We start from the raw sequence: 922746 nt of genomic DNA on the forward strand, positions 1-922746 counted from the left end.
TCCAGGCTGTGCGCGGTGACCACATGCGGGATGCCGTGCAGCAGCTTGGCCAGATGGCCTGCGCCGTTCGCGTACCACGTGTGCGAGTGCACGACATCGGCGCCGCCGGCATCCTGCGCCATCTGCAGATCGACCCCGAGCGTCGTCAAAGAGCCGTTGGCCCCGGCAAGCTCGGCCGGCACCCGATAGGCGACCGTATCCGCCTCGTGACGGGGCTCCCCGAAGCAGCGCACGATCACCTGAGTATCGGTTCGCAGCGCACGGACGAGCTCGGTGGCGTGCACCCCGGCACCGCCGTAGATGTCGGGCGGGTATTCACGGGTGAGAAGGTCGACGCGCATGACGTGAACGCTAGTACACCACCCGGGTTGCCTCTACTCTGGTGGCATGGCAGGCAAGAAGATCTTCGGCATTGTTCTCGCGGGTGGCGAAGGCAAGCGCCTGATGCCCCTCACGGCAGACCGGGCGAAGCCTGCCGTGCCGTTCGGTGGGCAGTACCGGCTCATCGATTTCGCCCTGTCGAACCTCATCAACTCACAGCTGCGCCAGATCGTCGTTCTCACCCAGTACAAGTCGCACAGCCTCGACCGCCACGTGTCGCAGACCTGGCGGCTCGACGGGATGCTGAATTCCTATATCGCCTCCGTCCCCGCCCAGCAGCGGCTCGGCAAGCGCTGGTTCAGCGGTTCGGCCGACGCCATTCTGCAGAGCCTCAACCTCCTGCGCGACGAGAAGCCCGACATCGTCGTGGTCGTGGGCGCCGATCACGTGTATCGCATGGACTTCGGTCAGATGATCGAGGCCCACATCGCCTCCGGCGCCCCCGCGACCGTGGCCGCCATCCGCCAGCCGATCGGCCTCGCCGACCAGTTCGGCGTGATCGAGGTCGACGCCCAGCGCCCCGATCACATCGGCGCCTTCCGCGAGAAGCCCTCCGACCCGATCGGCTTGCCCGATTCACCGAACGAGGTGCTCGCCTCGATGGGCAACTACGTCTTCGACGCCGACGCGCTCATCGACGCGGTCGTTCGTGACGCCGACCGGCCCGACTCCAACCACGACATGGGCGGCGACATCATCCCCGACTTCGTCGCCCGCGGCGAGGCCGGCGTCTACGACTTCAATCGCAACGACGTTCCGGGTTCCACCGACCGCGACCGCTACTACTGGCGGGACGTGGGCACCATCGACTCGTTCTTCGAAGCCCACCAAGACCTGATCGCCGCCCTCCCCGTGTTCAACCTGTACAACAGCGAATGGCCCATTTTCAGCCAGCAGCTGAACTCGCCGCCCGCGAAGATCGTGCGTGACGGACGCGGGGCGCTCGGCACGACGATCGACTCGATCATCTCGCTCGGCTCGGTGATCTCCGGAGCCCATTTGGAACGCAGCGTGCTCGGACCGTGGAGCAAGGTCGACTCCGGTGCCAAAGTCGTCGACTCCGTCGTTTTCGAGCGGGCCGTGATCGAACCGAATGCGTTCGTCGGCCGGGCCATCCTCGACAAGGATGTGGTGGTCGCCGAGGGTGCGAGCATCGGCCTCGACCACGATCGCGATCGGGCACGCGGGTTCACCGTGACCGACTCCGGCCTCACCGTCGTCGGCAAGGGAGTGCACGTCGTTCCATGAGCAGTCCTCTCCCCCGCATCCACAACAGAACATCCGCCCGCTTCCTCGTCGTGCTCGACGCCGATTCCACCCTCATCCATGACGAGGTCATCGAATTGCTCGCCGAGGAGGCCGGTGCGCGCACCGAGGTCGCCGACATCACCGAACGGGCCATGCGCGGCGAACTCGACTTCGAGCAGAGTCTGCGCGAACGGGTCAGTACGCTCGCAGGCCTGTCATCCGAGGTCTTCACACGGGTGGGCGAACGCATCCGGGTCACCGACGGTGTTCCCGAGCTCATCGCCGGAGTTCACGCCGCGGGCGGGCTGGTCGGGGTCGTCTCCGGCGGTTTCCACGAAACCCTCGACCCGCTCGGCCGCCGTCTCGGTCTCGATCATTGGCGGGCCAACCGCCTCGAAGTCGTCGACGGCATCCTGACCGGCGGCCTCGCCGGGCCCATCGTCGACGCCGATGCCAAGGCCGCCGCCCTCACCGAGTGGGCAGCCGCCGCGGATATCCTATTGCGCGGCACGATCGCGATCGGCGACGGCGCCAACGACCTGCGCATGATGGCGGTCGCCGGCCTTGCCGTGGCCTTCAACGCCAAACCGCGGGTGCGCGCCGAAGCGGACATCGTGGTGGACCGTCAAGACCTGAGCCAGATCCTGCCTCTCCTCGGCCTTCGCGGTTGAGACCGCAGACGGGTCAGTGGCCCATTCCGAGGCCGCCGTCGACGGGGATGACCGCACCGGAGATGTAGCCGGCGTCGTCGCCGGCGATCCACGCGACGACCTTGGCCACCTCACCGGCCGTGGCGAAACGCCCGGCCGGGATATTGCGCTTGTACTCGGCCTGCTGCGTCTCCGGCAGCGCCGCCGTCATATCGGTTTCGATGAACCCGGGGGCTACGACGTTCGCTGTGATGCCGCGCGCGCCGAGCTCGCGCGTAATCGAGCGCGCCATTCCCACCAGACCGGCCTTGGACGCGGCGTAGTTGACCTGACCGCCGGAGCCGTAGAGACCCACGACACTGGAGATCAGCACGATGCGCCCGAAGCGGGCCTTGAGCATGCCCTTCGAGGCCCGTTTGACCACGCGGAATGAACCGCCGAGGTTGGTGTCGACGACGGTGTCGAAGTCTTCGTCACTCATCCGGAGCAGCAGCGTGTCGCGCGTGATGCCGGCATTGGCGACGACGACCTCGACCGGACCGAGCTTCTGCTCGATCTCCGCGAATGCCGCATCGACAGCCGCGCTGTCGGTCACATCCGCACGAACAGTCAGCGCACCCTCGGGACCTTCGCCGGAACGCGCCGTCACGGCGACGCGGTGCCCTTGCGCCAGGAACTCTTCCGCGATCGCGTATCCGATCCCGCGGTTTCCGCCCGTTATGAGCACGGTGCGTGGCGTTGTCATCCGGTTTCCCTCCAGCCGTCGGGGCCCTGTGCCCGTCGAACGATCGCGTCCCAGTTTATGGGCACCGCCCACCACGCTCGGATGGACGTAGTCTTGAGACAACGCACATGAGACACCAGCAACCCTCGATCACCACTCTCCCGCTCTCGCCCGACGAGGAGAGGCACCACCGTATGGTCAAATACATGGTGGCGATGAGCATTCGCGTGGTGTGCGTGATCGCGATCGTGTTCGTCCCCGGCTGGTGGGTGCTCATCCCGGCCGCCGGCGCCGTGTTCCTGCCGTACTTCGCCGTGGTCGTCGCGAACGTCTCGACGGACCCGCGCAGAGGTGACGTTCAGCGTCCGGGCAATATCCTTCCGATGACGCCTCCGCCGCCCGCGGGGCCGCGCGACGAGACGAAAGGGAACGACGAGTGATCGGGTTCTCAGAGCCGGAGCCGTTGATATGCTCACGCGCCGGCTGCGGAAGCACCTCGGCGTGGCGTGTCGAATGGCGCAACCCCAAGATTCATTCGGCCGACCGGGTGAAGGTCTGGCTCGCCTGCGACGAACACGTCGATTTCCTGCGTGAGTACCTCTCGGCTCGCGACTTCCCCGTGCGCGTGGTGGCCGTGACCGAGGCTCCCGCCTCCGAACCGATACCGGATGCGAGGCGCAGCGCGTGAGCACGACTGCCGGTTGGCGTTTCGCCTTCTCCCGACGCTGGCTGGGCTACCTGGCCTTCGCGATCGCCTTCGCGATCGCCTGCGCCGGCCTGTCGGCCTGGCAACTCGCCCGGAGCAAGGAAGCGGCCGCCGCGAACGCCCTGATCTCGGCGAACTTCTACTCGCATCCCGCCCCGCTCACCTCCGAGCTTCCGACGCTCGGCTCGTTCAAGGCCGACCAGGAGTGGCGACGCGTCACAGTGACGGGAACGTATGAGCGCGATCGCGAGATGCTCGTGCGCAATCGTCCGTTCAACGGCAGTCCCGGCTTCGAGGTGCTCACGCCGTTGCGCACGGCGAACGGCTCACTGTTCCTCGTCGACCGCGGATGGGTTCCCACCGGGAACACCACAGACGCACCCGACTCGGTACCGTCGGCGCCAGCGGGCACAGTTACGGTCGTCGCCCGGCTGAAGCCCAGCGAACCGGCCATCGCGGGCCGCTCGGCGACGGGCAACCAGATCGGCACCATCCAGCTCTCCGTCGTCCAGCAGCACCTCGGGAATGTCGACCTCTACACCGGCGCCTACGGGCTGCTCGACTCTCAGAAGCCTTCGCCGGCCACAGCGCCGGCCCCAACCGTCACCGACCCTCCGACCCAGGATGAAGGACTGCACTGGTCGTACATGATCCAGTGGATCATCTTCGCTCTGATCGGCTTCTTCGGCCTCGGCTACGCGCTGCGAACCGAGTATCGCAAGCTCAACGAAGACGACCCGGAGGAGCGCGCCCGCGCCGCGGAACGGGCCCGGAGGCGTGCACTCAAGCGCACCGACGCCGACGTGGAAGACGACCTGCTCGACGCCACACATTAGGCGTCGGCCATCGGGCCGGCGCCCAGCCCTGAGGCGGGCGACGGCTCGCTACGCCAGCGAGATCAGGTCGAGATAGTCCTTGTTCCAGTGATCTTCCACACCGTCGGGCAGGATGAGCACCCGCTCCGGGTTCAGCGCCTCAACAGCCCCCTCGTCGTGGCTGACGAGGACCACGGCACCCTCGTAGTGCGCGAGCGCATCGAGGATCTCCTCCCGGCTCGCCGGGTCGAGGTTGTTCGTCGGCTCATCGAGCAGCAGCACATTCGCGCCGGACACCACGATCATCGCCAGAGCGAGGCGCGTCTTCTCGCCGCCGGAGAGCACCCCGGCCGGCTTGTGCGAGTCGTCGCCCGTGAACAGGAAGGAGCCGAGCACCCGTCGGGCCTCGGTCTCAGTGAGATTCGGCGACGACGACACCATGTTCTGCAGCACAGAGGCCTCGACGTCGATCGTCTCGTGCTCCTGGGCGTAGTAGCCGATGCGCAGGCCGTGCCCGGGCTCGATCTGCCCGGTGTCGGGTTTGTCGACGCCCGCGAGCATCCGGAGCAGGGTGGTCTTGCCCGCGCCGTTCAGGCCGAGCACCACGACTTTGGAACCGCGATCGATCGCGAGGTCGACCGCCGTGAAGATCTCCAGCGAACCGTAGCTCTTCGAGAGGTCGCTCGCCTGCAACGGCGTGCGACCGCACGGGGCCGGGGTCGGGAAGCGCAGCTTCGCCACCCGATCGACGGCGCGCACCTCTTCGAGACCGGAGAGCATCTTCTCAGCACGAGCAACCATCTGGTGGGCGGCCGCGGCCTTCGACGCCTTCGCCCCGAAGCGGGCCGCCTGCAATTGCAGCACGCCCGCCTTCTTCTCGACGTTGGCGCGCTCCTTCTTGCGGCGCTCCTCGTCGGCCGCACGCTGGCGCTGGTAGTTCTTCCAGCCCATGTTGTAGATGTCGATCTGCTGGCGGTTCGCGTCGAGGTAGAAGACACGGTTGACGGTCTCGCCGACGAGCTCGACATCGTGCGAGATCACGATGAACCCGCCCGAATAGTTCTTGAGGAAGTCGCGCAACCAGACGACGGAGTCGGCGTCGAGGTGGTTCGTCGGCTCGTCGAGGATGAGGGTCTGCGCATCCGAGAACAGAATGCGGGCGAGCTCGATCCGGCGACGCTGACCACCGGAGAGGGTCTTCAGCTGCTGGTCGAGGATGCGATCGGGCAGGTTGAGGTTGCTCGCGATGGACGCGGCCTCCGCTTCGGCGGAGTACCCGCCGAGCGTGTGGAACCGCTCCTCCAGCCGCCCATACGTCTTCATCGCCTCGGCGGAGACCGCCTCGTCGGGGCTTGCCATGTCGAGAGTGGCCTGGTGCATGCCGATCACGATCGACCCCAGGCCCCGGGCATCGAGGATGCGCGTGCGGGCCAGATCGTCGAGGTTGCCGGAGCGCGGGTCCTGCGGCAGATAGCCGATCTCGTCGCTGCGCTCGACCTTGCCGCCCGAGGGCTGCAGATCGCCGGCGAGGACCTTCGTGAGAGTGGTCTTGCCGGCGCCATTGCGTCCGACGAGACCGATCTTGTCCCCGGCGGCGACACGGAAGGTGACACCCTCCATCAGAAGGCGGGCGCCGACTCTGAGCTCAAGGTCTTGCACGGTGAGCACAGGCGTCATCCAATTCGTTCGTCGTGGGGGAAGATCTCAGTATATTTGATCGGCACCGACCTCGGCACCAGCGACGAGGGGTCGCAACGCGCCGTCCGACCCGAAAGCCAGGCGGCGTGTTGCGACCCCTCGTCGGGTGAAGCTAGATCGCGAAGCCGAGGGCCCGCATCATGTCGCGGCCGTCATCGGTGATCCGCTCGGGACCCCACGGCGGCATCCACACCCAGTTGATGCGGAAGGCCTCGACGATGCCGTCGAGCGATTCGGCGGTCTGCTCCTCGAGCACGTCGGTGAGCGGGCAGCCGGCAGAGGTCAACGTCATCGAGATGATGAGTGCGTTGTTCTCGTCGTCCCAGGCCAGGTCGTAGATCAGCCCGAGGTCGACGACGTTGATCCCGAGCTCGGGATCCATCACGTTCTTCAGCGCCTCTTCGACCTGGTCGAAGAGGGCCGGCGCTAGTGTCGCTGGCATAGTGGCAGCTTACGCTTCGGTCAGCTCGGCGGCATCGGCCTTGGCCGGCTCCGGCGCGTCCACGAAGCGGTCGTAGCCTTCTTCTTCGAGACGCTCGGCGAGCTCCGGACCGCCCTGTTCGGCGACACGGCCGGCAACGAAGACGTGCACGAAGTCCGGCTTGATGTAGCGGAGGATGCGCGTGTAGTGGGTGATGAGCAGGATCCCGAGGCCCGTGTTCGCCTTCGCACGGTTGACGCCCTCCGAGACGACCTTGAGCGCGTCGACGTCGAGACCGGAGTCGGTCTCGTCGAGCACCGCGAACTTCGGCTTCAGCAGCTCGAGCTGAAGGATCTCGTTGCGCTTCTTCTCGCCGCCCGAGAAACCTTCGTTGACGTTGCGCTCGGCGAACGACTTGTCCATGCGGAGCTTGTCCATCGACTCGCGCACATCTTTGACCCAGGAACGGATCGACGGAGCTTCTCCCTCGATCGCGGTCTTAGCGGTGCGCAGGAAGTTCGTGTTCGTGACACCGGGGATCTCGACCGGGTACTGCATCGCCAGGAAGAGACCGGCGCGGGCGCGGGCGTCGACGGTCATGGCGAGCACGTCCTCCCCGTCGAGCGTGATCGTTCCGCCGGTGACGGTGTACTTGGGGTGGCCGGCGATCGTGTAGGCCAGGGTCGACTTGCCCGAACCGTTCGGGCCCATGATCGCGTGGATCTCGCCTTCCCGGATGGTGAGGTCGACGCCGTTGAGGATGGGCTTCACGCCCTGCTCCGTCTCGACGGTCACATGGAGGTCGCGGATCTCAAGAACTGACATGACTCTAAATCTCTTTCATTGCGGTCGGGTCGATGTAGACGTCTCCGTCGATCAACTCGACCTGGAAGACGGGGACCGGCTCGTACGCCGGCAGGTTGACGGGCTTGCCCGTGAGGAGCGAGAACTGCGAGCCGTGCGCCCAGCACTCGAGGGTGTCCCCCTCGACGAAGCCCTCGGAGAGCGATATCTCGCCGTGCGTGCACGTGTCGCCGATGGCGTGGATGTCACCGGCGGCGTCTTTCACGAGCGCGATCGGTACACCGTCGACGACGACGCGGGAGGCCTGGTCGATCACGAGCTCGTCGGCCGTGCAGACTCTGCTCGCCGCCATCAGACGGCCACCGCGACGGCGTCCAGCTCCGCCTCGATGGCAGCCTGGAGCCGCTCCTGCAGAGCCGGGGAGCCGATCTGCTGCACGATTTCGGAGAGGAATCCGCGCACGACGAGGCGCCGGGCCTCGTCTTCGGTGATCCCGCGCGACTGCAGGTAGAAGAGCTGCTCGTCGTCGAACCGGCCCGTCGCGCTGGCGTGGCCGGCACCGACGATGTCGCCGGTCTCGATCTCGAGGTTCGGAACCGAATCGGCGCGCGCGCCATCGGTGAGAACGAGGTTGCGGTTCTGCTCGTACGTGTCGGTTCCGACGGCTCCCGGCCCGATCAGCACATCGCCGATCCACACCGTGCGCGCTCCGGCGCCCTGCAGGGCCCCCTTGTATGTCACCCGGCTGCGGGTCTCGGCAGCCTCGTGGAACACGTAGACCTGCTGCTCCAGGTGCTGACCGGCATCGGCGAAGTAGGCACCGAGCAGTTCGGCGTCGGATCGCGTGCCGGCCAGGCGGACCGCCGGGTTGAGCCGCACCACGCCGCCGCCGAGCGTGACGGCGACATGCTTGAGCTTCGCGTCCCGGCCGATCGTGGCGAAGTGCGTTGCAGCATGCAGCGCGTCGTCGTCCCACTCCTGCACCGTCACGAGCGTGAGCTGCGAGGCATCACCCAGGACGATCTCGACGTTCTCGGTGAGGTGCGCGGCGCCTGTGTTCTGCAGGATCAGGGTGGCATGGCTGTTCGGGGCCGTCTCGATCACGGTGTGTGCGCCGCGGGCCGTCGCGCCCAGAACGGATCGGGTGAGTGTTGCCTCTTTGGTGTCGTCTCCGGTTATGGAGATCAGGAGGGCCTTCTCGAAGGCCGACCAGGCGTTGGCGCTCGCGCGGTCCTCCGGCTTGCCGGCGGACCCGATGCGGGGATCGTCCCGATCGACCCAGGATGCGCTGATCCCCGCGGCCTCGGTGAGGTCGAACGCGTACGGCGAGCCGTCGAGGTCACCGGAGATGAGCTCGGCGAGCCGCCCGACCGGAGTGTACTTCCAGTCGACCTCGCGGCCGGTGACGGCCGGGAAGTCGGACACCGTGGTGGATTTGAACCGGTCAGACCGCGTCTGAACGGGCACAGCGCTACGCAGGTGCCGCGGGGTTTCGGTTTCGATGGTCTTCGTCGGAGTGCTGGCGGAGGTCATTGAGCCGACATGTCCTTTCGGCGAGAGGTGGTGAGGGCGGTCATCCGACGGAGCCCTCCATTCCCATCTCGATGAGCTTGTTGAGTTCGAGTGCGTACTCCATCGGGAGCTCGCGGGCGATCGGCTCGATGAAGCCGCGCACGATCATGGCCATCGCTTCGTCTTCGGGAAGGCCCCGCGACATGAGGTAGAAGAGCTGCTCCTCGCTGACCCGAGAGACGGTCGCCTCGTGGCCGAGCTGCACATCGTCGACACGGATGTCGATGGCCGGGTAGGTGTCCGACCGGGAGATCGAGTCGACGAGCAGTGCATCGCAGCGCACGGTGTTCGCGGCGTGGTGCGCGGTGGCGTCCACCCGCACCTCACCCCGGTATCCGGCCCGGCCGCCACCGCGGGCGATCGACTTGGAGACGATCGACGACTGTGTGTACGGCGCCATGTGGATCATCTTGGCGCCGGCATCCTGGTGCTGGCCGGGGCCGGCGAAGGCCACGGAGAGGGTTTCGCCCTTAGCGTGCTCCCCCATCAGGTAGATCGATGGGTACTTCATCGTCACCTTGGAGCCGATGTTGCCGTCGATCCACTCCATCGTCGCGCCCTCGGCGGCCGTGGCGCGCTTGGTCACCAGGTTGTAGACGTTGTTCGACCAGTTCTGGATCGTCGTGTAGCGAACACGGGCGTTCTTCTTCACGATGATCTCGACCACGGCGGAGTGCAGCGAGTCCGATTTGTAGATCGGGGCCGTGCATCCCTCGATGTAGTGCACGTAGCTGCCCTCGTCGGCGATGATCAGCGTGCGCTCGAACTGGCCCATGTTCTCGGTGTTGATGCGGAAATAGGCCTGCAGCGGGATCTCGACGTGCACGCCCGGAGGCACATAGACGAATGAGCCGCCCGACCAGACAGCCGTGTTGAGCGCCGCGAACTTGTTGTCGCCGCTCGGGATGACCGTGCCGAAGTACTCCTCGAAGAATTCGGGGTGCTCGCGCAGCGCCGTGTCGGTGTCCATGAAGATCACGCCCTGAGCCTCGAGCTCCTCGTTGATCTGGTGGTAGACGACCTCGGACTCGTACTGCGCGGCGACGCCGGAGACCAGACGCTGACGCTCGGCCTCGGGGATTCCGAGCTTCTCGTATGTGTTCTTGATGTCGTCGGGCAGGTCTTCCCAGGTCTGGGCTTGCTTCTCGGTCGACCGCACGAAGTACTTGATGTTGTCGAAGTCGATCTCCGACAGGTCGGCCCCCCAGGCGGGCATCGGCTTGCGCTCGAAGAGTTGGAGTGCCTTGAGCCGGCGCTGGAGCATCCACTCCGGCTCGTTTTTGAGGTCGGAGATGTCGGTCACCACCTCCGGCGAGATTCCGCGACGCGCGGAGGCACCCGCGGCGTCGGAATCCGCCCAGCCGAACTCATACTGCCCAAGGCTGTTGAGTTCGGGGCGGTCAATCAGGACGTCTGACATATTCAACCTCGTTTCCTACCACTCGTAACCGGCTATCATTCCGGCTCATTCCCCGCCCCGGGGCGACAGGCGTCGTCCGGTTGAGGGTGCGATTGTGCGGGTGGCTGGTGTGCGTACCTAGAATGCCCGGGAACATGGGCCACGGTGCCCCGGCTGCACCTCAGATGAGGTGCAGACGCACGCGTTCAACGCGTGCTTCTCGAACTCCCATATTGTACAGGCTGGCGGCCGCCTCACGGCGAAGTGTCACGGAATTGACAGGGGCGCGGCGACCCGTCGGTCACTTCGCGAATGCGTCGGCCGGCTGACGGGGTGAGACCGTGACGGTGGGGAACAGCGTCGGGTTCACGTCGAGCAGCACCCGCAGCACGCCGACCCAGACGAGCGCCGCGCCCAGCAGGTGAACGGCCACCAGCCATTCCGGCAGGCCGATCAGGGACTGCACGAGCCCGACAGCGGCCTGCAGCAGCACGACGACGATGAACGCGACGGTACGCCGGCGCGAGAGCACGGCGCCGGGCACCCGGCGCAGCACGACCAGGAGCACCACCGCGAGCACCAGGGTCGCGGTGCCCAGGATGCCGTGCACGATGGTGATCCCTGTCCAGTTGAATGCCATCCGCGGCACATCGGCCGAATCGCCGGAATGCGGGCCTGACCCCGAGACGAGCGTTCCCACGAGGATGAGCAGCAGTGTGCACGCCACGAGCGCGAAGCTCAGGATGCGGGCCACTCGCGGGATCGCCGTGTCGCTCGACTCGCCGACGTGCGCGCGATGCCAGGTCAGGGCGACGGTCGTCAGCAGGGCGATCGCCATCATGAAGTGGAACGCGACGATGTACGGGTTGAGCTCGGTGAGCACGGTGACGCCGCCCGCGATCGCGTTGGCGACCACCAGCCAGAACTGCGACCAGGCGAGGCGCGTCATGGTGCGGTTGCGTGGACTCTGCAATCGGGCGGCGACGATCACCCAGCCGACGGCCACGCAGAGCACTCCGGTCATCATCCGGTTGGTGAACTCGATGATCGCGTGCACGCCGAGTGCCGCGGTCGGGGTCAGTGACCCCGTCTCGCAGGCGGGCCAGGTCGGGCAGCCCAGACCGGATCCGGTCACCCGCACGACTCCCCCGCTGAACACGATGATGATGCTCACGATCAGGGCGGCCGTCGTCGCCCAGCGCAACGAGCGGGGACTCAGGGTGTAGCGGTCGGCGAGAAGGGAGAACGGGGTTCGAGGCACGCTCAATGTTAACCGAGACGATCGTGGGTGGATGCCGGGAGCGTCAAGACCCGAGCGAGAAGCGACTCCCCACGGAATTCGATCTCGCGGACCCCCGACGGCGCGAAGCCCACCGACTCGGCGAGTCGTTCGCTCGCCGTATTGCCCAGAAGATGCTCCCACCGCAATCGGGTGTAGCCCATCCCCGTCTCGGCCATCGAGTGGTCCACGACGCGAGTGAGCGCTTCGCGCATGTAGCCTCGCCCCCGCGCCTCAGGCGCGAGCCAGCTGCCGAGCGACGCCGAGCCGGGGGCCTCGTCTTTGCGCACCTCGACGACGCCGAGCAGAGGCGCATCGTCGGCGCGGAGCGCCCACACGGTGAACTGGCCGCTCGCTTCGCCGTGCGGCACATAGCTGCGGACGAAGAACTCGGCATCCGCGTGGGTGTACGGGATCGGCACAGGGATCCAGCGGAGGATCTCGGCGTCCTGACAGGCGTCGTAGACGGCGTCGATGTCGGATTCGCGCGGAGCATCGAGCAGCAGTCGTGCCGTGCGCAGCGTCGCCGTCATCGCGGGCGGACTAGAACGGAAGAAGCGGGTCGATCGCGACAGCCAGGAAGATCAGGGTGAGATAGGCGATCGACCCGTGGAATACCCGCATCGGCGAGACGGCCGCGTGCCGGATCGCGAGGTTGTAGAGGCGGTGCGATTCGTAGAGGAACCAGCCGCCGGCCACCAGGGAGACCGCCGTGTAGACCACACCCATGTGGGCGACCGGGATGAGCAGCAGCGAGCAGGCGACCATCGCCCAGGCGTACAGGATCACCTGCAGCCCGACGACCGCGCGGCCGCGCACGACGGCCAGCATCGGCACTCCCGCTTCTTTGTAGTCGGAGCGGTACTTCATCGAGAGCGGCCAGTAGTGCGGCGGCGTCCAGAGGAAGATCACGCCGAACAGGATGAACGGCGCCCAGTCGAGCGAGCCGGTGACGGCGGCCCAGCCGATCAGCACCGGCATGCATCCGGCCACCCCGCCCCAGACGATGTTCTGCGGAGTGCGCCGCTTCAGGATCAGAGTGTAGAAGACGACGTAGAGCAGGATCGCGACGAGCGAGAGCCCGGCGGCCAACCAGTTGGCGAAGAACCCGAGCACCAGGATGGACGCCGCTCCCAGCGCCCAGGCGAAGACGAGCGCCTCGCGATCGGACAGCTCGCCGGTGACGAGCGGGCGCTTGCTCGTCCGCTTCATCACACGATCGATGTCGCGGTCGAAGTAGCAGTTGAACGCTCCGGCGGAGCCCGCACTCATGTAGCCGCCGATAACAGTGGCGAGAACGAGCCAGAGGTTCGGGATGCCGTGCGCAGCCAGGATCATCGTCGGAACCGTCGTCACCAGCAGCAGCTCGACCACGCGAGGCTTGGTGAGCGAGACATACGCCTTCAGCTTGCGACGGACGCCGATGCGGCCCGATTCGACACGGCTCTCTACAGCGACGTCCATTGCTCCTCTAACTGCTCGGCGATCCCCGACGATTCTACGATACTGTGCCCGCGCGCCTGGTCTGCGAGGTACTTCGACAACCGACCGGGGGAACACTCCACGTTTCGTGCGTGTTACCTATACTTGGAGGTGCTCGCCAGCCGAAGGCCGCCTCCGTCCTCCCGTTCACGAACGGGACGCGAACGGATCCTGCCGCGGTGCCGATGACGTCCACGGCGCGCACTACCTCAACCGGTGCGGGACCTCACAGGGCCCTCACCATCTCGACGAAGGGTCAGTTTTCACGTGGCAGCTCTGCAATGGGATCCCATTGACAACAAGGCAGTAGACACCGCTCGCGTTCTCGCAGCCGATGCAGTGGAGAAGGTGGGCAACGGTCACCCCGGAACGGCCATGAGCCTTGCCCCCGCGGCCTACCTCCTGTTCCAGAAGGTGATGCGACGCGATCCTCACGACCAGCACTGGCTGGGGCGTGACCGCTTCATCCTCTCGGCGGGCCACAGCTCGCTGACCCAGTACATCCAGCTCTACTTCGGCGGCTACGGCCTCGAGCTCGACGACCTCAAGGCGCTCCGCACCTGGGGCTCGCTCACGCCCGGGCACCCCGAGTACGGCCACACCGACGGCGTGGAGATCACGACCGGTCCTCTCGGCCAGGGCATCTCCTCGGCCGTCGGCTTCGCCTACGCGAGCCGGTTCGAGCGCGGGCTGTTCGACCCGGAGGCCGACGCGGGCACCAGCCCGTTCGATCACTTCGTCTACGTGATCGCCGGCGACGGCGACCTGCAGGAGGGCGTGAGCAGCGAAGCCTCCTCGCTCGCCGGTCACCAGCAGCTCGGCAACCTCATCGCGATCTACGACAGCAACCAGATCTCGATCGAGGACGACACCAACATCGCCTTCACCGAAGACGTCAAGGCGCGCTACGAGGCGTACCACTGGCACGTCCAGGTCGTCGACTGGAAGAAGACCGGCGTCTACGAAGAAGACGTGCAGGCGCTCAACGACGCCATCGTCGCCGCCCAGGGTGTCACCGACAAGCCGTCGCTGATCATCCTGAAGACCATCATCGGCTGGCCGGCACCGAAGAAGCAGAACACGGGCAAGATCCACGGCTCCGCCCTCGGCGCCGACGAGCTGCGCTCCGTCAAAGAGATCCTCGGCTTCGACCCGGAGCAGACCTTCCAGGTCGACCCCGAGGTCATCGAGCACACCCGCAAGGCCGTCGAGCGTGGCGCCGAACAGCGCGCCGCGTGGACGACCGCCTTCGACGCCTGGGCCGCTGCCAACCCGGAGCGCAAGCAGCTCCTCGACCGCCTCGCCACCGGGGAGCTCCCGGATGGCGTCGAGGCCGCCCTCCCAGTGTTCGAGGCCGGAAAGGACGTCTCGACCCGCGCCGCCAGCGGCAAGGTGCTGAACGCTCTCGGCCCGGTCATCCCGGAGCTGTGGGGCGGCTCGGCCGACCTCGCCGAGTCGAACAACACGACGATCGAGGGTGCGGCATCCTTCGTGCCCACCGAGCACTCGACCCACGAGTGGACCGGAAACCCGTACGGGCGCGTGCTGCACTTCGGCATCCGCGAACACGCGATGGCCGCCATCCTCAACGGCATCGTGCTGCACGGGCCGACCCGCCCGTTCGGCGGCACGTTCCTGATCTTCAGCGATTACATGCGCCCCGCGGTCCGTCTGGCGGCGCTCATGAAGGTTCCATCGATCTTCGTCTGGACGCACGATTCGGTCGCCCTCGGCGAAGACGGACCGACGCACCAGCCGATCGAGCAGCTTTCGACCCTCCGCGCCATCCCGCACCTCGATGTGGTGCGCCCGGGCGATGCCAATGAGGTCGCCTACGCCTGGAAGAACATCCTCGAGCGCCGCGAAGGACCGGCCGGCATCGCGCTGACCCGTCAGAACCTCCCCGTCTTCGAGCGCGGCGACGGCGAGGCGACGGGCGAGACCTTCGCCTCCGCGAAGAACGTCGTCAAGGGCGCGTATGTGCTTGCCGAGGCGCCGGGCGGCACCCCGGATGTGCTGCTCATCGCCACCGGCTCCGAAGTGCAGCTCGCGGTGGAAGCCCGCGAGGCACTGAAGGCCGACGGCATCAACGCGCGCGTCATCTCGGCTCCGAGCCTCGAATGGTTCGAAGAGCAGAGCGACGAGTACAAGGAGTCGGTGCTCCCGTCCTCCGTCAAGGCCCGTGTCTCCATCGAGGCCGGCCTCGACCTCAGCTGGCGCAAGTACGTGGGCGACCACGGCCGCAGCGTGTCGATCGAGCACTTCGGTGCCTCGGCCGACTACAAGACGCTGTTCCGCGAGTTCGGGATGACCACCGAGCACACCGTCGCCGCCGCCAAGGAATCGCTCGCGTCGCTCTGAGCGAAGCCCCGCGAACACAGTTTTCGAAGTACGAGGAGATAAGAAGAAAATGACAGACTCCACCCCCACCGCCCAGTTGTCCGCCGCAGGCGTCAGCATCTGGCTCGACGACCTGTCGCGCGAACGCATCCAGTCCGGCGGGCTCCAGAAGCTCATCGCCGAGAAGAACGTCGTCGGCGTCACCACGAACCCGACGATCTTCGCCAACGCACTCAGCAACGGCGAGGTCTACGACGAGCAGGTCAAGCAGCTCGCCGCCGCCGGCACGAACGTCAGCGACGCGGTCTTCGAGATCACGACCGACGACGTCGCGGCTGCCAGCGACATCTTCCACGGCGTCTACGAGCAGAGCAACGGTGTCGACGGACGCGTCTCCATCGAGGTCGAGCCCGGCCTCGCGCACGACGCCGCCGGCACCATCGAGCAGGCCAAGAAGCTCGCCGCGAAGGTCGACAAGCCCAATGTGCTGATCAAGATCCCCGCGACCGTCGAAGGCCTCGAGGCCATCACCGAGACGATCGCGGCCGGCATCAGCGTCAACGTCACCCTGATCTTCAGCCTCGACCGGTACCGCGGCGTCATCGACGCCTACCTCACCGGCCTCGAGAAGGCTCAGGCGGCGGGCATCGACCTGTCCGGCATCCAGTCGGTCGCCTCGTTCTTCGTGTCGCGTGTCGACACCGAGATCGACAAGCGTCTCACCGCCATCGGCACTGACGAGGCGCTCGCGCTCAAGAGCAAGGCCGGCGTCGCCAACGCTCAGCTCGCCTACCAGGTGTACGAGGAGCAGTTCGCCTCCGATCGCGCCAAGGCCCTCGTCGCCGCCGGCGCGAACGAGCAGCGCCCGCTCTGGGCCTCCACGGGTGTCAAAGACCCGAACCTGCCCGACACGCTGTACGTGACCGAGCTCGTCGCCCCGAACACCGTGAACACGATGCCCGAGAAGACCCTCGACGCGACGTTCGACCACGGCGTGATCACCGGCGACACCGTCACCGGCTCCTACGGTGCTGCGGCCGATGTGCTCGGCGCCATCGACGCGCTCGGCATCTCGTACGACGAGGTCACCGCCCTGCTCGAGAAGGAAGGCGTCGAGAAGTTCATCGTCTCCTGGAACGAACTGCTCGAGACGGTCACGACCGCTCTGGAGGCCGCGAAGTGAGTTTCAAGATCCATGTGACCGGCGCGGCCGAAACAGCCGTCAAGGCTGTCGTGCCGCAGCTGGTCGCCGATCTCGTCGCCTCCGGCATCACAGCGCAGGAACCTGCGCTGTGGGGCCCGGACGCCGAAGCCGAGGCGACGAAGCGCCTCGGCTGGACCGAAGCGGTCGCCATCTCGCGCCCGCTGGTGCCAGAGATCGTCGCCCTCCGCGACGAGCTCCGCGCCCGTGGCATCGACCACATCGTGCTCGGCGGCATGGGCGGCTCGTCCCTCGCTCCCGAGGTGATCACCCGCACTGCCGGCGTCAACCTCACCGTGCTCGACTCCACCGAGCCGGGCCAGGTGCTCGCCGCGCTGAACGACCGACTGGCCGCCACGGCCGTCGTGATCTCCAGCAAGTCGGGTTCGACCCTCGAAACGGACAGCCAGCGCCGCATCTACGAGAAGTCGTTCCGCGACGCCGGGATCGACCCGGCCGAGCGGATCGTCGTCGTCACCGACCCGGGATCCCCGCTCGACGCCTCGGCACGCGAAGCGGGCTATCACGTGTTCAACGCCGACCCGAACGTGGGCGGCCGCTACTCGGCGCTCACGGCCTTCGGCCTCGTGCCGTCCGGCCTTGCCGGAGTCGACCTCGACGAGCTGCTGCGTGAAGCCGAGACGATCTCCCTCGAGTTGGCCATCGACGATCCCACCAACCCCGGGCTCATCCTGGGAGCGGCGATCGCCGGAACCAACCCGCTCAAAGACAAGCTCGGCATCATCGCCGACGGCACGCACATCGTCGGCTTCGCCGACTGGGCAGAGCAGCTGATCGCCGAATCCACCGGCAAGCAAGGCACCGGGCTGCTCCCTGTCGTCCTCGACCCGCTCTCTCCCGAGCTCACCGAGAACCTCGAAGATCTGCAGATCGTCCGATTGGTCGACAACGCGGAGACACACCACCTGTTCCCGAACAACCGCCACGAGGGTGAGATCCTCGTCTCCGGCAGCCTCGGTGCGCAGCTCATGGTGTGGGAGTACGCTACCGCTGTCGCCGGCCGGCTTCTCGGCATCAACCCGTTCGACCAGCCCGATGTGGAGGCAGCCAAGGTCGCCGCCCGCGCGCTGCTCGACGACCGGCCCGAGCCCGCGACGCCGGCGTTCATCGCCGACGGCATCGAGGTTCGGACAACCGGCGACTTCCTGGGCACGGCGTCCACCCTCGACGCCGCCGTCGGTGCGCTGCTCGCGCAGCTCGGACCGGACGGCTACGTCTCGATCCAGGCTTACGTCGACCGTGTCGCGCTTCCGCAGCTTGCGGGCATCCGAGACCTGCTCGCCGCCAAGGCCAAGCGTCCCGTCACGTTCGGCTGGGGTCCTCGCTTCCTGCACTCGACCGGCCAGTTCCACAAGGGTGGCCCCGCCGTCGGCGTGTTCCTGCAGATCACGGCGAATGCGACCGACGACCTGGCGATCCCCGAGCGTCCGTTCACCTTCGGACAGCTCATCCAGGCCCAGGCCGCGGGCGACGCAAGCGTGCTCGGACAGCACGGCCGTCCCGTTCTGACCCTCAATCTGACGGACCCCGAGGCCGACCTCGTCGCGCTGTTCGAGGCCGTCAACTAGTCGCGACCGCCCGCATCCAAGGAGCTTCATGTCCCCGGTGGAAATCACCCCGGAGTTCAACCCCCTGCGGTTGTCCTCCGATCGCCGCCTCAACCGGATCGCCGGTCCGAGCAGCCTGATCATCTTCGGCGTGACAGGCGACCTGTCACGCAAGAAGCTGATGCCGGCCGTGTACGACCTCGCCAATCGCGGCCTGCTCCCGCCCGGCTTCTCGCTGGTCGGCTTCGCACGCCGCGACTGGGAGGACCAGGATTTCGAGAAGGTCGTCTACGACGCCGTCAAGCAGTACGCCCGCACCCCGTTCCAGGATGAGGTCTGGCAGCAACTCGCCCAGGGCATCAGGTTCGTTCCGGGCGAGTTCGACGACGACGACGCATTCCAGCGTCTCAAAGCGACCGTCGAGTCGCTCGACAAGGAACGTGGAACGATGGGCAACCACGCGTTCTACCTCTCGATCCCGCCGAAGGCGTTCCCGCTCGTCACCGAGCAATTGCGCCGCTCCGGTCTCGCCGAACAGAACGACGGCGGCGGTTGGCGCCGCGTCGTCATCGAGAAGCCGTTCGGCAGCGACCTCAAGACGGCCCGCGAGCTCAACGCCGTCGTCGAATCGGTCTTCCCGGCCGACTCGGTGTTCCGGATCGACCACTACCTCGGCAAAGAGACGGTGCAGAACATCCTGGCGCTGCGGTTCGCGAACGAACTGTACGAACCGATCTGGAACGCCAACTATGTCGACCACGTGCAGATCACGATGGCAGAAGACATCGGCGTCGGCGGTCGGGCCGGATACTACGACGGCATCGGGGCGGCGCGCGACGTCATCCAGAACCACCTCCTGCAACTTCTGGCGCTGACCGCGATGGAGGAGCCGATCTCGTTCGACGCCGCCGACCTGCGGGCCGAGAAGGAGAAGGTCCTCGCCGCCGTGCGGCTGCCGAAGGACCTCGCCACGGCCACCGCGCGCGGTCAATACTCAAGCGGATGGCAGGGCGGGGAAAAGGTCGTCGGCTTCCTGGACGAAGACGGGATGAACCCCGAGTCGACTACGGAAACCTACGCGGCCATCAAGCTCGACATCGGCACCCGCCGGTGGGCGGGAGTGCCGTTCTACCTTCGGGCCGGCAAGCGGCTCGGTCGCCGCGTCACCGAGATCGCCGTGGTCTTCAAGCGCGCCCCGCAGCAGCTCTTCGCCGAGAGTCAGACGTCAGCGCTCGGCCAGAACGCGCTCGTCATCCGCGTGCAGCCCGACGAAGGGGTGACGATCCGCTTCGGTTCGAAGGTTCCCGGCGCCGGCATGCAGGTACGCGATGTGAGCATGGACTTCGGCTATGGGCACGCCTTCACCGAGGCGAGCCCGGAGGCGTACGAGCGCCTCATCCTGGATGTGCTGCTCGGTGACCCGCCGCTGTTCCCCCGTCATGAGGAGGTCGAGCTCTCCTGGAAGATCCTCGACCCGATCGAAGAGTTCTGGACGACCCAGGGTCAGCCAGAACAGTACCGTCCCGGCACGTGGGGTCCGAGTTCAGCCGATGAGCTGCTCGCACGCGACGGCCGCGTTTGGAGGCGTCCATGATCGTCGATCTGCCCGACACGACAACGAGCAAGGTCTCGAAGGCCCTGGTCAAGATCCGCGAGGAGGGCGGCGCCGTCGCCCTCGGGCGTGTGCTGACCCTGGTCATCGCCACGAATCTCGGTCAGGAGGAGGAGGCCATCGAGGCCGCCAACGACGCCTCGCGCGAGCATCCCATGCGCGTGATCGTCGTCTCCACCGAGGAGGAACGCTCCACCACGAACGGTGACGGCCGACTCGACGCTCAGATCCGCGTCGGCGGCGACGCCGGCGCAAGCGAGGTCATCGTGCTGCGCGCCTACGGCGAGACCGCCAGCGACGAGGAGGGGCTCGTCACGGGACTGCTGCTCCCCGACGCTCCGGTCGTCGTCTGGTGGCCGGGCATCGCCCCCGAGGTCGTCTCCCGATCGCCGCTCGGCCGCATCGCGACGCGCCGCATCACCGACGCGTCGGCTCAGCCCGATCCTCAGGCAGCGCTCCAGCATCTCTCGAAGACGTACGCCCCCGGCGACACCGACTTCGCCTGGACCAGGCTCACCCTGTGGCGGGCGCAGCTCGCCGCCGTTCTCGACCAGCCGCCGTACGAGCCGATCGAGAACGTGGAGGTCGCGGGTGCGGCCGACTCGCCCTCGACGGTGCTTCTCGCCGCTTGGCTCTCGCTGCAGCTGCAGGTTCCGGTCCAGCACGACCTGACGTCGCGCGCCACCGGCTCCAGCGGCATCCACGGGGTCCGGATGGGGCGGGCATCGGGAGTGATCGAACTCGAAAGAGAGATCCCCAACATCGCGCGCCTCTCGCAGCCCAACCAGCCCACGCACGATCTGTCGCTCCCGCGGCGGAGCCTGCGCGACTGCCTCGCCGAGGAACTGCGCCGGTTGGACCCCGACGACCTGTACGGTGAGGTGATCACCAAAGGGCTCGACCAGCTCGAGGCCGCCGACACGGGAGTGGGCAGCAAGGGATGACGAACGAACGGCGGGTGCTCGTTCACCCCGACAAACAAGCCCTCACCGGTTCGGTCGCGGCGCGCTTCCTGACTAAGACCGTCGACATCCTCGACGACCTCGGTGAAGCGAACATCGTATTGACCGGCGGTACGGTTGGCATCGCCGTGCTGGAGGCTGTGAACGCCTCCACCGCGCGCGATAGCGTCGACTGGACCAAGGTGCATTTCTGGTGGGGCGACGAACGATTCGTCCCCAAGGCGAGTGAAGACCGGAACGATCTCCTGGCCTTCCGGGCACTGATCGATCACATCGCTGTTCCGCCAGAGAACGTTCACGCGTTCCCCGCGTCCGACGAGATCGAGAGCATCGACGAGGCCGCCGCCGTCTACGCGGCTGAGCTCGAGGCTTTCGCCCCCGACGGGGCGAAGCAGCCCCGGTTCGACATCACCTTCCTCGGCGTCGGACCGGATGGCCACATCGCCTCGCTATTCCCCGACCGCGCGGGCATCCGCGAGGCGGAGGCGACGGTCATCGCGGTGCGCGACTCGCCGAAGCCTCCGCTGGAGCGCCTCAGCCTCACCCGGCCGGTGCTGAACTCCTCCGACCGCATCTGGCTGGTCCTCGCCGGCGCCGACAAGGCGTCCGCGCTCGGCCTGGCGCTGGCCGGCGCGAGCTACACCGAGGTTCCGGTGGCCGGGGCGAAAGGTCGCAAGCGCACCGTGTTCTTCGTCGACAAGGACGCCGCGGCCGAGGTTCCCGAGAACCTCATCGCCCCCAGTTACTGATCGTGAACGAGAAGAGGGGCCCGGATGCGAATCCGGGCCCCTCTTCGTGGTTTGGTTGACGACTCGTCAGACCGACGAAACCGCTAGCTCGTGGCAGTCAGCTTGCCACGACGGGCACGCAACTGATTGAGCGCATCTTCGAGAAGCTGCTCGGCTTCTTCCTCCGTGCGACGCTCCTTCACGTAGGCGAGGTGTGTCTTGTACGGTTCGAGCTTCGCCACCGACGGCGGGTTCTCCTTGTCACGGCCGGCGGGAAGACCCGACGACGGCGAGTCGATGACCTCGGGGATCTCCTCGTCGGGCAGGTTCGCCGCGAAGTGGCGAACAGTCTCGTTGCCGAGGGCGTCCCAATAGGAGACTGTGATGCGTTCCGCGTGGAAACCGCGATCCTGCTCCCCCATCGGTCCGGCGCCGACGCGCGAACCCCGAATTGCACTTCCTCCGGATGCCATTTTGCTCCTCGCTGTGTTGACGCTGTTGTGCGGCGCGGGGCGCTTACGCGCCCGAATCGAACTTGGTGATCAGGCCCAGGACCACGATGCAGATGATCCAGATCAGTCCGAGGATCACCGTGATGCGGTTGAGGTTGCGCTCGGCCACACCGGAGGCACCGAGGTTCGAGGTGACACCGCCGCCGAACATGTCGGACAAACCACCACCGCGCCCCTTGTGCAGGAGGATGAGCAGCGTCAGCAGGAGGCTGGTGATGCCCAGCAGCACCTGCAGGACGACCTGGAGAATTTGCACGAGAAACCTTTCGGAACGCGACCGGACTCTGTGCCCGGGAAGACCAACGACCAGTATAACCGCAGGCGGCTTGCGAGAGCCGCCTGCGTTCGGGTGAGCCTAGAGCCCGACGTGCTTCTGGTAGCGGACGATGCTCGCGAACTCCGCAACGTCGAGGCTCGCGCCGCCGACGAGTGCGCCGTCGACGTTCGGCTCGCGCATGAAGCTGGCGATGTTCCCCGATTTGACCGAGCCACCGTAAAGTATGCGCGTCTTGGCAGCGACATCCTCGCCCAACACCTCGACCAGAACGGCCCGAAGAGCGGCGGCGACCTGCTCGGCCTGCTCGGGCGTCGCCGCCTGGCCGGAGCCGATGGCCCAGACCGGCTCATACGCCACCACGATGTCGGCAGCGGACTTCACACCCACGAGTGCCGCCCGCAGCTGTGCCACCGGCACGGCGCTGGCGCCGTGGGTCTCCAGGTCTTCCGCCGTTTCACCGACGCAGATGATCGGGGACAGGTTGTGCGCCAGAGCGGCCGCGACCTTGCCGGCGACCTGCTCGTCGGTCTCGTTGTGCAGCGTGCGCCGCTCCGAGTGTCCGATGATCACATACCGGCATTCCAGCTGCGCCAGGAAGCTCGCCGAGATCTCGCCGGTGAACGCACCGGACTCGTGTTCGGAGACGTCCTGGCCGCCGAACGCGAGCGGCAGCTTGTCCGCCGAGACCAGGGTCTGCACGCTCCGGAGGTCGGTGAACGGCGGGAACACCGAGACCTCGACAGCCGAGAAGTCGTGCGAGGCGTCTTTAAGGCTCCACGCGAGCTTCTGCACGAACGCGATCGCCTGCAGGTGATCGAGGTTCATCTTCCAGTTGCCGGCGATGAGCGGCGTACGCCGCACGCTCGAGCTCACTGCTGCCATCCGAGGACCTCCAGTCCCGGCAGGTGCTTGCCCTCGAGGAACTCGAGGCTCGCACCGCCACCCGTAGAAATGTGACCGAATTGGTCGTCGCGGAAGCCGAGCGCGCGCACGGCCGCCGCGGAGTCGCCCCCGCCGACGACGCCGAGGCCGTCGACCTCGGTCAGCGCCTGCGCGACCGCTTTCGTGCCGGCCGCGAACGGCGCGAGCTCGAACACACCCATCGGACCGTTCCAGAAGACCGTTCGGGCTCCGCGCACATATTCGGCGAAGAGTTGGCTCGTCGCCGGACCGATGTCGAGACCGAGGCCGCTCGAGCCCCAATCGGTGTCTTCGATGCCGTCGATCGGGCGCACGACGTGCTCCGCATCCGCCCCGAACTTCGAAGCGACCACGACGTCGCGCGGGAGGACGATCTCGACCCCGAGCTCCTTCGCCTGGGCGAGGTAGCCCTTGACGATATCGATCTGGTCGGCCTCGAGCAGACTGGAGCCGACCTTGTGACCGAGGGCCGCGAGGAACGTGAACAGCATCCCGCCGCCGATGAGCAGCGAGTCGACCCGCGGGAGCAGGTGACCGATGACGCCCAGCTTGTCGGAGACCTTCGAACCGCCGAGGACGACCGCGTACGGGCGCTCGGGGTTCTCGGTCAGCCGGTCAAGCACATCCAGCTCGGTGGCGATGAGCTGACCGGCGGCGCTCGGAAGCGCCTTGGCCAGCTCGTAGACACTGGCCTGCTTGCGGTGCACGACGCCGAACCCATCGGAGACGAAGGCGTCGCCGAACGCGGCCAATTTGGCCGCGAAGGCTGCACGCTCATCGGCGTCTTTGCTGGTCTCCCCCGGGTTGAACCGGAGGTTCTCCAGCAGCACGACGTCGCCGTCGGCGAGGCCTGACACGGCCTCTTCGGCGCCGCCGCCCACGGTGTCACGGGCGAAGGTCACCGGCTTGCCCAGCAGCTCGCAGAGCCGCTGAGCGACCGGGGCCAGGCTGTACTTGGCATCGGGCGCGCCCTCGGGGCGGCCGAGATGGGAGATGACGACCACCTTCGCGCCCTGGTTGATCAGAGCGTTCAGAGTGGGAATCGACGCTCGCACACGGCCATCGTCCGTGATCTGACCATCCTTGAGGGGGACGTTCAGATCGCAGCGGACGATGACGCGCTTGCCGGCGAGCGAACCGAGTGAATCAAGGGTGCGAAGCGTCACGTCGGTTCCCGGTACTAGAGGCGGTCGGCGACGTACTCGGTCAGGTCGACCAGACGGTTGGAGTAACCCCACTCGTTGTCGTACCACGACGCGACCTTGACCTGCGTGCCGATGACCTTCGTGAGACCGGCGTCGAAGATCGACGAGTGCGGGTCGCTGACGATGTCGGTCGAGACGATCGGGTCTTCGGTGTACTTGAGGATGCCCTTGAGGGGACCCTCGGCCGCGGCCTTGTACGCCGCGTTGACCTCGGCGACCGTGACAGGCTTCGACACCTCGACCGTGAGGTCGGTGATCGAACCGGTGATGACCGGGACGCGCAGCGCGTAGCCATCGAGCTTGCCGACAAGCTCCGGGATGACGAGGCCGAGAGCCTTGGCGGCACCGGTCGACGTCGGGATGATGTTCGCGGCGGCCGCACGGGCACGACGGAGGTCGCTGTGCGGGCCGTCCTGCAGGTTCTGGTCGGCGGTGTACGCGTGGACCGTGGTCATGAGACCGCGCTCGATGCCGAAGTTGTCGAGCAGCACCTTGGCAAGCGGGGCGAGGCAGTTAGTCGTGCAGGAAGCGTTTGAGAGGATGTCGCTCACCGCGCTGTCGTAGGTCTCCTCGTTGACGCCGAGGACGATCGTCGCGACGTCATCGCCGGTGGCCGGAGCCGACACGATGACCTTCTTGGCACCGCCGGCGAGGTGCTTGCGCGCATCCTCGGACTTGGTGAACCGTCCGGTGGACTCGATGACGATGTCGACACCCAGCTCGCCCCAGGGCAGGTTGGCCGGGTCGCGCTCTTCGAGAACCTTGATCGGCTTGCCGTTGACGATGATGTTGTCGCCGTCGAGCTCGACGGTGGCATCCAGACGACCGGTGATCGAGTCGTACTTGAGAAGGTGCGCGAGCGCCTTGTTGTCGGTGAGGTCGTTCACGGCGACGATCTCGAGGTCGCTGCCCTTGGCGAGCGCGGCGCGGAAGAAGTTCCGACCAATGCGACCGAACCCGTTGATTCCGATCTTTACGGACACAGATGTCTCCTGTTACTGACGAGGCGCCGACGGCGCACATTTCTTTGGGGATGCATTTTGTTGGGAAGGACCGGACGGCGGTGTCCCGGGAGGTTCCCCTTCCGGGACACCTCTTCCGCTACGACAGTAGCAGCAGCCCCGCGGTCTTTTCGCGCGCCCTGGTGAAGCGCTCCTGAATGTCACCCCAGTTGGTGATGTTCCAGAACGCCTTCACATAATCGGCTTTCACGTTCACGTAGTCGAGGTAGAACGCGTGTTCCCACATGTCGAGCAGCAGCAGCGGAACGGTGGCCGCGGCGAGGTTGCCCTGGTGGTCGTACAGCTGCTCGATGATGAGTTTCTGGCCGAGCGAATCCCAGGCCAGGATCGACCAGCCGGAGCCCTGGATGCCGAGGGCCGAGGCCGTGAAGTGGGCGCGGAACTTGTCGAACGAACCGAAGAACTCGTCGATCGCAGCGGCGAGCTCACCGGTCGGCTTGTCGCCGCCGTCCGGAGACAGGTTGTTCCAGAACACGGTGTGGTTCACGTGGCCGGCGAGGTTGAACGCGAGGTCTTTCTGCAGCTTGTTGACATACGTCAGGTCGTCGGCGTCGCGAGCCTCGGCCAGCTTGACGAGGGCGGTGTTCGCACCGTCGACATACGCCTTGTGGTGCTTGTCGTGGTGCAGCTCCATGATCCGACCGCTGATGTTCGGCTCGAGTGCCGAGTAATCGTAGGGAAGGTCTGCGAGCGTGTAGTCAGCCATTACTCATCTCCAATGTGGTTCCCGGCGCGAGCGGTTCGAACCGGGTTCGAGCGACTTGTCCAGTCTAGTAAAGGCAACCGTCGGCGGCACCGGATGTTCCCATCGGCGTCACAGAGCGGCTCAGACCTCGTCGAGGTCGGCGGGGAGGTTCGCGTCGGTGCCCGGGATCCCCAGGTCGACGGCCTTCTTGTCGGCCATGGCGAGGAGCCGACGGATGCGACCGGCCACCGCATCTTTCGTCATCGGCGGGTCGGCGTGGTGGCCGAGCTCGTCGAGACTGGAGTCGCGGAAGTTCAGCCGGAGTTCACCCGCATAGCGCAGATGCTTCGGCACATCGTCGGCGAGGATCTCGAGAGCCCGCTCCACCCGGGCGCACGCGGCGACCGCCGCCTGCGCCGAACGCCGCAGGTTGGCGTCGTCGAAGTTGACCAGACGGTTGGCGGTCGCCCGCACTTCACGGCGCTGCCGAAGCTGCTCCCAGTTCTCGACCGTCTTCTTCGCGCCCATGTGCACGAGCATCGAGCTGATCGCATCGCCGTCGCGGATGACCACACGGTGCACTCCCCGAACCTCGCGTGCCTTCGCGGCGACGCCGAGACGTCCGGCCGCGCCGACCAGCGCCATCGCCGACTCGTTGCCCGGGCAGGTGATCTCGAGGGCGGCCGACCGGCCCGGATCGGTCAGCGAACCGTGGGCGAGGAACGCGCCGCGCCAGACGGCGGCGAGCTCGTCACGGGAACCGGTGGTCAAACGGTTCGGCAGTCCGCGGATGGGGCGTCGACGGGCATCGAGCAGACCGGTCTGCCGGGCGAGGGTCTCCCCGCCTTCGAGAACCCGCACGAGGTACTGACTCGTCCGCCGCAGGCCGGACGCCGAGATCACGGAGACGTCGCTGCGGACTCCGTACAGCTCGGCGAGGTCTTTGCGCACGCGTCGGGCGAGCTCCGGGGTGTCGAGTTCACTCTCCACCGCGATCCGGCCGCTGATCAGGTGCAGACCGCCGGAGAAACGGAGGATTGTCGCAAGCTCGGCGGCCCGGACAGTGGTCTTGCTGACCTCGACCTTCGTGAGTTCGTCTTTGACGTCGGCGGTGAGAGCCAATCGGGTTCCTTTTCTGTCGTCGGCCGGGGTGGGGCCGGATTCATGCGGCCGGCGTCATTCACGGCCGAGATCGCGGTGTTTGATGTTCACCGCGACCCCTGGGATGTCCTTCAATCGCGTAGCGAGCTCTTCCGCAATCGCTACCGAGCGGTGTTTTCCCCCCGTGCAGCCTACCGCGATCGTGGCATGCCGCTTGTTCTCGCGCTGGTAGCCGGCGAGCACCGGGCGCAGCGCGCCCATGTACGATTCGATGAAATCGAGGGCGCCGGGCTGCTCGAGCACGTAGTCGCGCACGACCTCGTCGAGACCGGTGAACGGCCGCAGCTCGGGGTTCCAGAACGGGTTGGGCAGGAAGCGCGCGTCGGTCACCAGGTCGGCATCTGGCGGCAGGCCGTATTTGAAGCCGAAGCTCATTACGGTGACCTGCACGCCGGCCGTGTTCTCGGCTGCGAAGGTCTCAGTGATGTTCATTGCCAGCTGATGGATGTTCAGGTCGGAGGTGTCCACGATGATGTCGCTGGCCTCACGGATCTCTCGCAGCCGCGACCGTTCGGCGACGATGCCGTCGAGGATCGTGCCGTCGCCCTGCAGCGGGTGCGGTCGACGCACGGCCTCGAAACGTCGGACGAGCACCGCATCCGTCGCCTCCAGGAACAGCACACGCACTTTCGTGCCCTCGCGCAGGCTCTGAACCATGTCGCGGAGATCGGTGAAGAGGTTGCGACCGCGCACGTCGACCACCGCAGCGATGCGGGGAAGGGTCGACCCCGCGCGGCCCGCGAGCTCGATGAGCGGTCGGAGCATCTGCGGCGGAAGGTTGTCGACGACATACCAGTCGAGGTCTTCGAGCGCGTTGGCGACGGTCGAGCGGCCGGCGCCCGACATTCCGGTGACGATCAGCACTTCCTGCTGCTCGTTGTCGGTGGTCATTGGTGGCGCTCCTCCGGTCGGTTCGGTCCCCCAAGCCTAGCGACTGGTGAGCCGCTCGTGGACGGCCGAAGCAAGAGTCGCTCCGACACCGCGCACCTCCGCGATCTGTTCGGGGCTCGCCTTCCTGAGCTGGGCGACCGAACCGAAATGCTTCAGCAGTTCTTTCACCTTCGCCGGCCCGAGCCCGGGGATCTCGCCCAGGACCGATCCGATGTCCCGCTTGCGCCGGGCCCGCTGATAGGTGATCGCGAACCGATGCGCCTCATCCCGGATGCGCTGGATCAGGAAGAGCGCATCGCTGTTGCGCGGCAGGATCACCGGGAAGTCGGAGTCGGGAAGCCAGATCTCTTCGAGACGCTTCGCAATGCCGGCGAGCTGGATGCCCTGAACCCCGGACTCCTCGAGCGCCCGCCGGGCGGCGGCGACCTGCGGCTGACCGCCGTCGACGATGAGCAGATTCGGTGGGTAGGAGAACTTCTTGCGGCGCTTCTCCGCCGCGGCCGCCAGTTCGGCCTCGACATCGATCGTCGGGTCGTCACCAGCCACGTCTGCGGTCGTCTCGTCGTCTACGCCCCCGTCCGGCGTCGCGGATTCGACCGGCAGCTCCTCCCCCTCGGAATCCAGCTCGGGGTTCTTGAGGTAGGCCAGTCGGCGCGTGATCACCTGGTAGATCGACTCCGTGTCGTCGGTGGAGTCGGGGATGCTGAACCGGCGGTACTGGTCTTTGCGGGGCAACCCGTCTTCGAAGACGACCATCGAGGCCACGATGTTCGTGCCACTGAGGTGGGAGACGTCGTAGCATTCCATGCGCAACGGGGCGTCGGACATTTCGAGCGCATCCTGGATGTCGGAGAGGGCCTTGGACCGCGCCACGAAGTCGGAGCTGCGGCGCGTCTTGTAGAGCACCAGGGCGTTCTTCGCGTTCATCTCCACGGTCTGGGCGAGCGCGGCCTTGTCGCCCCGCTGGGCGACGCGCATGGCGACGCGCCCGCTGAGACCGGATCTCGGGCCGGAGGAGTCGCCGATCTCCTGCCGCCGCGCGGTGAGCCACTGCTCGAGTTCGGCGACGTCGTCGGGCAACTCGGGAACGAGGATCTCGCGCGGCGGCGCATCCGTGCCTTCATAGGCGTTCTGGATCACCGTCTCGACGAGGTCCCCGAGCTCCACATCGAGTTCCTTGTCGACCACCCAGCTGCGCACTCCGCGGATGCGGCCGCCGCGCACGATGAACTGCTGGACCGCGGCGGCGAGTTCGTCGTGGGCGATGCCGAACACATCGGCGTCGACACTGTCCGAGAGCACGACGGCGCTCTTGCCCATCGCCGCTTCGAGCGCCTGAACGGCGTCACGGTGTCGGGCGGCCGCCTCGTAGTCCTGGGTGCTCGCCGCCTCCTTCATCCGCTCGGTGAGGGCACGGATGTGCTTGGTGTCGTTGCCCGCCATGAACGAGACGAAATCTTCGGCCAGTTCGCGGTGGTCTTCCGGGCTGATCCGGCCGACGCATGGCGCCGCGCACTTGCCGATGTCGCCGAGCAGGCAGGGCCGCCCGGTGAGCTCGGCGCGGCGATAGACCCCGTCTGAGCAGCTGCGCATCGGGAACGCCTTGAGCATCAGGTCGACCGTGTCGCGAATCGCCCAGACCTTCGTGTACGGGCCGAAATAGCGCGCATCCTTCGCGCCGCGATTGCGGGTGACCATGACCCGCGGGATGCGGTCTCCGAGGGTGACCGCGAGGTACGGGTAGGACTTGTCGTCCCGAAACTGCACGTTGAAGGGCGGGTTGAACTCTTTGATCCAGGTGTACTCCAGCTGGAGCGCCTCGAACTCGCTGGCCACGACCGTCCACTCCACGGAGGCGGCCGTCGTCACCATGCGCCGGGTGCGCTCGTGGAGGCTGCGCAGCGGCTGGAAGTAGTTGCTCAGCCGGGCACGGAGGTTCTTGGCCTTGCCCACGTAGAGCACGCGACTGTTCGCGTCGCGGAAACGGTACACACCCGGTTGGGTCGGGATCTCGCCCGCCTTCGGGCGATAGCTGACGGTATCGGGCACGCCGGTCTCCTAAGCGGCGCCTCGGGCACCCTCGGCGCCCTGCAGGATCTCCTTGAGGAAGAAGCCGGTGTGGCTGCCCTCGACCTCGGCCACCTGCTCGGGCGTGCCCGTGGCGATCACCTGACCGCCGCCGGCTCCACCCTCGGGACCCATGTCGATGATCCAGTCGGCGGATTTGATCACGTCGAGGTTGTGTTCGATGACGATCACCGTGTTGCCCTTGTCGAGCAGGCCGTTCAGCACCAGGAGGAGTTTGCGCACGTCTTCGAAGTGCAGACCGGTGGTCGGCTCGTCGAGCACGTAGATGCTGCGGCCATTGGAACGGCGCTGCAGCTCCGTCGCGAGCTTGACCCGCTGCGCCTCACCACCGGAGAGCGTCGTGGCGCTCTGTCCGAGCCGCACGTAACCGAGTCCGACCTCGACGAGGGTCTTCAGGTAGCGATGGATCGCCGTGATCGGCTCGAAGAACTCGGCGGCTTCGCTGATCGGCATGTCGAGGACCTCTGCGATGTTCTTGCCCTTGTAGTGCACGGCGAGGGTGTCGCGGTTGTAGCGCGCCCCCCCGCAGACCTCGCAGGCCACGTAGACGTCGGGCAGGAAGTTCATCTCGATCTTGATGGTGCCGTCACCCGAGCAGGCCTCGCAGCGGCCGCCCTTGACGTTGAAGCTGAACCGGCCGGGCAGATACCCCCGTGACTTCGCCTCGATCGTCTCGGAGAAGAGCGTGCGGATGCGGTCGAAGACGCCCGTGTACGTGGCTGGGTTCGAGCGCGGCGTGCGCCCGATGGGGGCCTGATCGACGTGCACGACCTTGTCGAGGTTGTCGAGACCGGAGACCACCTTGTGCTTGCCCGGCAGTTTGCGGGCGCCGTTCAATCTGTTGGCCAGCACCCGGTAGAGGATGTCGTTGACCAGCGACGACTTGCCCGAGCCGCTCACCCCGGTGACAGCGACGAAGGTTCCGAGCGGGAAATCGACCGTGACCTTCTTGAGGTTGTTCGCCTCCGCTCCGACGACCGAGAGCATGCGCTTCTTGTCGATCTTGCGCCGCTTGACCGGAACCGGGATCTCTCTGCGGCCAGCCAGGTAGTCCCCTGTGAGGGAGCGCGTATTCGAGAGCAGGTCGTCATACGACCCGGAGTGCACGACGTGGCCGCCGTTCACGCCGGCGCCGGGGCCGATGTCCACGATCCAGTCCGCCGTGCGGATCGTGTCTTCGTCGTGCTCGACGACGATCAGGGTGTTCCCCAGATCGCGGAGGGCGATGAGGGTGTCGATGAGGCGACGGTTGTCGCGCTGGTGCAGCCCGATGCTCGGCTCGTCGAGCACGTAGAGCACGCCTGTGAGACCGGAGCCGATCTGCGTCGCGAGCCGGATGCGCTGGGCCTCGCCGCCCGAAAGCGATGCCGCCGCCCGGGACAGATTGAGGTAGTTGAGCCCCACCTGGATGAGGAAGTCGAGTCGCACCTTGATCTCGCGCAGCACCTGCGCGGCGATCTTCTCTTCCCGCGGGGTCAAATGCAGCTTCTCCATGAAGCCGCGGGCGTCGCTGAGGCTCAGCTCGGCGGCGTCGGCGATGCTCGCCCCGTGCACGAGCACGGCGAGCACCTCGGGCTTCAGCCGCTTGCCGCCGCACACCTGGCACGGCACCTCGCGGAGGTACTCTGCCCAGCGCGCACGCTGGGTGTCGGTCTCGGCCTGGAGGTACTGTCGCTCGATGTAGGGCACGACACCCTCGAACCCCGATGTATAGCTCATCTCGCGGCCGTAGCGGTTCTTCCACTTGACCTTGACTTCGAAGTTGTCGCCGCGCATGACCGCGGTCTTGACATCGTCGCTCAGCTTGCGCCACGGCGTGGTCAGCGAGAACCCGAGATCGCGGGCGAGCCCGTCGAGCAGCTTCTCGTAGTACTGGAAGAGGCCCTTGCCCTGTGTGGTCCAAGGGATGATGACGCCTTCGGCGATGCTCAGATCGTCGTCGCCGAGCAGCAGATCTTCGTCGACCGACATGCGCGTTCCGAGGCCGGAGCATTCCGGGCAGGCGCCGAACGGGGCGTTGAACGAGAAGGTGCGGGGCTCGATCTCGGTGAGCTGGATCGGGTGGTTGTTCGGGCAGGAGAGCTTCTCGCTGAACGAGCGCCACGCTTCGGGCCCCTCGGCGTCGACGAAGTTCACCTGAACGAGGCCGTCGGTGAGGCGCAGCGCCGTCTCGAGGGAATCGGTGAGGCGGCTGAGGATGTCTGGACCGGCCACGAGACGGTCGACGACGACGGAGATGTCGTGCTTGTACTGCTTCTTCAGTGTGGGCGGATCGCTCAACTGGACCGGCTCGCCATCGACGAGTGCCCGGGAGTAACCGCTCGCCGCGAGCTCTTTGAAGAGGTCGACGAACTCGCCCTTCTTCTGCGAGACGACGGGGCTGAGGATCTGGTAGCGCCGACCCGACTCGAGCTCCATGAGCTGGTCGGCGATCTGCTGCACCGTCTGGCGCTGGATCGTCTCACCGCAGACGGGGCAGTGGGGAACACCGATGCGCGCCCAGAGCAGGCGCATGTAGTCGTAGATCTCGGTGATCGTCCCCACAGTCGAGCGCGGGTTGCGGTTCGTGGACTTCTGGTCGATCGAGACCGCGGGGCTGAGACCCTCGATGAAGTCGACATCTGGCCGGTCGACCTGACCGAGGAATTGGCGCGCGTAGGCCGACAGCGACTCGACATAGCGGCGCTGACCCTCGGCGAAGATCGTGTCGAATGCGAGCGACGACTTGCCCGAACCCGAGAGACCGGTGAAGACCACCAGGGAATCGCGCGGGATCTCGAGGTCGACATTGTGCAGATTGTGCACGCGGGCACCACGCACGCTGAGATGGGACCCGGTCACCTTGCTCACACTCACTGGATGATTCCGCTCACTCGACCAATTCTCCGCTCTTCCGTGCCGATGCCGGGCCGTGTTCGCCCACCGCGCATCGAAGGTATGTTCGATTGTAGCGTGCTCCCCCGACACCCGGATGCTGACAGCTCTGCCCGGCACGCGCCGAGTCTATGCCGCACCACCGACAGAGCGCTGTCAGTTCCGGGGCCCACTCAGGAGCGGCCCCGCGAGCAGCGCGACGACGCCCGCAATGGCGAGGCCTCCCACCACGGCGAGCCAGGCGAATCCCGCCGACGCGGTCGTCGCGAGCGCGAGGGCACCGACGGCGACGAGCTGCACGGGGATCTGGATCAGGAGGAACCGACGCGTGCTCGGCCACAGAGCGGCCGGCTGAAGACGCGCGCCGGGCGCGACCACGAGCATCCAGGAGGCCAGCAGGTGAAGAGCGTGCGCGCCCGCGATCAGGGTGTATGTCCGCCAATCCGTGAGGGCTTGACCGTGCAGCAGCGAGGCGAGAACGAGGACGCCGATCAGGAACCAGGCCGTCATCCAGCGAGGAACCACGACTGCCGCGAGGGCGAGCGCGAGAGACACTACGAGCCAGAGCTCGGAACCGGCCAAGGCGGCGCAGAGCGCGATCGCGACGACCGCGAAGAGCGCACGGAGCGACCAGGCCGGCACCGTGAACCCCAGCTGTGGCTTCGCCGCCTCGACCTCCCTGTTCACCGCCTCCCCGCTCACCCCAACCGCATCCCCGTTCACCTCATCCTCCTGGGCCGGCTCAGCTCGCGCAGACGCGCCTCGCGCCGCTCGCCGCCTGCGTCCTGCCAGGCGAGCAGGTCGATGCCCGCGGCGGCCAGGCGGCGGAACCGCAGCTTGCGCTCGAGCTCGACCACCCGCAGCGCAAGCAGATCGCGCCCCGGCAGATCGCCGGTGTGGAGCGTCGGGAGCACATCGACGGCGATCACCCGATGCCCGGCCGCTCGCCAAACGAGGGCCAGCCGCAGCGACTGCTCGTCGAGAAAGGTCGAGAGCACGAACACGAGGGCGCCCGGCACCACGATCGGGGGGCGAACCCGTTCGGTCGCCGCTCCGCTCGGTCCTGTCACGGCCACCGAACGGAGCACGCGTTGAAGGTGCCGGGTGCCCCCGCGCGGCTGGATGCCCCGGGTCGCGTTGGCCAGGTCGTCGAAGCCGACCCTGTCGCCGGCAGCCGCATACGCGGAGGCGAGCGAGGCGACCGCCTCGCGGGCGAGATCCTGAGACCCGACGCCCGGCCCAGGATGCAGCGCCGGCCATTCCGAGACACGACCGGTCACATCGTCGCGGCTGTCCATGACGAAGTGGACGGCCGCATCCGAGGTGGCCATGGTTCGACGCACGTAGAGCTCTCCCGGAAGTTGCGCCCGCCGCGCCGTCGCCTTCCAATCGATGCGGCGAAGCCGGTCGCCGGGCGCGAAACGATCGACGTCCCGGAACTCACCGCCATCGCCGGGCCGCCCCGATGCATGCGGGCCCGTGAGACCGATGAGTCGAGCGGGGAGCGGAAGGCTGCGGACCGGGATCGCGCGCGGCGGGATCACCCGGTCGGCCGTCGTCGGCGGCGTCGCCTCACTGACCGATGACGCATCGATACCGATCACACGGGCGCCGGCACCCACGAACCGCTGCGGGCCGGTGCGGACGACAGGCACGTGCGAGACGATCCGCTGGGCCGCACGGGCCGAGACCACCACCTCGACCGGCTCACGGCCGGGGATCTCCAGCCGTAGTTCCACCGCGTCGGGCCGCGCATCGCTTCCGATGCTCACCGTCGTCTGCACCCGGCGCCCCGGCACGGCCTCGGCCGAGGCCCCGACGACGATGCTCATCTGTTCCGGCGGCCGTCGGTCCCAGGCGACTGCCGCCGCAACGAGCAACGGCGCCCCAACCAGAGCGAGGTCCACCCGCGCCGTCACGAACCCGACGACGAGACACAGCAGCCCGACGACGACGGCGGCCACGACGGCCGGGCTCAGGCTCCAGCGGGCACGGAAGCGGCGCAGGCGGCCGCCGTCCGCCCGCGCGCCGTCGCTCTCTCCGACGGGAACCGCCGCCGAGGTCTCAGGGATGCTACCGGTGCCGGTCACGCCGGAGCGCCTTCCTCCGCGCTCGCCGTCGCTCGGTCGTCCCGTCCGACGACGGGCGGCCCGGGAACCGAGCCGACGACCTCCTGGACCACCTGCGCGGCCTGCACCCCGCTCGTCCAGGCCTGCACGGTGAGCGACAGACGGTGCGCGAGCACCGGCGTCGCCACCGCCTTGATGTCGTCGGGGATCACGAAATCCCGGCCGGCCATCACTGCACGCGCCCGTGCGACGAGGAGCAGTCCCTGCGAGCCTCGCGGTGACGCACCCACCTCGACCGCGCGATGCCGCCGGGTCGCCGCGGCGAGGGCGACGCAATAGGCGGCGATGTCCGCATCGACGTCCACCCCTTCGACTCCCTCCTGCATGGCGCGCACGGTGAAGGCGTCGATCACCGGTTCGACGGTCGCGCGCTCCTGACGACGGCGCACCCGGGCGAGGAGCACCTCACTCTCGCCCTGCGCATCCGGGTAGCCGACGGCGAGCCGCACCATGAACCGGTCGAGCTGCGCCTCCGGGAGCGCGTACGTCCCCTCGTACTCGATCGGGTTGGAGGTCGCGACGACGTGGAACGGTCGAGGGAGCGGAAAGCTCTGGCCCTCCACGGTGACCTGCCCCTCAGCCATCGCTTCCAGCAGCGCGGACTGCGTCTTCGGCGAGGTGCGATTGATCTCGTCGGCGAGGAACAACCCGGTGAAGACCGGGCCCGGCCGGAACGCGAACTCCCCCGACGACGGCACGTAGACGAACGACCCGGTGATGTCGGCCGGGAGAAGGTCGGGCGTGCACTGCAACCGCCGGAAATCGAGGCCGATCGCCGAGGCGATGCTGCGCGCGGCGAGCGTCTTGCCCAGACCGGGCACATCTTCGAACAACACGTGGCCGCCGGCCAGGATCGTGGCGAGGGCGAGTTCCAGGGCCGGACGCATGCCGACGACGACGGTCGAGACGCGGTCGAGGATCTCGGCACTCAGCCGGGCGATCTCGGGCAGGGCAAGCGGCGCGACGGCCTCGGTCGGACGGTCAGCGGACATCGTGGTTCTCCTCGGTTTCGTTCCTGGGCGTGCCGGCTGGCGCGGCTGGGTCCGGTGCCGCTGCCCGGTCCGGTGCTGCTGCCCGGTCCGGTGCTGCTGCCCGGTCCGGTACTCGGGCTGGGTCCGGTGCTTGGGCTGCCACTGACTCTGTGTGACGCGACGGCGTCCGCCGAAGGAAGGCACGCACCCTCCGCGACGGTCGCCTGAGCGCTGTCTCTTCGACGGGCGCCAGAGCACCGGGCGGAGCATCCGCAAGCCGGTCCAGCGTCGCCAGCACGGCCTCGAAGGTCGCGAGGCGGGGCGATTCGGCCGTTCCTCGACGGATCACCTGCAGCACATCCTGCCCGAGCACCCGCTCGACCGCCGGCCGGTCGGCCGGGTCGTCCAGGTCGAGCCCGTGCAGGGCGAGAACCTGGCCGGTCAGCGTGCGCAATCGGCGCACCGCCTCCGGTGCGACACCTCCGCCGCGGGTGTGCAGCGACCAGCCGAGCTGGACGATCTCGCGGCGGGCCCCGTCACGCGGTTGGACCACATCCGGCGCCCAATCGACCCGGGCCTGGTCGGCGACCAATGCCAATGCGGAGGTGAAGGCTGCCACCGCGGCCCCGATTCCGATGGCGTGCGGCACATCCACCCCGAAGAACCAGCAGGCGGCACCCACTGCGGTCCCGAGCACGACGCACCCCAGCACGCGACGGCGTCGGAAACCTGTCACCGTGGCGTGCGGGCGCTCGGTCCGGTCGGGTCTCGATGCCTGTCGCATCAGCGGGGACCACCCTCCGCCGGAGCGGACCAGGATGCGCGAAGCGTCTCGAGCGATGCCCTCGCCACCTCGACATCGTCCAAGGTCACCTCCTTCGCGCCGAAGCGCACGCGCAGGTAGAGATCGAGCAGGGCGTGAGCGGCCGGCCCGTCGGCTCCCACCCGGACGAGGATGCGCGCCGTGAACTCCCCCGGCGTCTCGGCCGCCAGTCGGTGCACCCCCGACTCCTCCGCCGCCTCCTGAAGCCCCAACCAGGCCTGCTCGATCGCATCCCGGGGCTCGCGTGGCTCGGCCAGCGTGTCGAGGGCACGGTCGAGCCCGCGCCGCAGCGGTGGTGCGGCGGGCTCCGCTGGGGCGTCCGGCTCTACCACCTCGAGCGACTCGATCCGGAGTTCCTCGATGTCGCGTTCCCCCCGGCGCCGGCGCCGCCGGATCAGCTGCCACAGCAGGAGGGCGGCGATGGCAAGAACCAGAACCGCCAGCAGACCGACGATCCAGGCGAGGTCGAAACGGCCGAGCTGATGCTGGGCTCCGGGAACCGGGCCGGCTGAGAACGGTGGCGGCGTGAACACCGCGGTGGGCGCCGGTTGAGCTGGCGCGTTCAGGTTCCAGGCGAACGGTCCGAACACGGGAGCACCCTGCACCGCGATGGCGGCGGCCGCGACGAGCAGCAGCCCGGAGCAGACGACAAGCGTGCGGTGCCGCTTCATCGCGCCGCCGTCGTCCCGCTCATCCTGCCACCGTAGCGTGCGCTGGTCCGGCCCGCGCGCGCCGACCCGGCGGCGCCGGCCGGCTCAGCCCAGGTGGCCGGCCTTCTCCATCTGCCGCAGATCGCGTTTGAGGTCGCCGAGCTCGTCACGCAGGCGTGCGGCGAGCTCGAACTTCAGCTCGCCGGCCGCCTGCAGCATCTGCTCGTTGAGGTCGGCGATGAGCGACTCCAGTTCGGCGCCGCCCTGCGCCGCGATGCCGCCCTTCCGAAGGTTCGGCGTCGGGCTCTTCTTGCGGGCCTCGCGACCGGCGAGCATCTGGGCGGTGTCGGCCCCCTCACGGGCGAGCACATCTGTGATGTCGGCGATGCGCTTGCGCAGCGGGGTCGGGTCGATACCGTTGACGCGGTTGTACTCCACCTGCTTCTCGCGGCGGCGGTCGGTCTCCTCGATGGCGCGCTTCATCGAATCCGTGAGCACATCGGCATACATGTGCACTTGGCCCGAGACGTTGCGCGCTGCACGGCCGATGGTCTGGATGAGCGAGGTCGACGACCTCAGGAAACCTTCTTTATCGGCGTCGAGGATGGCGACGAGCGACACCTCGGGCAGGTCGAGACCCTCGCGCAGCAGGTTGATGCCGACGAGCACGTCGTAGACGCCCGCGCGCAGCTCGGTGAGCAGTTCGACGCGCCGCAGGGTGTCCACATCCGAGTGCAGGTAGCGGACTTTCACCCCGGCCTCCGCGAGGAAGTCGGTCAGTTCCTCCGCCATCTTCTTGGTGAGCGTCGTCACCAGGATGCGCTCGTCACGTTCGACGCGCTGACGGATCTCTTCGAGCAGGTCGTCGATCTGCCCCTTCGTCGGCTTCACGACGATCTCCGGGTCGATGAGGCCGGTCGGGCGGATGATCTGCTCGACGATCCCGTCGGCGATGCCCATCTCGTATTTGCCGGGGGTGGCCGAGAGGTACACCGTCTGGCCGACGCGGTCTTTGAATTCGTTCCATTTGAGCGGGCGGTTGTCGAGCGCGCTCGGCAGCCGGAAGCCGTGCTCGACCAGCGTGCGCTTGCGCGACGAGTCGCCTTCGTACATGGCGCCGATCTGCGGCACCGTCACATGCGACTCGTCGATGACCACAAGGAAGTCGTCGGGGAAATAGTCGAGCAGGCAGTTCGGCGCCTCGCCCGGATTGCGACCGTCGATGTGGCGCGAGTAGTTCTCGATGCCTGAGCAGAAGCCGATCTGCTCCATCATCTCGATGTCGAAGCTGGTGCGCATGCGGAGTCGCTGCGCCTCCAATAGCTTGCCCTCTCGCTCGAGCTCGACGAGCCGGTCGTGCAGTTCGGTCTGAATGGTGCCGATGGCGCGCTGCATCGTCGCCGGGCTCGCGGCGTAATGGGTGGCAGGGAAGACCGAGACCGCATCCAAACGCTCGATGATCTCGCCGGTGAGCGGGTGCAGAGCATAGAGCGCCTCGATCTCGTCACCGAAAAGCTCGACGCGGATGGCGTGTTCCTCGTACATCGGGATGATCTCGATCGTGTCGCCGCGCACCCGGAACTTGCCGCGCGAGAAGTCGACGTCGTTGCGCTCGTACTGCATGCCGACGAACCGGCGGATCAACGCATCCCGACCGACATTCTCGCCCACCTGCAGCGCGACCATGGCCTCCAGATACTCCTCGGCGGCGCCGAGACCGTAGATGCACGAGACGGTCGAGACGACGATCACGTCGCGACGGCTCAGCAACGAGTTGGTGGTGGAGTGGCGCAGCCGCTCGACCTCGGAGTTGATCGAGGAGTCTTTCTCGATGAAGGTGTCGGTCTGCGGAACGTAGGCCTCGGGCTGGTAGTAGTCGTAGTACGAGACGAAGTACTCCACCGCATTGTTCGGCATCAATTCGCGGAACTCGTTCGCCAGCTGGGCGGCGAGGGTCTTGTTATGGGCGAGCACCAGTGTCGGGCGCTGCACCTGTTCGATGAGCCAGGCGGTCGTCGCCGACTTGCCGGTGCCGGTGGCGCCGAGCAGCACGACATCCGTCTCGCCCGCGTTGATGCGGCCGGCGAGCTCGGCGATGGCCTGCGGCTGGTCGCCGCTCGGCTGGTATTCGCTGACGACCTCGAAGGGACGGACGGCGCGCGTGGGTTGCATGTCTCAAGTCTAGGCAGCACCGCCGACACCAGACCCGGTGTGCGCTGTGGGCGCAACGGTGTCAGCCTCGCAGGCGCTCCCACAGCAGATCCGCCTGCGCAACGGTCTGTTCGAGGGTGCCGTCGGTGTCGATCACGACATCCGCCACCGCGAGACGCTCCTCATCCGACGCCTGCGAGCGGATGCGACGCTCTGCCTCCCCGCGCTCCATCCCGCGCAGACTCACCAGACGCTCGACGCGGGTGTCGGCCGAGGCGTGGGCGACCACGATGAGGTCGAACGGATACTCATTGGCCGATTCGACGAGCAGGGGGATGTCGTACACCACGATCGCATCCGGGTTCGCCGCGGCGGCTTCCTCGAAACGCGCTGTCGAAGCGCTGAGCACGGCCGGATGGGTGATGGCGTTGAGGCGCAGGCGCGACGATTCATCGGCGAAGACGATCGCGCCGAGCGCGGGACGATCGAGGCGGCCGTCGGCCAGGAGCACACCCGGCCCGAACGCATCGACGATCTCGGCGAGAGCCGGCGTTCCGGGCTCGACGACCTCTCGCGCGATGCGGTCGGCGTCTACGACGAGCGCGCCCCGTTCGGCAAGTCGGCGGGCGATGGTCGATTTTCCGGAGGCGATCCCACCGGTGAGTCCGATCAGCTGCACGCCCCCATGCTAGCGGGACGACACGACGGGCTAACGACGGAACGGCCGACCCCGAAGGGCCGGCCGTTCCGCAGAACCGCTTAGGAGTTCGAGCTGAGCTTCTCGCGAAGCGCGGCGAGCGACTCGTCGTCGGCGAGGGTGCCACCGACCGAGGTCTCGCTGGCGAAGGACGAGCCGCCGGTGGACGACGAAGTGGTGCTCTCCGTCGCGGCCTCTTCGAGACCCTTGGCGACCTGCTTCTTGTGCGCCTCCCAGCGAGCCTGGGCTGCAGCGTAGTCCTGCTCCCACTTCTCGCGCTGAGCGTCGAAGCCTTCCTTCCACTCGTTCGTCTCCGAGTCGAAGCCCTCAGGGTACTTGTAGTTGCCCTGGTCGTCGTACTCGGTGAGCATGCCGTAGAGCGCCGGGTCGAACTCGGTGCCCTCGGGGTCGACGCCCTCGTTCGCCTGCTTCAGCGAGAGGGAGATGCGGCGACGCTCAAGGTCGATGTCGATGACCTTGACGAACACCTCGTCACCCACCGACACGACCTGCTCGGCGAGCTCGACGTGCTTGCCGGACAGCTCCGAGATGTGCACGAGGCCCTCGATGCCATCGGCGACGCGGACGAAAGCACCGAACGGAACCAGCTTGGTGACCTTGCCCGGTGCGACCTGACCGATCGCGTGCGTGCGTGCGAAGACCTGCCACGGGTCTTCCTGGGTGGCCTTGAGCGACAGGGAGACGCGCTCGCGGTCCAGGTCGACCTCGAGGATCTCGACGGTGACTTCCTGACCCACCTCGACGACCTCGGAGGCGTGCTCGATGTGCTTCCAGGAGAGCTCGGAGACGTGGACGAGACCGTCGACGCCGCCGAGGTCGACGAACGCACCGAAGTTGACGATCGACGAAACGACACCCTTGCGGACCTGACCCTTGTGCAGGTTGTTCAGGAATGTGGTGCGGCTCTCGGACTGGGTCTGCTCGAGCAGCGCGCGACGCGAAAGCACAACGTTGTTGCGGTTCTTGTCGAGCTCGAGGATCTTGGCCTCGATCTCCTGGCCGAGGTACGGCGTGAGGTCGCGCACGCGGCGGAGCTCGATGAGCGATGCCGGGAGGAAGCCACGGAGGCCGATGTCGACGATGAGGCCACCCTTGACGACCTCGATGACCGTACCGGTGACGACACCGTCGGCATCCTTGATCTTCTCGACGTCGCCCCATGCGCGCTCGTACTGCGCACGCTTCTTGGACAGGATGAGGCGACCTTCTTTGTCCTCCTTCTGGAGAACGAGCGCCTCGACGGTGTCGCCGACCTCGACGACCTCGCTGGGGTCGACATCGTGCTTGATGGAAAGCTCGCGGGAGGGGATGACACCCTCGGTCTTGTAGCCGACGTCGAGGAGGACCTCGTCGCGGTCGATCTTGACGACGGTACCTTCGATGAGGTCACCGTCGTTGAAGAACTTCAGCGTCTTTTCGACCGCGGCAAGGAAGTCTTCAGCAGATCCGATGTCGTTGATGGCGACCTGCTTGGGTGCCTTGTCGGTCGTTGCGGTTGTCATGTAGTGAGTGCTCCGTTATGGACATGATTCGGGCCGGTCGCGTGGTCGTGCTGTGTTGTTTTCCGCGAACGGCAAGCGGATAGAGTCGTCACAAATGTGACAGTCCAGTCTAGCTGCGTTTCGAGGCCGCAGGCAACCCGCGTTTGGAGACGATGTCGCGCAGGGCCGGCTCGAGCTCGGCATGCTCGAAACCGTACCCGGCGTTCAGCAGTCGCTCCGGAACCACCCAGCGACTCTTGAGCACCAGCTCGGTCTCGGTGCGGATGACCGCCGACCCGGTTTCGAGCATCCAGCGGAACGCAGGAAGCCCTGCCGGCACCCCGAGAACCCGGCGGAGCGCTGCCATGAACGTCCGGTTGTCCACGGGGTTCGGCGATGAGACATTGACGGCGCCGTCGATCTCCGGATGCTCGCGCAGGAAGTCGATAGCGCCGAGCACATCCCGGAGGTGCACCCAGCTGAACCTCTGCCTGCCGCCGCGTGCCCCAGCCTCGTGGAACGTCCCCGCGTTGCGGCGAGCCGTCGTGGCGAACCAGCGACCGTCCCGCTGCGCACCGCCCAGACCGAACCGCGCAAGCGCGATCAGCGGAAGGAGGGCGCTGCCGTCGCCGAGCACGATGGCCATCCGCAACGCCACCCTCCGGGTGGAGGGCAGCTCGTGCTCGAAGAACGCGCGCTCCCACGCGGTGGCGACGCTGACCGAGAACCCCGTCCCGATCTCGCCGGCCGACTCGGTCATCGCGCGGTCCTCCGCGTGCCGGTAGATGGTCGCGGTCGATGCGTTCACCCAGAGACGCGGCGGCACGGTGCTCGCCGCGATCGCGGCGCCGACCTCCCGCGTCGTGTCCAGCCGGGAGCGGAAGATCTCGGCGCGGTTTGCGTCGGTGTACCGGCAGTTCACGCTCCGGCCGGCGAGATTGACCACCAGATCGGCGCCATCGACGAGGCGGGTGATCGCGGCCGAGTCACCCCAGGATGCATCCGGTCCGGTGCGCCCGATCAGCGACACGGTCGCACCGCGCTCCCGGAACGTCGAGCTCAGGTACGCGCCGATGAAACCGCTCGCTCCGGCGATGACGATGCGTTCGCCCATCCGGCGCCCTCCTCTGTCGTGATCGTGTAGCGGAACCCACCCGCGTACTCGTAGCCGCCCGACCCGCGGCGCGACGACCGCGTCGAACACGCCCCGGCCGCCGCCGCGGCACCCTCCGGGATTCCCTCGAAGTAGGCGCGCGGCCGGGGGTGCAGCTGATCGAGCTGCTCCCCCAGCACCACGCGATAGGGCGACGGAGCGTTCAGTCGAGCAGCGCAGACCTGAGGGTGTCGAGACCGACACCGCCGATGTCGAGCGCCTTCTTGTGGAACGCCTTGATATCGAAGTCGGCGCCCTCGCGCCGGGCGTACTCGTCGCGCAGCTGCTCCCAGATGCGCTGCCCGATCTTGTACGACGGGGCCTGCCCCGGCCAGCCGAGGTAGCGGTTCACCTCGAACCGCACGAAACCGTCGTTCATGTTGACGTTCTCGCGGAGGAACTGGAACGCGTACTCGCCGGTCCACGGTCCGGTGCCGTCGGGAAGCTGCTTCTCCAGATGCACGCCGATGTCGAGCACGACGCGGGCAGCACGCATGCGCTGGCCGTCGAGCATCCCAAGCCTGTCGGCCGGATCGTCGAGGTAACCCAGCTGCTCCATCAGACGTTCGGCGTAGAGCGCCCAGCCCTCGGCATGACCCGAGGTGCCGGCGATACGCCGCCACGAGTTCAACTGCGCCTTGTTGTAGGTGGCCTGCGCGATCTGCAGGTGGTGACCCGGGACGCCCTCGTGGTAGACCGTGGTCAGCTCACGCCAGGTGTCGAACTCGGTGACGCCCTCGGGCACGCTCCACCACATGCGGCCGGCGCGAGCGAAGTCGTCACTCGGACCGGTGTAGTAGATACCACCCTCCTGGGTGGGGGCGATCATGCACTCCAGCCGGCGGATCTGTTCCGGGATGTCGAAGTGCGACGTGCCCAGCTCTTCGATGGCGCGGTCGCTCGTCTCCTGCATCCAATGCTTCAGCGCGTCGGTGCCGTGCAGCTTACGGGTGGAGTCGCCGTCGAGGAACGCGATCGCCTCATGCACCGAAGCGCCCGGCTTGATCTCCCGAGCGACCGACTCCTGCTCGGCCACCATGCGGGCGAGTTCTTCGATGCCCCATTCGTAGGTTTCGTCGAGGTCGACCGTGGCGCCGAGGAAGCTGCGCGAGGCGAGCGAGTAGAGCTCGCGGCCGACCGCATCCTTCTCGGGCGCGTGCGGCCCCAGCTCGTTCTGCAGGAACCCGGCCAGCTTGGCGTAGGCGGCGGCCGACTCTTTCGCCCCCGAAGCGAGATCGGCTGCGAGCGAAGCGGGAAGGTCGGCGTCACCGGCCTTGGCGTCCGCGGTGAACTCGAAGAAGAACCCGGACTCGGCAACCTGCTTGTTCGCCTGGGTCAGCACCTCCCGCACCTGACGGATGGCCGGGACGTTTCCGGCGGCGATGCCGCTGCGGAGGGTCTCGATGTAGCCGTCCATCGCGGCAGGCAGATTGTGCAGCCGCTTGGCGATGTTCGACCAGTCCTCCTCCGTGTCCGTCGGCACGAGGTCGAAGATGTCACGCAGCTCCTGCGCCGGCGAGGCGATCACGTTGAGGTCGCGCTGGTTGAACCCGGCCTCGTGCTTCTCGACCGTCAGCTGGAGGTCGCGCGCCAGATCCATCTTGGTGACCCGGTCGATGTCGTCAACCGGCTCCGCCGCTTCGATCGCGACCAGGGCCTCCTTGACCTTGCCGATGGCCTGCTCGGCGCCCGCCGGGGAGTAGTCGGCGTATTCGCCTTCGCGGCCCGGACGCCCCAGCCAGACGTGGAACTCGGGGTACAGCTCTAGTTGCGTGTCCACCCACTCTTCAGCGATCGTGTCGATCGGAGTAGGCGTCCGCTGTTCTGCGTTAGTCATACTTCGACCCTATTCGCCTGACGCGCGCACAACCACCCGCCCTTCCGAGAGCGATCCCGGCCGGGATCGAGACGAGCGACAGGACGACGCCGCAGAGCACCCCGATCCAGTCCGCACCCGGAAGCAGGAGCGAGGCGACCAGGATCAACGGCCCGACCGCGGCGAACAGGGCGATGCAGCAGAAGAGCGGAACCCGCCCGACCGGACCCGGCTGGACCGAACTCACCGCCTCGGCACCACCATCGTCGCCCCTGGAGCGATGCTAGTGGAGACCGGCCGCCGGATCAGTGCGCGGCGGCGTCCCAGTTGGGGCCGCGGCCCACCTGGACCTCGAGGGGGACGGCGAGCGTGGCGGCGTGCGACATGCGGTCTCTGACGATGGCCTCGAGGGCGTCCCCCTCGCCGGTGGCCACCTCGAAGATCAACTCATCGTGCACCTGGAGGAGCATCCGCGACTCGAGACTCCCGTCGATCATGTCGCCCGCGATGCCGAGCATCGCGATCTTCATGATGTCGGCGGCCGACCCCTGGATCGGCGCATTCAGCGCGGCCCGCTCGGCGTTGTCGCGCAGCACCCGGTTCGTGCTGGTGAGATCGGCGAACGGCCGACGGCGACCGAAGATGGTCTCGGTGTAGCCGTCGACGCGCGCCTGCTCGACGACGCCACGCAGGTAGTCGCGAACGCCGCCGAAGCGCGCGAAGTAGTCGCTCATGAGCTGTTTGGCTTCGGACGTCTCGATGCGAAGCTGCTTCGACAGCCCGAACGGGCTGAGACCGTAGGCGAGGCCGTACGACATGGCCTTCACCTTGGTGCGCATCGCCGGAGTGACCTCAGACGGGTCGACGCCGAAGATGCGCGCGCCGACGAAGCGGTGCAGGTCTTCGCCCGCGTTGAACGCCTCGATCAGCCCCGGGTCTTCGGAGAGGTGCGCCATGATCCGCATCTCGATCTGCGAGTAGTCGGCAGTGAGCAGGGTCTCGAACTCGGCGCCGCTGCGGATCGCGGAGCGGATCTCCCGCCCCTCCTCGGTGCGCACCGGGATGTTCTGCAGGTTCGGGTCGTTCGACGAGATTCGGCCGGTGCTCGTTCCCGTCTGGTCGTAGGTGGTGTGGATGCGGCCGTCCGACTCGACCGAGCGCTCGAGCGTCTCCACGATCTGCTTCAGCTTCGTCGCATCGCGGTGCTGCAGCAGCAGACCGAGGAACGGATGCGGGCTCTTCTCCTGCAGATCGGCGAGCGAGGCGGCGTCCGTCGAGAACCCGGTCTTCGTGGCACGGGTCTTCGGCATCTGCAGCTCCTCGAAGAGCACCTGCTGCAGCTGCTTCGGCGACCCCAGGTTCACCTCGTGGCCGATCTCAGCGTAGGCACGCGCCGCGTAGTCGTTCGCCTTGTCGGTGAGTTCGCCGCGCAGGCGCGCCAGCACCTCGCTGTCGACGCTGACGCCCGCGAGCTCCATCTCGGCGAGCACCGCGACCAGCGGCAGCTCGATGTCGTCGAGCACCGTGCGGGTCCCCTCGTCGAGCGCGAGCATCTGGCCCTCGGCGACCCGACGCACATACCAGGCCTCGGTGGCCGGGCTCACCGCATCCATCAACGGAACGAGCTGGTTCGGGTCGGAGACCGGGAGAGTCTCCCCCAGCACCTCGTAGACCTGCTCGGCGAGTGACTGCGGGGCGCCGCCCGGGCGCACCAGCCACGAGGCGATGCGGGTATCGAAGGCGAGACCGTCGACGACGAGCCCGGCACGGCTCAGCGCCTTGAACTGCGGCTTGGCGTGGAAGAAGTACTTGGGTGCGCTGCTGGCGAGCCACTCCTCGAGAGCCTGGTAGTCCATTCGGCCCGCGGCCCAGGGCACGTAGACCGTGTCGTCGTGCGCCGCGAGCCCGAAACCGGTGATGCCTGCCGGGCCGAGCTCCACTTGCACTCCGACGGCGCCGTCGCCGGCGGAGGCTTTGTCCAGCCAATTGCCGAGCTCTTCATCGACCATCGTGCGCACGGGCGGGATGCTCACCGCGCCCGTCTCGAGCGCCTCGCTGAAGCTGCCCGACCCGTCGAGCATCCCCTCTTCTGCGGAGGTCTTGAGCAGGCGGTCGAGCAGCGTCTTGAACTGCAGCCGCGCGAAGATGTCGCGCACAGCGCCCTCGTTGAGCGGCCGGCGCTCCAGATCGCCTGGACCGACCGGCAGCTCGACATCGGTCAGAAGTCTGTTGAGCCGCCGGTTGCGGAGCGCATTCTCTTTCTGGTCTCGCAGATTCTGCCCGACGACGCCTTTGATCTCGTCGGCGTGGGCGAGGATCTCGTCGACCGTGCCGTACTGCTGGACCCACTTGACGGCGGTCTTCTCGCCCACCTTGTCGATGCCGATCAGGTTGTCGCTGGTCTCGCCGACCAGAGCCGCGATCTCCGGATATTGATGCGGTTCGATCCCGTAGCGCTCGCGCACGGCAGCTGGGTCGTAGACCTTCAGCTCAGAGACACCGCGCACATTCGGGTAGAGCAGCGTGACGTCGTCGTTGACGAGCTGGATGGTGTCGCGGTCGCCCGAGACGACGAGAACACGGAACCCTTGAGCGGCACCCTGCGAAGCGAGGGTGGCGAGGATGTCGTCGGCCTCGAAATCTTCCTTCGTGACCGTCGTGATGTTCATCGCGTGCAGGGCCTCTTCGAGCAGCGGGATCTGCCCGACGAATTCGGGCGGCGTCTCGCCGCGCGTGCCCTTGTACTCCGGATACTCCCGCGTGCGGAACGAGTAGCGCGAGATGTCGAAAGCGACCGCGATGTGCGTCGGCTTCTGCTGGGACAGCAGGTTGATGAGCATCGCGATGAAGCCGTGGATCGCGTTCGTGTGCTGCCCGTCGCGGGTCACGAAGCTGTCTACCGGCAGGGCGTAGAACGCCCGGAATGCCAGCGAATGGCCGTCGACGATCAGGAGGGTAGGCTTTTCGGAGTCTGACACCAGGACAGCCTACAAGGCGCCTGTGACAGCCGAATCGTTCCCGTCGACGAAGGAAAGACCGCCATGACCGAGGATGCGCTCGCGTATGTCAACCGCCGAGGACTCGGCCGGCTCGCCGAGAAGATGGGGATCGAGATGCTCGAGTTCACCCTCGAGCGAGCCGTGGCCCGGATGCCCGTCGAAGGCAACACGCAGCCGGCCGATCTCCTGCACGGCGGCGCGTACGTGGTGCTCGGCGAGTCCCTCGGATCGATGTCGGCCAATCTCCACGCGGGGGCCGACCGTCTCGCGGTCGGCATCGAGATCAATGCGACGCACACCCGCTCGGCGACGAGCGGCTATGTGACCGGTGTGTGCACGCCCATCCACCTCGGTCGCACTCTTACGACCCACGAGATCGCGATCACCGACGATCAGGGTCGACGCTGCTCGACGATCCGCATCACGAACCTCATCAAAGACCGCTGATCGCTCGGCTGCCCTGCGCGGGCAGGCGCTATTTCTTGGCGGCGAGCTGCTCGATGATCGCCTGGGCGACATCGTGCATGGTGAGACGGCGATCCATGGAGGCTTTCTGGATCCAGCGGAAGGCCTCGGGCTCGCTCAGGCCCATCTTCTCGTTGAGGAGGCCTTTGGCCCTGTCCACGAGCTTGCGGGTCTCGAACCGCTCGACCATGTCGGAGACCTCGGCCTCCAACGCGATGATCTGGGCGTAACGGGCGAGGGCGATCTCGATCGCCGGCAGCAGATCGTTCGGCGTGAACGGCTTGACGACATACGCCAGGGCACCGGCCTCGGTGGCCCGCTCCACGAGCTCCTTCTGGCTGAACGCGGTGAGCAGGACGACCGGGGCGATGTGCCCCTTCGACAGCCGCTCGGCCGCCGAGATACCATCGAGCTGCGGCATCTTGACATCCATGATGACCAGGTCGGGACGCAGTTCCGTCGCGAGCGCGACGGCGGTCTCGCCGTCCCCGGCCTCGCCGACGACCTCGAAACCGTTGTCACGGAGGATCTCGACGATGTCGAGCCGGATCAGCGATTCGTCTTCCGCGACGACGACGCGTCGGGGGGCGGTTGGGGTAGCTTCCTGGTCAGTCACGGGTTAAAGCCTACGGTATTCTTTGGATGTTGTTGTGCGCCGGTGTGGCGGAATGGCAGACGCGGAGCACTCAAAATGCTTTGTCCGAGAGGGCGTGTGGGTTCGAGTCCCACCACCGGCACAACCTGATCCCGCTCCCGATCGCGGTGGCATTCCCCTCCCGTTCGACCGATATCGGCACCGTCCGTGCTCATCCGTCGCCGCTCTGGCGCGTCGTGCGGGACGCGACTAGTGTGCTCGGAGACCCCCATTCGGGGGTGGACCGATCAACTGAATGGTGCTGCAATGCTGCCTCGAACTGTTCCGGAAATCCCCTCCCGCGCCGTCGGCGCCCGACGGCGACTGCTCTCGGGCTCTGCCGCCGTCGTCGCACTCGTCCTCGGTCTCGGCGTCGTGGGAACCTCCGGCGCCCAGGCATGGTCACCCTCACCGCAGCACGGGGACACGACGCTGACCCCGCACACCAGCTTCGCGATGGCTCCCGACGGATCGAGCGGGGCCACGGTCGGTGGCGAGAACATCCCGAACATCGATTCGGTGAAGAAGACGATCGCCACCTACTACGGCGATCCCGGCACCGGCATCGCGAACACGACCGCTTCGCCGTACATCAGCCAGATGACCGCGATCGTCGCTGCCGAGAAGGCGAAGCTGAAGGCGGAATACGACCAGGCTCGAGGCCGTGGCGAGAAGCCGGCGATCGTCTTCGACGCCGACGACACGACTCTCATGACCTACGACATGGAAGTCGCGGACATGCACTTCACTTTCAACCCGGCCGAACAGGATGTGTGGGTGCAGGGTGAGCGCTTCCCTGCGACCCCCGGCATGGTCGGCTTGGTCAATGAGGCCGCCGCGATGGGCTACACCGTGTTCGGCATCACCGGTCGCAACGACGACCAGAAGGCGGGGACGCTCGGCAACCTCGACAAGGTGGGCTACAAGCCGTTCACCGACGCCGACTTCTACACGAAGTGGACAGGAGTCGGGGCGTCGCAGCAGCCCTCGTACATCACCTGCGCCACGACCAAATGCACGACCGTCGAGTTCAAAGCGAACACGCGCAAGCACATCGAAAGCCTCGGCTACACGATCACCCTCAATGTGGGCGACCAGTTCAGCGATCTGCAGGGCGGATACGCCGAACGCTCGCTCAAGCTGCCGAACCCCACCTACTACCTCCCGTCGCCCGACCTGCCCGGTCTCTCCGAACCGGCGCTCTCACCGCGAACCGCTTTCACGATGGCGCCCGACGGGTCGAGCGGCGCGACGGCGGGCGGGGAGGGCATCCCGAACATCGACTCGGTGAAGGCGACGATCGCCACCTACTACGGCGACCCCGGCACCGGCATCGCGAACAAGACCGACTCCCCGTACATCCGGGAGATGCGCGCCTTGGTGCTGAGGCAACTTCCGCAGATCGCCCTGACCTGCTTCGCGGAGAAGAAGTTGCACAAGAATCCAGCCATCGTGCTCGACGCGGACGACACGACCCTGATGACGTACGACATGGAGGTCGCCGACATGCACTTCACCTTCAACCCGACCGAGCAGAACGTCTGGGTGCAGGCGCAGCGCTTCCCGGCGACCCCGGCGATGACGACCCTCGTCGCCGTCGCGCAGAAGTCAGGCTGCACAATCGTCGGGCTCACCGGCCGCAACGACAACCAGAAGGCGGCGACCATCGCCAATCTCGCGAAGGTCGGCTACTCCGGGTTCACCGCGGCGAATTACTACACCAAATGGACCGGCGTCGGCACCTCGCAGCAGCCGTCTTACATCAGCTGCGCTCAAACCGCCTGCACGACGATCGAGTACAAGTCGCAGACCAGGAAGCACATCGAGTCCGCGGCCGGCGGCCACTACGACATCGTGGCGAACTTCGGCGACCAGTACAGCGATCTGATCGGCGGCGCGGCCGACCGCGCGATCAAACTTCCGAACCCCACGTACTACCTGCCGTAGCGGCGATGCGGTCACGAACCGACAGCACGCATCCGATTGTTGCGGGCGTCATGGGTGAGTTCGGCGAGACCGAGCTGCTCGAGCAACGGCGGGAGGTACATGCCGAACCTGCCGCGGTAGCCCTTGCGCAGTCCATACCAGCCGCCCACCGGATTGGCTTCGTCGCGCCCCCATGCCTCGACGGTCCCCGCGACGGCCGGCTTCTGCTCGTCGGCCGCACCGAGCGGCACCCAGTCAGCCTGCGTCCGCAACCACGCGGCGAGGTCGTCGACGGCGCTCAGACGGTAGCGGAGCCTGGTGGACCCGACCTGGCAGATCAGCGCCGGCGGGTCGGTGCCCTCGTCACGCCACATCGTGTACGCGGATGTTCCCGGAGCCGTGGTCAGCATCCACGGGTCGGACTCGGTTCCCTCGGCCATCGTCGTCTCCTTCGCCCGGTGGATGTTACGAGTATGGACCAGGAACCTGCCGGGAGCTCAGCTCCGTTCGGCGTCGAGCTCCCGGTGCTGCCGCACCAGCAGCTCGAGCGCGTCACGTGCCCGGTCGGCCTGGCCGATCGTGACCGCGATGGCGAGGCCGCGCTGCCGTTCGACCACCAGCCCCTCGCGCTTGCCGAGAACATACGCGAGCCCGCGACCGGAGAGCCGGAATCCCCACCCGCCCCAGCGGAGCGGATCGATGACCTCGGCCGACACATTCGCCACCGACTCCAGGCGCACCCGGATGATCGGGAGGCGGAATAGAGCCGAGCTGAGCCGCATCCCCCGCGCATCGATCCGCAACCGCATCCGACCGAAGAACAGGAAGACCCCGCCGATCAGCAGCAGGGCGACGGCCGCTCCCACGAGACCCGGAGTGCCCCGCACGGCGGCGACGACGAGACAGGCCACTCCGCCCGCGGCGAGCAGCGCTCCCGGGGTCGTGAACCATGCGGTGCCCGTAGTGCCGGTCCAGACGAGACGGTCTCCTGCGCGAAGGGGTGGGACGGTGGGGGCGGCTTCGTCGGCGTCCTCGTCGAGAACCGGCTCGGCTGCAGGCCGGAGGATGAGGAACACCGCGACGCCGAGCGCGACCACGGGGATGAGCATCAGCATGCGCGCGTCGAGCGTCGCCTGCTCCGGCGACGGAGCCGCCGCCGTCGCGAGAGCGGGGACGAACCACGCCAACGATGAGAGACCTGCCATGCCGGTGGCGAACGCCGCGAGGAGGCGCGCGCGGTTCGACGTGACCGAGGCGACGACGGCCGCGATACCGGCGACTGTGATCACGATCACGATCCCAACGAAGATCCAGAACGACGACCAGGTGTCGGAGTAGCCATCGGGCGTAGCGCCGCCCGACCAGTGCGAAGCCATCCGGGGTCCCAGCTGCGGCCCCACGACGATTCCAGCGACGACCAAGGCACCGAATGGCACGAGTGCCAGGAACAGGGCGATGACCTGGCACACCCGCGTCGCGATGCGGCCGTTCACGACAGTCCCCGGATGATCACGGACAGTTCCCGCGAGCTGATGCCCGCACGCGTGGCCTCGGCGACCAACGATGCCGCGGACTCGAACACGGTGCGGACTGTCGGCGCGTCACCGGCGACGACAACGGCGCCCCGGCCGCGGCGGAGGTCGATGACCCCGGCCTCACGCAGATCGTCGTAGGCGCGAAGCACCGTGTGCATGTTCACGCCGAGCGACCCCGCCAGCTCGCGCGCCGACGGCAGACGCTCGCCCAGCTGGATCTCGCCGCGTGCCACGCCGAGTCGTACCTGGGCGACGATCTGTTCCGCGAACGACGCGGACGACTCGGCTTCCAATCGAATCAACATGTTCGCATTCTATACAAACAAGTCGCACTCTCGGGTCGCACTCTCCGAGCGTCAGATACGGGCGCCGACCACCGTCGCCGCGAACCGCTGGGCGCGCTCGCCGAGACCGGCGATGCGAGCGGCAACCGCCGCCTCCACATCGAACCCCACCACGGCCGGCGACGGCTTCCGCCGCACGTTCTCGCAACAATCGAAATCGCCGCACAGCATGGTGCCGACCGTGTCGCCGTTCCTCCCGGCCTGACCCGCGCGCCTGGCCACGTAGAGGTACACGTCGTGGGTGAGCTGCACATCCTGGCACCAACCACACATCGACGCAGAATGCGACCGCATCGACGCATCGGAGGCGCGCAGCACGATGCCGACCGGACTGTCCACCGTCGGGACGACCACGAAACCGCGCTGCGGCGAGCGCGGGTCGCGCCATCCGAGGTATTCGCGCCGCGACCAGTCGACTTCGTGCAGCCCCGGCGGCATCGGCAGCTCCGCCGCCTCGGTTCGCGAACAGTTCACGAACGCGTCACGGATCTCCTGTTGCGAAAGCATCTCCATGAAAGCTCCTTACCCATCCATGCTGTCACAGCTTGACCCTGACCCCCAGGGCACGGCTTAACCTCCCGGCATGACCTCACTCACCTCTGTCACCGATGCCACCTTCCCTGATGCGGTGCTCGCCGCCCCCGGCACCACCGTCGTCGAGTTCTGGGCGCCCGGGTGCGGCCCGTGCCGCGCGCTCGGGCCGATCCTCGAACAGCTCGCCGACGAGCACGCGGACACGCTGAGCATCGTGAAGATCAACGCCGACGACAATCCTCAGGCCGCGATGACGTACCGTGCCATGGCCTTGCCGGTCATGAAGGTGTTCCAGAACGGCGAGGTCGTGAAGACCATCATCGGCGCCAAGCCGAAGCCGGCGCTGGAGCTGGCGCTCGCCGACTACCTCAGGTGAGGTCGTCGAACGCGCCCGTGACCCAACCGATGTAGCGCTCGGCCGAACGCAGGACAGCCCCGCGCGCATCGCCGAGGACCGTGTTCCCCAGGTTGCCGTAGAGCCGCTCGAACGGCCGCTCGCACAGCCGGTCGGCGACTCGGCGCACCACCGCACCCGACAGCGGGATGTCGTTCGGGTAGCTGCGCATGAAGGTGACCCATTCTCCGCTCGGCCCCGGGAAGACGGTGTCGCCGGCGAGCACCACGCCGCCGTCGCGCTCCCAGTGCACGATCGCGCTGCCCGGGAAGTGTCCCCCGACGGTGCGGAGGGTGACGCCCGGCAGGATCTGGCGCTCGCCGGACCATGTCGCCACGCTGGGGTCGTCGCGCTGCACCCAGGACCGGTCTGCTTCGGCCACGAGAACGGGTGGCCCGCCGAGCAATCTGGACCACGAGGTCTGGGCGCCGAACATGTGCGGGTGGCTGGTGGCGATCACGGCCACGCCGCCCAGCTCGCGCACCGCGGCGACCGCGACCTCGTCGACGAACCCGGTCGGGTCCCAGAGGAGGTTGCCTGCCGGCGTGCGCAGCAGCAGGCTCTGCTGGCCGATCCCCACCCTCGGCTCGGAACGCAGTGCGAACAGCTCGGGTTCCAGTTCGCTGACCGCCACGCGCTCACCGGCCTCCGCCAACGCCTGGAGCGACGTCCACCGCTGCCCGTCGTGGGGGACGTACTGCCTTTCGTCCTCGCAGATCGGGCAGACCTCAGGATGCTCGTCCGCCGCCGGATACTCGACCGCGCATGCCGCGCACAACCAATCGACCATTCCGCGACACTACTCCGGGAGTGATCGGTGCCGCCATTGCCCCCGCTCGACCACGGGAATACGCTGTGCCTGCGGTGCAGTGGTCTCTTGTTTTCGGAGAATTCCGACGAAAGGCACGAGCGATGGCGAATCAACCGGTTGTCTTCCTCCACGGTCTCTGGCTCCACGCCTCCAGCTGGGGGTCGTGGGTCGAGTTCTTCCGCAATGAAGGCTACGACCCGATCGCCCCGAATTGGCCCGGCGAACACGACACTGTCGCCGACACGCGCTCGCACCCCGACGAGGTGGCGGATGTGGGAATCGACGAGGTCACGGCGCACTTCGCGAGGATCATCGAGACGCTCCCGATTCCCCCGGTTCTCATCGGCCACTCGTTCGGCGGGCTCATCACCGAGAAACTTCTCGGGCAGGGATACGGCACCGTCGGCGTCGCCATCGACCCCGCCCAGATCAAGGGGGTCCTCCCGCTGCCGCTCGCCCAGTTGCGGTCCGGACTCCCGGCCCTCCGCAACCCGGCCAACATCAGTAGAGCGATCTCGCTCACCGAGAAGGAGTTCCGGTACGGCTTTGCGAACCAGCTCGACGACGAGGAGTCGGCTGAACTGTTCGAGAGGTGGACCATCCCCTCCACCGTGCGACCCCTGTTCCAGGCCGCGGGCGCGAACTTCTCCCTGCACTCGCAAGCGGCAGTCGACACGGCCAATGAGGATCGCGGTCCGCTGCTTCTGATTTCCGGAACGGCGGACCACACCGTGCCCGATGTCACCACTGACGCTACCCTGCGGCAGTACCGGAAGTCGAACGCGGTGACCGAGCTGATCAAATTCCACGGCCGCGGTCACTCGCTCACGATCGATCACGGGTGGCGCGATGTCGCCTCCGAGGTGCTCGCCTGGTTGGGGCGCCAGGGGCTCGATGACTGACACGGTGTTCGGGGCCCGCGGAATACCGCACGCATCTGCCGGCTTGTCCCCATCGTGAAACGCATCGGATTCCTCTCTTTCGGCCACTGGCAGGACGTGCGCGGTTCCCAGGTGCTCACGGGCGCCGACGCGCTGCTGCAGAGCGTCGAGCTGGCCGTGGCCGCCGAGGAGGTGGGGGTCGACGGCGCCTATGTTCGCGTGCACCATTTCGCGCAGCAGCTCGCCTCACCGTTCCCCCTGCTGGCGGCCATGGCGGCCCGCACCAGCCGCATCGAACTCGGCACCGGCGTGATCGACATGCGATACGAGAATCCCCTCTATGCCGCGGAATCCGCCGCGGCAGCCGACCTGATCAGCGGCGGGCGACTGCAGCTCGGCATCAGCCGCGGGTCACCCGAGACGGCGCTGCGCGGCTACGAGTCGTTCGGATACGTTCCGGCCGACGACGAGACCGATGCCGATATGGCGCGTCGTCACACCGATGTATTCCGCGCAGCCATCGCCGGAGCCGGGCTCGCCCTGTCGAACCCGCAGATGACCGGCGTCTCCCAACCGCTCGCGATCGAGCCGCGCTCCCCCGGTCTGCCTGAGCGCATCTGGTGGGGCGCCGGTTCCCGGGCCACCGCGGTGTGGACCGCCGAGCAGGGCATGAACCTGATGAGTTCGACACTGCTCACCGAAGACACGGGCGTGCCGTTCGACCAGCTGCAGGCGGAACAGATCCGGATGTTCCGGGACGCCTGGCGTGAAGCCGGTCACGACCGCGAACCGCGAGTGTCGGTAAGCCGGAGCATCGTGCCGATCATCGACGAGGAGACGAACCGCTTCTTCGGCCTGCGCGCCCAGGCGGACGCGACCGACCAGGTCGGCCATCTCGACGGCGGGCTCGCCCGCTTCGGACGCAGCTACATCGGCGCCCCCGACGTCATCGCGGCCGAACTCGCACAGGACGAAGCGGTCCAGGCCGCCGACACCGTGCTCGTCACCGTGCCCAATCAGCTCGGCGTCGACTTCAATGCTCGCATCCTGGAGTCGATCGTGCGGGATGTCAGACCCGCGCTCGGGTGATCCACGCCCCCCGATCACGGCGTAGCGGTGACCGACCGCCCCCTGCCAGACTGGTTCCGCTGCAGACCCGAATCCGTCAGCGTCCGTGTCGAGAAGGGTCTGCCATGCCGGGAACCAGGGTCACCGCCGCCGTCGCGAGCGTCATCGCGGTGATCGCCGCTTCCGGGCTGGCGACATCCGCGGCCGACGCGGTTCCGAACAGCGGGGTCGACCCCTCGCCGTCGGCGATCACGAGTCTGTGGGCGTGGGGCAACCCGATCGACCCGGCGGCGGATGCACGCGGCCTCGGTCAGCCCGAGTTCCAGCCCGCCGCTTTGGCCGCCTTCGCGCAGAGCCATGGGCTCCACTCCGTGTACCTGTCGGTGCCGTGGGCAGCGAACCAGGGCGCCTTCGCAACCTGGTTGCCCGAGGCCGTCGACGCACTGCACGCGGTGGGCGTCTCCGTCTCGGCGCTCGGCGGGGACAGCGCGTGGGCGGCGCAGCCGGGCCTCGCCGCGCAGTGGGTCACGGATGCGCTCGCCACCGCCGACTTCGACGCCGTGCAATTCGATGTCGAGCCGTGGGCCGGTGTGCCGAATCCCGACCTCGCCACGATCGTTCCGCAGTACACCGCCATGCTCGCCGCCGCCGCTGCCGTCGCCCACGGGACGCCGATCGGCGCGGACCTGCCCTGGTGGCTCGCCGCCCAGCCCGTCGGCGGGGGCACCGCGTTCGACGCGATCCTGCCCCACCTTCAGTCGGTGGCGATCGTCGCCTTCTCCGACCATGCGACCGGCGCGGACGGGATCATCGCCCTCGCTTCCCCGGCGGCCGACGCGGCGGCCGCCTCCGGCATTCCGTTCACGATCGGCGTGGAGACCGACACCCCGGCCGTCGCCGGCGGCGCGCAGTACACCTTCGGCGACGACGGAGCGGACGCGCTCGAAACGCAGACCGCCCTTGTGCGCGACGGGTTCGCAGCGACGGACGGGTACCGCGGGGTCACCGTCGAGCACCTCCTGAGCTGGCGCACGCTGCTCGGCGACTGACCCGGGCTGCCGAACGCTCGGCGGCAGCGAAGTCGGGAGTGTCGCCCGGCCCTCTCCGGCGCGAGTAGCGTAGGGGGATGTTCTCGAGCTACATCGCCATCGGCGACAGTTTCACGGAGGGGGTCGGGGACGATCTGCCGGACGGGCGGGTGCGCGGCTGGGCGGATTTCGTAGCCGTCGGTCTCGCTCTGGCGTCGCCCGAGATCGTGAGCTATGCCAATCTCGCGATCCGCGGTCGCAAGCTCGGTCCGCTCCTCACCGAGCAGTTGGAACCGGCTGTCGCCCAACACCCCCAGCTCATCAGCATCAATGGCGGCGGCAACGACATCATGCGACCGCGCGTGTCGACGGTTTCGGTGACGGAGCAGCTGATGGCGGCGGCCGACCGGGTCACCGGGGCGGGCATCCACCTCGTGATGCTGAGCGGCGCCAACCCGACGGACCATCTTCCGCTCGGCGGTCTCGTCGCGAAACGCGGCGAGGAGCTCGATTCCACCGTGCGGGCGCTCTTCCCGCGGGAGAACGCCACCTTCGTCGACAATTGGGCCGACACTGGGCTGAGAGCGCTGCGCTACTGGTCGCAGGACCGTCTGCACCTGAACGCGCTCGGCCACGCCCGCGTCGCGTCGAACGTGCTCACCGCGCTCGGCGTCGCTGTTCCCGCCGAATGGGGTGTCTCCGAGGTCGCCGCCGAACCGGCAGGCGCGTCCTCGCGACGGACGGCCGCCTATTACCGGGAGTACGTGCTCCCCTGGATCGGCCGCCGGCTCACTGGCCGTTCCTCCGGTGACGGTCGCGCGGCGAAGATCGCCACGCTCACGCCAGTCGACCCGAGCAGAGCGACACCCGTCTGACCGGCGGGCGTCGGCCGACCGGGTGTGCCGGCGTTCCGCTCAGACCGCCACGGCCTCGAGTACGCTATCGGCCCGTTCCGCGTTCCCCTCGGCCAGGCCACGATCGATGGCCTTGCGGGCGGCGAGCCAGAGCGCGACGCCGACGAGGAACACGAGGCCCTCGGTGATCGTCAATGCCCAGACGATGCCGGGAAGACCGAACCAGAGGTTGCCGAGCAACACGATCGGGATGAAGAGCACTCCCTGCGTGATCGACATCACCGTCGCCGCAAGCGCCCGTCCCGTGGCCTGGAACAGGGAGGTGATGAGGCCGGTGAGCCCGTTGCCGATCATCGCCACGAGCTGGGCGGTGAGAATGGTGGCGCCGATCGCCAGCACGGAGGGATCGGCCACGAAGGCCGAGAAGAGCTGGTCGCGAAAGAGGAACACCGCGACCGCGAAGGTCAGCCCCACGCCGCCGACCGTGATCGCCGAGGCCCGCAGCGCCGACATCAGCCGGCTCCTGTCCCCTTGCCGTAGGCGAAGGCGAGTAGCGGGAGCACGCCCAGCGTCACCCCCATCAGCAAGAACTCCGGCACCTGTGCGATACGGACGGCCACGCCCATCGCCGCCAGTGGACCGTCGCCGTAGGCCGCGGCGAGATTGTTGAGCACCAGCGATGTGACGATGAGGAACGAGGCCTGCAGTAGTTCGCCGACGCCGACGCCGAACACCGGCTTCAGCACGGACGGCGAGAGGGTGAACCACCGCGGCGCGAGGCTGATGTGCTCGCTGTTCCGGTGCAGCCAGAGGGCGAAATAGGCCACGACGCCGAGGTTGGACAGCCCCATCGCCAGCGCCGCTCCGGCCACGCCCCAGTGCAGCACCAGGATGAAGAGCACATCGAACAGCAGATTCGCCGCGGTGGAGGCGATGAGCCCGATCATGACCTGACGGGAGGCACCCTCTGCCCGCACGAGCTGTTCGAGACAGAAGGCCGCGGCGAGCACCGGGACGAAGGCGAGCATGACCGCGACGTATGCGCCCGTCGCCGACGCGGCCGCCGCATCCGCGCCGAGCAATGCCACGATCGGGTTCAGGAGGAGCAGGCCGACGCCGCCGAGCACGGCTCCGGCGACCACCGACCCCCAGACGGCGAAGGACGAGACCCGTCTGATCTCGCCGGCCTTCGTGGGATCGCTCTCGCTCGCGCCGAGAAGACGGGAGATGAGCGCGCCACCACCGACGCCGAAAACGCCTCCGACGGCCATGACGAGCCCGAGGATCGGTGTGCCGAAGGTGATGGCGGCGAGCAGCACCGTGTCGTGGAGCGAGCCGATGAACCCGGCGTTGATCACGTTGTAGACGGCCCCGACGATCATCGCGGCGGCCATCGGCACGCAGAGGTGCACGAGGGCTCGAACGATCGGCGCGGAGGAGAGGTACCAGCGGTTGGTGCCGACGGCGTCGGCCTGTGTTTCGGGTGTCGTGGTGCTCATGACTGCTCCTTTCCGGGCAGGGTGAAGCGCGCGCCGACGAACGCCGGCACGGCGAGAGAGGGGATGCGCGGCCAGGCCGCGCGCGATCCGTTACGACCGGGTGGGCTGCGGCAGTTCCGCCGTGACCTTGGTCAGGAGCGCGTGCAGTGTCGCCCGCTCCTGGTCGTCCAGCGGGGCGAGGATGGTGTCGTCGGCGTCCCGCATCGCGGATTCGAATCCGGCGATGAGGTCGGCGCCGGCGGGCGTTGCATACACACGTTTGCTGCGCTCGTTCCCCGCCTCCGTGCGACGTTCGATGAGGCCGCGGCGTTCGAGTCCCTGCAGAAGGCTCGATACGCTCGCCGCACTCGTGCGGGTCATCTGCGCGAGATCACGCTGGATGGATCCGGGGTTCTGCACGAGGAATCCGAGCGCGAACGCCTGCTCATGGCTGAGTTCGCGCGCCCGGATCCAGTCCTCGCCGACCTTCCGCTGCGCCCAGCCGATCCAGCGGACGAGTTCGAGGCTGCTCGAGAACGTCATCTCCGGTTCATTCATAATCAGAACTCTAATTGTTAGCGTTCTAACTGTCAAGCCTCGAACTGATCAGGAGCCGCTCACTCGTTGTCGCCACCCGTCGAGTCCAGCCGGATCGCACCCGGGGAACCGCTCCACGCCCACTCCGCCACCTCGGGGATGTCCTCCCCGTGTTCGCGGGTGTACTCGCGCGCCCGCAGACGCGCATCCTGCATCTCCTGACGGAAGGCACCCTGCTTCGCCGCCAGCCCGGGCACGCGATCGAGCACATCCATCACCAGGTGGTACCGGTCGAGATCATTGAGCATCACCATGTCGAAAGGCGTGGTGGTCGTGCCCTCCTCCTTGTATCCGCGCACATGCAGATTGTCGTGCCCGACGCGACGGTAGGTGAGGCGGTGGATGAGCCACGGATAGCCGTGATAGGCGAAGATCACCGGCTTGTCCGTGGTGAACAGAGCATCGTACTCACGGTCGTTCAGACCGTGCGGATGCTCGCCCTCGCTCTGCAGTCGCATCAGATCGACGACGTTCACCACGCGCACCTTCAACGATGGGATGCGGTTCCGCAGAATCGACGCGGCGGCGAGCACCTCGAGGGTCGGGACATCACCCGCGCACCCCAGCACCACATCCGGCTCTTCGCCTACCACCTCGGTGCCCGCCCAGCCGAAGATGCCGATGCCTCGCGTGCAATGCTCGATCGCTTCGGGCATGGTCAGCCAATTGGGCGCCGGCTGCTTGCCCGCCACGACCACGTTCACATAGTCGACCGAGCGCAGGCAATGATCATAGGTGGAGAGCAGCGTGTTGGCGTCGAACGGCAGGTAGACCCGCACGACATCGGCCTTCTTGTTCACCACATGGTCGATGAAGCCCGGGTCTTGATGGGAGGCGCCGTTGTGGTCCTGCCGCCACACATGCGAGCTGAGCAGGTAGTTGAGCGACGCCACCGGTCGGCGCCAAGGGATGCGGCGCGACGTCTTCAGCCACTTCGCATGCTGGTTGAACATCGAGTCCACGATGTGGATGAATGCCTCGTAGGAGGTGAGCAGCCCGTGCCGCCCGGTCAGCAGATACCCTTCGAGCCATCCCTGGCATTGGTGCTCGCTCAACATCTCCATCACCCGGCCGCTGGTGGCCAAGTGGTTGTCGTCGTCGATCGGCCAGAACTCGGCGTTCCACTGCTTGTCGGTGACCTCGAACACATCCTGCAGCCGGTTCGACGCCGTCTCGTCGGGGCCGAACAGGCGGAAGTCGGTGGGGTTGGCGACCATGACATCCCGCAGCCATCCGCCGAGCACGCGCGTCGCCTCCGCGACGGTTGCCCCCGGGGCGGGAACCTCGACGGCGTACTCACGGAAGTCGGGCAGCCGCAGGTCTCGCCTCAGCAGCCCTCCGTTGGCGACCGGGTTGGCGCTCATCCGACGCTCACCGAGCGGGGCGAGTGCGGTGATGAGCGCAATGGGAGCGCCGGACTCGTCGAAGAGTTCCTCGGGCCGATAGGACGCGAGCCAGTCCGCGAGCACGGCGGTGTGGGCTTCGGTGTCGCGGGCATCGGAGAGGGGAACCTGATGCGACCGCCAATTGTTCTCGGTGGGATGCCCGTCCACCTCCTTCGGACCGGTCCACCCTTTCGGTGTGCGCAGGATCAGCATCGGCCAGGCCGGTCGCCCCTCGAGTTCGCCCGCCGCGGCAGCCCGCTTGATGCCGTCGATCTGATCGAGGATCGTGTCGAGCGTCTCGGCCATCCGCTCGTGCACCGCCCGCGGATCCTCACCGTCGAAACCGCCCGAGACGAGGTACGGCGTGTGGCCGTAGCCGCGCATGAGGTCGAACAACTCACTCTCGGGGATGCGCGCCAACACCGTGGGGTTCGCGATCTTGTACCCGTTCAGGTGCAGGATCGGCAGCACGACGCCGTCGGTGACCGGGTTCAGGAACTTGTTCGAATGCCAGGCCGTCGCGAGCGGACCGGTCTCGGCCTCGCCATCGCCCACGACGGCGGCGACGAGCAGATCCGGATTGTCGAATGCGGCGCCGTACGCGTGGGAGAGCGCGTAGCCCAGCTCGCCGCCTTCATGGATCGACCCGGGCGTCTCCGGCGCGGCGTGGCTCGGGATGCCGCCGGGGAATGAGAACTGTCGGAAAAGCCTCCGGAGTCCGTCCTCGCTGCGATCGATCGCGCTGTAGATCTCGCTGTACGTTCCGTCGAGGTAGGAGCTTGCCACCACGCCGGGACCGCCGTGGCCCGGACCGGCCACGAAGATCGTGTTCAGGTCCCGCTCCTGGATCGCCCGGTTGAGGTGGGCATAGACGAAATTGAGGCCCGGCGTCGTTCCCCAGTGGCCGAGCAACCGAGGCTTGATGTGCTCCCGGGTGAGCGGAACGCGCAGCAACGGATTGCCGAGCAGGTAGATCTGACCGACCGAGAGATAGTTCGCGGCTCGCCACCAGGCGTCGAGACGGTCGAGTGCCTCCGGAGACAAAGTGTTCGGCATCGGAATCCTTTCCCTTGGCGCGAAGCCTACGCGGGCCTCGACTCCGGGCAACCACCCCGAGAAGAACAGTCGTCGACTCCGACCGCACGGTTCGGGTCCGTCGAGCGCTCGGAGCCCCTCGCGGGCATGCCGCACGCGCGATAGGTTGTCGCTATGTCTGCGCAGACGATCACGGTCGAGGCCGTCCGCCCCGACCTCTGGCCCCGAGTGCAGCAGGTCTTCGGCGAGAAGGGCGACCCCGCCGGATGCTGGTGCCAATGGTTCAAACTGACCGGCGCCCGGTTCCGAGAACTGACGGTCGACGAACGATCGCAATCGCTCCGCCAGAGAATCGGGCAGGATCCGGCCCCCGGCGTCCTCGCGTGGCTCGACGGCGAGCCCGCCGGGTGGGCGGCGGTCGAGCCGTTCTCCCGTTACCCGGGGCTCGCCCGCTCCCCCATCACGAAGCGCACCGCCGACGACCCGGCTGACCCCTGGGCCGTCACCTGCTTCGTGGTCCGCGCCGATGCCCGCCGCCGCGGTGTCGCCGGCGCCCTCCTCGCCGGTGCCGTGGATTTCGCCGTCCAGCACGGAGCGACGGTGATCGAGGGCTACCCCGTCGACACGGCGGTGCGGCCGTCCCTGACGGCCGCGGAGCGCTACCACGGCACCGTCAGCCTGTTCGAGGACGCCGGGTTCCGCATTGTGAGACGCCCCTCGACGATCCGGGCGATCATGCGCCTGGAGCGTGCCGAAGGAGCCCGTAGGCTCGAGGGGTGACCTCGACCCCCGAACACCCTGCGCGGCGTTCGGCGATCGGCGCGGGCACTCAGATCGCCACCGAGGTGAGCATCAACTTCGGCTCCTCCCTCGCCGGACTGCTCATCCCGATCGTCGGCTCCGTCGTCGTCGTGGCGGTGCGGCAGATCATCACCGCCGTCGTGGTGCTGCCGTTCTATCGACCCCGTCGCGCCGAACTCACCTGGCGGCGTCTGTGGCCGGCCCTCGCGCTCGGTGTGGTCCTGGCCACGATGAACCTCAGCTTCTATGAGGCCGTCGGCCGGCTCGGGCTCGGGATCGCGGCCACCATCGAGTTCCTGGGGCCGTTCGCGCTGGCGTTGGCAGGATCCCGCCGACTGCTCGATGTGCTCTGCGCGGTGGTCGTCGCCGCCGGCGTCGTGCTGCTCACGGGAACGGTGGGCGCGATCAACGGCTGGGGTGTAGTGCTGGCGCTCACAGCAGCAGCCTCCTGGGCGGCTTACATCCTGCTGACCGGCGCGTGGCACTTCGACTTCCCGGCCTCGAAGGGTTGAGCGTAGCGAGCGTCGTGGCCACGGCAATCCTTGTGCCGATCGCGCTCGTCGTCGTCGACTACAGCCGGATCGACTGGGGTGTGATCGGTCTGCTCGTCGCGGCCGGTCTGCTCTCCTCCGCCATTCCCTACAGCCTCGACACCTTCATCCTGCGCCGCATCACGCCCCGGCTGTACGCGATCATCACGAGCTTCGGGCCTGTCGTCGCCACGCTCTTCGGGGTGCTCGTGCTGCACGAGCATTTCACTCCGCTGCAATTGGCGGGGATCCTCATCGTCTGCGCGGCCGCCGGTGTCACGATCGTGACGCAGCGCGACCATCCCCGCTCCGAATTGGAGAGCACGGCCGAAACCATCCCCTGATCGCTGACAGCGGAGGTCAGGAGAGGATGTCTTTCGTGGTGAAACGGCCGATGGCGAGCGCACCGAACACGGCGATGTACCCGAGCTGCAGGAGCGCATTGCTGCCGAAGGAGTCCCACGAGATCGGCTGACGCAGCAGATCGGCGAATCCCAGCCAGTAGTGGCTGAACAGCCAGGGGTGCACGGCGTCGAGCTGAGGCAGCTGGTCGAGCACCTGCGACACCACCGAGAGCACGATCGTCGCCGCCATCGCCCCACCGGCACATCGGTGAGGGTGGAGAGGAACAGGCCGATCGCACACAATCCGAGAAGCGACACCGTGACATACGCGGCGATGCCGAGCAGACGCAGGAACGCATCGCCCACGCTCACGACGTCGCCCGAGAGCAGGGTGACCGGTCCGATCGGGAACAGGATCGCCCCGATCAGCGAACCGGCGAGAATCACGACAACCGTCGCCGCCACACAGAACACGGCGGCCCCGGCGTACTTCACCGCCAGCAGACGCACCCGGCCGGCCGGCGCGATCAGCAGATAGCGCAGGGTCCCGTGGCCCGCCTCCCCGGCCACGGTGTCCCCCGCCACAACACCGATCGTCAGCGGCAGGAACAGCGGAACGCAGACGACGAGGGCAGTGAACCCCACGAAGAGCCCGTTCGCCGTGATCTGGTCGAGGAACTGGGGCCCGCGACCCGATCGGCTCCCGCCGGTCACGCGCACGGCGACGGCGATCAGGATGGGAACCGCGGCCAGGGCGGCGAGCATCGCCCAGGTGCGCCATCGGCGGAACAGCACGGAGAGCTCGGACCACAGCAACGACCAGCCGGCCGCTCGCCGTGGCCGGATCGCGGCGGTCTCACTGCTCGACATCGAAACCTTCCCCGTAAGCTCCACGAACCGTTGCTCCAGCGTCGCACCGTGGACCGCGAACGCCCGCACCCGCACGCCGCCGGCGACGAGCGCAGCCACGATCTCCTCCGGGGCGACGGGCCCGGGTGCGGCCGACCCCGTTCCGGCCGTCGCTTCCGGCAGGGGTGCATCCATCACCCGTCCACGGTCGTCGTCGGTCCGATGCCGAGCTGCGCCAGAACGGCCGTCGCCGCCGGCGCGTCGGGAGTGTCGAGCCGGAGGCGCGGACCGCTCGCCCCGCGCAATTCGTCGAGCGATCCCTGAGCCACGAGCCGCCCCGTTCGCATGATCGCCGCGTGCGAGCAGATCTGTTCGATCTCGGCCAGCAGGTGGCTGGAGACGAACACCGTCCGTCCCTCGCCCGCCAGCGACCGCACCAGCGTGCGGACCTCCCGCGTCCCCTGCGGGTCGAGGCCGTTGGTCGGCTCATCCAGGATGATCAGGTCGCGGTCGGTGAGGAGCGCCCCCGCGATTCCGAGCCGCTGCTTCATGCCGAGCGAGTATGTTCGCACGTTCCGGCCAGCCGCGTGGGTCAATCCGACCCGGTCGAGCGCGGCCGCCACGCGCGCCCGTCGGGTCGCCGACGGCGCTGAGCGGTCCGCCGAATCGCGGCGGATCAGGTTGGCCGTGCCGGAGAGGTACGGCGCGAACGCCGGCCCTTCGACGAGCGCGCCGACGCGAGGGAGAACGGCGGCGCCCCGCTCCGGCATCGGCTGTTCCAGCAGTCGGATCTCCCCGGCCGATGCTGACACCAGCCCGAGCAGCATCCGGATCGTCGTGGTCTTGCCCGACCCGTTCGGGCCGAGGAAGCCGAACACCGACCCGCGCGGAACGTCGAGGTCGACACCGTCCACCACCGTCCGCGAACCGAACCTCTTGGTCAGGCCGCTCGTCGTGATGGCGGCGGCGGTGCCTGTCACCGAGCGGCGGCTTGCAGGGCGGAAACGGGGACGGCCCCGGCGAAGACCCGGCCATCGTCGGCCACGAACACCGAGACGAGCGATGTGCTGAACGCACGACCTCCCGATACCGCGGTGGTCAGCTGACCGTACAGCGGCGACGATGTGAGCTGCGACGGCACAGACCCGGCCGGCAGTGCGACGATGGCGTCCCAGCCGGTGCCGGTGACGGTCGGCTTCGGATGCGTCGGCGCCTTATTCTGCGACGGCCCGGCGGATGTCGGCAGCGCCTGCTCCGTCACGGTCGCGCCCTTCGGCGGAGTGAAGGAAAAGACGTCGGACGACGGTGTCGCGGTGCTGAACCGGCTGAATCCGACCTCGAAAGCGGGCGTGGTCTGCCCGCGAGCATCCACCTGGACCCGCAGCGGGATGCCGGTGTCACCGTCGACCGCGATGGAAACGGAGCCGACCAGGGTGGCGTCGGTCTTCGGCGTGAGCACGAGATCGTATGCGTCTCGTCCCGCGACCTTCACCGGGGCGCCGAGGGTGACCGAGGTGCTCGGATCCACCGCGGTCAGGAAACGCTGCGCGAGCTGCGACGGCGTCATGGCGGTGCCGGGGATCGCATCCGGGTCCTGCCCGCGGTTGTCCGGCGCTTTGAGGCTCGAGCGGTCGGGCAGTGCGATGTGCGTGACCTTCTCACCTGTCGAGGTGTACAGCCACACATCGGAGCCGTTGCGCACCACGTCGCGCTCGGCGAGCTGGTCGAGCACCTGCACCCGGAGTTTCGTCGGACCGTCGACGTAGACAGCGGCGGTGTGCGAACCGGTCAGCAGCTCGAGCGCGTTCGCGGCGCTGCTCTCGGCGCCCGAACCGGAACCCTGCCCGATCGAGGGAAGGGACGGCAGGCCGAGGTCGGAACTCTGCTCGACCGTGCCGGAGAACGCTTTCACCTCACTCGCGGCGACCAGGTTCAGTACCTCGCCCGGCGTCTTCGACGGCAGATCGGCCGCACCCGCGGCGAGCGGTGCGATGATCGCGCCTGCAGCGATCGCGACCGGCACGACGACGGCCGGCAGCCAGCGGACCCAACGGTTCTTCATGACATCGACACTACGCCGGTGTGGATGCCGAGGGACCTCGCAGATGCTGCGAACTCGGTGGGAAACCGCTCCGGTCCGAACGACGGGAAGGGCCCCGCCGAAGCGAGGGCCCTTCCCGTCGGATCCGTGATTCAGATGACGTCGCCGACCCGGTGCACGCGGATGTCGTTGGTGGTGCCGGGGATTCCGGGAGGGGACCCGGAGATGATGATGACCTTGTCGCCGTTCTCTGCGCGACCGGTCGACTTGAGCGCCTCATCCACCTGCGCGACCATCTGGTCGGTGTGAGTGACCCGCGCGACGACGAACGACTCGACGCCCCAGTTCAGCGACATGCGGCGGCGGATCGACTCTTCCGGCGTGAAAGCGAGGATGGGGATGCTGCTGCGGATGCGCGACATGCGCCGCGCCGACTCACCCGACTCGGTGAACACGCAGAGGTACTTGGCCTCAACGAAATCGGCGACCTCGACAGCGGCCAAGGTGATGGCGCCGCTCTGGGTGCGCGGACGCGTGCCGAGCGGGGCGATCCGGTCGAGCCCGTGCTCCTCGGTGGACCTGACGATGCGCGCCATGGTCTGCACGGTGATCACCGGGTACTCCCCGACACTGGTCTCTCCGCTGAGCATGACCGCATCGGCACCGTCGAGCACGGCGTTCGCCACATCCGAAGTCTCTGCGCGGGTCGGAACCGGGCTCGAGATCATGGATTCGAGCATCTGCGTCGCCACGATGACCGGCTTGGCCGCGCGGCGGGCGAGCTCGACGGCGCGCTTCTGCACGATGGGCACGGCCTCCAGCGGAAGCTCGACGCCCAGATCACCGCGGGCGACCATGATGGCGTCGAAGGCCTCGATGATCTCTTCGAGCGCCTCGACGGCCTGCGGCTTCTCGATCTTGGCGATGACGGGGACTTTGCGTCCCTCTTCCGCCATGATCTCGTGCACGCGCTCGATGTCGCTGGCGTTGCGCACGAATGAGAGGGCGATCAGGTCGGCACCGAGGTTGAGCCCCCAGCGCAGATCGGCCTCGTCCTTCTCGGAGAGGGCCGGGACGTTCACCGCGACTCCCGGCAGATTGATGCCCTTGTTGTTGGACACCGGTCCGGCCACGATGACCTTGGTGGTGACGACGGTGCCGTCGGTCTCGGTGACCTGAACGCGCACCTTGCCGTCGTCGATGAGGAGGTAGTCGCCGGGCGACACGTCCTGGGGAAGACCCTTGAAGGTGGTCGAGGAGATCTCCCTGGTACCGATGATGTCGTCGGTGGTGATCTTGAAGATGTCACCCTCGGCGAGCTCGTAGGGGCCGGCCTCGAACTTGCCGAGACGGATCTTCGGGCCCTGGAGGTCGACCATGACGGCGACAGGCTTGCCGGCGTCGTCGGCCGCCTTGCGCACATTCGCGTAGACGCCCTCGTGGACGTCATAGCTTCCGTGACTGAGATTCATTCGGGCGACGTCAACGCCCGCGTCGATGATGGCGCGGATGTTGTCGTAGCTCGAGGTCGCTGGCCCGAGGGTCGCGACGATTTTGGCCCTTCTCATACTTTTCTTCTTGCTCCGTGATTCTGCGCCCCTGACGGCGCTCGATTCGGTGATGACGTCACGCGGGGTTCCGCGCGCGCGTCCAACAGACAAAAGAGTTCATCAACTCAGACGAGGATTCCACGATCGGTGGGACGGACCGGGAACGGCAACTGTGTCTCCCCCTCAAGATACCGGTCAACGGCCGACGCCGCTGCACGGCCTTCGGCGATCGCCCAGACGATGAGCGACTGGCCGCGGCCCGCATCCCCTGCCACGAACACGCCGGGTCGGCTCGTCTGGTAGTCGCCGTCGCGCTGCACATTGCCGCGCTCGTCGAACGGGAGCTCCAGCTGGGCCGAGAGATCCTGCGACTCGGGGCCGGTGAAGCCGAGGGCCAGCAGCACGAGGTCGGCCGGGATCTCCCGCTCGGTGCCCGCCTTCGGCACGCGGCGACCGTCGAGGTACTCGGTCTCGGCGACGCGGATGGCCCGCACCTCGCCGTGCTCGTTCGCCAAGAATTCGACGGTCGAGGCGAGGAACTCGCGATGTCCGCCCTCTTCGTGGGCGCTGGAGACCTCGAACAGCGTCGGCGTGGTCGGCCACGGCTGGTGACCGGGCCGCTCGCTCGGCGGCTGCGTTCCGATGGCGAGGTTGGTGACGGAAGCCGCTCCCTGACGGTGCGCGGTCCCGATGCAGTCCGCACCCGTGTCGCCACCACCGAGGACCACGACGTGCTTGCCCTCCGCAGTGATCTGGTCGGCGATGCCGTCGCCGGCGCCCGCCTTGTTCTGCTGAACCAGGTACTCCATGGCGAAGTGCACACCGCTCAGATCGCGTCCCGGGATGGGCAGATCGCGCGGCACCATCGCACCGGTCGCGACGACGACCGCGTCGTACCGCGCGCGCAGGTCGTCCCAGGTGATGTCGGCGCCGATGTTGACGCCGGCGCGGAACCGAGTGCCCTCGGCCATCATCTGGTTCAGTCGCGCCTCGAGGTGCTTCTTCTCCATCTTGAAGTCCGGGATGCCGTAGCGCAGCAGGCCGCCGATACGGTCATCGCGCTCGTACACGGCGACGGTGTGACCGGCCCGCGTGAGCTGCTGAGCGGCGGCGAGCCCGGCCGGACCGGAGCCGACGACGGCCACCGTCTTGCCGGTGAGCCGCTCCGGCGGGTGCGGCTGCACCCAGCCGTTCTGCCAGGCCTGGTCGATGATCGACACCTCGACCTGCTTGATCGTCACAGCGGGCTGGTTGATGCTGAGCACGCAGGACGACTCGCAGGGAGCCGGGCACAGCCGCCCGGTGAACTCGGGGAAGTTGTTCGTGGCGTGCAGGCGCTCGATGGCCTGACGGCCCTCGCCTCGCCACATGAGGTCGTTCCACTCCGGGATCAGGTTGCCGAGCGGGCATCCCTGGTGGCAGAACGGGACACCGCAATCCATGCATCGGCCGGCCTGCTGCCGAAGCTGGCTCGGGTCGCCCGCCTCATAGACCTCTTTCCAGTCCATCAGGCGCACGGACACCGGGCGACGTTTGGGGAGCTCGCGCTCCGTCACCTTGAGGAAGCCCTTCGGATCAGCCACGAGTCGCTCCTTCTTCAACGAAATCCTTCAGATCAGTCAGCATCATCCGCCGGTAACCTCCAGGATTCTGTTCCACACGATGTCGCCGTCGGGGTCGAGGCCCTCGTCCACGGCGTTCTGACGGGTCTGCAGCACGGCCGCATAGTCGCGCGGCAGCACCTTGACGAATTTCGCGACCGTCTCCTCGAAGGCCGCGAGCAGCTTGGCGGCCAGCACAGAACCCGTCTCCGCCTCGTGCCGCTGAAGCAGGTCGCGCACGATCTCGACGTCTGCGCCGCCGAGCGGCAGCAGTTCGAGTTCACCGCTCGCGAGCGAATCCCGGTTGACACGATCGGTCTTGAGCTCGTAGACGTAGGCGGTTCCGCCCGACATCCCCGCGCCGAGGTTACGGCCGGTGCCGCCGAGGATCACGGCGAGCCCGCCGGTCATGTACTCGAGGGCATGGTCGCCGACCCCCTCGACCACCGCCGTGGCTCCGGAGTTGCGCACGAGGAACCGCTCGCCCACGATGCCGCGGATGAACATGCTCCCCTGCGTCGCGCCGTAGCCGATCACGTTCCCGGCGATGACGTTGCGCTCGGCCGGGAACACACTGTTCCTGTCCGGCCGGATCACGATCTCGCCACCGGAGAGCCCCTTGCCGACATAGTCGTTGGTGTCCCCTTCCAGGCGAAGGGTGATGCCGCTCGGCAGGAACGCGCCGAGCGACTGCCCGGCCGACCCGGTGAGCGAGATCTCGATCGAGCCGCTCGGCAGGCCGTTCTCGCCGTGCCGAACGGTCACCTCGTGACCGAGCATCGTTCCCACCGCGCGCTCGGTGTTGCGGATGGGGAGCGAGATCGCCACGTGCCCGCCGCTCGCGAGCACGCTCTCGCTGCGCTCGATCAGCTGGTTGTCGAAGTGCTTTTCCAGTTCGTGATCCTGCTGACGCGCATTCTTGCGGGGCGCATCCGCGGGGAAGTCGGGACCGGTCAGGATGGGCGAGAGGTCGAGGCCAGACGCCTTCCAGTGGTCGATCGCACCGTTCACGTCGAGCAGTTCGCTGTGCCCGATCGCCTCGTCGAGGCTGCGGAAGCCCAGCTCGGCCAGGTACTCGCGCACCTCCTGCGCGATGAACTCGAAGAAGTTCACGACGAACTCGGGTTTGCCCGAGAAGCGTGACCGCAGCACCGGATTCTGGGTGGCCACGCCGACCGGGCAGGTGTCGAGGTGGCAGACCCGCATCATGATGCAGCCGGAGACCACCAGCGGCGCCGTGGCGAAGCCGAACTCCTCGGCGCCGAGCAGAGCGCCGACGATCACATCCCGGCCGGTCTTCAGCTGGCCGTCGACCTGCACGACAACGCGGTCGCGCATCCCGTTGAGCATCAGCGTCTGCTGGGTCTCGGCCAGGCCGAGCTCCCAGGGTGTTCCCGCGTGCTTGAGCGAGTTGACCGGGGAGGCGCCCGTTCCGCCGTCATGGCCTGAGACGAGCACCACATCCGCCAGTGCCTTCGCGACACCTGCCGCGACGGCGCCGATGCCCGACTCGCTCACGAGCTTCACGTGAACCCGGGCGTTCGGGTTGGCGCGCTTGAGATCGAAGATGAGCTGCTTGAGGTCTTCGATCGAGTAGATGTCGTGATGCGGCGGGGGCGAGATCAGCCCGACGCCGGCGGTGGCGTGGCGGGTGCGAGCGACCCAGGGGTACACCTTCGTCGGCGGCAGCTGGCCGCCCTCACCGGGCTTCGCACCCTGGGCGAGCTTGATCTGGATGTCGTCGGCGTGCGTCAGATACATCGACGTCACACCGAAACGCCCCGAGGCGACCTGCTTGATGGCGCTGCGACGCTCCGGGTCGAGCAGCCGGTCGAGGTCTTCGCCGCCCTCACCGGTGTTCGACTTGGCACCGAGGCGGTTCATGGCGATGGCCAACGTCTCGTGAGCCTCTTTGGAGATCGAACCGTAGCTCATCGCACCGGTGGAGAACCGCTTGACGATGCTCTCGACCGACTCGACGTCGTCGAGTGGGACCGCCGGGCGCACACCCGACTGCAGCTTGAACATGCCACGCAGCGTCATGAGCGACTCCGCCTGGTTGTCCACCAGATCGGTGTACTCCTTGAAGATGTCATAGCGGCGCGTGCGGGTGGAGTGCTGCAGCCGGAAGACCGTCTCCGGGTTGAAGAGGTGCGGGGCGCCGTCACGACGCCACTGGTACTCGCCGCCGGTCTGGAGCCGCTCATGGGCGAGCACGGCGCTCTCGGCCGGATAGGCGCTGACGTGCCTCGCCAGGTTCTCGGCCGCGAGCACCTCGATGCCGACCCCGCCGAGCTTGCTCGTCGTGCCGGTGAAGTACTGGTCGACGAGCGCCTGGCTGAGGCCGACCGCCTCGAACGCCTGGGCGCCCGCATAGGACGACACCGTCGAGATGCCCATCTTGGACATGATCTTGAGAACGCCCTTGCCGAGCGCCTTGATCACGTTCTTCACGGCCTTCTCCGGCGAGATGCCGGTGATGAGTCCGCTGCGCACGAGGTCCTCGCAGGTCTCCATCGCCAGATACGGGTTGATCGCCGAGGCGCCGTACCCGATCAGCAGGGCGACGTGGTGCACCTCGCGCACATCGCCGGCCTCGACGATGATGCCGACCTTCATCCGGTTCTCGGCCCGGATGAGGTGGTGGTGCACGGCCGCGAGCATGAGCAGCGACGGGATGGGCGCCAGATCTTTGTTCGAGTCCCGATCACTCAGCACGAGGAACTGGGCGCCGGCTTCGATCGCCTCGTCGACCTCGTCGCACATCTCCGCGAGACGGCGCTCCATCGCATCGGTGCCCGCATCGAACCGGTACAGACCCTTGACCGTGGTGGTGAGCCGGCTGCCCGGGGTCGGGTCGATGTGCTGGATCTTGGCCAACTCATCGTTGTCGATCACCGGGAAGTCGAGCACAACCTGTCGGGCGTGCTCTGGGCCGGACGAGAGCAGGTTGCGCTCCGGGCCGAGACCCAGCTTCAGCGAGGTGACGACCTCTTCGCGGATCGAGTCGAGCGGCGGGTTCGTCACCTGGGCGAACTGCTGCGTGAAGTAGTCGAACAGCAGCCGCGGTCGATCGGAGAGCACCGCCACCGGTGTGTCGGAACCCATGGCCCCGAGCGGTTCCGCACCCGTGGTCGCCATGGGCTTGAGCAGGATGCGCACCTCCTCCTCGGTGTAGCCGAACGTGCGCTGACGCCGGGTGATCGACGCCGGAGTGTGCACGATGTGTTCGCGCTCGGGGAGGTCTTTGAGGTTGATGCGGCCCTCATCCAGCCACTGACCGAAAGGCTCGCTCGCGGCGAGCTCCGCTTTGATCTCGTCGTCTTCGATCAGACGGCCGGCCACGGTGTCGACCAGGAACATCCGACCCGGGCGCAGCCGGCCCTTGCGCACGACTCGGCTCGGCTCGATGTCGAGCACGCCGATCTCGCTCGCGAGAACGACGAGACCGTCGTTCGTGACCACGTAGCGACCGGGGCGCAGACCGTTGCGGTCCAGCGTGGCGCCGACGACCGAACCGTCGGTGAAGACGATCGCGGCCGGGCCGTCCCACGGCTCCATGAGCATCGAGTGGTACTCGTAGAAGTCACGGCGAACCGGGTCGATCTCGGTCTGGTTCTCCCAGGCCTCCGGCACCATCATCATCACCGCGTGCGGCAGCGACCGGCCCGACAGGGAGAGCAGCTCGACGACCTCGTCGAACGAGGCGGAGTCGCTGGCCCCCGGTGTGACGATCGGCAGTACCGGGCCCAGGTCGCCGAGCAGCTCGCTCTCGAGCTGGGACTGGCGGGCGCGCATCCAGTTGCGGTTGCCCTGCACGGTGTTGATCTCGCCGTTGTGAGCGATCATGCGGAAGGGCTGCGCGAGCGGCCACGACGGGAAGGTGTTCGTGGAGTAGCGCGAGTGCACGAGTGCGAGCTTGGAGGCGAAGCGCTGGTCGGAGAGGTCCGGGTAGAACGGCTCCAGCTGGAGCGTGGTGACCATACCCTTGTAGACCATCGTGCGGCTGGAGAGCGACGTGAAGTAGACGTCGAGCTCGCGCTCTACGCGCTTGCGCAAGAAGAAGGTCTGGCGGTCGAGCAGGATGCCGCCCACCGGCTCGCCCTTCTCGCCTGTGCGGGTGCTCGACACGAACAGCTGTTCGATTGCCGGCATCGCCCCCCGGGCGAGCGTGCCGATCTCGTCGGCACGCACCGGCACGTCACGCCAGCCGAGCACCATGAGCTCCTGCTCCAGCGCGATCGCCTCGATCGCGGCCTTGACGGCAGCGCGCTCCCCCGGCTCGAGCGGGAGGAACGCATTGCCGACCGCGTAGCGGCCGGCCGCGGGAAGATCGAGACCCGACACGGCGCGCAGGAACGCATCCGGAACCTGGGTGATGATGCCCGCCCCGTCGCCGGTGCCCGCGTCGGAGCCGACCGCACCGCGGTGCTCCAGATTGCGGAGCGCGTTCAGCGCGGCATCGATGATGTCGTGCCCGGCGGTTCCCCTCAGGGTCGCCACCATTGCGAGGCCGCAGGCGTCCTTCTCGAAGGCCGGGTCGTAGAGACCCTGCTTCACGGGCGTGGTGCTGAAGCGGGAGTGGGGATGCGTAAGCGCCATCTTTCGACCGTCCTCACGTTGAAACGGATTGCGGGGGACGCCATCGGCCCGGTGCTGGGGAAGGGGTTCCGCCGCTCACCGCGGGCTGAGTGCGGCCCGGGGAGACGGTACGGTCGGGGTGGGTGCGGGTGTCCTCGACAGGTGGTGTTCGAGCCGACTCAGCTTGTGGCTTTGGCTGCGTTCGACCCGGTCGGTTCGTCGGCATCCTCGCCACGAGCCTCGTCATCCGAGTCGGTGTCGTCAGAGTCTACCTCAGCATCAGCCAGGTCTTCGTCATCTTCCGGGCGCACCCACTGACGGCCGGGAACGTACACGCTCGGCTCGAGACCGGGGTGCCGCCGTGTCTGCACGATGAAGAGCACGATGCCGAGCACGACCGCCGCGAACGCGGCCCACACATTGCTCGGGATGCCGAGGAACGAGAACTCGCTCGGGTCGATGCGGATCGACTCCAGGTAGGAGCGGCCGAGGCCGTACCAGATGAGGTAGACGGCGAACGTCTTGCCCCAGCGGAGGCTGAACTTGCGCTCGAGCCAGAGGATGACGACGATGCCGATGACGTTCCAGATGATCTCGTAGAGGAACAGCGGCTGGAACAGTGTGTCGGCAGGAAGGCCCACCGGGATCGCCTTGTTGGCCGAGTCGATCTGCAGGCCCCACGGCAGGTTCGTGGGAAGGCCGAAGAGCTCCTGGTTGAAGTAGTTGCCGAGCCGGCCGATCGCTTGGGCGAAGAGCAGGGCGGGGGCGAGGGTGTCCGCGAACGACCAGAAACGGATGCCCGACCAGCGGCAGCCGATGTACGCACCGATCGCGCCGCCGATCAGTGAGCCGAAGATGGCGTTTCCGCCGTCCCAGATGGCGAACACGTTCCACAGGTCGGCACCCGAGTAGAAGTAGTCGGCCGGGTGTGTGAACACGTGGTAGAGCCGCGCTCCGACGATGCCGAGCGGCACGGCCCAGAGGATGATGTCGAGGACGACACCGGGCTCCCCGCCGCGCTTGCTGAGCCGCCGCGACGTCCAGATGGCCGCGACGATGATGCCCACCAGGATGATGAGGGCGTACGTGGTGATCCGGTAAGGCCAGAACGGCAACGTGATCTGTTGCCACTCCGGTCCGGGGCTGGGAATGCTCGCGTACCAGCTGCTCATCGTCGCAAACACCCGATGACTCACCTTTCAAGTTGGGGAAGCCGCGCGAAACTCGGCGCGCGGCCACCATAGTCTATTTCGCTTTCGCGGTTCCCTGAGCCAGCTCGGCCGCGACCTGGGCGACGCGCTCGACGCCGCCGTCGGCGAGGGCCTTCACGAGGGCGGAGCCGACGATCGCGCCGTCGGCGTAGCCGAGGATCTCGGCCACCTGATCAGCCGTGGAGATGCCGACGCCGACGCAGGCGCTCTCCGCGCCCGCCTCGCGCAGACGCGCCACGAGGGAGCGAGCGGCGGCGTCGACGTCGCTCCGCGCCCCGGTGATGCCCATCGTCGAGACGGCGTAGACGAACCCACGGCTCGCCTCGACGACCTGGCGCAGACGCGCTTCGGTCGACGACGGAGCCGCCAGGAACACCCGGTCGAGGCCGGAGCGCTCGGAGGCCGCCAGCCAGGCCGCACCCTCGTCGGGGATGAGGTCGGGCGTGATCAGCCCGGCTCCCCCTGCCGCGACGAGATCGTCGGCGAAACGGTCGACCCCGTACTGCAGCACAGGGTTCCAGTACGTCATCACGAGCACCGGGACGTCCACACTCGCCGTGATCTCTCGCACGGCAGTGAAGCCGTCGCGGAGCCGGAAACCGTTGGACAGCGCCCGCTGGGTGGCGGCCTGGATGACCGTTCCGTCCATCACGGGATCGGAGTACGGCAAACCGAGTTCGATGACGTCGACGCCGTTCTGCGCGATGGCGATCGCGGCGTCGATGCTGGTCTGCAGGTCGGGGAATCCCGCCGGCAGGTAGCCGATGAAGGCGCCGTCCGCCTCGATGTTGCGCCGCGCGATGGTGGCGGCCACCCGGCTCCCGCTGGATGTGCCGCTCACGACTGCATCGCTCCTTCGTCGATCAGGTTGAAGTACCGACCCGCGGTCTCCATGTCTTTGTCGCCACGACCGCTCAGGTTGACCAGGATCAGGGCGTCCGGCCCGAGCTCCGCACCCAGTTTGAGGGCGCCGGCCAGGGCGTGCGACGACTCGATGGCGGGAATGATGCCCTCGGTGCGGCTGAGTAGGCGGAGCGCATCCATCGCCTCGGCGTCGGAGATCGGCTCGTACTGCGCACGACCGATGCTCGCCAGCCAGGCGTGCTCGGGGCCGACGCCCGGATAGTCGAGCCCGGCCGAGATCGAGTGCGACTCGATGGTCTGGCCGTCCTCATCCTGCAGAAGCATGCTGCGGGCACCGTGGAGGACACCGGGGCGACCCTTGGTGATGGTGGCGGCATGGCGCGGGGTCTCCGCGCCCTCGCCGCCGGCCTCGTAGCCGATCAGACGCACGTCTTCGTCGTCGAGGAAGGCGTGGAAGATGCCCATGGCATTCGAGCCGCCGCCGACGCAGGCGACCACCGCATCGGGGAGCCGCCCGGTGAGGTCGAGGACCTGCTGGCGCGCCTCCTCGCCGATGATCTTCTGCAGGTCGCGCACCATCGCGGGGAACGGATGCGGTCCGGCGACCGTTCCGAAGATGTAGTTGGTGTTCGCGACGTTGGTGACCCAGTCGCGCATCGCGTCGTTGATGGCGTCTTTGAGGGTGCGTGAGCCTGTCTTGACCGCGACCACTTCGGCGCCGAGTAACCGCATCCGCGCCACGTTGAGAGCCTGGCGTTCGGTGTCGACCTCACCCATGTAGATGGTGCACTCGAGCCCGAACAACGCCGCTGCGGTGGCGGTGGCCACGCCGTGCTGGCCGGCGCCGGTCTCCGCGATCACGCGGGTCTTGCCGATGCGCTTGGTCAGGATGGCCTGCCCGAGCACATTGTTGATCTTGTGCGAGCCGGTGTGGTTGAGGTCTTCGCGTTTGAGGATGATGCGCGCGCCGCCGGCATGGGCAGCGAAACGCGGCACCTCGGTGATCAGCGACGGACGACCGGTGTATGTGCGGTTCAGCTCGTCGAGCTCGGCGATGTAGGCCGGGTCGACCTTGGCGGCTTCCCAGGCGACCGAGAGCTCGTCCAGGGCGGCGACCAGCGACTCAGGAACGAACCGGCCACCGAACTCGCCGAAATACGGCCCGGTCTGGGCGCGGAGGGACGGGTCGGGAGGAACGGACATCAGACCACCAGGAATTCTTCGAGCGTGGCGAGGGGGTCGCTCGTGACGAGGGCCTCGCCCACGAGAACGACGTCGGCGCCGGCCGCCCGATAGTGCGCGACATCGGCGGCGGTCTTCACGGCCGACTCCGCCACGCGGATGACGCCGGAGGGAATGCTGTCGGCGAGGGTGCCGAACAGGTCCCGATCCAGCTCGAATGTGGAGAGGTTGCGGGCGTTCACGCCCACGAGGCCGGCGCCCGTGTCGAGGGCACGGCCGAGCTCGTCGGCGGTGTGCGCCTCCACCAGGGCGGTCATGCCGAGGGAGGTGATGAGCTCGTGCAGCGACACCAGCGTCTTCTGGTCGAGGGCGGCGACGATCAGCAGCACGAGGTCGGCACCGGCGGCGCGGGCTTCGAACACTTGATACGGGTCGGCGATGAACTCCTTGCGGAGCACCGGGATCGACACAGCGGCGCGCACCGACTCCAGGTCGGCGAGCGAGCCACGGAATCGACGCTCCTCGGTGAGCACACTGATCGCACTGGCCCCGCCGGTCTCGTACGAGACGGCGAGGGCGGCCGGATCGGCGATCTCGGCGAGTGCACCACGCGAGGGGCTCGCGCGCTTCACCTCGGCGATGATCTTGACCCGTTCGGCCGGCGCGAGAGCGGTCAGAGCGTCGAGTGCGGGCGCGCGATCGACCGCAGCGGCCTCAACTGCGGCGAGCGGTCGCTCGGCTCTCCGCCGCTCAGCGTCTTCCAGAGCGCCGGCGACGAGGTCGGCGAGCACGCGTCAGTGGCCCTTCGGCTGGTACTTGGCCCCGCCGACGCCGTAGCCGGCCCGCTTCATGATCCAGCCGACGATGAGACCGACGATGGCGAGCCCGGTGGCCGCCCACACCACGATCGGGGCGTCGTAGAAAAACGCGACCGTGCCGATGGTGAAAGCGACCAGCATGATGATGACGGCCGTCCACGCCGCCGGCGAGTGACCGTGGCCTGGCTCGACTGACTCGGTGCTCATGGGACTCCTGCTCGTGAGGTGCACAGCGGCTGCGGCCGGCACGGTGGTTCGGTGGGCTTCGAATCAAGTCTAGCGAGTGCGCCGTGCCGCTCGTGCCGCGACGCCGGCGCCGGTCAGCGGGTCGGGTCTTCTCCACGGCTGAGGTCGTCCCAGCTGTCGATGGCCGAGTCCCGGTCGAGGGTCGCTGGCTCGGCGGGGGCGACGCCGTGTTCGGCGGCCTCCGCTGCGGCACGCGCCTCGGCGTCGTCGGTGGCTTCGACGGCGGTGTCCGCATCGAACAGCTCGTTCACGCCTGTGCCGTTCGCATCTTCGAGGCGGGTCTGGTACCGCCGCGACGGGCCGGGCCAGAGTCGCGACGTGACGATGACGGCCGCGCTCGCAAGCACGAGTGCGATCCCGCCGGCGACGGCGAATGCGGGCCAGATGTCGGTGTGGATGCTGATCACGAGCGCCGCGACGGACTTCGACCCCGCGACGCCGGTGGCCGTCGTGATCGCCGCCGAGCTCGCTCCCACGGCGTCGCCGATAGCGCTGAACGACGAGATCAGCACGCTGACCCCGAGCAGAAGGCCGAGCAGCGACAGCACGATCCGGAACACCGGGCCGGCGATGGCCAGCGCGGCCGCCAGCGCCAGGCCGGCCAGCGACAGCGCCGTGAGCGCGGGGGCGGCCGCGGAACCCTGCACGGTGATCGAACTGGCGTGATCGGCCACCGCGGTCAATTGCGCGGAGAACCAGGTCTGCGTCGAGGAGAGCAGCGTCAGACCGCTGCCGACGAGCAGGATCAGCAGCGTCACATACTTCGCCCGGCGGGACACACGCCGTTCCGGCTGCGCCTCGTCTTCGTTCTCAGTCGCGTCCGTCACCGCGCACCCGTCTCATCGCATTGGCGACTGCGACCGCACGCAGGGGCGCCGCCGCCTTGTTCTGCGACTCCTGGAACTCGCTCTCCGGCACCGAGTCGGCCACGAGGCCGCCACCGGCCTGCACCCGTGCCACGCCATCCATGATGGTGGCGGTGCGGATGGCGATCGCGAGATCCGCATCCCCAGCGAAGTCGAAGTAGCCGATCACGCCTCCGTACACGCCGCGCTGGGCGGGCTCGAGTTCGTCGATGATCTCCAACGCCCGGGGCTTCGGGGCACCCGAGAGAGTGCCGGCCGGGAAGGTGGCACGGAAGACGTCGATCGCCGACGCCGTCGGAAGCAGGTCGCCCTCCACCGACGAGACGATGTGCATGATGTGGCTGAACCGCTCGACGCGCATGAACTCGGTGACCTCGACGGACCCGGCCTCGCACACCTTCAGCAGGTCGTTGCGGGCCAGATCGACGAGCATCAGGTGCTCGGCGCGCTCCTTCTCATCCCCGAGCAGGCTGGTCTCGAGCTCGAGATCCTCCTCCGGCGACGACCCGCGCGGCTTCGAGCCCGCGATCGGATGCGTGAACGCGCGGCCGTGCTGAACTTTCACCAGCGCCTCGGGGGACGATCCGACGATCGAGTACTCGCCTCCGTCCGGTCTCTCCAGCGCGAGCAGGTACATGTAGGGGCTCGGGTTCAGGCTGCGGAGGACGCGGTAGACATCGAGCGGATGCGCGGAGCACTCCAGCTCGAACCGCTGGGAGATGACGACCTGGAAGATGTCGCCGTCGACGATCCGCTCTTTGGCCGTGACGACCGCCGCCAGGAAGTCCTCTTTACGGGTTCGCGAGGTCGGCTCGGCGGGCGTGTCGAGATCGACTTCGGCGAGCCAGGCCTCCGACGGCCGCGCGAGTCCCTCTTGCATGGCGTCGAGCCGGCTCTGGGCGGCGGCCCAGAGCGCGTCCTCGTCGTCCACGCCATCGTTGAGCACATTCGCGATGAGCTTGACCGTGCCGAAACGGTGGTCGATCACCACGAGGTCGGCGCAGAAGGCGAGGGCCTGTCCGGGAACGTCGAAATCGGCCGGCGGTTGGTGCGGCAATCGTTCGATCTGGCGGATGGCCTCCCAGCCGATGAACCCGACGAGCCCGCCCGTCAGCGGCGGCAGGCCCTCGATCCGCGGTGTCTGCCAGCGGGCGTACAGCGCCGCGAGCGCCTCCAGCGGTGGCAGCTCCCCTGCGGCGCCGATCGCGCGCTCGGCCGGGATGCCGTAGTCGAGCCAGCGCACCGCATCCCCCACCTGGGTGAGCACGCCGAACGACGAGACACCGACGAATGAGAAGCGCGACCAAATGCCGCCCTGCTCCGCCGACTCCAGCAAGAATGTGCCGGGGCGACCGGCCGCGAGCTTGCGGTAGATGCCGACCGGCGTCTCGCCGTCGGCGAAGAGCTCGCGCACGACAGGGACGACACGGTGGTCGGACAGGAGCGCGCGGAAACCGTCTCGGCCGGTGGAACCGGCGACGGTGGCGGTGATCACGGGGCCTCCGAATCGGGTGTTTCGCCGACGGTCGGCGAGAGCTGGTCGGCGTCGAAGCAGGTGCGGGTTCCGGTGTGACAGGCGGCGCCGATCTGCTCGACGGTCACCAGCAGCGTATCGCCGTCGCAGTCGAGGGCGGCGCCCTTGACGTATTGGGCGTGGCCGGAGGTGTCGCCCTTGCGCCAATACTCCTGACGCGACCGCGACCAGAAGGTCACTCGCCCTTCGGTGAGCGTTCGGCGCAGCGCCTCCGCATCCATCCAGCCGAGCATGAGCACCTCGCGGGTGTCCCATTGCTGGATGATCGCCGGCACCAGACCGTCCGAGTTGAAGCGGGTGCGTTCGAGGATGGCGGGATCAAGCACCGCGCCGTCTTTCGTCATGATCTGACCTCCAGGCCCGCCTGAGCGAGCTCCTTCTTGACATCGCCGATGGTCATCTCGCCCGAATGGAAAACGCTCGCGGCCAGCACCGCGTCGGCGCCGGCCTCGATGGCCGGAACGAAGTCGGTGACTTTGCCCGCACCGCCGGAGGCGATCACGGGAACCGAGCTGATCGCGCGCATGAGCCGGATGAGCTCGGTGTCGAACCCCTCTTTGGTCCCGTCGGCGTCGATCGAGTTCACCAGCAGTTCGCCGGCCCCCAGCCGGATCGCCTCAGCGGCCCAGTCGAGAGCATCGATGGTGGTCTCGGTGCGTCCGCCGTGGGTCGTGACGACGAAACCGGATGCGGTGGTCGCCGACCGCTTCACGTCGAGCGACAACACGAGCACCTGCGCGCCGAAGCGGTCCGCGATCTCGGCGACGAGGGCGGGCCGCGCGATCGCGGCGGAGTTGACGCCGACCTTGTCCGCGCCACTGGCGAGCAGGCGCGCCACGTCGTCCGTGCTGCGCACGCCCCCACCGACGGTGAGCGGGATGAAGACCTGTTCGGCGGTGGCGCGCACCACGTCGTAGGTGGTGGCGCGGTTGTCGACCGTCGCCGTCACATCCAAAAAGGTGAGCTCATCGGCGCCCTGCTCGTAGTACGACCGGGCCAGTTCGACCGGGTCGCCCGCGTCGCGCAGGTTCTGGAAGTTCACACCCTTGACCACGCGGCCGTCAGCCACGTCCAGACACGGGATGACCCTGACCGCGACGCTCATCAGATGCGCGCCGCGTGGATCGACGTGACCAGGATCGCTCGAGCACCGAGCTCGTACAGCGCGTCCATGATGTGGTTGGTCTGATCGCGCTGGATCATCACCCGCACAGCGACCCAGCCGGGCTCGCCCAGTGGCGAGACGGTCGGCGATTCGACGCCCGGGGTGAGGGCGACGGCCGCGTCGAGCAGGGCCACGGGCAGGTTGTAGTCGATGAGGACGTACTGGCGTGCGACCATCACCCCCTGCAAACGACGCAGTAGCGTGTCGACGCCCGGCGCCGGCGCGGCGGAGGCGATGAGCACGGCCTCCGACTCCAGAATGACCGGGCCGAAGATATCCAGGCCCTGCTTGCGCAGGGTGGTGCCAGTCTCGACGACGTCGGCCACGGCATCCGCGACCCCGAGCCGCACCGCCGACTCGACCGCGCCGTCGAGCTTGACCAGGGTCGAGTCGATGCCGTGCTCGGCGAGGAACCCGCCCACGAGACCCGGATAGCTCGTGGCGACACGTTTGCCGTGGAGCTCGGTCAGTTCAGAGAATGTGCCGGTCGGCCCGGCGAAGCGGAAGGTGGATGCCGCGAAGTCGAGTGAGGCGATCTCGCCCGCCGACGAGCCGGAGTCGAGCAGCAGGTCGCGGCCGGTGATGCCGACGTCGAGCGCACCCGACCCCACATAGGTGGCGATGTCGCGGGGACGCAGGTAGAAGAACTCGACGCCGTTGCGCGGATCGGAGACGATCAGCTCTTTCGGGTCGCGTCGGCCGTGGTAACCGGCCTCGGACAGCATCTGCGCCGCTGTCTCGGAGAGGGAACCCTTGTTGGGGACGGCGATTTTCAGCATGGGATGGTCTTTCGTGTACGTCGGAGGATCAGGACGGGATCGGCATCGCGCGGACGCCCGTCACAGATGTCGGTACACGTCGGCCGGGGTGAGGCCTTTGGCCAGCAGGAGCACCTGGAGGTGGTAGAGCAGCTGCGAGATCTCCTCTGCCGTCTCCGTGTCGGACTGGTACTCGGCAGCCATCCAGACCTCGGCGGCCTCCTCTACGATCTTCTTTCCGATGGCGTGCACGCCCGCATCCAGCTCGCGCACCGTTCCGGAACCCTCCGGGCGGGTGGCGGCCTTCTCGCTGAGCTCGGCGAAGAGGTCGTCGAAGGTTTTCACCCCTCCAGCCTACTGACTCCGGCACCCCTCCGTGCGCACGTGCCGGGGCGACGGGCTCAGTGCCGGTGGGCGGAGGCGCTCTCGCGCAAGAGGGCGATCTGCGCGGCGGGGTCGTCGGCGCGGAAGACGGCGGACCCGGCGACGAAGGTGTCCGCGCCGTTCTCCGCCGCGATGACGATCGTCTCCTCGGTGACGCCACCGTCGACCTGGAGCCAGACATCCACACCGGCGGCATCCACGGCGGCGCGCAACTGCGCCAGCTTGGGCATCGTCTCGGCCCGGAACGACTGGCCGCCGAACCCGGGCTCGACCGTCATCACGAGAACCTGATCGAACTCCGCGAGCAGCTCCAGATAGTCGTCGGCCGGGGTTCCGGGCTTGAGGGCGATCCCGGCGCGCGCCCCAAGGGCGCGAAGACGCCGCGCGAGACGCACGGGGTCGGCTGCGGCCTCGGCGTGGAAGGTGACCGAATACGCCCCCAACTCGGCATAGCCGAGCGCCCAGTGATCCGGGTCGTCGATCATCAGGTGCACGTCGAGCGGGATCGCCGACACGGCCTGGATGCGCTCCACCATCTGCGGGCCGAAGGTGAGGTTCGGCACGAAATGGTTGTCCATCACGTCGACGTGCACGAGGTCGGCCGACGCGATGCGGCCGAGGTCGCGCTCCATGTTGACGAAGTCGGCGGCGAGAATGCTGGGGTTGATCCGTGCGGGCATGGCCCCAGCCTACTTTTTGGTCAGCAGGGCGATGAACATCCCGTCGGTTCCATGGCGGTGCGGCCAGAGCTGCACCTGCGTGGGATCCCCGGCCAGGTCGAGACGCTCGACGGCGAGACCCTGCACGACCTCCGCGGTCGCCAGCGGGGCGAGCGCATCACGATGGCGCTCCAGCGCATCCGCGACGATCCCCCGCGTCTCGGCGATATGCGGCGAGCAGGTGACATAGGCGAGCACGCCGCCGGGCTTCAGCGCGGCGATCGCGGCATCGAGAAGCTGCGCCTGCAGCACGGTGAGCTCCGCCACATCCCGCGGGGTTTTGCGCCAGCGGGCTTCGGGACGCCGCCGCAGGGCACCGAGTCCGGTGCACGGAGCGTCGAGCAGGATGCGGTCGAAGCACTCCGGATCGGTGTCGCCGACGGTCGTGCCGTCGCGCTCCCACACCTCCACGGCTTCGGGCAGACCGGCGAGCGCGCGGCGCACGAGGTCGGCCCGCGCCGGGATCACCTCGTTCGCGATCAGCGTCGCTCCCCCGCCCAACGCCTCAGCACCCAACAGGGCCGACTTGCCACCGGGCCCGGCGCAGAGGTCGAGCCAGACCTCGCCCGCGGTGACAGGACGCGCCCGGCTCAGCGCGAGAGCCGCCAGCTGCGACCCTTCGTCCTGCACGCGAACCCGGCCGTCGTTCGCCTCGACGAGCCGCTGCGGGTCTCCCCCACCGCCGGTGAAACCGACCGGTGAGAACCGATCGGGAGTCGAGCCTTCCGGTGCTTCAGCCAGACCGGGCAGGGCGATGAGATTGACCTTCGGGGCCTGGTTGTCGGCCGCCAGCAGCTCGTCGAGCTCGGCCTCGCGGCCCTCCGCCGCCAGCGCCCGGCGGAACGCCCGAACGATCCAGGTCGGGTGGGAGGTGAGGGCGGAGAGTTCCTCGTCGCGGTTCTTCGCATCCGCGAGCACGCGCAGCCGCCACTCCTCGGCGCTGTGCCGCCCGATCTCGCGCAGGACGCCGTTCGTGAACCCGGTAGCCGAGCGCGACCCCACCGAACGGGCGAGCGCCACCGACTCGTTGACCGCCGCGTGGGCGGCGACCCGGGTCGAGAGAAGCTGGTGCGTGCCGAGCCGCAGCACATCCAGGATCGGTGGGTCGATGCGGTCGGTGCCACGGCCGGCGGCGACGGCGATCACGCGATCGTAGTATCCCTGCATCCGCAGCGTGCCGTAGGTGAGCTCGGTGGCGAGACCGGCGTCGGCCGAGGAGAGCCCGGCCCGCGCGATGCGTGTGGGCAGCAGTAGGTTCGCGTACGCGTCCGATTCCCGCACAGCGGCGATCACCTCGAAGGCGACCCGCCTGGCCGGCTGGACATGCGCCGGATTCTCCTTCATGAGAGCACCACCCCTTCATCGGCGACGCCGCGCCACCAATCGGCGGCCGGCATCGCGCGCTTGCCGGCCGGTTGCACCGTTACGAGTTCGAGTGGATCGGTCGCCGTTCCGACGAGTACGCGCTTCTCGCGCAGGACCACCTCGCCCGGTGGGATGGGCTCGCCCGCCGCCGGGCGCGCGGCATGGATCTTCAGGCGGTCGTCCCCGACGAGGGCGAACGCCCCCGGTTCCGGCGTCACACCGCGCAGGCGGGCGAAGACGGCAGCCGCACTCCGCGAGAAGTCCAGATGCGCATCCGCCAGCGCGAGCTTGGGGGCGAGCGTCGGCTCCCCTGTCTGCGGCACCGCGACCGCCGTTCCCACGGCGAGGGCATCCACCGTGTCGGCCAGCAGCACAGCACCGGAGACCGAGAGCGCTTCGAGGAGATCGCCCGCCGTCTCCGTAGCGCCGATCGGTCGGCGCAGCTCGGCGAATACTGCGCCGGCGTCCAACTCGGGAACGAGCTGGAACACGGCGGCCCCGGTCTCCGCGTCACCGGCGATCACGGCGTGCTGAACGGGCGCGGCCCCTCGCCAACGCGGAAGCAGCGAGAAATGCAGGTTCACCCAGCCGAGCCTCGGCGTCGAGAGCAGCGGTTCACGCACCAGACCGCCATAGGCGACGATCGCACCCAACTGCACCTCGAGTTCAGCGATCCGCTGCGTCACCGCGTCGTCGAGGCGATTCGCCTTGATAGTCTCGATGCCGAGTTCGGCCGCCGCCGAGGCGACCGGCGAGGGTGTGACGATCCGCTTGCGGCCGAGCTCCGCATCCCGGCGGGTGATCACGGCGACCACCTCGTGCCGGGTGGCGAGCTCGCGCAGAGCGGGAACGGCGACCGCGGGGGTGCCGGCGAAGACGAGGCGCATGAAGGTTCTTTCGGTTCTGAGGTGCTGGGACTGATTTTATCCGCCGAGGCATCCGGCACACAGCTCGCCTCTGCCTGAGGCGTTCGCGCGGTTCGGCACGAACACCGTCGCGGCGTCAGAGGATCTCGGGGTCGTCGAAGCGCACCCGGAGCGTCGGCGCCGGCCGGAAGCCGGTCTTGCCCGCCGGCGCGCGCCGGCGTTTCGTCGCGTTCCGCACGGCGGCGGCACGCACCGCGGTCGCGACCTCCTGGCCGCGGGAGTACTCGAACCGCAGGATGGTGCGAACCTGACCTTCGCCCACCGGCGCCGGGCCGAGCACATCGATCAGGAGCGCCGGATCAACCGCCGCCGCCGCCTCGCCGACCACCTCGGCCGCACCCGAGAGCGAGGCGAGGCGCACCGCCGGAGGAAACCGCAACTCCCGTCGCCCGGCCAGCTCGCCGCGGGCGAACTCGACGAACCGCCCGGTTGCGAAGTCACGGGCGAGCGCACCGGTCACCCCGACCAGGAGGGTGGGAGCGCCCGGTGCCGCCAACGCGGCCGCGTTAGACCACCAGCGCAGGCAGTCCTCGGCCACCCGCAGGGTCTCGCGAGCGAGCATCCGCTCCCCGTCGAGCAGCAGCACGGCCCGATAGCCGCCGGCAGCGATCGGCTCGGCGCCGCGGGTCGCCACGACGATCGCGGGCGCGGCCTCCACCCGCTGCACCGGATGCTCACCGTCGGCCACGATCACCCGAACCCCTGGAAACGCCCGGCCCAGCTCCTCCGCCGTGCGCCCCGACCCCACCGTGATCATGCGGAACTTCGTGTGCTCGCAGTGCTCGCACCGCCAGTCGGTCGCGAGCGCACCGCACCACCCGCACGACGGCGTCGCACCGGCGCGCGTCTGGCCGAGCGGCCCCTCGCAGCGGTTGCAGCGGGCCGCCTGACCGCAGCTCGCGCAGGCGAGCACTGGAGCGTATCCCGGGCGCGCCACCTGGATCAGCACGGGGCCGGGCGTGGTCCCGCCCTCACCGAGGAGCGCCGACCGCGCCGCTTGCCACGCCGTCGAAGGGATGCGCGCTGCCCGCGCCGCACTCTCGGCCGCCGGCTGATTGGCCGTGAGCACGACCTTCGGGAGCACCGCCCGGTCGGGCGCCACATCGTGCATCCAACCGATGTCGACGAGGCGCTGGACCTCGACGCTTCTGGTCAGCCCGGCGAAGACGAGGGCGCAGCCCTGCAGCTCCTGCCGCACGAGCGCCGCATCCCGGGTGTGCACATACGGGCTGAGCGGCTCGGCGTACAGCGGGTCTCCGTCGCTCCACACCGCGATCATCCCGAGCCGCTCGGCCGGCGCGTAAACCGCCGACCGGTTGCCGATGACGATGCGGGCACCGCTCAACGCGGCGAGGAAGGCCCGGTAACGATCCGGGTTCGACTGCGCCGCATCGATGCGGACCACCGCTTCGGCCGGCGCGATCGCGGCGAGGGCGACCGCGAGCTGATCGAGGTCGCGATAGTCGGGCACGGCGACGATGGCCGATTCTCCGCGAGCCCAGCATCCGGTCGCCAGCGTCGCCAAAGTGACGGCCCACTCCCCCACCCATGTTCCATCGGGCAGCTCGGCCAGCCGAGGGATCGCCCGCACCGCCAAGCGGCCACCGTCGGCCACCAACTGTTCCAGGCGTCGCTCCCCGTAGCCGCGCACGGACGGTTCGGCGATCGTCGCCGGGCTCGGCGGAGCCTCCCCCTGCCGGCGAGCCAGGCCTTCTCCACCCGCACTTGGCGCCCCGGCACCGCAAGACGAAGGATGTCGTTCGCGGTGCCGGCGCAGCGGTCGGCGACACGACGGGCGAGCGCCCACACCTCCGGTGCGAGCACGGGAACCGGGGAGACGACGGCCTCGAGCGGACTCAGCTTCCCGTCGAACGCTCCGCCGGCGCCATCGCCCTCGCCGCTTGCCACGATCTCCACGAGGTAGCCGTCGGCGATCCGCCCGGCACTGCGCAACGGCACCTTGACGCGCACGCCGGGCCGGGCGAGCTCGGCGAGGTCATCCGGAACCAGGTAGTCGAAGAAATGATCGAGCTGCGGGAGCGCCGAATCAATGACGATGCGGGCGACCCGGCCGGCCGCCGCCATCGCTACAGCCTCGCGGCCGACCGCAGGTCGTCGACGCGGTCGAGGCGCTCCCACGTGAAGTCGGGGAGTTCACGGCCGAAGTGGCCGTAGGTCGCGGTCGTGGCGTAGATGGGGCGCAACAGGTCGAGCGACTGGATGAGCGCGGCCGGTCGCAGATCGAACACCTCGCGGATGGCCGCGATGATCCGCTCGTCCGGAACGTGCCCCGTGCCGAACGTCTCGACGTAGAGGCCCACGGGCGCCGCCTTGCCGATGGCGTAGGCGATCTGCACCTCGAGACGGTCGGCGAACCCGGCGGCGACGGCGTTCTTCGCCACCCAGCGCATCGCGTACGCGGCAGACCTGTCGACCTTCGACGGGTCCTTGCCCGAGAAGGCCCCACCGCCGTGGCGGCTGGCGCCACCGTAGGTGTCGACGATGATCTTGCGGCCGGTGAGACCGGCATCGCCCTTCGGCCCGCCGATCTCGAACCGTCCGGTCGGGTTGATGAGCGTGCGGACGTGGGAGGACTCCAGCCCGGCGGCGTGGAGGACAGGCGCGATGACCTCCTCGATCACCTCGGCCTGGAGGGTCTCATTGGAGACGCTAGGCGCGTGCTGCGTGGAGAGCACGACGGTCTCCACCGACTTCGGAACGGAGCCCTCGTATCCGATCGTCACCTGGGTCTTGCCGTCGGGACGGAGGTAGTCGAGCGTACCGTCTTTGCGCACGGCTGCCAGACGCTCGGCCAGCCGGTGCGCCAACCAGATCGGCAGCGGCATCAGCTGCGGCGTCTCCGTGGTGGCGTAGCCGAACATGATCCCTTGGTCGCCCGCGCCCTGACGGTCGAAATCATCCGAACTCTGCTCGGACCGGGTCTCCAGCGCATTGTCCACGCCCTGCGCGATATCGGGCGACTGCGCGCCGATGGAGACCGAGACACCGCATTGGGTGCCGTCGAAGCTCACCTCGGACGAGTTGTAGCCGATGTCCACGATCTTCTCGCGGACGAGCGCCGGGATCTCGACGTAGCCCTTCGTCGTCACCTCACCCGCCACGTGCACGAGCCCGGTGGTGACGAGTGTCTCGACGGCGACGCGGCTGTGCGGGTCGACCGTGAGCAGCGCATCCAGGATGCTGTCGGAGATCTGGTCGCAGATTTTGTCGGGATGGCCTTCGGTGACGGACTCGGACGTGAAGAGGCGCAGATCGGCCATGGTTCTCCTCAGCGGGCGCGCGGCCCGTGGTTCGTTAGACGATGACGTCGAGAATACGATCGGCCACCGACAGCTTGCTTCCCGAGGCCTCCATCACTATATCTCCGCCCCGTCGGAGCACGACGACCTCGTTACTGTCCGTTGCGAAGCCCTGGGTCCACCCCACCTGGTTCAGCACGAGGAAATCGCATCCCTTGCTCGCGAGCTTGGTACGACCCAGCTCGATGAGCGACGACGGGTCTGGCTCGGTCTCCGCCGCGAACCCCACGATGACCTGCCCCTCGTGCGCGCCGGACGACAGACCGGCGAGGATGTCGGGGTTGGCCACGAGTTCGAGAGTGAAGCGCTCCCCCGACTCCGTCTTCTTGATCTTCGACTCGCGCACCTCGACCGGCCGGTAGTCGGCGACGGCCGCGGTCATCACGACGATGTCGGCGCCGACGGCCGCCTCGGTGACGGCGTTCTGCAGGTCGAGGGCGGTCTGCACAGAGACGACGTCGACGCCCTCGGGGGCCTCTACCTCGAGGTGCGCCGCGACGAGCGTCACCTGTGCGCCCCGCGCGCGGGCCGCCTGGGCGAGCGCGACACCCTGGCGGCCACTCGACCGGTTGCCGAGAAAGCGCACCGGGTCGAGCGGCTCCCGGGTGCCGCCGGCTGTGACGACCACCCGCTTGCCGGCGAGATCGTCGCCGCCCCGCGGACGGCGTGCCGCCTCGTTGGCCCGCCGACGCTCCGACAGCACGACCACATCGGCCACGGCGTCGGCGATCACCCCGTCTTTCGCGGTCGGCGTGGCGACCGGCGTAGCCCGCGGATGCTCGCCGACCGCTGCCAGCGCCTCGCGCACGATCGTCGCGGGCTCTTCCATACGTCCAGGGCCGGAGTCTTTGCCGGTGAGCTGACCGCTCGCCGGACCGACGACCGTGACGCCCCGGCCGCGCAGGGTGGCGATGTTCGCGACGGTCGCCGCGTTCCCCCACATCTCGGTGTGCATCGCCGGCGCGATCACGAGCGGGGCCGTGCTGGCCAGCACGGTGTTGCCGAGTAGGTCGTCGGCGAGACCGGCCGCCAATTTGGCGATCGTGTTCGCGGTCGCGGGGGCGATCACGATGAGGTCGGCGGACTGGCCGAGCGCGACATGCCGTACCTCGGCGACGCCCTCATAGAGATCGGTCGCCACGGGGTTACGGCTGATCGCCTCCAGAGTGGGCCGCCCGACGAAACGCAGGGCGGCCTCCGTGGCGACGACATGAACCGTGTGGCCTTCGAGCACGAGCGAGCGGATCACGCCGACCGCCTTGTATGCAGCGATGCCGCCGGTCACTCCGACGACAATGGTCAATCGTGCGCTCACGGCGGCATCCCCTCGAAAGCCGGTCCCCTGCCGGACGCGGCGACTGCTCGTTCTCGTTGCTGGTGCGGAGGCTGTTACTCGACGATCGGCTTGATGATGAGCTTGTCCTCGTTGATCTCGTGCAGCGCCACGGAGAGCGGCTTGTCGTCGACCGAGGAGTCGACGAGCGGTCCGACGTTGTCGAACAGGCTTCCCTCGTGGAGGTCGGCGTAGTAGTCGTTGATCTGCCGGGCGCGCTTGGAGGCGAAGATCACCAGGGCGTACTTGGACTCGACCTTCGCGAGAACGTCGTCGATGGGCGGGTCGATGATGCCTTTGTTGCTGAGTGCCATGGTTGTAGTGCTCCTTGCCGGATCGGCTCAATGATGGTCATCGCGGTGACGACTGCGCCTTCGAGAAGACGCGGGACGACGGTTTACGGGCGCGACGGCGCCGCGCGGATCTTCATCAAGTCTACGACCTCGCGCGCGGCCTCGGCCACGTCGGTGTTCACGACGCGGTGATCGAACTCGTCCTGGGCGGCCAATTCGACCTTCGCTGTCTCCAGCCGGCGCTGCTGCTCGGCCGGTTCCTCGGTGCCTCGGCCGATGAGTCGGCGCACCAGCTCCTCCCAGGTGGGCGGCAGCAGGAAGATGAGACGGGCCTCGGGCATCGCTGCGCGGACGCTCCGCGCGCCCTGCAGGTCGATCTCGAGCAGAACACTTTTGCCCGCTTCGAGCGCTCGCTCGATCGGGGCGCGCGGCGTGCCGTAGCGATAGGCGTTGTGCACTGTGGCGTACTCGAGCATTTCGCCATCGGCGATCATCCGGTCGAACTCGGCGTCGTCGACGAAGTAGTAGTTGACGCCGTCGACCTCGCCGGGGCGGGGAGCGCGGGTGGTCGCCGAGACCGACAGCAGAACATCCGGATAGTTCTCGCGGATGTGGGTCGAGACGGTTCCCTTGCCGACCGCGGTCGGGCCGGCAAGCACGACGAGCTGGTTCTTCTGCTTCCCGCTGCGCGACTCGCGCTCGATCAGGAACTCCCGCAGCCGCAGCCGCTGGTGGCGGCCGAGACCCCCGAGTCGTTTCGCCGGCGAGATCGCCAGCCGCCCGAGGGCGTCCTGCATCTTCGTCGTCCCGATGGCGGGAACGCTCAACAGGAACTCGGTGACGCGCAAGCGTCCTTCGACGCCGTCAGGTTCGGCCGTCGCCCGGTCGAGCACTGTCAGCGGTGAGACTTCGTGGGAGGCGATCGACGCTTTCACAGCGGCGCGGGCACGCCGGGCCGCGACAGCCGCCTGGGACGCGGCGGCGCGGTCGACCTCCGGCGGGGCCGGGCGCGCTGAACCGGCCTCAGACATCGACGCTCCGAACCTCGGCCGCTCGAACCTCGATCGCGGCGGCGAGACCGTTCGGTCCCGCCGTCAGCAGCCCGCGCGACTCGCTCACGACGACACCGCCGGCCAGCGAACCGAACAGTCGCGCGACATCTCCGACCGCGGCGCCCTGGTGTCCGAACCCGGGAGCCAGCACCGGGGCGGCGTTCCGGGTCGGCACGCCGGTGGTGTCGATTCCGAAAGCCGGAAGGTCGAGCGTGGCGCCCAGCACCAGGCCGATCGACCCGAACGCGTGTGCCGGCTGCGCCTGGTTGAAAGAACTCACGTCTTCGATGATCGCACGCGCGACGGTCTCGCCGGCACGGGGGCCGTCGGCGACCCGGGCCTGCTGCATCGTCCGTGCCTCCGGATTCGAGGTCGCCGCCAGCACGAACAGACCCTTTCCGGCGTGCTCGGCGAGCCGCATGGGCTCATCGAGGGATCCGGCACCGAGGAAGGCGGAGATCGTCATGGCATCGACTTCGAGCGGCGCACCGGGGGTGAGCCAGGCTTCGGCGTACGCCGTGACGCTCGTTCCGATATCGCCGCGTTTCGCATCCGCGATCACCAGCAGGCCCGCCTCCCGGGCCGCGGCGAGCACGTCCTCCAGCGCGGCATACCCGGCGGAGCCGTACCGCTCGAAGAAGGCGATCTGTGGTTTGACGATCCCAGCGCGCCCCACTGCCGCGGCGACGACCACCAGGCCGAACTCGCGCACACCGGAGGCCGAATCCGGCAGGCCCCAGCTCTCCAGCAGGTGCGCGTGCGGGTCGATCCCGACACAGAGCCGCCCCTGGTGTTCGAAGACCGAGGCCAGCCGATCGCCGAATGCAGCGGGAGCGGCGTTCATGCGCGGGCGGCCCGATCGAGCGCGTACTGCTGCAGCGACCTCACGTCGAAGCCCTCACGGATCGCGTCGATAGAGGCGACGGCCGCACTCAGCTCGGCGATGGTCGTGAAGAGGGGCTTGTCCCCTGCGACCGCCGCCGCGCGGATCTCGTAGCCGTCCGCGCGCGCCGACCGGCCGCTCGGCGTGTTGATCACGACGTCGACCTCGTTCCGGTTGATCAGATCGACGATCGACGGCGCCTCGCTCTCGGTCTCGCTGAACTTGCGGACGACGCTTGCCGTGATCCCGTTGCGGTTGAGCACCTCGGCGGTTCCCTCGGTCGCAAGGATCGAGAAGCCCAGCTGCTGCAGGCGCAGCACAGGAAGCACGATCGAGCGCTTGTCGCGGTCGGAGACCGAGACGAACGCCGTGCCGCCGAGCGGCATGCCGCCGTACGCGGCGGCCTGGCTCTTGGCGAACGCCCGCGGGAAGTCCTTGTCGATGCCCATGACCTCACCGGTCGACCGCATCTCCGGGCCGAGAACCGAGTCGACGACCGTTCCCTCCTTGGTGCGGAACCGTTTGAACGGCAACACGGCCTCCTTCACGGCGACCGGAGAATCCATCGGGATGACCGAGCCGTCCTGGGCCGGGAGGAGCCCCGACTCGATCAGATCGGCGATCGACTCGCCCACCATGATGCGCGAAGCGGCTTTCGCCAGGGGGATGCCCAGGGCCTTCGAGACGAACGGAACCGTGCGCGACGCCCGCGGGTTCGCCTCGAGCACGTAGAGCACGCCCGCGCCGATGGCGAACTGCACATTGAGCAGTCCGCGCACGCCGACGCCTTCGGCGATCTTGAGTGTCGCGTCCCGCACCCGGTCGATCTCGCGTCGCCCGAGTGTGATCGGGGGCAGTGTGCAACTCGAGTCGCCGGAGTGGATTCCGGCCTCCTCGATGTGCTCCATCACACCGCCGATGTAGAGCTGCTCGCCGTCGTAGAGGGCGTCGACGTCGATCTCGATCGCGTCGTCGAGGAAGCGGTCGACGAGCAGCGGATGCGACTGCCCGACGATGCCCTGACCGGCCACGCGCTCGAAGTAGTCGGCGAGCGAGGGGCTGTCGTAGACGATCTCCATGCCGCGACCGCCGAGCACATAGCTGGGGCGCACCAGCACCGGGTACCCGATCTGCTCGGCCACCTGAACGGCGCCCGGGTAGTCGTGCGCGGTGCCGTTGCGCGGGGCGAGCAACCCGGCGTTCTCGAGGATCTCCGCGAACAGGCCGCGCTCCTCCGCCAGGTCGATCGCCTCGGGCGTGGTGCCGAGGATGGGGACGCCCGCCGCCTCCAGGCCCTTCGCGAGGCCGAGCGCGGTCTGTCCGCCGAGCTGAACGACGACGCCGACGAGCTCGCCGCTCTGACTCTCGGCGTGGATGACCTCCAGCACGTCTTCGAGGGTGAGCGGTTCGAAGTAGAGCCGGTCGCTCGTGTCGTAGTCGGTCGAGACCGTCTCGGGGTTGCAGTTGATCATGATCGTCTCGAACCCGGCGTCGTGCAGCGCGAACGAGGCGTGCACACAGGAGTAGTCGAACTCGACGCCCTGCCCGATGCGGTTCGGACCGGAGCCCAGGATGACGACCTTGCGCCGGTCGCTCGGCCGCACCTCGGTCTCGAGGTCGTAGCTCGAGTAGTGGTACGGCGTGAGGGCGGGGAACTCGCCCGCGCAGGTGTCGACCGTCTTGTAGACCGGGCGGACGTCCAGGATGTGCCGGATCTCGCGCACATCGTTCTCTCCGAAGCCGCGCAGCTGGCCGATCTGCGCATCCGAGAAGCCGTGGTCCTTGGCGTAGCGCAGCGTGTCGGTGTCGAGGGTCTCGGCGTTCCTGATCTGCTCGGCGACCTCGTTGATGAGCACGATCTGGTCGATGAACCAGGGGTCGATCTTGGTCGCCTCGAACACCTGCTCGGACGTCGCGCCGAGGCGCAGGGCCTGCTGCACGTCGACGATTCGGCCGTCGGTGGGGATGCGGATCGATGCCAGCAGCGCCTCGACGGTGGCCGCGGACTCATCGGGATTCACCGGGCTCCAGTGGAAGGACGAGCCGCGCTTCTCCAGCGACCGCAGAGCTTTCTGCAGGGCGCTCGAGAAGCTGCGGCCGATCGCCATCGCCTCGCCGACCGACTTCATGGTGGTGGTGAGGGTCGGGTCGGCGGCCGGGAACTTCTCGAACGCGAACCTCGGCACCTTGACGACCACGTAGTCGAGCGTCGGCTCGAAGCTCGCCGGCGTGACCTTCGTGATGTCGTTGGGGATCTCGTCGAGCCGGTAGCCGATGGCCAGTTTCGCCGCGATCTTCGCGATCGGGAAGCCGGTGGCCTTCGACGCGAGGGCGGAGGAGCGCGAGACGCGCGGGTTCATCTCGATCACGATGATGCGGCCGTCGGCCGGGTCGACGGCGAACTGGATGTTGCAGCCGCCGGTGTCCACGCCGACGGCGCGGATGATGTCGATGCCGATGTCGCGCAGCTTCTGGTACTCGCGGTCGGTCAGCGTGAGTGCCGGGGCGACCGTGATCGAGTCGCCGGTGTGCACTCCGACCGGGTCGACGTTCTCGATCGAGCAGACGACCACCGTGTTGTCGGCGGTGTCGCGCATGAGCTCGAGCTCGTACTCCTTCCAGCCGAGGATGGACTCCTCCAGGAGCACCTCGCTGGTCGGGCTCTGGTGGATGCCGTCCCCGACGATCCGGCGCAGCTCGGTCTCCGTGTAGGCGAAACCGGAGCCCAGTCCGCCCATCGTGAAGGACGGGCGCACCACGAGCGGGTAGCCGAGGTCTTCGGCGAAGCCGACGGCCTCCTCGACGGTGTGCGCGATGTGCGAGCGCGCGACCTCGGCGCCGGCCTCGATCACCAGCTCCTTGAAGATCTGACGGTCCTCGCCCTTCTGGATCGCCTCGAACTTGGCTCCGATCAGCTCGACGCCGTACTTCTCGAGGATGCCGTGCTCGTGCAGCTCGATGGCCGCGTTGAGCGCGGTCTGACCGCCCAGGGTCGGCAGGATCGCATCCGGCTTCTCCTTGGCGATGATCGTCTCGATGACCTGCCAGGTGATCGGCTCGACGTAGGTGGCGTCGGCGAAGTCGGGGTCGGTCATGATCGTGGCCGGGTTCGAGTTCACCAGGATGACGCGGACGCCCTCCTCACGCAGCACGCGGCAGGCCTGCGTGCCCGAGTAGTCGAACTCACACGCCTGACCGATGACGATCGGCCCGGAGCCGATGACCAGGACGGACTTGATGTCGTCTCTCTTCGGCATGCTTACTCGCCTTCCTTCTGCGCGGAGGTGGTCTCGGTTCCCTGCTCGGTGATCATGGCGAGGAACCGGTCGAAGAGGTAGTTGGCGTCGTGCGGGCCGGCCGCCGCCTCGGGGTGGTACTGCACGCTGAACGCGTTGAGGTCGAGGCAGTTGAGCCCCTCCACCACGTTGTCGTTGAGGCTGAAGTGGCTGACCTCGACCCGACCGAAGCCGGCCGGGGAGTCGAAGGTGCCCTCGATCGGCGCCTCGACCGCGAACCCGTGGTTCTGCGCCGTGATCTCGACGCGGCCGGTGCGCTTGTCGAGCACCGGCTGGTTGATCCCGCGGTGCCCGAACGGAAGCTTGTACGTGCCGAGGCCGAGCGCCCGGCCGAGCAGCTGGTTGCCGAAGCAGATCCCGAAATACGGGATGCCGGCGCGCAGCACCTCCTGCAGCAGCTCGACATGCTTGTCCGACGCCCCCGGGTCGCCCGGCCCGTTCGAGAAGAACAGCGCGGACGGTTCGAGCTCGAGGACATCCCGCGCGGTCACCATCTGCGGCAGCACGTGCACGTCGAGGCCTCGCGCGGCGAGGTTGTTCAGGGTGGACGTCTTCACGCCGAGGTCGAGCACGGCGACCGAACCGACCTTCTCGCCGACGGCGGGAACCGTGAACGGCTCCGGCGTCGAGACCTCGGCCGAGAGGTTGCGGCCCGCCATCCCCGTGGCGCTGCGCACCTGCTCGAGCTGCTCGCCGTCGCTGAGGGCGAAGTCCTGACCCGAGAAGATGCCCGAGCGCATGGCACCGGCCGCACGGATGTGGCGGGTGACGGCCCGGGTGTCGATCCCACTGATGCCGACGATGCCCTGGGCGACAAGGTCGTCGTCGAGGCTGCGCTGCGCGCGGAAGTTCGACACGACGCGCGACGGTTCGCGCACCACGTAGCCGGCCACCCAGATCTGACGCGACTCCATGTCTTCGTCGTTCATTCCCGTGTTGCCGATGTGCGGAGCCGTCATGAGCACGATCTGGCCGGCGTACGACGGGTCGGTCAGCGTCTCCTGGTACCCGGTCATGCCGGTGGAGAACACCGCCTCGCCGAACGTCGTGCCGACGGCGCCGTACGCCCGCCCCACATAGCGGGTTCCATCTTCGAGGACGAGGACTGCCGGTTCTGAACCTGCCACGTCACACCTCACTTTCCGTCGTATGTCCCGCCCGAGATCCGGTGGGAAGCAGTTTGTCGACCGCGTCGAGCAGAGCGGCCCGGTCGGCCGGGTCGATGACCCGGAGATAGCTGTCGGCGGCCGCGGCTCCGCTCGTCGTCCAGGAGAGCCGGAGGAGCCCGTCCTTCTCGACGACGCGGTCGATCGTGACCCGTGCCGAACCGATCCCGCTGAGCGCGGCGGCTTCGATGAAGACCGGGGACTCTCCGGTGATGGCGATCGTCACACCGGTCGACTCGACCGTGACCCGGGCACGACCGCGGAACCTGAGCCCGGGGAGGGCCAGCCGTTCCAGCGATTCGCCCCCGCGGGTGGTCGCCACGTAGAAGGTGTCGGTCTCCGCGAGCACGGTACCGCCCTCCGGACGCTGGTACCCGGCGCCGGCGCCGCTGTCACGCCGGGTTCGTCGGCGCCAGCCCCAGAGCATGAGCAGGAATGCGATCACCAGAACCGCCACGACGACGACGGTGGGCACGAGCTTATCCACGGGTGGCCTCCTCGGCTCGGGGTGCGGACTCCACGGCGGCGTACGCCCGTGCGCGGGCGGCCACCTCCTCGACGGCGACGACCTCGCCGTCGAGCACCGTCGCGTATCCGTGATGGAAGGTCGCGACGACCCGGCCGGGCAGGGTCATCGCGAGATAGGGCGAGTTGACGCCCTTGCCGGCGAGGTCACCGGTGGTGAACTCGCGCGAGGCGGTCGGGTCGTAGAGCGTCAACTCCGCTGCCGCCCCCGTTTCGAGGGCGTGGCCGTGACCCGAGATCCGGCCGATCCGCGCCGGAGTGTGCGAGAGCACACGGGCGACATCGGACCAGTCGAGCATCCCGGTCTCGACGACCGAGGCGTGCACGACCGAGAGCGCGGATTCGAGCCCGACCATGCCGAAGGCGGCGGCATCCCATTCGCATTCCTTCGACTCCAGGGGATGCGGCGCATGGTCGGTCGCGACGATGTCGATCGTGCCGTCGGCGAGTCCTTCGCGAAGGGCGGTGACGTCGTCGCGGCTGCGCAGCGGCGGGTTGACCTTGAAGCGGGCGTCGTAGCCGCGGGCCAGCTCCTCGGTGAGGATGAGGTGGTGCGGGGTGACCTCGGCGGTCACGTCGATGCCGCGCGCTTTCGCCCAGCGGATCACGTCGACCGACCCGGCGGTGGAGACGTGGCACACGTGCAGCCGCGACCCGACATGCTCGGCGAGCAGCACATCGCGGGCGATGATCGACTCCTCGGCGACCGCCGGCCAGCCGGCCAGCCCGAGTTCGCCGGAGAGCTCGCCCTCGTTCATCTGGGCGCCGACGGTGAGCCGCGGCTCCTGCGCATGCTGAGCGATGACGCCGTCGAACGCCTTCACGTATTCGAGTGCGCGCCGCATGAGCAGCGGGTCGGAGACGCATTTGCCGTCGTCCGAGAAGACGCGTACCCGGGCCCGGGAGTCGGCCATCGCACCCAGCTCGGCGAGCCGCTCACCCTCGAGGCCGACGGTGACCGCCCCGATCGGGCGCACGGTGGCGTATCCGGCTGCGTCGCCCAGCGAGAGCACCTGCTCGACGACGCCGGCCGTGTCCGCCACCGGCGAGGTGTTGGCCATTGCGAACACCGAGGTGAATCCACCCGCAGCGGCCGCACGCGTTCCGGTCAGGACCGTCTCGCTCTGCTCATAGCCGGGCTCGCGCAGGTGGGTGTGCAGGTCGATGAGGCCCGGCAGCGCGAGCAGGCCGTCCGCATCGACCACTGTCGCCCCCGCGGACGACAGCGCCGTTCCGGTCTCGACGATCCGGCCGTTCCGCACCAGCAGGTCGCTCGTGCGACCGTCCACGAGCGTCGCGCCCGTGATCAGAAAACTCTCTGTCACCATGTCCCGTCGTCCTCCCGATCTCCACCGGACAGCAGGAGGTACAGGGCGGCCATCCGCACAGACACCCCGTTCGCTACCTGTTCTCTGACGGTCGATCGGGGTGAATCCGCCGCCGCCGCCGAAATCTCCAGGCCCCGGTTCATCGGCCCGGGGTGCATGACAATGCTACCGGTGCCGAGGCGGGCCAGCCGGTCATCGTCCAACCCCCAACGCCGCGAGTACTCGCGCGAATTGGGGAAGAACGCCGCGTTCATCCGCTCCGCCTGGATGCGCAGCATCATCACCACGTCGGGCCCGGCGTCGATCGCCGCGTCGAGGTCGTAGCCGACGTTCGCCGGCCACCCGCTCAGCACCACCGGCAGCAGGGTGGGCGGAGCGACGAGCGTCACGGCCGCCCCCAGCGTCTTCAGCAGCCAGACGTTGGAGCGCGCAACCCGGGAGTGCAGGATGTCCCCCACGATCGTCACCGTCACACCGTCGAGGTCGCGCCCCCGGGAGGCGGCGCCGTGGAGCCGCCTCCGCATGGTGAACGCGTCGAGGAGGGCCTGGGTCGGATGTTCGTGCGTCCCGTCCCCCGCGTTGATGATCCCCGCGTCGATCCACCCGCTCGCGGCGAGCGTCTGCGGCGCGCCCGATGCGCTGTGCCGCACGACGACCGCGTCGGCACCCATCGCGGCGAGGGTCTGCGCGGTGTCTTTGAGACTCTCGCCTTTCGACACGCTCGACCCTTTGGCGCTGAAATTGATCACATCGGCCGAGAGACGTTTCGCCGCCGCCTCGAACGAGATCCTGGTGCGTGTCGAATCCTCGAAGAACAGGTTCACGACGGTCTTGCCGCGCAGCGTCGGGAGCTTCTTGACCTCGCGCTCCTGCACATCGGCCATGTCTTCCGCCACGTCGAGCAGGCGGATCGCTTCGTCGCGGCCCAGGGTGCGGGTGGAGAGCAGGTGCCTCATGCGCCGGTCTCCTCGATCGTGACGGACTCGTCACCATCGATCTCGCTGAGCCGCACGTTGATGCGCTCGGAGGCGGCGCTCGGCAGGTTCTTCCCCACGAAGTCCGCGCGAATCGGCAGCTCGCGGTGCCCGCGGTCGACGAGCACGGCGAGCCGGACCGCGCGGGGGCGACCCAGGTCGCCCAGCGCGTCCAGTGCCGCGCGGATGGTGCGGCCCGAGTAGAGCACATCGTCGACCAGCACGACGGTCTTGCCGTCGATCCGGCCCGGAACAGATGTCGGAGCCGGCGTGCGCGTGAGATTCCGGGAGAGGTCGTCCCGGTACATCGTCACATCGAGAGCGCCGACGATATCGCCCGCGCCCGGCTCGATCCTGTCGATGATCTCAGCGATCCGCCGCGCGAGAAAGACGCCGCGGGTCGGGATTCCCAGAATCACGAGATCGTTCGTTCCCCGGTTGGACTCAAGGATCTCGTGGGAGATCCGAGTCAACGCCCGGGAGATGTCAGCCTGTTGCAGCACAGTTCGCGCCGTCATGCCGACTCCCTTCTCCGCCTCACAGGACGGTGGTTAAAGGTTGTCTACCGGGGTCGAGCATAGCAGTGCGGCGGGTCACCGATCAGTGCGCGGCGAGGAAGGTCTTGAACTCGTTCGCCTTCGTGATGTCGCCGGAGAACTGTTTGCCGTTCACCAGCACGGTCGGTGTCTGCTCGATCTTCTTGAGCGTCGAGCCCTCCACATCCACGGGACCGCTCAGCGCGCGCGCCGTGTTGCGTTGCGCCCAGGCCTGGTACGGCCCGCTCTTCGCCAGGCAGCCGGCGATGTCTGCGATGCCGAGATCCGTCGCCCGCTTCGCGAGCTCCTCATCGGTGAGTCCGCTCGACCCCTCCTCTGGCTGGTCCTTGAACAGGGCCTGGAAGTACTCCACCATGCGGTCGGGATCGTTCACCCCGACACAGGTGAGCGCGGCGACCGCGCGCGTCGAATAGCCGGTCCCGTTCGAGTTCGGGTCGAGGAAGGTGAGCGGGTGGATGCGCAGTGTGATCGAGCCATCGGAAACGGCCGAGGCGATCGTCGCCCCGTTCGTCTTCTCGAACTGCCCGCAGAACGGGCACATCGGGTCGACCCACACATCGACGCGTTTATCGCCGGTGCCGGCCTGGAGGTAGCCCTTGTCGAAGTTGACGGCACCCTCGGTTCCGCTCGGTGGTTTCGCCGTGGATGTCGGCACCGACGACGAGCCGCCGACGATCGAGCAGGCGGCCACTCCGACGAGGAGCGCGGCGGCGAGGAGTGCCGCGCCGAGGGCGCGGAGGCCGCGGCGACGGGAAAGGACGGTGGGGGTCATCGTTCTGCGTTCCGTTCGTTCGGGCACCGGCGGCCGGCGCCGGCCCTAGGCCGTTCTGTTCTGCGCAATCTTGGCGAGGAGGCCGTTCACGAAGCCGGCGGAATCGTCGGTGGAGAGCACAGTCGCCGCCTCGACGGCTTCGGAGATGGCGACGCCGTCAGGGACCTCGTCGTTGAACAGCACCTCCCAGACGCCGATGCGCAGGATCGCACGATCCACGGCGGGCATCCGGGCCAGGGTCCACCCCTGGGAATAGGTCTCGATCTGCTCATCGATCTCGTCGAGGTTGTCGATCACCCCGTCGACGATCTCGCGGGCGTACAGCCAGGAGGTCTCGCGCTGCGGCTCATTGGCCGCCCGCTCCGCCTCGGTCGCGAGGGCCTGATTCAGGGGCACCTGCCGGATATCGGCACCGTAGAGCACGTCCAGCGCGCGTTTACGGGCTTTGGTTCGGGCACTCATGCTTGTTCGTTACTCGCTGACCGACGGGGGTCAGTCGTTGACACGGCCGAGGTAGTCCCCGGTTCGCGTGTCGACCTTGACCTTGGTGCCCGTCTCGAGGAACAGCGGAACCTGGATCTGGTAGCCGGTCTCCACGGTCGCCGGCTTGGTGCCGCCGGTCGACCGGTCGCCCTGCAGACCAGGCTCGGTGTACGTGATCTCGAGAACGACCGACGCGGGGAGCTCGACGTAGAGCGGCTCGCCATCGTTGAGCGCGATGGTGACGTTCTGATTCTCGAGCATGAAATTCGACGCGTCGCCCACGACGACACCGGTGACGGTGATCTGGTCGTAATCGCCGGTGTCCATGAAGACGAAGCTCTCGCCGTCCTGGTACAGGTACTGGTAGTCGCGTCGGTCGACGTTCGAGGTCTCGATCTTCGATCCCGCGTTGAAGGTACGGTCGACCGTCTTGCCGCTGGTCACGTTCTTCAGCTTGGTGCGAACGAAGGCACCGCCCTTGCCCGGCTTCACGTGCTGGAACTCGATCACGGTCCAGAGCTGGCCGTCCATGTTGAGGACGATGCCGTTCTTGATGTCAGCGGTTGTAGCCATACGAGAGTTCCGTTCGAGTAGAAGAAGAAGCGGGTGGATGCACGCCCGGGGCGGACCACGGTGGCTGCACCCGGCAAGACGGGGCGGCAGCCTCAAGAGATTCTAGTTGGCGCGCTGCGATTCAGCGAATGACTGACGGATTTCGGAGGATGTACGCCAGCGCGAGCCGGTACCCCTCGAACCCGAGACCGGCGATCACACCGGTGGCGACAGCGGTGATCACACTGGTGTGGCGGAACTCCTCGCGGGCGTGAGGATTCGAGAGGTGGACCTCGATCACGGTGCCGCCGGCCTTCGTCACGAGAGCCACCGCATCCCGGAGCGCGAACGAGTAGTGCGTCCACGCGCCGGCGTTCAGTATGACGGGCGCACCGCTGTCGGCCGACTCGTGCAGCCAGCGCAGGAGTTCGGCCTCATCGTCGGTCTGGCGCAGGTCGATCGCCGTCTCCGCCGCGTCGGATTGCAGCAGCTCACGGAGTTCGGCGAGTGTGCCCGAGCCGTAGACATCCGGCTCCCGGGTGCCGAGCCGACCGAGGTTGGGACCGTTCAGGACGAGGACGCTGCTCATGACGCCCTAGCCTAGCGGTGGCGCGGCCCAGCAGGGCGCGGCCCAGCAGGGCGCGGCCCGGCAGGGCGCGGCCCAGCGGGGTGCTCAGCCCAGCGCCGCCTCGCCGTCGACGAGGGGGCGCACGCGCACGGCCGACCAGGCGCCGTCGATCGCGATGTTGCTGATCGCCCGCCAGCCGAACGCGCCGGCCTCGCGCATGATCGTGTCGCGGTTGACGTCGGCTCGTCCACCCTTCGGGTAGAGGTACCAGACCGCACGCGCACGACTGAGCACCGGGAGTTCGTCAGCGAACCGTTCGAGCAGTTCGGCCCGGGAGTGCACGAACGCCAGCGCGACCGCGCCGTCACCGAGGGCCGTCTGCGATGCCCCGTCCGGCAGCACACCGATCAGGGCGCGCTCCTGCGCCGTTCCGCCCAGGATGCTCACCGCGTCTCCCGGCTTCACCTGAAGCTTCTGGGCGATGGTCTTGATTCCGGCGGTCACGGCTACTCGCCGATCTCCTGGTACGCGGCGAACAGCAGGCTCTGGTCCGGCCCCGCGAGCACGGTGGGGCGCGCCAGGGCGTCGAGGACGATGAACCGCAGCAGACTGCCACGGGCCTTCTTATCCCGCTGCATCGTGGCGAAGAGCGTCTGCCACCGCCCGAGCGGATACGTCGTCGGCAGCGTCAACGACTCGAGGATGCGGCGGTGCCGGTCGACCACGTCGTCCGACAGCCGGCCGCTCAGCCGGGCGAGCTCGGCCGCGAACATCATGCCGACCGCGACGGCCGCGCCGTGCCGCCACTGGTAGCGCTCCGCGTGCTCGATCGCGTGGCCGAGCGTGTGCCCGTAGTTGAGGATCTCGCGGAGCCCCTGCTCGGTGAAGTCCTCCCCCACGACCCGGGCCTTGATCGCGATGGAGAGCTCGACGAGGCGCCGGAACTCCGGGGTCGTCGGGTCGGTCGCGCGGTCCACATCCCGCTCGATGATGTCGAGGATCTCCGGCTCGGCGATGAAGCCGTACTTCACCACCTCGCCGAAACCGGCCAGGATCTCGTTCTTGGGCAGCGAGGTCAGCGTGTCGAGGTCGCAGATCACGGCCGCCGGCGCATAGAACGCTCCCACCAGGTTCTTGCCTTCGGCCGTGTTGATGCCGGTCTTGCCGCCGACCGCCGCATCCACCATGCCGAGCAGGGTCGTCGGAACCTGCACGAGCCGCACCCCGCGCAGCCAGGTCGCCGCCACGAAACCGGCGACATCCGTCACGGCCCCTCCGCCGAAACCGATCACGGCATCCGACCGGGTGAAGTCTGCCTGCCCCATGACCTGCCAGCAGAACGCCGCCACCTCGACGCGTTTGGCCGCCTCCGCATCCGGGACCTCGGCGAGCAGCACCTCGTAGTGGTCGAGCAGAGACTCTCGCAATTCCGCCGCGGCGGCGCCGAGCGTCGGTGGATGCACGATGAGCACCTTGTTCACGCCGCCGCCGAGCGCGCTCGACAGATCGGTGCGCAGTCCGCGACCGACCAGCACCGGATAGGGGTCGGCACCGGCCACCACGATCTCGGTGGGCTGGTCTTGTTCGATGTCGGTCATCGTCGTCCTTCCTCGACCCACTGCGCGATCTCGTCCACGATGGTGTCGATCGGCCGGGTGGATGTGTCTGCGGTGTAGTCGGCGAGTGACGCATAGAGATCAGCGCGCCTCGCCACGAGCTCTTTCCAGGAGTCCAGATCAGTGACGAGCGGTCGCTTCGCGTTCGCGATCCGGTCGGCGATGGCTTCCGGCTGCACGGTGAGCAGGATGACGCAGGCGCCCGCGAGGTCGGTCTGTGTCTCGGGGTCGAGCACGGCTCCCCCGCCGAGCGAGACGACCCGGGGCCTTCCAGCGCCTCGGCGACCGCGATCCGTTCCAGCGAGCGGAAATGAGGCTCTCCGAAGTCGGCGAAGATTGCCGGGATCGGCCCGTGCTGCGCGACCACGACCGCATCCGTGTCGATGAACGGAAGGCGCAGGCGGCGCGCCAACCGCTTCCCGACGCGCGTCTTTCCCGCTGCCGGTGGCCCGATGAGGACGATCGTCACGTCTGCGGCGCTCTCGTTCCGAACGGTCGACCCGTCCACTTAGGCGTAGGGCGCCGACAGGCGCGTCGTCGCCAGGTTCTCGGGGATCGCCTCCAGGTAGCCGCGCAGGTTGCGCGCCGTCTCCGAGATCGAGTCACCGCCGAACTTCTCCAGCATGGCGTTCGCCAGCACGAGGGCCACCATCGCCTCGGCGACGACCCCCGCCGCCGGCACCGCACAGACGTCGGAGCGCTGGTGGTGGGCCGGAGCAGCCTCGCTCGTCGCCACGTCCACGGTGCGGAGCGCGTGCGGGATGGTCGCGATCGGCTTCATGCCGGCGCGGACCCGCAGCACCGTACCCGTGCTCATGCCGCCCTCCGTGCCCCCGGCCTTGTCGCTGGTACGGGTGATCTCCCCGCTGTCCTGCACGAGCTCGTCGTGCGCGTCGGAGCCGCGACGCGTCGTCGTCAGGAAACCGTCGCCCACCTCGACGCCCTTGATCGCCTGGATGCCCATCAGAGCGCCCGCCAGCTGGGCGTCGAGTCGCCTGTCCCAGTGCACGTGGGAGCCCAGTCCGGGCGGAAGTCCGTAGGCCAGCACCTCGACGACACCGCCGAGCGTGTCCCCGTCTTTGTGGGCGGCGTCGACCTCCGCGACCATCGCCAGGGAGGTCTCCGGGTCGAAGCAGCGCAGCGGATCGGCGTCCAGCGTCGCGAGGTCGCTCGGCAGCGGCAGCGGCGAACCTTCCGGCACGCGCACGGGTCCGACCGACAGCGTGTGACTCACCAGCGTGACGCCGAGCTGCTCGAGGAAGGAGCGGGCGACCGCGCCGAGCGCCACCCGGGCCGCCGTCTCACGGGCGCTGGCGCGCTCCAAAATCGGCCGGGCCTCGTCGAAGCCGTACTTCTGCATGCCTACGAGATCGGCATGACCGGGACGCGGGCGGGTCAGCGGGGCACCGCGACCGCCGGCGAGCTTCTCCGGATCGACCGGCTCTGCGCTCATCACGTCGATCCACTTCGGCCACTCGGTGTTGCCGATGCGCACAGCGATCGGGCTGCCCAGGCTGTAGCCGTGCCGCACCCCGCCCGAGAGCTCCAGCGCATCCTGTTCGAACTTCATGCGCGCGCCCCGGCCGTAGCCGAGTTTGCGGCGCGCGAGATCGGCACGGATGGCGTCGAGGGAGACCGGCACACCGGCCGGCAGGCCTTCGAGCAGGGCGATGAGTTCTGGACCGTGGGATTCCCCGGCCGTGAGCCAACGAAGCATGGTTCGATTCTGGCACAGCGTCGAGGGCCGCCCGCGCGCCCGCGGGCGTTGCCCGGCGCCTACTCGGTCACGCGACGGCTACTCGGTCAGCGGAGCGCCGCTCGCGTCGATCCCGATCGCCTCGAGCATCGCCGCGAGCACGGTCTCCTCGTCGTCGACCGGCTGCAACGGATCGCCCGAGACGAAGATGCGCACCTGCAGCAGTGCCTGATGGGCGAGCAGGGCGAGACCGGAGATTACCGTGCCACCGACCGCCGACCAGGCCGAGCCGAGCACGCTCGGCCACGGATCGTACGAGACGTCGAACAGCACCGCGCGACGTCGCGTCGAATCCGTGTAGAGCGCCTCCGTCGTCACCCCGCCCGGAAGCGTGCTGACGACGAGGTCAGGGATGTCGAGCGAGCGGTCGGCCTGCGCAAGCGGGCGGAGGCGGATCATCAACCCCAGCTCGTGCGCGAGCGGCTCCAGCCAGACGCTCCGCTCCAGCGAGCGGACGTAGACGTCGACACGCTCGGCGCCCAGCTCCGCCGCCGCGACCAGGGCGGATGCCGCCGTCGCCCCCCCGCCCAGGATGTGCACGAATCGCGCACTCTCCAGGCCGGCGGCCGCCAGCGCCCGCACGATCCCGGGAACGTCCGTGTTGAATCCGCGGAGGACTCCATCGTCGAACAGCACCGTATTCGCCGCGCCCGTGCGCTCCGCCACCCGGTCGACCTCGCCCAGCAGCGGTAGCACCGACTGTTTGAGCGGCATCGTCAGCGACAACCCGCGCCACTCGGGGCCGAGGCCCTCGACGAAAGCGGCCAGCGTGTCGCCGGTCACATCGGCCGCGTCGTACTCCCAGTCGAGACCGAGCGCGCGATACGCCGCCCGGTGCAACGCCGGAGACTGCGAGTGCCCGATCGGCGAGCCGAGCACCGCGAGCTTCCGCGTCATCGGCTTGGGTCTGCGCGCGGTCTTCGGCTTCGCCTTGACGGGTGCGGGCTCCGGCTCGGACGCCACGGGCGCGGATTCCACCGGCTCCGACGCCACCGGCTCCGGCGCCACAGACTCCGACACCACAGGCTCCGACACCACAGGCTCCGACGCCACTGGCTCCGGTTCGGGTTCCTCGGACTCTGCGGCGAGCTCGACCTCGGCGACGACGACTTCCTCGGCCTCCGCCTCCCGTTCCGCCTCGACGAGCGCGGCGATCCCCGCCTCAGCGGCCGCCTCCGACACCCCGTTCTCGCCGGCGTCGATCATCGACGGCACTTCGGGCGTCTCGTCGGTGTGCGGTTCGTCTCGTTCGTCAGTCATAGCCGGGGTTGTCCTTCATCCATTGCTGCCATTTTGCGACGGCGGCCTCATGCTCGGCCTCCGTCGTCGAGAAGATCGTCTCGCCGGTCTTGAGGTTCCAGGTGACGAAGAACATCCACGGTCCGACCGCCGGATGCAGCGCGGCGTCGATCGCGAGATCGCCCGGGTTCGAGATGGGGCCGACCGGGAGCCCGGGATGAACATACGTGTTGTAGGGGTTCGAGGCGTCGGCCCGTTCCGCATCCGTCGTCGTCACCGTGTGCGTGTTGCCGGTGCCGTATGCGACGGTCGCGTCCGATTGCAGGTCCCATCCCTGCGCCAGACGGTTGAGGAAGACGCGGGAGACTTTGGGATAGTCCGGGGCGAGTCCCGCCTCGCGCTGCACGATCGAGGCGAGCACCACCGTCTTCCAGCGGTCGGCCGGCGCGACCCCGGCGTCGTCGAGCGCCTGGAAGCTCCGATCGACGAGTGTCTTGATGGCGTCGTGCGCCGTCACCCCGGGAGTGAAGGTGTACGTCGCCGGGAACAGGAACCCTTCGAGCGTCTTCGCCTCCGCCGGCACGCCGTACTGCGCGGGGTTGGCCGCGGCCGCCTGCAGTTCGGCGAGCGGGATCTTCGTCGCCTCCGCGACGATCGGGAGGATGTCCTTCTCCGCAGTCCCCTCCGGGATCACCGCCGTGTTCTCGACACGCGATGACGGATCTTGCAAGGCGACCAGCGCCGCCTGAGCGCTCATCTGCTTGGCGAGCTTGAAAGCGCCCGGCTGGAACTCGACGGCCGGATGCTGCCGCAGGAGCAGGGTGTAGAACGCGGAGTAGCTCTTCGTCACCCCCGCCTTCTGCAGATTTGTCGCCACATCCGAGCCCGTGTCGCCGCTCTTGATCGAGAACAGCACCGAACCGGTGCCCTGGCCGGTGTAATCGTCGTCTTTCGGCGAGACGGCTGCGATGAGTTTCGCCACTTGCGGCTGGAAGAACGCGTACGCTCCGCCGACGAGGCCACCCATGATGGCCACGATGATGATCGTCACCCAGAGCGGCTTCAGGCTGCGCTTCTTCCTCGGCCGCTTCTCATCGGAGACGTAGTGCTGCTGACGCCAGGCCAGCGGTGAGGTCGAGGCGTCCGCGGCCTCCGCCGAGTCGTGAGCCGTCAACCCGGCGAACGCCGAGAACGGATGCTCATCCACCGGTTCCGGCGTCGCCTCGGGCGGTGCCGTCTCGTCGGACACGGTTGGTGTCGCCGTCGTCGGCAGTGAGGGCGCCTCCCCGTTTTGGTCGCTTCCGATGACCGGCTGAGCTCCCGTCTCCTCGCGCTCCCGCGCCTCCCTCGCCTCGCGTCGCGTCATCGGCGGCCGGTTCACGGCGGGGAAGACCGGTGGGGCCGGAGGGGCGACGGGTTCCGCCGGCCCGGCCGGCGGCTGCTCGGCGGAGCCGAAAACCGTGCCGAACGGGTCGAACTCGCGCTCGATATCCTCGGAGGGAGATGTTTCGCCGTGCCCAGGGAGAGATGGGTTCTGCGACAAACTAGGGTCCAATGTTCGATTCGACGGGGGTGCCCGGCGGATGACCTGAAGCGCGCTCCGCGTCGAGGGCGTGCTGCAAAATTATCGTGGCAGCCACCTGATCCACCACCGGACGCGCGCTTTTCGAGTTCTTTCCCGACGCCCGCAGTGCCGAATGCGCAGAAACCGTCGAAAGCCGTTCATCCACGAGACGCACCGGAACGCCCACCTCGGCCTCCAGAGCAGCAGCGAATCCGATCGCGTCGGCGGTCGAAGCCGTCTGCGCTCCGGAAAGCGCCAAAGGTAGTCCGACGATAATCTCGAAAACTTCGAGTTCGGTCACAATCTCGCCGATTCGCCGACGATCGGCAGCATCCTCGGAGCGGGCGACCGTCTCCACCGGCGTCGCGAGCACCCCGTGCAGGTCGGATCTGCTGACACCGATGCGCACCTTGCCGACGTCGACGCCGAGGCGGACTCCCGCTCGCACCGGTGCCCTACCCGCCGATCGCCGACGTCACCGCACTGAGCGCCGCCGGGATCGCGTCGATGTCGGCTCCGCCGCCCTGGGCGAGGTCGGCCTTTCCACCGCCGCCGCCGCCGAGAACGCCGGAGGCCGTCTTCGCGAGCGTCCCGGCGTTCACGCCGGCGTCGCGGGCTCCCTGGTTCGTGGCCACGATGACCACCGGCTTCTCGCCGACCCTCGCCGCGAGCGCGACGACGGACGGATCCGAGCCGAGTCGTTCACGCACGGTCGTCGCAAGCAGACGCAGATCGTCGGCCGAGTTGAGCGTGCCGGCGTCGGAGGCCACCAGCGTCACGGCCCCATGCCGAGCAGCACCGTCGAGCAGTGACGGAACCTTGTCGAGCACCGCACGCGCCTCGAACGCCGCGATCCGCTTCTCGGCCGTCTTGAGGCTGGCAAGGAGGTCGGCGATCTTCTCGGGGAGCTGCTCGCGCGGCGTCTTGAGACTGCCGGAGAGCTGGGAGACGATCGTGCGCTCCACAGCGAGGTCGCGGAAGGCCTCCAATCCGACCAGCGACTCCACCCGGCGGTTCGTCGAACCGACGGACGACTCGCTCACCAGGTTGATCATGCCGATCTCGGCGCTGGAGGTCACATGGGTTCCCGCGCAGAGCTCGCGCGACCACGGGCCGCCGATGTCGACCACACGCACGGTCTCGCCGTACTTCTCACCGAACAGGGCCATCGCGCCGAGCGCCTTGGCCTCGGCCAGGGGCAGCTCGCGGGTGCTCACCTCGAGGTTCTTCCGGATGGCGTTGTTGGAGATCTCCTCGATCTCGGTGCGGGTCTCGGCGGAGAGCGCCTGATTCCAGGAGAAGTCGAGGCGCAGATAGCCCGCCTTGTTGTACGACCCCGATTGGTGGGCGTTGGGGCCGAGCACCTGGCGCAGCGCCGCGTGGATGATGTGTGTTCCGGAGTGCGCCTGCCGAGCGCCGCGACGGTAGTCGCCGTCGACGAGACTGGTCGCCGGCGAGCCGACCCCGACCTCACCGTTACGCACGAGCACCTTGTGGCTGATCAGCCCTTTGACGGGCTTCTGCACGTCGAGGACCTCCAGCTCGTAGCCGGGCCCGACGATCGTTCCGGCGTCGGCATCCTGACCACCGGACTCGGCGTAGAGCGCCGTCGCGGCGAGAATGACCTCGGCGATCTGCCCCTCCGTCGCCGTCGGAACCGCGGCGCCGTCGACGATGAGACCCAGGATGCTCGACTCCGTCTGCAACTCCGTGTAGCCGGTGAAGACGGTCTCACCCAGCGCGCGGAACGCACTGTAGACCGAGAGGTCGGCGAGGGCGGTCTTCTTCGCCTTGGCATCGGCCTTGGCGCGCGTCCGCTGATCGGTCATGAGCGTGTCGAACGCTCTGCGGTCGACGCTCAGGCCGGCCTCCTCCGCCATTTCCAGCGTGAGGTCGATCGGGAAACCGTAGGTGTCGTGCAGCAGAAATGCAGTGTCGCCTGCCAGCTCCTTCTTGCCCGCCCGCTGCGTGTTCGCGACGGCGGTGTCCAGGATGCCCGTTCCCGCGACGAGCGTGCGCAGAAAGGTCTCCTCCTCCGCATACGCCAGCTGGGAGATCCGGGCGAAGTCGCTCGCGACCTCCGGATACGCCGCCTTCATCGCATCGCGCGACACCGTGAACAGTTCAGGGAAGGTGGCGTGATCCACGCCGAGCAGCTTCATCGCACGCACCGTGCGCCGCAGCAGCCGGCGCAGGATGTAGCCGCGCCCCTCGTTCGACGGCGTGACACCGTCTGACATCAGCATGAGCGCGCTGCGCACGTGGTCGGCGATCACTCGGAGGCGCACATCGTCCTCGTGGACCGCGCCGTACGTCTTCTCGGCGAGCTCGGCCGCACGGTCGAGCACCGGCCGCACTTGGTCGATCTCGTACATGTTCTCGACGCCCTGCTTGAGGAAGGCCACCCGCTCCAGACCCATGCCGGTGTCGATGTTCTTCTTCGGCAGGTCTCCGAGGATCTCGAAGTCGCCCTTGCCCGTTCCCTCACCGCGCAGATACTGCATGAACACGAGGTTCCAGATCTCCACATAGCGGTCGTCGTCGGTGGCCGGACCGCCATCGATGCCGTAGGCGGGGCCGCGGTCGAAGAAGATCTCCGAGCAGGGGCCGGCCGGGCCGGGTTGGCCCGTCGACCAGTAGTTGGTGTCCATCCCGAGCCCTTGGATGCGTTCCTCGGGCAGTCCGGCGACGCGTCGCCAGATCTCGCGGGCCTCCTCGTCGTCTTCGTAGACGGTGACCCAGAGATCTTTCGGATCGAACCCGAGACCGCCATCGGTCTCCGGTGTCGTCAGCAGATCCCAGGCGAACGTGATCGCCTGCTCCTTGAAGTAGTCGCCGAACGAGAAGTTGCCGCACATCTGAAAGAAGGTGCCGTGGCGCGGCGTCTTGCCGACCTCGTCGATGTCCAGCGTTCGGATGCACTTCTGCACGCTCGTCGCCCGCGGGAACGGCGCCGGAACGAGACCCGTGAGATAGGGCACGAACGGCACCATCCCGGCCACGGTGAACAGCAGAGTCGGGTCGTCGCTGACGAGCGAGGCGGAGGGGACGACCGTGTGCTCGCGCTTCGCGAAGAAGTCGAGCCAACGGCGGTGGATTTCAGCAGTCTGCATGGGTTCCGGTTGTTCGAGGTCGGAAGGAGGGAAAGGGTGGGGTTCAGTCGCCGTCGATGGCCGATCGCAGCTCGGCCTCACGTTGGCGGTAGCCGTCGGAGACGGCCGTGCCGAAGTCGCGGGCCTTCTTGTCGATCGTGCCGAAGAACTGTTTGCCCTGCGGAGTCTCGTTCATCTTGTGCGCCACGACGAAACCGAGTGCGACACCGACGATGAGCCAGAGAAAACTCTTCATACCCATAACTCCCTCATGGAATAGCTCCACGGATTCGCTCCGTGGATGGATGCGGGCTGCGGGCGGATCACTCTGCCTGCGCCCGCGCACCCCGGTCAGTTTAGTGCGTGCCCCCGCGCGAACGCCGTGAGCCTCCGCCCGCCCGGAACGCGGCGCGCACCGCGGCACTGAACCCGGCGAGTTTGATGAGCGGACCGCCGACGGTGGCGGCGAAGAGCGCGACGAGGGCGGACACGTTCCCGGTCACATCCGCGACGTTCTTGGTGATCACATCCACCCGGGCCAGCTGCTTATTGGTCTCCTGGAGCGTCGTGGCCGTCTCGTCGAGGATCGGCGTGATGCCGTCGCTCGCGTCCTTGATGGCCTGCCGGGTCTGGTCGAGCACGCGTCCGAACTTCACGAGCGGGATCGCGATGAATCCGACGAGCACGGCGAAGACGACCGCCGCGATCAGTCCTGCGATGTCGCCACCCGACACGTGATCACCATCCATTCTTCGAACCGGTCGGTGCCCGGCTGGTCAAGAATACAGAGAAACGGGGCCGTGACCGAAGCCACGACCCCGTTCCGGGTGTCTGTTGCGAACCCTAGCGGGCCGCGTAGTACTCGACGACGAGCTGGACTTCACACGTCACGGGAACCTCGGCGCGCTTCGGGCGACGAACGAGACGGGCGTGCAGCTTGTCGAGCTCGACGTCCAGGTAGGCCGGCGTCTTCGGAAGAACGTCGACGTGACCGCCGGCGGCGGCGACCTGGAACGGCTCGGTACCCTCGGAGCGCGCCTTGACGTGGATCAGCTGACCCGGCTTCACGCGGAACGAGGGACGGTCGACGATGTTGCCGTCGACGAGGATGTGGCGGTGCACGACCATCTGGCGCGCCTGCGCCGTGGTGCGGGCGAAGCCGGCGCGCAGCACGAGGGCGTCGAGACGCATCTCGAGCAGCTCGACCAGGTTCTCACCGGTCAGGCCCTGGGTGCGACGGGCCTCTTCGAACGCGATCTTCAGCTGCTTCTCGCGGATGCCGTACTGGGCGCGCAGACGCTGCTTCTCGCGCAGACGAACGGCGTAGTCCGAGTCGGCCTTGCGCTTGGTGCGGCCGTGCTCACCGGGAGCGTACGGACGCTTCTCGAGGTACTTGGCGGCCTTCGGGGTCAGGGCGATGCCCAGCGACCGCGACAGGCGGGTCTTGCTACGGGTACGTGACTTGGTAGACACGAGTTCCTTTCGGTTGTCTCTCTAACAGTGTGAACGCAGGCACACAGGATCGTCCTGCAAAATTAGAGGGATGGTGCCGAGGACGCCCGGCTACAGGGCCTGTCCCTTCGAGAACGTGTGTCGACGCAGCCGCACGCGAAACACATTTCTAGGCCCGCCGAGTCTAGCAGAACCTTTGCTACAGCCCGCGCACGATCCGACGCAGCTTGGCGAGGCGCGCGGAGACCTCGCGTTCGTTACCGTGCTCCGTCGGCTCGTAGTACGTGGTGTCACGCAATTCATCGGGCAGGTACTGCTGCTGCAGTACGCCGAGCGCATCGTCGTGGGGATACTTGTAGCCTTTGCCGTGTCCGAGGCGTTTCGCACCGGCGTAGTGGGCGTCGCGCAGATGCTTCGGCACGCGGCCGATGCGGCCGGCCCGCACATCGGCGATCGCCGCGTCGAGCGCCATGTACGCCGCGTTCGACTTGGGAGCGGTGGCCAGGTGGACCACGGCCTGAGCCAACGGGATTCGCCCCTCCGGCATCCCGATCAGCTGCACCGCGTCGGCTGCCGCCACCGCGACGACGAGCGCCTGCGGATCGGCCAGGCCGATGTCTTCCGAAGCGAGGATGATGATGCGGCGGGCGATGAAACGCGGGTCTTCCCCCGCCTCGATCATCCGCGCGAGGTAGTGCAGCGAGGCGTCGACATCCGACCCCCGCACCGACTTGATGAACGCGCTGATCACGTCGTAGTGCTCATCGCCGTTGCGGTCGTAGCGCAGCAGTGCGCGGTCGACCGCCTGGGCGACCAGCTCGGCCGTGATGACCGGCTTCTTCTTCGAGGTGGCCGGGGTCGACGACGCGGCGCTCACCGAGGCGGCCTCGAGCGCGGTGAGCGCGCGTCGCGCATCCCCCGACGCGAGGCGCACGATCACAGCCCGTGCTTCGGGGGCGAGCGTGTAGAGATCGGCGAGACCCCGATCGTCCGCCACCGCTCGGTCGATGACCGTGCCGAGGTCGTCGTCGCTGAGCGTCTCGAGCGTGAGCAGCAGGGAGCGGGACAGCAGCGGCGAGATCACTGAGAACGACGGGTTCTCCGTCGTCGCCGCCACGAGGATGACCCAGCCGTTCTCGACACCGGGAAGCAGTGCATCCTGTTGGGCCTTGGTGAACCGGTGGATCTCGTCGAGGAACAGCACCGTGGAGACACCGTAGAGGTCGCGCGTCGACAATGCCTCGTCCATGACCTGACGCACATCTTTGACGCCCGCCGTGACGGCGGAGAGCTCGACGAACCGACGACCGGAGGAATGGGCGATTGCCTGCGCGAGCGTGGTCTTGCCCGTTCCGGGCGGACCCCAGAGGATCACCGAGACCGAACCGGTCTCGCCGCTCTGGTCGGTAGCCAGGCTGACCAACGGGGAACCGGGCCGCAACAAATGCTTCTGCCCTGCGACTTCGTCGAGCGACTTCGGCCGCATCCGGACCGCCAGAGGGGTGGCCCCGGTGCGGAGTCCGGGTTGCGCGTCGACCATGCCTCCAGGCTAGTTGCTCCCGCCGACACCGAAATCTGGGAGCGGCGACTTTGTCGCGCACAGTCGGTTCGAATAGGGTTCATCCTGATCCCGCGGGCGGTGGCGCGCCGGATCGCACAACTCTTTGCACGACGGCGCGCCCTCGGAGGACTCACGTGGCAACAAACAAGCAGAACGACCGCGAAGCCCGGCAGGCCCGCGAACGGCTGCGTGCATACCAGGCGCGCCAGACCGTGCACGAGACGAAGGTCAAGCGCCGCGTGCGCGACAACTGGATCGCGGCCGTAGCCCTGCTCGTCGTGCTCGTGCTCGCCGTCGGCACCCAGCTGCTCTACTTCACCAAACCGAACAAGCCGAGCGCCTCCGCCTCGCCGTCGGCATCCGCCCAGACATACACGCTCCCGGCCAAGACACTCGCCGGCGACCGCACCTGGACAGGGACGCTGACCATCAACGGCATCCCGCTCGGTGTCTCGCTCGACGGCGCGAAGGCCCCGCAAGCGGTCTCGTCCACCATCGCGCTCACGCAGAAGGGCTTCTACAACGGGCTCAGCTGCCACCGCCTGACCACCTCGACCAAGCCCGTCTTCGCCGTGCTCCAATGCGGCGACCCGAAGGGCGACGGCTCCGGCGGACCTGGATACTCCTACGGGCCCATCGAGAACGCGCCGAAGGACAATGTGTACCCGGCCGGCACCATCGCGATGGCCCGCCAGGGCAACAATGCCAGCAGCCAGGGCAGCCAGTTCTTCGTCGTGTACAAGACCACCACGATCCCGGCCGACACGGCAGGCGGCTACACGGTGATCGGCACGGTGACGAGCGGGCTCGACACGCTCATCACCGACGTAGCCGACAAGGGAGTCGAAGGCGGAGGGACCGACGGCAAACCGGCGGTCACCACGAAGATCGACAGCTTCACCCTCCAGTAGCCGGTGAGACTCGCGCGGCTGCACGCCGCGCGAGTGTGCAATAGGCTAATTCGCAACTGTGGGCGGTCATCCGCTCGGAACGCATGTCAGCAAGGTGAGGCTCTTGGCTACTACTGATCAGCAACCGTGGGGTCGTGTCGATGAGACCGGCACCGTCTTCGTCCGCGAAGGCGATAGCGAGAGGGCCGTCGGCCAGTATCCAGACGGTTCTCCCGAAGAGGCGCTCGCCTATTTCGAACGCAAGTACACCGACCTGGCCGGACAGGTCGGTCTGCTGGAGCAGCGCGCCCGCCGTGCCGCACCCGCCGCCGATGTCGCGAAAGCGGTCGCCTCGCTGCGCGAGAACCTCACCGGCGCCAACGCTGTCGGTGACCTCGCCGCCCTCGCGGCACGACTCGACAAGCTCGGCGGCGCCGTCGAAGAGCTCACCGAGCAGCAGAGCGCCGAGGCGAAGGCCCTCGTCGAACAGGCCGTCGCCGAACGCACCGCCATCGTCGTCGAAGCCGAAGCCCTCGCCGCCGAAGACCCCGCACGCACGCAGTGGAAGCAGACGACATCCACGCTGGACGCTCTCTTCGCGCGGTGGCAGACCCACCAGCACGAGGGTCCGCGCATCCCCAAGAACGAGGCGAACGAGCTGTGGAAGCGATTCCGCGCGGCCCGGTCGACCATCGAGCACAACCGCAAAGCGTTCTTCGCCGACCTCGACAGCCAGCACCGCGATGTGCGCTCGCGCAAGACGGCGCTGATCGAGCAGGCGGAGTCGCTCATCCCCCGCGGCGCCGACGGTGTTCCCGAATACCGTCAGCTCCTCGACCAGTGGAAACTGGCCGGTCGCGCGGGCAAGCGCAACGACGATGCGCTCTGGGCCCGGTTCAAGGCCGCCGGCGATGCGATCTACGGCGCCAAGGCCGAGATCGATGCGCAGGAGAACGAGGAGTACAGCGCCAATCTGGAGCTGAAGGTCGCCCTGCTCGACGAGGCCGAGCCGCTGCTCAAGGCCACCGACCGAGAGTCGGCCAGAACGGCGCTGCTCTCCATCCAGCGCCGCTGGGACGAGATCGGCCGCGTTCCGCGAGACCAGGTGCGCGTCATCGAAGATCGACTGCGCAAAGTCGAGACCGCCGTCCGCAAGTTGGACGAGGAGCACTGGGAGCGCAACAACCCCGAGAAGAAGGCCCGCACCGAGGGTCTGGCCAGCCAGCTCACCGCCGCGATCGCCAAGCTCGAGCAGGAGCTCGAAGAGGCCGAGGCCGGCGGGGACAAGCGCAAGATCAAGGAAGCGCAGGAGGCTCTCGCCGCCCGCAAGGTCTGGCTCGACGCCCTCGGCTGACCCCGCATCACGCGGCTTCTGCACAGCGCAGGGTTCTCCACATCTCGCCCTCGCACCGGTGACACCGGTCGACGGCGCGGGATGCTGGGGGCATGGCTTCACTCCTCCCTCGCCTCCTCACCACCGAGACTCTTCCCGCGGCTGAGCTGTGCGCCCTGCGCCTCGACGGAGCCCTTTACCGCGTCGCTGACGCCTTCGCGACCCTCGACACCCCCGACGACGCGGAGCTCCGCGCGGCGGCCTTCCTGCTGAGCGCGCCGCGCTCCGCCGTGGCCGACCGCGGAACCGCATCATGGATTCACGGCACCCGGCCGGAGCCGCCGCTCCCCCTTCAGGTGTGCGTCACGGCGCCCCGCCGAGGGTCGACAGCCGTCGCGCTACGGCTCGACATCCGTCAGACGGCACTGTCGGCTGGCGACACCGTCCGCCTCAGCGGCGCGCGTGTGACCGCGCCGGCACGCACCGCGATCGACCTGCTGCGAACCGAACCCCACTTCACCGACTCGCTCAGCTCCGAGATCCGGGCGCTTCTCGACCGTGCCGGGGTCGGGCCCGAGAGCTGCAGGAGGAAGATCCTGCGGCACGCCCGCACCCCGGGAACCGTGCGAGCGATCGAACGGCTCGAGGCGCTGGGTCAGCCGGCACTGACGCGGTACACGTCGTAGACCGCATCGATGCGACGCACGGCGTTCAGCACACGATCGAGATGCGTGGTGTCCCCCATTTCGAAGACGAAACGGCTGAGGGCGAGCCGATCACTGGAAGTCGTCACTGTCGCCGACAGGATGTTCACGTGGTACTCCGAGAGGACCCGCGTCACATCGGAGAGCAATCCGGAACGGTCGAGCGCCTCCACCTGGATCTGCACCAGGAAGACGCTCTTCGAGCTCGGCGCCCACTCCACCTCGATCATGCGATCCGGTTCTTGCAAGAGCGATTGCACATTGCGGCAATCCGCCTGGTGCACCGACACTCCCGCACCGCGCGTCACGAAGCCGACGATCGGGTCGCCGGGAACCGGGGTACAGCATTTCGCCAATTTGACGAGGATGTCCGGTGCGCCCCGCACGAGAACACCCGAGTCGCTGTTGCGGAGCTGGCGGGAGCGGCCCTTGACCGGGATCTCCATCTCGACGGCTTCGCCCTCGGCGGCCGACTGCACCGAGGCGACGACCTTCTCGATCACCGATTGGGTCGAGACGTGCCCTTCGCCGACCGCGGCGTAGAGCGCCGACACGTCTTCGTACTTGAGCACGGACGCCACCTCGGAGAGCGCATCCTGCGACATGAGCTTCTGCAACGGCAGGTTCTGCTTGCGCATGGCCCGGGCGATCGCATCTTTGCCCTGCTCGATCGCCTCGTCGCGGCGTTCCTTGGTGAACCACTGCCGGATCTTATTGCGGGCGCGGGGGCTCTTGACGAAGTTGAGCCAGTCTTGGCTGGGGCCGGAATCGGGGTTCTTCGAGGTGAACACCTCGACGACATCGCCGGTGGTGAGGACGCTCTCGAGAGGGACGAGACGTCCATTCACCTTGGCGCCCATCGTGCGGTGCCCGACCTCGGTGTGCACGGCGTAGGCGAAGTCCACCGGGGTCGCGCCCGCCGGAAGACCGATCACGCGCCCCTTCGGGGTGAAGACGTAAACCTCTTTGGCGCCGATCTCGAAGCGGAGCGAGTCGAGGAACTCGCTCGGGTCGGCCGTCTCGGCCTGCCAATCGGAGATGTGGGCGAGCCACGCCAGGTCTGTGTCGACCAGCGCGGAACCGCCCGAGCTCTTCCCGGTGGTCTGCTCCTTGTACTTCCAGTGCGCCGCCACGCCGAACTCGGCACGCTGGTGCATCTCCTCGGTGCGGATCTGAATCTCGACCGGGCGCCCTTCCGGGCCGATCACGGTCGTGTGCAACGACTGGTAGAGGTTGAACTTCGGCGTCGCGATGTAGTCCTTGAACCGACCCGGCATCGGCGTCCACCGTGCGTGAATGGAGCCGAGCACCGCGTAGCAGTCCCGCACCGAGTTCACCAGAACCCGAATGCCCACCAGGTCGTAGATCTCGTCGAACTCACGCCCGCGCACGACCATCTTCTGGTAGATCGAGTAATACTGTTTCGGCCGTCCGACGACTTTGCCGCGGATCTTCGCGCCCTTGAGGTCGTCGTTGATCGCATCGATCACCTGTTGCACGAGGCGCTCGCGCTCCGGGGTGCGCTGACGCACCAGGCTCTCGATCTCGGCATACAGCTTGGGGTACAGCACCGCGAACGACAGGTCTTCGAGCTCCCATTTGATCGCCTGGATCCCCAGGCGATGCGCCAGCGGCGCGTAGATTTCCAGTGTCTCGGTGGCTTTGCGGGTGGCGGAGGCCGCCGGAACGAATCCCCAGGTGCGGGCATTGTGAAGCCGGTCGGCCAGCTTGATGATGAGAACTCGGATGTCTTTCGACATCGCCACGATCATCTTGCGCACCGTCTCGGCCTGGGCGCTGTCGCCGTATTTGACCTTGTCGAGCTTGGTCACACCGTCGACGAGCATGGCGATCTCGTCGCCGAACGCATCCCTCAGCTCATCGAGCTTGTAGTCGGTGTCTTCGACGGTGTCGTGCAGCAGTGCCGCCGCGATCGTCTTCGCCCCGATGCCGAGGTCGGCGAGGATCTGCGCGACAGCGACCGGATGCGTGATGTACGGCTCACCCGACCGGCGCTTCTGCCCGGAATGGGCGCGCTCGGCGACCGTGTACGCCCGCTCGATGAGCGAGAGGTCGGCCTTGGGATGGTGCAGACGCACCGTGCGGATGAGCGTGTCGACGGCTCCTGCCGGCTGAGCACGCGAGAAGATGCGCGGCACGAGACGGCGCAGGGAAGCGGTCTGCGGTGTCGAAGTATCAACCATGTGCGCGCCTCCTGCCTCCCATTATCGCGGTCCTCGGGCCACGTTCCGACCGCGGGTCACAGCGGGCACTCAGGAGACCGTTCCGGCCGAGCCGTCGTCGCGCACGACCGGCGCCCCATCCGACTGCCAGGCGTCCATTCCGCCGGCGACGTTGGCAGCCGGGTAGTCGGCTCGTCTGAGGGCGTCGGTGGCGAACCGCGAACGCCCGCCGGTGTGGCAGATCACCAGGATCTGCTCGTCGTCGGGAAGCTCCTGCAGACGCGCCCCGAGTTCGGCCAGCGGGATGTGGTGGGCGCCGGGGGCATGCCCGGCCTGCCACTCGAAGCCCTCACGGACATCGAGCAGCCAGGCCGAGCCGGCCTCGACGAGTTCGCGGGCGCGCACGGCGCTCACCTCGTCTGCGTCGAGATAAGAACCGGGCACGTCACTCCCCTACTCTGCGGCGACCGCGGCGGCTTCGGGCTTGACGGCCTTAGGGCGGATCGCGAGAACCTTCGCGTCATGCTTCTTGACGGCGGCTTCGCCCTCCCGGAACTGGGAGTACATCGGAGCGGCCAGGAAGATCGTCGAGTACGTGCCGACGACGATGCCGATGAGCAGCGCAAGCGAGATGTCGCGCAGGGTGTCCGCGCCGAGCGCGAAGGCGCCGAGGAACAGGATCGAGGCGACCGGCAGCACCGCGACGACGGCGGTGTTGATCGATCGCACCAGGGTCTGGTTCACGGCGAGGTTCACCGATTCGGCGAAGGTGCGCCGTGTGAGCTCGAACTCCTCCTTGGTGTTCTCCCGCACCTTGTCGAACACCACGACCGTGTCGTAGAGCGAGTAGCCGAGGATGGTCAGGAAGCCGATCATCGTGGCAGGCGAGACCTCGAACCCGACGAGGGCGTAGATCCCCGCCGTGATGATGAGGTCGTGGAACAACGAGATGATCGCCGAGGCCGACATCTTCCAGGTTCGGAAGTACAACGCCATCGCGATGAATGCCAGCAGCAGGAAGACGACGAGACCCTGGATGGACTGCTGGGTCACATCCGCACCCCACGAGGGCCCGACGAAGGTCGAGGCGACCTCGGTGATCGGAACGTTGTACGCCTTCGCCAGCGCGTCCGCGACCTCTTTGGTCTGCTCTTCCGAGAGCTGGTCGGTCTGCACGCGCACCGAGTTGTTGTTGACCGTCGTGACGTGCGCGACGGCATTCGGAACCACGCTGGAGAGCGCATCCTGCGCCTTCGCCTGCGAAGTGTCGTCCACCTTGGTGATCTGGAACTGCGACCCACCGCGGAACTCGATGCTGAAGTTGAATCCGCCTTTGAGAACCGGGATGAGAATCGCGACGATGATCATGACCGCCGCGATGGCGTACCAGATCTTGCGCTTGCCGACGAAGTCGAAGGAGCGTGCGCCGGTGTAGAGGTCGTTACCGAACTGCGTGAGACGACTGGCCATCAGGAGTCCTTCCCCCCGGTCTTGCTATCAGAGGACGAAGAGACAGATGCCAATTCGGCGGCCTTGCGCTCGGCGATGGTCTGGCGGCGAGCCGCTTCCTTGCCGGCGCTGGCGGCCTTGCCGACGCTCACATCGACCGGCTTGCGGAATTGCGCCGCGCCCCGATAGACAGCGCCGAGGGCCTGCGGGTCGAGACCCGACCACGGGTTCCCGCTGTTGAAGAAGCGGGTCTTGGCCAGCAGCTGCAGGGTCGGGTGCGTGAACAGCATCACCACGAGAACGTCGATGACCGTCGTCAGACCGAGGGTGAACGCGAATCCGCGAACGTTGGCGGCAGCGAGGACATAGAGCACCACGGCGGCGAGGAGGTTGGTGGCCTTCGACGCGTAGATGGTTCGCTGCGCGCGCTTCCATCCCGCTTCGACGGCGGATTCGAGACCTCTCCCGTCGCGCAACTCGTCACGTATTCGCTCGAAGTACACGATGAAGGAGTCGGCCGTGAATCCGATCGCGACGATCAAACCCGCCACACCTGCCAACGACAATCGGTAGTCGTAGTGCCACGAAAGCAACGAGATCGTCAGATAGGTGAGGGCCGCGGCGACCACGAGCGAGACGATCGTGACGAACCCGAGAAGGCGATACTGGAAAAGGGTGTAGATCGCGACGAGGATCAGGCCGATCAAACCGGCGATCAGCCCGCTCAACAACTGGGTCGAGCCGAGCGTGGCCGAGATCGTGTCTTGGCTCTGCACCTTGAACGAGAATGGGAGCGCGCCGAACTTCAACTGGTCAGCGAGCGTCTGCGCCGAGGTCTGCGTAAAATTTCCCGTGATCTGGGGTCGACCGTCGGTGATGACGGCGTTCGTCGTCGGCGCCGAGATGACCTTGCCGTCGAGCACGATGGCGAACTGGTTCTGCGCACCGGTCAGACCGTTCAGGCGGGTTGTCACGGTGGCGAACGCCTTGGTGCCCTCGTCGTTGAAGACGATGTTCACGCCCCACTGACCCGTCACGCCGCTGGAGCTCTGCACCAGGCCGCTGCTCGCATCCTTGATGTCCTGACCCTTGACCTCGACGGGCCCGAGGATGTACTTCGCCGAGCCGTTGTCTTCACAGGTGATGAGGGGCTTGTCGGCCGGCGCGACGCTGTTGTTGTTCTTCGCCGCCTCGGACGAGCAGGAGTACGCGTCGAACTGCGCCTGCAGCTCCGGTGTCACCCAGGCGAGGTCGCTGCCATTCGTCGGCTTCGTCGACGGTGTGGACTGCAGGCCCGGTGCGGGAGTCGGCGCCGGCGTTGACTTGCCGTCGGCCCCGACCACCTCGTTCGTCGGCCCGCTCGCGGCGAGAACCGCGCGGAAGTCGAGCTTGGCACTGGCCTTGATGCGGTCGAGCGTCTGCTGGTCGGGCGTGCCGGGGATCGAGACGACGATGTTCCTCGACCCCTCGGTCGAGATCTCCGACTCGGAGACGCCGGAAGCGTCGATGCGCTGGCGGATGATCGAGACGGCCTGGTCGAGCTGCTGCTGCTGAACGGTCTGACCGTTCTCGACTTGCGGCGCCAGGATGATCTGGGTGCCGCCCTGGAGGTCGAGCGCGAGCTTGGGCAGCCACGTCGCGTTGCTCCAGATGACGCCCGCCGTGAGCGTTCCGAGAAGCACGACGACGATAGCGCCGAGCCACGTCAGTGAACGCCAGGCTTTTTTGACCGGGGTCGACTTTGCCACCTAGGTACTCAGCTTTCTACGAGCGTGCCCACGTCGCATCGACGTGGGCACACAGGGGAATGGGTCAGTCGTCGCTCTTGGCGCCGGGCTTCTTGTGCGCCTCGTCGATCCGCTCACCGAACTCCGGCTCGGACAGCGGGATCGCGTGGTCTTGGTTGAGCTCGGCCACCGACGGCTCCGTCTCGTCGGCGGGCTCGTCGACCTTGGGCTCGACGACGCGGGCGAGAACCTGACGGTGCACCTTGATGATGACTCCCGGCGTGGTCTCGACGAGAGCGGTGTTGTCGTCTTCATCGACGGACAGCAGCTTGCCGTACATGCCGAAGTTGGTCATGACATCGGCGCCGGCGACCATCTTCGAGCGCGTCTCAGCCTGTTCCTTCTGGCGCTTACGGCTGTTGCGGAACATGAAGAAGATGAGCGCCGCCAGGACGACGACCATCACGATGGTTAAGGGGTCAATGGGCATGAAGTCTGCCGAACCTTCCGGTGCGATTGTGGGAATGGCCGAGAGGCCAGCTTGAATTATAAGTCATCCATCAGGGATGGTTGCTGTGAGAGCGCTTGCTGCGGGCCCGGAATCCCGAAATGCCGCCAGGCCGACGGGGTGGCCACGCGACCGCGCGGGGTTCTCGACAGCAGCCCGATACGCACCAGGAACGGCTCGACGACCGACTCTATCGTCTCGGACTCCTCCCCGACCGACACAGCCAACGTGTTCAGCCCGACCGGACCACCGTCGAAGCGTTCGAGAATGGCGTGGAGCACCGCCCGGTCGAGCCGATCGAGCCCGAGCGCATCCACGTCGTAGAGCTCCAGCGCGGCGCGTACGGCGTGGATATCGGCACGCTGCCCGTGCACCAGGGCGTAGTCGCGAACACGCCGCAGCAGCCGATTGGCGATTCGCGGCGTTCCTCGGCAGCGCCCGGCGATCTCCGCCAGCGCCTCCCGATCGACGTCGAACTCGAGCATCACGGCCGCTCGCGTGAGCACCTGGGTGAGCTCGGCCTCGTCGTAGAACTCCAGATGGGCGGTGAACCCGAACCGGTCACGCAGCGGGTTCGGCAGCAACCCCGATCTGGTCGTCGCACCCACCAGGGTGAACGGGGCGAGGTCGAGCGGGATCGAGGTCGCCCCTGCGCCCTTGCCCACCATGATGTCGATGCGGAAGTCCTCCATCGCCAGATAGAGCATCTCCTCGGCGGAGCGCGCCATGCGGTGGATCTCGTCGATGAAGAGCACCTCGCCCGGCGTCAGAGACGACAGCAGGGCAGCGAGATCGCCGGCGTGTTGGATGGCCGGGCCGCTCGACATCCGTAGCGGGCGTGCGCTCTCGTGCGCGACGATCATCGCGAGAGTCGTCTTTCCGAGTCCCGGAGGCCCTGCCAAGAGGATGTGGTCGGCGGTCCGATCCTGCATTTTAGCGGCGGTGAGCAGCAGCTGCAACTGCCCTCGCACCTTCGCCTGACCGACGAACTCGGCGAGCGAACGCGGTCGGAGTGCACCCTCGAACGCGAGCTCGGAGTCTGACTCCAGCTCGGGTGCGGTGAGATCCTCGTCGTCGGTCACGGTCATACCCGCCCGGTCTGCGTGGCCGGCCCGAGACGGGCGAGTGTGAGACGCAGCAGCGTCTGAACACTGTCGCGCAGCTTCTCATCCGTGTCGGCGATGACCTCGGCCACGGCCTCCGCCGCCACCTTCTCTTGCCAACCGAGGCCGACGAGCGCGACGAGCACGCTGTCGCCGACGGACGACGGCGACCCGCCGTTCGCCGGAGCGGCGGGGGCGCGTCGCGTGACGACGAGCTTGCCGGAGAGGGAGACGACGATGAGTTTTGCCGTCTTCGGGCCGATTCCCGAGACCTTGCGGAAGGGGGCGTCGTCGTCGGCCGCCACCGCATCTGCGATCTGGTCGGGCGAGAGCACGGCGAGGACACCGATGGCCGATTTCGGCCCCACGCCTGACACGCCGGTCAACAGGTCGAACACCTGCAACCGCTCGATGTCGGCGAAGCCGAACAGCGAGAGCGCGTCTTCGCGGACGATGAGCGAGGTCAGCACGAAGGCCTCGTCGCCCACGCGCAGGGAGAGCACATGATCGGGGGTCAGCTGCACGGAGAACCCGACACCGCCGACCTCGATCACCGCCGTTCCCCCGCTGGCGGCGAGAACCGTGCCACGGAGAGAGGAGATCACCTGGCCAGCCTACGGGGCCCCGCCGACGCCCGCCCCGAACGCTCCGCGGCGCGCCACGCGGCCTGAGCCGGCGTGAGCTCGGCACCATCGGCGCCGCCGGTCGCCGGCGGTGCGCCGCGCCAGGCGTGACAGATCGCGATCGCGAGCGCATCCGCGGCGTCGGCGGGTTTCGGCACCTCCGCGAGCCCGAGGATGCGCGCCACCATCGCCTGAACCTGCTTCTTGTCGGCGGCACCGTACCCCGTGATCGCCGCCTTCACCTCGCTCGGGGTGTGCAGGGCGACGGTGAGGCCGCGCTTGGCGGCCGCGTGGAGCGCCACACCACTCACCTGGGCGACACCCATGACGGTGTGGAGGTTGTGCTGCGCGAAGACCCGCTCAATCGCCACCACGGCCGGGCCGTGCTCATCAAGCAGGTCTTCGATTCCGGATCCGACGGCGAGAAGACGCTGTTCCAGCGGCATCGTCGGCGGCGTGCGGATGACCGTGACGGCCACCAGCGTCGCCCGCCGATCGGGGCGCACGTCGACGACCCCGACACCGCAGCGTGTGAGTCCCGGGTCGATGCCCAGAACCCGGAGCGTCATGGCGTCTCCCGCTTACTCGGCCTCGAGCTCGGCCTGCACCTCGGGGGTGAGATCGAGATTGGTGTAGACGTTCTGCACATCGTCCGAGTCTTCGAGCGCGTCGATGAGGCGGAAGACCTTGCGCGCGGTCTCGGCATCGGCTTCGACGTTGACCGTGGCGACGAACTCGACGTCGGCCGAGTCGTAATCGATGCCGGCCTCCTGCAGCGCCGTGCGCACGGCGACCAGATCGGTCGCCTCGGTGAGGACCTCGAAGCTCTCGCCCCGGTCCGTCACATCTTCGGCTCCGGCGTCGAGCACGGCCGCGAGCACGTCGTCTTCCGTGACGCCATCGGCGTGCGGTACGACGATGACACCCTTGCGGTGGAAGTTGTATGCGACGCTGCCCGGGTCGGCCATGGTGCCGCCGTTACGCGTCATCGCGGTGCGCACCTCGGCGGCCGCGCGGTTCTTGTTCTCGGTGAGGCACTCGATCAACAGGGCGACGCCGTTGGAGCCGTAACCCTCGTACATGATCGTCGAGTAGTCGATCGACTCACCGCTGAGCCCGGCACCGCGTTTGATCGCGCGATCGATGTTGTCGTTCGGGACCGAGGTCTTCTTGGCCTTCTGAACCGCGTCGACGAGCGTCGGGTTGCCCGACATGTCGGCTCCGCCCATCTTGGCGGCGACCTCGATGTTCTTGATGAGCTTCGCGAACGACTTCGCCCGACGCTGGTCGATGACGGCCTTCTTGTGCTTGGTCGTTGCCCATTTGGAATGCCCGGACACTGTGCTCCCTCACCTACGTCTAAAGATCCTGTCCATTGTAGAGCCTCGCCCCGGGCTCCCCCGCGCGTCTCCATGGGCTTCCCGCACGGATCACAGCTGCCGAGTGACGTCCAGCCCCGCTTCGGCGATGATGCGCGAGGCCGTCTCAGCCGCGCTGCTCGACGAATCGACGAGACGCTCGTCGATACCGTCGAGGAGGTCGCGCTCCACGTACCAGCGCCGCAGCTCGTCTGCGCCGAACGAGCCCGCCTTGTCACGCGAGGCGTGACGTACCACCGTCACCTCGAAGGGGATGTCGAAGTAGTAGAACCACGAATCGACGCCGTCGATCGATGCCAGGGTCGCCAGGAGCGATGTGTAACGATCGCGGCTCAGAATCCCGTCGAGCACGACGGCCGGGGATGCAGTCAGCGCGTAGCGCGCCACGAGTTCGATGAGGTCGGTATTCGCGCCGTCGTTCGTCTCGCGCGCGCCCAGCACGCCCCGGCGCAGATAGTCCTGCTCCACGAGCGCGACCCCCTCGCCGAGACGCTCCCGCAGCAGCCGCGCGACCGTCGACTTGCCCGAGCCGGCATTGCCGCGGAGCACGATCAGCTTCACGCTGAGCGCACCTTGCCGAGGAAGTACTCGTGGAACCGCATCTCCCCCGTGATCTCCGGATGGAAGGACGTGCCCACGAGGTTGCCCTGTTCCACCGCGACGACGCGCCCATCGGCCAGGTTCGCCAACGACGTCGCCTTCGGCCCGACGCTTTCCACGATCGGAGCCCGGATGAAGACGGCGTGCATCGGCGAGTCGCCGACCGCCGGCACATCCAGGTCGGTCTCGAACGAGTCGAGCTGCGAGCCGAAGGCGTTGCGGCGCACCGAGACGTCGAGCCCGCCCAGGCTCTGCTGACCGGTGATCCCGTCGAGGACGCGATCGGCGAGCATGATCAGCCCGGCACACGTTCCGTACACCGGAAGACCGTCGGCGATGGCCTGCTTCAGCGGTTCGGCGAGACCGAAGGTGCGCGACAGCTTGTCCATGACGCTCGACTCGCCACCGGGAATCACCAGGCCGCCCACGTCGGCGAGCTCGGCGGCGCGCCGCACCGGGACGACGTCCGCACCGAGCTCACGCAATACGGCGATGTGCTCGCGGACGTCGCCCTGCAGGGCGAGGACGCCGACGCGGGGGCTACCAGCCACGCTCGGAGAGGCGGTGCGGTGCGGCAAGGTCGGACACGTTGATGCCGACCATCGCCTCGCCCAGACCGCGCGACACGTCTGCGATGACCGACGGGTCGTCGTAGAACGTCGTCGCCTTCACGACCGCCGCGGCGCGCTGCGCCGGGTTGCCGGACTTGAAGATGCCCGAACCGACGAAGACACCGTCGGCGCCCAGCTGCATCATCATCGCCGCGTCGGCCGGTGTGGCGACACCGCCCGCAGTGAACAGCACGACCGGCAGCGTGCCGGTCTCGGCGACCTCGACGACGAGGTCGTACGGGGCCTGGAGCTCCTTGGCGGCGACGTAGAGCTCGTCTTTGCTCATCGAACTCAGCGCGGCGATCTCCGACTTGATCTTGCGGATGTGCTTGGTCGCCTCCGAGACGTCGCCGGTGCCGGCCTCGCCCTTCGAGCGGATCATCGCCGCGCCCTCGTTGATGCGGCGGAGTGCCTCACCGAGATTGGTGGCGCCGCAAACGAACGGCACGGTGAAGCCCCACTTGTCGATGTGGTTCACGTAGTCGGCCGGGCTCAGCACCTCGGACTCGTCGATGTAGTCCACGTCGAGGGCCTGGAGCACCTGCGCCTCGACGAAGTGGCCGATGCGGGCCTTCGCCATGACCGGGATGGAGACCTCGGCGATGATCGCCTCGATCAGGTCGGGGTCGCTCATCCGGGCGACGCCGCCCTGCGAGCGGATGTCGGCCGGAACGCGCTCGAGCGCCATCACGGCGACGGCTCCGGCATCTTCGGCGATGCGAGCCTGCTCGGGCGTCACGACGTCCATGATGACGCCGCCCTTGAGCATTTCGGCCAGTCCGCGCTTGACGCGGTTCGATCCGGTGGCGGTGCCCTGTTCCGTGTCTGTCATCGAAAGTCCTCTCGTCGGGAACAAAGATAGGTTTGACCTATGCCAAACGATAGCACTCCGGATCCGGCTCACTAGACTCGACTTCCGGGAGCGAAATGGACGAGACGAGCATCACGGGAACGACCGCGGCGGAGATCGCAGCGAGTGTGCGCGCCCTCCACGAACGCGGCGCCCTGCGTACGGGAGACGCCCTCCCCCCGGTGCGCGAGCTCGCCGCCCTTCTCAGCGTGAACCGCAACACGGCCGTCGCGGCGTACCGTCTGCTGGCGCAAGCCGGTGTTGTCGTCGCCCGAGGCCGGGCCGGCACGGTCGTCGCTGGCCACGAGGCCGTCGCTCAGGAGGGCTACACGGCCGATACCGTGCTGCGCGACATCGGCACGGGGAACCCGGACCCCCACCGCATCCCGAACCCGTCGACCGCGCTCGCCGGCGCGATCGGTCGACCTGTGCTCTACGGCGAGCCGGTCATCGACCCGGCCCTCGAGTCGCGCGCCCTCGACTGGGTGCGCGACGACCTCCCCGGGCGGGACCTCCGGATCACCGTCACCAGCGGTGCCGCGGATGCCGTCGAACGACTGCTCGCCCAATCCCTGCTCCGCGACGACGCCGTCGCCCTCGAAGACCCCTGCTTCCTCGCCAGCATCCACACCGTGCGCCTCGGGGGCTACCGCGCCGTTCCGGTGCCGGTCGATGACGAGGGGATGACGGTCGACGGAGTCCGCGCCGCCCTCGACGCGGGCGTCCGCGCGATCATCTGCACCCCGCGCGCCCAGAACCCGACCGGGGCGACGCTCTCCCCCCGACGCGCTGCCGCCTTGCGTGCCCTGCTGGCGGATCATCCGTACGTGCTCGTCATCGAGGACGACCACTACTCGATGCTCTCCCAACGGGTCTACGAGACGCTCATCGGCCCGGATCACCGGCGCTTCGCCCTGGTCCGCTCCGTGTCGAAGTTCCTCGGCCCGGATATGTGCCTCGCTGTCGCCGCGACCGATCCCGAGACGGCAGAACGCCTCGCCCTCCGCCTCAGCCCCGGCACGACCTGGGTGAGCCACCTGCTTCAGCGTCTCGTGCTCGCCCAGCTCATCGACGAGACGGCCTTGGCCGAGATCGCCGCCGCCGGGCGCCACTACGCCGAACGCAACGCCTCCTTCGCGGCCCGCCTCGCCGATCGGGGACTCCCGGCCGAGGCCCAGGACGGCCTCAACCTCTGGGTGACCCTGCCGATCGAGGCGAGGATCGTCGCCGAGCGTCTCACCCGGCGCGGTTGGCTCGCCCGAACCGGAGACGAGTTCGTTGTGGGCGAGCGGGCGGCACCGTCCCACCATCTGCGGTTGACCGTCCACGACCTCGAGGAGGAGGAGACCGCGCGTCTCCTCGACGACCTCGCGGACGCCACGCACGAAGCCTGGAACGGGGCCACCTCCGTGGGATGAGAGGATCGGAGGATGAAGATCCTGTCGATCCAGTCCGCTGTGGCCTACGGCCATGTGGGCAACTCCGCCGCCGTGTTCCCGCTCCAGCGCATCGGCGTCGAAGTCCTCCCCGTCTACACCGTGAACTTCTCCAATCACACGGGATACGGCGCCTGGCGTGGGCCGCTCATCGCTCCGGACGATGTGCGCGCCGTGATCACGGGCATCGAGGAGCGCGGGGTGCTGGGGCAGATCGACGCCGTCCTGTCCGGCTACCAGGGCAGCGAGGGCATCGGCGATGTCATCATCGACGCGGTGTCGCGGGTCAAGGCCGCCAACCCCGACGCCGTCTACGCCTGCGATCCGGTCATGGGGAACGCGGCCTCCGGCTGCTTCGTCGCACCGGCGATCCCCGAGCTGCTGCGCGAACGTGTCGTCCCCGTCGCCGACATCATCACACCCAACCAATTCGAACTCGGCTACCTCACCGGCACCTCCCCCGACACGCTGGAGTCCACGCTGGCCTCGGTCGATGCCGCTCGGGCCATGGGCCCGCGAACGGTGCTCGTGACGAGCGTCGAGCGGCCGGATCGCCCCGCCAACACGATCGAGATGCTCGCGGTCGACGACGCGGGCGCCTGGATCGTCGAGACCCCGCGACTGCCGATGAAGGCGAACGGGTCGGGCGATGTCACGGCCGCCCTGTTCACCGCTCACTACCTGCGCAGCGGTGAGGCCGAGACCGCGCTGCGCAAGACGGTGTCGAGCGTCTACGACCTTCTGGCTCGCACGCTGGAATCCGGCGAACGGGAACTGCAGCTCATCGAGTCACAGGAGTTCTACGCCGACCCGCGCGAGCAGTTCGCGGTGCGACACGTCCGCTGACCGGCAGGCCGGATGACCAGCAGGCCGGATGACCGGCAGGCCGAGCGGCGACGAAACCCCCGTCAGTCCGTCGGCCAGGCCGCCGCGAGCGAAGCGCGCACATCGCCGAGCAGCTGCGGGAGCGCCTTGGTCTTCGCGATGATCGGCAGGAAGTTCGCATCCTGGGCCCAGCGCGGCACGATGTGCTGATGCAGGTGCGCCGCGATACCGGCCCCCGCGACGGCACCCTGATTCATCCCGAGGTTGAAGCCGTCGTTGTGCGACACCTCGCGGATGACGCGCATGGCGGTCTGGGTGATCGACCCGATCTCGGCGACCTCCTCCGGCGTCGCCTCGTCGTAGAGGGCGATGTGGCGGTACGGGCACACCAGCAGGTGCCCGCTGTTGTAGGGGAACAGGTTGAGTAGCGCATAGGCGTGCTCGCCGCGGGCGACGATGAGGGCGTCCGCGTCGCTCAGGGTCGGGGCCACGCAGAACGGGCAGTCGTCCCTGTCGGGCTGCTGGCCGTTCTGGATGTAGACCATGCGGTGGGGCGTCCAGAGCCGCTGGAACTCATCGGGCACCCCGACCAGGGTGCCGGGGTCGTCGATGCGGACCGTCTCCGGCGCGTCATCGTCTCCCCCGGCCTCCTGGCCGTCGTAGTCGTGGATGCTCAGTCGAGCCATGCGGTGTCGACCTGCTCGTGCTTCTCGATCGCCCCCACGATGCGCTCGATCGCTTCGTCGATCGTCACGCCGTTGCGCTGGGTGCCGTCGCGGAACCGGAAGCTGACCGTGGCGGCCGCCGCATCCTCTTCACCCACGATCAGCTGGAACGGCACTTTGGCTTTGGTGTGCGTGCGGATCTTCTTCTGCATCCGGTCGTCGGAGTGGTCGACCTCGGCTCGCACTCCGCGGGCCTTCAGCCGCGAGATCACGTCGTCGAGGAACGTGCCGTAGGCATCGGCGACCGGGATGCCCACCACCTGCACCGGCGAGAGCCACACCGGGAACGCGCCGGCATAGTGCTCCAGCAGGATGGCGAAGAACCGTTCGATGGAGCCGAGCAGGGCACGGTGGATCATCGCCGGCTGTTTGCGGGTGCCATCGGCCGCGGTGTACTCCAGCTCGAACAGCTCCGGCTGGTTGAAGTCGAGTTGCACGGTGGAAAGCTGCCAGGTGCGGCCGATCGCATCCCTCGCCTGAACGGAGATCTTCGGGCCGTAGAACGCGGCGCCGCCGGGGTCGGCCACAAGATCGAGGCCCGACTCCACAGCGACCTGCCGCAGCGTCTCGGTGGCCTGCTCCCAGCTCTCGTCGGAGCCGACGTACTTGTCGGGATCTTTCGTCGACAGTTCGAGATAGAAGTTGTCGAGACCGTAGCCGCGCAGCGTCTCCAGCACGAACTCGAGCTGGCGCGCGACCTCGTCCTTGATCTGATCGTCGGTCACATAGATGTGGGCGTCATCCTGGGTGAGACCCCGCACACGGGTCAGGCCCGAGAGCGTTCCGCTCTTCTCATAGCGGTAGACCGTGCCGAACTCGGCAAGACGCAGCGGGAGCTCCCGGTAGCTGCGGCCGCGGGCCCGGAAGATCAGGTTGTGCATCGGGCAGTTCATGGGCTTCAGGTAGTAGTCCTGCCCCTGCCGGGTGACGTGCCCGTCGGCGTCGATCTCCTCGTCGAGGTGCATGGCCGGGAACATGCCCTCCTTGTACCAGTTGAGGTGCTGGCTGATCTCGTACAGGCGGCCCTTGGTGATGTGGGGCGTGTTCACGAGCTCGTAGTCGTTCGCGATGAGCCGCTCCCGCATGAAGTTCTCGATCTCGTTGCGGATGATGCCGCCCTTGGGGTGGAACACCGCCAGGCCCGAGCCGATCTCCTCGGGGAAACTGAACAGGTCGAGTTCGGCGCCCAGCTTGCGGTGGTCGCGTTTCGCTGCCTCCTCCATACGCAGCTGGTAGGCGCGCAGCTCATCCTTGGTCGGCCAGGCCGTGCCGTAGACGCGCTGCAACTGCTTGTTCTTCTCGTTTCCCCGCCAATATGCCGCAGCGACACGGGTGAGCGCCCAGCCGTTCCCGATCATGCGGGTGTTCGGCAGGTGCGGACCGCGGCAGAGATCCTTCCAGACCGTCTCGCCGGTCTTCGGGTCGACATTGTCGTAGATGGTCAGCTCGGCGCCGCCCACCTCGACGTTCTCGCTCTCGTCGAACGCCGGGGTGTCACCGTGGACGGCGCCGCCCTTGAGACCGATCAACTCGAGCTTGTACGGTTCGCCCGCCAGTTCGGCGCGGGCCTCGTCGTCCGTGACGACGCGGCGCACGAACCGCTGGCCGGCGCGCACGATGCGCGACATCTCCTTGTCCAGCGCCTTCAGATCTTCCGGCGTGAACGCCTCGACGACGTCGAAGTCGTAGTAGAACCCGTCGGTGATGGGCGGGCCGATCCCCAGCTTCGCCTCCGGGTTGATCGACTGCACCGCCTGAGCGAGCACATGCGCGGTGGAGTGGCGGAGGATGCTCAACCCGTCGGCCGAGTCGATGGTCACCGGCTCGACGGCATCCGTGGTCGTGACCTGCGTGGCGAGATCTTTCAGTTCGCCGTTGACGCGCATCGCGACAACGGAACGGTCGGTGAAGAGCTCGAAGCCGTCAGCCACCTTTTCCACTCCTAAAGTTCGTTGTTGAGGACGCAATCAACTTTAGTGGCGCGACGGATGCGAAAAAGACCCGAGCGTTTCCGCTCGGGTCTCGGCGGCTTCGGCGTTCGGGCGAACTCGGTCCACCCGCGCGTGATCCGCTCCCGGATGATCGACGGCATCGATGTCGAGGGACTGAACATCCCGCTGGACCGGGTCGGCGAACCCGAGGAGGTCTCGAACCTGGTGGTCTTCCTGTCCAGCGATGCGTCGAGCTGAGCGCGGCCGCGCTGCGAAAATACCATCGTAGCGCGGTTTTCGTGTTAGCGTGAGATGTCGCGCCGACGGGCATCGAGATCCGGCCTGGGCGCGCTCCGACATCACCATCGAGGGAGATACCTGATGACGAAGGACGCCAGCGCAGCGCGGGACATCCCGGTCCCCACCACTATCAGCCCGGAGGCGCAGGCGATCCTCGCCGCGACCTCTCAGGAGCCGCCGGTCCCCGGCCCGTCCAAGGACGACACCGAGGCCTGGCGCGCCATCGCGGCCATGGCTGCGACGGACGAATCGGGGACCGTCGAGGCCGTCGCGCTGGTCACGACCGCCGCCGTCCTCACCGACGTCGAAGCCGAGGTCGAAGCCCGCGACCTCAACGGCGCGACGTACTTCGTGGCGACGCCGGAGGGGCTCGACCCCGAAGACCAGCGGGTCCTCTTCTTCATCCACGGCGGCGGCTTCACCTGGGGCGGCGGCCCCACCGCCCGTCGCTCGACACAGATCCTCGCCGGCGCCTACGGAGTGAAGACCTACGGCATCGACTACCGGCAACTGCCTGACGCGCCGTTTCCAGCCGGACTGGACGACGTCATGGCCGCCTACGGCAGGATCCTCGACGAGCACGGGCCGGAGTCGGTCGCTGTCGCAGGCCAGTCGGGGGGAGCCAACCTCTCCGCGGCTCTGCTCTTGCGCGCCCGGGACGAGGGAATCCCCCTCCCGGTCGCCGTTGGCCTGATCTCCCCGCCGGCCGACCTCACCCAGGCCGGCGACACCTATGCGACGAACGCGTTCACACTGGCGCCCGGCGGACTGACGACCATGGCCGACTTCTACCGGGGCGAGTACCCGCTCGAGCACCCGTACGTCTCGCCCCTGTTCGGAGAATTCACCGCCGAGTTCCCGCCGACCATCCTCACTGCCGGCACCCGGGACTTCTTGCTCTCCGACACGGTGCGCATGCACCGCAAGCTCCTCGCCGCCGGCGTGCGCGCGGAGCTGCATGTATGGGAGGGTGCACCGCACGGCATGTTCATGGGTCGCGCTCCGGAGGATCGGGAGCAGCTCACCCAGGTGCGGCGGTTCCTCGAGGAGGCCTGGGCCGCCGCCGCGCAGACGAACGCCGTGTCGTGACCGCTCCGCACCTGATCGGCCCAGGCTCGGGAGCCGTCGCGGTCAACCGGCTGCCGATGACGTCGCTACGCCGCCCGTTCGACCTCGGGCTGGACGGCGCATGGTCGTTCCAACTGCTCCCGGCTTTCGAGCACGAGCCGGGTGAGACCTGGACACCGGTCACCGTCCCCGAGCTGTGGACGATGCGTGAGGCATCGGACGGACCGCACTACACGAACATCGTCATGCCGTTCGACGCGGTGCCGCCGAACGTGCCGGCGGTCAATCCGACGGGCGTTTACCGGAGGGCGTTCGAGCTTGACGCGCCCGGGGAGGATCGGATCGTCCTGCACGTAGGGGCCGCTGAAGGCTACCTCCGCGTCTCGATCAACGGCGAACCGGTCGGCGATAGTACCGACTCGCATCTCGCCGCCGAGTTCGACATCACGGACTTCTGCAAGCCCGGGACGAACGAGATCGAGCTGCGCATCGCGAAGTGGTCGGTCTACTCCTACCTCGAGGATCAGGACCAGTGGTGGCAGTCCGGCATCAGCCGCTCGGTCGGCTTGCATCGAGTTCCGGCGATCCGACTGCACGATGTCGTGCTCACGGCCGACTACGACCCGCAGACGTGCCGCGGCGGGCTCACGGTCGTCGCGTCGACGAGCGGCCTCGACGCCCTCTCCGGTCAGGGGTACGCCGTCCGGGTGAGTGCCCTCGGCAGGTCGATCGACCAGCCGGTCACTCCCCGATCGGTGTCGCAGACGATCCCCGGGGCATCGGCAGACCGCTCCGCGCGGCCTGCCTCCCTCATCCCCGACGGGATCACGGATCTGCTCAGCCTGTCAGCCGCCCGCGCCCCTCTGCCGCCCGAGGTCGCAGCCGGCGCATCGGCGATGGCGGCCGGCATGTACCCGGCCGACACCGCGGGCTCCGTCACGATCTCCCTCGAGGATCTCGAGGTGCAGCCCTGGTCGGCAGAGCGCCCGCACCTCGAGCCCCTGCAGGTCGAACTCCTCGACGAGACCGGATCGGTCGTCGACCGCACGGAGATGCGAGCCGGCTTCCGACGGGTCGAGATCGTCGGTCGCGACCTCCTCGTCAACGGTGGGCGCGTCTGGATCCAGGGCGTCAACCGGCACGACTTCCATCCCCGCACCGGCCGGGTGCTGACCCGCGACGACCACGTCGCCGACCTCGCTCTCCTCAAGCGGTTCAACGTGAACGCGATCCGCACATCGCACTACCCGAACGACCCCGTCTTCCTCGACTTGTGCGACGAGATCGGCTTCTACGTGGTCGACGAGGCGGACATCGAGGCCCACGCGTTCGCGAGTACGGTCTGCGACGACCCGCGCTATCTCGGCGCCTTCGTCGACCGGGTCTCACGCATGGTCCTGCGCGACCGGAATCACCCGTCGATCATCGCGTGGTCGCTCGGCAACGAGACGGGATACGGCGCCAACCATGATGCCGCCGCGGCCTGGGTCCGGCGTCACGAGCCGACCCGGCTCCTGCATTACGAGGGCGCCATCTCGCCCGACTGGCACGGCGGCCACGCGGCCACCGACATCGTCTGCCCGATGTACCCCGCATTCTCCGCACTGGAGGCCTACTCCGCGCATCCGGACGCGGACCGCCCGCTCATCCTCTGCGAGTACGCGTACTCGCAGGGCAATTCGACTGGCGGTCTGGCGGAGTACTGGCGGCTCTTCGAGACGCTCCCCGGCCTCCAGGGCGGCTTCATCTGGGAGTTCAAGGACCACGCTCTCGACCGGGACCAGGACGGTCGCTACCGCTATGGCGGGGACTTCGGTGACGAGCCCAACGACGGGCCGGTGGTGCTCAACGGTCTGGTCTTCGCCGACGGCACTCCGAAGCCCGCGCTCTTCGAGGCACGCGGTATCTTCAGCCCGATCCGCGTCGTGTCCTCCGCCGACGAGGCGACGAGGGGAACCGTTCGCGTGCGCAACCGGCAGATCTTCGCGGACCTCTCCGCCTACACCGTCGAGGCGACCGTCGAGCAGACATCCGGCCGTTCGGAGCCGCGACCCGTCACCGTCGACGCCGCGGCCGGCGAGACGGCCGCAGTGTCCGTTCCCGCCGACCTGGTCGCGCTGTTCGGGGATCCGGACGCCCTCGCCCTCACTCTCACCGTGCGGACCGCCGCCGACGCGCTGTGGGCTCCCGCGGGGACCGTCATCGCCGTTCACCAGGTGAGGAAGAGCCGGTCCGCCGCGAACACGCTGTCCACGCCGTCCGCTGCATCCGCCCATCCGCTCAGCGACAGCGGCGAGCTCCTCCACCCGCTCCTGGCGTCGACACCGCGGCTCTGCCTGTGGCGCGCTCTGACGGACAACGACGGGTCGTTCTTCCTGGATCAGCGGTTCGTCCGCACCGGCTTCTTCGCGCTGCGCCCGGAGTCCGTGACAGTCGAACGGCTCGACGACGGCGTGTCCGCCGTGCGGATCGACTACCGAACCGCCTTCGGCGACGCCGTCGTCCACTCGCGGCGGGTCACGCGGGTCGCGGCCTGCGAATTCGTCTTCGACGAGCACGTCGAACTCCCGGAGGGGACGACGGACGGCCTGCGCGTCGGGATCGAGCTTGAGCTCGACGGCGCGTTCGATGACATCGACTGGGTCGGACTCGGGCCGTGGGAGAACTACCCCGACCGGCGGGACTCCGCGCTCCTCGGTCGCTGGTCGTCGACCATCGACGACTTCGCCACGCCGTATCTGCTCCCACAGGAGAACGGCGGCCGGGGCGGCGTGGAGCAGATCCGGATCTCGGGCCCCAGCGGCGTCGTGCTGACCACGCACCCCGTCCCCGTGCAGGCGACGGTCGGGCGCCATCCGATCGCGGAGCTCGAGGCGGCCTCGCACTGGTGGCGGCTGCCGGACTCCTCCCGCACGATCCTGCAGCTCGACGTCGCTCATCGTGGCGTCGGCACCGGAACACTCGGACCCGACACCCGCCCCGAGTTCCGTCTGACGGAACGCACCCATCACTGGACCTGGCGCCTGCACATGCACGCCGACGACGAAGGACCCGCATGACCGACACCGAGCCCTCCCCCGTCATCCGATCGATCCTCCGAGGACTGAGCCTGGAGCAGAAGGTCGCGCAGCTGACGGGGATGTTCGTCACCGACCTCTTCGGCCCGCCCTCCGCCCCGGGCGAGTCTTTCGGCATCGCGACGGAACGGCTGCACACGATCCGGCCCCACGGGGTCGGCCATCTGTCGATGGCCTGGTTCCTGGGGAGCACCGCGCACGACCTCCGCTCCGGGATCGACCGCGTTCAGGCCGGTGTGCGCGAGGTGACGCCGTTCGGGATGGGCGCTCTCGTGCACAACGAAGGCATCAACGGCTTCCTGCACGACTCCGGCACGCAGTTCCCGACGGCGTGGGCGCAGGCCGCGACGTGGGATCCGGAGCTCATCTCCCGCGCGTCGACCGTCACGGCGGACCACATGCGTGAGACCGGCGTGCAGGTCCTTTTCGCACCGGTCCTGGACCTCGCCAGAGACCCGCGATGGGGGCGCGTGCATGAGACGTACGGCGAGGATCCGGAACTGGTGGCGCAGATCGCCGCGGCTTTCGTGCGGGGGGTGCACTCTTCCGACGCATCACCGCGCGTGCTCGCCGGAGGCAAGCACTTCGTCGGTTACGGCGCCTCCGAGGGCGGACTCAACCAGGCGATCACGCAGCTAGGACGTCGTGCTCTGACCGACGAGTACGCCGAGCCGTTCCGTCGGGCGATCCGTGAGGCCGGGCTCGAAGTGGTCATGGACTCGTACAACGAGATCGACGGCGTACCGTCGGTCTCCGATCCGTGGCTGCTCACCGATCTCCTGCGCGACCAGCTCGGGTTCCGCGGCATGGTCGTGAGCGACTACGACGCGATCAACATGCTCCGGACGGTCTATCACACGGCGAAAACCGAGCAGGAGGCCGCCGCGCAGTCGCTGAGCGCAGGCATGGACGTCGAGCTGCCGAGCGACACCAACTTCGTGCACCTCACTGCAGCGGTCGAGGCCGGCCGCGTGAGCGAGGAGTTCGTCGACCGGGCCGTACTGCGCGTCCTGCGCGTCAAGGAGCTGGTGGGGCTGATCCCCGGCTCCTCCGTGGCCTCCTCCTCGACCACGGCACCCGACCGCGCTGCCGGTGCGGCGATCCGTTCGGCGATCGCCGAGCGCGCCGTCGTCCTGCTGCAGAACGACGGCGTCCTCCCCCTCTCCCCCGCCTCAGGGCGCGTGCTCGTGACCGGCCCAGCCGCAGATGAGCTCCGCATCCACTTCGGTGCGTACACCTCGGTCTCGAACATGGAGATGCAGTTGGGCCACCTTGCGCTGCGCAGCGGCGACATCCCCGGTATCGACCCCGAGACGTTCAACTTCACCGACATCTTCCAAGCACGGATGCCCGGCATCGAGCCGCGGTTCGAGACGAAGACGCGCGAGCTCCATCCCGAAGCGGCGACGCTGGTCGACGCGCTCAGCGAGACGGATGCTGCCGTGACGTTCGCTCCCTGCGGCGGCTTCAGCGACGATGATCCGATCGATCCGCGACGGATCGACGAGGCGGTCGCCGACGCGGATGTCGTCATCGTCGCCGTCGGCGAACGCACCGGCTGGGTCGGCAACAACACCGCGGGCGAAGGCCAGTCGACAGCGGACCCGACGCTGCCGGGTCACCAGACCGCGCTCGTCGAAGCGATCGCCGCGACCGGAACGACGGTCGTCACAGTCGTGGTCTCCGGGCGTCCGCTCGTGATACCCCGCGTCGCCGCGGCGTCGAACGCAGTCCTGCTCGCCCCCCTCCTGGGCGAAGTCGCCGGCCGGACCATCGCCGATGCCCTCTACGGCCGGGTGAATCCGAGCGGCCACCTGCCGACCACGTTCCCGCGCTCGGCCGGTCAGATCCCGATCTACCACGGCCACCACTACGGCAGCGGCTACGATCACCCGACCGGCACGCGCCACGGCTACGGCGACCTCGCGGATCCGAGCCCGCTCTACCCGTTCGGGCACGGGCTCTCCTACTCGCGTTTCGCCATCGAGCCGAACGGCGTCCATGCCTCGATCACCGACGACCTCATCCGCATCGGCTGCACGGTGACCAACACCTCCGATCGTGAGGGCGAGACGGTCGTGCAGCTCTACGCACGCGATGAGGCGGCGAGCATCGTACGCCCCGTCCGTCAGCTGCTCGCCTTCTCCCGCGTGCGCGTCGCCCCGGGAGAGAGAATCGAACTCACCCTGGTGGCACCTGTGGAACGTCTGCACTACACGATGGCCGATGGCTCTCGTGGAATCGAGCCGGGGGAGGTCGCGCTCCTGGTGGGGTCGAGCTCCACCGACGTGCGATTCCAGACCTCCGTGACGGTCGGAGGCTGACCGATGCGCGAGCTCCCGATCACGATCACGATCGACACCGGCGCCTCGGCGAAGCCGGTGAGCCCGACGCTGTTCGGGCTGTTCCTCGAGGACATCAACTTCGCCGTGGACGGCGGCCTGAACGCGAACCTCGTCAACAACTACAGCTTCGACGGCCTCTACCTGGTGAACGGCGTCATCCCGTATCTCCCGTTGGATCTCGTGCCCGAGGAGCACCGCGAGCGTCTGGCGAGCATCCCTCCCGAGGAGCTGACGATGCCGCCGACCACGCCGGCCGGCCGCCTGGTCGACCGGCTCCGGCATTGGACGATCGCCGACGGGACCATCGACGCGTCGGACGATCGGCCGATCGATCCGGCCTCGGGTTTCGCCCGGCTCACGTCGCACGGTTCGGCCCGGCTGGAGAACCTCGGTTACCCCGGTGACCGGCCCGGAATGCCGTTCGCCGCGGACGGCGCACTGCTCTTCTCCGCGTTCGTCCGGGCGGACGACTACCGCGGCGAGATCGAGGTACAGCTCCTCGGCGCCGACGGCGTCGTCGTCGCGCGGGCCGGACTGGAGATCGTTGACGACGGCTGGAACGAGGCTGCGGTCCGGCTCGCCCCCACCGCCACGGCTCTGGGCTCGCTGCAGATCCTCCTCCACGGCACCGGCACCGTCGATCTGGACGAAGTGCGGCTCATCCCGGAATCCCATTGGGGTGACGGCGACCCGCGCTGGAGTCAGGGGGTGCTTCGGCGCGACCTCGTGGAGACCCTGGCCGCGCTCGCGCCGCGCTTCCTGCGCTTCCCCGGCGGATGCATCGTGGAAGGCTGCGGCGACGGCAGTCACTACAAATGGAAAGACACCATCGGCCCTCTCGCCTCCCGGCGCCCGGAGTACAACCTCTGGGGCCAGAAGCGCGCCGACGGCGACTACAGCCAGTCGAACCAGATCGGGTTCTACGAGTACTTCCTGCTGTGCGAAGACCTCGGGATCGCGCCGATCCCCGTCGTCTGGTCGGGCGACAGTTGCCAGACCCGCATGGACGAGCACGTCGACGCCGACAGCCCCGCGTTCGCCCAGGTGGTCCAGGACGCCCTCGACCTGGTCGAGTGGGCGACCGGCGACCCGGCCACGAGCCGCTGGGCCGCGCTGCGCGCGGAGGCGGGGCACCCGGAACCGTTCGACCTGCGTTGTGTCGGGATCGGCAACGAGAACTTCGGCCCCGCCTACCTGGAGCACTTCGCCCGGATCAAGGCGGCCCTCGATGAACACCACCCCGCCCCCGGCCTTCAGCTGATCGTCACCGGCGGTGTGCTGCCGGCCGGAGAGACCGTCGACCCGGCCTGGGCCGCGTGGGGCCACGATGCGAACATCCTCGTCGACGAGCACTTCTACAACGCCCCGTCGTGGTTCTTCGAGGCGAGCACCCGCTACGACGGCTACCCGCGCGGGGGTGCACGCGTCTTCCTGGGCGAGTACGCAGCCCACACGCCGTATGCGATGCCGGACGAGCACCGTGCGATCCCGGAGAGTCTGGCCCTCCCCGAACCGAACACCTGGCTGAGCGCGCTCTCCGAAGCGGTCTTCCTCACCGGGGTGGAGCGCAATGCCGACATCGTCGCGTTCTCGTGCTACGCCCCCTTGTTCACACTCGTCGGGCACGGCCAGTGGGAGCACGACTTGATCGATTTCAGTCCGCGACACGTACTGCCGACGGCGAACTACCTCGTGCAGCAGCTCTTCGGCACCCGCGTCGGCGAGTGGATCGCACGCGTCGACGGCTCCCTTCCCGATGATGTCTTCATCTCCGCGACATTCGGAAGCGGGGTCGCGCACGTCAAGCTGGTGAACATCGGCTCGACACCCGTGGAAGTGTCCCTGGCCATCGAGGGCGCCCCGGACGGGGACGCCGACGTGGTGCTCCTGAGCGCCCCGCTCCACGCGGTGAACCGTTTGTCGTTCGACGGCGAACCGCGCCCTGAGATCGCGCCCGTACCGTCGACCGTGACGGTCATCGGCGGGCGCGCGCCGATCCGGCTCCCTGCCGCTTCGGTCGTCGCCGTGTCCGTTAGAATCGAGGGGCCGTGAAGGCAGAGGTAGCGGCAGAGACACAGGGAGAGGGGCGGCCTGTGGCGAATCCGGTCCCACGCACGCGTGGTCCGTACGCGAAGACCGCGCGAGTGCGAGCAGGCATCATCGAGGCGGCGACGACCGTCTTCTCGGAGTTCGGGTTCCGCGGAGCCACGATGAAGGATGTCGCCGAACGTGCCGGCATCAGTCAGCGGGGTCTCGTCCATCACTTCGAGACGAAGGACGACCTCCTCCTCCAGGTGCTCGAATTCCGCGACCAGCAGACGGCCGAGCTTCTGACCGCCGAGGGCAGCCGCGGGGAGCTCGCCGGCCTGCTCTCCGTGGTGCACGACAATGCCCGCTATCCGCGGCTGATCGAGCTGCAGTCCCTGATCTCGGCCGAGGCGACCGCCGAGGAGCACCCGGCTCACCAGCACTACGCGGAGCGCTTCTCCAACTACCGCACATACATCGCACAGATCTTCGATGCGATCCGCGCGTCCGGGGACCTCGTCTCCCCCCTGCCGTCGACGTCCCTGGCTTCGATGTTCATCGGGCTCGTCGACGGCCTCCAGCTGCAGTGGCTCTACGACTCCTCCATCGATGTCGAATCGGCGGCCATCGCCTACCTCGAGACAATCTGCCCGGCGGTCGTCCACCGCCAGCTCGTGTCGATCGAACAACCGGTGGAGCCGGCGCCGACGGCGTGAGCCGCGGCGCCGGTTCCGGCGTCACGCGGTGATGTCCAGCGACTCGCCGTTGGTTCGGGCCACCTCGCCCAGCCAGAACGCGCTCGGCTTCGGCATGCGCTCGAACGTGGTCCTGTCGACCGCCACCAGGCCGAACGTCATCTGGTAGGCGTGGACCCACTCGAAGTTGTCGACGAACGTCCAGTGCAGGTAGCCCCGCACATCCAGACCGTCCTCCAGCGTCTCCGCGACGCCTCGCAACGCACCCGTGGTGTAGTCGATCCTGCGCCGATCGTCGTCGGTCGCGATCCCGTTCTCGGTGACCATCATCGGCGTGCCCCCGGTGACCTCCCACGCACGGCGGAGCGCGATGCCGAGCGCGTCGGGGCGGTAGGCCCAGCCCGTCTGCGTGAGTTCGGCACCCTCGGGAGCGCCCTCGAGCCCGTTCGGTCCGACGAGCTGACTCGTGTAGGCCTGCACGCCGACCCAGTCGTCGTCGCGCGAGGCCTCCAGGTAGGCGTCCTCCCACACGCGCTGGTAGCGCGGGAGCTCCTCCTCATGACCGGCACGTGCGACCAGGCTCTGCACGGCGACTGTCCAGCCGACCTTCGCGGTGGTGGTCGCGTGCAGGATCTCCCGCGCCCGCGCGTGCGCGCGCAGCATCGTCTGCGCTGCCGCTTCCTCGGGCTCCGGCATCGAGAACGCATTGATGCCCGCCTCGCCCGAGACCACGTCCTGGCCCGCCGCCATCTGAGCGATCACCGCTTCCGGGTCGGACGCCTGCAGCACCAGGGACATCTGGTACATGACGGCGAACATGTTCGGCTCGTTGATCGTCGCCACCCACGTGACGCCGTCGAGGATGGGAGCGACGGCGGTCACGTAGTCTGCGAAGCGGTCGACGGCCTCTGCGGAACCCCACCCGCCCGCCTTCGCGAACCACAACGGACTCGAGAAATGGTGCAGGGTGACGACGGGCTCGACGCCACGGGCGAGGCAGTACTCGATGATCGCGCGGTAGTGCGCCAGAGCGGCGGCCGAGAAGACCCCCCGCGACGGCTCGATGCGTGCCCATTCGATGCTGAAGCGGAAGGCGTTCAGGCCGAGGGACACCAGAAGGTCGACGTCCTCCTTCCAGCGGTGGTAGAAGTCGACGGTGTCACCGCTGATCTCCGTGAACGACGAACCCTTCAGGTGCTCGAGGGCCCAGAAGTCGCTGAGGGTGTTGTTGCCCTCGTTCTGATGGGCCGCAGTCGATGCGCCCCAGAGGAAGCCGTCGGGGAAACGGGTGGTGTGTGCAGTCATGCGTGTTCCTTCGCTGTGTCGATCGTCACGGTGTCGTCGGGGCCGCAGCCACCGCACGGAGGGTCAGCCGAACGGGCTCGAGCCCCTCCGACGTGAGGGTGAGGGAGATGTCTCCGACCCCGGTGGGACGGACGATCGCGAGCAGCCGCCCGTCGAACGTCCGCTGCGTCTGCTCGTGGTAGCCCGCCTCGGGATCGGGCCGGGCGCTCCCGAAACCCTGGAGCACGCCGGCGCCCTCCACCGTGGCGGTCACCTCCCGGTCATGAGCGGAGTCGAGGGTACCCGCCGCATCCCGGAGCTCGATGGTCACGAAGCTCAGATCGCTGTGATCAGCCGTGACCCGCGTCCGGTCGGCGACGACCGAGAGCGAGATCTCCTCGGCGGCAGAGCGCAGTGTGGTCCTCGCGGGCTCGCGCGCGCCGGAGTAGGCGATCGCGATGATCTCGCCGGGCTCGTACGTCGTCTCGAATGTCGCGCGGTAGCCGTGCTCGCGGCCCGCGGGCGACCGGCCGACCGAGACACCGTTCACCACGAGCTCGACCTCATCCGCGTCGGAGTACACCTCGACGATGACCGGTGAGCCCGACTCGACGTCCCAGGTCCAGCTGGATACGGAATCGGACCACGTCCACATCCCATCGTGACGGGGCTGCCCGTGGAACGCGGGGCGCTGCACCGCGATGTAGGGCTCGCTGCGCAGGCCGAACACCGTCTCCCGGTAGTACGAAGCGGGGCGCCGGTGCCCGGTGATGTCGATGTCACCGCACCACGCGAGGAGCCATGGGAAGGGAGCGCTGAGGCTGAGCTCTTCGCGCTCGAGGTAGACGGTGCGGCCGATTCCCGCCTCGCCCAGGTAGTCCCAGCCCGTCCAGGTGAAGTCGCCGATCACGTGGGCGTTGTCCTCCACGAGCCGCCAGTTCACGTCGATGTGCGTGGGGAAGGTCTCGGTGCCGACGATGACGCGGTCGGGGAAGAGCTCCCGGTCGAGTTCGTAGCGACCGTCGCCGTAATTCAGTCCGGCGACGTCGAGCACGGCGAACGATTCGGCGGTGGCCTCGCTGACCAGGGACGACGCGCTGATCTGGTTCATCATGGCGCCCGCGTTGTTCATGAAGGTGTTCACGCCGCCGCCACCGTCGCCTCCGCCGTCGGCTCCTGTCGCCGGCCCCATCATCGCCATCACCTGGGGCAGCACGGACACGAATCCGTTGATGCCGTTGGTGACGAGGCGCGTGGAGTCGAGGGCGCGGACCTTCTCGGCGAGGCGGCGCCCCCACTCCGATCCGAGCGGGGTCCCCGTCTCCGGGATCTCGTTGCCGATCGAGTAGAAGATCACGCTGGGGTGGTTGTAGTCCTTTGCGACCATCGACTCGATGTCGCGCTCCCACCACTCCGGAAACGAGAGGGAGTAGTCGTACGACGATTTGCTTTCCGTCCACATGTCGAACGCCTCGTCCATCACGATCATGCCGAGGCGGTCGCACGCATCGAGCATCGCCCTGCTGAGCGGGTTGTGCGAACTGCGGATCGCGTTGAACCCGGCCGCCTTGAGGATCTCGACGCGGCGTTCCTCCGCACGCCCGATCGTGGCCGCTCCGAGGAGTCCGTTGTCGTGGTGGATGCATGCACCGCGGAGGGTGATCGTCTCGCCGTTGATACGGAGGCCCTGCAGCGGGTCGAGCTGGATGCGACGGATGCCGAACGATGTGGCGCGCTCGTCCAGGTCGGTCTCACCGTCGCGGATCTCGACGGTCGCCGCATACAGGGATGGGCTGTCGGCGCTCCACAGTTCGGGCTCCGGAACGTACAGGCGCGTGCGCACGACGGCTCGGCCTCCCGCGCGGAGCGTTGCGGGAGACGCGCCCGTCGCCACGACGGCTCCGCCGGCGTCCCGGACGGTCGTGACCACCGAGACGGTGCGCGTGGAGATCGACGAATTGCGCACGGCGACCGCGGCCTCCACGACCGCGCGTGTCTCGTCGATGTCGGGCGTGGTCACACGTAGGCCGTCCGGTTCGACGTGCACGAGGTCGGTGACGGAGAGGTGCACATCCCGGTAGATGCCCGCACCGGTGTACCACCGCGAGTCCTGATGGGCGCGCGTCTCGACCCGGATGGTGTTCGTCTCGCCGTAGCGCACATAGTCGTCGAGGGGGACGTCGAAGGTCGCATAGCCGGACGGGCGCTGTGCGGCGAACGAGCCGTTCACATAGACCATGGCGTCCCGGTAGGCAGCCTCGAACCGGAGGCTCACGCGCTTGTCTCGATACTCGTCCGGCACGTCGAACGAGGTCGAGTACTCGAACTCGCCGCTCGGGAAGTAGCCGGAGGGTGACCCGGAGTCCGGAGTCCGGCCCAGCGAGAGCAGGGCGTCGTGCGGCAACGTGACCTGCTCGGACGGTGCGGAGGCGCCGCCGAGCTCGGAGAAAGCGCTGACGCGCGGGCGGACGCTCCAGCCTGCATTGAAGTCGTGGATGGTCACGCGGCAGCTCCTCGGAGTCGTCTGCGCAGCTCGCGACGTTCGCGCTGCAGATCGGGATCGGCCGTGGGGGCGGCGAGCAGAAGGCTCTGGGTGTATTCGTGGGCGGGAGCCGTCGTCACCTGGGCGACCGGCCCCGTCTCCACGAGTTCGCCCTTGTACATGACGGCGACCCGGTGGCTGATGTAGCGCACGACCGAGAGGTCGTGCGTGATGAAGAGGTAGGAGACCCCGGTGTCGCGCTGGATGTCGATGAGCAGATCGAGCACCATCGCCTGCGTCGACAGGTCGAGGGCGGAGACGGGCTCGTCGCAGACGATGAGCCTCGGCTCCAGCGCGAGCGCTCTCGCGATGGCGACGCGCTGGCGCTGGCCGCCGCTGAACTCCCGCGGGTAGCGCTGCGCCGCGTTCGAGGGCAGTCCGACCTGCTCGAGGAGGCGGAGCACCGTCGTGCGCGATTCGGCCGCGCTGATCCCCTGCGCGACGAGCGGCTCGGCGAGAATCTCGGAGATCGGGAGCACCGGGTTGAGGGAGGTGTACGGGTCCTGGAAGATCACCTGCAGGCTCTTGGCGAGCGGCCGGCGCTGCTTCTGCGACAGGTGCGTGATGTCCTCGCCCTGGAACGTGATCGACCCGCCGGTCGGGGCAGCCAGCCCGAGAACCGCGCGACCGAGGGTCGTCTTGCCCGAACCGGACTCCCCGACGAGACCGAGCGTCTCACCCGGTGCGATCTCGAGCGAGATCCCCCGGAGGACCTCGGGTGACGCGGAACGGAATCCGCGCCCGGGGTAGCGCAGACGCAGGTCGTCCACCGTGAGCAGTGCGGTCATTTCTTCTCCTCCCCGACGAGCGCATCGGAGTCGGGCGCGGGGTCGGTGCGCACGGTGTTCTCATCGAGGATCGACGCGATGAGCTGCTGGGTGTATTCGTGGGCGGGCTGGTGGAAGATCGTCCTGACATCTCCGGACTCGACGACGGTGCCACTGCGCATGACGACGACGCGGTCGCAGAGGTCGGCGACGACCCCGAAGTTGTGCGTCACGAGGAGGACGCCCATGCCCAGCTCGCCCTGCAGGTCGCGCAGCAGGTCGAGGATCTCGGCCTGGATGGTGACGTCCAGGGCGGTGGTCGGTTCATCCGCGATGAGGAGTTTGGGCCGGCTGGCGACGGCGCCCGCGATGAGCACCCGCTGAGCCATGCCTCCCGAGATCTGGTGCGGGTAGGAGGCGAACGTCCGCTCCGGGTCCGCGATACCGACGCGGGCGAGGAGCTGCAGGATCGTCGCCTTGGCCTCCTTGCGGGGCATGGCGGCGGTGAGCCCTTCGACGAGCTGGCTTCCGATGGTGAACGACGGATCGAGGTTCGACATGGGCTCCTGCGGGATGTACGCGATGACGCTGCCGCGCATCTTCCGCAGCGCCCGCGCGTCCTTCGAGACCAGCGACTCCCCCACGATGGTCAGGACGTCGGCGTCGATCTGCGCCTCCGGAGGGAGCAGTCCGAGGATCGAGAACGCGGTCTGCGTCTTGCCCGAGCCGGACTCGCCGACCAGGCCGACGATCTCCCCCGGCGCGACATCCAGCGAGACGCCGTCGACGACGGGTTTGAGCATGCCGTCCGTCTGCGCGTACGCCACGGAGAGGTTGCGGACCGTCAGGAGGGAGCCGGTGCTCGTGTCCATCGTGGCGGCGGCCATTGCGCGCGCGCGCGTCGCTTCCGCCTGCTCTGCCGCCGCGGCAGCTGCCGCCTTCCGCTCCGCGCGCGTCGGCCGCTCCGCGTCCGTCAGGGCGTCGCGGTAGGCGTTGCCGAGCATGATGAGCGCACTGGTGAGCAGCGCCTGCACGACCGAGGGCCAGACCAGCTGCAAGGGGTAGGTGTAGATGTTGAGGAACGCGTCGGCAGTCATGGAGCCGAAGCTCGGGGTCAGCGTCGAGCCGACGCCGAGGAAGGCCAGCCCCGCCTGGATGCCGATCGCGGCGGTCGCGAGGAAGGCGACCGAGATGATGATCGGGCCGCGGACGACGTACAGGACGTGCCGGGACAGGATGCGGCGGTTCGAGAGACCCGAGACGCGGGCCGCGTCGACATAGAGCTCGTTCTTGACGCCCACGACGAGGTTGCGCACCAGCCGGTAGGTGCTCGGCGCGAGGAAGATGCCGAAGATGAACATCGTCGCCTGGTAGGCGCCGCCGGTGATCGGCGAGAGCACGAGCACGAGCACGAGAGCCGGGAAGGTCATCAACAGGTTGAAGGTCCACGAGGTGACCGCGTCCGTCTTCTTGCCGATGTATCCCGCGAGCAGTCCGAACACGGTGCCGATGACCGTGGCGACACCGGCGCCGATCAGTCCCGAGATCACCGACACGTTGATCGAAACCAGGATGCGCGCCCAGATGTCGCGACCGTACTGGTCGGCACCGAGCAGGTAACCGGGTGTGCCCGCCGGCGCATTCACATGCTGAAGAGATGTGGCGGTCGCATCGTGCGCAGAGAGGAGCGGGGCGAAGATGCCGAGGAGCACGATGCCGACCAGCACGATCAGGGATGCCAGCCCGAGCGGCTTCCTGAGCACCCGGCGGACGACTCCGGACCGCTTTCTCTGCGGCGCGGAGACGGCCGCGATGTTGTCGATCTCTGTGGTTGTCATGCGACACGCACCTTCGGATTGAGCCAACCGCTGACCAGGTCGACGATCAGATTCACGATGACGACGAGGAGAACGCTGAACAGGGTCACGCCGAGCATCACGGGCAGGTCGCCCTGGATCGTCGCCTGGTAGGCGTAGGTGCCGAAACCGGGGAGGGCGAATATCTTCTCGATGAACAGGGCGGACCCGAACAGGCTGATGAACAGGAGGGAGAACGTGGTGAAGGCGGGCCCGGACGCATTGCGCAGGGCGTGCTTCAGGAGGATCGACATCTCGGAGACCCCTCGGCTGCGCAGGGTCCTGACGTAGTCGCGGCTGAGTTCGTCGATGAGGGAGCCGCGGATCTGCGCGGCGAGCGACGCGATGCCCGCGATGGAGAGCACCACGGAGGGAAGGATGATCGACGCGAACCACGCGGAGGGCGACTCGGCCAACGGCGTGTAGCCGACAGCGGGGACGAGCTGGAGGGTGATCGCGAAGACGTAGACGAGGATGATGCCGAGCAGGATCGCCGGGAAGATGAACGACAGTGTCGTGATGCCCTGGAGCACCACGTCGAGCGGACCGCGTTTGGCCGCGGCCGCGACGCCGAGGACGACGCTCAGCACCAGGGTGATGAGCAGCGAGACGACGACCATGGACAGGGTGACCGGGAGGCGCGCAGCGATACCGGACGCGACCGGCTCGCTCGTGAAGTACGACGTGCCCAGGTCACCGTGCAGGACGCCGATGACCCAGTTGACGTACTGCTGGATGATCGGTTGGTCCAACCCGAGCTTGTGGTCGAGTGCGGCCACCTGATCAGGGGTCGCGCCCGCGCCGAGGATGTTGTTGGCCACCGGGATGTTCGCCGCGTGGGTCAGGAAGAAGGTGATGGCCGTCACGATGAAGACGAGCACCAAGCCCGCGCCGAGTCGGCGCAGAATGTACACAATCACGATGGACTCCAGAGTGCGGCGCGGGGGTCTGGCCCCCGCGCCGCGTCGGGCGATGGCTACTTGGCCGCCGCGAGGCCGTATGGAAGAAGGTTCAGCGACGGGATGACAGCGGGCGTGTAGGTGATCCGCTTCGTCGCGACCCAGGGAGAGGTCGAGTAGAGCAACGGAGCGTTCCACGCCTGGTCGACCAGGTACTTGTTGACGGCGCCGAACGCCGCACCCTGCTGGTCCGCGGAGGCGGCGTTGGCCTTGGCGATGAGCTCGGTGAGTTCGGGCGTCGTCGATCCGTACGGGTTGAAGGCGCCGCTCAAGGCCGCGTTGATGTCCGCGGCGTCGTTGCCGGAGTAACCGTTGTACATGAAGTACATGCCGTAGGTGCCACCGTAGACCTTCGCGAAGAAGTCCTGGAACGGGACGGTGTCGTAGCTGACCTTGATCCCGATGGCGCCCAGCTCCTGGGCAATGGTGGCGTCGTAAGTTTGGGAGACGACCGTGCTGGGCATCTTGACGCTGAATCCATTCGGGTATCCAGCCTCGGCCATCAGCTTCTTGGCGCCCGCGACGTCGAAGTCGTAGGTCTTGTCGACGCTCTTGCTGTAAGCGGCGCCGAGCGGGCTGACGGTCTGCTCCGTGGGGTGGGAGCCGGCGACGAGCTTCGACGAGATGGATTTACGATCGATGGCCATGTTGATCGCCCGGCGCACCCGGACGTCTTTGAGCGCCGGTACGATCGTGCCATCTCGGTCCGCCAGCCAGAGGACGCCCACCGCCTGCGGCAACGACGTTCCCGTGCTGAACGTGCTCGACGGGAACTGGCTCACCTGGTCGATGTTCACGTTTCCGAAGTCGAGCTGGCCCGTCTTCAGCGCGTTCTGCGATGCGGTCGGATCGGCGATCACACGGATCTTGACGGTCTCGAACGGGTACGACGCCACATCCCAGTTGTCCGGATTGCGCTTGAGCGTGTAAAGCGAACCGGCGGTCGTGGTCGACTTGTCGAGGATGTAGGGGCCGGATCCGACGGGATCGAGCTTGGAGCTCTCCGCGCTCAGGGCCTTAGGCGCTCCCACCCCGCCCTGCACACCGGCGAGCTTCGAGATCAGGGACGCGTCCGCGGTCTTCAGGGTGATGACCACCGTGCTCGCGTCGGACGCCGTTACCCCGCCGATGTTGGTCAGCTGAGCCGAATACGACGGCTCCTTCATCGTTCGCTTCAGGGACGCGACGACGGCGTCCGCGTCGACGGCCTCGCCGTCGGAGAACTTCTGCCCCGTGCGGAGCTTCAACGTCAGCGTGAGCTTGTCGGAGGAGTACGACCACGACTTCGCGATGCCGGGGGTCGCTTCTCCCTTCACATTCGTCTTAAGGATCGAGTCGTACACCGAGGTGAACAGGGTCGAGTCTCCGCCTGACCAGTCACCGATGGTGAAGTTGGCCGGCGGAGCCTGGACGGCGAGGTTGAGCGTCTGCGGCGTCGCGGAGCTCGAGGGGCTGCTCGTCGCCGTGCATCCCGCCAGGAGGAGTGCGGCCGCGGCCGCGGTGGCGGCGGCTCGCAATCCGAGGGTGAACTTCATGTGGACTCCTTTGTCGATGCTGTGCTGAGGATGTGACCGGTCACGATGCGGTAGCCGTTCCGGCCGTCGGACCCTTCCCGGCGCCTTCGCATCGGCGGGATCTCGCGACACTGCATCCTAAGTCACACGCAATACCATTTTCAAATGGTATTTTCGCAGCATGCCCGAACGGGTGGTCAACGGTATGGGAGGATGACGTCGTGAGCGCACTGGGAGAGTCCGATCGACCCGTCACCGCGGGCGATGTGGCAACCCGTGCCGGCGTGTCGCGATCGACGGTCAGCAACATCCTGAACGGCAACGAAGCACGCTTCTCGGCTCGGACCCGCGAGAAGGTGCACACCGCGGCCCGCGAACTCGACTACCGCCCCTCCCTCGCAGCGCGGTCCCTGGTCAGCGGAATCAGCGACACAATCGTGATGCTGCTGCCCAACACGACCTTCGGAAGCCGCTTCCAAGACGCCGTCGACCAGGTCACGATCGACACCCAGCATCTGGGTGCGAATGTCATGGTGCGCTTCGCGGGCGCCTCGCTGGAGAGCTCCATCGCCGCCATCCACGCGCTGCGCCCTCTCGCGGTGATCGACTTCGCCGGCCTCCCCACGACTGAACGGCTCCGGCTCGAGCAGCGCGGCACCACCGTCCTTCCTCGCCGACACAGCGACGACGGACGGAACATCCCTGACGGCGGGATCGCCGAGCTCCAGGCCGGAGCGCTGCTCGAACGCGGCGACCGCACCTTGTGGTTCGCCTCCATCTCCGACAGCAGGCTCGACCCGTACGGGCCGGGCCGGTTCGACGCGCTGCGGACCTACTGCGCGCGCGTCGGGCTCGCCGAGCCCCGTCAGATCGACGTCCCGTTCGCCCTCGACGCGGCAATCGCCGCACTGACGCGTGTTCTCAAGGAGTCCCCCTCACCCGTCGGGCTCGCCTGCTACAACGACGACGTGGCGATCGCCGTCCTTGCCGCCGCGCGCGAACTGCAGGTCGATGTCCCGGCCCGGCTCGCCGTCGTCGGCGTGGACAACACGGTGATCGGCCAGCTGTGGTCGCCCCGCCTCACCAGCATCGACACGGACATCCGCGGATTGATGGATGCGCTGACCCACGAACTCCAGTCGCAGCTGGCGGAGTCGACCCCGCCGCCGGACCTCGGGACGCTACCGCACTTCACCCTCGTGCGCGGCGGGACCACCTGAGGCACGATCCCGCTCGTCGAGCCACGCGGCCATCGCCTGAATGCCACGGCGGAAGCCGCGGGTGCGCGGCTGGTTCAAGAAGCCGTGGAGCGTCTTCTCAATGACCACGTAGTCCGCGGCGACCCCGGCCGCGCGCAACTCGTCTGCGAACTGGTCGCCGGAGGCTCGCAGGCTGTCCCTGTCCGCGTCCATGACCAGCGCGTCCGGAAGGCCGGCCAGAGACTCTCCCGCCGGGAACGCGGTCGCGTACAACGTTTCGTCGCCGACATAGTTGTGCGTCATCCGCTCGTAGGAGTCGGGGGTGAACGCGATGCGGCCGGCGATTCCCGTGAGCCGCGACGACACGGACCGAGGGAGCGGGGGCAGAGCCGAGTGGAAGCCGCCGTACGCGAGCGCGAGACCCTCGACCCGGACATCCGCGTCGTCACGGAGCGCGACGGCAGCCGTCACCGCGAGATTCGCCCCAGCACTCGCCCCGCCGATCAGGACCCGCCGCTCGCCGGAGGCGACGAGGTCGCGCACAGCATCGACGACGTCGTCCCGCCCCGCGGGGAACCGGCCGCCTGAGGGTTCGAGCGACAGAGGGGCATGGGAGGCGAGCTGGCGCCAGCGCAGCAGCGGGGCCAGGCGGTAGTCGATGGTGCGGACGCGGCGCCCCGTGCCTGCGATAGCTTTCGCGACGGCGTGCGACTCCTTCTGATCGAGGCCTCCGGACATCCAGCCGCCGCCGTGGATCCACACGAAGGGCGAGGCGCCGGCACGCGGATTCTCGGGGAGGTAGTCGCGGAGGGGAATCCGGGCTCCCCGTCCAGCGAGCGTCGAGTCCGTAGTGGCGGCCAGCGTCACAGATTCATCTCCTTCACTCCTGCAAAAACAGTATCTATTTCTGTTTATCTTGGCAGAACGACGGACGGGCGCGATACAGTCGGTAACATGCCGCGTCGTCCCTACCCCAAAGGGGTTGCGAAGCGCGAGGAGATCCTCGCCACCGCCCTCGAAGTCATCGCCGCACGTGGGTTCGGCGGAGCCACGCTCCGTGAGCTCGCCGACGCGTCGAACCTGAGCATCACCGGGCTCGTGCATCACTTCGGTACGAAGGAGCACTTGCTCACCGAGGTGCTGCGGCGACGCGATGAACTCGACGCCGATGCATACGAGGACAGCGCTCCCGAGACGATCGCCTCCATGGTCGACCGGCTCACGACGCTGGTCGACCACAACGCGTCCGTTCCCGGTCTCGTCGCGCTCTACTCGAATCTCGCAGCAGACGGGACGGCCCCCGACCACCCCGCCCACGAGTACTTCAGCGAGCGCATCACCCGCAGCCAGAAGCTCGGTCGCGAGACGCTGGAGGGCCTCCAGGACGCGGGTGAGCTGCCACGGGAGGTCGACGCCGGCGACCTGGCCCTGCTCGTCACGGCGGCGGTCGATGGCCTGCAGCTGCTCTGGGAGTACGACGACAGCATCGACATGACTCGCAGCCTGAAGGCTCTCGGCACCCTCCTGGAGCTGGCGAAGGCCGGAGCGACGGCCGCGCGATAGCTAGCCGAGCTGGCGTCTGATCTCGTCGAGCGAGTCGAAGACCTCAGCGGCAGCCTCGGTGGTGTGGATGGTGTTCTCCAGCTCTCCCCGCCGGATCGAACCGTTCACGGCACGCAGCATCGGCACATAGCCGTTGCCCTCCCAGAGCGTCTCGATGGACTCCGTCGGCTCGACGTCCGGGGAGAACGGCGTATGGACGGTCGCCTTCGAGGTCGCCCAGAAGCCCGGGTCGGTCGCGATCCACCCGGCCGTCCCGCAGATCGAGGCCCCGAGATCGAGGAACTCGACCATCGAGCTCGCGCCCCGCGCGAAGCGCCCGCCCGAATAGCTCAGCGTGAAGTGCTCGCTGAGGTCGACCCCGTCATCGCGCACGACACCGTCGGCGTGGATGCGGTCCGGGACACCGAAAAGCATGTGCGCGAGTGTCACCGGGTAGATCCCCTGATCGAGGAGCGTGCTCCCCCGCATCTCCGCCTTCCAGCGACTGGAGCCATCCTGCGGGAACGGCACACCGAACGACGCGTCGATGCTCCGGACCTCGCCGATGCGCCCCTCACTCAGCAGCTCCTGCAGACGGGTGTAGAGCGGATTGAACTTCATCCACATGGCCTCCATGAGGAATCGCCCCTCGCGGGCCGCGATGGCGCCGAGTTCTCTGACCTCGGCGGCCGAGAGCCCCATGGGCTTCTCGCACAGCACATGCTTCCCCGCCATCAGCGCCGCTCTCGCGATCTCGAAGTGCGTCACATGGGGCGAGCCGATATAGACCGCGTCGAGGTCGGCGCCGAGGAGGTCGCGGTAGTCGCCGAAGCGGTGCTCGATTCCGAACTCCTCGGCGAATTCATCCGCCTTCGCCTGCTCTCGGGACGAAACCGCGACGATCTCGGCCCCGTCGACCAGCTGCAGGTCGGAGGCCATCTGACGTGAGATCGTGCCCGTCGCGACGATCCCCCAGCGCACGCCCCGCTCGGCCGCGCTCACGCGGAGAACCCCGCGCCGAGACCGAATCCGTGACGGAACAGCGGATCGATCGTGTCGAACGGCACGTCCGCACGATTCGCGAGCACCGCCTCCATCGACGACGGCAGGTCGAAGGGCAACCGCCCCGACGGCTCGGCCTCGCCGGTGAGGACCCGGGCGATGGCCTCGTCGGCCGCCCCGAAATTCACGATGGTCGAACTGGCGACGTCGACCAGGTCGGTCAGGATGGCGGGACGGTCGAGGTAGACGTCGAGGACGACCGGCACCCGCTCGGCGATCGCACGGATGCGCTCGATCGTGCCGACCGGGAAGTCCAATGAACCGGCATGGAAGAACGACTCCCACGTGGTGCCGTCCCCCCGCTGCTCCCATGGCGCCGCGATCCGTACGATGGCGACGTCCGCCGTGTCGAGGTCGGCGGCCACGAGACCGCGACGCTGCAGAGCGTCGGGAGACATCCCGTCGAGGAACACCCGCGTGCCCGGCGCGAGCGGAAGGGCGGCCGCCTCCTCACCGGCGCGCAGCAGGGTCACCGCGGCCGCCTGCGCCGCGATTCCCGCTTCGCGGGCATCCGGCGTGCCGACGAGCCGGTCGGCCTGTTCGACGTCGACCAACGGCGCATCGAACAATCCGAGACGGAACTTCTCGCGCAGCAGCCGGAGCACCGACCCGTCCAGGCGCGATTCGGGGATAGCGCCGTCGCGGACCAGCCGTACGAGCGTGCTCGCGGCCGATTCGCCGCCGAACTGGTCGACGCCGGCGTCCAGCGCCTTGATCATCCGCTCATCGAAGCTCAGGTCTTCGACGCCCCACGCCATGCCGCTGAGAATCCCCCAGTCGGTGCAGACGATCCCGTCGAATCCGAGCTGTTCGCGCAGAAGGCCTGTGATGATTCCGCGGTTGAAGCCGAACCCCACTTCTTCCCATTCGGTGCCGAGCGGCATCCCGTAATAGGGCATGATCTGCGCGACTCCTGCGTCGATGGCCGCGCGGAACGGTTCGAGGTGGAGGTCGAATCGGCCACCCGGGTAGATCTGTTCGCGGCCGTACGCGAAGTGGGGATCCTCCCCGTCCTTCTGCGGGCCCCCGCCCGGGAAGTGCTTCGCCATCACCGACACCGATTCGGCCCCCACCTCACCGTTCTGCAGCGCCTCGATGTAGGCGCCGCCCAGCCGGCTGACGATCTCGACGTCCTCACCGAAGGTGCCGCTGGCCCGCGCCCATCGCGGCTCGGTCGCCAGATCGATCTGGGGATGCAGCGCGACCCGGATCCCGACCGCCAGGTACTCGCGGCGGACCGTGTCGGCGAACCGGCGGATGAGGTCCTCGCTGCCGACGGCGCCGAAACCGAGCGACTCCGGCCACTGCGAGAAGGGACCGGCCATCAAGGCGGCGGCAGGGTTGTCGGTGAAGGCGTGGCGCGGGTCGCTCGAGATCGTGATCGGGATGCCCAGCGGCCGGGCGAGCGCTTCGCGTTGCAGGGCGTTGATCCACTCCGCGGTCTCCCGGGCCGTCGGGCCCTGGAGGATGTTGAAGTGGGTGATGTTCGCACTGAGCATCTCTCGCAACGAGGCACCGCCGAACATCCCCGGCGCGTCGGGGTCCCCCATTTCGGCCATCGGCTGGAACATCTGGCCGGCCTTGGCCTCCAGATCCATCCTGCCGAGCAGGTCGGCGGCACGTGCGTCCGCGCTCTGCGCCGGGTCGCGGTAGAGCAGGCGTTCGATCGTCATGGAGTGGTGTCCTTCGGCTCGGGGTCAGCTGGTGGCGGGTCGGTCGATGATCGGGAGGATGAGTCGGCTGGGGCCCGCGGGCCCGTGCAGCACCCTGTTGCGCGCCACGACGAACTCCGTCTCGTCCGTGATGCCGCCGCCGGTGTTGGTGTTGCGGTCGAAGCGCGGGTAATTGCTGCTCGAGACCTCCAGCCGGATGCGATGCCCCGGGAGGAAGACGTTGGACGTCACCGACAGGTCGAGCTGCACCTCGTAGACCTCGCCGGGCGTGAGGAGCTCGGGGGCATCGAGAGCCGACCGGTACCGCATGCGCAGGATGCCATCGGTGAGGTAGAGCGAGCGCCCGTCCGGGTGAACGTCCACGAGCTTCCCCGTGAAGTCGGTGTCGAACGCCGACGATGTCACGTACGCCCGGAGCGTCACCTGGCCGGTGACCTCGACGGGATCCGTGAGGACGGGAGTGGTGAAGGTGAGGACGTCCGCCCGCTGCTCCACCGCGGACTGGTCGACCGGGCCGCAGCCTCCCGTCTCACCGGACAGCAGCATCCGGCCCCCGACCGACGGAACCGGATCGGCCGGGTCGTAGAGGTACTCGCCGCACCCATCCGCGTCCGGCACCGACCTCGAAAGAGCGCCGTCGGGCGCGAGGAAGAAGTCGGTGCAGACCGTGTCGGTGAGCGGCCAGCTCTCCTCGTCGCGCCATTCGTCCACACCCATGACGAAGATCCGCACCGGAGCGTCGCCGTCGAGCGCGGCGGAGTCACCCCGGAGGTGCCGGTCGAAGAACCGCATGTGCAGCTCCTCGACGCCGCTCGCCGGCCCTGAGGCCGCGGAGCCGAAGTCGCGTCCGGGGTAGGACCCGGTCTGGCCGAGGTGATCCCACGGTCCGATCACCAGGCGCTGACCCTTCCGGGCCCCGGGGGTGCCCGCCCCCTCCTTCATCAGCCGATAGGAGTTCACGGTGTCGGTGATGTAGACGTCGAACCAGCCTCCGATGCTCAGCGCGGGGACGGTGACGGCGGCAGGATCGCCGCTCACCGCGATGCCCTTCCAGTAGTCGTCACGTCCCGTGTGCTCCATCCAGTTCGACCACCACGCGGCCTCGTCGCGCAGGCGCGGACGGTCCGACATCGGGAGGCGGTCGACGAGCGCTTCACCTTCGGCGATGACCTCGATGTACTGCTCGAGCGAGGTCAGCCGGGGCGCGACCGAGTTCAGCGTCGACCACGAGTGCACCAGGTGCCAGGACATCGCGCCGCCTTCGCCGAACCAGGGAGCGAAATAGGGGTCGGTGGATGCGAAGTGCGGTGCGATGGCCGACAGGCCCGTTGGTCCGGCGGAGGCCGTCTGCCACTGCGTGACGCCCAGATAGGACGCCCCGTACGAGCCGATGTGCCCGTCGCACCACGGCTGCGCGAGGATCCACGCCACCGTGTCCGCTCCGTCGTCGACCTCGCCGACGAACGGCTCGAACGTCTCCCCCTCCGAGCGGAACCGCCCGCGCACGTCCTGCCAGACGACGGCGTAGCCCCGCGCGATCAGGTCGGCGTGCCCCGGAAGGAGGGGCGCGTCGGGGAACATGTCCTTGCCGTACGGCAGACGGACGAGGAGCACCGGGGCCGGTGACGCGTCCGGGATCCAGACGTCAGTGGCGAGACGGACACCGTCCCGCATCGGAACCATGGCGTTGCTGATGGTCGGCTGCGACACTACTGCCTCCTAGGGGGTTCGATCGTCGTGGGGTGGATGATCAGGCGAGGTGGCGGCGGAAGAACGCCCGGAACTCGGTCGCGCGTTCGGCATCCTCCGGGCTCATGAAGTCGAACCCGCCGTGCGGGAGTCCCTCGAACACGTGCAGCTCGGCCTCGACGCCGGAACGACGCAGCTGCCGATGGAATCGCACGGTGTCGGAGAGGAGCCCGTCCCGCGTCCCCGAGATGAGGACGGTGGGAGGGAATGGCGAGAGGTCTCCGAAGATCGGGGAGAGGGAGGGATTCCGCGGGTCCTCACCTCGGGTGTAGAACTCCACCAGCGTGCGCGAGTGCTGTCCGATGATCGGGTCCAGCCCGTCGTTGGTGTGCCAGCTGTCGCCGTCGAGCGTCAGGTCGACGGCCGGGGTCCACAGGCCCAGAGCCGCCGGCATCGGGAGGCCGTCGGCCGCCGCACGCAGAAGCAGCGCCGCCGCGAGGTTCCCGCCCGCCGAGGTTCCGCTGACCGCGACGTTCGCCGCACCGGCCTCGCCGATCAGGGAGCGGTAGACGGCGACGCAGTCGTCGAGGGATGCCGGATACCGGTGGCCGGGCAACATGCGGTAGTCGACCGCCCAGGTGCGCAGACCGAGACTCGAGGCTTCCAGTGCGGCCGCAAGGCGCGTGAGCTGGCCGCCACCCTGCGTCCACCCGCCGCCGTGGATCACCAGGACGACGCGCTGGTCGTCATCGGCGAGGCCGTCCGGGGTGCCGACGAAGACGGGCACACCGTCGACGAGACGCGCGTCCACCTGCGTCCTCGTCGACGCGATGTACGTCTCGAGCAGGCCCGATGCGATCAGTTGCTCCTCCTGCGCCCGCTGACCCGCGACGACGCCTTCCCAGGCGTCGTCATCGTCGGCCCGCGGCAGGATCGTGCGCGGCACCTGGGCCGAGGCGTCGAGCGCGCGCCGGGCGCCCTCGCTGAGCGAACGCGGAACGGGGACGTCGTGCGCGGCGACCCTGAGGGCATCCGGAGCAATGTCGGCCATCTCTTCTTCTCCTGTTCGTTCTTCAGTCGAAGGTGACGACGACTTTGTCCGTCGCACCGGGTGTTCCCGCCAAGCGGATGGCGCGCTCGACGGAGTCGAACGGGACCACGTCACTGACGATCAGCGCGTACTTCTCCCAGTTGGCCTCGAGGTCGTCCGCCACCTGGAAGAACTCGTCCGCGTAGCCCATCGAGGCGACGATCGCGAGCTCCTTCGGGATGAGGGCCTCGAAGTCGACCTCGATCGTCTTGCGGTGGATGGCCACGACCCCCAGCCGCGCCCCCTGCTTCGCCGAGCGGAGGACGAACTCCACGACCGAAGGGACACCCGCTGCGTCGAGGTAGATGTCGGTGCCGGGCAGCCCCTGCACACCGAAGGCGTCGGCCCCGGAGCCGTGCAGCTGCACGAGACGCTCAGCCAGATCCTCCTCGGCCGAGTTCACGACGGCGTCCGCGCCGAGCCGCAGCGCCTTCTCGAGCCGATTCGCCTGCACGTCCACGACGACCACGTTCGCCACGCCCAGCGCCTTGAAGGCGAGCAGGGCGCCGAGCCCGACCGGACCGGCGCCGAACACCACGGCGGTGTCAGAGGCGCTGGGACGTGTGCGGTTGACGGCGCGACGCGCCACCGACATCGGCTCGACGAGCGCCGCGACGTGGAATGGGATGTGCGGCGGCAGGATGCGAAGGTTGCGGCCGACGGCGGCCTCCCGCACCAGCAGGTATTCACTGAGACCGCCCTGTGGGCCGCCCGCGCCGATGATCGCGTCGGGGACCCCCATCGGGTTGACGACGACGTGGTCGCCGACGGCGAGTCCGACGACGTCGCCGCCCACCTGCGACACCACGCCTGCCGGCTCGTGCCCGAGACGCGTCTGCACAGCACCGGGAACGATGAAACCGGCAGCGAGGCTGTGCGGGTCGGACCCGCAGAGCCCGCACGCCTTCATCGTCACCAGCACGTCCGCAGGACCGACGGCCGGTGTCTCCACGTCAAGGATGGTCAGCTCATCCGGCCCGGTGATCGTCGCCGCCCGCATCAGTGCTCGCCTCCGAACGCACGTGCGCCGCCCTCGACGGTTCCCGTCTTCGCAACGTTCCCGAGCCAGGCGAGGCTCGGCTTCGGCTGACGCTCGAACGTCTCGCGGTCGACCGCGATCAGGCCGAACGTCGGCTCCCAGTGACCCCACTCGTAGTTGTCGAGCGCCGACCAGTGCAGGTACCCAGCTACCTCCACGCCGTCATCCATCGCGGACGCCAGGGCATGAAGCGCCTGCGCCGTGTAGTCGATGCGCCGGGTGTCGTCGGCGGTGGCGATCCCGTTCTCGGTGATCAGCGCGGGAACACCCTCCGTGACCTCCCACGAGTGCCGGACGGCCATGCCCAGGGAGTCGGGGCGATAGGCCGTTCCGACCTGGGTGTTCTCCGGGCTCGGCGCGTGCGGCACCGGACCGTTCGCGTCGATCTCCTGCGTGGAGTATGCCTGCACGCCGATGAAGCCGTCGCCGCGGGCGGCCTCGAGATAGAGGTCTTCGCGCAGGTAGCGCTCCTCGACCAGCTTCGCCTGATTCTCCGGCTTCGCGGTCAGCGCCTGGTTCGCGACGGTCCAGCCGACCGCCGCATCCGTCTTCGACCGCAGGATCTCGCGGGCCGCGTGATGCGCGGCCGCGAGCCGTTGGCCGACCTCGGGGTCGGGAGCGGGGAGCACCATCTGGGTGTCGCCCTCGACCGTCGGGCTCTGCCAATCGCTCGTGCCGGCTTCCGCCAGCTTCATCATGGTGCCGATCATCGCTAGCATGTTGGGCTCGTTGATGGTGCAGATCCACGGCACGTCGCCCAGGATCGCCGCCGCCTCGCCGACGTAGCTCTGGAACCGCTCGATCGACCGGTCGTGCAGCCAGCCTCCCTCGTCCGCGAACCACTTCGGGGTGGAGAAGTGCTGGAGGGTGACGACGGGCGTCAGGCCGAGCCGCTGCGCGGTCTCGATCATCCGACGATAGTGGGCCAGCTCCGCCTTCGAGAAGTGACCGGGGATGGGTTCGATCCTGGCCCACTCGATTCCGAACCGGTACGCGTTCAGCCCGGCGTCGGCGAGGAGGCGCATGTCCTCCTCGAACCGGTGGTAGCTGTCGACGGCGTCGCCGCTGAGAGCCATGCCGGGGGTGTGCTGTTCCCGGAACCACCAGTCGCTGTTGATGTTGTTGCCCTCGATCTGGTGCGGCGCCGTCGAGGCGCCCCAGAGGAAGCCGTGGGGGAAAGTGCTGCTCATCGTTCTATCCTTCGAATCCGTTTGCTGTGTTCGCTCTGCTTAGCACGTCGTCGACCATGCCGGGAGGGACCGCTCCGCCGAGCGAGCCGAGGAAGCGCCCGAACGGCGACGAGTCGAGGATCGGGGTGTAGTCCACGTCCTCCTCCGAGCCGGCGCTGAACTGGGCGAACATCGCCGCGAACAGGTCGGCGAACGCCGCACCGGCGATCGGGTCGCGCATGATCTCGCCGAGCGAGGACTCTGCGGTCAGGCGGTACCGGATCGGCTCGGCGTCGACCTCGACTTCGACCGTGCGGCGGATGTCGCGGCTGGAGGCCGCGGCATGGAAGGCGTAGGTGCCGGGCTCGACGACACGGCGGTGCAGCTCCTCGCTCCAGAACGCCAGCTCGTCCCGCGGGATCGGCACGCTCACGTCGGCGCGCTCGCCCGATTCGAGCTCGACGTCCCCGAAGCCGACGAGCCAGCGGGGGGCGCGGGCGACGACGGATCCGTCGAGCGATGCGTAGACCTGCACCACCTCGCGACCACGGCGCTCCCCCGTGTTGCGGACCGTCACCTGCGCGACATAGTCGTCCCCGTCCGCGACGACGCTCACCGACTCGTAGTCGAAGCTCGTGTAAGAGAGGCCGTGACCGAAGGGGAACGTCACGTCGATCTCGCGGGTGTCGTACCAGCGATAGCCGACGAAGATCCCCTCGCCGTACCGCACGTGCATGCGCTCCCCCGGGAAGCTCGTGAAGGCCGGTACGTCCTGGATGCGCTCCGGCACGGTCTCGGTCAGCCGTCCGGATGGATTGACCACCCCGAACAGCACATCCGCGAGTGCACCGCCCGCGGCCTGCCCGAGCAAGGCGCCGTCGACGATTGCCGCGGGTCCTGCCGCGATCGGGGCAAGGCGGACCACGCCGCCGTGGGACAGCACGACCACGGTTCGGGGCTGCGCGGCGAGGACGGCCTCGAGCAGCGCGAGCTGATCCTCCGGCAGGTCGATGCCAGGACGGTCGGCGCCCTCCGCCTCCTGATTCTCGAACAGGCCCAGGAACACGACCGAGACGTCGCTCGCCGCTGCCTCCGCCACGGCAGCGGCACGAAGGGCCGCACGATCGGCGTCCGCGTCCGCGCTGAAGCCGGCCGCGAAGGTCACGGACGCGTCTGCGGCCAGTGCCCGGATCTCGTCGAGCGGGATGTCGACGCGGGTCGGCGTGACGTGGGAGCTTCCGCCGCCCTGGTAGCGCGGCTTGACGGCGAACTCACCGATGACGGCGATCGCGCCGGACGGCTGGAGCGGCAGGAGGCCCTGATCGTCTCGGAGCAGCACGATCGCCCGTCCCGCCACCTCGCGGGCGATCGCGTGGTGGTCGTCGGCGCTCCAGACCGTGCCGGGGCGACGCTCGGCTCGTGCCCGACGGGCGAACCGCTCGAGCCGCCCGGCGTTCCTGCGGACCGCCGACTCCTCGATGTCACCCGACTCGAGGGCGGCCACGACCCGCGCGTCGCTCGTCCCGTCGTCTCCGGGCATCTGAAGGTCGAGCCCGGCGGTGACCGCCGCGACCCGATCGGCGACCGCCCCCCAGTCCGACATGACGATGCCATCGAAGCCCCAGTCGCCGCGGAGGACGTCGGTCAGCAACCACTCGTTCTGCGAGGCAAGAATACCGCTGATGCGATTGTAGGAGCACATCACAGTCCACGGCTGCGCGTTGGTGACGATGCGCTCGAACGGCCGCAGATAGATCTCACGCAGCGCCCGGGCGTCGACGTCGGCACTCACGCGCATCCGGTCCCATTCCTGGTTGTTGACCGCGAAGTGCTTCAGGGAGGCGCCGACGCCCATGCTCTGCAGGCCCCTCACCCATCCCTCGCCGAGAACTCCCGCGACGAACGGATCCTCCGAGAAGTACTCGAAATTGCGACCGCCGCGCGGGTCGCGCTTGATGTTCACGCCGGGGCCGAGGAGGACCTGGATGTCGAGCGCCTGACACTCGCGCCCGAGCGCCTCGCCAACACGGAAGGCGGATGCCGCATCCCACGTCTGGCTCAGGGCGACCGCGGGCGGGAAGCAGGTGGAGGGGACGCTCCTACCGGACAGCGATAGCTGGTCGGAGCTCTCCTCCTGCTTGCGGATGCCGTGGGGTCCGTCCGTCATCAGCACGGCCGGGACGTCGCCCACCCGCTTCGTCGTCCAGAAGTCGGCGCCGCTGCCGAGTCGCGCTTGGTCGGCGAGGCTCAGCTCCGTCGTGTCGGGCAGGGTGTCTGTCATCGGTTTCCTTTGCAGTGTCGAGGTCGAACGGGAGGATCGGGGATCAGCGCACGCGCACCGGGAGGATCGTCACCGCGGCGAGGGCGACGAGCACGAGGGCGGCGACCCAGACCACGGCGTATCCACCGCTCAGGGCGACGACGAATCCGGCGAGTGCCGGACCGAGCGCCTGTCCGAGGTTGGTGGCGAGTCCGGCGACGCCGAGGTCTCGGCCCGCCGCCTTGGCGTCGGGGAGCACATCGATCAGGAGCGCCTGGTCGACGGGCGTGTAGATGCCGAAGGCGAGTCCAGCTACGACGGCTTGGATGAAGAGGCCGGGGACCGTCGGCGAGATCAGGGGGATCGCCATCGACGCCGCCATGAGGAGCGACGACACGAAGACGAAGCTCTTGCGCCGCCGCCAGCGGTCCGAGAGCGCTCCGGCCACCACGATCGCCAGGACCGTCGTCGGGAGGCCTGCGAGCGCGAGCAGCGGAACGAGCGTGGTCGCCTCCGCCTGGCTGAGAGCTGGCTTCACGTAACTCTGGAGCATGTAGAAGGACAGGGCACCCGAAACGCCGTACCCGAAGGTCAGCAGGATGCGCGCGATCCAGACCCAGCGGTAATCGCGGCTGCGCAAGGCGTAGGTGAATCCGAGCGCAAACGCTTTCCAGCTGAAGGGCGGGACCTGCAGCGAGACGGACGAGCGGTCCCTGACCCGGAACACGAAGATCAGCACGATAACCACGACGAGGGCGGCGAAGACGAAGTAGCTGTTGAGGCCGAGTGTGGCGAAGGCGACGCCCGCGGCCACGCTTCCCAGGATGCCGCCGACGAAGGAGCCCAGACCGCCGATACCCGAGATCGTGCCGCGACGGGCTTCGGGGATCCGGTCGGCCAGTGTGGCGCCCAAGGGGGCCTGCGCCGCGTTGAGCGCAGCCTGCGCGATCGCCCAGAGGACGACGAGCACTGCGACGGTCGGCGCGAAGCGCACACCGACCAGGAACGCCGCCCCGATCGCGACGCCGACGAGCATCCACGGAGCGCGGCGCCCCAGGCGCGAGCGTGTGCGATCGGAGAACACTCCGATCAGCGGCTGAACGATCATGGTCGCCGCGACGCCGATCGACGTGACGAGAGCGAGCGACTGGGCGCGGCTCGCGTCGAAGGTCGCCAGGATTCCGAGCAGCCGGCTCTGGTCGGCGGTCGCGGTCGCGGCTCCCGCTGCGATCGCGTCGCGCAGAGCGGTGAGCTGCTGGAGGTCGACGCCGGCGTCGCGCCCGGTGAAGAACTGCGCCATGGCCAGGAGCTGCACCTGGTTCGGCAGGAGAACCGCGGCCACGCCTCCCCAGATGGCGGTGAATGCCACGAACGTGAGCGCGTACCAGACCCCGTAGCGACGCAGAGCCCGACCTCGCAGGTACTGCTCGGACGTTCCCGGCTCGAATGGTTCCAGGACGTCGGGATCGACGGTCGTCACCGCTGAGGCGCCGCTGAGAGGCAGGTCGGTGGAGGGGGTTGTCATCGGGGCTCCAAAGGCTCTTCATCGAACGGGAGGTCCATGCGGGGAATCGTGCGTCGGCGCGGATGCTGGGACGCGTCGTTAAACAGAAACAGTATCTGTTTCTGCTTTTTGGTGCAAGCCCATCGCTTCCCCGTCACGCACCGTTGGCGCGCTCGAGCAACGGCGCGATCGACGCCGGATCGAAGGACCCTCCGCTGAACCCGCGCAAGCGGTCCAAGGGGATGGCTGCCGCCATCCGCGCGGTGTCGCCGCCGAGCGCGTCGCTGGTGTCGTCCGCCTGCTCATCACCCCGCCCCTGCCCCATGGCCGCCGCGAACAACGGCCCGGCCAGCGGATGGCTCATGACCTCGCCGAGCGTCGACTCCATCGACAGCGGAAGGCGCAGCTGGTCGCCATCGACGACGAGGACCTCGGTCAGACGCAGGTCACGACTCGACGCGCCCGCCGAGACGAGGTACCTCCCCGGCTCCACCTGCCAGCCATCGATCCTCTCGTCCCAGTAGGCGAGATCGTCTCGGCGGATCCGGATCTCCGTGTCGACGGTCTCACCGGCCTGCACGGCGACGGAACGGAAGCCCTTGAGCTCGCGTGGCGCACGGCGCATGGCCGACTCCGGCGCGGCCACGTAGAGCTGGACGACCTCACGCCCCGCCCGGTCCCCGGTGTTGGTGATCCGCACCCGCGCACGGATCCCCTCGGCATCGGTCTCGAGTGCGAGCGTGTCATACCGGAAAGTGGTGTAGCTGAGACCGTGACCGAACGGGAAGCCGATCTCGAGCTCACGGGCGTCGTACCAGCGGTAGCCGACGTAGATGCTCTCCCCGTAGAGCACACGCGAATTCTCACCCGGGAAGTTGAGGTACGAGGGCGCATCCTGGATACGCACGGGCACCGTCTCGCTCAGCCGCCCCGAGGGGTTGACCGCACCGAACAGCACGTCGGCGATCGCTCCGCCCCCGGCCTGGCCGAGCAGACCGCCGTCGAGGATCCCGGCCGCGTGCTCCGAGACCTCGGCCAGCCGGAGGACGCCGCCGTGGCTCAGCACGACGACGGTGCGCGGCTGGGCCGCCGCCACGGCGCGCAGGAGCGCGAGCTGCCGCGCCGGCAGCTCGATGTCGTCGCGGTCGAAGCCCTCGGACTCGTCGGCGTCGTCCAGCCCGAGGAAGAGCACGGCGACATCGGCCGCGCGTGCGACCGCGACCGCGTCCGCGAGCGATCGCCCCTCATCATCGCCTCTGCTCGCCGGCCAACCTTCGGCGTACTCGACGCGTCCCGGTGCAGCCGACAGCGCCCGGAGCTCGTCGAGCGGCACCTCGACGCGCGTCGCCCGAACGTGCGAGCTCCCACCACCCTGGTAGCGGGGCGTCTGCGCGAAGCGTCCGATTACGGCGATCGACGCTCCCGGCGACAGCGGCAGCACCTCGTCCCGGTTCTGCAGCAGCACGATGCTCCGCGAGGCCGCCTCCCTGGCCAACGCGTGGTGCTCATCGAAGTCCGCGGCGGCACCGGACGCACCCTCGCTGCGCTCGATCAGTCGCACGACGTTCCCGGCCGCCGCCTCGAGGGCGTCCGGGTCGAGTTCACCGCAGGCGACAGCCTCGGCGAGCGCGGCGTCCGCCTGGGCGTCCCCACCCGGCATCGTGAGATCGAGCCCCGCACGTACGGCGGCCACCCGATCGCGCACCGCGCCCCAGTCGCTCACGACGGCGCCGTCGAAACCCCACTCTCCACGCAGCACGTCGGTCAGCAGCCATCGGTTCTCCGAGGTGTAGACGCCGTTGAGCTTGTTATAGGCGCACATCACCGTCCACGGCTTCGATCCCGTGACGATCCGTTCGAATCCGCGCAGATAGATCTCGCGGAGCGCTCGCGTGTCGACCTGCGAGTCCGATCGCATGCGGTCGTGCTCGGCGTTGTTCGCGGCGAAGTGCTTCACGGACGCGCCGATCCCCTCCCCTTGGATGCCGTCGACCCACGCAGATCCGAGCACCCCCGTCAGGTGGGGGTCTTCGGAGAAGTACTCGAAGTTGCGTCCGCCTCGGGGGTCGCGTTTGATGTTGACCCCAGGCCCGAGGAGCACACCGACACCGTAGTGGCGCGCCTCTCGACCGAGCGCCGCACCGATCCGCTCAACGAGGTCGGGATCCCAGCTCTGGGAGAGGCCGGCTGCAGGGGGAAAGCAGGTCGCCGGCTCGCTCGGCGCGATGCCGAGATGGTCGTGCGCGCCCTTCTGCGCCCGGACGCCGTGTGGGCCGTCGGTGAGGACGATCCCCCTCGGGGATCCGGGGAGGCTCTTGGTCGCCCAGAAGGACGCACCGCTTGTGAGCGCGGCCTTCTCGGTGATGGTCGGGATTTCTACGGGCGGGGTGGGTGTCACGGTGTTCCTTTTCAATGGGGAGCGAGCGCGAGGCGATTAGCGGGCGCTCTTGACCTTCCAGACCACGAGCGCCCCGCCCACGAGGGTGAACGCAGCGGCGATGAGGTAGAGCAGGGTGTAATTGATGGCAACGTAGGGCGCGAAGTCCTGGATCGTCCCGCCGACCCGGCTGGTGATGAAGTAGATCGAGAACGTCGTGTTGAAGGTCACCCCGACGTTGAAGAGTAGGCGGGCGAGCCAGTTCCATGAGAAGTCCGCGTGCTGACGGGGAGAGTACAGATACTTGCGGAGCACCGCGCCGATGGCGCCTTCGGGGGCAGGAAGAGTGCGCGCGTCCGCGTCCTTCACGACGGCGACGAAGAGAAGGGTGAACACCACGCCGACTGCGCCAGGCACCAGGAACATGAGAAAGTCGTCGGCGACGAAGGCGGAAGCGATTCCCGCGCCGACGACGGGTGCGACCATCTGGACGAAGCCGACGAGGCCGGCGACCTTGCCGCGCTGCTCCTCGGGGAGCTTGTCGGCCTGGATGATGGTCAGGACGGTCAGCGCGCTCCCCCACCCGAGCTGCGCCGCTGCCCACCCGATGCCGAGCACGAGGGTCGACGGGGCCGCGGCCATGATCACCAATGCGATCGCGCCGACGACCGACCCGACGAGCAGATAGGGCCTGCGCCGTCCCATCCTCAGACGGGTGCGGTCGCTGAGAATGCCGACGATCGGGGCCGAAAGCACCGCGACCGCGGCCCCGATCCCGATGATGTAGCCGAGGTACTCCTGATGAGCGGGCTCCACTTGCTGGAGCTTGAGCGCTAGGGAGATTGCGATGGGAGCAACGAACGCGATGTACACGCCGAAGGTGGCGAGCACCATCATCCAGACGTAGAGGGGGCCGACCTGCGGCCGCACGGCGGGGGCGTGCGCAGTCTCCACTGGGATGATCCGCTCGTCCGCCGCTGCGCCGGCAGCGCGCGTCAGCGGCGTCTCGTCGATGTACCTCGTCTCATCGATATCGGGTTCACCGCCGGACGACGCGGGGGTGGTGGTCGACATGAGATCCTCCTCGATCCGTGACGGTGGTCGCCCACGCGTATCGGGTCGACGCGACGACGATAACACTAAATTCGCGCCTCAGTGGTATTTTCAGAGCCCCGAAGACGTACGCCGACCCAGGCGCCGACTTGCCCTTCGCCCCCGGGCCCCTCAGCCTGATCCCCATCCGGCAACTCGGCGACGCATCACCGCTGCCGATCAACATCGTGGCCGGTCCCGGCGCCCCACCATTCCCCAGCTCGCCGATACGGACGTGCGCCGCGTCAGCCTCGGCTCCGCCATCGCCGAGGCCATCGCCGCTGATCCCGCCGAATGGAACGGCCACTTCTCGAAAACGGACAATCTGCGTGGCGGAAAGACAGTCTTTCCGGCGGTCGACACCAGCCTCATCTCACTTCAAGGGTCTGGTTTTCAACCCTCGATAGTCACAGCTATCCCCACTATTCGGCGTGAGGCCCCAGCGTCTGTCAGCGGCGTCCTTCCGAGCTTGCTCGCTCAGTACGCGTACGTCGCGCCGAGCGCGATCACATTCCCTGCTGTGAAGTTCGCCACTGTCGCCGCGGCGAAAATCTGGTAACACTGCGATCCGGCCCAGCATCACCCGGACGCGCTCCTGATGGGGTGGTTGCTCCAAGGCGCCTGCCAATTCGAGTTCGCTTTCTCGCCTTGCCCCGTCTGCTGCTAAATGTACTGGCGATCCTCGTCACTCATCGTTGCGGAGAGTCTGCGCCAGACTGTCTCCCACCGACCAGAAGGGAAAGCGGATGTCTGCTCAGACATCTTGGGTCCCGCCAGTGTGTGACGACGACAGCCAGGTTGTGCCGACGGTGAGACAGACCACGATCAGATTGGAGATGCCCCGAACCAGAGGACGTCATTCGGCTCGCCGAGGAATCGCGACCACGCCTAGAGGACATGGGAGATGACGGGCGGGCCGTTCCGCAGCTCGCCTCAGATTCGACGGAGGTTGACTTTGAACTCCGCACCGCTTGGCTTGGGCTCGCGACTGCTCACCTGGTGGACATCTACCAGGTGGTCCGCCAGCCTGAGATCCGCGTCGGTGAGCGGAAGCTTCGTCTGACCGCCAGTAGTCGTAAGTTTGCGATATTTATCCGGCATAAGGCGCAGAATCGAAAGCAGTTCCTCTGCCGTAATCGCATCCAGCTCGAGCACAATCAGCTGCACCAAGAGGCTCGGATCAACGCCTGTACTCGCCATGACAGTAAGATTCGACGGCCCGACGGCAAGAGATCTTGCCACCGCAAAACGGGCAAGTGCGTCGAGTGCTACTCGTCCCGTTGCAGATCGAAAATCGTCTAGATGAAGGACCACGGCTTTCCTGATGCCATCCGGGAGGCTTGGGTCCTGCGCCAGAGCCGCGAAATCGTCCGTGGAAAAGCCGATCGACCGGATGTATTCCGCGAAATGCTCTGAGGCCCGAATATAGGAGCTCTTTATCGGCCAACGCATTGTGCCGAGGGACTCAAATGCTACTGCCGAATCCTCGACCAGCCCTGCGTTCAGGACTGCGCCTGCCATACCCTCGTCGTGGTCCTCCAGATGAAGCTCACCAATAGGCAGTGGCGTCACGACCCCTAGGCTGGCTGCGAGCTCTACACGCTTTTGGTAGTTCAACCGATCTGTGGTGAGCAGCGTCAGGGCGAGACTGCTCTTGTCCGGCTCATCGACCGCTTCCAGCGAGGTGATTTTATCGGCGAAGTTCAGCGTTGCTGCCAGCTGATCATCCACGTGCCCGCGCTTTTCGAGGTAGGCAGCTATGTTGCTGTAGCTTGGCGCGAGCTTCTTAGTCTGTGCGACGATCGGCCACAGTTTCTCGTTCAGATTCGTGATCTTCTTGACGCTGACACCCGAGGACCGTTCGGCGACCTTCCGCACTTCATTTGAGTCCTTGTTCGCCAGCTTGTTGAGGACAGTGGTGAAGTTCTTGTAGCTCGCGATCGTATATGTTGTCGATTCCGCATTCTCTTGTATGTCCAGGTACGTCGAGAGATTTGCCACTGCGTGATCGAATACGTTCTCATCGGCTGCGCGAAGGATGTCGAGCGCGAGATCAGTGCCGCCAGTCGCCTCCGTCAGGTTAGCCTCGGTCAATCGATAGAGAGAGTCTCTGATGACCAACGGTCTTAGAGCCTCCGACACCAAAGAGAGGGAATCGAACGTGACATCCGTTTCCTTCAGAATCGCGGCCACGGTCTCCAAGGAGTACACAGTGCGCTCGCCTGTCAGCGTCTTCATCTTCAAGTAGTTCGCCTGAATGAATTCCCTCATTGCTGGCGTCGCCACGTAGCGATTCGTGGGCGAGATCACTGAGAGGGCGGTATCGAGAAGATCGGCTCGCTCCGCCTCTGCTACGGAATCATCGGTTACCAAGAAGTCGAGAATCCCCGGCCAATTCGGCCCCAGGCGCGATACTAGAGCCGTCTGCTCGTGACCGCTCGAGAAGTAGGCGGTTCGTATTGCGGCGTCCTCTTGCGTGTCGCCGCCGATAAGCCTCATGGAGCGATCGAGTCTTACGTCGCCGCTTGCAAGTAGGTGGTCGAGCAACTGGATGTTGTAGATGCTTCGCTCAGCGAAGATCCGGTCCCCAACTTCGTCAAGCAGGGCTTCGATCTGCCGCCCGGTGCCGATCTCAGCATTGATGTCGACGGCGCCGGACTCGACTGAATGAAGGATGTAATTCCTGGCTTTCGCGGTCACCGTGTCGTCGTAATAGAGCGAGACGTAGAGGCTGAAGTTTCTGTCGATGTAGCCGGCCGCGATCAGGTCAAGTGCCAGACCGTTTCCTAGGTGTCGCCTAGCCATGGCAGAGAATGACTCAGACCCATGATCTGACTCGAGAACAAGGTCGTCTCGCTCGGCAAGGTCTTTCATTGTTGCTGTCTTCAAAAAGTCACGAAGCTCGACGTTCTCGTCGATATCGCTCTGCATCGTCTTGCCGTCGGCGACGTCCCACTCGTCAAGAGTCAGCGGATCATCCAGCTCGGTGCGCAGGTCATCCAAGGTGATCTTGACCTCGAATATGGCCTGCCCGGAGTAGTAGCTCTGGACCGTCACGTTCGAGCGATAAGTGATCGTGAGTTCGAGCGATTCGTCCTTCAGCCACGTCTTCCAGAAGTTAGATTCGCGAATTTCGGGCAGGGTGATGGCCGTTGCGAGACTCAATTTTCCCTGGTCAAGGGTCTGTCCCACAGATCGCATTAGGCGGCTCATATACTCTTCGAGTTGGTCCCCTAGCCTGTCCGCCCGGGACTCCATCAGTTCAAGCTTCCGGCTTCTTGAGCGGGCGCGGCGGATCTGCGACTCGGCTGTGGCGATCTGGAAATTCACGAGTTTCCGGAAGTCTCCCCAGACCCGGTCGAGCTGGCTCGTTCCGTCCTTCACCTTCTCGAAGTCCGTCATGCTCAGGTTTTTATAAACGATCATCGCGAACAGTGGCTGGGGGTCGAGCTCGTCAAGGTGCCCGGGAGCGAGGATTTTCTGTTCAAAGACGCCGAATTCGTTGTGGATGTTTTTGATCAGACGCATGTCGACCAGGTGCTTGGAGACCAGGTCTAGAAGTGGCTTTTGGATCTGGAAGCCGGAGGCCTTCATCTCTTTTGAAATCAGGTCGCGTGCGTTGTGGTGGCTAATGAAGGGCACGACGGGGATGACTACGTCGAAGAACTTGGTTCGGTTAGTGACAGCTAGCTGCCTGATTTCCTCATCGCTGAGCTTGACTCCATTGATCGACAGCTTCCCCAACTGTTCGAAAATGCTGTCCTTGATGGCGTAGACAAAGGTGATTCGTCTTGGATCTATCTGCTTCGAGTTGTTGAGCAACGTATTTAGCTCGCGAAGGGTCTCGAAGATATAAGGGTCGTTGAAGCGATCGAGGTCTTCGAACAAGACAACGTCATAGGGATTTGCCTCAAAAAAATAGACGAGTTCGTCAAGGTATTGGTCGAAGAAGCTGTCGGCGCTGTTGGTGAGGGTTATGGAAGCTGGTCCGGACGTTAGCTTCTCAATCCACACTCTGTTGTGGAACAAGGCTTGCAGCCCTTGTGTCATTGCGAGCACCAGGATGAAGACGCCGACGTAGATAAGAACAGTGGGCCACAAGTCATTACCGAAAATGGCTTGAACTCTCGATGTTGCTCCCGTAAGCAGGGCAATGGCGGTCAAAGCCGCGGCTAAGAGAACTGAAATCCCGAACGCCCGTCCTCTCCGAAAGCTTTCGATCCGTCGGTAGCGAGACCCGGGAACGCTCGATGGCTTCTCTCGATAGAGAAGTTGCTTGACGATTTCCTTCTGGATAGCGTTCGTAATCGCAGGGGTCGCCAACGGATCCGTCTTCGCGGATTCGTCGCGAGCTATTGTCTCTTCGCTTCCCAGTGTCGACAGCGACACACTCACCACCCGATTGCTAAGATCCTCGAGAACCTTGCTCAGAATGCTGCTCTTGCCCGAGCCGTAGCTTCCCGTCAGCGCGATATTATGCGGCCGAACGTCTTCATCCTCGACTTCTTCGTTTGCGTGCTTCGTCCTGTGCGCGGGCTTGTTGAGTTCGCCCTCGAGGTACTCGACGTAGATCTCGTGGTGCGCAGGCTCAAATACTGGTCGCAAGGAGTGAATCGAAAAGTTGGCCTGAGTTCCGTTCTCACGGTCATCAACTGCACTCTCCGGGTGAGCGTCAACCGCCCCATCTACGGCGCTTACATCGTCGGGCACAACTGGACTCCGTTCTGCGTAGCGCCGGTCGGGCGACGGCGATTAGTCAGCCTCGCGAAGGGACAAATCCATGCGGGTTTCCCTTCACACGGATTTTTGACGTCCAGCTGTGCACGGCGTTCGTTCAGCTTATCGGCGCGAGTCTGCTGTTCTCGGTAACCGAAGAGGTCTGTCGCGGCAGATACCTATCGTTCAAGAGGGACGGACGTCGACGATCGTCTTGGTTTCCTTGGTCTCAGCCATAACGAGGGGCCATCCGGCGCACGCGCGTGCTGAAAGGCCTGGGATAACCGCTGTCCGCGGTCCGGCACACCGATCGGTCGTAATTGGTCGCGCCTAGTTGCTCGCCGTTGATAGCGCACCGGTGTGGCGCTCTGGATCTCTTTGCGAGACGCTAGCTGGGTGCGGCGACGCAGTGCCATACGGCTCCTGTGCCCGCAATCGAGGATGGAGGGCCATTTGGCAACGCTCGCGTCGACCGAATTCCACCAAGGCTGTGCCGTCTGCGGCACTCATTTCCCCGTCGACATTCCTACGGAGATCGTGGCGGCCGCCCGGAGCCGCAATCTCGTTGTCTTTGCAGGCGCTGGAATAAGCACCGAAGCGCCGGGCCTCTTTCCGGAGACATTCTACGAAGAAATAGAGGCGAGGCTTCGCGACGAGCCGTCGGGCGACCCGTTCCCGACAGTGATGCAGGAGTTCGAATACGCGAATGGGCGCCGCGAGCTGATCAGGACGCTGACCGAGCGGATCGACTACATCTCAACCTTCCGTTCACTGCAGAACCGAACCACTGCCTTTCACCAGGAGCTAGCCACAATCGCGCAGCTTGATGCGATCTTCACAACTAATTGGGACGACTTCTTTGAACGCTTCGCGGGAGCTCGACCATTTGTATTGGACGAAGACTTTGCCTTCTTCGACACGCCTGGTAGACGGGTGATGAAAGTCCACGGATCGATTTCAAACTTGTCAACGATCGTCGCAACGACAAACGACTACGCGAGGCGGGAGGCGGATCTTCGGGAATCCATAATGGGCGCCAAACTTCGAGAATTCCTTTCCACGAAGACGCTCCTGTTCGTTGGCTATTCGCTGTCTGATTCGGATTTTCTGAGCGTGTACCGGTCGGTAATTGAACGGATGGGAGCCTTTCGTGCTCCCGGGTTCGTCGTAACACCGTTGGATACGGGTTCAGCGAAGGAACTCGGGCTGACCCATTTGAAGACAGACGGCGGCCACTTTCTGCACCTCCTTAAGTCTCAGCTAGAGCAGGTCGGTGAACATGTTCCTGACGAGCGACTGGAGCGTGCTGCCTGGGTGCACCCCTTGTTGATCGCTGCCCACAGCGCGTCCGAATCCATGCTTGAAGACGCGAACTCGTTTGGATGCTTCACGCAGTCTTACCAAGACGGTCTACTGGCCGCGCTAGGCAGGGTGGGGCTGCTCCGCCCTTCTGGCACTTACTCCGAGCCGCGGGCGGTCGAAGGCATTGTTCACAGCTACTCGCACTTGTTCGAGAAGGCAGTTGGACTCCGGCGCTACTTCGACGCATCCTACATTGAGGGCTATCTAATCGGAACGCGCTCGCTCCTTCTCGACGACGACGACTTCTTCAAGATCCCTATAGTTCAGACCTTTTCAAGCCCGACGTGGCGTGCTCGCACGAGAGACCCACATCTCGATGCGGATTCACCGTGGTGGATAGCAAGCCCGACGGCAACGCTCCGCGACTATCTCGCTACCGCTCGAACTCAAGAATCGGCCATCGCTTGGCTCGCCGACAACGCCATCTCGGCAGCAGGACGAGCCAGGCGAACCCCGGGACTGTCGACTCAGAACCGCGAATTGCTCGCGTCTCTTCGACCGGGACAAGTTCCGCAGCACACGGAGTTTCTTGACGGGATCTGATTCGGTCGCGAGGCGCCTTGGCCCTACACGCCTTCGGCCGACGCCCGGGTATGGAAGAGCTAGCTCCAAATATTGAGTACTGGCCGGGGCTCGCGACAATGGCCACGAGGGCTAAATTGATCGGCTCGTCGCTGGTTGATCAGGTACCAAACCGCTGCGCGCTGCCTGCACGACAGCCGCAGAGTGCGAATGCTTTAGGTCATCGGTTGGACCACAATCTATTCGTCACCCAGTTCCGCGAGCGATGCCGGCGATTCCCGGTCGTTCGCGACCCTTCCTACAAGCCAACCCGCGCGCCCGGCCACTTCCCGAGCGGTTCTGCCGCTACTCCGATGTTGGCGCAACAACTCATCAAGCAACGCAGAGAGGAGAACCGCCGACTCGGCGTAAGTCCGACGAAGGCCGTACGGTTCCATGCGACCTGCATGAACAATCTGATTGCGCATGTCGTAAAGGCGACAAAGCACCGCGGCCAGCTGAGTTCGAACAGACGCGACCTCCTGAGCATCGAGCGACGCCGCCCTTTCTCGCGCTAGCAGGCCGAGACCAGACGGTACCGACATCACATGCTCCGGCAGCGCCGCCTCGACGAGTTTTGCTGTTTGTCCGTCGCTCGCCTCCCGCAACGCGATCGCAAGGCCATCGTCGCCTGCTCGAGCGTGGCCGATGGCGAGAGCGGTGAATGTATCCCGCACGTACATGCACACCAGAACGTCGGCGGCACGGTCCGCTACGCTCGCAAGATCGCCAAAGTCTCCGGCGCCAGCGAACAGCGTTTCAAGCGTTGCCCACGCTGCGACCATCGCTGCGCGTGACGACGTTTGATCCGCGGCGGTCAGCAGGTCTAGTGCCGCCTCAAGTTCCTCTGAAGCTCGATCGAACATCTCGCCACCGCCGTCGCTGTCGAGTTCGCGCACGCCTATACCTAGCTCCGGTTCGAGCGAAAGCGCCACCGACCATGATCCGGGCGAGACCCAAGAAACCTCTGCCAGTGTGAAACGGCGCTTGCTGTGTGATGCTCGATAACGCTCGACCACGCGCCGCAAAGCGAGCTGGGCGTCGTTTATCGCCGCATACTTGTCGACCGTTTCGACCCGAATTTCCAAACCTCCCCGGTTGTCAGGCAAGGGAACACCCGGTAAGAACTCGCTGAACCGGGCTTCGAACTCCCGCTTCTGCAGTAGTGGAGGCGCGATGACATTGATCCGGTGCCGGACCGTCATTGATAGTGGTGACTCCGACCCGACCGCAGAACAATTTAGTAGGTGTCTAAGTCACTCGCCAAGACTATGCAAACGCAGCTCAAGCAGCAGGGCATCCAACAAACCGCCCGCAGGATGTCCCCCTATGTTCGGGGAACCGCTACGCCTAGCTTCTGGGGTGCCCATAGAACGATAGAGGAGCCACCTCTAACGCGTATCAGAATCAGTGCGTGGGGTCGACTGCATCTGGCTCAAGTCGCTCTGTCCGCTATCCTCAGGACTCGTGTCGGAAAGCATACTGAGCGCGCTCATTGGCGGTGGCGTAACTTTGGCGGTCGGTTTTCTGGCTGCCTTCGTCGCGATCTGGGTATATCGCGCCGGCGACAGGGCGCGTCGCGAAGAAGCAGCAACGGAACAGCGGCGGCTGACGGTGATTCGAATGCTAGACACCATTGATCGAGCTATCCGATGGAGGTCAGCGCCAAGCGTTGTTCGATTCTGGAGAAACCCAGTTGTGGACCTGACGCTGGCCCTTCCCAGATTGCTTCTTGAACTGCCTGGAAAAGATCTTCCTGTGGCTCAATGGGCGGCGGGACAAGTTCAACGCGCCGCGCTGGCGATCAGCCTCAAGGCGTTTGTGAACCGCATGATGACTATCGAGGGCAAGCTCATATCGTGGCATCGGGGAGATGTTCCTACATCGTGGTTCGTTGAACAGCTCGACGCAGAGCCATATAGCCCGAGGTTCCGGGTCCCGATGGGGATCCGTATCGCGATTTATGGAAGAGATCTCGTGCAGAACTTTGGTCTCGGTATTGCTTTGGGCGTCGGCATCTTGGGAATTCAGCGCAGGGGGAAGCCGTAAAAAAGAGGTTTGCAACAGGTTTACTGGCCGACCTCCACACTCCGAACAGAGCGCCAACGCGACGACGACGATGTCGAATCCCGCTTCCAATCGCTTTGTGGATTGCGATGTGATCTGGTGCCCCTGAAGGTGTCTGGGTTCAGGAGATCGTTGATAGATGAGTCGCGACATCGTTGATAGTGGTCGGCGGTTGACGATGAGGGATGTCGAAGGCGCGCGTGATCGTCCTGTCCGTCGTCCACCAGGGACTCACCAAGGCTGAAGCCGCCCGCAAATTCGACGTCTCCTGGCAATGGGTGCACACCCTCGTCACCCGTTACGAGACCGGCGGGTTGGACGCACTAGAACCACACAGCCGCCGCCCGCACACCTCCTCGACGGGCACCCCCGAGCACGTCCGTACGCGGATCATCGCACTACGCCAGCAACTGACCACCGACGGGCTGGACGCCGGACCGGTCACGATCGCCTGGCACCTCGAACAGGAACACCTGCCAGTCCCCTCGACCTCCACCATCCGACGCATCCTCGACGCCGCCGGGCTCATCACCCCACAACCAAAGAAACGACCCAAATCCTCCTACCGCCGATTCGAAGCCGACCAACCCAACGAAACCTGGCAGTCCGACTTCACCCACTGGCGTCTCGCCGACGGCACCGACATCGAAATCCTGAACTGGCTCGACGACCACTCCCGACTACTGCTCTCCTGCACCGCCCACCACCGAGTCACCGGCACCGACGTCATCACCACCTTCACCACCACCACCGAAGCCCACGGCTTACCCGCCTCAACCCTCACCGACAACGGACTCGTCTACACCGCCCGCTTCCGCGGCTCCCGCAACGGCTTCGAATACCTCCTCGCCGCCCTCGGCATCCAACAGAAGAACGGACACCCCTACCACCCGCAAACCCAAGGCAAGATCGAACGCTTCCACCAAACCCTCAAACGCTGGCTCACCAACCAAACCCCCGCAGCCACCATCCCCGAACTGCAAACCCAACTCGACCGGTTCCGGATCATCTACAACCAGCACCGCCCACACCGCGCTCTCGGCCGGCTCACCCCCGCCCTCGCCTACGCCGCCACGATCAAAGCCCAACCAACCCCGAACAGCCTCAGCACCCACTACCGCGTCCGCTTCGACACCGTCGACCGGTTCGGCAAACTCACCCTCCGCCGCGCCGGAAAACTCCACCACCTCGGCATCGGCCACGAACACGCCGGCAACCCCGTCCTCATCCTCGTCGACCACACCAGCGCCACCGTCACCCACCTCGACACCGGCGAGATCCTCAGCACCCACCACATCGAACCCGACAAGAAATACTGGCGCAACCAAACAAAAAAGCCCGGCCGATGGCCGGGCTCTTCCTAATATCAACGATGTCGCGACTCATCTATCAACGATGTCCCGACTCATCACACTGGTGCCCCTGAAGGTGTCTGGTTTCAGGACCTTGTGAACGCATGTCGCGGGACGTTGTGAACGATCTCGGGGGTTCGGTGGGGATGTCTCGGGACATTGTGAACGGGTGGCGGGCACTGTCGCAGGGTGAGCAAACCCGAGGTGCTGATCCAGGCTGTCGTCATTGAAGGACTCTCCTACGGGCAGGTCGCGGCCCGTTACGGCGTCTCGAAATCGTTGGTTCATCGGCTGTATCACCGCTGGTTGGATGAGGGCGATGCGGCGTTTCAGGCTCGGTCGTCTCGGCCGTTGTCGTCCCCGAACCGAACCTCACCGGGGGTGTCCGCCCGGATCCTGCAGCTGCGCGATCAGCTGACCGCGGCGGGACTGGACGCCGGGGCGGATACGATCCTCGCCCACCTCGACCGGGACGGCCACACACCCTCCCGAGCGACAATCTGGCGGATCCTCAGCCGAGCCGGCCTGGTCGTCCCGCAACCGCAGAAACGACCCCGCAGCTCCTTCCAGCGGTTCGCCGCGGAGCGCCCGAACCAGACTTGGCAATCCGACTTCACCCATTGGGCGCTGACCGACGGCCGGGACACCGAGATCATCGGTTGGCTCGACGACCACTCCCGATACCTGCTGCACCTGTCCGCCCACTACCGGGTTTCCGGGAAGACCGTCACCGACACCTTCACCGCCGCTGCCCTGCTCCACGGTTTCCCCGCCTCGACCCTGACCGATAACGGCAACGTCTACACCACCAAATACGCCGGCGGCGCGCGCGGGCGAGGAACCGCGAACGCGTTCGAAACCCTTCTCGCCCTCGAGGGCATCACCCAGAAGAACGGGCGCCCCTACAAACCCACCACCCAGGGCAAAATCGAACGGTTCTGGCAAACCCTGAAGAAGTACTTGGCCGCCCACCCCGCCGCCACCATCAGCGACCTGCAAACCGTCCTCGACGACTTCCGCGACTACTACAACCAGCAGCGCCCGCACCGAGCATTGAACCGACAAACCCCAGCATTCGCCTACGCCCTGATCCCGAAGGCCGAACCAACCACACCCGGCGACCCGAACCTCTGGCGGGCCCGCTACGACACGATCGATCCCGGCGGGAAAGTCTCACCCCGCTACGGCAACCGAATGCTGCACCTCGGAGCCGGCCGACACCACGCCAGAACCGAGATCATCATCCTCATCCACAACCACGACGCAACCATCATCAGCCTCGACGGCACCGTCCTCGGCGACTACAGAATCGACCCAAAACAGAGCTACCAACCCAAACTGAAAACGGCCGAACCCCGAAAACCGCGGGTTCAGCCGTTCACAATGTCCTGAGACATCACACTGGTGCCCCTGAAGGGACTCGAACCCCCAACCATTTCCTTAGGACGGAACTGCTCTTCCATTGAGCTACAGAGGCCGGCGCAACGAGTATACCGAGAGGCCACTTCGCGCGAGGAACGCACACCTACCGGAGACTGCGTATCAAGAGCGGGTCAACATCGGCCATCACGCGCTCGTTGAGACGTTCCGCAACCGCGTTGAGATCGTCCTCGAATAGGTCAGCGTACGTATCCAGTGTCATCGCCGCAGACTTGTGTCCAAGCATCCTTTGAAGCGCTTTGACGTTGGCGCCGGCGCTCACCGCGAGACTTGCAGCGGTGTGTTTTAGCGCATGCGGGGTCAAGTGATCCAGGTGTGCGTCGCGAAGGGCGGTGTTCCACCATGACGGCCGCCGAAACGCAGTATCCGGTCGAGGTAGGAAGCCTCCGGACGCCGAAGGAAAGACAAGCGCATCGCTCTGCCGATCAGACACACGGGCCGCTAAACGCGACGCCAAAAACTCGGGAAATGGAACTGACCGCGCCCGCCAACTCTTGGGCGCTCCGATGTGAATGTGCCCTTCCACCTCGGTCGCCGTTCGATAGATCCAAAGCCTGCGCCTTATCAGGTCGACGTCGGCTGCCGTCAGCGCCACGGCCTCTCCCCATCGAATGCCGGTGTAAGCGAGGGTAGGGATGAGGGTTTGCCGGATCTCATCTGGTGCCGCCGAGGCAAGCCGGAAAACCTGATCGTGAGTCAGGTAGCGGCGTCGCGGCGTCCAATCGTGGTGAGGCAGGTTTGACAATCCGCGTGCGGAATTAGCACTTATGCGGCCGTCCCTTACTGCGACATCAAGAATGCCGGCCAAGACGCCCACAGCTCGAACTACCACGCTCGCGGAGAGGGGCTTCCCGTCGGCGAATGTGCGCACCCGGGCCGTTGGCGCAGTTCCTTGACCGAGTTCGCGAACCCATCTCTCGACGGCAGAGGGAAGTATTGCACCGATCGGTGTGGCCGCCCACCGAGGAGCCACGTACACCCGCCATGCCGTGTCTAATGGAACAAAACTTGATGGCTTAAGGGCCTGCTGCTTGTTTGCTAGCCAGTCGACAGATAGTTCTCCGACAGAGATGCGCGCCTCGGGGGGCATTGAGGAGACAGGGCTGCGCTGAGACTGATCCACGGAGGTCATGTAGTTCCGCGCTTCGCGCCTTGTGCGAAACCCCCGCTTCTCGTGTTGCACACCCGACGCGTCTCGCCACCGCGCTCGATAGCGCCGACCGCGCGCTGATTCGTAGGCTGCAGCGCTTCCCATCTCTGACCTCGGTCTCGCTTGGGCGTCCATCGACGGTTGCGCCTTTGCAACCGTCGTCTCGCTTAGCCGGCAGCATAGAACAGCGGGACCATTTCGGAAAGTGTCCCTGCGGGCACCCGTGTGTCGAGGTTTTCGATCGACCCGTCACGTGCACCATGCTACGTTCAACGCTGTGGACGAGCCTCGATGGAGCAAGGACCGGCCTGTCGAGTCTCGCCTGCGCAGGCCCAGCGCTGAGTCAGGATTCCTGACGGATTGGTCGAGCGTTTGCGCGAGTTCAGCATTGGTGCAGTGATGACGCCGTTCGTGAACGACGTCAACAGGACCGGGGCTCGTGGAAGCCACGTCCCCGAGTGGGACGATTCTATGTCGGCCAGCCTGTGGGTGCGCACTGTCATGAACCCGGCACCGCGGGCTGGTTGAGGACGAACGAAACGGCGTGCCCGCGGGCTCTAACTATCAATCGCGGGGCTGCGACTTGGGCTGATCGAGTTGCTGCTCACGCTGCTGCTGCGCAACTCGAATGCTTTCGACACGCGCTGTCAGCCGTCCGATGCGCTCGCTTTCAGTCCCGGTGTCATATGGGGGAAGGCCAAGCTCGTATGCGTTGAGCTGCTCTTCTACGTCGTCAGCAGTCTGGCGCAAATAGAAGGCGCGCTCGCGGTACTTGAAGTAGCCAGTAAAGCCGGCCGACAACCCGACAGCGAAGCTTAGCCCAACGGCGATCCATTTGAGCGCGCCTTCGCCGGTGTTAAGGCTGGCGACCGCGGTCGTAGCGAGCGAGCCGACAATTATTGCGGACTGAAACGAGTTGTTAACTCGCCGATAGCGGTCTCCGCTCTTTCGTGTGGTGAGGATGCTCCGCTGCATTGCTCCTCTATAGGCGTATTGCCGCACCTCGACGGGGACATCCCTGCCGCTGAAATGCAGCGATTGTTGGCTATAGAGCTGCTCGAGAGCCAATTCGTGTTGCCGACGCGCAATCAACCTAGGGCCATCCGAGCTTGAACCCCACCCGGCCGTCGTACTAACTCCAATGATCGCCACTAAAGTCACGACCACCACAGGTATCCACATCCCGCTGAGGTCCACAGTGGAGGCGAAAAGGACGCTGACTGTAATCGCCGATGCCCACATCAATACGACGAGGGTGACAGCCGCCTTGATGGCACCGACGCCGATTCGCGCCCGGCGGACCCGTTCCTCCGCAGCGCTAATGTCAGCGCGGATCTCTATGAGTTCGTCTTCTATGTCGGTGTCAGTGAACGTTGGCACAGCCAGACTGTAGCAACTGCTGCCCAGTTAGCTGGGACGAGGTGTGAAGCTGCCCGTCGCGTGCCCAGGACGATCAGGAGGGCGAGAACCTCTCCTTGACTGGCTACGATCCGTGTTCACGGGGTTGGGTGAATGCAAGCAAGCCACCCGAATTGGGGGCGACGGCGTCTGGCTTACCCCAGCCCTGCCGACCCTTGACAGTGAACCTCTCGTCTAACCTCAAGAGCCTGAATCCAGACCGTCTTCAACAACAGGTGGCTTGAGGCAGGTTCCGCCAAGCTGAGCTATTGCTCAGTTGCCGCGTCGCGGGTCTTCTCGTACAGTCCCATTGCCATGAGCACATCGACCAGCGGCCCGAGGTTGCCCATCTGTAGCAAAGCCTTGATCGCGTTGTTGTGGCCGATGCCGGAAGCATAGATCGCGTCCTCGAGTTCCGCGACGATGGTCGGAGAGCTCTCGAAATCTATCTCAGTGTTTGCCATCGCTTCGCCCTGGATCTTCCGATTCTCGACCACGTGGCGAAGGATCGTCTCGGTGACAGAAACGCCATCGACTTCCTCGATACCGGTCCCCGCGAACAGGTCGTTGATCTTGTCGATGACGTCCTGCAGCAGTCCGTACTTGGTCTCTCGCGGCTGTGATGACCCGGCGGCTGTGATCCCTGCCAGCTCACCGTTCTGCCCGGCGGTGAGACCGAGGTTTAGGGAGTCGAGTTTCCGGAGACGATAGTGCGTGAGAACAATGTCATCAGTGTTGATCAGAAGCGGATCGGCGTCTTGTTTCTCGATGACGCGGCGGTAGACCCGGAGGAAGATCGCCATCTTCTCGATGTCGGTGTCGCCGTAGTCGAGGATCTGGGAGAGGAAGTCATATGCGCGCACAAACTGATTGACGGTGCCACGGAACTCTTCTAGCAGGCCCTTCTCCAGATCGTCCTCAGCCCCGACCGCTAAATTCCAACGGTCCCAGAAGACGTCCCGGGATGCCTTGATGTGCGAGTAGAGAGTGTTGTGGCTGCTCTTGTTCAGCCAGGCATCAACGACTCCGTCGACGTCATGCTGGTCGATGATGTGCATCGACTTAAGCTTGCCGAGCATGTCGTGGATGATGTTCGGATCGGACGGCCTGGTCAGCTCCGCGTCCTCGTAATAGGTCTGAAACGCCGCCAGGATCTCAGCCGGATCGTTGACGAAGTCGAGGACATACGTGTTCTCTTTGCCCGGGATCACGCGGTTCAGCCGCGACAGGGTCTGAACTGCAGTAATCCCTGAGAGCTTCTTGTCGACATACATCCCGACCAGCAGGGGCTGGTCGAATCCTGTCTGGAACTTGTTGGCGACGATCATCACTTGGAACTCGTCACCGCCGAATGCCGTCTCGAGAGCGCGTCCCTTCAGGCCGGGATTCATCGAGAATTCGGTGAATTCTGCGGCCCCGGACTCAGCGTCAACGACGGATCCGGAGAAAGCAACTAAGGCACCGAGTTCCTTCTCGAGCTTCTGCTCCTTCAGGTACTTGTCGATTGCGATCTTGTAGCGCACTGCTTCCTTGCGGGACCCGGTAACGACCATCGCTTTAGCCCGGCCACCTAGCTCGCTGCGGACGTTCGCGCGGAAGTGCTCGACGATCACGGCGACTTTCTGGGCAACATTCGTTGGATGCAACCGCACCCATCTCATCAGCTCGCTGTTGGCCTTGCCGGTGTCCACCTCGACGTCCAGGCCGCCAGCATCGGGAGTATGCGCGATCGTGAAGGCGAGGTCATACGGCAGGTAGTTCTTCAGCACGTCCAGGATGAAGCCCTCTTGGATGGCCTGCTTCATCGAGTAGAGGTCGAACGCGTGTTTCGTGCCCGTCGCGTCCTCACGGCCGAACAGCTCCACCGTCTTGCCCTTCGGGGTCGCCGTGAACGCGAGGAATGAGATTGTCCCGACGCCGACCTTGCGGGCCATCAGATCGGCCAGGACATCCTCGGCGTCGACGCCGCTGTCACCCGATGCGTTGTCTTCACTCTGATCCGTGGGTTCGGCTAGTCCTGCGGGTTCTGGCACCGGAAGGGTGCTAGCCCCGACAGTGAGAAGCTGCTTCAGCGACGCCGCCGCTTCGCCCGACTGGGACGAGTGCGCCTCATCCGCGATGACTGCGTATTTCCGTCCCGCGAGACCGGCGTTCTCCTCGATCACCGTCAGAGCGTGCGGGAACGTCTGCAGGGTCACGCCGATGATCTGCCGCTCGGCCAGGAGCGCCTCAGCGAGCTGCTTCGACTTCGAACCGTCGGTGCCCCGGGTTATCGGCTGGAACACACCCGTCGTGGTCTCCAGCTGTTCGACTGCGCGCTGCAGCTGGCCGTCGAGCACCTGCCGGTCTGAGACGACAATGACGCCGTTGAAGATCTTCTTGCCGTCGGCGTCGTGCAGCTGCGCCATTCGGTGCGCGGCCCAGGCGATCGAGTCTGTTTTGCCGGAACCGGCCGAGTGCTGGATTAGGTAGTTGTGCCCAGGGCCCTCTTCCAAGACCGCGGTTTCCAGCTTTGTGACCGCCCTCCACTGGTGGTACCGGGGGAATCGCAGCATCCGGTTGTAGGTCTTCTTCCCGTCAATTGGATCCGTCGTCTCCTCGAACCGGTAATGCAGGAACCGGCCGAGCAGATCCAGCCAGGTGTTCCGATCGAGGATCTCCTCCCAGAAATACGCCGTCGGACTGGACCCCGGGATGGCAGCGTTGCCGGCACCTTTGTTCTTGCCGCGGTTGAAAGGCAGGAAGCGAGTATTCGAGCCCTCCAGCCGGGTGGTCATATGGACTTCTTCGTTGGTAACCACGAAGTGCACCAAAGCACCCCGTCCGAACGAGAGCAACGGTTCCCCGTCGGGTTTCCGGTCCGTCGCGTACTGCTTGAGGCCAGCCGCCAAGTTTTGCGTCAGGTCGGTCTTCAACTCGATCGTCGCAACGGGGATCCCGTTCGCGAAAAGCACCAGATCTAGCCGGTTGCCGCTCTTGCCCGAGTACTCCACCTGTCGCATCACTCGCAGCCGGTTGGACGCGAATCGCTCGACAGTCTTCTGGTTGAGGGACGTCGCTGGCCGCGCCTGGAACAGCGAGAACTTCGCGTTCACCACACCTACAGATGCTTTCAGCACGTTGAGGGTGCCTCCCGCGTTCATCGGATCTGTGCCCTGAAGTTGCACGACCCGGTCGAGGATCTGCTTGCGGCCGAGCTCCTGTACAGCTTCAGAAGCGCCAGGCTTCACCAGCTTCGCGAGCTGCTCGGGCTGCGTCGCTTCGAGCCACGCGAATAGGTCATCAGGGAAAAGAGCTCGCTGCCGGTCATAACCGGTGTCGTTGGACGAATACTTCCAGCCGTGCGCTGCCAAATACTCGCAGAGCTCCGTCTCGAACGCGTCCTCGTGCTGGATGCCCACTTAAGCCGCCTCTCCGTGGTTTCGGACGTCGATCTTGCCCGTGACTGCTGCCGAGACCAGCGCCGCGCGGCGTTCCTTGGAGAGAGCGATAGCTTCTCGGGCGTCAGTGATTGCGGCGTCGATTTCACGGAAAGCGATCTGCAGACGCTCCACGGCTCCACGCTGCTCCGGAGGCGACGGAAGTGAAATCGGCAGCTTTGAGAACACGCTCCAATTTCGGTAGTCGACACTGCGCTGCCGCACGCTCCAGGCGTATGCCTGCAGGAATTCAGACAGTCCTAGGGCGCGCAAATAAAGCGCCATGAAGGCTGGATCAACACCCTTCTCTGAGACACAGACGTGGTAGACAGGCGAGCAACGCCCGTTCGAGTCTGAAACGCCGACCGCGCCGGCGAAACCATCAAGTCCATGGAAGACGATGTCCCCAACTGCGACGCCCTGATATCCCGACTCAGCTTCGGACATAGTAAAGCCCTCTTCGCGTCGATTCGAGCGCGCTGTAACCTCCCCGTCTCTGAAGGCGGTGACTACGTCAGCGCCTTGTATCGGTCGCTCCTGCTTACGAATGAAGCGTCCCAGGGAACCACTGACCGTCGGCTTGATTTCAAGCGTCTCGCTAAGCAACGACGCCGCACGCCGTTCGGCGAGCAACCCGATGAGTTCTTCCTGATCGGCGATGAACGCGTCGATCTCCGCCGTCTCCTGATCCAAGAAGTCCGCGATCTTGATCTGTTCCTCGTGGGAGGGAACTGCGATCACGATGGCACTTAGGTCGGATTGATTCAACTTGTCACGTGTGGAGCCTTTGATGTAGAGCGAATAATCGACCGCATTCAGGCTGGCCGCTAAAAATCGATGGTCGACGTCCACATTCGGCCGCAGAACATGCACGTGATTGTTCGGCCAGATTGGCTCATCGACGGCGAATGCGACGGGTGTAAGTCGGTCATAGAACGGCGCTCCGTCCTCGCCTACCAGAACAAGTGGACCCTCAACGAGCGAACGGTCAACGTACCCCTGGACGCTGTTGGCCCCCCAATATGGGATGGGACCGACCATGTGCGATCTTTCCTCCGCATTCTTCGGGATTCGAAGGTAGTCAAGGTTTCGGCTGAGGCGGCGGACTTGGACCCGCCTCCAGTCGCGATGACCTGCGTTAGTCGTCATGCTTTGACGGCCTCAAGGCGAGCACGAATCCGGCCGAGGACGGCATCAAGGTCGGCGTCGATCTCCTCGAGAGGTCGCGGGGGAACGTACTGGTAGAAGTGCCGCGTGAAGGGGATCTCGCATCCTTCCTTCGTCTTGGACTCGTCGATCCACGCGCCCGGCGCGAACAGCGCGACTTCACGGGCCAGGTACTCGTGGATGTCCTCGCCCCAGGGCACGTTCTCGGTGTCGCGGAGCGACGGATCAGCTGCCGGCTTCTTCTCCGCGTCGAGGACGACCTCGGCGATCTCGTCCTGATCTGCAAGCCCATCGATCAGCGCTGACGCTGTGGTCTTGGGCAGATCGAGGCCGACCTCGGCGAGGGCGCGGTTGAAGACCGCCGCGAACTCGGATCTGGACAACCACGGCGCAGCACCGTCCTGTGCTCCTGTAGCCGCTTCGACGCGTTCCAGGTACCGATGCGTGACCCGGTGCATCACCTCACTCAGTGCATCGAAGCCGTAGCTATCGATGACCTTCTTCGCTGCCTTCGTCTCGTAGAACTCGTTCGCGCGCTGGATGGTCGGGGCGAAGCTTTGGCGCAAGGGACGTTCGACGGTGATGGTTCGGTAATAGAACGCTTCCCGGTCAAAGATCTTCGATCGGTCATCCGGATTGAACGCCGAGTACAGCTCGACGATCTTCTTGATGTCGCTGCTGCCGAGCTCGTTGCGCTTGGACCCGAGCCCCTTGCGCATCTTTTGGAACAGCTTCGATCCGTCGATCAGCTGTACCTTGCCGGCACGTTGAGGGCTCTTCTTCGTTGAGAGCACCCAGACGTACGTTGCAATGCCCGTGTTGTAGAACATGTCCGTGGGCAGAGCGATGATCGCCTCGAGGTAGTCGCGGTCGAGCACCCACTTGCGTATGTTCGATTCGCCCGACCCGGCACCACCCGTGAACAGAGGACTGCCGTTGAGCACGATCGCGGCTCGGCCGCCGCCTTCTTCGGTGGGGCGCATCTTGGAGATCAGGTGCATCAGGAACAGCATCGAGCCGTCTGACACCCGCGGCAGACCCGGGCCAAACCGTCCGGCGAAGCCACGAAGGTTGTGTTCCTCGGTTACTGCCTTCTGCTGTTTCTTCCAGTCCACTCCAAACGGCGGGTTCGACAGGCAGTAGCTGAAGGTCTGACCCACGTGACCCGGGTTCAGAAGCGTGTCACCAAAGGTGATGGCGTCCACTGCTTGGCCCTTGACGGTCATGTCAGCCTTGCAGATCGCGTAGGACTGCGGGTTGATTTCCTGTCCAGCCAGAGTGAGAGTCGCTGAGGGGTTCGCGGAGCGGATGTGGTCTTCTGCCACGCTCAGCATGCCGCCGGTGCCTGCGGTCGGGTCGTACACGGAACGCACGATATTCGACTTCGAAAGGGTGTCTGACTCGGGCTCAAGGATGATGTCGACCATGAGCTCGATCACGTCGCGGGGTGTGAAGTGCTCACCAGCGGTCTCGTTGGACGCTTCCGCGAACTTGCGGATCAGCTCCTCGAAGATGTGCCCCATCTGCTCGTTCGGCACGGTCGCCGGCGAGAGATCCACCTGCGCGAAACGCTGCGTCACCAGGAACAGCAGGCCGTGCTCGTCGAGCTCCGCGATCCGCTCGGTGATCTTGTACTTGTCGAAGATGTCCTTGACGTTCTCAGAGAACCCGGTCACGTAGTCGTTCAGGTTTGCTGCCAGGTTCTCAGAGTCCCCGAGGGCGCTCTTCAGGTCGAACTTCGACTCGTTCCAGAACGAGTACTCGTGGGCGGCCTTGTGGCGGAGCAGCGACGCGCGCACCGGAAGACCAGCAGCAGCGGCCTCCTCAACAGCCGTGAACACGGCCTGTTTGGTCGGTGCGAGGACCGCATCGAGCCGGCGCAGCACCGTAAACGGCAGGATGATGTCTCCATACTGGTGCGCTTTGAAACTTCCGCGAAGAAGATCCGCGATCGACCAGATGAACGTGGCGTGGTTGTTGCTCAAGACCTTAAACTCCTAGCGCCGCGCACGAATTGATGCGCGGATAAGTAGAGTCTGCCGGGTCCAGGCAAGATCCGCTTGCGCCCTTTCGGGGTGGCACTCTGTTCATGGACCAACTGCTCGCCTTCCCTCGCGAGCGCTTCTCGCACCTATGCGACCCTCTACTAATCTGAGGACTATTGGGCGATGTGCGGGATAGCGGAGGCGGATGTGGGCACCGAGATCGAATTGATCAGCGACGGAGACGGGGTCGCGATCTTCGGCGATCCGACAGCCGTCGAGCGCTTCCTCTCTAGCGCCGGCTTGCCCTCGAAGGAGATCGCGCTACGCCCGTCGCTCGGCTCCGCCCTGAGCGCTGGCTCGGGCGTTGCGCAAGCAGGAGCCAGAGTCGCCGAGAACTCGGGCCGGTGGGTGAAGCTCACCGAGGAGTCGGCCAAGGCCCTCAAGCTCGGCAAGGCGATGAAAGGCTCGTCGGACGGCGTCAGTCGCGCGATAGCAACCACCAGCAAGGGCAAGGTCACGAAGATCCTTGAGTTCGTCAAGCCTGGTTCAGTCGGCTCCATGCTCACCAACCCCGCGATGCTCGCCGGCGCAGCTGGCATCATGGCGCAGCTCGCGATGCAGCAAACCATGGAGGAGATCACGCAGTACCTCGCCGTCATCGACGAGAAGGTCGACGATGTGCTGCGTGCGCAGAAGGACGCTGCGATCGCCGAAATGATCGGCGTGGGTATCGTCATTGACGACGCCATGATCAAGCGCGAGCACGTCGGCCGGGTCTCCGAAGTGACGTGGTCGAACCTGCATGGCGCCGCTCAATCCATCGCCACCACCCAGTCGTACGCGCTCCGCCAGCTCGACGCCCTCGCGGAGAAGCTGGAGAAGAAGCGCAAGGTCGGTGAGCTCATGAAGGCCTCGCAGGAGGCTGAGAAGTCCGTCGAGGAATGGCTTGCTGTCCTTGCCCGTTGCTTCCAGCTGCAAGACGGCCTGGCCATCCTCGAGCTCGACCGCGTCCTCGATTCCGCGCCCGATGACCTCGACCGGCACCGCGAGGCAATTCAAGCTGGGCGACGCAAGCGTCGCGACCTTATCGCGAGCACTACCCAGGGGCTCCTGAAACGTATGGACGCTGCCGCGGGACTCGCCAACACCAAGGTTCTGCTCCACCCGATCAAGGCTGGCGCAGTCGTGCGGTCGGGAAACGAGGTCGGCATCGACGTCGCAGATTTCAACTCTCGGCTCGGCATCCAAGAAGGCAGAGACGCCCTCGAGGCAAAGCGGTGGGGAGAAGCAGTGGGCGATGCGAGAGACGCGGTCGCGCACACTGCCTCGACAAGCGCCGCTGCAACCGCCCGTTTCAGCGCCGAAGCCTTCGCCAACGCCAAGTCCGTTGCGTCCGGCGTATCCGCGAACATCGCCGAACACCTTCCTGGGAAGCCGGACGAGGACTCTGACGACGCCGAGCGCGACTGAGTCGGCAAGGAGGGAGTCCCCACGCATGTCCCTGACCCTCGTGCCGCTCCTGCTCGACGCAGGCATCGATCCCGCGCGGACGCTCGTGATCCGTCATGCTTACGTTCGCGAGCCCGAGGACAGTGGACTGCAGGGCATCCACGCAGATTCCACCGACGCCGAGATCCTGGAGTACACGCGCACCCAGTCCGCCAACACGATGCGCTTCCCGTCGAACCCGCCGCATCTCTGGGTCGTCTTCATCCGCGAAGGTGGCGACCAAGCGCGCCTCTGGTCGGTGGTAGAGAACCGCGGCGAGATCTCGAGCGACGGCATCCTTCGGACGTTCGACCTCGTTCAGTCCGATCACATGGCAGATCTGTGGAGCCGACTCGTCATCGGGTGGAAGTCTCCCCGGACTTGGCGGATGAATGCCACCACCGCAGCCAGCTATCCGGTCATGGCAATCGCGGACGCAGAGCCGATTCCGTTCCCGGGCTTCGACCGCCTCCTCCTGAGCCATTCGCAATTGCAGGCTGTGATGCGCGAGCATCGCTACGCTTCGTGGCGCACCGCGCTGTCGTCCGTGTTTGGCATCTACCTCATCACCGACACCCGGGACGGGCGTCATTACGTCGGTAAGGCAGACGGGGTTGAGAGCATCCGGCAGCGCTGGAACGCCCATGCGACCAATGGGCATGGCGGCAACGTGGAGCTGCGCGCCCTGGACCCAGCGACCTTCCAACTCTCGTTGCTTCGTGTCTTCGACCCGGCAACGCCAACGAGGGATATCGACGCGGCGGAGAGCCACTTCAAGACCGCGCTCGACACGCGCCGCCACGGGCTGAACCGCAACTGAGTCGGCGCTCGGCCCAGGGAGACCAGGTGACCGCCATCCACTCTGACCGCGGAAACTCCGATTCTTGGTAGTGCCAACGACAATGCCGCAGTCCAACCTAGACAGCGTTCTCTCTACGACGGAGAGCCAGCGTCTGCGCTGGTCCATTTCGTCGGCACGCCGGAGCCGAACGCGTCTCCTTGCATCTGGCCAGCGCCGACATCCACGTTAGACGCCTGGAGATTACCGCGCCGGTATCCGTTCGGAAGCGAAGCGCATTTCAGGCTCAACCCCGTGCTGCCTGAGGGAATCGCGCAGAACCTTGTGACCGTCATCGACGTACTCGATGACGTCATCCAGCGCCAAGTGCCCCAAATGCCAACCTTCTAGCCTTCGTTGAATGTCGTCGAGGGCTTCGATGAAGTCCTCGACGTGGGGCGACTTCTGCGCGTCAAGCACGTACGCGACACAATGACGCGACAGATGCTGCGCGTCGCATCGCGTGGTCAGCTTCACGAGTTCAGCCCGAACCCTTCCGGTTGGCGCGGCGTGCCCCATACTTGCTGTCTCATCAGCACAATCGGCGATCGCCGACGCGATGCTTTCAATGACCTCAGCGCGCCTATTGAACTCAGACTCCGACACGCTCTCGCGTCGATCGTTCTCGCGGTCCCACCTCGCTTCGCGGCGCTCCGCGTCACGAGACCTGATTTGCATCCGAGCCACCATTACGGTCGTCACGCTGCCGGCCACCGCAATTCCAAGGGGAAGCATCAAGCTCGCGAAATAGTCCACACGATGAGAATGAGGGGAGGGCGCCCAACCCGAAAGTCCCCGTTCTGGGTTCGCTCCGGTGGAGCGGGAAACTCCAACAACTTCCCGGCGGCGGCGCGGGGCAGGTGCGAAATTCGGTATCCTCCGAAATTGACGCCGTCGCAGCGCCCATTCTCCGGAGGAGGCCATTACAGCAGACAAGTCGCTCTCGCCGCGCGCTAGCTCACAGGATTGCCCAGGCGATCCGTTACCGCTGTGTTACTGCAACATCGATCCACGACACGCAAAACCCCCGCATCCCGCGCAAACACAAGGACCTCGGGGGCTTAACACTGGCGGTACCGGTGGGATTTGAACTAGTTGGAAGTTCGAGCTTGGGCCAACGATCGAGACGTTCAGCCCACGCGAACCACCAGAGCTTCATAGATATCGACAGACCTTGTTTGCAGGTGGCCCGTAATCGCTCAACTGATCGGACGGATGGGTTCGGTTTCCCGGAAAGGAATAGGCTCGAGCCATGGTCGAGACGCCGGCGGAATCGTGCCAAGTCGGAGATAGCGATGATCCACACGATGTGGTGCGGCGACTGAACGACGCGCTCGGGGCCACTCTCGTGGCAGCTCTAGCTGGCGCCGCGTCCAGGGAGCAAGCTGCCAACTGGGCACGTGCAGACGCACCAGAGCCCATGCCAGAAGTGTGGAATCGACTCCAGCGCGCCGACGAGATTTGGAGCATGCTCGAATCTGAAGAAGGTCGCGACGTCGCACGTCGATGGTTTATCGGCGCCAACCCGCGATTTGACGGAGCGACCCCGGTGATGGCGATCAGAAATGACCGCCACACCGAGGTCCGTCGCGCGGCACAGGCATTTGTCGATGGAGACGTGGACGAGTGAGCGCGAAGCGTCTCACCCTACATAGCTCTTTGGACCTTCACCCGGGATCTCCCACAGATCGTCGTAGTTGACGGTAGCTAATCCCGCGGACTTAGCTACCGGCTCCTGTTCGAAACTTGGACTTTCAGGCGAAGCGTCGTCAGTTTCATTCGACAGTTCGGCATCGTCTTCCTTCGACAGGTTGGCATCTTCCGGGCGCGGCGGAACTGGCAGATGGATGATGACCGCACCGCGCTCGTTATCCAGCGCCAGGCGATTCCGGTAGCGACGGCCGCCTGTCCCCTTCACGTTGGGATAGCCCAGGTCGTCGAGCCGGGCCCCGAAGTCGCGCAGGCTGAGGCGATGTTCGCGCATGATCCCTTCGGCGAGGCTCCATTCTCGGTAGGAATCGTGTAGCTCCTTCGTGCCAGAGCCATTGCCATCTTCCACATCAGTGCACATCGCCTCGATAAATCGCACGGCGGTGTCCTGATTATCCATGTACTCCCCTGTCGCAGCTGCGACAGCTTGAGGCTCTCCGAGACCGTTCGCCTCGTACTCAGCCAATCCTCGGAGCATCCAGCCAAGGACAGCGTCAGTATTCGCCCGCGACTTGAGCTTGCGAAGTAAATGAGGGTCTTGCTGGTCCTCCGGGAAGACCACGTCGAACTTGCAAACGCGCGTGCGCGCCCAGAGCGCGGGATCATCCGCCGGTAGCTGTGGCGGATGATTCGTGATCAGGATCGCCATATGGGACGGCGAGAACGTGATCGAGTGGCTCTGGTACAGGTAGCGTCCGGTGATTGCGTCGCCACCCGTCAATCGCTTCATGAGTGCCGGATCAAAGCGCGCGCCTTTGTCGGTCTCCGAGAGCCATGCCACTCGCACTCCGCGTAGGTCGAGCATTGCCGGATTGGGCTTATTCGGATCTCCCTTCGTCAACTCGAAGAGAGACGACGGGGCGATGTGAGAGTACGAACCGAGCGCTGAGTGCCCAGCCTGGTAGAGGACGCCTTTTCCGTTACGCCCCTTTCCGGTGAGGATAGGAAGCGTGTGTTTGATTTGTTCGCCGATGAGACTCAAACCAAGAGTGCGCTGCAAGTAGCTGCGCACTGCCTCGTCAGGCACGCTCGACTTCAAAAACTCTTCCCACAGGTCAGAGGACGCGGCGGGATCAAATCGCGCCTTGGTGATCCGCGTGATCTTGTCGGCAGGTCGAGGCTTGTGAAGCTGGAGATGTGCAACGTCGACGACAGCCGTAGCATCCTCAGTCGCCAGCTCCCTCAGGTCAAGAGTTCCATTCGCAACGTTGAGCAAATACGGATCCGCGTCAAGTTCATCCACCGTCGCCCTGATGCCGGCAAGCGCGCTCATAAGTTCAAGCACACCTCTGATACCGGAGGCCGTTTGAGCCTGACGAAGGTCAGCAAGCAAATCCCTGTCCATCAGGGCATCGACGGAAAGCTCTCGAATCCGGCCCATGACAGCCGCCCTGGCGCGCTTGTCGTCCATGTCTCGTTCCCAGTGGGTACCAATCCATACGTACCAGCCGGCGCCTGCAACGTGCATGAGCTGATCGATTGAGTTCGCCGCGACCAGATGCGCGATTCTCGCGTGACTGCGCAGATTGTCGGCGTCTGACAGGTGCTGAATTCCCGGCGCGATTGAATCTTCCACCGAAGTATCGTCGTCGGACTCGTCCGTGTTAATGTCTTGATCAGCGCCGCCAAACGCTACAGATGCCGCCTCGCTGCTTGCCGGGCGGCGTCTGTCACTTGTAGGTTCATCGAGCAGTTCAATGTCATCCATCAGCGCACCGCCGCATTCGAAGCGGAAGCGAAGAGTGCGCGGATCGATTCATCGGTCACGCGAACAGTGCGACCGGCGATTCTGATTGTCTTGAGCTCGCCGCTCGCGATCATCCGCTGAACGGTGCGAACACCCACGTCGAGCGTCAAGGCGACATTGGGGATCGTGTGGCCGAGCCGTTCGATTGGCGGGGCATCGGCGGTGTCATGAACTGCGTGGTGGGCTGCGCTGGGCATACCTGTCTCCTTGGAAGCTAATTAGCTATCCAGGAACCAGGTCGCCTGGTCGTGTTTCCGGCCGTCTGGCGTCTGTGCACCGGGTGGTGCATGTCCTTTCCCGAGACGGACCTTCCCGCCTCTGCGCTTTAGTTTCGCGCTATTCATTTGTGTGAAAAAGAAATTAGCACGAGAAGGCAGCAATTGACGCAAACTGACCGCGCTTCCAGCCCGAGTGGATTTACGACCCCACGCTGACCCCACGAAGTCGCATGTTCGAGCCAAGTGGCGCCAGCAAAAGCAAAAAACCCCCGGTTTTCCGGGGGTTTCTCTCTGTGGGCGATACTGGGATCGAACCAGTGACCTCTTCCGTGTCAGGGAAGCGCGCTACCGCTGCGCCAATCGCCCAAACCCGCAAGCGGGTTGGAGGTGGATACGGGATTCGAACCCGTGTATACGGCTTTGCAGGCCGCTGCCTCGCCTCTCGGCCAATCCACCGCTCGGGTTCACCACCGTAATGAGAGGCCCGATCTTTCGACCGGGCCGACTCGAGCGGATGACGAGATTCGAACTCGCGACCCTAACCTTGGCAAGGTTATGCGCTACCACTGCGCCACATCCGCATTTTGTTCCGCATCGCTGCGGCACTTGAATGACTGTAGCCGATCTTTTCGTCGATCACCAAACCGGACACCGCCACCGGGAGTGTCGCCTGCCCGATGTGCGCTCGGACCGCTTCGTCGGCTAGTATCGAGTCTCGCAGCCGGGATTCCTCGGCACACCCCAGGGCGATTGGCGCAGTTGGTAGCGCGCTTCCTTCACACGGAAGAGGTCATCGGTTCGAGTCCGGTATCGCCCACCTCAAAGAAGCACGTCACCCCCACTTTTCGACTCTCTCCGATAGTGCCCCTCGCCGCATCGGGGGCAGACGTCCGCTTCACGTGGCTTCGAAACGCGTGGCCCTAGATCTTTGTGAAGCCACCGATCTCGACGGAGTCGCCAATGTTGGGATTACTCCCGAGTAGCTAAGCGATCGGCGCCTTTCCAAGCACCGCCACGAACGCACGTCTCAACGGCGACGGCGACAGGTGCGCAGCCTCCGCCAGTTCGGTTCCGGGGGTTATCGCGTTCTCACCTCGGACGCCCGTCTAGTGGTTGATTCGCCGCTCCTCGATGCCGTCAGGGGTCGTGCGGCGGAGGGCGGGGGCGGCGGGTGTGGGAAAGACGAGAGGCACGGAGGCGTCGCCGGGTGAGGGGTGGGCGAGGCGGATGCGGTACTCCGTCGCGCTCCAGTCGACGATGACGACCGGTCGCCAGGGCCAGGGTGCGTCCGGGCTGAGCGCGTCGACGGCGTCGAACGCGTCCGGCAGCGGCTCCGGCAGGCGCATCCAGCGCGGCTCGCCCAGCATCTCGATTCCGCGCATGTCGAGGACGGCCCCGGCTTCGGCGAGGTCCTGCGGTTCGCCGAGCGTCTCACCGATCAGGCTCATCGGGCTGAACGACTCCGCATCCCGTTCCGAGGCGGGCGCCAGGTAGCCCACGGGCGTGCCGTCGGTCAGACGGTGGTGGGCGATCCAGTTCGCGGGGATCATCGGAGCGCAACTCCGCCCGGCGCCATCGGCGGCTACCGCCAGCCGTAGCGGGCGACCAGCGCCGTCCGAACGGCCTCGTAGGGGCGCGCACCGAGCGCGGCGGCCTCGCGACGCATCCCGTTCTGGTGCACGCGGAAGACCCGCTCCAGGTTGACGTAGCTCGGCCGGCGCTGCGCATCCCACGGTCCGGTTCCGATCGGCAGGTATTCGCTGCGGCCCGGATGCTCTTGGCTGGTCAGCTGCACGGCGAGAACCGTTCCGTGCGGTTCACCGGCCACGACGAGCACCGGCCTGTCTTTGCCACGCCCGTCGTTCTCCTCGTAGGGAACCCAGGTCCAGACGATCTCGCCCGGGTCGGCGTCGCCGTCGGTCTCCGGTCGGTAGGCCGTCGTCACCGGGCCGAGGCGGCGTGGGTCGACTTCGATGGTGGCGTTCGGCCCGGACCGCCCGGGTTCGGTGCCCGCTCCGGACGCCGTCTCAACTGTCGGACGATCGGCCTTCCTCACCCTCGGGTTCGGCCGCAGCACGTTCGCCAGCGCGCGCAGGAGACTCATCGGGGACGTCATGGTTGGCACGATACCGGACCGGGGTGAGCCCCAAAGTCACCCGCAGCAGCCAGGCGATCGCGAGCGACACCAGGAAAGACCACGCCGCGATCCCGAATGCGGCGATGGCTTGGGCGACGAACAGGTCGAAGTTGCCGCTGTCGATCATGCCCTCGCCGGTGGCGAACAGGCCGATGAAGAGCATGCCGACGAGACTCGCGACGATGTGGATGACGCAGATGGTCATCGGCACACCGAACCGCACCCTGGCCGCGACGTCGACCATCGTGGCGCAGGCGAGGGCGGCCAGGGCGCCGAGGAGCAGGGACCACCCGGTCGTCACGACGCCGGAAGCCGGGGTGATCGCCACGAGGCCGGAGACGGCCCCGCAGAGCACGCTCGTGATGGTGGGGCGGCGTAGCATCACCCGATCGACGATCACCCAGCAGAGCGCGCCGCCCGCCGATGCGATGAGGGTGTTGATCCAGATGAGCGGGGTGAAGGCGTCGAGCGCCCCTTCCGACCCGACCGTGAGACCGAACCACCCGACCCACACCAGTGCCCCGCCGGCCGCCACGAGAGGAAGACTGTGCGTTCCGGTGGGCGCGTGACCGTGCCGGCCGCAGGCGAGGATGACGCCGGCCGCCCCGCTTCCGGCGGCGAGGCTCACCGGGAGCGCTCCCCCGAAGTCGATCGCCCGCATCCCCGCCACCGCCCAGCCGTCGGAGAGGGCGAAGACGGCGTATCCGGCGGGGAAGAGCACGAGAGGCGACCAGAGCACGACGAATACCAGCCAGGCCCGCACGGTGACCCGGGACGCGACGGCCGCCCCCAGCACAGCCACGGCGACCGCGCACAGGGCGATGAGGTAGCCGGCATGCGCCAGCGGGTACGGATCGGAGGAGGGCGCCTCAGCCTGCGCGAACAGGGAAGCCAGACCGGGGTCGGGTCGCCCGAGGAGATGCGCGATCCAGGGCGTGCCCGCCAGCAGCCCGTACCCGCCGAGGACAGCGAGCACGATCACGACAGCCGCCCCGGAGAGCACCGTTCGGAACGCGGAGGCCGCGCCCGCCCGCCCCGACATGCCGCCGTAGAACAATGCGATTCCCGGCACGATCACCATCACCAGGGTGGCGCTGATCAGCAGCAGGAGAGCGTCCACGGAGCGGCTCTGCGCCAGCGCGGCGATGACCGCGACGGCGTCGGGTCGCCACGGGAGCATCCGCCCTCCTTCGGATCGGGTCAGCAGAAATCACCTTAGCGCCCACGCGAAGCGGGGCGCCGCCCGAAGGCGACACCCCGCTCGCTGCTGTGTTCTTCGAGGTCAGACGGTCTCGAGGGCGTAGCCTTCCTCGCCGTGCACGACAGTGTCGACGCCGGCCAGTTCGTCTTCGTTCTTGATGCGGAAGCCCATCGTCTTCTGGATGATCCAGCCGATGGCGTAGGCGAGCACGAAGGAGTAGATCAGAACGCTGAAGGCACCGACCGCCTGCGCTCCGAGCTGGGTGAGGCTGCCGCCGTAGAGCAGGCTGGAGAAGCCCTTGGTGGCGTCGCCGTCGATGTGGGTCATGCCGAAGATGCCGATGTAGAGCGTTCCAAGCAGACCGCCGATGAGGTGGATGCCGACCACGTCGAGCGAGTCGTCGAAGCCGAGCTTGTACTTCAGGTCGATGGCGATGGCGCAGACGGCGCCGGCGAGCAGGCCGAGGACGATCGCCCAGAACGGCGTGAGGATGTTACAGGCCGGGGTGATCGCGACCAGACCTGCGACGGCTCCGGATGCGGCGCCGATCGATGTGGGTTTGCCATCTTTGATCTTCTCCACCACAAGCCAGCCGATGGTGGCTGCGGCCGGAGCGGCAAGCGTGTTGATCCAGGCGATGGCTGCGACGCCGTCGACGGCCGCCTCCGAACCGGCGTTGAAGCCGAACCAGCCGAACCACAGCAGCGCAGCGCCGAGGAGGGTGAGGGGAACGTTGTGCGGCTTCGACATGCCCTTCTGGAATCCGACACGTTTGCCGAGCACCAGGGCCAGCGCGAGTCCGGCGGCACCGGCGTTGATGTGAACGGCCGTGCCACCCGCGAAGTCGTTGACGTGCAGGTTGGCGGCGATCCAGCCCTCTTGCAGGTTGAAGACCCAGAACGCGACCGGGAAGTAGACGACGGTCACCCAGACACCGGCGAACACCATCCAGGCCCCGAACTTGGCCCGGTCGGCGATCGCGCCCGAGATCAGGGCAACGGTGATGATGGCGAACGTGGCCTGGAAGCCGGCGAACGCCAGCCCGCTCATATCGGGCGTCATCCCGTCTTTACCGAGCAGGCTGGAAAGGCCCCAGTCCGGCGTTCCGAGGACGTGCGGGATGGACGGGGTCCCGAACGCGAGTCCGTACCCGTAGAGCACCCAGAGCACGCCGACGAGGGCCATCGCTCCGAAACTCATCATCATCATGCTGACGACGCTCTTCGCGCGGACCATGCCGCCGTAGAAGAACGCGACGCCGGGGGTCATCAGAAGAACGAGCGCTGCGGCCACGAGAAGCCAGAGCGAGTCGATGCTCGTCTTGGCGTCGTAGCTGGCTGCCAGGTGTAGCAACATACGTATGGTCTGCCTCTCTCTGAGTGCACTTCGGTGGCCCCGGTCGGCGCGGGTCCGTGGGTGCTTCGGGGTGTCGCCAGTTTCGTCGCGGGACGTTTCGGTCGGACGATCCTCGTGTTTCACGAGTGTTACGGGTCGGCCGTGCAGGTAAACATCGTGTTTCGCGGCTCCCCGAATCCCCCGCCAAAGCGCCGGAGGAACGCCGAACGGCCCCCGTCGTGCGACGGGGGCCGTTCGGCGGCGTCGGGTTCAGGCGTCGTGCGGCGGCAGTTCCCCGGTGGTGAGGGCGATCATGCGCGAGACCGAGCGGAGGTATTTCTTGCGGTATCCGCCGCCGAGCATCTCCTCGTCGAAGACCTCGTTGAGCGGCATCCCGGTCTGCACGATCGGGATCTCGGCATCGTAGACGCGGTCGATGAAGGCCACGAGGCGCAGGGCCGCCATCTGGTCGTGCAGGATGTGCACATCCGTCAATCCGATCACCTCGACCCCGTCGAGCAGCTTGATGTACTTGGAGGGGTGCACGGTGGCCAGGTGGGCGATCAGCCCGTCGAAGTCGTCGCTGGTGACTGCGGTTCCGCGGCCGGCGAGCGCGGCGACCGTGCGGTCGTAGTCTTCGGGGTCCACGGCCACGGCGCGGCCCTCGGTGTCGCGGCGCCGGTAGTCGAGGCCATCGATGCGGACCGTCTCGAAGTAGCCGGAGAGCGCCTGGATCTCGCGAAGGAAGTCACTGGCGGCGAACCGGCCCTCGCCGAGCGCGTTCGGCGGCGTGTTCGAGGTGGCGGCGACGCGGGTTCCGGAGGCCACGAGCTCCTTCAGCATCCGGGTCATCATCATGGTGTCGCCCGGGTCGTCGAGCTCGAACTCGTCGATGCAGATCAGGGCCGAACCGCGCAGCAGGTTCACGGCTCCCGCATAGCCGAGCGCCCCGACGAGCGCGGTGTACTCGATGAACGTGCCGAAATATTTGGGCCCGGGCGCCTCGTGCCAGAGGGAGGCGAGCAGGTGGGTCTTGCCGACGCCGAAACCGCCGTCGAGGTACACGCCCGGCTTGGTCTCCGCCTTCTTGCGATTCCTGCTGAACAGCCCCGCCGGCCGCTGGGGCTCCCACGCCTTGGCGAAGGTCTTCAGGATGCCGATCGCCTCCGCCTGCGACGGGTAGTCGTGGTCGGGGCGGTACGTCTCGAATGTGGCGTTGGCGAACTGCGACGGCGGAACCAGTGAGGCCGCGATCTCGGCGCCGGAGATGTCCGGCGTGCGGTCGGTCAGACGCACGAGGGCACCCGTTCTATCGATGGTCATGAAAGCTGCACCTTTGTGTCGAAGTCTTACAGCTCCCGTTTACGCCGCGTAGCCTGGACCGTAAGTTCGCTGAGTGTCGAACGGTTCCAGCCTAAACCGACCTCGCTGACAGTTTTCCCGCCCATCCCTTGCGCACAGACCGCGCTTCCAGGAGGTTCACCCGCATGTCCATCGATGTCGACCCGTCCCCCGCCTTCGCCGAGTACGCGCATCCTGAGCGGCTCGTGAGCACCGAATGGCTTCAGGCCAACCTGGGCGAACCGGGTCTCGTCGTGGTGGAGTCCGACGAGGATGTCCTGCTGTACGAGACCGGCCACATCCCCGGCGCGGTGAAGATCGATTGGCACACCGACCTCAACGACCCGGTGCAGCGCGACTACGTGCAGGGCGAGCGGTTCGCCGAACTTCTCGGCTCGAAGGGCATCGCCCGCGACAGCACGGTCGTGATCTACGGAGACAAGAACAACTGGTGGGCCGCATACGCCCTCTGGGTGTTCACGCTGTTCGGCCACGACGATGTGCGACTGCTCGACGGCGGCCGTGACAAGTGGATCGCCGAGGGCCGCGAGCTCACCACCGCCCCGACAACACCGACGCCGGTGGAGTACCCGGTGATCGAACGCGACGACACCGTCGTCCGCGCATTCAAAGACGATGTGCTCGCCCACTTCGGCAAGCCGCTCATCGACGTGCGCTCCCCGGAGGAGTACAGCGGCGAGCGCACCGAGATCCCCGGCTACCCGACCGAGGGCGCGTTGCGTGCCGGCCACATCCCGTCGGCCGCCTCGGTGCCGTGGGCGCGCGCGGCCGCGCCGGATGCGACTTTCAAGCGGCGCCCGGAGCTCGAGTCGATCTACCTCGGCGACGCCGGGCTGAAGGAAGGCGACGACGTGATCGCCTACTGCCGCATCGGTGAGCGCTCGAGTCACACCTGGTTCGTGCTGACGCACCTGCTCGGCTTCGAGAATGTGCGCAACTACGACGGCTCCTGGACGGAGTGGGGCAGCGCGGTGCGCGTGCCGATCGCCGTCGGCAGCGAGCCGGGCGAGGTTCCCGCGAAGTAGCCTGGAGTCATGACAGACCTGGCCCCCGCACTCGCGGAGATCCGAGACGACTTCCTCGCGCTGGAGCAGCCGGACCGACTGCAGCTGCTCCTCGAGTTCTCCAACGAACTCCCCGAGCTGCCTGCCCGCTACAGCGAGCATCCGGATCTGCTCGAACGCGTGGAAGAGTGCCAGTCGCCGGTCTTCATCTTCACCGAGGTGGACGAGCAGCGGATCGTCCATCTCTTCGCGACGGCGCCCCGCGAGTCCCCGACCACCAGGGGGTTCGCCTCGATCCTGGTGCAGGGTCTCGCCGGTCTCACCGCAGACGAGGTTCTCGCCGTCCCCGACGACTACCCGCAGACGCTCGGTCTCACCCAGGCCGTCTCGCCGCTGCGCATCCGGGGCATGTCGGCCCTTCTCGGCCGCACCAAACGCCAGGTGCGCGAGAAGATCGCCGCGACGAGTTGACGCGAATTGCCGTGCGATCAGATGATCGCACGGCAATTCGTGACACGTGGATGACCTACGGCTACTTGATCGCGCCCGCGGTGAGGCCGGCGACGAAGTTGCGTTGCAGCAGCAGGAACGCGACGACCACCGGGATCGAGACCACGAGGGATGCGGCCATGATCTGGTTCCAGTAGACATTCGTCGAAGTCGAGTACTGCTGCAGGCCCACGGCGAGGGTCTGCGTCGGCCCGGTCGTCAGCACCGAGGCGAACAGCACCTCACCCCAGGAGGTCATGAAGCTGTAGATCGCCACCGCGACGATGCCTGGGCGGGCCGCCGGCAGCACGACGTTCCACAGCGCCCCCATCGGACCGTTGCCGTCGACCTTCGCCGCTTCGTCGAGTTCGCGTGGGATGCCGTCGAAGTAGCCGGCGAGCATCCAGATCGAGAACGGCAGCACGAAGGTCAGGTAGGTGAGGATCAGCCCGAACTGTGTTCCGACGAGCTGGATGCCGAGCAGCTGGTCGAGGTTCACGAAGATGAGGAACAGAGGAAGAAGGAACAGCACGCCCGGGAACATCTGTGTGGAGAGCACCGCGGTGGTGAAGACCGTGCGGCCTTTGAACCGCCAGCGCGACACCGCGTACGCCGCGAAGATTGCGATCACCAGGCTGATCAGCGTGGCCGAGGTGCACACGATGAGACTGTTCATGAAGAACGTCGCCAGCGGAACCGTGGTCCAGATGTCGATGAACGGCTGGAAGGTGATGTTCTTGGGAATCCACGAGAAGCTCGTCGTCACCTCGCCGAGCGGCTTGATCGCCGAGGTGACCATCACGTAGAGCGGCACGATCGTGAAGATCGACAGCACCACGAGAACGATCACGCGGAAGGCTTTTGCCCCGATAGTCTCACGCACGCTGGGACCTCCGATTGAGCACGAGCAGGTAGATGCCGCTGACCAACAGCAGGAACAACAGCAGGAGCACGGACATGGCCGCGCCGGAGCCGAAGTTCCAGGTCAGGAACGACGCGTTGTAGATGTGGAACGAGATGAGGTCGCCCGCCGGTGGTTGCGCGGTGCTCCCGAACAACACATATGGGGTATTGAAGTCGTTGAACGTCCATAAGAACATCACGAGGATGAGCACCGAGTTCACCGGTCTCAGCATCGGCAACGTGATGCTGCGCCACTGGCGGAACGGCTTGGCGCCGTCGACGGCGGATGCTTCGTACACATCTTCAGGCACGCTCTGCAGCCCGGCCATCAGCATCAGGAAGGCGAACGGCCACATCCGCCAGATCGCCACGATCACGACAGACCAGAAGGCGTTGCCGCCGATCAGCCAGAACGGCTTGGTGTCGCCCAGGTGCAGCTGGTCGATGAGGAAATGGTTGACCGCCCCGGTGTCCTGCTGGAGCATGAACTTCCAGGCGATGACGCCGGCGTAGATCGGCAGGGCGTAGGGAATGAGGAACAGCGTGCGGAAGATGCCGCGGCCGCGGAACTTGCGTTGCAGGGCGACGCCGGCGCACATCCCGAGCCCCCACGAGATGCTCACGACGAGAACCGTGAACCCGCAGGTGACGAGGAACGACTGGAGCAGTCCCTTGCCGACGGACTGGTTGAAATCGAGCGCGACGGCGTAGTTCCCGAACCCGAGCCAGGGGGCTTCCGCCCAGTTGGCGATGAAGAACTTGGTCAGCCCGATGAAGCTGATCCAGACGCCGGTGACCATCGGGATGAGGTGGACGATGATCTCGAAGAACACCGCGGGCGCGAGCAGGGCGAACGGCAGCCACCATCCCTTCGGGCGCGGCCGTTTCTGCTTCTTGGGAGCCGGGGTCGCGCCGGCTGTGACGGCGGGCGGCGGCGCTCCGGTCGTCGAGCGCGATGTCGTCGCTGACATTCGAATGTTTCCTTTGACGAGGGGGTCGTGGTGGCTGGCCGGCCGCCGCGCGGGCTGCGCAGCGGCCGGGTGACGGGGCCTGTCTAGCCGGCCGCCTTCACTTGATCCTGCGCGGTCTGCAACGCCGACTTGATGTCGGACGACGAGACCGTTCCACCGGTGGCGATCTTGGCGAACATGTTGTTCATCGCCTTGCCGACGGTGTTCTCGTACTGGTCTTCGGACGATACCAGCGGCAGCGGCTCGGAGCGGTTGTTGTAGATGTCGAGGAAGGTCTTGGCCTCCTCGGCGTTGGTGGTGAACGTGGCGGTCGCGCCCTGCAGCACCGGCAGGGAAGCGTAGGGCTTGCCCAGGGTGGACTGGGTCGCCTCGCTCGTCATGTACTTCACGAACTGCAGCGACGCATCCTTGTTCTTCGTGTTCTTGAAGATGGACATGTTGATGCCGGCCGGGAAGGTGGCGATGTTCGATTTCGCGTCGGCGGGGGCCGGGAAGGCCACGACACCGTACTGGTCGCTCGTCATGCCGTTCGAGGTGATCGTCGCGTCAGCGTTGTTCTGGTTGAGGATCATCGCGACCTTGCCCTGGGCGAAGTTCGCCGTGGAGATGGAGGCGTTGTCGATCTGCGCGTCGGACGGGTTGACCACCTTGTCCTTCTGCATCAGGTCGAGGTAGCGCTGGATGCCGTCGACGGATGCGGCACCCGTGAACGTCGGGTTGCCCTTCGAGTCGAACGGCGACGCGCCGCCCTGTGCACCGGTGATGAACGCGAAGTGGATGTTCTCCGTGTAGCTTCCGGCGGCGAGCGACATGCCCCAGACCTTCTTGGCCGGATCGGTCAGCTTCTGCGCGTCGGTGACGAGCTCCTCCCATGTCGTCGGCGCGGTGAGGCCGGCGTCAGAGAACATCTTCTTGTTGTAGTAGAGGCCGTATGCGAACCCGTAGAGCGGAACGGAGGTCGGGTCGGTTCCCGGCGCCCCACCGGTCTGCAGGGCGGTCTTGACGAACTTGTCCGCGCCGCCGATGGCCTTCATGTTGGCCGAATCGAACGGCAGGAACGCCTTCGTCGCCTGCAGCGACGACGCCCAGGTGTTGCCGATGTTGACCACGTCCGGACCCTGCCCGCTGGTGACAGCGGTCTGGATGCGCGTCTGCAGGTCGTTCCACCCGATCACCTCGAGCTTGACCTTGATCCCGGTCTCTTTGGTGAACTTGTCGAGTACCGGCTTGAGGACTTCCTGGTCGTTCGCCACGCTCGTTCCCTGGTTGCTGGCCCAGTACGTGATCGTGGCGCCCTTCGTCGAGCCGGTGGACCCGCTCGAACTGCATCCCGCCATCGTGACGGCGAGCGCTGCAGCGGCGACCGCCGCGAGAATCGCGCGTTTCTTGCCCATGTGACTTCCTTGTCTCTCGAGTTGCGAGGTCGCCCCCGGCGCATCTTCCGTGTTCGCCGGGCTGAGAGGTCCGGTGACGGGGGTGCATCCGTGGGTCGTTGGGAAGAGCATAACTTAACCGGTTAGGGTTGCAAGTCACTTTCCGGTATCGACTGCATCACGCTCTCGGACCGGCCTCAGACTGGTCTCGCGGACATGCAGAACACTGGCCGGCGACACGTCCGATTCCGGTTCGCGGCCGGCCAGCCTGTCGAGCAGCACGCGTGCGCTGCGGCGGCCCTGATCGTCCACGTGCCGCTCGAGCGCCGTGACCGTCGGCGTAGCGATCTGACAGATCATCGAATCGTCCCAGCTGATCAACGCCACATCCTGTCGTTCGGCGTGCCGCAGGGCGCTTGCCACGCCGAGCGCCATCACGTCATTCGACGCCACGATCGCCGTCGCCACCTCGCCGGTGCGCAGCATCGCCGCCGCGATGCGGTGCGCGGTTTCCATGGTGTAGTCGCATTCGAAGAAGGTGACCCGGATGCCGCGGGCAGCGCACTCAGACGCGATCGCCGACCGCCGGTCGAGTTCGTGCGAGAGCAGCAATGGGCCCGTCATATGCGCGATGTGCCGGTGGCCGAGTGACGCGAGGTGCTCGACGATCGTCTTCGCGTCGTTCGCCTGGTCCTCGATGCGCGAGAGACCCGTGACGCCATCGGCGTAGACACCGTGGAGCACGAACGGCATCTCGAGCTCGCCCAGCAGGCTCGGCCGGGGGTCGTCGATCGCCAGGTCGAGCACGATCACACCGTCGACGCGTCGCTCAGCGCTCCACTGGCGGTAGACCTCGAGGTCTCCCCCGCGGGTTCCGACCATGCGCAGCAGCAGGCTCTGGCTGGCACGGGAGAGGACATCCTCGATGCCGCCGAGCAGGCTCATGTAGTAGGGCTCGGCTCCCAAGAGCTCGGGGTCGCGCTTGAGCACGATGCCGATCGCGTCCGCCCGTGACAGCGACAGTGCCCGCGCGCTCGAGCTCGGATGCCAACCCAGTTCGGTCGCCAGCAGCAGCACGCGCTGACGGGTCGCCTCGCTCACCCCGGGTTGCCCGTTCAGAGCGTAGGAGACCGACGCCTTCGAGATCCCGAGCGTTTGCGCGAGCACCTGGATAGTGACCCGGGGCATGGCAACGCCTTCCACTTCGATTCTTTCAATACCATAATCCGCCAGCGACCCGCGGATGCCCGGCGGCGCCTCCGCGTCAGCCGACGGTGTCGCCGAGCCAGTCGGCGATCGCGTTGGTCCACCGCTCCTCGTCGTAGTTCCAGAGCTTTGTGTGCAGTGCGGTGGCGAAGGGCACGAGTGTGACGATATCGCTGCGCGCCCGCGCGAGTGCCCGCGATGCGGTGGAGGGCACGAACCCGTCGTCGTCGCTGTGCAGGATGAGCATCGGCAGCGCGAGGTCGGAGGCCCTCGCAACGAAGTTCATGCTGGCCAGATCGATCGGCGCTCCCAGCCCGGTGATCGGACCGCTCCACGTCGATTCGATGAGCCGCAACGCCCCCTGTGTGATCGGGTCGGGCAGCCGCAGCAGTCGCGCCTGGTATTCGAGGGTGTCGATCCAGTCGATCACCGGCGAATCGAGGATGATCCCCCGGATGAGTTCACTCGCAGACGATCGGGTGATCGTCTGCAGCACGACCGCGCCACCCATCGACCATCCCATCAGCACGATCGACCGGGCGCCGTTCTCCTGGGCGAACCGGATCGCCGCGTCGATGTCGCGCCACTCCGTGCCGCCCAGCCCGTACCGCCGGTCGGCACTCGGGGGTGCGTCGCCGTCGTTGCGGTACGACGCGAGCAGACAGGTGAAGCCTTCGCGGTGGAAGACCGGGACCGCCCGCAGCCCCTCCTGCCGGGTGGCGCCCCAGCCGTGCACCTGGATGACCCAGCGGCCGTCGTCGATGCCCTCGGCGGGGAAATGCCAGGCCGGCGCCTCCCCCAGCTCGGTCTCGATCATGACACTGTTCGCAGAGAGCCCCAGTTCCTCGGGCTCGAGGTAGTAGTAGCCGCTCAGCCGGGCCCTCGTCGTCGGACGCAACTCGCCGAAGGCGACTCTCTGGACGTCACGCGTCACCGTGCCGTCGCGCTTTTCGATCACGCCCCCGATGCGGGCGTATCCCGTGTCGTCGTCGAACCAGAGCCCGTACCGGCCGGGAACAGCGGAATCCGGTGTGTCTTTGAGCGTCACCGTGCCGGCTTCGTCGTCCACGGCCCGGATGCTCTGATTCTGCGGCCGTTTGCGCACCGGAGTGATCACGGTTCGCGCCACACGGGCCATCACGAAGCCGGCACCGGCCGCCGTGAGCAGCACGAGGCCGCCGGCGACACCGGCGGCTGTGATCAAGGATTTCGCGATCGTCGACCTCGCCATGTGAGCAGAGTAGACCCGAATCCCCGCACCCCGCCCAGGAGTTCACCAGCGGCGTGCCTTACCGTTCCGCGAACGCATTCGACCCTAGTGTTCGTTTTGTGCCGACAACATCCTCGACTCCCAGCACTCCCCCGGAGTTCGCCGCGGCGTTGCAGACGATACGCGCCGTGCAGTCGCGTCCCGAACTGGTGATCAGCGAGATTCCCGCCCCGGGCCAGCTCGCGCCGTTCGCGGTCGCCCTGGCGGCGGATGTGCGGCCCGCGCGCCACGGCGCCGATTCCGATCTGGGCACCGGCCGGTTCATCCTGCTCTACGATCCGGACGAGCCGGAGGCCTGGGGAGGTCGCTTCCGTGTCGTGTGTTTCGCCCAGGCGCCGTTGGAGACCGATATCGGCCTCGATCCGTTCCTCGCCGATGTCGCCTGGTCCTGGCTCGTGGATGCGCTCGACGCGCGCCGGGCGAGCTATACGGCCGCCAGCGGAACAGCCACCAAGATCATCTCCACCGGTTTCGGCGAGCTCGCCAAACAGGGGGACGGCTCGCAGATCGAGCTCCGCGCCTCCTGGACCCCGCTCGAGAACGATGTCACCGCCCATGTCGAAGGCTGGGGTGAGCTGCTCTGCATGCTCGCGGGGCTGCCGCCCGCCGGTGAGGGTGTGAGCCTGCTCTCCGCGAGACGGACGCCGCGTGCCTGATCACTCCGTCATCGCTACCCGGGAGGACTACCTCAGCGCCGTCGACGCGATCGCCGGCGGAACCGGTCCCGTCGCCGTCGACGCCGAGCGCGCCTCCGGTTTCCGCTACTCGCAGCGCGCCTATCTCATCCAGGTCTTCCGCCGCGGCGCGGGGACGTTCCTGTTCGATCCGCCCGCCGTCGGACGCTTCGACGAGTTGAATGCGGCGATCGCCGACGACGAGTGGGTCCTCCACGCTGCCACCCAGGATCTGACCTGCCTACGCGAAGTCGGTCTCGACCCGCACACCATCTTCGACACCGAACTCGCCGCGCGCCTGCTCGGGATGCCCCGCGTCGGCCTCGGCACCGTCGTGGAGGAACTGCTCGGCGTGCACCTCGCCAAAGAGCATTCGGCGGCGGACTGGTCGACGCGCCCCCTCCCGGAACCGTGGCTGGTCTACGCCGCCCTCGACGTCGAGCTCCTCCCCGATCTGCGCGATGCGATCGCGGGCCTGCTCGAAGAAGCCGGCAAGACCGGGTATGCCCGGCAGGAGTTCGCCGACGAGCTCGCCCGCGATCTCAAGCCGGTGCGCGCCGAACCGTGGCGCCGTCTCTCGGGGATCCACTCCATCAGAGGTCTGCGCAATCTCGCCGCCGCCCGGGAGCTCTGGCTGAGCCGCGACGAGTTCGCCCGCGAGAGCGACACCGCGCCCGGTCGGCTCATCCCGGATGCGTCGCTCACCGCCGCCGCCAAAGCGTTTCCCGAATCCAAGCGCGCGCTCGCCGCGTTACGCGAGTTCAACGGTCGGGCGAGTCGCACTGAGATCGACCGCTGGTGGGACGCCATCGAGCGCGCTCGCACCACCAAGGATCTGCCGGTGCTGCGCGGCAATGGCGACACGCTGCCGCCGCCGCGCGCCTGGGGCGATCGCAACCCCGAGGCGGATGCCCGGCTCAAGGCCGCCCGCGCGGCTCTCGGCGAGCTGTCCGAGGAGCTCGCCATTCCGGTCGAGAACCTGCTCACACCGGAGACACTGCGCCGCGTGGCCTGGGCCCCTCCCGCAGAACCCGATCCCGAGGCGATCGGATCGGCCCTCGCCGAATGGGGCGCGCGACCCTGGCAGATTGAGGCAACCACACAGCTGATCAGCCAGGCCTTTGTCGATGCCCACCAAACCGACGTCGAGCCTGACGAAGCCGATTCGTAGGAAGAGTCAAACGATTCTTCTCCCACCGGCGCCGTCTTTAGGATCGGTACGACCTGATTGTGGGAGGCATTGTGGCCGAAAGAACTGATGTCGTCTTCGTCGATGGAGTACGCACTCCATTCGGGCGAGCCGGCGAAAAAGGGCAGTACTGGAACACGCGAGCAGACGATCTGGTGGTCAAAGCCATGATCGAACTCCTCGAGCGCAATCCGAACGTGCCGAAAGACCGGATCGACGACGTCGCCATCGCCGCCACCACCCAGCAGGGCGACCAGGGTCTCACCCTCGGCCGCACGGCCGCGCTGCTCGCGGGGTTGCCGAAATCCGTTCCCGGATTCGCCATCGACCGGATGTGCGCCGGCGCCATGACGAGCGTCACCACCTTGGGCTCCGGCATCGCGTTCGGTGCATACGATCTGGCGATCGCCGGCGGCGTCGAGCACATGGGACGTCATCCGATGGGCTTCGGCGCCGACCCCAACCCGCGCTTCCTGTCGGAGCGTCTGGTCGGCGAGGACGCGCTCAACATGGGCATGACGGCCGAGCGCATCCACGACCGGTTCCCCGCGCTCACCAAAGAGCGCAGCGACCGGTACGCCATGCGCAGCCAGCAGAAGACCGCCGCGGCCTACGCCGCCGGCAAGATCCAGCCAGACCTGGTTCCGGTCGCCATCCGTTCCGAGAGCGGCTGGGGTCTCGCCACACACGATGAGGGGATGCGCCCCGAGACGAATATGGAATCACTCGCGACCCTGCGCACCCCGTTCCGCCCGCACGGCCGTGTCAGCGCCGGCAACTCGTCTCCGCTGACCGATGGCGCGACAGCGAGCATCCTCGCCTCCGCCGATGCCGTGAAGGAGTTCGGCCTGCAGCCGAAGATGCGCATGGTCAGCTTCGCGTTCGCCGGCGTCGAGCCGGAGATCATGGGTATCGGTCCGGTCCCGTCGACCGAGAAGGCCCTCCGCAAGGCCGGGCTCAGTATCGACGACATCGGGCTGTTCGAGCTCAACGAGGCCTTCGCGATCCAGGTGCTCTCGCTGCTCGACCACTTCGGCATCGACGACGAAGATCCCCGCGTCAACCAGTGGGGCGGTGCGATCGCTGTCGGCCATCCGCTCGCCGCCAGCGGCGTGCGGCTGATGATCCAGCTGGCCGCCCAGTTCGCCGAGCACCCGGAGGTGCGCTACGGCCTCACCGCGATGTGCGTCGGCCTCGGCCAGGGCGGAAGCGTCGTCTGGGAGAACCCCCACTACAGCAAGCGCGCAAGGAAGGCCTGACACGTGACCGACTACTCCAAGATCGACTTCAGCCCGCTCGTCAGCCTCTCCGACGACGAGGTCGTCACCCATTCGTTCGTGAAGGATGTTCCGCTGTCGGGCGGCAAGGTCCTCGCGCTCGTCACCCTCGACAACGGCCGCGACCACACGCGACCGAACACGATGGGTCCGGCGACGTTGCTCGAGCTGGGTGAGACCTTCGATGAGCTGACCGCCCGCGCGGGCCGTGGCGAGATCCACGCTGTCGCCGTCACCGGCAAACCGTTCATCCTCGCGGCGGGCGCCGACCTCAGCAAGGTGGGCGACATTCCCAGCAAGGAGGTGGCGAAGCTGCTCCCCCAGCTCGGTCACCACGTGCTCGGCAAGCAGGCGACGTTCGGCGTCCCGTCATTCGTCTTCACGAACGGACTCGCCCTGGGCGGCGGCGTGGAGATCGGCCTGAACGCCGACTATCGCACCATCGACCGCTCGGCGGCGGCGTTCGCCCTGCCGGAAGTGTTCCTCGGCCTCATCCCGGGCTGGGGCGGCGCCTACCTCCTCCCCAACCTGATCGGCATCGAGAACGCCCTCAAGGTGATCATCGAGAACCCGCTCAAACAGAACCGGATGCTCAAACCGCAGGACGTCTTCGATCTCGGCATCGCCGACGCCATCTTCGACTCCGCCAACTTCCTCGAAGACTCGATCAAGTGGGCCGACAGAGTCGTCTCGGGCGAGCTCGCGGTGAAGCGCCCGAACGCGCCGGGCAAGGTCGAGCGCATGGTCAAGTGGGATGCCGCGGTCGGCATCGCCCGCAAGATGCTGGAGAGCCGCATCGGCACGGTTCCGAAGTCGCCGTACGCCGCGCTCGACCTGCTCAAGGCGGCCAAGAGCGGCTCGAAGGAAGACGGCTTCGCCCGCGAAGACGACGTGCTCGGCGAGTTGATCTCGGGCGACCAGTTCCAGGCGAGCATCTACGCGTTCAACCTCGTGCAGAAGCGGGCGAAGCGCCCTGCCGGCGCGCCAGACAAGAAGCTGGCGAAGAAGGTCACCAAGGTCGGCGTGATCGGCGCCGGCTATATGGCCAGCCAGTTCGCGCTGCTCTTCGTTCGCCGGCTGCGCGTGCCCGTGATCATCACCGACCTCGACCAGGCGCACGTCGACAAGGGCGTCGCCTACATCCACGACGAGATCGGCACGCTGCAGGAGAAGGGCCGCATCTCGCCGGATGAGGGCAACCGTCTGCGCGCGCTCGTCACCGGCACCACCGACAAGGCCGATTTCGCCGATTGCGATTGGGTCATCGAGGCCGTCTTCGAGGAGCTCGCCGTCAAGCAGAACGTCTTCGAGGAGGTCGAGCAGTACCTCTCCGACGAAGCCGTGCTCGCCACGAACACCTCGTCGCTCTCGGTCGAGAAGATCGGCGCCAAGCTGAAGCATCCGGAACGTCTCGTCGGCTTCCACTTCTTCACCCCGGTCGCCGTCATGCCGCTCATCGAGGTCGTGAACACCCCGAAGACGGATGAGGCGACGCTTTCGACCGCGATGGTCACCGCGGCCGCGCTGAAGAAGAACGCGGTCATCACCGCCGACACACCCGGATTCGTGGTCAACCGCGTCCTGGCCAAGGTGCTCGGTGAGGCGATGCACGCCGTCGATGACGGCACTCCGTTCGAGGTCGTCGATGAGGGCTTCGCGCCGCTCGGCCTGCCGATGCCGCCCTCGGCTCTGCTCGACCTCGTCGGACTCAAAGTCGGCGCGCATGTGCTCGACACCCACCACGAGGCCTTCCCCGACCGCTTCTACCGCAGCGAGAACCTCCACAAGCTGGCGGAGCACGGAACGCTGCTCGAGAAGGATTCGAAGGGCAAGATCAAGGGCATCGACAAGACCGCCGCCAAAATCGTCTCGGGCGGCACGAACCCGTGGACAAAGGAGCAGATCCTTCAGCGCCTCGAAGACGGGCTCGCCGACGAGATCCATCGGATGCTCGACGACGACGTCGTGCACGCGGCTGAAGACATCGACCTGTGCATGATCCTCGGCGCCGGATTCCCGTTCCAGATGGGTGGCATCACGCCGTACCTCGACCGGGTGGGCGCGTCGCAGCGGGTCTTCGGAGACACATTCCACCACCCGCCCATCCAGGGCGTGGCGTAACCCGATTCGCGCCGACGGATGGATCGCCCTCTGTGGCCGATCCATCCGTCGTGACGGAGGTGTCGACGGCGAGTCGCCCGAAAGCGCCTGTGCCGTCAATGCGCAGGGTCGACGATCACGAGGTCGAGGTAGGCGCGCAGGGTCGCGGCCGCGTCAACGGCATCCGGCTCGTAGAGCCACTGCAACTGGATTCCCTCCCACAGCGCCACGACGCTCGCGGCAGCCGTCGTCGGGTCGACGCCTTCGCGCAGGCGGCCCAGACGGCGGAGCTCCTCGAACTCGGCTGCGTATTCGGTCTTCAGCATCGCGTACCGCTTCAAGAAGTAGTCGCGCCCGGGGTGGTCTTCTGTGGTCGCCTCCGCGGAGAGCACGCTGTAGACGGCGATCAGCCCCGGGATGCTCTCGTTGGCCTTCGCCTGGGCGACGATATGCGCCTCGAACGGCTCGTCGCCGTCGGCGCAGGGCACGTCTCCCCCGCCCAGTTCGTCGCGCTGCGCGAGCACCGCGAGCAGCAGCTCCTCTTTGGTCGGGAAATGGTGCATCAGGTTCGACTGACTCATACCGGCGGCCGCCGCGACATCCCGCAGCGAGCTCGCGTAGTAGCCGCGGGTGGCGAAGAGCCGGTACGCCTCGTCGACGATCTGTCGGCGGCGCTGGGCGGTCTTGGCGTACGGCCCACGGCGCCGGGGGCTCTCCACTGCGGTCATCGTCATCCAAATTAGGTCAGTCGGTCAATTTTCGTATAGCGTCATCGTAAGCGATCCGAGCACGACGAAGTGAAGGATATGACCGAACTCACGCGACGCAGTCTCCTCAGCCTCGGGGTCGCGGCCTCGGCCGCCGCCCTCCTGGCCGGCTGCAGCACACCCGGAACCGTCTCGGCCAACAGCCGGCCGCTCGTTCCGGCGGTCTCACGCGGCGAGAAGGTCACCCTCACCTACTGGGCCTGGCTCAAAGACCTGCAGAAGGTCGCGGATGTGTGGAACGCGTCGCATCCGGATGTGCAGGTCGAGGCCGTCTGGATCCCCGGCGGCAACTCCGGCGGCTACCAGAAGCTGTACTCCGCGCTCGCGGCCGGCGGAGGCCCGGACCTCGCCCAGGTCGAGCTGCGCACCGTGCCGGAATTCATGCTCGTGAACGGCCTGGTCGACCTCGCCCGGTATGGCGCCGACGACTACGCGCACCTGTACGACGAAACCCTGTGGGGCCAGGTGAGCTACGTGGACGGGGTCTACGGGATCCCGCAGGACTCGGGTCCACTCGCGTTCTACCATCGGCCCGATCTGCTGCAGAAGGTGGGGGCGACGGCCCCGGCCACCTGGTCGGAGTGGTCCACTGTGGGGCGCGAACTCAAGAAGGCCGGCATGTACATCGACGCCTTCAACGTCGCCGACCCGTCGTGGTTCATGGCGGTGGCCGGTCAGGCCGGCGCATCCTGGCTCACGGTCAACGGCGGGGAGTGGGTGATCGACATGACCGACGACGCCACGCTGGCCACCGCGCGCTTCTTCGACAAAGCCATCGACGACGGCATCCTGACGACCGCATACGGAGCGTTCTCGACGCCGTGGTTCTCGGCTGCCGCTGCCGGCAAGATCGCCGGGCTGGTCAGTGCCAGCTGGGGCGACGCTCTGCTGAAGGGCGTTTCCGGCGCCAAAGGCAAATGGCGGGTCGCTGCGGTGCCCCGCTGGGAGACGGGTTTCGGCTCCGGGTTCCTCGGCGGCTCGACCGCGGCCGTGCTCGCCAACAGCAAGCACCCGAAGGAGGCGCTCGAGTTCGCCGTGTGGATGACCACCAGCCACGAGGGCATCGACGCCATGATCGAGCACAGCGGCATCGGCTGGTCACCGGCCAGGGACTACATCGGCAAGACCCGCATGGAACCGTCACCCTTCTTCGGCGGACAGAACTACAACGAGGAGGTCTTCCTGCCGGCCTCGCAGCAGCAGAACCCGGACTGGTCGTGGTGGCCGCTCACGCAGCAGTCCCTCAACATCCTCGCGGACGGGTTCCGCAAGAAGGCCTTCGGGGGAACGCTCGTCGACGCCGTCGTGCAGAGCGAGAAGCTGATCATCGCCGCGTTCAAGAACAAGGGTCTGAGCATCCGGAAGGCGGGCTCGTGAAGGGCCTGCGCCGAACGTGGGCGCCCTGGGCGCTGCTCGCGCCGTTCCTCCTTCTGTTCCTGCTCACGTTCATCCTGCCGATCGTCGTCGCCATCGGCAGCAGCTTCACCGCGGTCTCCCGGCACGGCGTCTTCGGCGAGAAGGGAGTGACCACCGAGTTCGCCTGGTTCGCCAACTATGCGCAGGCGCTGTCGAACGGCAACTTCATCGCCTCCATCGGGCGGATGCTGCTCTTCGGTGTCGTGCAGGTCACGGTGATGATCGCACTGTGCACGGTGCTCGCGCTGCTGCTCGAATCGGCCTCGGCTCGCTGGCCCGGCTTCTTCCGCGCCGTGTACTTCCTGCCGTACGGCATCCCCGGAGTCGTCGCGACGATCCTCTGGTCGTTCCTGTATGTGCCGGGGCTCAGCCCGCTCATCGACATCGCCGGCGTGTTCGGAATACACCTCGACTTCCTCGGGGCCGGAACCGTGTTGTGGTCGATCGCGAACATCGTCACCTGGACCTACACGGGCTACAACATGATGATCATCATCGCGCAGCTGAAATCCATCCCGACCGAGGTGTACGAGGCGGCGAAGGTCGACGGCGCCGGCCCCTGGCGGGTGGCGAGGAGCATCCAACTGCCCCTCATCCGTCCGGCGCTCGTCCTGGCGACCGTGTTCTCGATCATCGGAACGCTGCAGTTGTTCGCCGAGCCGCAGGTGCTGCAATCCGTCTCCCCCGCGATCGACAGTGAGTACACGCCGAACCTCAGCGCGTACACGACCGCGTTCGCCTACAACGACTACAACGTCGCCGCTGCCCAGGCCGTACTGATCGCGCTCGTCGCGTTCCTCCTATCGTTCACCTTCCTTCGTTTGATGAACAGGAGATCCCGGTGAGCGCTACCACGCGGGCCGTCCGCCGGCGGCCCGGAGTGACGATCGTCGTCACCGGCGTCCTCGTCGTCGCCGCCGTCTACTTCCTGGTGCCGGTCTACTGGGTGGTGGTGGCCTCGACCAAGACCACCACCGACCTGTTCGCCACCAACGGCTTCTGGTTCGCACCCACCTTCGCCCTCTGGCACAATCTGGGCGAGGTGCTGAGCTACGACGACGGCATCTTCATGCGCTGGTTCGCGAACTCAGTGCTCTACGCGGGTGTCGGAGCACTGCTTGCGACGTACTTCGCGGCCGCCGGCGGCTACGCACTCGCCAAATACCGGTTCCGAGGCCGCAACTTCGTGTTCGGACTCGTGCTCGGCGGTGTCCTCGTTCCTGGCACCGCAACGGCGCTCCCCCTGTTCCTGCTGTTCAGTCAGCTGGGGCTCGCCAACACGTATTGGTCGGTGCTCATCCCGTCGCTCGTCTCGCCGTTCGGGCTCTTCCTCTGCCGCATCTACGCGGACGCGACCATCGACCCCGCCCTGATGGAGGCCGCCCGCATCGACGGGGCCGGCGAGCTACGCATCTTCCACACGCTCGGGCTCCGGATCATGACCCCGGCCCTGGTCACGGTGTTCCTGTTCCAGCTCGTCGGAATCTGGAACAACTATTTCCTGCCGCTGGTCATGCTCTCCGACAACTCCCTCTTTCCGATCACCCTCGGTCTGAACACCTGGCGAAGCCAGGTGGACAGGCTCCCCGAGTTCTACGAGCTCACGACCGGCGGCGTCCTGCTGTCGATCATCCCCCTCGCCATCGCGATGATCGTGCTCCAGCGGTTCTGGCGCGGCGGCCTGACCGAAGGATCCGTGAAGTAGTGCCGTTCCCGTCCCTCGCCTTCTCCCCCGCCGACACCGCGCCGGCCCGTGGCGCCCTCCGCCCGCGCGCTCCTGGCTGCATTCGGATGCCCCCGCGCTCTCCCTGAACGGGCCGTGGCGGTTCCGTCTCTCGCCCGGCGCGCCGCCGACCGAGGAGATCGCCGCCGAAGGCTTCGACGACACCTCCTGGAACACCATCCCCGTTCCCTCGCACTGGGTGCTGCAGGGCGACGGCGAGTACGGCCGGCCGATCTACACGAACGTTCAGTACCCGTTCCCCATCGACGCCCCGCACGTTCCCGACGAGAACCCGACAGGCGACTACCGCCGCACCTTCGTCGTGCCGGCGGAGTGGTCGGGGTCCGAGCGGATCGTGCTGCGCTTCGACGGCGTCGAGTCGCTGTTCAAGGTCTGGGTGAACGGGCAGGAGATCGGGTCGGCGAGCGGCAGCAGGCTCGCCCACGAGTTCGAGGTGACGGATGCGGTGCGAGCCGGCGAGAACACCATCGCCGTGCGCGTGCACCAGTGGTCTGCGGCGAGCTACCTCGAAGACCAGGACCAGTGGTGGCTGCCCGGAATCTTCCGTGACGTCACCGTGATCGCCCGCCCGCAGGGCGGCATCGAAGACGCGTGGCTCCGCACGGCCTACGCCGACGGCCTCGGCACGGTCGCGACCGAGGTCACGGCCGACGCAGGCGCCTTCCCCGTCACGCTGCGCATCCCGGAGCTCGGTGTGGAGCAGGTCTGGGCCGCCCCCGGCGACGTCACCCCGGTCTCCGCCGGCACGGTCGAGCCGTGGACGGCCGAAACCCCCCGGCTCTACACTGCGACCCTCTCGAGCGCGGCCGAGAGCATCGATTTCCGTCTCGGCTTCCGCACGGTCGAGATCCGAGGCGACCGGTTTCTCGTGAACGGGCGCCGGGTCGTGTTCCACGGGATGAACCGGCACGAGACCCACCCCGAGCGCGGCCGGGTCTTCGACGAGCAGCACGCCCGCGACGACCTCGCGCGGATGAAGCGGTTCAACGTCAATGCCATCCGGACGAGCCACTATCCGCCGCATCCGCGCCTGCTCGACCTGGCCGACGAGCTCGGTTTCTGGGTGATCGACGAATGCGATCTCGAGACCCACGGCTTCTCGGCGAACGACTGGGTCGCCAACCCGAGCGACGACCCGATCTGGCGCGACGCCTACCTCGACCGCATCCGGCGCACCGTCGAACGGGACAAGAACCACCCGAGCATCGTGATCTGGTCGCTCGGCAACGAGTCGGGAACCGGCGCGAACCTCGCCGCGATGTCAGCGTGGGTGCATGCACGCGACCCGGAGCGCCCGGTTCACTACGAAGGCGATTACGCCGGCGAGTACACCGATGTGTACTCGCGGATGTACTCCTCGATCAGCGAGACCACCGAGATCGGCACCGACGGCTCACTGGCACCACTGCTCGGCTGCACGCCCGCCCAAGGCGCCCGTCAGCGCACCAAGCCGTTCCTGCTCTGCGAGTACGCGCACGCCATGGGCAACGGCCCGGGCGCGCTCGACCAGTACGAGGCTCTCGTGCACGAGCACCCGCGCCTGCACGGCGGGTTCGTGTGGGAGTGGCGCGACCACGGCGTCCTGACCACGACACCGGACGGCGTGCCGTTCTACGCCTATGGCGGCGACTTCGACGAGGTCGTGCACGACGGCAACTTCGTGATGGACGGCATGGTCTTGAGCGATGACACGCCAACCCCGGGGCTGCACGAGTTCAAGACGGTGGCCCAGCCGATCCGGTTCCTGTTCGACATCGACTCCGTCGAGCTCGCCAATCTGCGGCACACGGCGGACGCATCCGACCTGCGATTCCTTTGGCGGATCGAGCACGATGGCGCTCCGGTGACGGCGGGCGAACTGGAGGTTTCCGCCCTCGCGGCCGGGTCGTCCATCTCCGTGCCGCTCCCCCGCATCCCGGTGGCCGATATCGGGGAGACGTGGCTGACCATCGATGCCGTGCTGCGAGACGACACGGCGTGGGCTGAGGCCGGGCATGTGGTGGCTTCCGCCCAGCTCGACCGCTCGGCGGTCACCCCCGTGATCCCCGCCCTCGCGGTGGCCCCTCAGGGTTCGGCGGAGGGCACGCTCGCCCTCGGTCCGGCGCTCTTCGAGAACGGGCGACTGGTCAGCATCGCCGGAAGACGGGTCGACGGCCCGAGGCTGGAGCTGTGGCGGGCTCCGACCGACAACGATGAAGGGGCGTCCTCCGCCGATCCGCGCGGCAGCGATGCGAGCATCGACGGCGTCTCGAGCGCCGAACTCTGGCGTGGCCAAGGCCTCGATCGTCTGACGCACCGGATCGTCGAGGCGAGCGGAGACGCATCCGGAATCCGCACGCTCACGAAGGTCTCGGCCGCGAACTCCGCGCACTCCGTGCTGGTCGACACCGCCTGGAGTCTCATCGACGGCGAGCTCGACCTGCGCGTCGAGATCCTGCCTTCGACAGGCTGGGGCACCGTCTGGCCGCGCATCGGGGTGCGATTCGAGCTGCCCGACGAGGACGGGGCGAGCATCGACGGCGCAGCCTGGTTCGGGCGGGGGCCGCTGGAGTCGTACCCCGACAGCAGGCATGCGGCGCACGTAGGGCGGTTCGAGTCGACGATCGCCGACCTCTCCGTCGACTACGCCCGCCCGCAGGAGACCGGTCACCGATCCGACACCCGAACGCTCACACTGCGCACCGCCGAAGGGGACCAGTTCAGCCTCACGTTCCTGCCCGATACCCGCGGCCGCCGACCCGGCTTCACACTGAGCCGGAACACGCCCCAACAGCTCACGGGGGCGACCCACCCGTTCGAGCTGCCGGAGAGCGACACCAGCCACCTGATCATCGATGCGGCCCAGCACGGGCTCGGCTCGCGCGCCTGCGGACCTGACGTCTCGCCCGACTCGGCGCTCCGGCCGGAAGCCCGCACCATCCGCATCCGTTTCACCATCGCCTGAGACATCGAAGCGGTCGCGCTCCCCGACACGCAGAGTGCGCAGAGTGAGAAGGCGACCGCTTCGACGTCAGACGGCCTATTTGTTGAGCGGACTCATATCGGCGTAGCGGTCGCCGACCGGAGCCGCGACCTCATCCAGTCGCGACAGCTGGTCGCCCGAGAGGGTGAGAGCGTCGGCCGCCACGTTCTGCTCCAGGTTCTCCACGCGACGGGTGCCCGGGATGGGCGCGATGCCGTCGCCCTGAGCGAGCAGCCAGGCGAGCGCCACCTGACCGGGCTTCGCCTCCACCTCCCGGGCCACGGCGTCCACCTGCTCGACGATGCGGATGTTGGCCTCCAGATTGTCACCCTCGAACCGCGGATTGAATCGACGGAAGTCGTTCTCGTCCAGCTGGTCGAGGGAGCGGATCGTCCCGGTGAGGAACCCGCGTCCGAGCGGAGAGTACGGCACGAAACCGATGCCGAGCTCGCGCACGGTCGGCAGCACCTCCGCCTCCGGATCGCGCGTCCACAGCGAGTACTCGGTCTGAACCGCGGTCACCGGATGCACGGCATTCGCCCGTCTGATCGTCGCCGGAGCGGCCTCCGACAATCCGTAGTGGCGGATCTTACCCTCCTGGATCAGCTCGGAAAGCGCGCCGACGGTGTCCTCGATCGGCGTCCCGGGGTCCATCCGGTGCTGGTAGTACAGGTCGATGTAGTCGGTGTTCAGCCGACGCAGCGAGCCTTCCACCGACAAACGCAGGTTCTCGGGCGAACCGTCGAGGCTGCGCACCGGTTGGCCGTTCTCCTCCGGCACCCGGTGGTTGATCGTGCCGAACTTCGTGGCGATGACCACCTGGTCGCGCTTGCCGGCGAACGCCTTCGCCAGGAGTTCCTCGTTGATGTACGGCCCGTAGATCTCGGCCGTATCGAAGAAGGTGACCCCGAGATCCAGCGCGCGGTGGATGGTCCTGATCGAGCCCGCGTCGTCGGTTCCGGCGCCACTGTAGAACGCGGACATGCCCATGCAGCCGAGGCCGAGCCGGGAGACCTCGAGGTTCGCGGTTCCGAGTGTTGTCGTTTTCATGCGGTTACCTTTTCCTGATAGAGACCGATCTTGTGGTCGATCGCGGCGAGACTCGCGGTCATCTCCTCAAGCCGCTGCACCACGTTCATCCGGTGGATGAGCAACAACTCGAGGCGGTCGGCGGAGGTGTCGTCGCCGCGCCGGGCGAGGGCGACGTATTCGCGCATCCGGGCGATGGGCATCGAGGTGAGACGCAGCTTCGTGAGGAAGATCACCCAGTTCACATCGGCCTGCGAATAGCGCCGGTGCGTCGACGACGCCCGATCGACCGGGGAGAACATGAGCCCCTCCCGTTCGTAATACCGCAGGGTGTGCGCGGAGAGCCCGGTGAGCCGGGCGACATCGGAGATCGCCAGCGACAGAGAATCGGTCATGGGAGCCACGATAGGACTTCGAGTGCACTCTCAGTCAAACGCGGGGCATAGTCTGAGGCGACGGAGCCACTCGGCCCCCGACGAGGGAGCCGCAATGTCCGAAACACCGTCCACCACCGCCGACCTCGCCACCGCCGACCTCACCACCGCCGACCTCACCCTCGGAGTCCTCGCGACCTCGGCGAAACCGGATGAGCGACGCCTGCCCCTGCATCCGGCCCGCCTCGACCGCATCGAGCCGGCCCTTCGGGAGCGGATCCTGCTGGAGCACGGGTACGGCGAGCGGTTCGGACTCACCGACGACCAGCTGCGTCCGCTGGTGCGCAGGATCGCCTCCCGCGCCGACATCATCGCGGCCGCCGACGTCATCCTCCTGCCGAAGCCCCAGCCGAGCGATCTCGACGAGCTGCGCGACGGACAGGTGCTCTGGGGATGGCCGCACTGCGTGCAGGACAGGGAGATCACGCAACGCGCGATCGACAAGCACCTCACCCTGATCGCCTTCGAGGCGATGAACCATTGGACGAGCAAAGGCAATTTCGCCCTCCACGTCTTCCACGCGAACAACGAGCTCGCCGGATACTGCTCGGTCATCCACGCCCTGTCGCTCGTCGGCCTCACGGGAGACTACGGGCGGCGGCTCAACGCGGTCGTGATCGGCTTCGGCGCCACGGCGCGCGGTGCGGTCACCGCGCTCAACGCTCACGGTGTGCACGATGTGCAGGTGCTCACCAACCGCGAGGTCGCCGCGGTCGGGTCGCCCATCCACTCGGTGCGAATCGTGCAGTTCGACCACGACGATACGGAGCCCTACCTCAGCCAGGTCATCACGGAGCGGGGGCGGGTCCCTCTCGCGCCCTTCCTGGCGGCGGCCGACATCGTGGTCAACTGCACCCTGCAGGATCCGAACGCCCCGCTCACCTATCTCACCGAGTCCGATCTCGGCGGGTTCGCGCCCGGAAGCCTGATCGTCGACGTCTCCTGCGACGAGGGGATGGGGTTCAGCTGGGCCCGCCCCACAACGTTCGCCGAGCCGATCTTCGAGGTCGGCGACCACGTGCGCTATTACGGAGTCGACCACAGCCCGTCGTACCTCTGGGATTCGGCGACCTGGGAGATCGGGGAAGCGCTCACTCCGTTCCTCGACGTGGTGATGGCCGGGCCGGCGGCCTGGGATGCGGATCCGACGGTGCGCCGAGCGATCGAGATCCGCGAGGGTCGCATCGTGAATCCGGCGATCCTCACCTTCCAGAACCGGGAGCCGCTCCCGCCGTACCGGGATGTCACCCCCCGCTGATAGCGTCACGGCATGGCCATCACCCAGTACTACGTCGCGTCCTCGATCGATGGTTTCATCGCCGACTCATCCGATCGCATCGACTGGCTGCTCGCATTCGGGTTCGAGGAGTTCTCCACCCACTACGACGCATTCCTGGCGGGGATCGGCGCGATCATCATGGGGGCGGCGACCTACGACTTCCTGCTGGCCGACGCGGGCACGGCCTGGCCGTACCCGGGCATCCCGACCTGGGTCGTGACACACCGCACACTCCCGGTCATCGACGGCGCCGACATCACGTTCTTCTCCGGCGACCTCGCCCAGCTCGACGGGGAGCTCCGCGACGCCGCCGGCGATCGCGATGTATGGGTCGTCGGCGGCGGTTCCATCGCCGCGCAGCTGGCCGCCGCCGGCCTGCTCGACGAACTGCACGTGACGATCATGCCGGTGCTCGTCGGCTCCGGAAAGCCGCTGCTGCCGGTCACCGAGGTGACGAAACCCCTGCGGCTCATGCGCAGCACGCCCTTCCCGAGCGGTGCCGTGGAGCACGTTTACCGCCTGCCCTGATCGGGCAGGCTACGCCTCCAGGTGCCGCTCGCTCAGCTCGTCGGCCGGCAGCGGGCGGGCGATCGGGATGCGGCTGCCGAGCACCTGGGCCACCAGGTCGCGGGCGATCTTCTGCGGCGTCAGCCCGGCCCCTTCGAGGATCTGCTCGCGGGTGGCGTGGTCGATGAACTCGTCGGGCAGCCCGAGCTCGTCGACCGCGGTATCGATGCCGGCCTCGCGCAGATCCTGACGGACCCGGGTGCCGATCCCACCCACGCGGATGCCGTCTTCGATGGTCACCACGATGCGATGGTCGGCCGCGAGGGAGAGCACGCTCGCCGGCACGGGAACCACCCAACGCGGGTCGACGACGGTCGCCCCGATGCCCTGCGCCGCGAGTCGGTCGGCGACCTTCAGGCCCAGCTCGGCCATCGGTCCCACTGTGACGATGAGGACGTCTTTGCGTTCCGACTCCCGCAGGATGTCGACACCGTCGACGGTCCGCCGCACGGCATCGATGTCGGGACCGACGGAGCCTTTCGGAAACCGGAGCACGGTGGGAGCGTCGTCGACCGCGACGGCCTCCGCCAGCTCCTCGCGAAAACGAGTGCCGTCGCGGGGAGCGGCGAGGCGGATGTTCGGGACCACCTGCAGGATCGCCAGATCCCAGATGCCGTGGTGGCTCGGCCCATCTGGACCGGTGACCCCAGCCCGATCGAGGACGAATGTGACGCCGGCCTTGTGGAGTGCCACATCCATGAGCACCTGGTCGAAGGCACGATTGATGAACGTCGCGTAGATCGCCACGACCGGATGCAGCCCGCCGAACGCGAGACCGGCCGCGCTCGTCACGGCATGCTGCTCGGCGATTCCGACATCGTGCACACGGTCGGGGAACCGCTCCGCGAACTTGTGCAGGCCGGTCGGGCGCAGCATCGCCGCGGTGATGCCCACGAGCCGAGGATTATGCTCGGCGAGGCTGAGGATCTCGTCGGCGAAGACGCCGGTCCACGACGGTTTGCTCGAGTTCGAGATCGTCTCACCGGTCTCGGGGTCGATCTGACCCACCGAGTGGAACTGGTCGGCGTCGTCTCGCAGGGCGGGTTCGTAGCCACGGCCCTTCTGGGTGATCGCGTGCACGATCACCGGCGCTCCGTAGTTCTTCGCCTGCCGCAGCGCCTCCTCCATCGCCTCGATGTCGTGGCCGTGCACCGGGCCGATGTACTTGATGTCGAGGTTGGAGTACAGGGCCTCATTGTTCGAGAATCGGCTCAGGAAGCCGTGCAGACCGCCGCGGACGCCCCGGTAGAGCGACTGACCCGGACCGCCCAGCTTGTCGAACGCGCGACGGCTCGACAGGTAGAGGTTGCGGTAGCCCGTGCGGGTTCGCACCGTGTTGAGGAAGCGAGCCATGCCGCCGATCGTCGGAGCGTAGGAGCGGCCGTTGTCGTTGACGACGATGATGAGGCGACGGGTGTTGTCGTCGCTGATGTTGTTGAGCGCCTCCCAGGTCATGCCACCGGTGAGCGCCCCGTCGCCGACCATGGCGACGACGTGGCGGTCGTTCTGGCCGGTCATCGCGAATGCACGCGAGATCCCGTCGGCCCAGGAGAGGGAGCTGGAGGCGTGCGAGCTCTCAACGATGTCGTGCACCGACTCGGAACGTTGCGGGTAGCCCGCGAGGCCGCCCCTCTGGCGCAGCATGCTGAAGTCTTGGCGACCCGTCAGCAGCTTGTGCACATACGATTGGTGTCCGGTGTCGAACACGATGGCATCGTGCGGCGAGTCGAAGACCCTGTGGATGGCGATCGTGGATTCGACGACGCCCAGGTTCGGACCGAGGTGCCCGCCGGTCTTGGACACGTTCGCCACGAGGAAGCCACGGATCTCGCCCGCGAGTTGAACGAGCTCCTTCTCGGAGAGCGCGTCGAGGTCGCGGGGACCATGGATGGTCTCGAGGATGCTCATGCTTCGAGTCTAGGCGCGCTGAAATCGGAGATGGCTCGGAATCGCTTCCGAGCCATCTCGCGATTCTTGCCTAGACGAGACTCCGCAGCACGTACTGCAGGATGCCGCCGTTGCGGTAGTAGTCCGCTTCACCCGGTGTGTCGATGCGCACCACGGCATCGAACTCGATCGTCTGCTTGCCCGCGGGCGAGTCGACGGTCGGAGCGGCGACGACGTGCACCGTCTTGGGTGTGGTGCCCTCGTTGAGCTCTTCGAGACCCGAGATCGACACTTCTTCGGTGCCGTCGAGGCCGAGCGACGCCCAGCTCTCGCCGGCGGGGAACTGCAGCGGAACGACGCCCATCCCGATCAGGTTGGAGCGGTGGATGCGCTCGAAGCTCTCCGTGATGACCGCGCGGACGCCGAGGAGGCTCGTGCCCTTCGCCGCCCAGTCCCGCGACGACCCGGAGCCATACTCCTTGCCTCCGAAGATGACCAGCGGTGTGCCCTGCGCCTGGTAGTTCTGCGACGCGTCGTAGATGAACGACTGCGGGCCGCCCTCCTGGGTGAAGTCGCGGGTGTACCCGCCCTCGACGCCGTCGAGCAGCTGGTTCTTCAGCCGGATGTTCGCGAACGTTCCGCGGATCATGACCTCGTGGTTGCCGCGGCGGGAGCCGTAGGAGTTGTAGTCCTTACGGTCGATTCCGTGCTCGTCGAGGTAGCGTCCGGCGGGGCTGTCGGCCTTGATGTTTCCGGCCGGGCTGATGTGGTCGGTGGTGACCGAGTCGCCGAGCTTGGCCAGGACGCGGGCGCCCTGGATATCGGCGACCGGGGTGGTCTCGAGGGTCATGCCCTCGAAGTACGGGGGCTTCCGCACATAGGTCGACTTCTCATCCCATTCGAAGACCGATCCGGTCGGGGTCGGCAGCGACTTCCAGCGCTCGTCGCCCTCGAACACGCTCGCGTACTCGTGCGTGAACATGCCCTCGTTGATGGAGGAGTCGATCGTGTCCTGCACTTCGCCGGCGTCGGGCCAGATGTCTTTCAGGAACACATCGTTGCCATCCTGGTCCTGGCCGAGCGCGTCGACTTCGAAGTCGAAGTTCATCGACCCGGCGAGGGCGTACGCGATGACGAGCGGCGGGCTCGCGAGGTAGTTCATCTTCACATCGGGGTTGATGCGACCCTCGAAGTTGCGGTTGCCCGAGAGCACCGCGGTCACCGCGAGGTCGTTCTGGTTCACGGCCTGCGAGATCTCGTCGATCAGCGGCCCGGAGTTGCCGATGCAGGTGGTGCAGCCGTAACCCACCGTGTAGAAGCCGAGGTCTTCGAGGTAGCCGGTGAGTCCGGCCTTCTCGTAGTAGTCGGTGACGACCTTCGATCCGGGGGCGAGGGTCGTCTTGACCCAGGGCTTGGACGTGAGGCCCTTCTTGGCCGCATTGCGGGCCAGCAGACCGGCCGCGAGCATCACCGACGGGTTCGACGTGTTCGTGCACGAGGTGATCGCCGCAATGGCGACCGCACCGTGATCGAGCGTGAACGAGTCGCCGGTCTCGGCGATCGTCACCGGGGTCGGGCTCGACGCGGTCTTGGGCGCGTGGCTGTGGTGGTGGTGGAGGTGGTGGCTGTTCGAGTCCTCCGGGCTCAGCTCACCCGGGTCGGACGCCGGGAACGACTCCGAGATGGTGAGGTCGACGAGGTCGTGGTCGATCTCGGCGTAGTCGCCGAGATCTTTCTCGAACTGGCCCTTGGCCTCGGCGAGGATGATGCGGTCCTGCGGGCGTTTCGGGCCGGCGATCGACGGCACGACCGTGCCGAGGTCGAGCTCGAGGTACTCGCTGAACGCGGGCTCCTTGCTGGCGTCGTGCCACAGCGTCTGCAGCTTGGAGTACTCCTCGACGAGCTTGATCTGCTCCTCGCTGCGGCCGGTGAGCCGCAGGTAGTCGAGGGTCACATCGTCGATCGGGAACATGGCGGCGGTCGAGCCGAACTCCGGGCTCATGTTGCCGATGGTGGCGCGGTTGGCCAGCGGGACCTCCGCGACACCGGCGCCGTAGAACTCCACGAACTTGCCGACCACGCCGTGCTTGCGCAGCATCTGGGTGATGGTGAGCACCACGTCCGTCGCCGTGACGCCGGTCGGGATGGCACCGGTGAGCTTGAAGCCGACCACCTTCGGGATGAGCATGGAGACGGGCTGGCCGAGCATGGCCGCCTCGGCCTCGATGCCACCGACGCCCCAGCCGAGCACGCCGAGACCGTTGACCATGGTGGTGTGCGAGTCGGTGCCGACGCAGGTGTCGGGGTACGCCTGCAGCGCACCACCGACCTCACGGGTCATGGTCACGCGCGCCAGGTACTCGATGTTGACCTGGTGCACGATGCCGGTTCCCGGCGGGACGACCTTGAAGTCGTCGAACGCGGTCTGGCCCCAGCGGAGGAACTGGTAGCGCTCGCCGTTGCGCTCGTACTCGATGTCGGTGTTGCGCTCCAGCGCGTTCTCCGTGCCGAAGAGGTCAGCGATGACGGAGTGGTCGATGACCATTTCGGCGGGGGCGAGCGGGTTGATCTTCTTCGGGTCGCCGCCGAGCGCCGAGACGGCCTCGCGCATGGTCGCGAGGTCGACGATGCAGGGGACGCCGGTGAAGTCCTGCATGATCACGCGGGCGGGGGTGAACTGGATCTCGGTGTCGGGGTCGGCCGCCGGATCCCAGCCACCAAGTGCCGTGATGTGGTCGGCTGTGATGTTCGCGCCGTCTTCGGTGCGAAGCAGGTTCTCCAGGAGAACCTTGAGGCTGAACGGGAGCTTCTCGTAGCCCTCGACTCTGTCGATCCGGAATACCTCGTACTCGGTCGACCCGACTTTCAGAGTGTCTTTCGCTCCGAAGCTGTCTACAGCAGACACAGTGCCCTCTCCTTCATCGGCCGGCCTGGTATTGCAAGCCTTCGTCCATCTTGGTTGTGCGCCGAAGTGTGTTTCCAGCAAGGCAAGCCTAAGTCGCCCGCTCGATTATTTATCTCGACATCAAGATAAATCTACCACGTCGGATCGGGTGGGTCGGCACTCACTCGCGATCGAAAACGAGACCCCGCCGACGGGCGAGACGGTAGAACAGTTCGATGCCGGCCGCTCCCACTGCGCCGACCGCGATGCCCCACAACAACTCCGGCGAGAACGACACGTGCATCTCGAAGAAGGCGCGAGTGGAGGGCAGCACGCACACAAGCACCATCGCCGCACTCACCCCGCCGAGCAGGCCCCACCGTGGGCCGCTGAGGGGCCGTGTGAGCACGCAGAGGATCCACAACGACACGCAGAACAGCGCGATGGTCGTCACGCTGCGTGCCTCACGCAGCGGGATCGAGCGATACAACGGCAGATAGGCCACGATGCAGGTGAGTCCGGCGATGATCCCGGTCGGCACCGAATACCGGATGATCCGCTTCAGCACACCCGGCGTGTAGATCCGTCGGTTCGGCGCCAACGCCAGGAAGAACGACGGGATGCCGATGGCCAGCGTCGACACGAGCGTCAGCTGACGCGGCAGGAACGGGAACGGCCAGAGCAGCGCGGCGCTCACCAGCGCCAGCAGGATGCCGTAGACCGTCTTCGCCAGGAAGATGTTCGACACCCGTTCCACGTTCGCGATCACGCGCCGTCCGAAGGCCAGCACATCGGGCAACCTGTCGAACCGGTTATCGAGCAGCACCAGGCGCGAGACGGCCTTCGTAGCCGCGGTGGCCGATCCCATGGCGATGCCGAGATTCGCATCCTTGATGGCCATCGCGTCGTTCACCCCGTCACCGGTCATCGCGACCGTGTGCCCCTCGGCGCGGAGGAGCCGGATGGCCGTGCGCTTCTGTTCGGGACTCACTCTTCCGAAGATGTCGGAGGTCGCGAGCGCGGTGGCGAGCGCCTCGTCGTCACCGAGGGTGGAGGCGTCGACGGCGTCGCCGCCCAGATCGAGGCTCCGCGCGATGGCCGCGACGGTGATGGGGTTGTCGCCCGACATCACGACGACCCGCACCGACTGTTCGGCGAAGTAGCCGAGCGTGGCGGCCGCCTCGGGTCGTATCGACTCACTGAGCACGATCAGGCTCGCCGGCTCGACGGCCAGCCCGGACAGCGGAACATGCGAGCCGGGCGGGAGCGGTTCGAGCGTGCGGACGAGAGCGAGGGTGCGCTGCCCGGTTGCGGCGATGATGTTCGCCCTGTCGAGCTCGACCGGGTGGTCGGTGAGCACCCGCTCGGGAGCGCCGAGCACCCACGACGATTCGACGCCGTCGACGGTCAGCACGACCCCGCTGTATTTGGTCGCCGAGCTGAACGGCACCCGCCGCACCACCCGGTAGCGGTCGGACCGGAACCGGCTCGAGAGGATGCCGGAGGTCGCGTTCCCCGTATCGTCGGCCCCGAACGCAGCCAATGCGATGTCGGCGTCGGCGACGGACACCGCCCCACCGATCGGCTCGGCGCGGTCGAAGGCGAGCTCCCCGCTGGTGAGCGTTCCCGTCTTGTCGAGGCAGAGTACGTCGACCCGCGCCAGGACCTCCACCGCGGCGAGCTCCTGCACGAGCACCTTGCGCCCCGCGAGCTGGATCGCGGCCACCCCGAACGCGAGACTCGTCAGCAGCACGAGACCTTCCGGGATCATGCCAACCACTGCCGCCACCGCGTCCAGCAGCGCACGCCGCCAGCGGGTGTCGACGAACAGCTCGTTCCAGCCGCCGTAGGCGAGCACCCGGCCGACGAGGGTGATCAGGATGACCGGGCCGAGAATCCAGGAGAGATAGACGAGGATGCGGTTGGTCGCATCCCGCAGCTCCGAATGCACGAGCGAATGCTTGCGGATCTCGCTCGTGAGCTTGCTCGCGTACGAGTCCGCTCCGACCGCCGTGACGATCGCATATCCTGTGCCGCTCACCACATGCGAGCCGGAGAGCAGCGCGGCGCCCTCGTCTTTGAACACCGGGTCGGCCTCGCCGGTCAGCATCGACTCGTCGAGCGAGAGGCCGGTGCTCTCGGCGACACGCGCATCCGCCGGAATCTGGTCGCCTGGGCGCAGGACGAGCAGATCGTCGAGCACGACTCCCTCCAGCGGGATGGTCGCCACTTCTCCGTCGCGCCGCACCCGGCTCTCGGGAGCGGCGAGCAGGGCTGCCCGGTCCAGTACCAGTTTCGCGCGCACCTCCTGAACGATCCCGATCAGCGCATTCACGATCACGACACCGTAGAAGAACCCGTCGCGCAGATCGCCCAGCACGATCACCGCGACGAAACAGACGGTGAGGATGCCGTTGAACAGCGTGAGGATGTTCTCACGCAGGATGTCGCCGATCGAGCGCGAACTCGACTGCTGCTGCGTGTTCCCCCGGCCGCTCGCGTGCCGCTGCGCAACCTCCGCGCGGGTCAGCCCCTCCCTGGTGCGCGCGTCGAGCATCGGGCTACCCCCGAGCCGGCTTCTTGTCGGTGTCGAACTGCCCCCGCACGACGAACCAGGTGATGAGCAGCAACGGCGCGTAGAGCGGAACGCCCATCAGCAGCTTGGTGATGCCGAGCGCGATCGTCGCCTGGTCGGTGTGCGCAAGATACAGCGGAACCTGAACGATGAGACGCGCCGCGAACAGCAGGAACCAGAAGAACGTGAGCGCCTGCATCACACGGAACGTGCTGCGCACGCGACGCCAGGCGAGGCCGTCGCCCATGAGATACCCGGCCGCGAGGCCGATGAGCGGCCAGCGCACCAGCATGGAGATCAGGATGGCGGCGCCGTAGGCCGCGTTCGTCCAGATGCCGAGAATGAAATTGTCTTCGCCTCGCCCGGTGATCAGGGCGAGGATGGCCGAGATCCCGACCCCGAGGAGACCGGCGATCGCCTGGGTGACCGGTGTCTTGCCGACGATGCGGACGATCGTGAATACCACGGCCACGAGAACGGAGCAGCCGATCGACAGGGGGACGTTCTGGGTGAAGGTGTACAGCACCAGGAAGACGAGACCGGGGAGGATCGTCTCGGCCAGGCCGCGCACGCCGCCGAGCGCCCCCAGCAGAGCGGCTCCGGTCGGCGTCTCGCCGTCGGCGAGCTGCCCGAGCCCGGATTTCTGCGCCGCCCGGGCGAGGGACTCGCCGATGGCCGAAGGAACCGCATCGGTCTTCTCCGCCTGGTCGTCCGGGTCTCGTTGAGGGTCCTGTGGTGCGCGGTCGGTCATGCTCACGGCCTAGAGCGACGTGTAGTTGTCGGGGCCCGTCGACGGCGCCGCCGGCATCCGGAGCGGGATGAGGTCGCGCGGCGGCATCGGAGTGTCACCGCGCACCACGACGATGCTGCGGAAAAGATCTTCGACGAGAGCCGCGGCTTCCGGCTTCACAGCGGCATCCCCGGCGATCACGCCCCGCAGGAACCAGCGCGGCCCGTCGACCCCGACGAAACGGGCGACACGGGTCTCGCCCGGCGCACCCTGAGGCGCCGCGACCGGGATCTCGGCGACGAGTTCCGGTCCGAAGACACCGTCGCGCTCCGAGGTGCGACCACCCTGACGTTCGACCTGCTCGGAGATCTGTTCGCGGATCTCGTGCCAGAGCCCGCTGGAGCGCGGAGCGGCGAACGGCTGCACCTGCAGCGTCGAGTTCGCGTAGTCGAGACCGACGGCGACGACCCGCTGGGTCTCCTCCTCGACCTCCAAACGCAGGTGAAGCCCCTCACGGGGAAGGATCTTCACCCCGCCGAGGTCGACGTAGGGGCGAACCGGGTTCGCTTCGCTCTCGTCGAGCGGCCCATCGGTCTCACGGTCTTCCGGCGCCGACTTCTCCCAGTTCTGGCGGTCGGTGCTACTGCTGTCGCTCACGCGTGTTCTCCTACCTGGGCACTACCTGCTGATTCCGCGCTGTATCCGGTGGAGCCGAATCCGGCCGACCCGCGGTGGCTCTCCGGCAAATGGTCGACGGGCACGAACCGCGCCCGGGTCACCGGCATGACGATCACTTGCGCGATCCGGTCGCCGACGGCGATATCGTACGGCATCGACGTGTCGGTGTTCAGAACCGTCACGCGGATCTCCCCGCGGTAGCCGGCATCGACCGTCCCCGGCGAGTTCACGATGGTGATGCCGTGACGGGCCGCCAATCCGCTGCGCGGAACGACGAACGCGGCGTAGCCGTCCGGCAAGGCGATCGACACGCCCGTGCCCACGGTGCGGCGCTGTCCGGGGTCGAGAGTCACGGCTTCAGTGGCACACAGATCGGCGCCGGCATCACCCGGATGCGCGTACGCGGGGATGAGGTCGGCGATGATCGGAACGTCAACAGGATCGGTCACGTGTCGAGGGTAGTGCAGAAGTCTGATCGAATAGGGACATGGACCTGTACCGTGAGCGCCTGTGGGCCGCCCCCTGGCTCTTCATCTCAACCGCCCTCGTCATCCCGGCGAGCATCCTCGTCTTCGCGCCGATCTCGATGCCTGTCGGCATCGTCGTCGCGATCGTGCTCTATCTCGCCATCGTGGGGATGTTGATCGCCTCCTCCCCCACGATCCGCGTGACGAAGAGCGAACTGATCGCCGGCCGCGCCGCCATCCCCCTGACCATGATCGGTCAGCCGACCGCGTACAAGGACGATGAGGCGAGCCTCGAACGCGGGCAGCGGCTCGACGCCCGGGCTTGGCTGCTCATCCGCGGCTGGGTCAAGCCTGTGGTGAAAGTGCCGGTGCTCGATGTGAACGACCCGGCACCGTACTGGGTGCTCTCAACAAGAAACCCGGACCGATTGGTCCGGGTTCTCGATGAGGCTCGCCTCGCGCCGCTGCCGTAGGCAGCCTGCCGTCAGGCCGCGCACTCCACGCAGATCGGTCCGAGCTTTGTCTCGTGATCGATCTGCGAGCGGTGCTTCACCAGGAAACAGTTCACGCACGTGAACTCATCCGCCTGGGGCGGCAAGACGACGACGTCGAGATCGAGGTCCGACAGGTCGGCACCAGGGAGCTCGTATCCGCCGGGGTTGTCCGCGTCTTCGACGTCGACAACCCCTGACATCTTGTCCGGAACTCGCTCCTTGAGGGCCTCGATCGACTCGGAGTCGTCTTCGGTCTTCCGCGGTGCGTCGTAATCCGTTGCCATGCCCATCCACTTCTCGTACTTAACGGCCGATTCTTCGCAATCGGCGGCCATAGTTTGCATCAATCCCCGGGGAATAGCAAACCACTCGGCGGGCTCTCGGCGATTGCTCGGTTTTCAACTTCCGGCGCGCCACGGTTATTCCCCGGAATCCAGCCCGTGACGTGGCATTCTTGGGCCGTACGTAGACAGCTGGGAAGGCATCCACCATGCAGGATTTGAAGGTCATCGGGGTCGAGAACGGTGCACTCGTCGCCGTCGGCGACGACGGTGAACGGTTCCGCATCGCCATCGACGAGGTTCTCCAGTCGAAAGTGCGCCAGTTCAGGCAGGAAACGCCGACAACGGCGGCCAAACTCTCGCCGCGGGAGGTGCAGGCGCACATCCGTTCCGGCATGTCCGCCGAAGATGTCGCCGCCGTCACGGGCTCTCCGATCGAGTACATCCTGCGCTTCGAGGGGCCGATCGTCGCCGAACGCGAGCACATCGTGGCGAGCGCGCTGAGCGTTCCGGTGCACACCTCCGTCGAAACCGATCCTCTGGGCGAGGGTGACTCGTTCGGCGCCGTCATCCGGGAACGTCTTGCCTCGCTCGGTGTCACCGGCGAGCGCTGGGCGAGCTGGAAAGACAGCGAGGCCGGCTGGATCCTCAAGCTCGAGTTCACCGCCGACCTCATCGACCACGACGCCCGCTGGGGTTATGACGTCCGCAAGCACGCGCTCGCCCCCCTGAACTCCGAGGCCACGACGCTCTCGCAGGCCGGCGAGCTGCGCGGAGCTCTCATCCCGCGCCTGCGCGCGGTGATCCCCCGCGACAGCGAGCCGGACGAATCCCGGTTCGACAGCGGAGCGTTCACCTTCGCCGAACCGCAGAGCGACCAGATCGGGCCGGACACGGCGCCGTTCCTCGAGTCGCTCGGATACGGTCGCACGGTGACCTCGGCGAACAACTCGATCGCAGTCAACGCCATCAAGCGCGCCGACGACGAGACGCCGCGCGATCTGCATCAGACCGCCGACCTGCTGGAAGCCCTGCGCCGCCGCCGAGGCGAGCGCGAAGCCGCGAACTACGAAGCCGGGCCGACCGACGACGTCGCTGGCGAGACCGCCGAGATTCCCGCCGAGACGCCGGCCGAAGCGCCGATGCGGATCGTCGAGGAACCGTTCGACATCTTCACGATCCCGTCCGACGGGGCACCGGCACCTGCTCCGGCCGAGACGGCATCCATCGCGTCGTCGTCCACCAGCACCGCGTCGCAGCAGCTGTCGGGCCCATCATCGACCGGCCCGTCGTCGACCGGTTCGCAGCCGCGTGCCGGCAAGAAGGGCCGCGCCTCGATGCCGAGCTGGGACGAGATCGTCTTCGGTGCCCGCACAGACGACGATCTGGCCTAGAACGCGCCGAATCGCAGAAGGGGCACGCGAGTCTCGTCGGCGGTGAGCGAACCGTGCTGTCCGACCATGTTCCGGCCGGTGCGCTGCAGGTCGCGGGAGTCGTAGTAAGCGACACGTTTGCGTGCCGCGACCAGCACATCCCCGATGCGCGGCAGCACCTCGGGATGCACCGAAGGACCGAACCAGCCGGCCGCCACAGCCTCTGACCGGGTCGCGATCCACGCCCGATCCCCTTCCACGGAACGCCAGCGTTCGGCGAGCTCCTGTGCGGCGCGCTCGCCCGGCGTCACGAGATGAAGCTGCAGGCACCGGGGCTCTCCGGCGATCTGTGCGACACCTTTCACGAGCTCGGGCGCCGTGTCGAACAGGATGTGCCCCGTCTCCGGAACATCGACCACCCCGTGGTCGGCGGTGAGCAGCACGCCCTGCCGCGGGCCGAGCCGCCGGGCGAACCCGGCGACGAGCGCATCGAGGGACTCCAATGCCGCTGTCCAGTCGGGAGACTCCCAGCCCTTGGCGTGGGCTATCTGATCGAGCTCGGCGACGTAGAGGTAGGTCAGGCTGGGCTCCGGTGCCGACAGGATGCGCTCGGCGGCCTCGAACCGGTCGGCCATCGTGCGCGCCGCGACGTACTCGGCGCCTCTCAGGATCGCCCTGGTGAACCCGGAATCGACGTATTTGGGCAGTCCGATGGCCCAGCTACGGATTCCCGCTGCGCTCGCGCGTTCGAACACGGTTCGCGAACGCTGCCAGGTGGCGGGGTCGAGTCGGTCGCCCCAGCCGCTCAGCTGGTTGACGAGACGATCGTTCGCCGCATCGCGCACCCGGTACCCGACGAGACCGTGCTCGCCCGGCAGAGTGCCGGTCGCGAAGGAAGCCAGGGCGGCCGCGGTCGTCGTCGGAAAGCCGGCATCGATCGTGGTCGTCTTGCCCAGCAGCGGGGCGAGGAAGCGGGCGTGGCCGGCGCGCGCCCGCAGAGCGCTGGCGCCGAGCCCGTCCACGACGATCACGACGGCCCGATCGACCCCGGGAAGGCCCAGTTCGTTCTGCGCACCGCCGAGTGCGGCCAGCGAACTTGGCAGAACTGCGGCAAGGCTCGTCCGTGTCGTGTAGGCGGCCGGTAGCATGGGGGGCATCTGGCCCAGTTTGTCATACGGCGTTCCGGTCGACGAGCGGGGCCAGCGCCGTGATCCCCCACCTTTCATTTCCAGATTGCACGAATGACTCCGACAGACGACACGCCCGCCGCGGGCACCACCGAACGCATCGAAGACGTCGACGTCACGACAGAGATGCAGGGCTCGTTCCTCGAATACGCCTACTCGGTGATCTACTCGCGCGCTCTCCCCGACGCCCGCGACGGCCTGAAGCCGGTGCAGCGACGCATCATCTACCAGATGACGGAGATGGGGCTGCGGCCAGACCGCGGACATGTGAAGTCCGCCCGTGTCACCGGCGAGGTGATGGGAAAGCTGCACCCGCACGGAGACAGCGCGATCTACGACGCGCTCGTGCGCATGGCGCAGGACTTCACCCTGCGGGTGCCGCTCATCGACGGTCACGGTAACTTCGGTTCCCTCGACGATGGCCCCGCCGCCCCGCGATACACCGAGGCGCGTCTCGCCGCCGCCGCGCTCGCGCTGGCCGAGGACCTCGACGAGGATGTCGTCGACTTCGTCCCCAACTACGACGCTCAGCTGATGCAACCGGATGTGCTCCCCGCCGCGTTCCCGAACCTGCTGGTCAACGGCGCCGCCGGCATCGCGGTCGGCATGGCCACGAACATGGCCCCCCACAACCTCATCGAGGTGGTCGGCGCCGCACGGCACCTGCTCGCGCATCCCGAGGCCACGCTCGACGACCTGATGGAGTATGTTCCCGGTCCGGACCTCCCCACCGGAGGAACCATCGTCGGTCTCGCCGGCGTGCGCGACGCCTACGCCACCGGTCGGGGCAGCTTCAAGACCCGCGCCAAGGTCACCGTGGAGTCGATCACCGCCCGCAAGAGCGGCCTCGTGGTCACCGAGCTCCCCTACCTCGTCGGCCCCGAGAAAGTCATCGAGAAGATCAAAGACGGCGTCAACGCGAAGAAGCTCTCAGGCATCTCCGACGTCACCGACCTGAGCGACCGCCAGCACGGCCTCCGCCTGGTCATCGGCATCAAGACCGGGTTCAGCCCGGATGCCGTGCTCGAGCAGCTGTACCGCCACACGCCGCTCGAAGACGGCTTCTCGATCAACAACGTCGCGCTCGTCGCGGGCGGACCCCAGACCCTGGGACTGCGCGAGCTCCTCAGCGTCTATCTCGACCATCGCATCCAGGTCGTCACCCGGCGCTCCCAGTTCCGCCTGGCGCGGCGCAAGGAGCGTCTGCACCTCGTCGAGGGCCTGCTCATCGCGATCGTCGACATCGACGAAGTCATCCAGGTCATCCGTACGAGCGACGACACCGACCAGGCCCGCACCCGCCTGATGGACGTCTTCGATCTCAGCACCCTGCAGGCCGACTACATCCTGGAGCTGCGGCTGCGCCGCCTCACCAAGTTCTCACGCCTCGAGCTCGAGAACGAGAAGGCGCAGCTCGAAGCCGAGATCGCCGAGCTCGAAACCCTGCTCGCCAGCCAGGCGCGCATCAACGCGCTCGTCTCCGACGAACTCGAACAGGTCGCCGTGAAGTTCGGCACTCCGCGCCGCACGCTGCTCACCGAGGCCCGCCCGTCGATCGCGACGGCGTCTGCCCGCGGCAAGCAGCCGGTCGTGCTCGAGGTGGCGGATGTGCCGTGCCGCGTCTTGCTTTCGACGACCGGTCGCATCCTCCGCGTCGACCAGCAGCCCGGAGGCGAGCCGGACGGCGACGGCGGACTCGACCGTATCGCCCCTCCGGCCCGGCGCAGCAAGCACGATGCGATCCTGTCGCAGCTCGACACGACGACGCGCACCGAGATCGGCGCGGTCACCAACCGTGGCCGGCTTCTGCGCTTCTCCCCCGTCGACCTGCCGGCGGCACCGGTCAACTCGATCCAGCTGGGCGCCGGTGTGAAGATCGGCGACTACCTGGCTCTGGCCGACCGCAAGGAGAAGATCCTCGCCGTCGTCTCGCTCGATTCGCCCCGCTCGATCGCGCTCGGCACCCGGCAGGGTGTCGTCAAACGCGTCACCGCCGGCGATTGGGCGAACAAGCCCGAGTTCGAGATCATCGCCCTCAAGCCCGGTGACGAGGTCGTCGGCGCGGTGCAGGGCGACGACACCGACGAGCTGGTCTTCATCGCCTCCGATTCGCAGCTGCTCCGGTTCCCGGCGTCGGCCGTGCGCCCGCAGGGGCGGCCCGCCGGCGGTATGGCGGGCATCAATGTGACGACGGATGCTCGGGTCGTGTTCTTCACGAGCATCCCTGCCGCCGAGAAAGACGAGGCTGTCGTCGTGACGATCGCGGCCGGCAGCGAGACGCTGCTCGGCGCCGACCCCGGCAGCGGAAAGGTCAGCGAGTTCACGGAGTTCCCGCCGAAGGGCCGCGCCACCGGCGGCGTGCGCTCCCACCGCTTCCTCAAGGGCGAGAACGAGGTCGTGCTCGCCTGGGCCGGTCGCGCGCCCGCGCTCGCTGTCGGCCCCGACGGAGCCGCTCGCACGCTCCCCGAACCCGGTGCCCGCCGCGACGCCTCCGGTGTCCCCCTCGACATGGTCGTCACCTCCCTCGGCCGCCGCCTCGGCTGACCCGCCTACCCGGACCAGCATCGGTGGGGCTCAGGCGATGTGACTCAGGCGTCGATGCGGGCGCGTGAGAGGTCGTCGGCGCCGGCGATGATGAACTCTTTGCGCGGGGCGACGTCGTTGCCCATCAGGAGCTCGAATACGCGAGCAGCCTGCTCCGCGTCGGGCACCCGCACCCGGCGCAGCGTGCGGTGTTTGCGATCCATCGTCGTCGTGGCCAGCTGATCCGCGTCCATCTCGCCGAGGCCCTTGTAGCGCTGGATCGGCTCCTGATACCGCTTGCCGCGCTTCTTCAGGTCGGCGAGCACAGCCTGAAGCTCCGCCTCAGAGTAGGTGTAGATCGTCTCGTTCGGCTTCGAACCGGGGTTCACCACGATCACCCGGTGCAGTGGAGGCACGGCCGCGAACACCCGGCCGTCTTCGATCATCGGGCGCATGTAGCGGAAGAACAGGGTGAGCAGCAGCGTGCGGATGTGCGCCCCATCCACGTCGGCGTCGCTCATGATGATGATCTTGCCGTAACGGGCGGTCGACAGGTCGAAGCTGCGGCCGGAACCTGCGCCGATCACCTGGATGATCGCCGCGCACTCCTGGTTCGACAGCATGTCGGAGACAGAGGCCTTCTGCACGTTGAGGATCTTGCCCCGAATGGGCAGCAGGGCCTGGTGCTCGCTGTCGCGGGCCCGGCGCGCCGTACCGAGGGCGGAGTCTCCTTCGACGATGAACAGTTCGCTGTTGCTCACATCGCTCGACCGGCAGTCGACGAGCTTGGCCGGCAGCGACGAAGTCTCCAGCGCATTCTTGCGGCGCTGCGTCTCCTTGTGGGCGCGCGCCGAGATCCGCGACTTCATCTCGGCGACGACCTTGTCGAGCAGCAACGAGGACTGCGCCTTGTCGTCGCGCTTGGGCGAGGTGAACCGCTCGTTCATCGTCTTCTGGACGACCTGCGCGACGATCGCGCGCACGGCGGGGGTTCCGAGGATCTCCTTGGTCTGCCCCTCGAACTGCGGCTCGGGCAGGCGAACGGTGAGCACAGCGGTGAGTCCGGCCATCACATCGTCTTTGTCGAGCTTGTCGTTTCCGACCTTCAGCCGACGCGCGTTCTGCTCGACCTGCGCGCGAAGGAATTTGAGCATCCCCTGGTCGAAGCCGGCCTGGTGGCTGCCGCCTTTGGGCGTCGCGATGATGTTCACGAAACTGCGCATGACCGTCTCGTAGCCGGTGCCCCAGCGCAGGGCGATGTCGACCTGGCAGTCGCGTCTGAGCTCGGTGGGCACCATCGCACCCGAATCAGAGAGCACCGGGACGGTCTCGGTGAAATGTCCTTCGCCGGTCAGCCGCCAGGTGTCGGTGATCGGGCTGTCCGGCGCGAGGAAGTCGACGAACTCCGAGATGCCGCCCGAGTACGAGAAGGTGGTCGTCTCCCCGTCGGGGCTCCGCTTGTCGTCGATCGAGATGCTGATGCCCGGAACGAGGAACGCCGTCTGGCGGGCGCGACCGATCAGGTCTTCCGCCTGGAACTCCGCGCCCTTCGTGAAGATCTGACGATCGGCCCAGTATCGGATGCGCGTGCCGGTGACACCACGCTTCACCTTGCCGACAACCCGCAGTTCGCTGCCGTTCTCGAACGGCGCGAACGGCGCATCCGGCGTCGGCTCGCCCGTGTCGGCGAAGATGCCGGGTTCGCCACGGTGGAACGACATCGCCCAGGTCTTGCCGTCGCGGTCGACCTCGACGTCGAGCCGCTCCGAGAGCGCGTTGACGACCGAGGCGCCGACGCCATGCAGACCGCCCGAGGCGGCGTACGATCCCGAGCCGAACTTGCCGCCGGCGTGCAGCTTGGTGAACACGACCTCGACGCCGCTCAGGCCGGTCTTCGGCTCGATGTCCACGGGGATGCCGCGAGCGCTGTCGCGGACCTCGACGCTGCTGTCGGCGTGCAGGATGAGCTCGATGCTGTCGCCATGGCCGGCCAGCGCCTCGTCGACGGAGTTGTCGATGATCTCCCAGAGGCAGTGCATGAGGCCGCGGGAATCGGTCGAGCCGATGTACATGCCCGGGCGCTTGCGCACCGCTTCCAGGCCCTCCAGAACCGAGAGGTGCCTGGCCGAATAATCTGAGCTCGCCACGAGCGCTCCTTGCAGAAAGTCGAGGCGCCGGGTGGGGATGCGAACGGCTGGCGCCATGCCACCCACCAGCGTAAGCACTCCGCAGGCCCGCGCCCGCCACCGACACTCTCCTGGGTGTCTGCTACGCGTTGAGCGAAATAGGGCGCAAATCAGGCAGGGTTCGGCACAGAACGTGGTTCTATAGACGTACCGAAGTTAATCCGGTTGCGATCTGGAAGGAGCATCACATGTCGACGATCACCACGGAGAACGGTGCGGTTGACGAGCTCGCATCGGGGCCGCAACTCACGGCGGCCGACCGTTGCGACAGCTGCGGAGCCCAGGCTTACATCCGCGTCGTCGTGAACAACGGCGAACTCCTGTTCTGCGCCCACCACGGCAAGAAGCACCAGGAGAAGCTGTCCGAGATCGCGCACAGCTGGCACGACGAGACCGCACGTCTCTTCGAAGACCAGCGCGCATAACGGTCTGCCAGCGCTCGTAGACGTTCATCGAACGATGGGACAGCGGTCGACGGGTGTGCGCAGGCACGCCATCGTCGACCTTGGCCGCATCGTCGCGAACGCCGAGGCTGCGGCTGATGCACCACTCACCGACTCCACCGCCGATCTCCGCGCCGACGCGTACGGCCACGGGCTTCTGCCCGTCGCTCGTGCACTGAGGGATGCGGGGGTCGGCGGTTTTCTCGTCTCCCGGTTCGAAGACGCCGCCGAGCTCGCCGATGCCGGCCTTCCGGCCGTCCTGGTCGGGTCGGCCGCGGGACCCCTACTCGGACCGACGATCTACGGGCTCGATCCCACGCAGCCCTCAGCGCCCACACTACGGCTCGTGGGCGAGGTCGTCGCCGTGAAGCGGGTCGAGGCCGACCGCGGCGTCTCATACGGGTACACCTACCGCACGGGCAAGCCGACCACACTCGCCCTGGTCGCCCTCGGCTTCGCCGATGGCATCCCGCGCGTCGCCACGAACCGCGCGCCGGTTCGGATCGGCGCCTTCACCGGACGGGTCACCGGGCGTATCGCCATGGACCAGTTCGTCGTCGACATCGACGATACGTTCGCGCGGCCGGGCGACCCCGCTGTGCTCTTCGGCGATCCGGACCGGGACGAGCCGAGCATCCACGACTGGTCTTCGGCCGTCGGCATCGCCGCACCCGTCATCGTGAGCCGCCTCGGCCGCCGCATCGAGAGGCATTACAGCGCATGACGAGCATCGACGCCATCGACGAGCCGCTCCCCCGTGCCGTCATCGACCTGGGGGCACTCCGCCGAAATATCGCGCACCTCGCCGCGCACATCGCTCCGGCCGAAGTGATGTTCGCGGTGAAGGCCGACGCGTACGGCCATGGCCTGCTCCCGGTCGCGCGGGCCGGTATCGAGGCGGGAGCGACCTCGCTCGCGGTTCTGGAGATCCCGGCCGGTCTGGTTCTGCGGAGCGCCGGCATCGAGGTGCCGCTCCTCGCCTGGTTGCACGGCACCGACACCGACTTCCGTGCCGGCATCGAGGCCGGCATCGAGCTCGGTGTCTCCGCCGATTGGCAACTCGCCGCGATCGCCGCGGCCGGCGCCGACCGCCCCGCTGTCGTGCATCTCAAAGTCGACACCGGTCTCAGCCGTAACGGCGCCACCGCCGAACAATGGCCGGCCCTCGTCGACGAGGCGCTCGCTCTGCAGCGCCGTGGCCTGCTTCGCATCCGCGCCGCTTGGTCGCACCTCGCCGACGCCTCATTGGCCGACGACGAGGCCGCCCTCGCCGAATTCCATGCGGCCGTCGCCGTCGCAGAAGCCCGCGGAGCGACCTTCGAGATCCTGCACCTTGCCGCCAGTTCGGCCGGCATCCGGATGCCCGAGGCACGCTTCGACCTTGTGCGCTTCGGGATCGCCGCCTACGGGATCTCGCCCTTCGACGATCGGTCCGGGGCCGACCTCGGCCTCACTCCAGTGATGCGGCTGGAAGCCCCGGTCACCGAGGTACACGTCGACGGCACCACGCATGCCCGGCTCGGAATCGGTTTCGCCGACGGTGTTCCCACGCTGGGGACGGCCAAGGCATCAGTGGCGCTCGGCGGCCGTCCGCGCCCCATCGTCTCCGTGGAGGCCGACACGATGCTCGTCGACGTCGGCGCCGACCGAGTGCGTCGCGGTGACACGGCGACGCTCTTCGGGCCGGGGACGGCCGGTGAGGTCAACGCGGAGCTGTGGGCCGACTGGGCCGAGACCATCGCCGACGAGCTGGTGACGTGCCTCGCTCCTCGCGTCCCCCGCGTCTACGTCGACTGAGGCGACCGGTCAAAGCCTGACGCCGAGCCGCTCAGCGATCGCACGCCGCGCATTCACGGCGTAGCCGTCTACCGTCCGCACCTCCGGCACCGCCGTCAACGGCACGGTGTCGCCGCGACGCGCCAGAGCGTCTGCCAGGATGCGATCGGCGAGCTCCGGATTCATCGGCAACAACGGACCGTGCAGATGAGTTCCGATCGAAGCGCCGACCGTGACGCCTTCGACACGCTGATCGGCGGAAGCGTCATTTCCGAACCCGCTCACCACGGCGCCGAGCGGCTCGCCGCCGTCCAGCACCGTTCGCGCGGAATGGTTCTCGAACCCGGCAACGGTTCCGTCGGCGGTGCGCACGACCGACTCGCTGACATGCCGCTCTGCCCCGAGAATCGCCCGGCTCGGGAACACTCCGGCGCCGTGGAGTCTCTCCCCCTCGGCGGTGACGAGTTCAACGCCGAGGAGCTGCCAACCGCCGGCGATCGCCAGGATCGGCACGCCCGCATCCCGCCATGCCCGAAGCGTCGGCGCGAGACGCTGAACGTCGTCGAGCACCGCACGCTGCGAAGAGAGCGGGCCGCTGCCGATGTGCACGAGATCGACCGACTCGGGCAGACTGTCACCCGGCTCGTGGCTCACGACCTCGGTCGCGATGCCACGCCAGCGTGCACGCTCCACCAGCGCCATCACATTGCCGGCGTCGCCGTTGATGCCGAGCTCGCGGGGATAGAGGTGCAGAATGCGCAGTGCCGTCATCGTTCTCCCCCTTCGAGATCGAGGAAGCCGAGCTGTTTGCGGATGAGCATCATCTGCTCATAGTTCACGATCATCGTCTTGGTGCCGCGGGACGGCTTCGGCAGCGACAGGAACGCCGCCAGGGCAGGGCGCAGCTCGGGCACGACCGAGCCGACGGGGATCCCCGCGTAACCGAAGCGGGTGGCGAACTGCCACGCCTTCGTTCCCGAGACCATGTCGACGTGCTCGATCGACGAAAAGTCGATGTCGTAGATCCACGACGGGTCCGGTGTTCCCTCATCCACGGCCACGAACACCTGCTCAGGCGCTTCGGCCAGGTAGTCGAGATTCAACTGCAGGCTCGGCGGGTTCTTCATCATGATGATCTCGATGTCCTCATCGCCGACCCGCAGCGTCTCACCGCGGCCGTAGACCGTGCGCAGCGATGACATCGCCCGGGCGACGGCCTCGCCACGGAAGCGCTCTCCGAGCAGCCTGCGCGCCATGGCGGTCGCGCCGGCCGCGTCGATCGCGTAGTGCAGGCCGCGGGCCGGAAGTGCGATCTGAACGCTCTCGCCGCCGACGGTCAGGTCGGCGGTGCGGCCGGTGAGCGCGTTCACGGTCACTGTCGGCGCCGGCAAGGCGGCGACGACAGTACGGGAGAAGTCCTCGACGTTGGCCAGACCGTTCGGCGACGCGTCGATCAGCGCCGGTGCGACGGCGAAGGTCGACACATCGCGTCCCTCGGCCACGAACTCGGCGCCGATGCCCGACAGGCTGTCGTCGTCGGCGTTCACAACGACGAACTCGGACGACGATGCTCCGATCGATCGGAGCATTCCGACGACACGGGCCGGCTCGAAGAACCGGTTCAACTGGTCGATCTGCACATTGAGCAGCAGTGAGCCGCGCGGTTTGAGGACCGTCGCCAGGTTCACGCCGTAGGCCTCGTCGACCTCGATCACGCCGACGTCTCCGCGCACATAGCCGTCGAGGGGCACCGTCGCCAGCAATGCTGACGCGATTCCCTGCGGCAGGTTGCCGCCCGACGGGTTCGTGAAGACGGTCAGGCCGTGCTCGCGCAGAATGCCGGTGAGCATGTTGGTCGTGGTCGATTTGCCGTTCGAACCGGAGACGAACACCACGCCGAGCGGAAGGCGCTCGACGGCGCGCTCCAGAAACCTCGGAGCGATCGCGAGGGCGACCCGGCCGGGAACGGCCGAGCCGCCGCCGCGAAGGCGCAGCACCCAGCGGGCGAGGCGGCCTGCGAGGACCGCCAGCCTGTAGCGCACGCGCGCGGCCTACTCGAGGTAGTCGCGCAGCGACTGCGAGCGGGACGGGTGGCGAAGCTTCGCCATCGTCTTCGACTCGATTTGGCGGATGCGCTCACGCGTCACACCGAACGTGTCACCGATCTGGTCGAGGGTCTTCGGCATGCCGTCGCCGAGCCCGAAACGCATCCGGATCACGCCGGCCTCGCGCTCCGAGAGCGAGTCGAGCAGGCTCTCCAGCTGCTTCTGCAGCATCGTGAAGCCCACCGCGTCGGCCGGGACGACCGCCTCGGTGTCCTCGATGAGGTCACCGAACTCGCTGTCGCCATCTTCGCCGAGGGGCGTGTGAAGGGAGATCGGTTCGCGGCCGTACTTCTGCACCTCGATGACCTTCTCGGGGGTCATGTCGAGCTCGCGGCTCAGCTCCTCGGGCGTGGGCTCGCGGCCCAGGTCCTGCAGCATCTGTCGCTGTACGCGGGCCAGCTTGTTGATGACCTCGACCATGTGCACGGGGATGCGGATGGTGCGCGCCTGGTCGGCCATCGCGCGAGTGATCGCCTGACGGATCCACCAGGTGGCGTAAGTCGAGAACTTGAAGCCCTTGGTGTAGTCGAACTTCTCGACCGCGCGGATGAGGCCCAGGTTGCCTTCCTGGATGAGGTCGAGGAACTGCATGCCACGACCGGTGTAGCGCTTGGCGAGCGAGACCACGAGACGGAGGTTCGCGCCGAGCAGGTGGCTCTTGGCACGCTGACCGTCGCGGGCCACCCAGCGAAGCTCGCGCTCGAGCTCCTTGGGCATGTTCGTCGCGTTCGCGAGCTTGTCCTCGGCGAAGAGTCCCGCCTCGATGCGCATCGCGAGCTCGACCTCTTCGGCCGCGTTCAGAAGCGCGACCTTGCCGATCTGCTTCAGGTAGTCCTTGACCGGGTCGGCCGTCGCACCGGTGATCGCGGTCGAGTAGACCGGGATGTCGTCGTCTTCGTCGACGGCGCGCAGCACGAGCGCGCCGGTGGGGAGCGGCTCCTCCGCTACGGCGGTCTTCTCGGTGTCGTCGTCGGACTTGGCCTCGTCCGTCTCGGTCTCGTCTGTCTCGGCGTCGTCGACGACGACATCCTCTTCTTCGGCCTCGACGGCCTCGTCTTCGCCGATCTCGTCGTCGCTCTTCTTGGCGCGGCCCTTGGGCTTTGCCGCCGCCTTCTTGACCGGCGCGGCTTTCTTCGCTGCCGGCTTGGCCTTCGCAACCGCGGTCGCGGTCGACTCCTCGGGGTCTGCGACGGCCACGGCCGTCTTGACGGTTCCTGCTGCACGGGTTGCCATGTGAACACCTTTCATACCAAGCGGAGGGCCGAGTTCTGTTGCGCCTGGGCCTGGCTCAGGTTGCGTGCGGACATTACTAAGACCCATGTCAAGTCCTGGGTCTTTCGCCGGGCATCCGAAGATGCACCGACCCCTGGATATGAACGGGTCCGATTGTCAATTATTGCACGTTTCGAGCGAGCCCCCTTACCACCGTCCCCGTGGGGACGGCCGGTTGCGCCTCGTGTCGCCTCGGCGCGTCAGCGGGCTGAACGGTGCCCGCGGATCCTCCACGCTTCCACAAGTGCAACCCAGAGCGGGGCCACTTCTATTCCCTCATCCTCCGACAACCGCCGCCGGGTGCGCCGCCGTGCGTGCACCAGGAACCCGACGCCGATCCCGACGATCAGATACTGCACCGCGAATGCCCACCGGAAGGAATCGAATGCGTAGAGGTCGGAAGCTCCACCGGCCGCGACATGCAGCGAGTTCTCGGTGTCGAGCGTGACCCCGATGAGGAACATCATCACGAAGCTGGCGAGGAATCCGCCGACGTTGACGATTCCGTTCGCCGAGCCGAGGCTCCGCAACGGGTTGAACGTGCGAGCGAAGTCGAATCCGATCAGCGAGCCGGGGCCGCCGATGCCGATGACCACGAGCAGCACGATCAGCATCCAGAACGGAGGCACGCCCGGCCACAGCAGCAGAACCGCCCAGGTCACGCCCATCAGTGCCACGATCCCGAGCACCAGGTTGCTTCGCCGCAGCGGGAAGCGAGCCGTGAGAAGTCCCAGGATCGGACCCGAGATGAGGCCCGCCGCCACGGAGACGATCAACAGCCCCGACGCCTCGGCCGCATCGACCCCCAACGCGTAGACCATGAACGGCAGACCCCACATCAGGCTGAAGACGGTGCCGGAGGACTGCGTCACGAAATGCGACCAGAACCCCAGCTGGGTTCCCGGCCGCGCCAGACTGACCCGCAGCTGCCGCATCGACTCCCCCCAGGTGGCGGGGCGCGGCCCCTCCGTCGAACCGGTCGGCCGATCCTTGATCACGAGGACGATACCGACGAGGGCGACGACCGAGAGGGATCCCGCACTCAGGAACGCCGTCGTCCAGCCGGATTGGTGGAGCAGCATCGCGAAGGGGATCGCCGAGAGCACCTGCCCGAGCTGACCGATGTTGCCGATCCACTGGGACAGCTGCGGCACGATGCGGCCGCGGAACCATGAATTGGTCAAGCGCATCAGCGAAGTGAAGACCGTTGCATCGCCGGCGCCGACGAGGATGCGCCCCAGGATGGCGATCCCGATCGTCGGCGCGAACGCGACGGTCACCTGTCCGGCGATCATGAGCGCGGTGCCCACCATCATCAGCGAACGCGACCCGACGCGATCGATCAGCACCCCCACCGGGATCTGCATGGCTGCGTAGACGACGAGCTGAACGACCGCGAGAGTCGAGAGCACGGACGCGTTGACGTGGAACCGCTCGGTGGCGGCGACCCCGGCCACACCGATGGTGGTGCGCTGTGTCACGGCGACCAGGTATGCGAAGACGCCGATCCCGTAGATCAGCCAGGATCGACGCGAATTCACCTCACCAGCGTATCGCCCCGGCCAAGCCATCCCTCGGCTCGGCCTCCGCGCCGATCAGGACGAGGTGGGCCCGGTGTCGTCGTCGCCGTGGCGCCGGAACGCCAGGAAGTTCTCCAGCTCGGCGGCGATCTCATCGGCCGAGGGGAGTTCGCCGTCCTGGTCGGTGAGCGGCGACCGGAGTTGGTTGTCCTCCATATAGCTGTCGTGGCGCTCCTCGAGCGTGCCGACCAGCCGGCCGAGCTCGGCGTTCGACGCCACCTGCTCGTCGATGTTCGCGATGAACTCGCGATCCTCCTGACGCAGACGGTCGGTCGGGAAGATGAGGCCCGTCGCGGCGCTGATGCTGTCGAGCGCGGTGATTGCGGCCGCCGGATACTCGGTGTCGGCCAGGTAGTGCGGTATGAGCAGGATGAACCCTGCGATCGGGTACGTCATCTGCTGCAGACGGAACTCCAGCAGGTGCAGGGCGTTCGCCGGCACTTGCGTGTGCGGCCGCCAGATCGACATCGACTCGATCAGCTCCGCGCGGTTGCCGCTCACCGTGACCCCGATCGGACGCGTGTGCGGCACGGGCATCGGGATGGCGTGCACCCAGGTGACCGACTTGACCTTGAGCCGGTCGATGAGCCCGAGCACCGCTTGCGTGAATCGCTCCCATTGGAAGTCGGGCTCGAAGCCGGAAAGAAGCAGGAACGGCTGGCGGAGTTCGTCGTAGGCGAGGTACAGCTTGAGCGTGGCCGGCTGGTAGTCGGTCAGGTGGTCCTGATCGAAGTAGATGATCGGCCGACGGGCCCGGTAGTCGAGCAGGATGTCGGTGTCGAAGGTCGCGACGACCTCGGTGTCGAGCGTGCCGAGCAGGTAGGTGCCGAGCTGGCTGACACCGGAACCCGCATCCGCGAAGCCGGTGAGGCCGGCAACCAGGTTCAGCCCTTCCGGGACCTCGGAGAGGGCCGGACCGAGCTCGTACAGTTCGCCTGGATCGTGCATGGTTAAACCTTAGGCCGACCCTCGCGCGGGAACGCCGGGAACCGGCTGCGAACGCACACGCCCACAGCGAACAGGCAGCGGGATGCGAGGAGAAGACTAGATTCGAAAGCATGACGGTTCCTTCCCTCTCGCTCTCGTCCGCATCCGCCCCCTCTTCCCGTGCCGACGTCGTCCTGATCGGCGCCCGCGTCTCTGACGGCCGGGCGACGCTCTTCGCCGTCGACGGTTTCGACCGGATCGCTGCGCAGCTCGAAGCGATCGGCTTCGGCGGGGGAAAGGACGAGCTCGTGCGCCTGCCGGGCGCCGACGACGGACCGTCGATCGCGGTCATCGGTGTCCCCGACGATCCCGACGCGGATGCGCTCCGCTACGCCGCGGGCAGCGGTATCCGCCAACTCGCCGGAACCGCCGCCGTCACGATCGCCTTCCCGGTTCGCGGTGACGAGAAACTGGCCGCCATACTCGAAGGGGCTGCGCTCGGCTCCTACGCATTCACGGCCTACCGAGAGGCGTCGAAAGACGGCGCGCGTACCCCGGTGGCGACCGTCGAGGTGCTCGGAGCTTCGTCCGACGATGCCGCGACCGTCTCCAGGGCGACCGCTCTCGCCGAGGCCGCAGCGCTGGTCAAAGACCTCGTGAACACGCCCCCGCTCGACCTCTACCCCGAGACCTTCGCCCGGGCGGCCCGCGAGGAGGCCGCCGGTCTGCCCGTCGAGGTCACGGTCTGGGACGAGAAAGAGCTTGCAGAACAGGGCTTCGGCGGCATCCTCGGTGTCGGCCAGGGGTCGGCCCGGCCACCGCGCCTGGTCAAGGTGAGCTACTCCCCCGCCGGAGCCGCCCGTCACCTCGCCCTGGTGGGCAAAGGCATCACCTTCGACACCGGCGGTCTCTCGCTCAAACCTCCGACCGGGATGGTCGGGATGAAATACGACATGACCGGAGCCGCGACAGTGCTCGCCGTCACTCTCGCCGCCGCCCGCCTCGCGCTTCCCGTGAGGGTCACGGCGTGGCTCTGCATCGCCGAGAACATGCCGTCGGGGTCGGCCATCCGCCCCAACGATGTGCTGCGCGTCCGTGGCGGCCGCACCGTCGAGGTCTTGAACACCGACGCCGAAGGGCGTCTCGTCATGGCCGACGGCCTCGCCGCCGCCAGCGAAGAGCACCCGGATGCGATCATCGACGTCGCGACACTCACCGGCGCCGCGATGGTGGCGCTCGGAACGCGCTACGCCGCCGTCATGGGAGACGACGACCTCGTCGCCCGTGTGCTCGACGCAGCGAAAGCCAGCGGGGAACTGCTCTGGCCGATGCCCCTTCCGGGCGAGCTGCGCGCCACGATCAACTCCGACGTCGCCGACATCGCCAACGCCAACCCGGGAAACACCGCCGGCGGGATGCTGCTCGCCGGCGTGTTCCTGCAGGAGTTCGTCGGACGCACAGGAGATGCAGAGGATGCGCCCCGCATCCCCTGGGCGCACCTCGACATCGCCGGACCGGCCAAGGGGCCGGCCGGGCCGTACGGGTTCACCGGCAAAGGGCCGACCGCCGTCACCGTGCGAGCACTGCTGCGGTTGGCCGAGGACTTTTCCCGACAGTAGTAAGGTCGTATAGGCGAGAAAATCTTGCCAATCAACGCCTGCCTCCGAGATACACATTCGAGGGCAGAGTCGTGTCACGAATCCTGATGCGCGAGGGAGTAGCTGGGTGTCTGAGCAGAACTTTGACATTGTGGTGCTCGGCGGTGGAAGCGGAGGCTACGCAGCAGCACTGCGTGCGGCCGAGCTCGGTTTCACCGTTGGCATGATCGAGAAAGACAAGGTCGGAGGCACCTGCCTGCACCGGGGATGCATCCCCACCAAGGCGCTGCTGCACGCAGCGGAGGTGGCCGACTACTCCCGCGAGTCGTCGAAGTATGGCATCGTCACCGAGTTCAAGGGCATCGACATCAACGGTGTCACGGAGTACCGCCAGGGAATCGTCGCCAAGAAGTACAAGGGACTCCAGGGCCTCGTGAAGGCCCGGAGCATCACGGTCATCGAGGGCGAGGGTCGTCTGACCTCCCCCACCACTGTGCAGGTCGGCGAAGACACCATCGTCGGCAAGAACGTCATCCTGGCGACCGGCTCATACTCTCGCTCGCTCCCCGGCCTCGAGATCGGCGGCCGTGTGATCACCAGCGAGCAGGCCCTCGAGCTCGACTTCGTTCCGAAGAAGGTTGCGGTGCTCGGCGGTGGCGTCATCGGCGTCGAGTTCGCCAGCGTCTGGAAGTCTTTCGGTGCCGACGTCACGATCATCGAGGCGCTGCCGCACCTGGTCCCCAATGAGGACGAGACGATCAGCAAGTCGCTGGAGCGGGCCTTCCGCCGCCGCGGCATCGACTACCGTCTCGGCATCCGCTTCGCCGGCGTGACCCAGAACGAGAACGGCGTCGTCGTCACGCTCGAGAACGGCGACACGGTCGACGCCGAGCTGCTGCTCGTCGCTGTCGGCCGTGGTCCGTCCACCGCCAACCTCGGTTACGAAGAGGCGGGCATCACGATGGACCGCGGCTTCGTCATCACGAACGAGCGCCTCGCCACGAGCGTCCCGGGTGTGTACGCCGTCGGCGACATCGTCCCCGGCCTGCAGCTCGCGCACCGCGGCTTCCAGCAGGGCATCTTCGTCGCGGAGGAGATCGCGGGTCTGAACCCGATCGTCGTCCCCGACATCAACATCCCAAGGTCACCTATTGCGACCCGGAGGTCGCCTCGGTCGGCCTCTCCGAGGCGAAGGCCGTCGAGCAGTACGGTGCCGACAAGGTCTCCAGCTACGACTACAGCCTTGCCGGCAACGGCAAGAGCGAGATCATCGGCACGAGCGGAACCGTCAAGGTCGTTCGCGTCGTCGACGGTCCGGTCGTCGGGGTACACATGATCGGGGCCCGCGTCGGCGAGCTCATCGGGGAAGCCCAGCTGGCGGTGAACTGGGAAGCGTACCCCGAAGACATCGCCCCGCTCATCCACGCCCACCCCACGCAGAACGAGGCTCTCGGCGAAGCCTTCCTCTACCTGGCGGGCAAGCCGCTCCACACCCTTTAGTCCGTCGATCCCCGACGCGACTGCAATAAGCTACTGAACGATCTGGTTTTGAAGGAGACAAGCTCATGAGCGAATCCGTCAGCCTCCCGGCACTCGGCGAGAGTGTCACGGAAGGCACGGTCACCCGCTGGCTGAAGAACGTTGGCGACCGTGTCGAGGTCGACGAGCCCCTGCTCGAGGTCTCGACCGACAAGGTCGACACCGAGATCCCGTCGCCCATCGCGGGCGTCGTGGAAGCGATCCTCGTGCAGGAGGACGAGACCGTCGAGGTCGGCACCGCACTCGTGACCATCGGCGACGGCTCCGGTGGCGGAGAGGCTCCGGCCGCTCCCGCCGCTGAGGCGGCCCCGGTCGTGGCTGCCCCGGCGCCTGCTGCTGAGCCTGCACCGGTTGCCGAGCCTGCACCTGTTGCCGAGCCGGTTGCCGAGCCGGCCCCCGCGGCCGTTCCTGCACCTGTTGCCGAGCCGGCCCCTGTTGCTGCGCCGGCTCCGATCGCGGCTCCCGCAGTCGTCGCCGCTCCCGTTGCCGAGCCGGCCCCCGTCGCCGCTCCGGCCGCTGTCGCCGCTCCGGCTGCTGCTCCTGCCCCGGTCGCCGCTCCGGCGACCGGCGGTGCACACGCCGGCAACGCCGGCTACGTGACTCCGATCGTTCGCAAGCTCGCGAACGAGCAGGGCATCGACCTTTCCAGCGTGACGGGCACCGGCGTCGGCGGGCGCATCCGCAAGGAGGACATCCTCTCTGCGGTCGCCCCGGCTGCCGCACCCGCCGCAGCCGCCACGGCAGCACCGGCTCCCGAGGTCTCGCCGCTGCGCGGCACGACCCAGCCGATGTCCCGCCTGCGCAAGGTCGTCGCCGAGCGCGCGGTCGTCTCGATGCAGTCCTCCGCACAGCTCACCTCCGTCGTAGAGGTGGATGTGACGAAGGTCGCCGCATTCCGTGACACGGTGAAGGCCGACTTCCTGGCCAAGACCGGCGTGAAGCTCTCCTTCCTGCCGTTCTTCGCTCTGGCCGCCGCTGAGGCGCTGAAGACGTACCCCGTCATCAACGCCACCATCGACGGCGACACGATCGTCTACCCGGACCACGAGAACATGTCGATCGCGGTCGACACCGAGCGCGGCCTGCTGACCCCGGTCGTCCGCAATGCCTCGGAGCTCGACCTCGCCGGCCTGGCCAAGGAGATCGCGGACCTCGCCGAGCGCACCCGCGACAACCGCCTCAAGCCGGACGAGCTCGCCGGTGGAACGTTCACGCTGACCAACACCGGTTCGCGAGGCGCCCTGTTCGACACCCCGGTGGTATTCCTGCCGCAGGTCGCGATCCTCGGAACGGGCATCGTCCGCAAGTCACCGGTCGTCATCACGGCTGACGGAAGCGACTCGATCGCCATCCGCTCCACGGTGTACCTCGCCCTGTCGTACGATCACCGCATCGTCGACGGAGCCGACGCCGCCCGCTTCCTCGTCGCGATCAAGAACCGCCTCGAGACCGGCGACTTCGAGGGCAATCTGGGCGTCTAGTCCGGGAAGATCTCCCTCAACCGCCAACCGGCCTCGCTCTTGATCATCAGGAGCGAGGCCGGTTCGCTTTGCACCGCGCCCGAGCCGACCTCGGTCACCGCGATGAGGGCTGCATCCCCCAGCGCTGCACGAGCGCGAGCGTCGCACCCGAGAAGTCCCGACGCTTCGACCCGGTGGTCGTCGTGTCGGCCTGTTCGAGGGGAGAGCCCACCTGCACACTCGCCGCCAGACAGCCCGCATTCGGCGGTCTCGTCGCCCAGCACCGCCGCCGCGCTTCGAGCAGGGCATCGGCGGCCGAAACCGGATCGTCGCCCCGGATCGCCGAGACCTCCCCCGACGACGGTACCGAGGCTGACGGCGGTACCGAGGCTGACGGCGGTACCGAGGCTGACGGCGACGCTGGCGCCGACGCCGCCTGCTGAGGTACGGCTTCCGACGACGCGGCTTCCGATGGTGCGGCCGTCCACGTCGTGTCCGCAGCATCCCCGGCGGACGCCCGCACCGGCGAACCTGACCTGGAATCGCCACCCGGCGGCGCCAGCGTGAGCACCGCGCCGACGACCACTGCCGGAATCACAGCCACCCCAACCAGCTTCTTGCGCGCGCGGATCTCCCGCGCCACCCGTTTCACGATCTCCCGAATCGGGCCTGCATCCGGCTGTGGGGCCACGGTAGCGGCGCCCCGCTGCGCTCTCCTCGGCGACGTTGTCGATGTCGCAGCGCTCCGCGGTACGACGTCCACCGGCACGAGGCCCTCCGACACCTCCGAGTTGTCGTGTGGAAGACTCACCGCCTCCGGCTCGGCGACCGAGGTGACCGCGTCGACTACGGTCTCCCACTCCGTGATCGTCGACCCCGAAGACTCCGAAGACCCCGAAGACTCCGAAGACCCCCAAGACCCCCAAGACCCCGACGACACTGCTGACTCCGATAACCTCGGTGGCGCCGACTCGGCCCGCGACGAAGCGAGTGCGACGCGGACCGCTCCCACCAATCGGGATCCGAGCGGGCCCTCGACGGCATGCGCCAGACATTCGGCCAGCTGCACGAACGCTCGTCGATCGTTCTGCCAGCCCTCGCGCGACAGCGGACGGGCCCCTCCGAGGGAGGTGATGGCGGGGCAGGCGTCGGCTCGGAAGACCACGGAACGCGAGGTCAGCGCGCCGTGGGTCCAGCCCCGCCCGTGCAATGCGCCGAGGCCACGGGCGACGGAGACGAGGATCGTGACCGCCTCACCGGGGCGGACTTCTCGTCGCCGGTCGAGCAGGCCGGCGAGGTCGCCGCCGGGCGCATGCTCGAAGAGAAGCGCGGGTGGCGGAGCGGAACCCCGTCGGGAGTCGCGCCGTTCGCGAAAGGTGATCACCTCGCGCAAAGCCAGCACATGCTCGCTTCGGATACCCCGCCGCGCGTCGATCTCCGCACGGGCGCGCTCCTCGCCGTGCGCCTCGGCCGAACGGAGCCGGAGCACCGCGGGCTGGAGCGAACCCTGGGGAACGACGAGTTGGCTCACTTCCCCTTCGTCGTGGTGCAGGGTTCGGAGCACCTCCCACTCTTGGGCCGCGGCCAGGGCTGCTGCTCGCCGAACCAGGCTCTGCACCGATTTCGTCATTGCTCCAGTCCATCGCGGCGGGCAGCTCCCGTGTTCGGGTCTCCCGCAGTCGGTGGACAACGCGCCGGTCATGCGAATTGTGGAGGAGCCTCGAACGCCTAGACTGTGCAGGTGGTCGACTTCGTCGTCACGGGACTAAGCGCCAATTCCGTGCCGTATACCGAGGCCCTTCAACAGCAGCGTGCTCTGCACGCCGCCGTCGTCGCAGGCCGGGCGCCCGATACTGTCATCCTTCTCGAGCATCCGTCGGTATACACCGCCGGCAAACGCACCGAGCCCGACGAAAGGCCGACCGACGGTACCCCCGTCATCGATGTCGACCGCGGCGGGAAGATCACCTGGCACGGGCCGGGGCAACTCGTGGGGTATCCGATCCTCCGGCTCCCCGAACCGATCGACGTGGTCGGCTACGTGCGGCGCCTGGAGGGCATCCTGATCGATGTCCTGGCCGAGCTCGACGTGCCCGGCGAACGGGTGCAGGGTCGCTCAGGGGTCTGGATCCGCGGTGTGCAGCGCGACGAGAAGATCGCCGCGATCGGCATCCGGGTCGCCGAAGGGGTGACGATGCACGGCTTCGCCCTCAACTGCTCCAACGGTTTCGAGGCGTACGACGCCATCGTCGCCTGCGGCATCCGGGATGCGGGGATCACCTCGATCACTCGCGTTCTGGGGCGCACGGTCACCCCGAACGACGTGGCCCCGCTCGTTCGGGCCCGCTTCGAGCTCGAGCTGGAGTCCGTCGCATGAGCGCCGCACCCGAGGGACGCCGGATGCTGCGCCTGGAGGTCCGCAACGCCGAGACCCCGATCGAGCGCAAGCCGGAGTGGATCAAGACCAGGGCCAAGATGGGTCCCGAGTTCCAGCAGCTGCAATCGCTCGTGAAGAGTGAAGACCTGCACACCGTGTGCCAGGAGGCGGGCTGCCCCAACATCTACGAATGCTGGGAGGACCGCGAGGCCACCTTCCTCATCGGCGGTTCGCAGTGCACGCGCCGCTGCGATTTCTGCCAGATCGACACCGGCAAGCCTGCGGACTACGACACCGACGAACCTCGCCGTGTCGCCGAATCGGTCACGCGGATGAACCTGCGGTATTCGACGGTGACCGGTGTTGCGCGCGACGATCTGGACGACGAGGGCTCCTGGCTCTATGCCGAGACGATCCGCGAGATCCACCGGCAGTCCCCGGGCACCGGTGTCGAGATCCTCGTTCCCGACTTCTCGGGAAACCCTGAGCATCTCGGCGAGGTGTTCTCCGCTCGACCGGAGGTCTTCGCACACAACGTCGAGACGGTGCCGCGGATCTTCAAGCGCATCCGGCCCGCCTTCCGCTACGAGCGGTCCTTGGATGTTCTCACCCAGGGGCGCGCGGCCGGCCTCATCACCAAATCGAACCTCATCCTGGGAATGGGCGAGGAACGCCACGAGGTCAGCCAGGCTCTGCGCGACCTGCTCGACGCCGGCACCGACATCATCACGATCACCCAGTACTTGCGGCCGAGCCCCCGGCATCTCCCGGTGGCCAGGTGGGTGCATCCCGACGAGTTCGTCGAGCTGAAGCTGGAGGCGGAAGATCTCGGCTTCCTCGGTGTGCTCTCGGGGCCCCTGGTGCGGTCGTCGTACCGCGCCGGCCGGCTCTGGGCTCAGTCGATGCAGGCGAAGGGGCGCGACGTGCCGGAGAATCTGCGGCACCTCGCCGATGCCTCCCTCGGCTTCGCCCAAGCCGTCTCCTGAGCGCGAACATCGTCACCAGCGGCGCGGCGGAGCCGGTATCCTGAATGCATGGCACGCAAGGAGAAGTCCACCAAGGAGCCCGGCCGTCTGAAGCAGATGTGGCAGGTCTTCCAGATGACCCGTCGCTACGACAATCGGGCCGTCGCATACATCGTCGGCGGTTTCGCGCTGCCGATCATTGTGGGCGTTCTCGTGTCGCTGTTCTTCTCCGACGGCAACGTCTTCACCATGGTGCTGTGGATCCTCGCGGGTGTGCTCGCCGGTGTTCTGGTGGCGCTCATCATCCTCGGCCGTCGTGCCGAGCGTGCCGCATACTCGCAGATCGAGGGCCAGCCGGGCGCCGTGGGCGCCGTGCTGCGCAGCTCGCTCAAGCGTAGCTGGCGCGGCTCCGAGATGCCGATCGCGGTCAACGGCAAGACGCAGGACGCGATCTACCGGGCTGTCGGCCGCGGTGGCGTCGTGCTCATCAGCGAAGGCCCCAAGTCGCGCACGCTCCGCATGATCGAGGAGGAGCGTCGCCGCGTCGCCCGCGTTCTCCCGAACGTGCCGGTGACTACGATCACGGTCGGGCCCGACGAAGATTCGATCCCGCTGCACAAGATCCCGCGCCGGCTGGCCAAGATCAAACCGACTCTCACCAAAGCCGAGGTCCTGGCGATCAGCAATCGTCTGCAGTCGCTCGAGAACCCGATGCCGATCCCGAAGGGCGTCGACCCGATGAAGGTGCGCGCCCAGCGAGCACGCTAGGCGCGGATCAGCACGGTTCCTGCGATCTTGTCGTGGAACCCGCGCTGGTCGGAATCCCAGACCAGGGCGGGAACGGCCACGGCCAGAAGCACGCTGCGCACGATCGGCCGCCACAATCCGACCCAGCCCCCACGAACCGGGACCACACGCATCCCGAACAGTCGGTGGCCGAGGCTGCCACCGATCGTGGGAATGAACACCACCTGCATGAGCACGAAGATGCCGAGGTTGGCCCAGGCGTCGTAGTGGAAGAACGCCCAGGAGAGCAGCGCTGCCAGCGCCCAGTCCACGGCGAGAGCGCCGATGCGCCTCCCGGGGCGGCCGACCGAGCCGCGTCCCTCGTCGGGAAGACCGAGGCGCTCCCCCGGGTAGCGGCTCGGGGCGACGTTTCCGGATCGGGGGCTCGGAGGATTCTGGGGCACCCGACGAGTTTACCGGGCGTGCAATACCGCCCCCGGACGAGCGACGGCGTAACATGCTGGAAACATTTGCGTCACCGCGGGGAAACTCCCTCCCCGTACCTTTGTCTTGGGCTGCAGGTGCAGTCCACCCCGTTACAAGCCATTGGGAGTCCTCCGCATGTTCCGTGATTCTTCCGAGGTGCTCAAGTTCATCAAGGACACCGACGTCAAGTTCCTTGATATCCGCTTCACCGACCTTCCCGGTGTGCAACAGCACTTCAACATCCCCGCGTCGACCGTTGATGAAGAGTTCTTCTCCGTCGGCCAGCTGTTCGACGGTTCCTCTATCCGCGGTTTCGCGTCGATCCACGAGTCGGACATGCAGTTGATCCCGGATGTGTCGACGGCCTACGTCGACCCGTTCCGTGTCGAGCGCACACTGATCATGGTGTTCGACATCTACAACCCCCGCAACGGCGAGATCTACTCGAAGGATCCCCGCCAGGTCGCCAAGAAGGCAGAGAAGTACCTCGCCTCGACCGGCATCGCCGACACGGCGTACTTCGCCCCGGAGGCCGAGTTCTACATCTTCGACGATGTCCGCTATGAGGTGAACCAGCACTCCAGCTTCTACTCGGTCGACTCCGAAGAGGGCGCCTGGAACACGGGCCGCACCGAAGAGGGCGGCAACCTCGCCAACAAGACCCCCTACAAGGGCGGCTACTTCCCGGTCAGCCCGGTCGACAAGCAGGCCGATCTGCGCGACGACATCTCGCTGAAGCTGATCGACGCCGGCCTCATCCTGGAGCGTGCGCACCACGAGGTGGGCACCGGCGGCCAGGCGGAGATCAACTACCGCTTCGACACGATGGTCCACTCGGCTGACGACATCCTCAAGTTCAAGTACATCGTCAAGAACACCGCCGAGCAGTGGGGCAAGGTCGCGACCTTCATGCCGAAGCCGCTGTTCGGCGACAACGGCTCAGGGATGCACACGCATCAGTCGCTGTGGAGCGACGGCAAGCCGCTGTTCTACGATGAGGCCGGCTACGGCGGGCTCTCCGACATCGCCCGCTGGTACATCGGTGGTCTGCTCAAGCACGCCCCGGCCGTCCTGGCGTTCACCAACCCGACGGTGAACTCGTTCCACCGCCTGGTCCCCGGTTTCGAGGCCCCGGTCAACCTGGTCTACTCGGCCGGCAACCGCTCGGCGTCGATCCGAATCCCGATCACCGGCACCAACCCGAAGGCCAAGCGCATCGAGTTCCGCGCTCCGGATGCTTCGGGCAACCCCTACCTCGCGTTCGCCGCCCAGCTCATGGCCGGGCTCGACGGCATCAAGAACCGCATCGAGCCGCACGAGCCGGTCGACAAGGACCTCTACGAGCTGCCGCCCGAGGAGGCCAAGAACATTCCGCAGGTTCCCGGCACCCTCGCCGAGGTGCTCGACGCGCTTGAGGCCGATCACGACTTCCTGCTCGCCGGTGGCGTGTTCACCCCGGAGCTCATCGAGACCTGGATCGACTACAAGCGCGAGAAGGAGATCAAGCCCCTCGCGCAGCGTCCGCACCCATTCGAGTACGAGCTGTACTTCGGCGTCTGATTCGAGCGCCCCGGTCAGCGGGGCTGTTCAGGCGTGACGGACGCCTCAGTCCGCCGAGAGTCCGCACGAGATGTGGAACGGTCCGCGTCAGCGGCCGATCCGCCTCGTGCGGACTCTTCTTCGTTCGGGCATCGCGGCCGGGCATCACAGCCGGGCATTTCGCCGTGATGACGCACGAATCGATACCCCGCCGGTTCGAACCGTTGCGAGGATGGAGGGAGTTCGCTGCGCGCTAGTCCTGAATGCTGGTATCACGCAGGAGCGCGCGGAGCCGGGCTGTCTCGGTCTCGGAAAGGCCGCCTGAGCGCAGATATCCGGCGGCATCCCCGTGGGTGTCGCCGACCCAGTCGAGCGCCGCTTCGATGGCCGTGGCCGGCGACTTGGTCGCGAGTGTCTCGAGTCGGGGCACGAGCGGAACGCCGAGGCTGGTGAGGAGGGCGGTCAGTTCGCGGCCGAGACCGTTCGCGAGATTGGTCTCGGTGAGCACGTAGTCGGCGACGACGTCGTCGCGCGCAGCGCCGGCGACGCTCAGCAGGAGTGCCGCAGCGAGCCCTGTGCGGTCCTTTCCGGCGGTGCAGTGGATCAGCACCCCCGGACGATCGGAACGCTCCGCGTCGAGCACGGCGCGGGCGACCTCCGCGAATGACGGTGCGCTGCTGGCGAGGATGGCGACGTACAGCTCTTCGAGCGTAGGGATCTGTTCGACGAGCGCGGTGATCTGGTCGGCGGTGAGGGTGGCGCCCGGCTCGGACGGCAGAAGCTGCTTGACCAGTTCGTCCATCGCTCCGCCCTGGATGGACACGCTGCGGAGCTCGACGCTCGGGGCGGCGGCGAGCGCATCCGGGGCGCGGCCCTGCTCTCCCGCCGTACGGAGGTCGATGACCGTGCCGATGCCGAGGGCAGCCAGGGCTTCTTGGCCCGACTCGGTGAGCGTCGAGAGCGCATCCGAACGGAAGACGCGACGCGAGGTGAACACAGCACCGTCAGCGAGGGGCATACCGCCGAGGTCTCGCGAGTTGTGCGTCACTTCGAGCACCGACATCAGTTCCACGGGTTCGCCTTTCTCGGATCGACCCGACGTCCGCGTGTCGATGGATTTGTTCCTCTCACACTATCGAGCCGCTCCGTCGCTGGAGGGCCGCACACGCTAGGCAGGGCCGGCGGTCAGCGTGACGCTTTCGGGTGTCATTCCTGCGCGGCTCCGCTTCCAACGCAGGGCGCGCTTTTCGATCAGATGCCAGCTGAGCGTGGCGACGCCCAGGGTCAGAATCGTCGCGACAGCGGCGAACACCGGCACCCCCAGTGCCGCGAGGCCGGCCGAGGCCAGTACCTGCTGCAGCGGGAAGGCGTAGATGTAGGTTCCGTAGGAGACGTCGTTTCGCAGGCGGAGTCCGGGGATCTTCACGAGCGCGCCCCCGGCGATGAGCAGATAGGCGAGCGGCAGAGCGGCCACGAGACGGTAGTCGGGCAGCACGGAGGCCGTGATCGTGATCGCCGCGGCGATGCCGACCAGCCACCAGCGCGCAGGAAGTCTGTCCTTCACTTGGTGGATGAGGGCTCCCGCGGCGAACATGAGGCCGAAACGCGACCCGTTGATGAGCTCGGCGTTGTCGAGGATTCCCGCCGCGGTCAGGGCGACGCCGCCCAGGCAGGCGATGAACAGTATCGGCACGGTCACGCGGAATCGGAGCAGCCGCGTCAGCCCGAGGATGAGCACGCCGAGGTAGCAGAGGAACTCCCACCACAGGGTCCAGAGCGAGCCGTTCCAGACGCCCGGATACGGAAGAACACCCTCGGGCGTGCCGCCGATGCCGGCCTCGACGATGCGCAGGCCCGCGTTCTTCAGCACGTAGAGGAGCGAGTCACCCAGGTATCCATCGGGGAAGCCCTGGCCGACGAGGAGGATCCCGAGCGGCGCCAGCACGAATGCGGTCACGACGAGACAGAAGTAGAACGCCGGCAGGATGCGCAGCACCCGGGCCCGCAGGTAGGGCCGCCAGCGGGGGTTCCGCATCCAGCTGGCGACGATGAGGAAGCCGGAGATCGCGAAGAAGCCGTCGACGCCGGCCTCACCGAGGAGTTGCACGACCGGCCACGGCGGTCGGGATGCACCGGTGAGGGGGAAGGAGTGCCAGACGATGACACTGACCGCCAGGAGCAGACGCACCACGTTGAGCGCATTGAGTCTCGGATCGAACACTCGCTGAAGCGTCATCGTCTCCCCGCCGTTCCCCCGGGCGCCGTGCGCCGCCACGCCGATGCGTCGCTAGTGAATAATACTCAGTTCTGACGTCGAGTGGTCCTCCCCGTCCGAGGGGCGTCGGATGTCGGTCATCCCGTCGGCGCCGGCCGTTCCGGCAGACCGTAGAACGCGCGCTCGAAGACCGCGCGCGCCCGGCGTGTGACCGCCAGGTAGTCCTCCTCCAGCTTGCTCGCCGACCCCGGCGGATACTCCAGAAGGCGGGCGACACCGTCGAGCTGCACCCTGTCCGACGGGAGCACATCAGCCGTTTTGTTGGTCCAGAGCGTCATCGCGGAGCGGGCCCGGGATGCGAACACCCACGCATCGCGGAGCTTCGCTGCGTCGTCCGGTTCGACGAACCTGTGGTCGGAAGCGACGGCGAGCGCTCCGAGCGTCGATGTGGTGCGCAGGGCGGGAACGGCGGCCGCGTGCTGCAATTGGATGAGTTGCACGAACCACTCGACATCGCTGAGCGAGCCGCGCCCGAGCTTCAGATGCCGCTTCGGATCAGCCCCTTGGGGCAGCCGTTCGTTCTCCACGCGTGCCTTGATCCGTTTGACCTCGCGCACGGCCTGCTCTTCGATCCGCGACGGATAGCGCACCTCGTCGGCGACGCGTTCGAAGTCCTGCAGGAGTGCCGCATCCCCGGCGACACCGCGCGCTCTCAGCAGCGCCTGCGCCTCCCAGGTGAGCGACCAGCGCTGATAGTAGGCGCGGTACGACTCGAGGGAGCGCACCGGGGTGCCGTTCTTGCCCTCCGGTCGCAGCCCGATGTCGAGGTCGAGCGGCAGACGGTTGTCGTCGGTGAGTCGGTTCAGCTCGGAGACGACCGCCAGCGCGGAGCGGTGGGCCGCCTCCTGGTCGTCGCCGTGGGAACGGAAGACGTACATGACGTCGGCGTCAGAACCGAAGCCCAGCTCCCGCCCCCCGAACCGGCCCATGCCGATGACCGCGAACTCGTATTGGTCCTGATCGGCGCGCGAGGCGCGGACCGCCTCCAGAACCCCAGCGATCACGTTCTCGGTGATCGCGGTCAGTCCCTGCGCCAGTTCATCGATCGAGGCGAAACCGAGAATGCCCGAGAACGCCAACCGCAGCACTTCGCGCCGCCGCGCCGCACGGAGGGCCGATGCCGCGTTCTCGGCCGACTCGTGCCGACCGAGGATGGCACGTGTCTCCTCTCGAAGCAGCTCGGCCGACCTCGGACGCAGATCGTCCTCCGACTCGAGCCATGCCACCGACTCCGGGATGCGCCCGAGCAACTCCCCGGCGAAACGCGAGCCGGAGAGCACGCGGGTCAGACGCTCGGCCGCGCCGGTGGAGTCGCGCAGCATGCGCAGATACCAGTGGGTGGAGCCGAGGTCCTCACTCAACCGCCGGAACGTGAGGAGACCGTAGTCGGGGTCGGCGCCGTCGGCGAACCATTGCAGCATGACCGGCAGCAGGTGCCGTTGGATGGTGGCCCGTCGCGATACGCCTCCGGTCAGCGCTGCGATGTGGGCGAGGGCTCCCCGCGGGTCCCGGAAGCCGATGGCGGCCAGGCGAGCCTCGGCCTGCGCGTTCGTGAGGCCGGCCTCACCGGTGAGGCGCGCATCCTCGTTGGAGGTCGCGGCGACCGCGCTCAGAAGCGGGCGGTAGAACAGCCGCTCGTGCAGCCCCCGCACCCTGTGCTTGATCGCGTTCCAGAGTTCGAGGAGTTGAACGGCGCCGGTCGCGAGTCCCGTCGCGCGCGCGAGCACGCGGACATCCCCCTCGTCGCGGGGCATCAGGTGCGTGCGATGGAGGTGACGCAGCTGGAGTCGGTGCTCCATGAGCCGCAGCGTGCGATAGTCGCGCGAGAAGGCAGCCGATTCCTCCCGGCCGATGTATCCCTGCGCCGCCAGCGCCGCCAGCGCCGGCAGGGTCGCCCGCTGGCGCACCCTGTCGTCGGTCTGGCCGTGCACGAGCTGCAGGAGCTGCACCGTGAACTCCACATCGCGCAGGCCACCGGGCCCGAGCTTCAGCTGATAGTGCACCTCGTCGTCGGGGATGTTGTCCGTGACCCGCTCGCGCATGCGCTGCACCGACTCCACGAAGTTCTCGCGGGAGGCGCTGCTCCACACTTTCGGCGCGAGCGCGTTCACGTAGCGCTCCCCCAGTTCTTCATCGCCGGCGAGGGGACGCGCCTTGAGCAGGGCCTGGAACTCCCAGCCCTTCGCCCAGCGGTCGTAGTAGGCGATATGCGATTCGAGGGTGCGGACGAGGGCGCCGTCTTTCCCCTCGGGGCGCAGATTCGGGTCGACCTCCCAGAGCCCGGGTTCCAGGGCCGGATCCTGGATGCCGCGCATCGTGAGCATCGCCAGACGCGTCGCGATGTCCACGGCCCGGCCCGAGGTGACACCGGCCGTATCGTCGCCCTCGGCCACGTAGATCACGTCGACGTCGCTCACGTAGTTCAGTTCGCGGGCACCGGCCTTGCCCATCCCGATGATCGCGAGCCGGGTTGCGCGAACCTCGGCTTCGGGGAAACGACCGGGCCCAGTTCCCGCCGACTGCCGTCTCGCGACGGCGAGGGATGCTTCGAGGGCGGCCGCGGCCAGATCCGAGATCGCGGCGGCGACCGCGTCGAAGCCGTCGACGGGGTCGCTCTGTTCGAGGTCGAAGCTCGCAAGCTGCACGAGGCGACGACGATAACGGAGCCGGAGTGCCGTCCACGCCGCCTCCTCGACCACATCTGCGAAACCGTCGACGGCGCCGACCGAGGCCAGCAGATCGGTTCGCAGTTCCGCCGCAGACGGGAGCCGCGTGACCGGCGCGCTGAGCGCATCCAATTGTTCCGGCTGCCGCAGGAAGAACTCGGCGATCCCATCGGAGGCACCGATCACGCGCAGAACACGGCGGGCGCTCTCCGGATCGCGCAGATACCGCGCAACCTCTTCGGGGGCGCGGCGCACCAGGGCGATCGCGCTCGCGAGCGCCGTGTCCGGGTCGGCCGCGACCGAGAACGCCGGCAGCGCCTGCTCGATGGCGATGCCCGTCTCCCGGGCGAGCTCATCGAGCTGCGCTCGAACGGAGCTCAGACCCACGAAGCCGAACCGCGCCAGCGTGGTCAGGGAGATCGTGTCGCGGGTCATCGATCAGATCGCTGCGGTCGACACCGCGACTTAGAGGATCTCGAGGTTGGTGCGCAGTTCGTAGGGAGTGACCTGCGCGCGGTACTCCTGCCACTCTTTGCGCTTGTTGAGGAGCACGTAGTTGAACACCTGCTCCCCCAGCGTCTCGGCGACCAGCTCGGAGTCTTCCATCAGCGAGATGGCGTGGTCGAGGCTCGCGGGCAGCTGGCTGTACCCGAGCGCGCGGCGCTCGGTGTCGCTCAGCGCCCAGACGTTGTTCTCGGCCTCGGGCGGCAGCTCGTACTGCTCTTCGATGCCTTTGAGTCCGGCGGCCAGCATGAGCGAGAACGCGAGGTAGGGGTTCGCTGCCGAATCGATGGCGCGGTACTCGACTCGCGAGCTCTGCCCCTTGTTCGGCTTGTAGAGCGGCACGCGCACGAGCGCAGACCGGTTGTTGTGCCCCCAGCAGACGAAACTTGGCGCCTCGTCGCCGCCCCAGAGTCGCTTGTAGGAGTTCACGAACTGGTTGGTGACCGCCGTGATCTCGGGCGCGTGGCGCAGCAGTCCGGCGATGAAGTGTCGGCCGATCTTCGACAGCTGGTACTCCGCGCCGGCCTCGAAGAACGCATTGGTGTCGCCCTCGAACAGCGACATGTGGGTGTGCATGCCCGAGCCCGGGTGCCCGGAGAGCGGCTTCGGCATGAACGTCGCGTAGACGCCCTGCTCGATCGCCACCTCTTTCACGACGGTGCGGAAGGTCATGATGTTGTCGGCCGTGGTGAGCGCATCCGCATAGCGGAGGTCGATCTCGTTCTGACCGGGGCCCGCCTCGTGGTGGCTGAACTCGACCGAGATGCCGAGGTCTTCGAGCATCCGCACCGATCGGCGACGGAAGTCGTGAGCCGTGCCGCCGGGAACATTGTCGAAGTAGCCGGCGGAGTCGACCGGCTCGGGCCCGTCTTCGCCGAACGACGACGATTTGAGCAGGTAGAACTCGATCTCGGGATGCGTGTAGAAGGTGAAGCCGCGGTCGGCCGCCTTCTCCAGCGTGCGCTTGAGGACATTGCGCGGGTCGGAGACCGACGGCAGTCCGTCCGGGGTGGTGATGTCGCAGAACATGCGCGCGGTCGGGTCGACCTCACCCCGCCACGGCAGGATCTGGAAGGTGGTCGGATCCGGCAGGGCGAGCAGATCCGATTCGTACGCACGGGTGAGGCCTTCGATGGCGGAACCGTCGAAGCCGAGCCCCTCGGTGAACGCACCCTCGACCTCGGCCGGTGCGATCGCGACCGACTTGAGCGTGCCGACCACATCGGTGAACCACAGCCTCACGAACTTGACGCCACGTTCCTCGATCGTGCGAAGAACGAAGTCGCGCTGCTTGTCCATCGTGCCCCTTTCGTCAGCCTCCCCAGACTACTGGTTTACGAGCGGATTCGATGCCGTCGACCTCTCGTTCGCCGCGCGTGTCCGGTCAGTAGACTGGGCACATGTCAGAGCAGTCACCGGCCGCGACGCCGGCCGTCCCCGCCCACACGATGCAGGGCTTGAAGCGGGTGCGCACAAGGCACTTCCAGGCCGCGAAAGACGAAGGGACCAAGTTCACCGGTCTCACCAGCTACGACCAGCTGACAGCACAGATCTTCGACGCCGCCGGAATCGACTTCCTCCTGGTGGGCGACTCGGCGGGCAACAATGTGCTCGGCTACGAGACGACACTTCCGGTGACGGTCGACGAGCTCATCCCGCTGACCCGTGCCGTGGCCGGGGCCGTCAAGCGCGCGTTCGTGGTCGCGGACATGCCATTCGGTTCGTACGAGACCGGTCCGCTGGAGGCACTGCACACGGCCGTGCGTTTCATGAAAGAGACCGGCGCGCACGCCGTGAAACTCGAGGGCGGGGTGCGCAGCGCCGAGCAGATCCGTCGCATCGTCGACGCCGGCATCCCGGTGATGGCGCACATCGGTTTCACCCCGCAGAGCGAACACGGCCTCGGCGGCCACATCATCCAGGGCCGGGGCGATGGTGCGGAGCAGCTCCTCGCCGACGCCCACGCCGTGGAAGACGCGGGCGCGTTCGCCGTCGTGATGGAGATGATCCCCGCCGAGATCGCCGGACGCGTCACGGCCGAGCTGCGCATCCCGACCATCGGCGTCGGAGCGGGGCCGGATGTGGACGGCCAACTGCTGGTCTGGACCGACTGGGCGGGCCTGACCACCGGCCGCATCCCCAAATTCGTGAAGCAGTACGCAGACCTGCGCGGCACCCTGACGGATGCGGCCGCCGCTTTCAAAGCGGATGTGCAGGGCGGAACGTTCCCGACCGCCGAGCAGAGTTTCTAGCAGAAGCGCCACAGAACGTCGGGTGACCCGACAAGCCGACCGTGAAGCCTAACGATCGTCGGCGGCGTCTTCCTCGGCCCATTTGGCACTGTTCTCGCGCAGCTTCTCGAGCGCGTGCTCGGCTTCCTCGCGGGTGTCGAACGGACCGACCCTGTCTGGAGCGGGCGAGACGAAGCCCTGCTCGACCTGGCCGGTGCGCGTGTTGTACCAGTAGCGGTGCTCCGCGTCCTGCTTGATCCCGTAGTCGTTCTCGCCGGTCATAAGCTTGATCCTATGCCCAAGGATTCCGCAGGTCATCTGATCCCCGGCCGCCTCTCGCCGATGCGGCCCGTCCCCGCGAGCATCCCGCGGCCGGAGTATGTGGGCAAGAAGGGCCCGGAGCCGTACACCGGAACCGATGTGTACTCCCCCGACGAGATCGCCCTGATCCGAGAGTCCGGCCGGATCGCGGCCGAGGCGATCGCTCTGGTCGGCGCCGCCGTTCGTCCCGGCATAACCACCGACGAGTTGGATGCGATCGGGCACGAGTTCCTGATCGCGAACGATGCGTACCCGTCGACGCTCGGGTACCGCGGCTACCCGAAGTCGCTGTGCAGCTCGGTCAACGAGGTCATCTGCCACGGCATCCCCGACGACACCGTTCTCGACGACGGTGACCTCGTCAATATCGACATCACCGCCTTCAAGAACGGCTTCCACGGCGACAGCAATCAGACGTTCATCGCCGGCACGGCGACCGAAGAGGTCGCCCAGCTCGTCGAGCGCACCCGTGGCGCACTCGACCGGGGCATCAAGGCGGTCGCCCCGGGGCGCCAGGTGAACGTGATCGGCCGCGCCATCGAATCGTATGCGAAGAGGTTCGGCTATGGCGTCGTGCGCGACTACACCGGGCACGGCGTGGGCGCTGCGTTCCACTCGGGACTGATCATCCCCCACTACGATTCGGCGCCCGTCTACGACACCGTGATGGAGGTGGGCATGGTGTTCACCATCGAGCCGATGCTCACCCTCGGCACCCACGAGTGGGACATGTGGGCCGACGACTGGACCGTCGTCACCCGCGACAAGAGCATCACCGCGCAGTTCGAGCACACGCTCGTGGTCACCGAGCGCGGCGCCGAGGTGCTGACCCTGCCGTGATCCCGGGCTCCGGCGCGGTAGATTCGTGCACATGAGTTCGAAGAACACCGCAATCGGAATCGACATCGGAGGAACCGGCATCAAGGGGGGTCTCGTCGACCTCACCACCGGCGAACTCATCAGCGACCGGATCAAGCTGCCCACGCCGGAAGGCGGCAGACCAGACGACATCGTCGATGTCACCAAGAAGATCGTCGACCAGCTCGCCTCCGAAGACCGAGAGGCGCCGGTCGGCGTCTGCTTCCCGGCGATCGTCAGCCACGGCGTCACCCTCTCGGCGGCGAACGTCTCGAAGAAGTGGATCGACCTGCACGCCGAGGATCTGTTCGAGAAGGCGCTCGGTCGCGACATCCATTTCGTCAACGATGCCGATGCGGCCGGGTACGCTGAGTCGCAGTTCGGTGCGGCGAAGGGCAAAGACGGGCTGATCATCCTGACGACGCTGGGTACGGGCATCGGCTCCGCCCTCATCTACAACGGCGTGCTCACTCCGAACGCTGAGCTCGGCCATCTGGAGATCGACGGGCACGACGCGGAATCGAAGGCTGCATACTCGGCCAAGGAGCGGGAAGACCTCAGCTGGGAGAAGTGGGCGAAGCGGCTGCAGCGCTACTACACCACGCTCGAGTTCCTGTTCACTCCGGATCTGTTCATCGTCGGCGGCGGCGTCTCGAAGAACTACCAGGACTTCCTGCCGCTGCTCGACCTCAAGACACCGATCGTCCCGGCCGTGCATCGCAACAATGCGGGGATCCTCGGGGCGGCCGCGCTCGCGACGCGGAGCTGACCGCCGCCCCCCACCGGGCGGCCTGCGGAGAGCGACGAGGAGAACGATGGCACGGGGGCAGCTGCGGGTCCTGCTCGGCGCCGCCCCCGGCGTCGGCAAGACCTACACGATGCTCGAGGAGGGCAAGCGGCTGCTCGAGCTCGGCAAGGACGTGGTCGTCGCGGTCGTGGAGACCCACGGCCGCGCCGCCACTGCGGCGATGCTGGAGGGGCTGGAGGTCGTTCCCCGGCGCAGCGTCGGCCACCGCGGCATCGAGCTGACCGAGCTCGACCTGGATGCGGTGCTCGCCCGTGCCCCGCAACTGGCGCTCGTCGACGAGCTCGCGCACACGAACGCCCCGGGTGCGGTGCACGAGAAGCGCTGGGAAGATGTCGAGGCAATGCTCGAGGCCGGCATCGACGTGATATCGACGGTCAACATCCAGCACATCGAGTCGCTGAACGACGTGGTCGAACAGATCACCGGGGTCCCGCAACGCGAGACGATCCCAGACGCCGTGCTCCGGAGCGCCGACCAGATCGAGGTCGTCGATCTCGCCCCGCAGGCCCTGCGCGACCGGCTCGCCGACGGTGTCGTGTATCCGGCGGCGCGCATCGACGCCGCGCTCTCCAACTACTTCCGTCTCGGCAATCTGACCGCACTACGCGAGCTGGCACTGCTCTGGCTGGCCGACGAGGTCGATGTCGCCCTGCAGCGCTATCGCGCCGAACACGGGATCGCCGGCCGGTGGGAGGCCCGGGAACGCGTCGTCGTGGCCCTGACCGGTGGCGCCGAAGGCGAGACGCTGCTGCGGCGCGGGGCACGCATCGCCGCCCGGTCGGCCGGCGGCGACCTCCTGGCGGTGCACGTCACCAGTCAGGACGGACTGCGCGAGCCGAACCCCGGAGCACTCGCCGCACAGCGCAGCCTCGTCGAACAGCTCGGCGGGAGCTATCACCAAGTGGTCGGGAGCGACATCCCACGCGCACTCGTCGATTTCGCCCGAGGGTCGAACGCGACACAGCTGGTGATCGGCGTCAGCCGCCGCAGCCGGCTCTCCGCGCTGCTCTCGGGGCCGGGGATCGGCTCCACGGTCATCCGGGAGTCCGCCGACATCGATGTGCACATCGTCTCGCATTCGCAGGCGGGCGGCCGGTTCTCCCTCCCGCGGTTCCGAGGCGGCCTGACGGTTCGTCGCCGGATTCTGGGCTTCGTGCTCGCTCTGGTCGGCGGGCCGCTGCTCACCTGGCTGCTCACCGCCCTGCGTTCCCCGGACTCGATGACGAGCGATGTCCTCAGCTATCAACTCCTCGTCGTGCTCGTCGCCCTGGTCGGCGGCGTCTGGCCGGCACTGTTCGCCGCTCTGCTCTCCGGGATCACGCTCGACTACTTCTTCGTGGCACCCCTCTACACGATCACGGTCAGCGAGCCGTTGCACCTTCTCGCTCTGCTGCTCTTCCTCGTGATCGCGGCGCTCGTCAGCCTCGTGGTCGACCAGGCCGCACGACGCAGCCGGGCAGCCAAACGGGCCGCGGCCGAGGCCGAGCTGCTCGCCACGGTCGCCGGCGGCGTCATCCGGGGCGAGAACGCCGTACAAGCACTCGTGACCCGCACCCGGGAGGCGTTCGGCCTGACCGGGGTGCGTCTCCTCGACGGTGACGAGGTGCTCAGCACCGACGGCGAACCGGCGGACGCCTCCCACACCCAGACGCTTCCGGTGGGCGAGCGCGGCACCCTGGAACTCTCGGGTCGCGACCTCGCCGCCGCCGACCGCCGGCTGCTCGCCGTGATCGTCAGCCAATTGGATGCGGCCCTCGAACACCGCGACCTCACCGCGACGGCCAGCGAGCTGGCGCCGCTCGCCGAGACCGACCGGGTGCGCAGCGCACTCCTGGCGGCCGTCGGTCACGATCTTCGTCGCCCGCTCGCCGCCGCGACCGCCGCCGTCACCACTCTGAGGCAGGCCGACATCCCGCTCAGTGCCGACGATCGTGAGGCACTGCTCGAGACCGCCGAGGAGAGTCTGAACGGTCTCGCCAAGCTGGTCACCAATCTGCTCGATGTGAGCCGGGTTCAGGCCGGTGTGCTCGCGGTCTCGCTCGTGCCGACCGAGATCGACGACGTCATCCCATCGGCCCTCGAAGAGCTCCACCTGGGCCCGGCCGAGGTGGAGCTCGCCCTCCCCGCCGATCTGCCCGCGGTCGACACCGATGCTGTGCTGCTCCAGCGCATCCTCGTGAACCTCCTGAGCAACGCCCTGCGGTTCAGCCCGTCCGGGTCGCGGCCGACCGTCGCCGCCAGCGAGTTCGGAGGAACGGTTCAGGTCAGGGTCATCGATCACGGGCCCGGCATCGCCGGCGAGCGCCGGGACGCCGTGTTCCTGCCCTTCCAACGGCTCAGCGACACCGACAACGACTCGGGGATCGGCTTGGGCCTGGCCCTCTCCAAAGGTTTCGCCGAAGGGATGGGCGGCACGCTCGAAGCCGAAGACACCCCGGGCGGTGGCCTGACGATGGTCGTCACGCTGCCCGTCGCCGCGGAGAGAGAGGACCCCCGGTGAAGATCCTGATCGCTGACGACGACCAGCAGATCCTGCGCGCGCTGCGCATCCTGCTGACCGCGCGGGGCTACGAGGTGATCGTCGCCCGCACCGGCGGTGAGGCGCTGAGCCAGGCGGTGGAGCACCACCCCGAACTTGTCATGGTCGACCTCGGCATGCCCGAGCTGAACGGCATCGAGGTCATCGAAGGGTTGCGCGGCTGGAGCGCGGTGCCGATCCTGGTCGTCTCGGGACGCACCGACTCCTCCGACAAGGTCGATGCGCTCGACGCCGGCGCCGACGACTACGTGACGAAACCGTTCGCCGCCGACGAGCTCCTCGCCCGCATCCGCGCCCTCACCCGGCGGCAGCCGACGACCACCGACGATGAGCCGATCGTCGCGTTCGGCGACATCTCGGTCGACCTCTCCGCCCGCCAGGTGACGCGGCGCGTCGGCGACGGTTCCGAGACCGTGCGGCTCACTCCGACCGAGTGGGCGATCCTCGAAGTTCTGGTGCGAAATCCGCGACGCCTCGTCACACGGCAAGCCCTGCTCACGCAGGTGTGGGGGCCGCAGTACACGAACGACACCGGCTATCTGCGGCTCTACCTCTCCCAGCTGCGCAAGAAGCTGGAGCCGGAGCCCTCCCACCCCCGCTACCTCCTCACCGAGCCCGGGATGGGCTACCGGTTCTCCCCCGAGCCGACGCCGGGCGAGGACTGACCGGGAGCTCCCTCCCGATCGAGCCGGTCCAGCGTCACTGCCGGGTCGAGCTCATCCGAACGCTCGACGATGAGCGACTCGGCCGAGCACTCCCAGAGCCGTTGCAGGGCGCGGACGCCGAGCACCGTGATGACGACGGCGAGACCGAGCGCGACGGAGAACGCGAGCACCCAGTAGACGAGGGAAGCCACCGAAGCCTGCATGGCGGAGCCGGGATCATTCGGCACCCAGGAGTCGCTCGGCGCCGGAACCAACCAGGGCGAGGCGAAGAACAGCCATACGCAGAACCAGTAGCCGAGGGCCACGAGGACGATCACGGTGGCGGAGAACGCGCTGGCGGTCTCGGCGATGCGCCGCAGCCGCCGCTCGTCGTCCGCCATCGACATCCGCCTCCCCAGACATACAAGGAATGGGCCGGCTGATACGCCGGGTTCTGTCCGGGTGCGTGAGCACCGTGGACGGCCATCTCTCTCGGGACGACGTTGCCGCCGCCCTCTAGCGGTCTACCCGGAAACTCGGCGAGCAGCCTCAACGTTTCCTGTCTGACCTTGCTCCGGACGAGGTTTACCGAGCCGGCCGGGTCACCCCGGTCGCTGGTGGGCTCTTACCCCACCGTTTCACCCTTACCGCGGACCGAGGTCCGTGGCGGTCTGTTCTCTGTGGCACTGTCTCGCGGGTTGCCCCGGGTGGGTGTTACCCACCGTCCTGCTCTGTGGAGCCCGGACGTTCCTCGGCGGCCCGCCGAAGCGGACCGACGCGACCGTCTTGCCGGCCCATTCGTCTTCAGCCTAGCGGGCGACGGCTGAGCGTTCGCTCCCGGATCAGAGACCCGACTCCTCGGTGCGCACCAGGATCGCGCTGCTGTCGGGGCAGAGCAGCACATCATCCGGCGCGGCACGGCGGATGACCGCGAGATCGGATTCGGTGAGCTTGACATTGCTCCCCATCGACACTCCGCGCACCAGCAATGCGGCACCAAGGCCGTAGCGTGCCCGCTGCTTCTCATACAGCTCGACGAGGTCTGCCGGAAGCGTGCCGACGATCGTGGCGCGATCAGTCGCCAGAGCTTTGCGCTGCGCGTCGACCTTCGCCAACTCGCCTCCCCGGGCCTCTTCGAGGGCGTGCACACGCGTGGCGAGCTCGGCCTGCTCGGATTCGATGGTACCGAGGAGCCCTTCGAGCTCCTCCACTCGCTCCATGACCGTCAACTCGATCTCTTCCAGGTCGTCGCGGCGCTTCGACAGGGAGGCGAGCTCGCCTTCGAGAGCCTGCACATCCTTGATCGAGGAGGTCTGCTGCAGCCGTGCCGCGTCACGCTCCATGCGCGTCTCGACGAGGTGCACATCGGATTCGACGCGCTTCAATTCGGTGCGGGCGTCCTCCAGTTCACCGGTGCGCGCGATCCAGCGGGCGCGGAGCGCGTCGATTTCGGGCTGCAGTGCGGCGAGCTCGACGGTCTGCGGCAGGTTCTTCGCCGTGTGGTCGAGCTGGGCGAGACGCGTGTCCGCGGACTGGAGGCGGATGAGTTCGATCTGGTCGGTGGGGCTGGCTTTCACGGTTCTCGGCTCTTTTCGTGATTCGTATCGGGTCGGTGAGGGAGGTTCGCTACTGCAGGATCGCGAAATCCCAGGGGTCGGTGCGCAGCTCGCTGACCTCGATGGTCACACCGGGCAGCGCGGCCCGCAGCTGGTCGGCCGCGGTGTCGAGCCAGAGCCATTCGCTCGCCCAATGCGAGACGTCGATCAGGGCCGGACCGCCACCCAGCATCGCCTGCTCGCGCGCTTCGGAAGCGGGATGGTGGCGCAGGTCGGCCGTGATGTACACGTCGGCACCGCGCACGGCCTCCGACGATAGGAGCGAGTCGCCGGCACCACCGCACAGCGCGACACGCGAGACGGGCTGATGGAAGTCGCCGGCGGCGCGCACACCGCCCGCCGTGGCGGGAAGCACCTCGGCGAGGCGCCGGGCGAGCGCGCCGAGAGTGGTGGCCTCGGCCAGGGTTCCGACGCGGCCGATCCCGGTGATACCGTCGGGCGCCGGGACGATCGGGCTGGTGTCGGTGAGCCCGAGTCGCGCGGCCAACACGGCGGACGTTCCGTCGGCGACGACGTCGGCGTTCGTGTGGGCGGCGATGAGCGCACAGTCGGCCCGGATGAGCCGGGCGAGCAGCGCGCCCTTGTAGCGGTCTTCGGCGACGCTGGTCACACCCCGCAGGAGCAGCGGATGGTGCGCGAGGAGCAGGTCCGCTCCGAGCCCGATCGCCTCGTCGACGGTGGCCGCCACCGCATCGACGGCGAGCAGGATGCGCTCGACCGGCGCGGCCGGGTCCCCGGAGAGCAGTCCGGGCGCGTCCCAGCCCTCCGCGCCCGAAAGCGGCCAGAGTCGCTCGACGTGACGGCGGACGGAATCAAGGGTGGTGGGCACGGAAACGAGCCTACGGGATACACCCCCCGTTCCCCCGCCCGGCCGAGATCCCGAGACGACCTCACTCGGTCGCGCGCTCCTGCCGGCGCACGGCCGGGATCCCGGCGAGGAGTGGGGTGAGGATGCCGAGGCCGAGCGCCACGAGCACGCCGAGGTTGCTCATCCCGAGGTCACCGTGCGGGTCGACGCCGACGAGGGGGAACAGGTACCCCTCCCACCGGAGCCAGGGCAGATCGGAGCCGACAAGGCCCAGGCCGACCACGGTGGCGATCACGAGCATCCCCAGATTGGTCCAGCGCCAATCCGGATAGACGCCGCCGCGGCGGAGCAGCGAGGGCTGGTGGAACCGCCGGGTGCGCAGCATCATCTCGGCAGCGAACAGCCCCGACCAGGCGGCGACCGGAACCGCGAGTGTGGTCGGCGGCCCTTTCAGAACGCTCTCCAGGTCGGGCGCCGCGGTTGCGAGCAGGATTCCGGCGAGCGCGATGGCGCCGCCCACCGCGACGGTGCTCCACGGTCGCTGCAACCGGGCGCCGAGGGCCTCCAGCGTGAATCCGCCCGAGTACACGGTGAGCACGAGGGCGGAGATCAGGCTCAGGCTGACCGCGAGTAGCAGCGGTATCGGGTACCACGCAGGCAGACCGAGCTGAGCGAACGCGCCGACAGGATCGGTGGCAAGCCGGTCGGCCAGGCCCGTGTTCGATGCCGCGAGGAGACCGCCGTAGGAGACGAGGGCGAAGGGCGGCAGGGCGGCACCGAATGTCGCCCACAGCATCCCCGACGCCCCTGACGATCCGGGCCGCTGATACCGGGCGACCTCGGCGCTGCTGTTCGCCCAGGCGAGGCCGAGGTAACTGAATACCAGCACGGCGCCGGTCACCACACGGGGCCAAGCGGCATCGGGGACCTCGAGCGCCGTCGACAGGTCGACCGACCGCCAGGTCGCCGCGATCATCACGACGATGAGCACAGCCGAAGCGATGGTCAGAACCAGCTGGACCCGGGCGACCAGCGAATACCCGAAGAACGCCACGGCGAGCGCGGCGCCGATCGTGACGACCAATCCGACGGTGGTCGGGAGCACGGCATCCTGGGCCCAGCCCTGCGAGGTGAAGACCGTTCCGACCGACACCCCGGCCAACCACAGCAGCACGGCCCCCCAGAAGAGTCGCGTCAGCAGGGCCAGGGCCGCGGGAACGACGTTGCCACGGAGGCCGAACGTGGCGCGGGAGACCACCATCGTCGGCTGTCCGCTCCACTTGCCGGCCAGAGTGCCGAGGCCGAGGGGCAGGAACGAGAGAGCGACGCCGACGAGGGTGGCCACGAGAATCTGTCGCAGGCTGAGGCCGAGCGTGAAGAGGGTGGCGCCGACCCCCACGCTGATGAGCGAAGAGGTGCCGGCGAACCAGAGCCAGAACATCCGGGATGCGCGCCCCACCCGGCTCTCGAGCGGCGTCGGCTCCAGGTCGGCCAGCTCCACCTCGAACACCGGAGCGGCGACGGGGTCCGCGTCGAACAGCACGCGCTCCTCGGTGGCAACCCGTGGACTCGCGAGCGGGGCGGAGGTCGAACCGGTGGGAAGACGCACATCGTCGGCGTCGTCCTCGACATCGCCATCGACGGCCGACCGTCCGTACCCGGTCGCGCCGAGGTCGTGGGCGGCGATCTGATCGGCCTGCACGATCGGCAACGGAACCGAGTCGGCAGTGGGCGCATCCGGATGGTCGACGGGGAGGGGAGGCGGCGGGACGAACGGGATCGGCTGCGAGTCGGTCGGCGCCTCCTCGGGGGCGACGTAGCCGAGCGGCTCGACCCGCTGCGGCACCGGGGTGTCGACGGGCACCGGGGTGTCGACGGGCACCGGGTCGGGCGGAACCGCGTCGGCCTCGACGGCTGTGAGCCCGGCGGCCGGGGCGACCCATGCACTGAAGGTGGGCTCCGGACCGGGATCGCGGCGTCGCAGGTCGAGGTCGTCGAAACTGATCGCCTGGGTAGGCGTCGGATCGGTGGGCGTCGGACCGGTCGGCGACGGATCGGTGAGCGCCGGATCGGTCGGCGACGGATCGGTCGGCGACGGATCGGTCGGCGACGGCTCGGTCGGCGACGGCTCGGTCGGCGACGGCTCCCGCTCCCCCGACGATGGCGCAGGAGACTGCACCGGGATCGCGGTGGTCGCCCGGGCCTCCAGCACCCGCTCCAGATGTTCGATCGCTGCGAGCGTGTCGTGCGAAGAGAGGTCCCGGTGCACGAGCGCCGCGACCTGCTCGTCCGAGAGGGAGGCCGCATCCGTCTCGCCGACGCTGCCGACGACGGTCGGGCCCGCGATGATCGGAACGGCCGCCGTCATCCTCGAAACCTGGGCCTCGATGGCGCTCGCCAGCTCGTCGTCGTCGTGGTGCTCCTGCACGGCGTCCGCCGGCGGATTCCGGCGCACCGCAGGCGTGTAGGTCGCCCGCCGTTTGCCCGGGACAGAGACGACGGACGGGTCCCTCGCGACCTCATCGCTGTCCATGACGAAAGCCTACCGAGGTCCAGGCCGCAGAACCCGTCTCCTACCTGCGATTTCTCTGCCCATCCGCCGGGTCGCGCGAGCGCCCGGGCCGCGAGAGCCGTAGCATCGTCTCGATGAGCGAGACGATTGCGACCCCCTACGAAGACCTGCTGCGCGATGTGCTCGCGAACGGCACCCACAAGTCCGATCGCACCGGCACCGGAACGCGCAGCGTGTTCGGCCGCCAGCTGCGCTTCGATCTGGCGGAGGGGTTCCCCCTCATCACCACGAAACGCGTGCACTTCAAGTCGATCGCCTACGAACTGCTCTGGTTCCTCCGCGGTGACAGCAATGTGGGCTGGCTGCGTGAAAACGGCGTGACGATCTGGGACGAGTGGGCCGACGAGAACGGCGAACTCGGCCCGGTGTACGGCGTGCAGTGGCGCTCCTGGCCCACCCCGGACGGCTCGCACATCGACCAGATCGCCCAGGTGATGGAGACGCTGCGCCGCGACCCGGATTCGCGCCGCATCATCGTCTCCGCCTGGAACGTCGCCGACATCCCGGCGATGGCGCTCGCCCCGTGCCACGCTTTCTTCCAGTTCTACGTGGCCGACGGCAAGCTCTCCTGCCAGCTCTACCAACGCAGCGCCGACATGTTCCTCGGTGTGCCGTTCAATATCGCCAGTTACGCGCTGCTGACCCTCATGGTGGCTCAGCAGGCCGGGCTGGAACCCGGTGAGTTCGTCTGGACCGGCGGCGACTGCCACATCTACGACAACCATCTCGAGCAGGTCGCCGAGCAGCTCGGTCGCCAGCCGTTTCCGGCGCCGACCCTGCGGATCCTCCGCACGCCCGAGACGATCTTCGACTACGCCTTCGACGACTTCGCGGTCGAGGACTACCAGCACCACCCCGCCATCCGCGCGGCGGTGGCGGTATGAGCCTCGCCCTGATCTGGGCGGAGGCGCAGGGCGGCGTCATCGGTGCCGGCGGCCGGATGCCCTGGCACCTGCGCGAAGACCTGGCCCACTTCCGCGAGCTCACCGGCACCGACACCGTGATCATGGGCAGGAAGACCTGGGATTCGCTGCCGGAGCGGTTCCGTCCGCTGCCCGACCGGGCGAACGTCGTCGTCACCCGGCAGTCCGATTGGTCGGCGCCGGGAGCGACCACCGCGCACACCCTCGAGGAGGCCGTCGCCGGTTCCCCGAGCGAGACCACTTGGGTGATCGGCGGCTCCGAACTGTACCGGCTCGCCCTCCCCCTGGCCGATCGCGTCGAGCGCACCCTGATCGACGAAACGGTGGCGGGCGACACCTGGGCGCCCCGCCTCGACGACGACTGGCGCGTATCCGCCACCGATCCGTTCGACGGCTGGCACACCGCCGGTACCGGGATGCGCTACCGGTTCGAGACGTACCGACGGTAGCGTCGCCCTAGGTGAGGCCTGCGATCAGGTTCACCGTGGTCGCCAGGATGACCGACCCGAAGAGGTAGGACAGCAGGGTGTGCCGCAGGACGGTGCGCCGGATGAACGTGTCGGTGATGTTGGTGTCCGAGACCTGGAACGTCATGCCGAGAGTGAACGAGAGGTAGGCGAAGTCGCTGTACTGCGGCGGCTCCTTCTGGTTGAAGTCCACCCCGCCCTCTGTGCCGCGGTAGTAGAGCCGCGCGTAGCGGAGCATGAACAGCGTGTGCACCAGACACCAGGAGAGCGCGACGCTCGCCACCGCCAGCACGGCGAGCGCCACCTGCTGCAGCCCGTGCTGCTGCCGCGCCCCCACCAGGATGACGACGATCGCGACGACACCGGCGATGCTCGCGATGATCAGCAGCAGATCGGAGACGCGCCGGCTCGGGTCTTCCCGCGTCGCGTGGCTCTTCGTCGCCGCGGCGTCGAATCCCCACACCACGATCCACACCCAGAGGATATAGACGATGCACGCGGCGGCCCATCCGGTGGCCGCCGCATACGCCCAGCCGCCGGCCAGCCCGGTGACCACCGCCACCACGATCCCGACGGCGAACGCCACCGCCATCCGCAACCCCGATCGGCCTCTGCGCCGTGCCGCCTGACTACTCACAGTGCGATGGTGTCACAGTCGTGACGCCACGTGGCTGCGACGCAGCGGTCCCGCTACGATCGGAGCGTGACTTCCGCCGCCACCTCCCCCGCTGTCCCCCTCGCCGACCTCGACACGGAGGCGCTCCGCACGGCCCGCGACGGCTTCCGCGCTGCCTACGCCGAGCTGCAGGCCGCCGGTCTGAAGCTGGATCTCACCCGGGGCAAGCCGTCGTCCGACCAGCTCGACCTCTCGAACGATCTGCTGCACCTGCCCGATGGCGAGTACCGCGACGCCGCCGGCACTGATCTGCGCAACTACGGCGGCGCCCTCGGGCTGCCGGAGCTGCGGGCCATCTTCGCCGATGCCCTCCGCGTTCCGCCGGCGCAGCTGCTCGCCCTCGGCAATGCGAGCCTCACGATCATGCACGACACGATCGTGCAGGCCCTCCTGCACGGGGTTCCGGGCGGCAACCGCCCGTGGGGCAGCGGTCCGATCAGTTTCATTGCGCCGGTCCCCGGCTACGACCGGCACTTCTCGATCGCCGAGCGCTACGGCATCCGGCTGATCCCCGTCCCCCTCACCGATGAGGGTCCGGATGTGGAGGCCGTCGCCGCCCTGCTGGCGACCGACGACAGCATCAAAGGCATGTGGTGCGTACCGGTCTACTCGAACCCGAGCGGCGCCGTCTACAGCGAAGAGGTCGTGCGCGCCCTCGTCTCCCTTCCGGCCGCAGCCGACTTCCGGCTGTTCTGGGACAATGCCTACGCCGTGCACCATCTGAGCGACGACCGGCCACAGCCGATCGACGTGCTCACGCTGGCCGCCGAGGCCGGAAACCCCGATCGCCCGCTCGTCTTCGCCTCGACATCGAAGGTCACGTTCCCGGGCGCGGGCGTCGCGTTCGTCGGCGGCTCTCCGGCCAACGTCGACTGGATCGTGCGCAATATGGCAGTGCAGAGCATCGGACCGGACAAGCTCAACCAACTGCGTCACATGCGCCTCCTGCGCGACCAGGCGGGGCTCGCCGCGCACATGGAGCGGCACCGCGCCATCCTGGAACCCAAGTTCGCTGCTGTGTCGGAGGCACTCACCCGTCGTCTCGCCCCCTATGGCGCCGGCGTCTGGACCGACCCGAAGGGCGGATACTTCGTCAGTCTCGACGTGCTCGACGGCTCCGCGAAGCGCGCCGTGCAGCTCGCGGCAGAGGCCGGGATCGCGGTCACGCCCGCCGGTGCGACCTTCCCGTACGGCGACGACCCGCGCGATGCCAACATCCGCATCGCCCCGACCTTCCCGCCGCTCGACGAGCTCCGCACCGCCCTCGACGGGCTGTGCACCGCCATCCTGCTCGCCGAGGCGGAGACTCTGCTCGCTGCCCGATGACGCTCTGGCAGGCTCGCGCCAGCGTCGAAGATGATTGGGCGGCCTACCGCGCCCTGCGTCTGGAGATGCTGGACGACACCCCGATGGCGTTCCTGGAGACCACCGGGGATGCTCTCCGCCACTCCGAGGAGCATTGGCGTTCGCGTGCGGCCAACCGGCTCCCCGGAAGCCGGCTCTTCGGAGCGGTGGACCGCGACGGGCGCTGGATCGGCACCATGGGCGGGTTCCGCTCGCAGCGCACACCCGATCCGATCCTGGTCGGTGTGTACGTCACCCCGGCCTACCGCGGGCGGGCGAACGGGGTGGCGGATGCGCTGCTCGCCCTGGTCATCGACTGGGCCCGCACCCAGAGCGACCGGCTGCTCCTCGAGGTGCACGAGCACAATGAGCCGGCCATCCGTTACTACCGCCGTCACGGATTCGAGCCGACCGGTGTCACGGTGCCGTATCCGCTCGACACGTCCGCACGGGAGCTCGAGTTCGCTCGCCCGCTCGTTCTTTGACAGCGGACGGGAACGCACCCACACTAGTTGTGTGTCTACAACCTTTTCATCGACTCCGGTCCGGCGTCGGTCCCCCGGTCTCATCCTCGCCATCTGCTGCCTGAGCCTGCTGATCGTGTCGATGGACGCGACGATCGTCAACGTCGCCCTCCCCTCGATCCGCGCCGACCTCGCCACCTCGGTCTCCGGGCTCCAATGGACGGTCGATGCGTACACGCTCGCACTGGCGAGCTTCCTCCTTCTCTCCGGCTCGACCGCCGACCGGTTCGGCCGGCGACGCGTGTTCCAGATCGGGCTCGTCGTCTTCAGTCTCGGTTCGCTGCTGTGCAGTCTCGCGCCGACCATCGAGTTCCTCGTGGCCGCCCGTGTCCTGCAGGGGCTCGGCGGATCGATGCTCAACCCGGTTGCGATGTCGATCATCACCAACACCTTCACCGACCGCAGACAGCGCGCTCGGGCGGTCGGCGTCTGGGGTGCCGTCGTCGGCGTCTCGATGGCGTTCGGACCCCTCGTCGGAGGGACTCTCACCGAAAGCGTCGGCTGGCGGGCGGTGTTCTGGGTGAACATCCCCGTCGGGGCATCGCCGCGATCGTGCTGACGGCGGTGTTCGTGCCAGAATCCCGTGCCGCCCGGTCCCGACGATTCGATCCCCTCGGGCAGGCCCTCGTCATCATCGCGCTGGTCGCGCTCGTCTACGCATTGATCGAGGCACCGCAATCAGGGTGGGGTTCCCCGTTCATCCTCGGCCTCTTCGCCCTCGTCGTCGTCGCCGTCGGCGTTCTCATCTGGCACGAACGGCGCACGGCCGTGCCGTTCATCGATCTGCGATTCTTCCGCAGCGTCCCGTTCAGCTCCGCCACGATCACGGCCGTACTCGGCTTCGCCTCCTATGGCGCCTTCCTCTTCGTCAACGCGCTCTACCTCCAAGACGTGCGCGGGCTCTCCGCTTTGCAGACCGGCATCTACATGCTCCCGCTGGCGCTGGCCACCCTCGTATGCTCGCTGCTCTCCGGCAGGCTCGTGGGGCGCTTCGGCACGCGGCCCTCCCTCGTCATCAGCGGCATCATGCTCGCCGCGAGCGGCCTGACCATGACCGTGCTCACCGTGCACACCCCGGATGCAGTGCTCGTCGTCTCGTACATCCTCTTCGGCCTCGGTTTCGGCATGATCAACGCCCCGATCACCACCACAGCCGTCTCCGGCATGCCGCTGTCGCAATCGGGCGTCGCCGCCGGTCTGGCCTCCACCAGTCGACAGGTCGGTGTCTCCCTCGGGGTGGCGCTCGCCGGAACGGTGACCGGCGTGGGCGCGGCGAACGCGATCGGTTCCTCGTTCGCAGTCGCGACGCATCCGCTCTGGTGGGTCGTCGTTGCGGCTGGGCTCGCGATCGTAGCGATCGGCTTCGTCTCGACGAGCCCCTGGGCGCACCGCACGGTCGAGACCGTCCACCACCTGCTCGATGAGAGGACACCCACCGGGGCGACGGCGAAGGTCACCCCATGACGACGGGCCGACTGACGACGGGCCGAATGACGACGGGCCGAATGACGACGGAGGCCGACGAGGTCTGGGCGCTGATGACGACGCTGGTTCATGAGAGCCGCGTCGATTGGCGGCGCGCGGTCGGGGCGGAACTCGGCATCCCGTTCAGCCGCGTCAAAGTGTTGCGACTGCTGAAAGACGGGCCGCTCACGCAGAAGGCACTGGCGGAGGCGGCCCTCACCGATGCTCCGGCGGCGACGGTCGCGGTCAACGAACTCGTGCGCCGCGGGCTCGTGGTGCGCAGCGCACACCCCGATGACGGCCGCGTCCGCCTGGTGTCGCTCACCGAAGCGGGCGAGGCGATGCTCGCTCGAGCGCAGTCCATCCGCAAGCCGGCGCCGCCGGGGGTGCGCGCGCTCGGCGACACCGACCTCGCCCTCCTGCGCGGGTTGCTGGAACGGGTGGCGGCGGCGCCCGAACCGCCCGACTGAGCCCGCCGGCGACGGAGCCGCGCCCTCAGACGAGAGGTGTACCGCGGGATCCGCGAACGCGTTTCACCTTCTCGCGCAGGAAGATCATCGGCAGGAAGAAGGAGCACAGCGCGGTCACAAGCCACACCACGATGGTCGCCAACACCCAGGTCTGCCAACCCGAGATGTTCAGCCCGCCGGTGAAGAGCGTAGCGACGAGCAGCGCGAGGAACGTCGAGACGAGACCGATGCCGCCGAGGAAAGCCGGCGCGTTGCGCGCCGCCAGCTTCGCGATGAACGGGGAGAGCACGCTCTGCAGGATCGCGAACAGCACGATCGACACCAGCGCACCTCCCCAACTCAGCTGGAACGTGGGGAGCAGCCAGGCGGCCACGAGCAGACCGAGAGCGGCCGAGACGAGGAAGATCGCCGCTCGGATCAGAAAACGCACCATGATCGTGAACCCTTTTCTGCGGTCGTCAGCGCACCCGGCGGAAGCCGAGCAGGAAATCGATCAGCAGGCGGGCGCCGAAACCGGTCGCCCCCTTCGATCGCCAGGAGTCGTCGGCCGCGGACTGCATGGTGCCGGCGATGTCGATGTGCGCCCAGGGCAGTCCGGCGACGAACTCGTTGAGGAACAGCGCTGCGGTCGTCGCCCCGGCGTACGGGCCGCCCAGGTTCGAGAGGTCGGCCACGTCGGAGTCGAGCTGCTTGCGGTACTTCTTCTCGAGCGGAAGCTGCCAGAGCTGTTCGTCGGTGGCCGCCGAGGCGGCCTTCGCCTGCTCCACGAGAGCCTGGTCGTTGCCGAACAGGGCAGCGGTCGCCGGGCCGAGAGAGACCAGCGCGGCGCCGGTCAGCGTGGCGATGTCGACGATCGCGTCCGGCTGCTCCTCGACGGCGAGAGCGAGGCCGTCCATCATGACGAGGCGGCCCTCGGCATCCGTGTTCTTCACTTCCACGGTCGTTCCACCCCGCGCGGTGAGCACATCGCCGAGCTTGTAGGCCGAACCCGACGGCATATTGTCGGTGCACATCAGGAATGCCGTGACCGCCGTCGTGCTGGAGAGGTCGCGCAGCGCGGTGAGGGCCGCGAAGACGGCGGCCGCTCCGCCCATGTCCATCTTCATCGCCAGGTGCATCGGGTCAGACGGTTTGAGGCTGATGCCGCCCGAGTCGTACATGATGCCTTTGCCGACCAGCGCGACGTGCCCGGTCGGTTCGCCGTTCGGCGTGTAGCCGATCTTGATCATCCGCGGTTCCTCGGCGCTGCCCGCGTTCACGCCCAGCAGTCCGCCGCAGCCGAGATCGATCAGCTGCTGCTTGTCGAAGACCTCGACATCGAGTCCAAAGGTCTCGGCGAGGGAGAGCGCGAGATCGGCGAAATCGGTCGCGGTCAGATATCCGGGCGGAGTGTTCGCCAGATCGCGGGCGAGGTTCGCCGACCGGGCCGCGACGACACCGCGGGGAATTCCAGCCGTGACACCCGAGGTCTCCGCACCTTCCACCCGCAGTTCCACCGCGGTCAGCGCCGTGACCTTCGGTTCGGATTTGAGCTCGCTGTACCGGTATCGCGCCAGCAGCGTTCCTTCGGCGACAACCTGGCCGACCGACTCCGGGGCGACCGCCCCGACCACGCTGAGGCTCAACCCGATGCGCGCGTGCGAAGACGCCGCGCGGGCGAACGTGGCCGCGATGTCGCGCACCGTATCGGCGGTCAGCTCACCCGCCGCACCCGCACCGACGGCGAACACCACAGGACCGTCCACCGTCGCAATCAGCAGGCTCTGTCCGGGTTTGCCCTCGAACCCTGCGCGCGCGAGCGCCGCGCGGTCGAGGCCGAGCGCGGCATCCACTTCACCGTCGGTCGTGACCGCGAAGCCGATCGCGTCGAGATCTGGAGAGAACGCCGTCACTGCGTCGAAATCGATCACGCGTTCCGGGAGGAGCGAGGGGGCCGGCGTGAAGTCCGCCGGGATCAATCGAGAGGAGAGGGATGCCATTGGTCAGTCCTTGTCAGCGGTTGCGATGGTCGTCAGAGTGTCGCCCTCGGCGACGAAAGGTTCATCGATGTCGTCCGGATCGGACGGTTCGAGCTGTTCGGGAAGGTCTCCGTCGCGGTGACCGGGCATGCGGCCGGCGGGGATGATCGCGAGCAGCGAGACGGCGGCCAGGGCGAGCAGCGAGATGTTGAGTGCACGCAGCCGCGCATCCTCGTTCACAGCGACGGCAGCGTCGATCTGCCGTTGGGTCGCATCCGTCGTCGTCGAGAGCACACCCTTGAGGTGGTCGTTCGTCACGAAGTTGGGGCTGTCGAGGTTCACCTGTGAGACGAGCGCCGGCGGCAGCTCCGGATGGTCGGCGATGCTACTGGCGATGAGCCCGCCGAGCACGCCCACCGCGAAGACGCTCGCCACGGCGATGCCGACGCTCCCCGAGAGGTTGTGTACGAGTCCGCGCCAGGCTCCGACGTCTCCGGCGAGCTTCTTGGGGGCGGCGGAGAGCAGCGTGTTGAACACCAGCGCCACGATCGACCCCTGACCCAGGCCGAGGACGATGAGGCCGACCACGACGACGAACTGCTCCCACTCGTTTCGCACGCTGAACGCGAGGATGATCAGGCCGACCGCCACGACGATGAAGCCGAACCGCGCCAGCACCCGCGGCGGGAACCGCTTGTAGAGGCTGGCGACGAATGTGCTCGCCACGAAGATCGAGAGCGTGTACGGGATGACGGCGATCGAGGTCTCGAAGCTCGTGCGCCCCTGCACCACCTGGATGTAGAGCGGAATGAGGAAGTTGGCCGCCGTGCCCACGAAGAGCATCGTTCCCATGCAGATGGTCACTGCGCGCTCCGAGCCGGTGGCGAGCACACGCAGGTCGAAGATTCGCGACTTCTTCTGCGCCTGCCTCCGCCGGATCCAGACGAAGAACAGCTGACCCACGACGAGGCCGAGGATCACCAGCACAGGCGCGGGCGAGAGCCCCAGAATGGAGAACGGCGCACCGTCGGTCGCGAGCACCAGTCCCCACGGCTCGAGCCCGCTGAAGCCGAAACTGAGCAGGATGATCGAGACGGCCGCCAGCACGGCGCCCGTCCAGTCGATGACGAGGTCGCGTTGCGGGGCGATCGATTTGAACCGGAAGCTCAGGAGCAGGTTTATGGCCGCGAGCGCGACGATCAGCCAGAACGACCAGCGCCAGCCGATCGTCGAAGCGAACGACCCGGCGATGAGTAGGGCCAGGACGCCCGCTGCCGGGATCGCAGCGGCGAGGAGTCCGATCGCCCGTGCCTGCTGTTGTCCGTGGTAGTTCGTGGCGATGAACACCGTCAGCGCCGGAGCGATGAGGGCGATGACCGCGCCGGAGGCCGCCTGGGCGATGAACAGCATCGTCGCCGAGGTGCTGAGCGCCACGGCCGCCATCGAGAGACCGTGGATCACGACCGCGATCTGGAACACGCGACGGGTGCCGAACCGGGCTCCCAACTTGGCGCCGAGCAGGATGAACGCGGCCATTGCGAAGGTGCCGGCCGTGATCGCGGTGCCCACCGAGGTCGCCGGGGTGTCGAGATCGGAGGTGATGCCGGCCATCGACACCGTGAGGGTGTTGACGGCGAACGACGCCTGGATCTGGGTGAGGACGACGACGATCAGCGGCAGCCACGACGTCTTGGCGGTGAGTTCAGTGACAGCGGTCGATTGCGAGCTCATAGCCCAGCCCCTCTCGACGCGGATCACCGTGGGATGGCCCGCGCCCTGTTCTGTTGTTCCCCGGCTGGGGTGATTCTCATTCTGGTGGCTCCCAGCCGATCTGTCATTGCCTGTATTCAGTATGTAGTCCGGTCACGTCGGCAGACACTCCGCACGCACCGGCGATCAGGCCTCCCCGAAGCCGCTCTCCACCAACTCGGCGAGGGCGTCGACCGCCTCGGCGCCCCCCGCGTCCTCTGACGCGATCTCCGCCGTCTTTCCAGCGGTGAGCCCGAGCGACATGATGCCGAGCAGACTCTTCGCGTCTTTGCCGTTCACGGTCACCTTCACACCGAACGTGTTCGCCAATTTCACGAAGTCGGCCGCCGGCCTGGCGTGCAATCCGTCCTTATTGCGCAGCACGACCTCGCGCACGTACCGTCCGGCATCCGCCGGCGCGCTCGCGACCGGCGCCGGCACGGCGGCCGGCAGATCGGCCCAGGCCTCGCGTGCGCGCTCTGCCGCCGCGACCACCGCGGCCAGCTCCGCGCCACCCTCGGCCTCGACCGCGGCGGCGACGCCCGCCTCCACGAACGGAACGTCGACGACGGCGACCCTCGTCCGCTCGTCGTCGGCCAGCGTGTCCAATACAGTTTCCGCGATCAGCAGTGCCGAGCCGAGATCACTGATGACGAGCACGCCGGCCCCCGACTCCGCTTCGCCGACTGCGGCGCTCACCCTGGTGAAACTCGTCCCGATGCCGTCGTCATCGGTTCCTCCGGCTGCGACCAGCCGCACCGACGGCGCCATCTGCCCGGCCAGGGCGACGACGCCGTCGGCGAGCTGCCGACTGTGCGAGACGAAGACGATGCCGACCCGCTCAGTCATCGGCCGCCGCCTCCGCCGCGGCACGAAGGATCAGGGCTGTGGACTGCGCTCCCGGATCCCGGTGTCCGACCGCCCGCTCTCCCAGGTAGCTCGCGCGACCCTTGTGCGCCACAAGCGGTTCGGTCGCCACCGCGCCGGCTTCGGCCGCATCAGCCGCCTCGCGCAGCACCTCGATCGGGTCCGCCCCCGCCTCCAGCGCGGCGGCCGCGGCGTCGACGGCCGGCGTCCAGGCATCGATCATCGTCTTGTCGCCGACGGCGGCCTTGCCCCGCGACACGATCCCGTCGCGGGCGGCGGTGAGCATCGCCACGACCGTCGCCGCGTCGAGCTCGGCCGCGTCCCCGACCGGCTCAGCCGCCTTGAGGAAGGCTGTGCCGTAGAGCGGTCCGGATGCGCCGCCCACTGTCGAGATCAGCGTCATCGCCACCGATCGGAGCGCGGCGTTCGGTGTCGCATCCACGGGGAGCCCACCGAGGGCGTCGACCACGGCCCGGAGACCACGGTCCATGTTCTCGCCGTGGTCTCCGTCGCCGATCTCGCGGTCGAGGGTGTTGAGATCGTGCTTGTTGCGGGCGACGACATCCGCCGCCGCCGCCATCCAGGCCGTGACCCAAGTCGTGTTCAGCGTCATCCGCCGTCCTCCCGTTGTTCGATGTTCCCGGGGCTACCGGGTGTTCAGAGACCCCACCGCAGTGCGGCGGTGTGAACGGGCGCGTCCCAGAGGGCCGTGAGCTCGTCATCCAGTTTCAGCACGGAGATCGACGCGCCCTGCATCTCCAGCGAGGTCACCAGGCTGCCGACCAGCGACCGGCCGAGGATGATGCCGCGCTCATCGAGAATCTCCGCCGCGCGCCGGAACACGATGTAGAGCTCCGACAGCGGCGTGCCTCCCATGCCGTTGACGAAGAGCAGCACGGTGTCCCCCGAGGCGAAGGGCAGATCGTCGAGGATCGCGGCCATCAATCGGTCGACAAGCTGGTCGACCGGTTCCAGTTTGATCCGCTCACGACCCGGTTCGCCGTGGATGCCCACACCGAACTCGACCTCGTCGTCGCCGATGTCGAATCCCGGCTCACCGGCGTGCGGCACGGTTCCGGCAGTGAGCGCCAGACCCATCGAACGCACATTGGCGTTGACCTTCTCCGCCACCGCGGTCACCGCATCGAGGTCATCGCCGCGATCGGCCGCCGCGCCCGCGATCTTCTCCACCAGCACCGTTCCCGCCACCCCGCGCCGACCGGCCGTGTAGAGCGAATCCTGCACGGCGACGTCGTCATTCGTCACGACGGAGCGCACGCTGATGCCCTCGGCTGCCACGAGATCGGCGGCCGTCTCGAAATTCAGCACGTCGCCGGTGTAGTTCTTCACGATGTGCAGCACGCCCGCGCCGCCATCGGCGGCCTTGGTGGCCTCGACGATCGGCATCGGCGTCGGCGAGGTGAACACCGGCCCGGGAACGGCGGCGTCGAGCATCCCCCGACCGACGAAACCGGCATGCAGGGGTTCGTGACCGCTGCCACCTCCGCTGACGAGGCCGACTTTGCCCGGCACCGGACCATCGGCCCGCGACACGAAATCAGGATCATGCGACACCGTGACGATGTCGGCATGAGCTCGGGCGAACCCGTCGAGAGACTCGCTCACGACGTCTGTGACGCCGTTGATGAGCTTCTTCATCGAAACCCTTCCTTTCACTTCTGTCAGTGCGTCGCCGCCACCCACTCATCGAGCTTCGCGGCCGCAGCCCCGGAGTCGATCGCCTGGGCGGCGACCGCCATTGTCGAACGGAACCGATCCAGGATGGCTTCCTGAACCCTCGACGGGTCGGACGCGAGCTCGTATGCCACGAGTCCGGCCGCCGCGTTGAGTAACACGATGTCGCGCACGGGACCTTCTTCGCCCGCCAGCACGGCACGCACGACGCTCGCGTTGTACGCGGCGTCCTTTCCGAGCAGATCGTCCATCTTCGCGCGCGGGATGCCGAGGTCGCGCGGATCGATGTCGTGCTCGGTGACCAGCCCGCGGGAGACCTCCCAGACGTGGCTGTGACCGGTGGTGGAGAGCTCGTCGAGCCCATCGTCACCCCGGAAGACGAGAGCGGTCGCGCCCCGCGTTTGGAAGACGCCGACGAACAGCGGCACCCGGTCGAGCGTCGCCACGCCGACGGCCGAGGCCTCCGGGCGCGCGGGGTTGCAGAGCGGTCCGAGGTAGTTGAAGACGGTCGGAACGCCGAGCTGGGCGCGCACCGGGGCGGCGTTGGCGAATCCCGGGTGGAACGCCGAGGCGAACGCGAAGGTGATCCCGGCCCGCTGAAGCACCTCCGCCACCTTCTCGGGTGGAAGGGCGAGGTCGATGCCGAGCTCGGCCAAGACATCCGAGGAGCCCGACGAGGAGCTCGCGGCGCGATTGCCGTGCTTGATCACGGGTACGCCCGTGGCCGCCGCGACGATGGATGCGGTGGTCGAGATGTTCACGGTGCCGAACCGGTCCCCCCCGGTTCCGACGATGTCGAGCGCCATCGGGTCCACGGGCAGGGGAACAGCGTGGTCGAGGATCGCGTCGCGGAAACCGACGATCTCGTCCACCGTCTCGCCCTTGGCGCGCAGGGCGATGAGGAACGCCGCGAGCTGAGCCTGGGTGGCCTCTCCGGTCATGACCTGGTCCATCGCCCATGCCGCGTCGGCGACACTCAGATCCTCCCGCTCCAGCAATGCGGTGAGAATCGACGACCAGGACTGCATTTCCGACATAGTGCGATCCTACTGAGCCCGCGCGCTCGCTGCGTTCCGACGGGGTAAAAGTCGCGACTAAGGGCAGCCTTACCCGACAAATACCGCATTCCGGCCTGTCGGATGAGAAAACCACGGCTTCTTTTCAGCCATAATGGTTACCGTGACGAGCACCTCAATATCTCCTACGGCGAGTGCGCCTTCCATCAACCGGCCCAATGTGGTGGCCGTCGGCACCATTGTCTGGCTGGGCAGTGAGGTCATGTTCTTCGCGGGTCTCTTCGCGATCTACTTCACCCTCCGCTCCACGTCCCCCGGACTCTGGGCAGCGGAGACCGCGCACTTGAACGTTCCGTACTCCCTCACGAACACGATCATCCTTGTGTCGAGTTCGTTCACCTGCCAGGCCGGCGTCTTCGCGGCGGAGCGGCTCCAGCCGCGCGCCACGGGCTGGAGCCCGCGCAAATGGGGAATGGTCGAGTGGTTCACACTCACATACGCGCTCGGCGCGATCTTCGTCTCCGGCCAGATCCTCGAGTACGCCACGCTCGTCTCCGAGGGCATCTCGCTGAGCTCCAACGCCTACGGTTCGGCGTTCTACCTCACCACCGGATTCCACGGTCTCCACGTCACGGGCGGCCTCATCGCCTTCCTTCTCGTCATCGGTCGAGCCTTCGCTGTGAAGACCTTCGGCCATAAAGAGGCGACGAGCGCGATCGTCGTCTCGTACTACTGGCACTTCGTCGACGTCGTCTGGATCGGGCTCTTCCTGGTCATCTACGTTCTCAAATAGGAATCAGGAGCAGACCTCACTACCATGCGCGCGAATACACGCACCACGACGAAGTCCCCCCGCAAGGGCGGACGTCGTCACCCTCTCGCCACGGTCGCTCTGATCGCGATCGGCCTCGGCCTCACCGGCGGCGCCTACGCGGCGTTCAACACGTCGACCGCCTCGGCCGAACCGCAGTCCGCCGCGTCGACGCAAGAATCCGTCGACCAGGGCAAGAAGCTCTTCCAGTCGAACTGCGCCACCTGCCACGGCCTCCAGGCCGCCGGAACGACGAACGGGCCGAGCCTGATCGGCGTCGGCGCCGCCGCGGTCGACTTCCAGGTCGGCACCGGCCGTATGCCGATGGCCATGCAGGGCCCGCAGGCCCCGGAGAAGCCCGTCCAGTTCACAGACGCGCAGATCAAGGCCCTCGCCGACTACGTCGCCTCGCTGGCCCCCGGCCCCTCGATCCCCGAACAGAAGTGGCTGAACGGCGACGGCAACGCCGCAACGGGCGGCGAACTCTTCCGCGTCAACTGCGCCATGTGCCACAACGTCGCCGGCGCCGGTGGCGCGCTGACCGAAGGCAAGTACGCTCCCTCGCTCAACGGTGTCAGCGCCGCACACATCTATGAGGCCATGATCACCGGCCCGCAGAACATGCCGGTGTTCAACGACATGAACATCTCGCCGCAAGGCAAGGCAGACATCATCACGTACCTCAAGTACATCCAGAACAACCCGTCGCCGGGTGGTTTCGAGCTCGGATCGCTCGGCCCGGTGGCCGAGGGTCTGTTCCTGTGGATCTTCGGTCTCGGTGCCATCGTCGCGCTGACCGTGTGGATCACGGCGAAATCGAACTAGACGGTACTTGAGACATGGCACAGCGTATGAAGGAGAACAATGGCACAGGACGATAACAGCGGTCACGAGCTGACCACTGCCAGCTCGTCAGCCGTCGACGTCCACCGGACAGGCGATCCGGGAACGGCGGTGATCATCCGCGACACGGTCGAGAACCCCGGGTTCCCGCCGCACCGTCCGCGGGTCACCGACCTCGACCCGAAGAAAGAGCGCCGGGCCGAGCGAACGGTCTACACGCTGTTCTACCTCTCGATCGTCGGAAGCGTCTGGGCCGTCGCCGCCTACATGGCGTTCCCCATCAACGACAACGACCCCGGTTCGGTCCGCCTGAACAACCTGTTCATCGGTCTCGGCATCGCCCTGGCGCTGCTCGCCATCGGCATCGGCGCCGTGCACTGGGGCAAGGCACTCATGCACGAGAAGGAGGGCGTCGACCTCCGCCACCCCGTGCGTGGTTCGGAGAGCTCCACCGAGCGCGCCGTCGAGATCTTCCGGCAGGCCGACGAAGAGTCGGGCTTCAGCCGTCGCACTCTGGTTCGGAACAGCCTCATCGGCGCACTGATCGCGTTCCCGCTGCCCGCCGTCGTCCTGTTCCGCGGCCTCGCGCCCGAGAACGCCGACCCGGTCGTCCTGCTGTCGCACACCATGTGGGCGAAGGGCACCCGGCTCACCCGTGACCCGTCCGGCACGCCGATCAAGGCGTCCGACGTCACCCTGGGATCCGCGTTCCACGTGATTCCGGAGGGGCTCAACGAGAAGGAAGACCGTCTCGAGGAGAAAGCGAAGGCCGCCGTTCTGCTCATGCGCCTCAAGCCGGAAGACCTCCACGTCTCCAAGGGCCGCGAGAACTGGAACTACGACGGCATCGTCGCCTATTCCAAGATCTGCACGCACGTCGGATGCCCGGTGGCGCTCTACGAACAGCAGACCCACCACCTCCTGTGCCCGTGCCACCAGTCGCAGTTCGACATCACGCACGAGGCCGAGGTCATCTTCGGTCCTGCAAAGCGTCCGCTGCCGCAGCTGCCGATCACCGTGGATGCCGAAGGCTACCTCGTCGCGCGCAGCGACTTCACCGAGCCTGTCGGCCCGAGCTTCTGGGAGCGTCATTGAGTACCACAACCGCCGCGCCTCCCGCGGCACCCGCCGAGGTCAAGAAGGGCGGCTTCACCGCCGCCGCCGCGAACTATATCGAAGACCGCACGAGCATCTCGGGCGCCGTCAAGGAGTTCGGTCGCAAGATCTTCCCCGACCACTGGTCGTTCCTGCTCGGTGAGGTCGCGCTCTACAGCTTCATCGTCATCCTGCTCACGGGAACGTTCCTGACGTTCTTCTTCCAGGCATCGATGGCCGAGGTCGTTTACCACGGCTCCTACGTCCCCCTCAAGGGCGTGGAGATGTCGGCGGCCATGTCGAGCACGCTCAACATCTCGTTCGAGATCCGCGGCGGTCTGCTCATGCGGCAGATCCACCACTGGGCGGCGCTGCTCTTCGTCGCGGCCATCGGCCTGCACATGCTGCGCATCTTCTTCACCGGCGCCTTCCGCAAGCCGCGCGAGCTGAACTGGGTGATCGGCTTCGTGCTGTTCATTCTGGCGATGGCCGAAGGCTTCACGGGATACTCCCTCCCGGACGACCTGCTCTCGGGCAACGGCCTCCGCATCATCGACGGCATGGTCAAGGGCATCCCGGTGATCGGAACGTGGACCTCGTTCCTGATCTTCGGCGGCGAGTTCCCGGGAACGGCGATCGTCGGGCGTCTCTACACCCTGCACATCCTGTTGCTACCGGCGCTGGTGCTCGCCTTCATCGCACTACACCTGATGTTCGTGGTGATCCACAAGCACACGCAGTACGCCGCCCCGGGCCGCACCCAGGCCAACGTCGTCGGCTACCCGGTCCTGCCGGTGTACGCCGCGAAGGCCGGTGGCTTTTTCTTCATCGTGTTCGGTGTCCTCGCGCTCATCGCGTCGCTGTTCACCATCAACCCGATCTGGAACTATGGTCCGTACGACCCCTCACCGGTCTCCGCCGGCACACAACCCGACTGGTACATCGGCTTCGCCGACGGCGCTCTGCGTCTGATCCCGCCGGGCTGGGAGTTCGTCTGGCTCGACCGCACCTGGTCGTTCAACATCATCGTTCCACTCGTCGTGCTCGGTGCGTTCATCGTCACGGTGATGTTCTACCCCTTCATCGAGGGTTGGATCACCGGCGACAAGCGCGAGCACCACATCCTGGACCGTCCGCGCAATGCGGCCACACGCACCGCGATCGGTGCGGCGGGGGTCACGTTCTACGCCGGTCTCTGGTCGGCGGCGAGCTCGGACATCATCGCCACGCACTTCAAGCTGACGATGGAGGGTGTGATCCACTCCATCCAGGCGATCGTCATCATCGGGCCGTTCATCGCGTACTTCCTCACCAAGCGCATCTGTATCGCGCTGCAGAAGAAGGACCGCAGCATCGCCTTGCACGGCTACGAGTCCGGCCGCATCGTGAAGCTCCCGGGTGGCGAGTTCATCGAGGTGCATGAGCAGCTCGACGAGTACGAGCGCTGGCGACTGGTGAGTTTCGACACCTATGAACCGCTGATGCTCCGTCCGAACAGCAAGGGCAAGATCACCTTCGGCAACCGCTTGCGGGCGGGGATCTCTCGCTGGTTCTTCGAAGACCGCATCCTGCCCCCGACCAAGGGCGAACTCGAATCCGGCCACGGCCACCACTGATCGAGCAGCCGCTGCGAAAGCGCCGGTACGCATCTGCGTGCCGGCGCTTTGGCGTGAAAGGACCAGGATGACCGTCCCACCTCCCCCGAGCGCCGAGCCCGACACCCTTGCCTCGTGGCTTCGCTGCCCGGTGTGCGCCGAGCCGCTCGAAGCCGTGGAGCGTCTCGCCCTGGGGTGCACCACAGGGCACCGCTTCGACGTCAACAAGCGGGGCTATGTCACCCTCCTGCCGGGTGGCACGAAGTTCATCGGAGATAGCACGGCGATGCTCGACGCTCGCGACACCGTGCTGGAGGGGGGCGTGTTCGCCCCCGTTGCCGCGGCTATCGCCTCCGCCGCACGAGGACAGCGCATCGTCGATGCCGGCGCCGGAACCGGCTACTACCTCCGCGCGACGATGGGCGCGCATCTCGGATCCCGCGGACTCGCCCTCGACCTCTCCCCCGCCGCTGTCGCCCGCGCCGTCCGATCCTCGCCCTCGATCGTCGGCGTCGTCGCCGACACCTGGCGACCCCTCCCCGTGCGCACCGGATGCTGCGACACGGTGCTCGACGTGTTCGCTCCCCGAAACCTCCCCGAGTTCCACCGCATTCTGCGCCGCGACGGACGTCTGGTCGTCGTGGTCCCTCGGCCCGACCATCTCATCGAGCTGAGGGCCGACGGTGGCATGCTCGACGTCCCGGCCGACAAGGCGGAAGACGTGATCGTGTCTGCACAGCCTCTGTTCAGCCTTCTGGAGCGAGAACACCTCACACACCAGCTCTGGCTTGATACGGCAATTCGGAGCGCCCTGGTGGCGATGGGGCCCTCCGCGCATCACGCGATGGACACCTCGGTTTCGGCTACGAGCGCCACCGTCTCGGTCGACGTGCTGGTCTTCCAAGCCGCGGCCGCCTAGCAGCAGGGAACGAAGAAGAGCGCCACCCCCCGAAGCGGGGAGTGGCGCTCTTCTTCGTTGCGGTGCCTCAGCGGGCGAAGTATCCGCGGTAGTACTCGTAGGTCCAGCCGACCAGGCAGATCAGGGCGAAGGCCACGCCGATGAAGCAGAGCCAGAACCCCACCGCGAGGCCGACCATCACCAGACCAGCGGCGAAGGCCAGCGAGACCGGCCACCAGCTCCACGGGCTGAAGTGACCGAGTTCGGGATCGCCGTCGTCGATGTTGGCGTCGAGGCGGTCCTCCGGGAGCTCACCGCCCTGCGAGGCGTGCGAGCGGCCGACATAGAAGGCGATGAATCCGGCGAGGATCGCGCTCAGCGTGAGCGCGACCGTTCCGACCCATTCCACCTTCATGTGCATCGGGTCGAGCAGGCTCCACAGAGTGTAGACCGCAGCCGACAGGAGGAAGAAGATCGCGAGGATCCAGAAGAGGATGGCGTTTGCTCTCATGGGCTACTTCACCTTGTCGTCTGCGAGGTCGAGAACGGGGCTGTCCGGGGCGTCCTTGCCGCCGCCGACGCCGATGGGGATACCGGCTTCGGGGTGGTTCAGGTCGAACGCGGGCGACTCGCTACGGATGCGCGGGATCGACGTGAAGTTGTGGCGCGGCGGCGGGCAGCTGGTCGCCCACTCGAGCGAACGGCCGTAGCCCCAGGGGTCGTTGACCGTGACCTTGGGAGCGTTGCGCGCCGTCAGGTACACGTTCACGAAGAACGGGATCATCGAGATCGCCAGGATTGCGGCGCCGACAGAGGAGAGCTGATTCATCCAGGTGAAACCGTCGCTCGGCAGATAGGTGGCGTACCGACGGGGCATGCCGACGACGCCGAGCCAGTGCTGCACGAGGAACGTGGTGTGGAAGCCGATGAACAGCAGCCAGAAGTGCCACTTGCCCAGCCTGTCGTTCAGCATCTTGCCCGTCCACTTGGGCCACCAGAAGTAGAAGCCGGCGAACATCGCGAACACGACGGTGCCGAAGACGACGTAGTGGAAGTGGGCGACGACGAAGTACGTGTCGGAGACGTGGAAGTCGAGCGGCGGCGAGGCGAGGATCACTCCGGTGAGGCCACCGAAGGTGAACGTGATGAGGAAGCCGATCGACCACAGCATCGGCGATTCGAAGGTGAGCGAACCGCGCCACATCGTGCCGATCCAGTTGAAGATCTTCACGCCGGTCGGAACCGCGATGAGCATGGTCATCAGCGAGAACCAGGGCAGCAGCACCGAGCCGGTCACGTACATGTGGTGCGCCCACACCGTGACGGAGAGGGCCGCGATCGAGATCGTCGCGTAGATGAGGGTCTTGTACCCGAAGATCGGCTTGCGGCTGAAGACCGGGAAGATCTCCGAGACGATTCCGAAGAACGGGAGCGCGATGATGTAGACCTCGGGGTGGCCGAAGAACCAGAACAGGTGCTGCCACAGCAGCGCTCCGCCGTTCGCCGCGTCGTAGATGTGCGCGTCGAACACACGGTCGGCAGCGAGGCCGAACAGCGCGGCCGCCAGCACCGGGAACGCCATCAGCACGAGGATCGAGGTGACGAGCGCGTTCCAGGTGAAGATCGGCATGCGGAACATGGTCATACCGGGCGCACGCATCGTGATGATCGTGGTGATGAAGTTGACCGCACCGAGGATGGTTCCGAAACCGGAGAGGGCCAGTCCCACCACCCAGAGGTTGCCTCCGATACCGGGTGAGAACGTCGTACTCGAGAGCGGCGCGTAGGCGAACCAACCGAACGAGGCGGCACCCTGCGGGGTGAGGAAGCCGGCGACGGCGATGAGGCTACCGAACGAGTAGAACCAGTAGGCCAACGCGTTCAACCGGGGGAACGCCACATCGGGTGCACCGATCTGCAGCGGCATCAGCACGTTCACGAAGCCGGCGAACAGTGGCGTCGCGAACATCAGCAGCATGATCGTGCCGTGCATGGTGAACAGCTGGTTGTACTGCTCTTTCGTCTGGACGACCTCCAGACCCGGCTCGAAGAGCTGGGCGCGGATGATGAGTGCCATCACGCCGCCGATGAGGAAGTAGATGAACGACGTGATCAGGTACATGTACCCGATCGTCTTGTGGTCGGTCGACGTGATGTAGTTCACGAGGATGTTGCCCTTGCGCTCCACAGTGCTCGAGCCGAGCGGCGCTGCCGCCTGAGGCGCGGGCGCGGTGGTCGCCGCGGGAGCCGGTGCTGTCGTCGTCATTCGTGGATGCCCTACTCGTTACCCTTGGGAGCGCCCGTGCCGGGCAGGTTGGTGTTGCGGTCGTACTCGGAGCCGAGCTGGCCCTCGTACCCCTGGTCGCGCAGGCTCTTGATGTGGGCCTCGTATTCCGCCTGCGGCACGATCTTCAGATTGAAGAGCATGGCCGAGTGATACTCGCCGCAGAGCTCGGCGCACTTGCCGACGAAGGTGCCGGTGCGGCCCGTCGTCTCGAAGTACATCTTGTTGGTCTGGCCCGGGATGATGTCTTTCTTGTAGAGCATCGCGGGAACCCAGAACGAGTGGATCACATCTCGGGAGTCGAGCAGAATGGTGATCTTCTTGTTCTCCGGCAGATACAGGGTGGGGATCTCCCCCTCTTGAACCGCACCGGGCGTCGCGCTCGAGTCGTCCGGCTGAACCTGGATGCCCGGGTCGTACACATCGTCGTTCGTGTAGTTGAAGTCCCACGCCCACTGCTTCGCGTAGACCTGGATGGTGAGGTCGGGATGCGCGTACGGCTTCTCGATCGCATCCTGGTCACGGGCGGTGAAGGCGAAGAATCCGAGAACCAGGATGAGCGGCACGATCGTGTAGAAGATCTCGATCGGCATGTTGTAGCGCATCTGCACAGGGAGTCCGGTCTGACCCTTGCGGCGGCGGTACACGATCACCGCGAAGATGATCAGGCCCCAGACGATCACGCCGACGATCAGAAGCACCAGCCAGCTGGTGACCCAGAGGCCGCTGACCCGCTCCGTGTGGTTGGTGACGGGCTCTTTGCCTTCGACGAAGCCGGGCAGGAATCCGTTCAGCTGGGCCTGCGTGCAGCCCGCAAGGACGATTGCGAGTGTCGCTGCGATCGGGATAGCAGCCCATCGGAGACGGCGATTGTGACGCACCGGTGACCTTTCAGAGACTCATGGACAGTTCACATTCAACTGTATTTGACCGTTACCACCCTACTCCGCCGCACGCGCCGGAACGAACCAGAAAGGGCCGCCCAATCGGGCGGCCCTTTCTGTATTTCTGTGCTACAGCGCGGGTCGGCTCAGTGGAACGAGTCCCCACAGGCGCAGCTTCCGCCCGCGTTGGGGTTGTCGATGGTGAACCCCTGCTTCTGGATGGTGTCTTCGAAGTCGATCGAGGCGCCGTCGAGGTACGGAACGCTCATCTTGTCGACGATCACCTCGACGCCGTCGAAATCGACCGTCGCATCGCCGTCGAGCATGCGCTCGTCGAAGTACAGCTGGTAGATCAGGCCGGAGCATCCACCGGGCTGGACGGCGACGCGCAGACGCAGGTCGTCGCGGCCCTCCTGCTCGAGCAGGGTGCGGACCTTGGTGGCGGCGGTGTCGGTGAGCCCGACGCCGTGCGCCTTCGAGGCGGTCAGTGTTGTGTCGGTCATGGCACTCCTCACACAGGTGCGGTTGGGTCGATCAAGAAAATCTGGGTCGATTCTACGTTGGAAAACCGGGAACGACCCGAGTTCATTCCTGGCGGCTCATTCCGATCGTCGATCGAGGCGAGCCAGCAGCAGGGCCTCCGCCAGGATCGCCCGCTTGAAAACACCGAGGTGGAGCGATTCGTTGGGGCTGTGCGCGCGGGTGTCGGGGTCTTCGACCCCGGTCACCAGGATCTGTGCGTCGGGGAACTCGCGCACGAGGTCGGCGATGAACGGGATGGACCCGCCGACGCCGGTCTCGACCGCGTCTTTGCCCCACGCATCCGTCATCGCCCGCTTGGCCTCGGAGGCCGCCCAGCCGTCGGTGTCGACGAGGAAGGCGTCCCCGGTGTCGACGTCGTCGATCTCGAGGTGCGCGCCGAACGGCGCATTGGCGCGAAGGTGCCGTTCGAGCGCTTTGTAAGCGTCGGACGCGGCCTGCCCAGGGGCGACCCGCGCGCTGATGCGCACGGCAACGCTCGGCAGCAGAGTGTTGGAGGCGTTGGCGACGCTGGGTGCGTCGATGCCCGTGACGGTCACCGTCGGCTTCGACCACATCCGCGACAGGATGGGTCCGGTGCCGATCGAGGTCACACCGTCGAGCAGAGCGGCCTCCTCCCGGAATTGCTCCTCCGAACGCACGGGCGGCTCGGCGGCATCGGTGCGCTCCGTCAAACCGTCGACGGCGACCGAGCCGTCCTCGTCGTGCAGGGTGGCAAGCAGTCTGACCATGGCGAGCATCGCATCCGGGGCCGCGCCACCGAACATCCCGGAGTGCGAAGCGTGCGCGAGGGTTGAGACGGTGAGCTTGAAGGTCACGTTCCCGCGCAGCGAGACGGTGAGGGCCGGCGTGTCGATATCGACGTTGTCCGAGTCGGCGACGACGATCACATCGGCTTTCAGCTCGGCCTTGTTCTGGTCGAGGAAGTTCGCGAACGAGCGGGAGCCGAACTCCTCCTCCCCCTCGATGAAGACGGCGAGCCCCAGATCGAAGTCCGGTCCGAGCGCGCCGACCAGCGCGCGCACGCTCGCGACATGCGCCATCACACCCGCCTTGTCGTCGGCCGCACCGCGCCCGTAGAGGCGGTCACCGCGCACGGTCGGCTCGAACGGCCGGGTCTGCCAGTCCTCATCCTTGCCCGGGGGCTGCACATCGTGGTGCGCGTAGAGGAGCACGGTCGGCCGACCGTTCCGCGCGGCTCGCGTGGCGAGAACCGCCGGCTGCCCGAGCTCGGCCCCACCGCCGATCGGGGCCTGCCGGATGCTGACGCTCTCGAACGCACCGGTCGCCTCGAGCAGACCGGCGACCGCGGCGGCGCTGGCCGCGACCTGCGCCGGATCGAAGGCAGACCACGACACCGAAGGGAGACGGACGAGCGCCCCCAGATCCGCGATCGCGGACGGCAGACCCTGCTCGACCCCGGCGCGGATGCGCGCCTCGGCTTCTGCGGATTCGGTGGGGGACGCAAGTTGATGGTTCGTCATGACGGTAATCTTAAGTGGACCCCCCGATCGAAGGCTTAACGTTGGCAAAACGAGACAACCCGGACACCAGTGACGCGGCAGACCACGTCATTGAGACCGCAGAAGAGACCGCCGAGCGGCTGGCGCAGGGCAAGGGCGCCCCGACGCCGACCCGTCGCGAGCAGGAAGCCGCTCGAAAGCGGCCTCTGGTGCCCACCGATCGCAAGGAGGCCGCACGCCAGGCGCGTGCGAAGACCACCGAGGCCAGGGAGAAGGCGCGCGTCGGCATGGCCGCCGGCGACGACCGCTACCTCACGGCCCGTGACAAGGGCCCACAGCGGCGTTATGTGCGCGACTACGTCGACGCGCGGTTCAACATCGGCGAGTTCCTCATCCCCGTGATGCTGCTGGTGATCGTGCTCTCATTCCTGCCCGGATACTTCCAGGTGTACGGGCTGCTCGCGCTGTGGGGGTTCTTCCTCGTCGCGGTGATCGACTGCTTCATCCTCGGCTTCCTCGTGCGCCGCAAGCTCGGCGCGAAGTTCGGCGTCTCGAAGGTGGAACGCGGCGTGCGCTGGTACGCGGCGATGCGCGCCCTGCAGTTGCGCGTCATCCGTCTGCCGAAGCCGCAGGTCAAGCGCGGCCAGTTCCCCAGCTGACGTGACGATCGTCGCAGCAGCGGACGGCTCCGCACTCGGCAACCCCGGTCCCGCCGGATGGGCGTGGTACGTGGATGACGCCACCTGGGCGGCCGGTGGCTGGCCGCACGGCACCAACAATCAGGGCGAGCTCATGGCGGTGGTCGACCTGCTCGAATCGACCGCCCACGTCGACGACGATCTCCGCATCCTCTGCGATAGCCAGTACGTCATCAACGCGGTCACCAAATGGATGCCCGGGTGGAAGCGCAAAGGCTGGCGCAAGGCCGACGGCTCCCCCGTTCTCAACCGGGAGCTGCTCGAACGCCTCGATCGCGCCACCCAGGGGCGCCGATACACCTTCGAGTGGGTCAAAGGGCACGCCGGCCACGACCTCAACGAGGCGGCGGATGTGCGAGCCCGAGCCGTGGCCACCGCTTACCAGAACGACGCCCCGATCCCGATCGGCCCGGGCTGGCCAGGCGCGATCCGTGCCGACGCGAACGGGGAGGTCATCGAGGGCCCCCATGCCGGCGCCCCCACACAGTCCGACGTGACCTCGGTGCCGGCTGCGACCGCGGTCGAGCTCGACCTTTTCGGCGACGACCTGCTCGCCGACGAATCCGACGCCGAGATCGTGACCCGCCTGGAACGCGAGCTCCAAGAGGTGGCCGTGCGAGCGGACTCCTCACGGGTCGCCGCGATTCTGCACCCGGCCTTCGAGGAGATCGGCCGCTCGGGCCGGCTCTGGGGGCGTGATGCGACGCTGCAGGCGCTGGCGGCCGAAGAAGACCCGTCTCCGGTCACTTTCGAGGTGCTGGGCGTCGACCGTGTCGCCGGAGACACCATTCTCCTGACGACCCGCACGACGGATGCCCGTGGCAGCGCCCTCCGCAGCTCGCTGTGGCTGCGCACGGACGGGCGCTGGCGCATCCGGTTCCACCAGGGGACACCCGAGGCCGAATAGGCCGGCTCCCCGCCCTGGCCTCAGCGGTTCGCGAGCCCGCGGTTGATCTGTCGCGCCCAGAGCGGGCCGAGGTAGAGGAATGCGGTGTAGCCCTGCACCAGAGTGGCTCCCGCGTCGAGGCGTGCCCGCACATCCGCCGCCGTCTCGACCCCGCCGACCGAGATCACACACAGCTCGGCGGGCACCTGCGAACGGATCAGCCGCAGCACCTCCAGCGAACGAGCGGCGAGCGGCGCACCCGAGAGCCCGCCGGCTCCGGCCGTCTCGACGACGGCCGAATCGGTTCGCAGCCCCTCGCGGGAGATCGTGGTGTTCGTCGCGATGATGCCGGCCAGGCCGATCCGCACCACCAGCTCGGCGATCTTCTGCACCTGGTCGTCGGTGAGGTCGGGCGCGATCTTCACCAGCAGTGGGGTACCGCCGGCGACACCCTTCACCGCCTCCAGCAGCGGCGCGAGCAGATCGAGCTCTTGCAGACCGCGGAGACCCGGCGTGTTCGGCGAGCTCACGTTGACCACCAGATAGTCGGCAACGGGGGCGAGAGCGCGCGCGCTGTCGAGGTAGTCGGCCGTCGCATCCTCGACCGCGACGACACGGCTCTTGCCGATGTTAATGCCCAGCACCGGTCGAACCCGTTTGGCCGCTGTCGTGGCGAGACGCGACGCCGCAGCGTTCGCACCGTGGTTGTTGAATCCCATCCGGTTGATGACGGCACGATCCGGGATCAGACGGAACAGCCGGGGCTTCTCGTTGCCCGGCTGAGCCTGAGCGGTGAGCGTGCCGACCTCGACGTGGCCGAAGCCGAGTTGGCCGAGACCGATGACGCCCTCGCCGTCTTTGTCGAAACCGGCCGCGACACCGAACGGTGAATCGAAGCGGAGACCGAGCGCGTCGACCGCCAGCGAGGGATCGGGCCGGGTGAAACGGCGGACGAGGCGACCGAAGCCGAGGGCCGGGAGCGCCCGGATGACGAGGAACGCCAGGTGGTGTGCGCGCTCAGGGTCGAGCTTCGAGAGGACGAGGGTGAAGAGTGTGCGATACATGCCTGTAGAAGATTACCGGCCCGCGCTCGACTCCGGTGTCACGCCTCCGCGTCGACCGGCGTGCTGTGGTGCTCGATGCGCAATTGACGAATGGCGTCGTCGAAGTCATCGAGCGAGCTGAAGGCCTGGTAGACACTCGCGAAACGCAGGTAGGCCACCTCGTCGAGCTCGCGCAGCGGCGGCAGGATGGCGAGGCCGATGTCGTTCGCCTCGATCTGCGAAGCGCCGGTGGAGCGGATGGTCTCTTCCACCTTCTGCGCAAGCACTGCCAGATCGGAGTCAGTGACCGGCCGGCCCTGGCACGCCTTGCGCACGCCGAGCACGATCTTCTCCCGGCTGAACGGCTCCGCGACCCCGCTGCGCTTGATCACGCTGAGGCTGGCGGTCTCCGTCGTGCTGAACCGGCGGCCGCACTCCGGGCACTGCCGGCGACGGCGGATGGAGAGGCCGTCATCACTGGTGCGCGAGTCGATGACACGGGAATCCGGGTGGCGGCAAAAGGGGCAGAACATGGTGCTCCCAGTCTATGCGAGGCGGACGAAGGCCGGTTCGACGCCGGTCAGCGCGGAAAACGCGCTGTGACCGCCTCGCCGTGCGCGGGAAGATCCTCGGCCGTCGACAGCGCGACGATCCGGTCGGCGGCCTCGCCGAGAGCGGCGCGGTCATAGCGAATGACCTGCTGCGGACGCAGGAACGAGTAGGCGCCGAGCCCGGAGGAGAACCGCGCCTGACCGCCGGTGGGGAGCACGTGGTTGGAGCCGGCGAGGTAGTCGCCGAGACTCACCGGGGAGTCGGGCCCGAGGAAGATGGCTCCGGCGTTCTCGATCGCGGCCAGCACGGCGTCGTCGTCGCGGGTCTGGATCTCGAGGTGCTCGGGACCGTAGGCGTTGCTGAACGCAGCGGCGGCTGTGAGATCGTCGACCAGCACGATCGCCGACTGCGGGCCAGAGAGGGCTGTGCGGACGCGCTCCGCGTGCTTGGTGTTCGCGGCGACGGTGGCCAGCTCGGCGGCGACCCGATCGGCGAACTCCGCACTGTCGGTGACCAGCAGCGATGCGGCGGCCTCGTCGTGCTCGGCCTGGCTCACCAGGTCGGCGGCGACGAACCGGGCATCGGCCGTCGCATCCGCGATGACGAGGATCTCGGTGGTCCCCGCTTCCGCATCGATCCCGACCAGACCCCGCACGACCCGCTTGGCCGCAGCCACGTAGATGTTGCCAGGACCGGTGATGACCTGCACGGGTTCGAGATCGAGGTCGGGGACGCCCCACGCGAGCGCACCGATGGCTCCGGCGCCGCCCATGGCATAGACCTCGTCGATGCCGAGCAGACCGGCCGCTCCGAGGATCGTCGGGTGCACCGCTCCGCCGAACTCGCGCTGCGGCGGGCTGACGAGGGCGATGGACGCCACGCCGGCCACCTGTGCCGGCACGACGCTCATCACGACGCTCGAGGGGTAGACGGCTTTGCCGCCTGGAACGTAGAGACCGGCACGCTCGACCGGTTGCCAGCGCTGCACGATCGTCGCCCCGGGCCCGATGACCGTCTCGGCCGGCGCCGGCACCTGCGCGGCCGTCGCCTGACGAACGCGCGCGATGACCGATTCGAGCGCTTCTCGCACGTCGGCAGGAAGCGCGAGCACTGCGGCGTCGATATCGGCCTGCGGCACGCGAACCGACTCGGGGACGACGCCGTCGAACTTCTCCGACTGTTCCGCGAGCGCGGCAGCACCCCGCTCCTTCACTTCGTCGATGAGCTGGGCGGCGACGACCATCGCCGTCGATACGTCGACGACGGGCCGCGGGAGCGAGCGGGCGAAGGCGGCGCGTGTAGGCTGGATTCCGCGGAGATCTGTGGTCTGCATCATGACCAGACCAGCCTATCCGCAACGGGAATAGGCGGGAGCCAGACAAGCTTGATGCATGCGTATGAATGAAGCAGCCCTGCCCCAGGACGCTCGGCCGATCGACAGCGTCGAGCCCGACGTGACCCCGGACCTCGCCGCCTTCCGTCACGCCTTCCGCCGTCACGCGGCCGGCGTCGCCATCATCACGGCACAGCAGCCCGACGGCAGCCCGGTCGGCTTCACGGCCACCTCCCTCGCCTCGCTCGCGGCCGTCCCGCCGCTCGCGACCTTCAACATCGCCCGCTCCGCCTCCAGCTGGCCGGCCATCGCCGAAACCGATCGCGTCGTCATCCACATGCTCGGAGTGCGCAACCGCGCGGTGGCAGAGAAGCTCGCCGGCGACAACGCTCTCCGCTTCGACGGAGACCACTGGTACCGCGGCCCCCACGGTCTCCCTGTCATCAAAGACGTGACCAGCTGGATGGTCGGCCGGATCGTCGAGCGCATCCCCGTGCACAACAACGCGGTCGTCGTGGTGCAGATCGAAGACGGCGCCGTCGGCGAGGATGACGAGGCGCTGCTGTACCACGAGCGCCGCTACCTCACCCCCGGCACCCTCGCCTGAGAGCCGCGGCACACCCGAACCGCGCGAACACGGTCACGGGAAGCGGCCTCAGGCGAGACAATTGGGGCCGAGGAGGCCCTTCAGCTCGCCGAAAAGGTCGGCGCTGACCGTGACCGGTTTGGGAACCTCGAAGACTCGGGCGACCTGACCCTTCACCAGGCGCAACCGCACCTCGTTCTCCCCCGCGTGCCGAGCGAGAACCTCGCTCAGTGTGGTGATCGTGTCTGTCGTCGCCCGCTGATCGGGCATCGTGATCAGGAGCGGGCCGCTGCCCATCGCCTGGCCGAGATCGGGGGTCGTCAGGCTGAACGCGTGCAGGTTCATCCCGTCGTCGCGCATACTGACCCGGCCGCGCACCACGACGATGGAGTCGCCCTGCAGCGACTGCGAATACTCCTGGTAGCCCTTGCCCATGAACATGACGGTGATCTCACCGCCGAAATCCTCGACGGTGATCATGCCGTACTGATTGCCCGAAGCCTTCGCCACGCGGTGCTGCACGCTCGTCACCAGACCGGCGATCGTCACCGTCTCGCCGTCCTGAACAGTATCGGAAGAGATCAGATCGGCGATCGACGTGCTCTGCAGCTTGGCCAGCGGCAGCTCGAGCCCCGCCAGCGGATGGTCGGAGACGTACAGGCCGAGCATCTCGCGCTCGAAGGCGAGCTTGTCCCGTTTCGCCCACTCCGGCCTGTCCGGGATGTGGTGCTGGGTGGAACTCTGCTCGTCTTCGCCCCAGAGACTGTCGAAGTCGAAACCCACATCGCCGTTCGCCTCGTTGCGCTTGATCTTGACCGCCGACTCGACCGCATCCTCGTGCACCTCGACGAGGGAACGCCGGGTCGCACCCAGCGAGTCGAACGCGCCCGCCTTGATGAGCGACTCCACCGTGCGCTTGTTGGCGGCGTGGATGGGCACCTTGCCGAGGAAATCGTGGAAGGAGTCGAAGCGGCCCTTCTCCTCGCGGGCGGCACGGATGCCGTCGACCACGTTCGACCCGACGTTGCGCACGGCGCCGAGGCCGAAACGGATGTCGGTGCCGACGGCGGCGAAGAAGCCGATCGACTCGTTGACGTCGGGCGGCAGCACCTTGATGCCCATTCGCCGGCACTCGTTGAGATAGAGCGCCATCTTGTCTTTGGAGTCGCCGACGCTGGTCAGCAGACCGGCCATGTACTCGGCGGGATAGTGCGCCTTCAGATATGCGGTCCAATACGAGATGACGCCGTAGGCCGCCGAGTGCGCCTTATTGAAGGCGTAGTCGGAGAACGGGAGCAGGATCTCCCACAGCTTGTTGACCGCATCCATCGAGTAGCCGTTGTCTTGCATGCCCTGGGCGAAGCCGGCGAACTGCTTGTCCAGCTCGGACTTCTTCTTCTTGCCCATGGCCCGGCGCAGAATGTCTGCCTGACCGAGCGAGAACCCGGCGACCTTCTGCGCGATCGCCATCACCTGCTCCTGGTAGATGATCAGACCGTAACTCGTAGAGAGGATCTCGGCCAGCGGTTCGGCGAGCTCCGGATGGATCGGAGTGATCTCCTGGAGCCCGTTCTTGCGCAGGGCGTAGTTGGTGTGCGAGTTCGCCCCCATCGGGCCCGGACGGTAGAGCGCGATAAGGGCCGAGATGTCTTCGAAGTTGTCCGGCTTCATCAGCCGGAGCAGCGAGCGCATCGGGCCGCCGTCGAGCTGGAACACCCCGAGGGTGTCTCCGCGGGAGAGCAGATCGTATGCCGGGCGGTCGTCGAGCGCGAGGTCTTCGAGCACGAGCTTCTCGCCGCGGTTGGCCTCGATGTTGTCGAGCGCGTCATTGATGATCGTGAGGTTGCGCAACCCCAGGAAGTCCATCTTGATCAGCCCGAGCGACTCACAGGCCGGGTAGTCGAATTGCGTGACGATCTGGCCGTCCTGCTCGCGCTTCATGATCGGGATGATGTCGATCAGCGGGTCGGACGACATGATCACGCCGGCCGCGTGCACCCCCCACTGGCGTTTCAGGTTCTCGAGGCCGAGGGCGGTGTCGAACACCGTCTTCGCCTCCGGGTCCGTCTCCACGACAGCCCGGATGTCCACTGCTTCTTTGTAGCGTGGGTGATTCCTGTCGAAGATCCCGGTGAGGGGGATGTCTTTGCCCATGACGGGCGGCGGCATCGCCTTGGTGAGCTTGTCGCCCATACCGAACGGGAATCCGAGCACGCGAGACGAGTCTTTGAGCGCCTGTTTGGCCTTGATCGTGCCATAGGTCACGATCTGGGCGACGCGCTCCTCGCCGTATTTCTCGGTGACGTACTTGATGACCTCACCGCGACGGCGATCGTCGAAGTCGACATCGAAGTCGGGCATGGAGACGCGGTCGGGGTTGAGGAAACGCTCGAAGATCAGGCCATGCTGGAGCGGGTCGAGGTCGGTGATGCGCATGGCGTACGCCGCCATCGAGCCCGCACCGGAGCCGCGACCCGGGCCGACACGGATGCCATTGCGTTTCGACCAGTTGATGAAGTCGGCGACCACGAGGAAGTAGCCGGGGAACCCCATCTGCGAGATGACGCCGATCTCATAGTCGGCCTGCTTGCGCACCTCATCGGTGATCCCGCTCGGGTAGCGCTCGCCGAGGCCCTTCTCGACCTCCTTGATGAACCAGCTCTGCTCCGTCTCTTCGACGGGAACGGGGAACCGGGGCATGTAGTTGGCCTGGGTGTCGAATTTCACATCGCAGCGCTCGGCGATCTCGAGCGTGTTGTCGCATGCCTCGGGATGGTCGCGGAACAGGCCGCGCATCTCCTCGGCCGACTTGAGGTAGAACTCGTCGGCGTCGAACTTGAAGCGGTTGGGATCATCGAGGGTCGAGCCCGACTGCACGCAGAGCAGGGCCGCGTGGCTCTTCGCGTCTTCAGCATGGGTGTAGTGCAGGTCGTTCGTGGCGACGAGCGGCAGGTCGAGCTCCTTCGCCAACCGGATGAGGTCGGCCATGATCCGGCGCTCGATGCCGAGCCCGTGGTCCATGATCTCGGCGTAGAAGTTCTCTTTTCCGAAGATGTCGCGGAACTCGGCGGCCGCCTTCTTCGCCTCCTCGTACTGGCCGAGACGGAGGCGTGTCTGCACCTCGCCGGACGGGCATCCGGTGGTCGCGATGATGCCCTTCGAGAAGCGGTTGAGGAGGTCCCTGTCCATGCGGGGCTTGAAGTAGTAGCCCTCGGTCGAGGCGTACGACGACATACGGAACAGATTGTGCATGCCCTCGGTGGTGCTCGCGAACATCGTCATGTGGGTGTACGCACCGGAACCGGACACATCGTCGCCGCCGCCGTCGCCCCAGCGCACGCGCGTTCGGTCGGTGCGGTGCGTTCCCGGTGTCAGGTAGGCCTCGGTGCCGATGATCGGTTTGATCCCGGCCTCGGTGGCCGTGCGCCAGAAGTCGAACGCGCCGAACATATTGCCGTGGTCGGTGACGGCGACGGCGGGCATACCCTGCTCGACGGCGGCGTCGACCAGCGGTTTGATACGCGCGGCGCCATCGAGCATCGAGTACTCGCTGTGGACGTGAAGGTGAACGAACGAGTCGCCGCTTGAGGCCAAGCTAGAGCTCCTTGGGGGCTGAGGTGTGTCTTAAGACTACGACGGGCCTACGACGCGCGCAGCACATCCAGAGCGTGTTGGAGGTCGTTCGGATACCCGGTCGTGAACGTGACCCACTCCCCCGTCGACGGATGCTCGAAGGCGAGCTGCACGGCGTGCAGCCACTGCCGTGTGAGGCCGAGACGCGCGGAGAGGGTCGGGTCGGCACCGTACATGGAATCGCCGACGCAGGGGTGCCGCTGGGCGGCCATGTGGACCCGGATCTGGTGGGTGCGTCCCGTCTCGAGGTGGATCTCCAGCAGGCTGGCCGCGGGGAACGCCTCGATGGTCTCATAGTGCGTGACCGAGGGTTTGCCGTCGGCGATGACGGCGAACTTCCAATCGCTCCTCGGGTGACGCCCGATGGGGGCGTCGATCGTTCCGACGAGGGGGTCCGGGTGGCCTTGGACGACCGCGTGGTAGATCTTCTCGACGGTGCGGTCGTGGAAGGCGCGCTTGAGCACCGTGTACGCGCGCTCCGATTTGGCCACGACCATCAGCCCGCTCGTCCCGGCATCGAGACGGTGCACGATGCCGGCTCGTTCCGCCGCGCCCGAGGTCGAGATCCGGAACCCGGCCGCGGCGAGGGCGCCGAGCACCGTCGGTCCCTCCCAGCCGACCGCCGGATGCGCGGCGACGCCGACCGGTTTGTCGATCACCACGATGTCGTCGTCGTCGTGCACGATCGTCAGCTCGGGCACGGCGATCGGCACGATCGTGACTTCGGTCTTCGGCTGCCAGCTCAGCTCGAGCAACCCGCCGGCGCTCATCCGGTCAGATTTGCCGACGACACGGCCATCGACCGTCACACCGCCGGATTCGACGATCTCAGCAGCGAAAGTGCGCGAGAAGCCGAGGAGTTTGGCGAGACCGGCGTCGACGCGAGAGCCTTCGAGACCATCGGGGATGGGGAGACTGCGGGATTCCATCCTCAAACGCCGGGCTTCTCGTCCGTTCCGGTCTCCGCCGGCTCAGCGTCGGAGGTTTCGGCGCTGAGGGAAGCAGCATCGGGGGACGCGGCATCCGGGGTCGCGGCATCCGGGGTTTCGGCATCCGGGGTCTCGGCATCCGGGGTCTCGGCATCGGCGGCGGCGGCCGTCTCGGCGTCCGTCTCGGCGTCCGTCTCCTCCTCGGCCTCGTCCTCCGTGACCCGACGGCCGTCGAGACCGATCCCGCGGATCGTGAGGATCAGGAAGAGCACCATGCTCGACACGATCGCGACATCCGCGAGGTTGAAGATGGCCGGCAAGAGCGGAATCTGCAGGAAGTCGACCACGTGTCCGACACCGAAGCCCGGCTCCCGGAACATCCGGTCGGTCAGGTTGCCGAGCAAGCCGCCGAGCAGGAGCCCGAACAGGATCGCCCAAGCCATTGAACGGATGCGGGGGGCGTACCAGATGACGAAGCCGAGAACTCCGACGCCCACGATCGAGAAGATCCAGGTGGATCCGCTGCCGATCGAGAACGCGGCGCCGGAGTTCTTGACGAAGTGGAACTGCAGAAGCTGTCCGAGGACCTGGACCTGCTGCCCCTCGTAGAGGTTCTGCACGACCAGGACTTTGGCGAGCTGGTCGACCAGGTAGACGAAGAGCGCGACGATGGCCAGGATGACCAGCGCGCGGACACTGACCTTCGTGCGCGAGGAGCTAGGCTCCAAAGCCCTGGAACGTCGGAGGCTGCGGCGTCTGGTTCTGGCCGGTCGACGTGTCGCCGGTGGCGGAGATCGGAGCGGGGACCGACGGAATCGCCGACACCGGGGCCGAGGAGGTGGGAACGCTGCCGGTTCCGAGCGGACCGCCGGCCGACGAGGCGCTCACCGGAGCGCTGGTCTGCGGCGCCACGGCAGACGTCGCGGGACCGCCGGAGGCGGCCACGGAGGCCGTGTCGAGCTCGCGCAGCTGACCTTCGATGTAGCCCTTCAGCTTCTCGCGGTACTCGCGCTCGAACGAACGGAGGCCGTCGATACGGTTCTCGAGCTGCGAACGCTCCTGGTCGAGTGCCGTGATCTGCGCACGCTGCTTCGACTCCGCCTCGGCGACGATGCGCGCCGCGGTCGCGTGACCTTCGGCGATCAGAGCGTCGCGCTTCTCGACGCCCTCTTTCACATGCTCCTCGTGCAGACGGCGAGCCAGCTGCAGCAGGTTGTTGGTGCTGTTGGGGTCGTTCTCGGGCGCGACGTAGGCCGGTGCCGCGGCGACCGCGGCAGCGGCGACAGGCGCGGCGGCGAGGCGCTCCTTGAGCTCCTCGTTCTCCTGACGCAGGCTCGCGAGCTCGGCGGAGTCACCAGCAGCCGGCGCCGCGGCGACGGGGGCGCCGGTGGACTGTCCGCCACTGCGCTGAAGCTCCGCGATGCGGGAATCGCTCGCGACGAGGCGCTGCTTGAGCTCCTCGTTCTCCTGGTTGAGTCGACGCAGCTCCACGACCACCTCGTCGAGGAAGTCGTCGACCTCGTCCTGGTCGTAGCCTTCACGGAACTTCGTCGGTTGGAACCGCTTGTTGACTACATCTTCCGGAGTCAGCGCCATGGCAAGCCACCTTAGATCTTGAGATACGAACAATGAGTGCGTTCATCCAACGCTAGCAAAGAGCGCCCGGGCTGCGCACGGTGCCGCACTCACGTGCATTGGCTCGTCAACCTTACATCCCGGTCGTTCGTCTGCTGCGCCGCGACTCTCAGCTAAAGCGCAGAGAGCACGTACATGCCGATGATCACGATGAGCATCGTCAGGCTCCAACCGAAATCGATCGCGATCGGTCCCATCGAAAGCGGGGGGATGATCCTGCGGAAGAACGTGATCGGCGGGTCGGTGACCACGTAGACCGCCTCAGCAAGGACCAGCCCGAATCCACGCGGCCGCCAGGAGCGGCTGAACGTGCGAACCAGATCGAGCACGAAACGCGCCCACATCACGAAAAAGTAGAGGAGCAGGATGTAGTACGCGATACTCGCGACGATCGAGACGACAGACACGGGGTTAAGTATGGGGGAAAGCGCACCGTCCCCTTGACCGGGACGGTGCGCTCACCGGAGTCTCTGGGTCAGCCCTGAGCGAAGAACGAGGCGTCGACGTCCGCATCCTGACCGCCGTGCTCACCGGAGACGACGACGTGCGACGGGGACAGCAGGAAGACCTTGGGGGTCACCCGCTCGATCTTCCCGTAGAGCCCCTGCGACAGTCCGCTGGCGAAGTCGATGAGGCGACGCGCGTCGCCTTCGCTCATCTGCGAGAGATTGATGATGACGGGGATGCCCTCGCGGAACGACTCGGCGATCGCCTGGGCGTCGCGGTACTGGCGGGGGTGGACCGTGAGAATCTCGTTCATTTCCTGTACCGAAGCATTCCGTGCGGAGCTGGACTTGCGCAGCGGGGTCACCGGGGCGCGTCCGGCCACGGGGGCGACCGGAGTGGGGTGGGGAACCGGGGCGACGGGAGCGGGAGCCTGACGCGGCTGAGCCTGCGGCTGCTGCGGGCTCTGCTGCTCGTCGTACTCGAGTTCTTCGTCGGCGAGGCCGAGGTAGACCATCGTCTTCTTCAGCGGGTTGGACATTCGAATCCTCCGTGTAGACCTGTGCGCCGACGCTTTCGCACGCACTACGAACTTTCTCTTCGAGATTAACCGTGCGGCGGCCGATTCCCGGTAATGGCGGTGCCAATGCGAAGGTGTGTCGCTCCTTCGGCGATGGCGGCGGCGTAGTCCTGCGACATGCCGGCGGAGATCATGTCGGCCGACGGGGCCAGGGTCGTCACCCGTGCGCTGGCCTCGCGCACACGCTCGAATGCCCTCCGCGGCTCCTCGCCGAGTGGGGCGACCGCCATCACGCCGAGCAGGTGCAGCCCCGGAGTGTCCAGGATGCGCTCGACCAGCGGTTCCAGATCCCGGTCGGAGACGCCACCGCGTGCCGTGTCGTCGGTGAGGTTCAATTGCACGAAGCAGTCGAGGTCGCCGTCGTCGGAGCGCAACGCTTCGACGAGCGAGCTGCGGTCGACCGAGTGGATGACGTCGGCATAGCCGCGCACCTGTCTGGCCTTCTTGCTCTGCAACTGTCCGACGAAATGCCACCGCAGGTCGAGGTCGTGGAGTTCCTCGGCCTTCGACTGGGCCTCCTGGTGACGATTCTCCCCGACGTCGTGCACGCCGAGCTCGGCGAGCTCGCGCACGAGCGAGGCGGGGTGGAACTTGGTCACCACGATCGTGGTGATCTCCTCCGGTGCGCGCCCGGCTGCCCGGGCGGCATCCGCGATGCCGGCCCGGACGGCCGCGAGCCGCTCGTCCAGTGGACTACTTGAGGAAGTCGGGGATGTCGAGGTCGTCATTCTCGTCGTCGAAGGCCGGGTCTTTGGGGGCGGTCTCGGTCACGGGGCTTTCGGCGCTCGACCACGCGTCGGTCGACGGAGACGGGATGTCTTCCGCGTCGAGGGCGGCGGTACTGGCCAGAGCCGCACCCTCCTCGCTGCCGGCCTCGACGAAGGTCGAGCGGCGGGTGTCGAGCGCCTGCTTGGCCGAGTTGGGCTCTCCGCCGTCGAACCCCGCGGCGATCACGGTGACGCGCACCTCGTCGCCGAGGGTGTCGTCGATGACGGCACCGAAGATGATGTTCGCCTCGGGATGCACGGCCTCCTGCACGAGGCGGGCCGCGTCGTTGATCTCGAAGATCCCGAGGTTGGAGCCGCCCTGAATCGACAGCAGCACACCGTGAGCACCGTCGATGCTCGCTTCCAGCAGTGGCGAGGCCACGGCCAGCTCGGCCGCCTTGATCGCACGGTCGGCGCCTCGGGACGATCCAATGCCCATGAGCGCGCTTCCGGCGCCCTGCATGACCGATTTGACGTCGGCGAAGTCGAGGTTGATGAGCCCGGGCGTGGTGATGAGGTCGGTGATTCCCTGCACACCGGCGAGCAGCACCTGGTCTGCGGTCGAGAACGCCTCGAGCATGCTGATGCCGCGGTCGCTGATCTCCAGGAGCCGGTCGTTCGGCACCACGATGAGGGTGTCGACTTCTTCCTTCAGACGCTGGACACCGGCGTCGGCCTGTTCGGAACGTCGCTTGCCCTCGAAGCCGAACGGCTTCGTGACGACACCGATGGTGAGGGCACCGATCGACTTCGCGATGCGGGCGACCACCGGGGCGCCACCGGTTCCGGTGCCGCCGCCTTCACCGGCCGTGACGAAGACCATGTCGGCGCCCGCGAGGGCTTCCTCGATCTCTTCAGCGTGGTCTTCGGCGGCGCGTCGGCCGACTTCCGGGTCGGCTCCTGCTCCGAGCCCACGAGTGATCTCGCGGCCCACATCGAGTTTGACGTCGGCGTCGCTCATCAGGAGCGCTTGCGCATCCGTATTGATGGCGATGAACTCGACGCCGCGAAGCCCGAGCTCGATCATCCGGTTGACGGCGTTCACGCCGCCACCGCCAATGCCGACGACCTTGATCACGGCGAGGTAGTTCTGGTTTGATGTCACGTCCGGCCTCCGCTGGGAACCTTCAACCTCAAGTCGAGGCTTAAAGTTATGCTCAGTATGCAATTCCTGATTCGACGTTAGGTGCGGCATGCCCGCCCTGCCGTCAGGAACAAGGCGTGTCGGAAAAGTCCGTGTCGAACCGGGCCCCGACGAGCCTCATCCTGTGGTCACGCTGTGCGGAGATGAGACGTCGTACAGCCTGGCTCCGGCAGCGCTCGTGAGGAGCGCGGCCAGGTCGGCGGCCTTGAGGTCGGAGTCGTCTGCGCTCCCCCAGACCACCTTCGCACCGTTCCCGCGCAACGTGAAGGCCACATCGTCCTTCGTCGCAGCCGTGATCGTGTCGACCTGCGCGAGCAAGGAGGCCGGAAGCGCATCCAGGACGCTCGCCGCAGCAGCGAAACCCGACTTCGCGTCAGACTCCTGCGCGGCCCCGGAAGCCTGGATCAGCGGGTATTCGCCCGGACGCGCCGCCGTGGTAGCGATCGTCACCTTCGCCGCGTCGACCAATGCGAACTTTCCGCCGACCGCAATAACCCCGATCGGCTGTCGCTCCACGATGCGCACGACGATGGTGTTCGGCGGATGGCTCTCGACGCTGTAGCTGCGGATGAGCGGGAACGCCGAAAGGTCGGAGCGGATCGCTGCCGGGTCGACGAGCGGCAGCGGTCTGCCCAGCTGATCATCGAGCGCCTTCTTCACCGCTGCGACATCGATGCGCGACGTTCCGGTCACCTCGATCGTGCGCAGAGCGAGAAGCGGGGAGAACGCCGTGAGCACGACACCCAGCACGAGCACCACGAGCACGCCGGCGCTGGTCAGCCACACCATCCGGCGCCGACGGGAGCGCTTGGTGAAGCGCCGGACCTCGCCGCGCTCCACCTTCGAACGCTCCTTGCGCGCCTCACGAAGCGACCGGCTGATCTCCCGGTTCGTCGGGAGCCCGGCGTAGACCTCCTCGAAACGGGCGTCGCCGGCCGTCGGAGCGGTCGACGAGGATCCGGCCCGGGTTGTGCGACCTGGCCGTGCCGGTTTGTCAGGCTTCGGCGCCTTCGCGGTCGGTGTCGCGGTCGGCATCCCGACGGGCATCGATCCGCGCTCGAGCGGGATCGGCTCGGTCAGGTGCTCATCGACCGGCTCGGGCCGCCCCCGCTCCGACCGATCGGCGGGAGGCACCGCAGCGGGCGGCCGCGCGGGTGGCAGCGTCGGCGCGGGTGGCCGATCGAACCCCTGGGGACGCTTCATACCGGAGGGCGGCGTCAGCCGCGCACGCGGCGGAGCGATTCGAGGAGCTGGGGAACGATGCGGTAGACGTCCCCGCAGCCGAGAGTGATCACGAAGTCGCCGTCACGGGCGATCTCGGCCGTGTGATCGGCCGCGGACTGCCAATCGGCGATGAAAGCCACCCGGTCCGGATGCTCGAACCGGTCGGCGACCAGGGCACCGGTCACACCGGGCTCCGGGTCTTCCCGGGCGCCGTAGACGTCGAGAACGACGGTCTCGTCGGCGTACTTCTCGAGGGTCTCGGCGAACTCTTTCGCGAAGAGGCGCGTGCGACTGTAGAGATGCGGCTGGTGCACCGCGATGATGCGGCCCGTTCCCACCACGGTGCGCGCCGCCGCCAGGGCGGCGGCGACCTCGGTAGGGTGGTGCGCGTAGTCGTCGTAGACGCTCACGCCACCGACGATGCCGTGCAACTCGAACCGGCGCTCCGTTCCGCCGAACTCGGCGATGGCGGCCAACGACGCCGCCGGATCGAATCCGAGCCCGGTGAGAACGGCGAACGCGCCCGCCGCGTTGATGGCGTTGTGCCGGCCGGGGATGCGCAATTGCGCCTGGTAGTCGGCACCCCGATAGCGCACGGCGAAGGCGACGGGACCCTCGGTGACGATCGAGTGCACGCGCACCTCCGCGTCCTCGGCCTCACCGAAGGTGATGATGCGCTTCTGGGGGGCCTCTTCGCGCAGCTTTCCGGTGACGTGCGTCGCCCCGGCATCGTCGGAGGAGACGACGACGAACTCGCTCGACTCACGGGCGAAGGTGACGAACGCCTTCTCGAACGCTTCCAGCGAGCCGTAGTGGTCGAGATGGTCGGGGTCGACATTGGTGATCAACGCCACCGCGGTGTCGTAGAGCAGGAATGAGCCGTCCGATTCATCGGCCTCCACGACGAAGAGCTCGCCGCTACCGGCCTGGGAACTCGTGCCGAGGGATTCGATCACCCCGCCGTTGACGAAACTCGGGTCCTCCCCGAGACCGAGCAGGCCGGTGACCACCATTCCAGTCGACGTCGTCTTGCCGTGTGCGCCCGCTACCGACACGAGACGTTTGCCGCTGATCAGCCAGGCCAGTGCCTGCGAGCGATGCAGCACAGGCAGCCCCTTCTGCAGCGCGAGCTGGTACTCGGGGTTGTCCTGCCACAGCGCACCGGTGACGACGAGCGTGTCGGCGTCGCCCACATTGGCCGCGTCGTGGCCGATCGCGATCGTCGCCCCCAGCTCGCGCAGGGCCTGCACGTTCGAGGATTCGCGCACATCCGAACCGGTGACCGTGTGGCCGGCCGCGAGGAACAACCGGGCGATGCCGCTCATGCCCGAACCGCCGATGCCGACGAAGTGCACGGCACCCAGGTCGTCGGGCAGAGTCAGGGTGGGGTCGGGTTTGATCACGAGTACTGCTTTCCTTGTCGGGTGAACGGCACCATCAAGTATGACGGTACGCGCCCTAGAGCGAGCTTCGGATGAGCGACACCATCCGGTCCGAACCGTCGCGCACGCCGACGCTCGCGGCCCGCTCCCCCATGCCGGCGACCCGGTCGCTGTCGGCCAGCAGGGGCAGGAGCTCGCCGTCGACCCAGCCGGGCAGGAATCTGGCATCGTCGATCAGGATGCCCCCGCCCGCGTTGACGACTCCGGCCGCGTTGAACCGCTGCTCGCCGTTGCCGACGGGGAAGGGCACGTAAACGGCAGGCACGCCGAGAGCAGCGAACTCGCAGACCGTCGCGGCCCCCGCACGAGCGACGGCGAAGTCGGTGACGGCGAATGCCAGATCCATCCGGTCGCAGTAGTCCAGCAACCGGTAGTGCTCGATCCCCGGGTCGGTCAGCTCGCCGCGGCCGCCCTGGATGTGCAGCACCTGGTAACCGGCCGCGGTGAGCTCGGTCGCCCGGTCCGCGATCGTGCGGTTGAGCCGCCGCGCACCGAGGGAGCCGCCGGTGACGAGCAGGGTGGGCCGGTCGTCCACCAGGTCGAAGAGGGCGAGTGCCTCGGGTCGGGATGCCACCCGATCGAGCTGCTCGATCTCGACCCGCAGTGGCATGCCGACGAAACGGGCGTGCGGGAGGTTGGTGTCGGGGAAAGCCACCCCGACATGGGGCGTGTAGCGCGCGCCCAAACGGTTCGCGAGCCCGGGCTTGGCGTTCGCCTCGTGCAGAACGAGCGGTACTCCGGCCTTGCGGGCCGCCGAATACGCCGGCGCCGACGCGTAGCCGCCGAAGCCGACCACCGCATCGATCCCCCGCTCCTCCAGGAGCGAGCGCACCGTCGCGATGGATCGGCGGTAGTCGCCGGGGAATCGCAGCGCCGCTCTGTTCGGCCTGCGCGGGAACGGCAGCTTCGGGATCGTGGCGAGTTCGTAACCGCGGTCCGGCACCAGCCGGGCCTCCAGCCCCTCCTTCGTTCCGAGCACGAGAACCTCGGCCTGCGGGTCGTCGCGGCGGAGCCGATCGGCGACAGCGAGCAGGGGGTTCACATGGCCGGCGGTTCCCCCGCCGGCGAGAAGGTACCGCGTCATGCGTCGGAGCCGATGCGGGAGTCAGCCGAGCTGCGGCGAGCGGCGACCGAGGGTACGGAGTTCTCCTCGCGCGCAGCTCTGCCGGTCTCCCGGGCGAAGGACAGTACGATTCCGATTGCGACCATGGAACTGATCATCGCAGTTCCTCCTGCAGAGATCAGTGGGAGCGGCACCCCGAGCACCGGGATCACCCCCAGCACGACCGCGATGTTCACGAACGCCTGGCCGATCAGCCACACCATGATGGCGGCCGTGGTGACGCGGGCGAACGGATCGTTGGAGGCGTGGATGATGCGCAGGAAGACGATCGCGAGCAGCACGAAGAGGATGAGGACGACGACGGCGCCGATGAGCCCGAGTTCTTCGCCGATGATCGCGAAGATGAAGTCGGTGTCGGCGGCCGGCAGCCAGGACCATTTCGAGTGCGAGTTGCCGAGACCGACACCCCAGACGCCCCCGGAGGCGAGCGCGTAGAAGCCGTTGTCGATCTGCCAGTTCACATCCGGGTTGGTGGCGCTCGTGCCGCCGAACAGCGCGGCGATGCGGCCGATCCGGCTCTTGCTCGAGAGGGCGACGAGAATGGCGAGCACAGCGACCATGCCGGAGCCCACCGCGAGATGGCGCAGTCTGACACCGGCGAAGAACAGGGCGCCGAGCACGATCGCGGCCATGATCACGGTCGTGCCGAGGTCGCCGCCGAGCACCACCAACAGGATGGCGCCGCCCGCGATCGGCACGACCGGGACGACGACATGCTTCCAGCGATCGAGCATGTCTTTCTTGCGCGCCAGGACGACGCCGAGCCAGACCACGAGCGCGACCTTGATGGCTTCGGACGGCTGGAGCGTGAGGGAACCGACCTTCAACCAGTTGCGGTTGCCGCCGATCTCCATGCCGAGCGGCGTGATGAGCACGAGCACCTGGAGGAAGCAGGCGGCCGCGAGGAAGACCCAGATGGTCTTCTTCCAGAACCGGGTCGGGAGGCGCGAGACCACGAACATCAACGGCAGTCCGATCAGCGCATACGCGCCCTGCGACCAGAACCGCGAGAAGAAGCTGTCGGTGTCGTTGTGGGACTCGACCGACGACGACGACAGCACCATCACGAGCCCGAACACCACCATGAACAGCGTGATGCCGAGCAGCAGAAAATAGTTGGCCGATTCGGCCTGCATGGCTTTGCCGAGCGAGATGCGCGAGGTGAACCCGCCGAGCCGGGAGGAGACCTTAGCCGTCTCCGGGGCGCGAGGCGGACTGGTCATCCGCCTCACCTCCAAAGAACTCGTTGACGGCCGCCTGGAAGAGGCGGCCTCGCTCTGCGTAGTCGGCGAACTGGTCCATCGACGCCGCCGCCGGTGCGAGGAGAACGGTGTCTCCCGTCTGAGCGACCTCGCCGGCCAATCGCACCGCCGTCGGCATGACATCTTCAGTTTCGTCGGCGTCGACCTCGTACACGGGCAGGTCGGGGGCGTGTCGTGCGAATGCGGAGCGCAGCGCCTCCCTATCGACCCCGATCAGGACGACCGCGCGCAGCCGTGCGGCATGCCTTTTCACGATCTCGTCGATCTCGACGCCTTTGAGCAGACCACCGGCGACCCAGACGACCGAGTCGTACGCGCGCAGCGAGGCGTCCGCCGCGTGGGGGTTCGTGGCTTTGGAGTCATCGACCCAGCTCACACCCGCCTCGATCCGGACCAGCTCGATACGGTGAGCGTCGAGACGGAAGGCGGTCAGCACATCCCGGATCACACCGGGCTCGACGCCATAGGAACGCGCGAGCGCGGCGGCGGCCAAAATGTTCGCCACCACATGCGGCGCGGCGAGACCGGCCTCGCGGAGTTCATCGATCGTGGTCAGCTCGATCGCGCTGGTGAAGCGGTCTTCGAGGAAGGCGCGGTCGCAGAGGATGCCGTCGACGATCCCGAAGTCGCTCGGCCCCGGCACATCGAGACCGAAGCCGATCGCCCGGGCGCCCTCCAGCACCTCGGCCTCCTGCACCATGTGCTCGGTTGCCGGGTCGGCCCGGTTGTAGACGCAGGCCACCTGGGTCCCGGTGTAAACCTTGGCCTTCGCCGCCCGGTAGGCGTCGAGCGAGCCGTGCCAGTCCAGATGGTCGTCGGCGATGTTGAGACAGGCGGCCGAATACGGCGAGAGCTCGCCTCCGGCGTTGCGGTTCACCCAGTGCAACTGGTAGCTCGACAACTCGACGACGAGCACGTCGAAGCCGTGCGGATCGCGGACGGCGTCGAGCACCGGGATCCCGATGTTGCCGCAGGGCGCCGCCCGGTAGCCGCCCGCGACGAGCATCGTCGCGGTGAGCTGCACGGTCGTGGTCTTGCCGTTCGTCCCGGTCACCGCGATCCAGTCGGCCGGCGTTCCCACCTTGTCGCGCAGACGCCAGGCGAGCTCGATGTCACCCCAGACGGCGGTGCCGCGCTCCTGCGCCCAGGTGAGCAGGGGATGATCGTGGTGGAAGCCGGGCGAGACGACCACCAGCTGCGGATCGAAGGCCGTCAGGCGGTCCGGTGGGGTATCCAGTTCGGGCTGTTCGAGAAGCTGCGCGCCGATCACGGCCAGCAGCATCGCCCGCTCCTCGTCGGCTTTCGCCGTGACGACGAGCACCTCGGCGCCGAGCTCCACCAGAGTGTCTGCGACCGAGAACCCGGTCACGCCGAGGCCGTACACCGCGACGCGGAGGCCGCGCCAATCCGAATGCCAGCTCGTGAGGCCGGCGAGGCGGTCGGCGGGCTCGGTCATGTCGAGAGCCATTCGAGGTAGAAGCTGCCGACACCGGCGGCGACGAGCAGACCGCCGACGATCCAGAATCGCACGACGACCGTGACCTCCGCCCAGCCCTTCAACTCGAAGTGATGGTGGATCGGACTCATCAGGAAGATGCGTTTCCCTCTGGTGAGCTTGAAGTACGCGCGCTGCACGATGACCGAGCCGGTCTCGATGACGAACAGGCCACCGATGAGCAGCAGCAGCAGTTCGGTGTGGCTCAGGATGGCGAGCGCGGCGAGGGCGCCGCCCAAGGCCAGCGAGCCCGTGTCGCCGAGGAAGATCTGCGCCGGGGAGGTGTTCCACCAGAGGAAGCCGACCACCGCTCCGACGATGGCCGTCGCCACGATCGCCAGGTCGAACGGGTCGCGCACCGCGTAGCACTTTGCGATGTTCGCCGGGTCGATCTTGTCGCTGGTGCAGGACTGGATCGACTGCCAGAACCCGATGATGATGTACGCGCCGATGGCGAGGATCGACGCGCCCGAGGCGAGCCCGTCGAGGCCGTCCGTCACGTTCACACCGTTCGACGCGGCCGCGACGATGAAGTTGATCCAGATCAGGTACAGGCCGTATCCGACGATGACGCCGATCGCACCGAACTTCGTGATCGACATGAAGTCGATGGGCAGATCCCGAATGAGCGACACGCTCATCGAGGCCGGTGTCGCCCCGTTCCCATTGGGGAAGTTGATCGCGAGAAAGGCCCAGATGGTCGCCACGATCACCTGTCCCGCCACTTTCGCCCAGCCGGTGAGGCCGAGACTGCGCTGGTTGCGGGTCTTCAGGAAGTCGTCTACGAAGCCGACGAGGCCGAGTCCGACCATGAGGAACAGCACGAGCAGCGCCGACACCGACGTCTCGTCGCCGGTGAGCAGCAGGGCGACGAAGTAGCCGAACAGGGTCCCGAGGATGATGATGATGCCGCCCATGGTGGCGGTCCCGCGCTTGGAATGGTGGCTCTGCGGGCCGTCGTCGCGGATGAACTGTCCCCACTGCAGCTTCTTGAACAGCCGGATGAAGACGGGGGTGAGGAACAGCGTGAACGCCATCGACAGTGCACCGGATGTCAGCAGAGCCCTCACGAGAACAATTCTCCCAGTCGGTCGCCGAGGAAACGGAGCCCGGCGGAATTCGACGATTTCACCAGCACGGTGTCCCCCGATTCCAGTGCGGTTGCGAGGTGATCGTATGCGGCGTCCGCCGTCTCGAAATACAGCGATTCACCGTCCCATGATCCCTCGTTGATGGTCGAGATGTGCATTCGGCGGGCCGCTGGACCCACCACGATGAGCTGGTCGATGCCCAGCCGCACGGCGAGCAGGCCGATACGATCGTGCTCCTCCCCCGAGAACTCGCCGAGTTCGCTCATCTCGCCGAGCACCGCCACCGTGCGCCCGTCCGGCTCCGCGATCTGCGCGAGCGTCTTGAGCGCCGCCGCCATCGAGTCAGGGCTCGCATTGTATGCGTCGTTCACGACGGTCACGCCGTTCGCGCCGCCCAAGACCTCCATGCGCCAGCGTTCGGCACGCTGCACCGTCTGCAGGGCCGCCACGATGCTGTCGATGTCGACGCCGAGCGTGTGCGCGGCGGCGGCCGCCGCCAAAGCGTTCATCACATGGTGCTCGCCGAGCACGCGGAAGTGCACCGGGCGGGTCTCGCCATTCGGCAGGTGCAGGTCGAACGCGGTTCCCGCCGCGCTCGAGACGACCCCGGTGGCGCGCACGTCGGCGCGATCGTCCAAGCCGAGCCAGAGCACCCGGGCCGCCGTCTTGTCGGCCATCGACGCGACGCGCGGATCGTCGAGGTTCAGGATGGCGACATCCGTCTCGAGCAGATCGCTCACCATCTCGGTCTTCGCTGCGAGTGTCGCCTCGATGCCGCCGAACTCGCCGGCGTGGGCCAGCCCCACCTTGAGCACGATGCCGATGTCCGGGCGCGCCATGCGCACGAGCCGGGCGATTTCGCCGATTCCGCTCGCGCCCATCTCGGCCACGAGGAACTCCGTCTCACGGGTGACCTCGAGCATGGTGACGGGCGCACCGACCTCGTTGTTGAACGAGGCGCGTGGCGCGATCGTCGGGCCGACCTCTTCCAGGATCGCGCGCAGCAGGTTCTTGGTGGTCGTCTTGCCGTTCGAACCGGTGACGCCCACGATCTTCAGCAGGCCGTCGGCGCGCACTCGGGAGATGACCTCGGTGGCCAACGCCCCGAGAGCGACGACAGTGTCGGTCACGACGAGCTGAGCGACGCCCTGCGCGCTCTCCGGAACGGGGTGATCGACGACGAGCAGCGCGGCGCCGTTTGCGACCGCCTGCGGAACGAAGAGGTGACCGTCGGTGACCTCGCCCGGTTTGGCGAAGAAGATCGTGCCGGGCACGACCTCGCGGGAGTCGGTGGTCGAGAGACCGTCCACGATCGTCTCCGGCGTCGCACCGGAGTCGCCGTCGAGAAGCAGCTCGCCGCCGGTCGCCTCGGCGATCTCGGCCAGGGTGAGTGCGATCATCAGAGCCACCCGGCCTCTCGCAGGGCGAGCTTGGCGTCGTCGCGGGCGGAGTACGGGATGCGCTCGCCGGCGACCTCTTGGTAGTCCTCGTGGCCGGGGCCTGCGTAGAGCACGATGTCGCCCGGGCCTGCGAGGGACAGCGCTTTACGGAAAGCGGCGCGCGGATCGGCGACCTCGTAGAGCTCCAGGTCGGGCACGGCGCCACGCGCTCCCTCGAGCAGGGTGGCCCGGATGGCGGCCGGGTCTTCCCAACGGGGGTGGAAGTCGGTGATGACGACCGCATCCGACCCGCGGGCAGCGATGGCGCCCATATCGGTGCGCTTCGTCGTGTCCCGGTCGCCGTCGGCGCCGAACACCATGACGATCTTGCCGTCGGTGACCTTGCGCAGCGCGCCCAGGGTCGACAGGAACGCGTCGGGACTGTGGCCGTAGTCGATGAAGACCACCGGACCGTCTTCGCCGGAGATGCGCTCGGCGCGACCCGGGATGAACGCGTCGATGCCGCCGTCGCGGTCGAGCGCCGCGCCGATGGCATCGAGGTCGTAGCCGGATTCGACCAACATGACGATGGCCAGGGCGGCGTTGGACGCCATGTAGGCACCGAGAAGCGGGACGCTCGTCGAGAGCCGGCGGCCGTCCGGCCCTTCGAGCACGAACCCCGTCTTGTCGACGGTCTCCTCCGTCACCGTCATCACCCATTCGGCGTCGGCGCCGGCCGAGGTCGAGAGGGTGGCGATCGGGATGCGGGACTGTTCCACCAGCGACCGTCCCCAATCGGAGTCGACCGTGATCACCCCGCGGTGGGCGCGATCGGGCTGGAATAGCTCCAGCTTGGCCGCGAAGTAGTCGTCCATCGCGGCGTAGTCGTCGAGGTGGTCGTGGCTGAGGTTCGTGAAGCCGACGACGTCGAAGACGATGCCGTCGACGCGGTGCCGACTGAGCGCCTGCGCCGACACCTCGATCGCGACGGCACGCACGGCCTCTTCGCGCATCCGGGCGAGGAGCGCATGCAGCTCGCTGGCCTCCGGGGTGGTCAGCTTGCTCGTGATGGCCATATCGCCGATGCGACGCTCGGCGGTGGAACTGAGCCCAGAGACGACGCCCAGCTGGCCGAGGATGGCGTTCAGCAGGTACACGACGCTGGTCTTGCCGTTGGTGCCGGTGACGCCGAAGAGCGTCGCGGTGTTCTCGTCGGTGCGGTAGATCCAGGCGGCGACCGCTCCCAGTGCGGCGCGCGCATCCGGGGTGACGATGACCGGCAGCTCGGCGTCGCCGACGAGCGCCGCGCCCTCCTCATCGGTCAGGATCGCGACCGCTCCGGCCTCCGCGGCCTTCGCGGCGAAGCTCGCGCCGTGGGCATTGCGCCCGGGCACGCCGACGTAGAGGTCGCCCGGTTCGACGGCCGTCGTCGCCAGGGCGACACCGGTCACCTCGACGGCATCGAGATCGCCACGGCTGTCCAGCCCGAACTCCGCCACCAGCTGTGCGAGCGGTCGGGCGACGGGATGCTCGGGGCGCAGAGAAGAAGGCGCCGGTCCTGTCACGGGGCTCACTTTCAGTAGAACGGCGGGTAGTCGGCCGGGCTGGTCGTCGACGGCTTCACCCGGAAGGTCTTCAGCACCTGGCTCATGATCGTGTGGAACAGCGGAGCGGCGGCTGCCGACGAAGTAATGGTAGTCGGGTATCCGAGGTTGACCGAAACGACGTACTGCGGATCGTCGACCGGAGCCACACCCATCACGGAGACGTAGTACGAGGGCAGGTAGCCGCCTTTGCCGTCCGGTTGCTGGGCGGTACCGGTCTTGGCCGCGATGCGGTAACCGGGGATCTGGAGCTGTTTGGAGAGTTCACCGTCGGTGACGACGCTCTCCATCATTCCGAGCGTCGTGTTGGCGGCGGCGGCCGACACGACCTGCGTCGACTTCGGCTTGGGTACATCGGTGACTTTGCCGTCGGCCTGCTTGCAGCCCTCCACCAGCGTGAGCGGAACTCGCACGCCGTTGTTCGCCAGCGCCTGGTAGGCACTCACCATCTGCACCTGGGTGGCCGAAACGCCCTGCCCGAACATCGTGGCGTACTTGGTCTGGTCGTCCCAGTCGCTGACCGGGTGGAGGATGCCGGAGGACTGTCCGGGGAAATCGATCCCGGTGTCTTCGCCGATGCCGAACTTCTTCAGGAAGTCGTAGCGGGTGTTGTCGTTGAGACGCTGGCCGAGGATCGACATGCCGGTGTTCGAGGATTGCATGAGCACGCCGGTGAGAGTCAGCCGTTCGGGGTCGTGATACCCCGAATCGTGCAGGTCCGCGCCATTGCCGGATTTGAAGGTGTAGGGCGCAAGGACCTGCGTGGTCGGCGTCGCCTTTCCCTGGTCGATCAGCATGCTCGCCGTGAGCGCTTTGAAGGTCGAGCCGGGCTCGTACGGGGTGCTGAACGGAAGGAGTCCACGGTACTCCGGCGCCGTGGCATCGATGTTGTTCGGATCGAGCGGCGGCCACTGCGCGATCGCCTTGATCTTGCCCGTCTTGGCCTCCGCGACGGTCACGAAGCCGAACTTGGCTCCGACCGCTGCTGTCTGCTGGGCGAGTGTCTGCTCGGCGAACCATTGCAGATCGCTGTCGATCGTCAGTTTCAGCGTTCCACCGTCTTTCGCCGGTTTCTGCACGACCGTGCTGCCGGGGATGGCGACGCCGTCGGCGCCGCGCTGGTAGGTCTCGCTGCCGTTCTCGCCCGCGAGGCAGGCGTTCCCGCTGTCCTCCAGACCGGCTTGCGGCTCCCCCGCGCCCGAGACGAATCCGAGCAGCGGACCGGCGACGGCCCCATTCGGATAGGTGCGCGCGGCGACTTTCTGGAAGGTGAGCCACGGGTAGGGAAGACCGTCGAGCTTGTCGAAGGTCCCGACATCCATGCCGGTCTTGACGACGGCGTACTTCGACTTCGGGTTCTCTTTGAGGGCGTTGTCGATGATGGCGACGATCGCGGCGCCGCCCTGCCCGGTGATTGCGCCGATCTTGTCGGCCGCCTTGATCATCCCCGCCCTGCCGCCGGCCATCGCGTCCGACGGTGAGAGGTTCGCTGTGTAGCGGAACACCGTGTCGGCGAGAACAGTGCCATTGGCGTCCACGATGCTTCCGCGAACACCGGTGAGCGTCGTCTCGACCTCTTTGGCGTTCACCGACTCCTTCTGCAACTGAGCCGCGTGCACCACCTGGATGTCGACCAGCTTGCCGCCGAGGATCCCCACCGTCGCGGCCACCGCCACCATCGTCACCGCCGTGCGGCGGCGCATCGTCTTTCTCGTGATCACGATCGAGTTCGTCCCGTCGTCAGCGCGTCACCGGAGTGGGCAACGCTCCCTCCAACGGTACGGTCGGCGGCGGCGTCGCCTTGGTCGGCACGCTCGTGCTGCCCGAATTCCCAGCTTGACCCGTCGTGGCCGCCGCCCCGGTCTTCCCGTTCGTGCCGGCCTGGACGGCGAGCGGAACACCCGCCAGCAGCGAGTTCGGCACGAGGTTGCCCTGACCGCCGGTGACCGTACCCGCCGATCCGCTCGCCGGGATCGGGGCGCCGAGGACGGCCCCGTCGGAAAGACGGAGGTAAACGGGATTGCTGTTGTTCACCATGCCGAGGGAGTTGGCATTCGCCGCGAGATTCTGCGGCGAGGCGATGCGGTTGAGATCCTCCGAGGCCGCCTGGTACGAGCGCTGAAGCTCCGTCTGCTTGTTCTGCAGCGAGTTGATCTGATAGGCCCCCTGCGACAGGGCGATGCTCAGCAGGAGCTGTGCGACGACGATCCCCAGCAGCGTGCCGATGGCGATGATCGCGTACACCGCACGCGGCCGCGCCCGACGCTGCACCCGGGTGGAGACGACCTCGAGATGACTCGGACGCTCCTCCTCGGCGGGCCGGGGCGCGGTTCGGCCCACCCAGCCGACCGCCGGACGCTTCTCAGCGAGATTCGTGCTCACGAGGCCCTCCTCACTCGCTCGGCCGCGCGCAGACGCACCGGCGTCGCCCGCGGGTTCGCCGCCTTCTCGTCGTCGTTCGCCAGTTCGGCGCCACGGATCAACAGCTTCAGCTCCGGGCGGTGCTCCGGCAGCTCCACCGGGAGTCCGGGCGGCGCGCTCGAGACCGACCGGGCCTGAAGTTCGCGCTTGACGATGCGGTCCTCCAGCGATTGGTAGGCCTCGACGACGATGCGGCCACCGACCGCGAGAGCGTCGATGGCCGCCGGAATCGCTCGTTCGAGCACCGACAGTTCTTGATTCACTTCGATTCGCAGCGCCTGGAACACTCGCTTGGCGGGATGCCCCTGCCGCTGCACGGCGACCGGGGTGGCCTTGGTGATCACATCGACGAGTTCGGCCGAACGGACGAACGGACGGGTATCCCTCGCCTCCACGATCTTCTGCGCGTAGCGCGCCGCGAGCTTTTCCTCGCCGTAGTCGCGGAAGATCTTCCGCAGCTCCGCCTCGCTGTACTCGGCGAGGATGGTGGCGGCTGTGAGGTCGCTCGTCGCGTCCATCCGCATGTCGAGCGGGGCATCCTTCGAGTAGGAGAAGCCTCGTTCCACCCGGTCGAGCTGCAGCGACGAGACGCCGAGGTCGAACAGCACACCCTGGATCTCGGTGTAGCCGAGGCCCTGCACCGCTTCCAGGATTCCGTCGTACACGGTGTGCACCAGGTGCACTCTGTTGCCGAAGGGGGCGAGCCTGCCACCGGCGATGGCCAGCGCATCCGGATCCCGGTCGAGACCGATCAGGGTGATCTGAGGGAACCGCTCGAGGAGACCGGCAGCGTGCCCGCCCATACCGAGTGTCGCGTCGACCACGACGGCCCCCGGCGCCTGGAGTGCCGGGCCGAGCAGTTCGATGCAGCGTTCGAGGAGCACCGGGGTGTGGATCTTGTCATCGGTCATGATGCGACGGGATCGGGCTCCTGATTCCTGATCCCCATCCATTCCGACCTGGCACCGGGGAAGTGTGTCAGGGCGGCGAATGGCTGGGAGTCGGGCGCCAGGTGCTAGAAGAGTCCCGGAATCACCTCCTCGGTGGTGTTGGCGAATGTTGCTTCCTGCTCGGCCAGGTAGGTCTCCCAGGCCTGTGCGTCCCAGATCTCGGCGCGGCTTCCTGCACCGATCACGACCAGGTCGCGATCGAGTCCCGCGTAGGTGCGGAGCGTCTGCGGCACCGTGACGCGGTGCTGCTTGTCCGGAACCTCCGAACTCGCCCCGGAGAGGAACACGCGCAGATAGTCACGGGCTTGCTTGCTGGTCACCGGCGCCTGGCGGATCTTTTCGTGCAGCGATTCGAACTCACGCTGACTGAAGACATAGACGCAGTGCTCTTGGCCGCGGGTCAGAACGATGCCGGAGGCGAGCTCATCCCGGAATTTGGCCGGCAGGATGATGCGCCCCTTCTCGTCGAGCTTGGGGGCATAGGTACCGAGGAACATCGGTGACTCCCCCCACTCTTCCGGCCAAGGTTGCGGTGTGGCTCCACTTTACTCCACAACCATCCACGATTGCACTCATTTGCATTGTTTTAACGCGAATGGGTGACAAAAGGCCCCGAAAAATCAAGGCTTTTCGGGGTGGAGGAAAGTGGATCAGGATGGCAGCAAGAGGGCACAAAAAAAGGGCCGATCCGAAGATCGACCCGAGAAACCCGCTCCGGTGGAGCGGAAGGGAGTACTAGCCCTGCCCGTCTTGGCGCTTGTCCCAGCGGTCATTGAGCTTGTGCATGAACCCGGCCTGGGCCGGCTTCGAAGCGGAGGCCGGAGCCCCCTGCTGCGGCTCATCCGGAGCGCCACCCGCGCGCTTGCCCGGTGCGATGGCCAGCAGCACACCGAGGAACATCACGATGAAACCGACGACGCCGACGATCGTGCTGACGACGGCGATGGGCAGGAAGACACCGGTGATGAGAACGCCGATGCCGACGACGGCGATCAGGATGCCGAGAACGACCGAGCGGTACGGGGTCTTACCCCGTCGGGCTCCGACCGTAGCGACGAAATCTGCGTCGTTCTGATAGAGACTGCGCTCCATCTCTTCGAGGAGGCGCTGCTCGTGTTCCGAAAGCGGCATCCGTTTCCCCCTCTTTCTCGGGTTCAAGGCCTTATGAAGCTGATTCTAGTCCCGCCGCGATGGCTAGGCTAGGCGTGTGTCAGAAAGCATTCGGTTCGTCGACCTGATCCAGACCAGAATCGATGGATTCCTCGATGCACGCTCCTCCATTCTCGTCTCCATCGCCGACGAACTCGCCCCGATCCAGGCTTACTCCCGGGATTTTCTCAGCGGCGGCAAGCGATTCCGTGCACTGTTCTGCTTCTGGGGCTGGCAGGCGGTGCGCTCCTCCGGCTCCGCCCCCGAAGACGCCGGGGTCTCACCGGGCGGCGCCCTCGACGCCGTCGTGTCTGTGGCGAGCGCCCTCGAGGTGTTCCACGCGGCCGCGCTCGTGCACGACGACATCATCGACAACTCCGACACCCGTCGAGGAGCCCCCTCTGCCCACCGCCGCTTCGAGCGGCTGCACGCCCAGAACGCCTGGCAGGGATCGGCCACGTCGTTCGGAACGGGGGCGGCGACCCTGCTCGGCGACCTCCTGCTGATCTTCAGCGACGAACTCTTCGACGAAGGACTCGGCGAACTCGTGAGCGCCGCTTCCCGGCGCGCCGCCCGCACCGAGTTCAACAGGATGCGCCTGGAGGTGACGGCCGGCCAGTACCTCGACATCTTCGAAGAGATCGGCTGGAGCAGCCAGCCCGACACCGATCAGCTCGCCCGCGCGGAGCGCGTCATCATCTACAAGTCGGCGAAATACAGCATCGAGGCGCCGCTGATCATCGGCGCCTCCCTCGCCGGGGCGACGATCGGCCAATTGGAAGCCCTGAGGGCGTTCGGTCTGCCGCTCGGGATCGCGTACCAGCTGCGCGACGACCTGCTCGGTGTCTTCGGCGACGCGGAGGTCACCGGCAAACCGAGCGGGGACGATCTGCGCGAGGGCAAACGCACGGTGCTCGTCGCCCTCGCCCGCGAGGCGCTCCCCGGCGGCGCCCGGTCGGCGTTCGACGAGCTGCTCGGCGATCCGACGCTCACCCACCAGCAGATCGAGACCCTCCAGATGACCATCCGCGACAGCGGTGCCGTCGACAAGGTCGAGGCGATCATCGCGGCGAACGTGGCCAGGGCGATCGACGCGATCGACGCCGCACCTCTGGGGTCTCAGGCGAAGGCGCAGCTCCGGGAGCTCGCGGTCACCGTCACTCGCCGCGCATCCTGAGGGGCGCAGGCCTCAATCAGGCGAGAGCTTGCGCCACCCGGCGCACCTCGGCCTTGCGTCCGGCGCGCAGCGCCTCGATCGGCGAAGCACCGAGCACATCTTCTTGGCCGATGAGCCAGTCGACGGCCTCATCATTGTCGAATCCAGCGTCGCCGAGCACGATCAGCGTGCCCCGCAGTTCGCTGAGGGGTTCGCCGTCACGGACGAACGACGCGGGAACCTTCAGAACACCGTCGACCCGCTTGGCGGCGAGGTGCTTGTCTTCGATCAGGCGGCGGACCCGGCTCACCCCGAGACCGAGGATGTCGACGAGATCGGGGATTGTCAGCCAGTCTTCGGCTGCGGCTTGCTCAGTCACACCCCTAGCCTGTCATGTCCGAGCGCCGGCCGGGAGCGGGTTCGATTGTTACGATCGTGTTAACTCAAATCACATTGGTCACAGTAGTTGACTCCTTATACGTTCTGTGCCAGCGTTGAGGCTCGCAGGTAATCGAAAGGCGGGGGTCGCATGTCCGTGCTCGACACCGAGCCGCGAGTCGCCCGGCACCGGCCTGAGCAGCCGGCGCGTCGCACAGCGCGCTCCGTGCTCGCCACGGTTCCCCTCGCCATCGCCAGCTCCATCGCGATCACCCTCTCGCTCGTCTCTCCGGCCCAGGCGACCACGCCGCCGCACCGCGACTCCGAACGCTCGAAAGACAAAGCCCCGGATGCGCTCGGAACCACGCGCGTCAACCTCACCTCCGCCCCGACCACCTCCCCCGCCCTCACGACCATCGCCGGCGCCCCGGCCCGGTACACCGTGCAAACCGGGGACACGATCAGCGGCATCGCCGGCCGATTCGGACTGTCGACCGCGAGCGTGCTCGCGTTGAACGGCCTGAGCTGGAAGAGCCTCATCTTCCCCGGCCAAGTCCTCGCTCTCACGGGCGCGACCTCCTCCGCGCCCGCCGCGCCGGCGCCCAGCACTCCCGCGCCGTCGTCCGCCAAGTACAAAGTGGTCTCCGGCGACACCATCAGCGGCATCGCCGGCCGGTTCGGCGTCCCGACCAGCGCCGTCCTCAGCGCCAACGGGCTCTCCTCCTCCAGCCTGATCTTCCCGGGTCAACTCGTGACGATCCCCGGGCTCGCCACCGCCTCCCTCGACACACCGCACGCCTCGACTCCGATCGCGGCCCCGGTCGCGCCGGCCCCCGTCCCCGTTCCTTCGACGGGCACCGTGGTCGCGCTCACCGCCGAGATGCGGGCGAACGCCGCCGTGATCATCCAGGTGGGCCGGCAGGAGGGCGTCGGCGACTTCGGGATCGTCGTAGCCCTCGCCGCGGCTGCGCAAGAGTCCGGCGTGCGCAATGTGCAGTACGGCGACCGCGACTCGCTGGGACTGTTCCAGCAACGCCCGAGCACCGGATGGGGAAGCCCCGCCCAGATCCTCGACCCGCACTACGCGGCGCGCGCCTTCTTCGGAGGCCCGAACAATCCCAATCCGGGGCGCACCCGCGGCCTGCTCGACATCCCCGGCTGGACGAAACTGAGCGTCACTCAGGCTGCGCAGGCCGTCGAGATCTCGGCATACCCGGATGCCTACGCCAAATGGGAGGCGTCCGCTCGCGTTTGGCTCGCCCAGCTCGGCTGAGCCGGCCCACCATGATCACAAGGCGATCACAGCGCCGCACTTCACGGTGTTTTGCAGGGTTCGCGCCGCTCCTGTTCTCTAAACTCGACACGTGACCACGAGCCAAACCGACCCCCTGATCGGACGTCTGATCGACGGCCGGTATCAGGTGCGCTCGCGGATCGCCCGCGGGGGCATGGCCACCGTCTACCTGGCGACCGATCTGCGCCTCGAACGCCGGGTCGCCATCAAGGTGATGCACGGCCACCTCGCCGACGACAGCACGTTCAAGAGCCGGTTCGTGCAGGAGGCCCGCTCGGCCGCGCGCCTCGCGCATCCGAACGTCGTGAACGTCTTCGACCAAGGCCAAGACTCCGATATGGCCTACCTGGTCATGGAGTACCTGCCCGGCATCACCCTGCGCGATCTGCTGAAGGACTACGGCAAGCTCACCTCCGAGCAGACGATCGACATCATGGAGGCCGTGCTGAGCGGTCTCGCCGCGGCGCACAAGGCCGGCATCGTGCACCGCGACCTCAAACCCGAGAACGTGCTGCTCGCCGACGACGGGCGCATCAAGATCGGCGACTTCGGGCTCGCCCGCGCCGCGAGCGCCAACACCGCGACCGGCCAGGCACTGCTGGGCACGATCGCCTACCTCTCCCCCGAGCTCGTGACCCGCGGCGTCGCGGATGCGCGCAGCGACATCTACGCGCTCGGCATCATGATGTTCGAGATGCTCACCGGTGAACAGCCGTTCCAGGGCGAGCAGCCGATGCAGATCGCCTACCAGCACGCGAACGACGCCGTGCCCGCGCCGAGCAGCAAGAACCCCGCCGTTCCCCCGGAACTGGACGACCTCGTGCTCTGGGCGACCGCCAAAGACCCCGACCAGCGCCCCCGCGATGCCCGGGAGATGCTCGACCGTCTCATCGAGGCGGAGAAGGCGATCCGCGGCGAGACCGGCGCACTACATCCCACGATGGTGCTCCCGCCGGCCTTCGGGCCGGGTGTGAACGAGGGCGACACCCAGATCATCAACCCCGCCATCCGTCAGCAGGTCGCCGCCAGCGCTCCGGATACCCTGACCACCCTCACCGCTACGGCAAAACGGCGGCGGACGAAGGGCTGGTGGTTATTCGCTCTCGTCCTCGTGCTCGCCGGGGTCGCCGGGGGTACCGGATGGTACTTCGGCTCCGGGCCGGGCTCGACCGTGCAGATCCCCGACCTCTCGTCGAAGACCCCCGCGGTCGCGGCCACGACGCTCACGCAGCTCGGATTCGAGACCAAACAGGGCCAGGAGTACAACACCACCATCGCCGCCGGGCTGGTGTCGAGCACCGATCCGGCCTCGGGAGCCTCGGCGAACCGAGGAAGCATCGTGACCATCCGGGTCTCCCAGGGCCCCAAACCGATCACGCTACCGGTCCTCGCCGGCATGTCGCTCGCCGACGCCAAGGCTGCGATCGTCAAGGCCGGCGCGAAGGTCGGCGATGTCGCGCAGCAATTCGATGCGAAGATCCCGGCCAACACCGTGATCTCGGCCGCGACCTCCGACGGCACCGACGTCTCCGGCGGCGGTAAGTCGTTCGAGGGACGCACGGTCGCCCTCGTCGAATCGGTCGGCGCTATCCCGAACGTCGCCGGGAAGTCCGTGGCCGACGCCACCAGCGCGCTGCAAGCGGTGCACCTGCTCGTGGCGAACGGGCCGCAGAACTACAGCGACACCGTCGAGAAAGGCGATGTCATCTCCGCGCAGCCCCAGGGCAGCGGGCCGGTGAAGCCCAACGACACCCTGCTGCTGGAGACTTCGAAGGGTCCGGAACCGGTGGCGGTACCCGACGTCGTCGGCAAGACCTGGGATGTCGCGAAGAAGGCTCTCAAAGACGCCGGGTTCGACCTCCAATACAGTGCGATCGCCGATGTGGCCCCCTCGGCCTTCGTCGTCTCCAAGATCAGCCCCGCAGCGGGCGAGATGGTCGCGAAAGGCTCCACCATCACAATCAACTTCGCGGGCTTCTGATTCGCCGAAGCCACGCGCTCAGTCCGCAACGAGAATCGCCGTGTGATCAGACGATCACACGGCGATTCTCATTCTGCCCACGATGTTGTGATCAGCGGGCGGCGAGCTCCTCGGCCACCAGGAACGCGAGCTCCAGCGACTGCATGTGGTTGAGGCGGGGGTCGCACAGCGACTCGTAGCGCGTCGCCAGCGTGGCCTCGTCGATGTGCTCGGAACCGCCCAGGCACTCCGTCACGTCGTCACCGGTGAGCTCGACGTGGATGCCGCCCGGGTGGGTTCCTGCGGCACGGTGCGCCTCGAAGAAGCCCTTGACCTCGTCCACGACGTCGTCGAACCGGCGGGTCTTGTACCCGGTCGGCGTCGTCAGCCCGTTGCCGTGCATCGGATCGGTCACCCACAGCGGGGTGGCGTCGGCCGACTTGATGGCCTCGAGCAGCGGGGGAAGCGCATCCCTGATCGTGCCCGCGCCCATGCGCGTGATGAAGGTGAGCCGACCCGGCTCGCGATTCGGGTCGAGCTTGTCGATGAGCTGCAGCATCGTCTCGGGGGTCGTGGACGGGCCGAGCTTCACGCCGATCGGGTTGCGCACCCGCGAAAGGAAATCGACATGCGCCCCGTCGAGGTCGCGCGTGCGCTCCCCGATCCATACGAAATGCGCCGAGGTGTTGTAGGGCGTGCCCGTGCGCGAGTCGATCCGCGTCATCGGCCGCTCGTAGTCCATCAGCAGACCCTCGTGGCTGGAGTAGAACTCCACGCGCTTCAGCTCGTCGAAGTCGGCGCCGGCCGCCTCCATGAACTTGATGGCGCGGTCGATCTCCTTGGCGAGACCCTCGTAGCGCTGGTTGGCCGGGTTGGCGGCGAAGCCGCGGTTCCAGCTGTGCACCTGACGCAGATCGGCGAAACCACCCTGCGTGAACGCCCGGATGAGGTTCAGCGTCGAAGCGGCGGTGTGGTAACCCTGCACCAGCCGGCGCGGGTCGGCCTGACGCGACTCCGGCGTGAAATCGAAGCCGTTCACGATGTCGCCGCGGTACGCCGGAAGCGTCACACCGCCTCGGGTCTCGGTGTCGCTGGAACGGGGCTTGGCGAACTGCCCGGCCATCCGGCCCATCTTGATCACGGGCATCGAGGCACCGTAGGTGAGGACGACCGCCATCTGCAGCACCGTCTTGACCCGGTTGCGGATCTGGTCGGCGGTCGCACCGGCGAACGTCTCGGCGCAATCGCCGCCCTGCAACAGGAAACCTCTGCCCTCTGCCGCAAGCGCGAGCCGATCGCGCAGCTGGTCGACCTCACCTGCGAACACGAGGGGCGGCAGCGAGGCGATCTCGGCCGACGCGGCGGCCGCGGCATCCGCATCAGGCCAGTGCGGCTGCTGCTTCACCTCGAGGGTGCGCCAATAGTCCAGGCCCGCGATCACAGATTCGTCAGCCTTCACGACGGGATCAGTGGTGTCTAGCACAGGACGTCCGCTCAGTTCAGGGCGCGCGATACGACTCGCACACGCCAGTGGGTATGACGGAGCGCGGGCGATCCCGCGCACCGGATATCTGAGCCTATCGTGAAAGCGAAGCCCGCTTTTCCTTCACGCTGCTGGCGTACACATCCACGTATTCCTGCTCGCCGAGGGCATGCAATGCATACATGATCTCGTCGGTCACCGAACGCAGGATGAACCGGTCGCCCTCCATCCCGTCGAAGCGGGAGAAATCGAGTGGCCGCCCGATCACGATGCCGATGCGCCCGACTTTCGGCAGCCGCGTTCCGATCGGCATGATCTTCTCGGTGTCCACCATCGCCACCGGCACGACAGGGACATCGCCCTCGAGGATCATTCGGGCGACACCCGTGCGGCCCCGGTACAGCTTGCCGTCGGGGCTGCGGGTGCCCTCCGGGTAGATTCCGAGGATCTCCCCCCGGGCGAGCACCGCGAGCCCGGTGTTCAGCGAGTCTTCGGAAGCCTTACCGCCGGACCTGTCGATGGGGATCTGGCCGGTGGCGGTCATGAACGCCTTCGTCGCCCAGCCTTTGAACCCCTTGCGGGTGAAGTAGTCGCTCTTCGCGAGGAACGAGACGTGCCGGTCGACGACCAGAGGCAGAAAAATCGAGTCGATGAACGAGAGATGGTTGCTCGCCAGGATGACCGCCCCACCGGCGGGGACGTTCTCGAGACCGATGACCCACGGCCGGAAGATGCCCTTGAGCAGAGGACCTGCGATCAGGTGCTTCATCAGCCAGTAGAACATCGGCTCAGCCTAACGCTCCGACGCGCTCAACCGCGCGAGATCCGCCGCGCCGACCACGCCGGCGTCGTTCACGAGCTCGGCGATCCTGAACTCGGGCTCCGGGTGATAGCCCCGAGCCGGAACGTTCTCCAGATACGCCAGACGGATCGGCTCCAACAGCAGATCGCCCGCCTGAGCGACACCACCGCCGAACACGAACAGCTGCGGGTCGAGAACGGCACCCAGACTTGCACACGCCTGGCCGAGCCAATCGCCCAGCTGACGCAGCGCCGCGAGAGCACCCGGATCGCCCGCCGTGATGAGATCGCTGATGTCGTGTCCACTCAACGAACCGGTGCGGGAGCGCACATCCGCCAACGCCTGGCCGATGCCGCCCGCGTCGGCCAGCTCGTTCGCCATCCGCTGCAGAGCGCGACCGGAACCGTACTGCTCGATGCAGCCGTGAGCGCCACAACCGCAGGCGAGGCCGCCGGGGACCACCCGCATGTGGCCCACCTCCGCGCCCGCGCCGAAACCACCACGGAACAGCCTGTCGTTGCTGACGATCGCGCCGCCGACGCCGGTGCCGATCGTCAGGATGACCATGTCGCTGACCAAGCGGCCGGCGCCATAACGGAACTCGGCCCATCCGGCAGCGTTCGCGTCGTTCTCGATGATGATGGGGAGGTCGACCCGCTGCTCCAGCTTGGCCCGCAACGGTTCATGCCGCCAATTGATGTTGGGCGAGTAGTACACGGTCGACTGCGCAGCATCGAAGAACCCCGCCGCGGCGACACCGGCGCCCGCGATCTCCTCCGGGCCGTTCGCCAAACGCTCGATCATCGCGACGACCGCGTTCTCGATCTCCGCAGGCTCCGCGGCATCCGTGGGAACACGATCCTCGCGGACGATGGTGCCGAGTTCGTCGACCACCGCCCCCGCGATCTTCGTACCGCCGATGTCGATCCCGATCGAGTGCACAGGCGGCAGCCTTTCTGAAGAATGAGGGAGGGGGATGCGGTGCCCGGCCAGAGAGCTCACATCCGCACCATCTAGAGTGTAGTTAACCAGTTTGGCGAAGGCCATTCCGGTCGAAAGCCCGCCCGTACCGGTACCGAGGGAGTTACCGTGAAACAGTTCGACACCCCGGCGATCGTCGCCGCAGATCCGACCGCCAATGCCACCGATCTCCTGGTGGCCCGCGTCGCCGCGACCCCGGATGCAGCCCTGTTCGCCGTCCCGAACGGCGACACCTGGGAAGACATCAGCTGCGCCGAGTTCCTGCGCCAGGTCGTCGCCCTGGCGAAAGGTCTCGTCGCCAGCGGCATCCAGCCAGGCGACAAGATCGGCCTGATGTGCAAGACCCGTTACGAGTGGTCGCTCATCGACTTCGCCACCTGGTTCGCCGGCGCGGTTCTGGTGCCGATCTACGAGACGTCGTCCCCACACCAGGTGCAGTGGAACATGACCGATTCCGGCGCGATCGCGATCATCCTCGAGACGCCGGAGATGTTCGCGCGCTTCGACGAGGTGCACGCCGACCTCCCCGACATCGGAAACGTCTGGCAATTGCACCTCGGCGACCTCGACAAATTGGCGGCCGCCGGTGTCGACGTCCCCGACGCGGAAATCGAGCGCCGCCGCACGATCGCCGAGGGCGCCGACATCGCCACGCTCATCTACACCTCCGGCTCGACGGGCAAGCCGAAGGGATGCGTTCTCACCCACTCCAACTTCGTCGAGCTCTCCCGCAACTCGGCGGAGGCCCTCAAAGAGGTCGTCCTGCAGCCGGGCGGGGCCTCCACGCTGCTCTTCATCACCACCGCTCATGTGTTCGCCCGCTTCATCGCCGTCCTGTGCGTGCACGCCGGCGTGCGCGTCGGTCACCAGGCAGACACGAAGGAGCTCCTCCCCGCCCTCGCCAGCTTCAAGCCGACCTTCCTCCTCGCGGTTCCGCGCGTGTTCGAGAAGGTCTACAACTCGGCCGAACAGAAGGCCGAAGCCGGAGGCAAGGGCAAGATCTTCCGCCGCGCCGCGAGCGTGGCCGTCGAGTACTCGAAAGCGGTCGAGGCCGGTTCAGTGCCATTCGGTCTGCGCCTGCGGTTCGCCCTGTTCGACAGGCTCGTGTTCAGCAAGCTGCGCACGGCGATGGGCGGGCGGGTGAAGTATGCGGTCTCCGGCTCGGCGCCGCTCGGCTCGCACCTCGGCCACTTCTTCCACAGTCTCGGAATCAAGATCTTGGAAGGGTACGGCCTCACCGAGACCACCGCCCCGGCCACGGTCAATCTGCCCGACCTGTTCAAGATCGGCACCGTCGGCCCCGCCCTTCCCGGCGTCTCGATCCGGTTGGCGGACGACGGCGAGATCCAGGTGAAAGGCATCAACGTCTTCGAGGAGTACTGGAAGAACCCCGAAGCCACGGCGGCGGCATTCGACGACGGCTGGTTCCGCACCGGCGACCTCGGCAGCTTCGACGACGACGGCTTCCTCAGCATCACCGGCCGCAAGAAGGAGATCATCGTCACTGCCGGTGGCAAGAACGTCTCCCCCGCAGCGCTGGAAGACCCCATCCGGTCGAACCCGCTGGTCAGTCAGGTCGTCGTCGTCGGCGACCAGAAACCCTTCATCGCCGCGCTCGTCACCCTCGACGCTGAGATGCTTCCGACCTGGCTGGCCAACAACGGCGAAGACAAGTCGATGGGTCTCGCGGAGGCCTCCGTGAACCCGGCCGTCAACGCCGAGATCCAGCGGGCCGTGGATGCGGCGAACACGAACGTCTCCCGGGCCGAGTCCATTCGCAAGTTCGTCATCCTGCCGAGCGACCTCACCGAGGCGAGCGGGCACCTCACACCCAAACTCAGCATCAAGCGCGCTGTCATCCTGAAAGACTTCGCCGACACGATCGACGGAATCTACTCCGGCGCGCCCGCCACGCAGGGCATCTCCCTAGCCCACTGACGCACACACATTTGTGCCGAATGGCGCCTCCCGTTCATGTGGAGCCGACATTCGGCACAAATGTGTCGTTGCTGGCCGCGAGCATCGCTCGGCGATGGCGACTCCACGAGGTCGCGGCGCTCGATGTCGTCCTGCCACTGCTGCGGGTCGATCCGGTGGTGGTCGCCCTCGTATTCCACCGCGAGTCTCAGCGACGGGATGCTGAGATCCGGATGAAGCCGGACTGTTCCGCCGAGCACGTCGACCGGCTCGTTGACCCGCAGATCCCGATAGCCGTTCGCCCGCAGCAGCAGCCTCAACAGCGATTCCGGGCGGGAGTCTGCGCCGAACCGGATCTCGCTGAGAGCCCATTCGCGGGCGCGGGCACCTTTCGTGCGGTGGAGACACTGCGCGGCCTCGACGAGCCCCTCGAACGTCACAATCGGCTCACGTCCGCGGGAGCCGACGAGGAAGTCCCCCGCCGCCACGAGATCCTCCCGGTCGAGCGCCCCGGCCAGCTGACACCAGACCTGAGACGGCGAGCAGATCGGAAAGCCATCGACGACCGAGGGAACCACCCGACCGAGGCTGTGCCCGATCACACCACGCCCGCGCGGTGCCGTCCTCGGCCGTTCGACGCTGACATGCACCGCGCCCCGTTCCACCGTCGACGGCATTGGCACACCGAGGAGTTCAGCGGCCGTCCGGTGTGAGAAATGTGCACCCGGTGCATCTTCAGCAGGTAGGCACCGCAGAGTTCGCGCACCGACTGCGGAGCGACCGCCGAGTGGATCGACTGGAACGGATGGTGGATGTCACGCGCCCGCAGGCGTGACGGCCTCAGGCCGTGGACCTGCGCCTCCCGAGCGTGGAAGGGTCGCATCGCGAGCGGGGCCGGCAGCGGTTCTGGCGTTCGCGTGCGCACATCGTGACACCCCGACGATCATCGTCGCCCGCATCCCACCCAAACAGTGGAAAACGCCCCGACCACTACGACCCTGTGGAAAGAACATTTGTGCCGAATGCCGGCTCTGGCGGCGTCGAAAGTGGGATTTGTGGCAAATGTCGGCCGTGCAGGAGGTCAGATGTGGTCGCGCCAGGAGTGGGCGGGAGCGTAGCCGAGGATGCGCCGCGCTTTACCGATGGAGAGCAGGGTGTCGGTGGTGCCGAGGTCACCGGTGACCGGGACGTCGGGGAAGACCTCCGCGACGAGCTCCGCGTTTGGCCGCGACATCACGGTGTCGGCCGCCGCGATGATGAACCGGTCGAAGCCGGTCGCCTCCCAGTCGAGGGCACGACGGATCGCCTGGGCGCCGTCCCGGGCGTCGATGTAGCCCCAGAGGTTCCATTTGCGCGCTCGCGCGTCGGCGTCGAACGACGGGAACTCCGCATAGTCGGCGGGCTCCATCACATTGGAGAAGCGCAGCGCCACGATCTTGAGCTGCGGATCCCACCGCACGAGCTCGATCGCCATCTGCTCTTCGAGATGCTTGACGAGCGAGTATGTGCTCTCCGGGCGGGCCGGGTACTCCTCGTCGACGGGGATGTACGGCGGCGGAGCGTCGAACGGCAGGCCGAGCACCGTCTCGCTAGATGTAGTGCCCAGGGACGTTGTTTGATTTGGCATCCGTGACATGGCGAGAACCTCCGGGCCAGAGTGGGAGTTGCTTAGACACTCACTCGAAACCTGGAGGTTCTCGTGTCTCACGGTAATGCGGCTTTGACGCCGCGGCAAAGGTTGCGTGTTGCGCGACTGATCATCGACGAGGGCTGGACCGTCGCTGCGGCGGCTGACTACTTCCGTGTTTCGTGGCCGACCGCCGCGAAATGGGCACGCCGCTACGTCGAACTCGGCCCGGAGGGGATGACAGATCGGTCCTCCCGCCCGCACGCGCATCCGAATCGGACCCCGCAGCTGCTGGTGAAGAAGATCGTGCATCTGCGGATCAAGAAACGCCTTGGTCCGGTGCAAATCGCTGGCCGGCTGGGGATGCCGGCGTCGACCGTTCACGCGGTTCTGGTGCGTTGCCGTCTCAACCGGCTCACCCATGTCGATGTGAAGACCGGGGAACCGGCCCGACGTTACGAACACGACTACCCCGGATCGCTGATCCATGTCGATGTGAAGAAGCTCGGCAACATCCCCGACGGCGGCGGGTGGCGGTTCGTCGGCCGAGCCCAGGGCGACAGGAATCGGGCGAAGACGCCGGGCAAAGACCGCAACCAGTACTACAACCCGAAGATGCGACACGCGTTCGTGCACACCGTGATCGATGACCATTCCCGCGTCGCCTACGCCGAGATCCACGACGACGAACGCGCTGAGACTGCGATCGGAGTCCTCCAACGGGCGACGTCCTGGTTCGCCGATCGTGGAGTCCGCGTCGAACGCGTCCTCTCCGACAACGGCTCCGCCTACCGCTCCCACGCCTGGCGACACGCCTGCACGGACCTCGGCATCCGCCCGAAGTTCACCCGCCCCTACCGGCCGCAAACGAACGGCAAAATCGAACGCTTCCACCGCACGATGAGCGACGGATGGGCATTCGCCCGCCACTACAACTCCGAGTCAGCCCGCCGCGCAGCCCTCCCCGCCTGGCTCCATCACTACAATCAACACCGACCCCACACCGCCACCGGAAAGCTCCCGCCCATCACCCGGCTATCGAGCAACCTACCTGGGCACTACAGCTAGACGCGTACACGATGTTCCGGATGCCCGCGCGCCGGGCCGCCTGGAAGACGTTGAACGTCACGCGGATGTTGTTGTGGAAGGTCGCGACATCGCTCAGGATGCCCGGGGCCGGAATGGCGGCGAGGTGCACGATGGCGTCGAACCCGTCGTGCTTGTCTTCCACGCCGAGGATGGCGTCGATCGTCTGCCCGTAGTCGGTCAGGTCGACCCGCACGAATCCTGGACCGCGCTCTCCCGTCGAATCCAGATTGACGACCTCGTTGCCCGCCGCCGCGAGTTCGCGCACAACCGTGCGCCCGAGCTTTCCTGATCCACCGGTGACCGCGATTCGCATGGCGTCAGTCTACGGACCCGCGCCGACAGCTGTGACCGGTCTCGTGCTGCTAGAACCAGTCGCTCTCGCGAACCTGCTTCATCGCTTCGCGGCGACTCTCCTTGTCGAGCCGGTCGAGGTAGAGCGTGCCATCGAGGTGGTCGGTCTCGTGCTGCAGCGCCTGCGCCATGACGCCGGTGCCGGAGAGCTCGATCGCGTTTCCGTCGAGGTCGGTTCCGGTCACGCGGGCGAACGGGTACCGCGCCGTCTTGAACCAGAGCCCGGGAACCGAAAGGCAGCCTTCGTCGACCAGCTCCGGCTCCCCCGACACCTCAGCGAGCACCGGGTTGAGGATGTAGCCGACATCGCCGTCGACGTTGTAGCTGAACGCGCGCAGGTTCACACCGATCTGCGGAGCGGCGACGCCGGCCCGCCCCGGGGGAAGCACGCTGTCGATCAGGTCGTCGACGAGGCCGCGCACGCCGTCGTCGATCGCCCCGACGGGTGCGGAGACGGTCTTCAGCACGGGGTCGCCGAACAGGCGGATCTGTCGTTCGGTCACAGCACTCTCCTCGGATGCTCCGCCCGGCCGGGCGGCGGTGTTTCGGGCGGCGCTCAGCCGCGGTTGGTCGGCAGACCCTCGACGACCAGTGCCGCGAGCGTGCGCGCGGACTGTTTCGTCAGGGGCTTCAAGTCTTTGTACGAGACGACGGAGCCGGCCGCCAGCTGGGGGTCGTAAGGGATTCGCACCACCTCACGCACCCGCGAACGGAAGTGCGACTCGATCTCGTCGAGCTTGACGAGGTTGGTGCCCTGGGTCGCCGTGTTCAGCGCAACGATCGCATTGCGCACCAGGTCGCCGTATCCGTTCGCCTCCAACCAGGTGAGCGTCTCGGAGGCCAGGCGCGCCTCGTCGACGCTGCCGCCGGAGACGATGACGACAGAGTCGGCCCGCTGCAGGGTGGCCCGCATCACCGAGTGCACGATTCCCGTGCCGCAATCGGTGAGCACGATCGAGTAGAACCTCGCCGTGAGGTCGGCGACGACGTTGTAGTCGTTCTCGTCGAACGCTTCGGAGAGCAGAGGGTCGGTGTCAGAGGCGAGGATGTCGAGGCGGGTCTCGTCGCGCGAGACGAGGGCCGAGAAGTCGGTGAAGCCGCCGATGCTCGGGGCCTTCTGCACCACATCCCGAACGGTCGCCCTGGTCTGTTTGGTGACGCGCTCGGAGAGGGTTCCACGGTCGGGGTTGGCGTCGATGGCCACGATGCGGTCTTCGCGCGCGTCGGCCAGCGCCATGCCGAGCAGGGTCGTGACGGTCGTCTTGCCGACGCCGCCCTTGCGGGTGAGCACCGGCACGAACCGAGTGCCGCCTTCGAACGCCTTCTGGATGCGGTGGTCGAGCTCTTTGCGCGCCCGCACCTTGGCGGAATCGCCGAGATTCACCGTGTGGAAGGTGACTCCGTAGACGAATCGCTGCCAGCCGCCTTCCGGGCCGGGCCGGGTCTTGCGGTTCACCTCGAGGAGGCGGTCGGCGGTGAGCATGGCCGCCGGCTCCGGCTGCTGCGAGTGTTCGCCGCGGAGGCGGTCGCGGCGGGACTGGCTGAAGGGGTCGGAACCGGGAAGCGGCGGGATCTCCGGCTCGTCATGCTGCTGGGTGGCCGTCGGCCCCGTGGCGAGACGGGAGGCGACGATGGCGACCGACATCGTGTTCGGCTCGGTCGGCGACGCGACGAACCCGGGGTTCACCGGCACGTCGTCGATGGCGACCGCCACTTCGTCTTCCGGCGCCTCCGGTGCGGGTGCGGGCGGCAGGTCGACGACGATGCTGAGGTTCTCGGGTACCGAGATCGTCAGATCGCTCTCCGTCGTCGCGAGATCGCCCGCCTCGCTCTTGTCCGGCTTGTCTGCCACGGAAGTCGTCTCCTTCTGCCGCTGGTGCGAGCGACTGAGACAGTTTAGCGGGCTGCGACCGGCCCACCATCGCCGCCGGGCACCAAATGCCCGCAGAGACGCGACAGGGCCGCCGAACGAATCGGCGGCCCTGCTCTCGCGTCGGCTACGCGGACGGAGTGATCACCACGAGCAGATCACCGGCGTCCACCTGCTGGGTCTTCGGGATGGCGAGGCGCTCGATCGTGCCGGCGATGGGGGCGGTGATGGCCGCCTCCATCTTCATCGCCTCGATCGAGGCGACGGACTGCCCGGCCGCGACGGTGTCTCCGACCCCCAGCTGCAGGGTCACGACACCGGAGAACGGCGCAGCCACCTGACCAGGTTTCGCCGAATCGGCCTTCTCTGCCGTCTTGGCCTCCACCACGATGCCTCGGTCGCGCACGAACACCGGCCGGAGCTGGCCGTTCAGGGTGGTCATGACGGTGCGCATGCCCTTGTCGTCGGCCTCGCCGATCGCCTCGAGCCCGATGTAGAGGCGCACGCCCTTGTCGATCTCGATCACGTGCTCCGTGCCCTGCTTGAGGCCGTACAGGTAGTCGATCGAATCCACCACGGAGAGGTCACCGAACAGTTCGCGGATCTGTTCGAAGATCCGTGTCGGGGCCGGGAAGAGCAGCCGGTTCAGAGTTGCACGCCGCTCGGCGCTCGTGCCCTCCAGCGCTTTCGCGTCGTCGCTGTTCAGATCTTCGACGCCGACCTTGACCGTCTTGCCCGCCAGCACCTTGCTGCGGAACGGTTCGGGCCAGCCGCCGGGAAGCTCGCCGAGCTCGCCGGCCATGAACCCGACGACCGAGTCCGGGATGTCGTAGTTCTGCGGGTTCTCGGCGAAGTCGAGCGGGTCGGCGTGCACGGCGGCGAGGTGCAGGGCGAGATCGCCGACCACCTTCGACGACGGTGTGACCTTGGGGATGCGGCCGAGGATCTTGTTCGCCGCGGCGTACATGTCTTCGACGAGCTCGAAATCTTCGGCGAGCCCGAGCGCCTTCGCCTGCTGGCGCAGATTGGAGAGCTGGCCGCCGGGGATCTCGTGCTTGTACACGCGTCCGGTCGGGCCGGGCAGACCGGACTCGAACGGCTTGTAGACGTGGCGGACGGCCTCCCAGTACGGCTCGAGGTCGTTGACCGCGTCCAGCGAGATGCCGGTGTCGCGCTCGGTGTGGGCGAGGGCGGCGACGAGGGCGGATGCGCTCGGCTGGCTCGTCGTGCCGGCCATCGGCGCGCTCGCCACGTCGACCGCGTCGGCGCCGGCGCGGCTCGCGGCGAGAAGCGTCGCGAGCTGGCCTCCCGGAGTGTCGTGCGTGTGCACGTGCACCGGGAGGTCGAACCGCTCGCGGAACGCCGTGACGAGTTTCTCCGCCGCCGACGGCCGCAGCAGGCCGGCCATGTCTTTGATCGCGAGGATGTGCGCGCCGGACTCCACGATCTGTTCGGCGAGGCGCAGGTAGTAGTCGAGCGTGTAGAGGTCCTCGGCCGGGTCGAGGAGGTCGCCGGTGTAGCAAACGGCCACCTCGGCCACGGCTGTTCCGGTGGCGAGCACCGACTCGATCGCGGGGCGCATCTGCGAGACATCGTTGAGCGCGTCGAAGATGCGGAAGATGTCGACGCCGGTGGCGGCGGCCTCCCGCACGAACGCGTCCGTCACGGCGGTGGGGTACGGCGTGTACCCGACCGTATTGCGGCCGCGCAGCAGCATCTGGATGTTGATGTTCGGCAAGGCCTCCCGCAGGGCGGCAAGGCGGTCCCAGGGGTCTTCGCCGAGGAAGCGGAGGGCGACATCGTATGTCGCGCCGCCCCAGGCCTCGACCGAGAGCAGTTCCGGGGTCATCCGGGCCACGTACGGCGCGACGGCGAGCAGGTCGCGCGTGCGCACCCGGGTGGCGAGCAGCGACTGGTGGGCGTCGCGGAACGTGGTCTCGGTGACGGCCAGGGCGGTCTGCTGACGCAGCGCAGCGGCGAAACCGGCCGGACCGAGCTCGAGCAGTCTCTGCCGCGAACCCGCGGGAGCCGGCGTCGAGAGGTCGAGCTTCGGCAGCTTGTCCACCGGCGCGTGCGTCTCGGGACGAGGACCGTTCGGCAGGTTGACGGTCACATCCGCCAACCAGTTGAGCATCTTGGTGCCGCGGTCTTTGGAGGCGCGGCCCTTGAACAGCTCCGGCCGCTCCTCGATGAAGGAGGTGCTGACGTTGCCGGCGATGAAGTCGGGGTCGTCGAGCACGGCCTGCAGGAACGGGATGTTGGTGGCGACGCCGCGGATGCGGAACTCGGCGAGGCCCCGGCGCGCCCGGCTCACGGCGGCCGCGAAGTCGCGGCCGCGGCAGGTCATCTTGGCCAGCATCGAGTCGAAGTGCGGGCTGATCTGCGCGCCCGGGTTGATGGTTCCGCCGTCGAGGCGGATGCCACCGCCGCCCGGCGAGCGGTAGGTGGTGATCTTGCCGGTGTCGGGGCGGAAGCCAGCGGTCGGGTCTTCGGTGGTGATGCGGCACTGGAGTGCGGCGCCGCGGATGTGGACCGTCTCCTGGCTGAGACCGAGCTCGGCGAGAGTCTCACCGGCGGCGATGCGCATCTGCGACTGCACGAGGTCGACGTCGGTGATCTCCTCGGTGACCGTGTGTTCGACCTGGATGCGCGGGTTCATCTCGATGAAGACGTGCTCGCCCGCGCGCTCCCCGGCGGTGTCGAGCAGGAACTCGACGGTTCCGGCGTTCTCGTAGCCGATCGACTTCGCGAACGCGATCGCATCGGCGTAGAGGGCCTGACGCACGTCCTCGGAGAGGTTCGGCGCCGGCGCGATCTCGATGACCTTCTGGTGGCGACGCTGCACCGAGCAGTCCCGCTCGAAGAGGTGCATCGTCGCGCCGGTCGAGTCTGCGAGTATTTGCACCTCGATGTGACGGGGCCGCAGCACGGCCTGCTCCAGGAACATCGTCGGATCGCCGAAGGCGCTGTCGGCCTCGCGCATCGCCTCTTCGAGCGCCGAGCGCAGATCGTCTTTGGTGTTGACCCGGCGCATCCCCCGGCCACCGCCACCGGCGACGGCCTTGGCGAAGATCGGGAATCCGACCTCGTCGGCCTGCGAGATGAGCAGATCGATGTCTTTCGACGGCGGAGTGGACTTCAGCACCGGCACGCCCGCGGCGATCGCGTGCTCCTTGGCGGTGACCTTGTTCCCTGCCATCTCGAGCACTCGCGACGGCGGACCGATGAAGGTGATGCCGGCCTCGCGTGCCGCCTCGGCCAGCTCCGGGTTCTCTGAGAGAAAGCCGTAGCCGGGGTAGATGGCATCGGCGCCGCACTCCAGCGCGACGCGGATGATCTCTTTCACGTCGAGGTACGCGCGCACAGGATGCCCGGGCTCGCCGATCTGATAAGCCTCGTCGGCCTTCAGACGGTGCATCGAGTTGCGGTCCTCATAGGGAAAGACGGCGACCGTCTGAGCGCCCAGTTCGTAGGCGGCCCGGAAGGCTCGGATGGCGATTTCACCACGATTGGCAACGAGGATCTTACGGAACATTGGGACCTTTCGAGCAGGGGGCCACGCCACACAGCAAACGGTTAGGTTCTCTAAGACTAGTGAAGGTAACGTAGTTGCTTGTGCACGTACTCAGCGTTAGTTCCCTCAAAGGTGGTGTCGGTAAGACCACGGTGACGCTGGGCCTGGCTTCCGCGGCGTTCGCCAAAGGTCTCCGCACTCTCGTGGTCGATCTCGACCCGCAGTCCGATGTCTCGACCGGGATGGACATTCAGGTTGCCGGCCATCTGAATGTCGCCGATGTGCTCGCCTCCCCAAGGAGAAGATCGTCCGCGCGGCGATCGCCCCCAGCGGATGGACGAAGGGCCGCACAGGCAAGATCGATGTGATGATCGGTAGTCCGTCGGCGATCAACTTCGACGGGCCGCACCCGAGCATCCGTGACATCTGGAAGCTCGAAGAAGCACTGGCGAACGTGGAGCACGATTACGAGCTCGTGCTCATCGACTGCGCTCCGTCGCTGAACGCGCTCACGCGCACGGCGTGGGCCGCGAGCGACCGCGTGGCGGTCGTGACCGAACCGGGGCTGTTCTCGGTGGCCGCCGCCGATCGCGCGCTGCGGGCCATCGAAGAGATCCGCCGCGGCCTCTCCCCCCGGCTCCAGCCGCTCGGCATCATCGTCAACCGCGCCCGCGTGCAGTCACTGGAACACCAGTTCCGCATCAAGGAGCTGCGCGACATGTTCGGTCCGCTGGTGCTCAGCCCGCAATTGCCGGAGCGCACCTCGTTGCAGCAGGCACAGGGCGCGGCCAAACCGCTGCACGTCTGGCCGGGCGAGAGCGCCCAGGAGATGGCGCACAATTTCGACATGCTGCTCGAACGGGTTCTCCGAACGGCACGCATCGGCGAATACGCCACCGCCCCGTAACCCGCGCCACGCTCGATCCGCCGCCCCCGCGCCTCTGCGCCCCGCGCCTCTGCGCCCCCGCAACCGCCCAGTGCGCACGAACTCCCCTACGAGTACGTCCAAAAGACGGCGAAAACCGTCGAGTACGCAGACAGTTCGTGTACTCGACGGTGCGGGAGCCGAGGGGTCAGGAGGCCTTGACGGCGCGGCGGGCGGCGAGCTCGTCCATCGGGTCGACGGTCTGCGTGTCGAGTTCGACGAGGGAGGACTCCACCTCACGGAGGACCTTGCCGACAGCGATACCGAACACGCCCTGACCGCGGCTGACGAGGTCGATGACCTCATCGTTCGAGGTGCAGAGGTAGACGCTCGCGCCATCGCTCATCAGCGTGGTCTGGGCGAGGTCGTTCACGCCCGCTTCGCGAAGCTGGTTCACAGCCGTGCGGATCTGCTGGAGCGAGATGCCGGTGTCGAGGAGGCGCTTGACGAGCTTGAGCACGAGGATGTCGCGGAAGCCGTAGAGACGTTGCGAACCCGAGCCGGCCGCGCCGCGCACAGTGGGTTCGACGAGACCGGTGCGTGCCCAATAGTCGAGCTGACGGTAGCTGATGCCGGCCGCGCGTGCGGCGACCGCGCCACGATAGCCGCTCGAGTCGTCCATCTCCGGCAGACCGTCGGTGAAGAGCAACCCCAGATCGTACCGGGGCGTGTCGTTGTCACGACTCAGTTCACTCATGTGTTTGCCTCTCGCCCCACAGATGGATCGCGTTCGTTCGACGACGCTTCATCAACGGTACCCACGCCGAGGGCCGCGGGCAACGACATTCGCCGTTTCGGCTCGGCGTGTCGAAAGCACGGGGCTCGATCACGACGGAAGCCGACCGAGGGCCGACCGGATGATGCTGCCGCGCACGACGTCGAGCTGCCCCGAGATCTCCCGGGCGAGCTCCGCTGTCTTCGCCCGGCTCGACACGTCATTGCGGCGCGCGATCGGAACGAGAGCGGTCTCGATCAGGCCGAGTTCGCGCTCGGCAGCAGCACGGAAACCGCGGAGATGCCGCGGCTCGATGCCGTTGCGCTGCAATTCGACGAGCGCCTTGAGGACGGCGAGGGACTCCTCGCCGAAAACCTCGGCCGGCGCGATGACAGAAGCCGTGACGGCATCGCGGAGCAGTTCGGCGCTCGCGCCGGCCTCCCGCAGCAACTCGACGCGCTTGAACCGCCGACCGCTCGGGAGCATCGACGGCCCGGATGCGCTCCCCGGCAGCGCCGGGCTGAGGCCCGCGTCGAGGTCGGTGAGGTAGGTCTTGATGACCTTCAGCGGAAGGTAGTGGTCGCGCTGCATCCCGAGGATCACGCGCAGCCGCTCGAGGTCGGCCGCAGAGAACTTGCGGTAGCCGGAGGCGGTGCGTGCCGGCGTGATCAGCCCTCGCTCTTCGAGGAAGCGCAGCTTCGACGAAGAGAGGTCGGGGAACTCGGGCGTCAGTCGCGCGAGGACCTGCCCGATGCTGAGCAGGGCGGGAGCGGCCTGGGCTCGTGCCGCTTGCCGTGCCACTAGTTCTGCGCCGGAGCGGCGAGGTCGAAGCGGGAAGCGTAGAACGTGAGGCGGAACTTGCCGATCTGCACCTCGGCGGAGTCGGCGAGCAGAGCGTTCTCGATGCGCACACCGTCGAAGTACGTTCCGTTCAGCGAGCCGAGGTCGCGCACTTCGAAGGCCGTGCCGCGCCGAAGGAACTCGGCGTGCCGGCGCGAGACCGTCACATCGTCGAGGAAGATGTCGGCGTCGGGGTGGCGCCCCGCACTGGTCACATCGGCATCGAGGAGGAACCGCGCCCCGCTGTTCGGTCCACGGCGCACGATGAGCAACGCGGAACCGGACGGCAGCGCCGCGATCGCCTCCTGTTCTTCAACCGACACTTCACCGTCGACCGGGTACATCTTCGACACGAACTCCTCGCCGAAGCGCGCTGTCGTGTCTTCGTTCCCCGCGGCTGAATAACGCAGGGGGTTGTTCTCGGCGTCATCCGCCGGCCCTCTCGGGAATGTCTCGTCAGGCACCGTCAACCTCCTTCTTCTCAAGCGTATCGGATCGGCCGGGCCGGGCGTCGGCCGGAAGTCGTATTACTCGGGCGGTTTCGCGGATGTAGACGAATCCGGCCCACCAATAGAGGAACGCACCCCAGAGAGCGAACGCCCAGCCGAGCGGGAGCGAGAAGGGTGCGAGCACGGCGAACGCCTCCCCCAGCATCAGGAGCGGGAGCGCCCAGAACAGGCAGAAGGTGGCGACCTTGCCGAGGCTGTGCACCGGGAGCGGGCCGAAGCCGTGGTTGGCGAGGATGACGCCGAGCACCGCCAGCATCACATCCCGCGCCACGATCACGGCGACGAGCCACCACGGGATGACCTCCCGCCAGGCCAGCCCGATCAGGGCCGCGAAGATGTACAACCGGTCGGCAGCCGGATCGAGCAGCTGACCGAGCCGCGACACCTGATTGAGCCGGCGGGCGAGGTAGCCGTCGAGGAAATCGGTGATGCTGGAGACGACGAGCACGAGCAGAGCGAGCGCATCCTGCCCCAGGATGACGAACACCAGGAAGGCCGGCACGAGAGCGAGACGGAAGAAGCTGAGGATGTTCGGGATCGTCAGAACCCGTGAACTGACCTCACGCGCACCGATTCCTTCCACGGTGAACGAGTCTAGTGAACCTGTGAGGTGCCTAGGATGAGCGAGTGGAGCCTTTCATCGTCTGTCTCTGGATCCTTGCGGGGATCTGCGCCGTCACCTGGGTGCTCTCACTCGTCACGGGCGAGCACTCCTGGGTGGATCGCATCTGGTCGGTCGTCCCCCTCGCCTATGTCTGGGTCTTCGCCGGTTTCGCCGGCCTGCAGGATGCGCGTCTGAACCTCATGGCCGTGCTCGTGACGCTCTGGGGCATCCGCCTCACCGTCAATTTCGCCCGCAAGGGCGGCTATGAGCGCGGCGGCGAGGACTACCGTTGGGCGGTGCTGCGGAGGCGGATGCGGCCCTGGCAGTTCCAACTGTTCAACCTCTTCTTCATCGTGATCTACCAGAACGTGCTGCTCTTCCTCATCTCCCTTCCGGCCTGGACCGCCTACCGCAATCCGACGCCGTTGAACGGTCTCGACATCCTCTGCGCCGTGGTGTTCGTCGCTTTCCTAGTCGGCGAGACCGTGGCCGACCAGCAGCAGTGGAACTTCCACGCCTGGAAGAAGGCGGAGGCGGCCGCGGGTCGCGAGCCTCAGCCGCGGTTCCTGCAGAGCGGGCTGTTCCGGTTGTCGCGGCACCCGAACTTCTTCTTCGAGCAGGCGCAGTGGTGGGTTCTGTTCCTCTTCGGCTGCGTCGCCGCGGGATCGATCCTGCAATGGACCGTGATCGGGCCACTGCTGCTCACGGGCCTGTTCATCGGCTCGACGGTGTTCACGGAGAGCATCACACTCTCCCGCTACCCGAGTACGCCGATTACCAGCGGCGCACCTCGCCCATCGTGCCGTGGCCCCCACGCCGTCGCGGGCGTGACACGGTCACGGCGTCGCAGTAGGCGCCGGCGTCGCCTTCCCCGGCTTGGGGAAGGCCGCCCGCATGTGGTCCGAGTCGAGATAGTCGGCGACGCCGATCAGGATCAGGCTGAACAAGATCTGCTCGGTGATCATCCAGAGCGGGTAGAGGCCCGGGATCGCCGCGATCACCAAGGTCACGACGGGGAAGATCTTCGCGAACAGACGAAGGCGGGAGTAGGCCCAGTAGTAGCCCTTCTGGGCGCGCCAGGCGAAATAGAACAGTGTCACGGTCATTCCGAGCACCACAGCCCCGCGCATCCACACCGCCCACGGAACGTTCGTGCCGGTGAGTTGCAGCACCACCGCCACGGCGACAGCGGCCAGGCCGAGCACGAACTCGGCGACGAGAAGCCAGGTGATCACCACGAACGACTTCCGCGTGCGGGGATCGTTCAGCGATTCCGCCGGAATCGTGTAGTCGGCATGCCGGCCGCCGGCGATCCTGTCCAGCTTGCTCAGCATCCGCTCGGTCCACGTTCGCTCCATGGTGTCCACGGTATCCCTGCGCGACTCGCGCCCGCGTCCACCTTTCGATCCATCGGAGCGCGTACCGTTGAGGCATGTCGTGCATTCGGTTCAACACTCCGGCCCAACGCCAGGCGATGCGGGAGCACGCTCCCGCCATGCTCACCGCCGAGGAGGCCGCCGCGCTCCACCCGTCGCCACCGGTGACCGAGAGCAAGATCAACCGCTTGCGCCTCCTCGCCCGGGATGCGAACCCGAAGATCCGCGAGAGTGTCGCCAGCAGCTACAACACGCCCGACGACGTCTTCCTCGACCTCGCCCGGGACGAGGATGCGGGCGTCCGCGGCTGCGTCGCGAAGAACGAGGCCGCACCGTGCGACATCCTGCGGATGCTCGCCGACGACCCCTCGGAGACCGTGCGCGGCTGGGTCGCAGTGAACTACTTCGTTCCGGAGGATGTGATGGCCAAACTCGCGACCGACCCGAGCAGGACCGTGCGCAGCCTGGTGACGTGGAAAGGTCAGCTGGCCGAAGCCGGCTGATCATGCCCGAGCTCTCGACCGCGCGGATCGACTCCTGGACCTGGGCCGTGCGGCTCTACAAGACCCGCTCGGCGGCAGCAGCGGCCTGCAAGGCGGGCCATGTCCGCGTGAACGGAGAGAAGGCGAAGCCCGCGCAGACGCTGCGGGTGGGCGACGAGGTGCGCGCCAGGGTCGGCGACACCGAGCGCATCCTCATCGCTCGACGACTCCTCGTGAAACGGGTGGGCGCCGTGGTGGCGGCCGACTGCTTCGAGGATCGCACGCCTCCCCCGCCGGAGAAGGCCGAGACGCCGTCGACGATCGTTCGCGAGCGCGGTGCCGGGCGGCCGACGAAACGCGATCGGCGCATCCTGGACGAGCTGCGGGGACGCTAGCGGCTCAGCTCTGCAGAACCGAGATCACATTGCCTGCCGGGTCGAGGAACCACGCAATATCCGGGCCGCGGTTCGCCGCGCGGCCGCGCAGGATGCCCTTGGCGTCGGTGGGCAGATTCGGGTCGTCGTAGATCGTCGTCGTGACGCCTTTGGCATTGAGGTCGTCGACGGCCTCGTCGATATCGGCGACCACCAGGTTGAGGATCGTGAAGACGGCCGGCACATGATCGTCTTTCGGATAGATGAAGACGTGGCTGCCGCCCGGCAGAGCGAGGTCGAGGTTGCCCATCGGACCGTCGGTCACCTCGAGACCGAGCGTCTCGCCATAGAAGACCTTCGCCGCCGGAATGTCGGAGACGCTGAAACCGGAGAAGACATCGAGTGGTGTGACCATGTGGCCTACTCTGCCCCTGCTGGGCGCGCCCGTCCAGTGCGCGACGCCGATCAGACGAATCGGATACTCTCCTGCAGGCGTGTGCGCAGCTCGAACGCCCGGTCGACGCTCTCCCGCCCGGCCGCGCTGGCACCGTTGCGCAGCACGTGCGGCAGCAGCGAACGGCGCACCACTAGGGAACCAGCGAGACGGCCGCGCTCGATCCGGTCGTACGGCACGGCGAGCGCGTCGTCCGGGACGACGATGATGAGTTCGGTGAACCTCACGCCGACCTGCCGGGAGAAGGTCTTGGTGTCGCGCAGCAGCTCGTGGAACGGCTGCTCGTCGCGGTCGACCGTGGGCCCGACGATGTCGCCCTTGGAGAGCTTGACCTCACCGCCCCAATCGGCCGAGCGCACGGCGAACAAGCCGGCCGGGCCCAGGACCACGTGGTCGATCTTCGCGGTTGAGCGGGGGTGCACCGAGACGTCGTTCCAGAGGGTGTAGCCGATGCCGAGGCCGGAGACGGCACGGGCCGTCGCCTCCTCGGCGAGCGCGACCGCGAGCAATAGGCGGATCTCTCGGGGAGCCGACCGCACCAGAGCCGGATCGTACGGGTCGCCGAGTTCGGTGCCCCGGCCGGCCCATTCCCGCATGAGTTTCAGGTAGCGCTCGCGCGCCTGGCCGCCGGGATGCCCGTAGCTGCGAGCCCGGACCGTCGCCCCGCGTGACTGTGAGCGCGTGGGGTGGAAGGTGGCGCTGAACCCGGTCCCGTCGGCCCCGCCCCCGGTCGTGTCGGCCGCGAACCCGCTCTCGCCGCGGTCGTAACGCGCGCGGTCCTCCGGGTCGCCGATCAGCTCCCAGGCGCGTTGCACCGCCTGGAATCGCACCGCCGTCCCCCCGGTGTCGGGATGGGTCTGGCGCAGCAGACGACGATAGGCCCGGCGCAGCTCGTCATGCGAGACGGACGCAGTGACGCCGAGCACCTCGTAAGGGCTGGGCGAGAGAGGGCTGTCGCTCATCGGCGGTGTTCGGCTTTCTCGGGTCTGGTATGTCCGGCCTCCTGACGATACCGTGAGCGGGCTGGGAGCCTGCTCACGGCGCCGGCAGAAAGGCAACATCATGGCCATCTCCGATTGGCGGATCGAGCTCATCATCATCGCCGTAACCGATGTGGACCGCGCCAAAGCGTTCTATGTCGACCAGGTCGGCTTCAACGCCGACTACGACCAGGTCGTCTCCGAGGAGCTGCGTTTCGTGCAGCTGACTCCCCCGGGGTCTGCGTGCTCAATCGCATTCGGGACCGGTTTGACCGATATGGAGCCCGGCACGCAGCGCGGTATCCAGATCGTGATCCCGAACGCGGACGACGCCTTCGCGCATCTGCGGGCGAACGGCGTGGAGGCGACTCCGGTCGACGAACAGTCCTGGGGACGATTCGTGACCTTCGCCGACCCCGACGGCAACCGCTGGTCGCTTCAGGAGCTCCCGAAGCGGGGGTGAACCGCCTTTCCTCCTCCTCGATCCTGATGCGCGGTGCCTCGTGACAGGCACCGCGCATCCGCTATATTTGCCCTATCAGTTATGAAACCGATTGGTTATGAATATGGCGACAGATCCGCTCAGTGCGGTGTTCTCGGCCCTGGCCGACCCCACACGGCGGCAGATCCTGCTCCGTCTGATGGACGGCGATGCGAACGTCTCGGCGCTCGCCGAGCCGTTCGCCGTGAGCCAGCCCGCCATCTCCAAGCACCTGAAGGTGCTCGAGACGGCCGGGCTGGTCTCGCGTTCCCGAGTGGCCACCTCCCGGCTCAGCCACCTCGAAGCCGAACCCCTGCGGGAGGCGACGGTGTGGATGGAGAAGTACCGGCATTTCTGGAACAGCAGCTTCGACAAACTCGACGCGGCCCTCGCGGCGTACCAGGCGGACGAGACACCCGCGACCGAGACAACAGAGGATAGAAGCGATGACTGACAGCCGACCCACCGGGATCGCCGACAACGGGGTCTACATCACTCGCGCCTTCGCCGCACCGCGCGAACTGGTCTGGCGCTTCTTTCTGGAGCCCACACATCTCGCGCGCTGGTTCGCGCCGACCGGATACTCCGCCCCCGCCGAACGGATCATCGTCGAACCATGGGTCGGCGGCCATTGGGACCTGACGATGGTGCAGGACGCCACCGGAACCGGCTACCCCATGCGGGGAACGATTCTCGAGCTGGATGAACCGGAACTCCTCGTGCTGGAGCTCGAAGCGGACTCGGACTTCGGCGCTCTGGAGTCGATGTTCCTGCGCATCCGGTTCCACGATCACGGCGACAGAACCCGCGTCACATTGCACCAGGGTCCATTCGACCCCGAGGCACAGCACGCCACCGAGGCGGGCTGGCTGGAATCGTTCGAGAAGCTCGACCGCTCCCTCGCCTCGTAGCCCCTCCCCACCACCTCTCAGACAGAAGGAGCCCATCATGGCCGAGAAGAGATCGGCGGGCACCACCGCCACGACCACGCCCGGAACCGCCGTCTCCGCTGACGGAACGATCATCGCCTACGAGAAGTCTGGTTCCGGTCCCGCGGTCGTGCTGGTCGACGGAGCCCTTTGCTACCGCGAGTTCGGGCCGGCGCGGTCGCTGGCGGCGACGATCGCCGACCGGTTCACCGTCTACGCCTACGACCGCCGCGGTCGCGGATCGAGCGGGGACACGGCGCCCTACGACGTCGCTCGCGAGATCGACGACCTCCGGGCCGTGATCGAGGCGGCGAGCGCGCAGACCCACGCAACCGAGATCGCCGTCTACGGGATCTCCTCCGGCGCCGGACTGGCACTGGAGGCCGCCGCCGCAGGGGTGCCGATGCGGGCGCTCATCACGTATGAGGCCCCCTACATCGCCGCCGGTTGGAAGGATCAGGACGTCGACCATCTCGCTGCCCTGCGAGCACTGCTCGCCCGCGGCAAACGGGGCGCCGCCGTCGGCTACTTCATGGTCAGAATGGTCGGTGCCCCGGCGATCGCCCCGCTTTTCATGAGGGCGATGCCCACGGTGTGGAAACAGCTGAAAGGGGCCGCGCACACCCTCCCCAACGATGTGCGGGTGATGAGCGGGTTCCGCGCTCCCACCGACCGGCTCGCCGGCATCGCCGTTCCCACCCTTGTGCTCGTCGGCGGCAAGGCGGCGCCCGCGATGCGCGAGGCGCAGGATGAAGTGGCCGCCGCCATCCCCGGCGCACGATTCGGCGTGCTGGAAGGGCAGACGCACCAGGTCGCCGATACGGTCATCGGCCCCCGGATCGTGGAGTTCGCCGGCTGAGCGGGTGCCGACACCGGACCGCGGGTTGACGGCGACCGGCTGACGCGTACAGTCGGGGCTCCACGAGCGAGAGGAGCACGGGCATGGGAATCCTGGACGACGCGAAGGAGACGGCGAAAGCCGCCGGCGAGAAGATCTCGCGGGCTGCGGAGGACACCGTCGACCGCATCAAGGACAAAGCCGACGAGGTGAAAGCCGACGTCGACGTGAAGAAGGCGGAGGCCGAACGCGACTCGGTACAGGCCCGCAACGACGCCAAGGAGAAGCTCCGCGACTGAGTCGCTCGGAGAGCGACCGGCCCGGGGCACGCAACGACGAGCCCCGGGCCGCGCCGCGCGGGCGGGACACCCCGCGCGAAGCAGGTCTCGGTCCTGTACCGTTCAACGCATGGGCAAGCTCATCTACGCCGGTACCACCGAGATCGGCTTCGAGGACCGCGTTCTCGCGCACCTGCAGATCGTCGTCGGACTCAAGCTCCGTCGCAAGGAGGGGTTCTTCTTCTCCTGGCGGGATGAGCAGAGCGTCGGCGACGGCCGCAGCGCGATCTGGGTCGACCCCTCCATTCCGCTCCTCTTCCGCTACAGCGGAGGACGGCAGCCGAAGATCAACAAAAGCTGGCTGGAAGCGCTCACCCTCTCGTCGAACAGCGCACAGGGTCTGCAGCTGACCGAGGAGATCGGCGCCCTCGGCGCCGACGAGGTGAATGCGGACACCGCTCCCGGACGCTGACGGGGGTTGCCAGACTCCGATCCGACGCCTAGCGTTCGTGCTGGAGTTCGTGGCAGGAAGCGAGGCGAGCCATGACATCGATGGCGGAATCAGCGGGATCCAGTCCCGAAGAACTCGGGGATGAGCCGACCGTCGTGCCCGCGAGCACGACGCCGGCGACACCGGAATCAGACGGCGAGCAGGTCGACACCGACCGCCCCGGCGACGTGCCGTTCGAGCAGGCGGCCGCGGAACATGAGAACCCCGCACTCGAATGAGTGCGGGGCTCGACCGAGCCGTTCCCGACTATCTGAGGTAGTCGAGTAGTTCGGGGCAACGCAGCCGCTTCAGGCTGCGGGTCTCCAGCTGGCGGACACGCTCCCGCGTGATGCCGTAGATCTCGCCGACCTCATCGAGCGTCATCGGCTTCTGACCGTCCAGACCGAACCGGAGCCGCACCACGCGGGCGTCGCGCGGCGGCAGATCCTGCAGGCGCAGCTCCAGGTCGCGATGGCGGAAGTCCACCTCCACCGCTTCGGAGGGTTCGGGGAAGTCGTCGTCCTCGATGAGGTCGCCGAGTTCCGCGCCGTCGTTCTCGCCGACGGGGACCGCGAGCGAAACCGTCTCCGAGTCGCTCATCTGCAGTTTGCGCACATCGGCCGGCGCCAGGTTGGACGCTTCGGATATCTCCTCCAGCGTCGGCGTGCGGCCGAGCTCGCCGCCCAGGTCTCGCCGGATGCGATCCAGCTTGTCGATCTTCTCCACGGTGTGAACCGGGATGCGGATCATGCGGGCCGTGTCGGCGATGCCGCGCAGGATGGATTGACGGATCCACCAGGTGGCGTAGGTCGAGAACTTGTTGCCCGTGCGGTAATCGAACTTCTCGACCGCCCGCACCAGGCCGAGGTTTCCCTCCTGGATGAGGTCCATCACCGCGAGACCGCGCCCCGCGTACCGCTTGGCGATACTGACCACCAATCGCAGATTCGCCTCGATGAACCGTTCGAATGCCCGTTTGCCGTCATCGGCGAGCGACTGGAGTTCCCGGCCCTCCCGGGGCTGAGCCCCGGCCGCTTCGCGATGCGCTCGCCCGCGAGCACCCCCACTTCGATTCGTTTGGCGAGCTCCACCTCTTCTTCCGCCGTCAACAGCCGCGTGCGGCCGATCGAGTTGAGGTAGTCGCGCACCGGATCACTCGTCACTTCGAGAACTGTCATCGTCGTTCCATCCCATCAGCTCGTCTGGTCTTACGCTGTGCCTCTGGTGCGTCGGGACTCCCGTAAGGTGAACCGTCACCAACCAGGGTAGACACGGCACACCAGCCCGCAACAAGGGGTTGACACGAACTCCCAGGGTTGCTATGCGTCGCGGACCACGAACGACGACACCAACGTCAGGCAGGCTTCTTCTTGGCGCCATTCTTGGCGCCATTCTTGGCCGACTCCTTCGCACCACCGGCGCGGCTGCGCTCGACGCTGCGCTGGAGCGCCTCCATCAGGTCGATCACCTCTCCGCCACCAGAACGCGACTCGGACTCTTCGCCGAACGTCTCGGCGGTGTCGATCGCATCCCCCTGTTCGAGCTTGGCGTCGATGAGCCTGCGGAGTTCGTCCTGGTACTCGTCGCTGAACTTCTCGGGCTCGAAGTTCCCCGCGAAACTCTCCATGAGCGCGCTCGACAGCTCGAGCTCCCGCTGCGTGATGCGGGGCGCCTCATCGAGCGAGGGGAACACCGCCTCGCGCACCTCGTCGCTCCAGAGCAGCGTCTGGAGCAGCAGCACATCTCCGCGGACGCGCAACGCGGCGAGGCGACTCTTCTGCCGCAGGGCGAAGTTGACGATCGCTGTGCGCTCGCTGTCTTCGAGAGTGCGGCGCAGGAGCACATACGCCTTGAGCGATTTCGAGTCCGGCTCCAGGTAGTAACTGCGATCGAACGTGATCGGGTCGAGTTGTTCGTTCGGCACGAACTCGACCACGTCGATCTCGCGGCTGCGTTCCGCCGGCAGCGAGGCGAGATCGTCGGCGGTGAGGATCACCGTCTTCTCGCCGCTGTCGAACGCCTTGTCGATGTGCTCGTACGGCACGATCTTGCCGCAGATCTCGCACCGCCTCTGATAGCGGATGCGCCCGCCGTCCTTGTCGTGCACCTGGTGCAGCGGCACGTCGTGGTCTTCGGTCGCGCTGTACACCTTCACCGGCACGTTGACCAGACCGAAGGTGATCGCGCCCGTCCATATGGCCCTCATGCGACCATCGTCACCGCACCGGCGCGGATAATCAACCATTGCTTGACCTTCGGGATGCGCGGCGTAGCGTTCAGTCATGGCGACATCCGACACCGACGTCGTCGAGATCGACGGTCACCGGCTCCGGCTGACCAACCTCGACAAGGTGCTGTATCCGCAGACGGGGACGACCAAGGCAGATGTGATCGGCTATTACGCCGCGGTCGCCGAGGCGATGATCCCGCATGTGCGCGACCGTCCGGCCACCCGCAAACGGTGGGTGCACGGCGTCGGAACCCCGGAACACCCCGGGGAGGTCTTCTTCCAGAAGAACCTCGGCGAGGGGACACCCGTGTGGGTGCACCGTCGGAGCGTCGAGCACAAGAACCACAGCAATGACTACCCGTTGGTCAACGACCGGTCCACACTCATCTGGCTTGCGCAGATCGCATCCCTCGAACTGCATGTTCCGCAATGGCGGATCTCTCGCACCGGCGAGCCGCGCAACCCGGACCGTCTCGTGCTCGATCTCGACCCGGGCGATGGCGCCACCCTGGCCGACTGCGCCGAGGTCGCCATGCTCGCCCGGCGCATCCTCACCGGGATGGGCCTTGACCCGCTGCCGGTGACCAGCGGGTCGAAGGGCATCCACCTCTACGCCCGGCTCGACGGATCGCAGACCAGCGAGCAGATCTCGGCTGTGGCCCACGAGTTGGCCCGTGCGCTCGAAGCGGACAACCCCGACCTGGTGGTGAGCGACATGAAGCGAGCCATCCGCGCCGGCAGAGTTTTCGTCGACTGGAGCCAGAACAGCGCCGCGAAAACCACGGTCGCACCGTATTCGCTGCGCGGGCGATTCGCTCCCACGGTCGCGGCACCACGCACCTGGCGCGAACTCGCCTCGAAAAGCCTCGCTCAGCTCGACTATCAGCAGGTGCTCGCACGGCTGAAACAGCGTGGCGACCCTCTGGAGGCCCTCTCATCCGGACACCCCGACGAGAGCGCGCAGGCCGCTGCGGAAGATCGCCTCACCGTGTACCGCAGCAAACGGGATGCGGCCAAGACACCGGAACCGGTGCCGGCAGAAACTCCGCATTCCACCAGCGGCCGCACCTTCGTGATCCAGGAGCACCACGCCCGGCGCCTGCACTGGGATTTCCGGCTGGAGCGCGACGGAGTGCTGGTCAGCTGGGCGCTGCCGAAAGGACCACCCACTGACCCCGGCACGAATCATCTGGCTGTGCACGTGGAGGACCACCCATTGGAGTACGGCGCGTTCGCGGGGGACATTCCGCACGGGGAATACGGCGCCGGGCATGTGACGATCTGGGATGCGGGCGACTACGACACAGAGAAATGGCGGGAAGGGAAGGAGGTCATCGTCACCCTGCACGGCGCCGAGGGCGGGGGCCTCGGCGGCGAACGGAGGTTCGCGCTCATCCACACCGGAGGTGAGGGGAGGGCCGATCAGAACTGGCTCATCCACTTCATGAAGCGGGAGAGCGGCGAACCCTCGAAGGGAGCAGCCGAGCCGGCGAAGCACCCGGCGGCGCCTGGCGCGGGGTTCAGAGGGAAGTCCCTCTCCCCCATGCTCGCCACACTCGGTTCGGCCGCCGATGTGCACGACGAGTCCGAGTGGGCGTTCGAGATGAAGTGGGACGGCATCCGTGCCGTCGCCGAGGTGCGTGGCGGGGCGCTTCGTGTGAGCACCCGCAACGGCAACGACGTCACCGCCGGCTATCCCGAGCTCTGCGGGATCGTCGACCTCGTCGGCGACCACGATGTGGTGCTCGACGGCGAGATCGTGACGCTCGACCCCACCGGACGGCCGGACTTCGGGCTCCTGCAGACGCGGATGGGGCTCAGCCGCCCGGCCGAGGTGGACGCGGCCGTCGCGCGGGCACCCGCACACTACCTGGTCTTCGATCTCCTCGAACTCGACGGCGAGGACCTCCGCGAACACGACTACGACACCCGCCGCACCGAACTCGCCGCCGTGCTGGCACCCCCGAAAGGGCACGCGGTGCAGGTGCCGCCGGCGTTCGACGGCGACCTGCGGCATGCGATCGACAGCAGCCGCGAGCTCGGACTCGAGGGGGTGATGGCCAAGCAGCGCGACGGAACGTACGCGGCCGGCCGGCGCTCCCGCACGTGGATCAAGATCAAACACCACCGCATGCAGGAGGTGGTGATCGCCGGGTGGCGCCCCGGGAACGGCCGACGCTCCGACGCCGTCGGCTCGTTGCTGCTCGGCGTGCCCGATGGCGAGGGTCTTCGCTACGTCGGTCGCGTGGGCACCGGGTTCACCGACCGCGCGCTGGACGACCTCAAACAGCGGCTGTCAGCGCATCCGCGGAAGACGAGCCCGCTTCGGGACGTGCCCACACTCGACGCCCGTGACGCCCACTGGGTTCGCCCCGAGCTGGTCGGCGAGGTCGAGTTCGCCGAATGGACGCCGACGCGCCGCCTGCGCCAACCGAGCTGGCGGGGCCTACGGCCCGATAAGGCCGTCTCAGACGTCAGGATCGAGTAGCGCCTGCGAGGTCGTCGCCGCTCTCCTGATACGTCCCGTGGCCGGAGATGACGAGGTCGCCGTCGAAGATCAGGACCTCGCACACCAGGCCGCCGCGCTGATTGCGGTAGTTGATGACCAGCGCGTCCAGACCGGCATAGACATCCACCACCTCGAAACGGAGGTCGGGGATGCGCCGGAGCCCTTCGCTCCAATAGGCGCGGATCTCGGTCTTGCCTCGCAGCACCCCGTCGCTACCATCGAGCAGCTGGCGGGCCGCCGGGGAGCTGAACGTCGCCTCATCGGCGAAGTGGGCGAGAACGGCGTCGAGGTCGTGAGAGTTCCAGGCGTCGACCCAGGAACGAGCGAAGGCGTGCGGATCGGTGACGGTCATGGCTTGAACCTAGCGCGGACCGACGACGCCCGGCCGGTGTTTTCCACGTGCGGGCGTCCTCGGCGCTAGGATTCCTTCGTGAGCACAACAGATTCCGCCCCCCGCACGACCGCCGACATCGACGACGAGCACGGAACGCTCGTCCGCAGCCTGAGCGCCGTGCTTCCCGGCCAGCTCGGCAAGATCATCGCGACCGTCGTCGTGCTCGTGTCGCTGGTGTTCTTCGTGTGGAGCCTCATCGCCACCTGGAGCGGAAACGCTGACAGCTTCCTGCCGCTCTTCCAGGTGTTCGTCGCCGGAACGGTCGTCTCGCTCAACGCTCTCTACGCCAACAAGACCTTCAGCTACGTCGTCACCCTGATCGGGGCGGTCCTCTGGCTCTGGGTGTCGGTCACGCCGTTCCAGCCGTTCTTCCAGGTGCTGTTCCAGGCGCTCACGGTGACGATCATGATCGCCGGCGTCGTGTTCTCGCTCGCCGCCGTCGAGCAGAGCAAGAAGCCCCGCTTCTGACCCGGGAGACCGAAGACCCCGGCACCAAGGAGCCCGTCGATACGACCCCGGCGCGCCGGCGCCACTTCGTCGACCTCTCCCCGCTGAGGGAGAGCCCAGCATTCGCCCGCCTTTGGGTGGGCGGCGCGATCTCGGGCATCGGCGGCCAGATGACCATCGTGGCCGTCGGGCTGCACATCTACGACCTCACGCATTCGACGCTCGCCGTCTCGTTCGTCGCTCTGTTCGCCCTAGTGCCGATGATCGTGTTCGGACTCTACGGCGGCGTGCTGGCGGATGCGTTCGACCGCCGGCTCGTCGCCCTCGTCACCGCAGTTCTCGCGTGGACATCGACGGCCGGCATCGCCGTCTTCGCCTGGCTCGATATCCAGGTGGTGTGGCCGCTGTACATCCTCACCACCGTGAACGCCGTGGCGAGCGTCGTGATCGGCGCCACCCGGCAGGCCATCACCCCGCGACTGCTGCCGACACGGCTGCTCCCGGCGGCCAGTGCGCTCGGCGGCATCAGCATGGGCGTCATGGTCACCGTCGGCCCGGCGCTGGCCGGTCTGCTCGTCGCGAGCGTCGGCATCAGCTGGACCTACACCATCGACGTGATCATGTTCACCGCGGCCTTCCTCGGCATCTTCACGCTTCCGCGCATCGTCCCGCACGGCGACCGACAGCGTCCGGGCCTGGAATCCGTGCTCTACGGGCTGCGCTTTCTGAAGACGGCCCCCAATCTGCGCATGACGTTCGTCCTCGACCTCATTGCCATGACGTTCGGGCAGCCGCGGGCACTGTTCCCGGCAGTCGGCGCCCTTCTCATCGGCGGCGGTCCGGTGACCGTGGGCATCCTCACCGCGGCCGGGGCGATCGGCACGCTTCTGTCGAGCGTGTTCTCCGGTCGGCTCGGACACGTGCGGTGGCAGGGTCGCGCTGTCGGTCGGGCGATCATGCTGTACGGCGCGTGCATCCTCGGTTTCGGGATCGTGCTCACCGTCGTCGCTATCGGCGGATTCGCGCGCACCTCGCAGAATTTCGCCGACGCCAATCTTCCGGCACTGATCGTGGCCGCGCTGCTGCTTGCCGGCTCGGGAGCCGCCGACAACATCAGCTCGATCTTCCGCATGACCATCCTGCAGTCGTCGGCCCCCGACGCCATGCACGGTCGGCTGCAGGGCATCTTCACGGTCGTCGTCACCGGCGGGCCGCGCCTTGGAGACCTCTACATCGGCCTACTGGCCCTCACCGGCGCGTTGTGGTTCCCGCCGCTGCTGGGCGGGTTGCTGATCGTCGTGCTGGTGGCGACGGTGGTGCGCGTGCAGCGCTCATTCCGCCGTTACGACGCACTCGACCCGACACCGTAGCGTTCGCCGGTGTGCCGGCGATCCGAAGCCCGGGTCAATCCCTCGGCGGCAGCGGCAGCGGAGCCGGCGGCCCGATGTACCGGGATGACGGACGCACGATCTTGCCGTCGGCGGCCTGCTCGAGGATGTGCGCCGTCCAGCCGACCACGCGCGCTGCGGCGAAGGTCGGCGTGAACATCTCCCGGGGGATGCCGCAGAGTTCCATGACGACCGCGGCGTAGAACTCGACGTTCGTGTGCAGCTCGCGGCCCGGCTTCAGCTCGGCGAGCAGCTCGAGAACGCGGCTCTCCACGGTTACGGCGAACTCGACACGCCCGCCGCCGATCTCCTGGGCCATGCCGCGCAGCATCCGGGACCGCGGGTCCTCGGTGCGGTAGACGGGGTGGCCGAATCCCATGATGCGCCGGCCGGAGCGCACGGCCTCGGTGACCCAGGCGTCGATACGGTCTGGAGTGGCGATCTCGTCGAGTGTGTCGAGCGCACGGCTCGGAGCACCTCCGTGGAGCGGCCCCGACAGCGAACCGAGCGCGCCGACGACAGCGGCGGCCAGGTCGGCGCCGGTCGAGGCGACCACGCGGGCCGTGAAAGTCGACGCGTTGAACCCGTGGTCGATCGCGGCGGTCATGTAGGCGCTGACCGCCCGCTCGCGCAGTGCATCCTGCTCCGTCCCGGTGACCAGGTGGAGATAGTTGGCGACGTGGCCGAGGTCGTCCCGCGGGGCGCGCGGCCGCCGTCCGTTCGCGAGGGCGTGCACGTCGGCAAGCAACACCGGGGTGATCGCGGCCACCCGGATGGCGTCAGTGATCGACTCGGCACCGGTCTCGTCGAACAGCGGCCGGATGCGGTCTTCTGCCGCCACCGCTGCGAGCGCCATTCGCACCCCGGCCAGCGCATCCGCCCCGGCCGTCAGCCGGGCGATGGCCGGCAGCAGCTCGGCGACGGCGGGCGGAATGACCCGTGCCCGCACCAGACGCTCCCGGAAGGCGCGCAGTTCGCCACGGTCGGGCAGGGCCCCGAACAGGAGAAGATGCCAGACCTCTTCGAAGCTGCGCTCGGTCGCCAGCTCGATCGCCGAGTACTGGCGGTAGTGGTAGAAGCCTTCGTGCCCTCGCACATCACCAAGCGCAGTCTCGGCGGCGACCACATTGGTCAATCCGCGGGGCACCTCGATGAGGGTGTCGTCCATCCGGTCCGTTCGCATGGGTCTAGTGTGAATGTGTACTTCCGATGCGTCAACGTTGATTTGATCAACCTGGAGCCCGATGACCGACGACCTTCCGACCCTCACCGCCGAGCAGACCGCGGAACGCCTCGGTATCAAACTCGAGACCCTCTACGCCTACGTCGCACGCGGCCGACTCTCGCGCACCAGAACGGTGACGGGCTCGGCGTTCGATCCGCTCGAGGTCGAACGGTTCGCCGCCTCGCGACGGCACCGGTCGGCCGCGGCGCCCTCGTCTGCACGAGGTCGCTCGGACGGACGCCCGCTCATGGTCATCGAGACGAACTTCGCGCTCATCGACGACGACGAGCTCTACTACCGCGGGCGCGACGCCACGCAGCTCGCGGCGACCGCCTCGTTCGAGACAGTCGCCCATTGGGCGCTCACGGGCGAGTGGGTCGAGGCGGCGCGGTTCACCGCCCGCGCGGCCGTCGTCGACGCGCGAACGGTCGCATCCCTGCTGCCCGCCGCGGCCACGAGCCGCGACCGACAGCAGGTAGCGGTGACCGTCCTGGCCGCCGCCGATCCTCTGCGCTACTCGCTGGAGGCGGAGTCGGTCGTGACCGCCACGGAGGCCCTCGTCGCCGGCATGGTCGAAGTGCTGCCCGCGGTCGGCGCCGAAGCCGGGCCCTCGATCGCGGAACGCCTGTGGTCCCGCCTGACGCCGCGAGAGAGCACCGCCGCGGCGCTCACCGCGCTCGATGCGGCGCTGGTGCTGCTGATCGACCACGACGTCGCGATCTCCACCCTCGCGGCCCGGGCGGCCGCATCGGCACGCGCCAGTCCGTTCGCCGTGGTCACGGCCGGACTCGGCGCACTGGACTCCCCCCTGCACGGCAACGCCAGTCGCGCCGCGCAAGGGATGCTCAGCCGCGTCGTGGCGGGTGAGCATCCCGAGCGTGTGATCGCGGACACCATGGCGAGCGGCCGAACCGCGATCCCCGGATTCGGCCAGCTGCTGTATCGCGGGATCGACCCACGGGCCAGACGGCTCTTCGAATTGCTGCACGAGATTCCGGACGCAGCGTCGACGGTCGAGGCCGTCGAACGCATCGACATCGTGGTCGCCGACCGCACCGGGAGCCGGCCGAACGTCGACCTCGCCCTGGCCGCGCTCACCCACGCCACCGGCATGGCCGACGACGCCGGCGAGGTCGTGTTCGCCACGGCCCGAACCGTCGGCTGGGTCGTGCACGCGCTCGACGAGTACTCGCGCGCCCCGCTGCGCCTGCGCCCGGTCGGCCGGTACACGGCCCCCTAGCCCGGCCACCTGTCGGAAGAAGCGGGCTGGCCGGCGGGAATGTCTGCCAGGACGGAGGTTTCGGCGGCGCGTCGCGGAAACGTCCTTCCCGCGGGAGCGCCGGACCCGAAACTCACACCCGTTCGAGCATACTCACATCCCGCACAGCCCCCTTATCGGCCGAGAGCGCCATCGCCGCATAGGCGCGCAGGGCGGAAGAGACGACGCGCTCCCGTCCGCGCGGCCGGAACCCGCCGTCGGCGACGAGCCGGGCCCGGCGCTCGGCGAGCACGTCCTCCGGCACGTCCAGCTGCAGAAGCCGCGTGTGGATGTCGATGGTGATCCGGTCGCCGTCCTCCACGAGCGCGATGACACCGCCGGCCGCCGCCTCCGGCGAGACGTGACCGATCGAAAGCCCCGAGGTGCCACCGGAGAACCGTCCATCGGTGATGAGGGCGCACTTGGCACCGAGCCCGCGGCCTTTGAGGAACGAAGTGGGATAGAGCATCTCCTGCATTCCGGGCCCGCCACGCGGCCCCTCGTAGCGGACGACGACCACATCCCCCTCCTTGACGCGCTTGGTCAGAATGGCGTCGCACGCCTCCTCCTGGGAGTCGACGACGACCGCCGGTCCGGTGAACGTGAGGATCGACTCGTCGACACCCGCTGTCTTCACAACACTGCCGTCCACCGCGAGGTTGCCGCGGAGGATCGCCAACCCGCCGTCTTTCGAGTACGCGTGGTCGACGTCCCGGATGCAGCCGGTGCGGGCGTCGAGGTCGAGCGAGTGCCAGCGCTCCGACTGCGAGAAGGCCGAGGACGATCTCACCCCGCCGGGGGCCGCGTGGAACAGCTCGACCGCCTCCGGGCTCGGCGAGGCCGAGCGCACATCCCAGGCCGTGAGCCACTCGGTCAGCGAATCGGCGTGCACGGCGTGAACGCCCTCGTTAAGCAGCCCGGCCCGGTGCAATGAGCCGAGGATGGCCGGCATGCCGCCGGCCCGGTGCACATCCTCCATCAGGTACGTGCCGTTGGGAGCGACCTTGCAGATGCAGGGCACGCGGCGGGAGAGGCTGTCGATATCGTCGAGTGTGTAGTCGAGCTCGGCCTCCTGGGCGGCGGCCAGCAGGTGCAGGATCGTGTTGGTCGACCCACCCATGGCGATGTCCAGCGCCATCGCGTTCTCGAACGCCGCGTGGGTGGCGATGGACCGCGGCAGCACCGAGTCGTCGTCGCCGCCGTAGTAGCGCTCCGCCAGCCGCACGATCGTCGCACCCGCATCCTCGTAGAGCGCACGCCGCGCGGTGTGCGTCGCCAGCGTCGAGCCGTTGCCCGGCAGCGACAAGCCCAGCGCCTCGGTGAGGCAGTTCATGGAGTTGGCGGTGAACATCCCCGAGCAGGAGCCGCAGGTCGGGCAGGCGGCCTCTTCGACCGAGGCGACGTCCGCATCCGACGCCGCCTCCGTGGCGGCCGTCGTCATCGCGTCGATGAGATGCAGCCGCGTGCGCACGGTTCCGTCGACCAGCACCGCGGTGCCGCCCTCCATCGGGCCACCCGAGACAAAGACGGTCGGGATGTTCAGCCGCAGAGCCGCCATCAGCATCCCCGGCGTGATCTTGTCGCAATTGGAGATGCAGACGAGCGCGTCGGCGCAGTGGGCGTTCACCATGTACTCGACCGAGTCGGCGATCAGATCCCGCGACGGCAGCGAGTACAGCATGCCGCTGTGCCCCATCGCGATCCCGTCGTCGACCGCGATCGTGTTGAACTCGCGGGCGATCGCGCCCGCGGCCTGGATCGCCTCCGACACGATCCGGCCGACCGGCTGCAGATGCGTATGGCCCGGCACGAACTCGGTGAAGCTGTTCGCGACCGCGATGATCGGCTTGCCGAAGTCTTCGCGGGCGACGCCGGCGGCGCGCAGCAGGGCGCGGGCGCCGGCCATGTTGCGGCCGTGGGTGACAGTGCGGGAACGGAGAGGAGGCATGCTCCCATCGTCCGGCCGCACGACGCCGGCGGGAAGGCGGCGTTGCTCCTAGTACTCCCAGTACTCCCAGTACTAGTGTTCAAGGATGGCGAACAGCGACGACCGACGCCGAGAGCTCGGCCTCTTCCTCCGAGCCCGACGCGAGCAATCCGTCCGCGCCGAATACGGGCTGCCACCGGTGGGGCGCACCCGCGATCGCGGGCTGCGGCGCGAGGAGATCGCCTACCTCTCGGGCGTCAGCGTCACCTGGTACACCTGGCTGGAGCAGGGACGCGACATCAGCCCGTCCCGCCACGTGCTGGACGCTCTGGCGCGCACGCTGCACCTCTCGGACACCGAGCACGCCTATCTGCTCTCGCTCGCCGGGTACACGCCCGCCGCCGGCACCGAGACCCGCACCGTGAAGGATGCGCCCTCCCACATCCAGCGCCTGCTCGACGCGCTCGACCCGAACCCGGCGTACGCGATCGCCCACGACTGGGGCATCGCCGGCTGGAACACCGCATACGCCGCCCTCTACCCCCCGGTGGCCACCACGCCGGCCACCGACCGCAATTTGCTGTGGCTGGTCTTCACCGACCCATTCGTGCGCCGGCTGCTGCCGGATTGGGAGGTGACGAGCACCCGCTTCCTCGCCGAATTCCGGGCCGAGACCGGACCGCGCCTCGGCGATCCGGACATCGCCTTCCAGATCGAGAAGCTGAAGGAGGCGAGCCCCGAGTTCCGAGAAGGCTGGGCCCGCTACGACATCCACGGGTTCGAGTCGCGCGAGCGGCTCTTCCGGGTTCCCGCCGTCGGCACGGTGCACCTCGAACACCACCAGCTGTCCCCCTCCGACCATCCGGACCTGCACATCGTGGTCTACACACCGGTTGCGGGCACCGGCGCCGACGAGCAGCTTCGCCGGCTCGCATCCCGGTCCTGATGAGCTGTCCTGTCGCGCCTCAGCCTCGTCTCGTCGCGCTTTGCCCCGTCCCGCCTCGCCTCAGCCGGACGGATGCGGCGGAGCGGGTCGGGCGGGCGCAGCGTCGAGAGCGGCGAGAGCGTCGACCGGTGCTCCGGAGGCGCGGAGGCGGAAGACCAGACCAGCGATCGCACGATCGTAGGGGGCGTCCGAACCGGTCATCACCGAACGACCGTTGGCCGCGTCGAGCAGGGCGGTGAACTCGAAGGCGAGCTGCGCTCCGTCGGTGCCGGCCGCGAGCTCCCCCCGTTCCGCGGCCTGCTTGAGGCTGTGGGCGAGGTAGTCGTGCCAGTCGTCGAGGGCTCTGGAGAGCGCATCCCGAACCGGGCCGGGCTTGGAGTCGAAATCGGTCGAGGCACCGGCGAAGAAGCACCCTCCGGGAAACACGCGGTCGCGCGAATATGCGATCCAGTTGGCGAGCAGCGCAACCACGCGATCGAGACCGCGGGCGTGCGTTCGCGCCGGCTCGACAACCGTCGCAAGGAACCGTTCGCGGGCCGTGGCGACCGTGGCGAGCTGCAGGCGCTCCTTGTTGCCGAACAGGGTGGCGATGCCGCTCTTGCTCACCGCGGCGGCTTCTGCGATCCGGCCGAGGGAGAGTTGGTCGAGCCCTTCGACCGAGGCGAGGTCGGCCGCACGGGTGAGCACGACGGTGCGGGAGGCGTCCCCGCGGCGGCGGCGACCATCCGGATTCTCCATGCCGGCTAGTTTACGCACGATCGTTCGTCTAGCATACGAACGGTCGTGCGTCTTTTCCCGCGCGATCGGATCGAACGGAGTCGCCATGCGCACCACCCTCGCCCTCGCCGGCATCCACGCCGCCGAACGCCTCTCCCCCCGACTCGCCGCCCGCCTGGCCTCCCCGCTCTTCTACCGGGTGGGACGCCCCCTCGCCGTGCGGCCGAGCGAACAGGCCCTGCACACTCAGGCGGAGACGTTCCCCCTGATGGTGCGCGGACACACGATCGTCGGATACTCCTGGGGGTCCGGCCCGCGAACCGTGCTCCTCGTGCATGGCTGGCACGCGCGGGCCGCGCAATTCGCGCCGATCGTCCGTGGGCTGCGGACGGCCGGCCTCCGGGCCGTCTCCTTCGACGCCCCCGCCAACGGTGCCTCGAAAGGGCGACGAACGGACATCCGCGACTACCTCGCCGCCATCGACGCACTGCACACCCGGTTCGGACGGTTCGACGTCGCCATCGGCCACTCGTTCGGTGCGCTCGCCGTGCTCACCGCCGTTCGCGAGGGACTGCCGGCCGACGGTGTCGTCGCGATCGCCGGCATGGCCGACGCCCGCTACCTGGTCGACAGTTTCGCTGATCGACTGCGGCTGTCCCCCGCGACGGCCGAGGCGCTCGCTGCGCGATTCGCTCATCGCGTCTTCGCCCCCGATACGAACCCGTGGCCCCGCTTCGACGCCGTGGCCGCACCGCTCCCGGCGGGAATTCCACTCCTGCTCGTGCACGATCGCGGCGACCGGGAGGTTTCGATCCGCGAATCGGAGCGCCTGCACGAGGCCCACGGCGAGCGCTCCCGGCTCGTCACGCGGGAGGGCACAGGTCACTCGCGCATCCTCGCCGACGACGACACCCTCGAAGCCGTGGTCGGCTTCGTCACAAGCATTTCGGCCGGCAGCGTATCGTGACCGCCGCCCCTACCGGCGGAGCGCCTTGCGGGCCAGCCTGCTGCCCACGAACTGCGCCGCCTGAACCAGCACCACGATCGTGATGACCGCCACCCAGGTGACCACCCAGTCGTACCGCTGATAGCCGTAGGTGATCGAGAACGCGCCGAGCCCGCCGCCGCCGATGCTCCCCGCGATCGCCGACAGGTCGACGATCGCCACGAACACGAAGGTGTACCCCAGGATGAGCGGGCCGAGCGCCTCCGGAACCAGCAGCGTCGTGATGATCCGCCACGGGCCGGCGCCCATCGCGCGCGCCGCCTCGATCACACCGGGATCGATGGTCACCAGGTTCTGCTCCACGATCCGCGACAGCCCGAACGTGGCGGCGATCGTCATCGGGAAGATCGCCGCCGATGTGCCGATGAAACTCCCGAACAGGGTCTGCGTGAGCGGCGCGAGCGCCGTCATGAAGATGATGAACGGGATGGGCCGGATGAAATTGACCAGCACATTCAGCACCGTCGACAGAACACGGTTCTCCAGGATGCCGCCACGCCGGGTCGTATAGAGCAGCACCCCGAGCGCCAGACCGAGCACACCACCGATCACGAGCGTCTCAACGACCATCCAGAGCGTCTCGCCGATCGACTGCACGTACACCGGCCAGAGGGTTCCCCAGTCGCTCATGCGGCGACCTCCTCGACGTCCGTCACCCGGCGGAGGTCGGCGATCAGTGCATCCACGCCCACGTCGTCGCCGATCAGTTCCAGCGTCAGACTGCCGAAGGACCGCCCCTGCAACGCGCTGATGCCGCCGTAGACGATCTCGAAACGCACATTGTGGCGGCCCACCGCATCCGAGAGCACCGCTCCGAGGCGACCGTCGTCGTGGATGCGCGCCGACACGATGCGCCCCGCATGCTTGCCGCGCAGACGTTCGAGGTCGTCACCGGTGGGCTGGTTCTTCAGCACCGTGCCCACGAAACGCTGAGCGGTCACCGACCTCGGGGCAGAGAACACCTCGAACACACTCCCGGTCTCGATGACCCGGCCGGCGTCGAGCACGGCCACCCGGTCGGCGATCGAGCGCACGACCTCCATCTCGTGGGTGATCACCACGATCGTGACGCCGAACTCGTTGTTCACCCGCTTGAGCAGGCGCAGAACGTCGGCGGTTGTCTCCGGATCGAGGGCGCTCGTCGACTCGTCGGCGAGCAGGATGGCCGGTCCCGTCGCCAGCGCCCGGGCGATGCCGACCCGCTGCTTCTGCCCGCCGGAGAGCTGGTCGGGGAACGCCCAGGCCTTTTCCGTGAGTCCCACGAACGCGAGAAGCTCGGCCACCCGGGCCGTGCGTTTCTCCTTCGGCCAGCCCGCAACCTTCAGCGGGTAGGCGACGTTGCCGAACACGGTGCGGGAACGGAACAGGTTGAACTGCTGGAAGATCATCCCGATCCCGGCGCGGACACCCCGCAGCTTCGCCTCCGGAAGCCGAGTGATGTCCTCGCCGTCGATCAGAATGCTGCCGCTCGATGCCTTCTCGAGCGCGTTGATCAGCCGCACCAGCGTGCTCTTCCCCGCTCCCGAGTATCCGATGATCCCGAAGATCTCGCCGCGCTCGACCGAGAGGCTGATGCCGTCGAGCGCGCTCACGGTCGTGTCACCTGTGCGGAAAGTCTTCGTGACATCCCGGAACTCGATGAGCGGGCTCATCGGGCTACTTCGACGCCTTGATCGTGGCCGCGAGGCCGTCGACGATCTTCTGAAGGTCGGCCTGCGGTCGCTCGACGATGACGGCGGTGTTCTTCGACTCCGCCAGCACCGCGTCCTGGACCGCCTTGGTGTGGTAGAGCTGAACGATCTTCAGGTAGGTCTTGTTGTCCTTGTCCGCAGCCCTGGCCACGAACGCGTTGATGTACGGCTCGGCCGTGGCACTTTTCGGGTCGTCCTGGAAGATCGCCGACTTCGGGTCGATCCCGGCGGTCAGGGCGAAATTGTTGTTGATGATCGCCCCGTCCGCCGAGGTGAGCGCGGGGGCGGTCTGCGCGGCGTCGACCGGGATGACGGAGACCCGAGACCGGTCGGCGACGATATCGGCGGGCGTCGCGAGGGTGTTCCCGCCGTCCTTCAGCGTGAGCAGCCCGGCCTTCTGGAGCACGAGCAGCGCCCGGGCCTGATTGGTGGCGTCGTTGGGGATGGCGATCGTGGCGCCCTGCGGGATCTCGGCGACCGACGTGTACTTGTCGGAGTACAGCGGGAGCGGCACGACCAGGGTCGACCCGATCGGCACCAGGTTCTGACCGGTGGAGACGTCGTAGTCGGCCAGGAACTGAAGATGCTGGAACAGGTTGAGGTCGATCTGCCCCGAGTTGAGGGCCGGGTTTGCCTGCGTGTAGTCGCCGAAGTTCACCACCCGGATGTCGATGCCCTCCTTCGCCGCGGCCTTCGTGAGCACCGCCCAATACGGCGAGGCCTTCTCGGTGGTGCCGATCGTCACGGTAGCCCGCTTCCCCGCATCAGAGGAGGCGGGGGCGCTGAGGTTCACCAGCAGGAGAACGACCGCGACGATCACCGCCACCACGGCGACCGCAATGCCGACGATCCAGCCGGTCTTCGACTTCGGCTTGTCGGGGAGCGTGGGGGTCGGTGGCGGGGAAACGGACATGGCTGTGCCTCTTTCGTGAAGGGGTAGGGGGATGCCGACGTCAGGTTTGGCGGCTCTTCGACCCTCTCCCGAACCGGGCGGCGGATCAACCCGTGTTCCGAAATGTGACGCGCGAGATACATCCCCGGATGGACGCCGGAACGGCTCGGGGATGACGCGGGCGACGGCGCCGCTTCCCTAGCCTCGGGGCATGACCGTGATCTCCTCCCCTCTGCCCACCCGCGACATCGACCGAGTGAGACCCTTCGCCACCCTCACCGTCGACCACGAGGCGATCATGCACAATGTGTGCCTGGTGCGGGCGATCGCCGGCGTTCCCGTGCTCGCCGTCGTGAAAGCCGACGGCTTCGGTCTCGGGATGACCGCGGTCGCCCGCTCGGCGCTGCGGGGCGGCGCCGTCGCCCTCGGCGTGGCGACCGTTGACGAGGCGCTGCGTCTGCGGGCGGCCGGGATCTCAGCGCGGATCCTCGCCTGGCTCGCCGATGCGCAGTGCGACCTCGACGCCGCCATCCGGCTCGGGGTCGAGCTCGGTTGCTCGACCGGGCCTCTGCTGGAGACGATCGTGGCACGGGCGCGGACGCTCGGACTCACGGCGCGGGTGCATCTCGAACTCGACACCGGGCTCAGCCGGGGCGGTGCGGATCGCGCCGACTGGGCGGGCCTGTGTCGCAGCGCTGCCGCGCACGAACACTTCGGGGCCCTCCGCGTCGTCGGGGTGTGGTCGCATCTCGCCCGGGCGAACGAGGCGCATCCATTGGCCACCGCGGGCGCCATCGAAACACTGACCGAAGCGGCGGTGACCGCCGCCTCGGCGGGGCTGACCCCCGAGGTCGTGCATCTGGCCAGCTCGGGCGCGGCGCTCGCGCATCCCGGCGCCCGGTTCTCACTGGTGCGCTGCGGCCAGGCGCTGTTCGGCGTGCAGCCGGTGGACGGCGAGCAGTACGACCTGCGACCGGTGCTGCGACTCACCTCGCGTGTCGTGCAGCTTCGGCGGGTGCCCGCCGGAACAGCCGTCTCCTACGGCGGCGGCTATCGCACCGAGGCGGAGACGACCCTCGCCCTGGTGCCCATCGGCTACGCCGACGGCATCCCACGCCTCGCGGGAGACCGAGCGGAGGTGCTGCTGCGGGGGCGGCGCTGCCGGGTGGTCGGCCGCGTCTCGATGGATCAGCTGGTGGTCGACGCCGGCCCGGTGGACAGCGAAGTCGCCGACGGCGATGAGGTCGTGGTCATCGGCGATCCGGCGCGGGGCGAGCCGGGACTCGGCGAGTGGGCGCAATGGGCGCACACCATCCCGCAGGAGATCATGACCGGGATCGGGTCGCGTGTCGAGCGCCGCCACCTCGGGGCGGCCCGCGTTGCCTGAGCGCGACACCACCGTCGTCGTGATCTACGGCGGGGCGAACACCGAGCACGAGGTCTCACTGTCGTCGGCCCGGGATGTCGTCGACACCCTGCGCGGGATCGGTTTCGTCGTGCGGCCGATCGGCATCGACCGATCGGGTGTCTGGCACGCGGCCGAGGTCGACGCGCTCGTCGCCGGCACCCCTCCTGCCGCGTCAGCGAGCGGCCGCTCCCCCCTCCCCGGCCCGCGACCGGAGCTGTGGCGGGGCGCCGACGTCGTCTTCCCGGTGCTGCACGGGCGCTACGGGGAAGACGGGACCGTTCAGGGAGCGCTGGAGCTGGCAGGCTTGCCGTATATCGGGTCGGGTGTTCTCGCGAGCGCGATCGCGATGGACAAGCGGATGACCTGGCGCGTCGTTCCGGCGGCGGGAGTGCCCATGGTCGAGACCCGGGCGGTCGACGACTTGGGCGCCGTTCCGGCCGCTGTGCGCGGGTGGTCGCTTCCGCTGTTCGTCAAACCCAACCGTGCCGGATCGAGCGTCGGTGCGACGCGGGTCGACGACCTGGGAGATCTCGCCCCAGCGGTGCGCACCGCGCTGACGCACGACCGCGTCGCCCTGATCCAGCCCGCGGTTCTGGCCGACGAGGTCAGCGTCGGCGTGTACCGCACCCCGGCCGGAGAAGCGACGGTCACCGGCGCCTCTCTCGTCGAGCTCAGCGGATCGAGCACTTTCTTCGACTACGCCGACAAGTACGGCGGCGGCACGACCACCATCCGCATCCCGGCAGACATCGACCCGTCCGTCGTTGAGCGGCTCAAGCGGTTCGCGCTCGCGGCGTTCGAAGCGATCGACGCCGAGGGCCTGGCGCGGATCGACTTCTTCGTCACCCCGTCCGGCGAGGTGCTCCTCAACGAGATCAACACCCTGCCCGGCCTGACCGCGCACTCCCATTTCCCCCGCCTCTGTGCGGCCGACGGTCTCGATTACGTCACGCTGCTCGGGATGCTCGTGGAGCGCGCGATCGCGGTCGGGCGGCGGTGAGGCCACCCGACCGCGAGAAGGGCACGCCGGTGAAAAGGCTCAGGCGTTCTGCGCGACCGCCTGGGTCTCGTTGAATCGAAGGGTGTTCCCCGACGGGTCGCGGAACGCGCAATCCTTCGGTCCCCACGGCTGCTCGATCGGCTCCTGCAGCACCTCGGCGCCTGTGGCGCGGATGTGCTCGAACGTGCGGTCGACGTCATCGGTGCTGAACACCATGATCGGAAGAACGCCTTTCGTGAGCAGCTCCTGCATGGTGTCGCCGTCGGCCTGCGACCGCCCGGCGTGCGGGTTGCTGAGCACAAATTCGACGCCCGGCTCGGCGCTGCTGCCGAGGGTGACCCAGCGGCCGCCGCCGGAGGAGACGTCGTTGAGCACGTCGAACCCGAGGGCGTCACGATAGAACGTGATCGACTCGTCGACGTCGTTGACGGTGATCTGGCAGTACTTCAATGAAATCGTCATGGGACAAGCCTAAGAAGTCGACCGGGCCGGCACTTCTCCAAAACTGCTCACTTCGCGATCGCTCGCCTTCTGCCGTCGCGGCCGGGTGCGCTGCTTCGCCTCGCACGACGGCATCGCCTCGACGGCACTGTGCTCCCGCGCCCGATACGCGCTGGGGGTCTCACCGTTCAGCTCGGTGAACCGCGAGCTGAACGATCCGAGCGAGGTACAGCCGACCGCCATACAGGCGTCGGTCACGCTCATCCCACCGCGCAGCAGCGCCATCGCCCGCTCGACCCTGCGGGTCATCAGATAGCTGTACGGCGTCTCACCGTAGGCCGCACTGAACTGGCGCGAGAAATGCGCGGCCGACATGAGCGCATGCTGCGCGATCGTGGGCACGTCGAGGGGGCGGGCGTACTCACGATCGATATAGTCGCGCGCCTGTCGCAGGCGTGTGAGCGCGGCGAGTTCTTCTGGTGACACGCGTCGAGCGTACACCGGCCCGCTCGGCTGGGCTCAGCTCGGCTCGACGAGCCGGATGAAGGTGCTCAGCTCGGCGACGCCCGCCGGGGTGACCGGCAGGTACTCGGTCAGAAGCGGAGAATGCACGAGGAAAGCAGCCCATTTCGCCCGGGAGATCGCCACATTGAGCCGGTTCTTCATGATCAGGAAGGACATGCCGCGCGGAACGTCCGCTGCGGACGACGCCGCGAGACTCACGATCGCGATCACGGCCTCCTGCCCCTGGAATCTGTCGACCGTGCCGACTCTCACCTCGGCGAGCCCGGCCGTGGCCAGCGCCTCTCGCACGGCGGCGAGTTGCGCGTTATACGGGGTGACCACGATCACGTCGGCCGGAGTGAGCGGATCGTCCACCCGCCCGGTGCTCGGATCACTCCACCGGGTGCCGAGCACCGATCCGACCAACCGCACGACCTCCTCTGCTTCCTCGGAGGAGTCGGTGGCGTTGCCGGTGTGCAAAACCGGAACCGGATGCAGTCCGGGGGCCACACCGTCGAGCATCCGCGCCGCCGCCTCGGGATGCGCGTGCAGCCGGCCCTCGTACGACAGCTGCGACACGGGGGCTGCCAGACGTGGATGCAGTCTGCGGGTCTCGGCGAGAAAGGTGCCGAACTCCGGCGGCAGCACGTCGTGCCCCTCGCTCACCCAGCCCAGCGCCGAACCATCGATGGGCTCGGGATGACTCCCCTGACTCACCTGCGGGAGTTGCTGCGGATCGCCGAGCAGCAGCAGACTGCGGGCGCTGACGCCGGCGGCGATCGTCGCGGCGAGCGAGAACTGCCCGGCCTCGTCGACGACCAGCAGGTCGAGGCTGCGCCGCGGGATGCGCGCGGGGTTGCTGAAATCCCAGGCGGTGCCACCCACCACGAAACCAGTCGACGCGTGGTCGAGCGCGAAGAGCAGCTGCCCTTCGCGTTCGATCTCGGTGAACCGATGATCGCCGCCGTCCGCCTCGGCTTTGGCCACCTTGCCGACCAGGGCCGGGTCGAGCCCCGCGCCGACGACCGCATCGAGCAGATGTTCGACGACGGTGTGCGACTGGGCTACGACGCCGACCCTCCAGTTGTGGCGTTGCACCAGGGTGGCGATCACGCGCGCGCCCAGAAAAGTCTTGCCGGTGCCGGGCGGCCCCTGCACGGCCAGGTAGGAGTCGTCGAGGTCGAGCAGGCCGGCGACGACGTCGGCGATGGGGTCTCCCCCGCTCGGCGGCGGCATGCCCGACCTGGTGCGGGGCGGAACGCGGCGGAGCACATCCGTCATCGGGTCGTGGGGCCATCCAGGCTGGGCCGCAAGGATCTCCCCCGCCCACTCGTCGATGGCCACCTTCTGCCGGCCGACCGGCAACGGCTTGGCCGGGCAGAGCGCGCTCGGCAGTGCGGCGTAGGGCAGGGTCTCCGCCGGCAGCGTCTCTTCGACCACGATCCCGCCGTCGTCGGAAACCTCGACGACCCTCACGGCTCGCGCAGACCGTGCCCCGGGCTCCATCGAACCGGGGGCGAACGGGCCGGGGAATTCGTAGAGCAGGAAAGGCCCGGTCTGCGCTCCCGGGCGGATCGAGCTGCCCGCCGCCAGTCGGCCCCGCAGCGACAGCAGGCGTCGGTCGCTGCGCTGCTTTCCCTCCCGGTACCAGTCGCGCACGACACGGGCGCTCTCCACCACGAGCACGTCACGGGTGTCCTCCCACTCCTCCACCGGCTCGACAAGCCGCGTGAAGTGCGCCTGCCAGAAGCTCTTCTGCTCCCGCCGGTGGTAGTCGATGGCGGCCGCAGCGAACGCCGCCGCTGTCTCGTCGGGGGTGCGCTCCGGGTCGAGCGGATCCCCGGCCAGCGCGAGAAGCTCTGCTCGCAGCGTGGAGGGCTCCAGTTCGACGACAGCGCTCTCCGGCACCGCCAGCCCCACCGGGATGCCGTTGCCGGCCGCGAGCGATACCAGCCAGTTCCGCAGGCGAAGAGTCGAGACGCAGTCGTAACGGTTGTAGTCGCCGATCTCGTGCAGCATCCGTTCCGCCTCGACCGCCCTGCCGAGCTGCAGAAGGTCACGGGCGTTCGCATACTCGGTGATGGAGTCGGCCGCGTTCGTCACATCACTCTCACGCAGCTCACTGCCCATGTAGAGCGGCTCGAGCTTCTTGATCGAGTACGACCGCGAGCCGACCCGCAACGCCTTGCGCACCACGGGGTAGAGATCGACGAGGACGCTCTCGCGCAGCAGCTGGTCGACATCGTCTTCGCCGATGCCGTGCCGGGCTGCGAGCGACAGCAGGTGGGTCCGCTCATAGGAGGCGTAGTGATAGATATGCATTCCCGGATGCGCGCGACGCCGCTCCCGCACGAACGCCAGAAACTCCTCGAGGGCCCGCCGCTCCGCAGCGAAATCGTGCGCCCAGAACGCGGTGAACACCGCATCGGTGTCGACCAGGCCGAACAGGTAGTCGAGCCCCCAGCGGGTGCCGGGGCCTTCGGTGTAGAGCGGGTCGCCCTCGAAGTCGAAGAAGATGTCGCCGTCATCAGGGCGGGGCAGCACGGCGAGGGCGGGCGGGTTGACGAGCGTGATCGGTGGCGGGGCTCCGGTCACGGCCGCGCGCTGCAGGCTGGCCTGCTCGCGCAGTCCGTCGAGCGTGCCCGCCCCGATGCCCGCGACGGTTCCTGTCGAGGTCGCCAACTCGTCGATGGTGCGGATGCCCGCCTCGACCAGGTGCGCACGCTGAGTAACGCGGAGCCCGGCCACGAGGAGCACATCCCGGCTCGCCTGAATCTCGGTCTCGCAGGCCACGCACTGCCCGCACACGCTGTAGCGCGCATCCCCCCAGCGCACCGCGGCGGTGTCGGCCAGATGCTCGTGCACGATGTGCAGGAGGCGCGCTCGGCGTTTGCCGTACACCGGGGCGATATCGGAGAGCCGGTGCTCGCTCACCGTGCCATCGCCGAGCAGCAGTTCGACCGTCTCATCGGTCGGAACGCCCAGCCGTTCGAGCTGCTCGGCATACGCCGCGAGCTGCAGCAGGGCGGTGACCCTCGCACTGCGGGCGAGCTTCGAATCCTGAACCCGGTAACGCCCCTCGGGGGTCCGCACGATGAAATCGGCGAACCCGATGAACGACCCGTCGAAGAAGGTCGCCTGGAAAACCAGGTCGGCGCCGCTCGCGAACGCCGCCGATGTCTGCTCGACGGCCGCGGCGAGGCTCGCCGCGTTCAGACGCTCGGGCCGCTCGATCTCCACCGCGCCCGCGCCGAACCGCTCGCGATAGCCGGTGAGGATGCGGTGCTCGTGCTCATCACCGAGGCGGGAGGTGCGCAGGTACATCGCATCGTCGACCTCCGCCGCCGCCTCGACCCGCCCGAGCTTCACGTCGAGGGTGCGCAGGAAGGCGAACTCGCAGTGGGAGGCGCTGGTGAGGTCGCTCGCGCTCGTGATGACGACGCCATCGAGCAGGAACATGCTGCCCCTCTTCTGTCGGCGGATCCGACGAGCGGGTGATCGCTCGCTGAGACGAGGCTATCGGGAGCGGACGACAGCCGGACCGACCGGCGCAACCGTGCGCCGACGCTCTGACACCATCACACCAGCACGACGATCCCGGCCACCAACGAAGCGAGCGCCAGGAGAAGTGCCACCGCCAGCAGAGTCGCGTGCACAGCTAGGAAGGCCGTCGCTTTGCCTGCCGCATCCCGGGCCCGCGGGTCCTTCGAGACGCGCGCGAAGAAGCGCGGCCAGGCCACCACGTTGAACACGGCGTTGAGGAACAGAACGATCGCGGCGAAGACAGTCATGGTGCCGCCAGCCTACGAGCACGCCGAGAGGATGCGGACTCAGCCGTTCTTCTTCGCAGCAGCGGCCGCCTTCACCGCCCGCTTCGTCTCGCGCACCTTCGCGAGCGATCCCGGATCGACGATATCGGCCACCGACCGGTACGACCCCGTCTCCCCATACGCTCCGGCCGCCTCCTGCCACCCGCGCGCCTGCAACCCGCACTGCTTGCCGAGCAGGGCCAGGAAGATCCTCGCCTTCTGCTCTCCGAAGCCGGGCAGCGCCTGCAGCCGCGCCAGGATCTCGGCGCCGTCGGGCTCGCCGCGCGTCCAGATCGCACGGGTGTCCCCACCCCACTCCGAGACGATGGCCGCGCTCAGCGACTGCACCCGGCCCGCCATCGACCCAGGAAACCGGTGCACGGCCGGTGTCTGCTTCATGACGCCGACGAGCTCGTCGGGATCGAGGGAGGCGATCGTCGCGGCATCGAGGCCGCCCAAGCGGTCCCGCAATTTGGCCGGCCCCGTGAAGGCGGTCTCCATCGGGATCTGCTGATCGAGGAGCATCCCGAGCAGCAGGGCGAACGGATCGGCCGAGAGGAGCGCGTCGGCGTCCTCGTCTCCCGTGATGTGCAGGTCGGGGCTGTGCTGGTCTGAGCTCATGCCTTCCATCGTGGCACTCCTGCGCTCTCCTGTGGGGTGGTTCCTGCGACGGCCGGCATCACGGCCGGTTCACCGAAATGCTCCGCGAGCAGACCGAGCAGTGCCTGTGCCGTCGCGCTCGGCCTCGGGCGTGCGACGGCGCTCAGCACCCAGTCGATCCCGTCGCCGACCGGAACGGTCACCGTCCCGGCAGCGGGCAGCACCGTGAGGGCCGGCATCACAGCCACCCCGAGGCGGGCCGCGACGAACCGGGGGATCTCGCCCAGATCGGACACCTCCGTCGAAACCCGTCGGTCGATTCCGCGGGCCTCGAGCGCGCGGTCGAGGGTGATGCGATTGCCGAACCCCTCCCGCGCGTCCACCCACCGTTCCGACGCAAGGTCCGCCAGCATCACCATCGGCCGCGAGGCGAGCGGATGAGAATCCGGCAGCACGGCGACGAAGGGTGAGACCGCGAGCCGCTGGTAGAGCAGGTCGGGCAGCCGCCCCGGCAGCCCCATGAAGGCGACGTCGATCCGGCCCAGGCGCACATCCTTCGCCAACCCGGTCGAGCCGCTCGGCGACGGCCCCAATCTCAGGTCGACCAGCGGATGCCGGGTGTGGAACTCGCCCATGATCCCGGGCAGGTCGATGGTGGTCAGATTGGTGAAGACGCCGACGCTCAGCTGGCCGCGAAGACCGCCGGTCGTGTCGGCGAGCGCCCGCATCCGCTCGGCCGCTTCGAGGGTGTCCCTGGCGGCGTCGAGCATCTGACGGCCGAGCGGAGTGAGGCCGACCCGGTGGGGGTCGCGCTCGAAGAGGGCACCCCCGAGCTCGCGCTCCAGCGACCGGATGCCGGCGGAGACCGTCGATTGCGCCGCGAAGACGCGCTGCGCGGCGCGCGTGAAGTTGAGCTCGTCGGCGACGGCGACGAAGTACTCGAGTTGCCGGGTGTCCATGTGGCTATCGTATAACCCGATAGCAGTTATCATTGATATCCGTTGGACTCGATCACGATCCGGATGCACCATGGAGACATGACGAGCACGCTCCCCACCCCCACGATCCGCCCATCTCGAGCCCGGCTGCGCCACGGCGCTGGATTCTGGGTGGTCGCCGCCGCCTTCCTCGCGGTGATGGCGTTCTCCACCCTCCCCACACCGCTGTACTCGCTCTACCAGCAGCGCGACGGGTTCCCGACCTGGGTGGTCACCGTGGTCTTCGCCGCCTACGCGGTCGGAGTGATCGCGAGCCTGTTCCTGATCGGCCACATCAGCGACTGGGCCGGCCGGCGCCGGATGATCCTGGTGGCGATCGTGCTCGAACTCCTCGCGGCCGTCCTGTTCCTCCTCTGGAACGATGTCAGCGGTCTGCTCGTCGCCCGGGTCATCTCCGGCATCGGCGTCGGTGCGCTCACGGCGAGCGCCACAGCGCACCTGAGTGAGCTCCGCTCCGTCGCGCGACCCGACGAAAGCCCGCGCCTGGCGGGAACGGTCTCCACCGTCGTCAACACCGGCGGATTGGCACTCGGCCCGCTCATCGCCGGCGCACTCGCGCAGTTCCTCCCCTCTCCGCTCGTCATCCCTTACGCGGTCTTCCTCGTCGTGCTCGCGCTGGCCGCCATCGCGGTGGCCCTCGTGCCCGAGACGGTCGAGCGGGCGGAGGAGCGGCCACCGTACCGGCCCCAGCGCATCTCGCTCCCGGCCGGCGCACGCAGCACCTTCTCCGCCGCTGCGGTCGCGGCGTTCGCCGGCTTCGCGGTATTCGGCCTGTTCACCTCGCTCGCCCCGAGCGTCCTCGCGGGCACCCTCCACGAATCGTCGCGGCTGCTCGCGGGCGTCGTGCCCTTCTCGGTGTTCGCCTCCTCCGCCGTCTCGCAGATCGTCTTCGCCCGTGTCTCCGCCCGCGCACAACTTCTCGTGGGGCTGATCCTCGTCGTGGTCGGACTCGTCGGACTCGCCGTCGGTGTGCTCACGGCCGCCCTCGCACCGTTCATTCTGAGCGGCATCCTCGCCGGAGCGGGCGTCGGACTCCTGTTCCGCTCCGCGATCGGCGTCGCGGCATCGCTCGCAGCCCCGGAACGCCGTGGCGAGGTGCTCGCGGCCATCTTCCTCGTGGCGTACATCGGCCTCGCGCTCCCGGTGCTCCTGGTGGGGGTCGCGCTGATCTTCTGGCCGGTCGTCCCGGTTCTCGTGGTCTTCGTGATCGTGGTCGGGGCGCTCAGCCTCGTGGCGGGCATCCGGATGCTCGGCCGCATCGCCCCCTGACCCCTCCGCGAGCCGCATTTGCGACAAATGTCACCTCACGAGCGCCCCGAGGCGACATTCGGCGCAGATGTTCGCCGGGGCCCGCGTGACGCAGGGTGCTAGTCGCGGGCGGCGACCAATTGGATGCGCAGCGAATCGACGCGGGTGGCGATCACGTCGTCTGCCGCCCAACGGCGCGCCAGGCGCGCGAGCACCGCATCCAGCTCCTCTCGGCTGAGACCGTCGGCCAACTCCAATCGCACGACGAGCTCCTCGCCCGCCAGACGAGCGTCCGGGTCGCCATCGACCAGCGCCACGCGGTGCACCCCGAGCTCCGATCCGATCGAGGCGACGAACGCGGCGACGACGTCGGGGTCTCGGTGGCTCGGCAGCCACGGCTGACCTTGGGCGACCGCCCAGAGCGCAGGACGCCGCAACACGAACTCGGTCGCCGAGGTGGGGTCGAGCACGACCAGCTCCGTCTGCTCGCTCACGGCGGCGAGAGCCACCCGCGAGCCCGCGACGGGTATCGGGCGCGCCTCCGGGTTCCAGGCCTGCATGGCGATCACCGAGGAGAACGCCGGCAGCACGGTGCGACCGTCGGGCCCGGCGACCGTGACCAGGGAGAGCTCCTGTGTCTTGTCGATCAGGTGACCGCGCTCGTCTGTATCGCTCTCCCGAGCTCGGCCACGAGCGGAACGAGAAGCCGCGAGCGCCGCACCTCGTCCACGACCGCCTCCGCGCCGCACTCGCCCGCCCGAAACGCGGCGAGCACCCCGAGCAACGCGAGCGGGGCCGTTCCGTCGTCGTCGCCGAACGATGTCTCCTCGAACCGACGACCGGCCCACGGCTGCCCCGCCGAGTCGGCGAGCTGCGCCGCGAAACCGCTCAGACGCGCCGCCCCTTCGGCGCTCGGGCGCGCCTCGCCGGGCAGGCCGGTGCCGTTGCGGTCGCCCGCGTGCTCGTCGCCCGCGCCGCCGTCACCGTTCGTGTCAGTCTCCGGCGACATCCAGCGCCTCGGGCAAGGTGAAAGCCCCCGCATACAGCGCCTTGCCCACGATGGCGCCCTCCAATCCGAGCGGAACCAGCTCTCGCAGGGCGGCGATGTCGTCGAGGTTCGAGATCCCGCCCGACGCCACGACCGGGCGGGCCGTGCGATCCATCACATCGCGCAGAAGGTCGAGGTTGGGGCCGCGCAGGGTGCCGTCTTTCGTGACATCCGTCACGACGTAACGCGCGCATCCCGCGTCCTCGAGACGGGCGAGCACCTGCCAGAGGTCGCCGCCGTCCTGCGTCCAGCCGCGCGCGGCGAGGGTCGTGCCCCGCACGTCGAGGCCCACCGCGATCGATTCGCCGTACTGGCCGATCACATTCGCCGCCCACTCCGGATTCTCCAGCGCCGCCGTGCCCAAATTGATGCGCTTGGCGCCGATCGCGAGCGCCGACTCCAGCGACTCGTCGTCCCGGATGCCGCCGGAAAGCTCCACATTCACTCCGCGCACCTGCTTGATGACCTTCTTCAGCAGAGCGTGGTTGTTCCCGCGCCCGAACGCGGCATCGAGATCCACCAGGTGGATCCACTCCGCGCCCTGATCGGCCCAATCCGCCGCCGCCGCCACCGGGTCGCCGTAGTTCGTCTCCGAACCGGCCTCGCCCTGTGTCAGCCGCACGGCCTTGCCGTCGGCCACGTCGACTGCCGGCAGCAGGACGAGCCGCGGGGTGTTGTTGAATTCACTCATGTTCTTCCTCGGATAGACGCTCATGGTGCCGCCAGCGGCACAAGCCAGAAGCCTAGCGACTCCGCACGGTCAGAGCGTGCCGATCCAGTTGCGGAGCAACCGGATGCCCGCCGCTCCCGACTTCTCGGGGTGGAACTGGGTCGCACTGAGCGGGCCGTTCTCCACGGCAGCGATGAACCGCCCGCCGTGCTGCGCCCAGGTGATCTGCGGCTGCGGGAACGGAGGCACGACGTCGAGCGTCCACTCCTGGGCGCCGTAGGAGTGCACGAAGTAGAAACGCTCGTCGCGGATACCGTCGAACAGCACCGAATCGGGGGCCGGTTCGACGGTGTTCCAGCCCATGTGCGGAAGGACATCGGCGTGCAGACGGTCGACCTGGCCCGGCCACTCCCCCAGGCCTTCGGTGTCCACGCCTCGCTCAACGCCGCGGTCGAACAGCACCTGCATGCCCACGCAGATGCCGAGCACGGGGCGCCCGCCGGCGAGCCGGCGGTCGATCAGCTCGTCACCCCGCGAGGCCCGAAGCGCGTCGATCACGGCACTGAACGCCCCGACACCGGGAACGACGAGACCGTCGGCCTCGCGGGCGCGCACGCGATCGCCGGTCAGTTCGACGTCGGCGCCGGCGGCTTCGAGCGCTTTGACGGCTGAGTGGACGTTGCCGCTCCCGTAGTCGTAGACGACGACACCGGGTCGGCTCACAGCGCACCCTTCGTCGACGGGATGCCGCTGATCAGCGGGTCGAGCGCCTTCGCCTGACGGAACGCCCGCGCGAACGCCTTGAACTCCGCCTCCGCGATGTGGTGCGGGTCGCGGCCCCCGATCACGGTGACGTGCGTGGTGAGGGCTGCGTTGAACGAGATCGCCTCAAACACATGCCGCACCATCGATCCGGTGAAGTGGCCGCCGATCAGGTGGAACTCGAATCCGGCCGGTTCTCCGCTGTGCACGAGGTACGGGCGGCCCGAGATGTCGACAACAGCCTGCACGAGAGCCTCGTCCAGCGGCACGAGGGCGTCGCCGTAGCGGGAGATGCCGCGTTTGTCGCCGAGAGCCTGCTTGATGGCCTGCCCCAAGACGATGCCGATGTCTTCCACTGTGTGGTGCATATCGATGTGGGTGTCGCCGGTCGCCCGCACCCTCAGATCGGTGAGCGAGTGTTTCGCGAAAGCCGTCAGCAGGTGGTCGTAGAAGGGCACCGAGGTCTCGATGTCCGACTCCCCCGTCCCGTCGAGATCGAGGCTCAATTCGATGCTCGACTCGCTGGTCTCCCGCTGAAGTGTGGCCGTTCGCTTGGTCATGACTGCGAGCCTACCGGGAGCGTCGCAGCGCCAGCGGTCACCGCCGAGCCCGCCGAGGCCGGCCGACCGAGCGCGGCGAGGGCGTCGAGGAACGCCGTCGTCTCCGCCTCGGTCCCTGCGGTGACCCGGAGGTGCCCGGAGATGCCGACCACCCGGATGAGGATGCCCTGCGCGAGCAGCGCCTCGAAGGTGGCCCGCGGGTCGTCGACACCGCCGAAGAGCACGAAGTTGCTTCCGCTGCGATACGGACGGTAGCCGAGGCGACTCAGCTCCCTCACGAGTCGGTCGCGCTGGTCACGGATCTCGCCCACCATGGCGAGCATCTCGTCCGAGTGGGCGAGCGCCGCGTTCGCCGCCGCCTGGGTGAGCGCGGAGAGGTGGTAGGGAAGGCGGACCAGGCGGAGTGCATCCACCGCCGCCGGGTCGGCAGCGAGATAGCCCACGCGCGCGCCGGCGAAAGCGAACGCCTTGCTCATGGTGCGCGACACCAGCAGCCGGGGACGTCCCGGCAAGAGTGTCAGCGCCGAAGGGTGACCGTCGGGCATGAATTCGGCGTAGGCCTCGTCGACCACAACGATGCCGCGTGCCGCGTCGTACGCGGCTTCGATCGTCTCGATCGACAATGGCGTCCCGGTCGGGTTGTTGGGCGCGCACAGGATGACGATGTCGGGGTCGTGCCGGCGGATCTCGGCCACCGCCGTCCGCGGAGTCAGCTCGTAGTCGGCGTCACGCTCACCCGAGATCCAGGCTGTGCCGGTTCCCGCCGCGAGCAGCGGGTACATCGAGTATGTGGGGTCGAATCCGAGCAGGCTGCGACCGGGGCCACCGAAAGCCTGCAGAATCTGCTGGATCACTTCGTTCGAGCCGTTGGCCGCCCAGAGGTTCTCAGCGTTCAATCCGTGCCCGAGGTACTTCGAGAGACTCTCGCGCAGCTCGGTGAATTCGCGATCCGGGTAGCGGTTCACGGTCGTGATCGCCGCCGCCACGCGGGCGACGATGTCGGCCGCGACATCGGCCGGCACCGGATGCGTGTTCTCGTTCACGTTCAATGCGACGGGAACAACTTTCTGCGGAGCGCCGTAGGGCGTTTTACCCCGCAGATCGTCACGGATCGGCAGATCAGAGAGGGAGGTCACCGTTCAATCGTAGTTCCCCAGAACCGATCGTGACGTCGCCGAGGAAGAGGACGATCAACGCCGTCACGCGGCGCCGTCGCTCGCTATCGCCGCCGCCGCGACAGGCTGTGCGGATCAGTGCTCGTACTGCGCCGGGATAGCGATGCGCTGCCCCGGTGAGACGACGGCGGTGTCGAGCTGGTTCAGCGAGACGATGTCGGCGATCACGTCGCGCGGGTCGGCACTCGGCGCGACCTTCTCCGCGATGCTCCAGAGCGACTGCCCAGAGGAGACCGTCACATAGTGGAACTGCACGTGCGCCTGTTCTCCGGAGGCGGCGGCTCCCCCGCCGTTGAGCGCGAACACGAGCGCGCCGATCACGAGAGGCACCGCGGCGAGCGACGTGAAGACCACGCGCCCACGGCGCGTGAGGTGCAGGCGCGTGGTGGCGCCCTCGGGAACGGTGAAGCCCGACGGTGACATGGTTACCGTTGCTGTGCTCATGTTCTTGACCTCCTAAGATTCCGCATCCGCTGCTTGGCCGGCAGGGCGGATGCGAAGCTGTGTTCCGAATATATCTTCGAATGTTCGAAACCACAACCATGCGATTCGGGAGAAAACATCGAAGACATTCGAGACACGCTCGAACATATGTTTGTTTTACCCCTGCATCGTGGATACAGTTTCGATTGTCTGGAGTTCACCCAACCAGGCACCACCGACATTCGCACCACGCCGGATGCGCCAGGCGGGTCACGAAGGGACGACAGTGTCGAACGACAACCAGACAGCGCGGGAGCGCGGCGGCACGCGACGACGCAAGAACCTCAGCGAGAAGCAGCTCGCCATCCTCGAGATGATCAGTCGTTCCGTCAGCCAGCGCGGCTATCCGCCGAGCATGCGCGAGATCGGTGACGCCGTCGGCCTCTCCTCGCTTTCCAGCGTCACGCACCAGCTCAACCAGCTGGAGCTGAGCGGCTACCTGCGGCGCGACCCGAACCGTCCGCGCGCCCTCGAGATCCTCATCGACGTTCCGTCCACCTCGGCCACCCCCGACTACGAGAGCCAGATCCCGGTCGGCGACGCCGCGATGGTTCCGCTCGTCGGCCGTATCGCCGCCGGCATCCCGATCACCGCCGAGCAGCAGGTCGACGAGGTCTTCCCGCTGCCGCGGCAGCTCGTCGGCAACGGTGAGCTCTTCATGCTCAAGGTCGTGGGCGAGTCGATGATCGATGCGGCTATCTGCGACGGCGACTGGGTGGTCATCCGCTCGCAGAACACCGCCGAGAACGGCGACATCGTCGCGGCGATGCTCGACGAGGAGGCCACCGTCAAGGTGTTCCGTCAGCGCGACGGTCACACCTGGCTACTGCCGCGCAACTCGAACTTCGAGCCGATCCTCGGCGACTTCGCCGAGGTGCTCGGCAAGGTGGTCGCCGTTCTCCGCGCGGTCTGATCCTTCCCTCGACACATTTGTGCCGAATGTCACCTCGTCGTGCGTCAGAGGCGACATTCGGCACAAATGTTCGCCCTCTGGGGGTGGCTAGGCCCAGCCGAGTTCGTGGAGGCGCGCGTCGTCCAGCCCGAAGTAGTGGCCGATCTCGTGCACCAGCGTCACCCGCACCCGCGCCCGCAATTCATCGAGGGTCGCGCTGTGCTCGGCGAGGTTGTTCTTGTAGAGCGTGATGCGGTCGGGCAGTTCACCGAAACCGTAGTAGCCGCGTTTGGTCAGCGGATGCCCGCTGTAGAGCCCGTACAGGCGCGGTCGCGCGCCGGCCGGCTGATCTTCCAACAGGATGGCCACATTCTCCAACGGCTCCACCATGTCGCGCGGCAGACCGTCGTAGACGTCGTTCACCATCGCCTCGAAGTCCCCATCCGAAATCTCGACCATGAGCCCATCCTCCCCTGCCGCCATGGTTTTCGCGCGCCACCGCATCCATCTCACGGCTCCGTCGGAGATCCGGCCGCTTTCGCCCCGGATCTCCGACGGTACTGGGAATGCAGGGCTCGTCAGGCCGTCACGCCGGCTTTGGCCCGAACCGCCCGGGTCGCCTCGATGATGTTGCGCAGCGACGCGACCGTCTCGTCGTACCCGCGGGTCTTGAGCCCGCAGTCCGGGTTCACCCACAGCTGCCGGCCCGGGATGGCGCTCAAGGCCGTCTCGAGCAGCTCCGTCACCTCGGCGACGCTCGGCACGCGCGGCGAGTGGATGTCGTAAACGCCCGGACCGATGCCGTGCTCGAATCCGGAGGTCTGGATGTCGTGCACGACTTCCATCCGCGAACGGGCCGCCTCGATGCTCGTCACGTCGGCGTCGAGATTGCGGATCGCGTCGATCACCACGCCGAACTCCGAATAGCAGAGGTGCGTGTGGATCTGCGTCTCGTCGCGCACGCCGGCGGTGGAGAGCCGGAATGAGCCGACCGACCAGTCCAGGTATTCGGCGTGGTCGGCCTTCTTGAGCGGCAGCAGCTCGCGCAGCGCCGGCTCGTCCACCTGCACGATTCGGATGCCCGCGGCCTCCAGGTCGGCGATCTCGTCGCGCAATGCGAGCGCCACCTGGCGAGCCGTGTCGCCGAGCGGCTGGTCGTCGCGCACGAACGACCAGGCGAGAATGGTGACCGGCCCGGTCAGCATGCCCTTGACCGGCTTCGCGGTGAGGCTCTGCGTGAAGCTCGACCAGTCAACCGTGATCGGCGCCGGCCGCGACACATCGCCCCAGAGGATCGACGGACGCGTGCATCGGCTGCCATACGACTGCACCCATCCGTTCTGCGTCACCGCGAATCCGTCGAGGTTCTCGGCGAAGTACTGCACCATATCGTTGCGCTCGGGCTCGCCGTGCACGATGACGTCGATTCCGATCTCCTCCTGGAGGTCGACGACGCGTTTGATCTCCGCCTGCATCCGTGCGAGGTACTCGGCTTCGCTCAGCAGCCCTTTCGCAAGCTGTGCCCGGGCTCGGCGGATGTCGCTCGTCTGCGGGAACGATCCGATGGTGGTGGTGGGCAGGAAGGGCAGCCCGAGCGCCGCGTCCTGCGCCGCCAGCCGGTCGGTGTAGTCGCCGCGCGAGAAGTCCTGCGCGGTGAGGGCGGCGGTCCGGGCGCGCACCGCCGCATCCCGTACTCCAGGCGCTGCGGCCCGATCGGCGAGTGCCGCGGATGCGTCGCTCAGCTCTCCCTGAATGGCCTCGTGTCCGTCGACGAGGCCGCGCGCGAGCGTCGCCACCTGCGTGACCTTCTGGTCGGCGAATGCGAGCCAGCCCTTGAGCTGATCGGCGAGGGCGGGCTCATCGTCCACATCGTGCGGAACGTGCAGCAGCGACGTCGATGTGGAGACCGCCACCTCCGGGCTCAGTGCCAACAGCTCGGTGAGCCGGCCGAAGGCGGCCTCCAGGTCGCCTCGCCAGATGTTGTGACCGTCGATCACTCCGCCGACCACGGTCTTGCCGGCGAGGGCGGATGCAGTCGCCGGGTCGAGCCCGGTCGGCACGCTTCCGCGCACGAGGTCGAGCGAGAGCGCTTCGATCGGCGTGGCCGCGAGCACGGGAAGCGCATCGCCGAGGCTTCCGTACGGTGCGGCGACGAACAGTGCCGGCCGACTCGCGACCGCGCCGAGCACGGCATAGGCCGTGGCGACCGCCGAGAGCAGCGCCGAGCGTTCCTCGTCGATGCTCTCGCTGACGAGGGCCGGCTCGTCGAGCTGCACCCAGGGGGCGCCGGCCGCCGCGAGGCGGGTCAGTAGCTCGGCATACACCGGCAGCAGGTCGTCGAGGCGCGAGAGCGGGTGGAAGCCCTCCGGCGCCTCATCGCTGGCCTTGCTGAGTGCGAGGAAGGTCACGGGGCCGACGATCACCGGTCGCGTGACGAATCCGGCCGCCTTGGCCTCCTCGAACTCGCGCACGATGCGGTCCGAAGCGAGCCGGAACGTGGTCTCCGGTCCGATCTCCGGCACGAGGTAGTGGTAGTTCGAGTCGAACCACTTCGTCATCTCCAGCGGTGCGTTCTCGCCCTCGCCGCGAGCGATCGTGAAGTAGCCCGCGAGGTCCACCACGCCGGCGGCGTCGACCCGTGAAGCGAAGCGGGAGGGGACGGCCCCGACCGTCACCGCGGCGTCGAGCATCTGGTCGTAGTAGCTGAAGCTCTCCGGGATCGACGCGTCGTCACGCCCCAAGCCGAGCGCCGCAAGGCGTTCCCGGGTGGCGGAGCGCAGCTCGGCGGCCGTTGACTCGAGCTCGTCGGCCGTCGTCGTTCCCGCCCAGAAGCTCTCGACCGCCTTCTTGAGCTCCCGGCGACGCCCGATGCGCGGGTAGCCGATGATCGTGCCCGTCGGGAAGGCGGTGCGGGGTGTCGTGTCGGTCATGCTGGTTCCCTTTCGGTGGTGCTTCCGGCGGGCAGGAGCCCGATGCGGTCGAGGACGGCCAGGACGGCCGCGTGCTGGTTGAAGGTGTAGAGGTGGATCCCGGGGGCGCCGCCGTCGAGCAGCCGGGCGGCGAAATCAGCGGCCCACGCGATGCCGATCTCACGCTGCCCCTCCTCGGTCGGTTCGATCTCCAACTGGATCGCGAGCTCGCTCGGCAGATCCTCGCCACTCAGCTCGAGCATCCGCCTCAGTCGCGCCGAGCTGGTGACGGGCATGATGCCGGGGAGGATCGGGAACAGCACCCCGGCCTCCTTGGCCTTCTGCGCAAAGGTGAGGTAGTCCTCCGGGTGGAAGAACAGTTGGGTGATGCCGAGGTTGGCACCGGCCGCCTGTTTGGCGAGCAGCGTGTCGATGTCCTGGCTCGTCGAGCGGGAGCTGGGGTGCCCATTGGGGAAGGCGGCGACGGCGATCTGCACGCGTTCGCGTCCCCGGTCCACTTCGCGCGCGGTGGGCAACCCGGGCACGGGTCGCTCCTGGTAGGGCACGCGCTCGGCCTGCACCCGGTGGATGAGCTGCACCAATTCGCCCGCACTGCGGAGGTCGCCCAATCCGCTCTCGCCCGGCGCCGCATCCGCGGGCGGGTCGCCGCGCACCGCGAGGAAGCGACGTACACCCGCATCGAGGAATTCACGGATCAGCTGATTGGCTTCCGCATGCGAGGAGCCGACGCAGGTGAGATGCGCCATCGGGCTCACCGCGGTGTGTTCGAGGATGTAACGCAGCACGTCGAGCGACGAGGCGCGGGAGGAGCCGTTGGCGCCGAAGGTCACCGAGATGAACTCGGGATGCGCGGCCGCGAGCCGGTCGATCGTCGCCGGCAGCGCCACGGCGGAGGCCGCACTGCGCGGCGGATACAGCTCGAAAGAGAACCGCGATGCGGTACAGCTCATGGCGTCCTCGGTGGTGGGTTCGACGGTTGCTGCCGGCTCGGCCGCGTCCGTCCCGTCAGGGTCAGAACCCCGCTCGGCGGGGTGTTCGCGGGCGGGTGCCGGGCTCGGCTGTCGCACCACCGAGCGGGTCGTCCGCATCGGTTGACTCGAAATCTAGCAATGTCCGGCCAGGGAGGAAACCCGTGTGTCGTCGTGTGACGGCCGAACACCGCGAGCCGGCGGCCTCGATGGCCACCGGCTCGCTGCGGTAGGGGTGGGTTCTAGACGGTCGGCGTCACCGCGAACGCTTCGAACACCGACTCGTACTCGGGCTGGATGCGCGCGGTGACCCGGGTGCCGTCTTCGACGTACTCGGTCGAGAGAACGCGGCCACGCTCGTGCAGGGCCGAGATCAGATCGCCCCGGTCGTACGGCACGACGAGTTCGATCTCGATGGAGGTGTCGGGCAGCAGGCGTGCGATGGCGCCGAGCACCTCGTCGATCCCTTCGCCCGTGCGCGCCGAGGCGAAGATCGCGCCCGGTTCGAGACCGCGCAGAACGAGACGCTCATCCGGCCCGACCAGGTCGGCCTTGTTGAACACCACGATCTCCGGGAGGTCGCGGGCGCCCACCTCTCCGATCACGTCGCGAACCGTCGCGAGCTGACTGGCCGGGTCGGGGTGCGAACCGTCCACGACGTGGACGATCACATCCGAGTCGGCCACCTCTTCGAGTGTGGAACGGAAAGCCTCCACCAGCTGGTGCGGCAGATTGCGCACGAAGCCGACCGTGTCGGCCAGCGTGTAGAGCCGACCGTCCGCCGTCACCGATTTGCGTACGGTGGAGTCGAGGGTCGCGAACAGCGCGTTCTCGACGAGCACGCCCGCCTTGGTGATGCGGTTGAGCAGACTCGACTTGCCGGCATTGGTGTACCCGGCGATCGCCACCGACGGAACCGAGTTGCGCCGACGGTTGGCACGTTTCGCTTCCCGTGCCGGCTTGAACCCGATGATCTGTTTGCGCAGCTTCGCCATCCGGGTGTGGATGCGGCGGCGGTCGAGCTCGATCTTCGTCTCGCCCGGACCGCGGGACCCCATCCCGGCCCCCGCGCCGCCGACCTGGCCACCGGCCTGCCGCGACATCGAGTCACCCCAGCCGCGCAGGCGCGGCAACAGGTATTCGAGCTGCGCGAGCTCCACCTGCGCCTTGCCTTCCCGGCTCTTGGCGTGCTGGCTGAAGATGTCGAGGATGACCGCGGTGCGGTCGATGACTTTCACCCGCACCACGTCTTCGAGGGCACGCCGCTGGCTCGGAGCCAGCTCAGTGTCGGCGATCACAGTGTCGGCCCCGAGTGCGGCGACGACACCCGCGAGCTCCTGCGCCTTGCCTTTGCCGAGGTAGGTGCTGGCATCCGGATGCGGTCGGCGCTGCAAGAGCCCGTCCAGCACGACGGCGCCCGCGGTCTCCGCCAGGGCGGCGAGCTCGCGCATGGAGTTCTCGGCGTCCTGCAGGGTGCCCTGCGAGTAGATGCCGATCAGCACCACGTTCTCGAGCCGCAGCTGCCGGTACTCGACCTCGGTGACGTCTTCCAGTTCGGTGGACAGCCCGGCGACGCGGCGGAGCGCGGCGCGCTCCTCGCGGTCGAATTGTTCGCCGTCGTGGCCGGTGTCCTCGGTTCCGGTCGATTGCAGCGCCTGAGCGCCCCGACCGAAGAGGGACATGCCGGCGTGGGTGTCTGCATTGGCGAGGACCCGGGCGACGACATCGGTGTCATCGGTCGGCGTCGGCGCTTCGCTGAAGTTTTCGTTCATTCGTGTGTCCTGCATCTGGCCAATATCGTATCCGAGTTGGCCCTCGTTCGTTCGTGTCCTGTACGGTCCTGTTATGGCCAGCGGAGATCACTACTTTTCCTCGGCGCCCGAGAGCGAACTGAAGCTCCGGCCGATTACCGTCCGCCTAGCCGGACAGACCTACGATCTGACGACGGCGAACGGCATCTTCAGCCCCGAGCGCATCGATACGGGTACGCGAGTGCTCCTCGACCATGTCCCCGCTGCACCGCCCGGCGGCCATCTTCTCGACCTCGGCTGCGGCTGGGGGCCTCTGGCTCTCACACTTGCTCTCGAATCCCCTCACGCGACCGTTTGGGCCGTCGATGTCAACACCCGAGCGCTGGATGTGGTGCGCAGAAACGCGCAGAAGCTCGGTCTCACTAATGTAAACACATCCGTGCCCGATGATGTTCCCGATGATGTGTCTTTTACGACGATCTGGTCGAACCCGCCGATCCGCGTCGGCAAGAACGAGCTGCACAATCTGCTCGAGAAGTGGTTGCCGCGACTGGAGCCGGGCTCCGACGCGTGGCTGGTCGTGCAGCGGAACCTCGGCTCCGACTCGCTCCATCGCTGGATCCAGGCCACATTCCCCGAGCTGAGCACCTCGCGCGCCGCCACATCGAAGGGCTATCGCGTTCTGCGCTCCCGACGCCACGGGGACTGAGCCCGGCACGAAACCGCAACGTGCCTGTTCGTCGGTCCGGTTCGTCGGTCCGGTTCGTCGGATCAGCTGCTCGGGCCTGTGCCTCGGGCCTGTGCCTCAGCTCAGAGCCTCGACTCAGAGCCACGGGTCAGAGCCACGGATCAGAGCCGAGGGCTAAGCCAGTTCGAGGGTTCCGGTGTAGACCAGTTCCGCCGGCCCCGACAGGGCGACATGTTCGCCGTCTTCGGTGGGGAACATGCGCACGCCCAGCGTTCCGCCGGGAACGTCGACCCGCCACTGGTTGGGAGCGCCGGCGCCCGCCCAGTACCGCACGGCGAGGGCCGCCGCGGCCGTGCCGGTTCCGCAGGAGAGCGTCTCGCCGCTTCCCCGTTCGTGCACGCGCATCCGGATTCGGCCGACGCCGTCTTTCACGAGCGGCTCGTGCGGCACGACGAACTCCACGTTCGCCCCGTCGGCGGGCGCCGGCTCGAGGTGCGGGATGTAGGTGAGGTCGGCCGCCTCCAGCTCGGCCTCGTCGGCCACCGCGACCACGACATGCGGGTTCCCCACGTCGATGCCGAGGCCCGGGCGCGCGACCGGGAGTTCTTTGGCGCGCACCAACGGCTCTCCGCCGTCGAGCGTCCACCGGCCGAGATCCACCTGGAAGCCGGTCAGATTCCGCTGCACGTCTCGAACACCGCTGCGGGTGCCGATGGCGAGAGTGTCACCGTCGGCGAGCTCGACGAGCCCCGACTCGATCAGGAACCGCACATAGACCCGGATGCCGTTCCCGCACATCTCAGCCACCGAACCGTCGGCATTGGAGTAGTCCATGAACCACTCGGCGGCGTCGTCTTCGGCCAGGGCTTCGACACCCTCCGGCAGGTGTTTCGATCGCACCGCGCGGATGATGCCGTCTGCCCCGATGCCGAAGTGCCGGTCGCAGATCTCGGCGATCTGGCTCGGCGTCAGGTCGATGAGACCGTCCGGGTCGGCGAACAGCACGAAGTCGTTGCCGGTGCCGTGTCCTTTGGTGAAGTGGAGCGTTGTCGCCATGCTCACAGCCTATCGAGCGCGGCGACGGTCAGGTTCGGGTCGTCGTACGCGAGCCAGTGGATGCCGGGGTACCGCTTGAACCAGCTCACCTGCCGTCTCGCATAGCGTCGGGTGAGCTGCTGCGTCTTGGCGATCGCCTCTGCCCGGTCGACCTCGCCGCGGAGCTCCGCGAGCGCCTGCGCATACCCGATGGCGCGGCTCGCCGTCACCCCGCGCTCCAACCCGCGCGGGATCAGGGCGGAGACCTCGTCGAGCAGGCCGTCGGCCCACATCCGCTCGACCCGGGCGTCGAGCCGCGCCGTCAATTCGTCCCGGGGTGCGGTGAGGCCGAGGACCGTCGTCGGCCGCCACGGCACCGGGGTCTCGGGGAGGGATGCGCTCACCGGCTCCCCCGTCAATGCGACGACCTCGAGGGCGCGCACGAGGCGCCGTCCGTTGCTCGGTCCGATCGACGCGGCCGCCGCCGGGTCGATGGCGAGCAGACGCCGGTGGAGCAATCCGGGCCCGCGTTCGGTGAGCTCGGTTTCGAGCGACTGCCGGAGCGCCGCGTCCGTTCCCGGGAACCGGAAGTCGAAGATCACACTCGAGACGTAGAGTCCGGAACCACCGACGAGGATCGGAACGGCCCCGCGCGCCAGGATCTCTTCCACGGTGCGACGCGCGGCCGGCTGGTAGCGCGCCACCGTGGCCTCGTCGGTCACATCGAGCACGTCGAACAGGTGGTGCGGGATACCCCGCCACTCGGCCTGCGGCAGTTTGGCGGTGCCGACGTCCATTCCACGGTAGAGCTGCATGGCGTCGGCGTTGACGACCTCGGCGGGTCGGCCGGCGGCGCGCAGCCCCTCGGCGAGGTTCAGTGACAGCTCGGTCTTGCCGGTGCCGGTGGGCCCGACGATCGCGACGATCGCGCCGTCGGGTCCGGAGGTGTCGCGCCCGGCGCCGTCGAGCTCGGTCAGCGTTCGCCGTCCGTCGGGTCGTAGATCGGCATGGTTCCGACGCCGGGCGAGGTGAGCGGCTCGGCTGCCCGCAGCGTGGGGAGGCCGAGCGACACACGGCCGAGCGCGGATGCTGTGCCCCCGGCAAGCGCCGGCACAGCACAGGACGCCGCCTCGGCGCGGTCCCAGGCCTCGCCGGCACGGGTGCGCCGGATGGCGAGTGGAGCCCCGTCGGGCGAGTCGGCGATGAGGTGGAACGGCGCCGCCTGTGTGACGGTCACCGTCACCACATCGCCCGGTCGGGGTGTCTCCGAACCGGCCGGCACCTCGAAGTGCACGAGCCGGCTGTCGTGGGCGCGCCCGCTCAGCCGGTGCGTGTCGGCGTCTTTGCGGCCTTCCCCGTTTGCGACGAGGAGCTCGACCCGGCGACCGATCACCGTGCGGTTCTCTTCGAGGGAGATGTGCTCCTGCAGAGCGATGAGTCGCTCGTATCGGTCTTGAACGATCTCTTTGGGAACCTGGTCGGCCATCGTGGCGGCCGGTGTTCCCGGGCGGATCGAGTATTGGAACGTGAACGCTGACGCGAAGCGCGCTGCCTCGACCACACGCAACGTCTCTTGGAAGTCTTCCTCGGTCTCGCCGGGGAAGCCGACGATGATGTCGGTGCTGATCGCCGCATCCGGCATCTTGGCGCGCACCCGGTCGAGGATGCCGAGAAATTTCTCTGAGCGGTACGACCGCCGCATCGATTTGAGGATGCGGTCTGACCCGGATTGCAGCGGCATGTGCAGTTGCGGCATCACAGAGGGCGTCTCGGCCATCGCGTCGATGACATCGTCGGTGAATGCAGCGGGGTGGGGACTGGTGAACCGGATGCGCTCCAGCCCGTCGATCTCGCCGGCCGCCCGCAGCAGTTTGCTGAAGGCCTGCCGGTCGCCGAATTCGACGCCGTAGGAGTTGACGTTCTGACCGAGCAGGGTGACCTCGATGGCCCCGTCGTCGACGAGGGCTTGGATCTCGGCGAGGATCTCTCCCGGCCGGCGGTCTTTCTCTTTGCCGCGCAGCGAAGGGACGATGCAGAACGTGCAGGTGTTGTTGCAGCCGACCGAGATCGACACCCATCCGCTGTAGCTCGAATCACGCTTGGTGGGCAGAGTCGAGGGGAACGTCTCGAGCGATTCGAGGATCTCGATCTCGGCGGCGTCGTTGTGGCGCGCCCGCTCCAGCAGGCTGGGCAGCGATCCCATGTTGTGCGTGCCGAAGACGACGTCGACCCAGGGGGCTTTCTCGAGGATGACGTTCTTGTCTTTCTGCGCCAGGCAGCCGCCGACCGCGATCTGCATGCCCTCATGCCGCTTCTTGACCGAGGCGAGGTGGCCGAGGTTGCCGTAGAGCTTGTTGTCGGCATTCTCGCGAACCGCGCAGGTGTTGATCACGACGATGTCGGCCTCGTCACCGTTCGCCGGGATGTAGCCGGCCGCTTCGAGCGACCCACTCAGTCTTTCCGAGTCGTGCACGTTCATCTGGCACCCGTAGGTGCGGACCTCGTACGTGCGCGCCCGGCCGTTCGAGTCGACCGCCGCGGACGACGGCACGATGACGCTGCGCTCTTCCGTGATGCTCATAGTTCGTCTAGTTTACGTTCGACCGACTGAGGGTTCGAATCTACTCGAACCGCACCCCGCGCTTGCCCCGCGTGGCGAACGCCGCATCCATCGCCTGACGGACCACGGTCGAGCTGTATCCCTTGCGGGCGAGGAAGCCGTGCAGCCGCCGCCGCGCCGTCTCGTCGTCGTAGGTCGCGAGCTGCCCCACTCGCTTCACGGCGAGTTCGGTCGCGCGTTCGAGTTCGTCGTCGGCCGCGATTTCGTCGAGGGCGTCCTCGATGATCTCGGGCGAGATGTGCCGCCGCTTCAGTTCCTGCTCGATCGCCGAGCGGCCGAGGCCTTTGCGAGTGTGCTGGGTGTAGACCAGGGTCACCGCGAGAGCCGCATCGTCGAGGAGCCCGACGCTCTCGAGGCGGTTCAGCTCGGCTTCGGCGACGTCGACATCGATCTCACGCTTGGCGAGCACCTGAGCGAGTTCCCAGCGCGACATCCCCCGCCGCGCGAGCTGGTGCAGGGAGACGTTCGCCGCACGCTTTCCTGTGCGCTCCTCGACCGCACCCGTCGCCGCGGTCGAGTCGAACGCACGCGACCACACGCCCGAGCTCCGTCGCCCTCCGGCGTTCCCCGGGGCTCCTTCGGTTGCCGCGATGCCATCGGCCTCTGACTCATCCGATGGGGAGACACCGGTGGCCCGGCCTTCGGCTTCCGGCAGACCAGCCGCACCGGGCGCGCCAGTCGCATCGGCTGCACGAGGCAGTCGCCGCCCCGAGGGGTGGTCTCGCATACCGCCGCCGTGCGTCTCTGCTGGGGCTTCCCCGGCCGAGCCGAACGCCGCTCGCGATGCGGAACTCGAACCCGCGCGGCGCGCATCGCGGAGATAGGTGACGGGAGCGAGATGCTCTTCGTTCTCGGACGCCGGTGGAAAACTCACCACGAGCTGCTCCTCTGCCTTCGGTCGAACGGGTTGTGGATCGAGCGGCCTCCGGGCCGGTGCCAGCACCGGCCGGCACCCGCGCTACGCGCCCTTGCGAGCCTGCAGCTTCTCCTCGAGGGAGTCGACGTTGTCGGCCGGCGCCGCCACCGCATTCGGGTCTTCGTGAATGCCGAGCTTCACCAGGATCTTGTTCTCGATCTCCGCGGCGATGTCGGGGTTGGAGATGAGGAAGTTGCGCGAGTTCTCTTTGCCCTGGCCGAGCTGATCACCCTCGTAGGTGTACCAGGCGCCGGACTTCTTGACGATCGCGTGCTCGACACCGAAATCGATCAGGCTCCCCTCGCGGGAGATGCCGACACCGTAGAGGATGTCGAACTCCGCCTGCTTGAACGGAGGCGCCATCTTGTTCTTGACCACCTTGACGCGCGTGCGGTTTCCCACAGCCTCCGTGCCGTCTTTCAGGGTCTCGATTCGCCGGATGTCCAGTCGCACCGAAGCGTAGAACTTCAGCGCCTTTCCACCCGCGGTGGTCTCGGGACTTCCGAAGAAGACACCGATCTTCTCACGCAGCTGGTTGATGAAGATCATGGTGGTGTTCGTCTGGCTGAGACCACCGGTGAGCTTGCGGAGCGCCTGCGACATGAGGCGAGCCTGGAGGCCGACGTGGGAGTCGCCCATCTCGCCCTCGATCTCGGCACGGGGCACGAGCGCGGCGACGGAGTCGATGACGATGAGATCGATGGAGCCGCTTCGCACGAGCATGTCGGCGATCTCGAGCGCCTGCTCCCCTGTGTCGGGCTGCGAAACGAGGAGGGCGTCGATGTCGACGCCGAGCTTGCGAGCGTACTCCGGGTCGAGCGCGTGCTCGGCGTCGATGAAGGCGGCGATGCCGCCCGCGCGCTGAGCGTTGGCGATCGCGTGAAGGGTCAGCGTGGTCTTACCCGACGACTCCGGCCCGTAGATCTCGACGATGCGCCCCCGCGGGAGCCCGCCGATGCCGAGCGCGACATCCAGCGCGATCGACCCGGTGGGGACGACCTCGACAGGAGCGCGCTCATCGCTGCCCAGTCGCATGACCGAGCCCTTGCCAAACTGGCGGTCGATCTGCGCAAGGGCAGTCTCGAGGGCCTTCTCACGATCGGCGGCTGATGGCATTGCGTTTCTCCTTCTTCGGCTTCGCTAACGAGATCGACTGTACGCGGGAGCACTGACACTCGACGCGGGCCGGCGGCCTTCTGTGGACAACCCGTTTTCGATTGCCGCTGTGGAGGAGCCTAGCAACATCCGAACATATCTTCGAGTGTTCGGAGGCGGCGTGTCGCGACTCTCAGCGCTTCGGTGCCGGCTTGCCGGCACCGTGCCAATGCGCCTGCGGAACACCGGTCTCGCGACACAACGCGAACCAGACCTCGCGCGGCGGGATGCCGGCCTCGATGGCCTGCGCAGCGGTGCGGCCGCCGAGCTCGCCGAGCACCAGATCGATGGTCAGCGCCTGACCGTACACCGAGCCGAACTCGTCGACGATCGCACGCTGGAACTCACTCAACTTCATGGAACAACCCTAAGACGCGGCGGCACAACGAAGAACGCCCCGGGCGACCGGGGCGTTCTTCGGAATCTGAATCAACGGGAAACGAGATCCGCGTCCATTGCGGCGACGAACTCGTCTGGGATCGTGTCGGGGATGATCGGCTCGATGCCCTCGAGCACCGCGAGCCGGTCGCCGACCTCGCGCATGATGACCGAGATGGGCGTGTCGAGCGCATCCGCGACCGATGCGAGAATCTCGGACGACGCTTCCTTCTGACCGCGCTCCACCTCGCTGAGGTAGCCGAGAGCGACGCTCGCCTTGCTCGCGACCTGCCGGAGCGTACGGCCTTTCTGCAGGCGGAAGTCCCTGAGCACGTCGCCGATTTCCTGACGTACAAGAATCATTGGAGCCTCCTTCTTCTACCCTGCCGACGTATCGGACCTTCAATTGTGGATGCCAACACTACACGCATCCTTTGACGCAACGATAACGAGAACGACTGGGCTTTTCTTGTGAATGCACGATCTGTAACAGAGCGGAAACAGGCTGTATTCCCGCCTGTCACACCGCATCCCGTCTCATCCGATGCCGAGCTCCATGGCGAGCTCGGCGAGCACCCGGTCCACGACCTGCCGCCGGATCTGCGCCCTGTCCCCGTCGAGGGCGAGTTCGACGACCCGGGTTCCCGACTCCAGCGAGAGCCCGATGAAGACGGTTCCGACCGAGCGACCGCCCTGCGGATCCGGCCCGGCGACGCCCGTCGTCGACAGACCGATATCGGCCGGGCGACCCGAAACCGCGAGACGCTCGCGCACGCCGTCGGCGAGCTGGCGGGCGACGTCGGGGTGCACGGGACCCTCGCGTTCGAGCAATTCCTCGTCGACGCCGAGCAGCGAATGCTTGAGCGCGGTGGCGTAGACGACCGCGCCGCCCAGCACGACCGCCGACGCACCCGGAACGCTCGTGAGCTCCGCGATGAGTTCGCCACCGGTCAGCGACTCGGCCGCCGCGATCGTGAGCCCGCGTTCGGTCAGCCGACCGATCAGACGGGCCGCGAGGTCAGGCGACGACACGTTTCGCCCTGTGGCCCTTCCAGGCCTGCCAGAGGTAGTCGGCCCCGGTGACGACCGTGAGGACGACGGCGAGTGTCATGACGATGCCGTTCAGCCAGAACACCCAGTCGCCGAACACCGTCCAGAGCGGGAAGAGCGCCAGGCTGATCGCGACCGACTGCACGATGGTCTTGAGCTTTCCGCCACGCGACGCCGCGATCACGCCCTGACGGATCACCACGAACCGGTAGACGGTGATCCCGATCTCACGGACCAGGATCACGATCGTCACCCACCAGGGCAGCTCGGCGAGGATCGACAGGCCCACCAGAGCACCGCCGGTGAGCACCTTGTCTGCGATCGGGTCGAGGAGTTTGCCGAGCTCGGTCACGAGGTTGTTGCGACGGGCGATGGCGCCGTCTACCCCATCGGTCGCGATGGCGATGACGAAGAGCACGGCCGCCGCCCAGCGCAGCCAGCCGTCGTTCCCCGCGTCCGCCAGCAGCATCCAGACGAAAAGCGGGGCGAGCAGGATGCGCACCACCGTGATCACATTGGGGAGGTTCCAGTTGCTCGCTGCGGGAGGGGGGCCTCCCACCGGCGCGGCCGGCGGCGGGGTCTCGGGCACCGACATGCGGTTCACTCCCTGTCGGTCAGCTGCCAGGCGTCTTCGTTCGAGTCGCCCTCCACCTCAGGATAGCCCTCGGTCATACGCGCCACCGGGTCGCCGGCGTACTGGTCGGCGGCATACTGTTCGGCGGCATTCCGGTCACCGGCCGGGTGGATGTCACCGGCCCTCGCCGGCGCCGCCGCCGACGGGGTGTCGTCCCCGCCTCGGATCCTCGCCAGAACTGCGGGAAGCTGCTCGACGGTGGCGAGCACATCCCGGGCCTTCGATCCTTCCGACGGCCCGACGATCTCGCGCGACTCCAGGAGGTCCATGAGTCGGCCCGCTTTGGCGAAGCCGACCCTCAGTTTCCGCTGCAGCATCGAGGTCGAACCGAACTGGGTCGAGACGACGAGCTCGGCGGCCGCGAGCAGCAGTTCCAGGTCGTCGCCGATGTCGGCGTCGATCTGCTTGCGCTCGGCAGCGACCGCGACATCTTGGCGATACTCCGGCCGAGCCTGGCGGGTGACATGGTCGACGACCTTCTGGATCTCGGTCTCGTTAACCCAGGCGCCCTGCACGCGAACCGATTTGGAGGCGCCCATCGGGAGGAACAGGGCATCGCCCTGGCCGATGAGCTTGTCGGCGCCCGGCTGGTCGAGGATGACCCGCGAGTCGGTGACGCTGGTGACGGCGAAGGCGAGCCGCGATGGGACGTTCGCCTTGATGAGACCGGTGACGACATCGACGGATGGACGCTGGGTGGCGAGCACGAGGTGGATCCCCGACGCACGGGCCAGCTGGGTGATGCGCACGATCGAGTCTTCGACGTCGCGCGGGGCCACCATCATCAGATCGGCGAGCTCGTCCACGACGACGAGGAGATAGGGGTACGGCTTGAGCTTGCGCTCGCTGCCCGCGGGAAGCACGATCTCGTTGTTCATGACGGCCTTGTTGAAGTCGTCGATGTGCCGGAACCCGAAACTGGCCAGGTCGTCGTAGCGCATGTCCATCTCTTTCACGACCCACTGCAGCGCCTCCGCCGCTTTCTTCGGGTTCGTGATGATGGGGGTGATCAGGTGCGGGACTCCGGCGTAGATGGTGAGCTCGACGCGTTTCGGGTCGATGAGCACCATGCGCACATCCGCCGGCTTGGCCCGCATGAGCAGGCTGGTGATCATCGAGTTCACAAAACTCGACTTGCCCGAACCGGTGGAGCCGGCCACCAGGAGGTGGGGCATCTTGGCCAGGTTCGCCACCACGAAACCGCCGCCGACATCTTTGCCGACGCCGATGGTCATGGGATGCGTGCTCTTCGTCGCGGCGGAGGAGCGCAGCACATCGCCGAGCGAGACGATCTCACGGTCGGAGTTCGGGATCTCGATGCCGATGGCGCTCTTCCCCGGGATGGGCGAGAGGATGCGCACTTCGTTGCTGGCGACGGCGTAGGAGAGGTTCTTGCTGAGTGCCGTCACGCGCTCCACCTTCACACCCGGGCCGAGCTCGATCTCGTACTGGGTCACGGTCGGCCCCCGCGAGTAGCCGGTGACACGGGCGTCGACGCCGAACTGCGTGAGAACCTCGGTGATCGATCCGACGATCTCTTCGTTGGCGGCCGAGCGCGCCTTGGGCGGGGTGCCAGCCGAGAGCATCGTGGCCGCCGGCAACCGATAGGGCGCTGTCGGCTGGTCGGGCTCGGCGGAGAGGGCCGCCGTCTCGTCGAAGTCTTCCGCGTCGAGCGCGAAACCGGGAAGCACATCCGGCTTGCCCGGCACGCCGTCCGCCTGCAGACCGGTCGGGTGAGCGCCACCGAGGGCGACCTCGCCGGTGAACCGTTTGACCGCCTCCTCGGCGAGCGCGAGCTCCCCGAGAACCTCCGTGTTGTAGTGGTCGCTCGCCGGGTCGGGCTCGATCGGCGAAGCGAACTCGCCCTTTCCGGTGCCGGGCGTGCCGAACACCTCGGTGAGCCCGTCGGCGATGACCGGGGAGTCGTAGGCGGGATCCTCCTCGCGCTGCGACTTGTTGCGCCGCCACCACGGCAGATTCGTCTCGGCGTCGCCCGCTTCGTCGTCGATGCCGTCGAGTTCAACCTGCTGGGTCTTCGCCTCTTTCGCCGCCTGACGCTCCTCCTCGCTGGGCAGCTGCGCGCCGAAGAGATAGGCGTACAGCTCTCGGGCGCGCGCGCCGACCTTGTTCGGGGGTGTCTTGGTGATGATGAACAGGCTGAGCACGAGCAGCACGATGATGACCGCGCCGGCGCCGTACGGCGTGATGACCGCCGACAGCGGGGCGGCGAGCAGCCACCCGAGAACGCCGCCGGCCTCGGCGAGCTTCGGCATACCATCGCTGGGCGAAGGATGCCCGCTGAACAGGTGGCAGAGGCCCGAGATGGTGAGCAGCAGGATGGCCAGGCCGATCCCGATCCTGGTGTTGTCGTGCACGGAGCTCGGATGACGGAAGAGCCAGGCGGCGAAAAGCACCATGATCACCGGAAGGGCGAAAGCCACCCGCCCGAACAGCCCCCCGAACGTCCACGCGTCCAAGGTGCGAGCGACCTCGTCGTTGATGAGGAACCATTCGACGATCGCGCCGGCGACCGCCAGCAGAACGAGGAAGAACGGGAAGCCGTCGCGGCGCTCCTCTTTGGCGAACTTCTCGGGCCCGAGGGCACGGAAGGCCGCGCCGGTGAGGTGCGCAAGGCCCATCCAGGCACGCGTGAACGGATTCGGTCCCCCGCCGGCCGCCGGATAGGCGACCGTCTTCTGCGTGGTCGTCTTCGCAGCCGGCTTGCGGGCGGTCGAAGCGCCGCGGCCGGACGTGTTCCGGGCGCGCGATGTCGACTTGGTGCTCGTAGCCATGCGATAAAGGTACTTCTCGCCCCCGTCATCCTGCGGTTACCGCGCTGAGTTGCGCGAAATCGCCGCCGGGCGGGTCTAGTGCACCGTGCGGACCATCGTGTCGGAATCCTCGCCCGACTCGACCGTGACAAAGCCCTCGCTGACGTAGAGCCGCTGAGCGAAGTTGGCCCGCTCGACGCTGAGACTCAGCCGAGCGTGTCCGGCCGCACCGGCCTGGACCGCGACCGCCTGCAGCAATGCCCGGCCGACGCCCTGCGCACGCCACTGCGGGTTGACACCGAGCGTCAGCTCGGGCACACCGACCGCCACGAATCCGTAGCCGGGCTCATTGGCCGGGAAGAGCCGACCCCAGCACGCACCGATCGGAACGCCATGGGCGTCTTCGGCTACGGAGCCGAAATCGCCGGGCCGCTTCCAGCCGGCGATGTAGCGGAGAACCTTCGGGTCTTCGAGCACCGCCACTCGCGGCCTCGCACGCGCCACGCTCCAATTGCTCGCCTCGACGAGCATGTCGCCGAGGAAGCGTGCGTCCGCGCCCGCGGCCGGACGGATGCGAAACGAAGTCATACGGGCACGTTACCCGCTGGAGCGTTTCCGGCGCGTTTCGCTTCGGGTCAGTACCGGATGGCGTCGATCACTCTCACCCGGATGGCCACGAGCGCGGGAAGCAGCCCGGCCAGGGCACCGACGGCGGTGGCGGAGGCGAGACCCAGTATCGCTGCGCCGGCGGGGAACGGCGGGAAGTCGGTGACCATGCCCTGCCCGATCAGGTTCTCCACGAGGGGGCTCTTCACGATGAGGATGGCGATCGCCACACCGACGGCCCCCGCGACGACCGTCGCGACGACGCTCTCCATCATCACGGAGAAGAACACCCGACCGGCCGTTGCACCGAAACTGCGGCGGATGCCGATCTCCCGGATGCGCTGGCGCACCGTGACGAGCGCGATGTTGACGAGCCCGAGCGCACCGAGCAGCAGGATCAGCCCGGCCACTCCACCCACCATGAGCGTGATCGGCAGGAAGGGGTCGCCGTTCGAATACGCGGCGTAGTCCTGCCGATTGACGCTCACCTGCACGCCGTCGCCGAGCGAGGCGGCGAGATCCGATTCGATGCGTTTCGACAGCTGAGCTGCGTTGTGGGGCGGCACCCAGGCCTCGTACTGAGGCGGCTGCGGGAGTAGCCCGCCGCATCCTGCCCGGGCGTGGTCGCCGTGGCCAGGGTGGCGGCCTCGCTCGCGAGCAGGTAGGCGCGCGGCTCGGTCTCCCACTCCGCGGTGCGTGCGACGCCGATCACGACCCCGGTCTGCGGGTGCTCCCCCAGCAGCTGCGCCGTCGGATGCGTGGCGAGGTCGGGCGAACCCAATCGGTTCCAGAAGACCGTGTTGACCACCAATGCGGGGGCGAGCCGTTCCCGGTCCGTGCGGTCGAACCAGGTGCCGGCGTCGAGGGTGACACGGTGCATCGTGGCGTACGGCTGATCGACGATCGTCACCTGAAGCGGAACCGCCCCGTCGCGGAACTGCACCGTGGCGCCGGCATTGATCACCGAGCTCGCGTAACGGATGGAGTAGCGGTCGAGCACCTCCCGCCAGGCCGTGTCGATTCCGGCGCCCGTGCCCGAGCCGTCGGGGGCCGAGCCGTCGGGGGCCGTTGCGTTCACCGAGAGCAGGGCGGGGCGGCCGCCGTTGCGCTCGTTGGACTCCGTGATCGCCTGGCCCGCGACACCGCCCAGTCCGACCACCGTCGTCAGAGCGCAGACGGCGACGGCGACGCCGATCAGGGAGAGCAGAACGCGCAGCCGGTGGATGCGCACCTCCTGCCACGCCTCGATGACAGCGCCCCAGACGCTGGTGAGGAACCCGATCATGCGATTCCCGACTGTGGCGCCGGGACCTGCTCCGAGTGCAGGGCGCCGTCGAGGTCGCTGCGGGGAGAAAGCACCCCGTGGTCGAGCAGATAGTGCGTGGAGGAGAGGGCGGCGATGGCCGGATCGTGGGTGATCGTGACGAGCGCCGCATCCGTTGCCCGGGCAACCTCGTCGAGCAGTCCCATCACCGAGGTGCCGGTCTCCACGTCGAGGGCGCCGGTCGGTTCGTCGGCGAGGATCAGCCGCGGCCCGCGCACCAGGGCCCGGGCGATCGCGACGCGCTGCTGCTCCCCGCCGGAGAGTTTCTCCGGCATGGCCGTGAGGCGATGCCCGAGCCCCACCCGGTCGAGCATGTCGGCGGCGATCGACGATCGGCGCCAGAATCGGCGGCCGGTGGCGTAGAGCAGCGGTGTCATCACGTTCTCGTGGGCCGTTCGCCCCGCCAACAGATTGAACTGCTGGAAGATGAAGCCGATATCGCGGCCCCGCATCCGATCCCGCTCCCCCGACGACAGGGTCGACAGCGGCCGGTCATCGAAGAACACCTCGCCGCTGGTGGGGGCATCGAGCAGCCCGAGCAGGTTGAGCAGGGTCGATTTGCCCGAACCGGAGCGTCCGACGATGGAGACCCGGTCTTTCTGCTCCACCGTCAGCTCGACACCGTCGAGGATGGTGAGCGGCGCCGCATCGGGGATCTGCACAGTCCGCGTCACACGGTCGAGGCGCAGCAGCGTCATCCGGAGATCCCCGCGCAGACTATGCCGCCGGCCTGCTCCTGGCAGTTCTCTCCGCCTGCCGCGGCGGCCGGTGCCCCCGGCACGAATTGGCGGATCAGGTCTCCCTCTGCGAGGCCGGCCGTGATCTCCACGTTCGCCCCGTCGGTGAGGCCGAGCTTCACGTCCTTTTTCTCGGCCTTGCCGTCTTTCGACTGCACCCAGACCACGCCGGTCTGCGCTGTACCCTTCACGGCCGTGGTGGGCACCACGATCACGTTCTCTGCTTTGCCTCCCGCGATCGTGATCTCGGCGGCCAGGCCCGAGAAGACTTTGACCTCAGCCGGTACGGCGCACCGCACGGTCGTGCCGCTGGTGCCTCCGCCGGACGCACCGTCGCTGGAAGCGGCCGGCGCGTCACCGGTGCCAGCGCCGGGCAACGGCGTGGTGATGCTCAGCCCCGTGCAGGTGAAGGGTGCGGGGCCGCCCGTGATGGCGATCTGCGCATCCGTCGGCCGGTTCAGCAGGCGGTACTGCTGCTCGGGGCTCAGCGAGCCGCTCGCCGAGAAGCTGGGCGGTGCGATCTGTCCGGCGGTGTCGCCGATCGCGACGGCCTGACCGTGGATGACCGTGAGCGAACTGACGACACCGGCGATCGGCGCCTCCACGGCCACGAAGGTGACCTCGGGCTTGCGCTCGGTGACCGTGACCGAGCCGTCGGGAGCCGTGGTCTGAATCGGATCGCGCGGCGTCTCCACCCGGATGTCGTAGAGCGTGTCGCCCGCTGCGACCCCCTGCCCCACTTTCACCTGCACCTCGTCGATGGTGCCGACAGCGGTGGAACGCACCGGCACCGCAGGGTCGGCGGACACGGTTCCCTTGATCGTCACATCGTTTGTGATGGTGCCGAGCGCGGCCGGCACCATCGGCTCGGTGATCTCACCGGTCGGCGCGGCCGGATCAGCGCGGGTCGACGAGTCAGGGAAGAACGCGAGCTTGACCAGTGCGGCCGCCACCACCGCGACGAGCACCATCCTGATGATCGGGAAAACCCAGCGTCGTGCTATCCCCATTACTCCCCCTCGACGAAACGGGGCGGCACAGCCGCCGCCCCCGCTTGGAAACCCGGTGTGCGGCCGGGTCAGGCCTCGATCACCAGCGGCACGATCATCGGGCGGCGACGGTAGCTGGTGTTCACCCAGCGGCCGACCGTGCGACGCACCACCTGCGAGAGCGCGTGCGAGTCGCGCACCCCGTTGTGGGCCGCATCGGCGAGTGCCGAAGCGATCTTCGGCTTGACGGCGTCGAAGATCGCGTCGTCTTCGGCGAAGCCTCGAGCGTGGATCTCCGGGCCTGTGACGATGCGCCCGGTCGCGGCCTCCACCACGACGATGATCGAGATGAAACCCTCCTCGCCGAGGATGCGGCGGTCCTTGAGGTCGGCATCCGTGATCTCGCCAACGCTGGAGCCGTCGACGTAGACGAAGCCGAGGTCGAGCTGGCCGACGACCCGGGCGACACCGTCGCGCAGGTCGATGACGCTGCCGTCCTCCGCGAGGATGGTGTTCTCCTCGGGCACACCGGTGTCCATCGCGAGCTTGGCGTTGGCCACCAAGTGACGGTACTCGCCGTGCACCGGCATCACGTTCTTCGGCTTCAGGATGTTGTAGCAGTAGAGCAGCTCGCCGGCGGCGGCGTGGCCGGAGACGTGCACCTTGGCGTTGCCCTTGTGCACAACGTTGGCGCCGAGCTTGGTGAGGCCATCGATCACGCGGTAGACCGCGTTCTCGTTGCCCGGGATGAGGCTTGACGCGAGGATGACGGTGTCGCCCGGCCCGACCTCGATCTGGTGGTCGAGGTTGGCCATGCGCGCGAGGACCGCCATCGGCTCGCCCTGCGAACCGGTCGACATGTAGACGATCTTGTCGTCGGGGAGGTCGGCGGCCTTCTTGTAGTCGATCAGCACGCCGTCCGGCACCTTCAGGTAGCCGAGATCGGCGGCGATTCCCATATTGCGCACCATCGAGCGACCGAGGAGGGCCACGCGGCGCCCGTTGGCGGCTGCTGCGTCGAGCACCTGCTGCACGCGGTGCACGTGGCTGGAGAAGCTCGCCACGATCACACGGCGCGGCGCGCGAGCGATCACGTTGTCGAGCACGGGGCCGATCGAACGTTCCAGGGGAGTGAAACCGGGAACATCGGCGTTGGTGGAGTCGGCCAGGAACAGGTCAACGCCCTTCTCACCGAGACGGGCGAACGCGCGCAGGTCGGTGATGCGGTTGTCGAGCGGCAGCTGGTCCATCTTGAAGTCGCCCGTGTGGAGCACGACGCCGGCGGGCGTGCTGATGGCCACGGCCAGCGCATCCGGAATCGAGTGGTTGACGGCGACGAACTCGAGGTCGAACGGGCCGAGCTGCTCCGTCTGACCTTCCTTCACCGTGAGACTGTACGGCTGGATGCGGTGCTCCTTGAGCTTCGCCTCCACCAGCGCGAGCGTCAGCCCGGAGCCGATGAGGGGGATGTCCGCCCGCAGCTTGAGCAGATAGGGCACGGCGCCGATGTGGTCCTCGTGACCGTGGGTGAGCACGACGCCGACGATGTCGTCCAGGCGGTCGCGCACCGGGGCGAAGTCGGGGAGGATCAGATCGACGCCCGGCTGGTTCTCTTCCGGGAAGAGCACGCCGCAGTCGACGATGAGGATCTTGCCCTCGTACTCGAAGACAGTCATGTTGCGGCCGATCTCCCCGAGACCTCCGGTGGGGATGATCCGCAGCGTGCCCTCGGCGAGCGCGGGCGGAGCGGAGACGAGATTGGGCATATGCCCTCCTTGCGCATTGCGGACGCCGAAGCGTCCCTTGTGGTGCGGACCGCGCAGTGGCGCGGCCCCTAGCGTGTGGTTCCGGCGATCTTCGGCAGCGCGCCACCGGCGGCGGCATTGCGATCGGGCCGGAAGTTGGAGAAGTCGACGCCCGGGATGTTCTTGACCAGGTCGAGCTCGTCTTCGATCTGCGCGGCCTCCCACTCCTCCGGACCGACGAGCGGCAAGCGCACGCGCGGGCTGGAGATGCGGCCGAGGCCGTGCAGGATGTACTTGGCCGCGACGGTGCCGGGCACATGGGTCATCACGGCCCGTACCAGCGGTTCGAGCTGCTGGTGCGCGATCGTCGCCGTCGTGAGGTCGCCGGCGTTGACCGCGTCGACGATCTGCCGATAGGGCCGGGCCGCGATGTTGGCCGTCACCCCGATGAGCCCGGATGCGCCGATCGCCAGATGCGGCAGCACATTGGCATCGTCGCCCGAGAAGTAGAGCAGGTCGGTCTGGTTGAGCACGCGGCTGACCTCGCTGAAGTCGCCCTTCGCATCTTTGATCGCCAGCACATTGGGGTGCTTGGCGATGCGCAGGATCGTCTCGTACGTGATGGGAACGCCGGTGCGGCCCGGGATGTCGTAGAGGATCACCGGCAGATCGGTCGAGTCGGCGATCATCCGGAAATGGGTGAGGATGCCGGCCTGGGTCGGCTTGTTGTAGTACGGCGTGACGATCATCACGCCGTCGGCGCCGGCCTTCTCGCTCTGCTGGTACAGCTGGATGGCGTGGGCGGTCTCGTTCGACCCGCCACCGGTGATGATCTTGGCACGACCGGCGGCGACATCTTTGCCGACCTCCACGAGGCGCAGCTTCTCCTGGTCGGTCAACGTCGAGGTCTCCCCCGTCGTGCCCGTGACGACGATACCGTCGGCCCCCGCCGTGATGACGTCATCGATGTGCTTCTCCACGCCGGCCCAGTCGACTTCGCCATCGGCGGTGAACGGGGTGACCAGTGCCACGAGGACCTGGCCGAACGGATTCGAGGAGTTCGACATGCCACCAGGCTAGCGGGTCGGGCTCGTAACCTTCAGTCATAGTCGGCCCGGAAGCACCCACGGCGCGTAGTCTCGCCGCATCATGAATGGCTTGACGGCGGTCGCAGTACTGCTCGGGCTCCTCGTCGTCGCGACGGCGGTCGGGCTGCTCTGGCGTGCGCGCACCGGCCGAGTGCACCGCAAGACCGGCGGCGGGCGCGTCGCCGCCGCCGATGTCGGCCTGCCCGCCTTCGGCGTCGACGCGACGCTGCTGCAGTTCTCTACGGAATTCTGCGCTCCGTGCCGGGCCACGGCCCGCGTGCTGGGAGAGATCAGCTCCGAGCGGGTGGGCGTCGACCACGCGGAGATCGACCTGACCGACCGGCCCGACCTCGCCAAGCGCTTCGGCATCCTGCAGACCCCCACCACGTTCGTGCTCGACGCGAGCGGCACGATCCGCGCCAGAATCGGCGGCGCCGCGCGCGCCGACGAGGTGCGCGCCACCCTCGACGACCTCTTCGGGAGCCCCCGTGTCACCCCAGCCTGACCCCACCGGAATCGACCCGCGCTCCCCCGCTTCGGCGCGGGGATCACCGCCGTGCTCCTCCTGATCGACCTCTACCTCGGCCTCGTCGGCGCGACCGTGGCGGCCTTCGTGCTCCTGCTGGCGATCGCGCTGCTGTTCGCGTGGGGAGCGTTCGCCGGCATTCAGCGGCATCCCTACGGGCTGCTGTTCCGCACAGTGATCCGGCCGAGGCTCGCGCCGCCGACCGAACGAGAAGACCCTGCGCCTCCCACCTTCGCCCAGGGCGTCGGGCTCGTCGTCACCGGTCTCGGTCTGGTGCTGCACCTGGTCGGCGTCCCCTACGTGCTCCCGATCGCCGCAGCCCTGGCTTTCGTGGCGGCCTTCCTCAACTCCGTCTTCGGCTACTGCCTCGGCTGCCAGATCTACCTGCTGCTGGTCCGCGCCGGGATCGTCCGCCGCGGCCACGGAACCGAAGCCGCCTGACGGCCTTCCCGGGAATCCCCCGTGGGCGCCTGACACCCCGCGGAGGTCGCCAGTAGGCTGGACAACCGTCGGCGATCCGGTCGGCATCGACACAACGGGAGGCCGTCATGGCAGTCACGAGCGAAGCGACAACCGTCTGGAACGGCGACCTGAAATCGGGGAACGGAACGGTCACCCTCGACTCCTCGCACACCGCAGAGTTCCCGGTCACCTGGGCGGCCCGCTCCGAGGGCGCCGCGGGCGTCACCACCCCGGAAGAGCTGCTCGGCGCCGCGCACGCCGCCTGCTTCTCGATGGCGTTCTCGAACATCCTCAGCGGCTTCGGCACCACCCCGGAGAGCATCCAGGTAACCGCCGCCGTCACGTTCGACCCGGCCCAGGGCATCACGGGTAGCCACCTGCTCGTCAGCGCCCGCGTCCCCGGGCTCGCGGCGGACGACTTCCAGCGCCTGGCCGAGGAAGCCAAGTCGACCTGCCCGGTCTCGCGTGCGCTGGTCGGGATCCCGATCACCATCGAAGCCAACCTGGCCTAGAGCATGCGGGTGCTCATCGCCGGCGCCTCCGGCATGATCGGCACCGAGCTCAGCGCCCAGCTGACCGCGGCAGGGCACGAGGTGTGGCGGCTGGTGCGCCGCAGGCCCACCACCGACAGCGAGTTCAACTGGGCGCCGGCCGCCCGCATGGTGGACTTCACCCTGATGGAGCGGGTGGATGCGGTGGTGAACCTCGCCGGCGCCTCGCTCAGCCGGCTCCCCTGGACCAAAGCGTACGAGCGGCAGATCCTGTCGTCGCGGTTGGAGGCCACGCACACCCTCACCGACGCGATGCGGATGGCCGGCCGTGCTCCGGCGGTGTTCGTCAGCGGCTCGGCCGTCGGCTATTACGGAGACCGCCCCGGTCAGAAGCTCACCGAGAACGCCATCAAGGGCACAGGGTTCCTCTCCGATGTCGTGGCCGCCTGGGAGACGGCGGCGCATCTGGCGCCCGAGAAGACCCGGGTGATCACCGCCCGGACCGGTGTCGTCATCGGGCGCGGCGGCGCCATGAAACCGCTGCTGCCGTTGGCGCGGCTCGGTCTGGCCGGGCCGATCGGCACCGGCGGCCAGCACTGGCCGTGGGTGAGCCTGCACGATGAGGCTGCCGCGATCGTCCATCTGCTCGGCGCATCCACCCTCTCGGGACCGGTCAACATCACCGGGCCGACCCCCGCCACTGCCGACCAGCTGCTGAGGGCGCTGGCTACCGCCGCACATCGGCCATACGGTTTTCCGCTGCCCGAGAAGGTGGTGACACTCGCGCTACGCGAAGCCGGACATGAACTGCTGCTGTCGAGCCAGAAGGTCATCCCCGAGAAGCTGCTGGCGGACGGTTTCACCTTCCGCGACGCCACGGTGCAGGATGCGATGAACCGCCTGCTCCGCGCCGTCTAAGCCTTCCGCCGCCCGAACATTCGTGCCAGATGTCTGCTTTTCCATCGCTTGGAGTCGACATTCGGCACGAATGTTCCGTCGGGCGGCGGCGGCGCGGGGCGAGTCAGGCGCGGGCGTGCCGGGTGGCGCGGTAGAGCCGGATCGACTCGCGCAGGGCGGAGCGGGCCCGACGACGGTCGCCGGAGGCGTCGTAGGCGAGCCCCAACCGGAACCACGCACGCCAGCTCTCCGGCGCGGCCTCGACCTCGGCCTTGAACTGCGGGAACTCCGCGTCCGCCGCATCCCTGAGGGGACGCCCACTCACGCGGGTGGGCAGGTCTTCGACCGGGAGCCCTCCTTCGGCGGCGAGAATCTTCACGAGCTTCTCGGTGCGCGCCCCGAACAGCAGCTCCCGTCCGATCGCCCAGGCCGCGATCAGCGGGAGCACCAGCAAGGCCACGCCCATCGCGATCGCGACCCCGACACCCGTGGCCATCAGCATGACCGCACGCTGCACCACGAGCACCAGGTAAAGGGCCAGAATGACCGCCATCACGAGGGCGGCGATGCGATTCCTCACGCGTTCTCGCGAACGGTGGGGCGCGGCGGCTCGCCGTTCGGCTCGGCGATGCCGAGATCGACGAGCTTGTCGAGGCCGACGACGACACCGGTGGCAGACGCGGCAGCCCGCACCGCGAGGAGGATCCCTGCTTCGTACGATTCCGAGCCGATCGTGTCGTGACGGATGGTGAGGGTCTCGCCCGCGCCGCCGAAGACGACCTGCTGCTGGGCGACGACCCCGCGCATCCGCAGGCTGTGGATCGGGACGCTCGCCACCTGCTGGCCGCGGGCCCGTTGGTCGGAGTGCGGCGCGTCGACCGGACCGCGCTGGGCCCGGGCGGCGCCGATCAGTTCTGCGGTGCGCACGGCCGTTCCCGACGGGGAGTCGACCTTGCCCTGACCGTGCGCCTCGATGATCTCGATCGAATCGAAGAACCGAGCCGCCACCGTGGCGAAGGCCGTGCCGAGGGCGGAACCGAGCGAGAAGTTGGGGATGACGACCGCACCGAGTCCGTCGTGCTCCGCGACCCGTCGCTCGAGGTCCAGGATGCGGTCGGCCGACCAGCCGGAGGTGCCCACCAGCACGTTCAACCCGTTGTCGACGGCGAACGCCACGATTCCGGGGCTCACCGCCGGGAGCGTCATGTCGACGAGCACATCGGCGCCCAGCATCTCCTCGAGCGGCGACCGTGAGCCCAACCGGGCGACGAGCTCGAGGTCGTCGGCCTGCTCGATGAGCCGGACGGCGACGGAGCCCAGCTTTCCGGTCGCACCAGCGACGGCAACGCGAATAGTCACCCGACCAATCTACCTGCCGCCGCGCTGTCGACCTGCGGCGCGTCGGTCCCGAACGAATACGCTGGGTGCATGGTGTCATTTGCCGATGTCGCGGTCACTGACGCGTCAGCCCACCGGATGCTGGCGGAGTACTTCACCGAACGTGCCGTCACGTTTCCGGCGAGTCAGGGCGCCTACCGCACGACCTTCCCCGACCCGCTCCAGTTCGTGCCGCCGGCCGGTGTCTTCCTGCTCGCCGTCGACGAGGACGGCACAGAAGCCGGATGCGGCGGCATCCGCGAACTGAGCCTTCCGCTGGCCGAGCGCGATCCTTCCACAGTGGCCGTGCGCTACGAGATCAAACACCTCTGGGTGCGGCCGTCGCACCGCGGCCGCGGGCTCGGCCGCGCGATCCTGAGCGAATTGGAGCACCGGGCGAGAGGGTTCGGTGCGACGGAGCTCGTCCTCGACACCAATGCGAGCCTGGAGGCGGCCGGCGGCCTCTACCGCAGCCACGGCTACAGTGACATCCAGCCGTACAACGACAACCCCAACGCGACGAACTGGTTCGGCAAGGCGCTCTGAACTGCGGGCGGCCACGCGATTGCGAGGCCGCGCAGGTCAGACCGGCTGCAACTCCGGGAGACCGGTGCGCAGCTCGACCGGCAGGTGACCCAAGTCGTTGTGCACGACGAGCACCGGCGGTTTCGCGGAACGCACCCGGATGATGGTCAGCCCGCAATTGGCCTGGTTCAGCCCCAACCAGCGCCACTCCGGAGCATCGAAGACGTGCCGCACGAACCAGCCGATCACGAAGTTGTGGGTGACGAGCAGGTCGTGCCGGTCAGCGCGCGCCGGCGTGAGGAATTCGCTCACGGCATCCTCCATCTGCGCACGGCCGGCCTCGATCTCCGCGTCGGTGACGGCGCCGAAGAACGACTCGAACGATTTGGGCATATCCGGCGTCGGTCCCGACGGGATGCAGTCGAACAGCAGGCTCGACGGCTCCGGAGTGAGAGCCGGCATCCGCTCGGACATGATGGCCGCCGTCTCGGCCGCCCGGTTGAGGGGCGAGTGGTACATCCCCGTGAACGGGATGCCCCCGAGACGCTCGGCGATCAGCTGCGCCTGCCGCTTGCCTCGGGGGGAAAGCGGACCATCGGGGAGCCCGTGCTCGGCGTCCTGCTGCTCGCCGTGTCGAACGAGATAGAGGTAATGGGGCACCAGGATGACCTTTCGGGTGAAACGGGAAGAGAGAGGTGGTCAGCGCGCGAGGGCGGCGAACATGTCGTCGGTCACGCTGCCGACCGCGGAGACGGAGAACGGCCGTGCGGCGAGATCTCCGGCCAGCGCCTTCACATCGTCGACGGTGACGAGGTGCAGGCGTCTGAGGCTCTCGTCGAGGTCCGCGAACTCGCCCATGCTGATCTCGGCGCGGCCGAGCCGGGACATCCGGGTGTCGGAGTCCTCGAGGGCGAGGGCGGCGCCCCCGGAGAGTTGACCGACGGCACGGCGCAGTTCGTCCGCGGTGACGCCGCCGTCGGCGAGACGGTCCAGCTCACCGAGCATGAGCTCGGCGACCTGGGTGGCCTTGGCGGGAGCGCATCCCGCGTAGAGACCGAACACACCGGCATCCGAGTAGGAGCCGGAGAAGGAGTAGACGGAGTACGCCAGGCCCCGGCGCTCCCGGATCTCCTGGAACAACCGGCTCGACATCCCCCCGCCGAGGATCGAGTTCAGCACGCTCATCGTCACCCGGCGCTCATCGGTGGCAACGATGCCGGGAACTCCGATCAGCAGGTTGGCCTGCTCGATCGGGCGCTCCACGGCGACCACCGCGGCGCCGCGGACGATCTCGGCAGGGCGGGTCGCGCGCCGGGCGACCGGTGAGGCGGCCGTGTCCAGGTCCCAGCCGGCACCGCGGAGCGCCCGCTCGACGCCGGAGACGAGGAGGTCGTGATCGACCGCGCCGGCCGCCGTGACGACGAGGTCCTGCGGACGGTAGTTGGCGCGATAGTGCTCCCACACGGCGTCGCGTTTCGCGTCACGGATGGTCTGCGGGCTGCCGCCGATCGGCCGGCCGAGAGGATGCGCGCCGAGCACCGCCGAGAAGAATCGCTCGTTCGCCACATCTCCCGGGTCGTCCTCGGCCATGGACAACTCCTCCAGGATGACGCCGCGCTCGTTCTCGAACTCGGTCGGATCCAGCAGCGAGGAAGCCAGCATGTCGGCGATCACCTCGACCGCCATCGGAAGGTCGCGATCTTGCACCTTGGCGTAGTAGCAGGTGTACTCCTTGGCGGTCATCGCATTGTGCTCGCCGCCGACGGAGTCGAACGAGATGGCGATGTCGAGAGCCGTGCGAGTGTTCGTGCCTTTGAAGAGCAGATGCTCCAGGAAGTGCGTCGACCCGAAGCTCGCGGGAACCGCGGCGCGCTCACCCGAAGCCGGAACCGCATCCGACTCGTCGCGGGACCCGACGGCCACCCAGTAGCCGAGAGTCGCGCTACGGGCTCCTGGGACCTGTTCGCTGAGGATGCGCACCCCGCTCGGTAAGACGGTGCGTCTGACCAGTGCCTCGCCGGATGCGGCGAAAGAAAGGTCGGCCAGGCCAAGGGGAAGGTCGACTGCGCTGTTCATCCCCACCACCCTACGCCAGCGGTCGAAGAAACCTCGTGAGGGAAATGAGGACAAACAGACTGGTCTGTCTACCTATATACTGTTCTCTACGAGAGGCGCCGGACCATTCCCCCAATCGGCCCGGCGCCCACCCGCGAGGAGATGGACCCGACCATCTCCCCTGAAAGAAGGAGTCGTGCCGGATGGCCGTTAGTGCCCGAGCGACCATCCGGCCGCCCGCTCCGTCGAAGGTCAAAATCCTCGCAACCGCGGACGAGCTGTTCTACCTGGAAGGCATCCACACCGTCGGCGTCGACCGCATCATCGCGGGCGCCCGGGTGACGAAAGCAACTTTCTACAAGCACTACCGCTCCAAAGACCTCCTGATCATCGCCTACGTCGAAGGCCGCGACAAGCAGCTCCGCGACTGGTTCGAGCAGCAGGAGAAGACCACCCGCGACCCGCGCGCCATCGCCCGCGCCCTCGTCGACCAGATCAACGTCGAAGCCATCCGTCCTGGCTTCCGTGGCGACCCGTTCATCAACGCCGCCGCCCAGTTCGCCGACGAGAGCCACCCGGTGCGCGTGGCGGTCACCGCACACCGCGACTGGTACGCCCACCGCATCGAAGACCTGTTCCGCGAGATCGGCCACCCGCACCCCGGCGATGCCGCCGATGACCTCATCCTGGCCCGCGACGGCGCGCTCGCCGGCGGATACGTCGGCGACCCGGTCGCCGCCGGGGCCGCGCTGCACCGCTCACTGGAACGCATTCTCTCGGAGGCATGAACCCGGGTCGCGTCGGATGATCCGCCGTCACCCCGTCGGATCGTCCGTCGTGACGGAAGAGCAGGCCCGCCCGCCGGGGAGGTCGAGACCGCCTGGGGCTACTCGGAGACGCGGTCGAGCTCGAGCATCTGGGCGCGCGTGAGGCGGATGCCGGCGGCGAGCATCAGGGCGTCTACCTGTTCTGGGCGGCTGGCGCTCGCGACCGGGGCGACGACACTGCGCTTGGCGAGGAGCCAGGCGAGGGCCACGCTCGCCGGCGTGGACTGGTGCACGGCGGCTACACGATCGAGCGCGGCGAGAACGCGCTGACCCCGACGGTTGACGTAGGCCGCGGCACGGATGCTGCGGGCGTCGGCATTGAGGTCGTCTTTCGTGCGGTACTTCCCCGTGAGGAAGCCGTTGGCCAGCGCGTAGTACGGCATGACGGCGAGCCCCTGGGCCGAGGCGACGATGCGCAGGGCGCTCTCGAACTCCGTGCGGTGCATCAGGTTGTACTGGGTCTGCACGGCGACGAACTGCGGCAGACCGCTCGACGAGAGGATGCGCGCCTCGATCAGGCGGTCGGCGCTGAAGTTCGAGGCGGCCAGGTAGCGGACCTTGCCGCTCTCGATGAGCCATTCAACGGTGGCGAGGCTGTCTTCGAGCGGCACCTCCGGGTCGTCGTCGTGGAAGTAGAGGAGGTCGATGTGGTCGGTCTGCAGCCGCTCCAGCGAAGCCTCCACCGCGCGCACGATGCTCACCGAGCCGAGGCCGGGGTTCTCGTGGTGACGGCCGACTTTGGTGGCGACGACCATCGTGTCGCGGTTGCCGCGCTCGCGCATCCATTTGCCGATGAGCACTTCGCTCCGGCCCCCGACATAGCTGTCGGCAGTATCGATGAAGTTGCCGCCCAGGTGTGCGAAGCGGTCGAGGATGCGCAGCGAAGTGTCGCCATCGGCCGTCCAGCCGAAGACGCTCGCGCCCAGGGAGAGAGGGTAGACCGCGAGGTCGCTCTGACCGATGCGACGGGGTGCGATGATGCCGAGCGGGCGGGTGCGCTCCAGGTCGGATTCGAGTTCGGGCAGCCCGTCGACGCCGATCGATTCGGTCAGGACTTCTTCAGGGGTGTCGGACACCGGCACCGCCGGAGCGGAACGACGCGACGCGACCTCGCGCAAGCGGAGCGGAAGCAGTTGTGGCATATGCCCCTCCCCCTACTCCCGACTGGGTCGAATCGATTCGAGGACCCCGGCTCCTCGACCTGTACTTGCAGCGTACGGCATACCACAGACAGGGTTGCGTCGATCCGGGTGAACTGCTAAAGAAAGCTTGGTCACAGTTTGATCACAGTCCGCGGCGGGCAGGGTGTCAGCGGGCAGCCTCTGCGCGACGCAGCACGGAGCGGGCATGCGCGATGACCGGACCGTCCACCATTCGCCCATGCAGACGGAAGACCCCGCCCGCCTCCGCGGCCGCGGCCAGCAGGTCGCCGGCGTCGGCCACTTCCCGCTCCGTCGGCCGGTACGCCGCCCGGATCGTCGGTACCTGCCCGGGATGGATGCACGCGGTCGCAGCGAACCCGACCGCCGCCGCATCTTCGGCCTCGGCAGCCAACCCGGCAAGATCGTCGATGGCGAGGTGCACGGTGTCGACCGCGGCGACCCCGGCCGCGCCAGCCGCGAGCAGCACGGTGGAGCGGGCGTGCACAGCCACGTCACGGTAGCCTCCGTCGGCGCGCCTGCTGGCGGTGCCGCCGAGCGACGCGACCAGATCTTCGGCGCCCCACATCACGGCGACGACACCATCGGCGGCCGCCAGCTGCGGAGCGGCGAGAACGCCCGCCGCCGTCTCGCACAGAGCGATCACATCCAGACCGCGCAGGTCTCGCAGATCGTCCGGCCGTTCGGCCTTGGGGAGCATCACCGTGCGGTACGGCGTGGCGGCGAGCGCCGCAAGGTCGGCGGAATGGTCGTCACCGCCGGCGACGTTCACACGAACGATGACGCGCTCCGGGTCGAGCAGGCCCGACTCCGCCGTGGAGACGATGGCCTCCCGGGCGAACGGTCGGCGGGCGGGGTCCACCGCGTCTTCGAGGTCGAGGATCACCGCATCCGCCCGTTCCTGCGCCTTCGCGAACCGGTCTGGCCGGTCGGCGGGACAGAACAGCAGCGCCGGGCCCCAGGCGAAGGCGGTCATCGCGGCACCGCTGCGTGCGCATCCCGGCACCACACCATCACCTGGCGCGTCGCGGTGGCGACGATCTCGCCATCCTGGTTGCGGCCGGTGTGCACGAGCGTGACGATCCCCTGACCGGGGCGCGAAGCCGACAGCCGCTTTCCGGTCACGACGGTCTCCGAGTAGAGCGTGTCGCCGTGGCGGAGCGGATGCGGGAAGACGACCTCGCTGAAGCCCAGGTTCGCGACGATGGTGCCCTGCGTCAGCTGCGTGACCGAGGCCCCGACGATCGTTGCCAGGGTGAACATCGAGTTCACCAGCCGCTCCCCGAACGGCTGCCCCGCCGACCACGCGGCGTCGAGGTGCAATGCCTGCGTGTTCATCGTCAGGGTGGTGAACAACACATTGTCCGCCTCGGTGACGGTGCGGCCCGGCCGATGCAGGTAACGGGTGTCGAGCTCGAACTCCTCGAAGTAGAGCCCGCGCTGCTCGATCTCTTTCACGGCGCGCTCCCGTCCAGCCGAACGGTCAAGGGTGCACCCGTCGCGGCGACGACTTCGTCGACGGTCACCCCGGGCGCGACCTCCCGCAGAACGAGCGACCCCTCCCCCGTGTCGGTTCGGAGCACATCGATCACGGCGAGGTCGGTGACGATGCGGTCGACGCATCCGGTGCCGGTGAGCGGGAGCGAGCACTCGCGCACGATCTTGGGATGCCCCTCCCTGTCGACGTGCTCCATCATGACGATCAGACGCTTCGCGCCGAAGACCAGATCCATCGCGCCGCCCATCCCCTTGACCATCTTTCCGGGGATCATCCAGTTGGCGAGGTCACCTCGTTCTGACACCTCCATCGCGCCGAGCACGGCGACATCGACGTGGCCTCCGCGCACCATGCCGAACGAGAGCGCCGAATCGAAGAAGGCGGCCCCCCGGTTCACGGTCACGGTCTCCTTTCCCGCGTTGATGAGGTCGGGGTCGACAGCCTCGTCGTCGGGGTACGGGCCGACGCCGAGGATGCCGTTCTCCGAGTGCAGGATCACTTCGACATCGGCGGGGATGTAGTTCGGGATGAGGGTCGGCATGCCGATCCCCAGGTTCACGTATTGGCCGTTCTCGAGTTCCCTCGCCACTCGGGCCGCGAGCTCGGTGCGCGTGAGGCTCATCGGTGCTCCCCCTCACGGATGCGCACCGTTCGGCGCTCGATCCGCTTCTCGACGTCGGGGGTGTGCACGACGCGCTGCACGAAGATTCCCGGAGTGTGCACCTCGGCCGGGTCGAGGTCGCCCGGCTCGACGAGCTCCTCGACCTCGGCGATGGTGATGCCGCCGGCCATCGCCGCGAGCGGGTTGAAGTTCATCGCCGCCGCGTGGAAGACGAGGTTGCCGTAGCGGTCGCCCTTCGCCGCGTGCACCAGCGCGAACGCCGGGGTCAGGGCGTGTTCGAGCACGTAGTCCGCCCCCTCGAAGCGCCGCACCTCCTTCGGATCGGATGCGACGGCGACCGAGCCGTCCGGCGCATACCGTCGGGGAAGGCCGCCTTCGGCGATCTGGGTTCCGACGCCCGCCGGCGTGTAGAACGCCGGGATGCCGGCGCCGCCCGCCCGCAGCTTCTCGGCGAGCGTGCCCTGCGGAGTGAGCTCCACCTCCAGCTCGCCCGAGAGGAACTGCCGCGCGAACTCTTTGTTCTCGCCGACGTACGAACTGATCATCTTGCGGATGCGCCGGTCGCCGAGCAGGATGCCGAGCCCCCAATCGTCGACGCCGCAGTTGTTGCTCACCACTTCGAGCTGGTCCGTCCCCTTGTCGTGCAGCGCCCGGATGAGCTCGCTCGGGATGCCGCACAACCCGAATCCGCCGACCGCGAGCGACGCCCCGTTCGGGATGTCGGCGACCGCCTCCTCAGCGCTCTCCACCACCTTGTCGATCATCGTCTTCTCCGATCCTCGCGGTCCGACACTGTCGAGTACGCGAAAAGTATCCTGAATCCCGCCCGGTCACCAGACTTTTCGTGGACTCGGCTGCTGTGGCCCGGGCGGAGGGGGTTGGGTCAGTCGTCGAAGCCGAGAGCGCGCGAGATGATCATGAGCTGCACCTCGGTGGTGCCCTCGCCGATCTCGAGGATCTTCGAGTCGCGGTAGTGCCGCGCCACCGGGTTCTCGTTGAGGAACCCGTAGCCACCGAAGACCTGACTCGCATCACGGGCGTTGTCCATCGCCGCCTCGCTACCGACGAGCTTGGCGATCGACGCCTCCAGCTTGAACGGTCGACCCGCCATCAGCTTGAAGCAGGCGTCGTAGTAGGCGAGGCGGGCAGAATGCACGCGGGCCTGCATCCGGGCGATCTTGAACGCGATGTACTGGTTGGAGCCGATGGCGCGGCCGAAGACGTTGCGGCTCTTGGCATACCGCACCGCCTCATCGAGGCAGCCCTGGGCGGCGCCGGTGCAGAGGGCCGCGAAAGCGACGCGCCCCTCGTCGAGCGTCTGCAAGAAATTCGCGTATCCGCGGCCCCGCTCGCCGAGCAGGTTCGCCTCCGGCACGTGCACATCGGTGAGGGTGAGCGGATGCGTGTCGGAGGTGTGCCAGCCGACCTTGTCGTAGGCCGGCCCCTGCACGAAGCCCGGCGTCGGAACCGGCACGAGGATGGCGGAGAGCTCCTTCTTGATCGACCCGTCAATTCGAGTCGACTCCCCCGTGACCGCCGTGATGGTGACCAGCCGGGTGATCTCGCTGCCGGAGTTGGTGATGAACTGCTTGGTGCCGTTGATCACCCACTCGCCGTCGCGCAGTTCGGCGGTCGTCTTCGTACCGGCGGCGTCGGAGCCCGCATCCGCCTCGGTGAGGCCGAATCCGGCGAGCGCCTCACCACTGGTGAGCATCGGGAGCCACTGGCGCTTCTGCGCCTCGGTGCCGTTGCGGAACACCGGCATCACGCCGAGACCGACGCCGGCCTCCAGGGTGACGCCGATGCTCTGGTCGACTCGGCCGAGCTGCTCCACGGCGAGGCACAGTGACAGGTAATCCTTGCCCTGTCCGCCGTACTCGACAGGGAAGGGCAGGCCGAAGAGGCCCATCTCACCCATCTGAGCGATGATCTCGTAGGGAAGGCTGCGACGGGTGTCGTAGTCGTACGCGGCGGGGGCCACCACGGTGTCGGCGAAGTCGCGCACCTGCTCGCGCAGGCGGCGATGCTCCTCTGTGAGCTCGAAGCCGTACGTCTCGCCGCTCGCGGCGTCGGTGCGCGTCAGTTCCATTGTCATGGGCTTCCTATCTGGGGGACGGGGTCGATCGTGTCGGCCCGGGGGTGGGGCGTTCCGCGCGGGTGGGCGGAACGTCGTTCGTTTCGGGTGCGGTGGCAGCGGCGGCAGCGGCAGCGGCAGCGGCAGCGGCAGCGGTGGCAGCGTCGGCCGTCGCCGGGTCGACATCGATCGTCGCCACGAGCTGGTCGAGCCGCACCACCTCACCTTGCGTGACCCGCACCCGCACGATTCCGGCGACGGGTGCGACGATCCGGTGCTCCATCTTCATCGCCTCGACGGCGAGAACGGTGTCACCGGCGGCCACGGCGTCGCCGCTGCGCACCGCCACCGCGACGACGGTTCCCGGCATCGGCGACCGCAGCTCGGGGTCGGTCACGCCGGAGGCGCGGGCGAGCCCGGCGAGCTCCCGAGCGAGGCGGTCCGGACGGTCGAGGATACGCAGCTCGCGCACCGCCCCGTCGTCGCCGAGCCATACAGCGCCGCCGAGCCACACGGCGCCGCCGTCGCGGGCGAACGCCAGCCGGCGGGTGACCCCGTCGAGAGTGAGGATCGCGGTGGCGGGCTCGCCCGGGCTGCGCGGCGCGACGATCGAGATCCCCGCGGGGACGGCCGCTGCATCGCCGACCGCGACCTGCGCGGTCGCGGCGGCCAGCGCATCCGCGTCTCCCGAAACCCGCACGGTGGCGGCTCCGAGGTCGTAGGCCACCGGCCGGTTGTCGCCGACACGCCAACCGGACGGCTCCGACCAGAGCGGCCCCACTGTGCTCGGCGGTTCGGCGAGACGGTCGTGGTGGGCGACGAGCGCCGCGGCGGCCAGCTCGGCCGGTTCCGGCGCACGGGGAGTGCCGCCGGAGAACCGGCGGTCGATCAGGGTCGTGTCAAGGCGCCCGTCCCGCACGGCCGGGTCGGCGAGCAGTCCACGCAACCAGCTCACGTTCGTGACAGCACCGAGGATCACCGTGTCGGCGAGCGCCGCGTCGAGGCGGTCGAGTGCGGCCTCACGATCGACGCCCCAGGCGATCACCTTCGACAGCATCGGATCGTATTCGGTCACGATCGGCGCGCCGGCGATGAGGCCGCTGTCCACCCGCACGCCCGGGCCTTCGGGCTCCCGCAGAGCGAGCACCGTGCCGTCGCTGGGCAGGAAGCCGCGCTCCGGATTCTCGGCGTATACCCGGGCCTCGATGGCGTGCCCGGTGAGCCTGATCTCCTGCTGCGCGAACGCCAGAGGTTCACCCGCCGCGATCCGCAGCTGCCACTCGACCAGGTCGAGGCCGGTCACCAATTCGGTCACCGGATGCTCGACCTGCAGTCGCGTGTTCATCTCCATGAAGAAGAACTCGCCGGGCGCCGAGTCGGAGACGAGGAACTCGACTGTGCCCGCACCGACATAGTCGACGCTCGCCGCGACCGCGCAGGCCGCCCGGCCGATGCTCGCCCGCGTCGCTTCGTCGAGCAGCGGCGACGGCGCCTCCTCGACCACCTTCTGGTGGCGGCGTTGCAGCGAGCACTCCCGTTCCCCCAGGTGCACGATGTTCCCGTGCCGGTCGGCGAGCACCTGCACCTCGATGTGGCGTGGCGTGTCCACGAGGCGTTCCAGGAACAGCGTGTCGTCGCCGAACGAGGCGGCGGCAACCCGGCGGGCAGCGCGAAGCGCGTCGGCGAGCTCGGTGGGCTCATACACCGACTGCATCCCTTTGCCGCCGCCGCCGGCCGAGGGCTTGACAAGAACGGGGTAGCCGATCGCCGCGGCGGCCTCGATGAGGCGTTCGTCGTCGAGCCCCGGCTCGGCGATGCCCGGGATGGTCGGGACCCCGTGCGCCTCGACCTCCCGTTTCGCCGCGATCTTGTCGCCCATCACATCGAGCGCACGCACCCCTGGCCCGATGAAGACGACTCCGGCGCCCTCGCAGGCCCGGGCGAACGCGGCGTTCTCCGAGAGGAAGCCGTAGCCGGGATGCACGGCCTGCGCCCCTGTCGCCACGGCGGCCCGCACGATTGCGTTCACGTCGAGATAGCTTTCACGGGCGGAGGCCGGGCCGAGGCGCACCGCCACATCGGCGAGCGCGAGGTGCGGCGCATCCCGGTCGGCGTCGCTGTAGACGGCGACCGACCGGATGCCGAGACGACGCAGCGTGCGGATTACCCGGCAGGCGATCTCCCCCCGGTTCGCCACCAGAACGGTGTCGAACGGCCGGCCGGCAGAGGTGGATGTGTCGGACACGGCTCTCACATCCTGAACAGCCCGAAGGCCGTCTCGGGGAGGGGCGTGCGAGAACACACGTCGAGGGCGAGGCCGAGAACGGTGCGCGTGTCGGCGGGGTCGATCACACCGTCGTCCCAGAGCCGCGCTGTGGAGTAGTACGGGCTGCCCTGATGCTCGTACTGCTCGACGATGGGTGCCGTGAACGCGGCCTCCGCCTCAGCGGGCCATTCCTCGCCGCGGGCATCCAGCTGCTCCCGCTTCACCGTGGCGAGCACCGACGACGCCTGGGCGCCCCCCATGACCGAGATGCGGGCGGCCGGCCACATCCAGAGAAAGCGCGGCGAGTACGCCCGGCCGCACATCGAGTAGTTGCCGGCACCGAAGGATCCGCCGATCACGATCGTGAGCTTCGGCACCCGGGTCGTCGCGACCGCGGTGACCATCTTGGCGCCGTGCTTGGCGATGCCCCCGGCTTCCGCGTCGCGGCCGACCATGAAACCCGAGATGTTCTGCAGGAACAGCAGCGGGATGCCACGCTGATCGCAGAGCTCGATGAAATGCGCCCCTTTGAGGGCCGATTCGCTGAACAGCACGCCGTTGTTGGCGACGATGCCGACCGGGTGCCCGTGGATGCGCGCGAAACCGGTGACCAGTGTCGTCCCGTACTCCGGCTTGAACTCCTGGAACCCGCTACCGTCGACGATCCGTGCGATCACCTCGCGAACGTCGTAAGGCGCCTGCACATCCGTCGGCACGACGCCGTAGAGCTCCGCCGGGTCGACGGCGGGCTCGCGCGTCGCGAGCACTTCCCATGCGGGTTCCGCCGGCTCCGGCAGGGTGGCGACGATGTCGCGCACGATCTGGAGGGCGTGGGTGTCGTTCTCGGCCAGGTGGTCGACGACACCGGACGTGCGTGCGTGCAGCTCGCCGCCTCCGAGTTCCTCCGCCGTGACCACCTCGCCGATGGCGGCTTTCACCAGCGGGGGTCCGCCGAGGAAGATCGTGCCCTGACCGCGCACGATCACCGTCTCGTCGCTCATCGCGGGAACGTAGGCGCCACCGGCCGTGCACGAGCCGAGGACGGCGGCGAGCTGCGGGATCTTCGCGGCCGACAGTCTCGCCTGGTTGTAAAAGATGCGGCCGAAGTGGTCTCGGTCGGGGAACACGTCGTCCTGCATCGGAAGGTAGGCGCCGCCCGAGTCGACCAGATAGATGCACGGGAGCCGGTTCTCCCAGGCGATTTCCTGGGCGCGCAGATGCTTCTTGACCGTCATCGGATAGTAGGTGCCGCCTTTGACTGTCGCATCGTTCGAGATGACGAGCACGTGCCGACCATGCACGAGGCCGATACCGGCGATCAGGCCCGCGGCCGGGCTCTCGTCGTCGTACATCCCGGTGGCGGCGAGCGGGGCGATCTCCAGGAACGGGCTTCCCTCGTCGAGCAGCGCGTCGATGCGTTCGCGCGGCAGCAGTTTGCCCCGCGCGAGATGACGCTGACGCGAGCGCTCGGGGCCGCCCGTCGCCGCGACGGCCAAGCGTCTGCGCAGTTCGGCCACGAGGGCGCGCTGGGCCTCCTCGTTCTGCTCGAACAGCGGATCGACCGCTCTTCTCTCGCTGATCAGCGTTGGCATCGTTCGTCTCCGTCGACAGTCAGTTAGTGGTTGCTAACTCGATTTTAGGTTAGTGTTCATTAACCGAAATGTCCAGCATCCGGAGAAGACGATGAGCGACCTCGCCGAGAACAGGCCGACCCAGCGCAGTCAGGCCAAGGCCGACCGCCGGGCGGCCCTGCTCGAAGCCGCGGCGGCCCTGTTCGCCGAGCGAGGCTTCAACGGCGTCTCGATCGAAGACCTCGGCGCTGCCGCCGGCGTCAGCGGTCCCGCGGTGTACCGCCACTTCCCGAGCAAGCAGGCGATGCTCGCCGCGCTTCTCGTCGGCGTCAGCGAGCACCTGCTCGAGGGTGGGACCGAGGTCGCCTCCGCCGCCGACGGTCCGGCCGGCGCCCTGCGCGCCCTCATCGCCTTCCATGTGGACTTCGCTCTGACCGAGCCCGATACCATCCGCGTGCAGGATCGGGATCTCGACTCGCTCTCCGAGGCCGAACGCCGCGAGGTGCGCCGGCTGCAACGCCGCTACATCGAGCTCTGGATGGAAGTGCTCGCCACCCTGCATCCCTCCCTGTCGACCGGCGAACGACGGATGCGCGTGCAGGCCGCCTTCGGTCTCATCAACTCCACTCCGCACAGCGCCCGTGTCGGCGGGACGAGCATCGACACGTCCGCGGCGCGACCGGTGCTGGAACGGATGGCGTGGGCCGGGCTCAACGCCCACTGACCCGGCACCGAACCCGGAAACATCGGCCCCTCCGACGCGTCACCGGCATGCGTTACAGTCGCAGGAAGCATCCGGCAGCACGAACGAAGGAGTGGTGTGGGCGATGACGCACCCCGCCTCAGGCGGCATCATCGGATTCTGAGGGCCATCGGCATCGTCGTGTGCGTGTTCCTCGTGCTCGTCGTCATCGCGGGCGGGGTCGGTGTGTGGACGGTGATGCGCTCCTTCCCGCAGACCTCCGGGACCATCGACATCGCCGGCCTCGACCAGCCGGTCACGGTCACCCGCGACGAGGCGGGCATCCCCCAGATCGAGGCGTCGACCGCCGACGACCTGTTCCGCGCCCAAGGTTTCGTTCACGCCCAGGACAGGTTCTGGGAGATGGACTTCCGCCGTCATGTCACAGCGGGCCGTCTCTCCGAACTCTTCGGCGCGAGCCAGGTTCCGACCGACACCTTCATCCGTACCCTCGGCTGGCGGGAGGTCGCCGAGCAGGAGGTCAAGGCCCTCGACAAGACCTCGCTCCGCTACTACCAGGACTACGCCGACGGCGTGAACGCCTACCTCGCGACCCACAAGGGTGCGGAGCTCTCGTTGGAGTACGCCGTGCTGGGAATCCAGAACCCCGGCTACTCCCCCGAACCGTGGACCCCGGCCGACTCGGTCGCGTGGCTCAAGGCCATGGCATGGGATCTTCGATCGAACCTCGAAGACGAGATCGACCGGGCGTTGCTGTCCACGAAACTCACGGCCGCGCAGATCGCCGAACTGCATCCCGCCTACCCCTACTCCGAGCATCCCACCATCACGGCCGCCGGCGGCGGCTCGACCGGCACGACCACCCCGGATGCCGTCTCCGCGGCCACCGAGCCGGCCTCCGCCACGGCTTCCGACTCCGCGGCCGAGCCGGCGGGCGACCCCCGCTACACGGCTGCGCTCACCCAGCTGGCCTCGTCGCTCGACGGCCTGCCCACCCTCATCGGCCCGGCCGGCAGCGACATCGGCTCGAACTCCTGGGTCGTCTCGGGCGCGCTGACCGCAAGCGGAAAGCCCCTCCTGGCCAACGACCCGCACCTCGGGGCCACCATGCCATCGGTCTGGTACCAGGTCGGATTGCACTGCCGAGTGGTCGGGCCCGATTGCCCGTTCGACGTGGCCGGTTTCAGCTTCTCCGGCCTGCCCGGCGTGGTCATCGGCCACAACAACCGCGTCGCCTGGGGGTTCACCAACCTCGGGCCCGACGTGGCCGACCTCTACGAGGAGAAGGTCACCGGGAACACCTACGAATACGACGGCAAACAGCTGCCGCTCACCCTGCGCACAGAGACGATCACGGTCGCCGGCGGAAAACCGGTGCACCTCACCGTGCGTTCCACGCGCCACGGTCCGATCATCACCGACCTGAGCGATGGGTACGCCACCATCGCGAAAGACCAGGCCGGCAAGCTGGGCGTGCCCGCGCAGCAGTACCAGCTCTCTCTGCAGTGGACGGCTCTCACCCCCGGTCCGACGGCCGGGGCCATTTTCGCCCTCGACACAGCGCAGAATTGGCAGCAGTTCCGCGCGGCGGCCCAGAACTTCCAAGTCCCCTCGCAGAACCTCGTCTATGCGGATGTGGACGGCAACATCGGATACCAGGCCCCCGGCCTCATTCCCGTCCGGGCCTCCGGCGACGGAACGATGCCGGTTCCGGGCTGGACGAGCTCCTTCGGCTGGACCGGCTACATTCCGTTCGACGACCTCCCATCGACGTACAACCCGCCGAGCGGATACATCGTGACGGCCAACAACGCCGCCGTCGGGCCCACGTTCCCCGATCTGATCACAAAAGACTGGGACTACGGTTTCAGGGCCAACGAGATCGAATTGCGGCTGAAGGCCCTCATCGACGCCGGCACGAAGATCACGGCCGGCGACTTCTCCGCCATCCAGGCCGACAAGTACAACGCCAACGCCGCCTCGCTCGCCCCGCTGCTCGTCACGATCGGGGGCAAAGAAGACGAGAACTCCGGCGCATACAAGGCCGCCCGACTCCTCGCCGGCTGGAACTATCACGACGACGCGAACAGCGCGGCCGCCGCCTTCTTCAATGTCTTCTGGCGCACCTTGCTCGCCGACGCGTTCGGCCGGAAACTACCGGCCTCGGCGCCGCCGACCGGGGGCGACCGCTGGTTCCAGGTGGTGCAGACCCTGTCGAAAGACGAATACTCCCCCTGGTGGACCGACAAGAAGCTCGACCTCAACGACCGTGATCAGATGTTCGCCTACGCCGCCGACCAGGCCTGGAAAGAGGCGGGCACGCTCATGGGTGGTGACGCGAATAAGTGGCGGTGGGACAGCATCCACACCCTCACCCTCACGAACGCGAGTTTCGGCGTCTCGGGTATCGGGCCGATCGAATGGTTGTTCAATCGCGGTCCGTACCCGGTCGGCGGCGGGTCCAGCGTCGTGGATGCGATCGGCTGGGATGCGTCGGTCGGCTATCAGGTGGACTGGCTGCCCTCGATGCGTCAGGTGATCGACCTCAGCGACTTCGACAAGAGCACCTGGGTCAACCTGACCGGCGCATCCGGTCACGCTTTCAACGCCAACTACACGGACCAGACGCCGCTCTGGCAGCAGAACAAGACGCGCCCGTGGCCGTTCAGCGCGAAAGTCGTCACGGCAGCGGCGCAGCAGACGCTCACCCTGCGCCCCACCGGTTAGCCGGGCCCGCGCCGCCGAGACGACAGCGGCGCCACCGCCGCCGCTCTTCGGCAGCGCAGACGATCTCAGCGGCCGGAAGGCCAGTGGCGCTCGGGGCTGCCGACGTACAGCTGCTGCGGGCGACCGATCTTGGTGAGCGTGTCGGTGTTCATCTCGCGCCAGTGCGCGATCCAGCCGGGAAGCCGGCCGATGGCGAACAGCACCGTGAACATGCGCGTCGGGAAACCCATCGCCTTGTAGATGACACCGGTGTAGAAATCCACGTTCGGGTACAGCTTGCGGTCGATGAAGTACTGGTCGGCCAGAGCGACCTCTTCGAGCTCTTTGGCGATGTCGAGCAGCGGGTCGTGCACGCCGAGGGCGGCGAGCACCTCGTCGGCGCTCTCTTTCACGAGGCGGGCGCGGGGGTCGAAGTTCTTGTAGACGCGGTGCCCGAAGCCCATCAGCTTCACGCCCTCTTCTTTGTTCTTCACGCGCTCGACGAACTTCTGCACGCTCTCGCCGGAGTCGCGGATGCCCGCGAGCATGTCGAGCACAGCCTCGTTGGCTCCGCCGTGCAGCGGACCGTAGAGGGCGTTGATGCCGGCCGAGACCGAGGCGAATAGGTTGGCCTGCGTGGAGCCGACGAGCCGCACAGTCGAGGTCGAAGCGTTCTGCTCGTGGTCTTCGTGCAGGATGAGCAGCCGCTCCAGGGCCTTCGACAGCACCGGGTTCACTTCGTACGGCTCGGCCATCGTGCCGAAGTTGAGACGCAGGAAGTTGTCGACGAAGCTCAGCGAATTGTCCGGATACAGGAACGCCTGCCCGAGGCTCTTCTTGTGCGCATAGGCCGCGATCACGGGCAGTTTGGCCAGCAGCCGGATCGTCGACAACTCGATCTGCTCGGGATCGTGCACGCTCAGCGAGTCCTGGTAGAAGGTCGACAGTGCCGAGACGGCACTCGAGAGCACCGACATGGGGTGCGCGTCGTGCGGCAGAGCACTGAAGAAGCGACGGAGGTCTTCATGCAGCAGCGTGTGGCGACGGATGCGCTCGTCGAAGTCGGCGAGTTCGGTCGGCGTCGGCAGGTTGCCGTAGATGAGCAGCCAGGCCACCTCGAGGAAGGTGGAGTTCTGGGCAACCTCTTCGATCGGGTAGCCGCGGTAACGCAGGATGCCCGCATCGCCGTCGATGTAGGTGATGGCCGACTTGGTGGCCGCCGTGTTGACGAATCCATAGTCGAGGCTGGTGAAGCCCGTCTGCCTGGTGAGCGTCGAGAAGTCGATGCTCGACGCCCCTGTGGCGCTCGGCAGAACAGGGAATTCGGCAGAACCACCCGGGTAGTTCAGGGTGGCTTTCTGGGCCTCTCCCTGTGCCTTCTCGGTGCCGGGTCCGCTCACAACGCCTCCTGGGTAGTGGGGTGATCGCGCGCCGATTGTGGCAGCGCTGCAAAAAGTCGTGCGGCTACAGCCTAACGAACGCTCCGAGCAACTGTCGCATCCCGCAAAAGGGCCGGGCGACTCTTAGAGGGTGTCTCCAAAGTTGCGCAACCGATCGGCCGCGACTGCGATCCGTTCGTCGGTCGCGGTCAGCGAAAGACGCACATGCTGCGGGTTGTCGTCGCCGTAGAAGACGCCGGGACCGGCCAGAATGCCGAGGTCCGCGAGCCGGCCGATGCTCTCCCAGGCGTCACGACCTTCCGTCGCCCACAGGTAGAGGCCGGCCTCGCTGTCGTCGACCCGGAATCCTGCGGCTTCGATCGCAGGTTTGAGCACGCCGCGCCGCGCCCGGTAGCGCTCCCGTTGCTCCGCGACATGCCCGTCGTCGCCGAGTGCGACGACCATCGCGGCCTGCAGCGGCCCCGGCACCATGAGACCGGCATGTTTGCGCACCGTCAGCAGACGGCCGATCACGGTGCGGCATCCGGCCACGAACGCCGCCCGATATCCGGCGAGGTTCGACTGTTTGCTCAGCGAGTAGACCGCGATGATGTTCCGCCGATCGTCGCCGATCACCCGGGGGTCGAGCACGCTCGGGATGCGCTCGGCATCCCAGGGTGCCTCCCAACCGAGCTCGGCGTAGCACTCGTCGCTGGCGACGACGGCACCGAGCTCCCGGGCCCGCTCGACCGCCGCGCGAAGCGCGGAGACGTCGAGGACCCGCCCATTGGGGTTGCCCGGGCTGTTCAGCCAGACGAGTCGCGTGTTCGCCGGCCAGTCGGCCGGGTCGTCACTCGCGACGGCCTCGGCGCCGGCGAGGGCCGCACCGATGGCGTAGGTGGGGTATGCGGCACGCGGATGCACGACGGCATCGCCCTCGCCGAGACCGAGCATGAACGGCAGGAACGCCACGAGCTCTTTCGAACCGATGGTGGGGAGCACGTTGTCGACGGTGAGTCCCGGCACGCCACGGCGGCGGTCGAACCACTCGACGATCGCCTCGCGCAGGGCGGGCGTGCCGACGGTCTGCGGATAGGCGTGAGCATCCGTGGCCGCGGCCAGCGCTTCACGGATGAGGGCGGGCGTCGAATCCACCGGCGAACCGATGGAGAGGTCGACGACGCCGTCAGGGTGGGCACGCGCACGCGCCGCGTAGGGCGCCATCAGGTCCCACGGGTATTCCGGGAGGTCTCCGAGTGCCATCGGCTCAGTGGACCTGGGGAGGGAGCGCAGCGATCACGGGGTGGTCTTTGGCGATCACGCCGACCTTCGCCGCACCACCAGGCGACCCCACATCATCGAAGAACTCCACATTCGCCCGATAATAATCCGCCCACTTCTCCGGAAGATCATCCTCGTAATAGATCGCCTCCACCGGACACACCGGCTCACACGCCCCACAATCCACACACTCATCCGGATGAATGTACAGCGACCGCTCCCCCTCATAAATGCAATCAACCGGACACTCATCAATACACGCCCGATCCTTCACATCCACACACGGAAGCGCGATCACATAGGTCACGGTGCAGGGTTTCCCTTCGGAGTATTTGCCCTCTAGCTTAGGCCGTCTCCGCCGGGTGAACCGGACCGCGGGAGCGGCTCAGATCGGGCCACGCCATCACCACCGCCGCGATGAGAATCGGCCCGACCACCCAGATCTGACCCGGCAGATCGTTGAGGATGAACACCGACCCGCCCGCGCTCTGCTGAGAGAACAGCACGATAACGCCGATCGTGCCGACGGCCGCGATCAGGGCAGGGATGCGGCTTCGCGCGAGCAGGCGCAGCCCGGCCAGCACCGCGGCGAACGCCACGAGGGCCGCCACGAGACCCCAGGGGATCACCAACCCCCCGATCCGCCAGCTCGACTGGTGTGCGATGGTGCCGACGGCGCCGACAACGACGCCGACAACGAACAACAGCAGTGAGTTCACGATCCGGCTGAGCATCCTCCGATGCTAACCGACCGGTCCCGGTCCGCACCTGGACAGCGGCCGGGAGCACAGCTAGAGTCATTTCGGTAAGGTTAGCCTTACCAACCTCTCCCCCCACTCGCACCCGAAAGACGCCTGTGCTCGCCAACTATCTGATCGGCCTCCGCGAAGGCATCGAAGCGTCCCTCGTCGTCGGCATCCTGGTCGCCTACATCGTCAAGATCGGACGGACCGACGTCCTGCGCAAGCTCTGGCTCGGTGTGGGGGCCGCGGTCGTGATCCCGCTCGGGGTCGGCGCCCTCCTCACCTGGGGTCCGTACGGCTTGAACTTCCAAGCGCAGGAGATCATCGGCGGCGGGCTCTCGCTGGTGGCCGTCGGCTTCGTCACCTGGATGATCTTCTGGATGGGTAAGACCGCTCGCACGATGAAGAACACGCTGCACAGCCGCCTCGACTCGGCACTGGTCGGCGCCGGCTGGGGGGTCGTGGTGCTGGCGATGCTGAGCGTCGGGCGCGAAGGGCTCGAGACCGCACTGTTCGTCTGGGCCACGGTCGCCTCGGTCGGCGGCAGCTGGGAACCGGCGGTCGGCGCACTGCTGGGCATCCTCACCGCCGTGGTGCTGGGCTTCCTGCTGTACCGCGGCTTCGTCAAGATCAACCTCGGTAAGTTCTTCACCTGGACGGGCGCGTTCCTCATCCTCGTCGCCGGCGGCGTCCTCGCCTACGGGATCGGCGACCTGCAGGAGGCCGGCGTCCTGCCCGGCGCCGGCGTGCACGCATACAACATCAGCGGGATCATCCCCGCCTCCAGCTGGTACGGAACCGTGCTGCAGGGGATCGTGAACTTCAATCCCTCGCCAACCTGGCTGCAAGTGGCCGGCTGGGTCGTCTACATCGCCGTCGTCTCGCTCTTCTATCTCCGCCAGCACCGTTCCGGCTCGCGCGGGCACGCCCGCACGACCGACGAACCCGCGGCCGCGACGGAAACGCCCGCCACTGCGGTCGCTCCTGCCACCACGGCGACACCGGCGCACCGGCCCGTCGCCAACTGAGCCCTCACTCCCGCCGAAAGAAAGCACAGCCATGTCTAGAACCCGTTCCCTCGGCGCCCTCGCCGGCGCCGTGACCGTCGCTCTCGCGCTCAGCGGATGCGTCCCCAACAATGCCGCCGCCGACGGCGAGGCGCTCTCGGTCACTCTGAACGACGAGAAGTGCACCGTGTCGGCGGACACCACGCCGAGCGGGGCGGTCACCTTCCAGGTGACCAACACGGGGTCCGACGTCAATGAGTTCGAAGTCCTCGCCGAAGACAAGCTTCGGATCGCCGGCGAGAAGGAGAACATCGGCCCGGGCACCACCGTCAACTACGTCGTGCAGCTGCCCGAGGGCTCGTACTACACCGCGTGCAAGAAGGGCATGGTCGGAAGCCCGACATCCCTCATGCCGTTCACCGTGACGAAGGGCAAGGCGGCGACCTCCAACGCGAGCGAGAGCAAGCAGGTGTCGCAGGCGGTCACCAACTACATCTCGTACATCAAAGACCAGAGCGGCCAGCTGCTCGCAGCGACCCAGGCGTTCGCGAAGGTCTATGAGGCCGGCGACGATACGGCCGCCCGCGCGCAGTACCCGGCCGCCCGCGCCTTCTACGAGCGCATCGAGCCGACGGCCGAGCAGTTCGGCGACATCGACCCCGCCCTCGACCTGCGCGAGGCCGACCTCGAGAGCGGTCAGACCTGGACGGGCTGGCACCGCATCGAGAAGGACCTCTGGGCGCCCGCCGGCTTCACCCCCTCGGATGCCGCCGGCCGCACGCAGCTCGGCGACCGGCTCGTCGCCGACACCCAACGGCTCTACGATCTCGTATACGCGAAGAACTTCACCCTCACCATCGACCAGATCTCCAACGGCGCGATCGGCCTGATGGAGGAGGTCTCGCGGAGCAAGATCACCGGCGAGGAGGAGACCTTCTCGCACACCGACCTCTGGGACTTCCAGGCCAACGTCGAGGGCGCGAACGTCGCATACGGTATCGTGCGCGACATCGCCGACGGTAAGAGCGAGAACGGCAAGCAGATCGTGAAGAAGCTCGACACCGAGTTCGCCGCCATCCAGAAGCTGCTCGATGGCTATACGTCGGGCACCGGGTTCGTCAGCTACACCGAGCTGTCCACCGCACAGGTGAAACAGCTCTCCGACGAGGTGAACGCCCTGAGCGAGCCGCTCAGCCAGCTCACGTCCATCATCGTCAAATAGGCTCCCCGAGTGACAACGGACACGCCTGAACCCGTCGAGCCCGGGCTCTCCCGTCGGGGGCTGCTCGGCCTGGCCGGGGCCACTGTCGGGGCCGGCATCGTCGGGCTCGGAGCAGGAATCGCGGTCGACCGCACCGTGCTCGGCGCTTCCACGGCGGCGACCGATACCTACCCGTTCTACGGAGCCCACCAATCGGGCATCACCACCGCCGCCCAGGACAGGCTGCACTTCGCCGCCTTCGACGTCGCACCCGACCTCGACCGCGCCGGACTCATCGAGCTTCTCCAGGATTGGACTGTTGCGGCGGCCCGCATGTCCCAGGGGCGCCCCGCCGGCAAATACGGCCCCGCGAGCGGCCCACTGGACGCTCCCCCGGACGACACGGGTGAAGCCCTCGACCTTCCGCCGGGCGGCCTCACCCTCACCTTCGGGTTCGGCCCCAGCCTGTTCACCACTGCGGACGGACACGACCGGTTCCGCATCGCCGACCGCCGGCCGGAGGCACTCGTCGACCTCCCTCGCTTCGCCGGGGACGCCCTGCTCGACTCGTTCGTCGGCGGGGATCTGTGCGTGCAGGCCTGCAGCGACGACCCCCAGGTAGCCGTGCACGCCATCCGCAACCTCTCGCGCATCGCCTTCGGTCGAGCCTCCATCCGCTGGTCGCAGCTCGGGTTCGGGCGCACCTCCTCCACGACCCGCGGTCAAACGACTCCGCGCAATCTGTTCGGCTTCAAAGACGGCACCGCCAATGTGAAGGCCGAGGACACTCATGTCGTCGATGACCAGATCTGGGTGTCGGGCGCCGACGGCTCAGAATGGATGGCCGGCGGCTCCTATCTGGTCGCCCGCAAGATCCGCATGGTCATCGAGACCTGGGACCGTCAGCAGCTCGGCGAGCAGGAACGCATCATCGGACGGGACAAAGGCGAGGGCGCCCCCCTGTCGGGCGGAACCGAGTTCACCGAGCCGAACTTCCTCGCCGTCGCACCGGCCGGAGGCACGAAGATCGATCCGGATTCGCATGTGCGGCTCGCGCACCCCAGTACCAACGCGGGCGCACAACTGCTGCGCCGGGGATATAACTTCGTCGACGGCAACGACGAGCTCGGCCGCCTCAACGCCGGCCTGTTCTTCATCGCGTTCCAGCGGGATCCGCGCAAGCAGTTCATCCCGATCCAGCAGCAGCTGTCCCGCAACGACGCGATGAACGAGTATGTTCAGCACGTCGGTTCGGCCGTGTTCGCCGTTCCCCCGGGCACCCGCGAAGGCTCATACATCGGCGCCGGGCTGTTCGCCTGAGCTCGGCCTCGCGCGCCTGGCAGGTCTCGTCGGCGTCGCAGGCCGGTGCCGGCCGGATACGCTCGACAGCGTGAACGATGATGAGCTCTACCGGGCCGTGCGCGAACGCTTCGACGAGCGGGCATCCGACTATGACGACAGCGCCATGCACCGTGGCCTCGCCGTCGCCGTCGCCGACTTCGTCGACCTCGCCGGCGTCGAAGCTGTGCTGGATGTGGCGACCGGCACCGGACTCGTCTTGCGTACGCTGGAGTCCCGCGCCTCGGCCGAGGGTCTTCGCCTCACCGGAATCGACATCTCCCCCGGGATGCTCGCCGTGGCCCGGCTCGCGCTCCCCAGCGCGGTGCTCGTCGAGGCTCCGGCCGATCGCCTCCCGCTCGACGACGACACCATCGACCTGATCACCTGTGTCACGGGCCTGCATCTCTTCCCGCATCCGCAGGCCGCGTTCGCCGAATGGGTGCGAGTGCTCCGACCGGGAGGGCGGGTGGTCACCGCCACCTTCCAGGAGTCGGATCCTCGCCAGCACGGCGGCGATCAGCGACCGGCCGCACCCGCACTCCCCCGCAACCACGACGCGTTCCGCACCCCGGAGGCACTGGACTCCGTCGCACGGCCCGCCGGCCTCACTCTGCGCCGCCACGAGACGTGGACCCACGGGCAGGAGGCCATCCTCGTCGCCGAGCTCACGCTGTGACACGCTGACACGCAAAAGCCCGGCCGCACGGTGGCGGCCGGGCTTCACCCGGTCACGACCGGGACGCGCGATCAGGCGTTCTGGTCCTGCTTCTTCAGGCGCGAGGTGGCACGGGCGCGCGCATTGGAGTCGAGCTCCACCTTGCGGATGCGCACGGCCTCGGGGGTGACCTCGACGCACTCGTCTTCGCGGGCGAACTCCAGGCACTCCTCGAGAGTCAACTGACGCGACGGCGTCATCGACTCGAAGTTGTCGGCCGTCGACTGACGCATGTTCGTCAGCTTCTTCTCTTTGGTGATGTTCACATCCATGTCGTCGGCGCGCGAGTTCTCGCCGATGACCATGCCCTCGTAAACCTCTTCGGTCGGGTTCACGAAGAACGTCATGCGCTCCTGCAGGGCGATGATGGCGAACGGCGTGACGACGCCCGAGCGGTCGGCGACGATGGAGCCGTTGCTACGGGTGATGATCTGGCCGGCCCAGTCGTCGTAGCCGTGCGAGATCGCGTTCGCAATGCCGGTTCCCCTCGTGGTGGTCAGGAACTCGGTGCGGAAGCCGATCAGGCCGCGCGACGGGACGATGAACTCCATTCGGACCCAACCCGTGCCGTGGTTGGCCATGTTCTCCATGCGGCCCTTACGGGCGGCCAGCAGCTGGGTGATCGCGCCGAGGTACTCCTCGGGGGCGTCGATCGTGAGGTGCTCGAACGGCTCCTGCAGTTTGCCGTCGACGCGCTTGGTGACCACCTGCGGCTTGCCGACGGTCAACTCGTAGCCTTCGCGACGCATCTGCTCGACGAGGATGGCGAGCGCGAGCTCGCCGCGACCCTGCACCTCCCAGGCGTCCGGGCGGCCGATGTCGAGAACGCGCAGCGAGACGTTGCCCACGAGTTCGCGGTCGAGGCGGTCCTTCACCATGCGGGCGGTGAGCTTGTGGCCCTTCACTTTGCCGACGAGCGGCGAGGTGTTGGTTCCGATCGTCATCGAGATCGCGGGCTCGTCGACGTGGATGGCCGGCAGCGCGCGGATGTCTTCAGGGTCGGCGAGGGTGTCGCCGATCATGATGTCGGCAAAACCGGCGACGGCGACGATATCGCCCGGGCCCGCGCTCTCGGCCGGGTAGCGGTCGAGCGCCTTGGTGATCATGAGCTCGGTGACGCGCACATTGTGAACATCGCCGTCATGGCGAACCCAGGCGACGGTCTGACCCTTCTTCAGGGTGCCGTTGAAGATGCGCAGCAGCGCGAGACGGCCGAGGAACGGCGATGCGTCGAGGTTGGTGACGTGGGCCTGCAGCGGCGCTTCCGGGTCGAACGACGGGGCAGGGATGTGCTCGAGGATCGCCTCGAACAGCGGCTCCAGGTCGTCGTTGTCGGGCAGATCGCCGTTGGCGGGCTGGTTGTGGCTCGCGGCGCCGTTGCGGCCGGAGGCGTACACGACGGGCACGTCGAGGATCTTGTCCAGGTCGAGGTCGGGCACATCGTCGGCGAGGTCGCTGGCCAGGCCGAGGAGCAGGTCCTGGCTCTCGCTCACGACCTCCGCGATGCGCGCGTCGCTACGGTCGGTCTTGTTGACCGCGAGGATGACGGGCAGGTTGGCTTCGAGCGCCTTGCGCAGCACGAAACGGGTCTGCGGCAGCGGGCCCTCGCTGGAGTCGACCAGCAGCACGACACCGTCGACCATCGACAGACCGCGCTCGACCTCGCCGCCGAAGTCGGCGTGGCCGGGGGTGTCGATCACGTTGATCGTGATGGGGCCGTTCGTGGCGTGCTTGCCCTTGTAGGAGATCGCCGTGTTCTTGGCGAGGATCGTGATCCCCTTCTCGCGCTCGAGCTCGTTCGAGTCCATCGCGCGCTCTTCGACGTGTTCGTGCGCTGAGAACGAGTTGGTCTGTCGGAGCATGGCGTCGACCAGAGTGGTCTTGCCGTGGTCGACGTGGGCCACGATCGCGACATTTCGCAGATCATCGCGGTGGGCGACGGCGTTCTCGGACATGCTTGATGGCTCGACTCTCGTCAGAAGATTGGTGGGAAACAGTCCATTCTATCAAGAAAGGGAGCGGCCACCGACCGGGACGGGGGACTGCCCCTCCCAGAGAAACCGCCGAGCGGTCGCAAAACGTCGTTCCCGACGCCGACTCGGGCGTGGAAGAGACGATTCGCGACCGCTCGGCGAGGTGAGGGCGGAAGACCCTGCTACTTCTCGTCGGAGCCGGCCGACAGGATCTGCGCACGCAGCTCCCGACGTTCACGCTGCACGACCGGGTCCGGCAGAGGCACCGCCGCAATGAGCCGCTGAGTGTACGGATCCTGCGGGTTGCGGAGGATCTCGTCACGGGTGCCGACCTCGGCGAGACGACCGTGGTGCATCACCGCGATCCGGTCGGCGAGGATGTCGATGACCGCCAGGTCGTGCGTGATGAACAAGCAGGCGAACTTGAACTCCTCCTGCAGGGCCTTGATCAACTCCAGCACGCGGGCCTGAACCGACACGTCGAGCGCCGAAGTGGGCTCGTCGGCGATGAGCAGATCCGGGTGCAGCGACAGCGCCCGGGCGATGCCGACGCGCTGCTTCTGCCCGCCCGACAGCTCGTGCGGGTAGCGGCTGTAGTAGGAGTGCGGCAGTTCGACCGCCGAGAGCAGCGCCTTCACCTCGCGCTCCAGCCCACGACCGGACGCCTTCTTGGCGAGCAGGAGCGGCTCGCCGATCGACTGGCCGATCGTCATGCGCGGGTTCAGAGACGATGCCGGATCCTGGAAGACGATCCCCGCGTTCTTGTGCACCTGGCGCACGAGGTGCCGAGTCGGCTTCGAGAGATCGGTGCCGACCACATTGAGCGTGCCGTCGGTGATCGGCAGCAGGCCGATCGCTGCGCGGCCGAGTGTGGTCTTGCCCGAGCCGGACTCGCCGACCAACCCCATGACCTCGCCCTTGTGCACGGTCAGATCGACGCCGTCGATGGCCCGGAACGCTTTGACGCGTCCGTGTCCCGGGTACTCGATGACGACATCCTTGAACTCGAGCACGGCGGGGCGCGAGTCCAGCTCGCGCGCCACGTCTTTAGCCGCTTCGAGCGCGTCCTCGTTCACTTCGATCTGCTCGCGCAGGTCTTCGGAGACCTCGACGTCGGCGCCGCTGGCCGCGATGAGCGCCGCGGTGACGTCGATCACCTCGTCGCCCGAGCCGGTGCCGAGGTGCGGAACCGCATCCAGCAGAGCCTTCGTGTACGGGTGCTGCGGGTTGGTGAAGATGTCGAGCGTGGGACCCTGCTCGACGATCTCACCCTGACGCATCACCGCGACATGATCGGCGAGGTCGGCGACGACACCCATGTCGTGGGTGATCAGCAGCACCGCGCTGTCCAGCTTGTCGCTGAGGTTGCGGATGAGGTCGAGGATCTCGGCCTGCACGGTCACGTCGAGCGCGGTCGTCGGCTCGTCCGCGATGAGCAGCCCCGGGTCGCAGGCGATCGACTGCGCGATCATTGCACGCTGCCGCTGCCCGCCCGAGAGCTGGTGCGGGTAGGAGTTGAACGCCTTCTCCGGGTCCGGCATCTCGACCATGGCGAGCAGGTCGATCGCCCGGCCGCGCGCCTCGTGCGGCGAAATGCCGTAGTGGATGCGCAGGGTCTCCACGATCTGGAAGCCCACCGTCAGCACCGGGTTCAGGGCCGTCATCGGCTCCTGGAAGATCACGGCGACGTCCTTGCCGCGGATGCCGCGCATCTGCGGTTTGGACAGCCCACGCAGTTCGCGCCCGTTGAGCTTGATGCTTCCGCTCACCCGGCTGTTCCCGGGCAGGAGGTCGAGCACCGACATCGAGCTGACGCTCTTTCCGGAACCGGACTCGCCGACGAGCGCCATCACCTCACCGCGCTTGATGCGGTAGGTCAGGTCACGCACGGCGGGCACCCAGTAGCCGTCGACAGCGAAGTCGACGTTCAGTCCCTCGACTTCGAGGACGGGCAGGTTTTCGGTCACTGTAGCCATCAGCTGGCAACCCTTTCCCGGCTCCGGAGAGCCGCAGGTGACACAAGCGAGTTGGGGGCGGCGATCGGACCTGACACGATGGTGTCATGGCAGAACCCGGCACCCGAGTCGTTTTCGTTTCCACGTTCAATCGAGCGCTGGCCGTCGTCGTCTGGCTGCTGGACGCCTTCGCTCTGATGAGCTATGCGATGCTGCACGCCGGACTGCCTCAGCCGCTGGTGCTGCTCCCGGTCGCGCTGGTCGCACTGGCGGCCTGGACCGCGCTGTGGCGTCCCCGGCTCGTGGTCGATGATGAGGGGACGGAGCTGCGCAACGTCTTCCGCACCGTGTTCGTGCCCTGGGCGGCGCTCATCCAGGTGGACACCCGCCATTCCCTGATGCTCTACACACCGGGTCACAAGTACAGCGCGTGGGTCGCGCCCGCCCCCGGCCGCACCGCGGCCTCGCGGGCCGCTCGCGCCGAGCGACGCGGACGAGTGGGCCCGGCGCCGACCCGAGACGACGGAACCGTGCGCCCCGGCGACCTGCTGGGCACCGACTCGGGACAGGCGGCCTACCTGGTGCGCGACCGGTGGAGCGAGCTGCGCGACAGCGGCCGTATCGAGGCCGGCGTGGCCGATTCGACGCCCGTGCGCATCCGGATTCACCTCTGGCTGAGCGCTGCTCTGCTCGTGCTGCTGGTGGCCAGCAGCTTCGTGTTGTTCGGCTGACCGCACCGCGACGGGAACGGTCACGAGCCGGCCGCTCGCGGGGTGGCCGCCGAATCGTCGGCAGGCTCGTGCGGCTCCGGCACCGGCTGCTCCTTGGTGTGCCGCAGGCTGAACCGCTGCTGTCGCGGGTCGAACGCTTCGCGCAGGCCGTCGCCGATGAAGTTGACGCAGAGCGCGAGAAGCACGATGAAGACAGCGGGCCACCAGAACAGCCAGGGCCTCGTGGTGAACGCACTCTGGTTGGAGCTGATCAGCAGGCCGAGCGAGGAGTCCGGCGACTTGATACCGAAGCCGAGGTAGCTGATCGCGGTCTCGAGCAGGATGGCCGAAGCGATCAGCAGCGTCGAGCTCACGATGATGACACCGATGGCGTTCGGCAGGATGTGCCGGAAGATGATGCGCGCGTCCGAGGCACCGGCCACGCGGGCCGCTTCCACGAACTCACGCTCGCGCAGAGCGAGGAACTCTGAGCGCACCAGACGGGCGATCACCATCCACGACACGAGGCCGAGCAGGAGTGCGAGCACGAAGGCGTTGAGACCGTTGGCCGACTGACCGACGATCGCGCCGACCACGAGCACGGGGATCACGATGAAGATGTCCGTGATGCGCATCAGGACGGCATCGATCCAACCGCGGAAGTAGCCGGCGAGGGCTCCCACCACGACACCGAGCACCGTGGCGAACAGCCCGATGACGACCATCACGAGCACGGAGTTCTGGATCCCGCGCATCGTGAGCGCGAAGTAGTCCTTGCCGATCCTGTCCTGACCGAACGGGTGCTCCCCCAGGCTGAACGGCCACAACGTGAGCGTCGGAGCGCCCTGGTTGAGCTGCGGGTTCAGCTGCCGGTAAGAGTAGTGCCACCAGCCGGGGATCGGTCCGAGACCGATCGCCGAAATGGCGAAGATCAGGATGAGGAGGTAGACGATGATCGCCGCGACCGCCACCTTGTTCTTCATGAACCGGCGGAAGATGATGCGGCCCTGGCTCTCGCCGCGGGTCTCCTCCGGCGTGTCCGCAGTCTCGAGCTCCGGGCCGAGGTTCGGCTCCGGCAGGTTGCCCTGGATCGTGCTCATCGAGCCACCTCCTTCTTCATGGTCGGAATAGCCGTCGTCGCCCGAGTCATCGCACACGCACCCTGGGGTCGAGCGCCGAATAGGTGAGGTCGGCGAGGAAGTTGAACACGATCGCCGTGATTGCGATCACAAGGAAGTACCCCATGACCGGGTTCACGTCGGTGCGGAAAAGGCCCGTGATGAACAACTGGCCCATGCCGCTGATGCCGAACACATTCTCCGTGATCACCGCGCCACCGAGCAGCGCGCCGATGTCCGTCGCGACCAGCGTCGTGATCGGGATGAGCATGTTGCGGAACGCGTGCCGCACGATCACCGTGCGCTCGGGCAGACCCTTCGCACGCGCGGTGCGCACGTAGTCCTGGTTGAGCACCTCGAGCATCCCCGACCGCGCGTAGCGGGTGTACCCCGCGAAGCTGATCGCCAGCAGGCTGAGCGTTGGCAGCAGCAGGTGCGTGAACGAGTCGAGGCTGGTGATCCACACATCGCCGTCGAGACCGGGGGTCTGCGAGCCGACCGTGGCGATCGGGCGACCGTTCGTGAGGTCGAGATAGGCCGGCCACGACCGCATCAACCGGTCGAGCACGATGACGCCGGAGCCGAAGAACGCGGTGAGCGCGCCGATGCGCACCATGAGGCCCCGGTCGTATCCGCCGACGAAGAAGCCGATCAGGCCGCCGACGACGATGGACGCGATCGCGAGGATGATCAGCGTGGCGATCGAGGAGACGTTGAGCAGACCCTGCAGCGCGAAGTAGCAGACGATCGCGATGGCCACGTTGATTCCCGCCGTGATCCACGCCTTGCGGTTGTGCATGCCCGCGAGCAGCGCGACGACCGCGAGGCCGATCGCGGCGCTGAAGACGATCACGACCACGGGGCCGAGCGACGGCTTGAGGAACCAATCGGTCGCCGACATGTAATAGAGGATGCCCGCGGTCAGGATTCCAGCGATCAGGAAGGTGATCCCGCGCTTCGCCCAGGTGCCGCCGGTGATGAGCTGCACGAAAAGCCCGACGAGCACCGCTATCACCACGAGCGCGATCGGCCCGATTATCGGATCGGCGAGGAAGTTGTTGTACCCGATCGCCACGAAGCTCTTCAGCAGCACGGCGATGAGGAAGGCCGGCAGCGAGAAGAGGAAGAAGCTCACCAGCGTGATCGAGTAGTCGAAACCCGAGTAGGCGCGCAGCGCCGTGACGATGCCGAGGGCCACACCGAGGATGACCGCGAGCACGAACGCGAGCACCACGAGTTGCAGCGTGGCCGACATGGCCTGCGGGAGCAGTTGGGCGACCGACTGGTTCTGGAACGTGGTGCCGAGGTCGCAGCCGCCGCCGATCGGGACGATGCACCGGGCGACGCCGCCGAGCCACAGCAGCCAGCGGACGGGAGAAGGCAGATCCAGGTGCTGAGCCTGCACGCGCGCGTCGATGAGCGCCTGCTTGTTCGGCGATGAACTGCCTTGAAGGTCTTGGAGGGGGTTCCCCGAGCCGGCGGTCAGGACATACATGATGAACGACGCGGCGACGAGGATCAGAATGGAGACGCCGATACGTCTCGCAATAAAACTCACCATAGAAAACGAGCACCTCAGGCTAGAGAGGGCGGTCGCTGCTATGGTCTCCGGCACCCGGATGAGGCGCGAACGGGAGAACAGAGCGTCGGCGAGTAATCACCGAACGGCCGCCCAAGGACGGGGCGCCGGATCCAGGATCCGACGCCCCGAGTGATTGAGTGATTCTAGCTCGTCTGGGGAAACGAAGTAGTGGTTACTTCGTCCAGTCCCAGACGTTCCAGAAGATGCCGTTCTGGCCACCGAAGTAGCCGATGTTCTTCACCTTGCTGGTGTTGGCGAACAGACCCGGCAGCTGGAACAGCGGCAGACCGTATGCCTGCTGGAACGCGATCTTGTCGAGCTGGAACTTGATGTTCTGCAGGTCGGTCGTGTCCAGAGTGGTCTGCGACTTCACCGCGAGGTCACTGGCCTCTTGGTTGTTGAAGTTGTTGTAGTTGCTGCCGTTACCGATCTGGAAGAGCTGCGGGAGCTGCGCGTTGCCGGCGCCCGGGTTCGCCCAACCGAACAGCGAGGCGTCGTAGTCGCCACCGGCGAGGAGCGAGCTCCACTGCGGCGAGCCACCGTCGACGACCTTGATGCCGGCCTTCGCCGCCGAGGACTGGATGGCCTGGAAGGAGTCGACACGGTTCGGGTTCTGCGAGTTGTACAGGATCTTCACCGTCGGGGTCTTGCCCGCGAGGAGCTGCTTCGCCTTCTCGATGTCGACCTTGTCGTACGCGGAGGAGCCGTTCTGCTTGACCGACTCGTCGTAGCCGTCCTGACCGGGCAAGAAGATCTGCGAGTCGAGGACCTTGGCACTCGAGTTGATCGGGGTGACGATCGCGTTCAGGATGTCCTGGCGCGGCACGGTCAGCAGGAACGCCTGACGCACGGTCGGGTCGGTGAACACCGGCGACTTGAAGTTCAGGTCGAGGTGGTCGTATGCGACCTGGCTGCCCTGTTCGAGGTCGACACCGGAAGCACTCTTGAGCGCCTTGACCGTGTCGGCGGAGGCCTGCGGCTGGATCGCGTCGACCTCGCCGTTCTGCAGAGCCGTCACCTGGGCGTTCGCGTCAGCGATGAAGCGTACGACGAGCTTGCCGAACTTGACGGCGTGCTTGCCCTTGTACTCGGGGTTGGGCACCAACGTCATCGACTGCTTCGGCGTCCAGGCCGAGACCACCAGGGGGCCGCCGGAGACGTAGAGCTTCTTGTCCTTCGGGAGCGAGGTGGTGTCGAAGCCCGTGTTGACGAGCTTCGCCGCCTTCTCGAGCGTGGCGTTCGGAGCGGCCGGGTTCGCCGTGTCGCCCTTCGGCGTGTCGAGGAAGGCCTTGGTCAGATCCTTGGTGGTCGAGCCGATCTCGGCCGCGACGACGTGCGCCGGGAGCTGGATCGGGCTCATGATCTCCCAGTCCACGTACGGCTGGTCGTAGGTGATCGTCATGCTCTTGTTGTCGCTGCTGACGGTCGGCAGACCAGTCGCGAAGACGCAACCGCTGGCGGTCGAGAAGTACTGCGTTCCCTTGGTGACGTCACCCTTGGCGTCGGTCGTCGAGGAGTCGTAGTAGCACGAGAGCTGAGCCCAGCCGAGCAGGAGGTCGTCGGCCGTCATCGGGGTGCCGTCTGACCACTTGGCGTCGGGGTTCAACGTGTACTCGACCTTGAGCGGGTTGTCGCTGAGCTTCTTGTAGCTGCCGAGGTCGGAGTTGTGGATGACCTTGTAACTCTGGTCGAGCGTGTAGAAGGTCGGCTGCGTCATGTAGTTGAGCATGCCGTTCATGTCGAGGTTGCCCTGAGGCGTGTTGTAGTTGAACGACGTAACTTCGTTCACCTGCGCGACCGTGATGGTCTTTCCCCCACTGCTGGCCTCGCTCGACGGACCGGATGTCGTGCACCCGGCCAGGACGAGCCCGGCTGCTGCGGCGACGGCGATGGCCCCGATGAGGGGGCGCAGTCGCGATCTGCTTGTCTTCAATGTTCCTCCTGTGCGAAGTGTGCGTCAGCGCCGGCGTGCGAGCGCGCCAGGGCCACCGCTGGATAAGAATGACTGTAGGTAGCGCCCGCGTTGAATGCAAAACGGCATCGGAAAACGTTACACAGTGGTAACTCAGTTGGCGAAAAATTGCACGATGCACACAAAAGCGGTGGATTTCAGCCGCAGGATGCAACGAAACGATCGGAACCTCGGGTTTGCGGCACCGTCCACCTTTACCCCACCCTGATGCCCGGGACTGGCAGGATGCCGTTATGAGCCGTGAAACCCCCTGGTCCGCCGAGGTGCCCGTCCCCCGCGCCGAACGGCCGAGACTGTGGTGGGAGGTGGCGATCGTGCTCGGGCTGTCGCTCGGCTCCTCCGCGATCTATTCCATCGTCGACATCGTCGCTCTCGTGACCTCGAAGAAGGCGCTCGCCGACCAGACGGCGAGCGTCAACCCCTCGCAGAGCACCCGCGAGTGGCTCGACTTCACCTACCAGTTCCTCGGCATCTTCTTCCAGCTGTTCGCCGTGGCGCTGGTGATCTTCCTGCTCTGGCAGACCCAGCGCAGCGGCTTCCGTCGGATCGGACTCGACGCGACCCGCCCGGGGAGAGACCTGTCCGGCGGCGTCCTGCTCTTTCTGACCATCGGTATCCCCGGGATCCTGCTCTACGTGCTCGGCCGCGTGCTCGGGGTGACCGTGCAGGTGCAGGCCTCACCGCTAGACACGTATTGGTGGACCATCCCGATCCTCGTGTTCTCGGCGCTGCGAGCCGGGCTGCAGGAGGAGGTCATCGTCGTCGGCTACCTCTTCACCCGGCTGCGACAGCTCGGCTGGGGCCGGTGGACCATCATCCTGGCCGCGGCCGTGCTCAGGGGCAGCTACCACCTGTATCAGGGGTTCGGGCCGTTCGTGGGCAATGTGATCATGGGTGTGGTCTTCGGCTGGTGCTACACCCGTTGGGGGCGTGTGATGCCGCTCGTGATCGCGCACACCGTCATCGACATCGTGTCGTTCGTCGGGTATCCGCTCGCCGTGGCGTGGTGGCCGCAGTTCTTCGGGTGACAAGCGCGCCGCGCGCCTCGTTCCTTCTCGATCTGTGCTCATTCGAGCAGTGCTCATTCGAGCAGATCGAGAAGGAACGAGGCGCTACGCGAAAGCCTCCGGAGGCGGGCAGGCACAGAAGAGGTTCCGGTCGCCCCAGGCCTGGTCGATGCGGCGCACCGGAGGCCAGTACTTCGCCCGCACCAGGCTCGGAACGGGATAGACGGCCCGCTCGCGGGAGTAGGAGTGCGCCCACTCCCCCACGATGACCGTCTCGGCCGTGTGCGGCGCATTGCGCAGCGGATTGTCGTCGGCCGGCCAATCGCCGGCGGCGACCGCGTCGGCCTCGGCCTTGATGGAGACCATCGCCGTGACGAACCGGTCGAGCTCGCCCAGGTCTTCGCTCTCGGTCGGCTCCACCATCAGGGTTCCTGCCACCGGGAAACTCATCGTCGGCGCGTGGAAGCCGTAGTCGATCAGACGTTTCGCGACATCATCGACGGTCACCCCCGTTTGTTCGGTGAGCGGGCGCACGTCGAGGATGCACTCGTGGGCGACGAGACCGTTGTCGCCGGCATAGAGCACCGGGAAGTGGTCGCGGAGCCGTGCGGCGACATAGTTGGCCGCGAGCACGGCGGCCCCCGTCGCCTCCTTGAGGCCATCGGCGCCCATCATCCGCACGTACGCCCAGCTGATCGGGAGGATGCTCGGGCTGCCGTACGGCGCGGCCGAGACAGGACCCCCGCCATGGTCGACCCGACCGCCGCCGGCCAGCGGGTGGTCGGCACGCTGCGCGAGCGGGTGTCCCGGCAGGAACGGCGCGAGGTGCGCCTTCGCCGCCACCGGCCCGACCCCGGGCCCGCCGCCGCCGTGCGGGATGCAGAAGGTCTTGTGCAGGTTGAGGTGACTGACGTCTCCCCCGAAGTCGCCGAATCGCGCGTAGCCCAGCAGGGCGTTGAGGTTGGCGCCGTCCACATAGACCTGGCCGCCGGCGTCGTGCACGGCCTGGGTGATGGCCACGACCTCGTGCTCGTACACGCCGTGAGTGGACGGATAGGTGATCATCAATGCGGCGAGAGTGTCGGCATGCTCGCCCACCTTGGCACGCAGATCGTCAAGGTCGACGTTGCCGAGCTCGTCGCAGGCGACGACGACGACCGACAGGCCCGCGAGGACGGCCGAGGCCGCGTTGGTGCCGTGCGCGCTTTGCGGAATGAGGCAGACTGTGCGCTGGAGGTCGCCACGTGAGCGGTGGTAGCCCCGGATCGCGAGAAGACCCGCGAGCTCGCCCTGGCTCCCCGCGTTGGGTTGCAGCGAGACCGTGTCGTAGCCGGTGACGTCGGCGAGCCAGCTCTCCAGCTGGTCGATGAGTTCGAGCGTGCCCTGCACATCCTCGATGGGGGCGAACGGGTGAAGCGCGGCGAACTCGGGCCAGGTCACGGCCTCCATCTCGCTCGCCGCGTTGAGCTTCATGGTGCAGGAGCCGAGCGGGATCATGCCCCGGTCGAGCGCGTAGTCCTTGTCGGCGAGGTACTTGAGGTAGCGCATCATCGCGGTCTCGGAGTGGTGCGTGTTGAACACCGGATGCGTGAGGAACGCGCTGGTGCGAGCGAGCCCGGCGTCGTACCCCCGGAGGCCGTGCAGCAGGATCAGCTCGACACCGCCTCCACCCCCGCGACCGAGGTTGATCCCCGCCTGGTGCTCCAGCTCGATCGGGTCGCCCGCATCGGGCTGGAAGACGGCCAGCAGGTCGGCGAACAGCGGGGAGCCGTCGAACGCGTCGCTCGCCGACTCCTCGTCGAAACTGAGGCGCACGGTCGTCGCATCGACGCGGTGAAGCAGGATGCCGCGTCCGTGCGCGCGTGCGACACTCGCCGCCGCATCGCCGACGGCCACCTCGAGGGTGTCGAAGTAGGAGGTCGAGGTGACGCGCACGCCCTTCGACCGGAGGAATCGGGAGGCGAGCACGGTCTGGCCGTGCACACGCTGAGCGATCGACTTGAGCCCCTGCGGGCCGTGGTAGACGGCGTACATGCCGGCCATGACCGCAAGCAGCACCTGGGCGGTGCAGATGTTCGATGTGGCCTTCTCGCGGCGGATGTGCTGCTCGCGCGTCTGCAGGGTGAGACGGTAGGCGGGCTTGCCCACCGCATCCTGCGAGACGCCGACGAGGCGGCCGGGGAGTTGGCGTTCCAGGCCGGAGCGCACAGCCATGTACCCGGCGTGCGGCCCTCCGAAACCCATCGGCACGCCGAAGCGCTGGCTCGTGCCGACGGCGACATCGGCGCCGAGCTCACCCGGGGAGGTGAGCAGCGTGAGCGCGAGGAGGTCGGCTGCGGCCACGACGACGGCCCCACCGGCCTTCGCGGCGCCGATCACCGGGCTCGGGTTCCACACACGGCCGGAGGCGCCCGGATACTGCACGAACAGGCCGAACGCATCGCCGAGCTCGGGAGCATCGGGTGACAGGGCGGCCAGGTCGAGCACCACGAGGTCGATGCCGACCGCATCCGCCCGATGCCGCAGCAGAGCGAGCGTCTGCGGGAAGGTGTCGCTGTCAACGATGAACCTCGAGGTTTTGACCTTGGATGCGCGGCGCGCCAGCAGCATCCCCTCGACGACCGCGGTGCCTTCGTCGAGCATCGATGCATTGGCCGTGTCGAGGCCGGTCAGATCGGCCACCATGGTCTGGAAGTTGATCAACGCCTCCAGACGCCCCTGGGAGATCTCGGGCTGATACGGGGTGTAGGCCGTGTACCAGCTCGGGTTCTCGAGCACATTGCGCTTGATCACGGACGGCGTGATCGTGCCGTAGTAGCCGAGACCGATCATCGAGCGGTTGACCGTGTTGTGCCCGGCGATCGCGCGCAGCTCGCGGAGCGCAGCCCGCTCACCGACCGCAGCGGGAAGGGAGGAAACGCGGTCGTCGTCCACCCGGATGGAGGCGGGCACCGCGGCGGTCACGAGCGATTCGAGCGAGTCGTAGCCGACGGCGGACAGCATCGAGGTCTGCGCGCCGGCATCGGTGCCGATGTGGCGCGACGGGAAAAAGTCAGTCATGTCGGGGAGGTCGCCTCACTCGCCCACGAGGGCGGAGTACTCGTCGTAACTGAGCAGGATGGGCAGCTCTGTGAAGGTCAGCTTCACGAGCCAGCCTTCGCCGAACGGGTCGCTGTTGACGAGTTCCGGGGCGTCGACGACGGCGGAGTTGATCGCGGTGACCGTGCCGTTCACGGGGGCGAACAGTTCACCGACCGATTTCGTCGACTCGATCTCGCCGACGACCTTGCCCTCGGCGAGCTCGCTGCCCACCTCGGGAAGCTCCACGAAGACGACATCGCCCAGCTTCTCGGCCGCGTACGCGGTGATCCCGACGGTGACTGTGTCGCCCTCCACGAGGATCCACTCGTGCTCGGCAGTGTATCGGAGGGTCGTGGGCTCGGCCATGGCTAGCCGTCCTTTCTCGAAGAGGTTGGCTTTCGGCTGTAGAAGGGGAGTGAGGTGACGGTGAAACCGAGGCGTGTGCCGCGGATGTCGACCTGCAGTTCGGTGCCGGGGCGGGCAGACCGGGGCGCGACATACGCCATCGCGATCGGGACCCCGATGGTGGGCGAGAGCGCGCCGGAGGTGACGACGCCGACCGGTTCGTCGGCCGCAGCCGCGTTTTCGGCGAACACGGCATAGCCCGCGCGGGCGGCCCGCTTGCCGTGCCCCATCAGCCCGACGAGCACGGGTGCTTCAGCGTCGGGGCCGACCTCGCTCGCGTTCCGGCCGACGAAATCGGTCTCTTTCGCGAGATTGACGACGCGGCCGAGGCCCGCCTGCGCCGGGTACGTCTGGAGGCTGAGCTCGTGGCCGTAGAGCGGCATCCCCGCCTCGAGGCGGAGCGTGTCGCGGCTGGCCAGCCCCGCCGGCACCAGGCCGCGCCCGGCGCCGGCCTCGAGGAGCGCATCCCACAGGCCGGGTGCGTCGTCGGGGGCGAGATAGAGCTCGAAGCCGTCCTCCCCGGTGTACCCGGTGCGGGCGACGAGAACCGGATGCGACTCGAACAGCGCAGGAAGCGACCAGTAGTACCCCAGCGACCCGAGCCGCTCGGCGAAGTCGTCGCCATCGTTGGCGCCCCCCTCGACCGCGAAGCCGGGGGTGGCCGACAGGATCGCCAGAGCGGCCGGCCCCTGAACGGCGACGAGCGCGATGTCGTCGCTCTCGTCGAACACCTCGGTGTCGAACGGCGCCGTGCGGTCGCGGAGCTCCTCGACGACCCGGTGGCGGTTCGCCGCGTTGGCCACGACCATGTAGCGGTCGTCGCCGGTTCGGTAGACGACGAGGTCGTCCACGATCCCGCCGGAGCGGGAGAGCAGCAGGCTGTACTTCGCCTGGTCGTTCGCGATGGCCGAGAGCCGGCCGGCGAGCGCGTAATCGAGCGCCTGGCCGGCCTCCGGGCCGATCACGAGGATCTCGGCCATGTGCGAGAGGTCGAACAGGCCGGCCGCGGTGCGCACCGCGTGATGCTCGGCCAGGTCGCTCGAGTAGCGCACCGGCATCTGCCAGCCGGCGAAGTCCGTGAAGGAGGCGCCGGCAGCCAGGTGCGCGTCGTGCAGGGGCGAGAGGCGGTCCGAGTCGTGCGAGGTCATGAGTTCTCCGGTTCTGCCGGCCGTCGCCGGGAGTTGGGCACGCCGAAAGGCTGCGTGAGAACTCCCCCTCTGTCATCCGGCCTGAGAGTTTCACCGCGCGTGCGCGGCTTTCACCTTGGGCGAGGGCGTGATGGTGTCGCGCTCCTGCTTTTCAGAGTGGCCAGTTCGATGCGGTACGCGTACCTGAGAGATTGTCGGGGAGGATTGCTCCTTCGGTGCCGGGCGTGCGCTTCCGCGCTCCGGCTCTCCCGCATCGACCTCGATGGCCCAGTATTCAGTTGCACTCGCTGGTTCGCGCGTGCGCGAACGGTCCTCAGCATATCCGACGGTTACCCTCGGAGCATGAGCACGTTGGACCCCGCCGAGTTCCGACGGCGCAAAGGGGGACCGAAACGAGGAGATCCGGGCGTTCTGACGCTCGCGCTCGTCGCCGGCGCGCTCGAATTCGTCGCGGCCGCCGTCCTCGGCTACGGCGTCGCCTGGCTGCTCGACGGCTTCCGCATCGTGCAGCTCAACAGTGTCTTCGCCTCCTGGGAGTCCACCATGCCTGCCACCAGCGCCGTGCTGCCGGTCGGGGTTCTCGCCGGCGCGCTGTTCGCCGTCGCCTACCACCGCGGTGCCCGTGTCTTCGCCGGCGACGGCCGCGCCGGGCTGGTGAGCGCGGCGACGATCGCCACGGTCGGCGCCTCGGCCGGCATCGCGCTCGGCTGCGCGCTCTGGACCGCGCCGCTCACCGTCGGAGTCGCCACCGATCCGGTGCAGGGCGCCGATCTTCCGTGGGGCCCGTGGGAGTGGGTCTGGTATTCGGCGGAGTTCTGGCTTCCCGTGCTCGCCGGGGTCGTCGCGCTGGGTGCGGTGCTCCTCAGCATCCGGACGGCGGTCGAGCGGCGGTCGAGGGATGCGCTCGTCGGGGCGCTTCTGGTCTCGGGGGTGCGCGTGACCGGGGTCGTGACCGCCGCCGACGCTGGCGATCGTTCGACCGGAGCGTATCGACGTGTTCCCGTCACCATCTCGTTCGTCGACCGGAGCGGCGCGAAGCGGTGGGTGACCCGGCAGGGGACGTTTCCGGCGGCACGGGTCCCCCGGGTCGGTGCGGCCGTCACAGTGCTCTACGACCCGGATGCGCCAGACGACAGGGCGCGTCTGTTCGTGGCGTTCGGACCGGGCGGAGCGGTCGCCGACTTCACCCACCACGGTGACTGACTGCACTCGGTTGAGGTTCGGGTGCAAATGACACTAAGATGGCATTCACTCACTTAGAGTCACACTGACTCTTACCAGGACGGAGCCGGCGATGACGTCGAGCGAACACACGGAAGACAGGCGACACGCGCACGTCAGCGCGATGCTCGCCGTCTCGACCGTGATCTTCGCGCTGCGCAAAGATGCAGAGACCGGTGACCTGGCGAGCGTGTGGTTGCCCCTGGTGCGGCGCATCCGGGAACCACACCAGGGCTGCTGGGCCCTCCCCGGCGGGCCCCTGCACCTGGACGAAGACCTCGCCTACGCCGCCGGACGCACCCTTCACGACACGACAGGACTCATCCCCCGATACCTGGAACAGCTCTACGCGTTCGGCGATGCCACCCGCTCGGGCGCGCAAGGCGTCGCGGAGCGGGTCGTCTCGATCGTGTACTGGGCGCTGGTGCGCAGCGAGGAAGCCGAGCGCGCCTCCGTGGGCGAGAACGTGCGCTGGTTCGCCGCCGACGACCTCCCCCCGCTGGCCTTCGACCACAACCTCATCGTGGAGTACGCGCTCTGGCGCTTGCGGACGAAGATGGAGTACAGCCGCATCGCCCACGCATTCCTCGGCGAGACGTTCACCCTCGCCCAGCTCCGCGAAGTGCACGAGGCCGTGCTCGGCCGCCCGCTCGACCCGGCGAACTTCCGCCGCGGTATCGAAGCCTCCGGCGCCGTCGTCGCCACCGACAGCTATCTCACCGGCACGCCCCATCGGCCGCCGAGACTCTACCGCTACAACGACTCGATCGACCTCGCCGATCAGGGCCCCCTCCCCCGCCAGCAGCACCCGTTCGACAGACAAGAGAGAACCAGGAAATGACCATCACCGCCTCGGTCGACACCACCATCCAGCTCATCGCGCGCGGTGAGCTCGAGGGCGAATCGTGCAGTCCTGACCTCGTCGAGGGGCCCTGGCTGTTCGACCGCGAAGAACCGTCGTACGGGCCCGGCGCTTCCATGGCCGATCCGATCCCGGCAGACACCCCCCGCCAGGGCGAGCTCCCCGAGGAGTACCGCACGGCGTCCACAGAGGAGCTGCACGACCGCATCCTCGCCGCCAAAGCGACTCTCGGCGACCGCGTCGTGACCCTCGGCCACTTCTACCAGCGCGACGAGGTCGTGCAGTATGCAGACTTCGTGGGCGATTCGTTCCAGCTGGCGAACGCCGCGAAGGCCAAGCCGGAGGCCGAGGCGATCGTTTTCTGCGGGGTGCACTTCATGGCCGAGACCGCCGACATCATCTCGCGCCCCGAGCAGGCCGTCATCCTCCCCAACCTGGCGGCCGGATGCTCGATGGCCGATATGGCCGACATCGACTCGGTCACCGAGTGCTGGGAGCAGCTCGAAGAGCTGTACGGCACCGAGCCGGATGCCGATGGCCGCGTACCGGTGATCCCCGTGACGTACATGAACTCGTCGGCGGCGCTCAAGGGCTTCTGCGGCGAGCACGGCGGCATCGTCTGCACCTCGTCGAACGCGGAGACCGTGCTCACATGGGCGTTCGAGCGCGGGCAGCGCGTACTGTTCTTCCCCGACCAGCACCTCGGCCGCAACACGGCCAAGGCGATGGGGGTCCCGGTCGAGCAGATGCCGCTCTGGAACCCGCGCAAGGCGTTCGGCGGAAACGACGCCGAGACGATCATGGATGCGCGGGTCATCCTCTGGCACGGGTTCTGCTCGGTGCACAAGCGCTTCACGGTCGGTCAGATCGAGCAGGCGCGCGAGCAATACCCCGATGTGCGGGTCATCGTGCACCCCGAGTGCCCGATGCCGGTCGTCGACGCGGCAGACGAGTACGGCTCGACCGACTACATCGTCAAGGCGATCCAGGCCGCCCCCACCGGCTCCACCTTCGCCATCGGCACGGAGATCAACCTCGTGCAGCGGCTCGCTGCCGAATATCCGCAGCACACCATCTTCTGCCTCGACTCGGTGGTCTGCCCGTGCTCGACGATGTACCGCATCCACCCCGGTTACCTCGCCTGGGTGCTGGAAGGCCTGGTGCGCGGCGAAGTGCTGAACCGCATCACCGTCGGCGCCGACGTCGCCGAGCCCGCCCGCGTGGCCCTCGAGCGGATGCTCGCCGCGCGACCCGACACCACGATGGCGGCCTGACATGGCCCGCGTGGTGGTGGTCGGCAGCGGTGTCGCCGGGCTGATCGCCGCGCTGGAGGCGAGCCGCCGCCACGAGGTGATCGTCGTGACGAAATCCGAGCTGTCGGAGAGCAACACCGCTTACGCGCAGGGCGGGATCGCTGCGGCCGTATTCGCCGACGACAGCGTCGAGTCGCACATCGCCGACACCCTTCGCGCGGGAGCCGGGCTGAACGTGAGGGAGGCCGTCGAGGCGCTCTGCGCGGAAGGGCCGGACCGCATCCGCGACCTCATCGCGTTCGGGGTCGCGTTCGACCAGGCGGGCGACCAGCTCGCGCGCGGGCTGGAGGCGGCGCACTCGAGTGCTCGGGTGCTGCACGCGGGCGGAGATGCCACGGGCGCGGAGATCGAACGCGCACTGGTCCGCGCGGTGCGCGCCTCTGCAGCCGAGCTCGTCGAAAACGCCTTCCTGACCGACCTCCTGGTGGACGGCGGCGTGGTGCGCGGCATCGAGGTGCTCCGCGCCGACGGCCGTGTCGTGGAGATCGCCGCCGACGCGGTGATCCTCGCCAGTGGCGGTGCGGGTCAGCTGTACTCGCACACGACCAACCCGCGGGTGACCACAGGCGACGGCGTCGCCGCCGCCTGGCGTGCCGGCGCGGCCCTGGCCGATCTGGAGTTTTACCAGTTCCATCCGACGGCGCTGGCGATCCCGGGCTCTTTCCTGGTCTCGGAGGCCGTGCGGGGCGAGGGCGCCGTGCTGCGCAATGCCGCGGGCGAGCGGTTCATGCTCGACGTGCACCCCGATGCCGAGCTCGCACCGCGCGACGTCGTCGCCCGCGGGATCGCGGTGGAGATGGCCGCCCAGGGCGGAGCCCCGGTGCTGCTCGACGCGACCGCGCTCGGCGCGGAGTTCCTCGCCCGGCGGTTCCCGACCATCGATGCCGCCTGCCGGGCGGCGGGGCTCGACTGGGCACGCACGCCCGTTCCGGTGACGCCCGCCGCGCACTACTGGATGGGCGGGGTCGCCACCGACACGAGAGGCCGCAGCACACTGCCCGGCCTCTACGCCGTGGGCGAGGTTGCCTGCACCGGCGCGCACGGCGCAAACCGGCTCGCCTCCAATTCGCTGCTGGAAGGCATCGTGTTTGCGCATCGCGCCGCGGCCGACCTTACCGGCGGCGTCGCGGCGGCCGACGAGTGGGGCTTCCCCGAATGGCTCGCGGAAACCGATGCCGACGACGCTGCGCACTCCGTGCCGCAGCGTGCCGACGCGACCCCGGTCGAGCGGGCCGCCCTCCGCGACCTGCTGTGGGATGCGGCCGGCGTGCACCGCACACACCAGGCGCTCGAGACGGCCGCCTCGACACTGGCCGGCTGGCGTGCCGCCGGCGGCGAACATCCCTCGCAGACCCAGCGCGAGGACGCCAACCTCCTCGACCTCGCTCGGCTGGTCGTCTCCGCCGCTCTGGAGCGGGAGGAGTCGCGCGGGGCGCACTTCCGCTCCGATTTCCCCCTGACCTCCGACCGACCGCGCCATTCGCTGCGGGCACGCACCCACGCGAGAACCGAGGTAACCGTTCCATGCTGACTACCCAGATCATCGACACCGTGGTGCGCGCCGCCCTCGTCGAGGACGCGCCCTGGGGCGACCTCACTTCGACGCTGCTCATTCCCGAAGCGGCATCCGCGACGGCGCGCCTGAACGCGCGAGAACCCGGCACGTTCTCGGGGGCGCGGTCTTCACCGCCGCCATGACCCTGACCGACCCCGCCATCCGGGTCGAACTCGCCCTGGCCGACGGCGACCGCTTCGAGGCCGGCGACACCCTCGCCACCGTGAGCGGCCCGGCCCGAGCAGTGCTGCAGGCCGAGCGGGTAGGGCTGAACCTCGTGCAGCGGATGAGCGGCATCGCCACGTCGACCGCATCGTATGTGGCCGAGGTGGCCCACACCTCCGCCAGAATCGTCGACACCCGCAAGACGACCCCCGGCCTACGTGCGTTCGAACGGCACGCCGTGCGTTCCGGCGGCGGCCACAACCACCGCTTCTCGCTCTCCGACGCCGTGATGGCCAAAGACAACCACCTGGCTGTGCTCACCGCCCAATCCGGACTCTCGGTGACGGATGCGCTGCTCGCTGTGCGCGCACAGCTCTCGCACACCACGCATCTGGAGGTCGAGGTGGACCGCATCGACCAGATCGCTGCGGTGCTCGCCGCCGGCGTCGACACGATAATGCTCGACAACTTCACGCTGGACGAGCTCCGCGAAGGCGTGGCGGTCATCGGCGGTCGGGCGATCGTCGAGGCCAGCGGCAATGTGAACCTCTCCACGGTGCGGCAGATCGCCGAGACCGGGGTCGATGTGATTTCGGTGGGGGCGCTCACCCACAGCGTCCGCTCCCTCGATCTCGGGCTCGACGTCGTGGTCGCATCGGAGCCCACCGCTTCCGAGCCCGCCGCTTCCGTGCCCGCCGGGGCGGTTCCGGCCGCACCGTGATCTACCTCGATGCGGCGGCGACCTCGGCGGTGCGCCGCGAAGTCCTCGAAGCGATGTGGCCCTACCTGACCGGCGACTTCGGCAACCCGTCGAGCCACCACACCGTCGGCGAGTCCGCAGCCAGGGCGCTCGCCGGGGCGCGCGCGGCCGTGGCCCAGTGGCTGGGGTGCCGCCCCGGCGAGGTCACCTTCACCTCCGGCGGAACCGAGGCCGACAATCTGGCGATCAAGGGCATCGCGCTCGCCGCACCGCGCGGGCGGCACCTGGTCACCACGCCGATCGAGCACGAGGCCGTTCTGGCCTCGGTCGACTATCTGGTGCGACAGCACGGCTTCGAGGTGACGTTCGTTCCGGTCGACGCCGCCGGTCTCGTCTCCCCCGACGTCTTCGCGGCGGCGCTGCGCCCGGACACGACGCTCGCCAGCGTGATGCTGGCCAACAACGAGGTCGGCACAGTACAGCCGATCGCCGCACTTGCGGCACTCGCGCACACGCACGGCATCCCGTTCCACACCGACGCCGTGCAGGCCGCCGGCTGGCTCGACCTCGACGTCGGAGCCCTCGGGGTCGATGCCCTCTCGGTCTCCGGCCACAAGATCGGTGCACCCAAGGGCATCGGTGCGCTGTTCGTGCGCGGGCGCATCCCCGTGGAGCCGGTGCTGCACGGCGGTGGACAGGAACGTGGCCGGCGCTCCGGCACCGAGAATGTCGCCGGCGCCGTGGCGCTGGCGACGGCGGCCCGGCTGTCCACCGGGGCGCGGCCCGCCGTCGCCGCGGCGGCCTCCAGGGCACGGGACGCTTTCGTGGCGGCAGTGCTGGCCGAGATCCCGGATGCGCGCCTCACCGGGCATCCATCGGAACGTCTGCCCGCCACCGCCTCGTTCGTCTTCCCGGGCACGAATGGCGAGACAGTGCTGCTCGAGCTGGAGCGACGCGGCGTCGTCTCGTCCAGCGGCTCGGCCTGCGCAGCCGGAAGCGAGGACGCCTCCCATGTGCTGCTCGCCCTCGGCTACTCCGATGACGTGGCCCGCACGGCGGTGCGCTTCTCCTGGGGCGCCGACGTCTCGGCCGCCGACCTCGCCGCGGTGGCGCCCGCGGTCGGCGATGCGGTGCGCGAGGTGGCCGGTCTCGGCGACCGGCGCGGCTGAGGCGATCGGCGCCGAGACGCGCCGCGCCATGCGAATGCATGCATTACGCGGAGAGTGAACTCGGCCAGCGTTAACCCGTTCGAAACCTCCGCTGTCAGTACCGCTGGATACGCTGGAGCGCGTGACTGAGAACACCTCACCCGCGCCCGACGCGCTCGCCGACCCCGCCACCGCCGACCCCGTCGTCGCCGGTTCCGCCGCCGACGCACCCCTCGCGGCGACCGACGTCACAACCGCGGCACCCGACCACACCCGACGCAACAATCGGGTGATCTGGCTGCTGCTCTCGGCCACCTTCGTCGTCATCCTCAACGAGACGATCATGTCCGTCGCCATCCCGCGCCTGATGGACGACCTCGCGATCGACGCGGTCGCGGCGCAGTGGCTCTCCACGGCGTTCATGCTCACGATGGCCGTGGTCATCCCGATCACCGGTTTCCTGCTGCAGCGGTTCAGTACGCGGTCGATCTTCATCGCAGCGATGAGCCTGTTCTCGCTCGGCACCCTCAGCGCGGCGCTCGCCCCCGGATTCGGAGTGCTCGTCGTCGCCCGCGTCATCCAGGCCTCGGGAACCGCGATCATGCTGCCGCTCCTGATGACCACGCTGATGACCCTCGTGCCGGCGAACAAACGTGGGCGAACGATGGGCAACGTCTCCATCGTCATCTCGGTGGCGCCGGCCATCGGGCCGACGATCTCCGGCGTCATCCTCAACTTCCTCGACTGGCGCTGGATGTTCCTCATCGTGCTGCCGATCGCCGTCGTCATGCTCCTGATCGGCATCAAGTACGTCGAGAACGTGACCGAGCCGGAGAAGGTCAAGATCGACGTCTTCTCGGTCATCCTCTCCGCCTTCGGATTCGGCGGGCTGCTCTACGGGCTCAGCCAGGCCGGCGAGGCATCGACTGCGGGCGCCGTCACGACGGCGACGATGTGGGTCTCGATCGGCGTCGGCGCGCTCTCGCTCGCCGGGTTCATCCTGCGACAGCTTCGGCTGCAGCGTCAGAACCGGGCGCTGCTCGACCTGCGCACGTTCCGCTCACCCATCTTCACGGTGGCGATCGCGCTCATGGTGATCAGCACGGCGGCCATGTTCGGCATGATCATCATCCTCCCGCTCTACCTGCAGCACGTCCTCGGGCTCGACACGCTCGCGACCGGGCTCCTCCTGCTTCCCGGCGGGGTCGTGATGGGTGTGCTCGCGCCGTTCGTCGGCCGGCTCTACGACCGTTACGGACCGGCGCCGCTCGTGGTGCCCGGGTCGATCCTGGTGAGCCTGGTGCTCTGGTCGCTCACACTGATCACCGAGCACACCTCGCCGTTGCTGATCCTCGCCGCCCACATCGTGTTCAGCATCGGGTTGTCCCTCATGTTCACGCCGCTGTTCACGGCCGGGCTCGGCTCGGTCGTCCCCCACCTGTACTCCCACGCGAGCGCGATCGTCGGCACCGTGCAGCAGGTGGCCGGTGCGGCCGGTACCGCCCTGCTCATCGCCGTCATGTCGGCGCGGACCACGGCATTTGCGAGCGCCGGAGAACCGATCCACATGGCGACGGCGGGCGGCGTGCGGCTGGCGTTCCTGGTCGCCGCGATCATCTCTCTGTTCGCAGTGGTCGGTTCCTTCTTCATCCGCAAACCGGCGGATGCCCCGGAGGGTATGCCCGTCCACTGAGTCGGGCACGTTGCGGGCGCCGACCGGCGCCCGCAACGAAACGCTCAGGCGCCGATGTAGGCGGCGAGATGCTGACCGGTGAGGGTGGACCGATCGGCGACAAGATCGGCCGGGGTGCCCTCGAAGACCACCCGGCCACCGTCGTGACCGGCACCCGGCCCGATGTCCACGATCCAGTCCGCGTGCGCCATCACGGCCTGATGGTGCTCGATCACGATCACCGATTTGCCGGAGTCGACGAGGCGGTCCAGCAGACCGAGCAATTGCTCGACGTCCGCGAGGTGCAGCCCGGTGGTCGGCTCGTCGAGCACATAGACGCCGCCCTCCTCGGCCATGTGCGTCGCCAGCTTCAGCCGCTGACGTTCACCCCCGGAGAGCGTGGTGAGCGGCTGCCCGATCGTGAGATAGCCGAGCCCCACATCGGCGAGCCGCTGAAGGATGGCGTGCGCGGCCGGAAGGCGAGCCTCGCCGCCGCCGAAGAACTCCTCGGCGGCGGCCACCGACAAGCCGAGCACCTCGCTGATGTCTTTGCCGCCGAGATGATAATCGAGCACGGATGCGTCGAACCGTTTGCCCTCGCACACCTCGCAGACGGTCGACACACTCGCCATCACGCCGAGGTCGGTGAAGATCACACCGGCGCCGTTGCAATTCGGGCAAGCCCCTTCGGAGTTGGCGCTGAAAAGGGCGGGCTTGACGCCGTTCGCCTTCGCGAACGCCTTGCGGATCGGCTCCAGCAGGCCGGTGTAGGTCGCCGGGTTGCTTCGACGCGACCCGCGGATCGCCCCCTGATCCACCGTGACGACGCCGTCACGACCGGACACCGAGCCGTGGATGAGTGAGCTCTTGCCCGAACCGGCGACACCGGTGATCACGACGAGCGACCCGAGCGGGATGTCCACATCCACGTCTTTGAGGTTGTGCTCGGTCGCCCCACGGATCTCGAGCGAGCCGACGCCCTCGCGCACTGTGTCTTTGAACCCGGCCCGGTCGTCCAGGTGCCGCCCGGTGAGGGTGCCGCTGGAGCGCAGCTGGTCGACGGTCCCCTCGAACACCACCTGGCCTCCGTCGGCCCCGGCCCGCGGCCCCAGGTCGACGACGTGGTCGGCGATGGTGATCGCCTCCGGCTTGTGCTCGACAACCAGCACCGTGTTGCCCTTGTCGCGCAGCTGCAACAGAAGCTCATTCATCCGCTGGATGTCGTGCGGGTGCAGCCCGATGGTCGGCTCGTCGAAGACGTAGGTGATGTCGGTCAGCGAGGAGCCGAGATGCCGGATCATCTTGGTTCGCTGCGCCTCCCCGCCGGAGAGGGTGCCTGACGGCCGGTCGAGCGAGAGGTAACCGAGCCCGATGTCCACGAACGAGTCGAGGAGGCTGCGCAGGGTCGCCAGCAGCGGCGCCACCGACGGTTCATCGAGGCCGCGCACCCACTGCGCGAGATCGCTGATCTGCATGCTGCAGGCGTCGGCGATGCTGATCCCGGCGATCTTCGAGGCCCTCGCACCCGCACTGAGACGGGTTCCACCGCACTCGGGGCAGGGAGCGAAGGCGACGGCCCTTTCGACAAAAGCGCGCAGATGCGATTGCAGGGCATCCACGTCTTTGGAGAGGATCGACTTCTGCACGCGCGGCACGAGGCCTTCGTAGGTGATGTTGATGCCGTTGATCTTCACCTTCACCGGGTCGCGGTAGAGGAAATCGTGCAGCTCGGTCTTCGTGTAGTCGCGGATCGGCTTGTCCGGGTCGAAGAAGCCCGACTCGCTGAACATCCGCACCGACCAGCCGTCGGCGGTGTATCCGGGCACGGTGATCGCCCCGCCGGTGAGCGACTTGCTCTCGTCGTAGATCTGGGCGAGGTCGATGTCACTGACCGACCCCATCCCTTCGCAGCGCGGACACATGCCGCCGGTCTGACTGAAGGTGCGCTTCTCGGCCTTCTTGCCGTCGATCGAGATCGCACCGCTGCCCGAAACGGAGGGCACGTTGAAGGAGTAGGCCTGCGGCGACCCGTTGCTCGGCTCCCCGAGCCGGCTGAACAGGATGCGCAGCATCGCATTCGCATCGGTCACCGTGCCGACGGTGGAGCGCGAGTTGGCGCCCATCCTCTCCTGGTCGACGAGGATGGCCGTGGTCAGCCCTTCCAGCACGTCCACATCGGGCCGGGCGAGCGAAGGCATGAAACCCTGCACGAATGCGCTGTAGGTCTCATTGATCATCCGCTGCGACTCGGCAGCGATCGTGCCGAAGACGAGCGAGCTCTTGCCCGAGCCGGAGACACCGGTGAACACCGTGAGCCGACGTTTCGGGATGTCGACGCTGACCTCTTTGAGGTTGTTCTCGCGCGCGCCGCGCACGCGGATCAGGTCGTGACGGTCGGCGGCGTGGTCCCGTGACGACGGCGTGCCCGGGCTCGTGGTCGTGCTCACTCTGTCTCCTGTCTCCTGACGAATCGGCGGGACGGGTCGCGTCGGCGACCGTTGCCCCGTCGGTCACTCTAACGGCGACCCCTGTCGGTGCGAAGCGGAAGCGACGGCCGATCGCAGCTGTCACCGCGTCACCGCCCGGCGATACGATCGGGTCATGGCTCCCGCAGAACCCTCTGCCGCAGAATCCTCGGCCGCAGAATCCTCGGCCGCAGATTCCCCTGCCGCGGAATCCCAGGCCGCTGTGACCCGCATCGTGGTGCAGGATGCGGTGCTCGCGCATCCGGTGACCGTGGCCCGCATCGAAACCCGCCGCATCACCCTGCAGCCGGGTGCGCCCGCCGGTCTGCACGTGCACAGCGGGCCGGTGGTCGGCAGCATCGAGACCGGATCGGTGACCTACCAGCTGGAGGGGCAGGAGGAACGGGTGCTGCGCGCGGGGGACGTGTTCTTCGAGCCCGAAGGCGAGCGTGTCGCCCGCTTCGATGCGGGTGCGGACGGCGTCACCTTTCTCGGAGTGTTCCCGCTTGCGGCCGGGCAGGATGCCGCCATCGAATTCCCGGACAGGTGAAGACGGTCATGTTCGTCGTCAAACGCGTCTACGACCCGGCTTCGGCCGGCGACGGCTACCGTGTGCTCGTCGACCGGCTCTGGCCGCGCGGGGTCAGCAAGGAACGCGCCGGGCTGGACGAGTGGCTGAAGGAGGTCGCGCCGTCGCCCGGGCTGCGGCGCTGGTTCGGGCACGAGGCCGCGAACTTCGCGGAGTTCACCGCTCGCTACGATTTCGAGCTCGCCGAGAATCCCGCGGTCGACCGGCTGCGAGCGCTCGGACGGGAGCATCCGACGGTCACGCTGCTGATCGGCGCGCGCGACCCGGTGATCAATCACGGCGTCGTGCTCGCCGCATTCCTCGCCCGCTAAGGCAGGTCTCCGAGCAACGGCTGCGCTCCGGGCGCCGCGAAGCCGGCCTCGCCCGGAAAACGGCCGGACCCATCCGACCACACCAGCTGCACGGCCTCGGCCTCGCCGTAGAGCTCGCGCACCGCAGTCAATCCGTCGACCGAGACCGCATCGATGACGACGACGGTCACGGGAAGGAGGTCGGCGACGCGCATGCCGGGGAGGAAGTCGGCACCATCGCGCACCCGCTGCCCGACCGCGTTCAGCACAGCCACTGCCGACAGCGCCGGCAGCCCGGTGACGACCACCTCGGGATGCCCGAGCGCGGTCAGCCCGACGGTGTAGCCGAGCCCTGCCCTTCCGCTGGCGGCATCGGGTTCCGCCGTTCGGACCGCCCAGCCCGAACGCTCGATCGTGGCGTGCAGCTCCGCAAGGAGCTGCACGCGCCGGTCACGACTCTCGTGGGACATGATTGCCCAGAGTAGTCGCGACCGGCGCTGTTCAGCTGTTACGTTCAGCCGGCGAGTGCCAGGGCGGGCTCGGGCACGGCCAGGTAGCGGGCGTAGGCGCCGATGGTGAGGAAGGTGGGAAATTCCTCGCCGAGGGAGACCTCGCGCAGCACCTCGGCCGCGTCGTCGAACCGGTCCTCGGGGGCCTCCCGAAGCCGGGCGACCTCGGTATCGATCAGCTGCGACACCAGCGCCACGTCGACCAGGGTGCCCTCTTCGGTGACGATCCGGTTCTCGATCCACTGTCGAAGCAGTGATCGGGAGATCTCGGCGGTCGCGGCGTCCTCCATCAGATTGTCGATGGCGGCCGCGCCGATCCCGCGCAGCCACGACTCGATGTAACGCAGAGCAACCGAAACGCTCTCTCGCACGCCGCCGATGGTGACGATCCCCCCGGCGGTGGAGATGTCGAGCAGGTCGCCCGCCGTCACGTGAACGTCGTCGCGCAGCCGGTCGACCTGGTTGGGCCTCTCCCCCAGCACCGCATCGAACTCGGCCAGCGCGGTCGGGATCAGATCGGGATGCGCGACCCAGGTTCCGTCGAATCCCTCGCCCGCCTCTCGGCGTTTGTCGTCGGCGACCTTCGCCAGCGCACGCTCGGTGGCCAGCGCATCCCGGCGGTTGGGGATGAACGCGCTCATGCCGCCGATCGCGTGCGCGCCCCGCTTGTGGCAGGTCGCGACGAGGAGTTCGGTGTACGCCCGCATGAACGGGACGGTCATCGTGATGCGGTCCCGGTCGGGGAACGCGAACCGACGGCCCCGGGTCAGGAAGGTCTTGATGATCGAGAAGATGTAGTCCCAGCGGCCGGCGTTCAGGCCGGCGCAGTGGTCGCGCAGCTCATAGAGGATCTCCTCCATCTCGAACGCGGCCTGCACGGTCTCGATCAGCACGGTCGCCCGCACCGTGCCGACGGGCATACCGATGCGCTGCTGCGCGAACACGAAGATGTCGTTCCAGAGACGGGCCTCCTCGTGGCCCTCCAGCTTGGGGAGGTAGAAGTATGGTCCGCGGCCGGCGGCGACCAACGCCTCGGCGTTGTGCCAGAAGTACAGCCCGAAGTCGACAAGGGATGCGCTGGCCGGAGAAGTGCGACCGGCGCGGTCGGTGAAGGTGAGGTTCTTCTCCACGAGGTGCCAGCCGCGCGGCCTCATCACGATCGTCGGGGTCTGCTCGGCCGGTGTCGTGACCCGATACTCCTTGCCCTCCGCGCTCGTGAACGCGCTGCGCCCGCGCACCGCGTCGGCGAGCGAGACCTGGCCGCCGACGATGTTCGGCCAGGTGGGGCTCGTGGCATCTTCGAGGTCGGCCAGCCAGACCTTGGCACCCGAGTTGAGCGCGTTGATGGCCATCTTGGGATCGGTGGGGCCGGTGATCTCGACGCGACGGTCGTGCAGGCCGGGGCCGGCACCGGCGACCCGCCAGCTCGGGTCTTCGCGGATCGCCGCCGTGCTGCTGAGGAACCGAGGGTCGCGGCCGTTGGCCGAGTCGATGCGTTTCCGCCGCCGCTCCAGCAGGATCTCCTGCCGGCGGGAGGCGAAGCATTGGTGCAGGTGGTCGAGGAAGGCGAGCGCTGCGGGGGTGAGGATCTCGTCGAAACGTTCGCCGTCGGATCCGGTGATCTCGATCATGGTCGTGTCTGCTTTCGTGTCGGTGGTGACGGTCAGAACTGGTGTTCTTCGGTGGAGCCGACCAGGGCGAGCGTTGCGCTGTCGGGGTTGAGCGCGGTCGCGATGCGGTCGAAGTAGCCGGTGCCGACCTCCCGCTGGTGGCGGGTGGCGGTGTAGCCGTCTCGCTCGGAGGCGAATTCCGCCTCCTGCAGGTCGACGTATGCGCTCATCTGGCGAGCGGCGTAGTCCTGGGCGAGGGTGAACATGGAGTGGTTCAGGGCGTGGAAACCCGCGAGGGTGATGAACTGGAACGCGTAGCCGTAGCTCGCGAGTTCCCGCTGGAACCGTGCGATCTGGTCGTCGTCGAGGTGCGATTTCCAGTTGAACGACGGCGAGCAGTTGTAGGCGAGCTTCTTGCCGGGGAAGTCGCGGTGGATGCGCTCGGCGAAGACCCGCGCCAGCTCCAGATCCGGCTCCGAGCTCTCCACCCAGAGCAGGTCGGCGTAGGGCGCGTAGGCCAGCCCGCGGGCGAGAACGGGGTCGATGCCGTTGCGAACCTCGTAGAACCCCTCGGCGGTGCGCTCGCCGTTCACGAACTCGCGGTCCCGCTCGTCGTGGTCGCTGGTGAGCAGGGTCGCGGCCAGCGCATCCGTGCGGGCGATCACGATCGTGGGGACTCCGGCCACATCGGCGGCGAGGCGCGCCGCATTGAGCGTGCGGATGTGCTGCCCGGTCGGCACGAGCACCTTGCCGCCCATGTGCCCGCACTTCTTCTCGCTGGCGAGCTGATCCTCCCAGTGCACGCCGGCGGCCCCGGCTTGGATCATCGAGTGCATGAGCTCGTAGGCGTTGAGGGGTCCGCCGAAGCCCGCCTCCGCATCTGCGACGATCGGCGCCATCCAATCGGATACCGCGCCCTCGGTGCCCTCGATCTGGCCGGCGCGCAGCAGGGCGTTGTTGATACGTCGCACGACGGCCGGAACTGAGTTCACGGGGTACAGGCTCTGATCGGGATAGGTCTGCCCGGCGAGGTTGGCGTCGGCCGCGACCTGCCAGCCGGAGAGGTAGATCGCCTCGAGGCCGGCCCTCACCTGCTGCACCGCCTGGTTGCCGGTCAGCGCGCCGAGGGCCGAGACCCAGCGGGCGTCCTGACCTCTCCCGTCTCGCTGGATCAGCTCCCAGAGCTGTTCGGCCCCACGTCGGGCGAGGGTCTGCTCCTCCCGCACCGGCCCCCGCAGGGCGACGACATCAGCGGCGGTGTAGTCGCGGCGGATGCCCGACCAGCGCGGGTCGGCATCCCATTCGAGCTGCAGCCTGGCGGCCGTCTGAACCGTGTCGCCGGGGCGGATCGTGGTGTCGGGGTTCATCGTTTCCTCCGAAGTCGGGAGTGCGGGTCTGTTGCACCGAGCCTGCGCCGTCCGCACATCCCCGACCTCGGATTCGTCCACAGAAGAACTGCGCTTCTTCTGTTTGCCAGAACATCCGGCGAGTGTCAGCATGGCCTGCATGACCGAGACCGTCGAAGACGACGCGAACATCGACGCCCTCACGCTCGGGCGGCGTATCCGCTCGTACCGCATCGCCCGGGGGCTCACCCTGGAGGCGCTGGCCACCGCGATCGATCGCGCACCCTCGCAGGTCTCCACGATCGAGAACGGCAACCGGGAGCCGCGCCTCGCCCTGCTGCGCACGATCGCGGCCGCGCTCGGCGTGACGGTCGACGACCTGCTCGACCCGACGCCGCCGGATGAACGCGCCGCCCTGGAGATCGCCGTCGAACGGGCCCAGCGCGGTCCGGTCTTCGCCGCGCTCGGCATCGAGCCCACCCGAGTGTCGAAAGCCCAGAGCGACGCCAGTCTGCGGGCCATCCTGACCCTTCATCAGGAGGTGGAGCGGCTGCACCGCGAGCGTGCCGCCACCCCGGAGGAGGCACGGCGCGCGAATGCCGAGCTCCGCGCCACCATGCGCGCCCGCGACAACTATTTCGGCGAGCTGGAGGCCATCGCCGGCGAGCTGCTGACCACCGTCGGACATTCCGGAGGTCCCGTCTCCCAGCAGGTGGTCGCCGATATGGCCGACCACCTCGGCTACTCCCTGCATTACGTCGGCGATCTGCCGCACTCCACCCGCTCCGTGACCGACAAACGCAACGGTCGCATCTACCTGCCGACCGAGACGTCGGCCTCCCGCGACTCGCGGTCGCCGATCCTTCAAGCGTTCGCCTCCCACCTGCTCGGGCACGACGAGCCGCGAAATTATGCCGACTTTCTGCGTCAACGGGTCGAGACCAACTATCTGACCGCGGCCATCCTGCTGCCGGAGAGGGCTGCCGTGGCCTTTCTCGCCGAAGCGAAGAATTTCCGCCGCATCTCGATGGAGGACCTCCGGGATGCGTTCGCGGTCTCCTACGAGACGGCCGCCCACCGCTTCACCAACCTGGCGACCGCACGGCTCGGCATCCCCGTGCATTTCATGAAGGTGCACGAATCGGGAACGATCATCAAGGCGTATGAGAACGACTCGGTCGCCTTCCCTTCGGATGCCCTCGGCGCTGTCGAAGGAACCCCCGTCTGCCGGAGCTGGACGGCCCGCACGGTGTTCGATGTGGCCGACCGGTTCAGCCCGTACTACCAATACACCGACACGCCTCGCGGCACCTTCTGGTGCACATCGCGCATCGAGAAGGCCAAGGAGGGCGACTACTCGGTCAGCGTCGGGGTTCCCTTCGCCGATGTCAAATGGTTCCGCGGCCGCGAGACCACCGCCCGCGCCGTCTCGCGCTGCCCGGACGAATCGTGCTGCCGACGCGCCCCCGCCGCCCTGGCCGAACGGTGGGCGGGGCAGTCCTGGCCGAGCGCCCGCACCCCGACCAGCCTTCTCGCCGCCCTCCCGACCGGAACGTTCCCCGGCGTCGATGCGACCGAGGTCTACACCTTCTTGGAGCGCCACCAGCCGTAGGACGGTCGGGGCGCACCGAATTCTCCTGAGACGAGGGGCAGGGTGGCGCTCGGACGAAATGGATGGAATGGTAGGGATTTCGGTACGAATTCCGTCGATTTGTGCGACGACGACTTGCGAGAATGTCACAAACCAGCAGAGAGGCTTTGAGGCTCCGAACGTGGCAACAACTGTTTTCGAGAGGATGCGCCCCGCCGCGTCCGTGGTCGACCATGCCCTCGCCGGAGCCCGCCAGTCGGTGTTCTGGCTGGAGGACGCGCCCGGTGACGACTACCCCGCGCTGCACGGCGAGCTGAGCTGCGACCTCGCGGTCGTCGGCGGCGGGTACTCCGGGCTCTGGACAGCTCTGCTGGCGAAGCAGGAGAATCCGGCCGCGCGGGTCGTGCTGCTCGAAGGCCGGCGCATCGGCTGGGCCGCCTCCGGGCGCAACGGCGGGTTCTGCGAGGCCAGCCTCACCCACGGTGAGGAGAACGGGCGCAGCCGCTTCGCCGGAGAGTTCGACGAGTTGCAGCGCCTCGGCATGGCCAACCTCGACGAGATCGAGCGCACCGTGGCCGAGCTCGGTCTCGACGCCGACTTCGAACGCAACGGCGCGATCGATCTGGCCACCGAACCGCACCAGGTGGAATGGCTGCGGGAGGGGGCGAACGGCGACGACGCTGTCTTCCTCGACACCGACGCGATTCGCGCCGAGGTGAACTCCCCCACCTATCTCGCCGGGCTCCTCCGCTCGGCCGACTCGGCTCTTGTCCACCCGGCGAAACTGGCCCGGGCGCTGGCCCGCGCCTGTGCGGAGGCCGGTGTGGAGATCTTCGAGAACTCCCCTGTGGCCTCGATCGGCGACGGCACCACGCTGCGCACGCCGCACGGCACGGTGAAGGCCGAACGCACTGCGCTCGCCACGAACGTGTTCCCGTCGCTGCTCAAACGCAACCGCCTCTTCACGGTGCCCGTTTACGACTACGTGCTGATGACCGAGCCCCTCACCGATGCGCAGCTCACCTCGATCGGCTGGCAGGGCCGGCAGGGCCTCGGCGACTCCGCCAACCAGTTCCACTACTACCGGCTCTCGGCCGACAACCGCATCCTGTTCGGCGGCTACGACGCGATCTACCACTACGGCGGCCGGGTTCGCGACGAATACGAGAACCGGCCGGAGACGTTCCAGCGGCTGGCGAACCACTTCTTCACGACCTTCCCGCAGCTGGAGGGCCTGCAGTTCACCAACAAGTGGGCCGGCGCCATCGACACCTGCAGCCGGTTCTGCGCGTTCTTCGGCTCCGCCCGCGGCGGACGTGTCGCCTACGCCACCGGATACACCGGCCTGGGCGTCGCCGCGACGCATTTCGGCGCGAAGGTCATGCTCGATCTGCTGGCCGGGCGGACGACCGAGCGCACAGAACTGGCGATGGTGAAGAGCCGGCCGCTGCCCTTCCCGCCCGAGCCCGCTGCCGCCATAGGCATCAACCTCACCCGTCGCGCCCTCGACCAGGCCGACCACAACGACGGACGCCGCAACCTCTTCCTCAAGACGCTCGACGCGGTCGGGCTCGGCTTCGACTCCTGAAAGAGAACCTCCATGACACTGGCTCCCCCCACCCTCGCCCCGGCGACGGCCACCGACGGCTCGGTGACGCTGCGCGAGATCACGAAGCGGTTCGGCGACGCGACCGCCGTCTCGAACGTGAGCATCGACGTGCACTCCGGCGAGTTCCTCTCGCTGCTCGGCCCCTCCGGCTGCGGCAAGACGACACTGCTGCGCATGATCGCGGGCTTCGAGCATCCGGATGAGGGCGACATCGAGGTGGGTGGGGTGAGTGTTCTGAACGTGCCGCCGTACAAGCGCCCGGTCAACACCGTGTTCCAGTCCTACGCACTGTTCCCGCACATGACCGTCGCCGAGAACGTCGCATACGGCCTGCGTCAGAAGCGCGTGCCGCGAACCGAGATCTCCGCCCGGGTGCACGACGCCCTCGGCATGGTGCGCATGGACGGGTTCTCCGACCGCAGCCCGCAGAAACTCTCGGGCGGCCAGCAGCAGCGGGTCGCGCTCGCGCGGGCCCTCGTGAACCGTCCACGGGTCCTGCTGCTCGACGAACCCATGTCGGCCCTCGACCGCAAACTGCGCGAAGAGATGCAGATCGAGTTGAAGCTCCTGCAGCGCCAGCTCGGCATCACCTTCGTCTTCGTCACGCACGACCAGCAGGAGGCGCTGTCGATGAGCGACCGCATCGTCGTCATGCAGGGCGGCAGCATCCAGCAGGTCGGCAGTACCCAGGAGGTCTACGCGGCGCCCGCCAACGCCTTCGTCGCCGGCTTCATCGGCAAACAGAACTTCATCCAGGCGACTCCACAGGCCGACGGCTCCCTCCTTGGCGCCGACGGGCTCATCGGCTCGGCCGGTGCCCACCGGGATGCGCACCCCGGCGCGCCCGTGCGCGTCGCCGTGCGCGCGGAATCCGTCGCCGTGACCACGGAGCGCTCCTCGGCGACGGCCGTGCCCGGAACGCTCGCCGGCATCTCTTTCCTCGGCGACGTCATCCAGTACGTCGTCGTCACGGCGAGCGGACTCGAACTGCTCTCCCGTCGGCCACCGAACCAGGTGGAGCCATTGAGCACCGGCGACGCCGTCTGGTGCAGCTGGACGGATGCCGACCTGCACGTGTTCCCGGCCGAGTCCGTCGAGGCCGCCTGAGATGCGATCGGGAAGGCGCGCGGCCGACGTGGTCGCCCTCATCCCCCAGGCCGGTGCGGCGCGGATCAGCCGCCGGGCTCTGCTCAGCGGCTTCGCCATCGCCGGGGCCGGCCTCGCCCTCACGGCGTGCAGCAGGCAGACCGCATTCGGCGCCTCCGCTCGTCCCGACCGCCACCTGGAGAGTCAGCTCAACGTCTACAGCTGGGGCGACTACGACGACCCGGGCAACCTCAGCGCGTTCCAGAAGAAGACCGGTGTCACCGTTCAGCTCGACAGTTACGGCTCGAACGAGGAGATGATCGCCAAGCTCGGCGCGACACGCGGCACCAGCGGCTACGACGTCGTCGTCCCGACCGGCAACTACGTTCCGATGATGGTGGCGAACGGGCTGCTCCAGCGGCTCGACCACTCACGGCTGCACAACTTCGGCAACCTCGACCCGCTCTACACCGACCAGTCGTGGGATCGCGGCAACACGTACACGGTCTGCAAAGACTGGGGCACCACCGGCTTCGCCTACGACACCGACGCCATCAAGCGTCCGCTGCGCTCCTGGGCCGACTTCCTCGACGCGGCGCAGAACGAGGCCAGCAAGAACACCGCCGTGCTCGAAGACCCGTGGGAGGTCACGAGCATGTACTTCGGCGCGAACGGCATCGACCCGAACACCACGAAGAAGGCCGACCTCGACGCCTGCGAGAACTACCTGGTTCAGAAAATCGCGCCGCACATCAAGGCGTTCAACTCGACCGCCGTCACCAGCGGCATCCCCGAGGGGACCTTCACGCTCATCCAGGCCTTCAACGGCGACGCGCGGCAGGGGATGCTCGCCACTGACAAGATCCCCAAGAACTGGAAGTTCGTCTACCCCACGCCCACCGCCAACCTCTGGATGGACACCTGGGCGATCGCGACCGGGGCGCAGCATCCGGATTCCGCCTACGCCTTCATAGACTCGATGCTCGAACCCGCCGCCTCGTACCGCGAAGTCGATTACATCGGATACTCCACCGGCGTGAAAGGGCTCGAAGAGCGTGCGAAGAGCGAGGGCTTCGAGCTGCCCGAACTGGTCTTCCCGCCGGCGAGCGTGATCGCACGCCTCACGCCGGCCGAGCTCAATGGCGCGGCCGAACGGCTCGTCTCGATCGTCAACCGCATGATGGCGAAAGCAGGTTCGTGATGACCACCACGAAGACCGAATCCCTGCTGGCCTTGCAGGTGGGCACCACCGGACGCACCGGCCGGCCGAAACCGCCCCGGCGACGTGGACGGATCTCGGGGACGACGATCGCCGGCTTCCCGACCTGGGCATTCGTGCTGTTCTTCTTCATCATCCCGCTCTGCCTCGTGCTCTGGTACAGCTTCGGCTACAAGCCCGATCTGTTCTCCGCCCACGCGAACGATCGGCTGTCGTTCGACCGCTACGGTGAGGCCCTGGATGCGACGTTCCTCGGCACCTTCCTCAACACACTGAAGATCGGCCTGCTCGGCACGGCGATCTGCCTCGTGATCGCGGTGCCGTTCGCCTACTGGCTCGCCGTGAAACTCAACCCGAAATACCGGGCCTTGGCGCTCGCGCTCGTCCTCGTGCCGTTCTGGACCAACTTCCTGGTGCGCACGCTCGGCTGGCAGATCGTGCTCTCCCCTCAAGGGTTCCTCTCGGATGCACTGCAGAAGACCGGGCTCCTCCACGGCAATCTCGACGTGCTCTACACCCAGGCGGCCGTTCAGCTCGGGGTCGTCTACAACTACCTGCCCCTGATGATCCTGCCCCTGTACGTGGCGATGGACCGGGCCGGACAACCTCTCCGCGAAGCGAGCGCCGACCTGGGCGCGAACCGGGTGCGCACCTTCGTCCAGGTGACGCTGCCCCTCGCCGCCCCGGGGATAGCATCGGGCTGCCTGCTGGTGTTCATCCCTCTGATGGGCGACTACGTCACCGCCTCGGTGCTCGGCGGCGCCCAAGGCAACATGGTCGGCCAGCTGGTCGCGAGCCAGTTCAACACCGCCCAGAACTGGGCGCTCGGCTCAGCGATGGCGGTGCTCCTGATGCTGTTCATCGCGGCCGCCGTCGTGCTGGTGGGCGGGCTGACCCTGCTGCTGCGTTTCTTCGTGAAACGGTCCCGACGTCTCGCTCCGGCCTCAGGAGGCACCGCATGACCCTCGTCCACCGCCCGCGCCGTGACGGCGTTCGAATCGGCTTGCTCATCTGGGGCATCCTGGTCTTCGTCTTCCTCTTCCTGCCGATCATCGTGATGATCGTCTACTCGTTCAACACCGGACGCCTTCTGGCCACCTGGCAGGGCTTCGGTTTCACCGCCTATTCCAACGCCTGGGCGAACCCTGTCATCCGGGGCTCGGTGGTCACCTCCCTGCAGGCGGCGCTCGGCGCGGCGGTGCTCTCCACCGTGCTCGGCACGCTTGGCGGTCTCGCGCTCGCCCGCTCCAAGGTGAAGGCCAATTGGGTGATCTGGGCGACGCTGCTGCTTTCCATCACGCTGTTCACGCCCGAGATCGTGGACGCCGTCTCGATGCTGCCGTGGTTCGTGAGCCTCGGCACCGACTTCGGCATCGGGATGTTCAGCAATGGCCTCGTACGTCTGGTCGTCGCGCACGCGGTGCTCTCGGTCGCCGTGGTGACCTTCATCGTGCGCGCGAGGATGCAGGGGATGGACGAGGCGCTCGAAGAAGCGGCGGCCGATCTCTACGCCCCGCCGCTGAAACGGTTCTGGCAGATCACGCTGCCCGTGGCGAGCCCGGCGATCTGGGCCGGGGCGCTGATGTCGTTCACGCTCAGTCTCGACAACACGATCGTGTCGAGCTTCGTGCAGGTGCCCGGCTCCACTCCGTGGCCCGTCTACATCTTCAGTTCGCTGCGGGTGGGCCTGCGCCCGGAGATCGCGGCCGTCTCGGCCGTGATGTTCGTGCTGACCCTGGTGGCCCTGGCCGTCGTCGCCCTCGTGCTCCGACGCAGCGGCGCGAATGCCGAAGAGATGGCCAAGACGCTCGCGAGCGCGTAGGAGGAGCACCGATGACCGATCACCCCGCCGTCTTCGACGGCACGGCCCGAGTTGCAGCGAGCACCGTCGAGCTCACCCATGAACCGGTTCCGGAGGAGCAACGCGAGGCAGGGTCCCCGACCACGGGCTTGCTCGAACTCGGCACGTTCGGCGCGCTCGAGGTCGGCGTCTGGGAGATGACTCCGGGAGAGATGACCGATGTCGAGGCCGACGAGATGTTCGTGGTGATCGCCGGCCACGCCACGATCGCTTTCCTCGACACCGGCCTCACCCTTACGGTCGGGCCGGGCGATGTCGTGCGGCTCAGCGCCGGCGACCGCACCCGGTGGACCGTCACCAGCACCCTCCGCAAGATCTACCTCACCGAATAGTCCTGGACATAGCCCTGGCGTCAAGGCCGCTCAGGAGGTGAGGCGGCGGGCGAGGAGGGCAGTGTGAAGCGCGCTCAGGGTTTCGCCGTCGTCCAGGTCGACGCCCAGGAGCTGCTCGATGAGGGCGATCCTCTGGTAGAACACCGACCGGGAGAGATGGCTCGCCGTCGCAGCCCTGGTGCGATTGCCGGGGTGGCTGACATACGCGCGCAGCACATCGAGCAGATCCCCCTCGGAGGCGAGGTCGTACTCGATCAGCGGCCGCAGCATCAATTCGCTGTGCTCCTGCATCCGCGGATCGCTGCCGAGAGCGGTGACGAGGCGCAGCAGCGGACGCCGTTCCACCCGCTGCACGGTCGCACCGCGAGAACGCTGCCCCCCGGCCCGGGCGAGCAGCTCGACCGCCTCATCGATCGACGCCAGCAGGGCCGGGATGCCCGGCGCCTCCGAGCCCACCGCCACCGTTACGGCCCCCTCACCCAGGCGAGCCTCCACTGCCACCGCCCGGGCCACGGACTGCAGGCCGGCGTCGGAGAGGGAACGGCCAGCGCGGGCCGAGACCGCCAGCACCAGCGGATGCTCCGGCCTCGACGGGTGCGGCGCCGCCAACGCATCCACGCCCAGCTCGCGCGTCACGGCGAGCGCCGTCGCAGCCAGCCGACCGACGTCCTGCCGGGAGCTCACCGAGACCGCGACGCCGGTGAGAACGCGATCGGCGACCCCGAACCCCGCCGCCTCGAACCGCGCCACGAGACCGCTCTCACTGGCGAAGCGACGACCGAGCAGGGCACCGAGCAATCGGTCGTGGCTCTGTCTGGTCCATTCGTCCGCATCCCGGTCGGCCAGACGGCTGAGAGCCAGGGCCACGGCCGCCTGTTCGAGCACATTGGAACGACCGGCGGGGTGCGGCTCTCCGGGAAGCGCGATGAGCGAGCCCCAGCGCATCCCCCTCGCTTCGACCGGGCGGATCGACCAGTCGCCATCGTCGTCCCTGTGCCGCCCGCGGTGCGCGTCGCGCGACCGGTGCTCCCAATCGCGCAGTACATCGTCGCCCGCGCCGAGCGTCTCGGCGGCGAGCACCTGATGGGTGAGGTCTTCGAGCACGACCGGACTGCCGAGCACGCGGCCCGCCTGCGAGACGATGAAGTCGGCGGGGCTGCCACGCAGACTGAGCTCGGTGAAGAGCGCGTGGATCTCGTCGCGCGCCCGCAATGCGCCCATCTGGTCGGCGATGATGCGGGAGTGAACGGCTTCGGTGATGGCGATGAACCGCGCCTCGCGGTGCAGCACCACGAACGGCAGCCCTGTGCGCCGGAAAGCCTCGACGAGCGGGGGCGGCGCCTCCGGGGTGCGGGGGCCGAGTTCGAGGATGAGCCCGGCCACGTCGGCGGCGGCGAGCTGCGCGCCCAGCGCACGCAACGCCCCTTCCCCGGTAGGCCACCCGGCCCCGGTCGACAGCAGCAGCTCGCCACCCTGCACCAGGCGGGCGACGTCGGCCGTCTCGGAGACGTGCACCCAGCGCACCGGGCGGTCGAGCGCCTCCTCGCCGGACAGCACCTCAGGCAAGGCACGGGCCACATCGTCGAAGCGCAGGATCTCCCGCACAGTCGGCAGCACGGCCGCCGTCTCCGCAGCCGGACGATCTGTCTTGTCAGCGCTCAAGCCGCGACGATCTGGCATCGACTCCGCCCCTCGCTCTCTGTGATCATTGGGATGCAAGCCTACTGTTCAATCCGGGCACTTTGTCCGCTCAACCGAGGAGGATGCCGCGTGGCCCTCATCCGCCATCTGATCGACGGTCGCCAGACCGGTGAGCCCACCCGCACGGGCGCCGTCTTCAATCCGGCCACCGGCGATCACCAGCACGAGGTCGTGCTCGGCAGCGTCGCCGACGTCGAGCAGGCCATCGCCGCCGCGCGCACCGCCCTCCCGGGTTGGCGCGCCACCAGTCTGACCAAGCGCGCCGATGTGCTGTTCCGGATGCGCCACCTCCTCAAAGAACGCTCCCCCCAGCTGGCCGCAATCGTGACGAGCGAGCACGGCAAAGTCCTCTCCGACGCAGCCGGTGAGATCGGTCGCGGCCTGGAGAACGTGGAGTTCGCCTCCGGCCTCATCAACCAGCTCAAGGGCGAGTACAGCCAGCAGGTGTCGACCGGTGTCGATGTGCACAGCGTCAAACAGCCCGTCGGTGTCGTCGGCTGCATCACCCCGTTCAACTTCCCGGTGATGGTGCCCCTCTGGATGGTGGCCAGCGCTATCGCCTGCGGCAACACCGTGGTACTCAAACCGAGCGAGAAAGACCCGAGCGCCTCAGTGTTCCTCGCCGAGCTTTTCCTGGAGGCGGGCCTGCCGGCCGGCGTGCTGAACGTCGTGCACGGCGACAAGGTCGCCGTCGACACGATCCTCGACAGCCCGGATGTCGACGCCGTCAGCTTCGTCGGCTCCACCCCGATCGCCCGGGCGATCTATCAGCGCGCCAGCGCCAACGGCAAGCGCGTCCAGGCGCTCGGCGGCGCCAAGAACCACATGGTCGTGCTGGAAGACGCCGACATCGAGGCCGCGGCCGATGCCGCCGTCTCTGCCGCCTACGGGTCGGCCGGCGAGCGGTGCATGGCCGTGAGCGTGCTGGTGGCCGTCGGCGAGGTGGGCGACAGACTGGTGCCCGCGATCGAGCGCCGTCTCGACACCCTCATCATCGGTGACGGCACCGACGAGGCCTCCGAGATGGGTCCGCTGATCACCCGTGAGCACCGCGACAAGGTCGCCTCGTACGTCACGGGCGCGGCGGCCGAGGGCGCCACCGTCGTCGTCGACGGCACGCAGAAGACGTTCGACGGCGACGGCTTCTTCATCGGCGTCAGCCTGCTCGACAACGTCGGCACCGACATGCGGGTATACACCGACGAGATCTTCGGCCCGGTGCTCGCTGTCGTGCGCGTCGACACCTTCGAGGAGGCAGTCGCCCTGATCAACGCCAACCCCTACGGAAACGGTGTGGCCCTGTTCACCCGCGACGGGGGCGCCGCCCGCCAATTCGAGTTCGACATCGAGGTCGGCATGGTCGGCATCAATGTGCCGATCCCCGTGCCGATCGGCGCCTTCTCGTTCGGCGGGTGGAAGAACTCCCTGTTCGGCGATTCGCACATCTACGGCCCCGAGTCGTTCCACTTCTACACGCGCAGCAAGGTCGTGACCTCCCGCTGGCCAGATCCGGTGCACTCGAAGATCGAGCTCGCGTTCCCGGGCAACTCCTGAGCTCCCAGAGAGGCTGACGACATGACCGACACCATCGACACCGCCACAACCGCATCCGGCGCGGCCACCGCATCCGGCTCCCGCACCGGCTTCACCGACCGGGCCGGGGTCCAGCATCCGTTCGGCGACAGCGACGCCGAGACCCAGGTGCGCAGCGACGATCGCAGCCACGTCTTCCACTCGTGGAGCGCCCAGGCGCAGATCGATCCGCTGCCCATCGCCGCCGGGGAGGGGTCGACGTTCTGGGACTACCAAGGCAACGCCTACCTCGACTTCAGCTCGCAACTGGTCAACCTGAACCTCGGCCACCAGCAGCCGGACCTCGTGCGCGCCATCCAGGATCAGGCCGGCCGCCTCGCCACGATCCAGCCCTCCATGGCCAACGATGTGCGCGGCGAGCTGGCCCGCCGGATCGCCCGCGTCGCGCCGGGTACGCTCGACCGGGTGTTCTTCACCAACGGCGGTGCAGACGCGAACGAGTATGCCGTGCGCATGGCCCGCCGCGTCACCGGACGCCGCAAGGTGCTCTCGATGTACCGCTCGTATCACGGTGGAACCTCTACCGCGATCTCCCTCACGGGCGACCCGCGTCGCTGGGCGAACGAACCGAGCGACTCCTCTGTCGCGCACTTCTTCGGTCCGTACCTCTACCGGTCGGCGTTCCATTCGACGACCCCGGAAGAGGAGACCCAGCGGGCGCTGGAGCACCTCGAGAACGTGATCGTGCTCGAGGGCGCCGCCACCGTGGCGGCCATCATCATCGAGACGGTGGTCGGCACCAACGGTGTGCTCGTGCCGCCGCCCGGATACCTGGCCGGAGTGCGCGAGCTCTGCGACCGGTACGGAATCGTGTACATCGCCGACGAAGTCATGGTGGGCTTCGGCCGCCTCGGCGAATGGTTCGCGGTCGACGCCTTCGATGTGGTGCCCGACCTGATCACCTTCGCCAAAGGTGTCAACTCCGGCTATGTCCCGCTCGGCGGGGTCGTGATCTCCGACCGGATCGCGGACTTCTTCGACGATGTGTCGTTCCAGGGCGGGCTCACCTATTCCGGACATCCTCTCGCCTGCGCGGCCGGGGTCGCGACCTTCGACGTGTTCGAGCGCGACGGCATCCTGGAGCGTGTGCGCGACCTCGGCAGCCGCGTCGTGGAGCCGGAGATCACCGACTGGCTCGACAGACACCCCTCCCTCGGCGAGGTGCGCGGCCGTGGACTGTTCTGGGCCCTCGAGCTCGTGCGTGACCGTGAGACCCGCGAACCGCTCGTGCCGTTCAACGCCTCGGGCGCCGATGCCGCGCCGATGGGCGCGGTGGCTGCCGCCTGCAAGGCCGCCGGAGTCTGGCCGTTCACGCATTTCAACCGCGTGCACATCGCGCCCCCGCTGATCATCTCGGAGCCCGAGCTGCGGCGCGGGCTCGCGGCGATCGACGATGCGTTGACCGTCGCGGACGGGTTCGTCCGCTGACCGGTGCCGCCCGGCGACACGCCGGGCGGCATGCGGCGATGGCGGCGGATTCCCGCGTCGTGGAGCGGAATCCGCCGTCGTCGCCGCTCGAAAGGCGCGCGCATCCGTCACACTGGGTACATGACGGAACCAGGTGACGGCCGCGTCGCCGTCTACATCGACTTCGACAACATCGTGATCTCCCGGTACGACCAGGTGCACGGGCGCAACTCGTTCATGCGCGACCGTTCGAAGGCCTCGGGCGACGGTATGACCGCCGACCCCAAGGTCGCCGAGAAGCTCGCCCTCGCCACCGTGGACATCGGCGCCGTGATCGACTTCGCCTCCTCCTTCGGCACGCTCGTGCTGACCCGCGCCTACGCGGATTGGTCGGCCGCCGTGAACGCCGACTACCGCGGGCAGCTCGTCGGCCGTGCCGTCGACCTCGTGCAGTTGTTCCCCGCCGCCGCGTATGCCAAGAACGGCGCCGATATCCGGCTGGCCGTGGATGCGGTGGAAGACCTGTTCCGCCTGCCCGACCTCACCCATGTGGTGATCGTCGCCGGCGACTCCGACTACATCGCGCTCGCCCAGCGCTGCAAACGTCTCGGCCGCTACGTCGTCGGGATCGGCGTCGCCGGGTCGACGAGCAAATCCCTCGCCGCAGCGTGCGACGACTTCGTCACGTACGACGACCTGCCCGGCGTGACGCCGGTCGCCTCCTCCCCGTCCGGCCGGTCCGGCGGTCGCAAAGCCGCCGAGCCCGAACGTGTCGAACAACCGGAGACCGACGGATCCGCCGAACCGGAGACCGATGCCACCGAGCCGGAGACCGTTGCCACCGAGCCGGAGACCGCGCCACCGGCGACGACGCCACGAAAGCGGTCGTCACGCGCCAAATCGACCTCTGTGCAGGCTGCGCCCGAAACGGCCTCGGCCGACCCGGTCGAGATCGCACCGGAGCCCGAAGCCGACCCCGAGGCCGCTCAGGAAGAGGCCACCCGGTTGCTCCTGCGCGCGATGCAGCTCGGCCACGAGAAGGACGACACCGAGTGGCTGCACATCTCCTCGGTGAAATCGCAGATCAAGCGGATGGATCCGTCGTTCAGCGAGAAGTCGCTCGGCTTCCGCTCGTTCAGCGACTTCATCAAGTCGCGCGACACGCTCGTCGACCTCGACGACAGCACGACAGCGCTGATGCTGAAGCTCCTCCCTCAACGCGCTCCGCAGCGCGCGACGAAATCTCGCCGGGCCCAGCATCCCTGATCGCCGCATCCGCTGATCGCCGCTTGGCGTTCAATCGGAGAGGGCGTTGACTGAGCATATGGCTCTCACATGGATCGCGACGAGCTGGGGAGACCCCAGCGCTTGGATGTTCACCGAACAAGAGGTCGCCCCACCGGCGACCGGGGAGGTGACGATCCGGGTGCATGCTGCAGGCGTCAACCCCGCGGATGCGAAACATGTCGCAACACCCCGACCCGGCCTCCAGCTGCCTGCGCCGATCGGCTACGAGGTCGCCGGCGTGCTCACCGCGATCGGTCCGGACACCCGCATCGCCTCCGGTGACGGCGCGGTCGGGGATGAGGTGCTCGCCTTCCGGGTGAGCGGGGGCTACACGACCGAGCTCACCGTTCCCGCCTCCGACGTCTTCGCCAAACCGGCTGAGCTGAGTTTTGCGGAGGCGGCGAATCTGCTCCTCGCCGGCACGACGGCTTCCCAGATGCTGCACGTGGCCGGCATCGGGGCGGGCGACACCATTCTCGTGCACGGGGCGTCGGGCGCCGTGGGGGTCAGCGTGCTCCAGCAGGCGACCGTGATCGGCGCCCGGGTCGTGGGCACCGCGAGCGAGGGGCGGTTCGCGGAGGTGCGCCGGTTCGGCGGGGAGCCGATCGCATACGGCCCCGGGCTGCTCGACCGTGCCCGCGCGGAAGCGCCCCAGGGCTACGCCGCCGCCCTCGACACCGTCGGTACCGACGAGGCAATCGATGTCTCGCTGGCCCTGGTCGCCGACCGGGGACGCATCGTCACGATCGCGGCCCCCTCCCGCGCCGCTCGAGACGGCTTCACCACTGTCAACGGGGGCCAGCCGGCGAGCGTCGCCTACCGCAACGCCGCCCGCGGCGACCTGCTGCGACTCGTCGCCGACGGCCGCCTCATCGTTCCCGTGGCGCGCACGTACCCGCTGGCCGAAGCCCCGGCCGCGCTCGCCTTCCTGAGCAGCGGCCACCCCGGAGGCAAGCTGGCGCTCCTCACAGAGTGATCGGGGCCGGGACTCGCGGCGTGGGCGATGGGTCGCCGTCTGTCAGTGGTGGAAGGCTACCCGCTTCTCCCCGGGCATCGGGCCGGTGAGCCCATCGAGAAAGGCCACCTCGGTCTTCAGCGTCTCCACGAGTCCGGCCGCGAGATCGCGACTGAGCCCGTTGCGCACGACGATGCGCTGCACGGTGATCGCCGAGAGCGCCTCGGGCATCGGGTAGGCCGGCACCAGCCAGCCGCGCATCCGGAGGCGGTCCGAGAGATCGTAGAGGGTCCAATTCGCCGTGTGCCCCTCCCTCAGCTGCCAGGCGACGACAGGGATGTCCGAACCGTCGGTCCACAGGTCGAACGGTCCGAGCGCGGTGATCGCGGCTGCCAGGTAGCGGGCCACATCGCGTGAACCGCCCTGCACGGTGCGGAACCCCTCGAAGCCGAGCCGCAGGAACTGGTAGTACTGCAGCAGCACCTGGGCCCCCGGGCGCGAGAAGTTCAGGGCGAGCGTCGGCATATCGCCGCCGAGATAGCTCACCCGGAAGATCAGGTCCTCCGGCAGTTCCTTCTGCGAGCGCCAGACGATCCAGCCGAGCCCCGGGTAGACCAGGCCATATTTGTGCCCCGATGTATTGATCGACGCTACCCGCTCCACCCTGAAGTCCCACGGCAGCTCCGGCTGCAGGAACGGGGCGATCATCGCCCCCGAGGCGCCGTCGACGTGAATGGGGATGTCCAGCCCGGTCTTCGCGTGGATGGCGTCGAGCGCCGCAGCGATCTCCTGCACGGGCTCGTACATCCCCGTGTAGGTGACCCCCATGATCGCGACGACGCCGATCGTGTTCTCGTCCACGTATTGGTCGAGGGCGCTGCCGTCGAGCGTCTTGTGCTCCAGCGAGATCGGCACGAACCGCGGCTCGACCTCCCAATAGTTGCAGAACTTCTCCCAGCACACCTGCACGGCCGAGCTGAGCACGAGGTTGGGGCGGTCGGTCGGCTTGCCGGCGGCACGACGGCTGTGCTGCCAGCGACGTTTGAGCGCCAGGCCGGCGAGCATGCACGCCTCTGAGGAACCGATCGTGGAGGTGCCGATCGACCGGGCCGGTTCGGGCGCGTGCCACAGTTTGGCGAGCATCCGCCAGCACCGCGTCTCGATCGCCGCAGTCTGCGGGTACTCGTCCTTGTCGACCATGTTCTTGTCAGCCGCCTCCAGGAACAGGCGCGAGGCGTGGTCGTCCATCCAGGTTCCGACGAATGTGGCGAGGTTCAGCCGGGCGTTGCCGTCGAGCATCGCCTCGTCGTGCACGACCTGGTATGCCGTCTCGGGCAGCGACTCCCCCGCCGGGAGGGTGAAGCGCGGGAACCCCGTCGCCTCCCCCGGCCGCGTGAACACCGGGTTGAGCGCCACCGCCTCTTCCTCGGCCGATTCGTACCCCTGGTGGTCAGCGCGCATGATGCCCCTCTTTCGGTCGTCCTGCCGCCGACGCTAGACCACGGGGATCGGGATGGCCAGCATCCCTCGTGACCACTCAGACACCGCGCTGCGCTTCCGGGAAGCTGCGCATCCCCGTTTCGCCGGGCGCACCTCTCCCCGAGCGGCGGCTTTTCTCTCGCAACCGTCGCGTTCCGGGCGTCGCCCTGCCTAACTGACCTGCAATTGCTCGTGCGACGGTTCCGGACAGAGCAGATAGGCGTGCTCGTGGTCGCGCTGCGTGCCGTGCTCGTCGATCCGGTGACCGCAAAGCGGACAGAGCTGATCTTCCGGCATTCTCGGACTCTCGAGATCGTATGGGCCGATCGGGGGCGGTCCGAGAATCGGAAACAGCTTGCCGTCAAGCCACTCCGCGGCCCGGTCGGCGTCTCTGCCGATCCGGTTCTTCTCTCGTTCCATACCCCGAGAGTACGCCGGATGCGCAGGCTCGGCCCCGATCGTCGGCAACCCGGCAGCGGGCGCACAGACTGGGGCAGGGGGCGCGCATCCGGCTCGCTCTCAGACGGGTTTCGTCGCCTTGCCGTCGAGCCAGAGGGTGTCGGACTCATCGCTGTGCGTCGTGTCTGTTCCCACATGCTTGGCGGTGATCGTGGGACCCTTCTTGATCACGTGCACGAGCGCCATCGCGTGGCCTCGACCCAGATCGAAGTCTTCCTTGAGCCAGTCGACGATCGTCCCCGCCTTCGTGGCCGGGTCGTCGTATCCGCGCTCGGCGGCCAGCGCGATGAACTCGCGCGGCGTCTTGCCGGTCTTCTCCTCGATGTTGTCGAGGTAGGCCTGAAACGACATGGAGCATCCCCACTCTCTATTCAGTGTCCGTCCGACTCTACTGAAACCCGCCGACAGCCTTCTCCCTCACGTCATCTCGCGGTTGTAGAGTGCGCGACATGGACGCCCTGTCGCGAACCATCCAGGCCGCTCTCCTCTACGAAGACGGGGAGACGCTCGACAGCGTCGTCGTCGTCCCCCTCATCGGCGGTTGTCCGCCCGGGCAGATCCGCGTCGCGACGACATTCTGCGGCGCCCTCGCCTACGACATCTACGAGCTCGCCGACGACGAGGACTACTCGTCGATGCCCGCGTATCCGTACCTCGCGACCATCCCGGTCACCACCGCCGACCTCGACGACGAGTCGTAGGCGGTCGCCGGTGGAGGAAGAGCCCGGCCCCGACCTGGACGCCCTGGAACGCGCGTGGTTCCGCGAGCGCGACGGCGAGACCGGATACGCCTACGGCGACGCCCTGCTCGCCGCCGGGCGCGACCGCGAGGCCGAGGCGGTGTTCCGCGCCCTCATCGATGACGACTACCTCTCCGGCTACTACGCCCTCGGCTGGCTCGAGACCGAGCGCGGCAACCACGAACGCGGGCAGGAGCTGCTGCAGAACTACCTCGACGCCGACACTCATCCCGACGAGTTCACCGAGCATGTCGCCGGTGTGCTCGGCCACTGGCTCTGGCACTACTCCAACCGGCCGGATGCGGAGGGGCTGCTGCGTCGCGGCGCCGAGCACTTCCCTTCCGCGCGAACCGATCTCGGCCACCTGCTGCGCATCACGGATCGCGAGGCGGAGGCCGAGGCCGTGCTCCGCGGAGGCGTCGCCGTCGGAGAGGTCGACAGTTTTCTTCCGCTGGCGAAACTCCTCGATGAGAGCGGACGCACGCACGAAGCCGAGATGCTCTACCGCGAAGGGTTCGACCGCGGGGACGCCTTCGCCGCATACAACCTCCATCTCCTGCTGCTGCGCGAGAACCGTGCCGAGGAGGCGTCGGACTGGCTGTGGGCGGCAGCGCAGGGCGGCGACGAGCTGGCCATCCGCACGCTCGCCGACGACGTCCCCTGAGAGGTCGGCCGCCGCACGCTGCAGACCGACCGCAAAGAATCCCTTGTCGCGGGAGCATCCGCTATGCAAGGGTCGAACTGAGCAGGTGGGGTACCGCTCCACCCGCCAGACGAGGGGTGGGACATGTCCGAAAATCTGCCAGGCTCCGTTCTTCCGACACCCGACCAGGTCTACACCGGGCCGATGGTGCTGGATGCGAAGAAACTCGATGAGAAGCTTCCTCCGATCGAGGTGAAACGACCACCGAAACAGGCCCCGAACGTGCTGCTCGTCCTGCTCGACGACGTCGGGTTCGGAGCGTCGAGCGCCTTCGGCGGACCGGTTCCGATGCCGACCGCCGAGCGCATGGCAGGCCAGGGGCTGCGCTACAGCCGGTTCCACACCACGGCGATCTGCTCGCCCACGCGGGCCGCCATGCTGAGCGGCCGCAACCACCATCAGGTGGGGATGGGGCAGATCACCGAGACGGCCACACCGTCGCCCGGGTACCGTTCCACCCGACCCAACTCCTGTGTTCCGCTGCCCGAGATCCTTCGGCAGGCCGGCTACAACACCGCACAGTTCGGCAAATGCCACGAGGTCCCCGTGTGGGAGAGCGGCCCGACCGGCCCGTTCGACCACTGGCCGGCCTTCAGCGGGTTCGAGAAGTTCTACGGGTTCATCGGCGGCGAGACCAACCAGTGGACGCCCGCGCTCATCGACGGTGTCTCGCTGATCGAACCGCCGGACGACCCCGACTACCACCTGATGCCCGACCTGGCCGATCAGACCATCGCCTACATCAACCAGCAGAAGGACCTCACCCCGGACAAGCCGTTCTTCGTCTACTTCGCGCCGGGCGCCACACACGCCCCGCACCACGTTCCGAAGGAGTGGATCGCCAAGCACGAAGGCGAGTTCGATCAGGGCTGGGATGCGCTGCGCGAAGAGACCTTCGCCCGCCAGAAGAAGCTCGGCGTGGTACCGGAGAATGCTCAGCTCACCGAGCGCTCCGCCGGCATCCCGGCCTGGGAGGACGTGCCCGAGGAGCGCCGCCACATCCTGACGCACCAGATGGAGGTCTACGCGGCCTTCCTCGAATACGCCGACCACCACACCGGCCGGGTCATCGATGCGATCGAGGAGCTGGGCATCCTCGACGACACCCTGGTCATCTACATCATCGGCGACAACGGCGCCTCGGCCGAGGGCGGCCTCGAGGGTGCATTCATGCTCTCCACGGCGGCCAACGGCGGCGCCGAATACGAAACGGTCGAGTTCTGGAACGAGCACCTGGACGAGATCGGTGGCCCGGAGGCCTACAACCACTACGCCGTCGGCTGGGCGCACGCGATGTGCACGCCGTACCAGTGGACCAAACAGGTTGCCAGCCACTACGGCGGCACCCGCAACGGCACCATCGTGCACTGGCCGAACCGCATCGCCGCCCGCGGGGAGATCCGCAACCAGTGGCACCACGTGATCGACATCGCCCCCACCATCCTCGAACTGGCCGGGCTCGCCCAGCCGCACACCGTCAACGGCGTCACCCAGGTGCCGATGCACGGCGTCTCGATGACGTACACCTTCGACGACGCGGCCGCCGACGAACGGCACAACACGCAGTACTTCGAGATCATGGGCAACCGCGGCATCTACCACAAGGGCTGGACCGCCCAGACCCGGCACCGCACCCCGTGGGATGTGGTGGGTACCGCCCCCGACTTCTCGGACGATGTGTGGGAGCTCTACGACACCACCGTCGACTGGACCCAATCGAACAACCTCGCCACGTCGAACCCGCAGAAGCTCGCCGAGCTGCAGCAGCTGTTCCTCATCGAGGCCACGCGGTACAACGTGCTCCCGCTCGACGACCGCGCCGCCCAGCGCATGAATCCCGAGTTCGCCGGGCGCCCCACACTGGTCACCGGGAACACGCTGCGCCTGCACCCGGGAACCAAGCGGCTCAACGAGAATGTCGCCATCAATGTGAAGAACCGCTCCTGGTCGGCGACCGCCGACATCCTCGTACCGGATTCGGGTGACGTCGACGGGGCCATTCTCGCCCAGGGCGGCCGAACCGGGGGCTGGTCGTTCTTCGCCGAGGGCGGCAAGCTCGGCTTCCACTACAACTATTGCGGCCTGCTGCGCAGCACCGCCCTCTCGGAGAAGCCCATCGGCGCGGGCAAGCACCAAGTGCGGGCCGAGTTCGCCTATGCGGGCGGGGGTATCGGTCGGGGTGGCACTGTCACCCTCTTCATCGACGGCGAGGCGAGCGGCACCGCCGAGGTGGAGCGCACGCATCCGATGTACTTCTCGTTCGATGAGGGGCTGGATGTGGGGATCGACACCGGTATGCCCGCCTACGAGGGATACACCACGCCGAAGGGTGCGTTCAGCGGCACCATCCACTGGGCCCAGATCGACCTCGGGCTCGACGACCACAGCCACCTCCTCGACCCCGACGAGTGGCTCGCGGCCGCGATGCGGCACCAATAGCGAGACTCGCATCGCCGGTCGTCGTCGCTCGCCCTCTCTTCGGCTCTTCGGGTGGGGCGGCGGCGATCGGCGGACGGGTCAGACGAGGGTGCGGCGCATGACCCAGCGCTGTGCGCCGCCGGAGTGCGCCTCGGTGGCGGCGAACCGCTCGAAGCCGTGGGCCTCGAACAGCCGCACCGTGCCGACGTATCCACTGATCACGTCCACCCGATCGCCGGGGGACTCGGCCGGGTAGCCCTCGACGATCGCGGCGCCGGAGGCCCGTGCGTGCTCCACGGCACCGTCGAGCAGGTCGTGCATCAGCCCACGCTTGCGGAATCCGCCGCGCACCACGAAGCAGACGATCGACCAGGGGTCACTCTCCTCGTCGAGATGGGGGATCGTGCGCGACCGCATCAGCCGCCGGTACGTCGACTTCGGAGCCACCGAGCACCAGCCTGCAACCTGGTCGTCCAGGTAGACCAGCACGCCCGGCCCCGGCTCCGCTGCGCAGGCGGATCTCATGTACTCGATGCGCTCGGGCATGCCCAGCCCGGAGTTGCGGTACGACATGCACACGCATCCCCCGCCGCCCGACTTTCGCGGCACCATGAAGCTGGCGAAATCGTCCCAACGCCCGGTTGCGGGCAGCACTTCCACGGCCATGCGGCGAGCCTAGCTGCGTCCGCCGACACCCGGACACCGGGTCGTCCGGGCATCCCGCAGCTTGGAACCCCGCAGCCGGGAACCCCGCAGGCCGGAACCCCGCAGCCGGAACCCCGCAGACCGGAACCCCGCAGCCCGGCGGAGACCGTGGCCGGGACCGCTATCGTCGCAGCCATGGACATCCCCGCCCCCACCACGCTCGGACCCGGTCGGCTCGTGGTCGACGAGGCCGAACATCCGGTGGCCCTGCTGTGGGTCGGCCACGGAGCCGGCGGCGGTATCGAGGCGGCCGACCTCGCCGCCCTCTCCGCCGCGCTGCCTGCCCTCGGGGTCACGGTCGTGCGATACGAGCAGCCGTGGCGCGTTGCGGGCCGTCGGATCGCACCCCGCCCCGCCGCCCTCGACACCGCCTGGCTCGACGCGGCGCCGCTCGTGGGCCGGCTCGCCGGAGACCTGCCGGTGGTGGTGGGCGGGCGCAGCGCAGGCGCCCGAGTCGCCTGCCGTACCGCGGCATCCGTCGGTGCCGCGGGCGTGGTCTGCCTCGCGTTTCCCCTGCACCCGCCCGGACGCCCCGAGAAGTCGCGCCTGGACGAACTGCTCGTGCCCGAGGTTCCCGTGCTGGTGCTGCAGGGCGACCGGGACACGTTCGGCGACGCCGCCGCCGTAGCAGCCGCCATCGGCGCTCGCACGCACATCCGCGTGGTCGCCGTGCCCGGAGCCGACCACGGAATGAAACCCCTCGCCTCCGGCCCCCTCGACGCGCCGGGGATCGCCGCCCTGGTGACGACCTCGGTCGCCGGATTCGTTCACGCTCTGCTCTAGGGAAGCGCTTCGGTCAGGGAATCGCGGGCGCGCGCCCGCGCTCGCCCACGCGCCCGGAAGTGCCGGAAGCGGGCTAGTGCTCGCCCTTGATCACGAAGTACGAGCCCCGGATGGTGCCGGCCAGCTTCGACTTCTGTCGTGCGAACCTGAACGCCGACAGCTCTTCGGGAATCTCCATGCCCTCGGACAGTTTGAAGCCCACGGCGCGCTTGCCCGCATCCTCGATCGTGTACATCGCGTTGATCGACAGGCCGGACTCGTAGAACACGTAGGCCATGCGGATGCCGTCGACTTCGAACGCGGTCGCCTCCAACGGCCGCGACGCGATCACGATGTCCCGCTCCTGGGCGAGGATGCCGGTGACCCAGCCGACCGCATCCCGGGCCTCGTCGGCCGGGCTGACCGTGAACACGTGGTCGTACTTGTTCTTGAAGTAGCGCGCTTCGTTGGCGCGCAACCCGGCGAGCGCCTCGACGACCGGCGACGACTCGAGGCCGACGGTGGAGACGTTCACGAAATCGACAGCGTATGGCATGCGTCCTCCAGATCTGCGGTGGTCGTACCACGGTAGCGCCTGCCACTATTTCAGGAGAGTTCGCGCGACATGCCGCCGAATCATCCTGAACTACGGACGATTCGGCGCGCGGTCAACGATTTCTCCTGAGTTGCACAGCAGGCATCGGGCTGGAGCGGCTAGACGTTGAAACGGAACTCCACCACGTCACGTCAGAGTTAGGCATTATTAGCTTTGTGAGCAAACGAGCAGCCCTATACCTACGCCAGTCCAAATCTGACGACGAGGGCATCGAGCGGCAGACCGAGCGTACAACTGCACTTGCAACGGCGCGCGGCTGGACCGTCGCAGGGACGTTCATCGACGATGACGTGACGGCGTCGAAGCCTCGCGGCCCGAAGACCGCGTGGGGCCGGATGCTCGCGGCCTCCGATGACCTCGACGTGGTGATCGGCGTGGACCTCGATCGCGTGGTGCGCTCGACACGCGATCTGAACACGCTCATCGACCACAGTCTGTCGCTGGTGACGCTCGACGGTGAGATAGACCTGACTACCGCGGATGGGGAGTTCCGCGCGTCAATGCTGGCGGCTATCGCCCGTTTCGAGGTCCGCCGCAAGGGTGAGCGCCAGACCCGCGCCAACGCACAGCGCGCGGCAAAGGGCGGAGTGCCGAAGGGTGCGCGTTTGCGGGGGTACACAACCGATGGGGCGCTTGTCCAGGCAGAGGCCGACACGGTACAGGCGCTGTTCGATGGGTTCTCCACAGGGCTGACGCTCCGCACGCTTTCCCGTCAGCACGGCCTGACCCCGAGCACGGTGCGCACCATTCTCACGAACCCTCGCTACGCGGGTCGCCGCGTGTATAAGGGCGAGGTCGTGGGCGTGGGCGCCTGGGAGCCGATCGTGTCGGGCGAACTGTTCGACAGCGTTGCGCGACGGCTCGCCGATCCTGCTCGTAAGACCAACCGCACCGGCAGCACGGCCCGCAGGCACCTCGGCACCAGTTTGTTCCGCTGTGGCGAATGTGACGATCACCCGACGGTGCGCACAGCTGGCAGTGGGGGTCGGTACTGGTGCCAGGCATGCGGGCTGGTGCGCTCTATGACCGCCGTAGATGACTTCGTGCTACGACTGGCAGAGGCACGACTGACCCTGCCCGACGCGCTCGCGGCCCTGACTCCAGATGTCGACGTGGACCCGCTGCGCGACGAGCACGCCACGCTGACAGAGCGCAAGGCAACACTCGCGGGGCTGGTGGCGGACGGCACCATGTCGCGGGCAGACGTGAAGGATGCCGTCGAGCGTCTGAACGAGCGCTTAACCGAGATCGAGCGCCTGGTAGGAGGCGCTGACCGCCCGACTGCCCTACTAACCGAAGAGGAGCAGCGGGAGGGCCTCGCGTCGCTTAATCTCGACCGGCAGCGGGCACTCATTGACACGCTGATGACGGTGGACCTACTGCGTGCGCCCCGGGGCCGGAGGGCGTTTGACCCTGCATCTCTGGCGGTCGCCTGGCGGTCCTAGGCAGGTCGGGGGCGGGCGTCTCTCCTGTCTCCGCTGGCTCGCCGGCAGCGCCCGGCCTACCCATACACCTAGCCCAGCGTCCCAACGACGCAGGCGGTCGTTGGCGGACGTGCAGGACGCTCCCTAGCCCCGCTAGGCGGCGCGCCGAGGCAGGTCGGGCATTTGGCCACAAGGGCACGGTTTAGGCAATATATTGCACATGGCATCAGTCGTAAAGGTCACCTGTCGAGGCACCGCCATGCGTGTCCACGACCTGCGCACTGTGGCTCAGTTCCGCAACGACGAGGGCGACTGGGTACGTGTCCACGGTGAGGAGACCGTCCTGCAGGAGCCGACCGGCGACCTGCGGCTACGGCACCGGGTGAAGTGTTCCGACCCTCGATGCACGCGTGACGAGGTCTTCACGACCGCAAGGCTGTACCCTCTTCTTGACTGGGCACGCGAGCACGGCAAGGACGAAGTCCCCCTCGGCTGACGCCACCCAGACCCTCTAACTGAACAGCAGTCCTCAGGCCACTCATGCAGTAACGAGAAGTGGATGGGGACGTATCCTCGGGGTTTCTCAGCGGAACACCCCTCAGTCAGCACGCCCTGCGTGCTCGCTCCCGAGGAGCTGTTCCGTGTCTACCCCAAAACCGCTCACCCCGCATCAGGCGGTGGGCCTCGTCGCCTACAACGCACGAGTTGGTGATGTCGAAGGCGAGAAGATCGCCCGCCGCAACCTGGCTGAAGCGAAGATTGCTGAGGCTATCGAGCGTGCCCTGGCCGTCGCTCCGCCGCTCACCTCCACTCAGGTCAAGCACCTGTCCCGCCTGCTGCGCGGGGGTGCGCGATGAGCGTCCTGATCGCTGACACGTACCCCGACAAGGTGGGGCTGAGCGAGTCCGAGGCGATGCACGTGCTGCGCTCTGGTCCCCTTCCCCGATGGTTCCACCCGTGGGCCGAGCACGCTCGCGTTGCGCCTCAGACTCCACGACCGTGGGGCTACGTCCACATTCATGGTGAATGGGGCGAGCCGCCCGTGTGGGAGTTGGTCGGCTACTACTCACTGGAAGACCTCGCATGGGGCTTGCAGTCGCTCTTCGACAGAAGCCACGACTGGCACGTTCTCGATGTGGACGGCTATCTGAACGATCACGAATGCCACGGGGTGTTCTACTGGCTTCCCAGCGACCCGCAACTGCTGCGCCTGCCGCTGGGAGTGACCCGATGAGCGCGCCAGTGACGGCCGACTTCCTGGAGAGCCTGCCCAAGGGCACCGTCATTCGGGTCAGCGCGCGCGGTCATTCGTTCCAGCTGGAGGCCGAGGCCGGTGCCTTCCGCGACTTCATCCTCCGGCAAGGCTTTCTGGCATATGGGTTCGCGGGACGGAGGGCGCGCTACGGCGGCGCTCGCCTGTTCTGGTCGGCCGACATGCTCGCTCGGTGGGTGGCCGATGGGCTGTGCACGATCGAGGTCGTCCGATGAACCGCATGATGCGCGCCGCGCTAGATCTGGCGCAAGCGGGGTGGGCCGTACTGCCACTCAAGGGTAAGACGCCAACCACGGGTCACACACCGAATGGCGTCCATGGCGCCACCACCGACCCGCGCACCATCCGTCGCATGTGGGCCGACCGTGGCTGGAACATCGGCGCTCAGGTGCCCGACAGCCTGCTCGTGCTCGACATCGACCCTCGCAATGGAGGCAGCCTGCAAGAGCTGGAGCAGCGCGCCGGGGTGGAGCTACCGCCCACGCTTGAGGTCGAAAGCGGTCGTCGTGACGGTGGACGGCACCTGTATTACCTGCGTCCATTCCGGCAGCCGTACCGGGGCGACATTCCCCACGGCATCGACCTCAAGATCAACGGCTACATGGTGATGCCGCCGAGCGTGCACCCGGACACGGGCAAGCCGTACGAGTGGGTCCACCGGGAGGTCGCTCGTCTGCCGCGTCAGGCCGTCGCGCTGATGCTGCCTCGTACCCGCGCCACCCGCCGCGATCCCAACGCCGCCGACCCGGTCGCGCTGGCCACGTGGGTGCGCACTTTGCAGCCAGGTGAGCGCCACGACGGGCTCCACTGGGCCGCGCGCCGCGCGCACGAGGCCGGAGTGGACGAGCGCGGAATCGACCGACTCATTGACGCCGCCGAGGACATCGGCATGAACCCCGGTGAGGCCCGTCGCGTAGTCGAGTCGGCCCGGAAGGACGACGCATGACCCCCCGCAAGAAGTTGACACCACGGGTGCCCAAGCCGCAGCTCCTGACCGAGGCGGAGACCCAGGCGCTAACTGCGCCCCCCAAGCCCCGGTCGGTGGCGGACCTGCTCACGCAGGACTTCCCGATCCTGGACTGGATCGTGCCGGACGTCATACCGGACGGGTGCCACCTCATCGTCGCCGCTCCCAAGATCGGCAAGAGCCTGCTCACGCTCATGCTGGCCATCGCGTGCGCCACGGGCGAGCGGGCGTTCGGCGCGATCAAGGTGCGTCCACGTCCCGTGTTGCTGCTGGACCTGGAGTCGGGCGACAGACGGCTCGCGAAGCGCCTGACCGACTTCGGCATGAGCACGGTGCCCGACACGTTCGAGTTCCACACGGACGCCGAGACGGCGCTGGCCGTCATGCGGGAGTTCATGGAGAAGCACAAGGGGCAGTCGCCTCTGGTTATTCTGGACACTCTGTCCGAGGTCATGGGGCCGAAGCCCCGCGACCTCGCACCGATGCTCCACGAGAAGCGCACCCTGCAACCGATCCAGAGGCTGTGCGCCGATGACCCGGGAGCGTCCGTGCTGATCGTTCATCACAACCGCAAGGACAAGACCGGCGACAGCGTGGACTCGTCGTCGGGCACGCACGGACTCACAGGAGCCGTGGACGGCATCTTCGTGCTGGACCGCCCCGATCGGCAGCAGCCCGAGGCAACCCTTATCCGCAACAGCCGCGACATCGAGGACGCCACGTTCGGCATGACGCTGAAAGCTGTGGTGTGGACGTTCGACGGGCGCAGCGCGGGCAAGGCGCGCCAGGCAGCCGAGGATAGGCGCATCCGGGAGCAGATCGAGCGTCAGGGCAAGGTCGGCCACAAGTTGCTCGCCCTGCTGAAGGAGCACGGTCCGCTCACTCCGGCGGAGGCGTTCGAGCTGTACGACGGCGACGCCAAGATCCAAACCGTCCGCAACGCGCTGAATCGTCTTGCTTTGCGCGACCTGGCCTCCAAAGACAGCGCCGGGCGGTACAGCGCTAAATACCCCCTGAGTTGGGTGAGTTTCTTGAGTTGGGTGGCAACTCAGACAACTCAGGCAACTCGGGGGGCTATGTAGCAGCTCGCAACGCCACGCGGTCGGGCACGCGTCGGCGCACATCATCCACCACGACACGGAAGGCAATCACCCGCAATGACTGACTCCACCGACCCCACGGTCACCATTCACGTTGACGACCAAGTGCTCTTCCGCCTGCGTGAGGGTGCTCATCCCCTGGTCTACCCGGACATGATCACCCGCGTCTCGTACGAGGTCGGCGTCGACGTGCTGCACACCGGCGCGGTCTGGGCCGCTGGTTACCTGGACGATGTCGAAGTCCTGGAACTGGACGACAGCACCGTGGTCGCGATCGCTGACATCGACCCGGACTCGTTCGTGATCCCCCGGGAAGCCTCCGCGCGGGACGGTGACTCGTGAGTGCAGTTCCACGGCTGTACGGCTCTGTCATGCGCCACACGGGAAGGCACCGCCTATGAGCCCCGACGACGCCTGGGACGCCCTGAACGCTGCGCTGACGCGAACCGTGCCTCCCTGCGACGGCAAAGCGCTGTTCACCGTCGACCGACCGACACCGGCTCAGCGGGCCGCATGCGCAGCTGTCTGCGCCCGATGCCCCGCAGCCGACCTCTGCGACACCTACGCCACCACGGCCAAGGTCGAATCCGGCTTCTGGGCCGGGCACTCTTACACCTTCAAGGGACGCAAGTAGCCGTCCAGCACAACCACCGCGCCGGACGGTTTCCGGCAACCGAAGAAGGGAACATCACCATGAGCAAGTCAACCGCAGCATCCGTCGAGTCGGCCCTGCCGTCGGCGCTGAGCAGCTACAAGGACCGCGCCTCCGCCGTCAAGGACGCGCACCGTACCGCCCGGAAGGCCATCCTCGATGACCGGATGATCTCGGACCTGGCCAAGAAGGAGAAGCTGCTGGCGCTGGACAACGACACCCGGACCAAGCTCGACAACCTTCGCGCTGACCAGGAGTCGTATGTGACGGGACTCCGCGAGAAGGTGGAGCGCGAGCTGCGTGGCAATCAGCCGGCCGACGCGAACAGCGTTCTCCTGCGCCGCGACGCTTCCGACCGCGTCCGGAAAATCACAGACAAGCAAGAGGCGATGGACGCGCTGAACGACGCCCTCGCCAACGGCGACGACAGCCTGGCGCACGCCGTCGGCAACCGCGCCCGCAACGTCGGGTGGGTCGACGTGTCCGAGACGTGGCAGGCCGCCTACCCGGGCGTGGCCAACTCTGCGGCCGCGCTGGCCTACGTGGAGGCGAACACCAGCGGTGCCGCCTACAACATGGCCAACCAGATCACCTACTCCGCACCGCTCGACTGAGCACCATTCACGGCAGTACGAGGGACCCCTGGCACGCGCTGGGGGTCTCTCGCTGGGCCGACGTCCGAAGCCGCTTGCTCGAAGGGTCCCCTTCTGGCAAAACTTGCTCACATTCGAACATACGTTCGAGGATCATTGGCCACCGAAGGAGAGCATCATGGCCACCAAGAACACCGCAACCGTCCGGGCTGTCACCATCGACGGACCGAGCACCCTGGAGATCGTCAACGCGGGCATTGCCCAAGTAATCGAGGCCACCGGCATCGACGTTCAGAAGAACCGCTACAAGGCCATGGGTGCCATCGCCTTTCAGGCATTCAGCGAGGCCATCGAGAGAGACGACTTCGAGAGCCTGGTGGACCGCGCGCTCGCCAACGTGGACAGCCTCCCCAGCGGCTGGGAGATCGAGCGCCCGGTCAAGGTCGCCCCCGCCAAGACGACTGCCGCTAAGAAGGCCGCTCGATGACCACGATGATCGGCTACCTACGGGTCTCTACGGAGGAGCAGGCCAACAGCGGCCTCGGCCTGGAGGCACAGCGCGACACCATCCAGCGCTACGCCGACGCCCACGGCTGGCAAGTCGTTTGGCACGAGGATGCGGGGCTCAGCGCCAAGTCGCTCGCCCGGCCACAGCTACAGGCTGCGCTCGACCGACTCAACGTCGCCGCCAAGCGCCGGGACGTGGACGGAATCGTGGTCGCCAAGCTCGACCGCCTGAGCCGCAGCGTGGTTGACTTCGCGGGGGTGCTGGAGTTGGCCCGTGCTCGCAAGTGGGCGCTCGTGGCTATCGACCTGGGCGTGGACACCTCCAGCCCGACCGGCGAGCTGGTCGCCAACGTGATGATGTCCGTGGCCCAGTGGGAGCGCCGCGTGATCGGGGAGCGCACGTCCGCCGCCATGCAGGCAGCCAAGCGGGCGGGTCGTCACATGGGCCGAGTATCCGCCCTTCCGCAGGCCACTGTTGAGCGCCTGCTGGCCCTGCGCGCCACGCATACCCTCGCCGGCACGGCCGACGCGCTAAACGCCGAAGGCTTCACCACCGCATCCGGGGTCGCTTGGTCCGCAAACGCGGTCGGAAAGTCGTGCGCTCGCATAACGAAACGATAACGATCCGACTTTACTGAATTACTGAACTGATTCTCCTTTCTCAACTCCTTATACTCGAATCCAGGACGCAAGGTACGTCGAGTAGAGACTGGAGATTTAATTGACTGACACTGAGACACCTCCGCAGGCCGCCGAGGATCCCAGCAAGCCCGCCAAGCATCCGCGGCGCGCTGCTGGGGCCAGCTTCCCTTCGATGCCGCTGGGTGAGGCCGTGACGCTGATCAAGAAGATTGCGAGCTACGGCAACACGCATACGGACGCCGCGGTCGCCTCCTTCCTCGGTCACTCGACGTCAAACAGCGGGCCTTTCCGGTCCAAGGTCGCAGCTCTGCGCGACTATGGCCTGCTGACAGGTCGCGCCGGTGAGCTGACGGTTACCGAGTTGGCGCTCGAGCTTGTCCACCCTGGACTCGACGCTGACCCTGCCGCGTCACTCCGTGCTGCCTTCATGAACTGCAAGCTTTTCGCCACCGTGCTCGATGCTCTGCCGAAAGACACGAACCTCGGCACTGCTGGGCTGGCGAACACCGCAATGCACAACCACGGGGTCGCCTCGCAATCCAAAGACGCATTCGCTGCGTCGTTCGTGAAGGGCGGCGTGCTCGCAGGGCTGATCGAAGAGGTCGACGCCGAGCACGTGAAGATCCTTGCGGACGGGGCCACGGCGTCTGACTCTGGCGCCAATGATCACTCGGACCCTGAGGACGTGGTGCATGAGGGCACTGGCCGCCAGCAGAGCACGCCGCGCCCGCCCGCTGTGGATGCTGCGACCGCTGTAGTTAGCCATGCCTGGCCTATCGACGGAGGCTTCGTGCGCTTCACCATCGAGAGCTCGAAGACCTTGCCCGCGTCGGCCTACGGCGTGATCGGGACGGTCATCGAGGCCGGCGACAAGCTCGCGGAGATGTTGGCTGCTCCCGCAACGACGACAGGAGACACCACTGATTCCGAGTAAGGGGTGGGCGTCGTACGACGCGGCGGTGCGTTCGATTGGCGAGTTCCGCACTGGCACCCCTGCGGATTCGCTTCCGTTCCTACGTGCCCTCGGTTTCGTTGAGCCGTCCGACCCTCCCAGACTGACGACTGTCGGTACTGCGTACTTCCAGGCTGCTTTCGTTCGTGGCGATGAGCAGGCGGCATTGTCGATCCTTCGTGATGCCCTCATGCAAATGCCTCCGGTGATCGCGGTCGCGCAACTTCTCGACGGCATTGCGGGTCGCACCCGCGAGTCTGTGGATACAGTGCTGCGCAGCCAGGGATTCGGCCAGAACCTCAAAGACCGTGACCTGGGATTCTTTGTGGCCTTGCTCAACCGAGCTGGGATTCTCTCCTACGTGAAGTCGACCGGTGCCGTGAGTGTCCTCGTTCACCCCGCCCGGGAAGAAAATGTCCCCGCCAGCGTGTTCATCAGCCCCGGAACACCCTTCGGGAACAGGGTCTGGCTGCGACGCATCCTCGAAGCGGCGACTGGCGACCTGCGGTGGCTAGACAAGCACTTCACCTCGGCGGCGTTCGAAGCGATCTGGGAAGCGGTCGATGGCAACCGGGTCTCGCTCGTGCGCATTCTCTCGATCTATCTTCCCGATGTTCACGGTGGCAAGCGTGTGCGCCGAGACTTCGCCAACCTTCAATCCGAGCTGGCAGCGCGAGGTGTGAAGTTGGAGTGGCACGTGATAGACAGCACGAAGATTCGAGACACTCACGACCGCTGGGTGATCGGCGACGAGTCCGCTCGTAACGTGCCAAACGTCAACGCGATCATTTCCGGCCAGCACTCGGAACTCAATCTGAGCTCGCAGCGAGAAGAGCTCGCTCGACTGTTCGATGGGTACTGGACCGATTCGGTGCCGATCGAGAGTGTCTGGCACCCAGAAGCCGTCTAGGTGCGCTGCTACGGCCAGGGCTCAGCCTTCGAGGGAGCGACTATGGGCGGGAGCGTGTACCGCAAGTGAGTTGGCCGAAGAGCCCTGTCGTGCGGCGTCCACTCGTGCCAGATGCGCACAACACCGCCCGACGTAACTACCGAGCCGTCCGCGTCTCGGGAGGCACTGACCCCATCCACCACGAACAGATCCGTTGGCTGGTACGCGCGCGCGTGGTCGACCTCCCCCTGCGTTAGCTGCACACTGTCCAGCTCCTCTCCAACGGAGCCCTTGACCTCGACATGCCGCTCCACCCCGTTCAACTTCACGCGTAGGTCATAAGGCTTGCCGAGCTCTTCAATCTCTGTCGCGCCGATCGCCCGGTAGTGCTGAATGGCCATTTGTACTGCGTGCCGCTCAAGAGCGGAGCGCTTCTCCGCGTCCGCTAGATAGCCCTGGCCGCGACCGGCCCGAGCCGTCCTACTACGGCTGCCCGGCGCGAATGTCGCATCGACCGGTGGTAGCTCGAAGATCAGGGCGACTAGAGCAGCTGGAAACTTGGTTAGGTAGCCCTGCTGAGCGCGCAGCTCACGACCGCCATAATTTTGAAATGGCGCGTAGACCGGCTTCCCATAGGCGCGTGCGACACCATCAATGACTTCTAGGACTTCCCCTCGCCGCTCGATCAGAGCGGACCTCGTTACAGGACGCGCGAGCTCCGTGTAGTTGGTCAGCGGCATATTCCACGTCGGCCCAACCGTGGGTACCCCGCGCTCTCGTCCTCTAGTGCCGCGTGCCTGCCACGACCAGGTGATGGTCTCCAGCGGTCCTATAGCTTCGGACCACCCGAGGATGCCGGGTTCCCCGGAAGGCGTCCGGTGCCAGTGGAATACCCGGTCACCCGGCAGCACGTAGGAGGTCAGCTCGTACGACCACGACGGGTTGCCGTCGCCGGCTGCCTGTGGGGCGCGAAGGTACTCACCGAGTCCAACCGGCTCCTGGCGAATCTCCAGCCAATAGATTTCGTCTGGGTCGGCGTCCCACCAGTTGTTTATGCCCATGGGCTCGACTCTGGCAGATGCCAGCAGTTCTTAGCCTTAACGGGGCCCTTGTGGCGCAAGGCTTGCCGCAGAGAGCAGTTCACGCGTGTCTAGTCGTCGTTTGGAAGGTACCAGCCATGCTCCCGGTGCCTGGTCGTGGCGTCAGGGTTCTCGCGGGCGTACACCTCATTCGCGCGGCGGGTCATCTCTTCGTCGTAGCGAAGTAGCTCGTTGTAGAGCCTCGATGCCCGGTCGATATCGTCGCCGCTCGATACGTAACGCAGCCTTAGGGCCTCGCGCTCATCCTCTAGCTCCGTGTCGGAAAGCGGACGAAGGCTACCGAGGCCTCGTGCGACGGAGTCGAAGATGCCCATACGCGATGATATCCGTACCCAGTAGACAAGCGTCAGGGAATTCACAAAGCTACGCGAGCCGATAACTTTCGCTTCCCTGCCCGGTCAGTGTGCACTGCCGTCGAGTGGGAGAGTATTGAGGTGGCTAGCCAGCGCCGACATGTCGGGATAGATGTACGAGCGCCGATAGCCGAAACGAGTCTCCATCACCTCGCGAATCTCCCGCTTCGCCGCCGAGGAGATGCGGAAGCTAAACGTGGGCGCGAAACTTCGAGCGTTGTATTGGGGCTTGGCCGTCGGCTTGAACATTTTCGCGTAGATCGATGCGGAAGCGAGGAGGTCATTGCGCCTCCAGTACATGCTGCCTTCGATCTTGAAGTACGGTGCGAGTTTTGAGGACGTGATCGGCACGCCATCCAATATGAATGCCGCGTTCTGGGCGGATATACGCGGGTCGTACGCTGGGGGCACCCACACTCGGCGTCTGGCCCCAGTTCCCCAGTCGAAAAGTTGGCGATCAGCATTCGTCTCCATCAAGTGCCAGAAAGGATCACGGGCCGCTCCGAGGTCATCCAGGGACAGTGTGGAGTCCGGCGGTGGCTGTTTCCCCTCACGCGTGACCGGCTTTGTGGCCAGCGCGAACAAACGAGCGTCCTTGTCCTCGGTCTTCCTATCGAACTCGATAGCGAACCAAGCACCGATGTAAGGGTTCTTTGTGACGTCGATCAGCCGCGTCGGTCCACCGAAGTGCTGCAGCCTGGCAAACGTCTCGAGCGCTGAGAGGTCGTCGAATCGCCAATCGCTGCGCGCAATCTGGAGTACCTCGCGTTCGGCGGCCACCATCTGGTCTTCATCCGGATAGGGCTGCGGCTCCGCAGGTCTCGCGGTCGGCGACACCACCCCGTTCACTTCCATTAGGTGTCTGTAAAGGTGACTGTGCAGGCCCCAATCGGCGTTCCTTACTCCTCGCCATACAAGCGGGAGTTCAGGCGTCTTGGAGATCAGCTTGGTAATCGCAGCGTGCAGATCGTCGAATGACTCAATCACGCCCTCCGTCGAGCGGAAGTAACTGCCCGGCGACTCCATCGCGTCCGAATATGGACCCTGGGGCGGACTGGGCTCTTCGAAGTCTCGGGGACGGGTGAGCGCAGGCAGCTGGCCGAGTTGCCGCGCGAGGGCCGCTACAGCTTCGGCGGAAGGCAGGAGCGATCGATTGTAGACCTCGACTGCTCGGGCAATGGCGTTCGCGTTCCCAGCCATTTGCTCCTGCACCGACCTGATAGCGGGTGCGATAGTGATCGCAATTCGTTCCTGCGCGCCGCGAATGGCTTCGCTGCCCGCAAGGATCGACCTAATGGTCGCGCCGTACGGGTTACTCGCGGATGCAGTCGAGTCTGAAGGCTGGGGAGCGGATTCATCCACGTCAGGCTCGTCCGGATCGGGATCGGACGCTGTCTGCGGGAATTTGTCAGCGGGCCCCTCGTCGCGCTCGGAGTCGTCCTTGGTCACAGCTGAGGCTATCGCGGAGAATAAGGACTGCGCCAAATGCCTAACTGTGACGGAACTCCACCACGTCGCCGTCGTGCATGACGTAGTCCTTGCCTTCCATGCGGGCTTTGCCCTTGGCACGGGCTTCGTGCACGGAGCCGGTTTCGACGAGGTCGTCGAACGAGATGACTTCGGCCTTGATGAAGCCTTTCTCGAAGTCGGTGTGGATGACGCCGGCGGCCTGCGGAGCCTTCCAGCCTTTGTGGATGGTCCAGGCGCGCGACTCTTTCGGGCCGGCAGTGAGGTAGGTCTGCAGGCCGAGGGTGTCGAAGCCGATGCGGGCGAGCTGGTCGAGGCCGCTCTCGGTCTGGCCGGTGGAGGCGAGCAGTTCGGCTGCATCCTCGGGGTCGAGGTCGATGAGCTCCGACTCCAGTTTGGCGTCGAGGAAGACGGCCTGGGCGGGGGCGACCAGCGCGGCGAGCGACTCGCGCTTGGCGTCGTCGGTGAGCACAGCCTCGTCCACGTTGAACACGTAGATGAACGGCTTCGCGGTCAGCAGGCCGAGCTCGCGGATCGGGTCGAGGTCGAGGGTCGCACTGGAGAGTGGTTTGCCCTCGTTGAGGGTCTTCTGGGCGGCGAGGGCGGTTTCCAGCACGACCGGCTCCAGTTTGCGGCCCTTCACCTCCTTCTCGTAGCGGGTGATGGCCTTCTCGAGGGTCTGCAGGTCGGCGAGGATGAGCTCGGTGTTGATGGTCTCCATGTCGCCGGCTGCATCGACCTTGCCGTCGACGTGCACAACATCCGGGTCTTCGAAGCCGCGCACGACCTGGGCGATGGCGTCGGCTTCGCGGATGTTCGCGAGGAACTTGTTGCCGAGGCCTTCGCCCTCGCTCGCCCCCTTGACGATGCCGGCGATGTCGACGAACGACACCGGGGCGGGCAGGATGCGCTCGCTTCCGAAGATCTCGGCGAGCGTGTCGAGGCGCCCATCGGGCAGGTTCACGACCCCCACGTTCGGCTCGATCGTGGCGAACGGGTAGTTCGCCGCGAGCACGGTGTTCTTGGTGAGGGCGTTGAACAGGGTGGACTTGCCCACATTGGGGAGTCCGACGATTGCGATAGTGAGAGCCACGATCGACCATTCTACGGGCCGGATGCGGTGGCCGGGCCGCGAGAGGCACCCGGTCGGCACCGCGCCCGGCCTGCCCCGCTCAGCGCCCGGGGCCGTCGCTCGGCGGCGCGACGGGCTCGGTGAGCGCGAACACCGGGTTCTCGATCAGCCCGACGATGTCGCCAGTCGGCGAGCGGAAGGCGCCCAGCTTGATCCTGTCCCCCACCTCGGCCACCTCTTCGACCGGCACAGCACCGGAGGCGAGGAGCCGTTCGGATGCGGCGGCGATGTCGCGCACGCCCCAATTCGTTTGCGGCCCCGCGGCGGGGTCTGCTGCCGGGTCGAGGCCGAGCTCGGCCTCACCCCCACGGCACTGCTCGCCGCTCGGTGAACCTCACCCGTCGAGGCGTGCCCGATAGCACTCCGTGACGTACGGCATCTCGAACACGTCCGTGCCGGCGAGGGCTGGATGTTCGGCCACGAGACGCCGCAGCGACGCGATGATGGTTGCCTGGGCGTCGGGCCCCTTCGTGATGAAGTAGCTGCGGGAGCGCGCCAGATCGAGCAGCCCGTTCAGCGTCATCGGCTGCGCCCAGCGCACGTCGAACCGCTCCAGCTCCCCGAACGGCGCACCCACCACCGGCGGGATGTCGTCGCCGAGATACGCCTCCGCCGTGTGCATCAGCTCCCCGAGCGCCCTCACCCAGTCGACGGTGTCATCTCGGAAGTTCCAGACCAGTCCCAGTGTTCCGCCCGGCCGGAGCACGCGTGCGACCTCGGGCACGGCGCGGGCGGGCTCCGCCCAGTGCCAGGCCTGGGCGCAGACCACCGCGGCGACGCTCGCGTCGGCCAGCGGGATGCTCTCGGCCGAGCCGAGCCGCGCATCCACACCGGGCAGGGCGTTCTTCAGCACCCGCAGCATCTCGGGCGACGGGTCGACAGCGCTGACCGCCAGACCCCGTTCGGTCAGGGAGCGCGTGAGCTTTCCGGTGCCCGCACCCAGGTCGAGCACCGGGCCGTCCGCACGCCCCACCAGCCAGGAGACGGCGGCGGCGGGGTAGGCCGGGCGCGCGGCCTCGTAGACGTCGGCCGCCTGATCGAAGGAGCGGGCGTGCAGGTCGTGGTCGGTCCGTTCGCGCATGCGCCGATCGTACGCTTTCGGTTCCACGGCTCGCGGGCGCGCTGCCGATCCGCGTCGGTGGGCCATGCGAGCATGGTCCCGTGCCACTGGATTTCACCGCCATCGACTTCGAGACCGCGAACGGCAGCGCGGCATCCGCGTGCTCGGTCGGGCTCATCAGAGTGCGCGACGGCCGTGTCGTCGATCGCGCCGGCTGGCTCATCCAGCCTCCGCTCGGGCACGACTTCTTTCAGGAGTGGAACACGCGCATCCACGGCATCCACGCCGAAGACGTCGTCGGCGCCTCCGGGTGGGTCGAGCAGCTGCCCGATCTCATGGACTTCGCCGGGAACGACCACCTCGTCGCCCACAACGCCGGCTTCGACATGGGCGTGATCCGGGCGGCCTGCGCGGCGACGGAGGTGAGCTGCCCCGACTTCAGCTACGTCTGCAGCCTGCAGGTGGCCCGCAAGACGTACACCCTCGACTCCTACCGTCTCCCCGTGGCCGCGATGGCCGCCGGGTTCGAAGACTTCGCTCACCACGACGCCCTCGCCGACGCCGAAGCCTGCGCCGCCATCATGGTGCACGCCGCCAAACGCCACGGTGTCTCCTCGGTCGCCGAGCTCGCCGCCGCCTGCGGCTCCCGCATCGGCCGCATCGGCGCCGCACAGGCGGCCTGAGCCACGCGTCCGCAGGTCCACGCCGCGCGCGCCGAAGGTGCGCACCAGACACGTGCACGCCGTGCGTGCGCATCTGAGCTGCGCGCCGAGATCGGCCGCGTCAGCCCAGCAGTCGCGCGAGCGTCTCGCGGTTCGTGCGGTGGTCGCGTCGGAGCACGGCCGGGTCGTCGCCCGGCTGGGGAATGGTGTCCTGCTCCACGACGAGCCAGCCGTGGTAGCCGTCGGCGACCACCGCATCCAGAAAGCCGGACAGGTCGAGGTCGCCCTCACCGAACGGGACGAACGCACGGCCAGACCAGACGGCACGCATATCGCCGCGGCTCTCGATCACGGAACGAACCACCGACTGTCGGGCATCCTTCAGGTGCAGGTGGTTGACGCGATCGTGCCAGCGGGTCCAGCCGGTGAGCGGGTCGCCCCCACCGAGGAGGAGGTGGCCGCTATCGAAGGTGAGGCCGATATCCGTTCGGGCGAGCAGGTCGTCGATCTCGTCGGGCGTCTCGACGAAGGTGCAGGCGTGGTGGTGGAAGGTGGGCTCGAGCCCACGGGCGCGCACACGCCCGGCGGCGACCTCGACATTGGCGGCGAACCGCTTCCAGCGCTCCTCGCTCAACCGGTACTCGGCACCCCCGCCCGGATGCGCCCGACGCAACTCCGAGCCCCGGCAGGCGAGGGTGGGTAGGGGAAGCAGCTCGGGGGATGCCTCGGCCGCCTCGACGAACACGTCGAGGGTGCGGTCGAAGCCGGCGATCTCGTCGGCGAAGGCTTCGTCGTCGGCGAACGGCAGGTCGACCCAGCCGCCCGAGAGCTCCAGGGAGTGGCGCGCGAGCCGGGCGCGCAGTTCGTCACCCCGGCCGAGGAAGCCGAGCGGTCCCAAATCGACTCCGACGTAGCCCTCTTCGGCGAGCACCGTGCAGATCTCGTCGGGTCCGCTGAGCTCGACGCCATCCTCCGGAACGAGCTCGAACACACCGAAACTGACCGGGGCTCCGGCGATACGGATCACGACGTCCTCCAAGGATGATGAGCGGGGTGCATGACTTACACCGAATGTCCTGACAAAGCCTAGTCTCGCGCGATCGCTCGCGCACATCCCGCGTCGCTGCAATCTTGTGGCGAAGCCGAGATGCTAATGTCAGCACATATTGTCCAGCATCTCGACGGAGGAAGCGATGGTTCAGCCGGAGAAGCCGCTCCCCCAGGAGCTCTTCATGGACCTGGACCATTCCGGCCCGGTGCCGCTCTACTTCCAAGTGGCCACGCGCATCGAGAAGGCGATCGTCGACGGTGAACTGCCAGCCGGCTCCCGGCTGGAGAACGAGATCGCGCTCGGCGAGCGCCTCGGCCTCTCGCGCCCAACGGTGCGGCGCGCCATCCAGGATCTGGTGGACAAAGGGCTCCTCGTGCGACGGCGAGGCATCGGCACGCAGGTCGTGCACGGGCCGGTCACCCGCAAGGTCGAGCTGACGAGCCTCTACGACGATCTCGCCTCCACCGGTCAGCAGCCCGCGACTCTGCTATTGCTGCACGAAGTGATCCCGGCGGATGCGCGCCTGGCGGAGGTGCTCGGCGTCGAGCTGGGCGCCGACATCCTGCACCTGCGTCGCGTGCGCAGCGCCGACGAGGTTCCGGTAGCCGTTCTGGAGAACTATCTGCCGACCGATTTCACCGACATCAGCGAAGAAGACCTCACCATGCACGGTCTGTACCAGGTGATGCGCAGCCGCGGCACCACGATGAGGGTCGCCCGCCAGCGGATCGGCGCGCGTCGTGCCACTGCGGAGGAGGGCACCCTGCTGGAGATCGACGACGGCGGCCCCGTTCTCACGATGGACCGCACCGCCTACGACAATTCGGGCCGTGCGGTGGAGTTCGGTCACCACTGCTACCGCCCCGACCTCTACTCCTTCGAAATCACCCTCGTCGACAAGTAGCGCGCTCTCACACCAGCCTGCCGACGAAACATTTGTGCCGAATGTCGACTCTGGCTGAGCCAGAGCACGCATTCGGCACGAATCTCAGCACGAGCTCAGCTCGCAGTGGGGTCGTAGAAGGCGGGTCGGGGAGCGTAGCTCACCTCGACGCGGCGGCCGGTGGCCTGCGCGACAAGTCCGGCCTCGCAGACGCTGGCAGCGAGGTAGCCGTCCCAGGCGCTCGGGCCATCGATCGTTCCGCTGCGCACGGCGTTCACCCAGCGTTGCACCTCGGTGTCGTAGGCGCGGGCGAAGCGGGTCGTGTACGTGGTGTGCTCGGCCCGGGTGAAGCGCCCGTCGGCGTAACGGGAGATTCCGGCCGTGCGCCCGATCTCGGCGACGCCGCGCTCGAACACGGCGTCGGTGGTCACCTGGTAACCGAACTGGATGTTCACGCTGATCTCCACATCCGCGAGCACGCCCGACTCGGTTTCGAGAAGCACGAGTTGCGGCTCGCTGAGCCCCTCCGGCGCGAGCGAGTTGCGGCGCGGCTTGCGAACCTCGACGGCCGCGATCGGCTCGCCGACGAGCCACGGCACCACATCCATCTCGTGCACGACCGAGTCGGTGATGAGCATCGACTCGGTGTACCCGGGCGGGGTGAACGGATTGCGGTGCGCGCAGTGCAGAGCCAGCAGCTGCCCGGCCTCCCTCGAGTCGATCAGCTCTTTGAGCTGCATGTACTCCTCGTCGAATCGACGCATGAAACCCACCTGGATGCGCGGCCGGTCGGTCTTCTGCTCGGCCTCCAGAACGCGCAGCGCCGACTCGCTGCTGGGCGTCAGCGGCTTCTCGCACAGGATGTCGACTCCGGCCTCGAGCGAGGGAAGCAGCACGGCCTCGTGGAACGGCCCGGGGGCGGCGACCACGACCGCGTCGAGCGCGTCGAGCTCCAGCGCATCCTCGATGCGACTGCGCGTCGCGACACCCGGAAGGTGGGCGACGGCCGCGGCGGCGCGGGACACATCCGGTTCGACGACCGCGACGACCTGCGCGCCGATCGTGCGCTCCGTGAGGCGGCGGACGTGGTCGGCGCCCATGATGCCGGCGCCGACGACGGCGATGCGCAGGGGGTCAGTGGTCATGGTGTGCTTTCCTCCGAGGTCGGGATGGTCATTGTCTGGGCTGGGGATGCGCGGCTCAGCCGAGCAGGGGACGCTGCCGGGCCTTCTGCCGGTCGTAGTCGGCCTTGGCCGCCTGCGTTGTCGCCAGCTCCGACACTTCGGCGATCGGCACATCCCACCAGCCTTCACCGTCGGGGGCGAACAGCAGCGGGTCGCTCGTGATGTGGATGAGAGTGGGCCCGGTGGCCGCCTTGGCCTGCGCCACGGCCGCGCCGAGGTCGGCGATGGCGTTCGGAGTCTGCTCCACCCGGATCACGGAGACGCCGAGGCTCGCGGCGTTGGCCGCCAGGTCGACCGGCAGAGCCGGACCGTCGTCGAAAGCGTTGGCCGCGTCGTCGCGGTAGCGGTAACGGGTGCCGTAGCGCTGCGAGCCGACCGTCTCGCTCAGATGGCCGATGGAGGCGAACCCGTGGTTCTGGATGAGCACGACGATCACCTTGATGCCTTCGGCGACCGCGGTCACGAGTTCGGTGTGCATCATCAGGTAGGAGCCGTCGCCGACCATCACGATCACATCGCGGTCGTCAGCACCGCGCTTGGCGCCGATTCCGCCGGCGATCTCATACCCCATGCACGAGAACGCGTATTCGACGTGGTAGCCCAATTCGTCGCGCACCCGCCACAGCTTGTGCAGATCGCCGGGCAGCGAGCCGGCCGCGCACACCACGACGTCGCGCGGGTCGCTGGCGGCGTTGACCGCGCCGATGATCTCCGTCTGCGAGGGGCGTTCGAGCCGCCGGTCGATGAAACCCGCGTCGACGGTCGCATCCCAGGCCCGCTTCTCGCCCGCGATCTCGTCGCGGTACTCCTGCGGGGTGGTGAACCCGGCGAGCGCCTCGCGCAGAGCGACCAGCGCTTCGCGGGCGTCTGCGATCACCGGCAGGCTCGACCCGTGCTTGTAGGCGTCGAACGAGGCGACGTTGATGTTCACGAAGCGCACGCCTTCGCGGGCGAAAGCGGTTCGGGATGCGGTGGTGAAGTCGCTGTACCGGGTCCCGATCCCGATCACCACATCCGCCTCGGCCGCGATGCGGTTGGCGGCCGTCGTGCCGGTGGAGCCGATGCTGCCGAGCGAGAACGGGTGGTCCCAGGCGATGGCGCCGCCGCCGGCCTGGGTGGTACCCACCGGGATTCCGGTCGCCTCGGCGAACGCGGCGAGCTCGGCTGAAGCCTGCGAGTAGACGACCCCACCGCCGGCGACGATGACGGGTCGCTTGCCGGCGACGATGGCCCGCACAGCGCGGGCGAGCGCTTCCGGTTCCGGGGCGGGACGACGCAGGTGCCATTCCCGGTCGGCGAGGAACTCGAGCGGCACATCGAGCGCTTCTGCCTGAACGTCTTCGGGAAGTGAGATCGTCACGGCCCCGGTCTCGACCGGATCGGTGAGCACGCGCATCGCGCCGAGCGCGGCGGAGAAGAGCTGCTCCGGCCGGCTGACCCGGTCGAAGAACCGTGACAGCGGCTTGAACGCGTCGTTGACGGTGATGGCCGCGTCGTGCGGCAGCTCCAGCTGCTGGAGCACCGGGTCGGCCACGCGGGTCGCGAAAGTGTCGGAGGGCAGCAGCAGCACCGGCAGCCGGTTCGTGGTGGCGAGCGCGGCGCCCGTGAGCATATTGGTGGCGCCCGGGCCCACCGATGCCGCACAGGCGAAGGTGCTCAGGCGGCGGTGCATCCGGGCGAAGCCGACGGACTCGTGCACCATCGCCTGCTCGTTGCGAGCCTGGTAGTAGGGCATGAGCGCCGGATCCTGCACCGCGAACTGTTTGAGCGCCTGACCGACCCCGGCCACATTGCCGTGCCCGAAGATGCCGAAGGTGCCGGCGATGGTGCGCTCGCGGTGGCCGCCGTCCACGGTCCACTGGTGGGCCAGGAACTCGACGAGGGCCTGGCTGACGGTCATGCGCTTGGTGCCGCTCACGAGGCTGCTCCTTCGGTGGTGGTCGTGCCCGTCGGCCCGGCAGTGCTGGTGTACGGGAGACGGGGGTCGAATTCTTGACCCGCCCAGGTCTGGCGAACCCAGCCGTGCGCGGGGTCGTCACTGATCAGCCAGGCCCGATCGGCATCCGGGCCGGCCATCACGTTGAGATAGTAGAGGTCGTAGCCGGGGGCGGCCACGGCCGGGCCGTGGTAGCCGTGCGGCACGAGCGCGATGTCGCCCGAGCCGACCCTGGCGTCGATCTCGATCATGCGCTCGTCGGAGGCGTAGGTGGTGAACAGGCCGAACGGCTCGGCCTCGGGTGGCGCCTGCACGCCCCGGCTCACTGCGGACTCGAAGTAGTAGATCTCTTCCAGGCGGGTCTCCTGCCCGTCGCGGTGCTCGTCGTGCTTGTGCGGTGGATACGACGACCAGTTCTCTGCCGGGGTGATCACCTCGCAGACGATGAGCTTCACCGCGTCGAGCGCGCCCGGAACGCCGAAGTTGTGCACCTGCCGGCTGAAGCGACCCGCGCCGCGCAGCTCGACCGGCACGGCGTCGGCGGGCAGATAGGCCGCCGGTCGACGCTCGGCGGTCGGCGCTTCTGCGACCGCGATGCGGCCTCGACCCGAAACAGTCGCCGCCGTTCCGGCACCGAGGTAGAGCACATCCGTCGGGCCGTCGAACACGGCGACCCGGCCCACGAGCAGCCGGGTCGCCGCCTCCGCCTCGGGCTCCAGGTATTCGACAGTGAAGGAGCCGGCGAGGGGCACGAGCATCCGTTCGACCGGCGCCGCGGCCAGGGCGAGCGGGGTGCCGTCGAGGGCGGCCACTCTCAGGCCTGTGTGCCGCCAGCCCGGGATGCGGTCATCGACCACCGACTCCCAGCCGTCTTCGGCGAGGTCGCCCGGCCCGAAGACCCATTCGCTGCGTGCGCGCGTCATTGCTGCTCCTGCCTTCTCGCCGGCGTCGTGCGCCGGTGCTACTTGGTCTGCGGGAAGCCGAGGTTGATACCGCCGTGGCTCGGGTCGAGCCAGCGGCTGGTCACGGCCTTCTCGCGCGTGAAGAACTCGAAGCCGTGAACGCCGTACGCTTTGGCGTCGCCGAAGAGCGACTGCTTCCAGCCGCCGAACGAGTAGTAGGCGACCGGCACGGGGATCGGAACGTTGATGCCGATCATGCCCACCTGCACTTCGTTCTGGAAGCGGCGGGCTGCTCCCCCGTCGTTCGTGAAGATCGCGGTTCCGTTCCCGAACGCGCCCGAGTTGATGACCTCGACGCCGTCCTCGTAGCTGGCAACCCGCACCACCGCGAGCACCGGCCCGAAGATCTCCTCGGTGTAGACACGGGATGCGGTGGTCACGCGGTCGATCAGCGTCGGCCCCAGCCAGAAACCGTCGGCGGCGCCGTCGACCTCGATGCCGCGACCGTCGACGACGACCTCGGCGCCGTCCGCGAGGGCGATGTCGATGTAGGAGGCGACCTTGTCCCGGTGCTCACGGGTGATCAGCGGGCCCATGTCGCAACCGCGACGGCCGTCGCCGATGCGCAGGCCGCGCATCCGTTCGGTCACCTTTGCGATGAGTTCGTCGGCCACCGGCTCGACCGCAACGACCACGCTGACGGCCATGCAGCGCTCGCCGGCCGAGCCGAAGCCCGCGTTGATCGCGGCGTCGGCCACCAGGTCGAGGTCGGCATCCGGGAGCACGAGCATGTGGTTCTTCGCGCCGCCGAGAGCCTGCACGCGCTTGCCGTTGCGGGCGGCTGTCTCGTAGATGTAGCGGGCGATCGGCGTGGAGCCGACAAACGAGATGGCCTGCACCTCGGGGTGCTCCAGCAGACCGTCGACGGCCACCTTGTCGCCGTGCAGCACGGTGAAGACGCCGTCAGGAAGCCCGGCCTCGCTGAACAGCTCCGCCAGCCAGACGGCGGCCGACGGGTCTTTCTCGCTCGGCTTCAGCACGACGGTGTTGCCCGCGGCGATCGCGATCGGCAGGAACCAGAGCGGCACCATCGCCGGGAAGTTGAACGGGCTGACGATGCCGACGACGCCGAGCGGCTGCTTGAGCGAGTAGACGTCGACGCCGGTCGACACATTCTCCGAGTGCTCCCCCTTGATGAGGTGCGGGAAGCCGGTGGCGAGCTCGACGACCTCGAGGCCACGGGTGATTTCGCCCAGGGCGTCGGAGACGACCTTGCCGTGCTCGGCCGTCACGATCTCGGCCAGCTCGTCTTTGCGGGCGTTGAGCAGCTCGCGGAACGCGAAGATGATCTGCTGACGCTTGGCCATCGAGGTGTCGCGCCACCCGGGGAACGCCGCCGCCGCGCTCACGATCGCGGCGGCCACCTCGGTCTCGTCGGCCAGGCCGACGGCGGAGGTCGCGATGCCGAGAGCAGGGTCGTACACCGGCGCGAGCCGGCCGCTGACACTCGGGGTGCGCCTGCCGTCGATGTAGTGCGGGATCAGGGGAAGGTCTGCGAGGGTCATGGGAGGTTCTCCTTCGGGAGGTCGGGCGGAAACGGGTCAGTGGACGAGCGAGGCGGCGGTATCGACCGCGCCCGCGACATCCCGATCGGAGGGGTAGAGAAGGGTGCGGCCGACCACGAGGCCCATCACACCGGGCAGGTCGAGCGCGCTGCCCCACGAGTCGTAGACGGCGGCCGCGTCACCGGACGGGTCGCCGCCGAGCAGCAGGGTGGGCAGCGTGGAGGCACTCATGACAGCGGCCATGTTCGGCACGACGGGCAGCTTCAGCCAGCTGTATGCCGAGCTCGTGCCGAGGCCGGCGGCGATGGCCATCGAGGCGATCACCGCTCCGGTGCTCAGATCGTTGACGATGCGGCCGTCGACCCAGTCGCTCATGAACGGTTCGAGCATGATCGGCAGGCGGGCCGCGGCGGCGGCTGTGACGGCGGCGGCCGAGGCCTCCAGCGTCGCCGCGGAGCCCGGGTCGGCCAGGTTGATGCGCACGAGCAGCTTGGCGAAGTCGAGGCGGGCGGCGACGAGCGACTCGACATCGTAGGCCGTGAACCGATCGTCCATCTCGAAGGAGGCGCCCCGGAGGCCGCCGCGGTTCATCGAGCCGACGGCGATCCGGCCGTCGAGTCTGCCCAGGATGGCGAGGTCGTCGAGGATGTCCGGGGTGCCGAGCACACCGTCGACGCCCGGCCTCTCCAGGGCCGTAGCCAGGCGCTGCAGCAGACCGTAGCGGTCGGCCATCGCGGTGGCGTCCGAGCCGACACCGAGGGCGCCGCGCGCCGGGTGGTCCGCGGCGACGATGAACAGGCGGCCGTCACCGGCGAGCAGGTCACGCTTGGCGCGCGTTTCCAGGATCTCCGAGATCCGCTGGGGCTCCTCGGAACGGATGCGTCGCAGCCGCTGAAAGTCGGCGGCACTGATCGGGCCGTCAACGGTCGACATCGTACGCTCCGTCCAGTGCGGCCTCGACCTCGGCGGTCGTGGGCATGGCCGTCGAGCATTCCCGCCGAGTGGCGACGATGGCACCGGCCACGTTCGCGAACCGGATGACACGCTCCAGCGGCCAGCCGGCGAGGAGCCCGTGGCAGAGTGCGCCCCCGAAACCGTCGCCGGCGCCCAGACCGTTCACGACCGTGACGGGGAAGGGCTCGACCTCGACGGTCTCGGTGCGGGTCTTCGCCAACACTCCGCGCGAACCCTGCTTCACGACCGCGAGCTCGACACCGCGGTCGAGCAGAGCATCCGCCGCCCGCTGCGGGTCGGTCTCCCCGACGGCGATCTCACACTCCTCGCGGTTGCCGACCGCCACGGTGACATGCTCGAGGGCGCGACCGACCTGCTCGGTCGCGGCGGCCGGCGACTCCCAGAACATCGGGCGGTAGTCGAGGTCGAGCACTGTGAAGCGCTTGCGACCGCGTGCCTGCCACGCGGCGTGGTGCGCGGAACGGCTCGGCTCCTTCGAAAGACCGGTGACAGTCGCCCAGAAGACGCCCGCGTCGCGCACGGCGTCGAGGTCGAGGTCGGCCGGCTCGATCACCAGGTCGGGCGCGATCGGGTCGCGGTAGAAGTAGAGGGGGAAGTCGTCGGGCGGGAAGATCTCGCAGAGGGTGATGGGGGTGTTCAGCCCCGCGACCGTCGTGACGAAGCGGTTGTCGACCCCGAGCCGCGCGATCTCGGCGCTCACGTAGCGACCGAGCGGGTCGTCTCCCGTGCGCGTGACGATGGCGGCGCGGCGGCCATGCCGTGCAGCGGCGATCGTGACGTTGGTGGCGCTGCCACCGAGGTACTTGCCGAAGGTGCTGACCTCTTCGAGCCCGACACCGTCTTGCAACGGGTAGAGGTCGACGCCGACCCTGCCGATGGCGAGAACCTCGAAAGGGACCTCGCTCGTGGTGCTGGTGGTCATCGCCCGGGTGCTGCCTCTCTCGACGTGCGAACGGCCGGTTCCGGATACTCCGGGCGACCCTCGCGTCTTAATGTCCTGACATAGTTACATGCGTAGCCTATTCGCGGCGTGCCTGGCGCGCAACCACGCACTGTCGGAGGGGCCTGCCACACTCGGAGCATGGACCCCATCCTCTCGCTTCTGCTCGGACTGCTCGCCGGCCTCATCGTCGGCGCCGCGGTCGGCGCAGCCGCCATCGCCGCTGTGCTGCGCAGGCGTGCCGACTCCGGCGCACCCGTCGAAGATCCCGCGATCGTCGGGGCGAGGCACGCCGCCGAATTGGCGCAGATCCGCGCCACGGAGGCGGCCGTCCGGGCCGAGGTCGGCAGCGATCTCGCGGCCGCCCAGGCCACCGTCGACTCCCTGCGAGAGCAGGTGCTCGGCCAGCAGCAGCAGTACCGCGAGCTCGTGGAACGCCAGCGCGCCGAGGCCCAAGCGCAGTCCGAGCGGGAGCGCGCCGAGAGCAAAGTGCTGCAGGCCCTGGCCCCCGTGCGCGAGAGCCTCAGCGAGATGCAGAAGAAGGTCGTCGAGCTGGAGTCCCAGCGCAGCCAGCAGCACGGCCAGCTCACCGAACAGCTCAAATCGGCCACGGAGTCAGAGGAACGCCTGCGCAGCACCGCCGAGGCCCTCGCCTCCGCCCTGCGCTCCAACAGCACCCGCGGCGTCTGGGGCGAGACCCAGCTGCGCAGCGTCGTCGAAGCCGCCGGTCTGCTCGAACGCGTCGACTTCGACGTGCAGTCGAGCATCCACTCGGATGCGGGCGCCGGCCGCCCCGACATGATCGTGCGCCTCCCCGGCGGCAAGAGCATCGCCCTCGACGCCAAGGTGCCGTTCACCGCCTATCTGGAGGCCAGCCAGATCCCGGCGACCGCGACCGGAATCGAAGGCGCCCGGCGCGAGGCGCTGCTCAAGCAGCATGTGAAGGCTGTGCGCGACCACATCACGGCGCTCGGCAGCAAGGCCTATTGGCTGGGGCTCGAATCCTCCCCTGAGCTGGTGATCGCGTTCATCCCGAGCGAGTCACTGGTGTCATCGGCGATGGAGGCCGACCCGTCGATCATGGAGTTCGCTTTCAGCAAGCGGGTCGCGCTCGCCTCACCGGTGACCCTCTGGTCGGTGCTCAAGACCGTCGCGTTCAGCTGGCAGCAGGATGTGCTCACCCAGGAGGCCAAAGAGCTCTTCGACCTCAGTCGCACCCTCTACGCGCGACTGTCGACCACGGCCACCCACATCGAGAAGCTCGGCCGCTCTCTGGAGCGCACGGTGAAGGACTACAACGGGTTCGTCGGCTCCTTCGAGCGCCAGGTCTTCCCCGCCGCCCGCAAACTCAACGCGCTCGACGAGTCGAAGGTGATCGGCGTCATGGCCGGCATCGAAGAGTCGCCGCGCGAGCTCACCGCGTTCGAGCTCGTCAGCGAACTCGCGCCCGACCCGGTCTCCCCGAACGTAGAGCCGCTCGACCTGGAGCCGCGCGACCTTCACGGCCTCGACAAACTGGCTCTGCAGCAGCACGAGAAGCGGGACGAAGAACGCCGCACCGCCTGACCGGCGTGCGCGTGCCTGCACAGGCAGAATCGCCGGAGCGACGCCGACGATCCGTGCCGGCGGAGGAACGCCGCCCCGGGCGACGTTCCTTCCGACACGACGTCTACAGCTGGTCGGCCTCGAGCCACTTCTCGGCGAGGTGATCGGCGATCACCCGGCGGATGGTGCCGCTCTTCGAGCGCAGAACGATGCTCTCGGTGCGGATGATCGGACCTTTGCGCCGCACCCCCTCCACCAGCCCGCCGTCGGTGACCCCGGTCGCGACGAAGAAGGTGTTGTCGCCCTTGACGAGCTCATCGGCGCCGTAGATGCGGTCCATGTCGAGCCCGGCCGCGATTCCGCCGGCACGCTCGGCGTCATCCTTCGGCGCCAGCTTGCCCTGCATGAACCCGCCGATGGCTTTGATCGCGCAGGCGGTCGTGATGCCTTCGGGGCTGCCACCGATCCCCACGCACATATCGATGCGCGACTCGTATCGGGCCGCGTTGATGCCGCCGGCCACATCGCCGTCGAGCATCAGCCGGGTTCCGGCGCCGGCCGCCCGGATCTCCTCGATCAGACCTTCGTGCCGCGGACGGTCGAGCACGGCCACCCGCAACTCGCCGACGGGTTTCCCCTTGGCCTTGGCGAGCTCCCGGATGTTGTCCCCCACGGACTGCGACAGGTCGACGACCCCCGCGCCTTCAGGGCCGGTGACGATCTTCGACATGTAGAACACGCTGGAGGCGTCGAGCATGGTGCCCCGGTCAGACACAGCGATGACCGAGAGCGCGTTCTGGCGACCGGCAGCCGTCAACGACGTGCCGTCGATCGGGTCCACCGCGATATCGCAGGCCGGACCGCGCCCGTTGCCCACATGCTCACCGTTGAAGAGCATCGGCGCCCTGTCCTTCTCGCCCTCGCCGATCACCACGAGGCCATCGAAGTTGACCGTGCCGAGGAAGGCGCGCATCGCATCCACTGCCGCGCCATCGGCCGCGTTCTTGTCGCCGCGTCCGATGAACGGCGTCGCGCGAATGGCGGCGGCCTCCGTGGCCCTCACCAACTCCATCGCCAGGTTTCGATCCGGATGCAGGTACAGCGTTGCAGTGTCAGTACTGGTCATGATGGGTCCTCCCGGACGGATACGGCGACAGTGTCGATGGATGCCCCAGCGGGCGCTGCCAGTTTATCGGCGGCGCACCCCGCCCGGCAGGATGCCGCACGAATGTTCACCCGGCCGCCGCGGCAGCCACCGGTCCCAGCCGCCGGGGGCCCACACGATTCAGGCTCCAGCCGCTACAGGCCACACACCTATCGACCGAATCAACAACGGTCGAGGTCAGTACAACTAGAGCGCACCCTGCCCGGGCGTCCCCGCCGCGAGGGGTGCGAGCCGCGTGACCGCGACCGGCTCGGCGAGCAGACCCGCGAGTCGCCTGTTGAGTTCGACGACCGGCTCCCCGGCGCCATGCCGGTCGAGCAGCTCGGCGCTCTCCCACTTCTCGATCATGACGATCGTGCCGTCGGGAGCGTCGTGGATGGCGTACAGGAGGCAGCCCGGCTCCTCGTGCACCGCGGGGATGCTGGCGCGCAGGCCCTCGACGACCCGCTCGTGCTGCCCCTCGGCAGGATGGAAGTAGGCGGTGACGACGACAGGCTCGGACATGATGCTCCTCGAAGTGGCTGTGCTGATGGATCGGTCGGGAATCAGGCTACGACCGGCGCGACACCGAGACCCACTGCGGCAAGCACATTCACGCGTATGGCACCCCATCGACGCAGGCCCGGCTGCCCGCACGGTCGTCTCCCCGGTGCGGCTCGGTATGATGAGTCGCGTTCGCCCCACCGACTTCAAGGAGCCGCCATGCCCATCGCCACGCCGGATCAATACGCCGAAATGCTCGACAAGGCGAAGGCCGGTGGGTTCGCCTACCCCGCGTTCAACGTGTCTTCGTCGCAGACGATCAACGCCGTGCTCCAGGGCCTCTCCGAAGCCGGCAGCGACGGCATCATCCAGGTGACCACCGGTGGCGCCGACTACTTCGCCGGCCACACAGTGAAGAACCGCGCGGCAGGCGCCATCGCGTTCGCGAAGTTCGCCACCGAGGTCGCCAAGAACTACCCGGTCACCGTGGCCCTGCACACCGACCACTGCCCGAAGGATGCGCTGGAGGGCTTCGTGCTCCCCCTCATCGCCGCGAGCGAAGAAGAGGTCAAGGCCGGTCGCAACCCGATCTTCCAGTCGCACATGTGGGATGGCTCGGCCGTGCCCCTCGGCGAGAACCTCACCATCGCGCAGGACATGATCAAGCGCACCAAGGCGATCAACGCCATCCTCGAGGTCGAGATCGGCGTCGTCGGCGGCGAAGAAGACGGTGTCAGCCACGACATCAACGAGCACCTCTACACCACGCTGGACGACGCGATCCAGACCGTGGAAGCGCTCGGCCTCGGCGAGAACGGCCGCTACATGGCCGCCCTCACCTTCGGCAATGTGCACGGCGTCTACAAGCCGGGCAACGTGAAGCTGCGCCCCGAGCTCCTGAAGACCATCCAGGACGGTCTCGCCGCCAAATACGGTCACGGCCCGAAGCCGCTCGACCTGGTCTTCCACGGTGGGTCGGGTTCCACGGATGCGGAGATCGCCGAAGCCGTCGCCAACGGCGTCGTGAAGATGAACATCGACACCGACACCCAATACGCCTTCACCCGCACCATCGCGGACTACATGTTCAAGAACTACGACGGCGTCCTCAAAATCGACGGCGAGGTCGGAAACAAGAAGCTGTACGACCCGCGCGCCTGGGGCAAGGTCGCGGAGACCGGCATGGCCGCCCGCGTAGTCGAGGCCACCCAGCAGCTCGGCTCGGCCGGACACTCCGGCAAGTAGTGCCCGACGGCGGCCGGGGCGATCGTTCGCCCCGGCCGCCGTTCCAGTTCAGCAAGGAGGACGGCCCCCATGTCCGACAAGGACGATCAGCCCGACAAGCGCCCGCGCCCCAAGTACGGAGAGTTGGCACCGGAAGGCTGGGTGTGGCGTCCGCCGGCGGATCAGAGCCGCCTGGACACCACGCATCCGGTCCCCTCGGCGGAGCCGTCGGAACCGCGCTATGGGCAGCACTCGCCAGACGCCTCGGCGCGCCCACCCGCGCCGGCCCACCCGGACGCCCCATCGGACACCGCGGACAGTAACTCCCCCAGCGCACCACCGCACGGGCAACCGCCGCAGGCGCAGCACCCGCAGGACCAGTACCCCCAGGGACCGTATCCGGTGGGCCAATATCCGCAGGGGCCGGGCCACCCGGGTCAGCACGACCCCTTTCCGCCCGCCGGGCACTACCCACCGCCGTACGGTCCGCCGCTTCCGGTGCCGCCGGGGCGCCGGTCTTCAGCCCCCCGGTGGAATCTCGGCTGGAGCATCGCGCTGCTCACCGTCGGCTTCTTCGGCATGGCCTATTCGGTCGGTGCGCTGAACACGCTGCCGGCGGCCATCCAATTGATGCACGCCAATCAGAACCTCGGCGACTACCACGAAGCCGCCTCTGTTCCGGGTCTTCTCACCGGAGGTTCGATCGCGATCGTGGCGATCTGGGCAGTGTCGGCCGCGCTCACGATCTGGTTGCTCGTGCGTCGCACCCTGTCGTTCTACGTTCCGCTGATCGCCGGCATCGTGGCGTTGATCGTACTGGTCGTGATCGTCTCGGCGGTGCTGACAACCGATCCGGTCCTCCTCGACTTCTACAGCGGCGTCAGCGCCACCCCCACCCCCGCCCCCAGCTGAGTCGACGAAGCCGCCGGGGCCGTCGACTATTGAGCATCCGGCGCTCCGGCCGTCGTCACAGGCGCGGGCCTGTCGTCACAGGCGCGGGCCTGTCGTCACGGGCGGGCGGAGCGGGAGAAGGCGGAGACGAGACGGAGTCCGGCGTTCCGCATCGCGAGTCCTGCGCGTGTGGCCGGAACGATCAGCCGGGCCGCCCGCGCGCCCAGACGCTGCTTCGACAGCACCGCAGGGCGATGTTGCGCTTCGAACCTCGCGAACGCCGTCGTCGGGTCCGGATGCGCGGCCAGCGCATCCGCCAGCCGCGCCGCACCGACGATCGCGAGGCTGGACCCCTCCCCGAACAGCGAGACCGACGAGGCCGCGTCGCCGAGCAGGGCGACTCGGCCCGACGACCAGCGGGGGATGCGCACCTGGCTGACCGCGTCGAAGTACAGATCATCGGCGGCCCGCACCCGCTCGAGCAGTTCAGGAACGCGCCAGCCGTTCCCGGCGTACGCCTCCTCGATGAGGCGTTTGTGCTGGGCGAGGTCGCGGTAGTCGAAATCCGCGCGTTCGGGGCCGCGGAAGATGAACGCGGCGAGTGGCCTCCCACTGCCGGGATGCACGGACACCGAGCGACCGGGTGTGTTGTACATGAGCACCTCGCTCGGATCCTCGAGCGGCCCGTCGAGTTGGAGCGTGCCGACGTAGAGCCCCAGATGGCGCACGAACCCGGCCTCGGGACCGAACTCCAGCCGACGCACCGCAGAGTGCATCCCATCGCAGCCGACGACCGCGTCGAACCGGCGCTCGGTACCGTCGGCGAAGGTCACGTCCACCCCGCCGGCGTCCTGATGCAGGGCGGCGATCGACTGGTCGAACCGGATGTGCGCCTCCCGCCGCCCGGCTTCAAGGAGCACTCCGGCGAGGTCGGCACGCGGCACCTCCACCTCGCGCCCGCCCGCTGCCCTCTCGCGCGTTCGCACGTCGAGGCCGGCCACACGGCGACCGGCGGCGTTCACGATCCGCAGGTGTTCGACCTTCGTCGACACCTCCTGGAGCCGCTCCATCACGCCCATCCCCACGACGACATCGACGGCCGCGCCCCGCACGTCCACCGGATTGCCGCTGGAGCGCACGCCCTGCGAGCGTTCGACGACGGTCACGTCGAACCCGCGCCGGGCGAGCCAGTAGGCGAGGGTGGAGCCGGCGATTCCGGCGCCGGAGAGGAGGATGCTGCGTTCACGCATGGGATGCCTGCTTTCGGACGCGGCCGGACGATCCGACCGAGACACCACAATAGCTGCACTCACTGCGAATCTGCACTGAATGCCGAATTGCGCCCGATGCCGTAAGATCGTCGACATGGACTCCTCCGTCGGCCCGACCCTCCGTGATCGCAAACGCGCCCGCACCCGCGCCGCGATCGTGGCCGCGGGAACCGAGCTCTTCGCCCGTCACGGCTACGACGAGACGACCGTCGCCGACATCGCGGTGGCCGCCGACATCGGCACCCGCACCTTCTTCAGCTACTTCACCAGCAAAGAGGAACTGCTGTTCCCCGAGAACGATGCCCGCCTCCAGACCGCACTCGACGCGATCGACGCGAGAGGATCCGCCGACCGCCCCGCCGACCTGCTGCTGCGGGCCCTCGGCGACCCCCGATTGGAGAGCGGCGAGATCGTCAGCCCGCTCGCGGCCCTCCGCCTGCGTCTCATGGAGACCGTCCCCGCCGTCCGCGGGCGCGCGCTGCAGATGCAGCGGGATGCACAGCGTCAGATCGCCACGCGCCTCATCGAGGCCTTCCCCGAGCTCGACGAGGTGAACGCCGCCGCCCTCACCGGAGCCTTCATCGGGGCGGTCACCGGGGCCCTCGACGCACTGCTGGCCGACCCTGCGGCCGTCGCCCGCGGCCGGGCAGACCTCGCCCGTCGCCTCCGAGAGGCCACATCCTCCGCCCTCGCCGCCGGCGGGCCAAGCGTCACCTGACCGCCCGGCACCGCCCGAACGGCGCCCTCGGCCGAAACGTCAGCGTCAGCGTCAGCGTCAGCGTCAGCGTCAGCGTCAGCGTCAGCGTCAGGCTGAGTGCGAGTTGCGCCCGCCCAAGGCCCGGGTGTCCGTCTTGCCGCTGAGGTCTTTGCGGAGCTCCTTGGGCAGGGAGAACATGAGGTCCTCCTCGGCCGTCTTCACTTCCTGCACGTCACCGTAGCCGGCACCGCGCAGGTCGTCGAGCACTTCCTGCACGAGCACCTCGGGCACGGATGCGCCGCTCGTCACGCCGACGGTCGCCACCCCGTCGAGCCACTCCTGCTTGATCTCGCTGGCGTAGTCGACCCGGTAGGCGGCTTTGGCGCCGTACTCCAGAGCCACTTCCACGAGCCGCACCGAGTTCGACGAATTGGCAGAACCGACCACGATGACGAGGTCGGCGTCTTCCGCGACCTTCTTGATCGCCACCTGACGGTTCTGGGTGGCATAGCAGATGTCGTCGCTGGGCGGGTCCTGCAGGTGCGGGAAGCGCTCGCGCAGCCGACGGACCGTCTCCATCGTCTCGTCCACCGAGAGCGTGGTCTGCGAGAGCCAGACGACCTTCTCCGGGTCTTGGACCACGATCGAGTCGACATCGTCCGGGCTGTTCACCAGGGTGACGCGATCGGGCGCATGCCCGGCGGTTCCTTCGACCTCTTCATGCCCTTCGTGGCCGATGAGCAGGATCTCGAAGTCGTCGCGGGCGAAGCGCACCGCCTCGCGATGCACTTTGGTGACGAGCGGGCAGGTCGCGTCGATCGCCTGCAGTCCGCGATCCGCTGCAGCGTTCACGACCGCCGGCGAGACACCGTGTGCGCTGAAGACGATGTGTGCCCCCTTGGGCACTTCGTCGACCTCGTCTACGAAGATTGCGCCCTGCCGTTCGAGAGTGGAGACGACATGCACGTTGTGCACGATCTGTTTGCGCACGTAGACGGGCGCACCGTAGTGCTCCAAGGCCTTCTCGACGGCCACGACCGCTCGGTCGACCCCCGCGCAATAGCCTCGGGGCGCCGCGAGCAGAACCCGCTTGTGTCCGACGACCGGGGTATCCTTGAGCCGGCCTCGCGCGCCGGGAATCCTCGGCATCGGAAGGCTGATGGTTGCGTCGCTCACCCCTCAATCCTAGGTGAGTGCGCTGAGCAGTCGATGGGAGACGATCGTGACCGGCACCGCAGGCGCCCCCTCGATGGAGGTCGGACCGCCGACCGCCGAGGCGCCGTGGCCGGTCGCCACTCTCTCGAGCAAGATCCGGGGCTGGATCGAACGCCTCGGAACCGCCTGGGTCGAGGGTGAGATCACCCAGTGGGGGGTCTCCGGCGGCAACGTCTACGGCAAGCTGAAAGACCTCAACGAGGATGCGACGGTCAGCTTCACGATCTGGTCGTCGGTCAAGGGACGCATCCCGGCCGACCTGAAGCAGGGCGACCGCGTGGTCGCCGCCGTCAAGCCGAACTTCTGGGTCAAGGGCGGCACGCTCACGATGCAGGTGTTCGATATGCGCCACGTCGGCCTCGGCGACCTGCTCGAGCGGCTCGAACGGCTGCGCGCGCAACTCGCCGCCGAGGGGCTGTTCGCCCCGGAACGCAAGAAGCGCCTTCCCTTCCTGCCTCACTGCATCGGGCTGATCACCGGCAAAGACTCCGACGCCGAGAAGGATGTGCTGCGCAACGCTCAGCTGCGCTGGCCGCAGGTGAGCTTCCGCACCATCCATGCCGCCGTGCAGGGCGAGCGCACCGTCGCAGACGTCACCGCCGCCCTGCGCACACTCGACGCCGACCCCGAGGTGGATGTGATCATCATCGCCCGCGGCGGCGGCGACTTCCAGAACCTGCTCGGCTTCAGCGACGAAACGCTGGTGCGTGCGGCCGCCGCCTGCGTCACACCGATCGTCAGCGCGATCGGCCACGAGGCCGACCGTCCGCTGCTCGACGAGGTCGCCGATCTACGGGCCTCCACCCCCACCGATGCGGCGAAGCGCGTCGTACCCGATGTGGCCGAAGAGCTGGTGCGCGTGCAGCAGGCCCGCACCCGGCTCGGGGTGCGGCTCACGCATCTGATCGGTTCGGAGATCGACCGGATCGGGCATCTGCGCAGCCGGCCGTCGCTCGCGTCGTCCGGCTGGATCGTCGACTGGCGCGCCGAGGAACTCACCCGTTACGTCGCCCGCGGCGCCGAACTGGTGGAGCGCGCGATCGAGCGGGAGAGCAACCGCACGGCCGAGCTTCGCGGCCAACTCCGCGCACTCTCCCCGCAGGGCACGCTCGACCGCGGTTACGCCATCGTGCAGCTGCCGGGCGGCGACGTGCTGCGCTCCCCCGAAGAATCCCCCTCCGGCACCCGGCTCACGGTCACTGTGGCGGGCGGATCGCTGCGAGCCGTCGCTGACTCAGCGGGCGATCAGATCGGCAAATAGAATGAATGTCATGCCCACCACCGAGGACACGAGCCTCAGCACCGATTCCGCCGGCACGGACGCTCCCAGCACCGACTCCCTCAGCTACGAGCAGGCGCGCGACGAGCTCGTGCGTGTCGTGACCGAACTGGAGCAGGGATCGTCGACGCTTGAGCAGTCGATCGCCCTGTGGGAGCGGGGCGAGGCCCTCGCCCGCCGCTGTGAAGAGTGGCTGATCGGCGCCAAGGCGCGGCTCGACGCCGCCCGGTCCGGTGCGGCGGGAGTCTCGGACACCGAATGACACCGAGCAGCAAACCCCCGGCCGTCGTCGCCGAACTGGGCCGCCCGGAGACCCCGGAGGAGACGGCGGAGCGCAAGGCGCAGAATTCGCGCAACCACCGCAACCGGCAGACCATCAACAATCTGTTCTATTCGCTCATCGCGACCGTCGGCCTGGTGCTGGTGATCGTGCTGATCGTGCCCCGGGGCACGCCGAACAACGCCAACCCTCCGGTCGACTACAAGTCGGTCGCCGCCCAGGGGCAGGGCTCCGAGCCGGATCGCCTGCTGGTGCCCGAGCTGCCGGCGGGCTGGACCTCCAACAATGCGGAGCTGCGCACCAAGACCCCCGACAATGTCGACTCCTGGTACATCGGTCTGCTCACGCCGAAAAAGGAGTACATCGGCGTCGACCAGGGTTTCAAGGCGAACGAGAGCTGGGTCTCCGAACAGGTCAACAAATCGACCATCAAGGGCACCACGACGATCGAGGGCATCAAATGGGATGTCTACGATAATCGGCAATCGGGCACCGACAACAATGACGTCGACTACGCCCTGACCACGACGGCAGGGCAGAGTTCGATCGTGCTGTTCGGCACGGCCGACGATGCCGAGTTCCGCACCGTCGCGTCGTCGCTCGCCGAACAGATCCACCGATTGGGAGGCTCATGATGGGAATGCCGAGACCGTCACGCGTCTGGGAGGCGATGATGCGCGGGAACGAGCGCTTCGTCACCGGCGACCCGGAACATCCGCGTCAAGACGTCGAGCGCCGCGAGAACGTGGCCGGCGGGCAGTCGCCACTGGCGGCCATCTTCGGCTGCAGCGACTCCCGTCTAGCCGCCGAGATCATCTTCGATCTCGGTCTGGGCGACGCCTTCGTGGTGCGCAACGCCGGCCAGGTCATCTCGGAATCGGTGGTGGGCTCCCTCGAGTACGCCGTCGGCGTCCTCCACGTTCCGCTCATCCTCGTGCTCGGGCACGACGAGTGCGGCGCGGTGCGGGCCGCCATCGAATCGCAGGCCGAAGATGCCACGCCCCTCCCCCCGCACATCGCCCGGCTCATCCAGCCCATCGTGCCCGCCGTGCACCGTGTGACGCAGACTCCCGCCGACCAACCCGTCGACCCGGATTCGGTCGACGCGAGCGAGGTGGGCCGCGAGCACCTGCGTGACACCGTCGCCGAGCTTCTGCAGGACTCGGAGATGATCAGCTCCGCCGTCGCCGATGGTTCGTTGGCTATCGTTGGTGCCAACTACCGGCTCCAGGAGGGCCGGGTCGTGGCCGACATCGTCGTCGGATTGACCGATCCGGCCGCCCGCTAGACGCCAAGCCCCGCGCGAGGAACCCGGCGCCCGCCGGAGACTCCGACCGCACCAGAAAGGAAAACACACCGTGGTGGACACCCAGGCGGACACCGACTACCGCATCGAACACGACACGATGGGCGAGGTCCGCGTTCCCGCGGCCGCGCTCTACGGCGCGCAGACGCAGCGCGCCGTGGAGAACTTCCCCATCTCCGGTTCGGTGCTGGAGCCGACGCAGATCGCCGCTCTCGCCCGCATCAAGAAATCGGCCGCGCTGGCCAACGCCCAGCTCGGCGTGCTCGATCAGGCGATCGCCGACGCGATCGCCGACGCCGCCGACGAGGTGGTCAGCGGCGTGCACGACGACCAGTTCCCGATCGACGTCTACCAGACCGGCTCCGGAACCTCCTCCAACATGAACATGAACGAGGTCCTCGCCACACTGGCGTCGCGGCGCCTCGGTCGGCCGGTGCACCCGAACGACCACGTGAACGCCTCACAATCGTCGAACGATGTGTTCCCGACCTCGGTGCACATCGCGGTCACGGGCGCCCTCATCGACGATCTGATCCCGGCCCTGGACCATCTCGCGGTAGCCCTCGAAGAGAAGGCGGAGCTGTGGGCCACGGCGGTCAAGGCCGGTCGCACCCACCTGATGGACGCCACCCCGGTCACGCTCGGCCAGGAGTTCGGCGGTTACGCGGCGCAGATCCGCCTCGGCATCGAGCGCGTGCAGTCCGCTCTGCACCGCGTCGCGGAGGTCCCGCTCGGTGGCACCGCCGTCGGCACCGGCATCAACACCCCACTCGGCTTCCCGCAGCGGGTCATCGAGCTGCTCACGCAGGAGACCGAGCTGCCGATCACCGAGGCGCGCAACCACTTCGAGGCGCAGGCCAACCGGGATGCGCTCGTCGAGACCTCCGGCGCCCTGCGCACCATCGCGGTCAGCCTCACCAAGATCTGCAACGACCTCCGCTGGATGGGCTCCGGCCCGAACACCGGACTCGGCGAGCTGCACATCCCAGACCTGCAGCCGGGGTCGTCGATCATGCCCGGCAAGGTCAACCCGGTCATCCCGGAGGCCGTGCTGATGGTGGCTTCGCGTGTCGTCGGAAACGACGCCACGATCGCCTGGAGCGGCGCTTCGGGCATCTTCGAGCTGAACGTCGCCATTCCGGTCATGGGCACCGCTCTGCTCGAGTCGATCCGCCTGCTCACGCAGGGCACCCGGGTGCTCGCCGACAAGACCGTTCTTGGCCTCGAGGCGAACTTCGACCGCGCCCGCGCCCTCGCCGAGTCATCCCCGTCGATCGTCACACCGCTCAACCGGGTCATCGGCTACGAGGCCGCCGCCAAGGTCGCAAAGCACTCGGTCGCCCAGGGGATGACGGTGCGCGAGGCCGTCATCGACCTCGGTTTCGTGGAGCGTGGCGAGGTCACCCTCGAACAACTCGACTCCTCGCTCGATGTGCTCAGCATGACCCACCCGGGCTGATCGCCCCGCCGGTCATCGTCGAGACGCCCTCCCCGTCGGGAGGGCGTCTCGCTTTTCTCCCCCGACGGTCGCTCAGGGCTCCCGCTTCGAGCTGCGCTTCGGCACGGCGCGCACGTGCGCGCGTTCGCCCTGCCTGCCGACCAGGCTGAGGTATTCGACGGGGCCGGCGCTGGTCGAGCCGAACCAATGCGGTGTGCGAGTGTCGAACTCCGCGGCCTCACCGGGCGTCAGCCGGAGGTCATGCTCGGCGAGAACGACGCGGAGCGTGCCGTTGAGAACGTAGACCCAGTCGTACCCGTCGTGCGTGCGCAGCTGAGGTTCCTGCTCGTCGTGCCCCGTCGGCAGGACGAACTTGTAGGCCTGGATGCCTCCCGGCCGCCGGGTGAGCGGCAGGATCGTCGACCCGTCGGAGCAGGCGACCGGCCGCAGATGGATGCGAGGGTCGCCGGTCGGTGGCGCATCCACGAGCTCATCGAGCGTGACGCCGTGCACGCGGGCGAGAGGGAGCAGCTGTTCGAGGGTTGGTCGCCGTAGGCCCGATTCGAGCCGGGAGAGGGTGCTCGCCGAGATGCCGGTCTGCGCGGCGAGGTCGGCGAGGGTGACGTCCCGGCGCAGCCGGAGGCGTTTGAGTCGCGGTCCGACCGCGTCGAGGGTCGTGTTCGAGTCCGGGGTCATCCTCCGATTTTGCCATTCGGCAACGTCCCTTGCGCATCCGCGCGATGTTTGGAGACGATCGGGGAATGGAGACGGCGGACGAGATGAACATGAACGGCGCAACATTGCCGAACGACACGACGTCGCCGAGCGACGCCGACACGAGGCCGACCCCCGAGTTCGGCAAGGAGTTCTGGGAGCACCACTGGGCTCAGGGCCGAAGCTCCTCCCCCGCCGCCGGGGCAGCCGCCGCGAGCCTCCCCCACCCCTACCTCGCTCGAGAGACAGTGGCGCTGACGCCAGGGGATGCGCTCGACGCCGGATGCGGAACGGGCGCCGAAGCGCTCTGGCTGGCCGAAGCCGGTTGGCGCGTCACCGCCGCAGACATCTCCCCGACCGCTCTGGCTCAGGCGGCCGCGCGAACGGCATCCATGCCCGCAGCCGGACGGGTGAGCTGGGTCGAGGCCGATCTGACCGTCTGGGAGCCGGGGCGCCGGTTCGGTCTCGTCGTCACGAGCTACGCACACCCGGCGATGCCGGCCCTCGCCTTCTTCGCGCGCATCGCCCGCTGGGTCGATCTCGGCGGAACCCTGCTGATCGTCGCCCACCGTCAGGAGGGCGCCGCTCACGGTGTCTCGCCCGCCGGGGCCACCGTCACCCGCGCCGAGATCATCGCCGTTCTCGAGCCGCTGCGCTGGCGCATCGAGGCCGCGGTCGAGGAGACCCGGACGCTCCCCGGTCACGCGGGCGGCGCTCATCACCTGGACGATGTCGTCGTGCGCGCCACCCGGCTCGGTTGAGGCCGTTCCACCCCGGCTGGGCCGAAGCATCGCCGTTCGGCCTCAGCGGAGGTACGACACCAGCAGCACGACGAGCGAGAGGGCGAGCATCCCGAGGCAGTTCAGCCAGAACTCCTGCCTGAGGAATCGGGCGCGGATGTGCGCATACGCGGCTGCGACGAAGTAGACCACGACGCCGACGTTGGCCGCGAACGCGACCCCCGGCGTTCCGATTCCCACCAGCAGGCCGGCCGCCCCCAGCAGTTTGATGACGATCAGCGTCCACCACCACTCGCGCGGAAAGTGCACACCGTTGAGACAGTCCCGCACGAACCCCGGGGGCCGCAGCGAGAGGAGTGCGTCGGCGAGGAGTACGACGGCGAGAACGGCGGTGAGCCACCAGGGCTCGGGTATGAGGATCATGTCATTCCCCCTGAGGATGGGCCACGAAGTCGATCACCGACCGGAGCCGGTCGATCAGGAGCTGCACCTCGGCCGCGCCGCCCGCCCAGGCGAGCAGCGTTCCGAGGTAGGAGAGATAGATGGCGCTGACTCCGCTCGGGATGCGCTCGGCGGCCAGCCCCGACAGCGAGAGTTCGCGCTCGATGTCATCGCTCAGCACGCCCGCCAGCCCGTGGAAGATCACCGAGTCGTGGCTCCCGCTGACGAGGATGGCCCCGTATTCGCGTGCCAACCCCATGTTCTCTGCGAAGAGATCGAGAAACGGGAGGACGAGCAACAGGATGCGGTCGGTGACGTCGACCCCGGCCGAGTCGGCCGCGGGCGGCGCACCGGGCGGCAGCGCACCCGGATCCGGCCGCACCTGCGCGATCCAACGGTCGACGATGGCGACGAGGAGGCCCCGTTTGTCGCCGGCGGCCATGACGGTTCCGGCGCTGACCCCGGCGGCCGCGGCGATCTGGCGCACGGTGGTCGCAGCGAACCCACGATCGACGAAGAGCGTCTCGGCCACTTCGACCACTCGTTCGCGAGTGGCCCTCCCCTGCTCACTCCGAGACTGAACGCGTTCACTGAACATGTTCAGAATAGTAGCAGCTGTGATCGCCTACCGCACGCCGACGGCAGCCCAGAACCCGAGCAGCAGGAACGGCCCGAGAGGCACCTCCCGTCCCCCGGTGTGCAGCACGCCGAGGGCGACCACTCCGGCACCGAGGAACGCGACACCGGCCGCCGCCGCGATCCGTTCGGCGCCGAGTCCAGCGGAGGTCGCCGCCAGCGCGAGCATCCCCGCGAGTTTGACATCGCCCATCCCCATTCCTTCACTCGCCGCCACTACCGCGAACGTCGCGACGACGGCCGAGCACAGGACAACCTCGGCGAGCGGCGGCGAACCACGCGCGAGCGCGCGCCCGACGACGCCCGTGGCCGCGAAGACGAACCCCGGAAGCACGAGGACGTTCGGCAGACGCCGCTCCCGCAGATCGGCCACGCAGAGCGGGAGGGTGACGGCGGCGACATAGCCGCAGGCGAGCACGACGGGCGGCCCCGGCCCCCAGCGCACCACCGCGAGAAGCCCGAGCGCGAGAGCCGCACCGAGTGTCGCGCCCGTCGGCACGAGCCGCGAACCGGCCCGGCCGACGCTTCTCGCCCGACCGCCACTGGCCCGGTCGCCACTCTCGCAACCTCCTGCGACCCTGCCACCGCCTGCTGTACTCCTGCTCTTCTCCCCCATGGGTCCACGCTAGGCGCGGGCCCGACCACCACGCCGTTCTCCACAGGGTCGCTCACCGCGCACAGCGGCCTGCGCACCAGCGGTAGGAACGCCCGATCCGCATCGGGCCCCCGCGGACGCACCACGGCGCCCGATCCCGCGTTGCAAGGATCGGGCGCCGTCGCGCGCGTCTACGACAGTTCGTTGCCCTCCAGCATCTCCGTCACCAGCGCGGCGATGGCCGAACGCTCCGAGCGGGTCAGGGTGATGTGGCCGAAGAGCGAGTGGCCTTTCAGCGTCTCGATCACTGAGGCGACACCGTCGTGCCGGCCCACCCGCAGATTGTCACGCTGGGCGACATCGTGGGTGAGCACCACGCGCGAGTTCTGGCCGATGCGGCTGAGCACGGTGAGCAGCACATTGCGCTCCAGCGATTGGGCTTCGTCCACGATCACGAACGCGTCGTGCAACGAGCGGCCCCGGATGTGCGTGAGCGGCAGCACCTCGAGAATGCCGCGATCCTGCACCTCGTCGAGCACGTTCTGCGACACCAGCGCGCCGAGGGTGTCGAACACCGCCTGCCCCCACGGGTTCATCTTCTCGCCCTGGTCGCCCGGCAGGTAGCCGAGCTCCTGGCCGCCCACCGCGTAGAGCGGTCGGAAGACCATGATCCGCTTGTGCTGCTGCCGTTCGAGCACCGCCTCGAGACCCGCGCAGAGGGCCAACGCCGACTTGCCGGTTCCAGCGCGCCCGCCGAGCGACAGGATGCCGACCTCCGGGTCGAGCAGCATGTCGATGGCCAGGCGCTGCTCCGCCGAACGACCGTGCAGCCCGAAGACGTCCCGGTCGCCGCGCACGAGCTTCAGCGCGCCGTCGCTCGTGACGCGGCCGAGGGCCGAACCCCGGTCGGAGTGGATGATGAGCCCGGTGTTGACGGGCAGCTCGTCGACGAGTTCGCTGTGCATCCTCTCGTTCTCATAGAGGTCGGCCATCTCATCGGCGCCGAGGGTGATCTCATCGAGGCCCGTCCACCCGGAGTCGACCGCGAGCTCGTGCCGGTACTCCTCGGCCGCGAGACCGATGGAGGCGGCCTTGACCCGCAGCGGAAGGTCTTTGGAGACGACCGTGACCTCGAGCCCATCGTTCGCCAGGTTCTGCGCCACGGCGAGGATGCGTGAGTCGTTGTCGTTCAGCTGCAGCCCGCTCGGGAGCACCGACATATTGGAGTGGTTGAGTTCGACGCGCAGAGAACCGCCGTCGCCCACGGGGATCGGGAAGTCGAGACGCTCGTGCAGCACCCGCAACTCATCGAGGTTGCGCAGCGCTTGGCGGGCGAAGTACCCGATCTCTGGGTCGTTGCGTTTCCCTTCCAGCTCGCTGATCACCACCACCGGGATGACTACGGCGTGCTCGGCGAACCGGAAGATCGCCTTGGGGTCGGACAACAGCACGGAGGTGTCGAGCACATATGTGCGCTCCTGTTGCTCCATGTGCCGGGACGTCGATCCGGTCTGTGCCGGCTGTCGGGTTACCTGTTCGGCCACAACAACTCCCACCCCGGTCGCTCCGTGGAGCTCCCGGATTTCGCCTGCGAGTCGGCCGCTTGGGTTTCGAAACGAACTTACGTGGCCGTCTCGATCGGGCGCCGTGCCCGATACGACAGACGCTACGCCGCACGGCCGACAGTCGTCTGCGACACGCCCGCGCTCCGGATTAACCCCGTGTGAACGCTTACCGCCCGGCCGGTCTCAGGCGACCGATGCGTAGGAGGTGAATGCAGCGCGCAACATCTCCAACGTGTCGTTGTTCGTCCCCGCGTGCGCGCTGATGCGCACATTGGTGTCGCGATTCGTGGCGGTGACGCCGTGGTTGAACAGGGAGGCGCTCAGCACCGTCAGCCGTTCCTGCAGCGGTTCCAGCACGACCATTCCCGCACGCTCCGCCGCATTGCGCGACGACGCCACCGGGATGCCGAACTCGTCGGCCAGATCCAGCACATGCTCGACGTTCTCACTCACGGCTGCGTTGATCTCGGCCACGCCGACGGAGGCGACCTCCTCGAGCGCCGCGGCGAAGCGTGCCTCGGCCACGCAGTCCGGGTTGCTCACCGTGAACGCGCGGGCGCCGGATGCGGGGTCGATGACCTCGTCCCACGATTCCGGCCTATCCGTGCCGGTGAACCCGCTGAACACGGGCGTGAGGTGGTCGAGAGCGCGCGCGCTGAGAGCGAGGAAGCCCGTTCCCCAGCCCGAGCGCAGCCACTTCTGACCACCGGCGACGACGACATCGGCCACCTCGTACGGTGCGTCGACGATGCCGAACCCCTGGATCGCATCCACGATCAGCAGCCGGTCGCCGATAACCTGACGGATGCCGTCGATGTCGGCGAGGTAGCCCGTGCGCGAGTCGACCAGGCTGACGGCGACGGCCGCGGTGTTCGCGCCCACCTGATCACGGATCTGGCCGGGCGTGACGCGGCCGTGATCGGTCTCGAGCCACGTCGGAGTGATGACGTGCATCGCCTGCGCGGCCCGCACCGCCGCGAAGGTGACACTTGGGAACTCGGCCGCCGAGAGCAGCAGCTCTCCGCCGGTGAGGCCGAACATCGCGTGCATCAGACCGGTGCTCGTATTGGGCTGGAAGACGATCTGGTCCGCCGGGAATCCGGTGAGGCCGGCGACGGCGTCGCGCATCCGCTGGTCTTCTCGCCGCATCCCCTCGATGCTGCCGAATCGGCCTTTGGCCACGATCTCGTTCTGCCCGGCGGATTCGGCGACCACGGTCGCCGAGAGTGGCCCCACTCGTCCGTAGTCCAAATAGCCCGGCTCCTCGCGGAAACCGGCCGCGAACTCGTCCATCGTCGTCATCTGAGTGACCTCCTGGAACATTCTGTCAGTCCGGCGGGCGGGGATTCGCGTCGACGGTCAGAGCGCGGGACGCTGTGCCCGCGCGACCGCCAGCGAGCGGGAGACCGGCGGCAGCCAGAGCACGACGGCGACAAGCAGTGCGATGACGGTCAGGATGCCGTAGCCGACGGCGGCGAACGCCGACGCACTGAAGCGGAATTCGACGAAGCCGTCGACCCCGTCGAGCACGAGCACGACGGCCACCACGCTCACGAGCTGGCGTCCGAATGCGGAGCCGCGGCCTGCGGCGATCGCACCGAAGAGGGGAAGGGTCATCGCCGGGATCATCATGGCGCTCATCAGGAGCTCCTCCGGTCCGAGCCCGAACGGGTCGGGCACGATCAGGGCGCGCGCCGTGACCAGAACGGCGATGGCGAGCACGACGAAAGCGCCGCCGATGGCAAACCGCACCAGGACCGCCGCGTCGGGAGCCTCCCGATCGGCCGGGCTCGGACCGGTGACGATGGTCGCCGGCCCCGAGGAGACGGCCAGCGCACAGGCGAGAACGACCGCCACGAGAAAGCCCAGGTTCACCGCGTCGGAGAGTGCGGCGGAGAGCACGAACGCGAATGCGCCGGTGAGCATCCGTTGCAGCAGGATCAGGAGCAGGACGACACCGGCCAACGAGATCCCCAGCAGAAGCCAGGACCGGCCGGAACCGCCGCGAGCCCGCGCGGCGACACCGACGACGACGCACACGACCGTGACCCCGGTCACCAGCGCACCGAGGAGGGGAAGAGCGATCGCGAACGGGTACGGCGCTGCCAGACTCAGCGACCACAGCACGGGCGCCCTCGCGCTCAGCCAGAACAGCGCGGCGCCGAGCACCCCGCTCACCAGGGCGAGCCAGCAGGCCGCACGGAGCCGCATCGGCAGACCGAATGCCGCCGTTCGCGCCAATGTTCGGGTCGTGCCGAGCACGGCCGTCCTCCCTCCCTGGAAACGGGTAGGGGAACGATAGCAGAGGCTGGAGATGCCCGGCGAGACCTCAGCCGCCGTAGCGGCGCTGGCGCCGCGAGTAGTCGCGCACCGCCCGCAAGAAGTCCACTTCGCGCAGGTCGGGGCCGAGCGCTTCCACGAAATAGAACTCGCTGTGGGCGCTCTGCCACAGCATGAAGTCGCTGAGCCGCTGCTCGCCCGAGGTGCGGATCACCAGGTCGGGGTCCGGCTGGCCGCCAGTGTACAGATGCGCGCCGATCATGTCGGGGGTGAGCAAATCGGCGAGCGTCTCGAGACTGCCGCCGTCGGCGTGATGGTCGGCAACGATGCTGCGCATCGCATCCGTGATCTCTTTGCGTCCCCCGTAGCCGACCGCGAGATTGACGTGAAGACCCTTGTTGTCGGCCGTGCGCTGCTCGGCTGCGGCGAGCGCCGCGACGAGCGGCTCCGGCAGTCCGGTGGTGCTCCCGACATGCTGAACCCGCCAGTCGCGATAGCGGGAGAGGTCGTCGGCGAGCTCGGCGATGATCTCGATGAGGTCGGAGAGCTCGGCACTCTCCCGGTTGGTGAGGTTGTCGGACGAGAGAAGGTACAGCGTGACGACCGAGACACCGAGGTCGTCGCACCACTCCAGGAACTCGCGCATCTTGGCGGCGCCCGCCCGGTGTCCGTGTGCCACCGTGAGCAGACCGGCCTGTCGCGCCCACCGGCGGTTGCCGTCGATGATCATGGCCACGTGGCCCGGCACCACGTCTTTGGTGAGGCCTCGCTTGAGCCGGCGCTGGTAGAGACCGTAAAGGAGGCCGCGCCCAAGGGGGAAACTCCGTCTACTCACAGAGGTACGTTACCGCGCGCCGCCCGGACGAACTCACAGCCGCCGGACACCGCCCTTCCCGTACCCTTGCAGCATGACGCCTCGCAAGCCCCGTGAGACCGAAGACGTCGCCGAGCTGCTGCACCAGCCGGCCGACGCCCTCGGTGCCGCCGATGCGGCCGTCAAAGCCGACGAAGACCGCGGGCCGGACCTTCCCAACATCCCCCTGCTCGACGCCTCGGCCGTCACTGTCGGTGAAATCAAGCCGACCTGGCGGGGATGGATCCACGCCGGCACGTTCCCGGTGACCATCGCCGCCGGCATCGTGCTGATCACGCTCGCCGAAGGCGCGCCGGCCAAGTGGGCGTCTGCGGTGTTCATGCTCACTTCGATGCTGTTGTTCGGCAACTCGGCGCTGTACCACCGCTTCAACTGGAAACCGCGCACGAAGATCATTCTGAAGCGCATCGACCACGCGAACATCTTCTTGCTGATCGCGGGAACCTACACCCCGCTCGCCGTGCTGGCCTTGCCCTCCTCGAAGGGCATCCTGCTGCTCTCCCTGGTGTGGGGCGCCGCGCTGCTCGGCATCGGCTTCCGCGTGTTCTGGATCAACGCACCGCGCTGGCTCTACGTTCCGATCTACATCGGGATGGGTTGGGGCGCGCTCGGCTACATCGTCGATCTGCTCGAGGCGAACGTCGCGATGATGGTGCTGGTTCTCGTCGGCGGTGTGCTCTACACGATCGGCGCCGTCATCTACGGGATGAAGCGACCCAACCCGTTCCCGGGCACGTTCGGCTTCCACGAGATCTTCCACACACTGACGGTTTTGGCGTTCCTCTGCCACTGGGCCGCGACGCTGCTGATCGCGATGCACCCCGTCTACAACGGCGGTTAGGTGCGGTTCGCCGCCAGCCCGTGCCGCGGAGCAGCGACACTCAGGAACCGAACGCGGGTGTGGGTCGAACGGCGTTGACGGCCCGATCCGCGACGACCTGCGCTTCATATCCCGAATCGACGATCGTGTTCCGATCCGATTCGGGATCGATCAGAACCGTCGTCACGGCGAGACTGTCCGAGGCCTCGGTCGTCAGAAGGGCATCCACTTGCGCGGCATAGGCGGATTCTCCCGACGGTGCGCGAACGTCCATCGCCACCACGTGGTTGCTCGAGATGAAGTTGCCCGCACCCGCCGTCAGTCGGATGATGACGGGCCTCTCCCCCTTCGGCCGGATGCGCCGTGAGTCGATGGCCTCGGAGAAGTGGTTGCCGATCACCGAGTTGTTGCTACCGCTGATATGGAGAAGGCCGGCGACGTCGTCCACGCCATTGTCGACGCCCAGGAAGGGCGTCCAGGGCTCGTGATCGCGCAGGAGATGATTCGAGCCCACGAGATTCTCCGAGCTGTTCGCTGTCAGCACGACCATCCCCGGGTAGAACGAATGCAGACGGTTGTTCGTGACGCTCGAACGCGTGACGCCCTCGAGATGGACGCTGCTCGCACCGCGCGGAAAGACATTGTTCGCCGTGATCAGCAGCCCACCGTGGTTCTCCGCATAGATCGAGTGTCCCGCGAAGCCTGCGCCGATCAGATTGTCAGTGATCTTCGACGCCTGTCCCCAGCCGCGCAGCTCGATGCAGCTTCCGCATTCGGCCAGGAAGTTGTCGTGGACGGAAAGCGCGTCCGCGTTGTAGATCGTGAGAGCGTGCTCGAGGTAGATGAACCCCATACCGTTGATCCGGAACGAGTCGTTGGCGTCGGCGACATAGATCCCCGTCTTGCCGTTGATGTAGGTGTTCTCGGGCAGCATCGCCGACCCGTCCGGCTCGAAATGCAATCCGTCGATGCAGAAGTTCGAGAACTCGATCGAGCTGATCCGCGGGCTCCCGGTTCGCCCGATGTAGAAGGCAGCGCCCGTGGACTCCACCTCGCCATCGAAACGGAGATCGACGAGAATGCGGCTGCCTCCGGGCCACAGTTCGTGCAGCTCGTCCCGCTCGATGTCGGGAACGTTGAAGCGGATGCTCGATGAGGTGAAGCCGTGTCCGGAACCTTCGATTCGAAGGAAGCTGATGTCGATCACCACCTGTGTGCGGAGGTGGTAGTCACCAGGCGGAACATAGATCACAGCGCCGGGCTTTCCGCCCTCGTTCTCATCGATGGCCGTCTGCCGGCTCTTGATGTCGGCGATGATGCTGTTGATCACCCCGCCGATGTCCTCGGCCGGATCGCCGATGTTCCACTTCGTCACGTCGTAATAGTTTTCGCTCGACACGAGTCTTCCTGTTCCTGTCTTGGTTGACGCACTGAGATTCAGCCCGATGCGCTGGAGAGGCCCGCTCGAAGCTCGCCGATGTGCGGAAGGTCTGCACCCGACCGGGAGACGGTGATCGCCGCCGCCCGGGCCGCGGTGTCACCGATCGTTTGGAGGCGAGCGGCCGGTATCGGCCCACCGGCCCAGGCGGCGCCATCGAAGGCGAGGGCCCAGATGAGCGCAGCCATGAAGGAGTCGCCGGCGCCGACGGTGTCGGCGACGGGAGTTCTGACCGAGAGCACGCTGACACGCTCGTCGCCGCTCGCCAATAGGGCCCCCTCACTGCCGCGGGTCACCGCGGCCACACCGGCACCGGCGTCGACGAGGCGGTCGAGGACGTCTTCAAGAGGCACTCCCGGATACAGATGGTCAGCATCCTCGTCGCTCAGCTTCGTGAGGTGAGATGAGGAGGCCAGCTCTTCGAACGATGCGCGCGTCTCTTCCCGTTCCGCCAGAAGGGAGGGTCTGATGTTCGGATCGAAGCTGATCAGAGCGCCGAGGCGGCGGCCTCGCCCGATGGTGTCTCTCGTGACCTCGGAGCCCGGCCGCAGGAAGGCGCCGAGCGAACCGGCGTGGACGAGCGTCGGCGATCCCAGATCGTCAAGCCGAACCGGCTCCCAGGCCACGGTGAACCGGTAGCTGACCGATCCGTCCTGTGCACGGATGGCGACCGCGTTGGATGTCGGCGCATCGGTAACTGAGCTCGCCGTCACCGATACGCCGGCCGCGCCAAGATGCCGTTCGATCATTTCGCCGTCCGCATCGTCGCCGATCGCTGTGTGGAGGCGGGTGTCGACACCGAGACGTGCAAGTCCGAGCGCGACGTTCGCCGGCGATCCTCCGGGGTGGCGGCTGACTCGGTCACCGTCGACGACCTCGTCGAGCAGAGCTTCACCGATGACGAGCGCACTCCGGGTCACGAGGACGCCCCGACGTTCAGCGCCCCGACGCGATCCGGCGACCGGATCTCCAGCCGCCCGTCGCTCCAGCGCACCGGCTGCGGATCCGTGATCTCGCCGACCCACCCCCCTTCACCGTCGTTGTTTCGAAAGGCGAGTAGCTGCCACCGGCCGCTGCGGTCTTGAACGAGACGCCCCACATAGAGTCGCTCGTCCGTGATGCGGTATGCCTCCTCGATGCGGAACGGACCCGCGGGCGAGTCGGCGGGGAATGCCCAGATTCCGCCGATCGGCTCATCGGCGCGTCGGTCATGCGACAGTTCGGTGGCGAGGCTGGAGAACAACCCGACCGTCCGGCCATCGACCCGAGCGGTCTGGATCACCTCGAGGTGGCCGAAGCCGGCCCCGGGTTCCGACAGCGGCGGTTGTACCGTCCAGGACGCCAGATCAGGAGATGTGGCGTGTCCGACGACGCCGCGATTGTCCGGGTCTCCATGGTTCGCGCGCGCGGTGATGAGCATGTGCCACAGACCCCCCTCGGAGAACACCCATGGATCGCGCCACGCCTGGTCGGGCCACTGTCTCGTGTCGGCGGTCTCGTACCACCGACGGTCGGGTTCGACGACCTGACGATCCGGCTCGCGCCGCCACGTGAACAGATCGTCGGAGACGACGGAGCTGATCCGTTGGACCAGTCCGCTCTCCGAACGGCTGACCGCGGTGTAGAACATCCGCCACGAACCGCCGTCTTCGCGAACGACCGAGCCGGTCCACGTCGCGAGATCGTCGAAAGCGGGCGAGTCGTCTGGGATGACCGCGTCAGCGTGTTCAGTCCACTCCATCAGGTCTTTCGACGTGGCATGGCCGATTGTGGCACGCCAGTGTCGTCGATCCGGGTTCAGGAGGGCCCGGGACGCTTTGAGGAAGAAGAGGTGGTACTCGTCACCGTCGTCGGCGACCCAAAAATCCCAGACCCAGGAGGCAGCAAGGCGTAGCATTCGTATCCTTTCAGTCGACTCGTGGCTGGGCCACGGACCCTCGGATCACCAGAGGGCAGTCAAGCAGCGTGGGCATGTCGGCGATGAGTCGATATTCGGCCTCACCGTGCAGGAGATGCACGAGTGTCTCCACCGCCCACGCCCCCATCTCGTAGTGAGGGAGCGCGACGGTGGTCAGGCCGGGGAAGAGGTTCGCCGCGATGAGCTCCTGGTTGTCGAAACCCACGATGGACAGATCGCGAGGAACGTCGAGGCCGAGCTCTGCCGCCGCGCGATAGGCACCCATCGCCATCCGATCGTTGTAGCAGAACAGCGCGGTCGGCCGATCGCTCCGACCGAGGAGCTCGCGCGCGAGCCCATATCCCGGCAGTGTCTCGGACGGAGCGGAAAGCACCAGACCCTCGTCGAACGGGATGTCGTTGTCTGCGAGGACCTGGCGGTAGCCGGCGAAGCGCAGGCGCGTCGCCGGCACATCGTCGTCGTTGTTGAGGAATCCGATGCGTCTGTGCCCGGCCTCGACGAGATGGGTGACGGCTGCGACCGCACCCCCGACCTCGTCAGGCACCACGGCCGGGACGATCCCGGCCTTGTCCGTCGAGTCGATCAGGACGGCGGGCAGGCTTTGCAGATTGGGCGGGAGCGAGACGCTTCGGTGATACATCGTCGCGTACAGGATTGCGTCGACCTGCCGGTCGATCAGCGCTTGGATGTCCTCCCGGTGGGAGGCACCACCGCCCCCGCGCTCTGTGTTGATGATGACCAGGGTGAGATCGTGTTCACGCGCGGCGTTCTGCGCGCCGAGGATGATCCGCCCGGCGTGCGGGGTCGTTGCGATCTCTTCGCTCAGAAGACCGATCAACCCGGACCGGTTGGTCCGGAGCGCTTGAGCCATCCGATTCGGCCCATATCCGAGGGTCTTCGCCGCCTGCCGCACACGGGCACGCGTCTCCTCGGAGACCCGCGTGTGCGGCGTCTCGTTCAGCACATGCGACACGGTCGTCACCGATACGCCGGCGAGCTCCGCGACGTCACGGATCCCTGCACTCTTCACTGACACTTCTCTCTCCCCTCGAGCAGACTGCCCGTTCGCCTGAAATCCATTTGAGTCGCCGTCCTAGATATGCGGGTGGTCAACCCTTGACCGCGCCGAGCGTGAGACCGGCCACGATATGCCGTTGGAGAAGCAGGGTCAGGAGGATCACGGGAATCGAATAGACAACGGCGAGAGCGGTCATCGACCCCCAGTCGAGACCGAATTGCGTCTGGAAGTTTGCGATCACGATCGGTGTCGTCTGCGAACGGACCGCGGTGAGCAGCAGCGCGAACAAGAACTCGTTCCACGATGCCAGGAAGGCGAAGATCGCCGTCACCGCGACGCCACCCGACGTCACCGGAATCACAACCCGCCACAGCGCCCCCAGCCTGCTCGTACCATCGATCTTCGCCGCTTCCTCCAGCTCTGCCGGCACGGCTTCGAAGAAGCTCGACATCAACCAGATCGAGAGAGGAAGAGAGATCGTCGTGTGGGCGATCGCGAGAGCGAAAGACGTGTCGGAGATCCCGAGGTTCCGGAAGAGGGTGATCATCGGCACGCCGACCACGATCGGGGGAACCATCCTCGCGACGAGCGCGGCCACGATGAAGGCGCGCCCGGTACGTGTCCGGAATCGTGTCACCGCGTACGCTGCCGGAATCGCGAGGACGAGCGAGATCGCGGTGCTCAGCACGGCTGTCACGATGCTGTTGATGAAGGAGGGAATGACGCCCGACCGCGTGAGCGCCGAAACGTAGTTGTCGACCGTCCACACGCTGGGGAGGAGTTTGGGCGGAACAGCGATGGTCTCCAGCGGTGTCTTGAACGAGGTGAACAGCATGTAGAGGAAGGGGAATCCATACAGCACGACGACGGCGATCAGGATCAGCCAGAGGACGACGCGCGAACTCAGTCGCCGGGTCTCGAGGCCGTTCATCGTTCACTCTCGCTTCCGGGTCGCCAGATCGTCAAGATCGCGACGAGGGCGACCGCCAACATCGCGATCAGATAGATCGTGCCCATCGCGCTCGCCAGCCCGGGATCCCCGAACCGCACCATCGTTCGATAGATCAGCAATGACAGTGTCTCTGTGCTCTGTTGCGGGCCGCCGTTCGTCTGGATGACGATGACGTCGAACGCTCGGGCAGCGTCGATGCCTCGAACGATCAGCGCCACCGCGATCACCGGCCGCAGCAGAGGGATCACGATGCGGAACAGGATTGTCGGATAACGGGCGCCGTCGATCCTCGCCGCCTCGATCACATCACCGGGAACGTTCTGGAGCCCGGCGAAGAGCACCAGCGTGATGAAGGAGGTCGTCAGCCAGATGTCCGGGATCGCAACGGAGAAGAGCGCGATGTTCGGGTCGCTCAACCACTGAATCTGATCGCTTGAGTGGATGACTCCGACAGACGTCAGAATCTCATTGATAATCCCGAAGTTGTCGATGAGCAGGAACCGCCACAAGAGTCCCGCGACGATCGGGGCGATCATCAGGGGATAGAGGAAAATCGTCCGGAACACTCTGGAGGAGTTCCCCAGCGAGGTGAAGAGCAAGGCGACGAACAGCCCGAACACGAACTCGAACGTCACCACGATGACGGTGTAGACGAGCGTCCGCCACGCTGCGTTGCCGAAGTCGGTGCTGGTGAACGCCGAGACATAGTTGGCGAATCCGACGAACTCACGCGGACCGCCGGCGATCGGGCTGAACCGGAAGAAGCCGTCACCGACGAACTGGATGAGCGGATAGCCGATGAAGAAGGCGAGGAAGAGCCCAGCGGGGAGCATGAGCAGTGCCGCGAACCGGCGGTCGGCCGATCGGATGGTCCGCTTTCGAGGTGAGCGGAGCGGGCGACCGGTCTGGTCGCCCGCTCGCTGCTCGACTACTTGAGTAGTGATTGGACCTGCTCCTTCGCCGCGTCGAGCAATGCCTGGTTGTCAGCACCGGGCTGCAACGATTTCTGGATCATCGGCACGAGGACGGTATCCACGATCTGCTGCCACTTCGGTGTCGCCGGCCGAGGAATCGTCGCGGATGCGTCAAGGGTCTCCACAAGCGGCTTGTAGTTCTCGAAGCCCGGCTCATTCTCGTACTTCTCGAATGCGGACTTCCGCGCGACCAGTCCGAGAGACGTCTTCGCGCTCAGCTCGTTGTGCTCATACGCGAACTTCACGAAGTCGATCCCCTGCTGCTGCTTCTTGCTGGCTTTGGCCACAGCGAGGTACCATGCGCCCGGCACACCAGCGACACCGCCCGGTCCTGCGATCATCGGGGCGACTCCGACCTTGCCGTAGACGGATGCATCTTTCGGCACCTGCCGGTAGGCGTGGGCCCAGAAGCGCATCATCGCCGTCTTGCCCTGATTGAACAGGTTCTGGGAGCCTCCCCAGTCGAGCTGGGCGCCTCCGGCCGGTGCGTATTTCTGCAGCCCCGAGTAGAAGTCGAGCGCCTTCAGACTGTTCGCGTCCCCGAGGGAGACTTCGGATCCGGAACCGTTGACGACCATCGTCTTTTCGCCGGTCTGCGAGAGCGTCGCGAGAAACTCGGTCTCCACCGCCCCCTTGACGTCAGTGCCATACAAACCCGCCGACGGTTGAGTGAAGAACTCCGCCGCATCCTGGTACTGCTGCCAGGTGGTGGGGGGAACAAGGTCGTAGCCGTACTTCGACTTGAAGTTGGCCTTCTGCGTCGGATCGTCGAACAGATCTTTGCGGTAGTAGAGGATCTCCGAGTTCGTCCAGACGGGCATCCCGACGTAGCTGCCGTCGACGTTCGCCTCGGTCACGAGCGCCGGGAAGAGATCCTTCTTGACATCAGGCGTGAAGAGCTTGTCAAGCGGGGTCACGGCGTCCTTGAACGCAGGCAGCCAGATCGAGTCGAGTGCGGCCACGTCGAAAGACACCGCGCCGGAACCGAACTCGCTATTGAGACGGTTGTAGAGACCGTCATACGGAAGCTCCACGAATTCGACCGTCGTTCCGGTCTCTTTCTTGTACAGATCCGCGATCGGCTGCAGTTCTGCGTGTCCGCCGGCCTCCACGAGAACCGTCAGCGACTTATTCGAGCTGTCGTCGGCGCCTCCGCCGACTCCACAGCCGCTGAGGGTGAGGCCCGCAGCCGTGGCGATCGCCGCTGCCGCGACGAGTTTCTTGCGAAGCATCTTTACTCCGAATCGAGAGTGTGCAGGTTCAGGTGTCCCCTGAACTCTGGGGATGGTAGGGAAACGGTGCCAAAACGACTTGGCAAAACGTCTTGGCATGACTGTAAAGACCGACAAGAGTCAGTGTCAACTGCCAAAAAGAGCCAAAATACTTCGCCCCCTTGACCAGCCGACGCCGAGCCCCCTATCTTCAATCGACTTTCACCTGCCAAAGCCATTTGGCTCATGATCCGAAGCCGAAGGAGACCGTGCCATGACTCAAGACTCCCCGACGGAATCCCCCGGTGTTTCCCGCCGCACGTTCCTCGGCGCCGGCGCGGCGACCGGCGTCGTGGCCTATCTGACACTGATTGCGCCACGCGCCGAAGCGGCCCCCGCATCCCCGCCGATCCTGACGTCGGAAAGCACACCCCCGCAGCGGGTGCACCGCACGCTCCTCGGTCTGCTTTGACCTCCTCGCCCTCGCGGATCCGCCGACAGAAATGAGACGATGATGACTTCAACGATCTACGACGTGACGACCTGGACGATTCCAGGAAGCCCTGCAACGACCGCTTTCACCGACATCGGTGCGATCGTCAACAGCATCATCGCGGACATCAAGATCAATCAGCCGAGTCAGGCGTCGAAACCCGGCGCCGTGATCTACATCCCGCCGGGAGACTACTCACTCAAGACGCGCATCGTGATCGACATCAGCTATCTGCAGATCAAGGGTTCGGGTCACGGATTCACCTCGTCGAGCATCCGGTACAACGCCGGCGACACCTCATCGTGGTACGAGATCTGGCCGGGTGGGAGCAGGGTCAGAGTCGAGAACACCGACGGCAACTCGGAGGCGATCCTCATCAACCGCGGCGGGCTCCCCGGCTGAGTTCGATCGAGCTCATCGACTTCTGTCTGGATGGCGTGTCTTTCACCCCCAACCAGAACAGCTACCGCAACGGCAAAATCGGTATCCGCTCGACCTCCGCCACCGACTCGCTCCGAATCGTCGGAATGGGGCTCGTGTACCTGGAGCGAGGCATCGTCCTCACCGACGTCGACGCTCTGCAGATCACCAATGACTTCATCTGCGAATGCGGCAGCTGCATCGAACTCGTCGGGTCGGGTCAGGCGAGCATGGTGAACGACAACCTGATCGGTGCCGGACCGGCCGGCTTCTCGCTCTTCGCCGAAGACCATTTCGGGCTGATCGTGTCGGGCAACAACATCTTCCCTCGCGGCGCTAGCTCGGTTCATCTCAAGAACGCCACCAACAACACCATCACGGCGAATCGCTTGCACGCGTTCTACTCGGGAATGATCACGATGGAGGGCGCCTGCCACAACAACCTCATCTCTTCGAACCACTTCCTGCGGAACCGGGAGTCGTTCCCCGCGTTCCAGTCCGTTCCCAACCCCCAGGATGACCTCTTCGGACTGGTGCAACTCAACGGCAGCGGCAACACCGTGGTCGGCAACCATTTTTCATTCGATGTCCCCACAGAGAACATCGTCCCGTCGGGCGTCAAGCCCACGATGGTGCTGGTGAAGTCAGGCGCCAACAACTATGTCGCGACCAATCACCACATCGCCAACGTCGATGTGACCGCGGTCGTGCTCGATGGCAGCACCGTCAACACCAAGGTCCTCGATTGCGGATCCGCTGGCGAGTTCACGGCGCTTCCTGGCGCAACCTTCGGGTTCCGCCCGACACCGTAGCTCGCGTCGTCGAGCGCCGCCGCATCCGACGAAGACGCCAGGGAGACGAAAGCATCATGTCCACTCACCGTGTCACCGTTCTCAAAACACGTCTGACGATGTGTCTGGTTTCCGCTCTCGCAATCGCGGGACTCACCACCGTGCTCGCTCCTGCTGCCCCGCCTGCCACGGCGGGAGCAGCGGTCGACTATCCGGAATACCCCTACGCTGCGACGGACTACACAGAACCGTTTCGCGGACAGTTCCATTTCAGTCCGCAGAACGGCTTCATGAACGACATCAATGCTCCGCTCTACTACCGCGGCGTGTACCACATGTTCTACCAGCACAACCCTCACGGTCTTGACTGGGACACGATTCACTGGGGCCACGCCACGAGCACCGATCTCGTGCATTGGGTGCAGCATCCGATCGCTCTCGAACCCGGCGTGCACACCGGCAATCTCTGGTCGGGCTCGGGCTGGGTCGATGTGAACAACGTAACCGGACTGAAATCCGGCGACGACGATCCGATCCTGTTGTTCACGAACACGGAGGGCGTCAGCATCGCGTATTCGACCGATGGCGCGAAGACCTTCCGCATGTACAACGGCGGCACCAAAGTGGTCACCAACACGATTGAGAGCCGCGATCCGAAGGTGCAATGGGATCCGACGAACAATCGCTGGGAGATGATCACGTTCCAAGCCGGCACCGGCGCGGTCTTCTACACCTCGACCGACCTTCTCGATTGGACCTATCGGGGAACATTTGCAGCCGGCTGGTTCGTCGAATGCCCCGATCTCTACCGGTTGCCGGTCGACGGGGTCACGGGCGATCAGAAGTGGGTGCTCCAGGACGCGGGCGGCGAATACGTCATCGGCTCGCTTGATCCGGCAGGGGTCTTCGTCTCGGAGTGGACGGATCCGCAGCGCATGGAGTGGGGGATCTCCGGCGGTGCATTCGCCCCCAACACGTGGTATGCGTCGCAGACGTTCAATCAGCTTCCCGCGGATCGCGTGGTGCAGATCGGGTGGCAGCCGAGCAACAGCGGTGTGACCTGGACAGGAAACGCGTCGTTTCCCGTCGAGCTCGCGCTCAAGACCTATCCCGAGGGAATCCGATTGACGCGCAATCCCGTCAACGAGATCTCGAGCATCCGCTCCTCGACGCAATCGTGGGGACCGCGCACGATAACCGCCAGCCCTTCGAGCGATCCACTCGCGGGGGTTTCCGCAGACACCTACGAGATCGAGGCGGTCTTCGACATGACGAACGCCAGCGCATCGGAGTTCGGGTTCCGATTGCATGCACGGCCCGACGGATCGAGTGATCGCACCGTGGCGTATTCCTTGTCTGAGCAGACTCTCTACGGCCGATCCATGCCACCGATCTCGAACCGTGTCACGATCAGGATCCTGGTGGATCGAGGTCAGCTCGAGGTCTTCGGCAACGCCGGCAAGACGGTCATCAGCGACAACGTCTCCTTCGACTCGTCCTCAGACAGCCTCGGCGTGCACCTCTACTCCGTCGGGGGTTCGGTCGACCTGGTCTCGCTGAGTTTCTCGCCGATCGGCTCCATCTGGAAGCCTGCACCGGAAGGTCGCGCACCGTCGAGCGCCATCGTCTCCACGGCCCACCAGAACATGTGCGTCGATAGGGATGTCCCGTCAGGCAGGGTGCAGCTCTGGACCTGCCTGGCAAACGCTCAGCAGACCTGGACCCTCGACAGTTTCGGTCAGTTGTCGACGGCCGGGGTATGCGCAGAGCTCCCCTCAGGACAGACCGCCAACCTGACGCTCGTGAGCGCCGCGCCCTGCTCCGGGGGCGCGAATCAGAAATGGCGGCAGGGCAATTTCGGGGCGCTGATCAATCTCGCATCGGGACGATGCCTCGACATACCCTCCGCTGATTTCAGCGATGGTCGACCACTGCAGCTGTATGACTGCGTCGGAACCGCAAACCAGAGCTGGGTGGGGCCGAACTATGTTCCCGCGTCCGGCAGCATCCGTTGGAACTCCTCCCCCTCCTGCCTCGATCGCGACGTCGTCACGGGACGGGTGGAGATCTGGTCGTGCAACGGCCTTGTCAATCAGAGCTGGACGTTCAACCGCGACGGCACCCTCACCACCGGCGACTCGTGCATGCAGCTCGCCCCCGGATCCTTCGCGAACGGGAGTCTCGTCAGCGCGGCACCGTGCGTGTACAACGCGCTGAACCAGCAATGGAGCCGCGGCGCGAGTGGCAGCCTCCGCAACATCGCAGCCGGCCGGTGCATCGACCTCGATTCGGCCGATCTGACGGACGGCCGTCAATTGATCGTCTGGGACTGCCTGGGAAACCCGAACCAGACCTGGGTCGGGCCGTCGTGAGCAGGAACGGGAAGCCCGCGCTCACGGCTTCATCGGGAACTAGTGCTGCTCGGCGCCGGGGTCGTCAGACGAGGTGACGGTCTCGCCGTTCCCCGCCTGCTCGGCATCCAGCTTCTCCGCGATCTCGGCGCGATAGCGCACCCGACGGATACGGCGCACCATGTCGATCACGAGGAGCACCACCGCAACGGCCACAAGGAACGTGACCAGGAAGCCGACATAGCCCGGTGTGACGTTGTCCTCGTCCGGACCGAGCGAAGGTGACGGCGACGGCGTGGCGGCCGTGAACCAGACGGCCACGGGCAGCAGGGCGGACGCGATCACTCGGTCCCCTCGATTCCGGCGAACAGGTCGGTGTCAGGCATCTACGTTTCCACTTTCGAGTCGATGAGCCTGGTTAAGGATTCCCAGATTCGTCTCTTAGTCTTGGAGTTCAAGACTACCGTCGCCGACGGTGCACCATTTCACAGGAGTTGTCAGTGCGGCAGGAGTTGTCAGGGCGGCCAGGGCCGTCGGGTCGGGGTGCAGCATGGCAGTGACCGAAACCATCGATCGGCGTTACGGCCGAAGCCCGAACCGCAAGCGGCGCGACCGGTGGTGGCTGATCGGCGCCGCGCTGGCTTTCGTCGCCGTGTTCACCGCGTGGGTGTTCTGGGCCGGCTGGGACAATGACCAGGCCGATTTGGAGGCCACCGACACCGCGTACAACATCGTCGACGCCCACCACGTCGAGATCACCTTCACTCTGAACACGTCGACGGCCAGGCCCGTCACCTGCGCTGTGCAGGCGCTCAACGAAGACTTCGCGATCGTCGGCTGGCGGATCGTCAGCTTTCCGGCCACCGAAACCCGGGTGACCACGCACTCCGAGATGATCCGCACCACGGAGCCGAGCAACACAGGTTTGATTTCGAGCTGCTGGCTGTCCTAGGATTCTTCGATACGCCTCGACGAGTTGTCGGGGCGTCGGCTTTATCCCGACGGTCGTTCGACCGGCACACATCTGCTCGACCGGCACCGCGCCGGGAGCGCTAAGGAGTTCATCATGTCTCAGGATTCTTCGGTCAGCTTTCTGACCCAGGATGCTTACGACCGGCTGTCGGCGGAACTCGAGGAGCTCAAGGGAAACGGTCGCCTCGAGATCGCGAAACGCATCGAAGCGGCGCGGGAAGAGGGCGACCTCAAGGAGAACGGCGGCTACCACGCCGCCAAAGACGAGCAGGGCAAGATCGAGGCCCGCATCGTCCAGCTCACCCTGCTGCTGCGCAGCGCCACGGTCGCCGAGGCGCCGCAGAGCCACGGTGTCGTCGAGCCGGGCACCGTCATCACGGCGACGATCGCGGGAGACGAGAGCATCTTCCTGATCGGCAACCGCGAAATGGCGGCCGGGACCGAACTGCAGGTCTACAGCGAGCAGAGCCCGCTCGGCGCGGCGATCATCGGCCTGAAGGTCGGCGAGACCACGACGTACACCGCCCCGAACGGCAAAGAGATCACCGCGACGGTGACGAACGTCGAGACCTACACCGGCTGAGCCGACCAGACCTCGTCGTTCGGTCGTCTATTCGTAGTCGGGAACCGGGTCGTATCCGGCCGAGCGCAGCGCCTCGATCACCTGTTGACGGTGCTCGGTTCCGCGCGTCTCGACGCTGACGTCGAGCTCCACCTGGCTGAGCTGGAGTCCGTGCCCGTGCCGCGTGTGCAGCACCTCCACCACATTGGCGTTGACGCCGGCGAGGATCTCGGAGATGCGCGCGAGCTGACCGGGACGGTCCGGGAGCATGATCTTCAGCTTGAGGTAGCGGTCGGAGGCGGCCAGGCCGTGGCTGATCACCCGCTGCATGAGCAGCGGGTCGATGTTGCCGCCCGAAAGGATGGCGACGGTCGGCCCGGTGGGAGCCACTTTGCCGGAGAGGATCGCCGCGACGGCGACGGCCCCGGCCGGCTCCACGACGAGCTTCGCACGCTCCAGCAGCACCAGCAGCGCTCGAGCGATGTCGTCTTCGGTCACGGTGACGATCTCGTCCACGGCAGAACGGATGATCTCGAAGTTGAGGGTGCCGGGCTTGCTCACGGCGATTCCGTCGGCGATTGTCGCCATCGGGGTGATCTCGACGGGCTCGCCCACCTCCAGGGACGGCGGATAGGCGGCGACATTCGCGGCCTGCACGCCGATCACCCGGATCTCGCGCCCTTCTCTCGCCGCGCGCTGTTTGACGGCGCTGGCGACACCGGAGATGAGACCGCCGCCGCCGATGGGCACGATGACCGTCGCTGCATCCGGGATCTCGTCGAGGATCTCGAGGCCGAGCGTGCCCTGACCGGTGACCACATCCGGGTGGTCGAACGGCGGAATGAGGACGGCGCCGGTCTCGGCGGCGAAATCGGCTGCCGCGCGCATCGTCTCATCGACGATGCCGCCGCTCAGCACGACGTCGGCACCGTAGTCGCGCGTGGCCTGGAACTTGGGGATGGCCACACCCACCGGCATGAAGATCGTCGCCTTGATGCCGAGCTCGCGTGCGGCGAAGGCGACACCCTGCGCGTGGTTTCCAGCGGAGGCCGCGACCACGCCGTGCTCGCGCTCCTCAGCGGTGAGACGGGCGAGTCTGTTGTAGGCGCCGCGGATCTTGTAGGAGCCTGTGCGCTGCAGATTCTCGCACTTGAGGTACACGGGCGCGCCCAGCACCTCCGCCAGATAGCGGGAGCTCTCGACCGGCGTGGGCTGCGCGACGACCGACACGATCGCCCGGGCCGCCTCGATCTCGTCGAGGCTCGGGCCGGCGAAAGGTGTGCGCATCGGATCAGTCAGCGTAGCCACGGGCTCAGCCTACTCGCGCGTGTATTCCGCAAACCGAATGCACTCCGGGGGCGAGCGGACGGGAGAAGCGCCGTCACTGCCGTGCCGAATGCGCACAACGGCCGAGCCCTACGCACGGGGGCGACGAACCTCGCGCGGCACGGTCTGCCAGAGCACAGTGGTCGGCGCGGAGAACACACCGGTGGCCTTCTCGCGCCACACCCCGCTCGAAACGTAATGCACCATCACGTTGAGCACCGCCGCGAACGGCACCGCAAAGAGAGCGCCGGGGATGCCGGCCAGCAACGACCCCGCGGCCACCGCGAGCACCACGGCGAGCGGGTGCACCTTCACGGCCGTTCCCATGATGAGCGGCTGCAGTACATGCCCCTCCACCTGCTGAACGACGAGCACGACGGCGAGCATGATGATCGCCGCCACCCAGCCATTGAAGAGCAGAGCGACGAACACGGCGAGAGCGCCGGTGATCACGGCTCCGACGATCGGGATGAACGAACCGAGGAAGACGAGAACGGCGATCGGAATCACCAGCGGGAGGCCGAGGAAGAACGCGCCGAGTCCGATGCCAACCGCGTCGATCGACGCGACGAGAATCTGCACCTTCACGAAGTTGCGCAGGGTCTCCCACCCGGCCTTGCCCGCCCCATCGACCGCCGGCCGGGCGCGCCGCGGGAAGATCCGCACGATCCAGCCCCAGATGCTCCTGCCGTCGATGAGGATGAACAGGGTGCTGAACAGCGTGAGCAATAGTCCGGTGAACACGTGGCCGAGAGTCGTGCCGAACGAGAGCGCGCCGGTGATGAAGACCTGACCGTCCTGCTGGATGGAGGTCCAGAGCTGAGCCAGGCTGTCGGTGATCTGGGCGTCGGTGAGGCCGAGCGGCCCGCTGATGAGCCAGGCCCGGAAGTCGGTGAAGGCCACGACGGACTGCTTGCTGAGCTCGTCGCTCTGCCGCGCGACCTGCCAGATAGCGAGGAAGAGGAGCCCGCCGACGACGACGATCAGAGCGACCATCGCGGCGACGATGGCGAGCCAGCGCGGCCACCGGTGGCGGTGGAGCAGATCGACGAACGGAACGAGCAGGGCCGCGATGAGCACGGCGATCAGGAGCGGGATGATGATGAGCCGCAGCTGGATGACGAGGTAGACGACGACCGCGATCACGGCGCCGACCACGAGGAGCCGCCACCCCCAGGCACCGGCCAGGCGCATCCCGCGGGGCAGGGATTCGTCGATCGACTCCAGCGGCGCATCCGACCGACGGCGGCGGTTCACGAACCAGCCACGGGTGGGAGCGCGGTTGTCGTCCGCGGCGGGGGGAACGGGTGGGGTCGCATCCGTGTCTGCCATCCGGCCAGTTTAGGGCGCACCACACCGCCGCGCCCGGGCGGGAGCGACGGTGCGGCGAATGCTCAGGCGGTCGGCAGCGGGTGGGTCGTGATGATCAGCGGCGGATGCTCGATGCTCGTCGAGTACCATGACCAGCCCGCGCCCGCGGTCTGCTGCACGGAGGCGTAGGTCGGCTGACCCGGCGGCACGTTCTGCAGCACCACCGACACCGTGACGGTTCCGGTGACGGTCTTCACCCCGGCGCCGGTCACCGTTCCACTGCCGGCGTAGGCGCCGACGGAGAGCGTGACCGGCCCCGAGGCGGCGAGCGCGAACGAGATCACGTAGTTCCCGATACCGGTGATCCCGTAGGCGCCCGGCTCGAAGTGCACAGAGACGCCGGGGCCGCCGGGTGGCGTCTGATGCGCCGTGAACGACGCATACGGCGTTCCCGTCGTGTCGGTCTGCAGGATGTCGGGCGCGATCAGCGTGAGGTTGGTGCGCCCTTTGCCCACGGTGTGCGTCGGGCTGATGGTGTCGATCGGGAGGAACCACGGGAAGTGGAAGACGTCGTCCACCCGGATCTTGGTGGCGATGTCTGTGAGGGACAGGGTCTTGTCGAATGTGGAGAGGTCGATCGTCGCAGTGTTCTCGGCGGCCTCCCCCGAGGCTTCACCTAACATGAGGATTATTCTACTCCGGGTGCGCAACCCCCTCCCGGGCGCTACTCGGCGGGCGCCGCCGTGACCGGCGAACCGGTGAGCTCGATGTGCACCAGGCCGCCCGGTTCGGGCGTCTCCCGGGCTGCGTGCTGAACAGCCAGCTCGGTGCCGTCATCGAGGCGCAACCGGGTGCGACGCAAGGCCCCGAGGAAGCTCGTCGTCAGCACGGTTGCCGGGATGCCCGTCTCGGCCAGCAGCACGTCCTCCGGCCGCAGATACACCTGCACCGCGCCGTCGGGGATGCCGGAACCCACAAGGGGCACCGGACTCCCGAACACCGTCAGCTCCCCGCCGCGCAGCGTTCCGGCGACCTTATTGCTAAGACCGACGAACTCCGCGACGAAGGGCGACGACGGCCGCCGATACAGTTCCTCGGGGGTGCCGATCTGCTCGATGTCGCCCGAGCGCATCACCGCCACCCGGTCGGCGATGGCGAGCGCCTCTTCCTGATCGTGCGTGACGAAGAACGTGGTGATGCCGAGCTCGGTCTGGATGCGCCGGATCTCGTCCCGCAATTGCACCCGCACCTTCGCGTCCAGCGCCGAGAGCGGTTCGTCGAGCAGCAGCACACGCGGACGGGTGACGAGCGCACGCGCGAGGGCGACACGCTGCTGCTGGCCGCCGCTCAACTGGTGCGCGTACCGTGCGGCGTGGTGATCGAGGCCGACCAGCTCCAGCGCCTCGAGTGCCCGTCGGCGACGTTCGGCGGCCGGAGTCTTGCGCATCCGGAGCCCGAACTCGACGTTCTGCCCGGCGGTGAGATGCGGGAACAGCGAATACGACTGGAAGACCATCCCGAGGTCGCGGCGGTTGGTCGGCTCATCGGTCACATCGACACCGTCGATGAGGATGGTGCCGGCGTCGACGCGCTCCAAGCCGGCGAGGGAGCGCAAGGCCGTCGTCTTGCCACATCCGCTCGGACCGAGCAGCGCGATCAGCTCACCGGGCCGGGCGCTCAGGCTCAGGCGGTTGAGCCCGACACCGCCGCCGAAGTCGCGCACGACGTCACGGAGCTCGACGGTGGAGCCGAACCCCGCTGGCTCGGAAAGCGTCTGCGTCCGGGCGGAAGAGATCTGGGTCATGGGGGTCAGCCTTTCGCTGGGCGTCGCCGCCCGGCCGCCACCAGGCGGTCGACGATGAAGAGGAGAAGGAAAGCGAACACCAGCGCGAGCAGCGCGAAGATGACCGCCACGAACGGGTCGGACTGCGACACCAGCAGCAGCGAGGTCTGCAGGTTCACGCGACTCAGCAGCGACGCGATGGTGAACTCGCCGAGAACGACGGCCACCGACAGCACGCTCGCGGCGAGGATGCCGCGGGTCAGGTTCGGCACGAGGATGCGAAGCAGCACGCTCAGCCACCCGGCGCCGAGAGAACGCCCCGCCTCGCTGAGCGTCACGACATCCACCGCCGCGATGTTGCTCTGGATCGCCCGGTAGGCGTACGGGAGCACGGTGATGCCGTAGGCGAAGGCGAGCGTCCAGGTGCCCGAACCGAAGATGTCGGTGACCGCGGAATAGGTGGGCGCCAGACCCACCACCAGGACGATGGCCGGGATCATGATCGGCAGCAGGCAGACCACTTCGAGCAGACGGCGCAGCCTGGCGAACCGCAACTCGACGAGGATCATCGTCGGCAGCAGCACGAGCAGCACGATGAGCACGGTCACCAGCGCGAGCACTAGGGAGTTGCCGAGCCCCTGGTAGATGCGGTCATACCGGGTGGTGCCGCCGCCGAACACGAGTGCCCAGCGATCGAAGCTGTAGACGCCGGGCTTGGCGGTGCGCAGCGTGAACTCGAGCATCGAGAACAGCGGGATGAGGAAGAACAGTCCGAAGACCGTCCAGATGATCGTGCGCGCCACCGGTCCAGGGCCGAGCCTCAGCGCTCGGTCTGGGCGGCTCACCGCTGCCACCGCGCAGTGCGCGAGACGAGCGCAGAATAGCCGAGCATGACCACGATCATCACCACGAGCATCCCGAGCGACATCGAGCCGGCCAGGTTCGCCCGCCCGAGCACGGTCTCACTGATGAGCGCCTGGCGGATCTGCAGGGAGACGATGTTGTTCGCCTGCCCCACGAGCGCGGCCGCAGTGGCGTACGAGGAGAACGCGTTCGCGAACAGCAGCAGCAGGCTGCCGAGGAACGACGGCAGCAGCACCGGGATGCCGACCCGCCACCAGTAGCCGGCGCGGCTCCCGCCCAGCGTGGCGTTCGCCTCCAGCCACTGCGGCTTCAGCCCTTCCAGGGCCGGGAGGAAGGTGATCACCATGAGCGGGATCTGAAAGTAGAGGTAGGGCAGGATGAGACCGGGCACAGTGTAGAGCCACACCCCGTTCTCATAGATGTTGAGGTGGAACTGGTTGCGCAGCAGCACCGTCACCAGACCCTGCGCCCCGATCGTGGCGATGAACGCGAACGCCAGCATCACGCCGCCGAACTGGGCGAGCACGCTGCTCGCCGAGTCGACCAGCGAACGGGCGACACCACCGGCGCGCGAGCGGAGCATCGCGAAGCACAGGGCGGCGCCACCGATGGCGCCGACGACGGCGGTGACCGCGGAGAGGAAGAACGCTCCGACGAACGACCCGAAGATGGCCGGCTCGGCCAGCCCGGTGATGTTCGCCCAGGTGAAGCGGCCGTTCTCGTCGAAGAACCCGCTGCCCACAGCGATGACGGTGGGGATCGCCAGGAACACGACGACATAGAAGGCGAACGGCGTCAGGCCGAGCCCCGCGGAGAGGCCGCGACGCCGGCGGCGAGGGGCGGTCGTCGCGACCGACGGCGAATGCCGCCGGGGAAGCTCCCCGGCGGCTCCGCTGTCGATCGCCGGCGCCGCAGCGTCAGCAACAGAGTTGGTCACTAGCCGACCGCGTTGGCCCACTTGGCGTTGAGCAGGGTTCCGGCGTCGGTCGCCTGCTTGTCCGTCATCACCGCGGTCTTGTCGAGCTTTCCCGGGAACTCAGCCGTGTCGAGCGTTCCGGCCTTCTCCATGGCGTCGACGCGGGCCGGGTAGGCTCCGCCCTTCAGCCAGGCGTTCTGGGCGTCGTCGCTGTAGAGGTACTCCTCCCAGAGGCGGGCGGCCGCCGGGTGAGGCGCATCCTTGCTGATGGCCTGGTTGTAGTAGCCGACGTAAGACGTGCCCGGGAGCACGACGTACTTCCAGTCGACGCCGCCGCTCTTGATCGTGTCGCTGGTGGCGTAGCCCTTCTGGTTGAACGACCAGTCGAGCAGCACCGGGGTCTCGCCGGAGGCGATGGTGTTCGGCTTGCCGTCGGCCGCGTTCCAGTTGCCGGCCGCCTTCAGCTTCGTGAACCAGTCGATGCCGGGGGTGAGGTCGTCGAGCGTTCCGCCGTTCTGCAGATCGGCGTACGCGACGGCGCCCGCGGCGGCCGCGGCCTGCGTCGGGTTGCCGTTCAGCGCCACGGCGCCCTTGAACTCGGGCTTCAGCAGGTCGGCGAACGTCTTCGGCGGGGTCTTGATCTTGTTGGCGTCGTAGCCGACCGCCATCACGCCGTAGTAGCCGACCTTCCAGAGGCCGGTGCTCTCCTTCTCGCCGGCCGGGATGTCATCCCACCCGGTCGGCTTGTAGGCCGCGAAGTACTGGGTGTTGGCCAGTGCGACCGAACTGCCGATGTCGAAGGTGTCGGGAGCGGTGTCCTGCCCCTTCAGCTTCTTGGCGGCGTCGATCTCCTCCTGGCTGGACGCGCTGTCCTGGCTGGGGTTGATCGTAATGCCGTACTTCTTGGTGAAGCCGTCGAAGATCTGCTGGTAGTTCGCCCAGTCGCCCGGAGTGGCAATGATGTTGAGGCTGCCCTCCTTCTTCGCGGCCTTGACGAGGGCGTCCATCGAACCGAAGTCCTTCACGCTCGTTGCGGTTGCGGCGTCGACGGACGAGCCGTCGGTGGAATCTGCTGCGTTGGCGCCACCGGTGCAGGCGGCGAGCGCCAGGGCGACGACGGTGGCCGCGGCGGCCAGGCCGGCGACGCGTGCGCGCTTCTTGGTCAAGAGTTCCTCCGTAGTGGTTACCCGGATGGTCGCCTCCCGTTCGTCGGGGAGGCTTCGGATTCCCTCCGGGCCACCGGCCACGATATGGAGCCAGAGCAACCGGCTCGCAAGCCGCAGATGGACGCCGGATGAACGCCCGTCGAACCGCTGTCCGCGGCTGGCACTAGGGTCGTCAACGTGTTTGAAAAGGTCTCCCCCGCGCTCGCGCGGCGCATCGCGCTCGGCGCCCAGGGTTTCGGTCGGCCGCGCCCGGCCGTGGTCGGAACACGCCAGCTGAACGGTCTGATCGACCGGCTCAACCTGCTGCAGATCGACTCGGTCAACGTGTTCGAGCGCAGCCACTACCTGCCGGCGTTCGCCCGGCTCGGCGCCTACGACAAGACCCTGCTCGACCGGCTCACGGTAGAGGCGAAAGCACCGCACACCGAGTATTGGGCCCACGAAGCCGCTTTCGTTCGCCGCGAAGACTGGCCGCTGTTCCGCTGGCGGATGGAGGCGCAGTTGCAGCACTACACCGCCGACGCCGACGCCTGGTTCCCCAGCAACCGCACCACTGTCGACTGGCTGCGCGCCGAGCTGGCCGCCAACGGGCCGCTCACCGCGGGCGAGATCGAGCACGACGCCAACCACCGCACCGGCCCCTGGTGGGGCTGGTCCGATGTAAAGCGCGCCCTCGAGTTCCTCTTCATCTTCGGCGAGGTCGCCATCGCCGGGCGCACCCGGTTCCAGCGCCGCTACGCGCTCGTGCACGACGTGCTGCCGGCGACCGTGCTCGACACGCGCGTCGAGACCCCGGATGCGGTGCGCGAGCTGATCCGCCGATCCGCGGTCGCCCACGGCATCGGCACGGCCGCCGACCTGGGCGACTATTACCGCATCCGGCGCGCACCGGCCCTCGCTGCCATCCGGGAGCTCGAAGACGCCGGCGAGCTGCTGCCGGTGACCGTGGACGGCTGGGAGCGCGGCGGCCGGCCCGAGGCGGTCTGGCTCCACAAAGATGCACGGCTCCCCCGCCGCATCGACGCCGTCGCCCTGCTTTCCCCCTTCGACCCGGTGGTCTGGTTCCGCGAGCGCGCGCTGAGGATGTTCGATTTCCACTACCGCATCGAGATCTACACCCCGGCCGAGAAGCGCGTCTTCGGCTACTACACGCTCCCGCTGCTCGTCGACGACCGCATCGTCGGGCGCGTCGACCTGAAGAGCGACCGGCAGGCGGGAATCCTGCGCGTGCAGTCGGCGTGGAGCGAGCCGGGGGCTCCCGCCGACACCATCGAGAGACTGCGTCCACTGCTCCACGAGACCGCCGCCTGGCAGGGCCTCGGCGGTGTCGAGGTCGCCGCCCCGCACCGTGGTGACCTCGCCCCGCAGCTCGCCGCTGCCCTGCGCTGACCCCCCGAGACAGCTGCCCCGGATGTTCGCGCGCAGGCTAGAAGGTGCCGCCCATCTTCTCGAGGCGCTCGACACGCTCCGGGATGGGCGGATGGGTGCTGAAGAGGCGGCTCATCAGACTGGGCTTCAGGGGGTTGGCTATCCAGAGGTGCGCCATGGAGGAGTTCTGCTTCTGCATCGGGCGACCGTAGGCCTCCAGCTTGAGCAACGCGCTGGCCAGTGCATCTGGATGACGGGTCGTCATGGCGCCGGTCGCGTCCGCCAGGTATTCGCGCTGCCGCGAGACGGCGAGCTGCACCAGCGTCGCCACCAGTGGCGCGATGATCGCGGCGATCAGACCGAACACGATGATGATCGGGTTGCCGCCCCCACCGCCACCACCGTTGTTGTTGTTCCGACCGCCGCCCATGCCGCCGAAGAAGGCCATGCGCAGGAAGATGTCGGCGATGAAGCCGATGGCCACGGTGAGGCCGAAGACGATCATCGACAACCGGATGTCGTAGTTGCGCACATGCCCGAGTTCATGCGCCATCACGCCCTCCAGCTCGGCGTCGGTCATGATGTCGAGCAGACCGGTGGTCGCGGCGACCGACGCGTGGTCGGGGTCACGACCGGTGGCGAAGGCGTTGGGCGCCGGATCGTTCACGATGTAGACCGCCGGCATCGGCGTTCCGGTGGTGATCGAGAGGTTCTCGACCACGTTCCAGAGACGAGGATTGTCGGCCTTCTGAATCGGCACCGCACCCGACATGCTGAGCGCCTGACTGCTCGCCAGGTAGTACTGCACCCAGGCGTAGAGAACAGCTCCCACCAGCACCACGATCAGGATCGTGTAGCTGTGGTAGAGGATGCTCGCCAGCCACGCCAGGCCGCCGATGATGATCAGGAACAGCAGGATCGTGAAGACCGTATTGCGTTTGTTCCTGGCGATAGCCCTATACATCGACGCTCGCTAGAACTGAACGCGCGGGGGCTCGGCGATGGCCGCGAGGTCAGAGACCTCGAAGAAGTCGCGCTCGGAGAAGCCCAGGCGCTTGGCGAAGATGTTGTTGGGGAACACCTTGATCTTGGTGTTCAATTCGCGCACGCCGCCGTTGTAGAACCGGCGCGAGGCCTGGATTTTGTCTTCGGTGTCGACGAGGTCGGCCTGCAGACGCAGGAAGTTCTGGCTTGCCTGCAGCTGCGGGTAGGCCTCGGCCACCGCGAAGATGCTCTTCAGTGCGCTCTGCATGTGCCCCTCGGCCACGGAGGCCTCGGCCGGCCCCTGAGCGGAGAGTGTCTCGGCCCGGGCCTTCGTGACCGACTCGAACACGCCGCGCTCGTGCGCCGCGTATCCCTTCACGGTCTCGATCAGGTTCGGGATGAGGTCGGCACGCCGCTTGAGCTGCACCGTGATGTCGCTCCACGCCTCGTCGACACGCACGTTCAGCGTGACGAGGGAGTTGTAGGTGGCCCACAGGTAGATCCCGATGATCGCAACGATGACGACAACGATGATGACCGGGATGAGCCATTCCATGTTGGGATACTCCTTGGTGACGGGCACGGAAACCCGCGCGGTGAACTCATCCTAACGGCGGCTGAGGTCGCTCCCACCGCGTTCCCACCACTCTCAAAGCAACCACGGTGCCCATCGGCAGAATCACGCCGTGGACGGTGCGGGATCGCTTCGGACGCGGGAGAATGCAGGAATGAGCGAGCTGGTGGAACGCAAGCGGCGAGGGCGGCCACGCGGCGCGCGGGACACACGGGCACTCATCCTGAAGGCCGCCACCGATGAGTTCGCCGACCGGGGCTACGAAGGTGCCTCGTTGCGGGCGGTCGCCCGACGGGCGGGCGTCGATTCAGCCCTCGTGCATCACTATTTCGACGACAAGGCCGAGCTGTTCACCGCCGCGCTCGAGGCCCCGCTGCGTCCTGATCGCGCACTGGGTGTCATCCTCTCCGGCCCGCGGGAGGATGTCGGGGCGAGCATCGTGCGATTCCTGCTCGAGAGGCTGGAGTCCGAGAAGGCGCAATCCCGCATCGTCGCGATCCTGCGCACCGCGCTCGGCAGCGGACCGGGCAGCCGGATGCTGAAGGAGTTCCTCGCCCGCGAGGTGTTCCTCCAGCTGGCCGCTGCCTCCGGCGCCGCCGATGCGGAGCTGCGGGCGAACCTCGCCGCATCCCAACTGGTCGGCCTGCTTGTCACGCGCTTCGTGCTCCGGCTCGAACCGATCGCCTCCGTCGAGCCGGAAGAGCTCGCCCGCCGAGTCGGACCGGTCGTCCAGTGGCATCTTTTCGGGGATCCGGCCGCCGCCGTCTCTTGACGCGCGGCAGGTCCGGGCGAATAATTCATCACATGATGAATTCGTCGAGTGCGGTCGCCATCGAGGGCCTCCGCGTCCGGCGAGGGCGCCGGACGATCCTCGATGGGCTCGACCTCAGCATCCCGCGCGGCCAGGTCGTCGGCCTGCTCGGGCCGAGCGGCTGCGGCAAGACGACACTCCTGCGTTCGATCGTCGGCGTGCAGAAGGTGGCCGGCGGACGCGTCTCCGTGCTCGGCGAACCGGCCGGGTCCGCTGCGCTGCGCCACCGGGTCGGCTACGTGACCCAGGCGGCGAGCGTCTACGACGACCTCACGGTTCGCCAGAACCTCTCGTACTTCCGACGCGTGCTCGGAGCGGGCGCGGACGACGTGGAACGGGCGATCGCCGCCACCGATCTGGGAGACAACGCCGGTCAGCTCGTCGAGACCCTCTCGGGCGGTCAGCGCAGTCGTGTCTCACTCGCCGCCGCGCTGCTCGGCTCCCCCGACCTGCTCGTGCTGGACGAACCGACGGTCGGACTCGACCCCCTGCTGCGTGCCGACCTCTGGGACCTGTTCCACCGCCTGGCCGACGGCGGGACCAGCCTCCTGATCTCCAGCCACGTGATGGATGAGGCGAGCCGCTGCGACCGCCTCCTGCTCATGCGCGACGGCGCCGTGCTCGCCGATGCCACCCCCGACGAACTGCTCGCCCAGACCGGCGCCCCGGATGCCGAGGGCGCGTTCCTTTCGCTCATCCGCCGACACCACCGCCGGCAGGCGACCGCCGACGACGGGAACGACCGCCCGACAGGCGCGATCGCGACCACCGAAGACGGCGAGGCCGAGCGATGACGTTCACCCGCACCTTCGCCACTGCCGGCCGCGTGCTCACCCAGATCCGCCACGACCCGCGCACCATCGGCCTGCTCATCGTGGTGCCCAGCCTGCTGATCGGCCTGGTGGCGTGGATCTTCACCGACACGAACACGTTCGCGGCGATCGGGCCAGGGATGCTCGCCCTCTTCCCCTTCATCGTCATGTTCCTGGTCACCAGCATCACTACGCTGCGCGAACGCCGCACCGGCACGCTGGAACGACTGCTGTCGATGCCGCTCGGCAAAGCCGACTTCATCCTCGGCTACACGCTCGCGTTCGCCCTGCTCGCCGTCGTGCAGACCCTGGTCGCGGTCGGGTTCGCGGTGTGGGTGTGCGGCCTCGACATCAAGGGGAGCATCTGGCTGCTGATCGCCGTCGCCCTCGCCGACGCCATCCTGGGCACCACTCTCGGCCTGTTCGTCAGCGCTTTCGCCCGCACCGAGTTCCAGGTCGTGCAATTCCTCCCCGCCCTGGTCTTTCCGCAGATCCTGCTCGGCGGCATCTTCCTGCCCCGGGACCAGCTCCCGGACGCGCTGCACATCATCAGCGATTGGCTTCCGCTCTCGCATGCCATCGACGCGCTCAACGCCGTGGCGAACGACACTCACGACGCGGCCTATGTGGGCGGGGAACTGCTGATCATCGGAGCCTTCGCCGTCGGCGCGATCGTGCTCGGCTCGCTCACCCTGCCGCGCCGCACCCCCTGACGGGGATTCTCGCCTGTTCCACCACATCCGTCCGGGCTCGGGGTGAGGGCAGGGCGACGGCGGAGTGAGGCGACGCCGCGGCGTCGGCCTTCCCGAGTGCCCGACACCGGGGAGGTCGACGCCGCGATCGTTCCACCGACAGCATCCGTGGTCGGACGGATGCCGTCAGAGCTCGGCTACGGACAACCCCAGTATCCCGACGGGGTCAGCACGAGCGTGGCACCGGGGCACGGACCGCACCCCGAGTTGTCCGGAGGTGTCGACGACACCCCCGGGGCGTAGCGCGGCGCCGGGGCGGCCGGGGCCGCAGACGTCGCGTTCGATCGCACCGTTCCGCCGGTGTCGGCGGTTCGGGCGGTCTGGTATTCGGCCGCCGCCCGTGCGGCGGCGGCTTCAGCGGCCTGGGCCGCGAGGCGCTGGTGCTCGGCGGCCTCCCAGGCGGCGACCGAGTCGGTCACCGCCTTCTCGGACTCTTTCACGCTGACGACCGCGGCGGTGATGCGGTAGGCGGTGTCGCTCGCGATGCTCGCCGCCACCGTCTCGATGGCGGCCGAGAGAGCGGTGCGGCCCGCCTCGGCTGCTTTGCCCGCACTGAAGGTGAGCACTCCGCGGGCACGGACCAGCTCGGTGGTGGCCGATGTGACGGCGGCGATCCGGCGCGCATCCGCCGTGCCGACCCGCAGGGTGGCCGCGGATGCGTAGTGCGCGGTGTCGAGTCGGGTGACGGCCGCCGTGCGCGCCGCCTCCCGGGCTTCGACCGCCGAGGCGGGAACGGCTCCGCTGGTGGCGGTGACGATACCCACGGCGACGGCGAGCGCCGCGACGAGGCCGGCCGTGCGACGGACGGCGGCGTGCCGCATCCCCGTCGAGCGCGTCGGCGTGCTGGTGGGGCGGGCGGACGAAGCGGACATCGGGATCTCCCTGAAGATGAATTATTCTCAATAACTCACAGGCAATTCACAGCTAACACGGAGTGTTCCAGGGAAATGAGGAGCTGTCAAGATTCACAGCAGTAACATCCGCCACAGCGGTTTCGGCCGAAACGGCGAAAGTCCTCGGATTCCCCGGAATCACCGGGAAATCCGAGGACTTCTCACTCGACGTGGTTCTCGGACTCGACACCCGCTTTGGGGACAACCGATGGGTGCCGATCCCGACGGTTCAGCCGCCCAGCACCCGCGCGAGATACTCGTTCGCGAACAAACGGTTCGGGTCCGTCCTGTCTCGCACGGCGAGGAAATCATCGAACCGCGGATAGACGGCGCGCAACGATTCGGCATCCCGATAGTGCATCTTGCCCCAGTGCGGGCGACCGTCGTGGGCCATCATGATCGCCTCGACGGCACGGAAGTACTCGGCGGGGTCCTCCCGGTAGTACCGGTGCACGGCGATGTACCCCGTCTCGCGTCCGTAGGAGGTCGACAGCCAGTTCTCATCCGCCGCCGCGGAGCGCACCTCGACGGGGAAGGAGATGCGCCAGCCCCGCTTCTCGATGAGCCGCTTCACCTCGCCCAGCGCCTCGGGCACGGCCGCGCGGGGCAGCGCGTACTCCATCTCGCGGAACCGCACGGTTCGATTCGTCACATAGACCGACGGCGAGACATCCGTGAAATCGCGGTTGCCGGTGAGTCTCTGGGCGAGCCTGCTGAACGGCGGGATGATCCCCGGCGCCGCCGTGCCGAGCGCGCACACCCCCCGATACAGACCATTGGCGAGCAATTCGTCGTCCAGCCAGCGCCCGACGGTCGGCAGCGGCGCCCGCTCGTGCGTCATCGGCAGCCGGGTGTTCGTCTTGGTGAGCGCCGTCTCGGTGTGCGGAAACCAGTAGAACTCGAAATGGTCCGCGGAGGCCGACCGTTCGAGGTAGCCGTCGAGGGTCTCGGTGAGAGGCTCCGGACGCTCCACCGCCTGCAGCAGGTAGGCGGGGACGCACTGAATCGTCAGATCCACGATCACTCCCAGCGCACCGAGTCCGAGTCGCGCGGCCGGAAGCAGCTCGGGGTTCTCCGTCTCGCTGATCGTGAGCACCTCGCCCTCCCCGGTCACGAGCGTGAGGGCGACGATCTGGGTGGCGAGCCCGCCGAAGCCTCCCCCCGTGCCGTGCGTTCCTGTCGAGGTGGCGCCCGCGATCGTCTGCCGGTCGATGTCGCCCATGTTCTGCAGCGCGAGACCGTACGGCTTCAGCAGACGGGGCAGTTGGTGCAGATGCGTGCCTGCGGCGAGCCTGACCCGGCCGTGCTCCTCATCGACGGCGAGCACACCGGAGAGCGCACCAAGGTCGAGCTGCACTCCCGGTGCCGCCGCGATGCCGGTGAAACTGTGCCCGGCGCCCACCGCTTTGACCCGCATTCCCTGACGGGCAGCGGCCAGGATCGAGCGCTGCACCGCCTCGGGGCCGGCAGGGCGCTCCACCCGGGCCGGCCGGATCTTCTCGCTGCGCCCCCAGTTGCGCCAGACGGCTCCCGTGGCCGTCATAGGAAGACCTGACCTTCACCCCGGTAGCTGGGAGTGGATCCGACGACCGTCGCGCGGCCGCCGACCGTGTCGACGAGATGGAACTCGTTGACGTGCTCGCTCAGCTCGCCCGACTTGGTGTGACGCAGCCACACCCTGTCCCCCACCCGCATGACGCCGGCCGCCGCACCGGTGAGCGGCGTCTGCACCTCGCCCGCCATCTCCCGGTCGACCATCTTCAGCCCGGTCGGCCAGGCGACCTGCGGCATCCTGTCCTCCCCGGGAGGGCCGGATGCGATCCACCCGCCGCCGAGCAGCGTCGCCGTCTCCGGCCCCGGTCGCCGCACCACGGAGAGCGCGAACGACGCCGCCGGCGCCGGACGGAACCCCTGGTAATTGTCGAAGAGGTGCCCGCCGAACAGCCCACTGCCGGCGGCGATCTCGGTGACGGATTCGTCGGACGCGGTGAACTCGAGCGATCCGGTGCCTCCGCCGTTCACGAACTCCAGCTCGGCGACCTCGCGCACGCTCGCCACGGCCGCGCCCCGGCGTTCGATGAGCTCCGCCTTCGAATTCTTCTGCATCCAGCGCACTGTCGCCCCCCAGGCGGCGCGGCCCCGCGGCTTGTCGCCCTGGCCCGCGATCTGCGCCTCGTACCCCATCATGCCCACGAGCCGGAACCCGGGCCGGGCGACGATCGTCTCGGCCAGGGTCCGAGCTGCGGCCGGGGTGTAGACCGGCGAACGCCAGACCCCGATATGGCCGAGCACCGGACTCTGCCATGACGAGTCGAGTTCGAGGCAGAGCCGGATCGTCTCCCGGTCGGCCGGCGCCACGGCGGCGTCGATCAGGTCGAGCTGCGCCACCGAATCGACCATGAGGGTCACTCGGGCGGCGAGTTCGGGTGAGGCGGCGAGGCGACGGATGGCCGCACGGTCGGCGGTCGGGTAGCCGACCACCACATCCTCGATCGCCGGATGCCCCTCCGAGCCTTCCGCCAGCCAGATCGCCTCGGGCAGGGTGTACGCCAGCACGCCGTGGTATCCCGGCAGCGCGAGCACCGCATCCAGCACCGAACGCACCCGCACCGACTTCGACGCCACCCGGATGGGCTTGCCGGCCGCTCGCCGCAGCATGTCGTGGGTGTTGTGCCGCAGCGCCGGCAGGTGCAGTACAGCGAGCGCCGGGTCGAGTCTCGCTGTGGCGGCGGACAGCGCCGGCCAGAAAGTGTCGGGCGCTGTCCAGGTGCGCTCGGTCGCGGCGGGTTTGGTGGACAGGTCGATGGGCACTAGCGCACCGCTTTCACTCGGGCGACCGCGAGAGCACCCGCGAACGCGAACAGACCGGACATGATGAAGAGGCCGACGAACCCGCCCAGCGCCGCGACGACGCCCGCACCGATCAGCGGCGCGATGGCCTGCGGCACTGCAGTGGCGATGTTCATGATGCCAAGGTCTTTGCCCCGGCTCTCCGGGTCGGGGAGCACCTGGGTGGCGAGCGCCTGGTCGACCGAGAGGAAGCAGCCGTAGCCGAGGCCCAGCAGGCCGGCGGCGATCATCGCCACGGACAGCTCCGGCACGAACGCGAGGAGCAGCGCCGCCACGCCCTGGATGGCCGAGGAGAGGAACACGAACGCCTTGCGCCTCCCCAGCCGGTCAGAGAGGCGCCCCATCACGAGCGAGGCGATGATCACGAACACCATGTAGATGAGGATCAGCACCAGGAGGTCGTCATCGGCGTTCCTGTCGTGCAGCCCGAACTCGAGGAAGTAGAGCAGCAGGGTGGTGCCGAAGGCGTTGCCGAAGTTCACGAGCACGCGGCTGAGGAGTGTCCAGCCGAAATCCGGATGCTCGCGCGGGCTGATCCACAGGCTCTCGATGATGCCGCGCGCGGTCATCTTCTGCTTCAGCTCCTTCGGGAGCACCGCATCCGGGAGGAACAGGAACGGGAACACGAGCACCAGCAGCAGCACGGCCATCGCGGTGTACCCGAACAGGGTGCCGACGAACACATAAGTGACGAGGGAGACCCCCAGGATGATCCCGACGGCCTGCGGCGCGCTCAGCCACCCCGAGACGTAGCCGCGCTGGCCCACCGGCACCTGGTCGCTGATCGTCGCGGTGAGCGCCGCGGTCAGGATGCAGAACCCGGTGAGGGCGAGCGACCAGAACACACCGATACCGACGATGGTGGTCTGGGCGCCCAGGATGATCAGCGACACCGCGAACACCACGGCACCCGCGGCGATCCACGGCCGGCGTCGGCCGAAGCGGCTCGTGGTGCGATCGGAGAGGGCTCCGGTGAGCGGGTAGGCGACGATCGCGCACACGCCGGAGATGCCCGAGATGATGCCGAAGGCGACGACATTGTCGACCCAGTACGTCGTCTTGAGCTGGGCCTGCACCTGGTCGGGCAGCAGCTTCTGGATGGGGGCGAGTTGCGCCATCCAGATTCCGAGCCAGGCGATGGCGAAGAAGGCGATCCAGCGGGAGGTGACCCGGCGGGTCGGTTCGGCGAACACCGCCGGAGAGGTGGTTTCGGTCATCGTGTCCTCGCGTTCGGGTTGGGATGGGGGGCGAGTGGTGCACGTGCGGGTGTTGCCAGGTCCGCCACCGCGTCGGCGGCGAAGTCCATCGTCGCGGCGGCGGCCGCGTCGTCGCGGGTGACCAGCCACGCGATAGTGAGCCCGTCGGTGAGCACGACGAGCATCCGGGCGATCTCGGCGGTCGGGCCGCGCCAGACGCAGCCGGTGAGTGAGGCTGCGGCCACGAGAGCCCGCTCGGCCACCGCGAAATAGCGGTCGTACTGCCGGCGGGCGAGGGGTTCGAACCCCGGTTCGCGCAGGGCCCATTGGGTCAATTCGAACATCGCCTTCTCGCGGTCGGGGTCGGCCCGCACCGCGTCGAAGTAGTTCTGAAGGCCGCCTCGCACCGCGTCGCGGATCGTCACGCCGCCGAGCACCGGCTGGAGCGCCGGCGCCAGCGCGGTCTCCTCGCCGTCGACGACGGCGTTGATGAGCTCGACCATCAGCTCGTCGCGCGAGGCGAACGCGTAGTGGAAGCTGGCCAACGACATCCCGGCCTCGGCGACGATGCTGCGGGTGGTGGCCGCCGAGACCCCGTCGCGCGCGACGACGCGGAGCGCTGCACGCACCAGGGCGGCGCGGCGGTCGACGGCGGAGATGCGCGTCATCAGGACTCCTGCTCGGCAGACCCGTCGCGCCTCATCGCGCGAAGAGTGGGTCGATTGACCCAGTTGTTAGTATGCCGCAAATCCGGCTCGTCGGTTTGACACCGTCGAATCCGCCACCTGAAATGGGGTGGAATGCGCCGATTTTCGTCAGATGTTTCGCCACCAGTCCGGTTGAGGGGGTCGACCGGACCGCTCGTCGCCGCCCTGGCCGCCGGCGCCCTGGCCCTCATCCTCCTCGCCGCCTGCGCGGCACCCGCGAGCGCTGCAGCCCCCACGCCGGCTGCGGCCACGCTCGATGTCCCGAACAACGCCACACCCCCGCCTGCCACACCGACCGAACCGCCGCAGGCGACGACCATCGATCCTTTCCCCTCTGCCCTCGTCACGACGTTCCCGCTTCGCGCGGCGGGAACGGGAATTCCAGACGATGTCATCCAGATCTCGGCCGGCGCCGGCGGCTCGGCCGGAAGCCTCTGCCAGGCCACCGTCTCCGCCGACGGCGGCTGGAACTGCGACCTCAGCGCCCCGCCGAACGGGCCGGCGATCGTGGTGCGAGCCGTCTCCCGCGACACCGGACAGAGCGCCGACGCCCGCGTGGACGTGCTCTCGCCGCCCACCATCATCGCGCCGCCGGGCGCGTTCACCGGCGGTGGCGTGCACGGAACGGCCTACCCGAACGCCCGGGTGACCGTGACCGGCGCCAGCGGCGCCACCTGCAGTTTCCCCGCCGATTCAGGCGGCACCTGGGGCTGCGTGCTCCACGGGGCACCGCCGGGGCGGACCACGGTCACTGCCACCCAGGTGGCGCCGTTCTCGACCCTGCCCTCTGCGCCCAGCGCCCAGGTTCCCATCGTGATCGACACGACACCCCCGGCCGCTCCCACGATCACGACCCCAGCCAGCGGCAGCACGGCCGGCCTCGGGCAGACGGTCGACTTCGCCGGGGCCGGCGAGACCGGCTCGCGGGTTACCGTCTACGCAAGCGACACCCGCGGCAGTTCCGTCATCTGTTCGGCACTCGTGCAGGCAGGGGCGTGGAAATGCCCCGGCACTCTCGCCGCCGGCACGTACGCCGTCACAGCCCTTCAATCGGATGCGGCCGGCAACGTCAGCCCGCCCAGCAACACCGTGAGTCTCCGTTTCGGCACCTCGTCGCCCGCGCCAGGAACCGCTCCCGGCTCCCCCACGCCCTCGGCTCCCCCGAGAAGCCCGTCGAGCACGCCGGCCCCGGCCGCTCCGGTGCCACCCGGAACCGGCCCGACCCCCACTCCCCGAGCGCCGGGATCCCGCTGCCCATCGTTCCCGGTTGGCTGGGGACCCCGTTCACGGCAGCGACAGCGCCAGTGGTGTCCGGTGCGGCCTTCCCCGGATGGTTGAGATCGCTGCTCCTCGCCGCTGCCGCCATCCTCCTGCTTGCACTCCCCGCGCGACTGCTCGCCGGCTCCCTCGCCCGCACCCGCTCCGAGAACGGCCCCCGGCGTCGCGGCCGGTTCTTCGGCCGCAATCGAAGCGCGAGTGAACTCCGCGCGGCCGAGACCCGGCTCGCCGACGCCACGGGAACGCCGGCCGCCGCGCAGGACGCGTCGGCGGTCACCGGGCCGACAGCATCCACGGCCGGCGTCGCTGCCCGCCCCTCCTCATCTGGGAATCGCCGGCTGCTCCCCGCCGTGTTCGCCGCAGCGGCCGCCCTCGTCACCCTGTCCAGCCCCGTTCAGGATCTCGGCGCCTATCTGCGGGTGCTGCTCGCCATCGTGCTCGCCCTCGCCGCGGTCAACGGGTGCTGGGTCGCCGTCGCCCGCTGGAGCGCGACCCGCCTCGGCGCCGGTCGCATCGAGGTCGTGTTCCGACCGACGCTGCTCCTGATCGTGGCCGCCGCAGCGATCGGTTCGCGGATGCTCGGCCTCCAGCCCGCACTGCTCTTCGGCCTCGTGCTCAGCGTGGTCGTTGCAGACGGCGCAAGCCGGACCACCCGCGCCCGGATCGCCGCCGTACAGGTGACGGGACTCGCCACGGTCGGTGTGCTGGCCTGGCTGGCCGTCGGCATTCTGCCGACCCCTTCGAACTCGCTATCGGCCTTCGCCACCGAACTCGCCAACTCGCTCGCGCTCCTCGGCCTCGGCTCCGCCGCGATCATGCTCCTGCCGGTGGGTCCGCTAGCGGGCCGCGCGGTCTTCCAGCGGTCGAGGCTCGGATGGCTCGCCCTCAGCCTGGTCATCGACACTCTGCTGTTCGCGCTGCTGCTGCCCGTCGCATCCCTCGTCGGGTCCGGACAGAACACCGTCGTTCTCGTCGTCGCCGCTATCGGCTTCGCCGCCCTCAGCGTCTCGGTCTGGCTCTGGGAGCGTTACGTCGAGCCTTCCCGCTCCTGACCCGCCGCTCGCCCGCTCGGATCCCCCCACAGGCGATGTTCTGAGCGTCACGACGCTCAGAACGCGGCGACGTAGAACCAGGCACCGTCTTCGCGCACGAAACTCGACACCTCGTGCTGTTCGCCGACCCGGTCCCCTTTGTGGAACGCACGGAACTCGACGACACCATCCCGATCGAATGGTCCGCCCCGCTCGGTGCGCAGAATGTCGAGCCGGTACCAGCGCAGACCGGCATAGGGTTCCAGCAGCGCCGGCCTGGTCGACGGATGCCAGCTGCGCAGCAGATGATCGATGTCGTTGCGGGCGAACGCCGTGAACCGGGAGCGCATCAGCCGCTCCGCCGTCGGCGCCACGATCTCGCCACGGAGAATTGGGCCGCAGCAGCTGTCGAACGTCTCCCCGCTCAAACACGGGCACCGATGGGACGCTGCGGCAGAAGTCACCCCTCGAGGGTACTGCGCACCGCCGGACGGTCGCGGCCGTCCCGAACAACCGCGGCCGCCGCGGCGATGTGGCTCAGCCGACGCCGCGGGGAGCGAGAAAGACCCGGTCGCGGCTACCGTCGGGGGATCTCTGGAACCGCGGCCGGGTCAAGGACACCACACCAGATTGGGCGTCTGACAGCATTGTGCGCTCGTGTGATGGATGCGGGCTATGGGTCGGCTGAGCGTTCTCACACGGTGCCGCCCAGCATTCGCGATAGCTGCGCGGGTGTAGCGTTATCGCATGGCTGGTTTGCTCATCGGGTTCATTGTGCTGGTGGTCGTCGTCGGTGGCGTCCTCGGAGTTTCCGCGATGGTCGCGATGGCCAAGGCGCCCTACCGCGACAAGAAGTGACCCTGCGTCGGTCACGCTCAGCGCAGACCGGCGAGGAAGAGGTTCAACACCCGCCGCAGGTCGTCTCGGGAGTATCCGCTCTTGTTCGCCGCCCAGGCGAGCGAGCTGGCGAAGACGAAGAGATCGTCGGCTTTGACGTCTGTGCGCACGGCCCCGGCATCCTGAGCCCGCACCAGCAGTGCCGCGGTCGCGTCTTTCATCAGACCGCACGGCGCGGTGAGCGGTGAGTCGCAGTCGTTGACGGCTTCGGCCACCGAGTCCGGCAGCCCGTCGTAACTGCTGAGGTGCCGGGCGAGTTCGATGAGCCACTCGTTCAGGGCTTCACCGGCGTCGGGCCGCGCCAGCAGCTCTTCGGCTTTCTGGTCGAGTGCCTGGCGGCTCTCCACCAGCGCGGCCGCGAGCAGACACTCCCGGTTGGGGAAGTGCCGGTACAGCGTCCCGGCGCCGACGCCGGCCCGCTTGGCGATGTCGTCGAGCGAGGTCTGCACGCCGTGTTCGCTGAACGCTTCGCAGGCCACCTCCACAATGCGGTCGTAGTTGCGTTGCGCGTCGGCGCGCAACGGCTTCTCGGCGACGCCGATCGGCGGCGTGCTGAGCGTCTCCGTGGCCACGTGAGCATCCTTTCGCAAAGTTCACTTCATCACCGTTGACAAAGCGGAGACAGTCTCCGTATTGTTGAACACTCAAGAGGAGAGTCTCTCCGAATAGCAGTCTACGTCCTGCGAGAAACGGATGCACAGCATGACGACCACCGAACTCAGCGAACACCCGACAACACCACCCCTCCCCCCGGCGCGCCGCACCCTGCGCGGTCCGGCCCTCGGCCTGATCGTCGTCTTCATCACCCAGCTCATGCTCGTGGTCGATGCGAGCATCGTGAACGTCGCCCTCCCCGACATCCAGAAAGAACTGCACTTCTCCCCCACCGACCTCTCCTGGGTGGTCACCGCATACGCTCTCGCGTTCGGCGGCCTCATCCTGCTGAGCGGCAAGATCGGTTCGATCGTCGGCGCCCGCCTCGCCCTCATGGTCGGCGTCGCGCTCTTCATCGTCGCCTCCGCGATCGGCGGATTCGCGCCCAGCCCCGAAATCCTCGTCGCCGCCCGCGTGCTGCAGGGCATCGGCGCCGCTATCGCCGCCCCCAGCACGCTCGTGCTGCTCGTGGCGAACACCACCGAAGGCCCGAATCGCGCCCGTGCGATGTCCCTGTTCGTGCTCGCCGCCGGCAGTGGCGGCGCGATCGGCCTCATCCTCGGCGGCTTCCTCACCACCAGTTTCGGCTGGGAGTGGGTCATGTTCGTCAACGTGCCGATCGGCATCCTGATCATCGTCGGGGCCGCACTGTTCCTGCGCGAGACCGAGCGGGTGCCCGCCAAGCTCGACCTCGGCGGCGCCGCGGTCTCCACCATCGGCATGGTCGCGCTGGTCTACGGTTTCACCCGCGCGGCCAGCCACGGCTGGAACGATGTGCAGGTGATCGTCTCGTTCGCTGCGGCCGTGATCTCTCTGGTCTCCCTGGTGTTCATCGAGCGCCGGCACTCGAGCCCCGTCGTGCAACTCCACTTCTTCTCCCGGATGCGCACCGCGACCCCCCTGCTCGGTATGCTCCTCGTGCCCGCCGGAATGTTCGGGTTCTTCTACTTCGCCGCCCTCTTCACTCAGAACGTGCTCGGCTTCGACCCGCTCGGCACCGGGCTCGCCCTCCTCCCGTTCGTCGCGGCGATGCTGGTGACCAACGAGATCGCGCCGCGCGTACTGCTACCCCGGGTCGGCGAGAAGGTGATCGGCGTGCTCGGTCTCAGCGGCATGACGATCGGTCTGGTCTGGCTCGGCCAGATGAACGCCTCCAGCACATTCGTCTCCGGCATCCTCGGCCCGGCGATCGTGCTCGGTATCAGCGCCGGCCTCACCTTCGCGCCGCTCACCTCCATCGCCATGGCCCAAGCACCGAAAGGCGAGGTCAGTGCCGCCTCCAGCCTCATCCAGGGCATGCAGCAGCTCGGCGGCTCCATCGGCGTGGCCGTGCTGACCACCGTCTTCATCGCGGTGACCGCTGTCTCGGGCGAAGCCCGCGGCATCTCGACCTCGCTCCTCATCGGCGCGGCTTTCCCCGCAGCAGCCCTCGTGCTGTTCGCGATCTGGGGGCGCCGCATCCCGGCCACCACCGGCGACGCCGAAGAAAGCGAGCAAGCCCCGGTGGTCCTGCACTGACCCTGACCTGACCTCTCGCGTCACACTGCGACGCACCGGGCAGACGCCCCCTGGAATCGGCTTCCCAGGGGGCGTCTTCACGCCATCGCTACGATGGATGCTCGGGCCCCCATAGCCCAATCGGCAGAGGCAGACGACTTAAAATCGTCCAAGTGTGGGTTCGAGTCCCACTGGGGGTACTCGGCTACTTTCTTGCTATGACTGGGATCGGAGCGGTTTTCGGGGCCCCCGAACCACCAATCGCCCACAACTGAATCGCGCAGCGTCATCCAGAGCGGCCGAAACGGCGTCCAGGTCGCGGTGATGTGATTGTGGCCGTCGCCGAGCACCAACTGCTCGCGCGACCTGCCCTCACACTGCCGCGCGAGCGCTTCCGCGAGGAACTTCGGGAATGGCACCGATCGCGCCCGGTGAGACTTCGGGGTGCCGACGATCACCTCCACTCGACGACATCCTCAGCGCGCTCGGCAAACCACCGCGACCATACGCACCACTACTGGACGCCTACCGATCCAGATGGTCGGACTGGGCCTAACCCCACACACCACAACCAACGCCTGCACCAAGCGCTCGCAACGCGTTAACCTGATCCCGCGTAGGTGAAGTATCCTTACCGGCAGACCGCGAAAAGCCCCGACCGGAATACCGGTGCGGGGCTTTCTCATTCCCGGGCTCGTGCCGCGTTGAGTATCCGGTGCACCTGCATCGACGACAGGCCGACCGCGTCAGCAATGTGCGTCTTCGGCACGCCGGCGGATGCTGCGGCGATGATGAGCTCGTCTCGTTCCAGGTCGACCCGCTTCCGTGCCGCTCGCACATCCTTCAGCTTCGTCAGCCAGTCGTCAGCCACGACGGCCCCTGATCGCCGCGAGCAAAGCACTTACCGCGACGACAAGCGCGGCGATGCTGATGATGAGGGTTACTACCTCCACCGTGTTCTCCTGTTCTACCCTTGGGAGGAGCGGCCCCCAGGTAATTTGTCTACCTGGGGGCCTTTCCTGGCTAGCGTTTCCGGCGTTGATTATCGCGGTGAGGATTCCGATGATTTCCACCGGTTCTCCTCCCCCTTGGGATATCTCCCCCAACAAGAACAGTCTAACATGATGTTGCACTCAATGGTAACATAATGTTACGCTTTTTTGTCTGAGGAGACCCCACGCGTGGTTGGTTGTAGATAATCGGGAAGTGGGATTCAGTTGACCTCAACGTGAGCGGTGCCCCAGACGCGAGAGCCTATTCTTCATTGCTCTGTGGTCCCACTCAATCAGATGGATTGTCACTATCTGCGCGTTGGGGTCAGGTGGTATGACCAACCATTTCCCGCGACGCTCCGTGACCTCGAAGCCCTGGGCCTCACGTTCCAAGCGGAGGTTCTCAACCCTTTATCGGGTATTTGAACCTCTCTCCCCTATTGAGTTACTCGCTCGGTTGAACGAGCGCGTCTAAACGAACAGAAACCCTTGTCGGTTAACAGGGTTGCTCGACAAGGGACTATTTGCCCCGACTCTGCCGCCCTTCGGAGTAGCACGGCCGGGCCTCTCTTTCGAGTTCAGGCGGTGCGGCGGTGGAACGCTTCGACTTCGGAGCGGGCGAGGACCATCGACTTGCCGACTTTCTCTGCGGTGAGGCGGTGCTCGTCGATGAGCTGGAGTACCCGCTGCCGGCTGACGCCGAGGATCTCGGCGGCGTCGGTCACGCCGACGAGGTCGGGCATCGGCGTGTAGCCCTCGCGGGCGTTCCATTCGGCTTCGGTCAACACTGTGATGGTGATCGGTACGGCGTCGAACACCGGGCCTGTGATGGCGACGGCGACGCGGGTGGCTTCGACGATGGTGTTGGCGGGGACAGTCATCTGGACGTCGACGTATCCGCGCGGTGGGGTCTGGAGGCCCGGGGTAGTTGCGATACCCCGGGCCTCTGTCTAGAGTCCACGGCCAGCATCACTGTGGCGCGAGGATTCTTGGCGCAGTGGGCTGCGCACTATCCAGAGGAGGTAGACGGACTCTTCAAGCCGACTGAGGGTCGAATTTCCGCGGCAGACAACAAATAGAGCGGCCTGGGGCCGCGCGAAGGGGGTTCTGGCGCGGCCTCGTCGTGGTCGGCCCAGAATCATTTCCCGTCTGCTGGAGCTCGCACTGCAGTAAATCCGATCCAAGGCCGTCATTCGACCCGTCCGCTATCTATTGAGCACCCTCGCAGATTCTCCCCCGGTCGTGCCGCTCTTCGGAGTAGCAGGGCCGGGGCTTTTTCGTGGTTCTACGCGTTGACGAGCTGGTGTGCGCGCTGGTGGGAGACGTCAAGGATGGCACCGATGTCGCGGAGTGGCACGCCTTCCTCTGCTAGCGCCTTGGCGAGTGCGGTGGCGGTTTCGGTGGCTTCGCGTTCGAGTTGGGCGGCGGTTTCTCGGTCTCGGCGGATCGTCTCGAGTGCGGTGTGGATGTCGGTGACGGCGCCGACGGTGTCGAACTCGACATCGATGTCGAAGCTCTCTATGGGGGAGTTGGTGTTGGCGGCGATGTACTCGCGGGCCATCTCGGGCACTTCGGCGAGGCGGCGCGCTTGGGTGAGGCCGTCGAGTTCGGGGATGGCGACCATCCACCATTTGCCGTCGCGGGTGACGGAGACGGTGTATTTCTTCATTTGGTGACCTTCTGGATTGCTTTGTTGACCTGGCGAACGATGCCCGGGGAGATGATCTTGTGTCCGTCTGGGACGGTGATGCTAACGGTGCCGTTGATGTAGGTGGTGTGGCTGCCTACGGTGCGGTCAGCCACGAAGCCTGCGTCTTTGAGGCGTTTGACCAGCGTGCGGGTGGGCTCTTCACTAACCATGACTTTAGTCTAGCGAGACTAGACATTACAAGTCAAGTCGCACTAGACAGAGTTCGAACGGTAGATGCGCAGCAGCTCGCACAGCGACCGAGTGGACCGACCACCACAGCCACCGGCACCACGGAACTCGCCGAGACCGGAAGCGATACGACCGGCGCCTTCGGCTTCGGGGCGCTGTCGGCCGTGTTCCTACTGATCGGCATCGCCCTGATCGGCGTCACCCCGCGGGCACGACGCCGGAACGGCTGAGCACAACCCGGGGAGGCCAGCCCGGGCACCACATCCCACTCCGGGGCGCAAACGTGGCTGAGAGATTCCTCAGCCGTTGGAGGGATATCGCGCATTTTTCCCTTCTAGCCTGGGCGGATGCACAAACCGTCTTCGGCTCCTGTCGCCCTGCGACCCCGTCTGCGCGGGCGGCCGGAACCCGTGCGGCACGGGCGTCAGAAGTCCCGTCGACCGGCGACCGCATTGCTGAGGCTGGTGGCGGCCGTAGCAGGGGTCGCCGTCGTCAGCACCGTCGGGGTGGCGGCCTACGCCGTGGTCGACACGGTCTCGTCGATCAAACCGGGAATCCACCTGGCCGGGCATCCGGCTCAGGCGATTCCGGCGGTCGGGTCGATCAGCGGCGCTGTGAATGTGTTGCTGGCGGGAACAGACACGCGTAGCGGTCAGGGCGGCCAGTTCAGCACCGCCGACGAGCTCGCCGGAAGCTCCGGTGCGGGCAACAACGACGTCACGATGGTGCTGCACATCGCTGCCGACCACAAGAGTGCCGTCGTGGTCAGCATCCCGCGCGACCTGATGGTGAGCGTGCCGCAGTGCGGCAGCCAGCCCGCCGTCGACGACCAGATGTTCAACACGACGCTGTCCCGCGGCGGGCTCTCCTGCGTGGTGGCGACGGCCGAGCAGCTCACCGGATTGAGCATCCCGTATGCGGCCGAGATCAGCTTCGACGGTGTCGTGGCGATGTCCAATGCGGTCGGCGGTGTCTCCGTCTGCCTGGCGACGCCGGTGGTCGACCCGTATGTCGGCCTGAACCTCGCGGCCGGGCAGCAGACGCTCGTGGGCTCGGATGCACTCGCGTTCGTGCGCAGCCGGCATGGCGTCGGCGATGGGAGTGACCTGGGGCGCATCAGCAACCAGCAGCTGTTCCTCTCCGCTCTGCTGCGCAAGGTGACGAGCGCCGGGGTGCTCAGCAACCCGCTGGAGATGTATACGCTCGCCCACGCGGCCGTGACGAACATGCAGATGTCGGACACGCTCACCCAGCCCACGACGCTCGTCGCGATCGCGCTGGCGATGAAAAGCATCAGCCTGAACAACATCGTCTTCCTGCAATTCCCTTCCGACACCGACCCGAACGACACGGCGCGCGTCATCCCGGATCCTGCGTCGGCGCAGGCGCTCGTCAGCGCGCTCGCGACGGATCAGCCGCTGCACCTGACCGGCACGCTCGGCGTCGCGACCGAGACCGCGACACCGACGGCGACGGCGACGCCCGCACCGACACCGACCACGGCACCGACCACCGCGGCGACTCCCGGAGCCACCCCGACCCCCACCCCGACACCGACCGCGGTGGCGCTGCCCTCCAACATCAGCGGCCAGACGGCCGCCGAACAGACCTGCACAAAGGGCAACAACTAGCCCCGCCATCCCCCTCCCTTCGCAGAGGGAACACAAGGGATCCCGGGTCAGGATGCGGCGAGCGGCGGCAGTTCGTCGGGGGCGATCACGACCGACTGACCGGCCGGGTTGAGAACGAGGCCGTCGTGGCCGTCCTCCAGGGCGGCGCGGGCCACATTCGCCATGCCCGTCGCGTGCGCGTCGAACGGCGGCGCCCACGCCCACACCTCGGCGGGAGAGGTGAAGACGGCCGCATATGTTTCGCCGTTCTTGCCGCTGACCGTCGGAACGGTGATGCCGGTGACGGCACCCGACGCATCCGTCGCCTCCTGCGTGGCGATGAAGACGGCGGGGGCACCGCCGACGAGGTCGAGAAACTCCGTCCAGGGCAGGGAGCGGCTCACCAACGCGGATTTGAGGGCGGAGTTGAGCGAGGCATCGTCGGTGAGGTGGCGGCGGATCTCGTCGCCGTACGCGATGCAGAGATCGCTCGAGCCGGCGTCGATCGCGATGCCGTCGTACGGCGATGTGGCCGCCTGCGTCATCACAGCGGCGGCGGGCTGGGCCAGCGAGAGCACCGGCTCGCCGCGGTGATACTCCGCCAGGCGCTCGTTGTTCGTGAAGGCGAGCAGCAACGTGCGGCCCTGCTCGTCGGTGCGGTAACCGACGCCGAGCGTATCGCCGGTCTGGAAGCCGTTCTGCTGGTCGGCGACGGTCGACCCGGTCGTATCGAGCAGCAGTTCGCCGGTCGCGCACTGCCGGAGCACGTTCGCGAACGTCTGCGCGTTCCGTTCCGCCCCCCACGTTCGCAATGCGGCGAGAACGAGCTGATTCGACACCGGCCTGCTCTCGGCCCCCGCGCCGATCACGTTCGCGGCGGACGCGTCGCGCGGCGGCACATCCTTCTTCCCCCTCGAGAACAGCCCCACAAAACCCCCCACGTCGCCCCGACCGAATGCCCTGCCCTTTAGCATGCCATCGAATACCGTGAGAAGATGCCCATCCACACGCTCGCGGCCCCCGCCACGGCCGAGATCGAGGTGCGCCGCAGCCGCTTCCTGGCCGTAGCGATGCCGGTCGCCGACCGCGAGGCGGGGATGACCGAGCTGGCCGCCCTCCGCCGCGCGCACCCCGGGGCCACCCATGTGTGCTGGGCGCTGCTGGCCGGCGGGCAATCGGGCATGTCCGACGACGGCGAGCCCTCCGGCACGGCGGGGCGTCCGATCCTGGAGGTGCTGCGCCACCACGACCTCGACGGTGTCGTCGCCGCGGTGGTGCGGTACTACGGCGGTGTGAGACTGGGTGCGGGCGGGCTGGTGCGCGCCTACACGGAGGCGATCGCGACCGCCTTGCGAGACGCCACCCTCATCGAGCACGTTCCGTCGGCGCTGCTGGCCGCGGAGGCCGACTACAGCGATGCGGAACGCATCCGGCACTGGGCGGGAACACAGGGCTTCGAGGTGCTCGACGCCGACTACGGCACGACGGTGCGGCTGACGGTGCGGCTCCCCGAGACGGCCCTCGGCACGGCCCGGGATGCGCTGCAAGACCTTACCCAGGGGCGCGCCACCATCGCGCGCGCGCCCGACACCCACAGCTGAGCCTCGCATGGCGTCATGCGGCCGCAGGACCCCGTGGCAGGCGGGAGCTGCTGCAGACGCCGCAAACCGGCATCGGGGCACGCAGAAGGCCCGGCCCGACTTTCGTCGGAACCGGGCCTGTCCATGGCGGAACGGCGCGAACTACTTCGCGGCGACCTCCGCAGGCGCTTCGACCTTCTTGGCGGGAGCGCGCTTGGCCGGGGCCTTCTTCGGGGCCTCGACCGCGGGGGCAGCTTCGGCGGCCGGCGGCTTCGGGCGGGAAGCGAACTCTTCGAAGACGGCGCGCGGGTTCTGCGTCGCGGCGAGCGAGACGATGTCGCGACCGAGCCAGAAGTTGTTCCACCAGCCCCAGATCACGCGCCACTTGCGCTCCCAGCTCGGCATGGCGAGACCGTGGTATCCGCGGTGCGCGAACCAGGCGAGCAGACCCTTCATCGCGAACTTGCCCGACTGGAACACGCCGATGCCGAGGCCGAGACCGGCCACCGCGCCCATGTTCTTGTGGAAGTACTGGCGCGGCAGTTCGCCACGCAGGTCGGCGATGATGTTCTTTGCCAGCAGCTTGCCCTGACGCACCGCGTGTTGAGCGTTCGGAACGCAGAAGCCGCCGACACCGCCGCCGGTCAGATCGGGCACGGCCGAAACGTCTCCGGCGCCCCAAGCGTCCTTGACGATCTCGTCCTCGGTGCCGACGCGCAAGTCGGCGCGCACCGTAAGGCGTCCGCGCTCCTCGATCGGAAGGTCGGTGTGGCGAACGATGCCTGGGTTGGCCATGACGCCGGCGGTCCAGACGATGAGGTCGGTCTCGAAGGTCTCACCGGTGGAGAGCTCGATGACGCCGTCGACGGCGCTGGAGAGCTGCGTATCCAGGTGGATCTCCGCCCCGCGCTGGGCGAGGTTCTTGATCACCCAGTGGCTGGTCGGCAGCGACACCTCCGGCATGATGCGGCCCATCGCCTCGATGAGGTGGAAGTGGGTGTCTTCGAACCTGATCTGCGGGTAGTTCTTGATCAGCGCGCTCGCGAACGACCGCAGCTCGGCGAACACCTCGATGCCCGCGAAGCCGCCGCCCACGACCACGAAGGTGAGGAGGCGATCCCGCTCGGGACCGGCCGGCAGCGTGGCAGCCTTGTCGAAGTTGGTGAGAACGCGGTCGCGGATGGCGACGGCCTCTTCGATGGTCTTGAGGCCGATGGCCTGATCGGCGACACCCGGGATGGGGAACGTGCGCGAGACGGCGCCGGCGGTGACCACCACGACGTCGTACTCGAACTCGTACGCCTCGCCGACCGGCGGCTGGATCGTCGCGGTCTTCTTGGCGTGGTCGATGTAGGTGACCTTGGCCGTGACGACGTTCGTCTTGTTCAGGTGGCGGCGGTGGGCGACGACCGCGTGACGCGGTTCGATCGACCCCGCGGCGACCTCGGGAAGGAACGGCTGGTACGTCATGTAAGGCAGCGGGTCGACGATAGTGACCTCGGCCTCACCCTTGCGCAGCTGCTTCTCGAGCTTCCAGGCGGTGTAGAACCCGGCGTATCCTCCGCCGACGATCAGAATTTTGGGCACAGTGAACGGTCTCCTCAACACGAAAGTATGCGGTTAATCTACTCCCTACGGGCCGTTCGCCTGAAATGCCGCCACGCGCCCACGCCGCCGAGAGCGGCGAGGGCGAGAAAACCGGCTATCACACTGAACGGCAACCAGAAGGTGGTGAGGGCGTTCCAGCTCGGCCAGAGAAGCTGGTCGAACCGCACGGAACGGTCCGGCGCGAGCGCCTGCGGGGTCGCGCTGGCCCCCGCCCCGCCGCCCGGCGCCGGGGCGTTCGGAGCGGGAGTGACCGGCACGGCCGCACGGCGGTGGATGCGGATCCACTCGGTGAGGTCGCCCATCGGGTTCGCCGTGACATGCGGAACACTCGCGGTGACCGCGGCCCCCGCATTCAGGAGTCCGAAACCGTAAATCGGGCTGGGGACGGCGCCGGCGACGGGTCGCGCCGTCTTGATGATGCGCTCGATCACATCCGCCGCCTTCAGCTCGGGATGCGCGGCCCGCACCAGCGCAACGGCCCCGGAGACGAGCGGAGCCGCACCGCTGGTGCCCGCCCACTGCACGTATCCGCCGCCGGGGTTGGCGCCGACGAGTTGCTCGCTGGGCGCCGAGACGCCGATCGTGATCCCCTGGGAGGAGGCATCGAAGCTGGCCTTGCCCGATCGGTCGACCCCGGCGACGGTCAGCACGCCCGGGATCGTGGCCGGTGCCCCGACCTCGGTGGTGCCACTGCCGCGGTTTCCGGCGGCGGCGACGATCACCACATCGTGCGAGAACGCGTACTGGAACGCGTCGTCCCAGCTGACCGGCCAGTCGAGCGTGTTGCGGGTGAGCGACATATTGATCACCGTGGCGCCGTTGTCGACGGCCCAGCGAACGGCGCTCGCGATCTGGTCGTCGCTGCTGATCGACCCTGCGGAGGTGCCGAGTGCGACCGAAGCCGTGAGGATGGAGGCCTCGGGCGCCGCGCCCAATACGCCGCTGTCTGCACCGGTTCCCCGCCCCGCCAGCAGAGAAGCAACCCAGGTGCCGTGGCTCGACGAGTCTGCGTCGCCGCCGAGCGGTTTCTGGCCGTTGGCGGCGCCGACCCCGGAGACATCCGTTCCGCCGACAACCGCCCCGGCGAGGTCCGGCACACTGCCGTCGACGCCGGTGTCGATCACGGCCACCGTGACTCCGGCGCCTTTCGTGGTCTGCCAGGCCTGCGAGAACCCGTAATCGTTGAGCCAGTATTCGAGGTCACGCACCTGATCGGCGTGCGCGACACCGCCCGCCGACAACGCCAGAACGACTCCGGCGGCGATAGCGACTCCCCCACGGCCCCAGCTCTTCATCGGCCCCAGCTCTTCATCGGCCCCAGCGATTCATCTGCCCTGGCGATTCATCGGCGGGTGCGGCTCATTCGGCGCCGGCGGCGTGCTGCGCGCCGGTCGTGGGGGACGGGGTGAGGTTCTCGACGCTGTCGCCTCCCGCATCCACGCACTCGCAGATCTCCGGCGACCAGTCGGCCCTGGCGAGGGCGAGATCGCCGATCGGGTTGACTCCGGGGCCGGCCGCCAGTGCGTGCGCCCCTAAGGCGTGCAGGCATTTGACGCGCACGGGCATGCCGCCGGCCGAAATACCGGCGATCTCCTCGACCACGGCGATGCTCTCCCGGTCGGCCAGGTAGGCGGCGTGGGCGCTCGCGTACTGTTCGCGGAGCGTCGCATCCTCTTCGAGCGCGGTGTTGTACTCGTTCATGACCTGCGTCGCCTCGAGCTGCGAGAGGGCGGCCGTGGCGGCCGGGTGCGTCAGGTAGTAGAACGTGGGGAACGGGGTTCCGTCGTCGAGTCGCGGGGCTGTCGAAACGACGGTGGGACGGCCGCAGACGCAGCGCGCAGCGATGCCGACGACGTTGCGGGCGGGTCGGCCGAGCTGTGCGGAGACGACGGCGATGTCGTCGTCTGTCACCGGGTCGAAAGGTGGGGTGGTCATGTCTAGCCGCCTGGGGTCGGGGTCGGTGCGGGGGTGGTCGGTGTCGTGCCGGAGAGCTGGTCCGGTGTGGCGGTCGTGAGACCGGCGCCCATGAATGAACCGAACAGCGACTGCACCCAGTCGGTGTCGGTCTTCTGCAGTTTCGAGCTGATCGGCGTATCCCCCGCCGCCGTGGACGCGGGCGGTCGGTCGTCGATCACGAGATAGCTGACCTCGCCCGGCATCACATAGTTGAGCCTGTCCCGCGCCTGAGACCGGATGTAGCTGGGGTCGTTCCACCGCGCGCGCTGCTCTTTCAGGTCGGTGACCTGCGCCGAGAGCCGGTCGACCGCCTGCTGCTGGTCGGCGATCTGCTGACGCTGCTCTACCAGGGCGCGCAGCGTCGGCGCGAGGATCACCACGGCCATGACGAGCAACCCCATCATCACCAGCGAGAACCCCGAGAAGTGGATGCCGCGCAGCCAGCGGCCCGTCGCTGTCGGCCTGTTCGCGAGGGTGACAGGCACTCGGCGGGTGCGAGGCTTGGCCACGGGGCCTCCAGAGTGTGACGCGGGCGGAAACGGCGGGCCGGAGCCCGGTTTCATCGTAAGGCACACACCTGGGGAGCCCGGGATGCGCACGCGGCGTGCGCGACAACGATCACGATGTGCCGCACCGGGCCGACCGAGAAGAGCACCGACCCTGCCCCGCGTTGCGCCCGCGCGGGCATCCCTCATCGGTCGCAGAACGTCGTTCCCGGCCCGGTTTCGCACGCCAGATCGACGTTCTGCGACCGTTGAGCGCCGGAGCAACGGGAAGGGGCCCCCGTCTCTCGACGGGGGCCCCAGCGGTTCGACCCGGTGACTACGCGGTGACTACGCGGTGAAGCGCGGGAACGCGCTGCGACCGGCGTAGACCGCGGCCTCGCCCAGCTCTTCCTCGATGCGGAGGAGCTGGTTGTACTTGGCGACACGCTCGGAGCGGGCCGGAGCGCCGGTCTTGATCTGGCCGGCGTCGGTGGCGACGGCGAGGTCGGCGATGGTGGTGTCCTCGGTCTCGCCGGAGCGGTGGGAGAGCACGGCGGTCATGCCGTTGCGCTGGGCCAGGGAGACCGCATCCAGGGTCTCGGTCAGGGTGCCGATCTGGTTGACCTTGACGAGGATGCTGTTCGCCGCGCCGACCTCGATGCCCTGGGCGAGACGCTTCGGGTTGGTGACGAACAGGTCGTCGCCGACGAGCTGCAGCTTGCCGCCGATCTCGGCGTTCAGGTGCGCCCAACCGGCCCAGTCGTCCTCGGCCAGCGGGTCCTCGATGGAGACCAGCGGGTAGTTGGCGGCCAGTTCGGCGTAGTACGCGGACATCTCGGCCGCTGTGCGGTCCTTGCCCTCGAATGTGTAGACGCCGTTCTCGAAGAACTCGGTGGAGGCGACGTCGAGGCCGAGCGCGATGTCGGTGCCGACGGTGAAACCGGCGTTCTGGATGGCTTCGGAGATCAGGTCGAGCGCGGCACGGTTGTGCTCCAGCTCGGGGGCGAAACCGCCCTCGTCGCCGAGGCCGGTGCTCAGGCCGCGCTGCTTGAGCAGCGACTTGAGGGAGTGGTAGGTCTCGACGCCCCAGCGGAGGGCCTCGGAGAAGTTCTCCGCGCCGATCGGCAGCACCATGAATTCCTGGATGTCGACGCCGGTGTCGGCGTGCGCGCCACCATTGATGATGTTCATCATCGGCACCGGGAGGGTGTGGGCGTTCGGCCCGCCGAGGTAGCGGAACAGGGGAAGGTCGGCCGAGTCGGCGGCGGCCTTGGCGACAGCCAGGCTCACTCCGAGGATGGCGTTGGCACCGAGACGCTTCTTGTTGTCGGTTCCGTCGAGCTCGATCATGGCCGAATCGATGAGGCGCTGGTCGGCGGCCTCGAAGCCCTCGATGGCCGGGCCGATCTCGTCCAGAACGGCGTCGACGGCCTTGAGCACGCCCTTGCCCTGGTAGCGGTCCTTGTCGCCGTCGCGAAGCTCGTAGGCCTCGAACGCGCCGGTGGAGGCACCGGACGGAACGGCGGCACGGCTGACCGTGCCGTCTTCGAGAAGAACCTCGACCTCGATGGTCGGGTTTCCGCGCGAGTCGAGAATCTCGCGAGCGCCTACAGCTTCGATCTGAGCCACAACTGTCTCCTTGTGTGAATCTAGGGTTTCCGCTGGCCAGTCTACTGAGGTTCGGGATGCGCCCCGCTCTGTTCACTGTCCGGTCATCAGGCTGTCGCCCGGGTTCGCGGGGTCGGCCGGCCCGGCTAGTGCAGCGAGCCGTCGGCCTCGGTCACGGTCCAGCTCTCGAAGGTGACGGTGAGACCGGAGCGGCTGGGGGCGCAGAGGAACGGGCCCGCATGGACCACCGCATCCGGGTCGAGCGGTGCGAGACGGATGAGCGCGAACGGCTCGTCGTCGATGCGGGCACGGATGGCGACAGCGTCGCCGGAGCGGCTGGCGCGCACCGTGATGCGGCGGCCGGCCCAGTGCGGAACGGGCGCCACCGACCAGTCGGAGACGCCACGGGTGACCACGGCGCCGAGCTGCAGGAGGCCGTCGGAGAACTCCACGCCGGTCTTGATCCAGTTCTCGTCGTCGGTGCGCAGGAAGACGCCCGCCTGGTCGAAGTCGCCGCTGAAATCGCCGGTGAAGGCCACCTCGACGGCGGTTCCCGCATCGAAGGGAGCGAGCAGGGCGTGCTCGGTGTCGTGCACGAAACCGTAGGCCGTCGTGCGCCACGCATCGGTGCCCTCGACGGCCGTCACCACCACAGCGTCGCCGTGCCGTTCGACCGCGGCGGGTTCATGCGTCCAGTGGCCGGAGGCCCAATCGAGGCGGGTCATGCGAGCTCCTTGATCTCCAGCGACGTGACGTCGACGGTGTCTGCGGTCACGAAGGCGAACGCCCCGAAACCGGCGGAGGTCGCACGGTCGAGCACCGCCTTCAGGTTTTTGGCGCGCTTCTCCAGCCGCACACGGCGACCGGATGCGATCAGCTCGGTCTTCACGGCGAGCAGCCGGTCGAGCGGCACGGCGGGGTCGAAGACGAGCACCACCGAGTCGGCTGCGGCGTCGGCCGGAACCTCGATGAGGTCGACCACCCGCTCGAACCCGATGGAGAACCCGCAGGCCGGAACTTCCGTGCCCAGAAAGCGGCCGATCATTCCGTCGTAGCGCCCACCGCCGCCCACCGAGCTCCCGGAGCCCGGGTGAGCGATCTCGAAGATGGTGCCGGTGTAGTAGCCCATCCCGCGCACGAGAGTCGGGTCGAATCGCAGCGTGACCCCGCTGGGGAGCGAGTCGAGGGCGTGGGCGAGGGCCTCCAGCGCCGCGACCGCATCGGTGTCGATCCCGTCCGGCAGGATGCCAGTGATCGCCTCGACGGTCAGGGCGACACCGCCTTCGGCGAGGTGCGGCTCCAGGTTCTCCAGGATGCCGCCGAGCACCGCCGCCGCATCGGCTCCGTCCGCGCTCAGCTCCGCCACCACGCCGGCGGCGCCGATCTTGTCCAGCTTGTCGATCGAGATGAGCACTTGCGGCCAGCGCGGCTCCTCGAAACCGCAGAACTCCAGCAGGCCGTTCAGGATGCGGCGGTCGTTGATGCGGATCGTGCAGTCCTGCAGGCCCAGCGCATCCAGGGCTGCCGAGGTCGCCGTGATGAGCTCCACCTCGGCCAGCTGACCGGCCTCGCCGATGATGTCGATGTCGCACTGCACGAACTGGCGGTAGCGGCCCTTCTGGGGGCGCTCCGCCCGCCAGACCGGCGCGATCTGGATCGACCGGAACACCGGGGGGAGCTCGGCGCGGTGGGTGGCGTAGAACCGCGCGAGCGGAACCGTGAGGTCGAACCGCAGGCCGAGGTCAGTGAGGCTCAGCACGTCGCCCGAGTCGAGGGCCGCACGCAGATCGTCGGCGTCGAGGCCGCGCTTCAGAACACCGAACCCGAGCTTCTCGTTGTCCCCGCCGAGGCCGGAGTGCAGCCGGGCGACATCCTCGACGACCGGGGTCTCGATCTCGTCGAAACCGTGGGCTGTGAATGTGCGTCGGATGACCCCGAGCGCGTGCTCGCGACGCGCCTTGTCGGCCGGAAGGAAGTCGCGCATCCCGCGGGGTGGTGTGATCGGAGAAGCCATGCCCACGATTCTTCCATGTGGGGGTCACGACGTCGCACGGTCGGAGTAGCGTGAAACGCGATGAGCATCGAACCGTTCCGCATCGACGTCCCCGACAGCACCCTCGACGATCTGCGCGAGCGGCTGCGGCGCACCAGGTACACCGGCGCGCTCGGAGACGGAGCGTGGTCGGGCGGCATCGACCCGGGCATCCTTCGCGGGCTCGTCGAGGCCTGGAGGGACGACTTCGACTGGCGCATGCAGGAGGCCAGGCTGAACGACTACGACCAGTTCCTGGCGGAGGTCGACGGCCACCGCATCCACTTCGTCCGCATCGCGGCGGCGGGTTCGGCCGAGACACGGGTTCCGCTGCTCCTGCTGCACGGCTGGCCGAGCGGGTTCACCGAATACCTCGCGCTCGGCGACCGCCTGGCGAACCCGGCCGCGTTCGGATCGGATGCGCGCATCGCGTTCGACGTCGTCATCCCTTCACTGCCCGGATTCCTCTTCTCGGAACTGCCTGAAGGCCCGCTCACCCGGCCGGCGATCGCGCACGATCTGCACGCGCTGATGACGACCGTGCTCGGCTACGACCGCTACGCGGCGTTCGGGGGCGATATCGGCGGCGGAGCGGCCACCTGGCTCGGTGTCGACCACGCCGACCGGCTCATCGGTGTGCAGCTGCTGCACGCCCCCTTCCCGGCCGACACGGACTCCGTCGACGATGCCGAGCGGGCCTACCTTGCCGGCCTCGAACGCTACGACGCCGCAGACGGCGGCTACAGCGAGATCATGTGCACCCGGCCCGACACGATCGCGGCAGCGCTTGCCGACTCCCCCGCCGGCCTGCTGGCATGGATCGTGGACAAGTGGCACGACTGGGTAGACGGCGACCTGCTCACGACGATCGACCGGGATGCGCTCCTCACGCTGGCGACGCTCTACTGGGTCACCGAATCCGTCGGCTCGTCGTTCCGGCAGTACTTCGACTACGGGGCGAACCCGGCCCGGCCGCCGATCACCGCTCCGCTGGGCGTGTATCTGAGCCGCGAACCCGCGATGCGAGAGTTCCCGGTTTCGCTCGCCGAGCGGGCCGCCACCGACCTGCGCTCATTCGTGAGGGCCCCCTCGGGCGGCCACTTCCTCGGGCTGGAACGGCCAGAGGCGACGGCCGACGCGATTCGGGAGTTCTTCGGCTCGCTCGTCTGAACGGTTTCGAGGGGGATACGACGAAATCCCCGGGTCCGCCACGCCCGGCCGGTCGTAGACTTGAGCCGTTGCCACCCTGATGGCGTCACCCGGCCTCACGGCCGCGCCCTGCGCTTCGGTGGTGTCCCGCCGGACCTGGCATGAGCCGCATCCGCACCCGACCTCGGCACGGTGCTCGCTGCCAGACACGGGCCGACGGCGCGAAGCCCCGCGCCGCCGGCCACCCGTGCGCCCCGTCGCTTCCTGCGCGGTTCGCCACTCGTGGTCGCTTCCGCTGGGCTGAGAGCGACCACAGGTGGCAATCTGCGCGGGCAGGGCGAGGTCAGTGGTGGTGGTGGTGTCGGCCGATCGGGACGACGAGCGGGGTCGCGCTCACCGGGTCTGGCACGATCACGGAGTCGACGCCGAAGACATCCCGCACCAGTTCTGCCGTGACGACCGTCCCCGGATCGCCGGCGGCCACGACGGCACCCTCCCTCATCGCGATGAGGTGGTCCGCGTATCGCGCGGCGAGGTTCAGATCGTGCAGCACCATGACCACCGTGGTGCCGCGCGTCGCGTTGAGGTCGAGCAGCAGGTCGAGCACGTCGATCTGATGGCTGATGTCGAGGAAGGTCGTCGGCTCGTCCAGCAGCAGGATCCCGGTCTGCTGTGCCAGTGCCATCGCGATCCAGACGCGCTGCCGCTGCCCGCCCGAGAGCTCGTCGATGGCGCGGTCGGCCAGATCGTCGACGCCGGTCGAGGTCATCGCCTCGGCGACGGCCTCGTCGTCGGCGGGCGCCCACCGGCGGAACCAGCCCTGGTGCGGGTAGCGCCCGCGACCGACCAGGTCGGCCACCGTGATGCCGTCGGGCGCCGTCGGCGTTTGCGGCAGCAGACCGAGCCTGGTGGCCACCTCCTTCGTCGGCAGCGAGTGGATGTCGGCGCCGTCGAGCAGCACGGTTCCGGATGCGGGGGCGAGCAGGCGGGAGAGCCCCCGCAGCAGCGTCGACTTCCCGCACGCGTTCGGCCCGACGATCGCCGTGACGCGGCCGGAGGGGATGTCGAGGTCGAGACCGTCGACCACCGCCCGCCCCTCGTACGCGAGTGTCAGCGCACGGGCGGCGAGCTCATGTTCAGCGGTCATGGTCAGCCTCCCTGGCCGGTTCGGTTGGTTCTGACGAGCAGCCAGAGCAGGTACGGCGCACCGACGATACCGGTGACGACCCCGACTGGGAACGAGACACCCGGCACGGCGAACTGGGCGATGATGTCGGAGATGACGAGGACGAGCGCGCCCACCAACGCCGACGACACCAGCGCCAGCGCTCCACGGCCGACCAGCCGACGGGCGATGGGCGCGGCGACGAACGCGACGAAGACCACCGGGCCGGCAGCGGCGACGGCGACCGCGGCGAGCGCAACGGCCACGAACACCACGAGCAGTCGGGTCCGTTCCACGCGCACGCCGGTCGCGGCTGCGGCGTCGTCGCCGAGCCCGAGGGCGGCGAGCGGCCGAGCGAGCAGCAGCGCGGAGGGCACGAAGATCAGGGCACTCACCGCCAGCACTGTCAGCGCCACCGGGTCGACGTTGTTGAGACTGCCGGTGATCCAGACCAGCGCCTGCTGCACATCCGTGATCGCGGCGGTGGTGAGCACATACGACACCAGCGCCGTGCAGATCGCCGCGAACCCGATGCCGATCAGCACGAACCGGTAGCCGCTGATCCCGTCGCGCCACGCGAGCAGATAGATGATCGCCGCCGCTAGAACGGTTCCGGCGAGCACGACGCCGGACAGGGCGAGACCGGTGAGCCCGAACCAGACGAGCGCCGTGGCTCCGGTGGCGCTCGCGCTGGCGGTGATCCCGATGATGTCGGGGCTCGCCAGCGGGTTGCGCGCGATCGATTGGATGAGGGCGCCCGAGAGCCCGAGACAGCCGCCCACCAGGATGGCCGCCGTGAGCCGCGGCAGCCGCAGGTCGAGGACGACGAATTGGGTGAGGCGGTCGGCCCGGCCGATCAGGGCAGCGAGGATGTCGCCCGGTGCTACCGCGGCCGCTCCGAGACCGAGCGACAGGGCGCCGATCACCACGATGAGCACCGCGAGCACGAGCGCGACGCGCAACTCCCGCGCCGCGCGTCGGCGCCGGTCGCCGCGGACCGCCGCCGTGACGCCCGGATGCAGGCGCAGCCCGGTCACAGCGTCACCAGTTTGCGCCGGCGGACGAGCGCGATGAACACGGGTGCACCGACCACGGCGGTCACGATGCCGACCTGCAGCTCGCCGGGGGATGCGACGACCCGGCCGATCACATCGCAGACGAGCAGCAGTGTCGGAGCGAGCACTGCGGAGAACGCGAGGATCCACCGGTAGTCGCCGCCGACCACCCAGCGGGCGGCGTGCGGAACGACGAGCCCCACGAAGGCGATCGGCCCGACCGCCGCGGTCGCGGAACCGCACAACAGCACGATCGCGAGCGCGCTGAACAGTCGGGAGAGGCCGACCCTCTGGCCGAGACCACGGGCCACATCGTCGCCGAGAGCGAGACCGTTGAGCACCCGGCCGAGGGCCAGCGCCAGCACGGTTCCCACGACGATGGTGGGAAGCACCTGCGCGACGATGTCGAAACCCCGGCCCGCCAGCGAGCCGACCTGCCAGAACCGTAGCGCGTCCAGCGAGACCTGGCTCGTGAGCAGCACGGCTGTGATCAGCGAGCCGAGCGCGGCCGAGACGGCGGCCCCTGCGAGCGCGAGCTTCACCGGCGTCGCGCCCTCCCGGCCCCGCGAGGCGACGAGGTAGACGACGACGGAGGCGAGCGCCGCCCCGGCGAAAGCGAACCAGAGATACCCCGTGAGCGAGGTGATCCCGAAGAAGCTGATCGCCACGACCACGGCAAGCGAGGCGCCGAAGTTGACGCCCAGGATGCCCGGGTCGGCCAAGGGGTTGCGCGACAGTCCCTGCATCACCGTGCCCGCGAGTCCCAGTGCCAGACCGGCGAGCAGACCGAGCAGGGTGCGGGGCAACCGGCTGTCGACGACGACCAGCGAGTCGTCGTCACGACGGTCGTAGTGCAGCAGCGCGTGCAGCACTGCGCTCGGCTCGATGTACCGGGCTCCGAGCATGAGACTCAGCACGACGGCGACGACGAGCGCAAGCACCGCGACGACGATCCCGATGAGCAGACGCCGACGACGCCGACGCACGGCGGAAACGATGTTCCGCGGCGCGCCGGCGCTCGTGTCGGTCGTGCTCGTCGTCATCCGCGGATTACTTGACCTTCTCGGCTGCGGCGGCGAGCTGGGGAACGTAGGAGTCGAGCATCCACGGGATGGACAGCACGCTCGGCGCACTCGACGCCATCACGAAAGACTCGCCGGCGATGGGCGCGAACCGGCCGTCGGCCACAGTCGGCATCGCCGCGACGAGCGGGGTCGACGTGAATGCGTCGACCGCGGCCTGGTCGGCGAAGTACCCCACAAGCAGGTCGGCGTCGATCTTGCTGAGGTTCTCGTTGCTGAGACTGTAGAAGTAGCTACCGGCCTTCGGATCGCTGTCGAGGGCTTTCGTGCTCGAGGCATCCTTCATCCCGAGCTGGTTGAGCAGTTGAACCCGGGGGTCATTGCTGCGGAAGATGTTGATCTTGCCGGGCTCGTTGGCCGAGATGTAGACGAAGGTCTTGCCTTTCAGCACCGGGTACTTGGCGGCGAGCGCGGCGACCTTGTCGTCGACCTGGGTCTTCAGCTTCGCGGCCTCGGCGGACTTGCCGAGCGCCTTGCCCACGATCGTGAGCTGATCCTGCCAGCTCGTCGCCCACGGGTCCTTCGGATACGCCACGACCGGCGCGATCTTGCTCAATGTGTCGTAGTCCTTCTGCGAGAGGCCGGAGTACGGGGCGAGGATGACATCGGGCTTGGCCTGCACGAACTGCTCGAACGGCACCTCGCTGGTGTCGGTGCCGCTCAGCAGCTCGGGAGTCTTCCCTCCCAGCTTCTTGATCTGTTCGGCATCCCACGGGAGCACACCGTCGGCGTTGCCGCCGTAAGTGTTCTTCGGCATTGCGACCGGCACCATGCCGAGCGCGAGCACTGCGTCCTGCGCGCCCCAGCCCCAGGTCGCGATCCGGGTCGGCGTCTTGTCGATCGTCACCGAGCCGAGCGCGCTAGTGATGGTAACCGGGAACGCGCCGGAGTCGCTGCTCGCCGTGGTGTCGGTGGCGGGCGCGGCGGTGCTGCATCCGGTGAGCGCCAGCGCCGTCGAGGCGACGATGGCGGATGCGATCAGGGCGATGCGCGACCGGCGGCGACGGCCGCGGGCGACGAACTCGAACATGACTCTCCTTTGGGAGGATGGACAAGGGAAACCGGATTTGGCTTAGGCAAGCCTAACCTAAGCCGCGATGGCTGCCGGGTTCCCTTTCCGACTTCACAGACGATGGCGCCCGACCGCAGCGCCCCTCAGACCTCCGGGGCGACCACGCCGATGATGCCGGCGTCGGCGGCGCCGGCCTCGTGCTCGCGGATCTCCCCCTGAAGATCGCGGAGGGTCGACCGCAGCGCCCGCTCGGCATCCAGGCCGTTCGCCTTCGCCGAAGCAACGATCGCCAGCAGCAGCGGGCCCAGTTCATCCTCCGACTCCACCTGAACGCCCCCGGCATCGCCGAGGTCGAGCAGCCCCACCTTCTGCGCCCGGCCGAGCAGCTTGTCCGCGAGCGCCAGCGAAGGCATCGCCTGCGGGATGCCGTCCAACACACTCGTGCGCGACGGCTTCTCGCGCTTCTTCAGATCGTCCCAGAACTCCACGACATCGTCGGCGGTCTCGGCCTTGCGATCACCGAAGACGTGCGGATGACGGCCGACCATCTTGGCGGTCATCCGTGCGGCCACCTCCTGGATGTCGAAATCCTCGCCGGGCGTGTTCGCCGCGATGTCGGCGTGGAAAAGCACCTGATAGAGCACGTCGCCGAGCTCCTCGATCAGGTCGTCGCGGTTTCCGGTCTCGATCGCCTCCACCAGCTCATAGGTCTCCTCGACGAGGTACTGCACGAGTGATTCGTGCGTCTGGTCGGCATCCCACGGGCAGCCGCCCGGGCCGCGCAGCCGCGCCATCACGGCCACCAGTTCGTCGAGCTTCGTCGGCTGCTCGCCGACCGGCGCAGATGAGAAACTCAAATCGGTCATCGGTCATCGGTCCTCTCCTGATTCGTGTCCATCCTCTCACCGCCGGTCGCCGCCGGTAGCCTGGCCCCATGGCAACTCGGATCGCCCGCCTCACCGTCTCCGTCGAGGATCTGCCCCGCGCCCTCGCCCTCTACCGCGATGCGCTCGGGCTGCACGAACTCTCCACGATCGACGGACTCGCCATGCTCACCACCGATCGGGATGCGCCGCCCGGCACCGCAACGGAAGTGCTGCTGCATCAGCGCACCCCCACGCCGGGCGACGCCGGTGTCGCCGCCAGCTTCGCCGTGACCGACGTCGACGCCGCGACCATCGCCGCCGTCGCCGCAGGCGCCGCCGTCGTCGACGAACCGGCCGACCAGGTGTGGGGCGAACGGCAGTCGGTGCTGCGCGACACCGACGGCCACATCCTCTGCCTCGTTTCGCCCCTCCGATAAGCTGGGGTCTTGGTGTGCCGGGAAGTCTGGTCGGCGGTGACGTTTCGACGTCGCCTCTGCAAGCGAACTACGCCGGCCACGGTGTGAGATAGGCGAGACCGTCATGAGCATCATCCGATCCGAGCGCACCGCCGCCGGCCTTCTCCTGGGAGCCGCCGCCCTCGGCCTGCTGCTCGCGAACACCGCGATCGGGCCGGCCCTGCTCGACCTGCAGCACAGCTACATCGGTTTCGGCTCCACCCGGCTGAGCGTCGGCCACTGGATCAGCGACGGCCTGCTGGCCATCTTCTTCTTCATCGTGGCGGTCGAGCTCAAGCACGAGCTGGTCGCGGGTGAGTTGAACAGCTTCCAGAAGGCCATCCACCCGGCCATCGCGGCCGTCGGTGGCGTCGTCGTGCCGGTGCTGATCTACCTGGCGTTCACTGCCGGAACCCCGCTCGCCGACGGGTGGCCCATCCCCACGGCGACCGACATCGCCTTCGCACTCGGCGTACTCGCCGTGTTCGGCCGGGGACTCCCCAACCGGCTTCGGGTCTTCCTGCTGGCGCTCGCGGTGCTCGACGACCTCATCGCCATCCTCATCATCGCCGTCTTCTTCACCACCGACCCCAACCTGGGTGAACTCGGGCTGGCGGTCGTCACCCTCGCCGCCTTCGGTATTCTGAGCCGCTTCCTGCGGGGCCGGATGCGCTTCCCCATCGGGGTGCTGATGCTGCTGCTCGCCGTGCTCACCTGGTGGCTCGTCTGGGATTCCGGCGTGCACGCGACGATCGCGGGTGTCGCCCTCGGCCTGGTGATGGCCCGGCGCCCTGCAGGCAAAGTCACCCATGTGCTCGAGCCGTGGTCGAACGGGCTGATCCTGCCGCTGTTCGCGTTCTCGGCCGCCCTGGTCGTCATTCCTCAGGTCTCGCCCGCGCAGCTTCAGCCGGCCTTCTGGGGGATCCTCGTCGCGCTGCCGGTGGGCAAAATCGTCGGCATCACTCTCGGGGGCTGGCTGGGCTCGTTCACCAAGCCGAAGGCCGAGCGCGGCCGAATCCCGATCACCGGTCTGCTCACCATCGGCGCGCTCGGCGGCATCGGGTTCACTGTCTCACTGCTGATGAACGAGCTGGCCTTCGCGGGGAACGACCTCGTGCGCAGCGAGGGGACCCTCGCGGTGCTGCTCGGGTCGGCGATCTCGATCGTGGCCGCCGGGATCAGCGTCAGCGCGCTGGCGCGACGCTACCGTCGGCAGCACCCGCACCCTTCCTAGGAAGAATCGCACAACACCTCGATGGATCGTCCGCCAGGACCGACTCCTCTTCGGTGTGGGTTCACACTTCCGGCGGCGGAGGGAGCGGGAGGCGGTCTCAGGCGGTGGTCTGCTCCTCCGCGGTTTCGGGAACGGGGAAGAGCGCGCCGAGCAGCGAACCGACCCAGGCGATCAGGTCGGCGTCGCTGGGGGCCTCGCCGTTCACCCGCGGCAACGGTACCGTGATCACCTTCGGAGCCGCGTGGTACTTGGCGCCGGGGTACATCCTCTGCAGTCGAACCTGCAGCGAGTCCGGGAGCAGGGCCGGCGCGAGACGCAGATTGGAACCCATCGCGACGACCTCACCGAGACCGGCCCGCTGCGCGGCGAGACGCAGCCGCGAGACGGCGATGAGGTTCTGCACGGCAATGGGCGGTTCGCCGTAGCGGTCGGTGAGTTCGTCGAGCACCAGGCCGATCTGGCCGGCTTTGGCCGCGGGCGAACTCGCCGCGGAGAGCTTCTGGTAAGCCTCCAGACGCAGGCGCTCGCTGTCCACATACTCTTCGGGGATGTGCGCATCCACCGGAAGCTCAAGCCGCAATTCGGTCTGCCCCTCCGCCACCTCGCCGCGGAAGGTACTCACCGCCTCGCCGATCATCCGCAGGTAGAGATCGAACCCGACGCCGGCGATGTGGCCGGACTGTTCGCCGCCCAACAGGTTGCCCGCGCCCCGGATCTCCAGGTCTTTCAGCGCCACCTGCATCCCGCTGCCGAGGTCGTTGTTGGCAGCGATCGTGGAGAGGCGGTCGTGTGCCGTCTCGCTCAGCGGCTTGTCCTCATCCCAGAGGAAGTACGCGTACGCGCGTTCGCGTCCGCGACCGACCCGGCCCCGCAGCTGGTGCAGCTGGCTGAGGCCGTATTTGTCGGCGCGGTCGATGATGATCGTGTTCGCGTTGGCGATGTCGAGTCCGGTCTCGATGATGGTGGTCGAGACGAGCACATCGAACTTGCGCTCCCAGAAGTCGACGACGACCTGTTCGAGCGCCCGCTCCCCCATCTTGCCGTGGGCGACAGCGATGCGCGCCTCCGGAACGAGTTCGGCCAGTTTGGCCGCGGCACTCGTGATGCTCCCCACCCGGTTGTGCACGAAGAACACCTGCCCTTCGCGCAGCAGCTCACGCCGGATCGCCGCACCGACCTGCTTGTCGGAATACGGCCCGACGAAGGTGAGGATCGGGTGCCGCTCCTCGGGCGGCGTGGCGAGCGTCGACATCTCCCGGATGCCGGTCACGGCCATCTCCAGCGTGCGCGGGATGGGGGTGGCGCTCATCGCGAGGATATCCACATTGGTCTTCAGCTTCTTCAGCGAATCCTTGTGCTCGACGCCGAATCGCTGCTCTTCATCGATGATCACGAGACCGAGGTCTTTGAGCACGATGCCATCGGCGAGGAGCCGGTGCGTGCCGATCACCACGTCCACGGTCCCGTCGGCCATTCCGCGGATCGTCTCCTTGGCCTCTTTGTCGGACTGGAACCGGCTGAGCGCGCGCAGATGCACCGGGAATCCGGCGAAACGCTCCTGGAAGGTCTCGAAGTGCTGTTTGACGAGCAGCGTGGTGGGCACGAGCATGACGACCTGTTTGCCGTCTTGCACGGCCTTGAAGGCGGCACGCACGGCGATCTCCGTCTTTCCGAACCCCACGTCTCCCGAGACGAGGCGGTCCATCGGGATGGGCCGTTCCATATCGGCCTTCACCTCGTCGATGGTCTGCAACTGGTCGGGCGTCTCGGCGAACGGGAACGCTTCCTCCAGTTCGCGTTGCCAGGGGGTGTCGGGGCCGAACGCGTGGCCTTTGCTGGCCATCCGCGCCGAGTACAGCTTCACGAGCTCCACCGCGATGTCGCGCACAGCCTTGCGCGCGCGACCTTTCGCCGCCGACCAATCGCTGCCGCCCATCTTGCTGAGCGCCGGGGCCTCTCCCCCGACATACCGGGTGAGGAGGTCGAGCTGGTCGGTGGGCACGTAGAGCTTGTCGCCCGGGTATCCGCGCTTCGAGGGCGCGTACTCCAGGGCGAGGTATTCGCGTTTCGATTTGACCGCATTGCGTCCGCCGCTGGAGACCTCGCGCTGGGTGAGCTCCACGAACTTGCCGATGCCGTGGGTCTGATGCACCACGAAGTCGCCCGGTTTCAACGCGAGCGGGTCGACGACATTCTTCCGTCGGGTGGCGAGCTTCTTCACCTGCCGGGAGTCGTAGCCGACGGTGCGACCGTAGAACTCGCTCTCGCTGAGCAGTGCGAGTCTGGCCTCGCCCAGTTCGAAGCCGTGCTCCACGGTCGCCTTCAGCAGGTAGGCGACGCCGGGCTCCGGGTCTTCAGGGAACGCCTCCACCAGCCGGGCGGGCAGTTCCGCTTCGGCGAGGACATCGGCCGCGCGCTCGACGAGACCAGCCCCTTCAGCGACGATCGCCACCCGCCAGCCGTCGCGCAGGCGCGCGCCGACATGCTCGATCGCACCGGTGACGTTGCCTTGGAAGCTCGGGACCGCCTCCGCCGCGATGCGGATCTGCAGGTGCTCCTCGAGCTCGCGCTCCTCGGGGAGCACATCGTCGAGCTGGAAGCCGCTCATCGTCCACCAGGGATGGTCGGGAGCCTTCTGCCCCGGCGCGCTGAACGTGACCGAGTCGCGCAGCTGCTGCAGCGTGAGGAAGTCGCCGGCCGCGAGATCGATCGGAGCGGCCGCACCGACGGTGGCCGCGCTCCAGGCTGCGGAGAGGAACTCACGGTTCGTCTCGGCGAGGCTCACCGCGCGGCTGGCGACCCGCTCCGGCGAGAGCACGGCGACCGCCGCACCCTCCGGGAGGTAGTGCGTGACCGGAACGAGCCTGTCGACCAAGGCGGGGGCGAGCGACTCCATCCCCTCGACCGGGATGCCCTCGCCGATCTTGGCGAGCATCCCCGACAGGCTCGGGAATTCGTGCTCCATCTCGCGCGCCCGCTGCCGCACCGACTCGCTGAGCAGCAGTTCGCGGCTCGGCGGCAGCGTGACCGACGGGATGGGCTCGGGCATCGAACGCTGGTCGGCCACCGAGAACGCGCGGATCTGATCGACTTCGTCGCCGAAGAAGTCGACACGGTACGGGTGTTCCGCAGTCGGGGGGAACACGTCGAGGATGCCGCCGCGCACGGCGAACTCGCCCCGGCGGGTCACCATGTCGACCCGCGAGTACGCGAGGTCGACGAGTTGCACGGCGAGACCGGCCAAGTCGAAGCCCCTCGCGCCTGCCACGAGCTCGACGACGGCGTAGTCGGTGAGGTTGTCGGCCAGTGGCTGCAGGGCCGCGCGCACGGAGGCGACGACGACGATCGGTGTCGTCCGGTCGCCCGCACCCCAATCGGCGAGTCGGCGCAATGCGAGCAGGCGACGACCGACGATCTCCGCGCTCGGGCTCAATCGCTCGTGCGGCAGCGTCTCCCAGGCGGGGAACTCGATGATCTCCGCCCCCGGCAGAACAGCGCCGAGCGCCCCCCGGATCGACTCGGACTCCCGCCCGGTGGCCGTGATCAGGAACAGCGCGGGCGAGGCCCCGGCCGCGGCCCGCCGCTGCACGAGCCCGGCCAGCAGCGGAGCCCGCAACCCGTCGGTCAGAGAGAAGTCGGCGTTTCGCGTCGCGGACGCCAGGGCGTCATCGAACGTGGAGGCGCGTGAAAGCGCTGCGATCAAGCCCTGCAGTATCACTCGGCCAAGTCTACGGCGCACGGCCGACAGCCTCGCGCCTGCCTGGCGGGGATGGCTCCGGCGGGGGCTCCGGGCCCGCTACGCCCAGCCGTCCAGCGCGTGCATGAAGCCCTGGTGGTCGTCCCGGTGCACGGTGTGACCTGCGCCGGCGACCACGCGCACGGCGAACCCGGCGCCTCTCAGTCGCTCGGCGAGCCGGGGGCGGACCAACTGCGATCTGCCGGCCAGCACAACGAGAGAGGGCACCTGCATGGTCGCCGGGGCACGCAACGACCCGGGCGCCACCAGCACCGGAACGACGCCGTGGTCGAAGGCGCGCAGCGTCTCCAGCTCGATCGCAACGTCGACCGGATCCCAGCGGGGGTTGCGTTTCGCGATCCGCACGGCCGTCGCGCGGCTCAGCGAACGGAAGAAGGCGGGCGCCAGTTTGGCCTGCCACCAGGGCACCGACGGCCCGAAGGCCGGATCGACGTACACGGCCCGGGCGGGGCGAAGCTCTTCGACCGCCAGGCTAACGGCGAGGCCGCCGAGCGAATGCCCGACGATGAGCTCCGGATGCGCAGGGACCGTATCCACGACATCTTGCGCCAGCAGTTCGGCCGTATAGGAGTGCGCCCGCGGGCTGCGGCCGTGCCCTCGCAGGTCGACGGCGGTCACGTGGTACCCCAGCTCGGCGAGCGCCGGACCGACGCGACGCCAGTTCCGGGAGTCGGACATCGCGCCGTGCACCAGCACCGCGCGCCGGTCTCCGGTGCCCCACTCACGGGTGAAGAGTTCCATTCGGCAACGATACGGCGGCCGGCTGCGTGTTCGGTCGGCTTTCGCCGTGCGTGCTGAGAACGACGCCTGTGCGCTCCCCGAGAAGGTGAGGAGACGGCAGGATGCGCCGGCGCTGCTTCTGTCGCGCCGGCGCACGCTTCCGCTACGCTCTGGCTGGGGGTCGGCTTCCGAGGGCTCCACGTGCACACCGCACACGAGAACGAGGAGCATCGATGGCGAACGTCCCCCCGCCCGAGAACAACCCGCCGCAGCCGCTCTTCGCGCCGCCGCCGCAGTACGGACAGCCCCACTACGGACAGCCGCCGCAGTTCGGGGAGTACGGCCAGCAATCGCAGTACGGACAGCCGATCCCGCCCGGCTTCGCGCCGTACCCGCCGGAGGCAACTCCGAAGAAAACACTTGGACTTGTGGCGATGATCATCGCGATCGCTGTGCTGATCCTCGCCGCGCTCGCGTCGATCGTCATCGGCACCGCCGTCGGACCCATTGCCAACCGCAGCGGCAACAGCTTCTCGTTCAACACGGCCACGCTCACGCCCGAGCAAGCGCGAGCGTTCGGGGCGACCGGCATCCTGATCGTCGCCCAGATCGCGCTCGGAAGCGTCGCCGGGATCGCCGCGATCGTCCTCGGCATCATCGCCGCGGCCAAGAAGCGCGGCCGATCCTTCGGCGTCGTGGCGATCATCGTCGCCGTGGTCGCGCCGATCGTCGCGTTCATCGTCTACATCGTCAGCATCGCAGCCACGCTCGCGCCGGCCTAGCGCCGAAACCGCGAAGCGGCCCTGACCAGACTTTGCTCCCAATCCGTTTCACTGTCCCGCTCGGCCTGCGGGAGGGGATTCGTCGCTCGCGACTCTGGATCGTCTCCTCGGGCGACTCGAGTCGTTCCACGCCGGCGATTCGATCAACGCCCCCGGTCAGTACACCGAGTAACCGGTCAGCGGGCGGTGTGGAAGCGCAATTGCGCCGCTGTGAGGCCGTCGCCGGCGATCTGCTCCACCGCATCCGCCGCATCCGAGACGAGGATGGGCAGGGTCTTGCGCTCGGCGGCCGAGAAACCTTTGAGCACATGGTCGGCCGCAGCCTGCGAACCGGGCGGGCGGCCGACGCCGACCCGGACCCGGGTGAACTCGCCGCTGCCGACGGCCGCGATCACATCGCGCACCCCGTTGTGACCGCCGTGGCCGCCGCCGAACTTGAGTTTGAGCGTGTCGAACGGGATGTCGAGCTCGTCCTGCACGACGATCAGCCGCGAGGGGTCGAGCGAGTAGAACCGGAGGAGCTGGGCCACCGGACCGCCGGATACGTTCATGAACGTGTTCGGCTTGGCCAGGACGAACCGTGGACCGCCGGGCGTCAGACGCCCCTCCGCGACGGTCGAGTTGGTCTTGTGGGTCTTGAAGGTGAGGCGGCCGCGCGAGGCGAGCTCATCCAGCACCATCTGCCCCACATTGTGACGCGTGGCGGCGTAGTCGGGCCCGGGGTTGCCGAGCCCGACTACGAGCCAGGGCCCCTCCGCAGACAGGGAAGAGTCCATCGAGCCGTTACTCGGCTGCCTGAGCCTCGGCGGGCGCCTCGGTGGCGGACTCTTCGTCGTCGGCGCGCGCGGCGGCCGGCACGAGGACGTTGAGGATCAGCAGGTCTTCGTCCTCGGCGAGGGCGGCACCCTTGGGCAGGGTGAAGTCCTTGGCGTGGTACTGCTTGCCCTCTTCGGCGCCGGTGACGTCGAGCACGATGTTCTCGGGGATGTGGGTGGCCTCGACCTCAAGGCGGAGCGTGTTGACCTCGAGCACCGCGATGGTGCCCGGGTACGGCTCGCCCTGAACGTGAACGGGAACCTCGACGGAGACCTTCTCGCCGGTCTTGATGACGATGAGGTCGAGGTGCTCGATGATCTGGAGGACCGGGTCCTTCTGCACATCCTTGACCAGGGTCAGCTGAGCTTTGCCGGCGATGTCGAGGTCGAGGACCGCGTTCGCCTTGCGCAGCAGCAGGCCGACCTGGTGGGCCGGCAGTGTGACATGCACGGGCTCGGTGCCGTGACCGTAGATGACGGCGGGGATCTTGCCGGCCGCGCGGATCTTGCGCGCCGCACCCTTGCCGAAGCTGTCGCGGACCTCCGCGACGACCTTGTTGGACTCGTCAGCCATGTGTATCTCCTAGCCGGCAGGGCCGGCGCTCAGGCGAGCGGTGCTCGCAGTGTCTGTTTGTGTGTCGACTCGAACGCATCGTTCTGATGAAAGACGGGTGAGGAAAGACTGCGAAGCCCTGCTCCACTGCGTCGATAACGGATGTCCCGCGGAGTACCGCGCGCATCCCTCGCCGAAGTTCAAGGAGTAAGTCTACCGGATGCGCGGCGCCGCCCCGGCCAGGGTCGGGGAAGCCCGCGCGACGGTCAGCCGAGAAGTCTGCGGGCGCTCGCGGCGACGGTGGCCGGATCGGCGTCGACCGCGACCCGCACCCCCGGCTCATCCGCGCTGAGCGACTCGAGGGCGGCGAGCTGGGATTCCAGCAGAGCGGCCGGCATGAAATGGTCTTTGCGTTCCGCCAGGCGCTGCGCCAACAGTTCGCGGTCGCCGTCGAGCTCGACGAACACGGCCGTCGGCGCCTGGGCGAGGATGGCCGCTCGGTAGGCCCGTTTGAGCGCCGAGCATGCCACGACGAGCCCGGTCGGCCCCGCATCCGCGAGCGCGAGGCCGACGGCGGCCAGCCAGGGCCGACGATCCTCGTCGTCGAGCGGGATGCCCGCCGCCATCTTCGCCACATTGGCGGCCGGATGCAGCGCATCGCCGTCGATGAACGGCGTGCCGAGCTCGGCGGCGAGCAGCGCGCCGACGGTGCTCTTCCCCGATCCGGAGACGCCCATGACGACGATGAGGGGGTGAGGCATGGGAGGTACTCCATTCGCGGGTGCCGGCTCAGACAATGATGCGCCCCGTCAGAGCCTCGGTCGCGAGGTTCATCGGATTCGACATCCGGCGTGCGACGGTGTGGAGCTCCAGGAGCATCCTGTCGAGCACCGCATCCGTCAGCTCGGACAGCAGCACCGAGGCGCCGAGCGCCAGCGGGACCTCCCCGCTGGCCTGCGGCGGGACGACGATCGCGAACCCCGCCAGCCCGGGGTACACCCCACCGCGATCGAGACTGTACCCGCGCTCCCTCGTCGCGGCGAGGGCGCTCTGCAGCTCCGCCAGCGTCGTCGCCGACCGCTCGGTGAACGCCGGGCGGGTGCTGTCGTCACGAAACCGCCGAGCGATCTGTTCCGGAGGGAACTCGGCGAGCAGAGCGGTCCCGACCGCCGTGATCGACGCCGGATAGCGCGCGCCGATGCCGGCCGCAAGCCGGAACGGCGCCCGGCCGATATGGTTCGCCAGATAGAGAACATGCACGCCGTCCCCATCGAGTACGGCCAGCTGGCAGCGTTCCTGGCGCAGAACCTCGGAATCCGCGCACGCCCGGTAGAACTCGAGCACGGGATCGAAGGCACGCAGATACGCCCCTCCCAATTCCAGCACGCGGCGGCCGAGCACATAGCCGGCTTCCGTTCGACGGAGCAGACCCCCCTCCTCGAGGGCCGCGCACACGGTGAGGGTCGACGACTTGGCGGCACCCAGCTCGCGGGCGATCTCGCTCAGTGAGAGCGCATCCCCCTGAGCGTCGCCGAGAAGGTCGAGCACGCGCACAGCGCGTGCGACCGCCGGCGCTTTCCCTGTCGAATCGGCCATCCTGCTCCTCGCTGTCTGCACTTTGTCGCCCGGGGGCTCGTCAGTAGAACTCGACGGTGTCGACGCGGTTGCGCAGGGCGCGACCGTCGAGCAGCCGTGTCGCGTTGTCGGCGAACAATTCGGCGATACGTCGATCCTCGCCGGCGTTCAGCGCGGCGGTGTGCGGGCTGATGAGCACATTCGGGTGATCCCAGAGCGGGCTGTCCGCCGGCAACGGCTCGACCGCGGTGACGTCGAGCGCGGCGAATCCGACTCGGCCGTCATCGAGGGCGCGCAGCAGCGACTCCTCGTCGATGACGCTTCCGCGGCCAACGTTGACCAAGATCGTGCCGGGCCGCAACGCGGAGAAGAACGCTTCATCGAGCAGGTTCGCGGTCGAGGCCGTGCCCGGCAGCGCGACGACCACCGCATCCACTCGCGCCGCCGCCTCGATGAGGCCATCGGGCCGGACGATCTCGTCGACATCCCCGACCGGACGCTCGTGTCGCGAGGTGCCGATCACCTGAGTGCCGAATGCGGCGAGCAGCCGGGCCACCTCGGCCCCGATCCCGCCGAGGCCCAGCACGAGAACAGTCTGCTCGCCGAGCTGCGCCATCGACCAGCGGCCGCTCCACTCGTGGTCGCGCTGCTGCCTCGTCAGGCGCGGCAGCGTCTTCGCGCCGGCGAGCAGACCGAAGAGAGCGAATTCGGCCAGTGGCCCGCCGTGCACGCCGGCGGAGGTGGTGAACAGCACCCGATCGAGCTCCTCCTGCGACAGAGCGGCCGCCCGGATGCCACCGCCTCCGCCTGCCGCCATCGTCTGCACCCACCGCAGCCGCGGGTTGGCGCGAACCGTGCGGGCGAGCGCGGCCGGGTCGACATCCGGGATGCCGTAGAGTGCGTCGGCCGTGTCAAGCATCCTCTCGAACCGGCGCTGCTGCTCCGGCGTGCGACGGAACTCCGGGTCACCGGAGTGGTCGGCCGGATGCCGCATGGGCGGGAGCAGACTCGAGTCGCGCACCAGCTCGATGCGTGGTTCCGTGCGCTCGATCAGCGCAGCGAGTTCGTCGCTGAGGGGTGTCGCCACCACGACACGAAGCGGGGTCGTCGTCACCGTTCTCCTGAGGTTGAAGGATCGAAGGATCGAAAGACGCCGGTGACGTCCATCGACCCAGCCTAGCCATCATTCATCCCGCTGAACAGCGTTCTCTCCACTGATCGCCCGCATCGTCACGACCGACCCGCCACCCCCGAAATCCATGGCACGCTCGGCGGAGGCTACGCTGGTAGTCGTCTGCTCGACTCACGCACACCCACAAACCAGCCGCGACCACGCCGCCGCCCACAACGCCGGCCGACGTGACCGGCCTGCGGGTCGAGGCCGCACCCGGCGACAGGACCCACGCAGGTGAACCAGCCCCCTGTCGTCCCCCACAATTTCCCCGACGGACGCCCGTCCGTCGAACCAGCCCCATGAAGGAGCGTTCTGTGTCGAACGAAGCTGCAGCCAATATCGGTGTCGTCGGTCTGGCGGTGATGGGGTCGAACCTCGCCCGCAACCTCGCCTCGCGCGAGGGCAACACCGTCGCCGTCTACAACCGCACGTACGCGCGCACGGAGGAACTCATCACCGAGCATCCCGAGGCCGGCTTCGTGGCGAGCGAGACCATCGACGAGTTCGTGGCGTCGCTGGCGAAACCGCGCACCGCGATCATCATGGTCCAGGCCGGCGCCGGTACGGATGCGGTGATCGAGCAGCTCACCGAGCGGTTCGAGCCGGGCGACATCATCGTCGACGGCGGCAACGCCAACTTCCACGACACCATCGAGCGCGAGAAGCGCATCTCGCCGAGCGGCATCCACTTCGTCGGCGCCGGCATCTCCGGCGGCGAGGAGGGTGCCCTCAAAGGCCCGTCGATCATGCCCGGCGGCTCGGTGGAGTCGTACAAGACGCTTGGCCCCATCCTCTCCTCGATCGCCGCGGTCGCCGAGGGCGAGCCCTGCGTCACCCACGTCGGAACGGACGGTGCCGGCCACTTCGTCAAGATGATCCACAACGGCATCGAGTACGCCGACATGCAGCTCATCGCCGAGGCCTACGACCTGCTGCGCACGGTCGGCGGGCTGGAGCCGGCCGCCATCGCCGACGTCTTCGGCGAATGGAACAAGGGATACCTCGAGTCGTACCTGATCGAGATCACCGCCGAGGTTCTCCGCCAGGTCGATGCCGAGACGGGCAAGCCGTTCGTCGACATCGTGCTGGACCAAGCCGGCAGCAAAGGCACCGGGGTCTGGACCGTGCAGAACGCCCTCGACCTGGGCATCCCGGTCGGCGGGATCGCCGAGGCCGTGTTCGCCCGGGCCGTCTCATCGAAGCCGGCGCAGCGTGCAGCCGTACAGAACGTCGTCACCTCGCGCCCTGAGGTGCAGTCCGTCAACCCGTCGTTCGCCGACGACGTCTCCAAGGCGCTCTACGCGTCGAAGGTCGTCGCATATGCGCAGGGCTTCGACGCGATCATCGCCGGCGCCGAGAAGTACGGCTGGCAGATCAACAAAGACAAGATCGCCAAGATCTGGCGCGGCGGCTGCATCATCCGCGCCCAGTTCCTCAACCGCATCGCCGACGCCTACGACGAGAACCCGGACATCGCCACGTTGCTCGAGGCGCCGTACTTCGCCCAGGCCGTCGCCGAAGGCGAGGCCGCTTGGCGTCGCGTCGTGGCGACCGCCGCCCTCTCCGGGGTGCCGATCCCCGGCTTCGGCGCCGCCCTCAGCTACTACGATTCGCTCGCGGTGAAGCGCCTGCCCGCCGCCCTCGTGCAGGGCCAGCGCGACTTCTTCGGAGCCCACACCTACAAGCGCGTCGACAAGGACGGCACCTTCCACACCCTCTGGTCCGCCGACCGCACCGAGATCGAGACCGACCCCTCCACCCACTAGTCGAGCTCCCCCATCCACCTGTCGAGTCCGCACAGAATCAGCCGACGCGCCGTGTCCGGCCTGATTCTTTGCGGACTCGACAGATGGAGGCGAGAGGGGAAGAGACCGGCGGCGGGTTGCGAGGGCGGGCGGCAGGGCAGAGACTCGAGAGCGTGACGTCAGACGACCATCCCGAACTCGCCGGGTACGAGCCGATGCAGTCTCCCCTGCACGGGCCGCGGCGCATGATCGCGATGCGCGTGGTCGTCGTGCTCGGCCTCGTGGCGCTGATCCTGCCCGGCGTTCTCGTCACCGTCAGCATCGCGGCCACCACCGCCGGGAACACCTGCGCTGTGTACGTCGCCCACTACGCACCGAACGCGAACTCGTCGTCGGCGACCTTCGACCTCTTCGGTCCGGCCGGGCCCGGGTGGCAGTGCTACGCCCTCAACACCGAAGGCGACAGCACCTTCGTCGCACCCCTCGGCCTCATCCCCTCGACCCCTCATCGCCTCTGAACGCCGTTGAGGGGCGGCACACGCATCGAAATCCGGCTCGGATCGATGTGTGTGCCGCCCCTCAACAGGGTTCAGGCAGGTGGGTTCAGGCAGATGGGTTCAGGCGGCGCCGTCGAACATCGACGTGACGGAGCCGTCGGTGAAGACCTGTTGGATCGCGCTGGCCAGCAGCGGCGCGATCGGCAGGATCGTGAGCTTCTCGAACTGCTTGTGCTCCGGCAGCGGGAGCGTGTCGGTGACGACCACCGAGTCGATGGAGTCGCTCTGCAACAGCTCGACCGCAGGGTCGCTGAACACCGCGTGCGTCGCGGCGACGACGACACCGATCGCACCGTTGGCCTTGAGCGCCTCAGCGGCCTTCACGATGGTGCGACCCGTGTCGATGAGATCGTCGACGAGCAGGCAGACACGGCCCTTGACCTCTCCGACGATCTCATGGACCGAAACCTGGTTGGGCACCAGCGGGTCGCGGCGTTTGTGGATGATCGCCAGCGGCACGCCGAGCTTGTCGCTCCAGTTGTCGGCGACGCGCACACGGCCCATGTCCGGCGAGACGACGGTGAGTGTCGACGGGTCGAGCTCCTTGCGCATGTGCTCGAGCAGCACCGGCATGGCGAAGAGGTGGTCGACGGGTCCGTCGAAGAAACCCTGGATCTGCGCGGCGTGCAGGTCGATCGACATGATGCGGTCGGCGCCGGCTGCCTTGAAGAGATCGGCGACCAGGCGGGCCGAGATCGGCTCGCGGCCACGGCCCTTCTTGTCTTGCCGGGCATACGGATAGAACGGGGCGACGACGGTGATGCGTTTCGCGGAGGCGCGCTTCAGCGCATCCACCATGATCAGCTGTTCCATCAGCCACTCGTTGATCGGCGAGGTGTGCGACTGGATGACGAACGCATCCGAGCCGCGCACGCTCTCATCGAACCGAGCGTAGATCTCGCCGTTCGCAAACGTGCGCGAATCGGTCGGCACGAGCTCGCTGCCGAGGTGCTCGGCGATCTGCTCGGCGAGGGCGGGATGTGCACGCCCCGAAATCAGAACTAGGCGTTTCTGTCCGGTGGTGGTGATCCCTGACACTTACTCTCCGCTCTCTTCCGCAGCTTTGGCGGCGTCGGTGCCCGGTCGCTTCTGCGCGACCCAACCTTCGATGTTGCGTTGTGGAGCCACCGTGAGGGCGAGCGCTCCCGCCGGGACGTCCTTGCGGACGACGGTTCCGGCTCCGGTGTACGCTCCGTCACCCATCCTAACGGGCGCGACGAACACGGTGTTCGTGCTGGCCCGCACATGCGACCCGATCTCGGTGCGGTGTTTGTTCACCCCGTCGTAGTTGGCGGTGATCACCCCGGCCCCGAGGTTCGTCTTCTCGCCCACCGTCGCATCACCCACGTAGTTGAAATGCGCGAGCTTCGTGCCGGCTCCGATCGTGGCGTTCTTCGTCTCGACGAACGTTCCGATCTTTCCGTCGGCGCCCAGGACCGTTCCCGGGCGCAGGTAGGCGAATGGGCCGACCGTGGCGCCGGCCCCGATGACCGCGAGGGTCGCATCCGTGCGTTTCACGGTTGCGCCCGCACCGATCTCGCAGTCGACCAGCGTCGTGTCCGGGCCGATCTCGGCGCCGGACTCGACCACGGTCGCCCCGCGGATCTGCGTGCCGGGCAGCAGGGTGACATCCGGGGCGAGCTTCGCCTTCACGTCGATCCAGGTGGTGGCCGGGTCTTGCACCGTCACGCCGGCGAGCTGCCAGGTGCGCACGAGCAAGGCGTTGAGCCTGGCCGCCGCGTCGCTCAGCTGGGCGCGGTCGTTGATGCCCTCGACGAGCCACGACTCCGCAACGGGCAGGGCATCGACGTCGAAGCCCGCCGTCCGCAGCAATCCGATCACATCGGTGAGGTATTTCTCGCCCTGCGCGTTGTCGGTGGTGAGGGCGGCGAGCTGATCGCGCAATTGAGCCAGCCCGAAGAGGTAGATTCCCGCGTTGATCTCGCCGATGGCGCGCTCGGCTTCGTTCGCATCTTTGTGCTCCACGATGCGATCGAGGTGGCCGGCATCCGTGCGCACGATGCGCCCGTAGCCGGCGGCGTCGGCGGGAAAGGAGGAGAGGATGGTGGCCGCGGCCGAGCCCGACCGGTGTGTCGCGATGAGGCCGCGCAGCGTCTCGGCGTCGAGCAACGGAACATCGCCGTTGACCACCAGCACATCCCCGCTGAAGTCGGCGGGCAGCGCGGCGACGGCGAGCTCGACGGCACGGCCGGTGCCAGGGACCTCATCCTGATCGACGATCACGCTCTCGGGAAGGTCGGCCGAGATGACCTCGACAAGCTTGTCGCGCTCGAACCGCACCACCGAGATCACGTGCGCCGCGTCCAGCTCCTCCACGGTCGCGAGCACATGGCCGACGATCGGCACGCCGGCGAGAGGGTGCAAGAGCTTCGGAGTGGCGGACTTCATCCGGGTTCCCTGGCCGGCCGCGAGGACGACGATGGCGAGGTTCTTGTCGGTCATGTCTCTCCTGGGGTTGACGACTCTTCCGCTCCGCCTCCAGGACTCGAACCTAGACCTAACAGCTCCAAAGGCTGTCGTGCTGCCATTACACCAAGGCGGACCGCGCCGGAGAACAGCCGGCGCACACACCCAGTTTGCCAGACCATCGGTCACCCGCCCGACGAAATAGCATGGGAAGATGCCTGACGCACACGACGAGGTCGACCGCATCGTTGACTCCTGGCTGCGCGAACGCCCCGACCTGGACTTCTCGCCGCTGCAAGTGCTCTCCCGCGTGGCCCGGCTCGCGCGCCACCTCGACCGCGCCCGCCGCACGGCCTTCGACCGCTCCGACCTCGAGTCGTGGGAGTTCGACGTGCTCGCCGCTCTCCGCCGCGCCGGTGCGCCCTACCAGCTGAGCCCGAAGGCCCTGCTCCAGCAGACGCTGGTCTCCAGCGGAACGATGACCAATCGCATCGACCGTCTCGTCTCCCGCGGCCTCGTGCACCGGCGCACCGACCCCAACGACGGCCGCGGCATCCTCGTGCAGATGACCCCGCAGGGGCTCAGCCGGGTGGATGCCGCGATCACCCGCCTGGTCGATGCCGAATCCGACCTCCTCTCCTCGCTCTCCCCCACCGACCAGGAACGTCTCGCGGTGCTGCTGCGCAAACTCAGCCTCGACTTCGATGAGGAGTCGTAGGAGTTCCCCGCAGAGACTCCGCAAAGAGCGCTCACAGGTGCCCGTTATCCGGCTCACATAAAATCGGCCGTGATGAGACTCTCCCGCCTGAAACGCCTGCCGTCCCGGGTCAAACGCGCAGCACGGTTCGAAATCCACGCGTACTGGCGCCGTCGGCCCCTCGTCGTCGGATCGGTTCTCTACGAATCGTTCTCCGGCAACGGGATGCTCGACAATCCCGAGGCGATCTTCCGCGAGCTCCTCGCCGCCCCGGATCTCTCCCACCTCACCCACATCTGGGCGTTGTCAGATCTGCACCAGTACCGCGCCGCGGTCGAGGAATTCGCGAACGACCCTCGGGTGACGTTCGTGCGGTACGGCTCGGCCGCGTACTACCGGGCACTCGCGACCAGTCAGTACCTCGTGAACAACGCGACGTTCCCTCCCGACTTCGGCAAACGCCCCGGACAGGTCTATCTGAACACCTGGCACGGAACACCGCTGAAGCGAATGGGCTACGACATCGACGACGGCGCTCTCGCCACGGCGAACATCGTGCGCAACTTCGTGGCCGCCGACTATCTGCTCGCCGCGAATGCGTTCATGGCCGATCAGATGTACGAGAGCGCGTACAAGCTCACCGGGATCTATCGGGGCACCATCGTTGAAGAGGGCTACCCGCGCATCGACCGGCAGTTCCTCGACGACGCGGGGCGTGCAGCCGCCCTGGAGCGTCTGCACCGCGCCGGCGTCCCGCTCGGCGACCGCAAGGTGATCCTCTACGCGCCCACCTGGAAGGGCGCCTCGTTCGGTCGCCCCACCGACGACCTCGACGAGATCCTCGAGCACATCGCCACGATCGAGGCGCACATCGACACGAGCCGGTACGTGGTGCTGCTGAAGACGCACCAGATCGTCCACTCCCTCGCCAAGCACCGCCCGGAGCTGAAGCGGATGCTGGTGCCGAACGAGATCCCGACGAATATCGTGCTCGGGGTCACCGACACACTGATCACGGACTACTCGAGCATCTTCTTCGACTTCCTGCAGACCGGGCGTCCCATCCTGTTCTTCACGCCGGATCTCGCCGACTACGTCGGCACGCGCGGCCTCTACTTCGAGCCGGAGGAGTGGCCGGGGCCGGCGCATGCTTCGGCGCGCGAGATCGGCGAGGAGCTCGCCCGTATCGCCGCCGACGGCGACAGGGTGCCCGCGGCCTGGGGCGAACGCTACGTGGCGATGCAACGACGCTTCACCCCCCACGAAGACGGGGATGCCGCCGCGCGCGTGGTCGACATCGTCTTCCGCGGGGTGCGGGAGGGCTACCGGACCCGCACCGACCTCGCCGACGACGGACGGGCCTCGATCCTGCTCTACCTCGGCGGGATGCGCCCCAACGGCATCACGACGTCGGCCCTCAACCTGCTCAACAACATCGACCACACGCGCTACGACGTGTCGGCGTTCTTCGCCCAGAGCCGCTCGCAGGCCACGATCGCCAAGCAGCAGCAGGTCCATCCCGCTGTGCGCCAGTTCCCGCGGGTCGGCGGCATGAACGGCGCCAAAGTCCGGCAGCTCGCGCGGCACCTCCACTATCGGCGTGGCCGGATCGCCGACCACGGCGTCGTTCCCTCGCAGAACAAGTTGTGGGACGACGAGTGGAACCGTTGCTTCGGCGACAGCCGGTTCGACTACGTGGTCGACTTCTCCGGGTACGGACCGTTCTGGGCCGCCCTGTTGCTGCACTCCCCACCCGCGGAGCGATCGATCTGGCTGCACAACGATCTCGCGGCCGACGCGCACCGCGAGGTGGGTGGCGAAAAGCGGATGCTGCACAGCCTCACGCAGCTGTTCAGCCTGTACCCGCAGTTCGACCACCTGGTCTCCGTCTCTCCCACGCTCGCCGAGATCAACCGGGAAGCGCTCGCCGAGTACGCCGAACCCGGCACGTTCGTCGCCGCACTGAACACGGTCGACGCCGATCACATCCTCGAGAACGCGAAGGCGGATCTGCACAAGATCACCTTCGACGAGGAGACCGGAACGGTTCCCGACTGGGCCGAAGCCCTGCTCGCCGACGACGACGTCACCACCTTCGTCAACGTCGGTCGGCTCTCCCCCGAGAAGAACCAGTCCCGGCTGGTGCGCGCCTTCGCCGAGGTGCACGCCGTGCACCCCGCTACGCGTTTGGTGATCGTCGGTTCCGGCCCCTTGGAGGGCGACCTGTTGAAGCTGATCGCCTCGCTGAACCTCGAGGGCTCAGTTTTCCTCACGGGCATGCAGCGGAATCCGCATGCGATCATGGCCCGCGCAGACTGCTTCGTGCTCTCAAGCGACTACGAGGGTCAGCCGATGGTCATCCTCGAGGCGCTCGTGCTCGGCCTCCCGATCGTCACCGTGGAGTTCGCCTCCGCCAAGAACGCGCTCCCCGCCGGATCCGGCCTGGTCGTTCCGCAGAGCGACCGCGGAGTGGCCGACGGCCTGGAGGCGTTCCTCCGCGGCGACGTACCGGCCAGCGCCTTCGATTACGCCGCCTACAACCGCAAAGCCACCTCCCAGTTCTACCTCGCCATCGGAGCCTCCTCCTCCTGACCCCTCCTGATCCGCCCGCGCTCGCCCGGCAAGAACCGTGCGGGGAAGTCGGGGAGGTGGGTCACGCGCGGGCGAGCAGGGAGCGTGTCGGCACACCCGAAGGCAACTCGCCGTACTGCGCACCGCGGTCGGGGCCGAGGCGCGTGACGGCGAACGCCTCCCCGACGGCCGACGGAGCGTGGCGCAACAGCAGCGAGGCCTGTAGGGCGACGGCCAGCGCGGCGACGAGCGAGCGCACGGTCGCCTGAGCATCCGCCGGCTCGAGGGCGGGCAGCTCCCGCAGTCGGGCGCGCACACGATCGTGGTGGGCGTCGAACAGGGGATGGATGCCGCGGGCCGCCTCGAGCTCCAGGTCGAAGGCCTCGGCGCTGGCGGGTTCGCGGGTGAGCGCCCGCAGCACGTCGAGCGCGATCACCGTGCCCGAACCCTCCCAGACGGCCATCACCGGCTGTTCGCGGTAGCGGCGGGCGAGCGGGAACGCCTCGGTGTAGCCGTTCCCTCCGAGACATTCCATCGCCTCGTAGGCGTGGCCCGGCCCTCGTTTGCACACCCAATACTTGGTGACAGCCGTCGCCAGCCGGCGGAACGCACGATCGCTGTCGGGGGCGTCGTCGTCGTGCGCGCGGGCGAGGCGCAGCGCAACGGCGGTCGCAGCCTCCGATTCGAGAGAGAGGTCGGCGAGCACGGCCTCCATGGCCGGCTGGTCGACGAGAAGCTTTCCGAACGCCCGGCGGTGCCGAACGTGCCAGGCGGCCTCGGCGACGCACTGCCGCATCCCGGCGGCGCTGCCGAAAATGCAGTCGAGCCGGGTGCGATTCACCATTTCGAGGATGGTGCGCACACCCCGTCCCTCCTCGCCGAGGAGGTGCCCGGTCGTGCCGTCGAACTCGACTTCACTCGACGCATTCGACCGGTTGCCGAGTTTGTCTTTGAGTCGCTGCAGGAGGAAGACGTTGCGCGTCCCGTCTTCCAGCACGCGGGGAACCAGGAAGCAGCTCAGGCCCGCATCCGCCTGCGCGAGAACCAGGAAGCCGTCTGACATGGGCGCGGAGCAGAACCATTTGTGCCCGGTGAGGGAGTATCGGCCGTCGCCCAGCGCCACCGCGCGGGTGGTGTTGGCCCGCACATCCGAGCCGCCCTGTTTCTCGGTCATTGCCATGCCGAAGAGCGCGGATGTCTTGCCCGCGGCCAGGCGACCGTCGTATTCACGACTCATCAGACGTGGCAGCCACTCGGCGGCGAGCTGCGGGGACGCCGCCAACGCGGGCACCGCCGCGTGGGTCATCGACACGGGGCAGGCGTGCCCCGGCTCGACCTGGGCGAACAGCATGAACGTCGCGGCCCGAGCGGCATTCGCCCCGGCTCGCGGATGCGCCCACGCCGAGGTGTGCGCACCGGCCGCAACGGCCTCGGCGATCACGCGGTGATACGACGGATCGTAGTCGACCTCGTCCACCCGATCACCCCAGCGGTCGAACGCACGCAGCACGGGCTCGTTCACGCTGGCCCGCACGGCATCCTCCTGGAACCGGGCGCTCCCCACCAGCCGACCGACCTCGCCGAGCTCCGTCAGTGCCCAGGCCGCGCTGCGTTCGACGGCCTCGACCAGCGGGATGTTTGCGGCGAACTCGTCGACGTCGACCCTCGGCGGCGGCTGATTGGTGACCTCGTGGGTGGGCATGCACTCATCCTCCGGCCGCCCGGAACGATCGGCAACCTCTGTCGGGCTTTTCCGACGGCGCGCCGCCGGTTCGCGCGGGGCGGGATGATTCCGTGGTCAGCCGATCAGTTCGGTGAGCTCGAACCAGCGGAGTTCGAGGTCTTCGGCCTCGCGCTCCACCGTGCCGATCGCCTCGGTCTTCGCCGCCAAGCCCAGGTAGTCGGATTGGTCGTGTTCGGCGAGCGCCGTCTTCGAGGCGTCGATCTGGCTCTGCAGCTTGCCGAGCCGTCGCTCCAGGGAGGCGAGCTCCTTCTGGGCGGAGCGCAGTTCGGCGCTGCCCAGCCGGGGCGCGGCCGGGGCGGCGGCGGAACCTGCGGCCGACGTCACTGCAGCGGGGGTCGATTCCTGCAGGACTCGCAGCCGCAGGTACTCATCCACTCCGCCGGGAAGGTGGCGCAGCTTGCCGTCGAGGATCGCATACTGCTGGTCGGTCACCCGCTCCAGGAAGTAGCGGTCGTGGGAGACCACGAGCAGGGTGCCGGGCCAGGAGTCGAGCAGGTCTTCGATCGCCGCGAGCATATCGGTGTCGAGGTCGTTCGTCGGCTCGTCCAGGATGAGCACATTCGGCTGGTCGAGCAGGATCAGCAAGAGCTGCAGGCGGCGTTTCTGGCCGCCGGAGAGGTCTTTGACCGGTGTGGAGAGCTGGGCGGAGGTGAACCCGAGCTGCTCCAGCAGCTGACCCGGCGTGAGCTCCTGTGCTTTCGAACCGGATCCGATCGTGTAGCTCGTGCGCAGATTCGAGATGACGGTGCGCACAGGCGAGGTCAGGTGGTCTTCGAGTTCGTCGAGTCGCTGGGTGAGGGTGGCGACTTTCACCGTCTTGCCCCGTTTGACACGACCGGACGTCGGATGCACGGTGCCGCCGACGAGTCCGAGCAGCGTCGACTTCCCGGCGCCGTTCACCCCGAGGATGCCGGTGCGCTCCCCGGGGGCGATGCGCCACTCCACGTCGCGCAGCACGGTCTTGTCGTCGTAGCTGACGGAGGCGTCCAGGAGGTCGACCACATCTTTGCCGAGGCGCGACACCGCCAGCGACTGCAGCGACACCGTGTCGCGGATCTCCGGCACATCCTCGATGAGCTGGTTCGCCGCGTCGATGCGGAACTTGGGTTTCGTGCTGCGCGCGGGCGCTCCGCGGCGAAGCCAGGCGAGCTCTTTGCGGGCGAGGTTCTGCCGTTTCGCTTCCATCGTCGCGCTCATCCTGTCCCGCTCGACGCGCTGCAGGATGTACGCCGCATAGCCACCCTCGAACGGCTCGACGATGCGGTCGTGCACCTCCCAGGTGGCGGTGGAGATCTCGTCGAGGAACCACCGGTCGTGGGTGACGACGAGCAGTCCACCGGAGTTCGCCGACCAGCGCTGCTTCAGATGCGCGGCGAGCCAGGTGATCGCTTCGACGTCCAAATGGTTGGTCGGCTCATCGAGGGCGAGGATGTCCCATTCGCCGACGAGCAGGGCGGCCAGCGCGACCCGGCGGCGCTGCCCGCCGCTGAGAGGTGCGAGCGGCGCATCCCAGGGGATGTCAGCGAGGAGCCCGCGGATCACGTCGCGGGTGCGCGCATCCCCGGCCCACTCGTATTCGGGGGCGTCTCCCACGACGGCCTCGGCGACCGTCTGCGCCTCGTCGAGAGTGTCGGCCTGGTCGAGCACGCCCATGCGGACGCCTTTACGCGCGGTGACACGCCCCGAGTCGGGCTGACGGCGACCGGCCAGCATGGCGAGCAGGCTCGACTTGCCGTCGCCGTTGCGTCCGACGATGCCGACGCGGTCGCCCTCGTTCACTCCCAGAGTCACCGAATCGAAGACGACTTTCGTCGGGTACTCGAGATGCAGGGCTTCCGCCCCCAATAGATGTGCCATGGGAACAAGGCTATAGAGAAGACCTGGGCGCTTCGTACGCCCCACGGCGGCGAGCGGCGGCCGGGACCGCCGGCCTCGCCCCTCGGACGGGTGATGCCGCCCCGCGCAGTGATGTGCAAGGATTTATTGGATCGGTCTGCGTTCGATCCCGACGCGGCGCACGCCCGATCGGGATGGGGTTGGTGACGTGAGCGAGCGAGCTGCTGTGCCGTCGACGACCCCGCTTTTCGGGCGCGACGCCGCCCGCGAGACTCTTCTGCTGGTGGCCCGACGGGCCCTCGGCCAGGGCGGCGCCGTGCTGGTCAGCGGCGAAGCCGGTCTGGGCAAGACCGCGCTGCTCGCGGATTCGTCCGACCGGCTCGAAGGGTGGACGGTTCTGCGGGTCCACGCCGACTCGTTCGAATCCGATCTGAGCTATTCGACGGTGGACCGCCTGGTGCGCGGGCTGAACGCGCACGGCGGCACGCGGATCCGCACCCCCGACCCGACGGACGAGCCGATAACCATCGGCCGGCTGCTCCTCGATGCGATCGACGGGCTCGCCTCCCCGGTCTGCGTGATCGTCGACGACGCACAGTGGGTGGACGAGGCGTCTGCCCGCGCCCTGCGGTTCGTCGTGCGCCGGCTCAGCGACCAGGCGTTCCTGTTCGTCGCCGCCACACGTCCGCTCCCGAACAGTGTCGTCTCCCTCTTCGAGGATGTGGCGTCGAGCACGGCCAACCATGCCCGCATCGACCTCGCCCCGCTCACGGTGGCGGACACGCAGGAGCTCGGGCAGTTCATCCTCGGTCATGCCATCTCACGGCGCACCGCCACGCGACTCACTGAGGCGACGCAGGGGTCCCCTTTGCTGCTCGGTGTGCTGCTCGGTCAGCTGCGCGAGACGTTCGCCTCGGCTCTGCACCCTGCAGGGTGGGACCTCCCTGTCGCGGCGATCACGCCGCTGTCGACCGCTCTCACTTCGGCCCTCGAGGGCACGGATGCGTCGGTGCGCGAAGCCGCGGTTATCGTCGCCGTGCTGCGAGACCCCCTCCCCCTCCCGGTGTTCGGAACCGTCGCCGCCCGCCTGCACACCCGGGTCGACATCCCGGGCGCCGTCTCGCGGGGGCTGGTGCGTTCGAGCGAGAGCGACGGAGTCGTGTGGGTGGAACCGGCTCACGCCATCCTGGCCGACGCCCTCACCGGCGAACTCCCTCTGCAGCGCCGAGTCGAGATCCACCGTGTCGCCGCGGAGGTACTCACCGGGCACCGCGCGCTGCGGCACCGGGTGGAGGCCGCCGACACCGCCGACCCCACACTCGTCGCCGAGCTTCTCGCCGCGAGCAGGCTGGCCGCCGACCGGGGCCAGGCCGACCAAGCGATGAGCTACGCGCGGTCGGCCGTGCACCTCGCCGCCGCGGGTGCCGAACACGAGCGCGCCCTGCTCGAGATCGGCCTGCTCGCCATGCGCAGCCGGATGCACGAGCGCATCTTCGACCTCGCGCCCGCCATCGAGGCCCTCCCCGCGTCCACCGTGCGGGATGCGGTGCTCCTGGAGCTTCGGACCCTCACCGGCGATGTACCCGGCGCCCTCACCCTCGCGCTCGCCTTGGAGGCGACGCCGGCCACCACACCGGACGAGCGGGCGATCAGCGCCCACGTGTCCGAGGCCATCCCGAAGGTGCTGATGGCCATGCGCGACTTCGGCGCGGTGGTCGAGCACCTCGACATCGGGCGTCGCCGCATCGCAGAAGCGCCCGCCGACCCGGCCGAGGTCGCCGACCCGGCGCTGCGTTGGCTGGCCCAACCGCGCGACGACCTCATCCGTCTGCTCGGTTGGACGCTGATCGCGGCGGCGCACACCCGCCGCAGCGACCTCGTCGGCTCGCTGGTGGGCGAACTCGACGAGCTCCTCGACGGAGTGGCGTCGCCCGCAGCCGTCGACGCGCTCGTCGACCGCGCGCGCGTTTTCGTGATCGCAGGCGACATCGACCGCGCCCGCACCGACCTCGCCCGCGCCAACGCCCTGCTGCGCCAGTTCCCATCGAGCTGGACCGCCGGCTTCGCCCGCACCATCTACTCCCACGTGCTGTTCCTGGTCGGCGAGTGGGACGAGTCGGTCACCCTGGCTGACGCCGCTGTGGCGCTCGCCCTCGACGAGACCGACCTCTCGGCCTGGCCGATCGCACTCACCGTCTCCACCCTCGTGCGCGCCGGCCGCGGCGAGAGCGATGCCGTCGACGAGCGGCTCGCCTCAGCCTCACGCGCCCGCACGAGCATCGCCGGATCGTACGACGGCGACATCCCGCATCTGTCCCGGGCCGAGGTCGCCCGCGCCCTCGGCCGGCCGGAGGCGCAACTCGACGCCACCCGGGAGGCGGAGGCCGCCGCCACCGGCGCCTCAACGCTGGGCTGGCTCAGCTATCGGGTCGACGCCCTGGCCTCGCTCGGACGCGCCGCCGAAGCCCGTGCGGCCTATGAGCAGTGCGCGGACGTGAGACGGCCGTGGCGCCCCTACTACGGATCCCTCGGTTGGCTGGAGGGGCGAGTGCGCGAGGCCGAAGGCGACCTCACCGGCGCCTCGGCCGCCTACCTCGCCTCGATCGACGATCCGGCATCCTCGCGCTTCCCCATCCCGCACGCCGTCGCGTCGCTCGACGCAGGCCGGCTGCTCGCCGCGCGCGGCCAACGCGACGCGGCGCGCACGCTGCTGGAGAGCGCGTCGACGATCTTCCGTCGGGTCGGGGCCGCCGGCTACCTGGCACGCAGCACCCGTCTGCTCGACGGTCTGGCCGACGACGAACGCCAGCACGCCGAGGTCGCCGAACACCACGACCCGTTCGCGCCGCTCACCACCCGGGAACGGCAGGTGGCGCACGCCCTCGCTGCGGGGATGACGAACAAAGAGATCGCCGAACGCCTCTATGTGTCGGTGACCACCGTCAACTTCCACGTGCGCAACATCCTCGCCAAGCTGGAACTCACCTCGCGCCGCGATCTGCGCAAACTGACCAGCGTCGCGCGGGGACTCCACGCTGGAAGTCCCCGCCGCGGCGATGCCACACGGCCGGCTGAACGCCCGGGCCGAGCCGAGGGCGAGCGCCTGCGCGAACGGTGAACCCGTCAATTTTTGACGGTTTTCGTCCCACGATTGTGAGGCCGCGTTCACCCCTCGCTACCGTGGAATCACACCCCGGGATGCCCGAACCCCGGAGAGTATGGAAACGCTTCACAATCGACGAATCGTCTCAACACCCGACATTCTCTCTTCAGGGCATCCCCGGGTAGTAATCCGTGGCTCACCGCCAGAGTTCGGCGATCTCCGCAGCACGTGCACGACCCTGGTCGTAGCCGCCGAGAGCGGCCTGCCGACGCGTGGACGGATCCAACGCATTGGCGTCGAAGACGTCCCCGGCGCCACCGTCGGGGAAGACGGTCTCGACCGTGCTCCCCCCGGCCCGGAGCTCACCGACCTGAGTGGCGAGATCCATGCCCCACTCCAACGGATACCGCGTGCGGCCACTGAACGGCGACAGCACCAGCACCCGGTCGTAGCCGGCCGCCAAGTCGGCGTTCTCATTGCGTCGATAGCCGCCGTTCATGTAGCGGGACTCGCCGAGGGGGTATGGCGTCATCGCCGAGGTGCTCGCCGCGACGGCGTCCACCAACTCGACGCCGCTGTGGCGATCGAACACGACGGGATCTCCGGTGTAGGCATCGACGGCCACGATCAGCACGCGCCGCTCCGGCCAGCGATGGCTGGACAACCGGGCGGCGACGGTCTCCCGCCAGCGTGCCGAGCCGGAGCCGTCGGACTCGTCCGCCGCGAGCGCGGCCGCGCCCATCCTTCGGCGCATATCAGAGGCATCCGTCGAGGAGCCGATGATGTCGTTCGACCAGTCAAGATAGCTGGACCCAGAGAGGATCGGAGCCGGTCCGCTCCCCGCCCTGGGCCCTCCGGCCGGTGGCCTGGGCGCGTCGGCGACGATGGCGGCGTAGAGATCGGCCGTCGGTGTCCCGCTGGTGATCTGGGCGGCCACGGTCGACCCGGATGAGGTGCCGATGATGACATCGGCCTCGGTCAGATCGACGCCGGCCTCGGCGGCACCGGCGATGAAGCCGATCGCCCACGCGTTTCCGGCGGCCCCGCCGCCGGCGACGACCAGCGCGCGCCCGACTGGAGCGGAAGACGCAGATGGCGTGGAGAAAGAAGAAGGAAGTGAAGTGTTCATGGGAGTCGCCTTTCGCGAAATGCCTGGTGGGCGCTCCCCGGTGCGACTACCTCAGTCGCTGGATCGTGGACAGTGCGGGAGCACCCGGAACGGATACTGCGTTCATGGGTCTCACCTCCTGTCGACGGAAAACGATCACCGAAATGATCGCACACCCGTGACAGCGTGTGCAAACAGCCGCGGGTCAGTCGCCGATGATGCGGGCGCCGTGCACGGGCCCCGTGGCACGCACGGCGGTCAGCCGTGCTGCACTCAAGGCGATCTGCAGGTCGAGGGCGCCGTCGAGGTCGGGGGTGAGGAACGCCACCGTCGGCCCGGAACCGGAGACGATCCCAGCGAGTGCGCCGTTCATCTCGCCCAGCTCCAGCACCTCGCCGATCTCGGGCGCCAGGTGGATGGCCGGCGCCTGCAGATCGTTCGCCAACGACTCGGCCAGCATGTGCGGGTCGCCCGCGCGCAGCGCCTGAAGCACGGCCGTGTCCACGCTGGGTTTGCGCTGTGCCGGCGCGATGTCGTGCGAGTGCCGCTCACGGTGCCGGTCGAGCTCGCTGTAGACCGTCGGGGTGCTCAACTGACTGTCGGGCAACGCGAGAACCCAGTGGAACTGCCCGGTCGCGAGAGCCGGGCTCAGCCGGTCGCCCCGGCCGGTTCCGATCGCCGTTCCGCCCACCAATGCGAACGGCACATCCGCCCCCAGCCGCGCCGCGAGCGCGTGCAGATCGTCTTTGGTCGCCTCGGTGCCCCAGAGCGCGTCGCAGGCGACCAGCGTCGCCGCCGCATCCGCCGAGCCGCCGCCCATCCCGCCGCCGATCGGCACATGCTTCTCGATCTCGAGCCGCACACCGCCCCGGTACCCGGTCTTGCGGGCGAGCATCCGTGCCGCCTTGATGGCCAGGTTCGTGCCGTCGGTCGCGAGCCCCGAGGTGTCGATCGAGCCGCTGAAGCTCACCGAGAAGTCGTCGGCCGGATACGCGCGCACGTCTTCGGAGAGCGACACCGCCTGATAGGCGGTGGCCACATCGTGGTAGCCGTCGCCCATGACAGCACCCACGCGCATGAACACGTTGATCTTGCCCGGTGCTCTGACGTGCACCACGGGAGCGGCCGACGAGGTCATGCCTCCAACCTACAGGGGGTTGCCACCCCCATCCCTCCACACCCCTCACGCCCACGCTTCTCGCCCTCCGTCGAGGGGAGGCAGAAGCGGGTCTCGAGGCCAGAAATCGGCGTGTTCGCCGCCGGGCGACGATCGGGATGAGATCAGGGAGATATCAGGAAGACGAGGGGATGCGGGCGAGGGCGATGAAGTCGGCGACGCTGAGCTGTTCGCCACGAAGGGTGGGCGCGAGACCGGCCGCCTCGAGTGCAGCCGAGGCGCGAGCCGAATCCCCGAAGACACCGGACAGCGCCTGGCGCAGCATCTTGCGGCGCTGCTGGAAGGCCGCATCCACGAGCGCGAAGGTGCGCCGGCGCAGCTGCTCATCGCCGGGCTCCTCGGCATGCCGTTCGAACGCCACAAGCACCGAGTCGACATTCGGCACCGGCCAGAACACCTGTCGACTCACCGTGCCCGCCGTTCGCCACGAGCCGTACCAGGCGGCCTTCACGCTCGGCGAACCGTACACCTTCGACCCGGGCTCGGCAGCGACGCGGAAACCGACCTCGGCCTGCACCATCACCACACCCGAGCGGATGCTGTCGAAATGTTCCAGGAAGTGCAGCAGCACCGGCACCGAGACATTGTACGGCAGGTTCGCGACCAAACGGGTCGGCGACGCCGGCAACTCGGTGACGGCGAGGGCGTCGTCACGGATCACGGTGAGCCGGTCGACCACAGCCGGCGCGAGCTGTGCCACGGTCGTCGGCAGTTGGGCTGCCAGACGACGGTCGATCTCGACAGCGACCACAGTGGCGTCGGCTTCGAGCAGGCCGAGCGTCAGCGACCCGAGACCGGGACCGACCTCGACCACCACATCCCCTGCCTGCACACCGGCGACGCGAACGATGCGGCGCACTGTGTTGCCGTCGATGACGAAGTTCTGCCCCAGCTTCTTCGTGGGCGTCACCCCGAGCAGCTCGGCGAGGTCACGGATTTCTGCCGGCCCGAGCAGGCGAACGTCGCTCATGCGAGGTTCCCGACCGGCGCGGCGGGCGGGGCGGCCACCGGCTCCGCATCCCAGCGACCGTAGACCAGCTCCGTGTTCGAAGAGACCTGCGCGGCGAGTGTGGAGGCATCCGTGCCGAGAACGTCGGCCATCGCCCGCAGCGTGTATGGAATGAGGTAGGGCGCGTTCGGTCGCCCGCGGAACGGGGTGGGGGTGAGGAACGGCGCATCCGTCTCGACCAGCAGCAACGAGCGCGGCGCCACCACCAGCGCCTCCCGCAGATTCGCCGCGTTCTTGAACGTCACGTTGCCGGCGAACGACATGAACCAGCCGTTGTCGGTGCAGATCCGGGCCAGCTCCGCGTCGCCCGAGAAGCAGTGGAACACGGTGCGTTCCGGGGCACCCACCCGCTTGAGGGTGGCGATCACGTCGGCGTGCGCATCCCGGTCGTGGATCTGCAGTGCCAGGTCGTTCTCCTTGGCGATCGCGATGTGCGCCTCGAACGAGCGGAACTGTGCGACGCGACGCGGTCCCTCCTCGGTGCGGAAGAAATCGAGCCCGGTCTCACCGACGGCCCGCACCCGCGGCCGACCGGCGAGCTCGGCGATCGCCGCGAGGCCGTCGTCCAATTCTCCACGCTCGGCGTAGTCGGGGGCGTCGTTCGGATGGATTGCCACCGCGGCGAGCATCCGGGGTTCGATCGCGGCCATCTCGGCCGACCAGCGTGAGGTCTCGACATCGTTGCCCACCTGCACCACACCGCGCACGCCGACGCTGGAGGCGCGGTCGAGCTGCTCGCGATAGTCGAGTGGGTCGTCACCGTCGGAGATCTCGAGATGGGTGTGGTTGTCGTAGACCGGAACGACGAGCGCCTCCGGCAGCGGCGGATACGCCAGGTCGCGCCCATCGGTGACGTGACGCTGGCGGATGAACGCCGGGTCGGTCATGCTCCCGGCACCGCGTCCGCGTCGATCCGCGGGAACAGAGCGTCGAGCCCGTTCACCGTCGTCCCTGAGGGGAGCTGCCCCCACTGTCCGGCCGAACGGATGCGCTGCTCATCGAGCGCGCCCAGCTCGTCCTCAGCGCCGAGCGCCACCCACAGCTTGAGCGTCGCCTCCGGGATCACCGGCGAGAGCAGCACCGCGAGCGCGCGCAGCCCTTCCGCGGCGGTGTAGAGCACCGTGCTGAGACGTTCGCGCTGGGCTTCATCCTTCGCGAGCGCCCACGGCTCCTGAGCGGTGATGTACCCGTTCAGCTCGTCGACCACGGTCCAGATGGCCGTGAGCGCCTCGTGGATAGCCAGTCTCTCCATCGCCTCATCGGCTTTGGCGGCCGCGTCGGCCACCGTCTGCTGCACAGCGAAGTCGGCCTCCAGCGAGGTCGCGGGCTGCGGAACGACGCCCTCGAAGTAGCGGGAGACCATCGCGATCACCCGCGAGGCGAGATTGCCGAACCCGTTGGCGAGCTCCGATTGGTAGCGTGCGGCGAGATCCTCCCAGCTGAAGGAGCCGTCCTGCCCGAAGTTGATGGCGCGCATGAAGTAGTAGCGGAACGCGTCCGAGCCGAACGTGTCGGTGATCTGCGTCGGCGCGATGCCGGTGAGCTTCGACTTGGACATCTTCTCGCCGCCGACCAGCAGCCAGCCGTGGCCGAACACCCGGTGCGGAACATCGACGCCGGCGGCCATCAGCATGGCCGGCCAGATCACCGCGTGGAACCGGAGGATGTCTTTGCCGACGATGTGCGTGGCGGGCCAGCGGCGCGCGAAGTTCTCGTCGTCCTGCCCGTAGCCGACGGCTGTGACGTAGTTGAGGAGCGCGTCGAACCAGACATAGACGACGTGGGACTCATCCCACGGCACCTTGATTCCCCAGTCGAAGCTCGACCGCGAGATCGACAGATCGCTGAGCCCCTGGCGCACGAACGAGACGACCTCGTTGCGCGCCGACTCCGGCTGAACGAACTCGGGACGCTCCTCGTAGAGCGCCAACAGCGAGTCGGCGAATTGGCTCATGCGGAAGAAGTAGTTCTTCTCCTGCAACAGCTCCAGCGGCTTCGAGTGGATGGCGCAGACCTTCTGCCCCTCATACTCCCCGGTGCCGTCGACGATCTCGCTCTGCGGTTTGAATTCCTCGCAGCCGACGCAGTAGAGGGCCTCGTACTCGCCGGCATAGATGTAGCCCTCGTCGTAGAGGTGCTGCAGGAAGCGCTGCACGTTCTTCTCGTGGCGCTCATCGGTGGTGCGGATGAAGTCATCGTTGGCGATGTCGATGGTCTTCAGCAGCGGCAGCCACTCATTGGTGACCAGCCGATCTGCCCACTCCTTCGGCGTCGTGCCGTTCGCGGTGGCGGTGCGCAGGATCTTCTGGCCGTGCTCGTCGGTGCCGGTGAGCAGCCACGTGTCGTCACCCGCCTGGCGGTGCCAGCGCGCCAGCACATCGGCGGCCACCTCCGTGTAGGCGTGCCCGATGTGCGGGACATCGTTCACGTAGAAAATCGGCGTGGTGATGTAGAACGAAGAGCCGTCGGACATGCTGACTATCCTACGGGCGCGCGGCGGCACGGTTCGGCGTGTTACTACTGGCGGCGGGCGAGCGCCGCCTGGTAAAGGTCGCGGCGTCCGAGGCCGGTCGCCTCGGCGACCTCGGTGGCGGCGTCCTTCAGACGGCCACCGGCCCCGATCAGGGCGAGAACCTGCGCGACACCTGTCTCCAGATCGACAGTCTGCTCCGGAGCCCCCTCGACCACCACCGCGATCTCACCGCGCACGCCGTCGGCCGCCCACGCGGCGAGGGCGGATGCGGTGCCCCGTTTGACCTCCTCGAACATCTTGGTCAGTTCCCGGCACACCACGACGCGGCGGTCCTCCCCGAGGGTGGCGGCGATGTCGGCGAGGGCGTCGGCGAGCCGGTTCGGGACTCGAAGAAGACCATCGTGCGACGTTCGGTTGCCAGGGCGCGGAGGGCGCTCATCCGTTCGCCGTGTTTGCGGGGCAGGAAGCCCTCGAACGTGAACCGGTCGGTGGGCAGGCCGGAGACGGCGAGCGCGGTGATCACCGCGCTCGGTCCGGGCAGGGCGGTGACGACCACGCCGGCGGCCGCGGCGGCCTCCACGAGGTGGAACCCGGGGTCGGAGACCGTCGGCATGCCGGCGTCGCTCAGAAGCACCACATCCTGGTCGCGGGCGAGCTCGACGAGGTCGGCGGCGCGCTCACGTTCGTTGTGGTCGTGCAGCGCGATCAACCGCGGCCGGTTCTCGATGCCGAGGCCGGCGAGCAAGCGCTGGGTGACGCGGGTGTCCTCCGCGGCGACCACCGCCGCGGAGCCGAGCACCTCGATCAGGCGCAGCGACGCGTCTTTGAGGTTGCCGATCGGTGTGGCGGCCAGGATGATCATGCCTCCAGTCTCTCAGGCCGCACCGGACTCGCACGGTGCGGTCTGCGCGCACCGAGGTTCGGGCCTCTAACATGAGCGGGTGACTTCGACTCCCGCGCCCGGCTTCGATCAGCTGATCGCCGAGCCGACCGGCAGCCGCCTCGATGAGTGGTGGGCGCGCCGCCTGCGCACCCCCCGACGGCTGACACTCTGGTACTGGGGGGCTCCGCTCGCCGTCACGCTGCTGGCGGCGGTGCTGCGACTCTGGAACCTCGGATACCCGCACGCGCTCGTCTTCGACGAGACCTTCTATGTGAAGGACGCGTACTCCCTCATGCACCTCGGATACGAGGGAAGTTGGCCAGACAAGGCCGACGAGCTGTTCAACGCCGGGAAGACGGACATCTTCACCTCCGACCCATCGTTCGTCGCGCATCCCCCGCTCGGCAAATGGATGATCTCGCTCGGCCTTGCGGTGTTCGGCGCCGGCAACGCCGTCGGGTGGCGCATCAGCACGGCGATCGTCGGCATCCTCGCCGTGCTCGTCGTGTTCCTGATCGCCCGCAAGCTGTTCAGGTCGACCATCCTCGCCACGATCGCGGGCGTGCTGATGGCGATCGACGGCCACGCGATCGTGATGAGCCGGGTCGCTCTGCTCGACAATTCGGTGATGTTCATCGCCCTGCTGGCGTTCTGGTGCATCCTGTACGACCGGGAGTGGCATGCGAGGCGGCTGGCGACCTGGGTGGCCGACCGGCGGGCACGCGGGCAGGATCCTGCCTGGGGTCCCGCCCTGTGGTGGCGACCCTGGCTGATCGCGGCCGGAGTGCTGGCCGGGCTGTGCGCCGGCGTCAAATGGAGCGGCTTCTACTTCCTCGCGTTCTTCGCGGTGTACACGATCGTGGTGGATGCGGTGGCGCGCCGCCGGGTCGGGTTGCCGTTCTTCCTCAGCGGCGCCATCCTGAAACAGGGGCCGGCCACCTTCCTGCTGATGGTGCCGATCGCGCTTGTCAGCTATGTGGCCACCTGGACGGGCTGGATCGTCACCAGCGGCGGCTACTACCGGCACTGGGCCCAGGCCACCCATATGGCGTGGACCGGCGGTCTCAGCTGGGTGCCGCTGTGGGTGCAGAACCTCTGGCACTACCAGGCCGAGATGTACAACTACAGCATCAACCTGCACGTCTCGCATCCCTACCAGGCGAACCCGCTCACCTGGCTGTTCATGATCCGGCCGACGAGCATGTACTACGAGAGTTCGACGCTCGGCCAGCACGGGTGCACGGTGAGCGCGTGCTCATCGGCGATCACCTCCCTCGGCAACCCGCTCATCTGGTGGGGCGCGGCCGCGGCGCTGTTCTACCTGGTGTACCGCGTCATCCGGTACCGGGAATGGCAGGTGGGGCTCATCCTCACCGGGCTCGCCGCCGGCTACCTGCCCTGGCTGCTGTACATCAACCGGACCATCTTCGAGTTCTACGCGATCGCCTTCGAGCCGTACCTGATCCTGGGGCTGACCTTCGTGATCGGGTTGATCCTCGGCCGCCGCACCGACCCCCGTTGGCGACGCGTGCGCGGCATCCGCACGGTCGGCATCTACCTCGCCTTCGTCGCAGTGGTGAGCGCGTTCTTCTGGCCGATCTGGACCGCGCAGCAGGTTCCGTTCTGGTTCTGGCAGATCCATATGTGGCTGCCCAGCTGGGTCTGACGAGCGCCGGCGCATCCGCGCGCCCCTCGGCGCACACCACGAGCGCCAGAATAGGGGGGATGAACAGCACAGCCGCCGCCCCTCGCACCGCACTCCCCTGGCTTCCGGGGGTGGCCGTCGCCGGGGCGGCGGCGCTGGCCGCATGGGGCGCGCATTGGCTGCTGCCCGCCGTTCCGCTGCTGACCGCGGCGGTCGTGCTCGGGATCATCGTCGGCCAGCTGCCGTTCGCACGACCGGCCGTCGGCGGGGTTCTGCGGTCGGGGCTGTCGACCGCGGCGAAGCGTCTGATGCGGCTGGGCGTCGTGCTCCTCGGCCTGAAGCTCAGCCTCAGCGACATCGCAGGACTCGGCTGGGTCGGCATCCTCAGCACCGTTCTCATCGTCGTGCTGACCTTCGGGGGAACCTTCTGGCTGGGCCGGCTGCTTCGCCTTCCGGGCCATCAGCCACTGCTCGTGGCGACCGGTTTCTCCATCTGCGGCGCCTCGGCGATCGGAGCGATGAGCGGTGTCGTGAAGTCGAAGGACGAGGAGACGGCCACCCCCGTCGCGCTCGTCACCCTGTGCGGAACGCTCGCCATCTTCGTGCTGCCGACTCTGTGGCACCCGCTCGGCCTGACGGCCGTGCAATTCGGTCACTGGGTGGGCGCGGGCGTGCACGATGTGGGACAGGTCGTCGCCACCGCGCAGATCGCCGGATCGGCAGCGCTCGCCGTCGCGGTCGTCGTCAAGCTGACCCGGGTGCTCATGCTCGCCCCGATCGTTGCGGTCGCCTCGGTGGTGGAACGCCGTCGCCACGTCGAGGCCGACCCGGCCGCGAAGCGTCCGCCGATCGTTCCGCTGTTCGTCGCCGGTTTTCTCGTGGCCGTTCTGGTCCGTTCGTTCCTCCCCTTGCCGTCAGCCGTGATCGACGGAGCGGACACGGTGCAGACGGTGCTGTTGGCCATGGCGCTCTTCGGGCTCGGCACGGCCGTGCGGCTGCGCACCCTGGTGACCACTGGCTGGCGTGCCCTCGCCGTTGGCCTGCTCTCCTGGGTGCTCATCGCCGCCCTGGCTCTCGGCGCGGTGCGGTTGTCGAGCTGACCGCTCGGCCTGCCGACGCTAGTGCGAGTCGACGAGTTTGAGGCCGACGACGCAACCGACGAGCCCCACGATCAGCAGCACCTTCACCAGCGAGAACCCTTCGCCGCCGAACACCATAGCGACGAGCACGGTGAGGGCTGCGCCGATGCCCACCCAGACGGCGTAGGCGGTTCCGGTCGAGATCCCCCGCATGGCGAACGCCAGTCCTGCCATCGACGCTACGAGGGCGACACCGAAGACCACGGTCGGCCAGAGCTTTGTGAACCCCGCCGACCGGCCGAGCGCGGTCGCCCAAACTGCTTCGAGGACACCGGATGCGACGAGCACGATCCACGACACCATGACAGACTCCTTGGCCAGTCTTGTCGCTCACCGGGTACTGATCCGTCGTCCGGAGGCGCCCCATCCCGAAACGCCCTAGTACAACTGTACCAGACTCGTTCGAACACCCGCGCGCCAACTGCGCTATTCGTCTGTAGCCGCGTCAGATGCGACCAACTCACGTTGGATGAACGGCGAACGAAAGACAGACCCGTCCCGTGGGGGAAGCATTTGTCGAAGGATCTCTGTCATATCGATGGGTTGCGTTGGCGGGAGCTCGATCGCGGCAGGGCCGATCCCGGATGCGGTCATCGGGTAGCCGCCTCGGTGGGAGTGGGGGCCGGGGCGGCGGGCGTCGTCGGAATCGGTGTCGGCAACCCGGGCTGTTCATAGGCGCTCAGCGGAGTTGTCGACAGGAACGGGAGCGCGGCGCCACGGGCCTCGTTTGCATCCACCTGCCCATCGCTGCCCAGCGGTGCCTCCCGAAGCGGGAAGACGTTCCATACGTACTCATTGCCGGCCTTCGCGAACGGAATGTTGAGACTATCCGGGCCCGAGTTGTAGTCGGAGTCGACGCCGGTCGATGTGCGACCGACCGTCACGAGCGGCTTTCCGTTCTGGTCGAACAGCTGCACGTGCTGCAACGGGCGTCCGTCAGCGTCGTACCCGAAGATATTCGTGACCGGGTCGCCATCAAGGGAGAGGCCCACCGGCACTGGCATGGAATCTGCCTGAGCGTAGTATCCGGAGTTCGTGAACACACTCAGCACGCCGGCCGTAAGGAACGGCGTCGCGATCACGGCGAGCACCGACATGAGGAGGCGCACGGCCTTCAACCATGGTTGCGGCAGCCATCGACCGCGGCCCCATTGGATGCTTATGAGAGCCGTGACGACAAGCACCGCCCACCCGACGAGCTGCGTCGGGAGTAGCCGCGACTGGCCCGTCAGCAGCAGCCACCCGACGACGTAGACTGCCCACCCTCGAAACATCCACCACGCAGGGCGGAGCGAGACGAGCAGATCGACCAGCCACGAACCGAACCGGGTCGATCGCGCGATTCGACTCGCCTCACCGATGGTGCGATCGGCCGATCTAGCGAATCGCGCCCGGAGAGATAGGGCTGCGGTGTCGCTGATTCGGTCAGGAAGTCCCGCGGAGGCGCGTAGTTCCAACGCGTACTGCGCAGGGTCGGAGCCGACCAGAGCGCCTCCATTGTCTTCGGCTTGCTCCAGAAGGTCTGCTTCGAGACCGTCGGTGAGGTCATCAACGTCCTCGGCAGGCAGGTCGGCAAGATTGGCGCGCACGGCGCTCGCGAACGTCGCGACCTCGTCTCGAAGGCTACTGGTGTGCATCATCGTTCTCCGATCGCGCGAACCTGGGTAGTGCGTTGCTGGTGGTCGTCGAGTAGCTCAGTCATCGCAGCCGAGAATGTCGCCCAAGTGTCTCGTTGCTGGGCAAGCATCTTCTGCCCTTCCGGACTAATCGCGTAGTACTTGCGGTTCGGGCCTCCGTCGGAGGGTGCCATATAGCTGGATACGGCCCCTGCCGTGTACAGCCGGCGAAGCGTCCCGTAGACGGAAGCATCCCCCACCTCCCCCAGGCCGGCCTCGCGCAGGCGCCGCACTATGTCGTACCCGTAGCCGTCATCGTGCTGCACCACAGCCAGGACCGCCACATCGAGCACCCCCTTCAGCAACTGTGTCGTATCCATACCAACCTCCACTGTCTCGCGTCACACGGTACCACGCTTTACGCGGTACCACGTAAAGCGTTGCTGTTCCACACCTTCGACGTGGCCGGCGCGAACGGGGTCTCACTCACGGCCGATCAGCTCAGCACGGCCTCCTCTGTCTGCGCGGTTGCGGGATGTTACGCACCGCGGACGGGCGGAGCCCCCGGCTCCGGTAGCGTGATCGCATGGCTGATCGCGAATATGGCTTCCGCACGCGTGCGATTCACGCGGGCAACATCCCCGATCCGGTGACCGGCGCCCGCGCCCTGCCGATCTACCAGACGAGCGCGTTCGTGTTCGATGACACGGCGGATGCGGCGGCACGGTTCGCTCTACAGAAGTACGGCAACATCTACTCGCGACTGGCCAACCCCACCGTCGCCTCGTTCGAGGAACGCATCGCGAGCCTCGAAGGCGGACTGGGCGCTGTCGCGACGGCCAGCGGCCTGAGCGCCCAGTACATCACCTTCGCATCGCTCGCGGGCGCCGGCGACCACATCGTCGCCTCGGCGAACCTCTACGGCGGCTCGATCACCCAGCTGGACGTGACCCTGCGCCGTTTCGGCGTCGAGACCACCTTCGTCCAGAGCGCCGACGCTGCCGACTACGCGGCCGCGATCACCGACAAGACCAAGCTGATCTTCGCCGAGACGATCGCCAACCCCTCGGGCGAAATCGCCGACATCGAGGCGCTGGCCGAGGTCGCCCACGCCGCCGGCATCCCGCTCATCATCGACTCGACGATCGCCACCCCCTACCTGAACCGTCCGATCGAGTGGGGAGCCGATGTCGTGATCCACTCGGCCACCAAGTTCCTCGGCGGCCACGGCACCACGCTCGGCGGTGTCGTCGTGGAGAGCGGGCGGTTCGACTGGCACAGCGAGAAGTTCCCGCTGTTCGGCCAGCCGGTTCCCTCGTATGGCGGATTGCAGTGGTCCGGCAACTTCGGCGAGTATGCGTTCCTCACCCGGCTGCGAGCTGAGCAGCTCCGCGACATCGGCCCGACGCTCGCGCCGCATTCCGCTTTCCTCCTGGCGCAGGGCGTCGAAACGCTCCCCTACCGCATCCAGGCGCATGTCGACAATGCCCGCACGGTCGCCGAATGGCTGGATGCCGATCCGCGCATCGAGTCCGTCTTCTGGGCCGGGCTGCCCGCGCACCCGCACCATGACCGTGCGCAAAAGTATCTGCCGAACGGCGCCGGAAGTGTCTTCAGTTTCGTCGTGAAGGGCGGCCGTGCCGTTGGCCAGACGTTCATCGAATCGGTGAACCTGGCAAGCCATCTCGCGAATATCGGGGATGCGAAGACCCTCGTGATCCACCCCGCCTCGACCACCCACGCCCAGCTCACGGAGCAGCAGCTCCTCGACGCCGGCGTTCTTCCGGGCGTCGTTCGCATCAGCGTCGGCATCGAAGACGTCGACGACATCATCTACGATCTCGATCAGGCCCTGACCGCCGCGGTGAAGGAGACGAACGCATGACGATCTCGGATGCGACGACCGCCGGCACCCCGCACGCCGCGGGGGCCGCTCCCGGCGACCTCACGGACGTGCGGCTCGCGAACGGGTTGAGCTGCGCTCTGCCGTCGGATTCCCCTCTCGCGAAGCTCCTCAGGTCGCAGCGCACCTGGATCGGCCCGGATGCGAAGGAGCGCCTGAGGATCCTGCGGGCCGCGAAGTCGGTGGCGATCGTCGGCGCTTCGCCGAACCCCGCCCGGTCGAGCTACTTCGTCGGAACGTACCTGCAGCAGTCGAGCGACTACCGCGTGTACTTCGTGAACCCGAACGCCGACACCATCTTGGGCGAGAAGGCCTACCCCGACCTCGCCTCCCTGCCCGAGGTTCCCGACATCGTCGACGTGTTCCGCAAGGGAAGCGACATCCCGAGCGTGATCGACGAGGTCGTCGCTGTCGGTGCGCCGACCATCTGGGTGCAGCTCGGCATCTGGAACCAGGAGGCCGCCGAGTACGGCGAGTCGAAAGGTCTCACCGTGGTCATGGATCGCTGCATCAAGATCGAGCATGCACGCTTCCATGGCGGCCTGCACCTGCTCGGATTCGACACCGGCCAGATCACCGCGCGCAAGACGATCCGCTGACGCTCACGGCCGCGGGCCATGCTCACGAGCCGCCGGTGACACCTCACCGGTAACACGCTGACGGCGACGTGCTGACCGTGACGCCTGTCGGTCACGCACCGCCGGTGATCACCTCGATCGGCACCCGCACTCCCGGAGCCCGGGAGAGACGGGCGTCGGCGGTGACGAGTGGCACCTGCGCAGCCTCGGCCAGCGCGACGAAGGCAGCGTCGAATGCGGTGAGGTTCTCTCCGTGCTCCCACAGACGGTCGGCGACGACCGGGAACGGCCAGCTGTCGATCGGCAGGCTCTGCAACCCGGCGAACGCCAACGATGCCTCCGCGTGCGACAGTGCGCCGGCCAGACGCAGACGGCGAAGAACGTTGGCGACCTCGTAGTGCAGGAGCGCGGGCGCCAGCAGCGAGCATCCGCTCAGCCGCTCGGCGACCGCCTCTCCCCGCGGGCCACCATCGATCAGCAGGTCGACGATCGAACTCGAGTCGACGACGACCGACTCGCGGGCTTCACCCTTCATTGCGCGCAGCATCGAGTTCGGAGAGGATGGCGCCGACCGGCACGGGCGGATAGTGTGCCGCGCGCTGACGGATCTCGGCGAGCGCTTCGTCGACCGAGGGCTTACGGGCGAGCGACGTGAGTTCACCCACGAGAAACTCCTGCAGCGAGCGGCCGGAGCGAGCGGCGCGGGCGGCGAGGATGTCGCGGATCTCGTCGGGAACCGAACGAATCGTGATGGAAACTGTCATGCATGCAGTTTAGCAGCAACAGATGCATTGTGACTCCTTTTCTCGACGCGGTGATCGCGTTGAGAACCAGCCTCGACCACTGGGCGATACAGAGACAACAGGAATCGTGGTCTGTGGAGAGCCGCTTGATCCGCTCCCCTGGGGAGGAGCCGGAGATCACCCCCGCGCGACGACGTGGAACACGTGCCAATGCTTGGGGCCCTCGAACGACATCCCCCGCCGATCGTCCTCGACGAGCTGCAGCACCTCGAGGCCGGCCAGCATTCCTTCGACGCCGGCCCGGTCATGGAAGTTCATATTGGGCCGGCCGAACCACTCGTCGTGCGGACCGAAGAACTCGCCCGCGAACACGGCCCCCGGCCGCAGCGCATCCCGGATGTCGGCCCACAGATAGGGGAATCCGTCCGGCTCGCAGAACGGCAGCGCGAACCCCGCGTACACGAGGTCGCTCGCGGGAAGCTCGCCGAGCGCCTCGAAGGGCACCTGCCGGATCTCGACGTTCGACAGCGCCGACTCCCCCACCTCTGCGCGCACCCGTTCCACGACCCCGGGATCGGCATCGACGGCCAGCACATGCCAGCCGAGCCCGGCCAGGTGGCGTGTCTCGACGCCATCACCGCAGCCGAGGTCGATCGCACGGCCGGGCGACTCTCCCTGCCATGCGTCAAGACCGGCCGTGAAAGTGGGCCGGAGCCCGCGGCCTCCCTGGGCTGAATAGAAGCCGGACCAGTCGAACGCCATGAGCACTCCCGTCGAGACATCGTCGTTCGCCTCGAGCGTACGCGCGGGAACGACCCGGTGTCGCCCGCTCTCGCTAAAATCGGGCGAGTGGACACATTGCCCCACGCCCCCAGGATCGCGGTCCTCGGCCCCGTTCTGGTCGAAGACCGTTCCGGCGCGCTCGCCGAACCGGCCGGGGCGCTCGGCAAAGGGCTGATCGTCGCCCTCGTCCTCGCCCGCGGCACCCTCTCGGTGCAGTCCCTCGTCTCCGACCTGTGGCATGACACACCTCCCAGGCAAGAACGCGCAGCCCTGCAGACCCTCGTCTCCCGGGTGCGCACCGCAAGCGCCGACGGCATCCTCGAGTCGACGCCGAGCGGATACGCCCTCGCGATCGATCCCCGGCTCACCGATCTCGGACTGGCCAGAATGCACCTCGAGCGCGCCCGGGAGGCGGATGCCGCCGCCGATCCGGAGCAGGCCGCCGCCGAAGCGGGGCTCGGTCTCGACCTGTGGCGGGGCGAACCCGGGGTGGAGCTGGGGCCCTCCCCGCTCGCCGACGAGCTCGGCCGCACGGCGGCCACCCTGCGCGACGAGCTCACCGTGTTGCGTGCCCGATCCCGGCGTCTTCTCGGCGACCCGGCCGGTGCCCTGCACGATCTGGAGTCCCTGCTGATCGCTTCCCCGCTCGACGAGACACTCCACCTCGAGCGTCTGCGTGCGCTCGACGATGCGGGGCGTCGCAACGACGCCCTCCGCGCTTTCGGGGAGCTCAAAGCCGCGATGCTCGACCAGCTGGGCAGTCGGCCCGGCCCCGCGCTCGTCGCGTTCAATGCCTCCCTGCTCGTGGACGACGAATCCGCGACCGCCGCACCGGTCACGACGCGCTACGGGCTCCGCACGACACCGAATGCGCTGATCGGTCGCGAGTACGACCTCGACGCGCTCGAAGACCTCATCGCGACATCGCGTCTGACCACGGTGCTGGGGGCCGGCGGTCTCGGCAAGACGCGACTGGCGCAGGAGCTCGCGCACCGCGCCCAGCACACGCCGGTCGTGGCATTCGTCGAGTTGGCGAGCGTTCGCTCGGCCGACGACATCACGCTCGCCTTCGCCTCGACGCTCGGCATCCGGGAGGCGCGCGCGGTGCGTCTCGGCGACCCGGGGGCGGGCCTGGACCTGCGCTCCCGCATCCTCGCACTGCTCGCCGAACGCGAGACACTCCTCATCGTCGACAATTGCGAGCACATCGTGGATGCGGCCGCCACCTGGATAGCGGACATCCTCGAATCCACCACCACCGTGCGCGTGCTGGCGACGAGCCGCTCGCCGCTGGCGATCGGCGCAGAACGCGTCTACGCTCTCGACTCTCTCGCGAGCGGAACGTCGGCCGGCGACGAGGCGGGGCCCGCCGTCGCCCTTTTCGAGGAGCGCGCTCGCGCCGGCCGGCCGGCGGTCGTCCTTCCGCCCGAGGTCGTCGCCCGGCTCTGCGACCGGCTCGACGGCCTCCCCCTCGCGATCGAACTCGCCGCAGCACGAACCCGCTCGATGTCGGTCGAGGAGATCGAGCGACGCCTGGAGAACCGGTTCGTCCTGCTCACCGGAGGCGAGCGCACCGCCCCTGAACGCCATCGCACTCTGCTGGCGGTCATCGAGTGGAGCTGGAACCTGCTCGGCGAGACCGAACAGACCCTGTTGCGTCGCCTTTCCTGCTTTCCCGACGGCTTCAGCGCGCAGGCGGCCGAAGCCGTCGCCGGTGACAGCGCGGCGACGGTCCTCGACGATCTCGAAGCCCTGGTCAACCAATCGCTCGTGACCGTCTCCGAAGACAAGACCACCGGCATCCTGCGCTACCGGATGCTCGAGACCGTTCGCGAGTTCGGGGCCATCGCCCTCGACGAGGCCGGCGAGCACGACGTCGTTCAGGAAGGCATGAATCGCTGGGGCGTGCGGTTCTGCCGGGAGACGCTCGCGCTGATGCACGGACCGACGCAGGTGCACAATTTCAACCTGGTGACCGCCGAGCAAGACAACCTCGTCGCCGTTCTGAGGGCGGCCATCGAACGGCGGCACCATCGGGTGATCGCCGCCACCTTCTCTGCACTCGCCTACTACTGGTCATTGCGCAGCGCCCACTCGGAAGTCGTCGCATTCGGCGCGGTCGTGATGGAGGCGCTCACCGGCTGGGAGCCGGAGGATGACGACATCGACGACGCGGCGGCGGTCTACGGCGTGATCGGCGGAACCTTCCTCTATGCCGACATGCGAACGGGTGTGCGAGCGATCTCCCGGCTGCGGCGCATCAAGCGACTGCGGCCGCTGCGGGATCCGCGACTCGAATCGATCACCGACCTCGTTCAGACAGCCGGCCGCGAACGCGAGGGAATGGCGATGATCGCCCGGTTCCAGCGGTCGACCGACACCGACGTCGCCGCGCTCGGAAACCTGATCATGGCCCAGTTCCAGGAGAACGCGGGCGACCTCGAGGGTGCACTGCACTCGGCCGGCACGGCCTACGAGAAGTCGCTGCTGGCCGAGGACACCTGGAGCACAGCGTCGGCCGCGCAATCGATCGCCCAGATCCACAGCCAGCTCGCCCACCCGGAGTCGGCGATCGAATGGGCGCAGCGGGCGCGCGAAGGCCTGACGAAACTGCAGGCGTTGGGCGACCTCCGCCAGCTCGACTGGATCGTTGCCATCAACTCGATCTCGGCCGGCGACCTCACCGCCGGTCGGGATCTCCTCGAACGCTATCTGCAAGACGACGTCGCCCCCTCGGGGTTCGAATACGTGGACTATTTCGGCATCGGGCACGCCGGCCTCGCCGAGATCGCGCTGGCCGAAGGGAACCTCGCGGAGGGTCTCGGCCACTACCGCGACGCCATCGGCCTCTACGAGAGCAACAGCGCACTGACCAACCCGTGGCTCACCATCCTGTCGGCGGCGAGTCTCGCGGCTCATCTGCGGGTCGAGGCCGAGGGTTCCTCCCCGGTCGACACGGCCCAGATCGACGCGGCGGCGCGACTGCTGCGCACGCGCATCCTCGTCAACCATCGGCTGCAAGCCGCCTACGTCGACAAACCCGTTCTGGGCTCCGGCCTGTTGGGCGTTTCCGCGTGGATGCTCACCCCTCGCGTGGCCGAGGCGCGAGCGGGCGGCGAGGGTCAGCGCGACGAATGGGTGAGATCGGGGCTCGAGCTGTACGCCATCGCCGACCGGGTGAACGCCCGCCAAGATCAGCGGAGCCTGAACCGGGCCCGCTTGGCTGAGGAGATCCGCGGCGCATGGGGTGAGACCGTGCTCGACGAACCGTTCGCCGCGGTCGCCGACCTCGATCGCAACACGGGCGCCCTGCGCGCGCTCGACCTGCTGCACTCGCTGCGCTTCTAGTCGCATCCCGCGCGCTGCACGCTGCTAGTCGCATCCCGCGCACTGCACGCTGCTAGTCGCATCCCGCGCACTGCACGCTGCTAGTCGCATCCCGCGCACTGCCCCGTCCCCGCACCCGCCCCGCCCCTGTTTTCAGGAGCAGTCGACCGTCCTTGACCGGATGCTCCTGAAAACCGGAGCAGCCGGTCAGGGACGCGAAGATAGCCCTGAAAACAGGAGCAAAACAGGAGCAAAACACGAGCACAACACGAGCAAAACAGGAGCAAAACACGAGCACAACACGAGCAAAACAGGAGCAAGGCGTGCTGCGCCCGGTGTCCGGGATGCGCTCAGAGTGCGGCAGCGTACCGGGCGAGGTATTGGCCGGAGGTGATCTCCTCGTGTTTGAGCGAAATGGCCTCGATGATCGGCCAGACGTCCCCATCGGGAAGGTCCGGAATCGTCACCCGGTGCCGCCCGGCCGCCGTGGTGGCGATCAGGGTGGCGAGGCCCGCACGGCGCTGGAAGTAGCTGCGGCGGATGGTCCAGCCGATGATGCCGTCGGTCGCCAGCACGGCGCGGCGACGGTTGAGGGAACCGCTCTGGGCGATCAGCCAACCGGGAAGGAGAGCGTGCCCGAGGCCTCGCCAGCGGTCCGCGGCGAGCAGAGCGGAGGCCGGCACGATCACCGCGAACACCCACCAGATCGAGGGCGCGACCAGCCCGGCGAGTTGCAGCACGAGGGCAGCCAGCGCGAGCAGCCCCGCGAATGATGCCGCCCGCGTGTACCGCCGGCGGCGCGCCCGCCTCCCGTGCTCGATGAGCGGCAGATCGAGGGGCAGGCGGGAGCCGAGCACCTCCGCCGCGATCCGCACGGCCTCTTCACGGGGTCCGGGAGGGGCCAGCAGGGCGACACCGCCCCGCTGTCGCCCGAGGCCGGTCATGATCGCGTGGGCCGATGCGGCCCCCGCCACGCGCAATGAGAGGGGTTCGGAGAGCTGAGCGCCGCGAAGCCGTGTCTCGTCGAGCGTGATCTGTCGGGCGCGCAGCACGCCGTGGCTGATGTGCAGGGTGGTCGGCCCCGCCCGGCGGATCGAGAATCCGCCGTAGCTGAGTGCATAGCGAACCATCGCGACGACGGAGGCGACGACGATCAGTCCGGCGGCGCCCCAGAGTGCAGTCGTGAGCAGCGGCAGGTGGCTGATCCAGCCGATCCCCTGCCGCACGATCGCCAGCCGGGTGAGGATGCCGCCCTCGAAGAAGTTCAGCTGCAGCGCGGCCATCGCCACGATCAGGATCGAGGCGACACCGCTGAGGGTGAGCGGCGCGTAGCGCACCCAGCGCGGCTCCCAGCGGCTGAGATTCGTGGGCTCCTCCGCGTGTTCGCCTTCCGCCGGCGGGGCGAGTCGGAGCAGTTCGTCGCGCAACGCGGGCACGTCGCGCAGTGCGAGCGCGTTGAACTCCAGCTCTTCCTGGCCGTGCGACGCCCCGGTGCCGACCTTGACGATCGCGAGCCCGAAGATCCGGTGCAGGATGGTCGAATCGACGTCCACGCTGCGGATGCGGTCGCGCGGCGCCGAGCGCGTGCGCCGGTTGAGCACGCCCCGGCGCACCTGCACATGCGTGGGCGTGATGCGGTAGGTGGTCGTGAAGAAGCGCAGGATGCCGAAGACGATGCCCAGCCCGGAGAGCACATACGCCCACCACGGTTCCCCGCCGGCAGCACCGGCGACGAGCGCGAGGAGCAGCACCGGCAGATACCGGATGAGCTCCCGCAGCGGGTGCACCAGCAGCATCAGCGGGTTGAGCCGCCGCCACGGCTCGTCCGACGGGTCGGGGTCTGCGTCCGCGGGCGGCTCAGGCGCAGTGGCGTCGGGCTCGGACGCGCCGCTCACGTTGCATCCCCTTCACTGTGCTGGGCCACCTCGGCCAGCATCGCCACCACCTCGGCGGCCACGGCATCGTCGAGCGCGTGGATCGTGAGTGCCCCCGCGCTCGATGCCGTGGTTATCGTGACAGAGGTGAGACCCATCAGACGGTGCAGGAACCCGCGACGGGAGTCGACGGTCTGCAGCCGGACGATCGGGGCGACGCGCGTCTCCTGGGTGAACCATCCGGAGCGCACGAAGATCGCGTCGTCCGTGATCTCCCAGCGATGCACACGGTAACGCCACCGCGGCATCACCGTCACATGGATCGCCGCGGCGATCACCGTCAGGCCGAGGCCCGCGAGGTGCAGCGGCTGCGTCCACTCATCGGCCAGCAGCATCCAGAGCAGTTGCAGGCCGGTGAAGACCGCCCAGCCGACCGCCGCGTTCCACGCCCAGAACGTGATCGCCCGCTCGCTCGGGCGCCCGCTCGGCTCTTTGACCAGCGCGGCGATGCTTCCGACGACGATGCTCATGGGAGTTCCTTCCGGGGTTCGGGGGTGGGATGCGGCGGCCGGCCGGCCGTCAGGCCTTGCGCATGTAGGCGCGCACCGTGAGCGGGGCGAAGACCGCGACGATCACGGCGGCGCCGAGGAGGGCGAGCCAGCCGTCGGCGCCGAAGGAGCCGGTGTTGGCGAGGTCCCGCACGGCGGTGACAAGGTGCGACACCGGGTTGATGTTCGCGAACCATTCGAGCGGCGCCGGCATCGTCTTCGGGTTCACGAAGGCGTTCGAGAGGAACGTCAGCGGGAAGAGCACGAGGAAGGAGATTCCCTGCACTGAGCTCGCCGTGCGGGCGACGACGCCGAAGAAGGCGAAGATCCAGCTGATGGCCCACGAGCAGGCGATCACGAGAAGGCCGGCGAGCACGACGAAGCCGATGCCGCCGCCGGGCCGGTAGCCCATGATGTAGCCCATCACGAAGGTGAGTGTTGTGGCGATTGTGTATCGCACCGTGTCTGCCAGCAGGGCACCGGCGAGAGGCGAGATGCGGGCGATCGGCAGCGACTTGAACCGATCGAACACCCCCTTGTCCATGTCTTCGCGCAGCTGCACTCCCGTGACCACGGAGGTGGTGAGCACCGTCTGAACCAGGATCCCCGGGATGATCGTCGGCAGATAGTTGACGATGTTCCCGGCGATCGCGCCACCGAAGATGTAGGTGAACATCAGCGTGAAGATGATCGGCTGCAGCGTGACATCCATGAGCTGCTCCGGCGTGCGTTTGATCTTCAGCAGGCCGCGGTAGGCCATCGTGAACGAGTTCGCCACAGACTGGCCGATGCTCACATGGTTCTTGAGTTTCCGCTCGGCGGGCGGGGTGATGGTGATCGCGCTCATGCGCTGACCCTTTCTGCTTCGGTGGCGTCCTCATCGGAGCCGGTGTTGTCCTCTTCGACGCCGTGACCGGTGAGGGTGAGGAACACCTCGTCGAGCGTCGGCTTCTGCACAGACATCTCGGTGAGCCGGATGCCGGCTTCGCGGAAGGTCACGAACAGGTCGGTGACGGTGTCGGGGTTGCGCATGGGGGCGGTGATCCGCGAGCCCTCGGGCGAGACGACCGCCTCGACACCGAGCACGGTGGCGATGGCGCGTCGCGCATCCTCCATATCGGCCGGGTCGGCCAAGCGCAGCTGCAGCGACGACTCCCCGACCGAGGCCTTCAGCTCGTCGGCCGTTCCCTCGGCCACGACACGACCGGTGTCGATGACCGCGATGCGGTCGGCGAGCTGGTCTGCCTCGTCCAGATATTGCGTGGTGAGCAGCACCGTCGACCCGGTGGAGACCAGGCGACGGATGGTTTCCCACATCTGGGCGCGCGTGCGCGGGTCGAGGCCGGTGGTCGGCTCGTCCAGGAACAGCAGCGGCGGCTGCGAGATGAGGCTCGCCGCGAGGTCGAGGCGGCGACGCATCCCGCCGGAGAACTTCTTCAGCGGGCGTTTCGCGGCTTCGGTGAGGCCGAACTCCTCGAGCAGCGCGGTGGCCTTGCGCTTCGCCTCGGCCCGGCTGAGGCCGAGCAGCCGGGAGAAGATGATGAGGTTCTCGGTGGCCGAGAGGGTCTCGTCGACCGAAGCGAACTGCGCGGTCACCCCGATGAGCTGACGCACGATCTGGGGTTCGCGACGGATGTCGTGGCCGAAGATGGTGGCCTCCCCGGCATCCGGCTTGAGCAGGGTGGCGAGCATGGAGATGGTGGTGGTCTTGCCGGCACCGTTGGGGCCGAGCACGCCGTAGACGGTTCCGGCGCGGACGCTGAGGTCGACACCGTCGACCGCACGGTTGTCGCCGAAGACCTTGACGAGCCCGTGGGCTTCGACCGCCCATTCTGCGCTGGTTGTCATGGTGGTCCTTTCTGTGGATGTTGTGTTGGTCTCATGGTGCGGCGGGCCGCTTACAGCTCGCTTACGCGACGCTTACACGCGCCTGCCACCGCTGTCAGCGTCGGCGCGCGCCCGGTGAGCCGGGCGCCGATTCTGCGCCCGCGTGGGCGAGGACCGCCTCGCGGTCGACGCCGGCGAGGGCGATCGCACGCGGAACGGTTCCGAGATCGAGGCCGAGGATCGCCGCGAGCAGATCTGTCTCCGCCGCACGGTTGCGGGTGCGGGCGGACTCACGGTGGGCTCGGGCGAGCACGTCGCGGGCCGATGTCCCCCAGCGGGGCCGGCCGATCCTGGGCATGGCCGCGAGACGTTCCTCGTCGATCGGGGCGACCCCCGCCGACGCCAGACTCGCCGCGCGTTCCGCCCGCAGGGCGGCCTCGATTCCGGCGTGGTCGAGCCCGGCCGCGTCGAGCGCACCGGCGGCGGGACTGCCGGTCTCCCTCGAAAGCGAGAGCAGCAGGTGCTCCGCCTCGACGACCGAGTCTCCCCGGTGTTGCGCTTCGGCGACGGCACGGATGATGATCTCGCGCAGGGCGCGGGACATCCCGTGGTCGTCGCGGTCACGTCGCTCAACCATTTCGTCTCCTCAATTCGATGCCGGCGCCGGCCACGCGACGGAGGTGCTTCTTGTGCACGGCCTGCCTGGTGACGCCGAGGGCGTCGGCGATCTGCGTCCAGGTCCAGCCGGCGCGCAACGCCCGCTCGACTTCGGCGTCTTCCAGCCGATCGGCGAGCTCGCGGAGCGCGACGACGGCGGCGAGGCCGTCGGCGGCGCCGCCGATCGGGGGCGGGGGCGGGGTGCTGGGAACCATGTAAGCAACTTAGGTTGCTCAATCTTCATTGTCAACTGAAGTTGCTTAATTTTGCACCCGGCTCTCAGGAAGACGATTGGAGCCGCTGCGCGAACGCACACCGAGACGCAGGAATCTTGCACGAACTCCGACGTAGGCTGGGGATGTGACTGCGTACGTCTCGGCTTTCGACCTGTTTTCGATCGGCATCGGCCCGTCGAGCTCGCACACCGTCGGACCCCTCCGAGCCGCGCGAGCGTTCGCGGACGGCCTGGCCGCCAAGACCGACCTGATGGATCGCGTCACCCGCGTGACCTGCACGCTCTACGGCTCCCTCGGCGCGACCGGGATCGGCCACGGAACACCCGACGCCATCGTCGCCGGGCTGGCCGGGCTCGACGCGGAGACATGCAGACCTGAGGAGGTGCGCGGCGCTTGGTCGGGCCTCGCCGAGGGCGCGACCCTGCTGCTCGCCGGCCGCCACGAGATCCCCCTGGCACGGAACGACATCGCTTTCGAACCGCGCACCCGATTGCCCGGGCATCCCAACGCCCTCACCCTCCGAGCCTGGGGCACAGCCCCCGATGGCATAACGGATGCGCTCCCCCTTCTCGAAGAGACCTACTACTCGATCGGCGGCGGCTTCATCCGACGCGACGGCGAAGAGGCCGCGCTCGCGGCCCGCGCGACGCATCCGCTGCCCTACGATTCTTCGGAAGAACTGCTGCGGCTGTGCGACGAACACGGCATTCCGATCTGCGAGGTGGCGCGCCGCAATGAGGCGGCGCTCCACGGCGAGGCGGCGACCCGTGAACGTCTCGACCTGATCTGGTCGGCGATGGCCGAGTGCGTCGCGAAGGGCCTGGCCGGAGACGGAACACTGCCGGGCGGGCTCGGTGTGCGCCGTCGCGCGGCGGCACTGCGAGCGCACCTGGAGGCAGCAGACCGCATCCCGGCCCGTGACACATCCATCGAATGGCTCCACGCCTTCGCCCTCGCGGTCAACGAGGAGAACGCCTCCGGCGGTCGGGTGGTGACCGCTCCGACGAACGGTGCGGCCGGCATCATCCCAGCCGTCGCCCACTACTACCTGCGGTTCGTTCCGGAGGCCTCGGCCGAGGGGATCCGGCAGTACCTTCTGACGGCCACCGCCATCGGCTCGCTGTTCAAGGCGAACGCTTCGATCTCGGGCGCGGAGGGCGGCTGCCAGGCCGAGGTCGGGTCTGCCTGCGCGATGGCCGCCGGAGCCCTCTGCGCCGTGCTCGGCGGCACCCCGCGCCAGGTGGAGAACGCCGCGGAGATCGCGATGGAGCACCACCTCGGGCTCACCTGCGATCCTGTCGGCGGCCTGGTGCAGATCCCGTGCATCGAGCGCAACGCGATCGCCTCCTCCACCGCGGTCTCAGCCGCCCGGCTCGCCCTGCACGGCGACGGAAGCCACCTCGTCTCACTCGACGCCGTGATCGAGACGATGCGCCAGACCGGGCTCGACATGTCCACCAAGTACAAAGAGACCAGCGAAGGCGGCCTCGCGGTGAACGTCATCGAGTGCTGACCGGGATGCGTCGCCCCAAACACGAGGAACACGGCCGCGACGAACACGGCCGCTCGGGTTACGCCGCGTTTCGGCGCGCGTAGGCGAACACCTGCCCCGTGATTAGCGTGGAGTCGTGACCAGCGCATCCGACACCTCGACCAGTGTGACCGACCACGATGCGGCCCTGACCGGAGCCGGCCTCGACCGACCCCTGGTCTCCACACAATGGCTCGCCGATCATCTGGGCGCCGACGGACTCGTCGTGCTCGACGCGACGGTCGTTCAGACGAGCCGCGCCGACGGACGCACCACCCCGTTGAGCGGACTCGACCAGTTCCTCGTCGACGGCCATGTCCCCGGCGCCGTGTTCGCGGATCTGCTCGATGTGTTCAGCGACCCGTCCGGCCCCTATCCCTTCACTCGGCCGCAGATCGCCGCATTCGAAGCCGCGGCGGCCTCGGTCGGTGTCGATAATCACACGACGGTCGTCGTCTACGACGCGGCGGTCGGAACGTGGGCGGCCCGAGTCTGGTGGTTGTTCCGAGCTTTCGGCTACGACCGCGTCGCCGTGCTCGACGGCGGACTGACCAAATGGAAGGCGGACGGACGCCCGCTGGAGGTGGGTCACGTCGAGCCACGCCCGGTCTCCGGTTTCCTGGCGGTCGAGAGACCCGAATTCTGGGCGGACAAAGAACTGGTCTCCGCCGTCGTCACCGGCGAACAGCAGGCCACTCTCGTCTGCGCCGTGCCCCCGAAAGAGTTCACCGGCGAGGCCGGGCAGCGCGCTCGGCTCGGCCACATCCCGGGCAGCCTCAGTGCCCCCGCCGGCCGGCTCGTCTCTCGCGAGACGAACGCATTCCTCCCGCCAGACCGCCTCCGCGAGACGTTCGCCGAGGTCCTCGCCTCCGACGACCCCATCGTCACGTACTGCGCCGGCGGGATCGCCGCCGCCGCCGACGCGCTGGCGCTCGCCCTTCTCGGCCGCGCCGATGTCGCGCTCTACGACGGCTCACTCAACGAGTGGTCGGCCGATGCGGATGCCCCACTGGTACCTCAGAGCTGACGTCTTCCCTTCTGCCGGGAGCGGCGACCGGAGCGCTCGGCGACGCGTCTTGTCTGAATCTTGGCTGGATACTTTCGATGCAAGCATACGGATCGGTTCGGAGCGTGCCTAAGCTCACATCATGACCCTCACGGACATCCCCCTCACAACGATCGACGGCGCCGCCACCTCCCTCGCCGCCTACGACGGCAAGGTCATCCTCGTCGTCAACGTCGCCTCCCGCTGCGGCCTGGCCCCGCAATACGAAAAGCTGGAGAAGCTCCAGGAGACGTATGGCGAACGCGGCTTCACCGTCATCGGGTTCCCGAGCAACCAGTTCTTGCAGGAGCTGAGCTCGACCGACGCCATCAAGGAGTACTGCTCCACGACCTGGGGCGTCACGTTCCCGATGATGGACAAGATCAAGGTCAACGGCAAATCGCAGCATCCTCTCTACACCGAGCTGACGAAGACCCCGGATGCCTCAGGCAAGGCCGGCAAGGTCAAGTGGAACTTCGAGAAGTTCGTGATCACTCCGAACGGCGAGGTGCACCGCTTCCGCCCGACCGTGGAGCCGGACGCACCGGAGATCGTTGGACTGATCGAGGAGTCGCTGCCCGTTCAGTGACGGCCCGGGGTCCGATGGCGGCCGGGAGAGACCTCGGCACGCCCGGCTCTCCTGGTCGGCTCGGTCGGCCCGGTCAGCCCGGCGATCCCGGTCGTCAGCCGCGGCGGAACCACCGCCCGGCGACGCGCTCGGTGACCCGCCAGTTCCCCGTCTGAGCCAGTATTCTCACGCGTTCGGCCACGTGCAGGCCGACCACGAGCGCCTGGTCGACGCTGTCGGCCGTGAATCGCACGGTGAGCCGGGCCTCCCCTGAAACCACGTCGACACTCGACGCTTCGACGACGGTCAGTTCCGCCGCGGCAGCCGCAGCGGCGGGGAGCACCTCCGGCGGGGCTACACCCGGGCGCAGGGATCCGACAGCGACGATCACACGAAACGAGGGCACCATCCGAGCGTACGCGAGCGCCGTGTCGCGCTTTTGCGCAATCCAGGCGTACTCTCGTGACCGTTGGTGACGATGGAACGCACCCGACACGGGGACGCCTCTGGTCGACGTCGGGTGACGGAAACGAACGGATGGGGTGGGATGGCGATGGCGATGGAGCACGCGTACGAGCGATCGGAGTACGACACGATGGACGAAAACGATCTGACCGCGTTCGAACTCGATGAACTCGCCGCACTGCTGGAGTCGCGTCGTGCCGACGACCGGGCGGAGTCGCAACGGCTTGCCGAATCGCTCGGCCTCGTGCTTTCGGCGAAGTCCGACGGGACCGCCGACGACGAGCACGACCCGGAGGGGCCGACCCTGTCGTACGAGTGGTCACGCCTCCAGGCTCTGCGCGGGGATGCGGCCGCCGATATCTCCGCGGTGGATGCCGCCCTCGATCGTATCGACGCCGGGACGTTCGGCGTGTGCTCGCTGTGCGGGCGGCCGATCGGTCTCGACCGGCTGCGGGCTCGCCCGACCGCCGAGCTCTGCATCGCCTGCGCCCTGACCGTCGACGGCTGAGGCTTCGACGACGGACGGAACCTCAGCGGGCGTGGGAGGCCCGGTAGACGGCTTCGGTGCGGGAGGCAGCGCCCACCTTCTTCAGAATGCTCGACACGTGCACGCTCGCGGTCTTGGCGCTGATGTAGAGCTTCTCCCCGATCTGCTTGTTGCTGAGGCCCTGCTCGATGAGTGCGAGCACCTGGGCCTCGCGGTCGGTGAGTGCGCTTCCCGGCGCCCGTGACGGAGCATGCCGTACGAGGGCGGCATTGCCGTCGAGCTCGTCGACGGCATGCTCGATCAGCCCGAACCCGAGTACGTGGGCACGTTCACGGCTTTCCGCCGCTGCCGTTTCGGCGCGGCCACGGTCCCCCGCGAGAACCAACGCCTCGGCCAGGCGGAGCAATGCGTAGGGGCGCAGATGGGCGGGGGCCAGGGGCGAGCAGGCCGCATCGACGGCCTCCTGCCAGGCGCGCACCAATTCGGCCGTATCGCGCGCTCCGGCCGAATCCCGCACTCCGGCAGACGACTCGCCCGATACACCCTCGGGCTCGTCGCCCGCGGCCACGCCGGGCCCGATCGACTCCAACTCCGCCTCGATCAGGGGAGCCCAGACGGGATATGTCGGCCAGGCGGTCAGCCCGGCGAGGATGGCGCGAAGGGCGCCGGCCTCTGCGGCGATGGAGACCGGCGCATCCGTGGCGGCCGACCCCGGGGCGATCGACCGATTGTCGGCCGGAGTGGTGCCGCTTCTTCTCCTGTCGGCCAGAACGGCGAGGGTACGCGCAGCCACCGCCAGCAGCGGCAGGTCGTAGGCGGGGATCGAGCGCCACGATGGCGAGGTGATCACGCCGGCTTCGCTCCAGGCGCGTTCGGGGTCGCCGCGCGCGATCGAGAGTTCGGCGGCCACCCGGGCGAAGCCGAGGCGGGACTGCATCTCGATCTCGGCCTGAACCAGCATCGCGGGGCGCCAGCGCCGTGCCAGCTCCTCGGCACGGTCGATCTCGCCGCGCCAGAGGGTGAGCCAGAGTTTCATGCGCTGCAGGTGCACGCGGAACAGCGGCGGCGGATCGAGCGCAAGAGCGGGATCGAGCAGGCGTTCGGCGCGATCCAACTCGCCGAGTGCGAACAGCGGCTCCACCGTGTTGGACGACAGCATCACTCCGGAGGTTCGTTCGACCCCGTGGGCGCGGGCCTGCGCGGCTCCCGCCTCGGCGATCGCGACCGCATCGCGGTAGCGGCCGAGCACGTTCATGGCGTCGGAGGCGTTGACCGAGTTGCGCAGGAGGGCGCCCGCCTCGCCTCCGGCGAGCTCGCGAGCCCGGTCGAGATCGGCGACCCCCTCCTCGATGTCGCCGCGATCGATGGAGGCGATGCCTCGCACGGTTCGCGCGATCGAGGCCCGCGCCGGGTCGGCGGCGCCCGCTTCGTCGATCGCGAGCGTGGACATCTCGATGGCCTCGTCGTACCGCGCCTCCAGCATCAGCCTGCCCGCCACCTCCGCGAGAAGCTGAGGTCGGAGCGCGTCACCCGGCTCGGGCAGCGCCAGCGCCTCCTGCAACAGCTCGACGGAGCCCGGCCGGCTGAGGTTCGCGAGATACTGCGCCTTGTCGCGAAGCAGCCGGGCCCGTCGCGCGGGCGGGAGCCCACCCGCGTCGGCCAGCGCAACATTCACCAGGGCGAGTGCGCGTTCGTTGTCGCCCGCGTTGCGCAGAGCGGATGCCGTGCTCGAGAGCAGCTCGGTGTGGCTGCGCCCCGCGATCGCTTCGGCGTCGTGCACCTGATCCCAGAGTTCGAGCGCGCGATCGCCCATTTCGGCCGCCGTGCGATAGGCGTAAGAGACCCGTGCCTCTTCCATCGCCTCCAGCGTGGCGGTGAAGGCTCGCCGCAGATCGTGCGCCGCCATCCAGTGGGAGGAGATCTGGCTCGCCGACCGCTCGCGCCGATCGCCCGGCTCGTGATTCTCCTGCTCCTGTTCCAGCGCCAGCGCGTAGCGCGTGTGGAAGCGGGTGCGCTCCCCCGGCAGCAGGTCGGCGTGGATCGCCTCGCGCACCAACGCATGGCGGAACGTGTATTCCGTGCTGTCGGCGCTGAGCACATTGGCCACGACGGCCTCACGGGCGGCCTCATCCAGTTCGTCGGCTGTTCCCTCGAAGACGGTCGCGAGCAAGGCGTGGTCGACGCACACTCCCCCGGCCGAAATCAGCCGGAGCAGGCGCTGCGCGGCTTCGCTGAGCCGTTCGTAGCGGGCGAGAAGCAGCTCGCGCAGTGTCTCTGGCAGGTCTTCTCCGGTGCCCAGATCGTCGATACCCACCAGCTCTTCGACGAAGAACGGCACCCCCTCGCTCAGGCGATACACCCGGTCGACGGTGTCGGCATCCGGCGTGCAGCCGAGGATGCGCTCGACCTGAACAGCCACCTGGTCACGGGCCAGCCGCGCAAGCTCCCACCGGGTGACCCGGCGCGTGCGATCGAGCTCGGGAAGGTAGGAGCGCAGCGGATGCCCGCGAAGCACCTCGTCGCTGCGATAGCTCAACACGAGCAGCACGCGGCCGGCGGCCAGCATTCTCACCACGAACCGGATCAGTTCGAGCGTGGCCGTGTCGGCCCAGTGCAGATCTTCGATCACGATCACGAGCGGCCGCACCGTCGAGACGTTCTCCAGCAGCACGGTCACCAGCTCGTAGAGACGGTCGGCGCCCGTTCGCGCCGGCATCCCTTCGGCGGCGCTCAGCTCGGGCAGCAGCACGGAGAGCGCTCCGGCCCCGGGACCGGCCGCCGCGATCACCTCGTCGCGGCCGAGCGTGTCGATCAACTGACGCAGCACGCCGGTGAACGGCGCGTACGGCGCCCCGCCTGTGCCCAGATCCACGCTCCGGCCCGAGACCACGATCGCCGAGCGCACCGCTTCGGCACGGAACTCGTCGAGCAGCCGGGTCTTGCCGATACCCGCCTCGCCGCCGATGACGGCCGCCCGCGGCTGCCCCGCGGCGACCGCCTCGAGCTCTTCGCGCAGCGCCGCGAGATCGGACTCCCGCCCGATCATCGCAGGGCTCGACGCCGGTGATCGCATAGCCTCATCGTGCCACGATCCGCCGACATCCCGGCCCGGTCCGGCGGCTCTGTCCGCCGTCGGCGGAATCGGCCTCAGCACCCGGCCGGTTGCAGCTCCCGGGAGGCCTCGGGCGACTGCTCGCGCTCCTCGGCGGGCCGCTCTCCGGTCGGCACCGATTCCGCCGCGTGGGCCGCCGCCGCGCGCACCCGTGCGTCACGAGCCACCGCTGCGCGGGCCGCCGCCCGAGCAGCGAGCCGTGCTGCATCGCGGTCCAGATTCTCCTCGCGGATCCTCCGCGCCCGCTCGATCTCCGTGGCGCGCCGGTCCGCCTCCGCCGACGTGATCCGGCCGATCGCGAATTCCTCTGACAACAACATTCTCGTCCCCGTCCGCTTCTTCTTCCGTTCCTCCACACTCGTCGCTAAGGCACCCCCGACACATCGGGAAGATGCCCTATCTTCGGGCGGCGGAAAGCAGAACTCCGGGTGCCTTCTATCAGGAACTGACGCCTCAGAAGCGCCGCAGAGTCCCCTATTCAGGACTCACCGGCCGCCACCCGCCGACGACGCCTGAATAAAGGTGGCTGCTATCGAGTGACCGCTCGGCGCTGGCCGGCTCCCTTCCGCCTCCCGGGATCGGTCGAAGGCGCGGGGTCTACCGATCCGCCGGAAGCGGGGCGGCCCTGCCTGAGCGCCGGGGCGGCCGGATGTTCTCCCCGGCGGCCGGGGACAGCCGCAGCGCCTCGATCACCGACCCGAGCGCCACCAGGGCGATGAGCACGAACGCCACCCGGTACGCCCCGGCCACATCGTCCTGCCCGATCAGAGAGGCCAGCGGAGCCCCGAAACGGAGGGCGATGGCACCGACAGCGACGCCCAACCCGGCGGCGATCTGCTGCACGGTGGAGGCGAGCGTGTTCGCGCCGGTCATCTCGGCCGAAGGGATGTCGGCGAACGCGATCGTGTTGTACGCCGTGAACCCGGTGGAGCGGGTCATCCCACTCACCACGAGCAGCGCCACGATCAGGGCGATGGGCGTGAGCGGCGCGATGAACGCCGCGAGAAGCATGGTGACGACTGCTCCGATGGTGGAGCCGATGAGAACCCGCCGGAAACCCCAGCGGGTGAGCATCGGCGTCGTCGCCGGCTTGATGACGAGGTTGCCGACGAACAGCGCGAGGACGACCGCGCCCGCCTGCACCGGCGACCAGCCGAGCGCATCCTGGAAGAACAGCGGCAGCAGGAACGGCACCGCCGAGATGGTCAGCCGGAACAGCGAGCCGCCCGCGTGCGTCACCCGGAATGTCTCGACCCGGAACGCACGCAGATCGAGCAGCGGATGCGCGGTGCGGCCGAAGTGCCAGAGGGCCGCAGCGGTGAGCACCGCGCCTGCCACCCCGGAGACGATCGTGGCCGCCAGGGGCGCCGACGGGGCGGCGAGCAGAGCGCCGAAGACGACGATGCCGCCCACACCGGTGAAGGTGAGCACGAATCCGACCCAATCGAGCGGTGCACGCGTGCGTTCGATATCGGTCGGGGTGAGCCGCAGCGCGGCCACGAACGCGACGACGCCGAGCGGGATGTTCAGCAGGAAGATCCAGTGCCAGCTGGCGTAGGTCACGAGCAGTCCGCCGATGAGGGGGGCGACGATGGGGGCGGCGAGAGCCGGCCAGGTGAGCCAGGCGATGGCTCGCACGAGGCCGCTCTTGTCGGTCACCCGCAGCACGGCCAGGCGCCCCACCGGCACCATCATGGCGCCACCGGCCCCCTGCAGGATGCGCATCGCGGTCAATTGGGCGAGGTCGCCGCTGGCCGCGCACAGGGCCGACGCGACAGTGAACACCACGATCGCGCCGGCGAAGACCGTGCGCGCGCCGAGCCGCTGGGTCAGCCAGCCCGAGATCGGGATGAGGACGGCGAGCGTCACCAGATAGGCCGTGATCGCCACCCCGACCGTCGCCGAGTCGATCCCGTAGTCGCGACCGATGGTCGGCGCCGCCGTGGCGAGGATCGTGCCGTCGAGGTTCTCCATGAAGAACGTGCCGGCCACGAGCAGGGTCAGCGCGAGATGTCGCCGCTCGCTCCCCGACCCCACCGATCGCTCGCTCACGCCGGGCTCAGGAAGCCGTCGACGACGAGCGCACGCACCATCGGCAGCAGTTCGGCAGCGAGCGCCGTCTCGTCCACCTCGAGCAGCTGCGCGAGCGCAGCGACGATGGCTCCGACGGTCAGCTCGCCGTCGCAGGCGCCGACCAGGGCGATCAGCGCCGCATCCCCCTGGATCGTGCGGCCGAATCCACCGCCCTGCCTCAGCAGCATCGCAGTGGGTCCATCGTCTCCCGGCCAGGAGTGCCGCTCCTCGGTCACGTCGCCGGCGACGACGAACCGGGTGGCGGTGAGCCGGGCATCGTCGACCTCAACCTGCCAGTCGTGCGCCCGCAGACTGTCACCGATGTTCACGCCGAGACCCGACTCGTTCGCCCCGAGGCTGCCATGCAGTCGCTCCAACCGCCGCAGCGTGGGAGCGCCGGATGCGGGGCGCCGCAACAGCACGTAGCCGAATCCGACCGAGTCGACACCGCGCTGGTCGAAGTCGGTGAGCCACGCGTCGTAGAGACGGTCGAACTCGGCCGTGCCGGCGCGCGTGCCGCCATCGCGGATCCACGTCTCGGCGTAGCGTGCGGCGTCTTCGACGTCGCGTTCGACGATCCACGCGTCGAGGGCGGTCGTGGTCGAGTCGAGCCAGTCGGCCACTCGGTCGAACGCATCCGGCACCGAGTGACGGCGGTACTCCCAATTCGCGAGGAGCTGGGCGACACCACCGGAGGTCAGATGCTCGCCCGCCCCGCGTATGACCGCCTCCACCAGTGCGTCCCCCACAAGCCCGCCGTCCCGGTACTCGTACTCCGGAACGCCGTCGCCCCGCGGGGTGATGACGAACGGCGGATTGGAGACGATGTGGTCGAACCGTTCCCCCGCGACCGGCTCGAACAGACTGCCGAGCCGGAACTCGATGGAGTCGATCCCGTTGAGTTCGGCGTTGAGCGCGGCGAGACGCAGGGCGCGGGCGGAGATGTCTGTGGCGACGACCCGGCTCGCGTGGCGGGCGGCGTGCATCGCCTGGATGCCGCATCCCGTTCCGAGGTCGAGCGCCCGCTCCACCGGTGCCTGAAGCATGAGACCACTGAGCGTCATGGAGGCCCCGCCGACGCCGAGCACGTGGTCCACCGGGAGCGCCCCGCCGAGCGCGAGCTCGCCGAGGTCGGAGACGATCCACCACTCGGCGGCACCGAGCGCGTCCACGAAACTGTAGGGTCGCAGGTCGACGGCGGGCTCGACCGTGCTTCCGGCCGCACGAACCAGCGCGAGTTCTTCCGCCCCGACGGTGCCGAGTGTCGGCAGCGCCCGCCCGAGATCCTCGGCCTCCACGGCCCGACCGAGCACGAACAGCTCGGCGAGGGTCGCCAGTGGCGTCGCAGCAGACCGCGCCCGCTGCGCCGCAAGCGCACGCAGGGCCGGGATGCGCTGCCCCCGATGCAGCGCCTCGGCCCCAACGGTGCCCCACAGAGCGGTGAGGGCGGGAACGGTGAACCCCGCGGCACGCAGATCGGCGCGGAGGGCGGTGAGGAGAGAAGAGGTCACCGACCCATTCAAACGCACCCGCGCCGCGTTCGAACCGCACACATCCGTCGGTCGGGGCAGAATGGGGCGATGATCCGCAGGAACGCGATCGTCGAGGGACGTGTGCAGGGTGTCGGCTTCCGCTGGGGCGCCCAGGACGCCGCTCACCGGCTCGGGGTGGCCGGGTTCGCCCGCAACCTGCCCGACGGAACGGTCGAAGTGGAGGTCGAGGGCGAACCCGACCGGGTCGAACGGATGCTCGCCTGGCTGCGGCACGGTCCGCCCGGTTCCCAGGTCGACCGGGTGATCGTGACTGAACGGCCGCCGGTCGGCGATGCCGGATTCCGCATCCGCGCGACAGAATAGGGGCATGACTCGTGCAACGCTGCTCACCATCACCGCCCCGGCCGTCGGGGCCGCCGACGCCGCCCCATCCGGCTCGCTCGGGTTCGCCGCGGCCGACCCGGATGCGCCCCAGGTTCTGCTGACGGATCTCGGCCTCACCCGAGGCGACGGCGTCTTCGAGACGATCAGCGTCGTCGACGCACATCCGCAGGCCCTCGAACCGCATCTGCTGAGGCTGGCGCATTCAGCCGCTCTGCTCGACCTCGCCGAGCCCGACCTCGCGGTGTGGCGCCTCGCCGTCCTCTCCGGAATCGAGGCGTTCCACCTCGAGCACGGTCACAACCGCGAACTCTACGCGAAACTCATCCTCACCCGGGGAGCGGAGGGCACCGGACAGCCGAGCGGGTGGGTGTACGTGGCCGATGCGGAAGACTTCGGCCCCGCCCGCCGCGGCATCCGGGTCGTCACGCTCGACCGCGGCTACCGCCACGACGTCGCCGAGACTTCGCCCTGGCTTCTGGCCGGCGCGAAGACCCTCTCCTACGCAACGAACCGGGCCGCGCTGCGCGAGGCCGCCCGGCGGGGCGCCGACGACGTGGTGTTCGTCAGCTCCGACGGTTTCGCCCTCGAAGGGCCGACCTCGAATGTGATCGTGCTCGACGGGCATACCGTGCGAACGCCCCAGACCGATCAGGGCATCCTCGCGGGCACCACCCAGGCGAGCGTCTTCGAGTTCTTCGAACAGCAGGGCTTCCGAACGTCGTACGAGCGCATCCCCGCCGACGCGTTGACACGCGCCGACGCCCTCTGGCTGGTGTCGAGCGTGCGCCAGGCCGCGCCCGTGACCCACCTCGACGGCCAGGAGTTCCCGGTGGATGCGCCCCTGAGCGATGCGCTCAACGAGTTCCTCCTCTCGCGCACAAGCTGATCCCGGCCGGTGGGACACTGCTTCCAGCCCGCCGCGCGCGCATCGTAGGCTGGACCAATCGACAGAGAGAGGCCACCGGTCACGACGCGCAAGGGAGGCACGATCAGGATGGACGACGTGCCCACCAGCATCGAGTTACTGCGGCAGCACGCCCGAGACGAACTCTCCGCGATCATCGAGTTCCGTTGCCGCGCCGGCGAAGATCCGTGGCACTTCATTCCCGACCTGCCGAGCGTCGACGAGCAGGTCGTCATCGGGCTGCGCCTGGCGGCGATCGATCAATTCGACCTCGCGGACGAGCAGGCGCGGGCGCACCACCCCGCGGCCGGCCGCGAAACCTTCGAACGCTTCGAGTACGGCGTACTTCGCCGGATCGCCCTGGAGCACCCCGAATTGAGCGAGGCCGTCTGGGGCCTGCTCGATCGCGTCGACCGCATCTGAGTATCTGAGCACGCGGTTCAGGCCGTGCGGTCCCGAGCGCCCGGCGTCAGCGAGCGCCCGGCGTCAGCGAGCGCCCGGCGTCAGCGAGCGCCGAAATGCATTTGTAGGATCTGAGCATATTCAATTTCACATGTCACTCCCTTAGGCTGAATCTGTTCGATCGTTCTTCCGGGGGGGAAATCGTCATGACAGGTCCAGCGGTGCACGATTCAACGGCCCGTCCCGGCGCTCCGGGCGCACGTTGCGCTCCGGTGAGGCCACGACGCTCCCCTACCGTCCGACCCCTCCGATCGCGATGATCACCGACGATCCTGGTGCCGGCGAACCGTCCGGCATCCATAGAATCGCTGCGGCTCGCACAGCGAAGGCCGTCGAGCTGCGCGGCGCGCACACCGAGGTGACGGCCGCCGTCGCCGCGGTATCAGCGTCGACCTGGCGCGGCGCCTCACAGCTCGCGTTCGAGGCGGCGATGCACGCGATCGTGCCCGATCTCCTCCTTCTCGCCTCCGGTCTGGAGGCGCAGGCGATCGCTCTGCACGGCTACGCCACCCGGGTTGACCAGATCAAGAATCGGCAGGCCACTCTCGAAGCGCAGCGACGCACCGCTCGGGCCGCCCTCGCCGGATTGCAGATGATGTTGCAGACCCTGCAGCTCTCTTCCCGATATGAGCTGCCCCCGGTCTCATCGGCGCGGGCCGAGGAGCACCACGCCGGCCTCGCACGACAGCGAGCGAATCTGACCGAGCAGATCGCCGACGAGACCGCTCGACTCGCGCGCATCGACGCGGAGTGGCGCCTCCTGGTGGGTTGGCGCCGCCAGGCCGACTCCGCCTGCCAGACCGCCCTCTCCGGCAACGACATTCTCGGCGCCCTTGCGCCGCTGACCGGCACGGTGCTGCAGTCGTCAACACCCGTCAGCCTCCTGACCATGCTCTCCGGGCTCAGTGCCAGCGACCTCTGGATCCTGCTCCAGGAGCGTCCCGAGCTGGCCAACAAACTCGCCGCGAGCGACCCCGCCTCGATCGCGGGGTGGTGGGCAGCCATGAACGGCCCCACGCCCGGCGTGCCCTCCGACGCTCAGAACGCGCTCATCACGCTGATCCCCTCCGTGATCGGCAACCTCGACGGCGTCGCCTACTACGCCCGCGACCGTGCGAACACCCTCGTCCTCGACCGAGCCCTCGCCGAGGCGGCCGGCAACCCGAACACCGACCCCGTCATCCTCGAGACGCTCCGCGCCCTCAAAACCGCTCTCGGCCCGGGGATGCGCGACACTCCGCCCCGTCAGTTCGTCGCCTTCTCTCTCGACCCCGATCCGAAGGCCGCGATCACGCGCGGCGACCTCGACACGGCGACGAACGTCACCTATCTCGTGCCCGGAATGGGCACGAACGTCGCCGGAAACATCGGAACCTACGTCGATGCTGCCAATGCGCTCAGGCGTGAACAGATGGGTGTGACGAATGACCCGGACCCTTCACGATTCGCGGTCATCGCATGGCTGGACTACTCAGCACCGAGCGCACGCGACGTGGTGAGCGTGTCGCGCGATGATCTGGCGCAGGTTGGAGCCGAGCGGCTCGCGGATGCGCTGAATGGCCTTCGGGCAGCGCGCACGATGAGCGGACGAGACCTCGACGTCTCGGTCGTCGCACACTCCTACGGCACGAATGTGGCCGCCCTGGCCCTGACACGCGCTCGCGCTGACCACCTCGTCCTCCTCGGTTCAGCAGGCGTCTCCACCACGATTCCGAATGCGCGATCCCTCAATGTGCCCTCAGGCGAGCTCTTCGCCAGCCAAGGCGCTCACGACGGGTGGGCAGGCATCGGGCAAGTACTCAGTGGTCGCCAGGACCCAACCGCCCCGGCCTTCGGTGCACACGGCTTCAGCTCCGAAGAGGGCGAAGACGAAAACGGCAGGCCGCTTCACGGCATCACCCAGCACGGGCCGTTCGCTCCGCGGGACGAGCCGAATAGCTACAGCTACCTGGATAGCGACACGAACTCGCTGCACAACACCGCGCGAGCAACGACCGGTCTGGGCGCGAACCTCCCCATAGCGGGCACACCCTCAGAACGCGCGGCGCGGCAACTCGTCGACCGCGCCAACGATCTGGCCAGAAAAGGACTGCCATGAAAGACAAATGGATAGGGCGCCGCATTGCGGTGGCGACGTCGGTTATCGCTGTCATGGTCCTCTGCGGATGCGGGACTGTGCAGTGGCCCCCCAACACCGAAACAAGATTATCGAAGGAGGCAATGACGATGACGCCAGAAGAAGTCAAACAAGAGGTGCGGGCACTGTACCTCGCATCGAGAGATCTCATCGGAGGTGACTGGATCGAAGACACCGACACATGGGACTGGTGCCGGCTGCCGAACGGCACGGGCGGCGCTCACTACACTCTGGGATCGTTCCGGACAGGTCAGCCGCTCCCCATTCCACCCGACGAACTGGCCGAGAAAGCCCGAGACCTCTGGGCGAAACACGGTCACACCGTCACGGTCGAGCACGATTTCACACTGACCCCGCACCGCTACATCCTTTCCGATCCGCCCTGGCTCACCGGAACCGGGCCGGACAGGCGCCTGGTGCGACTCAGCATCGGAGAGAATCTCGCCAACTTCATCGCCGACAGCCGCTGCATCCCCGGCGACTCGTATGAGATCGGCCAGGCCCACTAGCCGCGTCGGCGATCAGCGCGCGCTCAGCTCAGCCGGATCGGTCGAAGGCAGGCGGCAGACGAAGTCGCTGCACAGGTAAGCGGTGGGGCGGGCATCCCGGGTCGTGCGCGCGGTGAACAGGGTGAAACCGGCCTCGGCGAAAGCACGCGCGGCCGGTTCGGTGGCGATCGCGGTGAGATGCGAGGGGCGGCGCCGAACGGCGGCGAGCATCCCCGCCGGGTCGAGGGGGCGTCACCCGAACAGTGCGAATCGCCCGGCGGCAACACCACGACGAGTTGCTCAGGAACCGCTGCCAGCTCAGACACGAGCTCCAATGCGGCCCCGAACGCGCTCGGCGACCGAACGGCCTGGGCGGCGACCACCCGCATCGCCTCGCGGGCGGCCCGCTCGAACCGACGTTCCGCCGTCAGCAGATACAGGGTGTGGGCGGCGGATGCGGCGGCCGACAAGCCCGACGGATACGCACCCTCCGACGGGTCCACTCGGATGCCCATCCCGCTGCTCTGCAGCACCGGGTCGCCACCGCCCGGAACCTCGAACGGGCAGTCGGCCTCCCCGGCAGCGCCCAGGCAGAGGTCGATCAGATCGCGGGCCGACACGGCGAAGCGTGGTTCACCGGTGGCGAGTGCCAGGTCGAGCAGCCCGCCGGCAAAGCCGCCGTAGTCCTCGAGACTGGCGCTCGCGCCGGAAACCCGACCGTCGAGCGACATCCGCACCAGTGTTCCGTCACCCCGGACATGGTGCGAAAGGAGCGTGACCGCGGCCGTCCGCGCCGCCGACAACCACTCTGGCCGGTCGAACGCGAACCCGGCCCGGGCCAGGGCGCCGATCGCGAAACCGTTCCAGCCGGTGAGCACTTTGCCGTCGACGGGCGGCGGTGTCAGGTGCGTCCGCGCAGACGGATCGGCACGGTAGAAGGCGCCCTCCACGCGGGCACCGTCGACGACGCTCTCCGAATCCTGCGCCGACGCGAAACCGCCGGCCGGGCGACGCAGAACGTCCAGAAGAAACCGAACGATCCCGTCGGCGGCCGTCCGCGCCCACTCGGTCTCCTCCCCCGCGGTGACACCGCGCTGCCAGGCGCGCGCATACTCACGCAGCAGCAGGGCGTTGTCGTACAGCATCCGCTCATAGTGGGGCTCACTCCAGTCGCGACGGGTCGCGTAGCGGAAGAACCCGCCGTCGACCGGGTCGCGCAACGGGGAGGCGGCCATCCGTTCGAGGCTTCGGGCGGCCAACTCGCCGCCGTCCTCACGCGCGAGCAGGAAACCGAGAACGGGCGCCACCGGGAACTTGGGTTCGGTGCCGAAACCGCCGAAAACCGGATCTTCAGCGCGGACGAGCAGCGAGACGGCCTCGGCGAGGGCGCGCTCATCGGGCAGCTCGGAGACAGCGGTAGCGGCACCGGCTGCCTCGCTCAAAGCCTCGACGACCCGAGCGGCGTTCTCCTCCACTTCTGCTCGGCGTGTGAGCCACGCATCCGAAACGGCGTCGAGAACCTGCCGGAACGAGGCGTGACCGGCCATCGGGGCGCTCGGAAAATAGGTTCCCGCGAAGAAGGCCCTTCCGCTCGGCGTGGCGAAGACGGTGAGCGGCCAACCAAGATTTCCGGTGAAAGCGCTGGCGGCGGAGAGATAGCCGGCGTCGACCTCCGGATGCTCCTCCCGATCCACCTTGACCGCCACGAATTGCGCATTCAGCTCGGCCGCGAGCACCGGATCGGCGAAACTCTCGCGCGCCATCACGTGGCACCAGTGGCAGGTGGCATAGCCGATGGAGATCAGCAGCGGCACATCCCGGCGCTGCGCCTCGGCGAACGCCTCTGCGCCCCATGGGAACCAATCGACCGGGTTGTCGGCGTGCGAGCGCAGATACGGGCTGATCGCGTCTGCGAGCCGGTTCGCCATGCGGTCAGCCTACGGCGTCGGCGTGCGGGATCGGCCGCGGCGACCGCGTGCGGGATCGGCCGCGGCGGCCGGGTGCGGGATCGGCCGCGGCGGCCGGGTGCGGGATCGGCCGCGGCGGCCGGGTTCGGGCGCGTGCTGCGCGTTCGCTGGCAGCCGGGCCCCCGCGTCCCGGTCACGAGTAGAATGGAGGCAGTGTCCCAGACCCCGGCGCTTGATCTCAAGCGGTGTGGGAGTCGACATGAACACGAACCCGGGGGCAGCGGAACTCGTTCCGGCCTCCACTCCTCCGATCGGCGAGCGGGCGAAGCCGACCCACGTCGACGAATTCGTGGAGCTGGCGGCGATCATCCGCGACTCCGGCCTGCTGCGACGACGCTACGGCTACTACTGGACGAAACTGATCGCCGTTCCGGTGATCACGATCGCCTCGATCGGGCTGTTCCTGCTGCTCGGCGACAGCTGGTGGCAGCTGGTCACCGCCGCTCTGTTCGCCTTCGTGTTCACCCAGATCGCCTTCCTCGGACACGACGCCGCCCACCGACAGATCTTCCGCTCGGGGCGCTGGAACGACTGGATCAGCCTCGTGGTCGGCAATCTGTTCGTGGGGATGAGCTACGGCTGGTGGCAGCACAAACACACCCGTCACCACGCCAACCCGAACAAGGAGGGCAGCGACCCCGACATCGACCTCCCGGTCGTGGCGTTCACGCCGGCCCAGGCCACCGCCGAGCGGGCGCCCCTCCTGCGCTGGGTGATCGGGCATCAGGGGTGGTTCTTCTTCCCGATCCTCCTGCTGGAAGGTCTGTCGTTGCACGCATCGAGCGTTCGCCGGGTCTTCTCCCGGAGGCCGATGCAGCGGCGCCCGGTGGAGATCGCCTTTCTCGCCGTGCGCATCCTGGGCTACCTCGCCCTGGTGCTCGTCGTGCTCCCACCCGGGAAGGCGGCCGCGTTCCTCGCGGTGCAGCTCGGACTCTTCGGCGTCTACATGGGCATGTCGTTCGCACCGAACCACAAGGGGATGCCGCTGGTTCCGCACGACCTGAAGCTCAGCTTTCTACGTCGCCAGGTGCTGATGAGCCGCAACATCCGTGGGAATCTGCTGCTCGACTTCCTGATGGGCGGTCTGAACTACCAGATCGAGCACCACCTCTTCCCGTCGATGCCGCGACCCCACCTGCGGAAAGCCGCACCGACCATCCGGGCGTTCTGCGACGAGAAAGGTGTGCACTACACCGAGACGACCCTCATCGAGTCGTACGCGATCGTGACGCGCTACATCAACCGGGTCGGACTCGGGAGAAGGATCCCTTCGCCTGCCCCTTGGTCGAGTTGCGCGCCACCCCCGGCGCTCTCATCGCCACGGGCCCACATGAGGACTCCACCTGAGCCGCTCGACCTGAGCCGCTCGACCTGAGTCGCTCGACAGCTCGACAACAGAAAAGGACGACACCACCATGGCCGCCATCATCATCATTCTCGTTGTGTGGGCGGCGCTCGCCGTCGTGGGATTCGCCTTCAAGGGGCTGCTCTGGCTGGCGATCATCGCCGTCATCCTCTTCGTCGGAACGCTCGCTTTCGCCATCGCTCGTCGCTCGAACAACCGCAAGGCCTGAGCGGCCCCGATCAGGCCGAGGCGCGCTCGCCGACGATGCCGTCGAATGTGTCGTCGGCGCGGCCGACCCCGCCTTCTGCGCGGTGCAGGTTCCGCGGCCGCCGCAGCCCCAGATGCTCCCGCAGCGTCGACCCCTCGTAGTCGGTGCGGAAAAGCCCCCGGCGTTGCAGCTCGGGCACCACGAGCGACGTGAACGCGTCGAACGGGGCGCTGAGAAACGGTGTCAGCACGTTGAAACCGTCGACACCACCGGCACCGAACCACTCCTCCAGATGATCGGCGACCTCCTGCGTGCTGCCGACTACCGCCGCGACGGGAACGGCGTGCGTCGCCAGCAGATGGCGGTAGGTCACGGCGGAATCGCCGCCGACCAGGCGACCGGTTCGGGCCGCCACCGTCTCGAGCAGACGCTGCCCGCCCTCCGTGAACCGGCGTGAGACGCGCAGCGGAACCTCGTCGTCGAGTCCGACGCCCCCCAGCGGCACGCCGACGGCACCCGACAACGACCGGATGCTGCGGTTGGTCGGAAAGTCCGGCGACCGCGACAGCTCCGACCCGTCGTCCAGAGGGAGCAGGCGCAGCAACTCGTCGAAGATCGCGCGCGCCTCAGCCGTCGTCTCGGCGACGACCGGGAGCAGCGGCGTGACGACCTTCGGAGCGCCGTCCCGGCCGAGCAGACGGGTCTGTCGGATGAGCTCGGTGCGGAACGCCACCGCCTCGGCGAGGGTCGGCCAGGCCACGAGGGCGAGATCCGCCTGCTCCCGCGCGAGCTGCCGCGAGCGCGTCGACGTGCCGGCGTGCATGATCGGAAGGTGCCCCTGCACCGGGCGGGGGGCGTTCAGCGGACCGGTGACACGCACGTGCTCGCCCACCGCATCCGTTCGATGCAAGCGGTCGGGGTCGATGAGCCTGCCGCCTCGGCGGTCGCGCACGAAGGCGTCATCCTCCCAGCTGTCCCAGAGCCGGCGCAGCGCCTGGACGAACTCCGCCGCCTGGTCGTAGCGGGGTTCTGTCCCGTCCCGCACATCGCGGCCGTGGTTGCCGGCCGCCCGCGGGTCGGCACCGGTGACCACATTGAGCCCGGCTCGTCCCGCGCTCAGCCGGTCGATCGACGCCGTCTGCCGCGCCAGCGAGTACAGGTCGAAGAAGGAGGTGTTCGCCGTGGCGATCAGCCCGATGCGTTTGGTGACCCCCGCAAGGTATGCGATCGAACTCACCGGGTCGAGACGCGCGAGGAGGTCGGGGTCGCGGAACTCCAAGTCCGGCCCGGTCGCCAGCCATTCGCCGAAGAAGAGGTAGTCGAATTTGGCTGCCTCCGCCGCCCGGGCGGTTCGCCGCAACAGGCCCACATCCCGCAGCGGATCGTTGTGGGCACCCGGGTAACGCCAGCCGGACGGGTAGGCGCCGAGCCCGCGGAAGACCGCGCCGAGGATCAGGTGGTCAGACATCCGTCAGCCGCCGGATCGCTCGGTGCGGGGACTCATCGACCCAGGTATTTGGCGATCGAGTCGGCCTCGGCCACATTGCTGCGGATCAGCGGCAGCGAGCGAGTGACGGCGAGGTCGATGCGTTCCTGCAGGTCGAGGCTGCTGACCGCCCCATCGGTGAACTCGGCGTCGTTGGCGTACACGCCGATCGGAAGGGTGAGTGCTTGAAAGAACCCGAACAGCGGCCGGAACTGGTGCTCGATGATGAGCGCGTGCCGGTCCGACCCGCCTGTAGCGGCGAGCAGTACGGGCTTGTCGACGAGCGCGTACTGGCCGACGAAGTCGAAGAGATGCTTGAAAAGTCCGGTGAAAGAGGCACGGTAGACCGGGCTCGCCACGATGAGGAGGTCGGCGTTCTCGATGCGCTGCAGTTCGTCTTCGACCGACGCGGGCAGCTGGTCGCGGCGCAGCGCGCCCGCGAAGTCGGGACCGATCTCGTTCACGGCGACAAGGTGCGCCTCGACGGTGAGTTCGCGCGCGAATGACGCGAGAATCTCCTTGACGAGCGCCGTCGTCTTCGACGGGGTGTGAAGGCTGCCGGAGACGGCGACGACACGCAATGGCCGGGTGGTGGAAAGCTGGGGCATGGCACGACGCTAGGCCCGCCCACCCCCGGATGCCAGGTCGTGCGTCACACGGCGTAAACCTCGGGCGTCATCGGACGTCATCTGCGGCGGTGAACGTCTCCACCGTCGGCACGAGCGCGTCGCCGAGCACCTCGGGAACACCGGGCTGGAAATCTCCCGACAGGTACAGGCGCACGCCGCGCGACGCGTGCTCCGCATCCCGGATCTCGGTGCGATCCCGCAGCGACATCGCGAACCACGAATCCCCCAGGAGGGCACGCGAGAAGGCGAGAGCCTCGGTCTCCGTCGGTGACACCTCCGCCTCGTGTCGGTCGACCGCGCTCACCCGGGTGGCGATCACGGTGATCGGCTGCCCCTCGGAGGCGGCGATGCAGATGCAGGAGACGAGGCAGAGCACCCCCTCGCGCACCGGCGACAGGATGCCCACCGTCTCGGTCTGCTGGGGTCCGTCTTCGTCGGAGGCCGCATCGATGAGTCGGAGCATTCCGTCGCGCACCCGAAGAAGCCGGTCGCCATGCTCCGCCGTCAACTGCCGGGCGAGAGCGTCGATCTGTTCACGCGAAGCCATGCATCGACGCTACCCGATTGATCGCCGCGGGCACTGAATCCATCGCCGCCGGCAATTGGAATGCGGCCTCGACAGCGATTATCTTGGATGAATGGTTGCAAACGCAAATATCCCCACGCTGAAGCTCAACAACGGCACCAGCATCCCGCAGCTCGGCTTCGGCGTCTTCAGGGTCGACCCGGCCGAGACAACGCACATCGTCACCGACGCGCTCGAGGTCGGCTACCGTCACCTCGACACCGCGGCGATCTACGGCAATGAGACCGGCGTCGGCGAAGCGATCGCCGCATCCGGCATCGCGCGCGAGGAGCTCTTCGTCACCACCAAGCTCTGGAACGACCGACAGACGGATGCGCAGGCCGCGTTCGACGAGTCGCTCGGCAAGCTGGGGCTCGACTACGTCGACCTCTACCTGATCCATTGGCCCACCCCCGAGAAGGACACCTTCGTCGAGGCGTGGAAAGAGCTCGAGAAGATCGCCGCAACCGGCCGCGCCAAGGCGATCGGCGTCTCCAACTTCCTCGTGCCGCATCTGGAGAAGCTGCTGGCCGAAACGGATGTGGTGCCGGCGGTCAACCAGATCGAACTGCATCCCGCGCACCAGCAGCCGGCGGTGACCGCGTTCTCCCGCGAGCACGGCATCCAGATCGAAGCCTGGGGTCCGCTCGGCCAGGGCAAGTACCCGCTGTTCGACGCGCCCGAGGTGGCCGCGCCCGCCGAAGCACACGGCAAGACGCCGGCGCAGGTCGTCATCCGCTGGCACCTGCAGAGCGGCAACATCGTGTTCCCGAAGTCGAACCGTCGGGAGCGCATGGCCGAGAACTTCGACGTCTTCGACTTCGAGCTGACGGCCGCCGAGATGGCGACGATCACCGCCATGGAGCGCGAGGGTCGCGTCAGCTCCCACCCCAACGAGGTCAACTGACCGTCCCCGCCGAGGGGCGGCAGCTGCAGCGGAAATCACCCGATTCGGCTGCTTTCGCCGCCCTTCGCCAGAGGAATGGGCCAGGTCGGACGGTTAGGCTGGGCGCGTGCGTATTGTGTCGATCACCGGCAAGGTCATCTACATCGTCGGCGTTTACGCGCTGCTGCTGATCCTGAACGTCTTCCTCTTCCAGCGACTCGTGAACAGCACGATCGACGTCGTGATCGTGGCGATCCTCAATGTCGCCTACATCGTGATCGGCGTGCGCACCTTCCGCGGCGCGGACGAGAACCGCGAAGATCCGCGGGTGTGGTGGCGGGCGACCGCTCGCCCGGCTGCCGGTTTCTGGATCGGTTCCGGCCTCGTCGTCGCCGCTGGGATCGCCCTGCTCGGCGCCCTCGCCTCCAAACCGGACGACGCATTCGTTCCCGCGGTGGCCTGCCTCGTCTACGCGGCGTTCGGAGCGTTCTACCTGCACTCCTCGTATCGGCTGCGCATCCTCGACGTTGCGCCGTGAGCCGGCGGCCGTGAACGGGACACGCTGAGGCCGGTCACATCCCGTCGTAGCGCGCGACCAGCTCACGCTTCAGGACTTTGCCGCTCGGGCCGAGGGGCAACGCCTCCAGAATCTCGATGCGGCGCGGGAACTTGTAGGCCGCGACATGCTCCTTCACGAACGCCACGAGGTCGGTGCCTTCCGCGCTGGCGCCGGGCATCAGCGTGACGACCGCCATGACCTCCTGGCCGTGAGTCTCGTCGCTCACCCCGAAGACCGCGCACATGGCCACCGCCGGATGGGTGGACAACACCTCCTCCACTTCGCGCGGGTAGACGTTGTAGCCGTTGCGCACGATCATGTCCTTCTTGCGGTCGACGATGGTGATGTAATCGTCATCGCTCTTGGTGCCGAGATCGCCGGTGCGGAACCAGCCGTCGACCACGGCTTCGGCGTTCGCCTTCGGCAGGTTGAGATAGCCCTTCATGAGGTTGTGTCCGCGCACCACGATCTCGCCGAGTTCGCCGCGGGAGAGCAACTCGACCCGGTCGTCGATCTCGGCGTCGGCGATCTCCACATCCACGCCCCAGATCGGTGTGCCGACGGTGCCGACGCGGGTGGGCAGGCCGCGGTGGTTGAACGAGGCCACCGGCGAGGTCTCGGTGAGCCCGTACCCTTCGTGCACGTCGATGCCGTACACCTCCTTCATCCGCTCGATGACGGCGACCGGGATCGCCGCCCCGCCCGACATGCCGTACCGCAGCGGGGGACGCTCCGGGTTGCCTTTGGCCGCCTCCAGGAGCGCGATGTACATGGTGGGCACGCCGGTCATCACCGTGCACCGGTTGGCGTTCATCAATGCGAGCGCCGTCGCGCCGTCGAACTTGGGCACGAGCACCACGGTGGCTCCGGCCCGGAAGCCCATATTCATGACGCAGGTCTGGCCGAAGGTGTGGAACAGCGGCAGGCAGCCGAGGATACGATCGCTCGGCTCCAGGTCGAGCGTTCCGGCCAGCAGCACGTTGACCTGCTCGACGAGCGAGAAGTGACACCCTTCCGCCCCCTTCGGTTTGCCTGTCGTACCGCTCGTGTAGAGGATCGTCGCCGTGTCGAACGGGTCCCGCGGAACGTAGGTGTCGATGGGATGCGCGCTCGCGGCCTCGTCCTCCAACCGGGCGAACGGCAGAGCCCCCTTCTGCTCGTCGGGCACCAGCACCGACAGCGTCTCCACCCCGGCCATTGTCGCCCCCTTCGCGCCCTCGCCGAGCAGTGGTGCGGCGCAGATCAGCAGCTTCGCGCCGCTGTCGCGCAGCACGTAGTCGATCTCTTCGGCCTTCAACAGGGCATGCACCGGCACGACGACCGCCCGAGGGCGAGCACGGCGTAGTAGGCGCGCGGGAAGTCGGGGACGTTGGGCAGCAGCAGAGCCACCGCATCCCCTTCGCCGATGCCGCGGGACCGCAGAGCGCCGGCATAGCCCCGGGTCTGCTTCCACAGCTCGCCGTAGGTGATCTGCGCGTCGCCGAAGATCAGCGCGACATTGTCGGGCATCCGGTGCGCGGTCTCGGCGAGAATACTCGCGACCGACATCGTGGCGTAACCGTGACTCATGATGGTCTCCCTGTCTTCATCGACAAAAGAACCTGTCGCAGGCGCGAATCCTGTTCGGGTTGTCTGCAACCTACGGCACCGCCGGTCACGGGGCAATCATCCGGTTCGGGCGGTCGGCCCGCCCCCGGCGAATCAGCAGCCCGCGCTCAGCCGGGGAGGCGGGGAGGCGGGGAAGAGCTACAGTCGCCGCGACGTCGTAGGATGGAAGGCTCATGTCTTCCGCCCTCTCCCCCGCCGTCCTCCACTTCCCGCCCGAATTGCCGGTCAGCCAGAAGCGAGAGGAGATCGGGCGCGCCATCCGGGAGAATCAGGTCGTGATCGTGGCGGGTGAGACCGGCTCGGGCAAGACCACGCAGCTACCGAAGATCTGCCTGGAGATCGGGCGCGAGAGCATCGGCCACACGCAGCCGCGTCGTCTGGCCGCGCGCACTATCGCCGAACGCATCGCCGAGGAGCTCGGCGAGGAGGTCGGCGGCCTGGTCGGCTACCAAGTGCGGTTCACCGACCGGGTCGGAGCCGGAACCCGCATCAAGCTCATGACCGACGGCATCCTGTTGAACGAGATGCACCGCGACCGGATGCTGCGCAAATACGACACGATCATCATCGACGAGGCGCACGAGCGCAGCCTCAACATCGACTTCCTGCTCGGCTATCTTCGGCAGCTGCTGCCGAAGCGGCCCGACCTCAAGGTGATCATCACCTCCGCGACGATCGACCCGCAGAGTTTCGCGGCCCACTTCGCCGACACCGACGGTCGCCCGGCGCCGATCGTCGAAGTGTCCGGCCGCACCTTCCCCGTGGAAGTGCGCTACCGACCGCTGGTCGCCGAGGCGCTCGAAGACGACGAGGATGCGGATCCGATCCCCTCGGCCGACCGTGACTATCTGCAGGGCATCACCGAAGCCATCGACGAGCTCGGCCGCGAGGCCGCCGGTGATGTGCTCGTGTTCCTCTCCGGCGAGAACGAGATCCGGGATGCGGCCGACGCGATCATCGGCCGCAACCTTCCGCACACCGAGGTGCTCCCCCTCTACGGCCGGCTGTCGAGCGCTGAGCAGCACCGCGTGTTCCAGCCGTCGACGATGCCCGGCGTGCGCCGCCGTATCATCCTCGCGACGAATGTGGCCGAGACGAGTCTCACGGTTCCCGGCATCAAGTACGTGGTGGATGCCGGCACCGCGCGCATCTCCCGGTACAGCGTGCGCGCCAAAGTCCAGCGGCTCCCGATCGAGGCGATCTCGCAGGCCAGCGCCAACCAGCGGTCCGGTCGCTCCGGCCGCACCAGCGACGGCATCGCGATCCGACTGTACTCGAAGGAGGATTTCGAGAAGCGGCCCGAGTTCACCGAACCCGAGATTCTGCGCACCAACCTGGCCGCGGTCATCCTGCAGATGATCTCTCTCGGGCTCGGCGACATCGCCGCGTTCCCGTTCCTCACCCCTCCCGATTCGCGCGGCATCAAAGACGGTCTCGACCTTCTGAGCGAACTCGGCGCTGTCACCCGGAACAAAGACGGCGACAACGCACTCACCAAAGTCGGCCGCAATCTCGCCCTGCTCCCCATCGACCCGCGGTTCGCCCGGATGGTCGTCGAATCGAAGCAGCACAGCACTTCGCGCGAGGTGATGGCCATCGTCGCCGGCCTCACCATCCAGGACCCACGTGAACGTCCGGTCGAGAAGCGCGGCACCGCGGATGCGATGCACGCCCGCTTCGCCGACCCCACCAGCGACTTCCTCACACTGCTCAACCTGTGGAACTATCTGGAGGAGAAGCAGAGGGAGCTCTCGTCGAGCGCGTTCCGGCGCCTCTGCAAGGCGGAGTTCCTCAACTTCCTGCGCGTGCGCGAATGGCAGGACGTCTACCGCCAGCTGCGCCAGCTCGCCAAACCGCTCGGCCTGACCATCGGCGAACCCTCGGTCAACCCCGACGGCATCCATCGCTCACTGCTCGCCGGGCTGCTCTCCCATCTCGGCCTCAAGGATGCGATGGCCTCGGGCAACAAGGCCGGCTCCGGTCGCGGGCCGGGCCCGGCATCCGCCCGTGCCGGTCGCAGCGCCGAATACCTGGGCGCACGCCAGACGCGATTCGTGATCTTCCCCGGCTCGACACTGGCCAAGAAGCAGCCGAACGCCCTGATGAGCGCCGAGCTCGTCGAGACGAGCCGCCTGTTCGCGCGGATGAACGCCGCCGTCGACCCCGCCTGGGCCGAGCCCATCGCCGGCGACCTCTGCAAGCGCTCCTTCAGCGAGCCGCACTGGGAGAAAACCCAGGGCGCGGTCGTCGCCTACGAACGCGTCACGCTCTACGGGGTGCCGATCATCCCGCGCCGCCGGGTGCAATACTCCCGGGTCGACCGGGAACTGTCGCGCGAGCTGTTCATCCGACACGCGCTGGTCGACGGGGAGTGGGATTCCAAGCAGGCGTTCGACCGCGCCAACACGAAGCTCCGCGCCGAGCTGCGCGAGCTGGAGGAGCGCACCCGTCGTCGCGACATCCTGAACGACGACGAGGCGGTCTTCGACTTCTACGATCGGCGCATCCCGGCCGACGTCACCTCCACGCGAAGCTTCGAAGGCTGGTGGCGCAAGGCCAAGAACGAGACCCCGGACCTGCTCACCATGACGCAGGAGGCTTTGCTCGCCGACGACTCGACGGTGGTCGACGACGAGTCGTTCCCGCCGCTGTGGCGGCAGGGCGACCAGCAGCTCACACTGAGCTACCGATTCGAACCGGGCGCCGACGACGACGGCGTTACAGTGCAGGTGCCGTTGCCGCTGCTGGCCGGGCTGCTCCCCGACGGCTTCGACTGGCAGGTTCCGGGTCTGAGGCAGGAGCTCGTCACCGCGATGATCAAGTCGCTGCCCAAAGCCATCCGGCGCCTCGTCGTGCCCGCCGGCGATTGGGCGAGACGTCTGCTCGGCGAGCTGAACGACACAGCGGGAATGCGATCCCACACCGGTGAGCGCCCAGCCGCCTCGCTCGCGGAGACACTCGCCGCCACCATCAGCCGGCTCACCGGTTCGCGGGTGAGTGCCGATGACTTCGACCTCGACCGCATCCCGACCCATCTGCGACCGACGTTCCAGGTGATCGGCGAGCGCGGGCGCCCGGTCGCGAGCGGGAAAGACCTCGCCGAACTGCAGGAACGGTTGCGCAGCCGCGCTCGGGATTCCGTGGCCAAGGTGGCCGAAGCCCGCACGCCGAACGCGATCGAACGCTCGGGGCTCACGAGCTGGGACTTCGACGAGCTCCCCCGTTACCTCGATACCGAGCAGAAGGGGCCGGGCGGCTCCACCAATGTCATCCGCGCATATCCGTCGCTCGTCGACGACGGCACGAGTGTGAGCATCCGGCTCATGAGCACGCCGGCCGACCAGGCGCGCGCGCTGCCCGCCGGTGTTCGCCGGCTCCTGCTCGCCTCCGTGCCCTCACCGGTCGCCTATGTGCAGCAGCATCTGACATCGACCGAGAAACTGACCCTGGCCGCAAGCCCGTACCCGACCACGAAAGCACTGTTCGACGACTGCCTGCTCGCCGTGATCGACAGTGTGCTCTACCGCATGAAGCCGGACGGTCAGCTGTTCATGCGGGCCGAGTTCGAGGCGGTGCGCGATCGTGTCTCGGGGATCGTGATGGATTCGATGTTCGAGACGGTCGCGCTCGTCTCGCGGATCCTCACCGCGGCCCGCACCGCGGAGAAGGCCATCGGCGGGGCAACCAGCATCGTCTTCCTCGCCGCCCTCGGCGACGCGAAAGCGCAACTCGCCGGGCTGGTGTACCCCGGATTCGTCTCGGCGACCGGGCTGGAGCGGCTCGTGCACCTCCCCCGTTACCTCACCGGGATCACCCAGCGCATCGCCGCTCTCCCGGTGAACCCCGGTCGCGACCGGGCGTGGCAGACGCAGGTGGAGACGGCAGTGGCCCTCTACACGGAAGCGGGCGGGCGCATCCCACTGCCGGCCGACGCCCCCGAGTCGATCGTGCACGCCCGGTGGATGCTCGAAGAGTTTCGGGTGAGCCTTTTCGCGCAGACCCTCGGCACCGCCGAGACCGTATCCGTGCAGCGCATCCGCAAAGTCCTCGCCGGCTGACCCCGCCCTCCCACAAACTCTCACCGCCGACTACGCAGGAAGTCGCCGAAAATCCGTCGAGTCCACAGACAATTCGTGGACTCGACGGTTTGCTGGGGGGGGGGGGAGAGAGAGATCTGTCCCTCTCCGGGCTCAGGTCGTGGAGCGGTTCCGTCGGCTGAGAGCGTCGACGGTGACCGCGGCGAGCAGCACCAGTGCCGTCACCATCAGCTGCGTGGCCGCCGACAGGTTGAGCAGACCCATGCCGTTGTAGATCGTGGCGACGATCAGACCACCGAGCAGGGCGTGGACGATCTTGCCGCGACCGCCGAAGAGGCTCGTGCCGCCGATCACCGCCGCGGCCACCGCGAGCAGCACGTACTGGCCGCCGTCGACGTTGCTGGAGATCGAGCCGAGCCTGGCCGCGTAGAAGATGCCCGCGGCGCCGGCGGTGAGGCTAGCCAAGGCGAATGCGATCAATCGGATGCGCGACAGGTTGATGCCGGCTCGACGGGCGGCCTCCGCGTTGCCGCCGATCGCGTAGACATACCGCCCGAACCGGGTCTGCGCGAGCAGGAAGCTCCAGCCGGCGACGATGGCCAGCACGATCGGAACAGCCCACGGCACGCCCTCCCCTGCGCTGCAGGCCAGCACGAGGGCGATCCCCGCCGCGGCGATCAACGCGATCTTCACGATCCTGAGGCCGACCGGCTGGGTGACGAGCCCTCCCGCACGGCGTTGCCGATCGCCCACCAGCGCGAAGACTGCGTAGGCCGCCACGACCAGCGCGAGCACCACCCAGGCGAGAACGGTGTTCATGTACCCGTAGGCGATGGCGTTGATCACCGCATTGCTGACCGACATGGTGCCGCCGCTGCTCGGACCCGCCAGACCGTTGATGACGAAGATCAGCAGACCCTGCAGGCCGAGCAGCCCGGCCAGCGTGACGATGAACGACGGGATGCGGAGCCGTGTGATGAGGAACCCCCACACCGCGCCGATGATCGTGGCGACAGCGAGCCCGAGGAGCACACCCACATACCAGGGCAGGTTGTAAGGCGGCCCGGTGATCCACACCGTGAAGACGGCACCGATGGCGCCGGTGAAGCCCAGCGCCAGGTCGATCTCGCCGAGGAGCAGCACGAACACTTCCGCGACGCCGAACAGTACGAACACCGAGGCCTGCACCATCAGATTGATGATGTTGTTCGGCGACAGGAAGACTGAGTTGTTCAGCTGGAAGATGATGATGATGACGATCAACCCGCCGACGACCGGCAGCACCCCGCTCTCGCCGGAGCGGATGCGTGCGATCCAGGCCCGGAAGTAGCCGCCCAGGGTGGCGGCGGGGCGACCGGGCACATCGGCGACGGGCGGGGTCGCCGGTTCCGTTGAAGTGGACATCAGTACTCCCGACCGTTGCTGTTCGAGACGGTTCCCGTGGTGATCAGCTCGACGGCCGTGTTCACGGTCAACTCGCCGACCGGGGCGGTCCGGGCGAGCGTGCCGAGATACATGACGGCGATCCTGTCGGCCACCTCGAACACGTCATTGAGGTTGTGGGATACGAGCAGCACGGCGATGCCGTTGGTGCTGAGGCGTTTGATCAGATCCAGCACCATCGAGGTCTGCGAGACACCGAGCGCGGCGGTCGGTTCGTCCATGATGACCAGCTTCGCGTCCCACATCACGGCTCGGGCGACGGCGACGGCCTGCCGTTGGCCGCCGGAGAGCGACGACACCAATTGGCGGATCGAGCTGACCGTGGTGACGGAGAGCTCGCTCAGTGTCTGCTTCGCCTTGGTCTCCATGACGGATTCGTTCAGCAGGAGGCCGTCGTGCAGCATCTCGCGCCCGAGGAACATGTTCTGAACGATGTCCAGGTTGTCGCACAGGGCGAGATCCTGGTAGACAGTCTCGATCCCGAGCGCGGAGGCGTCGCGCGGTCCACCCATGTGCACAGGCCGACCGTTCCACAGCATCTCCCCGCCGTCGATCGTATGGATCCCCGCGATGGATTTGATCAGGGTCGATTTGCCGGCGCCGTTGTCACCGACGAGCGCCGTGACCTTACCGGCGGGCAGATCGAGATCGATGCCTTTCAGCGCCTGAACGGGACCGAAATGCTTGCTGATCCCTCGCAGGCTCAGCAAGGGCGTCTCGTCGTCGAGCAGAGCCCGCCCGGCCGGTGTCCCGGCCGGGCGGGCATCCGCTAGCTCCTCGCTCACGAGGTCGGGATTCCGGCAGCCTTGCACGCCGCCGCGAACGACGAGGTGCACAGTTGAGCGGCGGTCACGAACTTGTCGGCGATGACCGTAGAGTTCATGTTGCTCGTCGTCACCCATTCCGGCTTCAGCAGCACGGACGGCACGGCGACTTTGCTGACGGTGTCCATGGTCGACCCGTTGACCAGGCCGGCTGGGGGCGTCACGTCCGCCCGCAGGTACATCGCGAGCGCTGCCGCTGCCTGAGCCTCGAGATAGATCGGCTTGTAGGCGGTGCCGCATTGGTACCCGGACAGGATGTTCTGCAGCCCCACCAGCGTCGCGTCCTGACCGGTGATCGGGAACGCCTTCTCCTTGATGCCGTGGTTCTTCAGGTACGTGATGATCGGGGCGGCGTTCTCATCGTTCGGAACGAGTGCGGCATTGGCGTTCGGGTGAGCGGTGTACGCCTGGGCGAACTCGGTCGCCGCTGTGGGCGGGTCCCAGGTTCCGGCCGGTTCAGCGACCTTGGTCCAGCCCGAGCTGTAGAGCGGGTTGAGCACCGAGTCGTAGCCCTGCGCGAAGAGTGTCGCGTTGTTGTCGGTCGGGTCACCCTTCATCTCGATGACTGCCGGCTTGCTCACATTCCAGTCCTTCGTGCAGGTCACGAGCCCGTTGCCGATCAGCTCGCCGACCTTCACATTGTCGAAGCTGACGTAGTAGGCGCGGGTGCCTCCGAGCGTCAACCGGTCGTAGTCGATGACCTTCACGCTGTGCTGCTTGGCATACTCCTCGATCTTCGCGCCGACACCGGCGTCGAGCGGGTCGACGACGAGCACCTTGGAGCCGGCGGTGATCGCGGATTGGGCGTCCGTGAGCTGAGTGGCATCACTGCCTTGCGCGTTCTGGACGGTGAACTGGCTCGACGTCAGGCCGGCAGCCGTGAACGCCTCCTTCAGATACGGGGCGTCGAACTCCGTGTAGCGCGCCGAGGAAACCGTGTCCGGCAGGATGACCGTCACATTGCCCGTTCCCTTCGAGGCGAGCGGCTTGAGCGCCGCCATGCTCGAGAAGTCGCGCTTGAACGATGTCGCCGATGTGGCGGCGAGCGCCGCCTCCGTGGTGGACGGACTCGATGACGAACCGGACGACGACCCGGAGCTGGCGCATCCGGCCAGCACCACGGCCGTACTCACCAGGACGGCGGCGACGCCCACTGTTTTCTTGATCTGCATGGAATGCTCCTCACGATCGCTGTAGCCGCAGCACATCGGGCGGGAGCCCGGCACGTCGACACCCGGGGTGTCTTCGTCAGCTGAAACTAAATCGAGCCTAAGAATCGCGGCATGAACGAGCCGTAAATAATCGGCCGCCGGCATCAACAAAACATCAACGCCGAACGGCCGGAGACGGTTCAATACGCGGCGAACCGATACCCGGCGCGCGGCTCGGTCAGGATGAGCGTCGGCTGTCCCCCGACCTCCAGTTTGGAGCGGAGTCGCCGCACGTAGACACGAAGATACTCGGTCTCGGTTTCGTACCCCGGCCCCCAGACCTGCCGCAGCAGGAACGCGTGCGAGAGCAGCATCCCGGGCTGAAGCGCGAGCTCGCGCAACAGGGCGAACTCGGTCGGAGTCAGGTGGATCGCGACTCCCTCGCGGCTGACCTGTTGCTTGCTCAGATCCACCACCAACCCGCTGATCTGGAGCACCGGAGGGGTGTCCTCCGGTGCGGCGGCCGGCCGGGATCGCCTCAGTGTCGCGGTGATCCGGGCGAGCAGTTCGTCGATGCCGAACGGCTTCGTCATGTAGTCGTCCGCCCCGACGTTCAGGGCGGCGACCTTGTCGCGCTCTCCGCCGCGCGCCGAGATGACGATGATACCGATGCTCGAGTGGCCCCGGATCTGCTGGCACAGCTCGATGCCGTCGGCGGCGGGCAGCATCAGGTCCAGGAGCACGATGTCCGGACGCTCGGTCTCGAGCAGGCGCAGCACCCGCGATCCGTCGGAGGAGACGACGGTGTCGAAGCCCCGAACGGTGAGGTTCGCCCGGATCAGGTCGACGATGTTGGGGTCGTCCTCGACCATCAGCACCTTGGTCCGCGCGGTGTCGTCACCCATCGTCCGGCTCTGTCATCAAGACGGGCGATTCCACGGGAAGCCGGATCACGGAACGTGTTCCGGGTTCCATCGGATGCTGTCGGAGCGTCCCGTGGTGCGCATCCACGATGCCGCGCGTGATCGACAGACCGAGGCCGGCGCCGGCGGTGCGGTCGCGCCACGAATGCGCCGACGTCGGGCCGGCGCCCTCGTTCCTCGGCGGCATGCCGACGCCGTTGTCGACGACCTCGATGACCACATCGTCGGCCCCCTCAGCCCGGACCTCGACGCGCACGGCCGTGCCCGGCGGGTTGTGCCGGACCGCGTTGTCCATGAGGTTCATCATCACCTGTTCGAGCCGGTCGTGGTCGGCCCAGACGACAGGGACATCGTCTGCACAGCTGACCTCGATCGCCGCGGCGGCTTGTGGTGACAGACACGCCAGGGCCGCGTCGACCACCAGGGACAGGTCGACCCAATCGGGTCGCAAGCGCAGCATGCCCGATTCGATCATCGAGAAGTCGAGCAGATCGTCCACGAGCCGGCCCAGCCGTGCCGACTCACCGCTGATCCTGCTGAGGAACCGACGCTCGGAGTCGTGATCCCACGTCACGTCGGTCTGCATCAAGCTGGACGCCGAGCCGTGGATCGCCGTGAGCGGTGTGCGCAACTCGTGGGAGAGACGGGCGAGGAACTGGCTCTGCATCTCTTGCGAGCGGCGGAGCGCAGCCATCTCGCGGCGCGCCAGCTCGATGTGCTCCCGCTCCTGGGCGAGCAGGATCGAATGCCCGGCATCCTCGAGCAGCACCCGATCTTCGGCGCCGACGAGACGGGTGGACCACTCCGCGGCGAGCACGGTGGCCTCAGAGACCCGAACGAGCAGTCGGCTTCCGCCGTCGGCCAGGGACGAGACGTGCGCATGTCCTCGATCGTCGAGCAGGCTGAGACCCGACTCGACGGCCGACGCGAGCCGATCCGAGGGCGCGCTACCGAGGGAACCGGCGAACGCCCGGCAGGACACACCCTCGTCGTCGGCGTGCCCGTAGAGGCCGACCTCGTCGGCACCCACCGCCTCCCGCAGAGCGCTCAGCGCCGTGCTGATCCTGTCGGTGAGCGAGTCCGCCCCCGCCAGCGTTTGGAGAATCGCGCGGATCGTCTCCAATATCTTGTTCCGCGCGGTCAGCTCTGCCAGCAGCCGTTCCCGTTCGAGCGCCGTCGCCGCATACCCGGCGTAGAGGTTGACCAGATCGAGCTCTTCGCTGTCTGGCGACCCGATGTCCGGGCGGTAGATGTTGATCACCCCGCGCAGGTCGCCGCCGCTGGAGAAGGGGATGGCCCACCAGCTCGCGATCCCGGACTCGCGGAGCAGCGGTGCGAAGGGCGCCAGCGCTTCACTCGCCGTCACATCCGCGACGACGACGACGACATTGTCGGCGACAGCCGACGACGGCGGCGGCGGCGGCCCATTCGTGGTGGCGTTCAGCGGAACGCGGCGCCACGTCTCGTCCAGCGCCCGCGACAGACCGACCGAACCGACACAGCTCAGCGTGGGCCCGTCGAGCACGTGCAGGCTGAGCTGCTGGGTTCCCAGCGCCGCGCCGAGGGTCGAGAGGATGAGAGTGAGCCCCGCAGACGGCCCGGCCGAGCTGAGACGGCCGGCCGCGGTGAGCTGGTCGGCCAGGCCGTGCAACCGGCTCAGCTGGCGGCGCGGGGCGGAGGATGCGTCGTGCCCCGCCATGAGAGCGAGCAGCTCGTCCGGATGCGACCAGGCCGGATCGACCTGCGCCACGACCCGACCGTGTCGCAGCACGATCACCCGACCGGTGAGCCGGAAGAGCTGGTCGACGTCGTGCGAGATCAGCAGGATCGTGGTGCCGTCGTCGCGGAGCCGAAGGATCAGCTGTTCGACGTGGGCGGAATCGGCGCGACTCAGGACCGCGGTGGGCTCGTCGAGAAGCAATAGCCGCGGAGGCGGTGAGACGGATCTCGCCACGGCGAGGAGCTGACGTTCCGCCGCGGTGAGCGTTCCCACCATTCGGGTCGAGTCGGCGATCGGAATGCCGAGGTCGTCGAGGACCGCCCGCGCCCGGGCGTGGAGCCTCGACTCGGACATGAGCAGCCGACGTCGCTCTTTGCCGAGCATGAGGTTGGTCGCGACATCGAGGTTGTCCGACAGCGCCAGATGCTGCCACACGACGCCGATCGTGCCGAGGGTGCGCGCCGACGGGTGGGCTGCCGGGTGCTCACCGTCGAGCCAGATCTCGCCCCGCGTCGCGCTGAGGTCGCCGCAGATGCACCGCAGCAGCGTCGACTTGCCGGCCCCGTTGTCGCCGGCGATGCCGACGATCTCACCGGGATAGACGTCCAAGTCGACATCACGGAGAGCCGCCAATGGGCCGTAGTTGACCGCCAATCCACGTGCTCGAAGAACGGCCGACCCCGACCGTGCTTCCCTGACCGCGTGCGCCGCCATAGTGGTCATTATCACTCGCTCGCCTGCGTTATCGGCGACGGGCGGCTCTCAGCCGGCTGTTTAGAGCACCTTCGAGAGGAAGGCCTGCGTTCGCTGGTGCTGCGGATTGGCGAGCACTTCGCGGGGGTCGCCGGATTCGACGACCACGCCGCCGTCCATGAAGACGAGCTCGTCGGCGACCTCGCGGGCGAACCCCATCTCGTGCGTGACGACGATCATGGTCATCCCGGATGCGGCGAGACCCTTCATCACGTCGAGGACCTCGCCGACGAGCTCGGGGTCGAGGGCGGAGGTGGGCTCGTCGAACAGCATCAGCTTCGGGTCCATCGCCAGTGCCCTCGCAATCGCGACGCGCTGCTGCTGTCCGCCCGACAGGTGCGCCGGGTAGTGGTCGCCCTTCTCGCCGAGACCGACCCGGGTGAGCAGCTCCTTCGCGCGAGCAACAGCTTGCGCCTTCGGCACGCCTTTGACCCGCATCGGCGCTTCGACGATGTTCTCCAGTGCTGTCATATGCGGGAACAGGTTGAAGCGTTGGAACACCATCCCGATCTCGCGGCGCTGGCGGGAGGCCTCCTTGGGCTTGAGCTCGTAGAGCTTGTCGCCCTGCTGGCGGTAGCCCACGAGCTGACCGTCGACGGAGAGCCGGCCGGCGTCCACCCGTTCGAGGTGGTTGATGCAGCGCAGGAACGTGGATTTGCCCGAGCCGCTGGGGCCGACGATGCAGAGCACCGCCCCCGGTTGCACCGACAGGGAGATGCTCTTCAGCACCTCGTTGGAGCCGAAGCTCTTGGAAACGCCTTCGGCCAGCACCATCGGGGTCGTCGTCGTGTCGCTCATCATTTGCCTCCGCTGAGCCTGTCGGGGCCGGCTTCGCCGGCGGTGCCGTCGACGGCCGCCACCGCGCCGGTCAGCGCGTCGTCGCGCCGTTCGGGTCGGCGCGCGTTGACTCCGCGCGAGAAACGTTTCTCCAGGAAGTACTGTCCGACCATCAGGATCGAGGTGAACAGCAGATACCAGATGGATGCCACGATCAGCAGCGCCACAGGGGTGTACGTCACTGCCGAGATCCCGCGTGCCACACCATAGAGGTCGGAGGTGAGCGGGATGGCGGCCACCAGCGACGTGGTCTTCAGCATCGAGATCACCTCGTTGCCGGTCGGCGGGATGATCACCCGCATGGCCTGCGGGATGACGATGCGCACCATCGTGTGTCCCCACGACATGCCGAGAGCCGTCGCCGCCTCTTCTTGACCGCCGTCGACCGAGAGCAGGCCGGCCCGCACGATCTCCGCCATGTACGCGGCCTCGTTCAGCGCCAGGCCGATGATGGCGATGATGAACGCGTTCTGCATGAAACCGAGGTCGAACGACACACCCCAGTCCGTCCACGGGACCCCGAGGAAGATCTTCGGGTAGATCAGCGAGAACAGACCCCAGAAGACGAGTTGCACGTACACCGGCGTGCCCCGGAAGATCCAGAGGTAGAGCCAGGCGACTGCTTTGACCACCGGGTTCGGCGAGAGCCGCATGACCGCCAGGCAGAGGCCGAGGATCACGCCGATGACCATCGCGTACACGGTGAGCTGCAGGGTGACGAGCGCCGCCGCGCTGATCCGCTGATCGAAGAGGTATTTGCCGACGTACGGCCAGTTGTAGTCCTTGCGCTGCGAGGCGTCCACGATGAACCAGACGAGCAGCAGGACCAATACCACGGCGAAGACGATCCGCCACGGGTGTCGGAGCTTGATCGCTTTGATCGGCTCCGAGGGCGGGGCGCCGGCCGGCGACGGGGTCGACCCCATCGCCGGCCGGCTCTGGTTGCCCAGAGACATCGGGATCAGCCCTTCGAGGCGGCGTTGATGTCGATCGTCTTCACGGCACCGTCGTCGACGCCCCACTTCTTGAGGATCGTGCCGTACGTTCCGTCGTCGACGAGAGCCTGCAGGGTCTTCTGGATGACCGGTGTGAGGGCTGACCCCTTGGCGAGAGCGATGCCGTATGGGGCGACTTCGAAGGCCTTTCCGGCCGACTGGAGCTTGCCGTTCGACTTCGAGATCGCGTACAGAGTCACCGGCGAGTCGGCGCTGAGCGCGTCGGCCTTGCCGAGGATCACCGCGTTGGTCGCATCCTGCTGGGCGTCGTAGCGCTGGATCTGGATGGCGGCCTTGCCGGCATCCGTGCACGCCTTCGATTTGGCCGGAACCTCGTCGGTGTCTTCGGTCGTCGTGGCCTGTACGGCCACTTTGAGACCGCAGGCATTGTTCGGGTCGACCGTCTTGCCCTTCGGCGCAGCCCACTGGATCCCCGCGGTGTAGTAGTTCACGAAGTCGACCTGCTTCTCGCGTTCGACGGTGTCGGTGAACGAGGAGACGCCGATGTCGTCCTTGCCGCCGGTGATACTCGGGATGATGTTGTCGAACGTCGAGATCTGATACGAGATCTTCAGCCCGAGCTTCGCGCCGATGGCATTGGTGAGGTCGACGTCCCAACCGGCGGGGTTGCCGTTGTCGTCTTTGTACTCGTTGGGCGGATAGGTGTCGTCCATGCCGACGGTGAGCACGCCGGCGGACGCGATGTCCTTGGGCAGTGATGCGGCGAGGGCGGCGTCTTTCGTCACGGTTCCGGCGCTCGACTTTGAGCTGCCGCCGGAGGGCGTGGAGTTGTCGACACAGCCGGCGAGCGCCAGGGCGGCCACGGCCATCAGCGCGGCCGCCGGGGCCACGTATCGGATGCGCTTCATGAGGATTTCCTTCTTCCGGGTGCAGGGGGATGCAGGAACGCAGTGAGTGGAGCATACCCCAGACCGGCCCGGGACCATTCACACGGATTCGCGCGTCCCACGCTCTTTTTCGCCAAGATTTCCGTCTTGTTTCGCAGAAAAATGCATGGATTTCGTTGTCGACAGCGAACTTCGCCACTCGGTGCAGCGGCACTCCGGGCCCGGCTATCGTCGAAGGGTGACCGAGACACCGACCGACTTCGCCGCGAATGCGACCGTGCTCGTGACGAGCCCCGCCGATCCGCTGGCCGCTCCGCTCGTGGAAGAACTCTCCCGCGAGTACGACGAACGCTACGGGCTCAACGACGGCATCCCGTCATCGGTGGAGCTCTCCCGATACCCGGCGGAGCTGTTCTCGGCGGAGCACGGCGGCACATTCATCCTGCTTCTCGCCGACGGCGAGCCCGTGGCGGGTGGCGCGTTCAAACGCGAAGACGACGACACGGTGGAGGTCAAACGAGTGTGGACCCATTCCGGCTATCGACGCCGTGGCCTCGCCCGTCGGGTGATGGCCGAGCTCGAGGCGGAAGCCCGGCGGCGCGGTGTGCGCGCTGTCGTGCTCACCACCGGGGCGCGGCAGCCGGAAGCGGTCGCCCTGTACCTCTCGCTCGGCTATCGGCCGCAGTTCGATCTCGACGCCGATTGGGAGGCGATCTCCTACCTCGCGTTCGAGAAGGCCCTGTAGGCGCGCAGGAGGAGCCGCTCAGAACCTCAATGCAGCGAGGGCCGCCGGCACGAGTTCCGCGGCGGCCAGGTTCGGCAATTCGTCGATGCCTCGGAAGAGGGGGCCGGTTTCCGCGCCGCTCGGGACGGCGCCCGAGGCGCGGAGCAGTTCCGCCGCGTGCAGCGCCTCGATGGCGAGCACCTCACCCGTGAGCGCGAGGGAGCGCCGCAGCAGCCGGAGCGCGAGCGGGGCGAGCGAGGCATGGTCCTCCACGCCCGAAAGCGTGGTGATCCCGAGGGTGGCCGGTGCCGCGAGCTGGCGCAGCTCGGCGACGGCAGACGCCGCCGCGTAGAGCAGCAGCCCCGGCACCCGGGTGGTTCCAGCAGCACGCGCAGGCGCGAGAGACAGCGAGTGGGCCGCACTGCGGCGCTCGGAGGCGGACGCGACATGAGCGAGCACCAGGCGAAGATTCTCGAACGCGAGTGCGAGCGGGAGCGCCTGGAAGTTGCCGCCGGAGACCATCCGGCCCGAGGCGATGTCCACCACAGGGTTCTCACTGCGGGCGCCGAGCTCCCGCTCCAGTTCCCGCACTGTGCGTTCGACGCACTCGCGCAGCGCACCGTGCACCTGCGGCACCGTGCGGAACGAGAGCGGATCCTGCACGGTCACCGCACGGTCGGGGCGCTCGAGCGCGCTGCCGGCCAGAGCCGAACGGATGGCGTCGGCCGAGACGAGCTGCCCGTCGCCCCCGCCCGCACGCGCGACCGTGTCACTGAACGCGCTCAGGTTGCCGGCCGGGCCGGCCGCACCGACCGCCTCCAGCGACAGGGCGACCGCACGATCGGCCGCGTCGGCCAGACCTGCTGCCTCGGCCACGGCCAGAGACCCGACTCCGACGCTGTAAGCGTTCGAGCTGAGGACGGCCAGACCCTCGTGCGGAGCGAGCTCCACAGCCTCCAGCCCCGCCGCGGCCAGCGCTTCGCCGCCCGGCACGATGGCGCCGGAGGCGTCGAATGCACGCCCGGCTCCGGTCACGACCGCCGCGACCTCGGCGAGGTGGGTCAGATCGGCGGCACCCACCGAACCGCGCTCGGGGATCACCGGATGCACCCCGGCGTCGAGGAGGGCGGCATACGCCTGCGCCAATGCCGGCCGCACGCCGGAACCACCCCTCGTGAAGCCGATCAGCCGCACCGCGATCACCGCTCGGGCCTCGCGACGCGTCAACGCATCGCCGACGCCCCCGCGATGGTTCGCGATGGTTCGACGCTGGAACTCGGCCAGCTCGGCCGGCTCTACCGCCGCATCCCGACCGGCGCCGAGACGGCGATTCAGACCGTAGACCGGCTCCCCCGCCTCGATGGCACGCTCGACGACCGCCCGCGAGGCCGCAAGCAGGTTCACCGTCTCGGATGCGAGCACGACGGAGGCTCCATCGGCCAGCGCGACCACATCCGCCACGCTCGGCGATGCCGGTCCGAGGACGACAGGCATCAGAACGCCAGCAGGTTCTGCCGCAGCCCGCCCCCGCCGAAACCGGTGCGGATCAGTCCGCGCCGACGCAGCGCCGGCACGAGCGCATCGAGTGTGCGGTGCACATGGGCGGGATGCACCTGCCCCGTGAACAGGAATCCGTCTCCCCCGACCGCCGCACCCAGCTCACCCAGATGCTCGGCGATCTCGTCGGCGGTGCCGACGATCGCGAGCCCGTCTTTGCGGGCTCGCACCTGCAGGATCTCACGCAGCGTTGAACCCGCAGGTGCGGACTTCACGAAGTTCTCCAGGGTGCCCTGATTGCTGTTCGTAGTGAGCTCGGGCAGTGGCGCATCCAGGTCGAACGTCTTGAAGTCGACTCCGGTGAGATACGAGATGGACTGCAGCTGCTCGTCGATCGCCGCCTGTGTGAGCTCGGCGCGGGCCTCGCGCACGCTCGCGGTCTCCTCAGCGTTCGCCGTGACCACCGGATTCACCACGAAGAGCACCTTGACACTGTTCGGGTCGCGGCCGTGCGCGAAAGCCACTTCGCGGATGGAGTCTCGGTATTCGCGCATCCGGTCGGGCGTCGAGGCCAGCGCCAGGATGACATCCGAGTTCTTGCCGGCGAAGTCGCGGCCACGACCGGACGCCCCCGCCTGCACCATCACCGGTTCGTCGGCGGCCGGAACGGTGTTGAGCGGACCGCGTACGGTGAAGAACCGGCCGTCGTGGTCGATCGTGCGCACCTTGGTGAAGTCGGCGTAGACGCCGCGTTCGGTGTCCTCGAGCACCGCATCCTGATCCCAACTGCGCCAGAGCTTGCGGACGACCTCCACCCACTCCTCGGCGCGGTCATAGCGCAGATCGTGCTCGATCTGCTTGTCGAGACCGTAATTCTGGGCTGCAAGGTCGGAGCCGCTCGTCACCACATTGAACCCGAGCCGGCCGTGCGCGAAATGCTGCAGTGTGGTGAGCAGCCGCGCCGCGGTGAACGGCTCGTAGAAACTGGCGCTGAGGGTCGGCACGATCCCCAGCTCGCTCGTGGCGCCGAGCAGATACGGCACCAGCGGCAGCGGGTCGTGCTTGGGAACGAACCGCGCCGCCGCCAGATTCACTTCGGCGCTGCCGCCATAGGTGTCAGGAACGGCGACGCCGTCTTCGATGATGAACAGGTCGAACCCGCTCGCCTCGAAGAGCCGCGCCGCATCCTGGTACACCTGCGGCTGCTTCCAGTCGTAGCCGATGCCGAAGCTGGGGTCCCCCCAACCCTGAACACCGAACCCGGCGCCGAGGAACCACCCGAAATGAAGAAGTGAAGACATGAGCGCTTTCTCTCAGACCCCGAGCCCGGCGGCGTTCAGCCACTCGGCGTCGAAGGCCTTGGTCAGATAGTTGATGCCGCCGTCCGGGGCGATCGCGACGACCACGGAGCCCGCGGGCGCATCGCGCGCCGTGCGCAGGGCGACGGCCACCGCCAGACCCGAGGACGGCCCGAGGAGCAGCGCCTCCTCGGCGGCGAGCCGACGGACGGTCGCGTAGACCTCTCGGTCGTCGACGGTGTGCACAGCATCCACGACCGCGTGGTCGAAGGTCTCCGGCCAGAAGTCCCGCGACCAGGCCGTGCCGACCCCGTCGACGAGAATGCGGCCGGACGGTCCACCTCCGTAGGTGGAACCGACCGGGTTCGCGCCGATCACGCGCACCTCGCCCGCACTGACATCCTTCAGAAAACGCCCGGCGCCGCTCACCGTGCCGCCGGTGCCGATCGAGGCGACGAAATGGGTGACCTGCGCGGCGGTCTGCCGCCAGATCTCCGGACCGGTGCCCTGATAGTGCGCATCCGGGTTGGCGGTGTTGGCGAACTGAGACGAACGCCAGGCGCCCGGGATCTCCGCGGCGATGCGATCGGCCACCGCGCGCGGGTTCGCCGGGTCGCTCGGGGCGGCCTCCCAATCGGCGACGACCAGCCGGGCGCCGTAGGCGGCGAGGATTTTGCGCTTCTCATCGGAGATGTCGGTGCTGTGCACGATCACCACCGGATGCCCGGTCAACCGGCCGATCAGAGCGAGACCGATGCCGGTGTTGCCGGAGGTCGCCTCGACGATCGTGCCGCCCGGCGCCAACGCACCGGAGCCCTCGGCTGTGCGGATCATGTTGAGCGCGATTCGGTCCTTCGACGAACCGCCGGGATTGCGCCCCTCCAGCTTCACCAGCACGCGCGAGCCGAGCCCGCGCGTCACCGACCGCAGCTCGACCACCGGCGTGTTGCCCACGAGGCCGGCCACCGAGTCGTACACCTCATCCGAGGCGGCCGCCGCACTCAGCGGGCCGGGGCCCAGCACATCCACATCGCTCATGAACCGACGATATGTCGCCGCTCCCTGCCCCGCTCGCCTATTGCCCTCTATTACGCTCGCGGATCTCCCCCCGCACCGATCCCGGAGGCGACGGGGCGGGACGGGTCGTTCGACCAGGCGGACCAGGAGCCGGGGTAGAGCGAGGCGGCGAACCCTGCCACGTCGAGGGCGAGCGCTTCGTGCGCCGCGGTGACGCCAGAGCCGCAGTAGACGCCGACCGGCGCATCCGGCGTCACACCGAGCGCGGCGAAGCGGGCGGCGAGAACCGGTGCGGGAAGCATCCGCCCCGCGTTGTCGAGGTTCTCGGCGGTCGGTGCGCTCACAGCGCCCGGGATGTGGCCCGCCCGCGGATCCATCGGCTCGACGTCGCCGCGGTACCGCTCGGCGGCGCGGGCATCGAGCAGCACACCCTCTGCAGCCAGCGCTGCAGCGGCATCCGCGTCGAGAGTCGGAAGCGCACCGAAACGCAGCGTGACGGAACCGGGTCGTGGCGTCACGACACCCGACTCCACGGGCCCCCCGGCCGCGCGCCAGGCGGAGAGTCCCCCATCGAGAACACGGACCGTGGGGAAACCGGCGTAGCGCAGCAGCCACCAGGCACGGGCGGCCGACTGTCCGAAGAGATCGTCGGCGACCACGACATCGTCGCCGTCGTCGACCCCCCACCGGCGCGCCGCCTCCTGGAAGGCGGCGAGGTCGGGGAGCGGATGACGGCCGTCGGCCGGCTCCCCGTGGCCGGCCAGCTCGGTATCGAGATCCACGTATGCCGCACCGGGAATGTGCCCGCGCTCGTACTCCTGCCGGCCGGGAGGGCCGCCCAGTTTCCAGCGCACGTCCAGAACACGAATAGGGTCTCCGGCGGCCAGCGCACGCGCGAGCTCACCGGCTTCGATCAACGGTTTCACCCCACCATCATGCCCGACCCCGCTGGAGGCAGAAACGACGAGGCCCCGCTCCTCCCTGGGATCAGACGGGGAGGGGCGGGGCCGCGATCGGATCGCTCAGTGGCCGCTGGAGGCTTTCGCGTTCGACTCGTAGGAGGTGTTCGTCGATTCGAAGAAGTTCACGAGCTCCAGGGTGTCGTTGGCGGTCGCCATCCACTTGGCCGGGTTCGCCACCTTGTACTCGGCTTCGAAGCCGAGCTCCTCCAGGCGACGGTCGGCCAGGTACTTGACGTACTGGTTGATGTAGTTCGCGTTGAGTCCGAGGATGCCGCCGGGCAGTAGATCCCGGTTGTACTGCTCCTCCATCTCGACCGCGTCGAGGATCATCTGACGGATCTCGGCCGCGAACTCGGGCGTCTGCAGGTCGGGGTTCTCTTCCAGCACCGTCAGGATGAGGTTGATGCCGAATTTGAGGTGCAGCGACTCGTCTCGCACCACCCAGTCGATCAGCGAGCCGAAGTTGCGCAGCAGGTTGCGCTGACGGAACGACAGCGCGACCATGAAGCCCGAATAGAACCAGATCCCCTCGAGGATGACGTTGTACGCCACCAGGTTGCGGATGAAGTCCTGCTTGCCCTCGGTGGTGGTGATGTCGAGGGTCTGCTCGGTCATCCGCTTGATGAAGCGGATCTCGAACTCCTCCTTCTTCGCCATCGAGGGGACGTCGACGTGGGAGTTGTAGGCCTGCTCGCGGTCGATCGGGAACGTCTCGAGGACGTACTCGAACGACATGCAGTGGTTGGCCTCCTCCCACATCTGCTTCGCGAGGTAGAGGTGCGCCTCGGCCGCCTGCAGGTAGGGGTAGACGCCGAACGCGAGAGCCTTGTTCACCAGGAGCTCGTTCGGGTTGAAGTAGCTCATCAGGAAGGTGATGGCGTGGCGTTCCTCGTCCGTCATCTTCTTGAAGTCGGCGATGTCCTCGCCGAGCTGGATCTCATTGGGGAACCACGTGTTCGCTACGGCCTGGTCGTACAGGTCCATCGCCCACTTGTATTTGACCGGCTTCAGCAGCAGGCCCTCTTCGATTCCCGTTCCCAGAATCCCCATCGTGTTTCTCTTCTCCTCAAATTCTCGCGGCGACGTCAGACGGCTTCTGCTACTGGCAGGACTCGCACTGCAGATCGTCCATCGGGTCGACGGGCACGTAGTATTCCTCGATCTTGGTGTTCATTACTTCTCACCACCCGTCGAGAGTCCGCCGAAGCCGAAGCCACGGCGGGCAGGGGCTGCGGGGCGGGGGCAGGGGCTGCGGTCTCGGCCGCCGGAGCGCTGCCGGCGCCGACCGACGCGAATCCCTTGCGGGCGGAACCGATCTCTTCGGCCTTGTTCACCTTGACGGTCGACTGCTCGGCCTGGTGACGCGGCTTCATGTGCAGGTAGTAGGTGGTCTTGACGCCACGCTCCCACGCCGCGAAGTAGATGTCCATCATGTCGCCGATGTCCCGGGTCTCCAGGTACATGTTGCGGCTGATCGCCTGGTCGATCCACTTCTGGGCACGAGCGGCCACCTCGAGGAACGCATACGGCGAGAGCTGGAAGCTGGTCTTGTACGTGGCCTTGATCGCATCCGGGATCTCGGCGATGCCCTGGATGTCGCCCTGCGAGCGCAGGATCGACTCACGGGTGGTCTCCCAGATGCCCTCGTCGCGCAGAGCGGCCACCAGGTTGCGGTTGACCTCGAGGAACTTGCCCGAGGAGGTGGAGCGGCTGAAGATCTGCGAGAACTGGGGGTCGAAACCGGGCGTGGTGCCCGCGACGAGACCGATGGATGCGGTGGGCGCGATCGCCATGAGCGTCGCGTTGCGCATGCCTCCCTTGACCTTTGCGCGCAGCGCATCCCAGTCGAGCCGGGTGGTGCGGTTGACCTTGATGGCGACGCCACGATCCTGCTCGGTGAGCGCGATCGAGTCGAACGGCACGAGGCCCTGTGACCAGCGCGAGCCCTCGAAGTTCTTGTACGCGCCGCGCTCCTTGGCCAGGTCGGCGCTCTCGTCGATCGCCGCGTAGGAGACGTGCTCCATGATCTCGTCGATCAGGTCGTAGGCCTCTTCGCTCTCGTAGCTGAAGCCCAGCTTCTCGACGATGTCGGTGAAGCCCATCACGCCGAGGCCGATGGCCCGGTTCTGCTGGTTCGAGAAGTCGGCCTCGTCGACGCTCGAGATCGTGATGTCGATCAGGTTGTCGAGCTGGCGGACCGCACTGCGGGCGCTCTCCTCGATGCGGGCCCAGTCCATCGCGCCGTCGACCAGGTGGCGCGACAGGTTGATCGAGGCCAGGTTGCAGACCGACACGTTGTCGCGGTCCTGCGGAAGCGTGATCTCGGTGCAGAGGTTGGAGAGGTGGATGGTGCCGGTGTTGTTGTTCAGGGCACGGTTGTTGATCGTGTCCTTCCAGGTCAGCCACGGGTGGCTGGTGGTCTGGAGGCTCATCAGGATGTCTTTGAACTGCGAGCGAGCGCTGATCTTCTTGAACATGTGGAGACGACCGGCCTCGGCTTCGGCCACGTAGAAGGCGTAGCGCTCCGAGAACGCCTGGCCGTAGAGCTCGTTGAGGTCGGCGACCTCCAGCGGGTCGAACAGGTACCAGTCCTGGTCGTTCTGCACGCGCTTCATGAACTCGTCGCTGATCCACACCGCGGTGTTGGCCGTTCGGGTGCGGCGGTACGGGTCGCCCGAGTTCTGACGCAGGTCGAGGAACTCCGGGAAGTCCATGTGCCAGTTCTCCATGTAGAAGCAGAGGGCGCCGAACTTCTTGCCGCCGCGGCTGACCGCGCGCAGCACCGAGTCGATGGTGTGCATGAACGGGATCGGGCCCGTCGAGGTGGTGTTGTTGGAGCGGATGGGCGAGCCCTGCGCACGCAGCTTGGTGACCGAGAGGCCGATGCCGCCGGTGCCCTTCGTGAGCCACATGACGTCGCGGACGCTCTTGGCGATGTGCTCGATGTCGTCCTGCATCTCCATGACGAAGCAGTTGGAGAGCTGAGGGTATGCGGTACCGGCGTTCACGAGGGTCGATCCCGCGGCGAGGTACTCGAGCTTCGACATCTTGTCGTAGAACTCGAGCGCGTGGAGGGTGGGGTCGGCTTCGTTGAGCGAAAGGCCCATCGCGATGCGCATCCAGAAGTACTGCGGCACTTCGAGCGTCTCGCCGTTGCGGGCTTTGATGCCGTAGCGGTTGTTGAGGGTGACGACGCCGATGTACTTGAGCAGTTCATCCCGCGAGGGGTCGAGGTGGCCCGCAAGGCGGTCGAGGTCGAAGAGGTTCGTGAACCGCGGGTCGAGCAGCTGCTCGGCGACACCGCGCTCGATGTAGCCGCGGAAGTGACCGGTGTGCAGCGAGACGAGCTCGTCTTGCGAGGCGTAGTCGCCGAGGACGCGCTTGTAGATGGTCTTGAGCAGCAGGCGGGCGGCAACGGTGTCGAACGCCGGGTCGTCTTTCACGTTCTGCAGTGCGACCTGGATGACCGCCTCGTCGAGCTGCTGGGTGGTGATGCCGTCGAACAGCGTCAGCTCCAGCTCGCTCGCGATCTGGGTGACCCAGGTGATGTTCTCGTCGAGACCTTCGGCGGCGTTCTCGATCGCCAGGTTGATCTTGTTCGCATCGTACGGCTCCCGCTCGCCGTTCCGCTTGACAACAGTGATTGCCACTTTCTCTCCCTCTCTTGCGTGCCGTTCTGCGTGAACGGCGATGCCTGGCGTCCGGTGTGCGGACGACGGGGCCGCCGACCTGCGCGTCCCCACTTAAACCCCTTGTCACGGCCGAAATCAGGGGATCGAGCCCTCACTGCTTTTCGGCGTGTGACCACTATATAGCGGGGGTTCGACATTTATCGAACCCAACATCTAGTGGGCGTGTCATCCACAGATGTGCATAACTTGTCCACTTATCCACAGGCACTCCGCTCCTTCCCGGAACGTCGCCGGCCGATAGACTTGGCTCCTTGTGAGTACCTATTCGAGCCTTCTGAAGACACCGGGCGTCGGGCGCATCATCGCCGCCCAGCTCACCGCTCGATTCCCGTTCGGGATGCTCTCGCTCGCCTTCCTGCTGCACATCGAACGGGTGCACCACTCCTATGCCGCCGCCGGCCTCGTGCTCGGCGCCATGAGCATCGGCCAGGCCATCGCCGGACCGATGACCAGCCGGCTGATGGGCGTGCTCGGGATGCGCACCGTCCTCTGGACGACCCTCGGTCTGTGCACCATCGCGGTCGCCGCCATCGGCGTGTTCGTCATGCCCATCCCGCTGACCATGGCGGTCGCGTTCTTCGCCGGCCTGAGCATGCCGCCCATCCAGCCCGCCGTGCGCACCATCTATCCCAAGATGGTGAACTCTCGCCAGCTCACGCCACTGTTCTCCCTGGACGCCTCGGCGCAAGAGATCATCTGGATCGCCGGACCGGTGGCCATCACCTTCGTCTCCACGCAGATCGGCACAGTGGAAGGCATCCTGATGTCGGTGGCGATCATGCTGCTCGGCGGGCTCTGGTTCATCTCGTCGCCCGAGGTCGGCCGGGTGCGCATCCCGCGCAGCAAACGCCGCCTCGGCGCCGTGCTCGGCCGGCCACCGGTGCTGCTCGCCACGGTCGTCGGGTTCCTGCTCGTCGGCTCCTGCGCCGCGATCGAGGCGGGCGTCGTCGCCAACTTCGGCGAAGGGTCGCCATTCGCCGGGATCGTCCTGGCCATCTGGTCACTCGGCTCGCTCGTCGGCGGTCTCGCCTTCGGCCATGTGCCCATCGGCCCGTGGGCGACGGCCCGGCGCATGCTCATCGTCTTCATCGGCGTCGCGATCTCCACCCTGATGCTCGGCTCGTGGTGGGGGCTGTCGCTCACTCTCATCATCGCCGGACTCGGCATCGCGCCCGCCCTCGCCGTGCTCTTCGCCATCGTCTCGGCCAGCGTGAAGTTCAGCGATACGGCCGAGGCGTACGGCTGGGTCGGCACCGGGCAGCTCATCGGCGCAGCCCTCGGCTCCGCCCTCGCCGGTTTTCTGATCGACAGCACCGGGCCGGTCGGAGCCTTCTGGGTCGCCGGCGTGTTCGCCCTCATCGGTTTCATCGTGCCGGCGCTCGCCCACCGCATCCACCCCGACCTCCGCGGCCGCGACGCCTCCCCCATCCCCGACACCGAGCCCGTCCCCGTCCAGCCCTCCTGACCGCGCCCTCCGTCTTCCTCCATTGCGGGCCGGCATTGCGGGCCGCCATTGCGGGCGGCAAAGCCATCGACCTCGGAGTCTTCGGCTGCTTTTACGCCGCTCAACGGAGTGTCAGGGCCACCGCGTGCCGGGTCAGCGGAGGGGACGCAGGGCCTCCGCGAGGGTGTGGAGTTCGGTGAGCTGGGCTGCCAGCACATGCTCGTGCTGTTCCGTCGGGGTGAAAGCGCCGTCGTCACCGATCTGACGGGCGACGTAGGCGATCTCGACATTGGCCATGGTCGGCACGAGGCCGAGGGCGACGACGGTCGGGCGCAGCGCGACGACACCGCGCGTTCCACCGGAGATGCCGCCGTAGCTCACGGTGCCGAGCGGCTTGCGTCGCCACTCCGCGCTCAGGTAGTCCAGGGCGTTCTTCACCGACGGCGCATAGCTGTAGTTGTACTCGGGGTGACGAAGAGGAAGGCGTCGGCCGCATCCACCCGCGCGCTCCAGTCGACCGTGTGCTGGTGCGTGTACCGGCGCAGGCGCGGATGGTTGGGCTCGTCCATGAAGGGCAGGGCGATCTCGGCGAGATCGGCCAGGTCGATGTCGAACCCCCCGTCAGCCCGGGCGACCGACGCCACCCATTGAGCGACCGGCAGACCGACCCGGCCGGGCCGCACGCTCCCGATCAGAATCATCAGAGTGGGCATGGGTGTCCTTTCCGGTCGCGCGCGCGACCGCGGTTCTGCCCCTCGCGCGGAGCGCGCGAGGGCGGGGATGCGCTCACCAACGGTCGTGCACCGCCGCGCGGAAGTAGCGGTCGTAGAGCTCTCGCACGCCCGCACCGAACGCCGGGTCGGCGACGGCGGCGAGCGCCTCGGCCGTGCCGGCCGCCGCATTCGCTTCGGCCTGCCGCTGCGAGCGGGCACCCGGGATGACGCTGCTCACGCCGGGCAGCCCGGCCACCCAGGCGAGCGCAGCCTGGGCGGGGGTGAGGCCGTCGGGCACGAGGGAGGCGAACTCGCGGGCGGCGGCCACGCCGGCCTGGAAGTCGACACCGGAGAAGGTCTCCCCCACGTCGAAAGCCTCGCCGTGTCGGTTGAAGCTGCGGTGGTCGTCGGCGGCGAACATGGTCTCCGCCGTGTATCGGCCGCTCAACAGACCGGAGGCGAGCGGGACGCGTGCGATGATGCCGACCCCGGCGCGCTCTGCGGCCGGGAGCACCCGGTCGAGGGGTTTGAGCCGGAAAGCGTTGAGGATGATCTGAACCGTGGCGGTGCCGGGCCGGATGATGGCCGCGAGCGCCTCTTCGCACGTCTCGACGCTCACGCCGTAGGCCGCGATTGCGCCGTCGGCGACGAGAGTGTCGAGGGCGTCGTAGACAGCGTCGCTGGAGAGAACGGATGTGGGCGGGCAGTGCAGCTGCACGAGGTCGAGCCGTTCGACGCCGAGGGTGCGGCGGGAGCGGTCGGTCCAGCCACGGAACTTCGCGAGCGTGAAGTTCGCGGGATCCTGAGCCTCACGCCGGCCCATCTTCGTGGCGACCGTCACCCCGGCGTCGGGCCGAGAAGCGAGGAACCGCCCAATGATCTCTTCGCTGCGACCGTCGCCGTACACATCGGCCGTGTCGAAGAAGGTGACTCCGGCGTCGGCCGCCGCTTCGAGCACGGCAAGCGCATCCGCTTCGCTCACATCACCCCAGTCGGCGCCGAGCTGCCACGTGCCGAGTCCGATGACCGAGACCTCGCGGCCCGTCCTGCCGAGTGTGCGCTTGTCCATGCCCTCAGCGTAGTTGTGCGACCGGTTCGAGATGCGGTGCCGGCGCCGCCGTGCGACCGCTGACCCGCGAGCACGCCTGGACTCACGCCCCGGAGTCGACCCCGTCGCGGATCGCGACCCCGCCGACCGCTGCGGCGACGACCCGCGCGAGGCGCTTACGGATGATGTGGTCGTTCGCCTCCACGCGGTGCATCGTCACCGAGCGCAGCGCCTCGACGACCGCGAGACTCCCCGGGGCGATGAACGCGTCAAGACTCCCGTACACCACCTCGACCGGCACGGTGACGCGGGCGAGATCGCTCACGACGGTCTGCCGTTCGATGCAATTCTCGAGTGATTTGACGAACGGATCCCAGTTCTTCGCGGTGATCTCGAAGACCCCCTTGATCGGAAGCAGGCGCGCGAGCACCCCCGCGTTGAAGATCGTGAACTCCTTGTTGGTGCGCAGGAACTCGTACGCCCGCAGGTACGCGCTCACCCGGCTGCGCACCCGGCGATCCCCGATCTCGGCCGGCGTGCCATAGACCGGCGGACCCACCAGCACGAGCCGGGTCAACCGGCCCGGATGGTCGGCCGCGTAGCGCGCGACGATCAGACTGCCGAGCGAGTGGCCGACGAGCACGAACGGTTGGTGGAGCCGCAACGCGCGGAGCGTGGCCCGGAGTGCGGCCACATGCTCCTCCATCGTGTACTCGGAGTCCGCGGGCGCCGGTGAGCGGCCGAACCCGAGGATGTCGATCGAGATCACCCGGTGCGTGGGCTCCAGCAGTGGAACCAGGTTCTGAAAGGTGACCGATGAGGAGGCGATGCCGTGCACGAGAACGACGACCGGCCCGTCGCCGACATCTCCGGCGATGTGCAGCCGGGGCGCGCGCCGGCCAACGAGCGTGCGAACCGCATCCCTCACCCAGGCCATGCGCCCATTATCGTCGGCGATCGGGCGTCGCCCGGCGACGGCGCTGCGCTGCGGGTGCGCTGCCCGAACCGATTCCTGCCGAAACGCCCAGACACACCCTAGGCTGGACGGGTGATTGAGCAGACCCCGCTCCTGACCGTCGACCTGCTGGAGCGCATCCGCTCCCGGGCGGCCGGCTACGACGCCGAGAACGCGTTCTTCGCCGAAGACTTCGACGAGTTGCGGGAGCTCGGGTATCTGAAGGCGCTCGTCCCGGTGGAGTTCGGCGGGCTGGGTTACGGGCTGGAGCGGGTCGCCCGCGAACAGGTGCTGCTGGCGGGCGCCGCTCCGGCCACCGCGCTGGCGGTCAATATGCACCTGGTGTGGACCGGGGTCGCCAAGGTGTTGCACGACCGTGGGGACGATTCGCTCGACTTCGTGCTGCGCGAGGCGGGCGCCGGAGAGGTGTTCGCGTTCGGCCTGAGCGAGGCCGGGAACGACCTCGTGCTCTTCGGCTCGACCACCGAGGCGCACCCCGAGGCCGACGGCTCCTACCGCTACTACGGCACCAAGATCTTCACCTCCCTCTCCCCCGGATGGACGAGGCTCGGCACCATGGGCCTCGACACCACGAGCGACGACGCCCCCAAGATCGTCTACGGCTTCATCGATCGCGACGGCGGCGGCTTCGAGATCCGCGACGACTGGGACACGATCGGGATGCGGGCCAGCCAGAGCAACACGACCGTGCTCGACGGAGCGCGTTCCCCCGCCGACCGCGTCGTGCGGCGCCTGGATCCCGGCCCCAACCCGGACTCTCTCGTGTTCGCCATCTTCGCGAACTTCGAGATCCTGCTCGCCGCCGTGTACACCGGCATCGGCGCCCGGGCACTCGACCTGGCGGTCGCCTCCGCCCACCGACGCACCAGCCTCAAGAACGATGGCCGCAGCTACGCCAGCGACCCGGACATCCGGTGGCGGGTGGCCGACGCGGCGATCGCGCAGGATGCGCTGCTGCCCCAGCTCGACGCTCTCGCCCACGATGTGGATGCTCTGACCGACCATGGGGCCCTGTGGTTCCCGAAACTGGTGGGGTTGAAGGTGCGGGCGACGGAGACCGCGCGGCAGGTCGTGGACCAGGCGATCCGGGTGTCGGGCGGGTCCAGCTATTTCGCCGGCAGCGAGCTCGGGCGACTGTACCGGGATGTGCTCGCCGGCATCTTCCACCCCTCCGACGACGAGTCGGCCCATTCCACGGTCGCGGCCGCGTGGCTGGGCACCCCGGAACAGGACCGGTGATGAAAGAGGTGACGAACCCGGTCTCCGCTTCACCGGCGATCACCCCCGCGCAGTTCGTCGAACGGATGGAACGCGGCGCTGCGAGCGCCGCGGCCGCCGGTCTCGACGGGCTGCTGATCGCACCCGGCCCCGATCTCGCCTACTTCGCCGACTACCTGCCGATCGCCACGACCGAGCGCATCACTCTGCTCGTGATCCCAGCGGTCGGCGAACCCACGATGGTCGTGCCGCTCCTGGAGCACGACAGCGCGACCGCCACCCGGGCCGCGGGAGCCTTCGGTATCGTCGACTGGGCCGACGGCACCGACGAGTACGTTCCCACCGCGGCCCTGCTCGAACGCTCCGGCCGTTACGCGATCTCCGACGCGGCCTGGGCGATGCACCTGCTCGCACTGCAACAGAAGCTGCCGGAGGCCCGCTTCGAATCGATCTCGCGCGCGCTGCCGATGCTGCGCGCGGTGAAGGGCGACGACGAGATCGACCGGCTCGCCGCGGCCGGCGCCGCGGCTGACGCCACCTTCGAAGACATCCTCTCCGTGCGGTTCGCCGGTCGCCGGGAGACAGAGGTCGCTGCCGATCTCGCCCGGCTGCTGCGAGAACACGGTCACTCCCAGGTGGATTTCACGGTGGTGGGCAGCGGCCCGAACGGCGCGAACCCTCATCACGAGGCCGGCGAACGCACCATCGAGGACGGCGACATGGTCGTGCTCGACTTCGGCGGCATCATGGACGGCTACGGCTCCGACACCACCCGCACGGTGCACGTCGGCGACCCCACCGACGAGGAGCACGACGTGTTCGAGGCGGTCAAGCGCGCACAGCAGACCGCATTCGACGCCGTCGCCGTCGGTGTCGCCTGTCAGGAGGTCGACCGGGCCGCGCGGGCTGTGATCGCCGACGCCGGATACGGTGAGTTCTTCATTCACCGTGTCGGCCACGGTATCGGTATGACGACGCACGAACCGCCCTACATGGTGGAGGGCGAGGAGCAGCCCATCCTGCCCGGGATGTGCTTCTCGATCGAGCCGGGCATCTACCTCCCCGGCCGGTTCGGCGTTCGCATCGAAGACATCGTCGTCGCGACCGAGCACGGCGCGCAGCGCCTCAACAACACCAGCCGCGAGCTGCACATCGTGCGGTGATGACGAAGCGACAAGCGCTCTCCCCGGCCGATCAGGAGCGGCTCCGTGCGCTGCGACGGATGAAGACTCTCGCCCTCGCCCTGCTGATCGGCATGGCGGTGGTGTTCGCGGTGTCGTTCGCGCTGCAGGGGCGGTATCCCTGGCTGGGCTACGTGCGCGCCGCGAGCGAAGGCGGCATGGTGGGCGCCCTGGCAGACTGGTTCGCCGTGACGGCCCTGTTCCGCTATCCGTTGGGGCTGCGGATCCCGCACACGGCGATCATCCCGAACCGCAAAGACGAGATCGGCGTGAGTCTCGGCGAGTTCGTGGAGACGAACTTCCTCTCGGATGAGGTCGTATCCGGTCGGCTCGCTTCGATCGACATCGCCGGTGCCCTGGGCGGCTGGGTCGCCCGCCCCGAGAATGCCCGGCGTGTGGTGGCCGAGGCGGCGACGGCCGTGCGCGGTCTCGCCTCGCTCCTCGACGACGATGCCATGCGCGATGCGATCGAGGCGGTCGCGCGCACGCATCTGATCGAACCGGATTGGGGGCCGCCGCTCGGCCGACTGGGGGCGAAGGTGCTGGAGTCGGGGGGCCACCACGACGCCGTCGACCTGCTGATCGACCGGCTCGACGATTGGGTGGCGGCAAACCCCGATGCGTTCGGCGCCCTCGTCTCCGGGCGTCTCCCCTCCTGGGTCCCTTCGTTCGTCGACCGGATGGTGGACGATCGGGTGTACACCGAGGCGCGCCGCTTTCTGGGCGAGGTGCGACAGGATCCCGACCACAAGCTGCGCCGCACGCTCGACGGCTACCTCGCCGAACTCGCCGAGCGGCTGCAGCACGACCCGGTCACGATCGCCAAGCTGGAGGCGGCTAAAGGCCGGGCCTTCGACGACCCGCGGATGCGCGAGCTCGCGGCCTCCGCCTGGGAGGCCACCCGCGCGGCGGTCATCGCGGCGCTCACCGATCCGCAGAGCGAATTGCGCCGACGCGCCGAGGCGGCCCTCGCCGACGCGGCGGCCCGCCTGGCAGCCGACCCGGCCCTGCGCGACCGGGTGAACCGCTGGCTGACCGAGGCGGCGGCCCACCTCGTCACCACCTACCGTCACGATCTCGCGAGTGTCATCAGCGACACCGTGACCGGGTGGGATGCGCGGGAGACCACCGAGAAGATCGAATTGCAGATCGGCAAAGACCTGCAGTTCATCCGGATCAACGGAACCGTGGTGGGTGCGCTCGCCGGACTCGCCCTCTTCACTGTCGCGAGTGCCCTGCTTCCTTAGCCCTCACCCGGGAGACGGCCGAACGGCTCGTCGCCGCGGCACGACCGATCGCCCCCGAAAGTTCCTGAACCTCTTCGCAGCCGCCGACGTCACTGTTCGGCGCGGCGGAGCACCCGACGCCGCACGATCGGCAGGGCGATGAGCCGCCAGCCGAGCAGGAAGACACCGAGCACGATCGCGGCCACCACGATGAAACTCGGCTCGACGCCCTGACCGACGGAGACGCGCAACAGCATCCCGACCGCCACGGTCATCAGCCAGACCGGGATGCCGGGCCACAGGATGACGAGCGGCCGCCGCCACGCCGCCGTCACCAGCCAGCCGAGCAGCAGCCCGAGAAGGAACGGCCAGAGAGTGGTGACGATCCCGGACACGCTGGTGGCCTCGCTGTGGCTGCGACGACCCACGAGCACGAAGACGAGCACGAGCACGACGTCGATCACGAACGCCACCGCCGCGGTCCTCCAGCTTTTCACGCTCCGATGCTACGGTGCCTCAGCCGTGCGTTGCCTGGCAGCGACAGCGTCGGAACGGCACGCACGGGGTCGGGTGCGCGACGCCGCCCGGGGGACTGCCGCCCGCCCACCCGCGCTCAGTAGACTGACGAAACGCCCGAACGAGTCCAGGAGTCTTCCGTGCCGAACTTCGACTTCCTCGCCCAGCCGTCGCTTCCACGGCCCGATGTGACCCTCCCCGATGCGGTGCGCATCGCCGGCGAACAGTTCGGTCTGCACGGCGAGCTGAAAGAGCTGGGCAGCCAGCAGGATCGCAACTTCCTCGTCGACACCGGTCGGGAGCGTTTCGTGCTCAAACTCGCGAACCCCGTCTTCTCGGTGGACGAGCTGCACGCCCAGAACGCGGCGCTCGCGGCTCTCAGCGGGTCAGGCGTGCGCATCCCCGAGGTCGTCCCCGCGCTCGACGGCAGCGACCTCGTGACGGTCACTGTGCGCGGCCAATCACTGCACACCCGCGTGCTCCGCTACCTCGACGGAGAGCCGCTGACCGGGGTCGCTCGGCCGACGCCGGAGCAGCTCGCAACGCTCGGTTCGCTGGCCGGACGCGTCGCGGCCGGCCTCGCCGCCCTCGACCATCCTGGTCTGGCCCGCACGACCCAGTGGGATGCGCGCATCGCCGGCGAGGTCGTCGCCCTCCTCATCGACCACGTGGCCAACCCGGCCAAACGGAGGGCGCTTCGCGAGGCGACGGATGCGGCGCTCACCCGGCTCGACCCACTGCGTCCACGTCTGCGCGTGCAGGCCGTGCACGGAGACGTGACCGACGACAACATCGTGCTCGGTCGCCCGGCCGACGGAACCGACCCGGCCGAAGCCCCCGGTGTCATCGACTTCGGCGACGTCGCCAGTGGCTGGCTGGTGGGCGAGCTCGCCGCCACCGTCGCCTCCGCGCTGCACCATGTTCCCGAGGAACCGCTCGCCGTGCTGGAGACGATCGCCGCTTTCGCCGCTGAGGCACCCCTCGATGACGCCGACCTCGCCGCCCTCTGGCCGCTCGTCGTGCTGCGCGGCGCAGTGCTGGTCGTGAGCGGCGAACAGCAGGTGATGATCGACACCGACAACGCTTACGCCGACCAGAACCGCGACCACGAATGGCTGGCCTTCGACCTCGCCCGCCGGCTCGACGCCGACGAGTTGGAGACATTCATCCGGTGGCGGCTTGCCGCAACCGACTCAGCGGAGAGCAGCGTTCCGGCCGGCCGGGTGGTTCCGCTCGACTCCACCGCCGCGAACCTCGTCGACCTCTCCGCGACGAGCCACTCCCTCGACGGCGGCGCCTGGCTCGACCCCTCGGCCGAACGACGGGCGCTGGCTTCCGAGGCCGCCGCATCCGGGCACGCCCTCACCCGGTTCGGCGAACACCGCCTCACTCGCTCGACGATCGACCGTCGAACCGCCTCCCCCACCCTCGCTCTGGCCGTCTCGCTTGCCGTGCCCGACGGCACGGCCGTGCTCGCGCCGTTCGCGGGCGACCTCGACGAGGTCGCCGGATCGTGGCGGTTGCGCGGCCCGGAGGCCGACCTCTGGCTCGACGGGCTTGAGCGGCCGGCGAGCGCCGCCACGGTCGCCGCCGGTGACCGGCTCGGCCGCGCGACGGTGCTCACCGTTCAACTCTCCCGCCTGCGCGGGTTCCGCCCGCCCGCCTTCGTCACCCCGCAGTTCCCCGCCGCCGTGTGGCGCGAGATCAGCCCCGACCCGTCCATACTCTTCGGGTTGCCCCTCGCCGCGGCCGAGGCCGACTCCGCGGCCGTCCTCGACCGCCGCGACGAAACCTTCGCCCGGGTGCAGGAGCACTACTTCACGCAGCCGCCCCTCATCGAACGCGGCTGGCGGCACCACCTCGTCGACACGCAGGGCCAGACCTACATCGACATGGTCAACAATGTGACGGCCGTCGGGCACGCGCATCCGCGGCTCGTCGCTGCGGTGCGCGACCAGTGGGCCCTGCTCAACACCAACTCGCGCTTCCACTACGAGGAGCTCGCCCGGTTCACCGAACGCCTTGCCGGAATCGCGCCCGCCCCGCTCGACACCGTCTTCCTCGTCAACAGCGGAAGCGAGGCCGTCGACCTCGCTCTGCGACTGGCGCAGACCCACACCGCGCGTCGAACGATCCTCGCTGTGACCGAGGCGTACCACGGCTGGACCCTCGGCGCGGATGCGGTCTCGTCCTCGATCGGCGACAACCCGCGCGCCCGTGAGACACGCCCCGACTGGGTGCGGTTGATCGCCTCGCCGCACACCTTCCGCGGGCGCCACCGCGGCGCCGGCTCCGCGGCCGCCTACCTGGCCGATCTGGATGCGGACCTCGCCGACCTCGACGACGCTGGCACCGGTATCGCCGGGTTCATCGCCGAGCCGGTGTTCGGCAACGCCGGCGGGGTCATGCTCCCCGACGGCTACCTGCGCGGCGTCTACGAGCGCATCCGTGCCCGCGGCGGCGTGTGCATCGCCGACGAGGTGCAGGTGGGCTACGGCCGTCTCGGCCGCTACTTCTGGGGCTCGGAGCAGCAGGGGGTCGTGCCCGACATCATCACCGTCGCGAAGGCGATGGGCAACGGCCATCCGCTCGGGGCCGTGCTCACGACCCGGGCCATCGCCGACTCGTTCGCCGCCGAGGGCAGCTTCTTCTCCTCGGCCGGCGGCAGCCCGGTGAGCGCGCGGGTCGGGCTCACCGTGCTCGACATCATGCGCGACGAACGGTTGCAGCAGAACGCCGAGGAGGTGGGCGGGCACCTGGCCGACCGGCTGCGCGAACTGGGCTCGCGGCATCCGCTGATCGGTGCCGTGCACGGGCTCGGGCTCTACCTGGGCGTCGAACTCGTCCGCGACCGCACCACGCTGGAGCCCGCCACCGCCGAGGCGGCACTGATCTGCGAACGGATGCTCGCCGAAGGCAGCGTCGTGCAGCCGACCGGCGATCACAAGAACGTGCTCAAGATCAAGCCACCCCTGTGTCTCACGCGCGAAAGCGCCGACCGTTTCGCTGACGCCCTCGACCTGGTTCTGGCGACCCTGTAACGCCCCGCCCGCCCCGCCGACGTCTGCGGCGAATGTCAGATTCGGTGGCCAGAGATGCGGGAGCGGTCAGACGCGCTGGTGCAGGGTGCTGCGCGCGGCTTCGGCGATGGCGGCCGACACCGCCGCCAGCGTGGACGACGCGACCGACCATTGCTGCCAATACAGAGGAACGTCGAGCACGGCTCTCTCTTCGAGCACGATCAGTCGGCCGTCGGCGATCAGCGGCGTCGCCTGCAGATCGGGAAGCATCCCCCACCCGAGTCCGAGCTCGGCGGCGCGCACGAACTCCGTCGAGGCGGGCACGACGTGGCGAGGCGGATGCGCGGCGACCCCACGCGCGGTGAGGTAGCGCTCCTGCAGCGCATCCTTCCGGTCGAAGACGAGCATCGGCGCCCGTGCGAGTGCCTCCGCGGTCGGCCCCTGCGGCAGCCAGCGCTCCCGGAAGGCCGGGCTGGCGGAAGGCAGGTACCGCATCGATCCCAGGCGGCTCACGACGCATCCGGGCACCGGCTCGGGATCGGAGGTGACGGCCGCCATCGCCGTGCCGTCGCGGAGCCGGTCGAGCGTGTGGTCCTGGTCGTCGAGCGTGATCTCGAAGCTCACCTCGGGCAGCGTCGCCAACGCAGGGAGCGCCCACGTGGCCAGCGAGTCCGCGTTGATCACCAGCGGGATCGTCGTTCGGCCCGCCGCGCTGCCGCCCAGTTCCGTCGCCGCCTCCGACTCGAGAAGAGCGACCTGCCGGGCGAGGCGGAGCAGGATGCGGCCCGCCTCCGTCGGTTCGATCGGCTTCGTGCGCAGCACCAGCACCCGCCCGGCCTGCTGCTCCAGCGCTTTCATCCGCTGGCTCACCGCAGACGGTGTGATGCGGAGCGCCTCCGCGGCACGTTCGAAGCTGCCACGGTCGATCACGGCCGCCAGGGTGCGAAGCGGTTCGCCGGCGATGTCCATCATGAGCGATTCTAATGCTGCATCAGAAACCTGAGCTTCACTGAATCCACTTCTCTGCCTAGAGTCGATCGGGTGACCCCCGCCCTCGTGTTGACGACCCTGCTCACGGGGCTGGGCGCCGGCGCCTCCCTCATCGTGGCCATCGGCGCGCAGAACGCGTACGTGCTCCGTCAGGGGTTGCGACGCGAGCATGTGCTGCCGATCGTGCTGATCTGCATCGCGAGCGATGCCGTGCTGATCCTCGCCGGTGTCGCCGGCATCGGCGCCGTCATCAGAGCGGCGCCCGTCGCCCTCGAAGTGGCCCGCTGGGCCGGCTTCGCGTTCCTCCTCTTCTATGCCCTGTTCGCCGCGCGGCGGGCGCTGCGCCCGGAGCACCTCCGGGCGGCCGCTGGAGCCGGCGCGACGTCGCTGCTCACGGCGGTCGGCACCGTCGCGGCACTCACCTGGTTGAACCCCCACGTGTATCTCGACACCGTGCTGCTGCTCGGTTCGCTCTCGGCCTCCCACGGCGACCCGGGACGCTGGGTGTTCGGCGCGGGCGCGGTGATCGCCAGCATCCTCTGGTTCAGTCTGCTCGGGTTCGGTGCCCGCTACCTCGCACCGGTGTTCGCCCGCCCGGCGGCCTGGCGCATCCTGGATGGTGCGATCGCCGTGCTCATGATCGTTCTCGCTGTGCTGCTCGTCGTCTGATCCTCGGCGTGCCGCCGCCCGGGCTCCCTCCGCCGCTCGTTCGTCGAGCGCGTCGCGGAGGGCACCTCGTCGGCACTCCTGCGGAGTAGCGTGGGCTTCGGCGGAAGGAGTGCCCGATGGTCGGTTCCGACAGAGGAAGAGACACCGTCGATGCGAGCCGGCCGACGAAGAACGCATACCGGCGCTGGTATGCGACGCTGCATCCGTCGCTGCAGCTGATCGGCCTGCAGCTCTGGCTCCCCCTCTTCTTCATCGTCATGTTCTGCGCCTGCTACGTCGCGGCCTTCCACGCCCCCACACCCCACGACGTGCCCGTCGGCGTCGTCGCAACCACGGCGGAGGCCCAGCAGCGCATCGACACTGCGCTCGGCGGTTCTGTGAAGTTCATCGACTATCCGACCGTGGACGCGGCGAAACAGGCTGTCATCCACGGCGCCGTGGCCGGAGCGTACGACCACACCACCCAGACGATCATCATCGCGAGCGCACACCAGTTCCAGGCGGCGAGCCTGGTGAAGTCGTTGCTCGTGCCCGTGCTCACCCGAACCGAGGGCGCCCCGACGATCACCGACCTCGTTCCGCTTCCCCCCTGGGATTCGTTCGGAATGACCTCCATGTACCTGATGCTCGCCTGGTGCATCGGCGGCTACATGACCGCGATGTTCATCGGGCTGATGGGCGCACCGCTGCGGCATCGCACCCGGATGGCCGTGATCGTCGGACTCGGGTTCGTGATCGCACTCGTCACCAACATCCTCGTCGGGCCGGTCATCGGCGCGATCCACGGGCACTTCTGGCCGCTGGTGCTCATGGCTTGGGGCTGGATCGTGGCGATCGGCCTCGCCGTCAACGGTCTGAGCTACTTCTTCGGACGGTTCGTGGCGCTGCCGGCGATGGTCATCTTCGTCTTCCTCTCGGTGCCGTCATCGGGCGCGGCGTACCCGCCGTGGCTGATGCCGGAGCCGTTCGCGTGGCTCAACAACGTCGTCGTGGGCAGCGGGATCACCGAGATGCTCAAACGCACGCTCTACGGGGTCGGCCCCGGCTCCAGCCGCGGGCTGGTCATGATGGCCTGCTATGCCGCCATCGGCCTGCTGCTCATGTTCGTCGGCAAACCGTATTGGCAGGCGTTGCGAGTGCGCCGTGTGCTGCGAGGGAAGACCACGATGTTCTCGGATGCGCAGCAGGCGAACCGCGAATTCCTCGCCCGAGAGCGTGACCACATCCTCGCCCGGCACGGTCTCGAGTCCACGGAGACCGGCACGATCTCCTCCATCGACCTCGCCACGGTCAGCGCCCAGGACGAGGCACGACGCAGCTTCGAGGACGAACGCGACTCGAGTTCGGTGCTCTTCGGCGACGACGGCTCGTTCGCCCCGCCCGACCGCGACGACGACCCGCCGCACACCGACCGCCGAGAAGCCTGACGCTACCGGTTCCGTGCGAGGGCCAGCTCGGCCTGGATCTCGCGGATCGTCGTGGCGAGCACGCCCGAAGCGAGCAGCCCCGACCCCAGCGGCCCGGCGGCATCCTCCCCCAGCAGGGGCAAGCGCGCCAGGGCCGTGCGCACAGCGGGCGTCAAATGCTCCAGCTGCCAGCGGACCTCGTCTGCGCGGGCGGTCTCCTGTCCAGGTGCTGCCAACGCGGCGGCTTTTGCCGCATATGCGGCCGCCCCCAGTGCATGCGCGCCCATATGCGCGACCCCGGAGGCTTGACCGGCCGCTCGCGCGGCCGCCACCGCGGCGGGCGCCGTCGCCGAGTGCGCCGCACGGCCCGCGACGAATCGCCGGCGGATCTCCCCCGCCGCGTCGAGCTCGCCACGCCCGAACGCCCTCGCACGCTCGATGCCGTCCCGCGCACGGTCGTCGTCCGGCGCGCCGGCCTCGAACAGGGGAAGCACCCGCTCGGCACAGTCCGCCGCCCACGACGCGACGACACGACGATCGGTTTCACTGAGCGCCTGCGGAGATCCCATGCCCCCACTCTCGCACGCGTGGGAACGGGAATCGAGACACGGGAACGTGCTCTAGAACGTCTGAAATGGTGGACCTGGGCGGATTCGAATCACATGAGCGGAAGCGCGTCGAGCGGCTGGAAGCGGTGTGGGAACTGGCGAAGCGGGATCTCGCGTCATCTGCTTCCGTAGCCGATTCGGGGCTTGATGAGGCGATGACGGAACCAAAGAGACGGACTCGAACGCCTCTGGCGGAGAAACAGACGCCATTCAAACGGCACGCGACAACGGCGAGAGCGTCATGTCGATCGCGCGGCGGTTCACGAGTTCGTGTCCGCTGTCGAAGACCAACACGACCGTCTCCGGCAATCGGCCGCGGGTGTCGAACCCGAGCCGAAGCTGCCCGGCTGGGCTGTTGTCATCGAGGTCCTCGATCCAGGTCGCCCAGGTCGCAGCCTGGATCGCGTCCTCGGCATCGACACCGTGCTTGAGCGCCGAGGGGTGGACTCTCACGCCGAGGCCAGTGCCTCGCGAATTACCTCGGAGCGGGACGTGCCTTCGCGCTCCGCCCGCGCATCAAGAGCACTGATCTCGTCCGCCGTGAGACGCAACGCGATGACCTGCGACGGCTCAGCACCACGGCCAGGACGCCCGCGACCCCGCTTCTTCAACGTCGCCACGTCGTAGCCAGCCTCCGCTTCGACTGCCCAGGCTGCGATCTGCTCCTCGGTGACAGGCGTGCCGTTGATCGTCTCGCGCTCACTCATACCATTAATGTTATACAAAAATAAGGCCGGTGGCCAGATGCCACCCCAGTCAGATAGTCGCACAGCCATCTGCGATCTCGGTGGCGAGTTCCAGATCACGGGCGGTGGCAGGGTCGCGTGGATGAACTGTGACAGCTCTCGACGGTCACCTCCGAGGCACTATGCCCGACTAAGCCAGGCCGCTGCATCTGCGATGTGCCTGATCGCGAGGCCCTCCAAGGACAACTCTCCGTCACCACCTCGGATCTCAAGGCCGGTCAAACCCACATCGAGACATTCCTCGAGTTGCTCCGCGAACCGCGCGACCTCTATGTGAACTCGACCGATGAAGTCCGCCGTGAACTAAACCAGGCGATATTCAACAACCTATACATCGCCCAGGACGACGTCATCGGAGACGAAGTCAAGCAACCCCTGCGGGAACTCCTGGCCGCACAGCGCGGCTGGAAGGCCTTCAACGCAGGTCAGTCACTCGCCGTGGCATCCACACGTGCGAACGCCGAACGAGCCCGACACGAGGGGCCACAACAAGAAAAGACCGCCAACAACGGCGGTCCTTTCGGATCAGAACGTGGTGGGCTTACTGACGCTATCCTCACCGGCATCTACGACGATGGTGATTCTAGTAAGCCTCTTATGGTGGAGCTAAGGAGATTCGAACTCCTGACCTCTTCGATGCGAACGAAGCGCGCTACCAACTGCGCCATAGCCCCTTGAACTGCTTAGAAACGATATCACCCCCTCGGGGTCGATCACGAATCGGGTCAGCTGGCGGCGCGTCGGCGGCGCAGCACCGCATCCAAGTCGATCGCACCGTCGCCGACGCCGTCGACGACGCCCATCGAGGCGTAGCGACTGGGGGCGGTGGCGACCGGCGCAGCGGGACGCGACGGCGCCACGACAGCCGCCGGCCGCAGCGGGGCGACGGCGGGGACGAGCTCGGCGGCTTTGCGGTCGATCTCCGCCCGCGCGGCCGCCCGGCGCAGCTCGGTCACGGCGTCGATGGAGGCCATCGCGCCGGCGGCGACGGTTCCGCGGGAGAGGTGCAGCGGCTTGGGGAGCGGCTGCGGAGTCCACGGCTGCCGCTGGGGTCGGCGCTGCTCCGGCGTCTCGGGCACGGCGTGGTCCGCATGGTCGTACAGCTCGGAGGTGCGCGGTGCGGCTGCCTGCTGGTGCGCGGCCGGTTCGGCGCGCTGCGGGCGGGCGAGACGGGCGAGCATCCCGACCGAAGCCACCCCGACGACGCCCGTGAGAGCGACGAACGCCCAGGCGCCGGTCGCGACGGCCACGACGACGCCGACGACCGCGATCACGAAAACGACCGACGAGAAGGCACGGGAACGGCGCAGCCGGCGGCGGCGTGCGGTAGAGAGCGCGGGAACGCCGGTGGCTGCGGCGAGTGCGCGTGCGCGCTGCGCGGCGGCCGCACGCGAGGCGCGCTCCAGGGAGATGGCGGCCTGGGCGGCCCGCTCGGCCTCCTCGGCCGCGCGTCGTTCCTCCTCGGCGATCGCCTGTTCGCGCCGGGCGCGGGCCTCAGCGGTCGCACGCGTGTGGGCCAGTGTCATCTGCTCGGAGCGTTTGAGGATGCGCTGCTGCTCGGCCACCGTGCGGGCGTTCGCCTCGAGGCGCACCGCATCCGGCAGCTCGCTCGTCTCGGCGAGGATGCGCATCGTCTGCTGCAGTCGCACGGCATTGCGCTCGGTGGCGAGATACTCGCGCCGACGCGCCCACACCGGGATCAGATACGCCAACCAGAGGGCAGCCGCGATCGCGAAGACCACCCCGCCACCCATCGCGTCGCCGTTCATGTCTCTACGGTAGGGGGCGGCGTGCTTCCAGCGTCGTCAGCCGTGCGGGTGTGTCACCGAACGCTCAGCGATCTCTCGCGATCGGGATGGGGTTGGCTGCGGCGGCTTTGTCCTCCGCGGTGACCATGGCCGCATCGGCCGGTGCCTGCCCGTCGAGCCAGCGACGCAGCACCCCCTGGGTCAGCTCCTCCGAGACCAGACCGAAACAGAAGTGGTCGCGCCAGTCGCCGTTGATGTGGATGTAGCGGCGACGCAGACCCTCATAACGGAAGCCCAGTTTCTCGACCACCCGCAGGCTCGGGCCGTTCTCGGGGCGGATGCAGATCTCGATGCGGTGCAGACCCAGCTGGTAGAAGCAATAGTCGGTCGCCAACGCCACCGCCGTCGGTGTGATGTTGCGCCCGGCGAACTTCTCGGAAACCCAATAGCCGATGGTCGCCGACGACAACGAGCCGTAGGTGATCGACGAGACGTTCAGCTGACCGGCCAGCTCGCCGTCGTACTCGACGATGAATGGCAGACCGTGACCGGCACGCGCGTTCGTCAGCAGCGACCGGATGCTCGACCGGGTGTCGAACGACATCGGCGCATAGGGGCTCGTGGCCTCCCACTGCCGCAGCCAGCTGCGATTGTCGAGCAGCGAATGTTCGAGGGGGCGTGCATCCCTCAGCCGGATGGGACGCAACCCCACCCTGCCCTCGCTCAAAGTCGGAACGACGATCGCCACAGACCTTCCCTTTCGTTCCCGTGGGCGCTAATTCTCGCCCGCGGCGAGCGAATCGGACGGCGTGGCCGTCATCTCTTCGACGATCTCGTGCGCCGCGGGCGTGTCCTCGAGTCCGGAGGCGAACTCACGGAGCCAGGGCCGCAGGTCGGGCCCGAGGTCGGCACGATCCACCGCGAGCTGCACGATGGCTTTGATGTAGTCGAGCCGGTCGCCGGTGTCGTAGCGGCGGCCGCGGAACACGACGCCGTACACGCCGCCTGCGAGCTCTTCGTCGGCGGCGAGAGTCTGCAGCGCATCCGTCAGCTGGATCTCGCCGCCCTTGCCGGGCTCGGTGCGCTCCAGAACGTCGAACACCTCGGGACGCAGAACGTATCGGCCGATGATGGCCAGGTTGGAGGGCGCGCTCTCACGGTCCGGCTTCTCGACGAGACCGGTGATGCGCACCACGTCTTCTTCATCGGTGGACTCCACCGCGGCGGCACCGTATAGGTGGATCGAGTCGGGGTCGACCTCCAGCAGGGCGACAACCGTGGCGTTCCTCTGCGCCTGCACCTCGAGCATGCGGCTGAGCAGTGGGTCGCGGGCGTCGATGATGTCGTCGCCGAGCAGCACGGCGAACGGCTGGTCGCCGACGTGCATGCGGGCACGCAGCACGGCGTGGCCGAGACCCTTCGGGTCGCCCTGCCGCACATAGTGCATATCGGCGAGGTCGGTGGAGTAGTTCACCTTCTCGAGCCGGTCGGTGTCACCCTTCTTCGCCAGGGAGGCCTCCAGCTCGGTGGCCCTGTCGAAATGGTTCTCCAGCGCGTTCTTGTTGCGGCCCGTCACCATCAGAACGTCGTGCAGGCCCGCATCCACCGCCTCTTCCACCACGTACTGGATGGCGGGCTTGTCGACGACCGGGAGCATCTCTTTCGGCATCGCCTTGGTGGCCGGCAGGAAGCGAGTTCCCAGTCCGGCCGCGGGGATGACTGCCTTCGTTACTTGCTGAGCCATGTTCCACAGGTTATCGGCATAACGGATGCGTCCCGCCGCAATCTCCTAGGATTGCGTTATGGATTCGGACACTGCCGCCCATCGCAAGCGCGCTCTGCGCGCCGAACTCCGCGAACGACGACAGAACCTCACCGCCCCCGAGCGGGCGACCGCGACAGCGGGGCTGACCCGCAACCTCGTCGACCTCGCCACCGACCTTTCCGCGCGCTCCCTCTCGTGCTACCTGTCGACGCCGACCGAGCCCGACACCCGCCCCTTCCTCAACTGGGCGCACGAACATGGCCTGCGCGTGCTGCTCCCCATCTCCCGCGAAGACGGCCTGCTGGACTGGACCACCGGCGACGGCGAAAGCGAGACGGAAGGCCTGTTCGGCTTCCCGGAGGCGGTCGGCGACCTGCTCGGACCGATCGCCATCAACGACGTCGACCTCATCATCGTGCCCGCCGCAGCGGTCGACAGCACCGGAATGCGGATGGGTTGGGGGCGCGGCTATTTCGACAAGACCCTCGGCAGCATGGAAAAATGTCCCCCGGTGTACGCCGTTCTGTTCGACGGCGAACTCGTGGACGAGGTGCCGCGCGAGCGGCACGATCAACCGGTGGATGGCGCGGTCACCCCGACCAGGATCGTCCAGTTCACGTGACGTGCGCCCGCAGCGCCGCCCGACATCCCGAACCCTCCGGAGCCTGACACATGCCCACCTATTCCTACTCGTGCCGCGACTGCGGAACGGCCTTCGACACCCAGCAGGCATTCACGGATGACGCCCTCACCGTGTGCCCGACCTGCGGCGGCTCGCTCCGCAAGGTGTTCGGCGCCGTCGGGGTGACGTTCAACGGCTCCGGCTTCTACCGCACCGACTCGCGGGGAACCAAGTCCAGCTCGACCGCGCCGTCCGGCGGGTCGGGGTCCGGGTCGTCCGGTTCCGGTTCCAGTTCGTCGGGCGGCAGCTCGTCGGGCTCCGGCTCATCGGGCTCCGGCTCATCGGGCTCCGGCTCATCTGGCTCGAGCGGATCGTCCGCATCCGGTTCGTCTTCACCCAGCACCACCTCGTCAAGCCCGTCCTGACCGACGAAAGGAAAGCTGTCATGATCAAGGGATTCAAGGAGTTCATCCTCCGAGGCAACGTCATCGACCTCGCTGTCGCGGTTGTCATCGGCGCCGCGTTCACCGCCGTCGTCAACGCGATCGTCAACGGGGTCTTCAACCCGCTGATCAGCGCGATCTTCCAGGCTGACAGCCTGGACACGTCACTGGTCGTCACGATCGGCAAAGCGCAGATCACCTTCGGTGCCGTTCTCGGAGCGGTGATCCAGTTCCTCATCGTCGCCGTGGTGGTCTACTTCGTGTTCGTCTACCCGATCAACATCGCCAAGGAGCGTGCCCAGCGGCTGCGCGACAAGGGCGTCGTCGAACCGGATGCCCCGGTCACCGACATCGATCTCCTCACCGAGATCCGCGACCTGCTCCGCAGCCAGCAGGAGCCTCCCGTCGCCTCCGGCAAGCACGCCGAATAGTTCCAGCAAGCACGCCGAATAGCTCCGGCAAGCACGCCGAGTAGCTCCGCAGGTCCGCCCGCGCCCGATCGTGCTCAGCGGTCACCAGTGAGGCGGAACGTCCTGGCGGAGGCGGTCGTCGTTACTGTCGCCGGGGCGGTCACCCCAGGCGGCGTCGGTGTCCTCGGCGGCGCGCGTCGGCGCATCCGCTCGGCCCGCCGGGCGCGCTTGCGGCGTCGGGTCGCTTCCCGGCACGGCGGGCAGTTGCGCACGGCGACGCTTGCGGCCAGACTCTTCCTTCACTCCCCCAGCCTAATTCGTCGCCTGCGCACCGCACTGCCGCGCGACGAAGCATTCGGGGCATTCGGGGCGGAATACGCGACGCGCGCACGCGCAGCGTGTCAGGAAGCGGCGGGGATGACGGGCAGCGTGATCGGGGCCGTCTCGGTGTTCTCCGCGGCGGCGCCGATGAGGCGGGCGATGCGAGCGGCCACCGCGTCCGGGTCGGCGAAGAGTTCGAAGCTGTGCACGCGCAGGTAGTGCCAGCCGAGGCGGCGGAGCACATCCGGCCGCAGGCGCAGCGACTCGCGCAGGCTCCCCTGATTCACGTCATCGTCGGTCTCCACGGCCACCGCACGGCCGGCGTGGGAGGCGACGAGGGCGAGCTTGCCGCGGTACCCGAGCTGCACGTCGAGGCCGCGGCGCACGAGACGCTTGGCGAGGTCGAGCAGCATGGGTTCGGCGTCGAGGCTGAGGTATTGGGGAACGGAGGCCTGGATCTGGTCGGCTTCGGCGAGCACCTGAGCGAGAGCGGCGATACCGTGCCGCATCCGGGAGTCGTCGATGTCGTCGGGTTTGAAGCAGGAGACAATGTCCATGGAGCGGCGCGCGCGGGTCATACCGACGGCGAGGAGGCGTTCGCCCCCCGGTTCTGCGAGGGCGCCGAAGTTCGAGAGCAGGCGGCCGTGCGGGGTGCGGCCGTAACCGATCGAGAAGATGACACGGTCGCGGCTCTGGGCGACGGACTGTTCCAGGGTGACCACTGTGAACGGCTCAGCGCGGTCTTTCAGGATGAAGTCGGCGAGCTCGGTTCGTTTGGCGAACGCGGCGAGAACGGCCTGGTTGACGCGCACCGCGTGGCGTTCGCTCGCGGTGATGACCATGAGGGATTCGCGGGGCCGAGCCGCGGCGTGTTCCAGCACGAGTTCGACGACCTTGGAGACCTCGGCATCCGTGCTCTCCACAGCGCCGGTGTCGGAGTCGGGCATCCCCTGACCGCCGGTGACGTAGTTGAGAGTGAGGCTGCCGTGTCCGAGGTAGGTTCCCGCCCAGGGCAGGGAATCGATCTTGCCGCCGTAGAACCGACGGTTGACGAGGTCGGCGAGATCTTCTCCGCCGGCCCGGTAGCTGCGGGTGAGCGTGTACACGGGGAGCAGTTCCGAGAGCTGGGCGAGCGCGGAGTCGGCATGGGCCGCATCCACGTCGCCGCTGTCGATGATCTTGCTGTATTCATGCACGCCGATGTCGAACGCCGACGGGGTCTGCGTGACCGGGTCGCCGAACGCGACGATCTGGCGGGCGCGGCGGATGACCGACACGTTCTCGGCGAGGCTGGAGGCACCGGCGTCGACGAGGAAGACCGCGTCGAACACGAGATCGGTGCTGATCGCCGGAACCTCATACGGTGAGACGAGCCAGACGGGGGCGAGCGGGCGGGCCAGGTGCGGTGCGGCGGCGTTGAGGGTCTCAGCGGTGGGCTGGTCGCTCTTGAGCAGTCGTTTGAGCGCGGCGGCCTCGTCTGGCCAGTCGACGATGCCGATCTTCCAGGTCTCGGCCAGCATCCAGGCCAGCTGCTGACCGGTCGCGGAGGCGTGCGCCTCGTCCACGAGTCGGAAGTCGGCTTCGAGCCGGTCGAGCACCCCCGTGTTGGCGCTGAGCAGGGCGCGGTCGGAAGCCAGGAGGGTCTCCAGCACCGACTGCCACCAGGCGAGTTCGAGTTCAGCGCTCACCTGGGTCTCGGGCACGTGACGCTGCGAGAGATCGGCGAGCAGCGGGTCGAGTTTGCGCTCACGCAGTGAGGCGAGCAGGGCGGTGCGCTCCTGCAGGTTGGCGAGCACCTCAGACTCCGCGGCGAGCCCCGCGATCTGCCGGGTCAGTTCGTCGACCGGGAGCATCGAGAGCGAGTTGGCCGCCCCGGTGCGCCGCAGCGGGATGTCGAGGCGCGCGAGATCTTCGGCCACCCGCTGGTAGGCCACCTGCACATCGGCGATGCCGACGGGCACCTCGGGCACCACGCCCGCGGCCGCGAACCGCTGCCAGAGGATGCGCTGCTGCTGGATGCGCCGCAGGCTCTCATTGAGGTCGGTGACGTGCACGCCGGGGCGAACGTATTCGAGCGCGAGCTTGCGCAGGCGTCGGCGGTTGGCGCCGGACATGGTCGGAGACTCGCGACGGGTGGAGGTGGCCGCGATGAGTTCGGCCAGCGAGCGGTCGTAGACCGCCGGCTGGAACTTGTCGAGGGTCTCCCGCACGTCGAGCAGCAGCCGCAGGTAGACGCCAAGCTCGGCGATGGATTCGAACGGCCGCATCTTCGTCTGGCCGATGAGGGTCTTCGCCCGCTCGATCAACCGGGGCAGTTCGGCGCGGTTGAGTTTCTTGGCCAGGTCGTGGGCTGCGTTGCCTTCCGCCGTGGTGGCGAAGGAGGCGCCGTACCAGGGCGAATCGTTCGGGCCGTACCGGAACTCGCCGAGGCGGGCCGAGCGGATGAGCGCTTCGGCTGCGGCGGTGCGGTCACGGGCGAGCAGCTGGATGGCCTCGCGGTCGAGTCGGGCGGTCGTGGCCGGCGGGGTCGGCAGCAGGGAGAGCCGGGAGAGCTCGCCGAGCGCTTCCAGCACGGAGACGCCCAGCACAGGGTCGCGGCGGGTCAGGGCGGCTCGATAGTCGAGGAGGACCTTGCGCAGCCGTACGAGCGCGTCATCGACGTCGGTGACGCGTGGCTGGGCGGCCTTCTCGTTGCGCCCGATCGATTGGATGACGTCGCGGCGCAGGGTGCGCGGCGTCACCGCGAGACCGGGCAGACCCACCTGGGTGAGCCGATGGGTGATGTCGTCGAGGCTGGAACGGCGCGGGCTGACCACGAGCACACGCTTGTGCTGCGAGACGAGCGCGCCGATGGCGTTGACGATGGTCTGGGTTCCGCCGGTGCCGGGCAGGGTTTTGACGACCACCGAGTTGCCGGCAGCGATCTGGGCGACCACGTTCTCCTGCTCCTCGTCCGCGTCGAGCAGCAGGCTGTCCGTGGCGGGAGGCCGGTCGTCCTGACGCGCGGCGGCGACCGGGTTGAAGGCGCTCTCGACGCTGCGGCGGGCGGAGGGGTTGCCTGCCAACGCATCCAGCACCACGGTGTCGAGGTCGTCCGCTTCAGCGCGCATGGCCGCGGCCACATCGGCGAACGACGACGCGACCAGTCGCGGCTGCACGTTGAACCAGGCGAGGTGCGAGGTGAGGCCTCGCAGGCGGTCGATCACAGGCTGCGGTTTGAAGACACCGTTGGTGAGCGCGAGCGCAACGAACGCGTCCGCATCGAGGGTGATCTTGAACTGCTCGGCCAACGCCCGCGCTAGCTCGGGGTTGAGGAACGGTTTGCCTTTGAGCTTCAGCTCGAAGTCGCGGCCGTAGCGGCGGATCGCCAGCGGGCGCAACAGGATGGGGGCGGTGAACTCCTCGCCGCCGTGCCGCCACTGCGCGAGGCCGATGGCCAGGTGCACTGATTCGATGCCGCGCACCGAACGCAACTCGATGCCTTTCGCCGTGATGGCGGTGGCGGCGGCGCGCGCGGTTCGGAGCGCCAACTCGTCGCGGATCAGGCTGGAGAGCAGAGTGCTCTGCCCGGTGATGAACTGGGGCAGACCGCCCGGATGCGTCGAGCTCAGCTCGATGCGGGAGCGGGGGCTGTCTTCGAAGTGCAGCAGGGGGGATGCGCCACCGAGCCCTGCGATCTCGTCGCGCCATCGCCGCCAAACGGGGTCGGCGATGTTGCCTGCGACAAGCCCGGGATCCCCCAGACTCAGAGCGTGCGGTGACGTCGTGTTCTGGGGGTTCAGGGCGTCGTCGTCCGGAATGTCCGACGTCATGTCGTCATCCTCGTGTTTCCTGTCGAGTCGCCACACACGGCCACCCTACGGGCAGATGCGGGCAAAACCCCGGCAATCCGGGCGAGTTTCGCGTGAAATCCGTGTTCATGGCTCGGAGGGCGGGGGGAGCAGCCCGGTGCCGCGGAGCGCTTTGCTCAGGTTGAGTCGTTGACCCGCCCGGAGCGGCATGTCATTCAGCGGGTTGAGAAACTCGACATCGTCCATGCTGATGCCGAATCGATCGGCGATCGCACTGACGGCATCACCCGCGGCGACGAGATAGGTGGCGGGGGCGCCCGATTCCTGTGTGACCGTTCCTGTCGCACCCGTGCGGGGGCCGGCGTCGGCGACGTGGAGACCGGGGCGGGTGTCGGGCACCGTCCAGGTGATCGGTGCGGTGGCGAGCGGGGTGAGCACGCAGCCGTCGCCGTCGACCGCGGCGCCGGTCCTGGGGTTGAGGGCGGGGACGGAGAGAACGAGGGTTCGGAAGATGCTCGGATCGCCGTTCCACTCGCCGATCGGAAGACCCCGGAGATCGCCGAGGGACGAAATGTCACCGAGCGAGGCGGTGTGCGTGTCTGCGAGACAGGGCGTTCCGATCGCCCACGGGCTGAGGCCGAGTTGCAGTTCCCCCGGTTCGGTGGAGTGGAATCCACTCAAGGAGACGTGGAAGCCCCCCGGGTCGGCGGTGATGGTCGCCGACCCGACGGTCGAACCGTCCGGGGTGGCGAACGCTCCGGTGCCGATCACGCCGATGAGGACGACGTTCGGCAGCGGGGTGGAGGTCGGGGTCGGCGAGGTCGCGGGCGGTGTGCGGGCTCCCGCTGCCGGCGCCGAAACCGCGCATCCCGAGAGTGCGAGCGCCACGATGGCGAGCAGGGCGACGGCGACCGGTCTCACAGGCCGGGGCGGCGGGGTGCGGCTCTCGGTCACGTCGTCGTGCCCGGGCCGGGCTCGTCGAAACCGACGAACATCGTCGTGTGCAACACGAGGATGTGCTGTTGCGCGATCTGCACGGCGCGCACCGGATCATGTCGCCGAAGGGCCTCGACGATGTCGGAATGGTCGCGATTGGCGTCGTGCAGGTAGTCGATGGGGTACGGGATGAAGTAGCGGTAAAGACGGTAAAGCACGTCGGTGTAGTGCGGGATCGCCCAGTCGAGGCCGGATGCACTGGCCAGGCCGAGGTGGAATCTCTCGTCGGCGGCGTGATACTCCGTCCAGTTCTGCGCGGCGGCCGCGGCGGCCACGTGTTCGTCGAGTGCGGCGATCTGCTCAGGTGTCGCGGCGAGCGCCGCCTGATGCACGAGCGCCGATTCGAGCAGAGTCCTCAGCTCGATCAGCCGGTGTACCTCGACGGCGTCGGCCCGGTAGGCCTCGACGGCATTGTCCTCGGTCGCCGGGGCCCGCTCGGCGACGAAGGTACCGCCGGCGCGTCCGCGTCGGCGCTCGACGACTCCGTCGTCGGCGAGCGAGCGCAGGGCACGTCGCGCTGTGATCTCGCTCACGTCGAGAGCCGCGGCGATCTCGGCGTCGGAGGGGAGCTGCTCCCCCGCGCTGAGCATCCCGTGATCGATCGCAAGCACGATTCGGGCTCGAACGGTGTCGGCCGCTGAGAGCCGGGTGATCCCGGCCAGGACCGGCGCGCTCAGCGGGGCGGCAGAAGGCCCGGCGGAGTTGTCCAGTTCATCGGCGACGGAGCTCACGGTGACCACTTTAGACTCCCGCGCTGCGTCGTCTGCGGATGCGGGCTAGACAAATTCGATCATTATGATCTATTTTATTCCCAGCCTCACCGCAAAGGAGCATCCGTGGCCAGAAACCTCAGCATCGCCGCCGTTCAGGCGGCGCCTCGCCCGATCGGCGCCGACCTCGCCGGTTTCGCAGAAGACGCCGCCCGAGTCGCCGCCGACACCGGCGCACAGCTCCTCGTCTACCCCGAACTGCACCTGTTCGGCTGGGAGGGGCTCACTGACGATGAAGGACGCAACGCTCTGCTGAACGAGTCGGCTATCGCCATCACAGACCCGTTCGTCGCCGCGCTCGGTTCCCTCGCCCGGAGCCTCGGCCGCTGGCTCATCCCCGGCTCGATCTGCGAGCGCGGAGCGGGCGGAGAGCTCTACAACACCGCGCTCGTGTTCGCACCGGACGGATCTCTCGCGGCGAGCTACCGCAAGGTCTTCCCGTGGCGCCCCTCCGAGCCGTACGACCCCGGCGACCGCTTCGTCGTCTTCGACATCGACGGGGTCGGCCGGCTCGGTCTCTCAATCTGCTACGACGCCTGGTTTCCCGAAGTCACCCGGCAGCTCGCCTGGCAGGGCGCCGAGGCCGTGATCAACATCGTCAAGACCACGACCCCGGACCGCGAACAGGAGGTCGTGCTCGCCCAAGCCAACTCGATCGTCAACCAGACCTTCACGGTCAGTGTGAACAGCGCCGGGCCGGTCGGGCGCGGCCGCAGTCTGATCGTCGACCCCGAGGGCGCCGTTCGTGCCGTCTCGCCCGATGCAGGTGCGACCGTTCTGACAGACACGATCGATCTCGCCGCCGTCGAGCGCGTCCGCGAGAACGGCACGGCCGGCTACAACCGCATGTGGAGCCAGTTCCGGCCGGGCGACGCACCGATCGAACTCCCCCTCTACGACGGCCGCATCGATCCGTCGACCTGGCAGCCCCGCATCCCCTCCCCCCTCACGACCCCCACCGATTAGGAGACGACAATGGCTGTCGCACCCACCTTGAAGCGCACCCTGACTCTGCGATCCCTCGTGCTGTTCGGGCTCGCATACATGACCCCACTCATCGTTCTCGGCATTTTCGGCGTCGTCGCCGAGACGACGGGCGGAGCGAGCGCATCCGCCTATCTGGTCGCCCTGATCGCGATGCTCTTCACCGCGTCGAGCTACGGACGGATGGCGGCCGCCTACCCGGTCGCCGGATCGGCATACACCTACGTGCGGCGCACGATCGACTCACGGGTCGGCTTCCTGGTGGGCTGGGCTGTGCTGCTCGACTACCTCTTCCTCCCGATGGTGATCTGGCTGATCGGCGCCGCTTACCTCGAAGCACAGTTCCCGGGCGTTCCCGGCTGGGTCTGGATCATCGGGTTCATCCTGGTCACGACGCTGCTCAACGTGCTCGGGATCAAGGTGGCCGACCGCACGAACTACGTGCTCATGGCTTTCCAGGTGCTCGTGATCATCGTGTTCGTCGGGCTCTCCATCGGATCGATCGTGGCCGAGCAGGGAGCGAGCGGGCTGATCAGTGCGAGCCCGTTCGCGAACCCGACGGCGACATTCTCCGGCGTCACCGCCGGAGCGGCCATCGCGGCATACTCCTTCCTCGGGTTCGACGCGGTGACGACGTTCACCGAGGAGACGATCGAGCCGCGCAAGACCGTGCCGCGCGCCATCCTGCTGATCGCTCTGATCGGCGGCGTGATCTTCGTGCTGGTCTCGTACACGACCCAGCTGGTGCATCCGGGCGGCCACTTCACCGACTCGTCGTCGGCGGCGTTCGATATCGCGCTCAAGATCGGCGGAAACGTCTTCGGGGCCATCTTCATCGCCGGCCTCGTGATCGCCCAATTCGCTTCCGGCCTCGCCGCGCAGGCGTCGGCCTCCCGGCTGCTGTTCGCGATGGGCCGCGACGGCGCTCTGCCGCGCGCGGTGTTCGGCCGCATCAGCGAGAGGTTCCGCTCGCCGGTGATCAACATCGTGCTGATCGGCGTGGTGGGACTCGTCGCACTGTTCCTCAACGTCGCCACTTCCACCTCGTTCATCAACTTCGGCGCGTTCGTGGCTTTCACGATGGTCAACGTGTCGGTGATCGTCTACTACTTCCGCCGCCGCCGGGAAGGCACCCGACTGAACCCGGTGATCTATCTCGTGCTCCCGGTCATCGCCGCGGTGATCACGAGCTACCTCCTCACGCAGCTCGACATCAACGCCATCGTGCTCGGGCTCAGCTGGCTCGCGGTCGGTGTGATCGTGCTCGCATTCGTCACCAAGGGCTTCCGCAAGCTCCCGCCCGAGCTCGACTACTCGGAGGCCGAACCCGTCGAAGGTTCCCCTTCGCTCGTGCAAGAGTAGGGCCGTGCTTCTCAGCCTCGCTCAGATCGCCTCCGGCACCGACATCCCGCACAACCTGAACCTCGTGCGGGATGCGGTCCGGGGCGCGGCCGACACCGGCTCCGACCTCGTGCTGCTTCCCGAGTACGCGATGTACGAGAAGAAGATGGTGGACGCCACCTTCGCCTCGGCCGCCGAGCCGCTCGATGGGCCGTTCGGCTCGGCCGTCGCCGACCTCGCGGCCCGGCACGGCATCGCCGTGGTCGTCGGCATGGTCGAGTCGAACCCGGCGGAGCAGCGGCCCTTCAACACACTCGCCGCCTTCGGCGCAGACGGCTCGCTGCTCGCCGCGTATCGCAAGATCCACCTCTTCGATTCGTACGGATTCACCGAATCCGCCTGGATAGCGCCGGCGCCGCACGCCGAGGCCGTCACATTCGAGACGGGCGGGGCGCGGGTCGGTCTGATGACCTGTTACGACCTCCGCTTCCCCGAGCTCGGCCGCCGGCTGGCCGAGGAGGGCGCCGACCTCGTCGCCCTCTGCTCCTCCTGGGTGCCCGGCGAGCACAAAGTCGACCAGTGGCGCACCCTCACCCGGGCCCGGGCGATCGAGAACGGGTACACCGTCGCCTCCGTGTCCCAGACCCCACCCGTCTCGATCGGCCGCAGCCTGGTGAGCGGGCCGGCGGGGGAGGTTCTCCTGGAGCTCGGCGACGGTCCGCAACTCGGGTCGGTGAGGATCGACCCCGACGCGACCCGGATCGCCCGGGAACGTGACCCGATGCTCGCCAACCGGCGTTTCCGGGTCAGCCCCGACGAGCGCCACGCCTGATCTTCAGCGCGGACGCAGCGGCGACTCTCTGGCGAGTTCGACGACGATGCGTTTGTCGTCGCCGGGGGCGCCGGCGTCGTACCAGAGCCGGGTCTGCTGACCGTTTTCGACCGGAGCGGAGATGTGGATGGTCATCATCCGCTGCACCCAGCGCTGCACGCCCTGCAGATCGGTGAAGCCGAAGGTCACCGTCGTGAGAATGCGGTCGCTCTCCCGAAACCGGGTGTACCCTTTGTCGGTGACCGTCGCCGTCGTGGCCTGCCCGGTTCGCATCGTCGCTACAGCGGTCGCCTCGCGGAGCCGACGCGTGGCGGCGGCCGCGACGCCGAGGATCAGACAGATCAGCCCGAGCCCGAACGCGATCAGGGCGACCAGCTCCAGAACCGATGCGTTCTCCGCGTTCCGCGGAACGATGAAGACTCCGGCACCGATGCCGAGCAGTCCCGCCGCATGGCCGTACATGACCCCGATGTCGCTCCGCTTCATGACGATCGCAACCCACGCGATCGACGAGATGACGAGGAGGAGCATGCCGAGCGGGATCGCGACGATGGTCGCCACCCCAGGCCCGTCGGGAACATCGATCGATGCTCCGGCCCCGCCCCAGCCGTACCCGGTGAGGAACCCTCCGACCAGGATGAGGCCCAGCGTCACCAGCACGCGCAGGGTGGACGGGCGACGGGAGGCGCGCTCCCGGCGGACGATGCTCGGGTCGACGATGCTCATCCCCTCATTGAAGGGCCCGAGCAGGGCGCCGCGCAACCATTGGGCGTTCACCGAGGAGCGCCAGGCCGAGGACACCGCACAGGAGGTAGACCCCGGCCTGGCCGTTGAGGATCGCGACGACGTCGAACCGCTCGGCGAGCAGACCCGCCACGAGCAGCCCGGCGCCCTGGGCCGCGCCGCCGACCGTCGTCACACTCGCAATGACGCGACCGAGCGCATCCGGCGGGGTGACGCGCTGCACGATCGTGATCGTGCCGCTCATCGTGGCGACGGCAGGAACACCGACAGCGACGAACAGGCCGGCGTACACCCAGACGGCGGTGGTGACACCGGACAGGTTCCAGGTGACGAGCGAGATCGCGCCGAAGACCAGATACCCCCAACCCACCAGGGTGCGCGGTGCGAACCGGCGCAACAGCATGCCGGAGAGCACGCCGCCGACGACCCCGCCGATCGCCTGCACTCCACGAAGCAATCCGACCTCGGTGTCGCCCGCTCCCAGGCGTTGCACGACGTAGACGATGAAGAGCACGAGGAAGATCCCCTGCGCGAACTGCGACAGCACGGTGATCACGGCGACGGCGCCGAGCGGGCGGATACGTCGGATCGTCGACATACCGTCGAGCCATTGGCGGAAGAACCGCGGAGACGTCCGCGACCGGGCGGCGAGCTCCACTCCTTCTTCTCTTCCCCCCACGACGCCGGGGCGGCTCGACGCCACCAGCACAGCGCTCACGAGGTAGCTCGCGGCATCCACGATCACCACACCGGGCAGGCCGACGAGGGCGAAGACGAGACCGCCGAGCGGCGAGCCGATGAGCCGGGCGAGGTTGTCGGCCACGGCCATCAGAGCGTTTCCGGTGCCCAGCTGCTCCGGGCCGACCAGACGCGGCACCAGAGCTTGCTTCGCCGGGTTCACGACGGCACCGAGGCAGGCTTCGACCGCGGCGACGACGTAGACGATCCACAGGCGATCGGCGGAGGCGAAGAGCAGCGGAAGCAGCAGCATCCCCTGCAGCAGGTTGGCGACGATCATCGTGCGCCGCAGATCCCAGCGGTCGACGAGCACGCCCAGGAAACTGCCGAGGACGAGCATCGGGATGAGCTCGGCCAGGAACACGGTCGAGGCGCCGAGTGCAGAACCGGTCACTGAGAACGCGAACAGCGGAAGCGCGATCATGAGCAGCCAGTCGCCCGTGTCGGAGACGAAGCTGCTCGCCCACACCAGGGCGAAGTCGCGCCGGAGCAGCGGCGAGCGCAGGCGTCCGGGTGCCGGCAGGGTGTCGGTCATCGCGACGTGGTGTCCGGATGGCGGTAGGCGTTGAGGTGAAGGGCGACAATGTCACTGCCTTCCGGAACCTCGGAACGGGTGAGCGCGATGTACGGCCGGATGAGGGCGTCGAGCCGGGCGTCGAGGTCGCTGAGTTCGGCGGGCGTCATTCGGAGGGCGTACCCCGAGAGGGTCATCGCCTCGCGCCACGGCTCGGTCTGCCCGTCTCGCTGGGCGACCGCCCGCCGAGTGAGCGCGGCTTCGTCGTCGATCTGCTTCTGCACGAGCATCCGCTCAGCCGAGTCGACGCCGAGGGTGAGCGCGGGATCGTCCGTGCGCCCGAACTGGAGCCCGGTCGCCGTGGAGCGCCACGGCCGTTCCCGCCCGTCGACCGGGTCCACCGATTCCACCAAGCCGAATCGCGCGAGTGATCGCAGATGGTAGCTGCAGTTGGAGGCGGTCGAGCCGACGACTTCCGCGCATTGGCTCGCCGTCTGCGCCCCGAACGCCATGAGGTGGTTCAGCAGCGCGAGGCGCAGGGGATGCGCGAGCGCGCGCAGTGCACGGGCGTCAGTGACCTGGCGACGATCCTCAACCCGACCAACTATGAAAGACATGTTTCACATCCTGCCTCTCCCCTCCCCTTTCGTCAACCACCACCACCGTCCTCCGACCCCGTTGAGGTGCGGCGCCGGGCGAGGGGAATGCGCGGGAGACGCGCGCGTTGTTGTAGAACGTTAACGAAAAGACACTGGAGACTGATGTCGATCCCCACCTCCGCCGGCGTCGGATTCCGATCCGAACGCGGCCCCATCCTGATCGCCCTGATGCTGACCACCGGCCTCGTCGCGATCGATTCGACGATCCTCGCCACCGCCGTGCCGTCGATCGTCGACGACCTGGGCGGGTTCGCCCAATTCCCCTGGCTGTTCTCGATCTACCTCCTCGCACAGGCCGCGTCGGTGCCGGTGTACGCGAAACTCTCCGACACGATCGGCCGCAAACCGATCGTGCTCATCGGCATCGGACTGTTCCTGGTGGGGTCGGTCCTCTGCGGTTTCGCGTGGAGCATGCCGGCGTTGATCGCCTTCCGCGCGGTGCAGGGTCTCGGCGCCGGCGCGGTGCAGCCGATGGCCGTGACCATCGCGGGCGACATCTACTCGGTGGCCGAGCGGGCCAAGGTGCAGGGCTACCTCGCCAGCGTCTGGGCCATCTCCTCGGTCGTGGGACCGACCCTGGGCGGCGTGTTCTCGCAGTTCACGTCGTGGCGGTGGATCTTCTTCGTCAACGTTCCGCTCTGCGTGCTGGCGGGCTGGATGCTCATCCGCACGTTCCACGAGTCGATCGAACGACGCAAACACCGCATCGACTACGCGGGCGCCATTCTGCTCACCCTCGGCATGAGCCTGCTGATCCTCGCCGTGCTCGAGGGCGGCCAGGCCTGGGCATGGGATTCCATGTGGAGCATCGGCGCGTTCGCCCTCGGCGGGCTGCTGCTCGTCGCGTTCGTCTTCGTGGAACGCACAGCGGCTGAACCAGTGCTCCCCCTCTGGATGTTCTCTCGGCGTCTGCTGGTGAGCACGACCCTCATCTCTCTCGGCGTCGGCGCGATCCTGATCGGCCTGACCTCGTACGTTCCGACCTACCTGGAGGGCACGATCAAGGTCACCCCGCTGGTCTCGGGGTTGGCGGTGGCCGCGCTCACCGTCGGCTGGCCGGTCTCCGCATCCCTCTCCGGGCGGTTCTACCTGCGCATCGGCTTCCGCAACACCGCCCTCCTCGGCACCTCGATCGCTATCCTCGGCGCCGTGGCGCTCGTGCTGACCTCCTCACATCCGAGCGTCGCGTTCGTGGCGATCAGTTGCTTCATCGTGGGGCTGGGGCTCGGCCTCATCGCCACGCCGACGCTCATCGCGGCGCAATCGAGCGTCGCCTGGAACGAGCGCGGGGTCGTGACCGGCACGAATATGTTCGCCCGGTCGATCGGCAGCTCCGTCGGCGTAGCGATCTTCGGCGCGATCGCCAACTCGATCATCGGCCAGTCGGCCGACGGCGTGCACGATCCGGGCACCGTTCAGGGCGCCTCCAGCGCCGTCTTCCTCGCCGTCGCCGTGGTCGCCGTGCTCACGATCGGGGCCGGCTTCGCCATGCCCCGCGCCCGCGTCGAGGATGTGGAACTCAGCCGGCCGACAGCTGCCCCGGCCGACTGACGTGCCGGGGTCAGCCTCCGCTTCCTGTGAGAACGGCAAGGAAAACGGGCGGAAATGAGCCGAAAAGATCTGGTGACGCTCAGGATCCCCCACCTAGGCTGAACGGCGGACTGCGCTTTCCGCCTCGCCCGACGCGGCCCGACTCCCGAGATCGGGGCGAGTGGAGCGTATGCAGAACGAGATCGGCGCACCCGGCGCCCAGCGAGCCCGACACCGCGCGGAAGGTCCTTCCCGCCCCCGCCCCCGTCTCACGGCGAGCTCATTCGAACGAAAACCCTCGACCGCCCGCAAAAGCGCTCTGACCGCATCCACCGCCGCGATCGCCCTCGTGGGCAGCGTGCTGTTCGCGCTCCCGGCCGAAGCCGCGACGACGACCGAACCCCTCGACTATGTGACCGCCGCCGCCGCGGGGCACCAGCAGTTGCAGGGCCTCACCGTGTCGGCATTCGTCGCGGCCGCCGCCACAGACCGAGACGACCCCGTCGCCGCCGCGCTCGCCGGGGTGATCGCCACCCAGGGCGGTCCGGCCGGAGAGCAGGCAGCGTCCGCCGTCACTGCGGCCCTGTCCACCTCCGGGCCCCGCCAGAAGATCGTCGCCACCGCGCTCACCTATCTGGGCGACCCGTACGTGCTCGGTGGCTCCACCCACAGCGGCATCGACTGTTCCGGACTCGTGATGGTCTCGTACGCTCAAGTGGGCATCACGCTCGGGCACCTCGTGCATTTGCAGGACGACGCCGGCGTTCGCATCAGCGAGGCTCAGGCGAAGCCCGGCGATCTCGTGGTGTTCGACGACGAAGAACACATCGCCATCTATCTCGGCGGCGGCGTGCTCATCCAGGCCCCCGATGTGGGTCGCCCGGTCGAGATCACGACGGTCTGGCAGGGAGTGCCGCACCACTTCACGCGCATCCTGCCCTGAGACGCTATTCGCAGCCGATGCCGTCCCCGTCACGGTCGAGACCGTAGATGTCACTGCCGATCACCCGAACCGGCCCGCGGACGTAGGCGGGCCCGTTTCCGCTGCCGCCCGCGCAGTCCACATCGCTCGCGACCGGCACGCACGCCCCGGAGTAGTTGGGGTCGCATCCGGATGCCGCTGCGGGCGGCGCCGGCGGAGGAGGTGGCGGGGCCTGACGTGTCCCGACCGTCGTCACCTGATCGACGGGAGGCGTCGTCACCGCCTCCGACACGAGTTCGCGCGCGGTCTCGACCCCGTCGGTGTATGTCACCCGGAACGTCTTCGTCGTCACACCGTTCACCCCGGGGGTGCTCACCGAACTCACGCCCGCGTCCGTCGCAGGGTCGTTGACGCTCCTCGCCTGGAACGGGATGGCCGCAGCCTCGGTTTCGGTCCTGACCTCGACGACGGGGGTCGGCGTCGGGCTGGCCGCCGGCACCGAGGCCAACGGCGAGCCGGGCACGACCTGGGCCACCGCCAGGCGACGTCTCCCGGTGGAACCTCAGGCGTCTCAAAGGATTCTCCCCCTACGATCGTCTGAGTACTGTCAAACCGTCGATGGGATGAAGCCGAATGGCAACAGGTAGGGGTGCCTCCGGGCCCGGCAAACGCGACCGCCGAGAGGAAGCCCGCGAGCACGCGCGCCAGATGCGCGAGGAGGCAGCCAAGAAGGCCAAGCGTCGCAAATTCGTGGTGCAGGGATCCGTCATCGTGGCGGTGCTGGCCGTCGTCGCGATCGTCGGCGTGTTCATCTTCAACGGTGTGACAGCCAGCAACAATGTGGCGAACCCGAAGAACATGCTCAGCGGGGGCATCCTGCTGAACTCCGCCGACCAGGCGGTGCTCACCCCGGCGATCGCCAAGGGTGCGGCCGCGACGCCGACGACGCAGAAACTCGACGGCAAGACCGCGCACATCACGATCTACGTCGATTACCAGTGCCCGATCTGCGACCAGTTCGAGACGGCCAACGCCGCCCAGATGAAGCAGTGGATGGCCGACGGCCAGGCCACCCTCGAGATCCACCCGGTGGCCATCCTCGACAGCGCGAACAACAAGAAGTACTCCACCCGTTCCGCGGCCGCGGCGGCCTGTGTGGCCAACTACGACCCGAACAAGTACTTCGACATCAACAGCGCGTTTTTCGCGAACCAGCCCGACGAGACGACAGGAACAGGACTCACCAACGCGGAGATCCTGAAGCTGTTCAAGAACGCGGGGGTCAGTTCGTCGGCGATCACGAAATGCGTGAACGATCAGGACTTCGCGGCTTTCATCACCAATCAGACCAACACCGTGGTCAAAGACCCTAAACTCGCCAACCCGAGCTCAGGCGGCTTCGGCACGCCGACGGTCTTCGTCAACGGCCAGCGCTACGCGGGGAGCGTGAGCGACGCCACCCAGTTCGCCACCTTCGTCGGCACTGCGGTTCAGGAAGCGGGCACCGGCTCCACGTCGACCCCCAGCCCGACACCCAGCAAGTAGCGAGCGAGCGAGCAGTTCCGTCGAAGGCGGCCGGTCTTGTGCCGGCCGCCTTCTGCGTGCGCCCGGCGGGGTGTAGCGTGCGCTGCAGATCAGGTGACGAACGGAGCCGACCATGACCGAGCGCATCCCGGACGATGGCGTGGACGACGACCGGATCGGCGACGCCGACGCCGGGGACACGGCCGGTTGGGTGGACCCGGCCGACGGCGATGTCGACTACGCCCTCAACGACCCGATCGCCGAGGCCGACTTCGCCGACGACCTTGTGACCACCGACGCCGTCGCAGGCGAGACGGTCTGGCCTGACGACGAAGACGGCCCGCTCGACGACGGGTCAGACGACGGGTCCGACGACGGGTCCAACCACGAGTCCGACGAAGCCCGCCCGGTGCTCGACGAGCACGGGCGCGGCGAACGCGGCGACATCTAGACCAGCGGTCTACGGCGTCGAGCCGGCGCCGACGAGCGCGTTCTCGATCGCCGTCGCGAGCACCTGCTGGCCGTCGGCCGTCGGATGTACATCGTCTCCCTGCATCAGACTCGGCTGGCCGAAGAGCGGCTGGCCGATTTCGAGGTTGCGCCCCTGCACGCCCGCGACGGCGGACACCGTATCCGCGTCGATGGTCAGGAGCTGAGGCGGAACGCTCTTGTCGTTCCAGACCGGGCTGACGGCGATGATCTCGGCGTTCGGCAGGTCGGCACGCAGGCGGTCGACGGTCGCCGTGGTGGCTGTCGTGATGGCCGAATCGGCCACACCCAGGTCATTGCTGCTGCCCGAGAGCAGCACGATCGCGGGGTGCAGTTTCGCCGCTGCTGTCACCTGGTCGTCAAAAGTGTCGCCATTGTCGCCGACGGTCACGAAACCCGAGCCGTCGCTGGCCAGATTCGTGAGACGCCAGCCGTTCTCCTCCGCGAGCAGCGCCGGCCAGGCCTGACTCGGCTCCAGCCCGTGCCCTTCCATGATCGAGTCCCCGATCGCGACGACGACGGGACCGTTGGCGGCGGCGACCGTCGTGCGCTCCACGATGGTGGGATGCGCGGAAGCGGCGGAGACCGCGCCGGCCGCGACCGAGACCACGATGATCGCGGCACCGGCGACGACGGCACCGACCTTGAGGTTGCGGAAGAACGTCACGCCGGTAGGCTACGACGCGACTCTATGCGCCGGCTATGACCCGCCCCAGAACATCCCACGACCCCGACACGGGGCGCAGACGGTACGCTACTGGCCTGACGGCGACGAGACGTGGATCGACGTCACCCTTCGCTGCCGCGGCCGGCCAGGAACTCGTCGAGCTCGGCCAGGGTGGGGTACGACGCCTGCGCGCCCTCGCCTGTCGCGGCGTACGCGCCGACGGCTGCGGCGAACCGGGCGGCGACGGCCAGCGTGTCTCCGGCGGCGAGGCGCACAGCGAGGGCACCCATGAACGCGTCACCGCATCCTGTTGTGTCGACGGCCCGCACCCGAAACGCCTCGACCGCCGTGAACACGCCCTCGTCGAAGACCGAGCTCCCCGCCGAGCCGCGCGTCACAACGGCGCGCGTGATGCCGTGCTCGGCCAACGCTCGCACGACTGCCGCCGGCTCTGTGGTCTCGACGTCGACGCCGAGCAGCTGCGAAGCCTCGTGCTCGTTGAGCAGCAGCACGTCGGTGGCCGCGAGCAGCTCCGGCGGAACGGTCGCGAACGGCGAGAGGTTCAGCAGCACAGCGGCGCCGGCATCGTTCGCCCGGCGAGCCGCCGCTGTCACGACGGCGAGATCGATCTCGAGGCACAGCCCGAGCACGGCGCGTTCGTCGAAAGCATCGCTGGCAGCGACCTCGGCCACGGTGAGCACATCGTTGGCGCCCGGGCTGATCACGATGGTGTTCTCTCCGGCGGCGCTCACGGTGATCATGGCCGTTCCGGTCGCCACCCCTGGAACGCGGTTCAGGCGGGAGGTGTCGACACCGGCAGCATCGAGCGACCGGCTCAGCAGTTCCCCGTTCGCGTCGTCGCCGACCGCGCCGACCATCGCCACCCGCCCGCCGAGCAGCGCGGCGGACGCCGCCTGATTCGCCCCTTTCCCGCCCGGCAGAGTGGAGAGTGCCGATCCCCGAACGGTCTCCCCGGCTGGGGGAACCGTTCGGTCCGCACAACGAGGTCGGCATTGAGCGAGCCGACGATGATGATTCCGTCCCGTGTCATGGAACCCATCTTCTCAGGCTCGGGCCTCCGCCGTGGTCGGCCTCGGGATGAGGAAGGAGATCGCCAGCGCGACGATCGTGATCGCGGCGCCCAGCAGCATCCCGCTGCTGTAGCCCGTGGTCGACGAGCTACCGGCCGGCGAGAGGGTGATCTGCAGAGCCGGGAGGACGGCGAAGCTGAGACCGGCGCCCAGGTTGAAGGCGCCGGCGTTCAGGCCGGGCAGGAATCCGGGGTTGTCGGCCGGCGACAGCACGATGCCGAGGCCGTTCAACATGATGTTGACGATGCCGGCATAGGTGATGCCGATGAGCACGGTCGCCACGATCAGCACCGGAAGCGAGTGCACGCCGACGAACGCCATGATGAGGGTGGCCACAATGGTGCCGATCAGCCCCACCCGCAAGACCGTGCGGTAGCCGAGCGTCGGAGCGAGCCGGCCCGAGAACGGTCCGACGATCCAGCCCACGATCGCGTACGGGGTCAGGAAGGCCAGCGACGCCAGATCGGGCTCCATCCCGAAGCCGGCAGTGCCGTTCTGCGCGAGCGAGGTGACGAGGCCGTTGACGACCGCGAACACACCCGTCATCGTGAGCAGCGTGGTCAGCAGGAGCGCCCAGGTGCTGCGCTGCCGCAGATACTTCGGCGGAACCAGGGGTTCGGAGATGCGCTTCTCGAGCAGCCAGAACACGACGAAGGCGGCCAGCGAGACCAGGATGCCGAGCACCACCAGCGTCCAGTTGGCGGCCGCCAGCTTGCCGGCCTCGTTCAGAGCGGTCAGCAGAGCGCCGATCGAGACGACGAGCGGCAGGACACCCCACCAGTCCATCCGGGTTCCCGCGGAGGGCTTCGATTCGACTCCCCAGACCAGCACGAGGACGACGGCGACCGCCGAAACCGCGGCAATCACCCAGAAGACCGAGCGGAAGCCGAACGCCGTGGCGAGCCAGCCGCCGGCGATCGCGTCGATGCCGGCGATACCACCGTTCACGGCGGTGAGCAGCCCCATCGCGGCGCCGTACTTCTTCGGGTCGGAGATCTCAGCGCGCAGCATGAGCAGACACACGGGGACGACCGGGCCGGAGACGCCCTGGATGGCCCGGCCGATGTAGAGCATCGGCAGGTTGAGCGCGAGCGCCGACACGATGCTGCCGACGATCATGACGATGAGCATCACGGCGAGGATGCGCTTGCGCCCGACGATATCGCTGAGGCGCGGCAGGAAGAGGGAGAACAGGGCGGCGAGGGTGAAGAACATCGTCTGCGAAAGGCCGACGGAGGCGTCGTCGGTGTGCAGTTCGCGCGCGATCGTGACCAGCACCGGACTGAGCATGCTGGCGTTGAGCTGGAAGGCGACACAGGCCGCCAGGAGGGCGGCGGTCAGCGCGCCCAGACGAACCTTGGACCCGGGGGCGGTGACGACGCTCATGCGGCGACCTCGCCGATGCGCTCGAGTGCGTCGACGATGAGCGCCCAGAACCGCTCGTGGTCGAGCTCGGTGGCTGCCCAGGTCGTGCAGTCGTCGGGGGCGGGCGCGCGGAAATCGGCGACGGTCATGCCGAGGGTCACGGTGCCGGTGAGCTCGATGTCGATCGGCACCTTGACAGTGCGCACGACGCTCGGATCGATCACATACGCCACGGCGCACGGGTCGTGAACGGGCGGCGAGTCGAACCCCTGAGCCTCCTTGTATGTCTGCCCGAAGAACTCGAGGAGCTCCCCCACGAACCGGGCGGGAGCGGTGCCGACCTCGGCGATCCGCCGCGCCACCTCGGGCGTCGCGAGAGCCTGGTGGGTGAGATCGAGTCCGACCATCACCACCGGCCAGCTCTCGTTGAAGACGATGTGCGCCGCCTCCGGATCGATCTTGATGTTGAACTCGGCCACGGCGCTCCAGTTGCCGACGTGGTAGCCGCCTCCCATGAGCACGACCTCTTTCACACGCTCCGCGATGCGCGGCTCTTTGCGCACAGCGAGGGCGATGTTGGTGAGGCCGCCGGTCGGGACGAGCGTGACGGTGCCGGGCTCATGCGCCATGATCGTCTCGATGATGAGGTCGACCGCGTGCCGTCCATCGACAGTGAGCGTCGGATCGGGCAGCACGGGGCCGTCCATGCCGGACTCGCCGTGGATGTCCGGGGCGGTCTCGATGCTCCGCACCAGCGGACGCGTGGCGCCGGCGGCGATCGGAATCCCGGTCATCCCGGCGATCTGCGCGACCGCGAGCGCATTGCGGGTGACTTTCGGCAGGGTCTGATTGCCGACGACGGTCGTGACCGCCAGCAGTTCGATATCGGGGTTGCCGTGCGCCAACAGCATGGCGATGGCGTCGTCGTGCCCCGGATCGCAGTCCAGGATGATCTTCTTGCCCATGAGGCTCCACTTCGTCGGGGGCGGCCTCCCGAAGGGGCCGGAGAGAGTTAAGCGCTTAATGCATATCACGTCAAGCGCTTGACGTGAAATCGGGAGGCGCATCCGGCCCGCTAGCATCGACTCATGAACCGCAGCCCCCGCGTCACCGCCGCCATGGTGGCCGAGCGGGCCGGCCTTTCCGTCGCCACGGTCTCCCTGGTGCTCAACAGCAAGACCGACGGGCGCGTCTCCGCTGCCAACATCGCCCGCGTGCAGACGGCCGTCGCCGAGCTCGGCTACGTCGTCGACCAGGGCGCCAGCGCCCTCGCCCGCGGCCGGAGCGATCTCGTCATCCTCATCGCACCCGACCTCTCCAATCCGTTCTTCGGATCGGTCATCCGCGGCATCAAAGCAGAGCTCGGGTCTCGCTTCCAGCTGGTCCTCTCGGTGACCGAGAGCGGCGTCCAGCCCTCGGCGGGCGATCTGCGGAGGTTCGCCGGTCTGCGTCCGGCCGGGCTCCTCGTCGACGCTCCCTCCGACGCGTTCCTCGCCGATCTCAGCGGAGACGAACCTCTCGTGCTGCTCGACGCCCCCGGCCTCGAAGAGTCGGTGGCCGCCGTCAACTACGACATGCACCAGGCCATCGCCGACCTCGTCGACCATCTGGCCGAACGCGGCCACCGCACGATCGCCTACCTGGACAGCACCACCGGAACCACGACCTTCCATCTGCGTCGCCGCCGCGTTCTCGACCGCGCCGCCACCCACGGCATGACCGTGGTGACACCGGGCGCCGCCCGTAGCATCATCGATATGCAGGCCGCGGCATATGCCTTCCGGGATGCGTGGCCCCTGCTGGAATCGAGCGGCGTCACAGCGGTCGTCTGCGCGACAGACACCCACGCGTACGGCGTTCTGGAGGCAGCGCGGACCCTCGGTCTCGCGGTGCCGCACTCGCTGGCGGTCACCGGCTTCGACGACCTGCCATACTCCCGTGTCACGTCGCCGGCCCTGACCACCGTGCGCCTGCCGGGTGAGCCCCTCGGACACGCCGCCGCGAAACGGCTCGTGCGAATGATCGACGAGACCGAACCGGCAGAGGGGCAACCGAACCTGGTCGCGACCTTCGTCGCACGGGAGTCGACCGGCGCAATCGGATGATGCTGGCCGGTCAGACGCCCGAGGTTCTCAGTCGTCGGTCCGCTCGACCGACGCCGCGACAGCGGTGACGCTGCGCTGCAGAAAGGCCACGATCGCCGTGGCCGGCATCTCGGTCTCGAGCGCGCCCTCCACGAGCGCCTCTTCGGCGAACGCGACCCACGACCGCAGGGCGATCCGCAGCAGCGGCGAGTCGGGCATCCCCAGCTCGAGGAAGACCGCGATCAGCCGTTCCGCCTGCACCGCGCGCGCCTGATCGACGACTTCGCGCACTTCGGGCGCACCGCTGGCGACGCCTCGGACGAGCGAATAGAAGGTTCCCCGATGCTCGCGCACGAACAGCACGATCCTGGTCAGGGTGTCACGAAGGCGGTCGAGCGGCGCCAGATAGGCGATGGGTTCCGTGGCCCGCAGCATGCTGTCTCGTGCCGTTCGAACGACCTCCCGGTGGAGCCCGTTCTTCGACCCGAAATAGTGGAACAGCAGCGCGCGCGAGACGCCGGCCCGCTCCGAAAGTCCTTCGATCGTGAGAGTGTCCAGCGGATGGTCGACCAGCGTGGCGACGCCGAGCGACACCAGCTGGGCGCGACGGTCTTCGGGGGTGAGCCGAGTGCGCCGCTCCGTGTGCATGGTGCGAGCCTATCCGCGCATCCACCCGGCATTCTATTGACATCTCGTCAATAGCGATTATGCTCCTCGTGCGGGAAGAACCACCCCCATACGGGGGTGCTCTCGCGAACGAACCCACGATCAAGGAGGATCTGTGAAGTTCCGAACCCTCACCGGCACCCACACCGGGCGCATCGTTCTCGCCGCCGTTCCCGTGGCCGTCGTGTCGAGCCTCCTGATGGCGGGCGTCGCCAACGGGGCGGTGCCCGTCTCGTTCGCCGTTTCGGGCAGCCAGTTCCAGATCAGCGCCTCCCAGCTCGATGGCACGGGCTTCTCTCAATACGCGGGCGTCGCACCGGACACCGCGGGCAAGCAGCATCAGGTCGCCATCGCGAACATCGCTTCGGCAAACCTCTCCGACCTCTGCCAATCCGTGACCACCGACACCCCACTCGGTAAAGTGGGTCTGCTCATCACTGCCGGCGGCGGCGGAAAGCCGGCCTCCGCCACCGACCTCCAGATCGGGATGACCGACCTCAAGGGCGACTCGACCTTCGGTCACATCCGTATCGGGGTCGACGCCTCCACGGTGAACACCAAAGAGAAGGGCTCGGCCGGCGACTTCGCACAAGACGCCGACACGGTCACGATCACGGGCCTGCAGCAGACCGCCTGGAGCACGCAAGCCTCGGTCTTCACCCTCACCGGCATGCATGTGCAATTGACCGACGGTTCCAAGGGGTGCTTCTAGACCATGGGCGCGACCCAGACACGCCGGCAGGCGTTCGCGGCCTGGAGCCGGCGACGACCGTTCGTCGGCGGACTGCTCACGGCGCTCGCGGGGGTGGAGATGTTCTTCTCCGGCCAGCTCGACATCGGCAACATCCACGTTCAGCTCGGCATCGAGGGCCTCCAGGCCACGATCATCCCGGTGCTACTGGTCGTGCTCGGAATCCAGGCGATCGCAATGCCGACGCACCACATCTTCTACGGTGTGATCGCTCTCGTCATCGCGGTCTATTCGCTCGTCGGCGTGAACCTCGGCGGGTTCCTCGTGGGGATGCTGCTGGGCGCGGTGGGCGGCATCCTCACTGTGGCCTGGCTGCCGAAGAATCGGGAAGCGGCCGACTCAGCGGCCGGCTCCGCGACGACCGGCGAACCTGTCGAGACCTCCGTTCCCGCTTCGCTCCCCCGGCGGCGATCCTGAACGGCGCCGAACGCGGCCGCCGTCGGGCGACGGCGACGATCACCGCCCTCCTCCTCGTGGCGCTGAGCGGACTCGGCGCCACCCCGGCGCGCGCGCCGACCGGCCTGTGCATCCCGATCCTGATGCCGTGCGGGTCGACTCCGCCGAAGCCGACCCCGCCGCCCGCACCGAGCCCAGCGGCCCCCACACCACCCAAGCCCGGCTCCCCTGCGCGCCCGACCCCCGGTGGCGGCACGACGAATCCGACACCCGGCCCGACCACCGCCCCCGCGCCCGCCGCACCGGATCGTCCCGCCCCCACTTTCACCCTGCCGGCGGCGCAGCTCACGGGCTCGTCGATCTCGTTCTCCGGCCTGCAGTCGGTGAGCCTCGTCACGGTGCCCCTGGCGGACGGGTCGACAGCGCCGGTGCTCAAGCTCGCGGCCGACGAGATCACCATCGACGACTTCCACCTCACCGTTCGCAAGTCGACCGGCCCGATGCTCGTCACAGACTCCGGGCGCATGGAGCTCCACGGCCACGTCCAGGTCTATGTCGACTCGGTCACCGCCACCCTGCTCAACGGAAGCCCTCTCACGCTGGGCGCGTCAACACCACCGCCGGACGGCCTCCTCCCGCCGGCTCTGCTGCGGGTCGATCTCGGGCTCGTCGGCGTCACTGCGGACTCGATCTCGCTGATCCCCTCGCATCAGCAGTTGAAGTAGCGCCCCATCACAGTCCCGAGCGCATCCGTTCGGCGCCCCGGCGTGTGCGCTCGATGATCGCGGTGCGCTGGTGCCGCAGCCGGACGGCCACAGCGCGACGCTCGGCGCGCGCGAACGCGCCTCCGCGGCGATCCTGGATGAGCGCCGCCACACGCGCGGTGGCCTGCGACAGCAGCGGGATGGTGTGAATCGTCATGAGCACACCCTGCACGGGCTCCCACCCGCTCCGCCCGCCGATTGGAGATTCCCGTCAATCCACGGGGCCGGGGCGTCGGCCGCTTGGGATGATGGGTGCCATGAGCGTGACGATCGATGTGACCGGCGTGACCCCGGAGCACTACCTATTCGCGCCATCCCCGCTGGCCGAGCTCAGCGCAGCGGTGCACCTGCTCGTGGAGCCGGCACACCATCCCGGGCAGAACGGCTGGGTGACGTCGGTCACCGAGTCGGTCGAACCGCAACTCATCGACCGGTTGCTCGACGCCGACTTCCTCTGGCGCACCTCCCGCGCCGATATGCTCCTTCCGGCCCACCCCGCCGCGACGCTCGCCGAAGAACTGGACGCGATCGACCGGCTCGACGACGAGACCTGGGTGTCGGCCGCCCTGATCACCAGCAGTTGCGGCACCGTTCCGGTGCACCGCGGGCTCGGCTCGCCGCTGACCGACCCGGCCGCCAGAGACCTTGCCCGCGACCGCGCGCGCTCCCGCGGGCCGCGGCAGACCGGGTTCGTCGATTTCGTGCTCGGCGACCCGCCCCGGGCACGCTCACTGGTCCGCCGGCTCCTCGAGGACTGCGACCGGGCGTTCTTCGCCGAGGCCTGGGCATCCGTGGTCACCCGACTCACGGCCGATGCCCGTGTCAAACGAGACATCCTGGCGACGTCCGGCCTCGAGCGCACGCTCTCGGCAATGTCCTCCGCCGTCACGCTGAGCCCCGTCGGTTCCCGCATCGTGGTCGACAAACTCCTCGACAACAGCACGACGGCGACGGGTGACGGTGTCACATTCCTGCCGAGTGCGTTCGGCAGCCCGCACCTGCTCGTCGTGCACGCACCCGGCTGGCGGCCGGTCATCCAGTACCCGGTCACCGGTGACGGCTCCCCACACCGGTGATCTCGCTGGACGACCTGCAGAAGCGCCTGCACGCCCTCGACAACCCGGTGCGACTCCGGCTCGCCCGGAGCCTCATCCGCGGCCCGCACACGACGAGCGATCTGGCCGAAGCCTGGGGGCTGAGCGCGCCCGACGTCTCGCACCACCTCTCCGTGCTCAAGGCAGCGGGCATCGTCGCGACGAACCGCCGCGGCCGCTACGTGGTCTACCGCCTCGACCTGCCCACCGTCGCCGGCCTCGGCCGCGACCTGATCGCCTCCCTGCTGCGCTGAGACAGTCGTTTGAATGGAGCGCGTGACGGTGGATTTTGGGCAGTTTCCGCGCGGCTAGGACGACGGTTGGCATCCGCCGTTCGACGCGGTACGTCTCCAGGCGCTGCTCGGCGGCCGGGCAGGGGTGAGCGATGACCCGGGCATCCCGGTCGCTCTCTGGTGACGGCTCGCCGTCAGCCGTTCGGGAGCAGCACGGTGCGCTGTCCGGCGTCCGAGACGTCGGCCCATACCCGTTCCACCTCGGCCAGCGGCACCGGACGGGCGTCTACCACGAACGCTCCCGCGGTGATTGCGCGGACGAGTTCCGGCAGTTCGGCCAGAAAGTCGCGCGCTGCGACCGAACCCTGCCCGCTGCCCACGATCTGGAGACGGGCGGCCCGGAGCGCGGCCGAGGGAATGGCGGCGGCCGGCCCAGCCACTGAACCGACCTCGATCCAGCTGAGCGGCTTGCCGCGATCGGCCCGGCCGGTGATGACGGACACCATTGCCGCAGCGGTGGGGGCTCCCCAGAGGTAGTCGATGACCACATCGACGTCTGCCGCCGCCCGGCCGAGGTTCTCGGCCACCGCATCCGGGTCGCCGTCGAGCTGCACCGTCGCCGTGGCACCGAGCGCGGGAAGCGCCGCGAGCCGGGCGGCGTTTCGACCGGCCGCCACGATCTGCGCGGCGCCGAGCGCTTTCGCCACGTGCAGCGCCATCCGTCCGGCGTTTCCTGTGGCGCCCAGCACGAGCACACTCTGCCCTGCCTGGAAGGAGATGCGCCGACGCAACGCCACCCATGACGACATGGCCGGGTTCATCGCGGCGGCGACGGCGACCGGGTCACTGCCCTCCGGCAGCACGATGCTTCGACGCGGATCGATGAGCGTCTGCTCCGCCATGGCGCCGAGGGTGGTGTCCGGGAGGATGAAGTACCGCAGCAGGCCGTCGGCCCCGCGGCCGACCCCGTCGATACCGGGAACAAGCGGAAGCTCGTCGGTGCTGGTGTAGTGGGAGCCGTCGGCTTGCGAGCGCACGCGCGGGTGCAGACCGGCCGCGATCACGTCGACGAGCAATTCGCCTGCGCCGGCCTCGGGGGTGGGAAATTCTTGGTATCGCGGCGCGGAATCGAACGACGTGACGACGGCTGCGTACATGACGAGCTCCTCAATTAGTTTGTAATACGCACTAAAGTAGTGCGTAATACAAACAGAATCAACGAGGCTGAACGAATGGTGAACACCGCATCCGACACCCCAACGCCAAAGCGCGACGCGATGATCGACGCCCTGGTGCAGACCTCGTATCGCACGATGGCCGCACTGACCCGGGTGGGCGCTGAGTTCGACCTGTCCCTCACCCAGCTGCGACTTCTCGGCATCCTGCAGGACCGCCGGCTGAGGATGACCGAACTCGCCGACTACCTCGGGCTGGACAAGTCGACCATGACCGGTCTCGTCACCCGCGCCGAGAAGCGGGGGCTGCTCGTGCGCTTTCCCCATCCGACGGACGGCCGTGCGGTCGCCATCGGCATGACTCCCGAAGGCCTACGCCTCGGGGAGAAGGTTTACAGCCGCCTCGCCGAGGCACTGTCGCCGTCGGTCGATGCGCTCACGCGCGCCGACCGACGGCGACTGCAGACCCTGCTGGAACGCATGCTCGGCCAGCCCTGAGCCGCGCGGCGCATCCTCACCCTTTGACCGCGCCCGCAGCCATCCCCGCCACCAGGTTGCGCTGCACGATCAGGAAGAAGATCACCACCGGGAGGGCGAACAGGACCGAGGCTGCGATCAGTCCGCCGTAGTCGGTGCCCGAGTTGGTGCTGAATGAGACGAGCCAGATGGGCAGCGTGTACCGGCCCTGGTCCTTCATCATCACGTAGGCGACGATGTAGTCGTTCCACGCCGTGATGAACGCGAACACGCTGGTTGCGATCATCCCGGGCACGAGCAGCGGGAACAGGATACTGCGGAGGATGCGCACGGTTCCCGCACCGTCGATCATGGCCGCCTCCTCCACCTCTTTCGGGATCATCACGAAGAAGCCGCGCAGCGTCCAGATCGTGAACGGCAGCACCGACGCGGTGTAAGCCAGCCCGAGCCCGACGAAGCTGTCGAGCATGTTCAGGCTCTTCATCGCCAGGAAGAGCGGGATGAGGAGTGCAGCGCTCGGGATCATCTGCACCGCGAGCATGCAGACCAGGATCGCCCGGCGCCCGCGGAACCGGAATCGGGAGACCGCCGCGGCCGCCAGGAAGCCGAGACCGATCGACAGCACGACGACCCCGAGCACTACGACGACGCTGTTGGCGAGCGAAACCAGGAACCCCGGTTTGGTCAGCGCTGTGACGAAGTTGTCGAGCGAGGCGGGGATCGGCAGGAAGGCCGGGGTCGAGTTCATGATCGAGCCGCCGGGTTTGAAGGACGTGTTCAGCATCCAATAGATCGGAAAGATCCAGACGACGATGAACACGACGACGATGATCCGGGCGGCCGTCGACGAGCCGCGCCGCCTACGACGGGAGCCGGTGTCGGACGCGCTCACAGGTCATCCCCCGATCGCACGAGGCGTCTCATGTAGAAGGTGGTGAGGATCATCAGGATGACCGTCGTCACCACAGCGATCGCGGCCCCCTGACCGAACGCGTTGCTGCTGAACGCCTTCTGGAACGCCCAGACGCCGAGCGTGGTCGTGCCGCCGTCGGGGCCGCCCGAGGTGAGAATCCAGATCTGGTTGAAGACGTTGAAATCCCAGATGATCGACAGGATGGCGACGAGTTGCAGCACCGGTGCGAGAACCGGGAGGGTGACGAGCCGGTACCGCTGCCAGGCCGACGCGCCGTCCAGCATGGCAGCCTCGTAGTATTCGGCGGGGATCTGCGACCGGCCCGCGTAGATCGTCAGCGCGACGAACGGCACGGCCTGCCAGACCACCAGCATCCCGATCAGGAGGAAGGCCTGGAACTGGTCTTGAACCCAGCTGTGCGAGGTGAGATCGCCGAAGACCCTCAGCTGAGTGAGCAGCCAGTTCACCACGCCGTACAACGGCTGGAACAGCCACTGCCACAACAGGGTCGACGCGACGGTCGGCAGCGCCCACGCCAAGATGAGCACAAGGCCCAACGCCGTGCGCAGGCCTTTCCCGATCTGCATCATCAGCTCGGCCAGCAGCAGGCCGATCGCCAGCGTCGCGACGACGAGTGCCACCGTGAACGCCACGGTGCGGGCGAACACCGGCACGAAGCTCGCGTCGGTGAAGATCGCGACGTAGTTCTCGACGCCGTTCCACTGCGCGATCCCGGTGAACAGCGCCTGCAGCCCGTAGTCCTGGAACGACAGGAGGACGAGCCAGACCAGCGGGTAGCCGAGCACGAGAAGCAGTACAACGCCGGCGGGAAGGAAGAGAACCAAAGGGAGGGGCACCCGGCGACGACGCCGGCGGGGAACCGCAGGGGTCGTCGCCGGCCGGCGGTGCGCCAGCGCGGGGGATGCGCTCATCGCACGATCACTTCGTCGCGTTCAGCGCGTCGTTCAGGTGCGCATCCATGGCGGAGGCGGCATCCTTCACCGATTTGTTCCCCGAGGCGATGGCGCCGAAGAAGTCGCCGATGGACGCGTCGGACTCGATGGTCGCCCACCCTGGCACGGCCGGAGTGGGGACGCTCCGCTTCCCCGCCTCGAAGAACGTCTTCTGCTCTGGGGTCGCCGACCCGATCGCTTTGTCGACGAGCTGGGTCGAGATCGGCTCCCAGCCGTCGCGCCCGACCATGTTCTTCAGCTGCACGGTGTCGCTCGTGACGGTCTTCAGGTAGCGCAGGGCGAGGTCGCGATTCGGGCTCTTGGCCGCGATGCCCATCACCGAGCCGCCGAGGAAGACCGGCTGGTTCGCGCCCGGCTTGTTCTGGCTGGGCAGCGGGAACGTACCGATCTCGATCGACGGGTTCGCTTTGCGGATGATGGCCAGATGCGCCGTCGTGGTGAGGATGGTCGCCGCTTTCCCGCTCGCGAAGATCGAGTCCTGGTCGGGCGCATCGGTCGAGACCGAGCGGGAGGCGACGGTCGAGTAGGCGTTCTGGAACGCCTTCCACTGCTCCAACCCTTTCTGGGAGGCCGGCGAAGACAGCTCGGCGGTGGACTTCCCTCCCGAGGTGGAGGCGAGACCGCCGCCGGCATCCCAAACGAACTGAAGTGCGCCGTACCAGTACTTTCCGGGGAAGTAGAAGGCGCTGAAATCGGGCGCATTGTTCGCCGCCTTGACCTTGTCGAGGCCGGCGATGAGCTCGTCGTACGTCGTCGGAGCATCGGTGACGCCGGCGGCGGACCAGAGCGCCTTGTTGTAGGCCACGGCCCGGTTGCCGGCGTAGAGGGGCGCGGCGTAGAGCTTGCCGTCGAACGTGGCCGGGCCGGCAAGCCCGGGAAGCCAGTTCTGCCCGCGGGTGAGGGAGGCCTTGTCTCCGCTCACGTCGGCGAGGGCACCGTTCGCGGTGAAGAGCGGAGCATCCGTGTTGCCGATCTCGACGAGGTCGGGCGGATTGCTCTGGGAGAGCGCGGTGCTCAGTTTCGTGTTGATGTTCGCCCACTGCTGCACTTCTACTTTGACCTTGGCTCCCGTCTCCTTCTCGAAGCGAGCCGTGATGTCGTCGGTGGTGCCGGAACTGAGGCCGCCGGTCATGTACCAGACCGTGAGGGTCTTCTTGCCGTCCGCCGGCGTCGAGGGGCCTGAGCAGGCGACGAGGGCGAGGGTCGCGGCGGCGGCGATGACGCCGGCGAGGACACGTTTTGTCTTCATGTGGTGTTTCCTGTTCTGTTCTTCGAGTGTTCCGGAGTGGGTTGCGCTACCGGGTGAGGGGGATCTCGTGCCCCTGTTGGGCTGATTCGTAGATGGCGGCGAGGATGCGCGTGAGCTCCAGGCCGTGTTCGGCCGTCGCCTCCGGTGCGGCCTCGCCTCGGGCGGCAGCGACGAAGTGCGCGACCTCGTTCGCGAACGCGGTGTCGAGGTCGAACGTCGTCGATTCGAGTTGCGGGTGCACGTGCAGAACGGTGTCGTTCTGCTCAGTGATGAGGGTCAGCTCGGGTTCGAGCTCGGCGCCCCCGCGGTCGCCGTAGAGGCGGACCGAGGTCTCGTCACGCCCGTGAAGCGAGTACGAGGTGTCGACGAACAGCGCGGCGCCGTTCGCGAACCGCACGTGGGCGCCGGCATAGTCTTCGACGGTGGTGGCCGGCGGATTCGCCGTGGCGGCCCGGTAGCGCGATGGACGATCGATGTTGTGCCGGGCGCCCAGCCTCGAGAACGTCGACCCGCTGACCGTCACTGCGCGTGGCGCGCCCATCAGCCACCAGCAGAGGTCGATCAGGTGCACGCCGAGATCGATGAGCGGACCGCCTCCCGAGACCGACCTGTCGGAGAACCATCCTCCGGGGTTGCCGGCAGCGCGCAGGAGGCTCGCCTTCGCCAGGTAGATCTCGCCAAGGTCGCCCGCGTCGATGAACCGTTTGAGCAGGAGTGCGTTTGGCGAGAAACGGCGCACATATCCGACCTGCAGCACCTTTCCGCTCTCGCGACTCGCGGCGACGAGAGCCTCGGCGTCGGCGACGGTGATGGCCATCGGCTTCTCGACGAGAACATGCTTGCCCGCGGCCAGGGCGGCGAGGGCGATCGGCGCGTGCTGGTCGTTGGGAACGCAGACGCTGACCGCATCGATGTCGGGGTCGGCGAGCAGTTCGGCGGCCGTGCCGCAGCTGTGCTCGACCCCGAAGCGCGTTCGCGCCGCCTCCGCGCGGTCGCGATCGAGGTCGCAGACGGCGACGACCTCCGCGTCGGCACAGCGCTGGTAGGCCTTCAGGTGCTCCGTCGCGATCGTGCCGAGGCCGATGACGCCGATTCTCGTGATGGCGGCCACGGCTCAGCTCCCTTCCCAGATGCGACGCACGTTCTCGAGGCCGACCGTGTTCGCGGTGCGGCATTCTTCGAGCCCCTCGAACTCGATCGACATCCGGCCGTCGTAGTCAGCGGCCCGGACGATGCCGAGCAGGCGTTCGAGGTCGAGATCGCCGTGGCCGGCGATCGTGCCGAGCAGGTAGTGCCCGCCCCGCGTCTCCAGCCACGCCCCACCGGGACGATTGCGTCTGATGTGGAAGTCCTTCACATGCACGATGGAGGCCGCGCCGATCAACTCGGCGACCGCCTTCTCCGGAGCCTCGCCCACGCAGAGCGTGTTGCCGAGATCGAGTGTGAGGCCGAAGTTCGGCCGGTCGACGCGGGCGATCAGGCTCCGGATGCGGTCGCTGCCGTTCAGAAAGTAGCCGTGGTTCTCGACAGTGCTGACCATGCCGAGCGTCTCCGCGTGATCGGCGACCGCCCGGCATGCCGGAACGATGGCGTCGAACACGCGCTCGTACTCGCGCTGGTCGCTCTCGCGCCACGCCCACGGAGTGACGTCGTGGCGGAAGAGGGGCACACCCAGTGCGTGCGCCGTGTCCAGGTGTCGCCGGAGACGGTCGATTTCTGCGTCCGGGTCGTCGAGGAGGTTCCCACCGACGAGATAGTTGGCGAGTTCGACTCCGCGTTCCGCCGCGTGGTTCGCGATCTCCTGCACGCGTGTCGTGTCGTTGAGCAGGGACTCATCGGGAAGGGCGAGCTCGAGATGGTCGGCGCCGGCGGCGGCCGCCTGGTCGATGACATCTCTGAGTGTCATCTCCCCGCTCTCGAGATGGGAGGCGAAGTTGTAGGAGCTGAGTCCTAGACGCATCGGTTCGTGTTCCTTTCAGGCGTCGGGGTGGGGCGGTGGATGCTCGAGCAGGCGGTCCCACGGTGTGGGATAGCCGTCGATGCCATAGAGGGACGACGACTGAGCGTCGAACGCGGTGCCGAGAGCCCCGAGCACGGTCGCGTCGAGGGGCAGGCGGCTGGGGATGATCGGCGGCAGCTCCGGGATCATCAGCAGACGGTGGACCGCCGCGCGGAGCGGACCGAGGAAGAGCTCCCCCGCGCGCGACATCCCGCCGCCGATGACCACGACGGTCGGGTCGACGGTGAGCAGGATCGCCGCGATCCGTTCGGCGATCTGGTCGCAGAATTCGGAGATCTCCGAGCTCGCGACGTCGTCGCCCTGCTCTGCCCGAGAGAACAGTTCGGCGCTCGTGGGGGCCGAGCGCCAGATCAGCTGACCACGTTCCGAGTTGGCGGCCCACTTCATCCCACGCAGGCTGCCCAGTTCGCCGGCGAGCCGATGCGCACCCTGTCGGATCGCGCCTTCGATGACGAGGGCGAGCGAGACGCGGTTGCCGATCTGCAGGTAGACGAGGTCGCTGACGCCGCGGCCGGCCCCGAGTTTGTGTTCGGCCAACGCGGCGAGTTTGATGTCGTTCTCGAGCATGACCGGGCACCCCAGTTCCGCGCTCAGCCGCGCCGCGGCCGGATGACCGACCCAGTCGGGAATGGCCAGGCTGGCGGAGACGCCCTCGGCGCCGATGATTCCCGGAACCGCGACGCAGACCGAGCGGAGACGTTCGGTGGGGACACCTCCGGCGACGCAGACCGCCTCGACGCGCTCGACCACTCCCCGAAGTTGCGATACGACCGATCCGCCGAGGTCGACCGGACCGTCGAAACGCCCGACCTGCCGTCCGCTCAGGTCGGCGACGATCACCCGGATCCCGTGCGGCCCGACGTCTACCCCGGCCACATGCGCTGCTGCCCCGATGAACTCGAATTCGCGAGCCGGACGCCCCGAGCCGATGTTGCGGGGGTCGATCTGTTCGACCACGGATTCCGCGACCAGCTCGGCGAGCACCGCTCCGACGGTCGGGCGGGAGAGCCCGGTGCCGAGCGAGATCGCGCCGACCGTTCGCGGTCCCGGTGCGCTGCTCAGGAAGCGCAGACAGAGGACTTTGTTCGCGGCACGCTCGACCGCCGCCCCTGTCTGTGTACCGATTCGCACGACTTTCCTCCGCTTGTATCTCAAATACTCTTTCTTAAATACCTCTAGCAAACAATAAAGAGTGTTACAGACCACAAGAGATCGGTCAAGGCTTCCCTCGGGCGATAACGGAAGATGGCCGATCGTCGGCAGCCGGGGCCGCCGCGAGATCGCTCGGGAAATGCAAAAAAAGGGCCACCCCGTCATCACGACGGAATGGCCCTGCCGATGCCCGAAGACACCGGACGCGCTCAGCTGAGCAGGTCTTCGACCGAGCGCCCGGCGAAGTTCGGGATGCACAGACCGGTGAGGACCAGTGGCTGCCAGCGGAGCGCCTCCGGCATCCACTCCGTGCCGAAGACGACCGCGGCCGCCGCGCCTGCCAGAGCCGGAAGAGCGGCTGCGTTGCGCGGCTGCGCGAGCGCACCGAGCAACAGCTCGTCCGCCGTCGAAGCCGAGGCGATGTGCGCGAGCAGGAAGCCGAGTGTCTCCGGCGCGGCGATCGGATAGCTGTAGATCCAGTCACCGACCTCAACGCTGAGGCGACGTGCCCGGTCGAGCGCACCCCGCGACTCCGCAGCGACCGCCAGAGAGGTCTCGGCGACCCGTCGACTCCAGCTTCCGGCCGGCAGGCTGTCGACGGCACGCGCGACCGCATCGGCCGGTGCAGCGCCGTCGAGGAGCGCGATGAAGAGCACCGCCGTGGCCCGCGCGCACCACAGACCGTCCTGCGAGTGGGTGATCTGGGCATCCGCGACCGCGGCGTCGACGGCGGATGCCGCGTCGACGGCATACTCCCCCACGGCGGCCAGAGCACGGACCATGGCGATGTCGTCGAAGTAGTGCGGATTGTCTTGGCCCGACTGCGGTGGCCGCAGACCGTTCCGCAGGTTGGTCAGGGCGATTCGCGTGCCGATCCGCGACCGGATGGGCGGGTCGAGTTGCGCGAGCTCCGTCCACGCCTCGGTCCGCGCCTCCGACTGCCCGGAACGACGGAACGCACGATGCTGCAGCGCCGAGAACGTGAACCACTCGAGACCGTCGCCGGGCCCCGGGTGCAGCGCAGCGGGCGGCGTCGCATGCGCGAACGGACGCGGCACCACGGTGGTGCGGGTCTCGTCGGCGATGCCGAGCAGGATGCGCAAACGGTTGACCCGCTTCGGCGGAAGCGAGTAGATGCGGAAGTCCGCGTTCACGGCGGAGGCGGCCTCCCCCGCGGCGAGGCCCCGGGCGAGCAGCTCGGTCACGGTCGTCGGTTCGGTGCGGGTCATCGGTCGGTGCTTTCGATCAGGCGGACGAGGTCGTCGGCCGCGTCGAGGGGGTGGATGCCGGCGACCGAGCGGATGCAGGAGCCTTCGACGGGTCGTAGGCCCGCCAGCCAGTCGGCGGGGAACGATTCGGCCCCCGAGATCGCGCCGGCGATGCAGCCGGCGATGGCCGCCGTGGTGTCGGCATCCCGGCCCATGTTCACCGCGAACAGCATCGACTCGGCGAAGGAGCCTTTGCCCTGGAGCACCGCCGCCATCGCCAGGCCAACCGCCTCCGGGGCGAGATCCGCCCAGAAGTAGTCGACGACGGCGAGACGATCGTGGAGGGCGACGGCGAGTTCGTCGGCGCCGAGGCCGAGCTCGACAAGGGCCCGGGCGTCGCGCAGATTGCGCGCCGTCCACGAGTCTTCGGGGATGGCGTCGAGACCTGCCGCGAAGCAGGCGCCGGCGTCGGCGCCGGTCATCGCTGTGGTGACGGCGACAGCGACAGCGATGCCCGCGAGAATGCCTTCGCCGGCGTGACTGACCACGCCGTCTTCGGTGGCCAGGCGCGTGGCCAGCGCCACGTCGCCGTTCGCCACGATGCCGAGCGGGGCGACGCGCATGGCGAGGCCATCGCTCCACGAGTGGATGTGGTCACCCGTCAGGGGTGGGCGGATGCCGCGGCGGAGGTTGTCGATGGCCGCCATCTCGCTGAACCCGCCCCCTTTGAAGTCGTCGGCCTGGGGCAGCACATCGTCGATCCAGGTCTGCGCGAAGTCTTCCCGGGTCGCCCCGATGCCGACGCGGTGCACCGTCTTCGCCGTGAGCAGGGCGTATTCGGTGTCGTCGCTTCCGGCGGGCTCCGCTTCGAGGTAGCCCTCCACGCGTCCGTAGCGTTCCTGGATCTGGGTGGCGGAGAGCCCTTCGACGGGGCGGCCGACGGCGTCGCCGATGGCGAGGCCGGCGATCGAGCCGCGGGCCCGATCTCGGAGGGTGGGGGCGGGGGTGTCAGGCATGAATGAGGCCCTTCTCGGTGCGGTCGGTGCGGTCGGTTCGGTCGAATCGGGTGGGGAGGTGGACGCGGGCTGCGGAGTGGGACACTCCCGGCCTCACGAGCGGCGGGCGAGCGCGGAGGTGCGGGCGGCGAGATCGTCTATCGCGACACCGTTCATTCCCGGCAGACTCGTCGCGATTCGGTTGCGCAGCGGCGCCGTCCAACGGTCCGGGACACCTGCGCGGCCGCGGAGCGCTCCGATCACCGAGCCGACGGTGGCGCCGGCCGAGTCGGTGTCCCAGCCGGGCAGCACGGCGGCCGGGGCCGCGACATCGAAATCTCCGCCGCTCTTGGCGAGCGCGTAGGCGATCACAGCGGCGTTGTTGACCGTGTGCACCCAGTGCAGGTCGCCGAACTCGCGGTGGAGGTCGTCCAGTTCTTCCTCGAGCGTCAGCCCGGCCCGTCCGATCGCGGCGCCGTGCCGCACGGCACGGGCCAGGTCGCTGCCGTCGGGCACGACCGACAGGGCGGCGTCGAGCACCTCGTCGACCGTGTCGCAGACGAGCGCAGCCGAGGTCAGCGCCGCCGCCCACAGCTCACCCCAGACACCGTTGCCGGTGTGGCTGAGGCGAGCGTCGACCCAGGCCATCCTGGCCGCCTCGCGGAGGTCGCCCGGGTTGACCCAGCCGTAGACATCGCCCCGGATGAGCGCCCCGATCCACTCCCGGAACGGGTTGCGGATGCTCGCGCACACGTCGGGCTCGTTGCCGTCGAGGAGGTTGCGGTAGGCGATGCGCTCCGCCGTGAACACGCGACCGGCGGGCAGGCTGGTCAGCCACAGCTGGGCGACGTCGTCGGTGGTGAACCCTCGGCCCTTCGTCTCCACGAGCAGCAGACCCAGGATCGGGTAGTTGAGGTCGTCGTCCTCCGGCATCCCGTCGATGTTCTCGACGAGAGAGGTCGGCGCCGACGCCTTGTTCCACGGCCAGGCCTCAGCGACCTCCGGCGCGAGCCCCTGGGCGGTGAAGTAGTCGGTGAGCGGCCAGCGTCCGGTGGAGCGGAGGATGGCCTCGATACCCTCGCGAGGGGTCTTCTCCACGGGCTTGCCGAGCAGACAGGCCGCTGCGCGCCCGAGCCAGGCAGCATGGATGCGATCGTCCAGGTCGGCGCCGGGTCTCGGCAATTCGACCGGCTCGGGCAGCAGGCGTTGCACGTCTTCCCAGGTGGAAGAGGACGCGGGTGCTCCCGGAAGCGCGTCGAGGCGGTCGAGCAACGTCCGCGCAAGCGCGCGCAGTTCCTCCGGGGCTCGCTCAGGGGATGCCCCGCCGCGCGGCGGGACGGTCGTCCCTCCGGCCGCCGCCCACTCGGCGGCGATGGCCGTGACGTCGCGCCCTTCCGCACGGGACTGCACCAGCTCGTGCGGAACCAGATCCTCCGGCTGCGCCCAGGTGAGCCTCATCCGCGCGCCCCCGTCGCCGCGCCGAGCCCCTCGATGAGCGCGATGTCGAGCCGTGCCCGGTCGACGTCGGCCTGCAGGATCTCTTCCGCGACATCGGCGAGACGGTCCGCGTACACCCCGAAATCGATCCGACTCGCCTCGGCGATCACGTCGAGCCACTCGGTCGCCACCGCATCCCAGCCGCCGAGGCCGCCGGCCAGGGAGCCGACCATGCTCGCGATGGAATCCGAGTCGCGGCCGTAGTTCACGGCCGCCAGGATGGACGCGCGCAGATCGCCGTCATAGGCGACGAGCAGTCCGAGCGCGATCGGCAGCTCCTCGATCGACTTGGTCCGCGATGGGAGTCGCGCATCCATATTGGGCTCGCGATAGGCGTCGCCGACCGTGTCGAACGGGCGGATCGCCTCCCGGAGCGCGGCCCCGATCTCGTCGTCGGTCGCCGTTTCGGGCAGGGCCCGGGCTGCGGTGACCACCGCTTCCACCGCCGCTTTCGACCCGTCGTGCGCATAGCGCAGCGCGGCGTCGATCACCGAGGAGACGGTGGCGCCCGGCGCCACCGACTCGGCCACGGCGGCCGCGAAGATGCCGGCCGCCTCCCGCCCGTAGCTCGCCTGGTGCGCACCGGCGATGTCGATCGCCTCGGTGTACGCACGGCGCGGATTGCCGGCGTTCACGATGCCGACCGGCGCCATGTACATCGCAGCACCGCAGTTGATCACATTGCCGACACCGGCCTCCCGGGGGTCCGCGTGACCGTACTGCAGGCGCATGACGAGCCACTTCTCGGCGAGGAACACCCGCTGGAGCAGGATCGACTCCCGCTCCAGCTCGGGAACCCAGCGCACCTCGGTCTGCAGGAGCGGAACGAGCGTCTCGGCGATCGCGAAGGCATCCAGATGGTCGCGGTGCTTCGCATACACCTGGATGAGGGCCTGGGTCATCAGGGTGTCATCCGTGATGTGCCCATCGCCCTTGTGGTACGGGCTCACCGGTCGGGCGGTCTGCCAGTCGGCGTGGTACGGCGGCACGATGCCCGTGATCCGACCGCCGTAGCGCTCCTTGATCGCCTCGGCGCTGAACCCTTCGGCCGCACCACCGAGGGCGTCCCCGATGGCCGATCCGGCCAGTACCGCTGCTGTGCGTTCGCGCAGCCAGTTCATGTCACTCACTTTCGTCGTCCCGCTCGGCCGTGCGCTGCTACTGGTTGATCCCGGTCCAGCCGTCGACGAGCTGCTTGCCCAGCTGGTCGGAGGTGATCTGCCCGGCCAGGAACTGCTGGTAACCCGGGGTGGCGATCGTCGTCTTCCAGTTGTTGTACTTCGTCAGGCTGTTGAAGGCGGGGTTCACCAGGTTCTTGCCCGAGGCCAGGATCTGCGGCCAACCGTTCTTGTCGGCGGTCAGCTTCGAGAGCGCGGCGAGACCCGAGGCGGTCGGCGGAACCTGTCCGTCGGCGAGGTTGATCTTGGCGAGGTTGTCGCCCTTCATGTAGAAGTTCACGAACTCCGCGGCTGCCTTGACGTTCTTCGACTTGGCGTTCACCGACAGGGTGATGGGGGCGGCGAGTTGCGAGGCGCTCGTGCTTCCTTCGAGCGCCGGGAGCACCATCCAGTCGAAGCCGGCCGGAACCTCGGACTCGATGTTCGCGATCTGGTACGAGCCGGCGACGGTCATCGCTGCCTTGCCGCCGTAGAAGGTGGCCAGCACATCCGAGCTGGACTGCGTCACTCCGGTCGGGTCGACGTATCCGCCTTTGATGAGGGCCTCGACGCGCTCGGGAACCTGCTTCTCGGCATCGCCGAACACGGCTTTCGCGTCGCTCCCCTCACCGGTGAAGTACTTCGCGCCGAAACCGGTGCCGAGGTAGGCGAACACGGAGGTCGGGCTCTTCAGACCCCAGGTCAGACCGTGCACACCGTCTTTGGTCGTCTGCTGCGCGAGCTTCTCGAAGGTGTCCCAGGTCATGGTGTCGCCCGTGGGGATCGTCACGCCGTCCTGCTCGAGGAGCTTCTTGTTCGCGAACACCACGTAGGTCTGCACCTCGGTCGGTGTCGCGATGAGCTTGCCGCCGACGGTGAGCGACTTCTTGGCGCCTGCGTCGATGTCGCTCACGGTCTCGGCCGGGAGAAGCTTGCTCAGATCGGCCAGGTAGCCGGCGAACGGCAGGATGTCGCTGGGTGCGTCGTTCTGGATGATGTCGGGGGCGACACCGCCGGAGAACTGCGTGGTGAGCTTGTCCTGCAGGTTGTCGGCCGGAGCCTGCACGAGGTTCACGTGCACGTTCGGGTTGGCCGTGTTCCAGTCGGCGACGATGGATTTCGTCGCCGCGATCGCGGCCGGCTGGTTGTTGAAGTACTGGTAGGTGAGCGTGGTCGTGCCGCCCTCGCTCGGCGAGCTGGACGGGCTGGAGCACGCGCTCAGGGAGAGCAGGGCGACGGCCGCGGCAGTGGCGGTGATCGTGTGGCGAAGCTTCATCACTTCGGTCCTTTCGGTTCGGGTCGGTGCTGTGGAGTAGTAGTGCGGGTAATGCGAGTACTGCGGGTGGTGCGTGCAGTGCGGGCGGTGCGTGCGGGGCGTCAGCCTTTGACGGCCCCGGCGAGGAGTCCTCCTGTCAGGCGACGCTGGAGGATGGCGAAGAAGATCACGCTCGGGATGCTCGCGATGAGCGCCCCGGCGGCGAGGGGCCCGATCTCGGAGAGGCCCTCGCCGTTCGAGAAGGTGCTGAGCGCCACCGACAGGGTGAAGTTGTCCGGCGATTGCAGCAGCACGAGGGCGAAGAAGAACTCGTTGTATGCGGCGACGAAGGTGAAGATCGCGGTCGCGACGAGCCCGGGGCGCAGCAGCGGGAACACGATGCGTGTCATCACCTGCAGCTTCGTCGCGCCGTCCGTCGCCCCGGCCTCTTCGACGTCGACGGGGATCGCGGCCACGTAGCCCTGCAACATCCAGAGCGAGAACGGGAGCGTGTAGACGACGTAGACGAGGATCAGGCCGCCGAGCGAGTCGATCAGTCCGATCGTCCGCAGAATGAAGAACAGGGGAAGGATGAACAGAGCAACCGGCACGATCTGGCTCACCAGGATCCAGCCCGCGCCCATCGCCCGGATCTTGCCCCGATAGCGGGCGAGCACGTAGGCGCCCGGCACCGAGATCACGACGACGACGACCGTCGTCACGACCGAGACGAAGATGCTGTTCCACGCCGCCCGCACGAGCCCTTGCGCGTCGAACGCTGCGGTGAAGTTGTCGAGGGTCGGCCGCAGGGGCACCAGGTTGACGGTGAGCGAGTTCAGTTCGCTCGGCGACTTGAACGCGGTCGAGATCAACCACAGGAAGGGGAAGCCGAGGAACAGCAGGAACCCGGCAAGGGCAATGTACTGCAGAGTGCGGATGACGGTCCGTCGGGTTTTCACGCGTCCGCCCCCTTCCTGAAGCGGCGGAACAGGAAGAGCGAGAGCACCAGCAGCAGGAAGATCACGATGACATCGGTCATCGCGGCCGCCATCCCGGTGTTGCCGTTGCGGAACGCCTCGATGTAGACGAACAGCATCGGCAGCAGGGTTTTGCCGCCCGGCCCGCCAGCGGTCATCACGTAGATGATGCCGAACGAGTTGAAGTTCCAGATGAAGCTCAGCGACACGATCGAGACGATGATCGGTCGCAGGGCGGGCAGCGTCACATGGATGAACCGCGACCATGCTCCGGCCCCGTCGACCCGCGCCGCCTCGAGCAGCTCGCCGGGCACCTGCTGCAGACCGGCCAGGTAGCTGATCGTGTTCTGCGGCATGCCGGCCCAGACCCCGACGAGGATCACCGCGGGCAGCGCGAGCGAGAAATCGCCCAGCCAGTTGACCCGAGGTCCGCCGAGGCTGGTGATGAACCAGTCGAGCGGACCGTTCGTCGGCGAGTAGATCATCTGCCACATGATCGCGACGACGACCGGGGGCATCGCCCAGGGGATGATCGCCAGCAGTCTCGCGATGCCCCGGAACCGCAGATCCGTGTTCAGCAGGAGCGCGAGTGCGAGCCCGCCCAGGAACTGCAGCAGCGTCACCGACACCGACCAGATGGCCCCGATGCCGAACGCGTTCCAGAACGCGCCGTTCTTCAGCAGCCGCACGAAGTTGTCCACGCCCACGAAGTCGGGCGCGCTCTGACTGATCAGCTGCGAGTTGGTGAACGCCAACGACACCCCGATCAGCAGCGGCACGACGCTCAGCACGATGACGGGGATGAGCGCGGGGAACGCCAGCGCCACCGCCTCGTTGCGCTGACGCGTCGCAAGCGCCGACCGCGTGCCGGCGCGGTTCGAGGCCTTCGGCGTCTTCTCGCCGGGCTGGAGCTCACGGACGGCCGTCACGAGCGCATCCCGATGACCGGCGACGACACGGTTGACTCGCGAACGATCAGTTCGGGGACCACCTCGATCGAGCGCGGCTCACAGGCCGGGTCATCGAACCGGTCGAGGAGCAGCCGGGCGGCCAGACGTCCGCGCTCACCCGATTGCAGCGAGACGCTCGTCAGCCGCGGGTTGTAGACCGAGGCGATCTCGGTGTCGTCGATACCGGTGATGGCGATGTCCTCCGGCACCCGCAGACCCCGGCCGATCGCGGCGCTGATCGTCCCGACACCGATGAGGTCGTTGCCCGCGACGACAGCGTCGAGCGGCGTCTCCGTCGCCGCCAGCCGCTCGAAGAGCTCGACCGCCGCAGCGCGCCCCGCCGACACGGTGAAGTCGTCGGCAGCCACCTGCAGGTCCGGGTGCACGTCGACGCCGAGTCGGGTCATCGCGTCGACGAACCCCCGACGCCGCGCGGCACCGGGGTTGGTGTCGAGCGGGCCGTTGATGAAGGCGATGCGGCGCCGTCCGATGGCGACGAGATGCTCCACGGCGTAGCCGACCGCGACAGAGGAGTCGATGCGCACGCTGTCGATGTCGACGTTCCGGTGCAGTGAGCCGATCACGACGACCGGCACCACCGCATCCACGATGGCGCGCCGCAGATTCGGCGTCACACGGATCGGCGAGATGATGAGACCGTCGCCCACGCCGACGTTGAGACTGTGCACGAGTTCGGTCGTCTGCTCGGGGTCACGGCCGGTCGCGACGATGCTCAGCCGGGGCCCGTGGCTGCCGAATTCGCGTTCGATGGAGCGCAGCATCTCGACGTAGTTCGGGTTGCCGATGTCGTCCACCGCGAAGACGACCTGGCGTGTGCCGCCGAGCCGCAGCGAGCGCGCGGTCGCGTCGGGCAGGTAGCCGAGGCTCTTCGCCGCCTTCTTGACCTTGCGGACCATCTCGACGCTCGCCGAGTTCCCGGTGAGGGCGCGGGAGGCGGAGGCCAGCGAGACGCCCGCCGTCTGGGCGACTTGGTGGAGCGTCGGCTTGGCTGACGCGCTTCGGGTCATGGGTCCTTCTCCTCGTCGAGAAAGGGTGGAAACGTATCCAGTTTTGGAAACGTTTCCAAATTCGGGTGTTTGAGGGCGGGAGTACGTTAGTTGCAACCGGGCGGGATGTCAACGGCGAGCGGAAGACGCCCTCGGTGACTCAGCGTCCCGAGATCGGAAGACCCGCCGCCAACGCGCGGAAGGCCGCGACGGCGAGCTCTGCCGGTGCCGCCGGCCCGACCGGCGGGTCGTCCGTCAGCGCCCAAACCTCCAGCGCAATTCGGATGGCCGCCGTCGCCGCCGCGGCGACCAGTGCAGTCGTCGCCGGTGCCGCATCCGGCTCGGCCCGCTCCCCCACTACGACGCGCAGCAGATCCTCGGACTCGCCGTTGACCCGGAACCAGACGCCGCGGAGCGCCGAATCGGTCTGGGCCGCACGGAGCAGACCCCGGATCAGGAGCAGCCCGCCGGCCCCGGACTCGTCTACAACGAGAAGGGAGCCGTGGATCGCGGCTGAGATCGCGTCGACCGGAGCGGCGTCGGGGTCGGCGGCGGCCAGCAGAGCGCGCCAGCCCTCTGCACCCACCGACAGCAGCGGCGCGACCGCATCCTCCTTGCTGCGGAAATACCGGTAGAAGGTGCGCAGCGCAACACCGGCGCGCTGGGCGATGGCTTCGGTCGTGACCGCATCCGGGCCGAGCTCGGTGAACAGCTCGGCGGCGGCCTGCGCGATGTCGAGTTGCGTTGCCGCCTTGCGGCGCTCCGTGAGCGTGCGGGCCTTTGTCTCCATCGCTGAGAATCGTACGCCCTGAGCCTCGCGGATGCGCGAATCGACACAATGGCATTCTGTGCCACTAAGGCGTAGTGTGTAGACCAGATTCCCGATTGGAAAGGTCGAACACCCATGAACCGCTATGAAGGACGCCGTGTGCTCGTCACCGGCGGCGGATCCGGCATCGGACAGGCCACCGTGCTGCGCATGCTCGCCGAAGGCGGCACCGTCGTCGCCGCCGACGTGAGCGAAGCCGGCCTCGCCGACACCGTCACCAAGGCCGGCGACGCCACCGGGCGCCTCAGCACCGTCACCATGAACATCGCCGACGAGACCTCGGTTCGCGAAGGCGTCGCCTCCGCGGTCGCCACCCTGGGCGGCCTCGACTCCCTCGTCAACGCCGCCGGGATCCTGCGCTCCTCGCACACCCATGAGACCACGCTCGACCAGTTCGAGCAGGTGATCCGCGTCAACCTCGTCGGCACTTTCCTCGTGATCCGCGAGGCGATCCCCGCGCTTCTCGAAGGCAACGGTGCCGCTGTCGTCAACTTCAGCTCCACCTCCGCCACGTTCGCCCACCCGTACATGGCCGCCTATGCCGCCAGTAAGGGCGGAGTGCAGTCGATGACCCACGCCCTCGCCACCGAGTACGCCAAACAGGGCATCCGTTTCACGGCCGTGCAGCCCGGCTCCATCTCCTCGGGTATGACCGACGGCTCCGGCCAGAGCAAGCAGAGCGTCGGCCCCGGCCTCCCCGCCGACGCCGATATGTCCCTCTTCATGAAGCTTGCCCCGGCCATCGGCCAGGGCTTCGCGGGCCCGGAAGCGGTCGCCTCCGTGGTCGCCATGCTCGCCAGCGACGACGGCGCCTTCATCACCGGCACCGAGGTGCGCATCGACGGCGGCACCCACTTCTAGAACACACTCCGACGCGCCCGGCGATTCGCGTCGCCGGGCGCGCCCGCATCCCCTCTTCGGGCGAGCGGACGTCAGCGCAGGTACTCGGAGCGGAACCGGATGAGCGGCCGCGCGAGCGGGCTCGACGCGGTGCCCATCGCCACGACCTCGCCGACCACGAGCGTGTGCGTGGCTGCCTCCACCGTGTTGGCCGTGCGCAGCTCGAACCAGGCGAGCGCGCCGTCGATCAGCGCCGGACCATCCGGGTCACGGCGGAAATGCGGAATCTGGCCGAGCAGGCCGACCAACGGGCTGCCCTGCTCGCCGAGCGCATCCGCGACCGCGCCCTGGTCGGCGGCGAGCACGCTCAATCCCCACCTCCCGGCCTCAGCCACTGTTTCGGCCATTCGCGACAGCGAATAGAGACTCACGAGCAGGGTGGGCGGATCGTACGAGACCGACAGGTAGTCGGTGACGGTCACAGCGTTGTCCCAAACCCCGTGGTGCGCGGTGACCACCGCGACCCCCTTCGCCGCGTTGGCGCCGAGGGCCGAGTAGAGCCGGCGATCCTCCTCGGTGGGGCCGGCTCCGGGGATCACCCGCTGCGTTCGCCGCGAAGCATCCGCTTGCATGCTGCCACCCTATGCCGCCCCGGTCAGCCGGGCATGCGCCGCGTGCGAGCCGACACAACGACGGCCACGCCTCCCAGTATCACGAGCAGTGCCAGCCCCACCCACGGCGCCGGTCTGCTTCCGGTATCGGCGAGTCCACCCCCGGATGCGGGCGCCGCATTCGCCGCCGCGGTCACGGTCACATCGGCCCAGACCGAACCGGAGTCGGCGCCGCGCAACTCCAACCGGTGCGCCCCGACGGCGAGCTGCGCCGGAACGGTGATCTGGGTGCGGAAGGATCCGTCTGCTGCCGCGGTGACCGTCGCCAGCAGAACCGGGTCGGAGTGCATCCAGATCTCGACCGTCTCCCCGGCCGTGAATCCGCCGCCGGCCACCGCGACCGTCGCGCCGGCCGGGAACGTCGACGAGCCGAGCACCGGATGCGGCGGCTCTGTGACGGTGTCGCCGGCCGCGCTGGTCGCCGTCACCGTGCCGAAGCCGGGCTTGTCCCCGGTGACCGCGACGCTGAGCCGCGCGCCGCGATCGACGCCGGCGACGATGTACTGCGACGCCGTCGCCCCGCCGATCGGCACACCGTCTCGGAGCCACTGGAAGGTCAGCGCGACCGGTGCCGGCGACCAGGCGGCAACGGTCGCCGTGAGGACGGCGCCGACCGTGGCCCGACCGGAGACGGTCGGCGTCTGCGTTCCGAGCACTCCTCCGTTCACGAGGGCGGTGGGCAGGCTCGTGGTCGTGACGTCGTCATAGCCGGGCCGCGATCCCGTGACGCCCACCGTGATGGTGCCGCCCGCATCCGCGGCCGTCAGCAGGTAGGTCGGCATCGTCGCACCCGCAATCGGAGTGCCGTTGCGCGCCCAATGGTAGGCCAGCGCGACGGGGGACGGACCCCAGGCCCCCGGCACCGCCAGCAGCATCCCGCCGACGACCGCCGGGCCCAGGATGACCGGCACGTCTGCGGTCAGCGACCCGCCCGTGACGATGCCGGTCGGCGGACTCGCGACGGTCACCGTGGTGAAGCCGGCCTTCGACCCGGTCACGGAAACCGTGATCGCCGCCCCCGCGTCATCACCCGTCACGACGTAACTCGCCGCTGTCGCGCCTGCGATGTCCACGCCGTTCCGCGCCCATTGGTAGGAGAACACTGTCGATGGAGTCCAGACCCCCGGCGAGGCCGTGAGGGTGTGGCCGACGTTCGGCAGACCGGAGATGGTCGGCACGGCCGAGATCAGGGTTCCTCCGGTGACCAGCGCCGTCGGAGCGCTGACGCCGGAGGTCGCAGCGTACAGGGTCGTCGTCGCGGTCACGACCACCGTGATCCGAGAACCGGCATCGTCGCCGACGAGAACGTAGCTCGCCGCCGTCGCATCCGGGATCGGAACGCCGTCACGGCTCCACTGCCGCAGCAGGACGAGCCCGGTCGACGGCGACCAGGTTCCGTCGGTCGCGGTGAGTGTCTGACCCACCTCGGCGGTTCCCGCGATCACGGGTGCCGCGATCGAGGTCAGCACACCGGGGGTGACGGATGCGGTCGGTGCGCTCGTGACGGTCGCGCTCGCATAGGAGGTCTTCTTCCCGGTCACGGCGACGGTGAGGCTCGTCCCGAGGTCGGCGGCCACGAGCGTGTAACCGGCACCGGTTCCAGCGGAGCCCGCGATCGCGACGCCGTCCCGCTTCCATTGGTAGCTGAAGGTGACCGGTGCCGGGCCCCACGTGCCGGGAACCGCCGTGAGAGTCGACCCGAAGGCGGCGGTCCCCGTGATCGTCGGTACGGCTGTGGTGAGGCTGGACTGCACGGTCGCCGTGGCCGCGCTCACGGTCGTCACCGGGTTGTAGCCGGGTTTCGTTCCCGTGACGCGGACCGTGAGCTTCGCTCCGAGATCCGCCGCCACGATCGTGTAGGTCTGACCGGTCGCGCCGCCGATCGCCGTGCTCCCCCGGTACCACTGATAGCCCAGATCGACCGGCGCCGGCAGCCAGTCGCCCGCAGCCGCCGTCAGCGTCTCGCCGACACCGGCGACGCCGGAGATGGTCGGCGTCGGCGTCGCCGTGAGCCAGCGGCCCAGCGTGACGTTGCGACCGGTGAGCGCCTGGCCCGCGGTGAGCGTGATCCTGTCGGCGTCCTTCATCGCGGCAGCCGCCGTGTACCACTGCGTGCCGTAGGCGCTGCCGCTCGGCGGGTCGAACCGCAGCCCGTACTGGCCGGCAGCGAGCTGTCCCACCGAGTATGCGCCCGACCCGTCCGTCACCGTCGTGGCGACGGTCGCCGCCAGGGTGAAGGAGTAGACGGTGACCGTCGCGCCGGCGACGACAGCACCATCGTCGGCGCCGGTCAGCGTTCCGGCGATCGAGCCGGCGCGGGAGAGCCGGGCATCGGTCGGGTTGGCGGCGACCCCCGAGGTGATGGAGACCGTCAACGCTCCCGCTTGCGTCGCACTGCTGCTCCACCACGTCGCGAGATACGGCGCCCCGGACGAGGGGACGAACTGCAGCTTGTACGAACCGGTGCCGAGCCCGGGCACGCGATACCGCCCGAGCGAATCCGTCACGGTCGAGCCGACCGCGGTGTCCACCCCGCCGACGCTCCGGAATGCGTTGACCGTCACCCCGCCCAGCCCGACCGTCGGCGCATCCGAGCCGGTCACGGTTCCGAAGAGCCAGACACCGGTGCCCAGCGTCGCGTCGACGCCGGACCGGGCGTCACCCGAGCCGAGCGTGATCGCGCTGGACATGCCCAGCGACGGCGCATCCGACCACCACTGGGAGGTCAGGCCGCTGCCGGCCGGACCCTGGAACTGCACCGTGTACGCACCGGGGTCGAGCTGGGTGAACGTGTAGTGGCCCGCCGAATCCGTCTGCACCGACGACACGAACCCGCCGGCCGGCGCGGCGTGGAACAGCGCGACCATCGAGTCGACCAGCGGGCCCGAGGGGCCCGTCAGCGTGCCGGAGAGCGTTGCGGCCGCCAGCAGGGTGACATCCTGTCCGGTGAGATCCTGCCCGGTCGACACGACGACCCCGTCGACCCGGGTCCTCGAGGCGAAGGGCGCGCCCGAATCGAATGTCAACGAGTACGTGCCGGCGGCGAGATCGGGGAGGGTGTACGCACCCGAGCCGTCCGTCGTGCCGCTGATCGTACATCCCGCGCTCTGACACCAGCCGTACATCACACCGGAGACGGGGCTGCCGTCGCCCGCCCGGACGACGCCCGAGATCGAGGCAGACCTGGCCAGCACCGCGTCGATGCCGGAAGTGTCGGCTCCCGCGGCGACCATGACCGCCGTGCCGCCGCCGAACCCGAGCACGTCGTTCCAGGTCTCTTTGAGAAATCCGGACGAGGCGAATGCCACCTGGTAGCTCCCGGCCGGCAGGGCGGTCACCCGGTAGCGACCGTCGGCATCCGTCTCGAACCAGCCGAAGAAGCGGCTCTCGTCGAAGCTCTCGATGCGCACGACGTTCACGCCCACGATCGGGGCGCCGTCGGCATCGGTCACCCGGCCGCTGATCGAGCCGCCTGTCGCCAGGGCGACGTTCTTCACGACGGACCCACCGGCGGCGAGCGTGAACCGGCTGGTCGTGGTGGGGATGTACGAGCCGGCCGGATCAGGCGTGAACGACACGGTGTATCGATCGGCGTCGAGCCCGCTGAACGAGTACGTGCCATCGGTCGCGGTCGCCACATCGTCAGAGCACTGCCCGGAGGACTGGGCGCAGACATCGACGACGACACCGGCGATCGGGAGCCCGGTGCTCGCATCCGTCACAGTTCCGCCGATCGTTGCGGTTCCGGCGGCGAGGGCCGCCGGTGCCACGAACTGGCCTGTCACGACGAGCACGATGGCCGCTGCGAGCAGACCTCCCCCACGCACGAAGCCCCGACGGCGGCCAGAGCTCGGGCGGGCGGAGTGCGGGCGGGCAGAACGGAGTCGCATCATCAACGGGGTCACATCCTTGCAGGCAGAGTGGGCACGACAAGCATTTCCGAGCGCGCGCGGCTCCGCACTGAGTAAGAATTACCCGGCGCCGTCACGACGCCCACAATGAGGGGATGCGAGACCGGCCCCCGCAATGAGAGACTGATCTGCCGCGTCGGTCTCGCCCGAGCCGAACCCCGCGCCGCGCTCTTCAGGTGGTGACCCGTGCTGGAATGGCCGATCATCGTCGACGAGTCCATTCGTGACCGACTCGTCGACCGTGTCACGTCTCGGCGCGCCCGGGTGCAGCTGGTGTGCGGGCCGAGCGGCATCGGCAAATCGACGCTCACGGCGTCCGTCGCCGCCCGGCTCGAGGCGACCGGCCACACCATCCTCCCCATCGTCGGAATGCCGGAGCTCCGAGATGTTCCGCTCGGTGCGATGGCTCCCCTGCTTGCACACACCGACGCACCCGTCACCGAGTCGGCGGCCGACCGGCTGCAACGCCTGTTCGCCCTGGTCGCCTCCGCCGGAGCCAAGCAGGTTCTCGTGGTCGACGACGGTCCACTCCTCGACGACATCACGGCCTCGACGATCTTCCAGCTGGTGCGGGTGTACGGGGTCAGCTGCGTCATGACGGCGCGCACCGAGCATCCCCTCACCGGCCCGCTGCACCGGTTGCACGACGAGGGATTCGTCGAGACCACCGAGCTCGACGGGCTCCGCGTTCCGGTGGCCAGGCGACTCGTGCAGATCGCGCTCGAGGATGCGGTCGAACCGCAGAGCCTGCGCTCCATCGTCGAGCGCGCCGGTGGCAATCCGCTCTTCCTGCGCGAACTCGTGCTCGCCGTCGCCCGCAGCGGAACGGTCACGCGCGGCCGGGTCGGACTCATTGTGGACGCCACGACGCTGCCCGAACGCCTGCGCGACACCATTGCGCAACGTTTCCGGGGGCTGGCCGCCGAGGAGCGCACGGTCGCCGAGCTGATCGCCGTCGCCGAACCGTTCCCGCCGCGGCTCCTGACCGAATCCGGTCTCGTCGAACAGCTCGACCGGGCCGGCCTGATCGCCCGCGCCGCCGACGGCGAGCTGTTCCTCGCCCACCCGCTGTTCGCGGAAACGCTCATCGAGCTCATGACCGACCAGCAGCGGGATGACCGCCGGATCGACGCGGCCCGCCGGTTGCTGCTCAGCGACCGGGCCGACCACCGCTTTCAGGCACTGTGCCTGCTTGCCGAGACCACCGCGCCGCCGCCGCCGGCCGAGCTCGCCTGGGCCGCCTCGTACGCGCACACGGTCGACGACCACGCGCTCGCCCTGCGGCTCACCGCCCGCTCCCTCGACCGCGCCGCAGCACTCGGCGAGCCGCCCCTGTTCGAGGCGCTTCTCGTTCGCGCGGACGCGCTCGCCGTCTCGGGCCTCCCCGAAGACGCCGACGCCGCATTCGTCGAGGCGGAGCGGGCCGCCCAGACCGACGATGACCGGGCGAACGCCGCCACCCGGCACGGATTCCATCTCGCCGTACAGCGGCAACGCCCAAGGGACGCCGTCGCAATGGGGGCCGCCGCCATCTCGTCGATGGCCGAGTCACCCGCGCGTGCGTACCTCGCCGCCAACCTGGCCAAGTGGCGGCTCATGGCCGGCGAGCCGCCCGAGGCCGACCCGGATCCGACCGGCCAGCCCGACGCGATTTCGGCCGAGCCGGCCGACCCGGTGACCACCTTCAACGCCGATCTGTACCGCATGATCGCGGCGGCGGTCGCGGGCGACATCGTTACCGCCCGTGCCGCGATCACGGCCGGCCGACCCCACGCGGAGGCGGCCCGCTCGGTCATCCGTCACGGCGTCGAGCTTCTCGACTTCGCCGACTTCTTCGTCGTGGCGTTGCAGAACGGTGTCGACGACGCGATCGAGCTCGCGAGGCGCAAACGCGGCGAGTTCTTCGAAGAGTCCGTCGGGATGTGGAACTACGGAATCGCGCTGTTCACCCTGCACAGCGGTGCAACGGCCGAAGCGCTGGAGTTCGCGACGGCGGCCGAGGAGCAGCTGACCTGGCGCGACTTCCTCGGCGCCCGAGGTGCGGCCACCGCCCTGCGCGCGACAGCGGCCGCCCAGCTCGGCGACCGGGGACGCGCGGTCGATATCCTCGCCACCATCGACGCGGACGCCCGCGCCTACGTCGTCACCGAGCTGCAGGTCGCCGAAGCGGAGGCGTGGCTGCACATCCGCTCCGGCGACGAGGCTGCGGCCGTCGCCGTGCTCAGTGCGGCCGTCGACCACGGCATCGACTCCCGCTACTTCGCTTTCGCCGCACTTAGTGCATCCGTCGCCGTACAGCTGGGGCGAGCGGATGCGGTGCTCGACCGGCTGCGCCGCATCGGCGCCCTGGCCGACGGCGCCCTCGTCGCAGCTCTCGTCGCCCACGCCGAAGCGTCTGCGGTCGGTGAAGCCACCCCACTGCTCGACGCGGCAGACCAGCTCTCGCGTGTCGGGCTGCGGGCCGCGGCCGCCGCCGCCGCCCGTCAGGCGGCCAGAGCCGCCGGCCAGACCGGCGACCACGCTCTCGCCCGCCGGGCCTCGCTGCGGGCGAGCGCACTCGGTTCCGGACTGAGCGGATGGGCACCCCGTGACCCCGACCCCGCCGAGAGCGCCCTCTCCGATCGCGAGTGGGCGATCGCCTCGGCCGCGGCCGGACGGGAGCGCAGCAAGGAGATCGCCGCCCGTCTCGGCCTCTCCGCCCGCACTGTGGACAACCACCTGGCGAACATCTACCGCAAGCTCGGCGCCTCAGGCCGCGACGACCTCCGCCGCGAACTGGAGGCGATGGGCGGCCTGACCGGGCAGACGACGTCACGTTCTGACGATTCGTCCCGACCCTGAGCGCACCCTCGAGAATTCAGAGCCGTGGGCGTGCGGACTCAGCAGGAGCATAGGTCGTTGCTAGCCGGCGCCCGGTCCCCCGGGTCGACACTTGTGCGATGAGGGTGCTCCAGACGATGCGTCACAGCGTCGGAACGTTGTTCCGGGCGCGTCTCGACGTTCCCGTCACGGCGCCGGTCATCGAAACGCCCCGACTGCTCCTCCGCCCCTACTGCATGACGGATGCGCGTTCCTGGCTGCGCATCGAGAAGGACCCGACGATCGCCTCGAGTCTGCACTGGCCGCACCGGGATGCGCACCAGGCGCTCGAACATCTGCGGGACCGCACCCACCACACCACCGTTGCCCACGTCGACGACTTCCTCGTCTTGGCGATGGAACTCGATGGCGCCGTGATCGGCGACGTCTCCATGCACCTCCGCGACGCAGCCCCCGACACCCGGGGCGTCGAGGCCGGCTGGCTCCAACTCGCCGACTACCGGGGCCGCGGCTACGCCACCGAAGCCGTCGCCGCCCTCCTCGAGTTCGCCTTCGACACCGTTCACGCCCACTGGGTTTCCGCCGTCATCGACAAGCAGAACCTGCGTTCGAGGTCGCTGGCACAACGCCTCGGCTTCCACGCCGAAGCGGAGTCGGCCGGCCAGGTCACCTTTCTGCGCACCGACCCGGTGGTATCGGCGGGCTCGCATTCGAGCGCCGCCGGGCACACCGTCGCGCGTTCCTCTGGGCGCAGCGTGGGACGGACCTGACGCACTGAGGCCGCGCCGCGCGAATCACTTGCACGACCTCCGTCTTACGACGGAATGAATCGCGCGGCCAGCGCCGCGGCCGCGCCGTCGACGTCGCCACGAACCTCCACGTCGGCGACGACCGGCTGCACCAATCCGACCTGTTTGAGCACCCCATCGACCAGCTTTGTCTGATCCCGACCTCGCACGACCAGCTTCTCCACCCGAGGCCGCAGCAAGCCGCCTTCGACCTGGAGCCGTGGTCGCCCCTTGTATCGCTTCGCATCGATCACCCAGACCCCGAACGGCCCGACGCCGCTCATACTCCCGCCGCGCCGACGACCCGGCACCACTCCACCCGTCAGACACAGCGAAACCACCGCGCCGTGTGCGCCGGCGCTCTCTCACGACGTGGGGACATGGCCCGACGGTACTGCGAATGCGTCGCGCACCGCGTACCCGCATTGTGGGGGGGTGGCGGCGGATCATAGCCGCGACGCGTTCCCATTGTGTGTTCACGCCATGTCATGTCAGACGGTTCATGTCGGATCCGTCGATCCGGGGGCGAGCGTCATACGCTATGACGCGTGGGGAGGACGATCCGAGATCGGGTGCCGCTTCGACCGCGGTGGGCCGCGGACGCTGCGTTCGTCGACGAGTCTCAGCGCGCCGCCAGGGCGGAGACGTCATGACGCACCAGCTCACCCGCGACCAGGCCCGACTCATCGCGGTGCAGGCACAACTCCTGGACGCGCGCCGCCCCGACGATGTCGTCGGGATCGCTGAGCAGCTCGGGGCCATCAAGATCGACCCGACGGCCACGATCGCGCCGGCGGAGCACACCATCCTGTGGTCGCGGATCGGCTCGACGTACGACAGGGGGCAGCTGCCGAAGGCCGTCGAGTCGGACCGGCTGCTGTTCGAGTTCGACGGAGCTTTCCGTCCCGTGAGCCTGCTGCCGTTGATGTTGCCGGCTATGCGGCGCTGGCCGCGCAGGGAAAGCAGCAGGCAGTGGCTGGAGGCGAACGACCGTTTCCGAATCGAGGTCCTTGCGCGGCTACGGGCCGAAGGGCCGCTCCTGGCCAGCGAGATCCCCGACACCGCCGACGTGGCCCGGCCGCCGGATGGCTGGTCGGGGCCCAACCAGGTCGCGCACATGCTCGACTTCCTCCAGCGCCAAGGGAAGGTCGCCATCGTCGGGCGCGATGGACGCCATCGTCGGTGGGATCTGGCCGAGCGCGTGTATCCGCACGATCTGCCAGAGTACGAGGCCGACGAGGCAGAACGGTTGCTGAACGAGCGAAGGCTCCAGGCGGCCGGTATCGCTAAACAGCGATCACCGTGGACTCCGGTCGGGGATGCTGGCGAGCCGGCGACCGTCGAAGGGATGCGGCAGAAGTATCGCGTCGACCCCCAGGCGCTCACCGCGCTCGAGAACGATGAGGGCGGCCGGGTCGCATTCCTCAGCCCGTATGACGGGATGCTCTTCGATCGTCCCCGACTGCGCGAACTCTTCGAGTTCGAGTATGTGCTCGAACAGTTCAAGCCGAAGCCGCAACGGACGTTCGGGTACTTCGCCCATCCGATCCTGATGGGCGACCGATTCATGGGCATGCTCGACGCCGAGGTCGACAGCGAGCGCGAAGAACTGACGGTCACCGCGGTTCACGAGTTCGTGCCCTTCGACGAGGTCGAGCACGACATCGTCAACGCGGAGATCGCGGACCTCGGCCGGTGGCTGGGCGTCGACGTGCCCGAGTGGTGAAACTGAGGGATGCGGGGCAAAGCCACCGTGCTGCTCGGCGTGGCCCGCGGCCTCCTCGTGGCCGCTCAACTGCCGGAACACGAATGACGCGTAAGGGTTAGCGGCCCTGACGCTTCTTGAACGGCTTCGGCTGCCCCTTCACGGCCGGCGCGCGACCCTTGCCTTTCGAGGCTTTGGCTTTGCCGCCGGCGGGACTGACGGGTTTCTCCACAGGGGGTGCCGCGGCGATCTCCTCCCGTGCCGTGGCCAGAAAGAGCACCCCGGCCTCGGTCAGCTGGGTCCTCGCGCTGTTTCGGACGAAGAGCGGTGACCCCACCTCATCTTCGAGCTTCGCAATCGACGAGTAGAGCGCGGAGAGAGAGATGCCGAGTCCCTGGGCTGCACGCGGAAAATGCAACTCCTCGGCGACGGCGACGAACCGAACAAGCAGGGTGATGTTCACAGACGCCCTTCTTCGATCATGAGCTGGGCTGTCCGAGGCTCGGCGAATAATCGAGCGGTGAGCGACAGCCCCGCAAAGGCTTCAGCCTACCGTGATGCCCTCACCCCTGGGCGTCCTCGACCGCTACATCATCGACATCAGGAGCACGCCCGCGACCATCCCAGAGACCTCGCCGATCGCGAGCATCCTGCGACGACGTCGGCCTGGCTGAACGGGAGTACCTGCGTCTGCCCTCGACATCGCGACCAGGAGCCAGGCGCTGTACGCGAGGAATCCGGCGACGAACGCCACCACGATCGCGATCAGCGAGACGCCATGGTGGGCGTGCGCGACCCCTGGCTGTGGTGTCCTCATGCTCAGCGAGTGAGCGACGAGCGCCGCCATCGTCACGCCGCCGAGGGCGCGATGGAGACTCATCGGCGAGACGCGTCCCGCCCGCCGGTGCAGCGCGAACGCGGCCGAAGCCAGCGACAGCGCGATAGCGATCATGCCGACGCCGGGCGCGACCGACGCCAGCACGCAGCCGAGCATGGCGAGCACCATCAGCGCCGCGGCCGACCACACCCGCCAGGGGCGCGCCGAGCCGAGCAGGCAGCATGCCGACAGCGTGGAGGCGCCGAGTGCGCCGATGTCGAACGCCATCTCCGAGCCTCCCTCGTCTTCAGCGCGCGGGGTGGTTCAGCTGCCGCACTGGCAGTCGGCGCCGCACGACGCAGCAGTGGATGCGGGGCACGCCGATGCCGACCGCGGAACGTCCAGAGTGGGGTTGCGGTCGAAGAAGCCGTACGGCTTCAGAGAGAAGCCCGCGTAGTCGACCGGCATGATCGGCCAGTCCTCCAGCCGAGGGAAGTGCGTCAGCCCGAAGGTGTGCCACACGACGATGTCCTCCCCGTCGATCGGGCGGTCCTGCGCGATGTACGCCGGCAGCCCGGCGCCGCCAGGGTGCAGGTTGACCGCGTAGCCGGCTGCCCACAGCTCCGACGGCTCGTACTTCGTCACCCACAAGTGGTGAGCGGCGAAGCCGGCGCGTTTGCGCTGGTGCGCCCCCTCCGCACTGAACAGTGCCGGTCCGGACTCCGGGTGCAGCACGTAGCTGGTGGGACGCCCGACCCGGTTGGTGCGCGAGGCACTGCTGATGCTCCAGACGCGGCCGACCCGACCGTCGGCGTCGCGCACCGCTCCGGATTCGGTCCCGAGCCTGGTGATCGTGCGGCCGATGGCGCTCCCCCACGGATTCGCCTCCGAGATGGGCACGCGGGTGACGTCGATCTCGTCCACCGCGTTCTCGACGCCGTCGACGGTCATGTCGAGGCGCGCACAGAACATGTGCTGGTGCACAGGCGCGCCGAGACCCGGCGCGAGCGGGGTGGAGTACGGGTCGTCTCCGCCGTCGTGGGCGCCGGTGAAGACGACCCCGGTGGCTTTGGCCTCCACCTCGAAGGTCCCGTCCAGGTAGAAGTAGAAGTAGAACCCGTAGTCGTAGTTTCCGACCGTCGTGAAGAACGACACGACCAGTCGGCGCTGGCGGCGCGCCTCCGAGGTGTGGGTGAACTCGTCGGTGTGCTTCCAGAGAATCCCGTAGTCCTCCTCGTGGATGCAGATCGCGTTGGCGATCGTGCGCGGACGGCCGAAGTCGTCGGCCACCACGGCATCGAGGTAGAAGATCTCGCCCAGGCAGTCGCAGCCAAGCTCGAGGGAGTTCGCGAGTCGGCCGAACTGGTACTCGCCGGCGTCGTAGTAGTTCTGCCAACCGTGGATCGGTGTGGGGTCGGCGTAGTTGACGACCATCTCCGAGATGGATGCCCTGTACAGGATCGGCCGGCGTTCCTGCTGGTAGCTGAATGCCACGTCGTGAAGCGTCACTCCCTCACGGCCATTGAAGCCGACGCGCAGGTCCCAGTTCTCCCAGCGCAGCACGCCGTCGTCGTATGTGAAGCTGACGCCCTCCGGCTGGGTGATGGAGATGGGCTTCAATGATGTGCGCAGCGGGCCGGTGATCTCCGGGTCGAGGTAGTCGCCTGACTCCATCGGAACAGTGTCGACCGGCGTCTCGACCAGGCGGATCACCGAGCGCGAGAGCGTGTCGACGTGAGCGACCACGCCGTCGATCGGGTGCGCCCACGGGAGGTCGGCCTCGTCGGCCTGGTAGAAGGCGAGCACACGGAACATCCTGCGACCCTCCTCGTCGTCGTAGTCGAAGTGGCCGGCGGTGAGAGGGCAGGTGCGCACCTTCGTGATGTCGTGGATGCCGCGCGTGGCGAGCGCCGCAACCCAGCCTGCGTCGGCCTTGACGATCTCGTCGACGAGCGCGAACTCCTCATCGAGCACCGGGGCGGTTCCCTCGGTCACCCGGTCCAGTTCTCGGGCACTGACGACGACGCCGTCCGTCACGTCCGTGACGACCTGCGTGACCGCGCCGGAGGAGAAGTCGAGCAGCAGCGCCTCCACGTGGCGGTGCAGCCTGGCGGCACGCTCGGGATCGAGCACGTCGCGCTTGTGGGGCTCGTGCAGCAACACGTAGGTGAACCGCGTGTGCTCGGTGACCAGGCCGGCCGCGGTGAGGACCTCGCGGGCACGGTCGATCTCGGCGCCCGTGAGCGCGGCGAGCGGGTGGATGGTCGTCGTGGTGGGAATCGTCAGGGACATTCCAGAACTCCTTTGTCGGTACTCCCGATTATTATTGACTTTAGCGTCAAAATCACGAGGGTGGAAGAGCGAAAACGAAATCGTCGGGCAAGATGGGGAGCGTGCCGAAGATCGTCGACCACGACCAGCGCCGCCGCGACATCGTCGAGGCCTACTTGCGCGTGCTTGCGCGTTCCGGGGTCGCCGGCACGCACGGACGGTCGGTCGCGGCCGAGCTCGGGGTCGTGCCCGGCACCCTCTGGCACTACTTCGACTCCGTCGAACAGATCGCGGAGGCCGCAGCCAGGCGGGGGGTCGAGCGTACGCTCGCGCGCATCCAGGAGCGATCGGGCGAGCTGCGCGGGCTCGCCGCGCTCCTCGCGATCGCCGAGGAGATCCTCCCCACCACCGATGTCACCCGCGAGGAGGCGCGGGTCGTCGTCGCCTTCTGGGGTCAGGTGCTGCCAGACGCCGACACCCGCTCAGCATTCGGCCGGCCGCGGGAGTTCACCGACCGCACCCGAACCGCGCTGGCCGAGGCCGTGACCGACGGTGATCTCGTCTCCGGAACCCCACTCGAGCCACTGGTGCGCCTGCTCGACTCCGTCTACGCCGGAGAACAGGTCATCTGGGCGGCCGAGTCCGTCGACGACGATCCCAGCCAAGCCAGGCGGTCCTTCGCCACCGCGGTCGCCCCGTGGCTCGCCGACACGGCCTCCCCCGCTGCGTCCACCCTTCGCACCTGGACCAGCTGAGCGGGTCCGAGCACGTCGCACGTGGTGCGGGTGGCGCTCAGGACGCCGCCCGCACGACGTCCACCACGGTCTGTGCGAGCGCCACGGCGGCATCCCGCAGCGCTTTCTCCGCCACCGGCCCGACGCATGCCGCGGCGAACTCCGGCTGGTGGTTGGTCGCGGGCAGGCTGCCGACGCCGACATACGGGTGGATGGCCGGGACGATCTGCGAGACATTGCCCATATCGGTCGACGCCCGGTTCATCGTCCCGGTGCCAGAGGTGTCGAACACCCTCCCCAGCGCGGTGGCGTTCGCGCGGTAGTGGCCGAGCGCCCGCTCGTCGGTGCGGAACTCGGAGTACCGTTTGCTCTCCGGCGTGTTGGTGAGCGTGGTCCCCGAGGCGAGCGCGCCCGCTTCGAAGCAGCGGTTCACCCTCTGCTCGATGTGCTCCAGTTCCGCCAGGGTCTCGGCGCGCACGTACCAGCGGCCCTCCGTGCGGTTCGGAATGGCGTTGGGCGCCTGGCCGCCGACGGTCTGGATGCCGTGGACGCGCGCCGAGTGCGGCAGCTGCTGGCGCAGGAGGCCGATGGCGACCTGCGCCACGACGAACGCGTCGTTGGCGTTGACGCCCTGCTCCGGGTACGCGCCGGCGTGGGCCGCTTTGCCGTCGTACTGCACGTGCGAGTGTGCAACGGCGAATGGCCGCGCCTCCGCGACGTCCACCGGCCCCGGATGCGCCATGACGGCCAGGTCGAGGCCGGCGAAGGCTCCGCGGTCGAGCAGCTCGATCTTTCCGCCACCGCCCTCTTCGGCCGGGGTGCCGTACACCTCAACCGTGATACCGAGCTCGTCGGCGAGCGGCGCGAGCGCGGCGGCGACGCCGACGGCGATGGCGGCGATGAGGTTGTGACCGCAGGCGTGACCGAGCCCGGGGAGCGCGTCGTACTCGGCGCAGATTCCGATGCGCACCGCACCGGTGCCAGCCGTCGCGAGGAACGCGGTCTCCAGCCCGAGATAGGCGGGCGTCACCGCGAAACCACGGGATTCGAGCTCATCGCAGAGTCGGGCGCTGGCGCGGTGCTCGTTCCAGGCGGTCTCCGGGTCGGCGTGAAGCGCCTCGGAGAGGGCGATCAAGCGCGGCAGCTCCGCGTCGACCTGCTCGCGCACGCGCCGCTTCAGCGCCGCCTCACTCATCGCCCCGCACACCGTAGCTCGGCGCCCCGGCAGGGGTGAGCCCGCGTGCCACGTACGCGTCGCGCTGCGGCAGCCAAGTCTCGACGAGGATCTCGTCCAGCAGCTCGACGGGATGGTCGGCCCAGTCGACGCGGAGGTCGGTGACCCGCCAGCCGGCGTCGCGCACGACCGCGACGCCGGCCGAGCGGACGGGCCCCTCCTCGCCTCCGGCGGCGACGGCGGCCTTCAATGCGGACAGCAGTCTCACCTCCAGGTCGCCATCCGCCGCCTCGAACGCGTCCACCATGAGCTGCGGGAGGTCTGCCCTGGCGAGCAGGTTGCCCGCCGCGACGGCGTGCGCCGACTGCGCGTGGCCGTGCTCGCCGAGCACATGCGACCCCGAGTGGATGGCGGAGCGGCCTGCGCGGTCGATCACCAACAGCTGCCGGTAGTCGATGTCCGGCGTGGAGTCCACGACCCACGCAAGCACCTCCGCCACCGGCCGTCCGTCGCGCAACCCGGCGAGGAGCTGCGGACCGAGCCGGGGATCGGTGACGTTCTGCGAGTGCGCCCCGCCGATACCCTCCGCGAGGTTGACGCAGCGCGCGGCGACTGCCGGCGATGAGGAGCAGATGGCAGAGCCGATGGCGCCGGTGTCGTCGACGGCGAGGATGGAGAAGGTCATCGTCGCCCCTCCCCCGCCGCGTCCGTGCTGATGACAGCTGTCGCGTCGATCTCCACCAGCCACTCCGGCCGGGCGAGCGCCGAGACGACGATGCCTGTGGAGACGGGGAAGACGCCTTTCAGCCAGCGGCCGACGACGCGGTAGACCGTCTCGCGATACCGCGGGTCGACGAGGTAGATCACGACCTTGACGATGTCCTCGACGTTCGAACCCGCCTCCTCCAGCAGCATCGCGATGTTCGCCATCGCCTTCTCAGCCTGCGCCTCCACGTCGCCGATGCCGACGGACTCACGGGTCTCCAGGTCCTGGCCGATCTGGCCGCGCAGGTAGACGACCCCGTTCGCGACGACGGCCTGGCAGAGATCGTTGTCGAGGTTCTGCTCCGGGTATGTCTCTTTGGTGTTGAACGGCCGGATCCTGGTGTGCGTCGGCATCAGACAACTGCTCCTTCTGCCGCGAGCGCGGCCTGCTGGTCGTACGCGAGATAGCCCCGCTGAATCTGGATCTGGTCGGCGATGTGGCCGGCGTCGTGCCAGACACCCCAGATGAAGCTGGAGCCGCGGCGCGACTGCCAGGGCAGGCCGAGGAAGTAGACGCCAGGCTCGGTTGAGACGCCGCGCTGGTGCACCGGCCTGCCGTTCTCGTCGAACGCATCCACCTGCAGCCAGCTGTAGTCGGTGCGGAAGCCCGTCGCCCACACGATCGTGGTGATCCCGGCCGCCTGGAGGTCGAGTTCGAGGATCGGGTCGGTCAGGCTCGCCGGATCGGCGCCCACCAGGCGCGCCTCAGGCTCCTCGGGGAGGTCGAGGCCGTTGCGGGCGACGTAGGCGTCCGCCTCGTCGAGGAGGGCGAAGAGGTTGTCGTCGCCAGCGGCGACGTTGCGGGCGACGTCTGGTGCGAACCGCATCCGCCCGTCGCTGTACGCGGTGGTCCGGCCGACCAGGGTGATCCCGCCGGCGGCGAGCTCGCGGAAGTCGACCGTGTGGCCGCCGTCCGCACCGCTCACGGCGATGGTGACATGCTCGGCACCCTGGGGAGGGGTCGACAGGTCCCACTTGCCGAGCACACCGAGCCACCAGACGAAGTCGCGGCCCCGGTAACGACGCGGCGGCCGGTCGTGCGGGCCGACCGACAGGTAGACCTCGCGGCCCGAGCGGCGCAGCTCGTCGGCGATCTGCACGCCGGACGAGCCGGCGCCGACGACCAGCACGCCACCCTGCGGCAATTGCGCAGGATTGCGGTAGTCACTGGAGTGCAGCTGGGTGGGCCACGAGCCGTCTGGGATGACCGCGGGGATGACGGGGACTTGGAACGGCCCGGTGGCCGCGACGACGTAGCGCGCCTGGAACGCACCGTCTGAGGTTTCGACGGTGAACCCCGGCCGGTCGGCGTTTCGGACGACGCGGGTGACCTCCACACCGGTGCGGATGGGCGCGTCGATGAGTTTCGTGTACGCGACGAAGTAGTCGGCGACGTCGTCTTTCGGTGCGAACTCGTCGGCGCCGACCGTCTCGAACTCCAGCTTGGGGAAGCGGTCGTGCCACGCCGGGCCGTTGGCGACGAGCGAATCCCAGCGCCCTGTTCGCCAGCCTTCGGCGATCCGGCCCTTCTCGAGGACGAGGTGCGGGATGCCGCGGTCGGTCAGATGATCGCTCATCGCCACACCGGCCTGGCCACCGCCGACGACGACGACCTCGATCTCCTGGATCTCCTGGCTCGACATGCTGATCTCCTTCGCTGATCGTTGAGCGGTCCAGCCATTGTCAGCAGGAGCGGTCGAATCTGTAAAACAATGAGAATCGCCGAATTGGATCAATAGAAGTGATGCCTTGTGCGCGGGTCGCGCGCGTCGATTAACTACCTCGCCAAAGAGTTTTCGACCCGGATGCTCACACCACATCGCTTCAATTGATGCAGTTCAGCGGTTTTCGGCGCTCGTTTCGATGTGCCACTCGTGCGTACTCTTCCGGCATGACGATCGAAACAACCGCCCGCGTCGACGGCAGGGCACTCATCGACGGCGACAGGGTCCACGCGGCCTCCGGCGACACCTTCGTCACGATCAACCCGGCGACGGGCTCCGCCATCGCAGACATCGCCCAGGGCGGCAGCGCCGACATCGACAGAGCGGTCGCAGCGGCGCGCGCCGCATACGAGAGCGGATCGTGGAGCGCCCTCGGAGCCGCAGAGCGCGGTCTCGTCCTCCGACGTCTCGCCGATCTCATCGAGCGCGACGCCGATGAGCTCGCACTGCTCGAATCGCTCGACATGGGCAAGCCGCTCTCACAGACCAGCGCGGTCGACGTACCGGGAACCGCTGCGACGTTCCGCTGGTACGGCGAGCTGGCCGACAAGCTGACCGACGAGGTCCCCGCCACTCCCCCCGGCTCCACAGCGATCGTCAGCAGGGTCGCACTCGGCGTCGTCGCAGCGATCGTGCCGTGGAACTACCCCCTCGACATCGCCGCCTGGAAGCTCGCCCCGGCATTGGTGGCGGGCAATAGCGTGGTGCTGAAGCCCGCCGAGACCACGAGCCTCAGCGCCCTCCGCCTCGGCGAACTCGCCCTGGAGGCCGGCCTGCCGGCCGGCGTGCTCAACGTCGTCCCCGGGCCAGGCGCCGTGATCGGGCGCGCCCTCGGACTGCACCCGCACGTGGACGCCCTCACCTTCACGGGATCGACGGCCGTCGCCAAGAGGTTGATGACGTACGCCGGCGAGTCGAACCTGAAGCGGCTCAGCCTGGAGGCCGGCGGCAAGAGCTCCAACCTGATCTTCGCCGACGCGGAGGATCTGTCGCGTGCGGCGGAACAGGCAGCATTCGGCGCGTTCTACAACCAGGGCGAGGTCTGCTCGGCCAACTCCCGTATCTTCGTCGAACGCCCCGTCTACGACGAGTTCGTCGGCCTCCTCACCACAGCCGCGCAGGCGTACCGTTCCGGCGACCCGCTCGACCCGGCCAGCGGCAACGGCGCACTCGTCTCCGAGTCGCACGCCGACACCGTCGCCGAAGCGATCGCCGCTGCGGCGCGCGATGGCGAGCTGATCGGCGGCGAACGGATCCAGCGCGGTGGATCGTCCGCGTTCATCGACCCGGCCATCGTCACAGGCCTGCCATTGTCGCATCCGTTGCACCGCGACGAGATCTTCGGACCGCTCGTCGTCGTGCAGGCGTTCGATGACGAGGGCGACGCCGTGCACGCCGCGAACGCGACGGACTACGGCCTCGCCGCCTCGGTCTGGACCTCCAGCCTGTCCCGCGCGCACAGAGTGTCCGAGCGGCTGGTCGCCGGTACGGTCTCGGTGAACACCGTGGATGCGCTCGGCTCCACCACCCCGTTCGGCGGGTTCAAGCAGTCCGGCTTCGGCCGCGACCTCTCCCGCCACGCCATCGACAACTATGTCGGCCTCAAGACCACGTGGTTCCAGCACGACTAGGAGTTCCACGATGACCGGGCAGTTGCACGGCGCATCCACCCCCAACTGCGTAAAACCCGGCAATCCCCGAGAATGAAGGACGAAGGAGTCCCACCGATGAGTTCACCAGCCAGGAACGACGCGAAGCTCGAGACCTCGAACCTCCGAGCCCAGCACTTCCATAAGACACTCGGCCGTCTCGACATCGTGTTCCTGTCGATCAGTGCGATCATCGCCATCGACACCGTCGCGCAGATCGCGGCGGGGGGCGGCGCCGAGGCGTTCACCTGGACCGTGATCATCGGCATCACGTTCCTGTTCCCGTACGCGCTCGTCATCGCCGAACTCGGCAGCACCTTCCACGACGAGGGCGGCCCCTTCGTCTGGGTGCGGCTCGCGTTCGGCAAGCTGACGGCGGCGATCGCGACCCTGTTCTACTGGATCACGAACCCGCTCTGGATGGGCGGATCGCTGGTGTTCATCTCCGCCGCCACCTGGAGCGCGTACATCGCACCGCTGCCGGAAGGAAGCGCAGGCGACATCGCGTTCAAATTGATCTTCATCTGGCTGGCCATCGGCACCGCGATCATCGGCCTCAAGTACGGCAAGCACATCGTGGCCGCAGGCGCGATCGTGAAGGTCGCCCTCCTGGTGATCTTCGTCGTCACGGTGGTCGTCTATGCGTTCCAGAACGGCATCCACGGTTATGCCGCCGGCGACTTCTCCCCGACACTGGGCGGATTCCTCGCGGTCACGCCGGTCATCCTGTTCGCGGTCGTCGGCTTCGAGGCGCCCAACGGCGCCGCCGAGGAGATGCGCGACCCGCAGCGCGATGTGCCGAAAGCGATCGCCACCTCCGGCATCATCTCGATCCTCTGCTATCTCGTCCCGATCTTCGCCATCCTGGCGGTGCTGCCCGCCAGCAAGGTGCAGGGCGCGAGCGGCTTCTTGGAGGCGTTCAAGGAGGTCTTCTCCGTCTACGGTCTGGCCTCCGGTCCTGTCATGTTGATCGCGGGCCTGCTGTTCGTGTTCGTCGTGCTGACGCAGGCCAGCGCGTGGATGATCGCCTCCGACCGCGTGCAGGCGGCGGCAGGCGCCGATGGGGCGTTCTTCCGCTATTTCGGCGTCTTCTCGAAGCGGTTCGGCACCCCGGTGCGCATGAATCTCCTCTCCGGCATCGTCGCCACGGTGTTCTGCATCGCGGCGACCATGCTGCTCAAGGGCAGCACGGCGGCCGTGTTCACCGTCGTGCTCACGGTCGCCATCTCGACACTGCTGCTGTCCTATCTGGTGATTTTCCCGTCGATCGTTCGCCTGCGCCGCAGATACCCGGACGTCGAGCGGCCGTTCCGCGTCCCCGGAGGCCGTGCCGGGCTGTGGATCGCCGTGGTGATCATCTACGCCTGGGTCGTCCTCGGCTCGTGGGTCGCGGTCTTCCCCGGCACCCTGGAGTCGGTGTTCGGACTGAAGTACGACTTCATCGACACCTGGGGCGTCGACCGGCCGACCTTCGAGGGCTTCACCGTCGGCACCCTGATCGTCATCGTCGTCATGGCGCTGGTCGGCTACTACTGGCAGCGGGCACGCGACCGCCGTGCGGAGCCTGCAACGGAAGCGCTGCTGGAGCCGGTCAGAGACTGACGCGGTCGCTCCGACACCACCGCGAACGGAGGAGATCCACGGCGCGCGCCGGGATCTCCTCCGTCGTCGGGTGCTGCGTCAGCGTGCGGCTTGGCTGACCGCTATCAGCTCCGCCGCCCGCTCCGCCACCATCATCACCGTGATGACCGGGTTCACGGAGGTCAGCGTCGGGAAAACGGATGCGTCAGCGATGCGCAGACCGCGGACTCCGCGCACACGCAGTTCGGGGTCGACCACGGCGCCCTCGTCGTCCGAAGCGCCCATCCGGCACGTGCCGCTCACGTGGTAGACGGTCTGGTGGATGTCGCGCTGCACGGCCGACAGCTCCTCGTCGCTCTGCACCTCCGGCCCGGGAAAGACTTCGCGCACCAGGTGGTGCCGCATCGGCTCCTCCTCGGCGATACGTCGCGCCAGGCGTACGCCGGCGACGAGCATGCGCTCGTCGTGACCGGACGCGTCGGTGAAGTAGCGGTAGTCGATGACAGGAGGCTCGTCCGGGTCGGCGGAGGCGATGGTGACGCGACCGCGGCTGTGCGGCTTCGCGACGTTCGGGGCGATCGCCACGATCGTCTCCGGAAACACGACCCCGCGCGCCCGCGGGTGGTCGACGACCGGATCGACGGGGAAGTGCATGAGCACATCCGGCCTGGCAGGGTCCCCGTCGACACCGACCATCGCCCCGGCGTCCCAGCCGGAGGCCGAGACGGCGGGCGGCGCCGACACGGCCTCCCACACCACGAGGCCTTCGGCATGATCCTGGAGGTTCTCCCCCACCCCGGCGAGCTCGTGCACCTGTTCGACGCCGGCAGCGGCGAGCACCGAAGACGGCCCGATTCCTGAGTGCAGCAGCAGCCGCGGGGTGTCGATCGCCCCGCAGGCCATCACGATCTCCCGGCGGGCTCGCACCTCGTGCGTCGCGCCATCGGCGTCGCGGAAGCGCACGGACACCGCGCGGCCGTCCTCGACGACAACCCGCTCAGCGCGGGCTCCCGTGATCACGTCCAACGACTCCCGTGCATCCATCATGTCGTGGAGGTAGTGGATCGAGCTCGACCCGCGCACATTGGTCTGCGGGTCGTAACCGACCTCGAAGAAGCCTGCGCCCCGCGCCAATGTGTCGGTGCGTCCGTCGTTCCACCGCTCCTGCACGGGGAGGCCGAGCGCCGTGGCCGCAGCGGCGACGACATCGGCGACGAACGGGTTCCTGTCCGCCTCGCCCACCGGGTGGATCGGGATTCGCAGCCGATCGAAGAACGGATGGAAGCTCGCCGGGCCCCATCCGGCGGCGCCGGCCTGCACCCACTCGTCCAGATCGGAGGCCGGCGGGCGCCAGGCGATCATGGTGTTGGCCGTCGAGCAGCCGCCGAGGATGCGCATCCTGGACTGGCGGATGTGGGAGTTGCCGCGCTCCTGCGGCACGCTCGGATAGTCGAGGTCGTACTCGCTTCCGATCATCTCCTCCCAGCGCCGGATCTCCCGGGCGCGGCCCTCGCCGCGATCGCTCGGCCCCCACTCCAGGAGGCAGACCGTGACGTCGGGGTTCTCGGAGAGGCGCGCGGCGACGATGCCGCCCGCAGTGCCGCCGCCGACCACGACATAGTCGTACTCGGCGGCGGCGGGCTGTGCTGGGTTGTCGGTCATTCTGCTCCTGCGGTTCCGATGGTGGAGACGGGGGTGGCGGCCGGAGCCTGGATGGTCGGCACGGGCGGCTTCGACGGCGCCCACTTCATGAGCGCATAGTAGAGCGGGCAGATCACAGCCAGACCGACGATCCAGGAGATGTCGACGCCGCCGAGGGCGGTGGCGACCGGGCCGGTGTAGAAGGCCGTGCTGAGGAACGGCAGCTGCACGAGGATGCCGAGCACGTAGCAGAGCACAGCATTGCGATTGATGCGCCCATAGATGCCGCCATCCTGACGGAACAGCGATGCGATGTCGTACTTGCCGTGCTTGACCGCGTAGTAGTCGACCAGGTTGACCGCTGTCCACGGGATCAGCACGCACAGCAGCAGGATCATCAAGTTGGACAGGTTCACCAGGAAGTTGGCCGAGAACGCGAACCCGAGCACGAGCGCGATCAGGAAGAGGATGACCGCGATGGCACCGCGAGAGAAGGCCCGCGGAATCCACTTCGGGAACAGGGTCTGCCCGATCGTGATGATCGCGAGACTTCCGCAATAGAGATTCATGCCGTTGCTGACGCTGATGCCGACGCCGAAGACGAGCAGCGCCAGTCCGGCGATCCCCGGGATGAGAGCGCTCAGCCCCGTGGCGACATCGTCCTTCGGGAAGGCGGCTCCCACGATCGAGCCGAGCACCATCGGGATGACGGAGCCGAGGACGCAGCCCGCGAATGTCGCCCAGAACGCGGCGCGCACGCCCGTGTCCTTGGGCATGTACCTGGTGTAGTCCGAAACGTACGGCGCGTATGCGATCTGCCAGAGCGCAGCGACCGAGATGGTGCCCATGATCCCGGTGGCGGTCACCGAGCCGTAATTCAGTGCGCCGGCCGGCAGCGTTCCCGCCGCGAAGATGTAGACGAAGACCAGCGCGATGGTGAGGCCGGCAACGATGCTCATGACGGTGCCGAAGACGTGCAGGAGGCGGTAGCCGAAGACCGCGCCGAAGACGCTGATCAGGCCGACGAGCACTGTCGACCAGAAGGAGCCGAGGTGGGTCAGCGAGTCGAGCGCCTGGCCTCCCAGGATCACATTGGAGGCGAAGAACGCCACGTACATCCCGACCACGATCACCACGACGAGGAGGCTGCCGTACGAGCCGAACTGCGCTCTCGTCTGCAGCATCTGGGGCACGCCGATCTGCGGCCCCTGCGCCGCGTGCAGCGCCATCACGACACCGCCGACGAGGTTGCCGACGACGAGCGCGACGATAGCGGCCCAGATCGGGAGGCCGTACACGGCTGTCGCGAGCAGTCCGGTCGCGATCGACAGCATCATGATGTTGCCGCCGAACCAGATCGTGAACAGGTTGCGTGCCTTGCCGTGCCGTTCGTCCTCGGGAATGTAGTCGATGGTGCGGGTCTCGACGCCGAGGGCGTCGCTGTGGACCTCAGTGCTCATGGGCGTGCTCCTCGTCAGTGGCTTGGCATAGAGCTTCTGCTGCTTTTTCGCATCAATCAACTAAGGTTGCCTGAACCACTGCATCACTTCGGCAGATACAGGGCCGGGGGAAACAGAGCGGAAACATCGTCGTAACCGGAGGTCGCGGATGAGCAAGAAGCCTGACGTCACGCTGGCGCAGCTGCGGTACTTCATCGAGGCGGCTACGCATCTCTCGATGACCCGCGCCGCAGAGGAGCTCTTCGTCGCCCAGTCGGCCGTCTCATCGGCCATCGCGCAGCTGGAGCATCAGGTCGGAGCGCAGCTGTTCATCCGCCAACGCTCCCGCGGCCTGACACTCACGCCGTCCGGGCAGCAGTTCCTCGGCGACGCACGCGCCCTCCTGCTCAATCTGGAGGAGGCGCTCGACACCGCGCGCGGCATCGACAACCAGGTGCGAGGAACCATCCGCATCGGCTGCTTCGTCACGCTCGCGCCCTTCATCCTCCCCGCGATCGTCAGCAGGGTGCGGTCGGAGCATCCCTACCTCGACATCGAGGTGGACGAGCTCGACACAGACGGCGCGCGGGCGGCACTGCGCAGCGGCAGGGTGGAGCTGCTGATCGGCTACGACTTCGGCTTCGGCAACGACATCCGCACCGCCGTGCTGTCCGACGCTCCCCCGCACGTCATCCTGCCAGCCGGCCATCCGCTGGCCGCCTCCCCGCAGGTGTTCCTGCGCGAACTCTCGCGAGAGCCGATGATCCTGCTCGACCTCCCGCACAGCCGCGAGTACTTCCTCGGCATTCTGGCCGGAGCAGGGCTGCAGCCCGAGATCAGGCACCGTTCGCTCAACTACGAGACGGTGCGGGCGTTCGTCGCGCACGGCCACGGCTTCTCGATTCTCAACCAGCGACCCACGCACGACCTCAGCTACGACGGCGAACGCGTGGCGGCGCTGCCGATCGGAGACAGCGTTCCGGCGCTGCCCGTCGTCCTCGCGGCGATGCGCTCGGTGCGCCCGACGGCGCGGGCGCGCGCCGTCGGCGAGATCGCGGCGCAGGTCGTGGCGCAGACCCTCAACCCGCAGCCGTCGTGAGCCTGAACGGTCGTCAGAGATGACAGCTGGGTTTCGCGAGCATTTCGCATCTGACGTGATGATGAAGTGATCCAAGCAAAACTATTTGCGTGATCAGGGTCGCGGAGCAGAGACTGGTCGCAAACGCGAAGGGACGCCGATGACGAGTCTGCACATCACGAACGCCCGGCTCTATCGGGGCGACGGGAACTGGCTCGACGGCGGCGTGCTCGTCCGCGACGGCGTCATCGTCGCCGTCGGTCCTGACGACGTGGTGGCCGCGCAGCGCGACGGCGACACCGAGGTGCGCGACGCAGGCGGCTCCTCGCTCCTCCCCGGGTTCCACGACACCCACGTCCACCCGCCGATGGCGGGAGGCTCGCTCCTCGGAATCGACCTCATGCCCGTGCACGACGCCGATGAGTACGCACGGATCATCGCCGACTACGCGGCCGCACACCCCGAGCTCGACACCATCGTCGGCGTCGGCTGGTACGGCGATGTCTTCCCCGGTGGCTTCCCGACGCGCGCCATCCTCGACGCCATCGTCCCCGACCGGCCGGTGGTCCTCACCAGCCATGACGGCCACGGCGTCTGGGCCAACACGCGAGCGCTGGAGGCCGCAGGCGTCGCGCCAGACATCGCCGACCCGCTCGGCGGCCACTTCCTCCGCGACGGGCACGGCGACCTCACCGGGGTCCTGCTGGACACGGCGATGCAGTCACTGGATGCGATCATCCCGTCACCGGCGCCCGGCTTCCTCGAGCAGGCCATCCTGGCCGCACAGCACCGCCTCCACTCCGTCGGGGTGACCACCTGGCACGACGCAGCGGTCGGCACGAGCGAACTCGGGCCCGACTCGCTCGACGCATACCTCGGCCTGGCCGCGCAGGGAGCGCTCACCGCACGGGTGGTCCTCTGCCAGTGGTGGGATCGCGACCGTGGCCTCGAACAGCTCGCCGACCTGGAGGCACGGCGCACGAGCGTCGCGCACACCCGTGGTCTGGTGGCCGGCACCGTCAAGATCATGCAAGACGGAATGATCGAGAACCACACGGCGGCGTTGCTCGACGACTACACCGACGAGCCCGGCCTGCGTGGAGACTCGTTCATACCGCCCGGCGAGCTCGCCACGATCGTCGCCGAACTCGACGCGCGCGGCTTCGACGTTCACTTGCACGCCGTAGGAGACCGGGCTGTGCGGGAGTGCCTCGACGCGATCGAGCATGCCAGAGCGAGCAACGGGCCGACCGGAGGCCGTCATCAGCTCGCTCACCTCGACGTGGTCGACGCCGCCGACGTCGGCCGGTTCGCTGAGCTCGACGTCACGGTGAACGCGCAGCTGCTCTGGGCGCGCACGGACACAGAGATCGTCGAACGCAAACTGCCGATGATGGGTGACGAACGCGCCGCGCGGCACTTCCCGTTCGGCACGCTTCACGCCAGCGGCGCCCGCATCGTCGCGGGCAGCGACTGGCCGGTCTCCGACCCCAATCCGCTGTGGGCGGTGCACACCGGCACCACCCGGCTGGCGCCATCCACGGATCCGCACGCGACCGGGCTCGCGCTGAGCCAGCCCTTGCTGGCCGGTGAGTCGCTTCCCTTGGGCACAGCGCTCGACGCGTACACCGGCACTGCGGCGTGGATCGGCCGTCTGGAGACGACCACCGGGCGGCTCGAGCCCGGCCTCGCAGCCGACCTCGTCCTCCTCGACCGCGACATCTCCGACGGGCGCGCCCTCGACACCGCCGGTGTTGTCGAGACCTTCGTCGAGGGCCGCTCGGTCTACCGCGCCTGACAGGCGCGGTAGACCGCCGCTGCACTGCCGCCGCTGCACTGCCGCCGCCGCACTGCCGGCGCGGCTCTGGCGGCGCGGCTCAGGCGGCCTTCGTGGCCACGAAGGCGTGCAGGCCTTCCGGCGAGATCGCGAAGCGCACCCGCTGACCGGCGACCAGTGCGTCCGCCTCCTGCGAGAGCATCGTGACGGGGACCCGGAGCTCGCCCACGGCGATCTCCGCCCGGGCGAACGGACCGAAGAAGTCGATCGCGCTCAGCACGCCGCTGGCGGTTCCCGCGCTGGTCGCCGCCTCGTCGCGGACGATGCGCACGCGCTCGGCCATGACGAGCACATCCACCCGGTCTCCCTCATGCAGGTCGTCCTGCGCGGTCGACAGCGACAGACCGCCGACCTCCACCATCGAGGAGGGGCCGGAGCCGTGCACCACGCCCGCCCCGAGCAGCTGGCCGCCGAGGAACTGCGCCACGAACCGGTTGCCCGGCGCGCGGTACATCGACTCGGGGCTGTCGTTCTGCTGCACGACACCGCGGTCGAGCATCATCACCTGGTCGCCGAGGTCCATCGCCTCCTCCTGGTCGTGCGTGACCATGATGGTGGTAAGGCCGGTCTCCTGGTGGATGCGCTTCAGTTCGCGCTGCATCTCGCCGCGGATCTTCTTGTCCAGGGCACTCAGGGGCTCATCCAGCAGGAGCAGATCGGGGCTGGTGACCAGCGCGCGAGCGAGGGCGACGCGCTGCTGCTGACCGCCGGAGAGCTGGGCGGGCGAACGTCCGCCGAAGTCGCCGAGGCCGACCAGTCCGAGCATCTCTTCCGCCTTCTTCTTCGCGGCCGCGCGCGGCGTGCGACGGGCGCGCAGCCCGTACATCACGTTCGACAGCACGCTCAGGTGCGGGAACAGCGCGTAGTTCTGGAAGACGAAGCCGATGTTGCGCTTCTCGACCGAGAGCCGGGTGATGTCGCGCGAGCCGACGCGGATGGCGCCGGCGTCCGGCTCCTCCAGACCGGCGACGATGCGCAGCAGGGTGGATTTGCCGGATCCGGAGGATCCGAGCATGCAGCAGAACTGCCCGTCGCCGACGGTGAGATCCAGCGGTTCGAGGACTCGCGTTCCATTGAAGGTCTTGGAGACGCGCGAGACGGTGAGCTCGGCCATCAGTTTCCTTTGTTCGTAGAGGTCGTGAAGAGCTTGGCGGCGTTGCCGGAGAGCCAGTTGAGCACGACGACCAGCAGCACGGTGCTGAGGATGATGATCGTCGCGAGCGCATCCACGTCGGGGGTCACGCCGAGACGGACCATCGAGTAGATCTGCACGGGGAGGGTGGAGACACCGATCGGGGCGAGGAAGAGCTGGATCGCGAAGTTGTTGAAGGTGATCACGAACGCCAGCAGTCCACCCGCGATGATCGACGGACCGATCAGCGGGACAGTGACGGTCATGAACGTGCGCAGAGGACCAGCGCCCAGCGAGTGAGCGGCTTCCGCGTAGTTCGGGTTCAGGTCGCGCAGCCGCCCGGAGACGATCAGCACGACGAAGGGCAGCGACGTCACGATCGACGCCAGGATCAGCCCGAGCGTGCTCGACCCCAGCCCGAGCCAGCCGAAGACGACGACGAAGCCGGCCGCGAGGATCAGCGCCGGCACCGTGAGCAGCGCCAGGAGGAGGCTGTTGATCGGCAGCGCGATGAACGTTTTCGCCCGCCCCATCCCGAGCGCCAGCAGCGTGCCGACGATCACCGCGAAGATGGTCGCCTGCGTCGCCAGGTTGAGGCTGGTGAGCAGAGATTCGACGAGGGCCTGGTCTTGGGCGAGGTTGGCGTACCAGTCGAACGTGAAGTGGAACGGGAACGTGCCGTAGCGGGACTGGTTGAGGCTCAGGGCGATCATGGCCAGAAGCGGCAGCGCCAGGATGACGAGCACCACATACAGCCAGATCTTCATCGCCCTGGGCAGGACGGCGTTCTTCATCGGAGCACCCCTTCTGTCTGCACCGCGTTGCCCGCCGCGACAGTGGTCTCGGCCCCGGCGATCCGCTCGGCTTTGGGCCGACCGGATTTCGAGACGCCGGATTTCGAGACGCCTGTTTTCGAGACGCCTGTTTTCGAGACGCCGGAGAGCGCGTTGCGAGACCAGGCGAGCAGCCCGGTCACGCCGCCGACGACCGCGAGCGACGCCACCAGCAGCACGAGCGACATCGCCACCGCGAACTGCTGGTGCACTCCGGCAGACAGCTGCGCCGAGATCGTGTTGCCGAGCATCTGCCCGTTGGGTCCGCCGAGGATCGCCGGCTCGGCGAACGCGCCGACGGTCTGCACGAACGTCAGCGCGAAGTTCACGCCGATCATCGCCGTCGACAGCGGCCAGATCACCCGGGTGAAGACGAATCCCTTCGAGGCGCCCAGTGTGCGGGAGGCTTCGAGAACCGACCCGTTGATCTGCTCGGATGCCGAGTACATCACCAGAATGGCGGTGGGGATGGACTCCTGCACCAGCATCAGGATGTTCGCCGCCGGGGTGTACATGATCGATGCCTGCGGGTCGGCGACGCCGATCGCCGACAGCAGCGACATCACCGGACCGCCGGCCTGGATCAGGCTGACGAACCCGTAGATCAGCAGCAGCTGCGACGTGATGTACGGGATGATCACGAACCCCAGGATCAGGGGCTTCGCCTTCGGTCCGGTGTAGCGGGCCAGCGCCCACGCGGCCGGCCATGCCAGCGCGACGCTGACCACGGTCACGCAGAACGCGATCACCAGCGTGCGGCCGAGCAGCGACATGTACACCGGGCTGGCGAACATCTGCGCGAAATTCTCGAAGGTGAAACTCCCTGAGCCGTTCGTGAACCCGATGATCACCAGAGCGATCAGTGGCAGCAGCGCGAACAGGACGAGGAGGATGCCGCCGGGCGTGAGCAGAAAGCCCGTGCCCAGGGCCCCTCTGGCCCGCCGCCGGGGACGGCGGGCCAGGGAGAGAGGGGCTGTGGTCATCATCAGCCGGCTTTCACCTGGGTCCAGGCGTCGACCCAGGACTGGAGCCGGTCGGCGGGCTCTGGCAGCTGCAGCGCCAGGCTCGAGATCTTGTCGGGGTTCGCCTGCAGGCGGTCCAGAGTTGCCGGTTCGAGGGCATCGACCACGGCCTTGTTGGCCGGCGCCGGCGACGAGTCAGCCGGCGTGTTCGCCCACTTCGTGAGGAAGTCCGAGCTGGTCATGTAGTTCAGCCACTTGTATGCCAGATCGAGATGCTGCGTCTTTGCCGCGATCGCCCAGTTGTCGATCCAGCCGACCGCGCCCTCTTTGGCGATCTCGTAGGTGAAGTTCGTCGTGCCGGTCGCCTTGCCGGCGATCAGGCCGCCGATGCCGTCGGAGTTGGCGACGCCCGCGACGATCGACCCGCTGCTGATGCCCTTGGCCAGGTCGTCTGTCGAGGAGTACAGCAGCTTCGCGTTGTCTTTCAGCTTCTGCATCGCCGGCGTGACCTTCGCCATGTCGGGATTCTGCGGATCCTCACCGAGGTAGAGGGCCGTGAGCGGCACGAGCACGGTGGCGTCGTCGATGAGAGCGATCTTGCCCTTGTATTTCGGGTCCCAGAGCACGCTGAGCGAGTCGGGCGTCGGAGTCACCACGCTCTTGTCGAAGAACAGCCCGGTGCTGCCCCAGGTCCACGGGATCCCGTACAGCTTGCCGTCCTCGCGGATCTCGCTGCGGCCGGAGAACTCGGGGTACAGATCTTTGTAGTTCGTCAGCTTGGAGGTGTCGAGCTGGTGGAAGATGCCCTGGTCGATGCCCTGTCCGATGTACTGGATGTTCGGCAGCGCGACATCGACGGCGCCGTTCGCCTTGTTCACCAACTGCAGTTCGTTCGACTCCGAGTCGATGTACTGGAATTTGAGGGTGGCGCCCGTCTTCTTCTTGAAGTCGGTCGCGACCCAGGGCAGGTCAGCGCCGTAGCCCTTCCAGATGGCGACGGTCAGAGTGTTGCTGTCGCTGCCGGCTGCGCTCGGCGAGAGCGAGCACGAGGTGAGGGCGATGGCCGCGGCCACCGCTGCGCCGACGGCGATGGTCCCCCGTCGTCTGTTGGAGCGGCGCCGTTGCCCTGTGATGCTGCGTGAGTTGTTCACGTCGTATTCTCCTTTATCTGTGGTGCTGATGATCCACTCTTGGCGGTGGGGTCAGAGGATGCCCGCTGTGGCCTCCTCCAGGTATGTGCGCGCCGCGATGAGCTGCCCGACCGGGTCGGACGCCACGTCGAGCTCGAGCAGGATGCCGCCCTGGTAGCCGATCTCGGCGAGGGTGGTGGCGAAGGCCGCCCAGTCGACGATGCCCTGGCCTGCGGCGCGGAAGTACGGGCGGTGGCGATCGAAGATGTCGCCGTCGACCAGTGCCTTCTCGCGGAACGCTCCCGCCGCATCCTTCCAGTGCGCGATGACGACGCGCTCGCGGTGGCGTGAGACGAGCTGCACGGGGTCTCCCCCGCCGAGCACGATGTGTCCGGTGTCCGGGCAGAACGCCACGAGGAAGGGGTCGGTGAGAAGCAGGAACAGGTCCACGTCCCGCGGGGTCCAGAACACTGAGTGGCTCTCGGTGTGCAGCGCGAGGGTCACGCCGTGGCGGGCCGTGATCGCACCGACCTCGTTGGCGATGTCGGCGATCGGGACGGCGGTGGCGAGATCCACCGGCGCGAGGTTGTCGCCCTGAGCGTTGTTGCGCCGCATCGGCAGGCCGGCGACCAGGAAGGACGCCCCGATCTCCGCCAGGAATGCCGACTCGGTCTCGGCCGCGGAGAGGATGGCCGCACGGGTGGCGGGGTCGGTGACATCTGCTGAGTGCTCGATGTCGGCGAAGTACGCGCTGACGACTGAGAGTCCGCGCGAGGCGACTTCGGCGGCGAACGCCGGTGCGGAGCCGTATGCGGCGATGGCGGTCAGTCGGTCGGCCGGTGCGAACGTCATCTCGAATTCCGCGATCCCCGCCTCCTGAAGAGCGTCGAGAATCGTGTCCCAGACGCGTCGGGGCTCGGCGGCCGCGAGAGCCTGCAACTCCTCCCGGGTGCCCGCACCGAAGAATCCGGGGTCGAAGAAGGTGATCAGGTCGACGCCGAATGGGCGGGTCGTGACGGGGGCGGTGGTGATGCTCATGCGTTCGCGGTCTCCTTGGCGGTCGCGGAGGTCCAGGTCTCGGTGGAGGGGGCTGGACGCTCGCAGGTGGTGGTGAGGGTGTGGACGCCGTCTGTGCCGTTCGCGATCGCGTCCAGCACTTCCAGCACGTGCAGGGCGAAGCCGGCACTGGTGCGGAACGGCTCGCCGTTCAGCGCGCCGGCCAGGTCGGCGACGCCGGGACCACGCAGCGGCAGCAGCTCGTCGAGCACGCCCTCTGTGAAGCCGCCGATCACAGGCGGGAGCGGACGCCAACCGTCTTCGCCGTGCAGGTGAACCGTCACGGCGTCGTCGTAGTTGTTGGGGTCCGGCACACTGAGGGTGCCTTTCGAGCCGTACAGCTCGATGAACGGCAGCTTGTGGTCCCACACGTCGAAGCTCGCGAGCACGGTGCCGATGGCGCCAGATGCGAAATTGAGCGTTGCCGAGGCGTGCGTGGGAATCGTCACGTCGATGGACTCGACCCGCCTGTCCGGGGTCGACACCGGCCGCACGGGGCTGCCGATCCTGGCGCTGGCGTAGACGCTCGCGAGCGGCCCGAGCAGGTTGACCAGCGCCGCGATGTAGTAGGGACCCATGTCGAGCGCTGGGCCGCCTCCCGCTTGGAACAGGAAGGTGGGGTCCGGGTGCCAGAGCTCGGCCTTGCTGTGCGTGACGAACGCGCTGGCGCCGATGACCTCGCCGATCAGACCGTCGTCCACAGCGGCGCGGGCGGTCTGCCCGGCCGAGCCGAGGAAGGTGTCCGGGGCGGAGCCGAACAATACCCCGCGCTCGCGGGCTTCGGCGACCAACGGGGCCGCGGTCGCGAACGACGCCGTGAGCGGCTTCTCTGTGAAGACGTGCTTGCCGGTGGCCAGGAGCGCCCGGGTGACGCTCTCGTGCGCGAGCGGCGGGGTCAGATTGACCAGGATGTCCGCCGCTCCGTCGGCGGCGAGCGCCTCGACCGAGTCGAACACCCGCACGCCGTATCGCTCTCCCGCGGCGCGGGCGAGCTCTGCGCTCAGGTCGGTGCACCCGACGATCTCCAGGCCGTCGAAGCGTTCCAGACCGCGGAAGTACGCGCCAGATATGTTGCCGCAGCCGACGATGCCGACCCCGACCTGATTTGAGTTGCGAGTCACCGGTCGCCCCTTCTTCATTGAAGCTGAAAGCCGGACCCGAGATCCGGGATCGGCTGTTGAAGGGGACAGTATCAATTATGCGCGGTGATAGCAAAACAATTATGCGGATTGATAGCAAAACTTTTTTCGATCCCGTAGGATCGGCCTCGGGCACGAAGGGGCAGACCGTCATATGGACCATCAGGACATGAGGCAGCGCAACGCTGCGAACACGCTCGGGATCCTCTACGGCTCCAGCCCGGCCACGATGGCCGACCTGCAGAGCCAGTCCGGGCTGTCCAGGCGAACCATCGAGGTCATCCTCGACGACCTCATGCAGAGCGGCTGGGTGACGGAGGTGCATTCGACGACCTCCACCACACGTCCGGTCGGCCGACCCGCACGAAGCTATGCGTTCCGTTACGACGCAGCCTGCGTCGTCGCCCTACAGCTGGAGGCCGGGCAGATCCATGCGACGGTCGCCGATCTGGCGACCAACATCCTCGGCGACCTGCGCGTCCCGTTGCCGATCAAGACCTCGCGCGCGGAGCGTCTCTCCCTCCTCGACGACAGTGTCACCAGTCTCCTCGACACGGCGGGGGTCGACCGGTCGGCCGTCGTGGCCGTGACCGTCTCCACGCCCGGGATCGTGCGCGACGACGGGATGGTCGACCTCCCGATGACCATGCCGGAGTGGACCGGCTTCTCCCTCAGCGACGCCGTCGGCGAACTGTTCGACTGCCCGGTGCGCGTCGAGAACGATGCGAAGATCGCCGCCCTCGGCGAGAAATGGTCACGCGACGGCGAGGTGCAGGACTTCGCGTACATCTTCTCCGACAGCGAGCGCATCGGCATCGGCCTCGTGCTCGGCAACGAGCTCTATCGCGGCCGCGACGGCGCCGCCGGCGAGATCAGCTGGGCCCGTGACCTCGGCCTCCACGACCTGGTCAGCCCTCTCCTCGTCGACCTCGCCGACGAGCTCGCCCCCGGCCACGCGGCCACCCTGGAACTCGTCACGGCCGCACGCGCCGGAGAACCCCACGCACTCGAGGAGGTCAGCCGTCTCGCCAGGGCGCTCAGCACCGGAATCACCCTGATCGCCTGGCTCCTCGCCCCGACGGAGATCATCTTCGGCGGCTCACTCGGCACCATCCAAGACCTGCTGATCCCCGCCCTCGAAGAGGAGCTCGCGAAGAACGACCGCCCTCTGGAAGCCCGCCTCCGCGGCTCCCAGTACGGCGACGCCAGCGTCCTCACCGGTTGCCTCCGCATGTGCATCGAATCGCTGAGCGACCAGCTGTTCACGCCCGCCGGCCTGACAGAGATCGGCCCGGCGCGGATTGCGGCTGGTGGGGAACTGGAGCTGGCTCGCGCGGTGCGCTGATGGGGAGGCTGCCCGGCCCGCAGATGCGCCCTGGCGCGTTGGGCGCAAGGGCGGAGGGGCGCAAGGGCGCAAGGGGCGCAGCGGCGGCCTCATCGTCGGCGGCCTCGGGTTCGCCGGTGAGGGTTGGGGGTCCGTGCGGATCGTAGTTCCGCTACGCCGAACCTGACACCAGTCCGGGCCGGTCGAACGTTCACGGGCTGACGCGGGCTCTGCGTCCCTCGAAGCCGACGATGTCACCGAGTTGCAGCTGCCGCCCGCGGCGGCGGTCGACCTCACCGTTCACGGTCACGTAGCCGTTGATGATGGCCTCTTTCACGTCTCCACCGGAGTCGAGCAGCCCAGCGAACTTCAGGAACTGCCCGAGGCGAATGCCCTCACCACCGACCGGCACGTCAACGATCGGTTCCGGTTTCGTCATTCCCGAATGGTAACCCACCAGCGACCGGCCGCAGAGTCGGTCACCCACCCACGAGCCGGATCAGCCACGATGCAGGAGACGCCGACCGTAGTCCGAGTACGATCCGGTGAAAACGCGCTTCGTGCATCAAGGGAGAGAACGCGATGAGACCACTTCGCTACGCCATCAATGTCACTCTCGACGGCTGCTGCCATCACGAGGCAGGGCTTGCCCCCGACGAGGAGTCGATGCGCTATTGGACCGCCGAGGTGGAGCGAGCCGATGCTCTGCTTTTCGGTCGGGTGACCTACGAGATGATGGAGTCGGCGTGGCGCCGGCCGGCCACGGGTACGTGGCCCGAGTGGATGGACGAGTGGCAGATCCCGTTCGCCGAGGCCATCGACGGCGCGGAGAAGCACATCGTGTCGAGCACGCTGAGCGGGGTCGACTGGAACGCCGAACTGCTTCGGGGCGACCTGCGGCAAGCGGTCGAGCGGCTCAAGCAGGAGCCGGGTGACGGTCTTTTCGTCGGTGGCGTGACGCTTCCCCGAGCGTTGGCGGATCTGGGACTGATCGACGAATACGTGTTCGTTGTTCACCCTGTTCTTGCCGGACACGGGCCGACGTTGCTCGCGGGTCTTCGGGAGCGCATCCAGCTCGAGCTGGTGGACCGGCAGGAGTTCCGGTCGGGGGTGACCGCGCTGCGGTTCCGGCCGGCTCCGGCCTGCTCCGGCCGGGTCCCGCCAAGTGGGTAACGGCGTGACGTGATTGCTCCTGACGGTCCCGGCAGGGCGGGGCGGCTCAGCATTTGCAATCGTTCTGTCGGCGGGCGAATCTCGCGTGCACGAGGATGATGGACCCATGCCCGCCACTCACCGTCCCGGCCTTCGGGTCGACTCGGGACTCACGATCCCCGAGTCTGAGCTGTCTTGGCGATTCTCGCGGTCATCCGGCCCCGGCGGCCAGAGTGTGAACACTGCCGACTCCCGGGTTGAACTCGTGTGGGATGTGGCAGGCTCAGCCGTTCTCACACCGTTTCAGCGGGAGCGACTCCTCGATCGTCTGGGCAGCCGCCTGGTCGACGGAGCGCTGACGATCGCAGCATCCGAGCACCGCGCCCAATTGCGCAATCGGGAAGCCGCCCGCCTCCGGCTGGCCGATATCGTGGCCGACGCCCTCCTGCCCCCGGCCCCACCGCGGAAACCGACGAAACCGAGCCGCGGCGCCAAGCAACGCCGCTTGGAGGCGAAGAAGCGACGCACCGACGTCAAGCGACTGCGCCGCCCTCCTCACGATTGACCGTTGACGCGCCCGGGCCGGAAACCGCTTCGACCCGAGCGGACTACGCCTGGGGGCGCCAACGGGCAATTCGAGGGAAGTGGGGCGGACGTTCGCGTTTCGAGTCGTGGCTGAGTCTCAACGAACAGGAGGCCGCCGATTCCGGTGACGTTCCTATTCCCCGAGGCCGTTCCGAAACCCGTCGCGCCAGCTCGCGTAGGTGGGGCTCCACCCGAGCGCAGCCTTCGCCTTCGCATTTGACGAGCCGCGCGCTGTCGTCATCCACTGCACCCCGAAATCGCCGATCAGCGGACGGGCCGCCCACGCTGGTATACGCATCGGCTTCCTCCCACCTGCGGCGCTGGCGAGCTCCGGTAGCCACTCGGCGACCGCGGCAGGATCGTCGTCGACGATGTTGTACAGACCAGATGCCCCTCGCGTTGCGGCCGCGACCGTCGCCGATGCTGCGTCGTCGATGTGGCAGAACGACCAGACCCCGCCACCACCGCCGACGATGGGCATCCGACCTTTGCGAACGAGCTCGAGCATCTCCCCGCCCGTGCCGAGGGACTGCGCGGGGCCGTACAACGGCCCGTAGCGGAGGACGAGTCCTCCGGCTGCCAAGGTCACTGTCTCGGTGTGGGCGATCGCGGCGAGGGTCTGGCGTGATGCCGCGGCAGGGTTCGGGTCGAGTGGATCCAGCTCCGATTTCACCTGGGCTCCGGCGTGCTCATTCGTCCACCCGGTGAAGCTTTGCACGATGTAGCGGGTTGTCCCGGCCTGCTGCCCAGCGTCCAGCAGCGCATCGGTGGCACGCGTCCGCAACTCATTTGTGACCGCGAACGATGTGTCGATCTTCTTGAGGTTCATTCCGCCTGCAAGCGCGGTGAGCTCATGAACGATGACGTCCGGCTGGGCATTGAGCACTGCTCGACGGATGGAGTCCACATCCCGGCCATCCATGACGACGCCGTGACCTCCCGCAGCAGTGATCAGGCGCGCTCCTTCGAGCGAACGAGACGTGCCGGTCACCTCGTGACCTGCAGCGGCGAAGAGGGGGACGAGCCGGGACCCGACGGCTCCCGTTGCGCCTGCGATGAATACCTTCATGATGGTGCTCCTATCTGTCACCCCCTTCGACGGGCGACCCTGCCTGTGTGTGACAGACTGCGAACATGGATCTCGCCGTCGAAGCGGCTGCGCTTCGTCCTCTCATGTTCTCGATCGCGTATCGGATGCTCGGCAGCGTCACCGACGCCGAGGACATCGTGCAGGCGGGAATGCTGCGGCTGCACGAGCGGACTCGTGCCGGCGAGGTCATCCAACGACCGGACGCCTTCGCTTCGACGGTGGCGACGCGCCTTTCGATCGACGTGCTTCGCTCCGCTCGTCGCACCCGCGAATTGTACGTCGGCCCATGGCTGCCCGAGCCTCTACTCATCGACGACGACGACCCGGCCCGACGCATCGAGCACGACGAGACAGTAACCGTGGGCGTGCTCAGGATGCTCGAACGGCTCGGCCCGATCGAGCGGGCTGTGTTCGTTCTGCACGAGTCGCTGGGCCTGGACTACGCCGAAATCTCGGAGATCGTGGGACGCTCCCCGTCCGCGTGCCGCCAGATCCTGCATCGCGCGCGCGTTCGGGTCGCCGCAGACAGTGTCCGGTTCGACGTTGATCGCGCTCGCGCCGCACATCTCGCCGGTGACTTCCTCCAGGCTCTGCGCGAGGGTGACGTCGACGGTGTCGTGCGCGTTCTCGCGCACGACGTGGTGCTGACCGCCGATGGCGGCGGAAAGGCGCCCGCCATCCAGCGCCCGATGGCGGGCGACGTGGCGGTTGCCCGGTTCCTCGTCGGCCTCATGCGACGCGGCATGAAACTCGGTGTCACGATCGAGTCGGTCTTCGCCAACGGAGAGCACGCACTACGGTTCCGCGGTGCAAACAATGCGACCCTGGCAGTGCTCACACTCCACTTCCAGGACGGCTCGATCCGTGCCCTGTCGAATCAGTTGAACCCTGACAAGCTCCGCCACCTCGGGCGGATCGGCGACCTCTTCGCGCTCTTGCACGGCGTGGACGACGTTGACGGCGGGCGCTGACGGCGACCATCTGTTCAGGCGACTCCTGACCACGGATGCTTCATCCCGCTGAACTTCTGGAAGAAGCAGTGCCTGGACGATTTCGCTCGCGCGACCCGCAACCTTGCCTCGCGGCGCTCGGGCTGTGCATGGCCGATCGTGACAGCGCACAGAAGGCGCTGAAAGACAAACAACTTCGAAATCGCGGCGACGAAACCCGGGTGCGTGACACCCCTGCGGCAGGGAAGCCGCCCGCCAGTGGCGTATGCCTCACATCGCGCACTGGAGGGACTCGAACCCCCAACCCTTTCCTTAGGACGGAACTGCTCTTCCATTGAGCTACAGAGGCTGACCTGTCGAGTCTAGCGAAACGTGGCGGTGCAAAAGCTGTCGAAAGGGTGGTGTCGGCCCTGTGGAACGCACATTTGGCAGCTCGCGGGCGGGCAAACAGACAGGCAAGCACGCAAGCACGCGAAGAGGCACGCAGACAGCCAGACCCACGGGTCCAGGCCCACGGGTCCAGACCCACGGGTCCAGACCCTCGGATCAGGCGGCGGGCTCCAGGTAGTCGTGCCATTCGGGCTGGGCTGACTCGACGCCGCGGACGACCCAGGAGGCGTCGTAGGGCACGCGGGGGGTGAAGGCGAGCGACCAGCCCATCTCGCCGGGGGTTCTGTCGCTTTTGATGTTGTTGCAGCGCAGGCAGCAGGCGACCAGGTTCTCCCAGCTGTCGGCGCCGCCGCGGGAGCGGGGCTGGATGTGGTCGATCGTGGTTGCGGATTTGCCGCAGTAGGCGCAGCGGTGCGCATCCCGGCGCAGCACGCCGCGGCGGCTCACCGGCACGGTGCGGCCGCGGGGCAGGCGCACATAGCGGGTGAGCAGGATGACGGATGGTCGCTCGAAGCTGTCGGAGATGCCCCAGACGGGGTGGTCCTGGTCGATGGCCACGACGGTTGCCTTCTGGTTCATGACGAGCACGAGGGCGCGCTTGAAAGAGACGACGGCCAGGGGCTCGTACCCGGCGTTGAGGACCAGTGTTCTCATCTCAGACCTTCCTGCGGTCCGGATGCGGACGGCGTGCGGCGGCAAAGAAAAAGGGCACTGTCCGTGTGGACAGCGCCCTGCGAGGAGGAGGCATGGTGGCGGCAGGCCACGAAATGGTGGCGGCAGGCCAAGAAGTCTTGGTGACGAGGGGCGAAATGGCCGCGATCGGTCACGGTGGCCTGCGCCACGCTCATGACCTTCCGCTCTACCATCGGCTCTCCCGGATCTCTCACGGTGTCAGGGGAACAGAGTAACCCAGAAACGGCGCCCCACATATTCGTGGCGCGCCGTTCCGGTGCTGTGTGGGGCGGTGTTCACGAAAAGTTCGCAGAACGGGGCACCCCGCAAGGTCAGATGCCGAGTCGGACGATGTAGTAGTCGCTGGTCCAGATCGGGCGGATGGAGATGCTGCGGCCGGTGTCGGGCGCATCCATGATGTTGCCGTTGCCGGCGTAGAAGCCGTCGTGGCCGGGCATGATCACCACATCGCCGGGAACGGCGTCCTGAATCGAGATGCGGGTGCCGCGAGCGGCCTGGCCCGAAACCGAGTGCGGCAAAGAGATGCCGAACTGGGCGTAGACGAACATGATGTAGCCCGAGCAGTCGAAACCGGCCGGGGTGGACCCGCCGAAGACGTACGGCGTGCCGATGTACTGCTGGGCGACCGAGAACACCTGCGAGAGGCTGAACTTCGGGTAAGGCGGGTTGGCCAGGAAGTCGGTGACCGACGGGCCGGAGTAGCTGCTCGCGTAGCTGGCCAGCGAGACGGCAGCGCGCTGGCGGGCGGCCTCGGCGGCCTTCTGGGTGGCGAGCTGCTCCTCGGTGGTCGCGCTCGACGTGTCGCGGGCGACGGATGCGGCGGCCACGGTCTGCGGAACCTCGACGCTCTGCGACTGCGCCTTCTTCATGCCGTCGATGGCGGACGCCTTGAACTGCGCCCCGTCGGCTCCCTGCGGGTTGAAGGCGTAGGCCGGGATCGCCATCGTGGCGATGAGGCCGGCGGCCAACGTCATGACGGCGACGTTGATGACGCCGCCCTTGATCTTCTTCTTGGCGGCCGGTTTCGCCGGCTTCGCGGCGGGCGATGCGGCGGCGGGCTCGACAGTGCGAGCAGAGTTCGAGACGGGGGCGACCCGCTCGGCACGCAGAGAGCGGCGGGAGACAAGGTCGGAGGTGGAGCCTGTGGTGGAACGATTCGGGTTGGTTGAGGGGTCCTCTTCAGAACCGGGCGTACCTAATTGGGCCAAGGTGTAAACCTCCTGCGCTCCAACAGCACTAGGTAGCTGTCCCGTCCCGGTTGCTTATAGCTTCGGCTTCGCGAATCAAGAGACAGTGGGTGGGGGTGGAGCGTCTTGACCCGGGTCCTGTGGCCGGCTTCTGGCCCGTCGGACTCGTAAGAGACTACGGGAGCCCATCCGGTTTGTCACATCCTTTTCGGGGATTTTTAACAAATCGGTAACGGAAGTCACACGGTGACGAAGATGTGAACGGCGAGTTCGTTCGGCAGTTCCAGGCCGGTCTCATAGCCGTCGATCTGCACGGCGACATACGATCCGGCGGAGGCGAAAGTGCCGGTCGAGCCAGGAAAAACGCCCGCCTGCTTGAGCTGGAGGAGCAGCTCGGGGTCGACCTGGGCGGGTTCGCCGAGACGGCGGATCTTGGCCGTCACCCCGGAATCCTGACCTTCAACCACATCTACAAGGTTGACGAGGCCTTCCGTGCTCGGTGTCGCGTCGACCTCGCCCAATTCGCCGAGGCCCGGGATGGGGTTGCCGTACGGCGACTCGGTGGGGTGGCCGAGCATGGTGAGGAGCTTGCGCTCCACCTGCTCGCTCATCACGTGCTCCCAGCGGCAGGCCTCTTCGTGCACGTACTCCCATTCGAGCTCGATCACGTCGCTGAGCAGACGCTCGGCGAGCCGGTGCTTGCGCATGACGTGCACGGCCTTGCGGCGCCCATCGTCGGTGAGTTCGAGGTGCCGGTCGCCCGAGACGACGACGAGACCGTCGCGCTCCATGCGGCCGACCGTCTGCGAGACCGTGGGCCCGGAGTGCCCGAGCCGTTCGGAGATTCGCGCGCGCAGCGGGATGATGTTGTCTTCTTCGAGCTCGAGAATGGTGCGAAGGTACATCTCGGTCGTGTCGATCAGATCGGTCATGAACCCCTCCACTTACTGACGCGCGGTACGACAGTAGAGCCTACTTGGTGCCGGTGACAGTCCCGCGCAGCCCCGCGAAGACGGCACCGCCGCTGTTCGACAGCCAATAGACTTCGACTATGCCGGATGTGACGATTCCCAGTGACTTGCTGCCCGCCGACGGACGTTTCGGATGCGGCCCGTCCAAGGTCCGCCCCGAACAGCTCGCCTACCTTGCGGGCGCCGGGGCCGAACTGCTCGGCACCTCCCATCGTCAGGCGCCGGTCAAGAACCTCGTCGGGCGGGTGCGCGAGGGGCTGAGCGAGCTGTTCCGCCTGCCGGACGGCTATGAGGTCGTCATCGGCAACGGCGGCTCGACCGCGTTCTGGGATGCTGCCGCCTTCTCGATCATCGAGAAGCGCAGCGAGAACCTGGTGTTCGGCGAGTTCGGCGGCAAGTTCGCCGCCGCGGCGAAGGCGCCGTGGCTGGAGGCGCCGCATGTGATCGACGCAGCGGCCGGGTCGCGCAGCGAAGCCGAGGTGCTGGAAGGCGTCGACGTCTACGCCTGGCCCCACAACGAGACCTCGACCGGCGTGATGGCTCCGGTGCGCCGTGTGCACGGCGATGACGGTGCTCTCACGGTCATCGACGCGACGAGCGCCGCCGGCGGTGTCGACATCGATGCGAGCGAGTCGGACATCTACTACTTCGCCCCGCAGAAGAACTTCGCCTCGGACGGCGGCCTGTGGCTCGCGCTGTTCTCTCCGGCCGCCATCGAGCGGGTGGAGCGGATCGCAGCGAGCGGCCGGTACATCCCCGAGTTCCTGAGCGTGAAGAACGCGATCGACAATTCGCGTCTCAACCAGACGCTGAACACGCCGGCGGTCGCCACGCTCGTGCTGCTCGAGAACCAGATCCAGTGGATGAACGGCAACGGCGGTCTCGCCTGGGCCGCGGCCCGCACGGCCGAGTCGTCGAACGCGCTCTACAGCTGGGCTGAGAGCGTCGACTACGCGACACCGTTCGTCGCGAACCCGGAGCACCGTTCGCAGGTGGTCGTGACCATCGACTTCGACGAGCGCATCGACGCGGCCGCCGTGGCGAAGACGCTCCGCGCCAACGGCGTGGTCGACACAGAGCCGTACCGCAAGCTCGGCCGCAACCAGCTGCGCATCGCGACATTCACCGCCATCGAGCCGGATGATGTGCGCAAGCTCATCGGCTGCATCGAGTTCGTCGTCGGGCAGCAGGGCTGACCGGAGGCCACGATGCGACTCTGGCTGCGCGACAGCGAGCGACGGCCCGACCCGGTTCCCGTGAAGACGGATGACCGGCGGGCCGTGCTCGTCGGGCTAGCGCTGTGGCTGGTCGCCCTCGTCGTGGTGCTCGTCTTCAACCGCGCGCTCATCGGCGCCGGCGACGGCTGGTGGTTCTGGACCGTCATCGTCGGTCTCGTGCTCGGCCTCGTCGGGCTCGTCTATCTCACCGTCAAACGGCGCTAGGCCGGCCGACACCGCGCTGGCATCGTCGAGTGCCGCCGCTTCCTCGGCCGGAAGGTCGAGGTCGAGGTCGAGGTCGGCGTCGGCGTCGGCCTCGTCGTCGTACGAGCCGTCGGCGCTGTCGATGTCGATGCCGTCGATGTCGTCGGGGTGCAGATCGTGCACATCCCGGTCGTCATCATCGTCATCGTCATCGTCGTCGTCGACGTCGTCATCGTCATCGTCGTCGAAGTCCGACTCGTCGTCGTCGAGATCGTCGTCGTCGGATTCATCGGACTCGTCGTCGCTCTCGGACTCGTCGCCCTCCGCTGCAGCCGCAGCGTGCTGCGCCTCTTGCGACGCCTGATAATCGGCGAGACGCTCCGACCACGGCACCCAATCGGGCGCGAGCAGGGAGCGGTCACCGGGCATCAGCTCGGCTTCGAGAACCGACGGGGCCGACTCGTCGTCGATCCGGGAGATCGTCACAGTCCAGTGCCAGCCCGGATACCCCGGGAGCGTGCACGCGAACAGCAGCGACAGCACATGCTCGCCCTCCACGAAGTGGCCGACGGGGTCGCCGACGGTCGCCGCCGGCGTGATCTCGAGCAGCGCCTCACGCGCCAGAGGCACCGAGGCGAGCAGCACGCTGTCGGGAACGGCCGGCGTCACCGGGGTCACCAGCGACTCCGCCTCGGCGGTTGCGGCGCTCGGGTCGGACGGTGTCTGCTCGACCGTCTCGTCGTCAGGCATCCAGGTCGTCCGCGACCCGACGCAGCACGGCGGCGATCTTGGCGCCGTGCGCCTTGTCGGGGTATTTGCCGCGCTTGAGGTTGGCCCCCATGCCGTCGAGCAGCTTGACGAGGTCTTCGATGATGATCGCCATGTCGTCGGCCGACTTGCGGCTGAGCTTCACCAGGCTCGGCGGCGCGTCGAGCACGCGCACCGAGAGCGCCTGGGCTCCGCGCTTGCCGTCGGCGATGCCGAACTCCAGGCGGGTGCCCGCCTTGACCACCGTTCCGGCGGGAAGTGCCGAGGCGTGCAGGAAGACTTCCTGGCCGTCATCGGAACTGATGAAGCCGAAACCCTTCTCGTCGTCGTAGAACTTGACCTTGCCGGTTGGCATGGGAACCTCATTTCACATGGGGATCGTATGACCAACCTCAATTATCCTTGATTTCGTGACCCAACAGACCCCACCGGCGACAAGCCGCCTCCAGCGCACGCTCTCCTACATCATCGCCGCGCTCGTCGTGGTCTCCCTTTTGTGCATCGCCGCGATCCTGATCGGCACCGCGGTCGGCGGTTTCGCGCAGCAAGGTTCGGGTCAGGGGGTGTGGCCGACGGTCTTCCTGCTCCCCCTGATCGCGCTCCCTGCCGCGTTCGTCTTGCTGATCGTGCTGCTGTTCGTCGCCGGAAGTCAGCGCAGCAAGGCGGCGAAGGCAGCCAAAGCCGCGGCGGCCATCGACACCAAAGGCAAGCGCTGACGGACGGCGACCGGACGAGGCGCTGACGAGCCCCCGATGACGAACACGCTCGCGCTGGCCGCGCGTCTGCGCGAGCTTCCCGACGACGCCCTCGCGGAGGTTCTCGCTTCGCGCGTGTTCCGCCGAACGGGCGTCACCGACTTCTTCGATCTCGCCGACGCGCTGCTCGACCGCGAATCGCTGCAGCGGGCGCTTTCCGCGCTCGACCGGCCGAGGCTGGCCGTGCTGGTGACGCTCGGCCGCGCATCCGGTTCAGGTGCGGTCGCGGTGGATCCCGCTTCTGTGGCTGCCGCCCTGGCCGACGCGCCGGCCACCGCCGGGCCCACCCCCGAGGTCGCGCGCGCGGCCCTGAGCTCGCTCGAAGATCTTCTGCTCGTGCATCCCGAGGGCACGACGTTCGCCGCCTACGAGGCCGTGCGCGAGCAGCTCGCCTCGTGGCCGGCCCTTGGGCTGCCTGCCCCGGATGCGCTGGTCGCCACCCCCGCACCGCCCGCGCTGGCCCCGGTGCCCGACACCGAGCGGCGGTTCACCGACCGCCTGGCCGGGGAGCGCGCCTTCGAAGCGGTCGCCTCCGTGTCGGAGCTGCTGGCCGAGCTCACCCGGGAGGGCGCCCGCGAGCTGCAGAAGGGCGGTCTCGCCCTTCCGGCGAGCAAACGCATCGCGGGTGCGCTCGCGGTGGATGTGGCCGTGGTTCCCACCGTGCTCTCGGTGGCGCACCGCGCCGGCCTGATCGCCCTTGATGACGGTCTCTGGCTGCCAACCGATGCGGCCGCCGCCTGGCAGCACGAGCCGACGGCGCAGCGCTGGCGCGATCTGGCGCGGTCGTGGCAAGATGCGCTGCCCGACGATCTGCGCAGCATCCTCGCCTCACGGTCGCGTGCGGTCTGGGGCGACAGTCTGCGCGACCATGTGGCGTGGCTGTACCCTGCCGGCCGTGAGGCGGCGCAGGAGCGCGTCACGGCGTACACGCGCGACGCGGAGTGGCTGGGCATCACCGCCGGTCACGCCCCCAGCACGGCCGGCACCGCCCTCGTCGAGCACGGGCCAGACGCCGCTGCCACGGTGATCGGCGCCCAGTTCCCGGCGGAGGTCGACCGGGTCTACCTGCAGCACGACCTCACCGTGGTCTCCCCCGGCCCGCTCGAACCGGCGATCGACGCCCGCCTGCGGGGGCTCGCCGATGTGGAGAGCCGCGCTCTGGCGGCCACGTTCCGGGTCTCGGCGGCGAGCCTCAACCGGGCGATCGCCGCGGGCGAGACGGCTGAGAGCATCCGGAAGTTCCTGTCCGGGATCTCGCTCACCGGTGTTCCGCAGCCGCTCGACTACCTCATCAGCGACGCTGCCGCGCGGTACGGCCGGGTGCGGGTGAGCGAGACCGGCGATGCGGAGTCGCGCACCCGCGCCGCGATCGTCTCCGACGACCTCGAGCTGTTGACGACCATTGAGGTCGACCAGACCCTCGGCCCGCTCGCGCTCACCCGGGTGGCACCGGAACGGCTGGAGAGCCGGTTCGCGCGCGACGTGGTGTTCTGGGCGCTCAGCGACGCCCGCTACCCGGTGGCGGCTGAGGATGCGGCGGGCACCGTGGTCAGCCTGCGCCGGCACCGTGTCGCCCGGGCGACCTCACCGCGGGCGGGCAGCCCGCTCACCGAGCTGATCGCCCGGCTGCGCGAGGCGGAGGTGACCGAAGACGGAACCACGCAGGAGCAGTGGCTTGCCCGCCAGCTCGACCTCGCCATCCGGGCGAAGCAGACGCTGATCGTGCAGGTGGCGATGCCCGACGGCCGGTTGGTGGAATACCTCCTGGAGCCGACCGGTGTCGGCGGTGGCCGGCTGCGCGGCCGCGACCGGGCGGCCGACATCGAACGCACCCTGCCGCTGTCGAGCGTTCAGGGTATCCGGCCCGCCGAGGAATGACTCAGAGCGCCCCGCCGGCCAGTTGCGCCACCAACGCGTCCCGGAACCGGTCGGGGTGCTCCAGATGCGCCGAGTGCCCGCAGTTCTCGAAGACGAGCTCGGTGTAGGCGCCGCCGTTCTCGGTGTACCGGTCGAGCACGGCGCGCGTCTGCGAGACCATCGGCTGCGGGGGTGCGACCTCCTCGCCGGGCCAGTCGGGGATGATCCCTGCCTGGCCGAGCTGGTTGAGGTCGAAGAAGGAGCCGTCGGCGACGATCGCGTCTTGCGCTCCGCGCACCCACAGGATGGGCGGCTTGCTCGGCAGGTCGACGATGTCTGAGGTGTTGAACACCGTCGGCGCCATCGTGTTGAGCACACCGCGACCGCCCGGGGCGAAACCGGGCCAATGCTCGCTCGCGCCCGCATCCCCGGGGTAGTTGTCGGGGCCGGTGGCCGTGGTGAGCATCGACTCGACCCAGATGTCTTCGAACTCGGAATGGAACCCGGGGGCCACATAGCTCGAGCGATACACCGCCCGAGGCGAGGTGGGCGCGTCCTCCGAACGGTCGCCGGCGGCCAGCCGCGCCACGAAGTCGGGGTTCGCTCCTCCGCCGCCCGTTCCGGAGGCGTCCGCGTTGAGCAGCCGACCGTCGGCGGCCGTTCCGCCGAAACCGAACGGCGAGACCGGGGAGACGAGAGTGAGGGTCGACACGAGCTCGGGCCGGTCGCGCAGCAGCTGCATCGCGACACCGCCGCCCATGCTCCACCCCACGAGGTGCACGGCGCCGAGGGCGAGCCCGTCGATCACCGAGATCACATCGTCGGAGAAGTCGCGCACCCCGCGCGTCGCATCGACGGGCAGTGTCTGGCTGCCGCCGAACCCGCGGAGGTCCACCGCCAGCGCTCGCACCTCGGGCGGCAAAGACAGCATGAGCGGTTGCCAGAACAGCGATGACGACACGTTGCCGTGCACGAACAAGACAGTGGCGGCCGCGGAGGCGGAGGGACGCTCCAGCACGGCGGCGGAGTAGCGCGGGGTCGTCACGGTGGTGGCGGCGATTCCGGGAAGAAGGGTGTCTGTCATCGGGTGTCCTCTGCGAAGTGGCGGGTCAGAACAGTGCGAAGCGGCGGGTCAGGAAGGTGCGAAGTGGCGGGTCAGAACGGGGAGCAACTGGGTGACGCCGGCTGGTGACATCACGATCGTGTAGTGATTGACATCCGTGGCCTTCTGCGTGCGCAGAGACGGCATCCGTTCGGCCCACGCGGCGACGGTCGCGGGTGTGTAGAGCCCCTCGGGCTGGTCGAGCAGGCCGCGCGGCGCGCGCACGAAGTCGATCGGCAGACTCAGCGCGCTCAAGGCCGCGGCATACCCGCGGAACCGTCGAGTTCGAGCACATTGGCGGCCACAGCCTCCGACGCGGCACTCGGGTGCAGCTCGGGCTCCTCGCCGGTGAGGTCGTAGTCGACGTAGTCGGCGACGGCTTCGTTCCAGTACGGGCCGAGACCGGGGTGGCGCCGCCAGAACTGCGCATAGTCGTCGCGACTGGCGAAACACATCCCGAGCCGTTCGATGGCCGGGCCGAGCGCGGCCGCGGCCGCCTCCTCCGGCGGGATGCCGGGCGGCGGGGGAAGCGGCAGGCCTCCATCGACGAGCACCAGCGAGGCGACCCGATCCGGATGCCGTTCGGCGAACCGCACACCGACGAAGCCGCCCATCGAATGCCCGGCCACGACCGCGCGGTCGACCTCGAGGCCGTCGAGCAGCCGGGCCAGATCGTCGGCGTGATCGATCAGGCCGAACGGACCGGGCAGGGTGTTGCTGCGACCGCGGCCGCGGAGATCCGGGGCGATGACACGGGTTCCGGGAAGGGCGTCGGCCACCAGCGACCAGGAGCGGTGATTCGCCGTGATGCCGTGGACGGCGAGCAGCGGCAGCCCCCGCGCATCCCGGTGCCACACGCCGCCGGCGAGCGGGCCGCCGCGCACGGGAACGGCGAACGTCGAGAACTCGGTCGGCAGACTCATCGCGCGCTCCATCCGCCGTCCATGGTGTAGCTCGCGCCGGTGACCATACCCGAGCGGTCCCCCGCCAGCCAGAGCGCGAGGCTCGCCACCTCCACCGGCTCGACGAGACGTTTGACGGCCGACTCGGTGAGCATCACCTTCGCCACGACCTCGTCGTCGGGGATGCCGTGCAGCCGCGCCTGGTCGGCGATCTGCCGCTCGACCAGCGGGGTGCGCACATAGCCGGGGTCGATGCAGTTGGAGGTGACACCGTGCTCTCCGCCCTCCAACGCGGCCACCTTGGAGAGCCCCTCCAGACCGTGCTTCGCTGCGACGTAGGCCGACTTGTACGGGGAAGCTCGCAACCCGTGCACGCTCGAGATGTTGAGGATGCGGCCGTGGCCACGCGCGTACATCCCCGGAAGCGCGGCCCGGATGAGCAGGAACGGCGCCTCCAGCATCACCCGCAGCAGCAGCGAGAACCGCTCCGGTTCGAACTCCTCGATCGGCCGGACATGCTGCAATCCGGCGCAATTGACGAGAACGTCGGTGTCGAGTTCGAGGGCATCGAGCGCCCGGACGTCAGAAAGATCAACCGCCCAGGCTTCGCCGCCCAGCCGGTCGGCCACCGACGCGGCCTCATCGCCGTTCAGATCGGCGATCGTCACCCGGGCCCCGGCTGCGGCGAACGCCTCCACGCAGGCCAGGCCGATGCCGCTCGCTCCGCCGGTGACGACGGCCCGGCGGCCGGTGAGATCGATCGGATCGTTCGCTTGCGTCATCGCGCCCTCGTCTCTGCGCGAACGGCTCCGCGCATCCTCGCTGGCACCATTCTGCGCAGCGGGCGGGGTGCGGCGCCAGAGGCAAAGCGCGAACCGGGCCACGGGACCGGGAGGGCGCCGGTGCGGGGCGTAGACTCAACGGTTATGTCCGATGGCCCCCTGATCGTCCAGAGCGACCGCACCGTGCTCCTCGAGGTCGCGCATCCGGCGGCCGAGGATGCACGGCACGACCTCGCCGTGTTCGCCGAACTCGAACGCGCCCCCGAACACATCCACACTTACCGCATCACGCGCCTCGGCCTGTGGAATGCGCGAGCCGCCGGGCACACCGCCGCCGACATGCTCGCGACGCTGGAACGCTACTCGAAGTTCCCGATCCCGCAGACCGTCTCCGTGGACATGACCGAGACCGTCGCGCGCTACGGCCGGCTGCTGATCGAACGCGACGACGAGGGAACCCTGCTGCTGCGCTCGGCCGACCTCGCCGTGCTCACCGAAGTGGCCGGCGCCAAACGCATCTCGCCGCTGCTCCTCGAACGCCGCGACGACACCGCCTTCGTCGTCGAGGCGTGGGCGCGCGGCCAGCTCAAGCAGGAGCTGGTGAAGCTGGGCTGGCCCGCGGAAGACCTGGCCGGCTACACGCCCGGCACACCGCATCCGATCGACCTCGTCGAAGACACCTGGAAGCTGCGCGACTACCAGAACAAGGCGGTGAGCAACTTCTTCGAAGGCGGCTCCGGCGTGGTGGTGCTGCCCTGCGGCGCCGGCAAGACCCTGGTCGGTGCCGGCGCGATGGCCACCGCCAAGACGACCACGCTCATCCTGGTGACCAACACGGTCTCGGCGCGACAGTGGCGCGACGAGCTGCTGAAGCGCACGACGCTCACCCGCGAAGAGATCGGCGAATACTCCGGGCAGGTCAAAGAGGTCAAACCGGTGACGATCGCCACCTACCAGATCCTCACCGCCAAACGGAAAGGCGAGTACGCGCACCTCGCCCTGCTCGACGCGATGGACTGGGGTCTTGTGGTCTACGACGAGGTGCATCTGCTCCCGGCTCCGGTGTTCAAACTCACCGCCGACCTGCAGGCGCGCCGGCGGCTCGGACTCACGGCGACGCTGGTTCGCGAAGACGGCCGCGAAGGCGATGTGTTCAGCCTCATCGGACCCAAACGCTTCGACGCCCCCTGGAAAGAGATCGAAGCCCAAGGCTTCATCTCTCCCGCATCCTGCTATGAGGTGCGCATCGACCTCCCCCAATCGGAACGGCTCTCCTACGCGGCGGCGGCCGACGACGAACGGTACCGGCTGGCGGCGACGGCGCCGGCGAAACTGGATGTGGTGCGCCGGCTCGTCGATCGCCACGCCGGCGAGCGCATCCTGGTCATCGGGCAGTACCTCGACCAGATCGACGAACTGGCCGACGCCCTCGACGCTCCCGCCCTCACCGGTGCGACCCCGGTCGACGAACGAGAACGGCTCTACCAGGAGTTCCGCGAAGGCACGACGCCGGTGCTCGTGGTGAGCAAGGTGGCGAATTTCTCGGTGGATCTGCCGGAGGCGACGGTCGCCATCCAGGTTTCGGGGTCCTATGGCTCCCGTCAGGAGGAGGCGCAACGTCTCGGTCGACTGCTGCGCCCCAAAGAGTCGGGACTCTCGGCCAACTTCTACACCCTCGTCTCGCGCGACACGGTCGACCAGGATTTCGCACAGAACCGCCAACGGTTCCTGGCCGAGCAGGGGTACAGCTACACCATCCTCGACGCGCACTCCCTCGCCGCCTGACCGCACTCCAGCAGCGGCAGCGGCAGTCGCACCAGCAGCGGCACCAGCAGCGGCAGCGGCAGCGGCACCAGCGAGAACATCTGGCACAAATCTTGACTGTGGGCCCGAATGACCGCGGCCGGGCGGGTCAGGCGCGGGTGTAGCGCAGCAGCAGGGTATCGCCGGAGAGCAGCGTGTGCGCCAGGCGAAGGCCGACGGGGACGATCGGCGAGGCGCCCGCCGAGATGCGGGAGGCGACTCCGGCTTCCAAGCGTGGGCTCACGGTGAGGCAGAGCTCGTCGAGCGTTCCAGCCGCGATCAGGTCGCCGAACAGGTGCGGCCCGCCCTCGCAGTGGATGCGGCCGAGCCCGCGCTCCCCGAGCACCCGCACCAGCGCATCCGCCTCCACTCGGTCGCGCCCGCAGATAGCGACGTCGGCGACGTCGGCCAGTGCCTCCCGCGCCTGGGGCCGTGACCGCTCCGTGGTGAGAATGATCGGACGATTGGGTGCGTCTGCGAAGATCGGGCTCGCCGGGTCGAGGTCGAGGCCGGCCGAGACGATCGCGAACACCGGATGCGGGCTCATCCCGTTCTCAGTGCGCCACCGCTCCGAGGCGGCGTCGACCCGCATCGCGCTATACCCTTCGGCGCGCACCGTTCCGGCGCCCACCACCACTACGTCGCAGAGTCGACGCAAGATCGCGAAGACGCGTTTGTCGGCGTCATCGGAGAGCCCGCCCGAGAGGCCCTGGTGGGTGGCGGCGCCGTCGACGCTCGTCACGAAGTTCACGCGCAGCCACGGGCGGCGTTCGGCCCCGGCCGTGTAGAGCTCGGCGATCTGCGCATCGCCGAGGCCGTCGACCGCCGGCAGTGGGAAAAGTCGGGTGATGCCCGGCTCAGACATTCACGTCTCCCATGTTGTGCTTGAGAAAGGCGGGTTCCCGCAGTCCGAGCAGTGCCTCTGTCATGCGGGTGGCGGCCACGGAGGCGGCGACATCGTGCATCCGGATGATGCGGGCTCCGTTCACGATCGACACCACGGCCGCCGCGATCGACCCTTCGAGCCGGTGGGAGCGGTCGGCGTTCAGGGTCTCGCCGATGAAGTCCTTGTTCGAGACGGCCGCGAGCGTCGGATAGCCGAGGTCGGCGATCTCGCTCAGCCGCCGTGTCAGTTCGAGCGTCTGCAGAGTGTTCTTGTTGAGGTCGTGCCCGGGGTCGACGACGATGCGCTCCTCGGGCACTCCGGCGGACAGGGCGCGTTCGACACGCTCCGCCAGGAAGGCGGCGATCTCTCCTGCAACGTCGTCGAAGTGCGGCCTCGGATAGAACGTGCGCGGTGTCGCCAAGCTGTGGGTGATCACCAGCGTGGCCTCGCTGTCGGCGACCACCGGCAGCAGCCCCGGGTCGCTGAGGCCGGTCGTATCGTTGATGACAGTGGCTCCGGCTTCGATGGCGCGGCGAGCGACCGCGGCGTGGAACGTGTCAACCGAGATCACCACATCCGAGCCGGCGCGCAACTCGGCGATCACCGGGACGACGCGCTCAGCCTCCTCCTCCACGGGGATCGGCTCGCCGGGCGCGAACGGCGCACCGCCGATGTCGACCCAATCCGCGCCGGCTGCGACCGCCTCGAACGAGGCGGCGACCGCGCGGTCGAGCGCGAAGGTGCGCCCCTGGTCGAAGAACGAATCTGGCGTTCGGTTGACGACAGCCATCACCGCGACTCGGCGGGAGAAGTCGAATGTGCGGGCGCCGATGGTGCGCACCGGGATGCGCAGGGGCGGCAGATACATTCCCGCCGCGTGCATTCCGGTCTCACCAGTTCCGGTCTCGCGCATTCCGGTCTCGCGCATTCCGGTCTCGCGCATTCCTCTCTCGTCAGAGGGCAGCAAGGTCGACGCTCTCGTCGCTCAATCGGTCGCGGTCCACTCGCACACCTTCCCGGATCAGGCGCTGCACGCCCTCGTTCACATCCCACACGTTCACGTTCATGCCCGCCACCACGCGGTCGTGCCGCAGCCAGAAGGCGATGAACTCACCCGCATCCCTGTCGCCGCGGTAGACGATCTCGGCGTCGGCCGCGAGCGGCGCATAGCCTGAATACTCCATGCCCAGATCGTATTGGTCGGAGTAGAAGTACGGGATCGCATCGTAGCTCGCGCGTTCGCCCAGGATAGCGGCGGCCGCCACCTCGCCGCCGACGATCGCGTTCGCCCAATGCTCGTTGCGCAGGTGGCGGCCAAGGGCGGGCAGGTAGGGGTCGGCCACGTCGCCGACGGCGTAGACGTCTTCGGCGCTCGCCCGCATCCCGTGATCGACGAGGATGCCGTCGCCGAGCGTCAGCCCGCTGCGTTCGCCGACCTCCACAGCCGGCACTGCGCCTACGCCGACCACCACGATGTCGGCCGGCAGCCGTTCCCCCGAGCCGGTGACGACCTCGCGCGGCCCGTCGTCGCCTCCACCGATCGCCACGACAGTCTCCGATACGCGGAAGGCGACCCCGTTGGCCACGTGCAACCGCTCGAACATCCCGCCGAGTTCGGCGCCGATCGCCGACGTAAGGGGAACCGCCGACCGGCTGATCACGGTGACATCGTTGCCGTAGCCGCGCGCGGCGGCGGCGGCCTCCAGACCGATCCACCCCGAGCCGACGACGACGACCCGGCGCCCACCGACCGCGAGGGCCGCCCGCAGCCATTCGCTCTCCTCCAGGGTGCGCAAGGTGAAGACGGCGCCGTGGCCTGCGCCCGGAACGTCGAGCCGGCGCGCCCGGGCGCCCGTGGCGAGCACGAGGGCGTCGAAGGTGAGTCGCCCGCCCCCGGTGAGGAACAGTTCGTGCGCGGAGGCGTCGAAGGAGCCCGCTTCGGTCTCGGGCAGCAGCTCGACGGCGTTCTGCGCGTACCAATCGTCGGGATGCACGAGTGTCGCCGAGCGGTCGGCCTCGCCTTTCAGGAGCTCCTTCGAGAGCGGCGGCCGAATGTAGGGCGCGTGGGCCTCGGCGCCGAGCAACAGGATGCGCCCGTCGAAGCCGCGCGTGCGGAGCTCGGTGGCGGTCGTGGCACCGGCGAGTCCGGCTCCGGCGATGACGACGGTGGGCTGGGTCATGGCGTCCTCCTGTGTGAGCGGTGAGCGGTGAGCCGCGCGCAGTGCGCGGCGCATCCACTGATCTCAGCATCCACTCATCTCACGGGGCCCGCCAGACCCCCACACCATCTGCACACCGACGTCTCACAGGCAGGAATCAGCTAACGCGCAGATAATGGGATCATGAACGCCGGACCTCGCATTCTCATCGTCGACGACGAGCCCAACATCCGCGACCTCCTCACCACCAGCCTGCGCTTCGCCGGGTTCGCCGTGCGCGCTGTCGGCAATGGTGCCCAGGCCATCTCCGCGGTCCTCGAAGAGGAGCCAGACCTCATCATCCTCGACGTGATGCTGCCCGACATGAACGGGTTCGGCGTCACGAAGCGCCTCCGTGGCGCGGGTTACACCGCGCCCATCCTGTTCCTCACCGCCAAAGACGACACCGAAGACAAGATCACCGGTCTCACCGTCGGCGGCGACGACTACGTCACCAAACCGTTCAGCCTCGACGAGATCGTCGCCCGCATCAAAGCCATCCTTCGCCGCACGATGCAGGCCGACGAAGACGCGGTCATCCGCGCCGGCGAGCTGACCATGGACCAAGACACCCACGAGGTGTTCGTCGGCGACACCGCCATCGAGCTCTCCCCCACCGAGTTCAAGCTGCTGCGGTACCTGATGCTGAACCCCAACCGGGTGCTGTCGAAGGCGCAGATCCTCGACCATGTGTGGGAGTACGACTTCAACGGCGACGCCGGCATCGTCGAGTCCTACATCTCCTACCTGCGCCGCAAGGTGGATACGCACTCCAGCGAGCCGCTCATCCAGACCAAGCGCGGCTTCGGGTACATGCTCAAGGCGGCCAAGGCGTAAGCCCAGGTATCGTCCGTAAACTGGCGGCCTGATGCACGCACGCCTCCTCGACCGCTGGAACGCGATCTCCCTGCGCACGAAGATCACCGGGGTGACCGTGCTGATGCTGACGCTCGGGCTGCTGGTCACCGGTATCGGCACGATGACCATGCTGAAGCCGGTGCTGCTCTACCAGCTCGACGCGCAGCTGGTGGCCGCCTCGCAGCCGAACAACCTCAACGCCAACCTGTTCTCGTCGAGCTCGGGCGACGACAAGATCGCTTCCGACGGCAGCGCCTCCAGCTTCTTCACCGCGCTCTACGACTCCGACGGCAAACTCATCCGGTCGAACTGGGGAAACATGCCGGAGGCCAGACGGCCCGACATCCCCAAGACCCTCAGCCTGATCAAGGGCAAAGAACTCAGCCAGGCGGCCTACAATCTGCCGAGCGTCGACGGCCACACTCTTTACCGCGCCCTCGCCCAGACGGTCACCCTCACCACCTCGCCGGGAGCACTGGGCACTGCGGTCGTGGCCACGTCCACTGGGCAGATCGACACCGTGATGGCGAGCTTCCTCGCGATCTTCCTCGGATTCGGCGTGATCGTGGTGATCGTCGGCGCGGGACTCACCCGCATGCTCGTGACGACGACGTTCGCCCCACTGCGCGGCGTCGAGGAGACCGCTGCGGCCATCGCCGACGGCGACTTCAGCCAGCGTCTCGGCGGCGCCACACCCAACACCGAGGTCGGCCGGCTCAACCGCTCCCTCAACACGATGCTCAATCGAATCGACCGCGCCTTCAACGACCGAGCGAAGACCATCGAGCAGATGCGCCGCTTCGTCGGCGACGCCAGCCACGAACTGCGCACACCGCTCGTCTCAGTGCGCGGCTACGCCGAGCTGTACCGGATGGGCGCCCTGCAGACCCCGGAAGACGTGGCGCAGGCCATGGACCGCATCGAGAAGGAGGCCATCCGCATGGGCGGCCTCGTCGAAGACCTCCTCGAACTGGCCCGGCTCGACGAGACGAAACCGCTCGACCTCCGGCCCGTCGACCTCGTGCCGATCGCGCGCGACGCGGCGATGGATGCGATGGCCGGCTCCCCCGGACGCGTCGTGACGGTGCTCACCCCCGACCCCATCCTCGGCCCCCTCCGCCCCAGGGTCGACCCCGGGGAGCCCGGCGTCGACACCGTGCCGTTGCTGATCCCGGACACACCGGGCAAGGTCTCCAATGCCACCGGTCCGATCGCGTTCGCCGGGGCGACCCTGGCCCGGCTTCGCCGGCGGCCCCGTCGTGTCGGCGGCCCCCTGCCAGCGATCGAGTCGACCGAGCAGGTGATCCTGCCGCCGCATCCCATCGCCGAGCCGGCGATCGTGCTCGCGGAGGAGAACAAGATCCGCCAGGTGGTCACCAACCTGATGGGCAATGCGCTGCGCTTCACGGCGAACGACAGCCCGCTCGAGATCATGGTGCAGGTGAACCATCAGACCGATCGGGCCGTGCTCGAAGTGCGCGACCACGGCGAGGGCATCCCGCCGCAGATCCGCGAGAAGATCTTCCAGCGGTTCTGGCGCGCCGACACGTCGCGCGCCCGCGAGACCGGCGGCAGCGGGCTCGGCCTCGCGATCGTCTCCTCGATCGTCGCCGCCCACAACGGCACCGTCGAGGTCGTCGAAACCGAGGGCGGCGGGGCGACCTTCCGTGTCTCGCTGCCGCTGGCGCCGACCAGCGCGCACGACACGGGCCCCACCATCGTGCCGTCCCTCACCCGCTGACGCGCATCCGCTCGGCCGCCTCGTCTCGTCTCGCCTCGTCTCGTCTCGTCGAGGTGTCACGAATCGCCGCGTGACCATCCGGTCGCACGGCGATTCGTGACACCTCGTCACGGGCGGCGACGGCAACGGAAGAGGGCGCCTCCCTTGCGGGAGACGCCCTCGTGTCGAACGGGTCGGACTTAGAAGTCCATGCCACCGGTCGGGTCGCCGGCCGGGGCCGGGTTCTTCTCCGGCTTGTCGGCGACGACGGCCTCGGTGGTGAGGAACAGGCCCGCGATCGACGCAGCATTCAGCAGCGCGGAGCGGGTGACCTTCACCGGGTCGTTGATGCCCGAGGCGAGCATGTCGACGTACTCACCGGTCGCGGCGTTGAGGCCGTGACCGACGGGGAGGTTGCGCACCTTGTCGACGACGACGCCCGGCTCGAGACCGGCATTGAGGGCGATCTGCTTGAGCGGAGCCTCGATGGCGACCTTGACGATGTTCGCACCGGTCGCCTCGTCACCGACGAGCTCGAGCTTCTCGAACGCGGTCTTGCCCGCCTGGATGAGGGCCACGCCGCCACCGGCGACGATTCCCTCTTCGACGGCGGCCTTTGCGTTGCGGACCGCGTCTTCGATGCGGTGCTTGCGCTCCTTGAGCTCGACCTCGGTGGCGGCGCCGGCCTTGATGACCGCGACACCGCCGGCGAGCTTCGCCAGACGCTCCTGCAGCTTCTCACGGTCGTAGTCGCTGTCGGTGTTGTCGATCTCGTTGCGGATCTGGGCGACGCGACCCGCGATCTGCTCGGGGTCACCGCTGCCCTCGACGATGGTGGTCTCGTCCTTGGTGATGACGACCTTGCGGGCGGTGCCCAGCAGGTCGAGAGTCACGTTCTCGAGCTTGAGGCCGACCTCTTCGGAGATGACCTGGCCACCGGTGAGGATGGCGATGTCCTGCAGCTGCGCCTTGCGGCGGTCGCCGAAGCCGGGGGCCTTGACGGCGACCGACTTGAAGATGCCGCGGATCTTGTTGACGATCAGCGTGGCCAGGGCCTCGCCGTCGACATCCTCGGCGATGATCAGGAGCTGCTTGTTGGCCTGGATCACCTTGTCGACGATCGGCAGCAGATCCTTGATGTTCGAGATCTTCTGGTTCGCGATGAGCACGTAGGGGTCTTCGAAGACCGCTTCCTGGCGCTCGGGGTCGGTCACGAAGTACTGCGACAGGTAGCCCTTGTCGAAGCGCATGCCCTCGGTGAGCTCGAGCTCGGTGCCGAAGGTGTTCGACTCCTCGACGGTGACGACGCCCTCTTTGCCGACCTTGTCGATGGCTTCGGCGATGATGGCGCCGATCTCGGTGTCACCGGCGGAGATCGAGGCGGTCGCCGCGATCTCTTCCTTGGTCTCGACCTCTTTGGAGTTCTCGATCAGCTCGGCGATGACGGCGGCCGTCGCCTTCTCGATGCCACGCTTGAGCGTGATGGGGTCGGCACCGGCTGCGACGTTGCGGAGACCCTCCTTGACGAGGGCCTGGGCCAGAACGGTGGCGGTGGTGGTTCCGTCGCCGGCGACGTCGTCGGTCTTCTTGGCGACCTCCTTGACGAGTTCGGCGCCGATCTTCTCGTACGGGTCGTCGAGCTCGATCTCCTTGGCGATGGACACGCCGTCGTTGGTGATCGTGGGGGCGCCCCACTTCTTCTCGAGGACGACGTTGCGGCCGCGCGGGCCAAGCGTCACCTTGACGGTGTCGGCCAGGATGTTCAGGCCACGCTCGAGGCCGCGGCGCGCGTCCTCATTGAAAGCAATGATCTTTGCCATGGTTGTTTCTCGTCCCTCCCGGACGTCTGCGAAAGATGCGAATCGTTAGCACTCGATCAGATGGAGTGCTAAAGCGATTCTGGCACTCGGGGCTGCCGAGTGCAAGACGAGCGCCGCCGGTTCGCTCACAACAGAAGGAGCGCCGCCCCTCGGGGAGGGGCGGCGCTCGATTCTGGTTGGTTGCTGCGTGCTACGCCGGTCGCACCGACTCGGCTTGCGGGCCTTTCTGCCCGGTGCCGACTTCGAAGACGACCGCCTGGCCCTCCTCGAGGACCTTGTAGCCGCTCATGTCGATCGCGGAGTAGTGGACGAAGACGTCCTGTCCCCCTTCATCGACGGTGATGAAGCCGTAGCCCTTCTCAGCGTTGAACCACTTCACGGTTCCGTTCGCCATGCATTACTCCCATTGCTGTGTTTCCTCGCTCCGGCCCATCACCAGCGCGTTGAAACCAGATACTAATGCTTTCAATCCAAGTAATCACTAGTGATTTTCGCAATGGGACGCTGAACGACCCGAAAACAACGCAAGTTAAACAAGTACGAAACAAAACGGCCGACCCGCCGCGGTTTCCTGACGCCGGTCAGCCTGTGAAGTCGCTGCCGACCACGACCGTGAGATCGGCTCCGGTCGCCGCGTAATCCTGCGTCAACGCCACGGTCGCGCCCGGCAGCGACTGGGCGACGCCCAATGCCGCCGCCTGGTTCTTCGCATCCGAGTAGTAGACGATCGTCTGAGTGAGGTTGGTCGCGTCGGCGTTGGCACGGGCGCCCACCTTCCAGCCGGCGGCAGTGAGGATGTCACCCACCTTGCCCGCGAGGTTCGCAGTGCTTGTGCCGTTCAGCACGTTCACGGTGAGCGCCGGGTTGACGGTCGGAACGATCGTCGGCGTCGGGGTGGACGACACGCTCGGCGACACTGAGGCGCCGCCGATTCCGCCCTTGAACGAGATGCTCCCGTTCACCAGGGAGAGCGTGAAGACACCGAGACCGATCAGGACGACGGTCGCCAGGGCGGCCCAGCCGAACCCGATCCATCCGCGACCCTTCGCGCGGGGAGCGCGGTGCGCGCCGACGCGGCGGAGGTCGTCGGGAATCGAGTCGAACCGGTCCTTGGGGTACTTCTCTGCCATCGTGTGCGTGGTCCTCAGTCGTCGGACGCGAGGGTCCGGGTGCTCCGGGCGGCCATCCGCGCTTCGCGCAGACGCTGCAACCGCTTGACGAGCATGGGGTCGTGCTGCAGGGCGGCAGGGGAATCGATCAAGGCGCCGAGCAGCTGATAGTACCGCGCCGCCGACAGGCCGAACTCCTCACGGATCGCCTGCTCCTTGGCACCGGCGTGCCGCCACCACTGCCGTTCGAAAGCGAGGATCGCGGCGTCGCGCTCGGCCAGCACCGAACCGGTCGCGGAGGGGCGCGCCTGGTCGTCTGCCGCCGTAGCCATCCCGCCACCTCTCCTGCCGTCGCCGTGCGGGCGCGCCCGCTGTTCGCGGTTCATCCTATTTGCGCGATTCTGTGTGTTCCCCCAAGTGCTCGGCACGTCGTGCGGAAACCGGGAACAGTCCGGGGGCCGCATCCGTTTAGTCTGGAGTCTGACGAAAGGACCCGCCATGGACGAGACCGTCACCAAGAGCAATGAAGAGTGGCGCGAGGAGCTCAGCCCCGAGCAATACGCGGTCCTGCGCGAAGCCGCGACCGAACGCCCCTGGACGGGTGAGCTGCTCGACGAGAGCCGCGCCGGCCTCTACACCTGTGCGGCGTGCGGCGCCGAACTGTTCAAGTCGGGAACGAAGTTCGACTCCGGATGCGGCTGGCCGAGCTTCTACGAGTCGGTGCGCCCCGAGGCGGTCACGCTGCTCGAAGACGACAGCCTCGGCGTCATCCGCACCGAGGTGCGCTGCGCCGCCTGCGATTCGCACCTCGGCCACGTCTTCGACGACGGCTTCGGAACGCCGACCGGCGACCGGTACTGCATGAACTCGATCGCGCTCAACTTCACCGCCGGCGAGTGACCGTGAGCGCTCTGGCGGACGCGGTCGCCGCGCGCCGTTCGTACTCCCGCGTCACCGAGGCTGCGCCCAGCCACGACGAATTGCTTCCGCTGATCGCCGCGGCCGGCCGGGTTGCCGACCACAGCTCGCTGCACCCCTGGCGGGTGATCGAGTTGCGCGGATCGGCGCGGCGGCGTCTCGGTGCGGCCTTCGTGAAGGATGCTCGCGCCAGCGGCTCCGAGGCGGAAAAGCTGGCGGCCAAGCCGCTGCGCTCCTCTCTTCTGCTGGCGATCGTCGCAGTGCGAACCGCGAGCGACAAGGTTCCCGGTTGGGAGCAGGACACGGTGGCGTCCGGCGTCGCGCATCTGCTGAGCCTGCTGCTGCACGACGCCGGCTGGGGCGTGATCTGGCGCACCGGTCACCAGACCCGCTCGAAGGCGGTGCACACGATGCACGGCCTGAAGAAGAACGAGCGGCTGCTGGGCTGGCTCTACGTCGGCGGCATCCCCGACGGGTCCAAAGAGGGCCACCGCAAGGCGATCGACCCGGAACGGTACCTGACCGCGCTGGACTGACCAGCGGTCAGCGCCGCACACGGGGCGGGATGCGCAGGCTCGCCACACAGACGGCGACCAGCGCGAGCACGGTGCCCGCGACGGTCGTCCAGGCGATGGTGTGCGCGCCCGAGATGAACACATCGAGCAGGAGTGCGGTCACGAGCTGACCGGCGACCGTCGCCAGACCGAGCACCAGCACACCGGTCACGCGGACGAGCAGGGCGGCCCCGGCGATGAAGACGCAACCGATGGCACCGCCCACATAGAGCCACGGCTCCGCCGGAAGCGGCCGCGGCAGCCCGGCGACGGCCGTGTGCGCAAGGAACAGCACCAGCAGAACAGTCGTTCCCACGAGGAAGTTGATGAATGTCGCTGTCAGCGCGCTCTCGGCCACGACCCGGACCTGCCCGTTGACCGCCTGCTGCCACCCCATGCCGAGGCCGGCGAGCAGCGGGAGCAGCAGCATCCAGAACGGAACGCCGCCCGACAGCTGCGCGGACACCGCCCAGACCACCGCGATGAGCGCGAGCGAGGCGCCGAGCACCCGCGCGCCGGTCAGGGGACGCTTGCCTCCCGGCCCGACCCCGATGAGGTCGAGCACGAGGCCGCTCACGGTCTGCCCGGCGACGATCGCCACGGTGAACAGGGCGACCCCGAGCGCAGCGGCGGTGAGCCCTTGCGACAGCACGAGGAAGGCGCCGGCGGCGCCGCCGCAGACGAACCACCAGCGCAGCTCCCCGGAGCGCAGAGCACCCCGCACCCGCACGAGTCCGCGGCGCCCGGCCGGCGCCACCGCCAGCGCGACAGTGAGGATGACGAGCCCGGAACCGAACGAGATGAGGGCCGCGGCGAAACCGTCGTCGAGGCGATGGCCGAGCTCTCCGTTGATGCGCGACTGCGCAGCGACACCGGCGCCACAGATCATGGCGAGCACGATCGCCAACCACACGGGCACATGCAGCTGGGATCGTCGGTTCACTGAATCAGCCTAGGGCGTGGCGTGCACATCGCCTCTTCATGGGCGTCGTTCAGGGCGCCGGGGCTTCGCCGTCGGTCGGGGTCGGCTGGGGCAGCCACGGGATGTTCTCTTCGGGCGCCACCAGCTTCTCTTCGCTCAGGTCATAGTCGTCGTCGTGCTTCTTGTCGTTCATGTTCGTCACAGTACGCTCACGCCGGCCGAACGTCGCCGGCCGCCTTCGGCACGGGAAGCGCGCGACGATAGTGTCGGCAACGGTGGCGCGAGAGGCGCGACGCCGGAGGGAGCGCGTGTCCACGATCGCCGTCAATCTGGAGTGGCTGTTCACCGAGGCCGGAGAGGGGACGGCCGCGCGCATCCGTGCCGCCGCCGCCCACGGTGTCGGCGGCGTCGCGACCGCGGCGTCATTGGCGCAGGTGGAGCGGCTGGCCGCCGAGGCCCCGGTCGGTCGGTAGGCGCAGAGGGTTCCCCGAACCGGCGATGGCACCCTTTCGTTACGTCAGGTTGCGCAACGGATGCGTCGCGACCAGCCCGTCGCGCATCCTGGAGGGATGACCCGACAGATCCGCTTCAACGCCTTCGACATGAACTGTGTCGCCCACCAGTCCTCCGGGATGTGGCGGCACCCCGACGATCAGGCGTGGCGGTACAAGGACCTCACCTACTGGACCGAGCTGGCCAAGCTGCTGGAACGCGGAGCGTTCGACGGCATCTTCATCGCCGATGTGCTCGGCACCTACGACGTGTACGGCGGGTCGAACGAGGCCGCCATCCGTCATGGTGCGCAGGTTCCGGTGAACGACCCGGTGCTGCTCATCTCGGCGATGGCCCTCGTGACCGAGCACCTCGGCTTCGGGGTCACCGCGGGCACCGCTTACGAGCATCCCTACCCCTTCGCGCGGCGCATGTCGACGCTCGACCACCTGACGAACGGCCGCGTCGGCTGGAACGTCGTCACCGGCTATCTGCCGTCGGCGGCCCGCAATATGGGCCACGAGGATCAGCTCGAGCACGACGACCGCTACGACCAGGCCGACGAATACCTCGAGGTGCTCTACAAGCTGTGGGAGGGCTCGTGGGAAGACGACGCCGTCATCCGCGACCGTGAATCGGGCGTGTTCACCGACCCGGCCAAGGTGCACGAGATCGGCCACCGGGGCAAGCACTACACGGTGCCCGGCATCCACCTCTCCGAGCCGAGCACGCAGCGCACACCCGTGATCTACCAGGCGGGCGCCTCCAGCCGCGGCATCGCGTTCGCGGCGGAGAACGCCGAGGCGATCTTCGTCGCCGCATCCACCAAAGACGGGCTCACGGCCACGGTCGCGAAGATCCGCGACGGTCTCGAGGCGGCCGGCCGCGACCGGTACGCCGCTCGCATCTACACACTTCTCACCATCATCACCGATGAGACCAGCGAGAAAGCCCAGGCCAAGTACGAGAACTATCTGCAGTACGCCAGCCCCGAGGGCGCTCTCGTGTTCATGTCGGGCTGGATGGGCGTCGACCTCTCGCAGTACGACCTCGACGAACCGATCGGCAATGTGAAGAGCAACGCGATCCAGTCGGTGGTCGCCAACTACCAGCGCGCCAATGAGGATGGCAGCGAATGGACCGTGCGCGACATCGGCCGGCTCGGCGCCATCGGCGGGCTCGGCCCGTTCATCATCGGCTCGGGTGCTGAAATCGCCGACCAGTTGCAGGAGTGGGTCGAGGAGACCGACGTCGACGGCTTCAACCTCGCCTACGCCATCACCCCCGGCACATTCGAGGACGTGGTCGAGTTCGTCATCCCCGAGCTGCGCAAGCGCGGTGCATACCCAGACGAGTATGTCCCGGGCAGCCTGCGTCACAAGCTGCACGGCGCGGGCGACCGGCTGCCGCAGAACCACCGGGGCGCCCGCTACCGGGTGGGCGCCGCTCAGAGCACCGCGGACTGAGCGCGGAGCAAGCCGGGCCGCCGCCGCTGAACCAGGTAGGCGGTGTAGAGCACTGCGATGCTCATGCCCACGAGCAGGTTCTGTTCTATGCCGGGCAGCACACCGAGCGGTAGTGCATCCGTCAGCCCGTGCCAGCAGGCGGTGAGGATGGCCCCGCTCGCCAGCCCGAGCACGTCGAGGCGCAACACCACTACGAGCACGGCGCCGGCGGCGAGCGGTAAGAGAAGGAACAGCGCAGACAGCCACAGCGGGAGCGTGCGCGGCAGCTGGTCGACACCGATGAACGCGCTCGTCGCGACGAGCGCCACCAGGATCGACCACCAGTAGTGTCCGCGCCCCAGCGGGCTTCGACGCGGGAGCCGGAGCGCGACGACCACGGCGACCGCCGCTGCGGCGATCACGGCGGCCGCGACCGCGAGCGCCCACTGCCGGGGCGCGGCGGCGAACCCGGGCTCGCTCACCGAGACGACCAGGAGGGCCGCACCGCCCAGGAGGGCCGCGGCGCCCGCGATCACGGTCCCCGGCATCGCGAGCCAGGGTGCCTGCCGCTGCGGCGCGACCGGGATGCGGCCGGCAACCGGGCCGGGGAACAGCGCTTCGACGACGGCGATGGGCGCGCTCACGCCCCAGATCACATGCCGACCGAGGGCTCCGATCGTCCCGATGGCCCCGAGCTCGCCGATTCCGCTGCCGAGCATCCCCTGCTCGATCACGCCGAACGCGACGGCCAGCAGCAGGATCGTCGGCCATCCGCGGCCGGTGCGGCGGGCGACATCGCGGATAAGCACGGCGGCAGCGCCCGAGAAGGCGCCGTACAGCACAAGCGCTGCCAACTGCTCCCCGATCGGCGCGGCTCCGGCGAGCCGGTGGTCGCCGAGCAGGAATTCTGCCGTCACGGCCGAGAGCAGAGCAAGGGTGAGGGCGCGTCCGAACGGTCTCATACATTCCATGCTGTCGGGCGGTTCCCGCCGGCCCCTGGGGCGCCCGTCACGGATGCGGTGTGACATTCGTCATGGCGCATCCGGGTCTCATCGTGATCTATCTTGCATGCAATCTTGCGTGCAAGGTGTATCCTGGAGCCATGACCGACCCCATCCCCGCCGCCGAACTCGCCTACAGCCACACCAAGAACCTCATCCTCACCGGCGGCGCCCCCGGCGGGCAGCTGCTCAGCGAAGCACAGGTGGGAGACGAGATCGGGGTGAGCCGCACCCCGATGCACGAAGCCTTCCTCCGACTGGCGGCGGAAGGACTGCTCACCCTCTCTTCACGCAAGGGAGCCGTCGTCACACCGATGTCCCCACGCGAGGCGCAGAACGTGCTCGACCTGCGCGAGGCGATCGAGGCGGGCGCGGCCAGGCGCATCCAGGAAGCCGGTGGAGCGGACGCCGACCTCGTCGCTGCCCTGGAAGCGGCGCTGAGCACGCAGCGGGCGGCCGTCGGGTCAGGCGACGTCGAGGGCTTCGTCGAAGCCGATCAGGCGTTCCACGCCGCCATCGTCGACGCGTCGGGCAATGAGCTCGCCGGCCAGTTCTTCCGAACGCTGCGTGACCGGCAGCAACGCCTGCGCCACCAACTGTTCCGCGTGCGACCGGACACCCTGGCCGACTCGCTCGCCGACCATGAGACGCTTCTCGCGACCCTGCAGCGCGACTCGGGATACGACACCCTGCTGCATGCGCACATCGCGCGGCATCAGGGCGCACTGTGAGCGGCGACAGAGTCGGCGACTCCCACAGCCACCGCACCGGCCAGCCTCCGTGGCGGATCGTCTTCGCCGTCATGTTCTTCTGCTCCTGGTGCGGCAATCAGTTCAGTCCGCTGCTCCTGATGTACAAGGATGTGCAGCACTACTCCGAGCTGACCGTGAACATGTTCCTCGGCGTCTATGTGCTCGGACTCGCCCCGGCCCTGCTCGTGTCGGGTGCGCTCTCCGATCGGCACGGACGACGGCCGGTGATGTTCACCGGAGTCCTCACCGCCATGGCCGCCAGCGGAAGTCTCGCTCTCGGCGCGCTCGGACCGGCGCCGATCTATCTCGGCCGCCTGCTCTCCGGCGTGACGGTCGGCATCGCGATGGCCGTCGGAACGAGTTGGCTCAAAGAGCTCTCCTCACCGCGCTTCGACCCGGCCGCCGATGCCGCCGCCGGAGCGCGCCGCGCCTCACTCGCATTCACGCTCGGCTCGGCCGCCGGCGCCCTGGTCGCCGGTGGCATCGCCCAGTTCACGGCGCTCGGTGAAGAGCTACCGTTCATCGTGCACATCCTGGTGACGCTCCCCTTCGCCTGGGTGGTGCTGCGTGCGCCGGAAACGGTGACGGTAGGCGGCGAGCGCGGTCCGCTGCTGGCGCAGTTGCGCATCCCGGCTGCCGGGCACAAGCGGTTCCGACGGGTGGTGCTCGTCGCCGCCCCGTGGATCTTCGCCGCCGCGGCCCTCGCCTACGGCTATCTGCCGGTGCTGCTCGCCGACCGGACCGGCGACTGGGGCCTGGCCTACGCGACGATGCTCACCGTCATCGCGCTCGGCGTCGCCTCGCTGGTTCAGCCGATCGCCAAGCGACTCGACACCGCCTCCAGCGCCCGCGGATTGATGGCGGCACTCATCGGGATCGCCGCGGGTCTCGCGGTGCTCACCGCGGCGGTCGCCCTCTCTTCTCTCGTGCTCGGGGTTGTCGCGAGCGCCGTATTGGGGGCCGGCATGGGAGTCGCCCTCGTCTCCGGGCTCCTCGAAGTGCAGCGCATCGCGACACCCCGTGATCTGGCCGGGCTCACCGGGATGTTCTACGCGGTCGCCTACGCAGGTTTCCTCGTGCCGACCCTGCTCTCGGCCCTGACTCCGCCGCTGTCGACGATCGGCCTGTTCATCGCTCTGATCGCGTTGGCGGCCTTCTCGGGCCTCCTCCTGCTGGCCTTCTCGACGAAGCATCTGCCCCGCACAGCCGAAGCCTGACGCCCTCGATAAGCATCAGGACGCCGTCCGTCAGGACGTCGAGAGGGCGGCCCCGGCGGCGAGGCGGTTCCGCGCATCGTGACGGGATCCGGCACGTTCGCCCGCCTCGTCGGGTCGGCTGATCTCAGCCCACACGGCGTCGAGGGAGAGGCCGACGACATCCGCGATCACCGCGATGGTCGGGAAGGCGGGGGTGGCGACCCGCCCGGATTCGATCTTGCGAAGGGTCTCCGGCGAGACCCCGGCGGCCAGTGCGATGTCGAGCATCGAGCGCTCACCCCGGGCCCGGCGGAGCAGGGCACCGAGGCGCCGCCCGCGTTCGACTTCGGCAGGGGTGAGCGGCAATCTGACCATGCGTCCGATTATAGTACCGGTATGATATTACCGGTATTGTTATTGCGCCACCGAGGAGGACGCCGCATGATCGAGATTCTGACCCCCGCCGAACAGGAACGAGCACGAGCGACCGGCGCCCTCGTCGCCGACATCCTCCAGGCGTTGAAGGGTCGCAGCGCGGCCGGCACCACCCTCCTGGACATCGACCTCTGGGCACGCGAGCTGATCGCCGAAGCCGGAGCGCAGTCCTGCTACGTCGACTACGCGCCCTCCTTCGGGAGGGGGCCGTTCGGCCACTCGATCTGCACGGCCGTCAACGACGCCGTGCTCCACGGGCTGCCGAACACGCGGGCGCTCGCCGATGGCGACCTGCTGACACTCGACCTGGCCGTCTCCCTCGACGGGATCGCCGCCGACTCGGCGATCAGCTTCCTCGTGGGCGACTCGCGACCGCCCGAGAGCGTGGCGATGATCGACGCGACCGAACGCGCACTGAGCGCCGGGATCGCCGCGGCCCGGCCCGGCGCCCGCATCGGCGACATCTCCCACGCCATCGGCACCGTGCTCAGCGAGGCCGGCTATCCGATCAACACCGAGTTCGGCGGCCACGGAATCGGGTCGACGATGCACCAGGATCCGCACGTCGCCAACACGGGGCGACCCGGGCGCGGCTACCTGCTGCGCCCCGGGCTGCTCCTCGCGTTGGAGCCCTGGGTGATGGCCGACACCGCCGACCTCGTGACGGATGCGGACGGGTGGACCCTGCGCAGCGCGACCGGCTGCCGCACGGCGCACAGCGAGCACACCATCGCCATCACCGAAGACGGCGCCGACATCCTCACCCTGCCGACTTCGACGCGCGAGGGGTAGCCGCCGGAGGGGTAGCCTCGGGAGGGGTAGCCGCGGGAGGAGTAGCCGCGGGAGGTTATCCACACCCCATCGCACGACGACGTTCCGAGGGGTCGCAGAACGTCGCGATCACCGCGGTTTTCTGCGTCAGAACGACACTTTGCGCCCGCTCGGCGGCGGTGGTCGCTGCGGCGGCTAGACGCGAGCGGCCAGGAGGCGGTGCACGGCGGCGAGTGGGATGGGCACCCACGCCGGACGATGCCGCGACTCATAGGTGACCTCGTAGACGGCCTTGTCGAGCTCGAACGCGTCGAGCAGGGCCGCAGCATCGTCGGCGGATGCCCGGCCCGCTCCGTCTCCGAGCTCGTCGCCGTGCACGCTGTCGCCGGAGGCATACCCCTGCAGGAACGACTGGCGGGCGCGCGCGGCCCAGGCCACCGCATCCACCGGCGGCTCCCGGCGTGCGAGCGAACCGGCGACATAGTCGAACGACCGGAGCATGCCGGCCACGTCCCGCACCGGCAGGTCGGGCCGCGATCGCTCGGCCAGGGGTCGCAGTGGCTCCCCCTCGAAGTCGATGAACTGCCATCCGCGGCCGGGCGAGAGCAGCACCTGCCCCAGATGCAGGTCGCCGTGGATGCGCTGCAGCCGCGGCCTCGACGCCTCCGCGGCGTGCGTATAGACGGCGACGATGTCGGCGCGCGATCCGGCGATCTCTGGCACCTCGGCGCTGGCGATCGTCAGCCGCTGCAGCATCCCGTCGAGCGCCCGGGCGACGTCATCCCGGTCGGCCTCCCGCGTCGGGAGCAGCCGGCCCAGCTGGGCGTGCAGCTCCGCGGTGCCGACGCCGAGGTCGAACGCCAAGGCGCCGAAGTCGTCCCCGGTCTCGGCCGCGCGCACCGCGAGCTCCCACCCGTCCTCGGCGCCGGTGAGGAACGTCTGCACGAGCGCGAGGTCACCGGATGCGGGAGCATCGCCCGCCGAATCCGGCCAGCTCCCCGACACCCAGCCGAGCAACGACGGAGTGTGCCGGAAGGCTCCCGCGGTGAGGGCCGCGAGGGTGGAGACATCGGGGTTGGCGCCATCGTGCACGACCCGGAACACCTTGACGAGTGCGAGGTCACCGCCGTCGAGTTCGGCGACGACAGCCGAGTTCGACTGTTCACCGGTCAGGCGGCGTGACGAGCGCAGACGAACCGGGTCGCCGATGCGATGACCGCGAGCCGACGCGTCGCCGCCCCGGGTCGGCGCTCCCCCGGCGATGAGCTCCAGCAGCGACGAGACGTAGGCCTCGTCGGCCGGACCGTCGTAGAGCGAACGACCGCCGGCCTCGCCGATGAGCGCGGTCGGATCGCCGTCGCGGTGCACCCGGGCCACCACCGGTACCTGGTAGACGCGGGGCAGGCGGGGTCCGTCGTCGGCGAAGAAATGCGTGATGACCCTGGCCTGATCGCTCGCCGGCTCCGCCTCGAACGAACCGAGCAGGCGCAGACGCGGTTCGACGTTCTTCGTCGAGTACCAGCGCTGGCGTCGCATCCATGACCCGACGAGCTCGGTGAGTTCGGTCATGCCAGAACCGTACGCCTCCTTGCCGGGAACAATCAGGATGCGCCCGGGAAGACCGTCACCCGAGCTCCGGGCGCGCGTGCGGTCAGGGTTGACCGAGGCGCACGCCGCGAGCCGCCATGAACGGCAGAGGATCGATCTGCAGACCGCCCACCCGCACCTCGAAATGCAGGTGGCACCCGGTCGAGGCTCCGGTGCTGCCGATCCGGGCGATGGGCTGCCCGGCCGCGACCACCTGCCCCACGGTGACGCCGATTCCGCCGTCCATGATGTGCCCGTACGCCGTCTCCACCCCGCCCCCGTGGTCGATCAGCACGAAATTGCCGTACGAGCCGTTCCAGCCGGCCTGCAGCACGGTTCCCGCGCTCGCGGCCACGATGGTGGTGCCGCAACTCGCGCCGATGTCGTCGCCCGGGTGGAACAGGGCGGTTCCGGCCGGGCGCGATGGACGCGGGCCGAACAGATCGGTGAGCTCTCCGTGCACCGGGAGCACCCAGCCGGTCGCCGACGCCGGACCGTCCTGCAGCACGCTCCAACCCGCATCCGCCGCCTGCAACGACGGTACTGCCGCCAGAGCGCCGGCCGCGGCATCGACGTGGGCTCGTGCCTCCACGACGGCCTGGTCGCTGGCATCGACGTCGATCGCGGCGGCGGCGCCGGCAGCGTTGCTGGACTGATCGTGCAGCCGGAGGGCGCGCTCGGCGTCGGCGGATGCCTGCGCCATGGCGGCCTTCTGCGAGGCGGTCGCCCGGGAGAACCGGTCGACGGCGGTGAGCTTCTGCAACAGATTGCCGGGCGTGGAGAGCGCAGCCGCCAGAGGATCCTCGATGAGCGCCCGCGCGCCCTGCGAGCGCACGAGGGCGGTGGCGAACGCGGCCGAGGCCGCCGCCTGCTCCCGGGCGGCCGAGGCCTGCGCCGCGAGCAGCTTCGCCGCTGCGGTCGCCTGCGTCTTCTCACGCTGCACACCGCGGGCAGCGTCGGTCGCGGCGGTCAGGGTCTGCTGGGCCGCGGCGAGCCGGCTGGCGAGCTCCGTCGCCTGCGCGACCTCGGCCGCGGCCAGCGTCGAACCGTCGGAGAGAACCGGGTCGGGGGCGAGGGTCACTTCGTCGGTCGGCACGGGGTGGTGGGGTGCGGTGCGAGTCGGGGTGGGGGTCGGAGTGGGCGTCGGGGTCGGAGTGGGCGTCGGGGTCGGAGTGGGCGTCGGGGTCGGGGTAGGAGTGGGCGTCGGGGTCGGGGTAGGAGTGGGCGTCACGGTCGGCGTGGGCGTCACGGTCGAAGTGGGCGTCTCAGTGGGTGTGGGCGTCACGCATCCCGTCGCCGCGTCGCCGCAATCGTCGGCGACCGCGGCCTGCTGCGAGCCGAGGCACAACCCCGCCACCAGCAGCACGACGGCACAGACTCGCCCTCCGCGGCGCGGTCGTCCGCGTCGTGACATCGGTGCGCTGCGTGCGAACGCTGTCAACATGGTCACTCGAACCCCGGCGGATGCCGCGGGCCTGTGAACCGATGCTCTCACCGGCCGCCCCACGAAACAAGGGAATGACGCGAACCTCCTCCGCCAGTCTGATGCGGCTCCCAGCCTTCAGCCGGTACCGTGAATCCCTGTGACCGAGTCCTCCACCGCCGCGCGACCGCGCCGAGCCGCGAAGAAGTCCACGTGGAAGACGCTTCTCCGGGACATTCTGGTGATCTTCGTCGTGGCGGTCCTCGTCTCGTTTCTGATCAAGACCTTCGTGGTCCGCTCCTTCTACATCCCATCGGGTTCGATGGAGAACACCCTGCAGGTGAACGACCGCATCATCGTGAACGAGCTCGAGCCGAAGCTGTTCCCCCTGCAGCGCGGCGACGTCATCGTGTTCAAAGACCCGGGCGGCTGGCTGCCGCCGCTCGCCCCGAAGCCGACCAATCCGATCTCCTCGGCCGTGAATGCCACGCTCGACTTCGTTGGCCTCAGCGCCTCCGACAGCGACCAGCACCTCGTGAAGCGGCTCATCGGCCTGCCGGGCGACAAGGTGAGCTGCTGCAACGCCCTCGGCCAGATGAGCGTGAACGGCGTGCCACTGAAAGAGCCTTACGTTCTGCTGCCGGCCGGGGTCGAGGCCGTCTCGCACGACGACTTCTCGGTCACCGTGCCGGCCGGCGCGGTGTGGGTGATGGGCGACAACCGATACAACTCGGCCGATTCCCGCTACCACATGGACGATCCAGGAAAAGGCTTCGTGCCTCTCAACGACGTGGTCGGCCGCGCCTTCGTGCTCAGCTGGCCGGTCGACCACTGGACGCTGCTGAGCGACTACCCCGAGGTCTTCGCCGGCGTTGACGCGGCGAAGGCCGGGCACTAGCGCAAGCGCCTGTTCTCCCCGCTCCCTGCGGCGGGTCAGAGGCCGGATTTACCGAGACGCCAGTAGCCCATGAACGCCACCCGGCCACGGTCGACACCATTGCGGCCGACGAGCAGCCGCCGGATCGTCTTCACGGTGCCGGACTCGCCGGCGATCCACGCGTAGAAGCCGCTCTGCGTGTGCTCGGGCAGCTCCCACAGCACGTCAGCGTCGATGTCGACCTCGTCGAGCTGCTGCACGCGCCCCGCGGCGGCAGCGGCGATGGTGTCGGGATGCTCGGCGACCCAGTGCTCCACGGCCGGGATCAGCGCGCATCCACTGGGCCCGCCGGCCCGGTCGAGCCAGTCGACCGCGAACCCGGAAGGGAGGTCGACGTGCAGGCGGTCCCCCTCATCCGGGACCTCGATGAACGCGTGCACCCGGCGGTCCGGCGGGAGCGTCTCGAGGATGGCGGCGATGGCGGGCGCGGCCGTCTCATCGCCCACGAGCAGCAGATCGGTGGCCGAGCCCGGCCGCCAGTCGATGCCGACGGTGGAGTGCACGCTGCGCGCATCCGGGCCGACGATGATCAGCTCGTCTCCCTCGGTCGCTTTTGCCAGCCAGCGGGAGGCCGGGCCGCCGTTGGCACTCCCGTCGCCGTGCGCGACGAAGTCGACGTCGAGCAGCCGCCGCGCCGGGTCGATGCTGCGAACGGTGTAGGTGCGAATGGGGTTGCGACGCTCATCGGGCAGCGCGCGCCACCGGTCGTACCAATCCGTCTCGGCGGGGGCCGCCTCGTCGTAGCGCGCTTCGTCGTCGACGCCGAGATCGGAGAGCAGCCCGTTCTCGAGCGGGAACACGAGCTTGATGCGCTGGTCGAGCCCATCCGTGCCGAAGACGTCGAAGTCGGGCGACCGGAATGTGACCCGCACGAAGTGGGGGCTCAGGCGCCGCAGCCGGGCGACCCTCGCCCGATACGGTCGGTAAGACGGGCGATCGGTCTTGACGACGGGAGACGCGAGCAGGCTCACAGCGAGACTTTCCGAACAGGAACGGCGGACTTAGGTAAGGCTACACTAACCCGATTGAGCCGGGCTGGGATGCCGCTGGGGATGTGGCCGGGCCGATCCTCAACCTTCGGGCCCTCTACGCTGGTGCCGTGACGACACAGAATCCCGACCGGCGCCCGGCGTGCGCGAGGTGGCCGCTCTGGCGGGCGTCTCGCGACAGACCGTCTCGCGTGTCGTCAACGGGCATCCGAGCATTCGGGAGAGCACGCGGCAGCGGGTGCTGACCGCGATGGACGAGCTGCAGTTCCGGCCCAATCGGGCGGCCAGGATGCTCTCGACCGCGCGGTCGAACACGATCGGCATCCTGGCGTCGTCGTCTTCGTCACTGTTCGGTCCGGCGAGCAGCATCGATGCCGTCGAGAGCGCGGCGCGCGAAGCCGGCTCGTTCGTGGCGATAGCCCACCTGGCATCGGTCGAGACCGACGAGATCGAGGCCGCCCTCGACCACCTGATGGCGCAGGCCGTCGAAGGCATCGTCGTCGTCGCCCCACAACGCCGGGTGCTGGATGCCATGCACAGCGTGTCGATCGCGGTGCCGTCGGTGACGATGCACAGCGCCGAGGCGGCCGGCGACGAGGCCTTCGCCGACCAGATCGAGGGGGCGCGGATGGCCGCGCGGCACCTCGCCGAGCTCGGCCACACGACCGTCGCCCACCTGGCCGGGCCGTCCGATTGGGCCGAGGCGAACGCACGCCGCGACGGCTTTCTGGCAGAGGCGAGAACGCTCGGGATGCGCGTGACCGTCACGGCACCCGGCGACTGGACCAGCGCATCCGGCGCCCGCATCGGAGCAGACCTGCTTCGGGACCGCACGGTCACCGCTGTTTTCTCTTCCAACGACCAGATGGCCCTCGGGGTGCTGCATGCCCTGCGTCGTGACGGTCGCAGCGCACCGCAGGATGTGAGCGTCATCGGATTCGACGACATCCCCGAGGCCGCTTACTTCGCGCCGCCGCTGACGACGATCCGCCCAGACTTCACCGGGCTCGGGCGCACCTGCGTCGCCCGCCTGCTGGCGGCGATCGACCGGCTGCCGACCCCCGGCGCCGGGAGCGCCGTGGTGACACCCCGGCTCATCGTGCGGGAGTCGACCGGCCCCGCGCCCACACGCTGACCCCACGCTGACCCCACGATACGTACCCGTCGAGCCCACGAATTATCCGCGTACTCGGCGGTTTTCGGGAGATTTCGCGCGTACTCGGGGGCGGCGGGGGTGGGGTGGGGCGGTGGGGTGGGGCGGGGCGGGGCGGGGCGCAGGCGGGGGCGGGGGCTCGGGCGGAATTGACAGGGGCGGAGGGGGCGGGGATACTGAGGTCACGAAATGTGACCGGTCACAACTCGATGAGGAGCGCAACGATGGCGGCAGACGAGAACGCGACGCGACACCGCGAGGCCATCGGTGCCGGGCGCACCTCCCTCGGCATCGAATTCGGGTCGACGCGCATCAAGGCGTGCCTCGTCGACCTGGACGACCCCTCGTCGGTGATCGCCGTCGGCGGCCACGAATGGGAGAACGAGTTCATCGACGGCATGTGGACGTATTCGCTCGATGCCGTCTGGACCGGTCTCCGAAGCGCATACGGCGACCTGGCCGACGACGTCGAGCGTCGCCTCGGCGTGCGACCGCAGACGTTCGGCGCCATCGGCGTCTCGGCCATGATGCACGGCTACCTGCCGTTCGACGCCGACGGCGAGCTGCTCGTTCCGTTCCGCACGTGGCGCAACACGACGACCGGTCCGGCCGCCGGGCAGCTCTCTCAGCTCTTCGGCGTCAACATCCCCCTGCGCTGGTCGATCGCCCACCTGCACCAAGCGGTGCTCGACGGCGAACCGCACATCGACCGTCTGGACTTCCTCACCACGCTCGCCGGGTACGTGCATTGGCAGCTGACCGGCAGCAAGGTGCTGGGCATCGGCGACGCGTCCGGGATGTTCCCGATCGACGCCGCGGCGGGCGACTACGCGGCGGATCTGACCTCACGCTACGAGCAGCTGGCGGCCGAGAGCGTGGCGGGGCTGTCGCTGACCGCTGCGCTGCCGAAAGTGCTGAGGGCCGGACGCCCGGCCGGTGTGCTCACCACCGAGGGCGCCGCGCGCATCGATCCGACCGGGACGCTGCGAGCGGGCATCCCGTTCTGTCCTCCGGAAGGCGACGCCGGAACCGGGATGGTCGCGACCGACTCCGTCACGCCGCGCACCGGCAACGTCAGCGCCGGGACCAGCATCTTCGCAATGGTCGTCCTCGAGCGTCCACTCGCTGGCCGGCACCACGAACTCGACATCGTGACGACGCCGAGCGGCGACCCGGTGGCGATGGTCCACTGCAACAACGGCGCGAGCGAGCTCGCGGCGTGGGCGGGCGTCTTCGCCCGGTTCTCCGCCGCGAGCGGCGCGCCGATCGACCACGACGCGGTCTACGACACCCTGTTCCGCGAGGCGCTCGACGGCGAGGGCGACGCCGGCGGAGTTCTGGCATACAACACCGTCGCCGGCGAGCCGATCGCCGGGCTGACGGAGGGCCGTCCCCTTCTCGTCCGCTCGCCCGGGAGCCGTCTCACGCTCGCCAATCTGTTCCGCGCACACCTCTACGGCGCCTTCGGCACCCTGGCGCTCGGGATGCGCGTGCTCGCCGAGGAGGGCGTGACCCTCGACCGGATGTTCGCCCACGGCGGCATGTTCCGCACCGCGGGTGTCGCACAGCGGTTCCTCGCGGGTGCCCTCGACGCACCGGTCTCGGTCGCCGCGAACGCGTCGGAGGGCGGTGCCTGGGGCATCGCCGTTCTCGCGGCCTACCTTCGCTCCGCTGAGGACGGTGTCGACCTCAGCGGCTTTCTGCGCACCCGGGTGTTCGGGGGGTTCACGGTCGAGACGGTGGAACCGCATCCAGACGATGTGCGCGGGTTCGCCGCCTACCTCGAACGCTACCGGGCAGGACTGGCAGTCGAGCACGCCGCTGTTGAGGCGCTGCCGCTCGACGACCGGGCGACCGGGCTTGCATCCTCTGCCCCGGCGCCCGTCGCCGCACTCCCGGCCGTGGCCGAGTCTCCGGCGGTCCGCGCCACCCGCGAGCACGTCGCCGCGCTGCACGCCGAACTGACCCGCAACGCACTCGTGGTGTGGACCGGGGGAAACGTGTCCGGTCGCGTGCCCGGCGAGGATCTGTTCGTGATCAAGCCGAGCGGCGTCGACTACGACGACCTCGCCCCCGAAAACATGATCCTCTGCACACTCGACGGGGCGGTCGTGCCGGGCTCGCCCGGCAGCGAACGGTCGCCGTCGAGCGACACGGCAGCCCACGCGTACGTGTACCGCGCCATGCCCGAGGTGGGCGGCGTGGTGCACACCCACTCCACCTACGCGACGGCCTGGGCGGCCCGCGCCGAGCCCATCCCCTGCGTCATCACGGCGATGGCCGACGAATTCGGCGGCGAGATCCCGGTCGGGCCGTTCGCGATCATCGGGGACGACTCGATCGGCCGCGGCATCGTCGCCACGCTCTCCGGGCACCGCTCCCGCGCCGTGCTGATGCAGAACCACGGAGTGTTCACCATCGGCCGCGACGCCCGCGACGCGGTCAAGGCCGCCGTCATGGCCGAAGATGTGGCGCGCACAGTTCACATCGCCCGCCAGGGCGGCCCGCTCGTCGCCATTCCGCCGACGGCGATCGACAGCCTCTTCGATCGCTACCAGAACGTCTACGGGCAGAGCCCGGAAGGAGCAGGCCACTGATGCCAGCACTCAGCACCACTCTCGACCACTTCGAGGTCTGGTTCCTCACCGGCAGCCAGCACCTCTACGGTCCCGAGACGCTCGCGCAGGTCGCCGACCAGTCCCGCGCGATCGCCGAGCAGCTCGGCGCCTCCCCCGACGCCCCGGTGCGCGTCGTGTGGAAGCCCGTGCTGACCGATGCCGACGCCATCCGTCGCACCGCGCTCGAGGCGAACGCCGACGACTCGGTCATCGGGCTCGTCGCGTGGATGCACACCTTCAGCCCCGCGAAGATGTGGATCGGCGGGCTCCAGGCTCTGCAGAAGCCGCTGCTGCACTTCCACACCCAGGCGAACGTCGAACTCCCCTGGGCCGAGATCGACTTCGACTTCATGAACCTCAACCAGGCCGCGCACGGCGACCGGGAGTTCGGCTACATCCAGTCCCGTCTCGGTGTGCCCCGCACCACCGTCGTCGGCCATGTGAGCGACCCCCGCGTCACCGCCCGCATCGGCACCTGGATGCGCGCCGCGGCCGGCTGGGCCGCCGTGCGCACCCTCAAACTCGCCCGGTTCGGCGACAACATGCGCTTCGTCGCGGTGACCGAGGGCGACAAGACCGAGGCCGAGGCCCGGTTCGGCGTGCAGGTGAACACCTGGAGCGTCAACGAGCTCGCGGATGCTGTGGCCGCCGCATCCGACTCCGATATCGACGCCCTCGTGGCCGAATTCGAAGACCTGTACGACGTCGTGCCCGAGCTGCGCAGGGGCGGCGAGCGCCACCGCTCGCTGCGCGACGGCGCCGCCATCGAACTCGGTCTGCGTTCGTTCCTGGAGTCCGGCGGCTTCGGCGCCTTCACCACCAGCTTCGAAGACCTGGGCGCCCTCAAACAACTCCCCGGGCTCGCCGTGCAGAGGCTGATGGCCGAGGGTTACGGGTTCGGCGCCGAAGGCGATTGGAAGACCGCCGTGCTGGTGCGCGCCGCGAACGTGATGGGGGCCGGCCTTCCGGGCGGCGCCTCTCTCATGGAGGACTACACGTACGACCTCACGCCCGGCGAGGAGGTCATCCTCGGCGCCCACATGCTGGAGGTCAGCCCGAGCCTGACCACGGCGAGAGCGACGCTGGAGGTGCATCCGCTCGGCATCGGTGGCAAAGACGATCCCGTGCGGCTCGTCTTCACGGCCGACCCGGGCCCGGCCGTCGTCGTGGCTCTGTCGGATATGCGTGACCGCTTCCGTCTCGTGGCGAACGTGGTCGAAGTGGTGCCGCCCACCGCCGCGCTGCCGAAGCTTCCGGTCGGCCGCGCGGTCTGGAAGCCGACCCCCGACTTCACCACTTCGGCGACCGCGTGGCTGGAGGCCGGCGGCGCCCACCACACGGTGATGTCGACCGCTGTGGGCGTCGAGGCGTTCGAGGATTTCGCCCGCATGGCCGAGACCGAGCTGCTCATCATCGACGACACCACGACGCTCCGTGAGTTCGCCAAAGAGCTGCACTGGAACGCCGCCTACCACCGTCTGGCCCGCGGCCTCTGAACTACCCGGCTGCCGGCCACGTCATCGGCGCGGGCAGCCGGGTCTGCACCCCGCGGCGCGGTCGAACGTGCACGGCGCGGTCGAACGTGCTCAGCGCGGTCGAACCTGCTCAGCGCGGTCGAACGTGCTCAGCGCGGTAGCGCGAGGGTGACGACGGCCCAGGAGACGGGTGGAAGCGACACGGAGACGGCTCCGTCGACCATGGCCGCATCGAGAGGCCGCAGCGCGACGTGGTCCGGCTTCTCCTCCGTGTTCGCCGAGAACCGATCGCCGTCCGCCGGCGCAGAGAGGATCTCAGCCGACACGAGCGTCGCGCCGTCCGGAACGTCGACCGTCACCTGCGCCTGCGCATCCACCGACTGATTCGCGACGAACAACGCGAGCGCGCCCGTCTCCGGATCGACCGTCGCTGCGGCATCCACGAGCGGCGCACCACCGTCGGCGCCCGCGTCGACGCGCACGTCGACGACCTGCCCGACTGCGAGGGCGGCGATCCGCGCGAACGGGTAGAACGTGGTCTGACGCCAGGCCCGGCCCCCCTCCTCGCTTCGGATCGGCGCGATCACGTTCACCAGCTGGGCCTGGTTGGCGATCTTGACCCGGTCGGCGTGCCGCAGCAGCGAGTGCAGCAGAGTGCCGACCACGACAGCATCCGTGACCGAGTATTCGTCTTCGATCAGGCGTGGATGCTCGGCCCACTCGGACTCCGCGAGCGCAGCCTGGTACGCGGGATCGTTCCACCGCGTCTGGTACCAGACGTTCCACTCGTCGAGGGCCAGGTCGATGCGCTTGGCATGGCCGCCCTCCTCGCGCACCTCGTCGACGATGCGCACGACCTCCTCGATGAACGCATCGAGGCGAGTGGCGGAGGTGAGGAACTCCTGGGGGCGGCCGTCGTGCTCCTGGTAGTACGCGTGCAGCGAGAGGTAGTCGACGTGCTGGTAGGTGTGCCGGAGCACCGTGCGCTCCCACTCGCCGAAGGTTGGCATGTCCATGCCGGAGCTGCCGGCCACGACGAGTTCCAGCCGCGGGTCGACCATGCGCATGGCTTTGGCCGTCTCGGCGGCGAGCCGGCCGTACTCCTCCGCGGTCTTGTGACCGATCTGCCACGGCCCGTCCATCTCATTCCCCAGGCACCAGAGACGGATGTCGAACGGTTCCTCCGCCCCGTTCGCGCGACGCAGGTCGGAGAGCTGGGTGCCGCCCGGATGGTTCGCGTACTCCACCAGGCGGCGCGCCGCGTCGATGCCCCGGGTGCCGAGGTTGACCGCCTGCATGACCTCGACCCCGGCCCTGCGCGACCAGTCGACGAACTCGTGCAGCCCGAAGGTGTTGGGCTCGATCTCGTGCCAGGCCGCTTCGAGGCGGCGGGGCCGGTCTTCGACCGGGCCGACGGTGTCTTCCCAGTCGTAGCCGGAGACGAAGTTGCCTCCCGGGTAACGCACCACCGTCGGCCCGAGCTCACGGGTGAGGTCGAGCACGTCGCCGCGGATGCCGTCCGCATCCGCGCTCTCATGCCCCGGCTCGACGATGCCGGTGTAGACGCACCGGCCCATGTGCTCGACGAACGAGCCGAACAGGCGCCGGGGAACGTCGGAGACGACGCGGGCCGGATCGACGAGGAGACGGGCGGGGAACGGGGAGGTCATTCGAGGCCTTTCCTTCGGTGGTGCGGTCAGAAGTCGGTGTGCCCGAGATCGAGAGCGGCCACGAAGCGGATCGCGGTGGAGGCGCCCGCATCGAGTTCGAGCACGATCACCTCGTTCTCGCCCGGCGTGAGCACAGCGCCCGGCACGTACATCGTGCGTTGCGGGCCCCTGGTCCAGTATCGGCCGAGAGCGAACCCGTTCACCCACACGACGCCTTTGCCCCAGTGCGCGGTGTCGAGGAAGAGGTCGGCCGGCTCGTCGAGATGGAAGGTCCCCCGGGCGAACGCGGGACCGGCCAGCGCGGACGCGGTGAGCGCGGTCAGTGTCTCGCGCACCGGGTCGAGCGAGGTCAGGTCGATCGGCAGCACGCCCCAGCGGTTCAGCTCGGCGGCGTCGAGCCGCGCCGGGCCGATCAGACCCTTCGGCTCGCCGATGCGCGGGCCGTAGTCGACCCGACCCTGGTCTTCGACGAGCAGGGTGAGGGTTCCGCGGCTGGGTGCGAGCGTGATCGCGCGGTCGTGGTGGTCGCGATCGAGGGTTCCGATGCGTGCCCGGTTCACGAAGACGTGGGCGCGATCGCGCACCTCGGCCAGCTCGAGCACGGCCGGCTCCGGCACGTCGATCTCGGTCTGGTACAGCGCGAACCCGGTGTAGTGCCCGAGCGAGTCCATCGTGGGAAGTTCGTCGGTCCACACCCACTCGCCCAGACGATCGGCCACCGACAGCAGCGGCACGGATGCGGTGAGCGCCGCCTCGAAGACCGGTGCAGGCCCCGATACGACGGGCACCTCATCCGGAAGGTCGGTGTACCGGCCGAGCACTTCGCGGAACGCCCAGAACTTCGCCGTGGGGTTGCCGGCCTCGTCGAGCGGGGCGTCGTAGTCGTAGCTGGTGACGAGCGGCTGGTAGACGCCCTTGTCGTTGGCTCCGTTGGTGAAGCCGAAGTTGGTGCCGCCGTGGAACATGTAGAGGTTGACCGAGGCGCCGGCCGCGAGCAGCGCGTCCAGATCGGCGGCGGTCTGATCGAAGGGGGTGGTGTGGTGGTGGGCGCCCCAGTGGTCGAACCAGCCGTCCCAGAACTCCGAGCACATCAGCGGACCGGTCGGCTGGTGCTCGCGCAGGGTGGCGAGGCGTTCGCGCGATCGCGACCCGAACGAGGCGGTTTTGTGCAGCTCGGGCAGGGAGCCGTTCTCGAGCATCGCCGGTTCCGGCTGATCGACCGTGGTGAGCGGCACGACGATGCCGGACGCCCGGGTGAGGTCGGTGAGGATGCGCAGATACCCCTTGTCGTCGCCGTAGGCGCCGTACTCGTTCTCGATCTGCACGAGGATCACCGGACCGCCCTCGGTGATCTGCCGCGGGGCGACGACAGCGAGCACACGCTCGAGATAGCGGCTCACAGCGGCGACGAACTTCGGCTCGCTGCGGCGGATGCCGACCTCCGGGTCGGTGAAGAGCCAGGCAGGAAGGCCGCCATTGTCCCATTCGGCGCAGATGTAGGGCCCCGGGCGCACGATGGCGTACATGCCCTCGTCGGCGATCGTCTGCAGGAACCGGCCGAGGTCGAGGCCGCCCGACTGCTCCCACTCCCCCGCGCGCGGCTCGTGGGCGTTCCACGGGACGTAGGTCTCGATGGTATTGAGCCCCATCAGCCGCGCCTTGCGGATGCGGTCGGCCCAGTCGTCGGGATGCACCCGGAAGTAGTGGATCGCCCCCGACAGGATGCGGAACGGGCGGCCATCGAGAGCGAAGTCGTCTCCGACGATCTCGAACGTGCTCATGCGGGGAACTCCTCAAGGTGTGGTGCGGGCGCGGTGGAGCGTGGCCGGCCGGTTCGTGCCGGCCGGCCACGCTCACGCGGGTGCTACTTGCCGGTGACGGTGAACCCTTGCTGGTTCCCGTAATCGACCAGCGACTTCTGCCAGGCTTGGAGGCCGGTGTTCAGGTCGCTGCCGGCGGCGTACGACTGCCCGACCGAGTCGGCGAAGATGCTGTTCGCGTACACCTGGAACGGCAGGTACTGCCAGCCGCTCGAGACGTTCTTGGCACCGTCGACGAGCACCTCGTTGATCTTCTGCCCACCGAAGTACTCGGGGGCGGAGGCCAGGAAGTCGCTCGAGTTGAGGTCGGCCGTCGTGGAGGGGAATCCGCCGGACTCGAGGAAGACCTTGACGCTCGCCTTGCTGTTGTTCAGCCACTTCACGAAGCCGGCCGCCAGTGCCGGGTTCTTGCTCTGCTTCAGCACGACCTGGGCGCCACCACCGTTCTCGGCGTTGGCTGCGGTGCCGTCGTAGGTCGGCATCGGCGCGACGCGCCAGTCGCCGGAGGCGTCTTTCACCGAGGACTCCAGAACGCCGGGCATCCAGGCGCCCGTCACCAGGCTGGCGATCGTGCCGTTGCCGAGCGCCTTGAACCAGTCGTCGCTCCAGCCGGGGATGCTCGAGAGCAGCTTGCCCTCGACCAGCTGGTTCCAGCTGGCGGTCCACTTCTTGGTGCCCTGGTCCTGCAGGTCGATCGAGACCTTCGAACCGCTGGCCGAGAACGGGCGTCCGCCGGCCTGCCAGATCATGCTGGTGGCGAAGCCGGGGTCACCGGTGTCGCTGGTGATGTACTTGGTGGGGTCGGCCGCGTGCAGCTTCTTCGCGTCGGCGATGTACTCGTCCCAGGTGGTCGGCACGGTGAGCCCGTACTGGTCGAACACCTTCTTGTTGTAGAACAGGGCCATGGGGCCGGAGTCCTGGGGCAGACCGTAGAGCCCGCCATCGACGTTGACCGAGCCCCACGGTCCGGCGCTGTAGTCGGATTTGAGGGAGTCGAAGCCGTACGCCTTCAGATCGACGAGGGCCTTGCCGAGCGCGAACTGCGGGATGGCGTAGTACTCGACCTGGGCGACGTCCGGTGCGCCCGAGCCGGCCTTGATCGAGTTCTGCAGTTTGGTGTACTCGGTGGTGTTGGTGCCGGCGTTCACCAGGTTCACCTTCACCTTCGGGTACTCCTTTTCGAAGGCGGCGACCTGGGCCTCGGCCGACGGGGTCCACGACCAGTAGGTGATCGTTCCGCCCTTTTTGAGCGCCTCGTCGATATCGGAGGCGCTGCCTGATGCGCTGCCGCCGCCGCTGGAGCAGGCGACGAGCGAGGCGCCGAGCACCGCGGTCGCGGCGATCGTCGTGGCGATCCGCCGCAACGCGCCCCTGGATGTGCTGTTCATGGTGTTCCTTTCACTTCTTCGGGATGAGGATGGGCAGGACGCCCGGGTGGAAAGCTTCGGTCACTGCTTGACGCTTCCGGCGCTCAGGCCGGACTGCCAGTAGCGCTGCAGGAAGAGGAAGGCGATGACGATCGGAACGATCGTCAGGAGGGAGCCGGTGATCACGAGGTTGTAGATCGGCTGGGCGCCGACGCCGATGGCCTGCGCGCTCCACTGGCCGAGGCCGACGGTGAGCGGGTACCACTGCGGGTCGCTCAGCATGATCAGCGGGAGGAAGTAGTTGTTCCAGGTGGCGACGATCGCGAAGAGCAGCACAGTGACGATGCCGGGGGTGAGGAGCCGCAGCGAGATCGTGAAGAACGTGCGGAACTCGCTGGCGCCGTCCATCCGCGCCGCTTCGAGCAGTTCGGTCGGAACGGCGTCGACCGTATACGTCCAGATCAGGTACAGGCCGAACGGGCTGATGAGCGAGGGCAGGATCACCGCCCAGGGCGTGTTGGTGAGCCCCACCTGGCTGAAGAGCAGAAAGGTGGGAACGGCGAGGGCCGTTCCCGGAACGGCGACGGCGCCGAGGATGACCGCGAAGACCGCGCGCTTGCCCGGGAACTTGTATTTCGCCAGCCCGTAGCCCGCGATGGTGGCGAGCAGGGTGGCCCCGCCCGCGCCGACCACCACATAGAGCAGCGTGTTGCCGAACCACTGGACGAAGATGCCGTTGCGGTAGGTGAGCGTGTCGCCGATGTTCTTGAAGAGCGAGAACCCGTCGCCGAACCAGAGCCCGAACGACGAGAACAGGCTCGGCTGGTCTTTGGTGGCGTTGATGATCAGCCAGGCGAGCGGGATCAGCGAGTACACCACGAAGATGATCATCACGATGGTGAGCACGACCGACTTGCGCTTGCGGGGGTCGTGCCCGGCGCGGCGGATGGCCGGACGGCTCGTCGATCGGCGCTTTTCGGCCGTGGGGGCGATGGTCGCCATCAGCGGTTCTCCTGTCTGGTGCCGCGCAGCTGCACGATGTAGGCGATGACCGCGGTGATCACACCCATCACGATCGCCACGGTGGCCGCGTAGTTGAACTGCTGGCCGGCGAACGAGAGGTTGTAGGCGTACATGTTGGGGGTGAAGAAGCTGCTGATCGCGTTGGGTGCGAGCGGCTTGAGCAGATTGGGTTCGTTAAAGAGCTGGAAGCTGCCGATGATCGAGAAGATCGTGGCGATCACGATGGCGCCGCGCAGGGCCGGGATCTTGATGCTGAACACCGTGCGGAAAGCGCCGGCGCCGTCGATCTCGGCCGCCTCGTAGAGCTCACCGGGGATCGTGCGGAGCGCGGCGTAGAAGATGAGCATGTTGTAGCCCATGAACTCCCAGGTGACGATGTTGCCGATCGAGCTGAGGATCCAGTCCGGGCTGAACGGCGCGAGGTGGGTGCCCAACAGGCTGTTGACGCTCGCGGTGAGGCCGAATTGGTCGCCGTAGATGAACCCCCAGATCAGGGCGGCCACCACTCCGGGAACCGCGTACGGCAGGAAGATCGCGATGCGGAAGAACGCCGCACCGTGCAGCCGTGCGCTGTCGAGGGCGAGCGCCGCGACCAGTGAGAGGACGAGCATGATCGGAACCTGCACCACGAGGAACACCGTCACTCGGAGGAAGCCGTTCCAGAACTTCGGGTCGGTGAGCACCTGCACGTAGTTCTGCAGCCCGGCGAACACCGTGCCGCCGATGAGCTGCTCGCGGAAGAAGCTGAGGTAGAGGGCGTAGCCGACCGGAACGATGATCATGGCCACGAAGACGATCATGAACGGGGCGACGAACGCCCATCCCCGCCAGTCGCGCCGCGTTCGCCGGCGCCGGGCACCCGGGAGCGCCGCTTGTCGAACAGACGTCGTTGTCATTGCTTCTTCCTTGTCGAACCGACAGATGTTCACGTCAACATCGTTTCGGGTACCATAGCATGTTGACGTCAACATGACGCAAGTCGGGCTGACGATCTGCCACAGTGGAGAGCAGACGCACCCCAAGAAGTCGAGCCGACTCGACGGAGAGAGAACCAACGGATGACCGAGCGGACGACCGAGCAGACGCCGGTCCGCGTCGCGCGCCGAAGGCGGGGTCCGTCGCTGGGCGATGTCGCACAGCACGCCGGTGTCTCCACCCAGACCGTCTCCCGGGTCGCCAACGGCCTCACGAACGTGGAGGCGGCGACCCGCGATCGCGTCCTCGCGTCGATGCAGGCGCTCGGCTACCGCCCGAACAAGGCGGCTCGGGCCCTGCGCCTGGGCCGGTTCCGCAGCATCGGCGTGATGATGTTCACCCTCTCCTCCTACGGCAATATGCGCACACTCGACGCCATCGCGGCGGCGGCGGCCGGCGCCGGATACTCGATCACCCTGGTGCCGGTGGAGCACAACACCCAGCAGGACGTGAATGAAGCATTCACCCGGCTCCTCGACCAGGCCGTCGACGGGATCGTCATCCTCATCGAGGCGCACATCGTGGAGGAGGCGGATGTGGAACTGCCGCCCGGGCTCCCGGTGGTCGTCATCGACTCCACGCCTCGCAGCGACTATCCGCTGTTCGACACCGACCAGGGGCAGGGCGCTCGCCTCGCCACCCGCCACCTGCTCGAACTCGGGCACGAGACGGTCTGGCATCTCGCAGGGCCCGTGGCCTCGTTCTCGGCGAACCGACGCGAGGAGTCGTGGCGGAACACCCTCGACGAGGCCGGCCGCGTCGTGCCGCCGGTGCTGCGGGGCGACTGGTCCACCGCATCCGGGTACGAGCTCGGGCGCGAGATCGCCGCCCGAGACGACATCACGGCCGTGTTCGCGAGCAACGACCAGATGGCGCTCGGCGTTCTGCGGGCGCTGCACGAGGCCGGCCGGGAGATCCCCCGCGACGTCAGCGTCGTCGGCTTCGACGACATGGCCGAGTCCGACTCGTTCTGGCCGCCGCTGACCACGGTGCACCAGGACTTCGACGTCGTCGGCCGTCTCAGTCTCGAGACGCTCATCCGCGAGATCGAGTCGGGCTCGGGCGAGCCGACGATGACAGTCGTGCCGACACGCCTCGTGACCCGCAGCAGCACCGGACCCGCACCCCGCTGAGAAGGGCCGCCACTTCGCGGCGACGGCCCTCCCGACAGTCGGCAGAGGCTACTGGATGCCCTCCTTCTTCAGCTGCCACTGCTGGTTCGCGCCCCCGGCCGCGGTGCGCTGCTGAGCGGCGGCGCCGTCGGCGGTCGACGATCCGACGATCTCGAGAACCTTGCCGCTGTTCGCGTTCGTGAGCGTCCAGTATCCGCCGCTGGTCGTGGCCACCCAGTTCTGGGTGGCGTTGCCCGTCGGGCCCCACTGACCGGCCTGAACGCCGTCCGCCGTCTGCGCCCCGGGGATCTCGAGCAGCTTCCCGCTGTTGTCGTTCAGCAATTGCACACCCCCGGTGATCGGATGCACGTTCCAGATCTGCGTCGCATTGCCGGTGTCTCCCCACTGACCGGCCAGGGCACCGTCGGTGAGGGCGGCAGAGGCGATCTCCAGGTATTTCCCGCTCGCGCGGTTCACGATCCGGAACTGCGGATCGAGCGGGGTGGCCGCCTGAAACACCTGCAGCTGATCGAGTTCCGCGTAGGACGTGCCCTTCGTGAACGCGATCGTGTTGGCCCCGGCCGCGAGGGTCACGGTCTTCTGCGCCCACCCGAAGCGGCCCCAGTTCACCGTGGCCGGATAGCCGATCGTCGAAGCCGTGCCGCCGTTGACGGACACGTTGTGCGTGCTCGTCCCGCCCGTTCCGTTGTCGTAGCGCACGTTGAGCGTGTACGAACCAGCGCTGGGAACGCGAACCGTGAAGGTGACGGAGCTGGTGGCGTTGTTGATGTTGCCGACCTTGCTGCCGTTGGCCGCATTGACGTCCGTCACCAGCGACGTGTCCGAGGTGCGCGCAGCCTTCTCGGCCTCGTACTGCTGAGCGTCGAGCGGGATCGAGCCGACCCTGACGTCATTGTAGGTGGTGGTGAGGTTCTCGACGTTCGTCGCCTGGTAGAGCGTGCGGCCGTCGACGCTGGTGTCGAAGCTCTGCGCGAAGCCGGAGAAGGTTCCACCCTCGCTGTCCGTGGAGTCGTAGGTCACCGCCATCGGCAGGCGCTCCCACGGACCGGCGCCGAGGTTGTAGTTGACGTAGTAGTCCTGTCCTCCGCTGATGTTCCCGGCGGCGTCGAGACCCCACTTGGATGCGACGACGACCATGCCTTTCGGACCGCCGGTCGGAACCCACTTCACGAACGGCGACGAACCGATCCCCCGCCCGTTCGCGAGGGTGATGGGCGTGCCGATGCTGCTCGCCGGCGACCAGTCGAGGCCGTCGGGCGAGATCTTGAAGTAGACGGGGGCCGTGTTCGTGGTCTGGCTCGGCCGGTTGACCACCTCGAAGGTGGCGAGGTAGCGGCCGTCGGGCAGTTTCGTGACCGTGATCATCCCTGGCCGGTCGCTGCTGTTCGTGGGCGCCGAGACGTTGACCTCAGCGCCCCAGGTCAGACCGCCATCGGTCGAGCGGCGGTACGACACGGCCTGCAGCACGCCGGCGGCCTTCTGCCGCTCGTCGGAGAAGTAGGCAGCCAGTCCCCCGTTCCCGTCGACGGCGAGCGAGGGCTCCCACACGGTGGTCGTCGTCGAGGTGGGCGTCGGGTCGTAGGTGGCGGGCCCGCCGGTGTCGATCGTGCTGAGATACGACCAGGTGGCGCCGTGATCGGCGCTCTTGTACACCACGAGCCGGCTGCTCGAGCGGTCGGCGGGCATGATCATGCCGGAGAGGAGGATCGTGCCCGCGGGGAGATTCCCCACCTGCTGCGGCAGCTCGTAGAGGAACGGCTGCGCCGTTCGTGTCAGCGTCGGGAAGTCGGTGCTCGGAACGATGTCGGTCAGATGCGTCCAGCTGGTTCCGTCGTCGGTGCTGCGGTAGATCGGGTACACCTGTTTGCCGCCCACCAGCACCAATTGGTCGTAAGTGACGAGCTGGGTGCCGTTGGCGGAGCCGCTGGCTTTCAGCACGATGTTCTTCGCGTACGTCGTCCCCGCCGCGCGGCCGCCTTCCGGGTTGAAGGACGTTCCCGCCGCCGGCGAGTACACGAGCGAACCGTTCCCTGTCGTCACGGCCTCAGCGCCGGAGGCGACGATCGCCTGCGAGACGAACGCGACGGCCACAGCCGTCACGATGGTGGCGGCGACTCTTCGCCGACGCAAGGAACGCCGGTCCCCCGCGGTCCTCGTTGATCCGAACATGGATGTCCTCCGATCTTTCGATGGACGCCGCGGGGTTCCGCGCCGTCACGCTGTGGGGGTGAGCAGCACCTCCGACCACGAGACCGCCGGCAGCTGGATGCGCAGCGTGCCACCCTCTCGGGTCACCGTCGTGTTCTCCTGCAGGCCGACCCGCTCCGGATCGGACAGGGTGTTCGCCGCGTGGATGTCGGGGTCGCTCAGGGTGCGAGCCGTCACCGTGTACTCCCGGCCCGAAGCGACGACACCACCGATGTCGACGGTCAGCTCCGCCGTCTCTCCGATCGACCGGTTGACGGCGAACAGGGCGATCGCGCCCGTCAGCTCATCGTGGCTGGCCACGGCGTCGACCAGCGGGACGTCGCCGAACGCGTCGGTCGGGTACGTGCCGCTGGTCACGGCCACGTCGAGGGCGACCCCGGTCGCGTGCCGGGCCGTCTCCGCGAACGGGAAGAATGTCGTCTGGCGCCAGGCCGCACCGCCCGGCTCGGTCATGATCGGCGCGATCACATTGACCAGCTGAGCGAGGGAGGCGCTGGTCACCCGGTCGGCGTGCTTCAGCAGCGTGATGAGCAGGCTGCCGAACACCACCGCATCCGCGACGGAGTACTGGTCTTCGAGCAGCCGCGGCGCCACCGGCCAGTTGTCGACGCCCTCGATCTTGTCGACGTTCTCGAACCGCGTGTTGTACCAGATGTTCCACTCGTCGAACGAGATCTCGATGGTCTTGTCGCTGCCCCGCACGGCCTTCACATGGTCGGCGGTGGCGACGACGCTGCGGATGAAACGGTCCATGTCGATCCCGGAGGCGAGGAAGGCTCCCAGATCGCCCTTGTCTTCGTAGTACGCGTGGCAGGAGATGTAGTCCACCGCGTCGTACGCGTGGGTGAGCACGACGCGCTCCCACTCGGCGAACGTCGGCATCGACGAACTGGACGATCCGCAGACCACCAGCTCGAGGTCGGGGTCGAAGGCTTTCATCGCCCGCGCGGTCTGCGCAGCCAGTTTGCCGTAGTCGTCGGCCGACCGGTGACCGAGCTGCCACGGCCCGTCCATCTCGTTGCCGAGACACCAGATGCGCACGTCGAACGGCTCACTGCGCCCATTCGCGGCGCGACGGTCCGAGAGGGTCGTCCCGCCGGCCAGGTTGGCGTACTCGAGGAGGTCCAGGGCCTCGGGAGTCCCGCGCGTGCCGAGGTTGACCGCGAGCATCAATTCGCTGTCCACCGCGTCGAGCCAGTTCTGGAACTCGTGCAGACCGATCTCGTTCGTCTCGGTCGAATGCCAGGCCAGATCGAGGCGGCGGGGGCGCTCCGAGCGCGGGCCGACGCTGTCTTCCCACTTGAACCCGGAGACGAAGTTGCCGCCAGGGTAGCGAATGGCCGTGACGCCGAGCTCCTTCACGAGCTCGATCACGTCGGTGCGGAACCCGTCGGCGTTCGCGAGCGGATGCCCGGGTTCGTAAATGCCGTCGTAGACGGCCCGGCCCAGGTGTTCGATGAACGACCCGAACAGGCGCGGGTTGATCGCGCCGATCGTGGCGGCCGGGTTGACGGTGAGATGTGCGGTGTTCATACGTTTTTCCGTTGGTTGGCGGCGGACGGTCGGCGGGAAGACAGGGCGTGCTCCCGGTAGCGGGCGGCGACCGGGTTCTCGACCCGGAGCAGGCCGTTGTCGCTCTCCACCAGGTCGTAGAGGCCCATGGTGAGGAGGTGGTCGTGACGCGGGTTGTCGGTGTGACGCCAGGTCCACTCGTACATGTCGAACAGCGGCCACCAGGTGTAACCGACGATGGGGACGCCGTCGGCGCGCATCCGCTCGATGAGCACGACGGAGGCGTCGAGCCAGTCGATGCGCTCGGCGGCGGAGCCGGTCACACAGGTTTCGGTGAGCATGACCGGTGCGCCGTAACGGTCGGCGTAGGTCTGCAGGGCGTCGCGCAGCCCCTCGGCGCCGCGGTCGACGGACGGGCGAGGGTCGGCGAACCCGCCCGAATGGTGAACCCCGGCCTCGAAGAGCTCGGTCGAGTGGCGCGGGTAGTAGTTGACGCCCATCACATCCGGCTGCACGGCGTTCCGGCGGAACCACTCCAGGTCGTCGTCCCCCACCCCGGTGCGTCGCAGCGAGGCGACGAGCGGGTGCCCGTCGCCGACCCGGCCGGTGACCAGGTCTTCGACGAGGTGCACCTGATGGGTCAGCCGCTCTGCCTCGGCGGCGTGCTCGGGCGCGTCGACGGCGCCGACGAACTTCATCGCAGCGTCGACATGCACGAACGAGGCCTGCGGCAGCAGTGCGGCGATGGCGCGTTGCGAGCGCACGAACCCCTTCGCCAGGTTCGTCGCGATGGTCGTGAACCCCTGCGCTCCCGTCAGGTAGGGCGGCCAGTAGCCGTACTCGCCCGAGAAGAGCGCGTGGATCACGGGCTCGTTCACCGGTGTGTAGTCGGTCGCGACCTCGCCGAACCGTTCGGCGAAGCGGGCCGCGTACTCCTCGACATGCTGCGGATAGTCGGGATGCGCGAACTGCCCGTCGAGCCAGGTGGGCGTTCCGTAGTGCAGGAGGTCGACGATCGGCTTCAGCCCAGCATCGTGCATGCTCGCAACCGCCCGATCCACCCACGACCAGTCCCAGTGGCCGCGCTCGGGCGTCACCCGGTACCAGGGCACACCCCAGCGGAGCAGGTCGGCGCCGACGGAGGCCCCGAGACGGAAATCGGCGTCGAACTGCTCGTAGTGGTCGGTGAGCTCGTACTCGTCGATCGGGCGCTCGCCCTCGCGAGCCTGGGGCACGAAAGTGTCTTCGATACCCAGCGCGAAGTGCAGACGGCCATCTTCGAACCAGCGGGCGGGGGTCTCGGTCATCGTCGTCATTTCAGTCCGGTGGTGGCGACGCTCTCGATGAAGCGGCGCTGCATGATGAGGAACATGATCGCCAGCGGCAGCACGGCGATCAGCGAGCCGGCCATCATGGTGCCGTAGGGGATGATCCCGCTCGGCCCGGTGAGCAGCGTGAGCCCCGAGGTGATCGTGCCCATATCGGGGCTCGTCGTGAACACGAGGGGCCACAGCAGGTCGTTCCAGTTGTTCACGAAGGTGAAGATCGCCAGAGTGAGGAGCGCGGGCAGGGCGTTCGGCAGAACGACACTGCGGAAGACCCGGAATTCGCTCGCGCCGTCGATGCGGGCCGCATTGTCGAGGTCACGGGGCAGCGCCACGAAGAACTGGCGCAGGAAGAAGATCCCGAAGGCGTCCGCCGCGCGCGGGATGATCAGCCCGGCGAATGTGTTCACCCACCCGAGGTTCCCCACGAGCTGGTAGATCGGGATCAGAGTGGCCTGGAACGGGATCATCAGGCTGGCGACGATCACGATGAGCAGCACCTTGTTACCGCGGAAGTCGAGCCGCGCCAGCGCGTAGGCCGCGAGCGAGTCGAAGACCAGCGCACAGATCGTGACACCGCCGGCGAAGAGGAAGCTGTTGAGGAACAGCCGCGCGAACGGCAGATCGTTGAAGATCTTGACGAAGTTGTCGAGCGTCCAGGCGCCGGGCGCCAGCGTCGGCGGGTAGGCATTGATCTCGGCGGCGGGTTTGAACGCGGTGAACACGATCACGATCACCGGCAGCAGCACGATCAGGGCGAGCACCAGCACCGCGGCGAACAGCAGCCAGCGGGAGGCTCGGCTGCCGAGCTGCGGGCGGCGGCGGCCTGCCGTGGCGACCGGGGCGGAGGGAACGGTGGTGGTCATCAGCTCAGGTCTTTCTCACGACGGCCGAAGAAGCGGAATTGGACGAGGCTGAGGATGAGCGTCGCCAGCAGCAGCACATAGGAGAGGGCCGAGGCGAGACCGAGGTCGAGCTTCTTGAAGCCCTCCTGGTAGATCTCCATCACGACGGTCTGCGTCGAGCGGTACGGCCCACCGCCGGTCATCACGTAAATCTGATCGAACGCCTGCAGCGCTGCGATCATCGCGAAGATCACGACGAACGCCAGGGTGTTGCTCAGCTGTGGCAGTGTCACGTGCAGGAAGCGCTTCCAGGCTCCCGCCCCGTCGAGCCGCGCCGCCTCGTAGAGGCTGACCGGGATCTCCTGCAGTCCGGCAATGAAGATCACCATGTAGAAGCCGAAGCTCTTCCAGACGGCGACGAGCACGACCGTCGGCATCGCGAGCACCGGATCCTGCAGCACATTGCCGAGCTGGATGCCGACCGAGCGCAGCCAGTAGTTGAGCAGTCCCACCTGCGGGTCGAGAAGATACGACCAGGCGAAAGCGGCGACCGCGAGCGAGACGATGAACGGGATGAACAGGGCCGTGCGGAAGAATCCCCGGGCGGCCAAGCGCGGATTATTGAGCAGCAGAGCGAGCGCCAGGGCACCCACCAAGGCCGTCGGGGTGAACAGCACCGCGTAGAGCGCGGTCGTGCCCAGCGTGCCGAGGATGCGCGGGTCGGTGAAGATCTGCACGTAGTTGTCGAGACCCACCCACTCTTCCGGGCCGAAGCCGCTGCTGTTCGTGAACGACAGCCGCAGCGCCGAGAGCATCGGCCAGGCCACGAACGCGGTGAGGATCACCAGCGCCGGGAGCAGGAAGAACAGGGCGATCCTCGCCGAGCCTCGGCGGGTGCGGATCGGTCCGCGCCCGCCGAGCGGGGCGGGTGGCCGATAGGCCTTCCGCGGGGGTCTCAGAGCAGTCGTCATCGCATGTCTTTCGGGGGTGTGGTGGCCGCCCTCGGTGAGGGGGCGGCCACCGGTTCGGTTCGGTGTTACTTGCCGTCCAGCGCCTGCTGGACCTGGCCTGAGGCGGTCTTCAGCAACGCGGACGCGTCGCCTCCGGCCAGCGATTTCTGCGTCGCCTCATCGACGGCCGACAGCACGTCGACGCTGTTCGCGACGCCGGGGAGCAGCGGCCGAGCCGTGCCGGAGATCGCGGTGAGCGCGGCGACGACCGGGTTCTCCGCGACGGCGGACGCCGGGATGTCGGTGCGCAGGGGCGGCCAGCCGGAGCCGAGCGACCACTTCGTGGCGACCTCTTTGGTGAAGAAGTACGTGAAGAACTTCTCCGCCGCGGCCTTCTTGGCCGAGTCGGCCTGGGCGGTGACCGCGGCACTGATTCCGATGGCCGAGGCGGCCTGGCCCTTCGGGCCGGCGGGGATGCCGGCGATGCCGTAGTCGATCTTGTTCTCGGTCGCGACGCCGGCCATCCAGGGCCCACCGATCTCCATCGCTGCCTTACCCGAGCTGAACAGTTTGTCGGAGCCGACGCCGTCGAGCCCGGTGGGCGAAATGTGGCCGTTGATGACCGCATCCGACCAGAACTTCAGGGTCTGCGCGTTCTCGGTCGAGTCGAGCGCCGACGTGCCGTTTTTCACCAGCTCGCCGCCATTGCCGTAGAACAGGCTGGCCCAGACACCGTTGCCGACCGTGGCGTGGTCTGGCAGGGCGAGACCGTACTGCTCGGGCGTGCCGTCGCCGTTCTCGTCGATCGTCAGCTTCTTCGCGTCGGCGACCCACTCGTCCCAGGTCTTCGGGAACTCGGTGATCCCGGCCTTGGCGAACAGGCCCTTGTTGTAGATCACCGAGAGGGGGACGAAGCCGGTCGGGACACCGTAGTAGGAGCCGTCGACCTTCTCCATCTCGACCGCGCGCGGATTCAGCGAGGCCTGTTTCGTGGCGTCGCTCGCGTAGAAGTCGTCCAGCTTGGCGAATGCGCCCTTGGCGGCGTAGACGGGGAGGTTCTCGGCCGGGAGAGCGACGATGTCGGGCCCCTTCTTGGCGGAGAGGGCCGGGAGCAGTGTGTCGCCGATGACCGCCCAGGTCTTGGTGGTGGTCTTGATCGTGATCTGCTTCTGCGACTTGTTGAAGTCGTCGACGATCGTGTCGAGCACCTTGCCGTCGGCCTCGGTGTAGCCGTGCCAGAACGTGAGATCGATGTGGTCGGAGGAGGAGCTGCCTCCTGAGGCCGAGCAGCCGGTCAATGCGGCGGCCGCGCCGGCGACGACCGCGAGGGTCGCTATGAGCTTCTTCATTGAATGCCTCTCTGGGGGATCGACGCCGACGTCGATCTATACGGGTTTCCAACGTTGTAATTCCAACGTTGTACATGATTATAAGAACAAGCCGATCCCACTGTCAACGACCGTTACGGACGTGTGATCAACGCGGGCGCCGGCGTGGATTCGCGCGCGATCAGGGTGAACGGCACATCCAGGCTGCGTGGCGGCCCGACCGTGTGGTCGCGGTCGCCGATCCGCTCGATCAGGGCGGTCAGGGCCTTCTCGGCGATGTCGGCGCGACCCGGATCGATCGTGCTCAGGCTCGGCATCGCGAATTGACTCTCGACGAGATTGTCGAAGCCCATGACCGCGACATCTTCGGGGATGCGCACATTCTCCTGATTGAGCACGCGCAACGCTCCCAGAGCGAGCTCGTCGTTCAGGGCGAAGATCGCGTCGAAGCGCACGCCGCGCTCCCGCAGCTCGAGCGTCGCCGCCGCTCCGTCGGTGCGGTGCCAGCCCTGCCGGAAAACGACGAGCTCGGGCGAAAACGGGATGCCGTTCTGCTCGAGTGCATTGCGATACCCGGCCAGCCGAAGCGCGGCCGACCCGACGGACTCGTTCTCGTGCGCTCCGAGTACGGCGATCGACCGCCGACCCGAACGGATCAGGTACTCGGTGGCCGCGAAGGCACCGTTGACGTTCTGCATGGCGACGTGATCGGTCGGCCCGTCGAAGACCCGCTCGCCGAGCAGGACCAGCGGATAGTTCACGTCGAGGAAGTGCGCGTCGTCCGTCGACATGCCGAGCGGCGAGAACAGCAGCCCATCGAGCATGGACAACCGCGGCCCCCGCAACAGTTCGAGCTCGGCCTCGCGGTCGCCGCCGGTCTGCTCGATGAGCACCACGTAATCGCGGCGGCGGGCCGCCTCGAGCACCGCATCCGCGAGCTCGGCGAAATAGCTGAAGCTGAGCTCAGGAACGGCCAGCCCGATGACCCCGGTACGGCCGGCGCGCAGATTGCGGGCGGCGAGATTCGGCTGATATCCCAGCTCTTCGATCGCAGCGAGTACCCGGGCGCGGGTCGAATCCTTGACGAACTCGTAGCCGTTGACGACGTTGGAAACCGTCTTGACCGAGACGCCCGACAACTCGGCAACGTCGCGCAGAGTCGCCGACATCGGGATCTCCCTTCCGTTGCAGTCATCCTAGGGTGTGATCCAACTCGCCGCCCTGCGTGCACCGTGCATTCAGATTGTGCTGGTGGGATGGCCAGTATGAGCACGCAGGCGCAGGCTACGCGAATCGCGGAGTACCCCCGGCCCAGCCATTTCCTCGTCCACCTGAGCGACACCCACCTCATCACCGGCGACGGCCTGCTCTACGATGCCGTCGACGCCGAGGCGCACCTGCGCGAGATCTTCGCCGAGTTCGAGGCGGCCGGCGCACGACCGGAGGCGATCGTGCTGACGGGCGACCTGGCCGACAAAGGCGACCCGGAGGCGTACGCGAAGCTGCGCGCGATCGTCGAGCCGGCCGCGGCCCGGATGGGCGCCCGAGTGATCTGGGTCATGGGCAACCACGACGACCGGGCGGCTTTCCGCACCGAGCTCCTCGGCCTCGCCCCATCGGAGGAACCCATCGACCAGGTGCACGACATCAATGGTCTGCGCATCATCGCCCTCGATTCGACGGTTCCGGGGGCACATCACGGCGTCGTCACCGACGCCCAACTCGACTGGCTCGCCGAAGAGCTCTCCACTCCGGCACCGCACGGCACGATCCTCGCCATGCACCACCCGCCGGTACCGAGCGTGCTCGACCTCGCCGTGTCGGTGGAGTTGCGAGACCAATGGGCGCTCAGCGAAGTGCTCGAAGGGTCGGATGTGCGCAGCATCATCGCGGGACACCTGCACTATTCGACCAATGCGACTTTCGCCGGCATTCCGGTCTCGGTCGCCTCGGCCACCTGCTACACACAAGACCTCAACGTGCCGGTCGGCGGCACGCGCGGCCGCGACGGGGCGCAGGCGTTCAACCTCGTGCACGTCTACGGCTCGACAGTGCTGCACTCGGTCGTCCCCATCGGGCAGTACCCGACGGTGAGCTACGTGACCGGTGAGCAGTCCGCCGCCCTGCTGAACGAGGCGGGCATCGTCATCCCGCCCGCCGACGTCCGTGCGACGCCGGCGGAGGAACCGCTCACCGTTCCGTCGTTGACGCCCGCAGGCTGACCCGAGCGGGCATCCCGACTCGACGCCCGACGGCCATGCGCGGTCAGCGCTCCCAGGGGGCGCGGATCGGGAAGTAGCGCTCCAAGAAGTCGACGACGATCGACGCCCGCTCCTCGGCGGACACTTCCGGGAAGCTGCCGTCGTTCAGGCAGAACAAGTCGTGCTCCCGGTCTTTGAGCATCCCGGGGAGCGATGCGAGGGCGGAGCGGGCGGTCGTATCGACGTACCGCACATCCGCGTTGAACTGCTGCACGGCCCGACCGGTCATCAACGCGTAGTAGTGGTACAGCGAGTTGGTGACAGAGATGTCGGTGCTCGACCGGAACTGGCTGCGCTGGGTACGTGCGAAATCGTCCGGGAACTCGCGCTCAAGCTCCAACAGCACGCTCTTGCGAAGCGGTGCGGCGGCGTGCTCCAGATGCCGGGTGATGACGCGGTCGAAACGCTCCCAGAGCAGCCGCCGGTTGACGCGGGCAGAGTTCTCGAAGCCACTGCGGTCGGGGTTGCTCTCGCCCAGACCGATGCGGGTCTGCGCCTCGATGAACTTGGTGACCCCGCCCGGCGAGAAGAACATGCCCGGCTGCACCGGACGGCCGAAGAACATGTCGTCGTTGGAATACAGGAAGTGCTCGCTGAGCCCGTCGATGTGCTGAAGCTGGCTCTCCACGGCCTGGGAATTGTGTGTGGGCAGCGCCTCGGGATCGGTGAAGAACTCGTCGCTGCGCACGACCTGCACCGACGGGTGCTCGGCGAGCCAGGCCGGGCGCGGCGAGTCGGTGACGATGAAGATCTTGCGCACCCACGGCGCGAACAGGTAGACGGAGCGGAGCGCGTACTTGAGCTCGTCGATCTGGCGGAACCGGGCCTCGGAGTCGTCACCCTCGCCGACCACGTAGCTGCGCATCCGTTTGGCCCGCGCCCGCTGGAACTCGACGTCGGAGCCGTCGACCCACGAGAAGACGATGTCGATGTCGAACAGCACATCGGAGGCGTGGGCGTCGAACATGCCGCGCAGGGTGTTCCAGGTGCGGCCGTAGAGGTCGACCGTGCTTCGCACATCTTCGCTGCGCGGCAGCAGCCGCCGGGTGAGCGAGTTCTCCACCGGGCAGTCGATGAACTCGTCGCCGAACCGCCACAGCTGCAGCTCGACCCCCGTGGAGGCGCCGTAGCTGAGGCCGCCGACCGGTTCGATGCGCGGGCGGTAGAGGCGGAAGATGCGCGCCTTGCGCTTGGTGGAGAGCATCCCCGCGTTGACGAGAACAGGGCGGCCCTTGCCGTCGATCGTGCGCGAGTAGAGCGGCTCGTCTTCGCAGGCGTTCGCCAGCGCATCCGTGAGCCGGTGCTTCAGGCTCTGATCCACCGCGATCACCGGACGTTCGTCGTTGCCGCGCACCAGCAGGAACTCGATGCCCGCGGCCGTCAGCACATCGCCCACGAACAGCAGATCCTCGACGAGCGCCTGGTGCGGGGTGAGGGTGGTGTTGACGAGACGGGCAACGCCCTTGCGAACGACGACATCGGGTCGACGGTGCGTGTTCGGCCACGATCGGGGAACAGCGCCTTCGCCGTGCGCGGGCCCGAACTCCCCATCGGGTTCGGTGGCGGGCTCGAGCGAGATGTTGTGCGTTGCGGCGCTGCCTGTCGTCATGGTCCCCTGTCGTCGTGCGCTGAAGGCGACCACGAGGGGCCACCCCAAGAAGAGTACGTCAGCGGGCTGCGGAAACGCCCCGGTTCCGGCCGGATCGGCCCGGGCTCCTCAGCGCGCGCCGAAGGTGTCGTCGAGAGCCGCGGCCAGATCGTCGATCAGGTCGCGAGCGTCCTCCAGCCCCACCGAGAAGCGCAGATGCCCGAATGTGCGGAACTCCTCCGGATAGAACGCCACCCGCGGTCCCGACGAGTCGACGTGCACGATGAGCGACTCGTCGTGCCCGAGCGAGACGGCGCTGGTGATCACCCGCAGCCGGGAGACGAACCGGTTCTGCGCATCTTTGTCGCCCGCGACGGCGAACGCCATCATGCCGCCGAACCCGCCGTCGAGCAATCGCACAGCCAGCTCATGCTGCGGATGCGAGACGAGTCCCGGATACGCGACGAACGCCACCCGCGGGTCCCGTTCCAGGAACTCCGCGACAGCCAGCGCAGACTCGCTGTGCTGCCGGATGCGCAACGGCAGCGTGACCGACCCCCGCATCACCAGCCAGGCGTTGAACGGGCTGATCACGCCGCCCGCATCGACCATCGCGTCGAGTTTGAGCCGACGGATGAGGGCGGCCGAGCCGATGACGGCGCCACTGATCGCATCTCCGTGGCCGTTGATGTACTTCGTCAGCGAATGCACGACGAGGTCGGCGCCGTGCTCGAGCGGACGGAACAGGGGCGGCGGGGTGAACGTGTTGTCGATCGAGACGAGGGCGCCCGCCTCGTGGGCGATCGCGGCGACGGCATCGACATCGGTGACGCGCGTGGTGGGGTTGGCCACGGTCTCGATGTGCACGAGCCGGGTCTCCGGCCGCACTGCCCTCCGCACCGCGGCGAGATCGGAGGTGTCGACGAACGTCGCGGTGATTCCGAACTTCTCGGGCAGCAGCTCGCTGAACAGCCGGAAGGTCGCCTCGTAAGCGATGTCGGCGACCACGACGTGGTCCCCCGGGTTCAGCAGAGTGAAGAACACGGCGTGCAGGGCGGCGACACCGGAGGCGAGGGCGACCGCGTCCTCGCCCCGCTCCAGCACCGCCAGCTTGCGTTCGAGCCCGTGCTGGTTGACCCCGCCGTTCCGGGTGTAGAGCGGCACATCGGTGCCCGACCAGCTCAAGGTGGACGGGTCGTCGGGGAGCGCATACGAGTTCGCCATGACGATCGGCGTGCGCAATGCGCGAGTTCCGGGGTCGACGGCGTTGCCCGCGTGCACCGCTTGACTCGCGAAACCGAGCTCGGCCGGCGCGTGCTTGTCGGGACGGGGGCGGGATGCGGTGGCCATGGGGCCACCATACGACCGCGGATGGTCGGTCGTCCCCCGTGTTACGCGCCGGTCGAACCGTTGCTCCGAGGCGCGCTCAGGGCAGCTGGGCGAGCCACCAATCCGCGTGCTCCTCCAGCATCGCCCGCGTCGGCGGGCTTCCCACGGCCGCGGCCGGGGCGAGCACGCTCGTGAGCATGCGGAAGCCGTGCACCGTCACCTCGACGTCGAGATCGGCCGAGAGAAGGAGGCGACCTGCCCCCTCGTCCCGCTCCGACGCCGGGAGGGCTGCATAGGCGTTCAGGAACGACCGGACGACGAGGAAAGGCGACGTCGCCTTCTCGTCGCCGAACAGTCCGGGGGACGCGCAGGCGCGCGGCCGGGGCTGCGCGCTGCTTGTGTTGCTGGTGTTGCTGGGGCGGGTGGTCGTGTGCGGCCGGGTGTCCGCGAGCGTGCGAGAGTTCAAGATGTCGTTCCTTCGGGTGGGCGACTGTGCCGGGTAAGCGAAGTCTCTTTCACTCGAGAGACTGGTCGCCGGCCGGACTATGACGCGGCTCTCCGACTCATTTCCGTCGACTTCTCCCTCCAGTTCGGGGGTCTGGGACCGGCGGGGCCGGATTGTTTCACTTTTCGACGCCCCGGTTCGCCCCAGCGCCGCCGGGGGAGGAAAGTTGTCGCATGAGTGGCATCCAAGCGCGACCTCTCGCCGACCTGCGCGAACGCAGGACCAGCATCAAATGGCACCGGTTCCCCGCCGATGTGCTGCCGATGTCGGTGGCCGAGATGGACTTCGAGATCGCGCCCGCCATCGCCCAGACGGCCATCGACCACCTGCTTCGCTCCGACACCGGCTACCTGGACTCCCCCGGGCCGCTCGCCGCCGCCTTCGCCGACTTCGCCGGGCACGCCTGGGGCTGGGCGGTCGACGAATCCCGTGTGCACCTCGCCACGGATGTGACGGTCGGTGTCCTCGAGACGCTGCGGCTGGCCCTCCCCCGCGACGGTGGACGCGTGGTGCTCACCCCGCCGGTCTACGCACCCTTCTACGAGATGGTCGGCGAAGCCCACGCCGAGACGGTGGAGGTTCCCCTCCGCGAAGAGACCGGCTGGTCGCTCGACCTGCCCGCGCTCGAGACGGCGTTCGCCTCGGGCGTCGACGCCATCCTGCTCTGCAACCCCCACAATCCGACGGGTCGCTCGCACAGCCTGGCCAGCCTGCGCGAGCTCGCGCGGCTCGCCGCCCGCTACGACGTGCTCGTGGTGAGCGACGAAGTGCACGCCCCGCTCGCGCATCCCGGTTCCCCGTTCACCCCCTTCGCCGTCGCGTGTACCGGGGCGGGGGTCAGATCGGTCACCGTGACCTCCGCCAGCAAAGGCTGGAACCTCGCCGCCCTCAAATGCGCGGTCGCCGTCGCCAACGATGCAGACAGCGCCGCACTGCTGACCCGCTTTCCCGAGGAGCTCGCGGCACGCACCAGCATCATCGGCCTGCACGCCAACATCGCTGCGTTCTCGTCGCAGGCGTGGCTGGCCGAGACCATCGACCGGATCACGGCGAACTACCGTCTGCTGGCCGACGAGCTCGCCACCCACCTTCCCGAAGTGCGTGCCGTGCAACCGGATGCGGGCTACCTGGTCTGGCTCGACCTCCGTGCCCTGGAGCTGGGCGACGACCCGGCGGCCGAACTGCTCGACCGGGCGAGGGTCGCCCTCAACTCCGGCCCGACATTCGGGCCGGGCGGCCGCGGATTCGCACGAATGAACATCGCCTGCGACCCCGCCACCATCAGCGAAGCCGTGCGCCGCATCGCAGCCGCAGCGCGACGCCCTGCGGCCGCCACGCGCATCGCCACCCCCGCCTGACACCCACCCCACACCCACCCCACCCGGCGAACATTTGCGCCACATGCCGCCTCTGAGCGTGCCACTGTTCGCATCTGCGCCACATGTTTGGCGAAGGGTTGGGGAGGTGGCGGTCAGGTGGCGGTCAGGCGGCGGCGGCGAGGCCGCGAGTGAGGTCGGCGATGAGGTCGCGTGCGCTTTCCAGACCGATGGAGAGCCGGATGAGGCCGGGGGTGATGCCCGCCTCGAGGCGCTCCTCCTCGCTGAGCTTCGCGTGGATGGTGCTTCCGAGGTGGATCGCGAGGGTGCGCACATCCCCGATATGCGTCATCGGGCTCACCAGCTCGAGCGCGTCGATGAACCGACGCGCGGCATCCCGCCCTCCGGCGAGATCGATCGTGACCACTGCGCCGGCCCCCTGCGGCAGGTAGCGTCGTGCCCTCTCGTGGTACGGGTCGGAGGCGAGGCCCGGGTAGGCCACCGCGGCGACCTGCGGTTGCTCGGCCAGCCATTCGGCGATCCGCTGCGAGTTCGCCACGTGCCTCTCCATCCGCAGCGACAGGGTCTCGATCCCGTGCAGCAGCAGGAAGGTGCTGGTCGGTGGAACGGTGGGACCGTATTCGAGAACCGTGACCGTGCGCAGGTAGGCGAGATAGGCCCCCTCGCCGAACCTGTCGACGAAGGAGGGGACACCGGGGCGCGGCGACTCCACCAGGTGAGGGAAGCGCTCCGCCTGCGCGGCCCAGTCGAACCGGCCGCCGTCGATCACCGCGCCACCGATCACGGATCCGTGCCCGGCGAGCCACTTCGAGGTCGAGTGGATGACGATGTCGGCGCCCCACTCGATCGGCCGGCAGAGGTACGGAGTGGCCACGGTGCTGTCGACGACGAGCGGGACCCCGGCCGCATGCGCGATCCGGGCGAGCCGTTCCAGGTCGACGACCTGGTTCAGCGGGTTCGGGATGGTCTCGGTGTAGATCGCGCGCGTACGCTCGGTGATCCGGGCGGCCCAGTGCGCGTCGTCCGCCTCATCCGGAACGTATTCGACCTCCAACCCTTGCCGGCGCAGCGCCCCGCGGAACATCTCACGGGTGCCCTCGTAGAGCGACGAGGTGGCGAGGATGTGGTCGCCCGCCCGGGCGAGAGCGAACAGTGCGGCGGCGATCGCGGCCTGCCCGCTCGCCACCACGATGCCGTCCACGCCGCCCTCGAGGTCGGCCAGGCGCCGCCCGGCGACCGCGTTCGTGGGGTTGTCGTTGCGGGAGTACGCGCGGCCGGAGGTGCGGCCGGCGAACCGGTCCTCGCCGTCGTCGAAGCCGTCGAAGACATAGCCTGCGGTCTGGTAGACGGGGGTGATCCGCGCCCGGGTCTGGGTGTCGATCACTGCGCCGGCGTGGATCTGCCGCGTCTCGAAATCCCGGCCACCGGTCTCGCTGTCACTCATGACCCAACAGTACAAACCCCACCCCTCACGCCCACATCCCTTCGCAACACTTCGACGCACACACCCCGTCCCCCGCCTGGCGCCGTGGATGGGTACGCTCGCCGTATGCGTATCGCCATTCTGGGCACGGGGCCATGACCTCGGCACTGGGGTCACGACTGGTGCGGGCCGGCCACGAGGTCGTCATCGGGTCCCGGGACCCCGACCGCGCGCAGCGACGGAGCGAGACCATCGGCGCATCCGGGGCGACCGACTACCGCAGCGCCGCCGGGGCGGAGGCGGTCATCCTCGCCCTGCACGACACGTCCGCACTGGAGATCGTCGCGTCCCTCGCGGATGCGCTGGCCGGCTCGATCCTGATCGACATCACCAATCCGCTCGACGCCCCGGGATTCGAGAGCCGGTACGCCGGCGGCGCCTCCCTCGCGGAGCGGATCGCGGCGGTGGTACCCACGGCGACCGTGGTGAAGGCGTTCAACTCCGTCTACGCCGAATGGCTCGCCGAAGATCGGGTCGATCCGGTTCAGGTGTTGATCGCCTCCGATGACGCCCCGGCCAAGGCGGTCGTCGCGGCGCTCATCGAACAGATCGGCTGCGAGCCGGTCGATGTCGGTCCATTGCGCGTGGCACGCCACCTCGAGAACCTGGCCGGCTTCGAGGTGGACCTCGTCGACCGCGGTTTCGCCCCCTTCGTCGCATTCCGCCTCCAAACGCCCTGACCCCGTGCGCCCCGACCTCCGTTGACGGACGGAGGCGGGCGGCGGCGGGCGCGGGTAGGGGTCAGGAGGAGCGGAGGGAGAGTTCCGGGGGCGGGGTGACGGCCGGGTCTTCGTCGAGCCAACAGGAGACCAGGCGGCCCGGCTCGTGACCGGCGGCGGTCGGCGGGAGCAGGCTCGGCGATTCGACGCGGCACCGGTCCATCGCATACGGACAGCGCGGGTGGTACGCACATCCCGTCGGCAGGTTGACGAGATCGGGGGGCGACCCCGGGATGCCGGTCATCTCGCGCCGGGGCCCGTGCAGGGGCGGGAACGAATTCAGCAGCCCCCGCGTATACGGATGCCGCGGCTCGCGGTAGAGCTGGGCCGCCGGCCCCTGCTCCACGATGTCCCCCGCGTACATGATCGCGATGCGGTCGGCGATCTCGATCAGCAGCGACACATCGTGCGTGATGAAGATCACCGAGAACCCGAGTCGCTCCCGCAGTTCGACGATCTGCTCCACGATCTGGCGCTGCATGACGACGTCGAGCGCGGTCGTCGGCTCGTCCATGATGAGCACTCGCGGCTCGAGCGCGAGCGCCATGGCGATCATTACGCGCTGGCGCATCCCCCCGGAAAGTTGGTGCGGGTAGGAGCGGAGCCGGTCTGAGGCGATCCCGACCATCGAGAGCAGTTCGCGCGCCCGGTCGTCCCGTTCCCGCTTCGTCGACTCCGGCCGGTGCGCCGCGATCGCGTCCGTGATCTGCCTGCCGATGCGGTACACCGGGTTGAGCGAGTTCATCGCGCCCTGGAACACGATGGCCGTGTCCTGCCAGCGGCTTGCGCGCAGATCCTCTTCTTCTTGTCGGAGGATGTCGACGGCGGTGCCCGACTCGTCGTAGTAGAGCACCTCGCCGCTGCTGATGAGGCCGGGCGGCGGCAGCAGCCTCGTCGCCCCGTAGACGAGCGTCGACTTGCCGCAGCCCGACTCGCCGGCGAGCCCGAGCACCTCCCCTTCGCGCAGCGTGAGGCTCACGTTGCGGAGCGCGTGCACCCGCTGATCGCCGTATCCGTAGTCCACGGAGAGGTTGCGGATCTCGAGGATGGGTTTCGCCCCGTCGTCCGTCGTGGAAGCCGGGATGCGGCTCTGCTCTGCTGACAGCGTCATCTCGTTGCCTCCTGGTTGGGCTGTGCTGCGCCGATGGGCCCGCTCGGTGCGTCGCGGGTCATGGCGGTGAATCCGATGCGGGGCACGATGCCCTTCTTGCGCATCGCGCGCGCGCTGAGACCGGCGAGCCGCAACCGCGGGTTGACGAACTCGTCGATGCCGAAGTTGATCAGGGTGAGCGCCATCCCGAGAAGGGCGATGAGCAGGCCGGCCGGAACGAACCACCACCAGGCGCCCCGGGCGAGCGCCTGGTTCGACTGTGCCCAGTAGAGCACCGTGCCCCAGCTCCAGTCGCTCAGCGAGGTGACACCGATGAAGGCGAGCGTCGTCTGGGTCAGCACCGCGAACGTGACCGTGCTGATGAAGCTCGACGCGATGATCGCGGTGAGGTTCGGCATCGTCTCGAACCACACGATCCGCCAGGTCGACTCGCCGTTCGCGCGCGCCGCCTCCACGAAGTCCCGGCCGCGCAGCGAGAGTGTCTGGGCACGCAGGATGCGCGCACCCCAGGCCCAGCCGGTGAAGGCCAGGACCGCCGCGACCAGCAGGGCGCCCGCATCCGGCACGGCACCGGTGACGATGATGATCAGGGGCAGCGCCGGGATGACGAGGAAGATGTTCGCGATCGCGGAGAGGATCTCATCGGCGACGCCGCCGAGGAACCCGGAGCTGACCCCCACCAGCACCGCGAGCACCGTGGCGAGGATGCCGGCGAGCACGCCGACGACCATCACATTCCGGGTGCCCACCAGCAGCTGGGACAGGATGTCGCGGCCGAGTTGGTCGGTCCCCATCCAGTGCGCCGCGGTGGGCGGTTGAAGCAGCGCCGTCGTGATCTTGTTCGGATCGTACGGCGCCACCAGCGGGCCGATGATGGCGAACAGCACGAAGATGGCGATGATGATCAGCCCGGTCAGCGCCTTGCCGTTGCTGATCGGTTTCAGTCGCCGGCGCAGTTTCGTGCCCGAGCCGGGGGCGATGTGCGCCGTGGGGTCGACACTCGTGTCGGCCGCGGTGACAGGGACGTTCGACATCTCAGGACTCCTGTCGGGTTCGGGGGTCGAGGAACACATAGACGGCATCGGCCAGGATGTTGGCTACGAGCACCGAGATCGTGATGACGAGGAAGATCCCCTGCATGAGCGGGTAGTCCTTCGCGCCGATGGCCTGGAACAGGGAGTATCCGATGCCGGGGTAGGAGAACACGAGCTCCATGACCAGGGTGCCGGAGACGACGAACCCGAGCGAGAGGGCGAAGCCAGAGACCTGAGGGAGCACCGCGTTGCGGGCGGCGTAGCCGAACATCACCGTTCGCTCTTTGAGGCCTTTCGCCTGCGCCACGGTCACGTAGTCCTCGCTCGTCACCGTCACCATCATGTTGCGCATCCCGAGGATCCAGCCGGCGACCGACGAGAGCACGATCGTGATCGCCGGCAGCGCGGCGTGCTGGATCACGGAGCCGATGAATTCGAAGTCCCAGCCGGGAACGAGCCCGCCATCGTATCCGCCGCCGGCCGGGAAGATCTGCCAGGTGACCGCGAACAGCGCGATGGCCATCAGCCCGAGCCAGAAGTAGGGGACCGACGAGAAGAAGGTCGTGACCGGCAGCACGCCGTCGAGCCAGGTGCCGCGCCGCCAGCCGATGTAGGTGCCGATCAGGGTGCCGAGCAGCACTGAGAGGATCGTCGAGATCCCGACGAGCCCGATGGTCCACGGCAGGGCCTGGCCGATCACGTCGGCGACGGGGGTCGGGAAGTAGGCGAACGACAGCCCCAGATTGCCGTGCAGGATCTCGCCCCAGTACTGCCAGTACTGGTCCCACAGCGAGGTCTTGTGGTCGAGACCGAAGAGCACATAGAGGGAGTGGATCGCGTTCGTGCTGAGCTGGCCCTGGAACTTGTTGATCAGCGCCTGCACCGGGTCGCCGGGGATCACGCGCGGGATCAGGAAGTTGAGCGTCACCGCGGCCCAGGCCGTGATGAGGTAGAAGATGATGCGGCGGATGAAGAACCTCACAGCGCGGCCTCCTTCACGGGCTCGACGGGGGCGGCGGCCGTGCCGAGGTCGGGCAGCGGTGTGCCGGCCGGGACCGTGTCCATCCCACCGGGGACGGCGGCGGCGTACCCCCAGCACGCCACCTCGCGGCCGGGCGCGATCGTCAGCAGCGGCGGTTGCGTGCGGCACAGCTCGGTGGCGAAGGGGCAGCGCGGACTGAACCGGCAGCCTTCGGGCGGGCGGAGCATGCTCGGCGGCTCGCCGGCCGCCTGTCCGCGGTCGAGCTGAGCCAGGTTGTCCGGGTCTGGCGCCGACCGAACGAGGAGCTGCGAGTACGGATGCGCCGGCCGCTGGGTCACCGACTCGCTGTCGCCGGATTCGACGATGCGGCCGGCATACATGACGAAGGTGCGATCGGCGAAGTAGCGGGCCGAGGCGATGTCGTGGGTGATGTACAGGATGGCGATCCCGAAGTTGTCGCGCAGATCTTTCAGCAGGTTCAGCACGCCGACCCGGATGGACACGTCGAGCATCGAGATCGGCTCATCCGCGAGGAGCACTTCAGGTTCCGCCGCCAACGCCCGGGCGATGACGACCCGCTGACGCTGGCCGCCGGAGAGTTCGTGCGGGTACTTGTCGAGGTACCGCTCGGGGTTCAGCTGCACCCGTTCCAGCAGGGTTCGCAGGCGCTGTTCGAGCGCATCCCCGCGCAGAGCACCGTGATGGATGCGCACGGCCCGGGTGAGCACATACCGGATGGTGTGCACCGGGTTGAGCGACGCGAACGGGTCTTGGAAGATCATCTGCGCGCGTCGGGCGTAGGCGCGGAAGGCGCGCCCCCGCTTGGCGGTCACCACACGGCCGTGCAGGCGGATCTCGCCCGCGGTCTGCGTGTACAGCCGGGCGAACAGCCGCGCGACGGTCGACTTTCCCGAGCCGGATTCGCCCACGAGGGCGACGACCTGCCCCGACCGGAGCGGGATGCTCACGTCGTCGACGGCGTGCACGACGCCGGACCGGCCGATCCCGCGCACCGGGAAGTGTTTGGTGAGGTTCACCGCCTCGAGCACGGTCTCGCCGGGCGTGCTTTCGTTGCTCATCGAATACCTGCTTCATCGACGGGATGCGCGGCGGCGTCCCGGTTGTCGTGTGTGAGTGGGAGCATCCCGGTTCCCCGGCGGATGAACCGACGGGGAACCGGGAGCGCGGATCGATCCCTATTTGGTCGCTTTGAGGCGGGACAGGATGAGCGCCACATTGGCGACGGTCGGCTGCGGGTTCGCGTACGCATCCCCGTCAGACGGCCAGCCGCTGTAGTACTTCGTCGAGTACTCGGCGCCGGCCGGTCGGGCGTCGAGCGCGAGCGCCGGCACATCGGACACGAACATCGTCTGGATCTTGTCGAGCGCGGTCGCACGGCCGGCGTCGTCCGTGGCGTCGGTGTACGCCTTGAACGCCGCGGCGGCGGCCGGGTCGTCATAGCGTCCGTAGTTCCACACGGCGGTTTGACCGATCGGCACGTTGTAGGCCGGGTCGAACATGTTGGAGTACGTCTCCCACGGCGTGAATCCCGCGTTCGTCCAGTGCAACGCGGCCTGGAAGTCGCCGGTGTTCACGTTCGCAGTCCACGCATCCGCCGTCGGCGTCTCCACCTTGGCGTCGATGCCGATCGACTTCGCAGCGTCGGCGATGAGCTGCTGACCCGTGTTGTAGTCGCTCCACCCCGAGGGGTCCTGAACGGTGAACGAGACCTGCTTGCCGTCTTTGCCGATCAGGTTGGCGCCCTGATAGGTGTAGCCGGCGTCGGTCAGTGTCTTCTTGGCGGCGGTGACGTCGACGGTGAAGTTCTGGCCCTTCAGGTCGGCGGCGATGAACGACTCACCGGCGGGGGTGGGGATGCCCGAGACATTCTTGAGCTCGGGGAAGATCCCGGACTCGGCCACGGCGCTCTCCTTGGCACGGTCGACGACGAGGTTCAGCGCCTTGCGAACGGCCACGTCGTTGAACGGCGCCGTCTTCGTGTTCACGAACAGGGCGTCGATGCCGAGACCCGCGGGGAAGAACACGTGGTTGTGGGTCGTGTCCTTGCTCAGGTAGACGTTCTTGTAGTCGGCGATGAACGTCCAGCCCCACTGGGCCGCACCCGTCGCCAGCGCGGTGGTCAGCGTGTCGTTGCCACTGTACGAGGTGTACCGCAGCTCGGGCACGGCCAGCTTGCCGCCCCAGTAGTCGGGGTTCGCATCGAGCGTCACGGCCTGGTTGGTCCAGGTCTTGAGCACGTACGGTCCGGTGCCGACCGGCTTCTGGTTGAGGTCCTTCGTCGGGTCTTTGATGTCTTTCCAGATGTGCTCCGGAACGATGAAGAGCTGGAGCACCTTGATCTGGTTGACGAACTGGCCGGTCGTGAAGTCGACGGTCACGGTGTCACCGCTCGTGCTGATGTCGCCGTACGGCAGGCCTTCGGCGTTGAGCGCGGCATTGGTCTTCCGCAGATTGAGCGAGTATGCAATGTCCGCGGCCGTGAAGTCTTTGCCGTCCGACCATTTGACGCCGCTGCGCGCGGTGATCGTGAGCTTGGTGAAGTCCGCGTTCCACGTCCACGACTTGGCGAGCCACGGGATCGCCTTGTTGGCCGGGCGGGTGTCGTTCACCTGCGCCAGCGGTTCGTAGATCGCGAATGCATAGCCGAGCGACCGGGAAGCCGAGGTGTTGAGGAACGGGTTCGAGTTGTTCGACTGCGGACCGTTTGGCATGCCGATGGTGAGCGGATGCGACCCGCCGGAGCTGCTCCCCGAGTTGCTGCAGCCGGAGAGCGTGAGCCCCACGGCGACGACCGCGGCAGCGACCGCGATCAGTCCTTTTCTCTTTCGCATTGTTCTATGCCTCCTTGCATGGATGGTGATGAGGATGTGTGGTGCTCAGTCGTCGTCGGCGGTCGGACCGCCGATGATGACGCGTGTGGCGAGTCGGTGATCACGACTCGATCGGGCGGCGTGGAGCCGGTACCCGGTGCTGGGCGTCGTCCAGTGGTGACGGTCGACGTTCCAGGTCTGGAAAGCGCGCTCGGGGAGCACGATCTCGACCGTCGCGCTCGCGCCCGCCGGCACGTCGACGGTGGCGAAACCGGCCAGCCAGCGCAGCGGACGCTCCGCATCCGGTCGTTCGGGCTCGAGGTAGAGCTGCACGACCTCGCGGGCGTCACGGTCGGCTTCATTCGCGACGGTGACGCGCACCGTGACGGTGCCGTCCTCATCCGGCTCGTCCGCTTCGACGGTGTCGTAACGCCAGCGGCCGTAACCGAGGCCGTAGCCGAACTCGCGGGCAGGCGTGCGCCCGAGGCGATCCCAGGCGCGGTGGCCGACGTCGACACCTTCTGCGTAGTCGATGTACCCGTCGATCGGGATGCCGTTCGGCACGGGAACGTCAGCCTCGGCGGCCGGAAGCGTCCAGGGCAGGCGCCCCGCCGGCTCCGTCGTGCCGAGGAGCACATCGGCGAGCGAGGTGCCGGCTTCCTGCCCCGGCAGCCACCACCAGAGGACGGCAGGCACCTCGTCGAGCCACGGCAGCAGCACGGGGGCTCCCGCATTGACGACGACGACGGTGCGCGGGTTGGCTTCGGCCACGCGTCTCACCAGCTCGTTCTGCCGGCCGGGGAGGGCGAGCGTCGGCCGGTCCCAACCCTCCGACTCCGTCTCGGGGTTCGTGCCGACGACGACGACCGCGACGTCGGCCGCGCGCGCGGCTTCGACGGCCTCGGCGATCTCGGCGTCGGTGCCCGCCTCCGGGGCGAGGTGACGCAGATGGATCCGGGCGAACCGCCCGAACGCGGCCGCGTCGACGACCTGCGCCGTGGCATCGATCTCGGCCGAGCGGCGGGAGCCGCCGGGAACGCGCACCGCGACCGCCGGCGGATTCGCGTACGAAGAGTCGAGCACGACTTCCGCGCCCACCTTCGCGGCCGAGGTGGATACCACCGTGCCGTCGACCGCGACCGTGTGCGCGCCGACAGGGGCGATCTCGAGCAGGTGCTCACCGGATCGGCGCAGCGCGACGCGGGTGCGGAACCGCACGGTCGTCGCGGCGGCGGGCAGCCCGGTCGTCCACAGCGAGCCGGAGGCCGAGGGAAGCAGCCGGGACTCCAGCACTGCACCGGAGGCATCGAGGATGTCCGCTACGACACCACGCTCCCCCGACGGCGCGCTGAGGTCGTCGTCGTCGACCACCGGCGCGTTGACCAGTGTCGACCCACCGCGGTGCAGGGTGATCAGGGCATTCGGCAGCGCCTCGCACAGCGCCTCGAACGGGTCGGCGAGCAGGGGCGCGTCGACGTGGGCGCTGCCCCCGCCCTGCACGAAGGGGTGCACGGCATTGGCGCCGATGAGGGCGACGCTCCCCAGCGCATCCCCGTCGAGCGGGAGGATCGCCTCGTTGCGCAGCACGACCGTCGACCGAGCGGCCGCCTCGCGCAGCAGCGCGCGCACCGGCGCCGAGTCGGGGGAAGCGACCTCAGCGGCCGCGCGGCGGAACTCGGATTCGCCGGGGAGCGGCGTGAAAGCCTCGCCGAGCGCGCCGACCCGGCTCGCCAGCAGCAGCAGCCGCGCGACCTTGTCGTCGATCACTCCGACGGGCACCTCGCCCCGCCGCACGGCGTCGTCGAGGTGCTGTTCCCACGGCCCGCCGGGACCCGGCATCACCAAGTCGAGACCGGCGACGGCCGACTCCACCGTGCTCGTGGTCGCGAGCCAGTCGCTGACGACGACGCCGTCGTAGCGCCATTCGTCTTTGAGGATGTCGGTGAGCAGCGCCGTGTTCGCCGTGGCCGACGACTCCTCGCCGAGGGCGCTGAGGCCGTTGTACGCCGCCATGATCGACCAGACCCCGGTCTCACGGACGACCGCCTCGAACGGCGCGAGGTAGACCTCGCGCAGCGTGCGCTCGTCGATCCGGGAGAGGTAGTCGGTGCGGTCGGTCTCGGTCTCATTTCCGACGAAGTGCTTCACGCAGGCACCGATGCCCTCGGCCTGGATGGCGGCGACGAACGGAACGGCCATCCGCGCCGTGAGCCACGGATCCTCGGACAGGCACTCGAAATGCCTGCCACCGACCGGGCTGCGCTGCAGGTTGACGACCGGGGCGAGGATCACATCGACTCCGCGACGGCGCGCCTCGTCGGCCATGAGCGTTCCGAGGCGGCCGAGCAGATCGGCGTCCCAGCTCGCCGCGGTCGCACTCGGCGCGGGGAGCTGGGCGGAGGGGGTGGGATCGTCGTCCATGCCGCGCACGCCGATCGGTCCGTCGGAGACCGTCACCGTCCGCAGCCCGATGCGCGGAAGGGCGCGCAAGGTCCAGGTGCCGGCGCCGGTGAGCAGCCCGATCTTCTCGGTCAGGCTCAGCTCGGCAACGCGGGAAATCGGCCCGTTCACGTCGTCATCGGTGCGGATCGCCGGGTTGAGGCTCACGTCGCGGTTCTCCGTTCGGGCTCGTCTTCGAGTGGTCGGGAGTTATCGTTGCACACTTACTAACAAGTCAGCAAGTAAATAGAATGCCGATGTCCCTCGCCGCGCCGCGGCGACCATCCCCGAGGAGCCCCGTGTCGAAAGCACCCGAGAAGACGACCGGGCGAACGACCCCCGCCCCGCAGCGGAGCGCTGCCGCCGACCGCGTCGCCAAGCCGCAAGCGCGCACCCTCGAACGCCGGAAAGCCGTGCTCGAGGCGGCGCTTGCGGTCTTCGGCGCCCACGGCTACAACAAGGGCGCCCTCGCTGAGATCGCCGACCAAGCGGGAATGACCCATGCCGGCGTGCTGCACCACTTCGGCACCAAAGAGGGCCTCCTGGTCGCCGTGCTCCGCCACCGCGACGGCGAAGCGGTCGCCGGCGTCGCCGGGCGTGCGCAAATCGAGGGCCCGGCATTCCTCGGCCACCTCGTCGACACCGCCGAGGAGAACCTGAAGCATCGCGGCGTCGTGCAGACCTACGCCGTGCTCTCGGCCGAGTCGGTGACCGAAGGGCATCCCGCCCAGGAGTACTTCCGCGGGCGCCTGGCCGGCCTCCGCCTGAAAGTGGAGGGCGTCATGCGCGACGTCGTCGGCCCCGACGCCGATCCGAAGGCCGTCCGCGATGGCGCCAACGCGGTCATCGCCGTCATGGACGGCCTGCAGGTGCAGTGGCTGCTCGACCCGAATGCCGTCGACATGCCCGCAACCGTGCAGACGGTGCTCGACGAGATCATCGACCGACTCAGCACCGGCACGCCCGCCCCGAGCGCGCGTCGACGCGCGGACCGGATGCGCAGACCGGTTCCCGCCGACGGAAAGGAATAACCTATAATCATTTGCAGGATTAGGACAGGAGTCTCATGACGGGAAACGACCAGCCGACCACGCTCCCCGAGCAGCGATTCGTGAGCGAAGACGAGACACCGGTGACGAGCCGGCACACGATCTCGTTCGGCGCAGGATCCGTCGACTACACGGCCAGCGCCGGTCAGGTCGTCGTACGAGCCGACGACGACCGACCGCTGACCACGATGTTCTACGTGGCCTACATCGCCGACCGGTCCGACAACGCCCCCCGCCGCCCGCTGACCTTCCTGTTCAACGGGGGCCCCGGTTCGGCGAGTCTCTGGCTCAACATCGGCGGGTTCGGGCCAAAACGCGCTCCCACAGCGACACCGTCCGCCACGCCGCCCGCACCATACGCGGTCGGCGACAATCCGCACTCCTTGCTGGAGCACAGCGACCTCGTCTTCCTCGACGCGCCGGGAACCGGATACTCCCGGCTCTTCCCCGGGGTCGACCCCGGGCTCGTCTGGGGCGTCGATCAGGACATCGATGCCTTCGCCGGGGAATCACGCGCTACCTGACGCTGACGAACAACTGGAACGCGCCGCGGTTCCTGTTCGGCGAGTCGTACGGCACGACCCGCGCGGCCGGCCTCGTGCACGCACTGCAGAATCGCGGCATCGACTTCAACGGCGTCGTGATGCTCTCCACCGTGCTCAACTGGGCCGAGAACAACCTCGGCCTCGATCAGGGTTACATCAACATGCTCCCGTCATTCGCGGCGACGGCGCACTACCACGGTCGCGGGCGCACCGGCGCGGACACCCTCGCCGAGGTCATCGCCCAGGCGAAAGACTTCGCGGGCGGCGACTACGCGCACGCGCTGCAGCGCGGCGACCTCATCGACGCCGCGGCCGAGCGCACCGTCGCCGAACGGCTCTCCACCCTCATCGGTCTCGACACCGCGCTCCTGCTGAAGAACAAGCTGCGGATCGACATGGAGCAGTACCGTTACGCCCTCCTCGCCGAAGAGGGACGGGTCGTCGGCCGGTTCGACACCCGGTTCCTGGCGGAGCACCAATTCGTGATCGGAACCGGATCGCACGACCCCGCGACCGATGACGCGGCGACCGCCGGCGTGAACAGCGCCCACCTCTCCACGTTCCGCGAACACGTCGCGGGCGACCTGGGCTACGAAAGCGGGTTGCACTACCGGCACCTCCACAACATGGAGATCTCCCGGGCCTGGGACTGGCACCACAAGGCCCCGGGAATCGACGCCCCGCTTCCGGCGCCCAACGTCGCGCTCGACCTCTCGGCGGCCGTGCGGCGCAACCCCCACCTGAAGGTGGCGTTCCTCGGCGGGGTGTACGACCTGGCCACGCCGTTCGCCTCGGCAGAGCACGACGTCTCGCACCTGTACCTCGCACCTGCCCTGCGCGAGAACATCCGGTTCCGGTTCTACGAGTCCGGCCATATGACGTTCGTCGACGAAGAGATCGTGAAGCGGATGAAGATCGATCTCGCCGCCTTCTACGCGGACTCGACCCACTCCTGACGCCGGAGCGTCTCCCGGGCGAGTTCGGCGAGCGCGAGGGCCTGGTCTGCCAGCACCGCGTCGTCGAACACCGCCCGGGAATGGTGGTTCGGCGCCACCGCGTCCGGATCGAGATGCGGCGGCGTCGCCCGGAGGAAGACGAACGCCCCCGGCACACGCTCCAGCACGAAGGCGAAATCCTCCGACCCCATCACCGGGGCCGCCGAACGACGAACCCGCTCGGGCCCGAACATCCGTTCCAGCACATCCAGCGCGAGCAGGGCGGCCGCGTCGTCGTTCACGGTCGGCGGGCACAGCGTGTCGACGGTCACCGCCGCGCGGCATCCGTGGGCCTCGGCGATCGCGCTGAGCAGAACCGGGAGGCGCCGGGCGACCCTCTCCTGGTTCGCCCGGGAGAGCACCCGGATCGACGCGCCGAGCCGAGCCTCGTCCGGGATGATATTGCGAGCCTGGCCGCCGGCGTGCACCTGGGTCACGCTCACAACCACCGGGTCGAACACGTCGAACTCACGCGTCGCGAATGTCTGCAGAGCAGCGATCATCTCAGCGACGACAGGAACCGGATCGGTGGCCAGATGCGGCGCCGATGCGTGTCCGCCGGACCCGGTCACGGTGACGCTCGCCTCCAGCGCGCCCGCCATGAGGGTGCCCGGACGGGTCGAGAAGACGCCGTACTCCCCCGGCACGACGTGGATGCCGTACGCAGCGATCGGGGGACGGCCGAGGATGTCGAGCAGGCCCTCCTCGATCATCGTCTTGGCACCGTCTCCCACTTCCTCAGCAGGCTGGAACATGAACACGACATCGCCAGCGAGCGAGTCCCGCCCGGCACTCAGGAGTGTCGCCGCGCCGACGAGGGCGGCGACGTGCAGATCATGGCCGCAGGCGTGCATCCGATCGCCCTGTGCCGCGTAGTCGAGACCCGTCTCCTCGACCAGCGGGAGCGCATCCATGTCGGCGCGAAGGAGCACGGCCGGCCCGGGGCGGCCCCCGCGGAGCACCGCGACGATCGAGCTGAGACCGCGGCCGAGCGTGATCTCCAGGCCGAGCGGCCGAAGGGCGGTGAGGATGCGCGCCTGCGTCCGGGGCAGCTGGGAACCCGTCTCGGGGTCGGCATGGATCTCGCGCCGCAGCGCCACGAGCCCGGGCAGGATCGTCTCGGCTGTCACGGTGTCGGTCCGGCCGCTCATCGGCGCACCACCCCCTCGGCGAGGCCCGAAAGAAGGCGGTCGGTTCCGGCGTTCTCGATGCGCGGGATCGCATCCACGAGGGTGCGGGTGTACGGATGCGACGGGTTGCGCACGATCTCGTCCGACTCGCCGATCTCGACGATCTTGCCACGACTCATCACCGCCGTGGTGTCGGCGATGTAGCGCACCGCGGCAAGGTTGTGGGTGATGAAGAGCATCGAAAGTTCCAGTTCGCGCTGCAGGTCGCGAATGAGGTTGAGCACCGCGCCCTGCACGCTGGCATCGAGCGCCGAGGTGATCTCGTCCGCCACGATGAGCCGCGGACGCACGGCGAGACAGCGCGCGATCGCGACGCGCTGGCGCATCCCGCCGGAGAGCTGAGCCGGGTACTGGTCGATGGTCGACGCTTTCAGCCGCACGAGCTCGAGGAGTTCGCGCACCGACGCCTGCCGTTCGCGCCGATCCAGCGCCCGATGGGTGAGCAGCGCCTCCTCCACCGTCTCGCCGACGGTCATCCGCGGGTTGAGCGACGAGTACGGGTCCTGGAAGATCATCTGCACTTGCCCGGCCCGCCTGCGTCGGTCGCGGGCCCGCTGCTGCAGCACGTCGGTGCCGTCGAGGCGGATCGAGCCGGAGTCGACCGGCTGCAGACCCGCGATCGCGCGCGCGACCGTCGACTTGCCGGAGCCCGACTCGCCGACCAGCCCGAGCGTCGTACCGTCCGGGACGGAGAACGAGACGCCGTCGACGGCGTTGAACGCCGCCTGCCCCCGGCCGAATGTGACCACCAGGTCGTCGACGTGGAGATGTGCCATCAGCCTCTCGTCCCTTCCAGCAGTTCCGCCTCGGCGAACACCTCGTCCTGGGGATGCCAGCAGGCGAGCCGGCCGCCGTTGCCGTGTTCGATCAGCGGCGGCGTCTGAGTACGGCAGAGGTCGGTGGCGAAGGAGCACCGGGCGGCGAAACCGCAGCCGATGACCGGGGCGGAGAGGTCCGGCGGCTCCCCCGGGATCGTCGCGAGCGGGGCCGTGCGGTCGGTCTGCAGATCCGGCAGCGAGGCCGCCAGTGCGCGGGTGTACGGATGGGCGAGACGCTCCGGCTCCGCGAGCATCCGCACGTCGAGATCTTCCACGATGCGTCCCGCGTACATGACGAGGATGCGCTGACAGAGTTCGGCGAGAACCGCGATGTCGTGCGAGACCACGATCGCCGCGGCCCCGGTCTGCTCGCACTCCCGGCGAAGCAGGGCGAGCACGCGCTTCTGCACGGTGACGTCGAGCGCGGTCGTCGGTTCGTCGGCGATGATCAGCGCCGGCTTGCCGATCTGGGACATCGCGATCAGCGCGCGTTGACGCATCCCTCCCGAGTACTCGTGCGGGAACTGCTGTGCGCGCCGTTCCGGGTCGGGGATGCTGACATCGGCTAGCGCCTGTACGGCGCGCTCCCCCGCCTCGGCACGGCGCAGCTTCTCGTGCACGCGGGGGCCTTCCGCAACCTGCGCCCCGACGCGCATCGCCGGGTTGAGGGCGGTCAGCGAGTCCTGGAAGACGACGCCGATGGAGCGCGCCAGCTTCTGCCGTGCGGCACCCGCACTGAGTGAGCTCAGCTCGACGCCGTCCAGGCGCAGCGCCCGGGAGCGCACGACGGCGCCGGGCGCCGAGAGCTGGGCGACGGCCATCATGGTGACGCTCTTGCCGCTTCCGGATTCACCGACGACCCCGACGATCTCGCCCGACCGCACGCTGAAGGTGACGTCCTGCACGGGACGGATCCAACCGTTCTCGCCCGGGAACGAGACCGTCAGCCCGTCGACCTGGAGCACGACCTCCGACTCGGGTGCGGGAGCGGTCCCCTCGACCTGCGGGGCCTCGCCGAGTGCGCGGACCGAGACGGTGCGCGACCCGTGGTTGCGCAGGTGGGCAGCGAGAGCCTCGCCGAGCATCCCGAATGTGACACCGGCGAGCACCACCGCGACGGCCGGACCGACGACGGCGATCGGTGAGCTGTAGACCTGCTCGAAGGCTTCGCTGAGCATCCGACCCCAGTCGTATTGCGGCGGCTGGACGCCGACGCCGAGGAAGCTGAGGCTCGAGAGGGCGAGGAGGCCGCCGCCGATCGAGAGCGTCACGTTCACGATCACGGGTTCCGCGATGTTGGGCAGGATGTAGCGGCGGAACTGCCGCCCGCGGGAGACGCCGAGCAGGCGCGCAGCCGCCAAGTACTCCGAGCCGCCGACCCGCGACGACAGGGTCTGCGCGAGCCGCGCGAACGACGGTGTCATGGTCAGCGCCAGCGCGACGACAGCCGTCGTCGACCCTGCGCCGAGCAGGATGACCGTGAGCATGGCGACGAGCAGCACCGGGAAGGCGAGCCAGGTGTTGATGACGCTGCCGAACCAGCGCTGCGTTCGCGGGCCGAACACCGCCGGCAATGCGCCGAGCGTGAGCCCGGCAGCGGCGCCGAGCGCCGTGGCGAGGAGCGCCATCCCGAGCGACAGCCGCGTGGCGACGAGGGTGCGCAGCAGAACGTCGCGGCCGAGACTGTCGGTCCCGAGCGGATGCGCGGCGCTCGAACCCTGCAGAATGCCGCCGGGGTCGGGCGTCGACGCCGCGTCCCCCCACAGGATCGGCGCGACGATCGCGAGCAGCACGAGCACAGCCAGCAGAACGAGGGAGATGATCGCCATCGGCGACCGGAAGAACGTGCGTGAGCGTTTCATGCGGTGTCCAGGAGGGTTGTCCGGCGGTCGAGGAAGGAGAGCACGACGTCCACGATCAGGTTGATGACGAGGATCACGGCCGCGTAGACCAGAGCGAGACCCTGAACGATGCCATAGTCCTTCGAGACGATCGCCTGCACGAAGGCCGTCCCGAGGCCCGGCCAGTTGAAGACCTGCTCCACGAGAACACTGCTGGCGACCATCGTCGCCAGCAGTGTTCCGCCGAGCGTGAGGGTCGCCGTCAACATGTTCGGGAGGGCGTGCCGCATATTGACCATCCAATTCGGGATCCGCTTCGACCGAGCGGTGCGGATGTAGTCCTCTTTCAGCACGCCGAGCGCCTCCACCCGGGCGATGCGCGAGAGCGAGGCCGCGGAGACGAGCGAGAGTGCGAGGACGGGCAGCACATAGGATGCCGGGGTGCTGCGGCCGGCGACGGGGAAGAGCTGCGCGGTGATGGCGAATACGACGACGAGCGCGACGGCGAGCACGTACTCGGGGATCGCCGCGATCAGGCCGGTGATACCGGTGAAGGCCACCTCTGCACCCCGTCGGCGACCGCCCCGCGTCAGCAGCGCGATGCCGAGTCCGACCGGGACGGCGATCACCAGCACTACCACGAAGGAAAGCCCGGCGAGTTCGAGCGTCGCCGGCAGGCGGTTCTGCACGAGCTCCGTGACCGAACGTCCGGTGATCAGCGAGACGCCGAGATCGCCGTGGAAGATCCCCGTGAGGTAGTTCCAGAACTGCACGATCAGCGGGTCGTTGAGGCCCAACTGTTCGCGCCGCGCCTGCACGACGCTCTCGGCAGCTGTGGCGCCGAGAGCGCTCCGCACCGGATCGCCGCCGGAGAGCCGGAGCACGAGGAAGGCCGCCGTGACGATGACGAACATCGCGACGACCATCCGCCAGGCCCGCCGGAGGAAGAAGACGATCCACCGGTTGCCCCGGCGGCTCCGCGTGGGAGCCGCCGGGCCGGAGTCCGTCGGGACTGTGGTCGTGACCGTCATTCCACTACTTTGTCAGGCGCAGCGTGGTCGGAGCGATCACGGTCTTCGACAGGCCGAAGGTGAGGCCCTTGCCGTAGAGCGTGGTCGTCGACGACGAGATCGGCAGCACTTCGAGGTTGCTGAACAGCGAGTTCTGCGCCTGCTCCCACGTGCCGCAGCTCGCGTCGCCCGCGATGGTCTGCGCCTTCGCCGCGAGGTCGAAGTACTGCTGGTTCGTGTTGTACGTCCAGTTGCCGCCGTTCGGGGGGAACTCGCCCGACAGGATCCCCTGCCAGTCGCTCGGCAGGCTCGTGTAGATCGGAGCCCACACGAGGTCCCAGTCTCCGCCCTGGAAGATCACATCGGTGTAGCTGCCCGACGGCGCCGGCTGGGCATCGATGCCCGCCTTGGCGAGCTCCTGCTGCAGGAGTTCGATGGCGGCGGTCGTCGACTGGCCTTCCTTTGCCGGATAAAGGATCTTCAGCGAGAGCTTCTTGCCGTCCTTCTCGCGGATCCCGTCCGATCCGGCCTTCCAGCCCGCGGCATCGAGCGCGGTGGCCGCCGCCTTCAGGTCGAATCCGGGGATGGAGGCGCTGCTGTCCATCGCGGTGCAGGCCGACCCGAAGTCGGAGATCAGGGTGTTCAGCACCTTGCCGCGCCCAGCCGAAGACACTTCGCCCACCGATTTGCGGTCGATCGCCTGGGCGATGGCCTCTCGCACTGCGAGGTCGTGTCCGGGGCGGCCCTCCGCCTGATTGAAGAAGAGCAGACCGGGGCGCAGCGGCACATCGAGCGTCGTGTAGTCGCCCGCCTTGAGCCGGTCGCGCTCGGTGCCGGCGACGGCGCCGTACTGGAGCTCGCCTGACTGCAGCATGTTCGCCTGGGTCGACGCACTCGTGACCACCTGCATGTCGACCGTCTGGGGCAGACCCTTCGTCGTGCTGGTCACACCGCCCGGGCCCCAGGTGTAATCCTTGCGCAGGGTGAACGAGTAGGTCTGGCCCGGCGAGGAGGAGTCGAGAACGTACGGCCCGGTGCCGAATGCCTTGGTGTCGAGCGACGACGGATCGGCCAGCCCGGAGGCGCAGACGATCGGCAGCGCCCCGATAGTGCTCACCAGGAAGCTCTGGGGCTTGTCGGTTGTGAAGGTGACCGTGCGGGCGGCATCGTCAGCGGCGACGGTCATGCCGGATGCCGGGAAGTAGACGCCCTTGTACGGCGAGCCCGTCTTCTCGTCGGCGGCGTAGGCGAACGTCGCCTTGACATCGTCGGCCGTGAGCGGTTTGCCGTCTGAGCACAGCACGCCCTGTTTGAGCGTGAACGTCACGCTGGTCGGCGTCTCGGTCCACTTCTCGGCGATGAGACCCTCGGCGTCTTTGCCCGGAGGGAAGCTCACCAGCGACTCGTAGGTGAATGCCGCCACCTCTTCGCCGGCTTGGGTCGCGTTCGTGATCGGGTTGATCTTGCCCGGATCCGCGCTGATGGCGTAGGACAGCGTCCCCCCGGTGCTGCCACCTCCGCCCGTTCCCGAACAGCCGACTAGCGTGAGAGCGATGGCTGCCGCCCCCGCAACGACAGCGCCAATGCTCCGTTTCATGGTGTTCCTCTCTTGGTGCTCTTTCGGGTTCCGCACAACAATGGTGTTAATTGATTATTATGAATACGTGTTATAAGGCAATGACTGTTGTGTAACAACTGTGTTTCGAGTCAGGCGAGCGAGGCCGCGCCCATCACCGACTTCGTCTCGAAGAACTCGGCGAGTCCCGCTGCCCCGCACTCGCGGCCGACACCGGACTGCTTATAGCCGCCGAAAGGCGCGCCGACATCGAGGCCGGCTCCATTGATCCCGACCGTACCGGTGCGCAACCGCAGCGCCACGTCGAGCGCGCGCCGTGCATCCGCCGACCAGACGCCACCGGAGAGCCCGTAGTCACTGTCGTTCGCCAGCGCGACGGCCTCGTCGAGCGAGTCGTACGCGGTCACCGCCAGCACCGGCCCGAACACTTCCTCACGGAACAGCCTCATCGACGGCGTGACGCCGCCGAAGATCGTCGGCCTCACGTACGCGCCACCGGCGAGCCCCGAAGGGGCGTCCAGACCGCCGGCCAACAGCTCTGCGCCGTCATCGATCGCCGCGGCGATGTGGTCGCGCACCCGCTGCAGCTGGGTCTGCGAGGCCAGAGGCCCGATCGCCGTCCCCTCCACCCCAGGGTCCCCCGGCTGCCAGTCCGCGCTGGCGGCGACGGCCGCCCGCGTCCACTCGTCGAGCATCGACGCCGGCACGAGCACCCGCGTCAGCGCCGCGCACGTCTGGCCGGAATTGGCGAAGCACGATCGCAGCACACCGGCCACCGAATCCGCGACGGAGGCATCGTCGAGCACGATCGCCGCCGACTTCCCGCCGAGCTCCAGGGCGACCCGCGTGATGTTCGCCGCAGCGACCACGGCGATCCGTTCCCCGACGGCCCGCGACCCGGTGAACGTCACGAGGTCGACACCGGGATGCGCGGCGAGCGGCTCCCCCACTCCGGCCCCGTCGCCGAACACGACGTTCACGACTCCGGGGGGAGCTCCCGCGTCGTGCAGGATCCGGGCGAGGGCGGCCGCGTTGAGCGGCGCGATCTCGCTCGGCTTGAGCACGACGGTGCAGCCGGCGAGCAACGCGCCGCCGACCTTGAGGACGATCTGGTGCAGAGGGAAGTTCCAGGGCGTGATCGCGACCACGACACCGGCCGGCTCGGAGACGACGAGCGAGTTCGACACGGCGGTCGCATGCTCATGATCGCGCGCGGCGGCGGCGAGAGCGGCCAGGTCGGCGAGCGCGACGCCGACCTGGGCGGCCCGCGCGAATCCGATCGGCGCCCCCATCTCGGCGGAGAGGAGACCGGCGAGGCGGTCCCGTTCCCGTTCGATGCCGGCAGCCATCCTTTCGATCAGGGCGATCCGTTCGGCCAGGGGCGTCGCCGCCCATCCGGGGAACGCCCGCCGCGCGGCCTCGACGGCTCGGTCCGCATCGCGGGCGTCGCCGGCGACGACAGCGCCCACCAGGGAACCGTCGGCGGGATTGTCCACCTCGATCAGCGGGCGACCGAGTGCACTCTCCCAGACCCCGTCGATGTAGTGCGCCGTCGGCTTCGTCACGATCGGCTGCCCTCCGCGACCAGGTGGGCGTCGGGCGCGAGCGGCTGGGGGCGCGGGATCCCCTCGTGGATCAGGTGCCACGGCGAGGGGAACTCGCCCACCGGCACCTCGATGAGGATCGGCTCGTTCGCCGCGACCGCATCCGAGACGACGCCGGCCAGCTGTGCCGGATCGAAGGCTCGGGCGGAGGCGATGCCGAACGCCGACGCCAATTGGCCATAGTCGGGGTTCGTGAGATCGCTGGCGAAGTACCGTGCGTCATAGCGGTTCTTCTGAATCCGCCGCACATTGCCGAAGAATCCATCGTGGAAGACGATCGTCACAAGCCCCAGGCCGTAACGCTTGGCCGTCGAGAGCTCTTGCATGGTCCAGGAGAACCCGCCGTCGCCCGACACCGACACGACCGCCCGATCGGGATCCGCCGCCTTCACCCCGAGCGCTGTAGCGAAGCCGTAGCCGAGGGTGCCCTGGTAGCCGGGGCCGACGTAGGTGCGCGGCTGGTACGCCGGATAGCACGCGCTGGCGGCGTACCCGACCTGGGTGAACTCGCTGACGAAGACGCCGTTGTCCGGCAGCGCACCGCGGATGGCGGCGAGGTACTCCCGCTGCGGGGCGATGTCTTGGAACTGCGCCTCGAGCCAGGCCCGTACGCCTGCGAATTCCGCCTCGCGCGACGACCGCGACGGTCGCCCGAGCTGGGCCGCGATCGCGGCGAGCCCGGCGGCGGAGTCGGCATGGATGCGCAGTTCGGCCGGTCGCGGATCTCCGAGGTCGGCCTCCTCGGCGTTCAGCAGGATGACGCGTGCGTTCCCGGTGTTCATCGCCGTGCCGACCGTCGACACGAATCGGGTCCCGACGGCGAGAACGAGGTCGGCCTGCTCCCGGAACGCCCGGAGGGCGAGGCCGTCGAAGGCGAGGCGGTGGCGGGCATCGAGGGCACCCCGACCGTTCTCGCTCATGAGCACGGGAGCCTCCAGCGCTTCGGCGAGTTCGCGCAGGGCCGCCGTGGCGTTCCCGGCGATCGCGCCGCCGCCGACGTAGATCATCGGTCGCTTCGCCGCGGCGAGCAGCGCCACTGCGGCATCCACATCCGATGCGGCCGGCAGGATGGGGGACGGGAGCACCCGGTCGGCGACGACGGCATTCGTCGGCGCCGCGAGCACATCGGGCGGAACCTCCAGCGCCACTGGCCGGGGGCGACCGCTGCGGAGCTGCACGAACGCTTCGCGCACCAGACCGGGGATCTCGTCGGCCGAGCGGGCGATCCCGTTCCACTTGGTGAGCCGCTCCAGGTGCCCGCTCTGATCGGGGATCTCGTGCAGGGCGCCGAGCCCGCGGCCGATGGCCGCCGAGTCGATCTGGCCGGCGAGCAGCAGCACCGGGGAGTTGGCCGAGTACGCGGTGGCGAGTCCGGAGAGAGCGTTGAGCACTCCCGGGCCGGGTACGACCATCGCCACCCCGACGTCGCCGGTGCTCCGGGCGTACCCATCGGCCATGTAGGTCGTCGCCTGCTCGTTGCGGGCGCAGGTGAACGCGAGACGGTCGGAGCGCGCGTAGAGCGCATCCGCTGCCGCGTCGAGCTGGACGCCCGGGATACCGAAGATCTGCGTGACCCCCTGGCTGGCAAGGGACTCCGCGAGGATGTCTCCGCCGGTCGGCTGTGTCATGGGATTCCTCTCCTGAGCTCCGTCGCTCGATTCACTGTATTGGTTACAATGAATTATGGCAAATCTCGCCCCGCCGTCAATTCGGCGGTCGAATCGGGGGTCGGGCTCCCTAGGATGTGAAGGCGTGGCGCAGACCAACCGCCCAGACATATCGGAGAACGCATGACATTCGCAGAGGGCTCGAAGACGCGGACGACCCCGTCGTTCGGGCGGGTGCGCGGCGCGAACTCGGTGGCCGACACCGTCGTCGACGAGATCGAAGCGATCATCCTGCGCGACAAACTCCCCGCAGGACACCGGATCGGCACCAAACAGGAACTGGCCGAACAGTTCGGCATCGCGCCGGCCACCCTGGGCGAGGCTCTTCGCGTGCTGCGCGGTCGCGGCGTGATCGAAGCCCGACCCGGTCCGGGCGGCGGGGTCTTCGTCGCCAACCAGTCCCCGCTCATCCGTCTGGCGCACAGCGTGCTCCAGCTTCGCGAACGCGGCGCGACCGTCAACGAGGTCGTCGCGGTGCTCGACGCCCTCGATGAGGCCGTCGTGCGCGATGCGGCCCTGCACCGCACCGACCAGGACCTCCGCGACCTCGACGCGCTGATGGAAGAGCTCTCCGCCGTCTGGCACGACCCGGTCGAGGGCCTGCACTGCAATTGGAAGCTCCACCGCCGGATCGCAGAGATCTCCCCCAACGCCGTTCTGCGCACGTTCTACCTCAACCTGGTCGACTACATCGAAGGGGATGCCGAGGAGCGCGACTCCGGCACCCTCGCCGTGCCGGGGTTCCAGCCGGACTCCGACGAACGGTTGCGCATCCACCACGACCTCGTCGAAGCGATTCGCTCTCGCGACCCCGAGTTGCAGCGCATGGCGATCGTGCGCCACCGCACCCTCGGCCGCTAGCCGAACCGCCGCCGCTCAGAGGTGGTCCAGTGCCAGAGCGGCGAGAGCGGCGGCATGATCGGCGAGGATGCCGTCATCGAACACTGCGCGCGGGGAATGGTTCATCTCGGCGTCGGCCGGAGCGATCTGCGCGGGCGTCGCCCCAAGGAAGACGAAGGCCCCGGGAACCTCACGCAACACGAACGAGAAGTCCTCCGACGCCATCATGGGCGACGCCGCCGGCTCGACACGCTCCACCCCGAACTGGCGGCGCAGCACGGCGAGCGAGCGATCGGCCGACGCGGCATCATTCACCGTGACCGGGTAGACCGCCTCGAAATCGACGCGGGCCGCGCATCCGTGTGCCGCGGCGATGCGCCCGGCCAGCACCGGGAGCTCCGACTGGAGCACCTCGACTGAGCGGTCGGAGAGAGTGCGTACGGTCGCCGCCAGCCGTGCCGACTCCGGGATCACGTTCAACACCTCGCTCGCGGCCAGCTTCGTGACCGTCAGCACCACCGGGTCGAAAACGTCGAAGCGACGAGTGACGAAGGCCTGCAAAGCCAGCACGATCTCCGCGAGCACCGGAACAGGGTCGAGCGCGTCGTGCGGCTTCGACCCGTGCCCACCCCGGCCGATCACCTCGATTCTCAGCACGTTCGCACCCGCCATGAGCGCACCGGGCCGGGTCGAGAACACGCCGGGCGCACCCGGCATCACATGGATGCCGTAGGCGGCCGAAACCGGGACACCGGCCGCCTCGAGAACGCCCTCCGCGAGCATCGACAGAGCGCCACCGCCGGACTCCTCCCCCGGCTGGAACATGAAGACCACCGAACCCGCGATCGTCTCGCGCCGCGCGGCGAGAAGCCGGGCGGCCCCGAGGAGTCCCGCGACGTGGAGGTCGTGACCGCAGGCGTGCATCGCCCCGTTCGTCGACGCGTACGGCAGTCTCGTCGCCTCGGTGAGGGGAAGAGCATCCATATCGGCTCGCAGGAGCACCGCCGGGCCGGGGTGGGCGCCGTGCAGCACGGCGACGACCGAACTCGACGCGCGCCCGAGGATGATCTCGAGGCCGAGACCGTCGAGCTCCTTCAGGATCGCCGCCTGGGTGCGCGGAAGGTCGAGCCCGACCTCGGGCTCCGCATGCAGGGCCCGCCGCACTCGCACGAGGTCCGCCAGCAGAAGCGCCGCATCCTCCTTCAGCGTCATCGGGTCTCCGTTCCGGCCGTCGGCCACCGGGATGCGAGACGATGGCCGCCCCCGGTCCATTCGGCGACGACTCTCCCGTCGATGTACACCAGTTCTGCGCGAGACGAGATCTCGAACGGGTCGCCCGACCAGAGCACGAGGTCGGCGTCGAGGCCCGCTGCGATGGCGCCGATCCGGCCGTCGAGACCGATGATCCGGGCCGCCTGCGAAGTGACCGCGGCGAGCGCCGTCGACCAGGGAAGGCCGGACCGAACGGCAGTCGCGGCCTGGAGCCGCAGCTGCCCGATGGGGAACACCGGATGGTCGGTGGTGAGGGCGACCCGCACGCCGGCACGATCCAGTGCCACGACCGTGGCCGGGCCCGCGTTCCGGACCTCCACTTTCGAGCGCGTCGTCAGCATCGGCCCGAAGATCACGGGGATGTCCCGTTCGGCGAGCAGGGGCGCCACCCGGTCGGCCTCGGTACCGTGGTTGATCACCAGCCGCAGCCCGAACTCGTCGGCGAGCCGGATGGCCGTCGCGATATCGTCGTGCCGGTGGGCGTGCTGATCCCAGAGCAGTTCTCCCCTGAGCGCGGCACCGAGCGCCTCCAGGGTGAGGTCGATCCGCTTCTCCGGCTCGGTCGAGCCGGCATAGTGCCGGGCGTCGAGGAGCGCCTGGCGGATGACGAACGCGACGCCCATCCGGGTGCTCGGCAACTGCTTCCGCTCCCCGTAGACCTGTTTCGGGTTCTCGCCGAGCGCCGACTTCACCCCGACCGCCGGTGAGATCACCTGCTGGTCGACGGTCGATCCTCCCCAGGTCTTCAGCGCTGCGCTCACGCCGCCGATCGGATTTCCCGACCCCGGTTTGACGACTGTCGCCGTCACGCCGCCTGTGACCGCATCCTCGAAGCCGATGTCATCGATGGTGATCGCATCGAGCGCCCGGATGCCTGCCATGTTCGGTCCGGAGAGCTCGCTGCCGTCCGCCCCCGCCCAGCCGTTCGCCTCTTCGTGCACGCCGACGTGGCTGTGCGCGTCGATGAGACCCGGTGTCACCCAGCAGCCGCCGGCGTCGACGATCGTCGCCCCAGCGGGCGGCTCGATCCTGTCCCCGACCGCGAGGATGCGTGGGCCGTCGAGCAGTACCGTCCCGCCGTCGAACGTGGCGCCGAGACCGGTGAACACCCGCCCTCCCCTCACTGCGACGATCGTCATGTCGAGCTTCCTTCCCGGTCGGTGGTCTTGGTCGCTTCTCTCATTCGTTCCCCAGTCCTGTCATTCAGATGTCGAGGACGAGCCGCGACTCGATGGAGCGGGAGACGCAGATCATCATCGTCTCGTTCTCCTCCCGCTCCTCCGGGCTCAGGATGGAGTCGCGATGGTCCGCCGCGCCGTCAACGATCGTCGTCTCGCAGGTGCCGCAGACGCCCTCCCGGCACGAGTTCGGCACGCTGATGCCGGCGCGTTCGAGCGTGTCGAGGATGCTGCATCCCGGTTCCACGGTGACGGTGAGGCCGGAGCGGCGCGCATCCACCTCGAACGCATCCGTCGATACGGGTGCGGCGAGCGGTTTTGCGTGGAACCGCTCGACCCGGAGTGTGCGTGCCGGCCAGTCTGTGGCCACATCCTCCATCGCGTCGAGCAGCCGCGCCGGCCCGCAGGCGAAGACGGCGGTGCCCGGTGCGAGCGTGCCGAGCTCAGTGCGCAGATCGGCTCGCCGCCCTTCGTCGGCCGCGAACACATCGACCCGGGGATGCGCGAGAAGGGGGTCGTTCACGTACGCCATCGTCTCGCGCGACCGCCCGAGGTAGAGCAGCCGCCACGGTAGGCCGCTCGCCCGCACGGCCCGCACCATCGGCAGGATCGGGGTGATCCCGACGCCTCCGGCGACGAAGACGGTCTCCTGCCCGGGCTGGAACGAGAACGTGTCGATCGGGTCGGACACCTCGACGAGGTCGCCGGGACGGACGGTGCCATGCACCTCGCGAGAGCCGCCGCGACCGTTGTCCTCCCGAAGTACGGCGATGCGCCATCCGACGCGATCGGCCGGGTCTGAGCACAACGAGTATTGGCGTTCGATTCCGCTGGGCAATCGCAGGTCGATATGGGATCCGGGCGCCCACGCCGGGAGGGTCGCGCCGGCCGGGTCGGTCAGTCTCAGCGACAGGATCCCCTCCGCCTCGCGGCGCAGTTCTTCGACGCGGAGGTGGCGCCGCCCGCCGTTGGTCGGACGCGTCATCGCCATCCTCTCTCGAATCCCGACACCACTGTCGATCAATTCGCAACAATGGTTATAATCATTTATAGATTTTAGAAGCGGTGATCTGACACTGTCAAACGCCGCAAGACGAAAGGACTCCCGATGACGATCCGCCTGCGCAACCTCTCCGCGACCCCCGCCTACAAGCCGGGCAAAGCCGCCCCCACCGACGCACCGGATGCGCACACGGTCTTCAAGCTCTCCTCCAACGAGAACCCCTACCCGCCGCTGCCCTCGGTGGTGCGCGCACTCGAAGAACAGCTCGACTCGGTCAACCGGTACCCGGAGACCGCGGCGAGCGCCCTCACCCGGCTTCTCTGCGAAAGGTTCGACGTGGAGCCTGAGAACGTCGTCTTCGGCAGCGGCTCCGTGGAGATCATCTCCCAACTCATGCGCGCGACCGCAGGTGCGGGAGACGAGATCGTCTTCGCCTGGCGATCCTTCGAGGCCTATCCGATGCTGGCGGTCGCCGCCGGCGCCACACCGGTGGCGGTGCCGCTGACACCGACGCACGAGCACGACTTCGCCGCGATGCTGGCGGCGATCACCCCGCGCACACGACTGATCCTGGTGTGCAACCCCAACAACCCCACCGGCACGACGATCTCGGCCGACGCACTGGAAGACTTCCTCGCGAAGGTCCCGGCCGAGATCGTCGTCGTCGTCGACGAGGCCTACCTGCAGTTCAACCGCCGACCCGACACTGCGATCGGCGTCGACGCGATGCGCCGGCACGACAACGTCGTCGTCGCACACACCTTCTCGAAGGCCTACGGTCTTGCCGGACTCCGTGTCGGCTACGCGCTCGCCCCCGAAACGGTGGCGACAGCGCTGCGTCAGGTCGCCCTCCCCTTCGGCGTGACCTCGCTGGCGCAGGCCGCCGCCGTCGCATCCCTACACGCGGAAACCGAGCTCGACATCCGTGTCGACGAGCTCGTCGCCGAGCGCGATCGAGTCGGCGCCGCTCTGGCCGAGCAGGGCTGGGAGCTCCCCGCCTCCGGCGGCAACTTCCTCTGGTTCCCCCTCGGCGACGACACGACGACCGCGGCGGACGTCTTCGAAGAGCACGGCCTGCTGGTGCGACCGTTCGCCGGCGACGGCCTGCGTGTCACGATCGCGGAACGCGAGGCCAACGATCGGATCATCGCGGCCGGTGCCGCCCTGCGGAGCAGCCTTCTGCAGCAGACCGCCGTCGCCGAGCTCGAACTCTCCTGACGGACGGCGGGCCCTCCGCACCTCCCTCGGTTGTCAACCGCGTCCGAACCCGGCGTCCGACTATGCTTCACGCAGACGAAGAACACGATGCGGATGGCGACCTTCGAGGCGGGCGGGAGCCCCGGTGCCATCGAGGGGGAATCATGGGTCATTGGGGAGACGTGAGGCGAGCCGGCACATCGGCCGGCGCCCCGAGCAAGCGCCGGATCCTGCCGGCCGCCGTCCTCACCGTCGCAGTCGCTGCAGCCCTGGCCGGGTGCTCACTGTTCGCCGGAAGCACCGACCCGACGCCCACCCCGAAGCACACCGAACACGCCACCTCGACCCCCTCATCGACACCGCTCGCCGGGAGCACCGGCGACGTCGTCGCCTCCGCGAGCCCGACGCCGCCGCCCGTTCCCCCGACGCTGACGGCGGTGCCGAAGGGAACCGTCGTCGCCCAGGGAGACGTCGCCTCACCCAAGGGCAGCATCCACTTCCACTACCGGATGGTCGCGAATGGGGACAATACGTACTCGGCCGAGTACTCGTCGTTCACATCGACGGTCCCGGTGCCGATCTCCGTCACCCTCATCGACATCCCGCCGAGCGTGGGCGACGGGCTGACCTACCACGGCGTCGGCGACCACCTGCTCGGCGGCCCGACCACCCGGACCGCACCGGCGACATCCGCGCTCCTCTCCGTCGGCCAGCCCTCGTATCTGGGCACGCTCGTGACCTACTCGTCGGTGGCCTCCGCCGACGGCGTCCCGGTCGAACTCGGACCGAACAAGGTGCTCGCCGTGACCACGGTGCGGTGGTCCGTGCCGGTGCGCCAATCGAATGTTCACCCGGTCGACGGCGGCACACGCACCTACGCCGCGGGCACGGTCACGGCCACCACGGCAAGCGGAGCACCCAAACGCTACCTCGTCGCCTCCGGGACACCACGGCCATCGTCGCCGAACGGTTCGGAATCTCCGTTCCCGACCTGCTCTGGCTGAACTCCGATCTGCAGGTCGTCGACGCCGACCAAGCGCTGTACGCGTCGACAACGCTGAACCTCGACCCCGACAGCCTCTGAGAGGTCACGCCGACCGGAGCTTCCCGCGAGGAGGCTTCACCAGGCGACGGTCCGGCCGAGGTAGTCGAGGAACTGGAGTCCGCCCCGGTCACGCTGCGCCTCCACGGTTCCAACGAGCCTCGGGATGCTCTCGTCGATGGTGAGCGCCCCGTTCGGGCCGCCGACCCCGGTGCCTTTGACCCACCCCGGGGCGAGCAGCAGCAGCGTACGCGGGTCGTCGCGATGACGGGCCGCATAGCTGCGCATCAGCTGATTGAGTGCGGATTTGCTGGCCCGGTAGAGCTCGAAGCCTCCGCGCTCGTTGTTGCTGATGCTGCCCTGACCGGAGGACATGATCGCGATCGTCCCGGTGGGAGGCACCAGCCCCGCGAGCTCCTCGACGACACGCATCGGACTGAGCGCATTCGTCACCAGGAGGCGGATGAACTCGTCAGTGCTGACGGTCGCGACCGTCTCCTCCTCGGCATTGGTCACGCCGGCATTGACGAACAGCAGGTCGAACCATCGGCTCGCGAGCCTGTCACGAAGGCCGGCGACCTCATCCGGAATCGTGATGTCCACCGATTCGATCTCGAGCCGGTCGGGGAAGGCGTCCCTCAGTTCGTGCAACGCGGTGCGGCCGGCCCCGCGCACGGTGGCGACGACCGTCGCTCCGCGGGCGAGATACTCCTCGGCGATCGCCAGCCCGAGACCGCGGGAGGCACCGATCAGCAGGACGGACCCGGTGGGGGTGGTGCGCGAGGTGTCGGTCACGACCTCAGCGTACGACTCCGCCCAGCGCGTTGCACGGCGGGATGCACGGCGATCAGAGCCGCCCGCCCGACCCGCGATCGCCTGACCGTTCGGCGGAAGCCCCGTTCGAACCCTAGAGTGAACGGATGATCAGCAGACGCGATGCGGCCCAGCGCCTGGACATCAGCCTCGAAATGGCGACGAGGCACGGCATCCCCTCCCGGCTCAGCGATCAGGAGTTCGACGAGCTGGCCGCGAACCCGCCGGCCTGGCTCGCTCAGTCTCGGGCGAACCGCACCGGCAAGCGGCCGGTCTGGGTGCAGCTGACCTGCGACATCTGCGGTTTCACCGAATCCGCGCGCCCCAAGAAGTGGTGGCCCGACTTCACCTACCTCAGCTGCGACGACCACCCCCAGGGCCGGCTGCCCGAACCGTTGCCCGGGCTGGCCCGCCGCGAGGTCTACGGTGTCGGCAGCCGCTTCATCGGCATCGTGGACGAGAGCCCCTCGGCCGCGGACGACACCGTCTGACGTTCGCCGACCTCGCCGAGGGTGCGCTGCATCGGGTTGTCCGACAATTGCGTGTGCACCTGGAACGCGATGGTCCCGGAGACATAGCGATCGTCGGAGTACTCGATCGGACGCTGCCGGGAGTCGTAGCTCTCCCGTCTCAGCCGCAGGAGCGGACTCGACCGGCGGATGCCGAGCGCCTGGGCGTCCTCGCCGGTCGCGGCGACGGCATCCAGCGTGTTGTCGGCGTAGCTGGTCAGCACGCCGAAGCGTTCGAAGAGCGTCTGCACGACCGACGGCTCGCGCGGCGACAACGTCTGGATGATCGGGATCATCCAGGTGGCGTATGTCGTCCGTTCGAGCATCACGCGCCGGTCGTTCAGGGTGCGCACGCGGACGACGCGCAGCACCGGGTCGCCGTCGTCCAGTTCCAGTCGGCGCCGGTCGGCGACCGTCGCCGGCGACGTCGCGCTCGAGAGCACCTGCCCACCGGGTGTCATCCCGCGGTTCCGGGCCCACTGTGCGAACGAGCGCAGCTGCTCGAAGTCCTGCCCTTGCCGTGACGCCTGCACGACCCAGGATGCCCCCTGGCGTGAAGCCACAGCGCCCCGGGTGCGGAGCAGGGCGAGGGCCCGCCTGACAGTTCCCCGGGCAACGCCGTACGTTTCGGCGAGCAGGTTCTCTGAGGGCAGCGAACTGCCGGCCCGGAATTCGCCCTGGAGGATGCGGGCGCCCAGATCTTCGGCGATCTCGCGATAGTACGACGGCATTCGGTCATCCAGGGGTCGGGTGCCGCACCCGGCACAGTGCACAAAGGCGGGAGTGGTGTTCGGTGCGATTCTTTCACCGATCTGCCACTCTGCGGGGTGAACCGGGGTCACCAGGTCGTTGCGCGCCACCGTGCCCGGGCACGCATGTGCATCCACTTGTACACGTGCGGTGCGCGGAAAGCGCCAGGCCGGGCGCGAACGCGGCCGGGCCGCCGTGCTCGCTGCGCCAAGCGGACCGTTCCGCTTCGGACAGCGTTCACCGACGATTCCGGCCGGCGCAGGGAACGGGATGCGTGCGACCGCTTGGGTTGTGAACCGTGACCACAGTGCGCAGAATGACGATGCTGGCGACCGCGGCGGCTGTTGCCGGGCTCGTCGGGATGCTTCTCACCGGACCCGCCGCGACGGCGGCGACGCCGAGCGGGACATTGACGTTGACCACGGTGAACCCCGCACCGGGCGCCGCACTGACCTTCTCGTACGCGACCGATCGACCCAACACGAAGAATTGGGTGGCGATCTACAACGACCCCGCCACCGGGCCGACCGACGAGAAGACGCACGGCGCCTCGACCGATTGGGCTTACGTCGACGCGACGACGGCGAGCGGATCCGGGACGGTCACGATCCCCAGCACCGCACTGACCCCCGGCCACGACCTGGTCGCCTACTTCCTCTACTCCGATGGCTACACCTGGCTGGCGCAACCGGTGACCTTCCGGGTCGGCTATGCCACGACCGGAAGCCTGCAGCTGACGACCGCCGCTCCACGTGTCGGCGGTGACCTGACCTTCACCTACGCGACCGGGAAGGCCAACCCGGCCGGAAAAGACTGGATCGCCCTCTACGACGACACCAAGAATGCCCCCGTCAACCAGACCTACCCGGGCCGGGCATCGACGGCGTGGTCGTATGTCACCGGCACCTCCGGGTCGGTCACCATTCCGGCCGGCACCCTCACCGCCGGTCACGACGTCATCGCGTTCCTGCTCGACAACGACGGCTACGCCTGGCTGGCCGAGCCCCTCACATTCCGGCTGGCGACGGCGAGCACCGGTCCGACGGCGGACGGGACGCTGAAACTCCTCACCACGGATCCCGTCGCCGGGCAGCCTCTTCAGTTCTCGTTCACGACGAGCACCCCGAATGCGAAGAACTGGATCGGGATCTACGACGACCCGTCCACCATCCCGACGGGCGGTCAATCGCACGGCGGCTCCACCACCTGGGCCTACGTGCCGAACGCCACCTCCGGCACCGTGACCATTCCGGCCGGAGGTCTGACCGGCGGTCACACCGTGGGCGCCGTCCTCCTCTACAACGACGGCTACGTGAACCTCGCGCCGTCCCTCACCTTCGCGCTCACGGCGCAGCCCCCGCTCACCGGCTCCCCGAACCCGACGACCGACCACTTCGTCACCGACGACGTCGTCGAACCGGCGACCCGACCCGCCGCGGCCGTCGCCCTCTCGGTCGGCGGCCTCTGGTTCGGCGTCGCCGGGGCCGACGCCGCAGCCGCAACCTTCGCGAAACAGAGCGGACCGGACTGGATCTCGGTCTCCGCGTCCGGCGCGATCACCGGAACGGCGCCGTCGAGCATCCCGGCGCATCCCCCGCTCGTGACCATCACGGCGACCGAGGCCACCGGGGTCACCGGTACGCTCACGGTCGAACTGCCGGTCGCCGAACCCGGCGCGCCGCCGGTCGTGCACGCAGCGACCCTCGACCTCTGGGATGGCGGAACCCACGTCGACGATTCGCTGGAGAAGACCGTGCGCTCCATCCTCACCAACCGATTCGACCTCCTCGGCCTGCAGCACACGGGTGGCGCCCGGGCCGCGGCCGTCGCCCAGCGGCTGGGCTGGAACGCGGTCGAGTCCGCGACCGGACTCGCCATCGTCGCGCCGTTCCGGTTGACCCCGCTCGCCGACCCCGCTGGTGCCCCGATGACCGCCGCGACGGCGAACGTGGGCGGAACGGAGGTGACCGTCTGGAACACGGCACTCGATGCGGGTGGCCCCGACCCGGCGGCCGTCTGCACGGCCGGCGCATCCGCCGCCGTCGACGCAGAGAAGAGCACGCAACGCTACGCCGAGGCCCGCGCGATCGCGGATGCGGCCCGAGCTCTCCGCTCCGCCTCGCCGAAGGCTCGGCTGCTGCTCATCGGCGCCCTGAACTCGCCCTCCGTCCTCGACTGGACGGGCGCGGGCGGAAACACCGACTGCGGCGCCGGCCGGGTCGACTGGCCGGTGACTGCGGCGATCCGGGATGCGGGACTCAGTGACGCGTACCGGGCCGCCCGTCCCGACATCCAGAAGAACCCGGGGGCGACGGCGGGCATCCTCACCCCGGCGGTGCCGGCGCCGGCGGTCAGCGCCGCGGTCGCGCATCCCGCCATCCTGGATCGGCTCGACTACATCCACTTCGCCGGGCCGCTCACCGTACAGAACGCGAACACGGTCGTCGACGGCTTTCCGGCGGCCGCGCCCGCCTCCGCCGCCAATCGCTGGCCGTCGGACCGCGCGGCCGTCGAAGCGACACTCCTGCTCGCCGCTCCCCCCAGTGGCGGTAGCGGCGGCAACGGCGGCAACGGAGCGAACCCCGGACCCTCCGACCCCCACAACGGCGGAGCGGCCTCCGGCCCCGAGGCGCTCGCCTGGACCGGCAGCGCCCTCTGGCTGACCGCCGGAGCGTTCGCCCTCGCCGCCCTGATCGTCGGCACCCTCCTTCTCATCTCCCGTCGTCGGAGGATCGCCGCCGTCACCCCCATCGCCGCACTCGCAGAGGAAGCAGACGAATGAGCACATCCAAGCCGGAGCACCACGCACCCGAGGTGACCCTCGACGCGGCACCGCCACTCGACCAGGGCGCCGGATATCGCAGCTCGATCCCCCGCGGCGTCAGCCGCCGCACCCTCCTGCTGGGCGGGGCCGCGGCGATCATGGCCGGTGTTGCCGTCGGCACGGCCGGCCGCGGGGCACTCCCGGCCGTCGCCGCCGCGAAAGCCTCGGGGACGTACAAGGACGTCAAACACGTCGTCGTCCTGATGCAGGAGAACCGTTCGTTCGACCACTACTACGGCACGCTCCCTGGGGTGCGCGGCTTCGCCGACCGGCAGATCCTGGAGTATCCGGGCGGCGGCGACATCTTCCACCAGCCCGACCCCTCCCGCGCAGACGGCCACGCGATGCTGCCGTTCCGTCTGGACTCGACCAAATACAACTCGCAGAACGCCGGCGGGCTCGACCACAGCTGGGGCGGCGGCCACACGGCGTGGAACAACGGCGCGTGGAACCGGTGGGTCAACGCCAAAGGGCAGCAGACGATGGGCTACTTCACCCGCGACGACATCCCCTACCAGCACGCCCTGGCGAGCGCGTTCACCGTCTGCGACGACTATCACTGCTCGCTGAACGGCCCGACGACCCCGAACCGCCTCTATCAGTGGTCGGGCATGGTCAACCCGGCCGGGGGTCTCGGCGGCCCCGCCATCGACAACCCCGCCGACTACAACCCGGTCTATCGCTGGGGAACGTATGGCGAGCGCCTCCAAGGGGCCGGGGTGACCTGGAAGACCTACGCGAACGACGAGGTCGGCGACAGCGGAAGCCATCCGTATGTGGGCGATTACGGCGACAACCCCCTCTGGCTGTTCCAGCAGTACCACGACGCACTCACCTCGGCCGACCCCGCCCAGCGATCCCTCGCGGCCAACGGCGGCCTGCACGACGGGTGGAAGCCGGACTCCGGCCTCGGGCTGGATGTGACCCACCTGTTATCGCAGTTCGGCCAGGATTGCGCGACGAACTCCCTCCCCACCGTCTCCTACGTCGTCGCGCCCTACGGGTGGAGCGAGCACCCGTCGGCGAGCCCCGACTACGGCGCCCACTACACGAACGCCGTCGTGCAGGCCCTGTTCAGCAATCCCGACACCTGGGCGTCGACCGTCCTGCTCCTCAACTACGACGAGAACGACGGATACTTCGACCACGTGCTCCCGCCGTTCCCCGAGGCGGGGACCGCCGACGAGTACGTGAACGGGCTCCCGATCGGGTTCGGATCCCGGGTGCCGCTCACGGTCGTCTCGCCCTGGTCGCGCGGCGGCTGGGTCAACTCCCAGACCTCCGACCACACCTCGATCATCCGGTTCCTGGAGGTGATCACCGGCGTCACCGAGCCCAATATCTCGGATTGGCGGCGCACCGTCTCCGGCGACCTGGTCAGCTGCTTCGACTTCGCGAACCCCGACTTCAGCATCCCGGGCAGCGATATCGTCCCCGGGCTCCCCCAGACGCAGCAACTCGTCGCCGCGGCGGACGCCGATCGCAGCAAGCCTCCGGTCGCAGTGCCGGCCGTCGGGGCCCAGACGATGCCGGGCCAGGATGCCGGCACGATGCGACACCGCCCACTGCCCTACCGGCAGAGCGCCGATGTGACCGTCGACGACACGACGGGGCGCCTCACCCTCACCATGCGCAACCAGGGAAAGGTCGGCGTCAGCCATCAGGTGTTCCCGAACATCGTGCTGCCGTTCGTTGCGACCCCGCACACGATCGCCGCGAACGCGTCGGCCACCTGGGTGTGGGACGCCGCCCAGACGGACGGTCTCTACGATTTCAGCGTCTACGGTCCGGACCGCTTCCTGCGCCGCTTCGCCGGCACCGTGGTCCGCGGCGGCCGCGCCGACATCGCCCTCCCCCGGGTGACGGCCGAGGTCGGCGCGATCGGCTCCGCCCTGCTGCGGCTGACCCTCACCAACGACGGCGGCGCCGAAGTGCGCTTCCAGCTCAGCGGGAACGACTTCACCGACCACGCCGAGCAGGTGTACGTTCCGGCCGGCGCGACCCGCACGACGGATTGGCCGCTGAACGCCTCCGGCTACTACGACGTCGTCGTCACTGCGAACACCGGAACCGGCTTCCGTTACCGCTTCGCCGGGCGCGTCTAAGCCGACAGCCGCATGGTCGCCCCGGCGCGCGCGGCGAAGTCGGTCGCGCTCGTCGCGACCGTGCGCCGCATCACGTCGACGGCCGCGGTCGGTGCGACATCGGCGGGGCGGGCGAGGCTGATCGTCCGTTCGAGTGCCGGCCCGGCGAGCCTCACCGAGCGCAGCCCGGGGCGGTCGATGAGCACCATGGCGGGGACGATGGCGACGCCGAGCCCACGCTCCACGAACCGCAGCACCGCATCCATCTCCGCCCCCTCGAGCGCGACGTCGGGTCTGAGCCCCGCCGAGCGGAAGGCGGCATCGGTCGCGCTGCGCAGATCGTAACTCGAGCTGAACACGATCTGCGGCAGCCGGGCCACCTCCTCCAGCGTGATGGTCGCGCCGGCGGTCACCGGATGCGCGCCGGCGGACGAGATGACGACGAGCTCTTCGACGAGCAGCGGTGTGACGATGAACCGCTCGGCGGAGGTGGCGTCGGAGGTGGTGATCAGAGCGAGGTCGAGCTCGCCTCCGGCGAGTTCGTCGAGCAGCCGGCGCGACCCCTGCTCCGACAGGTGAAGTTCGATGCCCGGATGCGCGGCACGGAAGGCACTGAGCACCTCGGCGACGAGGCTGATGCAAAGCGTTGGGGTGGCCCCGAGTCGCACCCGTCCGCGTCGGAGTCCGGCGAGTTCGGCCAGCTCGCGTCGAACCGACTCCGCGTCGGCGAGCATCCGCCTGGCCAGGGGAAGCAGGGACTCCCCCGCCGTCGTCAGGGTGCTCCCCCCGCGGGCACGCTGGAACAGCTCGGCGCCGAGATCCTGCTCGAGGGCAGCGATCTGGCGGCTCAGCGACGGCTGGGCGAGGTGCAGCTTCTCGGATGCACGGGTGAAGTTCCCGAGGCGGGCCACCTCGACGAAGCTGCGCAGCTGATCGAGATTCATATCCATAGCCTACGGGCATCGTGACAACCAGAAATATGCATTGGAGTAATCGGTTGCACGAGCCTAGCGTCGAATCATGAGCACCTCAGAACGTCAGATCTCCACCACGGTCCTCGTGATCGGCACCGGCGGATCGGGCCTGCGCGCCGCCATCGAACTCGCCGAGGCGGGTGTCGATGTTCTCGCGTTGGGCAAACGCCCCAAGTCCGACGCCCACACGTCTCTCGCGGCGGGCGGCATCAACGCAGCCCTCGCGACCATGGATGCGGAGGACAGCTGGCAGCAGCATGCCGCCGACACCCTCAAAGAGAGCTACCTCCTCGCCAACCCGCACACCGTCGAGATCGTCACCTCGGGCGCCGCCCGCGGCATCGAAGACCTGGAACGCTACGGCATGCCGTTCGCCCGCGAGGAGGACGGGCGCATCTCGCAGCGCTTCTTCGGCGCCCACACCTACCGGCGCACCGCGTTCGCCGGCGATTACACGGGGCTCGAGATCCAGCGCACCCTGGTCAACCGCGCCGCCCAGCTCGACGTGCCGATCCTCGACACGGTCTACGTCACGCGCATCCTGGTCAATGACGACGGCGCGGTGTTCGGCGCCTACGGTTTCGACATCGAAGACGGCACGCGCTACCTCATCCACGCCGACGCGGTCATCCTCGCCGCCGGCGGCCACAACCGCATCTGGCGGCGCACCTCATCGCGGCGGGACGAGAACACGGGCGACTCGTTCCGACTCGCGGTCGAGGCGGGCGGGCGACTGCGCGACCCCGAACTCGTGCAGTTCCATCCCTCGGGCATCATCGAGCCCGAGAACGCGGCCGGCACGCTGATCAGCGAGGCGGCGCGCGGCGAGGGCGGCATCCTCACCAACGCCCTCGGCGAGCGCTTCATGGCACGCTACGACCCCGAACGGCTCGAACTCTCCACCCGTGACCGGGTCGCCCTCGCCTGCTACACCGAGATCAAGGAGGGCCGCGGAACCCCGAACGGCGGGGTCTGGCTCGACGTCTCCCACCTGCCGCGGCAGACGATCATGAGCCGCCTCCCCCGCGTCTACCAGACCATGCTCGAGCTGCAGATGCTCGATATCACCACCTCGCCGATCGAGATCGCGCCGACCGCCCACTACTCGATGGGCGGCGTCTGGGTGCGCCCGGACGACCACGGCACCGACGTGCCCGGCCTCTACGCCATCGGCGAGGCATCGTCCGGGCTGCACGGCGCCAACCGCCTGGGCGGAAACTCGCTCATCGAGCTGCTCGTCTTCGGGCGCATCGTCGGCCAGGCCGCGGCCGCATACTCCTCGTCTCTACTGGCGCAGAAGCGCTCGGCCGCCGCCGTCAAGACCGCCCGCGAAGAGATCGCCGATCTGCTCGCCTCCGACGGAGACGAGAACGTCCGAGCTTTGCAGCGCGCCATCCGTGACACCATGACCGAGCACGCCGGAGTGGTGCGCGACGAGGCGGGCCTCCTAGCCGGCCTCGCCGAGCTCGACACCATCGAGAAGAGGATGCACGACATCGGCATTCACCCCGACATCGCCGGCTACCAAGACCTGGCCCACGCTTTCGATCTCAGATCGGCCGCCCTCGCTGCTCGCGCCACCCTGGAGGCGGCCCTCGAGCGGCGCGAGACCCGCGGGTGCCACAACCGCAGCGACTACCCGAACCTCGACGAGTCGCTGCAGGTGAATCTGGTCTGGTCGCCGACCAGCGGGATCACCCGCGAACAACTCCCGCCGATCCCGGCCGAGATCGCCGCCCTGATGCGCGACGTCTCGGTCGCCGGCAAACTCGTCGAATAGCCGCCCTCCCCGTGCGGAGGGTATGAAGAGCCGGCCACGGGACTCGAACCCGTAACCCCCGCTTTACAAGAGCGGTGCGCTACCAATTGCGCCAGGCCGGCCAAGACGGCTGGCCGTCTCGCCTGACCATCTTAGGGGATCGCGTCAGCCCGCGGAGGGAGACGGCGACGGCGTCGAGGTCGAGGAGTACGAGTCGCCCTGCGCCTGCAGCACGAATGCTTTGAAGTCGGAGGCGCTGCGCAGCGAACCCGTGTACGACTTGCCGTTCACAAGCACCAGCGGCGCGATCGTGAGCTTCTTCACGTTGGAGTCGGGGATGGGCCCGGTGAGCGCGAGATCGCTGGCCCGGGTGACCCAGCTCTTGTACGTGCCGTCGTCGATGCACGAGCCGATGGAGGAGGTGTGGCCGGCGCCGGCGCTCGCCGCGCGAGACTTGAGCTGGGCATCGGTGAGACCGGGGCCGCCCTCCTCCGGCTGCTTGGCGAAAAGCGAGTTGTTGAACTTCCAGAAACTGTTCGGAGCGTAGTTGGCCACACAGGCGGCCGCGTTCGCCGCGCGCAGGGAGTAACGCGTTCCCGCCGAATGGCTCGTCAGCACCGCGATCGGGTGTACCTCGACCGTCACGGCGCCATCCTTGATCAGGGGCTCGAGCTGGTCCGCATTGGTGCGCTGGAAGTCACCGCACAGCGAGCACAGATAGTCGACGTAGACCCGGATCGTGACGACGCTGCCGCTCGGGTCCGGTGTCGACGGGATCGGCGACGCATCCGCCGCGAGGGGTTTCGTCTCGTGCGCCTTGAGCCCGGTGCCGATCACGATGCCGTCGCTGGCCATATTGGCCGGACCGGGCACGGAGGGCCGGATGGCGGTGACGATGATGACCGCGACAACAGCGACGATCGCGAGAACGCCGACGACGATGCCGCCCTGCAGGAAGGCTCGGTTGCGCCGGTCTTTGCGCTGCTGGGTCGTGCGCAGCTGCCTGGCCTTCTCCCGCGCCGCCGCACGTCGCTCGTTGGCGGGTCGGCTGTCTTCGGGACCGTCGGTCATGGATGTCACTTTCGGGGTATCACTCGGTTGTTCTTCGGGCGAGCGGCTCGGATCGGATGCGCGAACGCACCGCAACAGCCTATTTCGCGTTTCTGGGAATCAACCAGACGAAGCCTGAACGAGACCGGGGGGAGCGGTGGGAACCGTGGTCATGACCTCGTCGCCGATGCCATACTATGGGGTCGTGGTCGCCGTCGCCCCAGGACGACAGCACCGCTTCATCCATCACAACGGATCGTCCGGCACGTACCTGCCGGTGAAGGAGTAAGAAAGAAATGGCGTCAGTCACGTTTGACAAGGCAACCCGTCTGTACCCGGGTTCCACCCGCCCCGCGGTCGATGAGCTCAGCATCGACATCGCCGATGGCGAATTCCTCGTTCTGGTCGGCCCTTCCGGCTGCGGAAAGTCCACCTCGCTGCGTATGCTCGCCGGCCTCGAAGAGGTCAACGACGGCAACATCTTCATCGGCGAGCGCAACGTCACCGACGTTCCGCCGAAGGACCGCGACATCGCGATGGTCTTCCAGAACTACGCGCTGTACCCGCACATGACCGTCGCCGAGAACATGGGCTTCGCGCTCAAGATCGCCGGCGTCAACAAAGACGAGCGCGCCTCCCGCGTTCTCGAGGCCGCCAAGCTGCTCGACCTGGAGCCGTACCTCGGCCGCAAGCCGAAGGCCCTCTCGGGTGGTCAGCGTCAGCGCGTCGCCATGGGCCGCGCCATCGTCCGTAGCCCTCAGGTGTTCCTCATGGACGAGCCGCTGTCGAACCTCGACGCCAAGCTCCGCGTGCAGACCCGCACCCAGATCGCCTCGCTCACCCGCCGCCTCGGCGTCACCACGGTCTACGTCACCCACGACCAGACCGAGGCCCTCACCATGGGCGACCGCATCGCGGTCCTCAAAGACGGCGTGCTCCAGCAGGTCGGCACCCCGCGCGACCTCTACGCTCAGCCCAACAACGTGTTCGTCGCCGGCTTCATCGGCAGCCCGGCCATGAACCTGTTCTCGGCCGACGTCGTCGATGGCGGCGTGCAGTTCGGCACCACGGTCGTCCCGATCGAGCGCGACGTGATCGCGAACGCCGGCCCCTCGGTCACCATCGGTGTGCGTCCGGAGGACGTCGTCGTCTCCACCACCGAGGGCGCGGGCCTCAAGGTCACCGTCGACCTCGTCGAGGAGCTCGGCGCCGACGGCTACCTGTACGGCCACTCCGAGATCAACGGCAAGCGCACCGACATCGTCGGCCGCGTCGACGGTCGTATGCACCCCAACGCGGGCGACACGGTCTTCATCACCCCGAAGCCGGGCCACGTTCACGCGTTCCACGCCGAGAACGGCGAGCGCCTCGGCGGCGCGGTCGTCGACTAAGCAGTCGAGCACCCGTTCCACACAGTGCCGCAGTCCGTCACCGGACTGCGGCACTGTGCATTTACGCAGATCCGATAGGTTTTCTTCATGGCCGGCTCCCTCAACATCACCGCGGCGACCGTCGATCCCGCCCTCCTCGACCTCCCGTGGAACATCCCTCTCGACGAGTGGTCGAACGAGCACATCGCGATCCTGCCGAAGGGGATCTCGCGCCACCTCGTGCGGTTCGCGAACCTCTCCGGCTATGTCATCGCCATCAAAGAGACCACGGCCGAGATGGCCAAGCGCGAATACGACATGCTGCGCACCCTGCAGCGCCTCGACATCCCCTGCGTCGACCCGGTCGCCGTCGTCAACAACCGCACCGATGAGGATGGGACGCCGTTGAAGGCCGCCCTCGTCACCCGACACCTCAAGTTCTCCCTCCCCTACCGCGCGCTGTTCTCCCAGACGTTGCGGCCCGACACCGCGACCCGCCTCGTGGACGCGCTCGCGGTGCTACTGGTGCGCCTGCACATCGTCGGATTCTTCTGGGGCGACGTCTCGCTCTCGAACACGCTCTTCCGCCGCGACGCGGGCGCTTTCGCCGCCTACCTCGTGGATGCGGAGACCGGCCAGCTCTACGACGGCGGCCTCTCCAATGGTCAGCGCGAGAACGACCTCGAGATCGCGCGGGTGAACATCGCCGGCGAGTTGATGGACCTGGAGGCCGGCGGCCGGGTCGATGAGGAGCTCGACCCGATCAAGGTCTCCAACGGAATCGTCGCGGCCTACCGGTCACTCTGGAAGGAACTCACCAGCAGCGAGGTGTTCTCGTCGTCGGAGCGTTGGCGCATCAGCCGTCGGGTCGACCGCCTGAACGAGCTCGGTTTCGACATCGAGGAGCTCGCGATCAAGACGTCCGACGAGGGCACGACCGTGCGCATCCAGCCGAAGGTGGTGGATGCGGGCCACCACCAGCGCCGCTTGTTGCGCCTCACTGGGCTCGATACCGGCGAGAACCAGGCCCGCCGACTGTTGAACGACCTCGACTCCTACTCGGCCACCCTCGGCAAGCGCGGGCTGGACGAGGAGGCGGCCGCCCACGAGTGGCTGCTGCGGGTGTTCGAGCCGGTGGTCCGCGCGATCCCGGCCGAGCTCAAAGGCAAGCTGGAGCCTGCCGAAGTGTTCCATCAGCTTCTCGAGCACCGCTGGTTCATGTCGCAGAACGAAGACCGGGATGTTCCGCTCGCCGAGGCCCTCACCTCGTACATCAACGACATCCTGCGGCATCGCCGCGACGAGGCCACCGTGATCGAGCCACTCACCGAGACCATCGGCATCCCGATCATCACGCCCTCGACGGCCGACGACGACGACACCGACTGGCGCGCTAAAGTCTGAGCACGCGAAAGTCTGAGCACGCGAAACCGGCCGGATGCGCCCCATTCCGCGAGGATGGGGCGCATCCGGCCGGTTTCGTGGGGCTACTTCTCGGCGCGCAGTTTGGAGATCTCGTAGAGCGCGACGCTGGTGGCGATTCCCGCGTTGAGCGACTCGGTCGTCGCGGTGATCGGGATCGAGATCACCGCGTCGCAGGTGTCGGTGACGAGCCGTGAGAGGCCCTTGCCTTCGCTGCCCACGACGAGGATGACCGGACGGTCGGCGAACGACAGACCGGGAAGCGAGACGTCGCCGCCGCCGTCGAGACCGAGCACGAACACCCCGGCCTCCTTGAAGGCCTTCAGCGTCTGCGTGAGGTTGGCCGCCATCGCGACGGGGGTGCGGGCCGCGGCGCCGGCGGACGTCTTCCATGCGGAGGCCGTCATGCCGACCGAGCGACGCTGCGGGATGATCACACCCTGCCCGCCGAATGCGGCGGTCGAGCGGATGATCGCCCCGAGGTTGCGCGGGTCGGTGATGCCGTCGAGCGCGACGAACAGCGGGGTCTGACCCTTGGAGATCGTGGTCTCGAGCAGGTCGATCGGATGCGCGTACTCGTACGGCGGCACCTTGAGCGCGATCCCCTGGTGCACGGAATCCCGTCCGGCCAGGCGGTCCAGCTCCGGGCGCATCACTTCGAGGATGGGAAGGCCACGACCGGTCGCGAGCGACAGGATCTCTTTGACCCGGTCGTCCATCTCCACGCGGGCGGCGATGTAGAGCGTGCTCGCAGGGATCTTCGCCCGCAGCGCCTCCACGACCGAGTTGCGGCCGGTCACGATCTCCGCTTCGTCACCGCTCTTCGGTCGGCGCGAGGCACCGGAGCCACCGCGTCCGGCGTCGCCGCCGGCACGGTTGCGGCCGACGTACCCGTCACGCGACTGACCCTGCTTGCCTTTGCCACCGGCGGCCACGTAACGCTCGCGCGCCGCCTTGGCCTTGCCCGCGGGGTGATACGGCCGGTCTTCGGCCTTCGGGGTCGGCTTCTTGCCTTCCAGGGCCTGACGGCCCTGCCCACCCGACCCGACCTGCGGACCCTTACGACTCTTGCGCACCGCGCCGGCGCGGGGCTTTCCACCCGTGTTCTTCACTGTTCAATACTCCAATGCGACCCCGTCTGGGAGTCTTCGATGGTGATCCCCGCGCTGGTCAGTTCGTCGCGGATGCGGTCGGCGGCGCCGAAATCGCGGGCGGCCCGTGCGGCTTGCCGGTCGGCGAGGAGCCGTTCGACGAGCTTTCCGAGCGCAGTGTCGGATGCGGAGGAGCCGGATGCGCTCCACTGCGGGGAGAGCGGGTTGATGCCGAGGACTTCGGTCATCGCGAGCGCGTTCCCGCGCGCGACAGCCGCAGCCTCCAAGTCTTCCGCATCGAGTGCGGCGTTTCCTGTGCGTACGGTGTCGTGCAGCACGGCGAGCGCCTGCGGGACGGCGAGATCGTCGTCCATGGCCGCCGCGAACGCGTCGGGCACGACTTCCACGCCGCTCCCGGCGAAACGGGTGGCCGACAGCCGTCGGTCGACCCGTTCGAAGAATCCGGCGATGCGGTCGAGGGCGGCGTCGGCTTCGGTAAGCGAGCCGTCGTGGAAGTCGATCGTCGAGCGGTAGTGCGCCGACCCCAGGTAGTAGCGCACGACGAGCGGCCTCGCCGCTCCGAGGAGGTCGGCCGCGTACACCGAGTTGCCGAGCGACTTGCTCATCTTCTGACCGTTGACGTTCACCAACCCGTTGTGCACCCAATAGGTGGCGAACGGATCCCCCGCCGCGGTGGACTGGGCGAGCTCGTTCTCGTGATGGGGGAAGCGCAGGTCGAGTCCGCCGCCGTGGATGTCGAACCCGTCGCCGAGGTAGCGGCGCGCCATGGCGGAGCATTCGATGTGCCAGCCCGGTCGACCATCGCCCCAGGGCGACGGGAAGGCGGCCGATTCGGGCTCATCGCTCTTGCGCCCTTTCCAGAGGGCGAAGTCGCGCGGGTCGCGTTTGGCGCGCGGGTCTGCGTCGGCCGCGGCCTCCATATTGTCGATGCTCTGGCGGGTGAGCTCTCCGTAGGCGGGCCAGCTCTTCACATCGAAGTACACATCGCCCGTGCCATCGGCGGCCGCATAGGCATGCCCTCGCTCGATCAGCCGGGCGATCAGCTCCTGCATCTGCGGGATGCTCGCGGTGGCGCGCGGCTCGTAGGTGGGCGGTTGCACGCCCAGCGCTGTGTATGCCGCGGTGAACTCGAGTTCGAACCGGTAGGCGAGAGCCCACCACTGCTCCGAGCTCCCCTCTGCCTGGGCAGCAGCGGCGTTCACGAGGATCTTGTCGTCGATGTCTGTGACGTTGCGCACCAGCGTGACGTTGTTGCCGCGGTAGCTCAGCCAGCGTCGCAGCTGATCGTAGACGAGGGCCGAGCGCAGGTGGCCGATGTGCGGCGACGACTGCACCGTCGGTCCGCAGACGTACATTCCCACTTCGCCGTCGCGCAGCGGGATGAAGTCGCGAAGGGCACCGGCCTTCGAGTCGTAGAGTCGCACAGTCACGCTGCCTAGCCTACGGTCCGCGACTGCTGCACGACGATCGCCGTGGCGATGGCCGCGATGCCTTCGCCCCGCCCGGTGAACCCGAGCCCGTCCGTCGTCGTCGCGCTGATGGCGACCGGTGCGCCCAGGAGCCGCGTGAGCCGCGTCTCGGCCTCACCCCGCCGCGGGGCGAATGTGGGTCGGTTCCCGACGATCTGCACCGACACGTTCCCGATGCGGAACCCGGCCGCCTCCACGAGCCGGCGGGTCTCCGCGAGGAACACCTCGCCGTGGGCGCCGTCGAAGCGGGGGTCACTGGTGCCGAACACGCCACCGATGTCGCCGAGCCCGCAGGCCGAGAGCAGGGCGTCTGTGATCGCGTGCGCGACCGCATCGCCGTCGCTGTGCCCGGCGAGGCCGGACTCGCCCGGCCAGTGGAGGCCGGCGAGCCAGAGCTCGGCCGCAGGGTCGAAGCCGTGCGTGTCGGTGCCGACGCCGATCCGCGGGAGTGGGGTGGCGGATGCTCCGAGCGCGTCTTCGGCGCGGCGCAGGTCGGCGGGGGTGGTCACTTTGAACGCCAGTTCGTTGCCGGCCACGACGGAGACGGGGAGGCCGAGCGCGGTCACGAGACCGGCATCGTCGGTCTCGTCGGAGGAGGCGGCGGCGTAGGCGGCGACCAGATCCGTTCGCGGGAAGCCTTGCGGGGTCTGCACCGCGGCGAGCACCGAACGGTCGACGGTCTCGTGGATGTCACCGGCTTCGCCGACGCGTTTGATGGTGTCGCTCACCGGGAGGCCGGGAATCACACCGTGGCCCCGCGCATCCACTTCGCGCACGACGGAGTCGAAGAGCGTGCTCGGTGTCAGAGCACGGGCAGCGTCGTGCACCAGCACGACCTCCGCAGAGGCGGCCAGCTCGGCCAGGCCGTTCGCGACCGAACGCTGCCGGGAGGACCCGCCTGCGACGACGGAGACGGGAGCGCCGAACGCCGACTCCGCGAGAGCGCGGGCATCGTCGACCAGCCCTGCCGGAGCGACGACGATCAGCTGCACGGCCTCGCTCATACCGGCGACGGCATGCACAGAGCGCTCCACGAGGGTGGAGCCGCCGAGGCGCGCGAAAGCCTTCGGCACATCGGCGCCCAATCGCGTTCCGCTACCCGCGGCGACGACGATCACCGACACTCGTGGCACACCGTTTTGCGTCATGCCACGAGGGTACGGGATCAGGAGGCGAGCACCTCGTCGAGCAGGCTCGAAGCCTTCTCGTCGTCGGTCTTCTCTGCCAGGGCCAGCTCCGAGATGAGGATCTGGCGTGCCTTCGCAAGCATGCGCTTCTCACCGGCGGAGAGTCCGCGGTCTTGGTCTCGACGCCACAGGTCGCGCACGACCTCAGACACCTTGATCACATCGCCGGAGGCGAGTTTCTCGAGGTTCGCCTTGTATCGGCGGGACCAGTTGGTGGGCTCCTCGGTGAAGGGGGCGCGCAGCACCTCGAAGACGCGATCGAGACCCTCCTTGCCGATCACGTCACGAACGCCGACCAGGTCGACGTTCTCGGCGGGAACCTCGATGGTGAGATCGCCCTGAGTCACGTTGAGCTTGAGGTACAGCTTCTCTTCACCCTTGATGATTCTCTTTTTGACTTCGGTGATCGTTGCGGCCCCGTGATGTGGGTAAACGACGGTTTCGCCAACCTCGAAAAGCATAGATTGATGTCCCTTCAGCAACCTCTAGGATACCACAGCCAGATGGTGCTAAGGTTCGCTCTCACGCGCGGGGACCCTCACGCGAATACGCTAAACTCGAAGCGCATTCCGCTTCTTCTCACGGCCGGATCCGGCCGAGCGGAACGATCTGGAGGGTCATTCAGTGAAAGCTCGTGTCGTGGGGTCCGTCGTCCTTGCCCTGGCGGTCGCGTTCGGAACCGCCGGCTGCGGTTTCATCGCCCCACAGGCCACCACGAAGCACTACGACGCGAGTGACGGCGTGAGCGGCAACGTCGGCCAGATCGACGTCCGCAACGCGATGATCATCACGAATGCCAAGAACGGAACCGTCGGCAACCTCGTCGTCACTCTGGTCAACAACGACTCGAAGAGCCACCGACTGGGTATCGAGGCCGGTGGCGACCCGACCAGCACGCAGTACGTCACCGTGAAGCCCGGTCAGGTGCTCCAGCTGGGTGAGCACCCCAAATCCACCGAGAACACCGTGCTTCTCCCGAACTTCAGCGCCCTTCCCGGAAGCCTGTTCTCGGTCTACTTCCAGTACGCCGACTACACCGGGGTCAACCTGAGCGTTCCCGTGCTCGACGGTCAGCTGGCCGAGTACAAGAATCTTGTCCCGCCGGAGATCCTCCCGGCCGCCAAGTAGCCGAAAGACCCGGCTCGACGCGAAGAGGGGCGGCTCCGATCGGAGCCGCCCCTCTTCGCGTCCGCAGGCCACGATCCGGTCAGGCGTTGAACCGGTATCCGAGACCGCGCACGGTGACGAGCATCGTCGGATCGGAGGGGCTCTCCTCGATCCGTGACCGGATGCGCTTGATGTGCACATCCAGTGTCTTCGTGTCGCCGAAGTAATCGCTGCCCCACACCCGGTCGATCAGCTGACCGCGGGTGAGCACTCGTCCGGCATTGCGCAGCAGCAGTTCGAGCAGCTCGAATTCCTTCAAGGGCATGGAGATCTCGCCGCCGTTGACCGCGACCGTGTGCCGGTCGACGTCCATCCGCACCGTGCCCGCCTCCAGGATGCCGTCATCCTCGGTGTCGTCTGCCTCCACGCGGCGGCGCATCACGGCCCGGATGCGCGCCAGCAGCTCCCGCGACGAGTACGGCTTGGTCACATAGTCGTCAGCGCCGAGCTCCAACCCGACCACGATGTCCACCTCGGAATCCTTGGCGGTGAGCATGATGATCGGAATGGACGAGCGTGTGCGGATCTCCCGGCACACCTCGGTTCCGGGGACGCCGGGCAGCATCAGGTCGAGCAGCACGAGGTCGACACCGCCCTTGTCGAACTCGGCGAGCGCGGTCGGACCGTCCTCGGCAACGGTCACTTCGTAGCCTTCGCGTTTCAGCAGGTAGGCAAGCGGCTCGCTGAGGGCGGCCTCATCCTCGACGAGCAGGATGGATGTCACGTGGTTTCTCCTAACAGGGGGCGGGCGACGGTCGCGGCTTCAGGAAGCCGGATGGTGAAAGTGGAGCCGCGGCCCGGCTGAGACCAGACGCGCACCTCACCGCCGTGATTCTGCACGGCGTGCTTGACGATCGAGAGGCCGAGACCAGTGCCTCCGGTGTGGCGGGAACGGGCCTGGTCCACCCGGAAGAACCGTTCGAAGACCCGGTCGAGGTCGTCTTCGGGGATCCCCTCCCCCTGATCGGTGATCGCGATCTCGACGACACCGTCGATCAACCGCACCCCGATGCCCACGCGCGAGTCATCGGGCGAGTATTGGATGGCGTTGGAGACGAGGTTGTGCACCGCGGTGACGAGCAGCGATTCGTCGCCGATGACTTCTGCGGATTTGTCACCGCGCATCGCGAGCTCGATGTGACGGGACTCGGCAGCGACCCGGTTCTGGTCGAGGGCGGCCGTGACCACCTTGTTCGCCGAGATGCGTTCGGGGTGGCTGAGCGCATCCGCCGCCTGCAGCCGGCTGAGCTCGATGATGTCTTGCGTGATGCGGGCGAGGCGCTGCGCCTCCTCGGTGAGGCGATGAGCGAACCGCCGCACCTGATCCGGGTCGTCGGAGGCGCCGTCGAGCGCCTCGGCGAGCAGCCCGACCGCACCGATCGGCGTCTTCAGCTCGTGACTGATGTTGGCCACGAAATCCCGCCGCACGGTCTCCAGCCGGAACGACTCCGTGCGGTCCTCCGCCAGCAGCAGGATGTAGCGCGACCCGAGACGGGCGACGCGCACACTGAGGTAGATGCTCGCGTCGCCGAACGGCCCGCGGGCGAGTTCGCAGTCTTCGGTGACCGGATCTCCCGTGCGGCGCACCCGATCCACCAGCTCGACGAGGTGGGGATGCACGAGGGCGCCGTTCCAGACGAGGCCGATCGCGTGCGCCCCGGGCGAGGCCTTGATCACATTGTTCGACGGATCGATGACGACGCCGGCCGACTCCAGCGCATCCAGCACCTGATCGACACCGTCGGGCACGGTGGGGCTCACGACCTGCACGGCGTGATCGCCCCGGCGCGCGGCGATGTGCAGCAGCCAGACGAACCCGGCGCCGACCAAGAGGCCCAGTGCCAGCGACAGCAGCACCAACCAGGTGGAGTCCATGATTCCAAGAGTACGCATGGTGAACAGCCGGAATCGACGCGCGCTGCGCAGAGCCGCGCGGTTTCGCGGGTACTTTAGACAGTGTTCAGGCTGCGGGCACCAACCGTTAACCTGGCGAAGGGAACATGCTGAGCGAGGCCAAGAGGCCTCGCATCCCGCGTGCGTGCGCACGCCAGGAAGGACCAAACCCCATGCGCGAAGTATTCCAGCAGGAGCTGCGTGAAGTTCAGGATCGACTCGTCGAGATCGCCGAACTCGTCGTCATCTCCATCCAGAATGCGACGCAGGCGTTCACCAAATCCGATGTCAGCCTCGCCGAAGAGGTCATCGCCAACGACAACAAGATCGACGAGCTCACCGTGCTGCTCGACGAGTTGTCGATCCAGATCCTCGCCCGCCAGCAGCCGGTCGCCCGCGACCTGCGCATCGTGGTGAGCGCGCTGCGCATCAGCGCCTCGCTCGAGCGGATGGGTGACATGGCCGAGCACATCGCCCAGCTCGCCCGCTACCGCTTCCCCGACAAGGTCGTTCCGAAGAGCCTTCGCTCGACCTTCGCCGAGATGGGGCGCCTCGACGTGCTGATCGCCACCAAGCTGGCCGAGCTGTTGCGCACGGAGGACCTCAACCTCGCCGAAGAGATCCGCAACGAAGACGACGAAATCGACAAGCTGCACGTGAGCGTCTTCGACAAAGTGCTCGGCGAGACCTGGAAGGGCGAGGCCGTCGACACCGTCGACGCGACCCTCGCCTCGCGCTACCACGAGCGTTTCGCCGACCACGCCGTCTCCATCGCCAAAAAGGTCCAGTACCTCGGCACCGGAGACTGGGCCCCCGAACCCCTAGCTTCCTAACCCCCTCCTCCCCCTCCACAAAACAGTCGAGTCCACGGATTATCCGTGGACTCGACTGTTTTGAGCGGACTTCGTGCGCACTCGGCGGGGGTCGGGTGAGGGGTGAGGGGTGGGGGCTCGGTGGGGTGGGGTGGGGGCGGGGGCTATTTCTTGCCCTGGGCGGCGACGGCGGCGGCGCCGGCGGCTGCGGCCTCCGGGTCGAGGTAGGCCGCCGGGTCGAGCGGCTTGAAGTTCTCGTCAAGTCGGTAGACCAGCGGGATACCGGTGGGGATGTTCAGTTCGGCGATGTCGTCATCCGAGATGCCGTCGAGGTGCTTGACCAGAGCGCGCAGCGAGTTGCCGTGCGCGGTGACCAGCACGGTCTTGCCGGCCGCGAGGTCACCGGTGATGTCGGACTCCCAGAAGGGCAGCATCCGGTCGATCACGTCTTTGAGGCACTCCGTGCGCGGCAGGTCGGCGCCGAGGCCGGCGTAGCGCGGGTCGTGCGCCTGCGACCACTCGCTGTCGTCGTCGAGCACCGGCGGCGGAACGTCGAACGAGCGACGCCACAGCTGGAACTGCTCCGGGCCGTACTTCTCCAGCGTCTCGGCCTTGTCGAGCCCCTGCAGCGCGCCGTAGTGCCGCTCATTGAGCCGCCACGAACGCTTGACGTCGATCCAGAGCCGGTCGGCCACTTCGAGGGCGAGGTTCGCAGTCTGGATGGCACGGGTGAGCACCGAGGTGTACAGCACATCGGGGTGCAGGCCGGAGTCGGCGAGCAGTTCACCCGCCCGTTTCGCTTCGGCGACGCCCTGCTCGCTGAGTCGGACATCGACCCAGCCGGTGAACAGGTTCTGCTGGTTCCACACACTGTTGCCGTGGCGGAGGAGGATCAGAGTGTAAGGCGCGGACATGCTCCTAATCTATCGGGGCTCGGGCCGGGCAGGGAATTTGGCAGAATTGCCGAATGGCTTCGCGAGGCATCATCGGCTCCGTCACCCGGGGGACGACGAACACCAATCGGCTGCGCCGCGTCGACCGCTGGATCGCGACCCTGCCGGAGCTGCGCCGAACCGACGATCCGCTCGTCGTCGACCTGGGGTACGGCGCCAGCGGCGTCACCGCGTTCGAGCTGCACCGCCGCTTGGCGAAGGCACGACCGGATGCGGAGGTGCTCGGCCTCGAGATCGAGCCAGGCCGGGTGCGCACCGCGCTCGACCAGCTCGCATCCGTGCGCGCCGGCGGCACCGCGTTCGCCGCCGACGCCCGCATCGGCTTCGCGCTCGGCGGGTTCGAGGTGCCGTTGCCGAGCGGGCGCCTCGCCGCGGTCATCCGGGCGCTCAATGTGCTGCGGCAGTACGACGAGGCGCAGGTCGTTCCGTCGTGGCGGCGTCTGGTCGCCCGTCTGCAGCCCGGGGGTGTGCTGGTGGAGGGCACGTGCGACGAGATCGGCCGCGTCTCCAGCTGGGTCGATGTGGTGGCCGACGGCCCTCGCAGCCTCACGGTCTCACTGCGCCTCAGCGAGCTCGAATCCCCCTCGATCGTGGCCGAGCGGCTGCCGAAGGTTCTCATCCACCGCAATGTGCCGGGCGAGCCCGTGCACGAGCTGATGCTGGAGCTCGATCGGTTGTGGCGCATCCACGCCCCTCTTGCCGCCTACGGCCCTTCACAGCGGTGGATCGCTGTGGCTCAGGGCCTCCGCGACGCCGGCTGGCCGGTGCGCGGCGGGCGCTCGCGCTGGCGGCTCGGCGAGCTCTCCGTCGCCTGGCCGGCCGTCGCCCCCACCGACTTCAGCTGGTAGCCCCGCGAGGTCTCAGCGGCGCACGGCGCCGAGGCGCGGCAGGCGCGGCACATTGGCCTCGGCGCCGGCCTCCGGTGGAACGACGATCTCCTGAGCGGCCGACACCGCAGTGCCGTCGGCGTCGACGGAGAGGATCGCCGCCGGGTCGGTGGAGCGCTTCACGACCGCGAGCGCGATCGGACCGAGTTCGTAGTGCAATGCGCTCGAGGTGACGAGGCCGACCTCGCGGCCCTCGAGCGAGACGACGGCGCCACGCACGGGATGCGCGCCCTCCGACCCGTCCAGGTGGAGCATCACGAGGCGGCGCGGCGGATGCCCCAGGTTGTGCACCTTCGCCACGGTCTCCTGCCCGCGATAGCACCCTTTGCTGAGGTGCACGGCGGTGCGGAGCCAGTCGAGCTCGTGCGGGATCGTCTTCTCGTCCACCTCGGTGGCGAATCGGGGCCGCCAGGCCGCGATGCGGAGCGCTTCGACGGCGAGCACTCCCGCAACGGGGAACTCGCCTGCGGTGACGCGGCCGACGAGCGAAGGCAGCGCTTCCCTCGGCACGAGTCGTTCACTCCACGACCACTCCGCGCCCGGATGCTCCCCCTGCGCATATTGGTGGCCGCCCGGGGAGACCGCGTGCCAAGGGTCGTGCCAGATGAGGGGCACGCCGGCGGGCGCGGCGATCGGCAGCGCCGGGTCGCCGAGCGTTCCGATGGTGGCGAGGTCGGCGGTGCGGTCGGCGAGTTCGACCCGCAGCATGAAGCGCATCCGTTCGAGCCAGGCGAGCAGGCCGGGCGCTTCGTCCCGTTCGAGCAGGAGCCAGACCGTCTCGCCGTCGTCCACAACGCGGGCCGCGTACTCGAGACGACCGGTCACGTCGAGCAGCAGGGTCTCGGTGGACTCCCCCGGCCGCAGCCCGGTCAGACTCTGGCTGGTGAGGGAGTTGAGCCAGCTGAGCCTGTCCGGCCCGGTGACGCTGAGCACCGACCGGTCGGAGAGGTCGACGATCGCCCGCCCTTCGGCGAGCGCGCGCTGTTCCCCCAGCGGATTGCCGTAATGGGCCGGAACGTCATGGTCAGCGGATGCGAGAGCGCCGGCGAGCGCCTCGGCGCCGACGGCACCGGGCAGGGTCAGGAACGGGGAGGTCATCAATCGGCTTTCGCGAGGCGGGCGGAGGCGTGCGTGCGAAGCTCCTGGCCGAGAGCCGCGATGTCCCAGGCCCAGAGCAGGTGGTTCTCAACGAGGCCGTACAGGCGGGTGGCGGCGGTGTACTCTTTTGCTCCCGCGGTGCGGACCACCGCATCCGTCGCCAGATCGATGCGCGGGCCCGCCACCTGCCCGAGGTAGAGCTCGCTCACGCCGTCGGGGTGCACGATCGAGACGTCGAGGTCGAACGCACCGTGCGAGTTGCGCAGGGCCTCGACCGATTGGGCCGTCGTGAACGGCTGGGCGCCTGCGCCCGGCAGCATCCCAGGGCCGGTGTCGCCCTCGATCAGTTTGCGACTGAGCCGCCAGTAGCCGGTCTCGGCGGCGAGCGGCGTCTGCTTCTCGTCGAGCAGCCAGGTGAACGAGGTGTAGTTGAGGTAGGGCAGTCCGTCGTGGCTGAAGCTCACGCGCTGCCCGAACTCCTGCTGGGTGTGGTCGTCACCGACGGCGTAGTCGATCACGCCTGTGCCCTCCCAGACCCCGAGGAGCCAGGAGAGCGGCACGAGTTCGGCCGGAAGGTCGGTGGGGATCTCGATCACGGCGCTTCCGTTCTCTTGAGGAGTGCCCGCGCGAACGGCACTCGCGCTTAGCGCTGCCCTCGGAAGAGGTTGTAGACGACGACCACGGAGACCCCGGCGATGGCGAGGGAGGCCAGACCGAGGAGTCCGACGAAGAAGAGTTCGAGGGCAACCAGCATGAGTCGAGTCTAACTACTCCGTAGGCCTCAGCGCGCTGCCGCGACGAGGGCGAGGATGCCGGCGGTGACCCCCAGGATCACGAACGCACCCGAGACGCTCGCCGCCAGCCGGTTGACGAAGCCCTCTTTGCGCTGGGTGGCCAGTTGTGCGATCAGCCCGACGATGACGCAAGCGGCGAGGGCCAGCGAAATCCATGAGGCGTCTTGCGCCCGCTCCGACACTGCCGCGATCACGATCGCGAGCACCAGCGCGAGCACCCAAATGGCAGCGACACTGCCGTAGCGGGCCGCGCGGGAGAGCCCGGGACGTCGTCCGGGGCGGGTGTCGTGTCGCTCACCCCTCCATTGTGCCTCGACCGACCGGGGAATGGCGACGAATGCATTTCCGGTAGCATTGCCGAACAGCACGTTCAGGAGGCTTGAGTGGCGCAGTTGTTGATTCTCACCTCTGCGCCAGACGCGGAGGTGCTGCCGGCCCTGGCCTTGCTCAGCCATCGAACGCGTCAGATCCCCGCCGAGCCGGCCGCGCTCGTCAACGCGCCGAGCTGCGATCTGATCTTCGTGGATGCGCGTCGCGACCTGGCCAGCGCCAAATCGCTGTGCAAGATCCTCACCACCACCGGTGTCACCGTTCCTCTTCTGCTCGTCCTCACCGAGGGCGGGCTCACGGCGGTCAGCGCCGATTGGGGCGTGAACGATGTCCTGCTCGAAACGGCCGGCCCTGCCGAGGTGGATGCCCGTATCCGGCTCGCCATCGGCCGGCAGGCGCAGGAGCACTCGCAGACGAAGATCCAGGCGTCGGGGGTGACCATCGACGAGGCGAGCTACTCGGCGAAGGCCCACGGGCGACAGCTCGACCTCACGTTCAAGGAGTTCGAACTGCTGCGCTTCTTCGCCACGCATCCGTCCCGGGTGTTCACCCGCGAGCAACTGCTCAGCGAGGTCTGGGGCTACGACTACTTCGGCGGCACGCGCACCGTCGACGTGCACGTTCGCCGTCTGCGGGCCAAATTGGGCGACCTGGAGTCGCTGATCGGCACCGTCCGCAACGTCGGCTACCGCTTCAACGTGTACGAAGAGGACAATGAGCGACTCCCTGCGCCTCTCCGTCCCTGATTTCGACGATCCGTGGCAGCGTGAGGCGTTCTTCGATGTCGCCGCCGCTGCGATCGACGTGGACGGGCACGACCCTTTCAACGAACAGGCCCGTCTCGATGTGGAGTCCGGTCGTCGCTCGCCGATCATCGTCACACTCTGGCCCGGTGAATCGGCGGCGGCGCTCGTGCGCCCGGTCGGCGCGGCCATCCTGGGGCGCGGCGAACTGGACTTCGTGATCGACCCCCTGTTCCGGGGCAAAGGCTATGGCGAGCTCGCCGCCCGCGGTCTGCTCGCCACCGCCCGGGGCACCCTGACCGCGTGGTCGAACGGCGACCATCCGGCGGCGAAACTGCTCGCCGAGCGGCACGGGTTCACCCCCGTGCGCGCCCTCATCCACCTGGCGGCGACACTCGACGAGGGCATGACCCGCCCCGGCACGGATACCCTCCCCGACGGTTTCTCCCTCGGGCCGATGCGGCCCGGCGACGAGCAGGAGTGGGTCGACCTCAATGCCCGCATCTTCGACACGCATCCGGAGCAGGGTCGTCTCACCGTCGACGATCTGCACGCCCGGCAGGCCGAACCGTGGTTCGACGCCGGGGATGCGCTGCTGCTTCGCGACGCATCCGGTCGCCTCGTCGGGTACGGCTGGGTGAAGATCGAGCCGGGGGCGACCGAGGGCGCGCTCTACGTGCTCGGCGTCGACGCCGCCCTCACCGACCGTGGGCTGGGCCGGCAACTGCTGCGGGCGGCTCTCGCACGATTGGTGGAGCGAGGCTGCACCGTCGCCGGACTGTCGGTGGAAGCCGACAATGAGCCGGCCGTGCACCTGTTCCGAGCACTCGGCTTCCAGGAACAGACGATCGATGTGCAGTACCGGCGCGCGAGCGATCCGGGCGATCCGTTTATCCACAGTTAACCCGCGGCGGTACAGAGCCCGGGTCGCGGGTGCGATGATGTTGGGATGGACGGCGAGAACATCCTTTTGGACAACGGGCTGGGCGGCAGCTTCGGCGGCGACTTCGACGACGACTTCGCGCCGTTCGTCTACGAGCCCGACCCGACCCTGCCGGACGATCGGTACCTCGACCGCGAGCTCAGCTGGCTGGCGTTCAACCAGCGGGTGCTCGAACTCGCCGAAGACCCCGATCTTCCGGTGCTGGAGCGAGCCAACTTCCTCGCGATCTTCGCCACCAACCTCGACGAGTTCTTCATGGTGCGGGTCGCCGGTCTCAAACGCCGCATCCTGACCGGCCTCGCGGTGCCCACCAACGTGGGCCGGGCGCCGGTGGATGTGCTCGCCGACATCTCGGCGAAGGCCCTCGAACTGCAGACCCGCCACGCCGCCGTCTACCGCGACCAGGTGCTCCCCGCGCTCGAGGCCGCCGGAATCACGGTGGCGAGCTGGAACGAGCTCGACGAGGCCGACCGGGCGCAGATGCGCGAAGTCTTCTCGCTGCAGATCTTCCCCGTGCTCATGCCGCTCGCCGTCGACCCGGCGCATCCGTTCCCCTACATCTCGGGCCTGTCGCTCAACCTGTCGGTGCGGGTGCGCAACTCGCGCACCGGCAAAGAGCAGTTCGCCCGCCTCAAAGTGCCGCAGATGCTGCCGCGTTTCGTGCGGGTCGATCAGCGCGAGACGGTCGACCAGATGCGGTTCATTCCGTTGGAAGACCTCATCGCGAACCACCTCGGTGATCTCTTCCCCGGCATGGAGATCCTCGACCACCACGTGTTCCGAGTGACGCGCAATGAAGACGTCGAGGTCGACGAAGACGAGACAGAGAACCTCATCCAGGCCCTCGAACGAGAGCTGCTGCGGCGCCGGTTCGGCCCGCCCATCCGGCTCGAGGTCACCGACGACATGGACGATGTGACCCTCGGGCTGCTGGTGCGCGAGCTGGATGTGACCCAACAGGAGGTCTACCGGCTTCCCTCGCCGCTCGACCTCGGTGGGCTGTTCGACATCGCCAAGATCGACCGACCCGATCTGCACTACCCCAACCACGTGCCGACCACGGCGGCGCAGCTCATGCCGAGCGAACCGAACGCGAAGCCCGACATCTTCGCCGCCGTCGCTCGGCAGGACATCCTGCTGCACCACCCGTACGAGTCCTTCGCGACGAGTGTGCAGGCGTTCCTGGAGCAGGCCGCAGCCGACCCGCATGTGCTCGCCATCAAGCAGACCCTCTACCGCACCTCCGGCGACAGTCCGATCGTCGAAGCCCTGATCGACGCCGCCGAGTCGGGCAAACAGGTGCTCGCCCTGGTCGAGATCAAGGCCCGCTTCGACGAGCAGAACAATATCTCCTGGGCCCGCAAGCTCGAGAAGGCGGGCGTGCACGTCGTCTACGGGCTCGTCGGGCTCAAGACCCACTGCAAGCTCGCGCTCGTGGTGCGTCAGGAGAAGGGCGTGCTCAAGCATTACAGCCACATCGGCACAGGCAACTACAACCCCAAGACATCGCGCATCTACGAAGATCTCGGGCTGCTCACCGCCGACGACCAGGTCGGCAAAGACCTGACCCGCCTGTTCAACGAGCTCTCCGGCTACGCCATCGAGAAGAAGTTCAAGCGACTGCTCGTCGCCCCGTTGCACCTGCGCAAAGGGCTGCTCAAACGCATCCAGACCGAGACCGCTAACGCCGCGGCCGGCAAGCCGTCCGGCATCCGGATCAAACTGAACTCGATCGTCGACGAGGCGATCATCGACGCGCTCTACCGTGCCAGCGAGGCCGGCGTGCCCGTCGACCTCTGGGTGCGCGGCATCTGCGGGCTGCGGCCAGGGGAGCCGGGCCTGTCATCGAACATCCGGGTGCGGTCCATCCTCGGCCGGTACCTCGAGCACTCGCGAGTGTTCTCGTTCGTGAACGACGGCGACCCGCAGGTCTACATCGGCAGCGCTGACATGATGCACCGCAACCTCGACCGCCGCGTCGAGGCGCTGGTGCGGCTGACCGACCCCGACCACCTCACCGAGCTCGATGCGCTCTTCGATCGCGCCTTCGACGACGGCACGTCGGCCTGGATCCTCGACGAGACCGGCGAGTGGCGGCGCCACCACCTCGACGAGAACGGTCACCCCCTCGACGACCTGCAGAATAGGCTCATGCAGCAGATCAGCCACCGGCCGCGCTCGACCCGCACGGGTTCGAGGCGGTGAACTCAGCCATTTACGCCGCAGGTGCCGTCTGCTGGCGCGTCGTGGACGAGAAGATCGTCATCCTTGTGGTGCACCGCGCCAAGTACGGCGATGTCACCATTCCCAAAGGCAAGGTCGATCCGGGCGAGACGCTGCCGCAGACCGCGGTGCGCGAGATCCAGGAGGAGACCGGGCTCAGCGTCGCACTGGGGGTTCCGCTCGGTGTCTCCACCTACCCGCTCGCGAGCGGGCGCGACAAAATAGTCCACTATTGGTCCGCCGAGGTGAGCGACCGCGCGATCGCCCAATCCACATTCGTGCCGAACGGCGAGATCGCCGCCATCGAATGGGTGACGGTGAAGAAGGCCCGCGGATACCTCACCTACGAACGCGACGTCGAGATCCTGGAGACGTTCGCGAAGCTCGTCGACGAGGGTGTCACCTCCACGTTCGCCCTCATCGCCCTGCGCCACGGCAAGGCCGCGCCCCGCGGCGACTGGAACGGCAACGACGCGAGCCGCCCGCTCACCGACCGCGGCGTGAGACAGGCGACGACGGATGCGCCCACGATCGAGGCATGGAGCCCCCGCCGCATCGTCACCAGCGACGCGGTGCGCTGCGTTGCCACCGTCGCCCCGCTGGCCGCGGCGACCGGCATCAAGCCCAAACGGGAGCCCGGCATCAGCCAAGACGCCTACGAGGAGGGCCGCGCACTGGTGCGTGACATCGTCGGCAAACGGGTGCGTTCGCGCAAGACGGCCGTGCTCTGCAGCCACGGGCCGGTGCTCCCCGAGATCCTGCGCGAGATCGCGCTGGCCACCGGTACGATGCCCGGAGCCTACTTGAGCGACGCCGCCGATCTCGACACCGGCGGTTTCTCGGTCGTGCACCTCTCGACGAGCAACCCGAGTTCGGGCATCATCGCCATCGAAACGTACGAACCCGTCGCCTGAGCCCG

Annotated in this window: 834 protein-coding genes, 10 tRNA genes, 1 other RNA gene, 18 pseudogenes and 3 riboswitches (1 of these 866 running past the window's edge); of the genes and pseudogenes, 304 read left to right on the top strand and 559 right to left on the bottom strand. The window is 67.9% G+C overall.

From position 1 onward, the window contains the following. Nucleotides 1–341, bottom strand: the 5' end (the start) of a protein-coding gene (glgA, locus tag K5L49_RS03160) for a glycogen synthase (protein ID WP_223690566.1). It extends 844 nt beyond the left edge of the window; 341 of the gene's 1185 nt are visible here — the first part of the coding sequence; its start codon is at nucleotides 339–341; the stop codon falls past the left edge of the window. Between the two features lie 46 nt (nucleotides 342–387). On the opposite strand from glgA, the gene K5L49_RS03165 reads away from it, so the two are divergent. Together K5L49_RS03165 and serB are read left to right on the top strand one after the other, a co-directional pair. After that, nucleotides 388–1629: a glucose-1-phosphate adenylyltransferase gene (locus K5L49_RS03165; protein WP_223690567.1), complete on the top strand. Its 1242-nt coding sequence runs from the start codon at nucleotides 388–390 to the stop codon at nucleotides 1627–1629. Next, a complete protein-coding gene (serB, locus tag K5L49_RS03170) occupies nucleotides 1626–2300 on the top strand; it encodes a phosphoserine phosphatase SerB (protein ID WP_223690568.1) in 675 nt (224 codons plus the stop codon). The genes K5L49_RS03165 and serB overlap by 4 nt, the downstream gene beginning before the upstream one ends. 13 nt (nucleotides 2301–2313) lie before the next feature. Here serB and fabG read toward each other — a convergent pair whose 3' ends face one another. Continuing rightward, nucleotides 2314–3024 (bottom strand): 3-oxoacyl-ACP reductase FabG, encoded by a 711-nt coding sequence (fabG, locus tag K5L49_RS03175; RefSeq protein ID WP_223690569.1) that lies wholly within the window; start codon nucleotides 3022–3024, stop codon nucleotides 2314–2316. Nucleotides 3025–3131: 107 nt separating this feature from the next. Between fabG and K5L49_RS03180 the strand changes: the two genes are divergently transcribed. Genes K5L49_RS03180 through K5L49_RS03190 form a run of 3 tightly spaced genes read left to right on the top strand, consistent with a single transcriptional unit; the run spans nucleotide 3132 to nucleotide 4545 of the window. Then, nucleotides 3132–3443, top strand: a complete 312-nt coding sequence (locus K5L49_RS03180) for a DUF3099 domain-containing protein (RefSeq protein ID WP_223690570.1) — start codon at nucleotides 3132–3134, stop codon at nucleotides 3441–3443. Next, nucleotides 3440–3691, top strand: coding sequence for a hypothetical protein (locus K5L49_RS03185; protein ID WP_223690571.1), 252 nt, complete (start codon nucleotides 3440–3442; stop codon nucleotides 3689–3691). The genes K5L49_RS03180 and K5L49_RS03185 overlap by 4 nt, the downstream gene beginning before the upstream one ends. Beyond that, entirely contained in the window at nucleotides 3688–4545 is an 858-nt protein-coding gene (locus K5L49_RS03190; protein ID WP_223690572.1) for an SURF1 family cytochrome oxidase biogenesis protein, read from the top strand. The genes K5L49_RS03185 and K5L49_RS03190 overlap by 4 nt, the downstream gene beginning before the upstream one ends. Nucleotides 4546–4593: 48 nt before the next feature. Here the strand turns inward: K5L49_RS03190 and K5L49_RS03195 are convergent, their stop codons facing one another. The 9 genes from K5L49_RS03195 to K5L49_RS03235 all read right to left on the bottom strand — a co-directional run bounded on the left by K5L49_RS03195 (nucleotide 4594) and on the right by K5L49_RS03235 (nucleotide 13161). Continuing rightward, nucleotides 4594–6192, bottom strand: coding sequence for an ABC-F family ATP-binding cassette domain-containing protein (locus K5L49_RS03195; RefSeq protein ID WP_223695228.1), 1599 nt, complete (start codon nucleotides 6190–6192; stop codon nucleotides 4594–4596). Nucleotides 6193–6334: 142 nt separating this feature from the next. After that, a complete protein-coding gene (locus K5L49_RS03200; protein WP_223690573.1) occupies nucleotides 6335–6664 on the bottom strand; it encodes a metal-sulfur cluster assembly factor in 330 nt (109 codons plus the stop codon). 9 nt (nucleotides 6665–6673) lie between these two features. Beyond that, a complete protein-coding gene (gene sufC / locus K5L49_RS03205) occupies nucleotides 6674–7468 on the bottom strand; it encodes a Fe-S cluster assembly ATPase SufC (RefSeq protein ID WP_223690574.1) in 795 nt (264 codons plus the stop codon). Nucleotides 7469–7472: 4 nt separating this feature from the next. Next, nucleotides 7473–7799, bottom strand: coding sequence for a non-heme iron oxygenase ferredoxin subunit (locus tag K5L49_RS03210; RefSeq protein ID WP_223690575.1), 327 nt, complete (start codon nucleotides 7797–7799; stop codon nucleotides 7473–7475). Continuing rightward, on the bottom strand, nucleotides 7799–8980 hold the full coding sequence (gene sufD, locus K5L49_RS03215; RefSeq protein ID WP_223690576.1) for a Fe-S cluster assembly protein SufD: 1182 nt from the start codon (nucleotides 8978–8980) through the stop codon (nucleotides 7799–7801). The genes K5L49_RS03210 and sufD overlap by 1 nt, the downstream gene beginning before the upstream one ends. A 40-nt stretch (nucleotides 8981–9020) precedes the next feature. After that, nucleotides 9021–10439, bottom strand: coding sequence for a Fe-S cluster assembly protein SufB (gene sufB / locus K5L49_RS03220; protein WP_223690577.1), 1419 nt, complete (start codon nucleotides 10437–10439; stop codon nucleotides 9021–9023). Nucleotides 10440–10719: 280 nt separating this feature from the next. After that, complete coding sequence (locus tag K5L49_RS03225) at nucleotides 10720–11679, bottom strand: COX15/CtaA family protein (RefSeq protein WP_223690578.1); 960 nt, start codon at nucleotides 11677–11679, stop codon at nucleotides 10720–10722. Nucleotides 11680–11687: 8 nt separating this feature from the next. Beyond that, nucleotides 11688–12230 carry a GNAT family N-acetyltransferase gene (locus K5L49_RS03230; RefSeq protein WP_223690579.1) on the bottom strand — a complete coding sequence of 181 codons (543 nt, stop codon included), beginning with the start codon at nucleotides 12228–12230 and terminating at the stop codon, nucleotides 11688–11690. 10 nt (nucleotides 12231–12240) lie between these two features. Further along, on the bottom strand, nucleotides 12241–13161 hold the full coding sequence (locus K5L49_RS03235; protein WP_223690580.1) for a heme o synthase: 921 nt from the start codon (nucleotides 13159–13161) through the stop codon (nucleotides 12241–12243). 285 nt (nucleotides 13162–13446) lie between these two features. Between K5L49_RS03235 and tkt the strand changes: the two genes are divergently transcribed. Genes tkt through pgl form a run of 6 tightly spaced genes read left to right on the top strand, consistent with a single transcriptional unit; the run spans nucleotide 13447 to nucleotide 21611 of the window. Then, nucleotides 13447–15540 (top strand): transketolase, encoded by a 2094-nt coding sequence (gene tkt, locus K5L49_RS03240; protein WP_223690581.1) that lies wholly within the window; start codon nucleotides 13447–13449, stop codon nucleotides 15538–15540. A 49-nt stretch (nucleotides 15541–15589) separates the two neighbouring features. After that, complete coding sequence (gene tal, locus K5L49_RS03245; RefSeq protein WP_223690582.1) at nucleotides 15590–16702, top strand: transaldolase; 1113 nt, start codon at nucleotides 15590–15592, stop codon at nucleotides 16700–16702. After that, nucleotides 16699–18309: a glucose-6-phosphate isomerase gene (locus K5L49_RS03250; RefSeq protein ID WP_223690583.1), complete on the top strand. Its 1611-nt coding sequence runs from the start codon at nucleotides 16699–16701 to the stop codon at nucleotides 18307–18309. Before tal ends, K5L49_RS03250 begins: the two co-directional genes overlap by 4 nt. A 28-nt stretch (nucleotides 18310–18337) precedes the next feature. Then, nucleotides 18338–19882 (top strand): glucose-6-phosphate dehydrogenase, encoded by a 1545-nt coding sequence (gene zwf, locus K5L49_RS03255; protein ID WP_223690584.1) that lies wholly within the window; start codon nucleotides 18338–18340, stop codon nucleotides 19880–19882. Then, the gene (locus K5L49_RS03260; protein WP_223690585.1) at nucleotides 19879–20844 is read left to right on the top strand and encodes a glucose-6-phosphate dehydrogenase assembly protein OpcA; all 966 of its coding nucleotides are present in this window, start codon (nucleotides 19879–19881) and stop codon (nucleotides 20842–20844) included. Before zwf ends, K5L49_RS03260 begins: the two co-directional genes overlap by 4 nt. After that, complete coding sequence (pgl, locus tag K5L49_RS03265) at nucleotides 20841–21611, top strand: 6-phosphogluconolactonase (RefSeq protein WP_223690586.1); 771 nt, start codon at nucleotides 20841–20843, stop codon at nucleotides 21609–21611. Before K5L49_RS03260 ends, pgl begins: the two co-directional genes overlap by 4 nt. Before the next feature lie 83 nt (nucleotides 21612–21694). Here pgl and K5L49_RS03270 read toward each other — a convergent pair whose 3' ends face one another. The 22 genes from K5L49_RS03270 to polA form a co-directional block, all read right to left on the bottom strand. Beyond that, nucleotides 21695–22063 (bottom strand): RNA polymerase-binding protein RbpA, encoded by a 369-nt coding sequence (locus K5L49_RS03270; protein WP_223690587.1) that lies wholly within the window; start codon nucleotides 22061–22063, stop codon nucleotides 21695–21697. 43 nt (nucleotides 22064–22106) lie between these two features. Further along, complete coding sequence (gene secG / locus K5L49_RS03275; RefSeq protein WP_223690588.1) at nucleotides 22107–22358, bottom strand: preprotein translocase subunit SecG; 252 nt, start codon at nucleotides 22356–22358, stop codon at nucleotides 22107–22109. 99 nt (nucleotides 22359–22457) lie between these two features. Further along, complete coding sequence (gene tpiA / locus K5L49_RS03280) at nucleotides 22458–23261, bottom strand: triose-phosphate isomerase (RefSeq protein WP_223690589.1); 804 nt, start codon at nucleotides 23259–23261, stop codon at nucleotides 22458–22460. After that, nucleotides 23249–24466, bottom strand: coding sequence for a phosphoglycerate kinase (locus K5L49_RS03285; RefSeq protein ID WP_223690590.1), 1218 nt, complete (start codon nucleotides 24464–24466; stop codon nucleotides 23249–23251). The genes tpiA and K5L49_RS03285 overlap by 13 nt, the downstream gene beginning before the upstream one ends. Nucleotides 24467–24480: 14 nt before the next feature. Then, nucleotides 24481–25488: a type I glyceraldehyde-3-phosphate dehydrogenase gene (gene gap / locus K5L49_RS03290; protein WP_223690591.1), complete on the bottom strand. Its 1008-nt coding sequence runs from the start codon at nucleotides 25486–25488 to the stop codon at nucleotides 24481–24483. 118 nt (nucleotides 25489–25606) lie between these two features. Continuing rightward, nucleotides 25607–26233, bottom strand: a complete 627-nt coding sequence (locus K5L49_RS03295) for a superoxide dismutase (protein ID WP_223690592.1) — start codon at nucleotides 26231–26233, stop codon at nucleotides 25607–25609. 120 nt (nucleotides 26234–26353) lie between these two features. Beyond that, nucleotides 26354–27334 (bottom strand): DNA-binding protein WhiA, encoded by a 981-nt coding sequence (gene whiA, locus K5L49_RS03300; RefSeq protein ID WP_223690593.1) that lies wholly within the window; start codon nucleotides 27332–27334, stop codon nucleotides 26354–26356. Nucleotides 27335–27388: 54 nt separating this feature from the next. After that, nucleotides 27389–28264 carry an RNase adapter RapZ gene (rapZ, locus tag K5L49_RS03305; RefSeq protein WP_223690594.1) on the bottom strand — a complete coding sequence of 292 codons (876 nt, stop codon included), beginning with the start codon at nucleotides 28262–28264 and terminating at the stop codon, nucleotides 27389–27391. Between the two features lie 36 nt (nucleotides 28265–28300). Continuing rightward, nucleotides 28301–30313 (bottom strand): excinuclease ABC subunit UvrC, encoded by a 2013-nt coding sequence (gene uvrC, locus K5L49_RS03310; RefSeq protein WP_223690595.1) that lies wholly within the window; start codon nucleotides 30311–30313, stop codon nucleotides 28301–28303. 9 nt (nucleotides 30314–30322) lie between these two features. Then, the gene (gene uvrA / locus K5L49_RS03315) at nucleotides 30323–33193 is read right to left on the bottom strand and encodes an excinuclease ABC subunit UvrA (protein ID WP_374107670.1); all 2871 of its coding nucleotides are present in this window, start codon (nucleotides 33191–33193) and stop codon (nucleotides 30323–30325) included. A 189-nt stretch (nucleotides 33194–33382) separates the two neighbouring features. Further along, nucleotides 33383–33949, bottom strand: coding sequence for a hypothetical protein (locus K5L49_RS03320; RefSeq protein WP_223690597.1), 567 nt, complete (start codon nucleotides 33947–33949; stop codon nucleotides 33383–33385). Continuing rightward, on the bottom strand, nucleotides 33946–35316 hold the full coding sequence (locus K5L49_RS03325) for a DUF58 domain-containing protein (RefSeq protein ID WP_223690598.1): 1371 nt from the start codon (nucleotides 35314–35316) through the stop codon (nucleotides 33946–33948). Before K5L49_RS03325 ends, K5L49_RS03320 begins: the two co-directional genes overlap by 4 nt. Then, on the bottom strand, nucleotides 35313–36347 hold the full coding sequence (locus K5L49_RS03330) for an AAA family ATPase (protein ID WP_223690599.1): 1035 nt from the start codon (nucleotides 36345–36347) through the stop codon (nucleotides 35313–35315). The genes K5L49_RS03325 and K5L49_RS03330 overlap by 4 nt, the downstream gene beginning before the upstream one ends. Then, nucleotides 36337–37023, bottom strand: coding sequence for a hypothetical protein (locus K5L49_RS03335; protein WP_223690600.1), 687 nt, complete (start codon nucleotides 37021–37023; stop codon nucleotides 36337–36339). Before K5L49_RS03335 ends, K5L49_RS03330 begins: the two co-directional genes overlap by 11 nt. An 86-nt stretch (nucleotides 37024–37109) precedes the next feature. Continuing rightward, nucleotides 37110–37820, bottom strand: a complete 711-nt coding sequence (locus K5L49_RS03340; RefSeq protein ID WP_223690601.1) for a DUF4129 domain-containing protein — start codon at nucleotides 37818–37820, stop codon at nucleotides 37110–37112. Nucleotides 37821–37904: 84 nt separating this feature from the next. Next, entirely contained in the window at nucleotides 37905–39971 is a 2067-nt protein-coding gene (gene uvrB / locus K5L49_RS03345) for an excinuclease ABC subunit UvrB (protein WP_223690602.1), read from the bottom strand. A gap of 61 nt (nucleotides 39972–40032) precedes the next feature. Continuing rightward, complete coding sequence (gene coaE / locus K5L49_RS03350) at nucleotides 40033–40629, bottom strand: dephospho-CoA kinase (protein WP_223690603.1); 597 nt, start codon at nucleotides 40627–40629, stop codon at nucleotides 40033–40035. Nucleotides 40630–40709: 80 nt separating this feature from the next. Then, the gene (gene rpsA / locus K5L49_RS03355) at nucleotides 40710–42170 is read right to left on the bottom strand and encodes a 30S ribosomal protein S1 (RefSeq protein WP_223690604.1); all 1461 of its coding nucleotides are present in this window, start codon (nucleotides 42168–42170) and stop codon (nucleotides 40710–40712) included. 109 nt (nucleotides 42171–42279) lie between these two features. Next, complete coding sequence (locus K5L49_RS03360) at nucleotides 42280–43263, bottom strand: epimerase (RefSeq protein ID WP_223690605.1); 984 nt, start codon at nucleotides 43261–43263, stop codon at nucleotides 42280–42282. Nucleotides 43264–43465: 202 nt separating this feature from the next. Continuing rightward, the gene (locus tag K5L49_RS03365) at nucleotides 43466–45139 is read right to left on the bottom strand and encodes a DUF885 domain-containing protein (RefSeq protein WP_223690606.1); all 1674 of its coding nucleotides are present in this window, start codon (nucleotides 45137–45139) and stop codon (nucleotides 43466–43468) included. Then, complete coding sequence (locus K5L49_RS03370; protein ID WP_223690607.1) at nucleotides 45132–45365, bottom strand: hypothetical protein; 234 nt, start codon at nucleotides 45363–45365, stop codon at nucleotides 45132–45134. Before K5L49_RS03370 ends, K5L49_RS03365 begins: the two co-directional genes overlap by 8 nt. 58 nt (nucleotides 45366–45423) lie before the next feature. Beyond that, complete coding sequence (gene polA, locus K5L49_RS03375) at nucleotides 45424–48096, bottom strand: DNA polymerase I (RefSeq protein ID WP_223690608.1); 2673 nt, start codon at nucleotides 48094–48096, stop codon at nucleotides 45424–45426. Nucleotides 48097–48159: 63 nt separating this feature from the next. On the opposite strand from polA, the gene K5L49_RS03380 reads away from it, so the two are divergent. Next, nucleotides 48160–48564 (top strand): hotdog fold thioesterase, encoded by a 405-nt coding sequence (locus tag K5L49_RS03380; protein WP_223690609.1) that lies wholly within the window; start codon nucleotides 48160–48162, stop codon nucleotides 48562–48564. A 28-nt stretch (nucleotides 48565–48592) separates the two neighbouring features. Here the strand turns inward: K5L49_RS03380 and K5L49_RS03385 are convergent, their stop codons facing one another. Beyond that, nucleotides 48593–49198: an ANTAR domain-containing response regulator gene (locus K5L49_RS03385; protein WP_223690610.1), complete on the bottom strand. Its 606-nt coding sequence runs from the start codon at nucleotides 49196–49198 to the stop codon at nucleotides 48593–48595. A gap of 38 nt (nucleotides 49199–49236) precedes the next feature. Here K5L49_RS03385 and K5L49_RS03390 point away from each other — a divergent pair. Both K5L49_RS03390 and K5L49_RS03395 read left to right on the top strand, forming a co-directional pair. Next, nucleotides 49237–49319, top strand: a tRNA-Leu gene (locus K5L49_RS03390). Between the two features lie 164 nt (nucleotides 49320–49483). After that, entirely contained in the window at nucleotides 49484–51163 is a 1680-nt protein-coding gene (locus K5L49_RS03395) for an HAD family acid phosphatase (RefSeq protein WP_223690611.1), read from the top strand. An 11-nt stretch (nucleotides 51164–51174) separates the two neighbouring features. On the opposite strand, the gene K5L49_RS03400 is transcribed toward K5L49_RS03395, so the two are convergent. Genes K5L49_RS03400 through K5L49_RS03415 form a run of 4 tightly spaced genes read right to left on the bottom strand, consistent with a single transcriptional unit; the run spans nucleotide 51175 to nucleotide 53534 of the window. Then, entirely contained in the window at nucleotides 51175–51582 is a 408-nt protein-coding gene (locus tag K5L49_RS03400; RefSeq protein WP_223690612.1) for a DUF6855 family protein, read from the bottom strand. Nucleotides 51583–51639: 57 nt separating this feature from the next. After that, nucleotides 51640–52635, bottom strand: coding sequence for a DUF1648 domain-containing protein (locus K5L49_RS03405; protein WP_223690613.1), 996 nt, complete (start codon nucleotides 52633–52635; stop codon nucleotides 51640–51642). Next, complete coding sequence (locus tag K5L49_RS03410) at nucleotides 52632–52982, bottom strand: GntR family transcriptional regulator (protein WP_223690614.1); 351 nt, start codon at nucleotides 52980–52982, stop codon at nucleotides 52632–52634. The genes K5L49_RS03405 and K5L49_RS03410 overlap by 4 nt, the downstream gene beginning before the upstream one ends. A 51-nt stretch (nucleotides 52983–53033) precedes the next feature. Beyond that, nucleotides 53034–53534 (bottom strand): FBP domain-containing protein, encoded by a 501-nt coding sequence (locus K5L49_RS03415; RefSeq protein WP_223690615.1) that lies wholly within the window; start codon nucleotides 53532–53534, stop codon nucleotides 53034–53036. Nucleotides 53535–53604: 70 nt separating this feature from the next. Here K5L49_RS03415 and K5L49_RS03420 point away from each other — a divergent pair, with 70 nt between their 5' ends. Next, a complete protein-coding gene (locus K5L49_RS03420) occupies nucleotides 53605–53931 on the top strand; it encodes a thioredoxin family protein (protein WP_223690616.1) in 327 nt (108 codons plus the stop codon). Here the strand turns inward: K5L49_RS03420 and K5L49_RS03425 are convergent. After that, nucleotides 53924–54739, bottom strand: coding sequence for a hydrolase (locus K5L49_RS03425; RefSeq protein WP_223690617.1), 816 nt, complete (start codon nucleotides 54737–54739; stop codon nucleotides 53924–53926). The genes K5L49_RS03420 and K5L49_RS03425 overlap by 8 nt on opposite strands. A 122-nt stretch (nucleotides 54740–54861) precedes the next feature. Here K5L49_RS03425 and K5L49_RS03430 point away from each other — a divergent pair, with 122 nt between their 5' ends. The 4 genes from K5L49_RS03430 (at nucleotide 54862) to K5L49_RS03445 (ending at nucleotide 58612) form a co-directional block, all read left to right on the top strand. Continuing rightward, nucleotides 54862–55662 (top strand): alpha/beta hydrolase, encoded by an 801-nt coding sequence (locus K5L49_RS03430; RefSeq protein ID WP_223690618.1) that lies wholly within the window; start codon nucleotides 54862–54864, stop codon nucleotides 55660–55662. A gap of 54 nt (nucleotides 55663–55716) precedes the next feature. Then, on the top strand, nucleotides 55717–56730 hold the full coding sequence (locus K5L49_RS03435; RefSeq protein ID WP_223690619.1) for an LLM class flavin-dependent oxidoreductase: 1014 nt from the start codon (nucleotides 55717–55719) through the stop codon (nucleotides 56728–56730). A gap of 104 nt (nucleotides 56731–56834) precedes the next feature. Further along, the gene (locus tag K5L49_RS03440) at nucleotides 56835–57758 is read left to right on the top strand and encodes a hypothetical protein (RefSeq protein ID WP_223690620.1); all 924 of its coding nucleotides are present in this window, start codon (nucleotides 56835–56837) and stop codon (nucleotides 57756–57758) included. A 77-nt stretch (nucleotides 57759–57835) separates the two neighbouring features. Beyond that, a complete protein-coding gene (locus K5L49_RS03445; RefSeq protein WP_223690621.1) occupies nucleotides 57836–58612 on the top strand; it encodes an SGNH/GDSL hydrolase family protein in 777 nt (258 codons plus the stop codon). Nucleotides 58613–58651: 39 nt separating this feature from the next. Here the strand turns inward: K5L49_RS03445 and K5L49_RS03450 are convergent, their stop codons facing one another. The 4 genes from K5L49_RS03450 to K5L49_RS03465 all read right to left on the bottom strand — a co-directional run bounded on the left by K5L49_RS03450 (nucleotide 58652) and on the right by K5L49_RS03465 (nucleotide 63107). After that, nucleotides 58652–59104 (bottom strand): MATE family efflux transporter, encoded by a 453-nt coding sequence (locus tag K5L49_RS03450; RefSeq protein ID WP_263298807.1) that lies wholly within the window; start codon nucleotides 59102–59104, stop codon nucleotides 58652–58654. Then, on the bottom strand, nucleotides 59104–60090 hold the full coding sequence (locus K5L49_RS03455) for an MATE family efflux transporter (RefSeq protein ID WP_223690622.1): 987 nt from the start codon (nucleotides 60088–60090) through the stop codon (nucleotides 59104–59106). The genes K5L49_RS03450 and K5L49_RS03455 overlap by 1 nt, the downstream gene beginning before the upstream one ends. A 90-nt stretch (nucleotides 60091–60180) precedes the next feature. Next, nucleotides 60181–60627 carry a MarR family winged helix-turn-helix transcriptional regulator gene (locus K5L49_RS03460; protein ID WP_223690623.1) on the bottom strand — a complete coding sequence of 149 codons (447 nt, stop codon included), beginning with the start codon at nucleotides 60625–60627 and terminating at the stop codon, nucleotides 60181–60183. A 59-nt stretch (nucleotides 60628–60686) separates the two neighbouring features. Beyond that, nucleotides 60687–63107, bottom strand: coding sequence for a phosphoketolase family protein (locus tag K5L49_RS03465; protein WP_223690624.1), 2421 nt, complete (start codon nucleotides 63105–63107; stop codon nucleotides 60687–60689). Nucleotides 63108–63260: 153 nt separating this feature from the next. Between K5L49_RS03465 and K5L49_RS03470 the strand changes: the two genes are divergently transcribed. Genes K5L49_RS03470 through K5L49_RS03480 form a run of 3 tightly spaced genes read left to right on the top strand, consistent with a single transcriptional unit; the run spans nucleotide 63261 to nucleotide 64761 of the window. After that, nucleotides 63261–63866, top strand: coding sequence for a GNAT family N-acetyltransferase (locus tag K5L49_RS03470; RefSeq protein ID WP_223690625.1), 606 nt, complete (start codon nucleotides 63261–63263; stop codon nucleotides 63864–63866). Continuing rightward, nucleotides 63863–64399 carry an EamA family transporter gene (locus K5L49_RS03475; RefSeq protein ID WP_223690626.1) on the top strand — a complete coding sequence of 179 codons (537 nt, stop codon included), beginning with the start codon at nucleotides 63863–63865 and terminating at the stop codon, nucleotides 64397–64399. The genes K5L49_RS03470 and K5L49_RS03475 overlap by 4 nt, the downstream gene beginning before the upstream one ends. 14 nt (nucleotides 64400–64413) lie before the next feature. After that, nucleotides 64414–64761: an EamA family transporter gene (locus tag K5L49_RS03480; protein WP_308116507.1), complete on the top strand. Its 348-nt coding sequence runs from the start codon at nucleotides 64414–64416 to the stop codon at nucleotides 64759–64761. A gap of 16 nt (nucleotides 64762–64777) precedes the next feature. Here the strand turns inward: K5L49_RS03480 and K5L49_RS03485 are convergent. The 48 genes and pseudogenes from K5L49_RS03485 to K5L49_RS03720 all read right to left on the bottom strand — a co-directional run bounded on the left by K5L49_RS03485 (nucleotide 64778) and on the right by K5L49_RS03720 (nucleotide 116782). Beyond that, a pseudogene (locus K5L49_RS03485) lies at nucleotides 64778–65631 on the bottom strand (ABC transporter permease). After that, nucleotides 65618–66590, bottom strand: a pseudogene (locus tag K5L49_RS03490) (ABC transporter ATP-binding protein). The pseudogenes K5L49_RS03485 and K5L49_RS03490 overlap by 14 nt, the downstream one beginning before the upstream one ends. Next, the gene (locus K5L49_RS03495) at nucleotides 66587–67672 is read right to left on the bottom strand and encodes a LolA family protein (protein ID WP_223690629.1); all 1086 of its coding nucleotides are present in this window, start codon (nucleotides 67670–67672) and stop codon (nucleotides 66587–66589) included. Before K5L49_RS03495 ends, K5L49_RS03490 begins: the two are co-directional and overlap by 4 nt. 131 nt (nucleotides 67673–67803) lie before the next feature. Beyond that, nucleotides 67804–69219 carry a pyruvate kinase gene (gene pyk / locus K5L49_RS03500; RefSeq protein ID WP_223690630.1) on the bottom strand — a complete coding sequence of 472 codons (1416 nt, stop codon included), beginning with the start codon at nucleotides 69217–69219 and terminating at the stop codon, nucleotides 67804–67806. A 107-nt stretch (nucleotides 69220–69326) separates the two neighbouring features. Further along, nucleotides 69327–70784 carry a glutamate synthase subunit beta gene (locus tag K5L49_RS03505; RefSeq protein WP_223690631.1) on the bottom strand — a complete coding sequence of 486 codons (1458 nt, stop codon included), beginning with the start codon at nucleotides 70782–70784 and terminating at the stop codon, nucleotides 69327–69329. A 42-nt stretch (nucleotides 70785–70826) separates the two neighbouring features. Next, nucleotides 70827–75404 (bottom strand): glutamate synthase large subunit, encoded by a 4578-nt coding sequence (gene gltB / locus K5L49_RS03510; protein WP_223690632.1) that lies wholly within the window; start codon nucleotides 75402–75404, stop codon nucleotides 70827–70829. 158 nt (nucleotides 75405–75562) lie between these two features. Continuing rightward, complete coding sequence (lgt, locus tag K5L49_RS03515; RefSeq protein WP_223690633.1) at nucleotides 75563–76555, bottom strand: prolipoprotein diacylglyceryl transferase; 993 nt, start codon at nucleotides 76553–76555, stop codon at nucleotides 75563–75565. Nucleotides 76556–76628: 73 nt separating this feature from the next. Then, complete coding sequence (gene trpA / locus K5L49_RS03520) at nucleotides 76629–77435, bottom strand: tryptophan synthase subunit alpha (RefSeq protein ID WP_223690634.1); 807 nt, start codon at nucleotides 77433–77435, stop codon at nucleotides 76629–76631. After that, nucleotides 77432–78661 carry a tryptophan synthase subunit beta gene (trpB, locus tag K5L49_RS03525; protein ID WP_223690635.1) on the bottom strand — a complete coding sequence of 410 codons (1230 nt, stop codon included), beginning with the start codon at nucleotides 78659–78661 and terminating at the stop codon, nucleotides 77432–77434. Before trpB ends, trpA begins: the two co-directional genes overlap by 4 nt. Then, a complete protein-coding gene (trpC, locus tag K5L49_RS03530; protein ID WP_223690636.1) occupies nucleotides 78661–79431 on the bottom strand; it encodes an indole-3-glycerol phosphate synthase TrpC in 771 nt (256 codons plus the stop codon). The genes trpB and trpC overlap by 1 nt, the downstream gene beginning before the upstream one ends. 3 nt (nucleotides 79432–79434) lie before the next feature. Next, a complete protein-coding gene (locus K5L49_RS03535; protein WP_223690637.1) occupies nucleotides 79435–79665 on the bottom strand; it encodes a DUF6704 family protein in 231 nt (76 codons plus the stop codon). A gap of 113 nt (nucleotides 79666–79778) precedes the next feature. Next, the gene (locus K5L49_RS03540) at nucleotides 79779–80531 is read right to left on the bottom strand and encodes a Trp biosynthesis-associated membrane protein (protein WP_223690638.1); all 753 of its coding nucleotides are present in this window, start codon (nucleotides 80529–80531) and stop codon (nucleotides 79779–79781) included. Further along, nucleotides 80515–82062, bottom strand: a complete 1548-nt coding sequence (locus tag K5L49_RS03545; RefSeq protein ID WP_223695230.1) for an anthranilate synthase component I — start codon at nucleotides 82060–82062, stop codon at nucleotides 80515–80517. Before K5L49_RS03545 ends, K5L49_RS03540 begins: the two co-directional genes overlap by 17 nt. After that, a complete protein-coding gene (gene hisI, locus K5L49_RS03550) occupies nucleotides 82062–82448 on the bottom strand; it encodes a phosphoribosyl-AMP cyclohydrolase (RefSeq protein ID WP_223690639.1) in 387 nt (128 codons plus the stop codon). The genes K5L49_RS03545 and hisI overlap by 1 nt, the downstream gene beginning before the upstream one ends. Next, on the bottom strand, nucleotides 82445–83209 hold the full coding sequence (gene hisF, locus K5L49_RS03555; protein ID WP_223690640.1) for an imidazole glycerol phosphate synthase subunit HisF: 765 nt from the start codon (nucleotides 83207–83209) through the stop codon (nucleotides 82445–82447). Before hisF ends, hisI begins: the two co-directional genes overlap by 4 nt. Further along, nucleotides 83209–84048, bottom strand: a complete 840-nt coding sequence (gene hisG / locus K5L49_RS03560) for an ATP phosphoribosyltransferase (RefSeq protein WP_223690641.1) — start codon at nucleotides 84046–84048, stop codon at nucleotides 83209–83211. Before hisG ends, hisF begins: the two co-directional genes overlap by 1 nt. A gap of 60 nt (nucleotides 84049–84108) precedes the next feature. Then, entirely contained in the window at nucleotides 84109–84372 is a 264-nt protein-coding gene (locus K5L49_RS03565; RefSeq protein WP_223690642.1) for a phosphoribosyl-ATP diphosphatase, read from the bottom strand. Between the two features lie 56 nt (nucleotides 84373–84428). Then, nucleotides 84429–85091: a ribulose-phosphate 3-epimerase gene (gene rpe, locus K5L49_RS03570; RefSeq protein ID WP_223690643.1), complete on the bottom strand. Its 663-nt coding sequence runs from the start codon at nucleotides 85089–85091 to the stop codon at nucleotides 84429–84431. Nucleotides 85092–85100: 9 nt separating this feature from the next. Continuing rightward, nucleotides 85101–86474 carry an RsmB/NOP family class I SAM-dependent RNA methyltransferase gene (locus K5L49_RS03575; RefSeq protein ID WP_223690644.1) on the bottom strand — a complete coding sequence of 458 codons (1374 nt, stop codon included), beginning with the start codon at nucleotides 86472–86474 and terminating at the stop codon, nucleotides 85101–85103. Beyond that, nucleotides 86471–87382 carry a methionyl-tRNA formyltransferase gene (gene fmt / locus K5L49_RS03580; RefSeq protein ID WP_223690645.1) on the bottom strand — a complete coding sequence of 304 codons (912 nt, stop codon included), beginning with the start codon at nucleotides 87380–87382 and terminating at the stop codon, nucleotides 86471–86473. The genes K5L49_RS03575 and fmt overlap by 4 nt, the downstream gene beginning before the upstream one ends. A 115-nt stretch (nucleotides 87383–87497) precedes the next feature. Continuing rightward, nucleotides 87498–89506, bottom strand: a pseudogene (locus K5L49_RS03585) (primosomal protein N'). A gap of 2 nt (nucleotides 89507–89508) precedes the next feature. Further along, the gene (gene metK / locus K5L49_RS03590) at nucleotides 89509–90702 is read right to left on the bottom strand and encodes a methionine adenosyltransferase (protein ID WP_223690646.1); all 1194 of its coding nucleotides are present in this window, start codon (nucleotides 90700–90702) and stop codon (nucleotides 89509–89511) included. A gap of 34 nt (nucleotides 90703–90736) precedes the next feature. After that, on the bottom strand, nucleotides 90737–92044 hold the full coding sequence (locus K5L49_RS03595; protein ID WP_223695231.1) for a bifunctional phosphopantothenoylcysteine decarboxylase/phosphopantothenate synthase: 1308 nt from the start codon (nucleotides 92042–92044) through the stop codon (nucleotides 90737–90739). A gap of 86 nt (nucleotides 92045–92130) precedes the next feature. Further along, the gene (rpoZ, locus tag K5L49_RS03600) at nucleotides 92131–92388 is read right to left on the bottom strand and encodes a DNA-directed RNA polymerase subunit omega (protein ID WP_223690647.1); all 258 of its coding nucleotides are present in this window, start codon (nucleotides 92386–92388) and stop codon (nucleotides 92131–92133) included. Nucleotides 92389–92471: 83 nt separating this feature from the next. Beyond that, nucleotides 92472–93398: a guanylate kinase gene (gene gmk / locus K5L49_RS03605; RefSeq protein WP_223690648.1), complete on the bottom strand. Its 927-nt coding sequence runs from the start codon at nucleotides 93396–93398 to the stop codon at nucleotides 92472–92474. Next, on the bottom strand, nucleotides 93391–94263 hold the full coding sequence (gene pyrF, locus K5L49_RS03610) for an orotidine-5'-phosphate decarboxylase (protein ID WP_223690649.1): 873 nt from the start codon (nucleotides 94261–94263) through the stop codon (nucleotides 93391–93393). The genes gmk and pyrF overlap by 8 nt, the downstream gene beginning before the upstream one ends. Then, nucleotides 94260–97559, bottom strand: a complete 3300-nt coding sequence (carB, locus tag K5L49_RS03615; RefSeq protein ID WP_223690650.1) for a carbamoyl-phosphate synthase large subunit — start codon at nucleotides 97557–97559, stop codon at nucleotides 94260–94262. The genes pyrF and carB overlap by 4 nt, the downstream gene beginning before the upstream one ends. 2 nt (nucleotides 97560–97561) lie before the next feature. After that, entirely contained in the window at nucleotides 97562–98725 is a 1164-nt protein-coding gene (carA, locus tag K5L49_RS03620) for a glutamine-hydrolyzing carbamoyl-phosphate synthase small subunit (protein ID WP_223690651.1), read from the bottom strand. Between the two features lies 1 nt (nucleotide 98726). Continuing rightward, entirely contained in the window at nucleotides 98727–99251 is a 525-nt protein-coding gene (locus K5L49_RS03625) for a PH-like domain-containing protein (RefSeq protein ID WP_223690652.1), read from the bottom strand. Beyond that, nucleotides 99244–100617: a dihydroorotase gene (locus K5L49_RS03630; protein ID WP_223690653.1), complete on the bottom strand. Its 1374-nt coding sequence runs from the start codon at nucleotides 100615–100617 to the stop codon at nucleotides 99244–99246. The genes K5L49_RS03625 and K5L49_RS03630 overlap by 8 nt, the downstream gene beginning before the upstream one ends. Then, on the bottom strand, nucleotides 100611–101573 hold the full coding sequence (locus K5L49_RS03635; protein WP_223690654.1) for an aspartate carbamoyltransferase catalytic subunit: 963 nt from the start codon (nucleotides 101571–101573) through the stop codon (nucleotides 100611–100613). Before K5L49_RS03635 ends, K5L49_RS03630 begins: the two co-directional genes overlap by 7 nt. Then, nucleotides 101570–102109 carry a bifunctional pyr operon transcriptional regulator/uracil phosphoribosyltransferase PyrR gene (gene pyrR, locus K5L49_RS03640; RefSeq protein WP_223690655.1) on the bottom strand — a complete coding sequence of 180 codons (540 nt, stop codon included), beginning with the start codon at nucleotides 102107–102109 and terminating at the stop codon, nucleotides 101570–101572. The genes K5L49_RS03635 and pyrR overlap by 4 nt, the downstream gene beginning before the upstream one ends. Nucleotides 102110–102191: 82 nt before the next feature. Then, the gene (locus K5L49_RS03645) at nucleotides 102192–102920 is read right to left on the bottom strand and encodes a DsbA family protein (protein WP_223690656.1); all 729 of its coding nucleotides are present in this window, start codon (nucleotides 102918–102920) and stop codon (nucleotides 102192–102194) included. A 45-nt stretch (nucleotides 102921–102965) separates the two neighbouring features. Next, nucleotides 102966–103382, bottom strand: coding sequence for a transcription antitermination factor NusB (gene nusB, locus K5L49_RS03650; RefSeq protein WP_223690657.1), 417 nt, complete (start codon nucleotides 103380–103382; stop codon nucleotides 102966–102968). A 30-nt stretch (nucleotides 103383–103412) separates the two neighbouring features. Continuing rightward, nucleotides 103413–103976: an elongation factor P gene (gene efp / locus K5L49_RS03655; RefSeq protein WP_223690658.1), complete on the bottom strand. Its 564-nt coding sequence runs from the start codon at nucleotides 103974–103976 to the stop codon at nucleotides 103413–103415. Between the two features lie 121 nt (nucleotides 103977–104097). After that, nucleotides 104098–104544: a type II 3-dehydroquinate dehydratase gene (locus K5L49_RS03660; RefSeq protein WP_223690659.1), complete on the bottom strand. Its 447-nt coding sequence runs from the start codon at nucleotides 104542–104544 to the stop codon at nucleotides 104098–104100. Between the two features lie 84 nt (nucleotides 104545–104628). Beyond that, the gene (locus K5L49_RS03665) at nucleotides 104629–105027 is read right to left on the bottom strand and encodes a hypothetical protein (RefSeq protein ID WP_223690660.1); all 399 of its coding nucleotides are present in this window, start codon (nucleotides 105025–105027) and stop codon (nucleotides 104629–104631) included. Nucleotides 105028–105029: 2 nt separating this feature from the next. Then, on the bottom strand, nucleotides 105030–106121 hold the full coding sequence (gene aroB / locus K5L49_RS03670; protein ID WP_223690661.1) for a 3-dehydroquinate synthase: 1092 nt from the start codon (nucleotides 106119–106121) through the stop codon (nucleotides 105030–105032). Continuing rightward, nucleotides 106118–106608: pseudogene (locus tag K5L49_RS03675) on the bottom strand (shikimate kinase). Before K5L49_RS03675 ends, aroB begins: the two are co-directional and overlap by 4 nt. Before the next feature lie 39 nt (nucleotides 106609–106647). After that, nucleotides 106648–107856, bottom strand: coding sequence for a chorismate synthase (aroC, locus tag K5L49_RS03680; protein WP_223690662.1), 1209 nt, complete (start codon nucleotides 107854–107856; stop codon nucleotides 106648–106650). A 78-nt stretch (nucleotides 107857–107934) separates the two neighbouring features. After that, nucleotides 107935–109155 carry a shikimate dehydrogenase gene (locus tag K5L49_RS03685; protein WP_223690663.1) on the bottom strand — a complete coding sequence of 407 codons (1221 nt, stop codon included), beginning with the start codon at nucleotides 109153–109155 and terminating at the stop codon, nucleotides 107935–107937. Continuing rightward, nucleotides 109148–110500, bottom strand: coding sequence for an endolytic transglycosylase MltG (gene mltG / locus K5L49_RS03690; protein WP_223690664.1), 1353 nt, complete (start codon nucleotides 110498–110500; stop codon nucleotides 109148–109150). Before mltG ends, K5L49_RS03685 begins: the two co-directional genes overlap by 8 nt. A 178-nt stretch (nucleotides 110501–110678) precedes the next feature. Further along, nucleotides 110679–111146, bottom strand: coding sequence for a Holliday junction resolvase RuvX (gene ruvX, locus K5L49_RS03695; RefSeq protein ID WP_223690665.1), 468 nt, complete (start codon nucleotides 111144–111146; stop codon nucleotides 110679–110681). Nucleotides 111147–111153: 7 nt separating this feature from the next. After that, nucleotides 111154–113811 carry an alanine--tRNA ligase gene (alaS, locus tag K5L49_RS03700; protein WP_223690666.1) on the bottom strand — a complete coding sequence of 886 codons (2658 nt, stop codon included), beginning with the start codon at nucleotides 113809–113811 and terminating at the stop codon, nucleotides 111154–111156. Between the two features lie 43 nt (nucleotides 113812–113854). Then, nucleotides 113855–114046 (bottom strand): hypothetical protein, encoded by a 192-nt coding sequence (locus K5L49_RS03705; protein ID WP_223690667.1) that lies wholly within the window; start codon nucleotides 114044–114046, stop codon nucleotides 113855–113857. A 100-nt stretch (nucleotides 114047–114146) separates the two neighbouring features. Further along, nucleotides 114147–114524, bottom strand: coding sequence for a DUF948 domain-containing protein (locus tag K5L49_RS03710; RefSeq protein ID WP_223695232.1), 378 nt, complete (start codon nucleotides 114522–114524; stop codon nucleotides 114147–114149). A gap of 109 nt (nucleotides 114525–114633) precedes the next feature. Beyond that, nucleotides 114634–115263 (bottom strand): 30S ribosomal protein S4, encoded by a 630-nt coding sequence (rpsD, locus tag K5L49_RS03715; protein ID WP_223690668.1) that lies wholly within the window; start codon nucleotides 115261–115263, stop codon nucleotides 114634–114636. 178 nt (nucleotides 115264–115441) lie between these two features. After that, complete coding sequence (locus K5L49_RS03720) at nucleotides 115442–116782, bottom strand: replication-associated recombination protein A (protein ID WP_223690669.1); 1341 nt, start codon at nucleotides 116780–116782, stop codon at nucleotides 115442–115444. A 155-nt stretch (nucleotides 116783–116937) separates the two neighbouring features. Here K5L49_RS03720 and K5L49_RS03725 point away from each other — a divergent pair, with 155 nt between their 5' ends. The 3 genes from K5L49_RS03725 (at nucleotide 116938) to K5L49_RS03735 (ending at nucleotide 119712) form a co-directional block, all read left to right on the top strand. Continuing rightward, nucleotides 116938–117714 (top strand): peptidylprolyl isomerase, encoded by a 777-nt coding sequence (locus K5L49_RS03725; RefSeq protein WP_223690670.1) that lies wholly within the window; start codon nucleotides 116938–116940, stop codon nucleotides 117712–117714. 103 nt (nucleotides 117715–117817) lie between these two features. Then, nucleotides 117818–119047, top strand: a complete 1230-nt coding sequence (locus K5L49_RS03730; RefSeq protein WP_223690671.1) for a DUF349 domain-containing protein — start codon at nucleotides 117818–117820, stop codon at nucleotides 119045–119047. 92 nt (nucleotides 119048–119139) lie between these two features. Continuing rightward, entirely contained in the window at nucleotides 119140–119712 is a 573-nt protein-coding gene (locus tag K5L49_RS03735) for a type IV toxin-antitoxin system AbiEi family antitoxin (RefSeq protein ID WP_223690672.1), read from the top strand. Here the strand turns inward: K5L49_RS03735 and K5L49_RS03740 are convergent. The 12 genes from K5L49_RS03740 to pdxS form a co-directional block, all read right to left on the bottom strand. After that, nucleotides 119682–121934, bottom strand: a complete 2253-nt coding sequence (locus K5L49_RS03740; protein ID WP_223690673.1) for a RelA/SpoT family protein — start codon at nucleotides 121932–121934, stop codon at nucleotides 119682–119684. The genes K5L49_RS03735 and K5L49_RS03740 overlap by 31 nt on opposite strands. Before the next feature lie 69 nt (nucleotides 121935–122003). Beyond that, nucleotides 122004–122357, bottom strand: a complete 354-nt coding sequence (locus tag K5L49_RS03745) for a rhodanese-like domain-containing protein (RefSeq protein WP_374107671.1) — start codon at nucleotides 122355–122357, stop codon at nucleotides 122004–122006. A 9-nt stretch (nucleotides 122358–122366) separates the two neighbouring features. Next, the gene (gene secF / locus K5L49_RS03750; RefSeq protein WP_223690674.1) at nucleotides 122367–123383 is read right to left on the bottom strand and encodes a protein translocase subunit SecF; all 1017 of its coding nucleotides are present in this window, start codon (nucleotides 123381–123383) and stop codon (nucleotides 122367–122369) included. Then, on the bottom strand, nucleotides 123383–125110 hold the full coding sequence (gene secD / locus K5L49_RS03755; protein ID WP_223690675.1) for a protein translocase subunit SecD: 1728 nt from the start codon (nucleotides 125108–125110) through the stop codon (nucleotides 123383–123385). Before secD ends, secF begins: the two co-directional genes overlap by 1 nt. Before the next feature lie 64 nt (nucleotides 125111–125174). After that, nucleotides 125175–125579: a preprotein translocase subunit YajC gene (locus K5L49_RS03760; protein ID WP_223690676.1), complete on the bottom strand. Its 405-nt coding sequence runs from the start codon at nucleotides 125577–125579 to the stop codon at nucleotides 125175–125177. Nucleotides 125580–125635: 56 nt separating this feature from the next. Next, the gene (ruvB, locus tag K5L49_RS03765) at nucleotides 125636–126685 is read right to left on the bottom strand and encodes a Holliday junction branch migration DNA helicase RuvB (protein WP_223690677.1); all 1050 of its coding nucleotides are present in this window, start codon (nucleotides 126683–126685) and stop codon (nucleotides 125636–125638) included. Beyond that, entirely contained in the window at nucleotides 126682–127305 is a 624-nt protein-coding gene (ruvA, locus tag K5L49_RS03770) for a Holliday junction branch migration protein RuvA (RefSeq protein ID WP_223690678.1), read from the bottom strand. The genes ruvB and ruvA overlap by 4 nt, the downstream gene beginning before the upstream one ends. Continuing rightward, nucleotides 127302–127892 (bottom strand): crossover junction endodeoxyribonuclease RuvC, encoded by a 591-nt coding sequence (gene ruvC / locus K5L49_RS03775; protein ID WP_223690679.1) that lies wholly within the window; start codon nucleotides 127890–127892, stop codon nucleotides 127302–127304. The genes ruvA and ruvC overlap by 4 nt, the downstream gene beginning before the upstream one ends. A gap of 12 nt (nucleotides 127893–127904) precedes the next feature. Continuing rightward, complete coding sequence (locus K5L49_RS03780; protein ID WP_223690680.1) at nucleotides 127905–128663, bottom strand: YebC/PmpR family DNA-binding transcriptional regulator; 759 nt, start codon at nucleotides 128661–128663, stop codon at nucleotides 127905–127907. A 90-nt stretch (nucleotides 128664–128753) separates the two neighbouring features. After that, entirely contained in the window at nucleotides 128754–129263 is a 510-nt protein-coding gene (locus K5L49_RS03785; protein ID WP_223690681.1) for an AAA family ATPase, read from the bottom strand. Beyond that, nucleotides 129260–129853: a pyridoxal 5'-phosphate synthase glutaminase subunit PdxT gene (pdxT, locus tag K5L49_RS03790; protein ID WP_223690682.1), complete on the bottom strand. Its 594-nt coding sequence runs from the start codon at nucleotides 129851–129853 to the stop codon at nucleotides 129260–129262. Before pdxT ends, K5L49_RS03785 begins: the two co-directional genes overlap by 4 nt. After that, nucleotides 129843–130745 carry a pyridoxal 5'-phosphate synthase lyase subunit PdxS gene (gene pdxS / locus K5L49_RS03795; RefSeq protein WP_223690683.1) on the bottom strand — a complete coding sequence of 301 codons (903 nt, stop codon included), beginning with the start codon at nucleotides 130743–130745 and terminating at the stop codon, nucleotides 129843–129845. Before pdxS ends, pdxT begins: the two co-directional genes overlap by 11 nt. A 95-nt stretch (nucleotides 130746–130840) precedes the next feature. Between pdxS and K5L49_RS03800 the strand changes: the two genes are divergently transcribed. Together K5L49_RS03800 and pdxY are read left to right on the top strand one after the other, a co-directional pair. Beyond that, a complete protein-coding gene (locus K5L49_RS03800; protein ID WP_223690684.1) occupies nucleotides 130841–132181 on the top strand; it encodes an aminotransferase class I/II-fold pyridoxal phosphate-dependent enzyme in 1341 nt (446 codons plus the stop codon). 12 nt (nucleotides 132182–132193) lie between these two features. Continuing rightward, nucleotides 132194–133045 (top strand): pyridoxal kinase PdxY, encoded by an 852-nt coding sequence (pdxY, locus tag K5L49_RS03805; protein ID WP_223690685.1) that lies wholly within the window; start codon nucleotides 132194–132196, stop codon nucleotides 133043–133045. A gap of 62 nt (nucleotides 133046–133107) precedes the next feature. On the opposite strand, the gene K5L49_RS03810 is transcribed toward pdxY, so the two are convergent. Next, complete coding sequence (locus K5L49_RS03810) at nucleotides 133108–133710, bottom strand: HIT family protein (protein ID WP_223690686.1); 603 nt, start codon at nucleotides 133708–133710, stop codon at nucleotides 133108–133110. Continuing rightward, on the bottom strand, nucleotides 133698–135635 hold the full coding sequence (gene thrS / locus K5L49_RS03815; RefSeq protein ID WP_263299023.1) for a threonine--tRNA ligase: 1938 nt from the start codon (nucleotides 135633–135635) through the stop codon (nucleotides 133698–133700). Before thrS ends, K5L49_RS03810 begins: the two co-directional genes overlap by 13 nt. Nucleotides 135636–135737: 102 nt before the next feature. Here thrS and K5L49_RS03820 point away from each other — a divergent pair, with 102 nt between their 5' ends. The 6 genes from K5L49_RS03820 (at nucleotide 135738) to K5L49_RS03845 (ending at nucleotide 145214) form a co-directional block, all read left to right on the top strand. Further along, nucleotides 135738–135938, top strand: a complete 201-nt coding sequence (locus tag K5L49_RS03820) for an SDR family oxidoreductase (protein ID WP_223690688.1) — start codon at nucleotides 135738–135740, stop codon at nucleotides 135936–135938. Between the two features lie 123 nt (nucleotides 135939–136061). Further along, entirely contained in the window at nucleotides 136062–137069 is a 1008-nt protein-coding gene (locus tag K5L49_RS03825) for an alpha/beta hydrolase (RefSeq protein ID WP_223690689.1), read from the top strand. After that, entirely contained in the window at nucleotides 137066–140107 is a 3042-nt protein-coding gene (locus K5L49_RS03830) for a glycoside hydrolase family 2 TIM barrel-domain containing protein (protein ID WP_223690690.1), read from the top strand. The genes K5L49_RS03825 and K5L49_RS03830 overlap by 4 nt, the downstream gene beginning before the upstream one ends. Beyond that, on the top strand, nucleotides 140104–142449 hold the full coding sequence (locus K5L49_RS03835; RefSeq protein WP_223690691.1) for a glycoside hydrolase family 3 N-terminal domain-containing protein: 2346 nt from the start codon (nucleotides 140104–140106) through the stop codon (nucleotides 142447–142449). The genes K5L49_RS03830 and K5L49_RS03835 overlap by 4 nt, the downstream gene beginning before the upstream one ends. 3 nt (nucleotides 142450–142452) lie before the next feature. Continuing rightward, nucleotides 142453–144522 carry an alpha-L-arabinofuranosidase C-terminal domain-containing protein gene (locus K5L49_RS03840; protein WP_223690692.1) on the top strand — a complete coding sequence of 690 codons (2070 nt, stop codon included), beginning with the start codon at nucleotides 142453–142455 and terminating at the stop codon, nucleotides 144520–144522. Nucleotides 144523–144563: 41 nt separating this feature from the next. Next, nucleotides 144564–145214, top strand: a complete 651-nt coding sequence (locus K5L49_RS03845) for a TetR/AcrR family transcriptional regulator (protein WP_223690693.1) — start codon at nucleotides 144564–144566, stop codon at nucleotides 145212–145214. A gap of 21 nt (nucleotides 145215–145235) precedes the next feature. Here K5L49_RS03845 and K5L49_RS03850 read toward each other — a convergent pair whose 3' ends face one another. From K5L49_RS03850 to K5L49_RS03875, 6 genes are read right to left on the bottom strand one after another with little or no spacing between them, the layout of a single operon-like run. After that, nucleotides 145236–146498, bottom strand: coding sequence for a glycoside hydrolase family 1 protein (locus K5L49_RS03850; RefSeq protein WP_223690694.1), 1263 nt, complete (start codon nucleotides 146496–146498; stop codon nucleotides 145236–145238). A 25-nt stretch (nucleotides 146499–146523) separates the two neighbouring features. Then, nucleotides 146524–148980 (bottom strand): glycoside hydrolase family 2 TIM barrel-domain containing protein, encoded by a 2457-nt coding sequence (locus K5L49_RS03855; protein WP_223690695.1) that lies wholly within the window; start codon nucleotides 148978–148980, stop codon nucleotides 146524–146526. Continuing rightward, the gene (locus K5L49_RS03860) at nucleotides 148977–149807 is read right to left on the bottom strand and encodes an ATP-binding cassette domain-containing protein (RefSeq protein WP_223690696.1); all 831 of its coding nucleotides are present in this window, start codon (nucleotides 149805–149807) and stop codon (nucleotides 148977–148979) included. Before K5L49_RS03860 ends, K5L49_RS03855 begins: the two co-directional genes overlap by 4 nt. Next, nucleotides 149804–151624, bottom strand: a complete 1821-nt coding sequence (locus K5L49_RS03865; protein ID WP_223690697.1) for a dipeptide/oligopeptide/nickel ABC transporter permease/ATP-binding protein — start codon at nucleotides 151622–151624, stop codon at nucleotides 149804–149806. The genes K5L49_RS03860 and K5L49_RS03865 overlap by 4 nt, the downstream gene beginning before the upstream one ends. Next, nucleotides 151621–152562: an ABC transporter permease gene (locus tag K5L49_RS03870; protein ID WP_223690698.1), complete on the bottom strand. Its 942-nt coding sequence runs from the start codon at nucleotides 152560–152562 to the stop codon at nucleotides 151621–151623. The genes K5L49_RS03865 and K5L49_RS03870 overlap by 4 nt, the downstream gene beginning before the upstream one ends. A 56-nt stretch (nucleotides 152563–152618) precedes the next feature. Then, a complete protein-coding gene (locus K5L49_RS03875; RefSeq protein ID WP_223690699.1) occupies nucleotides 152619–154136 on the bottom strand; it encodes an ABC transporter substrate-binding protein in 1518 nt (505 codons plus the stop codon). 200 nt (nucleotides 154137–154336) lie between these two features. Between K5L49_RS03875 and K5L49_RS03880 the strand changes: the two genes are divergently transcribed. Continuing rightward, on the top strand, nucleotides 154337–155335 hold the full coding sequence (locus K5L49_RS03880) for a LacI family DNA-binding transcriptional regulator (RefSeq protein WP_223690700.1): 999 nt from the start codon (nucleotides 154337–154339) through the stop codon (nucleotides 155333–155335). On the opposite strand, the gene K5L49_RS03885 is transcribed toward K5L49_RS03880, so the two are convergent. Further along, nucleotides 155297–156181, bottom strand: coding sequence for an alpha/beta hydrolase (locus tag K5L49_RS03885; RefSeq protein ID WP_223690701.1), 885 nt, complete (start codon nucleotides 156179–156181; stop codon nucleotides 155297–155299). The two genes, K5L49_RS03880 and K5L49_RS03885, sit on opposite strands and share 39 nt — an antisense overlap. An 87-nt stretch (nucleotides 156182–156268) precedes the next feature. Here K5L49_RS03885 and K5L49_RS03890 point away from each other — a divergent pair, with 87 nt between their 5' ends. Then, nucleotides 156269–156877 (top strand): TetR/AcrR family transcriptional regulator, encoded by a 609-nt coding sequence (locus tag K5L49_RS03890; protein ID WP_223690702.1) that lies wholly within the window; start codon nucleotides 156269–156271, stop codon nucleotides 156875–156877. On the opposite strand, the gene K5L49_RS20375 is transcribed toward K5L49_RS03890, so the two are convergent. The 11 genes from K5L49_RS20375 to K5L49_RS03945 all read right to left on the bottom strand — a co-directional run bounded on the left by K5L49_RS20375 (nucleotide 156878) and on the right by K5L49_RS03945 (nucleotide 176521). After that, entirely contained in the window at nucleotides 156878–157858 is a 981-nt protein-coding gene (locus tag K5L49_RS20375; protein ID WP_223690703.1) for a Gfo/Idh/MocA family protein, read from the bottom strand. Beyond that, nucleotides 157855–159591 (bottom strand): glycoside hydrolase family 3 protein, encoded by a 1737-nt coding sequence (locus K5L49_RS03900; RefSeq protein WP_223690704.1) that lies wholly within the window; start codon nucleotides 159589–159591, stop codon nucleotides 157855–157857. The genes K5L49_RS20375 and K5L49_RS03900 overlap by 4 nt, the downstream gene beginning before the upstream one ends. Before the next feature lie 24 nt (nucleotides 159592–159615). After that, the gene (locus K5L49_RS03905; protein ID WP_223690705.1) at nucleotides 159616–161301 is read right to left on the bottom strand and encodes a CocE/NonD family hydrolase; all 1686 of its coding nucleotides are present in this window, start codon (nucleotides 161299–161301) and stop codon (nucleotides 159616–159618) included. 40 nt (nucleotides 161302–161341) lie between these two features. Next, nucleotides 161342–162331: an alpha/beta hydrolase fold domain-containing protein gene (locus K5L49_RS03910; protein ID WP_223690706.1), complete on the bottom strand. Its 990-nt coding sequence runs from the start codon at nucleotides 162329–162331 to the stop codon at nucleotides 161342–161344. A 22-nt stretch (nucleotides 162332–162353) separates the two neighbouring features. Next, complete coding sequence (locus tag K5L49_RS03915; protein WP_223690707.1) at nucleotides 162354–163370, bottom strand: zinc-dependent alcohol dehydrogenase; 1017 nt, start codon at nucleotides 163368–163370, stop codon at nucleotides 162354–162356. Then, nucleotides 163370–164599, bottom strand: coding sequence for a family 1 glycosylhydrolase (locus tag K5L49_RS03920; protein ID WP_223690708.1), 1230 nt, complete (start codon nucleotides 164597–164599; stop codon nucleotides 163370–163372). The genes K5L49_RS03915 and K5L49_RS03920 overlap by 1 nt, the downstream gene beginning before the upstream one ends. Nucleotides 164600–164603: 4 nt before the next feature. After that, complete coding sequence (locus K5L49_RS03925; protein ID WP_223690709.1) at nucleotides 164604–166859, bottom strand: glycoside hydrolase family 3 protein; 2256 nt, start codon at nucleotides 166857–166859, stop codon at nucleotides 164604–164606. A gap of 43 nt (nucleotides 166860–166902) precedes the next feature. Then, on the bottom strand, nucleotides 166903–168363 hold the full coding sequence (locus K5L49_RS03930) for an MFS transporter (RefSeq protein WP_223690710.1): 1461 nt from the start codon (nucleotides 168361–168363) through the stop codon (nucleotides 166903–166905). A 133-nt stretch (nucleotides 168364–168496) separates the two neighbouring features. Next, nucleotides 168497–170740: a glycoside hydrolase family 3 C-terminal domain-containing protein gene (locus K5L49_RS03935; RefSeq protein ID WP_223690711.1), complete on the bottom strand. Its 2244-nt coding sequence runs from the start codon at nucleotides 170738–170740 to the stop codon at nucleotides 168497–168499. 36 nt (nucleotides 170741–170776) lie between these two features. Further along, complete coding sequence (locus K5L49_RS03940; RefSeq protein ID WP_223690712.1) at nucleotides 170777–171793, bottom strand: MFS transporter; 1017 nt, start codon at nucleotides 171791–171793, stop codon at nucleotides 170777–170779. Nucleotides 171794–172744: 951 nt separating this feature from the next. Continuing rightward, a complete protein-coding gene (locus tag K5L49_RS03945; protein WP_223690713.1) occupies nucleotides 172745–176521 on the bottom strand; it encodes a YobI family P-loop NTPase in 3777 nt (1258 codons plus the stop codon). 459 nt (nucleotides 176522–176980) lie between these two features. On the opposite strand from K5L49_RS03945, the gene K5L49_RS03950 reads away from it, so the two are divergent. Next, nucleotides 176981–178432 (top strand): SIR2 family protein, encoded by a 1452-nt coding sequence (locus K5L49_RS03950; RefSeq protein ID WP_223690714.1) that lies wholly within the window; start codon nucleotides 176981–176983, stop codon nucleotides 178430–178432. Nucleotides 178433–178650: 218 nt separating this feature from the next. On the opposite strand, the gene K5L49_RS03955 is transcribed toward K5L49_RS03950, so the two are convergent. Next, entirely contained in the window at nucleotides 178651–179655 is a 1005-nt protein-coding gene (locus K5L49_RS03955) for a hypothetical protein (protein WP_223690715.1), read from the bottom strand. A gap of 262 nt (nucleotides 179656–179917) precedes the next feature. Between K5L49_RS03955 and K5L49_RS03960 the strand changes: the two genes are divergently transcribed. The 3 genes from K5L49_RS03960 (at nucleotide 179918) to K5L49_RS03970 (ending at nucleotide 183261) form a co-directional block, all read left to right on the top strand. Continuing rightward, nucleotides 179918–180499 carry a hypothetical protein gene (locus K5L49_RS03960; RefSeq protein WP_223690716.1) on the top strand — a complete coding sequence of 194 codons (582 nt, stop codon included), beginning with the start codon at nucleotides 179918–179920 and terminating at the stop codon, nucleotides 180497–180499. Nucleotides 180500–180702: 203 nt separating this feature from the next. Then, nucleotides 180703–181881: an IS481 family transposase gene (locus K5L49_RS03965; RefSeq protein WP_223690717.1), complete on the top strand. Its 1179-nt coding sequence runs from the start codon at nucleotides 180703–180705 to the stop codon at nucleotides 181879–181881. A gap of 177 nt (nucleotides 181882–182058) precedes the next feature. Further along, nucleotides 182059–183261: an IS481 family transposase gene (locus K5L49_RS03970; protein WP_223690718.1), complete on the top strand. Its 1203-nt coding sequence runs from the start codon at nucleotides 182059–182061 to the stop codon at nucleotides 183259–183261. 10 nt (nucleotides 183262–183271) lie between these two features. Here the strand turns inward: K5L49_RS03970 and K5L49_RS03975 are convergent. From K5L49_RS03975 to K5L49_RS04000, 6 genes are all read right to left on the bottom strand, one after another. Further along, nucleotides 183272–183346 (bottom strand) — tRNA-Arg (locus tag K5L49_RS03975). Nucleotides 183347–183394: 48 nt separating this feature from the next. Then, nucleotides 183395–184594 (bottom strand): tyrosine-type recombinase/integrase, encoded by a 1200-nt coding sequence (locus K5L49_RS03980; RefSeq protein WP_308116508.1) that lies wholly within the window; start codon nucleotides 184592–184594, stop codon nucleotides 183395–183397. Between the two features lie 429 nt (nucleotides 184595–185023). After that, on the bottom strand, nucleotides 185024–185839 hold the full coding sequence (locus K5L49_RS20380) for a DUF4231 domain-containing protein (RefSeq protein WP_223690719.1): 816 nt from the start codon (nucleotides 185837–185839) through the stop codon (nucleotides 185024–185026). 284 nt (nucleotides 185840–186123) lie between these two features. Continuing rightward, complete coding sequence (locus K5L49_RS03990; protein WP_223690720.1) at nucleotides 186124–189258, bottom strand: type I restriction endonuclease subunit R; 3135 nt, start codon at nucleotides 189256–189258, stop codon at nucleotides 186124–186126. Next, nucleotides 189259–190317 carry a restriction endonuclease subunit S gene (locus K5L49_RS03995; RefSeq protein WP_223690721.1) on the bottom strand — a complete coding sequence of 353 codons (1059 nt, stop codon included), beginning with the start codon at nucleotides 190315–190317 and terminating at the stop codon, nucleotides 189259–189261. Nucleotides 190318–190421: 104 nt separating this feature from the next. Then, nucleotides 190422–192428, bottom strand: coding sequence for a type I restriction-modification system subunit M (locus K5L49_RS04000; RefSeq protein ID WP_223690722.1), 2007 nt, complete (start codon nucleotides 192426–192428; stop codon nucleotides 190422–190424). A gap of 207 nt (nucleotides 192429–192635) precedes the next feature. On the opposite strand from K5L49_RS04000, the gene K5L49_RS04005 reads away from it, so the two are divergent. Then, a complete protein-coding gene (locus K5L49_RS04005; RefSeq protein WP_223690723.1) occupies nucleotides 192636–193898 on the top strand; it encodes a hypothetical protein in 1263 nt (420 codons plus the stop codon). A gap of 25 nt (nucleotides 193899–193923) precedes the next feature. Then, nucleotides 193924–194736: a GIY-YIG nuclease family protein gene (locus tag K5L49_RS04010; protein ID WP_223690724.1), complete on the top strand. Its 813-nt coding sequence runs from the start codon at nucleotides 193924–193926 to the stop codon at nucleotides 194734–194736. Between the two features lie 222 nt (nucleotides 194737–194958). On the opposite strand, the gene K5L49_RS04015 is transcribed toward K5L49_RS04010, so the two are convergent. After that, the gene (locus K5L49_RS04015; protein WP_223690725.1) at nucleotides 194959–195510 is read right to left on the bottom strand and encodes a hypothetical protein; all 552 of its coding nucleotides are present in this window, start codon (nucleotides 195508–195510) and stop codon (nucleotides 194959–194961) included. A 496-nt stretch (nucleotides 195511–196006) separates the two neighbouring features. Between K5L49_RS04015 and K5L49_RS04020 the strand changes: the two genes are divergently transcribed. Further along, nucleotides 196007–196384 (top strand): hypothetical protein, encoded by a 378-nt coding sequence (locus tag K5L49_RS04020; RefSeq protein WP_223690726.1) that lies wholly within the window; start codon nucleotides 196007–196009, stop codon nucleotides 196382–196384. Between the two features lie 12 nt (nucleotides 196385–196396). Here K5L49_RS04020 and K5L49_RS04025 read toward each other — a convergent pair whose 3' ends face one another. From K5L49_RS04025 to K5L49_RS04045, 5 genes are all read right to left on the bottom strand, one after another. Beyond that, nucleotides 196397–198172, bottom strand: coding sequence for a DNA primase family protein (locus K5L49_RS04025; RefSeq protein WP_223690727.1), 1776 nt, complete (start codon nucleotides 198170–198172; stop codon nucleotides 196397–196399). Next, on the bottom strand, nucleotides 198172–198408 hold the full coding sequence (locus K5L49_RS04030; protein ID WP_223690728.1) for a helix-turn-helix domain-containing protein: 237 nt from the start codon (nucleotides 198406–198408) through the stop codon (nucleotides 198172–198174). The genes K5L49_RS04025 and K5L49_RS04030 overlap by 1 nt, the downstream gene beginning before the upstream one ends. Nucleotides 198409–198723: 315 nt before the next feature. Then, nucleotides 198724–198795 (bottom strand) — tRNA-Val (locus tag K5L49_RS04035). A 16-nt stretch (nucleotides 198796–198811) separates the two neighbouring features. Then, a tRNA-Cys gene (locus K5L49_RS04040) sits at nucleotides 198812–198885 on the bottom strand. 53 nt (nucleotides 198886–198938) lie between these two features. Further along, nucleotides 198939–199010: transfer RNA gene (locus tag K5L49_RS04045), tRNA-Gly, on the bottom strand. Nucleotides 199011–199173: 163 nt separating this feature from the next. On the opposite strand from K5L49_RS04045, the gene K5L49_RS04050 reads away from it, so the two are divergent. Continuing rightward, nucleotides 199174–199246, top strand: a tRNA-Val gene (locus tag K5L49_RS04050). 289 nt (nucleotides 199247–199535) lie between these two features. Here K5L49_RS04050 and K5L49_RS04055 read toward each other — a convergent pair. The 5 genes from K5L49_RS04055 to zapE all read right to left on the bottom strand — a co-directional run bounded on the left by K5L49_RS04055 (nucleotide 199536) and on the right by zapE (nucleotide 204425). Then, nucleotides 199536–199979 (bottom strand): hypothetical protein, encoded by a 444-nt coding sequence (locus tag K5L49_RS04055; protein WP_223690729.1) that lies wholly within the window; start codon nucleotides 199977–199979, stop codon nucleotides 199536–199538. A 32-nt stretch (nucleotides 199980–200011) separates the two neighbouring features. Then, nucleotides 200012–200545: a type II toxin-antitoxin system PemK/MazF family toxin gene (locus K5L49_RS04060; RefSeq protein WP_223690730.1), complete on the bottom strand. Its 534-nt coding sequence runs from the start codon at nucleotides 200543–200545 to the stop codon at nucleotides 200012–200014. Continuing rightward, the gene (locus tag K5L49_RS04065; RefSeq protein WP_223690731.1) at nucleotides 200457–201746 is read right to left on the bottom strand and encodes an ammonium transporter; all 1290 of its coding nucleotides are present in this window, start codon (nucleotides 201744–201746) and stop codon (nucleotides 200457–200459) included. Before K5L49_RS04065 ends, K5L49_RS04060 begins: the two co-directional genes overlap by 89 nt. 102 nt (nucleotides 201747–201848) lie before the next feature. Beyond that, nucleotides 201849–203123, bottom strand: coding sequence for an ammonium transporter (locus tag K5L49_RS04070; RefSeq protein ID WP_223690732.1), 1275 nt, complete (start codon nucleotides 203121–203123; stop codon nucleotides 201849–201851). Between the two features lie 249 nt (nucleotides 203124–203372). After that, complete coding sequence (gene zapE / locus K5L49_RS04075; protein ID WP_223690733.1) at nucleotides 203373–204425, bottom strand: cell division protein ZapE; 1053 nt, start codon at nucleotides 204423–204425, stop codon at nucleotides 203373–203375. A gap of 164 nt (nucleotides 204426–204589) precedes the next feature. Between zapE and K5L49_RS04080 the strand changes: the two genes are divergently transcribed. Together K5L49_RS04080 and K5L49_RS04085 are read left to right on the top strand one after the other, a co-directional pair. Further along, a complete protein-coding gene (locus K5L49_RS04080) occupies nucleotides 204590–205489 on the top strand; it encodes a sulfurtransferase (protein WP_223690734.1) in 900 nt (299 codons plus the stop codon). A gap of 9 nt (nucleotides 205490–205498) precedes the next feature. Further along, entirely contained in the window at nucleotides 205499–205939 is a 441-nt protein-coding gene (locus tag K5L49_RS04085) for a SufE family protein (protein WP_223690735.1), read from the top strand. 61 nt (nucleotides 205940–206000) lie between these two features. Here K5L49_RS04085 and K5L49_RS04090 read toward each other — a convergent pair whose 3' ends face one another. The 5 genes from K5L49_RS04090 to K5L49_RS04110 form a co-directional block, all read right to left on the bottom strand. Next, complete coding sequence (locus K5L49_RS04090; protein WP_223690736.1) at nucleotides 206001–206840, bottom strand: carbohydrate ABC transporter permease; 840 nt, start codon at nucleotides 206838–206840, stop codon at nucleotides 206001–206003. After that, nucleotides 206833–207831 carry a carbohydrate ABC transporter permease gene (locus K5L49_RS04095; protein WP_223690737.1) on the bottom strand — a complete coding sequence of 333 codons (999 nt, stop codon included), beginning with the start codon at nucleotides 207829–207831 and terminating at the stop codon, nucleotides 206833–206835. Before K5L49_RS04095 ends, K5L49_RS04090 begins: the two co-directional genes overlap by 8 nt. A gap of 83 nt (nucleotides 207832–207914) precedes the next feature. Next, nucleotides 207915–209225: an ABC transporter substrate-binding protein gene (locus K5L49_RS04100; RefSeq protein WP_223690738.1), complete on the bottom strand. Its 1311-nt coding sequence runs from the start codon at nucleotides 209223–209225 to the stop codon at nucleotides 207915–207917. 135 nt (nucleotides 209226–209360) lie between these two features. After that, nucleotides 209361–210392: a LacI family DNA-binding transcriptional regulator gene (locus K5L49_RS04105; RefSeq protein WP_223690739.1), complete on the bottom strand. Its 1032-nt coding sequence runs from the start codon at nucleotides 210390–210392 to the stop codon at nucleotides 209361–209363. A gap of 76 nt (nucleotides 210393–210468) precedes the next feature. Continuing rightward, entirely contained in the window at nucleotides 210469–211641 is a 1173-nt protein-coding gene (locus tag K5L49_RS04110) for an alpha/beta hydrolase family protein (protein ID WP_223690740.1), read from the bottom strand. A gap of 98 nt (nucleotides 211642–211739) precedes the next feature. Here K5L49_RS04110 and K5L49_RS04115 point away from each other — a divergent pair, with 98 nt between their 5' ends. From K5L49_RS04115 to K5L49_RS04130, 4 genes are all read left to right on the top strand, one after another. Beyond that, the gene (locus K5L49_RS04115; protein ID WP_223690741.1) at nucleotides 211740–212336 is read left to right on the top strand and encodes a DUF3000 domain-containing protein; all 597 of its coding nucleotides are present in this window, start codon (nucleotides 211740–211742) and stop codon (nucleotides 212334–212336) included. Then, nucleotides 212329–213525 carry an HRDC domain-containing protein gene (locus K5L49_RS04120; protein WP_223690742.1) on the top strand — a complete coding sequence of 399 codons (1197 nt, stop codon included), beginning with the start codon at nucleotides 212329–212331 and terminating at the stop codon, nucleotides 213523–213525. The genes K5L49_RS04115 and K5L49_RS04120 overlap by 8 nt, the downstream gene beginning before the upstream one ends. Nucleotides 213526–213596: 71 nt before the next feature. After that, nucleotides 213597–214802: a thiolase family protein gene (locus K5L49_RS04125; protein WP_223690743.1), complete on the top strand. Its 1206-nt coding sequence runs from the start codon at nucleotides 213597–213599 to the stop codon at nucleotides 214800–214802. 3 nt (nucleotides 214803–214805) lie between these two features. Then, nucleotides 214806–216941 carry a 3-hydroxyacyl-CoA dehydrogenase NAD-binding domain-containing protein gene (locus K5L49_RS04130; protein WP_223690744.1) on the top strand — a complete coding sequence of 712 codons (2136 nt, stop codon included), beginning with the start codon at nucleotides 214806–214808 and terminating at the stop codon, nucleotides 216939–216941. A 95-nt stretch (nucleotides 216942–217036) separates the two neighbouring features. On the opposite strand, the gene K5L49_RS04135 is transcribed toward K5L49_RS04130, so the two are convergent. Then, entirely contained in the window at nucleotides 217037–217654 is a 618-nt protein-coding gene (locus K5L49_RS04135; protein WP_223690745.1) for a TetR/AcrR family transcriptional regulator, read from the bottom strand. A 72-nt stretch (nucleotides 217655–217726) separates the two neighbouring features. Between K5L49_RS04135 and K5L49_RS04140 the strand changes: the two genes are divergently transcribed. From K5L49_RS04140 to K5L49_RS04155, 4 genes are all read left to right on the top strand, one after another. After that, complete coding sequence (locus tag K5L49_RS04140; protein ID WP_223690746.1) at nucleotides 217727–219064, top strand: extracellular solute-binding protein; 1338 nt, start codon at nucleotides 217727–217729, stop codon at nucleotides 219062–219064. Next, the gene (locus tag K5L49_RS04145; protein WP_223690747.1) at nucleotides 219061–219948 is read left to right on the top strand and encodes a carbohydrate ABC transporter permease; all 888 of its coding nucleotides are present in this window, start codon (nucleotides 219061–219063) and stop codon (nucleotides 219946–219948) included. Before K5L49_RS04140 ends, K5L49_RS04145 begins: the two co-directional genes overlap by 4 nt. After that, entirely contained in the window at nucleotides 219945–220808 is an 864-nt protein-coding gene (locus tag K5L49_RS04150) for a carbohydrate ABC transporter permease (protein ID WP_223690748.1), read from the top strand. Before K5L49_RS04145 ends, K5L49_RS04150 begins: the two co-directional genes overlap by 4 nt. 76 nt (nucleotides 220809–220884) lie before the next feature. Next, complete coding sequence (locus tag K5L49_RS04155; RefSeq protein WP_374107701.1) at nucleotides 220885–223791, top strand: glycoside hydrolase family 2 TIM barrel-domain containing protein; 2907 nt, start codon at nucleotides 220885–220887, stop codon at nucleotides 223789–223791. Between the two features lie 75 nt (nucleotides 223792–223866). On the opposite strand, the gene K5L49_RS04160 is transcribed toward K5L49_RS04155, so the two are convergent. Together K5L49_RS04160 and K5L49_RS04165 are read right to left on the bottom strand one after the other, a co-directional pair. Then, nucleotides 223867–224859 (bottom strand): aldo/keto reductase, encoded by a 993-nt coding sequence (locus K5L49_RS04160; protein WP_223690749.1) that lies wholly within the window; start codon nucleotides 224857–224859, stop codon nucleotides 223867–223869. Next, the gene (locus K5L49_RS04165) at nucleotides 224856–225233 is read right to left on the bottom strand and encodes a MerR family transcriptional regulator (RefSeq protein WP_223690750.1); all 378 of its coding nucleotides are present in this window, start codon (nucleotides 225231–225233) and stop codon (nucleotides 224856–224858) included. The genes K5L49_RS04160 and K5L49_RS04165 overlap by 4 nt, the downstream gene beginning before the upstream one ends. Before the next feature lie 94 nt (nucleotides 225234–225327). On the opposite strand from K5L49_RS04165, the gene K5L49_RS04170 reads away from it, so the two are divergent. Both K5L49_RS04170 and K5L49_RS04175 read left to right on the top strand, forming a co-directional pair. Continuing rightward, nucleotides 225328–226530 carry a N(5)-(carboxyethyl)ornithine synthase gene (locus K5L49_RS04170; protein ID WP_223690751.1) on the top strand — a complete coding sequence of 401 codons (1203 nt, stop codon included), beginning with the start codon at nucleotides 225328–225330 and terminating at the stop codon, nucleotides 226528–226530. Between the two features lie 12 nt (nucleotides 226531–226542). Next, nucleotides 226543–227079 (top strand): dihydrofolate reductase family protein, encoded by a 537-nt coding sequence (locus tag K5L49_RS04175; RefSeq protein ID WP_223690752.1) that lies wholly within the window; start codon nucleotides 226543–226545, stop codon nucleotides 227077–227079. 9 nt (nucleotides 227080–227088) lie between these two features. Here K5L49_RS04175 and dxs read toward each other — a convergent pair whose 3' ends face one another. The 6 genes from dxs to dut all read right to left on the bottom strand — a co-directional run bounded on the left by dxs (nucleotide 227089) and on the right by dut (nucleotide 236321). Next, nucleotides 227089–229026 (bottom strand): 1-deoxy-D-xylulose-5-phosphate synthase, encoded by a 1938-nt coding sequence (gene dxs / locus K5L49_RS04180; protein WP_223690753.1) that lies wholly within the window; start codon nucleotides 229024–229026, stop codon nucleotides 227089–227091. Between the two features lie 70 nt (nucleotides 229027–229096). Then, entirely contained in the window at nucleotides 229097–231910 is a 2814-nt protein-coding gene (gene acnA, locus K5L49_RS04185) for an aconitate hydratase AcnA (protein ID WP_223690754.1), read from the bottom strand. 160 nt (nucleotides 231911–232070) lie between these two features. Then, nucleotides 232071–234446: an HAD-IC family P-type ATPase gene (locus tag K5L49_RS04190; protein ID WP_223690755.1), complete on the bottom strand. Its 2376-nt coding sequence runs from the start codon at nucleotides 234444–234446 to the stop codon at nucleotides 232071–232073. Nucleotides 234447–234450: 4 nt separating this feature from the next. Next, nucleotides 234451–235215 carry a DUF3159 domain-containing protein gene (locus tag K5L49_RS04195; protein WP_223690756.1) on the bottom strand — a complete coding sequence of 255 codons (765 nt, stop codon included), beginning with the start codon at nucleotides 235213–235215 and terminating at the stop codon, nucleotides 234451–234453. Between the two features lie 9 nt (nucleotides 235216–235224). Further along, nucleotides 235225–235851, bottom strand: a complete 627-nt coding sequence (locus K5L49_RS04200) for a DUF3710 domain-containing protein (protein ID WP_223690757.1) — start codon at nucleotides 235849–235851, stop codon at nucleotides 235225–235227. Further along, the gene (gene dut, locus K5L49_RS04205; RefSeq protein ID WP_223690758.1) at nucleotides 235848–236321 is read right to left on the bottom strand and encodes a dUTP diphosphatase; all 474 of its coding nucleotides are present in this window, start codon (nucleotides 236319–236321) and stop codon (nucleotides 235848–235850) included. The genes K5L49_RS04200 and dut overlap by 4 nt, the downstream gene beginning before the upstream one ends. A 38-nt stretch (nucleotides 236322–236359) precedes the next feature. Here dut and K5L49_RS04210 point away from each other — a divergent pair, with 38 nt between their 5' ends. Then, nucleotides 236360–236812 (top strand): DUF3093 domain-containing protein, encoded by a 453-nt coding sequence (locus tag K5L49_RS04210; protein WP_223690759.1) that lies wholly within the window; start codon nucleotides 236360–236362, stop codon nucleotides 236810–236812. Between the two features lie 11 nt (nucleotides 236813–236823). On the opposite strand, the gene K5L49_RS04215 is transcribed toward K5L49_RS04210, so the two are convergent. Next, nucleotides 236824–237117, bottom strand: a complete 294-nt coding sequence (locus K5L49_RS04215; protein WP_026307201.1) for a DUF4193 domain-containing protein — start codon at nucleotides 237115–237117, stop codon at nucleotides 236824–236826. 206 nt (nucleotides 237118–237323) lie between these two features. Here K5L49_RS04215 and sepH point away from each other — a divergent pair, with 206 nt between their 5' ends. Continuing rightward, complete coding sequence (gene sepH, locus K5L49_RS04220; protein WP_223690760.1) at nucleotides 237324–238508, top strand: septation protein SepH; 1185 nt, start codon at nucleotides 237324–237326, stop codon at nucleotides 238506–238508. On the opposite strand, the gene K5L49_RS04225 is transcribed toward sepH, so the two are convergent. Then, entirely contained in the window at nucleotides 238505–239635 is a 1131-nt protein-coding gene (locus tag K5L49_RS04225; RefSeq protein ID WP_223695235.1) for an alkaline phosphatase family protein, read from the bottom strand. The two genes, sepH and K5L49_RS04225, sit on opposite strands and share 4 nt — an antisense overlap. A 93-nt stretch (nucleotides 239636–239728) precedes the next feature. Here K5L49_RS04225 and K5L49_RS04230 point away from each other — a divergent pair, with 93 nt between their 5' ends. Beyond that, nucleotides 239729–242218 carry a DNA gyrase/topoisomerase IV subunit A gene (locus K5L49_RS04230; protein ID WP_223690761.1) on the top strand — a complete coding sequence of 830 codons (2490 nt, stop codon included), beginning with the start codon at nucleotides 239729–239731 and terminating at the stop codon, nucleotides 242216–242218. Nucleotides 242219–242262: 44 nt separating this feature from the next. On the opposite strand, the gene K5L49_RS04235 is transcribed toward K5L49_RS04230, so the two are convergent. Beyond that, nucleotides 242263–244344 (bottom strand): DNA gyrase/topoisomerase IV subunit B, encoded by a 2082-nt coding sequence (locus K5L49_RS04235; RefSeq protein WP_223690762.1) that lies wholly within the window; start codon nucleotides 244342–244344, stop codon nucleotides 242263–242265. A 227-nt stretch (nucleotides 244345–244571) separates the two neighbouring features. Here K5L49_RS04235 and K5L49_RS04240 point away from each other — a divergent pair, with 227 nt between their 5' ends. From K5L49_RS04240 to K5L49_RS04250, 3 genes are read left to right on the top strand one after another with little or no spacing between them, the layout of a single operon-like run. Beyond that, nucleotides 244572–244808, top strand: coding sequence for a DUF7455 domain-containing protein (locus tag K5L49_RS04240; protein ID WP_223690763.1), 237 nt, complete (start codon nucleotides 244572–244574; stop codon nucleotides 244806–244808). 34 nt (nucleotides 244809–244842) lie between these two features. After that, on the top strand, nucleotides 244843–245550 hold the full coding sequence (locus K5L49_RS04245) for an alanine racemase C-terminal domain-containing protein (protein WP_223690764.1): 708 nt from the start codon (nucleotides 244843–244845) through the stop codon (nucleotides 245548–245550). Beyond that, entirely contained in the window at nucleotides 245547–246623 is a 1077-nt protein-coding gene (locus K5L49_RS04250; protein ID WP_223690765.1) for an alanine racemase, read from the top strand. Before K5L49_RS04245 ends, K5L49_RS04250 begins: the two co-directional genes overlap by 4 nt. A gap of 9 nt (nucleotides 246624–246632) precedes the next feature. On the opposite strand, the gene K5L49_RS04255 is transcribed toward K5L49_RS04250, so the two are convergent. The 5 genes from K5L49_RS04255 to K5L49_RS04275 all read right to left on the bottom strand — a co-directional run bounded on the left by K5L49_RS04255 (nucleotide 246633) and on the right by K5L49_RS04275 (nucleotide 252507). Further along, entirely contained in the window at nucleotides 246633–247373 is a 741-nt protein-coding gene (locus tag K5L49_RS04255; RefSeq protein ID WP_223690766.1) for a type 1 glutamine amidotransferase, read from the bottom strand. Continuing rightward, nucleotides 247370–248644 (bottom strand): MurT ligase domain-containing protein, encoded by a 1275-nt coding sequence (locus K5L49_RS04260; protein ID WP_223690767.1) that lies wholly within the window; start codon nucleotides 248642–248644, stop codon nucleotides 247370–247372. Before K5L49_RS04260 ends, K5L49_RS04255 begins: the two co-directional genes overlap by 4 nt. A 9-nt stretch (nucleotides 248645–248653) precedes the next feature. Next, nucleotides 248654–249940 carry an RNA polymerase sigma factor gene (locus K5L49_RS04265; RefSeq protein WP_223690768.1) on the bottom strand — a complete coding sequence of 429 codons (1287 nt, stop codon included), beginning with the start codon at nucleotides 249938–249940 and terminating at the stop codon, nucleotides 248654–248656. A gap of 239 nt (nucleotides 249941–250179) precedes the next feature. After that, nucleotides 250180–251520, bottom strand: a complete 1341-nt coding sequence (locus K5L49_RS04270; protein WP_223690769.1) for an MFS transporter — start codon at nucleotides 251518–251520, stop codon at nucleotides 250180–250182. A 54-nt stretch (nucleotides 251521–251574) separates the two neighbouring features. Next, complete coding sequence (locus tag K5L49_RS04275) at nucleotides 251575–252507, bottom strand: proteasome assembly chaperone family protein (protein WP_223690770.1); 933 nt, start codon at nucleotides 252505–252507, stop codon at nucleotides 251575–251577. A 110-nt stretch (nucleotides 252508–252617) separates the two neighbouring features. Here K5L49_RS04275 and K5L49_RS04280 point away from each other — a divergent pair, with 110 nt between their 5' ends. From K5L49_RS04280 to sucB, 3 genes and pseudogenes are all read left to right on the top strand, one after another. Further along, nucleotides 252618–254105, top strand: coding sequence for a leucyl aminopeptidase (locus tag K5L49_RS04280; RefSeq protein WP_223690771.1), 1488 nt, complete (start codon nucleotides 252618–252620; stop codon nucleotides 254103–254105). 106 nt (nucleotides 254106–254211) lie between these two features. Then, nucleotides 254212–255584, top strand: a pseudogene (gene lpdA, locus K5L49_RS04285) (dihydrolipoyl dehydrogenase). 65 nt (nucleotides 255585–255649) lie between these two features. Further along, nucleotides 255650–257104: a 2-oxoglutarate dehydrogenase, E2 component, dihydrolipoamide succinyltransferase gene (gene sucB, locus K5L49_RS04290; protein ID WP_223690772.1), complete on the top strand. Its 1455-nt coding sequence runs from the start codon at nucleotides 255650–255652 to the stop codon at nucleotides 257102–257104. Nucleotides 257105–257198: 94 nt separating this feature from the next. Here the strand turns inward: sucB and K5L49_RS04295 are convergent, their stop codons facing one another. Continuing rightward, nucleotides 257199–258713 carry a hypothetical protein gene (locus tag K5L49_RS04295; RefSeq protein ID WP_223690773.1) on the bottom strand — a complete coding sequence of 505 codons (1515 nt, stop codon included), beginning with the start codon at nucleotides 258711–258713 and terminating at the stop codon, nucleotides 257199–257201. A 111-nt stretch (nucleotides 258714–258824) separates the two neighbouring features. On the opposite strand from K5L49_RS04295, the gene lipB reads away from it, so the two are divergent. The 3 genes from lipB to K5L49_RS04310 are packed head-to-tail and all read left to right on the top strand — an operon-like array spanning nucleotide 258825 to nucleotide 261193. Next, on the top strand, nucleotides 258825–259460 hold the full coding sequence (gene lipB / locus K5L49_RS04300) for a lipoyl(octanoyl) transferase LipB (protein WP_223690774.1): 636 nt from the start codon (nucleotides 258825–258827) through the stop codon (nucleotides 259458–259460). Continuing rightward, the gene (gene lipA / locus K5L49_RS04305) at nucleotides 259457–260446 is read left to right on the top strand and encodes a lipoyl synthase (RefSeq protein WP_223690775.1); all 990 of its coding nucleotides are present in this window, start codon (nucleotides 259457–259459) and stop codon (nucleotides 260444–260446) included. Before lipB ends, lipA begins: the two co-directional genes overlap by 4 nt. Before the next feature lie 48 nt (nucleotides 260447–260494). Beyond that, nucleotides 260495–261193 (top strand): DUF4191 domain-containing protein, encoded by a 699-nt coding sequence (locus tag K5L49_RS04310; protein WP_223690776.1) that lies wholly within the window; start codon nucleotides 260495–260497, stop codon nucleotides 261191–261193. Here K5L49_RS04310 and K5L49_RS04315 read toward each other — a convergent pair. Next, nucleotides 261190–261615, bottom strand: a complete 426-nt coding sequence (locus K5L49_RS04315; protein ID WP_223690777.1) for an RDD family protein — start codon at nucleotides 261613–261615, stop codon at nucleotides 261190–261192. The two genes, K5L49_RS04310 and K5L49_RS04315, sit on opposite strands and share 4 nt — an antisense overlap. 157 nt (nucleotides 261616–261772) lie before the next feature. On the opposite strand from K5L49_RS04315, the gene glnA (K5L49_RS04320) reads away from it, so the two are divergent. Continuing rightward, on the top strand, nucleotides 261773–263197 hold the full coding sequence (glnA, locus tag K5L49_RS04320) for a type I glutamate--ammonia ligase (protein ID WP_223690778.1): 1425 nt from the start codon (nucleotides 261773–261775) through the stop codon (nucleotides 263195–263197). A gap of 232 nt (nucleotides 263198–263429) precedes the next feature. On the opposite strand, the gene K5L49_RS04325 is transcribed toward glnA (K5L49_RS04320), so the two are convergent. From K5L49_RS04325 to glnA (K5L49_RS04340), 4 genes are all read right to left on the bottom strand, one after another. Next, the gene (locus tag K5L49_RS04325; RefSeq protein ID WP_223695236.1) at nucleotides 263430–264239 is read right to left on the bottom strand and encodes a tyrosine-protein phosphatase; all 810 of its coding nucleotides are present in this window, start codon (nucleotides 264237–264239) and stop codon (nucleotides 263430–263432) included. A gap of 105 nt (nucleotides 264240–264344) precedes the next feature. Then, nucleotides 264345–265397, bottom strand: coding sequence for an acyltransferase family protein (locus K5L49_RS04330; protein ID WP_223690779.1), 1053 nt, complete (start codon nucleotides 265395–265397; stop codon nucleotides 264345–264347). A gap of 131 nt (nucleotides 265398–265528) precedes the next feature. Continuing rightward, the gene (locus K5L49_RS04335) at nucleotides 265529–268552 is read right to left on the bottom strand and encodes a bifunctional [glutamine synthetase] adenylyltransferase/[glutamine synthetase]-adenylyl-L-tyrosine phosphorylase (protein WP_223690780.1); all 3024 of its coding nucleotides are present in this window, start codon (nucleotides 268550–268552) and stop codon (nucleotides 265529–265531) included. Nucleotides 268553–268582: 30 nt separating this feature from the next. Further along, nucleotides 268583–269920, bottom strand: coding sequence for a type I glutamate--ammonia ligase (gene glnA, locus K5L49_RS04340; RefSeq protein WP_223690781.1), 1338 nt, complete (start codon nucleotides 269918–269920; stop codon nucleotides 268583–268585). A gap of 101 nt (nucleotides 269921–270021) precedes the next feature. Between glnA (K5L49_RS04340) and panB the strand changes: the two genes are divergently transcribed. Next, the gene (panB, locus tag K5L49_RS04345; RefSeq protein WP_223690782.1) at nucleotides 270022–270873 is read left to right on the top strand and encodes a 3-methyl-2-oxobutanoate hydroxymethyltransferase; all 852 of its coding nucleotides are present in this window, start codon (nucleotides 270022–270024) and stop codon (nucleotides 270871–270873) included. A gap of 48 nt (nucleotides 270874–270921) precedes the next feature. On the opposite strand, the gene K5L49_RS04350 is transcribed toward panB, so the two are convergent. After that, the gene (locus K5L49_RS04350) at nucleotides 270922–271134 is read right to left on the bottom strand and encodes an SPOR domain-containing protein (protein WP_223690783.1); all 213 of its coding nucleotides are present in this window, start codon (nucleotides 271132–271134) and stop codon (nucleotides 270922–270924) included. Between the two features lie 12 nt (nucleotides 271135–271146). On the opposite strand from K5L49_RS04350, the gene map (K5L49_RS04355) reads away from it, so the two are divergent. The 4 genes from map (K5L49_RS04355) to K5L49_RS04370 are packed head-to-tail and all read left to right on the top strand — an operon-like array spanning nucleotide 271147 to nucleotide 276043. Next, on the top strand, nucleotides 271147–272013 hold the full coding sequence (map, locus tag K5L49_RS04355) for a type I methionyl aminopeptidase (RefSeq protein WP_223690784.1): 867 nt from the start codon (nucleotides 271147–271149) through the stop codon (nucleotides 272011–272013). Nucleotides 272014–272044: 31 nt separating this feature from the next. Next, on the top strand, nucleotides 272045–272800 hold the full coding sequence (ppgK, locus tag K5L49_RS04360) for a polyphosphate--glucose phosphotransferase (protein WP_223690785.1): 756 nt from the start codon (nucleotides 272045–272047) through the stop codon (nucleotides 272798–272800). Nucleotides 272801–272846: 46 nt separating this feature from the next. Further along, the gene (locus K5L49_RS04365) at nucleotides 272847–275339 is read left to right on the top strand and encodes a DUF4118 domain-containing protein (protein ID WP_223690786.1); all 2493 of its coding nucleotides are present in this window, start codon (nucleotides 272847–272849) and stop codon (nucleotides 275337–275339) included. After that, nucleotides 275336–276043, top strand: a complete 708-nt coding sequence (locus tag K5L49_RS04370; RefSeq protein WP_223690787.1) for a response regulator — start codon at nucleotides 275336–275338, stop codon at nucleotides 276041–276043. The genes K5L49_RS04365 and K5L49_RS04370 overlap by 4 nt, the downstream gene beginning before the upstream one ends. Here the strand turns inward: K5L49_RS04370 and K5L49_RS04375 are convergent. From K5L49_RS04375 to K5L49_RS04395, 5 genes are all read right to left on the bottom strand, one after another. Then, a complete protein-coding gene (locus K5L49_RS04375; protein WP_223690788.1) occupies nucleotides 276004–276423 on the bottom strand; it encodes a hypothetical protein in 420 nt (139 codons plus the stop codon). The two genes, K5L49_RS04370 and K5L49_RS04375, sit on opposite strands and share 40 nt — an antisense overlap. A 26-nt stretch (nucleotides 276424–276449) precedes the next feature. Then, an RNA gene (rnpB, locus tag K5L49_RS04380) (RNase P RNA component class A) lies at nucleotides 276450–276819 on the bottom strand. A gap of 45 nt (nucleotides 276820–276864) precedes the next feature. Beyond that, nucleotides 276865–277599: a zinc ribbon domain-containing protein gene (locus tag K5L49_RS04385; RefSeq protein ID WP_223690789.1), complete on the bottom strand. Its 735-nt coding sequence runs from the start codon at nucleotides 277597–277599 to the stop codon at nucleotides 276865–276867. Nucleotides 277600–277648: 49 nt separating this feature from the next. Then, complete coding sequence (locus K5L49_RS04390) at nucleotides 277649–278467, bottom strand: Nif3-like dinuclear metal center hexameric protein (protein ID WP_223690790.1); 819 nt, start codon at nucleotides 278465–278467, stop codon at nucleotides 277649–277651. A gap of 61 nt (nucleotides 278468–278528) precedes the next feature. After that, complete coding sequence (locus K5L49_RS04395) at nucleotides 278529–280979, bottom strand: purine-cytosine permease family protein (protein ID WP_223690791.1); 2451 nt, start codon at nucleotides 280977–280979, stop codon at nucleotides 278529–278531. A 113-nt stretch (nucleotides 280980–281092) separates the two neighbouring features. Between K5L49_RS04395 and K5L49_RS04400 the strand changes: the two genes are divergently transcribed. Together K5L49_RS04400 and K5L49_RS04405 are read left to right on the top strand one after the other, a co-directional pair. Then, nucleotides 281093–281902: a thymidylate synthase gene (locus K5L49_RS04400; RefSeq protein ID WP_223690792.1), complete on the top strand. Its 810-nt coding sequence runs from the start codon at nucleotides 281093–281095 to the stop codon at nucleotides 281900–281902. After that, complete coding sequence (locus K5L49_RS04405) at nucleotides 281899–282390, top strand: dihydrofolate reductase (protein ID WP_223690793.1); 492 nt, start codon at nucleotides 281899–281901, stop codon at nucleotides 282388–282390. Before K5L49_RS04400 ends, K5L49_RS04405 begins: the two co-directional genes overlap by 4 nt. A gap of 7 nt (nucleotides 282391–282397) precedes the next feature. Here the strand turns inward: K5L49_RS04405 and K5L49_RS04410 are convergent, their stop codons facing one another. Further along, nucleotides 282398–283045: a DUF1345 domain-containing protein gene (locus K5L49_RS04410; RefSeq protein ID WP_223690794.1), complete on the bottom strand. Its 648-nt coding sequence runs from the start codon at nucleotides 283043–283045 to the stop codon at nucleotides 282398–282400. Nucleotides 283046–283111: 66 nt separating this feature from the next. On the opposite strand from K5L49_RS04410, the gene K5L49_RS04415 reads away from it, so the two are divergent. Genes K5L49_RS04415 through K5L49_RS04430 form a run of 5 tightly spaced genes read left to right on the top strand, consistent with a single transcriptional unit; the run spans nucleotide 283112 to nucleotide 286886 of the window. Beyond that, nucleotides 283112–284410: an aminotransferase class I/II-fold pyridoxal phosphate-dependent enzyme gene (locus K5L49_RS04415; protein ID WP_223690795.1), complete on the top strand. Its 1299-nt coding sequence runs from the start codon at nucleotides 283112–283114 to the stop codon at nucleotides 284408–284410. Then, nucleotides 284407–284913 carry a GNAT family N-acetyltransferase gene (locus tag K5L49_RS04420; RefSeq protein ID WP_223690796.1) on the top strand — a complete coding sequence of 169 codons (507 nt, stop codon included), beginning with the start codon at nucleotides 284407–284409 and terminating at the stop codon, nucleotides 284911–284913. The genes K5L49_RS04415 and K5L49_RS04420 overlap by 4 nt, the downstream gene beginning before the upstream one ends. Nucleotides 284914–284944: 31 nt before the next feature. Further along, nucleotides 284945–285511: an MFS transporter gene (locus K5L49_RS19985; RefSeq protein WP_308116510.1), complete on the top strand. Its 567-nt coding sequence runs from the start codon at nucleotides 284945–284947 to the stop codon at nucleotides 285509–285511. A gap of 11 nt (nucleotides 285512–285522) precedes the next feature. Continuing rightward, nucleotides 285523–286416 carry an MFS transporter gene (locus K5L49_RS19990; protein ID WP_308116511.1) on the top strand — a complete coding sequence of 298 codons (894 nt, stop codon included), beginning with the start codon at nucleotides 285523–285525 and terminating at the stop codon, nucleotides 286414–286416. Then, complete coding sequence (locus K5L49_RS04430) at nucleotides 286413–286886, top strand: MarR family winged helix-turn-helix transcriptional regulator (protein WP_223690797.1); 474 nt, start codon at nucleotides 286413–286415, stop codon at nucleotides 286884–286886. The genes K5L49_RS19990 and K5L49_RS04430 overlap by 4 nt, the downstream gene beginning before the upstream one ends. Nucleotides 286887–286911: 25 nt before the next feature. On the opposite strand, the gene K5L49_RS04435 is transcribed toward K5L49_RS04430, so the two are convergent. The 7 genes from K5L49_RS04435 to trpD form a co-directional block, all read right to left on the bottom strand. After that, entirely contained in the window at nucleotides 286912–287319 is a 408-nt protein-coding gene (locus tag K5L49_RS04435; RefSeq protein ID WP_223690798.1) for a phage holin family protein, read from the bottom strand. A gap of 25 nt (nucleotides 287320–287344) precedes the next feature. After that, complete coding sequence (locus tag K5L49_RS04440; protein ID WP_223690799.1) at nucleotides 287345–288865, bottom strand: leucyl aminopeptidase; 1521 nt, start codon at nucleotides 288863–288865, stop codon at nucleotides 287345–287347. A 3-nt stretch (nucleotides 288866–288868) separates the two neighbouring features. After that, on the bottom strand, nucleotides 288869–290575 hold the full coding sequence (locus K5L49_RS04445; protein WP_223690800.1) for an MFS transporter: 1707 nt from the start codon (nucleotides 290573–290575) through the stop codon (nucleotides 288869–288871). A gap of 165 nt (nucleotides 290576–290740) precedes the next feature. Next, nucleotides 290741–291442: a dihydroxyacetone kinase phosphoryl donor subunit DhaM gene (gene dhaM, locus K5L49_RS04450; protein ID WP_223690801.1), complete on the bottom strand. Its 702-nt coding sequence runs from the start codon at nucleotides 291440–291442 to the stop codon at nucleotides 290741–290743. Then, complete coding sequence (gene dhaL / locus K5L49_RS04455; RefSeq protein WP_223690802.1) at nucleotides 291435–292073, bottom strand: dihydroxyacetone kinase subunit DhaL; 639 nt, start codon at nucleotides 292071–292073, stop codon at nucleotides 291435–291437. Before dhaL ends, dhaM begins: the two co-directional genes overlap by 8 nt. Before the next feature lie 44 nt (nucleotides 292074–292117). After that, the gene (gene dhaK, locus K5L49_RS04460; protein WP_223690803.1) at nucleotides 292118–293119 is read right to left on the bottom strand and encodes a dihydroxyacetone kinase subunit DhaK; all 1002 of its coding nucleotides are present in this window, start codon (nucleotides 293117–293119) and stop codon (nucleotides 292118–292120) included. A gap of 23 nt (nucleotides 293120–293142) precedes the next feature. Further along, nucleotides 293143–294192, bottom strand: a complete 1050-nt coding sequence (gene trpD, locus K5L49_RS04465) for an anthranilate phosphoribosyltransferase (RefSeq protein ID WP_223690804.1) — start codon at nucleotides 294190–294192, stop codon at nucleotides 293143–293145. Between the two features lie 133 nt (nucleotides 294193–294325). Between trpD and ctaE the strand changes: the two genes are divergently transcribed. From ctaE to K5L49_RS04490, 5 genes are all read left to right on the top strand, one after another. After that, nucleotides 294326–294964, top strand: a complete 639-nt coding sequence (gene ctaE / locus K5L49_RS04470; protein WP_223690805.1) for an aa3-type cytochrome oxidase subunit III — start codon at nucleotides 294326–294328, stop codon at nucleotides 294962–294964. 24 nt (nucleotides 294965–294988) lie between these two features. After that, the gene (gene qcrC / locus K5L49_RS04475; RefSeq protein ID WP_223690806.1) at nucleotides 294989–295807 is read left to right on the top strand and encodes a cytochrome bc1 complex diheme cytochrome c subunit; all 819 of its coding nucleotides are present in this window, start codon (nucleotides 294989–294991) and stop codon (nucleotides 295805–295807) included. A gap of 39 nt (nucleotides 295808–295846) precedes the next feature. After that, nucleotides 295847–296920, top strand: coding sequence for a cytochrome bc1 complex Rieske iron-sulfur subunit (gene qcrA, locus K5L49_RS04480; RefSeq protein WP_223690807.1), 1074 nt, complete (start codon nucleotides 295847–295849; stop codon nucleotides 296918–296920). Continuing rightward, nucleotides 296917–298536 carry a cytochrome bc1 complex cytochrome b subunit gene (gene qcrB / locus K5L49_RS04485; protein ID WP_223690808.1) on the top strand — a complete coding sequence of 540 codons (1620 nt, stop codon included), beginning with the start codon at nucleotides 296917–296919 and terminating at the stop codon, nucleotides 298534–298536. The genes qcrA and qcrB overlap by 4 nt, the downstream gene beginning before the upstream one ends. 67 nt (nucleotides 298537–298603) lie before the next feature. Beyond that, nucleotides 298604–299434, top strand: a complete 831-nt coding sequence (locus K5L49_RS04490; RefSeq protein WP_223690809.1) for a putative RNA methyltransferase — start codon at nucleotides 298604–298606, stop codon at nucleotides 299432–299434. A gap of 67 nt (nucleotides 299435–299501) precedes the next feature. Here the strand turns inward: K5L49_RS04490 and K5L49_RS04495 are convergent, their stop codons facing one another. The 5 genes from K5L49_RS04495 to K5L49_RS04515 form a co-directional block, all read right to left on the bottom strand. After that, entirely contained in the window at nucleotides 299502–299924 is a 423-nt protein-coding gene (locus K5L49_RS04495) for a cytochrome c oxidase subunit 4 (protein WP_223690810.1), read from the bottom strand. Nucleotides 299925–299927: 3 nt separating this feature from the next. Then, nucleotides 299928–301679 (bottom strand): aa3-type cytochrome oxidase subunit I, encoded by a 1752-nt coding sequence (ctaD, locus tag K5L49_RS04500; RefSeq protein ID WP_223690811.1) that lies wholly within the window; start codon nucleotides 301677–301679, stop codon nucleotides 299928–299930. Nucleotides 301680–301690: 11 nt separating this feature from the next. Beyond that, a complete protein-coding gene (ctaC, locus tag K5L49_RS04505) occupies nucleotides 301691–302578 on the bottom strand; it encodes an aa3-type cytochrome oxidase subunit II (RefSeq protein WP_223690812.1) in 888 nt (295 codons plus the stop codon). 149 nt (nucleotides 302579–302727) lie between these two features. Further along, nucleotides 302728–303084 (bottom strand): iron-sulfur cluster insertion protein ErpA, encoded by a 357-nt coding sequence (erpA, locus tag K5L49_RS04510; protein ID WP_223690813.1) that lies wholly within the window; start codon nucleotides 303082–303084, stop codon nucleotides 302728–302730. Nucleotides 303085–303180: 96 nt separating this feature from the next. Then, nucleotides 303181–304605 (bottom strand): dipeptidase, encoded by a 1425-nt coding sequence (locus K5L49_RS04515; protein ID WP_223690814.1) that lies wholly within the window; start codon nucleotides 304603–304605, stop codon nucleotides 303181–303183. A gap of 41 nt (nucleotides 304606–304646) precedes the next feature. On the opposite strand from K5L49_RS04515, the gene K5L49_RS04520 reads away from it, so the two are divergent. After that, nucleotides 304647–305243, top strand: a complete 597-nt coding sequence (locus K5L49_RS04520) for a DUF3043 domain-containing protein (protein ID WP_223690815.1) — start codon at nucleotides 304647–304649, stop codon at nucleotides 305241–305243. Between the two features lies 1 nt (nucleotide 305244). Beyond that, nucleotides 305245–306189 carry a ribonuclease HI family protein gene (locus tag K5L49_RS04525; protein ID WP_223690816.1) on the top strand — a complete coding sequence of 315 codons (945 nt, stop codon included), beginning with the start codon at nucleotides 305245–305247 and terminating at the stop codon, nucleotides 306187–306189. 20 nt (nucleotides 306190–306209) lie between these two features. Here K5L49_RS04525 and K5L49_RS04530 read toward each other — a convergent pair whose 3' ends face one another. Genes K5L49_RS04530 through hisD form a run of 3 tightly spaced genes read right to left on the bottom strand, consistent with a single transcriptional unit; the run spans nucleotide 306210 to nucleotide 309099 of the window. Continuing rightward, a complete protein-coding gene (locus K5L49_RS04530; RefSeq protein WP_223690817.1) occupies nucleotides 306210–307232 on the bottom strand; it encodes a quinone-dependent dihydroorotate dehydrogenase in 1023 nt (340 codons plus the stop codon). Between the two features lie 38 nt (nucleotides 307233–307270). Continuing rightward, nucleotides 307271–307744 (bottom strand): transcriptional regulator NrdR, encoded by a 474-nt coding sequence (gene nrdR / locus K5L49_RS04535; protein WP_223690818.1) that lies wholly within the window; start codon nucleotides 307742–307744, stop codon nucleotides 307271–307273. A 47-nt stretch (nucleotides 307745–307791) separates the two neighbouring features. Further along, nucleotides 307792–309099: a histidinol dehydrogenase gene (hisD, locus tag K5L49_RS04540; RefSeq protein WP_223690819.1), complete on the bottom strand. Its 1308-nt coding sequence runs from the start codon at nucleotides 309097–309099 to the stop codon at nucleotides 307792–307794. 61 nt (nucleotides 309100–309160) lie between these two features. On the opposite strand from hisD, the gene K5L49_RS04545 reads away from it, so the two are divergent. After that, nucleotides 309161–309703, top strand: a complete 543-nt coding sequence (locus tag K5L49_RS04545) for a flavin reductase family protein (protein WP_223695237.1) — start codon at nucleotides 309161–309163, stop codon at nucleotides 309701–309703. A 48-nt stretch (nucleotides 309704–309751) separates the two neighbouring features. On the opposite strand, the gene dnaE is transcribed toward K5L49_RS04545, so the two are convergent. The 21 genes from dnaE to K5L49_RS04650 form a co-directional block, all read right to left on the bottom strand. Further along, the gene (dnaE, locus tag K5L49_RS04550; protein ID WP_374107702.1) at nucleotides 309752–313222 is read right to left on the bottom strand and encodes a DNA polymerase III subunit alpha; all 3471 of its coding nucleotides are present in this window, start codon (nucleotides 313220–313222) and stop codon (nucleotides 309752–309754) included. Between the two features lie 101 nt (nucleotides 313223–313323). Beyond that, nucleotides 313324–314244, bottom strand: coding sequence for an RluA family pseudouridine synthase (locus tag K5L49_RS04555; RefSeq protein ID WP_223690821.1), 921 nt, complete (start codon nucleotides 314242–314244; stop codon nucleotides 313324–313326). Between the two features lie 2 nt (nucleotides 314245–314246). Next, nucleotides 314247–314972, bottom strand: a complete 726-nt coding sequence (lspA, locus tag K5L49_RS04560) for a signal peptidase II (protein WP_223690822.1) — start codon at nucleotides 314970–314972, stop codon at nucleotides 314247–314249. Then, nucleotides 314962–315840: a DivIVA domain-containing protein gene (locus K5L49_RS04565; protein WP_308116512.1), complete on the bottom strand. Its 879-nt coding sequence runs from the start codon at nucleotides 315838–315840 to the stop codon at nucleotides 314962–314964. Before K5L49_RS04565 ends, lspA begins: the two co-directional genes overlap by 11 nt. A 152-nt stretch (nucleotides 315841–315992) precedes the next feature. Then, the gene (locus K5L49_RS04570) at nucleotides 315993–316286 is read right to left on the bottom strand and encodes a YggT family protein (RefSeq protein ID WP_223690823.1); all 294 of its coding nucleotides are present in this window, start codon (nucleotides 316284–316286) and stop codon (nucleotides 315993–315995) included. Nucleotides 316287–316354: 68 nt separating this feature from the next. Beyond that, a complete protein-coding gene (locus tag K5L49_RS04575; protein ID WP_223690824.1) occupies nucleotides 316355–316864 on the bottom strand; it encodes a cell division protein SepF in 510 nt (169 codons plus the stop codon). A 65-nt stretch (nucleotides 316865–316929) separates the two neighbouring features. After that, complete coding sequence (locus tag K5L49_RS04580; RefSeq protein ID WP_223690825.1) at nucleotides 316930–317631, bottom strand: YggS family pyridoxal phosphate-dependent enzyme; 702 nt, start codon at nucleotides 317629–317631, stop codon at nucleotides 316930–316932. Next, nucleotides 317597–318775, bottom strand: coding sequence for a cell division protein FtsZ (gene ftsZ / locus K5L49_RS04585; protein ID WP_223690826.1), 1179 nt, complete (start codon nucleotides 318773–318775; stop codon nucleotides 317597–317599). Before ftsZ ends, K5L49_RS04580 begins: the two co-directional genes overlap by 35 nt. 156 nt (nucleotides 318776–318931) lie before the next feature. Continuing rightward, the gene (locus tag K5L49_RS04590; RefSeq protein ID WP_223690827.1) at nucleotides 318932–319948 is read right to left on the bottom strand and encodes an FtsQ-type POTRA domain-containing protein; all 1017 of its coding nucleotides are present in this window, start codon (nucleotides 319946–319948) and stop codon (nucleotides 318932–318934) included. An 83-nt stretch (nucleotides 319949–320031) separates the two neighbouring features. Further along, nucleotides 320032–321441 carry a UDP-N-acetylmuramate--L-alanine ligase gene (gene murC / locus K5L49_RS04595; RefSeq protein ID WP_223690828.1) on the bottom strand — a complete coding sequence of 470 codons (1410 nt, stop codon included), beginning with the start codon at nucleotides 321439–321441 and terminating at the stop codon, nucleotides 320032–320034. 55 nt (nucleotides 321442–321496) lie between these two features. Further along, nucleotides 321497–322564, bottom strand: a complete 1068-nt coding sequence (locus K5L49_RS04600; RefSeq protein ID WP_223690829.1) for a UDP-N-acetylglucosamine--N-acetylmuramyl-(pentapeptide) pyrophosphoryl-undecaprenol N-acetylglucosamine transferase — start codon at nucleotides 322562–322564, stop codon at nucleotides 321497–321499. Beyond that, a complete protein-coding gene (ftsW, locus tag K5L49_RS04605; protein ID WP_223690830.1) occupies nucleotides 322561–323826 on the bottom strand; it encodes a putative lipid II flippase FtsW in 1266 nt (421 codons plus the stop codon). The genes K5L49_RS04600 and ftsW overlap by 4 nt, the downstream gene beginning before the upstream one ends. Continuing rightward, entirely contained in the window at nucleotides 323792–325321 is a 1530-nt protein-coding gene (murD, locus tag K5L49_RS04610) for a UDP-N-acetylmuramoyl-L-alanine--D-glutamate ligase (RefSeq protein ID WP_223690831.1), read from the bottom strand. The genes ftsW and murD overlap by 35 nt, the downstream gene beginning before the upstream one ends. After that, nucleotides 325318–326430 (bottom strand): phospho-N-acetylmuramoyl-pentapeptide-transferase, encoded by a 1113-nt coding sequence (mraY, locus tag K5L49_RS04615; RefSeq protein WP_223690832.1) that lies wholly within the window; start codon nucleotides 326428–326430, stop codon nucleotides 325318–325320. The genes murD and mraY overlap by 4 nt, the downstream gene beginning before the upstream one ends. After that, nucleotides 326427–327851 carry a UDP-N-acetylmuramoyl-tripeptide--D-alanyl-D-alanine ligase gene (locus K5L49_RS04620; protein ID WP_223690833.1) on the bottom strand — a complete coding sequence of 475 codons (1425 nt, stop codon included), beginning with the start codon at nucleotides 327849–327851 and terminating at the stop codon, nucleotides 326427–326429. Before K5L49_RS04620 ends, mraY begins: the two co-directional genes overlap by 4 nt. After that, on the bottom strand, nucleotides 327851–329395 hold the full coding sequence (locus tag K5L49_RS04625) for a Mur ligase family protein (RefSeq protein ID WP_223690834.1): 1545 nt from the start codon (nucleotides 329393–329395) through the stop codon (nucleotides 327851–327853). The genes K5L49_RS04620 and K5L49_RS04625 overlap by 1 nt, the downstream gene beginning before the upstream one ends. A gap of 11 nt (nucleotides 329396–329406) precedes the next feature. Then, nucleotides 329407–331155 carry a peptidoglycan D,D-transpeptidase FtsI family protein gene (locus tag K5L49_RS04630; RefSeq protein ID WP_223690835.1) on the bottom strand — a complete coding sequence of 583 codons (1749 nt, stop codon included), beginning with the start codon at nucleotides 331153–331155 and terminating at the stop codon, nucleotides 329407–329409. A 19-nt stretch (nucleotides 331156–331174) separates the two neighbouring features. Further along, nucleotides 331175–331816, bottom strand: coding sequence for a hypothetical protein (locus tag K5L49_RS04635; protein WP_223690836.1), 642 nt, complete (start codon nucleotides 331814–331816; stop codon nucleotides 331175–331177). Beyond that, on the bottom strand, nucleotides 331813–332766 hold the full coding sequence (gene rsmH / locus K5L49_RS04640; protein ID WP_223690837.1) for a 16S rRNA (cytosine(1402)-N(4))-methyltransferase RsmH: 954 nt from the start codon (nucleotides 332764–332766) through the stop codon (nucleotides 331813–331815). Before rsmH ends, K5L49_RS04635 begins: the two co-directional genes overlap by 4 nt. Nucleotides 332767–332870: 104 nt before the next feature. Beyond that, on the bottom strand, nucleotides 332871–333302 hold the full coding sequence (gene mraZ, locus K5L49_RS04645; RefSeq protein WP_223690838.1) for a division/cell wall cluster transcriptional repressor MraZ: 432 nt from the start codon (nucleotides 333300–333302) through the stop codon (nucleotides 332871–332873). A gap of 238 nt (nucleotides 333303–333540) precedes the next feature. Next, entirely contained in the window at nucleotides 333541–333936 is a 396-nt protein-coding gene (locus K5L49_RS04650; RefSeq protein ID WP_223690839.1) for a DUF3040 domain-containing protein, read from the bottom strand. 76 nt (nucleotides 333937–334012) lie between these two features. On the opposite strand from K5L49_RS04650, the gene K5L49_RS04655 reads away from it, so the two are divergent. Then, nucleotides 334013–335131 carry a polyprenyl synthetase family protein gene (locus tag K5L49_RS04655; RefSeq protein WP_223690840.1) on the top strand — a complete coding sequence of 373 codons (1119 nt, stop codon included), beginning with the start codon at nucleotides 334013–334015 and terminating at the stop codon, nucleotides 335129–335131. Nucleotides 335132–335147: 16 nt separating this feature from the next. On the opposite strand, the gene K5L49_RS04660 is transcribed toward K5L49_RS04655, so the two are convergent. Beyond that, a complete protein-coding gene (locus K5L49_RS04660) occupies nucleotides 335148–335489 on the bottom strand; it encodes an Rv2175c family DNA-binding protein (protein WP_223690841.1) in 342 nt (113 codons plus the stop codon). A 150-nt stretch (nucleotides 335490–335639) separates the two neighbouring features. On the opposite strand from K5L49_RS04660, the gene K5L49_RS04665 reads away from it, so the two are divergent. Both K5L49_RS04665 and pknB read left to right on the top strand, forming a co-directional pair. Beyond that, nucleotides 335640–336761 carry a LysM peptidoglycan-binding domain-containing protein gene (locus K5L49_RS04665; RefSeq protein WP_223690842.1) on the top strand — a complete coding sequence of 374 codons (1122 nt, stop codon included), beginning with the start codon at nucleotides 335640–335642 and terminating at the stop codon, nucleotides 336759–336761. 91 nt (nucleotides 336762–336852) lie between these two features. Further along, entirely contained in the window at nucleotides 336853–338763 is a 1911-nt protein-coding gene (gene pknB, locus K5L49_RS04670; protein ID WP_223690843.1) for a Stk1 family PASTA domain-containing Ser/Thr kinase, read from the top strand. A gap of 91 nt (nucleotides 338764–338854) precedes the next feature. On the opposite strand, the gene K5L49_RS04675 is transcribed toward pknB, so the two are convergent. The 3 genes from K5L49_RS04675 to K5L49_RS04685 form a co-directional block, all read right to left on the bottom strand. After that, nucleotides 338855–340183, bottom strand: a complete 1329-nt coding sequence (locus K5L49_RS04675; protein ID WP_223695238.1) for a class II 3-deoxy-7-phosphoheptulonate synthase — start codon at nucleotides 340181–340183, stop codon at nucleotides 338855–338857. A gap of 136 nt (nucleotides 340184–340319) precedes the next feature. Further along, on the bottom strand, nucleotides 340320–341009 hold the full coding sequence (locus tag K5L49_RS04680; RefSeq protein WP_223690844.1) for a lysophospholipid acyltransferase family protein: 690 nt from the start codon (nucleotides 341007–341009) through the stop codon (nucleotides 340320–340322). Nucleotides 341010–341018: 9 nt separating this feature from the next. Next, nucleotides 341019–341969 (bottom strand): ROK family glucokinase, encoded by a 951-nt coding sequence (locus K5L49_RS04685; protein ID WP_223690845.1) that lies wholly within the window; start codon nucleotides 341967–341969, stop codon nucleotides 341019–341021. Between the two features lie 147 nt (nucleotides 341970–342116). On the opposite strand from K5L49_RS04685, the gene K5L49_RS04690 reads away from it, so the two are divergent. Continuing rightward, nucleotides 342117–343946 (top strand): AMP-dependent synthetase/ligase, encoded by a 1830-nt coding sequence (locus K5L49_RS04690; RefSeq protein WP_223690846.1) that lies wholly within the window; start codon nucleotides 342117–342119, stop codon nucleotides 343944–343946. Here K5L49_RS04690 and K5L49_RS04695 read toward each other — a convergent pair. After that, a complete protein-coding gene (locus tag K5L49_RS04695; protein WP_223690847.1) occupies nucleotides 343901–344503 on the bottom strand; it encodes a very short patch repair endonuclease in 603 nt (200 codons plus the stop codon). The genes K5L49_RS04690 and K5L49_RS04695 overlap by 46 nt on opposite strands. Nucleotides 344504–345006: 503 nt before the next feature. After that, nucleotides 345007–345519 (bottom strand): annotated as a pseudogene (locus K5L49_RS04700) (NAD-dependent epimerase/dehydratase family protein); the annotation flags it as partial. Nucleotides 345520–345624: 105 nt separating this feature from the next. On the opposite strand from K5L49_RS04700, the gene K5L49_RS04705 reads away from it, so the two are divergent. Next, nucleotides 345625–346620, top strand: a complete 996-nt coding sequence (locus tag K5L49_RS04705) for an IS481 family transposase (RefSeq protein WP_223690382.1) — start codon at nucleotides 345625–345627, stop codon at nucleotides 346618–346620. Here K5L49_RS04705 and K5L49_RS04710 read toward each other — a convergent pair. The 4 genes and pseudogenes from K5L49_RS04710 to K5L49_RS04725 form a co-directional block, all read right to left on the bottom strand. Further along, nucleotides 346616–346954: pseudogene (locus tag K5L49_RS04710) on the bottom strand (NAD-dependent epimerase/dehydratase family protein); the annotation flags it as partial. The gene K5L49_RS04705 and the pseudogene K5L49_RS04710 sit on opposite strands and share 5 nt — an antisense overlap. Before the next feature lie 49 nt (nucleotides 346955–347003). Continuing rightward, nucleotides 347004–347495: a peptide deformylase gene (gene def / locus K5L49_RS04715; RefSeq protein WP_223690848.1), complete on the bottom strand. Its 492-nt coding sequence runs from the start codon at nucleotides 347493–347495 to the stop codon at nucleotides 347004–347006. Between the two features lie 53 nt (nucleotides 347496–347548). Further along, complete coding sequence (locus K5L49_RS04720; RefSeq protein ID WP_223690849.1) at nucleotides 347549–348844, bottom strand: MinD/ParA family ATP-binding protein; 1296 nt, start codon at nucleotides 348842–348844, stop codon at nucleotides 347549–347551. Between the two features lie 145 nt (nucleotides 348845–348989). Further along, a complete protein-coding gene (locus K5L49_RS04725) occupies nucleotides 348990–352397 on the bottom strand; it encodes a pyruvate carboxylase (RefSeq protein WP_223690850.1) in 3408 nt (1135 codons plus the stop codon). 80 nt (nucleotides 352398–352477) lie between these two features. Here K5L49_RS04725 and K5L49_RS04730 point away from each other — a divergent pair. Further along, nucleotides 352478–353283: pseudogene (locus K5L49_RS04730) on the top strand (ParA family protein). Nucleotides 353284–353449: 166 nt separating this feature from the next. Here the strand turns inward: K5L49_RS04730 and K5L49_RS04735 are convergent. From K5L49_RS04735 to K5L49_RS04750, 4 genes are all read right to left on the bottom strand, one after another. Further along, on the bottom strand, nucleotides 353450–353998 hold the full coding sequence (locus tag K5L49_RS04735; protein WP_308116513.1) for a MerR family transcriptional regulator: 549 nt from the start codon (nucleotides 353996–353998) through the stop codon (nucleotides 353450–353452). Between the two features lie 129 nt (nucleotides 353999–354127). Then, entirely contained in the window at nucleotides 354128–354817 is a 690-nt protein-coding gene (gene ftsR, locus K5L49_RS04740) for a transcriptional regulator FtsR (protein ID WP_223690851.1), read from the bottom strand. Then, a complete protein-coding gene (locus K5L49_RS04745) occupies nucleotides 354817–355266 on the bottom strand; it encodes an FHA domain-containing protein (RefSeq protein WP_223695240.1) in 450 nt (149 codons plus the stop codon). Before K5L49_RS04745 ends, ftsR begins: the two co-directional genes overlap by 1 nt. 46 nt (nucleotides 355267–355312) lie before the next feature. Beyond that, on the bottom strand, nucleotides 355313–355948 hold the full coding sequence (locus K5L49_RS04750) for a CDP-alcohol phosphatidyltransferase family protein (protein WP_223690852.1): 636 nt from the start codon (nucleotides 355946–355948) through the stop codon (nucleotides 355313–355315). 134 nt (nucleotides 355949–356082) lie between these two features. Here K5L49_RS04750 and K5L49_RS04755 point away from each other — a divergent pair. Further along, nucleotides 356083–356652, top strand: a pseudogene (locus K5L49_RS04755) (DUF1295 domain-containing protein); the annotation flags it as partial. 153 nt (nucleotides 356653–356805) lie between these two features. Here the strand turns inward: K5L49_RS04755 and K5L49_RS04760 are convergent. Continuing rightward, nucleotides 356806–357327 (bottom strand): hypothetical protein, encoded by a 522-nt coding sequence (locus K5L49_RS04760; RefSeq protein WP_223690853.1) that lies wholly within the window; start codon nucleotides 357325–357327, stop codon nucleotides 356806–356808. Nucleotides 357328–357401: 74 nt separating this feature from the next. On the opposite strand from K5L49_RS04760, the gene K5L49_RS04765 reads away from it, so the two are divergent. Next, nucleotides 357402–357848, top strand: coding sequence for a hypothetical protein (locus K5L49_RS04765; RefSeq protein ID WP_223690854.1), 447 nt, complete (start codon nucleotides 357402–357404; stop codon nucleotides 357846–357848). A gap of 2 nt (nucleotides 357849–357850) precedes the next feature. Further along, nucleotides 357851–358222 (top strand): RNA-binding S4 domain-containing protein, encoded by a 372-nt coding sequence (locus K5L49_RS04770; RefSeq protein WP_223690855.1) that lies wholly within the window; start codon nucleotides 357851–357853, stop codon nucleotides 358220–358222. A gap of 4 nt (nucleotides 358223–358226) precedes the next feature. Here K5L49_RS04770 and K5L49_RS04775 read toward each other — a convergent pair whose 3' ends face one another. Both K5L49_RS04775 and K5L49_RS04780 read right to left on the bottom strand, forming a co-directional pair. Beyond that, nucleotides 358227–358616, bottom strand: a complete 390-nt coding sequence (locus K5L49_RS04775) for a VOC family protein (protein WP_223690856.1) — start codon at nucleotides 358614–358616, stop codon at nucleotides 358227–358229. 50 nt (nucleotides 358617–358666) lie between these two features. Then, nucleotides 358667–359617 (bottom strand): J domain-containing protein, encoded by a 951-nt coding sequence (locus K5L49_RS04780; protein ID WP_223690857.1) that lies wholly within the window; start codon nucleotides 359615–359617, stop codon nucleotides 358667–358669. A gap of 100 nt (nucleotides 359618–359717) precedes the next feature. Between K5L49_RS04780 and K5L49_RS04785 the strand changes: the two genes are divergently transcribed. From K5L49_RS04785 to K5L49_RS04815, 7 genes are all read left to right on the top strand, one after another. Continuing rightward, nucleotides 359718–360098, top strand: coding sequence for a glyoxalase superfamily protein (locus tag K5L49_RS04785; RefSeq protein ID WP_223690858.1), 381 nt, complete (start codon nucleotides 359718–359720; stop codon nucleotides 360096–360098). Between the two features lie 103 nt (nucleotides 360099–360201). Beyond that, nucleotides 360202–360570 carry an ArsR/SmtB family transcription factor gene (locus K5L49_RS04790; protein ID WP_223690859.1) on the top strand — a complete coding sequence of 123 codons (369 nt, stop codon included), beginning with the start codon at nucleotides 360202–360204 and terminating at the stop codon, nucleotides 360568–360570. Then, nucleotides 360563–361027 (top strand): SRPBCC family protein, encoded by a 465-nt coding sequence (locus K5L49_RS04795; protein ID WP_223690860.1) that lies wholly within the window; start codon nucleotides 360563–360565, stop codon nucleotides 361025–361027. Before K5L49_RS04790 ends, K5L49_RS04795 begins: the two co-directional genes overlap by 8 nt. A 37-nt stretch (nucleotides 361028–361064) precedes the next feature. After that, nucleotides 361065–361904 carry an alpha/beta fold hydrolase gene (locus tag K5L49_RS04800; protein WP_223690861.1) on the top strand — a complete coding sequence of 280 codons (840 nt, stop codon included), beginning with the start codon at nucleotides 361065–361067 and terminating at the stop codon, nucleotides 361902–361904. An 83-nt stretch (nucleotides 361905–361987) separates the two neighbouring features. Continuing rightward, nucleotides 361988–362182, top strand: a complete 195-nt coding sequence (locus tag K5L49_RS04805; protein WP_223690862.1) for a hypothetical protein — start codon at nucleotides 361988–361990, stop codon at nucleotides 362180–362182. 109 nt (nucleotides 362183–362291) lie between these two features. Continuing rightward, nucleotides 362292–362633 carry a DUF7882 family protein gene (locus K5L49_RS04810; RefSeq protein ID WP_223690863.1) on the top strand — a complete coding sequence of 114 codons (342 nt, stop codon included), beginning with the start codon at nucleotides 362292–362294 and terminating at the stop codon, nucleotides 362631–362633. Between the two features lie 71 nt (nucleotides 362634–362704). Further along, nucleotides 362705–362890, top strand: coding sequence for a hypothetical protein (locus tag K5L49_RS04815; RefSeq protein ID WP_223690864.1), 186 nt, complete (start codon nucleotides 362705–362707; stop codon nucleotides 362888–362890). 28 nt (nucleotides 362891–362918) lie between these two features. Here K5L49_RS04815 and K5L49_RS04820 read toward each other — a convergent pair whose 3' ends face one another. From K5L49_RS04820 to ku, 3 genes are all read right to left on the bottom strand, one after another. After that, the gene (locus K5L49_RS04820; RefSeq protein WP_308116574.1) at nucleotides 362919–363587 is read right to left on the bottom strand and encodes a sigma-70 family RNA polymerase sigma factor; all 669 of its coding nucleotides are present in this window, start codon (nucleotides 363585–363587) and stop codon (nucleotides 362919–362921) included. After that, nucleotides 363542–363829 carry a sigma-70 factor domain-containing protein gene (locus tag K5L49_RS04825; RefSeq protein ID WP_223690865.1) on the bottom strand — a complete coding sequence of 96 codons (288 nt, stop codon included), beginning with the start codon at nucleotides 363827–363829 and terminating at the stop codon, nucleotides 363542–363544. Before K5L49_RS04825 ends, K5L49_RS04820 begins: the two co-directional genes overlap by 46 nt. A gap of 176 nt (nucleotides 363830–364005) precedes the next feature. Next, nucleotides 364006–364857, bottom strand: coding sequence for a non-homologous end joining protein Ku (ku, locus tag K5L49_RS04830; protein WP_223690866.1), 852 nt, complete (start codon nucleotides 364855–364857; stop codon nucleotides 364006–364008). Nucleotides 364858–364933: 76 nt separating this feature from the next. Here ku and K5L49_RS04835 point away from each other — a divergent pair, with 76 nt between their 5' ends. Beyond that, the gene (locus K5L49_RS04835; RefSeq protein WP_223690867.1) at nucleotides 364934–367369 is read left to right on the top strand and encodes an ATP-dependent DNA ligase; all 2436 of its coding nucleotides are present in this window, start codon (nucleotides 364934–364936) and stop codon (nucleotides 367367–367369) included. On the opposite strand, the gene K5L49_RS04840 is transcribed toward K5L49_RS04835, so the two are convergent. Then, complete coding sequence (locus tag K5L49_RS04840) at nucleotides 367356–367742, bottom strand: nuclear transport factor 2 family protein (protein ID WP_223690868.1); 387 nt, start codon at nucleotides 367740–367742, stop codon at nucleotides 367356–367358. The two genes, K5L49_RS04835 and K5L49_RS04840, sit on opposite strands and share 14 nt — an antisense overlap. Nucleotides 367743–367820: 78 nt before the next feature. Between K5L49_RS04840 and K5L49_RS04845 the strand changes: the two genes are divergently transcribed. Further along, entirely contained in the window at nucleotides 367821–368252 is a 432-nt protein-coding gene (locus K5L49_RS04845; protein ID WP_223690869.1) for a hypothetical protein, read from the top strand. Next, nucleotides 368249–369601, top strand: a complete 1353-nt coding sequence (locus K5L49_RS04850) for an MFS transporter (protein ID WP_374107703.1) — start codon at nucleotides 368249–368251, stop codon at nucleotides 369599–369601. The genes K5L49_RS04845 and K5L49_RS04850 overlap by 4 nt, the downstream gene beginning before the upstream one ends. 34 nt (nucleotides 369602–369635) lie before the next feature. Here the strand turns inward: K5L49_RS04850 and K5L49_RS04855 are convergent, their stop codons facing one another. Then, nucleotides 369636–370802 (bottom strand): citrate/2-methylcitrate synthase, encoded by a 1167-nt coding sequence (locus K5L49_RS04855; protein ID WP_223690870.1) that lies wholly within the window; start codon nucleotides 370800–370802, stop codon nucleotides 369636–369638. Between the two features lie 61 nt (nucleotides 370803–370863). Between K5L49_RS04855 and K5L49_RS04860 the strand changes: the two genes are divergently transcribed. Continuing rightward, on the top strand, nucleotides 370864–372084 hold the full coding sequence (locus tag K5L49_RS04860) for a citrate synthase (protein WP_223690871.1): 1221 nt from the start codon (nucleotides 370864–370866) through the stop codon (nucleotides 372082–372084). Between the two features lie 112 nt (nucleotides 372085–372196). Here the strand turns inward: K5L49_RS04860 and ilvD are convergent, their stop codons facing one another. After that, nucleotides 372197–374050, bottom strand: coding sequence for a dihydroxy-acid dehydratase (gene ilvD, locus K5L49_RS04865; RefSeq protein ID WP_223690872.1), 1854 nt, complete (start codon nucleotides 374048–374050; stop codon nucleotides 372197–372199). An 85-nt stretch (nucleotides 374051–374135) separates the two neighbouring features. On the opposite strand from ilvD, the gene K5L49_RS04870 reads away from it, so the two are divergent. Beyond that, on the top strand, nucleotides 374136–374975 hold the full coding sequence (locus K5L49_RS04870) for a helix-turn-helix transcriptional regulator (protein ID WP_223690873.1): 840 nt from the start codon (nucleotides 374136–374138) through the stop codon (nucleotides 374973–374975). Between the two features lie 60 nt (nucleotides 374976–375035). Here K5L49_RS04870 and K5L49_RS04875 read toward each other — a convergent pair whose 3' ends face one another. Next, nucleotides 375036–375713, bottom strand: coding sequence for a TetR/AcrR family transcriptional regulator (locus K5L49_RS04875; RefSeq protein ID WP_223690874.1), 678 nt, complete (start codon nucleotides 375711–375713; stop codon nucleotides 375036–375038). Between the two features lie 85 nt (nucleotides 375714–375798). Between K5L49_RS04875 and K5L49_RS04880 the strand changes: the two genes are divergently transcribed. After that, complete coding sequence (locus K5L49_RS04880; RefSeq protein ID WP_223690875.1) at nucleotides 375799–376659, top strand: alpha/beta hydrolase; 861 nt, start codon at nucleotides 375799–375801, stop codon at nucleotides 376657–376659. Nucleotides 376660–376668: 9 nt separating this feature from the next. Here the strand turns inward: K5L49_RS04880 and K5L49_RS04885 are convergent, their stop codons facing one another. From K5L49_RS04885 to K5L49_RS04895, 3 genes are read right to left on the bottom strand one after another with little or no spacing between them, the layout of a single operon-like run. Beyond that, entirely contained in the window at nucleotides 376669–377328 is a 660-nt protein-coding gene (locus K5L49_RS04885) for a methionine ABC transporter permease (RefSeq protein WP_223690876.1), read from the bottom strand. Further along, nucleotides 377325–378350 carry a methionine ABC transporter ATP-binding protein gene (locus K5L49_RS04890; protein ID WP_223690877.1) on the bottom strand — a complete coding sequence of 342 codons (1026 nt, stop codon included), beginning with the start codon at nucleotides 378348–378350 and terminating at the stop codon, nucleotides 377325–377327. Before K5L49_RS04890 ends, K5L49_RS04885 begins: the two co-directional genes overlap by 4 nt. 4 nt (nucleotides 378351–378354) lie before the next feature. Further along, nucleotides 378355–379302: a MetQ/NlpA family ABC transporter substrate-binding protein gene (locus K5L49_RS04895; RefSeq protein WP_223690878.1), complete on the bottom strand. Its 948-nt coding sequence runs from the start codon at nucleotides 379300–379302 to the stop codon at nucleotides 378355–378357. 190 nt (nucleotides 379303–379492) lie between these two features. Between K5L49_RS04895 and alr the strand changes: the two genes are divergently transcribed. Next, nucleotides 379493–380668 carry an alanine racemase gene (gene alr, locus K5L49_RS04900; protein ID WP_223690879.1) on the top strand — a complete coding sequence of 392 codons (1176 nt, stop codon included), beginning with the start codon at nucleotides 379493–379495 and terminating at the stop codon, nucleotides 380666–380668. Next, nucleotides 380661–381689 carry a D-alanine--D-alanine ligase family protein gene (locus K5L49_RS04905; RefSeq protein ID WP_223690880.1) on the top strand — a complete coding sequence of 343 codons (1029 nt, stop codon included), beginning with the start codon at nucleotides 380661–380663 and terminating at the stop codon, nucleotides 381687–381689. The genes alr and K5L49_RS04905 overlap by 8 nt, the downstream gene beginning before the upstream one ends. A gap of 39 nt (nucleotides 381690–381728) precedes the next feature. On the opposite strand, the gene K5L49_RS04910 is transcribed toward K5L49_RS04905, so the two are convergent. The 6 genes from K5L49_RS04910 to K5L49_RS04935 all read right to left on the bottom strand — a co-directional run bounded on the left by K5L49_RS04910 (nucleotide 381729) and on the right by K5L49_RS04935 (nucleotide 388002). Continuing rightward, the gene (locus K5L49_RS04910; protein WP_223690881.1) at nucleotides 381729–382151 is read right to left on the bottom strand and encodes a VOC family protein; all 423 of its coding nucleotides are present in this window, start codon (nucleotides 382149–382151) and stop codon (nucleotides 381729–381731) included. Between the two features lie 9 nt (nucleotides 382152–382160). Then, the gene (locus K5L49_RS04915) at nucleotides 382161–382616 is read right to left on the bottom strand and encodes a helix-turn-helix transcriptional regulator (RefSeq protein WP_223690882.1); all 456 of its coding nucleotides are present in this window, start codon (nucleotides 382614–382616) and stop codon (nucleotides 382161–382163) included. Nucleotides 382617–382649: 33 nt separating this feature from the next. After that, entirely contained in the window at nucleotides 382650–386093 is a 3444-nt protein-coding gene (locus tag K5L49_RS04920; protein WP_223690883.1) for a TM0106 family RecB-like putative nuclease, read from the bottom strand. A 119-nt stretch (nucleotides 386094–386212) separates the two neighbouring features. Beyond that, nucleotides 386213–386425 (bottom strand): SCO4848 family membrane protein, encoded by a 213-nt coding sequence (locus K5L49_RS04925; RefSeq protein WP_223690884.1) that lies wholly within the window; start codon nucleotides 386423–386425, stop codon nucleotides 386213–386215. 39 nt (nucleotides 386426–386464) lie between these two features. Continuing rightward, on the bottom strand, nucleotides 386465–387064 hold the full coding sequence (locus K5L49_RS04930; protein ID WP_223690885.1) for an HhH-GPD-type base excision DNA repair protein: 600 nt from the start codon (nucleotides 387062–387064) through the stop codon (nucleotides 386465–386467). After that, nucleotides 387061–388002: a LysR family transcriptional regulator gene (locus K5L49_RS04935; RefSeq protein WP_223690886.1), complete on the bottom strand. Its 942-nt coding sequence runs from the start codon at nucleotides 388000–388002 to the stop codon at nucleotides 387061–387063. The genes K5L49_RS04930 and K5L49_RS04935 overlap by 4 nt, the downstream gene beginning before the upstream one ends. 78 nt (nucleotides 388003–388080) lie before the next feature. On the opposite strand from K5L49_RS04935, the gene K5L49_RS04940 reads away from it, so the two are divergent. After that, entirely contained in the window at nucleotides 388081–389310 is a 1230-nt protein-coding gene (locus K5L49_RS04940; RefSeq protein WP_223690887.1) for an MFS transporter, read from the top strand. A gap of 98 nt (nucleotides 389311–389408) precedes the next feature. Here K5L49_RS04940 and K5L49_RS04945 read toward each other — a convergent pair. The 6 genes and pseudogenes from K5L49_RS04945 to K5L49_RS04970 all read right to left on the bottom strand — a co-directional run bounded on the left by K5L49_RS04945 (nucleotide 389409) and on the right by K5L49_RS04970 (nucleotide 393948). Next, nucleotides 389409–390298: pseudogene (locus tag K5L49_RS04945) on the bottom strand (SseB family protein). Then, the gene (priA, locus tag K5L49_RS04950; RefSeq protein ID WP_223690888.1) at nucleotides 390282–391028 is read right to left on the bottom strand and encodes a bifunctional 1-(5-phosphoribosyl)-5-((5-phosphoribosylamino)methylideneamino)imidazole-4-carboxamide isomerase/phosphoribosylanthranilate isomerase PriA; all 747 of its coding nucleotides are present in this window, start codon (nucleotides 391026–391028) and stop codon (nucleotides 390282–390284) included. The pseudogene K5L49_RS04945 and the gene priA overlap by 17 nt, the downstream one beginning before the upstream one ends. A gap of 69 nt (nucleotides 391029–391097) precedes the next feature. Then, nucleotides 391098–391730 carry an imidazole glycerol phosphate synthase subunit HisH gene (hisH, locus tag K5L49_RS04955; RefSeq protein WP_223690889.1) on the bottom strand — a complete coding sequence of 211 codons (633 nt, stop codon included), beginning with the start codon at nucleotides 391728–391730 and terminating at the stop codon, nucleotides 391098–391100. After that, complete coding sequence (gene hisB, locus K5L49_RS04960; protein ID WP_223690890.1) at nucleotides 391727–392329, bottom strand: imidazoleglycerol-phosphate dehydratase HisB; 603 nt, start codon at nucleotides 392327–392329, stop codon at nucleotides 391727–391729. The genes hisH and hisB overlap by 4 nt, the downstream gene beginning before the upstream one ends. Next, nucleotides 392326–393465, bottom strand: a complete 1140-nt coding sequence (locus tag K5L49_RS04965) for a histidinol-phosphate transaminase (RefSeq protein WP_223690891.1) — start codon at nucleotides 393463–393465, stop codon at nucleotides 392326–392328. Before K5L49_RS04965 ends, hisB begins: the two co-directional genes overlap by 4 nt. A gap of 114 nt (nucleotides 393466–393579) precedes the next feature. Beyond that, a complete protein-coding gene (locus K5L49_RS04970) occupies nucleotides 393580–393948 on the bottom strand; it encodes a LysM peptidoglycan-binding domain-containing protein (RefSeq protein WP_223690892.1) in 369 nt (122 codons plus the stop codon). A gap of 235 nt (nucleotides 393949–394183) precedes the next feature. Here K5L49_RS04970 and lexA point away from each other — a divergent pair, with 235 nt between their 5' ends. Then, nucleotides 394184–394900, top strand: a complete 717-nt coding sequence (gene lexA, locus K5L49_RS04975) for a transcriptional repressor LexA (RefSeq protein ID WP_263298816.1) — start codon at nucleotides 394184–394186, stop codon at nucleotides 394898–394900. 87 nt (nucleotides 394901–394987) lie between these two features. On the opposite strand, the gene K5L49_RS04980 is transcribed toward lexA, so the two are convergent. From K5L49_RS04980 to hflX, 4 genes are all read right to left on the bottom strand, one after another. Continuing rightward, the gene (locus tag K5L49_RS04980; RefSeq protein ID WP_223690894.1) at nucleotides 394988–395338 is read right to left on the bottom strand and encodes a metallopeptidase family protein; all 351 of its coding nucleotides are present in this window, start codon (nucleotides 395336–395338) and stop codon (nucleotides 394988–394990) included. 119 nt (nucleotides 395339–395457) lie between these two features. Next, nucleotides 395458–397809: a 5-methyltetrahydropteroyltriglutamate--homocysteine S-methyltransferase gene (gene metE, locus K5L49_RS04985; RefSeq protein ID WP_223690895.1), complete on the bottom strand. Its 2352-nt coding sequence runs from the start codon at nucleotides 397807–397809 to the stop codon at nucleotides 395458–395460. Beyond that, the gene (locus tag K5L49_RS04990) at nucleotides 397806–398897 is read right to left on the bottom strand and encodes a methylenetetrahydrofolate reductase (protein WP_308116517.1); all 1092 of its coding nucleotides are present in this window, start codon (nucleotides 398895–398897) and stop codon (nucleotides 397806–397808) included. Before K5L49_RS04990 ends, metE begins: the two co-directional genes overlap by 4 nt. Nucleotides 398898–399019: 122 nt before the next feature. Beyond that, entirely contained in the window at nucleotides 399020–400549 is a 1530-nt protein-coding gene (gene hflX / locus K5L49_RS04995; RefSeq protein ID WP_223690896.1) for a GTPase HflX, read from the bottom strand. A 73-nt stretch (nucleotides 400550–400622) separates the two neighbouring features. Here hflX and K5L49_RS05000 point away from each other — a divergent pair, with 73 nt between their 5' ends. Beyond that, entirely contained in the window at nucleotides 400623–401237 is a 615-nt protein-coding gene (locus tag K5L49_RS05000; RefSeq protein WP_223690897.1) for a class I SAM-dependent methyltransferase, read from the top strand. A 153-nt stretch (nucleotides 401238–401390) separates the two neighbouring features. On the opposite strand, the gene dapF is transcribed toward K5L49_RS05000, so the two are convergent. The 17 genes from dapF to dapA form a co-directional block, all read right to left on the bottom strand. Next, the gene (dapF, locus tag K5L49_RS05005) at nucleotides 401391–402272 is read right to left on the bottom strand and encodes a diaminopimelate epimerase (RefSeq protein ID WP_223690898.1); all 882 of its coding nucleotides are present in this window, start codon (nucleotides 402270–402272) and stop codon (nucleotides 401391–401393) included. A 2-nt stretch (nucleotides 402273–402274) separates the two neighbouring features. Next, nucleotides 402275–403177: a tRNA (adenosine(37)-N6)-dimethylallyltransferase MiaA gene (gene miaA / locus K5L49_RS05010; protein WP_223695244.1), complete on the bottom strand. Its 903-nt coding sequence runs from the start codon at nucleotides 403175–403177 to the stop codon at nucleotides 402275–402277. 47 nt (nucleotides 403178–403224) lie between these two features. After that, on the bottom strand, nucleotides 403225–404832 hold the full coding sequence (miaB, locus tag K5L49_RS05015; protein WP_223690899.1) for a tRNA (N6-isopentenyl adenosine(37)-C2)-methylthiotransferase MiaB: 1608 nt from the start codon (nucleotides 404830–404832) through the stop codon (nucleotides 403225–403227). 40 nt (nucleotides 404833–404872) lie between these two features. Continuing rightward, nucleotides 404873–405409 carry a regulatory protein RecX gene (locus K5L49_RS05020; protein WP_223690900.1) on the bottom strand — a complete coding sequence of 179 codons (537 nt, stop codon included), beginning with the start codon at nucleotides 405407–405409 and terminating at the stop codon, nucleotides 404873–404875. A 420-nt stretch (nucleotides 405410–405829) separates the two neighbouring features. Further along, nucleotides 405830–406903: a recombinase RecA gene (gene recA, locus K5L49_RS05025; RefSeq protein WP_223690901.1), complete on the bottom strand. Its 1074-nt coding sequence runs from the start codon at nucleotides 406901–406903 to the stop codon at nucleotides 405830–405832. Nucleotides 406904–407075: 172 nt separating this feature from the next. Continuing rightward, on the bottom strand, nucleotides 407076–407300 hold the full coding sequence (locus tag K5L49_RS05030; protein ID WP_223690902.1) for a DUF3046 domain-containing protein: 225 nt from the start codon (nucleotides 407298–407300) through the stop codon (nucleotides 407076–407078). Between the two features lie 71 nt (nucleotides 407301–407371). Beyond that, nucleotides 407372–407683: a helix-turn-helix domain-containing protein gene (locus K5L49_RS05035; RefSeq protein ID WP_223690903.1), complete on the bottom strand. Its 312-nt coding sequence runs from the start codon at nucleotides 407681–407683 to the stop codon at nucleotides 407372–407374. Between the two features lie 174 nt (nucleotides 407684–407857). Next, on the bottom strand, nucleotides 407858–408352 hold the full coding sequence (locus K5L49_RS05040) for a CinA family protein (protein WP_223690904.1): 495 nt from the start codon (nucleotides 408350–408352) through the stop codon (nucleotides 407858–407860). After that, nucleotides 408339–408965, bottom strand: coding sequence for a CDP-diacylglycerol--glycerol-3-phosphate 3-phosphatidyltransferase (pgsA, locus tag K5L49_RS05045; protein ID WP_223690905.1), 627 nt, complete (start codon nucleotides 408963–408965; stop codon nucleotides 408339–408341). Before pgsA ends, K5L49_RS05040 begins: the two co-directional genes overlap by 14 nt. A 5-nt stretch (nucleotides 408966–408970) precedes the next feature. Next, a complete protein-coding gene (locus tag K5L49_RS05050; protein ID WP_223690906.1) occupies nucleotides 408971–411796 on the bottom strand; it encodes an FtsK/SpoIIIE family DNA translocase in 2826 nt (941 codons plus the stop codon). Nucleotides 411797–411871: 75 nt separating this feature from the next. Beyond that, complete coding sequence (locus K5L49_RS05055) at nucleotides 411872–412363, bottom strand: GNAT family N-acetyltransferase (RefSeq protein ID WP_223690907.1); 492 nt, start codon at nucleotides 412361–412363, stop codon at nucleotides 411872–411874. Nucleotides 412364–412410: 47 nt separating this feature from the next. Then, a complete protein-coding gene (locus K5L49_RS20390) occupies nucleotides 412411–412869 on the bottom strand; it encodes an ABC transporter permease (RefSeq protein WP_223690908.1) in 459 nt (152 codons plus the stop codon). Next, nucleotides 412866–413666, bottom strand: coding sequence for an ABC transporter permease (locus K5L49_RS05065; RefSeq protein ID WP_223690909.1), 801 nt, complete (start codon nucleotides 413664–413666; stop codon nucleotides 412866–412868). Before K5L49_RS05065 ends, K5L49_RS20390 begins: the two co-directional genes overlap by 4 nt. Beyond that, a complete protein-coding gene (locus K5L49_RS05070) occupies nucleotides 413663–414403 on the bottom strand; it encodes an ABC transporter ATP-binding protein (protein ID WP_223690910.1) in 741 nt (246 codons plus the stop codon). Before K5L49_RS05070 ends, K5L49_RS05065 begins: the two co-directional genes overlap by 4 nt. Continuing rightward, complete coding sequence (locus K5L49_RS05075) at nucleotides 414400–415452, bottom strand: efflux RND transporter periplasmic adaptor subunit (protein WP_223690911.1); 1053 nt, start codon at nucleotides 415450–415452, stop codon at nucleotides 414400–414402. The genes K5L49_RS05070 and K5L49_RS05075 overlap by 4 nt, the downstream gene beginning before the upstream one ends. Nucleotides 415453–415520: 68 nt before the next feature. Further along, nucleotides 415521–417197, bottom strand: a complete 1677-nt coding sequence (locus K5L49_RS05080) for a ribonuclease J (protein WP_223690912.1) — start codon at nucleotides 417195–417197, stop codon at nucleotides 415521–415523. 68 nt (nucleotides 417198–417265) lie between these two features. Next, nucleotides 417266–418243 (bottom strand): 4-hydroxy-tetrahydrodipicolinate synthase, encoded by a 978-nt coding sequence (gene dapA, locus K5L49_RS05085; protein ID WP_223690913.1) that lies wholly within the window; start codon nucleotides 418241–418243, stop codon nucleotides 417266–417268. Between the two features lie 82 nt (nucleotides 418244–418325). Here dapA and K5L49_RS05090 point away from each other — a divergent pair, with 82 nt between their 5' ends. The 4 genes and pseudogenes from K5L49_RS05090 to K5L49_RS05105 all read left to right on the top strand — a co-directional run bounded on the left by K5L49_RS05090 (nucleotide 418326) and on the right by K5L49_RS05105 (nucleotide 420661). Beyond that, nucleotides 418326–418769 carry a TlpA family protein disulfide reductase gene (locus tag K5L49_RS05090; protein WP_223690914.1) on the top strand — a complete coding sequence of 148 codons (444 nt, stop codon included), beginning with the start codon at nucleotides 418326–418328 and terminating at the stop codon, nucleotides 418767–418769. Next, nucleotides 418753–419231: pseudogene (locus tag K5L49_RS05095) on the top strand (DUF4395 domain-containing protein). The gene K5L49_RS05090 and the pseudogene K5L49_RS05095 overlap by 17 nt, the downstream one beginning before the upstream one ends. Before the next feature lie 107 nt (nucleotides 419232–419338). Then, on the top strand, nucleotides 419339–419764 hold the full coding sequence (locus K5L49_RS05100; RefSeq protein ID WP_223690915.1) for an OsmC family peroxiredoxin: 426 nt from the start codon (nucleotides 419339–419341) through the stop codon (nucleotides 419762–419764). A gap of 3 nt (nucleotides 419765–419767) precedes the next feature. Then, nucleotides 419768–420661, top strand: coding sequence for a TIGR01777 family oxidoreductase (locus K5L49_RS05105; protein WP_223690916.1), 894 nt, complete (start codon nucleotides 419768–419770; stop codon nucleotides 420659–420661). 103 nt (nucleotides 420662–420764) lie between these two features. Here the strand turns inward: K5L49_RS05105 and K5L49_RS05110 are convergent, their stop codons facing one another. Beyond that, on the bottom strand, nucleotides 420765–421220 hold the full coding sequence (locus tag K5L49_RS05110; protein ID WP_374107672.1) for a hypothetical protein: 456 nt from the start codon (nucleotides 421218–421220) through the stop codon (nucleotides 420765–420767). Then, on the bottom strand, nucleotides 421217–421999 hold the full coding sequence (gene dapB, locus K5L49_RS05115; RefSeq protein WP_223690917.1) for a 4-hydroxy-tetrahydrodipicolinate reductase: 783 nt from the start codon (nucleotides 421997–421999) through the stop codon (nucleotides 421217–421219). The genes K5L49_RS05110 and dapB overlap by 4 nt, the downstream gene beginning before the upstream one ends. Before the next feature lie 69 nt (nucleotides 422000–422068). Between dapB and K5L49_RS05120 the strand changes: the two genes are divergently transcribed. Continuing rightward, nucleotides 422069–422563 carry a GNAT family N-acetyltransferase gene (locus K5L49_RS05120; protein ID WP_223690918.1) on the top strand — a complete coding sequence of 165 codons (495 nt, stop codon included), beginning with the start codon at nucleotides 422069–422071 and terminating at the stop codon, nucleotides 422561–422563. A 36-nt stretch (nucleotides 422564–422599) separates the two neighbouring features. Here the strand turns inward: K5L49_RS05120 and K5L49_RS05125 are convergent, their stop codons facing one another. Together K5L49_RS05125 and K5L49_RS05130 are read right to left on the bottom strand one after the other, a co-directional pair. Beyond that, a complete protein-coding gene (locus tag K5L49_RS05125) occupies nucleotides 422600–423202 on the bottom strand; it encodes a histidine phosphatase family protein (RefSeq protein WP_223690919.1) in 603 nt (200 codons plus the stop codon). A gap of 39 nt (nucleotides 423203–423241) precedes the next feature. Further along, nucleotides 423242–424618: a M16 family metallopeptidase gene (locus K5L49_RS05130; protein ID WP_223690920.1), complete on the bottom strand. Its 1377-nt coding sequence runs from the start codon at nucleotides 424616–424618 to the stop codon at nucleotides 423242–423244. 182 nt (nucleotides 424619–424800) lie between these two features. Between K5L49_RS05130 and K5L49_RS05135 the strand changes: the two genes are divergently transcribed. Continuing rightward, entirely contained in the window at nucleotides 424801–425385 is a 585-nt protein-coding gene (locus tag K5L49_RS05135; RefSeq protein ID WP_223690921.1) for a TetR/AcrR family transcriptional regulator, read from the top strand. Between the two features lie 98 nt (nucleotides 425386–425483). Here the strand turns inward: K5L49_RS05135 and K5L49_RS05140 are convergent, their stop codons facing one another. The 8 genes from K5L49_RS05140 to K5L49_RS05175 form a co-directional block, all read right to left on the bottom strand. Beyond that, entirely contained in the window at nucleotides 425484–426566 is a 1083-nt protein-coding gene (locus K5L49_RS05140; RefSeq protein ID WP_223690922.1) for an aldo/keto reductase, read from the bottom strand. 166 nt (nucleotides 426567–426732) lie between these two features. Then, nucleotides 426733–427560, bottom strand: a complete 828-nt coding sequence (locus tag K5L49_RS05145; protein WP_223690923.1) for an HpcH/HpaI aldolase/citrate lyase family protein — start codon at nucleotides 427558–427560, stop codon at nucleotides 426733–426735. After that, on the bottom strand, nucleotides 427557–428042 hold the full coding sequence (locus K5L49_RS05150; RefSeq protein ID WP_223690924.1) for a MaoC family dehydratase: 486 nt from the start codon (nucleotides 428040–428042) through the stop codon (nucleotides 427557–427559). The genes K5L49_RS05145 and K5L49_RS05150 overlap by 4 nt, the downstream gene beginning before the upstream one ends. Continuing rightward, entirely contained in the window at nucleotides 428039–428704 is a 666-nt protein-coding gene (locus K5L49_RS05155) for a 3-oxoacid CoA-transferase subunit B (RefSeq protein WP_223690925.1), read from the bottom strand. The genes K5L49_RS05150 and K5L49_RS05155 overlap by 4 nt, the downstream gene beginning before the upstream one ends. Continuing rightward, entirely contained in the window at nucleotides 428701–429468 is a 768-nt protein-coding gene (locus K5L49_RS05160) for a CoA transferase subunit A (RefSeq protein WP_223690926.1), read from the bottom strand. Before K5L49_RS05160 ends, K5L49_RS05155 begins: the two co-directional genes overlap by 4 nt. A 119-nt stretch (nucleotides 429469–429587) precedes the next feature. Next, on the bottom strand, nucleotides 429588–430799 hold the full coding sequence (locus K5L49_RS05165; RefSeq protein WP_223690927.1) for an acyl-CoA dehydrogenase family protein: 1212 nt from the start codon (nucleotides 430797–430799) through the stop codon (nucleotides 429588–429590). A 7-nt stretch (nucleotides 430800–430806) separates the two neighbouring features. Continuing rightward, nucleotides 430807–433032 carry an acetyl/propionyl/methylcrotonyl-CoA carboxylase subunit alpha gene (locus tag K5L49_RS05170; protein ID WP_374107673.1) on the bottom strand — a complete coding sequence of 742 codons (2226 nt, stop codon included), beginning with the start codon at nucleotides 433030–433032 and terminating at the stop codon, nucleotides 430807–430809. Beyond that, the gene (locus K5L49_RS05175) at nucleotides 433029–434636 is read right to left on the bottom strand and encodes a carboxyl transferase domain-containing protein (RefSeq protein ID WP_223690929.1); all 1608 of its coding nucleotides are present in this window, start codon (nucleotides 434634–434636) and stop codon (nucleotides 433029–433031) included. The genes K5L49_RS05170 and K5L49_RS05175 overlap by 4 nt, the downstream gene beginning before the upstream one ends. A gap of 91 nt (nucleotides 434637–434727) precedes the next feature. Here K5L49_RS05175 and K5L49_RS05180 point away from each other — a divergent pair, with 91 nt between their 5' ends. Then, nucleotides 434728–435339 (top strand): SACE_7040 family transcriptional regulator, encoded by a 612-nt coding sequence (locus K5L49_RS05180; RefSeq protein WP_223690930.1) that lies wholly within the window; start codon nucleotides 434728–434730, stop codon nucleotides 435337–435339. A 96-nt stretch (nucleotides 435340–435435) separates the two neighbouring features. Then, nucleotides 435436–438045, top strand: a complete 2610-nt coding sequence (locus K5L49_RS05185) for a penicillin acylase family protein (protein ID WP_223690931.1) — start codon at nucleotides 435436–435438, stop codon at nucleotides 438043–438045. Between the two features lie 65 nt (nucleotides 438046–438110). Here the strand turns inward: K5L49_RS05185 and K5L49_RS05190 are convergent, their stop codons facing one another. The 4 genes from K5L49_RS05190 to K5L49_RS05205 form a co-directional block, all read right to left on the bottom strand. Next, on the bottom strand, nucleotides 438111–439424 hold the full coding sequence (locus K5L49_RS05190; RefSeq protein ID WP_223690932.1) for a citrate synthase: 1314 nt from the start codon (nucleotides 439422–439424) through the stop codon (nucleotides 438111–438113). 123 nt (nucleotides 439425–439547) lie between these two features. Continuing rightward, entirely contained in the window at nucleotides 439548–440666 is a 1119-nt protein-coding gene (gene dapC, locus K5L49_RS05195; RefSeq protein WP_223690933.1) for a succinyldiaminopimelate transaminase, read from the bottom strand. 4 nt (nucleotides 440667–440670) lie between these two features. Next, a complete protein-coding gene (gene fdxA, locus K5L49_RS05200; protein ID WP_223690934.1) occupies nucleotides 440671–440991 on the bottom strand; it encodes a ferredoxin in 321 nt (106 codons plus the stop codon). Nucleotides 440992–441028: 37 nt separating this feature from the next. Beyond that, entirely contained in the window at nucleotides 441029–441418 is a 390-nt protein-coding gene (locus K5L49_RS05205) for a hypothetical protein (RefSeq protein ID WP_223690935.1), read from the bottom strand. A 122-nt stretch (nucleotides 441419–441540) separates the two neighbouring features. Here K5L49_RS05205 and efeU point away from each other — a divergent pair, with 122 nt between their 5' ends. The 4 genes from efeU (at nucleotide 441541) to K5L49_RS05225 (ending at nucleotide 445652) form a co-directional block, all read left to right on the top strand. Further along, nucleotides 441541–442455: an iron uptake transporter permease EfeU gene (gene efeU, locus K5L49_RS05210; protein ID WP_223690936.1), complete on the top strand. Its 915-nt coding sequence runs from the start codon at nucleotides 441541–441543 to the stop codon at nucleotides 442453–442455. A gap of 31 nt (nucleotides 442456–442486) precedes the next feature. Next, the gene (gene efeO, locus K5L49_RS05215; RefSeq protein ID WP_223690937.1) at nucleotides 442487–443656 is read left to right on the top strand and encodes an iron uptake system protein EfeO; all 1170 of its coding nucleotides are present in this window, start codon (nucleotides 442487–442489) and stop codon (nucleotides 443654–443656) included. Nucleotides 443657–443665: 9 nt separating this feature from the next. Then, nucleotides 443666–444955, top strand: coding sequence for an iron uptake transporter deferrochelatase/peroxidase subunit (efeB, locus tag K5L49_RS05220; protein ID WP_223690938.1), 1290 nt, complete (start codon nucleotides 443666–443668; stop codon nucleotides 444953–444955). A 70-nt stretch (nucleotides 444956–445025) separates the two neighbouring features. After that, entirely contained in the window at nucleotides 445026–445652 is a 627-nt protein-coding gene (locus K5L49_RS05225; RefSeq protein ID WP_223690939.1) for a class I SAM-dependent methyltransferase, read from the top strand. A gap of 71 nt (nucleotides 445653–445723) precedes the next feature. Here K5L49_RS05225 and typA read toward each other — a convergent pair whose 3' ends face one another. Further along, nucleotides 445724–447646 (bottom strand): translational GTPase TypA, encoded by a 1923-nt coding sequence (gene typA, locus K5L49_RS05230; protein WP_223690940.1) that lies wholly within the window; start codon nucleotides 447644–447646, stop codon nucleotides 445724–445726. A gap of 200 nt (nucleotides 447647–447846) precedes the next feature. Next, nucleotides 447847–449640: an ABC transporter ATP-binding protein gene (locus K5L49_RS05235; RefSeq protein ID WP_223690941.1), complete on the bottom strand. Its 1794-nt coding sequence runs from the start codon at nucleotides 449638–449640 to the stop codon at nucleotides 447847–447849. An 86-nt stretch (nucleotides 449641–449726) separates the two neighbouring features. On the opposite strand from K5L49_RS05235, the gene K5L49_RS05240 reads away from it, so the two are divergent. Then, on the top strand, nucleotides 449727–450350 hold the full coding sequence (locus K5L49_RS05240; protein WP_223690942.1) for a PH domain-containing protein: 624 nt from the start codon (nucleotides 449727–449729) through the stop codon (nucleotides 450348–450350). A 20-nt stretch (nucleotides 450351–450370) separates the two neighbouring features. Here K5L49_RS05240 and K5L49_RS05245 read toward each other — a convergent pair whose 3' ends face one another. The 3 genes from K5L49_RS05245 to K5L49_RS05255 all read right to left on the bottom strand — a co-directional run bounded on the left by K5L49_RS05245 (nucleotide 450371) and on the right by K5L49_RS05255 (nucleotide 454962). After that, nucleotides 450371–451429, bottom strand: a complete 1059-nt coding sequence (locus K5L49_RS05245) for an ABC transporter permease (RefSeq protein ID WP_223690943.1) — start codon at nucleotides 451427–451429, stop codon at nucleotides 450371–450373. 46 nt (nucleotides 451430–451475) lie between these two features. Beyond that, on the bottom strand, nucleotides 451476–453008 hold the full coding sequence (locus K5L49_RS05250) for an ABC transporter permease (RefSeq protein WP_223690944.1): 1533 nt from the start codon (nucleotides 453006–453008) through the stop codon (nucleotides 451476–451478). 193 nt (nucleotides 453009–453201) lie between these two features. After that, nucleotides 453202–454962, bottom strand: coding sequence for an ABC transporter family substrate-binding protein (locus tag K5L49_RS05255; protein ID WP_223690945.1), 1761 nt, complete (start codon nucleotides 454960–454962; stop codon nucleotides 453202–453204). Nucleotides 454963–455234: 272 nt separating this feature from the next. Here K5L49_RS05255 and K5L49_RS05260 point away from each other — a divergent pair, with 272 nt between their 5' ends. Continuing rightward, nucleotides 455235–456029, top strand: coding sequence for a CPBP family intramembrane glutamic endopeptidase (locus K5L49_RS05260; protein ID WP_223690946.1), 795 nt, complete (start codon nucleotides 455235–455237; stop codon nucleotides 456027–456029). Nucleotides 456030–456113: 84 nt separating this feature from the next. Here K5L49_RS05260 and gcvP read toward each other — a convergent pair whose 3' ends face one another. The 3 genes from gcvP to gcvT are packed head-to-tail and all read right to left on the bottom strand — an operon-like array spanning nucleotide 456114 to nucleotide 460642. Next, the gene (gcvP, locus tag K5L49_RS05265; protein ID WP_223690947.1) at nucleotides 456114–459068 is read right to left on the bottom strand and encodes an aminomethyl-transferring glycine dehydrogenase; all 2955 of its coding nucleotides are present in this window, start codon (nucleotides 459066–459068) and stop codon (nucleotides 456114–456116) included. Between the two features lie 15 nt (nucleotides 459069–459083). Then, a complete protein-coding gene (gene gcvH, locus K5L49_RS05270) occupies nucleotides 459084–459455 on the bottom strand; it encodes a glycine cleavage system protein GcvH (RefSeq protein WP_223690948.1) in 372 nt (123 codons plus the stop codon). Nucleotides 459456–459457: 2 nt separating this feature from the next. Next, complete coding sequence (gcvT, locus tag K5L49_RS05275) at nucleotides 459458–460642, bottom strand: glycine cleavage system aminomethyltransferase GcvT (RefSeq protein WP_223690949.1); 1185 nt, start codon at nucleotides 460640–460642, stop codon at nucleotides 459458–459460. Nucleotides 460643–460704: 62 nt separating this feature from the next. Beyond that, nucleotides 460705–460802, bottom strand: a riboswitch (glycine riboswitch). 1 nt (nucleotide 460803) lies between these two features. After that, nucleotides 460804–460903: riboswitch (glycine riboswitch) on the bottom strand. A gap of 81 nt (nucleotides 460904–460984) precedes the next feature. Between gcvT and K5L49_RS05280 the strand changes: the two genes are divergently transcribed. From K5L49_RS05280 to K5L49_RS05310, 7 genes and pseudogenes are all read left to right on the top strand, one after another. Beyond that, on the top strand, nucleotides 460985–461845 hold the full coding sequence (locus tag K5L49_RS05280) for a DUF3592 domain-containing protein (protein ID WP_223690950.1): 861 nt from the start codon (nucleotides 460985–460987) through the stop codon (nucleotides 461843–461845). A 91-nt stretch (nucleotides 461846–461936) separates the two neighbouring features. After that, nucleotides 461937–462704, top strand: coding sequence for an NUDIX hydrolase (locus K5L49_RS05285; RefSeq protein WP_223690951.1), 768 nt, complete (start codon nucleotides 461937–461939; stop codon nucleotides 462702–462704). Next, entirely contained in the window at nucleotides 462701–463999 is a 1299-nt protein-coding gene (nadA, locus tag K5L49_RS05290) for a quinolinate synthase NadA (protein WP_223690952.1), read from the top strand. Before K5L49_RS05285 ends, nadA begins: the two co-directional genes overlap by 4 nt. 1 nt (nucleotide 464000) lies before the next feature. Next, entirely contained in the window at nucleotides 464001–465569 is a 1569-nt protein-coding gene (gene nadB / locus K5L49_RS05295; RefSeq protein WP_223690953.1) for an L-aspartate oxidase, read from the top strand. Then, nucleotides 465563–466479 (top strand): annotated as a pseudogene (gene nadC, locus K5L49_RS05300) (carboxylating nicotinate-nucleotide diphosphorylase). The gene nadB and the pseudogene nadC overlap by 7 nt, the downstream one beginning before the upstream one ends. Further along, entirely contained in the window at nucleotides 466476–467627 is a 1152-nt protein-coding gene (locus K5L49_RS05305; RefSeq protein WP_223690954.1) for a cysteine desulfurase family protein, read from the top strand. Before nadC ends, K5L49_RS05305 begins: the two are co-directional and overlap by 4 nt. A gap of 121 nt (nucleotides 467628–467748) precedes the next feature. Continuing rightward, complete coding sequence (locus K5L49_RS05310; RefSeq protein WP_374107674.1) at nucleotides 467749–469299, top strand: MDR family MFS transporter; 1551 nt, start codon at nucleotides 467749–467751, stop codon at nucleotides 469297–469299. Nucleotides 469300–469343: 44 nt separating this feature from the next. Here K5L49_RS05310 and K5L49_RS05315 read toward each other — a convergent pair whose 3' ends face one another. Continuing rightward, complete coding sequence (locus K5L49_RS05315; RefSeq protein ID WP_223690955.1) at nucleotides 469344–471725, bottom strand: ATP-binding cassette domain-containing protein; 2382 nt, start codon at nucleotides 471723–471725, stop codon at nucleotides 469344–469346. A 154-nt stretch (nucleotides 471726–471879) separates the two neighbouring features. On the opposite strand from K5L49_RS05315, the gene K5L49_RS05320 reads away from it, so the two are divergent. Next, on the top strand, nucleotides 471880–472293 hold the full coding sequence (locus K5L49_RS05320; protein WP_223690956.1) for a cupin domain-containing protein: 414 nt from the start codon (nucleotides 471880–471882) through the stop codon (nucleotides 472291–472293). An 8-nt stretch (nucleotides 472294–472301) separates the two neighbouring features. Further along, nucleotides 472302–472643: a DUF488 domain-containing protein gene (locus K5L49_RS05325; RefSeq protein ID WP_223695247.1), complete on the top strand. Its 342-nt coding sequence runs from the start codon at nucleotides 472302–472304 to the stop codon at nucleotides 472641–472643. On the opposite strand, the gene K5L49_RS05330 is transcribed toward K5L49_RS05325, so the two are convergent. From K5L49_RS05330 to aceA, 3 genes are read right to left on the bottom strand one after another with little or no spacing between them, the layout of a single operon-like run. Beyond that, the gene (locus K5L49_RS05330; RefSeq protein WP_223690957.1) at nucleotides 472640–473092 is read right to left on the bottom strand and encodes a DUF4262 domain-containing protein; all 453 of its coding nucleotides are present in this window, start codon (nucleotides 473090–473092) and stop codon (nucleotides 472640–472642) included. The genes K5L49_RS05325 and K5L49_RS05330 overlap by 4 nt on opposite strands. Before the next feature lie 44 nt (nucleotides 473093–473136). Continuing rightward, a complete protein-coding gene (gene aceB, locus K5L49_RS05335; RefSeq protein WP_223690958.1) occupies nucleotides 473137–474762 on the bottom strand; it encodes a malate synthase A in 1626 nt (541 codons plus the stop codon). 32 nt (nucleotides 474763–474794) lie between these two features. Further along, nucleotides 474795–476108 (bottom strand): isocitrate lyase, encoded by a 1314-nt coding sequence (gene aceA, locus K5L49_RS05340; RefSeq protein ID WP_223690959.1) that lies wholly within the window; start codon nucleotides 476106–476108, stop codon nucleotides 474795–474797. Nucleotides 476109–476247: 139 nt separating this feature from the next. Here aceA and K5L49_RS05345 point away from each other — a divergent pair, with 139 nt between their 5' ends. The 7 genes from K5L49_RS05345 (at nucleotide 476248) to K5L49_RS05375 (ending at nucleotide 483785) form a co-directional block, all read left to right on the top strand. Then, the gene (locus K5L49_RS05345) at nucleotides 476248–477699 is read left to right on the top strand and encodes a helix-turn-helix domain-containing protein (RefSeq protein ID WP_374107675.1); all 1452 of its coding nucleotides are present in this window, start codon (nucleotides 476248–476250) and stop codon (nucleotides 477697–477699) included. 160 nt (nucleotides 477700–477859) lie between these two features. Further along, entirely contained in the window at nucleotides 477860–479266 is a 1407-nt protein-coding gene (locus K5L49_RS05350; protein ID WP_223690961.1) for an NAD(P)/FAD-dependent oxidoreductase, read from the top strand. A 12-nt stretch (nucleotides 479267–479278) separates the two neighbouring features. Continuing rightward, nucleotides 479279–480394, top strand: coding sequence for an ABC transporter ATP-binding protein (locus K5L49_RS05355; RefSeq protein WP_223690962.1), 1116 nt, complete (start codon nucleotides 479279–479281; stop codon nucleotides 480392–480394). Nucleotide 480395: 1 nt separating this feature from the next. Further along, nucleotides 480396–481574 carry a polyamine ABC transporter substrate-binding protein gene (locus K5L49_RS05360; RefSeq protein WP_223690963.1) on the top strand — a complete coding sequence of 393 codons (1179 nt, stop codon included), beginning with the start codon at nucleotides 480396–480398 and terminating at the stop codon, nucleotides 481572–481574. Beyond that, nucleotides 481574–482554: an ABC transporter permease gene (locus K5L49_RS05365; RefSeq protein ID WP_223690964.1), complete on the top strand. Its 981-nt coding sequence runs from the start codon at nucleotides 481574–481576 to the stop codon at nucleotides 482552–482554. The genes K5L49_RS05360 and K5L49_RS05365 overlap by 1 nt, the downstream gene beginning before the upstream one ends. Continuing rightward, nucleotides 482551–483414, top strand: coding sequence for an ABC transporter permease (locus K5L49_RS05370; RefSeq protein WP_223690965.1), 864 nt, complete (start codon nucleotides 482551–482553; stop codon nucleotides 483412–483414). The genes K5L49_RS05365 and K5L49_RS05370 overlap by 4 nt, the downstream gene beginning before the upstream one ends. 11 nt (nucleotides 483415–483425) lie before the next feature. Continuing rightward, nucleotides 483426–483785 (top strand): cupin domain-containing protein, encoded by a 360-nt coding sequence (locus K5L49_RS05375; protein ID WP_223690966.1) that lies wholly within the window; start codon nucleotides 483426–483428, stop codon nucleotides 483783–483785. A gap of 30 nt (nucleotides 483786–483815) precedes the next feature. Here K5L49_RS05375 and K5L49_RS05380 read toward each other — a convergent pair whose 3' ends face one another. Next, nucleotides 483816–485447 (bottom strand): PucR family transcriptional regulator, encoded by a 1632-nt coding sequence (locus tag K5L49_RS05380; RefSeq protein WP_223690967.1) that lies wholly within the window; start codon nucleotides 485445–485447, stop codon nucleotides 483816–483818. Nucleotides 485448–485555: 108 nt separating this feature from the next. Between K5L49_RS05380 and K5L49_RS05385 the strand changes: the two genes are divergently transcribed. The 4 genes from K5L49_RS05385 to K5L49_RS05400 all read left to right on the top strand — a co-directional run bounded on the left by K5L49_RS05385 (nucleotide 485556) and on the right by K5L49_RS05400 (nucleotide 490749). Next, nucleotides 485556–487040 carry a CoA-acylating methylmalonate-semialdehyde dehydrogenase gene (locus K5L49_RS05385; RefSeq protein ID WP_223690968.1) on the top strand — a complete coding sequence of 495 codons (1485 nt, stop codon included), beginning with the start codon at nucleotides 485556–485558 and terminating at the stop codon, nucleotides 487038–487040. A 21-nt stretch (nucleotides 487041–487061) separates the two neighbouring features. Next, complete coding sequence (locus tag K5L49_RS05390; protein WP_223690969.1) at nucleotides 487062–488507, top strand: aspartate aminotransferase family protein; 1446 nt, start codon at nucleotides 487062–487064, stop codon at nucleotides 488505–488507. 120 nt (nucleotides 488508–488627) lie between these two features. Further along, nucleotides 488628–489752 (top strand): NYN domain-containing protein, encoded by a 1125-nt coding sequence (locus K5L49_RS05395; protein ID WP_223690970.1) that lies wholly within the window; start codon nucleotides 488628–488630, stop codon nucleotides 489750–489752. A gap of 58 nt (nucleotides 489753–489810) precedes the next feature. Continuing rightward, nucleotides 489811–490749: an NADP-dependent oxidoreductase gene (locus K5L49_RS05400; RefSeq protein ID WP_223690971.1), complete on the top strand. Its 939-nt coding sequence runs from the start codon at nucleotides 489811–489813 to the stop codon at nucleotides 490747–490749. A gap of 42 nt (nucleotides 490750–490791) precedes the next feature. Here K5L49_RS05400 and K5L49_RS05405 read toward each other — a convergent pair whose 3' ends face one another. From K5L49_RS05405 to K5L49_RS05415, 3 genes are all read right to left on the bottom strand, one after another. Then, nucleotides 490792–492189 carry a glutamate decarboxylase gene (locus K5L49_RS05405; RefSeq protein WP_223690972.1) on the bottom strand — a complete coding sequence of 466 codons (1398 nt, stop codon included), beginning with the start codon at nucleotides 492187–492189 and terminating at the stop codon, nucleotides 490792–490794. Between the two features lie 189 nt (nucleotides 492190–492378). Next, complete coding sequence (locus K5L49_RS05410; RefSeq protein ID WP_223690973.1) at nucleotides 492379–492627, bottom strand: hypothetical protein; 249 nt, start codon at nucleotides 492625–492627, stop codon at nucleotides 492379–492381. Between the two features lie 99 nt (nucleotides 492628–492726). Further along, entirely contained in the window at nucleotides 492727–493017 is a 291-nt protein-coding gene (locus K5L49_RS05415; RefSeq protein WP_223690974.1) for a DUF4287 domain-containing protein, read from the bottom strand. Nucleotides 493018–493115: 98 nt separating this feature from the next. On the opposite strand from K5L49_RS05415, the gene K5L49_RS05420 reads away from it, so the two are divergent. The 3 genes from K5L49_RS05420 to K5L49_RS05430 all read left to right on the top strand — a co-directional run bounded on the left by K5L49_RS05420 (nucleotide 493116) and on the right by K5L49_RS05430 (nucleotide 496548). After that, nucleotides 493116–493367: a hypothetical protein gene (locus K5L49_RS05420; RefSeq protein WP_223690975.1), complete on the top strand. Its 252-nt coding sequence runs from the start codon at nucleotides 493116–493118 to the stop codon at nucleotides 493365–493367. 10 nt (nucleotides 493368–493377) lie between these two features. After that, entirely contained in the window at nucleotides 493378–494070 is a 693-nt protein-coding gene (locus tag K5L49_RS05425) for a hypothetical protein (protein WP_223690976.1), read from the top strand. Nucleotides 494071–494193: 123 nt separating this feature from the next. Then, entirely contained in the window at nucleotides 494194–496548 is a 2355-nt protein-coding gene (locus tag K5L49_RS05430; RefSeq protein WP_308116518.1) for an arylsulfatase, read from the top strand. A 78-nt stretch (nucleotides 496549–496626) separates the two neighbouring features. Here the strand turns inward: K5L49_RS05430 and K5L49_RS05435 are convergent, their stop codons facing one another. Then, on the bottom strand, nucleotides 496627–497193 hold the full coding sequence (locus K5L49_RS05435) for a GNAT family N-acetyltransferase (protein ID WP_223690977.1): 567 nt from the start codon (nucleotides 497191–497193) through the stop codon (nucleotides 496627–496629). A gap of 174 nt (nucleotides 497194–497367) precedes the next feature. Here K5L49_RS05435 and K5L49_RS05440 point away from each other — a divergent pair, with 174 nt between their 5' ends. Next, the gene (locus K5L49_RS05440) at nucleotides 497368–498015 is read left to right on the top strand and encodes an alpha/beta hydrolase family protein (protein ID WP_223690978.1); all 648 of its coding nucleotides are present in this window, start codon (nucleotides 497368–497370) and stop codon (nucleotides 498013–498015) included. Between the two features lie 73 nt (nucleotides 498016–498088). Here the strand turns inward: K5L49_RS05440 and K5L49_RS05445 are convergent, their stop codons facing one another. Beyond that, nucleotides 498089–498550 (bottom strand): phage tail protein, encoded by a 462-nt coding sequence (locus K5L49_RS05445; RefSeq protein WP_223690979.1) that lies wholly within the window; start codon nucleotides 498548–498550, stop codon nucleotides 498089–498091. 215 nt (nucleotides 498551–498765) lie between these two features. Between K5L49_RS05445 and K5L49_RS05450 the strand changes: the two genes are divergently transcribed. The 13 genes from K5L49_RS05450 to K5L49_RS05510 all read left to right on the top strand — a co-directional run bounded on the left by K5L49_RS05450 (nucleotide 498766) and on the right by K5L49_RS05510 (nucleotide 507630). Beyond that, nucleotides 498766–500055, top strand: a complete 1290-nt coding sequence (locus K5L49_RS05450) for a recombinase family protein (RefSeq protein WP_223690980.1) — start codon at nucleotides 498766–498768, stop codon at nucleotides 500053–500055. A 620-nt stretch (nucleotides 500056–500675) separates the two neighbouring features. Beyond that, nucleotides 500676–500891 (top strand): hypothetical protein, encoded by a 216-nt coding sequence (locus tag K5L49_RS05455; RefSeq protein ID WP_223690981.1) that lies wholly within the window; start codon nucleotides 500676–500678, stop codon nucleotides 500889–500891. Next, on the top strand, nucleotides 500888–501268 hold the full coding sequence (locus tag K5L49_RS05460) for a hypothetical protein (protein ID WP_223690982.1): 381 nt from the start codon (nucleotides 500888–500890) through the stop codon (nucleotides 501266–501268). The genes K5L49_RS05455 and K5L49_RS05460 overlap by 4 nt, the downstream gene beginning before the upstream one ends. Then, nucleotides 501265–501522, top strand: coding sequence for a hypothetical protein (locus tag K5L49_RS05465; RefSeq protein WP_223690983.1), 258 nt, complete (start codon nucleotides 501265–501267; stop codon nucleotides 501520–501522). The genes K5L49_RS05460 and K5L49_RS05465 overlap by 4 nt, the downstream gene beginning before the upstream one ends. Next, a complete protein-coding gene (locus K5L49_RS05470; RefSeq protein ID WP_223690984.1) occupies nucleotides 501519–502253 on the top strand; it encodes a bifunctional DNA primase/polymerase in 735 nt (244 codons plus the stop codon). Before K5L49_RS05465 ends, K5L49_RS05470 begins: the two co-directional genes overlap by 4 nt. After that, nucleotides 502250–503356, top strand: a complete 1107-nt coding sequence (locus K5L49_RS05475) for an AAA family ATPase (RefSeq protein ID WP_223690985.1) — start codon at nucleotides 502250–502252, stop codon at nucleotides 503354–503356. The genes K5L49_RS05470 and K5L49_RS05475 overlap by 4 nt, the downstream gene beginning before the upstream one ends. A 75-nt stretch (nucleotides 503357–503431) precedes the next feature. Then, the gene (locus K5L49_RS05480) at nucleotides 503432–503716 is read left to right on the top strand and encodes a hypothetical protein (protein ID WP_223690986.1); all 285 of its coding nucleotides are present in this window, start codon (nucleotides 503432–503434) and stop codon (nucleotides 503714–503716) included. 55 nt (nucleotides 503717–503771) lie between these two features. Then, nucleotides 503772–504008, top strand: coding sequence for a WhiB family transcriptional regulator (locus K5L49_RS05485; RefSeq protein ID WP_223690987.1), 237 nt, complete (start codon nucleotides 503772–503774; stop codon nucleotides 504006–504008). A 59-nt stretch (nucleotides 504009–504067) separates the two neighbouring features. After that, nucleotides 504068–504640, top strand: a complete 573-nt coding sequence (locus tag K5L49_RS05490; RefSeq protein ID WP_223690988.1) for a hypothetical protein — start codon at nucleotides 504068–504070, stop codon at nucleotides 504638–504640. A 157-nt stretch (nucleotides 504641–504797) separates the two neighbouring features. Beyond that, a complete protein-coding gene (locus K5L49_RS05495) occupies nucleotides 504798–505106 on the top strand; it encodes a hypothetical protein (protein WP_223690989.1) in 309 nt (102 codons plus the stop codon). Further along, complete coding sequence (locus K5L49_RS05500; protein ID WP_223690990.1) at nucleotides 505103–505747, top strand: recombinase family protein; 645 nt, start codon at nucleotides 505103–505105, stop codon at nucleotides 505745–505747. The genes K5L49_RS05495 and K5L49_RS05500 overlap by 4 nt, the downstream gene beginning before the upstream one ends. A 100-nt stretch (nucleotides 505748–505847) precedes the next feature. Beyond that, a complete protein-coding gene (locus K5L49_RS05505) occupies nucleotides 505848–506702 on the top strand; it encodes a hypothetical protein (RefSeq protein WP_223690991.1) in 855 nt (284 codons plus the stop codon). Between the two features lie 25 nt (nucleotides 506703–506727). Beyond that, nucleotides 506728–507630 (top strand): hypothetical protein, encoded by a 903-nt coding sequence (locus K5L49_RS05510; protein WP_223690992.1) that lies wholly within the window; start codon nucleotides 506728–506730, stop codon nucleotides 507628–507630. Between the two features lie 8 nt (nucleotides 507631–507638). On the opposite strand, the gene K5L49_RS05515 is transcribed toward K5L49_RS05510, so the two are convergent. The 6 genes from K5L49_RS05515 to K5L49_RS05540 all read right to left on the bottom strand — a co-directional run bounded on the left by K5L49_RS05515 (nucleotide 507639) and on the right by K5L49_RS05540 (nucleotide 512742). Further along, nucleotides 507639–508670, bottom strand: a complete 1032-nt coding sequence (locus K5L49_RS05515) for a protein NO VEIN domain-containing protein (protein ID WP_223690993.1) — start codon at nucleotides 508668–508670, stop codon at nucleotides 507639–507641. An 89-nt stretch (nucleotides 508671–508759) separates the two neighbouring features. Then, nucleotides 508760–509023, bottom strand: a complete 264-nt coding sequence (locus K5L49_RS05520; RefSeq protein WP_223690994.1) for a hypothetical protein — start codon at nucleotides 509021–509023, stop codon at nucleotides 508760–508762. A gap of 84 nt (nucleotides 509024–509107) precedes the next feature. Further along, nucleotides 509108–510511, bottom strand: coding sequence for an FRG domain-containing protein (locus K5L49_RS05525; RefSeq protein WP_223690995.1), 1404 nt, complete (start codon nucleotides 510509–510511; stop codon nucleotides 509108–509110). A 40-nt stretch (nucleotides 510512–510551) separates the two neighbouring features. Next, nucleotides 510552–511622 carry a redox-regulated ATPase YchF gene (ychF, locus tag K5L49_RS05530; RefSeq protein ID WP_223690996.1) on the bottom strand — a complete coding sequence of 357 codons (1071 nt, stop codon included), beginning with the start codon at nucleotides 511620–511622 and terminating at the stop codon, nucleotides 510552–510554. A 79-nt stretch (nucleotides 511623–511701) separates the two neighbouring features. After that, nucleotides 511702–511899 (bottom strand): hypothetical protein, encoded by a 198-nt coding sequence (locus K5L49_RS05535; protein WP_223690997.1) that lies wholly within the window; start codon nucleotides 511897–511899, stop codon nucleotides 511702–511704. Nucleotides 511900–511995: 96 nt separating this feature from the next. After that, complete coding sequence (locus tag K5L49_RS05540) at nucleotides 511996–512742, bottom strand: class I SAM-dependent methyltransferase (RefSeq protein ID WP_223690998.1); 747 nt, start codon at nucleotides 512740–512742, stop codon at nucleotides 511996–511998. Nucleotides 512743–512822: 80 nt separating this feature from the next. On the opposite strand from K5L49_RS05540, the gene K5L49_RS05545 reads away from it, so the two are divergent. After that, nucleotides 512823–513404 (top strand): exonuclease domain-containing protein, encoded by a 582-nt coding sequence (locus K5L49_RS05545; RefSeq protein ID WP_223690999.1) that lies wholly within the window; start codon nucleotides 512823–512825, stop codon nucleotides 513402–513404. 100 nt (nucleotides 513405–513504) lie between these two features. On the opposite strand, the gene K5L49_RS05550 is transcribed toward K5L49_RS05545, so the two are convergent. After that, a complete protein-coding gene (locus K5L49_RS05550; RefSeq protein WP_223691000.1) occupies nucleotides 513505–514410 on the bottom strand; it encodes a sugar phosphate isomerase/epimerase family protein in 906 nt (301 codons plus the stop codon). Between the two features lie 166 nt (nucleotides 514411–514576). Between K5L49_RS05550 and K5L49_RS05555 the strand changes: the two genes are divergently transcribed. Next, on the top strand, nucleotides 514577–515338 hold the full coding sequence (locus tag K5L49_RS05555; protein ID WP_223691001.1) for a GntR family transcriptional regulator: 762 nt from the start codon (nucleotides 514577–514579) through the stop codon (nucleotides 515336–515338). 95 nt (nucleotides 515339–515433) lie between these two features. On the opposite strand, the gene K5L49_RS05560 is transcribed toward K5L49_RS05555, so the two are convergent. Genes K5L49_RS05560 through iolC form a run of 6 tightly spaced genes read right to left on the bottom strand, consistent with a single transcriptional unit; the run spans nucleotide 515434 to nucleotide 522801 of the window. Continuing rightward, nucleotides 515434–516462 (bottom strand): Gfo/Idh/MocA family protein, encoded by a 1029-nt coding sequence (locus K5L49_RS05560; protein ID WP_223691002.1) that lies wholly within the window; start codon nucleotides 516460–516462, stop codon nucleotides 515434–515436. A gap of 55 nt (nucleotides 516463–516517) precedes the next feature. Then, complete coding sequence (iolD, locus tag K5L49_RS05565) at nucleotides 516518–518401, bottom strand: 3D-(3,5/4)-trihydroxycyclohexane-1,2-dione acylhydrolase (decyclizing) (protein WP_223695249.1); 1884 nt, start codon at nucleotides 518399–518401, stop codon at nucleotides 516518–516520. Between the two features lie 14 nt (nucleotides 518402–518415). Next, the gene (gene iolB, locus K5L49_RS05570; RefSeq protein WP_223691003.1) at nucleotides 518416–519360 is read right to left on the bottom strand and encodes a 5-deoxy-glucuronate isomerase; all 945 of its coding nucleotides are present in this window, start codon (nucleotides 519358–519360) and stop codon (nucleotides 518416–518418) included. 38 nt (nucleotides 519361–519398) lie between these two features. Continuing rightward, nucleotides 519399–520904 carry a CoA-acylating methylmalonate-semialdehyde dehydrogenase gene (locus K5L49_RS05575; protein ID WP_223691004.1) on the bottom strand — a complete coding sequence of 502 codons (1506 nt, stop codon included), beginning with the start codon at nucleotides 520902–520904 and terminating at the stop codon, nucleotides 519399–519401. Nucleotides 520905–520940: 36 nt separating this feature from the next. Continuing rightward, a complete protein-coding gene (locus K5L49_RS05580; protein WP_223691005.1) occupies nucleotides 520941–521837 on the bottom strand; it encodes a Cgl0159 family (beta/alpha)8-fold protein in 897 nt (298 codons plus the stop codon). Next, a complete protein-coding gene (gene iolC / locus K5L49_RS05585; RefSeq protein WP_223691006.1) occupies nucleotides 521824–522801 on the bottom strand; it encodes a 5-dehydro-2-deoxygluconokinase in 978 nt (325 codons plus the stop codon). Before iolC ends, K5L49_RS05580 begins: the two co-directional genes overlap by 14 nt. A gap of 159 nt (nucleotides 522802–522960) precedes the next feature. On the opposite strand from iolC, the gene rmuC reads away from it, so the two are divergent. Beyond that, a complete protein-coding gene (gene rmuC / locus K5L49_RS05590) occupies nucleotides 522961–524385 on the top strand; it encodes a DNA recombination protein RmuC (protein ID WP_223691007.1) in 1425 nt (474 codons plus the stop codon). Between the two features lie 103 nt (nucleotides 524386–524488). Here rmuC and glpX read toward each other — a convergent pair whose 3' ends face one another. Both glpX and K5L49_RS05600 read right to left on the bottom strand, forming a co-directional pair. Then, nucleotides 524489–525490, bottom strand: coding sequence for a class II fructose-bisphosphatase (gene glpX, locus K5L49_RS05595; protein ID WP_223691008.1), 1002 nt, complete (start codon nucleotides 525488–525490; stop codon nucleotides 524489–524491). Between the two features lie 225 nt (nucleotides 525491–525715). After that, nucleotides 525716–526033, bottom strand: coding sequence for a putative quinol monooxygenase (locus K5L49_RS05600; RefSeq protein ID WP_223691009.1), 318 nt, complete (start codon nucleotides 526031–526033; stop codon nucleotides 525716–525718). A gap of 198 nt (nucleotides 526034–526231) precedes the next feature. Between K5L49_RS05600 and fbaA the strand changes: the two genes are divergently transcribed. Then, the gene (gene fbaA / locus K5L49_RS05605; RefSeq protein ID WP_223691010.1) at nucleotides 526232–527257 is read left to right on the top strand and encodes a class II fructose-bisphosphate aldolase; all 1026 of its coding nucleotides are present in this window, start codon (nucleotides 526232–526234) and stop codon (nucleotides 527255–527257) included. Between the two features lie 69 nt (nucleotides 527258–527326). Further along, nucleotides 527327–528148 (top strand): DUF6264 family protein, encoded by an 822-nt coding sequence (locus K5L49_RS05610; protein ID WP_223691011.1) that lies wholly within the window; start codon nucleotides 527327–527329, stop codon nucleotides 528146–528148. 95 nt (nucleotides 528149–528243) lie between these two features. Here K5L49_RS05610 and K5L49_RS05615 read toward each other — a convergent pair whose 3' ends face one another. Then, nucleotides 528244–529377, bottom strand: a complete 1134-nt coding sequence (locus K5L49_RS05615; protein WP_223691012.1) for an FAD-dependent oxidoreductase — start codon at nucleotides 529375–529377, stop codon at nucleotides 528244–528246. Nucleotides 529378–529492: 115 nt separating this feature from the next. Between K5L49_RS05615 and K5L49_RS05620 the strand changes: the two genes are divergently transcribed. Beyond that, nucleotides 529493–530116, top strand: coding sequence for a TetR/AcrR family transcriptional regulator (locus K5L49_RS05620; protein WP_223691013.1), 624 nt, complete (start codon nucleotides 529493–529495; stop codon nucleotides 530114–530116). Nucleotides 530117–530203: 87 nt separating this feature from the next. On the opposite strand, the gene K5L49_RS05625 is transcribed toward K5L49_RS05620, so the two are convergent. After that, nucleotides 530204–531244, bottom strand: a complete 1041-nt coding sequence (locus K5L49_RS05625) for a 4-hydroxy-3-methylbut-2-enyl diphosphate reductase (protein ID WP_223695250.1) — start codon at nucleotides 531242–531244, stop codon at nucleotides 530204–530206. 73 nt (nucleotides 531245–531317) lie between these two features. Here K5L49_RS05625 and xseA point away from each other — a divergent pair, with 73 nt between their 5' ends. From xseA to K5L49_RS05650, 5 genes are all read left to right on the top strand, one after another. Then, nucleotides 531318–532571, top strand: a complete 1254-nt coding sequence (gene xseA / locus K5L49_RS05630; RefSeq protein ID WP_374107676.1) for an exodeoxyribonuclease VII large subunit — start codon at nucleotides 531318–531320, stop codon at nucleotides 532569–532571. Nucleotide 532572: 1 nt separating this feature from the next. After that, a complete protein-coding gene (locus K5L49_RS05635; RefSeq protein ID WP_374107677.1) occupies nucleotides 532573–532851 on the top strand; it encodes an exodeoxyribonuclease VII small subunit in 279 nt (92 codons plus the stop codon). Then, the gene (locus tag K5L49_RS05640) at nucleotides 532848–533504 is read left to right on the top strand and encodes a DUF4245 domain-containing protein (RefSeq protein ID WP_223691015.1); all 657 of its coding nucleotides are present in this window, start codon (nucleotides 532848–532850) and stop codon (nucleotides 533502–533504) included. The genes K5L49_RS05635 and K5L49_RS05640 overlap by 4 nt, the downstream gene beginning before the upstream one ends. Then, the gene (locus K5L49_RS05645) at nucleotides 533501–534157 is read left to right on the top strand and encodes a carbonic anhydrase (protein ID WP_223691016.1); all 657 of its coding nucleotides are present in this window, start codon (nucleotides 533501–533503) and stop codon (nucleotides 534155–534157) included. Before K5L49_RS05640 ends, K5L49_RS05645 begins: the two co-directional genes overlap by 4 nt. 70 nt (nucleotides 534158–534227) lie before the next feature. Beyond that, nucleotides 534228–535634 (top strand): class II fumarate hydratase, encoded by a 1407-nt coding sequence (locus K5L49_RS05650; protein ID WP_223691017.1) that lies wholly within the window; start codon nucleotides 534228–534230, stop codon nucleotides 535632–535634. A 72-nt stretch (nucleotides 535635–535706) separates the two neighbouring features. Here K5L49_RS05650 and K5L49_RS05655 read toward each other — a convergent pair whose 3' ends face one another. After that, a complete protein-coding gene (locus K5L49_RS05655; protein ID WP_223691018.1) occupies nucleotides 535707–536309 on the bottom strand; it encodes a helix-turn-helix domain-containing protein in 603 nt (200 codons plus the stop codon). A gap of 65 nt (nucleotides 536310–536374) precedes the next feature. On the opposite strand from K5L49_RS05655, the gene K5L49_RS05660 reads away from it, so the two are divergent. Continuing rightward, nucleotides 536375–537088, top strand: coding sequence for a class I SAM-dependent methyltransferase (locus K5L49_RS05660; protein WP_223691019.1), 714 nt, complete (start codon nucleotides 536375–536377; stop codon nucleotides 537086–537088). Between the two features lie 42 nt (nucleotides 537089–537130). Here K5L49_RS05660 and K5L49_RS05665 read toward each other — a convergent pair whose 3' ends face one another. From K5L49_RS05665 to K5L49_RS05695, 7 genes are all read right to left on the bottom strand, one after another. Further along, a complete protein-coding gene (locus K5L49_RS05665; RefSeq protein WP_223691020.1) occupies nucleotides 537131–537490 on the bottom strand; it encodes a DoxX family protein in 360 nt (119 codons plus the stop codon). Nucleotide 537491: 1 nt separating this feature from the next. Next, on the bottom strand, nucleotides 537492–538040 hold the full coding sequence (locus tag K5L49_RS05670) for a TetR/AcrR family transcriptional regulator (protein WP_308116519.1): 549 nt from the start codon (nucleotides 538038–538040) through the stop codon (nucleotides 537492–537494). A gap of 93 nt (nucleotides 538041–538133) precedes the next feature. Beyond that, complete coding sequence (locus K5L49_RS05675) at nucleotides 538134–538760, bottom strand: prepilin peptidase (RefSeq protein ID WP_223691022.1); 627 nt, start codon at nucleotides 538758–538760, stop codon at nucleotides 538134–538136. A gap of 170 nt (nucleotides 538761–538930) precedes the next feature. Further along, nucleotides 538931–540229, bottom strand: a complete 1299-nt coding sequence (locus K5L49_RS05680) for a PhoH family protein (protein WP_223695252.1) — start codon at nucleotides 540227–540229, stop codon at nucleotides 538931–538933. A gap of 258 nt (nucleotides 540230–540487) precedes the next feature. Next, complete coding sequence (locus tag K5L49_RS05685; RefSeq protein ID WP_223691023.1) at nucleotides 540488–541606, bottom strand: aminotransferase class V-fold PLP-dependent enzyme; 1119 nt, start codon at nucleotides 541604–541606, stop codon at nucleotides 540488–540490. A gap of 57 nt (nucleotides 541607–541663) precedes the next feature. Continuing rightward, a complete protein-coding gene (locus tag K5L49_RS05690) occupies nucleotides 541664–542566 on the bottom strand; it encodes a hypothetical protein (RefSeq protein ID WP_223691024.1) in 903 nt (300 codons plus the stop codon). A 67-nt stretch (nucleotides 542567–542633) separates the two neighbouring features. Then, nucleotides 542634–543419 carry an isoprenyl transferase gene (locus K5L49_RS05695; RefSeq protein WP_223691025.1) on the bottom strand — a complete coding sequence of 262 codons (786 nt, stop codon included), beginning with the start codon at nucleotides 543417–543419 and terminating at the stop codon, nucleotides 542634–542636. Between the two features lie 73 nt (nucleotides 543420–543492). Between K5L49_RS05695 and trhA the strand changes: the two genes are divergently transcribed. Then, a complete protein-coding gene (gene trhA, locus K5L49_RS05700; protein WP_223691026.1) occupies nucleotides 543493–544299 on the top strand; it encodes a PAQR family membrane homeostasis protein TrhA in 807 nt (268 codons plus the stop codon). Nucleotides 544300–544339: 40 nt separating this feature from the next. On the opposite strand, the gene K5L49_RS05705 is transcribed toward trhA, so the two are convergent. The 7 genes from K5L49_RS05705 to K5L49_RS05735 all read right to left on the bottom strand — a co-directional run bounded on the left by K5L49_RS05705 (nucleotide 544340) and on the right by K5L49_RS05735 (nucleotide 551810). Next, entirely contained in the window at nucleotides 544340–545677 is a 1338-nt protein-coding gene (locus K5L49_RS05705) for a NosD domain-containing protein (protein ID WP_223691027.1), read from the bottom strand. Between the two features lie 38 nt (nucleotides 545678–545715). Beyond that, complete coding sequence (locus K5L49_RS05710) at nucleotides 545716–546636, bottom strand: carbohydrate kinase family protein (protein WP_223691028.1); 921 nt, start codon at nucleotides 546634–546636, stop codon at nucleotides 545716–545718. After that, complete coding sequence (locus K5L49_RS05715; protein WP_223691029.1) at nucleotides 546633–547613, bottom strand: glycosyl hydrolase family 32; 981 nt, start codon at nucleotides 547611–547613, stop codon at nucleotides 546633–546635. The genes K5L49_RS05710 and K5L49_RS05715 overlap by 4 nt, the downstream gene beginning before the upstream one ends. 10 nt (nucleotides 547614–547623) lie before the next feature. Next, complete coding sequence (locus tag K5L49_RS05720; protein ID WP_223691030.1) at nucleotides 547624–548670, bottom strand: LacI family DNA-binding transcriptional regulator; 1047 nt, start codon at nucleotides 548668–548670, stop codon at nucleotides 547624–547626. 73 nt (nucleotides 548671–548743) lie between these two features. Further along, a complete protein-coding gene (locus K5L49_RS05725) occupies nucleotides 548744–549583 on the bottom strand; it encodes a carbohydrate ABC transporter permease (RefSeq protein WP_223691031.1) in 840 nt (279 codons plus the stop codon). After that, a complete protein-coding gene (locus K5L49_RS05730) occupies nucleotides 549580–550473 on the bottom strand; it encodes a carbohydrate ABC transporter permease (protein ID WP_223695253.1) in 894 nt (297 codons plus the stop codon). The genes K5L49_RS05725 and K5L49_RS05730 overlap by 4 nt, the downstream gene beginning before the upstream one ends. A gap of 59 nt (nucleotides 550474–550532) precedes the next feature. After that, on the bottom strand, nucleotides 550533–551810 hold the full coding sequence (locus K5L49_RS05735) for an extracellular solute-binding protein (protein WP_223691032.1): 1278 nt from the start codon (nucleotides 551808–551810) through the stop codon (nucleotides 550533–550535). Between the two features lie 253 nt (nucleotides 551811–552063). On the opposite strand from K5L49_RS05735, the gene K5L49_RS05740 reads away from it, so the two are divergent. The 4 genes from K5L49_RS05740 to K5L49_RS05755 are packed head-to-tail and all read left to right on the top strand — an operon-like array spanning nucleotide 552064 to nucleotide 555865. Continuing rightward, on the top strand, nucleotides 552064–552261 hold the full coding sequence (locus K5L49_RS05740) for a twin-arginine translocation signal domain-containing protein (protein ID WP_223691033.1): 198 nt from the start codon (nucleotides 552064–552066) through the stop codon (nucleotides 552259–552261). 42 nt (nucleotides 552262–552303) lie between these two features. Continuing rightward, nucleotides 552304–552684, top strand: a complete 381-nt coding sequence (locus K5L49_RS05745; protein WP_223691034.1) for a hypothetical protein — start codon at nucleotides 552304–552306, stop codon at nucleotides 552682–552684. Between the two features lie 35 nt (nucleotides 552685–552719). Next, nucleotides 552720–553514 carry a NosD domain-containing protein gene (locus K5L49_RS05750; protein ID WP_223691035.1) on the top strand — a complete coding sequence of 265 codons (795 nt, stop codon included), beginning with the start codon at nucleotides 552720–552722 and terminating at the stop codon, nucleotides 553512–553514. Between the two features lie 56 nt (nucleotides 553515–553570). After that, nucleotides 553571–555865: a ricin-type beta-trefoil lectin domain protein gene (locus K5L49_RS05755; protein ID WP_223691036.1), complete on the top strand. Its 2295-nt coding sequence runs from the start codon at nucleotides 553571–553573 to the stop codon at nucleotides 555863–555865. 39 nt (nucleotides 555866–555904) lie between these two features. Here the strand turns inward: K5L49_RS05755 and K5L49_RS05760 are convergent, their stop codons facing one another. Beyond that, nucleotides 555905–556189, bottom strand: coding sequence for a hypothetical protein (locus K5L49_RS05760; protein ID WP_223691037.1), 285 nt, complete (start codon nucleotides 556187–556189; stop codon nucleotides 555905–555907). Between the two features lie 205 nt (nucleotides 556190–556394). On the opposite strand from K5L49_RS05760, the gene K5L49_RS05765 reads away from it, so the two are divergent. Together K5L49_RS05765 and greA are read left to right on the top strand one after the other, a co-directional pair. Next, nucleotides 556395–556796, top strand: a complete 402-nt coding sequence (locus K5L49_RS05765; protein WP_223691038.1) for a DUF4307 domain-containing protein — start codon at nucleotides 556395–556397, stop codon at nucleotides 556794–556796. A gap of 114 nt (nucleotides 556797–556910) precedes the next feature. Then, nucleotides 556911–557399 carry a transcription elongation factor GreA gene (gene greA, locus K5L49_RS05770; protein ID WP_223691039.1) on the top strand — a complete coding sequence of 163 codons (489 nt, stop codon included), beginning with the start codon at nucleotides 556911–556913 and terminating at the stop codon, nucleotides 557397–557399. A gap of 27 nt (nucleotides 557400–557426) precedes the next feature. On the opposite strand, the gene ilvA is transcribed toward greA, so the two are convergent. The 7 genes from ilvA to K5L49_RS05805 form a co-directional block, all read right to left on the bottom strand. Then, nucleotides 557427–558665 (bottom strand): threonine ammonia-lyase, encoded by a 1239-nt coding sequence (gene ilvA, locus K5L49_RS05775; RefSeq protein ID WP_223695254.1) that lies wholly within the window; start codon nucleotides 558663–558665, stop codon nucleotides 557427–557429. Nucleotides 558666–558794: 129 nt separating this feature from the next. Next, nucleotides 558795–560036 (bottom strand): AI-2E family transporter, encoded by a 1242-nt coding sequence (locus K5L49_RS05780; protein ID WP_223691040.1) that lies wholly within the window; start codon nucleotides 560034–560036, stop codon nucleotides 558795–558797. A 62-nt stretch (nucleotides 560037–560098) separates the two neighbouring features. Further along, nucleotides 560099–560698, bottom strand: a complete 600-nt coding sequence (locus K5L49_RS05785) for a hypothetical protein (RefSeq protein WP_223691041.1) — start codon at nucleotides 560696–560698, stop codon at nucleotides 560099–560101. A gap of 41 nt (nucleotides 560699–560739) precedes the next feature. Next, entirely contained in the window at nucleotides 560740–561819 is a 1080-nt protein-coding gene (locus tag K5L49_RS05790) for an ABC transporter ATP-binding protein (RefSeq protein ID WP_223691042.1), read from the bottom strand. A gap of 5 nt (nucleotides 561820–561824) precedes the next feature. Next, the gene (locus K5L49_RS05795) at nucleotides 561825–562643 is read right to left on the bottom strand and encodes an ABC transporter permease subunit (protein ID WP_223691043.1); all 819 of its coding nucleotides are present in this window, start codon (nucleotides 562641–562643) and stop codon (nucleotides 561825–561827) included. After that, nucleotides 562640–563620 (bottom strand): ABC transporter permease, encoded by a 981-nt coding sequence (locus K5L49_RS05800; RefSeq protein WP_223691044.1) that lies wholly within the window; start codon nucleotides 563618–563620, stop codon nucleotides 562640–562642. The genes K5L49_RS05795 and K5L49_RS05800 overlap by 4 nt, the downstream gene beginning before the upstream one ends. Continuing rightward, nucleotides 563599–564744 carry an ABC transporter substrate-binding protein gene (locus K5L49_RS05805; RefSeq protein WP_223691045.1) on the bottom strand — a complete coding sequence of 382 codons (1146 nt, stop codon included), beginning with the start codon at nucleotides 564742–564744 and terminating at the stop codon, nucleotides 563599–563601. The genes K5L49_RS05800 and K5L49_RS05805 overlap by 22 nt, the downstream gene beginning before the upstream one ends. A gap of 177 nt (nucleotides 564745–564921) precedes the next feature. Between K5L49_RS05805 and K5L49_RS05810 the strand changes: the two genes are divergently transcribed. Then, the gene (locus tag K5L49_RS05810) at nucleotides 564922–566133 is read left to right on the top strand and encodes a winged helix-turn-helix domain-containing protein (protein ID WP_223691046.1); all 1212 of its coding nucleotides are present in this window, start codon (nucleotides 564922–564924) and stop codon (nucleotides 566131–566133) included. 37 nt (nucleotides 566134–566170) lie between these two features. Here the strand turns inward: K5L49_RS05810 and K5L49_RS05815 are convergent, their stop codons facing one another. Together K5L49_RS05815 and K5L49_RS05820 are read right to left on the bottom strand one after the other, a co-directional pair. Next, nucleotides 566171–567076, bottom strand: a complete 906-nt coding sequence (locus K5L49_RS05815) for a M48 family metalloprotease (protein WP_223691047.1) — start codon at nucleotides 567074–567076, stop codon at nucleotides 566171–566173. Between the two features lie 9 nt (nucleotides 567077–567085). Then, on the bottom strand, nucleotides 567086–567652 hold the full coding sequence (locus K5L49_RS05820; RefSeq protein WP_223691048.1) for a LemA family protein: 567 nt from the start codon (nucleotides 567650–567652) through the stop codon (nucleotides 567086–567088). 172 nt (nucleotides 567653–567824) lie between these two features. Here K5L49_RS05820 and K5L49_RS05825 point away from each other — a divergent pair, with 172 nt between their 5' ends. The 3 genes from K5L49_RS05825 to K5L49_RS05835 are packed head-to-tail and all read left to right on the top strand — an operon-like array spanning nucleotide 567825 to nucleotide 570006. Beyond that, nucleotides 567825–568442: a TetR/AcrR family transcriptional regulator gene (locus tag K5L49_RS05825; protein ID WP_223691050.1), complete on the top strand. Its 618-nt coding sequence runs from the start codon at nucleotides 567825–567827 to the stop codon at nucleotides 568440–568442. 32 nt (nucleotides 568443–568474) lie between these two features. After that, the gene (locus K5L49_RS05830; RefSeq protein WP_223691052.1) at nucleotides 568475–569275 is read left to right on the top strand and encodes an ABC transporter ATP-binding protein; all 801 of its coding nucleotides are present in this window, start codon (nucleotides 568475–568477) and stop codon (nucleotides 569273–569275) included. Beyond that, nucleotides 569272–570006, top strand: coding sequence for an ABC transporter permease (locus tag K5L49_RS05835; RefSeq protein WP_223691054.1), 735 nt, complete (start codon nucleotides 569272–569274; stop codon nucleotides 570004–570006). Before K5L49_RS05830 ends, K5L49_RS05835 begins: the two co-directional genes overlap by 4 nt. A 176-nt stretch (nucleotides 570007–570182) precedes the next feature. Here K5L49_RS05835 and K5L49_RS05840 read toward each other — a convergent pair whose 3' ends face one another. From K5L49_RS05840 to K5L49_RS05860, 5 genes are all read right to left on the bottom strand, one after another. Beyond that, complete coding sequence (locus tag K5L49_RS05840) at nucleotides 570183–570917, bottom strand: hypothetical protein (protein WP_223691056.1); 735 nt, start codon at nucleotides 570915–570917, stop codon at nucleotides 570183–570185. Between the two features lie 250 nt (nucleotides 570918–571167). Continuing rightward, on the bottom strand, nucleotides 571168–572481 hold the full coding sequence (locus K5L49_RS05845) for a D-arabinono-1,4-lactone oxidase (protein ID WP_223691065.1): 1314 nt from the start codon (nucleotides 572479–572481) through the stop codon (nucleotides 571168–571170). Further along, on the bottom strand, nucleotides 572478–573749 hold the full coding sequence (locus K5L49_RS05850) for an amino acid deaminase/aldolase (protein ID WP_223691067.1): 1272 nt from the start codon (nucleotides 573747–573749) through the stop codon (nucleotides 572478–572480). Before K5L49_RS05850 ends, K5L49_RS05845 begins: the two co-directional genes overlap by 4 nt. Then, the gene (locus K5L49_RS05855) at nucleotides 573749–575005 is read right to left on the bottom strand and encodes an MFS transporter (protein WP_223691069.1); all 1257 of its coding nucleotides are present in this window, start codon (nucleotides 575003–575005) and stop codon (nucleotides 573749–573751) included. Before K5L49_RS05855 ends, K5L49_RS05850 begins: the two co-directional genes overlap by 1 nt. After that, nucleotides 575002–575652 carry a TetR/AcrR family transcriptional regulator gene (locus tag K5L49_RS05860; RefSeq protein ID WP_223691071.1) on the bottom strand — a complete coding sequence of 217 codons (651 nt, stop codon included), beginning with the start codon at nucleotides 575650–575652 and terminating at the stop codon, nucleotides 575002–575004. Before K5L49_RS05860 ends, K5L49_RS05855 begins: the two co-directional genes overlap by 4 nt. Nucleotides 575653–575823: 171 nt before the next feature. Between K5L49_RS05860 and K5L49_RS05865 the strand changes: the two genes are divergently transcribed. Together K5L49_RS05865 and K5L49_RS05870 are read left to right on the top strand one after the other, a co-directional pair. Further along, the gene (locus K5L49_RS05865; protein WP_223691073.1) at nucleotides 575824–577029 is read left to right on the top strand and encodes a hypothetical protein; all 1206 of its coding nucleotides are present in this window, start codon (nucleotides 575824–575826) and stop codon (nucleotides 577027–577029) included. After that, nucleotides 577026–578021: a hypothetical protein gene (locus K5L49_RS05870; protein ID WP_223691075.1), complete on the top strand. Its 996-nt coding sequence runs from the start codon at nucleotides 577026–577028 to the stop codon at nucleotides 578019–578021. The genes K5L49_RS05865 and K5L49_RS05870 overlap by 4 nt, the downstream gene beginning before the upstream one ends. Before the next feature lie 56 nt (nucleotides 578022–578077). On the opposite strand, the gene K5L49_RS05875 is transcribed toward K5L49_RS05870, so the two are convergent. Beyond that, nucleotides 578078–578374, bottom strand: a complete 297-nt coding sequence (locus tag K5L49_RS05875; protein WP_308116520.1) for a YchJ family protein — start codon at nucleotides 578372–578374, stop codon at nucleotides 578078–578080. A gap of 501 nt (nucleotides 578375–578875) precedes the next feature. Continuing rightward, a complete protein-coding gene (locus K5L49_RS05880) occupies nucleotides 578876–579469 on the bottom strand; it encodes a TetR/AcrR family transcriptional regulator (protein WP_223691079.1) in 594 nt (197 codons plus the stop codon). A 130-nt stretch (nucleotides 579470–579599) separates the two neighbouring features. Here K5L49_RS05880 and K5L49_RS05885 point away from each other — a divergent pair, with 130 nt between their 5' ends. Beyond that, nucleotides 579600–581069 carry an MFS transporter gene (locus tag K5L49_RS05885; protein ID WP_223691082.1) on the top strand — a complete coding sequence of 490 codons (1470 nt, stop codon included), beginning with the start codon at nucleotides 579600–579602 and terminating at the stop codon, nucleotides 581067–581069. A 105-nt stretch (nucleotides 581070–581174) separates the two neighbouring features. Next, a tRNA-Leu gene (locus K5L49_RS05890) sits at nucleotides 581175–581248 on the top strand. Between the two features lie 482 nt (nucleotides 581249–581730). On the opposite strand, the gene K5L49_RS05895 is transcribed toward K5L49_RS05890, so the two are convergent. From K5L49_RS05895 to K5L49_RS05915, 5 genes are all read right to left on the bottom strand, one after another. Further along, nucleotides 581731–581919 carry a hypothetical protein gene (locus tag K5L49_RS05895; RefSeq protein WP_223691083.1) on the bottom strand — a complete coding sequence of 63 codons (189 nt, stop codon included), beginning with the start codon at nucleotides 581917–581919 and terminating at the stop codon, nucleotides 581731–581733. Continuing rightward, on the bottom strand, nucleotides 581912–582121 hold the full coding sequence (locus K5L49_RS05900; protein ID WP_223691085.1) for a hypothetical protein: 210 nt from the start codon (nucleotides 582119–582121) through the stop codon (nucleotides 581912–581914). Before K5L49_RS05900 ends, K5L49_RS05895 begins: the two co-directional genes overlap by 8 nt. Before the next feature lie 497 nt (nucleotides 582122–582618). Further along, nucleotides 582619–582921 (bottom strand): helix-turn-helix domain-containing protein, encoded by a 303-nt coding sequence (locus K5L49_RS05905; protein WP_223691087.1) that lies wholly within the window; start codon nucleotides 582919–582921, stop codon nucleotides 582619–582621. Between the two features lie 404 nt (nucleotides 582922–583325). Continuing rightward, entirely contained in the window at nucleotides 583326–583709 is a 384-nt protein-coding gene (locus tag K5L49_RS05910) for a hypothetical protein (protein ID WP_223691089.1), read from the bottom strand. Next, the gene (locus K5L49_RS05915) at nucleotides 583706–583900 is read right to left on the bottom strand and encodes a type II toxin-antitoxin system HicA family toxin (RefSeq protein WP_223691091.1); all 195 of its coding nucleotides are present in this window, start codon (nucleotides 583898–583900) and stop codon (nucleotides 583706–583708) included. The genes K5L49_RS05910 and K5L49_RS05915 overlap by 4 nt, the downstream gene beginning before the upstream one ends. A gap of 366 nt (nucleotides 583901–584266) precedes the next feature. Here K5L49_RS05915 and K5L49_RS05920 point away from each other — a divergent pair, with 366 nt between their 5' ends. Continuing rightward, complete coding sequence (locus tag K5L49_RS05920) at nucleotides 584267–585550, top strand: LCP family protein (RefSeq protein WP_223691093.1); 1284 nt, start codon at nucleotides 584267–584269, stop codon at nucleotides 585548–585550. Nucleotides 585551–585597: 47 nt separating this feature from the next. Here K5L49_RS05920 and K5L49_RS05925 read toward each other — a convergent pair whose 3' ends face one another. Next, nucleotides 585598–586470 carry an SseB family protein gene (locus K5L49_RS05925; protein WP_223691095.1) on the bottom strand — a complete coding sequence of 291 codons (873 nt, stop codon included), beginning with the start codon at nucleotides 586468–586470 and terminating at the stop codon, nucleotides 585598–585600. Between the two features lie 54 nt (nucleotides 586471–586524). Between K5L49_RS05925 and K5L49_RS05930 the strand changes: the two genes are divergently transcribed. Next, a complete protein-coding gene (locus K5L49_RS05930; RefSeq protein WP_223691097.1) occupies nucleotides 586525–587130 on the top strand; it encodes an IMPACT family protein in 606 nt (201 codons plus the stop codon). Nucleotides 587131–587271: 141 nt separating this feature from the next. Here the strand turns inward: K5L49_RS05930 and K5L49_RS05935 are convergent, their stop codons facing one another. The 7 genes from K5L49_RS05935 to hisS form a co-directional block, all read right to left on the bottom strand. Beyond that, complete coding sequence (locus K5L49_RS05935; RefSeq protein WP_223691098.1) at nucleotides 587272–588696, bottom strand: NAD(P)/FAD-dependent oxidoreductase; 1425 nt, start codon at nucleotides 588694–588696, stop codon at nucleotides 587272–587274. A gap of 38 nt (nucleotides 588697–588734) precedes the next feature. After that, nucleotides 588735–590012: a S8 family serine peptidase gene (locus K5L49_RS05940; protein WP_223691100.1), complete on the bottom strand. Its 1278-nt coding sequence runs from the start codon at nucleotides 590010–590012 to the stop codon at nucleotides 588735–588737. Between the two features lie 64 nt (nucleotides 590013–590076). Beyond that, entirely contained in the window at nucleotides 590077–590652 is a 576-nt protein-coding gene (locus K5L49_RS05945) for a DUF501 domain-containing protein (RefSeq protein ID WP_223691102.1), read from the bottom strand. A 2-nt stretch (nucleotides 590653–590654) separates the two neighbouring features. Further along, nucleotides 590655–591182 carry an FtsB family cell division protein gene (locus K5L49_RS05950; protein ID WP_223691110.1) on the bottom strand — a complete coding sequence of 176 codons (528 nt, stop codon included), beginning with the start codon at nucleotides 591180–591182 and terminating at the stop codon, nucleotides 590655–590657. A gap of 324 nt (nucleotides 591183–591506) precedes the next feature. Continuing rightward, nucleotides 591507–592787, bottom strand: a complete 1281-nt coding sequence (gene eno / locus K5L49_RS05955; RefSeq protein WP_223691112.1) for a phosphopyruvate hydratase — start codon at nucleotides 592785–592787, stop codon at nucleotides 591507–591509. Between the two features lie 125 nt (nucleotides 592788–592912). Continuing rightward, the gene (locus K5L49_RS05960) at nucleotides 592913–593491 is read right to left on the bottom strand and encodes a DUF1349 domain-containing protein (RefSeq protein ID WP_223691113.1); all 579 of its coding nucleotides are present in this window, start codon (nucleotides 593489–593491) and stop codon (nucleotides 592913–592915) included. After that, nucleotides 593488–594780, bottom strand: coding sequence for a histidine--tRNA ligase (hisS, locus tag K5L49_RS05965; protein ID WP_223691115.1), 1293 nt, complete (start codon nucleotides 594778–594780; stop codon nucleotides 593488–593490). The genes K5L49_RS05960 and hisS overlap by 4 nt, the downstream gene beginning before the upstream one ends. A gap of 60 nt (nucleotides 594781–594840) precedes the next feature. On the opposite strand from hisS, the gene K5L49_RS05970 reads away from it, so the two are divergent. Beyond that, on the top strand, nucleotides 594841–595968 hold the full coding sequence (locus K5L49_RS05970; protein WP_223691117.1) for an epoxide hydrolase family protein: 1128 nt from the start codon (nucleotides 594841–594843) through the stop codon (nucleotides 595966–595968). Nucleotides 595969–596290: 322 nt separating this feature from the next. Here the strand turns inward: K5L49_RS05970 and K5L49_RS05975 are convergent, their stop codons facing one another. The 5 genes from K5L49_RS05975 to K5L49_RS05995 all read right to left on the bottom strand — a co-directional run bounded on the left by K5L49_RS05975 (nucleotide 596291) and on the right by K5L49_RS05995 (nucleotide 601127). After that, nucleotides 596291–597094, bottom strand: coding sequence for an ABC transporter ATP-binding protein (locus K5L49_RS05975; RefSeq protein ID WP_223691119.1), 804 nt, complete (start codon nucleotides 597092–597094; stop codon nucleotides 596291–596293). Between the two features lie 2 nt (nucleotides 597095–597096). Beyond that, nucleotides 597097–598149 (bottom strand): FecCD family ABC transporter permease, encoded by a 1053-nt coding sequence (locus K5L49_RS05980; RefSeq protein ID WP_223691121.1) that lies wholly within the window; start codon nucleotides 598147–598149, stop codon nucleotides 597097–597099. Further along, nucleotides 598146–599210, bottom strand: a complete 1065-nt coding sequence (locus tag K5L49_RS05985) for a FecCD family ABC transporter permease (protein ID WP_223691123.1) — start codon at nucleotides 599208–599210, stop codon at nucleotides 598146–598148. Before K5L49_RS05985 ends, K5L49_RS05980 begins: the two co-directional genes overlap by 4 nt. A 7-nt stretch (nucleotides 599211–599217) precedes the next feature. Beyond that, complete coding sequence (locus tag K5L49_RS05990) at nucleotides 599218–600279, bottom strand: iron-siderophore ABC transporter substrate-binding protein (RefSeq protein WP_223691125.1); 1062 nt, start codon at nucleotides 600277–600279, stop codon at nucleotides 599218–599220. A 125-nt stretch (nucleotides 600280–600404) separates the two neighbouring features. After that, nucleotides 600405–601127, bottom strand: a complete 723-nt coding sequence (locus K5L49_RS05995) for a MazG family protein (protein ID WP_223691127.1) — start codon at nucleotides 601125–601127, stop codon at nucleotides 600405–600407. A 68-nt stretch (nucleotides 601128–601195) separates the two neighbouring features. Here K5L49_RS05995 and K5L49_RS06000 point away from each other — a divergent pair, with 68 nt between their 5' ends. Together K5L49_RS06000 and nhaA are read left to right on the top strand one after the other, a co-directional pair. Next, entirely contained in the window at nucleotides 601196–601564 is a 369-nt protein-coding gene (locus tag K5L49_RS06000; RefSeq protein ID WP_223691129.1) for a VOC family protein, read from the top strand. A 103-nt stretch (nucleotides 601565–601667) separates the two neighbouring features. Further along, nucleotides 601668–602816 (top strand): Na+/H+ antiporter NhaA, encoded by a 1149-nt coding sequence (nhaA, locus tag K5L49_RS06005; RefSeq protein WP_223691131.1) that lies wholly within the window; start codon nucleotides 601668–601670, stop codon nucleotides 602814–602816. 97 nt (nucleotides 602817–602913) lie between these two features. Here the strand turns inward: nhaA and mfd are convergent, their stop codons facing one another. Further along, nucleotides 602914–606534, bottom strand: coding sequence for a transcription-repair coupling factor (mfd, locus tag K5L49_RS06010; protein WP_223691133.1), 3621 nt, complete (start codon nucleotides 606532–606534; stop codon nucleotides 602914–602916). A gap of 78 nt (nucleotides 606535–606612) precedes the next feature. Next, complete coding sequence (locus K5L49_RS06015; protein ID WP_223691135.1) at nucleotides 606613–607314, bottom strand: alpha/beta fold hydrolase; 702 nt, start codon at nucleotides 607312–607314, stop codon at nucleotides 606613–606615. Between the two features lie 212 nt (nucleotides 607315–607526). Here K5L49_RS06015 and K5L49_RS06020 point away from each other — a divergent pair, with 212 nt between their 5' ends. Next, the gene (locus tag K5L49_RS06020) at nucleotides 607527–608075 is read left to right on the top strand and encodes a hypothetical protein (RefSeq protein WP_223691137.1); all 549 of its coding nucleotides are present in this window, start codon (nucleotides 607527–607529) and stop codon (nucleotides 608073–608075) included. 176 nt (nucleotides 608076–608251) lie between these two features. Here the strand turns inward: K5L49_RS06020 and pth are convergent, their stop codons facing one another. The 5 genes from pth to K5L49_RS06045 form a co-directional block, all read right to left on the bottom strand. Continuing rightward, entirely contained in the window at nucleotides 608252–608851 is a 600-nt protein-coding gene (pth, locus tag K5L49_RS06025; RefSeq protein WP_223691145.1) for an aminoacyl-tRNA hydrolase, read from the bottom strand. 7 nt (nucleotides 608852–608858) lie between these two features. After that, on the bottom strand, nucleotides 608859–609464 hold the full coding sequence (locus K5L49_RS06030; protein ID WP_223691147.1) for a 50S ribosomal protein L25/general stress protein Ctc: 606 nt from the start codon (nucleotides 609462–609464) through the stop codon (nucleotides 608859–608861). A 245-nt stretch (nucleotides 609465–609709) separates the two neighbouring features. After that, the gene (locus tag K5L49_RS06035) at nucleotides 609710–610204 is read right to left on the bottom strand and encodes a gluconokinase (protein ID WP_223691149.1); all 495 of its coding nucleotides are present in this window, start codon (nucleotides 610202–610204) and stop codon (nucleotides 609710–609712) included. A gap of 28 nt (nucleotides 610205–610232) precedes the next feature. Then, nucleotides 610233–611039, bottom strand: a complete 807-nt coding sequence (locus K5L49_RS06040; RefSeq protein ID WP_223691151.1) for an IclR family transcriptional regulator — start codon at nucleotides 611037–611039, stop codon at nucleotides 610233–610235. Nucleotides 611040–611079: 40 nt separating this feature from the next. Further along, complete coding sequence (locus tag K5L49_RS06045) at nucleotides 611080–612132, bottom strand: D-2-hydroxyacid dehydrogenase (protein WP_223691153.1); 1053 nt, start codon at nucleotides 612130–612132, stop codon at nucleotides 611080–611082. Nucleotides 612133–612491: 359 nt separating this feature from the next. Between K5L49_RS06045 and gndA the strand changes: the two genes are divergently transcribed. Both gndA and K5L49_RS06055 read left to right on the top strand, forming a co-directional pair. Beyond that, nucleotides 612492–613958 carry an NADP-dependent phosphogluconate dehydrogenase gene (gene gndA, locus K5L49_RS06050; RefSeq protein ID WP_223691155.1) on the top strand — a complete coding sequence of 489 codons (1467 nt, stop codon included), beginning with the start codon at nucleotides 612492–612494 and terminating at the stop codon, nucleotides 613956–613958. Between the two features lie 152 nt (nucleotides 613959–614110). Beyond that, nucleotides 614111–614455 carry a hypothetical protein gene (locus tag K5L49_RS06055; protein ID WP_223691157.1) on the top strand — a complete coding sequence of 115 codons (345 nt, stop codon included), beginning with the start codon at nucleotides 614111–614113 and terminating at the stop codon, nucleotides 614453–614455. Between the two features lie 99 nt (nucleotides 614456–614554). Here the strand turns inward: K5L49_RS06055 and K5L49_RS06060 are convergent, their stop codons facing one another. The 3 genes from K5L49_RS06060 to K5L49_RS06070 all read right to left on the bottom strand — a co-directional run bounded on the left by K5L49_RS06060 (nucleotide 614555) and on the right by K5L49_RS06070 (nucleotide 617057). Then, nucleotides 614555–615532 carry a ribose-phosphate diphosphokinase gene (locus K5L49_RS06060; protein WP_223691159.1) on the bottom strand — a complete coding sequence of 326 codons (978 nt, stop codon included), beginning with the start codon at nucleotides 615530–615532 and terminating at the stop codon, nucleotides 614555–614557. Next, entirely contained in the window at nucleotides 615533–616957 is a 1425-nt protein-coding gene (gene glmU, locus K5L49_RS06065; RefSeq protein WP_223691161.1) for a bifunctional UDP-N-acetylglucosamine diphosphorylase/glucosamine-1-phosphate N-acetyltransferase GlmU, read from the bottom strand. Nucleotides 616958–616985: 28 nt separating this feature from the next. After that, a tRNA-Gln gene (locus K5L49_RS06070) sits at nucleotides 616986–617057 on the bottom strand. Between the two features lie 78 nt (nucleotides 617058–617135). Here K5L49_RS06070 and K5L49_RS06075 point away from each other — a divergent pair. Next, nucleotides 617136–617639 (top strand): MarR family winged helix-turn-helix transcriptional regulator, encoded by a 504-nt coding sequence (locus tag K5L49_RS06075; protein WP_223691162.1) that lies wholly within the window; start codon nucleotides 617136–617138, stop codon nucleotides 617637–617639. A gap of 72 nt (nucleotides 617640–617711) precedes the next feature. Beyond that, nucleotides 617712–620210 carry a glycosyltransferase gene (locus K5L49_RS06080; RefSeq protein WP_223691163.1) on the top strand — a complete coding sequence of 833 codons (2499 nt, stop codon included), beginning with the start codon at nucleotides 617712–617714 and terminating at the stop codon, nucleotides 620208–620210. Nucleotides 620211–620271: 61 nt separating this feature from the next. On the opposite strand, the gene K5L49_RS06085 is transcribed toward K5L49_RS06080, so the two are convergent. Next, complete coding sequence (locus tag K5L49_RS06085; RefSeq protein WP_223691164.1) at nucleotides 620272–621891, bottom strand: acyl-CoA dehydrogenase family protein; 1620 nt, start codon at nucleotides 621889–621891, stop codon at nucleotides 620272–620274. A 96-nt stretch (nucleotides 621892–621987) separates the two neighbouring features. Then, the gene (locus tag K5L49_RS06090) at nucleotides 621988–623790 is read right to left on the bottom strand and encodes an ABC-F family ATP-binding cassette domain-containing protein (protein WP_223691165.1); all 1803 of its coding nucleotides are present in this window, start codon (nucleotides 623788–623790) and stop codon (nucleotides 621988–621990) included. Between the two features lie 187 nt (nucleotides 623791–623977). Here K5L49_RS06090 and K5L49_RS06095 point away from each other — a divergent pair, with 187 nt between their 5' ends. Continuing rightward, on the top strand, nucleotides 623978–626887 hold the full coding sequence (locus K5L49_RS06095) for a helix-turn-helix transcriptional regulator (RefSeq protein WP_223691166.1): 2910 nt from the start codon (nucleotides 623978–623980) through the stop codon (nucleotides 626885–626887). A gap of 181 nt (nucleotides 626888–627068) precedes the next feature. Here the strand turns inward: K5L49_RS06095 and K5L49_RS06100 are convergent, their stop codons facing one another. The 6 genes and pseudogenes from K5L49_RS06100 to rsmI form a co-directional block, all read right to left on the bottom strand. Then, nucleotides 627069–628001, bottom strand: coding sequence for a patatin-like phospholipase family protein (locus tag K5L49_RS06100; RefSeq protein WP_223691167.1), 933 nt, complete (start codon nucleotides 627999–628001; stop codon nucleotides 627069–627071). 184 nt (nucleotides 628002–628185) lie between these two features. Then, nucleotides 628186–629118 (bottom strand): 4-(cytidine 5'-diphospho)-2-C-methyl-D-erythritol kinase, encoded by a 933-nt coding sequence (locus tag K5L49_RS06105; RefSeq protein ID WP_223691169.1) that lies wholly within the window; start codon nucleotides 629116–629118, stop codon nucleotides 628186–628188. 154 nt (nucleotides 629119–629272) lie between these two features. Continuing rightward, nucleotides 629273–630127, bottom strand: a complete 855-nt coding sequence (gene rsmA / locus K5L49_RS06110) for a 16S rRNA (adenine(1518)-N(6)/adenine(1519)-N(6))-dimethyltransferase RsmA (RefSeq protein ID WP_223691171.1) — start codon at nucleotides 630125–630127, stop codon at nucleotides 629273–629275. Next, nucleotides 630124–631053 carry a TatD family hydrolase gene (locus tag K5L49_RS06115; protein WP_223691173.1) on the bottom strand — a complete coding sequence of 310 codons (930 nt, stop codon included), beginning with the start codon at nucleotides 631051–631053 and terminating at the stop codon, nucleotides 630124–630126. The genes rsmA and K5L49_RS06115 overlap by 4 nt, the downstream gene beginning before the upstream one ends. Next, a complete protein-coding gene (metG, locus tag K5L49_RS06120) occupies nucleotides 631050–632639 on the bottom strand; it encodes a methionine--tRNA ligase (RefSeq protein ID WP_223691175.1) in 1590 nt (529 codons plus the stop codon). Before metG ends, K5L49_RS06115 begins: the two co-directional genes overlap by 4 nt. 44 nt (nucleotides 632640–632683) lie before the next feature. Next, nucleotides 632684–633501 (bottom strand): annotated as a pseudogene (gene rsmI / locus K5L49_RS06125) (16S rRNA (cytidine(1402)-2'-O)-methyltransferase). A 79-nt stretch (nucleotides 633502–633580) separates the two neighbouring features. On the opposite strand from rsmI, the gene K5L49_RS06130 reads away from it, so the two are divergent. Both K5L49_RS06130 and K5L49_RS06135 read left to right on the top strand, forming a co-directional pair. Continuing rightward, nucleotides 633581–635188: a dolichyl-phosphate-mannose--protein mannosyltransferase gene (locus tag K5L49_RS06130; RefSeq protein ID WP_223691181.1), complete on the top strand. Its 1608-nt coding sequence runs from the start codon at nucleotides 633581–633583 to the stop codon at nucleotides 635186–635188. 59 nt (nucleotides 635189–635247) lie between these two features. Next, the gene (locus tag K5L49_RS06135; protein ID WP_223691183.1) at nucleotides 635248–636267 is read left to right on the top strand and encodes a YeiH family protein; all 1020 of its coding nucleotides are present in this window, start codon (nucleotides 635248–635250) and stop codon (nucleotides 636265–636267) included. 18 nt (nucleotides 636268–636285) lie between these two features. Here the strand turns inward: K5L49_RS06135 and K5L49_RS06140 are convergent, their stop codons facing one another. From K5L49_RS06140 to K5L49_RS06150, 3 genes are all read right to left on the bottom strand, one after another. After that, nucleotides 636286–636606 (bottom strand): DMT family transporter, encoded by a 321-nt coding sequence (locus K5L49_RS06140; protein WP_223695255.1) that lies wholly within the window; start codon nucleotides 636604–636606, stop codon nucleotides 636286–636288. A gap of 12 nt (nucleotides 636607–636618) precedes the next feature. Further along, a riboswitch (guanidine-III (ykkC-III) riboswitch) is annotated at nucleotides 636619–636688 on the bottom strand. A 208-nt stretch (nucleotides 636689–636896) separates the two neighbouring features. Continuing rightward, nucleotides 636897–637946 (bottom strand): hypothetical protein, encoded by a 1050-nt coding sequence (locus K5L49_RS06145; RefSeq protein ID WP_223691185.1) that lies wholly within the window; start codon nucleotides 637944–637946, stop codon nucleotides 636897–636899. Further along, the gene (locus K5L49_RS06150; protein ID WP_223691187.1) at nucleotides 637943–638302 is read right to left on the bottom strand and encodes a PadR family transcriptional regulator; all 360 of its coding nucleotides are present in this window, start codon (nucleotides 638300–638302) and stop codon (nucleotides 637943–637945) included. Before K5L49_RS06150 ends, K5L49_RS06145 begins: the two co-directional genes overlap by 4 nt. A 206-nt stretch (nucleotides 638303–638508) precedes the next feature. Here K5L49_RS06150 and K5L49_RS06155 point away from each other — a divergent pair, with 206 nt between their 5' ends. Together K5L49_RS06155 and K5L49_RS06160 are read left to right on the top strand one after the other, a co-directional pair. Then, the gene (locus tag K5L49_RS06155) at nucleotides 638509–639807 is read left to right on the top strand and encodes an O-acetylhomoserine aminocarboxypropyltransferase/cysteine synthase family protein (protein ID WP_223691189.1); all 1299 of its coding nucleotides are present in this window, start codon (nucleotides 638509–638511) and stop codon (nucleotides 639805–639807) included. Next, complete coding sequence (locus K5L49_RS06160; protein ID WP_223691191.1) at nucleotides 639804–640424, top strand: CoA-binding protein; 621 nt, start codon at nucleotides 639804–639806, stop codon at nucleotides 640422–640424. Before K5L49_RS06155 ends, K5L49_RS06160 begins: the two co-directional genes overlap by 4 nt. A gap of 91 nt (nucleotides 640425–640515) precedes the next feature. Here the strand turns inward: K5L49_RS06160 and K5L49_RS06165 are convergent, their stop codons facing one another. The 3 genes from K5L49_RS06165 to K5L49_RS06175 form a co-directional block, all read right to left on the bottom strand. Next, on the bottom strand, nucleotides 640516–640938 hold the full coding sequence (locus K5L49_RS06165) for a type II toxin-antitoxin system VapC family toxin (RefSeq protein WP_223691192.1): 423 nt from the start codon (nucleotides 640936–640938) through the stop codon (nucleotides 640516–640518). Beyond that, nucleotides 640928–641167: a FitA-like ribbon-helix-helix domain-containing protein gene (locus K5L49_RS06170; RefSeq protein ID WP_223691194.1), complete on the bottom strand. Its 240-nt coding sequence runs from the start codon at nucleotides 641165–641167 to the stop codon at nucleotides 640928–640930. Before K5L49_RS06170 ends, K5L49_RS06165 begins: the two co-directional genes overlap by 11 nt. A gap of 156 nt (nucleotides 641168–641323) precedes the next feature. After that, the gene (locus K5L49_RS06175) at nucleotides 641324–641908 is read right to left on the bottom strand and encodes a class I SAM-dependent methyltransferase (RefSeq protein WP_223691196.1); all 585 of its coding nucleotides are present in this window, start codon (nucleotides 641906–641908) and stop codon (nucleotides 641324–641326) included. An 87-nt stretch (nucleotides 641909–641995) separates the two neighbouring features. Here K5L49_RS06175 and K5L49_RS06180 point away from each other — a divergent pair, with 87 nt between their 5' ends. Next, nucleotides 641996–645277, top strand: coding sequence for an AfsR/SARP family transcriptional regulator (locus K5L49_RS06180; protein WP_223691200.1), 3282 nt, complete (start codon nucleotides 641996–641998; stop codon nucleotides 645275–645277). 329 nt (nucleotides 645278–645606) lie between these two features. On the opposite strand, the gene K5L49_RS06185 is transcribed toward K5L49_RS06180, so the two are convergent. The 6 genes from K5L49_RS06185 to K5L49_RS06210 all read right to left on the bottom strand — a co-directional run bounded on the left by K5L49_RS06185 (nucleotide 645607) and on the right by K5L49_RS06210 (nucleotide 650377). Beyond that, on the bottom strand, nucleotides 645607–647151 hold the full coding sequence (locus K5L49_RS06185; protein ID WP_223691206.1) for a PH domain-containing protein: 1545 nt from the start codon (nucleotides 647149–647151) through the stop codon (nucleotides 645607–645609). Continuing rightward, nucleotides 647148–647660 (bottom strand): PH domain-containing protein, encoded by a 513-nt coding sequence (locus K5L49_RS06190; protein WP_223691213.1) that lies wholly within the window; start codon nucleotides 647658–647660, stop codon nucleotides 647148–647150. Before K5L49_RS06190 ends, K5L49_RS06185 begins: the two co-directional genes overlap by 4 nt. A gap of 49 nt (nucleotides 647661–647709) precedes the next feature. Continuing rightward, nucleotides 647710–648525: an ABC transporter permease gene (locus K5L49_RS06195; RefSeq protein ID WP_223691215.1), complete on the bottom strand. Its 816-nt coding sequence runs from the start codon at nucleotides 648523–648525 to the stop codon at nucleotides 647710–647712. Next, nucleotides 648522–649526 carry an ATP-binding cassette domain-containing protein gene (locus K5L49_RS06200; RefSeq protein WP_223691217.1) on the bottom strand — a complete coding sequence of 335 codons (1005 nt, stop codon included), beginning with the start codon at nucleotides 649524–649526 and terminating at the stop codon, nucleotides 648522–648524. The genes K5L49_RS06195 and K5L49_RS06200 overlap by 4 nt, the downstream gene beginning before the upstream one ends. A 94-nt stretch (nucleotides 649527–649620) precedes the next feature. Continuing rightward, nucleotides 649621–650142: a Clp protease N-terminal domain-containing protein gene (locus K5L49_RS06205; RefSeq protein ID WP_223691219.1), complete on the bottom strand. Its 522-nt coding sequence runs from the start codon at nucleotides 650140–650142 to the stop codon at nucleotides 649621–649623. Continuing rightward, complete coding sequence (locus K5L49_RS06210; protein ID WP_223691221.1) at nucleotides 650135–650377, bottom strand: helix-turn-helix domain-containing protein; 243 nt, start codon at nucleotides 650375–650377, stop codon at nucleotides 650135–650137. The genes K5L49_RS06205 and K5L49_RS06210 overlap by 8 nt, the downstream gene beginning before the upstream one ends. A 145-nt stretch (nucleotides 650378–650522) precedes the next feature. On the opposite strand from K5L49_RS06210, the gene K5L49_RS06215 reads away from it, so the two are divergent. The 3 genes from K5L49_RS06215 to K5L49_RS06225 all read left to right on the top strand — a co-directional run bounded on the left by K5L49_RS06215 (nucleotide 650523) and on the right by K5L49_RS06225 (nucleotide 653563). Next, nucleotides 650523–651911, top strand: a complete 1389-nt coding sequence (locus tag K5L49_RS06215; RefSeq protein WP_223691223.1) for an L-serine ammonia-lyase — start codon at nucleotides 650523–650525, stop codon at nucleotides 651909–651911. 115 nt (nucleotides 651912–652026) lie between these two features. Continuing rightward, nucleotides 652027–652956, top strand: coding sequence for a sulfurtransferase (locus K5L49_RS06220; protein ID WP_223691225.1), 930 nt, complete (start codon nucleotides 652027–652029; stop codon nucleotides 652954–652956). A gap of 121 nt (nucleotides 652957–653077) precedes the next feature. Next, nucleotides 653078–653563 (top strand): glutathione peroxidase, encoded by a 486-nt coding sequence (locus K5L49_RS06225; RefSeq protein ID WP_223691227.1) that lies wholly within the window; start codon nucleotides 653078–653080, stop codon nucleotides 653561–653563. A gap of 94 nt (nucleotides 653564–653657) precedes the next feature. Here the strand turns inward: K5L49_RS06225 and K5L49_RS06230 are convergent, their stop codons facing one another. Beyond that, nucleotides 653658–653951, bottom strand: coding sequence for a hypothetical protein (locus K5L49_RS06230; RefSeq protein WP_263298824.1), 294 nt, complete (start codon nucleotides 653949–653951; stop codon nucleotides 653658–653660). A 111-nt stretch (nucleotides 653952–654062) separates the two neighbouring features. Between K5L49_RS06230 and K5L49_RS06235 the strand changes: the two genes are divergently transcribed. Next, a complete protein-coding gene (locus tag K5L49_RS06235; RefSeq protein WP_223691231.1) occupies nucleotides 654063–654515 on the top strand; it encodes a TraR/DksA family transcriptional regulator in 453 nt (150 codons plus the stop codon). Nucleotides 654516–654537: 22 nt separating this feature from the next. Here the strand turns inward: K5L49_RS06235 and K5L49_RS20395 are convergent, their stop codons facing one another. From K5L49_RS20395 to K5L49_RS06260, 4 genes are all read right to left on the bottom strand, one after another. After that, nucleotides 654538–657567, bottom strand: a complete 3030-nt coding sequence (locus K5L49_RS20395) for a helix-turn-helix transcriptional regulator (protein WP_308116521.1) — start codon at nucleotides 657565–657567, stop codon at nucleotides 654538–654540. A gap of 74 nt (nucleotides 657568–657641) precedes the next feature. Beyond that, nucleotides 657642–657920, bottom strand: a complete 279-nt coding sequence (locus K5L49_RS06250) for a hypothetical protein (protein ID WP_223691233.1) — start codon at nucleotides 657918–657920, stop codon at nucleotides 657642–657644. Between the two features lie 283 nt (nucleotides 657921–658203). After that, the gene (locus K5L49_RS06255) at nucleotides 658204–659658 is read right to left on the bottom strand and encodes an MFS transporter (RefSeq protein WP_223691235.1); all 1455 of its coding nucleotides are present in this window, start codon (nucleotides 659656–659658) and stop codon (nucleotides 658204–658206) included. Next, on the bottom strand, nucleotides 659655–661190 hold the full coding sequence (locus K5L49_RS06260) for a DUF7059 domain-containing protein (protein ID WP_223691237.1): 1536 nt from the start codon (nucleotides 661188–661190) through the stop codon (nucleotides 659655–659657). The genes K5L49_RS06255 and K5L49_RS06260 overlap by 4 nt, the downstream gene beginning before the upstream one ends. Nucleotides 661191–661259: 69 nt before the next feature. On the opposite strand from K5L49_RS06260, the gene K5L49_RS06265 reads away from it, so the two are divergent. From K5L49_RS06265 to K5L49_RS06285, 5 genes are all read left to right on the top strand, one after another. Continuing rightward, nucleotides 661260–661535, top strand: coding sequence for an acylphosphatase (locus K5L49_RS06265; RefSeq protein ID WP_223691238.1), 276 nt, complete (start codon nucleotides 661260–661262; stop codon nucleotides 661533–661535). 4 nt (nucleotides 661536–661539) lie between these two features. After that, nucleotides 661540–662442 carry an aminodeoxychorismate lyase gene (locus tag K5L49_RS06270; RefSeq protein ID WP_223691240.1) on the top strand — a complete coding sequence of 301 codons (903 nt, stop codon included), beginning with the start codon at nucleotides 661540–661542 and terminating at the stop codon, nucleotides 662440–662442. 108 nt (nucleotides 662443–662550) lie between these two features. Beyond that, nucleotides 662551–662883 carry a hypothetical protein gene (locus tag K5L49_RS06275; RefSeq protein ID WP_223691242.1) on the top strand — a complete coding sequence of 111 codons (333 nt, stop codon included), beginning with the start codon at nucleotides 662551–662553 and terminating at the stop codon, nucleotides 662881–662883. Nucleotides 662884–663124: 241 nt separating this feature from the next. Beyond that, complete coding sequence (locus K5L49_RS06280; RefSeq protein WP_223691244.1) at nucleotides 663125–665020, top strand: alpha/beta hydrolase; 1896 nt, start codon at nucleotides 663125–663127, stop codon at nucleotides 665018–665020. A 128-nt stretch (nucleotides 665021–665148) separates the two neighbouring features. Further along, on the top strand, nucleotides 665149–665568 hold the full coding sequence (locus K5L49_RS06285) for a hypothetical protein (RefSeq protein WP_223691246.1): 420 nt from the start codon (nucleotides 665149–665151) through the stop codon (nucleotides 665566–665568). A 23-nt stretch (nucleotides 665569–665591) separates the two neighbouring features. Here the strand turns inward: K5L49_RS06285 and K5L49_RS06290 are convergent, their stop codons facing one another. Then, nucleotides 665592–667475 carry a DUF255 domain-containing protein gene (locus K5L49_RS06290; RefSeq protein ID WP_308116522.1) on the bottom strand — a complete coding sequence of 628 codons (1884 nt, stop codon included), beginning with the start codon at nucleotides 667473–667475 and terminating at the stop codon, nucleotides 665592–665594. A gap of 238 nt (nucleotides 667476–667713) precedes the next feature. Between K5L49_RS06290 and K5L49_RS06295 the strand changes: the two are divergent. Together K5L49_RS06295 and K5L49_RS06300 are read left to right on the top strand one after the other, a co-directional pair. Continuing rightward, nucleotides 667714–668861 (top strand): annotated as a pseudogene (locus tag K5L49_RS06295) (fatty acid desaturase family protein). Nucleotides 668862–668929: 68 nt separating this feature from the next. Next, nucleotides 668930–669088 (top strand): hypothetical protein, encoded by a 159-nt coding sequence (locus K5L49_RS06300; RefSeq protein ID WP_223691248.1) that lies wholly within the window; start codon nucleotides 668930–668932, stop codon nucleotides 669086–669088. A 10-nt stretch (nucleotides 669089–669098) separates the two neighbouring features. Here the strand turns inward: K5L49_RS06300 and K5L49_RS06305 are convergent, their stop codons facing one another. From K5L49_RS06305 to K5L49_RS06315, 3 genes are all read right to left on the bottom strand, one after another. Further along, the gene (locus K5L49_RS06305) at nucleotides 669099–670535 is read right to left on the bottom strand and encodes an NtaA/DmoA family FMN-dependent monooxygenase (RefSeq protein ID WP_223691250.1); all 1437 of its coding nucleotides are present in this window, start codon (nucleotides 670533–670535) and stop codon (nucleotides 669099–669101) included. A gap of 32 nt (nucleotides 670536–670567) precedes the next feature. Then, nucleotides 670568–671161: an FMN reductase gene (gene msuE, locus K5L49_RS06310; RefSeq protein WP_223691252.1), complete on the bottom strand. Its 594-nt coding sequence runs from the start codon at nucleotides 671159–671161 to the stop codon at nucleotides 670568–670570. A 67-nt stretch (nucleotides 671162–671228) separates the two neighbouring features. Beyond that, nucleotides 671229–671729 (bottom strand): hypothetical protein, encoded by a 501-nt coding sequence (locus K5L49_RS06315; protein WP_223691254.1) that lies wholly within the window; start codon nucleotides 671727–671729, stop codon nucleotides 671229–671231. 91 nt (nucleotides 671730–671820) lie between these two features. Here K5L49_RS06315 and K5L49_RS06320 point away from each other — a divergent pair, with 91 nt between their 5' ends. Next, nucleotides 671821–672654: an aldo/keto reductase gene (locus K5L49_RS06320; protein WP_223691255.1), complete on the top strand. Its 834-nt coding sequence runs from the start codon at nucleotides 671821–671823 to the stop codon at nucleotides 672652–672654. 106 nt (nucleotides 672655–672760) lie between these two features. After that, on the top strand, nucleotides 672761–673171 hold the full coding sequence (locus K5L49_RS06325; RefSeq protein WP_223691257.1) for a hypothetical protein: 411 nt from the start codon (nucleotides 672761–672763) through the stop codon (nucleotides 673169–673171). A gap of 34 nt (nucleotides 673172–673205) precedes the next feature. On the opposite strand, the pseudogene K5L49_RS06330 reads toward K5L49_RS06325, so the two are convergent. Continuing rightward, nucleotides 673206–674761, bottom strand: a pseudogene (locus tag K5L49_RS06330) (long-chain-fatty-acid--CoA ligase). A gap of 212 nt (nucleotides 674762–674973) precedes the next feature. Between K5L49_RS06330 and hrpA the strand changes: the two are divergent. Then, entirely contained in the window at nucleotides 674974–678858 is a 3885-nt protein-coding gene (gene hrpA, locus K5L49_RS06335) for an ATP-dependent RNA helicase HrpA (RefSeq protein ID WP_223691259.1), read from the top strand. A 132-nt stretch (nucleotides 678859–678990) separates the two neighbouring features. Here the strand turns inward: hrpA and K5L49_RS06340 are convergent, their stop codons facing one another. From K5L49_RS06340 to K5L49_RS06375, 8 genes are all read right to left on the bottom strand, one after another. Next, a complete protein-coding gene (locus K5L49_RS06340; RefSeq protein WP_223691261.1) occupies nucleotides 678991–680241 on the bottom strand; it encodes a sugar ABC transporter permease in 1251 nt (416 codons plus the stop codon). Continuing rightward, on the bottom strand, nucleotides 680241–681065 hold the full coding sequence (locus K5L49_RS06345; protein WP_223691263.1) for an ATP-binding cassette domain-containing protein: 825 nt from the start codon (nucleotides 681063–681065) through the stop codon (nucleotides 680241–680243). Before K5L49_RS06345 ends, K5L49_RS06340 begins: the two co-directional genes overlap by 1 nt. Continuing rightward, on the bottom strand, nucleotides 681062–682276 hold the full coding sequence (locus K5L49_RS06350) for a sugar ABC transporter substrate-binding protein (protein ID WP_223691265.1): 1215 nt from the start codon (nucleotides 682274–682276) through the stop codon (nucleotides 681062–681064). Before K5L49_RS06350 ends, K5L49_RS06345 begins: the two co-directional genes overlap by 4 nt. Nucleotides 682277–682455: 179 nt before the next feature. Continuing rightward, the gene (locus K5L49_RS06355; protein ID WP_223691270.1) at nucleotides 682456–683160 is read right to left on the bottom strand and encodes a response regulator transcription factor; all 705 of its coding nucleotides are present in this window, start codon (nucleotides 683158–683160) and stop codon (nucleotides 682456–682458) included. Continuing rightward, a complete protein-coding gene (locus K5L49_RS06360; RefSeq protein ID WP_308116523.1) occupies nucleotides 683153–685621 on the bottom strand; it encodes an ATP-binding cassette domain-containing protein in 2469 nt (822 codons plus the stop codon). The genes K5L49_RS06355 and K5L49_RS06360 overlap by 8 nt, the downstream gene beginning before the upstream one ends. Nucleotides 685622–685672: 51 nt before the next feature. Continuing rightward, nucleotides 685673–686449: an amino acid ABC transporter ATP-binding protein gene (locus K5L49_RS06365; RefSeq protein WP_308116524.1), complete on the bottom strand. Its 777-nt coding sequence runs from the start codon at nucleotides 686447–686449 to the stop codon at nucleotides 685673–685675. Then, the gene (locus K5L49_RS06370) at nucleotides 686449–687444 is read right to left on the bottom strand and encodes an amino acid ABC transporter permease (RefSeq protein ID WP_223691272.1); all 996 of its coding nucleotides are present in this window, start codon (nucleotides 687442–687444) and stop codon (nucleotides 686449–686451) included. Before K5L49_RS06370 ends, K5L49_RS06365 begins: the two co-directional genes overlap by 1 nt. A 5-nt stretch (nucleotides 687445–687449) precedes the next feature. After that, nucleotides 687450–688352, bottom strand: coding sequence for an ABC transporter substrate-binding protein (locus K5L49_RS06375; RefSeq protein WP_223691273.1), 903 nt, complete (start codon nucleotides 688350–688352; stop codon nucleotides 687450–687452). 217 nt (nucleotides 688353–688569) lie between these two features. Between K5L49_RS06375 and K5L49_RS06380 the strand changes: the two genes are divergently transcribed. Then, nucleotides 688570–689076, top strand: coding sequence for a GNAT family N-acetyltransferase (locus K5L49_RS06380; protein WP_223691274.1), 507 nt, complete (start codon nucleotides 688570–688572; stop codon nucleotides 689074–689076). Nucleotides 689077–689094: 18 nt separating this feature from the next. Here the strand turns inward: K5L49_RS06380 and K5L49_RS06385 are convergent, their stop codons facing one another. The 6 genes from K5L49_RS06385 to K5L49_RS06410 form a co-directional block, all read right to left on the bottom strand. Next, complete coding sequence (locus K5L49_RS06385) at nucleotides 689095–690549, bottom strand: aromatic amino acid lyase (RefSeq protein ID WP_223691276.1); 1455 nt, start codon at nucleotides 690547–690549, stop codon at nucleotides 689095–689097. Next, a complete protein-coding gene (locus K5L49_RS06390; protein WP_223691278.1) occupies nucleotides 690549–691853 on the bottom strand; it encodes an NtaA/DmoA family FMN-dependent monooxygenase in 1305 nt (434 codons plus the stop codon). The genes K5L49_RS06385 and K5L49_RS06390 overlap by 1 nt, the downstream gene beginning before the upstream one ends. A 12-nt stretch (nucleotides 691854–691865) precedes the next feature. Next, nucleotides 691866–692888 carry a PLP-dependent cysteine synthase family protein gene (locus K5L49_RS06395; protein ID WP_223691280.1) on the bottom strand — a complete coding sequence of 341 codons (1023 nt, stop codon included), beginning with the start codon at nucleotides 692886–692888 and terminating at the stop codon, nucleotides 691866–691868. 50 nt (nucleotides 692889–692938) lie between these two features. After that, the gene (locus K5L49_RS06400; protein ID WP_223691284.1) at nucleotides 692939–693793 is read right to left on the bottom strand and encodes a sulfurtransferase; all 855 of its coding nucleotides are present in this window, start codon (nucleotides 693791–693793) and stop codon (nucleotides 692939–692941) included. A gap of 96 nt (nucleotides 693794–693889) precedes the next feature. Further along, complete coding sequence (locus K5L49_RS06405; RefSeq protein ID WP_223691286.1) at nucleotides 693890–694879, bottom strand: ribonucleotide-diphosphate reductase subunit beta; 990 nt, start codon at nucleotides 694877–694879, stop codon at nucleotides 693890–693892. 35 nt (nucleotides 694880–694914) lie between these two features. Continuing rightward, nucleotides 694915–697479, bottom strand: coding sequence for a ribonucleoside-diphosphate reductase subunit alpha (locus K5L49_RS06410; protein WP_223691288.1), 2565 nt, complete (start codon nucleotides 697477–697479; stop codon nucleotides 694915–694917). 295 nt (nucleotides 697480–697774) lie between these two features. Between K5L49_RS06410 and K5L49_RS06415 the strand changes: the two genes are divergently transcribed. Further along, complete coding sequence (locus tag K5L49_RS06415) at nucleotides 697775–698986, top strand: MFS transporter (protein ID WP_223691290.1); 1212 nt, start codon at nucleotides 697775–697777, stop codon at nucleotides 698984–698986. 132 nt (nucleotides 698987–699118) lie between these two features. Here K5L49_RS06415 and K5L49_RS20645 read toward each other — a convergent pair. The 3 genes and pseudogenes from K5L49_RS20645 to K5L49_RS06430 all read right to left on the bottom strand — a co-directional run bounded on the left by K5L49_RS20645 (nucleotide 699119) and on the right by K5L49_RS06430 (nucleotide 701663). Further along, nucleotides 699119–699867, bottom strand: a pseudogene (locus tag K5L49_RS20645) (NADPH-dependent FMN reductase). Then, nucleotides 699752–700747 (bottom strand): aldo/keto reductase, encoded by a 996-nt coding sequence (locus K5L49_RS06425; protein ID WP_223691292.1) that lies wholly within the window; start codon nucleotides 700745–700747, stop codon nucleotides 699752–699754. The pseudogene K5L49_RS20645 and the gene K5L49_RS06425 overlap by 116 nt, the downstream one beginning before the upstream one ends. Nucleotides 700748–700829: 82 nt before the next feature. After that, nucleotides 700830–701663 carry an alpha/beta fold hydrolase gene (locus K5L49_RS06430; RefSeq protein ID WP_223691294.1) on the bottom strand — a complete coding sequence of 278 codons (834 nt, stop codon included), beginning with the start codon at nucleotides 701661–701663 and terminating at the stop codon, nucleotides 700830–700832. 111 nt (nucleotides 701664–701774) lie between these two features. Between K5L49_RS06430 and K5L49_RS06435 the strand changes: the two genes are divergently transcribed. Genes K5L49_RS06435 through K5L49_RS06445 form a run of 3 tightly spaced genes read left to right on the top strand, consistent with a single transcriptional unit; the run spans nucleotide 701775 to nucleotide 705348 of the window. Continuing rightward, complete coding sequence (locus K5L49_RS06435; RefSeq protein ID WP_223691295.1) at nucleotides 701775–702941, top strand: acyl-CoA dehydrogenase family protein; 1167 nt, start codon at nucleotides 701775–701777, stop codon at nucleotides 702939–702941. After that, complete coding sequence (locus K5L49_RS06440; protein WP_374107678.1) at nucleotides 702941–704083, top strand: M24 family metallopeptidase; 1143 nt, start codon at nucleotides 702941–702943, stop codon at nucleotides 704081–704083. The genes K5L49_RS06435 and K5L49_RS06440 overlap by 1 nt, the downstream gene beginning before the upstream one ends. Continuing rightward, a complete protein-coding gene (locus tag K5L49_RS06445) occupies nucleotides 704083–705348 on the top strand; it encodes a DUF445 domain-containing protein (protein ID WP_223691296.1) in 1266 nt (421 codons plus the stop codon). The genes K5L49_RS06440 and K5L49_RS06445 overlap by 1 nt, the downstream gene beginning before the upstream one ends. A gap of 89 nt (nucleotides 705349–705437) precedes the next feature. Here the strand turns inward: K5L49_RS06445 and K5L49_RS06450 are convergent, their stop codons facing one another. Next, nucleotides 705438–705824, bottom strand: a complete 387-nt coding sequence (locus tag K5L49_RS06450; RefSeq protein WP_223691297.1) for a DUF3054 domain-containing protein — start codon at nucleotides 705822–705824, stop codon at nucleotides 705438–705440. A 159-nt stretch (nucleotides 705825–705983) separates the two neighbouring features. Between K5L49_RS06450 and K5L49_RS06455 the strand changes: the two genes are divergently transcribed. Beyond that, complete coding sequence (locus K5L49_RS06455) at nucleotides 705984–708884, top strand: aminotransferase (protein ID WP_223691299.1); 2901 nt, start codon at nucleotides 705984–705986, stop codon at nucleotides 708882–708884. Nucleotides 708885–708950: 66 nt separating this feature from the next. On the opposite strand, the gene K5L49_RS06460 is transcribed toward K5L49_RS06455, so the two are convergent. After that, the gene (locus K5L49_RS06460; RefSeq protein ID WP_223691301.1) at nucleotides 708951–709835 is read right to left on the bottom strand and encodes a LysR family transcriptional regulator ArgP; all 885 of its coding nucleotides are present in this window, start codon (nucleotides 709833–709835) and stop codon (nucleotides 708951–708953) included. 84 nt (nucleotides 709836–709919) lie between these two features. Between K5L49_RS06460 and K5L49_RS06465 the strand changes: the two genes are divergently transcribed. After that, on the top strand, nucleotides 709920–710522 hold the full coding sequence (locus K5L49_RS06465; RefSeq protein ID WP_223695258.1) for a LysE/ArgO family amino acid transporter: 603 nt from the start codon (nucleotides 709920–709922) through the stop codon (nucleotides 710520–710522). 116 nt (nucleotides 710523–710638) lie between these two features. Next, on the top strand, nucleotides 710639–711949 hold the full coding sequence (locus K5L49_RS06470; RefSeq protein ID WP_223691303.1) for an ABC transporter permease: 1311 nt from the start codon (nucleotides 710639–710641) through the stop codon (nucleotides 711947–711949). Between the two features lie 2 nt (nucleotides 711950–711951). Here K5L49_RS06470 and K5L49_RS06475 read toward each other — a convergent pair whose 3' ends face one another. The 7 genes from K5L49_RS06475 to galU all read right to left on the bottom strand — a co-directional run bounded on the left by K5L49_RS06475 (nucleotide 711952) and on the right by galU (nucleotide 716774). Then, complete coding sequence (locus K5L49_RS06475) at nucleotides 711952–712497, bottom strand: putative immunity protein (RefSeq protein ID WP_223691304.1); 546 nt, start codon at nucleotides 712495–712497, stop codon at nucleotides 711952–711954. A 249-nt stretch (nucleotides 712498–712746) separates the two neighbouring features. Next, the gene (locus K5L49_RS06480; protein ID WP_223691305.1) at nucleotides 712747–712989 is read right to left on the bottom strand and encodes a toxin; all 243 of its coding nucleotides are present in this window, start codon (nucleotides 712987–712989) and stop codon (nucleotides 712747–712749) included. Beyond that, nucleotides 712986–713243 (bottom strand): ribbon-helix-helix domain-containing protein, encoded by a 258-nt coding sequence (locus K5L49_RS06485; RefSeq protein ID WP_223691306.1) that lies wholly within the window; start codon nucleotides 713241–713243, stop codon nucleotides 712986–712988. The genes K5L49_RS06480 and K5L49_RS06485 overlap by 4 nt, the downstream gene beginning before the upstream one ends. A 637-nt stretch (nucleotides 713244–713880) precedes the next feature. Further along, nucleotides 713881–713956, bottom strand: a tRNA-Ala gene (locus K5L49_RS06490). A gap of 51 nt (nucleotides 713957–714007) precedes the next feature. Further along, nucleotides 714008–715051 (bottom strand): hypothetical protein, encoded by a 1044-nt coding sequence (locus K5L49_RS06495; protein WP_223691307.1) that lies wholly within the window; start codon nucleotides 715049–715051, stop codon nucleotides 714008–714010. Between the two features lie 64 nt (nucleotides 715052–715115). Then, the gene (locus K5L49_RS06500) at nucleotides 715116–715778 is read right to left on the bottom strand and encodes a GNAT family N-acetyltransferase (protein ID WP_223691308.1); all 663 of its coding nucleotides are present in this window, start codon (nucleotides 715776–715778) and stop codon (nucleotides 715116–715118) included. A 27-nt stretch (nucleotides 715779–715805) separates the two neighbouring features. Continuing rightward, a complete protein-coding gene (gene galU / locus K5L49_RS06505) occupies nucleotides 715806–716774 on the bottom strand; it encodes a UTP--glucose-1-phosphate uridylyltransferase GalU (RefSeq protein WP_223691309.1) in 969 nt (322 codons plus the stop codon). A gap of 58 nt (nucleotides 716775–716832) precedes the next feature. Between galU and K5L49_RS06510 the strand changes: the two genes are divergently transcribed. The 3 genes from K5L49_RS06510 to mscL are packed head-to-tail and all read left to right on the top strand — an operon-like array spanning nucleotide 716833 to nucleotide 718291. Next, nucleotides 716833–717417, top strand: a complete 585-nt coding sequence (locus tag K5L49_RS06510; RefSeq protein ID WP_223691310.1) for a 5-formyltetrahydrofolate cyclo-ligase — start codon at nucleotides 716833–716835, stop codon at nucleotides 717415–717417. A 50-nt stretch (nucleotides 717418–717467) separates the two neighbouring features. After that, nucleotides 717468–717842 (top strand): FmdB family zinc ribbon protein, encoded by a 375-nt coding sequence (locus K5L49_RS06515; protein ID WP_223691311.1) that lies wholly within the window; start codon nucleotides 717468–717470, stop codon nucleotides 717840–717842. Nucleotides 717843–717862: 20 nt separating this feature from the next. After that, nucleotides 717863–718291 carry a large conductance mechanosensitive channel protein MscL gene (gene mscL, locus K5L49_RS06520; RefSeq protein ID WP_223691313.1) on the top strand — a complete coding sequence of 143 codons (429 nt, stop codon included), beginning with the start codon at nucleotides 717863–717865 and terminating at the stop codon, nucleotides 718289–718291. Between the two features lie 81 nt (nucleotides 718292–718372). Here the strand turns inward: mscL and K5L49_RS06525 are convergent, their stop codons facing one another. The 4 genes from K5L49_RS06525 to K5L49_RS06540 all read right to left on the bottom strand — a co-directional run bounded on the left by K5L49_RS06525 (nucleotide 718373) and on the right by K5L49_RS06540 (nucleotide 724109). Then, nucleotides 718373–718573: a hypothetical protein gene (locus tag K5L49_RS06525; protein WP_223691315.1), complete on the bottom strand. Its 201-nt coding sequence runs from the start codon at nucleotides 718571–718573 to the stop codon at nucleotides 718373–718375. Between the two features lie 98 nt (nucleotides 718574–718671). Beyond that, on the bottom strand, nucleotides 718672–722403 hold the full coding sequence (locus K5L49_RS06530; RefSeq protein WP_223691316.1) for an AAA family ATPase: 3732 nt from the start codon (nucleotides 722401–722403) through the stop codon (nucleotides 718672–718674). 105 nt (nucleotides 722404–722508) lie between these two features. Continuing rightward, nucleotides 722509–723336, bottom strand: coding sequence for a LysM peptidoglycan-binding domain-containing protein (locus K5L49_RS06535; RefSeq protein ID WP_223691318.1), 828 nt, complete (start codon nucleotides 723334–723336; stop codon nucleotides 722509–722511). After that, nucleotides 723333–724109, bottom strand: coding sequence for a FadR/GntR family transcriptional regulator (locus tag K5L49_RS06540; protein WP_223691320.1), 777 nt, complete (start codon nucleotides 724107–724109; stop codon nucleotides 723333–723335). The genes K5L49_RS06535 and K5L49_RS06540 overlap by 4 nt, the downstream gene beginning before the upstream one ends. Before the next feature lie 105 nt (nucleotides 724110–724214). Between K5L49_RS06540 and K5L49_RS06545 the strand changes: the two genes are divergently transcribed. Genes K5L49_RS06545 through K5L49_RS06555 form a run of 3 tightly spaced genes read left to right on the top strand, consistent with a single transcriptional unit; the run spans nucleotide 724215 to nucleotide 727305 of the window. Further along, nucleotides 724215–725114 (top strand): carbon-nitrogen hydrolase family protein, encoded by a 900-nt coding sequence (locus tag K5L49_RS06545; RefSeq protein WP_223691321.1) that lies wholly within the window; start codon nucleotides 724215–724217, stop codon nucleotides 725112–725114. 9 nt (nucleotides 725115–725123) lie between these two features. Further along, nucleotides 725124–726494, top strand: coding sequence for an APC family permease (locus tag K5L49_RS06550; protein ID WP_223691323.1), 1371 nt, complete (start codon nucleotides 725124–725126; stop codon nucleotides 726492–726494). A 4-nt stretch (nucleotides 726495–726498) separates the two neighbouring features. Continuing rightward, nucleotides 726499–727305: a carbon-nitrogen hydrolase family protein gene (locus K5L49_RS06555; RefSeq protein WP_223691325.1), complete on the top strand. Its 807-nt coding sequence runs from the start codon at nucleotides 726499–726501 to the stop codon at nucleotides 727303–727305. 3 nt (nucleotides 727306–727308) lie between these two features. On the opposite strand, the gene K5L49_RS06560 is transcribed toward K5L49_RS06555, so the two are convergent. From K5L49_RS06560 to K5L49_RS06570, 3 genes are read right to left on the bottom strand one after another with little or no spacing between them, the layout of a single operon-like run. Further along, on the bottom strand, nucleotides 727309–728031 hold the full coding sequence (locus K5L49_RS06560; protein WP_223691327.1) for a hypothetical protein: 723 nt from the start codon (nucleotides 728029–728031) through the stop codon (nucleotides 727309–727311). A gap of 4 nt (nucleotides 728032–728035) precedes the next feature. Continuing rightward, complete coding sequence (locus K5L49_RS06565) at nucleotides 728036–729322, bottom strand: MFS transporter (protein ID WP_223691329.1); 1287 nt, start codon at nucleotides 729320–729322, stop codon at nucleotides 728036–728038. Beyond that, nucleotides 729319–729918, bottom strand: coding sequence for a helix-turn-helix domain-containing protein (locus K5L49_RS06570; RefSeq protein WP_223691330.1), 600 nt, complete (start codon nucleotides 729916–729918; stop codon nucleotides 729319–729321). Before K5L49_RS06570 ends, K5L49_RS06565 begins: the two co-directional genes overlap by 4 nt. 144 nt (nucleotides 729919–730062) lie before the next feature. On the opposite strand from K5L49_RS06570, the gene K5L49_RS06575 reads away from it, so the two are divergent. Next, nucleotides 730063–731511 carry an MDR family MFS transporter gene (locus K5L49_RS06575; RefSeq protein WP_223691331.1) on the top strand — a complete coding sequence of 483 codons (1449 nt, stop codon included), beginning with the start codon at nucleotides 730063–730065 and terminating at the stop codon, nucleotides 731509–731511. Nucleotides 731512–731680: 169 nt separating this feature from the next. Continuing rightward, nucleotides 731681–732433, top strand: coding sequence for a C40 family peptidase (locus K5L49_RS20400; protein ID WP_308116526.1), 753 nt, complete (start codon nucleotides 731681–731683; stop codon nucleotides 732431–732433). A 4-nt stretch (nucleotides 732434–732437) separates the two neighbouring features. Here K5L49_RS20400 and K5L49_RS06585 read toward each other — a convergent pair whose 3' ends face one another. Beyond that, entirely contained in the window at nucleotides 732438–732947 is a 510-nt protein-coding gene (locus tag K5L49_RS06585; protein WP_223691332.1) for a G5 domain-containing protein, read from the bottom strand. A gap of 98 nt (nucleotides 732948–733045) precedes the next feature. Between K5L49_RS06585 and K5L49_RS06590 the strand changes: the two genes are divergently transcribed. Continuing rightward, on the top strand, nucleotides 733046–733957 hold the full coding sequence (locus K5L49_RS06590) for a DsbA family protein (protein ID WP_223691333.1): 912 nt from the start codon (nucleotides 733046–733048) through the stop codon (nucleotides 733955–733957). Nucleotides 733958–734069: 112 nt separating this feature from the next. Further along, the gene (locus tag K5L49_RS06595; RefSeq protein ID WP_223691334.1) at nucleotides 734070–734387 is read left to right on the top strand and encodes a hypothetical protein; all 318 of its coding nucleotides are present in this window, start codon (nucleotides 734070–734072) and stop codon (nucleotides 734385–734387) included. 9 nt (nucleotides 734388–734396) lie between these two features. On the opposite strand, the gene K5L49_RS06600 is transcribed toward K5L49_RS06595, so the two are convergent. The 4 genes from K5L49_RS06600 to uriH all read right to left on the bottom strand — a co-directional run bounded on the left by K5L49_RS06600 (nucleotide 734397) and on the right by uriH (nucleotide 738513). Further along, nucleotides 734397–735092, bottom strand: a complete 696-nt coding sequence (locus K5L49_RS06600) for an SGNH/GDSL hydrolase family protein (RefSeq protein WP_223691335.1) — start codon at nucleotides 735090–735092, stop codon at nucleotides 734397–734399. 122 nt (nucleotides 735093–735214) lie between these two features. Next, nucleotides 735215–736033, bottom strand: coding sequence for a ribokinase (locus K5L49_RS06605; protein WP_308116575.1), 819 nt, complete (start codon nucleotides 736031–736033; stop codon nucleotides 735215–735217). Between the two features lie 123 nt (nucleotides 736034–736156). Beyond that, nucleotides 736157–737569 (bottom strand): uridine transporter UriT, encoded by a 1413-nt coding sequence (gene uriT, locus K5L49_RS06610; protein ID WP_223691336.1) that lies wholly within the window; start codon nucleotides 737567–737569, stop codon nucleotides 736157–736159. Continuing rightward, nucleotides 737566–738513 (bottom strand): uridine-preferring nucleoside hydrolase UriH, encoded by a 948-nt coding sequence (gene uriH, locus K5L49_RS06615; RefSeq protein ID WP_223691338.1) that lies wholly within the window; start codon nucleotides 738511–738513, stop codon nucleotides 737566–737568. The genes uriT and uriH overlap by 4 nt, the downstream gene beginning before the upstream one ends. Nucleotides 738514–738636: 123 nt before the next feature. Between uriH and K5L49_RS06620 the strand changes: the two genes are divergently transcribed. Continuing rightward, nucleotides 738637–739653 carry a LacI family DNA-binding transcriptional regulator gene (locus K5L49_RS06620; protein ID WP_223691339.1) on the top strand — a complete coding sequence of 339 codons (1017 nt, stop codon included), beginning with the start codon at nucleotides 738637–738639 and terminating at the stop codon, nucleotides 739651–739653. A 27-nt stretch (nucleotides 739654–739680) separates the two neighbouring features. On the opposite strand, the gene K5L49_RS06625 is transcribed toward K5L49_RS06620, so the two are convergent. Next, nucleotides 739681–740280, bottom strand: coding sequence for a TetR/AcrR family transcriptional regulator (locus K5L49_RS06625; RefSeq protein WP_223691341.1), 600 nt, complete (start codon nucleotides 740278–740280; stop codon nucleotides 739681–739683). Nucleotides 740281–740413: 133 nt separating this feature from the next. Here K5L49_RS06625 and K5L49_RS06630 point away from each other — a divergent pair, with 133 nt between their 5' ends. Genes K5L49_RS06630 through K5L49_RS06640 form a run of 3 tightly spaced genes read left to right on the top strand, consistent with a single transcriptional unit; the run spans nucleotide 740414 to nucleotide 742170 of the window. Continuing rightward, a complete protein-coding gene (locus tag K5L49_RS06630) occupies nucleotides 740414–741010 on the top strand; it encodes a DUF6230 family protein (RefSeq protein WP_223691342.1) in 597 nt (198 codons plus the stop codon). Nucleotides 741011–741013: 3 nt separating this feature from the next. After that, a complete protein-coding gene (locus K5L49_RS06635; protein ID WP_223691344.1) occupies nucleotides 741014–741466 on the top strand; it encodes a DUF6114 domain-containing protein in 453 nt (150 codons plus the stop codon). A gap of 56 nt (nucleotides 741467–741522) precedes the next feature. After that, the gene (locus K5L49_RS06640; protein ID WP_223691345.1) at nucleotides 741523–742170 is read left to right on the top strand and encodes a hypothetical protein; all 648 of its coding nucleotides are present in this window, start codon (nucleotides 741523–741525) and stop codon (nucleotides 742168–742170) included. A gap of 7 nt (nucleotides 742171–742177) precedes the next feature. On the opposite strand, the gene K5L49_RS06645 is transcribed toward K5L49_RS06640, so the two are convergent. Next, complete coding sequence (locus K5L49_RS06645) at nucleotides 742178–742366, bottom strand: hypothetical protein (RefSeq protein WP_223691347.1); 189 nt, start codon at nucleotides 742364–742366, stop codon at nucleotides 742178–742180. Nucleotides 742367–742466: 100 nt separating this feature from the next. Between K5L49_RS06645 and K5L49_RS06650 the strand changes: the two genes are divergently transcribed. Together K5L49_RS06650 and K5L49_RS06655 are read left to right on the top strand one after the other, a co-directional pair. Further along, nucleotides 742467–743285: a DUF5937 family protein gene (locus tag K5L49_RS06650; protein ID WP_223691349.1), complete on the top strand. Its 819-nt coding sequence runs from the start codon at nucleotides 742467–742469 to the stop codon at nucleotides 743283–743285. Further along, on the top strand, nucleotides 743282–743557 hold the full coding sequence (locus K5L49_RS06655) for an ArsR/SmtB family transcription factor (RefSeq protein WP_223691350.1): 276 nt from the start codon (nucleotides 743282–743284) through the stop codon (nucleotides 743555–743557). Before K5L49_RS06650 ends, K5L49_RS06655 begins: the two co-directional genes overlap by 4 nt. A gap of 173 nt (nucleotides 743558–743730) precedes the next feature. On the opposite strand, the gene K5L49_RS06660 is transcribed toward K5L49_RS06655, so the two are convergent. Next, nucleotides 743731–744693: a quinone oxidoreductase family protein gene (locus tag K5L49_RS06660; RefSeq protein WP_223691351.1), complete on the bottom strand. Its 963-nt coding sequence runs from the start codon at nucleotides 744691–744693 to the stop codon at nucleotides 743731–743733. Between the two features lie 75 nt (nucleotides 744694–744768). Between K5L49_RS06660 and K5L49_RS06665 the strand changes: the two genes are divergently transcribed. After that, entirely contained in the window at nucleotides 744769–745209 is a 441-nt protein-coding gene (locus K5L49_RS06665) for a MarR family winged helix-turn-helix transcriptional regulator (protein ID WP_223691352.1), read from the top strand. Nucleotides 745210–745225: 16 nt separating this feature from the next. Here K5L49_RS06665 and K5L49_RS06670 read toward each other — a convergent pair whose 3' ends face one another. The 15 genes from K5L49_RS06670 to K5L49_RS06740 all read right to left on the bottom strand — a co-directional run bounded on the left by K5L49_RS06670 (nucleotide 745226) and on the right by K5L49_RS06740 (nucleotide 761332). Next, on the bottom strand, nucleotides 745226–746080 hold the full coding sequence (locus K5L49_RS06670; RefSeq protein WP_223691353.1) for a carbohydrate ABC transporter permease: 855 nt from the start codon (nucleotides 746078–746080) through the stop codon (nucleotides 745226–745228). After that, complete coding sequence (locus K5L49_RS06675) at nucleotides 746077–747033, bottom strand: carbohydrate ABC transporter permease (RefSeq protein ID WP_223691354.1); 957 nt, start codon at nucleotides 747031–747033, stop codon at nucleotides 746077–746079. The genes K5L49_RS06670 and K5L49_RS06675 overlap by 4 nt, the downstream gene beginning before the upstream one ends. 7 nt (nucleotides 747034–747040) lie before the next feature. Continuing rightward, nucleotides 747041–748324: an extracellular solute-binding protein gene (locus tag K5L49_RS06680; RefSeq protein WP_223691355.1), complete on the bottom strand. Its 1284-nt coding sequence runs from the start codon at nucleotides 748322–748324 to the stop codon at nucleotides 747041–747043. Between the two features lie 46 nt (nucleotides 748325–748370). Then, nucleotides 748371–749435 carry a Gfo/Idh/MocA family protein gene (locus tag K5L49_RS06685; RefSeq protein ID WP_223691357.1) on the bottom strand — a complete coding sequence of 355 codons (1065 nt, stop codon included), beginning with the start codon at nucleotides 749433–749435 and terminating at the stop codon, nucleotides 748371–748373. Between the two features lie 3 nt (nucleotides 749436–749438). Further along, on the bottom strand, nucleotides 749439–750230 hold the full coding sequence (locus K5L49_RS06690) for a sugar phosphate isomerase/epimerase family protein (RefSeq protein ID WP_223691359.1): 792 nt from the start codon (nucleotides 750228–750230) through the stop codon (nucleotides 749439–749441). A 69-nt stretch (nucleotides 750231–750299) separates the two neighbouring features. Then, entirely contained in the window at nucleotides 750300–751475 is a 1176-nt protein-coding gene (locus tag K5L49_RS06695) for an ROK family transcriptional regulator (RefSeq protein ID WP_223691361.1), read from the bottom strand. Between the two features lie 230 nt (nucleotides 751476–751705). After that, entirely contained in the window at nucleotides 751706–752725 is a 1020-nt protein-coding gene (locus tag K5L49_RS06700) for an ADP-ribosylglycohydrolase family protein (RefSeq protein ID WP_223691363.1), read from the bottom strand. After that, nucleotides 752722–753720, bottom strand: a complete 999-nt coding sequence (locus K5L49_RS06705; RefSeq protein WP_223691365.1) for an ADP-ribosylglycohydrolase family protein — start codon at nucleotides 753718–753720, stop codon at nucleotides 752722–752724. Before K5L49_RS06705 ends, K5L49_RS06700 begins: the two co-directional genes overlap by 4 nt. Nucleotides 753721–753813: 93 nt before the next feature. Next, entirely contained in the window at nucleotides 753814–755157 is a 1344-nt protein-coding gene (locus tag K5L49_RS06710; protein WP_223691367.1) for an ADP-ribosylglycohydrolase family protein, read from the bottom strand. Further along, nucleotides 755154–756317 carry an ADP-ribosylglycohydrolase family protein gene (locus K5L49_RS06715; protein WP_223691369.1) on the bottom strand — a complete coding sequence of 388 codons (1164 nt, stop codon included), beginning with the start codon at nucleotides 756315–756317 and terminating at the stop codon, nucleotides 755154–755156. The genes K5L49_RS06710 and K5L49_RS06715 overlap by 4 nt, the downstream gene beginning before the upstream one ends. A 37-nt stretch (nucleotides 756318–756354) precedes the next feature. Further along, nucleotides 756355–757629, bottom strand: a complete 1275-nt coding sequence (locus K5L49_RS06720; RefSeq protein ID WP_223691370.1) for an ABC transporter substrate-binding protein — start codon at nucleotides 757627–757629, stop codon at nucleotides 756355–756357. A 101-nt stretch (nucleotides 757630–757730) separates the two neighbouring features. Beyond that, the gene (locus tag K5L49_RS06725; RefSeq protein ID WP_223691372.1) at nucleotides 757731–758567 is read right to left on the bottom strand and encodes a carbohydrate ABC transporter permease; all 837 of its coding nucleotides are present in this window, start codon (nucleotides 758565–758567) and stop codon (nucleotides 757731–757733) included. Beyond that, entirely contained in the window at nucleotides 758564–759514 is a 951-nt protein-coding gene (locus K5L49_RS06730; protein WP_223691373.1) for a carbohydrate ABC transporter permease, read from the bottom strand. The genes K5L49_RS06725 and K5L49_RS06730 overlap by 4 nt, the downstream gene beginning before the upstream one ends. Beyond that, the gene (locus tag K5L49_RS06735) at nucleotides 759511–760563 is read right to left on the bottom strand and encodes a LacI family DNA-binding transcriptional regulator (RefSeq protein ID WP_223691374.1); all 1053 of its coding nucleotides are present in this window, start codon (nucleotides 760561–760563) and stop codon (nucleotides 759511–759513) included. The genes K5L49_RS06730 and K5L49_RS06735 overlap by 4 nt, the downstream gene beginning before the upstream one ends. A 139-nt stretch (nucleotides 760564–760702) precedes the next feature. Continuing rightward, nucleotides 760703–761332 (bottom strand): TetR/AcrR family transcriptional regulator, encoded by a 630-nt coding sequence (locus K5L49_RS06740; RefSeq protein ID WP_223691375.1) that lies wholly within the window; start codon nucleotides 761330–761332, stop codon nucleotides 760703–760705. Between the two features lie 114 nt (nucleotides 761333–761446). Here K5L49_RS06740 and K5L49_RS06745 point away from each other — a divergent pair, with 114 nt between their 5' ends. Continuing rightward, nucleotides 761447–762232: an SDR family NAD(P)-dependent oxidoreductase gene (locus K5L49_RS06745; protein ID WP_223691376.1), complete on the top strand. Its 786-nt coding sequence runs from the start codon at nucleotides 761447–761449 to the stop codon at nucleotides 762230–762232. A gap of 71 nt (nucleotides 762233–762303) precedes the next feature. Here the strand turns inward: K5L49_RS06745 and K5L49_RS06750 are convergent, their stop codons facing one another. Together K5L49_RS06750 and K5L49_RS06755 are read right to left on the bottom strand one after the other, a co-directional pair. Next, nucleotides 762304–762843: a flavin reductase family protein gene (locus K5L49_RS06750; RefSeq protein ID WP_223691377.1), complete on the bottom strand. Its 540-nt coding sequence runs from the start codon at nucleotides 762841–762843 to the stop codon at nucleotides 762304–762306. Nucleotides 762844–762866: 23 nt separating this feature from the next. Then, nucleotides 762867–766775: a beta strand repeat-containing protein gene (locus tag K5L49_RS06755; RefSeq protein ID WP_223691378.1), complete on the bottom strand. Its 3909-nt coding sequence runs from the start codon at nucleotides 766773–766775 to the stop codon at nucleotides 762867–762869. Nucleotides 766776–766979: 204 nt separating this feature from the next. Between K5L49_RS06755 and K5L49_RS06760 the strand changes: the two genes are divergently transcribed. Further along, on the top strand, nucleotides 766980–769634 hold the full coding sequence (locus K5L49_RS06760; protein ID WP_223691380.1) for a LuxR C-terminal-related transcriptional regulator: 2655 nt from the start codon (nucleotides 766980–766982) through the stop codon (nucleotides 769632–769634). 98 nt (nucleotides 769635–769732) lie between these two features. Beyond that, nucleotides 769733–770383, top strand: coding sequence for a GNAT family N-acetyltransferase (locus K5L49_RS06765; RefSeq protein WP_223691382.1), 651 nt, complete (start codon nucleotides 769733–769735; stop codon nucleotides 770381–770383). 44 nt (nucleotides 770384–770427) lie between these two features. On the opposite strand, the gene K5L49_RS06770 is transcribed toward K5L49_RS06765, so the two are convergent. Next, complete coding sequence (locus K5L49_RS06770) at nucleotides 770428–770685, bottom strand: hypothetical protein (protein ID WP_308116527.1); 258 nt, start codon at nucleotides 770683–770685, stop codon at nucleotides 770428–770430. A gap of 365 nt (nucleotides 770686–771050) precedes the next feature. Between K5L49_RS06770 and K5L49_RS06775 the strand changes: the two genes are divergently transcribed. Beyond that, nucleotides 771051–772127, top strand: a complete 1077-nt coding sequence (locus K5L49_RS06775; RefSeq protein WP_223691384.1) for a DNA glycosylase AlkZ-like family protein — start codon at nucleotides 771051–771053, stop codon at nucleotides 772125–772127. A gap of 97 nt (nucleotides 772128–772224) precedes the next feature. Here K5L49_RS06775 and K5L49_RS06780 read toward each other — a convergent pair whose 3' ends face one another. The 3 genes from K5L49_RS06780 to K5L49_RS06790 all read right to left on the bottom strand — a co-directional run bounded on the left by K5L49_RS06780 (nucleotide 772225) and on the right by K5L49_RS06790 (nucleotide 775215). Continuing rightward, nucleotides 772225–772569 (bottom strand): LysR family transcriptional regulator, encoded by a 345-nt coding sequence (locus K5L49_RS06780; protein ID WP_223691389.1) that lies wholly within the window; start codon nucleotides 772567–772569, stop codon nucleotides 772225–772227. A gap of 123 nt (nucleotides 772570–772692) precedes the next feature. Then, entirely contained in the window at nucleotides 772693–773211 is a 519-nt protein-coding gene (locus K5L49_RS06785) for a hypothetical protein (protein WP_223691390.1), read from the bottom strand. Nucleotides 773212–773247: 36 nt separating this feature from the next. After that, on the bottom strand, nucleotides 773248–775215 hold the full coding sequence (locus tag K5L49_RS06790; protein WP_223691391.1) for a primary-amine oxidase: 1968 nt from the start codon (nucleotides 775213–775215) through the stop codon (nucleotides 773248–773250). Between the two features lie 101 nt (nucleotides 775216–775316). On the opposite strand from K5L49_RS06790, the gene K5L49_RS06795 reads away from it, so the two are divergent. Next, the gene (locus K5L49_RS06795) at nucleotides 775317–775949 is read left to right on the top strand and encodes a TetR/AcrR family transcriptional regulator (protein WP_223691392.1); all 633 of its coding nucleotides are present in this window, start codon (nucleotides 775317–775319) and stop codon (nucleotides 775947–775949) included. Between the two features lie 37 nt (nucleotides 775950–775986). On the opposite strand, the gene K5L49_RS06800 is transcribed toward K5L49_RS06795, so the two are convergent. From K5L49_RS06800 to K5L49_RS06815, 4 genes are read right to left on the bottom strand one after another with little or no spacing between them, the layout of a single operon-like run. Next, entirely contained in the window at nucleotides 775987–777123 is a 1137-nt protein-coding gene (locus K5L49_RS06800) for a M20 family metallopeptidase (protein WP_223691394.1), read from the bottom strand. Further along, nucleotides 777116–777787: a DUF1028 domain-containing protein gene (locus tag K5L49_RS06805; protein WP_223691396.1), complete on the bottom strand. Its 672-nt coding sequence runs from the start codon at nucleotides 777785–777787 to the stop codon at nucleotides 777116–777118. Before K5L49_RS06805 ends, K5L49_RS06800 begins: the two co-directional genes overlap by 8 nt. Beyond that, nucleotides 777784–778221: a RidA family protein gene (locus K5L49_RS06810; RefSeq protein ID WP_223691398.1), complete on the bottom strand. Its 438-nt coding sequence runs from the start codon at nucleotides 778219–778221 to the stop codon at nucleotides 777784–777786. Before K5L49_RS06810 ends, K5L49_RS06805 begins: the two co-directional genes overlap by 4 nt. Further along, nucleotides 778221–779510, bottom strand: a complete 1290-nt coding sequence (locus tag K5L49_RS06815) for a flavin-containing monooxygenase (protein WP_223691400.1) — start codon at nucleotides 779508–779510, stop codon at nucleotides 778221–778223. Before K5L49_RS06815 ends, K5L49_RS06810 begins: the two co-directional genes overlap by 1 nt. Before the next feature lie 248 nt (nucleotides 779511–779758). Between K5L49_RS06815 and K5L49_RS06820 the strand changes: the two genes are divergently transcribed. Both K5L49_RS06820 and K5L49_RS06825 read left to right on the top strand, forming a co-directional pair. Further along, the gene (locus K5L49_RS06820; RefSeq protein ID WP_223691402.1) at nucleotides 779759–781222 is read left to right on the top strand and encodes an aldehyde dehydrogenase family protein; all 1464 of its coding nucleotides are present in this window, start codon (nucleotides 779759–779761) and stop codon (nucleotides 781220–781222) included. Between the two features lie 96 nt (nucleotides 781223–781318). Beyond that, on the top strand, nucleotides 781319–782842 hold the full coding sequence (locus tag K5L49_RS06825; protein WP_223691404.1) for an APC family permease: 1524 nt from the start codon (nucleotides 781319–781321) through the stop codon (nucleotides 782840–782842). 78 nt (nucleotides 782843–782920) lie between these two features. Here K5L49_RS06825 and K5L49_RS06830 read toward each other — a convergent pair whose 3' ends face one another. Both K5L49_RS06830 and K5L49_RS06835 read right to left on the bottom strand, forming a co-directional pair. Beyond that, nucleotides 782921–784483, bottom strand: coding sequence for a GMC family oxidoreductase (locus K5L49_RS06830; RefSeq protein ID WP_223691406.1), 1563 nt, complete (start codon nucleotides 784481–784483; stop codon nucleotides 782921–782923). Continuing rightward, nucleotides 784480–785922, bottom strand: coding sequence for a purine-cytosine permease family protein (locus K5L49_RS06835; RefSeq protein WP_223691408.1), 1443 nt, complete (start codon nucleotides 785920–785922; stop codon nucleotides 784480–784482). The genes K5L49_RS06830 and K5L49_RS06835 overlap by 4 nt, the downstream gene beginning before the upstream one ends. A 148-nt stretch (nucleotides 785923–786070) precedes the next feature. Here K5L49_RS06835 and K5L49_RS06840 point away from each other — a divergent pair, with 148 nt between their 5' ends. Both K5L49_RS06840 and K5L49_RS06845 read left to right on the top strand, forming a co-directional pair. Beyond that, complete coding sequence (locus tag K5L49_RS06840) at nucleotides 786071–787000, top strand: LysR family transcriptional regulator (protein ID WP_223691409.1); 930 nt, start codon at nucleotides 786071–786073, stop codon at nucleotides 786998–787000. Nucleotides 787001–787139: 139 nt separating this feature from the next. Next, a complete protein-coding gene (locus tag K5L49_RS06845) occupies nucleotides 787140–788777 on the top strand; it encodes an amidohydrolase (protein ID WP_223691410.1) in 1638 nt (545 codons plus the stop codon). Nucleotides 788778–788856: 79 nt separating this feature from the next. Here the strand turns inward: K5L49_RS06845 and K5L49_RS06850 are convergent, their stop codons facing one another. From K5L49_RS06850 to K5L49_RS06875, 6 genes are read right to left on the bottom strand one after another with little or no spacing between them, the layout of a single operon-like run. Continuing rightward, nucleotides 788857–789930: an ABC transporter ATP-binding protein gene (locus tag K5L49_RS06850; RefSeq protein WP_223691411.1), complete on the bottom strand. Its 1074-nt coding sequence runs from the start codon at nucleotides 789928–789930 to the stop codon at nucleotides 788857–788859. Then, nucleotides 789930–790742, bottom strand: a complete 813-nt coding sequence (locus tag K5L49_RS06855) for an ABC transporter permease (protein ID WP_223691413.1) — start codon at nucleotides 790740–790742, stop codon at nucleotides 789930–789932. Before K5L49_RS06855 ends, K5L49_RS06850 begins: the two co-directional genes overlap by 1 nt. Beyond that, nucleotides 790739–791764, bottom strand: coding sequence for an ABC transporter permease (locus K5L49_RS06860; protein WP_223691415.1), 1026 nt, complete (start codon nucleotides 791762–791764; stop codon nucleotides 790739–790741). Before K5L49_RS06860 ends, K5L49_RS06855 begins: the two co-directional genes overlap by 4 nt. A 2-nt stretch (nucleotides 791765–791766) precedes the next feature. Further along, nucleotides 791767–792894, bottom strand: a complete 1128-nt coding sequence (locus tag K5L49_RS06865) for an ABC transporter substrate-binding protein (RefSeq protein WP_223691418.1) — start codon at nucleotides 792892–792894, stop codon at nucleotides 791767–791769. A 51-nt stretch (nucleotides 792895–792945) separates the two neighbouring features. After that, nucleotides 792946–793911, bottom strand: a complete 966-nt coding sequence (locus tag K5L49_RS06870) for a sugar phosphate isomerase/epimerase family protein (RefSeq protein WP_223691420.1) — start codon at nucleotides 793909–793911, stop codon at nucleotides 792946–792948. Next, nucleotides 793908–795050, bottom strand: coding sequence for a Gfo/Idh/MocA family protein (locus K5L49_RS06875; RefSeq protein ID WP_223691422.1), 1143 nt, complete (start codon nucleotides 795048–795050; stop codon nucleotides 793908–793910). Before K5L49_RS06875 ends, K5L49_RS06870 begins: the two co-directional genes overlap by 4 nt. A 187-nt stretch (nucleotides 795051–795237) precedes the next feature. On the opposite strand from K5L49_RS06875, the gene K5L49_RS06880 reads away from it, so the two are divergent. Then, a complete protein-coding gene (locus K5L49_RS06880) occupies nucleotides 795238–796413 on the top strand; it encodes an ROK family protein (protein WP_223691423.1) in 1176 nt (391 codons plus the stop codon). A gap of 190 nt (nucleotides 796414–796603) precedes the next feature. Here K5L49_RS06880 and K5L49_RS06885 read toward each other — a convergent pair whose 3' ends face one another. After that, the gene (locus K5L49_RS06885) at nucleotides 796604–796831 is read right to left on the bottom strand and encodes an RNA-binding S4 domain-containing protein (protein WP_223691424.1); all 228 of its coding nucleotides are present in this window, start codon (nucleotides 796829–796831) and stop codon (nucleotides 796604–796606) included. Nucleotides 796832–796974: 143 nt separating this feature from the next. On the opposite strand from K5L49_RS06885, the gene K5L49_RS06890 reads away from it, so the two are divergent. Continuing rightward, nucleotides 796975–797565 (top strand): dihydrofolate reductase family protein, encoded by a 591-nt coding sequence (locus tag K5L49_RS06890; RefSeq protein ID WP_223691425.1) that lies wholly within the window; start codon nucleotides 796975–796977, stop codon nucleotides 797563–797565. 106 nt (nucleotides 797566–797671) lie between these two features. Then, entirely contained in the window at nucleotides 797672–798109 is a 438-nt protein-coding gene (arfB, locus tag K5L49_RS06895; protein WP_223691426.1) for an alternative ribosome rescue aminoacyl-tRNA hydrolase ArfB, read from the top strand. Between the two features lie 153 nt (nucleotides 798110–798262). On the opposite strand, the gene K5L49_RS06900 is transcribed toward arfB, so the two are convergent. Next, on the bottom strand, nucleotides 798263–799198 hold the full coding sequence (locus tag K5L49_RS06900; protein WP_223691427.1) for an NAD-dependent epimerase/dehydratase family protein: 936 nt from the start codon (nucleotides 799196–799198) through the stop codon (nucleotides 798263–798265). 65 nt (nucleotides 799199–799263) lie between these two features. Between K5L49_RS06900 and sigJ the strand changes: the two genes are divergently transcribed. Next, on the top strand, nucleotides 799264–800190 hold the full coding sequence (gene sigJ, locus K5L49_RS06905; protein WP_223691433.1) for an RNA polymerase sigma factor SigJ: 927 nt from the start codon (nucleotides 799264–799266) through the stop codon (nucleotides 800188–800190). A gap of 525 nt (nucleotides 800191–800715) precedes the next feature. Here the strand turns inward: sigJ and K5L49_RS06910 are convergent. From K5L49_RS06910 to K5L49_RS06920, 3 genes are all read right to left on the bottom strand, one after another. Beyond that, nucleotides 800716–801213 carry an HNH endonuclease gene (locus K5L49_RS06910; protein WP_223691435.1) on the bottom strand — a complete coding sequence of 166 codons (498 nt, stop codon included), beginning with the start codon at nucleotides 801211–801213 and terminating at the stop codon, nucleotides 800716–800718. A gap of 350 nt (nucleotides 801214–801563) precedes the next feature. Further along, nucleotides 801564–802460: a C40 family peptidase gene (locus K5L49_RS06915; RefSeq protein ID WP_223691437.1), complete on the bottom strand. Its 897-nt coding sequence runs from the start codon at nucleotides 802458–802460 to the stop codon at nucleotides 801564–801566. A gap of 218 nt (nucleotides 802461–802678) precedes the next feature. After that, nucleotides 802679–803371, bottom strand: coding sequence for a metal-dependent transcriptional regulator (locus K5L49_RS06920; RefSeq protein ID WP_223691439.1), 693 nt, complete (start codon nucleotides 803369–803371; stop codon nucleotides 802679–802681). Nucleotides 803372–803490: 119 nt separating this feature from the next. On the opposite strand from K5L49_RS06920, the gene serC reads away from it, so the two are divergent. Both serC and K5L49_RS06930 read left to right on the top strand, forming a co-directional pair. Next, on the top strand, nucleotides 803491–804606 hold the full coding sequence (gene serC / locus K5L49_RS06925) for a phosphoserine transaminase (RefSeq protein ID WP_223691441.1): 1116 nt from the start codon (nucleotides 803491–803493) through the stop codon (nucleotides 804604–804606). A 12-nt stretch (nucleotides 804607–804618) separates the two neighbouring features. After that, nucleotides 804619–804852, top strand: coding sequence for a DUF2530 domain-containing protein (locus K5L49_RS06930; protein ID WP_263298830.1), 234 nt, complete (start codon nucleotides 804619–804621; stop codon nucleotides 804850–804852). Nucleotides 804853–805191: 339 nt separating this feature from the next. Here K5L49_RS06930 and K5L49_RS20015 read toward each other — a convergent pair. After that, nucleotides 805192–805581: pseudogene (locus K5L49_RS20015) on the bottom strand (DUF3027 domain-containing protein); the annotation flags it as partial. Then, on the bottom strand, nucleotides 805574–805954 hold the full coding sequence (locus K5L49_RS06940) for a cold-shock protein (protein WP_223691445.1): 381 nt from the start codon (nucleotides 805952–805954) through the stop codon (nucleotides 805574–805576). The gene K5L49_RS06940 and the pseudogene K5L49_RS20015, both read right to left, overlap by 8 nt. A 55-nt stretch (nucleotides 805955–806009) precedes the next feature. Between K5L49_RS06940 and K5L49_RS06945 the strand changes: the two genes are divergently transcribed. Both K5L49_RS06945 and K5L49_RS06950 read left to right on the top strand, forming a co-directional pair. Continuing rightward, nucleotides 806010–806315, top strand: coding sequence for a hypothetical protein (locus tag K5L49_RS06945; protein WP_223691447.1), 306 nt, complete (start codon nucleotides 806010–806012; stop codon nucleotides 806313–806315). A 36-nt stretch (nucleotides 806316–806351) separates the two neighbouring features. Further along, entirely contained in the window at nucleotides 806352–808232 is a 1881-nt protein-coding gene (locus K5L49_RS06950; RefSeq protein WP_223691448.1) for a helicase-associated domain-containing protein, read from the top strand. A gap of 1 nt (nucleotide 808233) precedes the next feature. Here the strand turns inward: K5L49_RS06950 and K5L49_RS06955 are convergent, their stop codons facing one another. From K5L49_RS06955 to K5L49_RS06970, 4 genes are read right to left on the bottom strand one after another with little or no spacing between them, the layout of a single operon-like run. Further along, the gene (locus K5L49_RS06955; RefSeq protein WP_223691450.1) at nucleotides 808234–809295 is read right to left on the bottom strand and encodes an alpha/beta hydrolase; all 1062 of its coding nucleotides are present in this window, start codon (nucleotides 809293–809295) and stop codon (nucleotides 808234–808236) included. A gap of 48 nt (nucleotides 809296–809343) precedes the next feature. After that, a complete protein-coding gene (locus K5L49_RS06960) occupies nucleotides 809344–809568 on the bottom strand; it encodes a hypothetical protein (RefSeq protein ID WP_223691452.1) in 225 nt (74 codons plus the stop codon). Next, nucleotides 809565–810236, bottom strand: a complete 672-nt coding sequence (locus K5L49_RS06965) for an alpha/beta fold hydrolase (RefSeq protein WP_223691453.1) — start codon at nucleotides 810234–810236, stop codon at nucleotides 809565–809567. The genes K5L49_RS06960 and K5L49_RS06965 overlap by 4 nt, the downstream gene beginning before the upstream one ends. Next, nucleotides 810233–810997 (bottom strand): 3-hydroxybutyrate dehydrogenase, encoded by a 765-nt coding sequence (locus K5L49_RS06970; protein WP_223691455.1) that lies wholly within the window; start codon nucleotides 810995–810997, stop codon nucleotides 810233–810235. Before K5L49_RS06970 ends, K5L49_RS06965 begins: the two co-directional genes overlap by 4 nt. Before the next feature lie 144 nt (nucleotides 810998–811141). Between K5L49_RS06970 and K5L49_RS06975 the strand changes: the two genes are divergently transcribed. Continuing rightward, the gene (locus K5L49_RS06975) at nucleotides 811142–812782 is read left to right on the top strand and encodes a DNA repair helicase XPB (RefSeq protein WP_223691457.1); all 1641 of its coding nucleotides are present in this window, start codon (nucleotides 811142–811144) and stop codon (nucleotides 812780–812782) included. A gap of 127 nt (nucleotides 812783–812909) precedes the next feature. On the opposite strand, the gene K5L49_RS06980 is transcribed toward K5L49_RS06975, so the two are convergent. From K5L49_RS06980 to K5L49_RS06990, 3 genes are all read right to left on the bottom strand, one after another. Beyond that, on the bottom strand, nucleotides 812910–813665 hold the full coding sequence (locus K5L49_RS06980) for a pyrimidine reductase family protein (protein ID WP_223691458.1): 756 nt from the start codon (nucleotides 813663–813665) through the stop codon (nucleotides 812910–812912). Continuing rightward, nucleotides 813658–814554, bottom strand: coding sequence for a dihydropteroate synthase (folP, locus tag K5L49_RS06985; protein ID WP_223695259.1), 897 nt, complete (start codon nucleotides 814552–814554; stop codon nucleotides 813658–813660). The genes K5L49_RS06980 and folP overlap by 8 nt, the downstream gene beginning before the upstream one ends. Nucleotides 814555–814639: 85 nt before the next feature. After that, nucleotides 814640–815866, bottom strand: a complete 1227-nt coding sequence (locus tag K5L49_RS06990; RefSeq protein WP_223691460.1) for an NAD(P)/FAD-dependent oxidoreductase — start codon at nucleotides 815864–815866, stop codon at nucleotides 814640–814642. Between the two features lie 162 nt (nucleotides 815867–816028). On the opposite strand from K5L49_RS06990, the gene K5L49_RS06995 reads away from it, so the two are divergent. Both K5L49_RS06995 and K5L49_RS07000 read left to right on the top strand, forming a co-directional pair. Further along, nucleotides 816029–816721: a response regulator transcription factor gene (locus K5L49_RS06995; protein WP_223691462.1), complete on the top strand. Its 693-nt coding sequence runs from the start codon at nucleotides 816029–816031 to the stop codon at nucleotides 816719–816721. Nucleotides 816722–816752: 31 nt separating this feature from the next. Beyond that, the gene (locus tag K5L49_RS07000) at nucleotides 816753–818483 is read left to right on the top strand and encodes a sensor histidine kinase (protein WP_223691464.1); all 1731 of its coding nucleotides are present in this window, start codon (nucleotides 816753–816755) and stop codon (nucleotides 818481–818483) included. 179 nt (nucleotides 818484–818662) lie between these two features. Here K5L49_RS07000 and groL read toward each other — a convergent pair whose 3' ends face one another. The 4 genes from groL to K5L49_RS07020 form a co-directional block, all read right to left on the bottom strand. Beyond that, nucleotides 818663–820282 (bottom strand): chaperonin GroEL, encoded by a 1620-nt coding sequence (groL, locus tag K5L49_RS07005; protein WP_223691466.1) that lies wholly within the window; start codon nucleotides 820280–820282, stop codon nucleotides 818663–818665. Between the two features lie 190 nt (nucleotides 820283–820472). Next, entirely contained in the window at nucleotides 820473–820676 is a 204-nt protein-coding gene (locus K5L49_RS07010; protein WP_223691468.1) for a cold-shock protein, read from the bottom strand. Between the two features lie 187 nt (nucleotides 820677–820863). Then, a complete protein-coding gene (locus K5L49_RS07015; RefSeq protein WP_223691470.1) occupies nucleotides 820864–821412 on the bottom strand; it encodes a LytR C-terminal domain-containing protein in 549 nt (182 codons plus the stop codon). Between the two features lie 14 nt (nucleotides 821413–821426). Then, on the bottom strand, nucleotides 821427–821723 hold the full coding sequence (locus tag K5L49_RS07020) for a DUF3263 domain-containing protein (RefSeq protein WP_223691472.1): 297 nt from the start codon (nucleotides 821721–821723) through the stop codon (nucleotides 821427–821429). Nucleotides 821724–821889: 166 nt separating this feature from the next. Between K5L49_RS07020 and msrB the strand changes: the two genes are divergently transcribed. Both msrB and K5L49_RS07030 read left to right on the top strand, forming a co-directional pair. Next, entirely contained in the window at nucleotides 821890–822291 is a 402-nt protein-coding gene (gene msrB, locus K5L49_RS07025; RefSeq protein WP_223691473.1) for a peptide-methionine (R)-S-oxide reductase MsrB, read from the top strand. Nucleotides 822292–822293: 2 nt separating this feature from the next. Beyond that, nucleotides 822294–822845 (top strand): nitroreductase family protein, encoded by a 552-nt coding sequence (locus K5L49_RS07030; RefSeq protein WP_223691474.1) that lies wholly within the window; start codon nucleotides 822294–822296, stop codon nucleotides 822843–822845. A 7-nt stretch (nucleotides 822846–822852) separates the two neighbouring features. Here the strand turns inward: K5L49_RS07030 and K5L49_RS07035 are convergent, their stop codons facing one another. Next, nucleotides 822853–823806 (bottom strand): DMT family transporter, encoded by a 954-nt coding sequence (locus tag K5L49_RS07035; protein ID WP_223691475.1) that lies wholly within the window; start codon nucleotides 823804–823806, stop codon nucleotides 822853–822855. A 49-nt stretch (nucleotides 823807–823855) separates the two neighbouring features. Continuing rightward, nucleotides 823856–823978 (bottom strand): hypothetical protein, encoded by a 123-nt coding sequence (locus K5L49_RS20020; protein WP_263298831.1) that lies wholly within the window; start codon nucleotides 823976–823978, stop codon nucleotides 823856–823858. A 115-nt stretch (nucleotides 823979–824093) separates the two neighbouring features. Here K5L49_RS20020 and K5L49_RS07040 point away from each other — a divergent pair, with 115 nt between their 5' ends. Further along, complete coding sequence (locus tag K5L49_RS07040; protein ID WP_223691476.1) at nucleotides 824094–824258, top strand: hypothetical protein; 165 nt, start codon at nucleotides 824094–824096, stop codon at nucleotides 824256–824258. 96 nt (nucleotides 824259–824354) lie between these two features. Further along, nucleotides 824355–825743 carry an LLM class flavin-dependent oxidoreductase gene (locus K5L49_RS07045; RefSeq protein ID WP_223691477.1) on the top strand — a complete coding sequence of 463 codons (1389 nt, stop codon included), beginning with the start codon at nucleotides 824355–824357 and terminating at the stop codon, nucleotides 825741–825743. Here K5L49_RS07045 and K5L49_RS07050 read toward each other — a convergent pair. Beyond that, nucleotides 825725–826684, bottom strand: a complete 960-nt coding sequence (locus K5L49_RS07050; RefSeq protein WP_223691478.1) for a hypothetical protein — start codon at nucleotides 826682–826684, stop codon at nucleotides 825725–825727. The two genes, K5L49_RS07045 and K5L49_RS07050, sit on opposite strands and share 19 nt — an antisense overlap. Nucleotides 826685–826824: 140 nt before the next feature. On the opposite strand from K5L49_RS07050, the gene K5L49_RS07055 reads away from it, so the two are divergent. Continuing rightward, the gene (locus K5L49_RS07055; protein ID WP_223691479.1) at nucleotides 826825–827454 is read left to right on the top strand and encodes a GntR family transcriptional regulator; all 630 of its coding nucleotides are present in this window, start codon (nucleotides 826825–826827) and stop codon (nucleotides 827452–827454) included. Further along, complete coding sequence (locus tag K5L49_RS07060; RefSeq protein WP_223691480.1) at nucleotides 827451–828692, top strand: MFS transporter; 1242 nt, start codon at nucleotides 827451–827453, stop codon at nucleotides 828690–828692. The genes K5L49_RS07055 and K5L49_RS07060 overlap by 4 nt, the downstream gene beginning before the upstream one ends. Before the next feature lie 30 nt (nucleotides 828693–828722). Here K5L49_RS07060 and K5L49_RS07065 read toward each other — a convergent pair whose 3' ends face one another. After that, nucleotides 828723–829046 (bottom strand): helix-turn-helix transcriptional regulator, encoded by a 324-nt coding sequence (locus K5L49_RS07065; RefSeq protein ID WP_223691482.1) that lies wholly within the window; start codon nucleotides 829044–829046, stop codon nucleotides 828723–828725. Nucleotides 829047–829112: 66 nt separating this feature from the next. On the opposite strand from K5L49_RS07065, the gene map (K5L49_RS07070) reads away from it, so the two are divergent. Continuing rightward, nucleotides 829113–829898 (top strand): type I methionyl aminopeptidase, encoded by a 786-nt coding sequence (gene map, locus K5L49_RS07070; protein WP_223691484.1) that lies wholly within the window; start codon nucleotides 829113–829115, stop codon nucleotides 829896–829898. 174 nt (nucleotides 829899–830072) lie between these two features. On the opposite strand, the gene K5L49_RS07075 is transcribed toward map (K5L49_RS07070), so the two are convergent. Next, nucleotides 830073–831446: a maltokinase N-terminal cap-like domain-containing protein gene (locus tag K5L49_RS07075; RefSeq protein ID WP_223691486.1), complete on the bottom strand. Its 1374-nt coding sequence runs from the start codon at nucleotides 831444–831446 to the stop codon at nucleotides 830073–830075. 82 nt (nucleotides 831447–831528) lie between these two features. Beyond that, nucleotides 831529–832560 carry a M23 family metallopeptidase gene (locus K5L49_RS07080; protein WP_223691488.1) on the bottom strand — a complete coding sequence of 344 codons (1032 nt, stop codon included), beginning with the start codon at nucleotides 832558–832560 and terminating at the stop codon, nucleotides 831529–831531. A gap of 28 nt (nucleotides 832561–832588) precedes the next feature. Here K5L49_RS07080 and K5L49_RS07085 point away from each other — a divergent pair, with 28 nt between their 5' ends. Together K5L49_RS07085 and lepB are read left to right on the top strand one after the other, a co-directional pair. Beyond that, nucleotides 832589–832945, top strand: a complete 357-nt coding sequence (locus K5L49_RS07085; protein WP_223691490.1) for a hypothetical protein — start codon at nucleotides 832589–832591, stop codon at nucleotides 832943–832945. Nucleotides 832946–833047: 102 nt separating this feature from the next. After that, nucleotides 833048–833785: a signal peptidase I gene (gene lepB, locus K5L49_RS07090; RefSeq protein WP_223691492.1), complete on the top strand. Its 738-nt coding sequence runs from the start codon at nucleotides 833048–833050 to the stop codon at nucleotides 833783–833785. A 35-nt stretch (nucleotides 833786–833820) separates the two neighbouring features. Here lepB and K5L49_RS07095 read toward each other — a convergent pair whose 3' ends face one another. Further along, a complete protein-coding gene (locus tag K5L49_RS07095; protein WP_223691493.1) occupies nucleotides 833821–834795 on the bottom strand; it encodes a siderophore-interacting protein in 975 nt (324 codons plus the stop codon). A gap of 160 nt (nucleotides 834796–834955) precedes the next feature. Between K5L49_RS07095 and K5L49_RS07100 the strand changes: the two genes are divergently transcribed. From K5L49_RS07100 to araA, 4 genes and pseudogenes are all read left to right on the top strand, one after another. Next, a complete protein-coding gene (locus K5L49_RS07100; RefSeq protein ID WP_223691495.1) occupies nucleotides 834956–835948 on the top strand; it encodes a LacI family DNA-binding transcriptional regulator in 993 nt (330 codons plus the stop codon). 242 nt (nucleotides 835949–836190) lie between these two features. Continuing rightward, nucleotides 836191–837801 (top strand): annotated as a pseudogene (locus K5L49_RS07105) (xylulokinase); the annotation flags it as partial. 66 nt (nucleotides 837802–837867) lie between these two features. Then, a complete protein-coding gene (locus tag K5L49_RS07110) occupies nucleotides 837868–838563 on the top strand; it encodes an L-ribulose-5-phosphate 4-epimerase (RefSeq protein WP_223695260.1) in 696 nt (231 codons plus the stop codon). Continuing rightward, on the top strand, nucleotides 838563–840080 hold the full coding sequence (gene araA, locus K5L49_RS07115; RefSeq protein WP_223691496.1) for an L-arabinose isomerase: 1518 nt from the start codon (nucleotides 838563–838565) through the stop codon (nucleotides 840078–840080). Before K5L49_RS07110 ends, araA begins: the two co-directional genes overlap by 1 nt. Before the next feature lie 128 nt (nucleotides 840081–840208). Here the strand turns inward: araA and arfA (K5L49_RS07120) are convergent, their stop codons facing one another. The 5 genes from arfA (K5L49_RS07120) to K5L49_RS07140 form a co-directional block, all read right to left on the bottom strand. After that, on the bottom strand, nucleotides 840209–841729 hold the full coding sequence (arfA, locus tag K5L49_RS07120) for an arabinosylfuranosidase ArfA (protein WP_223691498.1): 1521 nt from the start codon (nucleotides 841727–841729) through the stop codon (nucleotides 840209–840211). Nucleotides 841730–841755: 26 nt separating this feature from the next. Then, nucleotides 841756–843510 carry a glycoside hydrolase family 35 protein gene (locus K5L49_RS07125; protein ID WP_223691500.1) on the bottom strand — a complete coding sequence of 585 codons (1755 nt, stop codon included), beginning with the start codon at nucleotides 843508–843510 and terminating at the stop codon, nucleotides 841756–841758. Nucleotides 843511–843593: 83 nt separating this feature from the next. Next, complete coding sequence (locus tag K5L49_RS07130) at nucleotides 843594–844937, bottom strand: ABC transporter substrate-binding protein (RefSeq protein ID WP_223691502.1); 1344 nt, start codon at nucleotides 844935–844937, stop codon at nucleotides 843594–843596. Between the two features lie 60 nt (nucleotides 844938–844997). Then, entirely contained in the window at nucleotides 844998–845918 is a 921-nt protein-coding gene (locus tag K5L49_RS07135; protein WP_223691503.1) for a carbohydrate ABC transporter permease, read from the bottom strand. Beyond that, nucleotides 845918–846835: a carbohydrate ABC transporter permease gene (locus K5L49_RS07140; protein WP_223691505.1), complete on the bottom strand. Its 918-nt coding sequence runs from the start codon at nucleotides 846833–846835 to the stop codon at nucleotides 845918–845920. The genes K5L49_RS07135 and K5L49_RS07140 overlap by 1 nt, the downstream gene beginning before the upstream one ends. A gap of 162 nt (nucleotides 846836–846997) precedes the next feature. Between K5L49_RS07140 and K5L49_RS07145 the strand changes: the two genes are divergently transcribed. Beyond that, nucleotides 846998–848047: a LacI family DNA-binding transcriptional regulator gene (locus K5L49_RS07145; RefSeq protein ID WP_223691507.1), complete on the top strand. Its 1050-nt coding sequence runs from the start codon at nucleotides 846998–847000 to the stop codon at nucleotides 848045–848047. Between the two features lie 48 nt (nucleotides 848048–848095). Here the strand turns inward: K5L49_RS07145 and K5L49_RS07150 are convergent, their stop codons facing one another. From K5L49_RS07150 to K5L49_RS07180, 7 genes are all read right to left on the bottom strand, one after another. Then, nucleotides 848096–850147, bottom strand: coding sequence for an RICIN domain-containing protein (locus K5L49_RS07150; RefSeq protein WP_223691509.1), 2052 nt, complete (start codon nucleotides 850145–850147; stop codon nucleotides 848096–848098). Nucleotides 850148–850261: 114 nt separating this feature from the next. Next, nucleotides 850262–851788, bottom strand: coding sequence for an arabinosylfuranosidase ArfA (gene arfA, locus K5L49_RS07155; protein WP_223691510.1), 1527 nt, complete (start codon nucleotides 851786–851788; stop codon nucleotides 850262–850264). Further along, the gene (locus tag K5L49_RS07160) at nucleotides 851785–853074 is read right to left on the bottom strand and encodes a family 1 glycosylhydrolase (RefSeq protein WP_223691511.1); all 1290 of its coding nucleotides are present in this window, start codon (nucleotides 853072–853074) and stop codon (nucleotides 851785–851787) included. The genes arfA (K5L49_RS07155) and K5L49_RS07160 overlap by 4 nt, the downstream gene beginning before the upstream one ends. Nucleotides 853075–853079: 5 nt before the next feature. Beyond that, nucleotides 853080–853958, bottom strand: a complete 879-nt coding sequence (locus tag K5L49_RS07165) for a carbohydrate ABC transporter permease (RefSeq protein ID WP_223691512.1) — start codon at nucleotides 853956–853958, stop codon at nucleotides 853080–853082. Beyond that, on the bottom strand, nucleotides 853958–854908 hold the full coding sequence (locus K5L49_RS07170; protein ID WP_223691513.1) for a carbohydrate ABC transporter permease: 951 nt from the start codon (nucleotides 854906–854908) through the stop codon (nucleotides 853958–853960). Before K5L49_RS07170 ends, K5L49_RS07165 begins: the two co-directional genes overlap by 1 nt. Nucleotides 854909–854973: 65 nt before the next feature. Beyond that, nucleotides 854974–856236 (bottom strand): ABC transporter substrate-binding protein, encoded by a 1263-nt coding sequence (locus K5L49_RS07175; RefSeq protein ID WP_223691514.1) that lies wholly within the window; start codon nucleotides 856234–856236, stop codon nucleotides 854974–854976. A gap of 113 nt (nucleotides 856237–856349) precedes the next feature. Continuing rightward, entirely contained in the window at nucleotides 856350–857384 is a 1035-nt protein-coding gene (locus K5L49_RS07180) for a LacI family DNA-binding transcriptional regulator (protein WP_223691515.1), read from the bottom strand. 96 nt (nucleotides 857385–857480) lie between these two features. Between K5L49_RS07180 and K5L49_RS07185 the strand changes: the two genes are divergently transcribed. After that, nucleotides 857481–858437, top strand: coding sequence for a phosphodiesterase (locus tag K5L49_RS07185; RefSeq protein ID WP_223691516.1), 957 nt, complete (start codon nucleotides 857481–857483; stop codon nucleotides 858435–858437). 43 nt (nucleotides 858438–858480) lie between these two features. Here K5L49_RS07185 and K5L49_RS07190 read toward each other — a convergent pair whose 3' ends face one another. The 3 genes from K5L49_RS07190 to K5L49_RS07200 all read right to left on the bottom strand — a co-directional run bounded on the left by K5L49_RS07190 (nucleotide 858481) and on the right by K5L49_RS07200 (nucleotide 861859). Beyond that, a complete protein-coding gene (locus K5L49_RS07190; protein WP_223691518.1) occupies nucleotides 858481–860085 on the bottom strand; it encodes a stealth family protein in 1605 nt (534 codons plus the stop codon). A 108-nt stretch (nucleotides 860086–860193) separates the two neighbouring features. Next, entirely contained in the window at nucleotides 860194–861414 is a 1221-nt protein-coding gene (locus K5L49_RS07195; protein WP_223691521.1) for a trans-sulfuration enzyme family protein, read from the bottom strand. Nucleotides 861415–861490: 76 nt separating this feature from the next. Next, complete coding sequence (locus K5L49_RS07200; protein WP_223691522.1) at nucleotides 861491–861859, bottom strand: hypothetical protein; 369 nt, start codon at nucleotides 861857–861859, stop codon at nucleotides 861491–861493. Nucleotides 861860–862071: 212 nt separating this feature from the next. Here K5L49_RS07200 and K5L49_RS07205 point away from each other — a divergent pair, with 212 nt between their 5' ends. After that, nucleotides 862072–863256, top strand: coding sequence for a MalY/PatB family protein (locus K5L49_RS07205; protein ID WP_223691524.1), 1185 nt, complete (start codon nucleotides 862072–862074; stop codon nucleotides 863254–863256). 124 nt (nucleotides 863257–863380) lie between these two features. On the opposite strand, the gene K5L49_RS07210 is transcribed toward K5L49_RS07205, so the two are convergent. Then, nucleotides 863381–864679 carry an O-acetylhomoserine aminocarboxypropyltransferase/cysteine synthase family protein gene (locus tag K5L49_RS07210; RefSeq protein WP_223691525.1) on the bottom strand — a complete coding sequence of 433 codons (1299 nt, stop codon included), beginning with the start codon at nucleotides 864677–864679 and terminating at the stop codon, nucleotides 863381–863383. Nucleotides 864680–864813: 134 nt separating this feature from the next. Here K5L49_RS07210 and K5L49_RS07215 point away from each other — a divergent pair, with 134 nt between their 5' ends. Continuing rightward, the gene (locus K5L49_RS07215) at nucleotides 864814–865398 is read left to right on the top strand and encodes an NADPH-dependent F420 reductase (RefSeq protein ID WP_223691527.1); all 585 of its coding nucleotides are present in this window, start codon (nucleotides 864814–864816) and stop codon (nucleotides 865396–865398) included. Nucleotides 865399–865459: 61 nt separating this feature from the next. On the opposite strand, the gene K5L49_RS07220 is transcribed toward K5L49_RS07215, so the two are convergent. The 6 genes from K5L49_RS07220 to K5L49_RS07245 form a co-directional block, all read right to left on the bottom strand. After that, a complete protein-coding gene (locus K5L49_RS07220) occupies nucleotides 865460–866548 on the bottom strand; it encodes an ABC transporter ATP-binding protein (protein WP_223691529.1) in 1089 nt (362 codons plus the stop codon). Next, nucleotides 866545–867582 (bottom strand): ABC transporter permease, encoded by a 1038-nt coding sequence (locus tag K5L49_RS07225; protein WP_223691531.1) that lies wholly within the window; start codon nucleotides 867580–867582, stop codon nucleotides 866545–866547. The genes K5L49_RS07220 and K5L49_RS07225 overlap by 4 nt, the downstream gene beginning before the upstream one ends. A 1-nt stretch (nucleotide 867583) precedes the next feature. After that, nucleotides 867584–868564 (bottom strand): ABC transporter permease, encoded by a 981-nt coding sequence (locus K5L49_RS07230; RefSeq protein WP_223691533.1) that lies wholly within the window; start codon nucleotides 868562–868564, stop codon nucleotides 867584–867586. After that, nucleotides 868561–869643, bottom strand: coding sequence for an ABC transporter ATP-binding protein (locus K5L49_RS07235; RefSeq protein WP_223691535.1), 1083 nt, complete (start codon nucleotides 869641–869643; stop codon nucleotides 868561–868563). The genes K5L49_RS07230 and K5L49_RS07235 overlap by 4 nt, the downstream gene beginning before the upstream one ends. 117 nt (nucleotides 869644–869760) lie before the next feature. After that, nucleotides 869761–871416: an ABC transporter substrate-binding protein gene (locus K5L49_RS07240; protein WP_223691536.1), complete on the bottom strand. Its 1656-nt coding sequence runs from the start codon at nucleotides 871414–871416 to the stop codon at nucleotides 869761–869763. 45 nt (nucleotides 871417–871461) lie between these two features. Further along, complete coding sequence (locus K5L49_RS07245) at nucleotides 871462–874002, bottom strand: beta-glucosidase family protein (RefSeq protein ID WP_223691537.1); 2541 nt, start codon at nucleotides 874000–874002, stop codon at nucleotides 871462–871464. A gap of 131 nt (nucleotides 874003–874133) precedes the next feature. Between K5L49_RS07245 and K5L49_RS07250 the strand changes: the two genes are divergently transcribed. From K5L49_RS07250 to K5L49_RS07260, 3 genes are all read left to right on the top strand, one after another. Further along, nucleotides 874134–874865 carry a TetR/AcrR family transcriptional regulator gene (locus K5L49_RS07250; protein ID WP_223691538.1) on the top strand — a complete coding sequence of 244 codons (732 nt, stop codon included), beginning with the start codon at nucleotides 874134–874136 and terminating at the stop codon, nucleotides 874863–874865. A gap of 35 nt (nucleotides 874866–874900) precedes the next feature. Next, complete coding sequence (locus tag K5L49_RS07255; RefSeq protein ID WP_223691539.1) at nucleotides 874901–875407, top strand: S10 family serine carboxypeptidase-like protein; 507 nt, start codon at nucleotides 874901–874903, stop codon at nucleotides 875405–875407. 74 nt (nucleotides 875408–875481) lie between these two features. Beyond that, entirely contained in the window at nucleotides 875482–876384 is a 903-nt protein-coding gene (locus K5L49_RS07260) for a hypothetical protein (protein WP_223691540.1), read from the top strand. Here the strand turns inward: K5L49_RS07260 and K5L49_RS07265 are convergent. The 7 genes from K5L49_RS07265 to K5L49_RS07295 form a co-directional block, all read right to left on the bottom strand. Beyond that, on the bottom strand, nucleotides 876360–877574 hold the full coding sequence (locus K5L49_RS07265) for a M20 metallopeptidase family protein (protein WP_223691541.1): 1215 nt from the start codon (nucleotides 877572–877574) through the stop codon (nucleotides 876360–876362). The two genes, K5L49_RS07260 and K5L49_RS07265, sit on opposite strands and share 25 nt — an antisense overlap. Further along, nucleotides 877571–878389 carry an ABC transporter ATP-binding protein gene (locus tag K5L49_RS07270; RefSeq protein WP_223691543.1) on the bottom strand — a complete coding sequence of 273 codons (819 nt, stop codon included), beginning with the start codon at nucleotides 878387–878389 and terminating at the stop codon, nucleotides 877571–877573. Before K5L49_RS07270 ends, K5L49_RS07265 begins: the two co-directional genes overlap by 4 nt. Beyond that, complete coding sequence (locus tag K5L49_RS07275) at nucleotides 878389–880293, bottom strand: dipeptide/oligopeptide/nickel ABC transporter permease/ATP-binding protein (RefSeq protein ID WP_223691544.1); 1905 nt, start codon at nucleotides 880291–880293, stop codon at nucleotides 878389–878391. Before K5L49_RS07275 ends, K5L49_RS07270 begins: the two co-directional genes overlap by 1 nt. After that, nucleotides 880290–881303, bottom strand: a complete 1014-nt coding sequence (locus K5L49_RS07280) for an ABC transporter permease (RefSeq protein ID WP_223691545.1) — start codon at nucleotides 881301–881303, stop codon at nucleotides 880290–880292. The genes K5L49_RS07275 and K5L49_RS07280 overlap by 4 nt, the downstream gene beginning before the upstream one ends. 4 nt (nucleotides 881304–881307) lie before the next feature. Continuing rightward, complete coding sequence (locus K5L49_RS07285) at nucleotides 881308–882879, bottom strand: ABC transporter substrate-binding protein (protein ID WP_223691546.1); 1572 nt, start codon at nucleotides 882877–882879, stop codon at nucleotides 881308–881310. A gap of 110 nt (nucleotides 882880–882989) precedes the next feature. Then, entirely contained in the window at nucleotides 882990–884423 is a 1434-nt protein-coding gene (locus tag K5L49_RS07290) for an aldehyde dehydrogenase family protein (RefSeq protein WP_223691547.1), read from the bottom strand. Next, nucleotides 884420–886090 carry a thiamine pyrophosphate-dependent enzyme gene (locus K5L49_RS07295; protein ID WP_223691548.1) on the bottom strand — a complete coding sequence of 557 codons (1671 nt, stop codon included), beginning with the start codon at nucleotides 886088–886090 and terminating at the stop codon, nucleotides 884420–884422. Before K5L49_RS07295 ends, K5L49_RS07290 begins: the two co-directional genes overlap by 4 nt. A gap of 162 nt (nucleotides 886091–886252) precedes the next feature. Between K5L49_RS07295 and K5L49_RS07300 the strand changes: the two genes are divergently transcribed. Further along, on the top strand, nucleotides 886253–886990 hold the full coding sequence (locus tag K5L49_RS07300; RefSeq protein ID WP_223691549.1) for a FadR/GntR family transcriptional regulator: 738 nt from the start codon (nucleotides 886253–886255) through the stop codon (nucleotides 886988–886990). Between the two features lie 15 nt (nucleotides 886991–887005). On the opposite strand, the gene K5L49_RS07305 is transcribed toward K5L49_RS07300, so the two are convergent. The 3 genes from K5L49_RS07305 to K5L49_RS07315 form a co-directional block, all read right to left on the bottom strand. After that, nucleotides 887006–888181 (bottom strand): M20 metallopeptidase family protein, encoded by a 1176-nt coding sequence (locus K5L49_RS07305; RefSeq protein WP_223691551.1) that lies wholly within the window; start codon nucleotides 888179–888181, stop codon nucleotides 887006–887008. Further along, entirely contained in the window at nucleotides 888178–889380 is a 1203-nt protein-coding gene (locus tag K5L49_RS07310) for an amidohydrolase (RefSeq protein ID WP_223691553.1), read from the bottom strand. Before K5L49_RS07310 ends, K5L49_RS07305 begins: the two co-directional genes overlap by 4 nt. Before the next feature lie 64 nt (nucleotides 889381–889444). Continuing rightward, nucleotides 889445–890404 carry a PDR/VanB family oxidoreductase gene (locus K5L49_RS07315; RefSeq protein WP_223691555.1) on the bottom strand — a complete coding sequence of 320 codons (960 nt, stop codon included), beginning with the start codon at nucleotides 890402–890404 and terminating at the stop codon, nucleotides 889445–889447. 123 nt (nucleotides 890405–890527) lie between these two features. On the opposite strand from K5L49_RS07315, the gene hisC reads away from it, so the two are divergent. Next, a complete protein-coding gene (gene hisC / locus K5L49_RS07320; RefSeq protein WP_223691557.1) occupies nucleotides 890528–891640 on the top strand; it encodes a histidinol-phosphate transaminase in 1113 nt (370 codons plus the stop codon). 143 nt (nucleotides 891641–891783) lie between these two features. Further along, complete coding sequence (locus tag K5L49_RS07325) at nucleotides 891784–892623, top strand: LysM domain-containing protein (protein WP_223691559.1); 840 nt, start codon at nucleotides 891784–891786, stop codon at nucleotides 892621–892623. A gap of 116 nt (nucleotides 892624–892739) precedes the next feature. Here the strand turns inward: K5L49_RS07325 and K5L49_RS07330 are convergent, their stop codons facing one another. After that, nucleotides 892740–893456 (bottom strand): SDR family NAD(P)-dependent oxidoreductase, encoded by a 717-nt coding sequence (locus K5L49_RS07330; protein WP_223691561.1) that lies wholly within the window; start codon nucleotides 893454–893456, stop codon nucleotides 892740–892742. A 125-nt stretch (nucleotides 893457–893581) separates the two neighbouring features. Between K5L49_RS07330 and K5L49_RS07335 the strand changes: the two genes are divergently transcribed. Further along, entirely contained in the window at nucleotides 893582–893965 is a 384-nt protein-coding gene (locus tag K5L49_RS07335) for a DUF5997 family protein (protein ID WP_223691563.1), read from the top strand. Here the strand turns inward: K5L49_RS07335 and K5L49_RS07340 are convergent. Further along, nucleotides 893896–894714, bottom strand: coding sequence for a GntR family transcriptional regulator (locus K5L49_RS07340; protein WP_223691564.1), 819 nt, complete (start codon nucleotides 894712–894714; stop codon nucleotides 893896–893898). The genes K5L49_RS07335 and K5L49_RS07340 overlap by 70 nt on opposite strands. Before the next feature lie 335 nt (nucleotides 894715–895049). Here K5L49_RS07340 and K5L49_RS07345 point away from each other — a divergent pair, with 335 nt between their 5' ends. Both K5L49_RS07345 and K5L49_RS07350 read left to right on the top strand, forming a co-directional pair. Next, nucleotides 895050–897515: a hypothetical protein gene (locus K5L49_RS07345; RefSeq protein ID WP_223691566.1), complete on the top strand. Its 2466-nt coding sequence runs from the start codon at nucleotides 895050–895052 to the stop codon at nucleotides 897513–897515. After that, the gene (locus tag K5L49_RS07350) at nucleotides 897512–899662 is read left to right on the top strand and encodes a phosphocholine-specific phospholipase C (protein ID WP_223691568.1); all 2151 of its coding nucleotides are present in this window, start codon (nucleotides 897512–897514) and stop codon (nucleotides 899660–899662) included. Before K5L49_RS07345 ends, K5L49_RS07350 begins: the two co-directional genes overlap by 4 nt. Here the strand turns inward: K5L49_RS07350 and K5L49_RS07355 are convergent. Then, nucleotides 899659–900585: a LysR family transcriptional regulator gene (locus K5L49_RS07355; protein WP_223691570.1), complete on the bottom strand. Its 927-nt coding sequence runs from the start codon at nucleotides 900583–900585 to the stop codon at nucleotides 899659–899661. The two genes, K5L49_RS07350 and K5L49_RS07355, sit on opposite strands and share 4 nt — an antisense overlap. A gap of 76 nt (nucleotides 900586–900661) precedes the next feature. Between K5L49_RS07355 and K5L49_RS07360 the strand changes: the two genes are divergently transcribed. Beyond that, nucleotides 900662–902395, top strand: a complete 1734-nt coding sequence (locus K5L49_RS07360; protein WP_223691573.1) for an FAD-dependent oxidoreductase — start codon at nucleotides 900662–900664, stop codon at nucleotides 902393–902395. Nucleotides 902396–902423: 28 nt separating this feature from the next. On the opposite strand, the gene K5L49_RS07365 is transcribed toward K5L49_RS07360, so the two are convergent. Next, nucleotides 902424–902496, bottom strand: a tRNA-Thr gene (locus K5L49_RS07365). 43 nt (nucleotides 902497–902539) lie between these two features. Next, nucleotides 902540–903445 carry a DsbA family protein gene (locus tag K5L49_RS07370; RefSeq protein ID WP_223691575.1) on the bottom strand — a complete coding sequence of 302 codons (906 nt, stop codon included), beginning with the start codon at nucleotides 903443–903445 and terminating at the stop codon, nucleotides 902540–902542. Between the two features lie 275 nt (nucleotides 903446–903720). Here K5L49_RS07370 and K5L49_RS07375 point away from each other — a divergent pair, with 275 nt between their 5' ends. Together K5L49_RS07375 and K5L49_RS07380 are read left to right on the top strand one after the other, a co-directional pair. Beyond that, complete coding sequence (locus tag K5L49_RS07375; RefSeq protein WP_223691577.1) at nucleotides 903721–904815, top strand: ABC transporter ATP-binding protein; 1095 nt, start codon at nucleotides 903721–903723, stop codon at nucleotides 904813–904815. Nucleotides 904816–904902: 87 nt separating this feature from the next. Continuing rightward, a complete protein-coding gene (locus K5L49_RS07380) occupies nucleotides 904903–906198 on the top strand; it encodes a DUF4032 domain-containing protein (protein WP_223691578.1) in 1296 nt (431 codons plus the stop codon). An 83-nt stretch (nucleotides 906199–906281) separates the two neighbouring features. Here K5L49_RS07380 and rlmB read toward each other — a convergent pair whose 3' ends face one another. From rlmB to K5L49_RS07400, 4 genes are read right to left on the bottom strand one after another with little or no spacing between them, the layout of a single operon-like run. Next, the gene (rlmB, locus tag K5L49_RS07385; RefSeq protein ID WP_223691580.1) at nucleotides 906282–907328 is read right to left on the bottom strand and encodes a 23S rRNA (guanosine(2251)-2'-O)-methyltransferase RlmB; all 1047 of its coding nucleotides are present in this window, start codon (nucleotides 907326–907328) and stop codon (nucleotides 906282–906284) included. Next, entirely contained in the window at nucleotides 907325–908758 is a 1434-nt protein-coding gene (cysS, locus tag K5L49_RS07390) for a cysteine--tRNA ligase (RefSeq protein WP_223691582.1), read from the bottom strand. Before cysS ends, rlmB begins: the two co-directional genes overlap by 4 nt. Before the next feature lie 5 nt (nucleotides 908759–908763). After that, the gene (gene ispD, locus K5L49_RS07395; protein ID WP_223691584.1) at nucleotides 908764–909945 is read right to left on the bottom strand and encodes a 2-C-methyl-D-erythritol 4-phosphate cytidylyltransferase; all 1182 of its coding nucleotides are present in this window, start codon (nucleotides 909943–909945) and stop codon (nucleotides 908764–908766) included. A gap of 17 nt (nucleotides 909946–909962) precedes the next feature. Then, nucleotides 909963–910445 carry a CarD family transcriptional regulator gene (locus K5L49_RS07400; RefSeq protein WP_021763858.1) on the bottom strand — a complete coding sequence of 161 codons (483 nt, stop codon included), beginning with the start codon at nucleotides 910443–910445 and terminating at the stop codon, nucleotides 909963–909965. A 163-nt stretch (nucleotides 910446–910608) separates the two neighbouring features. Between K5L49_RS07400 and K5L49_RS07405 the strand changes: the two genes are divergently transcribed. Continuing rightward, the gene (locus K5L49_RS07405; RefSeq protein ID WP_223691586.1) at nucleotides 910609–911112 is read left to right on the top strand and encodes a hypothetical protein; all 504 of its coding nucleotides are present in this window, start codon (nucleotides 910609–910611) and stop codon (nucleotides 911110–911112) included. Between the two features lie 79 nt (nucleotides 911113–911191). On the opposite strand, the gene K5L49_RS07410 is transcribed toward K5L49_RS07405, so the two are convergent. Beyond that, the gene (locus K5L49_RS07410) at nucleotides 911192–911875 is read right to left on the bottom strand and encodes a response regulator transcription factor (RefSeq protein WP_223691588.1); all 684 of its coding nucleotides are present in this window, start codon (nucleotides 911873–911875) and stop codon (nucleotides 911192–911194) included. Next, the gene (locus K5L49_RS07415) at nucleotides 911872–913026 is read right to left on the bottom strand and encodes a sensor histidine kinase (RefSeq protein ID WP_223691590.1); all 1155 of its coding nucleotides are present in this window, start codon (nucleotides 913024–913026) and stop codon (nucleotides 911872–911874) included. Before K5L49_RS07415 ends, K5L49_RS07410 begins: the two co-directional genes overlap by 4 nt. Nucleotides 913027–913217: 191 nt before the next feature. On the opposite strand from K5L49_RS07415, the gene phoU reads away from it, so the two are divergent. Beyond that, entirely contained in the window at nucleotides 913218–913877 is a 660-nt protein-coding gene (gene phoU, locus K5L49_RS07420) for a phosphate signaling complex protein PhoU (protein ID WP_223691591.1), read from the top strand. Between the two features lie 143 nt (nucleotides 913878–914020). On the opposite strand, the gene K5L49_RS07425 is transcribed toward phoU, so the two are convergent. Beyond that, nucleotides 914021–914770 (bottom strand): phosphoglyceromutase, encoded by a 750-nt coding sequence (locus K5L49_RS07425; RefSeq protein ID WP_223691592.1) that lies wholly within the window; start codon nucleotides 914768–914770, stop codon nucleotides 914021–914023. 53 nt (nucleotides 914771–914823) lie between these two features. Between K5L49_RS07425 and K5L49_RS07430 the strand changes: the two genes are divergently transcribed. Further along, nucleotides 914824–915657, top strand: coding sequence for a class I SAM-dependent methyltransferase (locus K5L49_RS07430; protein WP_223691593.1), 834 nt, complete (start codon nucleotides 914824–914826; stop codon nucleotides 915655–915657). A gap of 12 nt (nucleotides 915658–915669) precedes the next feature. Here K5L49_RS07430 and ygfZ read toward each other — a convergent pair whose 3' ends face one another. The 3 genes from ygfZ to K5L49_RS07445 form a co-directional block, all read right to left on the bottom strand. Then, complete coding sequence (ygfZ, locus tag K5L49_RS07435) at nucleotides 915670–916794, bottom strand: CAF17-like 4Fe-4S cluster assembly/insertion protein YgfZ (protein ID WP_223691594.1); 1125 nt, start codon at nucleotides 916792–916794, stop codon at nucleotides 915670–915672. Continuing rightward, nucleotides 916794–917390, bottom strand: coding sequence for an FABP family protein (locus K5L49_RS07440; RefSeq protein ID WP_223691595.1), 597 nt, complete (start codon nucleotides 917388–917390; stop codon nucleotides 916794–916796). The genes ygfZ and K5L49_RS07440 overlap by 1 nt, the downstream gene beginning before the upstream one ends. Before the next feature lie 185 nt (nucleotides 917391–917575). Then, nucleotides 917576–917956 (bottom strand): hypothetical protein, encoded by a 381-nt coding sequence (locus K5L49_RS07445; RefSeq protein ID WP_223691596.1) that lies wholly within the window; start codon nucleotides 917954–917956, stop codon nucleotides 917576–917578. Nucleotides 917957–917971: 15 nt separating this feature from the next. Here K5L49_RS07445 and K5L49_RS07450 point away from each other — a divergent pair, with 15 nt between their 5' ends. Genes K5L49_RS07450 through K5L49_RS07465 form a run of 4 tightly spaced genes read left to right on the top strand, consistent with a single transcriptional unit; the run spans nucleotide 917972 to nucleotide 922741 of the window. Further along, complete coding sequence (locus K5L49_RS07450) at nucleotides 917972–918664, top strand: response regulator transcription factor (RefSeq protein WP_223691598.1); 693 nt, start codon at nucleotides 917972–917974, stop codon at nucleotides 918662–918664. Then, nucleotides 918633–919565 carry a mycothiol synthase gene (gene mshD / locus K5L49_RS07455; RefSeq protein ID WP_223691599.1) on the top strand — a complete coding sequence of 311 codons (933 nt, stop codon included), beginning with the start codon at nucleotides 918633–918635 and terminating at the stop codon, nucleotides 919563–919565. The genes K5L49_RS07450 and mshD overlap by 32 nt, the downstream gene beginning before the upstream one ends. A 45-nt stretch (nucleotides 919566–919610) precedes the next feature. Continuing rightward, nucleotides 919611–921809: an RNA degradosome polyphosphate kinase gene (locus tag K5L49_RS07460; RefSeq protein WP_223691600.1), complete on the top strand. Its 2199-nt coding sequence runs from the start codon at nucleotides 919611–919613 to the stop codon at nucleotides 921807–921809. Beyond that, the gene (locus K5L49_RS07465; protein ID WP_223691601.1) at nucleotides 921806–922741 is read left to right on the top strand and encodes an NUDIX hydrolase; all 936 of its coding nucleotides are present in this window, start codon (nucleotides 921806–921808) and stop codon (nucleotides 922739–922741) included. The genes K5L49_RS07460 and K5L49_RS07465 overlap by 4 nt, the downstream gene beginning before the upstream one ends. Nucleotides 922742–922746: the final 5 nt, after the last annotated feature.

Source organism: Leifsonia poae (assembly GCF_020009625.1).
GTDB classification, from domain to species: domain Bacteria; phylum Actinomycetota; class Actinomycetes; order Actinomycetales; family Microbacteriaceae; genus Leifsonia; species Leifsonia poae_A.

Coding starts and splice junctions, on each gene's coding strand:
- K5L49_RS03165 (WP_223690567.1), top strand. CDS start 388: ATGGCAGGCAAGAAGATCTTCGGCATTGTTCTCGCGGGTGGCGAAGGC.
- serB (WP_223690568.1), top strand. CDS start 1,626: ATGAGCAGTCCTCTCCCCCGCATCCACAACAGAACATCCGCCCGCTTC.
- fabG (WP_223690569.1), bottom strand. CDS start 3,024: ATGACAACGCCACGCACCGTGCTCATAACGGGCGGAAACCGCGGGATC.
- K5L49_RS03180 (WP_223690570.1), top strand. CDS start 3,132: ATGAGACACCAGCAACCCTCGATCACCACTCTCCCGCTCTCGCCCGAC.
- K5L49_RS03200 (WP_223690573.1), bottom strand. CDS start 6,664: ATGCCAGCGACACTAGCGCCGGCCCTCTTCGACCAGGTCGAAGAGGCG.
- sufC (WP_223690574.1), bottom strand. CDS start 7,468: ATGTCAGTTCTTGAGATCCGCGACCTCCATGTGACCGTCGAGACGGAG.
- K5L49_RS03210 (WP_223690575.1), bottom strand. CDS start 7,799: ATGGCGGCGAGCAGAGTCTGCACGGCCGACGAGCTCGTGATCGACCAG.
- sufD (WP_223690576.1), bottom strand. CDS start 8,980: ATGACCTCCGCCAGCACTCCGACGAAGACCATCGAAACCGAAACCCCG.
- sufB (WP_223690577.1), bottom strand. CDS start 10,439: ATGTCAGACGTCCTGATTGACCGCCCCGAACTCAACAGCCTTGGGCAG.
- K5L49_RS03230 (WP_223690579.1), bottom strand. CDS start 12,230: ATGACGGCGACGCTGCGCACGGCACGACTGCTGCTCGATGCTCCGCGC.
- K5L49_RS03235 (WP_223690580.1), bottom strand. CDS start 13,161: ATGGACGTCGCTGTAGAGAGCCGTGTCGAATCGGGCCGCATCGGCGTC.
- tal (WP_223690582.1), top strand. CDS start 15,590: ATGACAGACTCCACCCCCACCGCCCAGTTGTCCGCCGCAGGCGTCAGC.
- zwf (WP_223690584.1), top strand. CDS start 18,338: ATGTCCCCGGTGGAAATCACCCCGGAGTTCAACCCCCTGCGGTTGTCC.
- K5L49_RS03260 (WP_223690585.1), top strand. CDS start 19,879: ATGATCGTCGATCTGCCCGACACGACAACGAGCAAGGTCTCGAAGGCC.
- pgl (WP_223690586.1), top strand. CDS start 20,841: ATGACGAACGAACGGCGGGTGCTCGTTCACCCCGACAAACAAGCCCTC.
- K5L49_RS03270 (WP_223690587.1), bottom strand. CDS start 22,063: ATGGCATCCGGAGGAAGTGCAATTCGGGGTTCGCGCGTCGGCGCCGGA.
- tpiA (WP_223690589.1), bottom strand. CDS start 23,261: ATGGCAGCAGTGAGCTCGAGCGTGCGGCGTACGCCGCTCATCGCCGGC.
- K5L49_RS03295 (WP_223690592.1), bottom strand. CDS start 26,233: ATGGCTGACTACACGCTCGCAGACCTTCCCTACGATTACTCGGCACTC.
- rapZ (WP_223690594.1), bottom strand. CDS start 28,264: ATGACCACCGACAACGAGCAGCAGGAAGTGCTGATCGTCACCGGAATG.
- K5L49_RS03330 (WP_223690599.1), bottom strand. CDS start 36,347: ATGTCCGCTGACCGTCCGACCGAGGCCGTCGCGCCGCTTGCCCTGCCC.
- K5L49_RS03340 (WP_223690601.1), bottom strand. CDS start 37,820: ATGAAGCGGCACCGCACGCTTGTCGTCTGCTCCGGGCTGCTGCTCGTC.
- uvrB (WP_223690602.1), bottom strand. CDS start 39,971: ATGCAACCCACGCGCGCCGTCCGTCCCTTCGAGGTCGTCAGCGAATAC.
- rpsA (WP_223690604.1), bottom strand. CDS start 42,170: ATGACAACCGCAACGACCGACAAGGCACCCAAGCAGGTCGCCATCAAC.
- K5L49_RS03360 (WP_223690605.1), bottom strand. CDS start 43,263: ATGGGCGAACGCATCGTCATCGCCGGAGCGAGCGGTTTCATCGGCGCG.
- K5L49_RS03365 (WP_223690606.1), bottom strand. CDS start 45,139: ATGACTAACGCAGAACAGCGGACGCCTACTCCGATCGACACGATCGCT.
- K5L49_RS03380 (WP_223690609.1), top strand. CDS start 48,160: ATGACCGAGGATGCGCTCGCGTATGTCAACCGCCGAGGACTCGGCCGG.
- K5L49_RS03395 (WP_223690611.1), top strand. CDS start 49,484: ATGCTGCCTCGAACTGTTCCGGAAATCCCCTCCCGCGCCGTCGGCGCC.
- K5L49_RS03400 (WP_223690612.1), bottom strand. CDS start 51,582: ATGGCCGAGGGAACCGAGTCCGACCCGTGGATGCTGACCACGGCTCCG.
- K5L49_RS03410 (WP_223690614.1), bottom strand. CDS start 52,982: ATGTTGATTCGATTGGAAGCCGAGTCGTCCGCGTCGTTCGCGGAACAG.
- K5L49_RS03415 (WP_223690615.1), bottom strand. CDS start 53,534: ATGGAGATGCTTTCGCAACAGGAGATCCGTGACGCGTTCGTGAACTGT.
- K5L49_RS03420 (WP_223690616.1), top strand. CDS start 53,605: ATGACCTCACTCACCTCTGTCACCGATGCCACCTTCCCTGATGCGGTG.
- K5L49_RS03425 (WP_223690617.1), bottom strand. CDS start 54,739: ATGGTCGATTGGTTGTGCGCGGCATGCGCGGTCGAGTATCCGGCGGCG.
- K5L49_RS03430 (WP_223690618.1), top strand. CDS start 54,862: ATGGCGAATCAACCGGTTGTCTTCCTCCACGGTCTCTGGCTCCACGCC.
- K5L49_RS03440 (WP_223690620.1), top strand. CDS start 56,835: ATGCCGGGAACCAGGGTCACCGCCGCCGTCGCGAGCGTCATCGCGGTG.
- K5L49_RS03445 (WP_223690621.1), top strand. CDS start 57,836: ATGTTCTCGAGCTACATCGCCATCGGCGACAGTTTCACGGAGGGGGTC.
- K5L49_RS03450 (WP_263298807.1), bottom strand. CDS start 59,104: ATGTCGGCGCTGCGGGCCTCGGCGATCACGGTCGGCGGCGTGGGGCTG.
- K5L49_RS03455 (WP_223690622.1), bottom strand. CDS start 60,090: ATGAGCACCACGACACCCGAAACACAGGCCGACGCCGTCGGCACCAAC.
- K5L49_RS03460 (WP_223690623.1), bottom strand. CDS start 60,627: ATGAATGAACCGGAGATGACGTTCTCGAGCAGCCTCGAACTCGTCCGC.
- K5L49_RS03465 (WP_223690624.1), bottom strand. CDS start 63,107: ATGCCGAACACTTTGTCTCCGGAGGCACTCGACCGTCTCGACGCCTGG.
- K5L49_RS03470 (WP_223690625.1), top strand. CDS start 63,261: ATGTCTGCGCAGACGATCACGGTCGAGGCCGTCCGCCCCGACCTCTGG.
- K5L49_RS03495 (WP_223690629.1), bottom strand. CDS start 67,672: ATGAAGAACCGTTGGGTCCGCTGGCTGCCGGCCGTCGTCGTGCCGGTC.
- pyk (WP_223690630.1), bottom strand. CDS start 69,219: ATGAGAAGGGCCAAAATCGTCGCGACCCTCGGGCCAGCGACCTCGAGC.
- gltB (WP_223690632.1), bottom strand. CDS start 75,404: ATGGCGCTTACGCATCCCCACTCCCGCTTCAGCACCACGCCCGTGAAG.
- lgt (WP_223690633.1), bottom strand. CDS start 76,555: ATGAGCAGCTGGTACGCGAGCATTCCCAGCCCCGGACCGGAGTGGCAA.
- trpB (WP_223690635.1), bottom strand. CDS start 78,661: ATGTCCGTTCCTCCCGACCCGTCCCTCCGCGCCCAGACCGGGCCGTAT.
- K5L49_RS03535 (WP_223690637.1), bottom strand. CDS start 79,665: ATGAGCACCGAGTCAGTCGAGCCAGGCCACGGTCACTCGCCGGCGGCG.
- hisI (WP_223690639.1), bottom strand. CDS start 82,448: ATGACGAAAGACGGCGCGGTGCTTGATCCCGCCATCCTCGAACGCACC.
- hisF (WP_223690640.1), bottom strand. CDS start 83,209: ATGAGCGTCGCGGTCAGGGTCATCCCGTGTCTGGACGTGGCTGACGGC.
- hisG (WP_223690641.1), bottom strand. CDS start 84,048: ATGCTGAAAATCGCCGTCCCCAACAAGGGTTCCCTCTCCGAGACAGCG.
- rpe (WP_223690643.1), bottom strand. CDS start 85,091: ATGCCCGCACGGATCAACCCCAGCATTCTCGCCGCCGACTTCGTCAAC.
- K5L49_RS03575 (WP_223690644.1), bottom strand. CDS start 86,474: ATGAAGGAGAATCCGGCGCATGTCCAGCCGGCCAGGCGGGTCGCCTTC.
- fmt (WP_223690645.1), bottom strand. CDS start 87,382: ATGCGCCTCGTCTTCGCCGGCACCCCCGCGGTCGCCGTTCCCGCTCTG.
- metK (WP_223690646.1), bottom strand. CDS start 90,702: ATGGCCGATCTGCGCCTCTTCACGTCCGAGTCCGTCACCGAAGGCCAT.
- rpoZ (WP_223690647.1), bottom strand. CDS start 92,388: ATGGCACTCAGCAACAAAGGCATCATCGACCCGCCCATCGACGACGTT.
- gmk (WP_223690648.1), bottom strand. CDS start 93,398: ATGTCTGAGGCCGGTTCAGCGCGCCCGGCCCCGCCGGAGGTCGACCGC.
- pyrF (WP_223690649.1), bottom strand. CDS start 94,263: ATGAACGCCGCTCCCGCTGCATTCGGCGATCGGCTGGCCTCGGTCTTC.
- carB (WP_223690650.1), bottom strand. CDS start 97,559: ATGCCGAAGAGAGACGACATCAAGTCCGTCCTGGTCATCGGCTCCGGG.
- K5L49_RS03630 (WP_223690653.1), bottom strand. CDS start 100,617: ATGGTGACAGAGAGTTTTCTGATCACGGGCGCGACGCTCGTGGACGGT.
- K5L49_RS03635 (WP_223690654.1), bottom strand. CDS start 101,573: ATGAGGCACCTGCTCTCCACCCGCACCCTGGGCCGCGACGAAGCGATC.
- pyrR (WP_223690655.1), bottom strand. CDS start 102,109: ATGACGGCGCGAACTGTGCTGCAACAGGCTGACATCTCCCGGGCGTTG.
- K5L49_RS03645 (WP_223690656.1), bottom strand. CDS start 102,920: ATGACCCCCACCGTCCTTTCCCGTCGCCGCGGCCTCCGCGCCCTCGGC.
- nusB (WP_223690657.1), bottom strand. CDS start 103,382: ATGAGTGCCCGAACCAAAGCCCGTAAACGCGCGCTGGACGTGCTCTAC.
- efp (WP_223690658.1), bottom strand. CDS start 103,976: ATGGCTACAACCGCTGACATCAAGAACGGCATCGTCCTCAACATGGAC.
- K5L49_RS03660 (WP_223690659.1), bottom strand. CDS start 104,544: ATGAGCAGCGTCCTCGTCCTGAACGGTCCCAACCTCGGTCGGCTCGGC.
- aroB (WP_223690661.1), bottom strand. CDS start 106,121: ATGACCGACATCGAACAAGACCAGCCCACCGAGATCGTGGTGGCCGGT.
- aroC (WP_223690662.1), bottom strand. CDS start 107,856: ATGCTTCGTTGGCTCACGGCCGGGGAATCCCACGGTCCAGAACTCATC.
- K5L49_RS03685 (WP_223690663.1), bottom strand. CDS start 109,155: ATGACTGACGAACGAGACGAACCGCACACCGACGAGACGCCCGAAGTG.
- mltG (WP_223690664.1), bottom strand. CDS start 110,500: ATGACGCGACGCGAGGCGAGGGAGGCGCGGGAGCGCGAGGAGACGGGA.
- alaS (WP_223690666.1), bottom strand. CDS start 113,811: ATGCAGACTGCTGAAATCCACCGCCGTTGGCTCGACTTCTTCGCGAAG.
- K5L49_RS03705 (WP_223690667.1), bottom strand. CDS start 114,046: ATGAAGAGTTTTCTCTGGCTCATCGTCGGTGTCGCACTCGGTTTCGTC.
- K5L49_RS03720 (WP_223690669.1), bottom strand. CDS start 116,782: ATGGTCGACGCGCAACCCGGACTCCGCACCGGGGCCACCCCTCTGGCG.
- K5L49_RS03735 (WP_223690672.1), top strand. CDS start 119,140: ATGGCTTCACTCCTCCCTCGCCTCCTCACCACCGAGACTCTTCCCGCG.
- K5L49_RS03740 (WP_223690673.1), bottom strand. CDS start 121,934: ATGGTTGATACTTCGACACCGCAGACCGCTTCCCTGCGCCGTCTCGTG.
- secF (WP_223690674.1), bottom strand. CDS start 123,383: ATGGCCAGTCGTCTCACGCAGTTCGGTAACGACCTCTACACCGGCGCA.
- K5L49_RS03760 (WP_223690676.1), bottom strand. CDS start 125,579: ATGCCCATTGACCCCTTAACCATCGTGATGGTCGTCGTCCTGGCGGCG.
- ruvB (WP_223690677.1), bottom strand. CDS start 126,685: ATGACCGTGACCGACGACGAGGATCTCACCGCACCCGAGCTGGAGTCA.
- ruvC (WP_223690679.1), bottom strand. CDS start 127,892: ATGACGCTCCGGGTTCTGGGCATCGACCCGGGACTCACACGCTGCGGT.
- pdxS (WP_223690683.1), bottom strand. CDS start 130,745: ATGACAGACACGGAACAGGGCACCGCCACCGGATCGAACCGCGTCAAG.
- K5L49_RS03800 (WP_223690684.1), top strand. CDS start 130,841: ATGGACGAGACGAGCATCACGGGAACGACCGCGGCGGAGATCGCAGCG.
- pdxY (WP_223690685.1), top strand. CDS start 132,194: ATGAAGATCCTGTCGATCCAGTCCGCTGTGGCCTACGGCCATGTGGGC.
- K5L49_RS03810 (WP_223690686.1), bottom strand. CDS start 133,710: ATGGCTCGACTGAGCATCCACGACTACGACGGCCAGGAGGCCGGGGGA.
- thrS (WP_263299023.1), bottom strand. CDS start 135,635: ATGCGCGTCAACGGCGAACTGAAAGATCTCGCCACGCAGGTCACGACC.
- K5L49_RS03820 (WP_223690688.1), top strand. CDS start 135,738: ATGCGAAAAAGACCCGAGCGTTTCCGCTCGGGTCTCGGCGGCTTCGGC.
- K5L49_RS03825 (WP_223690689.1), top strand. CDS start 136,062: ATGACGAAGGACGCCAGCGCAGCGCGGGACATCCCGGTCCCCACCACT.
- K5L49_RS03835 (WP_223690691.1), top strand. CDS start 140,104: ATGACCGACACCGAGCCCTCCCCCGTCATCCGATCGATCCTCCGAGGA.
- K5L49_RS03840 (WP_223690692.1), top strand. CDS start 142,453: ATGCGCGAGCTCCCGATCACGATCACGATCGACACCGGCGCCTCGGCG.
- K5L49_RS03850 (WP_223690694.1), bottom strand. CDS start 146,498: ATGACTGCACACACCACCCGTTTCCCCGACGGCTTCCTCTGGGGCGCA.
- K5L49_RS03860 (WP_223690696.1), bottom strand. CDS start 149,807: ATGACCGCACTGCTCACGGTGGACGACCTGCGTCTGCGCTACCCCGGG.
- K5L49_RS03865 (WP_223690697.1), bottom strand. CDS start 151,624: ATGACAACCACAGAGATCGACAACATCGCGGCCGTCTCCGCGCCGCAG.
- K5L49_RS03875 (WP_223690699.1), bottom strand. CDS start 154,136: ATGAAGTTCACCCTCGGATTGCGAGCCGCCGCCACCGCGGCCGCGGCC.
- K5L49_RS03890 (WP_223690702.1), top strand. CDS start 156,269: ATGCCGCGTCGTCCCTACCCCAAAGGGGTTGCGAAGCGCGAGGAGATC.
- K5L49_RS03900 (WP_223690704.1), bottom strand. CDS start 159,591: ATGACGATCGAACGCCTGCTCTACCGCGACCCGGCGCAGAGCGCGGAC.
- K5L49_RS03910 (WP_223690706.1), bottom strand. CDS start 162,331: ATGGCCGACATTGCTCCGGATGCCCTCAGGGTCGCCGCGCACGACGTC.
- K5L49_RS03915 (WP_223690707.1), bottom strand. CDS start 163,370: ATGCGGGCGGCGACGATCACCGGGCCGGATGAGCTGACCATCCTTGAC.
- K5L49_RS03920 (WP_223690708.1), bottom strand. CDS start 164,599: ATGAGCAGCACTTTCCCCCACGGCTTCCTCTGGGGCGCCTCGACGGCG.
- K5L49_RS03925 (WP_223690709.1), bottom strand. CDS start 166,859: ATGACAGACACCCTGCCCGACACGACGGAGCTGAGCCTCGCCGACCAA.
- K5L49_RS03930 (WP_223690710.1), bottom strand. CDS start 168,363: ATGACAACCCCCTCCACCGACCTGCCTCTCAGCGGCGCCTCAGCGGTG.
- K5L49_RS03940 (WP_223690712.1), bottom strand. CDS start 171,793: ATGTCGACCACCACCCCCGCGTCGTCCGGCGGTGAACCCGATATCGAT.
- K5L49_RS03955 (WP_223690715.1), bottom strand. CDS start 179,655: ATGACGGTCCGGCACCGGATCAATGTCATCGCGCCTCCACTACTGCAG.
- K5L49_RS03965 (WP_223690717.1), top strand. CDS start 180,703: ATGTCGAAGGCGCGCGTGATCGTCCTGTCCGTCGTCCACCAGGGACTC.
- K5L49_RS03980 (WP_308116508.1), bottom strand. CDS start 184,594: ATGGACGCCCAAGCGAGACCGAGGTCAGAGATGGGAAGCGCTGCAGCC.
- K5L49_RS03995 (WP_223690721.1), bottom strand. CDS start 190,317: ATGGTCGGTCCCATCCCATATTGGGGGGCCAACAGCGTCCAGGGGTAC.
- K5L49_RS04010 (WP_223690724.1), top strand. CDS start 193,924: ATGTCCCTGACCCTCGTGCCGCTCCTGCTCGACGCAGGCATCGATCCC.
- K5L49_RS04020 (WP_223690726.1), top strand. CDS start 196,007: ATGGTCGAGACGCCGGCGGAATCGTGCCAAGTCGGAGATAGCGATGAT.
- K5L49_RS04025 (WP_223690727.1), bottom strand. CDS start 198,172: ATGGATGACATTGAACTGCTCGATGAACCTACAAGTGACAGACGCCGC.
- K5L49_RS04030 (WP_223690728.1), bottom strand. CDS start 198,408: ATGCCCAGCGCAGCCCACCACGCAGTTCATGACACCGCCGATGCCCCG.
- K5L49_RS04055 (WP_223690729.1), bottom strand. CDS start 199,979: ATGATCCCCGCGAACTGGATCGCCCACCACCGTCTGACCGACGGCACG.
- K5L49_RS04060 (WP_223690730.1), bottom strand. CDS start 200,545: ATGACGTCCCCGATGAGTCTCCTGCGCGCGCTGGCGAACGTGCTGCGG.
- K5L49_RS04065 (WP_223690731.1), bottom strand. CDS start 201,746: ATGCTCCCGTGGCGACCCGACGCCGTCGCGGTCATCGCCGCGCTGGCG.
- K5L49_RS04070 (WP_223690732.1), bottom strand. CDS start 203,123: ATGTTGCTACACCTGGCAGCCAGCTACGACGCCAAGACGAGCATCGAC.
- zapE (WP_223690733.1), bottom strand. CDS start 204,425: ATGACCATCGATAGAACGGGTGCCCTCGTGCGTCTGACCGACCGCACG.
- K5L49_RS04080 (WP_223690734.1), top strand. CDS start 204,590: ATGTCCATCGATGTCGACCCGTCCCCCGCCTTCGCCGAGTACGCGCAT.
- K5L49_RS04085 (WP_223690735.1), top strand. CDS start 205,499: ATGACAGACCTGGCCCCCGCACTCGCGGAGATCCGAGACGACTTCCTC.
- K5L49_RS04095 (WP_223690737.1), bottom strand. CDS start 207,831: ATGTCAGCGACGACATCGCGCTCGACGACCGGAGCGCCGCCGCCCGCC.
- K5L49_RS04100 (WP_223690738.1), bottom strand. CDS start 209,225: ATGGGCAAGAAACGCGCGATTCTCGCGGCGGTCGCCGCTGCAGCGCTC.
- K5L49_RS04105 (WP_223690739.1), bottom strand. CDS start 210,392: ATGCCCCGGGTCACTATCCAGGTGCTCGCGCAAACGCTCGGGATCTCG.
- K5L49_RS04110 (WP_223690740.1), bottom strand. CDS start 211,641: ATGGCGAGGTCGACGATCGCGAAATCCTTGATCACAGCCGCCGGTGTC.
- K5L49_RS04135 (WP_223690745.1), bottom strand. CDS start 217,654: ATGACGATGACCGCAGTGGAGAGCCCCCGGCGCCGTGGGCCGTACGCC.
- K5L49_RS04140 (WP_223690746.1), top strand. CDS start 217,727: ATGACCGAACTCACGCGACGCAGTCTCCTCAGCCTCGGGGTCGCGGCC.
- K5L49_RS04160 (WP_223690749.1), bottom strand. CDS start 224,859: ATGAAAACGACAACACTCGGAACCGCGAACCTCGAGGTCTCCCGGCTC.
- K5L49_RS04165 (WP_223690750.1), bottom strand. CDS start 225,233: ATGACCGATTCTCTGTCGCTGGCGATCTCCGATGTCGCCCGGCTCACC.
- K5L49_RS04170 (WP_223690751.1), top strand. CDS start 225,328: ATGTCCGAAACACCGTCCACCACCGCCGACCTCGCCACCGCCGACCTC.
- K5L49_RS04175 (WP_223690752.1), top strand. CDS start 226,543: ATGGCCATCACCCAGTACTACGTCGCGTCCTCGATCGATGGTTTCATC.
- dxs (WP_223690753.1), bottom strand. CDS start 229,026: ATGAGCATCCTCGAGACCATCCATGGTCCCCGCGACCTCGACGCGCTC.
- K5L49_RS04190 (WP_223690755.1), bottom strand. CDS start 234,446: ATGCTCGACGCGCGCACCAGGGAGGGGCTGACCCGCGCGGAGGTTGCG.
- K5L49_RS04195 (WP_223690756.1), bottom strand. CDS start 235,215: ATGACCGACCGCGCACCACAGGACCCTCAACGAGACCCGGACGACCAG.
- K5L49_RS04210 (WP_223690759.1), top strand. CDS start 236,360: ATGGACCTGTACCGTGAGCGCCTGTGGGCCGCCCCCTGGCTCTTCATC.
- K5L49_RS04215 (WP_026307201.1), bottom strand. CDS start 237,117: ATGGCAACGGATTACGACGCACCGCGGAAGACCGAAGACGACTCCGAG.
- sepH (WP_223690760.1), top strand. CDS start 237,324: ATGCAGGATTTGAAGGTCATCGGGGTCGAGAACGGTGCACTCGTCGCC.
- K5L49_RS04225 (WP_223695235.1), bottom strand. CDS start 239,635: ATGCTACCGGCCGCCTACACGACACGGACGAGCCTTGCCGCAGTTCTG.
- K5L49_RS04230 (WP_223690761.1), top strand. CDS start 239,729: ATGACTCCGACAGACGACACGCCCGCCGCGGGCACCACCGAACGCATC.
- K5L49_RS04240 (WP_223690763.1), top strand. CDS start 244,572: ATGTCGACGATCACCACGGAGAACGGTGCGGTTGACGAGCTCGCATCG.
- K5L49_RS04245 (WP_223690764.1), top strand. CDS start 244,843: ATGGGACAGCGGTCGACGGGTGTGCGCAGGCACGCCATCGTCGACCTT.
- K5L49_RS04250 (WP_223690765.1), top strand. CDS start 245,547: ATGACGAGCATCGACGCCATCGACGAGCCGCTCCCCCGTGCCGTCATC.
- K5L49_RS04255 (WP_223690766.1), bottom strand. CDS start 247,373: ATGACGGCACTGCGCATTCTGCACCTCTATCCCCGCGAGCTCGGCATC.
- K5L49_RS04265 (WP_223690768.1), bottom strand. CDS start 249,940: ATGGCAACCCGTGCAGCAGGAACCGTCAAGACGGCCGTGGCCGTCGCA.
- K5L49_RS04275 (WP_223690770.1), bottom strand. CDS start 252,507: ATGCACGATCCAGGCGAACTGTACGAGCTCGGTCCGGCCCTCTCCGAG.
- K5L49_RS04280 (WP_223690771.1), top strand. CDS start 252,618: ATGACGGTTCCTTCCCTCTCGCTCTCGTCCGCATCCGCCCCCTCTTCC.
- sucB (WP_223690772.1), top strand. CDS start 255,650: ATGAGCGAATCCGTCAGCCTCCCGGCACTCGGCGAGAGTGTCACGGAA.
- K5L49_RS04295 (WP_223690773.1), bottom strand. CDS start 258,713: ATGACGAAATCGGTGCAGAGCCTGGTTCGGCGAGCAGCAGCCCTGGCC.
- lipA (WP_223690775.1), top strand. CDS start 259,457: ATGAGCGCCGCACCCGAGGGACGCCGGATGCTGCGCCTGGAGGTCCGC.
- K5L49_RS04310 (WP_223690776.1), top strand. CDS start 260,495: ATGGCACGCAAGGAGAAGTCCACCAAGGAGCCCGGCCGTCTGAAGCAG.
- glnA (WP_223690778.1), top strand. CDS start 261,773: ATGTTCCGTGATTCTTCCGAGGTGCTCAAGTTCATCAAGGACACCGAC.
- K5L49_RS04325 (WP_223695236.1), bottom strand. CDS start 264,239: ATGTCGGTGCTCGAAGTGACGCACAACTCGCGAGACCTCGGCGGTATG.
- K5L49_RS04335 (WP_223690780.1), bottom strand. CDS start 268,552: ATGACCCGCGACACGATCTCCCTGACCACGCTGGCGCGGTTCGGCTTC.
- glnA (WP_223690781.1), bottom strand. CDS start 269,920: ATGGACAAGCAGCGCGACTTCGTTCTTCGCACGATCGAGGAACGTGGC.
- panB (WP_223690782.1), top strand. CDS start 270,022: ATGTCAGAGCAGTCACCGGCCGCGACGCCGGCCGTCCCCGCCCACACG.
- K5L49_RS04350 (WP_223690783.1), bottom strand. CDS start 271,134: ATGACCGGCGAGAACGACTACGGGATCAAGCAGGACGCGGAGCACCGC.
- map (WP_223690784.1), top strand. CDS start 271,147: ATGCCCAAGGATTCCGCAGGTCATCTGATCCCCGGCCGCCTCTCGCCG.
- ppgK (WP_223690785.1), top strand. CDS start 272,045: ATGAGTTCGAAGAACACCGCAATCGGAATCGACATCGGAGGAACCGGC.
- K5L49_RS04365 (WP_223690786.1), top strand. CDS start 272,847: ATGGCACGGGGGCAGCTGCGGGTCCTGCTCGGCGCCGCCCCCGGCGTC.
- K5L49_RS04375 (WP_223690788.1), bottom strand. CDS start 276,423: ATGGCGGACGACGAGCGGCGGCTGCGGCGCATCGCCGAGACCGCCAGC.
- K5L49_RS04395 (WP_223690791.1), bottom strand. CDS start 280,979: ATGGACAGCGATGAGGTCGCGAGGGACCCGTCCGTCGTCTCTGTCCCG.
- K5L49_RS04400 (WP_223690792.1), top strand. CDS start 281,093: ATGAGCGAGACGATTGCGACCCCCTACGAAGACCTGCTGCGCGATGTG.
- K5L49_RS04405 (WP_223690793.1), top strand. CDS start 281,899: ATGAGCCTCGCCCTGATCTGGGCGGAGGCGCAGGGCGGCGTCATCGGT.
- K5L49_RS04420 (WP_223690796.1), top strand. CDS start 284,407: ATGACGCTCTGGCAGGCTCGCGCCAGCGTCGAAGATGATTGGGCGGCC.
- K5L49_RS04430 (WP_223690797.1), top strand. CDS start 286,413: ATGACGACGGGCCGACTGACGACGGGCCGAATGACGACGGGCCGAATG.
- K5L49_RS04435 (WP_223690798.1), bottom strand. CDS start 287,319: ATGGTGCGTTTTCTGATCCGAGCGGCGATCTTCCTCGTCTCGGCCGCT.
- K5L49_RS04440 (WP_223690799.1), bottom strand. CDS start 288,865: ATGGCATCCCTCTCCTCTCGATTGATCCCGGCGGACTTCACGCCGGCC.
- K5L49_RS04445 (WP_223690800.1), bottom strand. CDS start 290,575: ATGAGCTCGCAATCGACCGCTGTCACTGAACTCACCGCCAAGACGTCG.
- dhaM (WP_223690801.1), bottom strand. CDS start 291,442: ATGACTGAGCGGGTCGGCATCGTCTTCGTCTCGCACAGTCGGCAGCTC.
- dhaL (WP_223690802.1), bottom strand. CDS start 292,073: ATGACGCTGAACACGACTTGGGTCACGGCCTGGATGGCGGCGGCGGCG.
- dhaK (WP_223690803.1), bottom strand. CDS start 293,119: ATGAAGAAGCTCATCAACGGCGTCACAGACGTCGTGAGCGAGTCTCTC.
- trpD (WP_223690804.1), bottom strand. CDS start 294,192: ATGTCGGAAATGCAGTCCTGGTCGTCGATTCTCACCGCATTGCTGGAG.
- ctaE (WP_223690805.1), top strand. CDS start 294,326: ATGGTTACCGTGACGAGCACCTCAATATCTCCTACGGCGAGTGCGCCT.
- qcrC (WP_223690806.1), top strand. CDS start 294,989: ATGCGCGCGAATACACGCACCACGACGAAGTCCCCCCGCAAGGGCGGA.
- qcrA (WP_223690807.1), top strand. CDS start 295,847: ATGGCACAGGACGATAACAGCGGTCACGAGCTGACCACTGCCAGCTCG.
- K5L49_RS04490 (WP_223690809.1), top strand. CDS start 298,604: ATGACCGTCCCACCTCCCCCGAGCGCCGAGCCCGACACCCTTGCCTCG.
- K5L49_RS04495 (WP_223690810.1), bottom strand. CDS start 299,924: ATGAGAGCAAACGCCATCCTCTTCTGGATCCTCGCGATCTTCTTCCTC.
- ctaD (WP_223690811.1), bottom strand. CDS start 301,679: ATGACGACGACAGCACCGGCTCCCGCGGCGACCACCGCGCCCGCGCCT.
- erpA (WP_223690813.1), bottom strand. CDS start 303,084: ATGACCGACACAACACTGACCGCCTCGAAGGCGCACGGCGTCGGGCTC.
- K5L49_RS04515 (WP_223690814.1), bottom strand. CDS start 304,605: ATGACGAACCATCAACTTGCGTCCCCCACCGAATCCGCAGAAGCCGAG.
- K5L49_RS04530 (WP_223690817.1), bottom strand. CDS start 307,232: ATGTATCGCACACTCTTCACCCTCGTCCTCTCGAAGCTCGACCCTGAG.
- nrdR (WP_223690818.1), bottom strand. CDS start 307,744: ATGTTCTGCCCCTTTTGCCGCCACCCGGATTCCCGTGTCATCGACTCG.
- hisD (WP_223690819.1), bottom strand. CDS start 309,099: ATGATGCAGACCACAGATCTCCGCGGAATCCAGCCTACACGCGCCGCC.
- K5L49_RS04545 (WP_223695237.1), top strand. CDS start 309,161: ATGAATGAAGCAGCCCTGCCCCAGGACGCTCGGCCGATCGACAGCGTC.
- dnaE (WP_374107702.1), bottom strand. CDS start 313,222: ATGCTCGATGGCGCCGCGCGTATCAAACCGCTGGTCGACGCCGCCGTC.
- K5L49_RS04555 (WP_223690821.1), bottom strand. CDS start 314,244: ATGGAATCCCGCAGTCTCCCCATCCCCGATGGTCTCGAAGGCTCTCGC.
- K5L49_RS04565 (WP_308116512.1), bottom strand. CDS start 315,840: ATGGCGCTGACTCCGGAAGATGTAGTCAACAAGCGGTTCCAACCGACG.
- K5L49_RS04575 (WP_223690824.1), bottom strand. CDS start 316,864: ATGTCCAACCCGCTGAAGAAGACGATGGTCTACCTCGGCCTCGCCGAC.
- K5L49_RS04580 (WP_223690825.1), bottom strand. CDS start 317,631: ATGACGACCTCGACATCCCCGACTTCCTCAAGTAGTCCACTGGACGAG.
- K5L49_RS04600 (WP_223690829.1), bottom strand. CDS start 322,564: ATGACGCGGTACCTTCTCGCCGGCGGGGGAACCGCCGGCCATGTGAAC.
- ftsW (WP_223690830.1), bottom strand. CDS start 323,826: ATGACCAGTCCGCCTCGCGCCCCGGAGACGGCTAAGGTCTCCTCCCGG.
- murD (WP_223690831.1), bottom strand. CDS start 325,321: ATGACCGAGCCCGCCGACCGCCTCGCCGGCCTCACGAGCTGGCATTCG.
- K5L49_RS04620 (WP_223690833.1), bottom strand. CDS start 327,851: ATGATCGCACTCACCCTGGCCGAGATCGCCGAGGCGACCGGCGGCGAG.
- rsmH (WP_223690837.1), bottom strand. CDS start 332,766: ATGACCGATGACAAGATCCACACCCCGGTGCTCCTCGAACGCTGCATC.
- mraZ (WP_223690838.1), bottom strand. CDS start 333,302: ATGTTCCTCGGTACCTATGCCCCCAAGCTCGACGAGAAGGGGCGCATC.
- K5L49_RS04650 (WP_223690839.1), bottom strand. CDS start 333,936: ATGCCGCTTTCGGAACACGAGCAGCGCCTCCTCGAAGAGATGGAGCGC.
- K5L49_RS04665 (WP_223690842.1), top strand. CDS start 335,640: ATGTCCGTGCTCGACACCGAGCCGCGAGTCGCCCGGCACCGGCCTGAG.
- K5L49_RS04680 (WP_223690844.1), bottom strand. CDS start 341,009: ATGTTCTACTGGCTGATGAAGCACCTGATCGCAGGTCCTCTGCTCAAG.
- K5L49_RS04725 (WP_223690850.1), bottom strand. CDS start 352,397: ATGTTCCGTAAGATCCTCGTTGCCAATCGTGGTGAAATCGCCATCCGA.
- K5L49_RS04735 (WP_308116513.1), bottom strand. CDS start 353,998: ATGAGTGAACTGAGTCGTGACAACGACACGCCCCGGTACGATCTGGGG.
- K5L49_RS04760 (WP_223690853.1), bottom strand. CDS start 357,327: ATGGAGCGAACGTGGACCGAGCGGATGCTGAGCAAGCTGGACAGGATC.
- K5L49_RS04765 (WP_223690854.1), top strand. CDS start 357,402: ATGTCGTGCATTCGGTTCAACACTCCGGCCCAACGCCAGGCGATGCGG.
- K5L49_RS04770 (WP_223690855.1), top strand. CDS start 357,851: ATGCCCGAGCTCTCGACCGCGCGGATCGACTCCTGGACCTGGGCCGTG.
- K5L49_RS04775 (WP_223690856.1), bottom strand. CDS start 358,616: ATGGTCACACCACTCGATGTCTTCTCCGGTTTCAGCGTCTCCGACATT.
- K5L49_RS04780 (WP_223690857.1), bottom strand. CDS start 359,617: ATGAGCGACAGCCCTCTCTCGCCCAGCCCTTACGAGGTGCTCGGCGTC.
- K5L49_RS04785 (WP_223690858.1), top strand. CDS start 359,718: ATGGCCATCTCCGATTGGCGGATCGAGCTCATCATCATCGCCGTAACC.
- K5L49_RS04790 (WP_223690859.1), top strand. CDS start 360,202: ATGGCGACAGATCCGCTCAGTGCGGTGTTCTCGGCCCTGGCCGACCCC.
- K5L49_RS04795 (WP_223690860.1), top strand. CDS start 360,563: ATGACTGACAGCCGACCCACCGGGATCGCCGACAACGGGGTCTACATC.
- K5L49_RS04800 (WP_223690861.1), top strand. CDS start 361,065: ATGGCCGAGAAGAGATCGGCGGGCACCACCGCCACGACCACGCCCGGA.
- K5L49_RS04805 (WP_223690862.1), top strand. CDS start 361,988: ATGGGAATCCTGGACGACGCGAAGGAGACGGCGAAAGCCGCCGGCGAG.
- K5L49_RS04810 (WP_223690863.1), top strand. CDS start 362,292: ATGGGCAAGCTCATCTACGCCGGTACCACCGAGATCGGCTTCGAGGAC.
- K5L49_RS04815 (WP_223690864.1), top strand. CDS start 362,705: ATGACATCGATGGCGGAATCAGCGGGATCCAGTCCCGAAGAACTCGGG.
- K5L49_RS04825 (WP_223690865.1), bottom strand. CDS start 363,829: ATGACAGTTCTCGAAGTGACGAGTGATCCGGTGCGCGACTACCTCAAC.
- ku (WP_223690866.1), bottom strand. CDS start 364,857: ATGAGGGCCATATGGACGGGCGCGATCACCTTCGGTCTGGTCAACGTG.
- K5L49_RS04835 (WP_223690867.1), top strand. CDS start 364,934: ATGGCGACATCCGACACCGACGTCGTCGAGATCGACGGTCACCGGCTC.
- K5L49_RS04840 (WP_223690868.1), bottom strand. CDS start 367,742: ATGACCGTCACCGATCCGCACGCCTTCGCTCGTTCCTGGGTCGACGCC.
- K5L49_RS04855 (WP_223690870.1), bottom strand. CDS start 370,802: ATGCGAACGGACCGGATGGACGACACCCTCATCGAGGTGCCCCGCGGA.
- K5L49_RS04860 (WP_223690871.1), top strand. CDS start 370,864: ATGACCGACGACCTTCCGACCCTCACCGCCGAGCAGACCGCGGAACGC.
- ilvD (WP_223690872.1), bottom strand. CDS start 374,050: ATGCCTCCTCTCCGTTCCCGCACTGTCACCCACGGCCGCAACATGGCC.
- K5L49_RS04870 (WP_223690873.1), top strand. CDS start 374,136: ATGGCGAACAGCGACGACCGACGCCGAGAGCTCGGCCTCTTCCTCCGA.
- K5L49_RS04875 (WP_223690874.1), bottom strand. CDS start 375,713: ATGGAGAATCCGGATGGTCGCCGCCGCCGCGGGGACGCCTCCCGCACC.
- K5L49_RS04880 (WP_223690875.1), top strand. CDS start 375,799: ATGCGCACCACCCTCGCCCTCGCCGGCATCCACGCCGCCGAACGCCTC.
- K5L49_RS04885 (WP_223690876.1), bottom strand. CDS start 377,328: ATGAGCGACTGGGGAACCCTCTGGCCGGTGTACGTGCAGTCGATCGGC.
- K5L49_RS04890 (WP_223690877.1), bottom strand. CDS start 378,350: ATGAGCCCGCTCATCGAGTTCCGGGATGTCACGAAGACTTTCCGCACA.
- K5L49_RS04895 (WP_223690878.1), bottom strand. CDS start 379,302: ATGTCCGTTTCCCCGCCACCGACCCCCACGCTCCCCGACAAGCCGAAG.
- alr (WP_223690879.1), top strand. CDS start 379,493: ATGACCGTGATCTCCTCCCCTCTGCCCACCCGCGACATCGACCGAGTG.
- K5L49_RS04910 (WP_223690881.1), bottom strand. CDS start 382,151: ATGACGATTTCATTGAAGTACTGCCAGATCACCGTCAACGACGTCGAC.
- K5L49_RS04920 (WP_223690883.1), bottom strand. CDS start 386,093: ATGTTCCTGCTCGATGGCGTCGTCATCACGAGCGCGAGCGACCTCACC.
- K5L49_RS04925 (WP_223690884.1), bottom strand. CDS start 386,425: ATGACTGTCTTCGCCGCGATCGTTCTGTTCCTCAACGCCGTGTTCAAC.
- K5L49_RS04930 (WP_223690885.1), bottom strand. CDS start 387,064: ATGAGCTCAGACCAGCACAGCCCCGACCTGCACATCACGGGAGACGAG.
- K5L49_RS04935 (WP_223690886.1), bottom strand. CDS start 388,002: ATGGACACCCGGCAACTCGAGTACTTCGTCGCCGTCGCCGACGAGCTC.
- K5L49_RS04940 (WP_223690887.1), top strand. CDS start 388,081: ATGACGAGCACGCTCCCCACCCCCACGATCCGCCCATCTCGAGCCCGG.
- priA (WP_223690888.1), bottom strand. CDS start 391,028: ATGAGTGAATTCAACAACACCCCGCGGCTCGTCCTGCTGCCGGCAGTC.
- hisB (WP_223690890.1), bottom strand. CDS start 392,329: ATGACCAAGCGAACGGCCACACTTCAGCGGGAGACCAGCGAGTCGAGC.
- K5L49_RS04970 (WP_223690892.1), bottom strand. CDS start 393,948: ATGAGCACAGCAACGGTAACCATGTCACCGTCGGGCTTCACCGTTCCC.
- lexA (WP_263298816.1), top strand. CDS start 394,184: ATGCGCCAGGCGGGTCACGAAGGGACGACAGTGTCGAACGACAACCAG.
- K5L49_RS04980 (WP_223690894.1), bottom strand. CDS start 395,338: ATGGTCGAGATTTCGGATGGGGACTTCGAGGCGATGGTGAACGACGTC.
- metE (WP_223690895.1), bottom strand. CDS start 397,809: ATGACCGACACGACACCCCGCACCGCCTTCCCGACGGGCACGATCATC.
- K5L49_RS04990 (WP_308116517.1), bottom strand. CDS start 398,897: ATGCGGACGACCCGCTCGGTGGTGCGACAGCCGAGCCCGGCACCCGCC.
- hflX (WP_223690896.1), bottom strand. CDS start 400,549: ATGAACGAAAACTTCAGCGAAGCGCCGACGCCGACCGATGACACCGAT.
- K5L49_RS05000 (WP_223690897.1), top strand. CDS start 400,623: ATGGCCAGCGGAGATCACTACTTTTCCTCGGCGCCCGAGAGCGAACTG.
- dapF (WP_223690898.1), bottom strand. CDS start 402,272: ATGGCGACAACGCTCCACTTCACCAAAGGACACGGCACCGGCAACGAC.
- miaB (WP_223690899.1), bottom strand. CDS start 404,832: ATGAGCATCACGGAAGAGCGCAGCGTCATCGTGCCGTCGTCCGCGGCG.
- recA (WP_223690901.1), bottom strand. CDS start 406,903: ATGCCATCAGCCGCCGATCGTGAGAAGGCCCTCGAGACTGCCCTTGCG.
- K5L49_RS05030 (WP_223690902.1), bottom strand. CDS start 407,300: ATGAAGTTGAGTGAGTTCCAGCGTGCGATCGTCGACGAGTTCGGCTCG.
- K5L49_RS05035 (WP_223690903.1), bottom strand. CDS start 407,683: ATGATTCTTGTACGTCAGGAAATCGGCGACGTGCTCAGGGACTTCCGC.
- pgsA (WP_223690905.1), bottom strand. CDS start 408,965: ATGTCGGTGCCCGAGACCCCGCCGCCGGCCGCGCCGGTGGGAGGCCCC.
- K5L49_RS05050 (WP_223690906.1), bottom strand. CDS start 411,796: ATGGCTACGAGCACCAAGTCGACATCGCGCGCCCGGAACACGTCCGGC.
- K5L49_RS05055 (WP_223690907.1), bottom strand. CDS start 412,363: ATGACTTCGTTTCGCATCCGTCCGGCCGCGGGCGCGGACGCACGCTTC.
- K5L49_RS05065 (WP_223690909.1), bottom strand. CDS start 413,666: ATGATCGGGTTCCTCACCAGCGTCTGGGGCGCTGTCATCGAGGCGTGG.
- K5L49_RS05070 (WP_223690910.1), bottom strand. CDS start 414,403: ATGACGCTGCTGCGCCTCGACCGTGTGACGCGGACTGTGCAGATCCCC.
- K5L49_RS05075 (WP_223690911.1), bottom strand. CDS start 415,452: ATGGGGATAGCACGACGCTGGGTTTTCCCGATCATCAGGATGGTGCTC.
- K5L49_RS05080 (WP_223690912.1), bottom strand. CDS start 417,197: ATGCCCAATCTCGTCTCCGCTCCGCCCGCGCTCGCCGAGGGCACGCTG.
- dapA (WP_223690913.1), bottom strand. CDS start 418,243: ATGTCGAACTCCTCGAATCCGTTCGGCCAGGTCCTCGTGGCACTGGTC.
- K5L49_RS05090 (WP_223690914.1), top strand. CDS start 418,326: ATGAATGGCTTGACGGCGGTCGCAGTACTGCTCGGGCTCCTCGTCGTC.
- K5L49_RS05100 (WP_223690915.1), top strand. CDS start 419,339: ATGGCAGTCACGAGCGAAGCGACAACCGTCTGGAACGGCGACCTGAAA.
- K5L49_RS05105 (WP_223690916.1), top strand. CDS start 419,768: ATGCGGGTGCTCATCGCCGGCGCCTCCGGCATGATCGGCACCGAGCTC.
- K5L49_RS05120 (WP_223690918.1), top strand. CDS start 422,069: ATGGTGTCATTTGCCGATGTCGCGGTCACTGACGCGTCAGCCCACCGG.
- K5L49_RS05130 (WP_223690920.1), bottom strand. CDS start 424,618: ATGAACAGCGCAGTCGACCTTCCCCTTGGCCTGGCCGACCTTTCTTTC.
- K5L49_RS05135 (WP_223690921.1), top strand. CDS start 424,801: ATGGCCGTTAGTGCCCGAGCGACCATCCGGCCGCCCGCTCCGTCGAAG.
- K5L49_RS05140 (WP_223690922.1), bottom strand. CDS start 426,566: ATGCCACAACTGCTTCCGCTCCGCTTGCGCGAGGTCGCGTCGCGTCGT.
- K5L49_RS05145 (WP_223690923.1), bottom strand. CDS start 427,560: ATGACCGCCTTCGCCTGGGGCCCGGCGCTGCTGTTCTGTCCCGCCGAC.
- K5L49_RS05155 (WP_223690925.1), bottom strand. CDS start 428,704: ATGAGCCTCACGCGCACCGAGCTCGCGGCCCGAGTGGCGAGGGAACTC.
- K5L49_RS05160 (WP_223690926.1), bottom strand. CDS start 429,468: ATGATCGACAAGGTGGTGGAGAGCGCTGAGGAGGCGGTCGCCGACATC.
- K5L49_RS05165 (WP_223690927.1), bottom strand. CDS start 430,799: ATGACAATGGAACTGACGCGCACCGACGCCGCGAGCGGCGAGACGTAC.
- K5L49_RS05175 (WP_223690929.1), bottom strand. CDS start 434,636: ATGCCAACGCTGATCAGCGAGAGAAGAGCGGTCGATCCGCTGTTCGAG.
- K5L49_RS05180 (WP_223690930.1), top strand. CDS start 434,728: ATGAGCGACCTCGCCGAGAACAGGCCGACCCAGCGCAGTCAGGCCAAG.
- dapC (WP_223690933.1), bottom strand. CDS start 440,666: ATGGCACTCGGAGACCTCCCGGAATACCCGTGGGACCTGATGGCGCCC.
- K5L49_RS05205 (WP_223690935.1), bottom strand. CDS start 441,418: ATGCTCAGCCGGATCGTGAACTCACTGCTGTTGTTCGTTGTCGGCGTC.
- efeO (WP_223690937.1), top strand. CDS start 442,487: ATGTCTAGAACCCGTTCCCTCGGCGCCCTCGCCGGCGCCGTGACCGTC.
- typA (WP_223690940.1), bottom strand. CDS start 447,646: ATGTCCGAGAACGCCGTCGCCCACCGCGATGATCTGCGAAATGTCGCG.
- K5L49_RS05235 (WP_223690941.1), bottom strand. CDS start 449,640: ATGGCTACAGTGACCGAAAACCTGCCCGTCCTCGAAGTCGAGGGACTG.
- K5L49_RS05240 (WP_223690942.1), top strand. CDS start 449,727: ATGGCAGAACCCGGCACCCGAGTCGTTTTCGTTTCCACGTTCAATCGA.
- K5L49_RS05245 (WP_223690943.1), bottom strand. CDS start 451,429: ATGAGCACGATCCAGGGCAACCTGCCGGAGCCGAACCTCGGCCCGGAG.
- K5L49_RS05250 (WP_223690944.1), bottom strand. CDS start 453,008: ATGGTGAGTTTTATTGCGAGACGTATCGGCGTCTCCATTCTGATCCTC.
- K5L49_RS05260 (WP_223690946.1), top strand. CDS start 455,235: ATGAGCCGTGAAACCCCCTGGTCCGCCGAGGTGCCCGTCCCCCGCGCC.
- gcvP (WP_223690947.1), bottom strand. CDS start 459,068: ATGACTGACTTTTTCCCGTCGCGCCACATCGGCACCGATGCCGGCGCG.
- gcvH (WP_223690948.1), bottom strand. CDS start 459,455: ATGGCCGAGCCCACGACCCTCCGATACACTGCCGAGCACGAGTGGATC.
- gcvT (WP_223690949.1), bottom strand. CDS start 460,642: ATGACCTCGCACGACTCGGACCGCCTCTCGCCCCTGCACGACGCGCAC.
- K5L49_RS05280 (WP_223690950.1), top strand. CDS start 460,985: ATGAGCACGTTGGACCCCGCCGAGTTCCGACGGCGCAAAGGGGGACCG.
- K5L49_RS05285 (WP_223690951.1), top strand. CDS start 461,937: ATGACGTCGAGCGAACACACGGAAGACAGGCGACACGCGCACGTCAGC.
- nadA (WP_223690952.1), top strand. CDS start 462,701: ATGACCATCACCGCCTCGGTCGACACCACCATCCAGCTCATCGCGCGC.
- nadB (WP_223690953.1), top strand. CDS start 464,001: ATGGCCCGCGTGGTGGTGGTCGGCAGCGGTGTCGCCGGGCTGATCGCC.
- K5L49_RS05320 (WP_223690956.1), top strand. CDS start 471,880: ATGGCTCCCGCAGAACCCTCTGCCGCAGAATCCTCGGCCGCAGAATCC.
- K5L49_RS05325 (WP_223695247.1), top strand. CDS start 472,302: ATGTTCGTCGTCAAACGCGTCTACGACCCGGCTTCGGCCGGCGACGGC.
- K5L49_RS05330 (WP_223690957.1), bottom strand. CDS start 473,092: ATGTCCCACGAGAGTCGTGACCGGCGCGTGCAGCTCCTTGCGGAGCTG.
- aceB (WP_223690958.1), bottom strand. CDS start 474,762: ATGATCGAGATCACCGGATCCGACGGCGAACGTTTCGACGAGATCCTC.
- aceA (WP_223690959.1), bottom strand. CDS start 476,108: ATGAACCCCGACACCACGATCCGCCCCGGCGACACGGTTCAGACGGCC.
- K5L49_RS05345 (WP_374107675.1), top strand. CDS start 476,248: ATGACCGAGACCGTCGAAGACGACGCGAACATCGACGCCCTCACGCTC.
- K5L49_RS05355 (WP_223690962.1), top strand. CDS start 479,279: ATGACACTGGCTCCCCCCACCCTCGCCCCGGCGACGGCCACCGACGGC.
- K5L49_RS05360 (WP_223690963.1), top strand. CDS start 480,396: ATGCGATCGGGAAGGCGCGCGGCCGACGTGGTCGCCCTCATCCCCCAG.
- K5L49_RS05365 (WP_223690964.1), top strand. CDS start 481,574: ATGACCACCACGAAGACCGAATCCCTGCTGGCCTTGCAGGTGGGCACC.
- K5L49_RS05370 (WP_223690965.1), top strand. CDS start 482,551: ATGACCCTCGTCCACCGCCCGCGCCGTGACGGCGTTCGAATCGGCTTG.
- K5L49_RS05375 (WP_223690966.1), top strand. CDS start 483,426: ATGACCGATCACCCCGCCGTCTTCGACGGCACGGCCCGAGTTGCAGCG.
- K5L49_RS05390 (WP_223690969.1), top strand. CDS start 487,062: ATGACCGACACCATCGACACCGCCACAACCGCATCCGGCGCGGCCACC.
- K5L49_RS05395 (WP_223690970.1), top strand. CDS start 488,628: ATGACGGAACCAGGTGACGGCCGCGTCGCCGTCTACATCGACTTCGAC.
- K5L49_RS05400 (WP_223690971.1), top strand. CDS start 489,811: ATGGCTCTCACATGGATCGCGACGAGCTGGGGAGACCCCAGCGCTTGG.
- K5L49_RS05405 (WP_223690972.1), bottom strand. CDS start 492,189: ATGCGCGCTGACCACCAGGGGTACGAATCGGCCGAGGAAGAGGCGGTG.
- K5L49_RS05410 (WP_223690973.1), bottom strand. CDS start 492,627: ATGGAACGAGAGAAGAACCGGATCGGCAGAGACGCCGACCGGGCCGCG.
- K5L49_RS05415 (WP_223690974.1), bottom strand. CDS start 493,017: ATGTCGTTTCAGGCCTACCTCGACAACATCGAGGAGAAGACCGGCAAG.
- K5L49_RS05420 (WP_223690975.1), top strand. CDS start 493,116: ATGGACGCCCTGTCGCGAACCATCCAGGCCGCTCTCCTCTACGAAGAC.
- K5L49_RS05430 (WP_308116518.1), top strand. CDS start 494,194: ATGTCCGAAAATCTGCCAGGCTCCGTTCTTCCGACACCCGACCAGGTC.
- K5L49_RS05435 (WP_223690977.1), bottom strand. CDS start 497,193: ATGGCCGTGGAAGTGCTGCCCGCAACCGGGCGTTGGGACGATTTCGCC.
- K5L49_RS05440 (WP_223690978.1), top strand. CDS start 497,368: ATGGACATCCCCGCCCCCACCACGCTCGGACCCGGTCGGCTCGTGGTC.
- K5L49_RS05445 (WP_223690979.1), bottom strand. CDS start 498,550: ATGCCATACGCTGTCGATTTCGTGAACGTCTCCACCGTCGGCCTCGAG.
- K5L49_RS05460 (WP_223690982.1), top strand. CDS start 500,888: ATGAGCGTCCTGATCGCTGACACGTACCCCGACAAGGTGGGGCTGAGC.
- K5L49_RS05465 (WP_223690983.1), top strand. CDS start 501,265: ATGAGCGCGCCAGTGACGGCCGACTTCCTGGAGAGCCTGCCCAAGGGC.
- K5L49_RS05470 (WP_223690984.1), top strand. CDS start 501,519: ATGAACCGCATGATGCGCGCCGCGCTAGATCTGGCGCAAGCGGGGTGG.
- K5L49_RS05475 (WP_223690985.1), top strand. CDS start 502,250: ATGACCCCCCGCAAGAAGTTGACACCACGGGTGCCCAAGCCGCAGCTC.
- K5L49_RS05480 (WP_223690986.1), top strand. CDS start 503,432: ATGACTGACTCCACCGACCCCACGGTCACCATTCACGTTGACGACCAA.
- K5L49_RS05485 (WP_223690987.1), top strand. CDS start 503,772: ATGAGCCCCGACGACGCCTGGGACGCCCTGAACGCTGCGCTGACGCGA.
- K5L49_RS05490 (WP_223690988.1), top strand. CDS start 504,068: ATGAGCAAGTCAACCGCAGCATCCGTCGAGTCGGCCCTGCCGTCGGCG.
- K5L49_RS05495 (WP_223690989.1), top strand. CDS start 504,798: ATGGCCACCAAGAACACCGCAACCGTCCGGGCTGTCACCATCGACGGA.
- K5L49_RS05500 (WP_223690990.1), top strand. CDS start 505,103: ATGACCACGATGATCGGCTACCTACGGGTCTCTACGGAGGAGCAGGCC.
- K5L49_RS05515 (WP_223690993.1), bottom strand. CDS start 508,670: ATGGGCATAAACAACTGGTGGGACGCCGACCCAGACGAAATCTATTGG.
- K5L49_RS05520 (WP_223690994.1), bottom strand. CDS start 509,023: ATGGGCATCTTCGACTCCGTCGCACGAGGCCTCGGTAGCCTTCGTCCG.
- K5L49_RS05540 (WP_223690998.1), bottom strand. CDS start 512,742: ATGCGCGAACGGACCGACCACGACCTGCACGCCCGCTCCTTCGATCAG.
- K5L49_RS05555 (WP_223691001.1), top strand. CDS start 514,577: ATGGTTCAGCCGGAGAAGCCGCTCCCCCAGGAGCTCTTCATGGACCTG.
- K5L49_RS05560 (WP_223691002.1), bottom strand. CDS start 516,462: ATGACCACTGACCCCCTGCGCATCGCCGTCGTCGGCGCCGGCATCATG.
- iolD (WP_223695249.1), bottom strand. CDS start 518,401: ATGACCGTCAGCCAGGCCCTCGTCGAGTTCCTGGCCCACCAGTGGACC.
- iolB (WP_223691003.1), bottom strand. CDS start 519,360: ATGACGCGCGCACGCAGCGAATGGGTCTTCGGGCCGGGCGACCTCGCC.
- K5L49_RS05575 (WP_223691004.1), bottom strand. CDS start 520,904: ATGACCCTCGCAGACCTTCCCCTGATCCCGCACTACATCGACGGCAGG.
- K5L49_RS05580 (WP_223691005.1), bottom strand. CDS start 521,837: ATGTCGACCGTTGACGGCCCGATCAGTGCCGCCGACTTTCAGCGGCTG.
- iolC (WP_223691006.1), bottom strand. CDS start 522,801: ATGACCACCAGCACCACGAGCGAGGTCCCTTTCGAGGTTCTCGCCATC.
- rmuC (WP_223691007.1), top strand. CDS start 522,961: ATGGACCCCATCCTCTCGCTTCTGCTCGGACTGCTCGCCGGCCTCATC.
- glpX (WP_223691008.1), bottom strand. CDS start 525,490: ATGACCAGTACTGACACTGCAACGCTGTACCTGCATCCGGATCGAAAC.
- K5L49_RS05600 (WP_223691009.1), bottom strand. CDS start 526,033: ATGTCCGAGCCTGTCGTCGTCACCGCCTACTTCCATCCTGCCGAGGGG.
- fbaA (WP_223691010.1), top strand. CDS start 526,232: ATGCCCATCGCCACGCCGGATCAATACGCCGAAATGCTCGACAAGGCG.
- K5L49_RS05610 (WP_223691011.1), top strand. CDS start 527,327: ATGTCCGACAAGGACGATCAGCCCGACAAGCGCCCGCGCCCCAAGTAC.
- K5L49_RS05615 (WP_223691012.1), bottom strand. CDS start 529,377: ATGCGTGAACGCAGCATCCTCCTCTCCGGCGCCGGAATCGCCGGCTCC.
- K5L49_RS05620 (WP_223691013.1), top strand. CDS start 529,493: ATGGACTCCTCCGTCGGCCCGACCCTCCGTGATCGCAAACGCGCCCGC.
- K5L49_RS05625 (WP_223695250.1), bottom strand. CDS start 531,244: ATGCCGAGGATTCCCGGCGCGCGAGGCCGGCTCAAGGATACCCCGGTC.
- K5L49_RS05635 (WP_374107677.1), top strand. CDS start 532,573: ATGAATGTCATGCCCACCACCGAGGACACGAGCCTCAGCACCGATTCC.
- K5L49_RS05640 (WP_223691015.1), top strand. CDS start 532,848: ATGACACCGAGCAGCAAACCCCCGGCCGTCGTCGCCGAACTGGGCCGC.
- K5L49_RS05645 (WP_223691016.1), top strand. CDS start 533,501: ATGATGGGAATGCCGAGACCGTCACGCGTCTGGGAGGCGATGATGCGC.
- K5L49_RS05655 (WP_223691018.1), bottom strand. CDS start 536,309: ATGACCCCGGACTCGAACACGACCCTCGACGCGGTCGGACCGCGACTC.
- K5L49_RS05660 (WP_223691019.1), top strand. CDS start 536,375: ATGGAGACGGCGGACGAGATGAACATGAACGGCGCAACATTGCCGAAC.
- K5L49_RS05665 (WP_223691020.1), bottom strand. CDS start 537,490: ATGATCCTCATACCCGAGCCCTGGTGGCTCACCGCCGTTCTCGCCGTC.
- K5L49_RS05675 (WP_223691022.1), bottom strand. CDS start 538,760: ATGGGGGAGAAGAGCAGGAGTACAGCAGGCGGTGGCAGGGTCGCAGGA.
- K5L49_RS05680 (WP_223695252.1), bottom strand. CDS start 540,229: ATGGAGCAACAGGAGCGCACATATGTGCTCGACACCTCCGTGCTGTTG.
- K5L49_RS05685 (WP_223691023.1), bottom strand. CDS start 541,606: ATGACGACGATGGACGAGTTCGCGGCCGGTTTCCGCGAGGAGCCGGGC.
- trhA (WP_223691026.1), top strand. CDS start 543,493: ATGACGCCTCGCAAGCCCCGTGAGACCGAAGACGTCGCCGAGCTGCTG.
- K5L49_RS05715 (WP_223691029.1), bottom strand. CDS start 547,613: ATGCTACGCCTTGCTGCCTCCTGGGTCTGGGATTTTTGGGTCGCCGAC.
- K5L49_RS05725 (WP_223691031.1), bottom strand. CDS start 549,583: ATGAACGGCCTCGAGACCCGGCGACTGAGTTCGCGCGTCGTCCTCTGG.
- K5L49_RS05735 (WP_223691032.1), bottom strand. CDS start 551,810: ATGCTTCGCAAGAAACTCGTCGCGGCAGCGGCGATCGCCACGGCTGCG.
- K5L49_RS05740 (WP_223691033.1), top strand. CDS start 552,064: ATGACTCAAGACTCCCCGACGGAATCCCCCGGTGTTTCCCGCCGCACG.
- K5L49_RS05745 (WP_223691034.1), top strand. CDS start 552,304: ATGACTTCAACGATCTACGACGTGACGACCTGGACGATTCCAGGAAGC.
- K5L49_RS05755 (WP_223691036.1), top strand. CDS start 553,571: ATGTCCACTCACCGTGTCACCGTTCTCAAAACACGTCTGACGATGTGT.
- K5L49_RS05765 (WP_223691038.1), top strand. CDS start 556,395: ATGGCAGTGACCGAAACCATCGATCGGCGTTACGGCCGAAGCCCGAAC.
- greA (WP_223691039.1), top strand. CDS start 556,911: ATGTCTCAGGATTCTTCGGTCAGCTTTCTGACCCAGGATGCTTACGAC.
- ilvA (WP_223695254.1), bottom strand. CDS start 558,665: ATGCGCACACCTTTCGCCGGCCCGAGCCTCGACGAGATCGAGGCGGCC.
- K5L49_RS05780 (WP_223691040.1), bottom strand. CDS start 560,036: ATGGCAGACACGGATGCGACCCCACCCGTTCCCCCCGCCGCGGACGAC.
- K5L49_RS05785 (WP_223691041.1), bottom strand. CDS start 560,698: ATGTTAGGTGAAGCCTCGGGGGAGGCCGCCGAGAACACTGCGACGATC.
- K5L49_RS05790 (WP_223691042.1), bottom strand. CDS start 561,819: ATGACCCAGATCTCTTCCGCCCGGACGCAGACGCTTTCCGAGCCAGCG.
- K5L49_RS05815 (WP_223691047.1), bottom strand. CDS start 567,076: ATGTATAGGGCTATCGCCAGGAACAAACGCAATACGGTCTTCACGATC.
- K5L49_RS05820 (WP_223691048.1), bottom strand. CDS start 567,652: ATGGAATGGCTCATCCCGGTCATCATCGTTGTCGTCATCGTTGCGATC.
- K5L49_RS05825 (WP_223691050.1), top strand. CDS start 567,825: ATGAGCGAGCTGGTGGAACGCAAGCGGCGAGGGCGGCCACGCGGCGCG.
- K5L49_RS05830 (WP_223691052.1), top strand. CDS start 568,475: ATGATGAATTCGTCGAGTGCGGTCGCCATCGAGGGCCTCCGCGTCCGG.
- K5L49_RS05835 (WP_223691054.1), top strand. CDS start 569,272: ATGACGTTCACCCGCACCTTCGCCACTGCCGGCCGCGTGCTCACCCAG.
- K5L49_RS05840 (WP_223691056.1), bottom strand. CDS start 570,917: ATGTCCGCTTCGTCCGCCCGCCCCACCAGCACGCCGACGCGCTCGACG.
- K5L49_RS05845 (WP_223691065.1), bottom strand. CDS start 572,481: ATGACGGCCACGGGAGCCGTCTGGCGCAACTGGGGGCGCAGCGAGAAG.
- K5L49_RS05855 (WP_223691069.1), bottom strand. CDS start 575,005: ATGACCGAAACCACCTCTCCGGCGGTGTTCGCCGAACCGACCCGCCGG.
- K5L49_RS05860 (WP_223691071.1), bottom strand. CDS start 575,652: ATGACGCGCATCTCCGCCGTCGACCGCCGCGCCGCCCTGGTGCGTGCA.
- K5L49_RS05885 (WP_223691082.1), top strand. CDS start 579,600: ATGACGACCACCGAACTCAGCGAACACCCGACAACACCACCCCTCCCC.
- K5L49_RS05905 (WP_223691087.1), bottom strand. CDS start 582,921: ATGACTGTCCCCGCCAACACCATCGTCGAAGCCACCCGCGTCGCCGTC.
- K5L49_RS05910 (WP_223691089.1), bottom strand. CDS start 583,709: ATGAAGAAATACACCGTCTCCGTCACCCGCGACGGCAAATGGTGGATG.
- K5L49_RS05915 (WP_223691091.1), bottom strand. CDS start 583,900: ATGGTTAGTGAAGAGCCCACCCGCACGCTGGTCAAACGCCTCAAAGAC.
- K5L49_RS05920 (WP_223691093.1), top strand. CDS start 584,267: ATGCACAAACCGTCTTCGGCTCCTGTCGCCCTGCGACCCCGTCTGCGC.
- K5L49_RS05930 (WP_223691097.1), top strand. CDS start 586,525: ATGCCCATCCACACGCTCGCGGCCCCCGCCACGGCCGAGATCGAGGTG.
- K5L49_RS05940 (WP_223691100.1), bottom strand. CDS start 590,012: ATGAAGAGCTGGGGCCGTGGGGGAGTCGCTATCGCCGCCGGAGTCGTT.
- K5L49_RS05945 (WP_223691102.1), bottom strand. CDS start 590,652: ATGACCACCCCACCTTTCGACCCGGTGACAGACGACGACATCGCCGTC.
- K5L49_RS05960 (WP_223691113.1), bottom strand. CDS start 593,491: ATGACCCGCCTCGATTGGGCCTCCGGCCACTGGACGCATGAACCCGCC.
- hisS (WP_223691115.1), bottom strand. CDS start 594,780: ATGGCTTCTCCGATCACACCACCCCGCGGGATGCGCGACTTCCTTCCG.
- K5L49_RS05970 (WP_223691117.1), top strand. CDS start 594,841: ATGAGCATCGAACCGTTCCGCATCGACGTCCCCGACAGCACCCTCGAC.
- K5L49_RS05975 (WP_223691119.1), bottom strand. CDS start 597,094: ATGACCGCTGAACATGAGCTCGCCGCCCGTGCGCTGACACTCGCGTAC.
- K5L49_RS05985 (WP_223691123.1), bottom strand. CDS start 599,210: ATGACGACGAGCACGACCGACACGAGCGCCGGCGCGCCGCGGAACATC.
- K5L49_RS05990 (WP_223691125.1), bottom strand. CDS start 600,279: ATGTTCGAGTTCGTCGCCCGCGGCCGTCGCCGCCGGTCGCGCATCGCC.
- K5L49_RS05995 (WP_223691127.1), bottom strand. CDS start 601,127: ATGACCGATTTGAGTTTCTCATCTGCGCCGGTCGGCGAGCAGCCGACG.
- K5L49_RS06000 (WP_223691129.1), top strand. CDS start 601,196: ATGGCAACTCGGATCGCCCGCCTCACCGTCTCCGTCGAGGATCTGCCC.
- nhaA (WP_223691131.1), top strand. CDS start 601,668: ATGAGCATCATCCGATCCGAGCGCACCGCCGCCGGCCTTCTCCTGGGA.
- K5L49_RS06015 (WP_223691135.1), bottom strand. CDS start 607,314: ATGGAACTCTTCACCCGTGAGTGGGGCACCGGAGACCGGCGCGCGGTG.
- K5L49_RS06020 (WP_223691137.1), top strand. CDS start 607,527: ATGGCGAACGTCCCCCCGCCCGAGAACAACCCGCCGCAGCCGCTCTTC.
- pth (WP_223691145.1), bottom strand. CDS start 608,851: ATGGACTCTTCCCTGTCTGCGGAGGGGCCCTGGCTCGTAGTCGGGCTC.
- K5L49_RS06030 (WP_223691147.1), bottom strand. CDS start 609,464: ATGGCTGACGAGTCCAACAAGGTCGTCGCGGAGGTCCGCGACAGCTTC.
- K5L49_RS06035 (WP_223691149.1), bottom strand. CDS start 610,204: ATGCCTCACCCCCTCATCGTCGTCATGGGCGTCTCCGGATCGGGGAAG.
- K5L49_RS06040 (WP_223691151.1), bottom strand. CDS start 611,039: ATGGCCGATTCGACAGGGAAAGCGCCGGCGGTCGCACGCGCTGTGCGC.
- gndA (WP_223691155.1), top strand. CDS start 612,492: ATGAAGGAGCGTTCTGTGTCGAACGAAGCTGCAGCCAATATCGGTGTC.
- glmU (WP_223691161.1), bottom strand. CDS start 616,957: ATGACCGACAAGAACCTCGCCATCGTCGTCCTCGCGGCCGGCCAGGGA.
- K5L49_RS06075 (WP_223691162.1), top strand. CDS start 617,136: ATGCCTGACGCACACGACGAGGTCGACCGCATCGTTGACTCCTGGCTG.
- K5L49_RS06080 (WP_223691163.1), top strand. CDS start 617,712: ATGAGACTCTCCCGCCTGAAACGCCTGCCGTCCCGGGTCAAACGCGCA.
- K5L49_RS06085 (WP_223691164.1), bottom strand. CDS start 621,891: ATGCCCACCCACGAGGTCACCAATCAGCCGCCGCCGAGGGTCGACGTC.
- K5L49_RS06090 (WP_223691165.1), bottom strand. CDS start 623,790: ATGGCACATCTATTGGGGGCGGAAGCCCTGCATCTCGAGTACCCGACG.
- K5L49_RS06100 (WP_223691167.1), bottom strand. CDS start 628,001: ATGAACACTTCACTTCCTTCTTCTTTCTCCACGCCATCTGCGTCTTCC.
- K5L49_RS06105 (WP_223691169.1), bottom strand. CDS start 629,118: ATGACCTCGTCGGCCGCTCCCGTGGTGCACGTCAGAGCACCGGGCAAG.
- rsmA (WP_223691171.1), bottom strand. CDS start 630,127: ATGAGCGACGTTCGCCTGCTCGGGCCGGCAGAAATCCGTGACCTCGCC.
- K5L49_RS06115 (WP_223691173.1), bottom strand. CDS start 631,053: ATGACCGACCCGGCGTTCATCCGCCAGCGTCACGTCACCGATGGGCGC.
- metG (WP_223691175.1), bottom strand. CDS start 632,639: ATGTCCGACGGCTCTTCGTTCTACATCACCACGCCGATTTTCTACGTG.
- K5L49_RS06135 (WP_223691183.1), top strand. CDS start 635,248: ATGAACAGCACAGCCGCCGCCCCTCGCACCGCACTCCCCTGGCTTCCG.
- K5L49_RS06145 (WP_223691185.1), bottom strand. CDS start 637,946: ATGATGCACACCAGTAGCCTTCGAGACGAGGTCGCGACGTTCGCGAGC.
- K5L49_RS06150 (WP_223691187.1), bottom strand. CDS start 638,302: ATGGATACGACACAGTTGCTGAAGGGGGTGCTCGATGTGGCGGTCCTG.
- K5L49_RS06155 (WP_223691189.1), top strand. CDS start 638,509: ATGGCTGATCGCGAATATGGCTTCCGCACGCGTGCGATTCACGCGGGC.
- K5L49_RS06160 (WP_223691191.1), top strand. CDS start 639,804: ATGACGATCTCGGATGCGACGACCGCCGGCACCCCGCACGCCGCGGGG.
- K5L49_RS06165 (WP_223691192.1), bottom strand. CDS start 640,938: ATGAAGGGTGAAGCCCGCGAGTCGGTCGTCGTCGACTCGAGTTCGATC.
- K5L49_RS06170 (WP_223691194.1), bottom strand. CDS start 641,167: ATGACAGTTTCCATCACGATTCGTTCGGTTCCCGACGAGATCCGCGAC.
- K5L49_RS06175 (WP_223691196.1), bottom strand. CDS start 641,908: ATGGCGTTCGACTGGTCCGGCTTCTATTCAGCCCAGGGAGGCCGCGGG.
- K5L49_RS06190 (WP_223691213.1), bottom strand. CDS start 647,660: ATGAGCATCGTCGTCGGAAGCATCGCCGCGCTGGTCAAAGAGCCGAGC.
- K5L49_RS06195 (WP_223691215.1), bottom strand. CDS start 648,525: ATGAGCGCGATCACCATCACCCCGCCCGCCGAGCGGAAACTCAAGAAC.
- K5L49_RS06200 (WP_223691217.1), bottom strand. CDS start 649,526: ATGACAACCAGCGCAGAATGGGCGGTCGAAGCCCACGGGCTCGTCAAG.
- K5L49_RS06205 (WP_223691219.1), bottom strand. CDS start 650,142: ATGGTTGAGCGACGTGACCGCGACGACCACGGGATGTCCCGCGCCCTG.
- K5L49_RS06210 (WP_223691221.1), bottom strand. CDS start 650,377: ATGGTTCCCAGCACCCCGCCCCCGCCCCCGATCGGCGGCGCCGCCGAC.
- K5L49_RS06225 (WP_223691227.1), top strand. CDS start 653,078: ATGACCCTCACGGACATCCCCCTCACAACGATCGACGGCGCCGCCACC.
- K5L49_RS06230 (WP_263298824.1), bottom strand. CDS start 653,951: ATGGTGCCCTCGTTTCGTGTGATCGTCGCTGTCGGATCCCTGCGCCCG.
- K5L49_RS20395 (WP_308116521.1), bottom strand. CDS start 657,567: ATGCGATCACCGGCGTCGAGCCCTGCGATGATCGGGCGGGAGTCCGAT.
- K5L49_RS06265 (WP_223691238.1), top strand. CDS start 661,260: ATGATCCGCAGGAACGCGATCGTCGAGGGACGTGTGCAGGGTGTCGGC.
- K5L49_RS06270 (WP_223691240.1), top strand. CDS start 661,540: ATGACTCGTGCAACGCTGCTCACCATCACCGCCCCGGCCGTCGGGGCC.
- K5L49_RS06275 (WP_223691242.1), top strand. CDS start 662,551: ATGGACGACGTGCCCACCAGCATCGAGTTACTGCGGCAGCACGCCCGA.
- K5L49_RS06285 (WP_223691246.1), top strand. CDS start 665,149: ATGACGCCAGAAGAAGTCAAACAAGAGGTGCGGGCACTGTACCTCGCA.
- K5L49_RS06290 (WP_308116522.1), bottom strand. CDS start 667,475: ATGGCGAACCGGCTCGCAGACGCGATCAGCCCGTATCTGCGCTCGCAC.
- K5L49_RS06300 (WP_223691248.1), top strand. CDS start 668,930: ATGGCCGCCATCATCATCATTCTCGTTGTGTGGGCGGCGCTCGCCGTC.
- K5L49_RS06305 (WP_223691250.1), bottom strand. CDS start 670,535: ATGTCTGACCACCTGATCCTCGGCGCGGTCTTCCGCGGGCTCGGCGCC.
- msuE (WP_223691252.1), bottom strand. CDS start 671,161: ATGCCCCAGCTTTCCACCACCCGGCCATTGCGTGTCGTCGCCGTCTCC.
- K5L49_RS06315 (WP_223691254.1), bottom strand. CDS start 671,729: ATGGCTTCGCGTGAACAGATCGACGCTCTCGCCCGGCAGTTGACGGCG.
- K5L49_RS06320 (WP_223691255.1), top strand. CDS start 671,821: ATGGTTGCAAACGCAAATATCCCCACGCTGAAGCTCAACAACGGCACC.
- hrpA (WP_223691259.1), top strand. CDS start 674,974: ATGTCTTCCGCCCTCTCCCCCGCCGTCCTCCACTTCCCGCCCGAATTG.
- K5L49_RS06340 (WP_223691261.1), bottom strand. CDS start 680,241: ATGTCCACTTCAACGGAACCGGCGACCCCGCCCGTCGCCGATGTGCCC.
- K5L49_RS06350 (WP_223691265.1), bottom strand. CDS start 682,276: ATGCAGATCAAGAAAACAGTGGGCGTCGCCGCCGTCCTGGTGAGTACG.
- K5L49_RS06355 (WP_223691270.1), bottom strand. CDS start 683,160: ATGGGTGACGACACCGCGCGGACCAAGGTGCTGATGGTCGAGGACGAC.
- K5L49_RS06360 (WP_308116523.1), bottom strand. CDS start 685,621: ATGACCACTATGGCGGCGCACGCGGTCAGGGAAGCACGGTCGGGGTCG.
- K5L49_RS06365 (WP_308116524.1), bottom strand. CDS start 686,449: ATGAGCGACACGACGACGACCCCGATGGTGCTGGCCGAAGGCGTTTCC.
- K5L49_RS06370 (WP_223691272.1), bottom strand. CDS start 687,444: ATGTCTCTGGGCAACCAGAGCCGGCCGGCGATGGGGTCGACCCCGTCG.
- K5L49_RS06375 (WP_223691273.1), bottom strand. CDS start 688,352: ATGAAGCGCATCCGATACGTGGCCCCGGCGGCCGCGCTGATGGCCGTG.
- K5L49_RS06385 (WP_223691276.1), bottom strand. CDS start 690,549: ATGCCTGTCGTCCTCGGACCGGCATCGCCGAGCGTGGCGGATGTGGTC.
- K5L49_RS06390 (WP_223691278.1), bottom strand. CDS start 691,853: ATGTCTTCACTTCTTCATTTCGGGTGGTTCCTCGGCGCCGGGTTCGGT.
- K5L49_RS06395 (WP_223691280.1), bottom strand. CDS start 692,888: ATGAGCGATGTGGATGTGCTGGGCCCCGGCCCGCTGAGTGCGGCGGCC.
- K5L49_RS06405 (WP_223691286.1), bottom strand. CDS start 694,879: ATGGGGATTCTGGGAACGGGAATCGAAGAGGGCCTGCTGCTGAAGCCG.
- K5L49_RS06425 (WP_223691292.1), bottom strand. CDS start 700,747: ATGGACAAGCGCACACTCGGCAGGACGGGCCGCGAGGTCTCGGTCATC.
- K5L49_RS06430 (WP_223691294.1), bottom strand. CDS start 701,663: ATGGCCTGGGTGAGGGATGCGGTTCGCACGCTCGTTGGCCGGCGCGCG.
- K5L49_RS06440 (WP_374107678.1), top strand. CDS start 702,941: ATGAAAGAGGTGACGAACCCGGTCTCCGCTTCACCGGCGATCACCCCC.
- K5L49_RS06445 (WP_223691296.1), top strand. CDS start 704,083: ATGACGAAGCGACAAGCGCTCTCCCCGGCCGATCAGGAGCGGCTCCGT.
- K5L49_RS06460 (WP_223691301.1), bottom strand. CDS start 709,835: ATGATGGACATCGCCGGCGAACCGCTTCGCACCCTGGCGGCCGTGATC.
- K5L49_RS06470 (WP_223691303.1), top strand. CDS start 710,639: ATGGTCGGTTCCGACAGAGGAAGAGACACCGTCGATGCGAGCCGGCCG.
- K5L49_RS06475 (WP_223691304.1), bottom strand. CDS start 712,497: ATGGGATCTCCGCAGGCGCTCAGTGAAACCGATCGTCGTGTCGTCGCG.
- K5L49_RS06485 (WP_223691306.1), bottom strand. CDS start 713,243: ATGAGTGAGCGCGAGACGATCAACGGCACGCCTGTCACCGAGGAGCAG.
- K5L49_RS06495 (WP_223691307.1), bottom strand. CDS start 715,051: ATGAACGGCGACGCGATGGGTGGCGGGGTGGTCTTCGCGATCGCGGCT.
- galU (WP_223691309.1), bottom strand. CDS start 716,774: ATGGCTCAGCAAGTAACGAAGGCAGTCATCCCCGCGGCCGGACTGGGA.
- K5L49_RS06510 (WP_223691310.1), top strand. CDS start 716,833: ATGGATTCGGACACTGCCGCCCATCGCAAGCGCGCTCTGCGCGCCGAA.
- K5L49_RS06515 (WP_223691311.1), top strand. CDS start 717,468: ATGCCCACCTATTCCTACTCGTGCCGCGACTGCGGAACGGCCTTCGAC.
- mscL (WP_223691313.1), top strand. CDS start 717,863: ATGATCAAGGGATTCAAGGAGTTCATCCTCCGAGGCAACGTCATCGAC.
- K5L49_RS06530 (WP_223691316.1), bottom strand. CDS start 722,403: ATGACGTCGGACATTCCGGACGACGACGCCCTGAACCCCCAGAACACG.
- K5L49_RS06550 (WP_223691323.1), top strand. CDS start 725,124: ATGGCTGTCGCACCCACCTTGAAGCGCACCCTGACTCTGCGATCCCTC.
- K5L49_RS06560 (WP_223691327.1), bottom strand. CDS start 728,031: ATGAGCATCGTCGACCCGAGCATCGTCCGCCGGGAGCGCGCCTCCCGT.
- K5L49_RS06565 (WP_223691329.1), bottom strand. CDS start 729,322: ATGACCGACACCCTGCCGGCACCCGGACGCCTGCGCTCGCCGCTGCTC.
- K5L49_RS06570 (WP_223691330.1), bottom strand. CDS start 729,918: ATGTCTTTCATAGTTGGTCGGGTTGAGGATCGTCGCCAGGTCACTGAC.
- K5L49_RS06575 (WP_223691331.1), top strand. CDS start 730,063: ATGTCGATCCCCACCTCCGCCGGCGTCGGATTCCGATCCGAACGCGGC.
- K5L49_RS20400 (WP_308116526.1), top strand. CDS start 731,681: ATGCAGAACGAGATCGGCGCACCCGGCGCCCAGCGAGCCCGACACCGC.
- K5L49_RS06590 (WP_223691333.1), top strand. CDS start 733,046: ATGGCAACAGGTAGGGGTGCCTCCGGGCCCGGCAAACGCGACCGCCGA.
- K5L49_RS06595 (WP_223691334.1), top strand. CDS start 734,070: ATGACCGAGCGCATCCCGGACGATGGCGTGGACGACGACCGGATCGGC.
- uriT (WP_223691336.1), bottom strand. CDS start 737,569: ATGAGCGTCGTCACCGCCCCCGGGTCCAAGGTTCGTCTGGGCGCGCTG.
- uriH (WP_223691338.1), bottom strand. CDS start 738,513: ATGGGCAAGAAGATCATCCTGGACTGCGATCCGGGGCACGACGACGCC.
- K5L49_RS06620 (WP_223691339.1), top strand. CDS start 738,637: ATGAACCGCAGCCCCCGCGTCACCGCCGCCATGGTGGCCGAGCGGGCC.
- K5L49_RS06625 (WP_223691341.1), bottom strand. CDS start 740,280: ATGCACACGGAGCGGCGCACTCGGCTCACCCCCGAAGACCGTCGCGCC.
- K5L49_RS06635 (WP_223691344.1), top strand. CDS start 741,014: ATGGGCGCGACCCAGACACGCCGGCAGGCGTTCGCGGCCTGGAGCCGG.
- K5L49_RS06645 (WP_223691347.1), bottom strand. CDS start 742,366: ATGACGATTCACACCATCCCGCTGCTGTCGCAGGCCACCGCGCGTGTG.
- K5L49_RS06650 (WP_223691349.1), top strand. CDS start 742,467: ATGAGCGTGACGATCGATGTGACCGGCGTGACCCCGGAGCACTACCTA.
- K5L49_RS06660 (WP_223691351.1), bottom strand. CDS start 744,693: ATGTACGCAGCCGTCGTCACGTCGTTCGATTCCGCGCCGCGATACCAA.
- K5L49_RS06665 (WP_223691352.1), top strand. CDS start 744,769: ATGGTGAACACCGCATCCGACACCCCAACGCCAAAGCGCGACGCGATG.
- K5L49_RS06675 (WP_223691354.1), bottom strand. CDS start 747,033: ATGAGCGCATCCCCCGCGCTGGCGCACCGCCGGCCGGCGACGACCCCT.
- K5L49_RS06680 (WP_223691355.1), bottom strand. CDS start 748,324: ATGAAGACAAAACGTGTCCTCGCCGGCGTCATCGCCGCCGCCGCGACC.
- K5L49_RS06690 (WP_223691359.1), bottom strand. CDS start 750,230: ATGACACTCAGAGATGTCATCGACCAGGCGGCCGCCGCCGGCGCCGAC.
- K5L49_RS06700 (WP_223691363.1), bottom strand. CDS start 752,725: ATGACCCGCACCGAACCGACGACCGTGACCGAGCTGCTCGCCCGGGGC.
- K5L49_RS06705 (WP_223691365.1), bottom strand. CDS start 753,720: ATGCCTGACACCCCCGCCCCCACCCTCCGAGATCGGGCCCGCGGCTCG.
- K5L49_RS06710 (WP_223691367.1), bottom strand. CDS start 755,157: ATGAGGCTCACCTGGGCGCAGCCGGAGGATCTGGTTCCGCACGAGCTG.
- K5L49_RS06715 (WP_223691369.1), bottom strand. CDS start 756,317: ATGAACTGGCTGCGCGAACGCACAGCAGCGGTACTGGCCGGATCGGCC.
- K5L49_RS06720 (WP_223691370.1), bottom strand. CDS start 757,629: ATGAAGCTTCGCCACACGATCACCGCCACTGCCGCGGCCGTCGCCCTG.
- K5L49_RS06735 (WP_223691374.1), bottom strand. CDS start 760,563: ATGACCCGAAGCGCGTCAGCCAAGCCGACGCTCCACCAAGTCGCCCAG.
- K5L49_RS06740 (WP_223691375.1), bottom strand. CDS start 761,332: ATGGAGACAAAGGCCCGCACGCTCACGGAGCGCCGCAAGGCGGCAACG.
- K5L49_RS06745 (WP_223691376.1), top strand. CDS start 761,447: ATGAACCGCTATGAAGGACGCCGTGTGCTCGTCACCGGCGGCGGATCC.
- K5L49_RS06750 (WP_223691377.1), bottom strand. CDS start 762,843: ATGCAAGCGGATGCTTCGCGGCGAACGCAGCGGGTGATCCCCGGAGCC.
- K5L49_RS06755 (WP_223691378.1), bottom strand. CDS start 766,775: ATGATGCGACTCCGTTCTGCCCGCCCGCACTCCGCCCGCCCGAGCTCT.
- K5L49_RS06765 (WP_223691382.1), top strand. CDS start 769,733: ATGAGGGTGCTCCAGACGATGCGTCACAGCGTCGGAACGTTGTTCCGG.
- K5L49_RS06770 (WP_308116527.1), bottom strand. CDS start 770,685: ATGAGCGGCGTCGGGCCGTTCGGGGTCTGGGTGATCGATGCGAAGCGA.
- K5L49_RS06775 (WP_223691384.1), top strand. CDS start 771,051: ATGACGCACCAGCTCACCCGCGACCAGGCCCGACTCATCGCGGTGCAG.
- K5L49_RS06785 (WP_223691390.1), bottom strand. CDS start 773,211: ATGGCGTTCGACATCGGCGCACTCGGCGCCTCCACGCTGTCGGCATGC.
- K5L49_RS06790 (WP_223691391.1), bottom strand. CDS start 775,215: ATGTCCCTGACGATTCCCACCACGACGACCATCCACCCGCTCGCCGCG.
- K5L49_RS06800 (WP_223691394.1), bottom strand. CDS start 777,123: ATGAGTGAGGCGGCGCTGAAGCGGCGCGTGCGCGAGCAGGTCGACGCG.
- K5L49_RS06805 (WP_223691396.1), bottom strand. CDS start 777,787: ATGACCTTCTCCATCCTCGCCGTCGACGACACCGGCGCCATCGGCTCT.
- K5L49_RS06810 (WP_223691398.1), bottom strand. CDS start 778,221: ATGCCGACGCACACCAGGATCCGGCCGTTCAACACCAAAGAGACATAC.
- K5L49_RS06815 (WP_223691400.1), bottom strand. CDS start 779,510: ATGTCGAGCCAGGAGATCCAGGAGATCGAGGTCGTCGTCGTCGGCGGT.
- K5L49_RS06820 (WP_223691402.1), top strand. CDS start 779,759: ATGACGATCGAAACAACCGCCCGCGTCGACGGCAGGGCACTCATCGAC.
- K5L49_RS06825 (WP_223691404.1), top strand. CDS start 781,319: ATGAGTTCACCAGCCAGGAACGACGCGAAGCTCGAGACCTCGAACCTC.
- K5L49_RS06830 (WP_223691406.1), bottom strand. CDS start 784,483: ATGACCGACAACCCAGCACAGCCCGCCGCCGCCGAGTACGACTATGTC.
- K5L49_RS06835 (WP_223691408.1), bottom strand. CDS start 785,922: ATGAGCACTGAGGTCCACAGCGACGCCCTCGGCGTCGAGACCCGCACC.
- K5L49_RS06840 (WP_223691409.1), top strand. CDS start 786,071: ATGAGCAAGAAGCCTGACGTCACGCTGGCGCAGCTGCGGTACTTCATC.
- K5L49_RS06845 (WP_223691410.1), top strand. CDS start 787,140: ATGACGAGTCTGCACATCACGAACGCCCGGCTCTATCGGGGCGACGGG.
- K5L49_RS06850 (WP_223691411.1), bottom strand. CDS start 789,930: ATGGCCGAGCTCACCGTCTCGCGCGTCTCCAAGACCTTCAATGGAACG.
- K5L49_RS06855 (WP_223691413.1), bottom strand. CDS start 790,742: ATGAAGAACGCCGTCCTGCCCAGGGCGATGAAGATCTGGCTGTATGTG.
- K5L49_RS06860 (WP_223691415.1), bottom strand. CDS start 791,764: ATGACCACAGCCCCTCTCTCCCTGGCCCGCCGTCCCCGGCGGCGGGCC.
- K5L49_RS06870 (WP_223691420.1), bottom strand. CDS start 793,911: ATGAGCATCACCACCGCCCCCGTCACGACCCGCCCATTCGGCGTCGAC.
- K5L49_RS06880 (WP_223691423.1), top strand. CDS start 795,238: ATGAGGCAGCGCAACGCTGCGAACACGCTCGGGATCCTCTACGGCTCC.
- K5L49_RS06885 (WP_223691424.1), bottom strand. CDS start 796,831: ATGACGAAACCGGAACCGATCGTTGACGTGCCGGTCGGTGGTGAGGGC.
- K5L49_RS06890 (WP_223691425.1), top strand. CDS start 796,975: ATGAGACCACTTCGCTACGCCATCAATGTCACTCTCGACGGCTGCTGC.
- arfB (WP_223691426.1), top strand. CDS start 797,672: ATGCCCGCCACTCACCGTCCCGGCCTTCGGGTCGACTCGGGACTCACG.
- K5L49_RS06900 (WP_223691427.1), bottom strand. CDS start 799,198: ATGAAGGTATTCATCGCAGGCGCAACGGGAGCCGTCGGGTCCCGGCTC.
- sigJ (WP_223691433.1), top strand. CDS start 799,264: ATGGATCTCGCCGTCGAAGCGGCTGCGCTTCGTCCTCTCATGTTCTCG.
- K5L49_RS06910 (WP_223691435.1), bottom strand. CDS start 801,213: ATGAGAACACTGGTCCTCAACGCCGGGTACGAGCCCCTGGCCGTCGTC.
- K5L49_RS06920 (WP_223691439.1), bottom strand. CDS start 803,371: ATGACCGATCTGATCGACACGACCGAGATGTACCTTCGCACCATTCTC.
- serC (WP_223691441.1), top strand. CDS start 803,491: ATGCCGGATGTGACGATTCCCAGTGACTTGCTGCCCGCCGACGGACGT.
- K5L49_RS06930 (WP_263298830.1), top strand. CDS start 804,619: ATGCGACTCTGGCTGCGCGACAGCGAGCGACGGCCCGACCCGGTTCCC.
- K5L49_RS06940 (WP_223691445.1), bottom strand. CDS start 805,954: ATGCCAACCGGCAAGGTCAAGTTCTACGACGACGAGAAGGGTTTCGGC.
- K5L49_RS06950 (WP_223691448.1), top strand. CDS start 806,352: ATGACGAACACGCTCGCGCTGGCCGCGCGTCTGCGCGAGCTTCCCGAC.
- K5L49_RS06955 (WP_223691450.1), bottom strand. CDS start 809,295: ATGACAGACACCCTTCTTCCCGGAATCGCCGCCACCACCGTGACGACC.
- K5L49_RS06965 (WP_223691453.1), bottom strand. CDS start 810,236: ATGAGTCTGCCGACCGAGTTCTCGACGTTCGCCGTTCCCGTGCGCGGC.
- K5L49_RS06970 (WP_223691455.1), bottom strand. CDS start 810,997: ATGACGCAAGCGAACGATCCGATCGATCTCACCGGCCGCCGGGCCGTC.
- K5L49_RS06975 (WP_223691457.1), top strand. CDS start 811,142: ATGTCCGATGGCCCCCTGATCGTCCAGAGCGACCGCACCGTGCTCCTC.
- K5L49_RS06980 (WP_223691458.1), bottom strand. CDS start 813,665: ATGTCTGAGCCGGGCATCACCCGACTTTTCCCACTGCCGGCGGTCGAC.
- folP (WP_223695259.1), bottom strand. CDS start 814,554: ATGTATCTGCCGCCCCTGCGCATCCCGGTGCGCACCATCGGCGCCCGC.
- K5L49_RS06990 (WP_223691460.1), bottom strand. CDS start 815,866: ATGACCCAGCCCACCGTCGTCATCGCCGGAGCCGGACTCGCCGGTGCC.
- K5L49_RS06995 (WP_223691462.1), top strand. CDS start 816,029: ATGAACGCCGGACCTCGCATTCTCATCGTCGACGACGAGCCCAACATC.
- K5L49_RS07000 (WP_223691464.1), top strand. CDS start 816,753: ATGCACGCACGCCTCCTCGACCGCTGGAACGCGATCTCCCTGCGCACG.
- groL (WP_223691466.1), bottom strand. CDS start 820,282: ATGGCAAAGATCATTGCTTTCAATGAGGACGCGCGCCGCGGCCTCGAG.
- K5L49_RS07010 (WP_223691468.1), bottom strand. CDS start 820,676: ATGGCGAACGGAACCGTGAAGTGGTTCAACGCTGAGAAGGGCTACGGC.
- K5L49_RS07015 (WP_223691470.1), bottom strand. CDS start 821,412: ATGGCAGAGAAGTACCCCAAGGACCGGTTCGACTCGATTCCCGACGAC.
- K5L49_RS07020 (WP_223691472.1), bottom strand. CDS start 821,723: ATGGCTACGGCGGCAGACGACCAGGCGCGCCCCTCCGCGACCGGTTCG.
- msrB (WP_223691473.1), top strand. CDS start 821,890: ATGGACGAGACCGTCACCAAGAGCAATGAAGAGTGGCGCGAGGAGCTC.
- K5L49_RS20020 (WP_263298831.1), bottom strand. CDS start 823,978: ATGAACGACAAGAAGCACGACGACGACTATGACCTGAGCGAAGAGAAG.
- K5L49_RS07045 (WP_223691477.1), top strand. CDS start 824,355: ATGACCCGACAGATCCGCTTCAACGCCTTCGACATGAACTGTGTCGCC.
- K5L49_RS07050 (WP_223691478.1), bottom strand. CDS start 826,684: ATGAGACCGTTCGGACGCGCCCTCACCCTTGCTCTGCTCTCGGCCGTG.
- K5L49_RS07055 (WP_223691479.1), top strand. CDS start 826,825: ATGACCGACCCCATCCCCGCCGCCGAACTCGCCTACAGCCACACCAAG.
- K5L49_RS07065 (WP_223691482.1), bottom strand. CDS start 829,046: ATGGTCAGATTGCCGCTCACCCCTGCCGAAGTCGAACGCGGGCGGCGC.
- map (WP_223691484.1), top strand. CDS start 829,113: ATGATCGAGATTCTGACCCCCGCCGAACAGGAACGAGCACGAGCGACC.
- K5L49_RS07075 (WP_223691486.1), bottom strand. CDS start 831,446: ATGACCGAACTCACCGAGCTCGTCGGGTCATGGATGCGACGCCAGCGC.
- araA (WP_223691496.1), top strand. CDS start 838,563: ATGCCAGCACTCAGCACCACTCTCGACCACTTCGAGGTCTGGTTCCTC.
- arfA (WP_223691498.1), bottom strand. CDS start 841,729: ATGACCTCCCCGTTCCCCGCCCGTCTCCTCGTCGATCCGGCCCGCGTC.
- K5L49_RS07125 (WP_223691500.1), bottom strand. CDS start 843,510: ATGAGCACGTTCGAGATCGTCGGAGACGACTTCGCTCTCGATGGCCGC.
- K5L49_RS07130 (WP_223691502.1), bottom strand. CDS start 844,937: ATGAACAGCACATCCAGGGGCGCGTTGCGGCGGATCGCCACGACGATC.
- K5L49_RS07135 (WP_223691503.1), bottom strand. CDS start 845,918: ATGGCGACCATCGCCCCCACGGCCGAAAAGCGCCGATCGACGAGCCGT.
- K5L49_RS07140 (WP_223691505.1), bottom strand. CDS start 846,835: ATGACAACGACGTCTGTTCGACAAGCGGCGCTCCCGGGTGCCCGGCGC.
- K5L49_RS07145 (WP_223691507.1), top strand. CDS start 846,998: ATGACCGAGCGGACGACCGAGCAGACGCCGGTCCGCGTCGCGCGCCGA.
- arfA (WP_223691510.1), bottom strand. CDS start 851,788: ATGAACACCGCACATCTCACCGTCAACCCGGCCGCCACGATCGGCGCG.
- K5L49_RS07160 (WP_223691511.1), bottom strand. CDS start 853,074: ATGACCGAGACCCCCGCCCGCTGGTTCGAAGATGGCCGTCTGCACTTC.
- K5L49_RS07165 (WP_223691512.1), bottom strand. CDS start 853,958: ATGACCACCACCGTTCCCTCCGCCCCGGTCGCCACGGCAGGCCGCCGC.
- K5L49_RS07170 (WP_223691513.1), bottom strand. CDS start 854,908: ATGACGACTGCTCTGAGACCCCCGCGGAAGGCCTATCGGCCACCCGCC.
- K5L49_RS07175 (WP_223691514.1), bottom strand. CDS start 856,236: ATGAAGAAGCTCATAGCGACCCTCGCGGTCGTCGCCGGCGCGGCCGCC.
- K5L49_RS07180 (WP_223691515.1), bottom strand. CDS start 857,384: ATGTCGGCGACTCTGCGCGACGTTGCCGAGTTGTCGGGCGTCTCGGTC.
- K5L49_RS07185 (WP_223691516.1), top strand. CDS start 857,481: ATGAGCACGCAGGCGCAGGCTACGCGAATCGCGGAGTACCCCCGGCCC.
- K5L49_RS07190 (WP_223691518.1), bottom strand. CDS start 860,085: ATGACGACAGGCAGCGCCGCAACGCACAACATCTCGCTCGAGCCCGCC.
- K5L49_RS07195 (WP_223691521.1), bottom strand. CDS start 861,414: ATGGCCACCGCATCCCGCCCCCGTCCCGACAAGCACGCGCCGGCCGAG.
- K5L49_RS07205 (WP_223691524.1), top strand. CDS start 862,072: ATGAGTGGCATCCAAGCGCGACCTCTCGCCGACCTGCGCGAACGCAGG.
- K5L49_RS07210 (WP_223691525.1), bottom strand. CDS start 864,679: ATGAGTGACAGCGAGACCGGTGGCCGGGATTTCGAGACGCGGCAGATC.
- K5L49_RS07215 (WP_223691527.1), top strand. CDS start 864,814: ATGACCTCGGCACTGGGGTCACGACTGGTGCGGGCCGGCCACGAGGTC.
- K5L49_RS07220 (WP_223691529.1), bottom strand. CDS start 866,548: ATGACGCTGTCAGCAGAGCAGAGCCGCATCCCGGCTTCCACGACGGAC.
- K5L49_RS07225 (WP_223691531.1), bottom strand. CDS start 867,582: ATGTCGAACGTCCCTGTCACCGCGGCCGACACGAGTGTCGACCCCACG.
- K5L49_RS07235 (WP_223691535.1), bottom strand. CDS start 869,643: ATGAGCAACGAAAGCACGCCCGGCGAGACCGTGCTCGAGGCGGTGAAC.
- K5L49_RS07240 (WP_223691536.1), bottom strand. CDS start 871,416: ATGCGAAAGAGAAAAGGACTGATCGCGGTCGCTGCCGCGGTCGTCGCC.
- K5L49_RS07255 (WP_223691539.1), top strand. CDS start 874,901: ATGACGGGAAACGACCAGCCGACCACGCTCCCCGAGCAGCGATTCGTG.
- K5L49_RS07265 (WP_223691541.1), bottom strand. CDS start 877,574: ATGAGCGGCCGGACCGACACCGTGACAGCCGAGACGATCCTGCCCGGG.
- K5L49_RS07270 (WP_223691543.1), bottom strand. CDS start 878,389: ATGGCACATCTCCACGTCGACGACCTGGTGGTCACATTCGGCCGGGGG.
- K5L49_RS07275 (WP_223691544.1), bottom strand. CDS start 880,293: ATGAAACGCTCACGCACGTTCTTCCGGTCGCCGATGGCGATCATCTCC.
- K5L49_RS07280 (WP_223691545.1), bottom strand. CDS start 881,303: ATGACGGTCACGACCACAGTCCCGACGGACTCCGGCCCGGCGGCTCCC.
- K5L49_RS07285 (WP_223691546.1), bottom strand. CDS start 882,879: ATGAAACGGAGCATTGGCGCTGTCGTTGCGGGGGCGGCAGCCATCGCT.
- K5L49_RS07295 (WP_223691548.1), bottom strand. CDS start 886,090: ATGACACAGCCGACCGGCGGAGACATCCTCGCGGAGTCCCTTGCCAGC.
- K5L49_RS07300 (WP_223691549.1), top strand. CDS start 886,253: ATGACATTCGCAGAGGGCTCGAAGACGCGGACGACCCCGTCGTTCGGG.
- K5L49_RS07305 (WP_223691551.1), bottom strand. CDS start 888,181: ATGACGCTGAAGGAGGATGCGGCGCTTCTGCTGGCGGACCTCGTGCGA.
- K5L49_RS07310 (WP_223691553.1), bottom strand. CDS start 889,380: ATGACGATCGTCGCAGTGAGGGGAGGGCGGGTGTTCACCGGTCTCGGC.
- K5L49_RS07315 (WP_223691555.1), bottom strand. CDS start 890,404: ATGACGCGTCCGACCAACGGCGGGCGGCGCCACCTCCGCGTCGAAGAA.
- hisC (WP_223691557.1), top strand. CDS start 890,528: ATGACGATCCGCCTGCGCAACCTCTCCGCGACCCCCGCCTACAAGCCG.
- K5L49_RS07325 (WP_223691559.1), top strand. CDS start 891,784: ATGGGTCATTGGGGAGACGTGAGGCGAGCCGGCACATCGGCCGGCGCC.
- K5L49_RS07335 (WP_223691563.1), top strand. CDS start 893,582: ATGATCAGCAGACGCGATGCGGCCCAGCGCCTGGACATCAGCCTCGAA.
- K5L49_RS07340 (WP_223691564.1), bottom strand. CDS start 894,714: ATGCCGTCGTACTATCGCGAGATCGCCGAAGATCTGGGCGCCCGCATC.
- K5L49_RS07345 (WP_223691566.1), top strand. CDS start 895,050: ATGACGATGCTGGCGACCGCGGCGGCTGTTGCCGGGCTCGTCGGGATG.
- K5L49_RS07350 (WP_223691568.1), top strand. CDS start 897,512: ATGAGCACATCCAAGCCGGAGCACCACGCACCCGAGGTGACCCTCGAC.
- K5L49_RS07355 (WP_223691570.1), bottom strand. CDS start 900,585: ATGAATCTCGATCAGCTGCGCAGCTTCGTCGAGGTGGCCCGCCTCGGG.
- K5L49_RS07360 (WP_223691573.1), top strand. CDS start 900,662: ATGAGCACCTCAGAACGTCAGATCTCCACCACGGTCCTCGTGATCGGC.
- K5L49_RS07370 (WP_223691575.1), bottom strand. CDS start 903,445: ATGACCGACGGTCCCGAAGACAGCCGACCCGCCAACGAGCGACGTGCG.
- K5L49_RS07375 (WP_223691577.1), top strand. CDS start 903,721: ATGGCGTCAGTCACGTTTGACAAGGCAACCCGTCTGTACCCGGGTTCC.
- K5L49_RS07380 (WP_223691578.1), top strand. CDS start 904,903: ATGGCCGGCTCCCTCAACATCACCGCGGCGACCGTCGATCCCGCCCTC.
- ispD (WP_223691584.1), bottom strand. CDS start 909,945: ATGACGCAAAACGGTGTGCCACGAGTGTCGGTGATCGTCGTCGCCGCG.
- K5L49_RS07400 (WP_021763858.1), bottom strand. CDS start 910,445: ATGCTTTTCGAGGTTGGCGAAACCGTCGTTTACCCACATCACGGGGCC.
- K5L49_RS07415 (WP_223691590.1), bottom strand. CDS start 913,026: ATGGACTCCACCTGGTTGGTGCTGCTGTCGCTGGCACTGGGCCTCTTG.
- phoU (WP_223691591.1), top strand. CDS start 913,218: ATGCGCGAAGTATTCCAGCAGGAGCTGCGTGAAGTTCAGGATCGACTC.
- K5L49_RS07425 (WP_223691592.1), bottom strand. CDS start 914,770: ATGTCCGCGCCTTACACTCTGATCCTCCTCCGCCACGGCAACAGTGTG.
- K5L49_RS07430 (WP_223691593.1), top strand. CDS start 914,824: ATGGCTTCGCGAGGCATCATCGGCTCCGTCACCCGGGGGACGACGAAC.
- ygfZ (WP_223691594.1), bottom strand. CDS start 916,794: ATGACCTCCCCGTTCCTGACCCTGCCCGGTGCCGTCGGCGCCGAGGCG.
- mshD (WP_223691599.1), top strand. CDS start 918,633: ATGAGCGACTCCCTGCGCCTCTCCGTCCCTGATTTCGACGATCCGTGG.
- K5L49_RS07460 (WP_223691600.1), top strand. CDS start 919,611: ATGGACGGCGAGAACATCCTTTTGGACAACGGGCTGGGCGGCAGCTTC.